At 54.0% G+C, this 922,746-nt stretch carries 784 protein-coding genes, 10 tRNA genes, 11 pseudogenes and 1 riboswitch (1 of these 806 cut by a window edge); of the genes and pseudogenes, 337 read left to right on the top strand and 468 right to left on the bottom strand.

Annotation, left to right across the window (positions count from 1 at the left end):
- Positions 1 to 390, bottom strand: partial view of a glucose-1-phosphate adenylyltransferase gene (locus WJU16_RS23710; protein WP_341835836.1) — the 5' portion only. Its footprint begins 882 nt before the window's first position; 390 of the gene's 1,272 nt are visible here — the first part of the coding sequence; its start codon is at positions 388 to 390; its stop codon lies beyond the left edge, outside the window.
- Positions 391 to 400: 10 nt separating this feature from the next.
- Positions 401 to 1,822, bottom strand: a complete 1,422-nt coding sequence (locus tag WJU16_RS23705) for a glycogen synthase (protein ID WP_341835835.1) — start codon at positions 1,820 to 1,822, stop codon at positions 401 to 403.
- A 692-nt stretch (positions 1,823 to 2,514) separates the two neighbouring features.
- On the opposite strand from WJU16_RS23705, the gene WJU16_RS23700 reads away from it, so the two are divergent.
- The 4 genes from WJU16_RS23700 (at position 2,515) to WJU16_RS23685 (ending at position 6,964) form a co-directional block, all read left to right on the top strand.
- Positions 2,515 to 3,027 carry a DinB family protein gene (locus tag WJU16_RS23700; RefSeq protein ID WP_341835834.1) on the top strand — a complete coding sequence of 171 codons (513 nt, stop codon included), beginning with the start codon at positions 2,515 to 2,517 and terminating at the stop codon, positions 3,025 to 3,027.
- A gap of 37 nt (positions 3,028 to 3,064) precedes the next feature.
- Positions 3,065 to 3,970: a DUF72 domain-containing protein gene (locus WJU16_RS23695; RefSeq protein WP_341835833.1), complete on the top strand. Its 906-nt coding sequence runs from the start codon at positions 3,065 to 3,067 to the stop codon at positions 3,968 to 3,970.
- A gap of 73 nt (positions 3,971 to 4,043) precedes the next feature.
- Positions 4,044 to 6,740, top strand: coding sequence for an FAD-linked oxidase C-terminal domain-containing protein (locus tag WJU16_RS23690; RefSeq protein ID WP_341835832.1), 2,697 nt, complete (start codon positions 4,044 to 4,046; stop codon positions 6,738 to 6,740).
- Entirely contained in the window at positions 6,737 to 6,964 is a 228-nt protein-coding gene (locus tag WJU16_RS23685) for a hypothetical protein (protein WP_341835831.1), read from the top strand. Before WJU16_RS23690 ends, WJU16_RS23685 begins: the two co-directional genes overlap by 4 nt.
- Positions 6,965 to 7,210: 246 nt before the next feature.
- Here WJU16_RS23685 and WJU16_RS23680 read toward each other — a convergent pair whose 3' ends face one another.
- The gene (locus tag WJU16_RS23680) at positions 7,211 to 7,633 is read right to left on the bottom strand and encodes a hypothetical protein (protein WP_341835830.1); all 423 of its coding nucleotides are present in this window, start codon (positions 7,631 to 7,633) and stop codon (positions 7,211 to 7,213) included.
- A 112-nt stretch (positions 7,634 to 7,745) separates the two neighbouring features.
- Here WJU16_RS23680 and WJU16_RS23675 point away from each other — a divergent pair, with 112 nt between their 5' ends.
- The 7 genes from WJU16_RS23675 to WJU16_RS23645 are packed head-to-tail and all read left to right on the top strand — an operon-like array spanning position 7,746 to position 14,270.
- On the top strand, positions 7,746 to 9,206 hold the full coding sequence (locus WJU16_RS23675; protein ID WP_341835829.1) for a TolC family protein: 1,461 nt from the start codon (positions 7,746 to 7,748) through the stop codon (positions 9,204 to 9,206).
- A complete protein-coding gene (locus WJU16_RS23670) occupies positions 9,203 to 10,192 on the top strand; it encodes an efflux RND transporter periplasmic adaptor subunit (RefSeq protein WP_341835828.1) in 990 nt (329 codons plus the stop codon). Before WJU16_RS23675 ends, WJU16_RS23670 begins: the two co-directional genes overlap by 4 nt.
- Positions 10,189 to 11,373 (top strand): ABC transporter permease, encoded by a 1,185-nt coding sequence (locus WJU16_RS23665; RefSeq protein WP_341835827.1) that lies wholly within the window; start codon positions 10,189 to 10,191, stop codon positions 11,371 to 11,373. The genes WJU16_RS23670 and WJU16_RS23665 overlap by 4 nt, the downstream gene beginning before the upstream one ends.
- Entirely contained in the window at positions 11,348 to 12,508 is a 1,161-nt protein-coding gene (locus WJU16_RS23660) for an ABC transporter permease (protein WP_341835826.1), read from the top strand. The genes WJU16_RS23665 and WJU16_RS23660 overlap by 26 nt, the downstream gene beginning before the upstream one ends.
- On the top strand, positions 12,498 to 12,863 hold the full coding sequence (locus tag WJU16_RS23655; protein ID WP_341835825.1) for a hypothetical protein: 366 nt from the start codon (positions 12,498 to 12,500) through the stop codon (positions 12,861 to 12,863). Before WJU16_RS23660 ends, WJU16_RS23655 begins: the two co-directional genes overlap by 11 nt.
- Before the next feature lie 8 nt (positions 12,864 to 12,871).
- Positions 12,872 to 13,699: a glutamate racemase gene (gene murI, locus WJU16_RS23650; protein WP_341835824.1), complete on the top strand. Its 828-nt coding sequence runs from the start codon at positions 12,872 to 12,874 to the stop codon at positions 13,697 to 13,699.
- A 55-nt stretch (positions 13,700 to 13,754) separates the two neighbouring features.
- Complete coding sequence (locus tag WJU16_RS23645) at positions 13,755 to 14,270, top strand: ferritin (RefSeq protein WP_298714467.1); 516 nt, start codon at positions 13,755 to 13,757, stop codon at positions 14,268 to 14,270.
- Positions 14,271 to 14,790: 520 nt separating this feature from the next.
- On the opposite strand, the gene WJU16_RS23640 is transcribed toward WJU16_RS23645, so the two are convergent.
- Entirely contained in the window at positions 14,791 to 15,681 is an 891-nt protein-coding gene (locus tag WJU16_RS23640; RefSeq protein WP_341835823.1) for a chromate resistance protein ChrB domain-containing protein, read from the bottom strand.
- Between the two features lie 543 nt (positions 15,682 to 16,224).
- Between WJU16_RS23640 and WJU16_RS23635 the strand changes: the two genes are divergently transcribed.
- From WJU16_RS23635 to WJU16_RS23620, 4 genes are read left to right on the top strand one after another with little or no spacing between them, the layout of a single operon-like run.
- Positions 16,225 to 19,263, top strand: coding sequence for a TonB-dependent receptor (locus WJU16_RS23635; protein WP_341835822.1), 3,039 nt, complete (start codon positions 16,225 to 16,227; stop codon positions 19,261 to 19,263).
- 11 nt (positions 19,264 to 19,274) lie between these two features.
- Complete coding sequence (locus WJU16_RS23630) at positions 19,275 to 20,948, top strand: RagB/SusD family nutrient uptake outer membrane protein (RefSeq protein WP_341835821.1); 1,674 nt, start codon at positions 19,275 to 19,277, stop codon at positions 20,946 to 20,948.
- A gap of 18 nt (positions 20,949 to 20,966) precedes the next feature.
- The gene (locus tag WJU16_RS23625; protein ID WP_341835820.1) at positions 20,967 to 24,041 is read left to right on the top strand and encodes a TonB-dependent receptor; all 3,075 of its coding nucleotides are present in this window, start codon (positions 20,967 to 20,969) and stop codon (positions 24,039 to 24,041) included.
- Between the two features lie 12 nt (positions 24,042 to 24,053).
- Positions 24,054 to 25,805, top strand: coding sequence for a RagB/SusD family nutrient uptake outer membrane protein (locus WJU16_RS23620; protein ID WP_341835819.1), 1,752 nt, complete (start codon positions 24,054 to 24,056; stop codon positions 25,803 to 25,805).
- 74 nt (positions 25,806 to 25,879) lie between these two features.
- Here WJU16_RS23620 and WJU16_RS23615 read toward each other — a convergent pair whose 3' ends face one another.
- Positions 25,880 to 26,242, bottom strand: a complete 363-nt coding sequence (locus WJU16_RS23615) for a helix-turn-helix domain-containing protein (protein WP_341835818.1) — start codon at positions 26,240 to 26,242, stop codon at positions 25,880 to 25,882.
- A gap of 98 nt (positions 26,243 to 26,340) precedes the next feature.
- Between WJU16_RS23615 and WJU16_RS23610 the strand changes: the two genes are divergently transcribed.
- Positions 26,341 to 26,916 (top strand): NAD(P)H-dependent oxidoreductase, encoded by a 576-nt coding sequence (locus WJU16_RS23610; protein ID WP_341835817.1) that lies wholly within the window; start codon positions 26,341 to 26,343, stop codon positions 26,914 to 26,916.
- Positions 26,917 to 26,928: 12 nt separating this feature from the next.
- On the opposite strand, the gene WJU16_RS23605 is transcribed toward WJU16_RS23610, so the two are convergent.
- From WJU16_RS23605 to WJU16_RS23590, 4 genes are all read right to left on the bottom strand, one after another.
- Positions 26,929 to 27,366 carry a nuclear transport factor 2 family protein gene (locus WJU16_RS23605; protein ID WP_341835816.1) on the bottom strand — a complete coding sequence of 146 codons (438 nt, stop codon included), beginning with the start codon at positions 27,364 to 27,366 and terminating at the stop codon, positions 26,929 to 26,931.
- 52 nt (positions 27,367 to 27,418) lie between these two features.
- Positions 27,419 to 28,195 carry a M60 family metallopeptidase gene (locus tag WJU16_RS23600; RefSeq protein ID WP_341838689.1) on the bottom strand — a complete coding sequence of 259 codons (777 nt, stop codon included), beginning with the start codon at positions 28,193 to 28,195 and terminating at the stop codon, positions 27,419 to 27,421.
- A complete protein-coding gene (locus WJU16_RS23595; RefSeq protein ID WP_341835815.1) occupies positions 28,132 to 28,935 on the bottom strand; it encodes a M60 family peptidase N-terminal accessory domain-containing protein in 804 nt (267 codons plus the stop codon). The genes WJU16_RS23600 and WJU16_RS23595 overlap by 64 nt, the downstream gene beginning before the upstream one ends.
- Positions 28,936 to 29,062: 127 nt before the next feature.
- Positions 29,063 to 30,364 carry an O-acetylhomoserine aminocarboxypropyltransferase/cysteine synthase gene (locus WJU16_RS23590; protein WP_341835814.1) on the bottom strand — a complete coding sequence of 434 codons (1,302 nt, stop codon included), beginning with the start codon at positions 30,362 to 30,364 and terminating at the stop codon, positions 29,063 to 29,065.
- Positions 30,365 to 30,540: 176 nt separating this feature from the next.
- Between WJU16_RS23590 and WJU16_RS23585 the strand changes: the two genes are divergently transcribed.
- The 3 genes from WJU16_RS23585 (at position 30,541) to WJU16_RS23575 (ending at position 32,613) form a co-directional block, all read left to right on the top strand.
- On the top strand, positions 30,541 to 31,020 hold the full coding sequence (locus tag WJU16_RS23585) for a hypothetical protein (RefSeq protein ID WP_341835813.1): 480 nt from the start codon (positions 30,541 to 30,543) through the stop codon (positions 31,018 to 31,020).
- Between the two features lie 9 nt (positions 31,021 to 31,029).
- Complete coding sequence (locus tag WJU16_RS23580; RefSeq protein ID WP_341835812.1) at positions 31,030 to 31,503, top strand: SRPBCC family protein; 474 nt, start codon at positions 31,030 to 31,032, stop codon at positions 31,501 to 31,503.
- Positions 31,504 to 31,566: 63 nt separating this feature from the next.
- Positions 31,567 to 32,613: a sialidase family protein gene (locus WJU16_RS23575; protein WP_341835811.1), complete on the top strand. Its 1,047-nt coding sequence runs from the start codon at positions 31,567 to 31,569 to the stop codon at positions 32,611 to 32,613.
- Positions 32,614 to 32,680: 67 nt separating this feature from the next.
- On the opposite strand, the gene WJU16_RS23570 is transcribed toward WJU16_RS23575, so the two are convergent.
- The 5 genes from WJU16_RS23570 to WJU16_RS23550 all read right to left on the bottom strand — a co-directional run bounded on the left by WJU16_RS23570 (position 32,681) and on the right by WJU16_RS23550 (position 35,538).
- Positions 32,681 to 33,160 (bottom strand): hypothetical protein, encoded by a 480-nt coding sequence (locus tag WJU16_RS23570; RefSeq protein ID WP_341835810.1) that lies wholly within the window; start codon positions 33,158 to 33,160, stop codon positions 32,681 to 32,683.
- 179 nt (positions 33,161 to 33,339) lie between these two features.
- Complete coding sequence (locus WJU16_RS23565) at positions 33,340 to 33,681, bottom strand: hypothetical protein (RefSeq protein ID WP_341835809.1); 342 nt, start codon at positions 33,679 to 33,681, stop codon at positions 33,340 to 33,342.
- Positions 33,682 to 33,749: 68 nt separating this feature from the next.
- Positions 33,750 to 34,223, bottom strand: coding sequence for a hypothetical protein (locus tag WJU16_RS23560; RefSeq protein ID WP_341835808.1), 474 nt, complete (start codon positions 34,221 to 34,223; stop codon positions 33,750 to 33,752).
- A gap of 34 nt (positions 34,224 to 34,257) precedes the next feature.
- Positions 34,258 to 34,740: a hypothetical protein gene (locus tag WJU16_RS23555; RefSeq protein ID WP_341835807.1), complete on the bottom strand. Its 483-nt coding sequence runs from the start codon at positions 34,738 to 34,740 to the stop codon at positions 34,258 to 34,260.
- 33 nt (positions 34,741 to 34,773) lie between these two features.
- On the bottom strand, positions 34,774 to 35,538 hold the full coding sequence (locus WJU16_RS23550; RefSeq protein WP_341838688.1) for a DeoR/GlpR family DNA-binding transcription regulator: 765 nt from the start codon (positions 35,536 to 35,538) through the stop codon (positions 34,774 to 34,776).
- 479 nt (positions 35,539 to 36,017) lie between these two features.
- On the opposite strand from WJU16_RS23550, the gene WJU16_RS23545 reads away from it, so the two are divergent.
- Together WJU16_RS23545 and WJU16_RS23540 are read left to right on the top strand one after the other, a co-directional pair.
- Entirely contained in the window at positions 36,018 to 39,062 is a 3,045-nt protein-coding gene (locus tag WJU16_RS23545) for a TonB-dependent receptor (RefSeq protein ID WP_341835806.1), read from the top strand.
- A gap of 20 nt (positions 39,063 to 39,082) precedes the next feature.
- Positions 39,083 to 40,666 (top strand): RagB/SusD family nutrient uptake outer membrane protein, encoded by a 1,584-nt coding sequence (locus WJU16_RS23540; protein WP_341835805.1) that lies wholly within the window; start codon positions 39,083 to 39,085, stop codon positions 40,664 to 40,666.
- 83 nt (positions 40,667 to 40,749) lie between these two features.
- Here the strand turns inward: WJU16_RS23540 and WJU16_RS23535 are convergent, their stop codons facing one another.
- Positions 40,750 to 41,571, bottom strand: a complete 822-nt coding sequence (locus WJU16_RS23535) for an N-acetylmuramoyl-L-alanine amidase (RefSeq protein ID WP_341835804.1) — start codon at positions 41,569 to 41,571, stop codon at positions 40,750 to 40,752.
- A 168-nt stretch (positions 41,572 to 41,739) separates the two neighbouring features.
- Here WJU16_RS23535 and WJU16_RS23530 point away from each other — a divergent pair, with 168 nt between their 5' ends.
- Together WJU16_RS23530 and WJU16_RS23525 are read left to right on the top strand one after the other, a co-directional pair.
- Entirely contained in the window at positions 41,740 to 42,318 is a 579-nt protein-coding gene (locus WJU16_RS23530) for a hypothetical protein (RefSeq protein WP_341835803.1), read from the top strand.
- 93 nt (positions 42,319 to 42,411) lie between these two features.
- Positions 42,412 to 43,965: a PAS domain S-box protein gene (locus WJU16_RS23525; RefSeq protein ID WP_341835802.1), complete on the top strand. Its 1,554-nt coding sequence runs from the start codon at positions 42,412 to 42,414 to the stop codon at positions 43,963 to 43,965.
- A gap of 55 nt (positions 43,966 to 44,020) precedes the next feature.
- On the opposite strand, the gene WJU16_RS23520 is transcribed toward WJU16_RS23525, so the two are convergent.
- The 4 genes from WJU16_RS23520 to WJU16_RS23505 all read right to left on the bottom strand — a co-directional run bounded on the left by WJU16_RS23520 (position 44,021) and on the right by WJU16_RS23505 (position 51,040).
- Positions 44,021 to 45,448 carry an alpha-L-fucosidase gene (locus tag WJU16_RS23520; protein ID WP_341835801.1) on the bottom strand — a complete coding sequence of 476 codons (1,428 nt, stop codon included), beginning with the start codon at positions 45,446 to 45,448 and terminating at the stop codon, positions 44,021 to 44,023.
- 71 nt (positions 45,449 to 45,519) lie between these two features.
- On the bottom strand, positions 45,520 to 49,644 hold the full coding sequence (locus WJU16_RS23515) for a two-component regulator propeller domain-containing protein (RefSeq protein WP_341835800.1): 4,125 nt from the start codon (positions 49,642 to 49,644) through the stop codon (positions 45,520 to 45,522).
- Positions 49,645 to 49,727: 83 nt separating this feature from the next.
- Positions 49,728 to 50,168 carry a DUF983 domain-containing protein gene (locus WJU16_RS23510; RefSeq protein WP_341835799.1) on the bottom strand — a complete coding sequence of 147 codons (441 nt, stop codon included), beginning with the start codon at positions 50,166 to 50,168 and terminating at the stop codon, positions 49,728 to 49,730.
- A 5-nt stretch (positions 50,169 to 50,173) separates the two neighbouring features.
- On the bottom strand, positions 50,174 to 51,040 hold the full coding sequence (locus WJU16_RS23505) for a helix-turn-helix domain-containing protein (RefSeq protein WP_341835798.1): 867 nt from the start codon (positions 51,038 to 51,040) through the stop codon (positions 50,174 to 50,176).
- A gap of 183 nt (positions 51,041 to 51,223) precedes the next feature.
- Between WJU16_RS23505 and WJU16_RS23500 the strand changes: the two genes are divergently transcribed.
- The 4 genes from WJU16_RS23500 to WJU16_RS23485 all read left to right on the top strand — a co-directional run bounded on the left by WJU16_RS23500 (position 51,224) and on the right by WJU16_RS23485 (position 54,259).
- Positions 51,224 to 51,802, top strand: coding sequence for a Crp/Fnr family transcriptional regulator (locus WJU16_RS23500; protein ID WP_341835797.1), 579 nt, complete (start codon positions 51,224 to 51,226; stop codon positions 51,800 to 51,802).
- A gap of 144 nt (positions 51,803 to 51,946) precedes the next feature.
- The gene (locus tag WJU16_RS23495; RefSeq protein ID WP_341835796.1) at positions 51,947 to 52,639 is read left to right on the top strand and encodes a type 1 glutamine amidotransferase domain-containing protein; all 693 of its coding nucleotides are present in this window, start codon (positions 51,947 to 51,949) and stop codon (positions 52,637 to 52,639) included.
- A gap of 122 nt (positions 52,640 to 52,761) precedes the next feature.
- Positions 52,762 to 53,181, top strand: coding sequence for a hypothetical protein (locus tag WJU16_RS23490; protein WP_341835795.1), 420 nt, complete (start codon positions 52,762 to 52,764; stop codon positions 53,179 to 53,181).
- 574 nt (positions 53,182 to 53,755) lie between these two features.
- The gene (locus WJU16_RS23485; RefSeq protein ID WP_341835794.1) at positions 53,756 to 54,259 is read left to right on the top strand and encodes an SMI1/KNR4 family protein; all 504 of its coding nucleotides are present in this window, start codon (positions 53,756 to 53,758) and stop codon (positions 54,257 to 54,259) included.
- Between the two features lie 490 nt (positions 54,260 to 54,749).
- Here the strand turns inward: WJU16_RS23485 and WJU16_RS23480 are convergent, their stop codons facing one another.
- The 6 genes from WJU16_RS23480 to WJU16_RS23455 all read right to left on the bottom strand — a co-directional run bounded on the left by WJU16_RS23480 (position 54,750) and on the right by WJU16_RS23455 (position 59,636).
- Entirely contained in the window at positions 54,750 to 55,148 is a 399-nt protein-coding gene (locus WJU16_RS23480; protein WP_341835793.1) for a GreA/GreB family elongation factor, read from the bottom strand.
- A gap of 56 nt (positions 55,149 to 55,204) precedes the next feature.
- The gene (locus tag WJU16_RS23475; RefSeq protein ID WP_341835792.1) at positions 55,205 to 55,393 is read right to left on the bottom strand and encodes a hypothetical protein; all 189 of its coding nucleotides are present in this window, start codon (positions 55,391 to 55,393) and stop codon (positions 55,205 to 55,207) included.
- 306 nt (positions 55,394 to 55,699) lie between these two features.
- On the bottom strand, positions 55,700 to 56,704 hold the full coding sequence (locus tag WJU16_RS23470; RefSeq protein ID WP_341835791.1) for an outer membrane beta-barrel protein: 1,005 nt from the start codon (positions 56,702 to 56,704) through the stop codon (positions 55,700 to 55,702).
- Positions 56,705 to 57,014: 310 nt separating this feature from the next.
- Positions 57,015 to 58,205 (bottom strand): glycosyltransferase family 87 protein, encoded by a 1,191-nt coding sequence (locus WJU16_RS23465; protein WP_341835790.1) that lies wholly within the window; start codon positions 58,203 to 58,205, stop codon positions 57,015 to 57,017.
- A gap of 45 nt (positions 58,206 to 58,250) precedes the next feature.
- Complete coding sequence (locus tag WJU16_RS23460) at positions 58,251 to 58,709, bottom strand: YhcH/YjgK/YiaL family protein (protein WP_341835789.1); 459 nt, start codon at positions 58,707 to 58,709, stop codon at positions 58,251 to 58,253.
- A 42-nt stretch (positions 58,710 to 58,751) separates the two neighbouring features.
- Positions 58,752 to 59,636 (bottom strand): AraC family transcriptional regulator, encoded by an 885-nt coding sequence (locus tag WJU16_RS23455; protein ID WP_341835788.1) that lies wholly within the window; start codon positions 59,634 to 59,636, stop codon positions 58,752 to 58,754.
- A 208-nt stretch (positions 59,637 to 59,844) separates the two neighbouring features.
- On the opposite strand from WJU16_RS23455, the gene WJU16_RS23450 reads away from it, so the two are divergent.
- From WJU16_RS23450 to WJU16_RS23420, 7 genes are read left to right on the top strand one after another with little or no spacing between them, the layout of a single operon-like run.
- On the top strand, positions 59,845 to 62,964 hold the full coding sequence (locus WJU16_RS23450; protein WP_341835787.1) for a SusC/RagA family TonB-linked outer membrane protein: 3,120 nt from the start codon (positions 59,845 to 59,847) through the stop codon (positions 62,962 to 62,964).
- Positions 62,965 to 62,980: 16 nt separating this feature from the next.
- Entirely contained in the window at positions 62,981 to 64,552 is a 1,572-nt protein-coding gene (locus tag WJU16_RS23445) for a RagB/SusD family nutrient uptake outer membrane protein (protein WP_341835786.1), read from the top strand.
- 10 nt (positions 64,553 to 64,562) lie between these two features.
- Positions 64,563 to 66,176, top strand: a complete 1,614-nt coding sequence (locus tag WJU16_RS23440) for a glycoside hydrolase (RefSeq protein ID WP_341835785.1) — start codon at positions 64,563 to 64,565, stop codon at positions 66,174 to 66,176.
- On the top strand, positions 66,173 to 66,865 hold the full coding sequence (locus WJU16_RS23435) for an SGNH/GDSL hydrolase family protein (RefSeq protein ID WP_341835784.1): 693 nt from the start codon (positions 66,173 to 66,175) through the stop codon (positions 66,863 to 66,865). The genes WJU16_RS23440 and WJU16_RS23435 overlap by 4 nt, the downstream gene beginning before the upstream one ends.
- A 3-nt stretch (positions 66,866 to 66,868) precedes the next feature.
- Positions 66,869 to 68,212 (top strand): sugar porter family MFS transporter, encoded by a 1,344-nt coding sequence (locus WJU16_RS23430; protein WP_341835783.1) that lies wholly within the window; start codon positions 66,869 to 66,871, stop codon positions 68,210 to 68,212.
- Between the two features lie 18 nt (positions 68,213 to 68,230).
- The gene (locus WJU16_RS23425; RefSeq protein ID WP_341835782.1) at positions 68,231 to 71,566 is read left to right on the top strand and encodes a DUF5107 domain-containing protein; all 3,336 of its coding nucleotides are present in this window, start codon (positions 68,231 to 68,233) and stop codon (positions 71,564 to 71,566) included.
- Positions 71,567 to 71,581: 15 nt separating this feature from the next.
- The gene (locus WJU16_RS23420) at positions 71,582 to 74,290 is read left to right on the top strand and encodes a sugar-binding domain-containing protein (protein ID WP_341835781.1); all 2,709 of its coding nucleotides are present in this window, start codon (positions 71,582 to 71,584) and stop codon (positions 74,288 to 74,290) included.
- A gap of 431 nt (positions 74,291 to 74,721) precedes the next feature.
- Here WJU16_RS23420 and pafA read toward each other — a convergent pair whose 3' ends face one another.
- The 12 genes from pafA to WJU16_RS23360 all read right to left on the bottom strand — a co-directional run bounded on the left by pafA (position 74,722) and on the right by WJU16_RS23360 (position 91,213).
- Positions 74,722 to 76,365 (bottom strand): alkaline phosphatase PafA, encoded by a 1,644-nt coding sequence (pafA, locus tag WJU16_RS23415; RefSeq protein WP_341835780.1) that lies wholly within the window; start codon positions 76,363 to 76,365, stop codon positions 74,722 to 74,724.
- Positions 76,366 to 76,375: 10 nt separating this feature from the next.
- Positions 76,376 to 78,514 carry a hypothetical protein gene (locus tag WJU16_RS23410; RefSeq protein ID WP_341835779.1) on the bottom strand — a complete coding sequence of 713 codons (2,139 nt, stop codon included), beginning with the start codon at positions 78,512 to 78,514 and terminating at the stop codon, positions 76,376 to 76,378.
- A 15-nt stretch (positions 78,515 to 78,529) separates the two neighbouring features.
- Positions 78,530 to 80,794, bottom strand: a complete 2,265-nt coding sequence (locus WJU16_RS23405; protein ID WP_341835778.1) for a hypothetical protein — start codon at positions 80,792 to 80,794, stop codon at positions 78,530 to 78,532.
- A complete protein-coding gene (locus WJU16_RS23400; RefSeq protein ID WP_341835777.1) occupies positions 80,791 to 82,014 on the bottom strand; it encodes a metallophosphoesterase family protein in 1,224 nt (407 codons plus the stop codon). Before WJU16_RS23400 ends, WJU16_RS23405 begins: the two co-directional genes overlap by 4 nt.
- 7 nt (positions 82,015 to 82,021) lie before the next feature.
- Complete coding sequence (locus WJU16_RS23395; RefSeq protein WP_341835776.1) at positions 82,022 to 83,488, bottom strand: SusD/RagB family nutrient-binding outer membrane lipoprotein; 1,467 nt, start codon at positions 83,486 to 83,488, stop codon at positions 82,022 to 82,024.
- 17 nt (positions 83,489 to 83,505) lie between these two features.
- The gene (locus WJU16_RS23390; protein WP_341835775.1) at positions 83,506 to 86,958 is read right to left on the bottom strand and encodes a SusC/RagA family TonB-linked outer membrane protein; all 3,453 of its coding nucleotides are present in this window, start codon (positions 86,956 to 86,958) and stop codon (positions 83,506 to 83,508) included.
- A 21-nt stretch (positions 86,959 to 86,979) separates the two neighbouring features.
- The gene (locus WJU16_RS23385) at positions 86,980 to 87,672 is read right to left on the bottom strand and encodes a FecR domain-containing protein (RefSeq protein WP_341835774.1); all 693 of its coding nucleotides are present in this window, start codon (positions 87,670 to 87,672) and stop codon (positions 86,980 to 86,982) included.
- A complete protein-coding gene (locus WJU16_RS23380) occupies positions 87,639 to 87,953 on the bottom strand; it encodes a hypothetical protein (protein ID WP_341835773.1) in 315 nt (104 codons plus the stop codon). The genes WJU16_RS23385 and WJU16_RS23380 overlap by 34 nt, the downstream gene beginning before the upstream one ends.
- Before the next feature lie 81 nt (positions 87,954 to 88,034).
- The gene (locus tag WJU16_RS23375) at positions 88,035 to 88,223 is read right to left on the bottom strand and encodes a sigma factor-like helix-turn-helix DNA-binding protein (RefSeq protein WP_341838687.1); all 189 of its coding nucleotides are present in this window, start codon (positions 88,221 to 88,223) and stop codon (positions 88,035 to 88,037) included.
- A gap of 47 nt (positions 88,224 to 88,270) precedes the next feature.
- Positions 88,271 to 88,627, bottom strand: a complete 357-nt coding sequence (locus WJU16_RS23370) for a sigma factor (protein WP_341835772.1) — start codon at positions 88,625 to 88,627, stop codon at positions 88,271 to 88,273.
- 96 nt (positions 88,628 to 88,723) lie between these two features.
- Complete coding sequence (locus WJU16_RS23365) at positions 88,724 to 89,662, bottom strand: dihydrodipicolinate synthase family protein (RefSeq protein WP_341835771.1); 939 nt, start codon at positions 89,660 to 89,662, stop codon at positions 88,724 to 88,726.
- A gap of 15 nt (positions 89,663 to 89,677) precedes the next feature.
- Positions 89,678 to 91,213 (bottom strand): sodium:solute symporter, encoded by a 1,536-nt coding sequence (locus WJU16_RS23360; protein ID WP_341835770.1) that lies wholly within the window; start codon positions 91,211 to 91,213, stop codon positions 89,678 to 89,680.
- 148 nt (positions 91,214 to 91,361) lie between these two features.
- Between WJU16_RS23360 and WJU16_RS23355 the strand changes: the two genes are divergently transcribed.
- On the top strand, positions 91,362 to 92,222 hold the full coding sequence (locus WJU16_RS23355) for an AraC family transcriptional regulator (RefSeq protein ID WP_341835769.1): 861 nt from the start codon (positions 91,362 to 91,364) through the stop codon (positions 92,220 to 92,222).
- 157 nt (positions 92,223 to 92,379) lie between these two features.
- On the opposite strand, the gene WJU16_RS23350 is transcribed toward WJU16_RS23355, so the two are convergent.
- The 10 genes from WJU16_RS23350 to WJU16_RS23305 form a co-directional block, all read right to left on the bottom strand.
- Positions 92,380 to 92,742 carry a VOC family protein gene (locus WJU16_RS23350; RefSeq protein WP_341835768.1) on the bottom strand — a complete coding sequence of 121 codons (363 nt, stop codon included), beginning with the start codon at positions 92,740 to 92,742 and terminating at the stop codon, positions 92,380 to 92,382.
- Positions 92,743 to 92,883: 141 nt separating this feature from the next.
- Positions 92,884 to 93,750, bottom strand: coding sequence for a sugar phosphate isomerase/epimerase family protein (locus tag WJU16_RS23345; protein WP_341835767.1), 867 nt, complete (start codon positions 93,748 to 93,750; stop codon positions 92,884 to 92,886).
- Positions 93,747 to 94,856 carry a Gfo/Idh/MocA family oxidoreductase gene (locus WJU16_RS23340; protein ID WP_341835766.1) on the bottom strand — a complete coding sequence of 370 codons (1,110 nt, stop codon included), beginning with the start codon at positions 94,854 to 94,856 and terminating at the stop codon, positions 93,747 to 93,749. The genes WJU16_RS23345 and WJU16_RS23340 overlap by 4 nt, the downstream gene beginning before the upstream one ends.
- A gap of 27 nt (positions 94,857 to 94,883) precedes the next feature.
- Positions 94,884 to 95,597, bottom strand: a complete 714-nt coding sequence (locus tag WJU16_RS23335) for a ThuA domain-containing protein (RefSeq protein ID WP_341835765.1) — start codon at positions 95,595 to 95,597, stop codon at positions 94,884 to 94,886.
- 6 nt (positions 95,598 to 95,603) lie between these two features.
- Entirely contained in the window at positions 95,604 to 98,813 is a 3,210-nt protein-coding gene (locus WJU16_RS23330; RefSeq protein ID WP_341835764.1) for a PVC-type heme-binding CxxCH protein, read from the bottom strand.
- A 4-nt stretch (positions 98,814 to 98,817) separates the two neighbouring features.
- Positions 98,818 to 100,395, bottom strand: coding sequence for an MFS transporter (locus tag WJU16_RS23325; protein WP_341835763.1), 1,578 nt, complete (start codon positions 100,393 to 100,395; stop codon positions 98,818 to 98,820).
- 25 nt (positions 100,396 to 100,420) lie between these two features.
- Positions 100,421 to 101,485: a cellulase family glycosylhydrolase gene (locus WJU16_RS23320; protein WP_341835762.1), complete on the bottom strand. Its 1,065-nt coding sequence runs from the start codon at positions 101,483 to 101,485 to the stop codon at positions 100,421 to 100,423.
- A 19-nt stretch (positions 101,486 to 101,504) separates the two neighbouring features.
- A complete protein-coding gene (locus WJU16_RS23315; protein ID WP_341835761.1) occupies positions 101,505 to 102,212 on the bottom strand; it encodes a DUF3823 domain-containing protein in 708 nt (235 codons plus the stop codon).
- Positions 102,213 to 102,230: 18 nt separating this feature from the next.
- The gene (locus WJU16_RS23310) at positions 102,231 to 104,126 is read right to left on the bottom strand and encodes a RagB/SusD family nutrient uptake outer membrane protein (protein WP_341835760.1); all 1,896 of its coding nucleotides are present in this window, start codon (positions 104,124 to 104,126) and stop codon (positions 102,231 to 102,233) included.
- An 18-nt stretch (positions 104,127 to 104,144) separates the two neighbouring features.
- Complete coding sequence (locus WJU16_RS23305; RefSeq protein ID WP_341835759.1) at positions 104,145 to 107,321, bottom strand: TonB-dependent receptor; 3,177 nt, start codon at positions 107,319 to 107,321, stop codon at positions 104,145 to 104,147.
- 335 nt (positions 107,322 to 107,656) lie between these two features.
- On the opposite strand from WJU16_RS23305, the gene WJU16_RS23300 reads away from it, so the two are divergent.
- The 4 genes from WJU16_RS23300 to WJU16_RS23285 all read left to right on the top strand — a co-directional run bounded on the left by WJU16_RS23300 (position 107,657) and on the right by WJU16_RS23285 (position 112,512).
- Positions 107,657 to 110,779, top strand: a complete 3,123-nt coding sequence (locus WJU16_RS23300; protein WP_341835758.1) for a two-component regulator propeller domain-containing protein — start codon at positions 107,657 to 107,659, stop codon at positions 110,777 to 110,779.
- Between the two features lie 5 nt (positions 110,780 to 110,784).
- On the top strand, positions 110,785 to 111,558 hold the full coding sequence (locus tag WJU16_RS23295; RefSeq protein ID WP_341835757.1) for a response regulator: 774 nt from the start codon (positions 110,785 to 110,787) through the stop codon (positions 111,556 to 111,558).
- A 97-nt stretch (positions 111,559 to 111,655) separates the two neighbouring features.
- Positions 111,656 to 112,285: a DUF2975 domain-containing protein gene (locus WJU16_RS23290; RefSeq protein WP_341835756.1), complete on the top strand. Its 630-nt coding sequence runs from the start codon at positions 111,656 to 111,658 to the stop codon at positions 112,283 to 112,285.
- Positions 112,286 to 112,287: 2 nt separating this feature from the next.
- Positions 112,288 to 112,512, top strand: coding sequence for a helix-turn-helix transcriptional regulator (locus WJU16_RS23285; protein WP_298715001.1), 225 nt, complete (start codon positions 112,288 to 112,290; stop codon positions 112,510 to 112,512).
- Between the two features lie 2 nt (positions 112,513 to 112,514).
- Here the strand turns inward: WJU16_RS23285 and WJU16_RS23280 are convergent, their stop codons facing one another.
- Positions 112,515 to 113,456: a sugar phosphate isomerase/epimerase family protein gene (locus WJU16_RS23280; protein WP_341835755.1), complete on the bottom strand. Its 942-nt coding sequence runs from the start codon at positions 113,454 to 113,456 to the stop codon at positions 112,515 to 112,517.
- A gap of 80 nt (positions 113,457 to 113,536) precedes the next feature.
- On the opposite strand from WJU16_RS23280, the gene WJU16_RS23275 reads away from it, so the two are divergent.
- Positions 113,537 to 114,100, top strand: a complete 564-nt coding sequence (locus tag WJU16_RS23275; RefSeq protein ID WP_341835754.1) for an HD domain-containing protein — start codon at positions 113,537 to 113,539, stop codon at positions 114,098 to 114,100.
- Here the strand turns inward: WJU16_RS23275 and WJU16_RS23270 are convergent.
- On the bottom strand, positions 114,097 to 115,254 hold the full coding sequence (locus WJU16_RS23270; RefSeq protein ID WP_341835753.1) for a serine hydrolase domain-containing protein: 1,158 nt from the start codon (positions 115,252 to 115,254) through the stop codon (positions 114,097 to 114,099). The two genes, WJU16_RS23275 and WJU16_RS23270, sit on opposite strands and share 4 nt — an antisense overlap.
- A 37-nt stretch (positions 115,255 to 115,291) precedes the next feature.
- Entirely contained in the window at positions 115,292 to 115,810 is a 519-nt protein-coding gene (locus tag WJU16_RS23265; protein WP_341835752.1) for an SRPBCC domain-containing protein, read from the bottom strand.
- Between the two features lie 324 nt (positions 115,811 to 116,134).
- Here WJU16_RS23265 and WJU16_RS23260 point away from each other — a divergent pair, with 324 nt between their 5' ends.
- Both WJU16_RS23260 and WJU16_RS23255 read left to right on the top strand, forming a co-directional pair.
- On the top strand, positions 116,135 to 116,845 hold the full coding sequence (locus WJU16_RS23260; protein ID WP_341835751.1) for an acyl-CoA desaturase: 711 nt from the start codon (positions 116,135 to 116,137) through the stop codon (positions 116,843 to 116,845).
- A gap of 35 nt (positions 116,846 to 116,880) precedes the next feature.
- On the top strand, positions 116,881 to 117,168 hold the full coding sequence (locus tag WJU16_RS23255) for an RNA-binding protein (protein ID WP_341835750.1): 288 nt from the start codon (positions 116,881 to 116,883) through the stop codon (positions 117,166 to 117,168).
- Positions 117,169 to 117,254: 86 nt separating this feature from the next.
- Here the strand turns inward: WJU16_RS23255 and WJU16_RS23250 are convergent, their stop codons facing one another.
- The 9 genes from WJU16_RS23250 to WJU16_RS23210 form a co-directional block, all read right to left on the bottom strand.
- Positions 117,255 to 118,001: a hypothetical protein gene (locus WJU16_RS23250; protein WP_341835749.1), complete on the bottom strand. Its 747-nt coding sequence runs from the start codon at positions 117,999 to 118,001 to the stop codon at positions 117,255 to 117,257.
- On the bottom strand, positions 117,962 to 119,062 hold the full coding sequence (locus WJU16_RS23245) for a hypothetical protein (RefSeq protein WP_341835748.1): 1,101 nt from the start codon (positions 119,060 to 119,062) through the stop codon (positions 117,962 to 117,964). The genes WJU16_RS23250 and WJU16_RS23245 overlap by 40 nt, the downstream gene beginning before the upstream one ends.
- Before the next feature lie 21 nt (positions 119,063 to 119,083).
- On the bottom strand, positions 119,084 to 120,841 hold the full coding sequence (locus tag WJU16_RS23240; protein ID WP_341835747.1) for a RagB/SusD family nutrient uptake outer membrane protein: 1,758 nt from the start codon (positions 120,839 to 120,841) through the stop codon (positions 119,084 to 119,086).
- A gap of 32 nt (positions 120,842 to 120,873) precedes the next feature.
- Positions 120,874 to 123,984 (bottom strand): SusC/RagA family TonB-linked outer membrane protein, encoded by a 3,111-nt coding sequence (locus WJU16_RS23235; protein WP_341835746.1) that lies wholly within the window; start codon positions 123,982 to 123,984, stop codon positions 120,874 to 120,876.
- Between the two features lie 36 nt (positions 123,985 to 124,020).
- On the bottom strand, positions 124,021 to 125,916 hold the full coding sequence (locus WJU16_RS23230; protein WP_341835745.1) for a RagB/SusD family nutrient uptake outer membrane protein: 1,896 nt from the start codon (positions 125,914 to 125,916) through the stop codon (positions 124,021 to 124,023).
- Between the two features lie 19 nt (positions 125,917 to 125,935).
- Positions 125,936 to 129,109: a TonB-dependent receptor gene (locus tag WJU16_RS23225; RefSeq protein WP_341835744.1), complete on the bottom strand. Its 3,174-nt coding sequence runs from the start codon at positions 129,107 to 129,109 to the stop codon at positions 125,936 to 125,938.
- Between the two features lie 55 nt (positions 129,110 to 129,164).
- The gene (locus WJU16_RS23220) at positions 129,165 to 129,584 is read right to left on the bottom strand and encodes a hypothetical protein (protein WP_341835743.1); all 420 of its coding nucleotides are present in this window, start codon (positions 129,582 to 129,584) and stop codon (positions 129,165 to 129,167) included.
- Between the two features lie 95 nt (positions 129,585 to 129,679).
- Positions 129,680 to 130,927 (bottom strand): hypothetical protein, encoded by a 1,248-nt coding sequence (locus WJU16_RS23215; protein ID WP_341835742.1) that lies wholly within the window; start codon positions 130,925 to 130,927, stop codon positions 129,680 to 129,682.
- 544 nt (positions 130,928 to 131,471) lie between these two features.
- On the bottom strand, positions 131,472 to 132,113 hold the full coding sequence (locus WJU16_RS23210) for a hypothetical protein (protein ID WP_341835741.1): 642 nt from the start codon (positions 132,111 to 132,113) through the stop codon (positions 131,472 to 131,474).
- Between the two features lie 155 nt (positions 132,114 to 132,268).
- Here WJU16_RS23210 and WJU16_RS23205 point away from each other — a divergent pair, with 155 nt between their 5' ends.
- The 6 genes from WJU16_RS23205 (at position 132,269) to WJU16_RS23180 (ending at position 138,168) form a co-directional block, all read left to right on the top strand.
- Complete coding sequence (locus WJU16_RS23205; protein ID WP_341835740.1) at positions 132,269 to 133,660, top strand: hypothetical protein; 1,392 nt, start codon at positions 132,269 to 132,271, stop codon at positions 133,658 to 133,660.
- A 414-nt stretch (positions 133,661 to 134,074) separates the two neighbouring features.
- Positions 134,075 to 135,274, top strand: coding sequence for an acyltransferase family protein (locus tag WJU16_RS23200; RefSeq protein WP_341835739.1), 1,200 nt, complete (start codon positions 134,075 to 134,077; stop codon positions 135,272 to 135,274).
- Between the two features lie 21 nt (positions 135,275 to 135,295).
- Positions 135,296 to 136,315, top strand: coding sequence for a histidine kinase (locus WJU16_RS23195; protein ID WP_341835738.1), 1,020 nt, complete (start codon positions 135,296 to 135,298; stop codon positions 136,313 to 136,315).
- Positions 136,312 to 137,016, top strand: a complete 705-nt coding sequence (locus tag WJU16_RS23190; protein ID WP_341835737.1) for a LytTR family DNA-binding domain-containing protein — start codon at positions 136,312 to 136,314, stop codon at positions 137,014 to 137,016. Before WJU16_RS23195 ends, WJU16_RS23190 begins: the two co-directional genes overlap by 4 nt.
- A gap of 100 nt (positions 137,017 to 137,116) precedes the next feature.
- The gene (locus WJU16_RS23185; RefSeq protein WP_341835736.1) at positions 137,117 to 137,362 is read left to right on the top strand and encodes a hypothetical protein; all 246 of its coding nucleotides are present in this window, start codon (positions 137,117 to 137,119) and stop codon (positions 137,360 to 137,362) included.
- Positions 137,359 to 138,168 carry a methyltransferase domain-containing protein gene (locus WJU16_RS23180; RefSeq protein ID WP_341835735.1) on the top strand — a complete coding sequence of 270 codons (810 nt, stop codon included), beginning with the start codon at positions 137,359 to 137,361 and terminating at the stop codon, positions 138,166 to 138,168. Before WJU16_RS23185 ends, WJU16_RS23180 begins: the two co-directional genes overlap by 4 nt.
- On the opposite strand, the gene WJU16_RS23175 is transcribed toward WJU16_RS23180, so the two are convergent.
- Both WJU16_RS23175 and WJU16_RS23170 read right to left on the bottom strand, forming a co-directional pair.
- Complete coding sequence (locus WJU16_RS23175; RefSeq protein WP_341835734.1) at positions 138,146 to 138,523, bottom strand: hypothetical protein; 378 nt, start codon at positions 138,521 to 138,523, stop codon at positions 138,146 to 138,148. The two genes, WJU16_RS23180 and WJU16_RS23175, sit on opposite strands and share 23 nt — an antisense overlap.
- A gap of 36 nt (positions 138,524 to 138,559) precedes the next feature.
- On the bottom strand, positions 138,560 to 139,594 hold the full coding sequence (locus WJU16_RS23170) for a linear amide C-N hydrolase (protein WP_341835733.1): 1,035 nt from the start codon (positions 139,592 to 139,594) through the stop codon (positions 138,560 to 138,562).
- A gap of 114 nt (positions 139,595 to 139,708) precedes the next feature.
- On the opposite strand from WJU16_RS23170, the gene WJU16_RS23165 reads away from it, so the two are divergent.
- The gene (locus WJU16_RS23165) at positions 139,709 to 140,080 is read left to right on the top strand and encodes a DUF1801 domain-containing protein (RefSeq protein WP_341835732.1); all 372 of its coding nucleotides are present in this window, start codon (positions 139,709 to 139,711) and stop codon (positions 140,078 to 140,080) included.
- Positions 140,081 to 140,085: 5 nt separating this feature from the next.
- On the opposite strand, the gene WJU16_RS23160 is transcribed toward WJU16_RS23165, so the two are convergent.
- Positions 140,086 to 142,914 carry an FAD-binding and (Fe-S)-binding domain-containing protein gene (locus WJU16_RS23160; RefSeq protein WP_341835731.1) on the bottom strand — a complete coding sequence of 943 codons (2,829 nt, stop codon included), beginning with the start codon at positions 142,912 to 142,914 and terminating at the stop codon, positions 140,086 to 140,088.
- A 202-nt stretch (positions 142,915 to 143,116) separates the two neighbouring features.
- Between WJU16_RS23160 and WJU16_RS23155 the strand changes: the two genes are divergently transcribed.
- Genes WJU16_RS23155 through WJU16_RS23145 form a run of 3 tightly spaced genes read left to right on the top strand, consistent with a single transcriptional unit; the run spans position 143,117 to position 146,023 of the window.
- Positions 143,117 to 143,368 carry a DUF3088 family protein gene (locus WJU16_RS23155; RefSeq protein WP_341835730.1) on the top strand — a complete coding sequence of 84 codons (252 nt, stop codon included), beginning with the start codon at positions 143,117 to 143,119 and terminating at the stop codon, positions 143,366 to 143,368.
- Positions 143,335 to 143,472 carry a hypothetical protein gene (locus tag WJU16_RS23150; RefSeq protein ID WP_341835729.1) on the top strand — a complete coding sequence of 46 codons (138 nt, stop codon included), beginning with the start codon at positions 143,335 to 143,337 and terminating at the stop codon, positions 143,470 to 143,472. Before WJU16_RS23155 ends, WJU16_RS23150 begins: the two co-directional genes overlap by 34 nt.
- 7 nt (positions 143,473 to 143,479) lie before the next feature.
- A complete protein-coding gene (locus tag WJU16_RS23145) occupies positions 143,480 to 146,023 on the top strand; it encodes an ABC transporter permease (protein WP_341835728.1) in 2,544 nt (847 codons plus the stop codon).
- Here the strand turns inward: WJU16_RS23145 and WJU16_RS23140 are convergent, their stop codons facing one another.
- The 12 genes from WJU16_RS23140 to WJU16_RS23085 form a co-directional block, all read right to left on the bottom strand.
- Complete coding sequence (locus WJU16_RS23140) at positions 146,024 to 146,827, bottom strand: alpha/beta hydrolase (RefSeq protein ID WP_341835727.1); 804 nt, start codon at positions 146,825 to 146,827, stop codon at positions 146,024 to 146,026. It lies immediately after the preceding gene.
- A 37-nt stretch (positions 146,828 to 146,864) separates the two neighbouring features.
- The gene (locus WJU16_RS23135) at positions 146,865 to 147,302 is read right to left on the bottom strand and encodes a PepSY-like domain-containing protein (protein WP_341835726.1); all 438 of its coding nucleotides are present in this window, start codon (positions 147,300 to 147,302) and stop codon (positions 146,865 to 146,867) included.
- A 42-nt stretch (positions 147,303 to 147,344) separates the two neighbouring features.
- Positions 147,345 to 148,595, bottom strand: a complete 1,251-nt coding sequence (locus tag WJU16_RS23130; RefSeq protein ID WP_341835725.1) for an MFS transporter — start codon at positions 148,593 to 148,595, stop codon at positions 147,345 to 147,347.
- A gap of 44 nt (positions 148,596 to 148,639) precedes the next feature.
- On the bottom strand, positions 148,640 to 149,668 hold the full coding sequence (locus tag WJU16_RS23125; protein ID WP_341835724.1) for a kelch repeat-containing protein: 1,029 nt from the start codon (positions 149,666 to 149,668) through the stop codon (positions 148,640 to 148,642).
- 69 nt (positions 149,669 to 149,737) lie between these two features.
- Positions 149,738 to 151,249, bottom strand: a complete 1,512-nt coding sequence (locus WJU16_RS23120) for a LamG-like jellyroll fold domain-containing protein (protein ID WP_341835723.1) — start codon at positions 151,247 to 151,249, stop codon at positions 149,738 to 149,740.
- 3 nt (positions 151,250 to 151,252) lie between these two features.
- A complete protein-coding gene (locus WJU16_RS23115) occupies positions 151,253 to 152,215 on the bottom strand; it encodes a dihydrodipicolinate synthase family protein (protein WP_341835722.1) in 963 nt (320 codons plus the stop codon).
- A 17-nt stretch (positions 152,216 to 152,232) separates the two neighbouring features.
- On the bottom strand, positions 152,233 to 153,384 hold the full coding sequence (locus WJU16_RS23110; protein ID WP_341835721.1) for a sialidase family protein: 1,152 nt from the start codon (positions 153,382 to 153,384) through the stop codon (positions 152,233 to 152,235).
- Positions 153,385 to 153,403: 19 nt separating this feature from the next.
- A complete protein-coding gene (locus WJU16_RS23105) occupies positions 153,404 to 154,561 on the bottom strand; it encodes a sialidase family protein (protein ID WP_341835720.1) in 1,158 nt (385 codons plus the stop codon).
- Positions 154,562 to 154,572: 11 nt separating this feature from the next.
- On the bottom strand, positions 154,573 to 156,048 hold the full coding sequence (locus WJU16_RS23100) for a RagB/SusD family nutrient uptake outer membrane protein (protein ID WP_341835719.1): 1,476 nt from the start codon (positions 156,046 to 156,048) through the stop codon (positions 154,573 to 154,575).
- Positions 156,049 to 156,074: 26 nt separating this feature from the next.
- Entirely contained in the window at positions 156,075 to 157,751 is a 1,677-nt protein-coding gene (locus WJU16_RS23095) for a hypothetical protein (RefSeq protein ID WP_341835718.1), read from the bottom strand.
- Complete coding sequence (locus WJU16_RS23090) at positions 157,751 to 159,421, bottom strand: carboxypeptidase-like regulatory domain-containing protein (protein ID WP_341835717.1); 1,671 nt, start codon at positions 159,419 to 159,421, stop codon at positions 157,751 to 157,753. Before WJU16_RS23090 ends, WJU16_RS23095 begins: the two co-directional genes overlap by 1 nt.
- Positions 159,422 to 159,733: 312 nt before the next feature.
- Complete coding sequence (locus tag WJU16_RS23085) at positions 159,734 to 160,414, bottom strand: GntR family transcriptional regulator (protein WP_341835716.1); 681 nt, start codon at positions 160,412 to 160,414, stop codon at positions 159,734 to 159,736.
- 207 nt (positions 160,415 to 160,621) lie between these two features.
- Between WJU16_RS23085 and WJU16_RS23080 the strand changes: the two genes are divergently transcribed.
- Positions 160,622 to 162,025: a DUF4157 domain-containing protein gene (locus WJU16_RS23080; protein ID WP_341835715.1), complete on the top strand. Its 1,404-nt coding sequence runs from the start codon at positions 160,622 to 160,624 to the stop codon at positions 162,023 to 162,025.
- A 14-nt stretch (positions 162,026 to 162,039) separates the two neighbouring features.
- Here the strand turns inward: WJU16_RS23080 and WJU16_RS23075 are convergent, their stop codons facing one another.
- Positions 162,040 to 163,218 carry an ROK family transcriptional regulator gene (locus WJU16_RS23075; RefSeq protein ID WP_341835714.1) on the bottom strand — a complete coding sequence of 393 codons (1,179 nt, stop codon included), beginning with the start codon at positions 163,216 to 163,218 and terminating at the stop codon, positions 162,040 to 162,042.
- Between the two features lie 508 nt (positions 163,219 to 163,726).
- Between WJU16_RS23075 and WJU16_RS23070 the strand changes: the two genes are divergently transcribed.
- The 3 genes from WJU16_RS23070 to WJU16_RS23060 all read left to right on the top strand — a co-directional run bounded on the left by WJU16_RS23070 (position 163,727) and on the right by WJU16_RS23060 (position 168,884).
- Positions 163,727 to 166,642 (top strand): TonB-dependent receptor, encoded by a 2,916-nt coding sequence (locus WJU16_RS23070; protein WP_341835713.1) that lies wholly within the window; start codon positions 163,727 to 163,729, stop codon positions 166,640 to 166,642.
- A gap of 20 nt (positions 166,643 to 166,662) precedes the next feature.
- A complete protein-coding gene (locus WJU16_RS23065) occupies positions 166,663 to 168,267 on the top strand; it encodes a RagB/SusD family nutrient uptake outer membrane protein (RefSeq protein WP_341835712.1) in 1,605 nt (534 codons plus the stop codon).
- Between the two features lie 92 nt (positions 168,268 to 168,359).
- A complete protein-coding gene (locus WJU16_RS23060) occupies positions 168,360 to 168,884 on the top strand; it encodes a hypothetical protein (protein ID WP_341835711.1) in 525 nt (174 codons plus the stop codon).
- Between the two features lie 305 nt (positions 168,885 to 169,189).
- Here WJU16_RS23060 and WJU16_RS23055 read toward each other — a convergent pair whose 3' ends face one another.
- The 6 genes from WJU16_RS23055 to WJU16_RS23030 form a co-directional block, all read right to left on the bottom strand.
- The gene (locus WJU16_RS23055; RefSeq protein ID WP_341835710.1) at positions 169,190 to 170,872 is read right to left on the bottom strand and encodes an arylsulfatase; all 1,683 of its coding nucleotides are present in this window, start codon (positions 170,870 to 170,872) and stop codon (positions 169,190 to 169,192) included.
- A gap of 197 nt (positions 170,873 to 171,069) precedes the next feature.
- Positions 171,070 to 171,891: an alpha/beta hydrolase gene (locus WJU16_RS23050; protein WP_341835709.1), complete on the bottom strand. Its 822-nt coding sequence runs from the start codon at positions 171,889 to 171,891 to the stop codon at positions 171,070 to 171,072.
- A 294-nt stretch (positions 171,892 to 172,185) separates the two neighbouring features.
- Positions 172,186 to 172,581 (bottom strand): hypothetical protein, encoded by a 396-nt coding sequence (locus WJU16_RS23045; RefSeq protein ID WP_341835708.1) that lies wholly within the window; start codon positions 172,579 to 172,581, stop codon positions 172,186 to 172,188.
- 139 nt (positions 172,582 to 172,720) lie between these two features.
- Entirely contained in the window at positions 172,721 to 174,502 is a 1,782-nt protein-coding gene (locus WJU16_RS23040; protein ID WP_341835707.1) for a RagB/SusD family nutrient uptake outer membrane protein, read from the bottom strand.
- A gap of 18 nt (positions 174,503 to 174,520) precedes the next feature.
- Positions 174,521 to 177,895, bottom strand: a complete 3,375-nt coding sequence (locus tag WJU16_RS23035) for a SusC/RagA family TonB-linked outer membrane protein (protein ID WP_341835706.1) — start codon at positions 177,893 to 177,895, stop codon at positions 174,521 to 174,523.
- 239 nt (positions 177,896 to 178,134) lie between these two features.
- Positions 178,135 to 179,163 carry a FecR domain-containing protein gene (locus WJU16_RS23030; RefSeq protein ID WP_341835705.1) on the bottom strand — a complete coding sequence of 343 codons (1,029 nt, stop codon included), beginning with the start codon at positions 179,161 to 179,163 and terminating at the stop codon, positions 178,135 to 178,137.
- A 277-nt stretch (positions 179,164 to 179,440) separates the two neighbouring features.
- On the opposite strand from WJU16_RS23030, the gene WJU16_RS23025 reads away from it, so the two are divergent.
- Entirely contained in the window at positions 179,441 to 180,025 is a 585-nt protein-coding gene (locus tag WJU16_RS23025; RefSeq protein WP_341835704.1) for an RNA polymerase sigma-70 factor, read from the top strand.
- 47 nt (positions 180,026 to 180,072) lie between these two features.
- On the opposite strand, the gene WJU16_RS23020 is transcribed toward WJU16_RS23025, so the two are convergent.
- Entirely contained in the window at positions 180,073 to 181,374 is a 1,302-nt protein-coding gene (locus tag WJU16_RS23020; protein WP_341835703.1) for a hemolysin family protein, read from the bottom strand.
- A 28-nt stretch (positions 181,375 to 181,402) separates the two neighbouring features.
- Between WJU16_RS23020 and WJU16_RS23015 the strand changes: the two genes are divergently transcribed.
- The 5 genes from WJU16_RS23015 to WJU16_RS22995 all read left to right on the top strand — a co-directional run bounded on the left by WJU16_RS23015 (position 181,403) and on the right by WJU16_RS22995 (position 189,077).
- Positions 181,403 to 181,834 carry a hypothetical protein gene (locus tag WJU16_RS23015; RefSeq protein WP_341835702.1) on the top strand — a complete coding sequence of 144 codons (432 nt, stop codon included), beginning with the start codon at positions 181,403 to 181,405 and terminating at the stop codon, positions 181,832 to 181,834.
- A 245-nt stretch (positions 181,835 to 182,079) separates the two neighbouring features.
- Positions 182,080 to 184,392 carry a PSD1 and planctomycete cytochrome C domain-containing protein gene (locus tag WJU16_RS23010; protein WP_341835701.1) on the top strand — a complete coding sequence of 771 codons (2,313 nt, stop codon included), beginning with the start codon at positions 182,080 to 182,082 and terminating at the stop codon, positions 184,390 to 184,392.
- Between the two features lie 29 nt (positions 184,393 to 184,421).
- Positions 184,422 to 185,876 (top strand): DUF1501 domain-containing protein, encoded by a 1,455-nt coding sequence (locus WJU16_RS23005; RefSeq protein ID WP_341835700.1) that lies wholly within the window; start codon positions 184,422 to 184,424, stop codon positions 185,874 to 185,876.
- Between the two features lie 10 nt (positions 185,877 to 185,886).
- A complete protein-coding gene (locus tag WJU16_RS23000; protein WP_341835699.1) occupies positions 185,887 to 186,912 on the top strand; it encodes a 6-bladed beta-propeller in 1,026 nt (341 codons plus the stop codon).
- Positions 186,912 to 189,077 (top strand): c-type cytochrome domain-containing protein, encoded by a 2,166-nt coding sequence (locus WJU16_RS22995; protein WP_341835698.1) that lies wholly within the window; start codon positions 186,912 to 186,914, stop codon positions 189,075 to 189,077. Before WJU16_RS23000 ends, WJU16_RS22995 begins: the two co-directional genes overlap by 1 nt.
- 67 nt (positions 189,078 to 189,144) lie before the next feature.
- Here the strand turns inward: WJU16_RS22995 and WJU16_RS22990 are convergent, their stop codons facing one another.
- The 8 genes from WJU16_RS22990 to WJU16_RS22955 form a co-directional block, all read right to left on the bottom strand.
- Positions 189,145 to 190,230 (bottom strand): TlpA disulfide reductase family protein, encoded by a 1,086-nt coding sequence (locus WJU16_RS22990; protein WP_341835697.1) that lies wholly within the window; start codon positions 190,228 to 190,230, stop codon positions 189,145 to 189,147.
- A 14-nt stretch (positions 190,231 to 190,244) separates the two neighbouring features.
- On the bottom strand, positions 190,245 to 191,744 hold the full coding sequence (locus WJU16_RS22985; RefSeq protein WP_341835696.1) for a PKD-like family lipoprotein: 1,500 nt from the start codon (positions 191,742 to 191,744) through the stop codon (positions 190,245 to 190,247).
- Positions 191,745 to 191,762: 18 nt separating this feature from the next.
- Complete coding sequence (locus WJU16_RS22980; protein WP_341835695.1) at positions 191,763 to 192,476, bottom strand: DUF4843 domain-containing protein; 714 nt, start codon at positions 192,474 to 192,476, stop codon at positions 191,763 to 191,765.
- 11 nt (positions 192,477 to 192,487) lie between these two features.
- Positions 192,488 to 193,966: a RagB/SusD family nutrient uptake outer membrane protein gene (locus WJU16_RS22975; protein WP_341835694.1), complete on the bottom strand. Its 1,479-nt coding sequence runs from the start codon at positions 193,964 to 193,966 to the stop codon at positions 192,488 to 192,490.
- Between the two features lies 1 nt (position 193,967).
- Positions 193,968 to 197,387 (bottom strand): SusC/RagA family TonB-linked outer membrane protein, encoded by a 3,420-nt coding sequence (locus WJU16_RS22970; RefSeq protein ID WP_341835693.1) that lies wholly within the window; start codon positions 197,385 to 197,387, stop codon positions 193,968 to 193,970.
- 89 nt (positions 197,388 to 197,476) lie between these two features.
- Positions 197,477 to 198,589 (bottom strand): FecR domain-containing protein, encoded by a 1,113-nt coding sequence (locus WJU16_RS22965; protein ID WP_341835692.1) that lies wholly within the window; start codon positions 198,587 to 198,589, stop codon positions 197,477 to 197,479.
- Between the two features lie 80 nt (positions 198,590 to 198,669).
- On the bottom strand, positions 198,670 to 199,209 hold the full coding sequence (locus tag WJU16_RS22960) for a sigma-70 family RNA polymerase sigma factor (RefSeq protein ID WP_341835691.1): 540 nt from the start codon (positions 199,207 to 199,209) through the stop codon (positions 198,670 to 198,672).
- A gap of 148 nt (positions 199,210 to 199,357) precedes the next feature.
- Positions 199,358 to 200,359, bottom strand: a complete 1,002-nt coding sequence (locus WJU16_RS22955) for a LacI family DNA-binding transcriptional regulator (RefSeq protein WP_341835690.1) — start codon at positions 200,357 to 200,359, stop codon at positions 199,358 to 199,360.
- 405 nt (positions 200,360 to 200,764) lie between these two features.
- Here WJU16_RS22955 and WJU16_RS22950 point away from each other — a divergent pair, with 405 nt between their 5' ends.
- The 5 genes from WJU16_RS22950 to WJU16_RS22930 are packed head-to-tail and all read left to right on the top strand — an operon-like array spanning position 200,765 to position 210,812.
- A complete protein-coding gene (locus WJU16_RS22950; RefSeq protein ID WP_341835689.1) occupies positions 200,765 to 203,629 on the top strand; it encodes a TonB-dependent receptor in 2,865 nt (954 codons plus the stop codon).
- Positions 203,630 to 203,639: 10 nt separating this feature from the next.
- Positions 203,640 to 205,430 (top strand): RagB/SusD family nutrient uptake outer membrane protein, encoded by a 1,791-nt coding sequence (locus WJU16_RS22945; RefSeq protein ID WP_341835688.1) that lies wholly within the window; start codon positions 203,640 to 203,642, stop codon positions 205,428 to 205,430.
- A gap of 11 nt (positions 205,431 to 205,441) precedes the next feature.
- On the top strand, positions 205,442 to 208,522 hold the full coding sequence (locus WJU16_RS22940; protein ID WP_341835687.1) for a TonB-dependent receptor: 3,081 nt from the start codon (positions 205,442 to 205,444) through the stop codon (positions 208,520 to 208,522).
- Between the two features lie 10 nt (positions 208,523 to 208,532).
- A complete protein-coding gene (locus tag WJU16_RS22935) occupies positions 208,533 to 210,389 on the top strand; it encodes a RagB/SusD family nutrient uptake outer membrane protein (protein ID WP_341835686.1) in 1,857 nt (618 codons plus the stop codon).
- 12 nt (positions 210,390 to 210,401) lie between these two features.
- The gene (locus WJU16_RS22930; protein ID WP_341835685.1) at positions 210,402 to 210,812 is read left to right on the top strand and encodes a hypothetical protein; all 411 of its coding nucleotides are present in this window, start codon (positions 210,402 to 210,404) and stop codon (positions 210,810 to 210,812) included.
- 113 nt (positions 210,813 to 210,925) lie between these two features.
- Here WJU16_RS22930 and WJU16_RS22925 read toward each other — a convergent pair whose 3' ends face one another.
- Positions 210,926 to 212,020 (bottom strand): Gfo/Idh/MocA family oxidoreductase, encoded by a 1,095-nt coding sequence (locus tag WJU16_RS22925; RefSeq protein WP_341835684.1) that lies wholly within the window; start codon positions 212,018 to 212,020, stop codon positions 210,926 to 210,928.
- Positions 212,021 to 212,369: 349 nt separating this feature from the next.
- Here WJU16_RS22925 and WJU16_RS22920 point away from each other — a divergent pair, with 349 nt between their 5' ends.
- A complete protein-coding gene (locus WJU16_RS22920) occupies positions 212,370 to 213,266 on the top strand; it encodes a lysophospholipid acyltransferase family protein (protein WP_341835683.1) in 897 nt (298 codons plus the stop codon).
- 10 nt (positions 213,267 to 213,276) lie between these two features.
- Complete coding sequence (locus tag WJU16_RS22915; protein ID WP_341835682.1) at positions 213,277 to 214,308, top strand: fatty acid desaturase; 1,032 nt, start codon at positions 213,277 to 213,279, stop codon at positions 214,306 to 214,308.
- A gap of 69 nt (positions 214,309 to 214,377) precedes the next feature.
- Here WJU16_RS22915 and WJU16_RS22910 read toward each other — a convergent pair whose 3' ends face one another.
- A complete protein-coding gene (locus WJU16_RS22910) occupies positions 214,378 to 215,859 on the bottom strand; it encodes a PLP-dependent aminotransferase family protein (RefSeq protein ID WP_341835681.1) in 1,482 nt (493 codons plus the stop codon).
- 64 nt (positions 215,860 to 215,923) lie between these two features.
- On the opposite strand from WJU16_RS22910, the gene WJU16_RS22905 reads away from it, so the two are divergent.
- Positions 215,924 to 217,789 (top strand): TonB-dependent receptor domain-containing protein, encoded by a 1,866-nt coding sequence (locus tag WJU16_RS22905; protein WP_341835680.1) that lies wholly within the window; start codon positions 215,924 to 215,926, stop codon positions 217,787 to 217,789.
- Positions 217,790 to 217,857: 68 nt separating this feature from the next.
- Here the strand turns inward: WJU16_RS22905 and WJU16_RS22900 are convergent, their stop codons facing one another.
- Positions 217,858 to 219,501, bottom strand: a complete 1,644-nt coding sequence (locus WJU16_RS22900; RefSeq protein WP_341835679.1) for a glycoside hydrolase family 32 protein — start codon at positions 219,499 to 219,501, stop codon at positions 217,858 to 217,860.
- Between the two features lie 58 nt (positions 219,502 to 219,559).
- Positions 219,560 to 220,798 carry a geranylgeranyl reductase family protein gene (locus WJU16_RS22895; RefSeq protein ID WP_341835678.1) on the bottom strand — a complete coding sequence of 413 codons (1,239 nt, stop codon included), beginning with the start codon at positions 220,796 to 220,798 and terminating at the stop codon, positions 219,560 to 219,562.
- Between the two features lie 262 nt (positions 220,799 to 221,060).
- On the opposite strand from WJU16_RS22895, the gene WJU16_RS22890 reads away from it, so the two are divergent.
- The 3 genes from WJU16_RS22890 to WJU16_RS22880 are packed head-to-tail and all read left to right on the top strand — an operon-like array spanning position 221,061 to position 223,990.
- Positions 221,061 to 222,797 carry a hypothetical protein gene (locus tag WJU16_RS22890; protein WP_341835677.1) on the top strand — a complete coding sequence of 579 codons (1,737 nt, stop codon included), beginning with the start codon at positions 221,061 to 221,063 and terminating at the stop codon, positions 222,795 to 222,797.
- Between the two features lie 11 nt (positions 222,798 to 222,808).
- Positions 222,809 to 223,267 (top strand): hypothetical protein, encoded by a 459-nt coding sequence (locus WJU16_RS22885; protein ID WP_341835676.1) that lies wholly within the window; start codon positions 222,809 to 222,811, stop codon positions 223,265 to 223,267.
- 15 nt (positions 223,268 to 223,282) lie between these two features.
- On the top strand, positions 223,283 to 223,990 hold the full coding sequence (locus WJU16_RS22880; RefSeq protein ID WP_341835675.1) for a hypothetical protein: 708 nt from the start codon (positions 223,283 to 223,285) through the stop codon (positions 223,988 to 223,990).
- Between the two features lie 65 nt (positions 223,991 to 224,055).
- Here WJU16_RS22880 and WJU16_RS22875 read toward each other — a convergent pair whose 3' ends face one another.
- A complete protein-coding gene (locus WJU16_RS22875) occupies positions 224,056 to 224,883 on the bottom strand; it encodes an HAD-IIA family hydrolase (protein ID WP_341835674.1) in 828 nt (275 codons plus the stop codon).
- Positions 224,884 to 225,102: 219 nt separating this feature from the next.
- Positions 225,103 to 225,423 carry a LytTR family DNA-binding domain-containing protein gene (locus WJU16_RS22870; protein ID WP_341835673.1) on the bottom strand — a complete coding sequence of 107 codons (321 nt, stop codon included), beginning with the start codon at positions 225,421 to 225,423 and terminating at the stop codon, positions 225,103 to 225,105.
- A 439-nt stretch (positions 225,424 to 225,862) separates the two neighbouring features.
- Here WJU16_RS22870 and WJU16_RS22865 point away from each other — a divergent pair, with 439 nt between their 5' ends.
- Entirely contained in the window at positions 225,863 to 226,435 is a 573-nt protein-coding gene (locus WJU16_RS22865) for a hypothetical protein (protein ID WP_341835672.1), read from the top strand.
- 56 nt (positions 226,436 to 226,491) lie between these two features.
- Here the strand turns inward: WJU16_RS22865 and WJU16_RS22860 are convergent, their stop codons facing one another.
- Entirely contained in the window at positions 226,492 to 227,064 is a 573-nt protein-coding gene (locus WJU16_RS22860; RefSeq protein WP_341835671.1) for a dihydrofolate reductase family protein, read from the bottom strand.
- Positions 227,065 to 227,153: 89 nt separating this feature from the next.
- A complete protein-coding gene (locus WJU16_RS22855; RefSeq protein WP_341835670.1) occupies positions 227,154 to 229,667 on the bottom strand; it encodes a cation-transporting P-type ATPase in 2,514 nt (837 codons plus the stop codon).
- Between the two features lie 165 nt (positions 229,668 to 229,832).
- On the opposite strand from WJU16_RS22855, the gene WJU16_RS22850 reads away from it, so the two are divergent.
- Positions 229,833 to 230,882, top strand: a complete 1,050-nt coding sequence (locus WJU16_RS22850; protein WP_341835669.1) for an AI-2E family transporter — start codon at positions 229,833 to 229,835, stop codon at positions 230,880 to 230,882.
- Between the two features lie 10 nt (positions 230,883 to 230,892).
- Positions 230,893 to 233,262 (top strand): phosphoenolpyruvate synthase, encoded by a 2,370-nt coding sequence (ppsA, locus tag WJU16_RS22845; protein ID WP_341835668.1) that lies wholly within the window; start codon positions 230,893 to 230,895, stop codon positions 233,260 to 233,262.
- 39 nt (positions 233,263 to 233,301) lie between these two features.
- Here the strand turns inward: ppsA and WJU16_RS22840 are convergent, their stop codons facing one another.
- The gene (locus tag WJU16_RS22840; RefSeq protein ID WP_341835667.1) at positions 233,302 to 234,144 is read right to left on the bottom strand and encodes a hypothetical protein; all 843 of its coding nucleotides are present in this window, start codon (positions 234,142 to 234,144) and stop codon (positions 233,302 to 233,304) included.
- A gap of 186 nt (positions 234,145 to 234,330) precedes the next feature.
- On the opposite strand from WJU16_RS22840, the gene WJU16_RS22835 reads away from it, so the two are divergent.
- A complete protein-coding gene (locus tag WJU16_RS22835) occupies positions 234,331 to 234,765 on the top strand; it encodes an Hsp20/alpha crystallin family protein (protein ID WP_341835666.1) in 435 nt (144 codons plus the stop codon).
- Between the two features lie 67 nt (positions 234,766 to 234,832).
- On the opposite strand, the gene WJU16_RS22830 is transcribed toward WJU16_RS22835, so the two are convergent.
- Positions 234,833 to 235,690: a restriction endonuclease gene (locus WJU16_RS22830; protein WP_341835665.1), complete on the bottom strand. Its 858-nt coding sequence runs from the start codon at positions 235,688 to 235,690 to the stop codon at positions 234,833 to 234,835.
- A gap of 181 nt (positions 235,691 to 235,871) precedes the next feature.
- Between WJU16_RS22830 and WJU16_RS22825 the strand changes: the two genes are divergently transcribed.
- From WJU16_RS22825 to WJU16_RS22800, 6 genes are all read left to right on the top strand, one after another.
- Entirely contained in the window at positions 235,872 to 236,900 is a 1,029-nt protein-coding gene (locus tag WJU16_RS22825) for a hypothetical protein (RefSeq protein WP_341835664.1), read from the top strand.
- A 7-nt stretch (positions 236,901 to 236,907) separates the two neighbouring features.
- A complete protein-coding gene (locus WJU16_RS22820) occupies positions 236,908 to 237,732 on the top strand; it encodes a universal stress protein (protein ID WP_341835663.1) in 825 nt (274 codons plus the stop codon).
- Between the two features lie 84 nt (positions 237,733 to 237,816).
- Positions 237,817 to 238,650: a universal stress protein gene (locus tag WJU16_RS22815; protein WP_341835662.1), complete on the top strand. Its 834-nt coding sequence runs from the start codon at positions 237,817 to 237,819 to the stop codon at positions 238,648 to 238,650.
- Positions 238,651 to 238,660: 10 nt separating this feature from the next.
- Complete coding sequence (locus WJU16_RS22810; RefSeq protein WP_341835661.1) at positions 238,661 to 239,197, top strand: flavodoxin domain-containing protein; 537 nt, start codon at positions 238,661 to 238,663, stop codon at positions 239,195 to 239,197.
- A complete protein-coding gene (locus WJU16_RS22805) occupies positions 239,194 to 239,595 on the top strand; it encodes a hypothetical protein (RefSeq protein WP_341835660.1) in 402 nt (133 codons plus the stop codon). The genes WJU16_RS22810 and WJU16_RS22805 overlap by 4 nt, the downstream gene beginning before the upstream one ends.
- Positions 239,592 to 240,194: a hypothetical protein gene (locus WJU16_RS22800; protein ID WP_341835659.1), complete on the top strand. Its 603-nt coding sequence runs from the start codon at positions 239,592 to 239,594 to the stop codon at positions 240,192 to 240,194. The genes WJU16_RS22805 and WJU16_RS22800 overlap by 4 nt, the downstream gene beginning before the upstream one ends.
- Before the next feature lie 12 nt (positions 240,195 to 240,206).
- Here the strand turns inward: WJU16_RS22800 and WJU16_RS22795 are convergent, their stop codons facing one another.
- The 4 genes from WJU16_RS22795 to WJU16_RS22780 form a co-directional block, all read right to left on the bottom strand.
- Entirely contained in the window at positions 240,207 to 241,046 is an 840-nt protein-coding gene (locus WJU16_RS22795) for a universal stress protein (protein WP_341835658.1), read from the bottom strand.
- A 117-nt stretch (positions 241,047 to 241,163) separates the two neighbouring features.
- Positions 241,164 to 241,925, bottom strand: coding sequence for a TIGR00730 family Rossman fold protein (locus tag WJU16_RS22790; protein ID WP_341835657.1), 762 nt, complete (start codon positions 241,923 to 241,925; stop codon positions 241,164 to 241,166).
- A gap of 83 nt (positions 241,926 to 242,008) precedes the next feature.
- Entirely contained in the window at positions 242,009 to 243,067 is a 1,059-nt protein-coding gene (locus WJU16_RS22785) for a response regulator (protein WP_341835656.1), read from the bottom strand.
- Positions 243,068 to 243,165: 98 nt separating this feature from the next.
- The gene (locus tag WJU16_RS22780; RefSeq protein WP_341835655.1) at positions 243,166 to 243,645 is read right to left on the bottom strand and encodes a hypothetical protein; all 480 of its coding nucleotides are present in this window, start codon (positions 243,643 to 243,645) and stop codon (positions 243,166 to 243,168) included.
- Positions 243,646 to 243,794: 149 nt separating this feature from the next.
- Here WJU16_RS22780 and WJU16_RS22775 point away from each other — a divergent pair, with 149 nt between their 5' ends.
- The 11 genes from WJU16_RS22775 to WJU16_RS22725 all read left to right on the top strand — a co-directional run bounded on the left by WJU16_RS22775 (position 243,795) and on the right by WJU16_RS22725 (position 256,690).
- Entirely contained in the window at positions 243,795 to 243,992 is a 198-nt protein-coding gene (locus WJU16_RS22775; protein WP_341835654.1) for a hypothetical protein, read from the top strand.
- Positions 243,993 to 244,027: 35 nt separating this feature from the next.
- Positions 244,028 to 244,243, top strand: a complete 216-nt coding sequence (locus tag WJU16_RS22770; RefSeq protein WP_341835653.1) for a hypothetical protein — start codon at positions 244,028 to 244,030, stop codon at positions 244,241 to 244,243.
- Positions 244,244 to 244,259: 16 nt separating this feature from the next.
- The gene (locus WJU16_RS22765) at positions 244,260 to 245,189 is read left to right on the top strand and encodes a 1-phosphofructokinase family hexose kinase (protein WP_341835652.1); all 930 of its coding nucleotides are present in this window, start codon (positions 244,260 to 244,262) and stop codon (positions 245,187 to 245,189) included.
- A gap of 30 nt (positions 245,190 to 245,219) precedes the next feature.
- A complete protein-coding gene (gene mgtA / locus WJU16_RS22760; protein WP_341835651.1) occupies positions 245,220 to 247,793 on the top strand; it encodes a magnesium-translocating P-type ATPase in 2,574 nt (857 codons plus the stop codon).
- 221 nt (positions 247,794 to 248,014) lie between these two features.
- The gene (locus tag WJU16_RS22755) at positions 248,015 to 248,836 is read left to right on the top strand and encodes a universal stress protein (RefSeq protein ID WP_341835650.1); all 822 of its coding nucleotides are present in this window, start codon (positions 248,015 to 248,017) and stop codon (positions 248,834 to 248,836) included.
- Between the two features lie 42 nt (positions 248,837 to 248,878).
- Positions 248,879 to 249,532 (top strand): BON domain-containing protein, encoded by a 654-nt coding sequence (locus tag WJU16_RS22750; RefSeq protein ID WP_341835649.1) that lies wholly within the window; start codon positions 248,879 to 248,881, stop codon positions 249,530 to 249,532.
- Between the two features lie 26 nt (positions 249,533 to 249,558).
- The gene (locus WJU16_RS22745; protein ID WP_341835648.1) at positions 249,559 to 250,842 is read left to right on the top strand and encodes a glycosyltransferase family 4 protein; all 1,284 of its coding nucleotides are present in this window, start codon (positions 249,559 to 249,561) and stop codon (positions 250,840 to 250,842) included.
- Positions 250,839 to 252,065 (top strand): hypothetical protein, encoded by a 1,227-nt coding sequence (locus WJU16_RS22740; RefSeq protein WP_341835647.1) that lies wholly within the window; start codon positions 250,839 to 250,841, stop codon positions 252,063 to 252,065. The genes WJU16_RS22745 and WJU16_RS22740 overlap by 4 nt, the downstream gene beginning before the upstream one ends.
- Positions 252,028 to 253,725: a glycosyltransferase gene (locus tag WJU16_RS22735; protein WP_341835646.1), complete on the top strand. Its 1,698-nt coding sequence runs from the start codon at positions 252,028 to 252,030 to the stop codon at positions 253,723 to 253,725. Before WJU16_RS22740 ends, WJU16_RS22735 begins: the two co-directional genes overlap by 38 nt.
- Complete coding sequence (glgP, locus tag WJU16_RS22730; RefSeq protein WP_341835645.1) at positions 253,629 to 256,196, top strand: alpha-glucan family phosphorylase; 2,568 nt, start codon at positions 253,629 to 253,631, stop codon at positions 256,194 to 256,196. The genes WJU16_RS22735 and glgP overlap by 97 nt, the downstream gene beginning before the upstream one ends.
- Before the next feature lie 20 nt (positions 256,197 to 256,216).
- Complete coding sequence (locus WJU16_RS22725) at positions 256,217 to 256,690, top strand: pyridoxamine 5'-phosphate oxidase family protein (RefSeq protein WP_341835644.1); 474 nt, start codon at positions 256,217 to 256,219, stop codon at positions 256,688 to 256,690.
- Positions 256,691 to 256,693: 3 nt separating this feature from the next.
- On the opposite strand, the gene WJU16_RS22720 is transcribed toward WJU16_RS22725, so the two are convergent.
- The 7 genes from WJU16_RS22720 to WJU16_RS22690 all read right to left on the bottom strand — a co-directional run bounded on the left by WJU16_RS22720 (position 256,694) and on the right by WJU16_RS22690 (position 262,700).
- Complete coding sequence (locus WJU16_RS22720) at positions 256,694 to 257,728, bottom strand: amylo-alpha-1,6-glucosidase (RefSeq protein WP_341838686.1); 1,035 nt, start codon at positions 257,726 to 257,728, stop codon at positions 256,694 to 256,696.
- The gene (locus WJU16_RS22715) at positions 257,680 to 258,666 is read right to left on the bottom strand and encodes a glycogen debranching enzyme N-terminal domain-containing protein (RefSeq protein WP_341835643.1); all 987 of its coding nucleotides are present in this window, start codon (positions 258,664 to 258,666) and stop codon (positions 257,680 to 257,682) included. Before WJU16_RS22715 ends, WJU16_RS22720 begins: the two co-directional genes overlap by 49 nt.
- Complete coding sequence (locus tag WJU16_RS22710; protein WP_341835642.1) at positions 258,656 to 258,892, bottom strand: hypothetical protein; 237 nt, start codon at positions 258,890 to 258,892, stop codon at positions 258,656 to 258,658. The genes WJU16_RS22715 and WJU16_RS22710 overlap by 11 nt, the downstream gene beginning before the upstream one ends.
- Positions 258,893 to 259,210: 318 nt before the next feature.
- Positions 259,211 to 259,897 (bottom strand): ABC transporter ATP-binding protein, encoded by a 687-nt coding sequence (locus WJU16_RS22705; RefSeq protein ID WP_341835641.1) that lies wholly within the window; start codon positions 259,895 to 259,897, stop codon positions 259,211 to 259,213.
- A gap of 2 nt (positions 259,898 to 259,899) precedes the next feature.
- Positions 259,900 to 261,153, bottom strand: coding sequence for an FtsX-like permease family protein (locus tag WJU16_RS22700; RefSeq protein ID WP_341835640.1), 1,254 nt, complete (start codon positions 261,151 to 261,153; stop codon positions 259,900 to 259,902).
- A complete protein-coding gene (locus WJU16_RS22695; protein WP_341835639.1) occupies positions 261,150 to 262,229 on the bottom strand; it encodes an efflux RND transporter periplasmic adaptor subunit in 1,080 nt (359 codons plus the stop codon). The genes WJU16_RS22700 and WJU16_RS22695 overlap by 4 nt, the downstream gene beginning before the upstream one ends.
- 12 nt (positions 262,230 to 262,241) lie before the next feature.
- Positions 262,242 to 262,700 (bottom strand): hypothetical protein, encoded by a 459-nt coding sequence (locus WJU16_RS22690; RefSeq protein ID WP_341835638.1) that lies wholly within the window; start codon positions 262,698 to 262,700, stop codon positions 262,242 to 262,244.
- A gap of 136 nt (positions 262,701 to 262,836) precedes the next feature.
- Between WJU16_RS22690 and WJU16_RS22685 the strand changes: the two genes are divergently transcribed.
- Positions 262,837 to 263,544 (top strand): polysaccharide deacetylase family protein, encoded by a 708-nt coding sequence (locus tag WJU16_RS22685; RefSeq protein ID WP_341835637.1) that lies wholly within the window; start codon positions 262,837 to 262,839, stop codon positions 263,542 to 263,544.
- 66 nt (positions 263,545 to 263,610) lie between these two features.
- Here WJU16_RS22685 and WJU16_RS22680 read toward each other — a convergent pair whose 3' ends face one another.
- Both WJU16_RS22680 and WJU16_RS22675 read right to left on the bottom strand, forming a co-directional pair.
- Positions 263,611 to 264,408 carry a hypothetical protein gene (locus WJU16_RS22680; RefSeq protein ID WP_341835636.1) on the bottom strand — a complete coding sequence of 266 codons (798 nt, stop codon included), beginning with the start codon at positions 264,406 to 264,408 and terminating at the stop codon, positions 263,611 to 263,613.
- Between the two features lie 14 nt (positions 264,409 to 264,422).
- A complete protein-coding gene (locus WJU16_RS22675; RefSeq protein ID WP_341835635.1) occupies positions 264,423 to 264,878 on the bottom strand; it encodes a hypothetical protein in 456 nt (151 codons plus the stop codon).
- A gap of 685 nt (positions 264,879 to 265,563) precedes the next feature.
- Here WJU16_RS22675 and WJU16_RS22670 point away from each other — a divergent pair.
- Positions 265,564 to 266,070: a hypothetical protein gene (locus tag WJU16_RS22670; RefSeq protein ID WP_341835634.1), complete on the top strand. Its 507-nt coding sequence runs from the start codon at positions 265,564 to 265,566 to the stop codon at positions 266,068 to 266,070.
- A gap of 60 nt (positions 266,071 to 266,130) precedes the next feature.
- On the opposite strand, the gene WJU16_RS22665 is transcribed toward WJU16_RS22670, so the two are convergent.
- Positions 266,131 to 266,203: transfer RNA gene (locus WJU16_RS22665), tRNA-Lys, on the bottom strand.
- Between the two features lie 153 nt (positions 266,204 to 266,356).
- On the opposite strand from WJU16_RS22665, the gene WJU16_RS22660 reads away from it, so the two are divergent.
- Positions 266,357 to 267,154: a pseudouridylate synthase gene (locus WJU16_RS22660; RefSeq protein ID WP_341835633.1), complete on the top strand. Its 798-nt coding sequence runs from the start codon at positions 266,357 to 266,359 to the stop codon at positions 267,152 to 267,154.
- A 79-nt stretch (positions 267,155 to 267,233) separates the two neighbouring features.
- Here the strand turns inward: WJU16_RS22660 and WJU16_RS22655 are convergent, their stop codons facing one another.
- From WJU16_RS22655 to WJU16_RS22605, 11 genes are all read right to left on the bottom strand, one after another.
- Entirely contained in the window at positions 267,234 to 268,715 is a 1,482-nt protein-coding gene (locus WJU16_RS22655) for a S41 family peptidase (protein WP_341835632.1), read from the bottom strand.
- Positions 268,716 to 268,740: 25 nt separating this feature from the next.
- On the bottom strand, positions 268,741 to 269,592 hold the full coding sequence (locus WJU16_RS22650; protein WP_341835631.1) for a MutS-related protein: 852 nt from the start codon (positions 269,590 to 269,592) through the stop codon (positions 268,741 to 268,743).
- Positions 269,478 to 270,059: a hypothetical protein gene (locus WJU16_RS22645; protein WP_341835630.1), complete on the bottom strand. Its 582-nt coding sequence runs from the start codon at positions 270,057 to 270,059 to the stop codon at positions 269,478 to 269,480. The genes WJU16_RS22650 and WJU16_RS22645 overlap by 115 nt, the downstream gene beginning before the upstream one ends.
- Positions 270,056 to 271,369, bottom strand: coding sequence for a MutS-related protein (locus tag WJU16_RS22640; protein ID WP_341835629.1), 1,314 nt, complete (start codon positions 271,367 to 271,369; stop codon positions 270,056 to 270,058). The genes WJU16_RS22645 and WJU16_RS22640 overlap by 4 nt, the downstream gene beginning before the upstream one ends.
- A gap of 33 nt (positions 271,370 to 271,402) precedes the next feature.
- Positions 271,403 to 273,727: a Gldg family protein gene (locus tag WJU16_RS22635; protein ID WP_341835628.1), complete on the bottom strand. Its 2,325-nt coding sequence runs from the start codon at positions 273,725 to 273,727 to the stop codon at positions 271,403 to 271,405.
- Positions 273,727 to 274,656 (bottom strand): ABC transporter ATP-binding protein, encoded by a 930-nt coding sequence (locus tag WJU16_RS22630; RefSeq protein ID WP_341835627.1) that lies wholly within the window; start codon positions 274,654 to 274,656, stop codon positions 273,727 to 273,729. Before WJU16_RS22630 ends, WJU16_RS22635 begins: the two co-directional genes overlap by 1 nt.
- A 28-nt stretch (positions 274,657 to 274,684) precedes the next feature.
- Complete coding sequence (locus tag WJU16_RS22625) at positions 274,685 to 275,452, bottom strand: hypothetical protein (protein ID WP_341835626.1); 768 nt, start codon at positions 275,450 to 275,452, stop codon at positions 274,685 to 274,687.
- Between the two features lie 24 nt (positions 275,453 to 275,476).
- Positions 275,477 to 276,931 carry a RagB/SusD family nutrient uptake outer membrane protein gene (locus WJU16_RS22620; RefSeq protein WP_341835625.1) on the bottom strand — a complete coding sequence of 485 codons (1,455 nt, stop codon included), beginning with the start codon at positions 276,929 to 276,931 and terminating at the stop codon, positions 275,477 to 275,479.
- A gap of 10 nt (positions 276,932 to 276,941) precedes the next feature.
- On the bottom strand, positions 276,942 to 280,238 hold the full coding sequence (locus WJU16_RS22615; RefSeq protein ID WP_341835624.1) for a SusC/RagA family TonB-linked outer membrane protein: 3,297 nt from the start codon (positions 280,236 to 280,238) through the stop codon (positions 276,942 to 276,944).
- A 226-nt stretch (positions 280,239 to 280,464) separates the two neighbouring features.
- Positions 280,465 to 281,676, bottom strand: coding sequence for a FecR domain-containing protein (locus WJU16_RS22610; protein ID WP_341835623.1), 1,212 nt, complete (start codon positions 281,674 to 281,676; stop codon positions 280,465 to 280,467).
- A 65-nt stretch (positions 281,677 to 281,741) separates the two neighbouring features.
- A complete protein-coding gene (locus WJU16_RS22605) occupies positions 281,742 to 282,329 on the bottom strand; it encodes an RNA polymerase sigma-70 factor (protein WP_341835622.1) in 588 nt (195 codons plus the stop codon).
- Positions 282,330 to 282,425: 96 nt separating this feature from the next.
- Here WJU16_RS22605 and WJU16_RS22600 point away from each other — a divergent pair, with 96 nt between their 5' ends.
- From WJU16_RS22600 to WJU16_RS22585, 4 genes are all read left to right on the top strand, one after another.
- Positions 282,426 to 283,019: a Crp/Fnr family transcriptional regulator gene (locus tag WJU16_RS22600; RefSeq protein ID WP_341835621.1), complete on the top strand. Its 594-nt coding sequence runs from the start codon at positions 282,426 to 282,428 to the stop codon at positions 283,017 to 283,019.
- A 61-nt stretch (positions 283,020 to 283,080) separates the two neighbouring features.
- On the top strand, positions 283,081 to 283,863 hold the full coding sequence (locus tag WJU16_RS22595; protein ID WP_341835620.1) for a sterol desaturase family protein: 783 nt from the start codon (positions 283,081 to 283,083) through the stop codon (positions 283,861 to 283,863).
- A gap of 181 nt (positions 283,864 to 284,044) precedes the next feature.
- The gene (locus WJU16_RS22590; RefSeq protein ID WP_341835619.1) at positions 284,045 to 284,581 is read left to right on the top strand and encodes a hypothetical protein; all 537 of its coding nucleotides are present in this window, start codon (positions 284,045 to 284,047) and stop codon (positions 284,579 to 284,581) included.
- Positions 284,582 to 284,650: 69 nt separating this feature from the next.
- A complete protein-coding gene (locus WJU16_RS22585; protein ID WP_341835618.1) occupies positions 284,651 to 285,136 on the top strand; it encodes a GNAT family N-acetyltransferase in 486 nt (161 codons plus the stop codon).
- A 5-nt stretch (positions 285,137 to 285,141) separates the two neighbouring features.
- Here the strand turns inward: WJU16_RS22585 and WJU16_RS22580 are convergent, their stop codons facing one another.
- Positions 285,142 to 286,569 carry an MFS transporter gene (locus WJU16_RS22580; RefSeq protein ID WP_341835617.1) on the bottom strand — a complete coding sequence of 476 codons (1,428 nt, stop codon included), beginning with the start codon at positions 286,567 to 286,569 and terminating at the stop codon, positions 285,142 to 285,144.
- A 151-nt stretch (positions 286,570 to 286,720) separates the two neighbouring features.
- On the opposite strand from WJU16_RS22580, the gene WJU16_RS22575 reads away from it, so the two are divergent.
- Both WJU16_RS22575 and WJU16_RS22570 read left to right on the top strand, forming a co-directional pair.
- Positions 286,721 to 287,452: an amidohydrolase family protein gene (locus WJU16_RS22575; RefSeq protein ID WP_341835616.1), complete on the top strand. Its 732-nt coding sequence runs from the start codon at positions 286,721 to 286,723 to the stop codon at positions 287,450 to 287,452.
- Complete coding sequence (locus WJU16_RS22570; protein WP_341838685.1) at positions 287,446 to 288,438, top strand: amidohydrolase family protein; 993 nt, start codon at positions 287,446 to 287,448, stop codon at positions 288,436 to 288,438. The genes WJU16_RS22575 and WJU16_RS22570 overlap by 7 nt, the downstream gene beginning before the upstream one ends.
- 9 nt (positions 288,439 to 288,447) lie before the next feature.
- Here WJU16_RS22570 and WJU16_RS22565 read toward each other — a convergent pair whose 3' ends face one another.
- Together WJU16_RS22565 and WJU16_RS22560 are read right to left on the bottom strand one after the other, a co-directional pair.
- Positions 288,448 to 288,624 carry a hypothetical protein gene (locus tag WJU16_RS22565; protein ID WP_341835615.1) on the bottom strand — a complete coding sequence of 59 codons (177 nt, stop codon included), beginning with the start codon at positions 288,622 to 288,624 and terminating at the stop codon, positions 288,448 to 288,450.
- Between the two features lie 274 nt (positions 288,625 to 288,898).
- Positions 288,899 to 289,144, bottom strand: a complete 246-nt coding sequence (locus tag WJU16_RS22560; protein ID WP_341835614.1) for a cysteine-rich CWC family protein — start codon at positions 289,142 to 289,144, stop codon at positions 288,899 to 288,901.
- Positions 289,145 to 289,319: 175 nt separating this feature from the next.
- On the opposite strand from WJU16_RS22560, the gene WJU16_RS22555 reads away from it, so the two are divergent.
- The 3 genes from WJU16_RS22555 to WJU16_RS22545 are packed head-to-tail and all read left to right on the top strand — an operon-like array spanning position 289,320 to position 291,405.
- On the top strand, positions 289,320 to 290,105 hold the full coding sequence (locus tag WJU16_RS22555; protein WP_341835613.1) for a hypothetical protein: 786 nt from the start codon (positions 289,320 to 289,322) through the stop codon (positions 290,103 to 290,105).
- Positions 290,106 to 290,107: 2 nt separating this feature from the next.
- Positions 290,108 to 290,416, top strand: a complete 309-nt coding sequence (locus WJU16_RS22550; protein WP_341835612.1) for a hypothetical protein — start codon at positions 290,108 to 290,110, stop codon at positions 290,414 to 290,416.
- Positions 290,368 to 291,405 (top strand): OmpA family protein, encoded by a 1,038-nt coding sequence (locus WJU16_RS22545; protein WP_341835611.1) that lies wholly within the window; start codon positions 290,368 to 290,370, stop codon positions 291,403 to 291,405. Before WJU16_RS22550 ends, WJU16_RS22545 begins: the two co-directional genes overlap by 49 nt.
- 73 nt (positions 291,406 to 291,478) lie before the next feature.
- Here the strand turns inward: WJU16_RS22545 and WJU16_RS22540 are convergent, their stop codons facing one another.
- Positions 291,479 to 292,453, bottom strand: a complete 975-nt coding sequence (locus tag WJU16_RS22540; protein WP_341835610.1) for an NAD(P)-dependent alcohol dehydrogenase — start codon at positions 292,451 to 292,453, stop codon at positions 291,479 to 291,481.
- Between the two features lie 158 nt (positions 292,454 to 292,611).
- On the opposite strand from WJU16_RS22540, the gene WJU16_RS22535 reads away from it, so the two are divergent.
- From WJU16_RS22535 to WJU16_RS22355, 38 genes and pseudogenes are all read left to right on the top strand, one after another.
- Positions 292,612 to 293,319 (top strand): DUF2461 domain-containing protein, encoded by a 708-nt coding sequence (locus WJU16_RS22535; RefSeq protein ID WP_341835609.1) that lies wholly within the window; start codon positions 292,612 to 292,614, stop codon positions 293,317 to 293,319.
- A 126-nt stretch (positions 293,320 to 293,445) separates the two neighbouring features.
- Complete coding sequence (locus WJU16_RS22530) at positions 293,446 to 293,637, top strand: hypothetical protein (protein WP_341835608.1); 192 nt, start codon at positions 293,446 to 293,448, stop codon at positions 293,635 to 293,637.
- Positions 293,638 to 293,885: 248 nt separating this feature from the next.
- On the top strand, positions 293,886 to 294,443 hold the full coding sequence (locus WJU16_RS22525) for an RNA polymerase sigma factor (RefSeq protein WP_341835607.1): 558 nt from the start codon (positions 293,886 to 293,888) through the stop codon (positions 294,441 to 294,443).
- Positions 294,440 to 294,892: a hypothetical protein gene (locus tag WJU16_RS22520; protein WP_341835606.1), complete on the top strand. Its 453-nt coding sequence runs from the start codon at positions 294,440 to 294,442 to the stop codon at positions 294,890 to 294,892. Before WJU16_RS22525 ends, WJU16_RS22520 begins: the two co-directional genes overlap by 4 nt.
- A 34-nt stretch (positions 294,893 to 294,926) precedes the next feature.
- Positions 294,927 to 295,349: a hypothetical protein gene (locus WJU16_RS22515; protein WP_341835605.1), complete on the top strand. Its 423-nt coding sequence runs from the start codon at positions 294,927 to 294,929 to the stop codon at positions 295,347 to 295,349.
- A gap of 7 nt (positions 295,350 to 295,356) precedes the next feature.
- Positions 295,357 to 297,031: pseudogene (locus tag WJU16_RS22510) on the top strand (serine hydrolase).
- A gap of 121 nt (positions 297,032 to 297,152) precedes the next feature.
- Positions 297,153 to 297,679, top strand: a pseudogene (locus WJU16_RS22505) (integrase core domain-containing protein); the annotation flags it as partial.
- Between the two features lie 560 nt (positions 297,680 to 298,239).
- The gene (locus WJU16_RS22500; protein WP_341835603.1) at positions 298,240 to 298,599 is read left to right on the top strand and encodes a hypothetical protein; all 360 of its coding nucleotides are present in this window, start codon (positions 298,240 to 298,242) and stop codon (positions 298,597 to 298,599) included.
- 89 nt (positions 298,600 to 298,688) lie between these two features.
- Complete coding sequence (locus WJU16_RS22495; protein ID WP_126247965.1) at positions 298,689 to 299,066, top strand: metalloregulator ArsR/SmtB family transcription factor; 378 nt, start codon at positions 298,689 to 298,691, stop codon at positions 299,064 to 299,066.
- Entirely contained in the window at positions 299,063 to 299,689 is a 627-nt protein-coding gene (gene merTP / locus WJU16_RS22490; RefSeq protein WP_126247963.1) for a mercuric transport protein MerTP, read from the top strand. Before WJU16_RS22495 ends, merTP begins: the two co-directional genes overlap by 4 nt.
- Before the next feature lie 38 nt (positions 299,690 to 299,727).
- The gene (locus WJU16_RS22485; RefSeq protein WP_126247961.1) at positions 299,728 to 299,943 is read left to right on the top strand and encodes a GDCCVxC domain-containing (seleno)protein; all 216 of its coding nucleotides are present in this window, start codon (positions 299,728 to 299,730) and stop codon (positions 299,941 to 299,943) included.
- Positions 299,944 to 300,006: 63 nt separating this feature from the next.
- On the top strand, positions 300,007 to 300,333 hold the full coding sequence (locus tag WJU16_RS22480; protein ID WP_126247959.1) for a hypothetical protein: 327 nt from the start codon (positions 300,007 to 300,009) through the stop codon (positions 300,331 to 300,333).
- 72 nt (positions 300,334 to 300,405) lie between these two features.
- Positions 300,406 to 302,577: a TonB-dependent receptor domain-containing protein gene (locus WJU16_RS22475; RefSeq protein WP_341835602.1), complete on the top strand. Its 2,172-nt coding sequence runs from the start codon at positions 300,406 to 300,408 to the stop codon at positions 302,575 to 302,577.
- Positions 302,578 to 302,640: 63 nt separating this feature from the next.
- On the top strand, positions 302,641 to 305,040 hold the full coding sequence (locus WJU16_RS22470; RefSeq protein ID WP_240646696.1) for a heavy metal translocating P-type ATPase: 2,400 nt from the start codon (positions 302,641 to 302,643) through the stop codon (positions 305,038 to 305,040).
- A gap of 594 nt (positions 305,041 to 305,634) precedes the next feature.
- Entirely contained in the window at positions 305,635 to 306,207 is a 573-nt protein-coding gene (locus tag WJU16_RS22465) for an AraC family transcriptional regulator (protein ID WP_126247955.1), read from the top strand.
- Positions 306,208 to 306,325: 118 nt separating this feature from the next.
- Positions 306,326 to 306,880 carry an AraC family transcriptional regulator gene (locus WJU16_RS22460; RefSeq protein ID WP_298707816.1) on the top strand — a complete coding sequence of 185 codons (555 nt, stop codon included), beginning with the start codon at positions 306,326 to 306,328 and terminating at the stop codon, positions 306,878 to 306,880.
- Positions 306,881 to 306,958: 78 nt separating this feature from the next.
- The gene (locus WJU16_RS22455; RefSeq protein WP_126247951.1) at positions 306,959 to 309,217 is read left to right on the top strand and encodes a heavy metal translocating P-type ATPase; all 2,259 of its coding nucleotides are present in this window, start codon (positions 306,959 to 306,961) and stop codon (positions 309,215 to 309,217) included.
- Between the two features lie 35 nt (positions 309,218 to 309,252).
- On the top strand, positions 309,253 to 310,308 hold the full coding sequence (locus tag WJU16_RS22450; protein ID WP_126247949.1) for a ferredoxin--NADP reductase: 1,056 nt from the start codon (positions 309,253 to 309,255) through the stop codon (positions 310,306 to 310,308).
- Positions 310,309 to 310,422: 114 nt separating this feature from the next.
- On the top strand, positions 310,423 to 310,635 hold the full coding sequence (locus WJU16_RS22445) for a heavy-metal-associated domain-containing protein (protein WP_126247947.1): 213 nt from the start codon (positions 310,423 to 310,425) through the stop codon (positions 310,633 to 310,635).
- 336 nt (positions 310,636 to 310,971) lie between these two features.
- Complete coding sequence (locus WJU16_RS26195; RefSeq protein WP_404980229.1) at positions 310,972 to 311,367, top strand: HYC_CC_PP family protein; 396 nt, start codon at positions 310,972 to 310,974, stop codon at positions 311,365 to 311,367.
- Positions 311,368 to 311,526: 159 nt separating this feature from the next.
- Positions 311,527 to 312,936, top strand: coding sequence for a hypothetical protein (locus WJU16_RS22440; protein ID WP_126247945.1), 1,410 nt, complete (start codon positions 311,527 to 311,529; stop codon positions 312,934 to 312,936).
- 27 nt (positions 312,937 to 312,963) lie between these two features.
- Entirely contained in the window at positions 312,964 to 313,464 is a 501-nt protein-coding gene (locus tag WJU16_RS22435; protein ID WP_205687072.1) for a DUF305 domain-containing protein, read from the top strand.
- Between the two features lie 50 nt (positions 313,465 to 313,514).
- The gene (locus WJU16_RS22430; RefSeq protein WP_126247943.1) at positions 313,515 to 313,853 is read left to right on the top strand and encodes a four-helix bundle copper-binding protein; all 339 of its coding nucleotides are present in this window, start codon (positions 313,515 to 313,517) and stop codon (positions 313,851 to 313,853) included.
- Between the two features lie 130 nt (positions 313,854 to 313,983).
- Positions 313,984 to 314,424: an HYC_CC_PP family protein gene (locus WJU16_RS22425; RefSeq protein ID WP_341835601.1), complete on the top strand. Its 441-nt coding sequence runs from the start codon at positions 313,984 to 313,986 to the stop codon at positions 314,422 to 314,424.
- Positions 314,425 to 314,488: 64 nt separating this feature from the next.
- A complete protein-coding gene (locus WJU16_RS22420) occupies positions 314,489 to 315,574 on the top strand; it encodes a YncE family protein (RefSeq protein WP_205687071.1) in 1,086 nt (361 codons plus the stop codon).
- A gap of 12 nt (positions 315,575 to 315,586) precedes the next feature.
- The gene (locus tag WJU16_RS22415) at positions 315,587 to 315,961 is read left to right on the top strand and encodes a heavy-metal-associated domain-containing protein (protein ID WP_126247939.1); all 375 of its coding nucleotides are present in this window, start codon (positions 315,587 to 315,589) and stop codon (positions 315,959 to 315,961) included.
- 23 nt (positions 315,962 to 315,984) lie between these two features.
- On the top strand, positions 315,985 to 317,319 hold the full coding sequence (locus WJU16_RS22410) for an efflux RND transporter permease subunit (RefSeq protein WP_317126946.1): 1,335 nt from the start codon (positions 315,985 to 315,987) through the stop codon (positions 317,317 to 317,319).
- Between the two features lie 5 nt (positions 317,320 to 317,324).
- Positions 317,325 to 319,259 (top strand): efflux RND transporter permease subunit, encoded by a 1,935-nt coding sequence (locus tag WJU16_RS22405; protein WP_126247935.1) that lies wholly within the window; start codon positions 317,325 to 317,327, stop codon positions 319,257 to 319,259.
- On the top strand, positions 319,243 to 319,986 hold the full coding sequence (locus WJU16_RS22400) for a TolC family protein (protein WP_341835600.1): 744 nt from the start codon (positions 319,243 to 319,245) through the stop codon (positions 319,984 to 319,986). The genes WJU16_RS22405 and WJU16_RS22400 overlap by 17 nt, the downstream gene beginning before the upstream one ends.
- A 23-nt stretch (positions 319,987 to 320,009) precedes the next feature.
- On the top strand, positions 320,010 to 320,495 hold the full coding sequence (locus WJU16_RS22395) for a TolC family protein (RefSeq protein ID WP_341835599.1): 486 nt from the start codon (positions 320,010 to 320,012) through the stop codon (positions 320,493 to 320,495).
- 13 nt (positions 320,496 to 320,508) lie between these two features.
- On the top strand, positions 320,509 to 321,204 hold the full coding sequence (locus tag WJU16_RS22390; protein WP_341835598.1) for an efflux RND transporter periplasmic adaptor subunit: 696 nt from the start codon (positions 320,509 to 320,511) through the stop codon (positions 321,202 to 321,204).
- Positions 321,201 to 321,785, top strand: coding sequence for an HlyD family efflux transporter periplasmic adaptor subunit (locus WJU16_RS22385; RefSeq protein ID WP_341835597.1), 585 nt, complete (start codon positions 321,201 to 321,203; stop codon positions 321,783 to 321,785). Before WJU16_RS22390 ends, WJU16_RS22385 begins: the two co-directional genes overlap by 4 nt.
- A gap of 146 nt (positions 321,786 to 321,931) precedes the next feature.
- A complete protein-coding gene (locus WJU16_RS22380; RefSeq protein ID WP_341835596.1) occupies positions 321,932 to 323,020 on the top strand; it encodes an efflux RND transporter periplasmic adaptor subunit in 1,089 nt (362 codons plus the stop codon).
- Positions 323,021 to 323,051: 31 nt separating this feature from the next.
- Positions 323,052 to 323,621 (top strand): DUF3347 domain-containing protein, encoded by a 570-nt coding sequence (locus WJU16_RS22375; protein ID WP_126247927.1) that lies wholly within the window; start codon positions 323,052 to 323,054, stop codon positions 323,619 to 323,621.
- A 34-nt stretch (positions 323,622 to 323,655) separates the two neighbouring features.
- Positions 323,656 to 324,231 carry a DUF2911 domain-containing protein gene (locus tag WJU16_RS22370; RefSeq protein ID WP_205687069.1) on the top strand — a complete coding sequence of 192 codons (576 nt, stop codon included), beginning with the start codon at positions 323,656 to 323,658 and terminating at the stop codon, positions 324,229 to 324,231.
- Between the two features lie 3 nt (positions 324,232 to 324,234).
- Complete coding sequence (locus WJU16_RS22365; protein ID WP_126247925.1) at positions 324,235 to 326,370, top strand: copper-translocating P-type ATPase; 2,136 nt, start codon at positions 324,235 to 324,237, stop codon at positions 326,368 to 326,370.
- A 49-nt stretch (positions 326,371 to 326,419) separates the two neighbouring features.
- Positions 326,420 to 327,052, top strand: coding sequence for a DUF3347 domain-containing protein (locus WJU16_RS22360; protein ID WP_126247923.1), 633 nt, complete (start codon positions 326,420 to 326,422; stop codon positions 327,050 to 327,052).
- Positions 327,053 to 327,140: 88 nt separating this feature from the next.
- Positions 327,141 to 327,593, top strand: a complete 453-nt coding sequence (locus WJU16_RS22355; RefSeq protein ID WP_126247921.1) for a heme-binding domain-containing protein — start codon at positions 327,141 to 327,143, stop codon at positions 327,591 to 327,593.
- Positions 327,594 to 327,806: 213 nt separating this feature from the next.
- Here the strand turns inward: WJU16_RS22355 and WJU16_RS22350 are convergent, their stop codons facing one another.
- The 18 genes and pseudogenes from WJU16_RS22350 to WJU16_RS22265 form a co-directional block, all read right to left on the bottom strand.
- Complete coding sequence (locus tag WJU16_RS22350) at positions 327,807 to 328,280, bottom strand: JAB domain-containing protein (protein ID WP_126247919.1); 474 nt, start codon at positions 328,278 to 328,280, stop codon at positions 327,807 to 327,809.
- Between the two features lie 49 nt (positions 328,281 to 328,329).
- A complete protein-coding gene (locus WJU16_RS22345; protein ID WP_126247917.1) occupies positions 328,330 to 330,168 on the bottom strand; it encodes a ParB/RepB/Spo0J family partition protein in 1,839 nt (612 codons plus the stop codon).
- A 61-nt stretch (positions 330,169 to 330,229) separates the two neighbouring features.
- Complete coding sequence (locus tag WJU16_RS22340) at positions 330,230 to 330,610, bottom strand: hypothetical protein (RefSeq protein WP_341835595.1); 381 nt, start codon at positions 330,608 to 330,610, stop codon at positions 330,230 to 330,232.
- 69 nt (positions 330,611 to 330,679) lie between these two features.
- A pseudogene (locus tag WJU16_RS22335) lies at positions 330,680 to 330,999 on the bottom strand (DUF3560 domain-containing protein); the annotation flags it as partial.
- 52 nt (positions 331,000 to 331,051) lie between these two features.
- Positions 331,052 to 331,447: a DUF6943 family protein gene (locus tag WJU16_RS22330; RefSeq protein ID WP_126247913.1), complete on the bottom strand. Its 396-nt coding sequence runs from the start codon at positions 331,445 to 331,447 to the stop codon at positions 331,052 to 331,054.
- Between the two features lie 449 nt (positions 331,448 to 331,896).
- On the bottom strand, positions 331,897 to 333,027 hold the full coding sequence (locus WJU16_RS22325) for a hypothetical protein (RefSeq protein ID WP_126247911.1): 1,131 nt from the start codon (positions 333,025 to 333,027) through the stop codon (positions 331,897 to 331,899).
- 10 nt (positions 333,028 to 333,037) lie between these two features.
- Complete coding sequence (gene traN / locus WJU16_RS22320; RefSeq protein WP_126247909.1) at positions 333,038 to 333,883, bottom strand: conjugative transposon protein TraN; 846 nt, start codon at positions 333,881 to 333,883, stop codon at positions 333,038 to 333,040.
- A 17-nt stretch (positions 333,884 to 333,900) separates the two neighbouring features.
- Positions 333,901 to 335,115, bottom strand: a complete 1,215-nt coding sequence (traM, locus tag WJU16_RS22315) for a conjugative transposon protein TraM (RefSeq protein ID WP_126247907.1) — start codon at positions 335,113 to 335,115, stop codon at positions 333,901 to 333,903.
- Complete coding sequence (locus WJU16_RS22310; protein ID WP_126247905.1) at positions 335,112 to 335,438, bottom strand: hypothetical protein; 327 nt, start codon at positions 335,436 to 335,438, stop codon at positions 335,112 to 335,114. Before WJU16_RS22310 ends, traM begins: the two co-directional genes overlap by 4 nt.
- Positions 335,435 to 336,046: a conjugative transposon protein TraK gene (gene traK, locus WJU16_RS22305; RefSeq protein ID WP_126247903.1), complete on the bottom strand. Its 612-nt coding sequence runs from the start codon at positions 336,044 to 336,046 to the stop codon at positions 335,435 to 335,437. Before traK ends, WJU16_RS22310 begins: the two co-directional genes overlap by 4 nt.
- A gap of 11 nt (positions 336,047 to 336,057) precedes the next feature.
- Complete coding sequence (traJ, locus tag WJU16_RS22300) at positions 336,058 to 337,263, bottom strand: conjugative transposon protein TraJ (RefSeq protein ID WP_126247901.1); 1,206 nt, start codon at positions 337,261 to 337,263, stop codon at positions 336,058 to 336,060.
- A gap of 7 nt (positions 337,264 to 337,270) precedes the next feature.
- On the bottom strand, positions 337,271 to 337,897 hold the full coding sequence (locus tag WJU16_RS22295; RefSeq protein ID WP_126247899.1) for a TerB family tellurite resistance protein: 627 nt from the start codon (positions 337,895 to 337,897) through the stop codon (positions 337,271 to 337,273).
- Positions 337,898 to 338,084: 187 nt separating this feature from the next.
- On the bottom strand, positions 338,085 to 338,531 hold the full coding sequence (locus tag WJU16_RS22290; protein WP_341835593.1) for a hypothetical protein: 447 nt from the start codon (positions 338,529 to 338,531) through the stop codon (positions 338,085 to 338,087).
- A gap of 5 nt (positions 338,532 to 338,536) precedes the next feature.
- The gene (locus WJU16_RS22285; RefSeq protein ID WP_126247894.1) at positions 338,537 to 339,208 is read right to left on the bottom strand and encodes a conjugal transfer protein TraI; all 672 of its coding nucleotides are present in this window, start codon (positions 339,206 to 339,208) and stop codon (positions 338,537 to 338,539) included.
- 1 nt (position 339,209) lies between these two features.
- Positions 339,210 to 341,672 (bottom strand): TraG family conjugative transposon ATPase, encoded by a 2,463-nt coding sequence (locus WJU16_RS22280; protein WP_126247892.1) that lies wholly within the window; start codon positions 341,670 to 341,672, stop codon positions 339,210 to 339,212.
- Entirely contained in the window at positions 341,659 to 341,994 is a 336-nt protein-coding gene (locus WJU16_RS22275; RefSeq protein WP_126247890.1) for a DUF4133 domain-containing protein, read from the bottom strand. Before WJU16_RS22275 ends, WJU16_RS22280 begins: the two co-directional genes overlap by 14 nt.
- A 10-nt stretch (positions 341,995 to 342,004) precedes the next feature.
- Entirely contained in the window at positions 342,005 to 342,328 is a 324-nt protein-coding gene (locus WJU16_RS22270) for a DUF4134 domain-containing protein (protein ID WP_126247888.1), read from the bottom strand.
- A 112-nt stretch (positions 342,329 to 342,440) separates the two neighbouring features.
- Positions 342,441 to 342,953 (bottom strand): hypothetical protein, encoded by a 513-nt coding sequence (locus tag WJU16_RS22265; RefSeq protein ID WP_126247886.1) that lies wholly within the window; start codon positions 342,951 to 342,953, stop codon positions 342,441 to 342,443.
- A 148-nt stretch (positions 342,954 to 343,101) separates the two neighbouring features.
- Between WJU16_RS22265 and WJU16_RS22260 the strand changes: the two genes are divergently transcribed.
- Positions 343,102 to 343,896 (top strand): hypothetical protein, encoded by a 795-nt coding sequence (locus tag WJU16_RS22260; RefSeq protein ID WP_341835592.1) that lies wholly within the window; start codon positions 343,102 to 343,104, stop codon positions 343,894 to 343,896.
- 2 nt (positions 343,897 to 343,898) lie between these two features.
- On the opposite strand, the gene WJU16_RS22255 is transcribed toward WJU16_RS22260, so the two are convergent.
- The 13 genes from WJU16_RS22255 to WJU16_RS22195 form a co-directional block, all read right to left on the bottom strand.
- The gene (locus WJU16_RS22255) at positions 343,899 to 344,765 is read right to left on the bottom strand and encodes an RteC domain-containing protein (RefSeq protein ID WP_126247882.1); all 867 of its coding nucleotides are present in this window, start codon (positions 344,763 to 344,765) and stop codon (positions 343,899 to 343,901) included.
- Positions 344,766 to 344,888: 123 nt separating this feature from the next.
- Positions 344,889 to 345,344, bottom strand: coding sequence for a hypothetical protein (locus WJU16_RS22250; RefSeq protein ID WP_126247880.1), 456 nt, complete (start codon positions 345,342 to 345,344; stop codon positions 344,889 to 344,891).
- 12 nt (positions 345,345 to 345,356) lie between these two features.
- On the bottom strand, positions 345,357 to 346,787 hold the full coding sequence (locus WJU16_RS22245; RefSeq protein WP_341835591.1) for a hypothetical protein: 1,431 nt from the start codon (positions 346,785 to 346,787) through the stop codon (positions 345,357 to 345,359).
- Between the two features lie 64 nt (positions 346,788 to 346,851).
- Positions 346,852 to 347,499, bottom strand: coding sequence for a Crp/Fnr family transcriptional regulator (locus tag WJU16_RS22240; protein ID WP_126247876.1), 648 nt, complete (start codon positions 347,497 to 347,499; stop codon positions 346,852 to 346,854).
- A gap of 214 nt (positions 347,500 to 347,713) precedes the next feature.
- Positions 347,714 to 348,523, bottom strand: coding sequence for a hypothetical protein (locus tag WJU16_RS22235; RefSeq protein ID WP_126247874.1), 810 nt, complete (start codon positions 348,521 to 348,523; stop codon positions 347,714 to 347,716).
- A 26-nt stretch (positions 348,524 to 348,549) separates the two neighbouring features.
- Positions 348,550 to 350,562 carry a conjugal transfer protein MobC gene (gene mobC, locus WJU16_RS22230; RefSeq protein ID WP_126247872.1) on the bottom strand — a complete coding sequence of 671 codons (2,013 nt, stop codon included), beginning with the start codon at positions 350,560 to 350,562 and terminating at the stop codon, positions 348,550 to 348,552.
- Positions 350,563 to 350,865: 303 nt separating this feature from the next.
- Entirely contained in the window at positions 350,866 to 351,780 is a 915-nt protein-coding gene (locus WJU16_RS22225; protein WP_341835590.1) for a relaxase/mobilization nuclease domain-containing protein, read from the bottom strand.
- Positions 351,747 to 352,169 (bottom strand): plasmid mobilization relaxosome protein MobC, encoded by a 423-nt coding sequence (gene mobC, locus WJU16_RS22220; protein ID WP_164714348.1) that lies wholly within the window; start codon positions 352,167 to 352,169, stop codon positions 351,747 to 351,749. The genes WJU16_RS22225 and mobC (WJU16_RS22220) overlap by 34 nt, the downstream gene beginning before the upstream one ends.
- A gap of 172 nt (positions 352,170 to 352,341) precedes the next feature.
- Complete coding sequence (locus WJU16_RS22215; RefSeq protein WP_126247865.1) at positions 352,342 to 352,551, bottom strand: hypothetical protein; 210 nt, start codon at positions 352,549 to 352,551, stop codon at positions 352,342 to 352,344.
- 29 nt (positions 352,552 to 352,580) lie between these two features.
- Complete coding sequence (locus tag WJU16_RS22210; RefSeq protein WP_126247863.1) at positions 352,581 to 352,814, bottom strand: hypothetical protein; 234 nt, start codon at positions 352,812 to 352,814, stop codon at positions 352,581 to 352,583.
- A 2-nt stretch (positions 352,815 to 352,816) separates the two neighbouring features.
- On the bottom strand, positions 352,817 to 353,062 hold the full coding sequence (locus WJU16_RS26190; RefSeq protein ID WP_394344733.1) for a helix-turn-helix domain-containing protein: 246 nt from the start codon (positions 353,060 to 353,062) through the stop codon (positions 352,817 to 352,819).
- 822 nt (positions 353,063 to 353,884) lie between these two features.
- Complete coding sequence (locus WJU16_RS22200) at positions 353,885 to 354,982, bottom strand: IS200/IS605 family element transposase accessory protein TnpB (protein WP_126247859.1); 1,098 nt, start codon at positions 354,980 to 354,982, stop codon at positions 353,885 to 353,887.
- Complete coding sequence (locus WJU16_RS22195) at positions 354,924 to 355,775, bottom strand: RNA polymerase sigma factor (protein WP_126247857.1); 852 nt, start codon at positions 355,773 to 355,775, stop codon at positions 354,924 to 354,926. Before WJU16_RS22195 ends, WJU16_RS22200 begins: the two co-directional genes overlap by 59 nt.
- A gap of 172 nt (positions 355,776 to 355,947) precedes the next feature.
- Here WJU16_RS22195 and WJU16_RS22190 point away from each other — a divergent pair, with 172 nt between their 5' ends.
- Entirely contained in the window at positions 355,948 to 356,358 is a 411-nt protein-coding gene (locus WJU16_RS22190; protein WP_126247855.1) for a helix-turn-helix domain-containing protein, read from the top strand.
- Positions 356,359 to 356,409: 51 nt separating this feature from the next.
- Here the strand turns inward: WJU16_RS22190 and WJU16_RS22185 are convergent, their stop codons facing one another.
- From WJU16_RS22185 to WJU16_RS22160, 6 genes are all read right to left on the bottom strand, one after another.
- Positions 356,410 to 357,438: a site-specific integrase gene (locus tag WJU16_RS22185; protein WP_341835589.1), complete on the bottom strand. Its 1,029-nt coding sequence runs from the start codon at positions 357,436 to 357,438 to the stop codon at positions 356,410 to 356,412.
- Positions 357,435 to 357,737: an Arm DNA-binding domain-containing protein gene (locus WJU16_RS22180; RefSeq protein WP_341835588.1), complete on the bottom strand. Its 303-nt coding sequence runs from the start codon at positions 357,735 to 357,737 to the stop codon at positions 357,435 to 357,437. The genes WJU16_RS22185 and WJU16_RS22180 overlap by 4 nt, the downstream gene beginning before the upstream one ends.
- Before the next feature lie 206 nt (positions 357,738 to 357,943).
- A tRNA-Lys gene (locus WJU16_RS22175) sits at positions 357,944 to 358,016 on the bottom strand.
- Positions 358,017 to 358,116: 100 nt separating this feature from the next.
- Positions 358,117 to 360,531, bottom strand: coding sequence for a penicillin acylase family protein (locus WJU16_RS22170; RefSeq protein WP_341835587.1), 2,415 nt, complete (start codon positions 360,529 to 360,531; stop codon positions 358,117 to 358,119).
- A 4-nt stretch (positions 360,532 to 360,535) separates the two neighbouring features.
- On the bottom strand, positions 360,536 to 361,021 hold the full coding sequence (locus WJU16_RS22165; protein WP_341835586.1) for a hypothetical protein: 486 nt from the start codon (positions 361,019 to 361,021) through the stop codon (positions 360,536 to 360,538).
- Positions 361,022 to 361,068: 47 nt separating this feature from the next.
- Positions 361,069 to 362,172 (bottom strand): 8-amino-7-oxononanoate synthase, encoded by a 1,104-nt coding sequence (locus WJU16_RS22160; RefSeq protein ID WP_341835585.1) that lies wholly within the window; start codon positions 362,170 to 362,172, stop codon positions 361,069 to 361,071.
- A 54-nt stretch (positions 362,173 to 362,226) separates the two neighbouring features.
- Here WJU16_RS22160 and WJU16_RS22155 point away from each other — a divergent pair, with 54 nt between their 5' ends.
- A complete protein-coding gene (locus WJU16_RS22155) occupies positions 362,227 to 362,826 on the top strand; it encodes a tRNA-(ms[2]io[6]A)-hydroxylase (RefSeq protein WP_341835584.1) in 600 nt (199 codons plus the stop codon).
- Between the two features lie 156 nt (positions 362,827 to 362,982).
- Here WJU16_RS22155 and WJU16_RS22150 read toward each other — a convergent pair whose 3' ends face one another.
- The 3 genes from WJU16_RS22150 to WJU16_RS22140 form a co-directional block, all read right to left on the bottom strand.
- The gene (locus WJU16_RS22150) at positions 362,983 to 363,420 is read right to left on the bottom strand and encodes a hypothetical protein (protein ID WP_341835583.1); all 438 of its coding nucleotides are present in this window, start codon (positions 363,418 to 363,420) and stop codon (positions 362,983 to 362,985) included.
- Positions 363,420 to 364,160, bottom strand: coding sequence for a hypothetical protein (locus tag WJU16_RS22145; RefSeq protein WP_341835582.1), 741 nt, complete (start codon positions 364,158 to 364,160; stop codon positions 363,420 to 363,422). The genes WJU16_RS22150 and WJU16_RS22145 overlap by 1 nt, the downstream gene beginning before the upstream one ends.
- A 92-nt stretch (positions 364,161 to 364,252) precedes the next feature.
- Positions 364,253 to 365,641, bottom strand: a complete 1,389-nt coding sequence (locus tag WJU16_RS22140; protein WP_341835581.1) for a patatin-like phospholipase family protein — start codon at positions 365,639 to 365,641, stop codon at positions 364,253 to 364,255.
- A gap of 112 nt (positions 365,642 to 365,753) precedes the next feature.
- On the opposite strand from WJU16_RS22140, the gene WJU16_RS22135 reads away from it, so the two are divergent.
- A complete protein-coding gene (locus tag WJU16_RS22135) occupies positions 365,754 to 367,247 on the top strand; it encodes an MFS transporter (protein WP_341835580.1) in 1,494 nt (497 codons plus the stop codon).
- 97 nt (positions 367,248 to 367,344) lie between these two features.
- On the opposite strand, the gene WJU16_RS22130 is transcribed toward WJU16_RS22135, so the two are convergent.
- The 11 genes from WJU16_RS22130 to WJU16_RS22080 all read right to left on the bottom strand — a co-directional run bounded on the left by WJU16_RS22130 (position 367,345) and on the right by WJU16_RS22080 (position 375,853).
- Positions 367,345 to 367,482: a hypothetical protein gene (locus tag WJU16_RS22130; RefSeq protein WP_341835579.1), complete on the bottom strand. Its 138-nt coding sequence runs from the start codon at positions 367,480 to 367,482 to the stop codon at positions 367,345 to 367,347.
- A 164-nt stretch (positions 367,483 to 367,646) separates the two neighbouring features.
- Entirely contained in the window at positions 367,647 to 368,621 is a 975-nt protein-coding gene (locus WJU16_RS22125; RefSeq protein WP_341835578.1) for a GSCFA domain-containing protein, read from the bottom strand.
- Between the two features lie 25 nt (positions 368,622 to 368,646).
- Positions 368,647 to 369,492, bottom strand: a complete 846-nt coding sequence (locus WJU16_RS22120; RefSeq protein ID WP_341835577.1) for a hydroxymethylglutaryl-CoA lyase — start codon at positions 369,490 to 369,492, stop codon at positions 368,647 to 368,649.
- A 32-nt stretch (positions 369,493 to 369,524) separates the two neighbouring features.
- Positions 369,525 to 370,298, bottom strand: coding sequence for a 23S rRNA (guanosine(2251)-2'-O)-methyltransferase RlmB (gene rlmB, locus WJU16_RS22115; protein ID WP_341835576.1), 774 nt, complete (start codon positions 370,296 to 370,298; stop codon positions 369,525 to 369,527).
- A gap of 18 nt (positions 370,299 to 370,316) precedes the next feature.
- Complete coding sequence (locus WJU16_RS22110) at positions 370,317 to 370,874, bottom strand: NUDIX hydrolase (protein WP_341835575.1); 558 nt, start codon at positions 370,872 to 370,874, stop codon at positions 370,317 to 370,319.
- An 82-nt stretch (positions 370,875 to 370,956) separates the two neighbouring features.
- Positions 370,957 to 371,397, bottom strand: a complete 441-nt coding sequence (locus tag WJU16_RS22105; RefSeq protein ID WP_341835574.1) for a GNAT family N-acetyltransferase — start codon at positions 371,395 to 371,397, stop codon at positions 370,957 to 370,959.
- A complete protein-coding gene (locus WJU16_RS22100; protein ID WP_341835573.1) occupies positions 371,384 to 372,319 on the bottom strand; it encodes a GNAT family N-acetyltransferase in 936 nt (311 codons plus the stop codon). Before WJU16_RS22100 ends, WJU16_RS22105 begins: the two co-directional genes overlap by 14 nt.
- Entirely contained in the window at positions 372,303 to 373,217 is a 915-nt protein-coding gene (locus tag WJU16_RS22095) for an EamA family transporter (RefSeq protein ID WP_341835572.1), read from the bottom strand. Before WJU16_RS22095 ends, WJU16_RS22100 begins: the two co-directional genes overlap by 17 nt.
- An 82-nt stretch (positions 373,218 to 373,299) precedes the next feature.
- On the bottom strand, positions 373,300 to 374,727 hold the full coding sequence (locus WJU16_RS22090; protein WP_341835571.1) for a pyridoxal-dependent decarboxylase: 1,428 nt from the start codon (positions 374,725 to 374,727) through the stop codon (positions 373,300 to 373,302).
- A 188-nt stretch (positions 374,728 to 374,915) separates the two neighbouring features.
- Positions 374,916 to 375,386, bottom strand: a complete 471-nt coding sequence (locus WJU16_RS22085; RefSeq protein WP_341835570.1) for a methylated-DNA--[protein]-cysteine S-methyltransferase — start codon at positions 375,384 to 375,386, stop codon at positions 374,916 to 374,918.
- Positions 375,383 to 375,853: a DinB family protein gene (locus WJU16_RS22080; RefSeq protein WP_341835569.1), complete on the bottom strand. Its 471-nt coding sequence runs from the start codon at positions 375,851 to 375,853 to the stop codon at positions 375,383 to 375,385. Before WJU16_RS22080 ends, WJU16_RS22085 begins: the two co-directional genes overlap by 4 nt.
- 89 nt (positions 375,854 to 375,942) lie before the next feature.
- Between WJU16_RS22080 and WJU16_RS22075 the strand changes: the two genes are divergently transcribed.
- A complete protein-coding gene (locus WJU16_RS22075; protein WP_341835568.1) occupies positions 375,943 to 377,355 on the top strand; it encodes a PLP-dependent aminotransferase family protein in 1,413 nt (470 codons plus the stop codon).
- Between the two features lie 59 nt (positions 377,356 to 377,414).
- On the opposite strand, the gene WJU16_RS22070 is transcribed toward WJU16_RS22075, so the two are convergent.
- The 20 genes from WJU16_RS22070 to WJU16_RS21975 form a co-directional block, all read right to left on the bottom strand.
- The gene (locus WJU16_RS22070) at positions 377,415 to 378,530 is read right to left on the bottom strand and encodes an ABC transporter permease (protein WP_341835567.1); all 1,116 of its coding nucleotides are present in this window, start codon (positions 378,528 to 378,530) and stop codon (positions 377,415 to 377,417) included.
- A complete protein-coding gene (locus tag WJU16_RS22065; RefSeq protein WP_341835566.1) occupies positions 378,530 to 379,636 on the bottom strand; it encodes an ABC transporter permease in 1,107 nt (368 codons plus the stop codon). The genes WJU16_RS22070 and WJU16_RS22065 overlap by 1 nt, the downstream gene beginning before the upstream one ends.
- Positions 379,637 to 379,639: 3 nt before the next feature.
- Positions 379,640 to 380,371 (bottom strand): ABC transporter ATP-binding protein, encoded by a 732-nt coding sequence (locus WJU16_RS22060; RefSeq protein WP_341835565.1) that lies wholly within the window; start codon positions 380,369 to 380,371, stop codon positions 379,640 to 379,642.
- Positions 380,368 to 381,279: an ABC transporter ATP-binding protein gene (locus WJU16_RS22055; RefSeq protein ID WP_341835564.1), complete on the bottom strand. Its 912-nt coding sequence runs from the start codon at positions 381,277 to 381,279 to the stop codon at positions 380,368 to 380,370. The genes WJU16_RS22060 and WJU16_RS22055 overlap by 4 nt, the downstream gene beginning before the upstream one ends.
- 5 nt (positions 381,280 to 381,284) lie before the next feature.
- Entirely contained in the window at positions 381,285 to 382,181 is an 897-nt protein-coding gene (locus WJU16_RS22050) for an HlyD family efflux transporter periplasmic adaptor subunit (protein WP_341835563.1), read from the bottom strand.
- Position 382,182: 1 nt separating this feature from the next.
- Positions 382,183 to 383,439: a TolC family protein gene (locus tag WJU16_RS22045; RefSeq protein ID WP_341835562.1), complete on the bottom strand. Its 1,257-nt coding sequence runs from the start codon at positions 383,437 to 383,439 to the stop codon at positions 382,183 to 382,185.
- Between the two features lie 49 nt (positions 383,440 to 383,488).
- Positions 383,489 to 384,097: a TetR/AcrR family transcriptional regulator gene (locus WJU16_RS22040; RefSeq protein ID WP_341835561.1), complete on the bottom strand. Its 609-nt coding sequence runs from the start codon at positions 384,095 to 384,097 to the stop codon at positions 383,489 to 383,491.
- A 151-nt stretch (positions 384,098 to 384,248) separates the two neighbouring features.
- The gene (locus WJU16_RS22035; RefSeq protein ID WP_341835560.1) at positions 384,249 to 384,734 is read right to left on the bottom strand and encodes an acyl-CoA thioesterase; all 486 of its coding nucleotides are present in this window, start codon (positions 384,732 to 384,734) and stop codon (positions 384,249 to 384,251) included.
- 140 nt (positions 384,735 to 384,874) lie between these two features.
- Positions 384,875 to 385,633 (bottom strand): glucose 1-dehydrogenase, encoded by a 759-nt coding sequence (locus WJU16_RS22030; RefSeq protein ID WP_341835559.1) that lies wholly within the window; start codon positions 385,631 to 385,633, stop codon positions 384,875 to 384,877.
- 57 nt (positions 385,634 to 385,690) lie between these two features.
- Positions 385,691 to 385,960 carry a helix-turn-helix transcriptional regulator gene (locus WJU16_RS22025; RefSeq protein WP_109698935.1) on the bottom strand — a complete coding sequence of 90 codons (270 nt, stop codon included), beginning with the start codon at positions 385,958 to 385,960 and terminating at the stop codon, positions 385,691 to 385,693.
- Positions 385,961 to 386,021: 61 nt separating this feature from the next.
- The gene (gene cls, locus WJU16_RS22020) at positions 386,022 to 387,497 is read right to left on the bottom strand and encodes a cardiolipin synthase (RefSeq protein WP_341835558.1); all 1,476 of its coding nucleotides are present in this window, start codon (positions 387,495 to 387,497) and stop codon (positions 386,022 to 386,024) included.
- A gap of 121 nt (positions 387,498 to 387,618) precedes the next feature.
- Positions 387,619 to 388,017 (bottom strand): hypothetical protein, encoded by a 399-nt coding sequence (locus tag WJU16_RS22015; protein WP_341835557.1) that lies wholly within the window; start codon positions 388,015 to 388,017, stop codon positions 387,619 to 387,621.
- A gap of 28 nt (positions 388,018 to 388,045) precedes the next feature.
- Complete coding sequence (locus WJU16_RS22010) at positions 388,046 to 388,432, bottom strand: hypothetical protein (protein WP_341835556.1); 387 nt, start codon at positions 388,430 to 388,432, stop codon at positions 388,046 to 388,048.
- Between the two features lie 132 nt (positions 388,433 to 388,564).
- Positions 388,565 to 388,909 carry a hypothetical protein gene (locus tag WJU16_RS22005; RefSeq protein ID WP_341835555.1) on the bottom strand — a complete coding sequence of 115 codons (345 nt, stop codon included), beginning with the start codon at positions 388,907 to 388,909 and terminating at the stop codon, positions 388,565 to 388,567.
- Positions 388,910 to 388,956: 47 nt separating this feature from the next.
- Positions 388,957 to 389,523 carry an RNA polymerase sigma factor gene (locus WJU16_RS22000; RefSeq protein WP_341835554.1) on the bottom strand — a complete coding sequence of 189 codons (567 nt, stop codon included), beginning with the start codon at positions 389,521 to 389,523 and terminating at the stop codon, positions 388,957 to 388,959.
- A 50-nt stretch (positions 389,524 to 389,573) separates the two neighbouring features.
- Positions 389,574 to 392,471: an outer membrane beta-barrel protein gene (locus WJU16_RS21995; protein WP_341835553.1), complete on the bottom strand. Its 2,898-nt coding sequence runs from the start codon at positions 392,469 to 392,471 to the stop codon at positions 389,574 to 389,576.
- Between the two features lie 119 nt (positions 392,472 to 392,590).
- On the bottom strand, positions 392,591 to 393,259 hold the full coding sequence (locus WJU16_RS21990; protein WP_341835552.1) for a response regulator transcription factor: 669 nt from the start codon (positions 393,257 to 393,259) through the stop codon (positions 392,591 to 392,593).
- Positions 393,260 to 393,308: 49 nt separating this feature from the next.
- Positions 393,309 to 394,019: a sensor histidine kinase gene (locus tag WJU16_RS21985; protein ID WP_341835551.1), complete on the bottom strand. Its 711-nt coding sequence runs from the start codon at positions 394,017 to 394,019 to the stop codon at positions 393,309 to 393,311.
- Positions 394,020 to 394,062: 43 nt separating this feature from the next.
- A complete protein-coding gene (locus WJU16_RS21980; RefSeq protein ID WP_341835550.1) occupies positions 394,063 to 394,728 on the bottom strand; it encodes a hypothetical protein in 666 nt (221 codons plus the stop codon).
- A 21-nt stretch (positions 394,729 to 394,749) separates the two neighbouring features.
- A complete protein-coding gene (locus WJU16_RS21975; protein ID WP_341835549.1) occupies positions 394,750 to 395,280 on the bottom strand; it encodes a hypothetical protein in 531 nt (176 codons plus the stop codon).
- Between the two features lie 169 nt (positions 395,281 to 395,449).
- Here WJU16_RS21975 and WJU16_RS21970 point away from each other — a divergent pair, with 169 nt between their 5' ends.
- On the top strand, positions 395,450 to 396,046 hold the full coding sequence (locus WJU16_RS21970) for a DUF1801 domain-containing protein (RefSeq protein ID WP_341835548.1): 597 nt from the start codon (positions 395,450 to 395,452) through the stop codon (positions 396,044 to 396,046).
- Between the two features lie 261 nt (positions 396,047 to 396,307).
- Here the strand turns inward: WJU16_RS21970 and WJU16_RS21965 are convergent, their stop codons facing one another.
- A complete protein-coding gene (locus WJU16_RS21965) occupies positions 396,308 to 398,773 on the bottom strand; it encodes a phosphocholine-specific phospholipase C (RefSeq protein WP_341835547.1) in 2,466 nt (821 codons plus the stop codon).
- Positions 398,774 to 399,051: 278 nt separating this feature from the next.
- Here WJU16_RS21965 and WJU16_RS21960 point away from each other — a divergent pair, with 278 nt between their 5' ends.
- Positions 399,052 to 399,459: an FKBP-type peptidyl-prolyl cis-trans isomerase gene (locus WJU16_RS21960; protein ID WP_341835546.1), complete on the top strand. Its 408-nt coding sequence runs from the start codon at positions 399,052 to 399,054 to the stop codon at positions 399,457 to 399,459.
- Between the two features lie 43 nt (positions 399,460 to 399,502).
- Here the strand turns inward: WJU16_RS21960 and WJU16_RS21955 are convergent, their stop codons facing one another.
- The gene (locus WJU16_RS21955) at positions 399,503 to 399,979 is read right to left on the bottom strand and encodes a GNAT family N-acetyltransferase (protein ID WP_341835545.1); all 477 of its coding nucleotides are present in this window, start codon (positions 399,977 to 399,979) and stop codon (positions 399,503 to 399,505) included.
- A gap of 57 nt (positions 399,980 to 400,036) precedes the next feature.
- On the opposite strand from WJU16_RS21955, the gene WJU16_RS21950 reads away from it, so the two are divergent.
- A complete protein-coding gene (locus WJU16_RS21950) occupies positions 400,037 to 400,744 on the top strand; it encodes a DNA alkylation repair protein (protein WP_341835544.1) in 708 nt (235 codons plus the stop codon).
- Here the strand turns inward: WJU16_RS21950 and WJU16_RS21945 are convergent, their stop codons facing one another.
- Complete coding sequence (locus WJU16_RS21945; RefSeq protein ID WP_341835543.1) at positions 400,745 to 401,215, bottom strand: GNAT family N-acetyltransferase; 471 nt, start codon at positions 401,213 to 401,215, stop codon at positions 400,745 to 400,747. It abuts the gene before it with no gap.
- 129 nt (positions 401,216 to 401,344) lie between these two features.
- Between WJU16_RS21945 and WJU16_RS21940 the strand changes: the two genes are divergently transcribed.
- The 4 genes from WJU16_RS21940 to WJU16_RS21925 all read left to right on the top strand — a co-directional run bounded on the left by WJU16_RS21940 (position 401,345) and on the right by WJU16_RS21925 (position 403,453).
- A complete protein-coding gene (locus WJU16_RS21940; RefSeq protein ID WP_341835542.1) occupies positions 401,345 to 401,728 on the top strand; it encodes a multidrug efflux SMR transporter in 384 nt (127 codons plus the stop codon).
- 235 nt (positions 401,729 to 401,963) lie between these two features.
- Positions 401,964 to 402,308 carry an AraC family transcriptional regulator gene (locus WJU16_RS21935; RefSeq protein ID WP_341835541.1) on the top strand — a complete coding sequence of 115 codons (345 nt, stop codon included), beginning with the start codon at positions 401,964 to 401,966 and terminating at the stop codon, positions 402,306 to 402,308.
- Positions 402,309 to 402,570: 262 nt separating this feature from the next.
- On the top strand, positions 402,571 to 403,011 hold the full coding sequence (locus WJU16_RS21930) for a MauE/DoxX family redox-associated membrane protein (protein ID WP_341835540.1): 441 nt from the start codon (positions 402,571 to 402,573) through the stop codon (positions 403,009 to 403,011).
- A 64-nt stretch (positions 403,012 to 403,075) separates the two neighbouring features.
- Positions 403,076 to 403,453, top strand: coding sequence for a hypothetical protein (locus WJU16_RS21925; RefSeq protein WP_341835539.1), 378 nt, complete (start codon positions 403,076 to 403,078; stop codon positions 403,451 to 403,453).
- Positions 403,454 to 403,568: 115 nt separating this feature from the next.
- On the opposite strand, the gene WJU16_RS21920 is transcribed toward WJU16_RS21925, so the two are convergent.
- The 6 genes from WJU16_RS21920 to WJU16_RS21900 form a co-directional block, all read right to left on the bottom strand.
- Positions 403,569 to 404,597: a hypothetical protein gene (locus tag WJU16_RS21920; protein ID WP_341835538.1), complete on the bottom strand. Its 1,029-nt coding sequence runs from the start codon at positions 404,595 to 404,597 to the stop codon at positions 403,569 to 403,571.
- Positions 404,531 to 404,740, bottom strand: coding sequence for a TlpA family protein disulfide reductase (locus tag WJU16_RS26185; RefSeq protein WP_404980225.1), 210 nt, complete (start codon positions 404,738 to 404,740; stop codon positions 404,531 to 404,533). Before WJU16_RS26185 ends, WJU16_RS21920 begins: the two co-directional genes overlap by 67 nt.
- 211 nt (positions 404,741 to 404,951) lie before the next feature.
- Positions 404,952 to 406,289 (bottom strand): RagB/SusD family nutrient uptake outer membrane protein, encoded by a 1,338-nt coding sequence (locus WJU16_RS21915; protein WP_341835537.1) that lies wholly within the window; start codon positions 406,287 to 406,289, stop codon positions 404,952 to 404,954.
- 22 nt (positions 406,290 to 406,311) lie between these two features.
- Positions 406,312 to 409,764: a SusC/RagA family TonB-linked outer membrane protein gene (locus WJU16_RS21910; protein ID WP_341835536.1), complete on the bottom strand. Its 3,453-nt coding sequence runs from the start codon at positions 409,762 to 409,764 to the stop codon at positions 406,312 to 406,314.
- 299 nt (positions 409,765 to 410,063) lie between these two features.
- The gene (locus WJU16_RS21905; protein WP_341835535.1) at positions 410,064 to 411,188 is read right to left on the bottom strand and encodes a FecR domain-containing protein; all 1,125 of its coding nucleotides are present in this window, start codon (positions 411,186 to 411,188) and stop codon (positions 410,064 to 410,066) included.
- 79 nt (positions 411,189 to 411,267) lie between these two features.
- Positions 411,268 to 411,834 (bottom strand): sigma-70 family RNA polymerase sigma factor, encoded by a 567-nt coding sequence (locus WJU16_RS21900; protein WP_341835534.1) that lies wholly within the window; start codon positions 411,832 to 411,834, stop codon positions 411,268 to 411,270.
- Between the two features lie 427 nt (positions 411,835 to 412,261).
- On the opposite strand from WJU16_RS21900, the gene WJU16_RS21895 reads away from it, so the two are divergent.
- The 4 genes and pseudogenes from WJU16_RS21895 to WJU16_RS21880 all read left to right on the top strand — a co-directional run bounded on the left by WJU16_RS21895 (position 412,262) and on the right by WJU16_RS21880 (position 415,234).
- Complete coding sequence (locus WJU16_RS21895; protein WP_341835533.1) at positions 412,262 to 413,311, top strand: histidine kinase; 1,050 nt, start codon at positions 412,262 to 412,264, stop codon at positions 413,309 to 413,311.
- A 2-nt stretch (positions 413,312 to 413,313) separates the two neighbouring features.
- On the top strand, positions 413,314 to 414,045 hold the full coding sequence (locus WJU16_RS21890; RefSeq protein WP_341835532.1) for a LytTR family DNA-binding domain-containing protein: 732 nt from the start codon (positions 413,314 to 413,316) through the stop codon (positions 414,043 to 414,045).
- A gap of 36 nt (positions 414,046 to 414,081) precedes the next feature.
- Positions 414,082 to 414,387 (top strand): annotated as a pseudogene (locus WJU16_RS26180) (cupin domain-containing protein); the annotation flags it as partial.
- Positions 414,388 to 414,631: 244 nt separating this feature from the next.
- Positions 414,632 to 415,234, top strand: a complete 603-nt coding sequence (locus WJU16_RS21880; protein WP_341835530.1) for a YceI family protein — start codon at positions 414,632 to 414,634, stop codon at positions 415,232 to 415,234.
- Positions 415,235 to 415,331: 97 nt separating this feature from the next.
- Here WJU16_RS21880 and WJU16_RS21875 read toward each other — a convergent pair whose 3' ends face one another.
- The 11 genes from WJU16_RS21875 to WJU16_RS21825 form a co-directional block, all read right to left on the bottom strand.
- Positions 415,332 to 415,871: a cupin domain-containing protein gene (locus WJU16_RS21875; RefSeq protein ID WP_341835529.1), complete on the bottom strand. Its 540-nt coding sequence runs from the start codon at positions 415,869 to 415,871 to the stop codon at positions 415,332 to 415,334.
- Positions 415,872 to 415,883: 12 nt separating this feature from the next.
- On the bottom strand, positions 415,884 to 417,140 hold the full coding sequence (locus tag WJU16_RS21870; protein WP_341835528.1) for a hypothetical protein: 1,257 nt from the start codon (positions 417,138 to 417,140) through the stop codon (positions 415,884 to 415,886).
- Between the two features lie 193 nt (positions 417,141 to 417,333).
- A complete protein-coding gene (locus tag WJU16_RS21865) occupies positions 417,334 to 418,569 on the bottom strand; it encodes an alpha/beta hydrolase-fold protein (RefSeq protein WP_341835527.1) in 1,236 nt (411 codons plus the stop codon).
- A gap of 14 nt (positions 418,570 to 418,583) precedes the next feature.
- Complete coding sequence (locus WJU16_RS21860) at positions 418,584 to 418,793, bottom strand: hypothetical protein (RefSeq protein WP_341835526.1); 210 nt, start codon at positions 418,791 to 418,793, stop codon at positions 418,584 to 418,586.
- 129 nt (positions 418,794 to 418,922) lie between these two features.
- Positions 418,923 to 419,402 carry a GNAT family N-acetyltransferase gene (locus tag WJU16_RS21855; protein WP_341835525.1) on the bottom strand — a complete coding sequence of 160 codons (480 nt, stop codon included), beginning with the start codon at positions 419,400 to 419,402 and terminating at the stop codon, positions 418,923 to 418,925.
- An 88-nt stretch (positions 419,403 to 419,490) separates the two neighbouring features.
- Positions 419,491 to 419,577 (bottom strand) — tRNA-Ser (locus tag WJU16_RS21850).
- Positions 419,578 to 419,724: 147 nt separating this feature from the next.
- Positions 419,725 to 420,489, bottom strand: a complete 765-nt coding sequence (locus WJU16_RS21845; protein ID WP_341835524.1) for a hypothetical protein — start codon at positions 420,487 to 420,489, stop codon at positions 419,725 to 419,727.
- Positions 420,490 to 420,589: 100 nt separating this feature from the next.
- Positions 420,590 to 420,674 (bottom strand) — tRNA-Ser (locus tag WJU16_RS21840).
- 128 nt (positions 420,675 to 420,802) lie between these two features.
- Positions 420,803 to 423,244 carry an alpha/beta hydrolase-fold protein gene (locus WJU16_RS21835; protein ID WP_341835523.1) on the bottom strand — a complete coding sequence of 814 codons (2,442 nt, stop codon included), beginning with the start codon at positions 423,242 to 423,244 and terminating at the stop codon, positions 420,803 to 420,805.
- Between the two features lie 87 nt (positions 423,245 to 423,331).
- Positions 423,332 to 424,708 (bottom strand): HAMP domain-containing sensor histidine kinase, encoded by a 1,377-nt coding sequence (locus WJU16_RS21830; RefSeq protein WP_341835522.1) that lies wholly within the window; start codon positions 424,706 to 424,708, stop codon positions 423,332 to 423,334.
- A complete protein-coding gene (locus WJU16_RS21825; protein WP_341835521.1) occupies positions 424,695 to 425,408 on the bottom strand; it encodes a response regulator transcription factor in 714 nt (237 codons plus the stop codon). The genes WJU16_RS21830 and WJU16_RS21825 overlap by 14 nt, the downstream gene beginning before the upstream one ends.
- A 185-nt stretch (positions 425,409 to 425,593) precedes the next feature.
- Here WJU16_RS21825 and WJU16_RS21820 point away from each other — a divergent pair, with 185 nt between their 5' ends.
- Positions 425,594 to 426,076 (top strand): hypothetical protein, encoded by a 483-nt coding sequence (locus WJU16_RS21820; protein ID WP_341835520.1) that lies wholly within the window; start codon positions 425,594 to 425,596, stop codon positions 426,074 to 426,076.
- A gap of 21 nt (positions 426,077 to 426,097) precedes the next feature.
- Positions 426,098 to 427,021: a bestrophin family ion channel gene (locus tag WJU16_RS21815; protein WP_341835519.1), complete on the top strand. Its 924-nt coding sequence runs from the start codon at positions 426,098 to 426,100 to the stop codon at positions 427,019 to 427,021.
- 857 nt (positions 427,022 to 427,878) lie between these two features.
- Here the strand turns inward: WJU16_RS21815 and WJU16_RS21810 are convergent.
- The 5 genes from WJU16_RS21810 to WJU16_RS21790 all read right to left on the bottom strand — a co-directional run bounded on the left by WJU16_RS21810 (position 427,879) and on the right by WJU16_RS21790 (position 437,249).
- Positions 427,879 to 429,285 (bottom strand): efflux transporter outer membrane subunit, encoded by a 1,407-nt coding sequence (locus tag WJU16_RS21810; RefSeq protein ID WP_341835518.1) that lies wholly within the window; start codon positions 429,283 to 429,285, stop codon positions 427,879 to 427,881.
- Positions 429,286 to 429,302: 17 nt separating this feature from the next.
- Positions 429,303 to 432,470: an efflux RND transporter permease subunit gene (locus WJU16_RS21805; protein ID WP_341835517.1), complete on the bottom strand. Its 3,168-nt coding sequence runs from the start codon at positions 432,468 to 432,470 to the stop codon at positions 429,303 to 429,305.
- A 77-nt stretch (positions 432,471 to 432,547) separates the two neighbouring features.
- Positions 432,548 to 433,588, bottom strand: a complete 1,041-nt coding sequence (locus WJU16_RS21800; protein ID WP_341835516.1) for an efflux RND transporter periplasmic adaptor subunit — start codon at positions 433,586 to 433,588, stop codon at positions 432,548 to 432,550.
- 591 nt (positions 433,589 to 434,179) lie between these two features.
- A complete protein-coding gene (locus WJU16_RS21795) occupies positions 434,180 to 435,067 on the bottom strand; it encodes a helix-turn-helix domain-containing protein (RefSeq protein ID WP_341835515.1) in 888 nt (295 codons plus the stop codon).
- A gap of 76 nt (positions 435,068 to 435,143) precedes the next feature.
- Entirely contained in the window at positions 435,144 to 437,249 is a 2,106-nt protein-coding gene (locus WJU16_RS21790; protein ID WP_341835514.1) for an endonuclease MutS2, read from the bottom strand.
- 328 nt (positions 437,250 to 437,577) lie between these two features.
- Here WJU16_RS21790 and msrA point away from each other — a divergent pair, with 328 nt between their 5' ends.
- Complete coding sequence (msrA, locus tag WJU16_RS21785) at positions 437,578 to 438,132, top strand: peptide-methionine (S)-S-oxide reductase MsrA (protein ID WP_341835513.1); 555 nt, start codon at positions 437,578 to 437,580, stop codon at positions 438,130 to 438,132.
- Positions 438,133 to 438,155: 23 nt separating this feature from the next.
- On the opposite strand, the gene WJU16_RS21780 is transcribed toward msrA, so the two are convergent.
- The 3 genes from WJU16_RS21780 to WJU16_RS21770 form a co-directional block, all read right to left on the bottom strand.
- On the bottom strand, positions 438,156 to 438,356 hold the full coding sequence (locus WJU16_RS21780; RefSeq protein ID WP_341835512.1) for a hypothetical protein: 201 nt from the start codon (positions 438,354 to 438,356) through the stop codon (positions 438,156 to 438,158).
- 222 nt (positions 438,357 to 438,578) lie between these two features.
- A complete protein-coding gene (locus tag WJU16_RS21775; RefSeq protein WP_341835511.1) occupies positions 438,579 to 441,980 on the bottom strand; it encodes a DUF1080 domain-containing protein in 3,402 nt (1,133 codons plus the stop codon).
- 22 nt (positions 441,981 to 442,002) lie between these two features.
- Positions 442,003 to 443,277 (bottom strand): Gfo/Idh/MocA family oxidoreductase, encoded by a 1,275-nt coding sequence (locus WJU16_RS21770; protein WP_341835510.1) that lies wholly within the window; start codon positions 443,275 to 443,277, stop codon positions 442,003 to 442,005.
- Between the two features lie 164 nt (positions 443,278 to 443,441).
- Here WJU16_RS21770 and WJU16_RS21765 point away from each other — a divergent pair, with 164 nt between their 5' ends.
- Both WJU16_RS21765 and WJU16_RS21760 read left to right on the top strand, forming a co-directional pair.
- Positions 443,442 to 444,236: a helix-turn-helix domain-containing protein gene (locus WJU16_RS21765; RefSeq protein WP_341835509.1), complete on the top strand. Its 795-nt coding sequence runs from the start codon at positions 443,442 to 443,444 to the stop codon at positions 444,234 to 444,236.
- 67 nt (positions 444,237 to 444,303) lie between these two features.
- Positions 444,304 to 444,681 (top strand): VOC family protein, encoded by a 378-nt coding sequence (locus WJU16_RS21760; protein WP_341835508.1) that lies wholly within the window; start codon positions 444,304 to 444,306, stop codon positions 444,679 to 444,681.
- Here WJU16_RS21760 and WJU16_RS21755 read toward each other — a convergent pair.
- Together WJU16_RS21755 and ung are read right to left on the bottom strand one after the other, a co-directional pair.
- Positions 444,672 to 445,418, bottom strand: a complete 747-nt coding sequence (locus tag WJU16_RS21755; protein ID WP_341835507.1) for a lysophospholipid acyltransferase family protein — start codon at positions 445,416 to 445,418, stop codon at positions 444,672 to 444,674. The genes WJU16_RS21760 and WJU16_RS21755 overlap by 10 nt on opposite strands.
- 32 nt (positions 445,419 to 445,450) lie before the next feature.
- A complete protein-coding gene (gene ung / locus WJU16_RS21750) occupies positions 445,451 to 446,122 on the bottom strand; it encodes a uracil-DNA glycosylase (RefSeq protein WP_341835506.1) in 672 nt (223 codons plus the stop codon).
- 95 nt (positions 446,123 to 446,217) lie between these two features.
- Here ung and WJU16_RS21745 point away from each other — a divergent pair.
- From WJU16_RS21745 to WJU16_RS21720, 6 genes are all read left to right on the top strand, one after another.
- Positions 446,218 to 446,291, top strand: a tRNA-Arg gene (locus WJU16_RS21745).
- Between the two features lie 463 nt (positions 446,292 to 446,754).
- Positions 446,755 to 448,932 (top strand): PQQ-binding-like beta-propeller repeat protein, encoded by a 2,178-nt coding sequence (locus tag WJU16_RS21740; protein ID WP_341835505.1) that lies wholly within the window; start codon positions 446,755 to 446,757, stop codon positions 448,930 to 448,932.
- A gap of 68 nt (positions 448,933 to 449,000) precedes the next feature.
- Positions 449,001 to 450,797, top strand: coding sequence for a sigma-70 family RNA polymerase sigma factor (locus WJU16_RS21735; RefSeq protein WP_341835504.1), 1,797 nt, complete (start codon positions 449,001 to 449,003; stop codon positions 450,795 to 450,797).
- 210 nt (positions 450,798 to 451,007) lie between these two features.
- A complete protein-coding gene (locus WJU16_RS21730) occupies positions 451,008 to 454,385 on the top strand; it encodes a SusC/RagA family TonB-linked outer membrane protein (protein WP_341835503.1) in 3,378 nt (1,125 codons plus the stop codon).
- Between the two features lie 11 nt (positions 454,386 to 454,396).
- On the top strand, positions 454,397 to 455,851 hold the full coding sequence (locus tag WJU16_RS21725; protein ID WP_341835502.1) for a RagB/SusD family nutrient uptake outer membrane protein: 1,455 nt from the start codon (positions 454,397 to 454,399) through the stop codon (positions 455,849 to 455,851).
- A 73-nt stretch (positions 455,852 to 455,924) separates the two neighbouring features.
- Positions 455,925 to 457,052, top strand: a complete 1,128-nt coding sequence (locus WJU16_RS21720) for a TlpA disulfide reductase family protein (protein WP_341835501.1) — start codon at positions 455,925 to 455,927, stop codon at positions 457,050 to 457,052.
- 121 nt (positions 457,053 to 457,173) lie between these two features.
- Here the strand turns inward: WJU16_RS21720 and WJU16_RS21715 are convergent, their stop codons facing one another.
- Together WJU16_RS21715 and WJU16_RS21710 are read right to left on the bottom strand one after the other, a co-directional pair.
- The gene (locus WJU16_RS21715; protein ID WP_341835500.1) at positions 457,174 to 458,181 is read right to left on the bottom strand and encodes a serpin family protein; all 1,008 of its coding nucleotides are present in this window, start codon (positions 458,179 to 458,181) and stop codon (positions 457,174 to 457,176) included.
- 29 nt (positions 458,182 to 458,210) lie between these two features.
- Positions 458,211 to 459,167: a hypothetical protein gene (locus tag WJU16_RS21710; protein WP_341835499.1), complete on the bottom strand. Its 957-nt coding sequence runs from the start codon at positions 459,165 to 459,167 to the stop codon at positions 458,211 to 458,213.
- Between the two features lie 81 nt (positions 459,168 to 459,248).
- On the opposite strand from WJU16_RS21710, the gene WJU16_RS21705 reads away from it, so the two are divergent.
- Complete coding sequence (locus tag WJU16_RS21705) at positions 459,249 to 460,001, top strand: glycosyltransferase family 2 protein (RefSeq protein WP_341835498.1); 753 nt, start codon at positions 459,249 to 459,251, stop codon at positions 459,999 to 460,001.
- Here WJU16_RS21705 and WJU16_RS21700 read toward each other — a convergent pair whose 3' ends face one another.
- Positions 460,002 to 460,286: a helix-turn-helix transcriptional regulator gene (locus WJU16_RS21700; RefSeq protein WP_341835497.1), complete on the bottom strand. Its 285-nt coding sequence runs from the start codon at positions 460,284 to 460,286 to the stop codon at positions 460,002 to 460,004.
- Positions 460,287 to 460,391: 105 nt separating this feature from the next.
- Between WJU16_RS21700 and WJU16_RS21695 the strand changes: the two genes are divergently transcribed.
- Both WJU16_RS21695 and WJU16_RS21690 read left to right on the top strand, forming a co-directional pair.
- A complete protein-coding gene (locus WJU16_RS21695; protein WP_341835496.1) occupies positions 460,392 to 460,634 on the top strand; it encodes a hypothetical protein in 243 nt (80 codons plus the stop codon).
- Positions 460,635 to 460,785: 151 nt separating this feature from the next.
- The gene (locus WJU16_RS21690) at positions 460,786 to 461,373 is read left to right on the top strand and encodes a hypothetical protein (RefSeq protein WP_341835495.1); all 588 of its coding nucleotides are present in this window, start codon (positions 460,786 to 460,788) and stop codon (positions 461,371 to 461,373) included.
- 92 nt (positions 461,374 to 461,465) lie between these two features.
- Here WJU16_RS21690 and WJU16_RS21685 read toward each other — a convergent pair whose 3' ends face one another.
- Entirely contained in the window at positions 461,466 to 464,159 is a 2,694-nt protein-coding gene (locus tag WJU16_RS21685; RefSeq protein WP_341835494.1) for a putative LPS assembly protein LptD, read from the bottom strand.
- Between the two features lie 226 nt (positions 464,160 to 464,385).
- On the opposite strand from WJU16_RS21685, the gene WJU16_RS21680 reads away from it, so the two are divergent.
- The 15 genes and pseudogenes from WJU16_RS21680 to WJU16_RS21610 all read left to right on the top strand — a co-directional run bounded on the left by WJU16_RS21680 (position 464,386) and on the right by WJU16_RS21610 (position 481,358).
- The gene (locus WJU16_RS21680; RefSeq protein ID WP_341835493.1) at positions 464,386 to 465,657 is read left to right on the top strand and encodes an N-acetylmuramoyl-L-alanine amidase; all 1,272 of its coding nucleotides are present in this window, start codon (positions 464,386 to 464,388) and stop codon (positions 465,655 to 465,657) included.
- 102 nt (positions 465,658 to 465,759) lie between these two features.
- A complete protein-coding gene (locus tag WJU16_RS21675; RefSeq protein WP_341835492.1) occupies positions 465,760 to 466,755 on the top strand; it encodes an MlaD family protein in 996 nt (331 codons plus the stop codon).
- An 11-nt stretch (positions 466,756 to 466,766) separates the two neighbouring features.
- The gene (locus WJU16_RS21670) at positions 466,767 to 468,398 is read left to right on the top strand and encodes an OstA-like protein (RefSeq protein WP_341835491.1); all 1,632 of its coding nucleotides are present in this window, start codon (positions 466,767 to 466,769) and stop codon (positions 468,396 to 468,398) included.
- 22 nt (positions 468,399 to 468,420) lie between these two features.
- Positions 468,421 to 469,593 (top strand): Na+/H+ antiporter NhaA, encoded by a 1,173-nt coding sequence (nhaA, locus tag WJU16_RS21665; RefSeq protein ID WP_341835490.1) that lies wholly within the window; start codon positions 468,421 to 468,423, stop codon positions 469,591 to 469,593.
- 87 nt (positions 469,594 to 469,680) lie between these two features.
- Positions 469,681 to 470,151: a hypothetical protein gene (locus WJU16_RS21660; RefSeq protein ID WP_341835489.1), complete on the top strand. Its 471-nt coding sequence runs from the start codon at positions 469,681 to 469,683 to the stop codon at positions 470,149 to 470,151.
- Between the two features lie 38 nt (positions 470,152 to 470,189).
- Entirely contained in the window at positions 470,190 to 470,726 is a 537-nt protein-coding gene (locus WJU16_RS21655) for a hypothetical protein (RefSeq protein WP_341835488.1), read from the top strand.
- 72 nt (positions 470,727 to 470,798) lie between these two features.
- Positions 470,799 to 472,310: an NAD(P)H-hydrate dehydratase gene (locus WJU16_RS21650; RefSeq protein WP_341835487.1), complete on the top strand. Its 1,512-nt coding sequence runs from the start codon at positions 470,799 to 470,801 to the stop codon at positions 472,308 to 472,310.
- Between the two features lie 124 nt (positions 472,311 to 472,434).
- Positions 472,435 to 474,660 carry a sodium-translocating pyrophosphatase gene (locus WJU16_RS21645; protein WP_341835486.1) on the top strand — a complete coding sequence of 742 codons (2,226 nt, stop codon included), beginning with the start codon at positions 472,435 to 472,437 and terminating at the stop codon, positions 474,658 to 474,660.
- A 203-nt stretch (positions 474,661 to 474,863) separates the two neighbouring features.
- Positions 474,864 to 475,811 carry a hypothetical protein gene (locus WJU16_RS21640; protein ID WP_341835485.1) on the top strand — a complete coding sequence of 316 codons (948 nt, stop codon included), beginning with the start codon at positions 474,864 to 474,866 and terminating at the stop codon, positions 475,809 to 475,811.
- A 35-nt stretch (positions 475,812 to 475,846) separates the two neighbouring features.
- A complete protein-coding gene (locus WJU16_RS21635) occupies positions 475,847 to 477,379 on the top strand; it encodes an MAC/perforin domain-containing protein (RefSeq protein ID WP_341835484.1) in 1,533 nt (510 codons plus the stop codon).
- Positions 477,380 to 477,457: 78 nt separating this feature from the next.
- A complete protein-coding gene (locus WJU16_RS21630) occupies positions 477,458 to 478,672 on the top strand; it encodes a glycosyltransferase family 4 protein (RefSeq protein ID WP_341835483.1) in 1,215 nt (404 codons plus the stop codon).
- On the top strand, positions 478,656 to 479,438 hold the full coding sequence (locus tag WJU16_RS21625) for a hypothetical protein (protein ID WP_341835482.1): 783 nt from the start codon (positions 478,656 to 478,658) through the stop codon (positions 479,436 to 479,438). Before WJU16_RS21630 ends, WJU16_RS21625 begins: the two co-directional genes overlap by 17 nt.
- Positions 479,435 to 479,974, top strand: a complete 540-nt coding sequence (locus tag WJU16_RS21620) for an adenylyl-sulfate kinase (protein ID WP_341835481.1) — start codon at positions 479,435 to 479,437, stop codon at positions 479,972 to 479,974. The genes WJU16_RS21625 and WJU16_RS21620 overlap by 4 nt, the downstream gene beginning before the upstream one ends.
- Before the next feature lie 59 nt (positions 479,975 to 480,033).
- Positions 480,034 to 480,443, top strand: a pseudogene (locus WJU16_RS21615) (Rrf2 family transcriptional regulator).
- A gap of 54 nt (positions 480,444 to 480,497) precedes the next feature.
- The gene (locus WJU16_RS21610) at positions 480,498 to 481,358 is read left to right on the top strand and encodes an NAD(P)H-binding protein (protein WP_341835480.1); all 861 of its coding nucleotides are present in this window, start codon (positions 480,498 to 480,500) and stop codon (positions 481,356 to 481,358) included.
- Here the strand turns inward: WJU16_RS21610 and WJU16_RS21605 are convergent.
- Entirely contained in the window at positions 481,294 to 482,433 is a 1,140-nt protein-coding gene (locus tag WJU16_RS21605) for an AraC family transcriptional regulator (protein ID WP_341835479.1), read from the bottom strand. The two genes, WJU16_RS21610 and WJU16_RS21605, sit on opposite strands and share 65 nt — an antisense overlap.
- Positions 482,434 to 482,578: 145 nt before the next feature.
- Here WJU16_RS21605 and WJU16_RS21600 point away from each other — a divergent pair, with 145 nt between their 5' ends.
- The 14 genes and pseudogenes from WJU16_RS21600 to WJU16_RS21535 all read left to right on the top strand — a co-directional run bounded on the left by WJU16_RS21600 (position 482,579) and on the right by WJU16_RS21535 (position 496,808).
- Positions 482,579 to 482,737 (top strand): hypothetical protein, encoded by a 159-nt coding sequence (locus WJU16_RS21600; protein WP_341835478.1) that lies wholly within the window; start codon positions 482,579 to 482,581, stop codon positions 482,735 to 482,737.
- A gap of 281 nt (positions 482,738 to 483,018) precedes the next feature.
- Positions 483,019 to 485,388 (top strand): TonB-dependent receptor, encoded by a 2,370-nt coding sequence (locus tag WJU16_RS21595; RefSeq protein WP_341835477.1) that lies wholly within the window; start codon positions 483,019 to 483,021, stop codon positions 485,386 to 485,388.
- A 17-nt stretch (positions 485,389 to 485,405) separates the two neighbouring features.
- Positions 485,406 to 486,281 carry a DUF4249 domain-containing protein gene (locus WJU16_RS21590; RefSeq protein WP_341835476.1) on the top strand — a complete coding sequence of 292 codons (876 nt, stop codon included), beginning with the start codon at positions 485,406 to 485,408 and terminating at the stop codon, positions 486,279 to 486,281.
- Positions 486,282 to 486,317: 36 nt separating this feature from the next.
- Positions 486,318 to 486,932 carry an outer membrane beta-barrel protein gene (locus tag WJU16_RS21585; RefSeq protein WP_341835475.1) on the top strand — a complete coding sequence of 205 codons (615 nt, stop codon included), beginning with the start codon at positions 486,318 to 486,320 and terminating at the stop codon, positions 486,930 to 486,932.
- Positions 486,933 to 487,049: 117 nt separating this feature from the next.
- Positions 487,050 to 488,423 (top strand): sterol desaturase family protein, encoded by a 1,374-nt coding sequence (locus tag WJU16_RS21580; protein ID WP_341835474.1) that lies wholly within the window; start codon positions 487,050 to 487,052, stop codon positions 488,421 to 488,423.
- A gap of 10 nt (positions 488,424 to 488,433) precedes the next feature.
- Positions 488,434 to 490,794, top strand: coding sequence for a M56 family metallopeptidase (locus WJU16_RS21575; RefSeq protein WP_341835473.1), 2,361 nt, complete (start codon positions 488,434 to 488,436; stop codon positions 490,792 to 490,794).
- Between the two features lie 132 nt (positions 490,795 to 490,926).
- A pseudogene (locus WJU16_RS21570) lies at positions 490,927 to 491,417 on the top strand (YajQ family cyclic di-GMP-binding protein).
- A 63-nt stretch (positions 491,418 to 491,480) separates the two neighbouring features.
- Positions 491,481 to 491,735, top strand: a complete 255-nt coding sequence (locus WJU16_RS21565; RefSeq protein WP_341835471.1) for a type B 50S ribosomal protein L31 — start codon at positions 491,481 to 491,483, stop codon at positions 491,733 to 491,735.
- 68 nt (positions 491,736 to 491,803) lie between these two features.
- A complete protein-coding gene (locus WJU16_RS21560) occupies positions 491,804 to 492,910 on the top strand; it encodes a putative sugar nucleotidyl transferase (RefSeq protein WP_341835470.1) in 1,107 nt (368 codons plus the stop codon).
- Positions 492,911 to 493,011: 101 nt separating this feature from the next.
- A complete protein-coding gene (gene tpiA / locus WJU16_RS21555; RefSeq protein ID WP_341835469.1) occupies positions 493,012 to 493,770 on the top strand; it encodes a triose-phosphate isomerase in 759 nt (252 codons plus the stop codon).
- A 187-nt stretch (positions 493,771 to 493,957) separates the two neighbouring features.
- On the top strand, positions 493,958 to 494,539 hold the full coding sequence (locus WJU16_RS21550; RefSeq protein WP_341835468.1) for a 2'-5' RNA ligase family protein: 582 nt from the start codon (positions 493,958 to 493,960) through the stop codon (positions 494,537 to 494,539).
- A 1,269-nt stretch (positions 494,540 to 495,808) separates the two neighbouring features.
- Positions 495,809 to 496,102 (top strand): hypothetical protein, encoded by a 294-nt coding sequence (locus tag WJU16_RS21545; protein ID WP_341835467.1) that lies wholly within the window; start codon positions 495,809 to 495,811, stop codon positions 496,100 to 496,102.
- Positions 496,103 to 496,149: 47 nt separating this feature from the next.
- Entirely contained in the window at positions 496,150 to 496,419 is a 270-nt protein-coding gene (locus WJU16_RS21540) for an acylphosphatase (protein ID WP_341835466.1), read from the top strand.
- Between the two features lie 158 nt (positions 496,420 to 496,577).
- Entirely contained in the window at positions 496,578 to 496,808 is a 231-nt protein-coding gene (locus WJU16_RS21535) for a helix-turn-helix transcriptional regulator (RefSeq protein WP_109698839.1), read from the top strand.
- A gap of 54 nt (positions 496,809 to 496,862) precedes the next feature.
- Here the strand turns inward: WJU16_RS21535 and WJU16_RS21530 are convergent, their stop codons facing one another.
- From WJU16_RS21530 to WJU16_RS21490, 9 genes are all read right to left on the bottom strand, one after another.
- Entirely contained in the window at positions 496,863 to 498,011 is a 1,149-nt protein-coding gene (locus WJU16_RS21530) for a C1 family peptidase (protein ID WP_341835465.1), read from the bottom strand.
- A 40-nt stretch (positions 498,012 to 498,051) separates the two neighbouring features.
- On the bottom strand, positions 498,052 to 498,774 hold the full coding sequence (locus WJU16_RS21525; protein WP_341835464.1) for a head GIN domain-containing protein: 723 nt from the start codon (positions 498,772 to 498,774) through the stop codon (positions 498,052 to 498,054).
- 27 nt (positions 498,775 to 498,801) lie between these two features.
- Entirely contained in the window at positions 498,802 to 499,869 is a 1,068-nt protein-coding gene (locus WJU16_RS21520; protein ID WP_341835463.1) for a DUF4097 family beta strand repeat-containing protein, read from the bottom strand.
- Positions 499,859 to 500,395 carry a hypothetical protein gene (locus WJU16_RS21515; protein ID WP_341835462.1) on the bottom strand — a complete coding sequence of 179 codons (537 nt, stop codon included), beginning with the start codon at positions 500,393 to 500,395 and terminating at the stop codon, positions 499,859 to 499,861. Before WJU16_RS21515 ends, WJU16_RS21520 begins: the two co-directional genes overlap by 11 nt.
- Positions 500,392 to 500,937, bottom strand: coding sequence for an RNA polymerase sigma factor (locus tag WJU16_RS21510; RefSeq protein ID WP_341835461.1), 546 nt, complete (start codon positions 500,935 to 500,937; stop codon positions 500,392 to 500,394). The genes WJU16_RS21515 and WJU16_RS21510 overlap by 4 nt, the downstream gene beginning before the upstream one ends.
- A gap of 176 nt (positions 500,938 to 501,113) precedes the next feature.
- Entirely contained in the window at positions 501,114 to 503,579 is a 2,466-nt protein-coding gene (locus tag WJU16_RS21505; RefSeq protein ID WP_341835460.1) for a TonB-dependent receptor domain-containing protein, read from the bottom strand.
- A 326-nt stretch (positions 503,580 to 503,905) separates the two neighbouring features.
- Complete coding sequence (locus WJU16_RS21500; RefSeq protein WP_341835459.1) at positions 503,906 to 504,346, bottom strand: hemerythrin domain-containing protein; 441 nt, start codon at positions 504,344 to 504,346, stop codon at positions 503,906 to 503,908.
- Positions 504,346 to 505,629, bottom strand: a complete 1,284-nt coding sequence (locus WJU16_RS21495) for a prolipoprotein diacylglyceryl transferase family protein (RefSeq protein WP_341835458.1) — start codon at positions 505,627 to 505,629, stop codon at positions 504,346 to 504,348. The genes WJU16_RS21500 and WJU16_RS21495 overlap by 1 nt, the downstream gene beginning before the upstream one ends.
- Positions 505,630 to 505,747: 118 nt before the next feature.
- The gene (locus WJU16_RS21490) at positions 505,748 to 506,161 is read right to left on the bottom strand and encodes a BrxA/BrxB family bacilliredoxin (protein WP_341835457.1); all 414 of its coding nucleotides are present in this window, start codon (positions 506,159 to 506,161) and stop codon (positions 505,748 to 505,750) included.
- Positions 506,162 to 506,387: 226 nt separating this feature from the next.
- Between WJU16_RS21490 and WJU16_RS21485 the strand changes: the two genes are divergently transcribed.
- Positions 506,388 to 506,828, top strand: coding sequence for an Hsp20/alpha crystallin family protein (locus WJU16_RS21485; protein WP_341835456.1), 441 nt, complete (start codon positions 506,388 to 506,390; stop codon positions 506,826 to 506,828).
- 247 nt (positions 506,829 to 507,075) lie between these two features.
- Complete coding sequence (locus WJU16_RS21480) at positions 507,076 to 507,858, top strand: hypothetical protein (RefSeq protein ID WP_341835455.1); 783 nt, start codon at positions 507,076 to 507,078, stop codon at positions 507,856 to 507,858.
- Here the strand turns inward: WJU16_RS21480 and WJU16_RS21475 are convergent.
- From WJU16_RS21475 to WJU16_RS21465, 3 genes are all read right to left on the bottom strand, one after another.
- Positions 507,853 to 508,281, bottom strand: coding sequence for a nuclear transport factor 2 family protein (locus WJU16_RS21475; RefSeq protein ID WP_341835454.1), 429 nt, complete (start codon positions 508,279 to 508,281; stop codon positions 507,853 to 507,855). The genes WJU16_RS21480 and WJU16_RS21475 overlap by 6 nt on opposite strands.
- 532 nt (positions 508,282 to 508,813) lie before the next feature.
- Positions 508,814 to 510,214 carry an arginine decarboxylase gene (locus tag WJU16_RS21470; RefSeq protein WP_341835453.1) on the bottom strand — a complete coding sequence of 467 codons (1,401 nt, stop codon included), beginning with the start codon at positions 510,212 to 510,214 and terminating at the stop codon, positions 508,814 to 508,816.
- A gap of 298 nt (positions 510,215 to 510,512) precedes the next feature.
- Positions 510,513 to 511,142, bottom strand: a complete 630-nt coding sequence (locus WJU16_RS21465; RefSeq protein ID WP_341835452.1) for a WbqC family protein — start codon at positions 511,140 to 511,142, stop codon at positions 510,513 to 510,515.
- A 248-nt stretch (positions 511,143 to 511,390) separates the two neighbouring features.
- On the opposite strand from WJU16_RS21465, the gene WJU16_RS21460 reads away from it, so the two are divergent.
- Positions 511,391 to 511,939: an LEA type 2 family protein gene (locus tag WJU16_RS21460; RefSeq protein ID WP_341835451.1), complete on the top strand. Its 549-nt coding sequence runs from the start codon at positions 511,391 to 511,393 to the stop codon at positions 511,937 to 511,939.
- A 156-nt stretch (positions 511,940 to 512,095) separates the two neighbouring features.
- Here WJU16_RS21460 and WJU16_RS21455 read toward each other — a convergent pair whose 3' ends face one another.
- From WJU16_RS21455 to pyrE, 3 genes are all read right to left on the bottom strand, one after another.
- Positions 512,096 to 512,416, bottom strand: a complete 321-nt coding sequence (locus tag WJU16_RS21455) for a hypothetical protein (RefSeq protein WP_341835450.1) — start codon at positions 512,414 to 512,416, stop codon at positions 512,096 to 512,098.
- A gap of 744 nt (positions 512,417 to 513,160) precedes the next feature.
- Positions 513,161 to 513,535: a cation transporter gene (locus WJU16_RS21450; RefSeq protein ID WP_341835449.1), complete on the bottom strand. Its 375-nt coding sequence runs from the start codon at positions 513,533 to 513,535 to the stop codon at positions 513,161 to 513,163.
- 53 nt (positions 513,536 to 513,588) lie between these two features.
- Entirely contained in the window at positions 513,589 to 514,224 is a 636-nt protein-coding gene (gene pyrE, locus WJU16_RS21445; protein WP_341835448.1) for an orotate phosphoribosyltransferase, read from the bottom strand.
- 47 nt (positions 514,225 to 514,271) lie between these two features.
- On the opposite strand from pyrE, the gene WJU16_RS21440 reads away from it, so the two are divergent.
- Positions 514,272 to 514,904: an NUDIX domain-containing protein gene (locus WJU16_RS21440; protein ID WP_341835447.1), complete on the top strand. Its 633-nt coding sequence runs from the start codon at positions 514,272 to 514,274 to the stop codon at positions 514,902 to 514,904.
- Positions 514,905 to 514,907: 3 nt separating this feature from the next.
- Positions 514,908 to 515,627, top strand: a complete 720-nt coding sequence (locus tag WJU16_RS21435) for a methyltransferase domain-containing protein (RefSeq protein WP_341835446.1) — start codon at positions 514,908 to 514,910, stop codon at positions 515,625 to 515,627.
- Between the two features lies 1 nt (position 515,628).
- Here the strand turns inward: WJU16_RS21435 and WJU16_RS21430 are convergent, their stop codons facing one another.
- The 4 genes from WJU16_RS21430 to WJU16_RS21415 are packed head-to-tail and all read right to left on the bottom strand — an operon-like array spanning position 515,629 to position 518,011.
- A complete protein-coding gene (locus WJU16_RS21430) occupies positions 515,629 to 516,075 on the bottom strand; it encodes a hotdog fold thioesterase (protein ID WP_341835445.1) in 447 nt (148 codons plus the stop codon).
- Between the two features lie 13 nt (positions 516,076 to 516,088).
- Entirely contained in the window at positions 516,089 to 516,571 is a 483-nt protein-coding gene (gene coaD / locus WJU16_RS21425; protein ID WP_341835444.1) for a pantetheine-phosphate adenylyltransferase, read from the bottom strand.
- A 10-nt stretch (positions 516,572 to 516,581) separates the two neighbouring features.
- Complete coding sequence (locus WJU16_RS21420) at positions 516,582 to 517,145, bottom strand: RsmD family RNA methyltransferase (protein ID WP_341835443.1); 564 nt, start codon at positions 517,143 to 517,145, stop codon at positions 516,582 to 516,584.
- The gene (locus tag WJU16_RS21415; protein WP_341835442.1) at positions 517,136 to 518,011 is read right to left on the bottom strand and encodes a DUF3822 family protein; all 876 of its coding nucleotides are present in this window, start codon (positions 518,009 to 518,011) and stop codon (positions 517,136 to 517,138) included. Before WJU16_RS21415 ends, WJU16_RS21420 begins: the two co-directional genes overlap by 10 nt.
- Positions 518,012 to 518,174: 163 nt before the next feature.
- On the opposite strand from WJU16_RS21415, the gene WJU16_RS21410 reads away from it, so the two are divergent.
- The gene (locus tag WJU16_RS21410; RefSeq protein WP_341835441.1) at positions 518,175 to 519,509 is read left to right on the top strand and encodes an MATE family efflux transporter; all 1,335 of its coding nucleotides are present in this window, start codon (positions 518,175 to 518,177) and stop codon (positions 519,507 to 519,509) included.
- Positions 519,510 to 519,512: 3 nt separating this feature from the next.
- On the opposite strand, the gene WJU16_RS21405 is transcribed toward WJU16_RS21410, so the two are convergent.
- The 5 genes from WJU16_RS21405 to WJU16_RS21385 all read right to left on the bottom strand — a co-directional run bounded on the left by WJU16_RS21405 (position 519,513) and on the right by WJU16_RS21385 (position 523,617).
- A complete protein-coding gene (locus tag WJU16_RS21405; protein ID WP_341835440.1) occupies positions 519,513 to 520,268 on the bottom strand; it encodes a hypothetical protein in 756 nt (251 codons plus the stop codon).
- Positions 520,269 to 520,373: 105 nt separating this feature from the next.
- Entirely contained in the window at positions 520,374 to 520,724 is a 351-nt protein-coding gene (locus tag WJU16_RS21400) for a dihydroneopterin aldolase (RefSeq protein WP_341835439.1), read from the bottom strand.
- 54 nt (positions 520,725 to 520,778) lie between these two features.
- Positions 520,779 to 521,726, bottom strand: coding sequence for a thioredoxin-disulfide reductase (trxB, locus tag WJU16_RS21395; protein WP_341835438.1), 948 nt, complete (start codon positions 521,724 to 521,726; stop codon positions 520,779 to 520,781).
- A gap of 44 nt (positions 521,727 to 521,770) precedes the next feature.
- Positions 521,771 to 522,598 carry a DUF4249 family protein gene (locus WJU16_RS21390; RefSeq protein WP_341835437.1) on the bottom strand — a complete coding sequence of 276 codons (828 nt, stop codon included), beginning with the start codon at positions 522,596 to 522,598 and terminating at the stop codon, positions 521,771 to 521,773.
- A 161-nt stretch (positions 522,599 to 522,759) separates the two neighbouring features.
- Positions 522,760 to 523,617: an RNA polymerase sigma factor RpoD/SigA gene (locus tag WJU16_RS21385; RefSeq protein ID WP_109698810.1), complete on the bottom strand. Its 858-nt coding sequence runs from the start codon at positions 523,615 to 523,617 to the stop codon at positions 522,760 to 522,762.
- 392 nt (positions 523,618 to 524,009) lie between these two features.
- Between WJU16_RS21385 and WJU16_RS21380 the strand changes: the two genes are divergently transcribed.
- The gene (locus WJU16_RS21380) at positions 524,010 to 525,026 is read left to right on the top strand and encodes a GntG family PLP-dependent aldolase (RefSeq protein WP_341835436.1); all 1,017 of its coding nucleotides are present in this window, start codon (positions 524,010 to 524,012) and stop codon (positions 525,024 to 525,026) included.
- Positions 525,027 to 525,234: 208 nt separating this feature from the next.
- Here the strand turns inward: WJU16_RS21380 and WJU16_RS21375 are convergent, their stop codons facing one another.
- From WJU16_RS21375 to WJU16_RS21345, 7 genes are all read right to left on the bottom strand, one after another.
- Positions 525,235 to 526,590, bottom strand: coding sequence for a TlpA disulfide reductase family protein (locus WJU16_RS21375; RefSeq protein WP_341835435.1), 1,356 nt, complete (start codon positions 526,588 to 526,590; stop codon positions 525,235 to 525,237).
- A gap of 79 nt (positions 526,591 to 526,669) precedes the next feature.
- Complete coding sequence (locus tag WJU16_RS21370) at positions 526,670 to 528,181, bottom strand: PKD-like family lipoprotein (protein ID WP_341835434.1); 1,512 nt, start codon at positions 528,179 to 528,181, stop codon at positions 526,670 to 526,672.
- A 9-nt stretch (positions 528,182 to 528,190) separates the two neighbouring features.
- Positions 528,191 to 528,955 (bottom strand): DUF4843 domain-containing protein, encoded by a 765-nt coding sequence (locus WJU16_RS21365; protein ID WP_341835433.1) that lies wholly within the window; start codon positions 528,953 to 528,955, stop codon positions 528,191 to 528,193.
- Positions 528,956 to 528,974: 19 nt separating this feature from the next.
- On the bottom strand, positions 528,975 to 530,468 hold the full coding sequence (locus WJU16_RS21360; protein WP_341835432.1) for a RagB/SusD family nutrient uptake outer membrane protein: 1,494 nt from the start codon (positions 530,466 to 530,468) through the stop codon (positions 528,975 to 528,977).
- A gap of 20 nt (positions 530,469 to 530,488) precedes the next feature.
- On the bottom strand, positions 530,489 to 533,800 hold the full coding sequence (locus WJU16_RS21355) for a SusC/RagA family TonB-linked outer membrane protein (RefSeq protein ID WP_341835431.1): 3,312 nt from the start codon (positions 533,798 to 533,800) through the stop codon (positions 530,489 to 530,491).
- Positions 533,801 to 534,038: 238 nt separating this feature from the next.
- Positions 534,039 to 535,169, bottom strand: a complete 1,131-nt coding sequence (locus WJU16_RS21350; RefSeq protein ID WP_341835430.1) for a FecR domain-containing protein — start codon at positions 535,167 to 535,169, stop codon at positions 534,039 to 534,041.
- 69 nt (positions 535,170 to 535,238) lie between these two features.
- Entirely contained in the window at positions 535,239 to 535,799 is a 561-nt protein-coding gene (locus WJU16_RS21345; protein ID WP_341838684.1) for an RNA polymerase sigma-70 factor, read from the bottom strand.
- Between the two features lie 211 nt (positions 535,800 to 536,010).
- Here WJU16_RS21345 and WJU16_RS21340 point away from each other — a divergent pair, with 211 nt between their 5' ends.
- Positions 536,011 to 538,647: a valine--tRNA ligase gene (locus WJU16_RS21340; RefSeq protein ID WP_341835429.1), complete on the top strand. Its 2,637-nt coding sequence runs from the start codon at positions 536,011 to 536,013 to the stop codon at positions 538,645 to 538,647.
- Between the two features lie 50 nt (positions 538,648 to 538,697).
- The gene (locus tag WJU16_RS21335) at positions 538,698 to 539,189 is read left to right on the top strand and encodes a hypothetical protein (RefSeq protein ID WP_341835428.1); all 492 of its coding nucleotides are present in this window, start codon (positions 538,698 to 538,700) and stop codon (positions 539,187 to 539,189) included.
- Here the strand turns inward: WJU16_RS21335 and WJU16_RS21330 are convergent.
- Together WJU16_RS21330 and WJU16_RS21325 are read right to left on the bottom strand one after the other, a co-directional pair.
- A complete protein-coding gene (locus WJU16_RS21330) occupies positions 539,186 to 540,238 on the bottom strand; it encodes an AI-2E family transporter (protein WP_341835427.1) in 1,053 nt (350 codons plus the stop codon). The two genes, WJU16_RS21335 and WJU16_RS21330, sit on opposite strands and share 4 nt — an antisense overlap.
- A gap of 10 nt (positions 540,239 to 540,248) precedes the next feature.
- Positions 540,249 to 543,068, bottom strand: a complete 2,820-nt coding sequence (locus WJU16_RS21325; RefSeq protein ID WP_341835426.1) for a hypothetical protein — start codon at positions 543,066 to 543,068, stop codon at positions 540,249 to 540,251.
- A gap of 131 nt (positions 543,069 to 543,199) precedes the next feature.
- Here WJU16_RS21325 and WJU16_RS21320 point away from each other — a divergent pair, with 131 nt between their 5' ends.
- Positions 543,200 to 543,544 (top strand): iron-sulfur cluster assembly accessory protein, encoded by a 345-nt coding sequence (locus WJU16_RS21320; protein WP_341835425.1) that lies wholly within the window; start codon positions 543,200 to 543,202, stop codon positions 543,542 to 543,544.
- Between the two features lie 388 nt (positions 543,545 to 543,932).
- On the opposite strand, the gene secDF is transcribed toward WJU16_RS21320, so the two are convergent.
- Positions 543,933 to 547,088, bottom strand: a complete 3,156-nt coding sequence (gene secDF / locus WJU16_RS21315; protein WP_341835424.1) for a protein translocase subunit SecDF — start codon at positions 547,086 to 547,088, stop codon at positions 543,933 to 543,935.
- A 224-nt stretch (positions 547,089 to 547,312) separates the two neighbouring features.
- Between secDF and WJU16_RS21310 the strand changes: the two genes are divergently transcribed.
- The 3 genes from WJU16_RS21310 to WJU16_RS21300 all read left to right on the top strand — a co-directional run bounded on the left by WJU16_RS21310 (position 547,313) and on the right by WJU16_RS21300 (position 550,588).
- Positions 547,313 to 548,509, top strand: coding sequence for a serine hydrolase (locus WJU16_RS21310; protein ID WP_341835423.1), 1,197 nt, complete (start codon positions 547,313 to 547,315; stop codon positions 548,507 to 548,509).
- Positions 548,510 to 548,540: 31 nt separating this feature from the next.
- Entirely contained in the window at positions 548,541 to 549,275 is a 735-nt protein-coding gene (locus WJU16_RS21305) for a DUF4397 domain-containing protein (RefSeq protein ID WP_341835422.1), read from the top strand.
- A gap of 122 nt (positions 549,276 to 549,397) precedes the next feature.
- The gene (locus WJU16_RS21300) at positions 549,398 to 550,588 is read left to right on the top strand and encodes a pyridoxal phosphate-dependent aminotransferase (RefSeq protein WP_341835421.1); all 1,191 of its coding nucleotides are present in this window, start codon (positions 549,398 to 549,400) and stop codon (positions 550,586 to 550,588) included.
- A gap of 70 nt (positions 550,589 to 550,658) precedes the next feature.
- Here the strand turns inward: WJU16_RS21300 and coaE are convergent, their stop codons facing one another.
- The 4 genes from coaE to nusB form a co-directional block, all read right to left on the bottom strand.
- Complete coding sequence (gene coaE / locus WJU16_RS21295; RefSeq protein WP_341835420.1) at positions 550,659 to 551,243, bottom strand: dephospho-CoA kinase; 585 nt, start codon at positions 551,241 to 551,243, stop codon at positions 550,659 to 550,661.
- 71 nt (positions 551,244 to 551,314) lie between these two features.
- Positions 551,315 to 551,605 carry a preprotein translocase subunit YajC gene (gene yajC, locus WJU16_RS21290; protein WP_341835419.1) on the bottom strand — a complete coding sequence of 97 codons (291 nt, stop codon included), beginning with the start codon at positions 551,603 to 551,605 and terminating at the stop codon, positions 551,315 to 551,317.
- 101 nt (positions 551,606 to 551,706) lie between these two features.
- The gene (locus WJU16_RS21285) at positions 551,707 to 552,153 is read right to left on the bottom strand and encodes a DUF1573 domain-containing protein (RefSeq protein WP_341835418.1); all 447 of its coding nucleotides are present in this window, start codon (positions 552,151 to 552,153) and stop codon (positions 551,707 to 551,709) included.
- A 7-nt stretch (positions 552,154 to 552,160) separates the two neighbouring features.
- Entirely contained in the window at positions 552,161 to 553,090 is a 930-nt protein-coding gene (nusB, locus tag WJU16_RS21280; protein WP_341835417.1) for a transcription antitermination factor NusB, read from the bottom strand.
- Positions 553,091 to 553,379: 289 nt separating this feature from the next.
- On the opposite strand from nusB, the gene groES reads away from it, so the two are divergent.
- The 11 genes and pseudogenes from groES to WJU16_RS21225 all read left to right on the top strand — a co-directional run bounded on the left by groES (position 553,380) and on the right by WJU16_RS21225 (position 565,536).
- Positions 553,380 to 553,664, top strand: coding sequence for a co-chaperone GroES (gene groES / locus WJU16_RS21275; protein ID WP_341835416.1), 285 nt, complete (start codon positions 553,380 to 553,382; stop codon positions 553,662 to 553,664).
- A 50-nt stretch (positions 553,665 to 553,714) separates the two neighbouring features.
- Complete coding sequence (gene groL, locus WJU16_RS21270; RefSeq protein WP_341835415.1) at positions 553,715 to 555,352, top strand: chaperonin GroEL; 1,638 nt, start codon at positions 553,715 to 553,717, stop codon at positions 555,350 to 555,352.
- 113 nt (positions 555,353 to 555,465) lie between these two features.
- A complete protein-coding gene (locus tag WJU16_RS21265) occupies positions 555,466 to 555,996 on the top strand; it encodes an FKBP-type peptidyl-prolyl cis-trans isomerase (protein ID WP_341835414.1) in 531 nt (176 codons plus the stop codon).
- A gap of 13 nt (positions 555,997 to 556,009) precedes the next feature.
- Entirely contained in the window at positions 556,010 to 556,510 is a 501-nt protein-coding gene (locus WJU16_RS21260) for an FKBP-type peptidyl-prolyl cis-trans isomerase (protein WP_341835413.1), read from the top strand.
- A 136-nt stretch (positions 556,511 to 556,646) separates the two neighbouring features.
- Positions 556,647 to 557,156: pseudogene (locus WJU16_RS21255) on the top strand (RNA polymerase sigma factor); the annotation flags it as partial.
- Between the two features lie 119 nt (positions 557,157 to 557,275).
- Positions 557,276 to 557,935, top strand: a complete 660-nt coding sequence (locus WJU16_RS21250) for a FecR family protein (RefSeq protein ID WP_341835412.1) — start codon at positions 557,276 to 557,278, stop codon at positions 557,933 to 557,935.
- The gene (locus WJU16_RS21245; protein WP_341835411.1) at positions 557,932 to 558,228 is read left to right on the top strand and encodes a DUF4974 domain-containing protein; all 297 of its coding nucleotides are present in this window, start codon (positions 557,932 to 557,934) and stop codon (positions 558,226 to 558,228) included. The genes WJU16_RS21250 and WJU16_RS21245 overlap by 4 nt, the downstream gene beginning before the upstream one ends.
- Positions 558,229 to 558,470: 242 nt before the next feature.
- Positions 558,471 to 561,965 carry a SusC/RagA family TonB-linked outer membrane protein gene (locus WJU16_RS21240; RefSeq protein WP_341835410.1) on the top strand — a complete coding sequence of 1,165 codons (3,495 nt, stop codon included), beginning with the start codon at positions 558,471 to 558,473 and terminating at the stop codon, positions 561,963 to 561,965.
- Between the two features lie 12 nt (positions 561,966 to 561,977).
- Entirely contained in the window at positions 561,978 to 563,375 is a 1,398-nt protein-coding gene (locus tag WJU16_RS21235; RefSeq protein ID WP_341835409.1) for a SusD/RagB family nutrient-binding outer membrane lipoprotein, read from the top strand.
- 94 nt (positions 563,376 to 563,469) lie between these two features.
- Entirely contained in the window at positions 563,470 to 564,918 is a 1,449-nt protein-coding gene (locus WJU16_RS21230; RefSeq protein ID WP_341835408.1) for an L-serine ammonia-lyase, read from the top strand.
- 63 nt (positions 564,919 to 564,981) lie between these two features.
- A complete protein-coding gene (locus tag WJU16_RS21225; RefSeq protein WP_341835407.1) occupies positions 564,982 to 565,536 on the top strand; it encodes a hypothetical protein in 555 nt (184 codons plus the stop codon).
- 54 nt (positions 565,537 to 565,590) lie between these two features.
- Here the strand turns inward: WJU16_RS21225 and WJU16_RS21220 are convergent, their stop codons facing one another.
- On the bottom strand, positions 565,591 to 566,493 hold the full coding sequence (locus tag WJU16_RS21220; RefSeq protein ID WP_341835406.1) for a peptidoglycan DD-metalloendopeptidase family protein: 903 nt from the start codon (positions 566,491 to 566,493) through the stop codon (positions 565,591 to 565,593).
- A gap of 54 nt (positions 566,494 to 566,547) precedes the next feature.
- Between WJU16_RS21220 and WJU16_RS21215 the strand changes: the two genes are divergently transcribed.
- Both WJU16_RS21215 and WJU16_RS21210 read left to right on the top strand, forming a co-directional pair.
- Positions 566,548 to 568,101, top strand: a complete 1,554-nt coding sequence (locus tag WJU16_RS21215; RefSeq protein ID WP_341835405.1) for a methylmalonyl-CoA mutase family protein — start codon at positions 566,548 to 566,550, stop codon at positions 568,099 to 568,101.
- 31 nt (positions 568,102 to 568,132) lie between these two features.
- Positions 568,133 to 569,035, top strand: coding sequence for a class I SAM-dependent methyltransferase (locus WJU16_RS21210; protein ID WP_341835404.1), 903 nt, complete (start codon positions 568,133 to 568,135; stop codon positions 569,033 to 569,035).
- A gap of 79 nt (positions 569,036 to 569,114) precedes the next feature.
- Here the strand turns inward: WJU16_RS21210 and WJU16_RS21205 are convergent, their stop codons facing one another.
- The 17 genes from WJU16_RS21205 to WJU16_RS21125 all read right to left on the bottom strand — a co-directional run bounded on the left by WJU16_RS21205 (position 569,115) and on the right by WJU16_RS21125 (position 588,526).
- Complete coding sequence (locus tag WJU16_RS21205; protein WP_341835403.1) at positions 569,115 to 570,251, bottom strand: TlpA disulfide reductase family protein; 1,137 nt, start codon at positions 570,249 to 570,251, stop codon at positions 569,115 to 569,117.
- Between the two features lie 27 nt (positions 570,252 to 570,278).
- The gene (locus WJU16_RS21200) at positions 570,279 to 570,686 is read right to left on the bottom strand and encodes a RagB/SusD family nutrient uptake outer membrane protein (RefSeq protein ID WP_341835402.1); all 408 of its coding nucleotides are present in this window, start codon (positions 570,684 to 570,686) and stop codon (positions 570,279 to 570,281) included.
- Between the two features lie 86 nt (positions 570,687 to 570,772).
- Positions 570,773 to 571,798 carry a RagB/SusD family nutrient uptake outer membrane protein gene (locus tag WJU16_RS21195; RefSeq protein WP_341835401.1) on the bottom strand — a complete coding sequence of 342 codons (1,026 nt, stop codon included), beginning with the start codon at positions 571,796 to 571,798 and terminating at the stop codon, positions 570,773 to 570,775.
- Between the two features lie 10 nt (positions 571,799 to 571,808).
- Positions 571,809 to 575,261, bottom strand: coding sequence for a SusC/RagA family TonB-linked outer membrane protein (locus tag WJU16_RS21190; RefSeq protein ID WP_341835400.1), 3,453 nt, complete (start codon positions 575,259 to 575,261; stop codon positions 571,809 to 571,811).
- Positions 575,262 to 575,466: 205 nt separating this feature from the next.
- On the bottom strand, positions 575,467 to 576,621 hold the full coding sequence (locus WJU16_RS21185; RefSeq protein ID WP_341835399.1) for a FecR domain-containing protein: 1,155 nt from the start codon (positions 576,619 to 576,621) through the stop codon (positions 575,467 to 575,469).
- 59 nt (positions 576,622 to 576,680) lie between these two features.
- Positions 576,681 to 577,319 (bottom strand): sigma-70 family RNA polymerase sigma factor, encoded by a 639-nt coding sequence (locus WJU16_RS21180; RefSeq protein WP_341835398.1) that lies wholly within the window; start codon positions 577,317 to 577,319, stop codon positions 576,681 to 576,683.
- A gap of 125 nt (positions 577,320 to 577,444) precedes the next feature.
- Positions 577,445 to 579,001, bottom strand: a complete 1,557-nt coding sequence (locus WJU16_RS21175; RefSeq protein ID WP_341835397.1) for a S46 family peptidase — start codon at positions 578,999 to 579,001, stop codon at positions 577,445 to 577,447.
- Positions 578,940 to 579,650: a S46 family peptidase gene (locus tag WJU16_RS21170; protein ID WP_341835396.1), complete on the bottom strand. Its 711-nt coding sequence runs from the start codon at positions 579,648 to 579,650 to the stop codon at positions 578,940 to 578,942. Before WJU16_RS21170 ends, WJU16_RS21175 begins: the two co-directional genes overlap by 62 nt.
- A gap of 102 nt (positions 579,651 to 579,752) precedes the next feature.
- Positions 579,753 to 581,159: a dihydrolipoyl dehydrogenase gene (gene lpdA / locus WJU16_RS21165; RefSeq protein ID WP_341835395.1), complete on the bottom strand. Its 1,407-nt coding sequence runs from the start codon at positions 581,157 to 581,159 to the stop codon at positions 579,753 to 579,755.
- Positions 581,160 to 581,317: 158 nt separating this feature from the next.
- Positions 581,318 to 581,977 carry an outer membrane lipoprotein carrier protein LolA gene (locus WJU16_RS21160; RefSeq protein ID WP_341835394.1) on the bottom strand — a complete coding sequence of 220 codons (660 nt, stop codon included), beginning with the start codon at positions 581,975 to 581,977 and terminating at the stop codon, positions 581,318 to 581,320.
- A 101-nt stretch (positions 581,978 to 582,078) separates the two neighbouring features.
- The gene (locus WJU16_RS21155; protein ID WP_341835393.1) at positions 582,079 to 583,671 is read right to left on the bottom strand and encodes a DNA translocase FtsK; all 1,593 of its coding nucleotides are present in this window, start codon (positions 583,669 to 583,671) and stop codon (positions 582,079 to 582,081) included.
- Between the two features lie 8 nt (positions 583,672 to 583,679).
- Positions 583,680 to 584,717, bottom strand: coding sequence for a DNA translocase FtsK 4TM domain-containing protein (locus WJU16_RS21150; protein ID WP_341835392.1), 1,038 nt, complete (start codon positions 584,715 to 584,717; stop codon positions 583,680 to 583,682).
- 42 nt (positions 584,718 to 584,759) lie between these two features.
- A complete protein-coding gene (locus tag WJU16_RS21145; RefSeq protein ID WP_341835391.1) occupies positions 584,760 to 585,839 on the bottom strand; it encodes an alpha/beta fold hydrolase in 1,080 nt (359 codons plus the stop codon).
- 70 nt (positions 585,840 to 585,909) lie between these two features.
- Positions 585,910 to 586,974, bottom strand: coding sequence for a hypothetical protein (locus WJU16_RS21140; protein ID WP_341835390.1), 1,065 nt, complete (start codon positions 586,972 to 586,974; stop codon positions 585,910 to 585,912).
- Positions 586,975 to 587,002: 28 nt separating this feature from the next.
- Positions 587,003 to 587,389, bottom strand: coding sequence for a DUF423 domain-containing protein (locus WJU16_RS21135; RefSeq protein ID WP_341835389.1), 387 nt, complete (start codon positions 587,387 to 587,389; stop codon positions 587,003 to 587,005).
- Entirely contained in the window at positions 587,382 to 587,888 is a 507-nt protein-coding gene (locus tag WJU16_RS21130; RefSeq protein ID WP_341835388.1) for a shikimate kinase, read from the bottom strand. The genes WJU16_RS21135 and WJU16_RS21130 overlap by 8 nt, the downstream gene beginning before the upstream one ends.
- Positions 587,885 to 588,526: a 4'-phosphopantetheinyl transferase superfamily protein gene (locus WJU16_RS21125; protein WP_341835387.1), complete on the bottom strand. Its 642-nt coding sequence runs from the start codon at positions 588,524 to 588,526 to the stop codon at positions 587,885 to 587,887. The genes WJU16_RS21130 and WJU16_RS21125 overlap by 4 nt, the downstream gene beginning before the upstream one ends.
- Before the next feature lie 67 nt (positions 588,527 to 588,593).
- Between WJU16_RS21125 and dcd the strand changes: the two genes are divergently transcribed.
- Positions 588,594 to 589,130 carry a dCTP deaminase gene (dcd, locus tag WJU16_RS21120; RefSeq protein WP_341835386.1) on the top strand — a complete coding sequence of 179 codons (537 nt, stop codon included), beginning with the start codon at positions 588,594 to 588,596 and terminating at the stop codon, positions 589,128 to 589,130.
- Between the two features lie 649 nt (positions 589,131 to 589,779).
- Here dcd and WJU16_RS21115 read toward each other — a convergent pair.
- The 4 genes from WJU16_RS21115 to WJU16_RS21100 all read right to left on the bottom strand — a co-directional run bounded on the left by WJU16_RS21115 (position 589,780) and on the right by WJU16_RS21100 (position 593,117).
- Entirely contained in the window at positions 589,780 to 591,012 is a 1,233-nt protein-coding gene (locus tag WJU16_RS21115) for a serine hydrolase domain-containing protein (protein WP_341835385.1), read from the bottom strand.
- A gap of 191 nt (positions 591,013 to 591,203) precedes the next feature.
- Positions 591,204 to 592,163: a TlpA disulfide reductase family protein gene (locus WJU16_RS21110; RefSeq protein WP_341835384.1), complete on the bottom strand. Its 960-nt coding sequence runs from the start codon at positions 592,161 to 592,163 to the stop codon at positions 591,204 to 591,206.
- The gene (locus WJU16_RS21105) at positions 592,055 to 592,432 is read right to left on the bottom strand and encodes a hypothetical protein (RefSeq protein WP_341835383.1); all 378 of its coding nucleotides are present in this window, start codon (positions 592,430 to 592,432) and stop codon (positions 592,055 to 592,057) included. The genes WJU16_RS21110 and WJU16_RS21105 overlap by 109 nt, the downstream gene beginning before the upstream one ends.
- 1 nt (position 592,433) lies before the next feature.
- On the bottom strand, positions 592,434 to 593,117 hold the full coding sequence (locus WJU16_RS21100) for a YggS family pyridoxal phosphate-dependent enzyme (protein ID WP_341835382.1): 684 nt from the start codon (positions 593,115 to 593,117) through the stop codon (positions 592,434 to 592,436).
- 204 nt (positions 593,118 to 593,321) lie between these two features.
- On the opposite strand from WJU16_RS21100, the gene WJU16_RS21095 reads away from it, so the two are divergent.
- Positions 593,322 to 594,461 (top strand): acyl-CoA dehydrogenase, encoded by a 1,140-nt coding sequence (locus WJU16_RS21095; RefSeq protein ID WP_341835381.1) that lies wholly within the window; start codon positions 593,322 to 593,324, stop codon positions 594,459 to 594,461.
- 34 nt (positions 594,462 to 594,495) lie between these two features.
- A complete protein-coding gene (locus WJU16_RS21090) occupies positions 594,496 to 595,443 on the top strand; it encodes an arginase (RefSeq protein WP_341835380.1) in 948 nt (315 codons plus the stop codon).
- A 63-nt stretch (positions 595,444 to 595,506) separates the two neighbouring features.
- Here the strand turns inward: WJU16_RS21090 and WJU16_RS21085 are convergent, their stop codons facing one another.
- Positions 595,507 to 596,589: a DUF3810 domain-containing protein gene (locus tag WJU16_RS21085; RefSeq protein WP_341835379.1), complete on the bottom strand. Its 1,083-nt coding sequence runs from the start codon at positions 596,587 to 596,589 to the stop codon at positions 595,507 to 595,509.
- A gap of 23 nt (positions 596,590 to 596,612) precedes the next feature.
- Here WJU16_RS21085 and WJU16_RS21080 point away from each other — a divergent pair, with 23 nt between their 5' ends.
- Positions 596,613 to 597,500: a fructosamine kinase family protein gene (locus WJU16_RS21080; protein WP_341835378.1), complete on the top strand. Its 888-nt coding sequence runs from the start codon at positions 596,613 to 596,615 to the stop codon at positions 597,498 to 597,500.
- Here WJU16_RS21080 and WJU16_RS21075 read toward each other — a convergent pair.
- Complete coding sequence (locus WJU16_RS21075) at positions 597,497 to 599,191, bottom strand: response regulator (RefSeq protein ID WP_341835377.1); 1,695 nt, start codon at positions 599,189 to 599,191, stop codon at positions 597,497 to 597,499. The two genes, WJU16_RS21080 and WJU16_RS21075, sit on opposite strands and share 4 nt — an antisense overlap.
- Entirely contained in the window at positions 599,077 to 599,748 is a 672-nt protein-coding gene (locus WJU16_RS21070) for a PAS domain S-box protein (protein ID WP_341835376.1), read from the bottom strand. The genes WJU16_RS21075 and WJU16_RS21070 overlap by 115 nt, the downstream gene beginning before the upstream one ends.
- A gap of 412 nt (positions 599,749 to 600,160) precedes the next feature.
- On the opposite strand from WJU16_RS21070, the gene WJU16_RS21065 reads away from it, so the two are divergent.
- From WJU16_RS21065 to plsX, 3 genes are read left to right on the top strand one after another with little or no spacing between them, the layout of a single operon-like run.
- Positions 600,161 to 600,700, top strand: a complete 540-nt coding sequence (locus WJU16_RS21065) for a DUF177 domain-containing protein (protein WP_341835375.1) — start codon at positions 600,161 to 600,163, stop codon at positions 600,698 to 600,700.
- A gap of 30 nt (positions 600,701 to 600,730) precedes the next feature.
- Positions 600,731 to 600,925, top strand: coding sequence for a 50S ribosomal protein L32 (gene rpmF, locus WJU16_RS21060; protein ID WP_109698752.1), 195 nt, complete (start codon positions 600,731 to 600,733; stop codon positions 600,923 to 600,925).
- A 48-nt stretch (positions 600,926 to 600,973) separates the two neighbouring features.
- Positions 600,974 to 601,924 carry a phosphate acyltransferase PlsX gene (gene plsX, locus WJU16_RS21055; RefSeq protein WP_341835374.1) on the top strand — a complete coding sequence of 317 codons (951 nt, stop codon included), beginning with the start codon at positions 600,974 to 600,976 and terminating at the stop codon, positions 601,922 to 601,924.
- A gap of 83 nt (positions 601,925 to 602,007) precedes the next feature.
- Here plsX and WJU16_RS21050 read toward each other — a convergent pair whose 3' ends face one another.
- The 3 genes from WJU16_RS21050 to mazG are packed head-to-tail and all read right to left on the bottom strand — an operon-like array spanning position 602,008 to position 606,547.
- A complete protein-coding gene (locus tag WJU16_RS21050; protein WP_341835373.1) occupies positions 602,008 to 605,133 on the bottom strand; it encodes a HAMP domain-containing sensor histidine kinase in 3,126 nt (1,041 codons plus the stop codon).
- Entirely contained in the window at positions 605,121 to 605,777 is a 657-nt protein-coding gene (locus WJU16_RS21045) for a hypothetical protein (protein WP_341835372.1), read from the bottom strand. Before WJU16_RS21045 ends, WJU16_RS21050 begins: the two co-directional genes overlap by 13 nt.
- 5 nt (positions 605,778 to 605,782) lie before the next feature.
- Positions 605,783 to 606,547, bottom strand: a complete 765-nt coding sequence (gene mazG, locus WJU16_RS21040; RefSeq protein ID WP_341835371.1) for a nucleoside triphosphate pyrophosphohydrolase — start codon at positions 606,545 to 606,547, stop codon at positions 605,783 to 605,785.
- 159 nt (positions 606,548 to 606,706) lie between these two features.
- Between mazG and WJU16_RS21035 the strand changes: the two genes are divergently transcribed.
- The gene (locus WJU16_RS21035) at positions 606,707 to 608,953 is read left to right on the top strand and encodes a Tex family protein (RefSeq protein WP_341835370.1); all 2,247 of its coding nucleotides are present in this window, start codon (positions 606,707 to 606,709) and stop codon (positions 608,951 to 608,953) included.
- Between the two features lie 50 nt (positions 608,954 to 609,003).
- Here the strand turns inward: WJU16_RS21035 and WJU16_RS21030 are convergent, their stop codons facing one another.
- From WJU16_RS21030 to WJU16_RS21010, 5 genes are read right to left on the bottom strand one after another with little or no spacing between them, the layout of a single operon-like run.
- Positions 609,004 to 609,519, bottom strand: a complete 516-nt coding sequence (locus WJU16_RS21030) for a hypothetical protein (protein WP_341835369.1) — start codon at positions 609,517 to 609,519, stop codon at positions 609,004 to 609,006.
- Between the two features lie 11 nt (positions 609,520 to 609,530).
- Positions 609,531 to 610,166: a carbonate dehydratase gene (gene can, locus WJU16_RS21025; protein WP_341835368.1), complete on the bottom strand. Its 636-nt coding sequence runs from the start codon at positions 610,164 to 610,166 to the stop codon at positions 609,531 to 609,533.
- A 20-nt stretch (positions 610,167 to 610,186) separates the two neighbouring features.
- Positions 610,187 to 610,966: an enoyl-CoA hydratase-related protein gene (locus WJU16_RS21020; protein ID WP_341835367.1), complete on the bottom strand. Its 780-nt coding sequence runs from the start codon at positions 610,964 to 610,966 to the stop codon at positions 610,187 to 610,189.
- Between the two features lie 20 nt (positions 610,967 to 610,986).
- The gene (locus WJU16_RS21015) at positions 610,987 to 612,006 is read right to left on the bottom strand and encodes a DUF3667 domain-containing protein (RefSeq protein ID WP_341835366.1); all 1,020 of its coding nucleotides are present in this window, start codon (positions 612,004 to 612,006) and stop codon (positions 610,987 to 610,989) included.
- Positions 612,007 to 612,064: 58 nt separating this feature from the next.
- Positions 612,065 to 612,517, bottom strand: coding sequence for a DUF3667 domain-containing protein (locus tag WJU16_RS21010; protein WP_341835365.1), 453 nt, complete (start codon positions 612,515 to 612,517; stop codon positions 612,065 to 612,067).
- 115 nt (positions 612,518 to 612,632) lie between these two features.
- Here WJU16_RS21010 and WJU16_RS21005 point away from each other — a divergent pair, with 115 nt between their 5' ends.
- From WJU16_RS21005 to WJU16_RS20995, 3 genes are all read left to right on the top strand, one after another.
- A complete protein-coding gene (locus WJU16_RS21005) occupies positions 612,633 to 613,463 on the top strand; it encodes a hypothetical protein (protein ID WP_341835364.1) in 831 nt (276 codons plus the stop codon).
- Between the two features lie 76 nt (positions 613,464 to 613,539).
- Positions 613,540 to 613,612 (top strand) — tRNA-Gly (locus WJU16_RS21000).
- Between the two features lie 93 nt (positions 613,613 to 613,705).
- A tRNA-Leu gene (locus tag WJU16_RS20995) sits at positions 613,706 to 613,791 on the top strand.
- Between the two features lie 994 nt (positions 613,792 to 614,785).
- On the opposite strand, the pseudogene WJU16_RS26175 reads toward WJU16_RS20995, so the two are convergent.
- From WJU16_RS26175 to WJU16_RS20970, 6 genes and pseudogenes are all read right to left on the bottom strand, one after another.
- Positions 614,786 to 615,241 (bottom strand): annotated as a pseudogene (locus WJU16_RS26175) (recombinase family protein); the annotation flags it as partial.
- Positions 615,242 to 615,405: 164 nt separating this feature from the next.
- Positions 615,406 to 615,603 carry a hypothetical protein gene (locus tag WJU16_RS20990; RefSeq protein WP_341835363.1) on the bottom strand — a complete coding sequence of 66 codons (198 nt, stop codon included), beginning with the start codon at positions 615,601 to 615,603 and terminating at the stop codon, positions 615,406 to 615,408.
- Positions 615,604 to 615,961: 358 nt separating this feature from the next.
- On the bottom strand, positions 615,962 to 616,264 hold the full coding sequence (locus WJU16_RS20985; protein WP_341835362.1) for a hypothetical protein: 303 nt from the start codon (positions 616,262 to 616,264) through the stop codon (positions 615,962 to 615,964).
- 26 nt (positions 616,265 to 616,290) lie between these two features.
- Complete coding sequence (locus WJU16_RS20980) at positions 616,291 to 616,740, bottom strand: hypothetical protein (protein WP_341835361.1); 450 nt, start codon at positions 616,738 to 616,740, stop codon at positions 616,291 to 616,293.
- A gap of 24 nt (positions 616,741 to 616,764) precedes the next feature.
- On the bottom strand, positions 616,765 to 617,310 hold the full coding sequence (locus WJU16_RS20975; protein WP_341838683.1) for a DUF4138 domain-containing protein: 546 nt from the start codon (positions 617,308 to 617,310) through the stop codon (positions 616,765 to 616,767).
- Positions 617,310 to 618,104: an IS982 family transposase gene (locus WJU16_RS20970; protein WP_341835360.1), complete on the bottom strand. Its 795-nt coding sequence runs from the start codon at positions 618,102 to 618,104 to the stop codon at positions 617,310 to 617,312. Before WJU16_RS20970 ends, WJU16_RS20975 begins: the two co-directional genes overlap by 1 nt.
- A 234-nt stretch (positions 618,105 to 618,338) precedes the next feature.
- On the opposite strand from WJU16_RS20970, the pseudogene WJU16_RS20965 reads away from it, so the two are divergent.
- The 8 genes and pseudogenes from WJU16_RS20965 to WJU16_RS26170 all read left to right on the top strand — a co-directional run.
- Positions 618,339 to 619,298: pseudogene (locus WJU16_RS20965) on the top strand (TraM recognition domain-containing protein); the annotation flags it as partial.
- Positions 619,299 to 619,940: 642 nt separating this feature from the next.
- Positions 619,941 to 624,281: a CusA/CzcA family heavy metal efflux RND transporter gene (locus tag WJU16_RS20960; RefSeq protein WP_341835359.1), complete on the top strand. Its 4,341-nt coding sequence runs from the start codon at positions 619,941 to 619,943 to the stop codon at positions 624,279 to 624,281.
- A 66-nt stretch (positions 624,282 to 624,347) separates the two neighbouring features.
- The gene (locus tag WJU16_RS20955; RefSeq protein WP_341835358.1) at positions 624,348 to 625,505 is read left to right on the top strand and encodes an efflux RND transporter periplasmic adaptor subunit; all 1,158 of its coding nucleotides are present in this window, start codon (positions 624,348 to 624,350) and stop codon (positions 625,503 to 625,505) included.
- 35 nt (positions 625,506 to 625,540) lie between these two features.
- Entirely contained in the window at positions 625,541 to 626,110 is a 570-nt protein-coding gene (locus WJU16_RS20950; RefSeq protein WP_286486221.1) for a cytochrome b/b6 domain-containing protein, read from the top strand.
- Positions 626,111 to 626,121: 11 nt separating this feature from the next.
- A complete protein-coding gene (locus tag WJU16_RS20945) occupies positions 626,122 to 626,883 on the top strand; it encodes a phosphatase PAP2 family protein (RefSeq protein ID WP_286486223.1) in 762 nt (253 codons plus the stop codon).
- A 10-nt stretch (positions 626,884 to 626,893) separates the two neighbouring features.
- Positions 626,894 to 628,684 (top strand): heavy metal translocating P-type ATPase, encoded by a 1,791-nt coding sequence (locus WJU16_RS20940; protein WP_341835357.1) that lies wholly within the window; start codon positions 626,894 to 626,896, stop codon positions 628,682 to 628,684.
- An 8-nt stretch (positions 628,685 to 628,692) separates the two neighbouring features.
- Positions 628,693 to 629,052, top strand: a complete 360-nt coding sequence (locus WJU16_RS20935) for a hypothetical protein (protein ID WP_341835356.1) — start codon at positions 628,693 to 628,695, stop codon at positions 629,050 to 629,052.
- Positions 629,053 to 629,102: 50 nt separating this feature from the next.
- Positions 629,103 to 629,929: pseudogene (locus WJU16_RS26170) on the top strand (RteC domain-containing protein).
- Between the two features lie 58 nt (positions 629,930 to 629,987).
- Here WJU16_RS26170 and WJU16_RS26165 read toward each other — a convergent pair.
- The 11 genes and pseudogenes from WJU16_RS26165 to WJU16_RS26160 all read right to left on the bottom strand — a co-directional run bounded on the left by WJU16_RS26165 (position 629,988) and on the right by WJU16_RS26160 (position 644,319).
- Positions 629,988 to 635,428: pseudogene (locus WJU16_RS26165) on the bottom strand (N-6 DNA methylase).
- Positions 635,415 to 635,852: a DUF1896 domain-containing protein gene (locus WJU16_RS20910; protein WP_286486234.1), complete on the bottom strand. Its 438-nt coding sequence runs from the start codon at positions 635,850 to 635,852 to the stop codon at positions 635,415 to 635,417. The pseudogene WJU16_RS26165 and the gene WJU16_RS20910 overlap by 14 nt, the downstream one beginning before the upstream one ends.
- 141 nt (positions 635,853 to 635,993) lie before the next feature.
- Positions 635,994 to 636,875 carry an ORF6N domain-containing protein gene (locus WJU16_RS20905; protein ID WP_341835351.1) on the bottom strand — a complete coding sequence of 294 codons (882 nt, stop codon included), beginning with the start codon at positions 636,873 to 636,875 and terminating at the stop codon, positions 635,994 to 635,996.
- Positions 636,865 to 638,958, bottom strand: a complete 2,094-nt coding sequence (locus tag WJU16_RS20900) for a DNA topoisomerase 3 (protein ID WP_341835350.1) — start codon at positions 638,956 to 638,958, stop codon at positions 636,865 to 636,867. The genes WJU16_RS20905 and WJU16_RS20900 overlap by 11 nt, the downstream gene beginning before the upstream one ends.
- Before the next feature lie 2 nt (positions 638,959 to 638,960).
- Positions 638,961 to 639,614 carry a DUF3945 domain-containing protein gene (locus WJU16_RS20895; protein ID WP_341835349.1) on the bottom strand — a complete coding sequence of 218 codons (654 nt, stop codon included), beginning with the start codon at positions 639,612 to 639,614 and terminating at the stop codon, positions 638,961 to 638,963.
- Positions 639,598 to 640,440 carry a DUF4099 domain-containing protein gene (locus WJU16_RS20890; protein ID WP_341835348.1) on the bottom strand — a complete coding sequence of 281 codons (843 nt, stop codon included), beginning with the start codon at positions 640,438 to 640,440 and terminating at the stop codon, positions 639,598 to 639,600. Before WJU16_RS20890 ends, WJU16_RS20895 begins: the two co-directional genes overlap by 17 nt.
- A 99-nt stretch (positions 640,441 to 640,539) precedes the next feature.
- A complete protein-coding gene (locus WJU16_RS20885) occupies positions 640,540 to 640,821 on the bottom strand; it encodes a helix-turn-helix domain-containing protein (RefSeq protein ID WP_286486251.1) in 282 nt (93 codons plus the stop codon).
- 25 nt (positions 640,822 to 640,846) lie between these two features.
- Positions 640,847 to 641,200: a helix-turn-helix domain-containing protein gene (locus tag WJU16_RS20880; protein WP_286486252.1), complete on the bottom strand. Its 354-nt coding sequence runs from the start codon at positions 641,198 to 641,200 to the stop codon at positions 640,847 to 640,849.
- Between the two features lie 262 nt (positions 641,201 to 641,462).
- Positions 641,463 to 642,308 (bottom strand): RteC domain-containing protein, encoded by an 846-nt coding sequence (locus WJU16_RS20875; protein WP_341835347.1) that lies wholly within the window; start codon positions 642,306 to 642,308, stop codon positions 641,463 to 641,465.
- A gap of 1,334 nt (positions 642,309 to 643,642) precedes the next feature.
- Positions 643,643 to 644,068 (bottom strand): DUF1963 domain-containing protein, encoded by a 426-nt coding sequence (locus WJU16_RS20870; protein ID WP_341835346.1) that lies wholly within the window; start codon positions 644,066 to 644,068, stop codon positions 643,643 to 643,645.
- Positions 644,005 to 644,319: a DUF1963 domain-containing protein gene (locus WJU16_RS26160; protein ID WP_404980352.1), complete on the bottom strand. Its 315-nt coding sequence runs from the start codon at positions 644,317 to 644,319 to the stop codon at positions 644,005 to 644,007. The genes WJU16_RS20870 and WJU16_RS26160 overlap by 64 nt, the downstream gene beginning before the upstream one ends.
- Before the next feature lie 412 nt (positions 644,320 to 644,731).
- Between WJU16_RS26160 and WJU16_RS20865 the strand changes: the two genes are divergently transcribed.
- Positions 644,732 to 645,973: a cytochrome-c peroxidase gene (locus WJU16_RS20865; RefSeq protein WP_341835345.1), complete on the top strand. Its 1,242-nt coding sequence runs from the start codon at positions 644,732 to 644,734 to the stop codon at positions 645,971 to 645,973.
- A 13-nt stretch (positions 645,974 to 645,986) separates the two neighbouring features.
- Here the strand turns inward: WJU16_RS20865 and WJU16_RS20860 are convergent, their stop codons facing one another.
- The 7 genes from WJU16_RS20860 to WJU16_RS20835 form a co-directional block, all read right to left on the bottom strand.
- Entirely contained in the window at positions 645,987 to 646,538 is a 552-nt protein-coding gene (locus WJU16_RS20860) for a dihydrofolate reductase family protein (protein WP_341835344.1), read from the bottom strand.
- Positions 646,539 to 646,745: 207 nt separating this feature from the next.
- Positions 646,746 to 647,843: an acyltransferase gene (locus WJU16_RS20855; RefSeq protein ID WP_341835343.1), complete on the bottom strand. Its 1,098-nt coding sequence runs from the start codon at positions 647,841 to 647,843 to the stop codon at positions 646,746 to 646,748.
- A 128-nt stretch (positions 647,844 to 647,971) separates the two neighbouring features.
- Entirely contained in the window at positions 647,972 to 648,301 is a 330-nt protein-coding gene (locus WJU16_RS26155; RefSeq protein ID WP_404980351.1) for a lycopene cyclase domain-containing protein, read from the bottom strand.
- Positions 648,271 to 648,678, bottom strand: a complete 408-nt coding sequence (locus WJU16_RS26150) for a lycopene cyclase domain-containing protein (protein ID WP_404980218.1) — start codon at positions 648,676 to 648,678, stop codon at positions 648,271 to 648,273. The genes WJU16_RS26155 and WJU16_RS26150 overlap by 31 nt, the downstream gene beginning before the upstream one ends.
- A gap of 4 nt (positions 648,679 to 648,682) precedes the next feature.
- The gene (locus tag WJU16_RS20845; RefSeq protein WP_341835341.1) at positions 648,683 to 649,099 is read right to left on the bottom strand and encodes a beta-carotene hydroxylase; all 417 of its coding nucleotides are present in this window, start codon (positions 649,097 to 649,099) and stop codon (positions 648,683 to 648,685) included.
- A gap of 37 nt (positions 649,100 to 649,136) precedes the next feature.
- Positions 649,137 to 649,946 (bottom strand): phytoene/squalene synthase family protein, encoded by an 810-nt coding sequence (locus WJU16_RS20840; protein WP_341838682.1) that lies wholly within the window; start codon positions 649,944 to 649,946, stop codon positions 649,137 to 649,139.
- A gap of 10 nt (positions 649,947 to 649,956) precedes the next feature.
- On the bottom strand, positions 649,957 to 651,447 hold the full coding sequence (locus tag WJU16_RS20835) for a phytoene desaturase family protein (protein ID WP_341835340.1): 1,491 nt from the start codon (positions 651,445 to 651,447) through the stop codon (positions 649,957 to 649,959).
- Positions 651,448 to 651,649: 202 nt separating this feature from the next.
- Between WJU16_RS20835 and WJU16_RS20830 the strand changes: the two genes are divergently transcribed.
- Together WJU16_RS20830 and WJU16_RS20825 are read left to right on the top strand one after the other, a co-directional pair.
- A complete protein-coding gene (locus tag WJU16_RS20830) occupies positions 651,650 to 652,468 on the top strand; it encodes a hypothetical protein (RefSeq protein ID WP_341835339.1) in 819 nt (272 codons plus the stop codon).
- Between the two features lie 295 nt (positions 652,469 to 652,763).
- Positions 652,764 to 653,546 carry a hypothetical protein gene (locus tag WJU16_RS20825; protein ID WP_341835338.1) on the top strand — a complete coding sequence of 261 codons (783 nt, stop codon included), beginning with the start codon at positions 652,764 to 652,766 and terminating at the stop codon, positions 653,544 to 653,546.
- A gap of 22 nt (positions 653,547 to 653,568) precedes the next feature.
- Here WJU16_RS20825 and WJU16_RS20820 read toward each other — a convergent pair whose 3' ends face one another.
- From WJU16_RS20820 to WJU16_RS20785, 8 genes are all read right to left on the bottom strand, one after another.
- On the bottom strand, positions 653,569 to 654,507 hold the full coding sequence (locus tag WJU16_RS20820; protein WP_341835337.1) for a gliding motility-associated C-terminal domain-containing protein: 939 nt from the start codon (positions 654,505 to 654,507) through the stop codon (positions 653,569 to 653,571).
- Between the two features lies 1 nt (position 654,508).
- Positions 654,509 to 655,384 carry a hypothetical protein gene (locus tag WJU16_RS20815; RefSeq protein WP_341835336.1) on the bottom strand — a complete coding sequence of 292 codons (876 nt, stop codon included), beginning with the start codon at positions 655,382 to 655,384 and terminating at the stop codon, positions 654,509 to 654,511.
- A gap of 4 nt (positions 655,385 to 655,388) precedes the next feature.
- Complete coding sequence (locus WJU16_RS20810) at positions 655,389 to 656,648, bottom strand: hypothetical protein (protein WP_341835335.1); 1,260 nt, start codon at positions 656,646 to 656,648, stop codon at positions 655,389 to 655,391.
- Between the two features lie 309 nt (positions 656,649 to 656,957).
- Positions 656,958 to 659,177, bottom strand: coding sequence for a S41 family peptidase (locus WJU16_RS20805; protein WP_341835334.1), 2,220 nt, complete (start codon positions 659,175 to 659,177; stop codon positions 656,958 to 656,960).
- Positions 659,178 to 659,274: 97 nt separating this feature from the next.
- Positions 659,275 to 660,825, bottom strand: a complete 1,551-nt coding sequence (locus tag WJU16_RS20800) for a SusD/RagB family nutrient-binding outer membrane lipoprotein (protein WP_341835333.1) — start codon at positions 660,823 to 660,825, stop codon at positions 659,275 to 659,277.
- A gap of 30 nt (positions 660,826 to 660,855) precedes the next feature.
- Positions 660,856 to 664,188, bottom strand: coding sequence for a SusC/RagA family TonB-linked outer membrane protein (locus WJU16_RS20795; RefSeq protein ID WP_341835332.1), 3,333 nt, complete (start codon positions 664,186 to 664,188; stop codon positions 660,856 to 660,858).
- Positions 664,189 to 664,218: 30 nt separating this feature from the next.
- Complete coding sequence (locus tag WJU16_RS20790; protein ID WP_341835331.1) at positions 664,219 to 665,169, bottom strand: FecR domain-containing protein; 951 nt, start codon at positions 665,167 to 665,169, stop codon at positions 664,219 to 664,221.
- Between the two features lie 53 nt (positions 665,170 to 665,222).
- Positions 665,223 to 665,813 (bottom strand): RNA polymerase sigma-70 factor, encoded by a 591-nt coding sequence (locus tag WJU16_RS20785; RefSeq protein ID WP_341835330.1) that lies wholly within the window; start codon positions 665,811 to 665,813, stop codon positions 665,223 to 665,225.
- 268 nt (positions 665,814 to 666,081) lie between these two features.
- Here WJU16_RS20785 and WJU16_RS20780 point away from each other — a divergent pair, with 268 nt between their 5' ends.
- Together WJU16_RS20780 and WJU16_RS20775 are read left to right on the top strand one after the other, a co-directional pair.
- A complete protein-coding gene (locus WJU16_RS20780) occupies positions 666,082 to 669,510 on the top strand; it encodes an ATP-binding protein (protein WP_341835329.1) in 3,429 nt (1,142 codons plus the stop codon).
- 16 nt (positions 669,511 to 669,526) lie between these two features.
- Positions 669,527 to 669,970: a response regulator gene (locus tag WJU16_RS20775; protein WP_341835328.1), complete on the top strand. Its 444-nt coding sequence runs from the start codon at positions 669,527 to 669,529 to the stop codon at positions 669,968 to 669,970.
- Positions 669,971 to 669,977: 7 nt separating this feature from the next.
- Here the strand turns inward: WJU16_RS20775 and WJU16_RS20770 are convergent, their stop codons facing one another.
- Complete coding sequence (locus tag WJU16_RS20770; protein ID WP_341835327.1) at positions 669,978 to 671,513, bottom strand: SulP family inorganic anion transporter; 1,536 nt, start codon at positions 671,511 to 671,513, stop codon at positions 669,978 to 669,980.
- Positions 671,514 to 671,707: 194 nt separating this feature from the next.
- Between WJU16_RS20770 and WJU16_RS20765 the strand changes: the two genes are divergently transcribed.
- The 7 genes from WJU16_RS20765 to WJU16_RS20735 all read left to right on the top strand — a co-directional run bounded on the left by WJU16_RS20765 (position 671,708) and on the right by WJU16_RS20735 (position 680,651).
- Positions 671,708 to 672,289 carry a sigma-70 family RNA polymerase sigma factor gene (locus WJU16_RS20765; protein ID WP_341835326.1) on the top strand — a complete coding sequence of 194 codons (582 nt, stop codon included), beginning with the start codon at positions 671,708 to 671,710 and terminating at the stop codon, positions 672,287 to 672,289.
- A 72-nt stretch (positions 672,290 to 672,361) separates the two neighbouring features.
- Entirely contained in the window at positions 672,362 to 673,363 is a 1,002-nt protein-coding gene (locus WJU16_RS20760) for a FecR domain-containing protein (RefSeq protein ID WP_341835325.1), read from the top strand.
- A 22-nt stretch (positions 673,364 to 673,385) separates the two neighbouring features.
- The gene (locus WJU16_RS20755; RefSeq protein ID WP_341835324.1) at positions 673,386 to 674,249 is read left to right on the top strand and encodes a carboxypeptidase-like regulatory domain-containing protein; all 864 of its coding nucleotides are present in this window, start codon (positions 673,386 to 673,388) and stop codon (positions 674,247 to 674,249) included.
- Positions 674,204 to 676,903, top strand: coding sequence for a SusC/RagA family TonB-linked outer membrane protein (locus WJU16_RS20750; RefSeq protein WP_341835323.1), 2,700 nt, complete (start codon positions 674,204 to 674,206; stop codon positions 676,901 to 676,903). The genes WJU16_RS20755 and WJU16_RS20750 overlap by 46 nt, the downstream gene beginning before the upstream one ends.
- 12 nt (positions 676,904 to 676,915) lie before the next feature.
- A complete protein-coding gene (locus tag WJU16_RS20745) occupies positions 676,916 to 678,301 on the top strand; it encodes a RagB/SusD family nutrient uptake outer membrane protein (RefSeq protein ID WP_341835322.1) in 1,386 nt (461 codons plus the stop codon).
- A gap of 47 nt (positions 678,302 to 678,348) precedes the next feature.
- The gene (locus tag WJU16_RS20740) at positions 678,349 to 679,410 is read left to right on the top strand and encodes a TlpA disulfide reductase family protein (RefSeq protein WP_341835321.1); all 1,062 of its coding nucleotides are present in this window, start codon (positions 678,349 to 678,351) and stop codon (positions 679,408 to 679,410) included.
- Positions 679,410 to 680,651, top strand: coding sequence for an amidohydrolase family protein (locus WJU16_RS20735; protein WP_341835320.1), 1,242 nt, complete (start codon positions 679,410 to 679,412; stop codon positions 680,649 to 680,651). The genes WJU16_RS20740 and WJU16_RS20735 overlap by 1 nt, the downstream gene beginning before the upstream one ends.
- A 71-nt stretch (positions 680,652 to 680,722) precedes the next feature.
- On the opposite strand, the gene WJU16_RS20730 is transcribed toward WJU16_RS20735, so the two are convergent.
- The 8 genes from WJU16_RS20730 to WJU16_RS20695 form a co-directional block, all read right to left on the bottom strand.
- Positions 680,723 to 682,714, bottom strand: coding sequence for an FAD-dependent oxidoreductase (locus tag WJU16_RS20730; RefSeq protein WP_341835319.1), 1,992 nt, complete (start codon positions 682,712 to 682,714; stop codon positions 680,723 to 680,725).
- A 15-nt stretch (positions 682,715 to 682,729) separates the two neighbouring features.
- The gene (locus WJU16_RS20725; RefSeq protein ID WP_341835318.1) at positions 682,730 to 684,178 is read right to left on the bottom strand and encodes a RagB/SusD family nutrient uptake outer membrane protein; all 1,449 of its coding nucleotides are present in this window, start codon (positions 684,176 to 684,178) and stop codon (positions 682,730 to 682,732) included.
- Positions 684,179 to 684,202: 24 nt separating this feature from the next.
- A complete protein-coding gene (locus tag WJU16_RS20720) occupies positions 684,203 to 687,466 on the bottom strand; it encodes a TonB-dependent receptor (RefSeq protein ID WP_341835317.1) in 3,264 nt (1,087 codons plus the stop codon).
- A gap of 295 nt (positions 687,467 to 687,761) precedes the next feature.
- Positions 687,762 to 688,928 carry a FecR domain-containing protein gene (locus tag WJU16_RS20715; RefSeq protein WP_341835316.1) on the bottom strand — a complete coding sequence of 389 codons (1,167 nt, stop codon included), beginning with the start codon at positions 688,926 to 688,928 and terminating at the stop codon, positions 687,762 to 687,764.
- A gap of 86 nt (positions 688,929 to 689,014) precedes the next feature.
- Positions 689,015 to 689,611: an RNA polymerase sigma-70 factor gene (locus WJU16_RS20710; protein ID WP_341835315.1), complete on the bottom strand. Its 597-nt coding sequence runs from the start codon at positions 689,609 to 689,611 to the stop codon at positions 689,015 to 689,017.
- Between the two features lie 129 nt (positions 689,612 to 689,740).
- A complete protein-coding gene (locus WJU16_RS20705; protein WP_341838681.1) occupies positions 689,741 to 690,634 on the bottom strand; it encodes a methyltransferase domain-containing protein in 894 nt (297 codons plus the stop codon).
- 512 nt (positions 690,635 to 691,146) lie between these two features.
- The gene (locus WJU16_RS20700) at positions 691,147 to 692,010 is read right to left on the bottom strand and encodes a sugar phosphate isomerase/epimerase (RefSeq protein WP_341835314.1); all 864 of its coding nucleotides are present in this window, start codon (positions 692,008 to 692,010) and stop codon (positions 691,147 to 691,149) included.
- Between the two features lie 73 nt (positions 692,011 to 692,083).
- Positions 692,084 to 692,479, bottom strand: a complete 396-nt coding sequence (locus tag WJU16_RS20695; RefSeq protein ID WP_341835313.1) for a DUF1398 family protein — start codon at positions 692,477 to 692,479, stop codon at positions 692,084 to 692,086.
- Positions 692,480 to 692,680: 201 nt separating this feature from the next.
- Here WJU16_RS20695 and WJU16_RS20690 point away from each other — a divergent pair, with 201 nt between their 5' ends.
- The 4 genes from WJU16_RS20690 to WJU16_RS20675 all read left to right on the top strand — a co-directional run bounded on the left by WJU16_RS20690 (position 692,681) and on the right by WJU16_RS20675 (position 698,485).
- Positions 692,681 to 693,457, top strand: a complete 777-nt coding sequence (locus tag WJU16_RS20690) for an alpha/beta hydrolase (protein ID WP_341835312.1) — start codon at positions 692,681 to 692,683, stop codon at positions 693,455 to 693,457.
- A 220-nt stretch (positions 693,458 to 693,677) separates the two neighbouring features.
- Positions 693,678 to 696,863 (top strand): sigma 54-interacting transcriptional regulator, encoded by a 3,186-nt coding sequence (locus tag WJU16_RS20685; RefSeq protein ID WP_341835311.1) that lies wholly within the window; start codon positions 693,678 to 693,680, stop codon positions 696,861 to 696,863.
- Between the two features lie 250 nt (positions 696,864 to 697,113).
- A complete protein-coding gene (locus WJU16_RS20680) occupies positions 697,114 to 697,875 on the top strand; it encodes an SDR family oxidoreductase (RefSeq protein WP_341835310.1) in 762 nt (253 codons plus the stop codon).
- Between the two features lie 250 nt (positions 697,876 to 698,125).
- The gene (locus WJU16_RS20675) at positions 698,126 to 698,485 is read left to right on the top strand and encodes a YciI family protein (RefSeq protein WP_341835309.1); all 360 of its coding nucleotides are present in this window, start codon (positions 698,126 to 698,128) and stop codon (positions 698,483 to 698,485) included.
- 70 nt (positions 698,486 to 698,555) lie between these two features.
- On the opposite strand, the gene WJU16_RS20670 is transcribed toward WJU16_RS20675, so the two are convergent.
- From WJU16_RS20670 to WJU16_RS20625, 10 genes are all read right to left on the bottom strand, one after another.
- The gene (locus WJU16_RS20670; RefSeq protein WP_341835308.1) at positions 698,556 to 699,335 is read right to left on the bottom strand and encodes a succinate dehydrogenase cytochrome b subunit; all 780 of its coding nucleotides are present in this window, start codon (positions 699,333 to 699,335) and stop codon (positions 698,556 to 698,558) included.
- A 10-nt stretch (positions 699,336 to 699,345) separates the two neighbouring features.
- Positions 699,346 to 700,650, bottom strand: coding sequence for an NAD(P)/FAD-dependent oxidoreductase (locus WJU16_RS20665; RefSeq protein WP_341835307.1), 1,305 nt, complete (start codon positions 700,648 to 700,650; stop codon positions 699,346 to 699,348).
- A gap of 88 nt (positions 700,651 to 700,738) precedes the next feature.
- A complete protein-coding gene (locus tag WJU16_RS20660) occupies positions 700,739 to 701,983 on the bottom strand; it encodes a DUF6596 domain-containing protein (RefSeq protein WP_341835306.1) in 1,245 nt (414 codons plus the stop codon).
- 10 nt (positions 701,984 to 701,993) lie between these two features.
- Entirely contained in the window at positions 701,994 to 702,335 is a 342-nt protein-coding gene (locus WJU16_RS20655) for a YciI family protein (RefSeq protein WP_341835305.1), read from the bottom strand.
- Positions 702,336 to 702,367: 32 nt separating this feature from the next.
- The gene (locus tag WJU16_RS20650) at positions 702,368 to 702,826 is read right to left on the bottom strand and encodes a carboxymuconolactone decarboxylase family protein (RefSeq protein ID WP_341835304.1); all 459 of its coding nucleotides are present in this window, start codon (positions 702,824 to 702,826) and stop codon (positions 702,368 to 702,370) included.
- Positions 702,827 to 702,893: 67 nt separating this feature from the next.
- Positions 702,894 to 703,865 (bottom strand): bestrophin family ion channel, encoded by a 972-nt coding sequence (locus WJU16_RS20645; protein WP_341835303.1) that lies wholly within the window; start codon positions 703,863 to 703,865, stop codon positions 702,894 to 702,896.
- 47 nt (positions 703,866 to 703,912) lie between these two features.
- A complete protein-coding gene (locus tag WJU16_RS20640; protein WP_341835302.1) occupies positions 703,913 to 704,086 on the bottom strand; it encodes a hypothetical protein in 174 nt (57 codons plus the stop codon).
- Between the two features lie 178 nt (positions 704,087 to 704,264).
- A complete protein-coding gene (locus tag WJU16_RS20635) occupies positions 704,265 to 704,726 on the bottom strand; it encodes a DUF4268 domain-containing protein (RefSeq protein ID WP_341835301.1) in 462 nt (153 codons plus the stop codon).
- Positions 704,727 to 704,762: 36 nt separating this feature from the next.
- The gene (locus WJU16_RS20630; RefSeq protein ID WP_341835300.1) at positions 704,763 to 706,883 is read right to left on the bottom strand and encodes a cation:proton antiporter; all 2,121 of its coding nucleotides are present in this window, start codon (positions 706,881 to 706,883) and stop codon (positions 704,763 to 704,765) included.
- A 3-nt stretch (positions 706,884 to 706,886) separates the two neighbouring features.
- Positions 706,887 to 707,462 carry a hypothetical protein gene (locus tag WJU16_RS20625; protein WP_341835299.1) on the bottom strand — a complete coding sequence of 192 codons (576 nt, stop codon included), beginning with the start codon at positions 707,460 to 707,462 and terminating at the stop codon, positions 706,887 to 706,889.
- A gap of 136 nt (positions 707,463 to 707,598) precedes the next feature.
- On the opposite strand from WJU16_RS20625, the gene WJU16_RS20620 reads away from it, so the two are divergent.
- Complete coding sequence (locus WJU16_RS20620) at positions 707,599 to 709,068, top strand: PIF1 family ATP-dependent DNA helicase (protein WP_341835298.1); 1,470 nt, start codon at positions 707,599 to 707,601, stop codon at positions 709,066 to 709,068.
- A gap of 55 nt (positions 709,069 to 709,123) precedes the next feature.
- Here the strand turns inward: WJU16_RS20620 and WJU16_RS20615 are convergent, their stop codons facing one another.
- Complete coding sequence (locus tag WJU16_RS20615) at positions 709,124 to 709,954, bottom strand: hypothetical protein (RefSeq protein WP_341835297.1); 831 nt, start codon at positions 709,952 to 709,954, stop codon at positions 709,124 to 709,126.
- A 206-nt stretch (positions 709,955 to 710,160) separates the two neighbouring features.
- Between WJU16_RS20615 and WJU16_RS20610 the strand changes: the two genes are divergently transcribed.
- Positions 710,161 to 710,499: a hypothetical protein gene (locus tag WJU16_RS20610; protein WP_341835296.1), complete on the top strand. Its 339-nt coding sequence runs from the start codon at positions 710,161 to 710,163 to the stop codon at positions 710,497 to 710,499.
- A gap of 172 nt (positions 710,500 to 710,671) precedes the next feature.
- Here the strand turns inward: WJU16_RS20610 and WJU16_RS20605 are convergent, their stop codons facing one another.
- Positions 710,672 to 711,562: an alkaline phosphatase gene (locus WJU16_RS20605; RefSeq protein ID WP_341835295.1), complete on the bottom strand. Its 891-nt coding sequence runs from the start codon at positions 711,560 to 711,562 to the stop codon at positions 710,672 to 710,674.
- Positions 711,563 to 711,740: 178 nt separating this feature from the next.
- Here WJU16_RS20605 and WJU16_RS20600 point away from each other — a divergent pair, with 178 nt between their 5' ends.
- Positions 711,741 to 713,240, top strand: a complete 1,500-nt coding sequence (locus WJU16_RS20600; RefSeq protein ID WP_341835294.1) for a TlpA disulfide reductase family protein — start codon at positions 711,741 to 711,743, stop codon at positions 713,238 to 713,240.
- On the opposite strand, the gene WJU16_RS20595 is transcribed toward WJU16_RS20600, so the two are convergent.
- The 8 genes from WJU16_RS20595 to WJU16_RS20560 all read right to left on the bottom strand — a co-directional run bounded on the left by WJU16_RS20595 (position 713,241) and on the right by WJU16_RS20560 (position 722,441).
- Complete coding sequence (locus tag WJU16_RS20595) at positions 713,241 to 713,675, bottom strand: hypothetical protein (RefSeq protein ID WP_341835293.1); 435 nt, start codon at positions 713,673 to 713,675, stop codon at positions 713,241 to 713,243. It abuts the gene before it with no gap.
- A 105-nt stretch (positions 713,676 to 713,780) separates the two neighbouring features.
- The gene (locus tag WJU16_RS20590) at positions 713,781 to 714,146 is read right to left on the bottom strand and encodes a hypothetical protein (protein WP_341835292.1); all 366 of its coding nucleotides are present in this window, start codon (positions 714,144 to 714,146) and stop codon (positions 713,781 to 713,783) included.
- A 187-nt stretch (positions 714,147 to 714,333) separates the two neighbouring features.
- A complete protein-coding gene (locus WJU16_RS20585) occupies positions 714,334 to 714,735 on the bottom strand; it encodes a hypothetical protein (RefSeq protein ID WP_341835291.1) in 402 nt (133 codons plus the stop codon).
- Positions 714,735 to 715,589 (bottom strand): NAD(P)-dependent oxidoreductase, encoded by an 855-nt coding sequence (locus WJU16_RS20580; RefSeq protein ID WP_341835290.1) that lies wholly within the window; start codon positions 715,587 to 715,589, stop codon positions 714,735 to 714,737. Before WJU16_RS20580 ends, WJU16_RS20585 begins: the two co-directional genes overlap by 1 nt.
- Positions 715,590 to 715,693: 104 nt before the next feature.
- On the bottom strand, positions 715,694 to 718,354 hold the full coding sequence (locus tag WJU16_RS20575) for a c-type cytochrome (protein ID WP_341835289.1): 2,661 nt from the start codon (positions 718,352 to 718,354) through the stop codon (positions 715,694 to 715,696).
- A 184-nt stretch (positions 718,355 to 718,538) separates the two neighbouring features.
- The gene (locus tag WJU16_RS20570; protein ID WP_341835288.1) at positions 718,539 to 721,034 is read right to left on the bottom strand and encodes a mechanosensitive ion channel domain-containing protein; all 2,496 of its coding nucleotides are present in this window, start codon (positions 721,032 to 721,034) and stop codon (positions 718,539 to 718,541) included.
- Between the two features lie 569 nt (positions 721,035 to 721,603).
- Entirely contained in the window at positions 721,604 to 722,107 is a 504-nt protein-coding gene (locus tag WJU16_RS20565) for an SRPBCC domain-containing protein (RefSeq protein WP_341835287.1), read from the bottom strand.
- A complete protein-coding gene (locus WJU16_RS20560; protein WP_341835286.1) occupies positions 722,067 to 722,441 on the bottom strand; it encodes a metalloregulator ArsR/SmtB family transcription factor in 375 nt (124 codons plus the stop codon). The genes WJU16_RS20565 and WJU16_RS20560 overlap by 41 nt, the downstream gene beginning before the upstream one ends.
- A gap of 237 nt (positions 722,442 to 722,678) precedes the next feature.
- Between WJU16_RS20560 and WJU16_RS20555 the strand changes: the two genes are divergently transcribed.
- Positions 722,679 to 724,118, top strand: a complete 1,440-nt coding sequence (locus WJU16_RS20555; RefSeq protein ID WP_341835285.1) for an amino acid permease — start codon at positions 722,679 to 722,681, stop codon at positions 724,116 to 724,118.
- Positions 724,119 to 724,198: 80 nt separating this feature from the next.
- Here WJU16_RS20555 and WJU16_RS20550 read toward each other — a convergent pair whose 3' ends face one another.
- Complete coding sequence (locus WJU16_RS20550; RefSeq protein ID WP_341835284.1) at positions 724,199 to 726,361, bottom strand: alpha-galactosidase; 2,163 nt, start codon at positions 726,359 to 726,361, stop codon at positions 724,199 to 724,201.
- 216 nt (positions 726,362 to 726,577) lie between these two features.
- On the opposite strand from WJU16_RS20550, the gene WJU16_RS20545 reads away from it, so the two are divergent.
- The 5 genes from WJU16_RS20545 (at position 726,578) to WJU16_RS20525 (ending at position 734,156) form a co-directional block, all read left to right on the top strand.
- Positions 726,578 to 727,480, top strand: a complete 903-nt coding sequence (locus WJU16_RS20545; protein ID WP_341835283.1) for a DMT family transporter — start codon at positions 726,578 to 726,580, stop codon at positions 727,478 to 727,480.
- Between the two features lie 63 nt (positions 727,481 to 727,543).
- Positions 727,544 to 728,626 carry a methylated-DNA--[protein]-cysteine S-methyltransferase gene (locus WJU16_RS20540; RefSeq protein WP_341835282.1) on the top strand — a complete coding sequence of 361 codons (1,083 nt, stop codon included), beginning with the start codon at positions 727,544 to 727,546 and terminating at the stop codon, positions 728,624 to 728,626.
- 69 nt (positions 728,627 to 728,695) lie between these two features.
- On the top strand, positions 728,696 to 731,080 hold the full coding sequence (locus WJU16_RS20535) for an ABC transporter permease (RefSeq protein WP_341835281.1): 2,385 nt from the start codon (positions 728,696 to 728,698) through the stop codon (positions 731,078 to 731,080).
- Between the two features lie 53 nt (positions 731,081 to 731,133).
- The gene (locus WJU16_RS20530; protein WP_341835280.1) at positions 731,134 to 733,518 is read left to right on the top strand and encodes an ABC transporter permease; all 2,385 of its coding nucleotides are present in this window, start codon (positions 731,134 to 731,136) and stop codon (positions 733,516 to 733,518) included.
- Between the two features lie 146 nt (positions 733,519 to 733,664).
- Positions 733,665 to 734,156 (top strand): hypothetical protein, encoded by a 492-nt coding sequence (locus tag WJU16_RS20525; protein WP_341835279.1) that lies wholly within the window; start codon positions 733,665 to 733,667, stop codon positions 734,154 to 734,156.
- Here the strand turns inward: WJU16_RS20525 and WJU16_RS20520 are convergent, their stop codons facing one another.
- A complete protein-coding gene (locus WJU16_RS20520) occupies positions 734,157 to 736,751 on the bottom strand; it encodes a cation-translocating P-type ATPase (protein ID WP_341835278.1) in 2,595 nt (864 codons plus the stop codon).
- Positions 736,752 to 736,890: 139 nt separating this feature from the next.
- Here WJU16_RS20520 and WJU16_RS20515 point away from each other — a divergent pair, with 139 nt between their 5' ends.
- Entirely contained in the window at positions 736,891 to 737,760 is an 870-nt protein-coding gene (locus tag WJU16_RS20515; protein WP_341835277.1) for a hypothetical protein, read from the top strand.
- Here the strand turns inward: WJU16_RS20515 and WJU16_RS20510 are convergent.
- Positions 737,751 to 738,665 carry a serine hydrolase gene (locus WJU16_RS20510; protein ID WP_341835276.1) on the bottom strand — a complete coding sequence of 305 codons (915 nt, stop codon included), beginning with the start codon at positions 738,663 to 738,665 and terminating at the stop codon, positions 737,751 to 737,753. The genes WJU16_RS20515 and WJU16_RS20510 overlap by 10 nt on opposite strands.
- A gap of 65 nt (positions 738,666 to 738,730) precedes the next feature.
- On the bottom strand, positions 738,731 to 739,627 hold the full coding sequence (locus tag WJU16_RS20505) for a class I SAM-dependent methyltransferase (protein ID WP_341835275.1): 897 nt from the start codon (positions 739,625 to 739,627) through the stop codon (positions 738,731 to 738,733).
- Between the two features lie 160 nt (positions 739,628 to 739,787).
- Between WJU16_RS20505 and WJU16_RS20500 the strand changes: the two genes are divergently transcribed.
- Positions 739,788 to 741,287 (top strand): NAD(P)-binding domain-containing protein, encoded by a 1,500-nt coding sequence (locus tag WJU16_RS20500; protein ID WP_341835274.1) that lies wholly within the window; start codon positions 739,788 to 739,790, stop codon positions 741,285 to 741,287.
- Between the two features lie 5 nt (positions 741,288 to 741,292).
- The gene (locus WJU16_RS20495; protein WP_341835273.1) at positions 741,293 to 743,596 is read left to right on the top strand and encodes a response regulator; all 2,304 of its coding nucleotides are present in this window, start codon (positions 741,293 to 741,295) and stop codon (positions 743,594 to 743,596) included.
- Here WJU16_RS20495 and WJU16_RS20490 read toward each other — a convergent pair.
- Together WJU16_RS20490 and WJU16_RS20485 are read right to left on the bottom strand one after the other, a co-directional pair.
- Positions 743,565 to 744,323 carry a LytTR family DNA-binding domain-containing protein gene (locus WJU16_RS20490; RefSeq protein ID WP_341835272.1) on the bottom strand — a complete coding sequence of 253 codons (759 nt, stop codon included), beginning with the start codon at positions 744,321 to 744,323 and terminating at the stop codon, positions 743,565 to 743,567. The genes WJU16_RS20495 and WJU16_RS20490 overlap by 32 nt on opposite strands.
- Before the next feature lie 39 nt (positions 744,324 to 744,362).
- A complete protein-coding gene (locus tag WJU16_RS20485) occupies positions 744,363 to 744,965 on the bottom strand; it encodes a histidine kinase (protein WP_341835271.1) in 603 nt (200 codons plus the stop codon).
- A 304-nt stretch (positions 744,966 to 745,269) separates the two neighbouring features.
- Here WJU16_RS20485 and WJU16_RS20480 point away from each other — a divergent pair, with 304 nt between their 5' ends.
- Positions 745,270 to 746,058, top strand: a complete 789-nt coding sequence (locus tag WJU16_RS20480; protein WP_341835270.1) for a hypothetical protein — start codon at positions 745,270 to 745,272, stop codon at positions 746,056 to 746,058.
- A gap of 60 nt (positions 746,059 to 746,118) precedes the next feature.
- On the opposite strand, the gene WJU16_RS20475 is transcribed toward WJU16_RS20480, so the two are convergent.
- The 5 genes from WJU16_RS20475 to WJU16_RS20455 form a co-directional block, all read right to left on the bottom strand.
- Positions 746,119 to 747,696 (bottom strand): RagB/SusD family nutrient uptake outer membrane protein, encoded by a 1,578-nt coding sequence (locus WJU16_RS20475; protein ID WP_341835269.1) that lies wholly within the window; start codon positions 747,694 to 747,696, stop codon positions 746,119 to 746,121.
- A gap of 26 nt (positions 747,697 to 747,722) precedes the next feature.
- Positions 747,723 to 750,857, bottom strand: a complete 3,135-nt coding sequence (locus tag WJU16_RS20470) for a TonB-dependent receptor (RefSeq protein WP_341835268.1) — start codon at positions 750,855 to 750,857, stop codon at positions 747,723 to 747,725.
- A gap of 102 nt (positions 750,858 to 750,959) precedes the next feature.
- Positions 750,960 to 753,788, bottom strand: a complete 2,829-nt coding sequence (locus tag WJU16_RS20465; RefSeq protein ID WP_341835267.1) for a TIM-barrel domain-containing protein — start codon at positions 753,786 to 753,788, stop codon at positions 750,960 to 750,962.
- Positions 753,789 to 754,006: 218 nt separating this feature from the next.
- A complete protein-coding gene (locus WJU16_RS20460) occupies positions 754,007 to 758,086 on the bottom strand; it encodes a two-component regulator propeller domain-containing protein (protein ID WP_341835266.1) in 4,080 nt (1,359 codons plus the stop codon).
- 380 nt (positions 758,087 to 758,466) lie between these two features.
- On the bottom strand, positions 758,467 to 759,156 hold the full coding sequence (locus WJU16_RS20455; protein ID WP_341835265.1) for a hypothetical protein: 690 nt from the start codon (positions 759,154 to 759,156) through the stop codon (positions 758,467 to 758,469).
- Between the two features lie 295 nt (positions 759,157 to 759,451).
- On the opposite strand from WJU16_RS20455, the gene WJU16_RS20450 reads away from it, so the two are divergent.
- Genes WJU16_RS20450 through WJU16_RS20425 form a run of 6 tightly spaced genes read left to right on the top strand, consistent with a single transcriptional unit; the run spans position 759,452 to position 763,445 of the window.
- A complete protein-coding gene (locus WJU16_RS20450) occupies positions 759,452 to 759,586 on the top strand; it encodes a hypothetical protein (RefSeq protein WP_341835264.1) in 135 nt (44 codons plus the stop codon).
- Positions 759,587 to 759,597: 11 nt separating this feature from the next.
- Complete coding sequence (locus tag WJU16_RS20445; RefSeq protein ID WP_341835263.1) at positions 759,598 to 760,050, top strand: hypothetical protein; 453 nt, start codon at positions 759,598 to 759,600, stop codon at positions 760,048 to 760,050.
- Between the two features lie 5 nt (positions 760,051 to 760,055).
- A complete protein-coding gene (locus WJU16_RS20440) occupies positions 760,056 to 761,732 on the top strand; it encodes a cbb3-type cytochrome c oxidase subunit I (RefSeq protein ID WP_341835262.1) in 1,677 nt (558 codons plus the stop codon).
- 6 nt (positions 761,733 to 761,738) lie between these two features.
- Positions 761,739 to 762,383, top strand: a complete 645-nt coding sequence (locus WJU16_RS20435; RefSeq protein ID WP_341835261.1) for an SCO family protein — start codon at positions 761,739 to 761,741, stop codon at positions 762,381 to 762,383.
- Complete coding sequence (locus tag WJU16_RS20430; protein ID WP_341835260.1) at positions 762,373 to 762,915, top strand: cytochrome c; 543 nt, start codon at positions 762,373 to 762,375, stop codon at positions 762,913 to 762,915. The genes WJU16_RS20435 and WJU16_RS20430 overlap by 11 nt, the downstream gene beginning before the upstream one ends.
- Positions 762,912 to 763,445, top strand: coding sequence for a hypothetical protein (locus tag WJU16_RS20425; protein WP_341835259.1), 534 nt, complete (start codon positions 762,912 to 762,914; stop codon positions 763,443 to 763,445). The genes WJU16_RS20430 and WJU16_RS20425 overlap by 4 nt, the downstream gene beginning before the upstream one ends.
- Before the next feature lie 196 nt (positions 763,446 to 763,641).
- On the opposite strand, the gene WJU16_RS20420 is transcribed toward WJU16_RS20425, so the two are convergent.
- Together WJU16_RS20420 and WJU16_RS20415 are read right to left on the bottom strand one after the other, a co-directional pair.
- Positions 763,642 to 763,881: a hypothetical protein gene (locus WJU16_RS20420; protein ID WP_341835258.1), complete on the bottom strand. Its 240-nt coding sequence runs from the start codon at positions 763,879 to 763,881 to the stop codon at positions 763,642 to 763,644.
- Positions 763,882 to 763,961: 80 nt separating this feature from the next.
- On the bottom strand, positions 763,962 to 765,041 hold the full coding sequence (locus WJU16_RS20415) for a type I restriction endonuclease (RefSeq protein WP_341835257.1): 1,080 nt from the start codon (positions 765,039 to 765,041) through the stop codon (positions 763,962 to 763,964).
- 244 nt (positions 765,042 to 765,285) lie between these two features.
- Here WJU16_RS20415 and WJU16_RS20410 point away from each other — a divergent pair, with 244 nt between their 5' ends.
- The 4 genes from WJU16_RS20410 to WJU16_RS20395 all read left to right on the top strand — a co-directional run bounded on the left by WJU16_RS20410 (position 765,286) and on the right by WJU16_RS20395 (position 770,365).
- Positions 765,286 to 766,830, top strand: coding sequence for a hypothetical protein (locus tag WJU16_RS20410; RefSeq protein WP_341835256.1), 1,545 nt, complete (start codon positions 765,286 to 765,288; stop codon positions 766,828 to 766,830).
- A gap of 3 nt (positions 766,831 to 766,833) precedes the next feature.
- On the top strand, positions 766,834 to 768,051 hold the full coding sequence (pncB, locus tag WJU16_RS20405) for a nicotinate phosphoribosyltransferase (RefSeq protein ID WP_341835255.1): 1,218 nt from the start codon (positions 766,834 to 766,836) through the stop codon (positions 768,049 to 768,051).
- Between the two features lie 9 nt (positions 768,052 to 768,060).
- A complete protein-coding gene (locus WJU16_RS20400) occupies positions 768,061 to 768,696 on the top strand; it encodes a Crp/Fnr family transcriptional regulator (protein WP_341835254.1) in 636 nt (211 codons plus the stop codon).
- 349 nt (positions 768,697 to 769,045) lie between these two features.
- On the top strand, positions 769,046 to 770,365 hold the full coding sequence (locus WJU16_RS20395; protein WP_341835253.1) for an MBL fold metallo-hydrolase: 1,320 nt from the start codon (positions 769,046 to 769,048) through the stop codon (positions 770,363 to 770,365).
- 54 nt (positions 770,366 to 770,419) lie between these two features.
- Here the strand turns inward: WJU16_RS20395 and WJU16_RS20390 are convergent, their stop codons facing one another.
- The 7 genes from WJU16_RS20390 to WJU16_RS20360 form a co-directional block, all read right to left on the bottom strand.
- On the bottom strand, positions 770,420 to 772,009 hold the full coding sequence (locus WJU16_RS20390) for a hypothetical protein (RefSeq protein WP_341835252.1): 1,590 nt from the start codon (positions 772,007 to 772,009) through the stop codon (positions 770,420 to 770,422).
- Positions 772,010 to 772,197: 188 nt separating this feature from the next.
- Positions 772,198 to 773,559, bottom strand: coding sequence for an acyl-CoA dehydrogenase family protein (locus WJU16_RS20385; protein ID WP_341835251.1), 1,362 nt, complete (start codon positions 773,557 to 773,559; stop codon positions 772,198 to 772,200).
- Positions 773,560 to 773,580: 21 nt separating this feature from the next.
- Positions 773,581 to 774,039: an OsmC family protein gene (locus WJU16_RS20380; protein ID WP_341835250.1), complete on the bottom strand. Its 459-nt coding sequence runs from the start codon at positions 774,037 to 774,039 to the stop codon at positions 773,581 to 773,583.
- Between the two features lie 128 nt (positions 774,040 to 774,167).
- Entirely contained in the window at positions 774,168 to 775,250 is a 1,083-nt protein-coding gene (locus WJU16_RS20375) for an amidohydrolase family protein (protein ID WP_341835249.1), read from the bottom strand.
- Positions 775,251 to 775,327: 77 nt separating this feature from the next.
- A complete protein-coding gene (locus tag WJU16_RS20370; RefSeq protein ID WP_341835248.1) occupies positions 775,328 to 776,476 on the bottom strand; it encodes a glycoside hydrolase family 130 protein in 1,149 nt (382 codons plus the stop codon).
- Positions 776,477 to 776,548: 72 nt separating this feature from the next.
- Positions 776,549 to 778,966: a TonB-dependent receptor domain-containing protein gene (locus WJU16_RS20365; RefSeq protein ID WP_341835247.1), complete on the bottom strand. Its 2,418-nt coding sequence runs from the start codon at positions 778,964 to 778,966 to the stop codon at positions 776,549 to 776,551.
- Between the two features lie 288 nt (positions 778,967 to 779,254).
- Positions 779,255 to 780,133 carry an SMP-30/gluconolactonase/LRE family protein gene (locus WJU16_RS20360; RefSeq protein ID WP_341835246.1) on the bottom strand — a complete coding sequence of 293 codons (879 nt, stop codon included), beginning with the start codon at positions 780,131 to 780,133 and terminating at the stop codon, positions 779,255 to 779,257.
- 128 nt (positions 780,134 to 780,261) lie between these two features.
- Between WJU16_RS20360 and WJU16_RS20355 the strand changes: the two genes are divergently transcribed.
- Positions 780,262 to 781,773 carry a PQQ-dependent sugar dehydrogenase gene (locus WJU16_RS20355; protein ID WP_341835245.1) on the top strand — a complete coding sequence of 504 codons (1,512 nt, stop codon included), beginning with the start codon at positions 780,262 to 780,264 and terminating at the stop codon, positions 781,771 to 781,773.
- Positions 781,774 to 782,046: 273 nt separating this feature from the next.
- On the opposite strand, the gene WJU16_RS20350 is transcribed toward WJU16_RS20355, so the two are convergent.
- From WJU16_RS20350 to WJU16_RS20300, 11 genes are all read right to left on the bottom strand, one after another.
- The gene (locus WJU16_RS20350) at positions 782,047 to 782,394 is read right to left on the bottom strand and encodes a hypothetical protein (RefSeq protein ID WP_341835244.1); all 348 of its coding nucleotides are present in this window, start codon (positions 782,392 to 782,394) and stop codon (positions 782,047 to 782,049) included.
- A gap of 103 nt (positions 782,395 to 782,497) precedes the next feature.
- Complete coding sequence (locus WJU16_RS20345; protein ID WP_341835243.1) at positions 782,498 to 784,069, bottom strand: sodium:solute symporter family transporter; 1,572 nt, start codon at positions 784,067 to 784,069, stop codon at positions 782,498 to 782,500.
- A complete protein-coding gene (locus WJU16_RS20340) occupies positions 784,066 to 784,914 on the bottom strand; it encodes a hypothetical protein (protein ID WP_341835242.1) in 849 nt (282 codons plus the stop codon). Before WJU16_RS20340 ends, WJU16_RS20345 begins: the two co-directional genes overlap by 4 nt.
- A gap of 2 nt (positions 784,915 to 784,916) precedes the next feature.
- Entirely contained in the window at positions 784,917 to 785,438 is a 522-nt protein-coding gene (locus WJU16_RS20335) for a hypothetical protein (protein WP_341835241.1), read from the bottom strand.
- Between the two features lie 29 nt (positions 785,439 to 785,467).
- On the bottom strand, positions 785,468 to 786,226 hold the full coding sequence (locus tag WJU16_RS20330; RefSeq protein WP_341835240.1) for an SDR family oxidoreductase: 759 nt from the start codon (positions 786,224 to 786,226) through the stop codon (positions 785,468 to 785,470).
- A 24-nt stretch (positions 786,227 to 786,250) separates the two neighbouring features.
- A complete protein-coding gene (gene dgoD / locus WJU16_RS20325) occupies positions 786,251 to 787,429 on the bottom strand; it encodes a galactonate dehydratase (protein ID WP_341835239.1) in 1,179 nt (392 codons plus the stop codon).
- Entirely contained in the window at positions 787,426 to 787,839 is a 414-nt protein-coding gene (locus WJU16_RS20320; protein WP_341835238.1) for a hypothetical protein, read from the bottom strand. Before WJU16_RS20320 ends, dgoD begins: the two co-directional genes overlap by 4 nt.
- Positions 787,803 to 788,747 carry an aminotransferase class III-fold pyridoxal phosphate-dependent enzyme gene (locus WJU16_RS20315; protein WP_341835237.1) on the bottom strand — a complete coding sequence of 315 codons (945 nt, stop codon included), beginning with the start codon at positions 788,745 to 788,747 and terminating at the stop codon, positions 787,803 to 787,805. Before WJU16_RS20315 ends, WJU16_RS20320 begins: the two co-directional genes overlap by 37 nt.
- 30 nt (positions 788,748 to 788,777) lie before the next feature.
- Positions 788,778 to 788,927 carry a hypothetical protein gene (locus WJU16_RS20310; protein ID WP_341835236.1) on the bottom strand — a complete coding sequence of 50 codons (150 nt, stop codon included), beginning with the start codon at positions 788,925 to 788,927 and terminating at the stop codon, positions 788,778 to 788,780.
- A gap of 131 nt (positions 788,928 to 789,058) precedes the next feature.
- On the bottom strand, positions 789,059 to 790,534 hold the full coding sequence (locus WJU16_RS20305) for a RagB/SusD family nutrient uptake outer membrane protein (RefSeq protein WP_341835235.1): 1,476 nt from the start codon (positions 790,532 to 790,534) through the stop codon (positions 789,059 to 789,061).
- Positions 790,535 to 790,545: 11 nt separating this feature from the next.
- Positions 790,546 to 793,632 (bottom strand): TonB-dependent receptor, encoded by a 3,087-nt coding sequence (locus tag WJU16_RS20300; protein ID WP_341835234.1) that lies wholly within the window; start codon positions 793,630 to 793,632, stop codon positions 790,546 to 790,548.
- Between the two features lie 446 nt (positions 793,633 to 794,078).
- On the opposite strand from WJU16_RS20300, the gene WJU16_RS20295 reads away from it, so the two are divergent.
- Positions 794,079 to 795,014 carry a hypothetical protein gene (locus tag WJU16_RS20295; RefSeq protein WP_341835233.1) on the top strand — a complete coding sequence of 312 codons (936 nt, stop codon included), beginning with the start codon at positions 794,079 to 794,081 and terminating at the stop codon, positions 795,012 to 795,014.
- A gap of 83 nt (positions 795,015 to 795,097) precedes the next feature.
- On the opposite strand, the gene WJU16_RS20290 is transcribed toward WJU16_RS20295, so the two are convergent.
- The 3 genes from WJU16_RS20290 to WJU16_RS20280 all read right to left on the bottom strand — a co-directional run bounded on the left by WJU16_RS20290 (position 795,098) and on the right by WJU16_RS20280 (position 797,626).
- A complete protein-coding gene (locus tag WJU16_RS20290; protein ID WP_341835232.1) occupies positions 795,098 to 795,730 on the bottom strand; it encodes a GntR family transcriptional regulator in 633 nt (210 codons plus the stop codon).
- 74 nt (positions 795,731 to 795,804) lie between these two features.
- A complete protein-coding gene (locus tag WJU16_RS20285; protein WP_341835231.1) occupies positions 795,805 to 796,731 on the bottom strand; it encodes a YhjD/YihY/BrkB family envelope integrity protein in 927 nt (308 codons plus the stop codon).
- A 124-nt stretch (positions 796,732 to 796,855) separates the two neighbouring features.
- A complete protein-coding gene (locus WJU16_RS20280; RefSeq protein ID WP_341835230.1) occupies positions 796,856 to 797,626 on the bottom strand; it encodes an alpha/beta fold hydrolase in 771 nt (256 codons plus the stop codon).
- A gap of 496 nt (positions 797,627 to 798,122) precedes the next feature.
- On the opposite strand from WJU16_RS20280, the gene WJU16_RS20275 reads away from it, so the two are divergent.
- The 5 genes from WJU16_RS20275 (at position 798,123) to WJU16_RS20255 (ending at position 804,900) form a co-directional block, all read left to right on the top strand.
- Complete coding sequence (locus WJU16_RS20275) at positions 798,123 to 798,617, top strand: hypothetical protein (RefSeq protein WP_341835229.1); 495 nt, start codon at positions 798,123 to 798,125, stop codon at positions 798,615 to 798,617.
- Positions 798,614 to 798,898, top strand: coding sequence for a hypothetical protein (locus tag WJU16_RS20270; protein WP_341835228.1), 285 nt, complete (start codon positions 798,614 to 798,616; stop codon positions 798,896 to 798,898). The genes WJU16_RS20275 and WJU16_RS20270 overlap by 4 nt, the downstream gene beginning before the upstream one ends.
- 21 nt (positions 798,899 to 798,919) lie before the next feature.
- Positions 798,920 to 801,961 (top strand): histidine kinase dimerization/phosphoacceptor domain -containing protein, encoded by a 3,042-nt coding sequence (locus WJU16_RS20265; RefSeq protein WP_341835227.1) that lies wholly within the window; start codon positions 798,920 to 798,922, stop codon positions 801,959 to 801,961.
- Positions 801,962 to 801,992: 31 nt separating this feature from the next.
- A complete protein-coding gene (locus WJU16_RS20260) occupies positions 801,993 to 803,915 on the top strand; it encodes a sigma 54-interacting response regulator (RefSeq protein WP_341835226.1) in 1,923 nt (640 codons plus the stop codon).
- A gap of 70 nt (positions 803,916 to 803,985) precedes the next feature.
- Positions 803,986 to 804,900 (top strand): NAD(P)/FAD-dependent oxidoreductase, encoded by a 915-nt coding sequence (locus tag WJU16_RS20255; protein ID WP_341835225.1) that lies wholly within the window; start codon positions 803,986 to 803,988, stop codon positions 804,898 to 804,900.
- Here WJU16_RS20255 and WJU16_RS20250 read toward each other — a convergent pair whose 3' ends face one another.
- The 4 genes from WJU16_RS20250 to WJU16_RS20235 all read right to left on the bottom strand — a co-directional run bounded on the left by WJU16_RS20250 (position 804,901) and on the right by WJU16_RS20235 (position 809,358).
- Positions 804,901 to 805,572, bottom strand: a complete 672-nt coding sequence (locus tag WJU16_RS20250) for an epimerase (RefSeq protein ID WP_341835224.1) — start codon at positions 805,570 to 805,572, stop codon at positions 804,901 to 804,903.
- A gap of 49 nt (positions 805,573 to 805,621) precedes the next feature.
- Positions 805,622 to 806,836, bottom strand: a complete 1,215-nt coding sequence (locus WJU16_RS20245; RefSeq protein ID WP_341835223.1) for a multidrug effflux MFS transporter — start codon at positions 806,834 to 806,836, stop codon at positions 805,622 to 805,624.
- Positions 806,837 to 806,954: 118 nt separating this feature from the next.
- Positions 806,955 to 808,115 carry a mannonate dehydratase gene (uxuA, locus tag WJU16_RS20240; protein WP_341835222.1) on the bottom strand — a complete coding sequence of 387 codons (1,161 nt, stop codon included), beginning with the start codon at positions 808,113 to 808,115 and terminating at the stop codon, positions 806,955 to 806,957.
- A 22-nt stretch (positions 808,116 to 808,137) separates the two neighbouring features.
- Positions 808,138 to 809,358 (bottom strand): molybdopterin molybdotransferase MoeA, encoded by a 1,221-nt coding sequence (locus WJU16_RS20235; protein ID WP_341835221.1) that lies wholly within the window; start codon positions 809,356 to 809,358, stop codon positions 808,138 to 808,140.
- 41 nt (positions 809,359 to 809,399) lie between these two features.
- Between WJU16_RS20235 and WJU16_RS20230 the strand changes: the two genes are divergently transcribed.
- From WJU16_RS20230 to WJU16_RS20200, 7 genes are all read left to right on the top strand, one after another.
- A complete protein-coding gene (locus WJU16_RS20230; protein ID WP_341835220.1) occupies positions 809,400 to 809,612 on the top strand; it encodes a helix-turn-helix domain-containing protein in 213 nt (70 codons plus the stop codon).
- Positions 809,613 to 809,945: 333 nt separating this feature from the next.
- Positions 809,946 to 811,313 carry a mercuric reductase gene (locus WJU16_RS20225; protein ID WP_341835219.1) on the top strand — a complete coding sequence of 456 codons (1,368 nt, stop codon included), beginning with the start codon at positions 809,946 to 809,948 and terminating at the stop codon, positions 811,311 to 811,313.
- Complete coding sequence (locus WJU16_RS20220; RefSeq protein WP_341835218.1) at positions 811,310 to 812,041, top strand: ATP-binding cassette domain-containing protein; 732 nt, start codon at positions 811,310 to 811,312, stop codon at positions 812,039 to 812,041. The genes WJU16_RS20225 and WJU16_RS20220 overlap by 4 nt, the downstream gene beginning before the upstream one ends.
- The gene (locus tag WJU16_RS20215) at positions 812,038 to 813,582 is read left to right on the top strand and encodes an ABC transporter permease/substrate-binding protein (RefSeq protein WP_341835217.1); all 1,545 of its coding nucleotides are present in this window, start codon (positions 812,038 to 812,040) and stop codon (positions 813,580 to 813,582) included. The genes WJU16_RS20220 and WJU16_RS20215 overlap by 4 nt, the downstream gene beginning before the upstream one ends.
- 1 nt (position 813,583) lies before the next feature.
- The gene (gene egtB / locus WJU16_RS20210) at positions 813,584 to 814,765 is read left to right on the top strand and encodes an ergothioneine biosynthesis protein EgtB (protein ID WP_341835216.1); all 1,182 of its coding nucleotides are present in this window, start codon (positions 813,584 to 813,586) and stop codon (positions 814,763 to 814,765) included.
- Between the two features lie 3 nt (positions 814,766 to 814,768).
- On the top strand, positions 814,769 to 815,752 hold the full coding sequence (gene egtD, locus WJU16_RS20205; protein ID WP_341835215.1) for an L-histidine N(alpha)-methyltransferase: 984 nt from the start codon (positions 814,769 to 814,771) through the stop codon (positions 815,750 to 815,752).
- Positions 815,753 to 815,803: 51 nt separating this feature from the next.
- Positions 815,804 to 816,442 (top strand): hypothetical protein, encoded by a 639-nt coding sequence (locus WJU16_RS20200; protein WP_341835214.1) that lies wholly within the window; start codon positions 815,804 to 815,806, stop codon positions 816,440 to 816,442.
- Positions 816,443 to 816,541: 99 nt separating this feature from the next.
- Here WJU16_RS20200 and WJU16_RS20195 read toward each other — a convergent pair whose 3' ends face one another.
- Complete coding sequence (locus WJU16_RS20195) at positions 816,542 to 817,432, bottom strand: aldo/keto reductase (RefSeq protein ID WP_341835213.1); 891 nt, start codon at positions 817,430 to 817,432, stop codon at positions 816,542 to 816,544.
- A gap of 4 nt (positions 817,433 to 817,436) precedes the next feature.
- Entirely contained in the window at positions 817,437 to 819,662 is a 2,226-nt protein-coding gene (locus tag WJU16_RS20190; RefSeq protein WP_341835212.1) for a family 20 glycosylhydrolase, read from the bottom strand.
- 334 nt (positions 819,663 to 819,996) lie between these two features.
- Here WJU16_RS20190 and WJU16_RS20185 point away from each other — a divergent pair, with 334 nt between their 5' ends.
- Positions 819,997 to 821,478, top strand: a complete 1,482-nt coding sequence (locus tag WJU16_RS20185) for an amidohydrolase family protein (RefSeq protein ID WP_341835211.1) — start codon at positions 819,997 to 819,999, stop codon at positions 821,476 to 821,478.
- Positions 821,479 to 822,099: 621 nt separating this feature from the next.
- Positions 822,100 to 823,065 (top strand): helix-turn-helix domain-containing protein, encoded by a 966-nt coding sequence (locus tag WJU16_RS20180; protein ID WP_341835210.1) that lies wholly within the window; start codon positions 822,100 to 822,102, stop codon positions 823,063 to 823,065.
- A 169-nt stretch (positions 823,066 to 823,234) separates the two neighbouring features.
- On the opposite strand, the gene WJU16_RS20175 is transcribed toward WJU16_RS20180, so the two are convergent.
- Together WJU16_RS20175 and WJU16_RS20170 are read right to left on the bottom strand one after the other, a co-directional pair.
- The gene (locus WJU16_RS20175; protein ID WP_341835209.1) at positions 823,235 to 824,125 is read right to left on the bottom strand and encodes a 3-hydroxybutyryl-CoA dehydrogenase; all 891 of its coding nucleotides are present in this window, start codon (positions 824,123 to 824,125) and stop codon (positions 823,235 to 823,237) included.
- A 62-nt stretch (positions 824,126 to 824,187) separates the two neighbouring features.
- Positions 824,188 to 824,793, bottom strand: coding sequence for a carboxypeptidase-like regulatory domain-containing protein (locus WJU16_RS20170; protein WP_341838680.1), 606 nt, complete (start codon positions 824,791 to 824,793; stop codon positions 824,188 to 824,190).
- Between the two features lie 144 nt (positions 824,794 to 824,937).
- Between WJU16_RS20170 and WJU16_RS20165 the strand changes: the two genes are divergently transcribed.
- Positions 824,938 to 826,035, top strand: coding sequence for an Mrp/NBP35 family ATP-binding protein (locus WJU16_RS20165; protein WP_341835208.1), 1,098 nt, complete (start codon positions 824,938 to 824,940; stop codon positions 826,033 to 826,035).
- 60 nt (positions 826,036 to 826,095) lie between these two features.
- The gene (locus WJU16_RS20160) at positions 826,096 to 826,722 is read left to right on the top strand and encodes an FMN-binding negative transcriptional regulator (RefSeq protein WP_341835207.1); all 627 of its coding nucleotides are present in this window, start codon (positions 826,096 to 826,098) and stop codon (positions 826,720 to 826,722) included.
- 40 nt (positions 826,723 to 826,762) lie between these two features.
- On the opposite strand, the gene WJU16_RS20155 is transcribed toward WJU16_RS20160, so the two are convergent.
- Together WJU16_RS20155 and WJU16_RS20150 are read right to left on the bottom strand one after the other, a co-directional pair.
- Positions 826,763 to 828,133: a Gfo/Idh/MocA family oxidoreductase gene (locus WJU16_RS20155; protein ID WP_341835206.1), complete on the bottom strand. Its 1,371-nt coding sequence runs from the start codon at positions 828,131 to 828,133 to the stop codon at positions 826,763 to 826,765.
- 33 nt (positions 828,134 to 828,166) lie between these two features.
- The gene (locus WJU16_RS20150; RefSeq protein ID WP_341835205.1) at positions 828,167 to 829,030 is read right to left on the bottom strand and encodes a sugar phosphate isomerase/epimerase family protein; all 864 of its coding nucleotides are present in this window, start codon (positions 829,028 to 829,030) and stop codon (positions 828,167 to 828,169) included.
- A gap of 115 nt (positions 829,031 to 829,145) precedes the next feature.
- On the opposite strand from WJU16_RS20150, the gene pyrF reads away from it, so the two are divergent.
- Positions 829,146 to 829,949: an orotidine-5'-phosphate decarboxylase gene (gene pyrF / locus WJU16_RS20145; protein ID WP_341835204.1), complete on the top strand. Its 804-nt coding sequence runs from the start codon at positions 829,146 to 829,148 to the stop codon at positions 829,947 to 829,949.
- Between the two features lie 73 nt (positions 829,950 to 830,022).
- Here pyrF and WJU16_RS20140 read toward each other — a convergent pair whose 3' ends face one another.
- Positions 830,023 to 830,457 carry a hypothetical protein gene (locus tag WJU16_RS20140; RefSeq protein WP_341835203.1) on the bottom strand — a complete coding sequence of 145 codons (435 nt, stop codon included), beginning with the start codon at positions 830,455 to 830,457 and terminating at the stop codon, positions 830,023 to 830,025.
- Between the two features lie 78 nt (positions 830,458 to 830,535).
- Here WJU16_RS20140 and WJU16_RS20135 point away from each other — a divergent pair, with 78 nt between their 5' ends.
- Entirely contained in the window at positions 830,536 to 831,714 is a 1,179-nt protein-coding gene (locus WJU16_RS20135) for an acyl-CoA dehydrogenase family protein (protein ID WP_341835202.1), read from the top strand.
- A 20-nt stretch (positions 831,715 to 831,734) separates the two neighbouring features.
- The gene (locus WJU16_RS20130) at positions 831,735 to 832,721 is read left to right on the top strand and encodes an FAD:protein FMN transferase (protein WP_341835201.1); all 987 of its coding nucleotides are present in this window, start codon (positions 831,735 to 831,737) and stop codon (positions 832,719 to 832,721) included.
- Between the two features lie 71 nt (positions 832,722 to 832,792).
- On the opposite strand, the gene WJU16_RS20125 is transcribed toward WJU16_RS20130, so the two are convergent.
- The 9 genes from WJU16_RS20125 to WJU16_RS20085 form a co-directional block, all read right to left on the bottom strand.
- Entirely contained in the window at positions 832,793 to 833,416 is a 624-nt protein-coding gene (locus WJU16_RS20125; protein ID WP_341835200.1) for an outer membrane beta-barrel protein, read from the bottom strand.
- Positions 833,417 to 833,466: 50 nt separating this feature from the next.
- Complete coding sequence (locus WJU16_RS20120; protein ID WP_341835199.1) at positions 833,467 to 834,111, bottom strand: DUF4136 domain-containing protein; 645 nt, start codon at positions 834,109 to 834,111, stop codon at positions 833,467 to 833,469.
- A 266-nt stretch (positions 834,112 to 834,377) separates the two neighbouring features.
- Positions 834,378 to 835,019 carry an HAD family phosphatase gene (locus WJU16_RS20115; protein ID WP_341835198.1) on the bottom strand — a complete coding sequence of 214 codons (642 nt, stop codon included), beginning with the start codon at positions 835,017 to 835,019 and terminating at the stop codon, positions 834,378 to 834,380.
- 63 nt (positions 835,020 to 835,082) lie between these two features.
- Positions 835,083 to 836,396 carry a DUF2130 domain-containing protein gene (locus WJU16_RS20110; protein ID WP_341835197.1) on the bottom strand — a complete coding sequence of 438 codons (1,314 nt, stop codon included), beginning with the start codon at positions 836,394 to 836,396 and terminating at the stop codon, positions 835,083 to 835,085.
- A 165-nt stretch (positions 836,397 to 836,561) separates the two neighbouring features.
- A tRNA-Leu gene (locus tag WJU16_RS20105) sits at positions 836,562 to 836,645 on the bottom strand.
- Between the two features lie 143 nt (positions 836,646 to 836,788).
- Complete coding sequence (locus WJU16_RS20100) at positions 836,789 to 837,046, bottom strand: Txe/YoeB family addiction module toxin (RefSeq protein ID WP_341835196.1); 258 nt, start codon at positions 837,044 to 837,046, stop codon at positions 836,789 to 836,791.
- A gap of 2 nt (positions 837,047 to 837,048) precedes the next feature.
- Positions 837,049 to 837,303, bottom strand: coding sequence for a type II toxin-antitoxin system Phd/YefM family antitoxin (locus tag WJU16_RS20095; protein ID WP_109698576.1), 255 nt, complete (start codon positions 837,301 to 837,303; stop codon positions 837,049 to 837,051).
- Between the two features lie 86 nt (positions 837,304 to 837,389).
- Positions 837,390 to 837,473, bottom strand: a tRNA-Leu gene (locus tag WJU16_RS20090).
- A gap of 53 nt (positions 837,474 to 837,526) precedes the next feature.
- Complete coding sequence (locus tag WJU16_RS20085) at positions 837,527 to 838,669, bottom strand: ATP-binding protein (RefSeq protein WP_341835195.1); 1,143 nt, start codon at positions 838,667 to 838,669, stop codon at positions 837,527 to 837,529.
- Positions 838,670 to 838,790: 121 nt separating this feature from the next.
- Between WJU16_RS20085 and WJU16_RS20080 the strand changes: the two genes are divergently transcribed.
- Positions 838,791 to 839,834 carry a glycosyltransferase family 2 protein gene (locus WJU16_RS20080; protein ID WP_341835194.1) on the top strand — a complete coding sequence of 348 codons (1,044 nt, stop codon included), beginning with the start codon at positions 838,791 to 838,793 and terminating at the stop codon, positions 839,832 to 839,834.
- Positions 839,835 to 839,893: 59 nt separating this feature from the next.
- Entirely contained in the window at positions 839,894 to 840,088 is a 195-nt protein-coding gene (locus WJU16_RS20075; protein WP_341835193.1) for a hypothetical protein, read from the top strand.
- A gap of 438 nt (positions 840,089 to 840,526) precedes the next feature.
- Here WJU16_RS20075 and WJU16_RS20070 read toward each other — a convergent pair.
- Positions 840,527 to 840,599: transfer RNA gene (locus WJU16_RS20070), tRNA-Gly, on the bottom strand.
- A 195-nt stretch (positions 840,600 to 840,794) separates the two neighbouring features.
- Here WJU16_RS20070 and WJU16_RS20065 point away from each other — a divergent pair.
- A complete protein-coding gene (locus tag WJU16_RS20065; RefSeq protein ID WP_341835192.1) occupies positions 840,795 to 841,994 on the top strand; it encodes a DUF6786 family protein in 1,200 nt (399 codons plus the stop codon).
- Here WJU16_RS20065 and WJU16_RS20060 read toward each other — a convergent pair whose 3' ends face one another.
- Both WJU16_RS20060 and ribD read right to left on the bottom strand, forming a co-directional pair.
- Positions 841,995 to 842,591, bottom strand: a complete 597-nt coding sequence (locus WJU16_RS20060) for a YigZ family protein (protein WP_341835191.1) — start codon at positions 842,589 to 842,591, stop codon at positions 841,995 to 841,997. It lies immediately after the preceding gene.
- 9 nt (positions 842,592 to 842,600) lie between these two features.
- Entirely contained in the window at positions 842,601 to 843,590 is a 990-nt protein-coding gene (gene ribD / locus WJU16_RS20055) for a bifunctional diaminohydroxyphosphoribosylaminopyrimidine deaminase/5-amino-6-(5-phosphoribosylamino)uracil reductase RibD (protein ID WP_341835190.1), read from the bottom strand.
- A 99-nt stretch (positions 843,591 to 843,689) separates the two neighbouring features.
- On the opposite strand from ribD, the gene prmC reads away from it, so the two are divergent.
- Positions 843,690 to 844,544 (top strand): peptide chain release factor N(5)-glutamine methyltransferase, encoded by an 855-nt coding sequence (gene prmC / locus WJU16_RS20050; protein WP_341835189.1) that lies wholly within the window; start codon positions 843,690 to 843,692, stop codon positions 844,542 to 844,544.
- 57 nt (positions 844,545 to 844,601) lie between these two features.
- Here prmC and WJU16_RS20045 read toward each other — a convergent pair whose 3' ends face one another.
- The 4 genes from WJU16_RS20045 to WJU16_RS20030 all read right to left on the bottom strand — a co-directional run bounded on the left by WJU16_RS20045 (position 844,602) and on the right by WJU16_RS20030 (position 847,591).
- Entirely contained in the window at positions 844,602 to 845,015 is a 414-nt protein-coding gene (locus WJU16_RS20045) for a biopolymer transporter ExbD (protein ID WP_341835188.1), read from the bottom strand.
- 24 nt (positions 845,016 to 845,039) lie between these two features.
- On the bottom strand, positions 845,040 to 845,759 hold the full coding sequence (locus WJU16_RS20040; RefSeq protein ID WP_341835187.1) for a MotA/TolQ/ExbB proton channel family protein: 720 nt from the start codon (positions 845,757 to 845,759) through the stop codon (positions 845,040 to 845,042).
- A gap of 74 nt (positions 845,760 to 845,833) precedes the next feature.
- On the bottom strand, positions 845,834 to 847,084 hold the full coding sequence (pepT, locus tag WJU16_RS20035; protein ID WP_341835186.1) for a peptidase T: 1,251 nt from the start codon (positions 847,082 to 847,084) through the stop codon (positions 845,834 to 845,836).
- Positions 847,085 to 847,162: 78 nt separating this feature from the next.
- Positions 847,163 to 847,591, bottom strand: a complete 429-nt coding sequence (locus WJU16_RS20030; protein WP_341835185.1) for a peptidylprolyl isomerase — start codon at positions 847,589 to 847,591, stop codon at positions 847,163 to 847,165.
- Positions 847,592 to 847,690: 99 nt separating this feature from the next.
- Here WJU16_RS20030 and WJU16_RS20025 point away from each other — a divergent pair, with 99 nt between their 5' ends.
- The gene (locus tag WJU16_RS20025; RefSeq protein ID WP_341835184.1) at positions 847,691 to 848,851 is read left to right on the top strand and encodes a DUF1343 domain-containing protein; all 1,161 of its coding nucleotides are present in this window, start codon (positions 847,691 to 847,693) and stop codon (positions 848,849 to 848,851) included.
- A 19-nt stretch (positions 848,852 to 848,870) separates the two neighbouring features.
- Positions 848,871 to 849,788, top strand: coding sequence for a methionyl-tRNA formyltransferase (gene fmt, locus WJU16_RS20020; protein WP_341835183.1), 918 nt, complete (start codon positions 848,871 to 848,873; stop codon positions 849,786 to 849,788).
- 71 nt (positions 849,789 to 849,859) lie between these two features.
- Here fmt and WJU16_RS20015 read toward each other — a convergent pair whose 3' ends face one another.
- From WJU16_RS20015 to hemH, 6 genes are all read right to left on the bottom strand, one after another.
- A complete protein-coding gene (locus WJU16_RS20015) occupies positions 849,860 to 850,900 on the bottom strand; it encodes a LysM peptidoglycan-binding domain-containing protein (RefSeq protein WP_341835182.1) in 1,041 nt (346 codons plus the stop codon).
- A 123-nt stretch (positions 850,901 to 851,023) separates the two neighbouring features.
- Positions 851,024 to 852,406: a methyltransferase RsmF C-terminal domain-like protein gene (locus tag WJU16_RS20010; RefSeq protein WP_341835181.1), complete on the bottom strand. Its 1,383-nt coding sequence runs from the start codon at positions 852,404 to 852,406 to the stop codon at positions 851,024 to 851,026.
- A 27-nt stretch (positions 852,407 to 852,433) separates the two neighbouring features.
- Complete coding sequence (locus WJU16_RS20005) at positions 852,434 to 854,005, bottom strand: NAD(P)(+) transhydrogenase (Re/Si-specific) subunit beta (RefSeq protein ID WP_341835180.1); 1,572 nt, start codon at positions 854,003 to 854,005, stop codon at positions 852,434 to 852,436.
- A 7-nt stretch (positions 854,006 to 854,012) separates the two neighbouring features.
- Entirely contained in the window at positions 854,013 to 854,321 is a 309-nt protein-coding gene (locus tag WJU16_RS20000) for an NAD(P) transhydrogenase subunit alpha (protein WP_333864869.1), read from the bottom strand.
- 25 nt (positions 854,322 to 854,346) lie between these two features.
- Positions 854,347 to 855,480 carry a Re/Si-specific NAD(P)(+) transhydrogenase subunit alpha gene (locus tag WJU16_RS19995; RefSeq protein ID WP_341835179.1) on the bottom strand — a complete coding sequence of 378 codons (1,134 nt, stop codon included), beginning with the start codon at positions 855,478 to 855,480 and terminating at the stop codon, positions 854,347 to 854,349.
- Between the two features lie 138 nt (positions 855,481 to 855,618).
- Positions 855,619 to 856,662 (bottom strand): ferrochelatase, encoded by a 1,044-nt coding sequence (hemH, locus tag WJU16_RS19990; protein WP_341835178.1) that lies wholly within the window; start codon positions 856,660 to 856,662, stop codon positions 855,619 to 855,621.
- A 267-nt stretch (positions 856,663 to 856,929) separates the two neighbouring features.
- Between hemH and hemA the strand changes: the two genes are divergently transcribed.
- Genes hemA through hemL form a run of 7 tightly spaced genes read left to right on the top strand, consistent with a single transcriptional unit; the run spans position 856,930 to position 864,092 of the window.
- Positions 856,930 to 858,222: a glutamyl-tRNA reductase gene (gene hemA / locus WJU16_RS19985; protein WP_341835177.1), complete on the top strand. Its 1,293-nt coding sequence runs from the start codon at positions 856,930 to 856,932 to the stop codon at positions 858,220 to 858,222.
- A 14-nt stretch (positions 858,223 to 858,236) separates the two neighbouring features.
- On the top strand, positions 858,237 to 859,154 hold the full coding sequence (hemC, locus tag WJU16_RS19980; protein WP_341835176.1) for a hydroxymethylbilane synthase: 918 nt from the start codon (positions 858,237 to 858,239) through the stop codon (positions 859,152 to 859,154).
- Entirely contained in the window at positions 859,138 to 859,860 is a 723-nt protein-coding gene (locus WJU16_RS19975) for a uroporphyrinogen-III synthase (RefSeq protein ID WP_341835175.1), read from the top strand. The genes hemC and WJU16_RS19975 overlap by 17 nt, the downstream gene beginning before the upstream one ends.
- Positions 859,857 to 860,885 (top strand): uroporphyrinogen decarboxylase, encoded by a 1,029-nt coding sequence (hemE, locus tag WJU16_RS19970; protein WP_341835174.1) that lies wholly within the window; start codon positions 859,857 to 859,859, stop codon positions 860,883 to 860,885. The genes WJU16_RS19975 and hemE overlap by 4 nt, the downstream gene beginning before the upstream one ends.
- A 1-nt stretch (position 860,886) precedes the next feature.
- The gene (gene hemF, locus WJU16_RS19965; RefSeq protein WP_341835173.1) at positions 860,887 to 861,792 is read left to right on the top strand and encodes an oxygen-dependent coproporphyrinogen oxidase; all 906 of its coding nucleotides are present in this window, start codon (positions 860,887 to 860,889) and stop codon (positions 861,790 to 861,792) included.
- A gap of 26 nt (positions 861,793 to 861,818) precedes the next feature.
- On the top strand, positions 861,819 to 862,790 hold the full coding sequence (gene hemB / locus WJU16_RS19960; protein WP_298708452.1) for a porphobilinogen synthase: 972 nt from the start codon (positions 861,819 to 861,821) through the stop codon (positions 862,788 to 862,790).
- Between the two features lie 12 nt (positions 862,791 to 862,802).
- Positions 862,803 to 864,092 (top strand): glutamate-1-semialdehyde 2,1-aminomutase, encoded by a 1,290-nt coding sequence (gene hemL / locus WJU16_RS19955; protein WP_341835172.1) that lies wholly within the window; start codon positions 862,803 to 862,805, stop codon positions 864,090 to 864,092.
- A 94-nt stretch (positions 864,093 to 864,186) separates the two neighbouring features.
- Here hemL and WJU16_RS19950 read toward each other — a convergent pair whose 3' ends face one another.
- The gene (locus tag WJU16_RS19950) at positions 864,187 to 864,966 is read right to left on the bottom strand and encodes a prolyl oligopeptidase family serine peptidase (protein WP_341835171.1); all 780 of its coding nucleotides are present in this window, start codon (positions 864,964 to 864,966) and stop codon (positions 864,187 to 864,189) included.
- 92 nt (positions 864,967 to 865,058) lie between these two features.
- Positions 865,059 to 865,856 (bottom strand): hypothetical protein, encoded by a 798-nt coding sequence (locus WJU16_RS19945; RefSeq protein WP_341835170.1) that lies wholly within the window; start codon positions 865,854 to 865,856, stop codon positions 865,059 to 865,061.
- Positions 865,857 to 866,028: 172 nt separating this feature from the next.
- Here WJU16_RS19945 and WJU16_RS19940 point away from each other — a divergent pair, with 172 nt between their 5' ends.
- Positions 866,029 to 866,622 carry a DUF4142 domain-containing protein gene (locus WJU16_RS19940; protein WP_341835169.1) on the top strand — a complete coding sequence of 198 codons (594 nt, stop codon included), beginning with the start codon at positions 866,029 to 866,031 and terminating at the stop codon, positions 866,620 to 866,622.
- Positions 866,623 to 866,627: 5 nt separating this feature from the next.
- Positions 866,628 to 866,730: riboswitch (TPP riboswitch) on the top strand.
- 432 nt (positions 866,731 to 867,162) lie between these two features.
- On the opposite strand, the gene WJU16_RS19935 is transcribed toward WJU16_RS19940, so the two are convergent.
- Positions 867,163 to 867,690 carry a hypothetical protein gene (locus WJU16_RS19935; RefSeq protein ID WP_341835168.1) on the bottom strand — a complete coding sequence of 176 codons (528 nt, stop codon included), beginning with the start codon at positions 867,688 to 867,690 and terminating at the stop codon, positions 867,163 to 867,165.
- 427 nt (positions 867,691 to 868,117) lie between these two features.
- Here WJU16_RS19935 and WJU16_RS19930 point away from each other — a divergent pair, with 427 nt between their 5' ends.
- Complete coding sequence (locus tag WJU16_RS19930) at positions 868,118 to 869,221, top strand: ionic transporter y4hA (RefSeq protein WP_341835167.1); 1,104 nt, start codon at positions 868,118 to 868,120, stop codon at positions 869,219 to 869,221.
- On the opposite strand, the gene WJU16_RS19925 is transcribed toward WJU16_RS19930, so the two are convergent.
- Complete coding sequence (locus WJU16_RS19925) at positions 869,222 to 869,611, bottom strand: DUF5071 domain-containing protein (protein WP_341835166.1); 390 nt, start codon at positions 869,609 to 869,611, stop codon at positions 869,222 to 869,224.
- A gap of 21 nt (positions 869,612 to 869,632) precedes the next feature.
- Positions 869,633 to 870,424, bottom strand: coding sequence for a class I SAM-dependent methyltransferase (locus WJU16_RS19920; protein ID WP_341835165.1), 792 nt, complete (start codon positions 870,422 to 870,424; stop codon positions 869,633 to 869,635).
- Between the two features lie 191 nt (positions 870,425 to 870,615).
- On the opposite strand from WJU16_RS19920, the gene WJU16_RS19915 reads away from it, so the two are divergent.
- Together WJU16_RS19915 and WJU16_RS19910 are read left to right on the top strand one after the other, a co-directional pair.
- Entirely contained in the window at positions 870,616 to 871,854 is a 1,239-nt protein-coding gene (locus tag WJU16_RS19915) for a hypothetical protein (protein WP_341835164.1), read from the top strand.
- 111 nt (positions 871,855 to 871,965) lie between these two features.
- Positions 871,966 to 872,916 (top strand): LysR substrate-binding domain-containing protein, encoded by a 951-nt coding sequence (locus WJU16_RS19910; protein WP_341835163.1) that lies wholly within the window; start codon positions 871,966 to 871,968, stop codon positions 872,914 to 872,916.
- An 81-nt stretch (positions 872,917 to 872,997) separates the two neighbouring features.
- Here WJU16_RS19910 and WJU16_RS19905 read toward each other — a convergent pair whose 3' ends face one another.
- Both WJU16_RS19905 and WJU16_RS19900 read right to left on the bottom strand, forming a co-directional pair.
- Complete coding sequence (locus WJU16_RS19905; RefSeq protein WP_341835162.1) at positions 872,998 to 875,025, bottom strand: carboxy terminal-processing peptidase; 2,028 nt, start codon at positions 875,023 to 875,025, stop codon at positions 872,998 to 873,000.
- Between the two features lie 324 nt (positions 875,026 to 875,349).
- Complete coding sequence (locus tag WJU16_RS19900; protein WP_341835161.1) at positions 875,350 to 876,528, bottom strand: PQQ-dependent sugar dehydrogenase; 1,179 nt, start codon at positions 876,526 to 876,528, stop codon at positions 875,350 to 875,352.
- 126 nt (positions 876,529 to 876,654) lie between these two features.
- On the opposite strand from WJU16_RS19900, the gene WJU16_RS19895 reads away from it, so the two are divergent.
- Entirely contained in the window at positions 876,655 to 877,911 is a 1,257-nt protein-coding gene (locus WJU16_RS19895) for an MFS transporter (RefSeq protein ID WP_341835160.1), read from the top strand.
- Between the two features lie 18 nt (positions 877,912 to 877,929).
- On the opposite strand, the gene WJU16_RS19890 is transcribed toward WJU16_RS19895, so the two are convergent.
- On the bottom strand, positions 877,930 to 878,421 hold the full coding sequence (locus WJU16_RS19890; RefSeq protein WP_341835159.1) for a YkgJ family cysteine cluster protein: 492 nt from the start codon (positions 878,419 to 878,421) through the stop codon (positions 877,930 to 877,932).
- Positions 878,422 to 878,597: 176 nt separating this feature from the next.
- Between WJU16_RS19890 and gcvP the strand changes: the two genes are divergently transcribed.
- Both gcvP and WJU16_RS19880 read left to right on the top strand, forming a co-directional pair.
- On the top strand, positions 878,598 to 881,474 hold the full coding sequence (gcvP, locus tag WJU16_RS19885) for an aminomethyl-transferring glycine dehydrogenase (protein WP_341835158.1): 2,877 nt from the start codon (positions 878,598 to 878,600) through the stop codon (positions 881,472 to 881,474).
- Between the two features lie 285 nt (positions 881,475 to 881,759).
- On the top strand, positions 881,760 to 884,579 hold the full coding sequence (locus WJU16_RS19880; protein ID WP_341835157.1) for an outer membrane beta-barrel protein: 2,820 nt from the start codon (positions 881,760 to 881,762) through the stop codon (positions 884,577 to 884,579).
- A gap of 67 nt (positions 884,580 to 884,646) precedes the next feature.
- Here WJU16_RS19880 and WJU16_RS19875 read toward each other — a convergent pair whose 3' ends face one another.
- Both WJU16_RS19875 and WJU16_RS19870 read right to left on the bottom strand, forming a co-directional pair.
- A complete protein-coding gene (locus WJU16_RS19875) occupies positions 884,647 to 886,173 on the bottom strand; it encodes a DUF4955 domain-containing protein (protein ID WP_341835156.1) in 1,527 nt (508 codons plus the stop codon).
- A 62-nt stretch (positions 886,174 to 886,235) separates the two neighbouring features.
- Positions 886,236 to 886,745 (bottom strand): DinB family protein, encoded by a 510-nt coding sequence (locus WJU16_RS19870; protein WP_341835155.1) that lies wholly within the window; start codon positions 886,743 to 886,745, stop codon positions 886,236 to 886,238.
- Between the two features lie 83 nt (positions 886,746 to 886,828).
- Here WJU16_RS19870 and WJU16_RS19865 point away from each other — a divergent pair, with 83 nt between their 5' ends.
- The 5 genes from WJU16_RS19865 to WJU16_RS19845 all read left to right on the top strand — a co-directional run bounded on the left by WJU16_RS19865 (position 886,829) and on the right by WJU16_RS19845 (position 891,080).
- A complete protein-coding gene (locus tag WJU16_RS19865) occupies positions 886,829 to 888,715 on the top strand; it encodes a CocE/NonD family hydrolase (RefSeq protein WP_341835154.1) in 1,887 nt (628 codons plus the stop codon).
- Between the two features lie 31 nt (positions 888,716 to 888,746).
- Entirely contained in the window at positions 888,747 to 889,445 is a 699-nt protein-coding gene (locus tag WJU16_RS19860) for a hypothetical protein (RefSeq protein WP_341835153.1), read from the top strand.
- A gap of 34 nt (positions 889,446 to 889,479) precedes the next feature.
- Complete coding sequence (locus tag WJU16_RS19855) at positions 889,480 to 890,193, top strand: FKBP-type peptidyl-prolyl cis-trans isomerase (protein WP_341835152.1); 714 nt, start codon at positions 889,480 to 889,482, stop codon at positions 890,191 to 890,193.
- A 120-nt stretch (positions 890,194 to 890,313) separates the two neighbouring features.
- Positions 890,314 to 890,754, top strand: coding sequence for an HI0074 family nucleotidyltransferase substrate-binding subunit (locus tag WJU16_RS19850; protein WP_341835151.1), 441 nt, complete (start codon positions 890,314 to 890,316; stop codon positions 890,752 to 890,754).
- Positions 890,751 to 891,080 (top strand): nucleotidyltransferase domain-containing protein, encoded by a 330-nt coding sequence (locus tag WJU16_RS19845; protein WP_341835150.1) that lies wholly within the window; start codon positions 890,751 to 890,753, stop codon positions 891,078 to 891,080. The genes WJU16_RS19850 and WJU16_RS19845 overlap by 4 nt, the downstream gene beginning before the upstream one ends.
- A 136-nt stretch (positions 891,081 to 891,216) precedes the next feature.
- Here WJU16_RS19845 and WJU16_RS19840 read toward each other — a convergent pair whose 3' ends face one another.
- The 8 genes from WJU16_RS19840 to WJU16_RS19805 all read right to left on the bottom strand — a co-directional run bounded on the left by WJU16_RS19840 (position 891,217) and on the right by WJU16_RS19805 (position 899,573).
- The gene (locus tag WJU16_RS19840) at positions 891,217 to 892,212 is read right to left on the bottom strand and encodes a chorismate synthase (RefSeq protein ID WP_341835149.1); all 996 of its coding nucleotides are present in this window, start codon (positions 892,210 to 892,212) and stop codon (positions 891,217 to 891,219) included.
- A gap of 4 nt (positions 892,213 to 892,216) precedes the next feature.
- A complete protein-coding gene (gene aroA / locus WJU16_RS19835) occupies positions 892,217 to 893,494 on the bottom strand; it encodes a 3-phosphoshikimate 1-carboxyvinyltransferase (protein WP_341835148.1) in 1,278 nt (425 codons plus the stop codon).
- A 3-nt stretch (positions 893,495 to 893,497) separates the two neighbouring features.
- Complete coding sequence (gene aroB / locus WJU16_RS19830) at positions 893,498 to 894,523, bottom strand: 3-dehydroquinate synthase (protein ID WP_341835147.1); 1,026 nt, start codon at positions 894,521 to 894,523, stop codon at positions 893,498 to 893,500.
- Positions 894,524 to 894,545: 22 nt separating this feature from the next.
- Complete coding sequence (locus tag WJU16_RS19825) at positions 894,546 to 895,631, bottom strand: chorismate mutase (protein ID WP_341835146.1); 1,086 nt, start codon at positions 895,629 to 895,631, stop codon at positions 894,546 to 894,548.
- Positions 895,632 to 895,668: 37 nt separating this feature from the next.
- Positions 895,669 to 896,511 (bottom strand): prephenate dehydrogenase, encoded by an 843-nt coding sequence (locus tag WJU16_RS19820; RefSeq protein WP_341835145.1) that lies wholly within the window; start codon positions 896,509 to 896,511, stop codon positions 895,669 to 895,671.
- Positions 896,508 to 897,692, bottom strand: coding sequence for an aminotransferase class I/II-fold pyridoxal phosphate-dependent enzyme (locus WJU16_RS19815; RefSeq protein WP_341835144.1), 1,185 nt, complete (start codon positions 897,690 to 897,692; stop codon positions 896,508 to 896,510). The genes WJU16_RS19820 and WJU16_RS19815 overlap by 4 nt, the downstream gene beginning before the upstream one ends.
- 22 nt (positions 897,693 to 897,714) lie before the next feature.
- Positions 897,715 to 898,545, bottom strand: a complete 831-nt coding sequence (locus WJU16_RS19810) for a prephenate dehydratase (protein ID WP_341835143.1) — start codon at positions 898,543 to 898,545, stop codon at positions 897,715 to 897,717.
- Between the two features lie 812 nt (positions 898,546 to 899,357).
- Complete coding sequence (locus tag WJU16_RS19805; protein WP_298714428.1) at positions 899,358 to 899,573, bottom strand: hypothetical protein; 216 nt, start codon at positions 899,571 to 899,573, stop codon at positions 899,358 to 899,360.
- Between the two features lie 135 nt (positions 899,574 to 899,708).
- On the opposite strand from WJU16_RS19805, the gene WJU16_RS19800 reads away from it, so the two are divergent.
- From WJU16_RS19800 to WJU16_RS19785, 4 genes are all read left to right on the top strand, one after another.
- Positions 899,709 to 900,269 (top strand): sigma-70 family RNA polymerase sigma factor, encoded by a 561-nt coding sequence (locus WJU16_RS19800; RefSeq protein WP_341835142.1) that lies wholly within the window; start codon positions 899,709 to 899,711, stop codon positions 900,267 to 900,269.
- A 24-nt stretch (positions 900,270 to 900,293) separates the two neighbouring features.
- Entirely contained in the window at positions 900,294 to 901,124 is an 831-nt protein-coding gene (locus WJU16_RS19795; protein ID WP_404980350.1) for a trypsin-like peptidase domain-containing protein, read from the top strand.
- Positions 901,022 to 901,381, top strand: coding sequence for a trypsin-like peptidase domain-containing protein (locus tag WJU16_RS19790; protein ID WP_404980215.1), 360 nt, complete (start codon positions 901,022 to 901,024; stop codon positions 901,379 to 901,381). The genes WJU16_RS19795 and WJU16_RS19790 overlap by 103 nt, the downstream gene beginning before the upstream one ends.
- 310 nt (positions 901,382 to 901,691) lie before the next feature.
- Positions 901,692 to 902,783: a hypothetical protein gene (locus WJU16_RS19785; protein ID WP_341835141.1), complete on the top strand. Its 1,092-nt coding sequence runs from the start codon at positions 901,692 to 901,694 to the stop codon at positions 902,781 to 902,783.
- 59 nt (positions 902,784 to 902,842) lie between these two features.
- On the opposite strand, the gene WJU16_RS19780 is transcribed toward WJU16_RS19785, so the two are convergent.
- The 16 genes from WJU16_RS19780 to WJU16_RS19705 all read right to left on the bottom strand — a co-directional run bounded on the left by WJU16_RS19780 (position 902,843) and on the right by WJU16_RS19705 (position 922,538).
- Positions 902,843 to 903,613 (bottom strand): hypothetical protein, encoded by a 771-nt coding sequence (locus WJU16_RS19780; RefSeq protein WP_341835140.1) that lies wholly within the window; start codon positions 903,611 to 903,613, stop codon positions 902,843 to 902,845.
- 107 nt (positions 903,614 to 903,720) lie between these two features.
- Positions 903,721 to 903,906 carry a general stress protein CsbD gene (locus WJU16_RS19775; RefSeq protein WP_298709099.1) on the bottom strand — a complete coding sequence of 62 codons (186 nt, stop codon included), beginning with the start codon at positions 903,904 to 903,906 and terminating at the stop codon, positions 903,721 to 903,723.
- A 70-nt stretch (positions 903,907 to 903,976) separates the two neighbouring features.
- The gene (locus tag WJU16_RS19770) at positions 903,977 to 904,912 is read right to left on the bottom strand and encodes an aldose 1-epimerase (protein WP_341835139.1); all 936 of its coding nucleotides are present in this window, start codon (positions 904,910 to 904,912) and stop codon (positions 903,977 to 903,979) included.
- A gap of 27 nt (positions 904,913 to 904,939) precedes the next feature.
- Entirely contained in the window at positions 904,940 to 906,268 is a 1,329-nt protein-coding gene (xylA, locus tag WJU16_RS19765; RefSeq protein WP_341835138.1) for a xylose isomerase, read from the bottom strand.
- A gap of 11 nt (positions 906,269 to 906,279) precedes the next feature.
- On the bottom strand, positions 906,280 to 906,588 hold the full coding sequence (locus WJU16_RS19760; protein WP_341835137.1) for a hypothetical protein: 309 nt from the start codon (positions 906,586 to 906,588) through the stop codon (positions 906,280 to 906,282).
- Positions 906,555 to 907,769: an FGGY family carbohydrate kinase gene (locus WJU16_RS19755; RefSeq protein WP_341835136.1), complete on the bottom strand. Its 1,215-nt coding sequence runs from the start codon at positions 907,767 to 907,769 to the stop codon at positions 906,555 to 906,557. Before WJU16_RS19755 ends, WJU16_RS19760 begins: the two co-directional genes overlap by 34 nt.
- A gap of 34 nt (positions 907,770 to 907,803) precedes the next feature.
- The gene (locus WJU16_RS19750) at positions 907,804 to 909,453 is read right to left on the bottom strand and encodes a sodium/sugar symporter (RefSeq protein ID WP_341835135.1); all 1,650 of its coding nucleotides are present in this window, start codon (positions 909,451 to 909,453) and stop codon (positions 907,804 to 907,806) included.
- Between the two features lie 149 nt (positions 909,454 to 909,602).
- Entirely contained in the window at positions 909,603 to 911,072 is a 1,470-nt protein-coding gene (locus WJU16_RS19745) for an alpha-L-fucosidase (protein ID WP_341835134.1), read from the bottom strand.
- Between the two features lie 18 nt (positions 911,073 to 911,090).
- Complete coding sequence (locus WJU16_RS19740) at positions 911,091 to 913,478, bottom strand: glycoside hydrolase family 95 protein (protein WP_341835133.1); 2,388 nt, start codon at positions 913,476 to 913,478, stop codon at positions 911,091 to 911,093.
- An 86-nt stretch (positions 913,479 to 913,564) separates the two neighbouring features.
- On the bottom strand, positions 913,565 to 914,692 hold the full coding sequence (locus WJU16_RS19735; protein WP_341835132.1) for an FAD-dependent oxidoreductase: 1,128 nt from the start codon (positions 914,690 to 914,692) through the stop codon (positions 913,565 to 913,567).
- Between the two features lie 286 nt (positions 914,693 to 914,978).
- On the bottom strand, positions 914,979 to 916,235 hold the full coding sequence (ilvA, locus tag WJU16_RS19730; RefSeq protein WP_341835131.1) for a threonine ammonia-lyase: 1,257 nt from the start codon (positions 916,233 to 916,235) through the stop codon (positions 914,979 to 914,981).
- Positions 916,236 to 916,315: 80 nt separating this feature from the next.
- Positions 916,316 to 917,359, bottom strand: coding sequence for a ketol-acid reductoisomerase (gene ilvC / locus WJU16_RS19725; RefSeq protein WP_298710286.1), 1,044 nt, complete (start codon positions 917,357 to 917,359; stop codon positions 916,316 to 916,318).
- 51 nt (positions 917,360 to 917,410) lie between these two features.
- A complete protein-coding gene (ilvN, locus tag WJU16_RS19720; RefSeq protein ID WP_298710288.1) occupies positions 917,411 to 917,953 on the bottom strand; it encodes an acetolactate synthase small subunit in 543 nt (180 codons plus the stop codon).
- A gap of 26 nt (positions 917,954 to 917,979) precedes the next feature.
- Positions 917,980 to 919,731: a biosynthetic-type acetolactate synthase large subunit gene (ilvB, locus tag WJU16_RS19715; protein ID WP_341835130.1), complete on the bottom strand. Its 1,752-nt coding sequence runs from the start codon at positions 919,729 to 919,731 to the stop codon at positions 917,980 to 917,982.
- A complete protein-coding gene (gene ilvD / locus WJU16_RS19710) occupies positions 919,697 to 921,376 on the bottom strand; it encodes a dihydroxy-acid dehydratase (RefSeq protein WP_298710290.1) in 1,680 nt (559 codons plus the stop codon). The genes ilvB and ilvD overlap by 35 nt, the downstream gene beginning before the upstream one ends.
- 259 nt (positions 921,377 to 921,635) lie before the next feature.
- Complete coding sequence (locus WJU16_RS19705) at positions 921,636 to 922,538, bottom strand: branched-chain amino acid transaminase (RefSeq protein WP_341835129.1); 903 nt, start codon at positions 922,536 to 922,538, stop codon at positions 921,636 to 921,638.
- Positions 922,539 to 922,746 lie beyond the last annotated feature (208 nt).

Genomic DNA, 922,746 nt, shown 5'->3' with positions numbered 1-922,746 from the left:
CTGGTAGAGCTGGTCGCCCGAGAGGATGAGGATGTATTTGTAATCGTAATTCTCCAGGTGGCGGATGGTTTGCCGCACCGCGTCGGCCGTACCCTGGAACCAGGTAGGGTTGTCGGGCGTTTGCTCCGCCGCCAGGATATCCACGAACGCCTTGCTGAAATGGCTGAAATGGTAGGTGTTCTTGATATGCTGGTTCAGCGACGCGGAATTGAACTGCGTGAGCACGAAAATGCGGTGCAGATCTGCGTTGAGGCAGTTGGAAATGGGAATATCTACGAGCCGGTACTTGCCGGCTACCGGCACAGCGGGTTTGGAGCGGCTGCGGGTGAGGGGATAGAGGCGCGTTCCGGCGCCTCCGCCAAGGATGATTGAGATCACTTCGTTAGACATAACGTACGGTTTATGTGAGGCTGGTATAAAGGTCCATATACTGACGGGCGGCTTTGTTCCAGGAATGATCCTGTTGCATGCCCGCTTTCCTGATTTTATTGAAAGTTGTTTTGGTACTGTACAGCTCCAGCGCCCGCCCGATGGCGTGGTGCAGATCGCTGCCCGTTGGCTGGAAAAACCGGACGCCGGTGCCGCCTTCGTCCCCGAAGTCGGTGACGGTATCGCGGAGGCCGCCGGTGGAACGCACGATCGGGATGGATCCGTAACGCATGGCGTACATCTGGTTCAGGCCGCAGGGCTCCACGCGCGAAGGCATCAGCAGGAAATCCGCTCCGGCGTACAGGCGATGGCTCAGCGCTTCGTTATAACCGATGTACACGCCAAAGTGTTCACCGTTTACATGCCGCGCCTGTTGCATGCGCCATTCGATGTGCGCGTCGCCGCTGCCGAGAATGAGGCAGTTGAACGCTCCCGCGTGGTCGTAGAGCGCGCGCCCCACGGCATCGGGGATAAGATCGGCGCCCTTATCGCCCACCAGCCGCCCGATAAAAACGAACAGCGGCAGCTCTTTTTTAAATCCGTATTCTTCACAGATGCTTTCCTTATTCGCTTTCTTGCCTTTGGTAACATCTTTTATGCCATAGTTCGCGGGCAACATGGGGTCCGTCGACGGGTTCCAAACATCGTCGTCAATCCCGTTGAGAATCCCCCGAGCCTTGGACCTTTCCGCGTTCAGCAATCCTTCCAGCCCGTTGGCGGCGTGGTATAGCTCTTCCATGTAACTCGGCGAAACCGTATTGATCCGCCACGCGCATTTAATGGCTGAAGCCAGCGGGTTGATCGCGCCATTCCAGTCGAGCAGGCCGCTTTTCCACAAGTCGAAAGAAGGGATGAGGTAAAGTTTGTCCCACCCGAACTGCCCCTGGTATTGAGCGTTGTGGATGGTCAGCACCGTAGGTATATCTTTCAGCCCGCTGTATTTCCGCCCGTATTTGAGCAGAAACGGGATGAGGCCGGTATGATGGTCGTGGCAATGCACCACATCGGGCTGATGCTGCCATTCGCTGAGCCAGTCGAGCACCGCCACCTGGAACGCCAGGAAGCGCTCGGTATCGTTGGCGTAGCCGTAGACGTTGGGCGTATCGAGCAGGCCGGGGATATCGACCTGGTAGAAATCGAACCCCAGCGCGTTGGCGTTTTCTTTCCAGATATTGAAATGGTACCAGTCATGCCCCAGCCAGAGCCCGCCCTGGTGCACAAGCTCGAACTGGTATTTCCCGCTTTCGCGGAAAGCGTTCCGGTACGCCGGGATCACCACCTTGGCGATAGCCCCTTCCTGGAACTGGTATTTGGGGAGTGCGCCCACTACATCCGCCAGGCCGCCTACTTTGGCGGCCGGGTAGCATTCCGCGCTGACGTGCAATATTTCCATACTGATTATAATTTAATCCGGAAAGTCCAGATTACAAAGGAATCGTGTATAAAAAAATGATTTTCAGGAAAGTTTGTACATCACCCCAAAAAACTATCCACACAGCCCGCCTTTTTTATCCCGAAAAAAATTACCGGCGCATACATGCATTATATTCTGCGCCAACCACCATTAACCGCTTTACTGCATGCCCATCGCGATACCATCCTGCGCGGAAAGCCATAAATTCCTGCAAACATTGCACGGCTCCCGGCAATATCTGCCCGACGCAAAAAGCCATTTGCTGTAAAAGAATCCAGGTAAACATAGCACGGCTGATCCGGAACGAGACGCCGCCGCATATACTGACAATGAAAAACTACATTTGCAACGGCCACCACCGGTATTTTCCGGGTTTAATGTACCGGAAGCCTACCTTAACGGCCAATTGGCCCCTGGCTCGAATCCCATCGGCATGCAGCTCCACCGGCCTCCAGCCAGACGCCGGAACCATCACTCCACCTATATCCAACAATATGAACTTCTGCTTTTGCATATGCCAACTATTATATCATCATTTTTCTACAAGTCTTTCATCGAAACGACGACAGGTTAAAAATCCGTAAATTAACATCTCCGGACTTTCCGTCAGCCAGCTTTCGTCCATCGTTCTGGCACAGAATTTAGTCCGTTCACTTTTAAAATCCTATTTTATGCTCTTACAATCCTTACGCGCAGAGTTCGAACAGGAAGTAAAAAGCACCCGGAAGCTGCTGGAAGCCGTTCCTGCAAAGGACATCGACTTCAAGCCCTCCCCCGTTTCCTGGACCATGGGCGAGCTTGCCCAGCACATTGCCACCATTTATTATTGGTACGTGGGCACCCTCACCAAATCGGTCTACGACCTCACGGCCGACCACATCGAACGCGGCGCTCCGTCCGACATCGCGGCCACGCTTGAGCTATTCGAGAAAAACGTGGCGCTGGCCCGCCAGGCGCTGGCTTCCACCACCGAAGAAAGCCTCCAGGAAAACTGGACCATGAAAGCCGGCGGCCAAACCGTACTCGGCCCCATGCCCCGCGGCGCCGTAGCCCGCGGTTTCCTCTTCAACCACATCTACCACCACCGCGGCGAAATGATCGTCTACCTCCGCTCCACCGGCAACAAAGTTCCCGGCCTCTACGGGCCTACCTACGAGCAAAGCCAGGCGCAGAAAGGGGGATAACAGCCTCCATTTCCCCCGAAAGCCCTATTTTGCAGGCATGAAATTCGGACAGATCGACGCGGCCCTGCTGGCCGACACCGACTTCAAACTTCCCGCCGAACCCGTCTTCAACCAGGGCGCACTGACCGGCAAGCCGTTCCCGAAACCGGTCATCCGGCTCGGCTGCACCACCTGGAACCGCAAAGACTGGGTGGGCGACATTTTCCCGAAAGGCACCCGCGAAAAGGACTTCCTCACGGAATACGCCCGTTCCTTCGCCAGCGTGGAACTGAACGCCACGCATTATAAAATTTATGGGCCTGATACCATCGCCGGCTGGGCCGAAAAGGTAAAGAACCCCGATTTCCGGTTCTGCCCCAAAGTACCGCAGTCTATCAGCCATTACAGCAACCTCGTGAACGCCCGCGAAAGCACCACAGCCTTCCTGGAGGGCGTGCTGGCTTTTGGCGACATGCTGGGCCCCATTTTCCTGCAGGTAGGTGAAAACTTCGGGCCCTCGCGCAAAGACCAGCTGTTTACATACCTGGCCTCCCTGCCCACCGACCTCCGTTTTTTCGTGGAACTGCGGCACCCCGACTGGTTCGCCGATCCCCACCATAGCCAGGAGCTGTACGCCACCCTCCGCAGACTCAACACCGGGCTGATCATCAGCGACACCGCCGGCCGGCGCGACGTGGTGCACATGCACCTGCCGGTGCCCCGCGCCATGGTGCGTTTTGTCGGCAACAGCCTTCACCCTTCCGATTACCAGCGGGCCGACGACTGGGTCAACCGCCTGCACTTCTGGCTGGAAAACGGGCTGGAAGAGGCGTATTTCTTCATCCACCAGCATAACGACGACGGCATTCCCGCGCTGGCCAACTACTTCGCCGGAAAACTGGAAGGCTTCCCCGGGCTGGAGATCCGGCGGCCGAAAAGCTTCCGGGAGAATACGCTTTTCTGACAGAACGTACCGCCAAAGCGAATTTGAGACGGCATGCTTTTAATGCTCCGGGCAATGTATTAATTTCGCATTCATGATCAAGCGAGACGAGCTAATACAGCTGGGCCAGGAACTGAAAGGCGAACTGTATACCGACGACACCATGCGGACCCTCTATGCCACGGACGCATCCGCTTACCGCGAAATGCCATTGGCGGTGGCCATCCCCCAGGACGAATCCGATCTCAAGACCCTGATCCGTTTTGCAAGGCAACATAAAACCTCCCTGATCCCCCGCACCGCGGGCACCTCGCTGGCCGGCCAGGTAGTCGGCAACGGCATTATCGCCGACGTGTCCCGGAAATTCACTAAAATATTAGAAATCAATACTGAAGAGCGTTGGGTGCGCGTACAGCCGGGCGTTATCCGCGACGAGCTGAATATGTTCCTCCGCCCCTACGGCTTCTATTTCGGCCCGGAAACCTCCACGGCCAACCGCGCCATGATCGGCGGGATGGTAGGCAATAACTCCTGCGGCTCCAATTCCGTCGTGTATGGCAGCACCCGCGAGCATTTGCTGGAAGTGAAAGCCATCCTCAGCGACGGGTCCGACGCTACATTCGGCACGCTTTCGCCCGACGAGTTCCATGCCCGTTGCGAAGCCAACGACGGCCGGCTGGAAACTGCCCTGTACAAGCAGATCCGGACAATATTGGGGAATGCGGCCAATCAGGCCGAGATCCGCAAGGAATTCCCCAAGCCTGAGATCCTGCGCCGTAACACCGGCTACGCCATCGACCTGCTCCTGGAAACGGCGCCGTTCACCGCCGGGAAGGAAGATTTCAATTTCTGCAAACTGATCGCCGGGTCGGAGGGCACGCTGGCCTTCCTCACCGAGATCAAACTGAACATCGAGCCGCTGCCGCCGAAGGAAACGGGGCTGATGTGCGTGCATTTCAATACGATCGACGAATCCCTGCGCGCAAATATCATCGCCATGCGCCACAAACCCAGCGCCAGCGAGCTGATTGACCACTACATCCTCGAATGCACCAAGGATAACATCGAACAAAGCAAAAACCGCTTCTTCGTGCAGGGCGACCCCGGCGCCATCCTCGTGGTCGAGTTCCTGCGCGATACGCGGGAAGAAATTACCGCCATCGCCGATGTGGTGAAGGCGGAAATGCAGGCGGCCGGACTGGGGTACCACTTCCCCCTTCTTTTCGGAGACGATACGAAAAAGATATGGACCCTCCGCAAAGCGGGGCTCGGCCTGCTCGGCAACCTCCCCGGCGACGAAAAGGCCGTGCCCGTGATCGAGGATACTGCCGTGGCGGTGGAAGACCTTCCCGCCTTTATCGCCGAGTTCAACGAGATCCTGAAAAAATACGAACTCTACGCCGTGCATTACGCACATGCGGGCAGCGGCGAAATCCATCTCCGCCCCATCATCAACCTCAAAACGGTGGAAGGCAACCAGCTGTTCCGCACCATCGCGGAAGAGATTGCCACGCTGGTGAAGAAGTTCAACGGCTCGCTCAGCGGCGAGCATGGCGACGGAAGGCTGCGCGGCGAGTTCATCGCGCAAATGATCGGACCGCGGAATTACGAACTGCTCCGCCAGTTGAAATATACCTGGGACCCGGAAAACATCTTCAACCCGCACAAGATCGTGGACACGCCATCCATGAACTCCATGCTGCGCTACGAGCCCGGCAAAAAAGCGCCGGATATCAAGACGGTGTTCCATTTCCCGGAGCAAACGATCCTCCAGCACGCGGAGCAATGCAACGGCTCGGGCGACTGCCGCAAAACGCACCTCAGCGGCGGCACCATGTGCCCCAGCTACATGGCTACCCGCAACGAAAAAGACACCACGCGCGCCAGGGCCAACATCCTCCGCGAATTCCTCACCAACAGCACGAAAGCGAATAAATTCGACCATAAGGAAATCTACGACGTGCTCGACCTCTGCCTTGCCTGCAAGGGCTGCAAGGGTGAATGCCCCTCAAACGTAGACGTGGCGAAGCTGAAGATGGAATTCCTGCAGCATTATTACGATGCCAACGGCGTTCCGCTGCGCACGCGCATGATCGGCAACTTTACGCGGCTCACGGGCCTGGCCGCCATCGCGCCGGGCGTGTACAACTTCCTCGTGAAGAACAAAGCCACTTCGCAGCTCATCAAAAAGTTCAGCGGCTTCGCGCCCGACCGTTCCATGCCCACTTTGCAAAGCACCACGCTGCGCAAATGGCTTAGGCGCAATCCCGCGCCGGCTCAGGGAGGGAAGAAAGTATACCTGTTCTGCGACGAATTCACGAATTACAACGATACCCATGTAGGCATCAAAGCCGTGCAACTGCTGCGCAGGCTGGGATACGACGTGGTGCCAGTGGACCATCCGGAAAGTGCGAGGGCCTTGCTGTCGAAGGGTTTTCTGCGGCAGGCGAAAGTGTTTGCAGAAAAGAATGTGTCGCTGTTCAGCGGGATCGTTACGGCGGATGCGCCGCTGATCGGCATCGAGCCCAGCGCTATCCTCACTTTCCGCGACGAGTACCCCGACCTGGTGGGCGACGCCCTCCGCGGGCAGGCGAAATCCCTGGCAAAAAACGTGTTCCTCATCGACGAATTCCTGGCATCGGAAGCAGACAAAGGCGCGATCCACAGCGGCATGTTCCGCGCGGCGGACCGCAACATCAAACTGCACGGGCATTGCCAGCAAAAGGCATTGTCGTCGGTGCTGCACAGCAAAAAATCCTCAGTCTCCCCAAAGGCTATACGGTCGACGTGATCCCTTCGGGCTGCTGCGGCATGGCGGGCTCTTTCGGGTATGAGAAAGAACACTTCGAAGTGTCGATGAATATCGGGGAACTGGTATTGTTCCCGGCGGTGCGCAAAGCCGGCGAATCGGCGCTGATCGCGGCGCCCGGCACCAGCTGCCGCCACCAGATCAAAGACGGCACGGGCGCACATGCGTTGCACCCCGTCGAAATCCTGTACGATGCGCTGATGTAAGGCGTTCATGATACTTTTTTAAGCGGAAAGCCGGAGGCAACTTACGGTTTTCCGCTTTTTAATGCACTGCTGGAAAGGACAAAAAACTTGCAGGAAAGGAGATTTTTGCCCGGTTGCTTATAGGAGAACCGAATGTGAACCAAATGTGAACCGAAGGAAAGCACTGCAACCTGCCTCCAATTAGAAAAGCGGCGCACTGCGGCGCCGCCTTCCGGGTCATTCCAATCACTGTATAGTTGAAAACCGTTATCGTTTTACGAAGAACTCCCCGCCGGTGGGGCCATCGTAGCCGATGAACCATTTGCCTGCCAGGCTGTCGTCTTTTTCAAAGGTGGCGTGGAAAGAAAACAGGTTGTCGGTCCCTTGTTCGTACTTGTAGCGGGCATATAATTTCTTGCCGTTGCGGATATACGTACCGTTGGCTTTCATCGATTGGCTGGCGCCGAGGTCATGGACGATCAGCTTTCCGTTTTGAAAGAATTCCATCTTGAAATGGCCCAAATAGCCTGCGAAAACGGTGTCTCCGAGTTCATTTCCATAAGAATATCCGTACCGGCCCGTCCAGGTACCTTGTAAAACATCTGAAGGTTGCTGCGGTTGCGGCTGGCGGGATTTTTTGCACGCAAAAAAGGCTATGGCGGCGCATAGCAGAAGTATGGTTCGAAGCATGGCGGTGGGGTTTAAACAGGGCAAAAATAGCCGGTTCCGAGGGGAGAAACAATCACATAATTATGTGATCGCCACGAACAAATGGCGGCGGCTGCCTGTTAAAATGGAGAATATGAATCCATCAGCCCGACTCATCACCACATTCCTATGCTTGCTGGCCGGCCATACCGGATCTGTTCGCGCGCAATCGGGCGAACTGAAACTGGAAGATTGTTTCCGCCTCGCCCGCCACAAGAACCTGGCCGTGGAGCAGGCCCGCCGGTCGCTGAACGCCCGGCAATACCACCTGGAAGCCGAGCAGGCCACGTATTTCCCGAAAATCGATCTGCTGGCGGGGTATAATTATCTGAGCCGTCCGCTCGAAGTAAACCTCCAGCAGGTGAAAGACGGGATCGTGCAGGGCTCCTCTTCCCAGAGCGTCAACACCGCCAATACGGTCTTTAAAGAGATCACCGGCAGTGACCTGCCGCAGAACGTGCAGGACGTGGTGTACAAAGCGTCTGAAAACATCATCAACACCTTCTACCCCGATTACAACCCGGCGCTGAGTAAGCAAAGTTATTTCACGGCGGCCCTCGCGCTTCGGCAGCCCATTTACCTGGGCGGCAAGCTGGCCACGGCGCGTAATATCGCCAGGGCCGAATACGACGCGGGGATCGTGAACCTGGAACTGGTGGAGAAGCAGATGGACTTCATGCTGGCGGCGGCTTACATCAAGATACTGTACGTCAACGCCATGATGGCTTCGCAGGCGCGGATCGTGACGGCCATGGAGCGCAACGAGCGCCATGCCGCTTCGCTGGTGAAGAACGAGATCATCCCGCCGTACCAGCGAAACTGGGCCACGGTAGCGCTGACGTATGCCCGCAGCCGTATGCATAACCTGGAGCTGGAAAAGATCAACGGGCTCGTGGAGCTGAAGCGCCTGATGCAGCTTCCACAGGATACACCGCTCCTCATCACCGATACCCTGCGCTACGCCCGCATAGCAGACGCCGCGCCGCCGCCGGGTTTCTGGAAAGGCAACCCCGCCTGGAAAGCCGTGGATACCAAAACCGCCCTGGCCGAAACCAGCGTGAAAGCCAGCAAATCGCTGCAACTGCCCAACATTTTCGGCATCGCCAGCCTCAACCTTTACCAGCGCGACCTCCCCGTAACTACGCCGCCCTGGCTGGTAGGCGTGGAAATGCAGTGGAACCTCTTCAGCGGGTTCTCCCGCGAGAAGCGCGTGAAAGCCACCAAACAACTCGTGGAAGAAGCCCGCATCGCATCTGACAACACGCAGGCCCTGCTGGAGGCCTCCGCCACGGTGGTGCGCAACAAAGTAACCGTGCTGGAACGCGATATGCAAAGCCTTTTGCAGGCGCGCGACCAGGCGCAACTCACCACCACGCAGGTTCAGGAGCGCCTCGCGGAGCAACTCGCTTCCGTGAAGGAGGTGAACGAAGCATTGCTGGTGGAAGAAGAGCTGGGCAAAGCTTATTACACCTCGCTGTTCGCCTACCTGCTGGCGGCAGCGGAATACTATAACATTCTTGGAATACCGCAACAAATCTCCGCTTTGATACAATGAAAAGATTCCTCACACAATATTGGGCGCTCCTCATTCCCGTCTTGATCCTGCTCATCGCCGTGCTGTTCCTTATCCGGCAATCGCCGGCGGCAGACAACCAGTCCCTCGGCATGGTCGACGCTTCGTATGTAGACGTAGCCGCGGAATTCCCCGGCCGCCTCGATTCCCTTTTCGTAGAGCAGGGCGATACGGTGAAACAGGGACAGCTCCTCGGCGTACTGCGCACCACGGAGATCAACGCTATCCGCGCGCAGGCGGAAGCGGCCATCGAAGCGGCGCAGTCGCAGGTGAAACTGCTCAAAAAAGGCGCCCGGCCCGAGATCATCCGCAATGCGGGCAACCTATATAAAATCGCGCAGGATCAATATGACCTCGCACGGAAAACCTACGAGCGGATGGAAAGGCTGTACAGCGACAGCGTAGTGTCCGGCACGGAGCGCGACATCATCCACTTCAAATACCAGGCTGCAAAAAAGGAAATGGAAATCGCGCGGCTGAACCAGGAGATGCTGGAGAAAGGCACCCAGCCCGAAATCATCCAGACCGCCACCGCCATCCTCAAACAGGCGGAACAAGGCTATGAGCTGACCAAAGCGCTCACCGACAATACCCGCATCCACGCACCGGCCGACGGCATTATTTCTTCGCTGGTGATCCACCAGGGCGAGATCGTGAGCATCGGCTACCCGATGATGACGCTGCAGAAAAATCTATCTTACTTCATCCGGTTCAATATCCGGCAGGATAAGGCCGCGGCGTACCCGCTGGGTGGCAAAGCCCGCGTGAAGGTGCCCGGCTGCGATCCGGAACAGTTCGACGTGCAGGTATCCGCCGTTGCGCCCTCCCTCGAATTCGCCAACTGGGTGCCCACGAAAGAAAAAGGCGCGTTTGAGCTGCGGACCTTCACCATCGAAATGAAACCCATAGACGTCACCGGCATCCAGGGCCTCCGGCCGGGGATGACCGCATCCCTGCAAACGCCATGATCCGCGCCATCGCACAGATCGCGCTCAGGGAATGGAAACGCATCCTCACCCGGAAAGATCATTACATTGTACTGCTCGTCCTGCCCGCGTTTCTTTTCTTCTTCTACGCCCTCATTTTCGATAAGCAGCAGGCGGAAGACCTGCCAGTGGCCGTGTGGGACGACGACCGCTCCCCTGTTTCCCGCCAGATCACCTTCCTGCTAGAACAAACCGCAAGCATTCACATTACGCACGCTGTGAGCAGCGAAACCGAGATGCGGCAGCTCATGCAGGAAAAGAAGATCATCGGCGCGGTGCATTTCCCGAAAAATATGGAAACCGATATCAAGAGCCGCCACCCGGTGAAAGTAGCCGTTTACACCAACGCATCGGCCCTCATCCCGAGCAAGCTGGTGTATAAAGACGCCTCTACCGTGATCATCACGGCCGGATCGGGCGTTAACCTGCAGAAATTCATGAAAACGGGAATGACACAAGGGAAGGCCATGGCGCTCATCATGCCAGTGAGCCTCGAACTGTTCACGTTGTACAACCCCACGTATAATTATCAAAACTACCTCGTGCCCGGGCTCGCCACTGTGGCCATGATGATGATGATCATAATGGTAACGGTGCTCATGTTCAACAAGGAATGGGAAGAAGGCACCGCGCAGGAAATGGCGGCGATGGGTAAAGGCCATGCGGGGATCTTGTTTGCCGGCAAGACGATCGCGCACCTCACCGCCTCCTGGGTCAACTTCGCGCTGGTATTCGGCGTGATCTTCCCCATCTTTTCCATGTTCCACGCCGGCACCTGGTGGAATTTGTTCGTGATGTTCAACCTCATGTCGCTGGCCTGCATCGGCATCGGCGCGATGGTGTCGGTGTTGATGATGGATGTGATGCTGGCGCTGGATTTCGGGATCTTCTACACCTCTCCCGCGTTCGTGTTCAGCGGGTTTACATTCCCGCGGTGGGGCATGCCCTGGTACGATCAGTACTACGCGGCCATCATGCCCTACACGCCTTTCCTCGACGCGTTCTTCAAGCTGTATTTCATGGAGCTGCCGTTGCGGTACGCAGGCCCGGAGGCGCTGCGGCTCCTGCTGTTCATAGGGTTCACATTCTTCATCGCTGTTTTCTTCCTGCAGAAGCGGCTCCAAAAGACACCGTCCCATGCTGTTCCGCTTGCTGCTTCGTGAAGTTCAAAGAGTGGCGGCGGATCACAGCCTGATCCTGACGCTGCTGCTGGCGCCGCTGGTATACGTATTCTTTTATGGCAGTATTTACCAGTACAAGGCCGAGGAGGAAGTGCCCATTGCGGTGGTCGACGAAGACCGCTCCGGCCTTTCCCAAACGCTGATCACGCAGATCGACAACTCCCAGATGGTGAACGTAGCCCTGCGCACTACGCTGGAAGGCGCGAAGGAAAGCATGTACCATGGTCACATACAGGGTTTCCTGTATATCGAAAAAGGCATGGAACAAAAGGTGCTGTCGCTCCGGCAGGCCAATATGGTACTGGCAGTGAACGCCGCGCGCTTCCTGCCTTCCAGCGAAGTGGCCGGCGCGATTACGCAGATCGGGCTCACGGTAGGCGCGGGCGTGCGGTTGCAGTACCTGCAGAAAAAAGGCATGAATACGGAAATGAGCATGCAGGAAGTAATGCCCGTTAATGTTGATTACCGGCCGATGTTCAACAGCCGTTCAGATTATGGCACGTTTTTGTTACCGGGCTTGATCGCGATGATATTGCAGCAAACGCTACTCATCGGACTGGCCGGCGGCTCCGCGGCCGAAAGGCAGCGCGGCTCGCTGGCGGAATGGATGCAAACGGCAGGGGGGAACGCCTCCACGGCATTATGGGGGAAAGGCCTGTTTTACTTCCTGCTTTTCTGCGCTTACGCTTACTTCTTCCTGACCGTCAACTTCCGCGTACTGGAACTGCAGATACTCGGCATTGGCTGGGAACTGGCGCTGATCACCGTGATTTTCCTTTTGTCGCTCATCCCGATGGGCATTTTCACCGGATTGCTTTTCAAATCGCAATTGCTGGCCACCCAGCTGATGGTCTTCTCCACCTATCCCATATTCCTCATCACCGGCTACAGCTGGCCCCTGTCTGAAATGCCGCCTTTCGTGAAAGCCGTATCCTACCTGCTCCCTATTACACCGTTTCTTGGTTTGTACCAGGGCATCGTGCAGCAGGGGGCGCATATTACGGATAGGCTGCCGGATTTGTACCACCTGATGGCGCTGTGGTGTTTTTATACCGCTATCTGCTTGTGGAAGATGCGCCGCCTCGAAAAACAAAACACCCCCGTCCATGCGGTCTAAAGGCGGCATACTGATCACGCTCACGCTGGGCACGATCATGTCGTCGCCGGTTACGGTGGCCACGGTGAACGCCGTGCCGCGGCCCCTCATCACACAGGCTTCTTCGCTGGACAACCTCGTGCTCCAGGTATCCGGGGGGATTGGCGTGGCGGTATTGTCGGTGGTGCACCAGGTCGGGGATTATTCCCTGGCGCGGGGTTACAGCGCGCCATCGGCCGAGCAACTGGCATTGCAGTACGGTTTCAGCATATCGGCGGCGTTGCTGGTGCTGGCGGTGGTTACCACGCTTTTCATTTCCAACAGAAGGGCGCAAAAGCACCTGCCGCCCGCGCCGGCAACGGCAAAAATTCCGTAATTTGGCGCATGCAGAAGAAACCAGGGCCTATCGGCGTATTTGATTCGGGTTACGGCGGGTTAACCGTTTTGAAAGAGATCGTGAAAACCTTACCCGCCTACGATTACATTTACCTGGGCGACAATGGCCGCGCTCCCTACGGCGGCCGTTCTTACGAAACCGTTTACCATTACACGCTCGAATGTGTGCAGCACCTGTTCAGCATGGGTTGCCACCTGGTGGTGCTGGCCTGTAATACGGCATCTGCCAAGGCCTTGCGGACCATCCAGCAGCACGACTTGCCGAAGATCGACCCGGAGCGCAGGGTGCTGGGCATTATCCGGCCCACGACGGAGATCGTGGGGGATTATTCGCGCAGCCGGAACGTGGGGATCTTCGGCACGGCGGGCACCGTCAATTCCCAGAGTTATCCCATTGAGATCGAAAAATTCTTCCCGGATGTAACGGTTTACCAGCAAGCGTGCCCGATGTGGGTGCCGTTGGTGGAAAATGCGGAATATGAGAGCGAGGGGGCAGATTTCTTCATCCGGAAATACATCCGGCAGCTGATGGTGCAGTCGGAAGAGATCGATACTATCGTGCTGGGGTGTACGCATTATCCTTTGCTGGCCGATAAGATCCGGCATTATTTGCCGGGGGATGTTACGTTGCTGTCGCAGGGAACAATTGCCGCGGCGAGCCTGGCCGATTACCTGCAGCGGCATCCGGAGATCCGGGAGAAATGCAGTACGGGAGGCACACGCACTTTTTACACGACAGACGATACGGCTACGTTCGACCGGCAGGCTGGGATATTTTTCGAGCAGCCGGTAGAGAGCAGGCACCTGGTATTGTAGGGATGTAAAAAATCCGTACATTGGAGCGGAACTTTTCATCTAAATTCACTTCACTATGCTAAGTAAATCAATACAGGACGCACTGAATGCGCAGGTAGGTCTGGAAGCGGCATCGTCGCAGGCGTATCTGGCGATGGCATCCTGGGCCGATATTCAACCGGGGCTCCAGGGCGTTGCCGACTTTTTCTACCAGCAATCCGACGAGGAAAGGGTGCATATGCTGAAGCTTCTCAAGTTCATCAACGAGCGGGGCGGTTTTGGCGTGGTGCCTGAGCTGAAGCAGCCCATCATTACGTTCCTGTCGCTGAAACGCGCATTCGAGGAGTTTCTGACCCATGAGATCAAGGTGTCGGAAAGCATCAACGACCTGGTACACCAGGCCCTGCAGGAAAAAGACTATGCCACGCATAACTTCCTTCAATGGTATGTATCCGAGCAGATCGAGGAGGAAAGACTGGCCCGCACGCTGAACGACAAGCTGGAGCTTATCGGGGAAGACAAGAGCGGCCTCTACCTGTTCGACCGCGATATTCTGAATTACCGCGCCCAGGTTGCCCGGGGCGGGAAATAGGGAGCACATAAAATCATGATTACGACCGGCGAAAGCCGGTCTTTTTTTTGCCCGGAAGGGAGGAATGCGGGGATAGCAGATTTATTTTCGAAAAATCGCCGTGACTAATAACCCGTGATTAAAGCCGGCATTGCTATCATTGAAGAGCCCCGCCTAAGAGATGTCCCCTAAAGGCAGGTTTTCCCGGTGGGCTTGAATGTAGCAATGAAACTTCGTACATGCGGGTGGAAATGGTATTCTCCACTGGCTTCGCCGAAAAAGAAAAAACCACGCGGATGCGTGGTTTCAGAGGTCATACCGGCGCCGGATATCGGCATGCCGGATTTGAATAATGCTAACAAAGTCGCGGTGAGTTTGTCAACTTAGATGCCAGACAAAAAGGGTATATGCAAATTTTCAGTTTCGTTAAGACCAACCATGCGACGCCTGGGCTGCCGTCTTGCCCGCTGGATACACATGCTCAAACGCTTGCTGGCCGCTATGTTCAGAAGAATATGCCAAAATCCATGCAAACGTTTCCTTAATTTTCTTCTTTTTCCTCTATGGGCTGCGCTTCCCGATTCTTTTGGGCGCGGATAGTTTTGAGGTGCCCGGTGGGTGTTTTGCCGTAGTGGTAATTAAAGAGGCGGGAAAAGTGCCCCAGGTCGGAGAAGCCCGTCATGTAGGCGATTTCGGTGAGCGAGTATTTCTCCTGTTCCATGAGGTCCACAGCCTTTTCCATGCGTTTTTTGCGGATGTATTCCCCGAAACTCATGTCTTCGAGGTCGTTGGAGAATTCGTTATTGAGATAATAAGGATTGGCGTCGAGCTTGCGGGCGAGCCCCGGCAGGCTGATGCAGATGTTGGTATCAATCTGGTCCTGTACCAGGGCGGACAGCTCCTGCATCCATTCCGGTTTGGGTTTACGCTCGGCGTAGCGTTGCGTGAGGAAGCGGTGGAAGACCTCCATGAGTGCATGTTCGGAGTATGCAGGCGGTTTTGTGATGCCGGGGAGTTGCCGGGCCCAGCTGTAGAGGGCGTCGTAATAGATAATGCCCTGGCCGGTAAGCGCGTCACCGGGCGGGAAATTGAGCGCGAGGCCTTCGGCGATGGCGCGGAAGCCCGCGGCCTGGGGGCAGGGCTCGTTGCGGATGGGTGTAAGGCAACGGATGACGGGCGACATGACGGGCAGTGCCGGGTCGGGCAATGGATGGCGGCGGAGGAAGATATCGAAGAGGCATTGGTGCTCGCCATAGGTGAAGTAGTCGGTGCCCTTGATGCCGAACGGAGTGGCTTTTTCGGCCCTGGCGAAGAAGATCACCCGGGGTTCGGGGAGGTAGGTAATGTCTGCCTCCGGATCAATGAATTTGCGGATGAGCCAGATGCAGGCGATACGGTCGAGGGTCGGATGTTCACAGGTTACCCATTTCATAATAAGACGCGGTTTATGATATGATTTGAAGATGGTTGAGGAGTAGAAAATGAAACTTTTCACGCAAAAAGACTGTTAACCGATTCCTAATCGGAGAAATTCATCCCGGAAACCGTTGCAACACGGGGATTGCAGGACTTATTGTCATTACAACACAATCCCATACCCGCAATTTTCTGCAAAATAAATTTGGACATGCGGGAATAATTTTATTATTTGGCTTAAAATGCAAACGATTGCACTTCTTTCGTGCAAACGATTGCACCAAAATGGACGCAACCAAAATTACACGTATCAAGAAATGAGAAAATAGTATCAGGACAGCTGAATTCCATACCATTGCATGAAGATCTTTGGACGAACGTTATGAAAAAGTGCCGGTAACATCCCTTTCCACCGGCAACATCTCACATCGGTCAGATCTGTTACGTCTTTACAGGAATGAAGTTGGCCATCAATCTATGAAAGAAGCGCCGGTTACACGTTTCCGGTCCACACGTTATAATAATGCCAATCACAATCACCAGTCAAAACTGATTTTTGATGAGAAAATTTCACGTTAGAAAGCTGCTGCTGCTACCCGGCGCAGGCTTCCTGGCAGCAGGCCTCTGGGCTATTCCCGCCCAGGCGGTCCATTACAGTCCGGATACCCCCGCAGGCGCCAGCACCCGGCGGGCAACCGTCAACGGCGCCGTTACCGACGATTTCGGCAAGCCCATCGCCGGCGTTACCATCCGCCGTAAATCCGGCGCCGGCACCGCCGTAACAGATGCAGACGGAAACTTCTCCCTCACCGCAGCCCCCGGAGAAACGCTCGTATTTTCGCACCCGGGTTTTCGCATCACCGAGGCCACCGCTTCTGCCGGTAAAGAGATGAAAGTGCAAATGCTGCCCTCCCTGCAGGATAGCGACTCCGTGTACAACATACTCTACGGCCAGCAACGCAAAGCCACCACGGTGCAATCCATTGCCCAGCTCGGCTCCCGTGAGCTTAACCGCACCTTCTCCACCAGCCTGCATGGCATGATGTCGGGAAGGCTGGCCGGTTACAACGTCAGCTATACCCCGGGCATACCAGGCGACGAGTCCTTCTCCCCCAACCTCCGCGGCCAGTCGCCCATGATCATGATCGATGGCGCCCCCGCGCGCAACATGACCAACATCAACCCCGAGCAGATCGAATCGGTGACGCTGCTAAAAGATGCATTGGCCACCGCCATGTACGGCATGCGCGCTTCCAACGGCGTGTTGCTCATCACCACCCGCAAAGGCGATAAAGCCAGCGGTCAGCGCATTTCCTTCACGGCGGGCGTGGGCACCTCGCAGATGCTGAAGGAATACAAACCCCTCAGTTCCTACGATTACGCCAGGCTCTACAACGAAGCCCTCGCCAACGACGGCCAACCCGCCATCTACTCCCAGCAAGACCTCGACCACTACCGTAACGGTACCGATCCCTACGGCCACCCGGATGTGGACTGGCGCAAGGAAGTCCTCAACAAGAACGCCCTCATGCAGCGGTACGACCTGAATATTTCCGGCTCCCGCGGCAATGCGCGCTACTTCGTGGACCTCAACTACACCAACCAGGCAGGCCCCTTCAAAACCGAAGGCTTCAACAAATACAACACCAACGCCGACATGCAGCGCTACCTGATCCGCTCCAACGTAGACGTGCAGATCAACCGCAGCATTTCCGCCAGCCTCAACCTGGCCGGCCGCATCCAGAATAACAACGAGCCCGGCGGATTCGGCCCTTCCATCATGCAGGGTATTCACAACACCCCGCGCAACGCCGCGCCGGTGAAGAACCCCGACGGATCTCTCGGCGGCAACAGCTCGTACGACACGAACCTGTACGGCGCCACCGTGCAAAGCGGCTACGCCAACCTCTATGGCCGCGATATCAACGCGGAACTGAACATCCGCGCGGATCTCAGCGACATCACCCAGGGCCTCTGGTTCCGGGTGGGCGGTTCCTTTTACACCAACTTCACCGAATACATCGTGCGTACCAAGCAAAACGCCGTGTACCAGTTGTACGTAGACCCCGCCACCGGCGATACCAGCTATCTCAAAACCGGCGAGGATACCGATATGGTGAACGTGCGCGACGCCAGCACTACCGAGCGCTTCTTCTATACTGACGCGCAACTGGGCTGGACCCGCGGATCCGGCAACCACCACTTCAACGCCATGATCGGCGCCAATTACGATAACCGCATCCTCGGATCCCAGCTGCCGCAGTTCTTCCTCGGCACCAACGCCCGCCTGCAGTACGATTACGCTGAGAAGTACCTCTTCGAAGCCGCTATCGGTTACAACGGCACCAACCGCTACCATCCCGACCGCCGCTATGGCGCGTTCCCCGCGTTTGGCATCGGCTGGAACATCGCCAAAGAAGACTTCCTGAACAAGGACTGGCTCAACATGCTGAAGCTGCGCGCCACCTACGGCCTCACCGGCAATGCCTTCAACGCCACCCGCACATCCGGTTCGGGCGAATCGTATTTCGTGTATAACCAGTACTACGTGAACGGCACCGGTTACAGCTTCGGAAATTCGCATTCCGCGGTAACCGGCGTGCGCGAAGGCACCCTCAACAATCCATACGTATCCTGGGAAAAAGCCCGCAAATTCAACGTGGGTGTGGATGTGGAACTGCTAGACAGCAAGCTTGCCTTTACCGCTGAATATTACAACGATCTCTATTTCGACCTGCTCCAATTGCGCGGCACCAATACCTCACTCCTCGGCATCGGTTACCCCGAAGAAAACATCGGCAAGCAACGCCGCAAGGGGATGGAGTTTTCCGCTACCTATCGCGGAACAGCCGGCAAGCTGAGCTATTACGCATCCGGCAACCTGGCCGTATACCATGGCGTGGATGAATTCTTTGACGAAACATACCGTCCGTACCCCTGGCTGTACCGTACGGGCAATTACACCGGCCAGAGCTATGGTTACATCGCGGAAGGGCTTTTCCAGAACGAAGCCGAGATCGACCGGAGCGCCTGGATCGACGGGTACCGCCCCAAGCCCGGCGACATCAAATACAAAGACCTGAACGGCGACAACCGGATCAACGCCTTCGACCAGACGATGATCACGCCCGGCAAACCGAACATTAACTATGGCCTGAACCTCGGCCTGGGCTGGAAAGGCTTCGACCTGGCCGTGCTGATCCAGGGCGTGGGGAACCGCTACTCCACCGTTCGGATGGCTGAGTTCGACAACAACGGGTTAGGCAACGCCTGGGAGCACCATCTCGACCGATGGACACCCGAGACGGCCGCATCCGCCACCTATCCCCGCCTGACGGTTGGCACCAATTTCAATAATTCCCGGGCTTCCAGCTACTGGATCCGCAACACATCGTTTTTGCGGCTGCGCAACGCCGAACTGGGGTATAACCTGCCGGAGACCTTCGCACGCAGGTTCCGCCTCGCATCCGCCCGCTTCTTCCTAAACGGCACCAACTTGCTGACCTGGTCGAAGTTCAAGGATACAGATCCGGAAAACCTGCTTGGCAATTACCCGGCCACCCGTGTGATGTACGCCGGTCTTACCATCAAACTCTAATGCGCATCAACATGAAAAAACTCATCTACATCATACCCGCATTCGCACTGTTCGCCACGGTGGGGTGCAATAAAAACCTGGAGGAAGGGCCGCTGGAAAACCTCGACTCGTCCTTCATTTTCGATCCGGTAGACAAGAACGGTTCTTATGCCGAGCAGTTCCTCAATGATATCTACGGAAACATGCCCAACGGCTGGAACCGTATCGGCAACTCCATGCTCGACGCTGCTACCGACGACGCCGTGCCTTCGCAGCGCGGCAGTTCGATCGAAGATCTCCGTTTCGGGCGGTTCGACGCCTTCGGCAATCCGGACGACGTATGGACGGCACGCTACACGAGCATCCGCAAAGTGAATGTTTTCCTCGCCAACATCGGCAAAGTGCCGATCATCGACGAAACGAAAGACTTCTGGAAAGCTGAAGCCCGCTTCCTGCGCGCCTATTCCTACTTTGAACTGCTGAAACGCTATGGCGGCGTTCCGCTCATGGGCGACAGGATCGGCACGCTTGCCGAAGACCTCCAGCTTCCCCGCAGCTCGTTTGAAGCCTGCGTGAATTATATTTCCGCCGAGCTGGATGCCATCAAGCCCCTGGTGCGCACGTACACCAACTCCGGCGGCGATTACGGCCGTATCACGAATACCGCCATACTGGCGCTTCAATCCAGGCTGCACCTCTATGCCGCCAGCCCGCTTTTCAATGCCGGCAACCTCGCAATCGCCGACCGTGAACTGACCGGTTATACCGACGTTTCCGCCGGCGCCGTGAAAGCCCGGTGGGAAAAAGCCGCCGCTGTCGCCAAAGAGCTGATCGACCTGAATGTGCATACCATCGAATCCAACTACACGGGCGTTTTCATCACCCGTAACAGCAAGGAGATCATTCTCTCCTACCTCCGCGCCAATACCAGCGACGTGGAGCAGAACAACGGGCCCGTGGGCTATACGCAATTCAGCCACAGAGGATATACCAGCCCCACCGAAGAACTGGCTGAAGTTTTCCTCATGAAAAACGGCAAGTCCATCACCGATCCCACATCCGGTTACGATCCGAACACACCGAACGTGGGCCGCGACAACCGTTTCCAGAGCGTGTTTTTCTACAACGGCGTGCGTTGGATGAGAAGGCCAGTGGAAACGTTTGAAGGCGGGCTCGACCGCCCCGGCGGCAACCGCACACAGACGCAGACGGGCTATTACCTCCGCAAATTCATGTACGACGCCAACAACGCCACTTCGCTGGGAACGCAGCCGCATAACTTCCCGCTTTTCCGTTACCCGGAAATTTTCCTCAACTACGCAGAAGCGCTGACGGAAGCGCATGAAACCACCCAGTCTGCCGCTGTAACGGCATTGAACAGGATTCGCAACAGGGGCGGGTTCGCCAACCCCGTTCCCAACTCGGTATCCCGCGACGACCTGCGGCAGCTGATCCGCGATGAGCGCCGCGTGGAGCTTTGCTTTGAGGAGCACCGTTACTGGGATATCCGCCGCTGGATGATCGCCAAACAGGTACTCAGCGGTGAGCTGCACGGCCAGCGCATCATCCGTAACGACGACGGCACTTTCACCTACACCCGCATTTCGGTAGGTCAGGTGAACTTCTCGGACCGCATGCACCTCTACGCCATCCCGCAAGGCGAGATGTACAGAAACCGCAACCTGAAACAAAATCCCCTTTGGTAATCCGATAAAGCTTCCGTTATGAAAAAGATATTTTCTTCCCTTATACTGATCTGCCTGTTCGTCCAGGCCATGGCCCAGGACGCGCGCAGAAACGTGAGGGGCACCGTCAGGGACGCCAACGGAGCGATTCCGGGGGTGACTATTTTTGAGAAAGACGTGCCCAGCAACGGCACCACCACTACAGAAACGGGCACATTTAACCTGTCTGTCCGCGGGAAAAGCAACATTCTCGTATTTAAATTCGTGGGCTATCTCCAGCAGGAAGTCAACATAGCCGGCAAAAGCGAGATCAACGTTACGCTGCAGCAGGATGTGAAGGGATTGGAAGAAGTGATGGTCGTAGGTTACGGCCGCACCACCAAGCTCAGCAACACCGTAGCCACCAGCTCCGTGACCGGCGACGAGATCCGACGCGTGCCTACCGCCAGTTTACAGAATGCACTGGTGGGCAAACTGCCCGGCTTCCTCGCTATGCAGCGTTCGGGCCAGCCCGGCCGCGACGGCGCGGAGTTCCTGATCCGCGGCGCGTCCACTTTCTCCGGCAACAGGAACCTGACGCCGCTGATCATCGTGGACGACGTGGAATTCACCGGTAACTTCTCCGACATCGACCCTGAGCAGGTAGCCAGCGTCACCATCCTCAAAGACGCGGCATCCGCCGCCGTTTACGGGATCAAGGGCGCCAACGGCGTAATCGTGGTAACGACTATCCGCGGCCAGAGCGGGAAAGCGCAGATCCGGCTGACAAGCAACTACGGCCGCCAGGGCAACAGCATCCGGCCGCGTTTCCTCAGTGCCTACGACCATGCGCGCCTGCGCAACGACGCGCTGGAGAGCGACGGCTTGCCGAAAGAATATACCGAAGAAGACCTGAATCACTGGAAAAACGGCACCGATCCCTACGGCCATCCGGACATCGACTGGTGGGACGAGCTTATCCGCAAATCCACTACCCAGACGAAAAACAACCTCAGCATTACCGGCGGTTCAGACAAGATGCGTTACTTCATTTCGGTAGGTCACCTGTTCCAGAACGGTATCCTGAAAGATTTCCGGGAGCCGGGATCTTCCGTCAACCCCAACTACTACCTGAAACGCTACAATTACCGCAGCAACCTCGACTTCCAGGTAACACCCACGCTGGACCTGGGGCTCGATGTATCGGGCTATTTCGGGGAAGAAAATGAGCCGAATACCCGTGGCCGCGCCAACAGGAACAAGATCTGGTTTGAGCTGTACGATTATAAGGCACTGCCGCCCATGGCCTATCCCATCTACAACCCCGACGGCAGCTTCGGCGCCGCGCCTGAAACGGTGGTAACGGGGAACGGTGCGGGCAACAACATCGTAGGCAGGCTGATGAAAGGCGGTTACAGGAGAGATTTCGAAAATGATATGCAAGTGAACATCCGCGCCTCCCAGAAACTGAACTTCATCGCTCCCGGCTTGAAACTTTCCGCGCTCGTGAGCTATTCCAGCAACCAAGGCTTCAGCCGCGACCTCGGCCGGACCAACTTCCTGTCGTTCATCTACAACAGCAAAACCGAGACCTATACCCCGCTGCTACCCAATACCTACAGAGACGAGAAGTACTCGCTCGGCAGCACCGCCACCACCGTGGAGAAGCGCCTTAACACGCAGCTTTCCCTCAACTACGACACCACTTTCGGCAAAAACCACCACGTGTACGCGCTCGTGCTCCTGAACCAGTTCTCTGAAACGGAAGGGGCCGCGTTGCCGGAGAATTTCCGGGGGTATACGTTCCGCCTGGGATATGATTTCCGGAAAAAATACCTCATCGAGTTCAACGGCGCATACAACGGCACCGACCGATTCAAGTCCAGCAACCGCTACGGATTCTTCCCGGCGGTTTCCGGCGGCTGGAACATCGCGGAGGAGCCGTTTTTCAAGAACAACGTTAATTTCATGGACCTGCTGAAGATCAGGGGCTCCATCGGGATGACGGGTACCGACGATATCAACAACACTTATCAATACCTCTACGAGCACGTATATAACAACGGACTGGGCTACAACTTCGGTGAAAGCCCGCGTTCATTCGCCGGAATTTACGAAGGCGTGCTGGGTAACGAGAACGTGAGCTGGGAAAAAGAACTGCAATGGAACGTGGGAACGGACATGAACTTCTTCAAAAATAAGTTGTCGTTCACGGCGGAAGTATTCAAAAGAAAAAGAACGGACATCCTCCTGCCCCGCCAGAGCCTCAGTTCCATCATCGGTATCGGCCTGCCGCCGTCTAACCTGGCGCAGGTTTCCAACCGTGGCTTTGAGCTGAACCTGAATTACAACAACAAGATCGGCCAGTTCAGCTATCGGATCAATGCAAATACATCCGTCGCCAAAAACCGGATTGATTTCATGGATGAAGGCGTTCCCCCTTACCCCTGGCTGCGCCAGACGGGCGGGCAAACCAATCGCGAGCTGGGTTACGTGACGGAAGGTTTTTATTATGACCAGGCGGATGTGGACAGAAGCCCGCTTCCCGTGGGGCCCAAGCCGCTGCCAGGCGACCTGAAGTACAAAGACCTGAACAACGACGGGAAGATCGACCCTTACGATATGGCTTACAACCGGTATTCCAACACGCCCACCACACAATATGCGATGACGCTGGGCGGCGACTGGAAAGGCCTGAGCTTTTCCGTAACGTTCCAATCGGCGACCAATTTCGTGCTGAGCCAGTTCGCCGAAGCGGTGACACCATTCTTCGGCAACCTTCGCCAGGTGCACCTCGATGCCTGGACACCGGCAAACCGCGATAACGCGAAATTCCCGCGGATTTCCACGATGGACAACATCAGCAACGCTCTCAGCAATCCCTCCGATTTCTGGACCGTGAAAGGTGATTACATCAAGCTGCGCAATGCAGAGGTCGGTTATACCGTTCCCCGCCGCATCACCAACTCGCTGCGCCTGCAGCAGGTGAGGATTTACGCCAATGGCTCCAACCTCATCACCTGGATGCTCGGCCCGAACCTGTACGACCTGGATCCTGAAGTTTCGTCGAGAACGGAAGGCGGAGTGTATCCCACGCAGCGCGTTTACAACGTAGGCCTGAACGTTAACTTTTAAAACCGGACAAACATGAAAAGCATCTATAAAATCTGTTTCGCCGCGATGGCAAGTGCGGGTGTTTTTACCTCCTGCGCGAAGAAAGACCTGCTGGACCCGACGGTTGTGCGGACATTGAACGAGGAGCTGACGTTCAGCGATAGCGTACGGACCGTGGCCTTTGTAACCGCGATCTACAGTGAGCTCGGCGCCAATTCTTTCACCAGCCGGTATGGCAACGGGGGAAGTTTGGCGGAGGGGTCAGACGAGTCGGTTTCCCGCCTGTTCGGCGCCACCCAGCCCTGGGTGCCCCTGATGATCGGGACGCTCAACTCCACCCGTACCACGCCATACGAAAAAGTGTATAATAACGGCTGGAACAACATCCGCCGGGTGAACACCTTTTTGAAGAATTACAATAAGCTGCCGCTGGCGGAAGAAACCAAAAACCAGTTGCTGGGCGAGGTGAAATTCCTGAGGGCATGGTACTTCTGGTCGATGGTGCAACACTTCGGCGGCCTGCCCATCATCGGCGACAAACTGTATACGCTGGACGACACGATCCTGGAGCCACGCGCCTCTTACGAAGATTGCATCGAATACCTGGTAAGCGAGCTGGATGAGGCGCGCGAACTGCTGCAAGCGCCCGGTGACCAGGGTGGCGAAGATTACGGCCGCGCCAATAAAGGGTTCTGCATGGGATTGAAGGCACGCATCCTGATGTTCGCCGCCAGCCCGCTGTATAACGGCGGACAGGAAAGCATCGCCAATATAGATCAAAAACCCCTGATCGGGTATGACGCACCTTATGACAATAAACGTTGGGACAGGGCCTTCGAAGCTGCCAAAGATCTGATGGATACCAATTGGTACACGCTGGTGGAAAACAATGCCACGCCGGGCAGAGGGTTCTACGAACTTTTCATCACCCGGAAAAACAATGAATTTATTTTCCCTGCCATGGCCGGCTCCAACCGCACGATGGAAGCCAACTTCCTCCCCCGCTCCCGAAACGGCAACGTGAACGGTTGCCCCAGCCTGAACGCGGCGAAGCGCTTCGGCACCAATAAAGGCCTGCCCATCACCGATCCGGCATCAGGATTTAACGCGGCCGATCCGTTTAAAAACCGCGATCCCCGTTTCAATTATACGATCCTGAATAACGGCGACAAATGGCGCACCAACGCCAGTGGCACCGCAACTCCTATATGGACGCATATTGGCGCAGGAACAGACGGCGTGGACGCGAGCCTTGTGTATACCGGCATGTTCTTCCGGAAGTTCTGTAATGAATCATCCACCGCAAACGCCGGCACCAACACCGACCGTGTGATGCCCATTATCCGCTTCGCCGATATCCTGCTCATGCACGCTGAAGCCGCGATTGAGAAGCCCACACCCGATTACGCGGCCGCGGCAGAAGATATCATCCGCATCCGAAAACGCGCGGGCATCCAACCGGGGGCCGACAACCGTTATGGGTTGAAAGATGACAACACCGTTGAATACTGGAGAGAAATCATCCGCAATGAACGCGCCGTGGAGCTTTGCCTGGAAGATTCCCGCTTCTGGGACGTCCGCCGCTGGAAAACCGCGCCTGTGGAGCTGAACACGACAATCATGCGCCTCATGATCACCAAGGTAGCCGACAACCAGTTCACTTACGCGGAATTGCCGGTGGATAAAAACCCGATCCGGGTGTTCCAGCCACACCACTACTTCTTTCCCCTGCCCATGACCGAAGTCATGAAAAACAGGGAGATGCTGCAGAACCCCGGCTATTAAGCCTTTCTGTCACATCAAAACATAAAAAAAGACCGGCTCCCCGCGGATGCCGGTCTTTTCTTATACTGACGAAATTACTTTTTTGATTCAGACTGATGCGCCTTCCCCCAAGCGTCCAGCGCTTTGATCACGGGTTTCAGCTGCATGCCAATAGGCGTAAGCTCATATTCCACCCGCGGCGGGATCTCCGCGAAAACAGTGCGCTTGACAATCCCGTTTTCCTCCAGCCTTCGTAGCTGTAACGTCAGCATCCGCTCCGTGATTGCCGGCATGCATTTCCGCAGCTCCCCGAACCGCAGCTTCCCCTTCACCAGGTAACAACAAATTGCCAGCGACCATTGATTCCCGATGATCCCGGCCGCATACACCTCAAAACAGTCTGCCGACATCAATTTCCGGTTGGCGTAGTTGGTAGATGTTTCCTTTATCCTAGCCATTACTTACCTTTTTTATAGTACCATACAATTAGCTGGCAATATACGGAATGATGGTGACCTGCGTAACTTTGTACCGTTCAAATCAAAACGACAGGCGCATGAAAACACTGGTCATCGTAACCCACCCGAACATGGAAGCTTCCGTCATCAACAAAAGATGGATCGCTGAAATGCAAAAACACCCGGAGCAGTATCAAATCCATGAACTTTACAAATCATATCCCAGCGGCAAGATCGACGTCCCCCGCGAGCAGGCTCTCATAGAAGCCCACGACCGGATCATCTTCCAGTTCCCACTGTACTGGTTCAGCAGTCCGCCCCTGCTCAAACAATGGCTGGACGAAGTGCTGGCCTATGGCTGGGCGTATGGCAGCAAAAGCGGTTACAAAGCCGGCGGCAAGAAGATCGCGCTGGCCATCACCGCGGGCATCGACGAAGAAGAATACCTCCCCGGCGCGAGATACAAGTACACCTTGCAGGAACTGACCCGGCCCTTCGAGCTCACGTTCGAATACATCCGGGCCGATTACCGGGGCTTTCATGCTTTCTACGGCATCGAGCTGAATGCCTCCGAAGCCAGGATCGAAAGCAGCGTGGCGCCATACATGGATTTCCTGGCGTCGTTCGCGGGCATAAAAAAGCCCGCCTCGTGTGAAGCGGGCATTTGCCTGTAGTATTTCAGTTTGTCAGGATGCGGGCGGTACTTTTACCGCCTGCCGGCCGATCAGTTTCCAGTCTTTCCCCGATTTTACCCAAACCGTCATCACGTGGAGATGCACTTTCCCGGGTTTGCCGCCGTCGTTGGTATCGCCTTTCAGCGTGTGCCGCACGATGGCTGTGCTGCCGGTTATCGCGATGGTTTGGTCGGAAAGCTCCATCGTCACGAAGTCACCTTTTCCGCTCACCAGGTAATCCACGAATTCGGCCCTGTTTTCGAGCCGGGCGTTGGAATGGCCGTAAGTGAGCGCGGGGCCGGTGAGCGCTTCAAGTGCGGTTTTATCAGCGTCGAGCATGGCGGTGCGGAGTTTGGCAACGGCCGCGGCCACGTCTTTCTCATCTTTGGATTGCGCCTGCGCAAAATGGCAACAGGCCGTGAACGCAAGGAGGGATAGCAGTTTTTTCATGTTTTCATATTTGTGGAAGTCCCGTCAAAATACAAAATCTTCCACAGAAATATCATTCCGGCGGGAAGTTGAAGGGCATCCATCCCGGGAGGGCAGACAGTTCCTTCTCCACGTCGTCGCTGATCGGAATCCCCCATTTTTCAAAGAACGGCGCGATGTTTCGGCCGCTTACTTTGGAGAAAGTGCTGGCCCAGAGGTCGCGCTTCATCTGATCTCCCCGTGCATACGCCCCGGTAGGATCGGCGACGGCCATGGCCTGGTATTCGCGGAAGAATTTTTTATACGTTTCCCAGCCAAAGGCTTCCTGCAGCTGGCGAAACATGATAAGGCCGAGGAAAGGGTTCTGTTGCCATTTGGCATAAGCAGGCCCCGCCGCGAAATACTGAATCATGGCTTTCTGCGTTTCCTGGTTGGAAATACCGGTATGCGCATTATCGCGGCCGCCGCAGAGGCGGTCGAACATGTACAGCGAAAAGAAGTTGCAGCTCACCTCGGTGGTACCGCCGAACACCCAGTCATTATTCTGCATGTTATGACCGATTTCGTGGAAGAAACCCCAGTTGGCGCCGCCTTTGCTGCCCTGCATCAGCCTGTCGGGATTGGCGATCACATCGGCCGACAGCATATTCCGCGAAGGCGAATGGTGGATCATGATGGGATACCCGCTATGCATGAACCCTCCGCCGATGTGCTCGTCGATCACCATGCGCTGCGGCCGGTAAAAAGGCTGCGGAATCTGCGCCAGTTCCATTTCACCACCCACGATCAGGTCCCACAATTTGAGCACATAATCCGGATCGCCCACCTGCCGGAGGACGGAATCGGGGATAGTGATGACGACCTTTTCGGTAGCCAGCTCCCCCAGGGTGCTTTGCTTCCGGCCAGCTGCCTTGCCCAATCTTCCGCCGTGGTTTTACCGGCGATGAAAAGCGGGGCTTTCACCGCGCGGGAAATCTTTACCGGGGCCGTCCAGGATGCGGATTTAGGGCCGGCGGTAACGTAGATCAATCCGCCGAAAGGCGACGTGATGCGGGTGATTTTCTTGCGGAGTGTATCTATCCGCACGATATCGGGCATGCGGCGCCAATCTTCGCCACCAGCCACCCAGCGCGTAAGGTTATCGGAATGCGCCCCGATCTGGATGCAGACGTTTTTATCCAGCAACGATTCGGGCACCGTTACCTCGATATACTCCCCTGCCACGGCATATAAACCCGTGCTGTACATGGTATTGCGCCAGGGTTGGGAAAAATGCAGCGTAGCCACCACCGGCGCCAGCGCGTCGCTGATCTGACGATGGGAAATGGAAACGGTTTCGGTTACACGTACGGCGCTTTCGCCGACGCTGCCCGGGAATACCGCCGCGGAAGGATGCGCGGAGATTTTTGCGTAATCCGTGGAGGCGAGCTGCGCTTTGCTCCAGTCTCGGACGGCGTTGCGCAGATCCTTGTCTTTTACGGAAAGCCGGTTTTCCGGGGAAACGAGCACTTTGTCCGGCGTGAGCTGTTGCGCGCCGACAGACAGTGCGGCGCATAACATTGCGCAGCAGAAAGAGGTTTGCCTTATCATAGCGTAGTCATCTTTCCGGCAAGATAATATGTGGCCGCAACCGTTGTATTTTATTCCGGATGAATGGCAAAAAAAACCGGCCTCCCGATTTGGGAAGCCGGCGTATGGCAAAGTGATGTCTGGAAACTCAGATTTTGGCGAAAGCCTGCGCGAGATCTGCCTTGATATCCTCAATATGTTCGATGCCGAGGGAGATGCGCAGCAATCCGGGTTCCACGCCCGCCTTGCGCTGCTCTTCTTCGCTGAGCTGCTGGTGGGTGGTGGTGGCGGGATGGATGATGAGCGTTTTGCTATCGCCCACGTTGGCGAGGTGGTAAATGAGCTGGAGGCTCTGCACAACAGTATCCGCCGCATCTTTACCGCCTTTCACCTTGAAGGAAAGCACGCCACCGGCGCCTTTTTTCAGGTATTTTTTCGCGGCTTCGTGGTATTTGTTGCCGGGGAGGCCAGGGTAGTTCACGAATTCGACCTGGGGTTGCTTTTGCAGCCACTCGGCCAGGGCCTGGGTGTTTTCGATGGTCCGGTCGACCCGCAGGCTGAGGGTCTCCAGCCCCTGGATGAACAGGAACGCGTTCTGCGGCGACAGCGAGGGCCCGAGGCTGCGAAGGCCGGTCACCCGGGCGCGGATGATGTAGGCGATATTGCCGAACGGACTGCCGGCCCCGAACACTTCCCAGAATTTCATACCGTGATAAGCCTCGTCGGGCTCGCTGAACTGGGAGAACTTGCCGTTGCCCCAGTTGTAATTGCCGCCGTCCACAATCACGCCGCCGATGCTGTTGCCGTGGCCGCCGATCCATTTGGTGGCGGCTTCAACTACCACGTTGGCACCGTGTTCCAGGGGGCGGAACAGGTAGCCGCCCGCGCCGAAGGTATTGTCGACCACGAGGGGAAGGTCATGTTTTTTGGCAATGGCGCTAATGGCTTCGAAATCGGGGATGGCGAAGCCAGGGTTGCCGATCGTTTCCACATATATGGCTTTGGTTTTATCGTCGATGAGGGCTTCGAAGCTGGCGGGGTTATCGAGGTCCGCGAAGCGCGCTTCCACCCCTACCCGCTTGAAACTCACTTTAAACTGGTTATAAGTGCCGCCGTAGAGATAGGAAGAAGTTACGAAGTTGTCGCCCGGGAGGAGGATATTATGCAGGGCGATGAACTGTGCCGCCTGTCCGGAAGCCACTGCCAGCGCGCCTACGCCGCCTTCCAGGGCTGCGATGCGTTTCTCGAACACATCGGTTGTGGGGTTCATGATACGGGTGTAAATGTTGCCGAATTGCTTCAGCTGGAAGAGGTCCGCCGCGTGGGCCGCATCATCGAACGTATAGGAAGTCGTCTGGTAAATGGGGACCGCCGCTGCGTGCGTGGTGGGGTCGGGCTGGTAGCCTGCGTGCACCTGGAGTGTTTCGAAACGTAAGGAGTTGTTTGACATGATGTATGCTTTTGTAGTCTACAAAATAGCTAGACTATTTTGATTATCAAAATAAAAAAAGAGAAATCCTTCCGTTCGTCAAGCCCGGGTGGCGGAACATCAAAGGCTTTTGCCCGGCAGCGGGGGATTTGCGTGTTTTGGGTTGTGCAAGATATTTCCTCATTAAAACAATACCCATGCAACACAAATTCCTTTCCGGCGCACTGATGGCCCTGCTGGGCCTGTTCGCCGTGGTTTCCCTGGGAGCCGGCCGCGGTACCGACTCCTTCAAGGTATACCTCAACAACAAGCTGATACACGAGCAGTATGTGGAAGAAAAAGTACCGCTTGACCTGCTGCAGCTCGACGACAGCAATATCAACGACCGGCTGACCTTCCATTACAGCCATTGCGGCCGGATCGGCACGGGCCGGAAGCTGGCCGCAAAAAACGCAGCGGGGAAAACGCTGCGCGAATGGAAATATGCCGACGCGCAGGGTAAGCAATCTGGCATGGCGATACCGGTGAAGGAGGTGCTCCAGCTGCGCCAGCAGAACGTTTCCTTCTTCTATACCGCCACCGAGTTGCCGAAAGGGCAGCAAATGGCCTCCTTCCGCCTGCATGCTGCTACCACTTCCTGGGTCCCCGGCGAATCAGTTCTGGCATTATTGTGCTAGATTTAGGGTATGTCGCGCACATACCGCATCCGCAAAACGCAGGAATTACCCGTGGGTTTGGACAGGGCCTGGGAATTTTTCAGCGATCCTTCCAACCTGCAACACATCACACCGCCCCGGATGGGCTTCACCGTTGTCAGTGAGCCGCATCAGGGGCGGATTTATGCCGGGCAGATCATCGAATACCGCCTCAAACCCGTGCTGGGTATCCCCCTGTACTGGATGACCGAAATCACCCGGGTAGAGCCCGGCAAGATGTTCATTGACGAGCAGCGATTCGGGCCCTACAGCTTCTGGCACCACCAGCACCACTTCGAGCCCCGGGGCGATGGCACCCTCATGACCGACATCGTCCACTACCGCATCCCGCTCGGCTGGCTGGGCGACCTGGCCAACAACATCTTTGTCGGCCGGCAGCTCGCACAGCTCTTCGATTACCGCACCGCCGCCGTGGAAACGCTCCTGCAAAACAATGACCGTTGATGTTGGCATTTTCGGGATGAATTAATTACTTTCATGGCCCTTAGTACCAGAAAAACTGAAAGTATGCTTCGTTCCCTGTTGGCTTTGTCCCTAATCGCCTGCGCTCCAGCCTTCGGCCAGGAAGTGGTTCCGCAGATGCACACCCGCATTTATGTCATGGAAACGCCGAATGTCCCGGAAGTCCATGCTTCCACCATCGTGGAACTGGATCAGGACAGGCTCATGGCCGCCTGGTTCGGCGGTACACAGGAAGGGAAAAAGGACGTCGGCATCTGGACTTCCATCTACCAAAAAGGCGCCTGGAGCCAGCCGGTGGAGATCGTTAACGGCGTGGTAGACGAAAAACTCCGCTATCCCAGCTGGAACCCCGTTTTGTTCAAAACGAAAGCCGGAAAACTTTTCCTGTATTACAAAGTAGGGCCCAATCCGCGCGAATGGTGGGGCATGATGATGCATTCCAATAACAACGGCAAATCCTGGAGCAAGCCCGAGCGCCTGCCCGGAAATATGCTGGGGCCCATCAAAAACAAGCCCTTCCAGCTGGAAAACGGCGATATCCTCTACCCTACCAGCACCGAAAGCGTAGATAAAAACATCTGGAAAATCCATCTCGAAAAATCGGATAAAAACGGCCGCAACTGGACGCACATCGATATCCCCAACGATACTTTCCAGGCCATCCAGCCCAGCATCCTCCGGCATGGGCATGACAGCCTCCAACTGCTTTGCCGCAGCAAAAATAATCACGTAGTGCAATCCTGGTCAGCCGACAACGGTAAAACCTGGAGCCCGGTAACCGCCACTTCCCTGCCCAATCCCAATTCGGGGACTGACGCGCTGACGCTGGCCAACGGGTATAAGCTCATCGTTTTCAACCCCACCCAGCGGGGTGATAAATGGTCAGACGGGCGCGCGAAGCTTTATGTCGCCATCAGCCGCGACGGCCAGGAGTGGAAAAACGTGGGTATCCTTGAAAACGGCGATAAAGGTGAATACAGCTATCCTGCGGTGATCCAGGGAAAAGACGGCCGCATCCACATCACTTACACCGCCGACCGTAAGAACATCCGGTACGTGACGATGCGGCTGGAACCATTGACGACAGAATAAATTAAATATTTCAGAATACGCCACGGCGCATCTCCCCTCCGGAAGATGCGCCGTTTGCTTTATAAAATTATTTGCGGAAGGAAGGACTTTGCCGCGCGCTTTTCCAACGGTCCTTTATTTTCCAGAGGGCGCGCATGTAACATGCGGTAACGAGCAGCACGAACACTTCCATCCCAACAAACCTCCAGACGATGGTTTTGTAAAAAAACAGGTCGTACCCCATGAAGGCGATAAATGCCGCGCAGGTCATGGCGGCGGTCAGCAAAGAGTATGGCAGTCCCCAGGCATATTCCATGAGCAGGCCTGCCGCGGCGGCTCCGCTGCACAACGCTACCACGGAGCATAGCATGATGACAATATCGTAGGAGGTATGAATGCCCCTTTGCAATTCGGTTACGGTATGGTACAGGCTGAAAAGGAAAACCAGGGAAAAGAGGAAGATCATAGCGGCGAGACCGCGGACCCAGACGGGCAGCAGGGTATTGCGGGAATCGGGGGCGCCGTGGTAATGGCGCGTCATGTCGTTTGTAGGCATAGTGTTGGTCATAGGGTGAAGGGATGGAAGGTTAAGGGCAATTGGGTACTGGTCCTGCTAGCTGCTCTTCGGCCTGATAAGCCATTGGTCCTGAATGGCATACAGTTTCAGGGCAAGACCGCCATGCGCGGCAATATACGGCAGGCAATAAAGCCCGTTCCATATGCCGGAACCGACCGTTCCCAAAATAATCAGAAATAATAGAAAAACGATAATGACAGCCGGTATGAGGAAAAAGTAATCGAATGTTTCCAGCCGGCCCATAGTAACAGGAAACTTGCCGTCAATACACCTGAAATAAGCAACAAGATGTGACCCGGCGCAAAATCGATGGTCGCCTTCGGTTCCTGCGCCGTCCAGGTCAGAATCGTAATGTATACGGCAGTCACAAAAACCGCCAACACAACCAGCAGCAGGATGCCCATTAGTAAATGCATCCACCAGGTAATCAGCTTACGGCGCGGCGGCAATGCTGGAAATTCCTGTTCGGTCAGGATGTGCGGATCTTCCGTATCGGATTGGAATGTTTGCATGTAATTTATTTTGAACGGGTATTAAAGGAATGCGGCGGAACAAGTCAAATAAGACCTACAGACAAACATCATCCCCGGAACCGGCTTTTCCATTCCCGCGCCATCCAGAAAATCCGTAGCATAAATCCAATTTGCAATAGAAAATAAGGCAATGCGAAAAATATTTCATCCTTCGATTCTTTATTCATCACAAAAGTAGCAATCACAGCGATCAATAAAAATGAAAGCAAAACGGCCGGAATAATTGTAAAAGTCAATGCGTACTTCCACCGTGTCCACATCAGAATACTTCCAACGATGTTTCCTCCAAACAAAAGAACAAACGCCACAACGCCGGTAACAACCAACGCATACCCGGCCTCGCTACCGACGATGAACATATTTTTAAACATGGGAATACTTACCCCAATCATCAATAAGTGAAATAATATTAATACACTCATGACAACATGAAACCATGCGGGAAGCAAGCCAGACCTGGGCAACATCAAATGATCCGATTCCGGCAATAAATCTTGTTGAAGTTCCTGCGATGTCAGCATAGGGCAATGAATTTTTTGAAGGTGGCTAAATATTTCATTTTACGACCACCGCCTCCGCCCACCGCTTGCGGATGCGGAAAGAATTCACGATAACGACCGTCAGCACGAGCACGTTTACGATCGAAGTACCGGCGTTCACCAGGCGTTGCATATCACCGATGAAATAACCCACCAGTGAAACAGCATTCAACAGCAGGGAGGTACTGAATATGGGGATCCCCAAACTCACGGCGTGTTTCCATTGAACGCGGTACAGCAGGCTAATGACGATCGTCAGGCCGGATATGAGAAAATAAGCGGCGAACACCACCTTCACGATGGCATTGCCCATACTTTCGGTTTCGATGAAATCCGTATTCAGGTATACGCGCCCGATACCCCAAAGTTCCCTGAAGTGCGTGAAAATGAGTACGGTAAGACAGATCTTGAACCAGGTGGGTAATAATTCAGCACGGGTAGCTACGTGGCTGACATCTTCGTCGTACAGCAGATCTTCCTGATGTTGCTTATCGATCATTCGTTCGGTATAAGGGATGTTGCGGAACGGAAGTTACACAATTACCACTTCAATTCCCATATCCTCGAGCAACTTTACCATGTGCTCGGAGATGCCTTTGTCGGTGATGATCTGGTCCACTTCTTCGAGCCGGCAGATGCGCCCGAAGCCGCGTTTGCCGAATTTGGAGGAATCCGCCAGCACGATAGTTTTCTGTGCGGCGCGGATCATTTGCTGGTTGAGATGGGCTTCGGCGATGCTGGTGGTGGTGAGGCCGAATTCCACGTCGATGCCATCGACACCGAGGAAGAGTTTGGAGCAGGAGAAGTCCTCCAGGATCTTTTCGGCGTAGGGGCCGGCTACGGAAGAAGAGTTATTGCGGATGACGCCGCCGAGTTGCACGACTTCGATTTCGTGGTAGCGGTTGAGCTCGAGGGCTACATTAAGGGCGGAGGTGATGATCATGAGCGGCCCCCTGGGCTGTATGTGTTTGGCCAACGCCAGCACGGTAGTGCCGGAAGCGATGATGATGGCATCGCCGGGTACGATGAGGGAGGCGGCCAGTTTGCCGATGCTGTGCTTCTCTTCGCGCTGGATTTTTTCTTTTTCGTTGACGGGCTTATCGTTCGTATAGGGATTCTGGATAGTAGCGCCGCCGTGTGAACGGTAGAGCAATGATTTATCTTCCAGTAGCTTCAAATCCTTTCGGATTGTTACACCTGAAACATCCAGTTCTTTACATAACTCTACTACATTTACGTATCCTTTTTCATACAATCTGCTCAAAATGAATTTGTGCCGCTCCGCGATATTAATCATTGACATTGGGTATTTATATTTCGGTTAAACGTAGAATTTACGGTGCCGTTCAATTGAAAATCAGTCTTTTCTCCTCCAATAGCCGCCTGGCGATCTCCTAAAATACGGCAGTTTTTCCGAATTCATCACAGTTGATCTGCCGCGTAAGATAGCTTAATATTTTATTAACCCAGCAAAATCAATCACTTACATCACCCAACTTTTACCGGCAAATCTTTAAACGGCTCCTGCCCGGGCTTCCGTACACCGGCTTCATAAAATTCCAATAATTAGTTTCAATTAGTTTGCTTTTGTTTTATTTTTATTAGTTTTGAAGCGAAACGAAACAACATAAAAGCCAAAATCGATATATAACAAAACACTGATACAATCATCCAAATAAAATGAACGTACCACGTTTGCAGGTCTGGAGCCATTCCGGACCGGTATATCAACAGCCAAAGCAGACCACTTAAACAAACACGTTAAAACTCATGCAAATGAAGCTTGTCAAGCGATCCCTCATGCGCCGGCTCCTTACTGCCGCCCTCGGGATCTTCTGCACCGCGTCGATGCCGCTTTCCGCGCAAGACGTGCCCCTTACCGGGAAAGTCACCTCCGCCGCAGACGGCACTCCCCTCATGGGCGTCAGCGTCCAGATCCTGGGAACTTCCAAAGGAACCGCCACCGATGTCAACGGCGAATTCAAAATCTCCGCCCCCACCGGCGCTACCCTCAAATTCTCCTTCATCGGCCACCTTTCCTTCGAAATGAAAGTCGCCAAAGCCGCCGCCATTAACGTGCAGCTGCAGGAAGACGTTCAGAAGCTTAATGAAACCGTGGTGGTAGGTTACGGCACCAAGAAAAAAGCCACCCTCACCGGCGCCGTTTCCATGCTCGACGCGGCCCAGATCGAAAACAGGCCCGTAACCAACGTATCCAACGCCCTCTCCGGAACTCCCGGCTTGTTCGTGAACCTGGGTAACTCCCAGCCCGGCGTCGACCGCTCCACCATCCGCATCCGAGGCATCGGCACGCTCAATAACAACAATCCACTGGTACTGGTTGACGGCATAGAATATTCTATGGACGAGCTCAACCCGAACGATATCGAATCTGTTTCCGTACTGAAAGACGCGGCCGCCGCCATTTACGGTTCCCGCGGCGCCAACGGCGTGATCATGGTGACCACCAAGAAAGGGAAAGGTAAATCCAAAGTGAACTACGGCTACTACCGCGGCTTCCACAAAGCCACCTTCCTCCCCGACGCCATCAACGACCCGATCGTTTACATGCGCACCAAAAACCAGGCGCTCCTCAACATTGGCAAAGCAGCGGAATATTCCGACGCCAATATCAAGGAATATGAAGAAAACATGGCGAAAGATCCCATCACCTACCCCGCCAACGATTGGTACAAGATCGCTGTAGACAATGGTTCCATCCAGAAACACGACCTCAGCATCTCCGGAAGCACCGAACAATACCAATACCGCCTTTCTCTCGGTTTCCTCGACCGCGACGGTATCATGTTCGGCCCCGCCAACCACAACAAAAACTATTCGCTCGGCCTGAACGCCTCCATGAACGTAACCAAACGCCTGAAAGCGGGCATCACGCTCGATGGCTATTACCGCAACTACACGCAGCCGACCTACAATACTTTCTGGCAGGCCATGAGCCGCACGCTGCCCATCCTCACTGATACGCTGGCCGATGGCCGCTATGGCAACTCCTGGCTGAGAACGGAAGGCCGCAACAACTGGGAACATCCCCGCCTGCATGCCTACGGCGCCCTCACCACCAAACTGGTACAGCGCTTCCTGGCCACCGTATTCGCAGAATACCAGCTGCCGTTTGATGTGAAATACACCATCAAGTTCGGCGCGGATAAATACGACGGCCTGCTGACCACCAACACGCCCCGCCTGCAAACCTTCAACCCGAAGACAGGCGCCGCCACCAACTGGAACTCCCCAGCCACGGCGCCCCGCAACGCCAAAACGGACGAAAACGACCTGGCAATCCACTTCTACAATACACTCGACTGGGGTAAAACCTTCAACAAGCATATGGTGAAAGTGATGGTCGGTTCCAGCTACGACAACTATGACAAGGACCAGTTCAACGCCGGCATGACAGGCTACCTCGACAATACCATCACCGCACTCGACGGCGGCCTGGTATGGCAAGCCACCGGCGGCAACACCACCCGCGACGTAATCATGTCGTATTTCGGCCGTGCGGAATATGAATATGATGAGAAATACCTGTTCGAATTCACCATGCGCGCGGATGGTTCTTCCCGATTCAGCAAACAACAACGCTGGTCTCGTTTCCCTTCCGCATCCGCAGGCTGGCGAATCGACCGCGAACCGTTCTTCAACAGCAGGTTCATCAACCAGCTTAAGCTCCGCGTATCAGCTGGCGCCCTGGGCAACCAGGCAGCAGATCTCTATAATAATTATCCGACCGTGGCGCTCGGACAGGACTACAGCTTTGGCGGCACGCGCGTGCCCGGCGCAGCGGTAACCGGCGCTGTAGACCCGAACATGCATTGGGAAACGGCGTATACCTATAATGGCGGCGCGGACGTGAATTTCTGGAACAACCGCATTGGCCTCACACTGGACGCATACATCCGTCGTACCAACGACATCCTGTACCGCACCAATCTTCCTGCGCAGGTAGGCAACCTCGCCGGGCCGATCCGCAACATTGCAACGGTAGACAACAGGGGCATCGAGCTGACCCTGCAATACCGCAACAATTTGCGTGACCTGAATTACAATATCTGGGGCAACGTGTCCTACAATAAAAACGAAGTATTAAGCGTAAACGGCGAATCCCGGATCAGCGGGAGCACCATCGTGAAGGCTGGGCACGCGATGAACTCCTTCTACGTGCTTGAGTCAGACGGCTTCTTCCAGAACCAGGAAGAGATCAGCAAGCATGCCACGCAACCCGGCAATCCCCGTCCCGGCTTCATCCGGTTTAAGGACCAAAACGGCGACGGTGTGATCAATGGCGACGACCGCGTGGTCGTGAACGCCTCCGGCATGGTACCCAAATATACATTCGCATTCGGCCTGAATCTCGACTACAAAGGCTTCTCGCTGACTTCCGCCTGGCAAGGCGTAGCCGGTATCAAAGTATATCCGCGCGCCAACCTGGCCGTTCCCTTCAACAACGGCGCCAATGCCACCTGGGAATGGACCCGCGACACCTGGACGCCCGAAAACCCGAACGCACGCCTGCCCCTGCTGACCATCGGCGACCAGGCTAACTTCACCCAGCTGAACGATTTCTGGCTCCGCAGCGGCAACTACCTGCGTCTTAAAAATCTGCAACTGGCCTACTCCATACCGAAATCGCTCATGGATAAACTGAAAATGACGAAGATCACCGTGTACGCCAATGCCGAAAACCTGCTGACCATCAGCAAGTACAAAGACATGGATCCCGAGTCGCTCGTCAACAGAAACGATTTGTACACTTACCCGATGATGAAGACTTTCACCGCGGGTGTTAACGTAACCTTCTAATCCATATTAAAAACGAAACAATGCAACAGTTGAAAATATGGGCACTCGGAGGATTGATGACGGTCGCGGCTGCCGCCTGTAACACATCGCTCCTCGACGTGAATCCCACCGACAGATATCTCGAAAATACTTTCTGGCAAAATATGGACCAGGCCAATGCCGGCCTCAACGGATGTTACAGCATTCTCCGCAACGACGGCATTTATGGCGGCAAGGGTTCCAACAACGCCACGGCGCTCTGGGAAGAATGCGCCACGCCTAACCTGTACGGCAACACGATGAATTTCGGAACGATGGCCCGCAGCGACCACAGCGCCGCCACCGGAGGCATTATCACTGCCCGTTGGGCGGATGCATACGGCGGCATCGGGCGTTGCAATACATTCCTGGAAAAAGCGCCTTCCGTACCGGGCATGTCGCAGGCCAACCTCGAGCGTATGAGCGCGCAGGCCTTGTTCCTCCGCGCCCTGTACTACTCGATGCTCACCACCTACTATGGTGATGCGCCGCTGATCCTCACCACGCCCGACCCGAATAAAGACGGCTTTCTGCCCCGCACGCCCCGCGCACAGGTATTAACGCAGGTATTCAAGGATCTGGACAGCGCCGCCAAATACCTCCCGGTAAAATATACCGCCGCTACCGACAAAGGCCGCGTGACCAAAGGCGCCGCACTCGCGCTCAAAGCCCGCCTGCTCCTGTTCGAAGCTTCACCGCTCATGAACCCGGCCGGCGACCTGCAGAAATGGAAAGACGCGGAAAACGCTGCCAAAGCCGTCATGGATATCGCCGGGCAAGCCGGTTATGACCTCTTCGACGATTACCGCGCCCTTTTCCTTCCCCAAAACGAAAACAACAAAGAAGTAATCTTCGATGTGCAGTACATGTGGCCGGAACAAGGCAATTCCTTCGACCTCATCTGCCGCCAGTACAACACCAATGCGCCGCTGCTCGACCTCGTTATGGCCTATCCGATGGATAACGGGCTGTTCCCCACGGAAGCAGGCTCCGGTTACGACCCCGCCAAGCCTTACGAAAACCGCGACCCGCGCATGTATGCCACCCTCACCTTCCCCGGCGACATGTACATGGGCAATATCATTGACGATAAACGCTTTGCCATTACCGGTTTCGGGATGAAGAAATTCTCCATCTATGACCGCGATGCGCCCCCTTCAGATAAATCCTCGCTGGTGGGCGGACAGTCGGAAACCAACTTCATCGTGCTCCGTTACGCAGACGTACTGATGATGTATGCCGAAGCGCGCAATGAAACGTCTGGTCCGGATGGTACCGTTTACGCCGCCCTGAAAGAAATCCGCGACCGCGTAGACATGCCCGAGATCGCGGCGGGCCTCAATCCATCACAGATGCGCGAAGCCATCCGCAAGGAAAGAAGGATCGAATTCGCCGGTGAAGCGACCTACTATAACGACATCCGCCGCTGGAAGACCATCGAAACAGTCATGAATTCCGACGCGAAAAAATACAACGGCAGCTTCCTCGAAACACGGAAGTTTGACGTAAAAAGGGATTACTGGTGGCCCATTCCCACTGCGGAACGCGACCTCAATCCCAAACTTGAACAGAATCCGTTCTATTGATTCAATATAGATTGGAGTAACGTGGAAAAAAGCAAAAGCGGAGTGTTCTCACTCCGCTTTTTTCAATGTATGGGTAAGCAAGTCTATAAAGCCTGTTGCATAACACTCATGAGGATCTTCCGGGAGCCGTCGGACAGCGTAGCGGGCGCCGACAGGGAATCCGAGGGCACGAAGTGCCGTTTGAAAGCCTGTATGGCGGCCGAAGTGTCCTGTAAATCGTAGCCGATGACCCGCAGCGCCTGGAGGTTGCTGAAATTGTCGGGCAGGGTGATGCGTGAAGTATCGCCATACCAGATGCCGAAACCTTTCTCCGCCAGGCGGTTCCAGGGGAATAGGACGCTGGGGTCGTTTTTGCGGCGGGGCGCGATGTCGCCGTGGCCGATGAAGTTGATGGCGGGGATGTTATACCGTTTTTTGAGGGTGTCGAGCACTACCAGCAGGCTACGGATCTGCATGCTATCAAAGGGCTCGAAGCCGTTGTTGTCCAGTTCGATGCCGATGGAAGCGGAATTGATGTCGGTGAGGCTGCCCCATTTGGAGGCACCGCCGTGCCAGGCGCGGAGGTAATCGTTGAGCATGTGGTGTACGGTACCGTCGCGGCAAATGACGTAGTGGGCGCTTACCTGGGTACGTTCCAGGGTAAAAGTACGCAGCGTTTGCTCGCAGGAATTTTGTGCGGTGTGATGAATGATGACATAGTTAGGCTTGCGCAGGTTGAAATTGACAGTGCCCGCCCATGCGGGCGGCGCAACGGCGGTAACGGGGATATTGTCGGGCTGGGACCTCACCACACCGGACCATCGTTTGGCTTCAGAACGGTACACTTTGTTGGTGGCTTTGTACGGTTGGGGAGAACAGGCGCCGACGGCCGCTACGGTTGTTACGATCAGGATTTTCTTCCACATCTTTAAATCTACGAAATTTAACACGAACGGTAGTTTATAGGTGTTAACAGGTATTGTTCGGATGATGATTATTTCCGTTCTTTGCCCTATCGTATGAAAACGTTCTTTTGGTATACCCTGAAAATCTGGATCATCGCCGCGTTACCCCCATCGATCTTTATCTTTTATATGTCAGCGGCCATGACCAACGCCACCGCCGCGCAGGCAATGGGCGTGTTTCCGAAAATATTCCTGTATACGGCGCCCTCCGCTATATTCGCAGGGTTCTGTGTGAGCAGGTTATTTCCGGCCGGGATGGGCGTTTATCAGCGCAAGGCGCTTGTCTGGCTTTGCGCCGTAATGGGATTAGTGCCGCTGACGGTGCTGATGCAACAAGACAGTGAGATCATCCTGATTATGCTGTTATTGTACCTATTTCTGACTACCGGCATCCTCCTGGTGAAAACGCCCGCGGCGCCTCCCCTGTTCCGGCAGCTACCGCTGCATGGCCGCCATGTAACGCTAAAGCCCGACAATGAGATGAATCCCTGGCGCGGCATGGTTGTTTCCGGCGTACATGCATTGCCCATCCGCCTGAAGCTCGACCGCAACTCCCCTTATCCCCAGTTGGAAATCCATTCGCTGGAAAACGAAGATATTTTCCATCTTATCGCTGATTATGTACCCGTGCGGGTGAGTGCATGCCTGCCCGGGAAGAACGAGCCCCTCTTCTCCGGCGTCCTCGAAATCGACCACTCCCTCAATTGACGCCGCCATTTATAAATCTTCCCCTCCGAATCCGCAACAAGACCAAATTTTCAGTAAATTCCGGTGTCTTGATCGTCTGATAAACAGCAGAATATGACCCACCTACTGTCGCCAATCCGAACGGTGCTGATTTACTTCACCGCCGGAGTGCTCTGGATATTGCTAACGGACTCGCTCCTGCAATGGCTGGCGGAGCATACCCCAACCATGTTACTCAAAGTGCAATACGCCAAAGGCTTACTCTTCGTACTGCTCTCGTCGCTGCTGCTGTTTTGGTTGTTGTCCAAATCCCGCAGCTCCGTGCGCCGGCTCGAAATGGCATATATCCGCGTGTTCCGCGAAAGCCCCCAGCCCATGTGGATCTATGACCGCAAATCGCTGGAATTCGTCGATGTTAACGATGCCGCCATCCACCTCTACGGCTATACGCTGGAAGAATTCCGTACCATGACCATCTTACAGGTACGCCCCAAAGAAGAAATCCAGAAAGTGCTCGACGTTACCCGCTTTACCACATCCGGTTTTCAGAACTTCGGCACCTGGAAGCATCTCAAAAAAGACGGCTCCCTCATATTCGTCGATATCCGCACCTTCGGTACCCATTACAAAGGCCGCGAAGTGGAAATCGTCAGCATCTCAGACGTAACCGACAAACATATTGCCTTCGAAGCCCTTTCCCGCCAGGAACTGCTGCTTAATTCCATCATCAACAGCACGGATGATCTCATTTGGGCCGTAGACGACCGCAAGCATTACACCGCTTTCAACAACGCCTTCCGCGACAGCATACGCCAGTTCAAAAACCAGGAAGTGCATGTAGGCGGCCCCCTCGTCAAAGGCGACACTGAAGAAGAAATCCAGCGCTGGAACGAATACTACGAACGCAGCCTCGCCGGCGAAGCGCATATCATTGAAGAATCCCTGGAGCTGGAGGATATGGGCCTGGCCTTCGCGGAAATCACCTTCCACCCTATACGCAAACAACAACGCGTGGTGGGTGTTTCCTGCTTTGCGCGGGATATTACCCACCGGAAACATCAACAGCTCAGCCTGCAAAAAGCCCTCGACCGCTACGAAATGGTCACCCTCGCTACCAGCAACGTCATCTGGGATTACGACATGGTCGCCAACACCATGCACTGGAATAACAATCTTTCCATCATGTTCGGCCACCGGAAGGCAGACGATACGGAAAACTGGTGGGAAGCGCACGTCCACCCGGAAGATGCGCCCAAAGTCATCGCCGGTTTACAACAGGCCATCGCCGAAAAACGCAGTACCCTGGCGGCGGAATACCGCTTCCTCTGCGCCGACGGCAAATACCGCTATGTTTTCGACAGGGTATACGTCATGTACAACGAAGCAAACCAGCCCATCCGTATGATCGGCGCCATGGAAGACATCACGGATAAGAAAACCTACATCGAGGAACTGCAGAAAGTAGCCCACATGAGCTCCCACAGCCTCCGCCGCCCCGTAGCTTCCATGCTCGGCGTGGTGGGCCTCATTAACAAAGATAATCTCACCGATCCCGCCAACCTCCCGCTATTGGCCGGTATTGAAAAAATCGCCAAAGAAATGGATGAGATCATCCATACCGTTGCGGATAAATGCAACCGGATTTTCAAGGTAGTGGAGGATAAGTAAAAGCCCCCGCGCCCGGGAGCCTCACTTATTTATCAACGTTACTTTTCTCAGGCTATCAGGTTCTCGCGTCCTGGTATTTATCGGCGGCTTCCGAAGCTTTCGCCGTTTCCAATACGATTACCCGCGGTTCGGTCATCTTTCTATCTGTAAAATGAATGAAGTATTCGTTCTTCGCAATCTCTTCCACGCGGTAAGCCTTGCCGCCCGCTTTGGCAGACAGTATCTTCACATCACCCTTCACCTTCACTTTCAATAACCCCGACACCGGTTTGTTGAAAACGATCATATTCACATGGGCGCTGCCGTTCTTTCGGGTGAAATAACCCCAGTCCTGTTTCTCCCATCCGGCGTAGCCGCAATCCCAAATCACGGGGCCGTTTTTCTCCATCCATTTGCCGATGAACTGCGCGATGTGGCGCTCTTCATTCCGGAAACCCCCGTTGCCGTCGGGCCCGAAATTCAACAAAAAATTACCGCCCATAGACGTGGCGTGCACCAACATTTCCAGCAGCTCCAGCGGCGATTTGACGTGCGAAACGGTCCAGTCGCGGTGGTAACCCCACTGATTTTCGGGCACCGTCATACACGCTTCCCAATCCCATTTTGTGACCTGCAGGTCCTTCACCGGATTGGGCAGGCGGCGCTCATAACCGGATTCGTAATCGCCCATCAGCTGGTTGTTGGAATCGAAGTGGCGCTTCCCGAAGTCATCGGCGCGCAACCGGGAATTAACGATCATGCCCGGGCGGACGGATTTCAGCATCTGTTCCGCCTCCAGCGTCCACCAACCGTTTTTCTTGATGGAACTGTCCCAGGTACCGTCGAACCAGAAAGCTTTCACGGTGGGATAATTGGTGGCGAGCTCCTTCAGCTGGTTGCCGGCGAAATCGAGGAAGCGGCGGAAAGCGACGCTGTCTTCGGGGGATTTGATATCGTAGCGCCAGTCGGGGTGATGCCAGTCGAGCACGGAATAGTAAAAGTTAACGTCGATCCCTTCAGCATTATACGCATCCACCAGTTCCTTCAGGATATCCCGGCGGAAGGGGGTGTTGCTGATGTTGAAATCGGTGAATTTGGTGGGCCAGAGGCAAAATCCTTCGTGATGCTTGGTGGTGATGGTCATGTATCTGGCGCCCATTTGCTTCGCCATCTTCGCCCAGGCGCGGGCGTCGAATTCCCGCGGGTTGAACTGGTACATGAGCGAATCCCAAGTGGCCGTGGGGATGCGGGCGCTGGATTTCAGGAATTCTGCGGCGTAATTGTACGTTTTCCCGTTCCAGACGCCGCCGGGGATGGCGTAAAGGCCCCAGTGGATGAATTGCCCGAACCGGTGGCTCCTCCATTGCTGCATGGCTTCGTCGGTGCGCATGCCCGTGTATTGGGCCCCGTATCGCAACGGCACGGGTTGCTGCGCCTTTGCGCTCCCGGCCAGGGCGAGGGTAAGCGCGAGTGCGGTGATGGTTTGTTTTATATGGCTTATCATAAGTACCAAAAATAACCGCGTATGCTTGCCGGAACACCCTTCATTTGTAGCAATTATACCGGACGAATAGATCAATTCCCTTTGCCCGCGGCGCCCTGCTGGCGGCTGGCGGCGTATTCCTTCGGGGTACTGCCGAATTCCGCCTTGAACCACTTCCGGAAATAATCCACGTCCGAAAACCCGACCATGTAGGCCGCTTCCGTGACATTATGACCCGTTTGCAACAGTTGCGCCGCCTTCTTCAGGCGGTAACTGCGGATGAATTCGATGGTGGATTGATTGGTGAGGGCTTTTATTTTTCGCAGCAACGTGATCCGACTGAGGTTCACATCACGGGCTAGCTGCTCTACGTTGAGCGTCGCCTCCATGATATTATCGTCGATAAAGCGCATCACTTTGGCCAGGAACTGCTCGTCGGCCGAAGTGATGGTGATATTGGAAGGCTGCAGCGTGACGTCGCGGCTGTATCGCTCCCGCAACAGGGCGCGCGACACGAGCAGGTTATGCGCCCGCAGCTGGAGCAGCCCGATATTGAAGGGCTTGGTCACGTAATCGTCGGCGCCGGTTTCCAGGCCTTCCATCTGGAAAATGACCGGGCTGCGGGCTGTTAACAGGATAACGGGGATATGACAGGTCCGCTCGTCTCTTTTCAGTTGCCGGCAGAAGTCCGTGCCGCTCATCCCCGGCATCGTTACGTCGGAAATGACGATATCCGGGAGTACGCTGGTGGCGATGCGCCAGCCTTCCTTGCCGTCGTGCGCTTCGTGGACAGTGTACAGCTCCCGGAAATGCCCCGCGATGAAGCCCAGCATCTCTTCGTTGTCTTCCACGATAAGCATGACAGGCCTCCCCGCCCCCGCGTCCCCTTCTTCGTCTTCGGCTTCATCCGGCAATACGGGTTTGGCGTAAGATTCCTCTCCCGTATTCCCCGCTAACCGCTCCCGGAGCGGATATGCATCGGGGCCTGCAGGCAGGCGGATGGAAAAACAGGTCTGTCCCGCGTTACTTTCCGCCGCAGGCGTACTTTCCACGGTAATAACACCGCGGTGCAGCGCTACGAGCCCTTTGGTAAACGCCAGCCCGATCCCTGTGCCACCCACTTCCCTGTCGGGCGCGTCGAAGTGCTGGAACATGTCGAATATCTTGCCGATATGCGCTGTGGGAATCCCTGCGCCATTGTCTTCCACTATCAGCAACAACCGGCCGTCATCCCGCTTCACCGACAACCGGATCCTGCCGCCAGCCGGTGTGAACTTGAGCGCGTTGGAAATGAGGTTGTACAGCATCTTCTCCACCTTGTCCCGGTCGAGCCACCACGGCATCTCCGGTTCCTGTGCGGAAAGCGTGAGCCGTACCCCGCGCTGCCGTGCATAGGCGTCGAAAGACAGCACCACTTCCCTGACGAGCTGCACCGCATCCTGCTCCATCACCTGCAACTGCATATGCCCCGCCTCCAGTTTCCGGAAATCGAGGAGCTGGTCGGTAAGACGGAGGAGCCTTTCGCCGCTGCGCTGCATGAGCAGCAGCTGGTTCAGCAGGCGGGCGTTGCCTTTCTCCTGGTCCACCAGCTTGTCTAGCGGCGCGAGGATCAGCGTGAGCGGGGTTTTGATTTCGTGGGAAATATGGGTGAAGAAGGAAAGCTTCCGCTGGGCAAGCTCCCGGTCCTTCTCCCTTGACCGCTGCTGCAATTGCAGTTCGTGCCGGAGCCTGGCGGTTTTGAGGGAATACTTCCAGCAGAAATATAAAATCGCGCCGGCCGCAAGGATGTAGAACAGCCAGGCGTACCAGGTTTTCCAGACAGGCGGCAGCACGGTAATTTTCAATTCGGTGTACCGATCATTCCAGAGGCCGTCGTTATTAGCGGCTTTCACTTTAAACACGTAATCGCCCGCGGCGAGATTGGTGTAGGTCGCCTGCTGCTGGCGGCCCACGTAATTCCATTCCGGCGTGCCGGGGAGGCCTTCCAGCGTGTAAGCGTACTGGTTGTTGCCGGGACGGATATAATTGAGCGCCGCGAAACCAATGGTAAAATACGCCTGGTCGTGGCTGAGGGTGATATGTTTTGAATAGGTGACGGCTTCGCTGAGGGGAGAATTTTTACCGCCGATTTCTACCGGCTGGTTTTTGATGAGGAAAGACGTGAGCACCACCGGCGGCGGCACCGGATTGCTAACCAGCGATTCCGGCGAAAAATACACCACGCCCCCGCTTCCGCCGAACATCAGCTGGCCGGTGGTGGTCCGGCAGTTGGCGGCGAGGAACTCAATGGCGCTGCTGCCGCTTTGCATGGGATAATTCCGGATCTCCACATCTTCCTTCGCAAAAGGACCGGCGGCTTTGCGGAGCACGAGCCGCGTGATGCTCCTGTCCTGCGAAACCCAGTAATCGCCCCGCCCGTCTTGCTGGATGGCGCGCACGATATTGGAAGGCATGCCGTAAGTGGAATCGATGGTATGGAAGCTCCCCCGTTGTTTATCGAGGACCTTCAGGCCGTTGCGGGTACCGATCCAGATCTGGCGCCGGTCGTCTTCATACAGCGCCACAATGGCGTTTTTGTTGAACACTGAATCGAATTCGAGGGCGTAATTGATGAAAGTATCGCTCCCGGCAGGAAGGCATGCCAGTCCAGATTCAGTGCCCGCCCATATCGCGCCGGCATGGTCGCGGATGATAACGTTGATATCGTCGAATACGAGGCTTTTCGCGTTTCCTTTCTCATGCCGGTAATGGGTGATCTTACCATCCGCATCCATCCGGAAGAGCCCGGCCTTGGTGCCTATCCATCTGCGCGGGCCGTCAGTAATCACGCTGTAGGCCACTTCATCGAGGTTGTTTTGCGGCGTTTCTTTCAAAAGATGGCGCTGCATGCGGCCGGTGAGGGTATGGTAACTGTAGAACCCGTCGAGCGTGGCGATCCAGAGCACATCCTGGTCGTCGAGGCAAATGCCCTTCACCATTTGTGGATTGATATGATGCTCCGGCCCGTGCCCCACACGGACATGCCGGATTACCCCCTGTCCCCGGTCGTAATAATTGACGCCCCCACCTTCGGTACCGATCCAGAAGCGACCGTGGCGGTCTTCCACGATGCTGCTGGTAACGCGGTAGCTGAGACCGGGCAGCGGGCTGCGGCGGTCGGAAATAAAACTGAAATTATTGTTACCGGGATGCAGGATACTGGCCCCCGCGGAGAAGGTACCAATCCAGACGCTGCCGGCGTTGTCTTTCATAAAACTGAGAATGGAATTGGAACCGATAGACGCGGGATCGGCGCCGTTCACGGTATAATTCTTCACTGCCGACCGGTCGCCGGCCACCACGTACACGCCGTGCCGGGTCCCAATCCAGGCATTCCCGTCATGAAACCCGATGGCCCGCACCATTTCGCTGCTCACAGCTTTGGCGCCCGAACCGGAATGGAAGTTCTCGCAGCTGTCGGTAGCGCGGTTCCAGATGAGCAATCCGTCTTTGGCCGTACCGATCCAGAGGTTCTGCGCGCTGTCTATCTTCAGCGACTGGAGCGTGCTTTTGTTATAGAACGCGTTCCTGGCGAGGCTCTCCGGGATGGGAAGCATCCGCTTCGTTTCCGGGTTGTAACGGCGTACGCCGGAATAGCCCCCCAGCCAGAGGATCCCTGATTTATCTTCCGTGATATAATTCAGCTGGAACTTCCCTTCTTTCGCATGGATTTCCTTCACCAGCCGCTGCGTTTCCTCGTCATAGCGCAGCAGCCCCAGCGTGGAACCCGACCAGATGCGGCCCTTGGCGTCTTTATGGATGGATTTCACATACCGGTAAGGCACTTCGGTTTCACCGTCGAAGGCTTTGATGCGGTAGAACTTTTCGCTGCGGGTATCGAAGCGGTCGAGCCCCTGGTCGCTGCCGATGAGCAGGTTGCCGGAAGCGTCTTCCTGGATGGAGAGCGGATCGTTGCTGTGGATGGAGTAGGGATTGGCGGGGTTGTAAGCGAAGTTGCGGATAACGTATCCGTCGTACCGCGAGATGCCCAGGCTGGTACCGAACCAGATGAAACCTTTGCTGTCCTGGAACATGCAGTAAACGGAGCTTTGGGGCAGTCCCTGCGCGATGCCCAGGTGCGAGAACCGCACGTTGTTTTGCTGGGCGTTCCCCTGTTGGCACATCACGCCCGTCATCAACAGGCAGCACCACATCATTTTCCATAACCGCATCATCATACCGAAAAGTAATAACTGCGCGGGATTGGCACAAGATGGCAGGCGCGAATGCGCGTTTACAGGAAGAATATGTTAAAATCCTACTACTGCACCGATGTGCGGACCGGCAGGCGGTTCTGGCGCCAGTTGCGGTCGTAGTAGACGAAGAAGTAGAGCCAGATCGTGCGGCTGAGGCGCATGAGCAGGGGCTGCATGACCACGAGGAGAATAGCGTTAACGCCCAGCCAGTAGAGCACGCTGTTATCGTGCAGGCTGAACCCGAGCAGCACCCACCAGGCTACGAAGGTGGACACAGACAGGGCGATGGACAGGGCGTAGCTTACGTATCCTGTTCCGAAGAAGAAGCCGGTTTCCGGCTCGGAAGGCTGGCCGCATTCGGGGCAGTGCTCGTTCATTTTCATGAAGGAGCCAAGTTTGTAGGGATTGGATTCCACGAAGAGGCGGCCTCTCCGGCAGCGGGGGCATTTGTTTTGCAAAGCGCTGAGGATCACATTGGGCTTATGTTCGTTTCGTTCGGCACACATATTTTTCAGTTTAGGCTTTTTCTGAATTCTTCGGGCGACTGCCCCACATATTTCCGGAAGAACCGTGAGAAGTAGCTGTTATCGGGGAAGTTGAGTTCTCCGGCTATTTCGGCTACGGTTTTCTGTTCGTTGGTGAGTAGGCGCTTGGCTTCGAGCAGCACGCGCTCCCGGATGATCTCGCCGGCCGTTTTGCCGAGAAGGTCCTGGCAGAGGGCGTTGAGATGGTTGGGCGTGATGTAGAGCTGTTCGGCGTATTCGCGGGGCAGGCGCAGGGAACGGTAATGGCGGTTGATGAGCGCCATGAAGTTCCGCAATACGAGCTGCTTCTGTTGCGGCACGCCGGGCTCCCCGTCGCGGGCGATGTGGCGGTCGGTTTCCAGGAACAGTTGTAGCAGCAGTGCGCGCACGAGATCGGGCTCGTTATCGGCCCCGGCCTGCAGAATCTGCTCAAATACCGACTGTATGGCATCGCGTAGCTTTTCCGGCACTTCCATCACCTGGTCCGGGCTTTGCCCCGAAAAGAACGGGAATCGGTCGAGGTAATCGGGGTTGGCGAGGAAGGAACGGAAGAACGCGGTGGAGAAATGCACCACATACCCCTCGGTTTCCGGGCCAAGGTGCCAGGAATGGACCTGTCCGGGCGTCATGAAGTACAGCTGCCAGGGCTCCACGGCATACCGGGTAAAATCCAGGGTATGGGACCCGCTGCCGCCGGTAAAAAGCACCAGGTGGTAAAACGAGTGGCCATGCTGCTGGTGGACGCGCTGGTAGTTCTCCTTCAAATAAGAACCGAGGCGCTCGGTGAGCAGGTCCGGGTGCTGGTGACCGTCTGAAACAGTGCAGATATCGTATACCGGGATGGTTGCTTTCATGACATCACAAAGGTACGACCTGGCTGTTTGCGGTACTTTTCACATTTGGGGCTTTTATGGTATTTTTTACCGGTGACAGCAAAAAAGGGGATGATAATTATCATCTTTTCGGTACTAAAGCGCTAATAAGCACAAATACTGCTTCCGGACGACAGGGAAATTTTCACTAAATTGAGGGCAGATATGGACATTAGGACCCGACTTCACCAGCATTTTACCCAGCTTGTCCCGCTTACCGACGACGAGTTCGAATACATCTGGTCTCACTTTTCCCTCAAGAAATTCAAAAAACGACAAACCCTCATCCAGGAAGGCGATGCTGTCAAATTCCATTACTGGGTCCATAAAGGACTGATCAAATCGAGCCATACCGACGAATCGGGCAAGGAGCATATCCTGCAATTCGCCATGGAAGACTGGTGGGTATCCGATTACCTGGCGCTGTACAACCACACGCCCGCCACGCTGACCGTAGATTGTATCGAAGACAGCGAGGTGCTGGTGCTTTCCGACGACGACCACCAGAAGCTGGCGCGCGAGATCCATGCATTCTCGAATTTCTTCCTGCTGAAGAAAAAGGGCGGATATGTAGGTTTACAGCAGCGGATATTGCTGTTGCTGTTCAAGAATCCCCGGGAGCGCTACGAGCGTTTGCAACAGTTGCAACCCAAACTGATGCAGCGGGTGCCTAAAACCCTGCTGGCGGCTTACCTCGGTGTATCGCGCGAGAGCCTGAGCCGGTTGTACCAGGGCGAAATGTGACCTGGCTCACATAAAAGCCCCTGTTGTGCGGGGGATCACAGCATTTTAGTGCGCTACCGCAACATTTGCGTTACTGCGCTGTTCTAATTTTGTATTGTCGCACCGGCGCCGATACGACGATTCGCACACGCAAAAAGCACTAATATGAATGTCCTCAAAATTCTCATTGTACTGACCTCCCATAGCCAGTTGGGCGACACCGGGCATAAGACCGGTTTCTGGGTAGAAGAATTCGCGGCCCCTTACTACGCCCTGGCCGACGCCGGCGCGCAGATCACTATCGCCTCACCGCTGGGCGGTCAGCCACCCATCGATCCCAAGAGCGAAGCCCCCGAATCGCTGACCGACGCTACACGCCGGTTCTTCGCAGACAAGGATTTGCAGCAAAAACTCTCCAAAACGATCCCCCTCAGCCAGGTAAACGCCGCCGATTACGACGCAGTATTTTATCCCGGAGGCCACGGCCCGCTGTGGGACCTCACGAACGATAAAAACTCTATCGCGCTCATCGAACAATTTTATAACAACGGCAAGCCCGTAGCCGCCGTGTGCCACGCGCCCGCCGTGCTGTTGCACGTCAAAAAAGCGAACGGGGAACCTTTGGTAAAAGGTTTGAAAGTGACCGGCTTTTCGAACGCCGAAGAAGAAGCGGTGCAGCTGACGAAAGTGGTGCCCTTCCTCCTGGAAGACGAGCTGAAGAAAAACGGCGGCACATATAGCAAAGGGCCCGATTGGGGCAGCTACGTGCTGAAAGACGGTTTGCTCATCACCGGCCAGAACCCCGCATCGTCGGAAGAGGCCGCGAAGCGGCTGTTGGAATTGCTGAACAGGAAATAACCCGTTTCGGGTTTCATACTCGGTTGATATGCCCGGAGGTTTAGGCCTTCGGGCTTTTTTATCAACTTGACTGCGCCTTCCGCCTATTTCCGTATATTCAGCAATAAACCACTCCCTTGCCTATGTTAAAGATCATCCGATTTGCGCCTTTATGTATTTTATTCATCCTCTCCATTGTATCATGGTTTACTATTGCTACTACTGAAGCCACGGCACAATGGATGCATTACGTCGGGACAGGGCTATTATTGATAACTATTGTCGCATCCTTTATTCATCCCCGCATCGGTAAAGTACTGACCGGCGTTACATTGCTACTAACAACCTTCAAACTGGCTGCATTTACGAGCACTATAACGACAATATCGTATTGGTTCGGCCCTATTACATTTCCGAAGTACCAACCGCTGGGGCTGGGATTGCTTGTTTTGTTTGTCATACTCCATTTCAAAGCGATCCTGCGTTTCCTGAATATCCGTACCCCGGATGCAATAGCAGCGGAACAGGCGAAAGCAGAAAATGACAATATTGTACAATCATGAACGGATAATCGGAAACCTACTGAATAATCGCAACATGCAACTCGAATTACCCATCACACAACCCACAAAACAGGATACTTATACTTCCCCTGTTGGGAATTGGCCTCATCATCCTTATTTTAACGCTCTTCGATCTTTTTCCTTTCTCGGAAACCAGGGCTTTATGGGTAATAGTGGGAGTAGTTTGTCTTGCAGTAGGAAGTAATATAACCTATGGGTTTGTGAACAAGGTGAGCTATTATCAACAACTGTATGGCCCAAAAACTCGAAAAAGAAGTTGAAATTCAGGGTCAATATTAATAGCAAATCTTATGAAGGAAATTCGTTGATTGAAGATACCAATCAGGCTGGCAATGTAATTTGTATCGTATACCTAAAAATATGGCCTGCAATGCTCCGGCCTGTTACCTACTTTGATGAACAAAACCTATGTAAGTGTAAGTAGGGATATCGGCAAGCGAATTACGGAATCTATCAAACTGTTACAAGGATGTGCGCTCAACCATTCCCATTTACCCACATGACATAAAAGAAGAAATAAATCCTATCTTTCCGGCAAATCTACCCCGCGCACATGTTTACCACCGCCGATATCGTGAATGAACTGGAGAAATTCTCACCGAATGTCCTCATCGTCGGGGATCGTATACAAGACGACCGCATTTCCTCATTTGAAGACGCCCATCACCTCCAACTTCCTTCCGAATACAAAGAACTGATCACCGGGTTCAACGGCCTGGAGCTCCCCGGCAATACGATCTTCGGGATCGGCGACAACGGCTTCCCGGAAACGCTGGAAAGCGTATACGACCGCGAGCATAGCCAGGTGGAAAGCCCCCAGCCCGGTTATCTCGTCCCCTTTTCCACCGATGGCAGCGGCAACTTTTATTGCTTCGATACCCGCTTCGTAGCCGACGATTCTACCGACTGCCCCATCGTGTTCTGGGAATCCAATCTATCCTCCCCGGAAAACGACCCCGAACTGGTAAACGAAAGCTTCTATGAATGGATGATGGAAATATTCATCAGCTGGACGCTTGACCTGATACATCATGACGGCAGCCCGAATGATCAATAGCAAGTTAAACGCGCCGAAACATGAAGATTTTTGGCTGGTTACATTAAGCAAAGATGGTATTCAAAGTATTTTTTTATTACTACTACTTATTATACACCAGGATCATCCCTGATGTTTCACCTTACTTTACGAGTGTTTTCGTATTTGGTATATTGTGCTCATTCCTTGTTGTAGGCATTACGGATGTAGTCGCTATTAAGATGTATTGCACAAGCATTGGCAAATATTGGATGTTTGGCATTGCCGCATGTTGCCTGTTGATGAGTTTCCTGTTGTATTTGAGGTATGGAAAAGGGGAAATAATAGCAACTGAGAAACCGCGCTTTTGGGGTAATCATTGCGCAAGCCTGGCAATTGTTCTCATCACTTCATTAACTGTAATGTCCTGGATGTTTTGGGGAGGAATATACACCCGGAATCTGCTTGCCAATTGTTTGTAAAACGGGCGCCTCAACAGGCGCCCGTTATTGTAAATTTCCAATTAGAGCTATCAGTCTCTTTCGTTAAATACTTCTTTGATCGTAAACTTCTTCTTCCCGCCCGGCACCTGCCACATCACTTCCTGGCCTTTGCCGAACCCGATGAGGGCTACGCCTACAGGCGCCATGACGGATATTTTACGTTGTTTGATATCGGCTTCTTCGGGCAACACGACCGTTACCTCCATTTCTTTGGGGCGGTCCGTTTCCTGGATGATGACGCGGGAATTAAGGCGTACCACGTCTGCAGGGAAAGCTTCCTTGCTCACCAGCTTGCCCTTCCTGAAATCAGCCAGCAGCGATTCCACGACCGCGGGACCGAAGGCACTTTCCCTCGCACCTTCCTGCAGGCAGGCATGGATCACATCGTAGTCATCCTTCCTGAATATAGGTTGCTGTTTCTTTTGCATGGTGTAAAAGATTTAATAATGAATTATATATGTAATTGTATTTCCGGCGCGGCTTTTCAAGGCTTCGCACCAGGCTTTTTAAACATTCCGGTTATCAATACGATCAGCAGCAATGGCAGGGATATATACAAAGCCCGGTACCAGCCCGCATTATTCAACAGCCCCGCGCGTAATATCAGCGCGTTGGCGATTAGTAAAACGAACAAAATCATGCCGCCGATGGAAACCTCTTCTTGATTTCGCATCCGAGCAATTCAATTAAGTATCGAATAAAAGCAGTAAGAAAAACCCCTGAACCCGGAGAAACGCTTAATGGTTCAGGGCAAGCGTATTGAAGTCCTTAAAATTTGAGAAGTAGTATAACTTCTTGCAGAAAGTGCGGAAAGACACGCTGTTGCAGGCATACGTCACCCCCGCAACCGGTCTGTAACTCCGGGCACTTTTCAATCTGGGCTGTATGGTCGATCCTGACATAGGAACAAATATACTAAACTTTTTGGGGAAGAACAAACCGGCGGCGCCCATTCCTGCGCGCCACCGGTGTAAAATGCCTAAAACTTGATCCGGACGCCCGCATTCAGCCCCAAACCGCCAATATTGATATATGACTTCAGATCGTTGGCAGGGGCATTATCGTTCTTATAGTTCGTTTGCGCCTCCGTGGAGCCCGTGGGCGTATTGGAATTTTCGTCCAGCACCGTTACATACGTGGTATACCGCTCCGCATGGCTCAGATCGTTGATCCCCCGCCCCGGCAGCTGCTGCAGCACCTCGCCCGATTGCACATTCACCACGTTATTGGTTTCGCTGTATTTCGTTACCTCCTTCTCCTTGCTGCGCACCGGCACGTTCCGGTATTCTGCTTCGGCGAAGATGTCGATCCGCCGCGAAACATTGTAATTGAAACCCATCGCCCCCTGGAACCCGAAAGTAGGATTGGGCTTGATCTCCTCCGTCCGCATGATATCCGTTTTCACCATCGTGCCGGCAGGCAGCGGCACCCCGGCCGGACGGCTCATCCGCATAGCCTCGGTTTCAATAATCAGCTTGCCCCACAACGGCACCACAAACCCAAACCGCACATACGGGTTGAACTTCTCGTATCCCGGGCTCAACACCAGGCTCGGCGCGAAGTCTATGGCATTCACATGCCCGTCGGACTCAATCCGAGCCGCGTCTTTATTCAATCCATCAAAAACACTCACATTCCGCGTCATGAGGTTCTCCTGGCTGTGGAAATAGTTGAAAGTCCCTTCAATGGCTACGTGCTTGTTGATATTATACCCCACGGTAAGGCCGCCCCGCAGCCCCTCGCCGTAAGACCCCGTCAGCACCCGCTCGGACACCTCCGTTACTGCGCCCGTGGCCGGGTTCACGGTATTACGGATATCCCGCGGAGGATATGGTCCTACATCCGGGAATTGTCCGGGCGAAACACTGAAAAAATATCCGCCCGCCACTTTGAGATACATTTTTTTGGGAAAATTCTGGGCCTGAACGCCCTGGGCCAACAATAATGCCGCCATCCCCAGGATTGCATGGTACATCCGGTTCATATGCGTGGTTGTTTTGGTGATCAATAAACGTATTATTCCTAAGTTTAGGATTTTCAAGCAATTACCGCGATTTCCATGCCACATTTAAACAGCCGTGGCCACGCTTCCGCCATATAAAAAAGTTCCCCCGGAAACGGAGGAACTGGTAATGCTTATGATGCTAAGATAAAAGGGGGGACTAATAAATAAGGTAACGGGATCAATAAGGACGGAAATGCCGCGGGGCCAAAAACAAAGAGGGGAAACACCTGTCGGTTTCCGGATGCAATATCCCCGACGGATGTTTCCCCTGCGTTATGGGAAAATGAATTTAATGTGAAAACTGCGCACCCACCTGCGGCCAGCGAAGGAACCGCCGCGTAAGGATCTGGTACACGATCAGCAGCCACAACATAAGGCTGGGCATCGCTTTGGCCGCGTAAGGCACCACCAGGTTCTTCTTCACCCAAGACGTTACCAGGTCGGAATGCGAGAAACTCGTGCCGATCAGCAAATACACGAAGAAAATATTCGCCGCCGTACTCCGCGGTTGCAACATGAACCAGATGCAGGCCGCCGGGAACGCGATGATATATGTAGGAGATTCCGAACTGCTGGAATACAATACCGTGAAAAGTAAAGTGGAACTAAGGATCAGGAGCTGGTACCGCACATCGTCTTTATACCTCAACCAGATGTACTGCGCCGCAAAAAGCACCATGGCCGGGCCTATCACCACCAAATTAGACATATACGGCAAACGGAACGTCCGCTTGATAAAGCCCATCGCGGAAATATCCTGCAACACAATACCCTTGTCGATCTGCGCATTCTGCACATTCTTCACCACCAGCGCATTGTACCATTCCACATACATCCGCACCACGAACTGCGGCGAAGAAAGCACCATTGGCGCCGCAAACCACACCGCTCCCCACAGCACCATGCTGCCGATGAGCTTCAGCTTATGCCGGGAAAAGAAGAAAAACGCCAGCCCCACGATCCCGTACACCTTCGTCAGCGTGGCGAACATGATGAAACAAGCCGCCCAGAAGTCCTTCTCCTTCCGCATCATCGTATACCCGAAAATGATACAGGCCGCCACAATGGGGTTGAACTGGAAATAACTGCTCGCCGCCATGAGCTCATGGCTCGCGAAAATAATCACCAGGTTCTGCTGGATACGGTTCAGCGGCAACTGCCGGATCGCCAGGAACAACACCGCGGCGTTCGTCAGCACCCAAAGGATGCTCCCCAGCCAGTCGGGCAGGATGGCGAACGGCGCGATCAGCACGCTGAACAGCACCCCGTAGTTATTCACGTCGAAATACTCAGGATATGGCCCATAAAGCGTTTGCCCGTGGATGGTATGCAGATAAACGTGCTTGAAAATCGTGTAATTGTTGTGATTGTCGACCATGAATTCCTTCAAGCCAACGATCGCCGACAAACCGAACCAAAGCAACAACACAAGCCATTCCTTCCCGCCCAGCCAGGCCAGTGTGAACCGTTTATTTGACATGATAATTTTATTAAATACGGCCGCAAAATAGTAAAATACGGGGGACTATTTACCCGTCGCGATCTTGATGACGATCTTCCGCACTTTCACGGAACTGCCGGAAATGAGGTTCGGCATGTGCAGATCGGTGGGCCAGAAGATAGCGAAATCGCCCGGCGTTAGCTGGGTGTAGAAAGACGGACGGTCCGCCCAGAGCATGAAATCGTCGTTTTCATCGTAAGGGCGGCTCACCTGCTGCCCGCGCAACATATCGTGGCCCACCAGCTCTTTCCCCGAAACGATATACTGCACATCGATATGCTTGCGGTGCGATTCCATCTGCTCGCTTTCGGCGGGAATGGTATCGTATTCGTTGACGATGGCGAAGATGCGGTCGCCCTCGATGCTGTGTTTTCCTTTTTCAAGTGCGGCCAGATCGGATTCCCGGAGCCATTTGAATGCCGCCTGGAAGCGTTCCCCCAGTCCTGCGTACTTGTCTGCGTTCGCTAATGTGTCAATGATCATGGATAATGGATTGGCGGGCAAGATACATCGTTTCCCCGTTCTTTACACTCCGCGCTTCGAACGGTATTGCTGCGGCGCCACGCCCATGAGCTTGCTGAACATCCGCGAGAAGTAATACGGATCTTCGATCCCCACTGCCCACGCGATCTCTTTGATCCGCATATCCGTAAACAATAAATACTGGCAGGCTTTCTGGATTTTAAGATGATGGAAGTACTCCAGCGGCGAGTAGCCCGTCCGCTTGCGGAAAACGGCTGAATAATGGCTGGCCGACAGGTTCGCTGCGCCCGCCAGGTCGGCCAGGGTGAGCGAAGCGCCCAGGTGCTCGCGCATGTGGCTGATCGATTGCTCCACGGCATCGCGGCTGGTATGTTTTTCCGACAGGCTGAAGGGCTCTTCGTACAGGAAGCCCGCCAGGTAGTGCCAGAGGCACATGTTCGCATAACCGAGGTTGTCGTTCCCGTAGCCCCGCTCCAGGCTGGCGTACATGTCCTCGAACAGGTCGAGGCGCTTCTGCTGGAAGGTCACCCTGCCGTGATGCCCGCCGAAACGGCGCTCCACAGCGGCAACGGCGTCGGCCGCGCGGGGGCCTTTGAAATGCACCCAGTAGATCGTCCACGCGTCGGTATCGTCGGACGCATAGTGATGCCCGCTGCCCGCGGGGATGAAGATGAAATCGTCGGGCGCGAGGGTATACTGGCGGTTGCCGACGGTGGCTGTGCCGCGGCCTTCGCGGCAATAGATGAGGATGTGCTGGTCGATCCCGTGGTTCCGCTGGCGGAAGTGATAGCGCGCTTTGGGATAGAAGCCGATGTCGGTGATGTAGAGCCCGTTGACCAGGGGGTCCGCCGCGCAAGGCCCTGCGATTACTTTTCGCGGCAATACAATTGCCCGCTGGCCTTCGAATCCTTCCTTTTTACGTATCATGTACCGGTTATTTTTTCATAATAAAATCCATGTTGATGGGTAGCACATACGGCTTTGTGTAAAGATAGAAAAATATAGCAATCATAAAATTATCCATCATTACCATAAGAATGCCCATTGAACCCCTGCCTATCAATTCCAATATTTGTAGCATGACATTCCACACGATCCGTATTATGAACTTCCACGCCGCTTAAAAAAGCCAGTTATGAAAAAACGAATCTATCTCTTCACTTCACTGCTCCTATGCCTCTGCGCTTCCGCGATGGCGCAGGTGCGGCCGGTTTCCGGGAAAATCACCGGGGCCGACAAGCAGCCTGTACCCACCGTATCGGTGCAGGTCAAAGGCACCTCCACCGGTGCCATCACCAACGCCGAAGGCGTCTTCCACCTCCAGGCGCCCCCCGGCGCCGTGCTCATCGTTTCATCCATGGGTTTCATTTCACAGGAAATCCCCCTCGGCGACAGAACCTTCGTCGCCATTACGTTACAAACCGACAATAAAACGCTGGACGACGTGGTGGTCATCGGTTACCAGCGCACCAACCGCAAAAGCGTGACCACCTCCATTTCCTCCGTAACCGCCAAAGACATTGAAGCCTACAACACCGGCACCGCCGCCACCGCCATCCAGGGCAAGCTGGCCGGCGTGCAGGTACTCGCGGCCGATGGCAACGTAGGTTCCCAGCCGCGCATTCTCGTGCGCGGCCTCAGCAGCATCACCGCCAACACCAACCCGCTCGTGATCGTCGACGGGATGGAAGTGGGCTATAATTTCATGAACACCATCAACCCGCAGGACATCCTCAGCATGGACGTCCTCAAAGACGCTTCCGCCGCCGCCATTTACGGCGCGCGTTCCGGTCAGGGTGTTATCCTCATTACCACCAGGAAAGGGAAGGGCGCGCCCGGCATCCAGTTCTCCGCCAATTACGGCATGAGCCAGTTGCCGAAACTAAAGCTGGCCGGCGCAGCCGAATACGCTACTCTCATGAATAAAATAGCCGGCGCCAGCGGCACCGCCCTCCCCTTTCCTGATGTCAACTCCCTTACCACCAACGATTACTGGGACCGCACCTTCGGCACCGGCACCCGCCAGCAATACAACCTGAGCGTGTCCGGCGGGAAAGACGGGCTCTCCGTATTCGGCTCCCTGGGCTATTACGACGAAACTTCCGTTGCCGGCCGCAGCGCCGGCGAATGGAAGAAGATCACGGGCCGGCTGAACGTGGACTGGGATATCAACAAATTCGTGAAATGGGGGCTGAACATGGCCCCGCGTTACGAGAAATACCCCAACGCACCGCTCAACCTCACCTGGGGCGCCTTCGCCATGGACCCTACCGTGGCCCCGCACCGCACCCGCGAAGAAGTGATCGCCTCCCTCCCGCCGCTCAATGGCGCGTTCGCCGACTTTATGACCGCGTTCGATCCGTATTACAGCCAGGTAGGGCGTTCGTTGTTCAATGGAATGGTAAGCCCGGAATTCAGCACCCGCACCAACTTCGACCAGCGGGAATATTTCGGCGGGCAGATCGGCACCTACCTGGAGATCCGCCCCATCCGCGGCCTCATCCTCAAATCCGCCATCGACGCCACGGCCAACTTCTCCCAGCAAAACAACTACTCACCTAAATATTACTTCGCGCCCAATAGCTACAACGCCCGTACCGCGGTATCGTCAAGCACCGGGCAGAACAGCCGCGTGAAGATCACCAACACGGCCGACTACACGCTGCCGCTCCCGCAAGACCATAGCGTGAACGTACTGCTCGGGCAGAGCTACGACAGCTACTCCGTAAAAAGCACCAACGCTTCCCGCGAGAACATCCCCTTCGACGCGGAGCCGTTCCGCTACATAAACGCCGGCAACCTCGTTACCGGCGGTGGTGGCGGCTTCCAGCCCGGCGCGGGGCCCTTCGGCAAGATGCTCTCCTTTTTCGGCTCGCTGCGCTACAACTACAAAGGCAAATATTACCTGGCCGGCACCATGCGCGCCGACGCCTCCTCGCTCGTGAACCCGCTCTACCGCTGGGGGTATTTCCCCTCCGTGTCCGGCGCATGGGTAATCAGCGACGAAGCGTTCCTCGAAAACTGGAAAGACCAGGTAGGCTTCCTCAAGCTGCGCGCCAGCTGGGGTAAATCGGGCGGCAACCTGCCCGGTGGCGTCGGCGATTATCAATCCTACGTTTCCCCCACCACCTACGTGAATGTAAACGGCGGCGTGGTGAACGGATACACGCCCGCTTCCTTCAACAACCCGGAACTGAAATGGGAAGTACAGCAGGATTTCACCATCGGCCTCGACGCAACGCTGCTGAACGACAAGCTCAGCCTGTCACTCGACCGCTACGTGCGCAGTCCCAACAACCTACTGCTGCAGGTGAAGGTGGACCCGGTGCTGGGTTACCCCCAGGGCTATATCCCCTTCCAATACGCCAATATCGGCAAGATGACGACCAGGGGATGGGATGTAGCCATCGGGTTTAAAGACAGTCCCGGCAAGAAATTCACCTACAGCGCCAATCTTACGCTCACCCAGTTCAAAAGCACGGTGGATCATCTGTCGACCTCCGACCCGATCATCGGCGGCGAAGCCAACGAAGTGATCAGCACCTTCCGCTCGCGCACCACGGTGGGCCATGTGCCCGGCACCTGGTGGGGCTTCACGGTAGATGGAGTTTTTCAATCCAATGAAGAAGCCGCGGGTTATGTAAACAAGAACAACGAACGCCTGCAACCCGCAGCCGGCGCCGGCGACCTGAAGTTCCGGGATATGAACAACGACGGGAAGATCGATAACGACGATATGACGAGCATCGGCTCCCCCTACCCTGACTTCTCCGCCGGCCTCACCATCACGCTCAATTACGGCGGCTTCGATTTCCGGACCGACCTGTACGGCGCATTCGGGATGGACAACTTCAACAATTACCGCCGGAACATGGTAGCGGGTGGCAATTACAATTTCATTTCGGGATTCCAGGACCAGTTCTGGACAGGGCCGGGTTCCACCAACAGCTTCCCGGAGATCCGGAAAGCCGATCCCAACGGGAATTTCACGAAGATGTCGACCTTCTTCCTGGAGAAAGGCAACTTCGTCCGCGCCAACCTGATGCAGCTCGGGTATACCGTGCCAAAGGAATGGATCAGGGGGATGAAGCAGCTGCGGGTATTCGTATCCGCCCAAAACCTGTTCACCATCACGAACTATTCCGGCCTCAACCCTGATGTGCCCTGGTACTCGAGCATTTCCTACAACAGCATGGACAACTACCAGATGCCCCTGCCACGGACGTACATGTTCGGATTGAACCTTTCCCTGTAAAGCCAAAACGCAACACATGAAACGCATCACTTACTTCATATACGCACTCATCCTCGCCGCCACCGCCGGCTGCGACCTCGACCAGGGGCCGTACGGCTCCTCCATCGTGTCGGATGAGTTTTACACGACCGACGAGCAATGCAACGGCGCCACGCAGGTGGCTTACCGCTATATCAATTACAGCAGTTGGTGGGAGATCCTGAACTGGCGGTACCTGGCGGGCGAAGCATCCAGCGATAACGGCTGGATCGGCAACACGTATCAGCCCCATCCCACCTACGACGCCGCCGCGCATTACACCATCGATGCCGCGAATGACCGTAACGAAGCACAATGGATCAACCTGTACAAAAGCATCGGCCGGTTCAACAGCACGATGGAAGGCATCAGCAAAGCGCCCATCGCAGACGCCAGCAAGCGCCAATATATCGCCGAGCTGAAATTCCTCCGTGCCTGGTGCTACTTCGACCTGGTGCGCAACTGGGGCGGGGTCCCGCTCGTGCTGCAGGTATTATCACCCGACAAGCATCCCGGCCGCAATACCGTGCAGGAAGTCTATGCCCATATCCTCAACGACCTGAACGAAAGCGCGGGCATCCTGCCGAAAAAGAGCGCCTATCCCGCAGCGGAACGCTTCCGCGCTTCGCGTGGGGCGGCGTTGACGCTCATGGCGAAAATCAGTTTGTATATGGAAGACTGGGCGAAGGCGGAAACCTACGCGCAGACGGTCATCACCGAAGCCGAATACGACCTCGAACCGGAATTTTCCGCCCTCTGGCAATATACTTACCGCAACGGGCAGGAATCCATCTTCGAGATCATGAACGGATCGTCGCAGGTACCGGCTTTGCCTTACAACGAATTCGCGGTGATGCTGAACAGTCCGGGCGATGCCGGATGGGGATACTACTCCATCACCAGCGACCTGGAGAACGCTTATAAATCCGAGGGCGACAGCACCCGCCTGCAATGGACGATCAACCGGCACGGGCTTCCCGTGGCAGGCGATCCCAACGCGACATCGTTCGACGGGCGCCCGTTCCCCGCGCAGGCGCACAGCAAATCGGCGCGCTTCAGCCGGAAGCATTATGTGCCGAAGTCGCAACGCCCTTCCAATGGCCGCTCCGCGCTGAACGACAAGATCCTCCGCTTCGCGGATGTGCTCCTCATGCATGCCGAGGCCTGCGCCATGCAGCAGAAATCCGGCCCCGCGCTCACATCGCTCCGGCGCGTGCGCGACCGGGTGGACCTGGAAACCGATATGGGGCTTACCGGTTGGGCGCTGATCAATGCCGTACGCAAGGAACGCCGGCTGGAACTGGCATATGAAGGCGACCGGCTCTATGACATCCGCCGCTGGAAAGACGCCAATGGCGTTCCGGTGATCAATGGCCTGTTCGGACCGAACGGTACATTCGTGAAATACAATACCGAAACAAGCACCGATCCCTTCGAAACCACGAACAACACCGAAGCCCAGAACAAGGGCATCAATTACGATCCGGATATCCATTCGCTGTGGCCTATTCCCGCCAGCCAGATTTTATTGTCGGAGGGGTCCGTGAAACAAAATCCGGGTTATTTTTAATACCATGTTCATGAAGATTCTCAATATACTCGGCATCGCCTTCCTGTCGTCGTTCTGTTCCAAGGGCGGTGAAAACGGCGGCGGGCAACAAAACCCGTGCATCTTCCTCGGGAGAGACACCTGTGCCACCAAAGCCCCGGTGGCGGTCACCATCCGGCTGAACGACAAGCGCCAGGTCATCCATTCCTTCGGCGCTTCCGACTGCTGGACTACCAAGCACATCGGCAGCTGGGGGGATGTTTCCAAAAAGAACCAGGCGGCGGATTACCTCTTCAGCCTGGATACCACGCAGGACGGATCGCCGAAAGGCATCGGGCTTTCGCTCTGGCGCTTCAATATCGGCGCGGGCAGCCTGGAGCAGGGAGCAGCCAGCAATATCACCGATGAATGGCGGCGGGAAGAATGTTTCCAGGCAGCCGACGGCACTTACGACTGGAGTAAATCCGCCGGGCAGCAATGGTTCCTGCGGGCCGCGAAACAGCGCGGCGTGAAATACACGCTGGGCTTCTCCTTGTCACCGCAGGTGCATTTAACCGTCAACGGCAAGGCCTTCAACGGCACCACCACGCCGGGGATGAATATCCAGCCGGGGAGGATGCAGGCGTATGCGGATTTCCTGGCGGAGGTTACAAAGCATTTCGGGTTCGATTACCTCAGCCCGGTTAATGAGCCGCAATGGAACTGGGGGAACGGCAACCAGGCCAACCAGGAAGGCACGCAGGCCACTAACGACCAGGTAGCAGAGCTGTCGAAACTCACAGCCCAAAAACTGGCGGGCACGAACGCGCAGATCGTGGTCGGTGAATCCGGTACGCTGGAATACCTGTACGACAAGAATAACGACATGCGCGGCGACCAGATCCGTCAATTCTTCTCTCCTTCTTCGCCATATTTCCTGGGCAACACGCCCAACATCGCAAAGATTATTTCCGGGCATAGTTATTTCACGACCTGTCCGGACAATACGCTTGTAAACGTTCGCCAGCAGGCTGCGGGCCGCGCCGCGCAAACCGACGCCGGGTTGCAGCTGTGGCAAACGGAGTTCGGCATCCTGGGCGATATCTGCGGGCAGTACAACGGTTCGCCGCGCAATACGGGCATCGATTATGGATTGTACGTAGCGAAAGTGCTGCACCACGATCTCGCCGTGCTGGGCGTTACCAGCTGGCAGTGGTGGCTCGCGGTTAGCCCGTACAATTACAGTGATGCGCTGGTGTACATCAACGACATCAACGGGCAGATAAACGTGGGCAACTGCAAAACCGACGGCATCGTACTCGATTCCAAGCAGCTGTGGGCCTTCGGGCAGTATGCGCGGTTTGTGCGGCCGGGTATGCGGCGGGTGGAAACATCCGTGGCAGGGATCGGCAGTCCGCTCGAAGCTGCGTCCCAACTGATGATCTCTACATACATCCAGGAAACGGATAAAGGGTTGGTGACGGTTATCGTCAATCCCCAGAACCAGGAAAAGCACATCCAACTGGATGGGGTGAATTGGGTGAATGGAAGGCTGAATCAATATACGACCGACAATACGCGTAACTGCAAACGCTCCTGGGCGGATGCGGCAGACATCGTGGTGCCGGCCCGTTCTATCGTCACTATAACCGGAAAATATAAATGATCACAACCGGCAAATTGATATTGGTTTTACTGATGGCGCCGCTGATCGCGGCGGCGCAGGATACGAATTATCTCGCTCCCATCCGTACTGAATTACGGAAAACATGGCCGGACAACCGCGCGGTGCAGCTGGTGTTCCACGGGCATTCGGTACCCGCAGGCTATTTCGCTACGCCGGCCGTGCATACCCTGGAAGCATATCCGCAAGGCGTGCTCCAGGCAGTGAAAACCCTCTATCCCACGGCCGTCGTCAACACGATCGTGACCGCCATCGGCGGAGAAAACAGCGAACAGGGCGCCAAACGCTTCGCCACAGAAGTACTCACCCACCGGCCCGACGTGCTCTTTATCGACTACGGCCTGAACGACCGCGCCATCGGTCTCCCCCGCGCCAAAGCCGCCTGGGAAGCGATGATCAAAGCAGCGCAGGCCCAGGGGATTAAAGTCATCTTACTCACGCCCTCGCCTGACACCAGTACCGACTGGCTGGCGAAAGACAACCCGCTCAGCCGGCACGCGGAACAGATCCGTGCGCTGGCCAGGCAATACCATACCGCGCTGGCGGATAGTTACGCCGCCTTTGCCCGGCAACCCGATGTTAAGCCGCTGATGGCGCAAAGCAACCATCCAAACGGACAAGGACACAAACTGATTGTTAAAGAAATACTGAACTGGTTCCAACAACTCTGAGACATGCAACAGACCACGACATTCCATCACCGCTACATCCTGGGCATATCGTTTATTTCCGCGCTGGGAGGCTATCTCTTCGGCTTCGACTTCGCCGTGATCTCCGGCGCGCTGCCTTTCCTCCGTTCCACTTTCGGGCTGAACGCCTGGTGGGAAGGCTTCCTTACCGGTTCCCTCGCGCTGGGGTGCATGGCAGGTTGCGCCATGGCGGGTGCGCTGGCGGAGCGCTTCGGGCGTAAACCCGGATTGCTGCTCGCGGCATTGATTTTTACGCTGTCGTCGCTCGGTATGGCGTTCTCGAACACCTTCACCGTGTTCACCACCATGCGTTTCGCGGCGGGCATCGGCGTGGGCATGGCTTCGATCCTTAGTCCGCTGTATATCGCCGAGATTTCGCCGGCGCACCTGCGCGGGCGAAACGTATCCATCAACCAGCTCACCATCGTGATCGGCATCCTGGTCACCAACCTCGTCAATTATTTCCTGGCGGATATGGGTGAAGACGCCTGGCGATGGATGTTCGGGCTGGGCGCGGTACCGTCGTTCATATTCCTGCTGGGCGTGAGCCGGCTGCCCGAAAGCCCCCGCTGGCTGATCGGGCAGGGCCGGACGGAAGAAGCGATGCGTACCTTGTCGCGCATCGGCGCGGGAGATTTCGCCGGCAACACCCTGCGCGATATCCGTGCGTCGCTCTCTGGCGAAAGCCACCCCACGCTGAAGATGGTGTTCAGCAAAGCCGTAAGGCCCGCAGTGATTGTGGGCATCGTACTGGCGGTGTTCCAGCAGTTATGCGGCATCAATATCGTATTCAATTACACTTCCACCATATTCGCATCGGTGGGGGCTGATCTGAACAGCCAGCTGTTCGAGACCATCTCCATCGGCATCGTCAACCTCGTATTTACGCTCGTGGCCATGTGGCAGGTGGACAAGCTGGGCAGAAGACCGCTCATGCTCGTGGGATCGCTGGGGTTATCCATCGTTTACGTTGTACTCGCATTGCTCCTGAAGAACCAGGCGGCGGTGGGACTGGTATCGGTGTTCGTGCTCGCGGCCATTGCATTGTACGCAACATCCCTGGCGCCGGTGACCTGGGTGCTGATCTCCGAGATCTTCCCCAACAAGGTGCGCGGCCTGGCGTCCTCCGTGGCGATCGTGGCGTTGTGGGGCGCTTACTTCATCCTCGTTTTCACCTTCCCCATACTGGCTGAAAAACTCGGTACATACGGGCCTTTCTACCTCTACGCGGGCATTTGCCTGTTAGGCTTCCTGTTCGTGCGCAGCAGGGTGAAGGAAACGAAAGGCAAAACACTGGAACAACTCGAACAACATTTAACAAGACACTAATAAAATCATAGAAAGGCAATGAGCAATAACGCTGTGAAGGTCTGGGAAGAAAGCATCGTCATCCCGACCTACGGGACCGGTCGTCCCGACAAGAACCCGATGTTCTTCGAAAAACGTGTTTACCAGGGCTCCAGCGGGGTGGTTTATCCCAATCCCGTCATCGAAAAAATTCTTGATGAAAAAGAAGATGTGCGCTGGAAAGCGGTATTCCTGGAGAACCGGTACCTGAAGATCATGATACTCCCCGAACTGGGAGGGCGTGTACAGATGGCGTTCGACAAGATCGGCAACCGGCATTTCATTTACTACAACCAGGTGATAAAACCGGCACTGGTAGGGCTGTGCGGACCGTGGATCTCCGGCGGTATCGAATTCAACTGGCCTCAGCACCACCGGCCCAGCACATACGAAGCCGTGGATTACACCACCGAAGAACATGCAGACGGCAGCAAGACCATCTGGGTGAATGAGATCGAGAAAATGTTCCGGACGAAAGGGATGGCGGGATTCACGCTGCACCCCGACAAAGCGTACCTCGAAATCAAAGGAAAGCTTTACAACCGCACCCCGCTCCCGCAGACCTTCCTCTGGTGGGCGAACCCGGCGGTGAAGGTGAACGATCACTACCAGTCCGTGTTCCCGCCGGACGTGCACGCCGTATTCGATCACGGGAAGCGCGATGTGTCGTCGTTCCCCATTGCAACGGGCACGTATTACAAAGTAGACTACTCGCCCGGGACGGACATTTCCCGGTATAAAAATATCCCTGTTCCCACTTCGTACATGGCGATCCGGTCGGATTACGATTTTGTGGGAGGATATGAGCATGACGCACAGGCAGGCGTGTTGCATGTGGCCGATCATCATATTTCGCCCGGCAAGAAGCAATGGACCTGGGGGCATAGCGACTTTGGGAAGGCCTGGGATAAAAACCTGACGGATGAAGACGGTCCGTACATCGAGCTGATGACCGGCGTTTATACCGACAACCAGCCTGATTTCAGCTGGCTCATGCCCTATGAAGAGAAATCCTTCACCCAGTATTTCCTGCCCTACCGCGAGCTGGGGCTGGTACAGAACGCCACCCGCGACCTCCTGCTCCACAGCACCGTGGAAGGCAGCGAACTGCAGGTGAAAGTGTTCGCCACCGGTCCGGAAACCCTGCAAACGCTGGAGATCCGGGTAAAAGGGGAGTTGATGTACAAAGACGTGTTCAGCGCGTCGCCGGAGCAGATTTACCGGCAGCGGATCCCTTTGCCCGCGGGCACTGCGGAATCCGCCGTGGAAACCATCATTCGGGGAACGGACGGCAACATCCGCCTGCGGTACCAGCCATCCGCCCTTAAAGACGCCGAAATCCCCGCGCCCGCGCAGGCCGCCAAATCTCCGGCGGATACGGAAAACAATGAGCAACTCTTCCTCACCGGCATGCACCTCGAACAATACCGGCACGCTACCTATTCCCCTGTGGATTACTATACGGAAGCGCTCCGCCGCGATCCCAAAGACGCACGGGCCAACAACGCCCTCGGCGCCTGGTTCCTCCGCAGGGGGCAGTTCGCCCGGGCGGAAAAATACCTCCGCCAAGCCGTGGACACCCTTACGCAACGGAACCCCAATCCTTACGACGGCGAAGCGCTCTACAACCTAGGGCTCTGCCTGCAGCTGCAGGGCCGCTTGCCGGAAGCTTACGACGCTTTCCATAAAGCAGTCTGGAACAGCGCCTGGCAAGACAGCGGCTACTTCGCCCTCGCCCAGATCAGCACCAGCCGCGGGCTTTACGCGCAGGCGCTGGAACAGATCGACTGGTCCATCGACCGCAACGGCCGCAACAATAAAGCCCGCGCCCTGAAAGCCGCCATCCTCCGGAAACTCGGGTGGCACGAAGAGGCGCTGGCCGAATGTTCCGAAGGCCTCCGCCGCGATCTCTTCAACCTCGGATTATACCACGAGCAATTGCTGGCGCACGAGCTGCTGGGCAACGGCAAGGAAGCGGGCATCGCCAAAAGCACTTTGCTGCGCCTCGCCCGCGATCATGCACCCAATTACCTCGAACACGCCCTCGACAATATGGCCGCCGGCCTGTACGAAGAAGCCATTGCCTGGCTGGGCTTTATGCCGGAAAACGCTTCGCCCCTCAAATACTACTACCTTGCGTGGTGCTATGGGCAAACGGGCGACGCGCAGGCGGTTCAGCAATTCCTGCGCAAAGCCGCCGCGGCGGATCCGTACCTGTGCTTCCCCAACCGGATGGAAGATGTGAATATCCTCCGGTATGCCATCGAACACAACAAGGCCGACGGCAAAGCGCCATATTACCTTGGTTGCCTCTGGTACGATAAACGGCAATACGACGAAGCGATCGGCATGTGGCAGGAATCGATCCGCCGCGACCCGGAATTCCCTACCGTACACCGCAACCTCGGCATCGCGCTGTTCAACAAGCGCCACGATGCGACGGGCGCGCTGCAACATTTCGAAAAGGCTTTCGCGTTGGATACGACAGACGCACGCGTGCTCATGGAGCTGGACCAGCTGCATAAACGGCTGGGGTCTCCCGCCCGGGAGCGCCTCGACCGGCTCAACCGCCACCTCAGCGCCGTGGAATGGCGCGACGACCTCTATCTCGAACGCGCCGCACTGTTTAACTTCCTCGGCGAACACGAAAAGGCATTGCAGCTCCTCGTCGACCGCAAATTCCACCCCTGGGAAGGCGGCGAAGGGAAGGTATCCGGGCAATACGTGTTTGCGTTGACGGCGCTGGCGCGCAAAGACCTCGCCGCCAACCAACCCAAAGCGGCGATCGCAAAACTGCCAAGGGCGCAGGAATGGCCGGATTCATTGGGAGAAGGCAAATTGTTCGGTATCCGCGAAAACGACATCCATTACTGGATGGGCAAAGCCCTCGAAGCGATGAACCAGCCTGCCGAAGCCGCGCAATATTTCAAAAAAGCCACTGAAGGCTCCTCTGAGCCGGTAGCCGCCATGTACTACAACGATGCCCCGCCCGAAAAGATCTTCTACCAGGGCCTCGCCTGGGCGGCGCTCGGGGAGAAAGACAAGTCGGACGCCATTTTCAGGAAACTGATCGCATACGGGAAAGAACACGGGCAAGATCCCGTGCGCATCGAGTACTTCGCCGTTTCGCTGCCCGACCTGCTCATTTTCGAAGACGACCTCACGGAAAGGAACCGCCTGCATTGCGTATTTCTGCAAGGACTGGGCTATCTTGGCCTCGGGGATGCCGCGAAAGCAACCGCCGCTTTCCGCGAAGTGCTGGAAAAAGATATGCACTTCGGTGCCAGTGCGCACTTGTCGTTCATCCAGGAAGCCACCAAAACGGCATCCGCTTAAATCAAATTCAAGACCATGCGAAGCATATATATCACAACACTTTTTATCTGTATCGCCATTGGCGCCGGTGCGCAGTCGCTCCCGCTATCCGGCAACTGGCAATACGCCATCGACTCGCTCGACGAAGGGATCAAGCAGGGATGGCAACATCAGCAATTTAAGCCTACGCTCCGCCTTCCCGGCACGCTCGACGACGCCGGCATCGGCCGCAAACCCGCGATCTCTGCGGATTCCCTCACCCGTGAAGTGCTGCTCATGCTCACCCGGAAACACCGTTACGTGGGGCCAGCCTGGTATGCGCGCGAGATCACCGTACCACAAAACTTTAACGGGAAGCACGCTTCCCTCCTGCTGGAGCGCGTGCTCTGGACCACTCACGTCTGGATCGACGGGAAGGAATTCGGCACCCGCAACCTCGTGAGCACGCCGCACCGTTACGACCTGGGAAAACTGACCCCGGGCAAACACCGCATCGTGATCCGTGTCGACAACCGCAAGCAGTACGACATGAGCGCGTCCGACATGGCGCATGCCTATACCGACGGCACGCAGATCATGTGGAACGGCATCCTGGGCAAGATGGAACTGCAGGCCCGTCCCGCCGCGCGCATCGCGGATCTGCAGACCTGGCCCGACAAAAAGAAACGCATACTTCGTATAACAATTACGTTGATAAACGAGGGGCCCGTTTCGGCCGGGTCCCTCTTACTGCAAACCGGCAAACTGAAAAAAAGCCTGCCTTTGCAGTTGCAGGAAGGGGAAAATAAAGTAGAAGCGGAGCTTCCCGTGCCGGAGGGCTTCGCGGAATGGGACGAGTTCAGGCCCGTATTGCACACACTTACGGCCGATCTGAAAACACCCGCCTCGGCAGATCGCCGGCAGCTCCGTTTCGGATGGCGCGAGATCACCAACCACAACGCGCATTTGCAGGTCAACGGTAAGCGCATGTTCCTGCGCGGCACCCTGGAATGCGCCATCTTCCCCCTTACCGGCCATCCACCGATGGACCGCAAAGGCTGGGCGAAAGTCTTTAATTCCGCTAAAGCCTACGGTTTGAACCACTTGCGTTTCCACTCCTGGTGCCCGCCGGAAGCAGCCTTTGCCGTAGCGGATTCGATGGGCTTTTACCTCCAGGCGGAATTGCCTTTCTGGAACAAGAATGCCGGAAAAGACTCCGCGATGAACGCCTGGCTGGCGCTCGAAGCGGAACATATCAGCCGCGAATACGGCCATCACCCCTCGTTCTGCTTCTGGAGCATGGGCAACGAACTCGAAGGAGATTTCAACTGGCTGGAAGAAATGGTGGCGAAGCTGAAGAAAGAAGACCCGAGGCACCTGTATTCCACCACATCCTTCACCTTCCAGGCCGAGCACGGCGCCTGGCTCGAACCGGGCGATGAATTCTTCATCACCCAATGGACGAAAAAAGGATGGGTTCGCGGACAAGGGATTTTCAACACCATCGCGCCATCTTTCAACAACGATTATACGAAAGAAACGGAAGGGCTGAATGTACCCATCATTACGCATGAGATCGGGCAGTATTCCGTTTTCCCGAATATGGAAGAGATCAAAAAATACACCGGCGTCCTCGATCCGCTGAACTTCAAAGCCATCCGCAACGACATGCAACGGAAGAACCTCCTGCACCTTGCGCCCGCTTTCCTGCAATCGAGCGGTAAGTTCGCGGCGCTGTTGTACAAGGAAGAAATCGAACGGGCGATGAAGACCAAATATTTCAGCGGCTTCCAGTTACTGGACCTGCACGACTTCCCCGGCCAGGGCACCGCCCTCATCGGCATCCTCGACGCCTTCTGGGACAGCAAAGGCCTGGTATCGCCCGAACAGCACCGGATGTACTGCCAGCCCGCCGTGCCGCTGCTCCGTTTCGAAAAAGCCACCTACACCAATGGCGAAACATTCAAAGCCGCCGCGGAAACCGCCAATTTCAGCGGAGGTGTTTTACAGCATATCATTCCCGAATGGACGGTCAAAACTGCCGCGGGTAAGCTGTTGTTCAGCGGAAAGCTCGCACAGCAAAACATCGCGGAGGGAACCGGCCAGCAATTGGGCGAATTCTCTTTTCCGCTGGCAGGGATTTCCCGCGCCACGGCGCTGACGATCACCCTTCGCCTCGGCGAGCGCCGCAATGAGTGGCACATCTGGGTGTATCCCGAAAAACAACAAAGTGAATATGCAGGCGTACATTATACCCGTAGCATTTCCGAAGCGATGGGCTTGCTGCGGGATGGGAAAAAGGTACTCCTCAACCCCGATACCGCGCAAATCCGCGGGGTCGACGGCCGCTTTGCGCCTGTATTCTGGAGCCCGGTCCACTTCCCGAACCAACCGGGCACGATGGGCATCCTCTGCAATCCCAAACACCCCGCCCTGGCCGATTTCCCCACGGAAGCCTGGTCCGACTGGCAGTGGTGGCACCTTATCACGGCTTCCAAAACCATGATCCTCGACGAATTGCCCGCCATCGACCCCGTTGTGCGCGTGATCGACAATTTCTTCAAGAACCGGAAAATGGCGAATGTAATCGAAGCGAAAGTGGGTACCGGCAAACTGATGCTCGTATCCGCCGACCTTTCGACCGACGAAGACAAACGTCCCGCTGTGGCACAGCTCAGGCGCAGCCTCCTGGCTTACATGCACGGAGCGCGCTTCCAGCCGAAAGTTGCCCTGACCGAACAGCAGGTGCAGTCGTTACTGAAATAAGGGGTAGCAGTATAAAAATCCGGCGGATCATAATCGGATGGTCCGCCGGTTTTGTTTTTATCTGCAGGTAACGGCGGGAATGAATGGTTACCTGCTGCGGATCTGCTTCAGATTTACTGAAAGTATATAAAATACCATCTAACCCTTTACTGTAGCGGATCTATATGGCTTTGATATACATTTGATATACATTACCCCCTAAGTAAACCTACTTTACACCCTTAGTAAATAAGCAGTAAGTATGGATTAACGGCACCTGTAACCATGACAAACCACGACGTTTCGCTACAAAACACGACAAAACGGCGTTATGATACATGGGGCATTCGGCGGCGGAGTACATTCGCTTTATGCGAATAACACTTCCGCAATTAAGAAAGCCCGCGGGAAGGGAGGTTCCGCGGGCTGTGGCTAAATTGGATAAAATCATGTTACGGCTTATCCTCCCGGATGGCTTCCCCGATCACGTGCCCGATGTTGCCGCTCGGCACCTGGATGTTGAGAAGGGCTGCGATGGTGGGCGCGATGTCGGTCATGCCCATCGTGCGGTAGCTGCGGCCGCCGCTTTTGATGCCCCAGCCCATCCATACCAAAGGAATGTGGGAATCGTAAGGGTACCAAAGCCCGTGTGTGGCGCCGTTTCGGCTGCCGTTCTTCACACCGGAGTTCATGACGATAACGATGTCTCCGCCGCGCTTGCGATTGTAGCCGTTTTGCAGCATGGTCTGCAGCGGCTGGTGCAATCCGGCTTTGCCGATTTCAGGAAGGTAGATGGCATCGGAAATTTCAGGAACGGAGCGCAGGCGGCTGATGATGTGATCGGATACCTGTTTCATATCGGCGTTTTTCGCTGCGAAGCCAGGGCGATCCAAGTAGAGCTGGTCAGCCGCCGTGGCCATGATGGCGTTCTTCACCCCATACATTTTCTCCAGTTCGGCGTTCAGCGACTTAACAATCCCACTGCCATCCAGTGTTCCGGTGGGCAGGCGGTGCTCTTCCAGGTAACCGGGAGAATGCGAAACACCGTGATCCGCGGTGATGAAGTACAGCCAGTTGCCTTTCCCGAAACGGGTGTCGAGGTAGGAGAAGAAATCCGCCAGGTCTTTATCGAGCCGGAGGTACACGTCCTCCGTTTCGATGGAGTTGGGGCCAAACTGATGGCCTACCGCATCAGGCGAGGAGAAGCTCACGGCGAGGAAGTCGGTTGCCTTGCCGGCGCCCAGCCCGTACCCTTCGATGGCGGCTTTCGCAAATTCGAATGTGAGTGTATTGCCGAAAGGTGTGGAACGGATAGAACCATTTTCCTGCCCGGCGAAGCGGTGCGGGAATACCGGCGCGGATTCGTGTTTGAACTTGTTTTCGTAGTTTTTATCGTCCGCTTCGCTGAGCTTGTAAGTGGCGATGGGGTACATCGTTTCCCATCCGCCGGCGAGCAGCTTTTCCGGGCGCTTCGCGGCGTTGTATCGCTTCGCCCAGTCAGGCAGTTCCTGCATGTAGTAGGTGCTGGTGATCCAGCTGCCGGAGCTGCCGTCGTACCAGAAAGCCGCATTGGCGGCGTGGCCCGCGGGGAGGATGGAGCCCCTGTCCTTCAGCGCCACTCCTACTACTTTGCTCTGATATTGCGTGGCCATGCGCAGTTCGTCGGTAACCGTAGTGGTCAGCATATTCCTGGGCGACATGCCGCCTTTTTCGGAAACGATCCCCACGGGGCGAACGGTGCTGTCTTCCGTGCAATACACGTCCCTGCCCAGTTCGCGGCTATACCAGCCGTTGTCCATAATCCCGTGAATGGCCGGCACGCTGCCGGTATACACGGAGGTATGGCCGCAGGCGGTTACCGTGGGGGCATAATCAATGTACGTTTGCTCACACCGGAACCCTTCGCGCAGGAGCCTTTTAAACCCGCCCTGGCCATAACGTCCGGCGTAGCGGTACAGGAAATCCCAACGCATCTGGTCCACCATCATCCCCACCACGATCTTCGGGCGGGGCGGCGTCTGCGCCTGCACGGCCGGGGCCAGCATCAGGGCGATGGCCATTGCCGGCAATGCGCGGCGGAAGAAAAACTGTATCATGTGTTGTTATTTATTCAATCACTTTGAGATAGCGCGCCATCCAATACGGCAGCAGGTACTCGTCTCCCGCCAGTTCGGACTTGCCGCCATCGCCGCCATCCAGGTTGAAAGCATTGGCGTTGTGGCGGTGCACAGGCTGCTCATCCAGCGGAATGAGGGTTTCGGTGGTCTGGCCGCGGAAATTTTCCGGCAGGAAGGTGAGATCCTTCCGGTGCGAATTGCGAATTGTCCACCGCACCATATCCATCGGGAACGTACGCAGGAACCACATCGTGGCTTCTTCGTCGAAATCGCCGGAAGTGCCTTTGGTGATAAGGTTCCAAACCGCGTTCTTCTCGGGGCGCTCCATTTCCCAGTGGTTGCGGATGGCGCCGGCATAGGCTTTCTTCAGATCGTCGGTGAACGCGTATTTGTACAACACCCAATAAGTCAGGAAGGCCATTTCGTCATCAGAATGGTTCCAGCCGCCGTTGCCCATATCGATGCCGTCGTGGATATAGCCTTTGGTGGGCGCGATCTTGCGGTAATCGATCTGGATGTTCTGAAGATAGTGATGTTTATTGAGCAATTTCATCGCTTCCGTCCTGTATTTTTCCTTCCCGGTGAGGGAATACGCCAATTGCAGGCCCGCCACGATGGTGGTGCTGCCCAGGCGGCGGTCGCCGATGGTTTCGGGATACCAGTTGATGTATTCCGGGTTCCAGCGGCCCCAAAGGGTGGGCTTGTTGTCGATGTCGACGAGGTACCACTTATTGTCGATGATATGCGTCATGATCTTGTCCATGAACGCCGCCACCCGCTGCTTCTCGGCGGCCGACTCGGCTACCATCTCGTTCAGCACCGCCGCGATCCAGATATACGCCACAAACTCATCTGAGCTGGTATGCCCCTTCCATTCCCATTCCGGATCGGGCGAATCGCGCCAGCGCTCAGGGTCCGAATTCTTATACCCTTTCCGCTCGAAAGTACGGCTGGGAAACCCTTTGAGCTGGTTCACAGACAATATCCTTTCGAATGCTTCGAACGCTTCCCAGGCGTAGCGTTTGGCTTCGGGCTCGCGGGTGGTGCCGTAGCGGAAAGCCTGGCTGCCCAGGTAGAAGGCGGACCAGAGGCCGTCGTTATCGGTATCGGCCATTTGTGCGGTGGTGACGTCGCCGGGTGTGAGCAGGTGGATGTTGGCGATGAATCCGTAGCGGATATGCCGCAAGCGGATTTTGCGCTGAAAATAATCGGTTTTGTCGGCCAGGGAATGCCTGCGGAATGCGATCTTGTTAAGGCCCGAGGATGTGAGGATCCAGACGTTGCCATCCTGGTCGGCCGACAAATCCTTTACCTCATCCTGGTCGAGCCAGCGCTTCGACGCGAAGTAACGGTATCCCCCCGATCCGTTCTCCGTAAAAGCGCCCTGCGGGGTGCCGGCCCAAATTTTACCGCCGGTCACCATGAGCCGGGCCACGGAAGGCACCGGCACTTTGCGCTGCAAGGCAAGCGCGGTATCGCCGTTCTCACGGCGGATGGCATAGTAGCCTTCAGGTGTCCCCAATACGATATCGTTCCCTTTAAAAGCCACGGTGCGCACGTCTTTCCCGGTATGCAGGCGTTGCAGCTGCCCGCCGGCCACGCGGTACAATGCACGGGGCGTGAGGGCGTAGAAAATGCCATCGTTCACAAAAAGTTCGCTCACGCCTTCTTCCGGCGCGGCGATGGGCTGCACGTTCTTCCCGTCCGTAACGGCCATCTTCCCCCTGCCAGACAATAAAGCATTGCCGGCGGCGTTGACCACCGCGCGGTCGTAGGTGTTGGCGGGGAATGTAACGTAGGGCACGCCGGCGTATCCGTTGGTGATGAGCTTGTCGGCCAGCAGGTAGTACAGGTGCCCGTGGGTTTCCTGCACGGTGACGTCTGCCGGCACTTTATCCGCGAGCGGACGGAAGCGCACGTCGCGGGCCACTTTATCTCCGGCCAGGTAATAGAGGCCTTCTTTTGCCAATACGTGCACGGTGTTGTTATAGTCGGTCAGTAATTTGATGGGATGGATGCCCTGCGGCAGCGGGAATTTTTCGGAAACGGGTTGGAAGAAAGGTTCATCCGGCCCTGAAGCCCATGCGGGTGCTGAAATTGCCAGGAGGCAAAATAGGATTTTATGCATTTTGGTTGCTTTGTTTTAACGTTTTATCAGCCACACCTCCGCGACGCGGGAATGCTGCCGCCAGTTGAGGTGCTCTTCGTCGATGGCATCCCAGGTAAGGGTGAGCGTTCCGGTTTGGCTAAGGGTTGTTGGCACGGGGAATTCCTTCATCTCCCCGATCCCTTTTCCATACACCGTCGCTTCCAGCCGCTGCCCGTTCACACGCAGCAGGCTTTCGCCCACGCCCGTGATCCTGACAGTGTATTGCGCAGTGGTATCGAGGCGTTCGTAGCGCATGGCAGTGGGCCAGCGCATGCTCGTCATCCACGACAACCGCTTGCGGCTCATCCCCCCATCCCACCAGTCGAAGCCCGGATTATCGCTGCGGCGCATGAGCAGATCGGTGTTGAGGTCTTCGCCCCGCACCACGTGCGGGCTCTTGCCCACATGCCCTACATCGTCATAAAAACTACCCGGACCGGGATCTTCCCAACGGGCGATGGTATCGATGGCGAGGCGCTGTTCCGCCGGCGGCAGTGTACGTATGCGTTTGAACTGATCCTCCAGCCACCAGCGGTTGTTGAGCGGGCGGTCCACGAAATCCAGCACAACGCCCCTTTCGGCGCCGGAGGCTTTGTATTTTGCAACGCTCGTTTGCAAGGCCACCGAGCGGAAGAGCGCGTCGCAAAGGGAAACGATCTTATTCCGCCAGGCCGGCATCACGCAGGAATCCGCCATCCGCAGAATGCGCTCCGCCTCGCCGATAGCCTGCGGACCGGCCAGCAAAGCCTTGCAGGCGGCTTTCTCCAGTGCGTCTTCCCGCTCCTGGCGCAAGCGCGTGTAAGCGTCGTAGTAAGCCCTGAGCAACAGCATCTGCCAGCGCCAGTTGCCTTTCAATGCCGGCGCGGCTGCTTCCAGCTTTTGCCAGTGGCTCAGCGTGGCGGTGATGCTCCCGTTTTCGATAATCGGGCCCTGCCAGTTTTTTTCCAGCGCCAGTATGCCGTCTGCCGCGGCTTCACGGACAACCGCCCCGAAGAAGAAGGCCGAATACTGGCGTACGGTTTCGCGGGGATCGGCCTGCGGGTCCCAGCCCAGGAGGTTCCAGACCATCTTGTTCAGATCATCGTGGGCGCCGTCGGAGTAACCGATGAAGCCGTCGATATAGGGCTCGATGGCGCGGTAGGCCGCGGAATAATAATACGGTTGGGGGTTAACGGGCTCACGGCCCAGGGTGAATGCGAAAGCCGGGTCCCACCACGATACGGGGAAGTCGCAACGCACCGTGTGCGTGATATCCGGGTAATGGCGCAGTTGGTAATCACGCGAAATGGCGGCGCGGGTATCTTCAGGCGAAGGACTCCCCGGCCCCACTACCAGCCCGGCCAGCCATTGCGGCTTCCGGCTGCGGATATAGTCGTAAACATAGCGGCATTGCTCCGGCTCGAAGCCCTGGAGCGACAACCAGATGCCGGCCTTCGGGTGATGCCTTTTCAACGGTGCGGCCAGTTCCTCCAGCAGCGGGATCACCAGCTCCGGGGGATTGCTGCCCGGATCGCCGCCGGGAAAGAAGATCGCGTCGAGGCGCGGGCTTTCCCGGAAAAGGGTATCGAATTGCAGGAGGAAATGTTTTCTTTTCGCATCGTCTTTCAGGTCGAAGGTAGCCGGCGTCCATACCCAAAAATCAGCATCATACCGCTGACAGCTTTCCGACATCCTCTTCGTCATCTCCCGCGACGAAACCGTGAAATGCGGGGAAGCCGGCATAAACGGAATCGCTTCTATGCTGTTGGCGCCGAAAATCACCTGTTCGCGGATATATTGGTCGTATTGCGCGGGCGACCACCCGTCGTAAGAGTTGGCGAGGTTGCGGTAACCGATCTGGTGCCCGCGCAGCGCCTTGTGCGGCGTCGCCGATTCATCCACCGAAAGCGGCCACGTCACGGATCCTTTCCGCCATTCCATCATCCGCAGCAGCCGCCCGGCCCCATAGATCAGCCCTCTTTCCGGCGATCCATCGATGCGGAGGATCTTCCTGCCATTCCCGTTCTCCGAACGGATGGCATAAGATTCCGGCGCCATGGCGCGCTCTTCCATCACCACCGCATCCCCGGTAGCGGGCAACTGGTGTACGAGCGGCCACCGCTGCCCCGTGCGGCGGAATAATTCCTCCTGCAAAACGGTGCCGGCGATATGCCCGGGCTTGCAAACGATGGCGGCCTGCCTCCACAGTCCACCCGGCGTATTACGGATAGCCAGGCAGACGTGCGGAAACAGCAAGAGCATCAACAGGATTTGTCTCATGGCTTCTTCAGATTCGTCAGCGCATTCTGGCGGCCGGTTTGCTTACGCAATTGGAATGCGTCGTGCAACTGGCCGTCCACAGTGTAAGAATTATAGTGCAACGTATTACCATCTATACGGATGACCTGGTAAAACTGCTGGTGGGAACCCGTTTTCGCCATCCAGGGTGCAGGGTCCACTTCATACATTTTCGGTCCGCTGACCGACACGGCGTACACCGGTCCCTGGTTGCCGTCCCGGCCACGGGCGTAGGTGTGGTCGTGCCCGGTGAGCACGAGGTCCACGCCGTATTTGTCCAGCAGCGGCTTGATGTGTTCGCGGACGAATTTATTGTCGCGGTTCTTTTTGGTGGAAAGAACGGGGTGATGGAAGGTGACGATCGTCCAGCGGGATTTATTTTCCTTCAGTACTTTCTCCAGCCATTCGCGTTGCAGGTGGAGGAGCCTTTCGTTGATTTCGATTTCCTGGGAATTGAGGGAAATGAACCGGACGCCCTGCACATCGGTGTAGTAGCAGGTTTCTTCCAGTCCTGCGGGCCCGTTTTCCGGCAGGGTGAACTGCGGCCGCCAGAATACGGATACCTGGCCGCTGTCGTTCGGGTAATGATATTCGTGGTTGCCGGGCGTCATAAGCCCGGGGATCGAAGCGTGGATGAAACTGCCCGCTTCGAACCATTGCTGCCATTCGTTGTAGTTATTGCCACGGTTCACGAGGTCGCCGGCATGAATGATCAGCCGCGCATCCGGCGCGGCGGCCCATGCTTTGCGGATGGCCCTGGACCAGAGCGACAGCAGGTTCGTTTGTGCGTCGCCGAGGTAGATGAAGGAGAACGGCTGGCCGGGGAGGCCGGCGGTGCGGAACTCGAACCATTCGCTCCAGTCATCACCCTTCCCGACGCGGTATGCGTATTCGGTTTCGGGCTGGAGGTTTTCGAACACCACCGAGTGGTACCTCACATCGAGGGAATCGTACAATTTCGCGGTGGTAGCGGCCGGCAGGCGCTGCGCCTTGCCGGTGAAGGCAGGGTTGGGCGTGGCGGGGGCGATTTCGGCGTAACTGCTGTCTGTAGCGGCGTTAGTGCGCCAGGTAACGGCGGCGGAACGTGCGGGATCAGCGGTTACGTTGAGCACGATCCTGTCGGGCCGGGCCTGCTGGGCGCTGGCATGCTGGATTAAAAAGCAGGTGGCGAGAAGCCACCTGCCTGCAGAGTATATATTCATAGATAGTTTACTTGAGATACCACATCAGGGTCGTTTGTTTGTCTTCCCCGAAAACAGCCACTGCACGTTTGTATGCGTCCGGGTTGGTCCTGGTTTCACTGTCAGGGTACATATAACGTTTAGGCAATGTTTGCGAAGACGACAGCGGGCCCAGTACGAATTTCGGGAAACCGGTGCGCCGGTGGTCGAACCAGCCTTCACATCCTTTCAGGAACATGGCGATCCATTTCTGGTTGATCAGCTGTTCGAGGGTGCCGTTGTATTTAACGATAGCCTGGTCGAAGTAATCGGCGGCTTCCGCATCGGCGAGCACGCCGTAAAACTGCATGTTGGCACGGATACCGTCGTAGTACAGCGACTCTGCGGTTTTGCCCGTTACCGTGATCTTACCGGCCTGCGCAGCTTCTGCGAGGATAAAACAAACTTCGGCATATGTCATGAGCGAAGCGGGGATTTTGGCGCCCTTGTCTGCATTGAACATGGAATCGAGCCGGGAAATATAGTCGTACCCGCCGTTATAATCGTATGGCGCCTGGATGGCGTTGGGAACGCCTACGTACTCCCGGTTATCGGTGGTACCACGGGTCTTCACCACGGTGAACCAGGCCTGGAGGCGCGGGTCGTTGCGGGCGTAGAGCGCATCGATGATTTCCTTGCTGGGCTTGCGTTTGTCGAATTCCTCATACGCATTGGCCATGGTTCCGCCGGGCCAGCTGTTGTCTTTCTGCGATCCCGCGTACTGCACGTCGGCATTATCGGCATTGGATTCGAAAATGGGATATTTCGCTTTATCAGCGACGATGGCCTGCATTTCGGTGAACGCCGCCGGGTAGTTTTTGGACATGCGCAGCAGGAGGCGAAGGCGGAGCGAGTTGGCGAACTTACGCCATTTCAAGGGATTGGCCTGATAAAGGCCGTCCTGGCTTTTATCGATATCGCGGGTCTGCGCAGCTAGTTGATCGTTAGCTTCGCGGAGTTCCTTCAGCAGGTCGGGGTAAATCGTTTCCTGGCGGTCGTATTCCGGGCGGATGTTGCCGTCCGTCTTGGAAGTCAGCGCCTGGGAATAGGGCACATCGCCGAAAAGATCCGTCAGATACGCGAAGTTGAATGCGCGCATGATCCGGGCATATGGAAGATATTCCGGCTTGTCGAAGTGTTCGATCATCTCGAACAGGCTCTTGTTATACGACAGCCGGCTGTAAATGCCGTCCCAGCTCTGCGGGCCCCAGTTGAACTTGTCGTTCCCTTCATTGCGCACCATGGTGATGTAACGGCCGGCGGATGCGGGCTTGTCCATATACGCGTCCCGCTGGTAATCTGCAGCGGTGGAGAGGATGACGGACGACAGCAGGTATTCCGGGTTGATGTACTCCGCGCCGTTCTTGTCTTCATTGAATTTGTCGATGTCTTTGCCGCAGGCGCCGAGCATCAGCATGGCGGCAAAGGCGAGGTATTTAAAACGTATGCGTTGCATAACCGTTGATTTGCAGTTTAGAAATTAAATCCAAGTTTGGCGCCGAAGGAACGGGTGTAAGGGAGCGACCAGCTGCCTACGCCCTGTCCGATTCCGCTGCCGGAGATCGTCATTGCCGTTTCGGGATCATACCCCATATCGGCGGCGGTCCAGGTGAAGAGGTTGCGGCCAATCAGCGATAGGCTGAGGTTATGCACCGGCAGCTTGCCCAGCATCTTCTTCGGGAAAATATATGTGAGCGATGCTTCGCGAAGCTTCACATACGATGCATCGAAAGTGGAGCGGCTGAGGAAATCCCAGTAGTACGCGCCGTAATAGGCTTCCGGTTCCAGGATTTTGTCGTTGAGTTTGTATTCGCCTGTGGCATCATCAAGGTAGTAGCCGTAGAGGATATTACCGTCGGTGCGTTTTTCACCGGAGCCGTCGGTCCATTCCAGTCCGCCGGTAGCCGCGTCGCGGCCGGGCAGGGTGGTTTTGGTGCGGCCGTCGCTGAGGAGGTTCTTGGCCACATAACTGTGGAACATACCCCCCTGGCGCCAATCTACCAGCACGTTCAACGCAAATCCTTTGTAGCTGAAGGTGTTGTTGAAACCTACCATGAAATCGGGGTTGAAGTTGCCGATTTTGGTCCAAACGCTCACGCGTTCATATTCACCACCATCGGTAATGAGCGGTTCGCCTTTATGCGGGCCTTCCGGTACGGTCGCCCAACTGCGGGCATACATGTTTCCGAGGTCTTCGCCCACACGCGCTTCGTAGTTTACGCCTTCGGAGCTGCCGAGCTGGTAGGCTTCCATCCCTTCGCCCAGCTCCAGTACCGTATTCTTATTGCGGGTGAAGTTGGCGCTTACATCCCACTGGAACGTTCCTTTCACGGGTGTGCCGGTGATCGTGGCTTCGATACCGCGGTTCCGGATGCGCCCGGCGTTGATCACCTTGGTGCTGTAGCCGGAAGCCATCGTAGTGCCGATCCTCATCGTCTGGTTCACTGTCTCGGAATTATACCAGCTGACATCCAGACCGAGGCGGCCGTTGAAGAAGCGCATATCCGCACCCATTTCGGTAGATGTGGAAATATAGGGCTTCAGGCGGTTGTTCTTCAGGACAGCATCCTGGACGGCGCGTTTGTACTCCCCCCAGTCTGCGCTGAAATTAAAGGTATTGAACAGCTGCATCACACCGGGCTCACCACCTACCTGCGCCCAGTTGGCACGGAGCTTCAGGAAGGATACGGGACCGGAATTGATCTTCAGCATATCGCTCAGCACCCAGCCCAGCGAAACGGAAGGATAGAAATAAGAACCATTATCCGCCGGCAGCGTGCTGGCCCAGTCGTTACGTGCGGTCACGTCGAGGAAGAGGTAATTGCGGTACGCGAGCTGCCCCATTCCATACACGCTGTTGATGCGCTGCTCCCATTCAAACATATCGTTGGTAACAGAACCTGCCGCGGCGTTCTTGATGCTGAAAATGCCGGGAACCGACAAAGCGTTGGCGCTCTGGAAAGCAGATTTGAACTTCCGGTGCATCCGGTTCATACCGGCAGACACGTTGAAATTCAGGTCCTGGTTGATGTCTTTGCGATAAGACAGGAGGAAGTCCGCGTTGATTTCCTGCAGGCGCTCCGTTTCGTAGGAGTATGCGCCTCTTTTGGTGCGCACGGCGCCAAAGGGGCGTTTGCTCTCGCGGGCTTCGTTGTAGTTATCCATGGCGGTGCGGCCCATCAGGGTAAGGCCCTTCATCAGTTCGATGTTCAATTCCACATTCCCCATGATGCGGTCGCGGTTGTAACCGTTGATGAATTCATACGCCACGAAGAAGGGATTATCCACGGAACCGGGCACATGAGAATATTGCTCGATGCCCTCCTTACCAGGCACCCAGTAATTGCGCAGTTTATTGATATCGACGTTGGGCGTGGTGGTGTATACGATGTTGCTGGCGCTTTCGCGGTTGTGCGTGGGCCTGTTGTTACTGTGGTTCTTGGTATACCCCACGTTCGTGCTGATCCGGATCTTCGGGCTCAGCTTGTAACCCGCCGCGAGGTTGAGGGTATTACGGTCGAGGTCGGTATTGGGAACGATGCCGCTGTTTTTGAGATTGGTGTATGACAGGCGGAAATCCCCTTCGTTGTTGGCGCCGGTGATGGCGATGTTATTGGTAAGGGTAGAACCCGTCTCGTAAAAATCTTTATGCCGGTCGGGATAGGAAACCCAGTCGGTGGGGATGCGGTCGCCATTGCCATCGAGGGGGCTGTCCCACTGAATATGCTTGGTGCCGATGTTGAGGCGCGGGCCCCAGGAAGCGGTGGAGATCGTTTCGTTGGAGCCTGGGCGGTTGCCGGAGCCGAAATCATTCTGGAACTGCGGGAACAGCCAGGCTTTGTCGAACATGGCCGAAGAGTTCACGGAAACGCCGAGGCCTTTCTTGGCGCCGGAACCGGATTTAGTGGTGATGAGGATCACCCCGTTGAGTGCCCGGGTGCCGTACAGCGCGGAAGCGCTGGCGCCTTTGAGGACTGTAACGGTAGCGATATCATCGGGGTTGATGTCGGAAATGGGGCTGCCATAATCCACCACACCACGGCCTACGGGCTCTTTCGGAGCGCGGACGCCGCCAGCGATGGGCACACCATCCACTACATACAGCGGGGAGTTATCGGTCCCCAGGGTACGTTGGCCCCGGATATTCACGAATACGGAAGCACCGGGATCGGATGATACCTGGCGCACGTTCACGCCGGCTACTTTACCGGAGAGCGCGTTGGCCACGTTCACTTCTTTCACGGTAGCCACCTGATCGCCTTTCAGCGTAGCGATGGAATAGCCGAGGGCTTTTTCCTCGCGTTTGATACCGAGCGCCGTTACCACCACGCTGCTCAGTTCCTTCACGTCCGGCGCCATCGTTACATTCACTTCTCCCCTCCCAACCGCTTTCTCCTGGGTCGCGAAACCCACGGAGCGGAAAACGAGGACAGACGATGAGCCGGCCACACGGATAGTGTAGCGGCCCTGTGCATTGGTGGCGGTACCGTTGGAGGTGCCTTTTTCATGCACGCTCACACCCGGCAGCGGCTGGTTCTGGTCGTCGGTAACCAGGCCTGTCACCTGCATGTCTACGGTTTTCGCGCCTGTGGCAACCGCAACGGTGCGGATGGCGTAATCGCGCTGGGAGATGCGCACGGCCTGGAGGCCTGCGGGCGCGAGGGCTTTGACCAGCTGATCATCGAGCTGGGCGGCAGGGATGCGTGCAAAGCGGTCGGCCACCCATTTGCCCTCCACCTGGTCGGCGGAGTAGCTGAAGGCCACTTGCAGTTTGTTTTCGAGTGCGGTGAACATTTCCTTGAGGGAAATCATGCCGGCATGGCGGCGGGCGTCGTTCCCCCGCACCATGGCGTCCTGTGCGCGCGATTCCGCGCATGCAAGCAGGATGCATAGCACCGCGCAAAGCTTCGTAAAGCTCTTTTGCATAAGTGTAAGTTTTAAAGATCTTTATTCGAGAATGATGGTATCGTCTTCTTCCCGCATCTTCAGGTTGTGCACCGTGCACACCGCTTTCAGCAATAATTCCGGCTGATCCATGGCTGCCGATCCGGTAAAAGGCAGCGACGCCAGCGAAGGCTTTCCGAAGCGTATGCTTTTACCGTAAATGTCTTCCATCCGCAGGGCCACCGTGGCCAGTGTGCCGTCCCTGATCACCATGCGCTTTTCCATCCAGGCGGAGAAGCCGCCATCTGGCGATTGGGTGAGCGTGGTACCGCGGGCGCTTTGCTGGAGCAGGTCGCCGGGCCGCATGTGCTTCCCTCCCGCTATCACGCTTCCTTCCTCCAGGGCGATGGCGGCGGAATCGTGCCGATGGTAAACGTTAAACGCCGTGCCGGTCACTTCCACATCCGTGAGGGCGGTATGCACCACAAACCTGGGATGCAATCCTTCCGGAGCATGCTTCACTTTAAAGAACGCTTCCCCCTGCAACTCCACAGTGCGCACATCCCCGCTTTTCCAGCGGCGGGGATAACTGACAGAGGAATTCGCGTTGAGCCAAACCTCCGTGCCGTCGTGCAATTTCAGCGTGGTGGTTTCCCCGAAACCTGTCCGGAGGGTGAGCATTTCAGCGCCAGCCTGACCCCTCATCACGAGGATCGCGGTGATCACCGCTGCTGCCGCCGCTGTTCCAATGAGCATCCTACGGATCGGGAGCCACCGGTTTTTTTACGGTCTTCCGCATCCAGTGCGCCGTCGATGGCGGCTTTCACAGCATCCATATCGGCCGGGTCAACTGTTATGGTATGAAACCGGAGCGAGCGGACCATCATCTGCGCCTCACGCAACGCTTCCCTTTTTTCGGGATGTGCTGCTGCAAATTGCTCCCAAAAGCGGGCAGCCGCCTCATCGGTCCGCTGCACCCACGACTGGAAAGAAGCATCCGCCGCAAAGTCCGCCGCATCGTAATCTTGATATGACATAATTAAGCCTTGTACATAGGAAGGAGGCGTACAAGCGAGGAAATACCCTCAGGGAAAAGGACCTTTTTTTAAAATATTTTGCTACCGGCTGTACAGCAGCGTTTCCGCCCCCGCCAGCAAAGGTTTCAGTTCGGTAAGGGCACGGTAAACGAGGGTACGGGCGTACTTTACAGCTTTGAGCTGCATAATCTCGGCGATCTCGTCGTAAGACAGGCTTTCGTAGAAACGGAGGTATACCGCTTCCTTCTGGCGGAGCGTGAGGCGGTCCAGGGTTTGCTGGATGTGGCGCTCCGCCAGTGCGGTGGACTGCCGGCTGATCAGGTAGCTTTCAGGGGAGAGTTCCAGGGAGAAGTCGTGCGCTTCGTCTTCCGGCAGCGCGCGGGACCGGGGGCTTTTCCCAGGGCGCGCACCAGTTTCCGGCGGACGGAGACCAGGAGGTAGCTTTTCGGCTTTTCGGGCGTTTGCAAAGTCTGCCGGCGGAGGTAAAGGTCGGTGAAGAAATCCTGCAAGGTATCTTTCACCAGGCCGGCATCCTGCGTAAAACGGCTGCAATAACGGAATAACGGGGGAAAATACCGCCGGTAGATTTCGCCGAAGGCCTCCCTGTCGCCTTCGCGGAGGCGGTCCCAGAGAAACCTGTCGTCGTGCTGCGGATAAACGGTGCCGGTATTCATAAAGCGCAATTTAGGAATAAGGATCAGAAATGCAATCTACATCACCCTTCGCTGCCTTGTCAACCTATCTCCATTATATAACCATTAATTAATTCTTCAGAACGCGTGGGAAGTAGCCGCTTCCCGGATCCCCAGGCGCTGGCACCATCCTTTGAAATCGCGGTGGATGCCCTGGAGCGTTTCCTTTTGCTGGGGGGTCAGTTCCAGCACATGCGCGCGGCTGATGGTGCGCACGGGGATGCCGCGGAGCTGGAGGAAATATTTTGCGCTCATGGGATACGCAATGTGGATGAGGGGATCCACGCGGCGAAGCTCCTCCTGTATCCAGGCCACGTCGTCCGCCTTCGAGGGGTCGTTGGCGTTATTGCAGAGCCACACGAGGATTTCCGGGTAAAAGTTGCCGGAGATGGACGACATCCCCGCCGCGCCCATCCGCAGGGATTCCACGGCATTGGGCGTATGCGCGTCATAGAATTCGAATTTCGGCACGTCGATGACCGACAATTTCTCCCGTACGCTTTCCACCTCGCAGCTCGTGTCTTTATGATAGATCAGCCGGTTGGAAGCCAGCAGGGTTTTCAGCACATCGGCCGGCAGCACCCTTTTATAAGGAGCCGGGCACTCGTATAATCCCAGGGGAATATCGCCCGTGAGGTCGAACATTTGATGAAAACGGTCGATCAGCACGGAATCCGGTTCGTCCACATTCGCGAAATGCCCCGTAATCATGATCACCGCATCCACACCGGTTGCATGGATATTGCGGATGAACTGCGCCTTGTCGGGGATGGTAAGCCCGAAGGAGCCCGTGGCCACCACCGGCACGCGGCCGTTTACATAGTTGACAACATGGCGTGTCAGTTCCAGGCGCTCGTCTTCACTGATGCTGTACATCTCCGAAGAAAGGCAATTGGCGAAAAAGCCTTTCACGCCTGCCTCCAGGTAAAAATCGATCAGGTGCTCCACCATATCCAAGTCGATCCGCGCTTTCAGGTTGAAAGGGGTAATCATCACCGGTACAAATTTCTTTTGCATAACAAACAGGGTTTTTTATGATTGAGATTGAAGTCGTTGCTGCATCCGTGAAAAGAGCAGTCCCGCCAGGAATATCGACAGCGTGCCCACCACGATTACCATATTGATATGAAGCGGGCTGCGGAGATACTCCAGGTCTGCCGGCAGGTATTTGGACAGGCTCATCCACAGGATGATGACGATGCCGGTGATGGTCGCCGCCACGGCCGCGGCGTTCTTCGCTTTGGAAATGATCCCCAGCAAAAAGAGCCCCAGCATACCGCCTGCGAAGATGCCGGAAAGCTCCCACCACACATCCAGTATGCTTTTCACACCTATCATGGCGATACCGAAAAAGATCGCCAGGATGCCTGTGACCACCGTAGCCAGGTGCAATACTTTCATCTCCTCCTTCGGCGAAGGGTTCGGGCGAACGTATCGCTGCCAGATGTCTTTCAAAAACACCGTGGCGGAGCTGTTCATCCCGCTGCTGAGGGTGCTCATGGCGGCGGAAAGGATCGCGGCGATGATTAGCCCCAGTAATCCCGCCGGTACTTTTTGCACCATGAAATACGGCAATATCTTATCGCCGTAATCGGCCGGCGTGAGCGACGCGGCGGCCACGCCCCTTTCGGTAGCAGCCTGTTGCCGCACAGCATCCAGCATTTCGGGATGTTGCAAAAAGTAAGCGTATAGCGCGGTGCCGATAAAGAAGAACACGGCGCTGACGGGCAGGTACCAGTACACGCACAGCCAGATGCTCCGTGCGGCCTCTTTCTGGCTGCGGGCGGCGTGATAGCGTTGTACGTAGTTCTGGTCCATGCCGAAGTTGTTGAGATTGATGAAAAATCCATACAGGAACACCACCCATGCGGTGGAGCTGCTGAAATCGGAGAGGCTCAGGCTGCCGAGGGAGAACTTCCCATCGGAAGCGCCGATGCTGAAAATATCGCCTACACCGCCTTTCATCCCGTCAATCACCAGCCATAATATCACGATGGCGCCGGCGGTTTTAATGAGGCCCTGCAACACCTCCGTCCAGATCACGGCTTCCATGCCGCCGAGAACGGTATAGATGATGATGCAGATACCGGTGACGGCCATGATGGTGCGCATATCCAGCCCGGTGAGCGCCTGCAGCGCGAGCGCCACGCCGAAGAAGATGGAGCCCATCCGCGCGAGTTGCGTGAGGATGAAGCAGATCATGGCGTAGGTCCGTGCCCATGGCCCGAAGCGGTGCTCCAGGTGGGTGTATGCGCTCACTTCGCCGCTGCTGCGGTAAAACGGAACGAAATACCGCGCGGAGATCCAGGCGGCGGGCACCATCGACAGGCTGAAAACAAAAGCGTTCCAGTTGCCGCCGAACGATTTTCCCGGTACGCCCAGGAAAGTATTGCTGCTCAGGAATGTGGCGTACAGCGAAAGGCCGAGCGCCCATCCGGGGATGGTGCCTGATGCTGTCGTGAATTGTGCCGCGTTTTTATTCTTTCTTGAAAAATATACGCCGATCAGAATCATACCGAGCAAATACGCTCCGATTACCGCCAGGTCTGTAATAGGCAGTTGATGCATGTCTTAATGCTTATCTAATGGTTGACAGTTCCATTCCTCACGTGGATTGTTATCACCGGCGCTATTTGTCCGATCTTTGGCAAGTTGGAACATTTTTCCCGCCCAAACAATGTTGAATGTTATGAAAAGAATAGCTTAAATTACTGCCGTGAAGAGCCAAAACAACGCCAACAACTCAACTGCATGGACATTACCAGAACAGCTACAACGCAAGTTGGACGTACATCCCCTCGGCCGAAACCTATACATTACAGCTATCCGTTTTTATCCTGAAAATGACGTAAAGGAATGGGGTGAGCCGAAGGGCGTACCGGTGTACAGTCTTTTATATTCCGCCCACGGCGGTGGCTGGTATGAACTGGAAGGAAAGCGGTTTCCGGTAAAAGCAAACCAATACGTGCTGCTGGCGAAGAACACGCCATTCCGTTGCGGACCCGATCCCCGCAATCCCTGGCGTTTGTACACGGCCCAGTTCACGGGGCTCCTGGCCGATGAGCTTTGCGATTACCTCACCAACGGCAAACCCATCCACACCACACCGCCATTGGTTGGCCGCATCGCGCAGTTCTGGGACATCCTCCATCACCTCGACCTCATGAACAACATCGAGAACCTGCTCTACGCGAACTTCAGGTTCTATAGTTTCCTGGGCACCTTCCGGCTGTCGGTGTTCAATTATATGAAACAGGGGTCCGACAACCAGATCGAGCAATGCATCCAGCTCATGAAGCAGCAGCTCGACAAAAACCTCACCCTGGCCGACCTGGCCGCGCAGGCGCATTTATCGGCCTCCTATCTTTCCGCACTTTTCAAAGAAAAAACGCGCTACTCTCCCATCCAGCTGTTCACGTCGTTGCGGATGCAGAAAGCGAGCCAGTTGCTGAAAGAAACAAACCTGACGGTCAAAGAAATCGCGCAGGAAATGGGGTACCCTGATCAGTACACTTTCTCCAGGACTTTCAAGGGGATTATGGGGGTGTCGCCGAAGGGGTTTCGGGAGAAAAGTTGAATGAAAGTTCAATCGAGAGATGCAAAATTGATCAGGTAAGATGCTAACTATGGCGAATCCGCCATAATTGGAAAAAGCGGAATCCGATCAAAAACCTAATCAGACAAATCAATTATTGAGATGCTGAACAGGTAAAAGTGCAATCTTCCTTTACAAACTACCTATCAAACTCAATCATCTCCACCCTGTTCCCAAACGGATCGCGGAAGAAGGCGCGCTCCCGGCCCTCGATCTTCGAGGTATAGGCGATTTCCACGCCATGGGATTGCAAATATGATTTGGCGGCTTCGAGGCTTTCGACTTCGAATGCCGGGTGGCGGCCGCTGAGGAGTTCGGTCGTCTTGTCCTCTTCCACCAGGTGCAACTGAATATCCGCGATCTGGTACCAGATGGCGTTGCGCGGGTGCTGCCCGGGTATTTCCGTAAGCTGGAGTAATGTTCCGTAGAATTGTCTGGCGGCGGCTTGCTGGCCCATCGGGATCATGATGGCCACATGGTCGATCTTCGTAAAACGTATCATCCTCTGCGGGAATTTGTCTGTTTCCCGGCGCAAATATCAGATATTCCGCTAAATATTTAGCAAAAAATAGCCGTCCGGGAAACCGGACGGCCTTTTCCACACGTCTTTACGTTACAGTCAAAGGTATGATTTGACAGCTTCTTATGTAAAAATTCGCTTATAAAATGCAGCGCCTTCGGTGGCCATTTCGTCAGCGCTACCGGCCAGCGGCCGCCAGATGCAGGCCGCGCGGGCCAGTTCTTCCGAAGGTTCACCGAAGGTTTCCAGCACCACGGAGCCCTGGTACCCGATCTCATCCAGCGCCTGCCGGATGGCCGTCCAGGGGAGGTGCCCCGTGCCGGGGGTGCCCCGGTCGCTTTCGTTGGCCTGCACGTGCAACAGCAGCGCGCCGGCTTTCCGGATCGCGGCGGGGATATCCTTTTCCTCGATATTGGCGTGGAAAGTGTCGAACGAAAGGCGAAGGGCCGGATGATCCACTTCTGCGATCAGGGCCAGGGCCTGGTCGGTTGTGTTGATCATATCCGTTTCGAAACGGTTCAGCGCTTCAACGCCCAGGAGTATCCCGTGGTCGGCGGCGGCTTTGCCGGCGATGCGCAGGTTTTCCAGGCACCAGGCACGCTCCTGCCGCTTCTGCTCCACTGGCACAATGCGCGTTTTGCCGACTGCCGAATACAGGGGCCCGCCGAACAACGGGCTGCCGGTCTTCTCCGCCAGCCGGATACATGTCAGGATGTAATCCAGCCCCTCTTTGCGGAAGGCGGCGTTGTCGGAGGAAATGTCGCGCCGGGGGCCGAAGGCGCCGCTCAGCGTGATCCGCAGGCCCAGGTCGCGCGTCATGGAAACGAGGAGGTCCCAGTCTATGAGGTCCGCCTGTTCCACCGCTACTTCCACGATATCGTAGCCAGCGGCTTTTATCTTCGGCAACAGGTGGAAGTCAGCCGTTTTAAACGGGGATGCATACACAAAGGTGCTGATGCCGGTCTGGATTACGGGTTTGGTTGTCATCATTCGAAATCAGGAATTTGGATGCGTTTGCCACCGTTCATGGCGGATTCGTGCGCGCAGATGCCGGCGCAGGTGTAGTTGGCCGCCATATGTGCGTCCACCGCGGATTCGCGGCCTTCCACGATCGCCGCGAGGAACTCCTGCACCAGGTGCGGGTGCGATCCGCCGTGCCCCGCTCCCTGCAGGAACGATACGTGGTTGGGATCGTCGATCTTCTCCCGCTTGGTGAAGTGCGCGATTTCCGGAATCAGCATCTCGTCGGTATCGGGGCATTCCATCCTGCGGGCGTTTTCACCGCCATCAAAAACAGAATGGCCTTCGTCCTGCAGCTGCTCCCATTCGAATGACATCTTCGTACCGTATACATCATAGCTTTCACGGTACTGGCGCACCACATCGAACAGCGAGCGGGTTGCTTCGGCCACCACGTCGGAATTCTTCAGGGTGAAAGTGGCGGTTTCTACAGCAAACGGGCTTCCATAGCGGGAAGCAAGGTCTTCGCTCAGGCGGCCGGAGCCATGGCATACCACGGATTCCGCTTTGGTATTGTTGATGCGCAACAGCGGTGAGATGGCGTGCGTGCCGTTGAGCATGGGCGGATATCCTTTCCAGTATTCATCCCATCCCGGCATGCTCATATCCTGGATATGCGAACCGCGTACAAACTGGATGCGGCCCAGCTCACCGGATTCCGCCAGCTTCAGTCCGTAGAGGAATTCGCGGGTGTAGAGCGCGGTTTCCATCATCATATATACTTTACCCGATTTTTTGCGCGCTTCCACAATGGCTTTGCAATCTTCCACGGTCATGGCCATGGGGATAGTGCATGCGGTGTGTTTGCCGGCGTTGAGACTGGCCAGCGTCATGCGGGCGTGCTCGGGAACGGGGGTAACGATGTGGATGGCGTCTACGTCGGCGCGCTTCGGCACGTCTTCGTAATTGGTGAAGATGAGATCGTCGTCGAGGTTGAAACGTTCCTTCAGTTCTCTCAGCGTTTCCGGATTCCTCGTGCAAATGCCCACCCGTTTAATGGCGGGGTGCTTTTGATAAATGGGAATAAATTCCTTTCCGAATCCCATCCCTACAATTACAACCGTGATCTGTTTCATAATATCCTGAATTTTTAAGGTGAAGAATTATCGGCGGCCCGCCCATTTAACGGCGTTCCGCAACAGTGTCTGGTACGCTGCCAGCTCATGTGATTTATCGTCGTGCCCCAGCGCCAGGCCCACGATGCGCGATTTGGGATGTTCCACAATGAACACGGCCGGATGGATCACCCCCTTGCCGTTGCTGCTTTCAGCCAGCACGGCGATTTTGGCGGCGGCGGGGTCGGCGTTGTAGTGATACAGCTCATCGTCGAGCGTGAAGCTTTTCGGCACTTTGCGCGTAACGGGGTGCTTGCCTTTGAGGGTGACGGTGAAAGGACCGTACTTCTCGTGCGACCTGCTGCCGCCGCCCACCAGGCGCGCATTGTATTCCGGCCAGTCTTTCCAGTTGTACCAGATGGCGGCGTGCGCGAGCACGAGCCCTTTTCCGGCATCCGCATGAGCGAAGATGGCGTTGCGGGCCGCGGGGTCTTTAATGGGCTGGTTGTTGGCCAAAAGCAGCACGTCCGCTTCCGGGAGGAGGGCCGTGATAGTGGAGGGATCGTCGGTGTAGGTGACTTTGGCGAAACCGTCGCGCTCCAGCGTGGCGGCGTCTTCCACTTTATACCAGCGATTGAAATCATGCGAACCGCCGCCGCCTACAACGAGCACGCGGACCGGCGCTTTCTGCGCGGCTAGCGGCAGGGCGGCCAGCATCAGCGCAAAGGCTAAAAGTTGACGAAAGAAATGTTTGCTGTTCATACCGTTTTATTTAACAACTTGAAGAATTCCATTCATTCCGCGCCAGTGGCCGGGGAAAGTGCAGACGAAAGGATAATCGCCGGGAGTGGCCGGCGCCGTGAACGTGAGGCTCACCGTTTCTCCGGGATTGAGCAGCCGCGTGGCATGCAGCACTTCCGGCACTTTGGGCACATATTGCAGCTTCGACGCGTTCGGGTCGCGGACCATCGCGTCGGCCGCGGCGCCTACTTTCTCCAGCGTCCCCGGTTTGATGATGAGCAGGTTGTGCTGCATCCCGTCGGGGTTCTCAAGGCGGATCGTCACTTTCTGACCGGCTTTCACGCTCAGTTTTTTCTTGTCGTACTGCATGATGTCTTTCACCACTTTCAGATCGATCACCAGTGCGGGCACCGCTTCCGCAGTGGGTTTGGGCGCCGACCGGTCGAGTGTGACTGACACATTGCGCAACTGTCCCGCGAAGCGTTCTTCTGTTCTCCAGCCGTCCGTTTTGGTGGTAAACAGCCCCGGTGCTTTCCCAGAACCGGCCGCTTCGCCGTTCACGCGGAGGCGGATGGCGCCGTTCTTCAACAGTTGCGCTTCCACATCTGCCTTTTCGGGCAATGCTTCGGTGGACGCGGCGCTGTAGGTTTTACCGGCCTGCACCACGTCCATTTGCAGCTTGCCGTCGCGCACGGCGAGCGTGTAGCCGTTGGTGGCGTTGCCTTGTGAGAGGATGGTGCCGGAGGGATTTTTATTATCCCGGGAAGCACCCACCGCAGCCCTGATCGTTATTTCCTTACCATTTACGTCGGGAGCGGCGGGCATGAATCCGCGGGGGTCTAAAGCATAGTCTTCGTGATATAAAGCTTCTGTCAGCTTCTTCGTAAACGCGCCTGCAGGTGCGGTAGCCGCGCCCGCGGCGGACAGAAACCCTTTTTCGTGTTGCACCGCCGCCGCCAGCAGGGCTTTGGCGAGGAAGGGGTCTTTTCCGTTCAGCGCAACGGTGCTCATGCGGTACACCGCCGCACCGGCCGCGGAAGACGCGGGGTATTCCACCAGTTCCTTGATAGCCGCCAGGCGCACCTGCAGATCTTTATCGTTGAGGATACCGCTGTTGAGCAATGCCGCCTGTCCCTTCGCGTTTTTAGGCAGTACCGCTGCCGCCGCTTTCCGCACGCCGGAAGCGGGGTGTTTCAGCGCAGCCACGAACGTGGAGAAGGTGGCAGGATCTGCATCGAGGCCGAGGCCGTGGAGCGTCCAGAGGGCGTGTACGGCAGGGCTGTTCAGCCCCACGGCGTCCATGCTCCTGTTGGCGGCGATCCTGCGCAGTGAGGGCGCCATCGCCGTCAGTTGCTCTTCGACGATGAGGCGCTGCGCCGTCATCCGCCAGAACATATTTTCGTGTTGCAGACCTTTGCGCAACGAGGCGGTGTCTTGCCTGTCCAGTTTTACGGGAACGTAGGGTTTGGCGTTTTTGTACACCACGCGGTAGATGCGGCCGTGGGATACGTCGCGGTGCTCGCTTTCGAAGGCATTGCCTTTTCCATGGGGCTGCTCGGTGAAGGGAAGGATGGTTTCCCGGGGGGCCTGTTCCTTCACGAACACGTTGTGCTGGATAATGAAGTTGTACCAGTCTGCTACCCATACCGCACCATCAGGGCCGGTTTCAGCATGAACCGGGCCAAACCATTCGTCTGAACTGGCCATCAGGTTCCAGCCATCTTTCTCCTTAAAACCTGCGCCGTCTTTTTCGATAACGGCGTTATGCACAAGGCGTACGGTAGGCTCGTTGATGAACGCCACACGGTTCCAGTACTCCTTCGGAAAACTGCGGGCAGTATAGAAATGGTGGCCGGTGGCGGAAGTAAAACCGCCCATAACGTCTACCTGGCGCAGGTTCGGCGTCATGGCATGCACGTCGTAGTGGCCGTCGATTTTTTGTACGGGATCGGCGTTGCCCACATCAATTTTCCGCTGCATATACCAAAACGGCATGGAATACCAGGCGCTATGGGTGTTGTTGGCGGTGGAAATGAATACGTGGTTGTCTTCCGTAAAGCCCAGCCCCCAGGTGTTGTTGGAGGTGCGGCCGAGGAATTTGAATTCTGAACCGTCGGGTTTGAAATGATACACGCCCTGCGGGAACTTCTGCCGTTCGCCGTTGATGGTGCCGTCGAATCCGGAGTAGCCGGTTACGCCCCATATCTTGTTATCGAAACCGTACTGGAGGTTGGAAGGACCGGCGTGTGTATCCTGTTTGCCCCAACCGGTGAAGATCGTTTCGCGTTTGTCTGCTTTATCGTCGCCGTCGGTATCCTGCAGGAAGAGGAAATACGGCGCCATGGAAACGATGACCCCGCCATTGGCGAAGGCGATGCTGGTGGGGATGTTGAGGCTGTCGGCGAAGACGGTGAACTTATCGGCTTTGCCGTCGCCGTCGGTATCTTCGCAGATCTTGATGCGGTCGTTGGCGGTGGAGTCGGTTTCCACAAAATCATTCGGGTAGTCGATAGTTTCCACGATCCAGAGGCGGCCTCTTTCGTCCCATGCCATGGCGATGGGTTTGGTGATATCGGGTTCCTGCGCGAAGAGCTGGATCTCGAATCCCGGGGGCACCTGCGTGAGCTTGTTGGATTCCGCGGGCGGCAGGGCATCCTGGAATTTGGGAACGTTGTAGCGTTTGGTATAATCCGCGATGGTATCGGAATTGTAAATATCGACGTCGGGGATTTTCGCCGCGGCGATGCGGCCTCTTGCATCTTCGCCGATGGCTTCCATTACGTTGTTGCGCACTTTATCGAGAAAAGCGACCTGTTTCCAGGCGTCATCGGATTTACCTTCCGTCAAAACGATGACGCGCCCTTTGCCCAGGTTCCCGGATTGTTTCGCGAAAGCCGCCGCGCGGAGGCCTTCCGCGCCATGGTGCAACACGAGCAACCCTTTCCCTCCCTCCACAAATGCGCGCAGCGCCGCCTGGGATGTGGCCGACGGCGTTTTGGCCGTACAGTAGATCACCGCGTCGAATGCCGCGAGCCTGGATGGCTGGAGATCGTCCGGCCGCTCTGTATACGTAATGTTGACGCCGCTTTTGAACAGCTTCGTCGCCAGCCAGGTGGCCTGCACGTTACCGCTGCTCCCAACGAACAGGGCTTCTGCCCTTCTTCCCTCCTCATCGCCGGGCGCAGGGGCCCAGGCGGAGATAATTCCTGTCAGTAGTATTATCAATATTCTTTTCATGACGTCATGTGTTTGTTGATTGATTGCCTTCCGCCGGTGGTAGCAGTACCGGCTTGTATCCTCCCCTCCCTCTGAACCACAAAATCATCCCCACATAGCAGATCAGCATGATAACGGGAAAAACGGATACCGTACGGAGGGCGTCTTTCTTGGCGCCTTCGCGGACGCCCTGGATAGTTTCCTGCGCCTCCACCGGCGCGGTTTCCAGCCGGGCGTTGTCGAGCACGCGGTATTCGCCGAAAAGGCTCTTCCGCTCCTGCGTGAGATATGTGGCATGCAGCGCGGTCTGGTTTTCGGCGTCGTAGCGGACGAGGTTATGATCCAGCTGCTTATCCTGTACAAATCCGAGAATCACCGCCCCGATCACACCAACCCCCACCTGACCCACGGCCCCCGTGAAGTTGAGAGCGAGCACGCCGCCTTTGGGAAACTGCTCCGCCACCACGCCGAGCATCGTTCCCCACAAAAAAGTCTTGCCGAGCGCGTACACCGTTGCCGCTACGAGGATCATGATGCCAGACGACCACGACAGGAAATTCAATCCTGCGAATGCAATCGCAGCACTCACTGCCAGCAACGACAAGGGCGAAAAACGATGACAAATCGGCCCGGCGTAAAAGCGCAGCACGGCCATGATCACGGAAGTATAAATGAGGACCCATCCGCCCTGGAGGCCCATTTTAGCCATTTCGGGCGTCATCAGGTCGGTGATCCAGCTGTCGGTGCCCAGCTCCGTCGTAGCCAGCAAAACCATCACCAGCAACAGGAGAATAAACATCGGCCTGCCCCACGAACGCACCACGAACCCCGCGGCGATCGTGATACCGGCGGTTACGGCGATCTTCCCCGTCAGCGACCAGTTCAGCAAACTGCCCGCCTGGAATACGCATAACGATACGATGAGCAGAATGCCGAGAATCCCTACTTCCTTCACCATATCCAGGTACGACACGCCGGCCTGCACCCTTTCGCTCACCGGGAATTTCTTCCCCGCGATCATCCATCCATATGCCACTACCGGCAGTAAAATGCAACCGATCATGATTTCCCATCGAACGTGGAAATGAATCAGCGCGATCCCCAGCAACCCGGCCAGCACCATGCCCGCCGGCCATCCGGCATGCAGGATGTTGAGCCACTTGGTCTTTTCCCGCGGGTACATGGTAGCCACCACGGGGTTCACCACCGCTTCGGCCGCGCCGTTGCCCAGCGCGAAGAGCAGCGTTCCGAAATACAGCATCCAGTAACCCGTGGCCATGATGGTGAGCACCACGGACGCGCAATGGCAGGCGAAGGCGAAAAGCATCGCGGATTTGTACCCTACCTTATCGATCACGAGACTGAACAGCACGATGCTGATGCCGAACGGCCAGAAGCTCACACCGAAAATTTCCCCCTGCTGGGTTTTACTAAGGCCAAACTGCATGCCCCATCCGTCCATGAGGAAAGAGCGGAAAACGAACCCGAAAGCGGAGGCTACCAGTACCGTAAAACAGCCCCAGAAGAGCAAACGGCGGTCCCTGCCGCCCAGGTCCGCCGCAACCTGGGAAGGCTGCGGCGGGGCGGTTGAAATCATATCCATACTTGAATTTTTTAGTGTCTGCCTGCTATCTGCCCAGCGTCAACCGCCGGATAAGCGCCGTTTCCGAAGGATCGTAAGGGCGCCCGTCCGGGCGGAAGATGTCATGGAACCACACCTTCGGCTCGGAGCCGTCTTTCATGGGCGTGTCCCAGGCGTAAATGGTGTTCGATTTGCCCTGCACCAGGCCCCAGTTTACGGCAATGATGCCGCGTTCCTTTAGTCCCGGAAGGGAATTGGCGAAATGACTGTTGCGGGTGCGGGCCATGTACTCTGTGCACACCAGCGGCTTACCCGTTGCCTTGAGCAACGAGTCCGCCACGATGAGGTGCCTGTCTGTGTAGTCGTGGTATGTGATAACGTCGGAGTTTTCCAACTGGAATTTGGTGAGGTTTTTCAGGTTGAAGTTCCACACGCCCACGCTCAGGGGCTGGCTCGGGTTCACGGTGCGGCCCCAGCGGAAAACATTTTGCAGCAAGGGCATCGACTTATCGCCCCAGCCGGAGTTGCCGGGCTCGTTGTAGAGGTCCCACAGCAGGATGCGCTTGTCTTTGGCGAAGGTTTTCAGCACGTCTTTGGTATACGCTTCGAGCGTGGCCATGAGTGAGGGATCGTCGTGAAGGAGCTTCCCCGGGTCCTGCACCCAGCCCGAGTTATGAATACCCGGTTTGGGCGCAGGTTGCGGTCCCGCGGCGTATGTGTTGTTCCAGCAGTCGTCAAAAATTACGAAGATGGTGCGGATGTTGTGGCGGTCTGCGATGGACAGGTAGTTTTTCATGCGTTGCTTGAAACCTTCCTTATCCGTTTTCCAGGCGAGGTGATGGAGGTATACGCGCATCACCCGCATCCCGATGCCGGCGGCGTAGCCGAGGTCGCGCGAAATGGTAGCCGTATCGAACGATTCGGCCTGCCACATTTCCAACTGGTTGATGGCCGTTGCCGGGTAAAAATTGGCGCCTGCCATCCACGGTGTCTGCTTATGCCATTTCCAGGCCTGTTCTTTCGACCACACGGGCCTTTCCTGTTGCGCCTTCGCCGGCATCGCAAATGCTGCCAGGCATATCAGCCAAACATGCACAATCTGTCTTTTCATAATACTCGTTTAAAAAATATCAAAGGTTGATCTTCGTGACGGGAGAAAATATCATGTCTTCCACCCCCTGCAGCTTCAGCCCTACCCTTGCGTAGATGTAGGATTGCGCGGGCACCAGCGCCGGAACGGTTACTTCCATGGAAATATTCGCCGGATCGGTGATCGCGCCGCCGCCGCGTTGCGAGGATGCGATGCTGTAATCGCCGCCGGCAGACACGAATGCCGTTTTGTTGATGTACAGGTTCACGCGCTCCACATTCTTTCCGTCCGCACCATTCACGATCTTCTCCAGGCCGAAAGTAGCGGTCACCTTGTTGGCCGCCGCCGCCATCTGCACGTTGCGGATCATGTAAAAGGGGGTCACTTCCAGGTCGAGCTGCTGATCGCCCTTCATTTGCACGGTAATGGAATCAGGCCGGCCGTCGGGCTGCTTTTTCCAGAGGAAAGGCCCTTGCCCGTTGGGAACGGTGAGTTTGTACTCCCCTTCGAACAGGAGCACCGAATAAGCCCCGTCCTGCGTGAAAGTGGTGTTGGACACGGGGCCCACCTTCCCGAAGCCGAACTGGTACAGCTGGAACGGCACCTGGTTAAACTCCAAGGGAATGCCCTCGCCCTGGTACACCAGCCTGCCGTGCAGGCGCGCCTGGGGCGGATCGAAGTTGTCTTTCTTGCAAGACGCGGCCAGCAGGGCCACCAGGGGAAGGATATATGAACAAAGTTTTTTCATGATCGGAGATTTTTGAGTTTAGTCCTGGTTCGGGTTGGGAACGATTTTCGGGTTGTTGGACCGGATGTCGTTGTTGATGAACGAATAATAATTGCCGAGCCGGAAGCGGTTGGTGCCCGTTACCAACGGCGATTTGATAATGCGGTAGATCCATTTGCCATGCGTGGGGCTGCCGGGATTGTGCACTTTATACGGCCAGAGCGAGAACGGCTGTGTATTATGCTTGTTCGGCGAACCGATATTGCTCAGCAGATCTGCTTCGTTCATGGAAACACCATCCCAAACTACATGCGCGTTGCGCCATCTTTTCTGGTCGAATACGATGTGCCCTTCGAAGGAAAGCTCCGCTCTCCGCTCATGCATGATCCTGCCCAGGTTGATGTCTCCCGCGCCCAGCGGCGTCGTAAGCCCCGCGCGTGCGCGCACCTGGTTCATATATCCCGCGGCAACGCCCGGTTGGTTCAGCTCGAATGCCGCTTCGGCCGCGTTCAGCAACACTTCCGCGTAGCGGTAACGGATAAAGGGAATCTCGCTGCCCGTACCGCGCGATCCGGAACCGGACACGGGGTCAAGGTATTTGCGGAGGTAGAAACCCGATTGCGCGGTATGTTCCTTACCATGGATGGGACCGTCGAAACCCACTACCTGCACCGGTTGCGTTTGCCCCGGCAGGGTCTTTTGCGAACCGCGGTCGTCGCCTGTTACAACGGAACCGTCGGCCAGCACATAACCTGCCCAGATATCCACCTGGCGGCGCTTGAAGAAGGTGCCGGGCAGCATCACGGTACCGCCGAGGCGCGCATCGCGGCCGGCGAAGATATCGGTCTGATTGTCGTAATAGATGGGATTGCCCGCTCCGTCTTTCACAGGCAGCTGTTCGAATGTATTATCGAGTTTCTCGAAAGATTGCACCAGGTTCAGCGAAGGATTGATCCTGCCGCCTTCTTCCTCTTCCGCACCGAAACGGGGCTGGTTCACCTGCGTAAAACCGTGCACCTTTCCGCTTTTCAGCTTGAAGTCTTCGATGAAGATGCTTTCCGGGTTGCCTACCTTGTCGTAAAACAGCGCCGCGAAATTCTCGGAGAGATCGGCGTTGCGCTGGTACAGTGCGTAGGTACCGGCAGACCCGCTGATGATGAGCTCCGCGGCAGTGAGGGCTTTGGTATAATAGTCGTTCGCTTTGCTGGCGGGAATACCGACTTCGCCGGTAGGCAGCGAAACGGAAGGCGTCACATTGCCGTATTTGGCGATGGAACCGGCGTACAGGGCCGCGCGGCACTCCATGGCCAGCGCCGCACCGCGACTGGCGCGGGATTTCACGTTCACGTCGGCGGGGAGGTCGGGGCGGATGGCCTGCATTTCTGCGATCACGAAATCATACATGGCGGATTCCGTGGCGCGGGCGTGGCGGAGATAGGTGGGGTCGCCCTTGTAATCCCATACCATAGGCTCGAGGATCAACGGCACGCCGCCCATCCTTTTCACCATTTCAAAGTAGTAGTACGCGCGCAGGAAACGGCCCTCGGCGCGGAAGCGCTTCTTCTCGTCGTCCTTCAGTTTGGTAGCCGCTTCCAGCCTTTGCAGGAAGAGGTTCAGCTCGCGGATGAGGGTGTAATCCCAGGTGCTCCAGAAACCGAAATCCCACTGGTTACGCTCGATGATCGATTTGGGGCCACCGTTCTGCGAAGGAAAACTCTCACTGAAATCAGCCATCGATTCCCAGTTCTTCACGGTGGAGAAATCGGTTTGCCGGTTATAGAAATTCGCCAGCATCGACAACACCAGCGCCGGGTCGTTGAATGCCTGTTCGTTATTCAGAATCGCCGTTGGGTCTACGGTGAGGAACTCGCTCTCGGGCTTGCATCCTCCCGCAAATACGGACGCCAGTAATATGATGGAAAATAACTTTTTCATAACGGATGATTGTTTGGATTAGAATGAAAGACTGCAGCCCACATTAAACACCTTGCTCTGCGGGTATTGCAACCCGTTCGTATCCGTGATTTCCGGATCGGTGCTGTATTCCTTCATGTTGTCCAGGATAAAAAGGTTGTAGGCGTTCACATAGAATCGCGCTTTCTGGATCTTCGCGCGGTTTACCAGCGGCGTGGGCAGTGTATACCCCAGCTCGATGGTACGGGCGCGGAAATAGGTGATGTTATGATTCCAGAAGGTAGACGCCCGGTTGTTGCTGTGGCCCTGGTCATTGTACCGCAGCGCGGGATATTTGCCGGAAGTCCACTGGCTGTTGCGGTCGTAGATATCGGAACGGTGCCAGCGGTCGGTGAAGATTTTATTCAGGTTACCGTCGTTGATGAAAGGCACTTTCATTTCCCATTCCTGGATCCAGGTATAGTGTGAGGCGCCGGAGAAATCCGCCGCGAAATCGAACCCTTCATACCCCAAACCGATCTGCAAACCGAAGTTCATGTTGGGCTGCTGGCCGGAGGCCCATCCCATCGGGCGGCGGTCGTTATCCGTAATCCTGCCGTCGCCGTCCACGTCTTTGTAGATGATGTCGCCGGGCAGGAGGCTCCTGTTACCCTTGCCGTCGATGTTCACGGGATAGCTGTTGATCTCTTCCTGCGACTTGAACTGCCCGATCGCCTCCCATCCCCAGGTAAAGCCCTGCAAACGGCCTTCCGCCGAGTTGAAGTAGCGATCCACGGAATTGAAGAAAAGCGGATTGTAAGAGGATACGAACTGGCCTCTCGAATAGGAAATATTACCACCGATGCGATAGCTCAGCTTACCGGCTTTATCATTGTAGCTGAGGGAGAAATCCTGTCCGAATCGTTTGTCTTTATTGATGTTTTCATCCGGCAGCGCATAACCTAGCTCGGAAGGCAGCAGGATGTCCTGCTTGCGGCCGCGCAGGCCGTTACGTTTGCGCACGAAGTAATCGAACGCACCGTTCAACCTTCCGCCGAGCATGCTGAAGTCGAAACCCACGTTGGTGATGGAGCTTTCCAGCCAGCTGATGTTGGTGATGGGAACGCCCCTGTCGCGGGAGCCTACCACGGCTACACCGTCGAGGATGGCGATACCGTCGTTATAGTTGTACCCTTCGTAGTAAGCGAATTCCGCCAGGCCGAGGGCTTCGCCGTCGTCGCCGAGGATACCGTAGGAACCGCGGATTTTAAAGTCGGAAAGGATTTTACCGGTGCCCACCACTTTCTTCATGAAATTCTCTTCCGTGAGGCGCCATGCGCCGGACACGCTGGGGAAGTAACCCACCCGTTTGCCGGGCGCGAACAGGAAGGAAGCATCGCGGCGCATGAGGCCTTCGATGAAGTATTTGTTGCCATATTCGTAGTTCAGACGGCCGGCGATACCGGTACGCGTCTGGCGGTTGTCCTGATCGGTGTAAGTATCTGAAGTGTTGAAATAAATCAGGGGCAGCTGGTTCGAAATGGGAACAGCGTGGATCCAGTTGCGGAGGCGGTGGTTGTTGATGCGCTCGCTCACCACCATGGCGTTGATCTTGTGGTCGCCGAACTTCCTTTCATATCCGATCCTCACCTGGGAGCTTTGGTTGATCTGCTTTTCCTGGTTGCGTTCGCGCCAGGGGTTGGTAGAGCCGCCGGTGCGGGTGTAGGTATCGTTGGAAGGATTGTAAGTGTACGTGTCGTAAGTATACTCGTGGTTGTTCAGCACGTTGTCTGCCATATAATACGAGTATAAGCCGGAGATTTTAAGCCCTTCCACGAAGGGGACATCCCACTCCGCGTCGAGGTTCATCTGCAGCTGGCGCCAGTCGCTTTTGAACTTGCCGGCGTATTGCGTATTCAGATAACCCCAGTTGGTTTCGTTGTGTTTGATATCGTTGAGATAGGCCGGGTTGTCGTTGGCGAAGGGGCGCTCCATGGGTGTATTCCGCAACACGGCGAAGCGCGCCTGCCAGTAGTCGTCCCCGCCGGGAACACCGGGATTGTCGCGGGTTTCAACCCGGCCGTTGATGCTCGTTCCCACGTGCAGGCCGTTGGCCACGCGTGCGGAAACGTTGCTCTGGATATTGGTACGGGTGAATTTGTATTCCCGGCCCAGCACCGAATTCTGGAAAGTGCGCGTTGCGGAAACGTAGTATGTCACTTTATCGGTTCCACCGGTGAAATTGAGGTTATACATGTTCAGCGGCGTGTTTTCCTTCACGATAAAATCGCGCCAGTTGAAACTTTTATATCCATATTCCGTGCCCTGGCGGTATTTCTCCAGTTCTTCGGGCGTGATGTTGGTGGTGATGGGATTGTCGCCGATGTTGGGAAAACGGTTCATTTCCGCTTCCGCCTTGAGGCGCATGTACTCGTGCGAATTGTCGAGCACGTCGATAAAGCGCGTCCAGCTTTGCCAGCCCCAGTTGGCGTCGAGGTTGATGGAACTCCGACTGCCGATGCGGCCTCTTTTGGTTTGCACCACTACCACGCCGTTGGCCGCGCGAACGCCGTAAATAGCCGCCGAAGCGTCTTTCAGGAAGGAAATGCTTTCGATGTCGTTAGGTGAAATGTTGTTGAATTGTCCTTCGTCCTGCTGCACCCCGTCGATCACATACAGCGGGCGGCCGAGGTTGCGGATCTGGATGGAAGCGGAGGCGCCGGGGCGGCCATCGGGCATGCGGAATGATACGCCGGGCACCTTTCCCGCGAGGGTGGTAGATACCGTGGCGCCGCCGCGCACATTGCCGATATCCTGCGCGGAAACGCTGGAGATCGCGTTGGTAAGGGATTTTTTACGTGCTGCACCGTACCCTACGATCACCACGTCGGTGAGTTCTGTGGCGGAAGACAGCAGCGCCACCTGCATGGCCGTGCCCGGTGTGGCGGCGAGCTCCTGGGTGCGGAAGCCCACCATCGTAAACACGAGGATGGCGCCGGGTTTTACATTGATGGTAAATTGGCCGTCGGGCTGCGAGAGCGTACCATTACGGGTACCTTTTTCATAAACGGTGACCTGGGGAAGCGGGGAACCGGCACTGTCGCGCACGAAGCCCGAAACTTTCTGCGGGCCCGCCGTTTGGGCGTAGGCCCCTGCCCAGGAAAGGCAGAGCAACAGCAGTAACATCAGTTTACTGCGACGAACCGTTGCCACTTTTTGTAGTGCAATGTCGTTCATACGTGAAATGGATTTTGGGTGATTAAAGGATGCTGTTTCGATCCTCCGGCATTGCCGGTTTTTCCATACCGTGTTTTTTCGACTTAACCATTTAGACGTGTGATGTGCATACCTCCGCACTGCGCAATAGAAGCCCTGTCCGGCCGTGGGACCGGTTTTCGCGGTGGGTAATACTATTGCTGGCTGATATCAGTTTTTCTTCAACGCGATCCAAAGATTGAAAAAACAATCGGCAAGCATTGGCCGATTCATTTCAATTTTTCGCCATTTCGTTTCAATCCGTCTTCTTCCTCCAGGATATTTTTATATTTACGTAGCCTTATAATTCCACTACGTTGCAGATCATCGGTACCATACTGGCCTTGCTATGCCTTTTACAGGCCGCGCCTTCCCGGGCGCAGCAATACTATTTCCGCGATTACCAGGTGGAAGACGGCCTTTCGCACAACACCGTTTTTTGCGTGGCGCAGGACAAACAGGGATTTATCTGGGCGGGCACCAAAGACGGCCTCAACCGGTTCGACGGGCGCGAGTTCCGCGTATTCCGTGAAAAGCCCGGCGATTCTTCCGCCATCGGCAATAATTTCATTTTCTCATTATGTGTAGACGATAACGGCCAATTATACGCAGGCACCGGCAATGGATTATACCGCTACCACGCGGCCACGGAAAGCTTCGAACGCGCGCCGTCGCCCGCCGGACAGGATGCCAATGCGTTGCGGGCGGATCGGCAGGGTAATCTGTGGTACCTCAGCTGGGGGCGCCTCTACCGCTACAATCCCACCAAAAACATTAGCGAGCCCATCACCGGAAGTTATATCCCCGGCAATCTGAGCTCCGTGCATGTCAGCAAAAAAGGCAGCGTCTGGATCGCCAACGCCCAGGGAGAAATCCGCCGGCTGGGCGATTCCCTACACAAATGGGACGTCTGGCGCGGGTCCCCCAAACCCCACACCCGCCACATCACCCACCTGCTCTCCATCCCCGACGGCCGGCTGCTCGTAGGCACCGCCAACCAGGGCCTCAAACTGCTCGACCCGGAGAAAAACACCTATGAAGACCTGGTGACATGGTCCGACGGCGACGTAGGCGTCTACGTCCGTTTTATCGCCCATCACAGCGGCAGCGAATACTGGATCGCCACCGAATCGGGGATCTATATCGTCAATATCGCCACCAAAAAACATATCAACCTCCGCAAACAATATAACAACCCCTATTCCCTCACCGATAACGCGATTTATTGCCTGCACCAGGACCGTGAAGGCGGCATGTGGGCCGGGAGCTACTTCGGCGGGGTGAACTATTATCCGAAACAGTATACCTACTTCGAAAAATACTGGCCCGACAACAGCGGGCAAACCCTCAGCGGCAACGCCGTGCGCGAGATATGCCAGGATAGATACGGGAATATCTGGGCCGGCACGGAAGACAACGGCGTGAACCGGGTGGACATTCGGACGGGGCAAATCCGGCAGTACACCCCCCGCAACAACAGCAGTAAAGCCCTTTCCCATACGAATATCCACGGGTTGTACGCCGACGGCAACCAACTCTGGATCGGCACGCTGGACAAAGGTGTTGACGTGATGGACATCCGCACGGGGCAAACCGTTGCACATTATTCCGCCGGGCCGGAATCCTTTGGCAGCAACTTCATCCTCTATTTCTACCGCACCCGCGACGGCGACATGCTTGTGGGCACGGGCAGCGAACTGGCGCGTTTCGATTCCGCGGCCGGGCGTTTCCGGCGGGTGGAAGAGGTGCCGCACGCCAGCCAGCGGAGCATCGCCGAAGCGGCCGACGGCACGCTGTGGATGGCGACGTCCGACAATGGCGTACAATGGTACCGCAAGCATTCGGGCGAGCATGGGATGTACACCCACGATCCGCGGGATTCCTTTTCGTTGTCGGGGAATAACGTAAACACGGTGCTGATCGACCGGGCGCAGCGGATCTGGGCGGGCACGGAAGGCCGCGGGATCTGCCGGCTCGATGGCTCCGGCCGCTGGCGGCGGTACACTACAGCCGAAGGCTTGCCCAGCGATTATATTTTCCGGTTGCTGGAAGACCGGCGGGGGATGATCTGGGCCACCACGTCCCGGGGGCTCGTGTGCCTGGAGCCGGAATCCGGCGCGGTGAAGATCTTTACCACGAGCCACGGGCTACTGAACAACCAGTTCAATTACAATTCCGGTTTCCAGGATAAAGACGGCAACATGTACATCGGCTCCGTAAAAGGTATGATCCGCTTCAACCCCGATCATTTCCTGCCGGATACTTCCGCCGCGCCCGTGTACATCACCGGGATGGAGGTCCGCAATATGACCATGGGGCCGCAGGAAAAACGCGATATCCACTATTCGAAAAAGATCACCCTTCCCTACCACAAGGCTAATTTCAGCATCGCATTCGCCGCCCTTAGCTTCACGGCGCCGGATATGATTTCGTATGCGTACCGGATGGAAGGGCTCGATAACGACTGGATCTGGATGAAAAGCAACCGTACCGTATATTTCACAGACCTGAAGCCGGGCCATTACACTTTCCACGTTGCCACCACCGATGCCAACGGGAACCGCCGGCCGGGAGCGGCCATGTTGCAGATCGAGATCACGCCGCCGTTCTGGGCCACGTCATGGGCTTACCTGTTATACACCCTGGCGCTCATCTCCACCGGGTATTACGCCATCGCGCGGTACCACCGGCAGCAGACCATGAAGCAGAAACGGCGGATGGAAGCGCTACAGTTGAAAAAAGAAAAAGAATTATACCAGGCGAAAGTCGACTTCCTCACCAATGTGGCCCACGAAATCAATACGCCGCTGACGCTCATCAAAGGGCCACTGGAAGAGATCATGGAACACCCCGGTGCCCTGCAGGAAAACAGGCACCACCTGGCGATCATGGAACGGAATACCAACCGGCTCGTGCAGTTGACGAACCAGCTGCTGGATTTCCGGCAAACGGAATCGTCGGGGTTCCGGCTGGATTTTGAACTGGTGGACCTGCGCAAGATCCTGCAGGAAACGTACGACAACTTCCGCCTGCCCGCGCAGCAGCGCAAGCTGCAATTCGACGTGCAGCTGCCGGACGTGGAAGTGCCGGCGTGGGCCGATGAGGAAAGTGTCAACAAAATCTACAGCAACCTTTTCAGCAACGCGATCAAATACGGGCAGACGAAGGTGGCAGCAAAACTGGAAACCTCCGGCGGACAGGTGCGCCTGACCGTCGCCAACGACGGCCCCCTGATCCCGGAAGACATGCGGGAGCGGATATTCGCCCCCTTCGTGCGGCTGCGGGAAAACGAAAAGCAAAAAGGCACCGGCATCGGCCTGAGTATCTGCCGCTCGCTCACCGCGTTACACAAAGGCGAACTTTCCGTAACCACCGAAAACGGACTCAATATATTCACCTGGAGCATCCCCGTTGGGACATTCATCAACCTGGAAAATTAAAACCTATGCAACCTGTTATTTTGCTGGCCGACGATAACGAAGAAATCCTGGATTTCGTTTCCTCCATCCTTGTGCCCGAATACCAGATTCTCCGCACTGAGAACGGCCGGGACGCCATCGCCATGCTGCATCAGGAAAATGTGGACCTCATCATTTCCGATGTGATGATGCCACTCATGGATGGCTTCGAACTATGTAAAACCGTTAAAACCACCTTCGCCATCAGCCACATCCCCGTGGTGCTCCTCACCGCCAAAAACACCCTTCGCTCCAAGATCGAAGGCCTTGAAACCGGCGCGGATGCTTACATCGAAAAGCCCTTCTCCCCCGCTTTCCTCAAAGTCCAGATCGCCAACCTGCTCAGCAACCGCAATAAAATCCGCCAGTACTTCGCCAGCACGCCGCAAGCCCCCATCCAGGCGATGGCGCATACCAGCGAAGACGAATCCTTCCTCAATTCCATCCACCACTTCATTTTACAGGAACTGGAAAACACCGAGCTCGACGTGGAACACCTGTCGCGCCATGTAAACATGAGCCGGGTGAGCCTCTATCGCAAGATCAAAGCCATCTCCGACCTCACGCCGCATGAGCTTATCAACGTAACCCGTTTGAAAAAAGCCGCCGAACTGCTCGCCAGCCGCAACCTGAAAATCTATGAAGTGGCCATGATGGTAGGATATAAATCCCAAACCCATTTCGGTAAAAATTTCATCAAACAGTTCGGCGTCAGCCCCAGCCAATACATGCAGCAACACCGCGGCATTGTGACGAACTAATCATCCTTTTACAGCTATTATTTATTCTTTTTCGATAAATTTATTTTGATAATCGAAAAATGCGCACTAGTTTTGTCCCAACAAAAACAAATTCCCCATGCAAGGACAAAGAACGTTTGATGTAGTCCGGGTACTGGTCAATGTGGTTTACTATGTAGTGGCGCTCCTCGCGCTGCTGGTCGTGATATTAAAAACGATGGCGGTGGTGATCGGTACGCAGGAACTCACAGATACTTCCCATCAACTGACCGTCAACTTCGACGTGAAGGCATTCCCGAAGAAAGACACTCTTCCCCCGAAACTCATTTATGGCAGCCTGAAAAACGCGGCGCTGGAAAAGAAAGAAGACATGTACACCCTGCGCACCACCAGCCGGTCGCCGTTGGGCATTTACAGTTACGTGATCACGCTGCTGGGCGCCATTGCGGTAGTAACGGGTATGGGATGGCTGCGGAAGATATTCCAGGATTCGTCGCTGAAGGAACCTTTCCGGGAAATCAACGCCGTGCGTATCCGCAATATCGGTTTGTTGCTCATCGCGGCAGATGTGGTGCGACTGATCGGATATTATATCTTCAACAGGATGACAAATCCATATTTCACGCCTTATTTCCAACAATTGATGGAGGTGGGTAACAGCTTCTGGATGGGCTTGCTGTTGCTGGCGCTGGCAGTCGTGTACCGCCGCGGCGTGGAAATTTATAAAGAAAACCAGTTAACGATATAGGTATGGCGATCATCGTGAATCTCGACGTTATGCTTGCCAAACGCAAGATGCAGTTGACGGAATTATCGGAACGGATGGATATTACCCTCTCCAACCTGTCCATTCTAAAAACCGGAAAGGCTAAGGCCATCCGGTTCTCTTCTTTGGAAATGATCTGCGAGATCCTCGACTGCCAGCCGGGCGACATACTGGAATATGTGCCCGACCGGCCCGAAGATAAAAAGTAGGATCAGGACATCGCCTTGCGGAGCATGTCCACGCTTTTGCGGACACCCGTTTCGGCGGCTTCCTTGCCTTCGAATTCAATGGAAATGTATCCGTTGTACCTGGCTTCGCGGAGCATGCGGATGATACGGGGATAATCAAGATCCAGTGTGTACCATTCTCCGCCGCCATAATAGGTTTTAGCTTGCACGAAATTTGCGTGCGGGGCTACCATGGCCAATTTATCGTACGGGTTTTCCAGGAAATTGCCCGTATCGAGCAAAATACCCATCCACGGCGAATCGATCGCTTTGCGGATGCGGAGCAGTCCTTCCGGCGTGGAAGTAAGCCCCCAGTGGTTTTCCAGCGCCAGCACCACGCCGCATTGCGCGGCTTTGTCGAGGCACTGCTGAATGCTGTCGATGCACCATTTAAAAGCATCGTCTTCCGTATACCCGGGGATGGCGGGCTCTACGCCGCGGGCCGCCATGAGGTCGTCGAACGATTTGATGGTGCCCCAGCGCCCGGAATTCAGGCGGATGCAGGGAATCCCCATTTTATACGCCAGCTCGATGCATTTGATCGTATGATCAATATCTTTCTGCCGCTCGGCCGCATCGGGGGAAACGAAGTCCTGGTGAATGGATAAAGACACCAGGTCTACGCCATTCAGGAAAGCATGGCGTTTCAGTTTTTGCAGGTAGGCGTTGTCTTCGCTTTCCATCTGGCGATGCAGGATATCCACCCCTTCCACCGAAAGCGCGGCGGCTTCGTCGATCACTTTTTCGATGGGCACTTTCGGCGTCCTGAAATGCCAGTAGCTGTACGTGGAAACCGCCAGTTTAAAAGGTTTAGCCGGGGCTGCCACCGGCGCGGTGGCGGCGGCGATGGCGGATCCGGCGGGGATTGTCAGCATGGCGGCGCTGCCAAGGCTGTTCCGCATAAAATCGCGACGGGAGATAGACATGATTCACTGTTGTTTGGGTTCTCTTCAAAATACACAAATCCCCGGCTCGCTGCGGCATTTTTTTTGCTGCGGAAAGAAAGATGCATGAAATCCTCCAAACCATTGAAGCTTTCACCGACAAGGCGCATGGCGACCAGATGCGCAAATACACGCCGCGGGACCGCTACATCGTTCATCCCATGCGGGTGATGCGGATATGCGAAGCCTACACGCAATCCCTTCCCGTGCTCGCCGCCGCCATCCTGCACGATGTGCTGGAAGACACTGCCGTCACAAAAAGCGAGCTGTCATCCTTCCTTTCCAGCATCATGCCCGCCCGCGAAGCTGAACGCACTTTGCAGCTGGTCGTGGAGCTGACCGACGTATACATCAAGAAAAACTATCCCGAATGGAACCGCCGCAAGCGGAAATCCGCCGAGCTGAAGCGCATTCTGCAGAACAGCCCCGACGCCCAAACCATTAAATACGCGGACATACTGGATAACTGCCAGGGGATGTCGGAACAGGATACCGACTTCGCCCCTGTTTTCCTCCGGGAATGCCGGCAGCTGCTCAAATTGATGCACAAAGGAAACCCGGAACTGAAGGCGCGCACCGAAGCCGTGGTGATGGATGAGCTCGCCGCGCTGGAACGGAAAAGCTAATGCATGAAGCTCTCCAGGAACAACCGCCCGAAATCGGAAGCGTCGACCCGGTCTTTGAGGTTCTTTTTCAGGGGATCGTACCGGGCGATGAAACCGGGAATCGGCTGAACGATATGGTAAAACGGCCGGCTCAGATCCTGTGAATTGGCCAATGCGATGAAAGTCAGATTCCTGTCGGGCACTTTAAGGAACAATGCCGAATACCCCATCCACCAGCCGGTGTGCCACACTACCCTTTCTCCCTTGTACCGCATGGTAAACCAACCCTGGCCGTACTGGATCTTTTCGCCTTTCGGGGTTACGAAGGGCATCCACATAGTATCCCATTGGTCGGAGCTGAGGAATTTGCGCTCATCGATGGCGATGGCGTATTTCGCCAGGTCGGCTACATTGCTCACCATCCCGGCGGCAGGCCCGAAACCGTACCGGAAACCTTTCACCCGCACTAATTTATTGCCTTTTTTGAGCCAGTCGTATGGTATGGCCATGGTTTTGACATAAGCTGCGCTATCGAGGCCGGTTAACCGGAAAGCGGCGGTATCGTCAGGGCTGGGGGCTGTTTGCGTCATATCTAAAGGCCGGATGATCCGGTCGAGGAGCAATTGCGCGAAGGATTGCCCGGCGGATTGCGTGATGGTTTCTTCCAGCCGGCCGTACCAGCCGCCGTTATAAATAAATTTGTACCCGGGCTTGAAGCCGTTGAAATCATTGCCGGCGGCGGTATGAGTGAGTAGATGTTTCAGCTTGATGCGCGGATCGCTGCCCCAGCGGGCGCCCAGGTTGATGCGGTACTTCGAAATGGGGTCGTCGAGGGAAACTTTTCCGGCATAAACCTGTTGCATCAGCAGGATGGCGCCGAAAGTCTTCGTCACGGAAGCGATCTGGAAGTTGGTATGTTCGTCGGGCACGATGCCGTTTTCGACATCCGCGAAGCCGAATCCCTGGCACCAGGCCAGTTTTCCGTTGTATACGATCCCCGCGCTGAGGCCCGGGATATGATACCGCTGCCGGAACTGTTCGATTTTCTGGCGGAAGGAGAAGATGAATGCGGTATCCCGGAGGCGGGAAGCTTTATCGCCGACAGGCTGCTGCCCTGCCGCCAGGGCGGCGGTCAGGATGAGCAGCGAGGTAAGAAGGATGGATTTTTGATGCATAACGTCCGGCTGTTTTTGACGGCAAACATCCGCATCCTTACAATATAGAGCTACTCAAATCGCGATTTGATCGTTCAAAAGTCGGTTTTTGCGTGAAAAAAGTACGCAGATCAGTTTTTTCCGCAATGCCTTTTACATTTTCCAGGGCTTTGGGCCACATGCCGGCGAACATCTCAGCATACTCGCTGTTATCGTCGATTTCCATTTCGATGAGCAGGCGGGTGCCGCCATCAATATCCTGCAGGCGATAGTTTTCGTGTGCGCCGTTCCATTGGGCTACTTCGGGGCTGGTGGTATCTTCTTTACCATCCATCAGGGTGCCCAGGTGTTCGATAGACATGAATTCGTTGGGGATATTTTCCGCGATGCGGGAAACCATGCCGTCGCCTTTGGCGTCGAGGAAGAGGGCGCGGCTGCCCTTTTGCCAGTCGGTTTCCACGCGGGATTCTTCATTGAAGGCTTTGGTCCATTGGGGATAGGTGTCTTCTCCGAAGAGTACCTGCCATACTTTTTCGCGGGGGGCCTGGATGTCGATCTGATAGGTTTGCATATTCATGACTTTGGATTTGTGGTAAAACAATACGTCGTTCAACACAACAAAGGTGCCGCATCCCGTGGAAAAGACTGCGGTGCGGTTACGACAAAAATGGGGGGATTTTAGCCATTCCGCTACTTTGTGCTTTTATTAACAATAATAAGCCTACCTTTATGCAGTCAGAAACGCACTGAATTCTCTTCTTATTACCGTTATTTTCAGCGTCCCCTCTCTTTCTACGACGGTCTTATCTTCTGAATTTGCTGTTTTTCCAATGTTTACCTCCCGTTAAAACAGCAGGATTCCTAACATGATTATTTTTCTTTTTTTATACTGCATTGGTATTTGTCATTGTTTTCACAAACGTTTTTCCAACACCGGTATGCTGCGCATAAAGCGTTTCATATGAACCGGTTCTGGGAAAAATTCTTCCACATATTCGCCTATCTCACCCAGGGTTCATCTTACATGAGCCCGCGTGCATACGGGATTATGCACCGCATGCACCATGCATACACAGATACGGAAAAGGATCCGCACTCACCTGCGTTTTCACAAAACGTATTCGCCATGATGTGGCGCACCCGCCGCGTGTACCTGGATATTGTGGGAGACAAATCCGATGTGGAAGACCGCTTCCTGAAAGGCGTTCCGGAATGGCCTGCGTTCGACCGCTGGGCCGGCAGCGCCTGGAGCCGCCTGTTGTGGGTTGGCATCTACACAATGATCTTTGTGCTGTGGGCATCCTCGCCCTGGCTCTTCCTGCTGCTGCCCATCGTTATCACCATGGGCGCCGTACATGGCGCCATCATTAACTGGTTCGCACACAAGTACGGCTACAACAACTTCGCGGTAAAGAATACTTCCCGGAATTTGTTCCACCTCGATGTGTTCATGCTGGGAGAATCTTACCACAACAATCACCACAAACGCCCCTCTGCCGTCAATTTCGGATTTCGCTGGCACGAATTGGACCCGGTATACCCCGTTATCAGGCTGCTGGCCTGGATGCGGATTATCCGGATGAACAAGCTGCAGCCCGTGGAGGCGCATTAACCGTTTATTTATTTTTTATCATAAAAACGTTCACTATGAACCTGTATGTATCCAATCTCATGACCCAATTACGGGATGAGGAACTCTTCGATATCTTTTCACCTTTCGGCCGCGTAGAATCCTGCAAAATCATCGTAGACCGCTACACCGGCGTGTCCCGCGGATTCGGTTTCGTGGAGATGCCCGAGCGCGAAGAAGCACTCACCGCCATCCGCGAACTGGAAGGTAAAGCCATCGAAGGCCGCCAGATCAGCGTTTCCGAAGCAAAGCCCCGCGTAGAGCGCGACCGCTTCGACCGTGGCGGCGGCGACCGTCGTTACTAATCCGGTACTCCAACTGACAAATAACAATCCCCTTTGCGCACGGATCATCCGCGCCGCAAAGGGGATTTTTTGATGAGAATACTATTCTACCGATGCGCGTACCGCCAGGTAAACCGCGCGTTCGGCGCAGCGTCTCCCTTATCGAGCCATCCCATGGCGCCGGCGCCCAACGGGAAGTTATCCGCCCACTTCACTTGCAGCGCAAACTTGCCGCCCTTGATGCCCAGCAGCTTTTTCGGCACGGCAATTTCCATCTCCGCTCCTTGCTGCCGGCATTGCACCGTTCCCCCTTCCGACCAGGCCCCTCCGGCAAATCGCAACAACGAAGCTGCCTGCGCGTTTTGCGGCGAGGGTGCTACATGAAATCCAAACCCTTCCCACTGCGGGCCTTCCTGCCCTTCTACCTTGATGAACAGGCGCATCCAGTCGGGATCAGTGCGCGGCGTCATGTCCTGCGCGGTTTTCACATAGAAATAAACATTTTCTGCATCTGAAGCCACCGCTGCCGCCACGATGTCGTTGCGGCCGGTGGTATTGGTATAAGCCTGGATCCGGCCCCAACCGGGATGGTTGCGGTGCAGTACGTCGCCCTGGTCGTCCGTGAACCGGGTTTTGACCTTCGCCCAGTCAGCAAACACCCCGTCTATCCGGATCTTGTCTTTCCCCGAAGCCGCCTGGGGCCGGCGGGCGCCTTTATACTGCCGGATGAACGACGCCATCTGGTAATAGTAATGGTCCTGTGTTACGGCGTTCGCCGGCTCGGCGTCGCGACTGAACTCCGCATCGTACAGATCTACGAAATAAGTTTCTCCTGCTTTGGCTTTCTTCCCCAAAAATCCTGTCCGGCGCTTCCCGCCAGGAAACACATCGCCACCCATTCGTTCCAACCGGTAACAAAAACGAATTCCGGGTCCACTTCCAACGCACGTTTCCATTGCTCGTTGAAATACAAACCCTTTTCCGTGACTGGCGTTTTGGGCTGCTTCCCGTTATGGAAACTGCGCCCGATGTTGGATACAGGATGTTCCGCCACCGCTACGCTGATCTGTTCCGGCTTATCCTCCGACTCATGCCAGCCGTATGATTGCGGGGTATGATCGAGCCAGGGCCATTTGTCTTTCCCATCCGCAAACCACTCCTGCCCTTTGCTCCATGCCCACGACTGCCGCACGTTGAAGAATGCGCCGATCTCCGGCGTTACCGCTTCGGGCGGGCATAACAGCAGGGGCTTGCCTTTCCAGTAAAACCACAGGTCGCTGAAGAGGCCTTTTTTATAAATTTCGTTATACAGATTTTGGACCGTTTGTTTCGGCGAACTGTTCACGATGAAAGCAATGGAAGGCGCTGCTTCCCCCGACGCGCGCAGCTTCCGGTAGGTTTCGGCGACTTTCGTGACCTGGGGCAGGTAAATCGGCCCGTTCGTCACATCGAAAACAATCACGTCCACACCTGCGTCGCTGAGCATTTGCGCGTGTTTGCGGATGATCCATTCATCATCCGGCAGGTAATACCCGAAATAAGGTTCGCCCCAGTGATGGAAGGCATGCACCGGCCCGTACTGCGGGTTACCGGGATGGGCTTTGAGCATTTCGGTAATGTCGTAAGGGCTCTTCATGTCGGTGGGAGATTTGGCCATCACGCCGCCTCCGGGAGCGCCGGCGGCATGCTTGTCGTAGCCGTGCGCGCCCTGCCAGATAAAGTAAAAAATGCCGACATACCTGCCGGCCCTGGGTGCGGGATAGCTCCCCGGCGCGATGGTTCTTCCCAATCCGTCGGTAGCGGCCCATTCATCCGCCCGGTGCGGCGAAACGGCCACGGGCGTTGTTTTCTGTTGCGCGAAAACCGCCTGCGCAGCCATCAGGGCGGCGCAGGCGGTGAGGATAGTTCTATTCATGTTGCGATTGCATGGTTTTCATTATTCATTCCAGCCCGGGTTCTGCCAGTTCACGCCGGTCAGCTGCCGGATCTTGTCGGCCTCGTTCTGATCGAGCGGATACATGAGGAAGCGGTCCTGGTTCGACTCGCGGTTTTCGAATTTGAAACGCTCATACGTCAGCACGTCGTTGTTTTTAGTGATGCGCATGCCGGTCACAAATTTATCCGTCTCGGCGAGAATTTTCCATCGGCGCACGTCAAAAAACCGGTGTTCTTCGAAAGCCAGTTCTACGGCGCGCTCATTGCGGTATTTCTTCTCGAAGTCCCCCTTCGACATACCCGCCGGGAAGCCAGGCATGCCCACCCTGGCGCGCACGGCGTTCACCGCCTCGCGGGCGCTCATGCTGAAGGAGCCCACCGTTACTTTCACATCGGGACCAACAGCCTGGTTGGCAGCTTCCGCGAAGTTGAGGTAAAGCTCGGCCAGCCGGATGAGACGCACCGAACCATCGGCGTTGCCATTCTGTACCGATTTCCAGTTATTGAACTTGCGGACGTAATATCCCGTGCGGGTAAACCGGCGATTGTCGGTAGAAATACCTTCCAGTCCGCCCACGAACGTTTCCACTTTTTTACCGTTGGGCTGGTTGAGATAACGCACTGCGCCGTTGTAGTAAATAGAAGCATAAAAACGCGGATCGCGGCCTACGTAAGGTTGCTGCGGATCGTATCCCGAAGCGGGATTGACGATAGGCGTGAGACGGTCGTTATCGCTGTATCCGGTGATGGGCGTTTCGCCGTTGGCCATTTCGTATCGGTCGATCATCTCCTGTGTAGGATTAGGCCCAGCCTTCGACATGCCCGGATTGGTGGGCAATCCGGCGTTCTGCCACATGGCCATCGTACCGCCAATGTGCAGGATGGTTTCCTTGTCGCGGGTACGCATGTCGTTGGAAGTGATGAAATGATAGAGCGCATAGGCATTCTGCGCCACCGCGGGATCGGCATTTTCGTTGAAGAGGCTGAAGCCGTTGGCGAGGCATTCGCCCAGCGCCGTTGCGGTTACATTGGCCACTTCCTGCCAGCTGTAGGTGCCGTCGCTCCAGAGCGGGCTGGCGGCGTACAGCATGGCTTGCGATTTCACGGCATGCGCTATCGCGCGGGTCATGATACCATACTGGTTTTCGTAGATGTCCCAGTTGAAGCCGGGGCGGCCGGGCGGCACGCTCAACGCGGAATCGCATTCCTTGATAATGAACGCCACCACATCGGAAAACTTCGCGCGGCTGTCTTTGGAAAAGTCGTGCCCGATCGGCAACGGTTTATCGAAGATGGGCACGCCGCCATAGCGTTTGATGAGCTGGAGATAATACAATCCCCGCAGGGTGTGCGCCTGCGCCACCCAGGAGTTGCGCTCTTCCGGCTGCGCCACGATGTTGGCCGTGCGGATGCCGTTGAGGAATACGTTGGTTTTGCGGATACCCTCGAACAGGCGCGCCCATGGCTGGCCGTCCTGCGACTGGCCGCCGTAGCTGGTGGCCGTTACGTCGCCGGCGTACCAGGCGCGGTAGCGGGAATTGGCGGTGATATCGTCGCAGTCCTGCGCTTCGTCGGTAAAGGAAGCACGGTCGACATGGGGGCCGGGCACGAATCCGTAACAGGAATTCAAATATCCGCGCGTATAATCGTAATCGTTAAATACTTCTCCCAGCGTGATGCGCCCGTCTTGCGACAGGTCGAGCTGCTTGTTGCACGACAGTGCGGCGGCGGCGAGGAGGAAGGGGAATATCTTTTTCATGTTGTTTGTTTTAACATGTCAACGTCTCGTGATTAGAATTGCAACTGTACGCCCGCATTGTACACACGGTACACGGGGAATGCGCCGTATCCGCCACTTTCGGGCCCGAAGTCCGTACTCGGCAGCTTATCCCAGGTGAGCAGGTTTTGCCCGCTCAGGAGGATGCGCAACCTTTGCGCGGCCAGCTTCTTCGCGAAATTGCCGGGCAGCGTCCACATCAGTTCGAGGTTTTTGAGGCGGAGGTAAGAACGGTCGTAGAAGTAGAAAGTATTGGTTTCGTGGTTGACTGTTTTAATCAAAGAAAGCGCCGGATAGGTGATTTCTTCTCCCGCTGCATATCGTTCCGGCGTCCAGGCTTTGCGGTGGAGGGAACCATACACGCCGTCGAACTCCGTTTCGCGGACGCCCATGCCGGAATAGGAAGAGGCGTACTGGCCGGTGCCCTGGAAAAGGAAGTTCAACTCCAGCGAACGGAACCTTACACCGCCGTTGACGGCGTACTGTTGCCGCGGGGTGTTGCCGTAGCCCATGGGCGCACGGTCTTTCTGGTCGATGATGTTATCTCCGTTCAGGTCGGTATACCGCAGGTCGCCGGGGCGCGGCGTACCGAAGGCGTATGTCAGCCCGCTTTCCGTGATTTCCTCCTGCGAATTGAAATAGCCGTTGCCGTTGGAACGGTCTACCACGTACCCGAATTCCGTCCCCAGTGAAAAGCCTTCTTCCCAGTTGCGGTAAGCGTAATCCGCCGCGCGTTTGGCTTCGTTCCAGCTGATGATGGTGTTTTTCGTGTACGCGAACCATCCGCCCAGCGAGAAGCCCCAGTTCTTATTCAGGTCTTTGCTGATGGTAGCCGATACTTCGTAGCCTTTGTTCTCGAACACGCCCATATTGGTGCGGGGATAGTTGCCGAGCGGGATCCCCTGGTACTGGGGGATCTTGTTCACCGCCGCCACTACCATGTTGTTCATCTTCTCGTTGAAAACATCGGCGGTGATGTGCAGCATATTGATCAGCCCGATGTCGATGCCGGCGTTGCGTTTGGTGGAGATTTCCGCGGTTATGAGGGGGTTGCCCACGAGGTTTTCGGTGATATTGTATTGCAGGTAGCCGAGCGGACCGCCGCCGCCGAAGGTCACGTTGTCGAGGTAGGCGAAGCGGGAAAGACCGTTCCGGTCGTTGGCCGTTTTACCCCAGGAGCCCCGCAGCTTGAGGAGGCTGAGCCACTCCGCCCCCTCCAGCCAGCGTTCCCCGGTAACCAGCCATGCTGCAGAAACGGCCGGCGTACTGGTGAAGCGAACATCGCGGGCATATTGCTCCGAGCCGGAACGGCCCAGGTCGAATTGCAGGTAATATTTGCCGGCATAGTTGTACGTCACTTCCCCGCCCAGGCTCAACCGGGTGTAAGGTAACATGCCCGGCGCGCCGTTGTCGGCCGTGGTGAGGTTCTGGAAGTACCCGAACGCCGTGGCGCCCACATGATGCTTCCCGAAGGCGCGGCTGTAATCCAGTTGGGAATGGTACGTCAGATGGTAATAGTAACTGCTTGATTTACCGTATCCCAGCGGCGTATTCGTTTCCCCGCCTTTCTTTACGAAGGCCAGGGTATCGCGCCGGTCGGTACGCATCCAGCGCTCGTAATTCTGCGTGGTGCTGAGGCTGCCCACGGAATTGGTCTGGTACGCGAAGGTGCCCGTGAGCGTCAATCCCTTCGTCAACCATCCCAAATCCGCTTCAACGCCTACCTGTGAGTTGATATTCACCACGGTATGACGGTAGTAGCCGGAACGGTTAAGCATGCCGTATGTGGGCGATCCGATCTTGTCGGTCGTAATCACCTGCTCTCCCGCCGGAGGCACCTTGCCCAGTGGGTCGATGATGGCCGGCGTAAGCGGGCCATACACCGTAGGCGCCATCTGGAACAGGCTGGAATACACCGTGGCGTTGCCGGAACCCGGCGTGCGCTCGCGCTTGATATTACCGCTCAGCCGGAGGAACGCCTTGATGTGCTTATGCAGGTTCATATCCAGGTTGGAACGGTAATTCACCCACACGTTATTGGCGTCTGATTTATACTTGTCGGTATCAATGTTCCACTGCCCGCCCTGGTGCATCACGTTCAGGTTGGAGAAAAACTGCACGCGGTCGTTGCCGCCGGACAAGCTTACATTGACGCGCTCCATCTTCGCCTGGTCCCGCATGTACCGGTCGTACCAGTTGTTTTCGGGATACAGGTTGCGGTCGGATCCCGTGCGGAAGCCTTCTACCTGCGCCTGGTTGAATGCAAAGAAATCTCCCCGTCCATCGTTCTTCGCCGCCTGGTTGCGCAAAGTGGCGTATTCATAGGAACCGATGTAAACAGGGCGCGTGGTTACTTCCTGGATCGACTGATCGAGGCGCACGTCCACTTTCAACGGCCCTTTCGTTCCCCTTTTGGTCGTTACCACGATAATGCCGTTGGCACCCTGAATGCCGTACAATGCTTGTGCGGATGCATCTTTCAACACCGAAACCGATTCAATTTCGGCAGGCGTGATATACTCCAGGGTTTGCGCGCTGTTGAAGGATACGAGCGTTCCGTCCATGATCACCAGCGGGCCCTGCCGGCGCGCCGATGATAATCCGCGGATGAACATGTCGGTAGTGGCGCGGGATAATTCGGAGCCGGATTCATGGGTATACAATCCCGGCAAACGGCCGGCGAAAGTCATACCCAGGTTAGCCACCGGCGCGCGTTCCAGCACTTCTCCGGAAACGGTGGCCACGGCACCGGTGAGGCCCCGGCGGTCGCGGGAGGTATAGCCCATATACACGGGCTCGTCGAGCTGGTGTACATCTCTTTGCAGCACGATGTGAATATCGGCACTGTTACCCGGCTCCAGGGTATCGCGGCGGTAACCGCGCACCCAGGCCGTCAGCGAAAGCTGGCTGGTACTGAGCGGCAGGGTGAATTGACCGTTGGCGCCGGTGGCGGTTCCGTTGCGCCCATCCAGCGTTTGCACGGATACGCCGGCGAGCGGGCGGCCATGTACGTCGGTAACACGACCGGTACGCACATCCCCTTTTTCCTGCTGGGCGGCGGCGGGAAACGCAGCGCAGGCAAGCAATGCCGCCAGCGCGAGTGTATGTTGAATTTTTTGTTGCATGTGATTCATATTGCGGTCAGAAAAACGATCCCGTGCTTACCAGCCGGGGTTTTGCCAGTTTTGCCCGGTGATGGAACGGAGGCGGTTGGCCTCATCCAGCGGCAGGGGGAAATACAGGAACTTCGCGGTGTAATTCTTGCGTTCCACTTCCCTGACAGGACGACGTTTGTAGGTATAGCTTCCGTCCGCGTTGCGGGTGATTTCCATCGCGGTAACCCATTTATCGGTCTTGGCCAGATCGCCGCCCGGGGCCGTCCAGCGGCGCACATCGAAGTAGCGGTTTTCTTCCAGCGCCATTTCCACCCGCCGTTCGTTACGGATGCGGGTAATGAGCTGCGATTTGGTAAGACCGGTGGGCAGATCGGGCATGCCTGCGCGCGCGCGGATCTCATTTGCCGCGGTCCTGGCTTCATCCAGCTTTCCGGCTTCGGCGGCGGCTTCCGCGAAGTTCAGGATCACTTCGCCCAGGCGGTACCATTTATGCGGAGCACCCGCCACCGCGTTATCGTCTCCCGAAGTGGGATACAGGTATTTGCGTTCATAATAACCCGTCCGGGTAGCGCTTCTCCTGGCGGCATGGATGCCGGTAAAAGGCTCGCCCACATAGGTTGTGATGATGCGTGTACGGTTGCCGATGCCGGCAGGAAAATTCTCCGGAGACTCTGTAGTTTCCGCAAAACCCCAGCGCGCTTTCCGTTTGGAACCATTGTAGTAAATGGTGGCGTAGAAACGGGGGTCGCGGTTGGCGTAGGGATTGGCAGGGTCGTACAACGTGTTTTCCGGATTGTAATTGGGCTGGGTATGTTTTTCGTCGAGGTAAGGATTGTCCTGCACGAGTACGGGCTTGCCGTCGGAGGTTTCGTAAGCGTCCACCAGTTCCTGCGTGGGGCAGGTGCCGGATTTGTACCCGTTCTGCGCGCCAACGCCGTCTACGTGGAAAATATTCCCGGTGTTGCTGCGGTGCTGGTAGATGGTTTCTTTGTCGATCGGGTTATCCTGGAATTTCATTGCCTGGGTGAAGTACTCGTTGTACATCGCGGTGTGCGGGTTGAGGTTGGGACCGAGGTGAGCGTCTGCCACTAGATAAAGGTGCGGCAGGTTCACTTTGTTATACAGCTCATACCCGTTGGCGCGCAGGCTGGCCAGGGCTTGTTTGTTGATGTTGTAGGCTTCTTCCCAGTGGTCCTGCCCGAGGTTGTACAAGGGGCTGGCGGCGAAGAGGATCATCCGGCTTTTGATGGCGGTTGCCAGGGCTTTGGTGAACCGGCCGCTTTCAGCGTCTACCGTTATCCGCCAGGGAATTTCCGGTGTGGCCAACGCGGCGTCGCAATCTTCAATGATGAATTTAGCCAATTCGTAGTAGGTTGATTTTTTCAGGTTGGAGAAATCGTCCGTGAATTTGTGCGGCGCTTTTTCGATGGGGATGGACGGGCCATACCACAGCAGCAGCTCCGTATAGTAAAATGCGCGGAGCAGGTGCGCTTCCCCTTTCCAGCGGCTGCGGTGCGCGGGATCGTTTACCGTGGCCGTGTCGATACGGCTGAGGAACAGGTTGATGTTGCCGATGGAGTTCCAGTAACGGTTCCAGTAGTTGCCATTGCCTTGGTCGATGGATGCGGGATTGTCGAGCGGATGGGCGCCGGGTGCTGCATCGCCATTATACATCCTGCCGGCAATAAGCGTGGGCTCCGCTTCGGCGTCGGTATCCCAGGCGTCGTCGGTAAGGTTCACCGGCCCGCGGGAGGTGAAGAAATATCCCAATCCCTTGCTGGGTACGTTGGCGTAGCAGGAATTCAGGAATGCCGCTACTTTGTTGTTGTCAGTGAAAATCTCGTCCATAGACAGCTTCCCGTCCGGCGCCATATCCAGCGCCTTGTTACAGGATACGGCCGCTACGGCGCATATCAGCAGAAAGGCATATATCGATTTCATGTTAGACTAGTTTGAATGATCAGAATGAGGTGTTGAAACCGACGCTGAACGTCCGTGTGATCGGATACCCGATGGCGTTGTTCCCTTCCGGGTCCAGGTGCGTCATCACGAAGTTTTTGGACCAGGTGATGAGGTTCTGCCCGCCTACATGTATCCGCGCCGTACGCAGCCCGATGGGGCTGATCCACGACTTCGGAAGGTTCACGGCCACTTCCACATTCCGCAGGCGGGTAAACGCCCTGTCGGTGATGAAGAAGTCGTTGGCGGTGAAATTGGTGTTGGATTTGGTGCTGAGCGCGGGATAGGTGATCTTCTCCCCCGCCGCGTACCGCTCGGGCGTCCAGGCGTTGCGGTGCATATCGAAATAGGTGCCTTGCTTAATAATCTCGTACACCCCGTTGTCGGCATACCGCCCGGTATACTTTCCAACACCCTGGAAAAACAGTGTCACATCCACCATCTTCCACGTAGCGGAAAAAGTAGCGCCCCAGGTGAAACCGGGAATATGCGTATTGCGCAGCGGCTGCATGTCTTTATCGTTCACCACGCCGTCGCCGTTCAGGTCTTTGTAAATGAAATCCCCAACGCGCGGGCTGCCGAAGCCGTAAGTGGTTTTCGCCAGGTATGCATCCAGCTCTTCCTGGGAATTGAAAAACCCGTTGCCGTTGCTACGGTCGATCTGGTATCCCCAATGCTGGCCCAGCGGATACCCCGTCCGGCGCAGGCGGTAAACGTACGACTCGTCGTTGATCGCCTCGTCGATAAAGCGCACCTCGTTCTTGTTGGTGCCGTAGTTGCCGCGGAACTGGACGAACCAGTTGCGGTTGAGCTGGCGATGATATTCCAGTTCAATCTCCAGACCTTTGTTAAAGACCTCACCCATATTTACTTTGGGGATATTGCCCAGGGGCACGCCCTGGATCGCCGGAATGGTGCCGCGGGTGATGAGAATCTTGCTGCGGTCTTCGGTGTAATAGTCGAATGTGATGGAGAGATCGCGGAAAAGCTGGAGATCGATACCGATGTTACGCTTCAGCGCTTCTTCCCAGGTAATGTCCGGGTTGCCGAGAAGGCCCTGGCTCACGCCTTGGCCGAGGCCCAGGCTGCTCAGCGGCCCGCCGCCCATCGTGATATTGCTCTGATACAGGAAGCGTGCGCCGCCCATCTTGTCGTTTCCTACTTTACCGTAAGAACCGCGCAGCTTCAACGAGGTAATGATATTGTTGCCTTTCAGGAAAGCTTCGTTGCTGACTACCCAGCCCACCGAGGCCGCCGGGAAGAAGCCATACCGCCTGTTGGGCGCGAATTGTTCAGATCCGTTGTAACCGGCGTTGACCTCGGCGAGGTACCGGTTATCATAGCCATAGGTTGCCCTGGCGGAAAGACCGATCACATTGAAAGGTATTTCCCCGCCGGTAGATTCCCAGTAATCACGCTGCGCCAGCACCATGGCCGTCACGTCGTGCTTGCGGGCAAACTGGCGGGCGTAGTTGATCCGCCCCTGCATGTTGATATTGTAGCGGGAATCCGCTCCCTTGGCAAGCCCCAATCGGTTCTGCCCCGTGCGCTTGATGGAATACACCAGCTCATCGGTTGCGTAGTTCACCTGCGCCAGGTACAACGGTTCCAGCTTGCTCCCCTGCATGGCCGTGGTGCCGCGGGAATCGAACGAGATCATGCCGCGCATGCTCAAACCCGGCGTGATCAACTTGCCCAGGTCCCAGTCCAGCCCCAGCGAGCTGTTGAGGTTCGAGCGCACTTCATGCCGGTAGCCCTGGCGGTTCATCACTTCAAATGCCGAACGGTCGAGGTACCCGGGATCGATGATCGCGCCTTCCGGAATACCGAAACCCGGCAAGGCCGTTGGGCCGGGCGTGATGGGCAAAATGGTCTGCGCCTGGTAAATGAGGTCGGAAATCATCCAGTCGGTGCTGCTATTCGGGTAAACGCCCGCCGAAGGCATATTCACCCTTTCTATATAGCTGCCGATATTGAGAAAGCTTTTCAGCGATCCTGAAATCTTGTAATCGAGATTGGAACGGAAACTCCAGCGGTCCATCTTCGCCGATGGGTCGTAACCCAGCTTCGATTTCGGCTCTACGTTCAGGTTACCGCCCTGGTGGAGGTAGTTGGCGTTGGCGAAATAGCTTACTTTCTCCGTTCCGCCACGGATACCCATGTTCACTCTTGTTTGCGGCGCAAACCGTTTAATCAGCTCGCGGTAGTAATCATGGTCGGGATACATGTACCTGCGCACTTTGGCTTTGGCTTCAAAATCCGGATCGTTGGGATCCAGCCCGATAAGCGGGTTTTCGTATTTGGCGATTATATCTTCCGGGAAAGGCGCCTCGGTGATCCCGTCGTTTTTAGACGCCTCGTTCCGCAGGCGCATGTATTCCACCGAATGCAACCGCTTCGGCTCATGCGTGAATGAGGCCCAGCTCTGGTCCACACTGAGGCTCAGTTCCGCCTTGCCGGGCTGCCCGCGCTTGGTGGTGATGAGGATCACCCCGTTTGCGCCCCTCACCCCGTATGCCGCTGTGGCGGATGCGTCTTTCAACACCGTGATGGTAGCCACCTCGTTGGGGTCGATCGTCCGGATGTTGTCGCGCGGAACGTCGTCGATCAGGATCAGCGGGCTCGCGCCATTGGTGGTGGCCACACCGCGGAGATACAGGGTGGCGTCGTCACGGCCCGGTTGTCCGCCGGCGGATTGAATGGATGTAAGGCCGGGAAGCTTGCCCGCCATCGCGACGGCGAGGTTGGCGGAAGTCGTCATCCGGATGTCTTCGGAAGTGATGGAGGCCACCGCTCCCGTCACCGAAAGCTTCTTTTGCTGTCCGTACCCTACAACCACCACTTCGTTCAGGTTTTCATTGGTGGCCGGAAGCTTCACCAGCAGCTGCTCCCTTCCGCCTACCGCCACTTGCCTGGACTGGTAGCCGAGAAAGCCGAAAACGAGCACGGCGTTGGAAGGAACACTGAGGCTGAAGCGCCCCAGCTCGTCTGTTTGCCCGCCGATACTGGCGCCCGCCACGCGCACCGTCACCCCCGGCAGCGGCGTGGCGCTGGCGGAATCGGTGACCGTTCCCGAAACGGTTATTTTGTTTTGTGACCGGGCCGGCAAGGCAAAAAGCATCACCGCCAGGAACATATAGCATGTTGCCCGGAATCGCGTATACAGTTTCATCATGACGTGGATAATTTTTCTTTTACATGTTGTGGATTTGTTGACGATATACCTGGGATCATTCAGAGAAAGCATAATTAAACCTGCCTGCCGGCGCAACATCCCCGTTCACGAGAAAGTCCATGATGTTGCCGTTTTCCTGCATATTATCGGACCATTTGAACTGGAAGCGGAGCGGCCCCAGGCCGAAGTACTTCCGGGGTATACGGATTTCCATCCTATTTCCTTCATACCGGTACGCTACCTCCGCCAGTTTGTTCCAAACCCATCCGGAGGCGTGTTTTTCGAGGATGGCTTTCTTACCTGGCGCCTGCCGGTTCACGACGAGGTCGTATCCCTCCCATCCCGTTTTGGCGTCGCTATCGGTGTCGATGAACAGGCGCATCCAGGCGGGGTCGGTATGTGGGGTAAGCGGGGCGGCGGTTTCGATGTAGAAATACACATGCTGCGCGTCGCGGGCCACCCGGGCGGCCGTCAAGTCGTTGCGGCCCGTGGTATTGGTGTAATGCGTGCCTTTGAAACCGTCATGGTCGCGGTGCCCGGTGTTGCCTTTGTGCGCGCGGTATACCGGGGTTACACGGCCCCAGTCGGAGAAGCGCCCGTCGATTTTAATGGTTTGGGGGAAGAGGGCTTTTCTTCCGCGGGCATGCCCTTGAACTTCCTGATGTTGGCTACCAGCTGGTAGTAGTAATTGTCGCCGTGCCCGCCTTTCATGGGCTCGATGTCGCGGCTGTGCTCGGTATCGAACTGGTCGGGGAAGGCGTTGGGTTGTTTCATCCACACGTCATATCGCCCGGCGATCCACTCGTTCCACCCGGTCACAAAGGCCAGTTCGATGTTTTGGCCGAGGGCGCGGTCCCACTGTTCCTGGAAGTTCAGTCCGTACTGATGCGCGCCGGGCCGGGAATCGTGGCCGTTTTTATCGGTGTAGCTGCGGCCGAAGGCGCCGGGCATGTTCATGGCGCTGAGGCCGTTGTGCTTCGTCCAGTTTTGGGAAACGCCGACGGTCATTTGTTCGAAGCTGCCGTCTGCATTTTGCGCGAACCCGTGCTGCGGGAAGATCTCCAGCCAGCCCCAGTGGTCTTTTCGCTGGGGGCCTTTGTCGTATACCGGCTGCCCGGGACGGAAGGTGAAGAAGTCCCGGATCTCGGGGTCTTCGATGTTGTCGGGGTATGCCATCACGAGGGGCTTCCCTTTCCATTGGAACCACAGGTCTTTATACAGGCCCGGTTTATAAAGATCGTTGTAGATCTGTTTGATGGCGCTGAGCGTGGCTTTGCTGGGCCCGAAGCCGAGCATGAAAGCGATCTGCGGCGTGCGGATGCCGTCGCGGCGTGCTTCGGTGAATACCTCGCAAAGCGCCATGTAGGCGGGTTTCCAGACCAGGTCGCCGTTCGTGGCGTCGAACATGATCATATCCACACCTGCGTCTGCCAGCATTTCCGCGTGCTTGCGTATCACCCATTTGTCGGAATTGGTATAGAACCCGAACAGGGGCTCGTTCCAGAAGTTCATGATATTGGCCGGCCACCGCGGGTCTTTGTAATCATTAATGGCGTCGGGATATTTTTGCAGGAACGCGGTGGTATTGTTTGGGGAAAGATGCGCCTGGTGGTAATGCCAGGTCCAGTAGAAAATACCCACAAACTTGCCTGCTTTCTCTGGCCCGGTTTCGGTGCTCACGGGGAGCTTCCGGCCGAGGGCATCCGTTGCGGGCAGATGAGCGGAATAGTTGCGTAGCGCTTCCTGCGCACGCAAGGGCTGCAGTAAGGACAATAGCAAACATAAACCGGCGGCCTGCCGGAGAGCGGATTTATTCATACTATAAAAAATAAGCAATAGTCGGTGTCGCCGCCTTAGCTGAAAATGGCGCACAGTTTTTCATACGTGGCAAATCTGTTTTCGGCTGATATAATCGCGGCGACAGTATTTTGCGCGTGGTAATGTTCATGTCTGTCTTAAAGACCGTAATGCTGCCCACCCTGTTTACTTTTCTGCTGTCAAACCATTACCTGCAGGGCGTCCGGGCTTTTTTATCTTCCTTATCAAGTCCGCATCCGTCAATCTGTTCTATCATTCAACAATTCAATAATACTCGAATAATTTCTCTCCCGCAACCTGCTCCATCCTGCCTCCCGTCCTGCACTATCCTGCACCGGTCGCTGAATCCGTTTATGGTAGCGGGTTACAACATTCTTCTCCTTTCATTTTTTTTAGCAGATCGCAAATATTCTACGGCAGGTTGCGTGCGCAAGCCAACCGCTTATCCTGTTTTTCCTTTTTATTGCTGATGGAAAAACGGCAGCGCGCCGGCCGCAGGCGGATGTACAAATGGGTAACGGAGAAACCTATACGATGTATAGCGCTATGGCTTCGATCCGGCGCGAACGGCGTTGGGATGGAATGGCAGGTAAGATGCGGAAGGATCGGCTCCGGGCGCGTGCAGGATAAGACCGGTGCAGAACATTTTCTGGTTGACTTCAAAAGAAATCCCCTCCGGCGCGGTAAGCACCCGGATGGTATCCGGACCTTCGGGGTACCAGGCGGTCTGCGTCAGGTCGAAGCTGCGCGCCAGGTCCGCGAGGGCTGCGCCGGAACCGGCTTTGCCGGCGGTACGGTATCCGGGATGGGTAGTGCGGAACATCCGGATGCGGGCGGTATCGTCTACCCCCATATTGCGTTCGGTATACAAAGCGGTTTGAAATCCGTTGTTCTTCCAGATGGCGAGCGCTTTGCCCATGGCGGCATCGCCGCTGTCGGGCTTGCCCATCCGCGCGACAAACGGCGCGGCATCCGCGCCCAGCTTCACATTCCCCACGGCCACACCCGGCTCCACCAGGCTGTCGGGCGGAACGTTTTCCACCACCACGGAATCGCCGATGGGCGGCACGGCGTCGGCATTGTTGGTGTCGGGGCCCGCATGGCAGGCGGCGGCCAGCACGGCCAGGGCAAGGAATGGCTGGAGGTTTTTCATAAACGAAACGGCAGCAAGAACCCTGCCATCCACGCGATACCATTGTCGGAAATATCCGGCGGTTATATCCGTTCTTTGCGGCCTGAGTACGCAGGGTTCGGAAAGCATATCCGCCAACTCAGCCAAAGCAGTATCGATTCCACCATTGCCACCTGCTAACTTTGTTTCCCGGAACCAATGCACACCCCATGAAATACTATGTACTATGCGCCTTCGGGCTCTTATCCCTTTTCGCCTGTTCTAAAAAATCGAAAAAAGACCAGCCCGAACCCGACAAACCGGCCGTTGTTACCGGCAAACCTTTTACCACGGCCAAAGGCGCCGTGGCGGGCCAGGTGGCATGGGCCGTAATTGGCGCCGCCGGCGGCTCCCTGCAATCGACCGACCTCAACGTTTCGCTCACCGTGCCCTCCGGTGCGGTAGCGGAGGACCGGACGTTCCGCATCCAGGCTGTTTCCAACACCCTCCGGCCCGACAAGCCCCTGCTGGCCTACCGCATCCTGCCGGACGACGTCAACTTCACCAAACCGGTGACCGTTACCATCAAGTACAACCCCGAGGATCTGACGCCCGGCGCGGAAGACATGCTCATGCTTGCCTACCAGGACGCCAACGGCACCTGGAAGCCCATGGCCACGAAGCTGGATAAAACCAATCATACCGTTACCGCTACCATGACCCACTTTTGCGACATCGCCTTTTACGAGGTGTATGAGCTTTTCGCGGCCAAAACTGAAATTGCGGCCGGGCAGGAAGTGTCCTTGCGTTGCGGGGTGCAGGAGATCAGCCCTAACCAGGATTCCCTGCTGGCGCCCCTGCAGCACCCGGTCGACGATGCCGGTTTTGGCCGCCCCGCCACGAGCCAGTACGCCATGTTGCATGGCAAATACGCCGGGAGCATTTCCGGGTGGAAGGTGCTGAACGGGCCGGGAACGGTTACCGCGGCCCGGAACCCCCATGGCCTGGAAGCCAATGCGGTCTACAAAGCACCTGCTAACGTGCCCGTTCCCTCCCATGCTGAAGTCGAAGTAACCCTGGAAGGGCTCCCCGGCGTAAAAGACCCTTCCGCCCCCGATGGCGTCCGCAAACCGGGCAAGCTGGTGCTCCGGAAACGGATAGGGCTGGTACCCTCCGAAGGCTATACATTCATGAAAATCGTCGTAAATGGCGTAGAAACCCTCATCGCGCCCGAGCAACCGATGTATGCGGAATACGATCCCACCGCATTCGCGCTGTTTGAAGCGGGTGTAAACGGGGGCCTGAGCTGCAAGCTGGTGCTCACGCATCCCCAACCCGGTAGCTGGCCCTGCGGCCCGCAGGATGGCACCGCCACGGAAGCATCGGTAGAATTCCATTTCGACGCCGTCAACTTCGCCCTGTCGAGATTCTGCCAGAACGTGGACGGCCGCCAGGTAACGCGGTACACCGGCGGCAGGCTGGAAATCACCAAAGTAGGCAATGCCGGCGAACCGATCGAAGGCAGCTTCTCCGGGAATGTGTTCCGCCAGCTCAATGCGGTAGAATGCAATTTCCAGGAGTATGAATTCCGGGTCACTTTCCGTTTCCTCAGAAGTTCCTGATACATTTACCTCCAACTGTAACCAAGGCGGCTCCCGGGCATGGGGGCCGCTTTTTTTATGCAAAACAGGGGGTAACACCGGGGTTGTCCCGGGGGTAAGGAATAGCTAATGAAGTGTATGTAAAGGGTATAAATGTAGTAAAAGCGAGGCTACCAAAGAGTTGCCCCACTGTTTATATACCCTTGATATACTTTAGATATACTTTAGATATACTGTAACCCCTGCTTTACCCTTTAGTAACCCCACATTTGCATTACATGATAATTTAATCACAACTGACTAATAAACAATAATTTGTAAAAACATGCGTCCGCTAGCCCTGACGGTTGGTCAAACCAGGCGTACCGGTGGTCAACCGGGCGGGGTCCGGGAGCGGGAAAGCAAATATGTTTGTTTTCTAAAACCTTCCCGGAAATGGAAACATCCACCCGCCAAAGTTACCTCGACTGGCTCCGCGTAGCCGCCATCGCCGGGGTCCTGTTCTACCACGCCGCCAGGCCTTTCATGGTCGACGATCCCTGGCATGTCAACAACGCCACGGGCAGCGAGGTGCTGACAGAGCTTGCTTTCTGGCTCAGTCGATTCAGGATGCACCTCCTTTTCTTCATATCCGGGGCCGTAACCTGGTTCATGATGCGGCGACGCACCGGCGGCGCTTTCGTGGGGCTGCGGTTCCGCCGCTTGTTCATTCCCCTCGTGGCGGGGATGTTCCTCATCGTGCCGCCGCAGGTGTACATGGAACGCGTAGCCAACGGCTTCACGGGGAATTTCGGGGATTTCTATGCCAGGGTATTGCAATTCCGGCCCTACCCGGAAGGAGATTTTTCATGGCACCACCTCTGGTTCATCGTTTATCTGTTCCTGTACGACCTGCTGCTGGCCCCGTTCTTCGCCTGGGCGGCATCGCCGAAGGGTAAGGCTTTCGCGGAGAAGCTGCGCTGGCTGGCGGAAGGGAAAAGGGTATACTGGCTGATGCTGCCTTCGGTGATATGGTTCTCTGTCATGGCGCTGCCCTACCCGGCCACTAACGATCTCATCCATGATTACTGCTTCTTCTTGTACTGGCTGCTCTTCGTATTGGCGGGATTCCTTTGCATGATGCAGCCCGCCCTCATGGAAAGCCTGGAAAGGAACCGGCGGTTGTCGCTCGGCGCGGCGTTCCTGCTGCTGGTGTTCGTCAACTACTTCCGCTGGAATGATATCGAACTGGAAAGCTGGCTCCCGGATTGGGAAAGCCACCCGTTTACCTACCTCTGGATCGCGCGCTGGCCTTTGTTGTCGTGGTGCTGGGTGATGGCACTCACCGGCTACGGCAAAAGGTACCTGTCGCGGCTGAAGCCCGTGCCGGATTATGTGATCCAGTCGGTATACCCGTTTTACATCCTGCACCAGACGGTGATTGTCATCGTCGCATATTACGTGGTGCAGACCAGCGATACCATCGGGATGAAATATCTATTCGTTACGATCACTTCCCTGTTGGTCTCCGTTTTCATCATTCATTTATTTATCCGCCCGTTTGGCTGGGCGAGGTTCCTGATGGGGATGAAGCTGCGCGGCGGGAAGGCAAAAACGCCGGTGGCGGCGGAGCGCCCGCAGCCGCAGGTATCCTGAAATTTGGTTAACTTGAAAGATATGAAAGACAGACTATGGCATATGTTCTTTCCGCCGCTCTATGGGCTTTGCATTTATGCAAGCGTCCGGCTGGTGAACGACGTCATTTCCGGCACGCGCGCCTGGGAGCGGCACTGGAGCATCAATGCCTGGGAGCTTGGCGTGGGCTTTGTTGCGAGCTACATATATTACGCGGCAATGGTTTGGCAGCTGCGCCGGCGGCTGACGGATCACCCGGGCCGGAAAGCGGGCGCCGCGCGGGAACTGGCGGAAGCCGCCCTGCTGATCGAATTGATCTCTTCTGTCACGCTGATCCCCATGGCGGCGCTGACCGACGATGGCTGCCAGTGGTACGACGTGGTGAATATTTACCTGATCCCGTTGCTCTTCTGGCTGCTCTATTACGCTTTCGCGCGGGGAAACGCGTGGGTGCGCCGCAGCTATGAGCAACAGCTGCTGATCGAGCAGATCACCAACGACAGGTTGCAAACAGAGCTCCGGTTCCTCAAAGCCCAGTATCATCCCCATTTCCTCTTCAATGCGCTGAATACAGTTTATTTCCAGATGGACGATGATGTTCCCCAGGCAAAGCATACCCTCACCGCCCTCTCCGACCTCCTGCGATACCAGCTCTACGACCGCCAGCAAACCGTGCCCCTGCGCCGCGAACTGCAGCATCTCGACGCCTACATCGGCCTGCAACGGCAACGCATGAACGAACACTTGCGGCTGGAAGTGAATACAGACGAACGCCTCGGCGACCAACACATCTACCCGTTACTGCTTCTCCCCCTCGTCGAAAACGCCTTTAAATACGCCGGCGGGGAATATTGGATCCGCATTTCCGCGCGACTGGAAGGGAATACGCTCCTTTTTGTGGCCGCCAATGCCAAGCCCCCCATCGCTGCTGCGGTGAAAGACGGTGGCATCGGCCTTGAAAATCTCCGCCGGCGGCTGGCGCTGCTGTATCCGGATCACCATTCCCTCGAAACCGACGACAAACCCGGATCCTATTCCGCCACTTTAAAAATCGAATTATGAAGATACGCTGCGCGATTACAGACGATGAGCCCCAGGCCCGCAAAGGCCTCCGGGGATATGTGGAACAGATCCCTTTCCTGGAACTTGCCGGCGTCTGCGAAAACGCCATGGATCTCAACGAGCTCCTGCGCACCCAAGAAGTCGATCTTCTCTTCCTCGACATCGAAATGCCCTACATCAGCGGCATCGATCTCCTCAAAAGCCTCGCGCGGCCGCCAAAAGTTATCTTCACCACCGCGTTCGAACAATACGCGCTGAAAGGTTTCGAACTGGAAGCGGTGGATTACCTCCTCAAACCCATATCCTTCGAACGTTTCCTGAAAGCCGTAAACCGCGCGCGGGACGTCCTGTCGCCGCAATCCTCCGCTCCTGCAGCCGATCACCTTTTCATCCGTACCGATGATAAATTCGTGCGGATCGAATGGGCGGATATCCTCTATGTGGAAGGCATGGAAAACTACGTGCGCATCCATACCGCGGCCGGGATGTTCATCACCCATGCCACGCTGAAATCCGTGCTGGAACATCTTCCCGATCCTCCTTTCCTGCAAATCCACAAATCCTACATCGTCAACTCCGCGAAAATCACGGGGATCGAAGGCAACGTGATCGAACTGGGAAAGTTACAGGTGCCCTTGTCACGCACCCTGCGGGAGTCCGTACTGGAACGCCTGCTGCGCGACCGGCTGCTAAAAAAATGAGGCGCGCCGGTAAAGGCGCGCTCCGTGGGGTTTCCATGAACACAGATGTCAGGTTGCGATGGCGATAGAATTTTAAGACACCACCCACCCGGAAGATCTCATGGTCATCACCTACGCCAGCGACCGCTATGGCAGCCAGGAGCTGGGGCACCTGCGATTCCTGCCGATGACGGGATGGGGGCTGGCTGTAGCGTTGGAATTTACCATCAGCATATGGTTTTCCCGGCAGATCTTCCGGCTAGTGGGGGAAATCACCCGCGACGTGCGGGTGATCTTGCCGGCATGGAAAAAGACCGACGGACAATCGGTTAAAACGATGTATTTTGACGCAAACCCAAACCCATGAGCACTTCCGTTGCCGCCAGCAGGGCACGCATGCCCGAAGGCACCAACACCGTCCTCGACCGCAGGACCGTCGAAACCGATAACAGCAACCTGCTTCCGCTGCTGCGCCCCGGCCTGCGCGTGCTCGACGCGGGATGCGGAACCGGCGCCATTACCGCGGGGATCGCGGAACGCGTGACGCCCGGCGGCAGTGTTACCGGCATCGATACCGGAGAAGCGTTGATCGCGCAGGCGCAGCAGCAGTTTGCGGGCATTGCGGGTTTGCATTTCGAAGTGGCGGACATCCATGCCTTCGCACCCACCGAACAATTCGATCTCATTACTTCCGCCCGCGTCCTGCAGTGGCTGCCCGATCCCCTGCAAACGCTCTGCTGCATGAAAGCGCTCCTCCACCCCGGCGGCATCGTTTCCATCCTCGATTACAACCACGAAAAAATCAACTGGGACCCCGCCCCTCCCGCCTCCATGCGCCGGTTCTACGACGCCTTCCTGCAATGGCGGAAAGACGCCGGCTTCGATAACGGCATCGCCGACCGGCTCGTGCACCTCTTCCGCGAAGCCGGATTTACAAATATCACCACCCAATCCTGCCACGAATTATCCCTCGCCGGATCAGCGGAATTTAAAGCCACCGCCGGCATTTGGACCAAAGTTGCCGCTTCCCGCGGCGTTCAGCTGGTGAACGACGGCTATGTGACCGAAGCCGAACGCCTCACCGTTATGGACGATTATAACCAATGGATCGCCGGCACGGGGAAATCCATGCAGCTATACCTCCTGGCCGTCAGCGGCCGGAACCCGGAATAATTTCGCTAAAAGGTTCCGCAAAAACTACGGAGCCATCGGGCCGGGAGAACGCCACCGAATCCACCGCGCCCGCGCCCTCAAATCGATAGCTGACGCCTACCAGTGCGCCCGCGGTTTTGGCATTAGTATGCCGGAACGCATCGCGGCCGTTGACGAACACTTTCGCCGTGCGGTTCCTGACTTCGTAGCGGAGGTTCACCCATTGGCTGACGTCGCAGCCCATGCGCGATAGATCGGCGTGCCCCGCATGAAAAGTGGTATCGCCCAGCATGAGGAACATATCGCCAACACAGCCGGGTTTGGCCAGCGGGATAATATGCGCGCCCACGGTTCCATGCAGCACGATGCGGATCATGATTTTAACAGGTTTTCTGGGGCAAGCGCCAACGGACTACATGCCGAGGAACTTGAAGGGTTCCGATTTCACGAAATGTTTTCCTGCATCGCCGGCATAGGTTTCGTCTTTCGTCAGCGGCAACTTGCGTACAGGCTGCCCCTGCGCGAAATTCACTTTTTTCAGATCTACCCAAAAAGTATTGGGTGTACGGGCCGTCTCGAAATAATACACGAGATTTTTCTGGTCAGACACGGAGCGCCAGCGGGTAGAGGAAATATTGGGCTGATCCGGCGTGGAAATGCCCAGTGGTACCGAACAATTGCGGATCACGCTGAAAACGCTGGCCACCGCCTGCCGGGTGTCATCAGTTTTTGGAATGGCCTGGGCGTAGAAAGAAGCGCGCACGAAGCGGTCTGCCGCCCTGTTGGTGCCCGGCAGCATTGTGGTGCCGCCGATCTCCTGCCAGTATTCGTTCAATGCCAGTTGTTTTTCGAAGATGGGGGAATTGGTCATCACGTTGTATTCCGGGCTGTGGTGGATATTGAGTTTGCCGCCCACATACTGGAAGATGGCATTGTCGCCCGAGGGGTCGGAGATGGACAGGTGCAGGTTCGCCAGCCGGTCCATTCCCGGAATCTTATCCGTGACGATGACGAACGTTTCCTGCCGGAGAGCGTCCACCGCTTCTTTCACTGTGGAGAAATTATCCAGCACATACTGGCACCATACGGCAATCGACATGCCCTGTTTCTGCGCCGTAAATGCCGGGTATTCCGACTCTGCCAGGAAAAGCAGGTTGGCCACGAGCCCTTTTTCATTCATCCCGTCCGTCGTTGAAATATCATACCCCGAAGCAATCACGCTGCCGTATTTAGCCGTCCACTTCACAGCATTAGTCCCCACTTCACCGGTGCGCTGCATCCCCCGAGGGAACATCCAGAGATTTGTAAGAATGTCTTCTTTCCAGTCCATCGACCGGGCCGTGAGCAGGGTTCCGTTCAGTCCTTTGTACACCACACGGGTGCAGGCGCTGCTTTCAGCCGCCGGTGTGCTTACCGCCAGCAATCCGCCCAGCAGCAGGGTTCTCATATTCAAAACCATATTTTTCCTTTTCACTATACAACAGCAGCATCCGGGAAAGGTTCAGGAGAAACGGGAATCCCTAATTCCGTACATTCACCACGGATCATTCGCCACCACCCCATGAAAAAAGTCGACAACTACTTCCAAAGCCTCCGCGAACCGCAAAAGAGCTGCCTGCTTGCGCTCCACGCCATCATCCTGGCGCAGGACCCGCACATCACGGCTGAATGGAAATACGCCATGCCGTTTTATTGCTACAAAGGGAAAATGTTTTGCTTCATCCGGACAGATGTGAAAACGCAAACGCCCTACATCGGGATGGTGGAAGGAAAAAGACTGCATTACCCCGGCCTCGAACAAGGCGACAGGGCCCGCATGAAAGTAATGACCTTCGATCCGGATGCTGATCTCCCGGTGACGATTTTGCACGACATGCTCACTGAGGCCCTCGACTTTTACCGCAAAGGCATCATTCCCATCAAGAAAAAGTAAAAAAATTAATCAACGCATTCGTCGAGCAGGAACACGATCGACTCATAGTTCTTGCCCACGGCTTCCGTCATGGCCATTTCGCAGGTTTTGGCGGAAGAATAATACCCGTCGTGGCAGGCGCCTTTCAGGTCATCGGCTTCGGGCCGCGTTGCGGAGGCGGTAAGCTCAGGGAAGAGAAATCCCCTGTCGCCGGCCATGCCGCAGCAGCCAGCGTTCACTGGTATGGTGACGTTTTCGGCCAGCGCCTTCGCCACTTGTGAGAATTTGCTTTCGATTCCCATCTTCTGCAACGAGCACACCGGGTGCAGCGCGATGCTGGCTTTCCGGCGCTTCACTTCCACCCGCGGCAACACTTCCTCCAGCAAATATTCGATGCTGTCGAGAATCCGCATGGCGTCGAAGCGGGATTTGTTTTCCGGCGTGAGCGCCGGGCGGCAGTCGCGGAGCGTATGGGTACAGGAAGTAATATCGAGCACCACGGGCGATTGCCCCTCGCGGGTCCATTTCCAGAGCTTTTCGATAGTGGCGTTCACGGTGTGCGTGTAAGCCGGGCCGAAGCCTTTGGACGAATAGATCTGCCCGCAGCAGTTGCCGCCGATATCATTGGGCTGTATGAGTGAAATGCCCGCTTTGCGGGACACGGACGCAAATGTTTCGGTAATTGTTTTCTTTCCATTTTCCGAACCACCCATGATGCGGTTGATGCACGACGGGAAGTAAACCGCCTTCGGTCCCTCACATTCCGCAACAGTGGCCGCCGGTGATGGATGCCAGCTGGAAGGCCTGAGATGGCTGCTCCACAACGGCATGGCGGGGATCACTTTGCGGATGCCTTTGGTGAGGCCCGTCATCGCATGCTCCCCGAACACGCTATTAACCGCTGATCCGGCTTTGAGGCCTACCCAAACGGCTTTCGATACGAAGTTGAAATTCTTCGCCACCTGCAGCGCCACTTTATTTGCAAACGGACTGTGATTTTCCCGCCGAAGTCGCTTCACGAGCATGCCGGTGTTGATGTCTACCGGGCAGGCCACGGCGCAGAGGCCGTCTACCGCGCAGGTATCGAGGCCGTCGTATTGATATTCTTTGAGCAGTTGCTGGTAATCCTGTTTCCTGTTCTGATGCTTGAGCTTCACCAGCGCCCGGCGCACCACAATGCGGCGGCGCGGCGTGAGGGTGAGGTTGCGGCTGGGACATTTATATTCGCAGAACCCGCATTCCATACATTTGTCCACTTCCTCTTCTACGCGCGGCAATTCTTTAAGGTGCCGGATGTGGGCCTCCTTGTCGGCGTTGATGAGCACGCCGGGATTGAGGAGGTTTTGGGGATCGATGGCCGACTTCAGCGTTTTCATTACCTCGTAGATACCGGGCCCCCATTCCGTTTCCACGAACGGCGCCATGTTGCGGCCCGTGCCATGTTCAGCCTTGAGGGCGCCGTCGTACTTCCCGGCGATGAGCGCCACTACTTCGCGGATGAACGCGTCGTACCGCTGGATTTCGGCGGGTGTATCGAAAGACTGTGTCACAACGAAGTGGATATTCCCGTCTTTGGCATGCCCGAAAATGATGGCGTTTTCATATCCATATTTCGCGAAAAGCACCTGCAGGTCCAGGATGGCGTCGCCCAGGCGGGCTACCGGCACGGCGATATCTTCCAGGATCACGGTGGTGCCGCTCTCGCGTACCGCTCCCACCGATGGGAACATGCCTTTGCGGATCTTCCAGAGATAAGCCTGCTCCACGGGATTTTCCGTAAAAGAAGGCGGCACGATGAGCGAGATAGCGCCCGCGAGACCGAGGAACTTATCTTTCTTCACGGCCAATTCTTCCTGCGTATTGCCCTGGTACTCCACCAGCAATGCTGCGGCGGACCCGGGCAGTGTTTTCACGAGCGCGGGAATGCCGGGCAGATGTTCAACGGAACGAAGCGAGGCCCTGTCCATCAATTCCACCGCTTCCGCGCCCGATTCCGTGAGCGGTACGATGGCGGAGCAGGCGGTATGGATGTCGGGGAAATATAGCAAGCCCGTGGATTTCTCCGGATAATCGGGGATGGTGCGCATCACCGCTTCGGAAATGAAGCCCAGCGTTCCTTCCGCACCGATGAGCAAATGTGCGAGGATATCCAGCGGGTCGTCGAAATCTACGAACGCGTTCACGGAATAGCCCACCGTGTTCTTGGTGCGGTATTTTGCCCGGATGCGTTCGCGGATCTGCTCATCCGCGCGTACGTTGTCGCGCAGGCGGAGCAGGGTATCATGGAGGTCGCCGCATTGCTCGCGGAAGCGTTGGTAATCTTCCGGGTTTTCGGTGGTGAAGGTTAATCCGTTCGGGAGGATGAAACGGATGTATTGCACCGTGTGGTAAGAGTTTTTGCTGACGCCGCAGCACATGCCGCTGGCGTTGTTGGACAGGATGCCACCCATCATGGCAGAGTTGATGCTGGCGGGGTCGGGCCCGATCTTCTTCCCGAACTGCCTTAACCGCGCGTTCACGATCCCGCCGGTGATACCGGGCTGCACCCGCACGGTGGCGCCGTCGTTTTCGATCTTCATCGCCTGCCAGTGCTGGCTGAGATCTGCAAGAATGCCGTCGGTAACGGATTGGCCGGAAAGACTGGTGCCGGCCGCGCGGAAAGTGAGGGGGATCTGGTGTTGATGAGAAAACCGGAACAACGCCAGCACTTCCGCTTCGCCTACCGGCTGAACGACTGCTTTGGGTTCCAGGTGATAGAACCCCGCATCCGCGGCGTACGATAAAATGTCGATCAGTCTCGTTTTAATGCGATCCGCCGGAAGAATCGCTTCCAATGCGCGTCCGATAGCCTCCATGTCCTGTCAGATTTGTTCCTTGTAGAGATAAAAACACTCCAAGGTACGGGTTTGGCGTAAAATAGTCAATCTCCGGGCCGGGAAAGCTGGATTTAATGGATGATTCCGCCATTCCGGCCTAGCGGAAGGGCATTACGGGGCATGTTAGTTGGAAACCGGTTCGCCCGCGGCTATTTTTCGGGAAGAGGTTACGATAGTTATTATGATTCAATTATTCCTGCTGAAACCGGACTTCCCGGACGAAAAGCTGTCCCTTCCCGGGCAAACGTACTATTGCCCCGCCTGCGCCTGGATCGAAGGCATCCTGCATTACTACCCGTTCCTGCGCGACCGGATGGAAGTGATTCATGTAGACTTCCCCCGGCCCAGGGGCCGCTGGCGGCGCTACTGGGGCCGCTGCACCAGGACTGCCCGGCGCTGGTGTTCAGTCCGGAAGACGATCCCTGGCCGCTGAGCGGGCAGTTCACCTACGCCGGCGGGCGTCATTTCACGAACGATACGATGGTGATCGCGCGTTTTTTCGCGGAGAAGTGGGGCGTTTCGCTGCCGCATCCGTGAACCGGGCGTGTCCGCACCTGCACGGCGCCTGTCCGATTCCGGACATTTCAGGCCGGGCCGCTTCCCCGGAAGGTGCGCCCCTGCTGAACCGGCGCTCCTGGCATGCCGCTTGCCGCCACCACTGGCGCAACTTGTCACCATGCTCACCAACTACATCAAAACGGCGAAAAGAAGCCTGCTGAAGCACCGCTTCCATTCCATCCTGAACATCACCGGGCTGGCTACCGGCATTGCGTTCGCCATGCTTGTGCTGGCGTACGTCTGGAGCGAGCTGCAGGTGAACCGTGGGTTGAAGAATGCTTCCCGCCAGCATATCCTGCTCAGCAAGTGGAAAGATCCCAACATGGGCTTCGAACTGGCCACTTTCGGCAACCTCGCCGTGGCGCTGAAAGAGGAATACCCCACGCTGGTGGAGCAATATTACCGGTGGGACGGTATTACCGGCCAGGTGAATGTGGACGGCAAAGCTTTCCGCGAAGGCATGCAGGTGGGTGATAGCACCCTGCTGAAAATGTATGGGTTCGAAGTGTTGTCGGGCGATGCCGCGCATGCGCTGGACAATGCGGCGTCGGTAGTGATCACGGCCACGATAGCGGAGAAGTTTTTCGGGGAAAAAGATGTGGCGGGAAGAACGCTCGACATCTCCAACTTCGCCGGCAAACGCCAGTTGTTCACGATAGGCGCGGTGATCGAAGAACCGGCGAAAAACAGCGTAAACAGCCTGGATGCCCGGAACGAAAGTGGTATTTTCCTCTCCGCCGCAGCCCTTCCCTTCTTCGGCCGTGAGATGAATACCTGGAACAATCCCTTCATTGTAAATATGGTGGAGCTCCGCGATGGCGTAACCGCCACCGACCTGGAAAAGCCTATTGCATCGCTGGTGCGGCGGCATACCGGGGCGGAAACGGCGGCGCAGGTAAACGTCGTGGCCGTGCCGTTGCAGGAATTCTACCTCAACAGCGGCAACGGCCTGGTAAAGCGAATGCTGTATACGCTATCCGGCATTGCGTTGTTTATCCTGCTGATGGCGATCGTCAATTTTGTGAACCTTTCGGTGAGCAGGGCCTCGTCCCGAATGAAGGAAATCGGGGTGCGCAAAGCGCTGGGCGGGCGCAGGAAGCAGCTGATCTGGCAGTTCCTGCTGGAATCGGGCATGCTGGTGATGCTGGCCGCGACAGTAGGGATCGGCTTGTATTTCGCCGTGAAAGGGCCATGCGGACAGCTGCTGGGAAAGGAATTGCCTGGACTGGCGGATTTCCCTGCCTATTTCATCGCATTCCCTTTCGCGCTCGTGCTGCTGACGGGGCTTGCGGCAGGGTTATACCCGGCTTTCGTGCTGTCGTCGATGCGGGTAACGGATTCGCTGAAAGGCAAGCTAAAATCATCCCACGAAAAAACCGGCCTGCGCAAATCGCTCGTCGGATTTCAATATCTCACGGCGGCGGTGGTGCTGGTGGCCGCGTTGATCATCACCCGGCAGGTACAGCTCTTTTTCAGTAACCAGCTGGGCTACGAAAAATCCCGGCTCGTTTCCATTCCGCTCCCCCGCGACTGGACGCCTGAAGGTTACCAGCGGATGCAAAACATCCGCGGCCAACTGTCGCAATTGCCGCAGGTGCAATCCGCGTCGCTATCTTTCGAAATTCCGGACGGCAACAACGGCGGCAGCATCAATGTGTTCGGCAACGGCAGGGATTCCGCCAACGCCATCACAACGTACCAGCTTTACGCCGATGAATATTACGGCCAGACTTACGGCATGCAGATGGCGGCGGGCAGGTTCTTCAACGAGCCCGGGCACCAAACGCCCGTCGGCGCCATTGTGATCAACGAAACCTTATCACGCCGCTTCGGATGGGAAAATGCGACGGCAGCCATTGGGCAACAGATCCGCGTGGCGGGTTTCAGCGCAACATTAACGGTAGCCGGGGTCGTGAAAGATTTTCACTTCTCCACGATGCAGCAGGCGGTGCAACCGATCGTGTTCATACATCCTTCCGCCACTAACATTTACCGGTACATGTCGCTAAAACTCGCTCCCGGAGCAGGAATCGGTGAGCAAATGCAGGCTATCCGCGGAAAGTGGGAAACACTTATGCCCGGCACGCCGTTCGAATACAAATTCACCGACGAAATGCTGGAACGCATGTACAATACGGAGCTCCGGCTGAAATATGCGGCATACACGGCTACCGGACTGGCATTGGTGATTGTGCTTCTCGGAGTGACGGGCCTCATTTCTTTCAGTATCCAGAAAAGGACAAAAGAGATCGGGGTGCGCAAAGTGCTGGGGGCTTCCGTCGGCGGAATCATCACCCTGTTTGTGAAGGAATTTTTGAAAGTGATCGTGGTGGCCATGATCGTGGCCATCCCCGCGGCTTACTGCATCATGAACTTCTGGCTGAACGATTATGTATACCGCGTCAACATCACACCCTATCCGTTCATCGCAGCGTTTATCACGCTGGCGGCGGTTACGGCGGTGCTGATATTCGTGCAAACTTTCCGGGCGGCGAACGCCAACCCGGTGAAAAGCCTGCGGACGGAGTGATTACTTCCGTTTCCTGATTTCCTGGAGCATTAGTGGATAGGCCGGTCCGGGCATGTTGCCGTGGTCGTAGCCGTCGAATTCGTAGAGAAGGGTGTGTTTATGGCCGGCGAGCCGCATCATACGCGCCCAGTAAGCGTTTTCCTCATACCGGCCCATCATTTCCTTTTCGCGGTCGCCGGTATAGAGGAACAACGGCGGTGCGTCGGCGCGAACGTGATACAAGGGCGCAAACGCGTCTATGATGGGCTGGATCTCGGGGATCTTTCTTTCGTTACGGATGGTAAAATGCGTGATCGCCTGGGAGCTGAAGGGGAATAAGGCAGCGATACGGTTCGCGTCGATCTGGTGACGGGCCAGCCATTGCTTGTCGAGCCCTACCATAGCCGTGAGGTAACCGCCGGCGGAATGCCCCGCCACATAAATCTTCCCGGTATCACCGCCAAATTCAGCCGCATGGCGGAACGCCCAGGCTACCGCCGCAGCGGCATCTTCGATATAAGCCGGGCAGCTCACTTTCGGGCTGAGCCGGTAATTCACCGCCATCACCACTACTCCCTGGTGCATTAATTCCTTCGGCACAAACTTCTCCCCGCCCGTAATACCGCCGCCATGAAACCACACGACCACCGGCAGCTTCGCCTTGCGAACGGGATAATACACATCCAGCACGCAGCGCTCGCGCATGTAAGCATCCTGCTCGCCGGTGCGGTAAGCCAGGTTGTTTTTTCGTTGATAATTGAGGGTGTCCTGCGCGGATACAGCCAGGCCGAGCAGCAGGAAAAAGCAGGAGAACAGTTGTTTCATACCCGTTAAAATATAAAATTATCTCAGGAAAGCGGTATTACCACCAATCGGCATCTTCCACCACCTTGCCGTCTTTGTCGAACACAAGGCTCACATCCGGGTTGCCGTCGAGCTCCACCTGGTATAATTCCATTTTGTCGCGGGTAACTTTTTCGGCGTCGTCGACTTTATAGCCTTTGTATTGGGAGCGGATGGTTTTGAGCACCGGTGCAGGCAATTGCCCGGTGCGGACGTCGCACTTCCAGGCCAGGAGTTTGCCTTTCTGATCGTAAAGGGCTTTATGGTCCACGCGGGACACGTCAAAATCCGCTTCCATCCTGTCGCCCTTCCGCGCCCAATCTACCTCCTTGGCGGTGGGGAATTTCTTCTTGAAGTTTTTCTCCACAACGGCCGGAACGCCATGCGTCACCCGGACGTCCTGCGCGAATGCGCCTGCAGAAATACACAAAACCAAAATCAGCAGCAAAGATTTCATACGCTAAAGGTTTATTCACCTGAAGTTACGAAATCTGGATTTTTATACAGAACGGACGTCCGCGCTTTCATCCTGATAATCCTTCACTTTGGGCTTGAGCATTACCAGCAACATTACCACCGCGGCCAGGATCACAACCGACATCAGCGCGAAATCGCGCCCGAGGTTCCCCGCGTCGGTGGATCTACCCAGCCAGCCGGTGATCAGCGCGCCGGAAAACACGCCGCCCATGTTCATGATCCCGTAAGCCGTTGCCCTGTTGCGCGGCGATACGAACTGGCAAAGAATGGGCATGTTATTGGCGTCGAACATCCCGAATCCCGCGCCGAAGAAGAACGCCGCCGCCACCAGGAAAGCCACCGAGCCCCCCAGCCCCAGGAACAACAACGCCGGAATCGTGAGCGACAAACCGATGGCGCTGGTGTACACCCGCCCTCGAACGTTGTGCTGCACCCATCTGTCCGACAGCAAGCCGCCCGACACCACGCCGATGAGCGACGAAGCGGCGATGGTGATTGTAGCCAGCGGACCGGCTTCGCTCATCGGCACATCGAGGCTGCCGGCGAACAAGGTGGGCAACCAATTTTTGATAGCCCAGCCGGGGATGCTGGGGATGGAGAAATAGAGGAAAATCACCCAGAACGGCAGCAGCTTCAGCAATCCGCGGAGCCCTCCGGACAGGGGTTTCCGGGTTTGCTGCAAAGGTCCCGCCGGATATTCCGGCCTTTTTTCGTGCAGCAGCAGCATCAACACCGCCGCATACACGATCCCCACCAGCCCGAACCAATGAAAAGTTGCCTGCCAGGATGCCGCCGCGGCGATGGTGGCGCCGAAGCCGCCCAGCGCCTGGCCCATGTAAAGCCCGGTCATATGAATCCCCACGGCGAGGGAGCGCGTGGAGCCGGTATGGTAATCCGCGATGAGCGATAAGGCCGCCGGGATGTAAAGCGCTTCGCTCACGCCCATGATGGCCCGCAGGGTGTACAGCTGCCAGAAATCATCGGCGTAGCCCATGAGCAACGTCACGGCGGACCATACGAACAAACTGCCCGTAATAAGCCATTTACGGTTGAAACGGTCGGCCGCAAGCCCCGACAGTGGCGACATCAGGCCATAAATCCACAAAAACACCGCCATGAGCCGGCCGAAATTCGTGGCGCTTTCCAGTTCGTGGATATCGGCCTGGATGGCGCGCCGCATGGTCGACAGCATCTGCCGGTCGAGATAGTTGAGCAGCGCCACCAGCCAAAGGAGCGCCACCACGAGCCAAGGGTAATATCTTGCGTTTTTCATCGTTCCGTTTCTTCCGTGGTAAGTTTAAATCTAGTCAAATAATATCACTCCGCCGTGCGCACACGGGGCGTCCGGGTGCCGGGGCGTGCTTCGCCGCCGGGTAAAACGTACATCCCATTCCACCTGGCAAGCGGCGTGGTCACGGGCGCCCAGAGGCTCGCATTCGGGTTTTCGGCGGCATCGGGCCGTTTTTCCGTGGGAATGTGGCCGCTGATTGCCCAGCTGTCCTGCTTCGGATCGTAGGTGTAAATCGTATCCGGGAACCCGGGATGGTTTTCGCGCAAAGTAGCGGCTGCGGCGGCATCCGCGCCGGAATCGCCGCCGAAGATGCTGAGCAGCCCGTTGGCATCCGTTGCCGCGGGCGTAGGCGCCGCTACAACGGGCGCGGGCATCGCGGCGCAAGTGTGCCAGCCGCTGGCGGGGTCGTACCGGTAGGCGTCGCGGAGGTATCCGCGGGTGCCATTTTCGAAAGCCGCGCCGCTGAAAAGGAAGAACGATGTGCCGGAGGCGCCGGCCACGCCCAGCATGCGCGCGGGACCCGGCCAGGATGGAAGTTGCTGCCAGGCGAGACTGTCTGCCGAAAGATCCAGCATATAAAAATCGCCGGCTGCATCTTTGCTGGCGGGCGCATGCAGTCCCCCGGCCACATATATTTTATCTCCCGCCATCGCGCCGCAGGTATTGGCCAACGGCATGGGCAACGACGGAAAAGGCACCGTTTCCAACGCACCGTTTTTCCATTTTAAAAGGAACACATCCCCGTAATGCGCCTCCGCGTTGCTGCCGCCGATGCAAAGCAGCCCCTCGCCCGTGCTTACGGAAACACCGTAGCCCAGGGGGCGCGGCAGCTTGCCTGCTTCCTTCCAGCCGCCTTTTTTGCTTTCCAGCACAAACACTTTATCGTACCAGGTTTTCACACCGCCGTTCCAGGGTGTGCCGCCGTCGGGAAAATTACTTCCCCCCGCCACCAGCAACGCGCCATTCGAAACGCCTGCAAATGAACCCGCAAACCCCGTTTCGTCAGGGATGGGCGGCAGCGTATCCCAATGATACGCCGCCACTCCCGTTCTCATATCACGTAAACAACTTGTTGTCATACCACACATCAATACCAAAATAATTACACAATAATTTTTCATACGCTACAGTTGGTGCAACGCCTGCACTTCCGCTTCCGTGAGGGCTTTGCGGTAAATGATCACGTCGTCGATCTCACCGGCAAAATACGAGGAATTCGCCGCAGCCCCTTCCTGGAAACCGATTTTGAAATCCTGGCCGTTCGACACGTTGCGCAAAGCCGGTGCGGTGGTCATGCCTACGCGGATGCCGTCGATGTACACAAGCGTCGTTAACCCGTCGCGCACCGCTACCACGTGATGCCATGCGTTGTCGTTCACTTTACCCGTTCCGCCGAGGTTCATGATAGTGGAACCCGAGCCGTCTTCGAGACAGAAGCGCATCTGGCGGTCGTTGGCGTTGTCGTTGAGGCGAAGCCAGGTCTGGTTGTCTTTGGCGCCATTCCGGCCAGATTCCTGCCATAGCATCATCTTTGCCGTGGAAGTTGTCTTCACCCAAACTGAAATCGTGTAATTTCCCGTTCCGAAATTCAACGCCGCATGATCGGCAAGCAGGATGCCGGAAGAGCCATTGAATGTAGCCGTCTGCCCCGGTTTGCCCAAACGGTCGCTTTGCCCGAAGGTTACGCCGCCGCCTACCGCGGAAGTCGCGATGGCATTGGGACCGGCGTCGACAGCCGTATAGTTGAAGGGAACGAATGCGGAAAGATCATCCGCGGGAACAACCAGCAGGAATTTATCGGCGGTTTTCGTATTCGAATTGAAAGGATTCCGGACGGTCAACGTTACTTTATAGCGGCCCGGCTGCGTGAACGTGAATTCAGGCTCCTGTTCGGTGGAAGTGAATGTTTCCGCGCCTTCCACTTTCCATTCCCAGGCCGAAGGTTTCCCGACCGAAGCATCTTTCAACCGGATCTTCCCACCCGCATACGTTGCGGGCTGATCACTGGTAAAATCGGCGCTGATGGAAGAAGGATCCAGTATCCGGATGAAATTTTCCTTCACCACTTCGTCGGCAAACTGCGGGTTGGAAGCCCTGAGCGTGACGCGGTAAAACCCGGTGTCGGAGAACCGCATCACGGGATGTTGCACTGTGGAACGTAACGTGGCGCCGCCATGCACGGGTGTAAACTCCCAAGCCCAGGTTTCCGGCCGGCCGGCGCTGGTATCCCTGAACGGTACGTCTTCCTGCTGGAAATACACCGCCGCGGCCGACGTGAAATCGGCGCGCACGCGGTTGTAATCCACTTTGATATACGCTTTTTTGGTAAGCACTTTCTCCATATCCGCATTCCTGACTTCCAGCGTTACTTCGTAAATGCCGGGCTCGTCGTAGATCACTTTCGGGGCCGACAGTGTGGAGGCTTCCGGCGTGCCGCCTTCGAACGTCCAGTTCCAGTGCGTAACGTAGCCATCGGAATAATCCTTGAACACGATGCTGTCGCCCGCGCTGATCTCCTGTTTGTCGGATTCGAAGATCACTTCACGGATAACGCCGTTCGCCGGCGCGTCGTCTTTCTTACAGGCGGCGAATAGCAGCGCCGCGAGGTAAAAAAACAGGTAACGGGAATTTTTCATTTGTTAGCTTTTGTGAGGGGAATGATGGCCGGACGCGACGCTCCCCTGCAGGGAAGCCCCTGCAGCATGCAGCGTTTCCGCGAACCGGATTTCTTCGAGATAAAGGCGGATATCTTCCGCCTGCTGCGGGCTCAGCTGCGCCAGCGGCAACCGGCACGGCCCGAGATCGGTACCCAGTATTTTCAGGATAGCCTTCTGCGTGGGGATCGGCGAATACCGTCCCAGGCAGCGGATCATCCGCACCGCTTCGTATTGCCATTGCTGCGCCGCCTGCATATCGCCCGCTTCGAAACACGCTACCACCTTGCGGTATAACGGAGCGGCAAACGTGTAGGTACTGCCGATGGCGCCCTTTGCGCCCACGGCCAGCGCGGGCAGCAGCAGCTCGTCGTACCCGAAAAGGATATCGAATTTGCCGTTGCCGTATTGCACGCAGGACTGGTACTCGTGCAGGGTAGACGCGGTGTATTTGATGCCCGCCAGGTTGGGGATCGCTGTTTCCGCCAGCTGGAGAAATTCCAGCAGATCCATGGCTACGCCTGTAATGGCGGGAATATGGTAGTAATAAAAAGGCAGCTCCGGCGCTGCGGAAGCGATCTGCGCCATGCAGTCGGTCAGGTTTTGCGCCGACGACGGCTTGAAGTAAAACGCCGCCACGGCGGAAACGGCGTCTGCACCAATGCGTTGCGCATGTTCCGCGAGCTTGCGCGCCTCGGCGATAGCAGGGTGGCCCACATGCACCAGCACCAGGCAACGTTTATCAACGGCTTTCACATACGCCTCCGCGATCTGCATCCGCTCTTCGATGGTGAGGTTAGGCCCTTCGCCATTGGTGCCGCAGATGAATACACCCTTGACGCCGTCGGCGATCAGCTGGTCTACCAGCGACGGGATGCGCGTCAGGTCGGGAGATCCGTCTGCGTGAAAAGAGCTGAATGTGGCGGCGATCAATCCTTGAATTCTCATGGTGTGGTGTGTCGGTTTTAACGGGTTATCCAATTGGTATAAAATTTTTTGAGTACGAGGCTGTAATTCCAGCCAGTATTGTCCTTCGTATTGGTTTCGTAAAGGCAGTAAATGATGTTGCCGGGGCCCGCCGCAAGGTCGCTGTACCCGGATGCCCCGGGGTTCAGTACTTTCGATACCGTCCAGGTCTGGCCATTGTCGAAAGAAGCTTTGGCGGTGAGGTTTTTCCGGGGATGTTTTTCGATATTCCTGCTGTCCGGATTCACAAACACCAAAGCAGGTTTGCCGTCGGCGGATTTCACCGCCGCGATGGAGGCCATGCAGGTGGGATCGAAAAGCGCTTCCGCATAGCGGGGCGTGCTCCAGTTGGAGATTCCGTCTGCGCTCACGCTGAATGCGCGGCGTTTTACCTTTGAAACATTACGGATGCTCATCAGTACTTTTCCGTCGGGCAGTTGCACCGGCTGGCTTTCGTTCGGATTGGAGATGACCGCGGAGCTGTCGGCCACAATCGCGCCGCGCTGCCAGGTTTTCCCGTAATCGTCGCTGTATATGGTAGCCATGCACGAAGGCGCGTGGCTCCTCCGCGGGGTGAGCTTGCGGGAATCCGCCAGCCACACGGCCGAAAGCAGCCGTCCGTTTTTTAGCTGGATGCCGTGGCCCGGACCGGGCGCCAGCACTTTCCAGTTGTATTCGGGCTTGAAGCGGTCGTACACGGCAGTGATGTCGCGTGGTTGGGACCAGGTTTTGCCGTCGTCTTCCGAAGAAATATAAAATGCGTCTTTGTAATCTTTCTGGTACAGCAGGTGCACGGTGCCTTTGTCGTCGACGATGGGTACAGGATTGCCTACAGGTCCCTGTTTGAAGCTGTCGAGCACATGGATATCGCTCCAGGTGCGGCCTTCGTCGGTGCTGCGCCGCAGCGCCAGGTGCATGTCGGCCCAGTCGCTGGCATTGCCGATGCGGGCTTCGCAGAAAGCGAGCAACGTGTTCCGCCTGGTGACTACCAGCGCGGGAATGCGCATGGAAGCATACATCCCGCCCGGTTCAAAGACCACGTGCGTTTCCTCTGCGGGCGCGGATGCCGCGGGGCGCGAGGAATGGCAGGCGCCGAGGCCGAGTACCGCCATCACCGCGATGGCGGCCGCTATCTTCATTCTTCCGTTCATGATCATATATCCGTTTCAGTTATTTAATGTTCGCAATGGGAATCTGCCGGAAGGCGATACCGTTGAAGTAACGGCTAAGCCCGCCCTCGAACAGCAGCCCGATGTGGGTGTTGGACAGCTGCACCAAATCGGAGTAGCCCGACGGCCCTTCGAAAACAAGGTTCTTCTTATCCCAATCGCCGCCGTCGTTGCTGCTCATCCGTACGGTCATGCTTGTGCGTGTAGTGGCGCCGGGATTGGAGAAAAACAGCCGGTGGCTGCCGTTCACCATGGCCGACAACAGGGAGCCCTGGCATACGGGGTCCACCAGCGTGGCTTCGTCATAGGCTTCCGACCACGTGATCCCCCCGTCGGCGCTCACGCTGGCGAGGCGTTGGTAATCGTTGCCCCCTACGCGCATGTTCAGCATCAGCCTGCCATCCGCCAGTTCCGCCACCGTGCTTTCGTTTGGATTCAGCCCGGAGAGTTGCGGCACCTTTCCGCCCAGCTTCCAGGTAAGGCCGGCGTCGTCGGAGTAAATTACATGGGAATTCCCTCTTCTCCCCGCGCCCACTTCAATATAATCGCACGGCACGACCATCCGGTCTTTAAAAGCGCCTTTCGTGATCTGGATTCCGTGGCAGGGGCCGGTGGCGTACCATCCCCAACCGGGAGCTTTTACCGTGCTGGTGATTTCCTTCGGCGTGTCCCAGGTTTTGCCTTCGTCGGTGGAGGAAGTGAGGTATACACGGCGGGTATCCTTGCTGGTACCGGCGTTGATCATGCCGATATCGTCGTGCCCGTAATTCCAGGTCATGAGCAGGCGGATGGTACCGGTGCGCTGGTCCACCACGGGCGCCGGGTTACCGCAGGTATTGTCTGCGTCGCTCCAGATGACCTGCAGTTTGCTCCAGGTTTTGCCGGAATCGAGGGATCTTTTCATGACGAGATCGATATCGCCCTCATCGCTGCAATCGTTCTTGCGGCCTTCCGCGAAAGCCAGCAGGTCGCCGGATTTTGTCATGATGATGGCAGGGATGCGGAAACAGCTGTATCCTTCCGCTCCTTGCTGGAAAACATAAGGCAGCACGGAAGACGGCGGTTCGATTTTCGGGAAGATCTTTTCCGGATCGTCGTTGCAGGCCCAGGCCAGTGGCGTGATGAGGGATAAAGCCAGGAGTTTATGTATGAATTTCATCTTGATGCTTTTTATTTATATCCTTCCGTTTGATCGATTTTCGGGTTGTTGGCCAGCACGGTGGTGTTGAGCGGCCAGAAAAGCGGTGTGGTCTTGCCGGCAAGATTCGGGATGTACTGGTAAATATCGAGTGTTCCGCCTTTGTGGAAACGCACAAGGTCCCACCAGCGCTTGTTCTCGAAGAACAGCTCGCGCCCGCGCTCGTTGAGGATTTCCCTTTCAAGCGATAATTTATCAAGCGCGCCCGTGTATTCGCCGGTACCGGCGCGCAGGCGCACCTGGTCGAGCGCGGCTTTGGCGAGGCTCCCCTGGTTGAGGCCGGCGTGGGCTTCGGCTTTCAGCAGCAGGATATCGGCGAGGCGGTAAATGATCACGTCGTTATCGGAAATGCGGTCGTCGAAATATACGTTGCCGGGATATTTATTGATCCACGCGAAAGAGGGCCCCGTATTCGTCATTTCCACCACCCAGGTATAGGGAATGCGCTTGTCTGCGGAATTCGTGAATAATGCCCGCGACAGCGGACTGATCTGGTAAGCGCCTTGCCCGTTGCCGGAGCTTTTCACCCAAGGCAGTTCGTTCAGATTGATGGCACTGCCGAGAATGGATTCGAAAGGCAGCGCGTTCTTGGCGTAGTTGCCGCCGGGCGTTTCGTCGCGCTGGAAATAAGCAGCCATCAGCACTTCAGGGTTATTCGTCGCGCGAACCGTTGCCACGTCCTTGAAGTTTTCATTGAGCCTTACGCCGGTGGCTTCAATCTCCGTGATTGTTTCCACCGCTTCCTGGAATTCTGGCTGTCCGCCACCCAGCACTTTGGCTTTCCATAACAAAGCGTCTGCCTTCAGCGCCAGCACCGAGCCATACGAAAAGCGGTATTTGGAAGGATAAGAAGTTTTGGAGAAAGCCGACATCGATTTGTACAGTTCGAGCGCCATGTCCGCATCCGCCAGGATCTGGGTCATAACGTCCGCCGCGGAAGACCGCGGCAACAGGGGCACATCGTCATTCACTACTGCCTGCAACATGAGCGGCGCATCGCCGATTACACGGGTAAGGTGGAAGAAAAACCACGCGCGTTGGGCAAAAGCCTCCGCCTGGATGCGCTTCTTCACATCGGGGTTCGAAGCGAAAGGGAACGGCTGGATCTTCTCCAGCAACAGGTTCACATGTCCGATGCCCCGGTACCATTCAGCATAGTTCAACGCTCCGGAAGCCGGTGACAAAGTATGCATGTAAGCCACTGAAAACCGGTTATTATTGGCAGCAATCAGTTCTTCACCGCGCTCCGTCCCGTATGTTACGTTGTTGGCCAAACTGCGGATCACCGTGTAAATCCCTGCTACATAGGGTTCAAAATCACCTTCGCTGCGGAAAAACACTTCGTCCGTGATGCTGGATTGTGGCTCCACTTCCAGGATAGCCTTACATCCGGTGAGGATGCCGGCGGCAAGGAAAACGGTCCATATGCGTATCGTCCATTTTTTCATAACTCAACTGTTAATACGTTTAAAAATCAGAATCTCATATTGGCTCCGACAGAAAACTGGCGTGGACGGGGATAACCGCCCGGATCGAAACCGCTGTAGATTTCAGGGTTAAGCCCTTTGTAAGCCGTCAGGTAAGCCACATTGTACACACTGGCGTAAACGTTCACGCCGTTCGAACGGATTTTTTTCACCCATGCCGACGGAAAATCATAAGACAAAGTAATCTCCCGCAGCGCGAGGAAATCTCCTTTTTCGAACATCACCGAAACATCGGAATTGTAGCTGCTGTTGTTGCCCAGGCTGCCGTTGCGCAGGTATTGCCGCTGCCCGAAATCATAGTCTGCAAATGAGAAGCGCGCATATTTTTTCCCGGCATCGCCCTGGTTCTTCCACACATTATCCGCCAGCGCCTGCGTAGGAGCGCCTTCATTGAATGCTCTCCCCTGCCCCATCGAGCGGGCGAGCGCGCCGTTGCTGATGATATGCCCGAGCGCGTAATCAGCGTTCACCCGGAGCGAAAAACCCTTGTAAGTAAATGTATTCTGTATGCCGCCGATCTTGTCAGGGTTGCGGTATCCCATAAAGACCTGGTCTTTCATGTCGATCACACCGTCGTTGTTCACATCTTCAAAAATGAAATCGCCGCCACGTTTGCCTACGCGCTGGCCTTCCGTGGATGCCAGGTTGTCCTTGATGCGGGAATTCCAGGCTGCCGCTTCTTCGTCGGTCGCGAAAACGCCCAGCACATTGAAGGCATAGATGGCAAAAGGGCGTTCCCCTTCCGCCAACCCGCCGGCTTCCACCATCTGGCCCGAAACCTTGTCGAACACCAAATCACCACCCTGGCGGTTCCTCGCACGGCCATTCCCGGGTAATTCGGTGATGGTGGTACGGTTGAATGCAAACGTGAAATTCGTATGCCAGTTGAAAGCATTGCGCTTGATGATATTGGCGCCGATCGCCACTTCGATGCCCCTGTTGCGCAGGGCGCCGTTATTGGTCATGATGGACGTAAAAGGTGATTCTGAAGGAAGCGGCATGGTGGTCAGCCGGTCTTTCGTCAGCTTGTCGTACACATCCACCGCCACATTAATCCTGTTATCCAACAAACCAACTTCCAGCGCGATGTCCGTTGTTACGGTCGATTCCCATGTAAGGCGCGGATTCGCCAGTCCGGTGCGAACGATGCCCGCATACGTTCCATATGCCACTGCAGAGTATTCCCCATAGGTGTCTGTAATGCCAATATCATTCATCCCCGCTACCCCCCATGAAGCACGCAGCTTCAGGGAACTTACCGCGCGGTTGCGCACCCAGAAATTCTCGCGGTCGATGTTCCAGCCTGCAGACAACGATGGGAACAAGGCATACTTTCTCTCCGGCGCGAAATTGGAAAATCCATCGTACCGTAAGGAGCCGCCAAACATATACTTACCCTGGTAGTCGTATGCAAACTGTCCGAAAAGACTGGCAGACCGTGTCTCGCCCAACCTGGTCGCAAAATCGCCTACATTGGACACCAGCCGGCCGTCTATGGTTGTAGTGGGTGTTTCGTCAATTGTATAGATGTAATCGTTGGTTGCGCGTTGCGAACCCATGTCTTTCGAGTGGTTGGTGTGACGGGTAAAGTTCATCCCAGCGAGCACTGTCAAACGGTGGTCCTTATTGAAATCCGTATCGAACTGCAGCACCTGGTCGAGCATCAGCTGGCGCGCATTGTTCGTATAGTCATCTTTGAAACGCTGCGTGGAAGGCTGAATTTCGTCGGGGGCGTAGCCTTCCGCATGATCAGTTCTTTATAGTCATCGATCACGTAGGAAATCGACGGTTTCCAATGCAATCCCTTTGCGATCGTCAGGTCCGCCGCCACGCGCGAAACGAGGCGCTCGGTGGAAGTGCGTATATCGTCGTATTTCAGCATGTGGAAGCGGTTACGGACCGTGTACAGCTCCCCCGGCATGGGATTCCCGTCGTCCTTGAAAGTACGGATGAGCGGCGTGATACGAATCGAGCGCACCAGGTCGTTCTGGTAGTTGTCCACATAGTTGGGTTTTGTGTGCTGGTAATTGACCATGAAATCCAGCCGCAGCCTGTCGGACGCCTGGTAGCCGAAGTTACCCAGCGCGCTGTAGCGCTTGTAACGCGTGCCCACCAGTACGCCTTTCTGATCGGTATATCCCATGGAGAAATTGTAATCAGCCTTTTCCGTGCCTCCATTGAGGGTGAGGTTTGTGTTGTTGGAAAGACCGGTTTCCCAGAGTTCGTCCTGGTAATTGTTGTCTTTGAATAAAAGTTTGGTGCCGGGATTGATGGGATCATCCATCACGCGCCAGCCGCGGTTCAGCAGGTTATCAACGTAAGCCTGGCCTTCCACCTGCACGATATTATCGTACAAAGCGGTGTAGTAAATATTCTTGCCGTAATCCCCCGGGCGGGTGTACACCCGTGTTCCGGCCGAGAAGCCGCCATTGTTGAGGAGCGTCGCTTTTTGAATGGCGTCCGACGTGTTGGCGACGGTAATGCGCGCCAGTCGGAGGTATTCTTCCGCGGAAAGGTAATTGTAATCGCGGGCCTGGGTTTCCCAGGTGCTGCGGTGGGAAAGCGTCACGGATGAGCGTGCATTGAGTTTTCCCTTCTTCGTTTTGATGACGATAACGCCATTGGCGCCGCGCGCGCCGTATATCGCCGTGGATGCCGCGTCCTTCATCACCTGGAACGATTCGATATCGTCGGGATTGATATCGTTAAGGGAGCGGAACACGCCATCGACCACCACCAGCGGCGAACTGCCGGTTGCGCCTACCGCCGCGCCATTATTTGTTCCCAGACCCGACCCATAGACGTTGGGTTTTGTGCCGCCGCGAATAAGGATATTGGTAGCCCCGATACCGGGCTGCCCCTGCGTGATCGGGATGGATACGCCGGCAATTTTACCCTGCATCGCCTGTACCGGATTCGGGTTAGGGTTGTTCTTCAACTCCGCCACATCCATTTTGGCAATGGCAGCGGTATTCTTGCGGGTCGATTGTTCCATATACCCCACAATCAGCACTTCACCAAGTTGTGACGAAGTTTCGGCAAGGTCAACGTTGATCTCACGGCGGTTACCTACCGGAATTTCTTGCAAGGCATAGTTGATCATTCTGAACACCAGCGTTTCCGTGGCGGCGCTCACCTGCAACCGGTACCGGCCGTTCACGTCCGTAACGGTGCCCCGCGACGTGCCCTTGACGGACACGCTCACGCCGATTATAGGCTCCCGTGTGGCGGAGTCGCGCACGATGCCGGTCACCGCTCCTTCCCCGGATTGGCTGAAGCCAGGCAACGCAACAAGCAGCAGCAGGCAACAGCAGCATAATCTTAGCAATGTCATGTGTGGAAGTTTTGTGTACATAAGATTGAATGAAAAGTCCGCACCGCTGATGTTCGCACATCTGCGGCAATAGCCCTGCGGTACCGCCTAAATCACAGGCAGCGGCCAGCAGGACGCGGGATATGAATGAATAAATTGCAGGAGGATGGTTACAGCCCCTCTAACGTTGGAATACCGTCGATCATAACGCTCGTCTTATTTAGTAGTTATGTTCTACATTTTAAAAGTAGGCAATTTTAACAAAATCCTCGCATTAAATTTTTGTCCCAGTAAAAAAAATGAAAAAAGCCCGCTCATGGCGGGCCTGAGGCGTTATTTTTTCTTGCGTAGCCGGTCGATGTGCGGCTGCAGGTGTGAAGCCATGCCGTCTTTAAACGCCTGGACAGTGCCCTTTTTCAGTATCCGGACCAGGTCTTTGTGCGTGATCTCTCCTGAAACATACTGCTTGTCTTCCAATTTCATCACATATCCAAACACAGGCAACAACAGCGTCTGGAACTGTTTCATCGTTTCGTTTCCAGTCATTTCGTAAAGTTTGCCGTGGAAGGCGATTTCGTTGTTGATGCGGAAGTTGTCGCCTTTTACTTCACGGGCTACGATATCTTCCAGCTCCTCTATGTCTTCAGGGGTTTTGTGGATGAAGAGCAGGTCGGCGATACCCAACTCCAGCACGAGCCGTAGCTCAAAAAGGTCCTGCAGGGTGGTTTCATCCATGATTTCGGGGGTTAGCACCTTCTGGAAAGTACCCACGATATCGGGGTTGCTGATCACCATGCCCGTTTTCTTTTTCGTTTCGATGATGCCCAGCATCTTGAACCGGCTCAGCGCTTCGCGCACCACGTTCCGGCTAACGCCCAGTGCCGCCGCCAGCTCTAGTTCGGTGGGCAGCGGATCTCCGGGTTTGAAGTTTCCTTTTGCAAAATATTCCCGGAGGCTGGCTTCCACCCGCTCGGCCATGGATTTCGCGGCAATCGGCTTGATACCGTTCAGCATATATTTTTAGTTTTGTACCACAAGTGAACAAATATAATCATTTGGATGGGATTCCCGCCATTTGGCTTACATTTGAACACGGAACAGCCGCCAGACCGGTCAAACAGATACATCAGCCCCAGATACGCATAACCCCGGCATTACCCTTCCACCGTCAAAAAAATTACCGATCACCGTCCCGCCAGGCGCGGGCGCAACTGTATTTCCATGCGTAACATCCGCCGCAAAACCAGCGAAGCTTCGCGGAAGCCTTCCGCCCAGCCGTCCTTCTTCAAACCGCCGCACGCCTCCGGCATGCCCGAACACCTCGCCGCCAGCAAAGAAAAAGGCGCCCCCCTGCCCCGGAGCACCCGCCAATTCATGGAAAACGCCTTCCAGGCCGACTTCTCCAACGTCCACATCCACACCGGCGAAAAAGCCGCCGCCATGAACACTGACGTCCAGGCCAAAGCATTCACCTACGGGTCCGACATCTATTTCAACCACCACGAATTCCAGCCCCACACCCCGGAAGGGCAGCACCTCCTCGCCCACGAACTGGCGCATGTGCTGCAACAAAACCAGCAGATCGCCCCGCGCATCCAGCGGGTAGACATTCATCACCGCAAGCTCACCTGGGCCGACTTCGCCGCCGAGGTTCCCAAGAAAACCTCCGGCTACGAAGCCGTTACCAGCTCCGATATCGAAGATTTCGACACCTCGAAATACCCTTTCAAAAAACTCACTGAAACCGAAAACGGCACCACTTTCACCGCCGGCAAAAAAACCACGGATTGCGAAAAAGGCAAGGACAAAGACAAGAAAGCCGCCGAACACCCGGAGAAATACAAAGCCTATAAAGTCAATATCGAAGGCGACACCAGCAAACTCAAAGCAAAAGCTTTCATGCGGCAGGATAAATCCTGGGCGAAGAAATGGCTGTACGATCCCAAAGAACGGGAAGCGCATGCAGACACGTTCGTGCCCGGTTGCGAAAGTTCCTTCAACTCAAAACAAAAATCGGCAGACAAATCCTGCGACACCGACGTAAAGAATTGCGAAAACGAATTCAAGAAGAAGAAAATCTCATCCTACAAGATCTACAACACAAACGTTACCAGCGCCGCCGATTGCGGCAACATCAAAACGCCCTGTGTTAAAGACAGGATGACCGGCATTAAATATCAATGGAAAAACCACAACGGCGTTACGGTAGACGCCAGCAAACTCGGTGACTGCAAAACTTCCTTCAAAAAATCCCTCATCAGCACCGGGCTGGAAGATTCCAGCACCTCATTGCTCAATCACGAACAGCGCCATTTCGATATCACGCATGCCGTGGCGGAAAAAATTTCCTCGGAAATGCAAACCCTCGCATCCTCGTTCGCTACCAAAGAAGTGGAAGCCTGCGGAAAAGGAAATGCCATGGCTGCGGCGGAAAAAGCGCTGGCAGGCCAGCGCAAACAGCTGTCCGACAAAATGAAGGCTGTTAAAAAGACCCTGGGCACGTACCAGAAAAACTATGACGCCGAAACTGACCATAGCCGTAAAACCAAAGCGCAGGACTGGTGGAATACCAATATCGACGCTGGTTTGCCGAAGTCGTCCGGCGTGAAGGATAAGTTTATTTAGGGACTGTTCTGTTGCTACCTGTCTTTCACATCCGCGATCATGGCTTCGAAGAACCAGGTGATCCCCGCCGCCGCGTAGCCCAGGAGGCGCGACTCGTCGCCCAGTTCGGAGGAGATGATCTGGGTTTTTTCCCGGATCTGCGTCATGCAATAGGTGTTGATCGCCTGCTGCATCGGCAGGGTGATGTACTGGCGCGCCGCAGCGATCTTCCCGCTTAAAATCACCATTTCAGGGTTGAACAGCTGGATGAGGATGGAGATCCCTTTCCCGAGGTTGGTCCCGATATTCGAGAGCAGCTGTATGGAATACTGGTCGCCCTTGTTGGCTGCACGGATGATCAGTTCCGTTTCGATGCGGTATATTTCTTTGTTGGAAAGATCGTTGATGATGGAGTTTTGTCCGGATAGAATCCCTTCCCGCGCCATTTTCGACAACGTCATACCCGAAGCCACCGTTTCCAGGCAGCCGTATTTGCCGCAATAGCATAATTCCCCATTTTCCACGAAGGGCATATGTCCCATTTCCCCGGAAAACCCGGAGCTGCCATGCTGTACTTTGCCGTCCATAATGATGCCGAGCCCTATGCCCCAGTCCATTAAGATCACCAGCACGTTTTTCCGGCCAATGGCGTGGCCATATCGTAACTCCGCCAGTGCAGAGCCTTTCACGTCGTTTTGAATGACTACCGGCAACCCGATCTGCTGTTCGAAGGCTTCGCGCAGGGTGAGCCCGTCTGTTTCATCGAGCAGGTAGCTGTAGTTTTCGCCTGTTTCCGGATCGATGAGCCCGGGCATGCCCACGCTGCACCCTACCAGCCTCGTTTCGTCGATATTGGCTGAGGCAATGAGCTCGCGGATATGTTCGAGCAGGGTTTCGAAAAAGGCTTTCCGGTTGCGGGACAAGGTTACGGAGACGGTTTTGACCGGCGTAACGAAGTGATTGTTGTTGTCAACGATCGCCATGCTGGTCTTAAACAGTTCAATATCAATGCAAATCACATAAATTACGTTCTTCTGCAACCGGAAAAGGTCTGGTTTGCGGCCCCCGATCGACTCCCCTACACCGCGTTTTTCCACGATTTTCTCACGCGTCAGCTCCCCCAGCATCTTGAATACCGTGGGCGCGCTGATGCCGATCGTATCGCATAGCGCGGAAATAGAAGATGGCCCCTTGGTGTATAAGTGTTGCAACATCTTGTATCTCAACTGAATTTGCTTCTTACTTAGCCCCGGATCCATCAAAAACGGGTCACGATTAATTAACTTAAGGTTCATAACTCCAGCATTTTCGATTAGACTGCAAATCTTTGAAAAATTTTTTAATGAAGTAATTTGTTTTTACTAAAAAATAAAAAAAGATTGAAACAGTGTGAAATAAGACCAGATATTTGAAATGCATACATGAAATAATCTGAAATCAAAACGGAAGTGTTGTTAAAACATACTTAAAGTTTTCAAACCGGCAAACCTCCGCACAGGGTGATCCATTACATTACCCCCCGGGGCCTATGCCTTAAGTTTATTCATCCAGGTACCTGCTGACCTTGTAACATAGTATATCCGTCCGGGCTATAAGCCCCTCTCATTCTCTTGTCCAACCAGTACATCCGCGATGCGAAGGCGCAACACGGGCGGGGCATGCTATGGCTGCAATCAACCAATTATTCACAAAACGGAAATTTCACCAACACGCGTAATTGTTATGAAGTATCTCTTCCTATTATCATCGCTAATGCTATGCCTTTTGCATGCCAGCGCCCAGCAGAAAAACGTCAGGGGCAGCGTGCAGGACACTACGGGCGCCCCTATCCCCGGCGCTACGGTTATCGTGAAGGGGACCAACATCGGTACGGCCGCCGGGGCCGACGGCCGCTTCGAAATCAGCGTTCCGGGCAACTCCGCCGTGCTGATCGTCAGCTCTATCGGGTTCCAGGAACGGGAATACCAGGTAGGCGACAAAACCAACCTCAACATCCGGTTGTCCCAGGGCGGTAAAGACCTGGACGGCGTGGTGGTGATGGGTTATTCCAAGGTAGAACGGCGCCACGTGGCCTCTTCTGTCGCGGAAATGGACATGAAGCAGGCGAAAAGCCGCCCCATCGCCAAGCTCGAGGAAGCGTTCTCCGGAACGATCCCCGGCGTAACCATGATGCAGGGCTCCAACCTTCCCGGCAGCCGGCCCGGCGCCATCTCCATCCGCGGTATCAGCACCCTGCAAAACGCAGACCCGCTGGTGATCGTTGACGGGATGGAAATGTCGCTCTCCGACATCGACCCTAACCAGGTAAAAAGCATCACCATCCTGAAAGACGCCGCTTCCGCCTCCATGTACGGTTCCCGCGGCGCCAACGGTGTAATCGTGATCGAAACCGAGCGCGGCACCACCGGCAAATTCAAAGTGGACCTCAACACCTGGTACGCCGTATCCAAACCCATCGACCTGCCCAAATTCGTGAACGGCGCCGATTACATGCGCCTCAACAACGAAGCGCGTATCATGCAGGGCCAGACCCCGTCATTCTCCGCAGATTCCATCGCTAAAATGGAATCCGGCGAGTTGAAGAGCATCAACTGGCTCGACGAGGTGATCCAACGCAACGCCACTTCTTCCAACACCGCACTGAACGTTTCCGGCGGTGGCGGCGTGGGTACATTCAACCTCATGCTGGGATATATGAACGAAGGCGGCCAGAACAACATCGAAGGCACCCAGAAGTTCTCGGCTCGTTTCAACACCAACATCAACATCGCCGATAAATTCGTACTGCTGGCCGACTTCTACGCGCACCGCCTGCAGGTGGACCGCCTGTACGCCAACGACGACGGGCACGGCCTCTACGCTCTCGCCTGGCGGATGAACCCTTCCCAGCAAGTGTACTATCCGAATACCGGGCTGGGCATCAACGAGCATTACCAGTTGCACAACAACATCAACCCCGTGGCATCCATCAACCGCGGCGGTACCAAAAACTACATGCACGACTGGAGCACCATCAACCTCCGCCCCAAATACAACATCACCAAGAACCTCAACATCGAGGGTAACGTTTCCTATGTGATTAAAAAGTCTGCGGAAAAATGGCAGCGCCCCACCTTCAAGTTCTATGACGGCAACGGCAAACCCGTTACCACCTGGGCAAATACTGTAGGCGCCACACAGAACGTATCGGAAAGCCAGCTGACCACCCGCGCGCTCATCAACTATACGGCTAATCTCCGCGGCAGGAAAGATAAAATCTACCTCACTGCCGGTGCGGAATCCATGAGCTGGATCTTCTCCAACTTCAATGAGATCTCCAAAGCTTCGTTCTTCGGTAAACTGAACTACTCGTTCGACAGCCGTTACATCCTGGAAGTAACAGCCCGCGGCGACGGTAGCTCCAAATTCGCGCCGGGCAACCGCTGGGGCTTCTTCCCCTCCGCGGCGCTGGCCTGGAACGTAACTAATGAAAAGTTCATGAAATCGCTCGTGAACAGCGGTGCGGTGGACAACCTGCGCTTCCGCGTGTCCTACGGCCAGATCGGTAACGAAGATGTAGCGCCATATCTCTGGGAAGAGATCGTGAACACCTACGGCTGGACGATGCGTATGCCCAACCCCAACTTCTCCTGGGAAAAACAGAAACAGTGGAACGTGGGGATGGAACTAACCACCCTCAACAAACGCCTGACCTTTGTCGGCGAAATCTATAGCAAGCACTCCTTCGACCTGATCTACGACAAATTCTCCGTACCGCCGCTGACCGGCTCCCACACCCTGGAATCCGCCGTGAATATCGGCGAGGTAGAAAACAAAGGCTTCGAGCTGTCACTGAAATGGAATGACAAGATCGGTGAAAACTTTACCTACAGCGTGGGCGGTATGCTGTTCGACAACAAGAACAAAGTGCTGAAAGCGGGTTACCGCAGCAACGATACCCTCATCTTCAAGGATAATGCCGACAAGGTTTGGTATCGTGGCGTGGCCATCGACAACTATTACGGTTACCAGTCCGACGGATTTTTCCGTGATGCGGACGATGTAAACAAAACTCCTGGCAAACTGCCGAACGCGCTGCCGGGCGACATCAAGTACATCGACCAGAACGGCGACGGTGTGATCAACAACCTCGACCGTGTGAACCTGGGTGATCCGTTCCCGCACATGAACTACGCGATCAACGTAGACCTCTCCTACAAGCGCTGGGACTTCTCGGTGATCGGCCAGGGTGTCGGCAAACGTTTAGGTTACCTGTCTGGCCTGGAGGGTTATCCTGTACATGTTGACGGTGGCACCAACGCCCTTGGCGCTCCCCGCCAGTATTATGCTGACAACCGGTGGACGCCTGAGAACCCGAACAGCCGTTTCCCCCGCGTATGGAATGGCGCCAGCACCAACACCAACCTGAGCGACGTATGGCTGGGTGACGCTTCTTTCTTCCGTATCAAAATGCTGCAGCTGGGTTATACTTTCCCGAAAATCGGCGGCAGCATCCGCAACGTAAGGGTGTACGTGAACGCACAGGATGCGATCACCTTTACCAAATGGGAAGGACTTGAGCCTGAAAGAAACGGCGGCGGCGGCAGATACCCCCGTATGGCCGTGTACAGCATTGGATTGAAAGCTACTATGTTCTAATCAACTTATTCAAATTGATCATGAAAAGACTTCTTTATGCATCCCTGATCTGTGGCGCTGTCGCGATGTCCGGATGCGAGAAATTCCTCGATAAAAGAGACCCGACCGCTACCAAGTTCGACGAGTTCTTCAATACTGAAGACGATCTCCGCCGGGTAGTGTATTCTTCTTACACCGACGTTTTCGCGGGCGTGGGGCTCAATGCCAAACTGATTTACCAGGACGATGGCAAATCCGACGATGCCTACAGCCGTTTGGAAAGCCATCACCACCAGCTGATCGCCAACGGCAACTTCAACTCGAATACGACCGCCTTCAACTGGTACTACGATCTGCACATGAAGCATACGGGCCGTTTGAACGTGTTCATCGGCAGCATCGACCTGCCGTATGTGGAAGATGAAGCGGTACGTACCAAATACAAAGGCATCCTGGAAGGGTTGCGCGTATGGCACTATTTCTGGATGGTTTCCCGTTGGGGAGATGTGCCCTTCTACCTGGAGCCCGCCGATCTCGAAAAGGCGACCCAGCCTTCGAAACCGAAAGACGAAATCCTCGCCACATTATTCCCTATGGCCGAGGAAATCGCCAACAACCTGCCGCCGGACGCTTATACTTCCGACGCCTACATGTTGAACCGCTATTCCCTCAAAGGCATCATCATGCGGTACTACCTGTTCTTCGGACGGTACGAAGACGCGGCGCGCCTGGCCAAGGAGATCATGGATTCCAATAAGTTCTCCCTGCATCCGAAATACGGCGACCTGTTCAATTACAAGGCCGACAAAAACAACAGAGAGTTCATCTATACGATGGACATGGCCAGCCACGGTAACTCAGCCACCAACTCCTTCCAGCACCTGGGCCCGCAATACCGCACCGGCAACGGGCAGTCGTTCGTAGTGCCGTTGAAATCGCTGGTAGACACGTACTGGACCCTCCAGGGCGAAAAAATCGAAGATTGCGAACTCCACACCAAGGAAGAGTATGAGCTCAATCCCAAGCTCAACCGCGACCCTCGCCTGGCGGCCAGCATTTATATGCCCGGCGACATGTTCCAGAACGAAGCGATCAATATTTATGATCCCAACAGCCCGATGCACTTCGAAAAAGCGCGCGCCAGCCGCTCCGGCTACTGGTACCGCAAGTTCGTGGACGAAGCGGACGCCTTCCGCACCGGCGGCAATATGCACTTCCCCTGGCTCCGTTATGCGGAAGTATTGCTGACTTACGCCGAATCGAAGATCATGCAAGGCCAGATCGACGACCTCGCCAAGCAGTGCATCAACGATATCCGCCGCCGCGCCGGCCTGGATATGGAGCACGCCGACGTGACCAAAGGCAAATATGTTAACTACACCCAGCAGCAATGGATCGATTTGATCCGCAACGAGCGCCGCATTGAAATGGCAGGCGAAGGCCGCCGCTACGACGATATCATCCGCTGGCGCATCGCCGAAGAAGTGCTTAACAAGCCCGCACTCGGCCATACCCGTATGGTAGATGGCGAAAAAGTAACCTTGAAAATCGAGGACCGCTCCTTCCGTCCGAATAACTACGTGTGGCCGTTCCATGAGAACAGCCTGAAAGTGAGCCCCGGCCTCAGACAGAATCCGGGTTATTAATATGTCAGGTATGAATTGGTAAGAACGGCCGGTCGGAAGACCGGCCGTTTGATTTTAATATGTATCTTCCTGCCAGGAATTCCTCCCCCGTTATGAAAACCCGCGCCATCAACCAGTTCATCAATTTCTTCTGGACCATCGTGTGTTTCACGCCGGTACTCTGGTATTGGTATGCGGCCGGATGGGGAGCCTGGTCATGGATTATCCTCGGAATTTCCCTCATCCCCGCCTTCTTCCCCGACCCACTGCTCCGCCGGATGCAGCTCGCCAAAACCCGAAGAGGCTTCGAGCGCCTGGGCGCCAAAACTTTCCGTAAACTCACGCAGGACGGCGATTGGGCCAAAGCAGCCACACACAGCGCCGGCAGCACCATCGGCAACCTGGAGGGCGCGGAAAAATACCTCTCCACGATCCGGATGTACGAGAAATTCCACTGGATTTGCGGGGTCTTTTTCCTGCTGACAGCCCTGCACGCTTGTGCAAACGGATACTGGATAGCGGGGTTGCTCGTTACTATCTCCAATGGCATCTTCAACTTCGCCGCGATCGTTTTGCAGCAATACAACCGGCTGCGGATCACCAGTGCGCTGATCAATGCGCGGCGCATCCGTCAGTAAACGGCAATGGCCGACTCCTTCCGGAAACGGCCATTCACAATGGTATTTTTCCTGTTTACTTGATTTTTCGCGGATTTGCTCCAAATATCTCCCGTAAAGGTCCACCGCCGCGGTTTCATCGCCGGCCCTCAAAAGCCGGAACAATTGTTGGTCATTATGTTGTACGGTTTATTGCAATGCCGGTGTCGTCCTTCCTTCGAGCAAACTAAAAATAAATCGGCAGTAAAAGAAGGTCAAGTCAGTCGCCGGCGTCCATACACGCTGATTATCAGGCGGGAATTGTTGCAGGATAGATGTACGTTATATCACTTCCCCGGCATAGGGAACACCTGGTGCGTTTGCGCCCATTGGCGCCATTGGGCAGATAGCCGCGCCACCACTTCGGGGTGCCGGGCGGCGAGGTCGTTCATCTCCGATTCATCTTCCCGGATGCGGTAGAGCCGCCAGGTGCTGTCGCCCGAGAGCGACACCAGCTTCCATTCCCCGTTGCGCGCAAACCGGGCGCCGAAATGTTCGTTGAACAGCGTCCGGTCTACATCCCCTTTTCCTTCCAAAGCAGGTTTGAGGCTGATGCCGGTATACGGGAGGATAGGATGGCCCTTGTAGGATGAAGGATACTCCGCCCCTGCCAGTTCGAGAAAAGTAGGCATAAAATCCATGACATGGCCCACCTGACCGGAGAATCCACCTTTCTGCCGGATGCCCTTCGGCCACCACGCGATCATCGGCGTACGCACCCCGCCTTCGTACGACTGCGCCTTGGCGAACTGGTAAGGCGTATTCGCCACATTCGCCCAGCGCTCTCCGATGGACGCAAAACTCGTCTGCGCACCGGGCATCACATCCTTCCCGACCGGGTAATGGATGGTGCGGCCGTCGCGGGTCTGGCCGGGACGGTCGAACCCAGGGCCATAACGCATGCAGTTTTCTGGACTGGCGCCGTTGTCGCTCAGGAACACGATGAGCGTGTTCTCCAGTTCCCCGGATGCCTTCAGCGCCTGCAGGATGCGGCCGATGCCCTGGTCCATCCGGTCCACCATCGCGGCATGAACAGCCATGGCGCGGGCGTCCCAGGCTTTGTCGGGGTTATTGTCCCAGTTTAGCTTGTTGCCGGTACGCGGCGGAAGCGGTGTCGTATTCGGATCGATGATCCCCTTTTCGGCCATGCGTTGGTACCGCGCTTCACGGATGGCGTCCCACCCCGCCGTGTAGATATTTTCATATTTGGCGATTTCCTCCGGCGGCGCCTGCAGGGGCCAGTGCGGCGCGGTGTGAGCTACATAGAGGAAAAAAGGCTTCCCTTCCCGCCCGAACTCCCGGATATACGCCACAGCGGAATCGTTGATGGCGTCGGTATGATAATAGCCCTCTGGAACGGTTTCCACCGGCTCGGTGCCGTTCACAAGGCTGAAGGGGTCGAAGAAGTCCACCACGCCAAAGATGTTGCCGAAGTATTTTTCGAACCCGCGGTTTACGGGGTATTGTTCAACGGGTGAAAAGTAAGGATGCGAAGCCTGGTGGTTCAGCCATTGCAACTGCGCTTCCCGCGTAGGTTGTTCGATGGTGTTGGACACATGCCATTTGCCCGACATAGCCGTCCGGTATCCCGCGCTGCGAAGCACTTCCGCGAGTGTGACGGTATTGGTGCCGAGGGCGCCGCGGTAGCCGGGCTCCTTGCGGGCGGCCGTCATTTCCCCTATGCCTGCCTGCTGGTTATAGAGGCCCGTCAGCAGGGAAGCGCGCGTGGGGCAGCAGCGGGAAGTGTTGTAAAACCGGGTAAAGCGCAGGCCGTTACTGGCGAGGAAATCGAGGTTCGGGGTATGGATTTCACCGCCGTAGCAGCCCAGGTCGGAATACCCGAGGTCGTCCGCAAGGATGAGGACGATATTGGGCCGCTCGTCTTTCTTCGCCCCTTTGTTGCCTTTCCGGCTGCCGGCGCAGGACGCCAGCGCAAGGCCCGCCAGCATTAACCAGGTCGTGTTTTTCATATCGTACGTGGAAATATTTTATATTAAAATAGACATCCCTCCGCCAATTTCCACCCCCGGAAACGATCCGGCGAAATATTGAAACGAATTGACGAAACAATGGCATAATTTAGGTCTTCACCTATACCGGCCTGGCATAAAAAAACCTGCAGTGCTGCAGGTTTCCTTTCTCTAAAACACTCAAATGTATATCCAGTTTATGATTTCAGCCAGTTCAACAGGTCTTTATTGATTGTCTCATGTTCCGTGGTCGGCATCCCGTGCGGGAAGCCCGGATAAGATATCAGCGTGCCCTTTTTCGCGAGTTTGGCGGATTTGGGCGCAGCGTTTTCGTACGGCACGATCTGGTCGTCTTCCCCGTGCATGATCAGCACCGGGATGTCCACGCCTTTCAGGTCTTCCGTGAAATCCGTTTCGGAGAACGCCTTGATGCAATCGTAGTGCGCTTTGATGGAGCCCATCATCCCCTGGCGCCACCAGTAGTCCTGGATGCCTTTGGATACTTTCGCGCCTTCGCGGTTGTAGCCATAGAAGGGAAAGGTGATGTCCTGGTAGAATTGTGCGCGGTGTTTGGCCGTATTGTTCCGTATATCGTCGAACACCGAGATATCCACGCCGCCGGGGTTGCTGTCGGATTTTACCATCACGGGCGGCACAGCGCTGATGAGTACGGCCCTTGCCACGCGGCCTTTCCCGAATTTATGCGCATACCGGATCACTTCTCCGCCGCCGGTGGAATGCCCCACATGGATCGCATCCTTCAGGTCGAGGTGCTTCGCCAGTTCGTGCACGTCTTCGGCGTAAGTGTCCATGTCGTGGCCGCCGGCCGACTGCCCGGAGCGCCCATGCCCGCGCCTGTCGTGCGCTATCACCCGGTATCCCTGTTCCAGGAAGAAAAACATCTGCACGTCCCAGTCGTCGGCCGACAGCGGCCATCCGTGGTGGAACACGATCGGCTGGCCGGTTCCCCAATCCTTGTAAAACATTTTCGTTCCGTCTCTTAAAGTGATCTTGCTCATTGGATTCGATTTAAATGTGAAAAAGATTTCTATTGCGGTCCAATCTACGCAGCCCGTTGTTTTCCAGGAACTTGAACACGAATTCCGGCAACCGAATACAGGATCCGGTCAACGAATGGTTTCCGTCAGGCCGCCATTTTTTTACAACCGATAATTTTAACTTGTTCGCTACTACCCTATATTTAACACCAACCCCATCATATAAGCATATCCCGGCATACAATAAAAAACGGGCACCGGTATAACTGGCGCCCGTTGCATTGTCGGGGATTTGCTTTGCGCAGGTGATGTTTTTTAGAGGTTACCGTACCAGCCCTGGAGAGTCAGGTAGGAATAAATTTGTCTCGCTCGGTAGCGCATGGGCGTACCATTCACAGTGCCGGTCCATTCTTCGATCGTTTCCATCCCGTCGAAGGAATGGTTCGTATGGCTCACACTCATCACGTACCCGTCTACCGTGATGTAATCCGGGTCCAGCGGGTCACCGTATACTACCATCGTGGCGGTACCGCCGGTGGTGAGGTTCACGGTATAGCTGGCCGGTGCAGGTGTATGCGGGTAATCATCCCAGGTTTTGAAGCCGGAAATCATACAGAAGGCCTTCGATACGGCGGCGTGGGCCTGGGAGATATTTATATTGGGCAATAATGCTATGGACGCAAACAGGGTAAAAAGAAGGATCTTTTTCATGGGTTTTAATTTACCCGAGGTGAGAAAATGAAGGAACAGCCCACGCAAAGCAGCAGAAAAGCCAGGTGTAACACCGGTCAACGGAAAGGGAAGCTACCGGCACGGAGGCCGGTAGCTTAGGGTTATCGGTTCCTTTCCTTTACCAACCGAATATTTGTTTCAGCGCAGGGTTCAGCACCGTCTGTTGCTGGGGAACGGGTTTATAGTAAAATTTGGGCTCGGTGAATGTCCGCGGCTGGTCGCGGTCTACAGTGAACAGGATGCGGCCTTTGGTGCCCTCGGAGAGGAAGAAGTTGTTATCCTTCCCGGCGGCATCTTTGAGGTGGAATTTCGTGAGGTTCTTCTTCACATCTTCCGGCAGACCTGCGATGGGGGACTCGTCGTTCGGAGAGGCCAGGATGGCAATATCGGGGTTACCGTCGCCCGTTACGTCCATGGCACCGAGCGCAGGCACATACATGCCGCCCTGTACGTCCTGGAGGCGGGCGCCAGCTTTCCAGCGCATCAGATCGGCATAGCGGAAGCCCTCACAAGCCAGCTCTACCCTTCTTTCCCGGCGCAGCTCCAGCAGCAGGCCGCTGGCCACACCCGGATATTGGGCCGCCAGTACGGGATCCGCCGCAGGCGCCAAAGTCATGGCGGGCATTTCCACGCGGTCGCGCAGCAGGTTCACGGTATTGTTAAGATCGGCCAGCGTGATCGTTCCCAGCTCTGCCTTCGCCTCAGCGAGGTTCAGCAACACTTCGGCGTAGCGGAAGATCGGCAGGGCGGTATAGTTGGCATCCCATCCCTGGCGCTGCGATGGCAAACGGGGATAGAATTTCACCTGGTCGTACCCGCCGATAGTAGGCTTGGTGATGTACGGCTTCCCGTCCAGGTTCGGTGAAAACCCGGGCGACGCGAAAGTTTCATTCATACGGGGATCACGGTCCTTCAGCACCTCCAGCAACGTTTTGGTGGCGTAGCCGGGCTGTGCGGTGAAAGGCGTACCGTCCTTCATAAGATATGTTTCGGCCAGGCTGTTGCTTAGCGCCCAGAGATAACCCAACACGGTATGCGTATTGTTGGAAGCGCCCAGTGTCTGCTGGTTATCCTCCCACATGATCACTTCCTTCACGCCACTCAGCGTGGCGCTGCAAAACAGGGCACGGTAATCCTCCCCGATCTTCCCTGTATTGTGAATGGCAAACCGGTTGCTGCCCATGATCTGTTCGGACGCCCATACGGAACGTTCCAGGAAGCGCTTGTGGTCGGCGGACAGATTCAGCTCCGGATGGTACTTCCGGTAGGTGCCTTCATACAGGCCGAAACGGCTCAGCAAGGTCAGCGCCACCCATTTGCTCACCCGGGTGCGGTTACCCTCGTCGGGCTTAATATGCGCTGCCGCATAGTTCAGGTCGGCCAGAATGGAGTCTGCTATAAGGGCGCGGGTATCGCGGCCTTTGTACAGGTCCGGATCGTCGTTCGACAGGGTCTTGCCGTACCAGGGCACGTCGGAATAGTCGCGCAGCTTGTTGAAATAAAATAGTGCCCTGAAAAATTTACCGATACCGACAAAATGCCGGATGGCCGCACCGTCGCCCTGTGCCTTTCCGGAATTTTCGAGCATGAAGTTAATGCGGCGCAGGCGGTCCCAATCGTTCCAGCCACCTACCGTTACCGGGGTTATCGTGCCGCGCACGAGATTATCCACGTAAATGGATGCCTGGTAGTTGCTCGTATTGTCGGACTGGATATCGTCGTACGAAGGGCCAAGTTGGCCATAAAGCCCGTTGGTGTAGGTTTCGAGGTCCTGCGGGGAATTGAAGAACACTTCTTTGGTTACTTCGGTTTTCGGAAAGCGGTCCAGGAAGTTCTTCTTGCACGATACCGCCGCCGCAGTCACCAATCCGAAACATATATACAGCTTGATCTTTTTCATGTGTTGTTTGCTTATCCGTTAAAAATTCAGGTTCAGGCCGCCGGAATAGGTTTGCTGGAAAGGATACACGGAACCGTCCAGTCCTTCCGGATCGATTTTCGCTTTCAGGTGCGATCTGGTCCAGATATTTTCCGCGCTAAAGTAAAAGCGCAGTCTTTCGATCCGGGCTTTGCGGGTGAAGTTGCCGGGCAGTGTATAACCTACGGTAATGTTCTTCAGGCGCAGGTAGGCCGCGTTTTGGAGGTAACCGGTTTGCGCGGCACCCAATTCGGACGCATCTTCGGCGATATAGGATTTCAGGCGGGGGAAGTAGCCGTTTGGGTTTTCAGGCGTCCAGGCGTCGAGGTTGTGCACCTGCACGTTGGTCCAGGGTTGTGCGTACACGCCCCAGAAATAGTGGTTGCTGGGATTGGGGTACCAGTCGCGCTTGCCGATGCCCTGGAAGAACACCCGCAGATCGAAGCCTTTCCAGTCGCCACTCAGGTCCACGCTATACGGCAGGCGCATGCGGTTGTTGCCGATAATGTGGCGGTCGCCGGGGTCGGTTACGGTATTTTTGCCATAATCCACTTTTCCGTCGCCGTTCCGATCAGCGAACTTCAGGTCGCCCACATAGAACTTGAGTTTCTGGTCATCGGAGCCAACCGCGGTCTGGTCGGCCCATTTCTGCAGCTCTTGTTCCGACTGGAAGAACCCTGCCGAAGTGAAGCCCCAGATCTCACCCAGCTCCTCTCCTACATAACGGTCGCCGATCAGGCGGGTCGGGTTGTCGAATTTGGTGATGTACGCGCGGCTGTCGGCCAGGATGAAGCGGGCCGAATAGTTCAGCGGGGAACCGCTTACGGTCACATGGTCGCTCCATTTAAAGCTCAGCTCCCAACCGTTCGTCTTCAGCGAAGCGCCGTTCTGGTTCGGTTCTGCCGTACCGAAAACGGAAGGCAGCGTTTTGGATTTCACGAGCATGCCTTCCGTTTCGCGGGTATAGATATCCGCGTCGATGGTCAGGCGGTTGTTCAGCCAGGCCATGTTGAAGCCGAAGTTGCGCGTCTTGATCTTTTCCCAGGTCAGCGAAGCGGAAACGGCGCCGGGCTGGTTCACCATCATGGGGCGCGAGCCGTCCAGGATCTGGCCGATCTGGCCCGATGCCATCGTGGGAATGTAAGCGTACGGCTGCGAAATCGCCTGGTTGCCCAGCGAACCGTAGGACCCGCGGAATTTCAGGTAATCAAGGCGGATGCGTTGTGCAATGGGTTTGAAGAACTGCTCTCCCGTAACCACCCATCCCGCAGATACGGAGGGAAAAAAGCCCCAGCGGTCTTTGGAAGGGAAGCGCGATGTACCGTCGTAACGTCCATTCAGTTCCAGGATGTACTTGTCGTCATAGATATAGTTCAGGCGATAAAACAGCCCCTGCACCGCCCAATCGGCGATGGACTGCGACTGCGTAACGGTTCCGGTAGCCAGCTGCGGCGTAGGCAGCGATGTGCTGATGAGGCCCTGCCGCGTAGCGCGGGCAGACTCGTCGTAACGGTATTCCTGGTTGTAGCCGGCAAGCGCCTGCACATAATGCTTCTTCGCGATCGTTTTATGGAAATCGGTATAAACGTTGAATACGTTGTATCGCGCGGCATCCGCGCCCGTAGTGGCGTAGGAAGGATTGGCGCCCGAGTACTTCACGGGCTGGCCGGGGCCGTCATAGTAGGGAACCGATATATCGAAAGAATGGATGGTATTGTTGGTGCGGCGGATGGTAGCGTCGCCCTTCAGGTCCCACATGTCTTTGATGATGTTCAGCTCGCCGTTCAGCGTAGCGGTATACTCATTGATATAGCTCTTCGTGCGGCCGCCTTCCTCCAGCCTGCCGAGAAGGTATGCACCGTCCTTGGTCCAGCTGCCGTCAGGGTTCCGGGGAACGGAGAGCGCCGCCGTGCGATTCAACTCATGGAAAAAGTTGCCGTCGAGGAACACGGGCGAGTTGTAATCCCGGCTTGTAAAAGTGGTATTGGCCCCCAGCTTGATGCGGTCGCTCAGCTGGTAGTTCACTTTCGCGCGGAGGTTGTAACGGTTCATGATATCGTTGCCATACTTCAGCTGCCCTTCGTACCGGAAGTACTCGCCGGAAAGGTAATAAGCCACTTTGTCGCTCTTCCTGGAAACGCTGAAGTTGGTGGTGGAGGCAGGAGCGGCGTTCCGGTAAGCTTCATGCAGCCAGTCGGTAGTACCATAGTATGCGTATTTGGTAGCATCGGTGGGATCCACGATCACCGCGGGGAGCGAGGGATCGGCGGAGCGTTTCTTTGCGTATTCGCGCACGGCGTCCGGGTACAGGTTGTACAGCGGTGTGGCGGCGCGGTGTTTATAATCCATGGTAAGGTACGGGTCTGTCACAATCTCGGGTACCGCACCCAGGTTACGCAGGGCGTAATTGGTGTTGACGGATACGGACAACTTATCCGAAGTACCCGATTTGGTGGTGATGAGCACCACGCCGAAGGCGGCGCGGGCGCCGTAAATCGCGGCGGCGGATGCGTCTTTCAGCACGGTGATATTCTCAATATCGGCCGGGTTGAGGCGGTTCAGTTCATCGCCCGTTGCCGGGATGTTATCGACCAGGATGAAAGGCCCGCCACCCGAAAGCGAGGTATAACCACGCACATTGAACGAGGGATTGGAGGTCACGCGGCCGTTGCCCACGGTGATGTTCAGGTTCGGCAACAGCCCCTGCAGGCCATTGGCGATATTATTGATGGGGCGGTTCTGCAACTCCTTCCCGGAAACCATGTCTACCGCGCCGCTGAGGTTGATCTTTTTCTGTGCGCCATATCCCACAACTACTACTTCCGTCAGCCCGCTGGAGCCGTTTTTCAGTACGATGCGCAAGTCGCCTTCACCCGATCCGGCAGGCAATTCCTGGGATTCGTGGCCGATATAGGAAACGATGAGCGTGGCGTTGTCGGGGATTTCCAGGCTGAAGCGCCCTTCGGCATCGGTCTGCGTACCTCTGGTGGTACCTTTGACCATAATAGTCACGCCGATGAGCGGGGTACCATCTTCTGACAGTACGATCCCTTTTACAGGGCGCGCCTGTATGGTTTCGCCGGCGGGCGTGATCACGATCAGCTTGCCCGACAGAAGGCGAAAAGATAGGTTGGTTCCTGCCAGGGTCTCCCGCAGGATATCCATGACGTACGCATCTTTTACGCGGATGTTCACTGTTTTGTCAGGGATGGTTACGTTGCGGTAAAGGAAAGTATAATCGCTTTTTTTGCTTACCAGCGTCAACAGCTTCCTGATGTTGATGTTCGCGTAATCCAGACTGAGCTTTTCCTGCGAATATCCATTTGCGCTTACCTGCAGAAACGCAGCCAGCAGCAGTACGGAAGTCAATTTCATACGCAGTAATATTTTTTTTAATCGCTCTTCAGGTACAGGTAAAATGCATGTACGGATTTTTTTCATACTTTTGAATTGTCGGTTGAATAAAAGGGCCGTCCCCATGTTCTCAAGACAAGGCGGCAGTTATCAGCCAACAGACAAAAAGGAGGTGTAGCCGCACTTCCTTTTTTTGTTGGCCATCAGTAGCGGAGTTGAAATGCTATATCATAGGCGCAGCTTTTTTGTACTTAAATGGTTTACCAGATTTCAATTTGATTTCCTTCCTGCATACGGTACCGGAACTGCAAGGTGAGTTGCAAGGCCTGCAGCACTTCGGATAGCGGTTTGTTATTAAAGGCGCCGGAGAATACCTCGCCTTTGAGCTTATCATTTTGTAGCGTAATCTTTACATCATACCATCTTTCCAGTTCATTAACCAATTGCTCGAACGTCACGTTTTCAAATTCCAGGCGGCCCTGCATCCAGGCGGGCTCTTTGCTGGCGGCCGCTATCGATCCGTCTGCCGGGTCGGGCTGTATTACAGCTACCGGCACGGGCCTGAGGGCAGGCGCTGGCGCGTCGTCCAGGACCGGCAGGTCGATCACCACCCTTTCCAGTGGTTGTAACCGGATCTGCGCTTCTTCTCCTTTCGTTTTATAGGCTACTTCCACCTTCCCGGAAATCAGGTAAGTTTCCACGCGGCGGTCATTGGGATAGGCTTTCAGGTTGAAGGTCGTACCCAGCACGCGCACATCCACTTTGCCCGTTTGAATGATAAAAGGATGTTCCGCACTGGCCTTCACGTCGAAGAACCCCTCTCCCGTAAGACGCACCACCCTTTCGCCGCGTGCCAGGGCCGCGGAGTCATAGGTCAGCTTGCTGCCGGCATTGAGTATCACGCGCGATCCGTCGGGCAGCTGCACTTCCTTCTTCGTGACGCCAAAAGCCGTTTCGGCGACAGACGGGCGCGCCGGCTCTCCCGCCATAAAATATAATACTCCGCCTGCACCTGCCAGCAGCAGCAAGCCTGCCGCTGCCATCCAGCGCACAGGCAGCCGCCTGCGGACCGCCGGAGCCGGGGTTTGCGCCAGCAGCTCGTCGATCTGGCGAAGCCCGCGCCTTTTGCGCGCCAGCTCCTCTTCCGTAGCGGCGTCGCCGGGCTTGGGAAGCGGCGTCAGCTTCTCCACCATGTTCAGGGTATACTGGAGCCCCGGCTCAGCCGCCAGCAGCGCCGCCAGCTCTTCGAGCTCCGCGTCCGTCGCCTCTCCGGCCATCCTCCTGGACATCAATATGAATAGTCTCTCGTGTGAATCGTGCATCTATTTGGATCCTTTTACATCTGAAGGACGAGCACTTATTTCAAAAACCCCCAAAACGATCCAAAAAAATATTTCTTCCGCGGAGCGCGCCGGACAAACGTTTGCAGCAAGCATCGGAATAAAAGGGTATGTATTATTTCCCATTTAATTTGCCTATTTTACAACACGACAGTGAGACATTCTTTTTTTCATCGCCCGATTTGTTAACTTTAGCATAATCTACGTATGATAAATTGCAGCTGGTATGATTGACACTGCAGCCTTATTCAGGAAAATGACGGAGGAAAACGACCAACAGGCTTTCCGGCAATTTTATGACCACTTCTTCGTGACGCTTTTCCGGTTCACCTGTTCTTTACTGAAAGACCGGGAAGCTGCGGAAGAAATCACGCATGACGTATTCGTGCAGTGCTGGCAGAAGCGCCATATGCTGGGCGATGTTCGCAATCCGCAGGTGTATCTGTTCGTGGCGGCACGCAACAAGGTGGTGGATCATACCCGCCGGCAATCCGCGCAGCGCAACATTCCCCTGCATGAGAGCGACGAAGGGCAGCTGCAGTTCTCCCCCGATCCGGAACAATTGCTTATTACTTCCGAAATGATGGGAAAGATAGAAGAAGCCATCCGCGAGCTCCCGCCCAAATGCCGCGAAGTGTTTATTCTCGTGAAACAATACGGCCTGCGCTATAAAGAAGCCGCGGCCATCCTGGACCTCTCCGCCAAAACAGTGGAAAACCAGCTGGCCATCGCGCTGAAGAAGCTCTCCACCGCTGTGACTTTCCGGCTGGGTATGCAGGTCATGAAGAAGATTGATCCCCTTACGATATGAAAAAGGCCCGCCGGAATGGCGGGCCTTTTTATTTGCAATCAGTCTTGTTACGCCTCGTCGCGTACCTCCACCTTGGCGATGCGGTGCTGGTCCATCTGCTTCACTTCAAAGCGAAGCCCGCGCCAATTAATGCTGTCGCCCGGGGCGGGGATGCGCCCCAGCCGGTCGAGGATGAAGCCGCCCAGGGTGGCGAAGTTCACGAGGTTGATTTTCTTCTGGTCAGCCGGGATGTGCATCCGTTCGAGGAATTCCACGAAAGGAATCTGTGCGTCCACGAGCATGGCGCCATCGTCCTGCCGTTTCATTTCATATTCAAATTCATTCGTTTCTGAAATATCCCCCACCAACGCATCCACGATATCATTGATGGTGATCATCCCTTTCACCGCGCCGAACTCGTCGACCACCATGCCCTGGTAAATCCTCTCCTTGCGAAAGAGGTCGAGGATCTGGTAAGTGCGGTTATGCGTGGTAACGAGGAGCAATTTCTTTTTGTAGGATTCCAGCTGCCGGAGGGATTCGGTGAGGTTGTCGTTCAGCAGGTCTTTGGAGTATACGAAGCCATAAACCGAATCGAGGTCGCCGTTGGTGAGCGGGTACAACGTGTGTTTATTGGAAAGGATTTTTTTCCGGTTGACGTCCGCGGGATCGTTCACATTGAGCCACACCAGTTCATTGCGGGGCGTCATGAGCGTGGAAGCCTGGCGGTCGCCGAGGTTGAACACGTTCTGGATGAGCGCTTTCTCCGTTTCTTCGATCACGCCGCCCTGGTGGCTTTCGGCGATGATGACTTTCAATTCCTCTTCCGAATGGATGTCACCGTGCTCGTGTACGGGTGTGATTCCAACGAGCTTCAGGATCGCGTTGGCGAAACCATTCAGCATCCAGATAAACGGGCGGAAGATCACATAGAATACCTTCAGTGGCAGCGCCACCGCGAAAGTGGTGGGCACCGGTTTGCGGATCGCGAGCGATTTGGGCGCCAGCTCGCCGAAAACAATATGCAGCACGGTAATACAGAAAAACGCCACCGGCAGGGCGATCTTGTGCGCCGTCGCCGGATCGATCGTAAGGCCCATTGCACCAAAAAGGGATAAGATAAGGGTCGTCATTACGTCCTCACCCACCCAGCCAAGCCCCAGCGAAGCCAGGGTGATCCCCAGCTGTGTAGCGGCCAGGTAACCGTCGAGGTTGTTGACGATGCTCCGCGCCACGTTGGACACGGCGGCGCTGCGGCCGGCGCTTACTTCGATTTGTGAAGAACGCACTTTCACAATGGCGAATTCAGCAGCTACGAAGAAGCCGTTCAGCAAAACGAGGAATAAAGTAAGCAGGATATCGAAAGTCATTTTGTCTTAAAAGTTAAACCATAAAGATATGGTTTACTGTCACTTTCCGCAAGTTGTTTTCACTACGGTTGTGAGAGACGCCACCATCGCCAATGCCGCCCGGATCGCCCTCGGCGCGGGGCTTGTTTTCACGGGCATCGCGCACCTTTCTTTCAAGCGCCGGGAATTCCAGGCGCAGGTTCCGGATTGGGTATCCCTCAGAAAAGACGATACCGTCGTCTATTCCGGGATCGCGGAAATCACACTCGGCAGCGCGCTTATCCTCTGCAACAAACGCCAGCGCAAACCCACCGGCAAAATCGCCGCGGCTTTCTTCACCGCCGTGTTCCCCGGGAATATTTCGCAGTATGTCAACAAACGAAATGCTTTCGGCCTGGATACCGACCGGAAACGCTTCGCCCGCCTGCTGTTCCAGCCGCCGCTCGTATATTGGGCGCTGAAGTGTACGCATAACAAATGAAGCGCGGCGATACATAACCGTTGATCATATTTTCATGGGACATTGCGAAATAAATAGTATATTCACTATACAGATCAATCAAAAGGAAAAGGAGCGATAAAAAACAATGCAAATATTCGCTCACATCCCGTCAATATAGCGTCAGAGATAAGCAAGCGCCCCGGGGGCGACATTCAACATTTAACCAGAGAAGCCACAGGGAGTAAGATCCGTATTCGTGAACACTGAAATCGTCCGACTGTACCATGTTCCATCGTTATGTAATTTTTGCCATCGGCCTCACCGCCGCATTTTCTTCCTGCAACACCCACTCGCAGCAACATACCGCCGAAGTGATGCCGGATTCCGTCGATTATAACTTCCATATCCGCCCGATATTATCCGACAAATGTTTCGCCTGCCACGGCCCCGACGCCAACAAGCGCGAAGCCGGACTGCGGCTCGACATTGCGGACAGCGCCTACAAAGCCCTGCAGGAATCGCCCGATCTGCACGCCCTCGTGCCCGGGAACCCCAGGGCATCGGCCGTGTACCTGCGCATCACCACCGAAGACAGCTCCCTGCGCATGCCCCCGCCCACATCCAACATGGCGCTCAACGCCCATGAAATCAAAATGATCGAAAAATGGATCAAACAGGGCGCGAAATATAAACCCCACTGGGCGTTCGTTCCTCCCGCCTCCCCCGCCCTCCCCGCGGTTGACGACGAATCATGGCCCCGCAATGAAATCGACCGCTTCGTGCTCGCCCGCATGGAAGAAAAAGGCCTCGCCCCCAACCCGCAGGCCGACCGCGAACGGCTCCTCAAACGCCTCAGCATCGATCTCACCGGCCTCCCGCCCTCCGCCGCGCGCATGGAACGCTTCGCCAAAGACACCACCGAAAAAGGATATGAGCGAATGGTAGACGAGCTCCTGGCCGACAGCGCCTACGGCGAAAAAATGGCCATCCACTGGATGGACGTTGCCCGTTACGCCGATTCCCACGGGTACCAGGACGACAACATCCGCACCATGTGGCCCTGGCGCGACTGGGTCATCTACGCCTTCAATAAAAATCTCTCCTACAAAGATTTCGTTACCTGGCAACTCGCCGGCGACATGATGCCGGACGGCGGGCGCGAACAGCTGCTGGCTTCGGGCTTCAACCGGAATCATAAAATCACCGAAGAAGGCGGCGTTATCGACGAGGAATACCGCGTGTCGTATGTGCTCGACCGCGCCAATACCTTCAGTAAAAGCCTCATCGGCATCACCATGGAGTGCGCCCAGTGCCACGATCATAAATACGACCCCTTCTCCCAGAAAGAATATTTCGAGCTGTACGCTTTCTTCAACAACGTGAAGGAAGTAGGGCTTGAATCCACCGTGGGCGGGCCGGAAACGTACGCCAAGAAGCCCTACATGGAAATCACGAAAGAAGACCTGGCCGGAACGCTCCGATTCATTAACCAGCAGGATACCAACCGGCTCATCGTGTCTGTTATGGGCGACCAGGAAGAAGTCCGGAAAACCTTTGTGCTGGGGCGCGGCGTGTACGACAATCCCACCATCGAAGTGCAGCCCGGCACACCCGCTTCCGTGATGCCGTTCAACGCCACCTATCCTTCCAACAGGCTGGGGCTGGCTTCCTGGCTCTTCGATCCTAAAAACCCGCTGACGGCCCGCGTGTTCGTTAACCAGATGTGGCAGCAGGTGTTTGGCAAAGGTATCGTCAAAAGCACGGGCGATTTCGGGATGCAGGGCGACCTGCCCAGCCACCCGCAGTTGCTCGACTGGCTCGCCGTGGATTTCATGAATCATGGCTGGGATATGAAAAGACTGATGAAACAGATGGTTATGTCACAAACCTACCGGCAATCTGCCACCATCTCCAAAGACAAGCTGGAAGCCGATCCGGATAATATCTACCTGGCGCGCGGCCCGCGTTTCCGGCTGCCGGCCGAAATGGTGCGCGACCTTGTGCTGGAATCGAGCGGATTGCTCGTGCACACCATCGGCGGGCCCAGCGTGAAACCTTACCAGCCCGAAGGATTGTGGGAACTCGCTACTTCCGGCAGGGGGCAGCTCGCCACTTACCGGCAGGATCACGGCGAAAGTTTGTACCGCCGCGGGTTGTACACCTTCATCAAAAGAACGGTGCCGCCGCCATCCATGATGCTGTTCGACGCCAGCAACCGCGACCAGTGCGAAGTAAAGCGCTCGGCTACGAATACGCCATTGCAGGCGCTCATCATGCTCAACGACCCCACAGTGCTGGAAGCCTCGCGCGTGTATGCGGGGAAATTACTGCAACAGGGCGGCGATGCGGAAAAAAATATCCGCCAGGCCTTCCGCAGTATCGTTTGCAGAACGCCATCGCTGAAGGAAATGGATGTGCTCGCCAAATACTATGCGCAGCAGCAGTCATGGTTCAAGTCGCGCCCCGCCGAAGCCGCGAAGCTCCTGCAACATGGGGAGTACCCCCAGGCAGAGGGGCTTGACAAACCGTCGTGGGCGGCGATGATGCAGGTCATTACCACCATCTACAACCTCGAAGAAACGTTATCCAAAACCTGAATCCTCCGTTCAGCCTAAATAATCGCATCATGAAAAACGAATTCATAGAGCGCCACCTCAACATGAACCGCCGCAAATTCCTCTCGAACCTGAGCCTGGGTGTAGGAAGCGTGGCGCTGGGATCTTTGCTCATCCCCGACCTCTTCGGTAGCAGCAGCGAAAGCGAGGCCGCGTTCATGCCAGGTGTGCCGCACTTCGCTCCGAAGGCCAAACGGGTGATCTACCTCTTTCAAAATGGCGCGCCCTCGCAGCTCGAGAGCTTCGACTACAAACCGAAGCTCCGCGAAATGATGGGCCAGGAACTCCCCGCCTCCATCCGCATGGGGCAACGGCTGACGGGGATGACGGCCGGACAATCGTCGTTCCCCCTCGTCGGCTCCTATTACGACTTCCAGCAATACGGCGAGGCCCGCGCCTGGGTGAGCGACCTCTTCCCGCACACGGCTAAAATCGTGGACGACATCTGCATCGTGCGGTCGATGTTCACGGAAGCCATCAACCACGATCCGGCGCTGACGTTCTTCCAGACCGGCGCGCAGCAGGGCAACCGTGCGAGCTTCGGGTCGTGGGCGAGTTATGGGCTGGGAAGCGAAAACAAGAACCTGCCGGCCTTTTGCGTATTGCTTTCCCGCGGGAAAGGCAACGGGCAAGGCGTGTACTCCAAGCTCTGGACCAACGGCTTCCTCGACAGCATCCACCAGGGCGTGCAGTTCAGCAGCGGCGACAACCCCGTGCTGTACCTCAACAACCCCAACGGCATCGATTCCACCAACCGGCGGCAGATGCTTGACCAGCTGGCGGCATTGAACGACCAGTCGTACCAGGAGTTCGGCGACCCGGAAATCAGCACCAAGATCCAGCAATATGAAATGGCGTACCGGATGCAAACGGCGGTGCCGGAACTGACCGATTTGTCGAAGGAACCGGACGACATCATCAAGCTTTACGGCCCGGAGTGCCTCGTTCCCGGCACTTTCGCCGCCAATTGCCTGCTGGCCCGGAAGCTCTCCGAAAGCGGGGTCCGCTTCATCCAGCTGTACCACCAGGGATGGGACCAGCACGGTAACCTGCCGAATGAAATGGCCGGTCAGGCCAAAGACGTGGACCGCGCTTCCGCGGCACTCATCACCGACCTCAAGCAGCGCGGCCTGCTCGATGAAACGCTGGTGATCTGGGGCGGTGAATTCGGTCGCACCAATTACTGCCAGGGCAAGATGACCGCCGACAACTACGGGCGCGATCATCACCCCCGCTGCTTTTCCATCTGGATGGCCGGTGGCGGCGTAAAACCCGGCATCGTATACGGCGAAACCGACGAATTCGGGTACAACATCGTCAAAGATCCCGTGCATGTACACGACTTCCATGCCACCGTATTGCACCTCATGGGGCTCGATCACGAAAAACTCATCTTCAAACACCAGGGCCGCCGCTACCGGCTTACAGATGTTGCGGGACAAGTACTCCCCGGACTGATGGCCTAAATATCAATATATGGAAAGAAGAAAATTTATTCGCGCAGCAGCGCTCGCCACCGCAGGATTTTACATCTCGCACGATCTGTTGGCTAAAACGAAAGGCCCGGTTTACGGGCATAACGGCATGCGGTACACGCTCGACACGAAATGGAGCACGGCGGACGCAACGCGTTTTCCCGTTAAAGATTGCCACGAAATGGTGCAGGACAAAAAAGGCCGCATCTTTTTACTGACCAACGAAACGAAAAACAACGTCCTTATATACAACAAGTCCGGTAAGCTGCTGAAAAGCTGGGGCACCGAATTCCCCGGCGCGCATGGGCTGTCGCTGGCCAGCGAAGGCGGGGAAGAATTTCTCCTCATTACCGACACCGACAAGCACCAGGTCTACAAAACCACGCTCGACGGTAAGATATTACTGACGATCGATTGCCCGATGGACAGCGGGAAGTATACGAAGAAAGAAGCTTTCGTGCCCACGGAAACGACGGTGGCCGATAACGGCGACATTTACATCGCAGACGGCTATGGCGCGCAATTCATTTCCCGGTTCGACCGCAACGGCAAGCTGCTGGCGGTGTTTGGCGGGCGCGGCGAAGGCACTGCGTACCTGGACAACGCCCACGGCATCACGGTAGACCGCCGGAAAGGCACGCCCACACTGCTCGTTACCGACCGCACGCGGAACTGCTTCAAGCGGTACAGCATGGCCGGGGAATTGCTGGAAGTGATCGAGTTGCCAGGGGCATGTGTTTGCCGGCCGGTGATCCGCGGGCAAAACCTTTATGCGGCGGTGCTCCGCTCGCCCGATATGAACCTGGAAGGCAGCGGCTTCGTGACGATCCTGGATAAAGACAACAAAGTGGTATCGAATATCGGCGGAACGGAACCGAAGTATGCCGATGGCCGTTTGCAGCGGATGCAGCAGGCGGAGAAGATCTTCATACATCCGCATGACGTGTGTGTAGACGACGATGAAAACATTTACGTAGCGCAATGGGCTTCGGGCAAGGCGTATCCCTATAAACTCGGCAGGGTCTGATGAAACAACCGCAAATTAAATGGCAATACCTGGGCGGAAGATTGCTTTTCGCCTGTAATATATTCGTGCTGGTTTTACTGCTCGCCGGCGACCGCCTCGCCGTTCCTTCCTGGCTCCAGGTGGCGGGGCGCATGCACCCGCTGGTGCTGCATTTCCCGATCGTGTTGCTGATGCTGGGGGCGGTGCTCCCGTTCATCCGGCTGCGCGAACCTGAGGCGGCGCGGTGGAAAGACCAGCTGACGGCGGGGCTCCTTTTACTGGGCGCGCTCAGCACGGCTGTGACCGTGATGATGGGTTTGTTCCTGTCGCGCGAAGAAGGATACCCGGCCGATGGCGCGCTGTTCTGGCATAAATGGGGCGGAGCGTTGTTGCTGTGGACCGCTTCGGCCTGCTACTGGCTCCGCGATTCGATAAAGATCTGGGTGCCAAAAACGCTATCCGTCGCCATGGTGGCGCTATTGATGATAACGGGGCACTTCGGTGCAGTGGTCACCCACGGGGAAAATTTCGTACTGGCGCCCGTAACACCGGCCTACCAGGCCCCGCAGGTGCCGCTGGAACAGGCGGAACTGTTCGCGCATGTGGTTAGGCCGATCCTGGAAGAAAAATGCATGAGCTGCCACAACCCTTCCAAAGCAAAAGGGGGGCTGGATATGAAAGCGGAAGATAAAATGCTTTCAGGTGGAAAGAACGGCAAGCTGTTCATCCCCGGCGATCCCGCGGCGAGCCTGCTAATGCTGCGTCTGCATCTTCCGGAAGCAGACAAAAAACACATGCCGCCGGCCGGCAAACCCCAGCTGACGGACGACGAGATCGCCATCCTCCATCACTGGATCCAACAAGGCGCGGATTTCAAAGGAATGGTGAAAGCCCTCCCCGCGCAGGATACCCTCCGCCTCCTCGCCGCCGCCCGCCTGCAACCCGCAGGAACGGATAACAGCCTCGCGCAGTTGCCACATGCAGACGAATCCCTCATCGCCAAACTCAACAACAATTACCGCGTGCTGTACCCCGTGGCGCTCAACGCCGCGCCGCTCGTGGCCAACTGGTACAATAAAGACAAATTCGATATCGCCTCCGTGAAAGAACTGCTGCCGGTAAAGGCCCAGCTCACGGAAATACACCTGCAGAAAATGCCCGTCACCGATGCGGACCTGGAAGTGCTGGCGCAATTCAAAGAGCTCCGCGTCCTCAACCTGAGCTTCACCCAGGTAACCGGCAAAACGCTCGGCGCACTGGCAAAACTCCCGCACCTGGAAAGCCTTTCCGTTTCCGGCGCGCCCGTTACCCTGGAGCACCTGCTAGCCCTCAAAAAAGCGCCCGCACTGAAAAAGCTCTACGTCTGGAACACCGCGCTCACCGCCGAAGACATGCAAAAGGCGCAGGCCGCGTTCCCGCAGGTGGCGGTCGTGAAAGGTTTCGACAACGAAAACAGCGAGCGGCTCAAACTCAACCAGCCCACGCTCGTCAATACCAATTCAGTTTTCGGGAAAAACATGCAACTGGTGCTGAAACACCCGGTGAAAGGCGTTGAGATCCGCTATACAACGGATGGTTCCGCGCCGGATTCCCTGCAATCACCCGTGTTTGGAGATAGCCTCCTGCTCACTCAAAGCACCGTCGTCCGCGCCATCGCCTGCAAGAAAGGCTGGTACGCCAGCGATCCGGTGCAATATTCCTTCAGCCAATCCACTTACCGGCCAGATAGCATGGCGCTGACCAGTTTCCCGGAAGGACAGTATGTTGGCGAAGGCGCCAAAACGCTGATGGACGAAAAGAAGGGAGATTTCAACTACGGCAACGGGAAATGGCTCGGTTTCAACAGCCGTCCCATGGATGCGGTGGTGCTCTTTGCTGAAGCGGTACCTTTGAAACAGGTTTCTTTCAGTACATTCCGGCACCTGGATGCGTACATCTTCCCGCCGGAACAGATTGAAGTCTGGGGCGGAACCGACGCGAAGCACCTCCGCCTGCTGAAGAAACTCTCGCCGCCGCCGGGGCAGAAAGGCGAGCCCAACAGCACTATCACGTATGATTGCAGTTTCCCTGAAACACAGGTTTCCTGCCTGAAGATCGTGGTAAAACCCATCGCGAAGCTGCCGCAGTGGCACCCTGGCAAGGGGAACCGCGGCTGGGCGTTCGTGGATGAAGTGATGTTCAATTAAACGAATCCGACAATAGCAAAGCCCCGTACATCGCTGTACGGGGCTTTCTTTATGCGTTGACTGCAGGCTACTTGAAGATGGCTTCGAGTTTGTCTTGCAGCGCTTGTTCGCGGAGGTCTTTGGCGATCACTTTGCCGCTGGGGTCCAGCAGGAAGTTGGTAGGCACGGCGCGAATGCCGTATTCTTCCACGATGGGGCTCTTCCAGCCTTCGAGGTCGCCCACGTGCGTCCATGTGAGGCCGTCTTTGGCGATGGCCGCGAGCCAGGCGTCCTTCTTCGTGTCGAGGGTAACGCCGAGCACGGTGAAGCCTTTATCTTGGTACTTCTGGTAAGCCGCCACTACGTTGGGGTTCTCCTTCCGGCAGGGACCGCACCAGCTGGCCCAGAAATCCACCAGCACGTATTTACCCTTGAACGATGAGAGTTTCACGATGTTACCGCTGGTATCCGCCAGGGCGAAGTCTGGCTTGGCGCCGATGCCCGTTTTGGAAGCGATGCGCTGGTGTTCGGTAATTTGCTGGCCGTAAACGGAGTTTTTCGCTGCGGGGGCCAGCATGGCAAACAGGCGCTCCACTTTCGGCGGGTTCGGGTAATCGATGAAGCGGTGGATGATAATCAGGGGCGACACGGGTGATGCCGGGTAGCGGCGCACAAACTGGGTAACCGCGGAATCCAGTTCATTGTCGAGGTCCGCGAATCCCTGGCGTGCCTGCGCCAGGCCTACGGAGTCCTTCGCTTTGGTCGCGGAATCGATGCGCTGGTATAATCCGCCGGCTTTCTTCGTGATCCCGCTCCAGGTGCTCCCCCACTCCAGCCACTGCGCCTGTGAAGCCGAGCCCTTCAGTGCGGCGTTCGCCAGGTTACTGTCGGCCGTAAAGGTCATCGGTTTGTTTTCCCCGATGAAGCTATATCCGCCGCGGGCGCCTTCCACGCTCAGAAACTGCAGCGTAGCGCCCTTCAGCTTGCCGGAGAAAGAGAAGGAGCCGTCTTTGCTCACAACAGAATCCGACTTGTTTGACTTCCCTTCCTGCCAGCGCAGGTACACTTTCTTTCCTTCGATGCCCGCCACGCGGCCCTTCAATTTGAAGCCCTGCTGAGCGAACAAGGGCATGCCTGCGGCGAGGCATCCGATCAATATGCTAATTTTTTTCATCTGCTATATTCGATTTATGGTACTTTATAACCGATATCCACGATTCTTCCGAAGCCGCCGTAGGCGTTACCCGACAGGCTGATATCCCCGATGTTGGACACATCGAAAATGTACACGCGTCCCGCCGTACCGTTCCAGGTGGCCGCTACCAGTTTCGAAACGCCGCCCGGCTCGCGCCGGAATTTCATACTTGTCACCTGCTCAGTTGCAGGAAACACATGTTCCTCAGCCGCAGTATTCGAAGTGGTTTCGTAACGCATGATTTTGTTGCCGGTAGCATAAAATATATGCGGGGTGATAGTAGAACCCGCCGCCGCCGTCAGTTGCGCGGCACCCGGTGCGTTCATCTGCTGTTTGGCCAGCGTGATCACCGGCGATTCTCCCGTATTCACGATCGCCTTGAATTGCAGCAGCCAAGGCACCCCGGCCGCATCTTTCATTACGGCATTGTAATACCTTGTTACGTTAGCCGAATCCATGAACACCAGGTCCATTCCGGTATTGTTCATATCGAATTCCGTGCTCACCTGCGTCGGAAAGCGCTGCAACCCGCTGGTGGCCACCGACAGGAAGCGCTTGCCCACATTGTCGTGCACAATGGCCGTATAAGTGGAACCGCCCACCACGTAAGGCGATACGGTATAATTCGGCGTTCCCTCCGGCGTCAGCAAAACACCACCCCACTTCTTGGAACCCGGAAAACCACCCACCAGGTTGGCATGCACCTTCCCGTCGTTGATCGCAATCCCCATCGAAGCCGAAGGCGTCCATCCCGGAGGGGTATTGCTCATCCAGGTCTGCACCACGGGCTTCTGCACCTCCGGTGCGAGGAAGAACAGGTATCCGAAATCGAACTTATGCTGCAGTGTCTGGTAATTCAACTCCATCCCGCCGTTTTCATACAACAGGTACATCCTGCGCGAGGAAGCCGATATATCGTCCGTAATCGACCACGCCGACAGCTCCAATTTCACCGGCTTGCCTATGGTAAGGCCGGCATTGATCGTGGAATAGATTTGATGCTCTGCCGAACCGTCGGGCAGAATCATCGAAAAATCACTATTGTTGCCGATCTGCTCCAGGAACATCCAGCCGCGGGCGTATTTGTTGCCGATGGTGAGATTGTAATAATGAACACCCGAAAGACCGGTGCGCTTATCCGTCACCTTATACCCCAGCCGGTAGTTTTGCCCCAGGATAAACACAGGGCTCCCAACTTTAATGGCCAGGTTCCGCTCTCGCGAAACAGTGTCGGTTGGCACAACATAGGAGGACGACGGACTGTTGTCGTAAACGGTCCATTCATACATCAGGTCTGCCTCCGCCGCAGGCATCGACTGCTCGATATCCGGCGAAATTTTCAGGCTGTCATTGAACACCACGCTCAACGCTTCCGGCGCACTGCCGCCTTCGATCACGATTTTGTTAACAGGCTTGTAATCGTAATTTCCATTGTCTTTATAACATCCTGCCAGGCTTACCGCCGAAAGCAGGGTCAGTATTTGAATTCTCATTGCAATGCGATTAATCGGTTAAGGGAATTCTACACGATCTCCGTTTTCGTCTATCATCGGCCCAAATTGCTCCTCGTATTTATACAAGGCATATTTCACCGTCTGGATGAGGAATTGCTGATCAGCCGGGAAAATGGTGCTGTTCCAATCCGTTTTGCCGGTAGACTGGATCATGAACCGGAATTTCGTCTCCGAATACGCTCCGAAGCTGCCGGCCAGGCTCACATCCCAGCGCGCGGGTTTCAGCAACTGGTCGGTCACGCTGATCTTGTAATGCAAACGGTCGATCGGCGAAGATGCGGGCTTGTCGTTGTACCCCGGCTTGAAATCTGCGGATTCCTGAACAGACAAGTCTATGGTCAGGATGCTATCTTTCATTCCAGGTTTGCGGTACAGGATGACGGGAATACGCTTCTGGAAAGAATCCGCCGGCATGACCAGCGGCCCCATCTCAAAGTGGTATCCCAGTTTCGCCGTGGAAGTGTCCGAAACGGCGATGTTGATGGCGCGGTCTTTATCAGCAGGCAAGCCCATAATGCGCAGCGTGATCCATGCCGTGTCTTTCATCAGCGATGCATCCTTCACGGCGAAGGAATACACGAGGCTGTCGGCGTTCACGACGTTCTTGGTGAAATAGATCCGCGAATCCTGCTGGTACATCAGCCGGTCGTCCTGTCTGCAGGCCGCAAGAGATGCGAAGGCAGACAATATGGCAATATATCTGAGTTTCATGTTGCTCGAATTTATTTACCGAACTGGATCTCATCCAGCGGCAGGGGAAAAATGTATTTCGTTTCTGTCATCGTGCCACCCACGCCGTCGGGGATCGTGGCGGTATTTTTCCGCTTGAAGTAATACCAGAGTTGCCCTTCGCCGTAAAATTCCTTCCGGTACTCCTTCATGATTTCCGCTTCCAGGTTGGTGGAAGAGGCGAGCTCGGGGAGGCCACGCGCGGAGCGGACGGCATTGAGGAATCCCAGTCCGTCGTCGGGATTGGCGGAAGCTTCGGCTGCGATGTAATACATTTCCGGCACGCGGATCACAGGCACCAGGCGCTGCCTTACGTTCCGCTCATTATCCGCATGGAACTTCCTCGTGTAGATGTTGCCCTGGGTCGTTGCCACTGTCCAGAACGAGCGCGCCTGCACCGGCAGGCGAATATCCGTTCCATAACCCGGCATGCTCGCTTCGAACATGGTGTTGATCTTCGTTTGCGTGTTGTACAGGTCGCGCCCGTCGTCGTTGAACGATACCGCCGCTTTGAAAATGTTGTCAGATACACGCTTGAGGTGCGACACATAAATCGAGAAGATGTGCTCGCGGGTCAGGGTAAGGTCGGAATCGATGGCCGCAGGATCGGTGCTAACCACGTCGGCGGCGGTCATCAGGCGGAATTTATTGCTGGCAATCACTTCCTGTGCGTATTTGAGCGCATTCGGCTTATCGCCTTTATACAGGTACATACGGGCAAGCAATGCCTTTACGGCCCAGTAATTCAGGTGGTTTTGCCGGAACATGAGGAAAAGGTCGCCGCTGGTGGAATTCTGGTTATTGGCAATCTGGTCGATATCGGTGTGGACAGACAGCAATTCCTCCGCTTCCAGCAGCTCCGCTTCGATACGGGTAAGTATCTGTGCTACGGATTGCCGTTCTTTCGGCATAATCGTAAATGCGTCCATGTACGGAATGGCTGGTTGGGCATCGTTAGCCGGGCCGGGAACGGGTGCGTACAGCCGCAGCAGGTCGAAGTGCAGGAAAGCCCGCAATGCCAGAGACTCACCTTTGATGATCCGGTAGGCCTGTTCGCCGAGGAGCGATTTCCCGTTGTCGACATTCCGCAGGATATAGTTCGCCTGGGCGATGCAGGCGTAAGAAGTGGCCCAGATCTCCGCTATCTCGTTTTCCACATTCAGCCCGGTGGCGTTGTAAGTATAATTGTAACGCGCGAGCTGGCCATACCAGTTACCCGTGCCCGCCTTGTTTTCGTAGCGGCCAGCCAGTAATTCCACCAGTCCGAACGAAAGGTTGTTGCCGTACAGCGAATCCGCTGCCGAACGCTGGTAGATACCGAACAAGGCATCGATATAACCCTGGCGGGAAGAAAACTGCTCGTCTTCCTTCATCTGCGTTTTCGGCGTCACATCCAGCCACTTGGAACAGGCGCCCAGCATGGAAGCTGCTGCCATCATTCCCCCCAATATCAGTATGCGGTATTGTTTCATATCAGAAAGTAGTTTGAATTTGGAGCGTATAAGTTTTCGAGAAAGGATAATCCAGCCCGCGCTCGCGCCGGATGCTGGAGAACCGGAACAGATCACCCGTGAAGAACGTGATGCGGGTGTTTCTCATGCGATACTTGTCCATCATCCCGTCCGGGAAACGGTAATACACCGACAGGCTCTCGCAGCTCAGCTCATTATCATCCTGCACGAAGCGGGAAGATGCGCGCGTGAGGCCATTGTTGCCGCCGGAAGCATTCCTGATGCCTTTAAAGAACACCACGTCGCCCGGCTTCATCCAGCGCTCTTCCGCCACCCGGCGGTCTACGTTATACATGGAGGCGTTCACGTTCTCCACCCGGTCGATCAGCGTCTGGTTATACGCCTGCCCGCCATAGCGGAACCGGAAAAATACGTTCAGCCCCACGCCACGGATCTCGGCGTTGGTACCGAAGGTGCCTTGTACTTTCGGCTGCCTGTCGCCAACGATGATCTGGTCGAGCGGGCTGTAGGTGTTGGTAAGCCTGCCGTCGCGGGTAAGGAAGATCTCCTCGCCCGTGGAAGGATCGATGCCCAGGCTGGGCACCACCCAAATGGCCGTGGTGGATTGCCCCGCGGCATAGCGCGGCAGCGGCGTGGACGATAAAGTCGTATCCGCGCGCTTGTTCATCTGCGCGATGGTATTGGAAACCCTTTCGATGGAATTCTTCACCTGGAACGCATTCACGAACACCGACCAGTTGTCGCGGCTATTCACGCTGTTGATGATATTGTAACGGGCGCTCACTTCCCATCCTTTGTTCAGCACATCGCCCATGTTCTCATAATAGAAAGGGAAACCGGTAGACGGCGCCGTGGAGATCCGGGCGATGCTGCCCTGGGTGCGGTCTACGAAGTAGTTGGCCGTCACGTCCAGCTTGTTGAACAGGGTAATGTCTGCACCGAAGTTAGACTTGCGCGTTTGCTGCCAGCCCAGCGCCGTGTTGCCGTAGCCCATCAGGCCCGAGCCCACGATGCCGCGGTAGTCGGACATCGGGAAGTACTGGCTGGTGGTAACGCCCAGGTAACTGTCGAAATTCTGGGAACCGGTATAGCCGAAGGTATAGCGCAATTTCAGGCGGTTGATCCAAGAAATATCCCGGATGAAGGATTCGCGGTGCAGGTTATAACCGAGGCCCACCGACCAGAAAGGCGCGAAGCGGCGTTCGGACCCAAAGCGCGACGAGCCATCCACCCGGTACGATACGTCGACCAGGTAACGGCTATCGTAAGAATAACTCAGGTTGCCGATGAAGCCGGCCAGGCGCGCGGTGCTCTCCATTCCGAAAGGCCGGTCACCTTCCGCGTACTTGCCGCCGAGGATGAACTGGTCCATACGTGGGTTGGGGAACCCAACCACTTTCACCGTAGCCGTGCTGTAAGCTTGCTCCTGAAGGTTGGTCGCCAATGTGCTGTAAATGCTATGCTTGCCAAAAGACTTGTTTATGTCCGCGCCCAGGAAGCCGTCCAGCGAAGTATTGATCCCCGTCGAACGGGTGTAGCTGCCTTTCTCGAAGGTCGGCGTTTGTACGAATGCCGTATGCTGCGCAGGCCGGAACACGTTCGCTTCGTCGTTCTGGCGCATATACGCCAGCCTGGCGTTCACGCGGAGCCAGGGCTTCGCCTGCCAGATCAGCACGAAATTGTTGGTGAGGTTGTAATAGCTGCGGTTGTCCACTGTATTCAGCGTCGTGTTGTACAACGGGTTGAGCGCTCTGCCGGGGTTCTGCCCGTCCAGGTTGTCGTACAGGTCGAACTGGGAAAGCCGGTTGCCGCTGGGGCCGTATACTTCCTCCAGGAACATTTTCATATTGCCATGCTCGTCGTAAGGCGTCCAGTACGGATTGAGCTGTGTGTATTGACGGAAATGCCCGTAGGGCGAATTGTTGGCCTTGTTGAAACCAAGGGAAAGTTCATTGCGGAATTGCAGGTTCTTGTACCGGTAGCTCAGGTACGTACCCGCCATGATATTCCGGCGGTCCGAGCCTTTCATCACGCCTTCCCGCTGATCGTAGCTGAGGTTGACGCCATACAGCGCCTCGTTCCCGCCGCCTTCCACGTAAATGTTATGTTTCTGGCCAACGGCTGCCCGCAGCGGCAACGCCATCCAGTCGGTATTCACGCCGCGCTCCACTTCCCCGAGGCGGTGGTTGTAGTACAGTTTATAATTCTCATCCTGCCAGTTCCAGGTATTATCATACGTGCCGATGCTGCGCTCAAAATTCAATTTCTCGCGGGCGTCCAGCAGGTCGTACCCGCGCAGGTCCGGTGCTTCCACGTTCACGTTGCCGCTGTAGGTGATGTTGAGGCGGCCGCTTTGCGGGCGGACGGTCTCGATCACGATCACCCCGTTGGCCGCGCGCGAACCGTAGATCGACGTAGCCGCAGCATCCTTGAGGATATCCACTTTCGCGATGCGGTTCAGGTCGAGGTCGTTGATGCGCTGCAGGTTCACCTCGAAACCATCGAGGATGAACAGGGGCACGTTCGGTGAATTGGCGTAGTTGAAAGTATTGGCGTTGTTACCCGCGCTGAGGTCTACCAGGCTGTTGCCGCCGCGCAGCGTTACTTCGGGCAGCGCGTTCGGGTTGGAGCCGAAATTGAGATTGTCGGGCATCTGGAACGAGGGATCCAGCGCGCTGAGCGCGGTCAGGACGTTGTTGTTGGTCACCTTGTTGAGATCTTCTCTCGTAAACGAAGAAGCCGCGCCGGTGAAGTTGGCCTTCGGTCGGCTGTACATCCCCGTCACTACCACGTCTTTGATGGACTGCTGCGAAGCCTTGAGAGAGATGGTCAGCGCCTCTCCCGCTTTCGGCGTCACCGTCTGCGATTCGAACCCCAGGTAGCTAATCTGCAGCTGCTCGCCGGGATTTACCTGGATGGCGAACTCCCCTTTCAGTCCCGATACCATGCCCCTGGAAGTGCCTTTCACGACGATGGTGGCGCCCACAATAGGTTCCTGCGTTTTCGCGTCGATCAGCCGGCCTTTCACTTCCACCGGGTCGTTGCTGGCCTCCTTCTCCGGCTCCTGCCTGCGCACAGGCTCGCCGGCCTTGAGGATGACGGTTTTGTTGTTGATGGAATAAGACACCGGCTGCCCTTCCAGCGCCGCGTTCAGCGCCTGTTGCAGGCTGGCGTTGGTGACACGCAGGGTCACGGGTTTGGCATCCTTCAGGCTGGCGTTGTTGTAGATGAAGGAATACCCTGTCTGTTTCCGCAGCTCCCGGAAGACTCCGGACAGCGGCATGTCTTTCACGGTAAGGGTCACCTGCTGCGCTCCGGCCTGTCCGGCCGCGAGTATCAATAGCAGGATGAAGCATGCAGTACGGACAATGCTCCGCCTGCCCGCCCCTGGGGGCGAATTAAGATAATAGGTACTTCTCATACTGGTACAGTACGTTTAAAACATTACAAATAGCAACTGCGAATGCGTCACGATGGAACAGCTTCCAGATTTTGGCTTATGAGGATCACTTACGGCCTGGCCGTTACAATCCTGTTCTCGGTATGGAAATGAATGGTACCCGTCATTTCCAACATTTTCAATACTTCTGATAAATTTTCCCCGCGGGAGATTTGTCCTGTGAATACAACTCCCTTCAATGTTTCCGTCTCATATCTTGCTTCGATGTTATACCATCGGCTTAATTGCATCATAATTTCGGCCAGCGGCGCTTTCGTAAAAATGAACATGCCGTCTTTCCACGCCGCTGCGTCTTCCGCATAAGGATCATCTTCCACGGTCATACGGCTGCCGCGGTCCCACCGGGCCGACTGCCCTGGTTTCAGCGTCACCGCATGCTGCGGCGATTGCAGGCGCACGGCGCCTTGCAGCAGTACCGTTTTCTGTTTCTCGCTTTCGTATGCCGACACGTTAAATTGCGTGCCGAGCACAGCCACTTCCATATCGGGCATGGCCACGATGAAGGGATGCGCCGGATCTCCCTGGATGTCGAAGAATGCTTCGCCCCGCAGTTCCACGCGCCTTTCCGCGCCCCTGAACGATGCCGGGAAACGCAATTGCGAAGCGGCGTTGAGCCAAACGCGGCTGCCGTCGGGCAAGCGCACCTGGAACTGACCGCCCCTGGGTGTGGCGATGGTGTTGTATACCGGGGGGCCATCTGCCGCGGCTTCGTCTTCGTACACCAATTCAGTACCCGCCGCCTTCGCTACCGTAGCGCCGCCTTGTGCGGCGAGCGCACCATTGCGGGCGGTATCCAGTTCAATCACGGAACCGTCAGCCAGGGTGAGCGTGGCCTTGTCGCCGCCGGGGCGAACGTCGGCCATCATCCCGGTGATGGCGGTTGTATTGGGAGATGGCGTGGATCGCAGCAGGTACCAACCCGCAGCACATATTCCCGCGAGCACAGCCGCGGCGGCGAGGCGCCTGGGCCATATGCGGCGAACGGGCCGGGTGCGTTGCTGCACCTGCTCCAGCATCCTGCGTCGTACAGCGGCGGCATCTCCCGGTAATTCGCCGGAAGCGGCGACATTGTCGTACCAGGCGTGCAATTCCGCCTGCTCCGCTTCGGAGGCGGTGCCTGCCAGGAATTTTCCGGCCAGTTCTGCTATGCGTTGATGATCCATCTGCTGTAAGTATAGAGTCGTCTCAAAAAGGATTACCCTTAGTGAATGTTAAATATTTTTTATAATAATGTGGCACGGAATCAGAAAAAGAGATGAAATGCCCTGCCAAGGCTGATCCGGATGGATTTGAGGGCTTTGGTAAGATGGGCTTCGGCGGTTTTGAGGGAGATGCCCATTTCTTCGGCTACATCGGGCAGCGCGCGGTCGTGGAGTTTGCTGGCGCGGAAAACCAGGCTGCACTTTTTGGGGAGCTGGTCGCTCAGCTTGCCGACCATTTCGAGCAGCAGCTTGTCGTCGATCTGCCCGGGGGCTTGCGCATGCGGCGTGTAGCGCTGTGCGGCGTGATGGTGCTCGCGGCGGCGGCGGGCATTGTCGAGATGGCGGAATACGGCGTAGCGGAGCATCGCCGCCAGATAGGGCTGCACCGACTGAACGGTCAGTTCGCCACGCTTCTGCCAGATGTTCACGAAAACGTCCTGCACCAATTCCTCCGCCGCCTCCGCATCTTTCAGGTGAAAATACGCGGAAGCGTACAACCGGTCCCAGTAACGCTCGTAAAGTTCTGTAAAAGCCTGGTGATCGTCTCTGCCTATTCGTGTAAGTAATTCAATATCCTCCAAAGCAAGCCCCAAATTGGTTGATTGATTCTATACAAATGGTTGATTCGTTGCACAAAATACAATAAAATGTCTATTGTGGTGCAAAATTTTCTTCATCTACCCCTACATTCATTACATGTTAACAGCAATTAATATCGGGATATAGCAATTATTTTGAGGTCGATCTTCTTTCAATCAGCCGCGATTTCAGCACCACATCTCCTTTCGCCCCGCCCTTTTTCCGGATAATACGCAGCAACTCCCGCGCCGCGGTTTCCCCGATTTCGAATGCAGGCTGGGTGATGGTGGTAAGCGAAGGATTCAGCAGCGCCGCCGTCTGCAGATTAGAAAAACTGATGACCTTAATATCTTCCGGAATTTTCAGTTGCACCTGCTCGCACACCCGGTAACACACTACCGCCAGCTTTTCCAGCGATGCAAATATGCCATCGGGCTTTTCCTTTTCCAGCATGTTGCGGATGGCGGCGAACGCTTCGTCGTTGTCGTTGGTACATTCCAGGATGAGCGGCGCCGGCTGCTTCGAATATTTCTCCAGCGCCTCCAGGTAGCCGCTTTCCCGGATTGTGCCTACGGGAATGCTCTTATGCACCTTCAGGTAAGCGATCTTTTTGCAACCCGTATCGATAAGGTGCCGCGTGGCGGTGACGGCGCTTTCGTAGTTGTCGGACGTCACCTTCACATTATCCAGCCGCTCGCTCACCCGGTCGAACAGCACCAGCGGGATGCCTTTGCGGTTCAACTCTTCGAGGTGCTCGTTATTGTTGTTTTCGTCGGTGATGGAAAGCAGCACGCCATCCACCCGGCCATTCGCCAGCGTATTGATGAAAGAAACTTCCAGGGCGTGATCGCCATGGGTGAAATACAGGAGGAAATGATACCCCTGTGCCTGCGTGATCTTCTCGATCCCGCTGATGACAAGCGAAAAGAAATCATTCACCATATCCGGGATCACCACTGCAATAATTTTCGACTTCTGTCCGCGCAAACCGCTGGCATTCGGATTCGGCTGGTAATTCAGCCGCTTGGCCAGGGCAAACACCTTCTCCTTCGTCTCGGGGCTTATTTCATGGCTATCCCTTAATGCACGTGATACTGTAGAAATGGCGAGATTCAGTTCCTTTGCCAGATATCTGATGTCAATCTTATTCATGAATCTGCTCGAACCTCTTATAAAATAACGCTTTTCCAACGACATGTTACGCAAAACAACCCGCTTTTCACGGAAACGTTTCCGTAAAAAAATCGATTTAGCGTTATAAGTTTGACTAAGTTAACCGTCGCAAATATAGTTCCACAAAGTAATACCACGTTCGAAACAGTAAATTATTATGACGAAACACATGACTTGCACCAGCTGATAACCAGCCTGTACCGCTGTATTATTCCTGTCCCGTGACGCACCGATTTTCTTGACACGCCTCCGTGCCAGGACACAGCCCGGACATGCATATCATCCATCCTTCAACCGCCCCGGCAGGGCGCGGATGGGCTATCTGCGTCCCTTTTCAACCGAAATCAGAACACGTATTAATACCATCAATTGAACATTCACGCTATGAAAAGATCAGTATCCAGCATGGCCCTGCTCAAATACCATTTGTATCTGAGAGCTTCCATCGGGGTCATCATCTGCCTGAGCCTCTCGCTGTCAGCCGCAGCGCAGAAGCCCGACAGTTCCACTCGCATCCATACTTTCAACGGCAAACAACTGCTGCAGGAAGTAACGGGATCTTTCTCGCAGATCAGGGGCGCTTCCGTAGAAAACGTGCCGGTCATCAACAACGAAAACCGCTTTCAAGGTTTGCTGTCGGGACTATTCGTCATGCAGAACAACGGCGAGCCCGGCGACGAAAGCGCCACCTTCCAGATGCGCGGCAAACGCACCTTCCGCACCAACAGCCCCGTGATCCTCATCGACGGATTCGAACGGAGCATGGACTTCCTCGATCCCAACGAAATCGAAAGCATCACCGTCCTGAAAGACGCTGCGGCTACGGCGCAATACGGGCTGCGGGGCGGCAACGGCATCATCCTCGTCACCACCAAACGCGGACAGGAAGGCAAAATCAAGATCACCTTCAACGCACGCGCCGGCGTCAAGGCCCCTACCACAAAGCCCAACCTCCTCAATTCGTACGACTACGCCACACTCTACAACGAAGCGCTCACCAACGACGGGAATGCGCCGCGATACAGCGAAAGCGACCTGGAGAAATACAAGAACGCGTCGATGGGGATTTACGCATCCGATATGGACCGCTACCTCTACCCCGACATCAACTGGTACGACCAATACATGAACAAATCCACCTGGCAACAGCGTTACAGCGCCAGCGTGGAAGGCGGCAATAAAAACGCCCGCTACTTCCTTTCCGCAGGATACACCGGCAACAGCGGGCTGTATAAAGTCGACAAATCCGCCAATACTTATAATACCAATGCGGACTTCAACATGATCACCCTCCGGTCCAACATCGATGTGAATGTGAACAAACGATTCGGCATTTCGCTCGATATCTCCGGCAGGCAAGAGCAGCGTACCTATCCCGGCGCCCGTGGCGACGCGGCGCTGCGCGTTTTCCGCTCGCTCTACAAAACGCCACCCAACGCCTTCCCCGTGTTCACGCCAGATGGCAAGCTGGGCGGTACGAAGGACTGGTCCGCCAACCCTTACGGCCTCCTGAACCGGCAGGGGTATTCACTGTATTATGTCCGCAGCATGTTTGCCACGCTCCGCGCCAAACACGAGCTCGACTTCATTACCCCCGGACTTTCCGTGCAGGGTACCGTGGCGTTCGACAGCTGGTACGACATGGTGACCAACCGCAGCAAAGGCTTCAAAGTGTTTGACCTGCGCCAGCCCAGCGGCGACGTGGAATATAATCCTGACGGCAGCATCAAATACGTGGAAACCGGGTCGGATTCGCAGATGTCGTCCGGCGTGGAATACCCTTCCACCCGCCGTATCCTCAACTATGAAGGCGCGCTGAACTACCAGCGCACGTTTGGACTCCACGCCGTGTCTGCCGTTGTGGCGATGAACCAGCGGATTATTTCCACGGAAGACGGCACCAATATCCCCAGGGCTTACCTCGGCGGCAACGGGCGCGTGTCTTACGCGTTCAACAAACGTTACCTCGCCGAATTCAATTTCGGTTATCAGGGATCCGAACAATTCCTGCCCGGCCACAAATTCGGTTTCTTCCCCGCGGCTTCGCTGGGCTGGGTGCTGACGGAAGAAAATTTCCTGAAGGATAATTCCTGGATCAACTTCCTCAAGCTGCGCGGCTCGTACGGCATCACCGGCAACGACGATATCGGGGGATATTTCCTCTGGTTCCAGAAATACGCAGGCGCCGGCGGCGTGAATTTCGGGTATACGTCGGTGGGCTACAGCGGCTGGAACGAAACGGCCTTCGCGTTGGACAACGTGACCTGGGAAAAGGTACATAAAACGAATGTGGGGATAGATGCGGTGTTCCTGAAGAACAGGCTGAACGTGACGTTTGATTACTTCTACGAAAAGAATACCGACATCATGATCCAGCCCGCCCTTCCCTATCTGATGGGTATCCGTTTCCCGGATTTCCCGATCGGGATCATCGAAAACAAAGGCTTCGACGCATCGCTGCGGTATACCCAGCAGTTCGGCGGCCTCGAGGTTTCGCTCCTCGGTACGGTGACGCGCGCGGAAAACAAAGTGATCAACCGCGGCGAGGAAATCCCGCGCTTCGCGTACCAGGCCCGTACCGGCCGCCCGCTCGACGCCATATACGGACTGGAAGCCCTCGGGTTGTTCCAGAACCAGGACGAGATCGACGCGAGCCCCACGCAGACGTTCGGACAGGTTCGTCCGGGTGACATCAAATACAAAGACCAGAACGGCGACAACGTGATTGACGCATACGACGAAGTATACCTTGGCCAGGGGAACTTCCCCACGCTGCAATACGGCGCGGGACTGGGGCTCCGTTTCAAGGGCATCGACCTCAACCTGCTGTTCACCGGCCAAAACGGCCAGCAGCTGGGCCTCACCGGCGAATCCGTATGGGAATTCCACGACAACGGCACCGTGCGCGACCATCACCTTGGGCGCTTCAATCCGGAAGATCCTTCCAGCCAGGCGAACGCCACTTATCCGCGCCTTTCCCTCAGCAACAAAGCCAACAACCAGCGCACTTCCACCTACTGGCTGCGCGATGGCAACATGGTACGGCTGAAAACGCTGGAACTGGGATATACCTTGCCGAAAAAATTCGCGGAAAAGATCCGGCTCGACAATGCGCGCATCTACGCCAGCGGCTACAACCTCTTCACCTGGTCGTCCACCGGCCTGGTAGACACCGAAGCCCGCTCCAGCCACTACGTGCTGTATCCGATCCAGCGCATCATCAACGCCGGTATCAGTGTCACCTTCTAAAAGCTTGAAAATGAAAAAACGTAACCTGACGATACTTTCCATACCCATCTGCCTGGCGGCGGCATCCTGCATGAAACCGCTGAACGTGGTGCCGGTGGAGTTCAAATCCGCCCAGTTCGTGTTCAGCGACTCCGGCCGGGCCGAGCTCTTCATCAACAACGCCTACACCGACCTCCCGGCAGACGTGTCCAATTCCTTCAACTGGCTCGACGGCAACGCCATGCTGGCTTCCGCGACCGACGAAGCGATGCACGTTTCCACCAACAAAACCGTTCCTTCCGCTGCGCAGCGCATGAGCGCCGGCAACTGGAACCCTTCCAACATGAAATACTGGCGCGCGGGCGACGGCGCGGGTGAGATCGGCGCCTGGATGAAGTACGGCGGCTATCATGGCAACCGCAAAGCCAACACCGCCATCAAAAACCTCCATCTTTTGCCCTCCACCGTTACCGACCGTTTCCGTAACCGCATGATGGGCGAGGCGCTCTTCCTTCGCGCCCTCCACCACTGGTTCCTCTTCCAGCGCTGGGGCGGCATCCCGATCGTGGACCGATCGTTCGAAGCTTCCGAAGATGTGCTCATTCCCCGCAACTCGGTGAAGTCGGTCGTGGATTTCATCGTTCGCGACTGCGACGCGGCGTTTGCCCTGCTGCCCGAAGAGCCCTATTATGAGCCGAATGAAGTGGGCCGTGCAGACAGGGGCAGCTGCCTGGCCCTCAAAGCGAAAATATTGCTGTACGCCGCCAGCCCGCTTTACAACCGCGCCGGCGCGGATTCCCTCACGGCCTACACCACGCCCGTGGCCGACCGCTGGGCGATTGCCGCCCAGGCCGCGCAGGACGTCGTGAACCTGAACTGGTATACGCTCTACAAACCCGGCGCCAACGGGCAAACGAACTATTCCAGCTTCTTCAACGCCTGGGGCGCCGGCACCACCAACCGCGAGCTTATCTTCGCCCGGCTGCGCACGCCCAACCGCGATACGGAAAACGACAACTTCCCGGCTGGGTTTACCAACGCGAGAGGCGGCACCTGTCCTTCCCAGGACCTCGTGGACGCCTATGAGATGGCGGACGGCACGCTTTTCAGCTGGAACAACGCCACGCACGCCGCTGCACCCTACGCCAACCGCGATCCCCGGTTCTACGCCAGCATCATTTATAACGGCGCGCGTTACAACCGCTTCGCCGGTCAGAACAATTACACGTTCCAGATCTTCACCGGCGGTGTGAATGCCAGCGGAAACGCCAAAACCGAAACGGGATATTACCTCAACAAATTCATGGATTACGCCAACGTAAACCCCGCACAGGGCAACGGCAATACTTATCACAACTGGGTGTATTTCCGGTATGCGGAAGTGCTGCTCAACCTCGCCGAAGCCGGAAACGAAGCTGGCGGGCCCTCTTATGTGGCTGCGTCCGGCGGACTGACGCCCGTTCAGGCGCTGAACCTCGTACGCGAGCGCGCGGGCATGCCCACCGTCGAAACGGCGATGGCCAACCGCGGCGTTGCACTGAACCAAACTACCCTGCGCGATTTCATCCGCAACGAACGCAGGATAGAACTGGCTTTTGAGGATCACCGGTACTTCGATGTAAGGCGGTGGATGACGATCGAAACCCTGCCGAAATTCATCCGCGGCGTGGAAATCACCCGCAACGGCGATGGCTCATTTACGTATGACCCGACCGTGCAGGTGGAACAGAAGCTGTTCGACAAGAAACATTACTTCTTCCCGATCCCGCAAATCGAAATGAACCGTAATCCGCAAATGCGCCAAAACCCGGATTGGCAATAAAATCAAGACAGATGAAAAAAATACTAACGTTCCTCATACTGCTCTGTTTTTCCATCCCGGCAGCGATGGCTCAGAGCAAAACCATCACCGGGAAGGTGGTGGACGCCGCCGGCGAGCTCCTGATCGGCGCCGGCATCACGGAGAAAGGCACCTCCAACCGGACGGTCACCGATCCCAAAGGCGAGTTCAAAATCACGCTGACCGGCAACGCCCCCGTGCTGCAAATCACATACGTGGGCTATGTGACCCAGGAAGTGACGGTTGGCGCTAAATCCATCGTACACATCACCCTCGAATCCGACGCCACCAAGCTCGGCGATTATGTGGTGGTCGGTTATGGTACACAGAAGAAAGCCAGCGTGGTAGGCGCCATTTCCCAGGTGAAAGCCGAAGAACTGCAGCGCGCATCCACCCCCAATCTTTCCAACGCCATCGCCGGGCGTGTATCCGGCGTGGTAACCGTCATGGGCTCCGGCAAACCGGGCGCCGACGATGCGCAGATCTACATCCGCGGGATGGCCACCACCAATACTACCGCGCCGCTGGTGCTGGTCGACGGGGTGGAAAGGGAATGGCAGCAGATCGATCCCACCGACATTGAGACCTTCTCCGTGCTCAAAGACGCATCCGCCACAGCGGTGTATGGCGTCCGCGGCGCCAACGGCGTAATCCTCATCACCACCAAACGCGGCGCCCCCGGCCGGCCGGTACTGTCTATTTCGACGCAGGCCGCCGTGCAGCAACCCATCCGCAAACCCGATTACCTCGGCTCCTACGATTTCGCGCTGCTCACCAACGAAGCGCTGAAAAACGAAGGCAAACCAGCCGAATATACCGCCAGCGACCTCGAGCATTACCGCCTGAAGAACTCGCCGTACACGCACCCGGACAATGACTATTATGAAGACTTCATGCGCAAGGCTTCCTGGCAGCAGCTGTCGAATGTGAGCGTAAGAGGCGGCAACGAGGTGCTGTCGTACTTTATCTCCGCCAACCACCTCCACCAGGAAGGGCTGTACAAGGAATTCAGCAATTCCCGTTACCCGACCAATACGGTGTACGACCGCATGACCTTCCGCTCCAACCTCGACTTCACCGTGAACCCCACGCTCAAACTGGGGCTCGATCTGACCGGGCGGTTCGAGGAAAGGAAACAGCCCAACTTCGAAGAAGACCTGTTCGATAAACTGAGAAGGCTGCCCCCGAATTTTCAATCTTACATCAACCCGGATGGCAGCATCGGCGGGCGTTCCGACGAAAGCCGGTTGTCGCCGTATGCCCTGCTCTCGCAGTTCGGCAACCGCCACCGCAACAAGAACGTACTGGAAGGTGCTTTCACCATCAAGCAAGACCTGAACAAGATAACCAAGGGCTTGTCGTTCCGCACGCTGGTAGGTTTCGTCAGCTCCATCGAATCGCGGCGCGACATCGTGGAGAAGCCTTTGTTGTATGAGTACACCCGTTTCGGGCAGTACCTCCTCAACAAAAACGCCACGGAAATTTCCATTTCGACAGACCGGAAGCCAGGCTTCCGGCGGCAGCATTTCGAAGGGTCGTTGAATTACAACCGCACCTTCGGCGATCATGCGGTAACGGCCATGGTGCTGTACCAGCAGATCCAGCAGTTTGAAGAAGCCAGGATCCCCACGGGGTACCTGGGCTGGGTGGGGCGCGCCACTTACGGATACCGGAATAAATACCTGTTTGAAGTGAACGCCGGTTACAACGGCTCCATGCAATTCGATCCCAGCCGGAGATACGGATTTTTCCCGGCGGTTTCGCTGGGATGGGTAGCTTCCGAAGAAGCGTTCTGGGGAAGGGATAATTTCGTCAACTACCTGAAAATCAGAGGCTCATATGGCGAGATTGGCAACGACAGGATCGGGAAGTTTAACTATCTCTACGAGCAACGGTACAATTATGCACCGGCCGAAGACGGCTGGAGGATCTACTGGGGCGAGCAGCCCGGTTCAGAAAGGGGCATTATCGAAGGGCAGCCCGGCAACGCTTTCGTAACCTGGGAACGCGCGAAAAAATCCAATATTGGTTTCGATGCGCGGATGTGGGATAACCGCATCACCCTGACGGCCGATGTTTTCGCGGAAAACCGCCGCGACATCCTCGCCATCCCTTATTCCGTCCCCCTCGTGTTCGGCATGAACAACCCCCAGAACGACACCCGGAAAGACGGTCAGGGCCTGCCCCCCGAAAACCTCGGACGCGTGCGCAACAAAGGCTTTGACATGGAGCTTGGGTTCAACGACAAGAAAGGCGACTTCACCTACTTCTTCAAAGGCAACTTCACCTTCGCCCGCAACGTTATCCAGCGGATTGACGAAGAAGGCAAACGGTATGACTGGCAGAAAAGGGAAGGCCGCCAGATCGGCCAGCACTTCGGGCTGACCGACATCGGCCTGTATTCCATGGACGATTTCGAGCTGGATGCCAACGGACAGCTGCAACTGGAAGGCGGTTTCCCTGTACTCAAAAGCAAAATGCCCATTCCTTCCTACGGCGTGGTGTATCCCGGCGATATCAAGTACGCCGACCGTAACGGCGACGGGCTGATCGACAGCTACGATGAAGGCGCCATCGGCAAGGGAGTTGTTCCGGAATTCATTTACGGCCTCACCGTAGGCGGCAGCTACAAAGGGTTTGACGTCAGCGCGCTGTTCCAGGGCGCGGGCGGGGCGGATATGTATTTCAGGGAAGACGCGGTGTGGGAATTCAGCCAGCTCGGGAAAGTGATGCGCCATCACCTCGGCAGGTACAACCCCGATGATCCTTCCAGCTGGGACAAAGCCACTTATCCCCGCCTTCACCCCACGGAAAATACCAACAACCACCGCAAATCCACTTACTGGCTGTATACGCGGAATTACGTACGGCTGAAAACGGTAGAGATCGGCTACAACCTGCGCAAGCCGCTCCTGTCGCGCATGCGCATGTCAAGCGCCCGCTTTTTCGTGAACGGAAACAACCTCATCACCTGGGACAAAATGATGAACTGGGACCCTGAATCCGACAGCGAGATCGGCAAAGCCTATCCCCAGCTGAGAACCTGGAACGTGGGCGTCAGAGTAACCTTGTAAAACAGCAATCATGAAAACGAGTATCAAAAAACTGACATACTTCCTCCTGCTCCTCACGCTCGCGTCGTGCACCAAAGACGGCGCGGGGCTGCTCGACAAAGCGGAATCCGGCGACCTGAATGAGGAAAGGGTGTTTACCAACGCCAAATACACCAAGGAATTCCTCACGGACATTTACCGCCGCATCCCCTACAGCTGGGATAACAACGTGTATCTCGACGCCTGCACCGACGACGGTGAATCGCGCCCCTGGTGGGGATGGGTGAACAACGTACACGTAGGCGCCTACAATCCCACCAGCATGCCCGACAAGTTCAAGCGCTGGGCCGATTATTACGCCGCCATCCGCGCCTGCAACCTTTTCCTCAGCAAGATCGACAATGTGCCAATAGACCCGGAGCAATATATGAACTCCGTTGAAGTGCGCGACCGCCTGAAGTACGAAGCCGTGCTGCTGCGCGCCTATTTTTATGCGGAGCTCGTTCGCTGGTACGGCAGCGTGCCGCTGATCACGAAAGTGCTGACACGCGATTCCCCCGAATTGCTTTCCGGCCGCGCGAGCCTCGCCGAGATGCAAAAGTTCATCAGCGACGAATGCGACCGTGCGGCAGCCAACCTGCCGGCGCGGCAAACCGGCAGCGACTACATGCGCGTGACCAGCGGCATGGCCAAAGCTGTGAAAGCCCGGGTGATGCTGCACCTCGCCAGCCCGCTCTTCAACAGCAACACCTCCGGCAGCGAAAGCCCCTGGTCGTGGGGCGGCTACGATGCCAACCGCTGGCTCGCGGCGGCTGAGGCGGCAAAAGCCGTGATCGATCATACCGACGAAAACGGCGCGCCGGTGTATAGCCTGGTGGTGAGAACGGAGCCCAATAACTATTTCGGCACCCGGGTCACCTATCCCGGTTCCATGAAAGCGATGGGCTGGTTCAACGTATTCATCACGCGGGTGAATACGGAATATATCCTCGGTTACGCCCGGAAAGGCCTCACCAACGAGCTCGATAAATGGCAACTGCCCGGCGCCATGCAGCGCTCGGGCGACGCTTCCTACACCCTTCCCACCTACAACTACGCCGCGTGCTTCGAGACCAAAGACGGCTACCCGGTATATCAGACCGACGAGTACGGCGTGCCGAAACTGGACGGAAACGGGCAGTTCCTGGTGAACGCAGCTTCGGGATTTGATCCGCAGCAGCCATACGCAAACCGCGACTCCCGGTTCTACCATTCACTTTGGTACAACGGTTCCATGTTCAGCGGGATCACGTTTAACCCATGGCGGGGCGAAGACGGATCCTTCGGGCAGGAGTTCCTCAACGGCTACGCCCACACCGGCCTGTTCCTGCGCAAGTTCATGGATCCGAAAAACATTTCCATCAACAACAGCGGCGTGCAAGGGCAAACCAACCACAGCTTCCCCGTGTACCGCTTCGTGGAAATGCTCCTGAACTACGCCGAAGCCATGAACGAATACCTCCCCGACGGCGCCGACCGCAGCGAGGCCATCGCCGCGCTGGACAAAATCCGCGCGCGGGCAGACATGCCTTCCGTGGCCGTCACTTTCGCCAACAACGGCTGGAATCCGGCCAGCCAGGCGCAGCTGCGCAAGTTCATCCGCAACGAACGCAGGATAGAACTGGCGTTCGAAGATCACCGCTTCTTCGACATCCGACGCTGGAACATCGGCGAACAGACGCAGAAAACCGTGTACGAGCACGATATCCTCAAAAAAGCCGACGGTTCTTTCGTGTATAAAATCCTCGTCTGGGAAAGAAGGGTGTTCCAGCAGAAACATAACCTGCTGCCCATTCCCCAATCCGAGGTGAACAATAACCCGAACATGCAACAAAATCCAGGCTGGTAAAACTGAACAACCATGAGAAACATACTTTTAATATGCGCCGCAGTACTGGCGGTTTTCAGCAGCTGCAAAAAAAGCGACAAGGAATTTTTCGACAAGTTTCCGCCGGAGATCCTGTTTTATGAAGGCAGTGCCGTGCAGAACCCGGACTTTGTAGCGGTGACATTGCCCGCCGGCGTTTCCGAATGGAACGTAAAAGCCCGCGTGAGCGCGCCCTTGAAGCTGAAAGAAATTAAAATGTACAAGCAAACCGGCGGCGCGGAAACGCCCCTGGAATCCTATAATGACTTCCGGCTGTCGCCGAACGTGTACCATGTCAACTACGTGCTGACGGGTATAACGGCGGAAACCACCATCCGCATCGACGCCACCGACCTCGACGGCAAGCCCACGAGCAGGACATTCGTCATACGTGTAACACCGTAACGTGCTATGAGAACGCCGGCTCCTTCTGGGGCCGGCCTTTTTCCTTCCGCCAAAATTTCCTAATAGAAAAAGCCTTCGGTATCCGAAGGCTTTTTCTATGCTTTATTGTTTAATCAGCCAATTTTTACCGATTTGCCACCTGCGGCGGCGGAGGCGTAGATGGCTTCGATGACTTTCATATCACGGAGGCCTTCCTCACCCGGCACGTTATTGGGCCGGTTTTCGAGGATGGCTTTACATACGCCATCCATGTGCGCAGCTTGCTGGTTGATGTGGGTGAACGGCATGGCGCCGGTACTGGTGCGCCCTTGCTGGCCGCCGTAGCCGTAGGCGTTATTCACTTCGAACCAGCCTTTTTCCGCCGCGGCGTAAAGCCGGTTTACGCCAGTGATATAGGTGGTGAACGAATTGGCGATGGCGCCGTTGGGGAATTGCAGTTGCCAGGCCAGGGATTCCTCCACGTCTTTAAACTTGACGGGATCGGTTTTCGGGAATTCCTGCGCCGTCACGGAAATGGGCTCCAGCCCGATGGTGTACCGGGCGCCCTGGATGGCGTAAATGCCGACGTCCATCAGCGGGCCGCCGCCGGAGAGGGCGTGCTTGAGGCGCCATTGATTGGGATCTCCGGCCCGGAAGCCATCGCTGGCTTCCACGAGTTTCACTTCCCCGAATACTTTCTCCCGGCTCAGCCGCATCATTTCCAGGTGGAAGGGATCGTAATGCAGGCGGTAGCCGATGGCGAGCTGTTTGCCCGCTTTTTTACAGGCGTCGATCATCTGCCGGCCTTCCGCCACGCTCACGGCCATGGGCTTTTCGCAGATAACGTGCTTGCCGGCCTTTGCCGCGCGGACGGTGAATTCCGCGTGCATGGAGTTCGGAAGCACGATATACACCACATCGATGTCCTTATTGTCCGCTATGCGGTCGAAATTTTCATAATTGTAGATGTTCTTCTCCGGGATCCGGTACTTCTCCACCCACTTCGGGATCTTCGACGGCGTGCCCGTGACGATGCCGCGCAGCTCCACGAACTGCGTCTGCATCAGGGCGGGCGCCAGCTGATTGGTGGCGTATCCGCCGAGGCCTACCAGGGCGATGCCCAGTTTCTTTTGTTGGGAAAATCCGGCAAAGCCGGCCAGTGGCGAAGCAACCGCTGCAGCGCTGAGGAGCGCCGAGTAATGGAGGAAGTCGCGGCGGGATTGATGCATGGGCGAGGGTTTTTAAGGTTCGATAAGATAATAAATTCCCAGGGAATCCCAAACCCATATAGGGGTGGCGCCCTGATTTTCCGTCATGATGACAGCAGCACCCGATATCCGCAGCAAAAACCTCGCCCGCAACACTTATCGCCAGGATATCCGCCATCCGGCAACAGCAGTAACCTTTTTGTGTGATTATAACCGTGATAATGAATATGATTAGATTTAATTTTTATATATTACCGTCAGATATTCTTTTAACAGAATATTGTGAAGCCGTATATAATAAAACAGTGAAGTATCCGGTTTTAAACGGGTACCTTTGCACTTTTATGCCAACAACTACAACTGAGACTATTTGACTATTATCCTCTACTACCTGGTGCTCCCGGTCGTTTACCTGATCAGCATTCTCCCGTTCCCGCTGCTGTATTTGCTGTCGGACGTGGTTTTCTGCCTCTTGTACTACGTAGTGGGTTACCGTAAAAAGGTAGTGAAACAGAATTTGGCCAATTCCTTTCCGGATAAGACGGAAGCGGAGCGCGACGTGATCTGCCGGGATTTTTACCGGTATTTCTGCGATTTATTCCTGGAAACGTTCAAGACGCTGACCATCAGCAAGGCTGCCATGCTTCGGCATTGCGCGCTCACGCCCGACACCGTGTCGCTTTTCAAACGCCTGCATACCGAAGGCAAAAGTGTGGTATTGGTGATGGGGCATAAAGGCAACTGGGAATGGGCCGGGAATTCGTTCAGCATTTTATGCCCGCAACAGTTGTACGTTGTGTATCATCCATTAGCCAATAAACATTTTAACGGACTGATGTACAGGATGCGCACGCGCTTCGGCACCAAGCTCATCCCCATGCAGGATACGTTCCGTGAAATGGTGAAACTGCGCGGCGAAATCAACGCCACAGCGCTCATCGCCGACCAGTCGCCCCGGCCCGACAGCGCCCAGTGGGTGCCGTTCCTCCATCAGGACACGCCCGTTTTTACCGGCACCGAGCGCATCGCTTCCAAAATGAATTACCAGGTGGTGTATGTTTCCGTATCGCGGATCAAAAGAGGGTATTATTCCGTTTCGGCTGAAGTGCTGGTGGAGTCACCCGCGCAGGAGGCCCCCGGCAACATCACCACGCTCCATACCGCCAAACTCGAGGCCGACATCATCGCCCAGCCCGCTACCTGGCTGTGGTCGCACAAAAGATGGAAACATAAAAGAAAAACACAACCAACAACCGCAACTGTTTAAAGAGAACGCAATGTTAGAAGGAAAACAACTTATTCTGGCTACCAAAGATTACGCGCAGGAAAAGCGCTCCCTGAGCTGGTGGTACACCTTAAGCACCTTATGTCTGCTCATCGCATCCCTCACTGCCACGATGGTGATGCCTTATCTTGCGTTGCGGATCGCCTTCAGCCTTCTTTCCGGCTTACTGATCGTGAGAATGTTCATCATCTATCACGATTTCCAGCATCATACGATATTAAAGAACAGTCCGGCCGCCAATGCGATCATGACGGTATTCGGCATGTACATCCTCGCACCCGCCAGCATCTGGAAGCGCTCGCATGATTACCATCACCAGCACAATTCCAAGCTCTTCAGCGCCAGCATCGGCTCCTACCCGATCGCCACCGTCAAAGGTTTCCTCGCCATGAGCCGCCGCGAGCGCCGGATCTACCTGTTCACCCGCCACCCGCTGACCATTCTCTTCGGATACCTCTTTATGTTCATCATCGGGATGTGCGTGAACTCCTTCATCGCCAGCCCCCGCCGCCACTACGACGCCCTCATCGCGCTGATCCTTCATATCGCCGCTTCGGCCGCCGTGATCGTATTCTTCGGCTGGGCTTCCTGGGCCCTGCTCGTGCTGGCGCCCATCTTCATCGCCACCGCCATCGGAACGTATCTTTTCTATGCCCAGCACAACTTCCCGGGCGTAGTGTTCAATACCAAAGAAGAATGGTGCTACGACAAAGCCGCGCTCATTTCGTCGAGCCACATGACCATGAGCCCGCTCATGGCCTGGTTCACCGGCAACATCGGCCTGCACCATATCCACCACCTCAATGCCCGCATCCCGTTCTACCGCCTGCCGGAAGCGTATAAAGGCATTCCCGAGCTGCAAGCGGCCACCACCACCTCCCTCAGCTGGAAAGATATCCGCGCCTGCCTCAGCCTCAAAGTCTGGGACCCGGAACAACAAACCATGACCGACGTGCCGCCCATCCCCCGCGAAACGGCCATCAGCGGGCTCTACACCGCGCCTGTCGCCGGCAACAAACATTAATCCGACTTAGCGTCATACAAAAGCCGTTTACATCCCAGGATGCAAACGGCTTTTTCGTTTAATATAATATCAACGGTACTGCAACACCGCCTCCAGCGATTGCCGTAAAATCTCCACCGCCGCGGCCATTTCTTCGGGGTCCAAATTGCCGAACCCGATGCGCGTGGCCGTGAGGCCTTTGGTTTGATACAATATCGTCTTGGGCAGGAACAATCCCCGCGCCGCACATTCCTTCTGCAACTTCACTAGGCTGAAATCCTCCAGCCATTCCACCCACACCGCCAGCCCCCGGGGCGGCACCCGGAACCGGATGCGGCTGCCCAGCTTTGCCTGCAGCAGGGCCACAAAACCGTCGCGGCGCTCCTGGTAGATTTTCCTGTTCTTTTTCGACAGCCGGTGCACTTCCCCGTCCTGTATCCAATCGGTAAGCACCTGCTCCTTGATGACATCTTTCCCCGGCTCCAGGATGTTCTGGTGCTTCTCCAGCTCCCGGATGAAATCCGCCGGACCCGCCACAAAGCCGTATGCAAACCCCGACGGCAGCGATCTTCCGAAGGAACCGACGTACACCACACGGTCTTTGGCGTCGAATGCCGCCAGCGGCAGCACGGGGTTATTATCGTAATGAAAATCGTAATCGTAATCGTCTTCCAGGATCACGAAGCCATACCGGTTGGCCAGCTCCACTACCTCCATCCGCCGCTTTGCGCTCAGGCAGGCCGTGGTGGGATAGTGATAGTTGGAAGTGAGGTACAGCAGGCGGATGGGCTGCGCTTCGCATATTTCCTGCAATACTTGCGTGAGCAGGCCGTCTTCGTCGACCGGCGCAGGGATGATGTGCGCCCCGCTGTCGGCCAGCGTCATATTCGGGAGATAATATCCCGGCGAGGCTACCACTACCTTATCTCCCGGGCTGATCAGCAGTTTCGCGGCCAGGTAGAGGCTGATTTCGTGGCTGCCGGCGGTGAGAAGGTTGGCTGTGGAAATGCGGATCCCCCGCGTCAGGTTCAGGAAATTGGCGAAATGCGCTTTGAACTGTTCGTGGGACCTGGCCTGGATGTGCTCCCGGGCCACGAGGTTGCGCCGCCGCTTCAGTTTGGAAACGTACAGCCGGGCCAGCACATCGTTGTGGACCAGGCGGATATCCGGCTGGCCGTCGTTGAACTGGTACGGCAGGTCGCTCGTTTCGGTAGGGTTTTCCAGGATGGCGGACCGCTGGAAAGTAAAAGGCGTCGCATTGGCTGCCGTGGCGGCGGGTACATGGGCGGTTTTCTTTTGTTTCTGGTCTGACAGGATGAAGATCCCCTTGTTCGGGAGGATCTCGATAAAACCCTGAGATTCCAGGTCTTGCAGGGCTTTGATCAGCGTATTTCTATTGACTTCCAGGAGTTTGCAAAGGACCCTCGTGCCGGGGAGGCGCGTCCCCTCGGGCAGCAGCCCCGCCTGTATCGCCCGGATGAACCCGAAAACGATCTGGAGGTAAACGGCCGAGGGGTCGTCGCGCTTCAGCTGCAGGAAGCTTTTAAAAGGAATTTGAACCGGACTATCCATTTTCTTAAAACTGGTATACCAAGGTGGTACGGCAAGATACTAATTTTGCCAAAAAATAACCGGAATGAACAAAATATGCTTTGCCGCTTTGGCATTGATCAGTACAGACTTATGCGCACAAAACCTGCAAGACACCACGATCGGCATCGGGGAAGTTGTGATAAACGAGAACCGGTTCAGCACCCCCATCTCCAAACAAAACAGGAACGTTTACATCATAGATAAGGCGCAGATCGCCAAAATGCCCGCCCGCAGCCTGCAGGAAATCCTGCAATACGCCAATGGCGTCGATATCCGGCAGCGCGGCCCCTACGGCACCCAGGCCGATATCAGCATCGACGGCGGCAGTTTCGAGCAAACCGTGGTGCTGGTGAACGGCACCAAGATCATCGACATGCAAACGGCGCACAACATGCTCAACCTTCCCATTCCGCTGGAAATCATCGAGCGGATCGAAGTGGTGCGCGGCCCTGCGGCCCGGATCTACGGTATCAACAGCCTCACCGGGGCCATCAACATCATCACCAAAAAACCGGAGCATTCGGGCGTTCTCGTCAACGTTTACGGCGGTTCGAATTTTGAAAAAGACAAGGAAGGGACGGGAGAAACCTTCTACAGCAGGGGCATCCAGCTCGGCGGGACCATCAGCAAAGAAAAACACCAGCATTCGCTCTTCGGCGCCAACGACAAGAGCAACGGCTACCGCTACAACACCGGCTTCGAAAACACCAAACTGTATTACCAGGGCAATTTCCAGCTCGACAAAGCCAACGAGATCCTCGCTTCCGCCGGCTATATCCGGAATTCCTTCGGCGCCAACGCGTTCTACGCAGCTCCCGGCGATAAAAACTCCGGTGAGATCGTTCAAACGACGCTGGCTTCCATCCAATCCCGCCACCAGCTTTCTTCCCGCTGGTCGCTCATGCCCCGCCTGAGCTATCGTTACAACGACGATGACTACCGTTATTTCGGCCGCAAGGAGCTGAGCAAAGGCCGCAGCCGCCACTATTCCAATTCCCTGGCCGCGGAAGTCAACACCGCATATAAAATGAATGCGGGCGAGCTCGGGTTTGGCGTGGAAGCCCGGAGCGAAGACATCAATTCCTCCAACATCGGCGACCGCCGCCGCGAAAACCTGGGCGTATATGCGCAATACCGGACGGATCTTTTCAAAAAACTCAACGTCAATTTCGGCACTTACCTCAATTATAATTCCGATTACAAATGGCAGCTCTACCCCGGCCTGGACGCGAGCTATGCCATCACCAACGGGCTCAAGATCATCGGGAACATCGGCACCAGCCAGCGCATCCCTTCGTTCACGGATCTGTATCTCGACCAGCGCCCCGGCAATATCGGGAACGCCTCCCTTTCCCCGGAAAACGCCTTCCAGGGCGAACTGGGGATGAAATACATCCGTCACGCCTTTACATTTAACGCCAGCTACTTCTACCGCGACATCAGCCGCTTCATCGACTGGACGCGCAACGTGGACACCGAGCCCTGGCAGAGCCACAACGTGGGCAGCCTGCTGACCAAAGGCATCAATATGCGCTCGAACTTCAGCGCATCGCTGTCCGCCAGCACGCGCCTCAACGTCAACCTCGCCTATTCCTACCTGGATGCGGAGTTCAGCGACATCAACCCCGACATCAAATCGAAATACCTCATCGCCGCGCTGAAACACCAGGTCACCAATACCATCGATGTGCAACACAAAGGCTTCAGCGCCCTGTTCGCCACGCGCTTCAACGAGCGGACCACCGGCAAGGCGTATTGGATCAACGATTGCAGGATCAGCCAGAAAGTGAAACAGTTCACCGTATATGTGGATGCGCAAAACATTTTCAACACTACCTACTTCGAGATCGGCTCCATTCCGCTGCCCGCCCGCTGGGTGAGCCTGGGCGTCAAATTCACGACGATTTAACCATCATCTTTACCATAAAAAAAGCCCGCTATCCAATGGTAGCGGGCTTTTTCGTGCATGCGACGGGTCTATGGCCAGATCCCGCGCACTTTCGACACCTCCAGCGAGGTGATGGTAATATTGTTCCCCCAATACCGGAACCCTTCTTTGTTCCCGACGTCAGGTTTCCGTTCCATCGAGTACGAAAACGCACCGCCGTCGATAAACACTTCCACGGAAGATCTGTCAAGGTAGATCTCGGCGGTGAGTTCCATGCTGGTCATATCTTGCGGGGAATAGAACATGCCATTAAGCATATTGAAGTTAAGGTCGTAATAGACAAGCCGCTGGCCAGATAGGCTAAGGCCGGCATCCGTGGCATGCGACAGGCGGATCGTGGTTTTGATGTACAGCTGATCGTTTTGGCTGAAGGATGCGAGTTTTCCGCTGGCATCGCTGGCGGAAAGGTTCTTCCATTTACCGGCGGGCTCCAGCAGCTGCGCCACTTCCTTCACCGGACAGCTGAACAGGCGGGGACCGTCTTTGGTGGTGCGCAGTGTCAGTTCGGTCGGCAGCAGCATCATGTTATTGAAGGGCATGCCCTGTTGCGGGATGCGCCCCCACCCGATCTGGATCCGCCGGCCGTCGGCTGCGGGGATGTTGCTGAAGGTCTGCGCCGCGTAAATGGAACCGGCGGAGAAGTAATATTTCCCGTGCTCGGGCCGGAACGTTTTACCGTCGAACGAGCCGATCATGTACGTGTTGGAAGCGCCATACATCACCCATTTTTTATTGCCGGCGTTGCCATCGACCGGGAGTTCGAATAAATCCGGGCATTCCCAGAAACCGGTGACGTGGCTCTGGTAAGTCCAATCTTTCAGGTTTGATGACGTATAAATAGAATGGCCGTCGCGCTCGTTGAGCACCATCACCCAGTGTTTGCCCGGGGCGTACCAGAGCACCCGGGGATCGCGGGTGTCTTTACTGTTCCATTTCTCTTTGGAATCGATGAGGGGATTGCCGGGGAATTTGGTCCAGGTGCGGCCTTTGTCGAGGCTGTAGGCCAGGGATTGCACTTGCCTGTCGGGGCTATCGACCGTATACAGCGCCACCATGGCCGGGTTGCCGGGTTTACCGAAGCCGGAGGTATTATCGTAATCGATCACGGCGGAGCCGGAGAACATGGTGCCGGATTTGTCGGGGTGCAGGGCGATGGGCAGCTCTTGCCAGTGAATCATGTCTTTGCTCACGGCGTGGCCCCAGGACATGTTTTCCCATTCGCGTTCGTAGGGATTGTGCTGGTAGAAGAGATGGTATTCGCCGTCGTGGAAGACGAGCCCGTTGGGATCGTTGATCCATCCGCGGCGGGAGGAGAAATGGTATTGCGGGCGGCGGCGCTCCCGGTACAGGGAGTCCTGCCCGGCGATGCGGTCGTCCTGGTAGATGTTTGACATGCCCGTGCCGCTACCGTTGAACTGGAGGTGGAGGGATTTCCCTTTCCAGGCGCTGACGTCTACGAACACCCAATATTCGGGCGTGGCGCTGAGGCGGATGCGGAAGCTGCGCTCCTCTTCCCCGGCGGCTTTCAGGGTCATGACCGCGCGTTCGTCTTGTTGGGAAACGGGCAGGTTGAGGTATCGTTTGGTGACGGTGATGGTAGTGTCGGATGCGGAAGCTTGCAGGCAGGCGCCGAGTGCGGCGATGCCGGCCATTAGACGAGGTGATGTTTTCATATATAGTGGAACCCTGTTTATCCAAAGATATACAATGCGGGTTCAATCTCCATCTCATTTACCATTTGAGCAGCAGCCGCAGGTAGAACCCCGGGCTGGCGAGTTTCTTGCGGATGTCGACTTCGTGGAACATGCTGGAGAGGAGTTGCTGCAATTCCTGGTTGCCGGCGCTCAGGCGCATGAGCATGTTAAACAGCCAGGGGAAGCGGATGAGCCTCTGCAGCCGGGTGCTCATGGTCAGTTCGGGGCCCAAAACCCGGTACACTTCGGCGTCGTAAGCTTGCAGGGATGCGGCTGAGTAATCGTTGGCGGTTATGGAAGCGGCGGCCTGGGCGGCGGCCATGCGGGCGGAGTACATGGCGTTGCCGATGCCTTCGCCGGTGAATGGATCTATCAGGAAGCCGGCGTCGCCCACCAGCAGGTATCTTTCTCCCGAGAGCCGCCTTTTCTTGCTACCCAGCGGCAGGCCGTAGCCGTCGATATTCCCCAGGAGGGTAGCGTTTTTAAAGCGTTCCTTCATGACGGGGTCGTGCTGTACGGCGTCGAGCAGCATTTGCTTCAGGTTGGCTTTACGCTTTCCCGCCACCTTGCTCAACATGCCGATCCCTACATTGGCTTCGCCGTTGGGTAGCGGGAATATCCAGAAGTAGCCGGGCAGCACGTTTTTGAGAAAATGCAGTTCGATGAGATTGTCGGGGTGCAGGCCGCCGATGCCGGTGTAATATGCGCGGATGCCGGCCACGTAATGGGCCGGTTCCATATGGATATTGGCGACTTCTTTCGTAAACCCGGAATGGGCACCGTTGGCCGCGATCACCAGCTGTGCTTTGATGTGCAGGGTGCCGGCGGCGTCCGACAGCAGGTAGCCGTCGGGCTGCAAGGTGTATTTTGTGATGGCTTTACCTTCTATCAGTCGGATCTGCGGACAGCGTTTCATTTCATCGACCAGGAAATTATCGAAATGGATGCGCTTGCAGACGAATCCCCGGGGCTCGCCGGGCAGTTTCTGGTAATTGGGTTTGTAGGGGATGTTGATGCCCATACGGTTGGCGGCCACGAAGCTGACGCCCCAGCTGTCCTCCTTGAATACGAGCTGCTGCAACCGCTCCGCAATGCCTTTATCGATGCGGGAGAGCTGGGTGAGCACCTTTCCGCTGAGGCCGTCGCCGCAGACTTTATCACGGGGGAAGACGGCCTTATCGACCACCAGGCAGGGAATGCCCATGTAAGCCAGTTGCAGCGCCGTGGTAGCGCCTGCCGGGCCGGCGCCCAGTATACAAACTTTTGTTTCCTGCATCTTCGGTTTCAGGGTATGAGATCGTTTTAGGATAAGAAAAGAAAAGCCGCGGGGATCGATGGATCTGCGCGGCTTGACGAAACGAATCTAATGCAAAATTTTGAAATATCATCCAATTACTTATCTTTGGTTTATACTCCTTTTTAACCGGTACCCCATAAAAATTTAACCGTATTATTTATTGACATTACCCTATAATTGCGCCCCAATACCGGTATTATCCTTTGTATTCAAGCAACCCAAAAAATAAACTATACCCTGCATGCGATTTTTAATGATTACCTGTACACTCCTGTTCATTGGTGTTACCGGTAGCTATTCCCAAAACCGGAAAACGGTCGCGTATGATTTCGCCAAAAAGGAATTAACAGGCGCCATTCCCTTCGACCAGCCCTTCAACATCAAATGCGTCAACATTCCCGACGATGTGAAAGATCTCCATGTCGTTATCTATGACGTCAACCGCATCAATTACAGCGGCAAATGGAATAAAAAAGAGCCGCTGACCGACGAGGCGCTGCAAATGAACAAGAAAGCCTGCACGTTCTTCTATCAAACAGATAAGCAGGAACGCCATTCCGACACCCTGAACATCCCCGTGCTGGTATTCCTCCGCCCCAATGCCAGCTACCTGGTAGAGATAGCGGGTAACACCTACACCGAGCTCAGCGACGAAGAAAACGATGCTGCTGTTCAGGCGATTATGGACGACGACGGCTTCATTGCAGCCAACAACCAGGTGATCGTAACCCAGTTGCTGACACCTGCAGGATCGAAATCCTGGTCCCAAAACATGGCGGCGATCCATACTGCAGCGGAAGCTGCGGCCAAAAAGGTGAATGAGAAGTATACCCTGTCGGGAGATAATTACGACGAACAGTTTACCCGTTTCCTTAACGCCACCAACGCCCTCAACCAGATCCGCGCCGAACTGCGGCACCATAAGGAAGGGTTTTATGGCGAAGCGTACGACCTGCTGAACAGCTCCCCGGGGAAAAAACCAAAACTGGTGACCGACAAAGAAGGCGAGATAGATGCGTTGCAGCAAAAAATCGACGGACTGAAAGAAACCGCCAAAACCGACAATAGCGCCGCGCTTGCGCAGCAGATCGCAACAGCCGGGACGCAAATGGAAAGCCTCCGCAAAGAGCTGGCCCTCATCCAGGGAAGCCTGACGGAAAGCAAGCGGCAGATCGCCGGCAAAGGCGTACTGGATAAGGACCTGTCCATCGGGAAAATCTCGTCTTCCGTGGAAAAGAAAATGAAGCAAACAGATTGGTTCAATGCCACGAAAAGCGACCTCGATTTTACCACTGAATTCAAAAACGACCTGAATAAAGAAAAGATCAAAGGCCTCTCCAGCACCGAAATCGCCACTATCGCGGACGATATGGCCGGCAAATTCCAGGCGAAGATCGACAAACCGCTGGACGAGCTCCTGGAAGCGCGTGACGAACTGAAAAAGAATATCGCCGTCGAACTGGGGGAATCCCTGTTCTCCTATAAAGAAACCGGCAACACTTACCCCACATCCCTCGAAGAAAGGTTCAAAATGCACGTGACCCTCGACCTCGGTTACGCGTATGTGGGACGGGTAGACAGGTTCAACCTCTACGCGGGGATGAACTTTTACTTCCGCGCCATCGACACTTCGCTCCCGCTCAGTAATTACCGTGGCAAATTTACCGACGTCATCGGCTCCAGGGCTTCGCTCCTCCTGGGGGTATCTCTTACTTCCATTAAAAAGGACGGCATCCGCAGGGGTATCATCAGCGAGGATATGGCACTGATCTCAGGCGTAGGGTTCCGGCTGCTGTCGTTCTTTAAAGTCAATGGCGGGGCCTATTTCTTCTATCAATATCCTACCGATCCGCTGGCCAACAAGAGCAATTATCACGTAAAAGCAGCGCCGTTCGTGTCGTTCTCGCTGGACTTCAACATTCAGAGCTTCCTCGAAAGTTTCGGGAACGGTCATGTCGCAAACATCTTCAAACCATAAATTCATCCCTTATGTCAGTTGAAATAAATAACCTCACCCTGGACCCCGTGGAGTTCCGTTTTAAATCCGGCAAACCCGACCAGCCTTTGAAAATCGAATGGTCTGAATCCTTTTCCAGTCCCGGCCCCAACAAAGGACATTACCATTTGACGATATCGGAAGACGCCGACGTGGAGCTGGTTTCCATCTACATCCCTGAAAAAGATGAAGCATTAACGATCGATGATTTTGAAACGGCGCCCCATAACCTGCCGTACATCCTCGAATTCACATCCAAATCCCTGATCTGGTACGAAGACACGGAAAGCAGCAACGACCGCTGGATGGAGGTTTACATCATCATTACCAAAAGCCAGTCCGGCGAGGAAGGATGCGAAGTAGCCCTGGAGGTACGCGGCAATTATGTGCCGGGCTCTCCCCTGCTCCCTACCCTGCCAGCTTCCGACCGTGCCATTTTCAAATACCAATAATCCAATCAACGATTCATGAAATACTTTGCCATCATAACCGCCGTTTCGGCCATGATGCTTTCCGGATGCAGCAAGAAAGACGACGATTACCAGCTGGGGAAAGGATTGCAGCTGAAAGACGTCATCGCTTTCGCCAATACCTCCCAGGCCGAAGTTGCCGCGGATAATACATCCACCTACCTCGTTGGCGTGCAAATCAGCCGGGAGGCCGATTCCCTGCTGCGCGACGTCGTGTTCACCGTCAAAGGCGGCACTTTCGATAACGACGATACCATCCAGACCGTAACCGCCAACAGCAGCGGCTACGCGCAGGTCCGCCTCAAGAGCGACAGCATCGGCAGCGCGGTGGTACGCGCTTCGGTACAAAAATATTATACGATCGATACCGCGTATACTTTCGGCCGCTCCTATCCGAACGACTTCCTGCTATCGGCCAGTCAATATGTGGGCGATACGGCTTCCAGCTTCACGTTCACCGTGGACCTGTTCCGCGCGCCGGGGAAAGGGATCGTTACCGATCCCGCGAAAGTATATTTCAACATGGTGTCGCTCGATACCACCCTGCAACTGGTGATCCCGGCGTTTGCGTACACCGAAAACCAGCAGGCCATGGTTACCGCCACCAACCCCTTCCACCTGGCGGGCGACTTCGAGTTGCAGGTGAAAACATTGCGCACGGATACGGATACGCTGCTGCGCACATTGCGCATCCAGGTACGGTAGGTGCAGAAGAATATGCATGCAAAGGCTTCCCGACATAGCAGCCTTTGCATTTTTATTGCAACCGGTTAGGGGAAGGGTATTTCTTCCACCAGTTCCTTTTTATTGTGCAGTACTTTTTCGAATAATTCGGGATTGAGGAGGTCTTTGACGGAAGAGATCACGAAATCCGGCTGGTAACTGAAATGGTTGAGATCCTCCGCTTTGGTGACGCCCGACAAAGTAAGAACGGTGGTGAAACCCATGGAGCCGGCGCCGAGGATGTCGGTACCCATGGTATCGCCGATCATCACGGCCTGGTCGGTGGAAAGGCCGAGTTTTTTACGCGCCATCCGCATCATTACCGGGCTCGGTTTCCCTACGCTGAAGGCCTGTTTGCCGGTGGCGCATTCCACCATGGCCACGAAGGCGCCGCAGCCCGCGCGGTATTTGCCGTTGCCGACGGGGCAGTTGGGATCGAGGTTGGTGGCGATCAGTTTCGCGCCGTTCATGATCATATTGATGGCTTTGTCGACGGATTCGAGCATGATGGTGCGGCCTTCGCCGATGATCACATAATCCGGGTGATCATCCACGATGGAGAAACCGGCGGCATGCAATTCGGCCAGCAGGCCGCCTTCGCCGATCACGTAGGCCGTGGCCTGCGGGGTGCGGGAAGCGAGGTATCGGGCAGTGGCCATGCCGCAGGTGAAAACATCGTCGTCTTCTACATGGAAACCGAGTTTCCTAAGTTTGTAAGACACGTCGCGGTTGGTGCGCTGGCTGTTGTTGGTGAGGAAAAGAAATGGGAAACCCTGCTTGCGCAGGTTGTTGATAAATTCCACTGCACCGGGGATGGTTTCGGAGCCCCGGTAAATAACACCGTCCATGTCGATGAGAAATCCTTTCTGATTCATTATTTTGGTTTTAAAATGGAACCGCGAAAGCCCGCGTACGGAACGAAGCTATACGGCAATTAAAAAGCAAATTGAGATCAGATTTGATAAGTGGAGATGAATAAGGCAGGAAGGCCATGGTACATCGGTTTGCGTTGCGCATGGCCCGATGATCAAATATACAAATAAAGTTGAATCATGCATGTATTATTTGCGGAATCATTCTTTTTATTGACGCGATCAGCCGAGTACGTTCAGGCTGCTGATCAATTCGGGGTAATAACGCTTTGAAACCGGGAAGGCAACTCCGTACACGATTGCCGCTTCTTTTTCCACCGCTTCCAGGTGTTGAAGCGCAACGGCAAATGACTTATGTATCCTTACAAAGCTGCCTTCCGGCAATTGGCTCAGTGTCTTGTCGAGCGTAGCGCGGATCAGGTAAGATTCCTCTTTGGCGTATAACCGGAGATAGTTGTCTTCGGTTTTCAGTACCGCGATATCGGCCAGATTGATTTTTACAAATTTCCCGTCGTCCCAGATAAAAAAAGGTGGGTGCATCATAGCGATATGTTTTGGTGTTAAGCTTTGTTTGATAAGGGGTTATGATCAAATATAACGAAAAAACACATTTCGCGAACCCTGCTGACATCCTACTGCCATCCTTCAATGATTCTCCAAGGGTCTCCAATGGTGGTACAGGTTTGAAGGTGTTTAATTGAAGGATGACTGAAGGATGATTGAAGGATCATCGAATCAGGCTAGTGTTTTACTTGTCCAAAAATTCCGGTTACCCCAGGTTTATATACATTACGCCCCAACACGTCCCCGCTTTCACCCCATAATTTATTTTCGTTTTTATCTGCTCGTTACTTTCGTGTTGTCGGTTGTCGCAATGGAAGCATCGCTTAGGCAGACAGGGAGGAGCGACTCTTGAAACCTTCTTCCAAAGCGGCGCCGGCAGAAAACAAAAATTATTTCTCAAATCTTAAAACTTTATAAAATGGCTAGAATAAATGAAAACCTGCTTGTTAAAGGAGCAAGGGGTAATGTAGGTAAACAATTCGTTTACCGTAAACACGGCAACAGCACCATCATCGGGAAAATGCCTGTTTATGATCCCAAAACGGCGCGCTCTGATGCGCAGTTAACAGTTAGGGATCAATTCACTTCCGCGGCTATGTATGCCCGGGGAGCGGTTCAATCTCCCGAACTGAAGAAAGAATACCAGAAGAAAGCCGCACCCGGGATGTCGGCGTACAACATGGCGTTGCGCGATTACCTCAAGGCGCCGGTCGTCCGGAAGATTAACATCGATGCATTTGACGGCCCTCCCGGTTCCACGATCGTCGTCCATGCGAAAGACGATTTCAGGGTAACGGCAGTCCGGGTACGCATCCAGCGGGTGGAAACGGGTGAAATCCTTGAAGAAGGGAACGCCATCCTGGCGCCGGTCCACCGCGACCAATGGATCTACACCACCACGCAGGCGTATCCCTCGTTGGACGGATTAATCGTCACCGCAACCGCGACCGATTTGCCGGGCAATGAAGCCTCGTTGGCAGTGACAACGTAATCAGATGACAAAAAAAAGCCGCCCCGGATTGGGGCGGCTTTTAATAGTTTGATCGCTTAGTCCTGGCGATTCGCGTAGTGCAACGTCACCACGCCCGAAGCGAGTGTTTTGGAACTCAGTAATTTCAGGTTATTCAGCTGCGTCTGGCTATCGAACAGGCTGATTCCCTCGCCCAAGATCACGGGATGCAGGGTTAGTTTATACGCATCGATCAGCCCGAGGCCCATGAGGCTTTTGGCGAGGCCGGGGCTGCCGAAGATGACGAGGTCTTTGCCGGGCTGATGTTTCAGCTTATTCACTTCGTCCACGATGTTGCCTTTGATGAGCGTGGTGTTATGCCAGTCGGCGCTGGGTAATGTGGTAGAGAAAACCACTTTGGGGATTTCGTGCACCCATTTTGCATGCGCCAGGGAATGGCCGCCGGCCTTGGGGTCGTTCAGCACGGTGGGCCAATATCCGGCCATCAGGTGATAGGTATTTTTGCCGTAAACGGAGGCGCCTACGGTTTTGACCAGCTCCTCCGCATATTGCTGAAGCTCCTGGTCATAGGTTAAAAAGCCGAGGCCGCCGTTTTTGTCGCCCGCGAAACCATCGAGGGACATATGCGCGAATAGAACGAGTTTTCTCATGGGTGAAACGTTGGGTTTGAGGTAAATACCTTGTGATTTTTTACAATTGCATCGTACCAGAGCGACTAAAAAAACCAGCAAAATTTGATTTAGCCTTGTTTTCCAAATCTTATTAACTTATACAATTCATACCAGCCTACACTAACGAAGGCAATTCCGGCACAAACGAACAACTGGCCAGCTGAAAGCGGGAGCAGCCCGAAAACATCACGTACTGCAGGAACAAGCAGGATCGTCAGAATAAAAGCAACGGTTGCCAAAAGCACCCAGGGCACCAGGTTGTTCCTGTATTTGATCGTTTCCCTGAAGCTCGCCGTAAATGAGCGGTTGGCAAATGTAAGGAAGATGTTTGAGCATAACAGCGTGATCAATACTTCTGTACGGATCATTTCCATGGATTGCCCTTGTTGCATCCTGATATAATAAAGTACCAGCAGCCCCAATGTTACCATTATTCCCTGCATTATGCCGGTCCAGAGTTCCTTACCGGACATAATACCTGCATTCCGGTCGCGCGGAGGTTTTTCCATCACATCCGCCTCAACGGGTTCCCGTTCAAAAAACAACGAACATGTTGGTCCCATGATCAGTTCCAAAAATATTACATGCACTGGCGTGAAGACATTGTAAACCGGCCAGCCCAGTACCAGGGGTATAGTTACGATTAGGATAATTGGAATGTGAATGGTAATAATATACCTGATCGATTTCTTCAGGTTCAGAAATATTTTCCTGCCCTGCCCGATAGCTTTAATGAGCGCTTCCAGCTTGTCATCTGTCAGTACAAGATCGGATGAAGACCGGGCCATTTCCGCGCCATTTTGCCCCATAGCGATACCAATATCCGACTTCTTCAGGGCAGGCACATCGTTTACGCCGTCACCAATCATAGCTACGACATGGCCGTTCTTTTGCAATGCTTCTACAACACGCTGTTTTGCTTCAGGAAACATGCGCGCGAATATTGTTTCCTCCTGGACGGCCCGTTGCAGGTGGTCATCTGGCATTTCCATGATCTCCTTACCGGTAATACTCTTGTTACTACCAGGTATACCCACCCGGCCGGAGATATTGCGGGCCGTTTCCGCGTAATCACCCGTCAGCAATTTAATGGAAATTCCCGCCTGAAGCAGCCTGTCAATGATAGCGCGAACGGATATCCGCGGTGGGTCATACAGGCAGATCACGCCTTCAAAATTCCAGTTGAAATTATCCTGTGAGGCCGGAAGCGGTCCGTCAGGACATGCCGCACTGGCCACACCGATCATACGATAACCCTTCTCTGCCTCCTCCCTGACAATCTCCGAAATTGCGGCACGCTGCTTTTCGCCTACCCGGCAAACCGACAGGATCCTTTCTATCGCTCCCTTCGCCGCCGCAATTCGTCTGCCGCTTCCTTCATAAATGTGCGTCATCATGGGAGGCCTTCCTTCCAGCGGATACTCTGCAATTTGGCGCATATCATCCGACTGGGCGGATAAATTCGCCTGGCGCGCTTTCTCTACGATTGCTTTTTCCATGGCGTCAAACGGAACCCGCTCGCTTGCAAACATAGCATACAACAATACTTCCTCCTGCGACTCGTCGCTATCCGCTAATGTAAATTGTTCGTTTTCATATCGGTACACCAATTCTACCGTCATTTGATTTGCGGTAATAGTTCCGGTTTTGTCCAGGCAAACGACATCCACCATGCCTAAATTCTCAATCACTTGCGGATTACGGGAAACAATTCCCCATTTGCTGAGCTGGTACGCACCCAGCGCCATAAACGATGAAAATGTAACAGGTATTTCCTCTGGTATGGCCGACATCGCCAGCACCAGTGCAAACAATAAACTCTGTAAGATCATGCCTGACCGGGCAAAGTTGATCATCCAAATGATGACAAAAGCACTGATCCCAAAAATCGCCAGTCTTTTAACGTATTTTCCAACCTGACGCTGCAACAATGTTTTGGGCCCTGTAAGCGTTTCAGCCGCCTTGCCCAGTTTCCCCAACTGCGTCTGGCTCCCGATAGCTTCCACTTTCGCATAACACATACCCGAGTTGACGGTCGTACCCTGGAAGAGCTGATTGTTTTCTGAGTCGGCATGTTTTGATACCGGGAAAGATTCACCGGTGATAATCGCCTCATTTACCGTAAAATCATTGCCGGATATCATGCATGCATCAGCAGGCACCAGGTTCCCTTCTTCCAACAATACAACATCTCCAGGAACCAAATCTTCAGCGTTGATCACCTGTTCCTTGCCATCTCTTATAACCTTTACCCCTTCGCGTGTGTAAGTTTCCAGGGCCTTAAGCGCCCGTTCGCTCCGCTTCTCCTGAAAAATGGAAATGGCCGTAATAATCAATATTGCGGCTACCATCATGCCCCCTTCGGCAAACTGGCCTACGATCATATATATCGAAGTTGCCACAACCAACAGGATAAACATGGGCTCGGAAACTATTCCCCAAAGGAGCTGCAATCCGCGGGAATTGCCGGTTTTTATCGCATTCTTCCCAAATTGCTGCTGTAAACGCTCCACATCCGCCTGACGCAATCCGTCCGGATGCGGCAATTCAGCCACAAGGCCTGGTCCGTTCTGTACTTTCATATACTAAATTTACCTTATTCCATTCGATTAACCTATAATAAAAAGCAGGCGGAACCAGTTTTTGAATTGATCTTGATCAACCCTAACCGCGACCGGAATCATTCTTCAACCCTAAGGAATCAATGATATTGCGGTGGTACTCCAAACCCGTATACCCAATGTGATATGCAATCGATCCGCAATACCAATAGCCTAAACGGGAAAATTGAGCTGGTTGTTCTCTCTGGTGTTTTGCTTTTTTTCGGGAAAACGCTCTTCATTCCTCTTTTCATGGGTCTCCTGATTGCCATGATCATGTATCCGGTATGCAAAAAAATGGAAGACCAAGGCGCAACCAGAACGCTGGGGGTAACAATTTGCCTGTTGATTGTAATTGCACTTTTTGCTGCGCTCGTGACCCTGTTGCTATGGCAAATCAGGGCCTTTATGGGCGACTGGCCTTTACTCGCCCAAAAGCTGGAAGCATCGCTGATGGATTTCCGGGAATGGCTGGCATTAAACTTCCAGATCACACTGGAGGTGCAGGATAACTGGCTACACAAACAGGCGGATGGCATCGCCGGATTTGTCGGGCCACTATTGACCGGCACGATCCGTATCACGGCCAACGCACTCTTCACACTTTTCATGACACCCGTCTTTTCAGCGTTGTTCCTGTATCACAGGCGAACTTTTGTACGCTTTCTGATCCGCATTCTGGGCTCCGAACGAGGTGCACAGTCAGCCGTTATACTGCAACAAGTGATCCGTACCTATTTCCAATACATTAAAGGCATGATCATGGTATACCTGATCGTGGGGATACTCAATACTATCGGATTATATGCACTGGATGTGCCGCACGCCTTCCTGTTCGGCATGCTGACCGCGATCATGACGATCATTCCTTACTTCGGTATCATCATCAGCGCACTGCTGCCGATTTCAGCGGCCTGGACAGTTCATGAATCGATTTGGTACCCGTTGGGCGTAATCGGCATATTCTCGTTCGTGCAATACCTGGAAGCCAACATCATCTTTCCAAAAGTTGTGGCTGCGCAGCTGAATGTAAGCACCTGGGCTACCCTGGTGGCGATACTCGCAGGCGGTATCATATGGGGAGTGGCGGGAATGGTATTATTCATCCCATTCGTGGCCATTGCCAAGATTACAGCAGATCACCTGGAGGAATGGTCGCACTGGCGGCTGCTGCTTTCCCGAACACCCGACATTTAAAATGAAAAATATGGAAAATTACATCCTGGATTTTTCCGAAATACGGCTGGCCAATCTGCCAGAGGTTGGCGGTAAAAACGCTTCACTGGGAGAAATGACTGTCGCGCTTTCCGGCCAGGGCATCCGGGTACCCGCCGGGTTCGCACTAACCACGGATGCTTTCCGGGCATTCCTGGACTTTAACGGCCTTTGGGATTGCTTTCAATTGCTTCAGCAGCTCGACCGGAAAGAATATTCCAACCTGCATCAAATCGGCTCGGCTATCCGCGGGAAGATGTTGTCGGGCGTAATGCCTCCGGCTGTCGACGGACAATTGCGGAAAGCTTACCGGGCCATGGATAGTAAAGGGCAGCAAGCAGTAGCCGTGCGCAGCAGCGCAACGGCGGAAGATTTGCCTTCGGCCAGTTTCGCGGGGCAACACGATTCCTTCCTGCATATTTGCGGCGAAGCGGCATTGCTGGACGCTGTGCGCCGGTGCTTTGCGTCCCTCTTTACCGACCGGGCGATAAAATACCGGGAGGAACGCGGTATTGCGCACCGGTCGGTCGCCATATCCGTGGGCATCCAGCAAATGGTGGATGCCGGCTCCGGATGTTCCGGTGTAATATTTACCATCGAACCCGAAAGCGGCAACCGCGAGATCATCCTGGTGACAGGCGTTTGGGGCCTCGGGGAAAACATTGTACAGGGCACGGTGGAGCCAGATGAGTACTATCTTTTCAAACCCGCTTTGCAGTTGAACAAACGTGCCATTTTTCAAAGCAAGACAGGACGGAAAGAAACGACCCTTGTCCATTCCGCCGCTGGGGGGCTGGAACACATTCCCACCCCTGAAGACCGCCGCAAACAGGCGGTTCTCGACCCGGTTGCAATCAGGCAACTGGCACAGTGGGCGTTGGCAATTGAAAAGCATTATGGCTGCCCGATGGATATTGAATGGGCGCAGGATGGGAATTCAGGTGAACGCTACATCCTGCAAGCACGGCCCGAAACCGTTCATACGATTGCCGGCGGATACGCCGGGAAGACGTATCAACTCACCGCCAAAAGTAAAGTGCTGGTACAGGGCGAAGCCGTAGGCAATCAAATCGCCTCCGGGAAAGCCCGGCTGCTGACATCTCCCCTAAATGCGGACTCCCTCCAGCCCGGAGATATCATCGTTACGGCCAATACCACGCCCGACTGGGACCCATTGTTGAAAAAAGCGGGCGGCATCGTCACAAACTCCGGCGGCCGCACGAGCCACGCCGCAATTGTTGCCCGCGAGACCGGCGTTCCCGCCATCGTGGGTACCGGCAATGCCACCTCCATAATTGCAGATGGCGCGCCCATCACCGTTTCCTGCAGCGAGGGCAAGACAGGAACCGTATACGAAGGCATACTCCCCTTTGAAACTATTTCCAACAAGGAAGAACAAGGGCAAATGCCGGAACGCACCCGGCTTATGCTTATCCTCAGCGATCCCGACCAGGCATTCCGGCTTGCCACGCAACCGAATGCAGGCGTAGGTTTGCTGCGAATGGAGTTTATTATTACACATGCCGTGAAGATTCACCCGATGGCGCTGGTGCGTTTCCAGGAAATCGACGATCCCAAAGTGAAGGCGCAAATTGAACAACTGACATGCGGTTTTGAAGACAAGACATCCTATTTCATAGCACAACTGGCTTCCGGCATCGCCACCGTGGCAGCCGCATTCTATCCACGGGAAGTTATCGTGCGGATGAGCGACTTTAAAACAAATGAATACGCACAACTCATCGGGGGACAAAAATTCGAGCCAAAGGAAGAAAATCCGATGCTCGGGTTCAGGGGCGCGTCCAGGTACTACCATCCACTATACCGGGAAGGCTTCGGCCTGGAATGCCGGGCAATTAAAATGGTGCGCGACGAGATGGGATTTACGAATGTAAAAACGATGATTCCTTTCTGCAGAACGGTTGGTGAAGGCCGGAAAGTACTGGACGTTATGCGTTCCTTCGGACTGGAGCGATCTGTCAACGGACTGGAAGTTTACGTCATGGCGGAAATTCCGTCAAATGTAATTGATGCGGAGCGCTTCGCGGAAATTTTCGACGGTTTCTCCATCGGTTCCAACGATCTCACGCAACTCGTGCTGGGAATTGATCGCGATTCGGCCATCCTCTCCGGCGAATATTCCGAAGAAGACTTCGCCTGTAAGACGATGATCGCCCAAATGATCCGGTCGGCAAACGAAGCCGGCGTCCCCGTCGGCTTTTGTGGCCAGGCGCCCAGTGATTTGCCGGGATACGCTTCGTTCCTTGTGGCCAACGGCATCACCAGTATTTCCTTCACGCCGGATGCATTCAACCACGGCCGTAAAATGGTATACGAAGCGGAATTGAAAATGAAGCGCTAAAAACCCTATCAAGGGGGGACATTGGTGAGCCGGCAGCGATCAGTCATGTGTGATGAAAATCGGGCAAGACAGGGTGCCGATGAAATAATCGGCGCTGCTCTGGGTGAAAAAACGGGAAACAGCCCCCCTGCCGTAGGCGCCCATCACCAGGATCGCTTTGCTATGCTTCAGCACAAAAGGGTATAGCACATCCTCCAATTTACCATGCAGCGACACAAATTCGTTGAATGCGAAATGCCGGCTCATCCAGGTGGTAAGCGCCCGTACTTCTTCCGCGTCAGGCTGATCATTATCACCAACGCATACAGCCGTGGCTTTCAACCCCGATAACTCCGGAAACAGGTATGCGAACTGCTTCATGGCAAGAACAGCCGAAGCGCTCCCGTCGTAGCAGAAGATAACGTGTTCCGGATGCATCTGCGACACCGGGGCGATAAACACCGGGCATTGCGCCGCGGAAAGGATGTACTGCACGGTAGGCGACGGAATGCTGTCCGGGGGCTGGCTGCCCGGCACGGCAGCGGCGTCAACCACCAGCAGATCCGCGAACTTCGTCTGTTGGATAAGTTCCCCTAGCCGGTCGGCCGGTAATGCCGATGCAGTCGTAACAATTCCCTTTCCCTGGCAATGGGTGACAAAATTTTCCATCCTTCTTTGCAGGAATGCGTGCGCTGACTGCTCTTCCGGTATGTCCGCAGAGATGATCGGCTCGACATAAGCCAGCCCGCCGATCCTGCGCAAACGCGGCAGCTCCTCGTAAACGGGTTCTTCGAGAAAATATCCCTGTATGCGGGATCTCCCCTCCTGCGCCAGGTAGCAGGCGAAATCAATGGAGTTGATGGCCCATTCGCGGCCCTGTAATACGATCACTATCTTTTCCATGATTGTTCTTTTCCGGAAAGTTAACATCTGGCCAACAGCGCCACAATGACCAAACATGCGAGGTTGCGCGGAAAGGCATGATTTCGATCAGGCGAAAGTCGCATCTGTATCATTCTCAGCGAGCATTTTCCTGCTTAATTTCCATGACGAATTTTTCATCTTATCACTTAATAAATCGTAAGTATCATGAAAACGCTTTCTTCAAAACCCGACACTATTTTTCCCGCCCTCTGGGACGAGTTCTTTTCAGGATGGCTGGATACCAACGGAAAAAAGAACAAACCTTTCCTGACAGTACCTGCGGTGAATATCAGCGAAGACAAGGATGCATTCAAGATTGCCATGGCGGCACCCGGCATGAAAAAAGAAGACTTCCGGATCGACGTTTCCGACGATTTGCTGACCATCAGCGCTGAAAATGAATCCCAGCAGGAAGACAAGAAAGACAACTACAGGAAACAAGAGTATAGCTTCAGCAGTTTTACGCGTTCATTCCAGGTACCCGAATCCGTTGTCGCCAGTAAGATCGAGGCGAAGTACACCGATGGCATACTGGAAATCTCCCTGCCCAAGAAAGAAGAAACCAAACCCAATCCCAGTGTGAACATCGCTGTGAAGTAGATACACTTCCTGAAAAAGGCCCCGTCGTAGTTGCGGGGCCTTTTTTGTCGTTCGATCTTATGCTTTTTCAATGTACGCCAGCGCGCAGCCGTTTGTTGCAAAGGTTTCCTGTCTCTTCCAATACCCTGCCTACCTTATCCTGGGGGACTTCCGCCTTTTTAAGTACGTCGGGCCGCTCCAGCAGGTCGCTGCACAACACGACGTTCAAATGCAGGAGCCTTGATTTTTCGTAGTGGCTCAGGGTAGTGAGGCAGGTGACGGGGTAGAGTTGCTCGCGGTCGATAATGTCCTTCAATCCCTTTCCGGACGGGTAATCCCATGATAGCAGATGCAGGCCGGCGCATTTCCCAAATTGCAGGGCGTCGGATGAAAAGCGGGTATTGGTAATCAGCCAACCGACTGTTTTACCGGCTATTTTCATGTCTGACGCATGCGCAATGTCCTGGAAGCGCGCGTGTACATACAGCGCAATTTTCACATCGCATGTAATGCCTGCCTGATGGTATTTGCATTCGATAAAATGCAGGTCATCACCGGCGGTGGCCAAAACGTCCACTTCATGCTTTACGCAGCGGCCCCCAACGATCCGGTTGGTTTGAACCTGGTATCCCTGGCGGCGGAAGAGCTCGCCGATAAACTGTTCGAAAGGAAATCCGGATGGGCCTAGTTCCAGGATGGCGCGTTTGAGATGATAACGTGCGGCGGCGGGGCGGGTAATGTCTTTCAGCATGCCGAACGCCTGGTCATAAATTTCCCGGGTGGTGATGCCGGGGTAGATTTTATGGCGGAGGGAAGTGATGATCCCACCGGCGGTTTCGGCAGTTGCCCCTGAACGGGTCAGTGAACGAAGGAGTTTCTTTTCCGAGAAAGCGACCAGTCCGCCGTCCGATTTCCGGACATATTGTACCGCCTGTTGTGCTGACATATCATTTGTTTCCGTCAAGATACGAAACCAGCCAGCCGGCGCCGCTGATCCAGGTATGACGGGATGTTGATCGTGATCAATATCACCCTGCGCGTATCCGACCAGCATCATCCGGATCCCGGAAACGGTCATTTACCCGGCGGAACGATTGACTTAGTTTCATGTAATCAATTCCACCGGCATGTTACAGATACCTTTTATATGTTCCCTTTTCGGTATAGGCCTGATTGCCTGCGCCTGCACAGCGCGGCAGGAAACCGTTCGTCACCTGGGCCTGGAACGCGTGGATACGGTAAGGCCGGCGTTAATCCCTATTCGCGATTCGCTGGCGCCAGATACGGCGGCGTGGCACGGGGCCCTGCGGCACCTGGCGCATGGCGCGCCTTCCACCTGGTGGCCCGCCGGCGAAGACGCCCCTCCTTTACCGGGAGCATTACTGCCATTCCACCGCATCCTGGCGTATTACGGAAATCTCTACTCGCCCGCCATGGGTATCCTCGGCACTTTGCCCGAACAACCGCTTTTTGACACACTTTCCGCGGAAGCCCGCCGGTGGAAAGCCGCTGACCCCTCGATGCCGGTCATACCAGCCCTGCATTATATCGCAATAACGGCGCAAAGGTCCCCCGGCAAAGACGGCAAATACCGTCTCCGGATGCCACACGCGGAAATAGACAAAATCATCGCTATGGCCCGCCGCCAGGGGGCCATCGTTTTCCTGGACATCCAGCCCGGCCATAGCGATGTTGCCACTGAAGCCCGGACGCTCGCGGTGTACCTGGCGCAGCCCGATGTCCATCTCGGGCTGGACCCGGAATACAATATGACCTACGGCCAGGTGCCCTGCTCAGCCATCGGCACAATGGACGCCACCGCCATCAACGCCGTATCCGAATTCCTGGCAGACCTGGTCCGGGAATACCAGCTGCCGCCGAAAATACTGGTGGTCCACCGCTTCACGCAGGCGATGGTAACCAATGCCGACGCGATCAGGCGCAGGCCCGAGGTCCAGTTTGTCATGAATATGGACGGCTTCGGCTCTCCTGCGAAGAAAAAAGATACGTACAAATCTTACATCGGCCGCAAACCGGTCCAGTTTACCGGGTTCAAACTCTTTTACAAAGTGGACCCGGCCACCGGGGGCCGGCTGATGCAACCTCATGAGGTCCTGCTCCTGCAACCTTCACCAGTATACATTCAATATCAATAAACTGCATATGAAAAAGATCGTCATTGCCTTCGACGGCACCAATTACTCCTCCGGCGCTATGGCCTTCGCCGTTGGCCTGAACAAACTGTCGCCCATACTGCTGGCGGGATCGTTCCTGCCGCAGATATACCTGTCGTCGAGCTGGAGCTACGCCGTGGGTGGCGCCGGATTGTACAATCCATTGCTGGAAGACTTCAACGCGGAAGCCATCGCCGAGCATGTCCGGCGATTCGAAAAGACATGCAACAGCGAGGGGATCGAATGGCGGGTACATCAGTACCCTTATGACCTGGCCATCCCGGAGATCCGCAAAGAAACCCGGTTTGCGGACTTGCTGCTGGTCGGAGGGGAAACATTTTACCGCCACTACGGTATGGAACGCCCCAACGAATACCTGCGAATGGCCCTCCAGGAAGCGGAATGCCCGGTGATGGTAGTGCCGGAAGAATTCCCATTCCCTGATCGCACCGTTCTCGCCTATGACGGCAGCGAAGATTCCGTTTATGCCATCCGGCAATTCGCGCTCCTGTTCCCCGAGCTGTCAAAAATGCCCGCCACGCTCGTCCATGCCGCATCAAAAGACCATAGCGGCCTGCCGGAAAAGGATTATATCCTGGAATTGGTTTCGCGGCACTACCCGGACCTCACGGTTAAAACGCTGGAATCGACGACAAAAAAACAGCTCGGCGAATCGCTGAAAGGGCACCCGTCGAGCTTGCTGGTTTGCGGCGCCTTCGGCCGGACGGACATTTCCATGATGTTCAGGCGCAGTTTCGCGGCGGGGGCCATCATAGACCATCAATTCCCCATTTTTATCGCACACCGGTCATGACACGATGATCAATATCATCGTCCTGGCTGTCACCGTCATTCTTCAAGGAACAAATAGGGTTTAACTTTCATCAAAACCTGTATCATGAAAAAGATTCTTGCAACTGTCGATGCGCTGCATTTTTCGGAACATGAGCTAAAAAGTTACAAATATATAGCCGACAAGGCGCGCGGCGCATTAACCATCCTGTTCCTCGAGAACATCGCAGGCGAAGCCATTCAATACGCCGCACTTGAATCCGGCGCTTTGGATTACGAGGGAATTTTCGCCGAAAGTATGAAAGAAAGGAAGGAAAAATCGCTGGAAAACAAAAAGCGGCTGCAAAACTTCTGCCGCGACAGCGGTATGGATGTTACGCTTCGCGAGTTGCCAGGCGTACCGCTGGCGGAAGCCCTCGAAGAAAGCCGGTTTGCCGACTTGCTGCTGATAAGAAACGATACGACGTTTTCCGTTCTCCAGGACACCAACCCTACCCGCTTCGTTAAAGATTTGCTGGTGGAAGCGCAATGTCCTGTGATGGTGGTCCCCGAAACAACGCATTACATCCGTGAGATTTACTTCGCTTATAACGGCACTTTCTCTTCCACCTTCGCGATCCGCCAGTTTACACAGCTATTTGCCGACGCATTCAGCGAAATTCCCGTGAAGGTGGTTTACATCGCGGAAAACGGCGAAAAGAAAATTCCAAACGGCAAACTCATCAAGGAATACCTCAACCATCATTACGAAGAGGTTACATATCATACGCTGGAAGGAAAACCCACGGCGGAACTATTGGCTATAACGCTGCATAACACCAACGGCATTATCTCGCTCGGCGCCTACGGCCGCAGCCGTGCATCACGGTTCTTTCACCACAGCGATGCAGATTCCATTCTGCGCACGGCCAACATTCCCATATTTATCACCCATCCATAAAACAGCTTCCATGAAAGGATTGATCGTTTATAAAGGTAAATATGGTGCAACGATGCAATATGGCATCTGGTTAGGCGCCGCGTTGCATTGTCCTGTCGCCAAGTCGGATTTCGTAAGGCCGGAACAGATCACACAAGCCGATTATCTCCTGATCGGGACCAGTGTATATATCGGGCAACTACAAATTAAACAATGGCTGCAAGTTAACCTGCCGTTACTGGAGGGAAAACGGATCATCTTTTTCGTAATTGCCGGCGGTATACCGGACAAGCCCGGCGAAGTACGATCCTACTACGAGAAATGCGTGCCGGCCAGTCTCCGGGAAACTGCAACATGTTTTTACCTTCCGGGACGGCTAAACTACGGGCTTCTTTCGCTGAAAGACAAACTGTTATTACGTATCGGCGCGTGGTTCGCCGCCAGGAAAGGTCAAAAGATCGGGCTAGCCGACTATAACCATGTGCAACGGGAACACCTGGCTCCCGTGATCGAGGCAGCCAGGCTGCTGGAAGCGACTTACTCCGATCCGCAAAAAACGGCATTATGAAAATACTTATAACAGAGGAATTTCTGGTCCGCTCGATACAAGATGAGTTCCAATTCCGCTACCCGCACCTCAAGCTGGTGTTTTTCCGGCAACCGCATGGCCCGCACGAAGGCAGTCCCACTTCGGAACGGGTACATCCGGACACTCCCATTGACAAAATCCGTGACTTTCACTGCGCTGCATGGATAGAGATCGGAGAAAATACAACCGCCGCAGAACTGGAGTACAATTTCGCCCATCAGTTGGGCCTCAGTGTGCAGGTTTTTCGTAAATCCGGATCCGTCTGGCTCCAAACCACCGATACCGATGACCGTACACTTGGCGAACTCGAAAAGCTGGGCAGTTATGAAGCGCCGTTAAGCGATATTCCAGACGAAGACTTAAACGAACAAGCATGAAGCAAATATGGCTATTTATGGCAGTGGCAATGATGCTGCCATCATGTTACTCCACGCAGCTTACCGGCTACCGGCAATCCCCGGCCGGCAAGCCGGTTTCCTATAAGAAGATCCTTGTACTGGGCATGATGCCCGACAGCGCGCTGCGGCAGCGGATGGAATCGCATGTTGCCGGCGATTTGACGGACGCCGGTATTACGGCGGTAACATCGTTCCAGGGGTTCGATGCATTTGAATTTCTGAAAACGGAAGACAAAGTAGTGTCGCAACAATTCACGGAAAGAGGAATCGATGCCGTATTGACCATTTCCCTGGTTAACAAAACGACGGAAGGCGCGTTTTTGCCCGCGAGCCTTTACCACTTGCTGACCGATCAATACGCCAATGAATATTACTGGATGCTGGCGCCGGAGCTGCAAAGGCTGGAAACCCAGTATGCCTGGGAAAGCAGTTTGTACGATGTAGCGGAAGGCATGCGCGTCTTCGCTATCCAGTCGGTTACCTTCGACCCTGCGTCGCACGAGCGGATGGCCCATGAATACGGCAAGGTGCTGACGCGCGAGTTGTTCAGGCGTAAAATCATCTCCAGGCCCAAATGAGAAGGGGCACCTTCAGGCATGACTAATAAACAACGCTTTGGATACATACGTGGCCAGCGGATCAGCGTGGCTGGACGAAAAGAAGGAAGACCAACCGCTGCGGCCATAGGCGCCCATCACCACCATGAGTTTGTCGTTTCCCAATACATAATCCATCAGGGCCGCCCGGCTATCTTCCCCCACACTTACAAAATCCACCTGCCGGAAATTTGCCCTGAGCCATGCCGACATCAGCTGGATTTCCTTCTTGGTCACCTTTGCATCTCCGTGCGCCGTCAGGACCGTTAGTTTTCTATCCCCCAACCTGGGAAATATCGCACAAAAATGCTTGATGGCGAAAACGGCCGACGGGCTGCCATCGTAAGCGAACACGATTTCTTCCAGGCCATCAAACCTTTCTGGCATGAGAATAACCGGGCATTCCGCCTGCGATAATAAATTTCTTGCGAACGACGGCGGATGAGCCGGCGAAGCAATACCCAAGCTCATGGCGGGATCAATCAACAACAAATCTGCGTACCGGCATTCCATTAATACCGCATCCGCCACATGATTACTGAGCACCTGTGGAACGGCATTGATGCCCACCTCTTCGCAGGCATGTTTGAAAACATCGAGGTTCCGTTGCACACATGCATCCCGCAGTTCACCGATTGGCGCATCCCTGCGTACCTGGACTCCGCTGCAAACTATCTCTTCCCGCAGGGCAGACTCGGCGGCAGCATCGTGCGGCGCCAGCTCTACGAGAAAAGCAGAAAGCGGGGAGTTCAGCAGGTTGCAGACGAAGCCCGCGAATTCGAGTGGATGCCGGTCGATCTTATACGCGTCCGCCAAATACAGTATCTTTCTCATGGTGGAATATTTCCAGAAAGTTACTTTCATTCGCCGGTGCAGTCAATGACACCTATCACGAAAAACATGATTGAAATAGGATTCAGATTGTCCGCCATCACTATTTCCCTTCCTTCTTTATTCTCCCAGGAAAATGAATTTCTTAAAGATTTTCGTACGTTTCGCGCGGTATTTCAGCAATGCAGTTTGCCGGATATGCGCCAATGCATCTTCGATATTGTCTGTTACGAGAAACAAATTCAGGTCGGATTGTGCCACCATTCTTTCCTCCAGCATCCGGGTGAGCATGGTATTAATGGGTTCCCAGTATTGGCTGCCGAATAGTACGACCGGGAAGTCGAGCACCTTTTTGGTTTGAATGAGTGTCAGCGCCTCGAAGAGCTCGTCCAGTGTTCCGATACCGCCGGGCATGATAACATATCCATAGGAATACTTGAACATTAATACTTTACGGACGAAAAAGAAGCGTGAGGTAAAATATTTGTGCAGAAATGGGTTGGGCTTTTGTTCCATAGGCAGCCGGATATTGCAGCCCAGGGCGATGCCGCCGGCTTCTTTTGCGCCCCGGCTGGCAGCTTCCATTATTCCGGGGCCGCCGCCTGTCATAACGGCGAAACCCAGCCCTGCGATGCCGGCCCCCATTTTTACGGCTGCATCATAATGCGGGGATCCCGGCAATACCCGCGCCGAGCCGAACACCGCGATACACGGAGGGGAAAAGTGAAAGATCCGGAAGCCGCGAATGAATTCCCACAGGATTTTCAAGAGAAAAAAGAATTCCCTGGCCCGTGAACGGGGGCCCTCCAGAAAATATCTTTCCTCCCTGAATTGCGCATCACGTTGGGCAGCATCGGGTTGGCCATTGTTTTGATCGTTCATGGTACTGATTTCCAGAAAATTAGGGCTTCCGGGATTGTTTGGCAATGGCATACATCATAACAAATGGTGACGGTCGTCAATCATCAGTTCACCATTCGTTCCAGCTTGCGGACATCTTTGATGAAAATCGCCCCGTTCCGGATTTCGATGCTGTTTTCGTCGCGAAAATCGCCCAACGTACGGATAAGGGATTCTTTGGCCACGCCGGCGATTGCGGCGATATTGTCCCTCCCGATATCCAGTCCGGTTGCCAGTCCTCCCTCATTGGCGCACCTATGATGAAGGTAAAGCAAAGCGTCGGCGACCCGCTTACGCAGTGAGTTATAAGCCATGCCCAGCAAATGATGCTGGTTTTCAGACAGGTTGGCCGTCAGCAGCTGAATGAATTTCCGGACAACGTCCATATTGCTGTATGCCAATGATTCGAAATCGTTCCGCGGTATCAATGCCACTTCCGCGGGCTCGATGGCTTCCGCTTCGTCGTCGTAAACCTTGTTTTCCAGCAGGGCTTTGTATCCGAGGAACTCGCCCGGGCCATATACGCGCGTAATAATTTCCTTACCCTCGTCGTTATGGAGGCTGGTTTTTATCCGGCCTTTCTGAATAAAATAGAGATATGTCGGATGGTTGCCCATCGACCAGACCAACTGTTTCTTCTTATAAGTATTCGTGTTCCGGCCTTCGCGAAGTTCCTCCAGCAATGAGGTACCGTTGGCTACTGTGAGCAGTGACCGGAGGCCGGAAATATCCGGCGAGAACGCTGACCGGAGTTTCTTGCTTTTCTTCAGCCTGATTTCCACGGCGTTCAACAGTTCCAGGGAATCGAAAGGCTTTACGATGTAATCGTCGGCCCCTAATTCCATCCCCTTCCGGATTTCTGATTTGGCGGACATGGCGCTGAGGAAAATAAAAGGCGTGCTCCAGGCCTCTTCCCGTTTCTGCAGCATATGCAATACGCCATAGCCGTCAAGCAACGGCATGCAAATGTCGCAGATAATCAGATCAGGTTTTTTTTCGGTCGCAACCCTGATTCCTTCCAGTCCGTCTTTAGCGTTTAGTACTTCGTAATTGTCCAGTTCAAGGATTTCTGTAATGTTTGCCAATACATCGGGGCTGTCTTCGATGACAAGAATTGTAGGCATGGGGTGTAGAATTTCGTCAAAACAGCATTATATCGAACTATTTAAATTTAAAAAATAAACACGAAACCCCGACAAAATGTTCTTATTATAATATTTAACTAAATCCCATGCGTTTTTTTCTCAAATTGTTTTCGATTCGTTTTGAATAAAATTACCAGGCAGGCGCCAGAAAGAATAATAGGCGCCGGGAAAGCGGCGCCCGCGCCAAAGGGAGCGATGGCCCAAAAAAAGATCAGCGCGCATAATAAAGCCCCGGTACGCCAGTTGCCGGAACTGAACAATCCCAGCGTGATAAGCAGCTGCGCCAGCGTGATCGATATAACGATTGCCTGCTCATGGACCCGGAACGAACTGCCGATCACGCGTACGTACCAGTCATATACTGCCACCGCCGACAATGCCAGGAAAGCATCCGGCCTTGCAGCCAATACTACGATATTGACGGCCGCGGCGACGAGAAAAATCAACCCAAGCACTATAGCGGCCTGGCGCGGTCGCCGGAAGGAAAAAAGAACACTATCAGGCATAAACCGTTTATCATGAAGAAAGCCGGGGAAAAAAGGTTTGCCATAACACAAAAGTTTACTACAATCTAAGGAGATATTACCTTTCTTCCGATGACGCCGGAGATGGGGACCGGATGATTTCCGTCATGCCGGAAATGGCGTCCCGTCATTGATCCGGCAGCCTAAAGTTCCTAGTTTTAATTTTATAAAAACGTATTGTTATGGCACATACCCTCCACCACACTCCTGCATTTCCCGCTCCCGCTTACCCGAAACCGCTAAGCGAGATTCTGACTTCCCGGCAAATTTCCTGGGGTGTTATCTTGTTGCTCGCCTGGCTGGGCTGGCCAATTGCCCGGGAATTCCTCATGTGGGTGCTGTTGAAATCTTATGATTTTTACATTACCTACGTTCATTAACTATAAATGAAACGGTCATGAAAACGGAAAGCTATATGATCTGGGTGAGATTTGGCGGCAAGCAATGGGAAGTACCTGTGCGGATCACGACTGGCGGCCTCGGCCAAAAGATAGTAGCTGTGCTTGAAGGGATGGAAATTTGTTTTGAACATGACGAGCACGACGGGCTTCGGGCCGTTACGCATCACAGTGATTTCGACCCCGAGCTGCTCTACCAGATCGGCAAAGGCATACAAGAGCAACGAACCTGAGTAAACGCAATAAAAAATGCATCCCGTTATCACTATAACACTGAATCCTGCCATCGATATCAGTACTTCCGTGGAAGCGCTGCAACCCGATAAGAAATTACGATGCGCCGAGCCCGAATTTGCGCCCGGCGGCGGAGGCATCAACGTGGCGCGCGTTCTTCATCGTTTTGGCGGGGATGTTCTGCCGGTCTACCTGGCTGGAGGCGCTACCGGTAAAAAACTTACCGCATTGCTGGCGGCCGAAGGACTTGCAACGTCTCCGGTGGAGATCAGTGGGGAAACGCGCGAAAACATGCATGTGTCAGACAATTCAAATGGCCGCCAATACCGTTTCGTTTTACCTGGTCCCGCTATTTCGTTTGCTGAAAACCTCGCTTTATTGGAACATCTTTCCCACGTAATGGAAGGTGCACAATACGTGGTGATTAGTGGCAATCTGCCGAAAGGCGTCAACCCGGAATTCATGGATAAGCTCGTTTCCATGGCACATATTTATGGCTGTCGCCTGGTTGCGGACCTCAGTGGCGACGGATTGCGGCAGGCAACCATGGCCGGTGTATTCCTTATCAAGCCTAATCTCGGCGAACTTGCGTCACTGGCGGAAAAGGAAGTACTTTCCGAGTCAGAAGCAATCGCGTCCGCCCGCCGGATCGTTTCCGCCGGCGGGGCCTCGGTTGTTGCTATATCGATGGGCGCAACCGGTGCCTTGCTTGTCACGGCGGAACTGGAAGAACGCATACTGGCGCCGGTCACCAGACCGGTCAGCACCGTCGGGGCGGGAGACAGTATGGTAGCGGGTATCGTGTGGGCGCTGATGAAGGGGGATACTATGTCGGCCGCGGTCAGGTTCGGGGTCGCATGCGGAACTGCGGCAACACTTTCCGAAGGTACCGGGCTTTGCCAAAAGCAAGACGCCGAAAGGTTTTATGCATCGGTACAGCCGTGATACGTATTTAACCATTTATTATTTTCCAATATGGCCCGCGTGACGCCCGCAGTGGAAAACAATTGGCAGTTCTCTGATGTTCCAATGGAACAATTATTTCAATTGTTGGGCAGTTCCGAAGGCGGGCTAACTGCTGAATCGGCCGACCGAAAGGCAGCACAGCTGCGATCTCCGAAAAACGGGGATGGTAAAAAAACAGCACTTCGACTCTTGTCACGCCAGTTCAGCAATCCCCTGATTTTACTCCTCGTGATCGCCGCCATCCTTTCCGCCGTCCTGGGAGAAAAATCTGAAGCATTCATCATCCTGCTCATCCTTATGATCACCGGGCTGCTTGGATTCTGGCAGGAATTCAATGCCGGCAGAGCGATCAGCCAGCTGATGAAGATGGTCGAACTAACGCATACGGTCATGCGCGACGGCAATCCCACCATTCTCGGCGCAAGCGCCATCGTTCCAGGTGATGTAATGCTGCTGGCTGCGGGCGACATCATTCCCGCCGATTGCAGGATACTGGAAAGCGAGGAGCTCTATGTCAACGAAAGCACGCTTACGGGCGAAACATACCCGGTGGAGAAATTCCCAGGACAAGTGCCTTGTTCCGCTCCACTATCCCAAAAACACAATTGCCTGTGGGAAGGGTCCAGCGTGATCAGTGGAAGGGCAAAGGCGCTGGTTGCGCTCACCGGCGGAAAAACAATGTTCGGGCAGCTGAAGCAAAGCTTGCGCCAACCCCCGGAAACAGCATTTGAAAAGGGCATCAGGCGATTTGGTTACTTTCTGCTACGGATAACCATTATCCTTGCATTTGTTATCCTGCTGGCGAACCTGTGGTTCAGGAAACCGTTTTTCGACGCGGTTTTGTTTTCGCTGGCGTTGTCCGTGGGCATGGCACCGGAACTGCTGCCGGCGATCATGACCTTCTCAATGGCCGCGGGCGCCCGCCGAATGATGAAAAAGCAGGTGATCGTAAAAAAACTCTCTTCCATTTTCAATTTCGGGGAAATGAACGTGTTGTGTACGGACAAGACTGGCACGATTACGGAAGGAACGGCCAAGGTGGCCGACGTCCTCAATGCGGACGGCATGCCCGATAAAGATGTCCGCTTCCTGGCCTGGCTGAATGCATTTCTCCAAAATGGCCTCCCTAATCCTATTGATCAGTCCGTTGCTACGCTGTTCCATGATGTCAACGGGTACGAGAAAATAAATGAAGTCCCGTATGACTTTGTCCGGAAAAGACTCACGGTAGCGGTACGCCGGCAGGATGATTGCCTAATGGTTACCAAAGGAGCGTTTAGCAATGTATTGGATATCTGCACAACGATGCGATCGCCCGAAGGTTTGACCGTACCGTTCGACGCGGAAGCAATGAAGGCGGCGGGGCGCCGGTTTATTGGATTTAGTGAACTTGGCTTCCGGGTACTGGCCGTTGCGATAAAAAATCGCGGCGATGGGAAAATCACCAGGGAGGATGAGCACGACATGACCTTCGCCGGCTATATTCTCCTGGAAGACCCCTTAAAATTGAACATCCCCGCATCCATAGAAAAACTAAAGAGACTCAATACGGAGGTAAAAATAATTACCGGGGACAACCGACATGCAGCCGCCCATACGGCGGCGCAACTCGGTATGCCGCATCCGGTAACGCTTACCGGCGATGAAATAGACCGGCTGTCTCCAGAATCCCTTGTCATCCGGGTAAGGCAAACATCCGTTTTTTCTGAAACGGAGCCCCGCCAGAAGGAGCGCATAATCAAAGCTCTGCAACGTTCCGGCCTGACGGTGGCTTACCTGGGAGACGGCATTAACGACGTTGCGGCCATACATGCCGCTGACATTGGCATTTCGACCAGCAACGCGGTGGGTGTGGCGAAAGATGCCGCCGACTTCGTTTGCCTGGAGAAAGACCTGTCGATACTCGCAGACGGTATTACAGAGGGCCGCAAATCATTCGCCAATTCTATGAAATACGTATTCATCACTACCGGCGCAACTTTTGGAAATATGATGAGTGTGGCATGTTCATCGTTATTCCTGCCTTTCCTGCCTATGCTGCCCAAGCAGATTCTGCTCACCAACCTTATTTCAGATTTTCCCTTTCTCTCCATCGCGTCTGACCGGGTAGATGAAGCGCAACTAATTGCTCCCGGACGATGGAATTTGAAACAAATTCAGTATTTCATGCTCATATTCGGGCTGCATAGCTCGCTGTTCGATTTTGCGTTTTTTTATATTTTCCATTTCCGTTCCAATCTCTCTCCTTCGTTGTTTCAAACCGGTTGGTTCCTGGTCTCCGTGATATCGGAAATACTGATCATCTTCGTGGTTCGTACACGAAAATCCGTTCTCGGGAGCAAGCCTGCCGCCTTGCTCCTGCTGACAGGCGCATTTGCCCTTCTCGTCACCATCTTCATGCCGATCTCGCCCTTCGCACGATCACTAGGGCTTACCCCGATGCACAGCCGCATGACCATTTCCATCACGCTGCTGCTGGCAACATACTTTATAACTGCTGAAATGGTAAAACTATGGTTTTTCCGATCTCGGACCAGGCAGGCGAAGACAAGGCAATCCGATGTCCATTCGAGGCCCGACTGATATCGGTCATTACGACCTCACATCATCATCATTGTTTTGCGGCCTGAATAAATTAAAATTTGTATTGTACACAATCGGGGATACAAGACCGTCGAGAGCGGATTTAATGCTTCAACCGAACTTCATCTGAATTGCATGGCTATCTTAAGTACCGTTTGCTTTATCTCCTCCCGGCCAGCAGCGCTGGCGTAAATGCGTACTGCTATTAAACATCCATCATTATGAAAAAAATAATTCTCGCCTTCGACGGCCCTCATTATTCGCAGGGAGCCTTTGATTTCGCGAGGCGGCTCAATGAACTCCAACCGGTTATATTGCGGGGCCTATTCCTGCCGCAGGTTGATTTTTCTCATGCCTGGGTTTATATGGAAGGGGCCACCGTTACATCCTTACCGGTTATAGAGGGATACGATGAAGCCGCTACCGCGTCTTCCATCCATGCGTTCGAACAGGAATGCCTTCGGTATGGTATTGCGCATGATTTCAGGCAAGACCGTGATGATCTCGCCATGCCCGCGCTCAGGACCGAAACCCGGTTCGCCGACCTGCTGATTGTAGGAAGCGAGCGATTTTACGCGAACCTGGGCGTTACCTCACCCAATGATTACCTGAAAATGGCGCTGCTCAGGTCCGAATGTCCTGTCATTCTCGCACCGGAACAGTTCACTTTTCCGGAAAGCGTGGTCCTCGCCTACGACGGCAGCGAAGATGCCATGTTCGCCATCCGGCAATTCGCCTGCCTGTTCCCGGAACTTTGTACCAGAAAAACCGTGTTGGTGTACGCCACCCCAAAATCCGGTCGGAACATGCCGGAGCCGGAACACATAAGGGATTTCGCATCCCGGCATTTCCCCAACCTGACGCTCGAAGTGCTGGAAGCGGAACCGCGGAAGTATTTTGGCACCTGGATCAACGATATACACCATCCGATCGTAGTATGCGGAGCCTACGGAAGATCCGGCTTCTCAGAAGCCTTCCGGACCAGCTTCATTGCTGAAGTGATTACCGACCATAAAGTACCCGTATTCATTACACACCGATAAATAAGCTTTCAATCAACTCACTATTAATTAAAAAAATATTTTATGAAATCAGATTTGCAAATCCAGCAAGACGTCATGGACGAACTGGAATGGGATCCTATCCTGTCCGCCGCCGAGATCGGCGTAGCCGTTCACAACGGTATCGTTACCCTTAACGGGCAAGTCAGCACCTTCAGCAAAAAGCTCGCCGCGGAAAATGCGGCTAAAAGGGTTAAGGGCGTTAAAGCAGTCGCGACCGACATTGAAGTAAAGTTTTCCAATGCCTACAACAGGACGGACACTGATATTGCCGCCGCCGCATTAAACGCCCTGAAATGGCACAGCCTTGTTCCCGACGACAAGGTGAGAGTGAAAGTCGACGACGGGTTCGTCACCCTCGAAGGTGAAGTGGAATGGGAATACCAGCGGCAATCGGCCACAAACGCCGTCCGTAACTTGAACGGTGTAAAAAACGTCGCCAATCTTATTGCTGTAAAACCGCTTATTTCTGCCAAAGTAGTTAAAGACAGCATCAGGAAAGCACTTGAGCGGAGCGCTGATGTGGAAGCAGACAGAGTAGAAGTTGTGACTTCAGGCGGCAAAGTAACACTGAAGGGGAATGTCCGCTCCTGGAATGAAAAAGAAGAAGTCAAAAGGGCGGCGTGGTCCACACCGGGAATTGTAGACCTGGAAGATAAACTGGTAATATTCCCGTAAATGTTTGATGTTCCAACTTGCGACATATGAAAGTACTCATGTTTGGATGGGAGTTCCCGCCCCATATTTCAGGGGGACTGGGGACCGCTTGCCAGGGAATAGTGAATGGACTGTTGGAAAACGGTGTGCGGGTTTTGTTCGTTGTGCCCAAAACTTATGGCGACGAGCCTGTGGAAAGGTTCAGGCTGCTTGGCGCGGAAGACGTACACGTCTGGCCCGACAAAGCTGCGGCAACAACACTCCGGGAAGCACTTTCATTTTTCGAGGTCGACTCACCCCTGGTCCCTTACATGAGCCCCGAGGCGTACATCCGCCAGACGGCGGCCGGCAGCCCGCCCGCGCCGGAACACCGGCCGATACGTTACACATTTGGCGGGGGATATGGAAAAAATCTGATGAGGGAAGTCTGGCATTACGCAGAAACCGCAGCGGCCATCGCCTCCCGCCAGGCATTCGATATCATCCACGCGCATGATTGGCTGGCATTTCCTGCCGGAATCATGGCGGCCGCCCAGAGCGGGAAACCATTGGTCGTGCATGTACATGCGACGGAATTCGACAGGGCTGGCGACAACATCAACCGCCAGGTTTACGAAACAGAAAAACAGGGCATGATGATGGCGGACCGCGTGATTGCGGTGAGTGAGCTTACCCGGCAAACGATCATACATCGTTATCATATCCCGCCAGAAAAAGTGGTCACCATCCACAACGCGGTTAACCAATCGGAAGAGCCCGATTCCGGCTTTTCGCTGCCAAGCCTTCTCCCGGAAAAGCGGGTTTGTTTCGCCGGCAGGGTGACCTGGCAGAAAAACCCATCCATTTTCGTGGAAGCAGCTACCCGGATACTGGAAAAAGACAAAAGCTTTCGGTTCTTCATGGCTGGGAGCGGCGACATGCTTGACGAGATGATTGAAAAAGCCAACCGGCTGGAAATTTCGTCCCGGTTTCATTTTACCGGCTTCCTCCAGGGGCCTGCCCTCCAAAAGCTGCTCCGGGCATGCGACGTATTCGTGATGCCGTCTGTATCCGAACCTTTCGGTCTGGCCCCGCTGGAAGCTATCCGCGAGGGCGTACCGGTGATTGTCTCCCGCCAGTCCGGTGTTCAGGAAGTATTGCAGTATGCCATGAAAGTGGACTGGTGGGATGTCGACGCACTGGCGAACGCCATCTACGGACTCGCCCGCTACCGGGGGCTGGCTAATATGCTCCGCCGCGAAAGTATCCGTGAAGTTTCCGAAATGTCCTGGCTAAAACAGGCCGCCGCGATTAAATCATTGTACAGGAAAGTCCTAAACTGCCGTGTATGAAAAATGTTTGCCTGGTCTTACAACTCCACCAGCCCTCCCGTTTGCGCCACTTTCCGTTTACGCGGATTGGCGGCGGAGGTCCGTATTTCGATGACCGCGTCAATGCCGGTATCCTGGAAAAAGTGGCGAAAAACTGCTATCTGCCCATTAACCGGTTGCTGATGAAACTTATCCGCAAGAGCGCCGGCGCGTTCCGTATCGCGGTATCCGTTTCCGGAACAGCACTGGACCAGTTCGAGCATACGATGCCGGTGCTGACTAAAAGTTTCAGGGAATTACAGGATACGGGATGCGTAGAGTTCCTTTCCGAAACCTTCGCACATACCGTTCCCTGCAGACATCCCGGACCTGGCTTCCGCAAGCAGATTTTAGCACATTCTGCAACCATTGAACGGCTATTCGGGATAAGACCGCGCATTTTTCGCCATCACGGCACCGGTATCCTGGAAGCGATGGCCGACGTACTGCCCGGCCTGGGTTTCACCGGGATGATCCTCAACGAAATCCCTTCCTCCATCCCGGCCTGGACCGCATGCAATCTCTTTCATAGCCCCACCCGGCCGGCTTTCAAACTGATGGTCAATCACCGTCATTTGGCAGATGACATCGCGATACGTTTCTCCGACCGGCAATGGCCGGATTGGCCGCTTACCGCGCAAAAGTTCGCCAGCCGGCTGCTAAGTGGCGAAAACGCCGGCCCCCTCGTCAATGTATGTATCGATTATGAAACATTTGGCGAACGCCATCACCAAAACAGCGGCATTTTTCATTTCCTGGAAACATTACCCGCCGCAGTTCTGCGGTCAGGCGAAATTCAGTTTGCAACGCCATCCGAAGCGATGATTTTGCAGACCGGCATCAATAGTCTTCCTTTTCCCCCAATACCCACCCCACCCGTAACCGGTCCTTACCTGCGGAACGATTTGCAACAGGATGCATATCACTGCCTGGAAGATATCGAAACAAAAATGGCCGTCTGCTCCAATGAAGCGCTGCAGCGCGATTGGCTGCACCTGCAAAGCAGCGACCACTTTCTGTACATGGGAGTAGCAGGACCCGATGCGTCATACGGGTGCTTTAGTCCGTACAAAGATCCTTTCGACGCTTATGTTAACTATATGAATGTCCTTACCGATTTTTCCCAGCGTGTGGAAGCATGGCTGAAAACCAACAAATCGAATATTTATGGTCAACATACAGCTGCAGCCGGATTTCATATTTGAAATCAGTTGGGAGGTTTGCAATAAAGTAGGTGGTATTCACACGGTACTGTGCACCAAGGCACGGTTGATGCAGGAAGAATGGGGGGACAGATTCGTGATGATCGGGCCGGATCTTCCGACGTTGAATGGTATCAATCCGGAACTGCTGGAAGACAAAACGCTTTTCCCGGTATGGAAAGCGCAATTGCAGGAAAAGGGGCTGTCCGTGCGGGCGGGTCGCTGGAACATTCCAGGCCAGCCCCTTGTGATGCTGATCGATTTTACGCCATTGTTCCGCCAGAAGAATGAAATCTTCACCGCATTATGGATAAGATATCATTTGGACTCGCTTAGTGGCCAGTGGGACTATATAGAACCCGCCTGCTTCGGCTATGCCGCTGGCCTGGCGATCGAGTGTTTTTACCGGAGCCATCTCAACAGCACTGATAAAATTGTCGCCCAGTTCCATGAATGGATGACGGGCGCCGGGATTCTATGTCTTGAAAATCTGGCGCCACAGATCGCTACTGTATTTACCACGCACGCCACCGTTGTGGGCAGGGCCATTGCCGGTTCCGGCCAGCCCTTTTACAGCACTTTCCCCGCTATTCATGCCGAAACCGCAGCCAGGGAAATGAATGTTATCTCCAAGCACTCACTGGAAAAAATCTCCGCTAATATTGCGGACTGCTTTACCTGTGTCAGTGAATTCACCGCCCGTGAATGTGAAAAGTTCCTGGATAAACAGCCGGACTTCATTACACCCAATGGTTTTGACCCGTCATTCGTGCCTCCGCCTGCGATATTCGAAGCAAAACGAGCCGCCGCACGGGCTAAAGTACGCTCCGTAGCCGCTGCGCTCTTTCAGCAGGAGCTACCGGAAGATACTTTGCTCATTATCAAAAGCGGCCGCTACGAATTCAGGAATAAGGGTATCGATCTGTTTATCGACAGTCTTGCTTTGTTGAAGAATGATCCCCAATTGAAGCGCACCCTGCTCGCTGTCATATTCGTTCCGGCATCCCATACCGGCCCCCGCGACCTCCTGGTGGAAAGTTTGGCCCATCCGGACTTTCTCCATCCCCGCACCGGTGAAGTGCTTACCCATAATTTGCAGGCCGCGGAAGCGGATCCGGTCATGAAACGGTTGCGGGGGCATAATCTCGACAACTCGCCCGCAAGCCATGTAAAAGTGCTGTTCGTCCCTACTTATCTCGACGGTGAAGACGGAATTTTCAATATGCCTTATTACGATATTCTACTCGGATTCGATCTTGCCATTTTTCCTTCGTATTACGAACCCTGGGGATATACACCGCTCGAAAGCCTCGCTTTCCACATTCCCGCGTTAACGACCAGCCTTTCGGGATTCGGCGCGGCTGTGAGGCAACTGCCTGATTATACGGGTGATGGTGTTTTCATTATTGACAGAAAAGACGGCAACGAGAAGGAAGTGGCGGCCGCAATATCCGGCATTATCCGGGATTACAGCAGGATGCCGGCCGCAGAAGTAGAAAAAATCGCCGCTCCGCAGCTGGAATCAGTACACATTTCCGGTGGGACAATCTTATCTATCGCTATCAAATGGCTTATGATTTCGCACTGCAAAAAAGCATGCAAAGGGAGCGGTTATTCCGGGAGAAGCCGCAGGCCATTCCTGTTGCCGCAGCGGAGAATATAGCGCCGCCACCGGTCTGGCGGAACATAACAGTGCAACCGGGGCTCCCGCCTTCGCTGCTCTTGTTGAAGACAATTGCCGAAAATACGTGGTGGAGCTGGAATCCTGAAGCGGTTGCACTTTTCGAATCCATTGATCCGGCAGCCTGGACCCGGTGCGCGCATAATCCGTTGACACTCCTTCGGCAACTCGACCTTACCACGATCCGAAAATTGGAGAATGACGCTGGATTTCTGGACCAGTTGTCGAAAGCAGGAAATCTCTTCCATCGGTATATGTCACAATCCCCCGGCACGGGGCCGCAAATTGCCTGGTTCTGTATGGAATACGGAATTCTGCCAGGGTTGAAACTGTACGCGGGCGGCCTGGGGATACTTGCCGGCGATTATCTCAAAGGCGCCAGCGATGCGGGAACACGGCTGGTGGCCGTGGGTTTGCTTTTCCGGCACGGTTATTTCCGGCAAAAGATATCTCCCCAGAAAGAACAGCAGGCGCTTCCGGAAATCATGACTGGTAGCTTGCCTGTGATCCCGGTTACGGCAGATGATGGTTCGCAAAGAATGATAGAACTGCCGCTTCCGGGCCGTACGCTGTACGCCGCCGTATGGAGCGTGCCTGTGGGCAGGGTAACGCTGTACCTGCTGGACACTGACCTGCCGGCCAATACGGCCGACGACAGGCTGATCACGTCCGTTTTGTACGGCGGGAGCCAGGATACCCGACTCAAACAGCAAATCCTTCTGGGAGCCGGGGGCGTGCGTATGCTCACCTCCCTGGGGATCAGGCCGGACGTCTGCCACCTTAATGAAGGGCACGCCGCTTTCGCCGGATTTGAAAGGATTCATCAGTATATCCATCAGGAACATCTCGGATTCGAAGAAGCACTGGAAATGGTGAAGTCCACTACGCTTTTCACTACGCATACGGCAGAACCCGCCGCGCAGGATGTATATGACGAAGAACTCCTGCGAACTTACTTCGGCTGGCTATCCAAACACCTGAACATCAGTTGGGAACAACTGATGGCGCTAGGCCAGGCGCCGGGAACATACAATACCGGGAAGTTTTCCATGCTCTATCTGGCTGCGCACATCGCCCAGGAAATCAATGCCGTCAGTAAAAAACACCAGGAAATTTCCCGCAAAGTGCTCCTACCGCTCTGGAAGGACTTCAGGCCAACGGAACTTCATATTAACTATATCACAAACGGTGTGCACGCGCCAACCTGGATGGCGGAAGATTGGCGAAGCGCCGTCACCGGCGAAATAAGCGACGAGCGCTGCTGGGAGATCCATACTTCACTAAAGCGTCGCCTCATCCGGACCATTCACGACCGATTGAACCAGCAGCGCGTCATTATGCAGGAAAACACCGGCAAGGCCTTCCATCCATTGCAGCAATTGAATGAAAAATCACTTATTATCGGTTTCTCCCGCCGCTTCACGCCCTACAAGCGCGCCGGCCTCCTGTTTTCCAATATGCGGCGGCTCGCCGCCATCCTGGGTAACGCAAGCCGGCCTGTGCACATCATCATAGCCGGGAAAGCACACCCCGACGATGAAGCGGGTAAGGCTTTGCTCAAACTCATACTTACCTCCGCCGCCAACAGCCCGGTTATTGGGGAAAGGGTCATTTTTCTCGAAGACTACGACATGTCGCTCGCCGCCAGCCTCGTTCAGGGAACCGATCTCTGGCTCAACACACCCAGGCGCGGCCATGAGGCATCCGGTACGAGCGGTATGAAAGCGGCGCTTAACGGTGTATTGCAACTAAGCGTAGACGACGGCTGGTGGTCGGAAGCGGCAGACGATAAAGCGGGCTGGACAATATCCACAGAAGATGGGTATGCAGACGATACGTTACAAGACGAAATAGACGCCGACCTCCTGTACAGGACGCTGGAAAATGAAGTTATGCCGCTTTATTTCGACCGCAACCAGGCCGGCCTCCCGGAGAAATGGATTGCTATGATGAAACACGCGATTAATTGCTTTCGGCCTGTTTATGGAATGGAACGCGTGACAAAAGGGTACGCTTCCATTTACAAACAATTACAGGAAAGAAGCCATCAGTTATGCGCAGACAACTATCAACCGTTGCGTAAACTGGTTTCATGGAAGAAAAGCCTGTTGGCCAACTGGAAACAGATCCATCTGATGGACAGCGGCCAACTGGGCGGAGCGCATGCCACTTTGCAACTTGGGGAAACACTTCCGGTGAAGATCCGGTTGTATATGGGTGAATTGCCGCCAGGAGACGTTGGGGTGGAAATCGTGTTTTCTGAAAGGGACGACAATGAAAATTTCGTGCTGGTACATCCGCTGTCGCTTACAGGTACCAGCGGCAATATTGCGGTATTCGAAGCCGCCGTTCCGCTCCCTTTATCGGGAGAATACACTTATAGTTTCCGGGTGTTTCCCAAACATCCCATGTTACCGCACCGGCAGGACTTTCCGCTGCTGATGTGGGTTTGAACACTATTAAATTCACTATTATGATAGCAAATATGACACCGGAACAGATCGACCTAGTCTTATCCAAACATGCCGCAGGCCGCATTTGCTGCACGGATGGCATGAAGCCCTACGTAGTTCCCGTTTCATATGCCTTCAACGGGAATTACCTGGTGGCACACTCCCGTCCCGGCATGAAAATAGACATCATGCGCAGCAATCCGAATGTCTGTTTCCAGGTAGACGAAATCGATGACCTAACCAACTGGCGATCGGTAATTGTCTGGGGACAATATGAAGAAGTGAACGATCCGAAGGAACGTTATTACCTGATGAAGTTCCTGGTCAGCCACCTGCTGCAATATCACGCAGGAGAACTGGCCGGTGTTGCGGAAATGCGCAGGGAACTGGATAGTGCCGACCGGGAATTGCCTGTAGACCGCCCTATCGTTTACCGGATCAGGATCAAGGAAAAAACAGGCCGGTCTGAAAAAAGAGATATTCATCGAATTTGAGTATCAGGCATTTATCAGCGCCGCCTTGAACTGAGCGCGATAATTTACGATGGTTTGCCCCATGCGGATCAATTCAGCCACGCTCCATGCCTGGGCAATGGTACCTCCGGGCCGATAGGGATAATCGCCGTCGTATAGTTCCGCGACGGAATAAAGGCCGTATTCTTCCAGAACAACCGCCATTCCCTCATATATTTCCTGTAGCAAAGGCAATGCATCACCACCGTAGACACGTAGGTAAGCGTCGGTAAAATGCCCGAGCAGCCATGGCCAAATCGTTCCCTGGTGATAAGCTTGATCCCGCTGTAGCTGATTGCCCGAGTAACGGCCGTGGTAGTGAGGATCTCCGGCCGACAAAGTCCTGAGCCCCCTCGGTGTTAACAATTCCTCCGCCACTTTGTCTGCCACCAACCGCTGAATGGTTTCCGGCAATGGCGAATACTTTAGCGACACGGCGAATATCTGGTTAGGACGGACCGACCAATCCGCTACCCCATCCGTCACGCAATCCGCCAGATACTGTTTCCCTTCGTCCCAGAAAACACTGACGAACGAGCGGGCACATAATTCGGGCAGCGCTTTCCATTCCCTCACAAATTGCATATCTTCCGATTCTGCAGCCAAATCGAGCGCAAAACAGACCGCATGATACCATAAAGCGTTTAATTCTACGGCTTTCCCCATCCGTGGCGTAACCGGGGTGCCGTTGCACACGGCGTCCATCCATGTAAGCGCCATCCCCGGAGAAACAGCTTCCAGCAAACCGTCGCTATCCATCCGGATGCCGTTGTGCGTCCCTTCCCTGTAACGCGATAGTATACTTTTCACGACCGGGCCATATCTATCCCACACCCGCATTTCCGGCGAAACATTGTGGCGATGATATTCCGTCAAAGCCCAGATAAACCAAAGGGATGCATCAGCAGCATTATAGGTAGCATGTTCGCCGGAGCCCATATTCGGTAAAAGCCCCTCTTTCAAATCGGCGATCAGCGCATCAGCAATTTTTTCAAAAAGCCGGAAATTCCCTGAAGACAGCGTAAGGCCCGGCAGGGCGATGCAGGTATCGCGCCCCCAGGAGCCAAACCAAAAAATCCGGCACGAATAGCCGCCTTATCTGGTAATTCGACGATAAATTGCTTTGCCGCGTTGCGGAGGCAAGCCTCCATTCCATAAAACACCGGCTGCCTGGCAAGCACCGTTTCGAAGTCGCTATTACCTACCGCAGCCGTCCCGTCACGGAAACCTGCGGTAAATACGACCGCGGTACCAGGCTGCAAAGTGATTTCGAAGTAGCCTGGCGTGAACAAATCCTCCTGGCAGCCGTATCCCCGCTCCTCCTCCCAAGCGTACTCAAAATGATAATACCATTCGGGCCAGGATGTAAATGTTCCTTCATCCGACAATTGCATGTAAAACGGTCGATAGCCTTGATATGGAGCGATAACAATACCTCCACGTACCTTGCGGGTTGTTGCGTCGATCATGTTGTTTGCACAGGATAACCAGTGGGCGTTGCGGAAAGCCAGTAGCGGCATCAACCGCAAACGTACGGGCCCGGATGCCGTATCTAACCTGTACCGGATCATCAGGTGGCCATTGCCCGCATCGAAAAGCAAATCCTTCTGCAACAGCACGCCTCCCACTGAAAACGACCACTGCGGAACAGGATTGGCCGTAAACTCCTGAATGAAGCGATAACCCTCCTGGTAATATCGCCCGGCATACCGATGTGTAGCCAGGTTGTAGGCCCCTGTTGCCGTATATAACGTTTCGTCCAGCGCCGATAAAATAACATCGTACTCGCTCCCGGCATTTTGGCCGGGCGAAACAATCAAACCATGGTACTTCCGGGTATTGCAGCCGCTTATCGAAGCAGCGCTGTATGTTCCGTCAGGCGCTACCAGGAGGTATTCCCGGGCAAGTGAAATACCAGCGTCGGACATCATGGCCCTGTTGAACACATTACGAATCATGGCTGCGCTGCTTTTCATCGGATGACTCATCCTGGCGAAGTCCTACAGGTACGGCTTCCACCGCCATACGCCCCAATTCGTTATGCGCCTGCAGTGTCATGTCCCTGGTGCTGGGTGCGAGCGTCCATCCCTTTTGCGTTTTCCGGTAAATCATTATATGCAAACCGAATCGCTCCCGAAAACATTTTTCGATATGCCAGGCCGTATGCAGCGGATGTATTTCCATGGCACCGTTGTTATGCCGGTAACGAACTGCCCCCACAGCCCTGGATTGGGGGAACGGCTTTCCCCGGATCATGTCGCCGGCTTCCTCGGGCGCCGGAAAAAAACAATTTTGAGGAAGGGAAAATGATAGGCAAACTCCTGTTTCAAAGCCCCGATGGTTTTCTGGTCGGAAATTTCGAGGAACATAACTTCAGGTTTTAAAGTCAGTGAAGATTGATGCCAACCGCCAATTTAATGGAAACCAGCCCCCGGGACGATGACAGCCATCATATTATTTGTTGACCGTTATCATGATTTTCGCTCACCGGGTCTATCGTTCCTAAAGCTGACCATCCATAATTTTTCCGTCTTCCATCCTGATAGTCCTGTCTGTCCGGGAAGCAAACGTCTCATCGTGGGTGACGATCAGGAGGGTTTGGAGGTAGTCTGCCGCCAGGTCGCGGAATATATTGAAGACGAGCTCTCCGTTCTTCTTGTCGAGGTTACCCGTCGGCTCGTCGCCCATAATGATACAGGGGTCGTTGATCAAAGCGCGGGCAATGGCCACGCGTTGCTTTTCCCCACCTGACAGCTGGTAGGCTTTACGTTTGGCCAGCAGGCGGATGCCCAGCTGATCAAGTCTGGCCATGGCGCGGTTTTCGACTTCCCCCGGAGGAAAGCGGTTAAGTTTGAGACCCGGCAACATGACATTCTGCAGTACACTAAATTCGTTGAGCAGGTAATGGAATTGAAATACGAAGCCAATCTTCCCGTTACGGATGCCGGCCAATGTGGCCTCACTCTTCCCGTTCATGGGTTCCCCGTCTATTAACAATTCACCTTCATAATCCGTGTCCATGGTAGACAAGATGTATAACAGGGTCGATTTGCCGCAGCCCGACTTTCCGGTGATGGTTGCGAATTCCCCCTTCCTGACGCTTAAACATATATCGTCCAACGCTTTCACCTCCACGGGGTCGTGGAAGTACTTGTTGATATTCCTCGCTTCCAGGATAATGTCGCCCATGGCTATTTCCCCCTGATGATAACGACCGGATCAATGGTGCCCGCCTTTCGCGAAGGCAGCCATCCCGCCAGCCAGGTAAATAATAATGAGAATACGCCGCCTGTGACATAGATAAATGGCTCATAGCTGACAGGGTACGTGGTAACCGTGGGCAAAGAAGTGGTGCGGAACGGCACCTGGTCGATTCCAGCCGACAACATCCCTCCCAGCAGAAGCCCCGCCAAACCACCGAAAACCCCGATGCTTAATGCCATCACAATGAATATGCGCCGCACGTCTTTCCCGGAAAAACCAGTGGCTTTCAGAATCGCGATCGCATCCATCTTTTCATAAATAATCATATTAAGAATATTATAAATACCGAAACCCGATACGGTGAGCAGGGTTACACCCACCACGTAGGAAATGAGCGAGCGGATCGAACTGCCGGTTTCGAACTCCGCGCTGAGCGTTTGCACATCCTGCGCGCTGGTATTGAACATACCGCCGTACAATTTTGCCAAAGCCGGCGCATTGTCTATATCCTTCAACCGGATTTGGATATCCGTAACGAAATTGCCTGTCTTCCCGGAAAGTTTCCGTGCCGTGGTAAGGGAAGTAAAACTCTGTATCCTGTCAAAGTCCTGGATACCGGATTGCCACAATCCAACAACTTTCAAGGTAAAACGTTCACCACCGGGCGTTGTCAGCTGCACCCGTTCTCCCACATCCGTCAACAATCTTTCGGCCAGCGCCTTCCCGAGGATGATGCTGTTTGGCACCTTGTCCAGGTTGTTGGCATCGCCGGCCCGCACATAGTCAGAAAAATGGAATAAGGTGTTTTCCTGTAAAACGTCGATGCCATTCACCGATGCCGCGATATCAGAGGGCCCTTCGTTGAAAAAAACCTCCATGACTACTTTTGGCGCGATACCGGACACGCGCCCGTCGTGCCGTAAAGCCTGCATGATCGCCGCACTGTTGCGGATCTCCGTCCTGCTGTCTTTCGTTTTTACGGAATGGATGAAATGATAGGTGGAATCGTACGCAGGCAGCAGCATCACGGGTTGGATGGCGGTGGGTTTCACTTCATTATAGAGCCGGATATGGGGTGTACGGTTCAGAAAAAGGGAATCCAGCATCTTGTTTAACCCTTGCATAAATCCCAATAATGCGACAAACATGCCGACGCTGAAAGTTACCCCGATAGCCGCCACCAAAGTCTGCCGCCAGCGGGCCATCAGTAACGAGCGGGCGATATCGATGACAAGCTTCATTGCTCCGGTTTAAGAATGACGTCGTCCGGTGTAATACCACCGGTAATTTCAACTCTCTGATAATCCATCAACCCGGTAACCACACGCTGCTGCTTTCCGTTCTCCAACAGCACAAAACCTCCTTCCAGCAAATAAGAACGGGGGATGGTCAGCACCTGCTTCTTATGGGCCACTACGATATTGGCTTCGCAGGTAAGGTTGGGATATAATACGGGCGGCGCCTTCCGGAATCGTGCTTCGAGTACAAATGTTTTCGATTTTTCGTTCATATATGGCTTCAGTGTTTCCACGACGGCGTCGAACACCTGTCCTTCATAACTATCCATAGACACCGCGACCGGCTGGCCCTTCCTTATACGTGCCACATCGTATTCATCAACCTGCAATTCCAGTATAAAAGAATCAGGATCTCCGATAACGGCGACGGGTTGCAGGGTGTTAACCATTTCGCCTTCTTCCACGAAAGTGAAAAACAATTTTCCGCCATGTTCGCATTTAACGGTATGTTCGGCAGCCGCCGTCCTGGAAATTTCCAGGTTTTTCAATGCCTGTTTTTCCCCGAATCCGATTTCGCGAAGCAGTTCTTCGTATCGCAAACGCGCTGATTCATAAGCATTCCCGGCGGTCTTCCATGCAAGTTCCCGCTGTTCCAGCTCGTTGCGGCTTCCGATTTGCTGCGCCCATAGGTTGCGTTGCCGCTGCAGCTCCACCGCACGCTGGTCTAAATTCATTTTTGCGTCATTCACACTGATCTCTAATTCCCCGATCCGCCGGAGGTTCGCATTACGGGTAGCGTTCTCCGCTGCAATGGATGCGTTCTCCGCCTGCAGCCGCGCCGTTTCCCCCTGCACTTCGAGAATCGGCTGCCTGTAGTCCACGATCCCTCCTTCTTTCACGAGCCAACGGACCGCGATGCCATTCACTGTTGAAAATACTTCGTACTGATTTTCGCATTTCACGATACCGGACGCATATACAGATTCGGTAATGTCTTCCAAAACCGGGTGGATTTTCTCCCGTTGCGCTTCGCAGGAATAAAACGGTAAAGCCAACATCAGAAGGATGGGATACTTCATAGTAATATGCGACTAATTCGCCAATTGTTTTCTATTTGTTTTCAATAAGATAACCAGGCAGGCACCGGCTAAAATTACGGGTGAGGGAAATGCCGCTCCGGCCCCGAGCGGCGCGATGGCAAGGAAAAAGACCAGTGCACATGCCAGTCCCGCACTGCGCCATCGTCCGCTGCCGAACATGGCTGCCGCGATCATCAACTGCCCCAGGGTGATGGCCAATATCATCCCCTGTTCAAAAAAGCGGAAAGATGCATCCATCGCCCGGATGTACCAATCATATACCGCCACTGCCGACAACTCCAGGAATGCCTCCGGCCGGGCAGTCAACACCACGATGTTGATCACGGCGGCAAATAGAAATAAAATCCCCAAAACATAGGCCGCCCGCGCCGGCCTGAAAAAGGAAAATGCGAGTATGGCGAGGCTAATACCATTGATTACCATAAATGCGGGAGAAAAAAGATTAGCCATAACGTAATATTTGGCACAAGCTATCATTTTTACACACCTGGTCCGATGATCACAGGCACAACGCTGTTGACGTTGATCATATCCCGATCATGCCGCCGTCATTGCCCCGGCAATCCGATGCTGTTACCTTTAAGCTATGTGGTTAATCATTTTCCTCCTGCAGACATTTACAAACATACCTCCCGCCTCCACCGGCCAGGTACCCGTATTATGCTACCACAATCTGGCTGCGACAGGCACGGGCGACAGGCTCCATGCCACATCCGCGGCATTCCGCCGGCAATTGCAAGCCCTGCGCGATGCAGGTTACCATACGCCCGATCCCTCCCTGCTGTCAGACGGCGCATCACTCCCACCCAAATCCATCTTCATCACCTTCGACGACTCGCATGCCGACCATTTCCTTATCGCCGCGCCGGCCCTGGAGGAAGCTGGCTTCAGGGGTATTTTTTTCATTATGACTGTCACCATCGGTAAGAAAGGCTTCCTGACCAGTTCCCAGATCAAGACATTGCATGAACACGGGCATTGGATCGGCAGCCATACCTGGGATCACCCACGCCTTTCGGCGCGCGGGTTCCCTGACGCCGCACAACAGCTTAGTGGCACCAAATCATCGCTGGAGCGGATAACCGGCGCACCCGTTACGCTTTTCGCCTATCCCTATGGCTTTTGGAATGACACAATTGCAGCGCAGGTAAAAAAAGCCGGGTATAAAGCCGCTTTCCAACTATCTGAAACGAAAATGAGCGCATGGCCGCAATTTTCCATTAGGCGGATAATGGTAGACGGCAGATGGAACGGAGAACAATTACTACACGCCATAGACGAATCATTTAAATGATCTGACATGTAATAAACATGCTTCCGGCCTCACAGGATCGTGTTCCTGACTACCGCCGCATGCCCGCTAATGCCGCCGGCAATCATAAGTGATCGAAGTAGCCCCAATCTGGATGGTAGCGAACATACCAGTTCCGTGACCACCGAAATCCACATCCACCGGTAATCCGTACTTGTTGTAGGAAAACACCTTCATATCATTATTAACACTGTAGTTCCTGTCCAGAAACTGCCAAACAGGATTGGTTAGTCGCAAGCTGGCCTTGTCATCGTAAGTAAAGGTCTCTGTTGTACTGCTACCCTCCGACTGCCGGACGATCTTTTCAATATTGCCCTGCCTGTTATATGTATAGGTGGAAGTCACAAATGTTGCTAGGCCGTAATAATCCGTTGCCTGGATGATCCTGTCTACCTGGTCGTATTTATAAGTAGACACGTTTCCGACATACAGTTTTCCCTGCCCGGGGCCCGGTAACGGGATACCCGGCCCGATGTAGCCAAAGGAGAAACTGGTGTCGGTGATGATCCGGTTTCTGTTGTCGTAATGATACCGGTGCCAGTTTTCAAAGTAAGGATTTGGCGGTTCATAAACGCTGTAAAAGTCCGTTAACCGTCCTTTCCTGTCATACAGGAACCGGTAATTCGGGGACCCCGTGCCCACAGCGCCGCGGGTGATACTTACGGGTCTGTCTTTGGGGTCATATGAAAAAACCAGGGAGTCGCCCAGAAAAAGGCCTCCTTTCATTTTCACGATCTGGCAACCAGCATCCTGGGGAATTACATCATGATACTTATTACACCCGGTAAGATGATGGACGGCTGCAATCAACATACATGCCGCCACGAATAGTAATATCTTCTTCATAACGCATATTTTACCTATTTACAAGAATATTCGATATCTGCATATGTGAAGGGTGTGGTGGCGAAGTAAGCGTACCCGTGACTGGCGATCTTGATGGAGACAGGGAGCCCATATGAATTATAGGCGATTACGGGGAACCGGTTATTGATACTGTAGTCCCTGTCCAGAAACTGCCAGATGGGATGCAGGAGATGGAAATTCAACTTATCGTCATAACTGTAATTGATTGTCGTCGAAGCTCCGCCAGACTGTTCTTCAACTGACACAAGATTTCCGGCGACGTTGTATTTGAACAGCCTGGTTACAAATACGGTGTCACGGCCGTATGTGTCGGTGGACCTGATGATCCGGTTGAAATGATCGTACGCATAAGTGGAGATATTGCGAACGCCAAGATAAGGCCGGCCGGGGCTCGGCTGAGGGGTATTATCCGGTCCTACTTCACCGAATTCATAGGTCGTATCCAGCACTATCCGATTTTTGTTATCATAATGATAGCGATGCCAAACGTCAAAAGAAGTGGGATTTGTATAAACGCCATAAAAATCCGTCATCCTGCCCTTATGATCGTAAAGAAACAGATAATTGGGAGCGCTTGTTCCCACGAAACCGCGGATCATACTGACAGGGTCGCCCTTGCTATTGTAGGAAATAACGAAAGAATCGACGGGTCCGGAAAAGTAAATATCCCCTTTAAACTTTGCGATGCGGCAGAACGGTTTATCCGGGTGCGGAAAAGGATCCTTCCGGCAAGCGGACAACAGGCAACCGCCTAGCATTACGCATGCGAATGCGATTAACAATAATCTCATAAAAATTGATTTTAAGGTTAATAAATCACAATTCGGCGGTGTAACGGCAAACAGGAACAAGTACAGGAATGTGGCACTCACGGCCGGAAACGGGGTTAATTTATCGCAGGAGTTTGTCCATATTTCATGGGCTACGCTATTGATTCGTCGGGGCCAATTTTCAGATAACTAATTTAACAAAGTTCTCCAATAAAAAATGATGATAAGGATCAATAAAATAGATGAGTTTCATCCATGGTGCCGTGCGATTGCTATGCTATAATGAAAGAGATCCGGAGATGATGTCTGTCAAAGTCCATGTTGACTGACATCATTCATGGGGTCCCCAAATTCACGGAAATTTATGTCAAAAACCATGAATCCAACACATATCCACCTGATCATTACGCATTTGCCTATATACGGCGCCCTCATTGGGCTTTCCATTCTTTTATACGGCATGGTCACAGGTAGCCATCACACAAAAATCGCCGCCTTTGCAGTGCTGTTTTTTGCATCCGTGGGTGGGATTATCGCCTTTTCCACCGGTGAGGGTGCGGAGGAAACTGTCGGGCATATACAGGGAATTTCCAAAAATGTGATTGAAGAGCATGAAGAATTTGCAGAGATAGCTCTCATAAACCTTATTGTATTAGGTGTAGCCGCGCTTGCTGCGGGCATTTTAACAATTACATCCTCGAGATTCAACAGAGCCTTGTCCGTTATTGTGCTCGCCTTGTCAGTTTCCTGTTTTGGCCTGACGGCATGGACCGGGTACCTGGGGGAAAAATACGGCATACGGAAATCAATGCTGCGGCGCCCCCGGTGCCAAATTCGCCTGCAGCAAACCACGACGAGTAATAATCAATGAAATGGCCACCCGATCCGGGATTGTCCCAACGAAAAAAGGTACGGATGGCCCGTACCTTCGTGATCTCGCTGGGACTCGAACCCAGGGCCCATACATTAAAAGTGTATTGCTCTACCAACTGAGCTACAAGATCATTCGCTGCGTCGCTTTCGCATTGCAGGGCGGCAAAAGTAAACAAAAATATGGCTACTCCAAATTTTTCCGGGATTTCTTTTCAGGGGCCCCGTGTAATCGCGTACCTTTGCGCCGGCGTGCCCCGGGCACGCCTTTCCAGACAAACGCGCATATGATTGAAACAGGTGATGACGGATACACGGCCATAGCAGCACAGGAAGCATTTTGCAGCTTCCCTGACCAGGCGGCCGCGAGTATCCTGGCCGAAGGAACCTCCCTAGCCCCCGGGGGCGCCATTCACCCGTTGTGCGCCATCGCCGTAGCGGAACTGCAACGATACCTCGCCATGCAAAACGAGTGGAAACACAATTTCGGGCTGGATGCCGGCGGTGAAGGCGCCGTGATCGGCAAGATGTTCGGTGTGCTGGTTGCCAGAACGCCCGACGGCACCATGGGCTACCTCGCCGCCTTTTCCGGCAAACTCGCCAATGGCAATCATCATTCCCGTTTCGTGGCCCCCGTTTTCGACGGACTGGCCAACGGAGGATTCGTTAACGCCGGGATGCTCCGCTTAACGGAAATCAATCAGCAAATCGCGGAACTGGAAAAGGAATGCGCCAGCTTCCACCAACCCTCCATCCTCCGGCTGAAATCGCTGCGCAAATCGCATTCTGTGCGCCTCCAGCGGAAGATCCACGAACAATACAACTTCATCAACAAAGCCGGCATCTCCCGGAATATGGTCGATATTTTCGCGGACCACGGCTACAAACAACCGCCCGCCGGCGCCGGAGAATGCGCGGGCCCCAAGCTACTTCAGCATGCCTTCCGCCATCGCCTGGAACCCCTGGCATTAGCGGAATTCTGGTGGGGCCTTTCCCCAAAATCCGCCACCTGGAAACACGGCGAATTCTACAAGCCCTGCAAAGAAAAATGCGCACCCATCCTGGGGTACATGCTGTCTTCCTGAACCATCCATAAATAAAGGCAATGCGGTCTGCATTGCCTTCCGGATTACTCCATGCTTGTATAGGGTATGGCTAAGGATGTTACCGCTTTGCGGACCGGATCAGATCCAGGGTATATTGGATCTCGGGGTCCTTGTTGGCTCTGATGTACTGCTGGAATGCCTCGAAAGTCAGTTCCTTGTGCGGCAGGCAGCCACGGCCGTTGTCGTCCTTTGCTTTCATGAAATAGATTTCGCTCATCGGCACCGTCAGCCTGCTTTTCGTTTTCGGCAGGGTGTAAGTACTGAACCAGGCCGCCGTGGTCGACGCTTCGCCGCTGCCCGTTTCCGTGCCCACCAGCACACCGCGCTGGTTGTTCTTCACAAGCGCCGCGAAGTAAGTGGCTGCGCTCACCGTGCCGCCGCTGATCAATACATATACGTCGCCTTTGAAATTGTTCTTATCCGGGGGATAATTGGAAATTGAACCCTCCGTCAGACGGGCATTGCCGTAATAGAAGCCCGCGGTGCTGTCGTAATCGAAGCGCTGTTTCAGGAAGTTCACGTTCTGCTTCACTTCCTCCTCTCCCATCTTCGTTCCGTAACCATTCAACAGGTTTTCCGGGTCATGTACATCGATGTTTTTCGTACGGTAATTGAAGACATTGTCGAAAGGCTTCAGCGCCACGAAGGAATACAGCAGGGCAGACATATTCGGGTTGCCGCCACCGTTGGACCGGATATCGATGATCACGTTTTTGATATTCCGCTGTTTCACTTCTTCAAAAAAGTTGCTCAGTTCCTTGTACATGTCGCTTTCCTGCAGCATGAACGTGAGCACCGTCAGGATCGCGGTGGATTCGCTGTCAAGGTATTCCTTTGTTACATATCCCCGCTTGAGGAAGGTATTAAAAGGCAGCTCGCCCAGGTTACGGTTGTGGTAGCCGGTTTTGGCGTCCACCGCTTTCAGCTGGATGGTCGCGGGATTTTTGGCGCCGTATTCCTTATACACCACTTCGTAGCTGGTCGATTCAGGGAACACCAGGCTGATGAACAGGCTGAGGTTGTTGCCCGTCCGGTCGGTGCCGGTGCGGATGAAGCCGTCGCTGTAAGTGGCGTAACCGATCTCGCTGAGAATTTTCGCCGCGGGCATTTTATTGATGGAAAGGATTTCGGCGCCGAATGGTATGGATGTCCCTTTCGCGTTGACGATGATTTTGTCTTTGAAAGTGGCGGTGGCCAGGGGGAAGTGATGTATGCCGTAGAAAACGTCAATCACACGTTCTTCGTCGTAGTCCAGTTTCAGGTGTACGTCGTTGAACAGCTGCACGGGAGAATACCGCAGTGCGCTGAGCAGCGAGGGGTCTTTGTCCAGCCGCGCCAGCAACGAATCCATCTTCCGGTTGAACGTTACGGTATCGGAAAACTTGTAAGGATTGGGGTGTTGCCGCTTCAGCAGGTCCACCGCGTAAGTAAAATCATCCTTCAGGTCCTGCCTGGTAAACCCGGTGAAGGGTTGCAGCTGCGCCATGGCGGATGTGGTCAGCAGGGACATGAGGATCCCTGATGCAATAACTTGCTTCATGCTTTGGTAATTTTAGAAACTCCGTTTAAATGTTGTTGATCAGGTCGATAATGCCTTCGTTCTCGATGATCATCATACCCTGCCGGTCTTCTGTGATGCCTTCCTGCAGGGAGTAGGTGTACTTCGGCACATTCCCTTCCAGCACGGTGGGCATGAACCTGAACTGTACATTCTGCAGCTTTTTCAGCGCTTCGCCCACTTCGATGATGTGGGTGGATACGATAAACAGGCAGTTTTGATACTCCGCGAAGCCTTTCGTGACGGCCAGGGTGCCGTCGAAGGCGTCTTTTACGTTGGTGCCTTTGAACAATTCATCGAACATCAGCAGCAGGTGTTCTCCGGTAGCCGCTGCCAGGGCTGCATCCTTCACCCTCACCACTTCCGCATAGAAGTGGCTGTATCCCATGGCGATGTTATCGGCTACGTTGATGCTGGAAAAGATGCCTTCCCGGACGGAAAACGCCATTTCCGAAGCCGCCACCGGAAACCCGATGTGCGCCATGTACATTGCGATGCCGATAGATTTCATCCAGGTCGACTTCCCCGCCATATTGGCCCCCGTGAGGAACAGGACGTTGCTGCCAGCCTTCATCAGGATATCGTTGCCTACGGCTTTGGGGATGCCGGGATGCCGGAGGTTGCTGGCATGGAACAGGTTTTGTTCCTGCTCCAGCGCCTGTGCGTAGCAGAACTTCCGCTCGCGCGCCACCTGGCTCACCGCGATGTAAACATCCGTTTCGGCGATGAATTGGAGCACGTCTTTCATCTGGGCGTTGAACCGGCTCCGCAGCAGAAAGTCGTATTCTGATACGGTTTGGGTGGACATGGATTTGTAAATATCGCTGTCCAGCACCCGGCGGATATCCTTGTCGGCCATGACCGCCAGCAATGCTTCGACGCGCTGCTGCAGGGGCTGTTCCCCTGGCGGAGCAGCTCCAGCAACCCGAAGCACTTCTTAAGCGTTACGATCGTGGCCTGCAGCTGCAGCAGGATGTTCTTATAGCGGCCATCTTTCGCCACGCTGGCCAGCATTTTCATCATCCAGGTGTCTGCAGTGGTCGCTAATTGCGACTTACCCGCCGCGCCGTCGATGAATTCGCGCATGAGGGCGACCTGGTCGGCTTCAAACGGGAAGGCGGTGCTTTCCCGCTCGAAATACTGGAAGATGGCCGCGCGGCGGTTGATAGCCGCCGCATCCGTGAGCGGATGGGAAAACATCTCGTCCATCAGCTTTTCGCCGATGCGGGTTTTGACTTTATTGAACAGGAAATACACCGATCCCTGCCGGAACTTCCCCATGAGGTTCAGTTCCCCAACCGATTGGCGATCTATTTTAAAACTCATAATTGCTTGTTTAGCCGTTTACCACCTTTATTTCCCTGCTTCAGAATCTCCAGGATCCCTTCGTTGCTGATGATGATCATGCCATGTTTGTCGTTGGTCACCCCTTCCTGCAAGGTGTAGGTATACTCGGGTACGGCGCCGTTCATCCGGGTGGGCAGGTAATAGAATGCCGCGCTATCCTTCTTCCGCAGTTCGTCTGCTGCTTCGATGATGTGGGAGGAGATGATGAACTTGCTCGCTTTCCGGTTGGTGAACGCGCTGCATACGGCCAGGGTGCCCTCGAGCGCGTCTTTCACGTTGGTGCCGCGGAACAGTTCGTCGAACAGGACAAACAGGGATTTCCCGGCGCTGAGTTCCAGGGCGATTTTCTTCACCCGCAGCACTTCCGCGTAGAAGTGGCTGGCGCCGATGCCGAGGTTGTCGGGTAGGTTGATGGTGGTATAAACGCCATCCAGCACGGAGAATTCCATAGCCGCCGCGGCCACCGGGAAGCCCATGTGGGCGATATACACGGCGGTGCTAAAAGAGCGCAGGAACGTGGATTTACCCGCCATATTGGCTCCTGTGAGGAACACCAGGTTGCGCGCCGGCGGCATTTCCAGGGTGTTGGGCACTGCATGCTTCAGCAGCGGGTGGTACACGCCGGCAACATGCAGGATGGCCGTCCCCTTCGGGTGAACCTTGGGAAATACCATGCTGTGCTGCAACGCTACGCGCGCCACCGAGATGTAAACATCCAGGTGATAAATGAACCGCAGCAGCTCCAGCACTTTTCGCTTTTCCTTCACGCGGATCAGCACGTCGAACGCAGTCACGGCGCCGAAAGACAGGCGGGCATCCGGCTGCTCGTTGAATACCGGCGCGAAAGCCGGGTCCTGCAACAGGACGGATACCGCCATCCGATCGGCTTCCAGTTCCGGCACGCCGCCCAGCTCACCATTGGCGACGTACTGCCGGAGGGTATGGAACAGGCGCACCACGGCAGCGATGCCGTTCTGGGTCTCCTTCTCGCTGAGGGTAACTTTGGAACCGCCGTCCAGGTTGTCGTCGTACGTGATGTACTTCTCGACGTTATCCAGGGTAGCGCCGTCGAAGGGGAACGTGGCATTCAGCTCCGCGAAGGCGGAAATGATGTTGATCCGCTGTTGGATCGCGGTCCTGTCGCTCAACGGCTTTTTGAACATGGACTCCATGATGGCTTGTCCGCCCCGGGTAAACGATTGGTTGTAAATATCGTAGATGCCTTGCGTGTCTGCTTTGGAAAACAGGCGCAAATCCTCCATCGTCTGCGTATCAGTCTGCAAATACATATTATGCGTTTTAATAAAACTAAAAGGCCGGCGTTATTTGCGTTTTCTCCGGATCAGTATTACGATGCCTGCGACCAGCAACAGCGCGGGGATGCCATATTGCAGCGTCAGCTTCAGCAAGCGGGCGGGCGCTTTGCTGATATTGAGCCAGATGTCTTTCGGCACGGGGAAGTTGTGGTACACCGGGTAGCGGTTGTCGAGGGTGAAGCTGTAGAAGGCGTTGCCGTAATCTTTGCCGTTGGCGTAGCCGCCGGACATGAAGTCCGCGTCGCTGGAAACGATGATCTTCTGTTCGCGCCCACCGATTTTCCGGGTCAGCTGCAAGCCTACCGGGTACGGCCCTTCTTTCCGGAAATCTCCTTCTGCCACGTTAAACACCGGTGCTGCCGAGTCCACAACCAGCACACCTCTTTCCACCCAGGTTTCCATATTGTTTTCCAGCGTGGTGATCTGCTCCGCCTTGAAGCCTGTTGTATCGGAATACGTCAGCACACCCGCGCCGGCTATAGCTGTTATGCATGGCCCACGAACGCCGCTCTTCCGGAAGAAAAACTGATCTTCATCCGCCATATCCGTCCCTTGCTTCGAAATCCACCCCACGAACTTATGCGGCATATCATGTTTGTTCACCCGCACGATGGTGCCTTCTTCCGCATTCACCCCCACGTGGTTGAGGATGGGGTTCATGATGAATTGCTTGCCGGGCTCGGTATAGAAAATCGCATTCCCGCCGCGGTCGATATATTGCTTAACACTATCGATGATCGATTTATCCAGGATGGTTTTCGGATCGGAGATCACCAGCACTTCGTTCCGGTTGAAGGCGCCGGAAGGCGGCATGGACACGGTGTCGGCTTCCACTCCCAGGTTCACCAATGCATTTCTCACCGCCTTATTGGTGGCGTGGTTGCCGTATTCCCGCTGCCCGAATTTGAAAGGCGAGCGCTCCAGGTGACCGGTGAGGAATTTGATTGTGGGCGTGGTATCCTGCATCAAACGCATGAGGCTACCCGAAACGTTCCGCTCACTGGGCCACATTTCAGGGTCCGTGTATGTGCGCAGGAAAGTCTTTTTCCCTTTATATTCCAACTGCATCAGCAAACCCTTCGCTTCCGATTCGAGGTCCACCATGCTCCGGATCTCCGCGGGTTTCCTGTAAATGGCCAGGTCGGTCTTGTTCATTTCCGCGTACTTCTCCGCAACTTCCTCCATCGTTTTGCCAGGGTATGCTTTATATATCGAACTGTCGCCGGTGATGATGTCATAGTAATACACGTAATCAAATTCGATATTGGTATAGAAACGGCGGTATTTCGCCCAGAAGTTCCACAGGTATTTGTTCCGTGCTTCCGGTAAGCCGCTCATCAGGTTCTCGCCGAAAAGGTTCGTATAGAGGGTCACTTTCAGCGGGGAACCGTCCAGCTGCTGTATCACTTCCCGGGTGTTGGGATGCAGCGTATTCACCTTTCCCCGCGTTACGTCCCAATACCCGATGAAACCGTGGATGGCGGTAGCGATGAGGATGATCAAGGTAACCGTCAGCGCCGCCCCGTAACGCATGGCGGAAACACGCCACGACCGCGACTCGGTAACGGATTTGGTCCTGATGATGGTGCAGATGATGAAAAAAGTGATGATGGCCAGGAAGTAAATGATGTCTTTGGTATTCAGCAATCCGCCCAGCAGGCTTTCCACCCGTCCGGAGCTGGACAGGAAATATGTCACGTCGCGCACATAATCGGTACCCTGGAACATGATGGACATGGTCGCAAACAGCGTGAGGGCAACGAAGGTGCCGATGGCCGCCACGATCGGGTAAGTGGTGAGGGAAGAAATAAACATCCCTAACGCCACGTACATGGCCGCCAGCAGGAAAAAGCCCAGCAGCATCGCCGCAATATGGAGCACTTCCACTTCCCGGACGGAAAAGGTCAAAACGAGTACCACGGCTATGAACAGCGCGATCATCAGGCATACAAAACTGTACACGCCAAGGAATTTACCCAGTACGATCTGGCGGATGGTAACGGGTGATGAATGCAGCAGCTTGATGGTGCCGGATGCATAATCCCGGTTAATGACGCCCATCGTCAGCAAGGGAATGAACATAAAGAAGATCATCAGCACCGTATCGAGCCCCTTGCCGATCATTTTGAGCGTGAGCGGCATGTTGAGAAACCCTTCAAAAGCATTCCCCCGCAGCTCCAGCATGGCATCCTGCTGCACAGCCGCGTCCAACAGGTTTCCCATGATGATTCCTGCGCTGGACATGAGAAACAGGATCAGTATAAACCATGCGATCGGAGAATAGAAAAAGTACCTTAATTCCGCCCGCGCTATATTAAATATTACTCTCATTACTGTAAGGTTGAAGAAGAAGATAATTGTTTGAACACATCGTCCATCCCGGAGGATTCGGTGTGTATCGCCGTGAGCCGCCAGTTCATTTCAGCGCTCTTCCTGACGATCCTTTCGGCCAGGTCGTCGTTTGGCTGGAACCAGATCCGGCACTTATGATCCGGCAGCATTTCCACTTTCTGCACATCGGCAAAGGCCAGCAGTTCGTCTGCCCCGGGCATATGGAGCATCCTGGCCACCATGGTATTGGGCTGAAGGATGTTGTTGAATGCATCGAGCGTGTCGGAGAACACCACCTGTCCGGATTCGATCATAACGATCTCTTTGGCTAGCAGGTTTACCTCCGACAATACGTGTGAGGACAACAGCACCGCGCGGTCCTGCGCGATCTCCTTGATCAGCTTGCGCGCTTCAATGATCTGGTTGGGATCGAGGCCGTTGGTGGGCTCGTCGAGGATCACCACTTTCGGCTTGTTGATGATGGCCTGCGCAATACCCACCCGCTGGCGGTATCCGCCGGAAAGGTTCTTGATCAGCCGGTTCCGCATGTGGGTGATGGATGTCTTTTCCAGCACTTCATCCACCGCCCCCTTAATCGCGCGTTTCTCCATCAACCGCAGCTGCGCGGCATATTCCAGGTATTCCTGTACCGTAAAATCCAGGTACAGCGGCGCCTGCTGCGGCAAAAACCCGATCTGCTGCTTGTAGGCGATAGGATCCTCCTTCATCTTCAGCCCGTTGATGGAAACATTCCCCTCCGTCTGCAGCAACGTACCGCAAATGATGTTCATCGTGGTCGACTTCCCGGCTCCGTTCGAGCCCAGCAAACCGACAACGCCGGTATCGTTGATCTCGAAATTGATCTCCCTGATCGCCCACGAACTGGCATACTTATGCGATAGGTTCTCGACCTTTAATATTGGGTGCATACTTATTTACTTTGAATGAAGACTAGATTTAATAATGACCGATCGTAGTGGCCCGGGCGGAGAAGTTACCCGCATCTGTCCAGGTACCGGTTACAATCATGGTTCGCGACTTGAACAGCCAGGCCACGCTGGGCAGCGTTGATCCCGGGAAGGTATTTGCTTCCGAAAAAGTAGCGAGCGTAGCGCCGGTGGCGTGGTCGCGCACTTCGAACCGGAAATTCTCAACGGCCCCGGTGACGGGCACTTTCATGAAACCCGTGAGCTGTTCGTACACCAGGTTGGAAGCCATTGTTTTGGCCTCAGGCTCCAGCTGCACCACATCGATCGCCCGGTTTTCGAAGAGATTGATGAAACGGAGGTTCACCACGCTGTCTTCCAGGCTGCGCGACGGCAGTTGCTCCTTCACCGTTTTCTGCTGTACCCGGTCCGGGGCGCCGTACACAAAGTGCGTGTAAATCGTGCCCGGTTCGAGCGGCAGCCTCGTCTGCAGGAAGGGCTTGTCGACATGCAGCGTATCATGGTTCCGGAACATGCGGACGGGCAGGTCGGTTTTGTTGGTGGCGTAGTTATAGGCAGCGCCGTTCCCGATATATACCAGCCGGGCATATATCTTCGGTTGCGACTCCCCGAAGTAAGCAGTCAGGAACGACGTCCGGTCGTTCAACGCGTTCACCATGGTCAGGGATGTCGGAAAAATCTCTTCCCTTTCATGCTTCTTGCAGGAAGCCAGCACCGATATTACGCAGCCGGCCAGTACAGCCGCTTTCCAACAAGCACTTTTATATAACTGGAACATTTTCGTAGAATTAAGCGTGATAGATTATTTGTACCCGATATTCTGGCTCAGCTGGTTGCCGCGCAGGATTTCATCCGGCGGGATGGGATACAGCAGCTGGTGGTCGCTCCAGGGTTGTTTATAGGCAATTTGGCTCAACACTTCGGAGGCTTTCCCGGTTCTTTTCAGGTCCAGCCAGCGGTGGCCCCATTCGGCGAACAGTTCGATACGGCGTTCCTGTGCGATGGCGGCCGTTACTTCGGTATCGGTAATCGTGTAAGGCAGGATACCGAGCCCCGCGCGCTGGCGGATTTCGTTCAGATCGTCAATGGCGTTGTTTTTATTGGCGGTACCCCGGCCCATGTTCGCTTCGGCGCGGATGAGGTGCATTTCCGCGAGCCGCATCACCACGTAATATTCTGACCGGATACCTCCGACTTCATGATTGAAGGCGTCGATTTTGTATTTGGCGGGAGAAAAGCCGGCCGGGTTGCTGGTAGAGGCGCCACCGATGGCTTTCGTCCAGGCCGTTTTCCGGTTATCCCCGGCTTCGAAAGCGTTCACGAGCATGGGCGTCATGTATTTGCCGGTCATGGCAATGCCTTCCGGCGTGGCGTTTCCGCGGCCGTTATGGATGTTGATCTGCTTCAGCTGGAAGATGACCTCATGGCTGTCGAAAGCGAAAGCCCGGTTCAGGGTCTCGAGCTGAAACAGCGCCGTCTGGCCGATCACATCGTTGGCATGGCGGTAAGCCGCTTCGTAGTTTTTGGTGAATAGGTACACCCGGGCGAGCATCCCTTTCACGTACCATTTGCTGACCCGGATGCGCTCGTTGTTGTTGCCTTCATAATTATCCGACAGGTATCCGGAAGCTTCTTCCAGGTCGCGGATGATCTGTTGGTATACCTCACTGGGTTTGGCGGAAGGGAGGTTTTGGGTCTTGTTGAAATCTATAGACAAGGCCAGGGGAATGTTTTCGAAAAGGTTCACCAAATAAAAGAAAGTCATGGCTCTCACCGCGAGGGCCTCGCCGAGCACGCGTTTCCTGTAGGCTTCGGTCAACTCCCTGGATTCGGATGCTTTCACGCCTTCGATGAGGGCGTTGGCATTGAAGATGGCTTTATATGCTGTATTCCAGATCCTGAACGTTCGGCCCAGGCGCTGGAGGCTCAGTTTGTTGGCGCCTTCCGGATAAAAGTCATACTGCCCGCTGAGAGAAGGATGATACAGCTCGTCGGCCGAATGCGCGGCGGCCATCGTAATGGCGCCGGCGCTGTAGAGCTCCGTCCCCAACGGCAGGGAATATGCCGCCTCGAACTCTCCTCCGCTGATCAGGTAAGAATAAAGGCCGTTCAGCGCCGTGGCCGCCTGCTCGTCGTTCTGGAATACCTGGTTGGTGGTGATGGAATTCACCGGGTCCTTGATGTCGAGTAGTTTATTGCATCCCGTGGCCAGCAGAAACGCCCCTGCCAGGGCTATATTGAAAGTTAATTTTCTCATACGATTGATTTTAGAAACTAAATCTCAGGTTTGCGGCGATCCTCCTGATCTGGGGCACCTGGCCCAGCTCCACGTCCAGCATCCGGTATTGTGTCAACTTGAAAATCTTGGAGGAATTGACGGAGAGGATACCCTGCTTCATCCTGAGCCTTTCCAGCCACTTTGCGGGCAGCATGTAGGAAAGGCTCAGGTTATCCAGGCTCACGAATCCGCCTTTCGCGTAATACGCGTCCGAACCGAAGAACCCGCCATGGTTGATGGTAGAATACCGCGAATACAGGGCTTTATCGCCCGGCTGGCGCCAGTGGCGGCTCTCGATCTCGTCGTATAGGATCATATTATTGAGCCCGCCGTATCCGAGGTTGTTCAGCTCGTCGGCCACCAGGGAATTTTCGAAACTGAACTGCGCATCCAGCGACAACGACCGCATGAAATCCAGCCGCAGGCCAAACCCGCCGAAATATTTCGGGTTAAGGTCGATCATTTTGTAATGGTCGTCCAGTTCCACGTCGGGGTAATTGACGGAAGTACTGCCCGCATCCCTGTACCCGTCGCCGTTATAATCCTCATACTCAGGATTGCCCGTCATCGGGTTGATCCCGATGTAATGCGTAAACGAGCGTGCCGAAATGGAGGATCCGACCCGGTACATGTCACGATACGGAGAATCCTCCAGGCCTTCGAAAGACAATAGGGTATTTTTGTTTCTGCTGATCTGAAAACGGGCAGACAGTCCCCATGTATCCGTATTCAGGATGGATGCGTCCAGCATCAGCTCCACGCCCCTGTTCTGGATCACGGCCGGCCAGTTGCCTACCACCGAAGTGAACCCGGTGAATGACGGCGTAGTGATATCGGTCAGCTGCCTGCCGTCGCGGTTCTGGTAAAAGTTCCCTTCGACGTTCACCCGGCTGTTGAACAGGCCCACGCGCGCGCCGATTTCGAACTTCGTGGCGCTGGACCAGCTGTATTGCTGGTTAACGGGCTGGATAAGCGTGTAGATAGTCTGGTCGTCATAATCCGGGAGTTTTTCCATCCCATTGGCCGGGATGTTCGACCAACGCGAGAGATATTGGTAATCGCCGATATTGGCGTTGCCCATCACGCCGTAGGTGGTCCTCAACTTGGCGAAGCTGAACCATTCCATGCCGGCGTTCCTGAACCAATCCTCATTGGAAAGCACCCACGAAAAACCAGCCGAACCGAAGTTGCCGTAACGCGCGCCGCTGCCAAAACGCGACGAACCGTCTCTCCTCCCGTTCAGGTTGACGATATATTTATTCTTCCAATCAAATGAGACGGTAGCCAGCAACGAAGCGACTTTCAGTTCCACCAGGTTGTTCATAGACTGGACGATTTGGGCGTTCGCATGGCTCTTGATGAGGTTGTCATTGGAAAACATCATGGCCATGATCGTCGACGCGTCCTGGTCGGCGTAACTGTAATCCGCCGCCAGCGAAGCATTGACGCGGGCGCCGCCGAAAATCCTCACATAATTGATCCTGGGCTGGATGAGCAGGCTCTTACCCGTACCTTTCGAATAGATCGCCATGCTCAAGGGGAAGAACAATGGGTCCTTCGGCGCTTTGGGAAGATAGTTGCCGCCATTGTTGGTAAAAAACTCCCCGCTTACGCGTACACCTGCCGTCAGATCCTTAAAAACCTCATAGGTAAAACCAACGTTGGTCTGGTTCTTCAGTGTCTGGCTTTCGCTCCAGTTCCTGATGTCTTTGAAAGGATAGCTAGATCCGTAGATGCTCCGGTAGGGTTCCCAGTTATACTGCCCTTTATCGTCATACATCGGGGGAGCGTTCGGCGAAAGGGTGAAGAAATTAACGGTGGCGGCGGTTTCATTCTTCGCGAAGCTGGTATTGGACCCGAGTTCTACCGTGAGTTTGCCGTTGGGACTGCGGTGATTGAAAGAAAGCCCGACGGTCAGACGGTCGTTACCCCTGCCCTGGTTATACATTTCCGTGGTGGAAGTGTACCCGATGCTCACGCGGTAAGTATTTTGCAGGAGGCCGCCTTCCACGCTGAGCTGCACATCGTCGGACGATTCGTTTTTGAAGAAGGTCCGCTGCCAGTCGGTGTAGGCGTGTTGGTCCCAGATCGTGAGGTCGGGGGCGTTGTCGCGGGTCGGGAAGGCGGCGTCGTTGAGGAACGCCTCTTTGCGGACCGCCAGGTATTGCTCCGTGTTCATCATCGGCATAAAGCGTTGCACACTGGAGAATATCTTGGAATAGCTCGCATTGAAGCGGGTGGGGCCGGGCTTGCCGCGCTTGGTGGTGATGAGGATCACCCCGTTGGCGCCGCGGGAACCGTAAAGCGCTGTTGCATCCGCGTCTTTGAGCACGTCCACGCTCTCGATATCAAGCGGGTTGATCATGAATAAGGGATTCTCCGTGATGGTATACCCACCATTCACGGGGGAGGATGCCCCATACGGGTTGACGGACAGCGTTGCGATAGGCAGGCCGTCAACCACATACAAAGGATCGGTGAACATGTTATTGTTGAGCACATTCCGGCCGCGCAGTTCCACTTTCCGGGCGCCGGCCGAGTTGGCAGACTGGCTGATCCTGAGACCGGGAATGCGCCCGGCGATGGCGTCCAGCACGTTCACTACGGGTTGCCTTTCGATGTCGGCGGCCTTTACCGTGGCGATGTTGGCCGTACCGGTTCTTTTATTGGTAGTCCCCAGCACGGTAATCTGTACTTCGTCGAGCTTGTTTTCGGAGAGCTTGAGCTCGGCGTTGTAGGAATGCGAGGTGATGATTTCTTCCGTTATAGCGAAACGGTGATCAACGTACCCGATGAAGCTGATCCGGATCTGGTCGCCCAGGCTGGCTGCTATCTCAACAGATCCGTTGCCTGCTGTCAGGAAGTGCTTCTGCGTGGTGAGGTTACTGACGGTAGCGCTGCCCAGTGGCGTAAATCCGTTGGCATACACGAATACATTGATGACGCTTTCCTTCATCAGGGGCGCCAGCGCCGCTTCCGGAGAAGGCGTCGTTTCCTTTTTGGAGACGAGGATATTCCGGTCGATGATCTTATAGGTCAGCGACTGGTGCTCGAACACCTTGTTCAGGAAAGCCTCCAGGCTGATGTCCTTGGCCTGGATGGTGACCGGCTTCGCCACGGATAAAGCGGCGGCTTTGTACATGAAAACGTAGTCGGTCTGCGACTCCACAACAGCAAATACCTTTTCCAGCGGAACGTTCTTTCCGTTGAAATTAATGTGCTGGGAAAGGCCTTTCGCGGAAACCTGCAGGAAGGCGACGGTAAGGAGGAAGAATGTTAGTTTCATGACTAACAGCGATTTGGTTGAGCTACGTACACACCCATAGGGAGCCCGCATGCAATTAAGAATCTTTTGCATAAATTGCAGTAGTTTCCGCCCCTTTCACCCGGGGCGGCATGTTTAAGTGAACAAAAAGCAGTCTTTACCTGATTGTGTTTTTACATTGCTTGAACATCGGCCGGAAGTGTTGCAAGCGCTTCCGGTTTTTGTTTTCGGCAAGTTCTTTTGATTGTTATTTTACATATAGTGTATTCCCCTTTAATTCGAAATTCACGTCCATAGTTTCCAATACTTTCAGTACATCGGAAAGGTTAGTGTTCCGGTGCATTTTACCTTTGAAGATGACGTTCTCCGGCTTGCCGACGTACTGTACGTCGATATTATACCATCTTTCCAGTTGCCGCATGATGCTGAACAGGTCTACCCCGTCGAAATTGAACAGGCCGTTTTTCCACGCCGTAATCTTACCCGGATCGATGGATTCGGTGACGGTGAGGGAAGGCTCCGCGGGCGTATCCGTTTTGCTGAGGATGGCCGTTTGCCCCGGCACGAGTATTTTATACCGGATTTTTTTATCGGCCCCGGAAGCGTGTGCCGGCGTGACTTTCACGGCGCCTGTCAGGAGTGTGGTTTGCGTGGTTTGTTCGTTGGCGTATGCATTGATGTTGAATGAGGTGCCCAGCACTTCCACTTTCATATCCCCCGTTTCCACGACAAAAGGCTGCCAGCTTCTGTTGGTGACGTCGAAATAAACTTCCCCGGAGATTTTCACTCTTCGCTCCTCCCCTTTGAACGCCACGGGGTATTCGATGGAAGAAGCGGCGTTGAGCCATACTTCCGTACCGTCGGGCAGTGTAACATGGTATTGCCGGCCTTTGGGCGTAGTAATGGTATTGCGCGCGGTCTCCCCGGTAGCTGCGGTGGCGTCGTAGACCAGTTCATTATCTTTCAGGGAAATTTCGGTGCCGTGCTGGTTGGCGATGGTGCCGTTGGCCATGGTGTCGAGCACGAGCTGGGTACCGTCTGCCAGGGTGAGGATGGCGCCGTTTTTACCAGGCGGGATGTCCTGCACGGTGGTTTTACTGCCGGTTAACCGGGAAATGTTATTGGGCTGGATGAGGAAGAAGTAAGAAGAAACGCCTATAGCCAGTACCAGCACCGCGGCGGCCCATTGCCAGCGGGCGCGCATCGGGAATACTTTCCGCGGGGCGGGCTTGCCGGACAGGAAACGCTCCAGTGCGGCGGTTTCATCGAACTGCGCCATCGCCTGCACGTTCCGCTGCTGCGCGTCTTTATTGTTCAGTTCGTCCCAGAGCTGGCGGTGTTCGTCGCTGGCGGCGATCCAGGCATCGAGTTCCGCCTGCTCCGCGGCGGAAAGCGCTCCCTGCCGTGAGCGGGAAATCAGCGTTGCGATATCGAAAGGATCGTTCGAAAAAGGCGCCATGTCTAATGTTATTTATATTATTACAACGTGGTACCCTGATCGTACTAAAGGAAGGGGAAAAATTTTTAAGAGTGATGGGAAAACAGGGAGAATAAGGCGAAAACCACCGGTGAGAGGCGCATCCGGAGCAGCTTCATGCCCCGCGTCTTCTGGTTTTTCACCGTCTGAAGGGATATATCCAGTATTTCAGCGATCTGTTCGTTTTTCAGGCCTTCGATGTAACTCATCCGCACGATCTTGCCGCATTGATCCGGCAGATTGCCGATCTCCCGGTAAATCACCCGGAACACTTCGGCGCGGATCATTTCCAGGTCTTCCGCCCCGGTCATTTCCTCCTGCCCGTTCAGGAACACGGCCTGCCGCTCCTGGCTGTGCTGTACGCTTTTTAAAAAGTTGATGGACGCATTGCGCGTAGCCTTGTAGAGGTAATCCTTCAGGTGGCGGAGGTCTGCGAAATACGATTGCTTTTGCCAGAGCTTCTCGAAAACATCCTGCACTATGTCTTCCGCATGCCCCGGCTCACCCACGATCCTTGCCGAAAATAGACAAAGCGCACTGTAATATTCTTTGAATATGTAGGAATATTGCAATGTATCTCCCGAAGTCAATCCCCGTAAAATCTGCTGCTCAGTATGAGAAGGTGTACGCGGCAAGTTTGCAGTTTGATTTTAGTTGAACCGTAAAAATAACTAAAAAATCGAGCTATTTTCACCCTTCCGGACCATGAATATATTACAAGAATTTCACAGATGCTCGACTCGGAAAAAATAGCATTCTACCTCGGACTCTTTAAAGGGATAGACGCGGAAGACGTCCTGAAAGTGATCCACGCCACGCAACAGCGCGTTTTGGAGCCCGGCGAGATTTACATCCGGGAAGGGGAAAACAGTCCCAGGCTGGGGTATATCAAAGAAGGCCTCATCCGCTCGTACCATGTGAATGAAAGAGGGATGGAAACCACGGTTTTGTTGCGGTGGGAAGCACAGATCGTTGCTTCCTACGACAGCATTCTCATGCAACGCCCCTCCCGCTTTACGTACCACGCGCTGGAAAAAACGACGCTGCTGGAAGTCAATTACAACATCATCGAGCAGCAGCTGGAAAACAAACCGGTATTTGAAAAAGCGCGCTACCATTTTGTGCTCGACATGCTGGCGCAATCGCTGGAGCGGATAGAAACCTTTGTGTTGCTGACGCCCGAAGAACGGTACCGCCAGCTGATCAAAGACAAACCGGATTTGCTGCAGCGCGTGCCCGACAAGCACCTGGCTACCCTGCTGGGCATCACACCCGTTTCCCTCAGCCGTATCCGGAAAAGAATGCAGACGAAACCTTCGCGTTAATTATCTTTTGTTAACCGCGCTTCGCTGCCGCCGGGATATTTTTGTGCTAAATAATTTACGCATGGAACAACTGGTTAAAACGACGGCGGTTATATTCGGCATGACGCTGGTAAGGTATTTGATACTGGCGGGCATCCCTTTCTTATTCTTCTATATCATATTATCCACTTCCACTTCGAAATACAAAATTCAAAACCGGACGGCCGGCAGGAAAGATTTCTTCCGGGAAATATTGTTCTCGAGCTCCAGCAGCCTGGTGTTTGCTGTAATCGCCGTCGTCGTTGCATTTACTCCGCTGAAATCCTACACCCTGCTCTACTCCGATTACAATGCTTACCCCTTGTGGTGGGCGCCGGTAAGCCTGGTGCTGAGCCTCGTTATCCACGACACGTACTTTTACTGGATGCACCGGCTGATGCACCACAAGAAGATTTTCCGATACACACATAAAGTGCATCACCAATCCACCAACCCCTCACCCTGGAGCTCCTATTCCTTCCACATCCTGGAAGCAGTGGCGGAAGGCGGTATCTTGCTGGTTTTGGCGTTTACATTGCCCATGCATACGGAAATGCTGATCCTTTTCACGGTCGTGAGCCTGATCATTAACGTATACGGACATCTTGGCTATGAGATCATGCCGAAGGGATTGCGCAATTCCTTCCTGTTCGAAGTGATCAATACCTCGGTGTACCACAACCTGCACCACAGCAAGTTCAAAGGAAATTATAGCCTTTATTTCCGGTGGTGGGACAAGCTCATGAAAACCGAAAACCCCGATTATGTGAAGGAATACGACCGCATCCAGGAGCAGCGCTTCGGCGCCAGGGCTGCGATGGCTTAAGACGGCTCGCCGTTATAATTCGAAGCCGCGCAGGGTCCGGGGTCCGCGCGGCTTTAGTTTTTTGGGCAAATTCCCGGGGGATATGGGCTGGATGCCCGCCAGTAACTGGAGAAAGGGTATATTGCAGTATTTGAATATATTTGATAACGGCGTATTTCGCACTAACCGCCAACAGGGATTTATGAAAAAAGCAATTACCCTTCTCCTGATTATCGTTTTCACGGCCGGCGCGGTGTATGCACTGGTATATTTTATGAAGATGGACGGGTTCGCCTTTGCCTGGGCGTTGAATTTCCTGCTGATGTTTTGCGTGCTGGCATTCACCGAAACGCTGAAAAGCCCGCTCGCTTCTTCATACTACACCGCCCAATCCTGGGAACGGCGAGGCAGGATTTACGAGGGGCTGGGCATCCATTTTTACCGGAAGCTCCTGGTATGGACGGGTTGGGAAAAAATGAACAAGAAAAATGCGCCCGTAGGCAAAAGCACCGATGCATTGGTACATCTCCACTATCAAACGAAGAAATCAGAACTCGGCCACCTCATTATCCTGATAATCGTGCTGGGGTTCACGGTATACGTAGCCATGACATATGGCGTGGTAAAGTCTTTGCCGCTATTGGTACTGAATATCCTTCTCAACCTGTACCCCGTATTCCTGCAACGGTACAACCGCCCGCGGATTGAGCGGGCGATCCGGGTGAGCCAACGCGCTTAAACCCGGAATTCGCTATTTTCGTTGTCCGATAATATTAATCTCACCTCGCTCAACATTAATAATAATATTATGACGGACAAACAACCGCCACGCGAGGCAGCATGCCATATCAGACCCGCCACGCCGGCCGACATTCCAGCCCTCCGCATCGCCGAACAGGCTGTAATCGCCTGGGAACGCCCATTCGATCACCACCTCGCCCCAGATCCGATCACCTATTATGACCTCAACAATATGTTCGGCCGCGATGACCTGCTCCTGCTCATGGCCGAGGTCAATGGCCAGCTCGCGGGCACCGGTTATATCCTCCGCCGGCCCAACAAGCCTTACGAAGCCAACAGCCATCACGGCTATATCGGGTTTATGTACACGGCACCGGAGCATCGGGGCAAAGGCATTGCCACTGCCATCATCGCACAATTGCGCAAGTGGGCGCAGGAAAAAGGCCTGAAAGAACTGCGCCTGGAAGTTTACGCCGAAAACGCCGGCGCCATCCGTGCCTACGAGAAAGCGGGGTTCACGAAGGTACTGACCGAAATGCGGATGGATTGCTGAACCCCTTATTCCAGGGAAACCAACTGCCGGCGCCGCTCCCCGCGCACGCTTCCGGGCAGCAGCCACAACATGCCGGCCACGATCACCATGCAAATAATGCCGGCGACCAGGCCGTTGTCCAGCGCGGTTTTGTAAGCCATCTTCGTTTCCCATAAAATAGAACTGTAAAAAATCCCACCGATTATACTGATGCCAAGCGCAGAGGCGATCTGCTGAAAGGTCGAAAAGATACCGGCCGACATGCCTGCGTGACGGGCTGGGATGCTGTCCAGCACGATGTTCAGTAAGAATGGGAGCACCATCCCATTGCCCAGTCCATACATGCCGATGAGCAGCATGTGGAGGAAAGGCCGGCTCTCCGTGCCAAACATGCGGATTTGCAACACGAAGCTGGCAAAGATAATCAGAAGCCCTGCCATCAGTACGTACTTCCCGTATGTTACTAGTAATCTGGAAGCCAGCATCGCGCTCACCATGAAGAGGAGCGCATGCGGAACGAAGTAAAGACCGCACGCCCATGCGGAGATGCCCGGGCCGTTTTGCAGGTATACCACAACCATCAGGAGGTAAGCCGTATGGAACATAAAATGAAACAACACCGCCAGCAAACCGAGCATGAAATGCCGGTTGTTGAAAAGCCGGGTGTCCATCAGCGGCTGCCAACCGGCGGCGGATTTCCTTTTCTGGTCGTAAAAAAACCGGATCAGCGCCGCGCACCCCAAAAGCAGCAGCCCCATGCTCCAGGAGGGCCAGCCTCTTTCCCTCCCTTCCGTGACAGCATAAATGAAACTGCCGAGGCCCGCCAGCAGCTGCAAAGCGCCGGAATAATCGAAACGGACGCCCGACTCCTTTTGTGTCTCCGGCAGGTATCGCCGGATAGCCCATAGCGCGGCCAAGCCCACCGGCAGATTGATAAAAAAGATCAGCCGCCAACCCGCCACGGCCGTGTTGGCTTCTGCGAGATATCCGCCGAGGACCTGCCCGATGATGGCGGCAATGCTCAGCGTCATGCCATACCACCCGATGGCTTTGGCCCGTGGCCCAGGCTCGGGGAACAACTCCTGGATCAGTGCGATGGACTGCGTAACCATGAACGCGGAACTGACGCCCTGCAGGAACCGCGCGATATTCAGTTGCAGCATGTTCTGCGCCAGGCCGCAGATGCAGGAAGTAACGGTAAAGCAAAACATGCCCCAGAAAAAGACCTTTTTCCTGCCCAGATAATCGCCGGCCCGTCCGCCGATGATGAGGAAACAGGCGCTCCCCAGCAGGTATCCCGCGATGACCAGCTGCATTTCTCCCTGCGTGGCGTGGAGATGCTGCCGGATGGTAGGAATAGCGATGTTGATGATGAAAATATCGATCACATACAGCAGCGGCGCCATAAGGATCACCAGCAGCACGAGCCACCTGGAATATTGTTTGCCAGCCATACAATAGGTTTGAAAAGTTTAGTATGGCACGAAATTACCGGCGCCGCTTTCCGCCGGCAACCGGAAAATGGACAAGTATTTTTTGCGTGTGGCGGCGCCGCTAAACAATTCCCCAGGCCAGCTGTTTGATACTTGATTCAATCTCCCTGCTATGCGAAACACCATTCCCGCGTTATCCTTGCTGATTTTGGCAGCCATTTCCTGCAACCGCCCCACGGGCCAGGCCGACCAGATCTTTTACAATGGAGACATTCTGACCATGGCCGGCGATAGCGCTGCGTACGTGGAAGCCCTCGTAGTGAAAGATGGCAGGATCGCGTTCGCGGGCAGCCGCGATGCCGCCATGCGGATGCAGGGCGACTCCACCATGCTGAACGACCTGCAAGGGCAGGCGCTGCTGCCGGGTTTCATAGATGCGCACGGGCACGTGACGCAATATGCAGCCATGTCTGACGTGGCCGACCTCTCACCGGCTCCCTACGGCAAAGTGATGTCTATCCCGGACCTGCAACTGGCCCTGAAAGATTACATCGCCCGCAACAACATCCCCAACGGGATGCCGGTGATCGGAAACGGGTACGATGATGCCATCATGCAGGAGCACCGCCACCCCACCGCGGCAGAGCTGGACGCCGTGTCTGCCACGCATCCCATTTATATCCTGCATGCCTCCGGCCATATGGGCGTGGCTAATTCCTTTTTGCTGAAGGAAATGGGAATAACCTACCAAACGCCCAACCCGTCCGGCGGCGTGATTGGTAAAAATGCCGCCACCCGGCAGCTGACCGGTAAAATGGAAGAAAATGCGAATATCAATTCCCTGCTGTTCCTGATAGCGAAAGTCCCCCGCCTACCGGCGACGCGCAATTTGCCCCGCTGCTGAAAGCGGAACGGGAATGGTTTGCATGCGGCGAAACCACCATTTGCGATGGCCGCGCCATTCCCGACAACATCCGCCTTGTGCTTGCGGCCAATGAAAAAGGGCTGCTGAAAGGGGATTACATCATCCTTCCGGATTACGATACGAATGCCGACAGTCTCGATACCTGGAAGCCATATTACCAGCGCTACCACAAACGCGTAAAAATCGGCGCCATCAAGATGACATTCGACGGTTCGCCGCAGGGCAAGTCCGCCTGGCTTACGCAGCCCTACCTGGTGCCGCCTGAAGGCGAAAAGCCCGGGTTCAAAGGCCATCCCATCTATACCAGGGAAGCCGCTTACAATGGCCTGAAACGCATATTCAGCCACGGCATGCAGGCCCACATCCATTGCAACGGAGACGCCGCCATCGACCTGGGGCTGCAACTGATGGACAGCCTTAAAAAAGAAGGTCTGCTCACGCCAGATATGCGCTGCGCGCTCATCCACAGCCAGGTGTGCCGCAAAGACCAGGTGCCCCGGTTCAAGGAAATCGGTATCATGCCCAGCTGGTTCCCGACCCATTGTTATCTCTGGGGCGACTGGCATCTCAATAGCGTATTGGGCGAAGCACGCGCTGCGCATATCAGTCCGCTGAAAGAAGGTCTCGACCAGGGCATCCGGTTCACCATCCACCACGATGCGCCGGTCACCCCGCCCGACTTGCTGACAGCCGTGTACGCCGCCGTTAACCGCAGGACGCGCTCCGGTGTGATTCTCGGCGAAGAACAACGCATCCCGCCCTATGAAGCACTGAAGGCCATTACCATTAACGCCGCCTGGCAATGGGGCGAAGAGGCGGAGAAGGGAACTTTGGAAACGGGCAAAAAAGCAGATATCGTCATTCTCGATAAAAACCCATTGAAAGTGGATCCGCTGACGATAAAGGACATCCGGGTAATGGAGACGATCAAGGAAGGAATATCGGTTTATAAAAAAGCAAATTGATCGTAGTTATTACGGGAACGGGAAACGCTGACGGATACTATCGGGATATGCCAATCCCAGTCCTTCGAAATCGAGCGGGAAGATGAGAAACAGGCTGTTCTCGGGCGACCTGGCATCGAGCGCAACGGGGAACACCCGGCCGGGCAAAGTGGCTTTCCAGGCCGGGGGGACGTGTATCCAACGCACGGCTGCATATTCCCGGCCTTCGAAAGTGTAGTTATAAGTTACACGGTCGCGGCGCTTGTGACCGCGCTCGTCGATTTCCGTGACGGTTCCGGTGGTGAAAGCACAGTTCTCACGGATGCCGCGCTCCCGGTTGTTTTCGCGGACATTGACGTAGATGAGGAATCCCGCCAGGAAGGCGAAGAAAAGGGGAGCCCGAATAACAGGCCGCGGTTGATTCGGCGTTTGTCCATATTGGGTGGGGTTACTATTTATGGTGATCCCGTAATATCAGGGACTACTTCTTTGGGAATAATAGGGTTGAAATGTTGTACAATTTATCGTTATGACGTTGCTGATGGAATGCGGATTTCAAGTCTTTCAGGCAGGCGGCGCAAAGACAATCGGCATACTGCGCCGCAATATAATCGCGTTCCTCCTGTGAAAGTATAACCGTCGTACATTGACATAGTACGATCGACCCCACCTTACATTCAAATACGCCACCACACTTCGGGCAGGATTTCTCTTCGTGTTTGCACATACCCGAATATAGCGAAAACCCATGATATATCGGTTCTGCAAGTAATATCACATAGGTCAACTGCGCTTCGACAATGGTTTACGACATTCCGGGGCGCCAGATCGTTCTTCCGCGTGATTGGGGCCGTCCCGGATGGGCCCGGGCAGGTAATTTTGCCGTTATAATACCCCTGCGCATGAAATTTTTGTTTGTCCTCCTGTCCGGCGGCGTCCTGCTGACCACCGCCTTCGCCCCCAGGCCCTGGGACATTTTCAGCAGTCTGCAAATCGACCGGGAAGAGGTACCGCGGTACATCGACCGGAACTTCGAAGACGGCGAATTGCGTTTTCCCAACACCCGCGAACTGAAGAAACTGGATCCTTCGCGGCGGGCGGCTGCTGTGAAGGAGATCGGCGATTTCATCAAAAATTATATGCATTCCCCTGCGTATGCCAAAAAGTTCAGCAAAGACCGTGAAAATGCAAAGCCCAAAAGTGCCGAAGGGAAAATAAAAGCGGAAATCGCCGACCTGGAGAAATCCATCCCAGAAGCCGAAAAAGACCTGAAAGAAGCTACCGAAGCAACTAAAGCACTGGCTGAATCATTGGTGAAAATGCTGAAGGAGAAATACAACGCCCTCAAAAACCCGTCGGACCCCAAACATGAATTATATGTGATGACCGTGGCGGGTATGGATTATACCAATGCGGCCGATTACGAAGCCGCGGTGAAGAAATGGGACGCGGAATACCCGGCGGCCCCGGAAGACCTCATCCGCAAGCGCCTGCAGCAATTCCTGGACCTCACCGCCGACATCAACTTCGAGGCGGAACTGAAAACTGACAGCCACGGCGTAAAATATTTCGCGGATGAAGAACTGGAACGCAAAAACGAACACTGGAAATTGTGTTTCCGGAGTGGAAAAGAAACCGTGACGGCCGCCAGGACGTATGCGGAACAGTGGTTAAAAGAATTGAAATAAATATGAAAAAGATCCAAGTAATGCTTTGCCTGTTCCTCGTTACCGGGAGCAGCGCCTATGCCCAGCGGTTCCTGAAGAACATGGCCAGCAGGGCAGAAAATGCCGCCACCAACAAGGCGGGAAACGCCGTAGAAAAAACGGTGAACGCAGCGTCCGACGAGATTCTGAATGGACCTAAGAAGAAAGACGAACCCGCCAATAAGAAAAGTCCCGGTACAGCGGAAGAGAAATCCGCCACGGACGCCAAAGCCGCTGCCCCCCGGTGCTGGCCTACTCCAAATTCGACTTCGTGGCGGGCGAACAGGTACTGATCGCGGACGACTTCTCGCAGGATGCCATCGGGGAATTCGCCATGCACTGGAACACCAATAACAAAGGTGAAGTAGTAGCCATGAAAGATAATACAAAATGGCTGAAGCTCGCGCAGGCGGGCACCTACACTTCCCCCAACTCCAAAATGCTGCCGGAAAATTTCACCATGGAGTTCGACATGATCCTGGACCTTCAAACCAAAGGTTACCTCTACCCGGAAATGACTTTCACGCTGTTCAACAGCGGTGCGGAATCGCCCACCGGCAACACGGTATTCAAGAAACTGCACGAAAACAAGGCCGTTGTGATGAATTTCTTCCTGGGAGAAGGAAATAATACCCGCAGCACCCTGGCTACCTACGCCAAACACTACGAGACGTTCAAGACGGCGGTGCAAACCGTGAAGGTGCTGGAAGATAACTACAAGAAACCCGTGCATTTCGCCATCAGCGTGCAGAAAACGCGCTTCAGGATGTGGATCAACGAACAGAAGGTTTACGACATGCCCAAGATCATCGACGATCAGTTCAACCAGCTGGCGATTGCCGTCAGCAGTTCCAACTACAAAGACGATGAGCTGGGCTTTTACATCTCCAACTTCAAACTGGCCACCGGCTACCCCGACGTCCGTTCCAAGCTGCTCACCGAAGGCAAATTCAGCACTACGGGCATTACTTTCGACGTAAATTCGGATGTGATCAGGCCTTCGTCCCTGGGTGTGATTAAAGAAATAGGCACCGCGCTGCAATCTGACCCGTCTGTAAAGATCAGGATCACCGGCCATACCGACAGCGACGGCTCCGCCGCCACGAACGACGCTTTGTCCAAAAAGCGGGCGGAAGCCGTGAAAAAGGCGCTGACCGATATCCATGGTATTGCGCAAGACAGGATGGAAACGGAAGGGAAAGGCGCTTCGGTGCCGGTAGCCGAGAATACGAGCCCGGAAGGTAAAGCGAAGAACCGGCGCGTGGAGTTCAATAAATTGTAGAAAATTCACATAGTTAAAGGGAAGCCTCACGGGAACGTGGGGCTTTCATATGCACGGGGAACAGATGAATGTATCAGGGAGTAGCAATGACGACCTTCCCCATTACTTTCCCCGTGCCGAAGTAGCGGAACGCATCCGCGGTATCCGCCAGCGGATATTCCCGGTCAATAACGGGCTGCAGCTGCCCTGCTTCGAAGAGCTGCGTCAGCAAGTCCAGATCTTCCCTTTTGGGGCGGTATCCCATGATCCCTAACTTCCGGCCGGAGCCCGCGGGGATCAGGGGTGCGAGTACCATCATCTGAAATAACAGCCATCCCATAGATCCGCCGATCATAGTGAAGGTGCCCCCGGGCCGCAGCGCCCTTTTGTAATCGGCCACCTTCCGGTGCGCGATCACATCCAGCACTTTATCATATTGCTCACCGGTACGTGTATAATCCAGGACGGTGTAATCGATACAATGATCTGCTCCGAGGCCGCGCAACATGTCGAATTTGGATGCGAGGTCTACACAAGTTACTTCAGCGCCGGCCGACTTTGCCAATTGCAATGCAAGCGTGCCAACCCCTCCCCCGGCGCCATTGATCAGGATGCGCTGGCCGGGCATTACCCTCCCGAAGTGCCGCAAACCCTGCAGGGCCAGCAAACCAGCCTGCGGTAAGGCTGCCGCCTGTGTGAAAGTCATGGCGGGCGACTTCCTCGCCAGCAGTTTTTCTTTCGTGACAACATATTCCGCAAACCCTCCGAATCCACTTTCCGCGATATCGCCAAACACTTCATCTCCTGGTTGGAAAAACCTCACGTTCTTTCCCACAGCTTCTACCCTTCCTGCAATATCCGCGCCTAACACCACATGCCGCGGTTTCCGCAAACCGCCGATCAGCCGCAACAACAGCTGCTTTCCGATTACCAGGTCCCAATCCCACGAGTTGATGGACGCTGCCTGTATTTTAACCAGCACTTCATCGTCTTGGGGCACTGGGATGGGAATATCCTGCAGCTGTAACTGGTCCGGGGAGCCGTATTGACGGTAAACGATTGCTTTCATGGGGAGTAATGAAATGATAGGTGACGGAGTAAATATAATGGAATACCTTGAATCGGGGGTGTTATCAATCCATAATTGCGCCCTGGGTTGCATTGGATGCCCGGCGTACCCACTGAATTTCGCTATCTTCGCGGCTATTTAATCCGATACAGAAAAATATGGCCAGCAAATATACCGCCGCGACACAAATCCGGCCATCCAGTCTGGAGTTCCTCAGTAACCTCGCTGACAATAACGAACGTAATTGGTTCAATGACAACAAACCGGTTTACCAGGAAGAATTGCAGCATATCGAGCAGTTCGCAGACGTGCTGCTGGAGCAATTATCGCGTCATGATCTAATCGAAACGCCGTCAGGAAAGAAAAGCCTGCACCGTATTTACCGCGACGTTCGATTTTCCAGTGATAAAAGGCCTTACAAAAGCAACTGGAGCGGTGGTTTCAAGCGGGCAACGAAATTCCGCCGCGGCGGATATTACTTCCACATCGAGCCGGGCAATAGTATGATAGCCGGTGGGTTCTGGGGGCCGGTTCCGGAAGATCTGAAGCGGATCCGGGAAGATATCGCCTTCGACCCGGCGCCGTTGCGGAAGATTCTCCAGGCCGAAGAATTCATTTCCACATTCGGAAAGCTGGAAGGAGAACAGTTGAAAACTGCACCCAAAGGTTTCGATATTGCCCATGAAGCGGTGGACCTGCTGCGGTTCAAGCAGTTCCTGCTCATCCGGCGGTTTACGGACGCGGAAGTGCTGGCCCCTGGTTTTGCTGCGAAAGTGGACCTTACGTTCCAGGCCATGCGCCCTTTTTTCGATTACATGAGCGAGGTATTGACGAGTGACCTGAATGGGGAAAGTGCAGGCGACTAAACAAAACCAAATCGTGCCATTTTTCAGGCAATTGAGAGCGTTATCATCAAGAGAAAGAATGAAATCTATATTATTGGAGAAGTAATAGATGGTACCTTTAAGAAAAACTGGCTTATCCGAATTCCCTTGAACTCAGGTATTGAACTTACATTAAAAATCAAGGAAATTGAGGAGGTTGAATTGCGTTCTGAACGCAAGCCTTATATAATTCTTAACATTTCTACACAATCTACAAATCCAGAAGAAGGTGACTTCCTCTTTCATATCGCAGGCATAGGAAGTGAAAGACTACTTATTACTATTGATGGACAAGATTAACCCCATTTAATTAGTTGAACCAAGTACTTCCAAATGTGTTAATGTAAACGCGCAAATTCACCATCATTGAGACTAATCGAGTAATTCATTTTACACAAATAACTACAATTCAATCAATTAAATCCAATTGATGCGATGATGGTATGGGCGCGCCATACATATTTTACGTACGTTACCTATTTTTATGTTACTGCAACTTAATTCCCGATTATGCGTCTAACCTTCCCGTGAGCAACTATTACCCAAATATGCCTGAAAAGGAACTGGTACAACTCGTATTGCAGGGTGACGTTGCTGCGTTCCGGCTGATTGTGGAGAGAACTGAAAAGCTTGTGCTTCATATTATCAGCGGGCTGGTTTCCAGCCGGGAGGATCAACAGGATCTGGCGCAGGACACCTACCTTAAAGCGTTTCACCATCTGCGTAATTTCCAGTACGAATCTAAACTTTCCACCTGGATTGGCCGGATAGCCTATAACACCTGCATTAGCCACCTCCGAAAAAAACGGATCAAAATTTCAATTTCCGATGAAGCGGCACCAGGCATGGAACCGGAAAGCGGAAACGATCCGTTTACGATGCTCTCCAGCCGGGAGGTTTCAGTGGCATTGCAGCGCGCTATTCAAACACTGCAGCCGCTGCACTGCACGCTTATCACTCTTTTCCATCAAGATGCATTGGGCATTGCTGAAATTGCGCAGATTACAGGGTTGCCGGAAGGTACCGTGAAAAGCTACCTCTACCGGGCCCGGCGGGAACTGCAAAAATATCTTTTAACCAATTATATAAACAGGGAGGCATTATGAACAATCATCCCAGCGACAACGAAATTCAGGAGTATGTGCTATTCCCGCCAGGCGAAGTACATGCCCATATCGCAAACTGCCCGCTATGCCAGGAGAAAGCGCAGCGGTACCGGCAACTTACCGGGCTGCTCTCTGCACATGCTACTGTGGTGCCCGATTTCAAGTTGGCAGACCGGGTTATGGCCCGGCTTACGGAAAGCCGGCAACCAGCCCCCCGGCGCGTAAAAAGCGAAAATATAGCCATAGTTGCCAGTGGACTAACGGGCCTGGGTGCCATAGTGTTTGCCGGTTGGATTACAGGCTTTTTTGCCGGACTCGCTGCATACACATTTGCTATTATGGCGGCCGGTAGCCTTTTATTGCTGGGTTTCCTATTGGTAGTACAGTTGCGCGGTTACAGGAAAATAATGCAGATAACCGAAAAAGAAACCTTCCTGCAACCCAATTGAAGTTTATGCGTCTAACTAATTAATAACAGCCATCATGCAAAAAATATTCATGCTATCAGCCATCCTGCTTGCGCCTATCATGGCCGCTGCCCAAGGCGATCCAGGGCCATACATAGACAAAGATATTTTTAACGTTAGTGCCGCTATCGCCACCCTGGCAATATTACTGGCTTTCCTGCTCTCACTCAGTCGTCAGTTTCTCGATTACCGAATTAAAGCCCGTTTATCGGAGAGCGGTTTACCGGCCCCGGTAATTTCCAGCCTGCTGCCGGATGATCCCGATGCTCGGAAACTTGTCGCGCTTAAATGGGCCATCGTGTTCGCAGGCATCGGTGCAGCATGTACACTTATGTATTGTACATTGCCGCTAGGCATGCACTCCCTGGCCATACTGGCCTTCTGCCTCTCTGCCAGTTTTGCGGTGTACTTTTTCGTTTTACATAAAAGGAAAAAATAGTAAACTTATGAACCCCATATTCACCATTCAGGGAAAGTGTTATGCGCCCATCGCCCTTCTGTGCTTATTGTTGTCCATTTCAGTCGCTTTTGGTCAAAGTAATAAAGGAGCCGCATGGAAGGCTCCCCGTGAAGAAAGCCTTACAGGTAAACTGGATCAGTTAATGAAGGCTTATGCCACCACCGGCCTTTTTAATGGCACCGTACTGGTTGCCCGGCAAGGCAAAACATTACTGCATAAGGGTTACGGCTACAGCAACGTTACCAGGCGCATGCCAAACGCAGCAGACACAGAGTTCCCGCTGTACTCTATTACCAAGCCAATGACGGCAGCTATAGTGCTAAAGCTGGTTGAGCAAAAAAATAAGTCTAGGCGACCGGCTTTCACGGTTTTACCCCAGCCTGCCCGCAGGAGATTCCATCACCATTCGGCACCTGCTCACACATACATCCGGGCTGTATGTCTACAACAACGATTTTTCCATGCCCACGCACACGGAGGAAGCCATGATCCGTTTTCTTGCTGGGCGCCCGCTGGAATTTGCGCCCGGCAGCAAATGGCGGTACTGCAACACCGGCTATTATTTGCTGGGGTTCATCATCGAAAAGCTGACCGGCATTACTTACGCCAATGCCTTAAAAACGTTCATTTTTGATCCATTGGGCATGCGACATAGTGGATTGGACTTCAAATCGTTGTCAGCGTCCGGTAAAGCTACAGGCTACCGGCACCTTTACCCGGATTCCGGCCGTGAGGCCAGTCTGTATGCACATGAAGAACTGCGCTCTTCTGGTGGCGTATGGTCCACCGCAGGCGATGTACTGAAGTTCCACAATGGTATGCAGCAATTCAAACTCATTTCCGATACCTCCACCAGTGGGGCGTATACTCCATTTAAAAACCAGTACGGGTATGGCTGGTTCATCGACACTGCCATGGGAACCACAGCCGTTAGCCATAGCGGCGGGGCCGCGGGCTTCAGAACTTTGCTGGTGCGCATTCCTGCAACCAATACATGCATAATTTTGCTGGCCAACGCGGAGAATATCGATCTGGCGCCAATTAAAGATCAGATCCTCCTGGTGCTTGCCGGGAGAACACACCACTTACCGCGTAACGAGGAAATGGCCGACGAGCAGTTGGCCGCTATCGCCGGAACGTATGCGCTCGAACCCGGTCGTTTCCTGTATGTAACCCGTATTCATCACAGGCTAACTGCCCAGGTTTCCCGTCAGCAGGCGGTGCTGTTACTGGCAGCGGAGAACTACCGCTTTAATGTGGATGGTATGGACGGGCATCTGGAGTTCCCACCGGGTGTGGGCGGCACCCACGACAGTGTTAAACTTTACAGGAAAAACAAAATTTATAGCGGGGCGAAGGTTAATGCCACATGGGGGATTACTGGTAGCGCAACACCCAACGGCTGGGACGGGCCAGATATTCCCCTTCACGAGGTTGCCGGACAGCCCGGAAAATGGCGGTGCGAGAACGCTTTGTTAAAAACAGGCAGGTTGAAATTTCGTTTCAACAACGATTGGACTTTCAGCCTGGGAAGTAAAAGTGCGCAAGATTTAACCGAAGATGGAAATGACATCCCTGTGTCTGCTGGAACTTTCACCGTTGTATTGGATCTTACGGATAGCGCCAGGCCGGAATTTAGCCTGATACCAGCCACCAGGTAGCATCTGCATCAATTCCGCCATGGAATTCCAGGTGAAATACACCTGAAAAAGTACGCCGATCCTTCCCTGGGCAACCAGATACTTAAGGACCTTGTCACAAAAAAAGCTGGGTCACCGTTAGCCGGCCCGTTTAAAACAACCACTGTTAAAGTAAGTCTCCATCAATCATAGCTGGAGTATGGACTTTATGAGTGATCGCGGCAGCAGGCGGTTTCGGACCTTCAATGTTATGGATGTTTGTTCACGAGAAGCGCTGGTCATTGAGGTAGATACTTCTCTTTCCGCCAAAAGAGTTATTCGTGTACTCGAGCGGATATTGGAAAGCAGAGATAAACCAGCTCAGTTCAGGGTCGATAACAGACCGGAAGTAACTTCCTATTGAGTTTTGCTTATGGTGCAGGGAACGCAATATCAAAATTCAATATATCCAGCCTGGTAAACCTTTGCAAAATGGCTATATTGAAAGGTTTAACGGGCTTTATAGGGAGGCGGTGCTGGATGCTTACCTGTTCTTCCGATCTTGACCAGGTAAAACAACTAACCGCTCAGTGAAAAGAGGAATATAACAATCGACGACCACACGAAGCGTTAAACAAGCTTAATCCTGAAGAGAGGAACATGTTTATCCTGAAAAGGGCGACGCTCTAGAAAAGTGCAGTCCGCTAAATGGGGTACTTACACCCATACATCATATTTTAAGGCAACTGAAATGTGTGTTTGGAATGGTTCGAAATGAACCGTTTCAGTTCCTTACAATTCAATACAGACAATCCTTTCGGAGAAAAAAGGTGGCCTCAATTTAGTGAAATTATGTGCCACCTTTTATGCCACCATTTAGAGTGGTTTAACAAGGTTTAACAACACCTGATAAAAAGCGAAAAGCCGCGCCGATCATGCGATCTGCGCGGCTTTTACTTACTTTGATTTTCATCTTGTGATCCCGCTGGGATCATTAAAAATCCTGGCGAAATCCACTATGAAAGCGGAAATACCTCTATCAAAATTCGATAGGTCCCCGAATTGGTCCCCTGTGTGTTTGATTGCTTTTTAGCAATTTTAAGTAAAGAACAATTAATAAAATTATACACAAATTTATGAAAATTCCACCAAAGCAGCTGCTTTCCTGTTAATAAAATTGTGGAATTTTCTTCCATTTCGGAATGCTCAAATACCCCTATTTTCGATCTACAACACCAAAAACACATCTTATGGATTTTAAAGAATTTGGCCTCTACTACAATGCCGAAGCCGATCGGCAAGAGTATCAGGAACGTGTACAACGGTTAATAAATACCCTTGATTTCGATAAACTCGCCGTTATCAGAAACAAGTCCTTGAGCGAGCTGACTGAAGATGACTTGGCGACAATTGGCTTTTTGCCTCACCCATCGCAAGATTTCGCGAAGTTGTATTATTTCAGCGATCTGGACAATATTAAGATATATGTAACAATAGAAGACGGCGCATATAGCATTCGACGATATCGCCTCCAGCTTGACAAAACGCTTTCAACAACAGCAGAACTTATAGATGTCGCACTTATTGGCTGGAAGCTAAAGATGAAATAGGGTTTTCCATTCCCTGGTTCAAAAAATCAACTCCGTCTAATTATTTAAGCAATTGCTTAAATAATCGAGATTTTAGTTAATTTTGGTAGATGAATGGTAATACTTGTATTCGTCTATTCGCAGACCAGGCGCAAATCATGGCCTGCCAAGTCAAGTTGAAGACCGCACAGAAGGCTTTTTCCAGTTTGTCTGCCGTGCTGTCGCTCGCCGGCAATGAAGTCCGGCTGAAGATCATGTATCTGCTGGAGGAGGAAAATGAGCTTTGCCCCTGTGATCTTTCAGACATTTTGGGAATGACCATCCCGGCTATTTCCCAGCATTTGAAGAAACTGAAGGACGGCGGTATCGTTCAGACGCGGAAGGAAGGCCAGACCGTGTTTTACTCGCTGGTGAAGGAATTCCTCCCAACATTAAATCCGTTTTTTACACATATCAATTCGGAAACCCTTAAAACAGAAGTGCCATGAAAAAGGCCAGATCCTCCGGCGCCGCGATCGGGACGGGCATACTGACCGCAATTGCAGCATCCATCTGCTGCATTACGCCCATTATCGCCATGATCGCAGGCAGCAGCAGTTTGCTGGCCAGCTTTTCCTGGCTTGAACCGGCACGACCCTACCTTATTGGCGCTTCAGTGGCGGTTTTGGCATACGCCTGGTACCTTCAACTTAAAACTGCGAAACCTTCAGCTGATGATTGCCACTGCGAACCAGCGAAGAAGCCGTCATATTACCAATCAAAGAAATTCCTGGGAATCATCACCCTTTTCTCCGTGTTGATGATGACTTTCCCGCTGTATGCCAGTGTATTTTATCCGAAGGGCAATGAAAATGCAGCGGTGCATTCCATCGCGGATAACAAATTGCAGGCTAGGTTTACGATACAGGGAATGACCTGCGCGAGCTGCGAAGCCCACGTAAACAATGAAATTTCCAAAGTGCCGGGCGTTTTGACGTATGCGACTTCATTCAAAGCAAGAAACAGCGTGGTGACTTTCGATCCATCGAAAACTAACATCGATGCGATTTCAGCTGCGATTGGGAAAACCGGCTACAAGGTTCGGGGATCAGAAATTATGGATACAAAGTAATTTAAATTAAACCTGCTGATAAGGCAAAACATAAACCAATGCAAGAAAATATCGTTCTCGAATCGACAATCACTTGCCCGCATTGCGGCTTTCAAAAGGAGGAAACCATGCCGGTTGATGCCTGTCAGTACTTTTATGCATGTACGAACTGCAAAATCACGATAAAGCCGAAACACGGGGATTGCTGCGTGTATTGCAGCTATGGCACTGTCAAATGTCCGCCGATACAAATGAATAAGTCTTGTTGCGCATAGTCCGACAAACACCAATCCCTTTGACGGCTTTTGCATCATTAAATATTTTCGTAATTTCACCGGATGAAGTGGTTCTGGCTCCTTTTCGCCGCATACGTCCTCACCCTGTCCGCAGTTCCTTGCTGCGGCGAAGATGCATGCTGTGAAGACGAGATCGAACTGGCTTCGGGACGCGAGTGCGCAGATCATAACGATCATGAAAAACACGAGAAACCCGAGCTCCCCTGTTCACCCTTCTTTTCCTGCAATACCTGCCACGGTGTGGTTGTTACCGCAAATAAGGTAATTCTCACCGCCTGGACCATCCCCACGAAACACATTTTCAGCACACCGGATAGTTCCGTTCTTTCCATCTACCAGCCCGCCGTCTGGCATCCACCCAAAGCCTGATTTTCCATATCAACCATTGGCATCGCCTCCGTCAGAGGCGAATTGAACTGTTTTATCATACTATAAACCATTATGAAAAGAATCGTATTTACGGGCTTGTTAGCCTGTATCAGCTATATATGCAATGCACAAAACGTACTGATCGCGCGCATCCTGGAAGCAGACAGTAAAGTGCCTCTGACCGGCGCCACGGTTGCCCTTCCTGGAACTTCGCTCGGCGCGAAATCCGGTGAAGACGGCATCGCCATCCTCCGGAACATCCCTGACGGCCGGCAGGCTGTCGCGTTCAGCTTTGTGGGTTTTGAAACGATTATCGACACGCTGGTGTTCCCGCGCGGTACCGACACCCTAACCATCCTGCTTGAAGAAGAATCCGAGGAGATCGAGGAAGTGGTGATCACATCCACCCGAAGCACCCGCACCATCCAGAATATTCCGACCCGCGTGGAATTCATTGCCGGGGAGGAACTGGAAGAAAAAGGCAACATGAAACCCGGCGACATCCGCATGATGCTCAATGAAAGCACCGGCATCCAGACGCAGCAGGTTTCCGCGACTTCCGCCAACTCCAGCATCCGCATCCAGGGGCTCGACGGGCGATATACCCAAATCCTCAAAGATGGTTTCCCGCTGTATGCCGGGTTCTCCGGTGGTCTGGGCCTCCTGCAGACGCCGCCGCTCGACCTTAAACAGGTAGAGGTAATCAAGGGCTCGGCCTCCACGCTCTACGGCGGTGGTGCCATCGCCGGCCTGGTCAACCTCATTTCCCGGACGCCGACCGAAGAACGGGATCTCCGGTTCCTGGTGAACGGCACGTCCGCCGGCGGGCTGGACGTGAGCGGGTTTTATGGGCAGAAGTTCGAGAAAGTGGGCCTGACGGTGTTCGCATCCCGCAACAGCAACCGGCCCTACGATCCATCAAACACGGGTTTCACTGCGATACCCAAGTTTGAAAGGTATAACATCAACCCGAAGCTGTTCCTGTACTTCAACCCACGTACCCGTCTGAACTTTGGCGTAAACGCCACCCTCGAAGACCGCACCGGCGGCGATATTCAGTATATCAAAGGCCGCGGGGACGCTACGCATTCCTATTTCGAGAAAAACAAGACCCAACGGTACAGCACCCAGCTGGCATTCGATCACGATTTCAGCGAAAACAGCAGTCTGACCGTGAAAAATTCCGTGAATAATTTTAAACGAAAGCTCAGCATCCCGGGTTATGTATTCGATGGCACGCAATGGTCATCCTACACGGAAGCGGCCTACAGCCGGCATCGGGAGCGTTCCGAATGGGTTGCCGGGGTCAACGTTTACACCGACAACTTCAAAGAGGCCAAAACTGATACCATCCCGCTCCGGAACTACGATCAGAACACCGTCGGCGCATTCGTGCAAAACACCTGGAAGGCCAGCGAGGCAGTTCATCTGGAAACCGGGCTCCGCGGTGACTACGTGGTCGACTACGGCTTTGTGCTCCTCCCGCGGGCTTCCGTGCTGTTCAAGTTCTCGCCGAAGTTCTCGTCGCGGATCGGCGGCGGATTGGGGTATAAAACGCCGACCATTTTCACCGAAGAAACGGAAAGGCTCCAGTATCATTCCGTGTTGCCGATCAATTCGGACGATAACAAACTGGAACGGTCCTACGGCGCCAATTTCGACCTGAACTACCGGACCGGCTTCGCGGACGGAAAGGTTAGCCTCAGCGTGAACCAGCTGTTCTTTTACACCCGGATCAACGACCCGCTGCTGCTGACCAGCGCCCCCGGTAATCTCTACCGGCTCGTCAATGCAGAAGGCCATATTGATACAAAAGGATGGGAAACTAACGTAAAAGTGAGCTTCGACGATCTCAAACTGTTCATCGGTTATACGTTCACCGACGCGCAGATCAACGAAAACGGCATCAAACGGGAAAACTACCTGACTTCCCGCCACCGGCTCAACAATGTTTTGATGTACGAGATCGAAGAAAAATGGAAGTTCGGACTGGAAGGCTACTACTACAGCAAGCAGCAGCTGAGCGACGGCAAAACCGGCAAACCGTACTGGATTTGCGGATTCATGGCTGAGAAGATCTGGGAAAAGTTCTCCCTGTTCGTGAATTTCGAGAACTTCCTCGACACCCGGCAGACACGTTTCGATTCGATTTACACCGGCACCGTTACCAATCCCGTTTTCCGGGATATTTACGCGCCGCTGGATGGCTTCGTCGTAAACGGCGGCCTGAAGCTGCGCCTGTAAAACCTGATGATTTAACTCCGGCGGCGCTCGTGAAGTCGGGCGCCGCCGATATAAAGCCCTCATATGGAAAAAATCAAGATCGATCTGGATTTGGTTTTGCCGGAAGTTCCGGATGAAAGGGATGCTTGCGTGCAGCGCGTCATCGCCGCCATGCAGCAGCATAAAGGCATCGAAAAAGCGCACGTTGTACCTGCGGATACGCAGAACGGCGCCAGGCTTTGCTTCCATTTCGATCCGGACGAAATCTCGCTGGAGCAAATCCAACAATTCGCCCAGGAAGCAGGCGCATCCGTTTCGCGGAAGTACGGCCACCTGGTGATCGAGGTCGAGGCGATCCGGGAAATGATCGAAGCGGCCGTGGTGGAAAGTCAACTGAAAAAGGTGAACGGCATCGTGGATGTTTCCGTTTCCGCCACGGGCAACATCCGCATCGAATTCGACAGGAACGCGACCAATAAGGAAACCATCTTGAAGGAGATAGAGCGGCAAGGCTTGAAAACAAAATCCACCGCCGCCAATGTACATACCCATCAGCCGGAAGGAACCGGCGAGGAAGTGGAGGATGAAGAAGAGCACGATCACGCACCAGCACCGGCGGGCTCGTCCCCGTGGCGGGAGTATTTGCCCGCAATCATCAGCTTCGTGATGCTCATGGCCGGGCTTGCGGCCGATAACTTCATCAAACCGTCTTTTTTTACGGGCTGGGTGCGGCTGGTATGGTATGGCATAGCATATCTGCCGGTTGGGTGGCCGGTAGCCATGCACGGCATCCGGTTGCTTTTCAAAGGTGATGTGTTCACTGAATTCGTATTGATGACCATCGCCACCCTGGGCGCCTTCTATATCGGGGAATATCCGGAAGGCGTGGCTGTCATGCTCTTTTATACCGTCGGTGAGCTCTTTCAGGGCGCTGCTGTTAGCCGGGCGAAGCGCAGCATCAAGGCGTTACTGGACATTCGCCCCGATACCGCAATGGTGCTCGTGGACGGTAAATACAAATCCATGCGCCCTACGGCCGTAAAAGTGGGCGATACGATCCAGATCAAGGTAGGTGAAAAGGTGCCGCTGGATGGAGTTATCCTCAACGATGGCAGTTCTTTTAACACTGCCGCGCTGACGGGCGAAAGCAAACCCTCTTCATTCCGCAAAGGGGAAACCGTGCTGGCAGGTATGATAAATCAGGAAAAAGTCGTAGAGCTGCAAGTCACGAAATTGTTCAATGACAGCTCCCTGGCGCGCATTCTTACGATGGTCCAGGAGGCTACCACGCGGAAAGCGAAGACGGAACAGTTTATCCGCAAGTTCGCGCGGGTTTACACGCCCATCGTGGTTTTCCTAGCCATAGGCATCACGCTCTTGCCGTATTTCTTCGTCGATAATTATGTATTCAACGACTGGCTGTACCGGGCTTTGATCTTCCTGGTGATTTCGTGCCCCTGTGCGCTGGTGATCTCCATACCGCTCGGCTACTTCGGTGGTATCGGCGCCGCTTCCCGTAAGGGTATTCTGTTCAAGGGCTCCAACTACCTCGACCTCATTACCAAAGTGAACCGCGTGGTGATGGATAAGACCGGAACGCTGACGAAGGGTGTTTTCCGGGTGCAGGAAGTCCGCAGCTTCGACCTGCCGGAAGGAACCTGGCTGCCGCTGGCCGCTGCGCTGGAAAGCAAATCAACCCATCCCATTGCGGCCGCGGTTGTGGAGCACGCCGGAAAGGACGCTGACGGCCAGACCGTGGATGCGCTGGAGGAAATCAGCGGACATGGTCTGAAGGGTACGATCGGTGGGAAGATGGTCGCAGCAGGAAATGGAAAGTTCATGCAGAAGTTAGGGATCCCCATTCCGCCGGAAGCGACAGCGATCACCGATACCGTTGTAATGGTAGGCGTCGATGGAAAGTTTGCCGGATATATCACCATTGCCGACGAGCTGAAGGAAGATGCGCAGGAGGCCGTGCAGGCATTGCACGAAATGAATGTTCAGACAACCATGCTCAGCGGCGACAAGCAGGCCGTAGTTGATAAAGTGGCCGCAGTCCTCAAAATTGACCGCGCTTTCGGCGACCTTTTGCCGGAAAACAAGGTGGAGAAAGTGGAGCAAATCAAAAAGGAGCCCGGCGCCGTTATCGCGTTCGTGGGCGACGGTATCAACGATGCCCCCGTACTCGCGCTCAGCGACGTGGGAATCGCCATGGGTGGGGTGGGCAGCGACGCAGCCATCGAAACGGCGGACGTGGTGATCCAGACCGATCAGCCTTCCCGCATCCCCATCGCCATGAAGATCGGCCGCGCCACGAACCGCGTGGTTTGGCAAAATATTGCCCTGGCGTTTGGGGTGAAGGCTATCGTGCTGATTCTCGGTGCTGGTGGATTAGCCACTATGTGGGAGGCGGTTTTCGCAGATGTAGGTGTGGCACTGCTGGCGATTCTGAACGCCGTTCGTATTCAGAGGATGAAATTCTAATACAAAACAAGCGAAACCTTAACGGATTTCGCCTGTTTTGCCCCAAAATGCCCAAAACCTACATTCTCGCCTTCAATCAATTAATGCCCACAATTTCACTTTCAACAAAACGCCGAACAATTCAACTATTACGATCAACCTGCCACCTTTGCCGACCGAAGTTTGGCCAAAAATCCCGGCAGAATGGTCGAGAAGTAATACCTTAAACTCTTCCAACAGGAATATCTCTGCCGTATTCCATGAACGGATGAAGATGCGAATAATCTATTGTATTGCATATTTCCCCTGGCCCGGCGCCACTTTGGGTAAATATTTCAAGATAATTTCAGTAATCTGGAAGCTCCTTCAGGCATTTGCTACCATAACATATAATTTAAACAGCCGCGCTAACTCGCCCGGCTGCGCTTATGAATTTTGAGCATTGCGTTTCCTTTTCAACCATTCTAATAAACGGTTAAGCTTATACGCGCGTAGCGCTCTTGTCTACCCGCGCCTCCGCAACTTCCTGTTGAACTCGCTTGATATACGCCACATCAACTTTTATCTTTACTTTTGAAGCACAAATAACATTATAATGCGCCTTATTAACCTTCAATGATGGTAGTATTTATTAAAAACATGGTTTGCGACCGCTGCATCATGGTCGTTCGCCAGCTGCTCGAAGAAACCGAAATCCCATTTGAAGACATCCAACTGGGAGAAGTAACCATTTCCGCTCCGGTCGCTGAAGAAAAATTGCCGGTTTTGAAGGCCCGGCTTCAGCAACTGGGGTTCGAGCTGCTGGATGATAAAAAAAGTACCACGGTCGAAAGAGTAAAAAATATCGTAATACAACTGATTCACAGCGTGGACGAAGTAGAGCTATCCCAGAAACTCTCCGTCTTCCTCCAGGAAAAAACGGGGATGGAATACACCCAGCTCTCAAACCTCTTTTCTACGGTTGAAGGCACGACAATTGAAAAATACGTAATCCTCCAGCGCATCGAGAGAGCCAAGGAATTGCTTACCTACAACGAGCTCTCGGTAGGCGAAATAGCGGAAAAACTCGGCTACAGCAGTATCCAGTACCTTTCCCAGCAATTCAAAAAAGTTACCGGCCTTACCACGTCGCAGTTCAAACAGTCCCAGGAAAACCAACGGAAACCGCTGGATAAAGTAAAATCCTGATAATTTTATAATCGTTCGCCAAAATTATATAACAGTTCTTCCTGAACCTTGCCTCACCTTTGCATAAGTTCAAATATTTGGCTTTATGCATAGCACATACAAAATTTTCATAAAGGGTATGGTCTGCGAAAGGTGTATTCACTCCATCCGCCAGGTTTTGCGGGAGTTGAATATCCCTGTCACTAACATCAGTTTGGGAGAAATCACCACGGTATCCGCATTGTCCGCTCCCGATATTGCCGCCCTCAGCGAAAAATTGGCCCCACTGGGATTTTCGCTTCTGGAAGACAAGAAAACCAAGCTAGCGCGAGACATCAAGAAGATCGTGGAACAGGTGTACTCCGGATCCTATGATTTCCCCGCGAAGTTCAAATTCTCTGAGACGCTCGCGAAAAAACTGAATAAGGAATTTACCACGCTCAGCTCCATCTTTTCAGAGGTGGAAGGAATAACCCTGGAGAAATACATTATAGAATTTCGTATTGAGAAAATCAAGGAATTCCTCGTGTATACCGACGATTCCCTCACAAATATTGCCTACAATCTCGGGTTCAGCAGCATAGGCCATCTGTCCCGGCAGTTCAAAGCGAATACAGGGTTGCCCCCTTCTCACTTCCAGAAAATTCGGCAAAATAAGCAGTCGCTTTCTGGCAAAGGCAAGCCAGCCAACTGAGGAATTATATACAAATCTCCGGATATAGTGTAATAACCGCCCCGGTCTTCTGGCGTAATTTTGTTGAAAATCAGGAAAATGTCAACAACGATAACAGCAAGACCAGTGGCTACCTCCGATAGAAAAAGCGCCGGAACGATAAAGGAAACCTTTCCCGTCCTGGAAATGACGTGCGCGGCTTGCGCCATCAGTGTGGAATCCATGCTTAAATCCGTACCTGGCGTACAGGATGCCGGCGTAAATTTCGCCAACCAATCTGCCTGGGTGCAATATGGAAAGGGTGCAGTTACCCACGAAGAACTTCAAAGCGCAGTTCGCGCAATCGGATACGACCTCGTTATTGATCTCGAAAATCAGGACGAAGTAAAGGAAGAAGCCCAGCAACGCCACTACCGGGAAGTAAAACAACGTACAATATGGTCATCCATCCTGTCGTTGCCCATCGTAATTATCGGCATGTTCTTCATGGATATGCCCTACGGCAACTGGATCATGATGGTGCTGGCCACCCCGGTAGTTTTCTTCTTCGGTCGAAATTTTTTCGTCAACGCCTGGAAACAAGCGCAGAACAGGAAAGCCAACATGGATACTCTCGTAGCGTTAAGCACGGGTATTGCCTGGCTTTTCAGTGCGTTCAACACGATATATCCCGAATTCTGGCACCAGCGCGGACTTCATGCCCACGTTTACTTCGAGGCCGCCGCGGTAGTGATCGCTTTCATCTCTCTGGGCAAGCTCCTGGAGGAAAAAGCCAAATCCAATACGTCCTCTGCCATCAAGAAACTCATCGGCCTGCAGCCTAAAACAGTACTGATGGTAGATCCGGACGGAAACACCCGTGAAGTACCAATCGCCAGCGTGAAAGTGAATGACCTCCTGCTGGTAAAGCCCGGAGAAAAGATCCCCGTAGATGGGAAGGTTGCCGGTGGTGAGTCCTACGTCGACGAGAGCATGATCACGGGAGAACCGGTTCCCGTAGCGAAAAAGAGCGGAGACGCGGTTTTCGCAGGAACGATCAATCAAAAAGGCAGTTTCCAGTTTAAGGCTGAAAAAGTTGGTACGGACACGCTTCTGGCACAGATCATCAAAATGGTACAGGAAGCCCAGGGCAGCAAGGCGCCGGTGCAGAAGCTGGTCGACAAGATCGCCGGCGTCTTCGTCCCGGTAGTCATAGGCATTGCCATCCTGACGTTCATTTCCTGGATGGTGCTCGGTGGTGATAATGCGTTTACGCACGCGCTCCTCACTTCGGTAACTGTTCTCGTAATTGCCTGCCCCTGCGCACTGGGTCTGGCGACCCCGACGGCCATTATGGTAGGCGTTGGAAAAGGCGCTGAAAACAATATCCTTATTAAAGACGCCGAAAGCCTGGAACTGGCCCATAAGGTAAATGCCGTAATCCTGGACAAGACCGGCACCATTACTGAGGGCAAACCTGTCGTTACCGATATGGTTTGGAGCAATGGCCCCGTTCATGCCAGCGTACTGCTTGCGTTGGAACAACAATCCGAGCACCCGCTGGCGGAAGCCGTGGTAGCATATCTGAAAGAAGATCGCATTCAACCTGCCGCGCTGCAAGGCTTTGAGAGCCTTACCGGCCAAGGCGTAAAAGGTAGCTATGAAGGAACCGGATTTTATGTCGGCAACAAAAGGCTGATGGACGCGAAAAACGTCGCAATTCCGCCCCAACTGGCATATCAGGCCGGATCTCTCCAGGAGGAAGCCAAAACGGTCATTTATTTTGCATCCAACAATTCATTGCTGGCCGTCATCGCTATCGCGGACAAAATAAAGACCACCTCTGCTGAAGCTATCTCGGCACTCCGTAAGAGCGGCATTGAAGTTTACATGCTCACTGGCGATAATCAACATACTGCCGCCGCAGTAGCCAGACAGGTAGGTATTACCACGTTCAAGGCGGAAGTTTTACCGGCTTACAAATCCGAATTCGTAAAGGAACTGCAGCAGGCAGGCAAAGTGGTTGCCATGGTAGGCGACGGCATCAACGACTCCCAGGCGCTTGCCCAGGCCGACGTCAGCATAGCCATGGGCAAAGGCTCCGACATCGCCATGGATGTTGCGAAAATGACACTCATCACTTCCGATCTGAACAGCATTCCCAAAGCGCTCAAACTCTCTCGTAAAACGGTGAGCACGATCAAACAAAACCTGTTCTGGGCGTTCATCTATAACGTTATCGGAATTCCCATCGCAGCTGGGCTCCTTTATCCTGTAAACGGATTCTTGCTGGATCCGATGATCGCAGGGGCCGCAATGGCACTGAGCTCGGTGAGCGTTGTCAGCAATAGCTTGCGCCTGAAAGCAACCAATTTATAATATTGAGAATACGTTTCTAAATCTTAGAAATAAGCATGACATCATATACATGGGGCACCACCGCAATTGTCCGCGAAACTGAATCGGCAATTACGGTGGTCTTCGATTCGGGAATTGAACCCTTCCATTACAAACCGGGGCAATTCATCAATCTGACATTGCAGATCGACGGACAAGCTATCACCCGGTCGTATTCCCTAAGCTCCGTACAAGAGGAAGACGCCCATCCCGCCATTACCGTGAAACGGGTGACCGGCGGCATCATGAGCAATTACATCGTCGACCAGGCCGATAGCATCTCTCGCTGGCAGGTATCCGGTCCTTACGGATCATTTACACCGCCTGCTGAAGCATTCCATGCGGGCCATGTGGTGCTCCTTGCAGGGGGCAGCGGTATAACGCCTTTGTTTTCAATTGCCCGCTCCATTATTTCCGGGAGTAACGACACTCATGTTACGCTCATCTATTCCAACCGCACACCGCATGAAATTATCTTCCGGGGTAAAATAGAAGATTGGGCCTACCAGCATAAAGAACGGGTATCTATCCATTATGCGGTTTCCCAGCCCGGAAGCCTGACATCGATCCATGGAGCGGCACTGTTTCGTGGCCGTATCAATAAGCTCGCCGTGAAAAAGATGTTAAAAATGTCGGTCCCGAGCCCGTTGGAAGCTGCCCATTTCTTTATTTGCGGCCCGGTGGAACTGATGCGATTGCACCAAGATGTGCTGACGTCGCAACAAATACCCGAGCAGCAGGTGTTTACCGAGTGGTTTGCGCCTGATGAAAACAGCATCTCCGTTGTTCCACCCATCGAAATGCAGGAAGTCCTACTTCATTTTTTCGATCAGTCGAACCTCCTGGAGGTGCAGGCTGGAAAAACAATCCTGACTGCGGCGCTTGAAGACCGGATACCGCTTCCTTATTCCTGCAAATCAGGCACTTGCGGCATCTGCACGGCGCGGCTCACCTCCGGCCAGGTAAGTATGGCGAACAACTTCGCACTCAGAAAATCCGACGTGGAATCAGGGCTGATCCTATTATGCCAAAGTTACCCGGTCACCGGCGACGTTACCGTGGAAATTGACTGACGCGCAGCGATGGAATATTGTAAATCATAGTAGCAATTGTATAACAGGTACCCCGGCGAGACATCGTAATTTTACATCATCAAACAGGCAACGACATACTTAAAAGGATATACAATGGAAACAGTACAATTTAAAACGAACATCAAATGCTCCGGTTGCATTGCTACGGTAACCCCCTTCCTGGACGAACTCGCCGGCAAGGAAAACTGGGAAGTCGATCTCCAAAGCCCGGATAAAGTATTAACAGTTTCAACTGAGAAAGCTGGCAAAGAAGATATAAAAAAGGCAGTAGAGAAAGCAGGTTACAAGGCAGAAACATTGGCATAAGAACCAACCCACGGGCAGCTCAAAATGCTGCCCGTTTTTATTTTTGTATATTTGCAGCTATGGCATCGATAAAAAACATCATGATCTCCGTACTGAAATTCCTCTTTGTAAGAAAGAAAAGCTGCTGTAAGTAATCCCGTACAGCACGCCAGCCCCATTTCGTAGAAAATGTTCCTCTCTCTTTTTCTTTTTCAGCTCACCGTTAATACCCTAACCCAAACAGACAATTCGTTAATTTTCAATAAATTATAGGTAAACTTATGACTATTGATTAAAAATAGCGCATCTCATTGAGAGTGGTATAGTTTTTCGGCGTGGAGGTCAGAGACTTTCCACATGAAACGCATAAATAATGTTATACTGGCAATATTCTACCTTGTATATACGGGTGGAATAACCGTATACCAGCATTATTGCATGGGCGAGTTGCAAAGTGTAAGCCTGATCTTTACTCGTGACGGCCCATGTGGCAAATGCGGGATGGAAATACACACCGGGCTAAACAGCGGATGTTGTAAAGATGTAACGATAGCCAGCCCCCGCTCAGAAGATAGCCACGTTTCTACGTATTTTGCGACGCTTATCGCGGCCCACGCACAGGCAAATATCATTTTAATATACGACACCGCACCAATCTCTTTTTCGTCTGAAATTTCCGCTCCCGACATTCCCCACCATCCACCACCTATTGAACTCCCGCTATTTCTACGATTTCAAAACTTTCGTATTTGAGCGATCACCTAAATGCCACCTTTGGTGGTGAAGGGACGATATGCTGTTCCATTCAAAAGGTGAATAAAAAAGCCATCCGGTGATATATCTGCTTTTAAAAAATTACCGCCTTATCTACTGCTTACCGGGATGGGATTCCAACACAGGAAAAATTGAGGTATGAAAAAGAAATTATTCATTTTGCTGGTACTGATAACCATTTCAGGGGTATTGCGCGCGCAACACGAGCAGCATAAATCTCCACCCAAAAAGCCTGAAAAGCCGCCAAAAGAAATGCCGGCCCCGAATAAAGCAGTGAAGGATACCTCCATGCACGACATGCACAAAATGCAGGACAGCATGGAAATGCCTTCGGACGTACCCATGAGCCATGCGTTTTCGTTAAATCTCCCTATGAATCGAAACGGTTCAGGTACAGGGTGGCTGCCCGACGCATCCCCTATGTACGGTTATATGTTCCACTCCAAAAAGTGGATGTATATGGTCCATGGTAACCTTTTTCTCCGATACACCGACCAGGATGTCGGAAACAAAGGTTCCCGCGGCGATGAAAAATTCGATGCCCCAAATTGGTTTATGATGATGGCGCAGCGAAAGGTCGGCAGAAAAGGCCTGTTCCATTATAATGTAATGATCTCCCTGGATCGCATTACCGAAGGCGGTAGCGGCTACCCGCTGCTTTTCCAGTCCGGGGAAAGCTGGGAGGGACAACCGCTCGTAGATCGGCAACACCCCCACGACCTCTTTTCGGAGCTTTCCGTCAGCTACTCTTATGCCTTCTCCAAAAAGGTGGATGCGTTCGCGTATTTCGGATATCCCGGGGAGCCGGCCATTGGCTCCGTAGCCTTTATGCATCGCCCATCCGCACTTTCGTACCCGGACGCTCCGATCAGCCACCACTGGAACGACGGCACCCATATTACCTTCGGCGTGGCGACGCTCGGCGTCAGACTGGATAAGTTCAAGGTCGAGGGGTCTCTTTTTACCGGGCGAGAACCCGACGAAAACAGGTACAACTTCGACAAGATGCGCTTCGACTCCTGGAGCGGGCGACTGTCGTTCAATCCATCACCGAACTGGGCTTTCCAAGCTTCCCACGGATTCATCAAAAGCCCGGAGCTCCTGCATCCGGACGAAGACGTAAATCGCACTACAGCTTCCGCAATTTACAGCCTGCCCATGCGAAATGACAACTGGCTGAATGTCACAACGTTATGGGGACTTAATAAAACAGCCGGGCATGAGGGTGAAAACGCATTCCTACTCGAAGGGGCGCTACGTTTGAAGAAAGCGGAAGTATTTACCCGGTACGAATGGGTCCAGAAAGCGGTCGAGGAACTTAACCTTGATCCGGCCAAATACGGGGAGGCTACGCTTTTCCCCGTCAATGCAATTTCCGCCGGCGCTACATATGACTTGTTGAATATTCGGAAAACACGCCTTGCGCTGGGAGGGCAATTCAGTGCATTCCTTAATAGCAGTGCTCTGCATGAGTTATACGGGAAAAAACCCATAGCGCTCCAGGTTTATCTAAGGCTTTACCCCGGGCTGATGAAAATGCGACATTGAGTATTATCTAACCCAAAAAAGTTGATCATGGAAAAAGAGAACAGCAAAGGGATGCAACACGGCGAGCATAACAAGCATTACCGAAGCTTACTTGTAATGGTAATCCTTTCATTTATTTCAATGTACATCCTGATGTACGCAATGGTAGATACATTTTCGAATGTAATTCCAAATGTGAACCAGTTTTACATGGCGGGTCTGATGGCGAGCCCGATGCTAATAATCGAGCTGATCATCATGCGCTCCATGTACATGAACAAAAAATTGAACGGGCTGCTACTGGCAACCGGAAGCCTCGCCCTGGTAATTTTCTACCTGCTGATCAGACAGCAGGCCGCCGTATCCGACAGGCAGTTTCTCCGGTCTATGATACCTCATCATGCCGCCGCCATCCTGATGGCAAAGGAAGCGGCAGTTACCGACCCGGAAATTAAGGAGTTGTGCAGAACCATCATCACCAGCCAGCAGGCAGAAATAGATCAGATGAAAGCAAAATTAAAGGAATTAAAAAGCGAGCGGCCCCGATAGCGGGCGCCTTAATTCATTTAAATTATTCTTAACATCAAAAATTTTCAATTATGCCTCATCAACATTTTCAGGAGTGCATCGACGCATGTAATGCATGCGCGGTGATCTGTAACCATTGCGCGGTTTCCTGTCTCCAGGAACCGGATGTGAAAGACCTCGCCAAGTGTATCCAGCGTGATCTGGAATGCGCCACGATCTGCAACGCCGCCGTGCAGATCATGAGCATGGACGGTGAACTTAGTGCTCAGGTGTGCCAGCTATGCGCCGACGCATGCACCAGGTGTGCCGAGGAATGTGAGAAACATGCCCATATGGAGCATTGCAGAGAATGTGCGGAAGCGTGCAGGAAGTGCGCGGAAACTTGCGCTCAAATGGCGGAGCATGCATGATATATCAAAGCCAAGGGGAACCTTGGCTTTGATAATCTTTTATTTACTAATTATAAAATTTCTTATAATATAAAACTCTTACAAAATTATATAACAATAAATCGGGAATTACCCCTTATTTTTGCCACAGATGAAGAGGATCCTCACACTGATTCTTGCCCTGCTCTACATGGGAACGTCAACGGGCGCTACATTTCACATGCATTATTGCATGGGAAAGTTGGTGGACGTGAAGTTCTGGGAGCACGAAGCGCAGAAATGCAGTAAATGTGGTTCCGAAGAAAACAGCGTATGCGCCAAAAAATGCTGTAAAGACATCCATAAAACAGTAAAGTTCGAGAAAGATCAGAAAGTCTCGGAAAGCGTTTTTCAGTTCATGCAACTGGCGGCTATTGCTACTCCTATTTCTTTCATCGATATTCCCAGGGTGTTCCCTACTTCCATTGCAGTGGAACATCCTACCGGGCACGCCCCCCACGAAGTAGCAAAGTTCCCGCACATATCTTTTACTGCACATTCCGCATTTGATCCTACCCCAAGTCCGGCGCTCTACGTTTTAATCCCGCTGTAGCTTTGAGGCGACCGGTAATTCCCGCTACATATTTTTCTACATTTTTTTAGTAAATATTTTAGTTATGCAATTGAGCAAACGCTTTGCAATTGTGGTAGCTGGTATAATTGTGTTCTCGCTGGTGATAGTCACCGCATGCAGAAAGCACAAAATGGAAGGCATGGATATGCCCGTAAAAGATATCAACTATCCGGCCGCCTATGTGGTAAATGGAGAATCCAACACGATTTCGGTAATAAACCTCAATTCCAACACCCTCACCGACACGATCGAGCTGATGACCGCCGGGGGAAATGATATGCCGATGTGGCCGCACCATATCTATCACTTTGCTGCGGGCGGAGCCCACCGGCTGGCCGTCGGTGTTCCGGGTTCCGACCTCAGTGCCGGACATGGAGGAAACATGGGCGGAATGAAGGGCCGTGTAATGATCATTGATGCCGTAAAGGGCTCCATCTCCAAAGACCTGGAAGTCCCCACCATGAATCACAACGCCGCTTTTTCTCCGGACGGACGGGAAATCTGGACGTCCCAAATGGAAATGGAAGGTAAAGTGTTGGTATTCGACGCTCAAAACTACACCCTGAAGAATACGATCCCGGTCGGTATGGAACCGGCGGAAGTCACTTTTTCAGCTGATGGCACGAAGGCTTATGTCGCAAACGGCGGCGACAATACTGTTTCCATCATCGACCCTGCCTCTAAAGCCGTGCTGACGACCATCCCTGTCGGTGAGAACCCGGTTGGGGCCTGGGTCGGGCACGACGGCAAAATGTACCTCGACAACGAGGACGGGCAAAGCATCAGTGTCATCGACGTAGCCACCAATAAAATTGTGCAGACCATACCGCTCGGATTTATGCCGGGAAGCGCGGCTCATCTTGCTTCCCGGAAGGAATTATGGGTAACGGATCCGGATAACGGCCAGGTTCACTTCTGGGTCCCGGACGCTACCGGCCAGTGGGTACACGGCGGCAAGTTCAATGCCGGCGCCGGCGCGCATGCGGTAGCCATTACCAGCGACGGCGCAACCGCATACGTAACGAACCAATCAGCGGCCAACGTTTCCGTTATCAAAGTATCGGATCACACTAAAATAAAAGACATCCCGGTTGGCAAAAAGCCGAACGGCATCGTAATCAAACAATAAACCAATATAAAAATGAACAAACTATTATCTCTTCTCATTGTTATGGTTGCCTTTGTAGGCACATCGAGCGCATTTGCCCAATCCGCCAAGAAAGAAACGTTCAAGGTCTATGGCAACTGCAACATGTGTAAGAAAAGAATCGAAAAAGCTGCCACCGTTGACGGCGTTTCGAAAGCTGAATGGAATGTAGAAACCAAAATGATGACGGTGTCGCTGGATCCCGCAAAAACCAGCGGCGACGCGGTGCAGCAGAAGATCGCTGCCGCCGGCCATGATACGGAAAAAGCACAGGCGGCGGACTCCGTGTATACCAAGCTTCCAGGATGCTGCCAGTATGATCGTAAAGGTGCCGCAAAGTCCACCCAGGGCCATCAGCACCATAAATAATCATAGGCAACAAGATCAAACAGATGGGACGCGGCAGGCAACCTGCTGCGTCCTTCAAAAGAAAAAGAGATATGGTACATAGTATTATTGAATGGTCATTAAAAAATCGGTTTATTGTACTGGTGATGGCAACCGCCTTGTTCGCCTGGGGCATCTTTGCTGTGAAGAAGAACCCCATCGACGCCATCCCTGACCTATCAGAGAACCAGGTGATCGTATTCACCGAATGGATGGGCCGCGGGCCTCAACTGATCGAGGACCAGATCACTTATCCGCTGGTAACGAATCTGCAGGGGCTCCCCAAGATCAAATATGTACGTGGCTCCTCCATGTTCGGCATGAGCTTCATTTACGTCATTTTTAACGACGATGTTGACATATACTGGGCGCGCGAACGCGTGCTGGAACGGCTCAGTACGGTTTCCAGGACGCTGCCTACCGGCGTTACGCCGCAACTCGGCCCCGACGGCACCGGTGTAGGGCACATCCTTTGGTATACCCTGGACGCCCCCAACATGGACTTGGGCGAACAACGCGCGGTACAGGACTGGTATGTGAAATTTGCCTTGCAAAACGTGGAGGGCGTCAGCGAAATCGCTTCCTTTGGCGGTTTCCAGAAACAATATCAAATTACGCTGGATCCCAACAAGCTCCTTTACTACAGGCTTACCGTTCCGGAAGTCATCAACGCCATCCGGACGAACAACAACGAATCCGGTGGCAGGAAATTCGAGCTTAGCGACATCGGCTATATCATAAAAACCTCCGGCTACCTGAAATCCGTCGAGGAGATCGAAAACATTCCCGTCAAGAACCAGAACAGCATTCCCATCCGTGTCGCCGACGTTGCCGCTGTGCAAATGACCGGCGAAACCCGCTTGGGTATTTTCGACCAGGATGGCGAAGGCGAACGCGTTGGCGGGATCGTTGTAATGAGATATGGAGAAAATGCGGATGCGGTAATTGATAAGGTAAAAGCGAAAATGGAAGAAGTAGCCAAAGGGCTACCCAAGGGGGTAAAGTTTGACATCATTTACGACAGGGGCGAATTGATAAAGGAATCCGTGGATTCCATCAAAAATACGCTCATTGAAGAAATGATCGTCGTTTCCATCGTGGTGATCATTTTCCTTTTCCACTGGCGCAGCGCGCTCAGCATTATCATCCAAATCCCGATTACCCTGGCCGCAAGCTTCATTCTGCTCGACACCTTCGACATCTCGTCGAACATCATGTCCCTCACAGGTATCGCGCTGGCCATTGGGGTTATTGTGGACAATGGGATCATTATGAGTGAAAACGCATACAAACATCTTGCTGAAAGATATGCCCTCTGGCAAAAACAGCAAAAAAGCTAATTACAATGAACTGGTTGAAGAAAATATTTAAAAAATCCCCGGATTGGATATCGGAAGAAGAACGATTGAAGATCATTGAACAGTCCAGCAAACAGGTATCCCGCGGGGTATTTTTTGCCACGATCATCATCATTACCTCGTTTCTCCCGGTTTTCATGCTGACGGGCCAGGAAGGCAAGCTGTTCCATCCGCTGGCATACACCAAAACTTTCATCATGATCATGGACGCCCTGCTCGTGATCACACTGGCCCCCGTCCTGATTTCCTTTTTTATGAAGGGCAAGTTCCGCCCGGACAATGCAAATCCCGTAAACCGGGTACTGGAGAGGATTTATGAGCCCATCATCCGCGGTGTATTGAAATGGAGAAAGACCACGATCGCCATCAACGTAGTGGCGCTCGTCATCACCATTCCCTTGCTGAAAAGCCTCGGCAGCGAGTTTATGCCGCCGCTGGACGAGCAAAGCATCCTGTTTATGCCAGTTACGCTGCCGGATGTATCGAACAACGAGGCGAAGCGGATTTTACAGGTACAGGACAAGATCATCAAATCCGTTCCGGAAGTAGATAAAGTCCTCGGGAAAGCCGGCCGCGCGAGCACGGCCACCGACAACTCGCCGATCAGCATGATCGAAACCATTATCATGCTGAAACCCAAAACAGAATGGAGGGAAGGCATTACCAAGAAGGACATTATCAACGAGCTGGACGCGAAGCTCCAGATTCCCGGTGTGGTAAACGGCTGGACGCAGCCTATCATCAATCGCATCAACATGCTGGCTACCGGTATCAGAACGGACGTGGGCGTAAAAGTTTACGGCCAAAACCTGGATACCATCGCATCCGTATCTGAACGGGTAAGAAAAGCCCTGGAAGGCACATCCGGCATTGCCGACCTGTATGTTGAGCCCGTAACCGGCGGAAAGTACCTCGATATCGACGTTCGCCGCGGGGATCTTTCCCGCTACGGCCTGACGGTTGACGACGTGAACCAAACAGTAGAATCCGCACTGGGCGGCGCGCCCATTGGTAATACCATCGAGGGCCGCCAGCGCTTCTCGATCAGCGTTCGCCTGGCACAGGAATACCGGAATAGCGTTGAGCACATCAAACGCATCCCAATCATGTCTTCTTCTTTCGGCGAAGTACCCTTGTCCTCCGTTGCCGACGTGAAATTCACCGACGGTCCGCCGATGATCACTTCGGAAAACGCCATGCTGCGCGGAGCCGTTATGTTTAACGTGCGCGACAGGGATTTAGGCAGTACTGTGAACGAAGCCATCAAAAAGATCAACAGCACTGGCGGGATCCTTCCGCAGGGCTACTACCTGGAATGGAGCGGACAGTACGAAAACCTGATCCGCGGGCAACAAACACTGCTGTGGATCGCTCCGGTGGTACTGATCATCATATTCTTCTCCCTGTATTTTGCCTTCCACTCCATCCGCGAGGCGTTCCTGAGCCTTATCACCGTACCCTTCGCCTTGATCGGTGGTGCGTACATGATCTATTTCTGGGGCGTGAACCTTTCGGTTGCCGTAGCGGTGGGCTTCATCGCGCTGTTCGGTATCGCTGTGGAAACTGGGATCGTGATGGTAATCTACCTCAACGATGCGATGCAGCAGCTCGTAAAGGAAAAAGGCAATTCTTCCGCGACAATTACCCGGGAAGACCTGCGCCTTGCCGTGATCCATGGTGCTGCGAAACGCCTCCGCCCGAAGTTGATGACAGTCTGCGTATCCTTGTTCGGCCTCGTGCCTGTTCTTTGGGCATCCGGGGTGGGCACTGATGTGATGAAACCTATTGTGCTGCCGATGATTGGCGGGGTACTGACCTCTTCCACGCATATCCTGCTGGTAACGCCGCTGATCTTCTTGTTAACGAAAGAATACGAATTACGTAAGTACGGAAAATTGGAGATTCATGAAGTACATCATTAAATATATCTTCCTGATTGGGCTTTTCGCACCAATGGGGCTCGCCGCGCAACAAGTACCGGTTTTGCCCCTGGATAGCGTTTTGCTCCGCGTAGACAGGAATAATGTTCTGCTTCAGTCTTACGGGCTGAAGGCGGAAAGCTACAAATACAGCGCCGAAGCGGCAACAGCCTGGATGGCCCCAATGGTCGGCGTGGGCACGTTCATGACCCCGTATCCTGGCCAAATGATTATGGACGACAGGGATAAGGGAAGCCTTATGCTGCAGCTGGAGCAGGATATCCCAAACCCGGCGAAACTCAACGCGAAGAAGAAATACATCGCTTCCCAGGCAAACGTTGAGAACGCCACCCGGGGCGTTACCCTGAATGAGCTGAAGTCGCAGGCCAAGCGCCTTTACTTCAGCTGGATCGTTGCGAAACAACGCATCCATATCCTGCAGGAGAACGGGAAGATCATGGAAACGATGAAAAAAATCGAACAGGTCAGATATCCCTACAATCAGTCTCAGCTCAGCGGCGTGTACAAAGCGAACGCGAAAATTGAGGAAAATGTCAATATGATAAGGATGCAGGATGGAAATATCGCCAAAGCGCGCTCCTGGCTGAACAGCCTGATGAATTCCCCGGCAATGAGCAGTTCGAGATCGACACCACTTATACCCCTCGTTTCGAGATCGCACCTTCATACGATACCGCTTCCTTGGCAAGTGCCCGGAAAGACATCCTGAAAATGGATGAAAGCATCCGAACGATGCAACTGAACATCGAAAGCATGAAGAAGGAAAAGAAACCGGATTTCAGGGTGCGCTTCGACCACATGTACCCGCTGGACGGAATGATGCCGAATGCTTACAGCGCCATGGTAATGGCAAGCATCCCAATCGCTCCATGGTCCTCGAAAATGTATAAATCCGGGGTCAAGGGAATGAAATATGAAGTACAGGCGATGGAAAAAGAAAGAGCCGCCATGCTGCAGGAAACACAGGGCATGCTGTACGGTATGCACTATGAGATCCTTTCCATGCAAAAGCGGATCGAAGCAATGGAAGACAAGATCGTTCCCGCGCTCCGCCAAACCCTGGAAGCCAACTTCCTGAATTACCAGGAGAACAAACTGGCGTTATCCAACGTGATCGACTCCTGGGAGGCGCTCACCATGATGCAGGCCAACGTGCTCGACGAAAAGTTAAAACTTTATGAAATGATCGTGGATTATGAGAAACAATTATATCGTTAAAATATTAATAGGCTTGTCCTTCGCCATACTGGGATTGGCTGCCTGCAAGGGCAACGGTGCGAAAACCGAACATGCCGGGCATAAAGCGGGTCAAACTTACACCTGCCCCATGCATCCGCAGATCGTCCAGGATAAACCGGGTAAATGTCCTATCTGCGGTATGGATCTCGTACCGAAAGACGCCCACAGCGAACCGGCCCTAGACAGCAGTATCAACGCGTTGACAAAACCGGTAAACGCCCAGGTCGTTGCCACCATTCCGGCGATAAGCGCGGAATCCGGGACACGCATTTATGCATCGGACGTGTACGGTATCATCACCTACGATACCCGTAACCAAACGAGCATTTCCAGCCGGGTCGGCGGTCGTATCGAACGCCTTTACATCAGGTATAACTTCCAGCCCATCCGTAAAGGGCAATTAATTATGGAAGTTTACTCTCCAGACCTCGCGGCCGCCCAGCGTGAGCTGCTGCTCGTAGCAAGAAATGGCGGTGAAATGCTATCAGCAGCCAAGCAGCGGCTGCAATTGCTGGGTATGCAGAGCGCGCAGATCGAACAAGTGCTGAAAACCGGTAATATACTTTACCGGGTGCCTGTATATAGCAACAGTGATGGATACATTCTGGAGAAATCGGCTACGGCAACCGCGCCATCGGCGGCGGCAACAATGCCGGCACCTTCCGGGGGGCTTCCGGCGACGGAATGAGCGGGATGAGCGGTGCAGCGCCGGCTGCGGCAGCTCCTGCGCCGGCAGCACCGGCCGCCACGCCCGTTATGCTCCGCGAAGGTCAATATGTGAGCGCCGGCCAGTCTCTCTTCACTATTTATCAGAACAGGGCCCTGGTAGCGGAATTTGCATTCCCTCCGCAACTGGCGGCACGCATCCGCCAAGGGCAAAAGTTGCTTTTCTATCCCACGAGCGACGAAAATCATATGTTATCCGGCAGCGTCGGCCTTATCGAACCGGTTTTCCGGAACGGGATGAACTTTACCATCGCCAGGGTTTACCTGAACGATCAGCAGTTCCATGTAGGCCAGCTTCTCAGTGCGAACGTACCGGTTATATACTCCGGTGGCTGGTGGCTCCCCAAGCGCGCGGTACTGAAGCTGGGCAACAAGTCCGTGGTGTTCAGAAAGGAGAAGGATTCCTACCTTCCAATGACTGTGACGACAGGGATAGAGACGAACGACATGATACAGGTAGACACGGACATCAGTACATGGAAAGTAGCGTCAAATGCCTACTATTTAATTGATAGCGAAAGCTTTATCAAAACAAATAACTAATTGCAACAATTGAAGATATGGAAAGGAAAAGTTTTTTAAAAGCAGTTGCGTTAGCTTCAATTGCGCCGGCAGTGTTTCTGGCAGCGTGTTCAGATGCAGGGAAAAAAGAAGCTTCCGGGGAAAACAAACAAACATATACCTGCCCGATGCACCCGCAAATCGTGCAGGACAAACCCGGTACATGCCCCATCTGCGGGATGGATCTCGTTCCGTTCGACAAATCCAATAAGGACGCTTCGCTTACGCTGGGAGAAAGCCAGATAAAACTGGCGAATATTACCACGATGGCCGTAGGAACGGGCGCGTTGGCGAATTTTCGCCAGCTAAACGGCAGGCTTGCAACCGATCCCGAAAAGACCACTATTATCTCCAGCAGGGTTCCGGGCCGGATTGAAGTAATGTATATAAAGGAAACGGGCGTAAGGGTAAATAAAGGACAACCGCTTTATAAAATATACTCTGAACAACTGGCAACGCTCCAGCAGGAGTACCTTTTGACTGTGGCGCAGGCGAAGCAATTCCCGGAAGACGCTCAATTTCAGCAGATCGAAAAGGCGGCTCGCCAGAAGCTGGCCCTGTACGATCAAAGCGACGCGCAGATCAACCAGTTGGTACAGTCAGGGAAAGTCAGCGCGTTCGTGACATATCCGGCGCCCTACGGCGGTATCGTTTCGGAGCTTACCGCAACGGAAGGGCAATATGTGTCGGAAGGAGGATCGGTCATGCGACTGGAGGCGTTCGACCAGCTTTGGGTCGAAGCCGACGTCTATCCTGCGGAAGCGTCCTTTGTCCGCATAGGGCAAACTGTCAAGGTTGTTGTTGCCGGCTGGGAGAACGAACCGCAAAACATGACGATCCAGTTCATCAATCCCTCCCTGCAAAGCGGCAGCCAGTTGCTGCAGGTGCGCGGAAGCATTCCCAATCCCGGGAACAGATGGCAGCCTGGCATGCAGGCGAATATTCAGCTACCGCTTAAAAGCAAGGGAGATGTGCTGAGCCTGCCGATTGATGCGGTGATCCGCGACGGTAAAGGCGCGCACGTTTGGATCGAAAAAGAGAAGGGGAAATTCGTCCCGCGGATGGTAAAAACCGGCATGGAGGATTTCAACCTGGTGGAAATTACCGAAGGCCTGAAAGAGGGCGACGTTGTTGTGATAACCGGTGCGTATCTGCTCTACTCGGAATATATTCTGAAAAAAGGATCCGATCCTATGGCTGGCATGGCTGGAATGTAAAAAACAATCTAAAAAATAAACTGAAAATCACATGAAACACTTTTTGAAAACCGTTGCCGCTCCCGTGTTGGCTATCGTTCTACTGGCCGCATGCGGAAATGCCGAAGAGAAGAAAGGGCAGACCGCCGCGGATTCCACTGCCTCGGCTGCGACACACGATCATGCGGCGATGCAAAGCGAACCTGCTGCCGCCAGCATACAACTGAAAGACGACAAACTGAACGCCGTTTATCAGCATTATGTTCATCTGACGCAGGCATTGATCAAAGGTGACGCAAAAGAAGCCCGTCTTGCTGGCAATGCTATCGAAACTGGCGCTGCGGCTGTTGCCGGAGGAGAAGCTATCAAGGCTTCCGCCGCGAAAATTACCGCGTCTTCAGATATCGAGGAACAAAGAGCGGCCTATTCTACACTCAGCAACGAATTCATTTCCCTCGTGAAAAAAGTTGGGGTAAATAATGGTGAGCTGTATGTAGACTTTTGCCCGATGGCGCTGAATGATAAGGGAGGATACTGGATCAGCAACAACAAGGCTATACAGAACCCTTATTTCGGTGATAAAATGATGACGTGCGGCGAGGTAAAAGAAACAATTCAATAAAACCGGAGCATACAAACAGCTATAAAATTTTCGCATGTCCAAGATCAATTCATTTTTCAGCATTTGCCTGATGGCCTTGCTGCTTTGCGCCGGCTCAAACCTGAAAGCCCAATCCGGAGAAGTATGTTATAATCCAAACTTGGTGAAAGACACCAGCAAGCGCAGTATCAAATCGGCGGCCGCAGGGCTGATCGGTTCTGACTCCATTCATATCACATACCATTCCCCCGGTGTACGCGGACGGATCATCTGGGGCGGGCTCGTGCCATTCGGCGAGGTTTGGGTTACCGGTGCGCATGATGCGACCACAATCGAGTTCAAAAAAGCACTGATTATCGATAAAAAGCTCGTTCCGGCAGGGAAATACGCGCTTTTCACCATCCCCGGCAAAAATGAATGGACGGTTATCATTAATTCCCGCTGGCAGCAGCACCTGGCATCGGAATATGATGAAAAGGAAGATATCGTGAGGGTTGCCGTGAAACCGAAACGCCACAACTTAACGGAAAGGCTTCAGTACTATATCGAGCCTGGCGCCGGAAATTCCGGTAAAATCGCCATGGCCTGGGAAAAAATCCGTATCGAATTTCCCGTAACCTTCAAAAAATAGAGCATGCAAGACGAGCACAGCCACCAGGGGCATCATGAACACCATGACCACCAGCATAGCAGCCACCGCCCAGATCCGGCTCCGGACGGCAAAAGTTCCGCGCATGCAGGGCACGGTCATGCAGGTCACGACCACGCAGCGATGACCAATGAAAAGTCCGCCCACCATAAACAGCACGACAGTACCTCCGGGCACGACGAGCACGCTGGGCACCACACGGAGGGCTTCCTCCAACGGTTCTGGATTTGCCTTGCGGTCACGATACCGGTACTGCTGCTGTCGCATATGATCCAGGAATGGCTTGGCTTTACTTTTACGTTCGCCGGTGACAAGTATGTGCTGCTCGCCCTGAGCAGCTTTATCTTCTTCTATGGCGGATGGCCCTTCCTAGTCGGAATGATAAGGGAATTGAAGTGGAAGAATCCGGGCATGATGACGCTGGTGGCAGTTGCCATTACTACAGCCTACCTGTATAGCGTGGCGGTTGTGCTCGGCCTGCGGGGGATGGATTTCTTCTGGGAACTGGCCACCCTGATCGATATCATGCTGTTAGGGCATTGGCTGGAAATGAAATCCCAAATGGCAGCTTCCCGCGCGCTGGAATCTTTGGTTGCGTTGCTTCCGGCCGTGGTGCACGTAGAACGGAACGGCCAGGTTACCGACATTTCGCTCCAAGATCTGCAAAACAAGGACGTTATACTCATTAAACCGGGCGAGAAGGTCCCGGCAGACGGTATTATCCTGGAAGGAAGCTCAGACGTCAACGAAAGTATGCTTACCGGCGAAAGCGTTCCCGTCAATAAAGGTAAAGACGCAAAAGTAATCGGGGGCGCGGTAAATGGGGACGGCGCCCTGAAAGTTCAGGTCACCGGCGCGGGAAAGGATAGTTACCTCAACAAGGTGATAAACATGGTGCAGTCCGCTCAGGGCGCCAAATCCAATACCCAAAACCTCGCCAACAAGGTGGCGAAATGGCTGACGATCATTTCCATCAGCGTCGGGGTCGTAACCTTCATCGTCTGGCTGACGGCGGGCCATGAGCTTTCCTTCGCCCTCGAAAGAATGGTAACCGTAATGGTAACATCCTGCCCCCATGCACTGGGTGTGGCAATTCCGCTAGTCGTGGCAATTTCTACCACGCTGTCTGCCGTACACGGGCTACTCATCCGAAACCGTACCGCTTTCGAAAACGCCAGAAAGCTGACCACCATTATTTTCGACAAAACCGGCACCCTTACCAAAGGTTCCCATGAAGTACAGCGGATTATCCCATTGAGTCCGCAATACTCGGAAGACGAGATATTGCAGTACGCCGCCGCGATCCAGCAGAATTCCGAACACCACATCGCCCATGGCGTAATGAAGAAGCTGAAGGAGAAGAACCTCGCGCTTTGGAGCTCCACCGATTTCCGGTATATGCAGGGGATCGGGGTAACCGGTAACGTCAATGGCAAATCCGTCGTAGCGGCAGGCCCCAATTACTTCAAACAGCAGAACATCGTCTTGCCGGACATCCCCGAAGATGTGGATCAATCCACGGATACGGTGAACTTCGTCCTTATTGGCGATGTACCCGCCGGGATTATCACCTTTGCCGATGCAATCCGCGAAACCGCCGCTGAAGCCATTGCCGACCTGCGAGCTATGGGAATAAAATCCTTCCTGCTGACGGGGGATAATGAGAAAGTGGCCGCTGCTGTTGCCCGGAAGCTCAATATGGATGGATATCTGGCGAACGTGCTGCCGCATGAGAAACAGCAGAAGGTCAAAGAATTTCAGGATAAAGGTGAAGTTGTAGCGATGACGGGCGACGGGGTGAACGATGCCCCGGCTCTGGCGATGGCCGATGTGGGCATTGCAGTGGGATCTGGAACGGATGTTGCGGCGGAAACCGCAGACATCATCCTGGTGAACAGCGACCCTAAAGACGTAGTTCAGATGATTTCATTCGGTAAGGCAACCTACCGGAAGATGATTCAAAACCTCGCCTGGGCAGTTGGGTACAACGTCATTGCTATTCCACTTGCCGCGGGCGTCCTTTATCCCAATTTTATGCTGAGCCCGGCTATGGGCGCCGTTCTGATGAGCCTGAGCACGATCATCGTGGCAATCAATGCAAAATTATTAAAAGTAAAATAACACAAGCCAACCATTAACATTGTTTCCTTAAACTACAAAATCAACAAAAATGAAAAAGAACATCATTGCCGCCCTGGCGTTATCTATGGTCATCTTCGCAGCCTGTAACAACAGCGGCACAAAGTCTGATGACGGACACAACCACGACTCCGCAGCTACTGCAGGGGAGGCTATGAAACATGAAGCGCCATCAGATGAAAGCATAGCAGAAATTAAGCCTCAGTTCGCCGATGTAGACGGGAAAGTGGCCGCTTCGCTGAAACCTGTTTTTGATCATTATATTCATGTTAAAAACGGGCTTGCCGCGGATAATGCATCTGAAGCAGCTGCTGGCGCAAAAGCCATGGATGAGGCGCTTGCCAAAGTCGACAAATCGGCTATGACGCCTGATCAGCAAAAGCTTTACACTGAAAATGAAGAAGATTTGAAGGAGCATGCCGATCATATCAGCAAGAACGGCGGTAATATCGAGCACCAGCGTGAACATTTCGTACAAATGAGCGAAGATGTTTACGCGCTGGCCAAGGGATTCGGCGGCGGACAGGCGCTTTACCATGACTTCTGTCCCATGTACGATAACAACAAGGGTGCGATGTGGCTCAGCGAATCAAAAGAGATTAAAAACCCGTACTTCGGAGACAAGATGCTTACCTGCGGTACTATCAAGGAAGTAATAAAGTAATTCAGATCATCACGATACGATTGTCAAACTCCCGCGAATCGGTAAAACGCATGTTCGCGGGAGATTTGGCTTCGCAACCGGAGTACACATGAAATATTTGCGATACTTACTGCTGATGCTTTTGTTTGGGTTTATCGTAATCCAGTTTTTCCCGCCTGCGCGGAACCAATCTGGCGACGTAATCTCTTCGGAAGATGTAACGATGTTATACTCCATGCCAGACGAGGTTCGTACTATTCTGAAAAATTCCTGCTATGATTGCCATAGTAACAACACCCGTTATCCCTGGTATGTTAAAATTCAGCCCGTAGGGTGGTTCATGGCCGGACATATCAAACATGGAAAAGAAGAATTGAACTTCAACGAGTTTGGCACATACTCAGTTAAAAGGCGGCGCAATAAGCTGAAAAGAATGAAAGAGCAGGTGGAGGAAGATAAAATGCCGCTGAAATCATATACGTTAATGCATGCTGATGCAAAATTGAGCGAACATCAAAAGAGCACACTGATTAGTTGGATTGATAGCGTTTCCGTAAAGTAATTGTGCTGAATATTTCATGCAATTACGACATTTTTACATTGTTTGTTAACCTTCGCTTCAGTGTTTACGCTGAATAATACGCCAATCTAACTACTAAAAACCGAACAAAGTACGCATTACCCCAATCTAAAATTAGAAATAAAAAACACGGGCATAAATTTCCCCCAGCGCCACCTCGGAACGCCAACGGGTAGTCCGCAACTTTTTCTAATTCTACGTTATTGATAGACTTCCGTCTTCGCGGAAGGAAAAGAATTTATCAGGCGCGATAATTAAGTGATCTACAAGCTCGATCTCCACTATTTTACACGCTTTGCTTAACTGATCCGTCAATCGGATATCCGCACGGGAAGGGCGGATGTTACCCGATGGATGATTATGTGCGACGATGATTTTTGTTGCCATCGCTTTTATCGCCAGAAGTAGTATCATCCGAATGTCAACAACAACGCTCGTCCGACCACCTTTCCCGATGGAAGATAGGCCAATAATACCGGCAGAATGGTCGAGAAGTAATACCTTAAACTCCTCCAACAGGAATATTTCTGCCGTATTCCATGAACGGATGAAGCAACCGAACGCATAATCTATTGAATTACATGTTTCCCTTTGGCCAGGCGCCACCTTGGGTAAGTATTTCAGGATAATTTCAGGAACCTGGAAGCTCCTTCGGGTATTTACTGCCATAGTACAAAATTTAAACAGCCGGGCAAATTCGCCCGGCTGTGCTTATAGATTATTGAGCATTGCGTTTCCTTTTTAACCGTTCTGATAAACGGTTAAGCTCATGCGTGCGCGTTGCGACCCTGTCTACCCGCGCCTCCGCAACTTCCTGCTGGGCCCGCTCGATATGTGCCACATCAACGCCACTGGCAATGGCGGCGCTCCGGAGGAAATACGCCGGACTGTTCTGGAGATATTGGCTGCTCATGGTACAGGTCAATGCCAGTCGCACCATATAGCAAAACTCAGCATCCGTTAACATGCCCAGCGCCATATGTAGATAAGCCTCGGGGGCTATTTCGGTATAGCCCATCTTTGTCTCCAGCAATTCATCAATCACAAGGCGCCGATGGAAATCCAGACGTTCATAAACCAGTAACCTGACTGAAAGGGAATCTTCCGCAGTCACCGGCAGGTTTGCACCCTGTTCAGTCACATGTTGCCCATACTTATCGTAAATATCAGTCCGTATCTTCCTGATATCCAGTTCCTTTGCCCGAACTTCACGATCGTCGATCCTTTCGATTTCACTTTCCAACATTTCCGGCGTGACCGTCTTGTTTTTGATGGCTTCCTGTACCGCCTTGGCAGTTTGCTTCACGGGCGTTGTTCTTTTTCCAACGATGAAGTATTGTCTTTCAATGGCATTTTCTCTCACTTCCAGCCCTTTCTGATAGCCTCCACTCTCAATTTCTTCCAAGAATTCAGCGTGGGCTTGCTGATATTCCTCCATCGCATTTCCATACTGTTTATCGCCATTTTCAAAAACATCGTCTTCATCATCGTACTCTTCTTCATTCTCGTTGGTGTAGTCATCGCGGTTTGGCATTTCCGGTTCTTCAAGGCATGTAATTTCATCGGATTTAATTGTCATAATGCCTTCGAATCCGGCGAGCATAGACGTTATGCGATCCGACGTATACGGCCGGATGATGAAAAAGGCGGGCTGAAATTCCTCTACGGACTTCACGACTTTCAGCCGGAAACCTTCGTCGGACTTCCGGATAAAACAACCGCTGTTCATGCACTGACGTTCTTTTGATAGGTCGGGAAAGAGAGTCTGAAGGTAGGCGCTATTGAAAGGGCAGTTCCCACAGGCACCAGCATCTGGCAATAATTCACTGTCTTCCGTATCAAAAGTTGCATTATTCAGATTACAGCGGTATTTCTTCAATTCTGATTCCAGGTTCTTTGCCGGCAGATATGAATTTGATTGCCAGTTTGAGAAATACTCGGAAAAGAAATCCTCCTGGGCCTCTTCCGACAAACTGGCTATTTGGAAGGCATCATTTGTCGAAATCTTCCCGCTGAGGAACACTTCCTGAAAATCCTTAATCAAGGTGAGCAACTTTAAGCGTGCATACACAAAAGTGGCAGATTTGCCCAACCGGGAAGAAATCTCGTCAATCGACAGTCCCGCATCTCTCATAATCTTAATTGCAAGCGCGATATGCAGCGGATGTGGATCTTCTCGCTGAAGATTCTCCGCCAGTTGTATTTCATTAACCTCAGCATCATTGTACTCCCTCACAATTGCGGGCAGCTTCTTGATACCGGCCAACAGCGCCGCACGAAGGCGGCGTTCACCGACAACGAGTTCATATTTCCCCTTTACGGTTCGGATCGTAATCGGTGAAATAATGCCGTGAAGCGCCAGCTCATGCGCAAAATCCTGTAAAGCACTTTCGGAATAAAGCTGCCGGTGATTCTTCGGATTGAAGGATATATCACGGGCTTGCACCTGAATGACTGTAATTTCCGATACGGGTGCTGCGGCTTTGCTCACTTTGGTGTTTTTTGGGGCGGATGCTTCCGCAGATGTTTTCCTTATCGTTCCTTTAGTATTTTTCATATTATATTTTTTTGATTAACAACTGTAATTTCCCCGGCGCCTGGCGCCGGGGCTTTTCAACTCATCCTGCCGGGAGGAAATCCTTAGCTTGCCACTCTGCCCAACTGGACAACTGCCTTTGCCATGCGGATTCCCTGCGGCACCACCGGAAACCGGCTTTTTTAAGGCGAGTACGTGTTTCTTCGTCCGGCTTCGACGGAAAAAATATCTGAACCCGATTAGCTACAACATTCCGGAGGATGCGCACGCCACCTTTCTCGGTTTCCTCGTTCTCCTGGCCGTCGTATCTTTTCAGCAACGCGATCCTGGTTTCTATACGTTTCATTTCCGCTTTAGCATAAGGCAGCCGATAGTGCGGGAAACCCACAGGATTACCATTCTCGTCGTGCAATTCCTTCCAAAGCTCCTCTGAAGCCCCGTCAAGCTGGAGGAAAGCGGCCATATCATGCTTTCTTACGCACTTATTCGCCGCTTTCATGAAAGCATGGTGCGCACTGAGGCGCGCCAGTTTATCCTCCAGTTTGGAAATCGCCTCCGGATCATCGGAAGAAATGGCATCATTACTCTCTATGATCTGCGCCTTTTCCCGGTAGTATTCCGCCTGTTCAGCGGATTTGAAGGCTTTACCGAAAGTGTTGTGGATTCGGCCGCGAAACCGGCGATCTCTTTTTCGGAATGATGACCTACGAGAATCGGCTGGCCCATCGGGATTACCGAAGCCATTTTGTTTGCATGATCGTAAAGCTGATCGCTTTCCTGTTCCTTTTTCCTGGCTAACTCCAGGGCACGCGTGATGCGGTTTTGCTTGCGTTCTTGATAATCGTGTTTCATAATCTCAGATGTACCACTTTACCGGCGGCACTCCCGTTTATTTGGTGAATGTTCATGCAGAGCGGAGTAGGCTTTGCTTCAATGCCTCTATCAGTTTGATCTTTTGGAGTAGATTCAGCTCGAGGGCCGTAATGGCCTGTAGTCGATCCATATAGCGGTTGATGTTGGAAAAAGCCGCCATCGTAGAAACGATAGCGGTTTTCATAACCCCAATTGAAATGTATTGCACACAGGTGCCGCGGAGATATTGGCGAAACGCCTTCGCCTGCCACATTCCGTAGATGCACCAGTAATATTTGTAGAGATCAACCGGATCGCAGAACAACACGTAGCTATTCCGCCAGGGCTCAAATCCAGGTTTACCGGTGTTCATTCCACGTGAAAGCAGATAGAGGCTACCGGGCTGGGCGGCCGAAGGATTGTAAGTTTGAAGTGTGAAATCTTTCATATTCTTTATTTTTTTGCGGCGTCAGCCGCGGTAAAACATTCTGGAAAGGGGAAAGAGTAAAAAAGAAAGGCATCTATGAGTCGCGGGAGTTGGACATTGACAAATCGCGGAGCTATAAAAGAGAGCGGGGCATAAAAAAGGCCATGCAGTCGCTTTTCTGCATGGCCTTTTTTATGCCCCAAAGCCGAGCCCCGTGTTTATGGCACTCCGCGATTTTTCAATTCCAAACCCCGCGACTATCTTAGCCGCTCTTTTTTACTCTTTCCCCTTTTTGGATGCTTTATTTTTATACTACTTCAGGCTGAAACACTTTCTACGAGAGTTTCCGATAGGTTGTATAAAAAACGAATGGTAAGTTAAACAGGAAAAATGCCGATGAACGGAGCGTCGCAACGGACGCTCAATTGATATCCACTGCCGGCCCCCAAAAAAAGACCACACCGGGAAGCCTATTTGCCAATTTTCCTTTTCTTTTTATCGACCGTAGGCGTATTTCCTATATCACTCAATACTCGCAATCCGTTTTCCAGGCTAGCCTTCGCGCCCGAATTCTTCTGTGGAGTGCTCGCGAAGGCAAGGCGGCGTCCATGTTCGTCATATATTGCCAATGCCCGGCTCTGCGGCGCCGCTTGTATTTTACAACGAACTCCGCGACCATCTATCTGAAGCTCAACGGATCGCGCCTGCCCTTCCCGTAATGCCCGGATCAGGTTCGTGGATTGGGTAGCAGATAAGGGTCTCAAAGGCAACTTTTTCAATTCCGCTTCCAAATCGAAAGAGTGAATGATTAAAGGAACCTGTCCCGGCAGATGCTGTCCTTCTGTGTCCAGGGAATACCATTTCTCGTGCCCCTCTTCGATATGGGCAACAAAGCCGCCGTTTACCAAAGCAGCCGCCTCCGGTGCGGAAAACGACTTTCCCGCATACAAGTCAAAAGATTGCTGAACCGCTCCGGCAGGGCGGTTCAGCATAGACTGTAGGTCTGGCCGGGTGGCGGCATCGAAGGACTGGAAGTAATAGAAATCACTTCCCGGCACCTTCGCGAAATGTAATACGAACTCGGTATTCTTACACCTTGCCGGGTCTGCATACCTGAAATGAAACTGCGGCATCTCCTGAGCCATCATCTTTCTCAGGATCGTTTCTACCGGAAGTCGGAACCCGCGGTCATTCAACGACTGCTGTACAGCATGGTGGTTCAGCGTCCGCAATTCGTTACGCATCGTGTGCCGGATCTGTGTTTCCATTTGCCGAAAGCCCTGGCGCCGTTGCAGCAATATGTCCCGCAGAAAAATGGAAACCGGATGATATATTAGCTGCCTCAACGGCGTCGGGTATTTTATCGCGCTCATCCGCCTAATCTGATGGCGAACAAACCGGAGGGTGCTGCGCTCGGCCTTCGAGGGGTGCGGGTAAGCCGCCGCTGTGATACCCTCATAGAACCGAATTTTCAAATCAAGTCCCGAAGCGTCCTGTTTCCAGCCTGCCGGGTTGGCTGCGATAGATTGGGCCTCCTGAATCGCGTAGAGGGAAAGAGCCTCGGCGACACGGTTCACCGGGCCGGTTTGTGCAAAATTCATGTACCAGATTTTAGAGTAATGGCCTGGCCTTGAACAGATGCCGGTTCCGTACTTCCATCTGAATATTCCGTCCGCCGTCCTTTTCGTAGATTTCGAACTGGAACTTCTTCCCTTTGGGTATAGTAAACCGCTTTACTACAAAAACGAGCTCAGCAGTTGAATGGCCGGGAACCATCTTACTCCCGGCGGTAATATCCGGTGCAAGCTCTTGCTGCTGCGCGGTTGCACGTTTTACCTGGCGACCGTCAGAAATATACATGCGGGTGAAATCGATAAAGTATGGAAGAGAAGATTTGTTCCATATGCGATACCGGAAATAAAGCCTGTCCTGGTCGAAGTGGATCGATAGCAACCGCAGGCGAAGCTGGTGCTTTCTTGCCGTTTTTCTGAAAAAGGGCTGTCCAGCTTCAACCTTACACAACCGTAGCTGGGTATCGGGCATGCCTTCCTCCATTTCGGGGAAGATCAGTGGCATATGCTGCGCCACCCGGCCTGTCGAAGCAGCCAGGCGTGACAAATCGAAGGTGCCGCCGCTACCGGCCCCAAAGGAAATTTCAAAGGAATACAACTTCCCGTCCGCAGTAAAGACGTGGAGATTGGACGGCTCGAAATCCATGCGGGCGGCTTTCACCTTTAACACATTGCCGACGCCTGCCTGCCGGCTTACGATTATGTCCTGTCTTCCTCTGTCAGCATCCTTGATAGGCGCGGGAAAAATCAGCACGGTCGTTTTGTTGTAGCCTACGGAAAGCGAATAAGGGGTGATCGCCGTGCTGGAGGGAAGTTCCACCATTTGGGCTGACGCATTTCCGAGGGTCAGCAGGAATAACAACGGTAAAATGATGCATTGTTTCATATAAGATGATTTACTGGTTAAAAACGAGTGTTTACCAACATGACTTTGTGATTGGCTTTGAGCGTGGCATATGGCGTTTTCGTCTTTTTCGATAACAGGCTTTTAGCGGCCTGAATACCGGATGCGGCTGCCTGTGCCCCCAGGCTGGGGTCCATGTTGTACAGCTCCAGGTTTTGCACCGCCTGGTTTAGCCCCTCACGGCTCGCGTCGCGGGCATCTGCGCCCGGCGCAGATATGCCCGCGATCCCGTCGATATCGAAGACGGTCAGTTTCACCGGTAGCACGGTATTGGCGTAAAAAGCGTGGCGAATATCGAGCTCAACCCTTTCCTTGGCGACAGTGGCCCTTCCGAAGACAAAACTGTTTGCCGGAATTTTGGCGTTGTTGACATATATATCCTGCAGCAGTCGTAACCGGACGATGGAGCCAGTACGTACACGCTGGTCGGCATGTACCGTGGCCGCAATCGTTCCGTTTCCGGGCGGTTGTTCTATGCTTTGAGGTGTAGGTTCTTCGGAAAGCCCATAAAAACCGTTGTCAGTATACTCGCTGGGTTTTGGGCCAGCAACGGTAGCGATGAAGGATTCCAGCGTATCGTCTGGAACAGGCTTTGCATGCCCGGGATTGCGCCCCGGCTGCTGGATTTCCAAAATTTTGTCCAGCATCCCGTCCAAACGCTTTATCTCTACGTCATCAGGCGGGTTTGCGACATCACCCATGAGCTTTTCTAACCGCCCCAGGTCGGCGGAAGTCCGCTTGTCGGACGGAAGAGCAATCGGCAGACCGGCGTTGGGCATGTGAGGCTCTGCTTCCTGTTGGGCCAGGGTCATCTGTAGCCGCTCCAGCACTTTCTCCACCTTCCGTTCGTTGGGGTCGGTGCTTGACGTCGCACGGCGAGTTTCCTGCGGCAGTTGCGGCGGGACATTCACGATTTCAGGTGCAACGCCCTCGACCGGGAACAGAAGGGAGTCTCTGCGAGCTTCCTTCAGTTTGCGGAGGCTGTCCTGGCGTGCTTCCATATATAAATCCAGTTTGTTCTTATACCGATCGTCCAGCTTGGGGCCGGGCAGGTCTGTATTGAAGGCACTTTTCCCGGTTTTTTCCGCAGGAGTGCCAGATTCCCGCAAAAAGGTAAAAAGGTAATAGAACCCCAGCGTCAGCACGAACGCCGCTACTGGCAATAACTTCAGTAGTTTACTGATGTCGAGTTTTGAGAGTGGTATGGAAGTCATGGTAAAAGGTTTTTGTTCTGAATCGAATCGAGCGAAAGTGCCTGTGGCAGCGGCGCCTGCAAGTGCTGGAGCCTTTCCTGCCTGATCGGCGGGCGATGGCTGTTTCTCGGCGAAATCACCCCGGTAATTGCCAGGTGAAGGAAACAGGTTCCGGCTACCAGCGTGAAGCACAGTAGCATCGTTTGTTTTTGCCTAACAGTAAAAAGTTGCTCACTGCGCCGGAGGTAGCTCGCCAGCGTCTTGAGCCAACGCCGACCGTTCTGGCGTTCCGGTGCAAGAGGAACTTCATCGTGCCCGCGGATGATGTTTTGGAGAATTTTCATCGGTGCATGTCTTGGTTTGAAATGATCCGCCATGCGCCAATCAGCATACCCTGCGGGTTATTTTCGCTGATTGCGGCGGTTTCTGTTATGGTGCCCGTGGTGATGAGCGAGCGGACGATGGTGGAGGTGGCGCGAACGATCTTCAGCTTTCCGTAAAAAGCAAAACGGACTGGACTTGCATTCACATCAACCGCAACGCTGTCGGCTTCAACAAACTGGTTGATGTTTCCGGAAACGATCCCGGTGTAGTAGCCTGACTCCTGGAGGTTGTCATACTCCTTTTTTGCAGTCGCGTCGGCCAAATACAGCGCCCGCGTGACGCCTCGGCGGATAGCTTCTTCGTCGGGAGAAGCGGTAAAGAAAAAATGATGGAAATCACGCACATGGTCTTTCACCCTTATTTCCAATACGCGCCTCTTATCCGTGCCTGTTGCCTCCAACAATTTGCCGTTGGCGAGTACATACACCTTCGACCGTTCTTCCCGGACAACACGCACGGCCCAGTATTGGGCCAGCGCGGAGCCAATACCGTTAACGGCAAGGAATAAGTAAGAAAACAGTCTGATGTGCCGGAAAGCGGCATCTACATTTTTGAAATGTTGGAACATAGCCTGGGAGTTTACTTACCTGAGATTTGATTGAATTGATGCCCAGCGTCCTTGTTATAGCCTTCCGAGTTTGCGGCATCCGCCATCGGGTAACGCAATTTGTCAGACGCGCCGGTGTCGGCTGCCGCACTTCCAGCCGCCGACGCCCCGGCTGCTGAAGAGGAGCCCGCTGCGGCTCCGGCGCCTCCTGTACCCGCAACCACAGCGGTGCGCGCCGCAGATTGAAACTTCGATAACAGGGCATTGCCGCCACTGGCGTGCACGATGTAGTTGGCGATCGACGGCACGGTGAAATACCCGACGATGCCGACGACGAGGAACACGATGTAAGCCACGCTGGTCAAGCTATACGTTGCATTGTTTCCGCCAGCGAGCACGGCTTCAATGTCATTCTTGATAAGATTTTCTTGAATACGGGAGATCATGGCACCGAAGAGATTGGCAACGGGAAGCCACATGTATACGTTTATATACCGGGCAAGCCAGACGGACAACGTATGCTGGAAACCGTCGTAAACGCTCAGGGCGAAGACAAACGGCCCCACGATGGCGAGGATGACCAGGTGAAACGTCCGCATGGCGTCGATACAAAGCGCAGCGGCGTAGAAAAGGATCTGGAGTATCTTCGACACAATAAGCTGGACGTAGTAAAGGATCGTTCCTTCGACCTTTCCCCACATCAGGCTCCAGAATCCACGGGAATTCTCTTCACCCGCCGTTTGAGCGTTGAGGTACTTGTAGTATTCCTGCATTTCCTGGTCGCTGGTCTCCGGGCTGCCGGGGGGCAATTCCGCCTTTCCTTTCGCGAGTAACTCATATTCCACACGCATCAGTTCCTTTACAGCGTTGTCGCTTTGGGTGACAAGCTCGTTCGTTGCGTCAACCGTTGGCTGAAGAATACCGTTGATAACGCCCAACACCAGCGGATAGATACCGATCAGCACAGCGAGCACGAAAGGGCGCAGCAACGGGAAAAAATCGATAGGTTCCGCCGCCGCCAGACTCCGGCCAGCGCGGGCTGCGATGTAGAAGATGGCGCCGAAGCCGGCTATGCCCCGCGCGACCGTCGTCAAGCGGCCGCAAAGCGGGATCATATCGTCGTAAATCCGGTCAAGTATATCATGGAGTTTCTGGATATCCGCGTTTCCGCCCGACTGGGCAAGACAAACGGCGGGCAATGCCGCTATTAGCAGCACCAACAGGAAGGACTTTTTCATGGATTTCCTATTTACTGGCCTGGCGGCCGGTTAGCTGTTCTATTTCCTGGAACCTGCCGACCCGTATGCGAGCCACGGAGCCGGTGTTGAGATTGAATTGCCGCAAAGAGGACAAATCGCTTTGCACCGACGCAAAAACGCGGTCAATTGCCGCCATGCGCTCGGCATCGGTCATCCGCAACTTGCCTCCGGTCACGATCAATACCAGCTCTTCGAGGTTCCGTACAGATTTGTCAAAGAGGCCGGCGTACACGCGCTTAATGGCCGAAAGCTCATCAGGAGTAAACATCCCATTTCGTCGGAACCGGGAAAGAGCGGTGCGGTACTCCGCGACGATGATCCGCTGCATCGCGATAATTTCCGGAATGCGCCGATATCGGGCAACGCCGGGGCTGACCGCCATCAGGCCATCCAAAAACAGTTCATGTAGCTTAAAATTCCCCTGGGACAGGTCGCGGACAGCATTGTAACCGCGGCTGAGCACTGTGTAGGCGCGGCGCATATCAGCCAATATCTGGCGGAACTGATTTAACTTCTCGATGTTGAGCCCCAGTTGAATTACATCATGGGATTGGGCGCCCGCTGGGCGAAACCCCATCAGCACAAGGAACAAAAGAATAGCGGCGCTTTTCATGGCAACAAGGTTTTGAAGTGAAGGTGTTCACGGCTGTTACTGACCGCGGCCGCCGCTGAACGCTCGAAATCATCGGAAAGCTGCCGAATGCGTGCCCGCCGCAATTCCTGCCGGGCAACCAGGTGCCTGACCTGCTCCAGCCGCTCCGCGTCGTTCAATTCATAGCGGCCGTCCGTCAGGAGATCAGTTAAAAAAGCAGGTCGCGGGCGAGATCGTCGGAGAACTGGAGATATGCGTCCACCAGGATGCTGCGTTTCCAGGTGGGAAAGCCTTCGATAGTTTCCCATCGGGTACGCATACGCCGGCAATGTTCAAACAGAGATGCATAGCTGCCGGCAAGGTTCAGCACTTTCTGATGCCTCCGAATGAAGGGGCTGACGTGTTGCAACGATGAAAAGAATGCGGAATTGATATCGAAATCGCCGCGCTTGATCTGGCCGACAACCTGAAGCCCGCCACTGACAGCCTGATACCCTTGGCGGGCCAAGGACAGGTATTGCTGAAGCGCGGCGATCTGTATTGCCAGATACCTCCGCTGTGTCTGGTTTTGGCGAAGCCATTCAGCGGCCAGTTGGGCCCGCACATTCCCGGCGAGAACCATCAAAAGGAGGATGAGAATAGTTTTCCGGTACATGAGCGTCATTTTATTCCGTATAAGCCCTTTATCCTGTTTGCCTCTTTTGCGCTCCGGGCACGCTGGAGGCTGAGGCCGGCGGCTCGATGCGTTACCCGGCGCAGCGCGACGACATGCCCTTCCATTCGGTCCGCAGCCTCACTTATGATCTTCAGCCGGTCAGCATCACTCATCCGCACGGTGAAGGCATTGACCACATTCAGCACGTCTTCCACGTTATTTAGGCTTTCAGCAAGGATGCCGGAATACAGCGCGTGAAGCTGGTCAACCTCAGCTGCATTAAAATGTCGGTCCTCCCGGATGACGGTAAATGCCCGGCGGTATTCTTCCACCAGCACGCGTTGCCGCTGGACGATCTCAGCCACGCGCCGGTAGTAGGCAATGACGGATTTTACCTTCCACAGCTCGGCGAAGTAGTCCTGGTACAACACCCGCTGCCGCTCCGTCCACTGGCCGATCTCCTCCAACCGCAGCTTCGCCATGATGTTCTCCAGCGCCTTTTGGGCATTTTGAAGGGCGATCGTCCGGTTCTGGAGCCGCTGGATTTGCAAATCCATCGCACGGATCACCTTCTTTACCACGGCGGTAACAACGGGCCAAATCGCATACGTACGGCTGACGGGAACTCCGGTCAGGACGACCAGGAGGGCGAGTGTGATAAAAATCTTCCGTTTCATATCATATCTTTTTTGAACGTATGTCGGCGGCAAGCCGGGAAATGCCACGCCTGATGGAGCCATACCGCGCCGCATATTGTTGCACCAGCAGCTTTTCCCGTTCCTCGGTGGTGTAGCACAGGTATTCTTCGAGGGAGACTTCCGTCCGGTACACCTTGCTGTAAGCGCCCAGGCTGATGAAAATTTCTTTGTACTTCAGGTGCGGATCGTTTGCCTTGTTCATAGACAAGATCAGGCTCCGGTCCCGGTCTGTCAGGCCCAGGGCATCCTGAACTGCCTGGAACTTGTTCGCGTATTTACTTTGGTCGAGCAGGATTTTGATGTCGCTGTTAGCGATAATGGTGTCCTTGATTATCGGGCTGGAAATGATATCGTCGATCTCTTGGGTGACAACGGCCGCCGTACCATAGAACTTCCGGACGGTTTTGAACAGATAGCGGATGTATTCCGCCATTCCGGCACGGGCAATTGCTTTCCATGCTTCTTCGATCAGGATGATCTTACGCACACCCTTCAGGCGCCGCATCTTGTTGAGAAAATTCTCGGCGAGCGTCAAGGTTACGGCTGGCAGCAGGATGGGATGGTCACGGATCGCGTCCAGCTCGTACACGATGAAATTGGTATGGAGCAAGTCCAGGTTCTCCGTCGCATTTAACAGGTAATCATATTCTCCGCCGGTGTAGTATGGCCGGAGCACGTATAGGAAATTGTCAATGTCGAAATGCTTGTCTTTCACGCCCTGCTGGCGCAGTTCCGGGACAAAGACATCGCGGAGGTAGTCGTAAAACGTATTGAAACACGGAAAGACGCCAGGATCGGCCTTCAGCTTGTCGAAGTAGCTCTGCAGCGCGTTGGACAGGGAAATGTATTCACTCCTGGAATACGCCTCGTCGTCCTTCTTCCACAAAGCCAGCAGCAATGACTTTATCGCCTCGCGTTTCTCCGTATCCAGTTGGTTATCTGGAACGAAAAACGGGTTGAAGGATATGGGATTCTTTTCGCTGAACGTAAAGTAGTACCCACCTACGAGGTCGCAAAGTCCCTTATATGAGTGCCCTACGTCCACGACAAGGATGTGGTCGCCGCATTCATTGCAGCTACGCAGGATGTGGTTGGTGGCAAACGACTTTCCGGAGCCGGACGGCCCGCAAAGGAAAATATTCCGGTTCTGAATAAGCCCCCGGTCGAAGGGTTCATAGAATAAATCGACCTGAAGGGGTCGCCCTGTCAAACGGTCGCCGAACCGAATGCCCTGCGCGGCGAGGGAAGTCCGGTAGTTCGTTTCGACGTTGAAAAAACACACAGCCTGCTCGGCAAACGTGTCAAATCTCGCCGTGGATGGTAGTTCCGCCCCGTTTCCCGGGATGCCAGCCCAAAACAAGCACGCCGCCGCCGCCGTCTCCAGCTTTGCTTTACCATCCAGCGCGGCCATTGCGGAGGACACCATGTTCCGGAGTTCCCTGCTCTTCGCCGGGTCATCGTGCCAGGCAATCACATTCAAGTGGGCTTTCACTGGCAATCGGCCCTGACCGATGGCTTCATTGAGGAATGCGCTCGTCGCGTCACGGCTGATGGCGTTTTCACGTGAATAGGCCGAAAGTGATTGCAAACGTTTCCGTTTTGCTTCCAAGTGGCGGAGGGTCCCCGCCGCGTCACCGACAATGATGTACTGGTTGACGATATGATTGCAATGCAGCAACAGGCCTAACGGCGCACCGAAACCGATGGAGAACGGGGTACGCTCGGTGCTGTACTTTTCGTAATTCAGGCGGGGGCCGCACAGGGAAGGCAGGTCATCAGGATCTGCAAGGGAAAAAATGTGCAGGGAGTGTCCCGCTACGCCCAATTCCCCACCAGTATTGAAATCGGCCAATACCGGCATTTGGTCTTCAGCCAATTGATAGCAATATCTTTCGAGCAGGCCTGCACGATTAGGAGAACTGGCCAGGACATCACCGTCCAGCCTCCGCAGCTCCAGGAAACCGCTGTCTTGCAGAACGGCGGCGAACTGGCTGGCCTTTTCGGCAAATACCTCGAAGCGCCGGTCGTCCAGCAGCTCCCGGGCAACAGGAGACGTGCGAAACAAGACGCCTGCCGTCGGCGCTGGGTTCAATAAGGCCGGTGGCACCGTGCTGAGAAAAATGTAACATTCATGGCGCAGAAAGGGTCTTTCCGAAAAATGCCGGTCGCTGGCGTCCATAAGGAAAGAGTCAGCCGAGGCGGATGGCTTGAAACCTTCCTCTAAGTACCAGTCTTGCTTATGAACGATAGTATGTTCCGGCAGTACGCGTATCGCCTTCACAAAAGCGGCATGGAGCGCCTCATAGTCAGCGGAAGACATCGTGAATATCTCCGGCAGCACGACCGAAAAAGCTATGGAAACGCTGCCGGATTTAGCAATGAGAAAATCCTTTTCGATTTTATGAATAGGGAACACGCTCTCCAGCGTTTTACTCTTTTTCATACTTGCGTGAATTGAAGGAGGTGAAGACACTACGCGAGGACGTCGTGATATGCTGCGGCAAACGGGATTGAGCGAGCTTCTTTGCTAGGCCATGCTCGCCGTACCGCTTGCTATACCGTTGAACCGCAACCAACAGCCCATATCCTGCAACCACTACGGCTACGACAACCGGTATTGCCGGTATTCCTGCGATGAAGGCAATTGCACAAAGCAGCAGCAGGAGAACCATGCCCACTGCGAGAAAGAGCAGATACTGCGCCTTTATACCCCGAAACTCGATGCTGCGGTTGACGCCTTTGTTTATTTGATATACTGTTGCCATCGGTAAAGATTTACACGCCGAAAAAGCTCTTCAATACCGTAGCCACAACGACCAGGAAAATGCAGGCACCGAACCAACTCGCGGCCAGCTTCGTCGTTTCCGTATCGCCTTGGCTCCATCGGGTATAGACCTTTACGGCGCCTACCAGCCCAAGTACGGCGCCGATGGCATAAAGCAGGGTTATTCCAGTGTCGAAGTATTCACGGACCATGTCATTTGCTTGTTCGATACCGGCAACACCATCTTGGGCATTAGCGGAAATGCTCGCAGATAAGAGAACGATGGCAATAGCCTGCCAGCGGGCTTTCTGCCCGTATGAATTGAGTAATTTCATGAATTGGAAATTTGGGAGGTGAGGATGCCCTGCCTGTGGGGGCCCGTCGCCGGCGGAGAACCGTTGATCGGCAGGCAGGGCTATGATGGGAAAGTTAATTTGACCATGTGGCCTACGACCACAGTTCCGCCAGTTCCGCTTCCGTAAAACGTAATGCCAGGTCGCGCTCTACAGATACAGCCACATATCGGTTAATGGCATCGTAGAACTCGGTATTCTGGAAAATACCGTATTGGCTTACGATAGCCCGTATCTTCGTGAACACTTCAGCAGGATTGGCGGGATGGCTGGCGATGTTGCCGATAACGGCAGCGATATGATCGATTACTGCTTCAGCTTCCTTCAGGAGAATACTTGAATCGTCCTCCACCAGTTCCAATTCGCCGGAGTTATCTTCTTCTGTAAAATCGATTTCGGGATCTTGAGGCTCGTAGCTGGAAGTTGGAAAGCGATTGCTAAATGAAGGTGCCAGGGGCTCCCTGAAGCCAGCCGTCTGAACGACTGGTACGGGAATTTCTTTCTTACTGAACGCTTTTGCCCTGATGAAAAAAAGATAAACCAGGACATATGTAATGCCCGAGAGAAGCAGGGCGAGCAGTACCGGTGAAAAATTGATAGATGCCATACAATTGTATTTTGATTATGAAATAAATTGTAAGGCAAATGTGCGATCCACTAAAGCTCATTTTTCATAGTCTAAATCCTAGTTGGGTAATTTTATTTTGAATTTTTCACCATCTTTGGAATAGTTATCTTCAAAAACAAAAAATCCGATGGATGACATAACCGTACGGTACAACTTTAAGTATGATTCCGTAATAGTAATTCAGTCGCTTCTTCCAAATGAACCAGAAACCGGAAAAGAGCTTTTCAATGACATAATTAGAAGACGTTGTGAGCGCAACGGCACGCGGGCACATTACATTTCCATTCAGACTAAAAACGAATTCTTCCAAGAACTATATGCCATAAAAGCGCAAGTAATAGCCGGAACAGTATCTCCCATTTTGCACATGGAAATACATGGAGGTCGAAAAGGTTTAGAATTAGGAAATGGAGAAGTAGTTTTATGGGAAGAGCTGGCGGGAATTTTCAGGGAAATGAACCGGGCATTGAAGAATGGGTTAATCATTTCTTTGGCGACTTGTCAGGGGGCATACATGTACAAGTTAACTGACATTCAGCAGACTGCACCGTATTGGGGATTCATAGGTCCAAAGGATATTATTAGAAACGAAAACTTCACGCGAGACTTCAGTGGTTTTTACGACCTTTTGTTAGAAACACACGATCTTGGAAAGGCCCTTGACGCACTTAACATCAATAATGAAACCTATTTATATGCATTTCTTACTGCTGAGATGATTTTCGATTTGGTCGTTGAAGAAATTAATAGAAGGCCAAAGGAAAAAAGCGTGGAAACTTTTAGACGGCTTTTTTCGCGGACAAAAAAAGCATTTCCCGAACTAAATAGATATCAAAGGAGACAACAATTAAAGCATAATCAAAATGTGCACAACAGAAGTGTTTTCTTGGCGAAACTAAAAAGAGATTTTTTGATGAAGTGATGTTACCTTTTATTTCTCCGTATTCGGTTTCTTTCCTCTACTGCATCAATATATAGCAAATACTTACTTTTAATCCATTCCAAGGCTGAGGCTAGTCCTTTCTTTCTGCGAAGGATTTCCTGGAACGTAATTGTATGGGCTTTCAACTCAATATAAAACACCTTTTCGCAATACCGTGTAATCGCTTCGACCGTCGCATCCCCGTTATTGAATACCTTCGCTGCATAGAATGCATAAATGATCTCGATCAAGCTGGTTTTTGATTCAGTCCATTGAAGCGGGGCAACGCCATCCGACTTCACCTGCTGAGAATTTCCGGAAAGTTCCTCTTCAATAGCGTCATTTACATAAACCCTTAACCGCTCATTCGCCAAAACAATTGCTATTTTAAGTGAATGCGGTGTACACTGCTGCCTGTCGATCACCGCTGCATAAGTATCGGTATAAAACTCCTCCATTTTCGGGTTACGGAGAAAGAACTCCTGATCGCGATGCGTTTTTCCACTTCTGTAATATTTATAAAAATCAAGGTGATGAAAGAAAAAATCATCGATCTTTTTTATTTCATGCTCAAGGTATTTCACCCGGCTCTTCGATGAGCCAGGGAAAGTGTGGCATTGAATCGAATAAACTGTACTATAATAAATCCACAGCGCATAAAATTCCGGGTTAATATCCTTAAAAAACCGGATTTCCTCGTCGGTGCTGGTGAACGTGTGTAATCTTACCAATTCTTTGAGGGAAATGAGTGCTTGATTAATATAAACCAGGATCTTTTCAGTGCGGGCCAACGATACCGATGGGTCACGAGATAATATATTGATCTTGGTCTGCAATTCGCGCAGCAGATCATCAGAAGCGGTCAGCATTTTGAATCATTTTAAAATGAAACATAGGGGCACGAAAAAGGGGAAGCATCATTGCCCAGGTTGGGGTGATACTTCCCCCTCGCAGCTGCGATTAAAGCAGCGTAAGGTATGGTAGTTATTATATCAGTTCAATAATAGATAGGCTTTTCCCTGAAACAATACAAATGATTCGATTTGGTCGTCTTTCAGCAAAAAGTACCGTACAAACTTACCTGATGGATCAGTCACAACATACGACCTTTGGCGATAATCGGGTCCGAGGGTCATTATTTGTAGTTTTTCATCAACATCGTTATATGGTATGATCTTCAGATCATCGATTTTGACCCTTTTGACCTGTTCCACCAAATCGGCCACCGCCATGCTGAGGTACATCTTCCTGGTCGCTCTGGAAGCGACTTTTGATTCTTCCGCATAAAAAACCACATACTTTGACACTACGGTATCGATATGCCACCTCGGGCCTGCGATGTAAGTAAGGAACTTCTTAATGATCGCCTGGTCACGCGAAGGCTGGGTAACTGCAAATGCGTGGAAGGTAATCAAACTAAAAATGATAAGAAACTTCACGGTTTTCATAAAAAATATGGTTTAGTTACATTCTCCTGTGTTATCGTCCGAGCGGCCCCGTCCTGAAACGGCTCCGGGCACCTTTTTTAAATCCTCGCCAAAACTACCAGGATTCAATCCTGATCCTACGAGCCACCATGCCTTTGTTCGTGGAATTTTCAAACCGCAGGCATCGGATACGTCCAGAACAAAATTAGTACAATTATAATTTTCCAGATGGTATTGAGGATTAAAACTCTCAATTATGGAAAGCACTTTTGCTAACGCCTCGCCGGAGATATTTACATCCAGCCTCACGTCATAACTGGCGTCGGAGTCATCGCCTAGCTGGCTTTGGCCCTCTTTCGCGAAAAACGGCGACACGGCTTCAAAAGGATGAAAACCAAGGGTACGCCGCACGATCTGCCCACCGAAATTTTGTTCAATGGTAATATAAGAATGACCGACTTTCCCCTTCACGGTAAACGGCTCATCGCTGCCTGCCTGTGGCTGGTCGGCGTATAGGGTGAGTTTAGCCGCTCCGGTACGATCAAAACAGCGAACATATTTCTTTACGTCTACGATCGGCTTTGTAGGAGGAAGCACGGCGAGCGGCCCGGTGTTTTGACCCGGAGGGGTCGAGCTCCCACCGCAGGGGTTCGTTGATCCGTTGCCCGGGCCTACTGATCCTCCGCCGCCGCCACCAATTCCGCCGCCGCCGTAGCCGCCTTCACCACCTGGGCCACTGCTTCCCCAGCCAGAATCTTCTACCCATATGTAGTTGTAAATGCAGTCTGTACTGTAGACGATATTACCGATACAATTGCCGCGCCCATCGCCAGTACAGGCCATTGTTGTGTAGCAGGTGATCGACATGGCATATCCAGCAGCCTTTACCATCGGCGTAAAGGAACCACCGGACTTACGTGCGCTTTCAAAGTGCTGTCGCTCGGTGCGGGTCATCATGCATTCACCGATGGCTGCGGGCTCGGCATCCGGAAATGCGCGCTGGTTGAATAAATCGGCAGCAATGAATATTGTACGGGCATTCGCGGCGTTCCTTCCGTTATTATATCCATATCGTTCCGGCCTTCGGGAATCAATAACCCGAAAGCGGAAGCGGTCACCCTTTACCATTACCAGCAAGCCGGTAACCCGCTTTTCGTTGGAATTGATAAGAGGTAACATAACAGAAGGGGCACCGGACTGAACCCCAAAGGCTGCGTGCTCCCAGGCAGGAGAGCCAATGGCAGCGATAACGCTATCCATCCAGGGCCGGGCATCTTCCGATACCAAAAGTGAATCTGTAAATGGAACCAGTCGCTCGTCAGCCGTGGCCGGTAGGTTCGTAAAAAGATGACTGGGTTTCTGTTTTTCTACTGTGGAATCGGTTTTTGAGCAACCGATAAGGAAAAGAATAGCTGCTACGGCAAAAATCACTTGCCGCACGGGGTAGGTGTGATATGGTTTCATAGCAATTTTGGTTTATACTAACAAAGCTATGGACGTGAAATGACTATTTTGTTGTCATTTTGCATCATTTTTGAAAGTGAACATCAGCCCGGATCTTACTCAAATAAGACTTACCTATACCTAAATATGATGCAAGAGCCACGTCCGGCACGCGATTCAGGAATTTCGGATAGTCTTTGAACAATGCATCATAACGCTCCTTCGCTGACAGGCAGACCCATTTAGTCCTTTCAATAGCCTGTCGGTAATACAGCTCAGTGAGCTTTCTTCCGATGATGTTGAAATCCACATGCTTTTGATAAATCACCTGCAAGTCGTCCCAGGACAGGGCAATGCAGTCGGTGTCCTCCATCGCTACCAGTCTTTCAAGACTTGGTTGTTGAGAATAGAAACTCTCGACAGCGATGACGATATCGCCTTCGCCCATGAACCAGCACGTCTGTTCCATTCCTTCACGCTGGAAGATGGCACGGACAAGTCCACGCGCGGCGAAAAATACATGACCGCAGGTTTCGCCGTAATCGAGGATCAACGACTTTTTCTTAAATCGGACGGGGCGGCACCTGTCATGGATTTCCTGCATAAGGGATTCTGAAATTTGGGGATGCAGCGCCTTGAAAAGTTGGAACATTTCGGAGAACATCGGTCCCACGATCTCAAACGGGATTTCTTCGACGTCCCCCTTTGCTGCTAAGTAACGCCAAGGGTTCATCAATAAAGAATTAATGGGTGAATAATGGTTTCCTGAAGCGTATTTGTCTTAAATGCTATTGGATTATCTAAATATTTAATATCTGATATCTGATTTCCGATTACATAGTGAATATATTCACTTTTTTCAATTATTCCAAGGGTAACTTGTTATAATTCAATATAAAAATGCCGGCCATTATATAAACGGCCGGCAACCCAAAAAACAAAATTAATCAGCGCTTCTTCTTTTGCCCTTGACTGAGATCTATCGCAGCACCAGCATCCATCGCAATGCTCACTGCTTCGCTCAGGTCCTTCTTTTCGGAAATGTCATCGGACACAAGCTGGAGTGAGTTCTTGGAAGGTAAAGTGATCTTCTGCCCATCCGCGTTGAAGATATCCAGTGAAGTTGTGCGGGGATTCGCGCGGATATAGAGTTGTTCCCGATTTCCATTGATCTTTAAACTTACCGCAACATTATCACCGTTGTAAAGCGACCGTAGCATGTCCTCCTTCATTTCCTGGGTGAGAGAGTTGATATGCGGGAGGTTAGAAAGCTCCTTCGTAACGTTCCATTGAATAGTACGGTCATAAATAGATCGCAGTTCAAACGTTCCGTCTTCCTTCGGCTTATTGAAATTAATTCCCTGCCAACGACCAACGATCTCGTCGCCCTTACGATAGGTATTATGCACATAATTACCATTCATCAAATTGCGTATCTGTTCACGGGAATGGCCTCTCTGCTTATAAAGGCCAAATGTGTGTTCACGGATATTCTCCTCTCCATTCTTTTTGAATGAAACCTCAATTCGATTGGCAAAATAAAACGGCTCCTGATCGGGTGCCAGGTTCTCACCGCGATTCTTTTCCAAAACGATATTGTAGGTAAATTCTCCCACCTTCCGCGTTTCGGCCGCTTTCAATTCGATGGGCTCAATACCCACTTTCATAGCGGCTCGCAGCTTATCATTGAAGATCTCGTTAAATCCTAGCTTTGGCAGGATTTCATCCACCAGATAAGAATAATTCTTTTCTACCATGATGCAAGTTTTATGTTATGAAATAACTACATACTAACCGACGATTTCTTTCCGGAATCCGCCACCGCGGCCTGCATTGCCTGATACTCAGGGCTGCTTTTGATCTTTTCCATTTCCCGTTCGATCAAGTTGTGCACATCCTGCTTTATTCGTCGGAAATTGGCATCAACATCGGCCTTTGACACGTCTCGAATAGCCGGAATCGGCACCTGGGTCTTTTCCCGCGCGCGGGCGGCGTTATGGTCCTTCGCCACTTCGGCATGAAAAGCCTTCAACTTAATTGGATGGCTGGGCTCATCGGCAATGAGGCCGACAAACTGGCCGCTGCTCAGCATTGCGATTTTTGAAGGGGGGACGGCAGTTTCCAACTGCGTGCTCCGGCTCAGGGAAGTTTCCGATGAATTGATCGAAATAGACTCCCGTTCCTGCATGATTTTCCCAATACGATCAGACAATTGGCGGGCGCTGTCGCCCATGACCTGGCCGCTGACGATGTTCCCCGCGATGTTCATGATGACGTCGGCATTCTCCTTTCCATAGTTCTGAACAAGCTGCGACATATCCTGCACGCCCAGCGTGGTCGCCACTTTGTTGCTGCGGGCCGTGGCGATCAATGCGTCGATATTCGGAACATAAATTGTCGGAAATTCATCGAAAATGAGGGAGGACTTGGCTTTTCCTTCCTGGTTCACCAGTTTCAGCATCCTTTCCACGTATAGGGAAAGCACCGCGCCGTATATCTGCCTCTTCGCGGGATTGCTTCCCGCGCAAATTACTTTCGGCGCTTTCGGGTTATTCAAATCAAGATCAAAATCGTTCCCGCTGAGAACATAATATAACGATGGCGATGCCAGACGCGCGATTGCGATTTTCGCGGAGGCGATCTGGCCTTCCAATTGTTCATTTGCTCCCCGCTTCAGCGCGCTGATGAATGGATTGATTAACACGGATATTTCTGGCTCGATAGCCAGCACTGGGAACAGCTTGGTATACTCGATCTGCGAAAGCTCAATGGCGTGAGGAAGCGTGCAGTAGCGTCCACCTTCGTACTTTTTCAGAAACCAAAACAAGGCTGTGCAAAATGTAATGGCCGATTCGACGAAAAAATCGCTTTTTTTTGCCCACTCCTTATTCAATGCCAGCATGAATGTGCGGCTACTTTCGGTGGCATCAGTAATATCCGGCATAAGGTCCGGCGGTAGGGCATTGACCCGATGCGTTCGGTTGAGGTCGTCGAAATTGATAACAACGAATTGCGGATTTACAGAGAAATTTCCAGCGTATTCCCGAAGATAATTGTACGCCATCTGGCTGAGAGTTGGAAACTTGAAATCGAAGACAAACATGCAAAAGCCCTTCATCAAATGTTGCCGGATGATTTCAGAAAAGAAAAAATAGGTTTTCCCACTACCAGGAGAGCCCAGGATCAACGTACCCCGGAAAACGCAAAGTAAATTGATGAAGCTGGAGCGCATTTTCCCGCGAAACTGATACCGGGCCGGCAGGTTCACCGAAAATTCATTTTCGTGAAGCTCTTCGCATTGGGGGAACGATTCACTCTTCTCGTTAAAAATGTCATCCTGAAAACGTAGGCGGAGATATCTGCTCAGCCTGGAACCGGAGTACAATACGGTCAGGAAGGCAACGGAAGATACAAATATGTATGCCCGTAAGACCCAGTTGTGGCCGTTCTGCAGGTGGAGCATCGCCGTGGAAGAATATAGCAGCAGCAGACCTACCGATAAAGCTATGACTACCGGCGGGATTCTCATCTTCTCGTCTTTTCGCCCTTTTGACCCTAACATGCTAACGGCCAACAGCAAGAGCGCCGATGACTTTGATGCCATTGGCGTGCTGAGGAACGGCAAGCGGTGGCACAGGTCATATACAAACCTGTCGAGAATATCGACAGAAAGGCCACTCCCGGCAAAGAGCGGGAAGCAGGATGCGTAAAAATGGATAAGCATTACTACGACCGATCCAAGGCGCAGGAAGTCGAGAATTGATCGAAGTGCTTGTGTATTTTCTCCGTTTTGCATGTTACTCCATATTGAATATGTGTCATTGCTTCCGCCGCCTCTTTTTCCTCTTCAGCAGTTCCGACGGTAGGTATTCTCCTTGCGGATGTGTATCTGTAGTCAGCTCATGGAGGAGCTTTGCGGAGTCGATAAAGAGAAAGTCTGCTGCCGCTGGGGCTTGGGCCAACAGTGTGATGGCTGTCGACCCATCGGCATCCAGCCGTAGGGCATGGGCGATTTCCGGAACCCGAAAACCCTCTCCACGAACTGAGATCACAGTACGATTAAGGTGGTCGATCAGGAATAGATCAGGGCTGCCGCCGCTTACGGCCTGGTGGCAGGTAATGCTGGCGCGCTCCAGGAATCTACGGGCAGCTCCAGGTGATCCTGAAGCCAAAACCTTCTCAACCGCCTGACGCAACCGGCGCCGCTTCTGCATTCCCAATACGCGGTTTGCGTCCATCTTTTTTCAAGCGCGGCAAGCACTGGCCGGCCGTAAATGCTACTCGCCGCGATAGGAATACCAACTTTACCGCCCTCGCTGTCCACAATCGAAAAGGTCAGCCCCCGATGGCTCCAGCATCGGCTCCCAGGTAATCCGGGGTCTGCAATTACATTGTAGTACCTCAAAACGGCATTCAGTTCCTCTAGTGAGGCGTATCGGAAAGTGGAGGTTATTTCTCGGACGATATTGGAAATAGCAGCTTTAGTCTCGGCTTTGCCGTATGTTACTGGTGTCATAACCGCAGGGAGATCGACCCGTTGGCGGCGACCTTCGGCCACAACCAGGCCATAGATTTGCTCCAGTGCCTTCCTGGCGGGCTCCGATTTCTCCCGTCCGATGTTATGAAGGCTGATTGCTTTACCATCTGTTCGGATATTCGTTGTAACGATATGGATATGCGGATGCCCCGCATCGTGATGCTGATAAACCAGAAATGGCTGGTCCGCGAAACCGATCCGCTGCATGTAATCGGCGGCGAGATACTGGAGCGTACCAAGCACCAGTTGTTCGCCAGGAGCAAAGTTGAGTGAGATATGAACGGTGTTTGTTTTCACCTTTTTATTTCTTTTGATGAGTGAATCGAACCGGGCGAGTTTCTGCCAGACTGCCAAATCGTCTGCATCGCATCCGAAGCGGGAAGAAAGGATCAACGTCGCCTTTCCCTCGGCCAACTTCGATTCGTTGTAATGCAAAGCAGACTTTATCGACCTGCCGCAGGATATTTTGGCAACCATACTTTAGCGATATGCGTGACGAGTTCCAGAAGCCGGTCGATCTTGGGTTCGATTTTTTCGTACCGGTCTAAGGCTGTTCTGGCGTAAAAAGCCTTCCGCTGTGGTTCAGGGTATGTATTGAAATGTTTTGTTATCTGATTTATATTCACGCCGATGGCACGGATTTCTCCGCGAAGGGCCGCAAGCTCCTCCATCACGGTATCGAGGCTCCGATCATAAGTGATTGTCCTGATGACGCGGTTGTGAAGAATGTCGCGGATCAGCCCGGCCATTTCGTTATGCTCGGAACGGCAAAGTAGCAACTGGAGTTCCTCGAACTTCGCGGATGTAACCCGCGTTTCAACGCGGTGAACGAGTGCAATTTCTTCTGGAGTTTTCTTTCTTGCCACGGTAAAATATTTAGCGACAGCACCGCTTTGCCGCGCAGGCAAAGCCATTGTTGTCTACAACAATACATCTTGCTCCCTGCCGCGAAGGCAGGGAGATACATTCACCCCTTTCTGTGGAAGGCGGCTCATGTAATTGAGTGAAAGACGGCGGAAGATGTGCTCCGCGGGGATGCTAGGAATCTTCAAAAGGCGGTTCCTGTTGCCTCAGCCCGGTGACAATGGAGGTGATTTCCACCACCAGGATCATCTTGACCATATCATCTTTCAATTGGGGAAATTCACCGGCAATCAGTTCGATCTCGGCTTCGTCGAGAATGCGAGCGAACCCGGTGTCTTCATCGTAGATGCCCCAAGCCTCCGGAAATTTCCGTACTACCCACATAAGCATCTGTTTTTATATATAAAAGCGAATCAGTTGAGACGCCGGTTATACAGCGAAGGCTGCATCACGAACACGCCGACGATCCACTTGTGGGCGATCCCTTTCCATCGGAGGTAGGTTTCGCCACGGGTATTACACCAGTTCTTTGCCTCATAGAAGAGGAAAAAGTCTCGGGCTTCCTTGTCGGGCAATCCCTTTTGCTGAAAGTAAATCAGCACATGCTCGAAGCGCGGCGGAACGCCGTCAGGGTTTCTCTTACTCATACTTATGCCTTTTTGGCACCCTTCAGCGGAACTGAATTCCGATGAAAATGCTGGCGCCGGTCCTGCAATACCTTGTTGATTTCATCCGCATTGTAGAAAATGGTTCCACCGATTTTCGTGAATGGAAGGGTGCCGTTTGCCCGAAGGTTGAGCAAAGTACCGGGAGAGCAATCCAACAGTCTGCATACCTGTTGGGTCTTTACCCAGCTTCTTCCGGCTGGTGGAGCCCCGCTCTTTTCAGTAAGCATTCGGCGCAACGCCTGCACCAATTCCTCCTGGAACTGCTGGAGATCTCCGAGCGTTACCAATTGATCTCTGTATATCGCCCTGCGGCTGCTCGCTGGCTCTTTCTGTGATCTGTCCATTTTCACAGCGTTTTCCCAAAAGTATTGCCGTGGGGAAGCGGACTTTCATAGTCACTTTCCTAGTTTGGAAAAAAACTTCGACCGGGCGAGCCGGCCAAAGGCTTGTAATAAATGGATCGGTTTCACTCCAAAAAATCAGGCATTTATGAAACTATACAGAAGGGGAGAATTGAAAAAAGCTCCCCGTTTACTTATGATATTTTTCAACTGTTGGCAATTTTTTCTGAATGGACGATGTAGAAACATCGTCCCGCTTATCCCATGTTGCATTCGTCCCTTAACCCATGTATGAAGAATAAGTTAGATTCAGTTAAACGGGACAATGTAGAAACAATGTCCCTTGCGTTCATGCTATAAATCGAAGATATGACTCCACAAAGTTGCGTTCAATAAAATGAAGGGACGGTGTAGAAACATCAACCAATTCAGCAGCTTTTGTTATATTGGCAGACGAAACTAAATCTCGGAACCAAAATAATCCTGTTGTATCCCGGATCTTACAAGCACCAGGAAGAGCAGTTGTTTAGCTAAACCCATATAACCAGATCGCCCATATTGTCCAGCCTGTAAACCAGATCGCCCACATTGCTTCCCGTTTTTCTTTCAAACCGTAGATGATATGGTTGTTTAGATTCAGGTTTAGTGAGTGCATCTTGCCTCACTCTGCGGGTGAACAAGCACCCTCAAATTATATCAAAGAACTTTTCATTCTGAAATGACCTTAATACCCGCCTGTTCAGCCTTATACCGTATTTTCTCTTTCAGCCCATGATAACTCCAGTTCCGCAATAAAAACTCATCTACCTTTGCATATTCCTCTTTCTCCTCTTGCCGTTCCAGAACAAGCGTACCAGCGTTCAGCTTGACGCACATATCCACCAGCATTTTGCTGTATAAATGCAACTTGTTGTTAACGTAATTCAGTTCCTTTTCTGCAAAAGCATGTAAACGTTGCTTCTGTCGTTTCATACCATTTTTTGCCCGACAATACTTCAGAGAACGCTGAATGCGAGATCTGGCATGTTGGATTGCGACGCGCCGGTAAAGGAAGTCTTCCTTTGTCCCAATCTCGTATCGTTTACTCTGAAATCGCAAAATGATCGGAACTTCCAGACTCAACGATGCTTCGGCAATCAGTTCAGGATTCAGCTCGCGGTACTCCTTTGGGAATTTGAATACAGCCAACAAAAAAATTTTGCTTTTTTCAATCTTTATCGAACTAATGCCAAGTTTGTATTCACCATTCAAATATCTCTCCCACATAACACGCTTATCGGTGTAATCGCTTCCGAAGTATGTTTGAAAATGCAACCCATAAACCGAGAATGTGTAATAATTTCCCTTCTCTACCAGCGTCATTTTCCGAAAAGCTGAAGGAGGCAATGGAATCGGAATGGTTCTCTTATAGTTTCTCACAGATCGTTCCCCCTTTTGATATGCAGTACGTTCGGAGTTATATTTAGTTACGAGCAAATTGTTCAATGTTCCTAAAATCGTCATTGGCAAGTCACCTTTAAACTTGCTGCTTAAAACCTGATATGTCGAATTCATTTTGCTAGTAGTCAAAATACCGTCGGCATCTTTCCGCATGTCAGTTAGTTTGATTTTCATATCGTCATTTATATACATAATCTCCTTCACTTGTTCCTGGAGGAAGTGGTGGGTAAAAATGTAATTGGCTGCCCGGAAGCAGATATGACGCCACATACGCAATGTTGCCCATGTGTCCGCCCGCACTACCGGATCATCGCTTCCAATCAACAATTGAATTTTTCTTGTTACTATTACTTCTTTTTGCGGCATTTGGATTCGTCGTTTTAAGGATTTCGACTGCGTCGAAGTATAGATTTAATATTCTTTCCGGCGTCTTACCGAGTTTAATTGAAATTTGGTCAAAGCTCAGGCGGCTATATGCGCGCAGCCTATAAACTTCCGCCTGTTCCGGTGTCAAGCTCAGCCTGTAACGCTCTTCGATATACTGTTCAAGCGGCGTCCTGATCGTCATCTGCGTTTTTATTAAGTATTCCTTTAATGTGTTCGTGCTTTTACGGATCATTCGGGCGATGGTCTGATAGGGCACTTTAAACTTTTGGGCTATTTCCTTCTCGGAAAGGCCATAGTGCGCATAGAGGCGCATCACATTTTGCTTTGTAGCCGGTAAGTATCGGATGGCTTTCAGGATAGCATCAAGCTGGGCATCCTTCACATCGATTTCTTCAAAATTCAGTGCGTCTTCCTCCCAGCTGACACTCGCGTGGAAGGTATTCTCGGCATAGTCGATATAACTTACCCTACGGCTGAATTTCCCAACGGCTGACGCGAAATAGGCACTGCATTCCCACCGAACACAAAGGCGCAAGAATCGCAAAAGGTGGAGGGCACTGGTGATCCGCTCCCGGAGATACCACGCTTTGAGAAAGGCTTCCTGCAGAAATGTGCTAACAAGGAAATCGTCGTTTACAATCTGCATACCGTGAAAATACACGGGGCCGTGGAGGTGCTTATAAAAAAAGTTAAGCCCCATTTCATCACCCACCTTGAAAAGCTGGAAGTAGTGAAGGTTCTGTATCGTGCCCCGAAGAACTTCATATTCCATATCGAAAAATTTATGTGATTTTGAATTTCTCGTTATGCTTCAAAGTTCCGCACAGTGCCCGTTGTAACCTACCACTGAAGGTTGTACTTTACCACGATTCCCTTGTATTTTACAACCGGGATTTCAAGTATTAGCATTTTCGTTATATTTGGGCATCGAAATACCTTTAACCATGCGCACTACGAATTCACCGCATATCGGACAAAATGTAAAGGCTTTACTTGCCCTACTGAACATTAAACAGGAAACGCTCGCGTCTGAGTTGGACGTGAGCCAGCAGCAGGTATCGAAAATTCTGCAAAAGGAAGAAATCGACAAAGCACTGCTCCAGCAGATTGCAGATGTGATGAATATTCCCGTGGAAGCTATTGAAAACTATTCAAGCGAAGCGTTTGTGCAGTTTATCGGGAACACGTATCACATCAATACGCACGACAATTCTAACCAGGCGCAATACCAATATCAGCCGTCCTTCAACTATGCTGACAAACTTGTTGAGTATCTGGAAAGAACCATTAAAGAAAAGGATACGCAAATAGATAAGCTGAAAGCGGAGTTGGAGGCATTAAAGAAAAAGCACTAATCGAACTTCAGTCAATAGAAAAAGGGAGCTTGCAGCTCCCTTTTTCGTTACTCAAACTGCAATTGCTGGATCTTCCCATTGTGAGAGCAGGTGCTGCATTTCCACTACCTTCAATTCCCCCTTCACGGTAAACAACTTCTTCTCCAGATCGCTCATATTAACACTTATGTTTCTATTTGACACACGGGCATAAATTTGCGTAGTGCGGATATTTGTATGCCCCAGCATCTTACTCACCGTTTCCAGGGGGATGCCATTGTCAAGGCAAACCGTTGTTGCGAAGGTGTGCCGTGCTACGTGGGTAGACAACGTCACGCCAATTTCACAAATGTCCCCGACTTCCTTCAGATAACCATTGTAGTGCTGATAAGACCTTACCGGAAGTAGACAATTATTGGCGATGCAATACGGATCATCTACATACATATCTACGATCGCGGCGGGTATCGGCAGCAGGGGGAGGCACTCAGGGTTCCCGGTTTTTAGCCGGTCGATCTTGATCCACCGTTTCCCGTCATTTCCTATGAAAATCATATCACGCCTCAAATCCTGCACTTCTTGAAATGCATAGCCCGTGAAGCAGGCAAAAAGGAACACATTGCGAACATGGTCGAGCCTGGGTATAAAAGACTTTCGACTCAGTCGGATGATCTCCGGCATCGTCAGGCATAGCCTGGGAGGTTGCTTGTAGGTAGTTTTAAAGCCTGCCCATGGGTTCTTATTCAGCCATTCCTTTCTGTCCGCAATCGTGAGCAATTCCTTGGTATTTTTTAGGTATTTCATCGCCGTGTTCTTCTTTATACCATGCTGAACTAATAAAAACTGCAGGAAATCATCGCATAGGGAACTGTGAACCTGCGAAAGAGAAATATCCCATTTGTGGAACGTGAAGTGAAGGAATGCTCGCAATTTGTTTTTCGTAACCTTCCACCGCTTCAAAGTATTGGGGGAGCGTTCGCCCACCTTAACGAGCTGCGCCAGTTTGCTATACTTATAGTTCAATGCCTGCAACAGGGTACGTTCCGGCGGCGGGGGAGCTGATTGTTCCTTTACGAGTTCACCGGAGTATGATCGTTTCAACAGATCGGCCGATACCCGTGCATAATGCTGGGAGAGAAAAAATAATGGGTGTTGAGGTCGGTAAGAATTTGGGAAATCTCACTGGACATTTGCATGGCTTCTTTTTTCTCAGGGTGTACGGAGACATTCACATTCTCGCGCTCCTGATCCCAAAAATCGGGGAGAATTTTTCGGCCGAGGGAAAATTCAGCCCGTTCACCGTCAACCGTAATTCTGGCCCAAATCGGCGCTTTGCCGTCCTTACTTGCTTTCTTCTTCGAGAGGAAGAATAAGATGGAAAGATGTTCGTTAACTTTCATTTCGCACAAGTTTTTAGGTTTTTGAATAAGCCTAAAACCGCTACGCAATCAATGGTAGGGGACCTAATTTACGATCCCCGAATAGGTCTCCGAACAGGTCCCCGAATGATCTGATAGACTTTGTGCTTTCTTGTGCGAATTATTCCGTAAAACCCAGGAGTGGTGAAGGGTTTAAACGAAAAAGGCGCTATTTCTAGCGCCTTCTGTGATCCCGCTGGGACTCGAACCCAGGGCCCATACATTAAAAGTGTATTGCTCTACCAACTGAGCTACAGGATCATCCCCGTTTCGTTTGGGATTGCAAAGATAGGAATTAAATATTTTCTGCCAAATATTTCAGAAATTAATTTCTATCCGTCTCCTGAAACCAGCCGCCAGCCTACCTTGCAGGCGTGAAAAATATTTTACGCACTTTCGCATCCGTACTTTCCCTTTCGTCATATACATGCAGCGAGTAATATTTCCCCGCCACCCAATCATCCACCATATTATCGTAATACGGACTGCCCGGATTACCGCTCTGACCACCGGGATAAATCCCCCAGCCCCTCGGCTCCTCCCCTAATTCCACAACCATCCGCCACGACGGGCCGTGCGTCTTCTTCGTCGCATTCACAATATGCGCGCCACCACCCGTCCGAAGACCCATCCGGCTGAAGGCGGGAATACTCCGCGTCAAATGACGGATGTCTGTCCCGCGATTCCCACCCAGCGATAAATCCCCTCGGGCCGAAATTGCCGCCGCCGTGTCCGCCGCTTCCTGCAAGGCTGCCGTCACCACATCGGCCAACGTCTCCCGTGCCGGCGTACGAATGTCGTCCACGAACCGCATCGCGCTGTCGCGCATCAGCCAGTATAAAGTGGCTTCCGGAGTAGGCATCTCCCATACCAGGCTGTCTTTTAGCGGCATTTCGTCGCGCCAAATGCGTGTGTTCAGCTGTTCCCACCACAAGTTATAAACCGTGGCGGCCTTGCTGTCGGGCGAGGCCACCCCGTCCCACTGGAACAGCATCTCCCAATACGGACGTTGCGCCGCGGTCAGTTTGGCGGGCATCACGTAATCTGCGAGGAATGGCACGGCACTAACGGCCAGGCGGTTGGTATTGTCGTTCTGCAGGCGCATCATGTCTTCCGGCGTAATGTTTTGCATGGCGCTCAGGCGCTCCTGCAATTGTAATCCGCGGAACGAAGTATAATACCCGAACATCCGGTAAGGGAAAGTACTGTCGGCAGGATGTTGGTTGGCCGACTGCACAAATCCCTGCACAGGGTTCTGAATATGCGGATTCTCGCTCATGGGAATATACCCCTGCCAGGCAAAGGTGCTGTCGCCTCCGGGCATCACGAACTTACCCTGGTCTTTCCAGCGCAGCGGATGCTTGCCGTTCTGCCAGATCGCAATGCCATCCTGCCGGCCGGCGAACAGGAAATTCTGGGCGGGACTGCTCCAGATCGACAGCGCCCCGGTAAAATCGGCGTAATTCTTCGCGCGGTTAAGCCGGTAAAGGCTGAGCAACTCGTTGGAGGCATCGTGCGCGGTCCAGCGCATGGCCAGATAGCCATTGCCGAAACCCTCGCCGCCAAAACCGGGATCATAGAGCACCGGCCCCCACACTGTATATGCCACCGTGTCCTGGAAAGGCTCCCGGCCTTTGATACGGATTTCCTCCACCCGCAGATCCGCCTTGCGCCACTCACCGTTGAAACGGTATTCACGCTTGCCATTGCGGAACTCCATGGTATAATAATCCAGTACGTCCATATACCCGTTCGTCAGCCCCCAGCCGATATGATCGTTAAATCCGATGATCAGGCCGGGCGCGCCGGGGATAGATACGCCATACATCTTCGCATCTGGCGTACTGAGCTGCATTTCATAAAATATCGAAGGTAACGACAAGGATAAATGCGGATCGTTGGCGAGGATCGGCGCTCCGTTTTTCGTTTTAGCCGCCGCTATCGCCCAGTTGTTGGACCCGTTATCCGGATCGGGACGGGAACCGGGCCTGAATGCACCAATCCCTTCCGTTTCCACGCTATCAGGAGGAGGAACTGCTTTCAGTGACCCGGCCGGGAAAGGCGTGCCCACCGGAATGATCGGCGCGATCACATCCGGCCAATCGGGATACAACTGGTTGAAGATATCCTTCCCGAAACGCTGGCGTGCATTGGAGTACGCGATATCGTCGCCTGTGGAAGCCAGGTCGTAGGCCATATATTTGATCAGCAGGGCTGATTTCAGTTTGGTCCACGGCTCAGGCGCGTAGCCCAGCAACTTATATTCCAAGGGATAGTTGCGCTCGCGGAGGGTTTTGATATAGGCGTTCACCCCGTCGGCATACGCTCCGGTGATGAGTTTCGACACAGGATCCGCATCCATGGCCTTTACCGCCTGTTCAGCGGCGTATACCATGCCTTCACGGCGCTTCAGCCGGTCGTAAGCCAGGAGCCCTTCGCCCAGGATCTCGCTGAGGCGGCCGGCGGCTGCATGCGTCTGTAGTTCCATTTGCCAGAGCCGGTTGGAAGCATGGATATAACCCTGTATGTAATAAGCGTCGTAATCGTTCCGCGCGAAAACATGGGCTACCATGCGCTCGTCGAACCACACACTGGCGGAGTCTTTCAGCTCCGGAAGCGACAGCTGTGCCGTGGCCGCACCGGCGCCCGCAGGCTCCGCATGTACCCAGAAGCCGTGCTGCGGACTGAACAACATTCCGAAAGCAGGCTTGTTGGCAAAACGATGATTGAGCGCCCAGACGAGGGCGACGGTCAGCAGTAAGGGAAGGATTCTCATAACGTTACATGGTAGCCGGTTCGGCCAGGAAGATGTCGATAACTTTATTGCCAATGTCTTCGTACATGCCAAAGATTTTTTTCAGTGCGGCGAATAATTCCTTGTAGTTGGTAAAAACTGGTATGGGAATGACGGGACCTTCATATCCCATTTGCGCCGGTATAAGGGAAAACTTACCGCCAACCCGGGTATCGTGATCCAGGTCGAACGCCATATCCACTTCTATTCTGCCCTCTTTCAGCGAAATTTTCAGGCCGGAACCAAGCCCCTTGATGGACCGGGTATCGTCCACACCTTCTACCTGGTAGAGGAAATTTGCGGGATCATAGACAGTTTTGAGGAAGCCAAACTCCATGATCATATCCTGGGCTTCGGTTACGCTATGGTCGGTGAATGCCGGCATCGTTTGAAACTGCGCAGCGAAAGCATGGTACCAGGATACAAATTCAACCTCTTCTAATACTTTTTTCCAGACGGGATGCATCTCCATAAAATAGTTTTAGAAGGTTAGGAAATCTATTGTTAATATACGCCTTTTCAGGAATATGCCAAGACAGCGGCGGCCAGGTTTTCCACTTCTTCTACACTATTAAAACTATGCAACACCACCCGCAGGCGCTCCTGACCTTTTGGAACGGTGGGATGTAAAATGGCCCGTACGTCCATGCCTTTCTCCTGCAAATGCTGCGCCAGTCCGCGCGCATGCGCGTTTCCAGGTGCCATCACCAACTGGATCGGGGTTTCGCTCCGCCCACCCAACCGGGAAGCAAACAGCTGTATGAGCCGCTGCAGGTGCTTCCGCTCGGCATCCAGGTCCGGAAAAACATCGTAAGCGGCGAGTAGCACCGCCACGGCCTGCGGAGGCAATGCAGTCGTATAGATGAAAGGGCGGCAAAAATTGATGAGGTAGTCGCGCAGTACCGGGGAACCCAGCACCACCGCGCCGTGGCACCCCACGGCCTTGCCGAAGGTATGTACCCTGGCGAAGCATCGGCCCTGAAGCCCCAGCAGCTGCACCAGGCCCTCGCCTTTTTCGCCCACAACGCCCGTGGCGTGGGCCTCGTCCACAATCAGGAAAGCGCCATGCCGGTTGCATAAAGCGGAAATCTCCACCAGCGGCGCCAGGTCGCCATCCATGCTGTACACCGACTCCACGGCCACAAAGATCCTGCCGTCGGCATTGGCGAGCTTTTTCTCCAGATCGTGGAGATCGTTGTGAAGGAAGGAAAAAGACTGCGCGGCCGACAGCCTGATGCCGTCGCGGATAGAGGCATGAATAAACTGATCGTAGATGACCACATCCCCTTTCTGGGGAACGCAGGCAAAGAGGCCCAGGTTGGCGTCGTACCCGGAATTGAATAGCAGGCCAGCCGACGCTTCATGGAAACCGGCGATGAGCTTTTCCGCGGCTTCCACCAGTTCATAATTTCCCGCAAGAAGCCGGCTGCCGCCGCTGCCATGGACCTGCGGAAGCTGCCGGCAGATCTGCAGCGCCTCTTCCTGGATGCGCTCATTCCGTGCCAGGCCGAGGTAGTCGTTGGAACAGAAATCCACGAGCTGGCCGGGCGTGCGCAACTGGCGGAACGCGTGCTTTTCCCGGCGCTTGTCGAGGGCGATGCGGAGAAAGTCTTCTTTTTGCATGCTTCAAATCTAATTATCTTATCTGTAACTTTGCCTTTTCAATATCAACAGCGTATGAGCAGTAAAGTTTCGATTCTCGGCCTGAAATTACCCACAGACCCGCGCTGGGTGAACCTTGCGGCAATTTCCCTGGAAGAAATCCTGACCGATCATGCTTTTTGCGAACAGAAGGCGGCCACGTCGGCGATTTCGCTCATACAACGTTATCCCGAGCGGGCGCGACTGGTCGACGAACTGGCGCCGATCGTGACGGAGGAATGGGGGCACTTCCGCCAGGTGCTCGCAGAAATGAAGAAACGCGGCTTCGCACTGGGTAAGCAGCGGAAAGATTTATATGTAAATGAACTGATGAATTTCCAGCAGCGGGGCGGAGCACCGGATGCAGTACTGCTCGATCGCTTACTGCAGTTCGCCCTGATCGAAGCGCGGAGTGCGGAGCGGTTCCGCTTGTTGAGTGAAGGGCTGGAAGATGCTTACCTGAAAGAGTTCTATCGCAAATTCATGATTTCCGAAGCGGGGCATTACCGGCTGTTTATCGACCTGGCGAATGAATACCTTCCCGAAGAACGCGTACGCCAGCGGTGGACGGAATGGCTGGAATTTGAGGCGGACATGATCGCGAAGCTCCCGGTGCGCGGCGACCGGATGCATTGACGGACCTGCAGGATTGATAAATATCCAAAGCATTTCCCGCACGACAACCTTCAACTTACAACTCAACGGGAAGCTACTTGTTATCGTACAATTGCCTTCCAGTTTCATAGCGGCGGATTTCTTCATTGGATTTCCACAGCATTTCACCCGTTATTTCTACCCACTTTCCGGGAAAATGTTGTTTGCAATATGTCGCAATGATATCGTGTGTTCCCGGTTGGCTGAAATCTTCATCCCTGAACCCCGGATCCAGGTGCTTCTTTTCGGCATACAGGCGGCGCCATTTATTATACATGTAAAGATAGTGCAGGACATGGAAACGCTCATCCGTTGCAGGTCTTTCACACTAGCGCCCTGCATAACGGCATGTTCAAAACGCCGGTAAACGGTGTTGAAATTCCGGTTCAAAACGTCAGCCACCGCAGTTATCGATTGATTTTCCAGCATCACATTTCCATGCTCATACGCCACGATGACATCAGCCTCCTTCAATTGAAGGCGCAACTGCAAATCGCCAAGCATAATATTGCGTTTGTTATGCATCAGGTCACCGGACGAATAAAAAGCGAATAATCGGTTGAGATCGCCCAACATCAAAAATGGAAACCCAGGTTTACATATGCCTTGAGAATCTGCGCCTGGTCGCTGTACATGAGGGTTGCCTCCATCGGGCCCAGCTTGGTGCTGTAAGCCAGCGTAAGGCCATATCCCGTTACATAGCGGTAGTTGGTTTCCAGGTTGCCGATGAGGTCGTATACGGCGGCGGATACCCGCGGGATGGCAAAGATATTGCGAAGGGCTTCGTATTGCCAGCCCAGCTGCAGCGCGCCTACGCTGGCCGTGCTTACTTCCCCGTCATACAGCCCTACAAATGGTATCTGGCCCCGACTGAAATCCGTAACGCCGCCGATCCTGAAATCATTAACAAGGAGCTGGTTATAGTTGAAATTGAAGCCCGCATAGGCCCCCATCATCAGCGACGATTTCCGGCCCAAAGACACGTAATAATTCGATTTGAAGGAAAGCCGCGTATAGTTATTAAATCTAAAGCCGATACTGTCCAGCCGTAGATCGTGACCGTTCAGGCGCACAAACATATCCGGATGCTGGCTATGCACGGCGCCTGCTTCTAAATTGATGGTGGCGCCCCGGGTCGGGAATTGCTGGCGGTCGAGGGTATTTAACCCGAAAAAGACGTAGGAATTCAGCTGATTGGTGTTTCCGTCGATCTGGATGTTGGGTGAAAGTTTAGGCTTCACGCGGATATATTCCCACCGGGATCCAATCCCTACGGCCATGACGCGGTTCAGCATAAATTGCAGCGAACCGCTCACATTGGCGTATTTGTTACGGTATTCCAGCTCCTTACGGAAATCCGAATAGAAGCTCAGCGGGTTGTTCTCGTAATAGGCACCCAGACCGAATCCTACGTTCCGCTTGCGGCCGAGGTATTTGAAGAACTCCCCCGAAGCCGCGGATTTTCACTGATGGCCGCAGACACGAGTGCGCGGCTGTTGGGCACGATGAAATTTCGCTGCGTCACGTTCACAATGGCGCTGACACTTGTATAAGTATTATAGTGCAGGGCAAATTTGACGTACGTCAGGGGATTCTCCTCCACCTGGATATCCAACTCGCTGCGGCCGTAGCCGAGCGGACGAAGATTATAGGTGATCTGTTTATAGAACCGGGTGCCGTATACGTTAAGAATGGCTTCGCGGATCATATCAGGCGTATAACACCCCCCGGGCTCCAGCCCCAGTCTGCCGCGGAAGAATTTTTCGTCAGAGTGTACCAGTCCGGCCACGGCGATCCCGGCGATTTCGATGTCGGGCACCACCGGCAGGCGATTTTTCGGTAGTGCGGCGATGGGGTAAAGCGCGTTCAGGGAATCGGCCATCCGTTTGAAAACGGGGTACATCTCCCTCCCTTTGCGCTTCCCGATTTCGATGATGGAATCTACACTGCCGAAACTGGCGGCGGAATAACGGTTCAGTTCGGGTTCGATGTATACGTCCGTGAGCTTCCTGGCTTCCACGAAATCGGCCGCGTCTTTATAGAAACCCAGCTGGTAGAGGATATCGATGGGGGTATTCAGTTCCTCGGCGGTGCGTAAACCACCGCTTACGTTGCTGCCGATAACGATATCCGCCCCCATTTCCCGGACGGTGGTGGTGGGAAAGTTTCGAACCACGCCGCCGTCCACCAGCTTGCGCCCGTCAATCCGGACGGCTGTAAAAATCGAGGGAATAGCCATGCTCGCACGGATCGACTGCACGATTTCACCTTTATCCAGGGTAACGATATCTCCGGTAGCCACATCGGTGGCGATGCATTTAAAAGGAATGTTGAAGCGGGTGAAATCCTTTACATCGCGCACCGGCCAATGCATTTTGGCTAGTTCCAGCCACAGTTGTTCGCCGGAGATCACGCCCGAGGTGAGTTTCGGTTTTCCATACTCGAAAGGGATTTCGATCATGTACCGGTTGTATTCGGACCTTTCTTCGTAGCTGATATCGTCCATGACGGGCTGATTGGAAAAAAGCCCGCTCCAATCCAGCTTCCGCGCCATCACTTCGATCGAATCGCCGGAATATCCGATGGCATAGAGCGATCCCACGATACTTCCCATGCTCGTGCCCGTGAGATAATCGACACGCAACCCCGCACTGTCGATCGCCTGGAGGATGCCGATATGCGCCAGCCCTTTGGCGCCGCCACCGCTCAGGGTGACTCCTACCTTGGCCCTTTGGGCCGAAAGCGTATAAGGATATAGTCCCGCAGTCAGCAATAAAATGAGAAAAATCCGCAGCATCAGGTATTTCCGAGGTAGTTTCTTAAAGTTAACGGTTAAAACAATGCAAAACTCCCGAAGGTTGGAAACATTCCGGTTATTTTTTATCTTTTCCGGATAACAATTTCACTTTATGAATGTATCCAACCCGAAGCAGAATATCTGGCAGGTGATATTCGCTTCTTCAGCGGGAACCCTTATCGAATGGTACGACTTCTACATTTTCGGTAGCCTCTCCCTGATCCTGGCAGAAAAATTCTTCCCCGACAGCAATCCTACCCTGGCATACATCGCCACATTGGCCACGTTCGCCATCGGCTTCGTGGTACGCCCTTTCGGCGCCATCGTATTCGGCAGGCTAGGCGATATGGTAGGCAGGAAATACACCTTCCTGCTCACCCTGCTCATCATGGGCGGCAGCACCTTTGCCATCGGGTTGATCCCCAGCTACGCCACTATCGGCGTCTTCGCTCCCATCCTCGTCCTCATCCTCAGGCTGGCGCAAGGGCTGGCCCTGGGTGGTGAATATGGCGGCGCGGCCACGTATGTGGCGGAGCATTCCCCTGCAAACCGGCGCGGGTATTTCACCAGCTTCATCCAGACCACCGCTACTCTTGGCCTCTTTGTATCGCTGGGCGTCATCCTCGCCACAAGACTCATGATGACACCGGAATCCTTCAACGACTGGGGCTGGCGCATTCCCTTCTGGCTGAGCATCTTCCTCGTGCTCATGAGCTATTATATCCGCATCAAGCTCCATGAGTCCCCCTTGTTTTCCAAATTGAAGGCCGAAGGCAAAACCTCCGCCAACCCGCTGAAAGAAAGCTTCGGTAACAAAGAAAACCTCAAGCTGGTACTCCTCGCCCTCTTCGGCGCCACCATGGGCCAGGGCGTGGTTTGGTATACCGGACAGTTCTATGCGCTCTCCTTTCTTCAAAACACCATGAAGATCGAGTTCATACAATCAAACATCATCATCGCTACCGCGCTGCTTTTCGGCACCCCGCTTTTCCTCCTCTTCGGCCACCTTTCCGATAAAATTGGCAGGAAAAAAATCATGATGGCCGGTATGCTCATCGCCGCCATCAGCTATTTCCCAATCTATAATGCCATGGACAGCACGGTAGACATGTCCCGCAAACAGGAAATCGCCGAGCGCTACCGCATTGAGAGGAATTCCTCCGAAAGCAACGGAACACAATTCGAAAGCACCCGCAAAATCCGCGAGTACACCGATGGCACCATCGTCACGGAAGTAACCGTCAACGAAAAACAACCGACCAAAGAAGTGAAACTGGGACAAAGCCAGACCATCTGGGTTATATTCCTCGTTTTCATACAAGTGGTATTCGTGACGATGGTATACGGCCCTATCGCCGCATTTCTCGTTGAGCTTTTCCCGACCCGCATCCGCTACACCTCGATGTCGCTGCCCTACCACATCGGGAACGGCATCTTCGGCGGCATGCTGCCCGCAATCGCCACGCTGTTGGTGCAACGCTATAACAACCACCTCGCCGGCCTGATTTACCCGGTCGCCATCGCCATTATCTGTTTGGTGATTGGCGTCGTGTTCATCAAGGAACGCAAATCCGCCGATGGGTTCGAAGAAGAACCGGAAGTGTAGATATCAGGGTTTCAAATACTTTCTTACAGTCTGCCGGATAATTTTCCAGGCAGACTGTTTTTTCTAAGCCCAAATCATCTGCGCCGCGCATCTCCCATTACCCCCTCATCCGATACTCCACCAGTTCAGTGATGGCCACATGATGCTCGTTCACGGTTTCCGTCAGGGTTTCCAGTTTCCGGTTGGCCACCTTTTCAAGGATCGCGGCCGACGTGATTTCTTTTTCTTTTACCATAAAAATTGTTTTGGTTTTTGTTGAATGCAAAATTATAGGGCCTGTTTTCTCTGACCAAAATATGCATATCAGTTTCAGCGTGAAATATCTCCGGAATTCGGAGAAAATAAAAAAAGCCGCGCTCAAAAGAGGCGGCTGTATGGTATTTATACCGAAAGAAGGATTTAATGTCCGAAAAAATTCAGTAAATCTCCGAAATCCAGAGATGGATGCGCCTCCTGCAACTGGCCCGCCTTCTTCGCCATCGTAGCCAGAAACTGTTTATGGGCCGGACTTCCAGGATTAAAAGGCCGATGTCCCCTCGCCCGCAAAAGCTCCGCAACCTGCCGCGCCACGTCCTGCGAAGCAGGCTGAACACACGCTTTTAGAAAATGTTCCCAAACATACTGCACCGCCTGATCATTCGGATGCACCATATCTTCCTTGTAAAACCGGTAATCCCGCAAATCATCCAGCACCAGCTCATATGCCGGGAAATAAAACAACCGGTCGAACTTATTCACCAAATGATGTACCGCCTGCAACAATACCGCCTTGCTCAGATTGTTTTCCACTACCCCATCGCGCACATAACGCACAGGGCTCACCGTAAACAGGATATTCACTTTCCGGTTCACGAAAAATAACCGGTGCATCATATTGTCCAGCGCCGCGATCACTTCATCCGCCGGCACGAGTTTCTTCGTAAACGACGCTTCCGGCACCTTATGGCAATTGCCCACCAGCTGCCCGTTTTCCTTCAGGTACCAGGCATGCGCCGAACCCAGCGTCACCACCAGCCAATCCGCCTCCTTCAGCCGCGCGGCCGCTGCGTCCTGCGAGGCATTGATCTGCGCCAGCACCCGGACTTTATCCGTTCCCGAAAAACGGGAATGATGGTCCCAGCTATGCCAGATATCCTCGTGAAGGAAAAGATCATCCGCCGTATATCGTTTATTATCCAGGTAAGAAGTCATGCTCCTGGCGATGCTCAGGGGATTGAAAAGTATGCCGTTGGGATTGAGCAGCACGTCGAATTTGTGCTGCTGCAGCCGGTGGCCGATCTCCTCCGCAAAACAGGAACCCGATAGCAACAGCTTATCGGAATATTGCATGGAAGGACCTAGCGGCTCCACCGGGAAAGTGAGGCGAAAATTCATGCTGCAAAAGTATCAAAAAATAAGGCTAATGACGGAACACCCGATCTGACAGCACCATCGCCTCTCCAAATGCGTTCGCATCCAGCCCCGACGCGATTCCCCGTGATGCGCAGAAACGCAACAGGTTTTCGGTCGCGATGTTGCCCACGAGATCATCTTGCGCCATCGGGCAGCCACCGATTCCGCGGATGGCACTATCGAACCGCCGGCAACCGTTATCCCAGGCCGCCGCGATCTTTTCTTCCCAGGCCTGCGGCGTGGAATGAAAATGCGCGCCGAACTCCACCTGCGGGTACGCCGGCACCAGCGCGGAAAACAGCGCCGCGATGCCCGCAGGCTCCGCTACACCCACCGTATCGGCCAGCGAAATAATGGGTATATGCATGCCCGCGAAGCGGTCCGCCCATTCGAGCGCTACTTCCGGGCTATACGGATCGCCGTACGGATTACCAAAACCCATGGAAATATAGATGACCAGCTGCTTCCCGTTCTTGATGCACAGCTCCTGGATGGCCGTAACCTGCTCCAGCGCTTCGGGAATGGTTTTATTGGTATTGCGGATCTGGAATGTTTCGGAGATGGAAAATGGAAACCCCAGGTATTGTATCCGCTCATGCAACACCGCTTCCTCCGCCCCGCGGACGTTCGCCACGATCGCCAGCAGCTTTGTGCCCGAAGGCTCCAGCCCCGCCAGCACCTCCGCCGTATCCGCCATCTGGGGAATGGCTTTGGCGGAAACGAAACTGCCAAAGTCGAGGGTATCGAAACCCACGCGCAGCAAAGCATTGAGATATTCCATCTTTTCAGTTGCGGGAATCATGCGCGACCAGCCCTGCATGGCGTCGCGGGAGCATTCGATGAATTTCAGCATACGCTAAAATAACGAATTCTCTGATCCGGACATCAGGGTTCCAACCGTTGCTTCATGGCTTCATACAGGATTATCCCCGCGGCGACAGATACGTTGAACGACTCGAAATTATTCTGCATCGGGATATGAAACTGCTGGTCGGCCGCTTTGAGCAGGGCCGGGTACACGCCTTTATCCTCCGATCCCATAATTACCGCCACCGGTTCGCGCCAGGGAAGGTCCTGGAGCTTTTGCGGCGCTTCCATTTCGCTGGCGACGATTTTGATGCCGTTGAGATGCAGCTCGTCGATGGCTTTGAGCAGGCTGTTCACCCTGCAGATGGAAATGCGTTCTAGCGCACCCGCGGAGGATTTCAGCGCTTCCTCATTGAGGGCGGCAATGCCCCTGTCGGGAATGATGATGGCCTGGGCGCCGCAACAAACAGCGCTACGGGCGATAGCGCCGATATTGCGCACGTCGGTGATTCCGTCGAGGATGAGGAAAAGCGGTGTTTCGCCTTTTTCGACTACGTGGGAGATGACATCCTGCAGGTCGAGGTAGGAAACGGCGGCCGCGACGGCCACCACGCCCTGGTGGTTTGCCTGTGTGAGGCTATTGAGTTTTTCCACCGGCACGTAGTTGATGGGGATACGCAGCTCGGTGGCCTGGTTGCGGATTTGCGGAATGATATCGCCGGAGGCGGTTTTGAGCATATAGATACGCTCAATGGCCTTTCCGTTCTTCATGGCTTCCAGCAGGGGCTGGCGGCCGATGATGAGGGAAGACTGTTTCGGCTTGGGAGCCTGTGGTTTGAATCGGTGGTTCATCGGCGCAAAGATACGGGATCAAAGCTCCCCTTCCAGCATCATGAGCCTGATCTTTTGGATGGCGGCCACGGAAAGGGAGTCCGTGATCTCGAAATCCCGCACCATCCGGTAGGCTTCCGGGAAGGGAACCCGCTTAACGATCAGCTGTTCCGTCTCCTCCGGTTCGGCCTCACCCTGTTCCAGATCCTGCGCCAGGTATACGATACCGGCTTCGTCGGACACGGAATTGGACAGGTGCATTCTGACAATGGGCCTCCAGCTTCCTGCCCTGAGCCCTGTTTCTTCCAGCAGTTCGCGTATGGCTGATTCCAGGGGATCGCCGCGGAGCGGGCCGCCGCCTTCGCAGATCTCCCAGCTCCAGGCCTCCAGGGGCACGCGGTATTGCCCTACCAGCCAGATGTGTTGCTCCTCGTCCATCGCCACCACCCCGATCGCCAGGTTCTTGAAGTGCACAATGCCGTAGAGGCCTGGGTTGCCGGAGGGGTTCATTCCCCGCCGCTCCGTTACCCGGATCCAGGGGTTTTCGTAAGGGACACTGGCGGATTCGAAGCGCCAGGGGTTTTGATGCTGTTCCATCCCCCAAAGAAAAACATTTATCCCTAAACGAAAAAAGCGGGCAGAAGCCCGCTTTGGTACATCGTTTCTAGTTAACTGTATTCTATAAGGAGAGGTAGTAATATCCAAATGCTTCATCCAGCTCCCAGCCTGTACTTTCATACAAGGCGCGGGCCTTCTTGTTGTCAAAATGCGTCTGGAGCATCAGGTACCGGCTCCCGGTATCCTGCCCCAGCTCCCGCGCCCTGGCCAGCAATGCCCTTGCCGCGCCCCGCTGGCGGGCATCCGGCGTCACGAACAGGTCGTTCAGTATCCAGGCCCGCTTCATGCCGATGGAGGAAAAAACGGGGTACAACTGGGTAAATCCCAGCACCCGGCCTTCATCTTCAGCCAGGAAAATAACACTGTCGTTCCGCTCCAGGCGTTCGGAAAGAAACGCATACGCCCCTGGGACGTCGGGTGTTTGTTCATAATGTTGCCGGTAGGCGTCAAACAATTCGGCGAGCGCGGCCAGCCGGTCTGCCGTGGCTTTAATAATTTGCATGTACGGGGAATATTTGTTGGAGGTGATGTTGATGGTGACGAAGATAGTCGTTCGCCCAGAACGCAAGCGTAGCCGGCGCATTTGTACCTATGACGAGGGTGTTGCCCAGCGCTTCCGCGGGAATCAGGGGCAGCAGTTTCACAATGTGCAGGTTCACAGATTTCCATATCTGCACCAGTTCGTGCCAGTCGTCCCGGCCGTATTGCCGTGCCTCTACCCAGAAGTCCTGGTCGTAGCCGGGCGTTTCCAGCAGCGCGTTTTGCTGCGCGCGGATGAAGCGGGGATAATTGTTGAGGGCGGAATCGGTCAAATGTCCGAGGATTTCCTTCCGGCTCCATTTATCGGCAGCGGGCCGCGCAGCGGCTTCCTCACCGGAGAATTGCAGCAGGCGAACTTCCGTTTGCAGCACCAGTTCCTTCAGTTCTCGTGCCAGTGCCGCCAGCGGCGGTTGTTGCAGGGGTAATGCCATTTTGATGTCGCAGCGTTCATATTCCACTTCCCCCACCGGCACCTCTTCAAATCCCAGTTTATGGTACATGTTGATGGCCGGCGCCAGCTTGCGGCTGGAATACAATACCATCTTCGCGAAACCCTTTTCCGCCGCTCTTTCCACGATCGCCTTGCCCAGCGCCCAGCCCAGCTTGCGGCCCTGGAAGTTTTCGTCCACGGCCATTTTCGTCATTTCCACCGTATCGTCCGATTCCGGCCGGTAGGCGACTGTACCTACGATTTGGTTACTGATGGCTACGAAGATGATATCGCCGCCGGTAGCAATAATATGCTCATACGGATGCTCCAGCACGGCATAATCCACGGGTTCAAGCTTAAAGAATTTGCTGATCCAGGCCTTGTTAAGCCTTTCAAAATGCGGCTGGTAATCAGGATGCCAGCCCAGGATGCGGATATCATTTGCTGTGTTCATAACTTTTTTGCTTGTTGAATGCCTTGTTGACGATGAAAACGCCCAGGAGCGTCACCATGCACGACAATCCCATCAGCCAGTTCAGCTTCTCCTGAAGGATCAGCCAACCCAGTATCACCGCTACGATGGGGTTGATATAAGCGTATACGGACACCAGCGAGGGCGGCAGGTTGTTCAATGCGAATACATATGCGGAATAACTTAACAAAGATCCGATAAAAATGAGATACAGCAGGCTTCCCCATAATTCCCCCGTGAACGACGAAAAGTGCAGGTGTTGCCCCATGAGGCCCGCGATCACGAGCATCACCACCCCGCTGAACAGCATCTGGAACCCCGCGCCGTACAGGTAATTGATCCCCAACGCCCATTTGGCCGTGAGCACCGATCCCAGCGCCCAGAACACGCAGGCCAGGGTAATCAGCATCACCCCGAAACGGTATTCTTCGTTCATCAACTGCGCAAGGTTATCGTAAAAAATCCCCCCAATCCCCAGGAGCCCGATCAGCATACCCGCTATCAGCTGCCAGGTAATTTTCGTTTTCTGGACGAGGAAAAAACTGAAAATCGTGATCCAGATGGGTACCGTAGCGGCGATGATGGCGCCCAACCCGCTCGGGATGTACTGCATCGCCCAGGTCATGAGCCCGTTGCTGCCGCAAAGCATGATTGTTCCGATCACGAAGAGCCTCGACAATACCGGCACTTGCGGCAGTTTATACCCCCGCAGCAGGAAAAACGCGACGAGAATGATCCCCGCGCCCGTTTGCCGCAAGCCCGCCAGCATCATGCCGTGCATGTGCTGCACGCCGATCCGGGCGGCGAGGTAAGTGGTTCCCCAGAAAATACTTACGATGATCAACGCCACGTAAGCGTTGGTATGGTTCCGCTGTTGCATATTCATCAGGTTAATATAGGAGGATGATTAGCAAGCGATGGGTAGAAACCCATCGCCAATAATACTAATATCAACCTCTAAATCAATTATTTGCAGAAATGGCCGATAATCCCCGGATCGACGCGGCCACCGATTCCAGTTCCGCGAACGCCAGATCCGTGTCTTTATCCGTAGTGCGCCAGTTCACCAGGGCCGCGCGCATTGCCGGCAGTCCGGCGTATTGCGTGGGAGTGACATACACCACGCCCCGCTTGACAAGCGCCTGTAAAAAGACATGGATCTGATCAGCCAACTTACTTTCCTCCATGTTGAATGTAAAGCAGGCCACGCACATCTTCACCGGCGCCAACAGGCGGAAGTGCCCGCTCTTTTCGAGGGCTTCGCCGAGGCGCTGCGCTTGTTTCACGTTTTGCTCCACCACATCCCGGTACCCTTCCGCACCATATGCGCGAAGCGAAAACCAGGCGGGCAATGCCCGGAGGCGGCGCGAGTTTTCAGGGGCGTAGTTGATGTAATTGAAGTTTTGCGCCGGGTCCCCCAGGTAAGCTGCTCCCGCATTCTGGAAAACCTCCAGTTGCAGCTTCGGATGGCGGCTGAACAGCATTGCGCAGTCGTATGGCACGTTGAGCCACTTATGCGCGTCGATCGTAATGCTGTCGGCCTGCTCCCAGCCGTTCAGCCAGTGCCGGAACCGGGGACTTACGGCCGCGAAGCCTCCGAAAGCCGCGTCTACATGCAGCCAGAACGGATGTTTATGTTTGAGCGCCGCGATGGCGGCGATGTCGTCGAAATCAACGGTATTGACCGTTCCCGCCGAAGCCACGTAAATGAAAGGCGTCCCGGGATTGCCGGCGATCCACCGTTCCAGCGCCTTCACATCCACCGCTTCGCGCCCCGGTAAAGTGGGCAGGAGCACGAGGCTGTTACGGCCCAGGCCCAGCATCGACAAGGCTTTCGCTACACTGGAATGCGGCGTGGCGGCGAGTACTTTCACGTTGTGCAAGGCGCCGGCCCCCTGCTCCGCCACATTCACACCTTGCTGCTGGCCCAGCCATTGCCGCGCAGCCGCCAGTCCTGTGAAGTTCGACATGGTTGCGCCGGTTACAAACACGCCTTCAAAGGCGTCCGGTAGGGAGAAAAGCTGGCGCAGGAGCTGGAGGGTTTCCTTTTCCAGAGCGAATGCCAGGGAAGATTTATCCGCGGCGTTCATGTCTATGGCGGAAGACAGCCAGTCGCCCGTAAGGGCCGCCGGCGTTACGCCTCCGGTGACGAATCCGAAATATCTGGGGCCAGCGGAAGCGGTCAGGTAAGATCCGAAGCGGTTGTCGAACAGCTCCAGCGCCGCCGAGCCGCCCATCCCCTTTTCGGGAAGACCCGCCGACGGTATCTCCGGCACTTCCATGCTCACGGGCAACTCGTTCATGCGGCGGAGGAATTCGCCGGCGTAGGCTGCCGTCTGCTCCAAAAGTTCGTCGAACCGGGATAGATCCTCGCGGAAAATTGCGTTCATATGCGGGCGTGTTAACGTTACTGAAATGACAGGTCAAAATTCCAGATTCTCCCGGAAATAAAACAGATGCAGTTTTGTAAATTTTAACCAGATCAGATGGCAGGATCAAAAAGGAAAGTCCGTGACGAATGGTGTTCGTCAACCGGGGTGGAATAATTACGTAAGTGGTTACTTAAAGAAAGTTATTATCAAAAGAGGCGCCCGCCTTTTTCCAGTTCGAGGAGGAATTGTTTGCGCCAGAGGCCGCCGGCGTAGCCGGTGAGCTCGCCGTTGACGCCGATAACCCGGTGGCAGGGCACGATGATAGCGATATCGTTTTTACCGTTAGCGGTGCCTGCGGCGCGGATGCTTTTCACGTTACCGAGGCGTTTGGCCAGGGCCAGGTAGGTAATGGTTTCGCCATAGGGTATGGTGAGCAGGTTTTGCCAGACCTGTTGCCGGAAAGGCGTCCCTTCCTGTTGCAGGGGTAAATCGAATTGGCGGAGCTGCCTTTTGAAATAGGCGTCCAGTTGGGCGGCGCATTCCTTCAACAGGACCGGGACACCGCTTTCCTGTTCAACGTTTGCATCCGCGTCCAGAAAAGCTACCCGGGAAATGAAGTCGCCGGTACCGCGGATCTCGATGCGCCCGGCGGGAGATTCCATATACAACAGGCTCATTTCCCGAAGTTTAGGAGTTTGAAGATGGTAAATAGGTGATGCGATTCATGCAAAACGAACATCTCGATCAACTGGTGCACGTTCAGTGAGCCGTAGACGGCGTGCCGCCCTTTCCGTTTGAAATCACTTTCTTTCAGGCCGTCCACATACCGGATAAACGCTTCACGGTCGTGCCGGTACTGGGCCAGCAGCTCGCGGTTGGTGAGGTTGCGGTAAGCGGCGAAAGTTTCATCTTCCTGCCAGGCATATGGTTCGAACAGCGGGGTTTCCTCATCGGCCACGCGTTGGAGGCGGCGCTGGAAGATGGGTTGGAACACGGCCAGGTGCGCGATGTTATCAAGGGCCGACCATTTACCGGGGTGGACTTCCTGCCGGAGGATTTCATCCGAGACCGGGCCGGTCATCTCCCCCAGGGATAAATATTGTGTGCGCAAACGTAATTCCAGGCTGAAAGGCAGGTGATGCATGGGTAAACGGTTTATGATGGGAAGTTAGGATTTTTTATTTGGAACAGATTCCATTTTCGTAATTTCGACCATATCAGAAACCGCTAAACATGGAACATCTGTATCTCCAGGTGGCCGATCGTATCCAGGCCATGATCGAAAAAGAAGTGATCCGTATCGGTGACAAGCTACCGTCTGTCCGTTCGCTCAGCAAGGAGCAGGGCATCAGCATGAGCACCGTTTTCCAGGCGTATTACCACCTGGAAGGGAAAGGTTTGATCGAACCGCGCCCCAAATCGGGGTATTACGTGTGTTTCTCCCCGCGCAGGCTGCCGGAATTGCCCAGTGCCACGCGGCCGGTGAAAAAGGCGACGGAAGTGAATGTGAGCGAGATGATCACGGAGGTGTTCTCGCACCACGGGCCGGATCTGCTGCGGTTTTCGACGGCTTCCCCGTCCGAGCAGCTCCTCCCCTCCGCCAAGCTGGCCAAGAGCATGATCCAGGCGCTGCGGGAAACGAACGGCGGGCTCAGTTACGAAGACCTCCAAGGCAACTTATGCCTCCGCCGCCAGATCGCGCGGATGAGCATCCAGTGGGGCGGCAGCATTACGGAACACGACGTGGTGACCACCACCGGGTGTATGGACGCCCTCACGCTATGCCTTTCCGCCACCACCCAACCCGGCGACGTCATCGCCCTGGAAAGCCCCGCTTACAGCGGCACTTTCCAGCTCGCCGAAAGCCTCGGCCTCAAGGTGCTCGAAGTGCCTACCGATCCCATCTGTGGCGTGGATCTTGAGTATCTCGACAAAGCCATTCCAAAATTCAAAATCAAAGCCTGCGTTTTCGTCACCAATTTTTCCAACCCCATCGGCTCCACCATGCCGGACAAAAACAAACGGGAACTGGTGCGCCTCGTCAATAAGTACGACATCCCGCTGATCGAAGATGATATCTACGCCGATTTGTATTTCGGCAAGCTCCGCCCCAGCAGCTGCAAGCAATACGACCGCAACGGAAATGTGCTGCTCTGCAATTCCTTCAGCAAATCCCTCGCGCCGGGGTACCGCGTGGGCTGGACCGTTCCCGGCAAATACAAAAGCCGCGTCCTCCGCCTCAAACTCAACCATACCATTTCGAGCGCCACGCTCCCGCAGGCCGCTATCGGGCATTTCCTGGAAAACGGCCGCTATGAGCACCACATGCGCAACCTCCGCAAAATGCTCCACACGCAATGCCTCCGCTACCAGCAGGCCATCGCCGACTATTTCCCGGAAGATACCTGCGTAACGCGCCCACAGGGCGGATATGTCCTCTGGCTGGAACTGAACGAAAATATCAATACCATCGAATTATACGAACAAGCTCTCCGCCGCAAGATCAACTTCGCCCCGGGCCGCATCTTCACACTGCAGGACCGATATTACAATTGCATGCGCATCAGCTACTCCAACCCCTGGAGCAAAACGGTGGACGACGGACTGAAAACACTCGGCAAACTGGCCCACCAGCTGCTCAAATAAAAAGCCGGAGCGCGAAGCCCCGGCCGTCTGTTACCTACAACTGTTACACTGTTAAACATTTATACGGTTTTACGGTAGTTCCAGATCGCCACGGCATTAACCGCCACCGCGAAAAGCAGCATAATACCCAGGTATACTTTTATATCCGCCCAGCCGCTCCCCTTCAGCATTACCATCCGCATCACTTTCACGAAATAAGCCACGGGATTGAACTGCGTGATGCGCTGCGCCCATTCCGGCATGCTTTCTATCGGCGTGAACAAGCCGCTCATCAGGATGCAGATGATCAGGAAAAACCAGGTTATGAACATCGCCTGCTGCTGCGTTTCCGTAAAGGTGGATATCAGCAGGCCCAGGCCCAGCATCACCATCAGGTATACCGCCGCAAAGAGGAAAATCCAGCCCAGGTTCCCGGCGAAAGGCAGGTCGAACACCAGTTTGCCGACCGTGAGGCCAAATGCCAGCTCGAACAGCGCGATGATCCAGAAGGGAAGTAGTTTGCCGATGATGAACTGGTATTTGCGGATCGGCGTGACGTTGAGCTGCTCAATCGTTCCCGCTTCTTTTTCCTTCACGATATTCATCCCCGACAAAAACGCCCCGATCAGCGTCACCAGTATCACGAGTATCCCCGGGACCATAAACCACTTGTAATTCAGCCCGGGATTGAACCAGTACCGGAAGCACATATCGAAATGCGAAGGCGCATCGTCTTCATCCATCGCCATCCATTCCAGCCGGATACGGCGGTTGAAATCCCCGATGATGCTTTGCGCATAACCTGCTGCCAGCCCCGCTTTGCTGCCGTTAATGGCATTCACCAGCAATTGTACCGCGGCATCGCCATTGCGCACCAGGTCGCGTTCGAAATGTTGCGGGATGGCGAGAATGAGATCAGCTTTATTGGAAGCCAGATCGTCGAACGCCTGGTCGCTGGTGGTTTGTGCATGCAGCCGGAAGTAGCCGGAAGAAAGGATTTTCCCTTTCAACTGCTGGCTCCAGTTGCCGCCGTCGTGGTCTACGATGTCGATCGAGAGGTCGCGGATTTCGTAGTTGGTGGCGAAGGCAAGGACCAACAATTGCACCACGGGCACCACGAAAATGATGGGCAGCATCGATTTATTGCGGAAAATCTGCAAAAACTCTTTCTGCAATATGAAAAAAATGGTCCGCATCAGCTTAAACGGGTTTTGAATTTACGGAGGCTCACCGCCAGGAAAAACACCGTCATACCCGCCAGCACGCCCATCGGCAGGGCAATGTGGCGCAAATCGCTTCCTTTCAGCATGATATCCTTCAAAATAATGATAAACCACTTTGCCGGAAAGATGTTCGACAGGATCTGCAGCGGCACCGGCATGCTTTCGATCGGGTACACGAAACCGCTGAGGAGGATCGTGGGGAGCAGCAACCCCATCATCGAAATCATCATGGCCGTTTGCTGCGAATTCGTGACGCTCGAGATGAGGATGCCCAGCGAAAGGGCCGTGAGGCAAAACAATCCACAGGCGCCCAGCAGCAGCCATAAACTCCCCTTCAACGGCATCCCAAAAATCCCCGCGCCCAGCACAAGAATGATGATGGCAATCACGAACGACAGCAGCACATATGGCACCACCTTTCCCGCGATAACCAACACCGGCCTGAGCGGAGAGACCAGCAGGATTTCCATCGTGCCCAGTTCCTTTTCCCGGGTGATAGTGATGGACGTCATCATGGCGCACACCAGCATGAGGATCAGCGTCATTACGCCCGGTACGAAGAGGAAAACGCTCTTCAATGCCGGATTGAACACCATCCGCACTTCCGGGCTGATCGTCAGCGGCAGGTTTCGCACTCCCGTTTTCTCCTGCTGGTATTGCAAAATGATCGCGTTGATGTAATTAATGAGCGTGGAGGATGTGTTGGGGTCAGACGCATCGGCCAGCAACTGCACGGAAGCTTTCCTTTCCCGCACGAAATCCCGCGCGAAGTTGGCGGGGATAACCACCACCATCCGGATATCGCCCTTGCGGAAGGCCGGCATGATGTCTTTTTCGCTGCGGAGGTTTTCGGTGAGATCGAAGTATGCAGAAGCTGTGATCTTGCGGATGAGCCCCTGGCTCAGCGCGTCTTTCGACTGGTCCAGCACCGCGATGCGGGCGTGGCGGATCTCGTTGGTGATGGCGAACCCAAACAGCACGATCAGCACCACCGGCATGCCGAACAGGATGATCAGCGTGCGCCGGTCCCGGAATATGTGAAAACACTCTTTTTTGACGAATTCGAAAAACTGTTTCATGATTCAGGATTTAGCCCTGGCGAGCTGTAGGAAAACATCGTTCATCGAGGCGGCGCCGAATTGTTGCTTCAGCGCGGCGGGCGTGTCCAGCGCCCGTATCTTTCCGTCCACCATGATCGAAATGCGGTTGCAATATTCCGCTTCGTCCATGTAGTGCGTGGTCACGAAAATGGTAACGCCTCTGCTGGCGGATTCGTAGATCAGGTCCCAGAAATGGCGGCGGGTGATGGGGTCGACCCCGCCGGTGGGCTCGTCGAGGAACACGATGGTGGGATCGTGGATAACAGCGATGGAGAAAGATAATTTCTGCTTCCAGCCCAGCGGCAGCGCGCTTACGAGTTTATCCGCCTCGTCTTCCATCCGGAGTTTCTCCAGCAGGCCGGCGGTTTTTTCACGGATCTGGGAGTTGCTGAGGCCGTAGATCCCTGCGTAAAAGCGGATATTCTCTTTCACGGTGAGGTCTTCGTACAGCGAAAACTTCTGGCTCATATATCCGATGCGCTGTTTGATTTTCTCCGTTTGGGTGTAGATATCGAACCCAGCCACGCGGGCCTCGCCGCTGCTGGGCTTTAACAGCCCGCAGAGCATGCGCATGGCGGTGGTTTTGCCGGCCCCGTTGGCGCCGAGGAACCCGAAAATCTCTCCGGGCGCCACCTCGAAAGTGATGGCGTTGGTGGCGATGAAATCCCCGAAACGCTTGGTGAGCGCGTTGGTGGTGATGGCAGGTTGCGTCATGATGTTTCGGTTTGCGCCTGCATGAGGGCCATGAAAACGTCTTCTATGCCTGCCTGGGCAGGTTTATAGGTGATATCGGGGTGATGGGCCTGCAGGTCGATTTTCACGGATGCGGGATCTGTGGTCAGCACTACGTGCAGGTATTCCCCGAAAGCGAAACAGGAGGTCACACCGGGATGGGCGCGCAGGTCGCGGATAAGGCGGAAGGTGTTTGCCGCGCGGAAGGCCCAGATTTTCGTCTGGAAATTGTCCACGATATGCTGTGGCTTATCGATTTGCATAAAGGCGCCGTGCTGGATGAGGGCAACGCGGTCGCAGAGGGTGGCTTCGTCCATGTACGGAGTGGAAACGAGGATGGGCATTCCTTTTTCCCGGAGCCTTTGCAGCATTTCCCAGAATTCCTTGCGCGACACGGGGTCTACGCCGGTGGTGGGCTCGTCGAGGAACAGTACGGCGGGCCGGTGCACGAGGGCGCAGCTCAGTGCCAGTTTCTGCTTCATCCCGCCGGAAAGCTTGCCGGCCTGGCGGTCTTTAAACGGCGCGATCTGCTCGTAAATATCGCGGATCATGTCGTAATTGGCTTTCACCGTCGTGTTGAAAATGGTGGCGAAGAAATGGAGGTTCTCCTCCACTGTAAGATCCTGGTACAAGGAGAATTTCCCCGGCATGTATCCCACCTGACGGCGGATGGCCCGGTAATCTTTCACCACATCCATTCCGTTGACGAAAGTATTTCCCTTATCCGCGAGTACCAGTGTGGTCAGGATGCGGAACAGCGTGCTTTTGCCGGCGCCGTCGGGCCCGATGAGGCCGAACAATTCGCCTGGCTCCACGGCGAAGCTGATATCGCGCAGCGCCTGCACGTTTCCGTATGATTTGCTGATATTATTTACAACGATCGGTTGCATATGGATTATTTGGCGATCCGCATTTCTCCCGGCATTCCGATCTTGAGGCTGCCGTCGTTTTCCACGCGCACTTTCAGCGCATATACCTGGCGCACGCGCTCCTCCCGCGTTTGCACGGTCTTGGGTGTAAATTCCGCTTCCGCCGAAATCCAGCTCACCGTCCCTTTAATCTGCCGGATGGTGCCATCCGGCTGGTCGATACCCACGTTCACCTGTTGCCCCGTTTTCACGGACGCCAGCTGGTTGCCGTCGATATAAGCCCGGAGATACATAGTGCGAAGATTGGCGAGCTTGTAGAGCGGTTTCCCGTAATTCACCACTTCTCCCGCTTCCACGTATTTCACCAGCACCGTACCGTTGACGGGATTTACGACGCGCGTTTGCGCGAGCTGGTCTTTCAACTGCTCCACCTGGAATTCCAGCGGCTGCGTTTCGGTACTGAGGCCGGAAACCTGGGTATTGAGGCTGGAAGCGGTGGACGTGTACTGCTTTTCGAGCAGGGCGATGGCACCGTTGATGTCGTCGAGCTGCTTGGGCGTGGCGGCATTCGCTTTCAGCAGGTTTTCGATGCGCGCTTTTTCTTTTTGCTGCGTGGCGATTTGCTGGCGGATAACGGCCAGCTGCGGGCTCACTTCCGGCACACGGCTCTTTACCGCCTTGATATTGGCGCCCAGCTGGGCTTTGCGCAGGTGCAGCTGGGTGGAATCGATCCCTCCCACCACGGAATTTTCCGTCAGCACCTGCCCTTCTTCCACATCGAAACGGAGGAGGCGGCCGGTGGCTTCGGCGGAAACGATCACCTCCGTGGATTCAAAATTGCCGTAGGCGTCTGCGATATCGTCGCCCGAAGCGCAGGCGGCGAGGAATGCCAGCGAAAAAGCGGCTGCGAATGATGTTTTCATGTCAATAACCTTTTATAACCTGATACTGGATAGTAGCGTAAACGAACTGGATTTCGCGGGTTCTGCCGGCGATGACGGCGGAGGTTTCGGCGTAGAGATCCGTGAGGTAATCGTGCACCGTCATCACCCCGTTATCGAGTTGCGCGGCAGAAACGTTTTTCACTTTCCCCCGCAGCTCCACGATCTCCTTATCCTTTTCCATGGCGGTTTGCAGCGTACTGATCTCCGCCTGTTGCTGGAGGAGCTTTGCCCGCGTCTGAAGATCGAACGCTTCCGACTGCGCCTGGATGCCCGTTTCCTGCTCGTGCAGCACGGCGCGCTCGGTTCGCTGGTAGCGCCAGTTCCAAAGTGTCCAGTTGAGGCGGAGGCCGCCCATGTAATAGAAATCGAATTTATCGGACAGCAGATTCAAACCCGGACGGCCATACCCGCCCTGCACAAATGCGCTCAGCTTTGGGCGTGTAAGCGATTCCGTGAGCTTCGCCTGGGAGCCGAGCACCTCTTGCTGGAAGCGGAACAAAGCCAGTTCGGGCCGTTGCAGCGGCGCGTTTCCTGTGGCGGCCGGGGCTGGTAACACAAGGGCATTCATTTCAGATTCAGTTTTACCGGTCAGCAAGGCCAAAGTGGCCAGGGCGGCTTGTTTGCCGTTGATGGCTTCTTCGAGTTGCTGCTCGCCTTTGAGGGCTTCGGCCTGCAACATATCGACCTGACTGGCCAGCACGGTGCCGTTGTCAACACCGGCCTGGAGTTTTTGGCGGCGCTGTTTTACTTCGGCGATCATTTCGTGGCGGGCGGTGATGTGGGCATCCCAGATGAGGGCGTTGAAGTAGACCTGCGTAACCTGCTGGCGAAGCTGGTGAAGGTCGACTTCCACCTTTTGCCGGTCGGCTTGCTGCCGGGCGAGCTGCAGGTCGCGCTGGCCGGTGGTGGCGCCGCCGTCGTATATGAGCTGGCGAACGTCGAGGCTGAGGTTATATTGATCTTTGGGAATGGACGGGATGGAAACATTGGGCAGTTTGATGGGGATCTGCACCACGTCGGACTGATAGGTGGCTTTCCCGTTCAGTTCGGCCTGGGGTAGGTAGCCGGTGCGGATGTTGCGGAGCTGCAGGGCGGTGGCGCGGTCGGTAGCCTCCTGTTGCCTGAGCAGCGGGTAATGCCTCCTGGCCGAGGCCCATGCGGAGTCGAGGGGGAAGCTCCCCTGCGCCAGGGCGCTCCCGGAAAGCAGCAGCAACAGTGGCATGAGGAATCTAAACATAACTAACTCGTTTATTTAACTATTTGGTTAATTCCAGTCCAAAAAAATATCAGGGCCGCAGCGCGTTCAAAACAAAATTGCTCACAAACGCCTTCCGCTCCTCGATGAACTGCGCAAAAGCCGGATCCCCAATATGAAAAACCGCCTTCAGCAAAGGTTTGGCGATGAAAGGGAATACGCACATGGAGATCACGCTGATCATCAGTTGAACAGGATCTACCCGGCGGATAGTCCCTTTCTCCATTTCTCCCTTCAACAACATTACAAACCCCTGGATGTTAGGAAAGCTGGGCGTATTTACGAAACGTTGCACGAAGCGGTCGGGGCTCTGGTTAATTTCGTTCATGATGAACAAGGGCAGGTATGGATTTTCAGCGATGGAGCCAATATAGCTGCCGATGACGGACTGGATCTTGTCTTCCAGCAACAGGTCCGCCGTGAAAATGGCGCTCACCCGGCTCAGGAGCATCTCTACCGCTTCGGTGAACACGATGTCGAACAGCTTGTCTTTACTGCGGTAATAATAATGCAGCATCGCTTTGTTGATCCCCGCCTCGTCAGCGATATCCTGCATCCTAGCGCCTGCTAAGCCCCTGTGCATGAATATCTTGCGCGCCGCTTCGATGATCTGTTGTTCTGTGGTATTGCTTGTCTGCATATCTCAACTAACTCGTTTAACCATTTGGTTAACTAATCAAAGGTAGGTAAATTTTGATTCTCTCCAAATAAAAATGAAAAAGCCGGAGCAGGAATGCCCCGGCCACTGTTACCTACAACTGTTTACTAATCGCTAAGTTAGGTTTGGGGTATCACAGCTGGATGGAAGGCGCCTGCAGCCTTTCGGCCAGACGCTGTTCAAAAGTTTTGTCGGGGTTATGTTCTACACGGATGTTTGCCAGTAAATCCAGCAATTGCTCATCGTGGCCGGCGCGTTTGCCGGTTTTGAGATCCACATGCGCGAAGCGCGTCACGAGGAATGCCTTTACTTTCTGCTGCTGCTCGTCGGTCATCCACATTTCCACCTGGATGGATTGCTCGGTGAAATCCGTCACGCGGGTGAAGATGTACACCTTTTCCGCTACTGCTGCAGGTTTCAGATATGCGATCTGGTGTTGCGCCACTACCCATCCCCTGCCCATGGCGGCAAAATCCTTCAGCCGCAGATCGTAATGGTCTGCCAGATGATCTTCACGGGCGTTCATGAAATAATTCAGGTAAGCCGCGTTGTTAAGATGTCCGAACGGGTCGCAATCGTTGAAACGGATGGTGTACAGGCTGCCGGGTTCCTTTATCATAATAGTCAGGTTTTACTTACCGCGAAGTTCTGAAAAAAGCCAGAGCGGTGCGAAACCGCTCCGGCACGGTTATGTCAATTTTGAAGTACGCATCAGGGTTTTCAAACGATTATGAAAGTTTGCAGTCTTACTACTTTTTTCTATCCCACCAACTTGTGGACGGTCAGTCCGCCGTCGATGTTATATTCCGCACCGGTGATAAAAGAAGCGTCGCTGGAGGCGAGGAAAGCGACCAGTTTGGCAACTTCTGCGGATTCACCGGCGCGATTGAGCGGTATCCGCTCCGCGAATTTTTGCCGGATGGCGTCGATACTGCCGTCGTCCAGACCAGCCTTGGACAATATCGGGGTTACGATCGGCCCGGGGTTTACCGTGTTCACGCGGATGCGGCGTGCGGCCAGTTCTGCGCTCAAAGTGCGGCCCAACGCATTGAGAGCGGCTTTGCTGGCGGAGTACACGCTGGATCCCGGCATGCCGGTAAAGGCATTCACGGAAGACAGCAGGATGATCGATCCCCCGTCGTTCAAAATGGGTAAAAACTTCTGAATGGTGAAAAAGGCGCCTTTGAAATTGGTATTCATGATCGCATCAAAGGCCTGTTCGGTTACATCGCTCACGGGAGAAAAGGCTCCGATACCGGCGTTGACAAACAGCACGTCAACTTTCCCGTATTTTTCCTTCACTTCCGCCACCAGCCTGTCGGCATCCGCGAGGCTCGACTGGTCGGCCGTCACTCCCAAAGTGCCGTTGCCCAGTTTTTCCGCCGCGGAAGTCACCGCATAAGCGTTCCTTCCCGTTATAATGACTTTGGCGCCTTTTGCCACGAATTCTTCCGCCGTGGCGAGCCCTATGCCGCTGTTACCTCCGGTAACCACTGCTACTTTATCTTGCAAGCTCATTTGTAGTGTGTGTTATATCGATTTATTTAAAATTATCGATGTTTTTGACCAAAAAAATCAGCTAAGCTGAAGGAAAAACATCGACAAATGTTTCATCATCTCCTTATTGATGGTCAGCGTAACATTCCGGCCCTCCTTCGTGCTGATGAGCACGCCGCTGTCCACCAATATCTTGATGTGATGGGACACAGTGGGTTGAGAAAGACAGATCATGTCCTGGATTTCTCCACAGCAACAGTTCTCCTGTCTGGCCAACTTCAACAGTATAGCCATCCGGTTTTTATCCGCCAGAGCATTTGCCGCCTTCTCGATCATCGCTGCGTCCATGATGCAAATATAGGAACATTTTTGAAATATCGAAATCTATCGATTTATTTTTTTCCCGGACTTACAAAAGCGGGCTGAACAACCGCACCACCGCCTCGCAAATCCTCGTCCATCTCCCCCTGCCCTGCCATTCCGCCAGATCCAGCTGCTGCGCATAGAGGCAATCCTGCAAAAAAGCCTCAGACAGCTTCCAGTTCATTTCCCGGCTATACACAAACGCATTCACTTCAAAATTGAAGTCGAAACTCCGGATATCCATATTCGCCGTGCCCACCACGCTGAGGTTATCGTCGACCACCATCGTTTTCGCATGCACAAACCCTTTTTGATAACGGTAAATTTTCACGCCGCAAACGAGCAGGTCTTCGTAAAACGATTCCGCCGCCAGATTCACCAGCCGGCTGTCGCTCAGCCCCGGCACCAGCAACCGCACATCCACGCCCGACAACGCCGCCTGTTGCAGCGCGTTGTAAATGGCTTCGTTGGGAATGAAATACGGCGTGGTGATGAACACCGAACGCTGCGCCTGGTTAATCGCCGCCAGGTACGACAACATGATGGATGAGCGCTCCGAATCAGGGCCGCTCGCCGCGATCTGCACCAGGTCTTTGCCGGAAACGGGGATATCGGGGAAGAATTCGTGGGTGATGGGCAGGTCGCTGTCGGCACAAAAATTCCAGTCGCCCATAAAGAGGAACTGCAGCGTATGCACGCCCTGCCCTTTGATGCAGAGGTGCGTATCGCGCCAATACGGCCATTTCTCTTTATGCTTTTTCCGGTATGCGGGGTCGTTGATATACCGGTCCGCCACGTTGATGCCGCCGATGAAACCCGTGTGCCCGTCGATCACGACGATCTTGCGGTGGTTGCGGTAATTGAGGCGGTTGGCGAGCAGTTTCACGCGGTAAAACGGGAACACTTCCACGCCGGCATTCCGCATTTCACGCAGGAAACGCCGGTTGATGTCGTTGCTGCCGAAATCGTCGTAAATGAAGCGCACCTCCACGCCCTGGCCCGCCTTCATCTTCAGCACGTCCATCACTTCGCGGCCGATGCCGGTATCTTCGAAGATGTAATATTCGAGGTGGATGTGATGCTGCGCGGCTCTGAGGGCATCCAGCATCATGGGGAACTTCTCTTCGCCGTTCAGCAACAGCACGGTTTCGTTGTCGGGCGTGAGTGGCGACAGCGAATCACGGAAAAGCAGCCGGGCGATGCCGGTTTTATTGGTAACGAGGTCGGAGTGTTCGAGGAGGGTTTGCCGGTTTTCGCGGCGGAGGTAATCCTGGAGGCGCTCGCTAAGGCGGACGTTGCTCATCCATTTACGGCTGTATATCCGGTTAACACGGCGGTTGACGCCAATGAGCAGGTACACGAGCACACCGATGCCAGGCAGGAAGAACAGCAGGAGCAGGTAAGCCAGCGTTTTGCCGGTGGAGCGGGTTTCCAGCAGGGCCTTGATGGCTACCATGAAGGTAATGCCATAGAGGATAATAATGCCGATGGACTGCCAGTGTTCTTTGAGGAAATTCAGCATGAACGGTTAATCTGCCGCAATAATACGACAAATCCGCAAGGGCATGAAAAAGCCGTACCCCACTGCGTGCATTCTTCTTAGTTATGCAGCGGGATACGGCCATGGCTCATGACAGTTTATACTAACGCTGACCGCCACCGCCACGGGGGTCGCCGCCACCACGCTGGCGCATGGCTTCCTGTTGCTCCTTGTACTTTTTAAATTGTTCTTCGGAGAGGATGGCCTTTACTTTTTCGTCGCGGTCGTTGTTGAGTTTCTGGAAGGCTTCGCGGTCGGGACGGTTGCCGGATGCCTGCGCGTCTTCGCGCATTTTCTGCATTTCCTTGAAGTTGCGGGTGAACACGGTGTCGAGCTTCATGACCTGGTCCTGGCTGAGTTTCAGTTCGGTGGTCAGTCTTTCGAGCATGGCTTTCACGCGCTCTTCGGGGGAACGGCGTTGCTGGCCGCCGCCTTGCTGGGCGTAGGCTCCCAGGCCCATCGTGAGGACGAGGGCCACTGTTAACAGGAATCTTTGTTTCATGTGGTTTGCTTATTTGAGGGTTTCGTATTTAGCGTTCGGGCGCGGGTTGCTTACGGGTGCTGTCTTCCCGCGGGGCACCTTTGCGCCAGGGTCCGTTCATCTTCTTTATCACCAGCTGCACCACGGAATCGAAGCGCGGTTGCTGCTCGGGTGTGCAAAGGGCGCGCACCTGCTGGAAGTGACGGAAGGTCTGGAGGTCGATATTTTTTTGCTTCGCGGCGATTGTGTCCGCCATCGCAATCACGACGGAATCGGGCACGGAGGCGCTGCTCAGGAGTTTATACAAATTGTCTTTCGCAGTCCGCATGCCGGTAAATGAGGGCTTCATCCTTTCCCAGTGCTGCTCTTTGAGCTGCCGGTATGATTCGAGCTGGTCTTTATCGAAACCCACTTCCTTTTCCAGGAGCTGCATCACTTCGCCACGGGGGGCGGCCCTTGAAGGGGTCTTCCGGCTTCTTCCAGACGATAAAAAACACCAGGAAAAGGTTTGTCAGCAGCAACAGGATCACCAGTACGCTTAAAACTTTATGCTTAGCGAAGGCTTCCCTCATTGCGGATCTGTTTTTTCATAATCATAAAAAGTATTGATTCCCAGGGCGTATTCATCAGCAAAAGCCTGCTGCAACACCGCTTGCTCCGTACGTTCCTGCGGCTTCCAGTTCATGAAGGCCAGCGTCCCGTTCAACCCTAAAATCAACGCTATGGCGGTTATCGCGATGGCCGGACGGGTCATGAGGCCGATGAAACGCTCCCAGCCGTCGGCCGGCTCCATCCGCTGCATTCTTGCCCTGAGACGGGTAAAGAAGAAATCTTCCGGCTGCGCGCGCTCCACCCCGTCGAGGCTGGCGAGCGTCCGTTCAATTTCCTGATCTATGTCTCTTCGCTTGTTCATGATCGCTATATTTTAGTTAGACGATGTTTCTTTAAAAACCTTTCGTGTTATTCCGCTTCCCGGTAATATTTTTCCAATTGTTGCCGCAAATTCAGCCGCGCCCGGTGCAGCAGGCCTTCCACAGCTGACACGCTGGCATCCATAATACCGCCTATCTCCTTGCTGCTCAGCCCCTCCAGCTTGTGGAGCACAAACGCCGCCTTCTGGCTGTCCGGCAACTGGCCGATGGCTTTAAAAAGCAATTGCGACCGTTCTTTGTTAGCCAGTTCCACGCCCGGATGGTGAAAATCCGGCGGGTCTACCAGCAATTCCTGGTTATCCCCGAAAATGCTCATCACTTTCCCCCAGCGTTTCTTCCGCGTCTTTTTTCGCAGGAAATCGAGACACTTGGTGACCGTGATGCGGTACAGCCAGGTGGATATTTTCGCTTCGCCCTTGAACGTCCCGATCGACTCAAACACCTGCATGAACACCTCCTGCGATACATCTTCCGCGTCGGCTGTGTTTTGCAGTATGCCCAGCGCGGTGTTGTACACCATGCCCTGCCACTGCTCCACCAGCTCCCTGAAAGCGGTTTCGCTCCCCTGCTTCAAATTTGCGATGTTGTCCGTCAATTGGCGGTTTTATAGTTTGGTTAAATCGGTATGCAGAATGGTTGGAAGGATTAGAAAGATGGCCGGCCCATCATACCGCCGCCCGGAGGAGGACCGTATTGACCGGGCCCGCGCTCGAACCTGCGGCGCTCCCCGCCTTCCTGCTGTTTTGCCTTACCGAAATTCCGCAGCCGGTAGGTAAATGTAAGCATAAAATATTGGGTGAGTACCTGGTTCTGGGTATCCACGATATCGAGGCCGTTCACGCTCCGGTTGATGCTCCTGTTCTGTTTCAGCAGGTCAAACACCGAGGCGCGCAACTCGCCGCGCTGGTTTTTAAGGAACTTCTTGCCTACGCTGGCGTTCCAGAGCCAGAAGCGCTGGTCGAAGCCTTCGCCCAGGCCTTTCGTGAACGTGTGGTTGATCTCGTTTTGCAATACCCAGCCTGATTTGCTGAGCAGGTTCACGGACGCGCGTGCATTGTGGTTTGAATAGTTGCCGTTATTGGCCGGCTCGATCGTATTGTTCACCACATTGAACACCGCGTCGTACGACACCGTAAAGTCGATGTACTCGCTGATATTGCTGCTTACCACGGCGCCGAGGTTGTAGTTGTAATTGTGGGTAAAGCCTTCTACCTGGTTCGTGATGCCGGGGATCTTCTCATACCCCGCGCCGACGTTCAGGTTGAAGTTCGATTTGATGAACTTGAGGGGAACACCGTAGGTGAAGAAAGACCGCGCACTGAAATATCCGTCCATATTCGTGGCTTTCGACAGGCGGCCGCCGCGTTTCAGCGTATCCGTGGGTGTCAGCAGGGAGTCTGCCCGGGTGGCGGTGTAAATCGCGTTTGCGATATAATCCTGCCGGGAATTCACGAATATATTCGCGAAGAAGTTATTGCCGCTTTGGGTATTGGTGTAGTTGTACCGGCCCGACACCTGGTGCCCGTACATCTGCTTCAGATCCGGGTTACCGATCGATACGTTGGTTAGGCCGGAATAGATGTACACGTCCTGCAGCTGGTCGATATTCGGTTGCTGGGTCGACGAGCGGTAGAACAGCCGCACCCTTCCATATTCGCCAACTTTCGCCATAAGCATGAGGTTCGGCAGTATGTTTGCAAAATGCTGCTTCACCGCGGCCGTCGTGGGATAGGTGCGTTCGCTCTGCATTTCGGCGTACTGGTAGTTGGCGCCGAAGCTCAGCATTTTGTCGCGGTTCCCCAGGCGGTAGCTGAGGCCGGCCGACTGGGTATTGTACTGGTTATTGAACATGTTCGACTGCGAAGGGTTGAGGATGGTATAATCCTTCCCGGCGTAATCGAATTCATAAGCCCTGCGGTCGGCGTCGTTGTGCGACCAGGAAGGGTTGTATCGCAGTTCCAGCTGGCCCATTTTGCCCACGGGCTCGGTGTAGGAAACGTTCAGGTTCAGTGATTTGCCGCTGGAAAGTGGGCGCACGCGCTGACGGAGGGAATCGTTGTTAAGGGGCTCCTCCGGGTAATCCAGGTCGCTGTTCGTTAAATTGGTGCCACGGCGGTTGTTGGTGCTGCCGCCTACGCCAAAGCTGATCGTACGGCCGCGTTTGGCGAACGAGTGGCGGAAGGTCAGGTTACCGTTGAAATTGTAGCCTGAGTTGGTATTGTCGGTATTCCGGAGATTGGTGCTCAGCAGTTTATCGGCAAAGAAGGTATTACCGAAGTTGTTGGACCAGGAATCGTTGTTCTGGAAACTGATATTGGGCGTGAAGATGATGGAGTTGTTGGAATCGATGTTGTACTCCAGGCGCATATTCACTCGGTGGTTATAGTTACGGCTCCCGGCGTAGGAAGTATCGTTTTCCAGCTGAACACCTTCCGGCAACTGCGTTTGTGAGCGGGTGATGTTCAGGTTGTCGTTATTACTGTTATTGAAGAAATAACTGGCGTTGAAATTCACTTTCTTGCCCCATTGGTCGTTGTAGTTGATGCCGATGGAATTGGTTTTGTTGAGGCCATTCTGCCCTCCTACCATGAAATTGTTGTTTCCGCCGCCGAAGCCACCACCTCCGCCGCCACGGCCACCACCACGACCGCCCCTTCCGCCACCGCCGCCGCCGGCGTTCTGCACGCCCAGGAGATCCTGCGAGGAGAAGTTTTGCTGGTTCACGTTGTTGGTCATCCCGATGATGGAAATACGTTTATTTTCCTTGAACAGGTTCACATTGCCGCCGGCGGAATACCGGCCGTCGGTACCATACCCGGCAAACAGCTTACCGAACTGGCCCTGGCGCATTTCCGCGCGGGTCACGATGTTGATGGCTTTGGTGGTATTGCCGTCGTCGAAGCCGGTGAAGCGCGCCTGGTCGCTCATCCGGTCGAACACTTCGATCTTGGAGATCACTTCGGCCGGGAGGTTCCGAAGCGCCAGCGTGGCGTCTTCCCCGAAAAATTCCTTCCCGTCGACCGTTACTTTTCTTACCTCCTCGCCTCCTGCTTTCACGGCGCCGTTTTCCACAGTGATGCCGGGCATTTTGCGGATGAGGTCTTCGCCGCTGGCGTCAGGGTTCACTTTGAAGGCGTCAGCGTTATACTGTAGGGTATCGCCTTTCATCTGCGAAGGCGGCACCTGGCCTTTGATGACTACTTCCTGCAGTTCGCGGGAGGATTTGGGGAGATAAATGGTGCCCAGGTCCTGCGTTTCCGCCTGCAGCATGATGGCCCGCTGCAACTCGCCATAGCCGACGTATGAGATCGTCAGCAGGTAAGGCTGTTGCGAGAGGCCGGTGATTTCGAACGCGCCGTTGGCGCCGGTCAGCGCCTGCTTGCGGAAGTTCGCGTCCTCCGGGCTGCTCACCCGGATGGTGGCGTTCTTCAATATAGTACTGTCACTCTTATCTTTCAGCACACCTTTCAGTACCAGGTTCTGCGCTTTTGTCAACTGTGCGCAGGTCAGCATAAATAATGTAAAGATCAGTGCATGCCGCATAATTCGGTGGTTATTCTGCTTTGTTGGACGCCAAACTTTAACAAAACCTCTGCCGCTCATCACAAAAAAACGGGGCGCCAAACCGCTGGCGCCCCGTTCCGGGTAATATCGTACCCCGATTACGCGATGTCTTCCTCGCGTACCAGGTTATGTTTCAGCGCGTACATCACCACACCGGCGGTGTTGCGCACATCCATCTTTTCGAGTATCCGGGTACGGTAGCCTTCTACCGTCCGCTTGCTGAGGAATATACGGTCACCAATCTGCTGGGCGGTGAGCTGCTGGCAAATAAGTTTGATGATTTCCTGTTCGCGCTCGGTGAAGGTGACCGCATCTTTCTGCCGGTAAGGATTAAACTTGCTCCGCGCGATCATCCCCGCCAGCTTGGCCGAAGTGCTTTTGCAGTAATATGTATGGTCTTCGAACACGCTTTCAATCGCTTCCAGGATTTCCTGTTTGTCGGCGTTTTTGAGCAGATACCCCTTCGCCCCGGCCTCCAGCATTTCCACGATCAGCCCTTCTTCGTCGAACATCGACAGGGCGATTACCCTTATACCGGGCATTTCCTGCACGAGCTGGCGCGTTGCCGCGATGCCGTCCATCTTCGGCATTTTAATGTCGGTCATCACTACATCCGGCTTTTCGCGATGCACCAGTTCCACCAGCTCCCGGCCGTCGGCAGCGCGCCCCACCAGCTGGATGTGGTTTTGCCGGGAAAGCATAAGGGCCAGCCCGTCCAGGTAAATTTCATGATCGTCGGCAACAGCGAGGCGGATGTCGTGTTTCATTGCATTGAGGTTACGCGCCGCGGATAAGGCGCATCCCAAATATACCAAATTAATTACCGCGGGGAATACGGATGTAGTACCGGGTGCCCTCGCCCACGGCGGAACGGATATGGATGCTGCCGCCCAGGATGTCCGTCCGGGTTTCGAGGCTCTTGAGCCCCAACCCGCGTGAATGCTCCCGCGCTTTCTCCACGCTGAAGCCCTGGCCATTGTCCTGCACCAGCAGCAGCAATTCTTCGGGCTCCTGCCTGAAACCGATATCAAGCCGCGAAGCATTGGCGTGCTTGAGGGTGTTGTGGATGATTTCCTGGAGGATGCGGAACAGGTGGATGTCCTGTTCGGTATGGGGATCTATGTCGTTCATAGTGTACACATTCACTTCCAGCTCATCTTCCCGTCCCAGGTGCCCCGCAAAGTCCCTGATGGCGTCTATCAGCCCCTTTCGCTCCAGCGCGATGGGGAGCAGGTCATAAGAAATCTGGCGCATGCTGGTAATGATCTCGTCGATATGGCGCGACGACTGCGCGATCTGTTCTTTATCGCGCGGATCGGAGACTTCCACGCTGCAGATGCGGAGCTTCACGGAACTGAGGAGCGGGCCCAGGCTGTCGTGCAGATCGCCTGCAATCCGTTTCCTTTCATTCTCCAGCAACCGCACTTCCGCGGTGATCCGCTCGCGTTGCAGGCGCACGTAGCGGCGGTGCGAACGGATTATCGACGTAATGAAAAATGCGATGATCACCCCCAGTAATGAGGACAAAAAAACCGTGATATACAATATCCTCTCTTCCATAAAACGCCGTTCAGGCTTTGAATCTGCGGGAAAAATAGTAATCGTCCCTTACGGGAATGAAACATACGGCAATGGCGTATACGATATTCACGATCGCATTGGTGATTGAAAAGATATAGAAAATCGGCCAATCTATGACGGCATTTTGCGGATCGATGAGCATGGTGCCTTCCGTGATAAGGCTGTAAATGCTGATGGTCATCAGCCCCAGGCAAATGAGAAATCTGGCGTTGCGGAGTAAATGCCCGCTGTAAGCGGCGATGAGGGCATTGATTTCGTTGATGCAGAGAAATACCACAATCAGGCTGTTAAGGAATACCGTCGCGGAACAGAAATGTGTTTCCAGGCGGCCGTAACCGATGTTTTCCGTGACCCAGGTAATGAAGCTCATCGAAGCCAGTATGATCAGCAGCGCCCGGCGCCTGCGGAGAAAGCCCCAGGCATGGAACTGCCACAGGATCACCCCGATTTCCAGGAGACTGTAAATATTGCTGATCGCGGTATTTTCCCGGGTGAGGCGGAGGCTGATCTCACTGGCGACTTCCGTGGTAAATGCCAGCAAGAGCAGGACCAGGAAGGGAAAGTAGCTGGTACGGATCTTATGGACCCGTACCAGCGCTACCACCAGCGGAATAAGAATCGTGAAACTCAACAGCGCCGATGCGAAGTATGTCATGTAACAGTGCTGATTTTAGACTCAGGGGTAAAGATCGCTGCCGGAAGGACAGATGGTGGGACAACGGTGCCCCTTTTCAGCGGCTTCATCATCGATCGGCGGTAAGGCATAGGCCGAGGAAATACCGGGAATGGAAGCTACCTGCCGGCCATCCACGATGCGGCCCCGCAGATCGTTCCCCTTTGCGTCTACCGGTACCATCACAAAACACACTTCTCTTTTCTCGTTCAAGCCCAGGTAAATCCGGATGCCCTGCGCGCTGTCGCGGTCCAGGAGGGCGGCGAAGATGTCGCGGTTGAAGGATTCGGCGGCGGGGAGATTGAAATTGCGGTCGAGATACCCCGAATCCTGGATCTGCCGCTGCAATTCCATTTTAGCCTGGCGGTAGGCTTTCGTGTATTCGATGGCCGAGGTAAAAGGGATCACATGCTCCCTGGCTGCTTCGCGGTTATAAGGAATTTTCCCGTCAGCCCCGCGGAAAAACCATGCGTAGATCAGGGCTATCAGCAGGAGCACCACGAGGAACCAGGGCAAAAAAGGTGTTCTTTTCATAACAATTGTTGGTTTGATGTGATAGTATGCAAATTAATACCGGGAACGAACGGCAGACACCGTACATCTTCCCGAAATAGTTGCGTATTAATACGGTAGGTAATGCCGAAATGAACATGGGGCGGGGCAAAAGTGTTTACAAGATAACTTTTTTCGATAATATTACGGTATGGAGAAGATCGACGCCTACATCGCCAAATCCGCCCCGTTCGCGCAGCCCATCCTCCAGCATATCCGGGAGCGGGTCCACCAGGCCTGCCCCCACGCTGAAGAAACCATCAAATGGGGATTCCCGCACTTCATCACGCACGGCGAAATCCTTTGCAACATGGCCGCTTTTAAGCAACACTGCTCGCTCGGTTTCTGGAAAGCCGCCATCATGGAAGATCCGAAAGGATTGCTGACCGTAATGGACAAAACCGCGATGGGGCATTTCGGGAAGATCGCGTCGCTTAAAGATCTCCCGGCCGACAAAATCTTCCTTTCCTACCTCCGCGAAGCCGACCGACTGAACCGCGACGGCATCAAAGTACCTGCCCGGCCGGCTTCAGAGAAAAAAGAACTGGATGTCCCTCCCGCACTGGCTGCCGCGCTGAAGCAAAACAAAGCCGCGGGCAAGCATTTCAGGGAAGCCAGCTACTCGTTCCGGAAAGAATACATCGAATGGATAACCGGAGCCAAAACCGAAGCCACGGCCATCAAACGGATCGCGCAGGCCGTGGAATGGATCAGCGAAGGGAAAGGCCGCAACTGGAAATACCAGTAATCAGCGGCTACACAATACTGATGACATTTTCACCCATTTTGCAAGTACATCAAGTCCACCTCAAGTCCGCCTCAAGTCCACCCATCCTTATACCTTCCTCCCATACCATCCGTCGTTACAGGCCTTTTTCCGGCTATTTCCCAACCAATCCACACCTCTTGTTAAAATACCATCAACCCATCGTTATAATACGCGGTCTTTCATGTAAAAAGCCGGAGCATCGCAACGCTCCGGCTTTTTACATATCAACAAAATATCTTCTTACATGATCCCCCCCATCACCGGGTCGCTGAAGCTTTCGGCGCCGGTTTCGAGGTGGCCGGCAAACTGGAACTCGGCCGCGCCGTTGTCCACGATCACCTGGATGTCGTACCAGCCATGGGCTTTCGGCAAAGGCACCAGCAGGGTTTTATTGTCGTTGGCTTTGATGACGGCCGGCTTGCCGTCAACCTGGCCGTACACGTCCTTCAACCGGATGCGCACTTCCTTTTTCCCTGTATTGCGGAAGCGGAATTGCAGCGCGTTGCCATTGTGAGGCTCCAGCACGCAGGAAAATCCTTCCGGAAACTTGCCGGCCTGCCCGCGGAAACCGCGGTAGAAGCCGTTCGGACCGTAAACACCCAGGTCATATTTCCCACCGGGGAAGAGATCCACGCCCCATTCGTCTTCCACTTTCTTTCCCGGCGCCACGGCGTAAGAGCGGTTGTACATATCTTTTCCATAGACGTTGAACGCGCCTCCGGCGGATTTGTCGCCAAACCGCTGGCTCCCCGCCTCCAGTGTGATGCGCAAGGCACCACCGGCCGAGGGCGCCACGTGGGCATATAACTCATATGGTATCGCGCAGGCCGGGCGGATCCCCTTTTCCTGCAGCGGCAAATGGCGCTGCGGGTCTTTCACATCACCTTTCAATACTGTAAAGTTCGCCGGCGCCGCCTTGAATTTGGCGTTGTGGATGGTTTCAATGAAAGCCTCCCGCTCGATGGACTTCGGCGCAGCAATCTTTTCGCCGTTCCAGGGGCGAAACACCGAGGAAAGATCCCCGCACACCGCGCGCCGCCAGGCCGTGATGTTTTCGCACGTCATGGGCTTTTTCAACTTATGCGCCAGCCATTTCTCCAACAGCTGCAGGTTGGAAGTATGATCAAACACCTGGGAGTTCACGTATCCGCCCCGCGACCATGGCGATGCCACGATCATGGGCACACGGTACCCCAGCCCGATGGCGCTTTCACGGATATCGTCGGGCCAGTTGCGCTGTGCGTCGCGGCTCACCCACTCGTGCGAAGTATCGATACCGGCCGATGTTCTGCCGGTTTCGGGGCGCGAAGGGTCCGGCGCGGTGAACGGCGGCACGTGGTCGAAGTAACCGTCGTTTTCGTCGTAGGTAAGTATAAAAATGGTTTTCTTCCAGACTTCCGGGTTGCTGGTGAGGATGTCCATCACTTCCGACAGGTACCAGGCGCCATACCAGGGCGCGCCGGGATGGTCGGAGAAGTTTTCGGGCGCCACCACCCACGAAACGGCGGGCAGGTTGCCGCTTTTTACGTCTTGCCGGAACTGGTGGAGCACATCGCCCTTCGGCAACTGTACTTCGCGTTCCGTTTCGCCGTCCTTGTATTGCAATTTGGACAAGCTATGGTAATCCGGGTCGCCCGAATTGGTGGTGAATGCTTTCTTATGCAGCTGCTGCTCCCTTTCCGGCAGGGCGCTGAAAGGCGTGGCGGCTACTTTTTCGAGGATGATTTTGATCTGCTCCTGCTCTTTGCGCGTGTTTTTGAGGCGCCTGTCGAGGCTTGCGTGCTCTTTGGAACCCGCCGTGAGACCAGCCAGCTGCTTTTCCATGTCGGCGATGCGGCCGGGCAGCTCATCTTTATACTTGCGGATAAAACGCAGGTGGGGTTCGTGGTAATGGACGTGATATTGCGAAAACCACTCGATGGGGTTATCGGTGAAGTTGGCGAGCCAGGCTTCCTCTTCTCCTTCGAGGCCCACGCCAACGCTGATTTCGTTTTGGTAGATCTTCCAGGAAACCCCGTTTTCTTCCAGTACTTCGGGATAGGTTTTCCAGTGCGCTTCCTCTCCGTAGTCGACGTCGGAATTCCAGACGTTGGCTTTGGAAGCGCCGTTCATTTGTTCGCGGATGGTGCCGGTCCAGAAGTAGAGGCGATTAGGCGTGGTGCCGGTAAGGGAGGAGCAGAAATTATGGTCGCAGACGGTGAATGCGTCGGCCAGGGCGTAGTAAAAGGGGATGTCTTCGCGGTTGTAGTAGCCCATGGTCATGGGAACTTTCGCGTATTCCTTGTTCCCGGAGCGCTTGACGGGCACCCATCGGTCGTATTTGCCGTTATTGCGGGCGTCTACCTGATCGGCCCAGCCATGCGGGAGGGCGCTCATCCAGGTGGCTTTGGTGTCTTTGATATCCATCCGGAACGGCGGTACGAGGTTGCCGTCTTTATCGGGCTGGAAGAGGACGTTATAGCCTTGCGGAGTTTTCACGGCGCGGGGGTCGTTGAAACCGCGGACGCCCTGGAGGGTACCGAAGCAGTGATCGAAGGAGCGGTTTTCCTGCATGAGGAAAACGACGTGCTCAGCGTCCAGGAAGGTGCTGCCGGGCGCGGGATCGATGGCCATCGCCCGTTGAATCGTTTCGGGGAGGATGTTGGCCAGTCCCCCTGCTCCGGTGAGTAGCGCTGCCTTCCGGAGAAATTCTCTTCTTGAGTCCATAAGGATTGTTCTAAGGTTAAATGCCGATGGGCCAAAATAGGAATAATTCCGGACCGGCAAAGTCAAACTTATATAAACTGCCGCCCCGGCAGGTACAGGAGGCGGAATGAAGGGGATATGCCCTCAGCAAAAGGAGATTAATTCCGTTGCAGGTCGAAATTTAACACGGGCTTACCGGAGTGGTGAAAGCAGCGGACAGGCATATCAATCCGCCGTTTGTCGTAACTTCGCCGGAAATCAAATAAACGGATATGGGCATCGCAGACAAACTTTTTCAGATGAAAAACGAAAAATCAGCCGCCAACCTGAAGGCCGGCCAGGACTTTCTTGCCGCCAACAAGGAAAAGCCAGGTGTTACGACGCTTCCCAGCGGTTTGCAATATGAAGTTATGAAAGAAGGCAATGGTCCTAAGCCCGGCGCCACCAGCAAAGTGACCTGTCATTACCACGGCACGCTGATCGACGGTACGGTGTTCGACAGCTCGGTGCAACGCGGCCAGCCGGCTACTTTCCCGCTCAATATGGTGATCAAGGGCTGGACGGAAGGGCTCCAGTTGATGCCCCAGGGCAGCAAATGGCGTTTCTTCATCCCGGCGGACCTTGGCTATGGCGACCGCCAGGTGAGCGCCCAGATCGGCCCCAACAGCACCCTGATCTTCGAAGTGGAATTGCTGGGAATCAGCTAAATTATTCGAAAGCCCGTCCAGCTGCAAGCGGACGGGCTTTATATTACTGGCACCCGCCTTTGACCATCCTGAAATTCGGGATCACGATACCGTTTCGGACCGGAAAAAGTTCCTCCGCTACTACAAATCCATGTTTTTCGAAAAACGGCCTGGCCGTTCTGCTGGCATGAACGGTAACCGGGCCGGAGGTTTTACCAAGCAATTCCTTCAATAGGCAACCCGCTACACCTCTCCCCTGGAAATCTTTATCCGTATACATCATTTCGATATGGGCCGGATGCCTCAATGCGGCGAATCCTGCCATTTTACCCTCATTCGCTTCCGCTACGATCATTTCCGTTTCTGCCAGGAGCTTTTGCCACCGGTGCAGATCTCCGGATGAGGAGGCCCAGGCGGCAAGCTGACCAGGCGCGTAATCTTTGCTGCAAACCGTTTCGATCACGGAACGGAAAAGCGTTCCCATTTGCGGGATATCTTCAGCAATGGCGGGGCGGATGTGTATTGGGAGTCTGATTTCCATTGCTGCAAAAGTACATGAATCCGTTTTCTTCCATCCCAACAAAACTTATATTTGCGCATGACCCCGCTTATCGCACAATTGCAGGAAGACTTACGCGCGGCCGGCACCGCGGCCGGACAGGCCTCCGCCAGGAGGTTCTTCAAAGAAGAGATCAAGACTTATGGCGTGAAATCGGGTGCGGTCAAGGCGTTGGCCAAACCCTTCATCAAAGCGCTCAAAACGGAGCCCAAGGCAGCGGCGTTTGCCGTTTGCGGTGAATTGTGGAAATCGGGGTATATGGAAGAAACCCTCATCGCCTGCGACCTCTCCTATTCGCGGCGGAAAGAGTTTGTGACGGCGGATTTCAAGCTGTTCGAACATTGGCTGCACGAGTATGTAACAAACTGGGCGGCCTGTGATACATTCTGCAATCATACCGTGGGAGAATTCCTGATGCGGTTTCCGGACAAACTGCCGGTATTACTGGAATGGGCGCGCTCCAAAAACCGGTGGGTCCGCAGGGCGGCCGCGGTATCGCTGATCATTCCCGCCAGGAAAGGACTGTGGCTGGAGGAAGCTCTTCAGATCGCCACCATCATGCTCCACGACGAAGACGATATGGTACGGAAGGGATACGGCTGGATGCTAAAATCATACGCCGAGCTGCACGAAGCGGCCGTTTTTGACTTTGTAATGAAACATAAATCCAGCATGCCGCGTACCGCGTTACGCTATGCGATCGAAAAAATGCCGGCCGATCTTAAACGGCGCGCGATGGAGAAATAATCAGGGAGTCAGGAGCATGTCGTACCGGTGCATCCCTTCCGCGTAACCGTTTTCCGTATACTTCACAATGTTAAAACCGTACTTTTCGAAGAAAGGGTACGAATGCTGCGTTGTGTCTAATTTAATGCGGCAGGAAGGGCAATGTTTGCGGATATATTCAATCCTGAACAACAGAAATTTTTTACCGATACCACGTTTATGCAGCCGGTTATCCACCATCCCCCAAACCATCCCGCCCAGGTTATTTTGCGGCTCTATGAACACGCCGCCACAAGCCACGAGCATTCCTTCCTCTTCTATTACAAAATAAGCGGCATCCCCCTCCCTGTGGTAGGGCCCTCCGTTCTGGTATTTCTCCAGCCAACCCGTAAAGTCGGGCAGTTCTTCGGGGAGAAAATACTTCGGCATATTGCTTTTAAAAGCAGCGATACAAGCGTCGTAATCGGAAGATTCATACGGGCGGATCAACATGTAAGTCTGGTTTTATTTACATCAAAGCTCCCGAAAAACTTCCATTATTCCATTGCGAACGCATGTTTTCCGTCGACAAAAAAAATATTCATCGGCAGTTCCCGGTTACTTTTGACAAAACGATTCAAGATGAAATACCTGATCCTGGCCATAGCCAATGTTTGTGAAGTCATCGCCACATCGGCGCTGAAAGCCTCAGAAGGATTTTCCAAACCCTGGCCCTCGCTGATTGTTGTGGCCGGTTACGGCATTGCCTTTTACTGCCTGAGCCTGACCTTGAATCCGATACCCGTCGGGATTGCCTGCGCGATATGGTCGGGGCTGGGCATTGTGCTGCTATCGGCGGCGGGTTGGATTTTATACAAACAAAAACCCGATACCGGCGCGATTGTGGGGGTGTTGCTGATCTTCGCCGGGGTGATTGTCGTGAATATATTTTCTAAAAGCGAAGCGCATTACAGTCTGGTTTTCAGACTGCAGAGTTTAGCCGTATCCGTAATAAAATATACATAATTCCGGTGCGACTAAAACGCAGTATCAATAAGCCTTTCACTTCAAATATTTTTTATCGGCGGAATGCATTTCCGCCGTTTTTTATTGCAAAATTTATCCTAAATTAGCATTCTTAACTGGACAAACTGAATTGTAAACCCGCTTAGAAAACCCATCGTACCCGACATGAAGATTCCTTATTATTTCCCGAATTATTTAATACCAGGCGAAACCATCTAATTAAAACCAGCCATCCATGCAATTATCCAATCAGGATGTTTACACCTTGATACAGGTGAAGCATGACATCCAGCGTAGTGTATATTTACCTATCAGCATAAAGGATATTCTCCGGTCCACCGACCTGAGCGAAACCCGTTTGACGCAGGGATTCAAGTTCCTTTACCAGCATACGGTCAGCCGGTATCACCTCGTGGTGTCCATGGAGTACGCCTACACGCTGCTCACCGACGGGCTGCCGGTAAAAGAAGTGGCCATAAAGCTGGGATACCGCTCCCAGAGCCACTTTAACCGCTCTTTCAGACAGATATTCAACATGCCGCCGAGTTTCATCAACCGCAACATAAATGCAGTGAATTAAAATGTTTTTTGCAAATGAATCTGCTTGGCAGATACGATCACACGAATTAAATTGCATAAAGTATCAAACACAGATTATAGAATTAGCAGACAGAAAACCCGATTCCATAGTACCCAGGATAGTACATTAAGACCATGCCATTAGGCGATTTATCACAAATTTAACAAGCAAGACAAAACCCGCCGCCTTTCAATAAAAGGTCTTGACACCCGTATTTTGCCAATACCGGAATAAATTCTGATTAAACCCGAAAAGTAAATCCATGAAGTCACGTAAAACATTTGTACTTATTACCACATTGCTGTTTATTGCCCTGTGGGGATATACTGCTTTGAGCAAGATATTCGGATTCGAAATATTCGAAGATCAGTTAAGCCTTTCACCGGTTTTCAAAAGTACATATCGTATTGTAGCCGTTGCTGTTCCGGCGGTGGAACTTGTACTGTTAGCGCTGTTGATATTCGAACGCACAAAAATCGCTGGCTTGTTACTTTCCGCCCTTCTCCTGCTGGCTTTCACGATTTACCTGGCATATATCCTGCTCAATTACCAGGGTGAATTACCCTGTACCTGTGGCGGATTTATCGCAAAAATGACCTGGACCCAGCACATTATATTCAATATCACCTTTATACTGCTCGCAATCAGTGCGCTGATCGTTACAAGGCAAACACCTCAAAAACACACCGCGGCACTTTCGTGACCGCTTGCAAATACTTACCGGTAAAAACAACATCCAATTCTTAAACATTAAAAACACAAGAAACATGAAAAACAGAATCCTTTCCCTCGCCGTTCTGGCCATTGCTGCTGTTGGAGCATTCGCGTTCAAAGCCCAACCCACCAAAAGAGTTGGTGTATTGTATGACCTGGTATCCGCCAGCGCTAACCCGCTGCTGTCTGCCAGCTACAAACTGTCCTCCATCGACCCTGCAACTTGCCCTAACGCTGAAGGCAAAGTTTGCGTGATTGACATTCCTGCTACTGATGTTATTCCTGCCGGTCAACCCAATGCTGGCAAACCGAATTTCACTAACACGGCAGCAACGAACGATCTGGTTGACGAACTGAGCGCAACCCTCTCCACCGCAGCCGGCACTCCTACCACGGCTTCATTTGGTCGCGTGTTCCACGAAAGGAACTAATTCCGATCATAAATAATATGGGATTTGCATCATTGCAAATCCCATATTACTCTTATAGCTTTCGGTCCCAACCGCCGGACACTTGCTCCGCGTCAAACCCCATGACTAAACGATGCTAAACATCTTTAATTACCAACATTTTCACCCGCACTTTACCAGGAACTAAATCCAGCCCGTATTTACGTAAAATCATTCTTAATTCCTCCATGGACTTTATCTCATAATCTAATGCCGGAAACGCCATCGTAGTATTACCCGCTATACCAGTATCATCTACAATCAACATACCGCGTGGAACAATAGTACTTAAATAAGCTTCTGGTAAAGATTGTTTAAAGATGAAATGTATCGGTTGCATTTCATAATGTAAATCATCATGAGCCAGGGATGTTCCTATACGCTCAGTTTTAATAAGCCGATAACCGTCTGTCAAACGTTCTTCTACACTGGCTGCTACATTCAACTTCAACCTGAATAAATGGTTCAAGTCTTCCAGCATATTCGTTTCCATTATAGAATCCGGCGTAGTCAGCGGCATAATTCTTTCGTAGCAATAACCTGTCTGTTGAAATACGGCATCCGTCTGGCGTACGCCTGTAAAAGCAGGATCCCGGGAAACTTTTGTACGGTTCTTCACTTCATTTAAGATCGCCTTTCCGAACAACACTTTCTTATCAGATCGCAACGAATTCATATACACTTTCATGTATAGTTCATCGACCGAATGATTGATCAATGTTGTCCGCCTGGTTTGCTGAACAGTGTCCTTTATATTCAACAACGTTACCCCCCATGCCTCAGAGAGATCTTTTCTGAATCCGCTGAAAAATATGTCTCCGGGCAACTGCGCCGTATTGGAGTCAGGAAATTGTTGTTGAAGCGAAACTTTCCTGAAATCAATATCGGAGGGATGGTCCACGATAAAATCAATATTCTCTCCATCGAGCAGCTGCCTGATCTTTTCAGGATGCGTATTCTCCATTATTCCGCGGAGTCGTACCTGCCCGTTTTCATCGATCCACACATGATAGGGAACAAACCCCCGCGTAGGGAATAATTTCCCTAGTTCCGGCGAAATCATGATGGTAAGATTTTCTGGCAGCACGCTTTCTCCCCCCGTATCGAATCCTGCACTTTTATCCATTTCTCCACCTTTGCTTTACTTTCGAACGGGTTTACCAGGATAACTTCGATGTCCGCTCCGAATTGTGATTTCAACTCCGACATATGCGGGAAATTCTCAATACATGTGCCGCAAAACGTACCCCAAAAATCCAGGATGACCAACTTCCCGTTTAACTCCGACCAACTCTTCTTCCCTTTCAAAAAAAACTTTCCTTACCAGGATGATGAATTAATTCTCCTAAAGGCAGATCTACCATCTGAGCGCCGACAGGCACAGCCCGAAGCATATTCCCTTTACCACCGGATTGACTGTAACCGGCGGTAAAGCTCAACAATATCAACCAGATCAAATTGCACTTCATTTGTAATTTTTTTAACGTTCGTTCTGCGGCATACCCGATAACTGGATCACATTCAGCGGGAGCAGCCAAACCCATCTTTTATCGTTGGCAGGCAGTTCATACACGGTTCCGTCTATATTTCTGCGCAGCGTTATGTTCTTACCTTCCAGGTTGAACCGTCGAAGATCAGTCCAGCGAGTGCCCCTGTACACCAGTTCTTTCCTCCTCTCCGTCAATATCAGTTCCAGGGCTTCTTCTTTATTGGCCGCCACCCTATCCGTATAAAGTCCCTTTCTCCAACGTTTCTTCAAAAGGGCATTCAGATCTTGCATGGCGGATTGCGTGTTTCCCAATCGCGCGCTGGCTTCCGCCCGGATCAGAAATATTTCATCCGTAGCGATCCCGTTAAAAGGCTGATTACCGTTAAGTATCGAATAAGATCCTTTAAATGTGCTGGTCCCATCCGGCTTTTTAAGGAAATACACCGCCTTGCGCAAATCGTCGTCCGCGTACAGCTTATACAAATTTGAATCGACGGGCGGCTGCCTTGGGAGGATTTGGCTGATGGCATATGCGCGGTAAGCTATTTCTGTAGTAAAGGCCTTAAAAACCGGGGTGGCAGTGGAATCCACATCATTGAAATCTACCAGCGCAGTTGTTTTCTGCAAATAGAGATCAGCGTATTTGAATGCATTGTCATAATCCCCCATCGCCAGGTATGTTCTTGCCAGCAAGCCATATGCAGAAGATTGAAAGGGCCGGCTGACATACTGCTGCTCCGGCAATAATAAACCGGCAGCTTCAATAAGATCCCCGGTAATACGCGCATATGTTTCACCAACCGTTCCCCGCTTAGATGGCACTTCAAGGTCAGGAACTGTCCGGAGCGCGATGCCGGGATCCGTATTCGCCGTAGCAGAAAAAGGCCGGCAATAAACCTGCGCCAACTCATAAAAGGCAAATGCCCTTTGAAATAAAGCCTGCCCGCGGATATCATTGCGCTGGCTTACCGTGCCAGCTTCAATTTTCTCCAGCGATTGTAATACTACATTGGCATAGTTTACGGTTATGTAGGCTTGCCGCCATGCATCGAGATAATTTTCGCTCTCCCAGTTATAGGCGCCCCTTTCGGGCTGCGGCAATGCCGACCATACTGATGCCGGAAAATAATATTCGTCCGCAGCAAGCGTCGTATTCGCCGAATATCGCATGGCATTGATATCATTATTCAGCAACGCCTGCAGGTCCTGCAACTTATCGATCGTAGTCAAAGACTGAATGGGCTTGTCTTCCAGATATTTATTACATCCAGCCAGCAAGCCAACAAGCACGAACAGGATGAATATGTAGCGGTAATCTTTTTTTCTCATGACATTGATTTGAAAAGGAATGCTAAAGTTGAACCCGAATGCCCAGTGCCAGGCTCCGTGCGGGAGGAATCACTGACATCGCATAATCGGGATCATATCTCACAGCGGAAGCTTTCCAGATAAACAGGTTCAAATTCCCGGCGAGCAGAAAAGCACTGGCCGATTTAACAGGAAAACGCGTGTAACGATTGTTCGTCCAGTTGTACGTAAGTTGGATATCCTGCAACCGGATATGGTCTCCTTTTTCATAGTTTACTTCTGAAAATTCATAGAACTGCTCCCGGCTGAAATTCACGGGATATGGCTGAGATGGGACATTGGTCCGCGCTTCGTCTCCAGGCGTTTTCCAACGATTTGCGTATTCTTCATGTCCTGTCCAGTTATCATATAAATAATCATATCTCAGCGACGGTTTTCTGTAATAATATCCTGCCCGGAAACTGATGTTGAAAGAAAGATCAAAGTTTCTGTAACTGACCGTATGTAACATATTCCCATAATCCGTAGGTATCGACGAACCGATGAACGCCTGGTTGCTGGCGGAATCCTGGAATATCTGGTCATATTCTTTACTGATCGTTTTGCCCAGGTAACCACGCGGGTCGCCATTTTCCGGATCAAGCCCGGCCCACTTATAGGCATAAATCGCATTAAAGATCTCTCCTTCGCGCAGCGCAGGGAAATTAGGCGTGCTGACGAAACCAGTGAAAAACCGGGTCACCTTCGTCTTCACGTGGCTGTAATTAAACGTAGTCGTCCACCTCACGCCTTTATTGAGATTGATGGTTTTTATGGTAATATCCACGCCATTGGTTTCAAGATTTGCCTGATTTCTTCTGACGGTGGCCCCTACGCCGTTGGTAGGATCTACAGGCACGGCGGTAATAACATCCTTTGCCTTCTTTTTATATATATCCACGGAACCGGAAATGCGGGAGTGCAATACGGCAAAATCCAATCCACCGTTTAAGGTTCCCACCTGTTCCCAGCGCAAGTCGGGGTTCGGCGGACTGGATACAATCGCCTGTTGCTGCTGCGCAGCATTGAGGTATGAGGTATAATTGATGAGGGTCAGGGCCGATAAGGAATTGTTGATATTTCCCGCATAGCCGTATGATGCACGGATAGCCAGCGAACTGATGACCGGCACTTTAAAGAACCCCTCATTGCCGATATCGTACTTGATCCCGGTGGACCACAAAGGCTTCCATTTGTTGTTGGTGTTGGCACCCAGGAGATTGGATCCATCCCTCCTCGCACTGGCGTAAATCGTATACTTCCGGTCGTATGTATAAGAGGCATTACCCAGCACAGAAATGGTTTTATCAGTCCTCATATTCCATGCAGCATTGTTAGGTATTTGCATCGCTCCGCCATAGTATACAGGATATTGGGTGAGAAAATCAGGATTCCCCGAAAAAACCAGATTATCCTTGTCATACCCCAGTGTCCTGAATTTGTTTTCCTCCAGGTTGGCCTTACCCAGCTCGCCCGCTACCAATGCAGTAAACGTATGCACGTCGTTCCAGATGCGGCTCACTCTCAACAGCCCCCTTACATTATGGCTCACCAGTTCCGCATTCGACCTGTCCAGTATTCCGCCCAATGGAAAGTTCCTTTTGAATGTTGTCGGATCCGTAAAATTATTGATCAGGTCCCTGGTTCTGAATGTTCTTTCATCACTTAAATCCGTGATTGCCGTTGAACGGGAGGAGTATTGATAGCGAACTTCCCCGGTTAGCCATTTTGTAAAATTAGCAGTGGCCCCGGCATTCAGCCGGACAGTATTTCCCTTCTGGCGCGTGTTGGTAAATTCCATTTCGTCCAATGGACGGTAATTCCAGTCCAGCAACCTGGGATCCTGCTGCTGGAGAAAGGAAAGTGAATTCCGGTGAGCAATAGCCAAATGATTTCCCTGTTCGTCGGCCAGCCTGGCATATGGATACAGTCCGCCCCGGGTATATGTCGACAATATTTCAGGTGTTAATCCGTCCGCCCGGATATTTTCCCTGACATAAGCAAACCCGGCATGCAATTCCAGGAAACGCGCAGGTTTGATGTTCAGGTTGGAGTTGAAACTATAGCGATCGTTCCTTCCCGGCCCTTTTACGCTAGTAAGATCGTTATCGGCACCGAAAGACATCAAATAATTGTAGTTGCTGCCACCGCCGGATATGTTGAGGTAGTTCTGCTTGTTCACACTGTTCCGGAGAACATACTTGTCATAATCCCGGCGGATATCATATCCTTTTAACGTATTGAGCTGTGCGGACGCTTCCGCCGCAGTGATCTCTCCCAGTCTTTTACGTTGCAAGATTTCGGCAGCCGGCGACAAAACGTAGTAAGACGGATAGAGGAAATAATCATCCATGTATCCTTTGTCAAATAAAAATTGTTCGACGTCAATGAAGTCGCTGCTGCTCATGACCGGATTGTAATATATATCAGGTTTCTCATTCACCTGGACGTTCGAGCTGATATTGATATTCAGGGACCTGCCGTATTTTCCGGACTTCGTGGTAATCACCAGTACGCCATTACCGGCCTTCGCGCCCCAGATTGAGGTGGCTGCGGCATCTTTCAATACGCTTACGTTTTCTATATCGTTGGGATTGATGCTGCCCAGATCGCCGTAAAAGGGGAAATCGTCCAGGATGATGAGCGGATTTAAAGGGGATTGGTTGTTCAGATCATTAATTCCACTGATGGTACTGATCCCCCTGATGTGCAGGGTTCCACCGGCTTTGTCGAAGATCAGTCCGGATGTAACGCCGTCGAGCCGATTCATCAGGTTTCTGCTGACCGACCGGGATAAAATGGCACTGTCGATAACCGAAGCGGTACCAACGAACCTTTCCGGACTAATGGATTCATACCCGGTATTAATGGGTTGTACCGTCACTTCCTTTAGTTGGGCAGTAGCTTCGATCATTTTGATCTCAAGGCTGGTTTCGCCTTTGATATGTTTTTGAATGGGTAAATACCCTATATTGGAAATGAGGAGAACGGCTTCTGATTCCGGGGTATACAGCTGAAATCTTCCTTCATTATCGGTGGTGGTTCCCAGGTTGGTTCCTGCAATTTTAATGGTGGCGCCTGGTAACGGTTTACCGCGAGCGTCCGTCACCCTTCCCTTCACCAGCTGCCGTAAGTTTTTGCTGTTGGCAGGAACCGCTACCGCTTCCCGGATGATGACCGAATTCTCCGAAATGAGATACGCGAGCCCCTGCCCTTCGAGCACTTTTTCCATGACGGTCTCGAAGTCCACGTTTTGCAGGTGGAGGCTGACGGTTTTCTTATCCTTCACCACCCGGCTGGGGTAAAAGAAAACGTACGGGGTTTGTCGCTCGATGGCCCGGAACACGGTTTCCAGTGGCGCATTTTTGACGCTGATCGTCACCTGCTGCGCTCTCACCGCAGCGGCGGAATGCAAAAAAGCGACGAATGTGGTAAGAAGGATCAGATGAATTCGCATAAGGATCGCTCTTAATGTACTGCGGTACCGCCCCCTGCCGGAACGGTTATGCGTTGCCCCCCTGTAGACAATAGGAAAGCCAGCATGATTATTTTTCATACTTTTGGTTGTTTGCTGGTTAGTATTAGGTTTGCCCCATCAGGGGTTTGCTGGCAGCAGACGCTTTCCGGAGGGCGTTCTGAACAACGCTTTCCGGATTTTTATGGCCTGCCCGATGTCCCGCTCACATTCACGATGTACTGTCCATAATGGTAGTATTCGGAAAACAATAATTGCCTTCAGTTAATTGGAGATTTAATTTATTTGATGATTAACTCTTTGCCTTCCCTCCCCTGGCGCAGTTCATACCGCACTTCCCGGCTGTCGAGCATCTTCAGGAAAGTGGAAAGGCTGTTCTTCTTTAAAATTCCCCCCGTATACAATTCGGGCGACGGGGGCCGCTCATAGATCACCTTCAGATCATACCACCTGCTCACGGGGAGCAGTATGGCTTTCAGATCAGCATCCCGGAACCGGATCTGACCGCTCGTCCATGCAACGGCATTTTCGTCCGCCGCGACTATTCGGGTCGATTCATTTTCTGTAGTGGCCGCCTGGCCAGGGTTAAGGATTTTGCTTGAATTAAGCGAAGTGGAGATTTCTACGGATCCCTCGAGCAGTGAGGTCGTCACTGCGTACTCGTCGGGATAGGAATGAATATTGAAGCGTGTGCCCAATACTTTTACGCGTTGCTTATCTGTTTCAACAATAAAGGGATGTTGGGCGTCGTGGGCTACCTCGAAGTAAGCCTCGCCGCTCAACCTTACGATACGCTCGGCATGCCCTTTGAAATTAGGCGCGAACGTTAAGGTAGAAGCGGCATTGAGCATTACTTTCGTTCCATCGGACAACTTCAGCTGAAATTGTCCGCCTTTGGGGGTAACCACAGCATGCACGACTTGGGGGTCGGCGGAATTTTGTTGCGGTGCATATTCGGCCGTACTGTCTGTTATCGTAATCGTTGAACCATACTGGTTTACCCGGCTTGCACTCCCGGAATCCAGCGGCACCTTGCGCCCGTCCTCCAACACCAGCACCGCCTTGTTCCCGCCAGGCGCCACATCGGCGATCCGCTCGTAAGCAGGGCCATCCTCCGTTTCCCCGCCAGGCAGCAGGAAAAAATTCCCTATCGCCAGGCCTGCCAACAAAGCCGCCGCAGCCACATACACCAGGCGCCTGCGCTTTCCTGCCTGCCGCTTTATGCCAGCCGAATTCACAATATTCTCCCAGATTTCCCCGGAAAGCCGCTGATAGCGGTCGTCGCTTCGGCCAGCCTGACCAGCAGGCATGCGGTTATAAGCCTTTTCAACATAGGCTTTTTCTTCCGGCGTGCAGGTTCCGGACAGGTATTTTTCGATTAATTGCTTGGCCTCGTTTTTATCCATGTTTCCTCATGTAACATATGCTCGTCTGTACAAAGACAACCATTTACCGAAATAGTAGTAGGTGGATGGAAAAAATTTTCTAAAAAATCCAGGAACATAAAAGGCGCAGGTTCATGCGGATTATCCGCAATGCATTCGAAACCTGCTTCCGCACCGTATTGGGGGCAATATCGAGTTGCGCGGAGATTTGTTCATAGGTAAGATCGCCCCGGCGGCTGAGCAGGAAAATCTCCCGCATTTTCACCGGTAACCGGCTGATTTCGGACTCTATCTTCCGGATAAGCCCCGCCATCGTATCCTGCTCCCCCTCCTCCTGCCGCAATCGATCCGACTCCGCCTTAAAGCCCTCCAACATCTTTGCGATATGTTGCTCCTTTTTCAGATGATTGAGCGTAGCGTTGCGGACCGCAGTATAGAGATAAGCCTTTACATGCGTGACCCCCTGCAAGTGCTCCCGGCGGTTCCAGAGATTGATAAACACCTCCTGGATCACATCGCGCGCGGCCTCCTCGTCCTCCAGCACATCCAGGGCATGGAGGATCAACAGGCCGGAATATCGCCTGTAGACAACGCCCAGCGCGGCGCTGCTGCCGGACCTTGCCTGCTCCAGCAACTCCTGGTCCGTTAAGTCATTTTGCTTCCCCATGCGCTTAAAGCTATCACACTGCAAACGCTGTGTTAAAGCCCAAAATATTAAACATTAAGAATAATTTATATCATCTCGCTTGTCGTTCCCGCGGCTATCCCTAATTTACGAAGATTGTCCCCAAAACGCCCCATATTCTTCCTCCGCTGTCATTAAAACCGGCACAAGATGATCCGAAATCCACAATTTTCCTATGACCGCCAAACGCACATCTTTGTATTTTTCCGGAATGGATATTCATATTCAATATTTTGCACCTGGATTTTTTTCCCCGCTCCGCCGAATAACTTCCCCGGAAACCGTTCGTCGATAAATACCGTTTTCCGTCTACCGGATATGATTATTTTTAATATTCCGGGCGGCAATTTCCCGCAAGAACTATGTTTGCATTATGGACGTACCGTGGCTATTCCGAAACAGGGGCCGGTTGCTGACGCACCTGGTATTCTGGATTTTCGCATTTTTACTGCTGATCTATATCTACAGCGCCGCATTCGATTCCTGGGAACTGGGGATCAAGGTGGTGCTTATGCTGCTGCCCGTCCATATCATTTATTTTTACCTGCTGCAGTACTTCGTTCTCCGTAAGTATTTCAGTGGAAAATATCCCGCCGCCGTGTTCCTCGCCTTCCTCATCATGGCCACCATGGCGGTGGCATACCGGCTCACCGAGATATACATCACCGATCCCTACATTTTCGATTTCTATTCCCGGTCGGACCCCGATTTTACCTGGAGCAAGCTCGAAAAGGACCGCTGGCAGCAGCTGATCAGCAAAGGCGATTTCGTGAATGCCGTGGAAAGATGCAATGTAGTCGTATGGATCGGCGTTACACTCACCCTTTTCGCCATGTGGCACGAAAGGAAAAACGCCATCTTGCAGGCGGAGCTGAACTTCCTGAAGGGGCAGCTGCACCCCCACTTCCTCTTCAACTCCCTCAACAACCTCTACGCCCTGTCGCTGAATAATGCGCCCCAGGCGCCGGGGATCATCCTCGGCCTTTCCAATATCCTGCGGTATGTGATTTATGAATGCACGGCCGACCGCGTGCTCCTGGAAAGGGATATAGAAGTGCTGAAGGATTACATCCGCCTGGAACAGCTGCGCTACGAAGAGCGGCTCGACCTGAACCTGAACATTGACGTGGAACCGGGGCCCTGGCAGATTGCGCCCGTCCTCATGCTGCCGCTGGTGGAGAATGCGTTTAAACATGGCGCCGGGGAAACCATGCACCATCCCTGGATCAACATCGAGTTGCGGGTGGCCAAAGGGGAATTGTGGCTGAAAGTCAGCAACAGCAAGCCCGACCCGGCACCCGCCCCCAACCCGAAGCAGGGCGGAAATATCGGGCTGAAGAACGTCCGCCACCGCCTGCAGCTCCTCTACCCGGAAGCGCATACCCTCCACTGGTACGACGAAGAAGACTGCTTTATCCTCGAAATGATGGTTACCTTATCTTCCCACCCTAAAACCTGACCATGCAAATCCGGACACTGATCGTAGACGACGAGCCACATGCCATCGAAATTCTCCTTAAATACGCGGCCAACATCCCCGAAATCCGGATCGTAGCCACCTGCAGCAATGCCATCGAGGCGTTCCAGATGTTGCAGCGGCATGAAGTCGACCTGCTGCTGGTGGATATCAAAATGCCGGGATTGACGGGAACCGACCTGGTGAGGAGCCTAAAAAGTCCGCCCATGGTGATATTCACCACGGCCTACCATGAATTCGCGGTGGAAGGGTTTGATCTCAATGCGGTCGATTATCTCGTGAAACCCATCCCTCTCAACCGTTTCCTCCGGGCGATCGATAAAGTCATGCACCAGGTAAAAGGCAAAACCGGATCGTATGAGGAACGTCCCGAAACGCCCGCGCCGCCGCCCGTCAAACACTTCCTGTATCTAAGGATCGACCGGCAGACGGTGAAGGTGGACACAGAAGACATCCACTGGATCGAGAGCATCAAAGATTATATCAAGGTGGTGACGCGGCAGAAAATTTATATCGCCAAGCAGAAGATCAGCGTGGTGGAAAAGTTGTTGCCTATGGATCAGTTCATTCGTATCCACCGATCCTTCATTGTTCCGGAAAGTAAAGTGGAAGGTTATAACCCAAATTACCTGGTGATCGCCGGCAGCAGGATACCCGTCGGCCGCAACTACAAGCAGGCGTGCATGGAGAAATTCAACGTACGTCCGGCGCCGTAACCCGCGGTATAGCGATCAAACCCTGCGTCCGTCGACATGAATTGCATGCCCGCCGCAATTCCCCGAAACTTGCATTCCATTTCTGACCATTCAACAATTTATTTTCAAATGGAATCATTACAAGCCAACGGTTTCCGGCGTTACCAGGGAGGGTATTTCAGGACCCTCATTGCGCCGGAGCACACGCAGAACGCCATGGCGCTCATCGAATTCACCCTTCCCCGCGGCGCAGAGCCCCCGCTGCATGTTCATCAACACGAAGACGAGACATTTTACGTGCTGGAAGGCCGCCTCAGCGTCCGCGTGGCGGATACGGTGACTATCCTGGAGCCCGGCGATGCACTCTTTGCCCCCAAAAACACGCCCCATGCCTTCACTATTCTGACCGGCACCGCCAAATTGCTCAACCTCATCACACCCGGAACATTGTACCGCTTCTTCGAAGATTTCAGCACGCCCATCAACGGCGCGCCGGCTATCGACACGGCATCAGCGCCCCCGATATGGAAGCCATCGCCCGGATGGTGCAGACCATCTCCCAACAATATCAGGTTCAATTTCTGGAAACCAAATAATCAAAACACAAATGAAACTCCAACAGTATTTCGGCGCCGGCCTGCTGGCGGTGCTGGCGGCCTGTTCGCAAAAAGAAGCGTCGATCGCCCAAAAATTCAATCTCGACGAAAGCAAATCCATCGTGGAATGGAAAGGCAGCGCCCCCACGCATTTCCATAAAGGATCGTTTAAAGTGACGGGAACATTCCTCACCGACGGCAGCTCCCTCATCACTGGTGGCGAATTCAGCATTCCCATCGCCAGCATCGATAATGAAGACCTGTCGGGCCCGCCCAAAACCGAGTTGCTCAACCACCTGAAGAGCCCCGACTTCTTCAACCTGGCCGTTTACCCCACCGCCACCTTCCGCATTACGAAAATCGAGGCTTTCAAAGACCCCGCTACCGGGGCGAACGTTAAGGTAACCGGCAATTTCACGCTGATTGGCCAGGAACACCCGCTGCAAATCCCCGCGAAAGTGACCGTTACGAAAGACAGGATTTACGTGGAATCAACTTTCAAACTCAACCGCCACACCTGGGGCATGAGCAAATACAACGATCCGGCCGAGACGCTCTACATCCTGCCAGACATCGATATCACGCTGGCGCTTCAGGGCATACCATCCAAGTAGAAGCAATAACCCCAAAAAACAGGAAAGCCTGTCGAATCGATCGACAGGCTTTTGTTTTGGGGTTAATCTGCAGGTTTGAAGGCAACCTCCCGCCAGTTTATACGCAATATTTTTGAAACAGCCGCCGCTTCACGCCGGCCACCTTGGCGATGCATCCCAGCAGTGCAAACAGCGGCGTAAACAGGACGGCGATTCCGGCCGGGTGCATGTCACTCATATCCGACACGGCGGCCAGGATCAGCGGATTCCTGGGGATTCCTTTTGCATCGGTTTGCCCATCGGCCGCGAGGCCGTACAGCACCCGCAAAGCGTGTTCGAAGCCGGCGGAACCGGGCAATATGACCGTCGTAAACAGCACCGGCTGTCCGGATTCGTTGGAGAACCGGTGCACCATGCCCTTTTCCACCGTGAACTTCTCGCCGGAGGAAAGGCGGAGCTTACGGTTGGCGAGGGTCAGCGTCAACAAGCCTTCCACGACGGAGAAGGTTTCCGAGAAATTTTTATGGTAATGCAGGGGCGTGCCGCCGCCGGGCATGAGCCGCACGAGCAGCGCGGAAATACGGCCGCCTGTTTGGGCAGCGGTTTGGGTGAAGGTCACTTCGTCCCTGATAACCGGGTTGATGATAGTTTCTTTCATGCGGGATGGGGTTTAAGCTTTCCTTCTGATCCGGAAACTGCCTGACACTACTTTACTCTTTTGCTGGCAATCCGAAACGGGGGTGTATACGGTAGTGGCGAAGTAGCCGGTGATGTAATTGCCGATGCTGCCGTAATCCACGATCGTCAGTTTCCCCGAACCATAACGGGGGCCGCTTTCGCCGCACACGTAATAGGTACTCAGATAAATCACGGCGGTAGCGCCGGAAATCCCTACCTGCGCGTTGAATTTCTCCGGTTCAACGGCACTCCCCACGTCGTATGACCCGGGTTTTGTGGCGTTCACGAAAAGTGAGACGTTCCCCGTTAGCCCTGTACCCATGATGTTGGTAGTGGTGCCCAGGAGTGCGGCATCCGTTGCATGTGCCACGTGTTCCGTACCGTCGATTTCCCAGATGAAGTATTCGTCCGGCACCAGTTGTATCGGAACCTGCACGATCGCCAGGCCGGCGTTGCCGGCGCGGTCCGGGTGGCGTTTGCTGACCATATTCCTGATCCTGACGCCTATCGCGATTTCTTTGGGTTCCTGTATGCTGGCGGGCGCCGTATATACACAGGCGTTGGCATTGGTATGATTGAATGTGCCGGGGCCGTTCACGAACCAGGTTTCCACATTGGCATCAGGCACGAGAGCCGTATTCAGTACTTTATCGCCGTTCAGCTTATCGCTGAAATACACCAGAAAACCAGCATCTTCCCCGGCACGCAATGAAGTCTTCTTATGATGGTTTTCGATCCAGAACACCCTTTCAATGGTCCAGTCGCTGAAATGCTTTGTTTGCACATGGAGTTTCCTGGCGGACTTGTCGATTTCGGTCATGATGAACCGGTCCCAATACCCTTCGGCATTCTGGAAAGCGAGATAGAGGTCATCTTCGGTGGTACCAATGAGATCATCATCCGTATACCTGAAAGTGATCTTCACATCTTTTTTGAATTCGACATTCTCGGGGCGCAAGCGGTAAGCGGTGCCGGTTGCGGACTCCAGGGTTTTGCTCACCGCCTGGATGGAGAAATTAGTTTCGGCGGATACGGCTCCGGCGGGTATTTCCACGGAGATGTTGCCCTCCGGAGTTTGCAGGGTGCCGCCTGCCGGACCGATGGTTTTGGTGACGGGGGCGCCTTGCGGAGTTCCATGCTCGTATGGCACAGGCTTCTTATCCGGACCGGCTTCGCCGCCGCTTTTGCTGCAGGATGCGAAGCATCCCGCCAGCAGCAGCAGGTAAACGGTCAGTTTGCATGATTTCATGATCGTTTGATTTTTATTGACCGGTAAAATTCCAGGTTCCCGTCGGGAGTTAAAACTATCGTCGATATACGCAGGCAAAGGCCGACGGATAACAGGCCCGCCGATTATGAGCGGGGCACTCCATCGATAAAAAATGACGGAAAACAAAAAGGCGCCGCAATTGTGCAGCGCCTTTCTTCGATTATAGCCAATATCAGTTACCGATCAATGCATCCATCTCGTTTTGCATCTCACGCGTCAGTTCCGGGCTGCGGACGGTGAAGTGGTCCGCTCCGGGGATCAAAACGACCCGGATGTCTGCACCGGCTTTGGCGGCTTTGGCCCCGAAAGCGGCCACGGATTCCTGCAGCAGGTAATTATCATTCTCTCCCGCGTACACGGTGATCTTGCCCACGCCGGCTTTCCGGATTTTTTTCCAGTTACTTTGCACGTACAGGCCCAGGTCGTACGGCCGCCATGCTTTTACCACCGAGCGATCGATGACGCCGGTTTGCGGATCGAACAGATCTATGGGGCGCCCCTGCTTACCGGGCACACCGAATTCCGCTTCGAAAGATTGCTGCTGGCCGCCGTCACCGGAGAAAAGCTCCGCCATCCGGGCCTCCCGGAGCGTTTGCTGCGGTACGCCTTTTACGAAATTGATCCCTCTTTCGTTACCGGAGGCGTCTGCATAATAATTTGTATCCGCATACAGGTTGACGCCGGTGAAGGAGGAAAAGTCGAGCGGATCGGGGGAAGTGGCCCAGCAGCCGGCGAAGCTGGCCGGGTAATGCAATGCGAGCCATACCGCCCCGTAACCGCCGGAGCTCTGGCCGGTGATAAAGGTTTTCCGGGGATCTTCGGTGATCCGGTATTCGCTGCGCAGCCAGGGCATCAGTTCCTGGACGAGCGCCTGCCCCCAGGGGCCGTTCACGCGTGAGTCTACGAAGGCATGCAGGCCCCAGGGGGTCTGGGTTTCAGGGTTGAGGTAGACATAAATTTTATCCTTCCCCTGCCCTATGCCGTATTGCTGCTGGCTGCGGGGATTGGCCCCATGGTAGTGGGTACCGCCCCAGCCGGGGATGATATACACGACGGGGTATCGCCGCGCGAGATTGGCGGCATAAGATGCCGGCAAGATCACCGCGGCTTTGAGGAAAATGTCTGTCCCCCTGAATTCGCTCAGCCGTTTGGAGCGGAATTGCACTTCCTTTACCAGGTCCGTTTCCCGGAAAACGCGGGGCGGGAATGCCGTGTTGAGCGTCACCTCCCCTTCCCCTGTCCCGGTTGCGGATATCCGCAGCAAACCTTCCTGGCGGCTGTAGAGGTTCCCCGGCGCCCCGTTCCCTCTTTCGCTCGTATTCGTATCCAGTATGGCGACAAGCTTATAAACCCCTGGCGTCAATGCCGCCAGCGCCTGATGGGAGGCCGTCGCATCCTGCGGCAGCACAACAGGCGTTCCCGTTACCCAGTTTTTACTGGCATCGAGAAAGCGGGCTCTTCTGCCATATTGCGGTCATTGAATTGTTGCGATGTGTCCTTCAGTGTATGCACGAATAAACGCCCGGAATAAGGCCCTTTCAGTCCTTTATCGAGCTGTATGGTGAGGCGGACCTGCGCTTTACCAGCGGAAAAGGGCAGGGATAAAAGCAAAAGCAATAAAAATTGTTTCATACCGATTGGGTTGCGAATGTTGATGTAATGTCATAGAGACGCACGGGCGGGGACTTTGTTGCACGGATGGGGGCGAATAAGGGTAATCATCGACGGATGCGGGGTTTTATCGACGAAATGGTGAGCGGCTCAAAGCCGGGCGGGAAGTCCGAACTGCATCACGGCGAGGGCCCTTCCGCCTGTTTCCAGTCTTTCCATCACTACCCATCCCAACTTCGTATACAATTGCTCCGCCGTGTCCGTAAATAAATAGAGCCTGGAAATCCCCAGTTCCCCACAGGCCGACTGTAAATACCGGCAGATCTTTTCCCCGTAACCTTTCCTCCGATGTTCCGGCAGAGTATACACTCGTGCCAGCCACGGGGCATATCCGGCGAAGCGGGGCACCCTATCCTGCAGCCCTACATGGCGGCAAATGGCGCCTGTGGCAACCGGCGAGCCGCCTGCCAGGAGCACGACCTGCATCTGATCCGGATCATCGCAAATGGCCCGCAGCATGGTTTTGGTTGCATCCATGGGAAGATGCCATTCCGAGAAATACCATTCAGCAACCAAATGGATCAGGCTTGTGTCCGCGGATTGAAGATTATGGAGTTGAATACCAGGCATGGAATTAATTTTCATGGGGAACAAAAAAACAACAAAAGCGCCATAAACTCTTCATTTACAGCGCCTTTTCCTTATAATTTACAATCAGCGGAGAGGGAGGGATTCGAACCCCCGGTACCTTTGACAGTACACCTGATTTCGAGTCAGGCACATTCGACCTCTCTGACACCTCTCCGTTATGTGCGGGTTTACTGAAATCTTGATTTTCCCGAAAGCCGCTGCGTTTACAGGGCCATTTTTTCGATTAAAAGCAGGGATAATTTCCAATATACCGGGCGCAAATGTATACATCTGGACGGATTCCACAAACTTTTTTCCGGAATTACTCCGCGTCGGGAAAAGGATTTCTTGCTACCCACCGGTCCTGCACCCTCGCCGCGTCCTCAAGCGTCACGCCTTCCTTCAACCATTCATCCGCAGCATAATTCATATCGCCCAGCTCCCTGAAGGGATGCTTTGCGTCGTAATGCTGACTGAAAAGGGCGTGAAATACTGTGCTTTCATTCAATCCGTCAAACGGAGTGTGCAGTCCGGGCATAACCATACGCAGTATGCCAAACGGAACCTGTTTATGATGAGGAAAATGTTCGTTCACCAGTTGTTTCAGGGCCAAAAACGGTTCGCGGAATTCAGCGATCGGGGAAACGGTGATGACATTATCGGACCTGTATTGCTGGGGGCGCTCGCCGTCTTCCTTCCAGACGGTCGTCGTTTCCAGTCCATAGATCGTATAGAAATCACCTAAAAGGCTTTTGGCGAAATACAACTTCCTCGCGTATGATACCGGCCGCTGCTCGATTTTTTCGAGGATGACTTCGAAGGCCAGGGATGGCTCCTGCCCGAATGTCCAACCGATTACTTCGCATCCCATCGCGGCACCCACCTTATCAGAGAACCCAGAAAATTCTTTAAACTGTACAGGATCATGTACGCGTTCTACGAGGATATCCCCTAGCATCTTTCGTCCTTTATACGTGGAATACAGGGAATCATTGGGATGCAAGCCAATCGGGTAAAACTTCTTGATCGCATCGTAAACCGGCCAGTAATTGTGCGTTTCGGGGTAAAAAGTGAAATATAATTTCATAGTAGGAGGATTTCTTTGGGCTAACGGAAATTAATAAACTCGGGCAATAACAATACTATGCACAAACAAAAAATCCCGGGAAATTTCCGGGAAATATCTGCGGAGGAAGAGGGATTCGAACCCCCGGACCTGTTACAGTCAACAGTTTTCAAGACTGCCGCAATCGACCGCTCTGCCATTCCTCCGCCGCAAAAGTAAAACTCCGCAGCAATTAAACAAAACTTTTTTTACCGGGAATTGTTTTGCGCCGGTTCTACAAAAAATGAATGCCGGCGCAAAGCACCGGCATTCTATATCCCCATGTAAAAACGATTTAGTCTTTCTTTACACTGTGCGCGTCCGTCAACTGCCAGGCGTTATCAAAAAAGCCCGCCAGCTTCACACCATCCGCACCGGAAAGCATCATCGCCGCATCATAGACCATGTAATCCGGGAACCCGCTCGCACCGGCGAAATACTGGTTGGCATAGGCTGCCTTCATACCCGTGATGCCGCTTCCGCCCACAACTCCCACCGAGGCCACCGCTGATCCCGGCAACGGCCAAACGAAAGATGCGCTCAGCGATGGGCCCGTCCAGGTGTTGCCGCCGGCGGTAATCTTATCCCTGGAAATCTGCAGCGGCGCACCTGACAACAACAGGTCCCAGGCTTTGTTGGTGGATTTATTACCGTAAATGATCACTCCCCTGTCGCGGTACAGTTCCGTTTTGTAATCTTTGTCCGCAATGATGTCGACGGCCCCATTGCCGCGGTAATACCAGGTTTCCGCATCGTACCGCGCTTTATTGAAACTCCAGGCGTTCTCTTCCGCCGTTCCCGCAGTGCTATACACAAACACCATGCGGTGGTTGAACGCATCCTTCAGCGTACCGTAGCGGTGCGGCCCCTTTTCCGCCGGGGAAGGCTGGCCGGAAAGCTGCCAGCCGCCCTCCTTCCGCAACAAAAATACCGGTTGCGAAGCCGCTCGGACCTTCACTTCCGAACCATCCAGCTGCATTGTCAGTTCCGATCCCGCCGGGAAGTCGCCGAGATCCAGCTTCAGCAGGCGAACGTTCTCCGTTTGCCCCTGGATGATAGCCGCCTGCCGGTTGCGCTTCAGCCGGATGCGGCTGTATTGCAGGGGATGTTCCTGCTGGTACACGGAGGCCCAGCGGTACGCGTCGGAGATGCCGGGGTTGGCGGTGATGAAATCGATCACATTAACGGCGGAATCCACCGGGCGTTTGCGCCACCGGAAAAAATCAAAGATCGGCTGCCAGTCGACGCTGATATCTCCAAACCAATGTTCCCCACCGGGATATTCGTTATACGCGAAATCGGGATGGAACCCGCCCAGCAGTGTACGCATTTGCCGGGCATAGTCCACAGACACCACGCGGTCCGCATCCCCATGGAAAATATATACGCCCAGCGGCTTGTAATTCTGCGCCAGCTTGATCACATCGCTCTGATTGCCGGCACGCAGCAACATTTTCTCCATCGGGTCATTGCTGCTGTCTGGCACGAGACCGTCTGCCGAGCCATATCCCTTCAGGGTAGGATACCCTGCGCTCGGCGCAATGGCCGCCCAGCTGGCAGGGTACGTGGCGCCCAGGAACCAGGTTCCGTGACCGCCCATCGAGTGGCCGGTCAGGTATATCTGCTGCGGGTCCGGCTCGAAGGATTTGCGCGCGATGGCCAATACCTCCAGGGCGTCGATCCTTCCCCAGTCTTCCCAGTTAAAACCCCTCGGCCGGCGGTTCGTCGCCGCCACCAGCGTTCCCCAATCTTTCGGCTGGTAAGCTCTCGCCTGCCCGATCGCTTCGACGCCGGCTCCGTGCACCGACAAAAACAGCGCCTGCCCTTTCCGCGGACCTCCCACCTGGGGCGCCACTGCATAATATTGCAGGCTGCCGTCGATCGCGCTGGTGAAGGTCCGGCTGTATTGCGCGCCTTTCGCCACGGCTTCCACCATGATCTTCGTTTCGTCGAGCACCTTGTTTCTATCCAGCAACGTCACCACGCATTCTACCTTTCCAGGCGCATCCACAACCGGCGCGATAAACGAGAAAGGCACTTTGCGGGACGACATCTGCGGCACCGCCGGTACATCCGTCACCACTTCCTTACCATCGATCACTGCCCGGAGCCGCAATTGCCGGGTTGCCCCGGCCGAGCCGTTGATCACTACCAAAGCACCCTGCAAAGTATCCGCTCCGCTACCGGCGATAATATGGGGCAAGGTAGCATCCGCCGCCTGCAGGTGTACCGGACTTTCCGGGAAGCTGAGGCTGGCCGTGATCATGCCGCCGCGCACGTACAGTTCGTTCAGGCCTTTTTTCAGGCTCACCGGGATGTAGAGCCAGCCCGCATTGTAAGGGTCGCCGGTATGCGGCTCGCCGTTGAAGTACAGCCCGCTGTTCCCACGGATGTTGAGCAGCGCCGTACGCGCCTTGTCAGAATGATAAGTCAGGTAAAAATACCCGCCCCGCCCGAAACTGCCCCTTCCACCGCCACGGCGGAAAAGGCGATGGGCGCTGTCGGCCGTAACCGCCTGCCAAGACTGCTTATCGTCGAAAGCGTCTCCGTTTTTCGGGGCTTTCAGCGTGTGGGTGTAAAGGCGGTAAGCCAGGGGATCGGTATAGATGGCTTCGCGGCCGTACCGCTGCGGGCTGCCTACGAACAGGGCATCGCGGAATTGCCATGTTTCCTGCGCCACGGCAGCAACACAGGGCAGCAAAAACATGCCCTGCATGAAAAATCGAAGAATACGCATAATCGGGAGCTATTTCATTGTTCGAAAACAATATACGCATCGCCGGAGAAAAGTCTGATAACTTTTGATGAAAGGCGCAGCCCCCATTTATCCCACGGAAGGCAATACCACCCTGATTTCAGTACCCTCGTTCATCCGGCTTTCCACGATGATCTCGCCCTTGTGCATCCGGATGATGGTGTTGGTAAGCGGCAGGCCGATGCCGTACCCTTCGAACCGGCTGGTGTTGCTGGCGCGGAAAAACGGACTGAAAATATAGGGCAAATCCTGCGCGGGGATCCCGATGCCGTTGTCTTTCACGATCACGATATTTTTGGTATCGGTCGCCGCCAGCGCCAGGGAAACCGGTTGGTTGCTGGAATATTTGATGGCATTGGTCACGATATTGGTGATAGCCAGCTCCAGCAGCTGAAAATTACCCATGATGCTCATTTTGTCTTCCTCTTCGGGGAAAAGACTGTAATCGATGGAAACGTGGTTGTTGGGACTGAGCCTATCGGTCATTTGCTTGACGGCAAACAGCAGCTCGTCGGTCCGGATGAGCTCCCAATGTTGCTTCTTTCCGTCGAACCCGGTCTGGGCGAGCTGGAGGAGGCTGCGGGTGATGTGGTTGAGGCGTTCGGCTTCGGTGAGCATGCGGGAGATGGAAGCGCGGAGGCTTTCGTTGTCGCGCTCGCCGCGGAGGGCCAGCTCGGCTTCCCCGATAATGGCGGTGAGCGGGGTCCCCAGTTCGTGGGAGGCATTGCTGACGAAATTGTTCTGCGTTTCGAAAGCCGTTTCCAGCCGGTCGAGCATATTGTTGAAGGTTCCCGCCAGTTCCCCTACTTCATCCTGCCCGTCCTGCCCCGCTTTGGTGCTAACGCGGAGGTGAAGATTATTGGAGCTGATGCTTTTCACCTGTTGCATGATATGATGCACTGGCGCCAGGATGTATTGGGAGAAGAATACCCCCGCCCCCACGATCAGTGCGGCGGCCACGGCGAAGCAGATGACCAGGATCTTGCGCAGCTCGGCCATGTATTGCCCGCGGTATTCGTTCACGGCGGAAACGACCACGATGCTCCGCCCGCCGCCATGTGAGATGAGGATCCCGGCGAAAAAGCGTTCTTTATAACGGTAGGTATTGTGCCCCTGGCGCACAACTTCATCGTAAAAGGCGTAGGGCAGGTTGGGCCTGGCGGGGCGCACGAACCTCCCGGCCGCATATTCCACCGGAATAATGTATTCCTCTTCCGAAGGCAGTTTTTCGAGGTGGCGGTCGCGGATGATGTTATACGCCGTCGTATCCGTACCATTGGGCGGATACGCCGCGTTGGCGGTCAGGTAGGCGCGGATCTCCAGGCGTTTGTAGAAATCCCCGAAAGAATAGCGGTTGGCCAGGTAATACACGAAAAAGCTCATCAATAGAATGATGGAGAAAGTCAGCACCGAGAACAGGAGCATGATTTTGTTACTGATCTTCATCGGTGACGTTTTCTTTTAACATATACCCATGCCCCACGATCGTGTGGATCATCTCCGGTTCGGATTCCTTATTGATTTTCTTGCGGAGGTAATTAATATAAACGTCTACTACTTTGGTATTCATGTTGAAGTCGATACCCCAGACATGCTCGAGGATTTCGGCCCTGGAGAGCACTTTCCGCGGGTTGGACAGCAGGTATTCGAGCAGGCGGTATTCAGTAGCCGTGAGGGTGAAGATACGGTTGTTACGGCTCGCCTGACGGGTATCGGTATTGAGGATGAGGTCGCCCAGGCGCAGGATGTTGGCGCTGCGGGGAGCTGCCTTGGTTTGCACGCCGTTTCCCTGCCTTCTGACGAGCGAGCGGATGCGGGCTTCCAGTTCCTGGAATTTATACGGTTTGGTGAGATAATCGTCCGCCCCGGAATCCAGCCCCATCACCACGTTATCGATTGTGGAAAGGGCGGTGAGCATGAGAATGGGGGTTCCGTTCTTCTCCGCGCGGATTTGCCGGCAAACTTCGATCCCGTTCATCCCGGGCAGCATCACGTCGAGGATAATGAGCGAGAAATCGTTGCTCCGCGACATTTCCAGGCCCAGCAGCCCGTCCGGCGCCACGCTCACTTCATATCCCGACTCCGTCAATCCCCTTGAAATCACCGAAACCACCGCCGGCTCATCTTCAACTAGCAAAATTCTCATACTGCATGCATCTTGATCCTTTCAAAAATAAGGGCTGAAGACCGTAAAACCTCCTGCCGGTAAAGAATCTTACCGGATTCTTACCTCGCGTTCGCCAGATTCTTACCGGATTGCCACCACATCCTTATCCCGGATTTACTCCTTCTTAACCACCCCGCCATAGTTTTGCTTTCAAAACAAACCGTATGCAAAACGTCATGATTCCTACCGATCTCAGCATCCGTTCGCTGAGCTATCTTCATCACCTGGCAACCCAAACCGAAGGCCCCGTGCGCATCACGCTCATGCATGCGCTCCGCCTGCCCGACTCCCTGCTCGATTGCTGGCCCTTCAGCCGCAGCCACCGCTACGTTTCCGTTCCGGACGATTTCCGGGAAGCCTGCGAAGTAATGAAGAACCGCTATTCCCAGGCTTTCAGCCAGATCAACGTGGAATTCTTTTACGGCACCACCGCCCCTGCGCTCCGCAATTTCATCCGCGCCCACGAAATAGACCGCATCGCCGTTCCCGATCAATTGCATTATCATCATGCCGGCGAAAACAGCTACAACCCCGAAAGCCTGTTCCGCCACACGAAACTGCCCGTTTCCAAGCTCAGGCTTACGGCGCCCAGGCAGGTGGTAACCGCTCCGGCTTCCATCTCTGCCCTGCTCGGCGTGCAGGTATGACTCACCTAAAAAACACAGCGTATGTTACTGAAGAAAGGAATTCCGTTAGGGTACATCTTCGGAAAGATTAAATACGAAATACTCGCCGTTACGGTGTACACGCTTATTATCAATATGCTGTACTACCAATATGGGATCAAGGAAATATCCATCCCGCTGTCGGTCCCGATGGTACTGGGCACCGTATTATCACTGCTCCTCGCCTTCCGCTCCAACCAGGCATACGACCGCTGGTGGGAAGCCAGAACGATCTGGGGCGCCATCGTCAACGATTCACGCTCGCTCGCAAGACAGATGATGTCGATCGTTGACGGCGACGACTCGGAAGAATTCCGCCACTTCCGCCAGCATTTCATCAAAAGGCAGATCGCCTGGAACTACGCGCTGGGCCAAAGCCTCCGCAAGAAGGATCCCCTGCGCGGCCTGGAGCGGCTCCTCTCCCGCAGGGAACTGAACCACCTGGCGAAGTACGATAACGTACCCGCCGGCATCCTCCAGCTGCATAGCCGCGATATCAAATACGCACTGCAGCAGGAATGGCTCAATCCATACCAGCAAATCGAGCTGGACCGCACCCTCACGCGCCTCTGCGACGCCATGGGCAAGTGCGAACGGATCAAAAACACCGTTTTTCCGGCCACCTATTCTCTCTATACCCATTTTGCCGTAATATTTTTCATTCTCCTTCTGCCATTCGCACTGATCGACTCGCTGGGTATCGTGGAAGTACCGCTTGTAGCCGCTATCTCAGCATCTTTCCTCCTGATCGAGAAAATGGCCATCAACCTGCAGGACCCGTTCGAAAACAAACCTACCGACACGCCGATGACCACCATCGCGCGCAAAGTGGAACGCGACCTGTTACAGATCTCCGAAGAGGACATCATGCCGGTGGATACCGAACTGGCGCCGCAGGAAGAAACAGCCGATTATTACATCCTTTAAGCATGCAGTCATATAGAATCAAGGTCCGGCAGGCGTTTGCCTGCCGGTTTTCCGCAAAATTGCCCTTGTAAATTCCCGGCAGGTCATTACCGCAAGAAAGGATTTGTAAAACGTAAGGAAGGTAGCCATCAAAAAATCCGGCAGGCGCAATGCCTGCCGGTACTATTTAGAGAAGTGTTTCCAGATATAAACCGATTCGCAAAACTGAGCAAACCCGCGAACTTTTCAAGGCTTGCGAAAACATCAAATCCCGTTATTGGGTCTTAAACCGTAACGACGAAAAAAACCGGCAGGAATCTTCCTGCCGGTGTGCTTTTCAGGCATAAAGGGGTATTTTACGCCATATCCACAGGCAATTTACAGCATAGATACAGTACAGTTACAGTAGGGATACAGTAGGGATACAGTACAGTAACAGTAGGGTTACTGTATGTCCCTGGATGCGTTATCCCTGCGTTTTCCATATCGTAACTCTGCCATAACCCTGCCGTAACCCTGCCGTAACCATACCGCAACCTACCATTTCCACCGGCTTTCCGGCAGCCGTGCATTATATTGTCTATTCCCGATATATAAAAAAACCGGCAGGATTTCTCCCGCCGGTACAACCTGATGTTCATGAAGAGCGATAACCGCAAACAGATGATAACTGCCTTTGAGCTTACTGTCTTCCAATTTATCTTTTGATTCGCGGACGGGTTATCATCTGTCCGCCGTCATCATACCCATTCGGTTGTGATGTACTTACTGTTTCCCGGATATTTCCCGTACAGATGATAGCCGTCCTGTGCATTTCTTCCTCACAACCTGTCTGTTGTTTTGAATAGACCTGCTATCATCTGTCCGGGGAAACCGGTTTATTGGTAGCCGCCGCCGAGCGACCGGTAAAGGTCAACCATGGCGGTGAGGCGTTGCCGTTTGATGTCTGCCTGTGTGAGTTCGGCTTGCAGGCTGCTGCCCTGGGCGTTGATGACTTCCAGGTAATTGGCCAGGCCGCTGCGGAACAGCAGCCGGGCGTTGTTAACGGCCTGCCGGGTGGTGGTGAGCCGCGATCCGGCGATGGTTTGCTGCTCCTGGAGCTTTTCCAGCTGCACCAGTGCGTCGGTGACCTCACGGACGGCCACGGTTACCGATTGCTTAAACCGGATGGCGGCCTGGTCGCGTTCGTTCTGCGCAACTTCCAGCTGGGTCCGGAGCCTGCGCTGGTTAAATACCGGCTGGGCGATGTTGCCGGCCAGCGTACCGAATAGCGAGTGCCCCTGGAACCACTTCCCGATCTCATAGGCGTTGAGGCCGCCGTTGGCCGTGAGGCTGAGTGAGGGATACATGGCCCCCTGCGCGGCGCCTACATTAGCGTTGGCGGCTTTCAGGCCCATTTCGGAGGCTTTCACGTCCGGGCGGTTGGCGATCACTTCGGCCGGAACGCCTGTTTGCAGGCTGTCCCATACCTGGTAGCGGTCCAGCGTTGCGCTGCGCGAAACATCACCGGGCAATTGCCCCATGAGGATGCGGATAGCGTTCGCCTGGATGGCTGCAGCCTGCTCCAGCTGCGGGATGAGCTGTTCCGCCTGCTGCTGCTGGGCCACTGCCTGCTGAACGGCCAGTTCGGTTACTTCTCCGGCCGTTTTCTGCATGCGGATCATCTGCACGATGGTGTCGCTCAGCGTAGCGTTGCGTTTGGCGATGTCGAGCTGCGCGTCGAGCATGAGGAGGTTGAAGTAGCTGTTGGCTACCTGCGCCACGATGCCCGTTTGTACGGCGCGGGCCGCTTCGTACGTCTGGAGGTATTGTGCCAGCGCGGCTTCCTTCTGCCGGCGGATTTTGCCCCAGATGTCGATTTCCCATGAAACGCCCAGGCTGAGGGTATAGTCCTCGATATGGTCTGTCTGCAGGAAGTTATTGAGGCTCAACCCGTTCAGGCTGTTTTTGGAAGGAAACGAGGTATTGGCGGCCGCATTCGCGTTGATGGAAGGCAAAAGGGCGGCTTTGGCCTGTTTCACGTAGGAAGAGGCGGCTTCGATCCTTTTGAGCGCCAGCTGCAGGTCGAAATTGCTGTTGAGGGCGTTTCCGATCAATTCCTGCAGGGCAGGATCGGGGAAGAACTGCTTCCACGGGGCGGCACCGATAGTGCTGTCTCCCGCCGCCGCATTGCCGAATTGCGCGGGCAGCGGGGTTTCCGGCCGCTGAAAGTCTTTCCCGACTTTGCAGGCCGCAAACGACGCTGCCGTGAGTATAGCTATTAAGTATTTTGAATATTGCGTCATAATTGCCTTGATTTTACTTATACGGTTGCTTCTTCCATTTCCATCTCTTCTTCATAAACTCTTAAGCCGGGGCGGCCGGTTATTTTTTCCTGTAAGAACTGGAATATCACATACAGCACAGGAATGATAAATACACCCAGGATCACACCGGTCAACATACCGCCGATGGCGCTATAACCAATGGAGTGGTTACCCACTGCGGAGCCTTTCTGCACAAATACCAGGGGTATCAAACCTACGATAAAGGCGAATGAAGTCATCAGGATAGGACGAAGCCTGGCCCTTGCCCCGGCAAGCGCCGATTCGAGCAGGCCCATCCCGTTGCGCCGTCGCTGCACGGCAAATTCCACGATCAGGATGGCGTTTTTCGCCAGCAGGCCTATCAGCATGATCATACCGATCTGTACATAGATGTTATTGTCCAGGCCGGCAAATCCGATGAAGGCGAATACACCAAGGATACCGGTCGGTATGGTGAGGATAATTGCGAGCGGCAACACATAGCTTTCGAACTGGGCTGCCAGCAGGAAGTATACGAATATGATACTGAGCAGGAAGATGTAGATCTGCTGGTCGCCGGCTTTGATCTCCTCGCGGGTGGCACCGGTCCATTCGTATCCATAACCTTGCGGCAACGCCGTTTTTGCAGTCTCCTCGATGGCCTTGATGGCATCACCCGTACTATAACCCGGCTTGGGTGTACCATTGATGGTAACGGCATTGAACATGTTGTTGCGGGTTACCGTTTCGGGACCATATACACGTTTCAGCGACACCATCGATTTCACCGGCACCATTTCACCCTGGCTGTTCTTCACGTAAATTCCATCGAGCGAGTGGATGTCTGTACGATAAGGTATATCAGCCTGCGCTACCACACGATAGTACTTTCCAAAACGGTTAAAGTCCGAAACATAACTGCTGCCGTAATAAATCTGCATGGTCTGCATCAGATCGCTGACGGATACGCCCAATTGTTTGGCCTTAAAATTATCCACTTCTACCTTGTACTGGGGGTTACCCGCGGAGAAGGTGGTGAATGCCGCGCCGATCTCTGGTCTTTGCATCAGGGCGCCGATAAAGGCCCAGGCGTTGTTGCCCAGCTGGTCCAGCGGGCGCCCTTGTTTATCCTGCAGCATGAACTCAAAACCGCTCACGTTACCAAAACCCTGCACCGTCGGGAAGTTGAAGAAGAAGGCGCTGGCGTCTTTCAGCTCGCTTGCCGGTCCATACATCATGCCGGTGATCTGGTCGATATTATCCACGTCACCTCTATCCTCTTTGTCTTTCAGGCGTACAAACCCTGCGGCATAAGGAGATGCGGCGGCATTGCTGATGAAGTTAAAGCCGTCCACCGTCCAGGTATGTTTCACCGATGGGAATTGGCGGAGCTTTTCGTCTATTTTTGACGTAGACTTATGCGTTCTGTCCAAAGAGCTGCCCGGAGGCGTGTTCAGGGCATATAATACAAAGCCCTGGTCTTCCGTGGGAATAAATCCGGTAGGCGTCTTTTGAACCAATATAAAAGATACGATGGCTACAATAACCAGCAGACCGATGGCAATCGCCTTCCGCTTGATCAGGAAATTAAGGCTCTTGATGTACCGGTTGGTCATAGAACGGAAACCGGCGTTGAAGGCGTTAAAGAAACGGCTGCCGAATCCTGTCTTCTGGCCATGCTCACCATGTTCAGGTTTTAAGAACAGGGCACACAGCGCGGGGCTCAGGGTCAATGCATTGATCGCAGAGATCATGATAGCGATGGCCAGCGTAAATGCAAACTGCCTATAGAACACACCTGCGGGGCCTTCCATAAAACCAACGGGTATAAATACCGCCATCATCACCAGGGTAATGGAAATAACGGCTCCTGATATTTCATCCATTGACTTCAGGGTGGCTTTTCTTGCGGGCCATCGCGTATGTTCCATTTTGGCGTGCACCGCTTCCACCACCACTATCGCATCATCCACCACGATACCGATTGCCAGCACGAGTGCGAACAGGGTGAGCAGGTTGATGCTGAAACCAAACAGCTGAAGGAAGAAGAATGTGCCTAAAATGGCCACCGGCACTGCAATAGCAGGGATCAAAGTAGAGCGGAGGTCCTGCAGGAACAGGTATACCACGAGGAACACCAGCAAAAATGCGATCACGAGCGTTTCACGAACCTGGTGTATGGAGGCGTCCAGGAAGTCCTTGGCGTTGTACATCACCACCGTCTTTACGCCGGTAGGCAGCGTGGCCTTAAAATCCACCAGCAGATGCTCGATGTTATCAAGGATCTCATTGGCGTTGGAGCCGGCCGTCTGAATAATAGCAAAACCAGCGGCCGGTTTGCCATCCAGCAGGTTATTCGCGCCGTAGTTGAGCGCTCCGAATTCTATACGGGCCACGTCTTTCAAACGAAGCATAGAGCCGTCGCTGTTGGCTTTTATGACAATATTCTCGTAGTCCTCATTCAGGCTCAGTTTGCCTTTGTATTTCAATACAAATTCAAAGGTCTCCGAGCTGCTTTCGCCCAAACGGCCGGGGGCGGATTCGATGTTCTGGTCCCTGATCGCGTTCAACACGTCCTGCGGGGCCAGGTTATTGGCTGCAAGGCGGTCGGGCTTCAGCCAGACACGCATGGAATAGTCCTTGGCGCCGAAGATCTGCGCCTGCGCTACGCCGGGCACACGTTGAATTTGGGGGATCAGGTTGATCTTGATATAGTTTTGCAGGAACTTTTCATCGTATTCCTTAGGGTTTTCGCTATACAACCCCATGAACATAATGAAACCGTTCTGCACCTTCTGCGTGCTGATGCCCGCGGTCACCACTTCTGCGGGTAACTGGCTGGTGGCTTTGGACACCCTGTTCTGCACGTTCACGGCAGCGATATCAGGATCGGTCCCCTGTTTGAAATAGACGGTCAACACCATGCTGCCGTCGTTATTGGAGTTGGAGGTCATGTAGGTCATGTTCTCCACCCCGTTCACCGATTCCTCTATTGGGTTGGCCACGGACCGGGCCACTACTTCAGCGTTGGCGCCGGGGTAGACGGCCGTCACGGTCACGCTGGGCGGCGCGATGTCGGGAAACAACGTAACAGGCAGGGCAAAGTAGGAGATAATGCCCAATAATAGCAGGATTATCGACACTACCGTTGAAAGCACCGGCCTTAATATAAATGTTCTTAACATGATAAATTCACTTTTAGATCGTAAGTAAAATTTGATGCTTGCATGTCATACTTTACGAGCAAAGTATGGCCTGTTACTTACAATGTTTTTGATTGAAGCACACTGTCTGCCGGTACCGGCTGCGGTGCGATGACTGCCCCGTCTTTTAAATTGCCGGTTCCGGACAGCACGATCTTATCGCCTGCTTTCAACCCGTCGCTTACATAATAAAAGTTGGCAGTCTTTCCGAAAATCCTGATGGGCCTGCTGGCCACTTTGTTGCTGTCTGCCACGGTGTATACCAGCACTTTGTCCTGGATCTCGAACGTAGCTTCCTGCGGAATGGTGATAGCAGCGGGAACTTCCTGTGCAAATCTTACTTTGCCCGTATTGCCCGTACGCAGTACGCCATCGGGGTTGGGGAAAGTGGCGCGGAATGTGATGGCGCCGGTGGTCTTATTGAACTGCCCGTCTATCGTTCCTATTTTTCCTTTCTCAGTGAACGTGCTGTTATCTGCCAGTATCAGTTCAACCGGAGGTGCATTCTTCAGTTTCTCTTCCAGCGTTTTGCCGGGGAAGTTGTTCTTGAATGTGATGAAGTCCGCTTCGCTCATTGAAAAGTAAGCGTACATTTCACGTACTTCGGAAAGCACCGTAAGGGGCTGGGCATCGGCGTTGCTTACGAGGGCGCCCACCTTATAGGGGATCCTTCCGATGTAACCGCTTACCGACGCGGTAATCAGGGTATAGCCTACATTGATCCGCGCGCTGCCTGCTGCTGCCCTGGCCTGGGCCAAAGCGGCTTTTGCTGCCTCATAGTTTGCTTTCGCCGTTTTTAGCTGTACCTCAGAGATCACGTTGCTGGCCACCAGAGGGGTCAGGCGGTCCACTTCAACCTGCGCCTTTTCAACGTTAGCCTGCGCTGCAAGCTGGTTAGAAGAGGCGCTGTTCAATTGTTCGGCATATACCTTCGGATCTATTTTAAACAATGGCTGCCCTGCTTTTACATAAGCGCCTTCATCTACAAATATTTTTTCGAGGTAGCCGGATACCTGCGGGCGCACGTCTACATTCACCTTTCCTTCCAGCGAAGCGGGAAACTCCAGGTAAGTGGTAGCCGGGGCCGAAGTAACCACCATTACGGGCAACTGCGGGGGACCCTGCTGGGGGGGCCAGCCTGGGGAGATGAGCAGCTATATAATAATACAGCCAACATCAGGATGCCTGACAAGTAACCGAGTGGCTTGTGTGTGGTCATTTTTTTGAGTGATAGTTCCATTTGTTATAGTGTTATAGAATTGAACGTGAGTCCGGTTTAACCGGCAAGGCAGGCCCGTGTTGAACATGTTACCGTTAACAGACCCATGCCTTGGTATGCTGTATTTCAGATGTTTTTTTGTTCGCCAATAATTGTTTCAATATCGTCCGGCCTTATGCACGCGGCATAAGCATTGCTCTTTTTATGTAAAAAGCAATAGACATTACAGAACATTCAGGCATGGACGTGCCTGGCTATTCAAAACATGGTGTGAAAAAAGGAGACTACATACTGCCTGGGCCGCAGTAAAGCTGTAACGATCAGGGTTTCGGCACAAGTTGCTGTCCATGTGCCTTCGGATGTTGTTACAGTTAGGTTACTTAACTTTCATGATCGTAAGAATTGATGCGTTGCAATTGACACTGCAAATCTATAAAAAGTCTCATTCGCGTGTACATTCCATATCACGGGATTAATTGTACTTTTCGCGGATGCTTTTTTGAAAAAGCGCGGGGGTTTGTCCCGTGTGCTTTTTGAAGAATCTGGAAAAGTAGGCGTCGTCGTCGAAGTTCAACTCGCCCGCTATCTGTTTGACGGAATGCTTCTGCCAGAACAGGAGCCGCTTGGCTTCCATGATCCGCTTGGCGTCTATCACCTGCTTGGCGCTCCGCCCGATGGTGTTTTTTACCGTATCGTTTAGATGCCCCGGCGTTACATGCAGCATTTCCGCATATTCGCTCACCTGCACCTTGTCCCGGAAATGTTCATCCACCAGGATCTTGAACTGTACGCCCAGCGCATTGCCGCCGTAGTGCTCCGTCCGGTATTCTTCCCTGCCGGGGCGCGCAATGCGGCCGCAGGCGATGATGAAGGCAGACAGCACGTTTCGAATGATGGCTTCCTTACGGGGCCGGTCGCTGCGGTACTCGTGCAGGAGGATGCGGGCGAACGACAAAAGCTCCTGCAACTGGTGTTCTTCCAGGTGAAGGATGCTGTCTTTAAACGTGCATTGCCAGCAACTCAAAACCCCCAGCGTTTCTGTAATAAGAAAATCGCGGGTGAAGTACATGGCAAGCACTTCGGCATCGGCGCTCCGGTCGTGCTGGTGGATCTGATCCGGCTCCAGCATGATCAGCGCAGGCGCATGTATGGTATGTTTTTCGAAATCAATGTATTGCGTCACACTCCCTTTGAGCAGTAAATCCACGGTGTAGCCATCGTGCCGGTGGGGCGAGGCAATCCCTTCCCAGTCGATTTCCTTTAAGTTAGCCAGGTGAATAATAAATTGCGATCCTTCCTCTGCCAGAGGGGAATCCTGTACGCTCACCAGGGGTATATGGTTGTACTTGGTCAGTTGCATGGGTCGTGTTTTTAAAGGTCATCTCTCCCGTGCCAGACGGTTTCAATAAGCATAATTCCAGTCTGTAAAGATACGGCTATTCCACCTGCTGGCGTTCCTGGACGAGCACGAGATCGGCCAGCTTCACCTGGATAGGGATGTTCCCGACCTGCACCACGGCGGCTTTCGACCGCAATTCGAGCACTTTGCCCACCTGGTTGTTGGTCCGGATCTTCACCTTGTCGCCTACCTTCACTTCTCCTTTGATCTCCTGGAACTTGTTGTCCACCTTCTTCTGTATCTTTTCGTTGATGGCTTTGGAGCGTTTATGGAAGAGCAGCTCTTCGGCCTGGCGGATCACTTTCTGTTTATCGTCGGTCCGTTTCCATTCGATCACGATCTGCTTGAGCTTGCGCTCCATGTCTTTCAGATACTGGATCTCCTCTTCCCGGATCTTATTCTGGAGTTTCTGGAGGGTATATTCATGCTGTTTTCTTTCCTTGTCCGACAGCAATTCGTATTCTTTCTTGAGTTTCTCGTTTTCTTTCAGCAGCTTCTGCAGTTCTTTTTCCTTGCTTTCCACTTTCTGCATATCCTGCTCGGCTTTGTTGAGGAGCTTATCGAGCCGGAAGTGGCCGTCGTCCACAAGTTTCCTGGCGCGGTTGATGAGGCTCTGGTCGAGCCCGATGCGCTGGGCGATGGAGAAGGTGTAGGAGCTGCCGGGTTTGCCGATGATGAGCCGGTAGAGGGGCGCGAGCTTTTCCTCGTCGAAGCCCATGGCGGCGTTTACGATACCTTTCACCTTGCCGGCCATGACCTTTAGGTTGAGGTAGTGGGTGGTAACGATCCCGAAAGCATGCTTGCGGGCCAGTTCTTCCATGATCACTTCGGCGAAAGCGCCTCCCAGGTTGGGATCGGAACCGGAGCCCAGTTCATCGATGAAGAAGAGGGTTCTCCCGTTGGCGCTTTCCATGAAATGCTTCATGTTTTTGAGATGGGAGCTGTAGGTCGACAGCTCGAACTCCAGACTCTGGGTATCGCCGATGTGGATCATCACCTGCCGGAAGATGCCGAGCTGGCTCGTGGGGTGCACGGGCACCAGGAGCCCCGCCTGCAACATGAGCTGGATCAGCCCTACGGTTTTGAGCGTCACAGTCTTACCGCCTGCATTGGGCCCGGAAATCACGAGGATGTGGTTATCCTTGTCCAGCGTCATGTTCACGGGTATGGTGGGCTTGCCCTGCTTGCGGTTGTACAGCAACAGCAAGGGGTGGTATGCTTCCACCAGGTGCACCTGTGCATGGGGCACCAGCATGGGATAATTCCCGTTGATATCCAGCGCCAGGCGGGCTTTGGCCCGGATGAAATCAAATATCCCCAGGATATCGTGGTAGCCGGTGAGCAGGTCGTGGTGTTTGGCCAGGTTGGACGTGAGGGTCCGCAGGATGCGGTACACCTCTTTCTCCTCCTCCCTTTCGAGGGAAAACACCTCGTTGTTGAGCTGGATGGTTTCCTCCGGTTCGAGGAAGGCCGTTTTCCGTGTGTCCGACTCACCGTGCAAAATCCCCTTCACCATGCGCTTCTGCTCTGCGAAAATGGCCACTACCCGGCGCCCGTTGAGGAAGCTCTCCTCGATGTCGGCCAGGTAACCCTGTTTCTGGAGCTTGCCCAGTATCCGGTCGAATACCCGCCGCAGCTCCATCCGTTTCCGGTAGAGCGACATGCGGATTTTCGCCAGCTCCGGCGTGGCGTTATCCAATAACTGTCCCGCTTCGTCCAGCACCTCGTCGATCATCGTTACGATCTTTTTTTCGTAATGCGTTCGCTCGATGACGCCGTACAAGGCGGAATAGGTAACTCTCCTGTCGTTATCAAAGAACCTGAAAATGCTGCCCATGCTTTCCGTCAGCTTGCGGATGAGCATAAACTGCTCTCCCGTGAGCACAGCCCCCTGGATTTCAAGGAGGCGGAGCTCCTTTTTCAGGTTGAGGATGTAATCGTTCGGGAAATGCTGCTGCAAAAGCACCAGCTGTTTGTATTCATGCGCCTGTTGCAGCGCCGTCCTCACAAAATCGATATGCGTATGCAGGCGCAATTCGGCGGCCATCGTTTTGCCCAATTCCGTCTTGCAATGTTCCTGCAGCAATAACTTTACCTTGTCAAATTCGAGCTGGTATAGCGCCGAATCCGGAAATAATTTCACTTGTCTGTCAATTTTTAATCATGGCGCCGGCCCAGGGCAGCCTTCCTTTTTTCGTTCCGCAAAGGTGGCCTATCCTCGGGAAATGCTGAAAACTGATTGATCAACAACCGGCAACGAATGACAAATGCCGTTCATCAACCGTCGGTTTTCAAAAGAATGTTAAAGTTACTTAACTTGTTGATCCAATCCGCCGTTGATATCGTTAATTTGAAGACAATACTTCAAAATGAACTTACTGAAACATAGCTTGTTTGTACTGTCGTTGCTCGGCACCAGCCTGGCATCCTGCGGCAGGCAGACGGCTCAAAAAAACCAAGAACCTGGAGACATGACTATTTCGAAAGACCAAAAGACGGCACAGGCTACCTTCGGCACGGGGTGCTTCTGGTGCACCGAAGCCCAGTTCCAGCAGCTGGAAGGGGTATTGACGGTGGAATCGGGGTATTCCGGCGGCGAAAAGCCCAATCCGACGTACGAAGAGGTTTGCACCGGCAATACCGGGCACGCGGAAGTGGTCCAGATCACCTACGATCCGGCCAAAATTACATTCGCCCAGCTGCTGGAAGCGTTCTTCCTCAGCCACGACCCTACCCAGCTGAACCGCCAGGGGAACGACGTAGGTACCCAATACCGCTCAGTAATCTTCTATCATGATGCCGAACAGCAGCGGGAAGCGGAGTTTTACAAGAAGAAAGTGGAAGAATCGGGAGCGTACGACAAACCGATTGTCACGGAAATCTCCCCTTATTCGGCGTTTTTCAAAGCCGAAAACTATCACCAGAACTATTATAACGAGAACGGATCGCAGCCGTATTGCTACTACGTGGTGAAACCAAAACTGGAAAAATTCAAAAAGGCCTTCGCCGGCAAACTAAAAAAATAGACGCCAGGAGCGTCTATTTTTCTTTACAGTATTTCTATATCCCTGGAGCCCTGGTAGAGCCATGACAGTAAAAAATACGCTATGGCTGTGATTATCAGGACGTATCCCGCAAACCCCAGCGCCATGGCCGTTTCGGTCCGCATCCAGCTGTTTATTTCCGAGAAGTAGGCAAGAACCGCCAGGATCACGCCTGTTATTCCGCCAATAATGGTTACTGTTTTCATTTTAGGTTAAACTTTAAGGGTTAAGCTTGCGAATTATCACATTTTATACATCCTATAACGTGCCATACCGCACAAAGTTTACAGGCGTGGATAAAGTTACTTTCCGTCCCTAAAATGTGGATAACCCGCCACGGTGCGCGGTCCTTTTCCGAGGAATTTTGACACAAAAAAGGGACCGCCCGAAGGCGGTCCCATATCTTGCGATGCCTTTGCGGCAACCGGCTATTTCTTTTTCTTCTTGCCTTCTGCTTTGGGCGCGCCGGCAGTCAGGTCCTTGATACGGATGTTGCGGAATTTCACCACAGATCCGTGACCCAGAAACCCGATATGACCGCTGGTCCTTTTCAGACCGGGGTGATCTTTCTTGTCGAGGGTGCCATTGTCGCGGGCGTCGGCGATATCACCGTCGAGGATCACCGTACCGTTAAGTTCCACGGTGATACGGGTGCCTTTAACGGTCACCTGCTCGTAGTTCCACTCGCCAACGGGCTTCAGGAAGCCGCGTTTGGCGGCGATTACGCCGTATACGGAACCATGGTACTGGTACACCTGGAGGTTCTTGTAGATATCGGCTTCGTTATCCAGTATCTGGAGCTCCATGCCCTGGTAAGCGGCGTCGCCGGTGAGGGGGGCGCGGATACCCAGGCCGTTGTTGGCGCCGGGCGTCAGCTGGAACTCGAAACGGTACACGAAGTCGCCGTATTCGTTTTTGGTGTAGAGGTTACCACCGCCGTGGCCGCCGGGGCGGCAAACGATGGCGCCGTCTTCCATCACGTAGCTCGTGGTGTTGCCGGTCCATTCGTGCATGTTGGTGCCATCGAACAGGATCTTGTACCCTTCTTTCCTCTCTTCAGCGCTCAGCTCGAAAGGTTTCGGGCGTTCGAACTCACGTACATACAGGTTCCTGTAATATACGTTGGTGCCATGCGCCTGCAGCTCGATCTGCTCTTCAGGGAAGATGGGAAGGCCGCGGTCCCAGAAGTTTTCCAGGATCACGTTGTCCACTACTTCCACGCCGTTGAGGTAAACCGTTACGCGGTCGCCTTTCATGATGATGCGGAAGTTATTCCACTCGTTGATGGCATTATCGGCCAGTTTGAGCGGTTTGGAAGGATTTTTCTGGTTGTTGTACAAACCACCGGAACCTACTTCAGCGCCAACATCGCGGCGGGTAGTATCCCAGATCTGCACCTGCGGGGTACCGCGGAGGTAAACGCCCGCGTCGCCGTTCGGCTCGATCTTCCAATCCACAAACATTTCGAAATCACCATATTTTTTGTTGGTGCAGAGGTTGTCGCCATGGCCGTTGAACCACAGCACACCGTCTTTCACGCTCCAACCTTCGCGCATCTTGGCATCGGCTTTCTCCTGTTCTTTTTTCAGGGTAGCCGCGTCCATTTTGGCGCGTTTGATGGGGTCGGCCACGAGGCCTTTCCAGCCGCTGAGGTCTTTGCCGTTGAACATCGACACAAACCCTTCACCGGCAGGCATTTCAGAGAGATATTTACGGATCGCCTCGCGCTGGTAGCCGGCATCGCCGCCTTTCAGTACAGTGGAGGTTTTCTCGAGGAGATTTTTCACGATAGCGCCGCTGTAGGATTTATCCGCCAGGGCGATGTTCATGACAGCCTGCGCCGCTTCCTGCTGTGCGTCTTTGTCATCCAGGTACTGGCCTGCGAAAACGAGCGCGGGGAAGGTTTTGCACTGCTCCGCCTGGCCAAGGATGGATTTCTTCAGGCCGGCGTCGCTGGTCAGCTCCATCGCATTGATGAGCATGAGCAGGCGCTGCTCTGCGCGGGTTTCGGCTTTGGCAAGGCGAACGTAGCCTTTGAGGGCTTCGGTACGCGCGCCGGCGTCTTTCCGGGCGATATCGAGCAGGGGCTGCATAGCGGAAACGTCTTTCCAGGCGCTCAACGCCGCTACGGCCGCTTTCTTTTGTTCCGCATTGCCTTTGTCAAATGCTTCCTTCACTACGGCGAGCGAGGATGCGCCGCCGATACCACCGAGAACGCTGAGGTAACGGTCGCGTTTGTCAGCAGGAGCGCTTTTCATGGCGGCAACTACCTGGGCGGCGTTATCGGAACCGGAAGCGGCTGCGATCACGGCTTCCTGCAGGCCCTTCACGTCCTGCCCACCGGCAGTGTTCAGGAGATCAAGCAGGGTGGCGAGGCTGGCGGGGCTGGCCAGGTCTTTCAACGAAGCGAACGCAGCTTTGCGAACAGCTTCATTTTTAGATTTGGTGAGCGGCAACACCTGTGTAAAAGCAGCGTCGGCTTTGCGGGTGGCCAGCACGTCGAGCAGGGCTACCTGCGCACCGGCGGGCACGCCTGCAACGGCGGCTGCGGATTGCGTGGCTACTTCATTGCCTTTGATGGTTTTGAGGACCGACTGCACAGCGGCTACATCCGCGTCATTACCCTTGGAAATCACCTCGATGAGCGCTGGCACGGCCTGGGCGCCACCGATCTGGCCGGAAGCGGTAATGGCGGCGAGGCGCACTTCGGGGTTCTTGTCGGCCAGGAGGCGTTGTACAGCAGGCAGCGCAGCGGCTACTTTATTTTCACCCAACATGCCGATGATGGCTGCTTTGGAAGCGGGAGACGCCTTGCTGAGGGTTTTAAGCCATGCGGCTACGCTCACCGCGTTCAAGCGCTTGCCGGCCAGTTTGAGGGCGGCGTCACGGTATTCCGCGTTGGCGTCGCCGGCGGCGGCGGTGAGGCGGGACAGGTTACGGTCGCCATACACCTGGTCCAGTAGGGCCAGTGCGGCGGTGCGTACATGCACTTCCTTCGCGTTGCCGAGCAGGCTTTCAGCCAGGCGGGCGGCTTCGCCTTGCTGGCCATTTTGCGCCAGCTGCTGGATGTAGGCCAGGTAAGCGGTAGTGGCGTTGGTTACATCATATTTATAACCGGTTTTGGAAGCGAAGCCTTGCATGGCTGCGGCCGAATTCGGCGAAGCGATATAAGACAGGGCATACAATGCGGTTTTCGCCAACATTTTGTCGGGCGAGGAAGCCAGCGGCACCAGCACGGAGGCGGCTTCAGGCACTTTCGCGTCGCCGATGGCGAGCACGAGGCTTTGCTTGTTGCGGCCTTCGGCTTTGTTTACGGCATCGAGCAGCGCTTTGCGGGAAGCGGCGCTGTTGATCTGCACCAGGGTGCGGGCGGTGATGGCGGACAGGCGCTCATCGGCCAGGTAAGGCGCCAGTGCGGGCACGGCGTCGTCGTTACCGATGGATTCGAGGCGGCGGATGAAAAATTCCTTCACCTCTTTATCTTGCACTTTACCGAGTGCTTTTACGTAAGATTTGACAGCGGCGGCTTTGAGGCTTTCTTTGCCGGGCTGGGTTACGTAGAATGCGTAACCAGTGAGTGCGAATTCGGCGGGGGCGTTGTCGCCTTTGCCGGGGGCGGTCATCATGGAAGCGATGCCGAGCACGCCTTCTTCGCCCATTTCGGCGAGGGCCTTCATATTGGCTTCGAGGGCGGCTTTATCTTTGGCTGGTTGCTGTTGCAGCAAATCCGCCACTTTCGTATGCGCGGCCCGGTTATCCTGCTTCGGCTGGGCGAAAACCGCCAGCTGGGCGAGGCAACAGGCTGCGATCAGGAATGTTTTTTTCATCATGGTGCTGTTGGAAGGTGAAGGGCTAGATGGTCCAGGGTCCGCGGAAAGCCGGGAAGAGGAGGCGGTTGGCGCCTTCGTCGTTCACGAATTCCTGCTTCACGGGGTCGAACTGGAGGTCACGACCGAGTTGCAGGGCTACTTTGCCGATGTTGACGATGGTACAGGAACGGTGGCCGTTTTCTTCGTTGAGCGCAAATTTCTTGCGGTTCTTCACGGCGTCCACGAAGTCGGTCACCTGTGGCGCCGGGTCGGGGAATGCAGCCAGTTTCTTTTCCAGGTCAGGGATCGTGGATTTGAAGCCGGGGAACAGTTTGCCATTGGGCCCTTCGATATAGGCGGCGCCTGTTTCGGTGCCGGCGCCGTCGAGCACGATCTGGCAGCCATCTGCGTACGTATAAGTGATCTTGCGCCAGGTGCCCACCGCGTCGGAGTGCTGCTGGGGTGCGTCGATCTCTACTTTCACGGGGCTGGTATCATCCTTGCCGAGGAAGTACTGAACGGGGTCCAGGTAGTGCTGGCCCATGTCGCCCAGGCCACCGCCATCATAATCCCAGTAACCGCGGAAATTGTTATGCACGCGGTGCGGGTGATAGGGCTTATACGGGGCGGGACCGAGCCACATGTCGTAATCCAGTTCTTTGGGAACGGCCTGGGGCTCGAGGTTGGTTTTACCTACCCAGAAGAATTTCCAGTCGAAGCCGGTGTGGCGGCTTACGGTCACTTTCAGCGGCCATCCGAGCAACCCGCTTTCCACGAGTTTCTTGATGGGGTGAACGGTGGTGCCCATGCCGTAGAATCGGTCTGCGAAGCGGAACCAGGTGTTGAGGCGGAAAATGCGGCCATGCTGCTGCACGGCTTCCACCAGGCGCTTGCCTTCCCCGATCGTGGCGGTCATCGGTTTTTCGCACCATACATCCTTCCCTGCGCGGGCGGCGTCGGCAGCGATAATACCGTGCCAGTGCGGCGGCGTGGCTACGTGAACGATGTCCACTTCCGGCAGCTGGATCAGCTCGCGGTAGTCAGAAAACGTTTTCACTCCTTTGTCGCCCAGCTGGTTCATGGCCTGCTGGATGTGCCCTTTGTCGACATCGCAGATGGCCACAACGCGGGTGCCTGCATAACCGAAGTGACCGCGGCCCATGCCGCCGGTGCCCACTACGCCCTTCGTCAGCGTATCGCTCGGGGCCAGATAGCCGCGACCCAATACGTGGCGGGGAACGATGGTAAAGGCCGCTAACGCTCCCAGGGAATTACGGACAAATGACCGCCTGGAAGGATGATTGACTTTTTTTCCCATGATCTTTGTAAAAAAGGTAAAACGTGATTTGGAGGGACAAAATACAAATTCAATTCACACATTCTAATACTATTCGCTAAAAAGGTGATAAACTTTAGCTCACTATTTATCGAATGAACAGACTTCTATAAATATTTTGCAAAAGATAATTTAACTTTAAGGAAATGTTCGCCACTTTTGCGCCACCACCGCAGCTATCCGGGCTTGTCCGGATGTTCTGGGCCTTCGAGCACGAGGTGCCCGGAAACACCCCATATGTTTATCGTTCGATGGCGGACGGATGCGCGGAGCTGATCTTCCATTACCGGAACCGGTTTTCGCCGTTATCGGGAACGGAAGGTGCGGGATTTTCTCATCTTCATGCCCAAACCAGCCGGTATTCGCGGTTCCTCACGCACGGGAGCTTCGGCATTTTCGGCGCGTACCTCTACCCCACGGCCGTTCCCCTGTTCTTCGGCCACTCAGCGTCTTCCGTCGTCAACAGCATGCCCGACCTGCAGAGCATCATGGGCCGCGACGGCATCGATTTGGAAGAGCGCATCATTACCGCCCGCTTCCATCATCAGCGTGTAGCCATCTTATCAGATTATCTTCTCGCGCTTCTCTCCCGCCGCAAACCCGCCAACGGCGCGGTGCAGCTGGCGGTGCAAACGATCCTCCGGGCCAACGGGATGGTTAATATTAAAGCGCTGGCCGGTTCCATCAGTTTATCCACCCGCCAGTTCGAGCGCAACTTCAAAGCCGCTGCGGGCTTCTCCCCGAAACTCTTCACCCGCATCATCCGCTTCCACCGCGCCCTCGATGCATACGGACAATACGACGGCAATCTGACCGGCCTCGCTTACGAATGCGGTTATTACGACCAATCACATTTCATTCACGATTTCCGTGAGTTCTCCGGCTACCTCCCCCGCGAATATTTCCTGGGCCGCCCGGAAGGCATCGAGTACCGCGAGTAAATGCATGTCGCATTTCTCCAATTTTCCCGGCAACGCCGCGCCTACCTTTGGTGAAAACTTATTTATTATGGCAACTGCAAACAAACCTGCGGGCATGCGCACCGTGAGCCCGTACTTCCTGGTGCACGACAGTGAAGGATTCCTCGGTTTTATGAAAGAAGTTTTCGGCGCCACGGAAAGCGGTGTGTACCGCAACGACGAAGGGCAGATCCTCCACGCCGAACTGCGCCTGGGCGATGGCAGCATCATGTTCGGAGGCGCCACCAAAGACTGGCCCGCCGAAACGGGCGGCGTATTCGTGTTCGTCGAAAATACCGATGATATATATAATAAGGCCATCAGCCGGGGGAGCGAATCGCGGCAGGCGCCGGAAAACAAAGACTACGGCCGGGCTGCGGGTTTCCGCGATCCGTTCGGCAATACCTGGTGGATTACTCAGGCGTGAGCGGTGTAGTAATCCCACATGATGCGGAAGACTTTTTCTTTCAGCGCGGGCACATCGTCGCGCGTGAGGCCGGTTGTTTCGATCGGTTCGAGGAAATGGTAATCAATGCGGTGGGGCCAGGCGTAGAGGAATTTCCCGGGCACCTGGATTTTGAGCGTATGAAAAAGCAATGATGGCATGATGGGCGTCTGCGTATCCACTGCGAGATTAAAGGCGCCGTCGTAAAATTCTTTGAGCGGCTGGCCGGTGCGGTTGCGGGTGCCTTCGGGAAAGAGGACCATATGCATCCCCATCGCCAACGCTTCCTTCATTTTATCGACGCTTTCACGGCGGCTGGTTTCGCTGCTGCGGTCGACCATGATACCACCGATCCTGTACATCATGCCGAACAGCGGGATCTTTGCCATGGAGGCTTTGGCGAGCGTTTTATTGACGCCGGGCACGCCGGGCGTGGTCACCGGAACGTCGATGAGTGAGTTGTGGTTGCAAACGACTACATACTGGCGGCCTTTGGCGAAGTGATGGAGGCCTTTGCGGTACACGGGGCAACCGATCATGGGCATGTAAAACTTCATCCAGACACGCCCGAGGGCGAGGAAATACCTGGTTTTTCTCGGGTCCGGCATGAGGGAGAAGATCCAGATAGGGATAAAGACGATGAGCAGGGTTGCCGCGAAAAGGAGCAAACCGTATACGGCGTACACACGTCCTGCGATATTTTTAAACCAGTTCATCATGTATGGGATTGTGGAGGAGGGTTTCCGGATCATTATAATTGCCAGTTGACCGGCTCCAGGCCCTGGCGAACAAGCAGTTCATTGGCTTTGGAGAAATGCCGGCAACCGAAGAAGCCTTTGTCGGCGCTGAACGGCGAAGGATGGGCGGCTTTGAGGATGTGGTGCTTCGTGGCGTCGATGAGCACTTGTTTATCCTGTGCGAAGCGGCCCCAGAGCATGAAGATCACCCCTTCCTTTTCGTTGGAGATCTTGCGGATCACGGCGTCGGTAAAGGATTCCCAGCCGATTTTGCTGTGCGAGGCGGGCTCGCCGTCGCGCACGGTGAGGAAAGCGTTGAGGAGCAGCACACCGCTTTCGGCCCAGGGAGTGAGGTCGCCGGTTTCGGCGATGGGGATGCCGAGGTCCTTATTCATCTCTTTATATATGTTCACGAGGGAAGGCGGCGGTTTCACGCCTTTTTGCACGGAGAAGCACAAACCGTGCGCCTGACCCGGGCCGTGGTATGGGTCTTGCCCCAGGATAACCACTTTCACCTGGTCGAAAGGGGTTTTCTCGAACGCATTGAAGATGTTACTCCCTACCGGGTAGATGGTTTTCCCCAGGGCCTTTTCATGCTTCAGGAACATCACGATCTGCTCGAAATACGACTTCTGGAACTCTTCTTTCAGCGCTTCTTTCCAACTGCTTTCTATCTTTACGTCCATTGCTGTAACTTTGTTTCAGAGGATAATTTTGATTTATTGACGGAAAATTATATAAATTTGCACTCCCAATAAAAATAAATTTATTGCGTGAAGCCGGACCGGTAGCTCAGCTGGATAGAGCAGCTGCCTTCTAAGCAGCAGGTCATTGGTTCGAATCCAATCCGGTTCACTCCAGGGATAAATCTGAAAATTGCAGATTTGTCCCTTTTTTTATACCCTATATTTATAGCTTATCTCTTGAACACAAATAAGGTTAAATAAGGAATAAATCTAACAAGCCCCCTTTTCCAGGTCACGCACCGCTTTCTCCAGACGCTTATTTTCATGTTTGAATTGCCTGATTTTTTTGTCAATCTCCTGCAATTAATTTGGAACAACGCCGACGTTTCGGATACACCTGTCTTCTTGGACAATTCGTTTGTTAGCATTGACTTTTAAAAATTGTTCAACCCTATATTTGAATGGATTATTTAGCAGCGAAAGCTGCGCGCACCCATCCCCTGCATTGCCAGAAAGACGAAAAAGCCTGCCGGGTGCAACGCGTACAATTTGCTATCTTCATTGCGATTCCCATCTTGAAAAAACGCCAGGAGCGAAACTGTTGGACCGGCAAGGGCGTAAAAAACGGACGCATGAACAAAAAATTACTGGCGGCCCTTGCGCTTGCCGCCGCGCACAGTATGGCGTGCAATGATTCCCGTACTCCCGGCAACGTTAGAAGCGATTATTCCGGCTGGACGGCCTATGCCGGCTCGAAAGACGGCATCCGTTATTCTTCCAACGATCAAATCAATACCGAAAACGTATCCAGGTTGCGCGTAGCCTGGACTTACAGCAGCCATGACCGGGATACCGCCAACCGCACCCAGAACCAATGCAACCCCGTCATGATCAACGGCGTGCTTTACGGTACCACGCCCACGTTGAAATTGTTCGCGCTGGATGCCGCCACCGGCGAACAGCAATGGTTATTCGACCCGGCGGATGAAGACACCGCGTCCCGGAAAGACCCTTCCCGGTTCTTTAAAGTCAGCCGTGGCGTGGCATACTGGGAAAGCCCCGACGGCAGGGACGTCCGCATCTTTTACAGCGCCGGCGCCCATACCTGGGCCATCAACGCGAATGACGGCAAACCCATCCGCACCTTTGGAGATAACGGACATATCGATTTGGCGGAAGGGCTCGACCGGGAAAAGAACTTCCATCCCTACATCGCCGCCACCACACCGGGCATCATTTACAAAAATCTGCTGATCATGGGCGGCCGTGTAGCCGAATCGGCGGATGCGGCGCCGGGGCATATCCGCGCATTTGATGTGCATACAGGCAAACGCCAATGGATCTTCCATACCATCCCCCATCCCGGCGAAACCGGTTACGACACATGGCCCGATAAAGAGGCATATAAAAAACTCGGCGGCGCGAACAACTGGGCGGGTATGGCCCTGGATGAGGCTACCGGCATGCTGTATGTGCCCACCGGCTCCATCGGCGGCGATTTTTACGGCGCCCGGCGCGAAGGGACCAACCTCTTCGCCAATAGCCTCATCGCGCTCGACGCTGCCACAGGAAAGTACTGCTGGCATTTTCAAACGGTCCACCACGACCTCTGGGACCGCGACCTCGCCGCGAATCCCAACCTCGTGACCCTGCACAAAAAAGGCCAGCGGATCAGCGCCGTGGCCCAGATCACGAAGCACGGCTTTATCTTCCTCTTTGATCGCGCAACAGGCCAGCCTGTTTTCCCCATCGAAGAGCGCCCGGTGCCGCAAGCCGCGCTGCCCGGCGAAAAACCCTGGCCCACGCAACCCTTCCCCACCCTGCCCGAACCCTTCGCGCGGCAAACCTTCACGGAGGCCGACCTCACCGATATTTCTCCCGAAGCGCGCCTGGAAATGTCCGAGCGGTTCAAAACGATCCGTTTCAGCGAAATGTTTACACCGCCCTCCAAAGAAGGCTCCTGGATATTCCCCGGATTCGACGGCGGCGGCGAATGGGGCGGTGCGGCGGTGGACCCTGAAAGCGCTATATTATACGTCAACAGCACCGAGCTGCCCTGGTCCCTCACGATGATCGATGTGCCGCCGGCGGAAGGGCTAAGCAGCATCCATGCGAAAGGGCGGCAAGCCTACAACCGGCATTGCCTTTCCTGCCATGGCCCCGAACTAAAAGGCAACGGCTCCGCGTTCCCTTCCCTGCAGGACATCGGCCAGCGGTACAATGCAGACCAGCTTCGCGGGATGATCGATAACGGGCGAAATATGATGCCTTCCTTCCAGCACATTCCCGCATCCGAAAAAAGCTCCCTGCTGGCGTTCCTTCTGAAATTAGAAGGAAACAGCAAAATAACTGCAGTATCCAAAGAACCGGTGAGCGAAACGATCACCGATCCCTACGTTATGACCGGTTACAACCGCTTCCTGGACAAAAACGGCTACCCCGGCATCAAGCCGCCCTGGGGCACTTTGAACGCGGTGGATCTGAATACAGGCAAGTTGCTGTGGAAAGTGCCGCTGGGTGAGTTCGAGGCGCTGCGGCGGCGGGGAATTCCCGCAACCGGCACGCAGGTATACGGCGGCCCTGTAGTCACGAAAGGCGGATTAATCTTCGTCGCCTCCAGCCAGGATGATAAAATCCGGGCGTTCGATAAAAAAACCGGCAAAATGTTGTGGGAAGCCCGGTTGCCGGCGGCGGGATATGCAACGCCCGCGGTTTACCAGGTAAACGGAAAACAATACGTAGTGATCGCCTGCGGTGGCGGTAAGATCGGCAGCCCTTCCGGCGACCAGTACGTGGCGTTTGCGCTATAGCATCATTTAAAAGCGGCATTTCCTGAAATAATTTTTAGTTTGCAGCCCCAAACGCAAACCATTCCGTATTGACTTCCGGCTCATTACCATACAGCGACAGCAGCCTGCTTTCCAGGATAGCGGAGGGGGATGAAGCTGCATTTGCCGACCTCTTCAACCAATATTCGGGGCCATTGTCGCGCATTTCCATGCGAATGCTCCAGAGCGAAGCGGCCAGTCAGGAAGTACTGCAGGACTTTTTCATCAAATTATGGCTGAACAGGGCCCGCCTGGCGGAAGTAACCGCTCCCGGTCCCTGGCTCCGGAAGGTCCTCATCCGCGAATGCCTGCAATACCTGCGCAAATCCGCATTGTACAGAAGCAAGCTGGACGGCCTTCCCACAATTGCCGACAGCCAGAACCGCGCGATCCAGGCGCTCTCCGTCAAGGAAATCCAGGAAGCAGTGGGCAGGGCGCTCGATTCCATGCCACCCCAGCGGAAACTGATTTACCGGATGAGCCGCGAAAGGGGAATGACCACGAAAGCGATAGCGGCAGAGCTGGGATTGTCGGACGGATACGTAAGAAACGCACTCAGCGCGGCTTTGCAGACCATCCGCGGCTTCCTCCCTCCCATGGATTTACTGCCGGTGGTCGTTATTTTATATTTTTTTAGCAGAGATAGTGACAACACTCTCCCACGCGCATCATCTATAGGAATGGACCACTCCCGTATCACATATATCGTAGGCCGCTACCTCAGCCAAAGCCTCACGGAAGCAGAACAGGCCGCGCTCGGCGACATGCTCCGCGACCCGGCGTACCACGATGCCCTGCTGGCCGCGTTTGATGCGCAGGCCGGTGAACTGGACATGTCGGTACCAATGGATGCATCGCTGCTGCCGATGCTGCATACGGCATTGGCGAGCGACCGGCCACCGGTGCGCGTGGCTTCCCGCCGCCGCTGGTTGTGGACGGCAGCGGCGGCGGTGCTGGCGGTGGTGGCGGGCGGATACCTGTGGCTGTCGCGGCCGGATGCCCCCTCAAAACCGGCTGTGATGGCGGAAAAGCGCGCTATCGTACCCGGCCGGGAAGGCGCGGTGCTCACCCTCGCAGATGGTTCGGAAGTGGTGCTGGATAGTCTTTCCAACGGCACGATCGCGCAGCAGCAAGGCGCGCAGCTGGTGCTGGACAATGCGCAGTTATCATACCGGCCGGAGGATGAAGGTTCGGGGAAGATGGCGTACAATACCATTTCGACGCCCCGCGGGCGGCAATTCAGGATCGTTTTGTCGGACGGCACGCAGGTGTGGCTGAATGCGGCCAGTTCTCTGAAATACCCGGTGGCGTTCGGTGAAGGGGAAAGGTTGGTAGAAATGAAGGGTGAAGCATACTTCGATGTGGCGCCGGACGCGAAGAAGCCGTTTCGCGTGCAGGTGAACCAGCGGGCGGGCATCACGGTGCTGGGCACGCAATTCAATGTGAACGCATATGATAATGAAAAATCTATTGCTGCCACATTGCTCCGTGGCTCGGTGCACGTATCCGCACATGCGCAGGGTCAGGCGGCGGGTGTGATATTGCGGCCGGGGCAACAGGCCCAAATCGCCGGGAACGGGATACGGGTGGATGAACATGCCGATACGGAACGGGTTACGGCCTGGAAGAACGGGCTGTTCAGTTTTGAAGGCCTCGCTTTCGCGGATATCATGCGCCAGCTGGAACGCTGGTACGATATAGAAGTAGTATATGAAAAGGGGATTCCCGACATCGAATTCGAGGGACAAATGACCAGAGACGTGCCGCTGGACGGGCTGCTGACCATCCTCAGCCGTAGCGGCGTGCAGTTCAGGATCGAGGGCAGGAAACTGATTGTTCAGCAATAGCATACATAACAACCAACATCAGATATGAGACGGTAAAAAAAATTACCGCCACAGTTACGACCTGTGACGGTAAAGGATTCAGCTGGCGAAAACAGCCTTTAACATCAATTTTCTAACAACCAAATCTGCTTGCAATTTATGCAAAAAAAACGCTATTGGCCATTGCCCGGTTTGCGGGTCCGCGGGCCTGTGAAACAAATCATTCGGATTATGCGACTCACCACTCTTTTACTGACGGCAGTATTCCTGCAGGCGCACGCCACCGGCAAGGCACAACAGGTCACGATCACGGGCCGGCAGCTGACCCTGCGGGAGGTCTTCAAAGCCATAAAGGATCAGACAGGCCATGTAGTGCTGAATCAGAAAGGCGTTCTCTCCGATGCGAAACCGGTTGCGGTGTCTGCCCAGGATATGCCTTTGCGCCAATTACTTGCGCTCATTTTCAAAAGCCAGCCGCTGGAATACGATATCCAGGGGAAAACGATACTTGTTACACGGAAGCGGCAACCCGAGCCGCAGGTCGCGGATGTCGCTCCTGTTCCCGCCATTGAAATAGCCTTTACTCCTATCAGCGGCGTAGTCCGTTCTGCGGACGGCAAACCCATGCCGGGCGTGAATATCGTGGTGATGGGGCAGACAAAAGGAGCCGTCACCGCCGCCAACGGCACGTTTTCACTGGAAGTGGTGGATGGCGACGTAGTGCGCATCTCGGCAGTAGGCTTCATGCCCCTGACGCTGCGCCGGGTCAACGGCAATTTTGTGATGGTGAAAGCACCAACGGAAAGCCGTCGGGGGAATACAGAAAGCGACGAAGCTGTATCCGCCATGCTTTCGGGAAACGGAAACTTCCTGTCGGTGCGCCTGGTCCCCAGTCCTTCGCCTTTGGATGAAGTGCAGGTGATGGCCTATGGCACCACTACCAAGCGGTTCAATGCGGGGAATATCACATCTATCGCTGCGAAAGAGATCGCCAAAAACCCGGTGAATAACGTGATGGAAGCGCTGCAGGGCAAAGTGCCGGGGCTCTTCATCCAGCAGGTGACCGGCCAGCCGGGCGGGGCTTTTACAGTGAGGATGCGCGGCTCCGCCAACCTCACGACGGGCGCCACGCAGCCGCTGATCATCGTGGACGGGGTACGTTTTCCCGCAGGCACCCTTCCTCTTTCGTCCAACACGCTGTACGCCACGCAGAGCTTCCTGCAGGGAGGCAGCGGGCTGAATTACCTCAACCCGAATGATATCGAAAGCGTGGATGTGCTGAAAGATGTGGACGCCACGGCCATTTACGGCTCCTCCGGCGCCTATGGCGTAATACTTATCACGACTAAAAAAGCACGTGCGAACCGGCAGGCGTTCAATGCCAATATCTATACCGGCGTGTCCGTAATGGGCAAAGCGCCGGAACTGATGAACACCGAACAATACCTCATGCTCCGCCGCGAAGCCCTCAAAAACGACGGCATCACCGTAACGGCGCAGGACCTTGATCTGAACGGCACCTGGCCCGAGGACCGCTACACCAATTGGAGAAAGGAACTCATGGGCAAAGCAGCAGCTACCACCAACGCCAATCTCTCCTACAGCGGCGGCGCGGGTAATACCACCTACCTCTTCAGCGGTAGCCTCCGCAATACCGGCAACATCCAGCGGCATAAAGGCTCCAACCGGGACGGATCCCTGCGGTTTGCCTTGAGCACCGGCACCACCGACAACAAATTCAACCTGTCGCTGACCGGAACTTACCTGAGCGCGGTAAACGATATGGTACCACAGGACTTTTCCGGCTCCGTGATGGCTGTCCCCAATGCTCCGCGCCCGTTTAACCCCGACGGCAGCATCAACTGGGATGCCATCGGCACCAACCTCAACAGCACCAGCTTCGCTTCCAACTTCTACAAACAATACAAACATACGACCGATAACCTCCTGGCAAACGCCACGCTGACCTACCGTCCGGCGAAGAACATCACGCTGAACAGCGTTTTCGGGTACAATACGATCAACGGTAAGGAGCTGGTCGGCAATCCCACCACTACGTTCCATCCCTCCAACATACAGGCGGCCACGCAAACGGTGGGCATCCTGCATAATTATTCAACCCGGTCGATCACGATTTCCCCGTACGGCGAATACCGGAGAACGGTCGCCACACAGGGTAACCTTAGTGTGAAGCTGGGCGCGGAAATCAGCAACCAGGTAACGCAATCGACAGACATCACGGGCACCGGCTTCCCGTCAGACGCGCTCCTGGCCAACCCGGCAGTTGCCACATCGGTTGTATCGCGTTTCGAGCTGAACGAATACCGTTCCATCGGTACCTACGGCATCGTGAAATTCATCTGGAACGAGAAATACATCGCCAACGTCAATTTGCGGTATGACGGTTCCACCAAGTTCGGTCCCGGCAGGCGGTTCGGCAGCTTTGGCTCCGGAGCGCTGGCGTGGATCTTCAGTGAAGAACGCCTGATAAAAAACAATATTCCCCTGTTGAGCTTCGGCAAGCTGCGCGTGAGCAGCGGCGTAGTGGGCGGCGATGCCATCGGTAACTTCCGGTACCTGGAAACATATCAGGCCATGTCCGGCAACTACGACGGCAAAACCGGCCTGCAGCCTAATGCCCTGCCCAATCCCCTGCTGAACTGGGAGCGGAATTTCAACTCCGAGATCGGTTTGGAATTAGGTTTCCTGCAAGACAGGATCATGGCGGATTTCAGCTACTATCACAATCGCGCCGGCAACCAGTTGCTGGGCCAGCCGCTGTCCAGCGTTACCGGATACACAAGCTATACGCTCAATTCCGACGCGCTGATCCGTACCAGCGGTTACGAAGCCAGCATCACTTCCAACAACTTCCGGAAGAAAGATTTCAGCTGGACCACCCGGTTCAACATCACCATTCCTGAGAGCAAGCTACTGCGGCTGCCCACGCAGGCCAATCAGAACTCGAACTATGTGCAGGGCAAACCGGTGACGGGATTGTTGCTGTACAAATACAACGGCGTGAACCCTCAAACCGGTTACTACAGCTTTACCAACGGAAAAGGTGTGACGGATGATTTTTCCAACGTGTTCACACAGGCGGATAAGACCGAGTTCATCGATTTGGCGCCCAAATACTTCGGCAGCCTCACCAATTCGTTTACTTATAAACAGTTCGTGCTGGACTTTTCCATCAACTTCACCAGCAGGATGGGCAAGAACCTGTTGTCCAACGCCATCCTGCCATTCGGTATTTTCGGCGGCAACGGTTCTACCATGTGGCTCGACCGCTGGCAGCAGCCGGGCGACCAAACAGCCGTTCCGAAAGTAAGTACGCAGTTCAGCAACTTCAGCCGCCAGATGCTTTTCAACGAAAGCACGGGCGCCTATTCGGATGCTACGTATGCGCGGCTGCAGAACGTAAGCCTCCGTTACAACTTCAGTGAAAGCCTCAACAAAACGCTGCATCTGAAAAACGGCGGCGTATACCTGCAGGGGCAGAACCTGCTCACGATTTCGAAATACAACGGGCTGGACCCCGAAAACCTCAACCCATCCGTGATTCCGCCCCTGCGGGTGATCACCGCCGGGATTAACGTCACGCTTTAATGTCTGTCAACATGAAACATCGCTTCCATTACAATATTCTCAAAAAACTGCCTGTAATCGCCATTTCATGCGGCATCGCGTTTACGGGCTGCGACAAATACCTCGACGGCACGCAGCTGCCCTCCGGCACTATTGAAGCCGGCGACGTGTACATTAACGACAACATGGCTTCCACCGTTGTTACCGGCATGTTCATCAGCATTAGCCAGAACGCGGGTTTCGGCGGCGGTTCCGGCAGCAACCTGGGCTATGTGCTAGGCCTGTACGCCGACGAACTGCGAAGTACGCTCAGCGGCAATTTCGCGGATATCATCTTCAAGAATGCCATCACACATAGCAATAGCGGGTACTGGTCGGGATACTACGGGATGCTGTTCACCGCCAACGCAGCAATCAGGGGCATTAACAACAGCACCGGCAACCTGGTGTTCAAAAACCAATGGCTCGGCGAAGCATATTTCCTACGCGCGCTTTACCATTTTTACCTGGTGAATATGTACGGTCCGGTGCCGATCGTACTGACGCCGGACTATACCGTCAATAACCGTTTGAGCCGTTCGCCCGTGGCGGATGTATACAAGCAGATCATCGCCGACTTGAAGCTGGCGCAATCGATGCTCCCGGAAGATTACACGAATGGATACGGGGCTGCAACCAGCAGCCGTGTGCGTCCCAACAAAGGCGCCGCCACGGCCCTCCTCGCCCGGGCCTACCTGTATTCCGGCGATTGGGAAAATGCAGAGATACAGGCGACCGAAGTGATTGGCAACAACCGGTACGATACGGTGGCGCTCAGTAACGTTTTCCTGGCCAACAGCAAGGAAACCATTTGGGCGGTGGCACAAAGAGCCCCGGCACGGGCGTATGAATACGGGTTTTATAACGGCGGCATGCCTGCCACCATCACACCGCCGCAGGGCCCTAACTCGTTCAGCGTCTTTGCATCCGCGAGCGAGAACCTCGTGCATGATTTTGAGCCCGGCGACCAGCGGTTTACCGAATGGCTGCGGATGACCACCATCCTGGCTTCTGGTACAAACCCGGCCAGGGAGGTTTACTTCCCCGCCAAATACAAATCACCCGCCAATAACGTAGAATACCAGGTACCATTGCGACTGGCGGAACAATATCTCATCCGGGCTGAAGCCAGGGCAATGCAGAACAAAGGCAACGCCGCCGGCGATCTCAACGTGATCCGCAAACGCGCCGGCCTGGCGGCCGTCCAGCCCGGAAACCAAACCGCGCTCCTTGCCGCCATCGCAAAAGAAAAACGGATTGAACTGTTCGCCGAGTACGGCCATCGCTTCTTCGACCTAAAAAGGACCGGCAAGCTCGACGAAGTGATGAAGCTGGTAGCACCCACCAAGCCGGCCACCTGGGAAAGCTTTATGGCCAACTGGCCCATTCCGCCCAACGACATTCTTTCAAACCCGAACCTTACACCCAACCCCGGGTACGCGCAGTAACCCGACCACAGCACAGGATGGGTAGCCACTCCCCTCCTGTGCCTTATTCATCATGCTTAAATAGTTTTATTACATGAAACATCTTATTCTGGCAGCATCGTTAACGATGCCTGGCATCGCCATGGCCCAATCTTTCGACTACCAGCTGAACGTGCAGCTGAAACAGGCAAAACCCTCTGCTGTAGCGTATCTTATCTCCAATTATGCCTGGTCTAACAGCAAGGTCCTTGATTCCGCCGTATTGCACCATGGCAAAGCTACCTTCAAGGGCAAACTGGAAATGCCTACCCTGGTGCATGTGTTCATCGATCATGACGGACTAGGCTCCAAATGGAGAAAAAACGGGGATGCAATTGATCTGTACCTGGAGAAAGGCAAGCTCTCCATTTCCGGAAAAGACAGCATAAAAAACGCCCGGATCAAAGCCGGCGCTGTCAATCGGCAATACGTAGATTACAAGGATGCGGTGATGGTGTATTACCGGGAAGCGGCAAAAAAACCGGCGCCTACGCCCGAAGAGCTGAAAAGTCCCGGTTATATGGAAACGGTCATGCAGGGATTCCGGCAAATCGCTTTGCAAACCGACACGCTCAAAATGGCCTACATCCGCAAGCATCCGGATTCGTTTGTAAGTCTGGTAGCGCTGGAAGAACTGGCGGGGAAAGATATGGATGTAACTATGGTGGATCCTTTATTCAAAGGTCTTTCAGCCAATATCAGAAATACGCAGTCGGGTAAAAAATTCGCGCAGCGCATCGAAGCGGCCCGGCAGTTCGCGATCGGCGCTCCCGCTCCTGCCTTTACACAAAATGATGTCGACGGCAAGCCCGTTCAACTGTCGGACTTCCGCGGGAAATACGTGCTGGTCGATTTCTGGGCTTCGTGGTGCGGCCCCTGCCGTGCGGAAAACCCCAACCTGCTGAAAGCATACAACACATTCAAGGACAAGAACTTCACCGTACTGGGGGTTTCGCTGGACATGCCCGGCAAAAAGCAGGATTGGTTGAATGCAATCGCAAAAGACGGCCTTACCTGGACGCACGTTTCCGACCTGCAGGGCTGGAAAAACGAAGTGGCCGTGCGCTATAACGTGAAAGCCGTGCCCACGAACTTCCTCATCGGGCCCGACGGAAAGATCGTCGCTAAAAACCTACGCAGTGAACGGCTGCATCAGGAACTTGCGCGCATCCTTCCGCAATAAAACCATATCCTGTGAACCCTGTTTAAACCGGCGCCCCACAACGGGGCCGCCGGCGTTTAACGGCAAAGGCCACCCTGCTGGATGGCCTTTGTGCGTGTATTCAGGTATAAGTAAAGCGTTATTATTTCTTCTCCGCCTTCACCATACATTCCGTATTTGCAACTTTCATGATGAAATAAGGATGTTTTGCCTGTTGTTCGCGGATCATAATGAGGAAGGGTTTGTCGAAATGGAGGAGTTTGGGGGGCGCTGCATTGGCGGAGCTATCTGACCCTACCACCGATTCGCTTTCAAGGATGATGCCTTTTTCGTCAAGAACGAAAGCGGTGCGCTGCGCCGCTTCGATGATGTGCAGCGTCTGCCCGCGAACCATCACCTGTTTGTTGATCAGTTCCCGGTATTCGGTGGAAAGGTGAAAGCGAATCTCGGGAATATACACCTCGTCTTCTGCCCCGATCACGTATTTCCAGCCATCCGCTCCCTTCGCCTGCGCCTTCTTTCCTCTTTCGACGGCGGCCTCCACCCGGCCTGTCATGACCGATAATCTGACCCCATCGCAAAATCCCTTGGCCAGCAATATTTCATCGCGCTCCGGGCCTGCCGTAAGGCGGAGAACAAACAGGTCATCGTTGCTATAGTACAGTAACTGCATCTGCGCCGCCTGTGGTCCGTCGTAACGCGCCATGCCGAAAGCCCTGACTTTTGTTTTCCGGTCAAATAACATCCCTCTTTCCAGCCGCGAGAACGGCACGGCGAAGGGCAGTGCTTTCGCAAAAACGGCGCTCGCCCGCAATTCATCATCGGTAACGCTGGCCTTAACTTCGTATGCCTCCTTTGCATGGGCGCCCTCATGAATGTCAGCAGCATTCAGTCGCCGCACGAGCGGATCCGTGCCTGCGGGATCACTGCCTAAAATGCGGGCCAGTTCGTCCCAGGCCAGGGCAAAGCTTGCGGCATACACGATATTGTCTCCCGGTTCGCCGGGATGATCGGGAACGGGTACGAAGACGGTCCGCATGGAGGAATCGAGCTGTTTTTCAGGCGGAAAGCCTGCTGAACCGGGCCCAGAGCCGTAGTTGCAAGCAGTTGCCAGCAGCAGGAGGAATGAAATGAAGAGGGTTTCGCGCATAGGATTTACTTATAGAAAAGAGCAGGCCATCATAGGTCCTTTTTCCCCATGAAAGTCCGTTTCAGCCACCGCTTGATCCGTTTAGTGGTTTTGTTATACCTGCGCCAGCGGTTCTCCAGGTCGTGTTCCTGCGAAAGAAATACGAAATCGGCCTCCCGTATGGGCTGTAGCTGCGCGGGATGCGTAATGGGAAGATCCATTTCCACGATCGGCATGGCCGCATGCGGATTAACGGCCTCCGTGGTGTGGGTGGCCCCTTCGCCGAAACCGATGTTGCTGATCAGGTTCACATTCGGCACGAGACAATGGCCGTTTTCGAAGAAAGACAGGAAATTGAACTGGTAATCCCAGGTATCTATCTGGCCGGCTTTCAGCCGTAGGAAAATATTACCCCAGTCGTGCACCATAAAGCGGTCGCCAAAAACTTTCTCCAGCACCGGCGCCACGTCTCTTTCGGGGAAACGGCTGAGCTCGCGGTCGTACCGCTGCCAAACCCTGCGCCAGCTGGCCCATCCCCAAACGTTGGTGTACCGCGACACGTAATAGCTCGCTTCGCCCCACTTCCGGCCCATTTGCAGGTTCGTGCCCGTTACGGAAAAAATGGAAGTTTCGTGGCGGTAGCGCTCCAGCATTTCGTCACAGTACGCGAAAAAAGTATATGCGGGGAAACAGTCATCTTCCAGGATAATCCCTTCCGGTTCGTTCTCGAAAAACCAGGTGATGGCGTCGGAAACTGCCACTTTGCAGCCAAAGTTCACGTCGCAGAAGCGGGTTTTCACTTCACAATCCCAATCCACCAGCTGCGCAATCTCGCGGACCTGCCGGCAGGCTTCCACATCACCGGGCCGGGAAGCGCGGGGGCCATCGGCAGCGATGTACAGTTTATCCGGCTGTACCTCGCGGATGCGGGAAAACACTTTCCGGGCTTGTTCCGGGCGGTTAAAAACGATGAAAAGGACAGGGGACTTGGCTTTATAAGCTGGCATATGGTGCTTTTTGAACTTGGCCGCCAAATTAGGAATTACAGTTCAGGAGGGCAAATTATATATTATTTTTGCTTTTCAACTATGATGAACAATACGAACGCACAGCCCAGGGTAACCATTGTTATTGCGACATTCAACGCCGAAGCGCATCTCCCCGATTGCCTGGCATCCATTGCCGCGCTGGAACTGGACGCGCTGGAAGTAGTGGTAGCCGACGGCGGCAGTACCGACGGCACGATGGCGATCCTCCGGGAAAGCCCCTACCCGTTTCTTCGCTGGACGAGCGAGCCCGACAAAGGGATATATGATGCATTGAACAAAGGCGCAAAGATGGCGCGCGGCACCTGGGTACACTTCCTGGGGTCCGACGATCGTTTGCTGCCGGGTTTCGCGGAGCTGTATCATCAGTTAAAAGACCCCAACACCATTTACTACGCCAACAGTGAAGAGTGGTATAGCGGGGAAGGCAAGCCGAAATATCATCTCCTCGGCGGGAAATTCAATAAATATCGCATGGCGAAATACACCGTCAATCACCAGGCGATCGTATATCCTTCGGTGGTTTTCAGGGATCATGCCTATGACCTCAAATATAAGATCCTGGCCGATTACGCGCTGAATATCCAATTATGGGGCAGCAGCCGTTTCCGGAAGCAATACCTCCCGCTTTACATCGCGAAATATAATATGAACGGCTTTTCGTCTGACATCGAGGATTGGGTTTTCAAGGCCGACAAGCCCATGCTGATCCGCCGTTACCTGGGGCTGATCGTGTACTGGCGGTACCGGTTGAAAGTGATGAAAAAGAAGCGGGAAGGCCATCATGATTTCTGATCAATGTACCCTTTTGCCATGGATGGGATGGCTGGTATTATTACCGTTGTTGTCGGCGGGATGGATGTGAAAAAATGTGACCGGGTGCACCCGAAGGGCCTGCGCCAGCTCCAGCAGGGTGGATAATTGCGGGTCTACGTCCGCCCGTTCTATTTTGGAAATATCCGCATGATCGACACGGCACAACGCGGCGAGTTTGCGGAGACTAAGTCCCGCAGACTGCCTGATCTTTCTAATATTCTGACCTATGGCTTTCCTTTCTATATGTTGGTTGCCGTTCGCCATGCGATTGCGGCAGCCAAATTGATTTTTTCTTTCCAAAAGTTGTTGGGCCCTGACCCAACAATGTATAATTTCCTTAACTTTCCATTCACAAATGCACCTGACTCCATGCAATCGACTGAATTTGAGCACCCCGTCCACGAGAAAATACTGCGCTTCCTGGAGCAGCTGGAACCACTGGGTCCCACATTCGTGCATATCCGTCTTACCGGCAACGATTCCCATTTCTTACGACAAGTAACCGTCCACTCCGTAAAAGTGGGCACAGCGCCGTACTCTTCCCAACATTATTTCCCATCCTCCACCGTTTCATCCAGCGTGATTATCCTCTCAAAGGACATTCCCCGCTAAAAAATATTTCAATCAATGGATTTTTCAAACGACCGGGTAATCCTGCCCGGTTTTTTTATCTAGATAAGCCTCCAACGCTTTCATTTCTAGAAACGGATACCTATTTTTATAAATATTAAAATTTAATTAATCCCTTTCACTACACACCCACATGAAAAAACTGCTATTGCTGTTTGGCGTATGCCTGACGTCTACCTGTGCCTGGTCTCAATCCTTTATGCACGGCGCCGGCGCTACCGCTTTTTTTGAAAAGTACAAGGACGTTGAATCTTCCACCACATCCGTGGGCTTCACCTACTCCCCGCGGTTCAATTTCGTGGAATCGGAAAGCATGTCGGTTTCCGTAGGCATTCCTATCAGCCTGGCCTTTACCGGCAGCGGCGCGTACAATTCCCGGGAAGGCGCTTCCGAAAGTTCGAAACTCGGCATCCTCATCAACGCCCCTGTGATCGTAAACCTCAACTTCGGCGCCGGCTCCTCCCCTGATAACGAAAACCGCGTGGGCGGCTTCATCGGCGGCGGCGGCGGCTTCCACTGGGGCGCTTCCACCGATCAGCTCGACCAGAACGGCAACGTCAAAAACGTTGGCGGCACCACCTTTGGGTATACCGGCAACGCCGGTGTCCGTTTCGCCATCGGTGACATCGGCAACACCGTCGAAATCAAAGCCTCTTACTTCAAAGGCGTCAACGAAAACAAAATGGACCTCATCGGAGTAGGCCTGATCTACAACTTCTGATACCGTCACTTCCCAATGAAAAAGGCTGGTCGCATGGACCAGCCTTTTTCATTATGATAAATTAAAATTCAAACAGGTATGCGGCTCCCCCTTTACAAATCCAGGAACTGCCGCGTTCGGTTGATGCGGAGATCGCGCAGGATGCCGGCTTTGGGGTTGATGGTGATACTGAACTGCCGATAGCTGCCGAAAGGCACCAGGTTGATGCTCATTTGCCAGCAGTGCAAGTCACGCGATATGGTGAGCGTGGTGTAAGAGATCTGTTTCAGCCGGAAATCGAAACCGCTGCTCATGATGATCTTCCACTTGGGCGTAAGGCTGAAATCGCCGTTAAAACCCAGGAACTGCGTGAAAATAGTGGTATCGCGCAGCAGGTCCGCCGAGCGGCCGCGGGTATAGTTGAGGCTGTAAGACAGGTCTAAACGCCATGGAATATCGAAATCCACGTAATCGCCCGGGTTGGCGCGCATCATTTCCAGCTGGCGGCGCTGTTCTTCCAGCTGTGCTTCGGGCAACGCCCCCTCTTCCTCCATTTCCTCCTTCTGCCGCTGTTTCTCCTTCGACTTCGGGTCCTGGCTCTGGAACGACGTGCTCATAGCGATATTTGCATTGGTGAGGCGGCCCAGGCTGAAGTTTTCGCCATTCCAGGCATAGGCGTCTATCCGCCGGCCAAACTGGTTCACCTGGTAGGGGTCGAAGGTACCGCTGGCGGAAATGTTCACTTTCTCCCACAAATTGGTGCGGGCGTTGAGCATGAAGGGCGACAACTTGAAGCTGTCGGCCACAAGGTTGTAGCTGGAACTGATCCCGAAACCGTCCAGGATTTTCACTTTCCGGTATCCCGAGGTGTCTTTGCTGGATTTCACCTTCATTTCCAGGTTGTTATCGATCCCAAAGGTCAAACCCGCGAAGGTTTGGTTGGGAGAACCGCCGAAGGGCGCGCCCTGGTAGAAGCTGTAAAGCATCTTACGGCCCTGGGCGTCCACCTGCAGGGAGTCGTACTCGTGGGCGGCCAGGTTGGGCGAATAGTTGAACCCTACGTTCGGGCGCATCACGTGACGGATGGCCTGCACGCGCGAATTCTTGCCCTTGAACCCGTACATCCCGTAAAGCGCCGTGCTCAGTGAGGCGCCGGTAGACATGGCGCTGCTGCGGAAAAACCCGTTCTCGTAAGTGGTGTCGAGGTTCTGGTCTGCCGCATTCCAGGCCAGCCTTTGCCGGCGGATATACCATTTTTCGGTATAGTTCACGTTCGGCGTCATGATGATGTTCCGGGTCACGGGGATCGACAGCGTGATGGGGATCTGGTGCTGCATGCCGGCCTGCAGGTTATCGAACATCGCCGGCTTGCCGAAAGTGGAATCGGCGAACCGTATGTTGTTGCGCAGCAGAGCGTTATAACTTACGCCGATCTTCTCGTACCATTTCGGGTTGCCAACCATTTCCTGGCGCTGGAACGGATAGAGGGTATTTACGTTGAACGACCCGTCGGGGAAGTTAATATTATATTGGCGGGTCAGGTTGTTCTGGTTGTGGTTGGCGGCGAGCGTCAGGTTGTAAGGCTTGCCCACCCAGCTTTTGGAATAGTTGATGGACGACGACATGTTGTTGTTCAGCCTCCTCGATGCGTCGAACACGTTGTACTGGTTGAAGGTAGAGGTTCCGAACTGGACGCTGGCGCCGAAATTCGTACCGGGACGGGCCTTACCGTCCTGGCTATGGCTCCAGGAGAACTGGAAGTCCTTCGAGCGGGTGAAATCCTCTTTCACTTCCTGGTCGCCGGTCCGGGTGAGGGCATAGGAAAAGTTGAAACCGCCGTTATATTTATATCGTTTGCGGTATGTGGGGCTGATGGTGGTGCCCCAGCTGCCGTAGGAATAGATGTTGGCGCGGACGGTGACGTCGAGGTATTCGCCGAGGCCGAAGTAGTACCCTCCGTTTTCGAGGCCGAGGCCTTTCTGCTGGTTCACGACGTATTGCGGGGGCAGCAGGCCGGTACGCTGGCCGGAACTGATGGGGAAAATAGCGAAGGGGATGAAAAGCGGCGTGGGGATGCCTTCGATCTCCAGGTTTGCCGGCCCCGACACGATCAGTTTGTTGGGGATCACCTTGATCTTTTTGGCGCGGAACGAGAAGTGCGGCGTATCGAGGTTACAGGTGGTATATCCATTGCGGAAACCGAAGATGGTATTGTCGGGCTGCTTTTTTACTTTATCACTGGCCACGAAACCTTCGCCGTATTGGGCACGGGTTTGGTAGATCATGGCTTTCCCGGTATTAAAATTGTACTGGACGGAGTCCATTTCGGAACTGGTGGCGCCGTCGTTCAATGCGGCCTTATCCATGGGTTTGCCGGCGGTATCAAGGCCCATGCGGGAAGTGAGGATGCCGGTGGCCTGGTTGAAGTCCATGGTATTCCCCGTGAGCTGGGTGTTTTCGTATTTGACGTCGGCTTTTTTGTAGAGACGGAATTCTTTCCTTTTGACGAGCATCACGATGGAGTCTTCCGCTTTATAATTGACGGGTGCGGTGAGGCTGTCCTTCGAAAGGCGTATACCGGTAGTGTCGGTTTGCACGACGGAAGTAGTATCGAGATGGATGGAATCGGCGGTGGCCGGCGGGATGGAATCCGGCACGGGCACGGGGCGCGGGCGGATCGTATCGGCTTCCAGGGCCTTCCGGTCGGGGAAAGCGACGGGGTGCGGCTGCGGAACGGTGTCTGTGAAAATTTTGTTAAAGTGAACCGGCTGAAACCCGGCAGCAATGGCTATTTCGTCTTTCAGCAAGGACCAGGCCGTGAATAAAAGTACGATCAGCGGCAGGAACCGCCGCCTTAAAAAGTTTTTTAAATTATTTTTGCAGAAAGGGTCCATGTGTTAAGCGGGCACAAACCTACATGATTTTATACAATTTATTACACAAGTCGTAAAGACAAATGCATGTAGGCGCGGCGGCAGGGAACGGACCTTAAAAGACAGGAACTGACTCAACCCATTAAAACATAGTATTGACATGCGCTGGAAAAGAGTTTTATTTTCAGGATTAGGCATAGGACTGCTCTATACCTTTTTCATTCAAGCAAAAATTGCACCGGATTACGGCCCGCCGGTGCAGGATAAACCTATACGCACCATCGTAGTCGACGCCGGCCACGGCGGGAGCGATCATGGGGCTACCGGGAAATTTTCGAGTGAGAAGGACATTACTTTAGATGTTGCCCTCAAGCTCGGCAAGCTCCTGGAAGAGATGTTCCCCGATGTAAAGATCGTGTATACACGTAAAACCGACCGTTTCGACGATGTGAACCGCAAAGCCGCCATCGCCAACGAAGCCAAGGGCGACCTCTTCATCTCGATACACTGCAACGCCGCCCCCGACATCAAACGTACCGTGGGCTATAAAACCGTTACTTACCGCGACAAAAAGAAACGCAAGCGTACCCGCAAGGTGCCCATCTACCAATCTTCCCCCAACCCCGCCAAAGGTACGGAAACCTATATTTGGGCCACCAGCAAGAACAATGCGAAGTCCGAATCCCTCCGGAACAACTCCGTGATCGTGTTCGACGCCAATTCCGAGGAAACGCAGCAGTTGATGGACACCAAGGACCCGGAGACCATCATCATGCTCAACACCCTGCGCAACGCGTTCTTCGACCAGAGCCTCCGCCTGTCGAACCTCGTGGAAGACGAGTTCACCAACGCCGGGCGGATCAGCCGCGGCGCCCGCCAGCGCAACGAGAAGGGTATCCTGGTGCTGCATGCTACCGCCATGCCCAGCGTGCTGGTGGAACTGGGCTTCATCAGCAATCCCGAAGAAGAAAAATACCTCAATTCGTCGGAAGGCCAGCACGAAATGGCAGGCTGCATTGCCCGTGCGGTTAAAAGATATAAAGAAGAACTGGAAGGACGGCACAAACCGGGCAGTATTGCGCCCCGGCAGGAAGAGCCCGTCCAGCCCGCCACTCCCCCGCCCGCGCGGGTAAATCCTGCCCAGGAGTCCCCCGCTGCCGGGGGGCCCTCCGCCGCGGATGCCGATAAAACGGATTATCGTGTACAATTGCTCACTACCGAGAAGGTGTACACGTCCCAATCCTCGCTGTTCAAAAACCTGAAGGGCGTGGAGCGCGAAACGCTCCGTCAGAAAGGGAAAAGTATTAATAAATATATATGGGGCAACTTCCGCACCGAGGCGGAAGCCAACGCCGCCCTGTACAAAGCCCGGAAAAACGGATTCAAAGACGCATTCGTGCTCACCTACCGGAATGGTGAGCGCATCGACTGACCCCTTCGCCCCCCATCTGGCCCGCCTTTTGCATTAATTCTGCTACCTACGACTGACGCACGATTGTTTTAACTATTTTTGCAAACGAACTAATTCTACCCGATGCTGAAAGTTAATAATGAAACGAAAGTAGGTATTCTGACCGTGATCGCCATCGTGCTGCTTGTGCTGGGGTTCAACATCCTCAAAGGCAGAAGCCTCTTTTCCACTAAAAAGACCATCTACGCTGTATATACGCAGGTAAACGGCCTGCAGCCCTCCAACGCCGTTATGGTCAACGGCCTGGGGATCGGCACCGTCCAGAGCCTCGAAGTGATGGACCAGCGCGCAGGGCGCATCCTCGTTACCCTGCAAATCAATAAAAACATCGAAATCCCCAAAAACTCCGTGGCCCGCATCAGCGCCGACCTGCTCGGCACCCGGAAAGTGGAGATCGATTTCGGGAACACCGAAGAAGTCCTCAAAAACAAGGACACCATTTACGCCGCGGTCGACGGTTCCATCACCGACGCCCTGAAAGAACAACTTTCCCCCCTCGTCAAGAAACTGGAGACCACCCTCGGCGCCGTGGATACCCTGCTGCTGACAGTCAACTCCGTGTTCGACACCACCACCAAGCATAACATCCGCCAGGCGGTAGCCGGCCTCAACGGGACGCTGAACAATCTCAACAACGCCACCCGGAATATCAACGGCATGCTGGCCGACGGCGGCAAGATCGCCGGTACGTTCGACAACTTCAACGCCGTTTCCGCGAACCTGAAAAACAATAACGACAAGATTTCCAATATCCTCACCAATTTCGACAAGGCATCCGGCTCGCTTGCCGGCGGCCAGATCGATTCCACCCTGGCCTCGCTGCACAGCACCATTTCGAGGCTGAACGAAGTGGCCGGGAAGATCAGCAGCACCGACGGTTCGCTGGGCCTCCTCATGAACGACCGCCAGGTGTACAACAACCTCCAGCATTCGCTCGGCAGCCTCAACAAGCTCCTGGAAGACCTGCGGTACAATCCCTGGAGATACGTACACCTCAGCGTGTTCGGCAGAAAAAACAAGGTAGTGCCCATTCCTTCCGATTCCGCCACCGCACAATGATACCAGCGAAAATGTTCAAACTTACGATACCAGGCCTCGTTCTCATCGGCGGAATAGGCGCGGCCGGGGCCATCACCTCGCCCGAAACTTCGCCGGGCCGGTACCAGGCGCACTATCAGGAAGATACATCCAAACTGATCCATCTGAACAGAGCGAAAAGCTTTGTCAATCTCCGGACCGATTCCAGCGAGGTACAACGCTTCGTGGGCGACGTGGAATTCCGGCAGGGCACCAGCCTGCTGAATTGCGACTCCGCCATGCTCGATAAAAGCAAAAACATCATTTATGCGTGGGGGCGCGTCCACCTCAACCAGGCCGACAGCGTGCATACGTATTCCGATGTGTTGACCTACTACGGAACAGAGCGCAGGGCCATGCTCACCGGCAACGCCAAACTGACGGATAACAAAATCGTCCTCACCTCCCCCGCCATCAATTACGAACTGAACAGCAAAATCGGGACGTACAACCTCGGCGGCAAACTCGTCAACGATTCCACCGTGCTCACGAGCCGCGAAGGGATCTATTACGGGGAAACGAAGGACGTGTATTTCAAGAAAGAAGTCGTGGTGATCGATCCCGGGTTTACGCTCGGTACCGACACGCTCATGTACAACACCGAAACCAAAATCGCGACCATCATGGCGCCGACGACGATCAACGACGGCAAAATGACCATGTACGTGACCGACGGTTATTACAATACCGACCAGGGTTACGGCCAATTTAGCCAGCGCCCCGTGATTGAAGACAGCACCAATACCTTCACGGCCAACGAGATCCAGACCGATAAAGCGACCGGCATATCGATCGCCACGGGTAATATGATCTGGCGCGACACCGCCCAGAAAATAGCCGTGCTGGCCAATTACGGCATCATCAACCAGCAACAGAAAACGGTGCTGGCCACCCAGCAGCCCGTTACACTGATCGAAGGCAAAACGGATACCCTGTTCGTGCGGGGCGACACCCTCTTTTCCGGCGTGATTCCCAGAACAATCGACAGCGCCGCGCTGCAGACCGACAGTTTGGGTATGCTTGCCAAAAAAGACACCACCACGCAACAGGACACCACCGAAAAGCGGTTCATCATCGCCTATCACAACGTGAAAATATTCTCCGACTCGCTGCAGGGTGTGTGCGACAGCCTGTACTATTCCGGCGTCGATTCCACGTTCCGGCTTTACCGCGATCCCGTATTGTGGGCCAACAGCAACCAACTGATCGGCGACACGATTTTCCTGTTTACCAAAAACCGCAAGGCCGACCGCCTCCTGCTCGACAATAACGCCATGATCATCAATGAAGTGGGGCCAGATATGTTCAACCAGATCAAAGGCAACACCATTCTCGGTTATTTCGGGGAAGAAAAGCTGGATTCCATGTACGTCAACGGTAACTCCGAAAACGTATACTACGTGCAGGACGACGACAGTGCTTTCATTTCCGTGAATAAACTGTTGACGGCCAATACCCGCGTTTATTTCGAGAAAGGCGAGCTCGAAAGGATCGTTTTTGTGAAAGAACCCGAAGGAACGATGTATCCCTTATCCCAGATCCCGCAGGAAGAAAAAAAGCTGAAGGGATTCCGCTGGGAAGTTGGCCGCAGGCCCAAATCCAAATATGAACTGCTCGGACAGTAATTTTTTCACCTAATACCAACTGATGAAGCTATTCTCCATTAAGGACCGTTTACTATCGCCTATCTGGCAATTTTTGCATGACAGCCGCGCCGTCGGCATTGTACTCATCGTTTGCACGGTAGTGTCCATGATTTTGGCAAACTCCGCATGGGGAACAGGATATACCACTTTCTTTTCCAATCTTTTCGACCCGCAAACCGGCCACCATCTTGAGTGGAACGGCTTGCACCTGCCCAACTCCTGGCTGTTGTGGATCAACGACGGGCTGATGGTGCTATTTTTCTTCCTGGTGGGCATGGAAATAAAGAGGGAGCTCATTTCCGGGGAGCTCGCTTCTATACGCAAATCGATCCTGCCGGTATTGGCGGCGGTTGGCGGGATGGTTGCGCCCGCGCTGATTTATGCCCTGTTCAATAGCCAGACCGACTACAATCATGGCTGGGGCATCCCCATGGCCACTGACATCGCCTTTTCACTCGGTGTGCTGTCGCTGCTAGGCAACCGCGTGCCCCTGCCCCTGAAGATCTTCCTGACCGCCCTCGCCATCATCGACGACCTCGGCGCGATCCTGACGATCGCCATTTTTTATACCGACGAGCTGCATACCACGTACCTGCTCGCTGGCGCAGGGATCATCGCTTTGCTGGCAGTGTTCAACTTGTTGAAAGTAAAGCATCTTATTTTCTATATCGTGCCCGGCGTCGTGCTGTGGTACTGCGTTTTCAATTCGGGGATCCATGCCACGATCGCGGGCGTTGCGCTGGCGTTCTGCATCCCGATGAGCAAGATCTCCATGCTGGAACATAACCTGCACGACCCGGTGAATTTCATCATCATGCCGTTATTCGCGCTGGCCAATACGGCGATCATTTTTCCCAACGATTTGATATCCGCCTTCTCGCATACCGTGAGCTACGGTATTATCGCGGGATTGGTGCTGGGCAAGCCGCTGGGCATTTTCGGCATGAGCTTCCTGGCGGTGAAGCTGCGTATCGCCAGCAAGCCCGACCAAACCAGCTGGAAGCAACTCTGGGGCGTGGGCATGATCGCCGGAATCGGGTTTACGATGAGCATTTTCATCGCTTCGCTCGCATTTAATGAAGCGGATATCCAGGTTGTATCCATCATGTCGGTGATACTCGCCTCGCTGATCGCTTCCGTAGCCGGATTTATCTTTTTGAAACGTTTAAAATAAATCCTTCGCCGCACCGTTTATGTGGCAACCCGTGTTGCCTTATTCCCCTGTCCGCCTTTGGCATTGTTATTGCAAATGTTTTACTGCATGAAGAACCGTTTCATCTATGCCATGATCCTGCTATGCCTGGCAGGCAGCGCCAGTGCGCAGCAGTCGCTCAAAGGACAAAAAGAAGCCGGTGTAAGAATGGGCCTTCCGCTCGGTGTTACAGTCCGGTATTTTTTCGCGGACAAATCCGCTGTGGAAGGGATCGTCGGGTTATATAACCGGACGTTTTCCGTGACGGCGCTGTATCAATATCATTTCGACCTGTCGGCCCTTACCATTCCCGGATTCGGGTGGTATGCAGGCGGCGGGGCGCACCTGGGCACCAGGGATATCGACGGCTCCTGGCGATTTCTGGCGGGAGTGGACGGTGTGGCGGGGCTCAATTACAATTTCGGCCCCATCCCCCTCAACCTCAGCCTCGACTGGAAGCCCGCAGTGCATTTCGGCGAATCTTCCGATTTGGCGGATTTCGCGGTATCGGCACGTTACATTTTCGGCAGCAAGAAATAAATCCATCCATACACCACCGTTTAATCTAAAATGCACATATGAAAAGGATTCTGTTGCTCTTCGGAGTACTTTCACTGATGATGACAACCTTCCAGGCAAACGCACAACGCAGAAGCAGCGGCGGCGGCAATCCGGCCGACTACAACACCGCGCTGGGCGTCAGGCTGAACCCCTGGCTCGTGGGCTTCACCGTAAAGCATTTCCTGAAAGGGCCGCATGCCATCGAAGGCATTGTCAGCCATTACTTCAATGGAAACGACGAGCCCACCAACGTAACCTTCACCGGTCTTTACGAGTATCATTGGAACGTGTTCGGTAAATCCGAATGGAACATGTACGCCGGCGGCGGCGCACATCTCGGCCTCTGGCGCGCTTATGAATGGGACAACGGCCGCAGGCGCGACCGCACCACCAAAGCCGTTGCAGGCCTGGATGGTATCTTCGGCGTGGAATATACTTTCAAGAATATTCCCCTGAATCTGAGCGCCGACCTGAAACCGTACGTTAACTTCAACGGTTACAACGACTTTATCGGCGAACAGATCGGCGGCGTTTCCGCACGTTATACATTCTAAAAGTTCACCCGCAAATCACCAGGCGGCTGCTCCGGCAAGGGGCAGCCGCTTTTTTTTGTTATCTTGGTGGATATGAAAATCTTATCCGCCCCGCAAATCCGTGAAGCCGACGCTTACACGATCGCACATGAGCCCGTTTCGGGACTGCTGCTCATGGAGCGCGCGGCGGCGGCGTGTGCGGACTGGATCTTGCGCAGGTATGCGGGCAGCTCCCGCCCTTTCTATATTTTCTGCGGGCCGGGGAATAATGGCGGCGACGGGCTCGTGATCGCCCGGCTGCTGGCGGAGAATGGTTTTGCCGTGCAAGCGTGGCTCGTGGCGGCGGGGAATGTTTCACCCGACAACCTCGCCAACCAGGCGCGCGTTCCCTTTTTACAAAAGATTAATGCCCCTGCGGATTTCCCGCACATGGAAGAACCCGGCGTGATCATCGACGCGCTTTTCGGGACGGGCCTCAACCGCCCGCTGGACGGCTGGGTGGCGGGGATCATCCACCAGATCAACGACCAGCGCGGTCGGCAGGAGATCATCGCGATCGATATGCCTTCCGGGCTGATGGCGGATCAAAGTTCCAAAGGCCATGCGTGCGTTCATGCCCGTTATACCATCACATTCGAATACTGGAAACTTGCGCTGTTGCTGCCGGAGAACGGCGGGTTCGCCGGGGAAACGGTGTTGATGCCCATCGGCCTGCACCCGGCGTATACAGCGGCGGTGCAAACGGAATTCCATCTGACGGATATGGAGATGATCCGGACGGTTTACCGGCCGAGGGATCCCTTCGCGCACAAAGGCACTTACGGCCATGCGCTGCTGGTGGCGGGAAGTTATGGCAAGATGGGCGCAGCGGTGCTGGCAGCCCGTGCTGTGATGCGTGCAGGCGCAGGCTTGCTGACGGTACATATTCCGCGTTGCGGCTATGAAATTATGCAAACGGCGTTCCCCGAGGCCATGTGCGAAACGGAGGAACTGGCATCGCATTCCGCACATTTCGACGAGCCTTTCCGCCTGCGCCGCGCGCCGGATTACGACGTGATCGGGATCGGGCCAGGCATCGGGACGGACCCTTCCACCGCCAAAGCCTTCGAACGCCTGCTGGGCCACTGGCAGGGGCCATTGGTGCTGGATGCCGACGCACTCAATATCTTGTCCAAATGGCCGTCTTTAATGCCGCTGGTGCCGAAGCTCAGCATCCTCACCCCCCATCCGAAAGAGTTTGAAAGGCTTTTCGGGGCGGCCGGAGATCATTTTGAACGGCTGGCTCTGCTCCGCGCCAAAGCGAAGGAATGGCAGTGGTATATTTTGCTGAAGGGGCGGTTCACAGCGATGGCTTGTCCGGACGGGTCGGTATTTTTCAATCCCACGGGGAACCCAGGCATGGCGACCGCCGGCAGCGGCGACGTACTCACCGGAATACTGACGGGGCTCCTGGCCCAGGGGTACGGCCCTAAAGCCGCGCTGATCCTCGGCGCCTGGCTCCACGGAAAAGCCGGTGACCTGGCCGCAGCCATCTCCCCCGAATCCCTCATCGCTTCCGATATCGTCGATTACCTCGCCAACGCTTATGCGGAAATACAACAGTAGCGTCCATATTACACTTATACTAAATATATAGGACGACTAGTAAAATAAATTCTAATACATTATCTTCGTCAACCTTGAAAATCATAATCTAAAGCCTTGAAATTTTAAAATGGATTAAAAGAGTATGAGTATAGCTTACATTATTCCACTGTTCGGACTGATTGCACTATTATTTACCGCGGTACAGAGCGCCTGGGTTTCCCGTCAGGATGCAGGAAACGAGCGGATGCAGGACATTGCCAGGCATATAGCGGAAGGCGCCATGGCCTTCTTGAAAGCTGAGTACAAGATCCTCACCTATTTTGTGATCATAGCGGCCCTTTTATTGGGCTACATGGGTTTTTCGCATGAAAACTCGGACTGGACGATCGCGCTGGCGTTTATCATTGGCGCCATTTTCTCCGCGACGGCCGGTTTCATCGGTATGAGAATCGCCACCAAAGCCAATGTACGTACCGCGCAGGCGGCGCGCACCTCGCTCTCCAAAGCCCTGAAGGTTTCCTTCACCGGCGGCTCCGTGATGGGCATGGGCGTGGCGGGCCTGGCCGTGCTGGGGCTCGGCGGGTTGTTCATCATCCTCAAAGCTTATTTCGGCGCGGAAGCCAATACGGCCGAAATGGTAAAAACCATTGAAGTACTCACCGGTTTCTCGCTCGGCGCGGAAAGCATCGCGCTGTTCGCCCGTGTGGGTGGCGGTATTTATACCAAAGCGGCCGACGTAGGCGCCGACCTCGTGGGTAAAGTGGAAGCCGGCATTCCGGAAGACGATCCGCGCAACCCCGCCACCATCGCCGATAACGTGGGCGACAACGTGGGCGACGTAGCCGGTATGGGCGCCGACCTCTTCGGTTCCTACGTAGCCACCGTGCTTGCCACGATGGTGCTGGGCAGCGAGGCGCGCACGGCCGACAACTTCGGCGGCCTGTCTCCCATCCTGCTCCCCATGGTAATCGCCGGAATGGGCATCATCTTCAGCATTCTCGCCACCTTCTTTGTGCGCATCAGCGACAGCGCCGGTCTTAGCACCAGCGCCGTACAGAAAGCGCTCAATATGGGTAACTGGGGCTCCATTGTACTGACGGCGATCGCTTGCGTGGGCCTCGTATACTGGATCCTGCCCGCCGAGCCTTTCTACCTGCAACGCGACTGGATCGGCGGCGACGCACTCCGTGAAGGCGCTATCGCCATTACGCAGAACGGCGTGCTGGGCGCGATCTTCGTAGGACTGGCTGTGGGTACGCTCATGAGCATCATTACCGAATACTATACCGCGATGGGCAAGCGCCCCGTGATGTCCATCATCCGCCAGTCTTCCACCGGCCACGCAACGAATGTGATCGGCGGTTTGGCCGTTGGGATGGAATCCACCCTCCTCCCCATCATCGTGCTGGCGGCCGGTATCTACGGTTCCTACGCCTGCGCCGGCTTATATGGTGTTGCGATCGCGGCAGCGGGCATGATGGCCACCACGGCCATGCAACTGGCCATTGACGCCTTCGGCCCCATCGCCGACAATGCGGGCGGTATCGCTGAGATGAGCGAACTGCCGAAAGACGTTCGTGAAAAAACCGACATCCTCGACGCGGTAGGCAACACCACGGCCGCTACCGGTAAAGGTTTCGCCATCGCTTCCGCGGCACTCACCGCACTGGCGCTCTTCGCCGCTTTCGTAGGCGTAGCGGGCATTTCCGGTATCGATATTTATAAAGCCGACGTACTTGCCGGCCTGTTCATCGGCGCGATGATCCCCTTCATCTTCTCTTCCCTCGCCATCCGCGCGGTAGGCGAAGCGGCGATGTCGATGGTGGAAGAAGTACGCCGCCAGTTCCGCACCATTCCCGGAATCATGGAAGGCACCGGCAAACCGGAATACGACAAATGCGTAGCCATTTCCACTGAGGCTTCTATTCGTAAAATGATGCTTCCCGGAGCCATTGCGCTCGCATCCCCCCTCATTATCGGCTTCATCTTCGGACCTGAAGTGCTCGGCGGTTTCCTCGCAGGCGCCACCGTGAGCGGCGTGCTCATGGGCATGTTCCAAAACAACGCCGGCGGCGCCTGGGACAATGCCAAGAAATCTTTCGAGAAAGGCGTAGAGATCAACGGTGAAACTTATTACAAGAAATCCGAGCCGCACAAGGCTTCCGTAACCGGCGACACCGTAGGCGATCCTTTCAAAGACACCTCCGGCCCGTCCATGAACATCCTCATCAAACTGATGTCGATCGTTTCGCTGGTAATTGCTCCTACCCTGGCCGAAATCCACGTGCACAAGCAGGAACCACCGGTTGCCAAACAAAAGCCGGCTCCCGAAGCGCCTGCCAAGGAAGTAGCCGCAGTGAAATTCTAACTGTTACTGATTTTCTATAGAAAAGCCGGTCTCCGCAAGAGACCGGCTTTTTTGTTTGCACAAACCTAATTGTTGTTTCCACAGGAAAAACCGCCTCTCGAAAAGCCAATTCCGGCTTCGCGTAAAATATTGAAAAGCAAGAGCTTTGAATTGTAACCATCAGCCTGAACCGTCATCCTTTGTTAAAACCTAAATGTTCTCTCATGCAACTCACAAAGCAAATCCACAGAACGGACATCGAACCCCATATGTCCGTACTGAAGGGCTGGCTCCGCGGCAACGTCGTGGGGATTTACGCCGGCGTCAAAAAGAAAAACGGGAAAAAGACCGGTGAATGGTCGATCGTCATGCACGTCCAGCAGAAAAAATCGGCCGACAGGCTCGCGCTGGACAAGGACACGCCCATCCCTCCGTTCATCGAGCTACCCATCGCGCAACGCGACGGCGGCACGGAGATGGTGAAAGTACCGACCGACGTCCAGGAAGTGGGCCTGTTCTCGGATGACCCTGACCCGCTCTATACAAACCCGTATGAGCGGATGCGACCTTGCCCGGGCGGCTACTGTGTACAGCCACAGGGCTTAAACCAGCGTGGGACACTGGGCGCCAACATCACCATCAACGGCCAGTACCGGATGATCTCCTGCAACCACGTGCTATCCGTCAACGGCCAGTATACCCAGATCTACCAGCCGGACACGACGAACAACCTGAATTTTCTCTGTCCCGTCTCAGGTTTCGAGTTTATGTACACCTATCCGACCAACGATGTGTTCGACCCCATGTACAATGATACCGACCTGGCCTGGTGCAATATCACGCCGCAGGATGGGGCGCCCAATGTCGCCGAAATCGGGACGCCGGTGGGTTTTGCCGATCCGGTGGTAGATGAGGAGGTAAAGTATTTCGGGTCGTTTACGGGCTTGAACGAAACGAACCTGGCCTCTACCACCTACCTGGGCATCATGAAAGTTTTCGGCAATCGGTATGCCTGGTTCCAGAACATGATCGTACTGACGGACAACGTCCAGATGGCGGGCGATTCCGGCTCCGTCCTCATCAACGGCCAGATGCAAATCGTGGGCATGATGTGCGGCGGCAATATGTTCCGCGCGCTGGCCTGCCGCATTCCCCTCAACGTAATCCAGTAATTGCTTAATCATCCTAAAAAACAAGGAGGTTTACCATGAACATTATTCCCGGCGCCGATGTCGTAGGTTTCGGCTTCAACATTTTGGGCGAATATGATATTTCTTCGCTCACTTCCCAGCTTTTCATCCACAAAACGGACCAGGCGTCTACTTACACGTATGCCGGCATTACGTATGCTGTGCCCGACAACCTGGCCGTAGTGCCCAATTCCAATGAATACGGCACCACGGAAGTATTCGAAGGATCGCAACAGTTCCAGCAATTCTTTTCCGCCAAAGCGGGGGTAAGCGCTTCTTACGGGGCGTTTAAAGGGCAGTTCAATGCCGCCTATGCCAACACTTTCAATTCCAATTCGAGCTATTGGTACTGCATGTCGGAAGCTTCGTTCAATTGCTGGGACCTGGTGCTGGAGAATTCTTCTTTCCAGTGGATGTCTCCCAACTTTTCGCAGGACCCGTCCGTAGAAACCCTCCCGGATGTTTTCAACCAGGAAAACAAGGAACAGTTCTTCCAGGTATTCCGCAAGTTCGGGACACACTTTGTTAGCCAGGTGATCTGCGGCGGCAACCTGAACTATTACGAAGCGGTGGAAAAGTCGTACAGCAGCAACGAACAGGAAATCAGCGCCAACGTTTCCATGGAATACAAGGCCCTGTTCACTTCCGGCAAAGCGGAATCTCAGGCGGAATGGAACCAGCTGGGGCAGAACTGGGCCAACAGCCGCATCGTTACGATCGCCTGCACCGGGGGCGACGCCAGCATCCTCAACGTTCTCAACCCGGGCTTCGGCGACGACTACAGCAACCTCTACACAAACTGGTCCGGCTCCGTGAACACCAATCCCGCGGTGATGCAATTCACCCTCCGCCCGTTGTCCGCCATGTTCTCCGGACAAGCTGCCGATGCCGTGCAACAGGCGCTCATCGCTTATATGAATGGCGCCGTGCTCGTGGAAGCCAACGCCAATTTCACACCGGGCTCGGGCCAGAACGGATCCAACTTCAGCACCAGCGCTTCCATGATCTGCAACGGCAACATCATCAACCCTGATCCCGTTATTCCTCCCTCCACGCCGCAAGGCTGGCCGGTAGGCGCGCTGCAGGTGGCTTTGCTCGACCGGCAAACGCAGGAAGTGCAGATGTGCAAGATCTATTACCAGGACAACAACGATTTCAACAACCAGCCGCTCATTTACACTTATATGTTGCAGGACATAGAGCAATACGGGCAGGGCAATTACATCTGCGTGGTGAGCGCCTTCGCGGTGAACCTCATGAACTACCCCACGGCTCCTTTCGCCAACTGGCTCGCGTCCTGCGGCGCCGCGCTTACCGGCTGGAAGGAATACATCGGGTTCACAGGCTCGCCGGGCATGGTCAGCTACACCTGTATCGGCATGAAAGGCCTGATGCCGGGCAAAGCCACCGAAAGCTTTTCCTGCACCACGGATTGGTACGACAGTCCCTGGCTGGTAGGCAGCATCAACGCCGAATCGGAAATCCTCCTGTACGATCCTATGGTTATGGGAAAACAGGTGGAGGAAAAAGTGCTGCAGGACAAAGGATAGAAACCACGAAGTATACTCATGAAATGCGGCGGCGGAGTTTCGTTCTCTGCTGCCGCAATTTTCAGCTCTCAACACCGTATGAAACTCTTACTCATAGGACAATTCGCCCAACAAACGGGCATGGCGCGCATTACCCGACTGCTCGCAGAGGGACTGGCCGCCCGGCACGAAGTGCACGTGCTGGGGGTCGACGCATTCCAGACAGCACCATTCAAAGGCACTTTTCAGTTGCACTACAATCCCAACCCGGCGGACGTTTTCGGGGAATCCGTGCTGCCGGGATTAATTGACACCGTTTGTCCGGACGCGATATTGCTCTATTGCGATATCTGGTTCATGGGCAGGTACATGGCAAGCATCCGTCAGACGGCGCACCGTTGTCCGGTGGCGGGATATGTACCGGTTGACGGGCGCCTCAACCACGCGGCGTTCGCGAAAGGGCTGGAGCAGCTCACTTCGGTGGTGACGTTTACTGCCTTCGGGAAGCAGGTTTTGAAGGAATGCGCCACATCGCTGGGCCTGAACCGGTTGCCGCCATTCCGGCGGATGGCCGTGATCCCCCATCCGCTCGATGGCGGGAATTTTTATTCGCTGCCCGGAAGCACTGCGGGGCGGCGGATAGCGGCGCGGGAAGCGCTTTTCCCCGGTCGCAACGAGCTGCGCCGGGGCTTTTGGGTACTGAACGCGAACAAAAATCAGCACCGGAAACGCATAGACCTCACGCTGCGGGGCTTCGCGGAATTTGCGCGGAACAAGCCGGAAAACGTGCGGCTGTGCCTGCATATGGCCACAAAACTACCCAGCACGGACCTGGAGCGCGAGGCGCGGTCGCTGGGCATACACGACCGGCTGGTGCTCACTGCCCCGGGGCGCAGGCATCCGCATTGGCCAACGGACAAGCTCAACTTGCTATACAACGCCTGCGACGTGGGACTAAACACCGCCATGGGAGAAGGTTGGGGCCTGGTGAGCATGGAGCACGCGGCGGCGGGGGCGCCGCAAGTGGTACCCGATCATACCGCCTGCGCGGAAATCTGGAAAAGCGCCGCGGCGATGGTGCCGGCGCAGCCGCATGTGTACGGAAACGGTTGGCTGACAGGCGGAGTGGTGGAGCCGCGGGAGATCGCCGAGCAATTGGAGCGACTGTACAACGACAATGGCCATTACCACAACCTTCTGCAGGCGGGGCTCCGTAATGCCACGCAGGTGGCCTGGTCGCAGGGGGCCGTTACGAAAATGTGGGAACAACATTTAGAACAAATCCTTTTAACCGATCATGCAAACATTCATTAAGCAATACGGCGAAAAGCGCACCGGTACCAACTACCTGCGCGCCCTCCTCACTGCCGCCTGCCCCGATGCGAAGGTGCTCATGCACGTGCTGGGCGACAAACACGAAGCGCCACCCGAAGCCCTGCTGGCCGCAGTCGGGGCGCTCTCACCCCGGGAGCTGACACTCCGCCACGCCTCGGCCACCACACATGCCGCCGATGCGGATCAGGAAGCGTATACCGGCGCACTGGCAAATGAATTGGAAGCGGCGCTCCGGCGCAGGGAGCTGTTCTTCTGTATTTCCGTCAAAAAACCTTATGCCTGGGCCTACAGTATCCTCAAACAGCACGGCGCGGCAGACTCCCGGCGACTCCCCGCGCAGCGCCTCCGCCTCCTGCAAACCGTTCTCAGCTCCGCTTTGCATGAATTCAACCGCAAATACGCCGCCTGGCGGCAGTTGGAGGAGCATTGGCCGGGCCGGAGCGTTATCGTGCGCTACGAAACCCTGCTCGACCAGCCCGCGGAAATAATCGCGGGAATCTGTAGAAAAATGGCACTGCCACTCGACGCATCGAAAGCGCAGCCCATCGAGAAAATTGTACTACCGGCGCATTGGGACTTCTCTCCTCCCCAAACCCACCACGAAAACTTCGATGCGGACTTTTACCGCTCCGGTGGGTATCTCGGGAAAATGCACGCTACCCTGATCGAAATCGTAGACCAGCAAACGGATTGGCCGCTAATGGCCGCATACGGATATCGAAACGTTTCAACCTTCCAGAAATGATCATCCAGTTCTGTGGCATGTCGGGCGCGGGAAAATCTACCCTGGCGCGGATCGCGGAGCAGAAGCTCAAAGCGGCCGGCTGCCCCGTGGAAGTGCTCGACGGCGACGATTGCCGGCGCTATCTGTTCAAAGAACTGGGCATGAGCCGGGAAGACCGCGCGGAAAACATCCGGCGGCTCGCCTGGCTGGCGCATCGCTTTTCCCGGCACGGCATCCTGACCATCATCTGCGCCATCAACCCGCTCGACGCCATCCGGCAGGAAATTGCCCGGGAATTCCGCATCGCGGCCACCGTTCAGATCGACTGCGCGCTGGAAGAGCTTATCCGCCGCGATACGAAGGGATTGTACAAGCGTGCCTTCCTGCCCGACGGGCACCCGGATAAGATTTACAGTCTTTCCGGCGTGAACGGCGTTTTCGAATATCCCCTCACCCCCGATTTGCTGATACACACCGACCGGGAAAGCGAAGCCGAATCCGGACAGCGGCTGTATGAATTCCTGTTGCCGCTGGCGATTGGCCTGGCCGTACGATAATTTTTTGGCGGTAATGAGAATTCCCCCTATTTTTGTACTGTAATATTTAATATTACAGAATGATCCGCAGTAAATTCGCCATATACGTTCACATTCTTTCGCTCATGGGCAGTTTCCCGGAGGAATGGCTGACATCCGACTTCATCGCGGGGTCACTGAACAGCAATGCGGCGCTGGTGCGCAAAGAACTGAGCGCGCTTCGCAACGCCGGCCTGGTCGAAAGCCGGGAAGGCAAGAACGGGGAAGCCGGTTGGCGCGGCCCCTGGAGGATGTCCGATTGTCGGAAGTGTTCGCCGTGGTGAAATCGGACCATATTTTCGGGTTTTCGCCAAACGATCCGAACCCCGCCTGCCCGGTCGGCCGGAACATTAATAAAGCCCTCGACACCCTGTTCACCGGTATCGATGAAACAGTGGGCCGGGAGCTCTACCCTATCACCCTGGCGGCATTCGTTCAAAAACACTTTTAAATTTTTTTAACCATAACTGTAATAATATTTATAACATTTTAAATTATTTACAACATGTCAGATACTATTCTGGTACTCGGTGCAACCGGTTTTGCAGGCAAAGAAGTGGTAAAAGCGCTGGCGCGGAAACCCGGCGTGCAGGTGAAAGCGGCCACCCGCTTCCCGGAGAAATACTCGGCCCCGTCGGCTAACGTAAGCGCGGTGCGCCTCGTGCAGGAAGATGCCGCTACTTTTGCTCCGGCCCTGACCGGGGTCGACCTCGTTTTTCTGTCTGCCCTCCCGCTCGACGCCGACGCGCATACCAAGCTGCGCCCGTTTATTGACGAGGCGAAGAAAGCCCAGGTGAAAAAGATCGTCTTCCTTTCCGCCATCGGCGTGGAGCATGTGGAAACCGCGCCCCTCCGCCAGATCGAGCTGTCGCTGATCGCATCGGGTATTCCGTACAACATCATTCGACCCAACTTCTTCATGGAGAACTTCTCTGAAGGGCCCTTCAGCCCCACCATCAAACAACTGGGCAAGATCCTCATCCCCGCCGGCGACGGCAAATACTCCGTGATCTCCACTTCCGACATTGCGGCCGTGGCGGTAGAGCTCTTGCTCAACGAAGCGCATGCGGGCAAGGAACTGACGCTCACCGGTCCTGCGGCCATCGACAATCACGAAGCAGCAGCCATAATCACGGCGGCGTCCGGCAGAACCGTGACGTATGAAAATATCCCCGAATCCGCGCTGATTGAAGGTGTTATCGCCTCCGGGGCTCCGGAAAGCGCGGCGCATTACCTGGCAATGCTCGTAGCCGCGGTAAGAAACGGCCATTGCGCCGTGATAACCACTGCCGTGAAAGACATTACGGGCAAAGATCCTGTAACTTTTGAAGCTTTTGCGCGCGCACACAAGACAACTTTTTCCTGATGGAAACATCGGTTTGAATAGCAAAAGGCCGCACTGTCGGACAGTGGCGGCCTTTTTTATGTCTTTTTCCAACCGGGTTACCGTGCCTGGAACTCCCTGGGGCTGCAACCGAATTTTTTCGGAAAGCATTACTGAAGTGCTGAAGGGAGGAATACCCCAGTTCGTCCGCGATTTCGGTAAAGCTATGCGCGCCAGTCCGGATGAGCCTTTGGGCTTCGTCGAGGCGGTGCTCGCTGAGGTAACCGAACACGGTATTGTTAAATACTTTGCGGAAACCGCTTTTCAGTTTGAATTCGTTGAGGCCTGCCAGCCGCGAAAGTTCTCCCAGGGACGGGGGCTCCTGGGCATTGGCCAGCAGCAGGTCGCGGGCGTAGCGGATACGCTCTTCCTCCGTCCGGTTGACTTCCGGACGTTCTATCCCATACCGCCCGCCCGACAGCAGTTCGATCTGCTCACATTCGAGCGCCAGCAGTTCGATGGCTTTGGACTGGAGAAATAGTTTTTTGAGGCCGCCGGAGAAATGGCAGTCCCGCACTTCATCGATCACCTGCATCATGCGCGGGGTGATCTGGTAGGAGCGGTCGGGGAATACCGGCCGGTCGTTTTCCACGCTTTCGCCGAATTGTTCCAGCACGGGGCCGTTGCGGCGGGCGAGCTGCACGAAGCGGTCTTTCATAAAAGTGAGGGCAAACACCTGGATTTCAGGCTGGCGTTCCACTTTAATCTGTTCTTCCGGTTCGGGCGTGTACACGAGGTTGTGTTCGAGCTGGCGGGTGCGCATGGCGCTGCGCATGCCTTTGATATTGGCCGTTACTTCCCCTCTGATCATGAAATGCATACCTACGCGCTGCAGGGTATCATGGCTCTCGACCTGAACCTTTTCGTTGATATAAGCTTTCCCGAAGCCCATCAGCACGCCATCGAAGCTGATTTCGTGGAAATCGGCCTTTCCGGCCTTGATATCGAGTTCGTGGTGCCGCTCGGTCAGTTCCTGGCCATTGTAATAGTCAGGGCACAATACCGTATCGTCGTGAAACAAGATTTCTTTGCGTTCGTTTGTGACGGTCATTGGCATAAGAAAATCCGTTTTATGTAAGTTTTAATCCGTTTAATGCAAGCCGGTTACGCTTCCAGGAGCGAATTTTGAGCAAATTAATTCAAAATCGGACCATGATCGGCATCTTCAAAACAAATATCAATACCCAAAAAGAAAAAAACTGGTGATCCGCGCCTTGTCCGGCGAGTTTTCCGTTACCATGTGTACCCTCGACCTGGAGGATTGCGACAAGGTGCTGCGGGTGGAATGCCTGCAGATGGAAGAGCATCAGGTTATCTCATTCGTGCGCGACCTGGGGTACCAGTGCGCCGTTTTGGACTAACAATATTCGTACGCAATCATGAAATTGCGCCGTTTCGGCGGGAAAAAACATGATTTCTATCAGATTCGTAACCGGTTATACCTGTTAATCCCCTTTGAGACGCCCCCCGGGGCGGGTATCCCCTATCCTCCGGCAGAAAAACCCCTGATCCGCCGTTTCCACAGAAATAATTTCCCAACGATAGGGGTATGTTCTATTTTGCACGTCATATGTTCGGAAAATGTAACGGAACCCTTTTCCGGCCATCCTTCTGCCATTCACACAACACTGAAAACCAATATATGAAAACAACAGCCAGACTGCTGATGCACATCTTACTCGTTTTGTTCGCGGCCAACACGGCCTTCGCGCAGCAACGGTTCACCATCAGCGGTTACGTTAAAGACGAAAAAAACGGCGAATCCCTCATCGGCATTTCCATCGGTAAGCCCGGCACTTCCGTTGGCACCGTAACCAACGAATACGGTTTTTATTCGCTCACCCTGCCCGCCGGCAAACACGACATCCAGTTTTCCTATATCGGCTACCAGGCGCAACAATTCACCATCGACCTCACTTCCAACAAAAGGATGGATGTGAAACTGGGGCAATCGGACCGCCAGCTGAATGAAGTGGTAATTTCCGCCAAGCAACAGGAAAAAAACATCAATACCCTCAACACCAGCCTCAACAAGCTGGACATAGCGGAAATCAAGAAGCTGCCCACGTTTATGGGTGAAGTGGACGTAATCCGCACCATCCAGACGCTGCCCGGTGTCAATACCGTGGGCGAAGGCGCCGCCAGCTTCAACGTGCGCGGCGGCAACGGCGACGAAAACCTCATCCTGCTCGACGAAGCGCCGGTGTACAACTCCACCCACATGCTCGGCTTCTTTTCCGTTTTCAACCCAGACGCGGTGAAGAATATCAACCTCATTAAAGGCGGATTCCCCGCGGAATACGGCGGTAGAACGGCTTCGGTGCTGGATATCAGGATGAAAGACGGGAACAACCAGAAATTCGGCATGACCGGCGGCATCGGCAATATCTTCAGCCGCCTGGCGCTGGAGGGGCCCATCCAGAAAGACAAATCTTCCTTCATCATCGCGGGGCGCAGGTCTTACATGGACGTGCTTATGAAACCCTTCCTCAAAGGTGATATGAAAGATACCAAGCTCTACTTCTACGACCTCACGGCCAAAGTCAATTTTCAGCTGAATAAAAACAACAGTCTTTTCGTAAGCGGCTATTTCGGCCGCGACGTGTTCGGGTTCGGGAAAGAAGCCAATATGAACTGGGGCAACAACACCGCATCGCTGCGCTGGAACCACATTTTCAATAACCGCCTGTTCATGAATCTCACCACGTATTATACGAAATACGATTACAGCCTGAAGTTCCTGAGCGATGAGAAATCCACCTCCAGCCAGGAGTTTAGCTGGAAATCCAACATCATCAACTACGGCGTGAAGCCCGCCTTTACCTATTACCTGAACGCCAGCAATACGTTGCATTTCGGGGTGCAGGGCACGTATTATACGTTCAGGCCGGGCCGGAGCCTCGCCCGCGAAGGCGACCAGCAGTTCAATATCAACCTGAAAGATAAAAACGCACTGGAAGGCGCGCTATACCTCGACCACGAGTGGAAAGCGGGCAACAAGTTCGGTGTTCAGTACGGCGTACGCCTGTCGGGCTTCCAGTATATTGGCAAAGGCACTGCCTACTATTATGCGGATACGGTGGCTGGCACACGCAAGCGCTTCCTCGGCACGAAGGATTACGAAAGCGGCAAAACGATCGCCGACTACTACTTCCTGGAGCCCCGCATTTCCGCGCGCTATGCCATCAACAGCTCATCGGCCATCAAGGCGGCTTTCAGCCGGTCGGCCCAATACATGCACCAGCTGAGCAACACCGCCTCCCCCACCCCCGTGGACATCTGGACGCCGGTTTCCAACAACGTGAAACCGCAGCTGACGGACCAGGTGACGGCCGGTTATTTTTATAACGCGCCCGGTGATAAGTTCGAGCTGTCGGCCGAGGTGTTTTATAAATCCATGCAAGACCAGCTGGATTTCATCGACAACGCCGACCTGGACCTGAACGAGTACATCGAAGGCGATCTGCTCGCGGCGAAAGGGCGCGCATACGGGTTGGAATTGTATGTGAAGAAAGACATTGGCGCCACAACAGGCTGGGTGAGCTACACCCTCAGCCGTTCGGAACGCAAAACGCCGGGGCTGAGCCTGAACGAGTGGTTCATCAACCGATACGACCGCACCCACAACCTGAACATCGTGATGAGCCATGAGCTGAACAAGCGCGCGAGCTTCAGCGCCAACTGGATGTTCGCTTCGGGTACGCCGGCTACGTTCGCCGATGCGCGCCTCGAGTTCCAGGACTGGGATGTTCCCTACAACACCACCGAAAAGCGAAATAACTACCGCCTCAAGCCCTTTCATCGCCTCGACCTTTCCTTTACCTACAAAGGCAAGCAGCTAAAACGCTGGAAAGGGGAATGGGTAGTGAGCCTGTATAACGTATATGCCCGGAGGAACGCTTACACCGTGTACTTCCGCCAAAACCCGGACGATCCTTCCAAGAAGGAAGCGGTTCGCCTCAGCATCATCGGGTCCATCATCCCCGGTATCACTTATAACTTCAAATTCTAATCTCCAAGCACGATCATATGAAAAGGACATTCACCGCCATCGCCCTCCTGTTTGCCGCCGCCGGATTTACTGCCTGCGAGGACGCGATCGATATCGATATTCCGAACGGGAAAACTTTTACCGTCGTGGACGCCTGGATTACTTCCGTGCCGGGGAAACAGGATATCCGCATCACCCAAACCGTACCGTACACCAGCAGCGGTTCCGCTCCCGTGGTGAGCGACGCCAAAGTGACTTTGACAGATATTACCGCCAACAAGACGTATGACTTTACTTTTGCCAACGGCGTATACAGCCACGATCCGGGTGTTGAGCGCATCGGCGTGATCGGGCACGTTTACAAACTGCGCGTGGAGTTGAAAGAAGGGATTTTTGAGGGGGTGGACACGATCAAACGCGTGCCGCAGGTGGATTCGCTGGCCTACGATTTCAAAACGAAAGAGGAATCCATCAGTAATAAAGAAGGGTTTTACGCCCGGTTTTATGCTAAAGACATCCCCGGCGGTACGGATTACTACTGGATCCGGAGCACCCGTAATTCCGCCACCAGCGCGGGTCGCGTAGAAGATATCTTTGCCATCGACGGATCCTTCGCGGAGAACATTTCGGACGGGCTGAACTTTATCCAGCCGATTTCGGAAGGGATTACGGATTACGACAAGCCTTTCCAGCTGGGAGAAAACGTGACGGTAACCATCAGGTCGTGCACGAAACCCAGTCATATGTTCCTCAGCCAGGTGCAGGCGCAGATCGACCTGGGCGGATTGTTCGCCAAGATCCTGGAGAACGTACCCACGAACCTGAAGAACATCGACAATACTTCGCAGGGCCGTGTGCTGGGATGGTTCGGAACATCGGCAATCGAATGGAAATCAATACAAATGGAGCATTAATCAACCTAAAGATCACCCCATAAAAAATCAATGAACATGAACAAAACAGGTAAGCGCCTGCTGCTTGCCCTGGCCGTGCTTTGCACCGTTCCGGCACTTGCGCAGGAGAAAATCGAAAGTCTCGCCAAAGGCGGTAAGGTAAGAGTGGGCGGATTCGGCGCCCCCACCATCAAATTCACCAGCTTCGACGATGAACTGGGCGTGCTGCTGGGCGGATACGCCGGCGTGATGCTCAACAGCAAACTTATGCTGGGCGCGGGCGCCTATGCGCTGGTCAACAATATCGAAGCCCCCCGCACCAATCCTTCCGACGCAACAATGTACTGGAACATGTGGTATACCGGCTTTGTTCCGGAATATACCATCAAGGGCAACAAGCTCGTGCACCTCGCCGTGGGCGCCCTCGTTGGCGGCGGCGGCGTGTTTATGAACGAGCGGTACAAGAACTGGGAAGATTACGAATCTATCGGTTACAGCAGCTTCTTCGTGGGAGAGCCGCACCTCAACCTGGAAATGAATATCACTTCGTACCTGCGGCTGGGCATCGGCGGATCGTACCGCTTTGTGCGGGGCTCGGGGACGGCAGGAATAACCGACGAGAAACTGAGCGGGCCGTCCGCACATTTCACCATCAAGGCGGGCCGCTTCTAAGCCCGTCACCAGCGGATCATCTTTTCCGGTAAAGAAGGGCCGGTACGGGAATTTTCGTTAACTTTTGGCAAAAGGAATATTCCGCACTCCCTTACCAGTAAAGATGATCCGTTTTTTATGGACCTTATACATTTCGCCATACCGGGTTTTATCCTGCTCATTACCGCCGAGGTGATTTTTTCCGCGGTGGAAAAACGGGATCTCTACGAAACGAAAGACGCCGCCAGCAGCATCGCCATGGGGCTGGGGAACGTTATCATCGGGCTTTTCACGAAAGCCGTCATCTTTCTCATTTATTCTGCCGCTTACGAATTCCGCTTCTTCACGCTCGACGCATCGCTCTGGTGGGTATGGGCGTTGTGTTTTTTTGCGGATGACCTCACCTATTACTGGTTCCACCGCAGCAGCCACGAAATCCGTTATTTCTGGGCTTCGCACGTCGTCCACCATTCCAGCCGCCGGTACAATCTCTCCACTGCCCTCCGCCAAACATGGACGGGCAACCTGAGCGGGGCATTCCTGTTCTGGATCTGGATGCCGCTCCTTGGTTTTCATCCGGCGATGGTCATGGCCATGCAATCGATCAGCCTGCTTTATCAGTTCTGGATCCATACCGAAGCCATCCATAAACTCCCGCGCCCACTGGAGTATGTGCTGAATACGCCCTCGCACCACCGGGTGCATCATTCTTCCGAAATCAAATATCTCGACCGTAACCATGGCGGCGTCCTGATCATCTGGGATCGCCTTTTCGGCACTTTCCAGCCGGAGGAGGAAAGGCCGGTTTATGGGTTGACGGTGAACATCGAAACATACAATCCCCTGCGCATCGCCACGCACGAATGGGCGGCGATCTGGCGCGACCTGCGCCGGGCGCGCACCTGGAAAGAAGCGTGGATGTATGTTTTCGGGGCGCCGGGCTGGGACAGGGATGGCAACGGAAAGACTGCCAAAGCCCTCCGCAGCTCCGTTTCTCCCCCTCCGCTCCTCCTGCCGGCATACCGCTTATCCAAAAATAATCCCCGGCATTTTGCATTTACGAAAACTATCGTACATTTGATTACGAAGAAATTCGTACAAAGGAGAGATATCATGGAGAACAAGGCAAACAACAAACATGTACGTCCAACCGAAAGCGAGCTGGAAATTCTCACGATCCTCTGGGAGCGTGGGGCCAGCACGGTGAGGGAAGTGCATGAAATCCTGGAGAAGCAGAAGGAAGCGGGTTATACCACTACCTTGAAGCTGATGCAGATCATGCATGAAAAGGGCTTGCTGCAGCGGGATGCAAGCGCGAAGACACATATTTATGAAGCCGCCGTTCCAAAGGAAGAAACACAGGCGCAGTTGTTGAACAAGATGATCGATACGGTTTTTTCCGGTTCCGCGTCCCAGCTGGTTTTGCAGGCGTTGGGCGGTCACCGTTCGTCGCGCGAGGAGCTCGACCGCATTCGGGAATATCTGAACGAAATCGATAAAAAACAGTCGTAATACTCGTTTTATGCACGCGTTATTTCCTTTCACGACAGACCTTATCCAGGCCTTCGGCTGGACGATCCTGCATTCCTTCTGGCAGGGCTGCTGCGTCTTTTTCTGTTTGCGTATCGTGCTGTGGCTTTGGCCACAGGCCGGGCCATCCATCAAATATCATCTCTCCTTTCTGTCGCTGACAGGTATTGCGGGATGGTTCGGCGCCACGTTTCTTACGCAGCTGAAATCGATCCGCGAGGCTTCAGAGGCGGTGGTAATGGTTGCCGGGGCAGGGATGCCCGCGATGCCCGTTCCGCTTGCTTTTGCGAGCACGCCGGCGCCAGACGAGGGGCTGAAGGCTGTTTTCCCTGGCATGGAAGCTTACTTCCCGCTGCTGGTGGCGATTTACGTGGTGGGTGTGACGTTGATGACGATCCGCCTTTGCGTGGACCTGGCCCAGCTGAAAACGTTGCGCAAACAGGGTTTATCGTCGCTGGGGAACGTTTGGGAGGAACATCTCGGGGCCCTTTCCCGCAAAATGGGCATCGGGAAGCGTGTGGGACTGTTCATTTCCGCCAACCTGCAGGTGCCGGTCATGATAGGTTTCCTCCGTCCAGTTATCCTGCTCCCGGCCGCCATGGTCAACAATCTCAGCCCGGAACAGCTGGAAGCCATCCTGCTGCACGAGCTGGCGCACATCAAACGCAATGATTATCTCCTGAATATCTTCCAATCCATTGTAGAAACGATCCTTTTCTTCAACCCGTTCGTATGGTGGATTTCCCGCAACATCCGCCTGGAACGCGAACATTGCTGCGACGACCTCGTGCTCGCCAGCACCGTTCAGCCCATGCACTACGCCAAAGCCCTGGTGGCACTGGAAGAATTCCGCCTTACCGTGAACCCGATGGCCATGGCCGCCGCGCATGACCGGCACCATTTATTTCATCGTATCAAACGCATCATGGAAATGAAAACGAAACATCTCAACTATAGCCAGCGACTCCTGGCGCTCATGATCATCGTAACCGGCCTCGTGTCTATCGCTTGGCTCACGCCCGACAGCAAGCGCCAGCAAGACGCAAAAACGGATACGATTGCTCCGAAAGCCTCACCAGCCGCCGCTGCCCAGTCCTCCCCTTCCGCCAGCCCTTCCGCCAAAGATTTCATCACCGAGCCGGAAATCCCGGGCCTGCCCGTGCCTGCAGCCATGCCGGTACCGCCTAACCCGCCCGCTCCCGAAGCTTGCCCCGAACCGCTGGCGCTCGCCCTGGCACCGTCCATGCCGCTTGCACCGCCCACCCCGCCGGCGCCGCCGCAGATGGGCATCGTACCGGCCGCACCGCCTCTGCCGCCGGTTCCGCCGGTGGCCGCCTGGCCGCAGCAAGTGGTGTTTGACAAGCGTTCCAGTACAGTGTATCATTTTAACAACCCCGGCGATACCGTGGTGCCCGGTGGCAGGATCATCATCCGCGACAAACAGGGCAGGGAAAAAACGTACAACTCAATCGACGATATGTCGGCCGAGGAAAAGAAAGAGTTTGAAGAAAGCTATATCAACATGCAGCAATCTTTCAAATTCAACCACAATTTCAATTTCGACAAGCATTTCAACTTTGACTCCAGCATGTTGAAAAACATGAATATCAACGTGAGGGACATGCAGCTGCATGCGATAAAACAACTGCAGGATATAGATCTGTCGAATCTACGGATGCGCCTCGACGCCATGACCGATTTGAAATGGGAAGACCTGGACGAATCCGTGAAGCAGAAAATCAAACGGGAAGACTGGGAAAAATCCATGAAAAACGCGCTGAAAAACCTCGAAAAGATCGACTGGAAAGCGCAGCAGGAAGAAATCAAAAAGACGATCGAGAAACTGAAGAAAGAGGAGCTGAAATACCGCAAGGAAGCTGAAAAATACGGGCGGGACGCGGCGAAATACCGGACCGATGCCGAAAAATACCGTCGCGACAATGCTAAATTCCAGGCAGAGGCCATGGCCAGCAGCCAGCGGGCCCGCCAGGAGGTACTTCGCACACAAGTGCAGCGCGACCTGAGCGACAAGCACCAGACGATGGCCCGGGAACGGGCGGAAAAAGAGCATGAACGCGCCCTCCGCAACGCCGAAGCCCAGCGCAGCCTCTCCGAAAAAAACAGGGCTACCTCCCGGAATTACAACAACCTCCTGCAAAAGCTGGAATCCGACAAACTGATCGACCGAAACGAAGGATTCGATATCCAAAAGAAGGGGAACGACTTCTACATCAACGGTAAAAAGCAACCCGACGACGTAATAAAGAAATATGAACAATATCTTGAAAACGACAACGTTACTATACGTGGGAAACAAACGTCCCTGCAAATTCATGCGCAAGACAACAACTAAGCGCATGCAGGCTCTTTACCCGCTCATGTAACCATTCTCCGCCATTCTAATCTCAGCCCCGCTGCCGGTTCCGGTGGCGGTTTTTTCTTTATATTTGCCGCTCGTTCATCACCCTTTAAAAAACCAGCGCATATGCCGTCTTTCGATATCGTGAGCAAAGTCGACCTCCAGACCCTGGACAACGCCATCAACACAGTTAAAAAAGAAATCAACAACCGGTACGATTTCAAGGGTTCGCCCGTGGAAATCGACCTGGATAAGAAGGACATGATTGTGAAGCTGGAAGTGGAAACGGATATGAAGCTGGACCAGGTGATCGACGTGCTGATCAGCCGGAGCATGCGCCAGGGGCTGGCGGCGGAGATTTACGACCTGAGCAAGGAGCATTATGTGAGCGGTAAGGTGGTAAAGAAGGAAGTGCCCGTCCGCAATGGTATTAAACAGGACGATGCGAAGAAAATCGTGAAAATGATCAAGGATTCCGGTTTGAAGGTACAAGCCGCGATCATGGACGACATTGTTCGTGTTACGGGAAAAAAATAGATGATTTACAAGAAGTTATGCAGAAATGCCGCGAAGCAAACCTGGGCATTGCGCTCCAGTATGTGAATATGAAAAGCTAAATTTTCTTGCTTTATTTAAATATTTATTTTACCTTTGCGTCCTGTATTTATTAACTTATTGATATGAAACAGGGAATTCATCCGGAAAATTATAGATTCGTAGTGTTTAAAGACATGTCCAACGGGGATAGCTTCCTGGGCAAATCCACCACTCCTACCCGCGAAACCATCACCTGGGAAGACGGTAACGAGTATCCAGTGATCAAGCTTGAGATCTCCAATACTTCTCACCCGTTCTATACTGGTAAGAATGTACTGGTAGATACCGCAGGCCGTATCGACAAATTCAACAAACGTTACAAGAAAGAGGCTAAATAAGCCATCTTCCGAATATTTTTACGATCCCGCCGAATGCTTTCGGCGGGATTTTTTATTTTCGCCGGGTTATGAACCGTCACTACATCCTGTTTGATACGCCCGAGCGCGACGAACTCTACCCCTTCACGCACACCCGACCCGTAGCGGAGATCCGTACGGGCATCCTCACCATTCGCGAAAAATGGGAGAAATGGCTCGGATCCGGGCCGCTCAGCAGTTTCACCACCGAGTACCTCCAGGCCAAATATCCCTTGCGGAAAGCGCCGCCAGGCACCATTACCGTATTGGTGAACGGGCACCTGCTCCCTTCCGCGGGCATCGTGGAAACCCTCGCGGCCATGGAACCGGGGCAGGAACTGTACAAAAACGGCAGGCTGCTGGCCAAGCTCATCAGCGGCGACGATTTCTTTGCCCCGGCCACGCTCGTGCGGCTGGAATATGAAGGCGAGATCCGGCGGGTCGACCGGCCCTGGGATATCGTCCGCCACAATGAAGCGGCGCTCCGCGATGATTTTGCGCTGCTGACGAAGGGGCGGAAATCGGCGCCGGTTTCCGCAACCAACCAGGTGGTGAACCCGGCGCAGGTGTTCCTGGAACCGGGGGCCAAGGTGGAATGCAGTGTGCTGAACGCATCGGCGGGGCCGATTTACGTGGGGAAAGACGCGGAGATCATGGAAGGGAACCTGGTGCGAGGCGGCTTTGCCATGGGTGAAGGCGCCGTTTTGAAAATGGGCAGCCGGGTTTACGGCGCCACTACCCTTGGACCGCGGAGCGTAGCCGGCGGGGAAATCAAGAACTCGGTTTTCTTTGGACATTCCAATAAGGGGCACGACGGCTACCTGGGCGACGCGGTGATCGGCGAATGGTGCAACCTGGGCGCCAACACCAGCTGTTCCAATATGAAGAACAACGCCCGCGAGGTGCGGATCTGGATGGAAGCGAAGCAGGAATACTGGCCGGCCGGGGCCAAATGCGGCGTGATGATGGGGGATTTCAGCCGGTGCGGGATCAATACCATGTTCAATACCGGTACAGTGGTGGGCGTGAGCTGCAATGTTTTCGGGGGAATTTTCCGCCCAAATTCCTGCCTTCTTTCAGTTGGGGAGGCGCCGGGATTACTGATAAATACCGGCTGGAGGAAGCGCTCCGGGACGCAGATGCGTGGATGCGGCTGAAGGGTGCGGAGTTGTCGGAGGCCGACCGGGAAATTCTGACCCGTATATTTCGGGGATAAATGCGTATTTTTCGCGCCACTTATCAAAAGCACCGTAAAATCATGAGAAAGAAGATCGTAGCAGGCAACTGGAAGATGAACCTGACCCTCGCGGAAGGCGAGCAGCTGGTGAACGACATCCTGGCGGCCGGCATTACTTTATCCGGAGACCAGGCTGTGGTGATTGCACCGCCTTTTCCGTATCTGCAGCAGGTAAAAGCACTGACCCGCAGCCAACCCAACGTATTCGTGGCGGCACAGAACTGCGCCAGTGAGAAGTCAGGCGCTTATACCGGCGAGGTGTCCGCGGCCATGCTGGCGTCTGTAGGCGTTGACTACGTGATCCTGGGGCACTCCGAGCGCCGGGAATATTTCAATGAAACGAATGCGCAACTGGCGAAGAAGATCGACCTGGTGCTGGCCAACGGGCTGAAGCCTATCTTCTGCTGCGGCGAGCCGCTGGAAGTGCGGAAAGCGGAAACGCAGAATGCGTATGTGGCGAAGCAGCTGGAAGAAAGCCTTTACCACCTGGACGCTGGGGCTTTGCAGCAGGTGGTGATTGCTTACGAGCCGATCTGGGCCATTGGCACGGGTTTGACGGCGAGCGCGCAGCAGGCGCAGGATATGCATGCGTTTATCCGCGGGCAGATTGCGGCGAAGTATGGCCAGGACGCGGCTGCGGGTTTGACGATCCTGTACGGCGGCAGCGCGAAGCCTTCGAATGCGGCAGAGCTGTTTGCTTCGGCGGATGTGGACGGCGGACTGATCGGCGGCGCGTCGCTGGTGGCGGCGGATTTCGCGGCGATCATCAAAAGCTTGTAATCAATTCTAAGATATGGTGGCTGAAGGGGTTATGCCCTCCGGCCATTTTTTTTAGTATTTTTTGCTAACTTTTTTAGTATTTGCCAAAATTATTCGTATGTTTGTGTTGTGAAAGGAGGCGCTGTTATCCTGGTGCTGAACATGATAACGGTTGTTTCGAATTGATAATTGCATAATCATAAAAGCCATGGAACAGGAAGTATTACACGATTATATGCTGGTAGTACATCCGGACGCACAGACGGTTCAGGATGTGAGCATGTACAAGCATTTGATAGCGGAGGAGCTGGGAACGGCTGCCGGATCATTTACCCAGGCGCACATTGCCTTGTTCAGGTCGGAGTTTCCGGAGCGGTACGAGGAGTTGTTCGTGACGATGCTGGATCGGTTGGTGGCGGATCAGTCGGCGTTTACGGTGTATACGTCGCGGATTGACCACAGTCGTCATGCCAGTGGCCGGCACATGTTTTATGTGAATGTCGCCAATCCGAAGCCGTTGGAGGAGTTGCACCGGAAGGTGATGCAGGCGTTCGAGTTGGAGCCGGCGGGTTACCGTCCGCATATTGCGTTGGCGCGTTCGTTGCAGCCGCATCAGTTTACGCAGTTGTCTCCTTATTTGTCGGGCAAGGTGTTCGTGCGGAGTTTTCATTGTCACAGTTTCAGTTTATTGAGGCGGGCTGCGGGCAGTGACCGGTACGAGCTGGTGCGGGAGTTTTTGTTTGGACGGGAGGTTCCGTCGAGCCACCCGTTGTTCCACCGTGCGGCGTAATGGGCTGTGCGGAGTGGCGGATTACAGTGGCTCGGGGAGCAATTTCCCGTGGGTAATCCCGGGTGTTTTATTTGATAAACGACAGTCGCAACTGTTGAACATATTTTTTTAGAGTCAGTATCATTTAGTTACGGGTCGGGCGTTATCGCCCGGCCCCTTCTACCCTAACCCATCTACTTACAACCCATCCGATTCAGGAGACAAACCCTTGCATTCGCATGCTTTTAGGCATGCACCGGTAAATATGGAAAATGGGATCATCGGCTTTCGGGCCTGGTGGCGGGATATCGTTTGTCAAGAGCGATGTGCTGCCGGCCGGGGGCGCTGGCAGGGGATCTTCCATTGGGCCGACGGAGGTCATACTCCGTTTAGCAGGCCATATCATTGCCCGTGTATCAATTCCCGCAGGGATCAGCGGAGCTTTTGCCCAAATGGAGGAAAGAGTCCGGTCAGCCCGAGGTTGATTTGCTTTCTGGTGAATGAAACAAAGTTTTCCCGGCGAGCCCGCCCGGAATAGTGGGTATGGCTTGTCCGAACTGAGGCAACAACCTCGGGAAAGAGCAGCTGCATGTCCCCCCGGATTCAAGCCGAGAAGGCAGGGCGTGCCGTGCCCCATCCGAAGCGAATGCTTCGGGTGGCGACAAAAGGAACGCCACCCCGGGAGGGCAACCGTCCAGAAAGCAGGGCGTGCCATGTTCCATCCGAAGCGAACGCTCTGGAGAACGACAACGGAACAGCCCCCGCGAGCCGAACCACCCGGAGACAGGGCCTGCCACGTCCCATCCGAAGCGAACGCTCTGGAGAATGACAGCGGAACGGTCCCCGCGAGCCGAACCACCCGGAGACAGGGTCTGCCACGTCCCATCCGAAGCGAACGCTCTGGAGAACGACAACGGAACAGCCCCCGCGAGCCGAACCACCCGGAGACAGGGCCTGCCATGTCCCATCCGAAGCGAACGCTCTGGAGAATGACAGCGGAACGGTCCCGGAAGCAGGGAGCACCATGCCCAATCAAATCTAACGCATTGGAAATGAATGCGCTCCCGTGAATCCGCAAGGCCGCAATAGGCTCGCGGGTGCTTCACCGGAGGCTTTAGAAAAGCATATCGGCTGGCGATTCGAGGTAGCTAATCATCCGGAAGACAAGCCACCTCCCCCGGCAACCCGGCGCCAGGCGCCTGCGTAAACAAAACGAGATCAAAGTAAAAATTTCCGGCCGTTGGGCAATTGCCCAGCAAACGGATCACTAACCGCCAGTAAATTTAAGTTATGGAATGGGTGCCCATCAAACCGATATACAAACAGGGAAATGCATCCCCCTCTGCAGAACAAACCGTTTTCTCCTGGCTCAGCCGCGCAGGCTTCCAGCTGGAACAACTCCGCAGAAGCGTGGAACCTCCCGTCACCGAATACTTTTACTTTCATCCATCCCGATATATCCAAATCCACATGGTAGAAGATCCGGAAACAGGCGATGCCCGTTTCTTTATCTTCTACCCCGGCGGACAAACCCTCGTCGCCCCCGGCATCCCGGAGCTCAAGGCCGCCATCGCCGCCGGATAAACCACACGGTAATCAATTTTGTTAGTTTATAAACCGATCCCGTAATTATGTTGCATAAAGAAATTGTAGTTAAAGGCATGGTTCATGGCGTTTACTTCCGGGCCACCGCCAAATCCGTAGCCGCCAGCATGGGCCTTAAAGGACAAGTCAAAAACCTGCCCGACGGCCATGTATGGATCGCAGCCGAAGGTCCCGCCACCGCCATGAAGGAATTTATTGACTGGTGCAGAATCGGCCCCTCAGGCGCCAAGGTCTCCGGCCTCGATATTACCGAAGGCCCCCTGCAGCATTACACCGATTTCAGTATCCTGCATTGATTTTTTTTCGTATTGCTTCCTCATTCACATTCTCAGAAACTCTCTACCAGCAAGAGTTACAGTAACCTGTCGAAATATTTTTTCAACACGTTGGGCCTCTGCCCAGCGGAAAAAAGAAATAATTCGATGATCTTGAACCTTTTGGAAGCAAACTAAAAATGTCAACCCAGGCCCCGGATATATTGCGCCTTTTCGGAACAAATCTCCGCCGAATCAGAAAGGAAAGAGGCTTCAGCCAACGCGAGCTCTCTGCACGATGCAACGTCGACAATGCAGACATTTCCCGGATGGAAAACGGTGAGATCAATGTTACACTCCGCACACTGTCTCAATTGGCAGACGCGCTGGAAGTTGCGATCCTCGAACTGTTGTCCGACCGCAAAACATAAAAAAAGCAGGACCAACGTCCTGCTTCTTCATGTAATCTTATTTGTATCTCATTTTTACAGTAAATGCAATTTCTTCTTTAATTCCTTATCCAGCGCAGCTTTCGGAACTACCACATTAATCGTGTTCACCGCGAAATACGGTTCCGACACGTAAAGGTATCCCTCAAACTTCGACCCCACGCCCCAGGAATTCTTCACAATGAAAAAGCGTTTATTGTCTTTCCCCTTGCCAATCCCCGTGATATGCATCAGGTGGTCGTCCTGCGTAACCAGCTTCTCGAACAGCTCCTGCCGGTACTCCGGCGTCACGTTCACCTCAGCCGCCGAAGGATCGGGCTGCTGGCGGTTCCAGAGACTGTCGTACTTCGGGCTCAGGGCGTAGCCGCCGTTGTGCGCGAATCCGCGATTGCTCACGTCCGCGTCCCACATCACCGTATATCCTTTTTGCACCGCTTGCCAGGTGGCCCCGATCAACTCGTTGAGCGATACGTTGTAGAAACTCCCGTTGGCATGGTTATCTGGCAGTTCCAGCACGAAAGAAGAATAAACAGGATGATGCGTAAACGAAGTCAGGCTCACATAATCTGCCGGATCGTACTTGACCACCTGTTTCGCATATTCCTGCGGCGTGTATGTTTTCCCGTTATACTCGAATTTGGCGGGAGGCGCTGCGCCCATATATTGGTCCATCAGCGCGGCAAAGCGCTGCTCCCACTTCGGATCCACCGGACGGCGGCGCAGCAACGTGTCCAGGAATTTCTTCAGCGTATCGGCCATCTTGCTGTGGTCGAATTGCTCCTGGCCGGGCAGCTTCCCGCTGTAAACCGATTCAGGCATCAATCCGTCCCTGCCGGCAACGATCAGCACATCGTGGCCCAGACCGCCTTCGCCAAACTGCGCAGCACCCTGGCGCTTCACATAGTTACGGGCCTTCATCAGGTACACATTCCGCACCACGAACATCTCCGACAAATCGGGCTGGCTCGCCGCGCCGTTCTTCAAACACTGGCTTTCAATCAGCGAAACCGTAGAAAAGCACCAGCAAGTGCCGGTCATCCCCTGGTTCTTCACAGTCGTAGCCGCATTATTCCGGATCACGGTAAATTCCTGCGCGTGCGGATTGGCGATGCTTCGGGGCGTCTCCTGCGCGGTAGCGGCAAATCCTGCCAGCAATACGGCACAGGTCATAAGTTGTTGTCTCATAAGCAGCATGGGTATTTCCTGCTAAAGTACGAAAGCCGGATCAGTTTTCGTGCGTTACGCGGCCATTTCCGGAAACCGACTGCTCTACCCTCGCATCGCCCTTGTAACGAACGCTGCCACTGCCGGAAATTGCGATCTCCAGTTTTTTGCTCACGTTCACAAAAGCTTTCCCGGAACCGGAAATAGCTACCTCGGTTTCCTCGGTCGCCATGGCAGGGGCATCCACGTCGGCGGAACCTGAAATCGCCACCTCCGTTTTATCAGCCTTGCCGGCGAGTCTTACTTTCCCGTTGCCGCTCAGGGCTACTTCCAGCTTTTCGTAATCCACGTCCAGGTCGGCTTCGCCGATACCGCTGAGCGCCACTTCCAGCTTGTCGCCTTTCAATTTACCGTCGGATTTGAATACCACTTTACCGCTGCCGGCTAGTTCCGAAATCGTCGGGTTGGTGATCCAGACATTAACCGGTTTGCTGGGCCTTACGTCGGTATGACGGCGGTAGCGGATTTCCAGGTCGTGGCCATCCAGCACGGTTTCGATGTAGGGCAGCAGGTTTTCGTCGCCTTCGATTTCAATGGAAGTACCGCTCCCCTGGCGGATCTGTACGTTGAACTGGCCGCTGACGCCGATGCTTTCGAAAGAGCCGGAAACGGTCCGCTTTTCTTTCTTCATCGTACCGTTCCCGCTAATTTTCTGGCGTTGCGCCGTTGCGGTCAGGGCAAAGGTCAGGAGGGCGACTCCGAGGAGCGCTGCAAATTTCTTCATGGAATGTTAGATTTTGAGATTGAACAATTAATCCTCACCCACTTTGACGTCGGAATGCTTCCCGTTCACAGATATGAGCGGAGATGATTCGACGGCATTGGATGTTATGGCGGAATAGGAGAGGTTTCCTTTGTTACGGTTTTCGCTGACGTGCTTGAAGGCGAAACCGTCGGCCCTGAAATTACCGTTCCTGATTTCGGCGTTCACCCGGAAGGGCGTACCGGAAACTACGCCCAGCCGCAGGTCCGTATAGTTGACATCGGCATTCAATGACTTAAAGCCCTTGTCAATCTTCCGGATTCGGATGTTTCCGTAGTTGCTGCTGATGATGGCGCTGGCACCCAGCTCTTCCATCCGCACATCCGAATAATTCGATTTCAGCACCAGGCTTCCGATGTTCCTGAATCGCAGTTCGTCGTAGTTCGACTGCAACTTCAATTCATTCACATCGCCGAAAGAATAATGGCCGTAGCTGGATGTACAATTCACTTCATTGATCTTACCGCAATTCAGGGAGGAATAAGCCGCCTGCACCGTTAGTGCGTCGGCCTTGCCGATCCTTGCCTTGTTGGTATAAGCAATACTGAGAAACATCTTGCCGGCATCGGCCACGTCGATGAATCCGTAATTCACTTTGAGGTTCGACGGGAAAGGTAACTGCCGCGCAATCACATCCCCGAAACTATTGGCGATATTCATGGTTTTCAGCCGGGAAGGCACGTATAATTCGATGTCGATATTCACGTATTCCTTGTTGTCTTTCCGCTGGTTGAACCACTTCGATCCGGAATTCGACACAACGGCGATATTCACATTACCACCCGCTTCTTCCATTTTTACATCGATCGTTTCGGTCATCCTGCGCGCCTGCTCGGCGTTGTTGCCGAATCCTGTTACGGTGACGGTAGATTTGCAGGCGGGCTTGTCCCAGATATGAACCGTTACTTTGCCGTATTTGGTGTTGATATTAACGGAGGATGATTCGCTGACGCGGAATTCTTTTACCATCGTCACTTTGTGCTCTTCGTCCCCTTTCGCGGCGAAAACCAGGATCGGGCTCAGTAATAAAAACAGTATGGTAGATTTACAAAACATCTTTTTTCGTTGACGGTGAATCATTTGTGTACTTGTCGTGCTCGTCGAGGATTTTCTCCAGAAGCTCGAGCTTCATCTGGTAGTACCGGATCATTGCCGCCCTGATGCGCTCGTTCCCGGGATTGGCGGCCAGTTCCTTTTCCAGCATGGTATAAGTATCATTGCGTAATTCAAGCTCTTTCATCGTAAGGCTGTCGAGCCCCGTTTCCGCAACGGGCAACTGCTTCAGGACTTCCAGTTTCTGCTCGATACGTGCTGAATAATATGATTCCATTTCCTTGATCTCCGGAATCACCACCGCTACTTCCTGCCGGGTATTCATATACTTCAGCAGTAACCCGGCATTAACGATCAATGCCACGAGTATGGCGGCTTTCCACCAGTGCTTCGCCATCATCAGCACCACTCTCCCCTTCTCCTGCTTTGGCTTTGGCAACTGTTTTTCCAGCACGGCCCAGACGTCCGGTCGCGGCCCCTCTTCCTCAAATCCGCTCCTGTTCTGCCGGATAAACTCTTCCAGGTTCATATCGTTTTCGATTTAAGTTTCACGATCTGGCGGACTTTTTCCTTCGCCCGCATATACTGCGTTTTGACGGTCGACTCCGTGATGCCCAACAAACCTGCGATCTCGCGGTGACTGTAATCCTCGAAAATGTAGAGGTTCAGCACTGTCCTGTATCCCGCCGGCAACTGGCCGATGGCGTCTTTCACCGCCGCAACCGTCAGCGTGTGCTCGGATTCGTCAACCCCATCTTCCTGCTTCCATTCCTGGTCTTCCACTTCCTCGAAATGCACTTTCTTTTTCCGGAGGTAACTGAGGCAGTGGTTGACCACGATCCGCTTGACCCATGCAGTCAGGCTGCTGTCGGAAGCGAGATTATCCAGGTTTTTAAAGATCTGTACAAATGCCTCTTGCAGAACGTCTTCCGCGTCGGCCTGATGGCCCGTCATCCGGAGGCAGATGTTATACATGGCCCTGGAATATGCGTGATACAGGTCATGGAACGCACGGGCGTCGCCCATGCGGCATCTGGCCACGATCTGATCTGTTACAGGCAAATTTTCCAAGTTGTCCGGGTATAAATTCATATTAAAGACGATAAAGCGTCAAAAGGGTTGCACGGGTCGGGACATTTTTTTCAATGTACTGAAAACCACCCGCATATAAAAGCGAACGCGACCCAGAAGAGCCGCGTTCTTTCCATCCTTATATACCTAAAACATGATTAGGTCGGTGTAATTGCCTATTTCACGCGGCTTTGCTCGTCTTCCAGGCCGGTTTTACGGTTACGGGCCTCTTTTACGTTGCTGTTGCCGAATCGATAGGTAAAGTTCAGGCGCACCTGGCGGCTGTCCCAGCCCGTTTTGAGGGTCAGGTTGCTATTGGTGACCGCATAGTCGCCACGGAAGCGCTGGGTTTGAAATATGTCGTTGACGTTCAGGCGGATCGTGCCTTTTTTGTTGAGGACCGTTTTCTGGACACCGGCGTTCACCGCGTACATCGCCTTCATCCGGAACAAGCCTTCCTGCGCGATCTGCGGAGAAGTGTAGAAAGCGGAAGCTTCCGCCGTCCAGCCTTTGCCCAGGGTGAAAGTGTGCTGCGTGTTGCCGAAGAAGCCAGCCGACGCGCGTTTGATCTCCTCTCCTTTCACTACCGTTTCAAATTTGTTGTAGAAAACCGAAGCGGTCGTGAACGTCTTCCACCATTTGGTAACCGGGATGGGCGCGCTGAGATTCAGGTTCACATTGTCTTTTGTGGCCACGTTCATATACCGGTACACCACGATCGTTGTGTCGCCCGTGATATCGTCGACGCCCGGTTCCAGGATGCGGGAAAGCATGTCTTTCGTATGGCTGTAACCGATAGCCGTGGTCAGGAAAGACTTGAAAGTCCAGGTGAAATCCACGTTGCTGGAGAACTGCGGCCGCAGGTTGGGGTTACCGCCTGCTTTTGTATAACGGTCGAGGTAGAATTCGAAGGGATTCAGGTCGTCGTAGCTCGGACGCTGCAGGCGGCGGCTGTAAGAAAGGCCCAGCTGGTGGTCTTTTCCGGCGTTGTAGCTGAAAAATATGCTGGGGAACAGGTTCAGATAGCTCGTGTCGTTCACCTGCTTCATTGTCACCGAGTTACCGTTGACGTGCGTGTGTTCGGCACGGAGCCCTGCCTGTATGCCCAGTTTTTTAAACTGGCGGTTGTAGTTGATGTACCCTGCGTTCACGTTTTCCTTGTAAATGAAATAGTTGGAACGGTTCCCATCGTACACCCAGGTATTGTTCAGCAGCGAGTCGAAACGGGAATTGTTGTCGGAATCCACCCAGCTGAACTTCACACCTGCTTCCAGCTTATCGTTATGCCGGAGCGGATGGGTGTAGTCCACTTTAATGGTTTTGATGTTGATGATAGACGGCTGGAAGTTGCGGGTCACATCGCCGCGATAAAACTCTTCTCCTTTGGCGTCCATATAGTCTGAGTACATAAAAGTGCGGCTGTCTTCTGCGTTGCGGGAATAATCGAGATCGATGTTGATTTCCTTCCCGGAAGTGTCGAGTTTGCCTTTGTAGTTTACATTATAAGATTGACGGTTCCAATCTTGCTTGTTATCGCTGGTGGTGTGGAGGCTGGAATCCTGCCGGATGCCATTACCGATGAGCGTTAGCCCGTTACCGTCGCCGGTCCAGCTGCTTTTGGCAAGGTTGACCATGAAACCGAGGGTGTGGTTGGGATTGATGAAGTAATCGATCCCGGCTTTGCCGCCATGATAAGTGGAGGATTTATCGATGTAATTATGCTGATCGAAGAAAGTACGTCCCTTTTCCGTCTGGTAATCGCGGGTGATGGCCAGTTCTTCGAAGCCGCGGAAGTAGCTGACGTTGTAGGAGCCGTACACGTTTACCTTTTTGTTGCGGTAGTTGAGGTTGAGGCCTCCGGTCGCCTTGGGCAGTATGCCCTGGGTGTACCCAGCGTTCACACTGCCGTTGGCGCCGTAGTTGCTGTTTTTCTTCAGCTTGATATTAATGATCCCCGCGTTGCCAGCTGCATCGTATTTGGCGGAAGGATTGGCAATCAGTTCGATTTGGTCAACGTTCGAACTGGGCATGTTTTTGAGCAGCTGGGCAACGTCCTGGGGCGACATATTGGAAGGTTTACCGTCGATCATGATGATGACACCGTTTTTACCGCGCATGGAAATATTATCGTCCTTATCTACCTGAATCCCAGGCGATTGCTGGAGCACTTCCATCGCCGTGCCGCCTGCGGCCACGATGGAGTTCTCGACATTCACGACCATTTTATCGGCTTTCTGTTCGATGAAGGGTCTTTTGGCGGTAACGTCCACTGTTTTCAGGTTGCGGGTGTCTTCGCCGAGTACAATGGTGGGCATTTTTACGGGTGATCCGTTGAGGTTAAAAGGCTGCGAAAAACCTTTTTTCAGCCCCATGTTGGCTGCGGCTACGATATACCGGCCGCCGGGCACGCCCTCGAAGGCATACTTTCCGCCGATGTCGGCGAGTACGCCTTTCACCAGGGAAGAGTCTTTGGCACGGAGGAGGGTTACGGTAGCAAATTCAACGGGAGCGTCATTGGAGCGGGTTACTTTACCGGCGATCTCTCCTTTCGAGGTAGCGCCGTTTTGGGATTGGGCCTGGATGGATAATGCTGGTCCGGTTACCATAACAGTGAGGATCAACATTTTGCAATACGAGTTCATATAAGGCGGATTATAGTTAGGATTTAGATCTTTAGATTGATTAGTTCCTTTGCTTGAGTAGTTCCTTTCTTTATCAACTACAGTGCTAAGGTAGGTAGTATGTTTTACATAGTACATAATTATACACAAGTGGTTTGCCAGAAGGGATGATTGGTAAAAAAGTTGGAAATTGATTGTAAAGGACCACCAACTAGTTTGTGGCTACAGGAGAAAGACGACCGTTAATACATTTGGTTACAAACAAATTTGAAAAAAAGCGGCGCCGGGGGAAAATCCCCCGGCGCCGCGCGCTTCATATATTAATTTATACTGCCGTCCTTAAACATTCACTCCTGCTCGCCTTCCGGCAAACGCAGGTTTTCGATCACATCGGGCAGCAGTTCCTGCATTTTGCCGAACACGAGCCGCTCCTCTTTCCGGATGTGGGCTTCCAGCGCACGGGCGATCTGGTCCATTCCTTCCACCAGGTCCGGGCTGTCCACCAGCGCGCTGTACATCCCGGAAATCACCCGGTGCTCTTCCGCCAGTTCATCGATCATCGCGTCCAGTTCCGGCACAAAACCCCGGCACTGCTCAAAAAGGTGGTCTTCCTTCTGGATATGCCCTACCATCGTTTCCTGGAAAACCCTGACCATATGCTGCATCTTGGAAGCAGTATCCAGCGGGTACCCTTCGTATGCGGCTGCATCTTTTTTCAGGTAACGGCATAAAAACAATAAAGTCTTATGCTCGTGCGACAGCGGTATGAGTTTAGGATGACGTTGCATCAGGAAAGATTTATGCTGGGTTTGGTTTTACGGGCATACCAGATCAGCACGGCGCCGCCGATCACCAAAAAGCTGGCAATCAGTTCCGCCTGCGTGGGATGGAAGCCGAAAATATCATACTTGGTGTTGACGCGGATTTTTTCCACAAAGAACCTTTCGAGACCATTGAGGATCAGGTAGATGCCGAAGATTACCCCGGGAGTAGTTACTTTCCGGCGGATCCCCATCAGCACAAGGAAGAACATGCCGCATACGATGATCTCATATAACGGTGTCGGGAACACGCCAACCGGAAGCGCGCTGCAGTACTCCCCTTCGCAGCCGGGCAGCTTCACGCCGTCGTTCACTACGTTGTGGGGATAATTGTACGCCACGAACCAGTCGGGCAGAAAGCTCAGCGCCGCCGGTTTGGGATAATATGCATGCGGCACCTGCTCTACCGAACCAAAATGCCGTACGAAGTAATCGGATTCTTTTTCCAGGGTGGACTGGTATTGCGCAGGCGCAACCTGTTCTATTTGCCCGGCGGCATTGGTGATGTAGGCGCTGTTATTGATTCCCCAGTCACCGTCGCCGGAAAACTGGCAGCCCATCCTGCCGATAGCGTAGGCGAGCATTAGTGCGGGCGCCGCACTGTCGACCAGGTGTTTCCAGTTGATTTGCTTTTTGGCGGCATAGCGGATGATCACATATGCGGCCCCGATGAGCCCCCCGTAAAAAGTGAGCCCGCTGGCGGAAAACAGAGATTCCCAGGGATTCGCGATGAATTCGCTCCAGTTTTCCAGGTTGTGGAAGATCTTGGCGCCGATCAGGCCGGCCACCGCCGCCTGGATCGTGAAGTCAGGCACGCGCTGGTGCGGCCAAACCATTACTTTCACCTGCTTCGGAGAAGGCAACGCTTTCTTCTTCTTTTCATAATATATCTGGTAAGCCATCGCGGCAGCTACGATGATACCGCCAATGAGGCTCCCGTCTGTCGATAATAAATACTCACGGAAATCGGCGGTCTGGCCAAATATGCCGAAAATTTTGAAACCGATGATAAATCCGATGATGGCACGCATCACCATCTCGCCCACAGAAGCGGGCTTGCCCTCGGTAATGGTTTCTTCAACGGGATGCAAGAGCCCGAGTTTCTCGCGCCGGCGGAGTTCCGCCGTGAGCACATAAGCCGCCGCCAGGAAGGCCAGCGCCACGAAGAAACCAAATGTCTGTACTACTTTAAGCCACGACCACTCTATCCCGAAGAGGTCTCTGAATGCGTAATATAAATTAGGATACATAGGCGAAAAAAATGGTGATTTGAAATCCGGACAGGAAATCAAACCACCAAGTTACATTTCAAATATGATATTCCCATTAACCGGTCCAAAAAACCACGTAACGGGAAACAACAAACGATTAGCAGTACTCGTCAAACGCCGCTACCAGGTTGGTGGCGATCATCTGGGCCGAACGGCCCTCAATCATGTGGCGCTCGATGAAGTGTACCAGCTGACCGTCCTTGAAAAGCGCGATGGAGGGAGAAGACGGAGGATAAGGCAACAGGTGCGTACGGATTTGCTGCACTGCGTCCTTGTCGAAACCGGCAAAGGAAGTGGCGAGCCTGTCCGGCTTCTTCTCGCTGGTGGCAACAGCCATCAGTACACCCGGGCGGGCGGTACCGGCCGAGCAGCCGCAAACGGAATTGATCACCACCAGCGTGGTGCCTTCCTGTTTTAAAACATCTTCCACCTTTTCGGGGGAAAGCATTTCCTGAAATCCATTATCTGTTAATTCTGCCTTCATCGGCATCACGAGTTCCGCAGGGTACATAATATTATATTTATGAGTTTCCACAAAGTTAGTAATATATCGAGATACTTCAATTAATTCATAATTTTTGTCATTATGTCATTACAAATACATTAAAACTGACAATTTAGCCGACTATTTTTTCCCAAAACTGGCGTTTTAACCGATTATTGGCGTTGGTACCTGATTTGATCTATAGGTAGCATAGCCGAAAAAAAATGGTTTAACGCATAAAAGGATAAACACTATGACACTCGTAAAATTCAATCAGCCCGCAAAAACCTTTCATGGCCTCGTAGACGAATTATTGAACGGCAAATTCCTGAACAAGGATTTCGCCACCTCCGACTTCTTCGGCGCATCCTACGCCCCGGTGAACATCTCGGAAACGAAAGACGGCTACAGCCTGGAAGTAGTAGCCCCCGGTTTCGCCAAAGACGATTTCAAAGTGAAAATCGATGGCCCCACGCTGACGATCAGCGCGGAAAAGAAAACCGAATCCAAAGAAGAAAACGAAAAACACCTTCGCCGCGAGTTCAGTTTCCGCTCCTTCTCCCGCTCCTTTACGCTGGACGAGAAAGTGGAAGCCGCCAAAATCAACGCGAAATACGAAAACGGCGTACTGCATCTGACCCTGCCCAAGAAAGAGGCCGCACAGGACACCGTTAAAGAAATTATAGTTGCATAAGGGTTAGGAATAGTTGCGATTTGTTGTGATTTGATTTCATAATACAAATACAACAGTAAAGAGGGCCGCCTTGTCTAAGGCGGCCCTTTCTTTTTGCGGCAGGGAATCTACCACAAACGTTCCATATCTAAATTGTGAATTCCTACTACCTTGTGAATGAGCTATTTATTGCAAGCCCCTTTTTATGTCAGGTAACAACAGCAGCATATCGACTCTGTCTTCTGCCATTTACAACACTGTGTGCGAAATGGTCACGGGAAAGCTTATACGCAAATCGGCCTGCCCTTACGAGCAGGCGCGGATCCGTATGGTCTTCGATTACATTTTTTTCTACACCCTCATGCTGGCGCCCATCTCGGTTGCGCTGGCCTTCCTGCAGGATATCCCCAACCTCATCATCACGGCTTCGTTCGCCTTGTCATTCGTTTTTTGCGGATCGCTCATGGCATCGGGAGCGCCGCATACACTGGCGGGCGCCATGGCTGCGCTCTTCACCCTGCTCATCCCGATGGCCTGCTCGTTTATGAACGACATGGACATATCCCCCATTTATGCTATTCCCTGGCTGATGGCCTGCATGCTCGGTTATTTCGCCGTAAGCCTGCGCGCCTCGCTTTCGCTGATGGGACTGCTCTTCCTGTACCTGGGGCTCGTGGCCTGGATCAAACTCGACCATATCCATATCAGCTTCCCGCCCACCTACTCCACCATGGACCGTTATATCGCAACACCCTTCCTCATGCTGGGTTATTTTATGATCGTATTGCGGGTCTGGGGCGTTTATTTCCGGAACATCTTCCACCTGCAGCGCGAACAAACGCTTCAGCAGCAGCAGGAGTTCTCCGCCCTGGTGAACCAAAACCTGATCAAGCAGTTCATGCTCGTAAAAGGGCTCAGCCGCTCCGGCAAATCCGACTTCCTCGACGGTAATACCGACCTGGTCGACGCCCGCTTTACCGAGATCGAAAAACAATGCGACTCCGCCCTCCATTATCTTGACAGGCCCAGCCAGCTGCCGGAATCCTTATAAACAGTTTTCCTTCCTGCGCGTATCGATGAGATACGTGATCTTCCAGCCTTCGGGGGATTTGAATAGCTGGAAGCTATTCACCCCGCAATGACTGAACTTTTCACCAATGTAAAAACGGTAAGGCGTCCATACGCTGGCCATCGGCCCGTCGACCTGTACCTGGCCAAAGGTGATCCGCTCATCCCACACGGACGTGTGAGGCGTTCCTACAGCTGTTACAAATCCGTTAACATCTCCGGAAACCAGCTTGATTTCGCCGGTTTTGGTGGTTCCCGCGGTGTGAAGGATTGCATTTTGGGCGAATACAGCCTTTACCATCGCGCTGTCGCCACGCTTCATCCCTTCAAACAGTTGCCTGATAACGGTTTTTACCGCTTCGGCCTCCGAATCCTGCGCGGATACACGGAAAGAACATATTAACAAAATTATCAAGAAGAAAATCTGCCGGAACGGCACAGGGGAGTTTTTTGTCTGTTGACACATGTTTTTTGAGGTTTAAAAAACGGCTGTAACGTTATTCTTGCAAAAAAGTTGTTAAAAGATACAACTAAATGGTATTTGCCAGGGAGAGAACGGTATCTACTTTTGATGATAGTAAATCCATCGTAACCTATTGCCACCTATACCGAAAATGTTCCAGATCCCTCATACCTTGAAATGTTCCTTTTTACCTTATGCCATGAATATTCCATTTCATCCCTAACACTATGAATGTTGGATCAATCTATCCTATGAAATTATAGGCTCTCCCGCTGGAGAGCCTATTTGTTTTATGGTATTGTCCGTTTAAACGAAAGGCGGAAAGAGCGGCAATAAAGCTACTTTAAATTACGAATGCCGGCCGGCAATGCCGGGCTAAAAATGGACGAGCGGTCGGATTTCTGCCGGGAGGGCTAAAAAAGCGAAACCCCTCGGAGAACCGAGGGGTTTTTAAGTGGATTACTAACCCATATTTTTAATAACCCAAAATTTTAAGCATGCTCTGGGAGGTTTGCTCCTTCGCGTATAGCCAATCTTTTAATTGTCCGTTTTTGTCGTACCCCACGACCACGTGTTTGGGCGAGGGAATAAGGCAGTGTTTGATGCCGCCGTAACCGCTCAGCTGATCCTGGTAGGCTCCGGTGTGGAAGAAACCGATATATAACGGTTCCTGCTCGCCGGTGAGCTTCGGGAGGAACACGGCATTGATGTGTTCTTCCGAAGTATAGAAATCGTAGCCGTCGCAGGTGAGCCCGCCGAGGTGCACTTCCTGGTATTCCTGGTCCCATTTGTTAATGGGCAGCATGAGGAATTTTTCCCCGATGCCCCAGGTGTCCGGGAGGGTCGTAATGAAAGAGCTGTCGATCATATACCAGGCTTCGCGGTCGTTCTGTTGCTTTTCGCCGAGCACGGAATAAATCACTGCCCCGCTCTCGCCTACCGTGAAGGAACCGAATTCCGTGTAAATATCCGGCACTGGTACTTTATTCTTTTTGCACACGCTCTTGATGTTGGCTACGATTTCGTTAACGATGTAAGCGTAATCGTAATCGAACCCGAGGGAGTGCTTGATCGGGAAGCCACCGCCGAGGTTGATGCTTTCCAGTTCCGGACAGATCTTCTTCAGCTGGCAATAGAGGTTCAACACCTTGTTGAACTGGCTCCAATAAAATATATCGTCTTTGATGCCCTTGTTCATAAAGAAGTGGAGCATCTTGAGTTCGAACTTCGGATTTCCTTTCAGCTTGTCCACGTAATATTCGAGGATGTCGCTTTTGGCGATGCCGAGGCGGGAGGTGTAAAAATCAAAGGTGGGCTCTTCCTCGGCTGCGATCCGGATACCCAGTTTAACGGGATCTTTGGTGCGCACGAATTTGGAATAATCCTCCAGTTCCTCCTTGTTGTCGAGCACCGGGATCACGTTTTTGAATCCGCTGTTGATCAGTTTTGCGATGGCCCGGGTATAAGTTTTGGTTTTATACCCGTTACAGATCACATACGTATCCTTGGTGATCTTCTTACGTTCATAGAGCTTGTTAATAATGTCTATGTCGTAAGCGAACGATGTTTCGATGTGGACCCCTTGCTTGAGGGTCTCCTCCATGATGAACGAAAAGTGGGAACTTTTGGTACAATAACAATAGTAATAATTGCCATCATACTTGTTCTTCTTAATCGCATCCTGGAACATCTTTTTAGCCCTGTTTACCTGCATCCCGATTTTAGGGAGGTAGGTCAACTTAAAGGGAGTTCCGTACTTGTCAATCAACGCCCGGATGTCCAACCCGTTAAAAATAAGGTTGTTCTCCTTCACCTCGAAACCCTCCTGCGGGAACTCGAAAGTCTGGTTAACCAGGTCCGTGTAGGTGTTGTTCATTTAATTCTGTGAATGAATTTCTAAGGTCAAAAAATTAATACAGTATAAATGAGCTGGAAACTTCTGGTTTATACACCTACGTAAGTCGTTTCCCCAGCAAAATTGGATGCAAATCTACTATTTTGTTCGAATCGATTTCCAAAAAAATTTATTCTTTTTTATGAATGGGAAGTAACATTGTTAAAAAGCTGTATTACAATATATTAAATCATATTACATAAAGCGCATTATGAAATACTCCCGGCAATTCCCGGGCTTTGGGGCCCGGGTTGACGATTCTCTTACAATCGCCTCATTATCATTTCAGTAACTCCAAACCCCTTTTCCCTTCACAAAATAACAGATCGAGGATGCTAAGGTTCGGCAAAAAGCCGGTCCTTTCTCCGAAAACCTGGGTGTAGGCAAGCACATTCTCAAGCTCCCGGCCGGGTAACATTTTGTCCCGCAGATCCAGGATCGCAGGATCGGCGCTATAGTCCTTATTATATGTATCGGTCATTTCTACGACCGGCTCGAAACCAAGTGCGCGATTGGCGAACTCAAAACACGCCATGTTCCAGTCGAGCAGATATTCAAATTCCTTATCATATAAAACTTCCAGTTCCGGTTCGAAATATTCGAACCAGGGGGAACGACGGTAGGCGGAAGTAAGGGTTTTCCAATGGAGGGTCTGCCAGGGTTCCTGATTCGAAATCCGGACATCCTTCATCACGGTCCGCTGATTTTTTCCTTTCACCAGCGGAACGCTCAAAAGGATCTTTCCATTAGGCCCCGCGATGTAGCAACGATTGCGAAAACTAACCTTCTGGTAATGCTCCATACGCTCAAAACGTACTTTTTCGCTTTCAATTAAAGTTTTATAAAAATTAATTGTCGGAAAATATTGACTTTCAATCAATAAAATCCCATTTGTACCCTGTTCTGCCATACTGTCCGTTTTAATTTTTCGATAGTGTAAATCAATTGAAAATGGCTGCCTGCTATTAAATAAAAAGCTTTTGTTAATGCACTTTAAATTCTTGATTAACAGATCATAGAATTCAAATAAATATGCTATTAATATTAGCAATCTGCCATTTCATGTAAAATGTTAAAAGTCAACAAAAATACTAAAGATATTAGTCTAAAAAATCACTGATTTTCGAGGTGTTTTGTTTAAAGTAAAATTTCAAATAGATGGTCCGCCCCCAGCCCCCGGACCAGCGCGTTTTTAACTTAATTTTTGGAAGGATTTGTCGTAGGTTTGATACGAATTTTCAAACGCCGTTCATGAAGCAGGTAACCTGGTATATTATGATCCTTGCTATTTGGTTAGGGGTCAGCGCATGTGGAAAAATGAAAGACCTGGAATTTGTCCGGGTCGCCAGTTTTGATATGGAGAATTTGAGTTTTTCAAAAAGCACCGTCAAAATCGAGCTGGCCTATTACAACCCGAACAATTTTTCGCTCCGGCTGAAAGACGCAGAATTCGACGTTTTCCTGGACGACACCAAAGTCGGTCATTCTTTCCAGGACACCTTGATTGATATCCCGGCCCGCGATACTTTTTATTTCCCGGTGAAACTGCAGGTCGAAATGGGGAACGTATTTAAGAATATGCTCGGCGTTTTAGCGAACAAGGAAGTCACCATCAAAGCCGCCGGAAATTGCAAAGTCGGCAAAAAAGGCGTGTTTGTCCCCTTCCCGATTCGATGCGAAACGAAACAGAAGTTCGACTTTTTCTGATCGGAGTTTTCAAATCATTACAATAATTAAAGCCATCTTTCGGGATGGCCTTTTTTGTGCCGGAGATAGATTCGGCAGGTGATTTTGAAATGGAATGGCCGTTCGGCTTTATCCATTCGAAGCGGAACGCCGAAGAGAATCCTCCTATTTCAACCGTCATAAATCAAGACAAAAAAACGTCCCGCCACCCATTTTCCTGAACTTGCGAAGAAGTTTCCGGCCGGGATTCGACCAAAATAAACGGCCTTTTGCCATGCAAATCCGGATGATGCCCAAATCGATTTCAACGGTTTTTCTATCAGCATTACTATCCGGCACCCACTTTTCTTTCGCCGCAATTTCAGATCTCGAAATCCTTAATACCGATAGTAGAATTGTACTTTTCACGGATTGACTCCAGTTTGAACTGCGTTCCCTCCTGCCCAAACGGCTCATTTTTTTTGCACAGAATACATCTAACAGGGGCATTTGTGCCACACCGACTTCAGCATTTTTCTACCCATATTCCGTTTAAAAAAGGTAGAAACTTTACCATTTCCGGATTACATTTTCAGATTTCGCACTTTTCCTCGAGCCTATGATTCGACATTTGAGGAAGTGCCGGCGCCCCAAAAAGCCTCGGGTTCCCCTCTAAAATCCAGCGACACGTCTTGTCGAAAACGACTTGTGACGGCTCATGAGCCTTTCGTAATCGCCCCTATTTTATCACTAAAATGGTCTGCCCATTACGTTAATTGTTAGTGCCTGGCTGGTACTTTTTGCACATTTGCGATGGACGTCACCGTCTTCAGATGGGGTAAAATGGCTCTTATCATACACTTTTCCGCATATGCTGAAAGCGCAAAGCTGATGTAAAACGCACGTCAAATTATTTAAAATATTCATATATCAAACCTATCGACTTGCCAGAGAAATCGAAAATACAGCGGATTAATCGAGCAAATCCTGCAGAAAAAGACTTCGTTAGCCTGCATGAACCGCATATCAAATTGACTTACACGTTGCCTTCGGGAACCGGAAACTCGAGTACGCTAGCGGATAAAAGTCACTGAAAAACGCTTCTTTCACTGATCCGGTATCAATATTATTGAATTAATCCTACCTGTTATTTCGCCAGTCATGTCGCAAATTTTTGTGCATTTTGACCGCCAATCCACAGCGGCACCCCACAAAAAAACCGCCCCGGCAAGCCGGAGCGGTCTATAATTATCTGCTGTATTATTAGTGTTTCTTCTGAACGGGGCCACCGCCGTCTTCCGGCTTTTTGCAGCACTTGGGGAGGTCGTTGTAAGAATCCTCGTTGGCTGTCACATCATCCGCATCATATCCTACGTTCGCAATGGCGGTTTTGATGTTCTCGATATTGGTGCGGTCGGTGTAATATTTCACCGTCGCCTCCTTCTTTTTCACATCTACCACCATGGACTTAACCCCTTCCTCTTTCAGAAAATACCGCTGGATCGCGTCTTTACACATATTGCACTGAACGCTCGGCACCTTGATTTTTGCCGTTGCCAGCGTTCCTTTCTTCGCCTGGGCCATCGCCGAACCGGTAACTGCCAGCAGCAGTACCAGTACCATTTTAATGATACGCATAGGATGATTGTTTTTAATCTCTCACAATATACGATTTCATCGCAATATATCGCCTACTTCCCCCATACGTCGGGAGCCGTGCGCCAGGCTTGCAAAGTAGCCTGCTCGTCGGGGCCCACCTGGCCTTTTTCCACCGCCAGCTCGATCAGGGCGTTGTAATTACTCAGCGATTTGAACGATACGCCGGCCGCTTCGAAAGCTTTCACCGCCACGTCGAACCCATAATTGAAGATCGACACCATGCCGATCACCTCCCCGCCGGCGGCGCGAATGGCCTGCACGGCTTCGAGGCTGCTTTTACCGGTGGAGATCAGGTCTTCCACCACCACTACCGGCTGGCCCGGCTGCAGCACGCCTTCGATCTGGTTGCCCATCCCGTGCTCTTTCGGCTTGGAACGTACGTAAATGAATGGCAGTTTAAGCTGATCCGCTACCAGCGCGCCATGCGGGATGCCCGCCGTGGCTACGCCCGCGATCACCGCGGCTTCCGGCCAGGTTTCGAATACGATGTTGGAAAGCTCGGATTTGATGTAATCCCGCACATACGGATATGACAAGACCTTGCGGTTGTCGCAATAAATCGGGGACTTCCAGCCCGAAGCCCAGGTAAAAGGCTGGGCAGGGCTCAGTTTTACGGCTTGAATCTGGAGCAGCTTCTCTGCTACCTGTTTTTCGCTGACATTACTCATAACGGCGCAAAAGTACGATGAATAATGCAAAGGATTATTTTTGCGGCATGGAAACACCGATACATATATATATTAATGAACGCCCGCTGATCATCGCCGGCCTTCAGACATCCCTCCAGCCGGAATTTACCGGCGCCACCACCCTGTTCAGCCCATCCGCCGCAGAAGTGGCCCAAACCATCGCCCTGTTGGAAAAGAACCAGCTCCCGGCCGTGGTTTTCCGCACCGGCGAGCCCGAAACCCTCCTCGATCTGGTGAAAAGCCACTTCACCGTGCTCGTAGCGGCGGGCGGACTGGTCACCAACGAAGCGGGAGACATCCTCCTCATGTTCCGCCGCGGCAAGTGGGACCTCCCCAAAGGCAAGCAGGACGACGGCGAAACCCTCGAAGCCTGCGCCCTCCGCGAAGTCCAGGAAGAAACCGGCCTGAAAAACGTGACCCTCGGGCGCCTCATCACCGAAACCTTCCACTATTACAGCCTCAAAGACAAGCATATACTCAAACACAGCTACTGGTACCGCATGCACTTCTTCGGCACCGAGCTTACCATTCCCCAGATCGAGGAAGATATTATGGACATCCAATGGATCAAACCCGAGCACATCGCCAAATACATGCCGTATTCCTATCAAAACATCGTGGACGTGCTCACCAAAGCCGGCTACGCCGCACATGCATAACTTATGAGCGTCCAATCCCATTACGAAAACCACCTCGCGGCCTTCTACGCCTGGATGTCGGGCAATTTCGAAACGAAGCAGCAGGAGCAACAGGAATGGTTTGCTTCCCGCGGGGTGCTCCCACGCGGCAACAAGACCGCCATCGACCTGGGGGCCGGGCACGGCCTGCAATCCGTGTCCCTGGCGAAACTGGGGTTCACGGTGTTTGCGGTGGACTTTAACCAGCACCTGCTTTCCGACCTGAACGCCCGGGCCAAAGGTTTGCCCATCCGCACCGTGCTCGCCAACCTGAAAGACGTACCGCAATACGCTACGGAGGCCGAACTGATCACCTGCATGGGCGATACCCTTACGCACCTGGAAAATATAGAAACCGTCCAAACCCTTATCGGGCAATGGTTTGACCTGTTACCCGCCGGGGGCAGGCTGGCCTTGTCGTTCCGCGATCTTACGGAAGAATTGTTTGGCGAGCAGCGCTTTATACCGATCAGGGCAGACGATGACCGCATCCACACCTGCTTCCTGGAATATGCGCCGGGATATGTGCGGGTGTACGACCAGTTGCTGGAGAAATCCAACGGTGAATGGATACAGAAAGTGAGCAGTTACCGGAAACTGAGGATGGGAGCGGATTTTGTGAAAGAAATGCTCACTGGCGCGGGTTTTCGCGTCGTGCAGCACGATGTGATCGCGAGAATGCAGTACCTGCTGGCGGAAAAATAAGCTACTCGGCCTTCTTCTCTCTTTTAGCCAGCACGGCCACCGTGAGGCGGCTTACGCAAACCAGTTTATGCTGGTCGTCGGTGATGCGGATATCCCATACATGCGAGCCCGAACCGATATGCAGGGGTTTCGCGATGGCGTGCACATATCCTTCCCGGACGCCGCGGAGGTGATTGGCATTGATTTCCTGACCCACGCAGATCTGCTTTTCGGGATCGATGATGAGCGCGGATGCCACGCTGCCAACGGTTTCAGCCAATGCCGCCGAAGCACCGCCGTGCAGGAGGCCATAGGGCTGTATCGTCCGATGATCGACCGGCATCATGGCGCGCAGGTAATCGGGCCCGATCTCGGTAAACTCCATACCTACCCACTCGCCCATCGTTTTGCGGCCGTTTTCGTTCAATTGATCCAGGGAAATATCCAGCGAGAACCAGATGGGTTTCATAGCCAAAGTTTTATTACGAAAGTTTGGAATATTGCAAAGAAGAAGACACGGCGTCCGGCAGGAACTGCGCAGCGTCGCCACCGTTGCGGATCACGTCGCGTACGAGCGTGCTGGCGATGGTGGAAAATTCCGGGGAGCAGGTCAGGAAAATGGTTTCCACTTCATGCTCCATTTTCCGGTTGATGTCGGCGATAGCCTTCTCGTACTCGAAATCCGCCACGTAACGGATACCGCGCAGGATAAATTTCGCGCCGATCTGTTTGCAGAAATTGACTGTCAGTCCTTCATACGACGTAACTTCCACCGTAGGCTGGTCTTTATAGATTTCGCGCAGCCACTCCACACGTTGTTCCACTGAAAACATCGGTACTTTCCCGGAATTGACGCCGATGCCGATGACAAGTTTATCGAAAAGCGGTAATGCGCGGTCGATGATATCGGTGTGTCCCAATGTTACAGGATCGAAGGTACCCGGGAATAGAGCGATTCTTTGCATGTGGTTTGCGTTATACGCCGGCAGGGGTTTTCAGCTCCTCCCGGTTGATGAAAATGGTAAAAATCGTGGTGCCGTAATGCCGCTCCGCGCGGAAATAGGGGAAATGACGGAAATCGTTTCTCCGCGTATGCTCCAGTACAAACCATCCTTCTTCCTTCAGCCAGCCCTGGCTGAAAACGAGCTTCGGCAGTTCTTCCATATTGCCCAGTTCGTAGGGCGGATCGGCAAAGATGAAATCGAACGGAATTCCGGGTTGTTGCAGGTAACGGAATGCGTCCATCTTTATGATTTGCGGACTTACGCCCAGCCCTTCGGCTGCTTTGGCGATAAAACCCGCCATGGTATTATCTTTCTCTACCACCGTCAGGCTCGTTGCCCCGCGGGAGGCCAGTTCGAACGTGATGCTGCCGGTGCCGCCGAACAGTTCGAGGCAGCGCAGGGAAGTGATGTCGAGATTATTTTCGATGATGTTGAAAAGCCCGCCCTTGGCGATGTCTGTCGTAGGCCGGGTATGCGGCATGTTCGCAGGCGGGTGGATGCGGCGCCCGCCCAGTTCGCCACCGATTATACGCATAACGCCAGGGCGTAAAGATTAAAGAATTGATGCGACGGCATGTCGATCATCTTTGGGATGTAGAGGAAACCGTCGGGCCGGTGTACCCATTCTATCCTGGGCAAAAACCTGCTCAGTTCCTGAAACACTTGCGAATCCTTTGTGAGCGCGCCGCCCAGTTTGATGCGGGCCTGCAGTTCGCTGAGGCCCAGCTGGCGGAGGCTGTTGACGATATAATATACGATATCGAGCCCTCCCCGGTGGGCGTACTGGTGCTGCATGAGCAGCTTTCCGCCGGCGTAGATGGTCAAGGTAAAATGTTGCGCCTGCACTTCCGCATAAGCGATGCCTTCGGATGCGGTATGATCCGCGTCCTGGCGGTAGCCTTTCAGCAACGCGGTATGGGCATGGGCGACGTCGTCGGTGGAAAATTCCTTGCGCAGGAACCCCAGCATATCCTTATCTACCGAAAACACGTTCACCAGCCCCAGTTCAGCGATCTCATCCGTCAATACGGCATCCTGCGATTTGTGGGGCAAGGCGGCCTGCAGGTAATCTTTCCGGAGTTGTTGCTGGTAAAACTCGCGCGGCACGAGGGTATTATCCGCCGAGGAGAAAGCGAGCAGCACTTTTTTGAAGGCGGTGAACAGCAGCCTGTCGGCATCGAAGATCTGTTCGATCATTTCGAGATCAGCCATGGCAACGGTCCTGGGCTGGTAGCTGTAGCTCTTCAGGGCCAGGAACTTGCGCTGCAGGGGCGCGAGCACGGCATAGCTGAATGTGCCGGAACCGATCATCACCAACAGGGTGCAGGTGGTGAGGTCTGTTTCCAGCAACGTCGCGTCGTCTATCGCGTAGGTGGGTTGTATGGTATATGCCACGGGCATTGTCTGTCAGTTATTCCGCACAATAATAGTCAAAAATGTTGAGAACCACGGAGGTTCAGCCTGGCAAGATGACCCGCAGAGGCCCCGGAGGAATCGTTTTCGTCATTAATTCCTTGGCACCGCATGCCAAACCGTTATTTTTGCCGGGTTTTTACGGTTTTTTATGCAAGTAGAAGTTACGAACAGGCAGATCATCAAGATCGCCGGCCCCATTTGTCTTTCCCTGATCCTCCCGCAGATCAATCACCTTACCAATGCCGCTTTTCTCGGGCATCTGGGAGAATTCCCCATTGCGGTGAACGGGATCGCGGGTATTTACACCCTCGTGATTTATATGATCTCTTACGGGCTTACCAACGGGATGCAGGTGATGTTTGCCCGGCGCACGGGGGAACAGAATCTTGGCGCCATGGGGCCGATCTTCAGCAACGGGCTGGTGTTGTCGATGGGCATGTCGTTTTTAGGGATTCTGATCACCCAGGCCTTCGCGCCGGCGTTCTTCCGGGCCAGCCTTCACGACCCGCACATTGTGGAAGCAGCGTCGGAGTTCACGCGCATCCGGATCTGGGGGCTCCCCTTCCTCATGCTCATGCGGCTTTGTACGTCGTTATATATTGGAACGGGCAACACGCGGCTGCTGATCACTATATCCCTCTTCCAGGAAGTGACCAATATCGTGTTCGACTACGGACTGATCTTCGGCAAGCTGGGCATGCCCGCCCTGGGGTTGAACGGCGCCGCCTGGGCATCTATCCTGGCGGAGATCGCGGGCTTCGCATCGGCATGGGGATTGTTGCTGATCGGCAAATTCAATATCAAATACCAGCTTTTCGGACGGTTAAAACCCGACTGGAAAGGATGCCGCAGCATTCTCATTATATCTGCTCCTTTGGTGGTGCAATACTTGTTCAGCATCGGGAGCTGGCTGATATTCTTCATTTTTATCGAGCACCTCGGGCAGCGGCCCCTCGCCATTTCCAACATGATGCGCAGCATATTCGGGCTGTTCGGCATCTTCACCTGGGCGCTGGGATCGGCCTGCAACACCATGGTCAGCAACCTCATCGGCCAGGGCCGCGAGCGCGAAGTGATGCCGATGGTGCGCAAGATTGCGATGCTGTCCGTCATCTGTTCCACCGCCCTCTGCGTGCTGATCAATATCTTCCCGTATCTCTGGCTTCGTATCTATACGACCGATGTCACCCTGATGGCGGACGCCATCCCCTCCATGCACGTTTGCACGCTGGTGATGCTCCTGACGGCCGTTACCGCCGTCGTGTTCAACGGGGTAACGGGAACCGGCAACACGCGGGTGAACCTCGGCATCGAAATAGCCGCCGTGGGCGTGTATCTGGTGTATTGCTTCGTGGTGATAGAAAAGATGCGCAGCGCCCTCCACTGGGCCTGGGGCGCGGAGTTCGTGTACTGGACCGCCATGGGCTCGCTGGCCTGGTGGTATCTGAAAAGCGGCAGGTGGAAAGGAAAGCAGCTGGCCTAGGGCTTACTGCATGGCATCCAGGAGCTTTTTAACTTCGGCTTTGTAACCGGGATCGTCCTGGTAAATGGGCCGCAGGCGGATGGCTTTGTTGAGGATTTCCATCGACTGGGTTTCCTCGTTGTTCTGCCGCAGTGCCAGGGCGAGGTCTAAATAATTGAGGATAAAAGAAGGTGTGAGCTGCCGGCATTTTTCGTAATTGGCGATCGCCTCATCCAGCGATGCGGCGGGCATGCCGCCGAAAAGCACTTTGGCGGCGGCTTTCTCGATGGAGCTGAGGTTATAGATGTCGAAGTTCCATTTGCCAAGGAGGTGGAAGGCTTCGCCGTAATCGGGTTTGAATTTGAGCGCCAGGTCGACGTACTTTTTCACTTCTTTCGCGGCGGCCACTTTCTCTTTGGCGCCGGAGATCTGCGCAATGCGGGCCCAGGCGAGCGCCATGGCGTAGTTGGATTCGGGGTTTTCCACGTCCACTTTCATGGCTTCGTAAGCATAGATCTTCGCGTTGTTGAACCATTCCATTTTGGCGGCTTTATCTTTCTGACGGGCGCCTTCGCGACTGCAGATAAGGCTGCTCTGGTTAAGCGCGGTGACGTTGCCGGGATCGGCCTGGAGGATATCTTTGTATTGTTGCAGCGCTTCGATTTCCTTCATTTGCAAGGTCAGTTGTTTAGCCTGGGCGAGGGATTCCTCGACCGACTGCCCGAACGCGGCGAGCGCCAGGATGGAGGCGCAACATAGTAAAAAGGTTTTCTTAAGCATAGGAACGAATTTAACAGGTCCCCAAAAATACACAATTTCTCCGCCCGGCCATATTACCCTGCACGCTTTCTACATGGGCGGCCAGCAACTATAACATCGTGCGGCTCAGTATTGTTTCTCCAGTGCCACACAAGACCAGGCCAGGTCTCCTCCGAACGGAGGCGCCTGCTTCCGCAGCGTCACTTTCGAATAACGGATGACCGGAAAACGCGCCTTCACTTTCTCGGAAATATCATGCACCACTTGTTCCAGCAATGCCTGCGGCACTTCCATCACTTCCTTCGAAATGGAAAACAACGCCTCGTAATTCACCGACTCCGCCAGCTGCGAGGGGTGTTCCGGCTCGGGAAGCTGCACGAGCACGTCGAGCAGGAAATGGTTGCCGATGACCCTTTCTTCTGCATAAAACCCGTGATGGGCGAAAAAGCGGATACGTTCCAGCGCAATGGTCAGCATATGCATCAATTAAAAAAGGGCCGGCTCGCAGGCCGGCCCTTCCGTATGTTTGGTTTAATGTCCTTTCGCGGAAAGGTAGCGTTCCGCATCGAGTGCGGCCATGCAACCGCTGCCGGCGGCCGTAACGGCCTGGCGGTAGTTCTTGTCCTGCACGTCGCCGCAGGCAAAAACGCCTTCTATACTGGTTTTAGTGGTGCCCGGGGTAGTTTTGATATACCCTTGCTCGTCCATCTCCAGCTGGCCGGCGAAGATGCCGGAGTTGGGCTGGTGGCCGATGGCTACGAAGAACGCGTCGATGGGAATTTGCTTCTCCTCGTTGGTTTTGGTGTTGAGGATACGCACGCCGTCTACTTTCTTCTCTCCGGTTACCTCAAGGGTTTCGGTGTTCCAGTACACCATGATGTTGGAGGTTTTGAGGACGCGGTCCTGCATTACCTTGGAAGCTCTCATTTCATCCCGGCGAACGAGCATGTGCACGTTGGAGCAGATTTTAGAGAGATAGAGGGCCTCTTCGGCCGCAGTGTCTCCCGCACCAACAATGGCCGCTTCTTTTCCGCGGAAGAAGAATCCGTCGCACACGGCGCAGGCGGAAACGCCGCTACCGTTGAGGCGCTGCTCAGAGGGCAGGCCCAGCCATTTGGCGGAGGCGCCGGTGGCTATAATGATCGCGTCTGCGGTAAGTGTCTTTTCCTCGTCGATTACGACTTTAAAGGGATGCGAAGAGAAATCCACGGAAGTGGCCATGCCATAGCGGATATCCGCACCCATGCGGGCGGCTTGCTTTTCGAAGTCCACCATCATTTCGGGGCCCTGGATACCTTCGGGGTAGCCGGGATAGTTCTCCACTTCGGTGGTGATGGTGAGCTGACCTCCGGGCTGGATGCCCTGGTAGAGGACGGGCTTCAGGTTCGCCCTGGCGGCATAGATGGCTGCGGTGTACCCTGCGGGGCCGGAGCCGATGATCAGAACATGTGCATGTTCCTGGTTAGTGTTGTTTTCCATGCTGTTGTTTTCTGCTTGTTGGTTGGTTTGGTTTTGATTTCGATTTATTCAGGAATGATGATCCTTTCAAATGTTACGCTGTACCCGCCCCAGTACCCCAGTGCGCCGGAGACGTTCCCCGTTGCGCGTGCTCCCGGCCCCAGGGGATCTTTCCCTTCCGCCAAAGCCTTGCCGGCACTGAACCAGAAGTCGTAGGTCCGGTGGTCGACGTTACAAAACTTCAGCAGCACGGTGTCTCCCTTTCCGTAGTCCGCCAGGTACGTCCCGGGCCCTTCAGGTAGCTGGAGGTCGAAAGTGCCGGTGCGCGATGAAAGCGGGTACATACCGGGCCGGAAATCTTCTCCCCTGCGGGCGGTGAAATACCGGGCGTAGGCTTGCTGGCTGGTACTGCCTGTAAGTCTTGCCATGATCCCGGCTTTCCCGGGAGCCCACCAGGCGGAGTCGAGCAGCAGGCTGCGCGCCGGGATGGTGGTGATAGCGGTGAGTTTTCGCCCTTCCGATTCGATCGTGAGGGTGTAGCTCTTTCCTGTTTCGCCGTGAAAGGCGTCACGCAGGCGGGCGGTGTCTAAAGTGTAGGCCCGAAACCTGCGGCCGGCGGCGTCTGTCAGCTGGTATTCCCGGAGCTGTTGGGTTTGCGGGCCGTTCGACACGGAAACCACGGCATCCCTGATCCAGGTCTCATCATCGGCGGGAGCGGTATTACCGGAGAAATACGCCTGGTTGCGGGTGAGCACCACCATGGGGTATCCGTTTTCTTCGATAATGCCTTCCACGACGGGGAGGTTGGGGCCTGGTTGCTGTCCTGTCTGTTCTTTTTCACAGGCTGACCCTATCATAGAGACGAGGATCAGTGTAAAAGATGCCTTTCGCATAAGATTGCAAAAATAAAGGGTTGGAAGGAGAATTTCGAATCGGAAGGTATGAAAGGCGTCTATGCGCCTATAACTGTTCTCTATGGGATATAAAAAAGCATCCCGCCATTCACAGGCGGGATGCTTTTATCCCAGAATCAATTAATAAGATGTTGTTTCGATTACCCCAGGTAGGATTTCAGTGCGCCGCTGTAGCGGGCTTTCTGCAGGCGTTTGATGGCCCTTTCCTTGATTTGGCGGATACGTTCTTTCGTCAAATCATACTTCTGTCCTATCTGTTCGATCGTTGCACCGTTTTCACCATCCAGACCAAAGTACGCGTTCACGATTTCCGCTTCGCGGGGGCTCAGGGATTTGAGCACGCGGCGGATTTCTTCTCTGAGCGAGTCCTGCATCACATCGTCGTCCGTCACGTCGCCGCCTTCCAGGAGGTCGCCCATGGCAACGTCTTCCGCTTCGTGAACGGGAGCGTCGAGAGACATGTGGCGGGTATTGCTCTGGAAGATATTGTTAATCTCCGATTCGGACATTTCCAGGATTTCGGCCAGTTCCTCGGTGGAGGGCTCGCGTTCGTTTTCCTGTTCGAATGCCATGTAGGCTTTATTCGCTTTGTTGTAAGTGCCGATTTTGTTTTGCGGCAGGCGGACCAGACGGCCTTGCTCTGCCAAAGCCTGCAGGATGGACTGGCGGATCCACCATACGGCGTAAGAGATAAACTTGAAACCCTTGGTTTCGTCGAACCGCTGTGCCGCTTTGATCAACCCTAAATTGCCTTCATTAATGAGGTCGCTGAGGCTTAAGCCCTGGTGCTGATATTGTTTGGCGACGGATACAACGAACCGGAGGTTCCCGGTCGTTAATCTTTCGAGAGCGCGCTGGTCCCCCATTTTAATACGTTGGGCCAGTATCGTCTCTTCCTCTGGAGTTAACAAAGGGATCTTCGAGATTTCCTGGAGGTATTTTTCTACCGCCTGCGAATCACGATTGGTGATCTGGGTGGCAATTTTAAGTTGCCTCATATATTTAAAAGTATTGGTTTACGAATATTATACTAACAAGCCGAAAGATAATTTTGTTGTAACATTTAATTGGTATATCTTACACGGTTGCGAAATTAGCCTGCAAAGATCGTGCTAATCCCCCACTCTTCCAAATATCACTGATATGGTTTTGATCTTGGGTTACGGACCGGGGTAAGATGCCTGTTACGCATTCATTTTCAATGATCGGGCGCTTTATCATAACGGCAATCAACATTGACTGCTATAACAAAGTACACTGTATAAACGGATTTTAATAGCTTTTTAGTCGCTAATTTGACCGGTTTATGCAAATTTTAACAATTGAAAAATATCCTACTTCAAATAATCATTCTCTCTAATTTATTCAATCACTCATTGCATTTTTTTCAATGGATTTCAGGAGCGACACTTTCACACAACCCACTCCCGCCATGCTGGAGGCCATGCTTAAAGCCCGTACAGGCGACGACGTTTTCGGGGAAGACCCCTCCGTCCAGGAACTGGAAGCCAGGATGTCAGCCCTTTTTGACATGGAGGCAGCCCTTTACTGCCCTTCCGGCACCATGAGCAACCAAATCGCCATCAAAACCCACACCCGACCCGGCGACGAAGTCATCTGCTCGTCCACCGCACACGTATACATCTACGAAGGCGGCGGCATCGCGTTCAATTCCTCCGCCCAGGCCCGCCCCATCGAAGGCGACCGCGGTATGATCACAGCCGCCGATGTGGCAGCGGCCGTCAATCCGACAGGCGACGACCATAAAGCCACCTCTTCCCTCGTTTGCCTCGAAAATACCTCCAACCTCGGCGGCGGCTGCTGCTACGATTGGGACGAAATCCTCCGCATCCGCCAAACCTGCCTCGACCATAACCTTCGCCTCCACCTCGACGGCGCCAGGCTCTTCAACGCCCTCCTCGCCACCGGCCAATCCGCCGCAGATTACGGCCGGGTGTTCAACAGCATCTCCGTTTGCCTCAATAAAGGCCTCGGCTGCCCCATCGGCTCCGTTTTGCTCGGCTCCGCCGATTTCATCCGCGAAGCCAAACGCATCCGCAAAAAACTCGGCGGCGGCATGCGCCAGGCAGGATACATGGCCGCAACCGGCATCTACGCCCTAGACCATCACCTCGAACGGCTGGCCGACGACCATGCGCACGCCAAAGCCATCGCGGCAGCGTTACTCGAACAGACATTTATCGGGCATATGCTGCCCGTGGAAACCAATATCCTCATCTTCGAAGTCTGCGGCGACTGGACGCCCGTCACTTTCCGAGACTACCTCGCCAAACACGGCATCCGCGTGATGGCCATCTCTCCCACCAAAGTGCGTATCGTTACCCATCTCGGCATCACGCCCGACATGGTAAAACGTACCATTGAAGTGATCAGATCCATGTCGTAAATGGTACTGATATAAGACAATCAGAACGGCCGGCCGGGTGAAATCCGGGCCGGCCGTTTTTTATGCACAACGGGAATTTACCCGCCCGCTTCGAAGCCGGCAAATTTCAAAACCGCAGCCGGCACCTCGTACAAAAGAAAGCGGCACTAAAAATAGCGCCGCCGCAACATGTCATTTCAATCTGAATCTATTCTAAAATATACAGTGACTACTTCTCGCCGGCCAGCTGCATCAGCAAAGGCTTCAGTTCCGGCATAGACGGGCGCGGCGCATCCACCGTCGCGATCCTGCCTGCTTTATCAAACACCAGGAAGCGCGGGATGCCGGAGATTTTGTAATAATCCATCATGTCCCGGTTGGAACCGGCGAACAGCTGGATGCCGCCCAATTCCCTTTCCTTCACAAAATCTTCCCACTTCTGCTTGTCCGCGTCCTTATCCACCGAAATGCTTACGATCGCGATATCGGTGCCTTTCACTTCCTCCTCCAACTTTTTGAGGTGCGGGATCTGCTCTTTGCAGGGCCCGCACCAGGTGGCCCACATATCCACCAGCACCACCTTTCCTTTCAGGCTGGCCAGGGACACGGTTTTGCCGTTAATGTCAGTATAGGAAAAATTGAACGATTTCTCTCCTTTCGCAAATGTCGCCAGTGCCGCCTCCGCGCGCTGATAGCGGGCTTTCAGCGAATCGGTTACCAAAAGGTGCTTGTATGGCTTCATCGCATCAGCCAGCGCATCCTGCGAACGGTAACGGCCGAAGCTGCTGGCGAGGTACATCCCCTTGAGCGTATCGTTGGGGATGGCGCCGAGCATATCTTCGGTAGTGGCTTTGCCGCCTTTTCCCATCTGGCTGAACATGACATATGCACCCAGCCTGCGGACGCCGTCGCCCAGCTGTAGCGCGCGCGTGCCAGCATATTTACCGGGCTGCACAATCTGCCGGTAATAAGCCGGGTAGTCCGCTTCTTTCGGATGTTTGGTGCGGGGCATGAACAGGAAATTGATCGCCGCCGCGTCCACATCATTCACCACGAGATATTGCATCAGTTCGTCAAATGCTTTGTTGCCACTTTTCATGTTCTTGCGGAAAGCTTCGTATTTCGGCAGGAAGGATTCGAAGATGGGAAAGAAATCCTCATACGTCCCGCGGTACTGCATCCCGCTCCAGGAAGGAACGGCGATATCATCGTACACCGCCTGCCACCTTGAAAGCAGCTGGTTTTCTTTCGATCCCCCGCTAACGGCGGCCTTCCCGCCTTTGATGTCCATTTCGATGGTGGACGCGCCTTTCATGTAAATGCGATGACTGAGCATATTCACGTTCCCATTGTCGGACACATAGTAGAAACCCTCGGCCGGTTGCGCCACGGCAAACGCAAAGCTTCCCGCTTCATTGGCTTTCACCGTAGCAAACTGTTCCATATTACCATCCGCCGCGCGGAAGAGGTACATCGTTTTCGCCCCCTTCGCATCGGTGGTACCGTGGATGTATGTCGTGGGCATTACCGCCGCAAAGCCTTGCATGGCACAAAAGATGGCGGCGGTTAAAAATAATTTCTTCATAAAAAATACTTTAAAAAAAAGGTGCAGGCCCCCCGCCTGCACCTGCGTGGCATATATTGGCTGATTTCGGAAATATCCTTTAATAATTACCGCTCCTCGAACGGAAAGCGACACCCACCGGTTCGGCAAATCCGCCGTGCGTGGTGGTCACGGTCGCCTGCGGTACGGAACCCTGGGAATTGGTTTTGAAGAACCGCAAGGTACCGCCCGTAGCGGGAAGGGAAGCGTTGAAAGTCGCTACCATCAGGTTATTCCGGTAAGGCAGATACAGACTATTGTTGGTAATGTTGTTGGGAAAATACATGAAGGAGATCTTCTCTCCGAAGTTTTCCACCAGCACTTCCCGGTTGGCGTCGGGGAGATAAGCATACAGCTTGTTCCCGCTGCCGTAATACAGCGTCGCGTAACTGGGATCTGCGGCGAAATGCTTCGCATTAGCCATATCAGGACCAACGTTCATTTTCTTGTAGATCGGTTGTTCCAGTGTGGCCGGGTTGAACATGGCAAACCAGTATTCCCCGGCATCGTTCTTCAATACTGCAAATACGTTGCCTCCGACAGCGTTGCTGCTCATCCAGACCAGGTCCATTTTTACATCGTTATAGTCAAATTTGGCGGAAGTCGGCGTCAGCAGGAGGCTGGCATACGAGTCCCTGTCCTGCGTCCGGATGCCTACGCGGGCAAAGCGCCGTTTTTCCGTATCGAACATCAGCAGGTAATCGGTCAAACCTGTACTTACCATGTTAAAGAACTTGCTGGGCCTGAACGGCTGCGTTTCGCCTTTTACGTGGTTGGCAGGCGAGTTCAGGATAAATATGGAAGCATTGGTATACACGTAAATCTTGTCGTTGGCGAACATGCCGTAAGTAGTACCTAGCGACCAGAATGCCTCCGGCAGGAAGCCCTGCGGGATACGGCCGAAGCAAAGGAATGATATGTTTTTGTTCGCTTCCCACTTCAGCGTATTCCGCTCCAGCGAGTTGGTGCCGGTGGTGGTGGAAATAAAAAACTGGTAATCGCGATTCTTGACAGCGGTATGCATGCCCAGGGGCTTCCCGATCGGGCGCGGATAATTGGAGTTGAAAACCGTTAGCACATCCGTATACAATTTGGTGGAATCTGCATTTACCCCGTCAAACGCGAGCATGTCAAGCCGGGAGGAATCGCCCAGTGCGCCAAGCACCATGAACCCTTCATAGGCTGCCGTCGTAATCGTCAGTTTGAATTTCTTCTCATAACTCACGCCGGTCGTTTTATCCTTGATATAGTAAGCAGCTGTATACTGGCCTACGTTCAGGTTATCAACAGGTTTGTTGAAATCGCGGGTGTTATTGATTTCCTGTACGGAATTCAGCGTCAGCTCAACCACCCATTTGTAGGCATAGCGCGTGGTGTCCGAACCATCGCCGCCATCTTGCGTAAGCTTTATTTCCGGGCGCAGCCGAAGTGTATCCCCGAGCTTGGTAAATACCTCTGCGGGCAGCGTGATGGCCGCCTCGTTGATCGGCTTATAGTCGTAGTTTCCTTTGTCTTTCATACAGGCGCTGCCGAGAATGACCATTGCCGCGGAAAGTAAAATATATTGCTTCATGTTGATGAATTAGAGGTTATTGAACACTGATCCCATCGCCATTTTGGTACCGTCTTCCTCGTATACGGGCGTGCCGGCGTCTTCCATATCCTGCAGGTACCTTGCCATAGCCCCGCCGCCGGATGTCACAAAGCTGATGGAGGATGTTGGTCCGTAAGGTGCATTGAAATCTGTTTCGAAATTAAACCCGAACAATTCGGTCATCAGCTTCGCCTTTTTGGCGGAAAACTTTCCAAAATATGCTTCCAGCCAACGTTCGGGCTGGATAGCCGTACTGGTGACGAAAATGCGATAGACGTCCATTTGGATCTTCCTCGTATCCAGGTTGCGGATGGCGAAGTCGGTTCCGAAGTATTGATTCGGTTTCAGCTTCAATCGCATCAGCAGTTTGGCGGTGGCCATGTCGGGCGTGCGATTTACTTTCACAAACAGGGTATCGTTCAACGAATTGGCCCTGATAACAGCAGAAAGGATCGTCATGTGCTTGCCGAGCGCTGCAGTTGAACCGGTGTCAGCCACCACTTCGAACGGACGGTCGATGGCTTGCGCCCTGCCGGCCACGCTCACCGGAATCTTCACGATGAATGTATCCGCCTGCATGTAAAGGAAGGAGAACGCCATGGAATCGTTGGGCGACGGTTCACGGCCGGTTGTGCCCCGGGCTGCTTTGAAATAAATGGTGCTGCTTTCATCATATTGCGTGAGCGGGGATTTCTTGCACGCGCCCAGCATCAAGGCAAATGCTACAGGTAATAAGTAAATTCGCTTATTCATGATTTGGTTGCATTAATGGTTATTGATAAAAGCGCTCGTTTTCAGGCAGCGGCACCACATATTGTTTGCTGGTCATCGTTTGCAGGTTCGTTGTACCGGTCGTGCCCGTGCTGTTGGCTTTCAGCAGGCTTTTCGTGTTGGTCCGTTTGTAATAGAAAAACACCTGTCCTTCCCCATACAATTCTTTCACATACTCCTTCCTGATTTCCGTTGCCAGATTGGTGGTCAGCGGCGGCTCGCTGAGCCCCCTCGCCTTGCGGACGGCGTTCAGCAATTCAAAACCGGCAGCATCGCTGGTTGCGCACTCAGCGGCGATGAAATAGATCTCGCTTTTCCGGAGCATCGGCATCCGGAAGCGGAACTGTACATTGTCGCCATCCACGTTATTGAACTTCCGCATGGTACGGAAGCTAAACACCGCGCCGGGAGGAACATCCCACCAACTGAAGGGTTTGATGGTCGTAAACCTGAAATCGGTAGACCCGTTATTTTCATACGCAGCGTTCAGCCGGACGTTATTGGGCGACCACATGAATTGCGCCTCCACATCACCGGCAAAAATCTCGCGCGTCCAGTCGTACATGTTAGGGACGTTCAATGCGAACAGCACTTCATTGCTGAACGCCCTGTCGATCGGCAGTGCACCGGTTTTTTCGTCGAACCAGGGGAACTGGGCGTCCATTTTGGCGATGAGGTCTGCGGCCACTGCACCGGCCGCTTCTTTCGCATTGCGATACAGCAGCACACGGGCCTGGAGCGCCCTGGCCGCGTACCAGTTCATACGGAGATTGCGCATGCGGGAATAGTCCAGCCCGTCGTTCACAACCTTGTCCTGCTTGCCGGTCGTCAGTACCGGGTCGGCATCGAGGTGTAACATGGCCTTGCCTATGTCTGCAAGTACGCTGTCCATCACGTCATTCGCCTTTATCAGGGGTTTAACGGTGGGAGAGCTTGTCGTATAGTAGGGAATGGACAGGGCGGTGCTATCGGTGAGATAGACAGGCCCGAAAAGCCGCAGCATGTCGAAATGAAGCATGGCGCGCAGGCCATACAATTCGCCGCGGTAAAGCCTTTCCTCCGCTGTGGCAATCACCCCGGGATACTTTTCCAGGTTTGTCAGGAACATGTTTATGTTCAGGATCGAACGGTAAGCCTGCGTCCAGGCGGCATCCATGCCGGCTTTCAGTCTCACGTCGTCCCAATTGTAATTGGTATAAGGCAGGGCGGGCGTGCCGGTTGCAACGCCAGAGGGCGTGCCGCCCGTATTGAGCTGGACGCCGCTGTTGAGCTGCCCGAGGGCATCCACCGCCGTCATAGTCATGAACTGGCCGTAAAGCGATTTGGCGGCCAAATTGCTGTAAATGCCGTTCAGCGCAAAGCGGATGTTTTCCGGATTATTGAACGCCTGGTCTTCCAGCAGCCGGTCATTCGGCTGCACGTCCACCCATTTTTTGCAGGCGGAAAACAGCGCCAGGGCGCCGAGTGCGTATATGCTGATGAATGTCTTTTTCATGTTGTAATCACTTTTCACGGTTAGAAACTGGCATTGAGGGAAAGGGAGCCGGACCGGGTGAACGGATATTCGATGCCTCTTTCCGCCTGGATGGTAGACCAGCGAACGAACTCGTTCATGTAGGCATTGATACGGAGGTTTTTCATTCCCAGTTTGCTGATCCATTTCGCCTGGCTGAATTCGTACCCCACACTGATCGATTCGCCGGTAAACGTGTTTTCTTTCTGCAGGAAGCGGGAAGTAACATACGTCTTCATGGTGGATGAACCGATTTCTGTGATGCTGCGGAAGTTGGCGATATCGCCGGGTTTCTTCCAGCGGTCGTACAGCGAACGGCGGTCCTGGTTGAAGTAAATGTCGGTTGCGCCTACATTCTCCACTTTATTGAACAGCGCATCGTTGATCACCTGGCCGCCCAGGCGGTAGCGGAAATTCACCGAGAAGCTGAAGCCCTGGTACATGAAACCCGTTCCTACTACCCCTTCCACGGTGGGCCGGGAAGATCCGATCATCTGAACGTCGTTCTTATCATATACGAAAGTGCGCTCGCCGCTCAGTTTTACGAATACTTCCTTTCCGCTGCCGGGATCGATGCCGAGGGAACGAACCGACCAAAGATCGTACTGGCTGTATCCGTCGCGGTACCGGCGGAATTGCTCCGACAGGGCAACGGTATCGCTGGAGAACTTATTGTTTTCCTGTGCGAGGGAATTGCCCAGCCCGGCAAACTTGCTGTTCTGCCAGATGCCGTTGAGGGTTACCGTCCAGGAAGCGCGGCGTTCGGGATTGGCCCAGGGCGTCACGCGGGCGGTCACTTCCACGCCGGAGTTGCGCAGGCTGCCGGCATTGATGTTATAGGTCTTGTAACCGGTAGAGGGCGGCATGGTTAAAGGAATCACCATGTCGTCGGTATTCTTTCGGAAATAGTTCAACGTGGCGTTGATGCGGGATTTGAACAACGAGATGTCGAATCCGAGGTTGGTGGTCAGGGTGATAGGCCACTTCAGGTCGGGATTCCCTACCTGTCCCAGTACCAGCGATTGCCCCATTGCGATATTGTAAAGGCCGGCATAGGTGTACACGGAAGTGGAGCCCATCCCGGTAAAGCTCTGGTTACTGCTCGTACCGCCATTGTAAAACAATTTCAGCCGGTTGATGAACCGCAGCGGGCGCATGAAAGGCTCATTATGCAGGTTCCATCCCGCGCCGAGCGACCAGAACGGGTGTGCCGCCTGGTTGGCACCAAAGGAAGTAGACACATCGTAGCGTACGGATGCGTCAGCCAGGAACCGGTTCTGCCAGGAATAGTTACCTGCGGCGAGGCCGGAGGCGGAACGGAAAACGGCGTCAACATAGCCGGGCAGGCGCTGCTGATTGTCGTAACTCGTGCCATAAGCAGGGTTTCCGTTGCTGCCGAAGGGAAATCCGCGTACCATGGTTGTGAGGCCTTTGGTTTTGGACTCGGTTGCGTCTCCACGGAGGTTGATGGCTACCTGGTGCCCGCCAGCCAGAACCTTGCCGTAGTTCATGGCAAGATATCCCTGCCAGGAAGTTTTGCCGGATTCCCGGGACGTATATCTTCCTTTCAGATCGTTGGCCGCTTCTTCGAAATCGGCGTTCCGGGGATCGAGGAAACTTTCGTTGTTGGTATTGTCTACCGTGAAGCTCACACCCGCGATGGCCTGCATGCCATCCAGGATGTTATACTGGATAGCAAGGTTATCGGTAAAGATCTGTTGCTTGCCGGTGCTGAAGCTTTTCAGGGTAGCGTCGTACAAGGGGTTGCGTACGTAATTGGGACTGGCATATGCATCGCTTGTCACTTCCAGGTATTTCGGAGTGTCGCCGTTCTCGTCGTACATTTTGTAATACGGATTGGCCCTGGCGAATGCGGTGAAATCATACGGTGAGTCGTCCGATTTTACGCCGGTGAAGAATGCTTTGTTCGAAATATTGAATTTCCCTTTACGGTAGATCAGGTCGAAGTTGATGCCGTACGTGTTACGGCCGGAGCCTTTCATCACCCCTTCGTTGCGGCGGTAGTTGGCGCCGATGCCGTAACGCACGGCGTCGTCGCCGCCGTCTGCATATACGGAATGACGTTGCGAAAATGCGTTCTTCAGCGGAACTTTCAACCAGTAGGTATTAACGCCCTGAGCCACCAGGCCGGCGCGGCGGTTATACATGCTGTCCAACGCCAGTTGCGAAGGCAAGCCGGTGAAGGATTTATAACGGCCTGCCAGGCGTTCAAACTCCAGTTTCTCAGTTGCGTTCATCAGATTGTAATCGCGCAGGTCGGGGGAGTCGAAAGTAAGGTCGGAGGTATAGGTCAGGCGCATCTGTCCGGGCTTGGGTTTGATGGTTTCGATTACCACAACGCCGTTGGCCGCTTTGGCGCCGTAGATAGCGGTGGAAGCGGCGTCTTTGAGGAGGGTGATGCTGGCCACGCGGTTGATGTCGAGATCTACTACCTGCTGCAGGGATACTTCAAATCCGTCGAGGATAAAGAGCGGCTGGTTGGGATCGATGCCCAGCTGGGAGTTAAAGGAAGAAATGCCGGTCTGCCCGCGCACTTCTACCTGCGGACGGCCGTTCGGGTTGGAGCCCATCAGGTTATTGGGCACCACATTGAACGAAGGGTCCAGGGTTCGGAGGGATTTCACCACATCCTGGTTGCCGACGGATTTCAGTTGCTCACCAGTGAAGGTGGACGTAGCGCCTGTAAAGCTTTCCTTTTTACGGTTGAACAGACCGGTAGTGATCACCACTTCCTCGATCTGCTGGGCAACGCTTTCCAGCTCTATCCTCAGCCTGCGGCCGGTTACGGCCACTTCTTTCTGCCTGAAGCCCATCATCCGCACGATCAGCACGGCATCGTCGGGCACGTTCGCGAGGGTAAAATTCCCCTTCTCATCCGTGTAAGCCGCTATCTGCGTGCCTTTCACATTCACGACCGCACCTACCAAAGGCTGGCCCTTCCCGTCTGTCACACGGCCCGTCAGCTCCGCGGCCTGTTGTGATTCAGGTGCCATTTTGCGAACGGGCGCGGCTTTTACCACCACATACTGGCCTTCGCGCGCCCAGGTCAGCGGCTGTCCTTCGAATGCGGCATGCAGCGCCTGGTTCAACGGCGAATTGGTAACGCTGATCGTTACCGGTTTGGCGGCTTCCAGCTCCGTTTTCGTGTAAACGAAACTAACGCCGGTCTGTTGCTTCACCTTTCGGAAAATTACTTCCAGCGGTGCGTTTGTTTCCGCCAATGTGACGCTCTGCGCCATCAGGGCAACGCTCCCCTGCAGGCATAGCAGCAGGATGATCCAAAATCCTTTCATTTGCGTGTAAAGTTGGTTGATTAAAAAAAGTTCCCCCTTGCGCCGCATCACACATGCAGCGCCCAGTCCCCCTTCCAGGAGATGATTTATTGATCCTACTTGTTCTTTGAACCGGTTTAATTACGTTGTAATTCCCCCCTTCTGATCCACGATCTACTGATTACTTTCTATCCACTGCGTGTTAATCTGTCAAGCCTTGTCTTTGTATGTATCTTTTTCCCGATTGTCTTCGTTTGCTTTACGGATTTACCGTCACGCGGTTTCCGCTGGTCGTGAAATGTACGCGCCCGGTCATCTCCAGGAGCCTCAGTATCTCCGCCAGCTGGGCATCCCGGGGGATGTCGGCCACGAAGAGGTGCTGTATGTTGCCCTGATACTCCGTTTCTATATTATACCAGCGTTCGAGCTGGCGCATGATCGTTTTGATATCGGCTCCGTTGAAACGGAAGTAACCGTCCTTCCAGGCCGTAGCCGCATTGATATCCGCGGGTTGCACGGTCACTTTCCCGTCGGCCCCGGAAACAGCCTGCTGCGCGGGACGCAGTGTCACGGGGGCGCCTCCGGCCGCAAATTGTACTTTCCCCGTTACGAGGGTTGTGACGATGCGCGGGTCGTTGGAATAGGCAGACACGTTGAAAGCAGTGCCGAGCACGCGCACGGTGGCTGTCTCATTGACCTCCACCACAAATGGATATGCCTCGCTTTTATTGACTTCGAAATAAGCCTCGCCGGTAACCGCGACCTTGCGCTCGGCGCCTGTGAAGCGGGCGGGATAACGGATGGAGGAGGCCGCGTTGAGCCAAACCTTCGTTCCGTCTGATAAAGTAAGGCGGAATTTACCGCCGGTAGGGGTTTTGAGGGTATTGAAGACAGGCGCCGCATCCACATCGCCTTCTTCTTTATAGATAAGCGCATCCCCGCCCATGGCAATGGCTGCTCCGCCCTGGCTGGCGGGAATAACGGCGGCGGAATCACCCAGCACTACCACTTGCCCGTTAGCCAGCGTGAGGGTAGCCACATCTTTCCCGGGCTGGGGCACCGCCGCGGGTTTTACCCGCATGGCCACTTCCGGCTTCGCGGGCTGGAACATCCACCAGGCCGCACCGGCCATCACCACTACCGCAGCGGCTGCCGCGGCACGGCGCACCCAAAGGCGGCGCACCGGCGTAACCGGCGCTTCGATGCCCGCGTTCGCATACACTTTCGCCAGCATCTCTTTCCGTAGCGATTCCTCTTCCTCCGCGCCGGGAGCATCGGCGGATTGCTGCCGCATACTGTCGTAATAGGCGTCCAGCAGGCGCTTCTCTGCGTCTGTGGCGGTGCCGTTGAGGTAGCGGTCTATAAGTGTGGCTAAGGTTTGCTTGTTCATGCGCTATGTACTTTAGTACCACTCCTTCGGCGGTACCCTACGGTAAATCAAAAAATAATTGAAAAATAATCAGGGAATGATGGTAAACATGGCGTCGCGGAGACGGGTGCGCAGCACTTTCAGGGTGGCGGTCATCTTTTTTTCGACGGTCTTTACGGAGATATCCATCTTGCATGCAATTTCCCGGTACGACAGCTTTTCTTCCCGGCTGAGCAGGAAAATACGACGCGCATCGCCCGGCAGGGAGGCCAGGATCTCGCGCACCAGCCCGTCCAGCTCCTTGAACAGCAAAGGCTGCTCATCCAGCAGTTCGGAAGAGGTTTCCATCAAACGGTCGTAGAACCGCTCGTCGATCTTTTGGTCGCGGATAGCTTTGAAAACCTGGAAACGGATCGATTGCTGCAACCAGGCGTTGGGATAGGCGATCTCCAACTCGTGCCGGCGCACCCAGAGCTGGGTGAATACGTCCTGCACCAGGTCGCGGCTCACATCGTCGCGGCGGAGAATATTCAATGCGGTAAGGTAAAGGTTACGGTAATGACGGTTGAAGAGCGCAGTGAACGCGGCAGCGTCGTTCCCGCGGATGCCCTGCATTAATTCCTGGTCGGTATGTTGCGCAAAACTCGTCATTTTCAACAAAAACGCCACAAGTTACCGATAAATTCAGCTTATCTTGCATGGTATTTTGCAGGATCCCGGTGTTATTTTCACAAATAAAATGTTTCCACGCTTATCTGACAATTAATTCCGGTCCGATCCGGCAAATATGGCCCCGAAATTCGGAATACTTCCGATATTCAATATTTTTGCATGCCTAAAACAGACATAGCCTGATAATCTGATGGAACTATCGAAGAATTATATTCCTGCTGCGGCAGAAGACAAGTGGTACCAATATTGGATGGACAAGCAATACTTCCGCTCCGTTCCGGACAGCCGTCCTCCCTTTACGATCGTGATCCCGCCGCCGAACGTGACCGGGGTGCTCCACATGGGCCACACCCTGAACGAGACCGTGCAGGACATTCTCACACGCCACGCCCGCATGAGCGGCTACAACGCCTGCTGGGTGCCGGGATCCGACCATGCTTCCATCGCCACCGAAACCAAGGTGGTGAATATGCTCAAGGAGGAGAAAGGCATCGAAAAAAGCCAGCTCACCCGGCAGGAATTCCTCAAATACGCCTACGAATGGAAGGAAAAATACGGCGGCATCATCTACCACCAGATCAAAAAACTGGGCTGTTCGGTCGACTGGGACCGCGTGACCTTCACCATGGACCAGCATTATTACGACGCGGTGATCAAAGTGTTCGTTGACCTGTACGGCAAAGGGCTCATTTATCGCGGCGCGCGCATGATCAACTGGGACCCCAAGGCCAAAACCGCCCTTTCCGACGAGGAAGTGGAATATAAAGAGATCAGCGGCAAACTCTATCACGTGAAATACGCCGTGGTAAACGCCGCCGGCGAGCCCACCGGCGAATACATCACCATCGCCACCCAGCGCCCCGAAACCATCATGGGCGACACGGCGATCTGCGTAAATCCGGATGATGAACGATACGCCCACCTCAAAGGCCACTTCGCCATCGTGCCCCTTGTCAACCGCAAGGTACCCGTGATCTTCGACGAATATGTAGATAAGGAATTCGGTACCGGCGCCCTCAAAGTGACGCCCGCCCACGATATCAACGACTACAACCTCGGACTGAAACATAACCTCGAAGTAGTAGATACCCTCAACGACGACGGCACCCTTTCCGCCGCCGCAGAAGTGTTTGTAGGGGAAGACCGCTTCCGCGCCCGCAAGAAAGTAGTGGCGGCCCTCCAGGAACAAGGCCTCCTCGTTAAAGAACAGGAGTACACCACCCGCCTGGGATACAGCCAGCGCAACCCGGACACTGTCGTGGAACCGAAAATCTCGACACAGTGGTTCGTGAAGATGTCCGAGCTCGCCAAACCCGCCCTGGATGCGGTAGTAAACGGTGAAGTACGCATCCATCCCGGCGACCGCTTCCTGGCTACCTACAAATACTGGATGGAAAATGTGAAAGACTGGTGTATTTCGCGCCAGCTCTGGTGGGGCCAGCAAATCCCCGCCTGGTACGACGCCCAGGGCCAGTTTGTGGTTGCCGAAACGCTGGAACAGGCGCTCGACAAATACGAAGCCGCCTACGGCAGCCGCCCCGCTTCCCTGAAGCAGGACGAAGATTGCCTCGATACCTGGTTTTCCTCCTGGCTCTGGCCCACGGAAGTATTCAAAGGCATCAGCAACCCCGGCAACGAAGACATTAACTACTACTACCCTACCAGCGTGCTGGTAACGGGCCAGGATATTATTTTCTTCTGGGTAGCCCGCATGATCATGGCCGGCCAGGAATACCATAACGAGAAACCGTTCTCCGACGTGTACTTCACCGGCATGGTGCGCGACAAGCTCGGCCGCAAGATGTCCAAGTCCCTCGGTAACTCGCCCGATTTGCTCGATCTCATCGACAGGTTTGGTGCAGACGCCGTTCGCTTCGGCATCATGATCGCCTCGCCGGCAGGGAACGACCTGCTGTTCGACGATTCCAGCTGCGAACAGGGCCGTTTCTTCAACAACAAGATGTGGAACGCGCTGAAGCTCGTGAAGATGTGGACGCCCGCCGAAAACACCGGCGCTCCCGTTCCCGAATTCGCCGTGGAATGGTTTGGCAACCGCCTCAACGAAGTACATGCCGAAGTGGAAAAACTCTTCCGCGAGTTCCGCCTCAGCGAAGCCCTCAAAGCACTCTATTCCCTCATCTGGGACGATTTCTGCTCCTGGTACCTCGAATGGATCAAGCCCGGGTTCGAACAGCCGATCGATAAAGGCGTGTATGAAAAAACCATCGGGTATTTCGAACAACTCATGCAGCTGCTCCACCCCTTCATGCCTTTCGTAACCGAAGATATTTACCACCTCCTGCGCGACCGCGCCGAAGGCGACGACCTGGTGATCAAACAGTTCTCCGCGCCCGGCAGCATCAATGCCGGTCTGTTGGAAGAAGCCACGCTCGCCAAAGATGTGATCACCGCCATCCGCGATGCCCGTAACAAACAACAGCTGAAACCGAAAGACAATATCAAGCTGTTCGTGGAAACGCAGGACCGCAAAGCGTTTGAACGCATCGAAACCATCCTCGCCAAACAACTCAATGCGGAAGAGTACGGTTATGCGACCGAAGCGATCCCCGGCGCAGCGGCCATCGTGGTGGGAACGGACAAATTCTACATGGTAACGGAGAAGGAAGTGGACCCGGCCGCGCAGAAAGACCAGCTGCTGAAAGACCTCGCCTACCAGCAGGGTTTCCTGTCCAGCGTGGAAAAGAAGCTGCAGAACGAAAAGTTCGTGGCCAACGCCAAACCGGAAGCCGTGGAATCGGAGCGCAGAAAACTCGCCGACTGCCAGGCCCGCATCCAGGCCATCGAAGAAAGTCTGAAACTGTTATAATATTCAGGATCGTCCGGCGTTTTGTACCCGGACGATCCTTTTTTTGCCCTATGATGAAGCAATTGCTGATAACGCTCGCACTGTTTACCGGGATATCCGCCATTTCAGTGGCGCAGACTTCCAAACCAAAACCAGCCGCTAAGCCGGCTAAACCGGCTGCATCGGCGGCCGACGGCAAACTGCGCTTCAGAACCACCTGGGGCATTTACCTCAGCGATTCCATCCCCCGCCCCGAAGTCCTGAAAATACTGGATTCTGCGTTAGTCGTGCGCGATCAGAAAAACAACAAATTCCCGGTCGTATCTTTCGATTTTATCTACGTGGCGAAAGAGGCATACATGAACGATACCACCAGCCAGGTGGGCTTTTACACCGAAACCACCGGCGATTCCTTCAAAGGTGAGCGTCTCAGCCCATTGTGGAGCCAGCGCCTGAAAGAAACCATCCAGAAAGGCGAATCCCTCATCTTCTCCAACATCGTGATCCGGTATACGGAAGATAAATTCTACCGCGTTCCGGAGCTTCGCGTCACCGTCCGCTAATCTTCATTTCCCATGATCATGCCCCAGGGGCGCATGTTCGGGATTTTATCGAACACCACCTTCAGCAGCGCCATCGTGGGAATGGAAATGAACATCCCGGCGATCCCCCAGATCATGCTCCCGATAAATACGCCGAGCAACGTTACCATGGCGTTGATAGACACCTTCGACCCAACGATCCTCGGCAGCAACACGTTTGCGTCGAGCAAATGGATACCGAACATGATGGCTGCGGCCCAGAAGGCTTGTCCTGCCGTGCCCGTCGTCAATGTCACCAACACCGTCACCAGGATGGTGAGCACCATGCCGAGGTAGGGAATAATATTGAAAATAGCGCCCAAAGTGCCCAGCAGTACAGCATATTTCACACCGAGGCATACCAGCGCCAGGATGTACAGGCCCGCCACCACGAGCATCTCGATAAACAATCCCACCACATAGCTTTTCACCACCAGCCTGCTGTGGGCGATCACTTCATGCACTTCTCCCGCGTATTCGCGACGGAAAAGGCGCAGCAGGAACTGCACCAGCAAACGGCGGTAAAAAAGGAGGAAAAAAGTATAAAGGGGAATGAAGACGAGAAAAATCAGGACCGATGAAACGGAAGTAACCGCGTTCACGATGAAGTTCGACAGCGAAGTGATGCTCTTCGCCGCGTTCTCATTGATCCAGGCTACCTGCTGGTCCGAATCGATGTGGAATTTATCATCGATCCAGACGGTCAGATCCGTAGCCAGCACCATCAGCCGTTTTTCCAGCACGGGCAGGTCGGTGAGGAAGCTGGAGGTTTGCCAGGAAATAAAATACAATCCTCCCGCCATAAAAATCACGAATATCAGAACCGCCAACCCGCAAGCGGCGCCCCTGGGCAATTTCAGCCGTTCCAGCCCCTGCGCCAGCGGCAGCAGCAGGATGGCGAAAAGGAAACCGAAAGCCACCGGCGCCAGGATGTCTTTCATCGTCCGCAGGATCACGACGATGAGGACGAGGGCGAGCAGGATATGGCTCAGTTTCATGTAAAATGGCGGCTTCAGAACAGGTGGTCGCATGCACGGTTATTTAGTATGAAAAGAGTTGCTGGATAGGAATGATCAGCTCGAAACGCCCCTTCCGCGAAGGGTCGCCGGGATTGTCGTTGAACAAATGGCTATAGCGCATCCCGAAAGTAAAGGGCAACACATTGCCGATTTTCGTATCAAAAAACAATTCCCCGCCGGCCGATTCATATGTAACGTGGCGGCGGTTCCTAAAGTTGAATGCAGTCATAAAGTCGTGGAAAACATTCGCCCGGATCCGCGAGAAATACAGCAGGTTGGCAAATCCCCAGTCGGGATAAGCCACCGGGAAATGATAATTCGATCCCACCTTGAAAACATGCTCGTAAAATGGCTTGCTGTAACCCCGCGCATATTGGAATGGATCACTGAAGGCATAACGCAGGCTCGTGTCTTTTTGCAGGTACGACAATTGCACCACGATGCTGTGCGGGTTCCGGAAACCGGGGAAATACAGATCTGCCCGGCCGAAAAGCTGCTCCGCGGGGATGTTGTTCACCGATTTGCTGTAACGCAGCGTAAGCCCCTGTGCGAAATGCGAATAAATCTGCTGCTGCGCCTTGATCCGCTGGTTCGAAAAACCGAAACCGACATCAAGATACTGGATGTTGTCGTCCCGGAATGCGTATTTGCTGTTGCCGGCGCGGGTCCGTGTTACCTGATGGTAATCGGCGCTGACCGTGAGGCCCCGGTAGAATTTCCCGGAATTCAGCCGCAAAGGCAGGCTCATTCCCGCATACCAGTCCATTTCGTTCCACTGTACCTGTACGGTGTCGCTGATATTGAGATACCGGTTGAATTTATAATCACCCCCTGCGCGCAGCACGGGAAACCACCCGCCCCAGGCCACCTGTCCGCTTACCGACGGGCTGCTTTCATTACGGTTGTATCCGGCCCCCAGGCGCGTCTGGAAGGTGCCCAGCACGTTCTCCCCGAGGAGGTACCATCCGTAATCCGGATCGTCGATCACCGGGAGCCAGCTGTGGAAATTGAATAAACGGTGTGTTTTAGCGTATTTACGGACCTCTCTTCCTTCATCCTTGACTTGCCCCAACATATCGCCCCCTTCGCCGAAATCGGGCTGTAACCAGGCGCTGTGATGATTTGCAGAGGGATTGAAAGGCTCGCCTTCGTTGAGGGGCATGGAGAAGAGGCGGTAGCCGTCGGCCGTAAACTCGTTGAACACGAATTTGCCTTCCGACACGGCCACCTGGCGCACCCCGTTGGGGCGGTGCGTATGCCGGCGGAGGCCGCCGCCGGCGAGGGGAACGCTGTAAATATCATCGGCGTCGGCGAAAGCGGCGGTAAAGTACACCCTGCCTTCGTGCACCAGCGGGATGCCGATCGTCCGCATGCCGAAGGGCACCAGGATCTCCGCGGCCCCGCCCGCCACATGCTGGCGCACAAGCGCCATCCGCCCCGTGCTGTCGCGCACCGCGGCCACGATGGCCTGATCGCCGGGCGCGAATTTCGGGTAAGTGTAATACCAGTTTTCGGGATTGGGCAGCCGTGCCTTTACTTCGCCCGTACCGGCGTCCAGCAGTTCGAGGCGGTATTGCTGTTCCGGCGTGAGCGCGGTTACCACAACGGTTTTATGGTCGTGGGACAAATCCGGTGAAAAGCAGCGGCGCTCATGTGTAAGGATATGACGGTTGTGGAGGCTGCCGGGTTTGTAAATTACGACAACCGAACGCTCGTCCCAGCCCCAGCGGGCGTTGTACCGGCTTTCGGTCCAGAGGAAATGTTCGTCGCGGTAACTGAAGTAATTATCGAATCCCACGCCGGGCGCCACCTGCCGGAAGACGCGCCCCGTGCCGTAATGGTGGTAGATGGCGGGAATGGTTTCGAAAGAGTTATGCAGGAACACCAGCCCGGGGCCTTTGGTAGCGTACAGGTAGCTGAAGTTCTCAACGGTATTGCGCTTCGAAAGCGCGGGCATGGGAACGTCGAGTGTATCTACGGGCTCGGTGGCGGCGGCGCTCCAGTTTTTGCGGTAGTATTTGAAAGCTGTATCGAAGAAAGCCGCGGCGTTGCGGCCGGTGCGCCGTTTCAGGCTTTGGGAGAAAGGATAGAACAAGCGGCGGTACCGCACGGCGTCGTCGGTCACCCCTTTCCAGAAATCCTGCCCGTATTGCAGGCGACCGAAACTGGTCATGAGGTAACCGGTCTGGTAATGGTTGGGGATGTATTTCCGGAATGAACCGTTCCGGATCTGCATGTAGCTGTAATCCTTGCCGGACAGCGCCAATGCCCGGTAACCGTCGAAGAACGCCGGGAGGCGGCCCCTTCCCTGTTGGCTGAGGGCGGTTTCGGTAACCACGGCGTCGCCTTCCCAGAACCAGTCAGGCACGGCGATATTGGTCACGGCGGCCTGGCCCAGTTCGCCGAACACGTAATACCCTGCTTTGCTGACGCCTTTACGGAAATTGTTGTTCTGTACGACGTGGCGGTATTCGTGCAGGGCCAGCTGATCGGCCCAGTTGAGGGCGCCCAGGTCGGCGGAATTGGGTGGCGGGGTGAGATAGAAAACCGACCGGAAAGGCCCCAGCTGTACGAAGCCGTTGCTTTGCATGGTTTCATGCTGGAGGATGATATCGACTTTGCGGACGGTGGTGCCCAGCGTTGCCGTGTGTGACCTGGCGATATGGTGCACCACATCGGCCACCCGTTTGCCCTGCGCTTCAAGCCCGGCCGGGAATATTACCCGCACCGTATCCGAATTCACCTGCCGCCATTTCACGGCAGGCCGGTTGCCGCCAAATTGCTGTGCGCGCGCCGAATGGGCAAGGGATAAGGCCAGGGCCAGGCATAGATAGTATCGCATATGTAGTAACGGGTTATGCACCGGGCAACAAATTACATACAAATTTCAGATAATCGCACACGGGGCTGACATACCCGTGACAACGCACTTTAGGCATTTTTCCGTATTTTTGTATTCAAACTTTTCGATAAATGGATACAATTACGCAAGCTCCTATAAAATTCACCGCCGGTGCGGTAAAAGAACTGAAAAGGCTCATGGAAGAAGACAGCTTCGACCGTACGCAATTCCTGCGCATAGGCGTGAAGGGTGGCGGCTGCTCCGGTTTGTCTTACATCCTCGGCTTTGACGCCAAAATGGATGGCGACGATACCTTTGATATCGAAGGCATCCCCGTGATCATGAAAAAAGCGCATGGCCTTTACCTGATGGGCATCGAAATCGACTTCCAGCATGGCCTGGACGCCCGCGGTTTCACTTTCAACAACCCGAACGCTTCCTCCAGCTGCGGCTGCGGCACTTCCTTCGCCGTATAATCCGGCTTCCGGAAATCATATTGACCAGGGTGGACAGGTAATGCCTGTCCGCCCTTTTCATTCCCTGCCACACCATTGCCCTTTATTCCTACTACTGCCCCTCCCGCCCGGCAAAGGCATCGCTTGCGGTCATATAATTGTCAGCTGAGCTACCTCTAAGCTACCTCGCAGCCACCTATAAGCCACCTATGAGCCTCCCTTATAAAGAGGTAGCTCTCATATGTTGTTGTAATGGCTTTAAGATGAAATTGAGATAGTAAAAGTAAATGGAAGCCTAATGTTAAGGAAACTGCTGGCCCAGACGAACCCTATAGTACGGATACGGCACAAAAAAAGGAGACCAGGGAAAAACCCTGGTCTCCTTTTTTATCTGAAGATGATTGCGGTCTTATTTGCCACGCACTAACGGCGGAGCCTTCTCGATCACTACAGACTCACGCTCTTGCGCAAGTGTGTTCTTCTTGTCGAAGTCCACCAGAATGGGGGCTGCAACGAAGATGGAAGAGTAAGCACCGGTCAGTACGCCGATCAGCATTGCGAATGCGAACCCACGGGTCACCTCGCCACCGAAGACGAAGAGGATGAGGATGGTGAGGAATACCGTCACGGAAGTCATGATGGTACGGCTCAGGGTTTCGTTGATCGCGCGGTTGATGACGTATTTGGTATCCAGACCTTTCGTGTTGCGGAAAGTTTCACGGATACGGTCGAATACGATCACGGTATCGTTCATCGAGAAGCCGATCACGGTAAGGATCGCCGCGATGAAGTGCTGGTCGATCTCCAGTGCGAAGGGCACAAAGCCACGGCAGAAGGAGAACACGGCCAGGGTTACGAGTACGTCGTGCAGGAGGGAGAAAATGGTACCGATAGAGTATTGCCATTTGCTGAACCGCAACAGGATGTACAGGAAGATCACGAAGATGGAGAGAATGGTAGCGTATACGGCTCCCTGACGCAGGTCATCGGAGATGGTGGGCGCTACGGTCTGCGAACCTACGAGGTACTTGGCTTCGAAGGTAGCCTGATCGGGCTTGCTGTCGTAGAAAGCCTGCAGGCCGGAGTGCAGTTTCGCCATTGCGTCTTTCGCCGCTTCGTCGGTATTCTCTTCGATACGGTACGGAGTGGTGATGTTGAGCTGGTTGTTATCGCCGATGGTTTTAACGAAGGTCTCGGAATCGAAAATCTTGTTCAACGCACCGTGTACGGCTTCCCGCTCTACCGGTTTATCGAAACGGATGGTATAGCTGCGGCCGCCGTTAAAGTCAACTCCGTGGTCGAATCCATTAAAGAAGGAACCTACACCGAGGACCATTACGATCGCTGAGATCACGTAAGCAATCTTGCGTTTGCCAACGAAGTCGAAGTTCGCGTGCTTGAAAATCCTGCGGCTGAGCGGTGTGAAGTATTCGAAGTGGCGTTTGCGCTTCATCCAGAAGTCTGTCACCATGCGGGATACGAGGATACCGCAGAACAGGGACAGGATCAGACCGATGATCTGCGTGGTGGCGAAGCCCAGTACGGGGCCGAGGCCGAAATAGAACAGGATGATCGCGGTGAGCAGCGAGGTAATGTGACCATCGAGCACCGGGGCGTAGGAACGTTTGTAACCGTCGTCCACCGCCTGCTGGTAGGTTTTCCCTCTGCTGAGCTCATCCTTGATACGTTCGAAGATCACTACGTTGGTGTCTACCGCCATACCGATCGTCAGTACCAGACCGGCGATGCCAGGCATGGTGAGCGTTGCGCCCAGGTATGCGAGGATGCCGAAGGTAAAGAGGAGGTTGAGGATCAGGGCGATGTTGGCTACGATGCCACCGGTATTGTAATATACCAGCATCAGCACGAAGATCACGGCGAAGGAGATGATGAAGGACTTGGCGCCGGCTTCGATGGATTCCTGGCCGAGGGTCGGCCCTACCACTTGTTCCTGAACGATCTTGGCGGGAGCCGGCATGCGGCCGGATACCAGGATGTTCGCAAGGTCCTGCGCTTCTTCCAGCGTGAAGCTGCCGCTGATGGAAGAGACGCCGTTGGGGATCTCGCCGCGGATGGAAGGAGCGGTGTAAACAATGTTATCGAGTACTACGGCTACGTAGTTGAAAGTTCTCGGATCGTCGGGGTTGGTGGGTTTCAGCGCGCGGGTCAGGTTGCGCCAGTCGCGGGTGCCGGTTACGTCCATGGTCATGGATACTTCGGGCGCGTGGTTGTCCTGTCCGAAATCGGCTTTCGCCGCGATTACCCTTTCGCCTGTAATTTTAGCTTTCGGGCTGGAGGGGTTCACCTTAACACCATACACCTGCAGGGGCTGGCTGCGGTCTTCCTTGTTGGAAGGGCCGTAGAGGAACACCAGGTCTTTCGGGATCACCGCTTTCACAGCCGGCATTTCCAGGTATTTGCGGAAAGTGGCGGTATCGGAGGTGGCGATGTAACCGAGGGTGGAACTGGGGATCAGGCCTTCCGTCTGCGTAGCGTTCATGCGGAGGATCGCGAAGAGCGGATTCTCCTTCATGGCCTGCTGCTGCAACAGGGCGGCGGAATCTTTACCGGCAGCGGCTACGTCTTTCGACAATACGCTGGTCAATGAAGCGGTATCGTTTGCGGCGGCCGGCTGAGCGGCAGCGGTAGCTGCGGAATCATTGGGCTGCGCGGTAGTGTCGGTTACGATGGGTGAATTACCCAGGGACCGGCGGATCGCCTCGTTCATGGGCGTCAGCACAGCGGTGTAGAATTCATCGCTGTTCTTGTATGTTTCCCTGAATTCGAGGTTGGCGCTGGCCTGGAGGTACTGGCGTACACGGTCGGCATCATCCACACCGGCCAGTTCCACGGAAATAATACCGCGGTTCTCGTCGAGGTTGATGGTGGGCGACGCTACACCGAACTTGTCGATACGGTTTTGCAGTACCTTGTAAGTATTCTTGATGGCGGCCTTCGCTTCCGTGCGGATCACGTTCAGCACCTGGTCGTTGGTGCTGTTGAAGTTGATCTCTTTCAGCTGGGCGTTGGCGAACACGTTCGACAGTTTGCCGTTCGGGTTCTTTTCCTTGTACGCTTCGCCGAACAGGGTCACAAAGTCGGACTGGCTGTTCTTCTTACGCTCGCGGGCGGTGGCGATGGCTGCATTGAGGGCAGGATCGTTGGGGTTGCCGGCCAGGGCGCGGACAACGTCTTCCACGCTAACTTCCAGCACCACGTTCATACCTCCCTGCAGGTCGAGGCCCAGGTTGAGCTGCTTTTCTTTAGCCTTGATGTAGCTGGTGTTCCAGGGGAATCCCGCAATCTGCTTGCCACTGGAGCTGTCCAGCTTGTAGTCCGTACGTTCCTTAACCAGGTCGTTCAGCGTATCCTGGTACAGGGCCTGAAGCTCCTTGTTCCCGGGATATTTCGTTTCGGCGGAGGGATTTTGGCGGGCAACATCAGCTGCGGCCTCAGCCTTCATCTTCTTCTCAAAGTTCCGCACCACGAACGTGAAGGACAACTGATACAAAGAAATAAGGATCAGGGCGGCAGTAAAAAATCTAACCAGTCCTTTTAGTTGCATTTTCTTTTCGGATTATTAATACTAATTTTTAAAGAGTTGCAAAGATAGAATTTAAATTGATATATTAAAGCCCCGATCAAAACAGCCATAAAATCACTATGTGATTGGTTTTGATAGGGATTTCGCATTCAAATTTTCCTTCTATGCAGCAACGGATTTTGTTGGCGTCTGCAATATTGGTTTTTTTTGCGAACTGCCAAACTTACCAGGGAAGAAATTTCGCCATGAAACCATTGAAACCGGACAATTACCTGGACTCCCTCCTGGCGGCCCATGCAGCCCGGCTGGGGCCTGCTCTCGCCGATCCGGAAGCTTTCCGGATCGAGATTTTTTATACCCGGATCGACCGCGACGCGCGCAATACACCTCATTTGCAGGAGTTCCACTGGCCCCAGGCCCCCTCCTCCTACTTCTATCCCGCCTCTACCGTAAAACTGCCCGCGGCGCTCCTCGCCCTGGAAACCCTCCGAAAACAAGACATCCCGCCTACGGCGGATATGCTGACCGACAGCCTGCCGGGCATCTCCACCGCCGCGGACACCGATACGTCCTCCCCTACCGGCAAACCCTCCGCCGCCCATTACATCAAAAAGATCCTGATGGTCAGCGATAACGATGCGTTCAACCGGCTCTATGAGCTCCTGGGCCAGGAAGCGTTCAATAAAAGCCTCCATGATAAAGGATATGCCGGCGCCCGCATCATCCACCGCCTCAGCATGCCCCTCTCGCCGGAAGCCAACCGCCAGACCAACGGCATCCGCTTTTTTACGCCGGAAGGCACTGTTCCGGTGCTCATACAAGCGCCCCGGTATTACCGCGGCCCCGTGCCGGGAACGCCTTCGCAGGCGCCAGAACAGGCCGGAAAGGCGCATTACGCGGGGGATTCCCTCGTACAACAACCGTTCGACTTCTCCTTGAAGAACCGGATCGCGCTGGGCGACCTCCATCAAATCCTTCAAAGCATAATTTTTCCGGAAACTGTAACATCCCGCCAACGTTTTCGTTTAACGAAGGAAGACTACCGGTTTTTATACCGGTACATGTCCAGGCTGCCAACGGAAAGCGAGGCAGGAGATCCGAAATACGACACGGCTGAATTCCACCGGAATTATACCAAATACCTTATGGGCGGCGCGGATGCCAGCGTGCAACTGCCTGCGGGGCTGAGGATTTACAACAAATCCGGCTGGGCTTATGGCTTTCTGACCGATGTCGCGTATTTTGCGGACTTTGCCAACAAGATCGAATTCCTCCTGTCCGCCCGCATTTACACGAATACGGACGGCGTCATCGGAGACGATACATATGATTACGAAACCATTGGAAAACCATTCCTTCGCGAACTGGGCGCCATTATTTATGAAACGGAACTGACAAGGGAAAGAAAATACAAACCGGACCTGCAACGTTATACAGACTGACAAAAATTGACTTCATAACCGTAACAAATCAATGAACATAAAAACCAAAGAGCGCATGGTAACCAAAATGAGCCGTTTATGGACACTGGCGGCATTGACCGTAGTAGCTGCAACAGGATTCACCTCCTGCCTGAAAAACTCTGACCCGCAACCGCAACAGCCCGTTACCTACGTGGCTTTCGTGAACTCGCTTGGCACCGAGTATGGTGTAGACATCTTTATGGACGCCAAGAAAATCAACAGCGAACAATTCAAGTACGGTGCTGCCGACGGCGCCCTGTTTACGCCGAAAAACTACAAGATCGACTTCAAGAAATTCGGTACCGAAGTGCTGCTGGCCTCTGAATCCGCTCCCTTCGACACTTCGCGTTATACCACGCTGATCCTGCATGGCGACGGTTCCCACGCAGACGTTCACCGTATCCTGGAAACATGGACCAACGCGGCAACCGACCGGGCGAACGTTCGTTTCTTCAACCTCGTTCCCAACTCCGGCCCCGTTGACCTGTACATCGGCGAAACCCGCGTTTGGGGCGGCCGTCAATACGAAGACTTCATGAGCGGCCAGTACGACCAGTTCACCGCCAACAACCTCGGCACGTTTAACATCGTGGCGAAAGGTCCGGGCGGAGATACCCTTGCCATCAAGGAAGTATCCCTGGCTGCACGCGGCGGTTTCTACAATATCATGTACCAGGGGATCGACAGCGTGACCACCGGCGACCTGAAGCCCAAGATCACGGTTATGCCCTACCAGAACCAATAAGCAGTACCGCTTTATACATTTTTCAAAACATTCCGGGACCCTGGTTCCGGAATGTTTTTTTATGCCCCTCCTCTCGTTTTTTTGCTGTAGGTTTGCCGCGGTCAACCCAAAAAACAGTACGCATGCAACTAGCAGAAAGATTAACGCGGATCTCCGTTCCGCAAACCATCAGAATGGCCAAACTCAGCCGGGAACTGAAAGCCCGGGGCATTGACATTGTGGACCTCAGCATCGGGGAACCCGATTTCGATACGCCGGAACACATCCGCGAGGCCGCCAAAAAAGCCATCGATGAAGGGTATACCCACTATACCCCCGTAGCCGGATACCTCGACCTCAAACAGGCCGTGGCGCACAAGCTCCAGCGCGACAACGGGCTGGAATACACCGCCGAACAGATCGTCGTATCCACCGGCGCCAAGCAATCCATCGCCAACGCCGTGCTCTCCATCGTGAATCCCGGCGACGAAGTGATCATCCCCACGCCTTACTGGGTTACTTACTCCGAACTGGTGAAACTTTGCCAGGGCGTCGTGAAGTTCGTGCCCTGCGGCATCGATAACAATTACAAGATCACGCCGCAACAGCTGGAAGCCGCCATCACGCCGCAAACCAAACTGTTCATGTTCTCTTCCCCCTGCAACCCCACCGGTTCCGTGTATTCCCACGACGAACTGAAGGGCCTGGCGGAAGTATTCGAAAAACATCCGGACATCTTCATCATTTCGGATGAGATCTACGAATATATCAACTACGTGGCGCCGCACACCAGCATCGCTACTTTCGGCAGCCTGAAAAACCGCACTATCATCATCAACGGCCTCAGCAAAGGCTTCGCGATGACCGGCTGGCGCCTCGGCTACCTGGCCGCTCCGCTGGAAATTGCCAAAGCGGCAGACATGGTGCAGAGCCAGTTCACCTCCGCCACCTGCTCCATTACCCAACGCTGCGCCATCACGGCGCTCCGCGGACCGCTGGACACCGCGCAGGAAATGGTGAAAGCTTTCGGCGAACGCCGCGCCTTCATCTTCGACGCCCTGAAAAACATTCCGGGCCTCCATGTAAACCTTCCTGACGGAGCATTCTACATGTTCCCCAACGTGAGTGGCTTTTTCGGCAAGCAATATGAAGGCGAGCGCATCGAAAACGCCGACGACCTCTGCATGTTCCTGCTGCACAAAGCCAACGTGTCGGTCGTTTCCGGCGCGGCTTTCGAACAACCCCAGTGCATCCGCATCTCCTACGCCACCAGCCTCGACCGCATCCGGGAAGGCATGAAGCGTATGACCGAATGGCTGGCGAAACTGCAATGAGTTTTTCCCGGTAAACACGAAGGCCCGGCGATGATCGCCGGGCCTTCGTGTTTATAGTTGCCCCGTATCCTTACAAGGCCAGGAATGTTTTATGAAGCTCCAGCACCTGGGGGATCACGAGCTGCTGTTCATCATTGTAAATGACGTAATCGGCCAGCTTCCGCTTGATCTGCTCGTCGAGCTGTTTGTGCATGCGCGCGATGACGGCGTTGCGGTCGGTATTGTCGCGCTGCATGACGCGCCGGATGCGGAGGGCTTCAGGTGCGTACACAGTGATCACCTTATCGACGTGGTGGAACGATTCGGTTTCGAACATGAGCGCGGCTTCCTTGATCACGTAGGGGGCGTTCTGGCGGCTGGCCCATTGTTCGGAATCGCGGATGGTGGCGGGATGGACGAAGGAATTGAGGATGGCGAGCTGCTCTTTGTCGGCAAACACGATATCGGCGATGAATTTGCGGTTGAGCGTGCCGTCGGGGAAATAGGCGGCTTCACCGAAGTGGCCGCGGATGCGGGAAGCGAGCTCCTGGTCGCGGACCATGATGTCTTTGGCGGCTTCGTCGGCATAAAAGACGGGGATGCCGAGGAGGGCGAAAATCTTCGCTACGGTAGTTTTTCCGGAGCCGATGCCGCCGGTGATTCCGATGATGCGCATATAGGGCAAAATAATAAAAAAAGAGAAGGCGTAAAGCCTTCTCCTCCTGTGTTCGCGTTAAAATCCCGGAATTATTTCGTTTCGGCAGCTTTGTTCTGCGCGTTGGTGTATTCCATGCTGATGGCGGAACGCTCCATGGTGAAGAAGGTGCCGGGGCTCACTTCTACCTGCAGGGTGCCGTTATCGTTGATTTTCTTCACTTTGCCATGGATACCGGCTATGGATACCACCTTGTCGCCTTCGCGCAGGTTGTCGATGAAAGTTTTTTGTGCTTTGGCTTTTTTGGTTTGCGGACGGATCATGAAAAGCCACATCACGAGGATCATACCACCGAAGAAGATGAGGGTGCCCATGCTGCCCATACCGCCGCCCTGTGCGCCACCGGCGGGGGCGTCATCAGGAATACGTTTGTTAAGAAGTTGTACATCTGTATGTGTTTATTTGATTTGAACGGTTAAAGTTACTATTTCTTTGCCACGATCTCGGCGGTAATGCGCGGACCGGCATTTCCGGAGGGTTCGGTGTTGGCTTCGATGTAGATTTCTTTTTCGGTATAGCCTTCGGGACGGCCTTTGCTGTCGAACTTCACTTTGATGTAAGCGGAATCACCGGGGCGGATGGGTGCTTTGGGCCATTCCGGGATGGTGCATCCGCAGGAGGCTTCCGCGCGGCTGATGAGCAGGTCGCGGCTGCCGGTGTTCTTGAATTTGAAGGAATATTCGACGACTTCGCCGGCTACGATTTTCCCGAAGTCGTGCACCTGCTTTTCGAAGGAGATTACAGGGCGGGCGCCTAGGGACGTATCCTGTGCCCGGGAGCCGGAGGCGGCCGGAGCCTTGCTGCCCTCAGGGCTGTTGCAGGCGCCGAAAGCGAGGGACACGGCGAGGATGGCGAGGAAGGAAGCTTTCATGGCTCGTTTATTTACGGTTACGGTCCGTTTTCTCCACGAGGTTGGCCTGGAGGAGATCTTTCAGGATATTATCGAGGATGCCGTTGACGAACTGCCCGCTTTGCGGCGTGGAGTAGGCTTTGGCCAGGTCGATGTACTCGTTGATGGTTACCTTGGTGGGAATGGTGGGGAAATAGAGAAATTCACAGACGCCCATTTCCATCAGCAGCATGTCTACCGAGGCAATACGCTCGGGGTCCCAGTTCTGGAGTTTGGGCCGGATAAGCTCCAGGCAGTAGTCCTTTTTGTTGAGGACGGTGCTGAGGAGGTCGCGGGCATATTCCAGTTTTTCGCGGGAGATGAGCTGGAGGAAGTTGAAGAGCTGGGGCTTGGAGAGGTAGTTGCCTACCAGGATGCCCATCATGTCGGCATCGTCGCCCCAGTGAAGGAAGCTGTCTTCCATGTGCTGGATGAAGTGGTCGCTTTTCTCCAGTATTTCGGAAAAGATGAATTCCACGATTTGCTTTTCGGAGGCTCTGTCGCGGGAGGGTTGGGCGATGTATGCTTTATAGGTCTCCGTTTCGGTGAGTTGATGGTAGAGTTTCCGGGTGAGCTCGGGGTCTTCGAGGCGCCGGAGCTTCCAGGTGTCGAGGTTGACGAGGAACCCCTTATCGTTCAGCACCTGGAAAACGAAGTCGTTCCCCGCCACTTTGGTGTTCACGGCAAGGTCTTCCGCACTGGGCAGATGTTTGGAGGCCCTTTTCTGGGCTTCCGTCTCCGCGTACTGGGCCACTCTGGCCATAGAGTACAGGAGGTAGGTGAAAACCTGACACGTCTGGTCCAGTTTCTCATTTAGCAAACTCATGGCAGTGCCCGGTTTCACCGTTTCCTGCTCCATGGTGTCCATGGCATACAGCGTTTGCATTACTTTTACCCGGATATTTCTTCTACTGATCATTTGTACGCTTAGGAAAATGGCCGCAAATCTACTGTTTTACAGCGACTTTTTAAAAAATACTTCCGGCGCCCCCGGCCGGGGGCGCCAAACTGCCATTCCAGGGCTGTTGTCAGGCCGAAAATGAAAAAATGTCATTTTCTGGCATGGCAAGTGAATTTACTTATCTTTGGAACCTGCAAATTTGACCAGAAAATCATTTGGCACAATCTCTGACAGAGGGAAATCCGTCCGATTTCGATCAAAACCGGAAAAACTTTTACAAACTCATCTTTTTAAAAATAGAATCAAAATGGCTAAAAGCAAATTGAGTATCAAACCTCTGGCAGACAGGGTGATCGTAAAACCCGCAGCAGCTGAAGAAAAAACCGCAGGCGGCATCATCATCCCCGACACGGCTAAAGAAAAACCGCAACGCGGAACGGTAGTAGCAGCCGGTCCTGGTAAAAAAGATGAACCCGTGAGCGTGAAAGTAGGCGATACCGTGCTGTACGGCAAATATTCCGGCACCGAGATCAGCCTCGAAGGAGATGACTACCTGATCATGCGCGAATCCGACATCCTGGCCGTTATCTAATTCCCGGCCCAGAAATTTAACCTTCACGACCAAAGAAAATTTATACGACTATGGCAAAGCAAATATTCTTTAATACCGACGCCCGCAACAAAATGAAAAAAGGCGTTGACACCCTGGCCAACGCAGTGAAAGTGACCCTCGGCCCCAAAGGCCGCAACGTAGTGATCGAAAAGAAATTCGGCGCTCCCGGCGTAACCAAAGACGGTGTTACAGTAGCTAAAGAAATCGAACTGGAAGACCCCATCGAGAACATGGGCGCTCAAATGGTGAAGGAAGTAGCTTCCAAAACCGCTGACATCGCCGGCGACGGTACCACTACCGCCACCGTGCTGGCCCAGGCCATCATCGGCGAAGGTCTCAAAAACGTAGCCGCAGGCGCGAACCCCATGGACCTGAAACGCGGTATCGACAAAGCCGTGAAAGGCGTTGTGGAAAACCTGAAAAAACAATCCGAAAAAGTAGGTAACGACAACAAGAAAATCGAACAGGTTGCCGCTATCTCCGCCAATAACGACTCCGAAATCGGTAAACTCATCGCCGAAGCGATGCGCAAAGTAACCAAAGACGGCGTTATCACCGTAGAAGAAGCCAAAGGCACCGAAACCACTGTGGAAGTGGTAGAAGGTATGCAGTTCGACCGCGGTTACCTCTCCCCCTACTTCATCACCAACAGCGAAAAAATGCAGGCCGAGCTGCAGAATCCCTACATCCTGATCTACGACAAGAAGATCAGCACCATGAAGGATATCCTGCACATCCTCGAGAAAGTGGCCCAGCAAGGCGCTCCCCTCGTGATCATCTCCGAAGACCTCGAAGGCGAAGCACTGGCTACCCTGGTGGTGAACAAACTCCGTGGCACCCTGAAAGTTGCCGCCGTGAAAGCCCCCGGCTTCGGCGACCGCCGCAAGGAAATGCTGCAGGACATCGCAACCCTCACCGCAGGTATCGTGATCAGTGAAGACCAGGGCTATAAACTGGAAAACGCAGACCTCACCTACCTCGGCCGCGCAGAGTCCGTAACCATCGACAAAGACAATACCACTGTTGTTGGCGGTAAAGGCAAAAAAACCGATATCCAGGCACGTATCAACCAGATCAAGTCCCAGATCGAGGTAACCACCTCCGACTACGATCGCGAGAAACTGCAGGAACGCCTGGCCAAACTGTCCGGCGGTGTTGCCGTACTCTACGTGGGTGCCGCTACCGAAGTGGAAATGAAAGAGAAGAAAGACCGTGTGGACGACGCCCTGCACGCAACCCGCGCTGCCGTTGAAGAAGGCATCGTTGCCGGTGGCGGTGTTGCTTTCATCCGCGCGATCGAAGGCCTGGATAAAATCAAAGGCGAGAACGAAGACGAAATGACCGGTATCGCGATCGTTAAACGCGCGATCGAGGAGCCTCTCCGTCAGATCACCGCCAACGCAGGTATCGAAGGTTCCATCGTGGTACAGAAAGTGAAAGAAGGTAAAGGTGACTTCGGCTTCAACGCCCGCACCGAAACCTACGAGAAAATGCTGGCCGCGGGTGTAATCGACCCCACCAAGGTATCCCGCATCGCCCTGGAAAACGCCGCATCCATCGCTGGTATGCTGCTGACCACCGAATGCGTGATCGCCGACAAACCCGAACCCAAATCCGCAGCTCCCGCAATGCCGGGCGGCGGTCATGGCATGGGCATGGATTACTAATCCACCCGTTCCGGAAATATTCCTTCCCGTCCCGGCTTTTGCCTGGGACGGGATTTTTTTATGCTGTAACTTTCCGGCCACTGATACCGTTTAAAGTTAAAATTCCGAACCAGATGCCGTTGAACAAAGGATTACGATTGTTTCGCTCCCTCCCGCCCTCCCTGGGCCTCCTGGTACTGGCAGTTGGCCTGCTGACGGGTTGCGCAAAGTCGTTGGAAGATGCGGACAGGATACTTTCCGATATCGTAGCGGAGACGAATGCCATCCGGGGGTACCTCAAGCAACACAAGATGGATTCCGGCACCGTCATCCACCCCAGCGGGATGATATACCGGATCTGGGAACCCGGCGACAAATCGGACACCATCAGCCTGGACGAAATCCCCGTGGTTACCTACAAGCGCAAGTTGCTGGGGCAGGACCAGATCGTGGAAGCCTCCCCGATCCCCACGTCTTTCGACAACCGCCGGCTGAAAGACCATATCCTGGGTTGGCAATACGGGTTGCCCCTGATTACCAAGGGCGGCCGGATCGAGCTTTTCATTCCCAGCAGGCTGGCTTTCTCCGACGTGGGCATCCCCGGAAAAATTCCGCCGAATGCGATCCTGCATTGCGACATTACTTTAATCGATATCAGAAAATAACCACTTAAATCGCATGAAGAAACATTACCTGGGCCTGATCGCCCTCCTGGGCATTACCCTGGCAGTAGCCTGCAAGAAAGACAAGGACGATGAAGTGCCTTACGACGAAGTGAAACAAGCGGCCATCGACGAACAGACCATCAAGGACTACATCGCGGCCAACAATATCACCGGTATGCAACGCGATTCGACGGGCGTATATTGGAAAGTGCTGCAAAACGGGATTAATGAAGATACTATCGCGCTGGACGACCGATTCAACATTTCCTACAAAGGCTGGCTGCTGAACGGCACCCGGTTCGATTCCGCCAACAACACTACTTTCAACGACATCCGACTCGGCAGCACCGGGCTGATCGCCGGGTTTAAAGTGGGGCCGCAAAAGACTTCAAAGAAAGGGGTGGTGCAATACCTGATCCCTTCCGTGCTGGGTTACAGGAACCGCCAGCAGGGTAGCATTCCGCCCAACAGCGTATTGAAGTTTGAAGTAACGGTGAACGATTTCTATTATTAATCGTATCCGGGAAACCGGAGAACATACCTGATGCCCGCCCGGTTCCTGCCGGTGCGGGCATTTTGCTTTACGGGGAAATTATAGTACATTTAGAAAGACCAATATCTAACGCAAATCCGGTACTATTCCCGTCGATATGCACCGACCGCCCGTTCACATATCCCCATCCGCCATGCAGGAGCGCCGCTTCCTGGAGGTTTTCCATGACCAGGAGGCCCGTTTGTACGCACTGGCACTCGGCATGACAAAATCTGCGGCATACGCGCAGGACCTTGTGCAGGAAACCTTTCTTAAACTCTGGGAGCACCGCGAAAAACTGGCCGATATCCGGAACATGGACGCGTGGCTGTACCGGGTGATGGAAAACAAGCTCATGGACTTCCTCCGCAAAGCCGCGGCCGACGAGCGGATGCGCGAGCAAATATGGAGCGCCCTGTCCCAGGAGCCCGCTTCCCCCGCCACCATTACCGAAGACCGCGAATACCACGCCCTCGTCGGCAAAGCCATCGACCGCCTCCCGCCCCAGCGGCGCCTCATTTACCGCCTCAACCGCGAAGAAGGCATGAGCTATATGGAAATCGCTGACGAGCTCAACATCTCCCGGCATACCGTCAAAAACCAACTTTTCTCGGCCTTGCAGGCCATCCGCTCCTTCCTCGTCAAAACTTCCGGCCCCCTCCTTATCTTTTTTTCACTTTTTTCTCCCGGCAATAGGAACATATCACCGCTGCTTCGTCTTCCCATGCATATACACCAATTCAAAGCATGGAAGAACGGATACAATACCTTTTCAAACGCTACCGCGACAATACCTGTACGCGGCAGGAATATGAGGAATTCTTCGCCCTGCTCCGGCAAGCCGGCCACGACGACACCCTGCGCGAATTGATCCGCCAGGCCTGGAACAGCGACGAGGAACTGCCGCATGCGGAAACGTACGTCAACGCCCGCGGCCGCCTCATACACCCTGCCGGCCGGCAGTTGAAACTGGTGAAGTTCGCCGTAGCCGCCGCCCTGATCACCATCGTGGCCACGGGCACATGGCTCCTCTACCCTTCGGGCAGCGCCCAGGCGCCGGCCATGCAGGGGCAGCAGACCGCCCGCAGCGAGGTGCGCCGGCTTAGTTTGCCCGACGGCACCCTGGTTTGGCTCAATACGGCCAGCAACCTGCGTTACGCGGAAGATTTCGGGCAGGAAGACCGTACCGTCTACCTCTCAGGCGAAGCCTACTTCGACGTGGCGCAGGACGGCGGGAAGCCTTTTATCATCCACACGGGGCATATCTCAACCACCGTCCTCGGTACCGCGTTCAACATCCGGGCATACCCCGGGCAGGAAGACGTGACCGTGGCCGTAAGCAGCGGGAAGGTAAAAGTGCGGTACGGGAAGGAAAAACAGCAACCCTCACCGGCGGGCAACAGGTGAAAGTCAGGTCCGAAGTCATGAAAGACGAAGCGCCCAAAACCATTAAATCGGAAGACGCGGCGCCATGGAAAGACGGGAAGATGCTGTACGACGGGGAAAAGCTGGAAGACATCATCAGCGACCTGGAGCGTACCTACGACGTGCGCATCCGGCTGATGCGGCCCGGGCTGGGAGAAGAAACCGTTTCCACCTCCTTCCGCCGCGACATCGGGGCGGGCGAGGCGTTGAAAATATTGTGCAAGCTGACAGACAGCCGGCTGACGCTGGCCAACGGAATATATTCGATCCATTAACCAAAATCTGCACTCATGGCAAATTCCTGTAAAAGATTGTCTGGGTAACACCTGAAATGCGGAGAGCCGCTCCGATTGCGACCCGGCTGCGGCTCCTCCTGCTTTTCAATAATCCCTATTCGGTAATTATTAAACACATCAAAGCTATGAATTTGTATGTAGAAAACAGCAATTTCATCGACCCCCGCATGCGAAAAGGGCAGCCGCCAAAACCCGGGCTGTCTCGTCTCAACTGGTTGATTATGAGAATATCCATCCTGGCCATCTTATTGACTTTCAACGGAATCCTGGTTGCGGCGGACGGCGCCGGGCAGGATATCCGGAAAGTAATTGTTTCGGTCGATCTTAACAATGTTACGCTCCGGCAGGCGTTGCGGCAGATAGAATCGCTGGCGGACTGCTCATTTACGTATAAAACCCGCGACATCGAAGGGCACGGCAACGTGACCTACCGCGCCGCGGGCATCCCCGTCGGCCAGCTGCTGGATGCGTTGCTGCTGCCCAAAGGCTTGCGGTACGAGCAGATCAACGATCATATCCTGATCCGCAAGGCGCCTGGCAATACGGAGGTTTTTGAAGCCGTACCGGCCGAGGCCCCCTCATTCGACGGCGGCATCCGTGGTATCGTACGCACCTCCGACGGGCGGCCACTTCCCTTCGCCACCATCCAGATCGCCGGAACGTCGCAAGGTGACGTGGCCGATTCCGAAGGGCGCTACAGCATCAGCGGGCTCAAAGCCGGCACTTACACGCTGAATGCCAGCGCCATGGGGCATCAAACGCAAAGTATAACCGTCACCGTGACCGACGGGTTTGCCACGGCCGACTTCACGATGTCGGAAAACAACCAGCAGCTGTCGGAAGTAGTGGTAACGGCCCTCGGCATCAAGCGCGACGAGCGTTCGCTGGGGTATGCACGACAGGGCGTAAAAGGCGATAACCTGACGTATACGAAAGAACAAAACGTGATCGGTTCCCTCGCCGGCAAAATCGCCGGGGTGCAGGTGACGGGCTCTTCCGGCGCCAGCATGGGCGGCACGCAGAAGATACAGATCCGCGGGGTCAACGCCCTTAGCGGCGCCAGTCAGCCGCTCATCGTGGTAGACGGGACGCCCATTTCCAACTCCAACTACGCCAGTTTCGACGGGGCGGATTATGGCAACCTCGCGCAGGACATCAATTCGGAAGACATCGAGTCGGTGGATGTGCTGAAAGGCCCCGCCGCATCGGCGCTATACGGTTTACGCGGGCAATACGGCGTAATCATGATCACCACCCGCAAAGGGCGGAAAGGGCCTAAAAAAGTGAACGTGACCCTCAACAGCGCGTTCTCGCTCGAAAGGGCCGGTAACTTCATGCCTATGCAAAATATCTACGGCGGCGGTTCTACCCAAACCTGGAGCACCAACGCACAGGGGCAGAAAGTGGCAGGACTGAGCGTCGATGAAAGCTGGGGGCCAAAGGCCGACGGAACACCAGCGCGCCAGGTGTTCAGTTATTACCCCCTCGACCCCACTTACGGAAAGGAAACACCATTTGTGGCATATCCTGATAACATCAAAGACTATTACGAAACCGGGTATACGTTCAATAATGGCGTCAATGTTTCGGGCGGCAACGAGAATACGGCTTTCCGCCTCAGCTACAACAACACCAGCATCGGCGGCGTGGAACCCAATACCTGGCTGAGAAGGAACAACCTCGGTTTCAGCGGCTCGCTCGACATCACGCCCAAACTGACCGTGAGCACCAACCTGAACTACGCCAACAACAGCGCCCAGCGGCCTAAGCAAGGTTCGGAAGACGGCGCGCGGTTTATGGTACAGTGGTTCCAGCGGAGCATGGACATGCGCCGGCTGAAAGATTACAGATACGCAGACGGGCGCATCCTGGGTTGGAGCATCGCCACGCCGACCGTTGCGAATCCCCTGCCGCGGCTCACCAACTGGAACAACCCTTACTTCCTGGCTTACGAAAGCCCGACCAACGACGGCCGCGACCGCTTCTTCGGCGACGTGGGCCTCAGCTACCAGGTGCTCCCGGGGCTGAAGGTAAGCGGTTTTGCGCGCGGTGATATGTTCACGCAGGGGATCGAGTCGCGCCATGGATTCGGGGGGCTCGGTGTGCCGTCGTATGCCGTCGGCAAGTACCAGAACACGGAAATGAACTATGAATTCCTTGCCGAATACAATAAATCCTGGGGCGATGTTTCCCTGAATGCGAACGTAGGCGGTAACAGTTACCACCGCAAGTATACGTATATGACCGGCGCTACCGTGGGCGGCCTCAGCAGCCCGGACTTCTTCAACCTCGCCGCTTCGGTGGACCGCCCCTCGCTCGCCAATTACGAGCTGGAGAAGAAAGTCAGGAGCCTGTACGGGATGTTCTCCCTCGGCTTCAGGAACCGGTATTTCGTGGAAGCATCATTGCGGAACGACAACTCATCCACCCTTCCTCCCGGCAACAATTCTTACTACTACCCCTCGGTTTCGGCAAGCTATGTATTCAGCGACGACCTGAAATGGAAAGCGCTCAACTACGGTAAACTGCGCCTCAGCTACGCGCAGGCCGGCAGCGACCTGGCTCCTTTCCAGACGAGCGGCGAACTGGCCATGGGCACCATTTACACGCTCGGCGCCACCGCGATCAATACCATGTACATCCGCGACGGGCTGCTAAATCCGAATATCAAGCCTTCGTTCGCGCATGCATATGAAGCGGGCGTGGACCTGAAGTTCCTCGACAACAGGCTCGGCATGGAATTCACCTGGTACATGCAAAAGAACCGGAACCAGATCCTTCCCCTCACCCTTTCCGGCACCAGCGGGTATGCCAGTACGATCATCAACGCGGGGCTTATCCGGAACAGGGGTATCGAATTATCCGTGAGCGCCACGCCGGTACGCACGAATTTCTTTACCTGGAACACCATCTTCAACCTGAACCGCAACCGGAACATGGTCGTGGAACTGGCGCCGGATATCAATGTGTATCCCTATGACAATACGCGTTACTCGCAGGTGGACAGCTACATCAACTCCTACGTAGGCGAAGAATTCGGCAGCCTCATCGGCAAGGCATACCAACGCGATTCCGCCACGGGCATGATTCTGCTCGATAATAATAACATGCCGATGTATACTTCCGCCACGCATAACTTCGGTTCCGTGCTACCTGATATGACAGGGGGCTGGCAGAATACATTCAAAATCTGGAAGTTTGACGTGGGCGCGATGATCGACTGGCAGAAAGGCGGCCAGTTCTTCAGCCGTACCTGGATGCTGGCCCACAAGACCGGTATCGCTCCGGCCACTGCTGAAATGAACGACCGCGGCAAGAATGTGCGCGACCCGGTGGCGGAAGGCGGCGGCGTGAAAGTGAAAGGTATTTCCAATACGACGAAAGAATATGTGGAAGCTTATGTTGACGCCAAAACATACTGGCGCACGCACGTGGCCACGCATGTGTATGAAGAATGGCTGGTAGATGCCTCTTACATCAAATTGCGGGAGCTGCGGCTGGGATATACTTTCGAGAAGAAAGACCTCGGCAGGCTGCCCATCAACAGCATCAACCTGGCCTTCATCGCCCGCAATCCGGCCATGCTCTGGCAAAAAGCCCCCAAAGGCCTCGATCCCTCCGAATTATCGACCGGCTCCACCTCCATCAGCTGGAGGGAAAGCGGGCAGTCGAACACGGTGCGGTCTTACGGTGTAAATCTTATTGTGAACTTCTAATTGCTGACCGTCATGCGAAAAATCAATATACTACTCTTCTCCGCCTTGATGCTGGCCGGCTGCAACAAATTCGGGGACATCAACGTCAACCCCAACCTTCCGTCCAAAGCTTCCAACATGCAGCTCATCTCCAACGCACAGCTAATGTTGCCGGTGCTCCAGGAATCGCCGCAGGGGGAATTTTACGCGCAATATTTCATGGAAACGCTCTACCCGAACCTTTCCCTGTATACCGAGCCATCCGCCAGCTTCTATACACTTTATTTCGATCCGCTCATGAACCTGGAAAGAGTGCTCACCCAGCCAGAACAATTGCCGGCAGACGGCCCCATGCCCAACCAACTCGGGATTGCCAAAGTGCTGAAGGCTTATTTCTTCTGGCATATTACCGACCGCTGGGGCGATGTCCCTTATTCCCAGGCGCTCAAAGGCGGCGAACGGGTGACCACGCCCGCGTACGACACCCAGGAATCCATCTATACCAGCCTGTTTGCCTTGCTGACAGAAGCTTCCGACGGATTCGTGGCCGGGAACGTCACCAACGATATCCTTTACAGCGGCAATCCCGACAAATGGAAGAAACTCGGCAATACGGTCCGCCTGCTCATGGCGCTCCGCATGTCGGAAGCGAATGCCACCAAGGCTCGTGAAGAATTCAATAAAGCCATCGCCGCGGGGATCATGACTTCCAACGACGATAACTTCATCTTTAAAAACCTGGCCGACGCCAACAACGAAAGCTATTGGTACAACCAGTGGACCCGCATGGGCCGCGAATGGTGGGCGCCCACCGAACTGATGGTAAACCTGCTGAAGGATGCCGGCGATCCCCGGCTGGCAATCTATGCCACCCCCCGCGAGCAGGACGGTACCTACGTAGGCCTGCCCTACGGCAGCCTCGACGGCTCCACGCTGTCGAAATACTCCCTGGTCGGCGAAGCCGTAAGAACGCAGGATGCGCCCATCTACCTCGTCACCTACGCACAGGCGCTCTTTGCCCTGGCGGAAGGCGCCAAGCGCGGGTGGATCACGGGAGGAGACGCCAAAGCGAAGGAACACTACGACGAAGCGATTAAACAATCCCTGCTGCAATGGACCGGCAGCTCCAACGGGCATGCAGATCTCATCGCGCAACCCAGCGTGGCGTATGCGCCGGCTAACGCGATACAGCTGATCGCCACCCAGCGCTGGGTACACCTCTACATGCACGGCTTTGAAGCCTGGGCGGAGTACCGCAGAACCGGCTTCCCGGCGATGGCCACCGCAGCAGGGAAAGCCGTGCCGAACCGCCAGACGTACCCTGCAGACGAATCTTTCAACAACGGCGATAATTACCGCGCCGCCATCAGCCGCCAGTTCGCCAACGCGGGCGACGACCCTTACGGCAAAGTCTGGTGGGATAAGAACTGAGGATTACAACAAAAAACGGAACCGCCATATGAGACAACGCGCCGCCCGCATGGGCGGCGCGTGCTGTTTTGTTTGTGCCTTCAATCCCTTAACTTTGAAGGCTAAACCTGATATTTTGCCACACGAGTGCATTTCCGTATTTGACATCTTCAAGATCGGCGTAGGCCCGTCCAGCTCGCATACGCTGGGCCCCTGGCGCGCCGCCATGCGTTTCCTCGACGAAATGAAAGCCCAGGGCAGGCTGAACGACATCAGCAAACTGTCTGTACTGCTGTATGGCTCCCTCGCCAAAACGGGCCACGGCCACGGCACTGATATCGCCGTGCTGCTGGGACTTTCGGGCGACGATCCCGTTACCTTCGACGTGAACCAGATCGATTCCAAGATCGATGGCATCCGCCGCGACTGCAAGCTGCACCTGCGCGGCGAGCGCTTCATCGACTTCGATCCCGTTACCGACATCGCATTTCTTTACGAAGAATCCCTTCCCTTCCATCCCAACGCACTGACCTTTCTGGTAACCCTTCACAACGGCGAACAGCTGGCGGCCACATACTATTCCATTGGTGGCGGTTTTGTGGTGAAAGAAGGCGAGACCGGCGGCGGCGGGAGCAGCGTAGACCTGCCTTTCCCGATCGACACGGCGCGGCAGTTATTGCAATGGTGCATCAAAACCGGCTATTCCATTTCCGAACTGGTGATGGAAAATGAACACGCCTGGCGCAGTGAAGCCGAAACAAAATCCGGCGTACTGAAGATTTGGGAAGTGATGCGTGACTGCACCTACCGCGGATGCCACACCACCGGCGAATTGCCCGGCGGGCTGAAAGTAGGCCGCAGGGCGGCGGCGCTCAACAAAAAGCTGTTGAAAGGACGTGAATACACTGATTATATTTCATGGATTGAAGCCATCCGCGCGGGTGGCCAGCATTTTAGCTATACGCTCGACTGGGTGAGCTGTTTCGCCCTGGCGGTGAACGAAGAAAACGCCTCTTTCGGCAGGGTGGTGACGGCGCCTACGAATGGCGCCGCCGGCGTGATCCCCGCTGTTTTGCAATATTATATCGCGTTCTGCGACGGGTTGCACGACGACAAGATCCTGCAGTTCGTGTTGTGCGCTTCCGAGATCGGGAGCATTTTCAAGAAGCGGGCCACCATTTCGGCGGCAATGGGCGGTTGCCAGGCGGAAATCGGGGTATCTTCAGCCATGGCGGCAGCGGCACTCACAGAATGCCTTGGCGGATCGCAGCGCCAGGTGCTGATGGCGGCGGAAATCGCCATGGAGCATCATCTTGGCCTCACCTGCGACCCCATCGGCGGCCTGGTGCAGGTTCCCTGCATCGAGCGCAACACCATGGGCGCGATCAAAGCCATTACCGCCAGCCAGCTGGCATTACAAAGCAACCCGGAACTGGCGAAAGTATCGCTGGACGCGGTGGTGAAAACCATGTGGGACACGGCCCTGGACATGAATTCCAAGTATAAGGAAACTTCCGACGGGGGATTGGCGGTCAATATTCCGATCAGTTTGCCGGAATGTTGACAAAAGAAAGTCTCATAGATTAAGATTTCCTTTTATATTTGTATATTTAAACGTCACCCTATTATGCCCACTAACCAGGAATTGTTATTTATCGTGATCATCGCCGGCGCGGTGGTGCTCCTGATTTATACATTGAAAGACACTTTGAAGAAAGGAGATAAGAAATCGAAAGTGCAGGAAGAGAGCGAAGAGAAAGGCATTTCGGCTTCCGGTGCGCACCAGGCCGACATCGTGTTGCCATTGCAGCTGCAGGCATATGAGCGGATCATCCTGTTTGTGGAGCGTATTGCGCCGCAGAACCTGATCAGCCGTGTGAACCAGCCGGGGTTTACGGTGCTGGATATGCAGATCGGCATGGTTTCGAGCATCAAATCTGAATACGATCACAATGTATCGCAGCAGATTTATGTGACGCCCACGGCCTGGGAGGCGGTGAAAACGGTAAAGGAACAAACGATCTCCATCATTAACCAGATGGCGCTGAAACTGCCGCCGGATGCGGCCGCCATCGAGCTGAACAAGCAAATCCTTGAACTGTTTATGCGGCAACCGGAATCGCCTTCGGATATCGCTGCGGAGATCATCAATGCGGAAGCGCGGAAACTGATGAAGAAGTAATTTTTTTGTTGATAAAAAGACGGCCCCGGGTATTCCGGGGCCGTCTTTTTTATATCAGGTATTTTTCTTGCGGATCATTTCGTTGAGCAGGTAGCCATGGCCGTTGAACAGGATGTAGAGTGGTTCGGAAGCGTACCAGGGGCGGTCTTTTTCTTTCCGGTGCACCTGGATGTGGAGGTGCGGCTCGGCGCTGAAGCCGGAGTTGCCGACGCCGGCCAGGGGCTGCCCTACCTTCACTTCGTCTCCCTCTTTCACCACAACGCTCCCCTGCCGGAAGTGCCCCATGAAAACGTAGTACCCGCCGGCATCGATGAGAACGGCGTTCATATTCCGCGGGCCCCGTTTCATATTGGGTGGAATGTTGTCCGGGTCTTCACCGTTGGCACGGATCACGCGGCCCGCACAGGGGCTGTATACCGTATCGCCGAAGATGGCGTAATCTTCCAGTTTTTTGGAGAACACCGTATTGGCCCGGTTCCCCCAGCCGTTGAGCTTCACGATATCCATCGCATATACCGCCCCGCGCAAGCTGAAATGGAACAAGTTCGATGGCAGACCCTTCCCGCCCTGGATGACGAAATAACGGCCTTTTTTAAGGGGAAAATCCAGCTCCACAGTGCGCGGCTTGCCGGTAGTGCCGGTGAAATACAATACCACCCCCAGCGCCAGCACCACAAACATCGCCAGCCGGAAAAACGGGGAACGTGCAGGCTTCACCGGTTGGCGGCGGATCAGCCAGAAAAGTAAACTGCAAACATATAATCCGCCGAAAACATATTTGAGATAGATGCTGCCGTATACCCAGGTACCGTAGAGATACACAAACGCCGCCAGCGAAAGCGACAACATTACCGTGTAAACGGCGTCAGGAAAGGGCCTGCGCGCGCTGCGGCGCATGAGGTGAATGCTCAGGAAAGCCAGTCCGACGGTAGTGCCCAATAACAAATAAGGAATCATGGCCAGTCAACAAATTTTACCGCAATTTATCGTTTTTACCCTAACATTGTAAATATGGAAAAGCCAATCAAGACCGATTCTGGGATCGAAATCCGGCCGTTATACACCAACCCGGTACCGATGGACGAATTACCGGGCCGCTTCCCCTTTACCCGGGGCATCCACGCCACCATGTACCGCGACAAACTCTGGACCATGCGGCAGTACGCAGGTTTCAGCACCGCGGAGGAATCCAATAAAAGATACCACTTCCTGCTCAGCCAGGGCGTTATGGGCCTCAGCGTCGCCTTCGACCTGCCCACCCAGATCGGGTATGATTCCGACCATGCCATGGCCGAAGGCGAAGTCGGCAAAGTGGGCGTAGCCATCGATTCGCTGGAAGATATGGAAACGCTTTTCGCAGGCATCGAACTGGAGAAGGTCTCCACATCCATGACCATCAACGCCACGGCGTTCATCCTCCTTGCATTTTACATCGCGCTGGCGAAAAAGCAGGGCGCCGACCTGCAGAAGATTTCCGGCACCATTCAGAACGATATTCTCAAAGAATACGCCGCCCGCGGCACTTTCATCTATCCCCCGCAACCTTCCATGCGGCTCATCACCGATATTTTCGATTATTGCAGCCGGGAAGTGCCGAAATGGAACACCATTTCCATCAGTGGGTACCATATCCGCGAAGCGGGCGCCAATGCCGTGCAGGAGCTGGCTTTCACGCTGTCCAACGGCAAGGCCTACCTGAAAGCCGCGCTGGAAAAAGGGCTGGATATCAATGTATTCGCCAAACGCCTCAGCTTTTTCTTCAACGCGCATAACCACCTGTTCGAAGAAGTAGCCAAGTTCCGCGCGGCGCGCAACATGTGGGCGCACATCACCCAAAACCTCGGCGCCACCGATCCCAAGGCGCAAATGCTGCGCTTCCATACGCAAACGGGCGGTTCCACCCTCACCGCCCAGCAACCGCATAACAACATCGTCCGCGTAGCCGTGCAAACCCTTGCCGCCACGCTCGGCGGTACGCAGTCGCTGCACACCAACGGGTTCGACGAAGCCATTTCCCTCCCCACCGAATCCGCCGCGCGCATCGCGCTCCGCACCCAGCAGATCATCGGTTACGAAAGCGGGATCGCCGACACCGTAGACCCGCTCGCCGGCTCCTACTACGTGGAAGCGCTCACCAAAGAAGTGGAAGAACGCGCATGGGAGCTCATCCATAAAATCGACGCCATGGGCGGTTCCGTAAGCGCCATTGAACAAGGGTTCATCCAGGACGAGATCGCCAGGAGCGCCTATCAATACCAGCAGGAAATCGAAAACAACGAAAAAATCATCGTCGGCGTGAACAAATTTGTCGTGGAAGAAACCTCAGATACCGAGGTATTCCGTATCGACGACAGCATCCGTAAATTGCAGTCCGAAAAACTGGCATCCCTCCGCACCCGCCGCGACAACGACAAGGCAAACGCCCTGCTTGCCGCGCTGGCAGAGCGTGCCAGGACTAACGAGAACCTTATGCCCCTTGTGGTAGAAGCCGTGGAAAACTATTGCACGCTCGGCGAAATCGCAGATACGCTCCGCGATGTTTGGGGAGAATACAAGGGGATTTAATTTTGTTATCTTGCAGTCAGTTTTCTAACACATGAACCGGATCGACTACACGCATTGCCCTGTTTGCCAATCTGACCGCATCAGCTATAAGCTGACGGCCAAAGATTATACCGTATCGCAAGTACAATTCGACATCTGGGAATGCGCCGCCTGCACGGCCCGCTTCACCCAGTCTATTCCTACTATCGACAACATCGGCGCCTATTACCAGTCCGCCGAATACATATCCCATTCCGACACCCGTGAGGGGCTCATCAACCGCATGTACCACAACGTGCGCAAGATCACCATGCGTTCCAAACAGAACTGGGTGAAAACAGCCGCGGGCGTCAAAGCCGGCAAGCTGCTCGATATCGGAAGCGGCACGGGTGCTTTCCTGCATCATATGAAGCAGCTCGGCTGGGATGTTACCGGCCTTGAACCCGATGCCGGCGCGCGTGAAACCGCACAAAAGCTGTATCAGCTCGAAATGTTGCCCATCCATCAGCTTTTCGAACTGGAAGAAGGGCAGTTCGATTGCATCACGATGTGGCATGTGCTCGAGCATGTGCACGATCTGCACGGTTATCTCGAAAAAATACGGAAGCTGCTGAAGCCCGGGGGCGCACTGCTTATCGCCGTTCCCAACTACACCAGCACCGACGCGCGCCTGTACGGCGAATACTGGGCCGCATACGACGTGCCCCGTCACCTTTACCACTTCTCCCCCGTTTCCATGGACGTACTCATGCAACGCCATCAATTCCAGATCCGGCAGAAGTACCCCATGGTGTTCGACGCGTTTTACGTGAGCCTGCTCAGCGAAAAATACAAAACCGGGAAAGACAAGATGATCGCCGGCGCGTGGAAAGGCTTCCGCTCCTATTGGAAAGCCTGGCGGCATGTGAACAAATGCAGTTCGATCGTGTATGAAATCAAAGCGGCGGAAGACTGATTTCCCGCATTGTTTCCAATAACAAAAAGCCCGCTCCGGTATAACCAGAGCGGGCTTTTTTATACAAATGTTCTTACTGTTAATTCAGTACTTCCGCCAGTTTCTTTTCCAGCGCTTCACCGCGAAGGTTCTTCGCGATGATTTTGCCTTGCGGATCCACGAGGAAGTTCTGCGGAATGCCGCGGATGCCGTAAAGGCGGGCCACTTCGTTGTCCCAGAACTTAAGGTCGCTCACCTGCGTCCAGGTCAGGTTATCGTCGGCGATCGCTTTGAGCCATTTGTCTTTGGCATTGGGCTGGTCGAGGGAGACGCCGAGTACGGTGAAGTTTTTGTCTTTATACTTTTCGTAAGCCTTCACCACATGCGGGTTTTCCGCACGGCAGGGGCCGCACCACGATGCCCAGAAATCGATCAGGGTGAATTTGCCGCGGAAGTCGGCCAGTTTCACCGGTTTACCTTCGGGATCGTTTTGGGTGAATTCAGGCGCCTGTGCGCCGATGGCGGTCTTCTTCCAGCCGTCGATCGACTTGGCGAAAGCTTCGCCGCTGGCGCTGCTCTGAACGGCCGGTGCGAGGGATTTGAACAATCCTTCGATCTCACCTACGTTATCGGGCAGGGAACCGGCATATTGCTGCAATGCGTCGATGGCGATGGGCGACTTGCCGTTTGCTTTCACAAATGCCAGCTGCGCCGCTTTCTCTTCTTTACGGATAGCGTCGTATTTTTCGTTGAGCGATTTCTGGAAGGCTTCGGATTTGCGGGTTTCTTCGCTGGCGGAAGACCATTCCTTGTTCACCACTTCATATTTCCCTTTCGCGTCTTTTGTAGCGGCCAGGTATTTGTTGAAATCCGTGTTGTATTGCCCGCCGGATACTTTGGCTTCGCCAAGTCCGGCAGCGCTTTTCACGGTGATATTGCCTTTCTCAAGATAGAAGTTCAGCATTTCCTGCTTCATAGCGATGGCTTTGCCGGGAACGGGGATGGGCCGTATCACCAGGGTGCCGCGCTGCGCGTTGCCCACGGCGCCGCTGAACTGGAATGCGCCGCCCGTCAGGTCGGAGGAGTCGGTCACATTCTTCGCGTCTTTCCGGTAATACAGGTACACTCTGGAGGCTTCTTCGGGCGCCTGGATCTGCCCTTTGATCTGGAACGGAATGTCTTGCGCCAGCATCGAAAGCGGCAGCAGCATTCCTGCGAGGGTGAGGGTTTGTTTCATGATGAATATACGGTTTTAGTTTGACTTTTAAAACGTTCTGTTATCCAGCGGTACATTCCAGTGCGGATTATACTGCAGGATGGTGTTGGCAATGTTCAGAATAAATGCATCCGAATCAATAACGGCTTCGTAGGTTTCCGCCCCCAGCTTATGCACAACTTTCGTTTTCTGCCAGGATTTGCCGGCGTCGAGCACGAAGCGCTTCAGGTCCAGGAATCGCTTGATACCGCTGGCGGGCAATTCCCGCCTCCGCTCTTTCAGCACTTCGGCGATCACCTCGTCCTGCGTGCCCACCGTCAGCTGCGGCGCCTCCGGCTTGAAGCGGTACCGGCGCAACAGGTTCAGGTCCGCAATGGCTTCCGCCAGCTTGCCCGTCCGCGCATACCCTTCCGCCCGCATCAGCAATACTTCCGGATAAGTGAAGCCCGATGTCAATTGTGTCTTTGAGCCACGGTAATACTGAATCCGCTGGCCGTCATCGTAAGTTACGTCATTATACGTTGTCTTATAACCCGGCGCCGTTAAAAAAAGTAAGTGTACCGCAGATCCGTAGCAGCGTCGAACAACCCGATGAATTCCTCTGAAGGGTAACTCGACGAACTCCGCCCCGCACCGCGGTCTTCCGACCGGTACAGCAGTATCTCACGGCTGTTCACCGCCTCCAGGAAATTATCCTGCGCCTTGATGGTGCTGCTTACCGTGTTGGCGGGGTTGGTCCAGGTGAACTGGTTGTAATTATACAGCACCTTGTCGGGCCCGCCGGTGGCCGTGGCGCCCGTCCATGCGAGGTTGGCGTAATGCGCCACGCTGTCGTACCGCCGCGTGAACAGGTGATAATACGCCAGCATGGCCTGCACCGCCGTCTTATTGGCGCGCGAAGGCCAGTTGGTATTGGCCGGCGCATCGGGCAGCGCGCTGTGCATGTCGTTGGCGGCGAGCTTGAACACTTCTTCCTGCGTCGACAAATCCACCATCGGTGCATTGATGTCGGCGTTCGTCAGGTAAGGGATCGTCCGGGTATTATTCGCCGTTCCGGGTTTATAAACCGGACCATACAGGAGGTTATGCAGGAAGTACTGGAATCCACGCGCCGAACGTGCCTGCGCGAGCACCGAACGGGCATACTGCTGGTCTTCCGCGCCGATCTGCTTCAACCCCGTAATCCCATCGATGATATTGTTGTAGTACGTCACCGCGCGGTACGTTCCCCAATCCCAGAAATAATCCGAGGTATTCGGGTTGCGGTAAGGCTTGCGGTAGGTATACGCATAGAAACGATCGACGTTCGGGTGGTTGTTGGCTTTGTAAGCCACTTTCCCCATTCCTTCCGACAACTCGATATTATCGTTCAGGTAACCGACCATGCTGCCGCCGTTGTTGTCGAGGAAGATGTACTGCACCGTCCAGGTATGATCCAGCAGGTGATCGAAGTCCACGACCTCCGAAGGGATCAGCTTCCCTTTTGGCTTTACGTCGAGGAATTTATTGCAGGACGACATCGCCAGTCCCGCCGTCAGAATAATTATGATGAAACGTAGTTTACGCATGCTTTCAGTTTTAAAGGGTGAACATGATACCCACATACAATTCGGGGCGCAGCGGCAGGGTGGTGAAGCCCTGTTCGGTAAACGCGCCGGTACCGCCTGTCCTGTTGAGATCCGAGATCTCCGGATCGCGGCGGTCGCTGTTGGCCGTGATCATGAACAAGTTCCGCGACTGGAAGTACAGTTTGCTGTCTTTGATGTGCGCGCGTTTCAGGATTTCCTTCGGCAGCGTGTAGCTCAGCGTTACGTCGCGCAGCTTCAGGAAGTTGGCGCTTTCCACGAGCACATCGCTATACGGGAAATAGAACATGTCCATATTCCAGGCGGTCAGTTTCGGGTAGATGGTATGCGCCTCGTCGCCCGGCTTGCGCCAGCGCTCGGCTACGTGTTTGTTGATGTAGTTGGAACCGGTGAAAGCATCTTTCCGCAACACGTTCCCCATGCGGGCGATCAGCATGAACGACAGGTCGAACTGGCGGTAGCTGAGGGTGTTGGTCATACTCATCACATACGGCGGCCGCAGCGTACCGGCATATACGAGGTCGTCTACTTTCGCATTACCGCCACCGGTGAGCTTGCCTGTTTTATCATAAAACTGCGCCACACCGTTGTTGTCCAGTCCTGCGTAGCGATAGGCATACAATGCGTCGAGCGGGTCGCCTTCCTTGCGGATCGCGCCGCTGGTGAGGGTGGTCGGGTAAAGGAAATTCACGTTGTATTCCTTTACCGTATTCTTGTTAAACGCGAAGATGAACATCGTATTCCACACGAAATTTTTCTTCTTCAACACATCCGATTCCAGTGAAATTTCGAAACCCTGGTTGAGGATTCTCCCGGCGTTCTTCACCTGGCTCGTAAAGCCTCTGGTGGGGTCGATGGCGTCGGATGCGAGTACATCGAAGCTCATTTTCCGGTAGTAATCAAACGTCGCTTTCAGGCGGTTGCGGAATACTGCCACATCGGTTCCGAAGTTCACCACATTCGTACGCTCCCACCGCAGGCTGTTGTTCGGCGGCGAGGTGATGTTGTAGTTCACGTCGCCAACCAGCGCCGAATAACTGGTAGGATTGATGATGAGGAAGGGACCGGCGTTGAGGGAAATATTCCCGTTGATACCATACGATCCGCGAATGTTCAGCTTATCGATCCAGGGCACGTTGAAGAACTTTTCTTTCGCCAGCTTATATGTCGCACCGGCGCTCCACAGCGGCTTGTAGCGGTATTTGGGGTCAGTCCCGAAGAAGTTGGTCTGATCCAGGCGGATACTGCCGCTGACGATAAAACGGTTGTCGTATTCATAAGAACCGTTGGCGTAATAGCTTACGAAGCGGTTGTCGGCAAATGTATACGCGCCGGCCGATACGCCGGGCCTGTTAGTACCCAGCATGTCGCTGTTGTAATTGCCCGCGATGTAATCCGCGTAGTTCATGATGGCGAAAGTTCCCGCCTGATCGTTGTAGCCAAAGCGCGTGGGATACTGGTTGTTGTCCGTCTGCATCTGGCTGATTTCCATCCCGGCGATGGCCGCCACATAATGTTTCAAACCAATATTCCGGTTGAAGCCCAGCTGCCCGCGCAGCATGTAGTATTGCGAAGCGCCGCGCGTTTCGGTGACCATCGCGCCGTCGGGAATGTAATGCTTGCCGGGTGTAGTGGCGGAAGTGGCGTCGTTATACCCCAGCCGCATCCGGAACGAATTCTTGTCGTATACGGAGCGGGAATTGGTATACCCCCTCGACCAGTTGCCGCCCAGCTCCGCCGTCAGCCCCTGGGTGATGGTGGCCTGGATATTGCCCCCGAAACGGACGAGCAGGTTCTGCGTTTTGCCGATCTCCAGGCCGAGATCTTCCAGCGGGTTATAATGCAATGGCTTCAGGCCGCCGATACCGGCGTAACGTTCGTCGCGCTTCACGTTGCGCGTAAAGAGCCGCGCGGGATTGCCGTTTTCATCTACAACGGGGCTGTATGGCTGGATGAGCGAGGTAGATGTAAACCCGAGCATGTCGGTCCACTGACGCACCGGCTGCTTGGTGGTCGCGTAATTGACGTTGGTGAACAGGCTCACCCCGATATTTTTCACCGGCCGCCAGTCGTTTTTGAAATCGAGGATGAGGCGGTTGTCGTTATTGCCGATGGTATTGTTTTCGTTGGTGATGTAGCGCAGCGCTGCGTTCAGCGAATTCTTCTCGCTGCCGCCGCTAAGCGAGATGTTATGCTGCTGGTTGAACTGATGGCGGAAATAATGCTCTTCGAGCTGATCCGCCGTATTGGTATTGCGCAGCACCTGGATGCGGTCGTCGGCTTCCTTGGCGGTTACCCATCCCTGTTGTTTGGCGAGGAGGAGGTAATTCACTTCGGTCATCGAACCGTAGTTGTTATAACTGTTGAGATAGGTGTTGGGATCCTGGTTGAACAGGTCGATTTCGGCATCGATGTAATCGCTCGCGGAGGCGCGGTTGAGGTAGCTGACCTGGGGTTTGAGGGTGATGCCCGTGGAGCCCCGGTATTGTACGCGCATGGTACCCGGACGGCCCTTCCGCGTGGTGATCACGATTACCCCGTTGCTGGAGCGCGCACCGTAGATGGATGCGGCCACCGCGTCCTTGAGCACCGTGATGCTTTCGATATTGTCGATGTTGATGCTTTCGAGGTCGCCCTGGGTCGGATATCCGTCTACCACCAGCAGGGGCTTGGTTTCGGCGTTGATCGTGGATACCCCGCGGATTTCCACGTTTCCTTCCCGGGAAATCACCACGCCCGCGGCCTGCCCTTCCAGTGCGGCCCTCAGATCGGGGCGCAGCTTGGCTTCCAGGCGGGTGGGCGAAATGAAGGAGAAGGAGCCGGTGGCCCTTTCGGCGGAAATGGCCTGGTAACCGGTGTTCACCACCTGGACGGCCTCCAGCTTGCTGGAAACGGCTTCCAGCCGGAGATTGATGACCGTCCTGCCGCCGAGCGCCACTTGCTGCGGGTTAAACCCGATGGAAGTGAAAACGAGCACCGATCCCGGATCCACGTCGGCCAGCGAAAACTCCCCGTTCTCGTTGGTGAGCGCCCCTCGGGAGGAGCCTTTGACTTTCACGGACACCCCGGGCAGCGGCGCACCGTTACCATCCGTCACGCGGCCGGTTACGGTGATAAACTGTACCGCGGGCTCCGCCATCTTCGCCGCCCTTGGCATCGCAAGCAGGAAAATCGTTTTGTCTTCGATAGCGTAATGCAGGCCCTGGGGCTCCAGGACCTGTGCCAGCACATCTTTTACAGGCGCACCTTTCACGCTCAGCGTTACCGGAACGGAGCGGGAAAGCAATTCGTTGTTGTAAAAAACGATGTAGCCGGACTGCCGTTGGATCGCCTTGAAGACTTCCGTTAACGGCGCGTTTCTGACGGCCAGCGTCACTTTCTGGGAGCGGGCGGCGGCACTAACATGCAGCGCGCCGATCAATAATAGACTGGTTGATAGTTTCATAGCTCTCCACAAAACTTTGTGCTGGTACAAAGCATCAAAAAAAGCATAGATTTGACTTTGGTGATAAAAATTGGTTAGCGTCAATTGTATCGCCCCCGGCCGGTCATGTTAGCGCATCACCGGCCTTTTTATGTCGGGCTGAAAAGGTTGGTCCGTCGGTTTTCAGTTAGTCGATAAGCAAATAGTTTTTAATTGGTTAGGAATATTATGGTATGACGGTGATTACCCGTCCGTCTATCCTGAATTTCACCTGGTATTTCTCCAGTATTTTCAACACGCTGCTCAATGGCAGGCTCCGCTGGATACCGCCGCCGAAGCGGAGTTTCGACGCATCCGTGTCATATTGGACCTTGATGTCGTACCAGCGCTCCAATTCCTTCATCACGGTAGTTATATCCGCGTCGTTGAAACTGAAGTACCCGTTTTTCCAGGCTACCGCCTGCTCAGTATCCGCCGGCCTGATGCGGATGTGCCCGTTCTGCCTGATCGCCTGCTGGCCCGGCTCCAGTTGTTGCCGGTTGACGGTCACCGCACCTTCGAGGAGGGTAACGGTGGACGAGGGCTCTTCTTCATAAGCCGCCACATTGAAGTGCGTCCCCAACACCTGCACGTCCATCCCACCAGCAGCTTTTACGATGAAGGGCTTTCCGGCATCCTTCGCTACTTCGAAATACGCTTCGCCAGTCAGCTCCACGATCCGCTCCTTCCCTACAAACGCCGTCGGGAAGCGTAAGGAGCTGGCGGCGTTGAGCCAGACCTGCGTGCCGTCGGGCAGCGTCAGCCGGAATTGCCCGCCCCTTGGCGTCGTAAGCGTGTTCCAGGCCGCTACGGTTGCATCTTCGTCTTCGTTATACGCCACCTGCCCGTCCTGCAACTTGCTGATCCGGGTGGTGCCTTGTTGCGCCAGCTTTCCATCCGCCGCCGCGTCCAGGTCGATCACATCACCGTTGGCCAGCATCAGCGAAGCGCGGTTGCCGCCGGGCGGAACGTCGTTTTTATACCGCCCTTCCATCGAAACCGCCGCAGCGGGCAATTTTTCCCGATGTGTATACTGCCAGGCTCCCGTTGCCAGAATCCCCGCCACCACGGCCGCTGCCGCCCATTTCCACCAGGTGCGCCGCTGGGGTGCAAGCTGCACGCCGGCATCCGCCTCCAGGATGCGCTGCCGCACCGATTCCCAGCAGCCGGCATCATAATCCGCCGCCGCGGGCGACGCCGCCATCATTTCAGACAAAATGGGTATAAAAAGAGCTGCTTTACTTTCGTCCTGCAACAATGCGTTGAGTTCTTCCGCTTCGGCCGCAGATGTACGGCCATGAAGGTGCAAACCAAGTAAATACCTCAGTCTTTCTTCCTGCATAAAATCGTAAGTTCATTTGTGGAATAGTGCCAGTCGCTCTGGGGCACGCAGCCCCTCCGTTATATAAGAATCCGCCCGAAAGGGAAAGGACCTATCATCTCAAAAAATATTTTCCATCCCGCCAGCAGCATTACAAAAGGGATCAGCCTGCCATGACGCACCAGGTACTGCCGGATATCCCTCAATGCCAGTACCAGTGTATTTTTCACAGAATTGGGCGATAATCCCAGCGCATCCGCGATCTCCGGGATGCTCATCCCCTGCTGCCGGCTCATGGTAAAAATTTTCTTCCGCTGCGCCGGCATATGCCCCACCGCTTCCGCAATCAGCCGCCGCGTTTCCCGCATGGCGATTTCCGCGGAAAGACTGTCGTCCACCTCCTCGCCCACTCCCGAACCCGCGCGCAGCTTCATTTCCCGGGCCTCCTTGCGCATCCAGGTATAACATTCGTTCGCCACCACTTTATAGAGCCAGGCTTTCGGCTGCTCCACACCGGGCAGCTTGTCGCGGCTGAGCCATACGCGCAAAAACGAGGCCTGCACCACTTCTTCGGCGGCGGCCTGTTGTTTTACCATGCGGAGTATGAACGGGTAGAGCGCTGAAACGGAATGCCGGAATAAAATACCGAACGCTTCCTCGTCTCCTTCACTGATCCGGTGAAACAGTTGGTTGATGTCGATTGGCAATAGTTGGTCCATGTATGCGCTGTGTCATCCGGTTAGGTGCTGTCAGATAAAAGTACTGAAAATGAAGTATGTTTTTCCGCAGGGGCAAAAAAAAGCCGGTCTGTGCAGACCGGCTTCCCTTGTTATCAAACGATGCACTATGCCGCCTTTTTGCGCATGGGCACCACTTTCGCTTTCTTGGGATGTACGAGTTTCATCTCTTCGATCAGGTGTTTGGCACCGGCGAATTTGTCCACTACGAATAATACGTAGCGGATATCCACCATGATGTTGCGGCAGATGGAGGCATCGTAGTTAATGTCGCTCATCGTGCCTTCCCAGGTGCGGTCGAAATTGAGGCCGATGAGGTTGCCGTACCCGTCCAGGGCCGGGCTGCCGGAATTACCGCCGGTCGTATGGTTGGAAGCGATGAAGCACACCGGCATTTTACCATTCTGCCCGTACTGGCCGTAATCTTTGGCGGCATGGAGCTGGCGGAGTTTTTCGGGGACGTCGAACTCGTAATCGCCGGGTTTGTATTTTTCCATCACGCCGTCGAGCGTGGTCATGAAATCGTATTGCACCGCGTCGCGGGGCGCGTATCCGTCCACTTTTCCGTAAGTCAGGCGCAGGGTGCTGTTGGCATCGGGATAGAAGCGGCGGTCTTTCAGCACATCCATTTGCGCCTGCATGTAACGGCGCTGGAGGCGGTTGATGTCGGACTGGATGGCGTCGTGCGGTTTGCTCACCAGTTCGGCGTAGCCATTGCGCAGGCCGATGAGGAACCTTGTGGCGGGGTCTTTCCAGATATCGGTGGCCACGGTAGCGTAGGGGCGCTCCACGAACGCTTTCAGCGCGTCGAAGGAGATCAGCGCGGATTGGCTGTAGAGCTTGTTGGCCGTGGTTTTCCCGTCTTTATTCGTTTCCATCCAGATCTGGTAGGCTTCGCCGCCGATCTTGTTGGAGGGCACCTCCTTGAAGTAAAGATCAAACAGTGCGGTAGCCACGTCGCGGTCTACATCCAGGTTGTAGTTTTTAAAGGAAGTTTGTGCGGAAGCGAGGAATTTTTCCCGCAAAGCCGGGTATTGATCTTCGCCGGCGGCGCGGGTCTCCTGCAGGAGGTTCACCAGGTTATTGGCCAGGGTGAACATTTCCACGTTGCGGACGAGCTCGGTGTAATAATCCCGGGCCACGGCATAAGGCGCGAGGTCGTTGTAAAGATTATTGAGCGAATCGAGCAGCCCGCCGTATTCGTTGCGGAACGCGGGGCTGGCCTGCACCAGCCCGGTGAAGCGTTTCTCATACGCCAGTTTCCGTTCGATACCCCCGGTCGCGCGCACACCCTGCATCTCCCCGATCCATTTTTTCCAGGCATTGGCAGTTGACGCCTGCTTGGCGGCGTACTGGATCTTGATCTGCCCGTCTTTGCGCATATACCCGTCGATCACTTTGAGCGCTGCGTCGCGCATGCCTACGCGGGCGGGATCCTGCCCTTCCACGATCAGTTGCATGGCGCGGGAAGGCAGGTATTCGTTCGTACGGCCGGGAAACCCGAACACCATGGTAAAGTCGTTTTCCGCCACGCCGTCGAGCGAAATGGGCAGGAAGTGTTTCGGCTGCAGGGGCACGTTTTCAGCGCTGTAATCGGCCGGTTTATTGTCTTTCCCCGCATATACCCGGAACATGGAGAAGTCGCCGGTATGCCGGGGCCACATCCAGATTGTCGGTATCCGCGCCGAATTTACCGATGGAAGAAGGCGGCGCGCCCACGAGGCGGACGTCTTTATACGTCTCGGTCACGAATAGGAAATACTGGTTGGATTCGAAAAACGGCTTGATGAGCACATCCTGCCAGGATGCTTTATTTGCGCCAGACTTGATGGCGGAGAGGTTTTTATCGATGGCCGACTGCCGTTCGCGTTCTCCCGCTCCCGGGTTTACGCCTGCGAGGGCTTGTTTGGTCACGTCTTCGATGCGGACGATAAAAGTAGCGGTGAGGCCCGGATTGGGCAGTTCCTCACGCTGTGTGCGGGCCCAGAAGCCGTTGTCGAGGTAATTGTTTTGGAGGGAAGAATGTTTCTGGATGGCGTCGTAGCCGCAGTGGTGGTTAGTGAGGAGCAGGCCTTTTGACGAGATGATCTCCCCGGTGCAGAATCCTCCGAAGCTGACAATGGCATCTTTCAAACTGCCTTTATTGACATTATAAATGTCTGACGCGTTGATTTTTAGTCCCATTCCCTTCATTTCCTTCTCGTTCAGCGAGCCCAGCAGGTGGGGTAGCCACATCCCTTCCGTAGCGGAAGCGGATAAGCGGATGGCGATAAAAGCCCCCAGCAGCAGGTATAGTTTGATAGATTGCCGCATAAGTTTGATTTGGTGAAACAAAGCGGCAATTTAAGGAAAGCGCGGAACATGAAAAAAGGCCGTCCGGGATGGACAGCCTTTTTACTATTCGGAAAAATTGCATTACAGGTGGATTGCCTCGCCGTAAGCCGCTTCGATGGCATCTTTCACCGCCTCGGCCATGGTCGGGTGCGGGTGGATGCTGTTGAGCACTTCCTGGTAAGTGGTTTCCAGGGTGCGTGCGGTAACGGTTTGTACGATGGCTTCGGTCACGTTCGCGCCGATCATGTGGGTACCCAGCCATTCGCCGTATTTGGCGTCGAAAATCACTTTTACGAAACCTTCGGTAGCGCCGGCGCCAACAGCCTTGCCGGAAGCGGAATAGGGGAATTTGCCCACTTTCACTTCGTAACCGGCTTCTTTGGCCGCTTTTTCGGTATAACCCACGGAAGCGATTTCCGGTGTGCTGTAGGTACAGCCCGGAACGTTGTTGTAATCAACGGGCGTGGGCTTATGGTTGTATTTCTTCTCGTTGTAAGCGATGGCTTCCACGGCGATGATCGCTTCGCGGGAAGCTACGTGCGCCAGCGCCTGGCCGGGAACGATGTCGCCGATGGCGTATACGCCGGCTACGTTGGTAGCGTAGTATTTATCTACCAGCACCTTGCCTTTGTCGGTTTTAACGCCCAGGGTTTCGAGGCCGATGTTTTCGATGTTGGCGGTGATGCCCACAGCGCTCAGTACCACGTCAGCTTCCAGGGTTACTTCGCCGGAGGCGGTTTTTACCTTGGCTTTAACACCGGTTTTGGTGGCTTCCACGGCTTCTACGGAAGCGTTGGTCATTACGTCGATGCCTTTCTTTTTGTAGATTTTTTCGAGTTCTTTGGAGATATCCTCGTCTTCCACCGGCACGATGCGCGGCATGAATTCAACGATGGTCACTTTCGTGCCCATGGTAGCATAGAAGTACGCGAATTCCACGCCGATGGCGCCGGAACCTACCACGATCATGCTTTTGGGCTGCGTGGGCAGGTTCATGGCTTCGCGATATCCGATAACGGATTTGCCGTCGATTTTCAGGTTTGGCAGCTCGCGGGAACGTGCGCCGGTAGCCAGGATGATATGTTTGGCTTCATGAACCGTGGCTTTGCCGTCTTTATCGGTCACTTCCACCTGCCCTTTCGCTTTCAGTTTACCGTTGCCAAGGATCACGTCGATTTTGTTCTTCTTCATGAGGAACTGAACGCCCTTGCTCATTTTGTCGGCCGCTCCGCGGGAACGCTTGATTACCGCCGGAAAATCAGCCTTCGCGTCGCCTACGGTCACGCCGTAATCTTTGGAATGCTGGATATATTCCATTACCTGCGCAGATTTCAACAATGCCTTGGTTGGGATACATCCCCAGTTCAAACAGATACCGCCCAAATTCTCCCGTTCTACTACCGCTGTTTTTAAACCCAGTTGTGAAGCCCGGATAGCTGCCACGTATCCACCGGGACCGCTACCAATTACGATTACGTCGTATGCCATATTGCTTGATTTTTAAAATAAACGTGGCAAATGTAATAAAAAAAGGAAAGTACCCCATGATATCCGCCCAGAGATGACAATGCCGGGATAGTAGGCGTTCCCGGTAATAAAAAAGCCCCCTTGCGCAGGGGGCCCTTCCAATATCTTCCGGTCGCTAATTACCTGAGATCCACTACTTCCACACCAGGATGCTTTTTCGCGTCGAACGTGAACATCTCATCCGTTACCGCACCGTTCGGCTGGAAACTGTTGATTTCATATGTATACCGGTTGCCGTTTTTCTCAAATACTTTCATCCGCGCCAGGGTGGATGTTTTCTTGTCCACATCGATCAGCACTTTGAAGAAAGGCTTGGATTTGTCCGTCGGCGTCAGTTCGATATTCTGCAACACCTTCCCTTTCTCGGTGGTTTCGCCGTTCAGTTTGTACAGGAAATCCTTATCGTAGAAATTGGTGAAAATCTTCGCCGGCGTCATGCCCTGGCTGCTTTGATCCACGTTGTTGATGGTCACTTCATTCACATCTTTGGCATATGTCCAGGAGGTTTTATTGTCGCTGATGATTTCCTGGTCACCCATCACCACTTTATATTTCGTGCCTTTCACGTATACAGATCCCTTCCTGGAATCGGATATGCTGTTGTTGGCGCCTTCTACTTTCAATACGAAATTGGCGATAACAGATTTGAGGGACTTGAATTTCTTGCTCACATTGTCCAGCACCGCCTTGGCTTTGGGATCGTTTTTCCCGGTTTGTGCCACAGCGCCGCCCATCAATCCGCAAAGAATCAGGCCCGTAAATACCGTTTTCTTGATCATTCTGTTCATTTTAAGTTTTATCTCTGGTAAGATAGACAAATGTTATGCCGGGACGTTTAAATCCCGCTGTTAAAGAAATGCAAAATTATTACAAATAATGTTTATAACATACTATTGAGGATCTCTTCCAGGTCCGATTCCGATTTCACGATCACGTCGCGCGCCTTGCTGCCCATGTTCGGCCCCACGATCCCGGCGGCTTCCAGCTGGTCCATCAGCCTGCCTGCCCTGTTGTAGCCCAGTTTCATCCGGCGTTGCAATAATGAGGTCGATCCCTGCTGGTTCTGTACGATCACGCGCGCAGCTTCCTCGAACAGCGGATCGCGGTCGGCCAGGCTGAAATCCTTCCCTTCCATGTCTTTTTCGTCGATATATTCCGGCAGCAGGAACGCATCCGGGTAACCGCGCTGCTCGCCGATAAATTCGGCCACGCTTTCCACTTCCGGCGTATCCACGAAGGCGCACTGGAGGCGTACCACTTCCCCGTTAAAGGAAATGAGCATGTCCCCCTGCCCGATGAGCTGCTCAGCCCCGCCTGTGTCCAGGATAGTGCGGGAGTCGATCTTGGACGACACCTTGAACGCAATACGCGCCGGGAAGTTCGCCTTGATCGTACCCGTAATGATATTCACCGACGGGCGCTGCGTGGCGATGATAAGGTGGATGCCCACGGCGCGCGCCAGCTGCGCCAGGCGGGCGATCGGCATCTCCACTTCCTTCCCTGCCGTCATGATCAGGTCGGCGAACTCATCAATCACCAGTACGATGAACGGCAGGTAACGGTGGCCCTTCTGCGGATTGAGGCGGCGCTGGGTGAACTTGGCGTTGTATTCGCGGATGTTGCGCGTACCGGCTTCCTTCAGCAGGTCGTACCGCAGATCCATTTCGATACAAAGCGCGTTCAGCGTATGCACCACTTTTTTGGTATCGGTGATGATCGCGTCTTCCTCTCCCGGCAGTTTCGCCAAAAAGTGCTTCTCGATCAGTTTATACAAACTCAGCTCCACCTTCTTCGGGTCTACCAGCACGAACTTCAGCTGCGACGGGTGTTTCTTGTACAGCAGCGAAACGAGCAAGGTATTAATACCCACGGATTTACCTTGTCCCGTGGCACCCGCCATGAGCAGGTGGGGCATTTTGGCGAGGTCGGCGATAAAGTTTTCGTTGTCGATTTTCTTGCCGATAGCGATGGGAAGGTCCATCTGGCTGTGCTGGAATTTATCCGATGCCAGCATATTGCGCAGCGAAACGATGGTCTTTTTCACGTTCGGCACCTCGATCCCGATCGTACCGCGGCCGGGAATGGGCGCGATGATACGGATTCCGAGCGCGGAAAGGCTCAGGGCGATATCGTCCTCCAGGTTTTTGATCCGGGAGATGCGGACGCCCGCCGCCGGTACGATCTCGTACAGGGTAACAGTAGGCCCAACGGTAGCGCTGATCTTCTGGATAGAAATATCGTAGTTCTTGAGGGTGTCGATGATCTGGTTCTTGTTCTTTTCCAGCTCCGAAGCATCCTGCACGATCTTGTCGGACCCGTGGTTCTCCAGCAGGTCGAGCGCGGGATACTTGTAGTCGCGCAGGTCGAGGGTAGGCTCGTAGGGGTCTACCGGCACTGTTTCGCGGACGGGCACGATTTCTTCCACTTCTTCGTCTGTCGGATCTTCGTACACCGGCTTGATCTCGAAGGCCACGTCTTCCGCTACGCGTGGTTTGCGCGGCGCGGGGGCGGAATGTCGAGCGGAATCGGCGCGGGAGTTGCGTCAACGGGCGGTTGCGGCGCTGGCTCGGGTTCCGTTTCGTGGATGGTGAGTTTCAATTCCTCCAGCGCCAGGTCTTCCGGTTCCGGTTCAGGCATCTGGAACGGCGGAGGCTCCGTGGCGAAGGGGGCCGGTTCCTCCCGCTCCACCAATTGCAAAGCCGGGTCGAATTCCTCTATTTCTTCCTTGAAAACGGGCGCGGCATCGCCTTTCAAGCCGTTATAGCGATCATTGATGCTGGGTGCGTTCCGGTAATCTTCTTCCATCCCTTCATCTTCCGCTTCTTCTTCCGCATACGCCGGAGTAACGGCCTTGGCAGGTTTGGGTTGCTTTTCCGGCCATTTGAAATCCAGGTTGAATTTCCAGATGAGCCAGCAAATGCCGGAAGTGATCAGCAGCAGGCCGGTCCCGGTTTTACCGAGGAAGCCACTCACCCATTTGTTCAGCGCATCGCCCAGGGCGCCGCCCCAGGGGAACGCGGATTTACCGGTCAGGAACGCGAACGTCATGCTGAGGAACAGCAATCCGAATAGGATGTATTTCACATTCCGCCAGAAACGGAAAACCCTCCGGCCGACGATGAAATTAATCCCGATAATGAAAAAGAAATAGGTAAACAGGTACGACGCAATGCCGAAACCTTTATAGAAAAACCAGTGCGATGTAAACGCACCGAGCCTGCCCAGCAGGTTGTCCACCTCCACATCGTCGCGGAACAAAACGGACGAGGAATAGCGGAATACCTTATCCTGATCTTCTTCCCAGGTAAAAAGATAAGAGGTGAACGCGATAAAACAATACAGCGACAACAACAGGAAAACCGCACCCAGCACTTTGTGCGTGCGCTCATCCTTCACCAGTTCCCGCACTTTCACTTCCGGTTCCTTGTCCGGCTTGAGCACGTCGGGATTGGGAGCCGGTGCCTCCACTTTCTTCTTTTTCGGTTCTTTCTTCTCTGATTTCAGTTTGTTTCCTGCCATAATCGAAATCAAAATTAACTATTGCCGGGCCAATCGCGGAAATTATTTCGCCAGGCCCGTGGTTTGCCGGATCCATTCGGTCATCACACCGAGGGCCGCCGGAGATATGGTTTCCGTCAGGGTCTTGTATTCAGACACCTGACAGGTATTGCATTGCTGGAAAAGATGGTTGAGGCCCGGCAGCTCACGGATCGTGGCCTGCTTCACCCCGTTCTTCCAACCTGCCAGGTGTACGCTGCTCACCACCTGGATGTCTTTATCGCCATTCAACGCCAGCACCGGGCATTTTATGGCGGCAAAATAGGGTTTTGGATCGAAACGGACGATGGAAAGGTACTCGGGCGACATATACTGCGCCGTTACGGCCCTCACGAAAGGCTCCTCCGGCTGCACGGCTTTCAGGTTGGGATTTTCGTTGTATTGCCTGCCGGCGTTGCGCATGATGCGCGCCCGCAGCGCAGCGGTATCCTTTTCCTGCACGATGGCGTCCATCATGGCGCGCTGGTAACCGAGCTGCATTTTAATAATGGTGTCTGTAAGCTGATACAACCGCAGGATGGCTTCGGTCTGGCTCATGATCAGCTCCGCGCCGTCAACGCCGGGGCCCGCCATCGAAACGAGGAAAGCCACGCCGGGATCTTCCGATGCCATGATCTGCCCGATGGCGCCGCCTTCGCTATGGCCGATAATGCCGGCCTTTTTAGCATCCACGTCTGGGCGGGAACGGAGATATTGCATCGCGGCCTGCGCGTCGCGCGTGAATCCGGAAATATCACTGCCTTTCATGTCGCCGCCGCTTTTGTTCGTGCCGCGGTCGTCGTACCGGAGCACGGCAATACCGTTGCGGGTGAGGTGATCGGCCAGCACAAGAAAAGATTTATGTCCGAAGATATCGCTGTCGCGGTCCTGCGGGCCGCTCCCGCTAACGAGGATCACAGCGGGATATTTTCCGGCGGCTTCCGGGCGGGTAAAAGTGCCCGCCAGTTTGAAGCCGTCTTTCGCGTTATCGAACGTCACCTCTTCCGAAAAATAGGGATACGGGGGCTGGGGATGTTGCGGGCGTTCCTGGCCACGGGCCACGGTGCCGATGGCAAGACCGAGTATGATAAGGTATTTGTACATCTTCAACAGTTTTTGCCGTCGCCGCTCATGCATTCAAAATGTATGCTGAAATGGCAGGCTGCGAAAAAAATCAACGGCTGGTTTTCAACACATCCCGTATCCAGCCGGCGATTTCCTTCAACACAGATTCGGACGGTTGTTTATGGCCGCTATTGGAAAGATAATGATTCATTCCGGGAAATGACCGGATAGTGGCCCCGGGTATTTGCTGCTTCCACGCAGAACTGTGGGCGGACGGGGCGATCAGCTCGTCGTTCTCTCCAAACAAAGCCAGCACGGGACATTTCACCCGGTTCATGTATTCCGTTGGATTGTAGGTGGCGAAAGCGATCATTTCCGGCAGCGAATACGTCTGGATAAGCATGAGCGCGTACCCGGTTTCCGCATTGTCAGGAATCTTCTTTTCCAGCCGGAACTCCCGCTCGAAGCCGATGGCGGCTCTTTTCAATTGCAGGAGGAGTGAATAATGCGGCTGGCCGGCACCTGCAATTTTCATGAGCACCTCACCTTCCCGGGCCGCGCGTTCCCTGAAGCCGGGTTCCTTATCCGCATGCACGGCCAACATGAAATTCGCCATGGTAGCAGGGCTTCCCGCGCCCTGCGCCGCCATTGGCACAAAGAAGCGAAGGGTGGTATCCTGCGCGGCTATCATCAGGCCTGCGGCGGCGCCGGCGTTGTGAGCAACGATACCGGTTTTGCGGGGATCCACCTGGGGAAGGGAACGTAATTCCTTCAGCGCGTCCGCTGCGTCGCGGGCAAGGGTGGCGTAACTGCCGTTCGCGGCGGCGTTGCGGTCGTCGAAATATAAAACGGCGAAACCCTCTTCCGCGAACGTCTGCGCGATCCGTTCGAGAACGGTGGCGGAGAATGCGGCGGCGTCGAGGTTGTAGGATGCATTGCCCGGCAGCAGCAGGATGGCGGGGTGTTTACCTTCTTTCCCGGGGCGGGTGAAAACGCCTTTGAGGCGGAAAGAGTCGTTGGCGACGGGGATCTGTACATCCTGCCGGAAAACCGCGGGTTTGTCCGGACGGAGGGTTACCGTTTCATAATCTGCTGGATCGAAAGGTTTTTCCTGTGCGAAAAGGGCGCAGCCGATCATCAGCTGCAACCCGGTGAGGAAGGCTTTTTTACGCATGGTTGGAGATATGGCGGATATGCGGAAATTATTTTTTGAGGATGCCGATCAGCAGGCTGATCCATCCGGCGATGAAAAGCAGTCCGCCGATAGGCGTGATGGCGCCGATGCCGCGGAGGCCTACGGTTTCAGTGGCTTTCAGCATCGTGAGGATATACAGCGAGCCTGAAAACAGGAGGATGCCAAGCAAGAAAAAGCGCCCTGCCCACACGAGTTGCGGCGAAGGGATGTGCGCATACAAAATACCCACCGCCAGCAGTGCAAATACGTGATAGAACTGGTAAGTAACGCCGGTCTGGAAAGTACTCACGGTTTCCGGGGGCACAAGTTCTTTCAGCTTATGCGCGCCAAATGCGCCAAGGATCACGGAGAGGGCGCCGAGGGCGGCGGCCCATACTAAATACGATTTATGCATGGTGGATCAGTTTGTCAAAAGTTTCCAAAGATATCTCATCGTCACTGATGATCACCTGACTTTGCTCATAATATGGCTGGCGTTCCAGCAATTTTTTCTCGGTAAAGGCGGCCAGGTCTTCCGGCGTGAGGTCCTGGATAAGGGGGCGCTTGTGCTGTTTGCGCTGCAGCCGCTCCACCATCACCCCTACCGAAGGATTGAGCCAGATCGTTTTACCGTTCTCGTTCATGAAATCCATGGTATCGGAGAAACAAGGCGTTCCGCCGCCGCAGGAAATGAGGAAGCGGTCGTTATCGAGCGCCAGTTCGCGGAGCAGGCGGCTTTCCAGCTCCCGGAAATAGGTTTCGCCTTTGGTGTTGAAGATATCGGCTACGGGCATGCCTTCCGCTTCCACGATCACGTCGTCGAGATCGAAGAAAGGGAGGTCCCAATGCGCGGCGAGCTGCTTGCCCCAATAGGATTTTCCGGCTCCCATAAACCCCAAGAGAAAAATTTTCATTGCTGGTTCGGTTGTTTGTTTTCCCCGGCCGTCCAGGCGAGGCATAGGTTATTGTCGATGATGTACTGCAGATCCAGGCAGGCCATGCGGTCTTCCTTCAGAAAGTCGCAGACGAGCATTCCCGCCTGCTGGAGCGGAAAGGCCTGGAGCTGCATGTTGGCTTTAAAGTCGAGCCCGCCGAGGCCGTACCATTTGTAAACGGCTTCTTTGGCCGACCAGCAAACGGTCTGGTGTTCGAGCCGGCTGATGCCGGAGATGAACTGCCGTTCGCGTTCGGCGAGGAACTTGTGGGCAACGCGGCCGATTTTTGGTTGCACGTTTTCGATATCAATGCCCACATGTTCGCGGGTGCTCACGATGGCGGCGGCAAAATCGCCGCAATGCGAGATGGAAAAATAATAAGGATTTCCGGGAATATATGGTTTCCGGCTGTCGAGTTTCCGGATTTCATGCACGGGCAGCTCGGGGAAAAGCTCCACAAGGAGGTAGCGCCCTGCGAAATGCTGGAGGCGCTTGTGGGGATGGTGGACGCCGGGGTCGATGTTCACCCTTTTCCTGAAAAACCCTTCTTCTTCACCAATTTTCCACACTCCCAGCCGGGTGGCCGGATCGATTTGTATCGTTCGTATTAAAGCCATAAATTCGCCGCTTAAACGCGAATTTAACGGGAATTAAGCAACCGGCCTAACCTAAACACCATCACGCATGATCTTGTCTGACAAAAGAATTCTGGAAGAAATTGAAAAGGGCACCATCGTGATCAGCCCTTTCGACCGGAAATACCTCGGTACCAACTCGTATGACGTGCATCTGGGTAAATACCTGGCCACGTATGCGGACCGTGTACTGGATGCCCGCCGGCACAATGAGATCGTGCATTTCGAGATTCCGGAGGAAGGCTTTGTACTGCAGCCCAACACGCTTTACCTGGGCGTTACGCACGAATACACGGAAACCCACGCCCATGTGCCCTTCCTGGAAGGCAAGAGCAGCACCGGCCGCCTGGGGATCGATATCCATGCCACCGCCGGCAAAGGCGACGTAGGCTTCTGCAACACCTGGACGCTGGAGATCTCTTGCGCCCAGCCCGTCCGGATTTATGCCGGCATGCCCATCGGCCAGCTCATTTACTTCGTGGTGGAAGGACAGATCGAAACGCTCTACAACAAAAAAGGCAACGCCAAATACAACGGCCGCACCGTTCGCCCCGTGGAATCCATGATGTGGAAGAACGAGTTTTAATCCGTTACAACCGATTTTGGAAGGGCTGTACCAGACCGGTACGGCCCTTTTTCGTTGCCGCCCCCGCTGAAATCCAGCCATCCGGTGTCCCTAATTTTACTACGGCTTTGGCATAGGCCAAAAGCCTCCGCAATGAAGGGTTGCAGTATATATGTCCTGCCTTTGTCCTGCCTTTGCCCTGCCTATACCATGCCTTTGTCCTGCCCTTTATAAAAGGCAGGACATACCCAGGATATATGCGGGTTATAGGCGGGGTAAAGGCTTGTTAAATTAGTGGCAAGCCGCCTTTTCCCGTGGCGAAAACCGCTAGTAAATCCGCATTGCACCTTGATTATCAGAGCCATTACTGAGAAATCCGGCCTGCTCGTCCTGCCATACATGCGATGGACAGGCTCCCGCATTGCGTAGCTGGGGTTTGCCATGCATTGGAACTTAGTGCAGCCGACAAGCGATCCGGTTTTTTTGCTGCGCAAGGGGTTGCTGATGCCGCAGCAGCATAAAAAAGGCCGGCTCGTGAATGAGCCAGCCCCAATATTGTATGTTTGAGACGATATTCCGCCTTTTCTACTCCAGCGCCCCGTAAACCAGCATCCTGAACTTGCGGACGGACACCCCGTACCAAGCGTACGGCTCCCATGTCCCACCATAACTATTCCAGCGCCCCGTAGGCCAGCATCCTGAACTTGCGGACGAACTCCCCGTACCAGGCGTAGGGGCTCACGTTGGTGAACACCAGCATGATGATGCCTTCTTTGGGATCGATGGTGTACTCGGAACAATAAGCGCCGCCCCAGGTCAGTGAGCCGGGGCTCGCCTGGTCGCCGTAGCGCGAGTCTTCCGTGATGATCTGCAGGCCCAGTCCGAACTTGTCGTTCCTGTCCCACACAAAGCTCCCGCCAATCTGGTTGCGGCCCATCAGGTCTACCGTTTTGCGCGACAGCAGCCGTACATTGTTGAAACTGCCTCCATTGAGGACCAACTGGCAAAGCCGGGCATAATCCGCGGCAGTGCTCACAAGCCCGGCCCCGCCCAGGAACAACGTTTGCTTGCCGGCGACAGGGTAGGTGCGGTTGGCTACGCTCCCGTGTACGGTCAGCGGCGAATCGATGTGCCCTTTTGCGTAAAGCTCCACGAGGCGTCCGGCTTTGGAGGGTGGCAGGTAGAAGTAAGTATCTTGCATACCGAGGGGAGCAAAGATCCTTTCGTGGAAGAAGTCCTTCAGGCTTTTGCCCGATATCACTTCCACGATCCTGCCGGCCACGTCGGTATTATACCCGTAGGTGAATTGCTCGCCGGGATCATGTACCAGGGGGCGTTTGGTGATTTGTTGCACGAGCGTCTCCATTGTCAGCCCGTTGAGGTCGCTCAGGTACGTACTGGGCTCCTTTACCGTAGGATGCTGATATGGTATCCCGGCGGAGTGCGATAAGAGATGGCGGATGGTGGGTGCGGTTTTAGGGGCGCGGGTGGTACCATCCTTGTCCAGGACCTGCACGTCCTTGAATTCCGGGAGGAATTTTGCGATGGGATCGTCCAGGAAAAGGCGCCCTTCCTCATACAGCATGAGCACGGCCACGGTGGTGACCAGCTTGGTCTGCGATGCGATGCGGAAGATATCGTCCGTCCGCGCTGGGGTTTTCTTTTCCAGGTTACTGAAACCGAACGCTTTATGATGCACGATCTGCCCCTTCCGGGCGATAAAAGTGACGGCATTCGGCGCGAGCCCCTGCGCCACGGCGGCTTCGAAAAAACTATCTATCCGGTGAAGGCGGACTGCCGAAAAACCGGCGGACGCGGGCGTGGTGGCTTTGCGGAAAGCCTGCTGGGCAAATACCGGCACTGCCAGCAGCAGCGCCCCCAGTACAACAAGGGATCTTTTCATACGTGAAATCTTGGTCTTGAACCCTGAAATATAAAAAGATTCCTCTGCTTTTCCTATCAGGCATGCTCCAGCAAAAACGCCGCGTCGATCTTCAGCTGCAGGTGCAAAGCGGACAATATCTCCGGTTTTCGGAGATATTAAAAAAACCGGACGCGTTAACGCCCGGTTTTACCTTATATCCTGGATGTCGCCTATTGCAGCAAACGGTCCATCAATGCGTTAAATTCCTTCTTGTAAGTTTCGTAGTGCTCGCCCGTACCCGGACCGTTAAACCCGGTATGCACCTCCACCACCTTGCCGCTCCGGTCAAGATAAATGGTCGTCGGGAAGCCCTTCAGTCCCGTCAGCTGCGGCAACGTCTTCTCCGTTTTCTGCGGATCGGCGGGCGTTACCCCCGTAATCAACACCGGGTACGTCACGTCAAACTTCTTTGCGAACCCTTCCGCGGCTTTCTTCGACTTTTCAAAATCCGTTGTGCGTTCATATGCCAGCATCACGATCTCCACCCCGCGGTCCTTATTCTCCTTATACCACTCGCTCAGGTACGCCGTTTCGTCCATGCAGTTCGGGCACCAGGAGCCCGATACCTGCACGATCACCGCTTTATTCTTAAACCGCTCGTCTTTGATGGAAACCGTTTGCCCGTTCAGGTCCGGGAATTTGAAATCGAGCGTGGCGCCGGGTTCTTTCACCGTGTTCAGCGTGGTGGCGTCCTGCAGGCGCGCGCTGCTATCTTTCCGCGCCGAAAACTGTTGCCGGGCGGTAATCCCCGCCAGGAACTGCCCGCCGCTGATGGTGGAATCATTTTCAACCAGCGCGGTAAACAGGTAGGCATGCGACCCGTCGAAAGTCGAAAGCTTGAGGGAATCCCCGTCCACCACGCCCTGCAGGTAACGGTAATCGCCGGAAGTGGTGAGGAAGGTACCCGTTACCTGGCTGCCCGTTTGCACGAACTCCCCGATAGCGTAGGTACTGTCGGAACCCGGGCCATCGTAAAACCAGGTGGGCCAACGGCCTGTAATACTGCGGGTAGCGGGTTTCGTTACGGCGAAGCGCTCCGATTTCCCGGGTTGCGCGTAGAAGTCGATATCCACGTCTTTGTCGGCGAGGTGCCGTATCCACTTCCCTTGCAGGCTGCCGTTGAAATACACTTCCGCTTTGAATTCGGAGTCAAAAAAGGCATGCGGATGAAGACGGAGTCTTCCTGCATCCGCACTTCGTCGACGCGCATGCGTTCGCCTGCGTTGGTTACGTAAATCACCTGCGAACCGGCGCTGTCCGCCACTTCGAAGTTGAAGACGATCTGTCCGCCGTCGGCCCGCGTGAGCTGGGCCTGCCAGGGGCCTTTCGTGAGCCCGGCCTGGCGCGTGGGCGTGCAGGCGCTGAAGGCCACGGCGGCTATCAGTAAGAGTTTTTTCATGCTATTGTTTTTGTGCGTAATTCCTGGCGCCGAACAGCAGGCTGCCGATGCGGACGAGCGTGCTGCCTTCTTCCAGGGCTATCGTATAATCGCCGCTCATGCCCATGGAGAGTTGGCGGAATTCATCCGTTACGGGAAAATATTTTGCTTTGGCGGCCGCCTGCATCTCTTTCAACCGGCGGAACTCGCCGCGTACCTGCGCAAGGTCGTCGGTATTGCTGGCCATGCCCATCAGGCCCGCGATGCGGACGTTCGGCAGGGTCACGGATTGCTCCAGCACGCCTTCCAGCTCCGCTTCGCTGAAGCCGAACTTCGTTTCCTCGGTGGCGATGTGCACCTGCAGGAGGCAATCGATAATACGGCCGTTTTTGGCGGCTTGCTTATTGACTTCCTGGAGAAGTTTGAAGCTGTCGATACCGTGGATCATGCTCACGAAGGGAGCGATGTATTTGACTTTGTTGCTTTGGAGGTGGCCGATGAAATGCCATTGGATGTCTTTCGGAAGCAAGCCTTCCTTTTCCACCATTTCCTGCACGTAATTTTCGCCGAATATCCGCTGGCCGGCATCGTAGAGGGCCCGGATAGATTCGGCAGGTTTGGTTTTTGATACGGCTACCAGCTGTGCGCGGAAGGGTTGGATCTGCCCGAGCACATGGTGGTAGTTGGGTAAATTCACTGCCATCATCCTACAAAAATAATAGACTTTTCTGACTTACGGACAGTTGGCAACAGGAATTCGTCCAATAAACGGGGGGAGTTATTATTAAAATATTCAACAATACGGGAGAAAAACGGGTGAGTTTTTAATTCTGCCGCGCTGATTTTTTTAGGTGCCTATTTTAAGATAGGTTTGTAAGCACCAACAATCTTCTTTAAAATTCAATAGAACATGCATTTTCAGTTAACGGAAGAACATCTGATGATACAGAAAGCGGCGAGGGATTTTGCGGTGAATGAATTATTGCCCGGCGTGATAGAACGCGACGAGCAGCAAAAATTTCCGGCGGAGCAGGTAAAGAAACTGGGGGAGCTGGGCTTTCTCGGCATGATGGTAAGCCCCGAGTACGGAGGCGCCGGGCTGGACACGATTTCGTACGTGCTGGCGATGGAAGAGATTTCAAAAATAGACGCGAGCGCCTCCGTGGTGATGAGCGTGAATAATTCCCTGGTTTGCTGGGGACTGGAAACGTACGGCAACGAAGAACAGAAGAGGAAATACCTCGTTCCCCTGGCCAAAGGCGAGATCATCGGCGCATTTTTGCTGAGCGAGCCGGAAGCGGGATCAGACGCTACTTCGCAGCGGACCATCGGGGAAGACAAGGGCGACCACTACCTGGTGAACGGCACCAAAAACTGGATTACCAACGCCAATTCGGCGAGCGTGTACCTGGTGATGGTGCAAACGCATCCCGAACTGGGCAGCAAGGGCATCAATTGCCTCATAATAGAAAAGGATTCCCCGGGCATCACGCTCGGCGCGAAGGAAAACAAGCTCGGCATCCGCGGGAGCGATACGCACAGCGTGATGTTCCAGGATGTGAAGGTGCCGAAAGAAAACCGGATCGGGGAAGACGGGTTCGGGTTTAAATTCGCGATGAAGACGTTGGGCGGCGGCCGTATCGGTATTGCCTCCCAGGCGCTGGGGATCGCCAGCGGCGCGTATGAACTGGCGTTGAAATACAGCAAGGAAAGGAAAGCCTTCGGCAAAGAGATTTCCCAGCACCAGGCCATCCAGTTCAAACTGGCGGACATGGCCACCAAGATCGAAGCCGCGCGCCTCCTCTGCCTGCGGGCCGCCTGGGAAAAGGACAACCACATCGATTATACCCTCAGCGGCTCCATGGCCAAGGTATTCGCTTCTGAAACCGCCATGTGGGTAGCCACCGAAGCCGTTCAGGTTCATGGCGGATACGGTTATGTCAAAGAATACCACGTAGAGCGCCTCATGCGCGACGCTAAAATAACGCAGATCTATGAAGGCACGTCTGAAGTCCAGCGCATCGTGATCGGCCGGAGCATCCTCGGCTAAGATCCCGCTTCAGCGGCCCACACCAAAACATTGTATGAAAAATATCAAGATCATTGAAGTCAAATCCGAAATTGGCGCAGGCACACGCGGCGCCAGCCTGGGAGTAGACGCGATCAAGATTGCCGCGCTTGATTTCATGAGCAATTTCTTCGTCCACTTCCCCACGGAAGAAATCGAGACGGAAAACAAATTGCTTTTCGAACCCATCGAATCTCCCTACGCCAAACGCATCAAAGGCACCATCAACATGTATGAACGCGTCAGCAAATCCGTTTGCGACACGATCAAACAAAACTGGTTCCCTGTGGTGCTTTCCGGTGACCACAGCACCGCCGGCGCCACCATCGCAGGCCTCAAGCTGGCACGGCCCAAAGCCAAACTGGGCGTGATCTGGATCGACGCACACGCCGATCTCCACACCCCCTACACCACGCCCTCCGGCAACATGCATGGCATGCCCCTCGCCGCTTCCATCGCGGAAGACAATATCGAGAACAAAGTCCACGAGCTCGACGATAACACCGTCAAACTCTGGGGACAGCTCAAAAACCTCGGCAAGATCGCTCCCAAAGTACTGCCGGAAGATATCGTCTTCATTTCGCTGCGCGACTACGAAAAAGAGGAAGAACACCTCATCCGCAAATACGGCATGAAAGTGATCACCACCAACGAAGTCCGCCGCAAAGGCGCGGAAGCCGTGGCCAGGAGTGTGTTCCGTTACCTGCACGATTGCGAGTACATTTACGTCTCTTTCGACGTCGACAGCCTCGACGCATCCATCTCCCGTGGCACCGGCACGCCGGTAAGCAACGGGCTGCGCGAGCGCGAAGCGGAAGACCTCATCTCCAAATTCATGCAGCACCGTAAAATCTGCTGCTTCGAAATCACCGAAGTAAACCCGACGCTCGACCGTGAAAACCTCATGGCCGAGATCGCCTTCAACATCCTGCAGCGCAGCGTGAACGTATTGATGATGAACTGAGACATTTTTTCCCAGCATAAAAAATGCGCCCTCTCCGGGGCGCATTTTTTTATTTCGCGGATGCTAACCTTTTATGCGGTAGTAATCCATCAACCAGCCCACCACTTCGCTGTAACTACGGATGCCGTGTTGCTGGTTGTTGGCTTTCAGGTAGGAATCGTAGAAAACGGCGGAGAATTCGTCTACCGGGCCTTCGAATTGCCGGTAGAAGTCGATGAGCCGCTTTGCATCCGCGCGGATGCCGGGGTGTGTTTTGTTCCAGACGAGGCGCGCGAGCGGAGGGTCTCTCCTGGCCAGGCGCCTCACCGTATACAAGAGCATTTCGAAGTTGGCGGCATATTGGAACCTGGGATCGGGATACCGGCTGGCGGCGAGGTAACCAATAAAATTAGCGTCCTCCTCCGGCGCAAACCCGATCTGGTGGGCAATCTCGTGGCAGGTGACGAACGGCACCTGGAAGGCCGGGACCGTCGTGTTTACCTGGGCTTCGTTGGTAAAGGGGTTGAGGTAACCGGTAACGCCCAGGTAGTTGAGATATCTCCCGAACATGGATTTTTTGACGGAAGGGATGGAATAGCGCAGGGAAGGTTGCAACCGCGCCAGTTGGCCATATGCTTTCGCCGCATCGGCGAATACACGGCGGGGCAGCGTATCTGGAACGGCAGGCAGGGCTTCCAGCGCGGATTTATCGCGGTTGGTGAGTTTTACGAGCGTATCGGCCAGGAGGTAGAGATCGGCTTTCGTGTACGGCTGTACGTCGAACCCAAGTTCCTTTACCATCGAACTGCGTTGATAATGAGCGCCCCAGAAGAGGAGGAAGAAAAAATACAGCCAGCAAAGGGAGGATGCGGCCTTCAGGAGCGCATATCCCAGTGCTTTCCATTGCGCCGTGAAGAGCCGCCAGATTGATTTTAATAAAAAAATAATCCCTATTATAACCCAAACGCAGTAAATTACATCGCCTATGCTGCCCGTGAATCGACCGAACAACTTTCTGAACAGCGTACTGATGAAATCGTACCACCTATGAAAGTAGATCCCTGCCAGCCATCCGTCCACCGCGACCGCCCAGGTCAGCAGGAAGATGCCCGCCAGCCCGAGCGCTATTGATATCAAAGGTTTTCCGAACCGGTATTCTTTTTCCATTTTTAAGTGTAAGCGAAAGGAACATGTTAGACTTCACCATTCAACAGGAACTTGAAAAATCCCTCACCGTCCATCTTCAACTCTCCGTGAAATTACAGATAATTCACGCAGAGCGGATACACGGGGGAGATATCAACGAAACTTTTCGCATAGACACTACGCAGGGCCGTTTCTTTCTCAAGATGAACGATGCCGCGAAGCACCCGGAGATGTTTGCGCGGGAAATGTGCGGGCTGGAAGAGCTGCGCCTTCCGGAAGTGATTGCGGTGCCCCGCCCCATCTGCAGCGGCGTGGCCGGCAACCGGGCTTTCCTGATAACGGAATACGTGGAAAAAGGCGCCGCTTCGCCGGATTTCTGGGAGAACTTCGCCGCTTCGATGGCGAGGATGCACCAGCAAACGCGCCCCTGGTTCGGGCTGAACACTTCCAATTACATCGGTTCCATCAAACAATACAACACGCCTTATTCCAGCTGGGCTGTTTTCTATGCCATGAACCGCCTGCTCCCGCTGGCAAAAATGGCGTTCGACAATCACCGGCTCGACAGCCAACTGATGCAGCGCCTCGAAAAGATCTGCCGCAAACTCCCGGAGTTGTTCCCCGAAGAGCCGCCGGCACTATTGCACGGCGATCTGTGGAGCGGTAATTTCCTCGTGGCGCAAAACGGCCGCGCCTGCATCTTCGACCCGGCCGTGTATTTCGGCCACCGCGAGATGGACATGGCGATGACACGCCTGTTCGGCGGGTTCGACACGCGGTTTTACTACACCTACCAGGCCATCCACCCGCTGGAGCAGGGATGGCAGGAAAGGCTCCCGCTTTGCCAGTTGTATCCCCTGCTGGTGCACCTCAATCTCTTCGGAGGCAGTTACTATTCCGACGTGAAAGAGGCGCTGGAGCAGTTCAACTAAATCTGGCCGCCGCCGGCCATGAAGGCCTGCATTTTCCGCAATTCATTTTCGATGATGGGAAAGAAACCGTTGACTTCTTCCACGATTTCGCCGAGGAGGGCGGGGATGGTATCGAGGTTTTCGTTGTGGCGCAGGAGGTTTTCCATCGTCTCCAGTTTGGTGGTGATCCAGGTGAGCCCTACCATCGAGAAGTTGGGCTTGATCTTATGGACCTGGAACCGGAGGGTTTCCCAATCGCCCGCATCCGCCACTTTCCGGATCTTCATCAGCTCGTCGCGGATGGTAAGCACGTAAATGTCGAACAGGTCGATGGCGTACCCGATATTGCTTTCGTACAGCGTGTTAAGGTATTTGACATCCAGGTCAGGATGGAATTCGTAGCCGCTAATATTTTGCACTTCCATAATGATTTCGGTTTCGTCTTCGTTGAGGTATTTGTTAAGTACCTGCAACAGCTGGTCGGGAGTATAAGGTTTCGTCAGTATCTCAGTAATGCCGATGCTGCGGGCCATGGCGAGGGTGCTCGGCATGGCGGTGGCGGTGGTGGCGATCACGGGGGTGGCCACGTTGGGCCGCGATTCGTCTTCCCGGATCTTGCGGGCCAGCTCGAAGCCGTCCATTCCCGGGATCCGGATGTCCATCAGCACGAGGTCGAACTGCTTGGATTCCAGGAAATACAGGGCATCCGGGCCATTGGTGGCCAGTTGGTAGTTGATCCTGTATTTTTCGAGGAGGCTGAGGATGTACTTGAGGTTCATGGGGTTATCTTCCACAACCAGCACCCTGGCCTGCCCGAAATCGATCCGGGCGTATTTGTTTTCCACATCCTGCCCGCCTTGCCGCACTGCGGACCGCCGGGTGTCGATGAACGGCAGCGTGAAGGTGAAGCAGGTGTTATACTCCCCTCCTTTCTCCACGGAAATACGCCCGCCCTGCAATTCCACCAGCTGTTTGGCGATGGCCAGGCCGAGGCCCGTACCGCCGTAGCGCTCGCGGATGTCTTTCTCCGCCTGTTTGTAGTTCTGGAAAATCAGCTCCAGTTTGTCGGCCTGGATGCCGATGCCGGTGTCACAAACCTGGAAGCGGAGCCAGAGCGCGTTGGCCTGGAGCTCATCGAGGCTCACTTTGATGGCAATTTCGCCCTCCTTGGTGAATTTTTCCGCATTACCTAATAAATTCATGAGGATCTGGTTCAAAATCATATCGTCTCCGATGAGGAGCGAATCGATACGTTTGTCCAGTTCCACCGTCACCTGGATCGGCCGCTGGCCAAGCTTCATCTGGAAGGTGTGCTTCATGCTCTGGACCAGTTCGCGGAGGTCGAACTCGCGGGGATGCACTTCCTGTTTGCCGGCTTCGATTTTGGAGATATCGAGGATATCGGTGATGAGCCCGTGAAGGATGCCGGAGGAGTGTTTGAGTATTTTGATGTATTCTTTCTGTTCGTCGTTGAGGGCGGTTTCTTCGAGCAGGTGGGCCATGCCGATGATCGCGTTGAGGGGCGTCCGGATTTCGTGGCTCATGTTGGCGAGGAACTCTTTTTGCGTGCGCTGGGCTTCTTCGGCGGCCTGTTTGGCTACTTCGAGCTCGCGCTGGAGGTGTTTTTGGGGGTGATGTCCATATGGATGCCCACACCGCCGATAGCCTTGCCGTCGCGGTCGTAGATATTGCCCGAGCTGGCGATCACCCATTTGCGGGTGCCATCTTTCAGGACGATCTCCATATCATATAATAAGGCCACTTTCTTTTCCACGCGGTACCGGCGGAGGTTGCGGGCGTAGTCGCGGTTTTCTTCGGGCACAAAGATGTCGGTGATGTTATTGCCGATGAGCTCTTCCTCTGTGTATCCGGAAAGGCGGCAGAAGCTGTCGTAAACTTTGACGATGTTGCCTTCCAGGTCGGTTTCGCAGAGGGCGGCGTTGAGGTTGTCGAGTATGACGCGGTATTTCTCATCGACGCGGCGGAGTTCTTCGGCGGCCTGCCGGTGGCGGGTAACGTCTACGATCTGCCAGATGGATCCGGCGAACCGGGGGCCATCGTACACGGGCATATAGCTGATTTCGAAGATGCGGCCGTTGCGGAAGGGGATCTCCCAGCCGAAGAAAGGCTTTCTTTTCCGCCTTAACTCTTTCATTTTCAACTCAAAAGCTCCGGAATCATACACTTCGGCGGCAAAATGGGCGGTCATGGCCCGGTAGGTAAGGTCAAGTTGGTTACCTTTGTACGTCCCGGCGTGGAAGAATTCCATGAAAACGTCGTTCCCCCATACAAAGCGGTGTTTTTCGTCGGTGACGAGGACGCCGGCGTTGGTGTTGCGGAGGAAAACGGCGATGGAAAGTGCGAAAACGGGGGTGCTCCCCCGGCGTTCGGGGGTACAGTAAGTGAGTTCATCGGGTGTGTCCGGCCTATTCTGTCTTTATCTGACATATCTTCGGGGGAATAGGGGGAACTGGAGGATTTCATGAGGCATGTGCAAAAAATGGTGATGCAGAGCGCGATATGAAGTTAGCAAAAATGGCGCAACTTACTAGCTGTAAATATCTGACATTTTTATATATTTTGTTATATAATATTAGCCTGAGAATCAACAAAAGTAGGAAATTTTTGCTTTTGGAAATATTTGTTTACCTTTGCATCCCTCTAAAAGGGAGGATTTTGATATGAAGCAACTCCGCGAATTTGACATAGCTTTTGTAGGTCTGACGCCCGGGGTGCATACATTCCAATATCAGATCGACGGCAACTTTTTCGAGAAGCTGGGTGCCGAGCCGGATTTTTCCGACTGTCACGCCACAGTCAATCTTACTTTAGATAAGAAAGCGGGATTTTTCCTGTTGAAGTTCGAGGTGGGGGGAAGACTGACAGTTACCTGCGATCGTTGCGGTCAGCCATTCGAGATGCAACTCTGGGACGATTTCAACCAGGTGATCAAACTGGTGGACAACCCGGAGGAAATGAGTGCCGATGAAGATCCGGACGTGACTTATATCAGCCGGACGGAAAGCCACCTGAACGTGGCCGACTTCATTTACGAGTTCATCAACCTGGCCATTCCCATGCAGCGCATCCATCCGGACGACGCCAGCGGGAAAAGCGGATGCGATCCGAAAGTGCTGGAGATGTTGGAAAAAATGAAACAACAGGACGAACAACAGGCCAATCCGATCTGGAAAGGGTTGGAAAAGTTCAGGGATAATTAAAAACGTATTCAATTTTAAAAATTAAATAAGATGCCGAATCCTAAACGCAGACACTCGCAACAAAGATCAGCAAAGAGAAGAACACATTACAAAGCGTTTGCTGAAACTTTAAGCACCGACAGCGCTACCGGCGAAGTGCACCTGAGACACCGTGCTCATTGGGTAGAGAACAAACTGTTCTACAAAGGAAAAGTTGTTTTGGAAAAACAAGCTGCTGCTAAATAATAATTTTTACTAATTTTACCCCCGAGCACACAAGACAAAACACAGTTCATGAGAATCGGGCTTGATATGATGGGCGGCGATTATGCCCCCGCAGAAGCAGTAAAAGGAGTTAAATTATTTTTAAGCAAAGCATCTGATGCCCATCTGATGTTGATTGGTGATGAGCAGGCCTTAACACCCCTCCTCACAGAAGCAGCGTTAGACCAGTCAAGATATACCGTTGTTCATTCATCCCAGGTAATCGGGATGAATGAACATCCTACCAAAGCTTTAAAGGAAAAGCCGCATTCTTCCATCTCCATCGGCTTCCATCTCCTACAAAACAAAAAGATTGACGCTTTCATCAGCGCCGGTAACACCGGGGCCATGATGGTAGGCGCCATTTACTCCATTAAAGTCATCGAAGGCATCCAGCGGCCTACCATTTCCACCATCCTCCCCCGGGAAGACGGCTCCACCGGCCTCCTGCTGGACGTGGGCATCAACGCCGACTGCAAACCTGAGAACCTCGTTCAGTTCGCCATCCTCGGCTCTTTATATGCCAAATACATCCAGGGAGTCGAAAATCCGAAAATCGGCCTGCTGAACCTCGGAGAAGAAGAAGGAAAAGGAAACCTCCTCGCGCAGGCCACCTATCCCCTCCTCAAAGAAAATCCCCTCGTTAATTTCGTTGGTAACGTAGAAGGCCGCGACGTGTTCAAAAACACCGCAGACGTCATCGTTTGCGAAGGTTTCACCGGCAACGTGGTCCTCAAACTCGCCGAATCCTTCCATGATATCGCCGTAAGGCGCAATATCAAGGACGAATACCTCGACCGGTTCGACTTCGAGCAATATGGCGGCACTCCCGTACTGGGCGTTGCTGAACCCGTTATCATCGGTCACGGCATCTCCGGCGAACGCGCTTTCTGCAACATGATCGTGCTGGCCGAACAGATGATCCAGACCAAACTCCTCGAAAAAATCCGCGAAAGCTTCGTGGTTACACCGGAAGCATAAGTTATACCTGCAACAGACACACCTTAATTCATTCGAAAGGGCTCCGGTAACGGCGCCCTTTTTTATGCCTGCACAAGGCGCCGCTAAGCGTTGTAATCCTGCTGATCCGCCACTAATGGCAGCCTTACGAAAAATGTGGTGCCCATGCCCGGGGATGTCCTGAACCAGATCTCGCCGCCAGCCTGCTCCACGATGTTCCGGCTCATGGCCAGGCCCAGCCCCGTACCGGAAGACTTGGTCGTGAAGTTCGGCACGAAGATCTTTTCCTGCGCTTCCGGCGGAATGCCCGTACCGTTGTCGATCACCTCCACCACCACCCAATGCGGTCCTTCTTCCTTCATGCTGATCGCCACATGCCCCTCCTGCCCTTCCGGGATCGCCTGGATGGCGTTCTGCAACAGGTTCGTGAACACACGGTTAATCTGCGTCTTGTCCGCATCGATGAGGTAAGGCTTGTCTTGCCGGCCGAAGTAAATATGGCACTCAGGACTGCTCATATACAGCGCGGTAAGCGATTGCAGCATTTCGCTGAGGGAAAACACTTCGTTGTTGACTTTTGTGATATGGGCAAACGCCGCGAAGTCGGACGCGATGTTGGACAAATGCTCGATCTGCTCCACCAGCGTATTGGCCACGTTTTTGGACAAGGCTTTCACGTCCGGCGAATCGTTGGCGATGGCGCGCTGCAAATACTGGATGCTGAGTTTCATGGGCGTCAGCGGGTTCTTGATCTCATGGGCCACCTGCCGCGCCATCTCGCGCCAGGCGCCTTCCCGCTCGCTTTTGGCCAGCATGGCGGCGCTCACCTCCAGCTTCTGCACCATCTTGTTGTATTCGTTTACCAGCAACCCGATTTCATCGTCGGTGTCCCAGGTGATGGCCTCGTTGTGCTGGCCGAGGTTCACGCTGCGGAGCTTCTCGGTGATGAGGGAGAAGGATTTGGTGATGGTATTGGAAATCAACAACACCAGAATCCCCGCCATCAGGAAAATAAACGCATTAATCGTAATCAGCGCCACGAGGAACGTGGAAATCTGCTGCCGCAATTCATTTTCCGTTGCGAAGTAAGGTACATTGAGGAAGGCAAACACCTCGCCCTGGCTCCGCATGGGCACATAGCTGCTGATATACCCCATCCGCCCGATCTTCTCTTCCTGGATAAACTGGATGCGGCTGCGCTGCGACAGCTGGTAAAGCGCCATGGGATTCATGCCCGGCGACAATAACCCTTTTTCTATCATCAACGGCTGCGTACTGAGCTGGAGCCGCCCTTGGGTATCGTAAATATTGATGTCTACATTGTGCTCCCGCGCGATATCTGCGACGGATGTGGCAAGCCGGGTGGAAAAGATGGAGTCGTAGATCATATCCAGATCGTCGAACTGCCGGTGGTTGTAAAACACTTCCTCCATATCCTTCCCGATACTCTGCACCGTTTCGCTGAGCTTCTGCGCATTCTGCGCGCGGTACCGGTTGATGAAAAACAGGATGGTGGCGAGGCCCAATGCGAGGAAAGAAAACGCCACGGCGAAGATGATCGTGGTCTGCACTTTCGTCCGGATGCTGACCTTGAGGATCGTCCGCATATTCGACATCTGGAGGCGCGCCCTCACCAGGAGGTCTACCAGGCTGTATATCGCGATAATCAGCAGGAAAAGGCAGAACATGTAGGCGAACAGGGTGATGAATTCCAGGAAATTCCGCGTCTTCTTCACCACCATCACCAGTTTATCTTTCGATGCTTTGTAAAACAGCAGGGAATGGTCGGCCTCGTCTTCATACACCACATCGGCCATCGGCACTTCCGCCGCGCCCAGCCGGGTTTTGAAGGCATAGTTGCCGTGGTTGGTCACCAGGATGTTCTTGTCGTACACGGCCCAGGAATACTGCGCCGTATTCTCCTGCCCGTCAAGGCGGTTGCCGTCGATGAGCAATTCGGGATAGAGCCGGTCGGCCTGCGCGATTTCGGGTTCGGAGCGAACTTCAAAAAACAGGTACCCGATGGGCGCTCCTTCCGCTCCGGGGAACTCCTTTTTCCCGATATAGCTATAGTCGCGGAAGCTGCGCTCGTCATAGTACAGGTCATCGCCCAGCACATGCGAGAGCGTGTTGCCCATGATGCGGTTTTGGAGATCGTTGAATGGTACGCCGTCGTTGTTGTACAGGATTTCGCCTTCAGTGTCGTAGGTATAAAACAGTACGTTGAAGCGGTTGAGGTAGCGGGCGAAATACTTCTCCCGCAACATGGCATCCAGCCGGCGGCGCCCTTCACGTGTGGGATGCCGGAAGAAGGCCTGCGCCTCGGGGTCCTGGATGAGGCGGTCGCCCACGTCGTTGAGCAGCGTTTCCATGTAGGGATCGCGCTGTTTAGACAGGTTTTCGGCTACCCGCATGCGCGTGCTCAGTTCTTTCTGGTTGTTGTAATACACGAGCACGGCGGATGTGGTGACCGTCATCATCAGCATCCACATAATAAACGGCAGGGAGGCGGAATTGCCGCTGAAGCGGGTTTCCAGCCAGTCGAGGATCGCCACGTACGCCAGCAGCCACAGCATCAGCACCACCGAGGCGCTGAAATCGGGCAGGTTGTAACGGAACGCGAGCCACACCAGGCCCACCAGCGCCAGGGAGATGTATTTGGTTTTGTATTGAAAATCCGTGAGCTGGTTGAGCAGGTAATTGACGATCTGGGAAAAGAACAGGAAGCTGATGGCGATGAACCCGAGGCTCATGCTGCCGATCACGCTGTATTCGTTGAGGGAAAAGAAGTTGGTGACGTCGTAGGAGATCTTGGAGTCGATCACGAGGCTTCGCACGAGGTCGAGCAGGAATTGCCCGGCGATGAACATGCCCAGCCCCGCGGCCCCGATAATGAGCCAGCCCTGCCATTTTTTCCGCAATACGGGCGGATGGATGGTGCGCACATGCTGGCGGAAGAACAAAATCAGCCAGAAAGTGAGCATTACGTTGAGGGATAAATCCCCCAGTGACTTGAAGACATCATCTTTCGCGTAGATCGTAGGCTGGAAGAGGTTGAGCGTTCCCAGGTCGATGGGGAACGGGTATAGGTAGGTGAGCACCCGGAAGGTGAGCACCACCACGAACAGGAAAAGGAATCCCCGGATCGGCGTGAGTTTCCGCGCCATGAGCGAGGCGAAGAGATTGATGAAGATGAACACGCAGATCACGCCCAGCGTCAGCAGCAGCACGCTCGCCAGGCTGGGCGCGGCGTCTGATTTGGCGGGGTCGTAATGGAGGTAAAAAGAATGCCTTTATCCGCATCCACCACGGGCAGTCCCGGGGGTTTGGACTGGATGGTATATTCCGGGCCGATGGCGGGGCGGCCGTAGAAGGACGACCCGAGGTAATCGTTGTTGATGGCGAATTCCTCCTTAACGGGGAGCAGTCCTATCAGCCACCTGTCGGGCGCCGGCCGGTGGGTGAGCACCACATACCATCCGTTGGCCATTTTCCGGAAAGTCGTCGGGGGCGTGGAGGTATTGGGGGCCGGGGGCTCCACGGTGTTGGTGCTCCAGAACCGCAGCCGGGTACCGGCGTCGGAGGAATCGTAGGCGAAAACATGGTAGCTTTCGCTGTAGGTTTCTTCCAGGGTTTCGCGGCTGTAATCGCCGCGGAAGAGGCTGTTAACCACGGCGGTGTCGGCCGTCAGCTCCCGGAAATCCTCCTGCCGGCTGTGGATATCGTTTTCCAGGCTGCGCTGGACGCCGTGGGGAGAGGAATAGTAACTCCAGTAGTTATTGAAAAGGAACGCGAACGTGAACAGCCAGGCCGCTATGATGAGCAGGTAGCCGTTCCGGAGGAAGAATAGCCGTATTTCCTTGATATCCAGCATGTCTGTTATTCGCCTTCCTTAATTTTATTCCAGAGGCCGTCCATTTCCGTAAGGTTCATATCGGTGAGCCTGCGGCCCTGGCCGGCGGCCATTTCTTCCATTTTGCGGAAGCGCGCGATGAATTTCTTGTTCGTGCGCTCCAGGGCGTTTTCGGCATCAATTCCCAAAAAGCGGCTGTAATTCACGAGGGCGAACATCAGGTCGCCGAACTCAGCTTCCACCTGGTCGGGGTTTTGCAAGGCAATCGCTTCCTGCAATTCCGCCGTTTCTTCTTCCACCTTTGCCCACACCTGTTCTTTATTTTCCCATTCGAAGCCCACCTGGCGGGCCTTGTCCTGCAGCCGCATCGCCTTTACCAGCGCCGGCAGCGATTTGGGCACGCCGCTCAGCACGGATTCCTTTCCTTCCCGCATCTTCAGTTTTTCCCAGTTCTGCTTCACCTCGTCTTCATTTTCCACTTTCACGTCGCCGTAAATATGCGGATGCCGGGCGATGAGCTTGTCGCAAACCCCGTTGATGACGTCGGTAATGTTGAATTGCTGCTTTTCGGAGCCGATCTTGGCGTAAAACACGATATGAAGGAGCAGATCGCCCAGTTCTTCCTTTATCCCTTTATAATCTTCGTCGGTAATGGCGTCGGCCAGTTCGTACAGTTCCTCGATGGAAAGCTGCCGCAGCGACAGCATGGTTTGCTTCCTGTCCCAGGGGCATTTTTCCCGCAGGTCGTCCATTATCTGCAATAATCTGTTAAAAGCTTGGTCCGGCTGCATAACAATAAATGTGAATGTTCCGCTGCTAAGAAACGGAAAAATAATGGAAAATCGGGATTCGGGGGTGGAAGGCGGGTGGTGGTGTTAATTTCTTTTTCTTGGTTGAACAGCCAATTTGGTTAGATTTGCGGCCTTAGAAAAATCACAAAACGTATTGATATGAATCCGAAACACGTGGCGCTCATTTCTGCCGAACTGAACATTTCGATGGGGCAGGCTGAGAATACCATGCGCCTTTTGTCTGAAGGCTCCACCGTCCCCTTCATCAGCCGATACCGGAAAGAACAGACGGGCAGCCTGGACGAGGTGCAGATCGGAAAGATAGAGGACCTGGGCAAACGCTACCAGGAAGTGGACGACCGCAGGGCCACCATTATCAAAACCATCGGCGAACAGGGAAAACTCACCCCCGAGCTGGAGGAAAAGATCAATGCCACCTGGGTGCTCGCCGAATTGGAAGACATCTATCTTCCTTATAAACCCAAACGCAAGACCCGCGCCACGCAGGCCATCGAGAAAGGCCTGGAGCCCCTCGCCGAAATGCTCCTCCTGCAGCAGGACGGCGATATCGATGAAGCCGCCAAGGCGTTCCTCAACGAACAGGTAGCCAGCACCGATGAAGCCCTCAAAGGCGCGCGCGACATCATCGCGGAACGAATCAACGAAAACGCAGAGCTGCGCGACAAACTCCGCAAGCTCTTCACCCATACCGCCAAGTTCAGCTCGAAAGTGATTGAAGGCAAGGAAACCGACGGCGTGAAATACAAGGATTACTTCGATTTCAACGAAGATCTGACTTCCATCCCCTCCCACCGCGTGCTGGCCATCCTCCGCGCAGAGGCCGAGGGCATCCTTTTCGGCAACATCGCGCCGGATGAGGAAGAAGCCAAAGGCATCGTACATAAGCAGTTCGTGACCGGCAACGGCCCTGCCAGCCAGCAGGTAGCCAAAGCGGCCGACGATGCGTACAAGCGCCTGCTCCGCCCCTCGCTCGAGAACGAATCCCGCTCGGTAGCCAAGGAAAAAGCCGATACTGAGGCGATCGAAGTGTTCGCCGAGAACCTCCGCCAGCTGCTTCTCGCCGCGCCCCTCGGCCCCAAAGCCGTGATCGCCGTGGACCCGGGGTACCGCACCGGCTGCAAAACCGTAGCGCTCGACAACCAGGGCAACCTCCTGGCCAACGACGTGATGTTCCCCCTCGAAAAGAACTACAAAGCCCAGGACGCCGAACACCTGCTCAAATCCTGGGTGGCGAAATACGACGCGGCCGCCATCGCCGTAGGTAACGGCACCGCAGGCCGCGAAACCGAAGAGTTCATCAAAAAGATCGATTTCGGGAAGAAAGTGAATGTTTTCATGGTCAACGAAAGCGGCGCTTCCGTATATTCCGCTTCCGAAGTGGCGCGTGAAGAGTTCCCCGACCACGATGTAACCGTGCGCGGCGCCGTATCCATCGGCCGCAGGCTCATCGATCCCCTCGCCGAACTGGTGAAAATCGATCCCAAAGCCATCGGCGTAGGGCAATACCAGCACGACGTGAACCAAAGCCACCTCAAACAAAGCCTCGACCGCGTGGTGGTGAGCTGCGTGAACAACGTGGGCGTGAACCTTAACACCGCGTCCAAGCACCTGCTCGCCTACATTTCCGGCCTCGGCCCCTCGCTGGCGGAAAACATCGTGAAATACCGCAAGGAAAACGGTGCTTTCAAAAACCGCCAGGAACTGAAGAAGGTATCCCGCCTCGGCGACAAAGCTTTCGAACAGTGCGCCGGCTTCCTCCGGATCGAAAATGGCGACAACCCGCTGGATAACTCCGCCGTTCACCCCGAACGCTACAAACTGGTGGAAGAAATCGCCGCCAAACAACAATGCAGCGTGGAAGAACTGATGGGTAAGGAAGATCTCCGGAAAAAAATCAATATCAAGGAATTCATCACCGAAGAAATCGGCCAGCTCACCGTGGAAGATATCCTCAAGGAACTCGCCAAACCCAGCCGCGACCCGCGCGACGAGATCGCCATCTTCGAATATGCGGAAGGCATCAAGTCGATGGAAGACGTGAAACCCGGCATGACGCTCCCCGGCGTGGTGACCAATATCACCGCTTTCGGCGCGTTCGTCGACATCGGCGTGAAGCAGGACGGCCTGGTGCACATCTCCCACCTCAGCAACAAGTTCATCAGCAACCCCAACGAAGCCGTGAAACTCAACCAGAAAGTAACGGTAACGGTGCTGGAAATTGACATTGCGCGCAAACGCATCTCGCTTTCCATGAAAGACAATGCCCCCCAATCCGGCAACGGCGGCGGTGGCGGCGGACAACGCCGGGAACGCAGGCCCGCGAAGGAAGAGCCGCTGAACGACTTCCAGGCCAAACTGCTGGCGCTGAAGTCCAAATTCAAGTGATCACACACTGACAGAACATAAAAAAGCCCGGTAGCGATACCGGGCTTTTTCTATTGGGCGGATTCGAATTTCATCATCCATTGCAGGAGCTTGTCCGGATACGCGGAATCTCCGTTTTCACCATACAATTTCACCACTTTGTTCCGTGCGATGCCGATGTAGATCACATCTTTCTTCATATCAATGGCGATGGCCGCTTCTTCCACGGAGCAATTGTGCGGTTTGCAGCCTTCGTTAAATAAGATGCCGTTATCGACTTCTATAGGGGGCGTGGTGCCGTATCGGGTGGCAAAATCTTTCTCCTCCGCTCCCAACATGGCTTTCAGGCGCTCTTTGAGCGGCTGCTTTTGCAGGAGTTTTACATCCGCGGCATATTTCCCGTTGTATTGCTCAAAGGTTTTCCATGATTCCACGAGTGCGGGCACAACGGCCGTGTCGGTAATGGTAATCATGGTGTCAGTCGGGGTCATGACCACAGAATCTGGCTGGCTCGATTCCGTATCCGGTTGCTGCCGGGTTTGACAGGCAACCGCGAGGGTAGCCAGCAGGATGATACCGTATTTCATATGTCTCGGCTTTACAGTTTGTATTCGTAGAGCGGATCGATGTGCTGGCCGGGCTCCATGTCAAACACGGGGTTGATGAGCCCATCGCTCAGGCCGTATACCCATCCGTGCAGATAAGGCCGTTTGTGTTTGTGCCATGCTTCCTGGACGGTGATTGTTTTTGCGAGGTTCATCACCTGCTCTTTCACGTTCAGTTCGGTGAGGCGGTCCACCTGTTGATCGGTAGTTTCGAGCGCGTCGATTTCGTCTTTATGAAAACGGTATACGTCTTTTATGTGTTTCAGCCAGGGATTGATGATGCCGAGGTTCTGGTTTCCCATGGCTGCCCTCACCCCGCCGCAGCCGTAGTGGCCTACCACGAGGATATGTTCCACTTCAAGGACTTTCACGGCGTATTCGAGTACGGAAAGCAGGTTCATGTCGGTATGCACCACCATGTTGGCGATATTCCGGTGAACGAAGATCTCACCGGGTTGGGTATTGGTGATACGGTCGGCCGGAACGCGGCTGTCGGAGCAACCGATCCACAGGAATTTGGGGGCTTGCTGATCCTGCAGGCGGTGGAAGAAGTCTTTATCTTCCGCCACCATTCTGGCGGCCCATTCCTTGTTGTTTTCCAGTAACTTTTCAAAAGGTTGCACTTGCATACGCGTTTGCTTTTATATGGTTATTTGCCGGTGAACACGGGCTCTCTTTTTTCCATGAAAGCCTTCATGCCCTCTTTCTGGTCTTCCGACGCGAAGAGGAGGTAAAAATTCTTTCTTTCGAAGTGCAGGCCTTCTTCCAGGGTACTGTCGAACGCGCGGAGCACGGATTCCTTGGCCACTTTCACGGCCAGCGGGCTTTGTCTGGCCACATCGGCCGCGAGGCGGAAAGCATCTTCCAGGAAGAGCTCCACGGGTGCGATGCGGTTAATTAAGCCTGCTGCGAGGGCTTCTCCGGCGGAGATGAACCGGCCGGTGAGCACCATTTCCATGGCGAGGGCTTTGCCTACTGCGCGGGTGAGGCGCTGGGTGCCGCCGGCGCCGGGCATCACGCCGATTTTGATTTCGGGCTGGCCGAATTTCGCCGTTTCGCTGGCTACGATCATATCGCAGAGCATGGCCAGTTCGCAACCGCCGCCCAAGGCGAAGCCGCTCACAGCGGCGATGATGGGCTTGCGGATTTTTTTAATCCCGTCCCAGATCGTGAACTGGTCGATATTGTACATATCCACCGCCGTGCGGCCCGCCATCTGTTTAATATCGGCTCCCGCGGCGAAGGCCTTATCGTTGCCGCTGAGCACGATGCAGCGCACGTTTTCGTCGGCATCCAGTTGCTGGAGCGCATCGCGGAGCTCCTGCATGAGCTGGAGGTTGAGCGCGTTGAGCTCTTTGGGCCGGTTCAGTTGAACGTGCGCGATATAGGGCCGGGCCTGCGGCGTTACGATGATGAATTCGGGGGTCATTGGTGTATGATTTTGGCTTATTAAGTGAAAACAAAAATAAGCAATGTAAACAATATCAATACGATCAACGTGCCAATGGCATATCCCAGCACCACGCCCAGGGAAGTTCCCAGCGCCGACCCGAAAGAAACGCGATACGTGTTCCGGATCGAGAGCACCAGGTATAGGAATACCAGCAGCGCCAGCCAGCCGTAATAGGCAAAACCATGGAACGGCAAGCCGATCAGCATGGCGAGGATGCCGATCATGAACACCAGCGTGTGGGTGTGGATAGAGAAAATGGCATGATCGCCATATACCAGGTCCTTTCTCTTGCGATAGAACCATTTCAGCAATAAGGCAAAGAAAGGCAACAGGAGAAAGAAAAGTTTGGGGTAATTGTGGAGGAATTTCTCCTCCAGCACATAACCCATATTCGCCCCGTATTTATCCCGCATCTCCAGGAGCCGGATGAGCGCCTTGCGTTGTATCCAGCTGTCCTGCTGTTCGGCCGGAAGCGTTTGCTGCAGGGAGTCGTATACATGCGCCGAATTTTGGAGGGAGTCCTCGGCGATAAGATCCAGCACATTCGCGCCGCTGATGGCATTGGCGGTATCTTCCGGGGCAACCCTTCCTTCCGCCAGTTTTTCCCGGATTTTTTCGGCGGTGCTGCGCATACCGCTGAACGTCGCCTTCTGTTTGGCCACTTCCGTTTCGCTTTCGCGTGCGTATGGGTCATGATGATTGCCGGCGGTGATGGCGGCGAGCAAAAAGAACAGGAACGAAGTAAATACATACAGCCGGATGGGATTCACGAAAGTCATCCTTTTGCCGGCGATGTATTCCCTGGTGAGCCGTCCGGGGTAGAAAAAGAGGTATTTCAGCGTCAGGAGCAGCTTGGAATCATAATGGGTGATATCCTGAAAGAAATGGCTGACCAGGTGCCCGAAAGACTCTTTGGTATCCACGTTTTCCTGGCCGCAATGGGTACAGAAACGTTCCGGCACTTCGTGCCCGCAGTTAAGACAGGTTTTATCCTGCCGGAGATGCTGTGTTTTCACGATATGACTGAAGACAGGTTAAGGCGGGGTAAAGATAGCCAAAATGCGCTTTCCCCCGTTATTGAATTGCAAGAAACGCCCCGCGCCGTATGTGCCTTACTGCTATATCACCGCGAAAATGATCAGCAGGAAAAACGAGGGAATCCATCAGCCGGGGGAAGGAGCCTTGTTGCCGGCGGTCGTACGGGTCGTGCTGCGGCGCCGAAATGCCCATCATGAGGAAAAATACGAACGACGTGAACACGTACAGCCGGACGGGGTTGACGTACGACATTCTTTTGCCGGCGATATATTCCCGGGTCAGGAGGCCTGGGTAAAAGAACAGGAATTTGAGGGTGGTGAGGAATTTGGAATCGTAGCAAGTGATATCCTGGAAAAAATGGTTGACCAGGTGCCCGAAGGACTCCCCGGTTTCCACGTTCTCCTGGCCGCCATGGCCGCAGAACCCGTCCGGCAAGGGGTGCCCGCAGTTGAGGCAGGTCTTCTCCTGCCGGAGGTGTTGCGTTTTCAATGTCGATGAGTGAGGTTAATGCAGAATAAATATAACTAATTTCGAATTTATTGGGACCACATACGTTTTGCAAAGCCCGGAACGTTTGTACATTTGCGAACACCATTATCGAGATATGCGCATCGTTACTACCATATGCCTTACCCTGGCCTTGGGCGCCGCCCGGGGGCAGCATTATTACCAGGACATCATCAGCACCCGCCAAACCGCCGCCACCATGGCGCAGTTCAAAGCCAACAAAGTGACCGGGCAGGTGGTTCGTTCGCTGGACGCCAACCAGGAAACGGACAATGATTTCGTGTGCGTGCGCACGACGCAGGCGCCCTACCGCCAGCTCAAAGCGGTGACGCAGAGCCGCAACAGCGGGCGATCGGTATTGACGAGCACCTTCAGCGCCAGCGGACGGCTGACCCGGACGGTCGACAGTACCGAGCATACCATCGCTACCGTGCAATACCGGTACACGGAAAACGGGTTGCTGCAGGAAGTGGAATCCGGGGTGCGCGGGCGGGAAGACAAGTACCGGCTACAGGAAAAGCACCGTTATCAATATGACAGCACCGGCAGGCTGCTCCGGATGTTCCTGTTTAAAGGAAGCGCAGATTCTGTTGTGGTAGCGTTCAAGACCGACAGCCTCGGCCACGTGACGGAGGAGCAGGAACCTGGGAAGCAACGGTTTTACTACAACTACGATGCCGATGGCAAGCTCACGGATGTATTGCGGTATCACCCATCGCGTAAGCGAATGTTGCCGGATTATTCTTTCGAGTATGGAACGGATGGAAAAGTAGCGGCGATGACGGTGGTGACAGTAGAAACGGGGGACTATCTCATCTGGAAATACACCTACGACGCGAAAGGGTTACCGCAGCGCGAAGACTGCTATGGCAAAGGGTTAGAGCTGCTTGGACGTATTGCGTACAAATACGAATTCGCAGAAAAATGAGAAAAAAGTTGGCAGAATAAAAACTATTCCTATCTTTGCAATCCCAACGAAAAAAGTTCTTATAAAAATAACCACTGCGGAAGTAGCTCATTTGGTAGAGCACGACCTTGCCAAGGTCGGGGTGGCCGGTTCGAGCCCGGTCTTCCGCTCAAGTTTCAGAGGTTCCAAACTGTTGCAAAGCAGTTTGGAATTTTTGTTTAAAGATATTTGTGAATGATTAATTACATTTACAAATACAGGATACCCGGGTGGTGGAATTGGTAGACACGCCGGACTTAAAATCCTGTTCGCTGCAAGGCGAGTACGGGTTCGACCCCCGTCCCGGGTACACGGTGGGAATCCGAAAAAATTCCAGAGGGCTCTTCAATAACGAGGAGCCCTTTTCCGTTGATTGACAATGCTTTTTCTTCAAAAATGGGATTAATACAGGGTGTTCTAAACTCCCCATCTTTATACACCAATTTTCCTTTGAACACCGCAGAAATTAATGTTTGGCGATCTGCTTGTGCCGCCAATTTGTAAAGATCACGAAGGTTTTTTATCAGTGGAACGGCTGACTTTAACGTTTCCATCGGAAATTCAGATTGCGACACACTGACAGCTTTTATTTCTTCCTCTATTACCGCTCTATCCTTCGTAAACTTTTTATGCCACTTTTTATAGCTCTCGTCATCAATTATGTCGTCCATTAACCGTCGCTCTAGTTTTTCCAGTTTCTTGTTAATTTCCGCTAAAGACTTCTTATGAGCGGTCAAAACCGTTGCCGACGTCGCTCGAGAGTGCTGGACGATTGCCTCGACGCGCTCCATTATTTTGGTCAACTGAGTCTCGGAGAAACTTAAATTCATTAAAAGTTGTTCAAACTTTTCATGTATAACGTCACCTGGTATATTAGTTTCGGTATGGTGAATACACCGATAATAGAGATAATACTTAGTTTTTCCTTTGGAAAATCCCGCAGTCATATGCTGTCCACACCAACATTTTAACGCCCCTCTCAACGGAAAGCGTTCTGCAGGTTGACATTTTGGCTTCTTTATATTTCCCAATGCTTCCTGTACAGTCCAAAAGTCGAATTCAGTTACCAAAGGCTGATGAATTCCTTTAATATATTGTTCCGTAGCAAATTTCGTTTTCGGTATATAAATCAAACCCAGTTTGTGGACATAGTGTAGGGGGTGCCCCGAAAGATAGAGTTCGAAGATCATTTGGACGTGCAAAGCTTTTCCGTCGTCAGGAAACAACATCACTTTTTTATCTGGTAGAAGTTCAGAAGCAAGTTTTTTGTAGCCATAGGGTGCAGCGTTTACGTATCTTCCTGACAAATGCGCTTGCCTAGTGCCGTCCATCGTTCTCTTTCGTATACGTAAAAGTTCTTGATTTGCCATCAAGTATTCGAAGGCCCGTTGCACAAAAGTCATTGGATCTTTTGTATCAATATCCAATGCTTCTTTACAAGACAGAACCTTGATACCAAATTTTTCTTCCAATTCTTCAATCTTCAAAAGTGCCTGAGTTAAGCTTCTGCTGAAACGGTCATGATCCATAACAATAAGATATCGGATCTTCCCTTTATGCTGTTTTAAATAACCCTCCAGTTGCTTATAATTGGGTCTATCAAATGTTGCACTAGACTGCCCGTTATCGGTATAAATTCCTACGAGATCTAAGTGATACCGCTGACAATAAAAACGGATGTTACGCTCCTGATATTCCAAAGACTCCTTAGACTGATCTTTCCCAGATAGACGAAGGTAACCGAATGCCAAATTGTTCATAATAAATATGTTTAAAAACTTTGAAAAAAGTTTTCATTACTGCGCAAGAGAAAACATTGTTTAGGGAAAGATTCAAGATTTAGCCACGATATGGGCATGATCGATCATGTAAAATGACATTCAAATATACCATTTTTTTTTCAGATAAAGCCGTAAAGCACGAATTATGAGGAACCTTTGTGTCGATATTGCGTCTTCACTTTCTCCAACTCTTCTGGGAATCTTCCATTCCCGCTTAGCACAAACTCCGCCAAGATACGGGCAAGCAAATTCAACAATTTCTCCTCTTCGTTACGTGATTCAATCGGCTCCATTTGCACACATTTGGTCGCAGCCGAACCATTTCCAGTTTTATTCTTCATGCCCCTTCGCTTTCAATTTCCACCAACCGCACCTTACTCCCTACAAACCGGTTATAGGATGGCTCATAAATAATATACCCAAACGCAGCCAGGTCACGGATGCACCGGTGGTAGGTATTACCTGTACTGATCTTTGCCATTGCCATCACCTGGTGACTGGTTATGCTAATAGTATCTGTCCCGGATGACTGCCACAAGCTGAACAATACCGAATAGACACTGATATGTGTTGCGGAAATCCGCGGATCGCGCAAAATCCTTTCAAAAAAACTGATCAAAACCGCCCCCCTATCCATACCACACTTTGATTTTATACGAAATAACAAAAGGGCCAGTACGGCCCCCTTGCTTCACTTACCTACCTACTAACCTCTTGGGCTTTTTCGTTCGATTTATCATTTTTCTTTGACTCACTCTCCTCCTTACCCTGATTCTGGGTTTGATCCAGTTTTTTGTCCTCCGGAGCCAGGATCTGCAAGCGCTGATCCTTGGTCAGCTCCACGCCGTTCAGGTGCGTAAAATGTAGTGTCTTGAATCGCACAAACGGGCGTATGATTACGGGGACAATTTTGCCATCGATCTCAGCAGTCGCGAGTACTGACTCACCATTTCGCATCTTCTGTTCAGCATCCAGTCGCCAACGCTCATCTCCCATTTCCATCAGTTTGCACTTTGAAAAAATAGCGCTCAGATCATACCCGAAATTTTCGTTGTACGAACGGAGAATCGGGTAGCCATACTTGTCCTCTTCCGTATCAATAGCCTGCCAACCGTGGTAGACACCGTTCTTTCCGCAGATATCACGCTCAATTGCTCCCCCTTTAACAGTTTTATTAGCTCATCTTGTCGAAGATTGTTGCTTTTATTGATATACACCAAAGTCTCCTTCATAAATCCGGTATCCTTATTCACCAAAGCGGTATGGTAGTAATTAAAACGGTAATTCTCAGACCCCTCCTCATACTGCGAAAAATTCAATTTTCGGTTTAAAATACCTTCATCAACCTTTGTGTAAATGTTCTTCGTGAACATTGGCTGCTTTTTGTCCATTTCTTTGAGAACCTGCTCTATCACCAATGAACCGATCCCAATTTCCTCCAACACCCTCCTGTTGTACGAGCGATTTCTGTTCTCCATCTCTCTTGCTTTTAAGTTTAAAATTTAGGGCCTTCTACCCTTCAATAAATCCTTGTTGCGAAGCTTCAAATGCAGATGTCTGCCTCCATCCTTTTCCATCACCTGCAAATGAAGGAGCTTTTTGTCTGGGATATTAAATTTTTGGAGCACATACACAGCCGTCTGTGTAGCATTCGCTGGGATATACCCCAAATCACCTTCAACGTGAATGGGGTTAATCTCGACCTGCTGCGAAGCCGTGCGCTTTGCCGTCCGCTTATCTTGGACGAAAATGCGGAACTGATCTAGGGTAAAACTAATATTAGATTTATTACTCAGTTCTATCTGCATATAAAATAAATCATTATGCAAATACAACCCTTTCAGCTCCATACTGACATTATGCTTTTTATCTCGCTTACCTGAAAATGTTCTGTCCTTCACCGCGATAGTTCGCGCCTGGCGATGCACTACCCCGCCGCTGTCACCACCCTCCAGCTGAACCAGGCTTTCGGTCGGATAATTCACTTCATCTAACAGTATATTCAATAAGGAAGGTTCTTTTGTATAAACCAAAACGTGTTGTGCTATTAAAACGCCAGTGCGTGTTTGATCTTTGAGATTTTGAGTCCATTTTTGAAATTGATGAACTGGAGTAAAGACGTAGCCGATAGCTTGGAAGTTAATCTGGTGGCTAAACCTACAAATGATTTGGCGTAGTTTCTTCTGATGTTCAGATGGTCGCACAATTGTGAAAACACTGTTTCCACCATTTGCCGCTTCGATCTGTTTTTCTTTGGATATTTCCTGTAATCATGCTGATTTCTCCTGTTGGGCACCTTTAGCTTAACCTGGTATTGGTCGAATAAGTCCATCTGAACCGTTTGGGAGATATATGCCCGGTCGCCCAATAGTGATTTCTTTGCCGGCAGACTATCAATTTCTTTCAGGAAATTGATGTCATGCACATTGGCTTTGGTGATGCCTGCTTGCTGGATAGCTCCATTGTCATAAATAACGACATGGAGTTTATAACCAATAAACCAGCTTCTGTTCACAGCGCTATATCCTTTAGCCGGGGCAGTTTCAAAATCATGTTTGAAAGATCTAAAGGATCGTTCCCGTACCATTTTAATAACCGGAATCGGCACGCTGTCCACAATCATAGTACTGCTTAGGTGATCCAAATGCTGACTTACATGGTGCTGCACCCGTTCGGTCTTCTCTGACAGCCTTTTGCGACGGCGATTAAATCGGCTCCGATCAATCAGGGTGGTAAACTGATCTGCATAATCGGTTTTCAGCTTACTCCAAAGTAAATTTTCGGAATCAATGCTCAATGCTTCCATACAACAAGAAAGTGCAACGATCTGTAAATCGTTCATCTTCGGTGAAACCGGATAGAACTGAAAATTGTTCCGACTGTTTACTTCCTTTTCAAAGAGCTCTTTGCAAATGCTATATAATTTCCTGAAATTCGTCCTAATGTTGTGCATAAATCGTTGAGGTATTTGTCGTTACTTACCAATACGACTGCACAACATTTTTTATTTCATAACTATATACATATTTTATTTTATTACTCAACTCAGCGTTCAATAGCACAACGCGTTAATAAAAAGTATTCGGACGTATTTACGATTTTGACTTCTTATTATGAATTGGAGAATTATTTATCTCCTTTCCTCGATGCGTGGCAAGGCGGTGCACAAGACCAGCTTCAGGGACAAATTGCATCAGCCAAAATTCCATTATCAAGAATGATTAGTCCGCAACTGTATTGGGTTATGACAGGCGACGACTTTTCATTAGACATCAACAACCCCAATGAGCCTAAAATACTTTGTGTCGGTAACAATCCCGACAGACAAAATATTTACTCGGCTGCATTGGGCTTATACAATTCAAGAATTGTAAAGCTCATCAACAAAAAAGGACAATTAAAAAGTTCTGTTATCATAGATGAGTTACCCACAATTTACTTCCGGGGATTGGACAATCTTATCGCAACTGCTCGTAGTAATAAAGTTGCGGTTTGTTTGGGTTTTCAGGATTTTTCCCAATTAATAAGAGACTATGGTGATAAAGAAGCAAAGGTTATACAAAATACCGTGGGTAATATTTTTAGTGGTCAGGTGGTTGGCGAAACTGCTAAATCTCTTTCAGAACGTTTCGGAAAAGTATTACAAAAACGGCAGAGTATGACAATCAATAGAAATGATAAATCGACCTCAATTTCTACACAGTTAGACAGCTTGATACCAGCTTCAAAAATCAGCACACTTACACAGGGTATGTTTGTCGGTTCTGTTTCCGATAACTTCGACGAACGCATCGAGCAAAAGATATTTCACGCTGAAATTGTTGTCGATAATGAAAAGGTTGCTGCCGAAACCAAAGCATATCAGAAGATACCGGAAATTTTATCCTTTGTCGATGAAAGCGGAGAAGATAATATGAAACGGGATATTGAGAACAATTATCGTCAGATAAAATTAGACATTGTTCATATCGTGGAAAGTGAAATGGAGCGTATAAAGAACGACCCGAATTTACAGCATTTGATACAGGAGGGATAATATTGAATTTTTAAATCATTTATTTTGAAATATTTTAAATTACAGCGTCTTATAAAAGAGAGCAGACTTTTTTATTAACTTTGTTAAGTGAAAAAAATGTTTTCAATATTATTATTGACTGTGTATTTAATTTCGACAACTGAATTAGGTCAGTTATTGAAGTTTCCTATACTTATAGAGCATTATTTCGATCACAAAGAAAAAAATCCGGAGGTTACTGTTTTGCAATTTTTGGAAGTTCATTACGCCGGGAACCATCTGGAAAACCATCCACACGATGACGATTATGAACAAGACAAACAATTACCGTTTATCGTACATATCGATGTTTTGAATATCAGTTTTGTACTTGCCCCCCTTTTAGTTTTGATATAGAAACCAAAATACTTGTAGGCAAAGAACCCAAAACCTTGCCTTTGGACGATACATTTTCTGATAACAATTACCGTTCTGCCATCTGGCAACCTCCGAAATTCTGTTAATCTTTTTTGATTTCCACGATGAATCCTTTCATCGTGCATTTGCTGTTTGATAATACTTTCATTCGGGCAGTCGGTGTATTTTGTGTCCGCCTGTAGGATTTATCATGTATTGGAAACGTCAAATCTCTTTATTTATCATTTACGATTAACAGAATAAATTATGCTTACAAAAATCATTGAGTTTTCTGTAAAGAACAAACTCATTATAGCATTATTGGTTCTTGGTTTAATCGGCATTGGCTCTTATCAGGTAAGCAAATTACCGATTGATGCTGTGCCGGACATTACCAATAATCAGGTGCAGGTTATTACAATCGCTCCGTCTTTTGGGGCAACCGATATCGAACGTCTGGTTACTTTCCCAATTGAACAGGCGAACTCCAATATTTCCGGACTCAAAGAAATCCGCAGTTTCTCCCGTTTCGGATTGTCCTTGGTTACCATTGTTTTTGATGATGGTATTGATGTGTATTGGGCAAGACAACAAGTGGCAGAGCGGCTGCAACAGGTTCAGAATGAAATTCCGCAAGGTATCGGAACACCGCAATTAGGGCCGATTTCTACCGGTTTGGGCGAAATCTATCAATATGTCGTTCGTCCTAAAGAAGGTTTTGAACAAAAATACGACGTTACGGAACTCCGTACCATTCAGGATTGGATTGTGCGTCGACAGCTACTTCAGGTCAAAGGCGTAGCGGAAGTCAGCAGTTTTGGCGGTAAATTGAAGCAATACGAGATTGCCGTGAATCCCGACCGACTTAATGCTTACGGCATTACCATCAATGATGTTTTTGATGCACTGAATGCCAATAACCAGAACACCGGCGGTGCTTATATCGAAAAAGGGCCAACCGTTCTCTACATTCGGAGCGAAGGTTTGGTGGGCAATATTGAGGATATTCAAAACATTTCCATTACCAATAAAAACAACGATGTACCGCTGTTTATCCGAGATGTAGCTGATGTCAAAATTGGTTTTGCCACCCGTTACGGAGCGATGACTTACAACGATCAGGGCGAAGTTTCGGGTGCGGTGGTGATGATGCTGAAAGGTGCCAACAGTAGTCAGGTCATCAAAGATGTAAAAGCCAAAGTGGCTCAAATCCAGAAAACCCTGCCCGAAGGCGTGGTGATAGAACCCTTTCTTGACCGTACCAAAATGGTGAATAATGCCATCAGCACGGTAGAGAGAAACCTTATGGAAGGTGCTTTAATCGTGGTATTTGTCCTCGTTTTATTTCTCGGAAATTTCAGAGCCGGCTTACTCGTGGCTTCGGTGATTCCACTAGCAATGCTTTTTGCCATTTGTATGATGAACCTTTTCGGGGTGAGCGGCAATCTGATGAGTTTGGGTGCACTGGATTTTGGATTAATCATCGACGGAGCGGTCATTATTGTAGAAGCCGTCCTGCATCAGTTATCCCTCAATCCTAAGTTCAAGAGCCTGCTGAAAATTCCGTCCAATGATATGGATAGTGTAGTTACAGAATCTGCCGGAAGAATGATGAACAGTGCAGTTTTCGGACAAATTATCATCTTCATTGTGTACATTCCGATCCTAACATTGCAAGGGATTGAAGGGAAAATGTTCCGCCCGATGGCAGAAACGGTGGCGTTTGCATTATTAGGTGCATTTCTGCTTTCCCTAACCTACATTCCGATGATGAGTTCGGTTTTGTTGAAGAAAAGAAGTTTAAAACCTTCGTGGTCGGACAGGGTAATGAAGAAAGTAGAAGCGCTTTATTTGAAAACCTTGCTGAAAGTTTTACGCATTCCGAAAACCATTTTTACCATAATCGGGATATTGTTCATCACGGCAATAATTCTGCTAAGCAGAATGGGCGGCGAATTTATTCCGTCTTTGGAAGAAGGTGATTTTGCGGTGGATACCCGCGTTTTACCGGGCAGCAACCTTACCACCACGATTGAAAGTACGCAAAAAGCAGCCCATATCTTAAAAACCCGTTTCCCCGAAGTGGAAAAAGTGGTCACCAAGATAGGAAGTGGAGAAGTGCCTACCGATCCGATGCCAATGGATGCTTCGGATATGATGGTCATTCTGAAAGACAAAAAAGAATGGACTTCCGCCAAAACGTTTCCCGAATTATCAGAAAAAATGAGCAAAGCACTGGAAGATGTGCCCGGTATTACAGTTGGTTTTCAGTATCCGGTAGCGATGCGTTTTAATGAACTGATGACTGGTGCAAGACAGGATGTGGTCATCAAAATCTTTGGCGATAATCTGGATTCTTTGGTGCAAAATGCCAACCAACTCGGTAAAATCATTGAAACGGTAAAAGGTACACAAAACCTTTATATAGAACCGGTTTCCGGGCTTCCGCAGGTGGTAGTAAAATACAATCGTCCCGTGATTGCTCAGTATCATCTTTCTGTTGCAGATGTCAATCGGGTGATTAATACCGCATTTGCCGGACAGAGTACAGGTTTGGTTTTTGAAGGCGAAAAACGCTTTGATATGGTAGTACGCCTGAATGCCAGTGACCGAAAAAACATCAATAATATTCAAAATCTATTGGTTCCAACACCTGCAGGCAATCAGATCCCGCTCAATCAGCTGGCAACCGTAGATGTGGTGGAAGGTCCCAATCAAATTCAACGTGAAAATGCACAACGCCGTATTGTCGTCGGCTTCAACATCAAAGACCGTGATGTGCAAAGCATTGTGGAAGAATTGCAGGGTAAAGTGGACAAACAGATTAAACTTCCGGCCGGCTATTCTATTACGTATGGCGGTTCTTTTGAAAATCTGAACAACGCTAAACAACGGTTGATGATTGCCGTTCCGCTGGCATTGGCATTGATATTTGTCCTGTTGTTTATGGCGTTCAAGTCGATTAAAGAAAGTCTTCTGATTTACACCGCCATTCCGTTGTCGGTCATCGGAGGTGTATTTATGTTGAATTTACGCGGAATGCCTTTCAGCATCAGTGCTGCCGTTGGTTTTATCGCTCTTTTTGGCGTAGCGGTTTTGAACGGTATTGTATTGATTTCAGAATTTAACCGACTGCATAAAAACGGCATTAGAAATATCGTCAGAATTGTGATTGATGGCGGCGAAAGCCGATTGCGTCCGGTATTGATGACCGCAGCCGTTGCCTCCCTCGGCTTTATCCCGATGGCAATAAGCACAGGTGCTGGAGCAGAAGTGCAGCGACCTTTGGCGACCGTGGTAATTGGCGGACTGATATTGGCCACTTTGCTCACCCTTTTTGTCCTACCGCTTTTATATGTCAATATCGAAAATGGATTTAAAATGAAAAAACCAAAATCCAAACATGTCGCCTCTGTTCTGTTGATTTTTATGCTGTTTTCAGGAATAAAAATGAAGGCACAAACCATAATTTCTTTAGATGAAGCCGTGCAAACAGCGTTGCAAAACAATCGCAACCTGAAAAATGAAAAACTGCGTTCGGATTATGCCAAAGCATTGATTAAAACTTCTAATGCCGATATTCCGCAAACCGCAGTTACAGCAGATTACGGACAAATAAATAGTGCATACAACGATATGAAATTCGGGATTTCACAGAGCATCGCTTTTCCGACTGTGTATCAGAAACAGAAAAATTTGCATTCCGAAGAATGGAAAAAAAGCCAGTTGAATGTTTCGCTTAAAGAATTTGAACTGAAAAAAGCCGTCAGCCAAAGTTATTTCCAGATGGTGTATTGGAAAGATAAGGAAAAATTGCTGAATGAAACGTTGCAACTGTACACCCAATTTTTAGACAAAGCCAGTTTGCGTTTAAAAGCAGGAGAAAGCAATATTCTGGAAAAAACAACGGCTTCCAACCAAAAATCGGCGATTGAGATTCAGTTGAAACAAGTGCAGCAGGAAATAAAAACCTTGCAGTTGCAGTTCAGTTGGTTGCTCAATTCCGAAACGGAATATCTTCCTTTGGAAAATTCCAGACCGGTTCTTTTGCTTCAGGAAAATGCTTCGCATCCCTTGTTACATGTATTGGAACAGCAAAAAACGGTTGCCGGCAAACAAACCGAAGTGGAAAAATCCAGACTTCTTCCGGGTTTGCAAATCGGTTATAATCTCAATTCGTTCAAAGGTATGGGACCTGATGATAAACTGTATTCTGCTACACCACAGTTTCATTCGGTGATGGTAGGTGTTGGCATTCCAATATTTTCAGGCGGACAAAAGGCAAGAATTCACGCTTCTAAAGTGGCGGAAAGCATTGCGGAAAACGATTGGCATAATACGGAATTTGCATTAGAGAAAAAACAGCAACAGCTCAAGCAAATGTATCAAACGAATCTCGAAATCATCAACCGTTACGAAACTGATGAACTGAAAAATGCAGACATCATTACCAAAACAGCACAGCAACAATTCATTAACGGAGAAATCAATTATCTGGAATTTGTAATGCTCGTCAATCAGGCAGTTTTGCTCAAAAGCAATTATGCAGATGCCCTATTGAAACTAAACGAAAGCGTGGTTGAACTGAATTATATCACGATTCAGTAGTTGATGAACAGGATATTTTAAACAGTAAACAGAATTTTTCAAATCAATATATAATTAGACAAGAAAATGAAAATATTAAAATTATACGGTTCTTATTTTTTGGTCTTGATAGTACTGCTTTCCGCAGTTCAATGTCAACAAAAACAAGAAACCACCGCCACCAAAACTGCAAATCCGAAAGACGAAAACACGGTTATTTTCACCGATGCACAGTTACACAATACCCCCATTGAAACCGCGGAACTGTCGATGCAGCATATTTCCACCGTATTGAAACTCAACGGTAAAATTGATGTACCACCGCAAAATCTGGTTTCCGTAAGTACACCGCTGGGCGGCTATCTGAAAAGCACCCGCCTTTTGCCAGGGATGAAAGTAGTTAAAGGTCAGGTAATTGCCGTTATTGAAAATCCGCAGTTTGTACAGTTGCAGCAGGATTATCTGATGGCAAAATCCAAATACCACTTTGCCCAACTGGATTATAACCGACAAACTAAGCTCAACCAAAGCCAGGCAAGTAGTGATAAAGTGATGCAGCAGGCACAATCCATTATGAGCGATCAGCAAATTCTGATGAATTCCATTGCCCAGCAACTGAAGTTGGTCAACATAAATCCGGCTAAGATATCTGCCGGAAATATTCAGCAGAGCGTACCTGTCTATAGTACCATCAACGGTTTTGTGAGCAAGGTGAATGTGAATGTAGGCAAATATGTAACGTCTTCGGATGTGCTGTTTGAACTCATCAATCCTTCTGATATTCACCTCAATTTAAAAGTGTATGAAAAGGATTTGGAAATGCTGAAAACCGGGCAACAGATTGTGGCTTATACCAATGTAGATCCTTCAAAAAAATATGCCGGTGAAATTTTGCTGACGAGTAAAGACGTGGACGGAAGCGGCATGGCTGAGGTTCATTGTCATTTTGAAAAATACGATCCTGCACTCATTCCCGGAATGTATATGAATGCCGAAGTGAAAACAGAAAATTCTTTTGCAAATGCTATTCCGGAAGAAAGCGTGGTGGATTTTGAAGGGAAAAGTTATGTCTTTACAGAAACCGGGAAACAGACCTGGAAGATGGTCCCGGTCACATTGGGAATTTCCGAAAATGGCTTTGTTGAAATCCTCAACTTTGCTGATTTTCAAGGTAAGAAAATCGTGGTTAAAAACGCCTATACCTTATTGATGAAGTTGAAAAATACCAGTGAAGATGAAGAATAACAGTCAGATAAAATCTGATATAAAAATTTAAAATAATGAGAAATTCAACAAAAATATTTACCCCGCTTCATCGTGGTTTACACTGGGGCACAGCTCTACTAATGACGGTTTTGTTTATCACCGGATTTCTTCGGATCAACTGGATGGGTAAAAAAGCCATTCTGGGAGCTATTGAAAAAAATATGCAAGGCATTGATTTAACCAATGAACAAACCATCGTAACAGTAAAAAGCATTCTGGACCCTATGTGGCAATGGCACGAATATGCAGCGTATGTTTTCTTTGTAATCATTGCGGTTCGCATCATTTATATGTTGGTAAAGGGCATTCGTTTTCCAAATCCTTTTTCGGCAAATACATCAGCAAAAGAAAAATTTCAGGGATTTATTTATCTGCTATTTTACTTGTTTGTGATTGTTTCATCCATCACCGGAGCCTACCTGAAATGGTGGAATGGAGACCTGAAAGATACAATGGAAACCATTCATAAATGGGCAATTTACTGGTTTCCGATTTTTATTATTTTGCATTTTGGCGGGATTTGGCTGGCAGAAAAAACAGCTCAAAAGGGAATTGCTTCCAAAATGATTGGCGGAGATGATTAATAAATTTAAGAATGAGACATTTATTATTGATACTCATATTGTGCGTTTATCAATTGGGAATAGCACAAACGGATAGTTTGGTAACAGGTCAAAAGATGGATCAATCATTTGACCACGCCTATCAATTTAAATATAAAAAGCTGATTGTACCTTCTGTTTTTATCGGATACGGAATCCTGAGCCTGACGTCTGATGATCTGAAACAGCTGAACCGTTCCACCCAATATGAAATTGGGGAGCATCAGCCGGATAAAATAAAACTGGATAATTATACCCAATACGTACCTGCAATATTGGTTTATGGATTAAATGCTATTGGACTTAAAGGAAAACATAATTTGAAAGACCGAAGTATTATTTTAGGCACATCGTTGCTGATTTCAAGTGCTGTCGTATTACCTACCAAGCATTTGGTGAGAGAAGAACGACCAGATGGTTCTAATAATTTGTCGTTTCCTTCGGGACATACTACAACTGCTTTTACAACAGCACATTTTATGTTCCGTGAATATCAGGATGAAAATATTTGGTTAAGTTTGTCTGGTTATCCAATTGCTGTTTTTACGGGAGTTTATCGCATTTTGAATGATAAACATTGGGTGGGTGATGTGGTTGCAGGTGCCGGTATTGGAATTCTCTCCACAGAAGTTGCCTATTGGTTGTTCCCAAAAGTCAGTAAATTATTTTCAAAAGATCATAGCAAAAATAGTGCTCTTGTATATCCGTTTTATCAAAATAAAACAATGGGATTAGGTTTGTCTTTAAACTTTTAAAATTATAAAAATGAAAAATATATATAAATTCATTATCGTTCTCAGCATTGCCTTAGTGGCACTTGTTCTGGAATTTATCCTGAAAGAACCGCATTATGCTAAAATCTTAATTACGGCAACCGGCATTTTGATGTCCATTGTTCTTCTGAAAGGAATGATCGACGTGCTTCGTTCCGGGAATTTTGGCGTGGATATTTTGGCGATTTCTGCCATTGCTGCAACCTTAGCTGTTGGTAATTATTGGGCGGCACTCATTATCCTCATTATGATTACCGGAGGTGATTCGTTGGAAGATTATGCCCAGAAAAAAGCCCGGAAAGATTTAAAATCATTGCTTGATAATACACCCCGAATTGCTCATAAAAAAACAGGAAACGATTTACATGATGTTCCTGTGGAGGATATTAAAATCGGTGACATCATCATCGTAAAACCCAAGGAAATTATTCCCGTGGACGGAATTTTACTGAGTGGAGAGGTGCTGCTGGACGAATCTTCGCTCACGGGCGAATCCAAACCCGTCAACAAAACCAAAGGCAACGGCTTATGGTCGGGTTCGGTGAATGGTTCGGGAGCCATTACCATTCAGGTTTCCAAACTCGCCAAAGACAGCCAGTACCAGCAACTCGTGCAATTGGTGCATAATTCCGAAAAAGAGCCGGCACATTTTGTGCGAATGGCGGATCGGTACGCTTTGCCTTTTACCATCGTTGCTTTTTTAATTGCCGGAATTGCTTATTTGATTACCAAAGATCCCAACCGCATTGCCGAAGTGTTGGTGGTGGCTTCGCCCTGCCCGCTGATTCTGGCGGCTCCCATTGCCCTGATAGCCGGAATGAGCCGTTCCAGCAGAAATGGGGTGGTGATAAAATCCGGGACTGTCATCGAAAAACTGGACAGAATGAAAGCCATCGCCTTCGATAAAACCGGAACCTTAACCAAAGGCGATCTTACTGTGGACGACATCATCCCGGAAAATTCTTATTCGCAAGACGAACTGATTGATTTTGTAGCCAGCGTAGAACAGCAGTCTTCCCACGTTTTGGCGGTTTCGGTGATGAAATATATCGGCGATAAACCGATTCCTCTGGCAACAGATTTAAAGGAAATAGAAGGAAATGGTATTGAAGGAAAAGTAAACGGCAAACTGGTGAAAGTGGGTAAACTGAATTTTGTAACGACCGAACCCATTTCAATTAAAACGGAAAAAACCTCGTTGTTTGTTTCGGTGAATGACAAATATGCAGGGGAAATCACCTTTACCGATGAAGTGCGTCCCGAAGCCCGGCAAACCATTGCCCAATTAATAAAAATGGGTATCCAAAAAATTATGATGATTTCCGGCGACAAGCAAAGTATTTCTGAAAACATTGCCAAAGAAATTGGCATTACGGAAGTGCACGGTGGCTGTTTGCCGGAAGACAAACTGAAAATCCTGAAAAGTATGCCCGGCGAATTTCGTCCGGTTGTAATGGTGGGTGATGGCGTGAACGATGCGCCGTCGTTAACCGTTGCCGATGTAGGCATTGCGATGGGTGCTAAAGGATCGAGTTCCGCCAGCGATTCGGCAGATGTCGTGATATTAAGAGATAATCTGCAAAAAGTGAGTGATACCATTCTCATTTCCAAAGAAACAATGAAGATTGCCCGTCAATCCGTTTTCATTGGCATTGCCGTTTGTACCGTGCTGATGCTGATTGCAGCCTTCGGTGTTTTACCGGCATTGATTGGTGCAGGATTGCAGGAAGTGGTGGATGTGATTTCCATTACCTCGGCATTAAGGGCTTTGAAGGACAGGTAAAATAAACTATGGATGGGCAACTAAAAATCAGAAACGTATATCTATCAGATTTACACTTTATACGTTCCATATACAACGAAGCGAACGGTAATGCTGATGCTTTGACAGAAGCATTTGGTTTGCCCTTGGCGTTGGTCGATTGCCAAAAACAGGTAATCGGCTATGCCTCCGTGGTGTTTAATTCGTCCAATGAACCGGAAATAAAACAGTTATTCAAAAAAGGTTTTGAGCAGAAAGAAATCGGAGAAACAATGAATAAATATGCAGAAAAAGTCTTACGGTCAATGTTGGAAGATAATGGACAGAACTATTCAGGCATTAGGAGATACATTGAGCGGTTTGTCGATTGGTTAAGGTGGTGCGTTTGACAGCACTGACAATTTTCAAAATGCAAACCTATATATAATGGTAATAAAAAATGGAAGTATATTACAATGAAACACGCAGTAAGTTGGAAAGGGAAATCGCCGCAATTGAGCTTGATATTGACAATCCCTTACAACGCATAGAAGTTATTATACCTCTAATTGTGCAATGCTTGTCGGAAATGAAAGAATTTGTTTTAAAAATGGGTTTCAATAACAAAGACAATGAAATTCGTTTTTTCAAATATCAAAAACCTGCCATTGTTGCGAAACTCATCTTTTACAATGCAATTTATAAGATAGAGGCAAAAATCCATTCGGAGGAAAAGAAGTTGTAGAAAACTACCTCAACAAAGAAATGTCGGAACTCAAAAGGTTTTATGACCGAAATATTGAGTTCTGCAAATATTACAGAACCGACAGTACCTATCTTGATTGCAAATATTTTGTTCGTGGACAGCACGACATCAAGTTAAGTTTAGATACCGTTTATTTTGAAACAGACCATCGGTTCTCTACTTCCCACGATTATAAAGTAGCGAAAATTATAGCGAATGACCGGATACAGGTCTATCTTGAAGACCAGCTACATAACTATCAGAATAGAAAGTCGTTTGCTAATTCGCCCTTAAATTGGACGGGAACTAAAGCGGCAGCGACCGAATTGATTTACGCAGTGCATTCGCAAGGTGTATTTAACAATGGGAATACAGACATTATTACCATTGTTAGATTTTTTGAAAACCATTTTAATATTGACTTGGGCGATTTTTACCATACATTTTTAGAACTCAAGTCCCGAAAAATGAACCGCACAAAATTCCTTGACAGCCTGCGTGATGCCCTGATTAAGAGAATGGACGAACAGGACGAGCGGTAGCAGTCATTAGATAGAAGATAAAAAGTAAGAGCGGACTTTGCAGATCCGCTCTTACTTTTTACAATATCCCTCTTGGCAAATGAACCCCTTTTGTCCGAATAATACTCTCCGAAACCTTTGGCGTTTCTTGCTTTTTTTCGACCTGTTCCGCAGGTTCTCCTTTTTTCTCCGGTTCGATTGATAGCTGTATCTTCCGCTCGATAGAAGCCAGCTCAGTTTTGAGTTCACTCAGTCGGCTCTCCTTAGTCCACGTACCATTAACGACCTCCTGAAGCACAGGTATATCCTTTTGGTAACTCGCAATGCTTTCTTGTTCCTTTACCATAAGTGGCGGTATTTTTTCCAACGCTCTCAAAAAGTTTAAAGAGGCGGTTTCAGGGTCTTTGGCAATCACACCAAAATTGTGATTGTACTTAATGTTACCCTCTCCCTGTATAAAAAATCGGTTTACCCGAATATCTACGCCGTCTTTTTCGGACATTTCCGTTTTAACCAATAGCTGAAAACCGTACAAACTGCCAATCTCCTGATAATCCCCACCTGTACGGGCTTTGTCTGCAATTTCATTGAGCTTGGTTCCAATCTGTTTAACGTTCGCATTGGGCGGTAAGCCCTCCAACTGAACAGGATTTAAGATTTTACCGTCCTGCCGTTTCTGTATGCGTTTCTGTAAATTATCCCAATCCGTTGTCATTCGGTTGAGGCGTGATTTAGCTTGGTCAAACTCTTTTGTATAATCTTCCAATTTGGCTTTGGCACTGTACTTGGAACGGGTAAAGGCTTGCTTTTCGCTTTCCAATCCGGCAACCTGTTTTTCAACCCGTGCCTTATCCAGCAGGTCTGTATTGCCTGACAGGATTGCCACGTATTCAGAGAAATTCATACCCGATTTTTCGTCCATACTGCCCTCGTCAATAGTTCGTTTGCCGAGATTGTTGGATTTTAATTGGTCGATGAATAGCTGTTTATTGAACAGCAGGTTGAATTTATAGCTATCCAGCGATTTCTCAACAGCGTAAATAAGTACATCAACTTTGTTATTGGCAAAATGCTTGGCAATTTCATTGCCTTTGCGGATTGCCCTGCCGTCACGCTGGGCAAGGTCAGACGGCCGCCACGGCGTATCTAAATGATGCACGGCAACCGCCCGTTTCTGTGCGTTTACGCCCGTACCGAGCATACTTGTTGAGCCGAACAGCACACGGATTTTGCCCTCATTCATTCCTTTGATAAGGGCTTTACGCTGATTGTCGGTTTTGGCTTCCTGAATAAACCGGATTTCATTCGCTGGTATGCCGTGGTCTTCCACGAGCTTGCGTTTGATTTCCGAGTACACATTCCACTCGTTCGGCTTGTAGGTTCCCAAATCCGAGAATACGAACTGCGTTCCTTTCTGTGCGTTGAATTTGTTGTAATATTTTGCAATATTTTCGGCACAGTGCGAGGCTTTGTTATCGGGGTGGTCTTCGTAAATTCCGCTTACCATTCGCATATCCAAAGACATCTTACGGGCGTAGTCCGTAGCGATAAGCATTTTGGCTTTTTCTTCCGATTTTGACAGCGGTAATCTGCCTAACAACGTCGCATCGCCGGACTTCGCAAATCCCATAAGGTTTTGTATAAATTCCTCTTGGTCCGGCGTAGGCGGAATATTGTACAGGATTTCATTTTTTTCGGGGCGGTCAATGCCAATATCTTTGGCAGTCCTGTAATCCGTAATTTCAGAGTAGAACTGTGCCAGCTCCGGTACTTTGATGAAATAACGGAAGCGTTCTTTTGCTACAATATTGTTAGCTACCGAAAATTCATAATCCGTTGTTTTACGGGCATAAATTGCAGCCCAAGCATCGAAACAGTTAATACCCTGTTTCTCTAATGCTCGTGGCCGCAGGTATTTGAACAGCAGGTACAGCTCCGTTAATGAATTGCTGATAGTTGTTCCCGATAGAAAGGTTGCGCCCATATCGGCATCAATACGCTCCTGAATGGTACGGATAGCAAACAGCAGGTTCATTGCCTTTTGGCTGCCGTCCACGTTACCCATCCGGCAACTCTACTATGACGGGTATTGAACATCAGGTTTTTGAATTGGTGGCTTTCGTCAATGAACAAATGGTCAATGCCCATCATTTTAAAGTCCACAATATCATCTTTGCGGTTCTCAATATCGTGCTGTAAAGTTTTTAGCTTCACTTCGAGATTGTCCTTTCGCTTGATAGCTCCAGCGAGCATACCCCTTGTTACTTCCGCACCGTCTGCCTCCATTGCGTAGAGGTTACGCTCCACATTATCCAATTCTATTTCGAGGATTTCCTTTTGGATTTCGGGGCTTTGCGGTATCATACCGAATTGGTCGTGCGTGAGTATCACACAATCCCAATCATTGTTTTTAATATCCCCGAAAATCCGCAGGCGTTTTTGTGGTGTAAAATCTTCTTTGCCCGGAAACAATATTTTAGCGTGGGGATAGGCTGTGCGGTAGGCTTCGGCAATTTCGTGAACATTGCTTTTTAACCCGATTATCATTGGTTTGTGCGCTAAGCCCAATCGCTTCATTTCCTGTGCTGCCGTACACATTATGAGTGTTTTCCCAGCACCGACCTCGTGGTCGCAGATTGCACCGCTGTTCAGCTTAATCATCCAAACAGTGTCCTTTTGGCTACTGTACAGGTCTTCGATACCCAAACCTTTGCGGTCTAAGCCTGCAAAGTCCTGATGAGAACCGTCATAATTGGGGCGTACAAAACAGTTAAACGTATCGTTGTATTGGTCGGTAAGCCTTGTTTTAAATTCGTCGGATTGTGCAAAGAGCCAATCGGTAAAAGCGGAGCGGATTTCGTCAATTTTGGTATTAGCCATTTGTACGGCTTCCATATCCCTGACCTTGACTTCCTGCCCGTCCACCTCGATTTTTTTCGTTATATCAGGCGTTGTATTCACAAGGGCGTGCTTCAGCAGGGCAACGCCGTCAAACGTCCGGCCTTCTGCCTTTACCGCATACTTTACCCAAATATTTTGGTTTCCCTGATTACAGATTACCGAAAAATCATCGGAGCTGTCCGAATAGTGGATTTTCACATCTGCATCAAACAGGTGCGAGGCAAATTTGGCATAAATGCCTGTGGGTATCCAGCGTTCGCCGAGGTTGAAGTCCAGCTCCTCAAATTCGATACGTCTAGGTCGGGCATCCTCCAATACCGTAAGGCTTTGTTTGGCTTCCTTATCTTCGGGATTTTGTTCAACGTAGGCTCTGATTTCTTTGGCTTTTTCCACTACGTTACCAGCTATCCAGCGTTCGGCAATCTCGTACTCCCTTTCCAATGGATTGTAAAAAATACGACCGTGTAAATGCTCTTTCAGGGCATCGGCAGTCATATTGCTGATTTCGGACATATAGTCCAAATCAACTGCCCCGTATTTGTTCAGCGAGGAAGCCAATGCTTCCTGCGGATTGTCGGTTGCCAATGTGGTGGTAGAAAAACTTACCGGGTGGCTGAATATATCCGCTTTCTGAACGATACCGCCTTTTACACGCTCCAAATACGGGATTTCTTTTCCGGCACTGTCTGTTTTAATCAGCTTGATATTATCGGCACTGTTCAGGTTGCTGTACTTTTTTACAAAGGCATCGTACAGACGGTTAAGGTTTTCCCTTTCTTCCTTATGTTCGGTTTGTTTTTCGGCTTCCTTTTTATACAGGTCGTTGTAGGTATCACGTACTGCGATATAGGCTTCGGCTCTTGCTTTTTGGGGAGGCGATAATTGCAAGGGGTGGAACATTGCCGTTTTATCATCCTTATCAACCTCCTGCAAATAGCCCACCCAGCCGTTATCTACCACAAGGCAATCGTTACGGTGGAATGATTGTAATTCCTGACTGTATAAAGCAGGTTCGGGAACAGAGGCAGGAACAGCGACGGAAACGTCTGGCTGATTAGCCAGGTTATTTCCGTCCGGCTGTGAAAATAAATCTCCAATTACTTCCGGTTTTATACTTTTGGGTTCGGAGGTTCTATTGACCTTGCCATTGGGAGCAGGCTGCGTGTACGGCTGTTGCATTGCCCCACTGAATAAGTCCGGTTGGCGACCGATAGGCGTTCTATGGCGGTTATTGGTCTGCCTTTGGGCTCTTGTGGTTCGCTTAGGCGGAGCAAGAACGGCGACGGTTTCGCCTGCATTCTCAAACAAGTCGAAAATACTAAGCTGCACTTGTTCCTGTGGGCTTTCCTGTACTGTGGGAGCTGGTGTAAAGCGAGGTTGTTCCGGTTGGAAGATTTCACGCTCCATAACCGGAGGCGGAGGTGTTACCGTTGGTTGCACCGGAATTTGTACGATAGGCTCATTGTTGCTTTCGCCTGTGTACAAAGACCAATTCAGGTGCTTTCCAAAATCATCGGAAAGCATTTGTTTGAGGTCTTTTGCAATGCCCTCAACACCGTCTTTGTGCGTATAGATTATAGCAGGTTGCCCGTAAGGGTCTGTATCTAATTTCCGGTCGGTATGAACAGCCCGAACAGGATTTTCCAGCAACACATTAACCGATACGTTATCCGTGTTGAGGTAACTTTCACAAAAACGGTTTTCTCGCCAAGAAAGCTCTTGCTTTGTACTGTCTTTTTGGAGTATGATTAAATCGCTGCCGACCTCCGTACCTGCATAATCTGTAAACAGGTTATTGGGTAAGCGGATTGCAGATACCAAATTGTTGTTTTCCATTAATGCCCTGCGTATCGGCTCATTCTTTGGGCTGTTTAAAATTCCCTGTGAAGTAATGAATGCCTGTAAACCGCCCTCACGGAGCATATCATTTGCTTTCAGAAAGAAATAATTATGAATGCTTCGGGCAGCCTGTATTTTTGCTGGGTCTTTGCTTCGGGAATAAGAAAGGTCGAACACGGAGGTATCGCCGAAAGGGACATTGCTTGCAATTACATCATAGCTGTTGTGTTCCTTTTCGGGGATTTCCTCAAAGCCGCTCACACGGATATTGCTTTCAGGATAAAGGTGTTTTAAGATTTTGCCCGTAAGCAAGTCTTTTTCATAGGCAGTTACCTTAGTTTGGCTCTCTGCAAAGGACTGAACAAAAGACCCGATACCTGCCGACGGTTCGAGAAATTTGTCGATGTTCAGACCGTTATCTTTTAATGTGGTGGATATAGCGTTGATGATTTCCGGAGGCGTATAAAAAGCGGTCAGTACCGAGCTTTTCATACTTTCAACGTATCGGCGGTATTGCTTTTCGTCCGTTGCGTTTTCTTTTAATAGCTGGTGGAGCTCCTGCGTAATCGGGAATAAATCGTGTTCGGTTTTTCGCCAATTATTAATATCTATTTCGTACGCTACGGGGTTTAAAATGAATTTAAGACCGCCAAATCCGCTGTAACGCATCATTAGCAGTCTTTCCTCTGCGGTGGCTTGCCGTTGTTCTTTTTCTAAGGTAAAAGCAATCCGCAGGGCTTCAATATTGTGCAGGAGGTGCTGCCGTTTACTGAAGCCCATTTTCCTCAATCCATATTGCGATAGTTCCGGTTACTTCCGTGTAGAGCTTGTCAAACTCGTAGGTGTAAGCGAAATCATCGGTTAATTGGTACTTTTCAAATACAGGCGCACAGACAGGGAACATTTTTAGGGCAAATGGTCGCAGTTCCTCGTCTGCCATAAGGGTATCAAACTCATTGCATACCACCTGAAAAATGGTATCAAACTTGGAGAAGTGCAAGCCCTCAAAAAGTATGTAATTGGCTATCTCGTCGCATTTGTCGATAGCATTGCCGGAACTGAACGCACCCTCGTAAGCATTTGCAGCCCACGATGCACGCTGGTCGATAAATTTTTGGTCGTGCGCTTTTTCAGGAAAGCTACTGTTAAGGTGTTCTTGCAGTCGTAATCTGTAATACGACAAGTCTTTTTGCTGTGTACTCATAATAATTTTTGTTTAGAAATTTTGCGTAAAGCCTAAAATTAGAGCAGGCAGCAAATGCCTTTGAAGATGTGGCAGGGTTTGGCTTTGAAAGGCAGGATTTGTCGCAACAGGGCATAAAAAAGCCTCTGAATTTTCAGAGGCTTAGTTGTTATTCAGGAGTTGGAGCATCCTGCCGACTTCTATATCCATTCGGGAAAATGCGAACCACTTTTTACCCAAATCTTTGAGCGAGGCTCCGATATGATACAGCTCCATTTGGTCGATTATCAAAAATCGGTCGTGGGCATCAGGGAACAGCTCAATTTCTATCGGGGCATATTGACTGTTGTAGCGTTGCACGTCCAGCCGTAGCTGATTGCTGATAGCTTTGGTGTAGATTTTTGCCGTTACATTATCCTTGCGTTTGCCCAACAAGGTCAGCACTGTATCATCTGCATAATTGTCGAGCAGGATAATGGAGCTTTCGGCATTTCGGATAATATCAGCTACAAACTTGTAGGCATCAAATACCTGCCCGTTGTAGAAGATACCTTTTTCGCTGTGGAGCTTGTCGCTTTCCAAAGCCTTAAATATTTCCTCGATTTTTTGGTCTGCCTGTAATTGCCTGATTTCGATTTTATCCAAACGATGAAACAAAGAGGCGTTACTGATAAGCATACGCCGCATTTCTACAAAGGCATCCATTATCTCAATACTTACCCTTACGGCAACATCAGAACGCAACACAGCCGAGAGCATTGCGATACCTTGTTCGGTAAAAACGTAGGGCAAATACCGTCTTCCGCCTCGCCCTACGTTTGAGGTTCCAATTTGGAACCTCAAAAAATCGCTTTCCTCATCGGTCAGTTGAAAGCAGAATTTATCGGGGAACCTGTCTAAATTCCGTTTTACGGCTTTGTTCAGTATTTTGGTTTCTACCTGATACAAAGTTGCGAGGTCGCTATCCAGCATTACTTGTTTATCCCGAATGGTATAAATCAGATTGCTGATTTCTTTGGGTATAATGGTTGGCTTATTTTCCATTGCGTTTAGTGCTTTTCTTTTTCTCAAACTCAAAGGAACTTTCGGCGTTCTCATTCAACACGATGTAGGCATCGAATTTCTTTCCGGCTTTGCTTTTCATTCCCTTAATCAGACCCGTTTTGCCGTTATTGACAAGGCTTGTAATATCGGCTATGCTTAATTGCACTTCGCAAACTTTGCGGAACTGTACCCAATTACAATGTTCGTCAGGGCATTTTACAATCTTATCACGGATGATAAGTTGCTGGCTTTTGCATTTCGGGCAGGTCAGTTTCGGCAGGTTCTCATTTGCAATAGAGGTTTGCAGCAGCTCGTCTGTTATAGACTTTGCATAGGCTTCCATTTCCCTAAGAAATACCCGTGCATCAACTTCGTTGTTTTCGATTTTCTGCAAAGCCAATTCCCATTCGGCGGTCATAGCTACGTCCGCAATTTTGCGGTCTTTTACCAATTCATATACCTGCAATCCTTTCTCCGTTGGTATTAAGGCTTTTTTATCCCGTTGGATATAATTACGGGTAAACAGGGTTTCGATTATGGCGGCTCTTGTGGCAGGCGTACCGATACCGATATTTTGCAGGGCTTTCCGTTCGTCCTCGTTTTCGATTTCCCTGCCTGCGTTTTCCATTGCCGACAATAGTCCGGCTTCGGTAAACAGCACAGGCGGTTTGGTTTTCTTCTCCAAAACGGAGGCTTCTTTTATTTTCAGTTCGTCGCCCTTTCTCAGTTCGGGCAAGTCCCGTATCGGTTCGGTATCTTCGTCCGAGAAATTGCCTTTTATGGAACGCCAGCCAGCCTCTAAAATCTTACAGCCTTTCAGGGTAAAATCGTAGTGCGACACTTCCAATGCTATATCCGTTACTTCTTTTACACAGGCTTGTGATATGGCTTCGAGCAGTCGAAAGGCAATCATATTGTACACCTTTGTTTCGTCCGCATTCAGGGCAGACGGGATTTTGTCGGTTATGAGTAAACCGTGGTGGTCTGTTACTCGCAAATCGTTTACAATTCGCTTATTGAACCGCCCCCATTTTAATTTTGATACCGCTTGCCTGAAATTATCGTTGTCCTGCAAAGCCCTGACAAGGTTGGGAACTTCCGCCCACATATCTTCAGGAATATATTTGCTTCCGGTACGGGGATAGGTAATAAATTTCTTTTCGTACAGGCTTTGGGCGATATTGAGCGTTTGGTCGGCGGATAGATTGAGCTTTTTGTTGGCTTCCTTTTGCAGTCCTGTCAGGTCAAACAATAAAGGCGGTTGCTCCGTTACGTTTTTACTTTCCCCCGAAATCACCGTAGCAGTTCCGTGTCGTTGGATTGACCGCAATGTATCTTCCGCTAACTTTTGTTCGTCCCATTTGGATTTGGAGATACTTTTAAAATCTATATCCTCTTTGTGGTGCAAAAGCTGAATTTGCCAATACTTCTTAATAGAGAAATTTTTGTTTTCCAAATAGCGTTTGCAAATCAGAGCCAATGTAGGTGTTTGTACTCTGCCCAATGAATAAATGCCGTTTCCTGCGGAAATACTCAACGCTTGGGTGGCATTGATGCCCACCAGCCAATCGGCACGGCTTCTGCCTTGCGCAGCCTGATACAATCCGTCAAATGCTTTGCCGTCTTTCAGGCTGTCAAACCCTTGCTTGATTGCTTTTTCGGTAAGCGAGCTTATCCAAAGCCGCTCAAAGGGTTTGCTGCATTTCAGGTATTCGTAAATATACCTGAAAATTAACTCGCCCTCACGTCCTGCATCAGTAGCAACAATAATGCTGTCGCTTTTATGAAACAAATCTTTGATGATTTTTAGTTGCTTCATTGCGCCAGCATCGGGTTGATAGCCTTTTTCTTTTTTGACCTTTTTAACGGTCAATATAAACGGGTTCGGGAGGATAGGCAATGAAGCCTTATCAAACCTCGAAATCCCGTAGTCTTCAGGCATTCCCAAGCCAATTAAATGACCGAACGCCCACGTAACAAAATAGCCGTTGCCCGTTAGATAACCGTCCTTTTTATCGGAAGCTCCCAACAAGCTAGCTATTTCTCTTGCTACGCTTGGTTTTTCTGCAATAACTGTTTTCATAATTAACTCACTTTTCTACTTCTTGATTTTGCAGGGGCTTTGGGCTTATTCTGTTGCTCCTGTTGTTTTTCATTCTTTGGCGTTTGCTGTCCTTTTTGCAAAGGCTCTTTAAGGTTTTTGGTCGCTTCATTCGTTTTGCCCTCTGAATTGACCGCAGTCTGTGTTTTGTGTTCTTCAACAGGCTTAACACGTTCTTTGTACTGGTTTGGAAACTCGAAATTGGTTTTTCCATTTTCCTTGTTAAAAGTGATATAGCCCTGATATGGCTGGTCTTTTTTGTCTTTCAGTTCAACATAGACGGTTTGCCCATCTTTGAACTTGTTGTATTGCTCATCAGTCAAATCTTTTCCTCTGAAAGTTCTTGGAGCTTCCTGCGTTTGGTTTTGGCTCTGTTGATTACTTTGTTGCTTATTTTGAGATTGTTGATTGTTGTTGCTTCTGTCAAACAGAAACTCCACATAATTCTTGTCCGCATTATATTGAACATTTGCATTAAAGGAAGCTCCTTTTGTTGAGGTCATTCCCTCTAAATAAAGAGGTTTTCCTTCTGTTAAGGTTTGCTTTTGCTCGTCATTAAGTTGCACTCCCTTAATCCCATTGGGGATTTTAATCAGAGATGTTCGTAAAGCAATAAGCTCATTAGTAAGCTTGTCCACACTGATGATAGACGGTATGATTTCTCCTGTTCTTGGATTTTTCAAATCCACGACACGACCCATGTTTCCCGTTTCGAGCAGGTTTTTTGGCTTCGTCCGTAAAACTATGCCCAAAAAATTCCCTGTGTAATTCAGGTGCTTTACGGACACCGTGTACAAATACAACGGGTTTTCCTTCTTGGTCGGCTTGTAAAGCCAGACGGGCATCTGTGCGAACTGCCACACCTCCGAAATTGATGCTTACATTCAGAAGTTCATTAGTCTTGTAGCCTTTCAGAAGTGGTTCAAGTAGGTTTCTTTTTTCAAGATACTCCTTGCTTACTCCGAGGTTTTTCATAGTTTCCCAATCTACCTGTTCAGGCTGGAAGCGATACTCACTTTTTGCTTGTGTTGTTTGTGTTGTTGCCATATCATTTTTATTTTCTTGCTTTTGTTCAGTTTCATTTTTTACTTCGTGTTTTTGCATTTCCTTTTCGCCCTTCGGTGTAGGACTATCGACCTGTTTCTGAAATTCTTTTGCTTTTTCTACGGCTTCGTCAGCCGAAACTTTGAAAAGAGCGAATTTGGTAGGGTCTTTCAATTGTCTCCAAAAATTGGAAAGGAAATTGGTAACAAAATCGCCGTGTTTGTCCACACGCATAAAATCGGATTGGTTCTTTTTGGTAGGATCAACTGTTTCCATTTTTCCGTTTTCGTCAATGCTCTTTACGGCTTGGATTTTCATTTTTTCCTTATCCAGCACTAACAGAACGTCCGATAGTTGATCAGGGGCTTCCTGTTTAACTTGTTCGGGTGCTTCTTTTTGATTTAAAGTTTCTTCACTCATAATCTAAAATTTTAAAGTTTTAATGCCGAAAGTAAAGGAAGCTGTTAGTGTATTTTGCGAAGTGGCATTCAAAGGCAGTGTTTGGCATGCATTGGCTTTTTACTTATTAAAACTATCTCTGATAAACTGATGAACATCGGATAGTTTGTAATACAATTTTCCGCTTATCGTGTAGTACGGGAGCTTGCCAATGGAACGGTAGCGTTGCAAGGAACGGTTACTTATTTTCAGCATTTGCAATAAATCCTGATTGTCGAGCAGTTCCTCGCCGTCTATGCTGTTGCGTTTTTTCTGTAAGTCGTCGATATGATTGCTCAACATATCCAGTCTATCCATTATCCGCTCCATCCACGACAAAAATTCCATTCTATCAATATTCATAGCTTCTACTTTTAAGGGTTCATACCTATTTCTTATCTGATTTCAGCTTTCTGCCTTTTTCGATATAGCTTTTGCCCTTTGCGATAAGCTCCGCTACATATTCATCACTACTTTGTACGGCATTGGCATTAAGCACATCCTTGATTGCCCCAATCGTATAGAAATACTGCCCGTAGATTTTGGAGTAGGTTATTTCGCCTTTAGTACGCATACGCCACAACGTTTTTTCGCTGATATGCAGGTACTGGCAGACCTCGTGATTGTTGAGCCACAAATCATCATAGCTTGTGTCGTCCAATCTTTTCAGATAATCCGCAATAGCGTTGATACGGCTATTGAGCTGTTTCCACGCTTCTTCTTCAATGGTTATGATTTTCATTGCATTGCTTTTAATGTTCACAATGCAAAATTGCTAAGGGTGGCAGTGTTTGTCTGCCAAGCCTCGCCAATTGGTTTGGCGGTTTTTTGAAAATTTTTGCAATCAGGGAAAACCCTTGATTTATAAGTGTTAGACGGGATTTGGAATATTTAAAGGGTTTAATTTGCTACCATTTGCCAATTGGTGCGTATTGGCAAATGGTGCAAACACAAAGGCAGTACACTTTTGATGTACCGCCTTTAAACAAAAGACCAATATTAAATTACAGGTCTTTATCCATATAATCCTCTAATGAACTTTTGAGTTGGTCTAAAAATGCCGTTCTGGAACCGCTTCGGGTTTTCATTCTATGGAAAGCGTGATGCAGGTCGCCCAGCGTAATGCCGAAAAGTATTTGAAACATCATACTGATTTTTCGGACACCGATTTTACCGTGAGAAATCGCTGTAGCTGCATATAATGCGTAAGTCAATTCGATAAGTGCATTTTTGCTTTCCGTCCAAAAAATATCTTTGGAACTTTCCGGCTTTTGTAAAATCGCATCGGGATTTTCATCAGGATTGATTTTTGTCATAAGATAAGAGTACAGTAATTCATTAGCGATAATCCTTGCTGTTTTATAATCGTAGAACGTGGAAAATTCAGGGTCTATTTCAAAGACGATGCTGTTTAGCCCATCGTGGTAGTTTATATTTCCCCGTTTAAAATAGGTTTCGTCACGGTCTGTCCGACCCGAACGGTAATATCTGTAAAAATCAGAATTGCAGATATGCTCAACATAATCTCTTTTGAGGTTGGCTAATTGGTTAGAGAAATAGCTGTAATACATTTTTCCGTTGCTGACAGGACAAGTAGTTTCAATCCGGTAAACCTTGTTGTAGTAAATTAGTTTACCAAGGATTTGCGGTTTAATGGTTCGGAAGAATTTTATTTCTTCCTCATCATTTTTAAAACCCCGTTCAACAATCTGTTTCTTGACTTCAAATAACAGGTCTTGCAGATACAAGGTCATTTCATACGCCTCATCAATCACTCTTTTGCTTTGCGATGAAATTTTATCTTCCTTATTATGTATTTCTAAAATAATGGTGTGTAAAGAATGTTTCATAGCTTATAATTTTTGTGATTACTAAAAGATGTCAAAATCAGTTTCCACCTAATTAACACACAAAAATTGTTATAATAAGCGATACTTTTTCCCACGTTCAACCCACCTGTGGTAAGATTTTTTTTCGGTAGTTGGGGGTAACTGTGGAAGTAAATTCCCAAAAATTTAGTATGGAACCTAAGTATTAAGGCACAAAAAAATAAGACGGAAATCAATATAACCGTCTTATTTTTTTTATATTTGCTACTGATTTACAAGGTAATCAAATGAAAGTGAGTGCAACAAGCACCATAACTAAATCGTTACCGATACGGTTTTCAATTCTTGTAAACTACTCTTTTTGAAATACTTTCAACCTTATTAATCTTTTTTACAAAAAAAATAAAATATTCCAGGAGGCAAGGCAATTCCTAAAAAGACCCAAATATTTATAAAGTTAAACTCACTTACTTTGACTTCATACAATAATTTATATTCTGTCCTATAATATATTCGTTGAATGTTTTTAAAATACGAACTCAGCCTTAACTTGAAGGAAATAAGTTGAGACATCCATTTGGCATAGTTTCTATTTTCAGTTTCTTCCGTCATTGGCAGGGATTAAAAAATAAATATTTATAATGACACGAATTTACATAATTATTATCTCAGTTAGACTTCAGGGGGTAGACTATAAACACATCAACAATAACATTCCGACTTGAAGAAGTATAAGTAACCGAAAAGGGAGCTCGACCATAAACGCCAAACAAATAAAAATTTTTATTCTTTATCATGTTTTAACATAAATACCGCCAGATTGTCATAACTGACTTTACAGCGCGGAAAGGTCCACTGCTTTTATATTATCATTTATAGCTAAAAGTATATTGCCAAACTTAATAAAAGAGTTCAAAAAATTACTCGCTTCCGGTACTGATTACCAATCAGATATAAAGGCTTCCGTAAGGACGCCTTTGTTATTTACAGAGATTTGCAAGCAAATTATTCGCCCCAACAACAAAATAACTTACCGGAAAACTGAATCAACGGCAGACAGATAAACCTGAGATTCAATGTACTTAAAAGCACGCCGCATGAAAACACTTTTCGCAATGCCGTAGCTTCCGGAAATGATTCAATCCATGGAGCGCGCAAATATTGAAATGTATATGGGTTCGCGTTACCTTATTTCTCCGATATACGGAACAAGGCGATAGATTCCTTACTTCTTTTTTGAAAAAAATGTAAGCAGCAATCATCCCAATGGCAACATACAGTTTGGTCCGGCAGGAAAAACAAGACAAACACTTCGCTGAAAAAATCACTTAAACCGCCTGCTTAACACAGCGCTATCAGGTGCCTGAATAACTCAACCACACATTACCGAAATCGCGTGCTGCTAATTCCGCCGCAGTTATCCAAAAATGGATATGACCTTCACCGAATTCATATTGAAACAGAAGCAGGTCCGCTTCCGCTTCCAATTGCCTGTCACCGATGATTTCATTTTCTCCCTGCCAGTAACCAGGCTGTCCAAAAAGGTTATCGCCAATGGCATGCGGGGTAAGCGGAGCATCTAATATGCGGGAAACCTCTTTCTTTAATGCTTCCGGAAGATGTTCCAGGACATCATCGATACAGAAAGCCGCCTGCTTCCGGAATGTTGCCTGGTAACGCCTGTCACGGTATTCATCCAGAAAATACGAAAGATCCCCTATACCGCTTTCCGGATATGGCCGGAGGATGAGTTCTCCCAGGGCTCCGGTGTAGTGGAACACAGTTCCGATGGAAGTATTGGGGTTGAAAAAAAGTACAACATGCCTGCTGCCGGAAGCCGTTGCAGAATATCCTGCGGCGCCAGTTCCGCCAGGTTGAATTGTGCGAGAAACAATGCGCCGACAGGCCAGATGAAATCCGGTGGCAGGTGAGGAAGCCCCTTGATTTTAGAAGTACCCGGCAGCAGACCATTGTCATCGACTGCATATGTTTCCGATACGGTAATGAAGCTATGCAGGCTCGCGGCGAGCACCTCCCCGGTAAGCCGGTGGAACGGCCGCGATGCTTCACCGTCGTAGTACCAGCCTCGCGCTTTGTTATCTGCATAATGTCCCTCATTTTCCTTTCCAAATGCAGTAACAGAGGTGGGCAATGTAAAGGAGGAAACGTAATTTCTCGCTGCTTGCAACGGAGTTACAGGGCTAAGTTTTGGGATCACGGATGATAATTTTGGTCCGCAAAATAATTATACCGCAGTTACGGGAAGATACCCCATCGCATGGCCCGTATTTTTCACCGCATGAACCGTCAGATTAGCAGGATGATGCCCGGTAAGCCTTCAACCACATTTCCGCGTTGGCAAATCCACTAAAAACAACCACAGAAAATAAAAGATAATTCTCTCGTTATTTATTATCTTGACAGGGAAATTGATAAGCAAACCTATGCGCCAGGGCATCCCTCACGCCATACTACTCCTGTTGGCCGGTGTTTTCACCGTTCATGCCTGTCATTCCCCCGACAAGCCCGCCGGGCAAACGGCTATTGCCAGGGAGAAAGAATTGCCGCTGGGTACGACCGACGCATTGCCGCTCACCTATCTTTCGCCCGCCGATAATCCTACCACACCTGAAAAAGTGGAACTGGGGCGCCTGCTGTTTTATGATCCGGTATTATCTGGCGGGAAAGACGTGGCCTGCGCGACCTGTCACCACCCCGATTTCGGGTATGCGGAAAGCATCGACCTGTCGATCGGTGTAAACGGGACTGGCCTGGGCGAAAAGCGGCGCTTCAACAAAGACAACAACATCCCTTTTACGAAAAGAAATTCGCAATCGCTGCTCAATACTGCCTACAACGGCATCGGTCCAAACGGGCGATATACGCCCGAAGAAGCCCCTATGTTCTGGGACCTCCGCGCCAAAGGGCTCGAAGCGCAAGCCGCCATGCCGGTTAAAACGTTCGAGGAAATGCGCGGGCATGATTTCAGCGAAGACCATATCACAACGGAAGTAGTAAAACGCGTGAACGCCATCGCCGGATACAGGCGGCTATTCAAATCGGCGTTCCCGGAAAGCAATGCCGTCACCATCACGGAAATTACCAAAGCCCTCGGCGCCTTCCAGCGATCACTTACCGCGGCAAACTCCCGGTTCGACCAGTTCATGCGCGGCGACCGCTCCGCCCTTTCCGAAAGGGAGCAGGAAGGCATGAAACTATTTATCCAATCCGGATGCGCGCGATGCCATAGCGGACCCATGCTCTCTGATTTCAAACCGCATGTGCTGGGAACGCCCGACAATGAAAAACTCCCGGTATCCGATTCCGGCATACTCGGAACATACGGCTTCCGCACCCCTACCCTGCGGAACCTGCGATTCACCAGGCCCTACATGCACAGCGGCAAATTCCAGACCCTCAACGAAGTGCTGTTCTTTTACGAAGACCTTCATGGCAAACCGCTCCGCAACCAGCATGTGGACCGTTCGCAGCTCGATCCCCTCGCGGCGGCGGTGCGCGTGGAGTTTAAAGACATTAATACCATTGTGGAATTCCTCAATACACTTAACGATCCGGATTACGATAAAAAGATTCCCGCCTCCGTTCCAAGCGGCCTACCGGTAGGCGGATTTATCGGAGCCGATGCTGCAAGACCTCATCCGGCGCATCATGCAGCTCAAAAATGAATAAATAAACGGGTTATTGCTTCGTATAATGCAATGCCATCGCTCCGGATTCCAGCGGCTTGAACGCTACCAGTTTAAGGTTCAGTTGTTCAGGAAGGAATGTCCCGTCCATCAGGCGCCGGCCTTCTCCGGCAATATAAGGTTGCACCACAAAATGGAATTCATCCACCAGGCCCAGGGCTATCAGTTGGCACGGAAGGTCCACCCCGCCGATGGAAATATCTTTCCCCGGCTGTTGCTTCAGCCTGGCGATTTCCCCTGCGAGATCCTCCCGGACAATGCGGGTATTGGCGCCTGCCTGCTGCAACGTTTTTGAAAAAACTACTTTATCGATCGCATCAAATGCAAGGGCGAACGCATTTACCGTCGGGGAGCCCGACTGGCTTTTAGCGACATCCGGCCAAAAGGGAACCATCAATTCGTAAGTCTTGCGTCCGTAAACGATCAGGTCCACATCTTTATACAGGTCCGTGAAATACACATGAATATCCGGAGTGCCGTTTCCTTTGGTATGATCGCAACAACCGTCTGCGGTGAGATTGATGCCGTAAACTACTTTTCTCATGGGGAGGATGGATTGATGATTCATCACTAATTTACGATTTTTGCACCCAAGCCTCATGGAGTATATCTATACAATACCATCAAACAATTTCCCACCCAAATCCCTTACCCATGTGAGCGAATAAAATCTATGCGATTATTTTTGGCTTGATAAGTCTGGCCCCCCTGCAAGAGACCTTCCGTTTGCCAAAAACAGTTGCGTTAGCTACTACGCCTTCCCTGCCCTGGCATTCCGTTTATCCGTCAGGTACTTCCTGACAGGAATATCGTATAGCTTCATCACCAGGTACGCCACGCCCACCAATGCAATCACGCCTACAATGATCACCGCAGTGAGTTCCGCGCCGCCGGGCTTTTGATTCGTGTAATAATTCCCGAACATCCAGAGAAATGCGTAATGCGTCATGTACAAGGGATAGGAAATATTACCGGAAAAAACGCATAGCGGACGTAAGGAAGGCTTCAGTGCAGCCCCCGCTCCCAGGGCCACCAGCAAGGGAAAATACAGCAATACGACCAGGGATTCGGTCAGCCAGTTCCAGGCAGTAAACGGCATGAGGAAGGCCAGTGACAACAGCACCGCCAGCCCCGGAAAACCCAGGTTGTTTTTGATGATCCACCTGGAACGGTAGATCAGCATGCCTGCCAGGAAAGAATACGCGACGCGCGCACCACCGTCCCAGAAAGTAGGCCCGCTCCAGCCGCCCAGCAAATTACCGGACCGGCACGCCACGAAAACGATCCCCACAGCCGCCATCAGCGTCAATACCGCGATGTATACCCTCCTGAGCCGGTGCAGCAACAGGGCGTAGGCGATATTGGCCACATATTCCCAAAACAACGACCACGAAGGCGCATTCAACCCAAAAAGATTGAACCCGCGGTCTTCCATCACCGGAAATGGCGCCAGCACTAACGAACAAAAAAAGATCAGGGCGATCTTGCCCGCACTATACGATTCCGGAACGATAGCGAAAGGATCCCATAAGAACGCCAGCAAGCCCATCACCGAACCCGCCACCACCAAAGGATGCAAGCGAATAATGCGGGATTTGAAAAACGCCGGGACGCCCATTTTCCCCAAACGGTCGTCGTAGGCGTATGCAATCACGAACCCGGATAAGCAGAAGAAAAAATCTACCGCCAGAAACCCATGCGCAATAAAATTTCGGGTGAAATCCGTATACACCCATTCCATGAAATGAAATATCACTACCGCCAATGCGGCCACGCCCCTTAATCCGTCGAGGATATCGAAATGTTGTTTGGATGAGCGTATCGCCGAAGCGGTCTTGTTCGCGTTCATGTAGCACCCGGAATTTTTGTTCGCCAGATTGACAATGCCGGCTGATTGCAGGCCGTTTTCAATAATTTCCCCTGTCCAATGACTGCATTGTATTCCCCGGGGTTAAAAGTAATAAAAATATAAGGCTTTCATCCGGCGACGCTCCCGGATTCCCGCTTCGCGAACTTCTCAAAAAAATATACGTTCAGTAAAAACTGTGTAAATCCATAAACAAAATCCTCGACGGGGATGGTCAGCACCCTCAGATTCAACAGATCCGTCGGATTGTAATTGACGACGGGTGCGGCCAGTCCCGTCCCCGTCAATACACCATTGACGGCAAAGAAACCTGGCATCAGCAATAGGTACACGAAAAACGCCTGACCAATCCGTGGCCACCTGGCGCCAAAATGCAGGTACAGCAACGTTGCAGTTGTAGTCAAAGCCGTTACAAGCGTGTATACCCGGCCGTGCTCCAATAACGCCGCCAAAGCACATACTGTTGTGAAAACAAATACAACCAGGTTGTTGACGGCAGTCGCCCAGGAAAAATCGAAAAATTTATCCAGGCAATAATAAGTGAATACGCAGGCAAACGGAATACAAAGAAAAAAAGCCACTCTTCCAGCGGCAGGCCCGCAATTCGGATTCCTGTCAGGTACCTGTCCCGGAACCACCACACCCCCATTTCGGTGAACCATACATCCCAGCAAATAAAAGGCACCGAAACCAGCATAGCCGCCTTCAGCCAAGCGCCAAAGTGCTCGTTAAAGCGTATTCTCCGGTCAAACGAAAAAATAAAACAGATGATAACCGCCAGGAAATTAATGAGCAGATATGTGCATTGTAAAGGCATAGATTCAATGCTTGTTGAAGTACATCAGGAAATACTTCCATGGCACCCACAGAAATCCGAAACACTCCCCTTCTTCCTTACCCGTATGCTTGTGATGCTGCTTATGCGCCCTGCGGATCGCACGGAAATAAGGATTTTTCGTGTCACGCATCCAGCGGATGCGCTGGTGAATGAAGATATCGTGCACGAAAAAATAAGCCATCCCGTACAGGAAAATTCCCAGACCGATAAAAAACAATGCGCTGAACGATTGTTTCACACCAAAATACAGCAACGTAATGGTGGGTAATGCGAAAATGATAAAAAAAAGGTCGTTCCGTTCCAACTGTCCTTCATTCGAATGGTCATGGTGATCGCGGTGCAACGTCCAGAGAAAACCGTGCATCACATACTTATGGATGGCCCAGGTGGCCCCTTCCATTAATATAAATGTAAATATAACTATCGCCGCGTTCATCCTATAAGACTGCTATTTTATATTGGAGATAACTGCTCATCATCAACGATAGCTTACGACCGTTGGGTATGCGTACCCTTTCCTCCAGGATGCGCTGGGCAGGTGTTTGCCGGATTTTATCGAACAACGAAAGATAATACTTGTAAGCAAGATATACACCAAACCTGGACGACACGGGCAGTTTGCGAATACCGATTAACGCCTCCGCAAAATCAGCCGCAATTTCCTTTTCTATGCTGATCTTAGCCGTGTTGTCAAACATCCGCAGGTCCACACCAGGGAAGTAAGTGCGTCCGAGAATCCTGTAATCATCTTTCAGGTCGCGCAGGAAGTTGACTTTCTGGAATGCAGCGCCCAACTTCATGGCATACGGCTTCAACTTCTCGTAAGCGCTTGCATCGCCCTCTACGAATACTTGCAGGCACATCAACCCCACCACTTCTGCCGATCCCAGAATGTATTCCTGGTATTTGTCGTCATCGTAGTCAATTGGGGCGAGGTCCATCCGCATACTGTCGAGGAACCGGCTGATCAGTTGCCGGTGGATACCGTAGCGATTGACGGTCTCCTGGAAAGATTGCAGGATCGGGTTTAGCGAAATCCCCTCATCCAGCGCCTGCCAAGTCTGCTCCGTAAGCCGTTCCAGCAACCGGCGTTTGTCGTGCATATGGAAACTGTCTACAATTTCATCCGCCAATCTGACATATCCATATATCGCATAAATAGCAGGGCGTATCGCTGGCGCCAATGCAAGTATTCCGATCGAAAAACTTGTGCTGTATTTCCTTGTAATTGCCTTGCTCACCTGCATTGACAGTTCCTCAAATAGCACTTTCATAACACCTGGATTTTATTTGATTGATTTCATTGGCAGCTATTTTCCCCGATATGACCGAAGGAGGAACACCGGGACCGGGAACCGTGAGTTGCCCGGTATAGAACAGATTGCACAACTTCCTGTTGCGGATAGCAGGTTTGCGTACCGCGGTTTGGGAAAGCGTATTGGCCAGCCCGTAAGCATTGCCCTGGAAAGCGTTGTAATCCGCCACGAAATCACGCACACAATAACTCCGCCTGTAATCGATCTTGTCGTACAATCCCGTTATACCGGTATGTTTCTCCAGCCGGGCAAGCATTTGTGCAAGATATCGTTCCCGCAATGGCTCCTCATCGTTGAGCCCTGGCGCCAGCGGCATTAGCAGGAATAAATTTTCATGACCAGGAGGAGCTACCGATGGATCTGTTTGGGAGGGACAGCAGGCGTAGAACAGCGGCTCCCGCGGCCAACGTTTTTCTTTGTAAATATCAGCGATATGCCCGTCGAGCGCGTGCTCGAAAAACAAATTGTGGTGGCGTAGCCCGGGCAATTTCTCGCGAAAGCCAAGGTAATAAATGAGCGACGAAGGTGCGAAAGTACGGGTGTGCCAATATGCATCGTCGTAATTCCTGTAAGCTGCGTCGAGTAATGTTTCGGTATGGTGATAGTCGGATGACGCGATAACGGCGTCGAAAGTATGCCTTTCACCGTTGACGACAAGCCCGTTCACGCTTTCATTTTCCACAATAATACGCTCCACCGGACTGTTGAAATAAAACCTGGCGCCTTCGCGCCTGGCGACTGCCTGCATGGCCGTCACTAATTGATAAAAGCCTCCCATCGGGTACCAGGTCCCCAAGACCAACCCACCGTAATTCATCAGGCTGTACAGGGCTGGAATTTCTGCTGGCGGAGCGCCCAAAAATATTACGGGAAATTCCATCAATGCCGCCAACCGGGGATTTTTAAAGAATTTGCTCACATACTTGCGGAAGCCGGTGAATAGATCCAGTTTCAACGAGGACAGTGCAATTTTAGGGGAAACGAACTCCCACCAGGAATGGCAGGGCTTCTGCACAAATTCCCCCATCCCCACCTCATATTTGTTACGGGCGGATTTCATGAATGCGTCGAGCCTGCGGCCGGCACCCGATTCTGTGTTCTCGAAGAGCGATCGCAACTCGCCGTATTCCTTCGGAACAGACAATTGACCGTCTGCGAAGATCATTGCGAATTGGGGATCCAGCGGCACGAGTTCATAAAAATCAGCAACACTGCAGTCGAAATCGCGGAAAAACGCTTCAATAATATCGGGCATCCAATACCAACTCGGCCCCATATCGAAGGTATACCCGGCTGCTTCGAACTGCCTGGCTCTGCCGCCGGGCTCGCCATTTTTCTCAAAAACATGCACCTCATGCCCCGCCTTCGCCGCATATGCCGCTGCCGATAATCCAGAAATTCCAGCGCCTATGATCGCAATTTTGCTTTGCATTACTAGTTCAGTTGAAGTTCAAAAAATCAATGTATCAGGGTAACCGGCAAACGTCCACAGATTATTTAGTACAATATTACACTTATAATTCAATATTTAGTACAATTATATACTTATATTTTTTAGAATCTGGCGCTATTCCCCGGTTAATGGTCATTTGCCGCCTTTTTCTCTGTACCTTGCCCGGTTATTATCCGCTTATATGACCGGCACACTATACCAGATCGTTACTTTGGCCGCATTCGGCAACGCTTTCCTGAAAAGCAGGATCCGCAATCCGGACTTGTCCGCCAACCTTTCTTTCCAATATTGCAACCGCGTCACCTTCAAAATCCTGGAAGCCCCTATCCTGTTCATGAGCAAGAGAGAAAAAGTGGTGGCCGCCAACCCCGGCGACTGGTACCGGTTCCTCCAGGACGGCGGTTGCCAGAAGTTGCGGTTGCATTACAGCCCGTCCAAAGAGCAACTCCCCATGAAGGATTACAAGACAGCGGGGTTCATCGGCGGTGGCGGCACCTGGATTATAGAAGCCGTGTACCTCAACTATTCCGAAGCCTGGACCGGTAAATGGGAAGTGACGCAAGAAGATCATCCCAACAAGAAGGCCTGGTCGGTCAGCTATATGCGCATCCCCAACCAGTTCAAAACGCAGGATTTGCAAATACCGCAGCAGCAGGCGAAAGACGCGCTGGAAGAAGCGCTCTTCAACATCGAAACTTTCGCGTTCGAAAAAAACGAGGAAGGTTTTGGAAAAATATTCCGCAAAGCCCGGCTCACCCTTTCGTCAGACACGCCGGAGCAGGCTTACTACAACCAGCACCTGATCCCGAACGATTACTTCTCCCTCACGGCCCGCCAGCTCCTGTATGCCGCCGGCAGCGCCTGGGTTTTCGGGGGCATGGGCTCCTGGAACGACCTGGGATTTGATACGGAAGCAGCCAATGAAACCTACGAAGCGCTGACGGAAAGATTGTACCATTCCGTTAACCAGGCAGTGTTGTGCGCGGTGAATTCGTATTAATCCGGAAGAAGAAGCATCCGTTTCGTTGACGCCCGCATCTTTCGATATACTATCTCCAATGCAGGGCAGCCGCTTGCTTACCCGGTAGAAAACAAGGGGTGCTGGTAGCCTAAAAAGTGATATATCCTGCCTTTGTCCTGCCTTTGTCCTGCCTTTGCCCTGCCTATACCATGCCTTTATCCTGCCCTTTATAAAGGGCAGGATATATACAGGATATACGCTTGTTAAAGTCCTGGCAAACTCCAACAAAATCTATATTTGGGTTGTTATATCTCCGAGTTAAACCTGCTTAAATATGGGAGTTATATTAACACCGCTGGAAATGACCGGCAAGATCGGGGAGTTTACGGCCTATAAGCGCAAAGGTTCCGACAAGATCATCTTCAGGAGGCGCACCGGCCCTTCGAAAAAAGATATCTTGCAGGCGCCGCGATTCGAAGGTACGCGCATGCACCTCTCCGACTTCGGCGCATGCAATAAGCTCACGGCCGGCATTCGCCGGGCATTAGCCCGCATTAAACACCTCGGAGATCCGAATTTCACGGGAGCGCTGAACAAAGCGGCCAAAAACATCCAGGAGATGAATACCGAGGACTGCCGCGGCCAGCGGCGTATTTTATTGTCCCGCCACCGGCATATGCTCTCGGGCTTCCAACTCAACAGCAACTATCCGTTCGACGGCCTCCTGCGCCATCCCCTCTCCGTGCATACGGATCGCACGCAGGCTTCCGCTACCGTCGTCATCCCCCACATCCAGCCCGGCATCGCCCTGGCCTTGCCCTGGCAAGCCCCTTTCTACCGCATGATCATTACCCTGGGCATCGTGGGTGATATCCAGTACCATCAAAACGGTTTCCATCCCTCCGTTACCACCTATCCCCACAGCATCGCAACAGAATGGCGGTTCCAGGCGGCGGAATCGGAGAAGACGGAACTTTTCCTGCAATTGCAGGAACCCCTGCCAGACGATGCTTCGCTGGTACTGGGCATCGGTATAGAAATGGGAAAACCCGACCGCCACGGTGTTATCGGGACGGCCAGGTATACAGGTTCCGCAAAAATATTGGAGGTGTTTTAATGTAATCACCGGCCCCAATCTTCTACCGCAGCACGATCACATGCCCCTTCAACAGCTGCCATTCGCCGGCGGCATCGCGTATGCGCAAAACGTATACGTAGGTCCCGGCTTCCTGCCCCTGCGCATCCCAGCGTTGCTGGTAATTCTTCTGCTGAAAAACGACGGTCCCCCACCGGTTGAAAATCGCCAGCTCATTTTCGGGATACCGCTCCAACCCAATGATGCGGAAACGGTCGTTCCGCCCGTCCGCATTCGCTGTGAAAGCATTGGGAATGAATAACGGCATCACCTGTAATACGTGTGTAGCGCGGTTGTTGGCGGGTATGCTGTCGGGTTGTGCGGCGGCGACCGTCGCGGTATTTTCGATGGTCCCGGTTTTGGCGGCTTTCGCCAGGATGGTGAGCGTGGCGCTTTCGCGGGCTTGCAGCAGGGGGATTTTCCACGTCACGGTATGATTGCCGCCGTAGGAAGCGGTTCCTTTTCCGGGTGGTTGCAAGCGGTCGAATGCAAGCGATGCGGGCATGGCGTCGTTGACGACGATCCCCGTAGCCGCGGCAGGGCCATTATTGGTAACGGTCAGCAGGTATGAAATGTTTTGCCCGCCCGGCAATTGCTGGGCATTGGCGGTTTTCGCGACGGCCAGATCGATTTTCTGCGGCCCGTCGTCCGGCGGGCCGGTGAGGATAACGGGGTCTGATAGATCGGAGGCACAGACATCCGGCCCTGTGTAAGCTATTACGGTATAGGCGCCGGGGTCCCCGGTTTGCAGCACGTTTCCGATGGCGCCAGGAATGGCGGCGCCGTTGCGGTACCATTGGTATCGCGTAGCGCCGGTAGCGGCGGCCGTAAGCCTGGCGGGCCGGCCAGGCTCAAGCGGCCTGACCGGTGGATTGGATTGCGCCATGGCGACGGCTGCGCTCCCGGTAAGGAAGGCCGTCAATATGCGGGTTTTACCCAACATATTATTCGATGGTGATCGTCGGTCTGCCGGCTTTCTTATACACTTTGACGGTAGCGTCCACCGTGCTGCCGTTGTATTTGGCAACGGCCAAAACTGGATTGCAGGCGCCTTTCGCCGGGACGATCGCGTATTTCACTTCGAGCTCCAGCGTGTAGCTTTCAGCGGCAGCGGGCAATGTTGCATCGGCGATCGTGTAGTTCTCCGTGTTGGCAACAACACTGCGGGCGCCGGAGCCGGTTATTACTTTGGTCCAGGCGATTTGCAGTTCAAAATCATCTATTTCCAAAGGTGGCAGCTGTGTATGCTGGATCATACGCGGGGTGCCGTCAAACGAAATATTGCCGGAGAAAATGAAGGCATTGGGTGCTGCGGGAGCGCCGGTTTCGGAGCAATAGCTGATACCTTCTGCTTCGGTTTTATTGGCGCGGGGATCCACTTTCAGTTTTGGCAAAACATACACGGTGAAGTAAGTAGGATCTGGTTCGCAACCTGCATTGCCGGTAACAGCCGTTACGCGGTATATATGCCAGCCGGGTGTGGCGTTGGCGGAGGTGATGGTGGTTTTGTTCGGGTCGGCACCGGGGGGCAACGTTGTGTAGGTAGTGCCATCTTCATTCATTTCCTGCCAGGTATAACTGGTATACGGCAGGTTGTTTTCCGGATCAGTGGTGGAAGAAACGAGGGTGAAGCCCGTGCCTTCCGCGCAGAAAACGGTGGTGCCGTTGTCGGTGGAAGTTCCCTCCAGGTAGTTGCCGCTATTCTTATACAAGTCTGCGGGCGTGGAGATTTTGGTTTGCGCAAATGCGTCTGCGGCTGTCAGGCAGCAAGCTGCGATCAGCAGGCATACGAATGTGATCGTGCGGAATAGTGTGTTCATATATTCAGGGATTATTTTGAATGGTGACGGCCGGCGGACCGGCTTTGGGAATAACGTTGACGGATACCTGCGCATGGGCTTCCCGGTTCGTGCAGCCGGTTCTTTGTGCTTCCACGTTAAAAGTATGGAGGCCCGCGGTAGTGATGGACGGGGAAACAGTGGTGCCGGTACCGATGAGCGTGGTTCCGTTGTACCAGCGGTATAAGGCGCAGCCCTCAGCGGGAGCCACCGACAACGAGATGCCCGCTGCCTGGGTGATGCATACCGGATCGGGACCAGGCGCACCGTTGAGCGCAAACGAAGTAACGGGCAGCTTCGCCAGCCGGGATACTTCGTAGAGTTTGAGGTTGAGTAGCAAACCCGCCACCGCGGTCAGTTTGATTTCCACACGGTCGAACGATCCGGATACAGGTGCGGTGAGGATGGCGATGGTGCTTCCCGGCGCGAGGAGGCGGAGTTGGAGGCCGGTGGCCGCATTCGTGATGGCGGGCGGAACGGGGACATCGCCGAGGTGTGGCTGGATGCTGAAGCCCCCCAGCAGGAGGAGATCCAGCAAATTGCCCTCGGGCCATTCCAACACCACACGAACGGAATCTCCAGGCATAGCCGGCGTGTTGAAGATGACGGTTTCGAAGATGCTGCCGATGTTGAGGGTGAGTTTCATTTCGGCGAAAGTAGCAAGGTCGTTGTCGGCCGCCCTTTCCGGATGAGCGACTTCTCCCAGTCCCAGGGCGTTGAGGCCCGGGAGCACGCCGCTTAAGACATCCGCCACGCCTTCGCATGCGATGGGAAGTGTGGTTTCTTTCAGGATGTAAGCGGCATACACCTGCATGCTGAAAGCCAATCCGACCCCATTTACAGTTATAACGATGCCGTCAAAATCCTGATTCGGAGCGAGTGATAGTTCCAGTATGGCCGTCCCGTTTGCCAGGCCCAGCAACTGTGGATTTTCCAGCTTCTGCTCTGCGATTACCGGTTTACCAGGACTATTCACATACCCCTGTATGGTGAAATTGGGTAATAGGGCTAATACTCCGTTTAGCGTGGATACCTTCACATACACGCGTGTTCCTCCTGGAATCTTCTCCCCGAAATCCAACCATTGTTTAGCTGTGCCGGACAGCAAGGTAATTTTAAGTGTGGAAGCATTCGTGAGATCGCCGCCTACTGCATCGTCTTCCTGGGTTACAAGCCCCACATGGCTTTCGGAAACAGCATAATGCCGGACGTAACGCGGGCAGGATGAGGGAGATTGTGCCAGCACTGCTGCCGGTATAACAAAACCCGGCAGCAGCACCAAGCACAGCAATCGGAATATGGAAATATAGGACAGACGAGGCCTCATAGGCGGGATACGGCTATGCGGGGGTTAAAGGCCCGCTAAACGAAATAACCGATAATATGGCCTATGGGAAAGCGCGGCAGGAGAATGAACAAAAATGGATAAGCTGTTCAGAAAATGAACAGAATGAACAAGCTGTAATAGATGCTGGATGCATCGTTTATGCATGCATAAAATGTATCAATGATATTAATTCATCATTTCTTAAATCCGGTCAGTTTTCCATCAAAATTATGGCTGTATGCGTTGCAACGCCGCTTCGAGGAGCTCATCCTTCCCCTCTATCACGCCCTTACGTGTCTGCCGCACCGGCACATCCGGAACGATGCCGGTCCGCTGGCTTTCCGTGCCATCTGGCCAGCAAATTCCATCTCCCGTAAAACGGGTCTTCAACCCGCCGGGCAGGTAAAAATCCGTTACTGTACCATCGGTGCCCGCGGTGGGACCGCCCATTATGGTAACGCCCGGTACAGCTTTAAATGCCATGGCAAAAAACTCGCCCCGGCTCTGGGTTTCTTCATTAACCAGCACGATCACCTTTCCCCGGTATGGATACCGGTTGCTGCCACCCACCGGCTTCACCTGCAGGTAACTGAACTGCCCCGGTTCCTGCACGCTGGCGCCATAACTCCGGTGAAACGGCACCGCACGGGCGGTAAGATAACTGCAGATGTCGTGATGGTACATTTCGTAAGGATAACCGCGCAAGTCTATAACGATGCCCCTCGCGGTAAAAAATTGCTTCATCATTTCCGGGATATCAGCCTTGCGTAAAGTGCGCAAATACATATATCCGATGTTCCCGGGCAACAACGTCCACGGCTTCTCCGGCAATAGCAAACGATTGTCCGGATGCCGGCTGGCGGCCTGATCATATACCAGCTGCAATGTTTTCTTCTGCCCGTTCCTGTCCACTTCCAGCATAAACAGCGAATCTTTCCCGCGGAGCAACTCAGCGGCAAAGGCGTACGAGCGGTGACTGTCGTTGGAGGCTGGAAGATGTGGTTCCCACCATTTGCGCAGCGTTTCCACCGGCGTCCCATTTACCTGCAGGATCACGTCTCCCCTTTCCAGCGCGTCGCCCTGAACGGCCACCGGCGGCCGCACCACCGTAGGTCTGCCCTCCACCTCCCTGATGTCCGCGTATATCCGGTGAAAACCCAGGGAGCGGTCCATCGCCATTGTATTTCCCTGCAGCAGCGCATGCGAATCCCGGATGGTTGTCAACAATTGTAAAACCGCCAGCTGATAGGATACCGCGTCCTCCGCCTTTGCAAATACTGGCACGAAACGCACCAGCACACCATGCCAGTCTTCCCCGATAAGATGCCTGTAAGGAAAATAATACTGCACATAATTCCAGTAACGGAACAGCGCCAGCAAGCGGTAGCCGTCGTCTGCCGGTGAGATATGTGAATACCGCAGTTCGTTGTTGAAGGATGCGTTACCGGTGGATTGCAACCCCACATAATAATGCTCGTCCTCCCGCTTCGCCTTCCGGATCACCTCCAGCTTCCCGGAAAGTGCATTGCCCAGCAACGCGGTGTCTGCCAGCCAGCCGAGATCCGGCGGGAGTTTCACCATCGGCGGGATTCCTTTCATAGCGGTGTCTCTGGCAACGGTTGGCAATCCTTCCACCCATTTCTCCATTACTTTATTCGCCGCCTGCCTGTTGGCACTATGCAGCAGCGCGGGCAATACGCGGAACAGTTCCGCATCCCAGTTATACTTGCCAGCCGCCACGGCAGGATGGTAATATTTCAGAAAACCCCAGACTTTCCCTAGCCGGACCAGGTTATCAGCCTTCGCCGGCGTGAGCGAATCCAGGCGGATGCCTGTTCTTATACTGAATGCGGTATCCAGCCGCGCTGGCGGAAGTGCCAAACGGGACACGGCGGAAAGGGGTTTTCCGTCGATCCGCACTTCCAGGTCATCGGCCCAGACTTTCCCGCTGCCGGCATGGTACACACCCAGGTAAATATCCCTCGCGCCTTTCTTCAATGAGGCGGTTAACGTGAATTTTTTCCAATCTGCCGTTCCGCCGGCTTTCGCATCCCGCATTACTTCGGTTTGGGTCCATAAGGGATCGCCTTCTACTTTCAGGTACAATCCGAAAAGACCGGCCTGCGCGTTTTCGGTTTTGATATACCCACTTACCTCTACCTGGGCGCCGTTGAAATCAACCGGTATCTGTGTAACCGCCAGTACCGAGCGCCCTCCTCCCGCCGTATGCCTTTCCAGCAACAACGAACGCCGGCCCGACTTGGCCACACCCTCTACGCTATGTGCGTGGAAAGCGCCGCTTTCATTGATGACGTTCCATTGCGTGGGCAGGCTGTCCGTTGTTTCAAAATCCGTGTAAATCGCTTGATGATGCGCGTTGCAGGCGATAAAAAGGGAGGCACAAATAAGTGCGGGGATGAGGAATAATTTCCGGGCGGGTTGATGCATACGTTGGATTGGGTTCAGAAATATAGTGGTTTTTCCAGCAATAAAAAACCCCGGGGCCGCAAAGCGCCCGGGGCCATTACAAGACTAGTTATAACGGTTAATCCTTCAGAATCCACATGACCCCGTTGGTATTGTCGCCGCCGGGATACTGGCGCCTGATGGCTTCGTCCATATTCCGGTTATTGAAGTTGAGCTCATTGGAGGGGTACAGCCACCGCACGGGGAATGCCGTGTTGGGTGTGTTCAAATTCGAATTGGGATTGAGCTTGAACACGGGATACCCTGTTCTCCTGTTTTCATACCAGGCATTGTAATTCGAGCCCTGGAGGAAACCGGCAAGATATTTCTGCTGGATGATCTGGTGCAGCTGCTGCTCCATCGTACCCATCAGGGGGTGAGCCGCGATGTAGGTGAGGATGTAGGCATTGTCGATTTTCATGTTGTGGTGATAATCGGCCGCTTCGGGCGTATATGCCGCGATAAACCGCATCGACTCCCCGATGCCTGCCGCATAATAGTCCTGCGCCGGCGTTCCCGCGATCCAACCGCGGAGCGCCGCCTCCGCGAGGATGAACTGCTGGTCCCAATAACTGAACACGCTCACCGGCTCCGCATTCACAAGCTGCACGTAACGGTTGTTCAGATCGGCGTAGTCTTTCGACACACGCTTGTCCTGCAGTACCGGGAACGGATCGGAAGGCTCGGCGCCGGGGTAGGCGTCCCAGTCGGAAGGCAGTTTGCCGGCGGAGATCTGTACGGGCGATGGTTTGGCGTAGTAGAACAGGCGGCGGTCGCCCAGGGCTTTAAGCGGATCGATGAGGTTGGTGGTAAGCATCGTGTAGTTCGACTTCACGAAGGAGTTGCCGGAACCCGCGGGCACGTCGGACCAGGGGTAGTTCTGGCCCTGCGTGTTGTTATAGGCCAACGCGAAGTTGTCGTTGTAATTGCGCAGTAAGGGCCGGTTGGCAACGATGTCACGGAAACGGTCGGTCACTTTGAGATCGGCGTCACCGGTTTTGCGGTAGAGTTGCATGAGCACATGCAGCTGGAATCCGTTCACCACGCGGCGCCATTTATCAGCCTCCCCGTTAAAGATGGGATCGCCTTCAAACTTGCTGCCCCTGGCGAAGAGGGCGTTGGCGCTGTCCAGCTCGCGTAGGATGCCCAGGAAAACGGCCTTCTGGCTGTCGTACTTCGGTTGCACGATGCCATCCGATTCGCCTTTGATGGCCTCGGAATATGGGATATCGCCCACCTGCATGCTGGTATGGAAAAACTGCCAGGCGCGGATGAAGTTCCCCAGCCCGCGGTAGGAATTGCGCTGCCCTTCGTCGGTTGCCGCGGCGATCATCGGTTCGATGTTCCGGAGCACCGGGAGGCGATCGAAGCCCGCCCTGCTCAGGCGGTTGAACTGGAAATTCTCCTGGTTCTCGCCCCAGGTAACATATTTACCCAGCATGTACGGCTGCATGAAACCTTTCGTGGTGGCGATGGTGGACCGCGTCACGTTCAGGATCATGGTGGTGGCCAGCATCGACGAGCTGACTTCATCCGTCTTATCCGGGTTGGTATTGATCTCTTCAAATTTGGCGCAGCCCGCCAGTACGGTTGCCCCTAGTATGATGGTATAAAGTTTTTTGTGTTGCATGTTCGATGTTTTGATGGATGAAATGCCCTATCAGAAATTTACCCGCAGGTTCATACCCAGCATCCGCTGCGAGGGTGAGTTCAGGTTTTCGGTATCCACGTCCGGATCGGAGAAACGGAATTTCGTGAAAAGGAACAGGTTCTGCGCCGTGAGCGCCACGGATGCGCTCTTGATGCTGTATCGGCTCAGGAAGGCGGCAGGCAGTTTGTAGCCCAACGACATCTCCCTGACTTTCACGAACGATTTTTTCTGCACCCCGTAATCGCCGGCCCTGAACTTCTGCGTGTAATCCTGGTAAGAAGTGCTCACATCGTTCGGTGCGTAAGTACGCGTATCGTTGATAATGTTGCCGAAGTTATCGTAAGTCACCGTGCCGCTGGCCACTTTCACGCCTTTACCAACAAAATTCGTTTTCCCGTTCACCACTTCATCATACCGCCAGTTGTTATCCGTATCAGGATGGGTGCCGGTATCGAACATTTTATCGTTCACGTAATTGTACATCAGGCCACCGATGCGCCCGTCGATGTTCAGTCCCACGAGGAAATCCCCGATGCGGAAGTTGTTGATGAAACCAAAGCTGAATTTGGGATCGGTGTAGCCGTAATGCTTGCGGTATTCGCTCTGTACGGGCATGCCGTTCTGGTGGATAACATTCCCCGAAGGATCGCGCAGCCAGTAGTAGTCTATGTAGTTATCCATCCGCGCGCCTACTTTCACCCAGGGCTCTTTGGAGGAATACGTGCTGTCGAGCTGCTTGATATAGCGGTGATGGCTGGTGTAGTTGATGGTTGACTGCCATTCGAAATTTTGCTGTTTGATGACAGAACCTCCGATCGTGATTTCTATCCCTTTCCGCACAAAATCTTCGTCCACATTGATGATCGTGCTGGAGAACCCGGACGACTGCGGGATCTCGATATTGCGCTGGGTATTGTAATACAGTTTATTGAAATAGGTTACGTCTACATTCAGCCTGTTTTTAAACAGGTAAGCGGCGGTACCCACTTCCCATGTGCGGGCAGAGCTGGGCAGGATGCTGAGCGGGAGCAGGTTGCCGGGGTAGTTGGCGGAATTCAGCGTATTCCAGGCCTGTGGCGTGGTGGTGTACAGGCGGTTGATCCAGTAAACGGGGGCCGGCGATTTGTAATCCGCCCAGGAACCTCTGAATTTCCACATGTCCACGAACCGGGGCAGCCGCATCAGTTCAGTCAGCACCACACTGGATCCCAGCGAGGGATAGAAATAGTCGCGGTGCTCTTTCGGCTGCGCGGAGTTCCAGTCGTTACGGCCCGTGGCTTCCACGAAGATGGCGTTCTTCCATCCCAGCGCCGCCCTTCCATACAGGCTGTTCACCTGGCGCGCGCCGTGCGTCTGCGTGATATTTACAGGCCCCACTGAGCCCGCGATGCTGTAAAACCGGGGGCTCGACAAACCGTTTCTCGTAGCGGCGGAAATCGTATCGTTGGTATAGTAATAAATGGTACCGCCCGCCATCAGGTCGATGGAGAACTGGCCAGCCTTCTTTTTGTAGGAAAGCATGATATCGTCGTTCGTGCTCCAGCCTTTGCCGGCGATGTTGCGGTAATACCCTTTCGCATCCCAGCCGCCGCGGGTGGAAAAGATGTTGGCGGTAGGGTTCCTGTACGTTTCTTCGTTGTTGTAGTTATCATACGCCACACGCACCAGCAGGTTCAGGTCGTTGGTGAAGCGGTAATTGGCCGTGAGGCTCGCATTCACCGTATTTTCCTGGATGCCGTTCAGCTTTTCGTGGGCGATGAGATAAGGATTGTCGTACCAGTTAGTGTACATCCAGTTCTGGGTTTTGTTGGGTACTTTCCAATAGTCGCGGTACTGCCGGATATCGTATTCCGGGCCGGTCCACATGGTGAGCTGGTAGATGTAACCCTGGTTGCCGTAACCAGAGCCCCAAACCTGCGGCGCCATGCGTTTGCTGACGCCGGTATGGCCTTCGAGGGTGAATTTGTCGGAAGCTTTCAGCACGCCGCCCAGCGTGAAGTTGAACATGTTGGCGCGCGCGTTGGGGAACTGCCCCTTGTTATAGATATGATTGAGCGAAGCCCGGAAGCTGCCGTACTGGCCGCTTTGGGAAACGCTGATGTTGTTGTTGGTGACAACTCCCGTTTCCATGAAGTTCTTGAGGTTGTCTTTCCCGATGGAGCGGAGCGGACGGTTGTCTTCGAACTGTTTGGTTTCGGGGTTCCAGTCGGTGGCGGTTTCGCCGATATCGAGTTTGGGTCCCCACACATAGTCGTTATCGATGGCGCCGTTTTGCCCGCGGCCGTAAGACCCTTGCACCTTTGGCAGGGCGAGGAATCCGCTTTGCAGCATGGTGTTGCTGTTGATGGAAACGGTGAGCCCTGTGCCGGAGCCTTTCTTGGTGGTAACGAGGAGCACGCCGCCGGCGGCGCGTGAGCCGTAGAGCGAGGAGGCGGTGGGGCCTTTGAGCACGTCGATGCTTTCGATGTCATCCGTCGGGATGTCGCGCAGGGTCATATTGCCATAAGGTACGCCATCGATGACGAGCAGGGCGCCTTCGCCGCGCAGCTCGATGCTGGGTTTGGCGAAGAACTCGGTGGAGTTCTTCACCACGAGGCCCGAAACATGGCCGGTGAGCGATGTGGCTACGTCAACACCTTTGACGGTAGCCACGGCGTCGCCTTTCACTTTTTGCACGGCGTAGCCGAGGGCCTTCTCCTGGCGTTTGATACCAAGGGCGGTTACCACGAGCTGGTCGAGCGCGATGGCGGACACCTGCATAACGATGCGGAGATCGGTTTCGTCGCCGACGGTTATTTCCTGTTGGTTATAGCCCACCAGTGAAAAGACGAGTACATCGCCTTTTTTCACATTGGGCAGCGTAAAAGCCCCATTGCCGTCGGTAATCGCGCCGCGCTGGGCGCCTTTGATGCGCACGACCACGCCGGGGATGGTGGCGCCGGTGGAATCGGAGACGGTTCCGCGGATGTCGGCAACGGCCAGGGTCGGTGTGGAGGAAAGCGCCTGTTCGGTGACGGCGTTGGCTTTCACGACATAGAGTTTGCCGGCGAGCTGCTGGCATACGAGCCCGAGGGGCGAGATGTAGCGGTTCAGCTCGCGGGCGATGTTGTCTTTGCTGAACCCGTCTTTATCGGGTGCGGCGATTTTCTTTCCTTTCAGTAACGTGGCGTTATAGTTAAACCGGACGTCGAACCGGTTTTCCATGTCGTTGATAACGGAGATGAGCGACACCTGTTCGCGGGCTGTTTTTTCATGCCCTGGTTGCGCACTGGTGATGGGGACGTTGCATAGCAATACAGATGCCATGATCAGCCCGGAGCTGATGGCTTTGAATCTTTTCATAGCGAAGATGTGTTAGGTTTTGGCTGAACGCTATTGTTTGTTCACATGTAATTGGCTTTTTCCAATCCGGATGTTGATGGAGAAGGATTGTTCCAGTGTGAGGACGGCCTGCTGCAGGTCGCGGGTGGAGAGGTACCCGGTGAAAAGGAGTGTATCGGCGGCGGGGTCTTCGAACGAAACGGCGTAACCGAATTGTTCGCCCAGTTGCGCGACTACTTCTTTCAGCGGGCGTTCTTTAAACGGCATAAGCTCGTTTTTCCAGGAAGTGCGTTGCAGGGTATCTGCCTGCCGGCGCATCATCCGCCTTGAGCCCGCGTCATATACCGCCATTTCTCCCGGTTGGAGGATCACTTCATGCCCGCCGTCGCCCACTTTCACCTTTCCCGTGTTCAGGACCACTTCCGTGGCTTTTTCTCCTGCGTTCACGTTGAAGGCGGTACCCAGTACCGTTACATCCAGCTGATGCCTCGTGTGCACTACGAACGGCCTCGACGGATGCGCGGCGATGGTAAAGAAGGCCTCTCCTTCCAGCCAGGCTTCCCTTTCGGCGCCTTTGCGGATGGTCAGGCGGGCTGCCCGGTTGAGGTGGATCTCGGAGCCGTCGGCCAGCAGGATGGTTTTGACCGTCCGCGTGTCGTTGACGTACTCCAAAACCTCCGCTCCGCGTTTGGGTCCCTGCCACAGCCACAGGGCTGCGCCGGCGAGGGGTAGCAGCACGGCCGCGGCCAGGCGCCAGCGCATCCGCCTTACGGGCGTTGCGGGCTGCTCCTGCGACAGTACATGCGCGCGGATGCGGTCTGCCTCCGCATCGGGCATGGCGGGCCAGTGGCCGCCGGGAGAAAGCTCATCGGGCATCGGGAGGTCTTCCGGGAGGGGGTTTCCCTCCAGATACTCCAGCAGTTCCGCGCGCTCTTCGGACGTGGAAGCGCCTTCCGCCATCCTGGCGAACAAATGCCTGATCCTTTGCTGATGCTCCTCCATCACTAGTAATACGATTGAAAAAGGGGGTAAGACGATCCCCGCTGATTTTTTTATCAAGAGTGCTGCGCCACATGCACCGCCGTGAGCAGTACTGCGATATCCGCATGGCGCATCAGGTACATCCGTACAAAACGGGATGCCTTTACCAACTGGTCGCGCACCGTATTAATGGAAATCCCCAGGGAATCCGCGATCTCGCGGTTGCTGAGGCCTTCGACCTTACTCATGGTATAAATCCGCTGCCGCTGGGCGGGCAGTCGCGAAACGGCGTTATTCTTGATTGTTTCGAGCTGTTTGCTGTACAATAAATGTTCGGAAGACGCGGCGCCTTCTTCAAATGCATGCATGAAATGCTGGCGGAACGCCTGCTGGTGCACCGCTTTCTTCAAATAATCCAGCAAATAATTGCGGACCGACCGGAAAAGATAAGATTTGATGGAACGCCCGGGGTCCAGCGAGGCCGAGCGGAGCCAGACCTGCAGGAATACCTCCTGCACCGCATCCAGCGCCACATCCTGCGAACCGCATAGCCTGAACACATACCCGTATAGCTGGTGACGGTACCGGTCGTACAGTACATTAAAAGCTGCGGCATCCCCTTGTCGGACCATCCCGCACAACGCTTCATCTGTAGCTTCCAACATTGCGAATTAGATTTGCTGCCAAAATAAGAAAATACTTGATTCCCGCATCTTTCTTCTGCCATCCTTCACCTACAATTAATATATACCTCCGCCCGGCGCTTACCATAGGCCACGGCACGTGCCGACTTACCGTTTCTCCGCCGGAATCCCCCGCTACTGCTGTTTCCTGGCCGGCAATTTATGTCACAAATTCACCCTGCAGCCCGCATTATTATATCAAAATCCTTTATCTTGTATGTAATACATCCAATTCCAATTTTCCGATTTTATGGCTGCAACCGGTTTACCTGAATTTTTAATGGGAGGTGGTGAAATGGGCGCCCGCATCCGCGAATACAACTGGGCGGATTCTCCTCTCGGACCGGTTGAAACCTGGCCTCAAAGCCTCAGAACCTGCGTCAGGATCATGCTCACATCGCGCCAGCCCATCTGGATCGGCTGGGGCAAAGAATTCATCAAACTTTACAACGACCCTTACAAAGCCATCGCGGGCGGAAAACATCCCCGCGCACTCGGCCAGCCCGCCTCCGCAGTCTGGAGCGATATCTGGGATGTAGTTGGCCCGATGCTCCTGAAGCTGATCGAAAATGACGAAGGCACCTATGTGGAATCCCAGCTGCTCATCATGGAGCGCAACGGCTACCCGGAAGAAACGTATTACACCTTTTCATATACACCCATCCCCGGCGACGATGGCCGCACTGCGGGCCTCATATGCGCCAATACCGACGACACCGAGCGGATCATCAGCGACCGCCAGCTGAAAACCCTCACTCATCTGGGCCAGCGGTTGGCAGACGTGCAGCATAATGACGAAGTGATCCGCAAAACCATGGCCACGCTGCAGGCAAACCCGCACGATTTCCCCTTCGCATTTTTTTACTTGTATGAAGGCGGCAAAGCGGTGATGCAGTCGCCCCCGGAAACAGCCGCACTACCCATCGAAATCGACCCGGAAGAAGACCATCCCCTGGCGCTTCATTTCAAAGCAGCCATGGAACAACGCAGGCTCCAGGTGATTGACGGCCACCCGGGCGTGTTCTCCGGCCTTCCCAAAGGCGCCTGGACGATCGGCACGGATACCGCCATCGTATTGCCTCTGCTGCAATCCGCGGCACCGGAGCCTTACGGGTTTATCGTCGTCGGTAAAAACCCCTACCGCCTCGCCAACGAGAAATATCTCGGCTTCTTTAATATGATTGCCGATAAAATATCCACCAGCTTCGCCCATGTGCATGCTTTGGAACAGGAAAGAAAAAGAGCGGCCGCGCTGGCGGAGATCGACAGCGCCAAAACCATTTTCTTTTCCAATATCAGCCACGAATTCCGCACGCCGCTCACCCTGTTGCTGGCGCCCCTGGAAGAAACCCTCAACGATCCGCAGACGCCCGCGCCCATCCGTTCGCGGATGGACCTCGCCTTCCGCAACGTTTTGCGGATGCAGAAGCTCGTTAATACCCTGCTCGAATTTTCCCGGATCGAGGCGGGCCGGCTGGAAGGTAAATTCACCCGCGTGGATATCGGCGCCCTTACCGCCAACCTCGCCAGCGTGTTCCGTTCCGCCATCGAAAAAGCAGGCATGCAGCTTGAGATCCGCCAGCAGAAAATCGATGCGGAAGTGTACGTGGATGTGGACCTGTGGGAAAAAATCGTTCTCAACCTGGTGTCCAACGCCGTCAAATACAGCCACCGCGGCAGCATTGTGCTGGACATCCGCTCCGAAAACGGGCAGGTGCTCGTTTCCGTGTCGGACAACGGCATTGGTATTGCGGAGGATCAACAGGAGAAAATATTCGAGCGCTTCCACCGCATCGAAAATACAGGCGGCAGGAGTATGGAAGGCACAGGTATCGGGCTCGCCATGGTGAAAGAGCTCGTGAAGCTCCATCATGGCAGCATCCGCGTGGAAAGCCGCCCCGGCGAAGGTTCGGTGTTTACCATCGCCTTACCGGCCGGCAGCGCCCACCTTTCAGCCGACAGGATCGTGGCATCCGAAACAGCACCGGCGGTTACGCAAAACGCCGCTGCGTTTGTAGCTGAAGCTATGAAGTGGCTCCCCGGCACGGAAGCGCCCGTTAGCTCCGAACATGACATCCTGCCGGAGATGCCGTCGCCCCGCGACGCCCGCCACCGCGTGCTGCTGGCCGACGACAATGCCGATATGCGGGAATACCTCACCCGCCTGCTGTCCAGGCAATTCGTCGTGGAAACCGCCATCGACGGGGAGGACGCGCTGCAACAGGCGATCAATCGCCCGCCGGACCTCCTGCTCACCGATATCATGATGCCGAAACTCGACGGGATGGAATTGTTGAAGAAATTGCGCCATCATCCCAAAACCAGCGATGTACCCGTCATTTTCCTTTCCGCCCGCGCGGGGGAAGAAGCGAAAATCGAAGGGTTGGCGACCGGGGCGGACGACTATCTCATCAAGCCTTTTTCCGCGAAGGAAGTGGTAGCGAAAGTGGAAGCGCATATCAAAAACGCGCTTTACCGCAAACAGTCGGCCCGCTTGCTCAACGGCTTCCTCATGCAGGCGCCGGCGGCCATCGCCGTACTGCACGGGCCCGAACATATCTATACGCTCGCCAATGCGAGGTTTCTGGCGCTGGCCGGCAAACCGGAAGCCGAAATCCTCGGTCACTCCATCCGCCATATCTGGCCGGCAATCGAAGGGCAGGAAATCCTCTCCCTACTCGGCAGGGTTTATACCAGCGGCGAGCCTTTCACCGCCAACGAAATGCCAACCACTTCATCCCGGGAAAACGGCGTTAGCACCACAGGTTATTTCGATTACATCCTTCACCCCATAAAAAACGATGAAGGGCAGGTAACGGATGTGATGGTATACGCACATGAAGTCACCGATAAAGTGCAGGCCCGCAAAACGATCGCTGAAAGTGAACAGCATCTCCGCCAGCTGGCCGACGAGCGGAAACGTTTCGCCGAAAAACTGGAAACCACCGTTGTAAAACGGACGAGGGAATTGCAGCGTTCGAACGAAGACCTGCTGCACTTTGCCCACGTTGCCAGCCATGATTTGAAAGAACCGGTACGGAAAATTAAAACGTTCGGGAAAAGATTGTGGGATGAATACGCCGGCGCCGTACCGGAAAAAGGGCAAACGTATGTCAGGAAAGTGCTGACCGCAGCGGATAGAATGTTGTTGGTGATTGAAGGGATTCTCCGGTATTCCGCCATCAGCGCATCGGAACAGGCTTTCTCGCCCGTTGACCTGAACGAGCTGATCACCCATATTCAATCCGACCTGGAATTACCCATCCAGCAGAAAGGCGCGGTGATCCGGTGCGAGCGCCTGCCCGAGATCGATGGTGCGGCTATTCTTCTGCACCAGCTATTTTACAACATTATCCAGAACGCGTTGAAATTCTCCCGGCCGGATCACGCGCCGGTTATCACCATCACCTGTAGCGAACAAACGATCGGCGACACCGCCCATGCCCGGATCTCCGTTTCCGACAATGGCATCGGGTTCGACGAGCAATACGCCGCGCGGATTTTCGAGACGTTTGCGCGGCTGCATTCCGCCGACAGGTTCGAAGGCACCGGCCTGGGGCTGGCTTTATGCAAAAAGATCGCGGAGCGGCACGGCGGCACGATTGCGGCGGCCAGCAGGGATCACGAAGGTGCGGAATTTATGATAACTTTACCTGTGCATCATACCAAAGAAGCTTGATAAACTGATACCAACAATGCGCAAAACGATACTACTCATCGACGACGACTTAGACGATACCGAAATTTTTGAAGAAGCGCTCAGCGAAATCAACCCCGACATCCTGTTTTACAAAGCCGAAAACGGGCAGGATGCGCTTGAAAAATTATTAAGGAAAGAAGTGGGGCATCCGGATATTATTTTCCTGGATGTAAACATGCCCGGCATGAACGTGTGGCATTTTCTTACGAAACTGAAACTCGAAGCTGCATATAATGGCATCCCCGTCATCATGTATTCCACTTCCTCCGCGAAGAAGGATATTGAAATCGCGCAGGACCTCGGCGCGGTGGGCTTCCTGACCAAACCGGCGGATTTCAAGGGACTGAAGAAAGCGCTCGGGTTGCTGCTGGCGCAAACCTCGCCGGAGGAGCTCCGACAGTCGGTAGCGGAAATCAAAAAAATGGAATGGTACGGTTAGGCGTCCGTTAATTTTCCGTGGCAACGCGGTAACCGGGGTCTTCCAGGATATTTACTTCGATCACGGATGCCGCGTTCCGCAACAATTGCCGGCAATCTTCGCTGAGGTGCCGCAGATGCAGCTTCTTGCCTTCACGGGCGTACCGTTCGGTCAGTTTATTCAGCGCGTCGATCCCGCTCATATCGGCTACGCGGCTGTCTTTGAAATCGATGATCACTTCTTCCGGATCTTCCTTCACATCAAACTTCTCGTTAAATGCGGCCACGGAGCCGAAGAAAAGCGGGCCGTAGATCTCATAATGCCTGACCCCGTTGTCGTCGGTATACTTTCGGGCGCGGATGCGTTTGGCGCTTTCCCAGGCAAATACCAGCGCGGAAATGATCACGCCGATGAGGACCGCCAGCGCCAGGTTGTGCAGCCATATCGTAATCACCGCCACCAGCACGCCAACGAATATATCCTGCCGGGGCATTTTGTTGATGATCCGGAAGCTCGCCCATTCGAAGGTCCCGATCGCCACCATGATCATTACCCCCGTAAGCGCCGCCATGGGCAACCGTTCTATGACAGGCGACCCAAAAAGTATGATCAACAGGATCGTTAGCGCCGCAACGATGCCCGAAAGGCGGGCCCGCGCGCCGGCAGACAGGTTTACCAGCGTTTGCGCGATCATCGGGCAGCCACCCATACCGAAGAAAAAACCATTCGCGATATTGGCTGTGCCCTGGGCCACGCATTCGCGGTTGCTATTGCCCCTGGTGCCGGTCATTTCATCCACCAGGTTCAGTGTCAGCAAGCCCTCCGTCAGCCCCACGCCCGCCATGATCAGCGCATACGGGAAAATAATCCCCAGGGTTTCGAAGTTCAGCGGCACCATCGGAATATGAAACGGCGGGAACCCACCGCTTACCGAAGCAATATCTTTAACGGTTTTGGTATCGATCCCGAAGGCCAGCACCAGGATAAACACCGTAACAATGGCCACCAGCGAAGGCGGAATGGCTTTCGTGATTTTGGGCGTGAGCCAAACGATCCCGATGGTAAGCGCCACCAGTCCGGCCATGATCCAGAGCGGGCCGCCGCTCAGCCATGCCATTTGCCCGCCGGCATTCGTCTTGAACTGTTCCAGCTGCGCCATGAAGATGATCACCGCCAGGCCGTTCACGAATCCGTACATCACCGGCTGCGGCACCAGGCGGATGAATTTCCCCAACTTGAAAACGCCCACCAGGATCTGCAGCGATCCCGCCAGGGCGACCGCCGCAAACACATACGCTATCCCGTTCGACTGCATCAGGGCGATGAGCACCACCGCCGTGGCGCCCGCTCCGCCGGATATCAGGCCGGGGCGCCCGCCCAGGATGGCCGTCACCAGCCCCATGATAAAGGCGGCATACAAACCCACCAGCGGCGGAAAGCCCGCGAGGATCGCGAAAGAAAGGGATTCCGGCATCATGGTCATAGCCACGGTGAGGCCGGCAAGAATTTCGTTCCGGTAGTTGACTTTTTGCGTAAAGTCAAACAAATTGAAGATCGTCTTCATGTATGAAGTTTCTGAAAATGTAGAATAGGCAGCGCCGGTTCAGCGGAGTAAAATATCCATCATGGTGGAGTAAGCGCGGCGGATGAAGATGGTCCATTCATGTGGCGCGAAGGTATAAAATCCGTGAGATAAAAAAAACCGGCTATTCTGGGCGCAAACAGGCCTTCCCGTATCTGCGCTACTTTTGCTATCTTGTGCCGGATCTACGGCAGACCAAAGTCTATCTTTACATGTTCGACGAAAGCAATATCTGGGTCAGGTTCTGCGCGGGAGAGAAGGGGGCCTTCCGAGAACTATACGACCGGCATTACACGCGCATGTTCGTATGGGGTTGCAAATGGCTCAAGGGTGAAGAAGCCTTCGTCAGAGATACACTGCATGATTTTTTCATATATCTCTGGGAACGGCGGTCCCGCCTTTCGCAACCCGCAAACTTGTCCGCATACCTCCTCACCTCCTTCAAACGCCGGCTGCTCGACAACCGGGAGAAGGAACCGCAGCCAGCAGCCATTGACGGCCTGCCCGACATGGGCGACGACGGCCTGGCCGAGGCTGAAGCCTTTTCCGCGCGATTTGCCCTGGTGGCGGCGGCGCTCGCCAGCCTCTCACCTGCCCAGCGGGAAGTGATCGAATTGCGGTATTTACAGGGGATGACGCCCGAACAGATCGCCGTTTACAAACAATCCAGCCTCCGCACTGTCTACAACCTTATGCACAGGGGGATCGCCGAGCTTCGCCGGCAAGTGGGCAAGCAGCAATGGGCGCTGTTTTGGTGAATTCAAAAAAATTTCATTCCGCGTGGTAAATCCGGTACCGCTTTCCCTCTGTTCAGGTAAAAGCGCACCTTCATGGGGAATTTCAAGGCGGAAGAACTGGCTACGCTACCTTCATTCATTAATTACTGTTACGGTACAAACGCAAAGGATGTAGCGTATTGGGATAATTTCCTCCGGGAAAACCCTTCCAACGCCCCGCTCATCGGCGAGGCGCGGGAGTTGGTACAGCTCGGTGGATGGATGATCAGGGCGGAACGGGAGAAAGCCGCCGCTATGCAAAAGCTGGACACTTACCTGTCCGGAACGCCACCTACCGGTACCCTCCGGCGTTTCTTCCCCTACATCGCCGCGGCGGCTTCCGTGGCAGCGATCGTGGCAGCCACCGTTTTCCTCTTCAGGCCCGGGCAAAATACTACACCGGCCACTGCACCTGTAGCGGCGACATCGGAAACCCTCCGCAAAGGGCTCACCCTTCCTGACAGCAGTTTCATTTTACTGGAACAGGGCGCCAGCGTGGCCATGGAACCGGGTTTTGGGGGCAACAAGCGCAGCGTGCGGCTCCGTGGCGTCGCTTATTTTAAAGTGGCCAAAGACGAGCGCCGGCCCTTCAGCGTGCTCGCCGGACCTTACATTATCACAGCATTGGGAACGTCGTTCCGCGTGAGCCACCAGGCCGACAGCCTGCAGGTTATGCTCGAGGAAGGCAAGGTGAAAGTGGAACAGGAAACAGCGGAAGGGCGGCAACTCATCGCCGTGATGGCCCCTTCCGACCGGCTGGACCTCCGCATCTCCGCCAACACCCCGCCCGAACGCACGACATTCAGGCGATCCGACCTCCAGGCCTGGAAAGCGCAGGAAATCATTTTCGACCATACACCATTAGACGAAGCAGTGCGCCAGCTGGAAGCCTGCTACGATATCCGCATCGAGCTGAAAGGCTTCGATCCGAAGAAAGAAACATTCTCCGGGCGGTTCCGCAACGACCGGCTCACCGAAGTGCTGGAAGTACTTTGCTTTACTCTTAATAAAAGATATGAGATAACGGAAGATACCACCAGTATCATTATTCATTAATCAACCAACATAAGCACGAGTTATGCTGTTTATTCGCCGATTGTCGTCTGCACGGACGATGCTGCTCCTTATTGTCCTGACATCACTGGGCACCCAGCTGATCACGCCGCCGGCGCTGTACGCCCGGCAGAAAGAAACGACCGGTTTCGATAAAGAACCGGTAGAGAAAGTATTCAAAACTTTGGGGGCGCGTTACAAGGTCCGGTTTTTCTACGCCGGTTCCGTAACCGCCAAAAACACCCTGATCACCATGCCTGCCGCGGGTCGCAGCCTCGATGAAGTGTTGCAATACCTGACGGAGCATTACGATTTCGTATTCCGGCAGCAGGACAAAATGATCAGCGTGAGCCTGAAAAGCACACGCAGCCTGGAGGCAGTATACCAGGAGCGCGTGGTAAAAGGGAGGATCGGGCTGCTTGAGGGCGACGCCGTGGTGTATGCACCGGGCGTAACCGTTCGCGAGAGCGGCACCACCAGCGCCACCATTACCGACGACAAGGGATATTTTTCCCTGAAGCTGAAAGGCAATTCGTCGCAGATTTTCATCAGTTACATGGGGTACGAAACCAGCCAGCAGGAAGTTGGCGCCAATGCCATGGTGAATGTTACCCTGAAGCCGGCGGCGCAAAGCATCCGGGAAGTGGTGATCTCGACCGGCTATCAATCGCTGGCGAAGAAAAACACCACCGGCGCTTATTCCTCGCTTTCGCCGCAGGAAATCGAAAGGCGCAGCAGCCAGTCGCTGAACCAGCTCCTGGAAGGCAGCATTCCCGGTCTTTCCCTCGCAACGCGGTACACCGGGTTGGCCAGGGACCGCAGGGCCGGGGGATCGACCTCCAGATGCGCGGCGGCAGCGCCATCGACGAAAGTCGCAACCAGCCGCTGATCGTGGTGGACGGGTTCCCGGTGAACCAGTTGCCCGAGAATATGAATGACGTGGAAAAAATTGATGTACTGAAAGATGCCGCGGCTTCCGCGATCTGGGGCGCCCGCGCTTCCAACGGCGTGATCGTGATCACCACCAAACGCGGGAAAGAGGGGAAAATGAAGATCAATTACGCAGCCAACACGTATTTCACATCCCGCCCCGATTATTCCAGGTTGCACCGCGCCTCCGCGGCGGATATCCTGGATTACGACAAGGAAGTATATGATAAGGGATTCCTCAACCCCGTCATTTTCAATGGAAGTGAAAGCGGTTATTCCCCCTCTATGGACATCCTCATGCGCCTCGACAGGGGTGATATCACGCAGCAGGAGTTTTCCCGCTTGCAGGATTCGCTGGGTGGCATTTCCAATACAGGCCAGATCCGCGACCAGCTGCTGCGCACCGGTATCCGCCAGAACCATTACCTGTCGTTCTCCGGCGGCGGTCCGCGCTACCGCTACATTATCTCCGGTACCTACGAAAACAACCGTTCCAATTACATCGGCGATAAAAACGAATCGTACCAGGTCAATTCCCGCAGCGACCTCGAACTAACGCGCGACCTCCGGGTAAGCCTCGACCTCAACGCCGTTTCCTCACGTCAAAATATCGCCCCGTACCTGAACAACGATATTCAAAACCTGCCGCCCTATCAGCTGCTGCTGGACGGTTCGGGGAACTACATATACGATTACACGGGTTTCAATAAAGCTTCCAACGACATCATCACCGGTTTCGGCTACCTCGATAATGGCAAAAACCTCATTGAAGAAGCGCGCCTGGCCAACAACGTGACCCGTAATTTCGGCATCCGCACGAAAGTAGGCGTGCAATACAAATTCCTGAAGCACTTCACTTTCAATACGGATTTCCTGTTCGACCGGCTCAAGACCAGCGGCAAGGATATCACCGACAAACAGTCTTATGAAGCGCGCTATTACCTGAACCGTTACGCATCGATGAACGCCGCCAACAAGGCCGTGTTCAACCTCCCGCTGGGCAACATCCTCGACCAGTCGGAAATGACCTACAATAACTGGGCGCTGCGCTCGCAACTGAATTATTCCAATCTGATCAACAGCGTCCATTTTATTAATGTGGCAGCGGGTGCGGAATTGAAAAAGAATGTGACGGAAGGATTTACCAGCCGGAAATTCGGGTACGACGACCAGCTGCTTTCCTGGCAGTTCTTCGACCAGCATAAGCTCGCCAATGGCGGGCTCACCTGGTGGAACAGCACGGCCATCCCCCGCCTCGACCCTACTTCGCTCGACGGTTTCAGCCATAACGACGTCCGCGAAAAATCCTACTACGCTACCGCAGGTTACACCTACGACGAGCGGTATACGTTCACCAGCAGCTTCCGGATCGACCAGTCGAACATGTTCGGCGCCGATCCGAAATACCGCCGTACACCGCTGTGGTCTGTAGGTGGCGCGTGGAACGTTGCGGAAGAGAAATTCTTCCGGGTTCCCGCTATCAACATGCTGAAAGTGCGGGTAACGGCCGGTCTTACCGGTAACTACGACCGCACCACTACTCCCCTGCTGACTGCCACCCGTACATTCCAGACGGCGTTCAACGACTTCAGGGCGCGCGTCAGTTCCTACAATCCCAAGCTGCGCTGGGAGCGCACACGCACCATTAATGCCGGCGTGGATGTGGGTCTGCTGAAAAACCGCTTCCAGGTGACGGCCGATTACTATAACCGTTACGGATACGACCTGCTCGGCGTCGTTATGCTCGACCCCACCGTGGGCTGGACGCAATTCAACATCAACGCATCGCGGATGCGCAACAAAGGGTTTGACCTTGCCATCCAGGCCAATATCATCGAAGGGCGCACATTCCGGTGGTCGTCGCGCGTGAATGCGGGTTTCAACAAGAATATCATTCTCGAGAACAAAGTGCGGGAGACAAGCCCGGTTATCAGCCGCGTGAGCAGTTCCGGTCAGTATGTGGAAGGTTACGCGCGGGAAGCGTTGTGGAGCTATCGGTGGGCGGGGCTCGACAATCGTGGCAATCCGCTCGTGTACGGCGATAAAGACGGGAAAGTGAAAGTGCCGGTGATGGCATCCCTGGTGAACAACGGTACCTACAGGGCGCCTTTTACGGGAGGGTTTACGAATATTTTCTATTACAAGGATTTCTTCTCGAGCGTGTTCCTCACCTATAACTTCGGCAATGTGATCCGCCGGTTCACGCCGCAAATGTATGGTTACGGGTTCCTCTCCAATTACGATGCGCGCATATCCGAGCGCTGGCGCAAGCCCGGCGACGAAGCCACCACCGACCTGGCGGCGATCACGCCTTCCTTTGATCCGGAAGACTTCTACGATGGCAGGGAGCGCGTGATTCAGTATTCTACCAACAGCGAGATGTCAGGGGCGTATATCCGCCTGCGCGAGATCCAGCTTGGCTATAAATTGCCGTCCACCATCCTGAAACGGACCTTCCTCAACAGCGTTTCTTTCGTGGCGCAGATGAACAACGTAGCGCTGTGGAAGAAAAACAAATACGGCATCGATCCGGATGCGGTGGATCCCATGACCGGCACCTACTTCCTGCCAGAACCGCGCGTAACCACATTGACCTTAAGGGTTGAATTGTAAAACAGCATCCACATGAAGAAAATTACTTTATATAGCGTTTTGCTCCTCGGCCTGGCCGCAGGAAGCTGCAAAAAATTCCTCGACGTAACGCCGAAGAAAAAAGTGCTGCCCACTACAGTAGCCGATTATGAAATGTTCATGAACGACATCCTTCAGGCCGACGCCGGCTATATGCAGGCTGAATTCATGACAGACGACATCCATTACACTGACGAGCAGATCCGCAGCACCGCCAATTCCCGGAGTACGAAAAACTACCTATGGCAGAAGGAAACGATGTTGCAGACAGAGGAGGACAATGAATACGTGCGCATCTACAGCAATATTTACTATTGCAACCTGGTGCTCGACAAAATCGTGAGTGCCCCCGGCGATGCGGAAGCGCGCGAGCGCAATATCGCGGAAGCAAAAATCCAGCGCGCTTACAATTACTTCCACCTTGCCAATATTTTCGGGAAGGAATACACCCCTGCCACCGCCGCCTCCGATCTGGCGGTGCCCCTGCTGCTGGTGCCCGATCTGGAAGCCAAACTGAAGCGCGCCACTGTAAAAGAAGTGTATGACCAGGTGATCAAAGACCTGTCGGATGCTATAGCAATTACCGCATTGCCCGATACGGGCCGCAACTACGTACATCCGGGCAAAGCGGCCGCCCACGCCTTGCTGGCGCGCGTGCGGCTCTACATGGGTGATTATGCCGGCGCGAAAGCCGCAGCGGAGAAAGCCCTGGCCATCCGGTCCACCTTGCTCGACCACAACACATTTTCGTTCGTGAACCCCGCGCGGCCTACCAGCGGCGTCACCAACAAGCCTATCCCGGAAAACAACCCGGAAAACCTGTATACCAAAACCAACAGCAACAACGGCGTTTTCACCCGCTTTATGATCAACCCGGAACTGTTGGGGATCATCGGCGAGAAGGACCTCCGCTACGTATACACTTTCACCCGTATCCCCCGCTCCGCCTTAACACCGCCGAGCCCGTACCCGGATTACTTCCCCGGCGCTACCAATTTCAGCATCGGCGTTCCGGAAATGATGCTCATCAGGGCTGAAGCGCTCGCCCGCGACAACAAGAAAGACGAAGCGGCGGCCATCCTGAACACCCTGCGGCAAAAACGCTTCAAACCGGAGGATTACACTGCGTTGACCGCAGCCACGGCAGACGAAGCGCTGGCGCTCGTGCTCCGCGAAAGAAGGCTGGAACTGATGTACCGCGGCGTGCGCCTCTTCGATCTCAAACGCCTGAACAACGATCCGCGGTTCAAAAAAGACCTGCAACGCGATCACCTCGGACAAGTCTACACGCTGCCCGCCGGCTCGCCGAATTACCTGCTCGAAATCGCGCCGAAGATCATGATGATCAACCCGGATATTCTTCCCAATCCCAGAAACTAACCATAACCAACGCCCGGGGTACCTCGTATCCCGGGCTAATTCTCCGCATGAAACAAATTCTTTGCCTGACCGCTCTCCTCGCCGCCGCTCTTCCGGGCCGGGCGCAGGAACTGAAGATCACATCCGCCCTGCATGCCGACGGCGCCAAAGTGCGTATCTACCGCGAATGGCCCACTCGCCAACTTATCGATACACCGATTATGCGCCAGGGCCAGATCGTCTTGCAACTGCCCGACAGCGGCGCCGCCGTATATTCCGTCAGTTTGCGCGCACCATTTGCCAATGCGACCGTTTTCGCGGGTAAATCGCCCGTAACGGTAATGATCGGGAAAGATTCGGCTACCACCGTCAAAGGCAATACCATCCAGCAAAAGTTCATCGCTTTCGAAAAAAGCATGAAACCGGTGGAGTCGGAATGGAGCCGGTTGGGAGTGGAATATGGCAAGACGGAAGATCTCGATAAAAAACTGGCCATCAATAATAAAATTGGCCGCATGGCCACGGAAGTCCAGCAAAAAAGACTGGCTTTCGCGCTGAAAAACGCTGGCAATCTCGCAGGGGCATGGAGCGCATACCAATACGCTTTCGCCTGGACGGATGCTTCGCTTTCACAGCTCATCCCCTCCTTCCGCCAACAGGAATGGGCTTCCGCCACCACGAACAAACTTGTTGAAAAACAAGTCCACTCCGAACGGTTCAATATGACGGGCAAAACCGCGCCCGCTTTCGCTTTGCGCGCCATCGACGGATCGCTGGTACATCTCGACAGCCTTGTTGCCCGGAACCGCTACATCCTGCTGGATATATGGGCATCATGGTGTACGCCTTGCCGCGCCGGCAACCGGGAGCTTGCACCCCATTACGCCGCCCTGAAACGGAAAGGCATCGAAGTGGTATCAGTTTCGGTGGATGAAAAAGATGAATTATGGAGGAAAGCGGTGGCCGCGGATAAAATCCCCTGGCTGCAACTGGTGGCGCCGGAAGGCATGAAAAGCGACATCGTGGCGAAGTATCATGTCAGATCATTACCCGCCACTTTTTTAATCGACAAAACTGGAAAAATCATCCGGCAACACGTTGCCATCTCCGATTTAGAAAAATTACCATAATGCGCTACGCTTTATTGTTTGTATGGATAGGCTGCCTGTGCGGAACAGCGCAGGCCCAGCAATTGCTCGTTAAAAACGTAACGGTGATAGATGGCGAAACGGGTATCCGCCCACGCAAAGCATCCATCCTCATCGGCAACGGCATCATTCAAAAAATTTACACCAAAGCCCCGCGCCACATCGGGAATGCGACGGTCATCGACGGCGAAGGAAAATTTCTGGCGCCGGGGATGATGGACGCACACGTGCACCTGGCCACAGTGGTAGACGAAGATATCCGGAAAGCGCGGTTGCAGACCGACAGCATCATGGGCAACATGGTGCGGCATGGCATCACCACCGTCCGCGATATGGCGGGGAATGCGCCTTACCTGGCCGCCTGCCGCGACGATGTGCGCTCCGGCAAAACGATGGGTCCCGATATTTTCTTCGCGGCGCAATTTGCCGGCCCGGGATATTTTGACCTGATCCGCCGATCCGGCCGCGATGGCGACCTGGGAAACAGCGCCTGGTACCGCGCCCTCATGTCCGGAATGAACGTGGCCACTGCGATCCAATCCGCGAAGGCAGCCGGCGTTACCGGCATCAAAATCTACGCCGACCTCGATGCCGCGCTTATCCGCGAGATCACCGAAGAAGCCCATAAAGCCGGGCTGAAAGCCTGGAGCCACGCCGCCGTGTTCCCCTGCAAACCGGCCGCAGTTGCTGCCGCAGGTGTGAACAGCATGTCGCACGCCAACGATTTCGCATTTCAGCAGCTGCCCGGCGACACGCTCGAAATCGGCAAAGCCTGGCAAGCGCTTTACCGCAAAGAATTCCAGCTGGACACGCTCGCGCAAATCCCGCTCCTCCGCCAAATGGCGCTTCAAAACATCTTCCTCGACCCTACCGTTTTCCATGCGGAGAACAATAAAATGCACAGCGCCGCCATCGTGACACGGCTGGCGCATGCCCTCGGTGTGCAAATCGTTGCCGGCACCGATTGGATTTATCCCAATACCGGCGCCATTCCCCTTCTGCAGGAAATGCTGCTGCTACAGCAAAAATGCGGGCTGAGCGCGGCGGCGGTCATCCAGGCGGCCACACTCAACGGCGCGCGCGCCTGCGGCCTCAGCGACCGCGGTGCCGTGCGCAAAGGCATGCGGGCGGATCTGCTCCTGCTTTCCGCCGATCCCTTGCAGGATTTAAACGTGCTCTTCCAACCGGTGCAAGTATTTATCAAAGGGAAACCCGCCCTGTAACTGTTCTTCGTAAAAAATGAAAAGCCGGGCCCAATTGAGCCCGGCTTTTTTATCATGGGTATGGATATGGGTTATTTCTCGGGAATAAACAATACCGCATCCGCGAGCACGGTACCATCCGCGCCTTCGGTCGTGATTTCCACGTAGCCTTTTTTGCCTTTGGCGAGTTTCACCGTGCCAAGGTCCACCCATTCGCCGGAAGTCTGTCCTTCCACTTTCACCGCCGACGCTGCGAAGTCCACAGGCTTCACCGTTTTACCATCGGATGAAACCTTGATGCTCGTGTGTTGGGACATATCCGCCTGTTTGGGCACATAGGAATAGATCCGGTACGTACCCGCGCTCACTACATCCGGTGTGAAGCGGATAGCGCCGGAAGCGCCTTTCTCCGCCACATACGCTGAAGGACCGTAAGCGCCACGGTTGATCTTTTTCCAATCGCCGGTTACCGTTACATGCGCCTGGTCGTCGTTATCCACGAGGATTTCGGCGGTGGCATTTACCGCCAGGGGGCGCTGGCGCAGGGTTGCCTTCAGTTTGGCGATATCTACGTCCTGTACGGTTTGCTTCGCGTCGATAGCCATGGAAGCGGCCGTGGCGGCGGATTGCCCCAGCACCATAAACACGGGTTCCATGCGGATGGAGCCGTATGCGATATGCGAAGCGGAAAGGCAGATGGGCACCAGCACGTTACCGCAATCTTCCTTTTTGGGGATAATGGAGCGGTAAGCGATGGGGTAAGGCCCGAAGCCACCAATCTGCACATCGCCTTCATTCTTCACCATGCCGTTAACGATAATGCGCTGGCAGTTGTGGGAGTCCATCGTGTATGCGGCCATGCCTACGCCATCATCCACCGTTTCCTTGCCCTGGCAGTTGGCTTGCGTCATCACGTAAGCGCCCACCATCCTGCGGGCTTCGCGCACGTACATCTGCGGCGACCAGTTCCCGAACTGGGTGTATTCATCTTTCGGATAGCCCCATTCCAGCATTTGTTTCCGGAGGTGCTCCGGCATGCGGGGATCGTGGCCGATGAAGTACAGCAGGCCTTTGTTGTACAGCTCGTGCTCTTTGGTGATACGCGCGCGGGTGGCATAATCGGCCTCCGGGTAGTCGTAGTTCATGCCGATCATATCGGTAGAAAAAGCGTTGTTGTTGTTGATGTCTGTTTTGTTGTTCGGCATCCGGTCGAACTTGAGGAAACCGTTGAGGTCGCCGGGTGTGTGATGTTTCACCAGGCGGATCAGCAGCTCGTAGCGTGTGGAATCGTAACCTTCCGGGCGGGTGATGGGGATGCGGTTTTCAGGTTTGTTGGACAGGCAGATCCTGAAGTTGTATGCCTGCACTTTTTTATCGCCTGAGCCTTGTGCGGCCAGCGGTTCGGTGCTGATGCCCCAGAGCACGCCGCTTTCCGGTTTGCCCGGTGTTTTATAGGGATCGATGCCGTCGGGGAACTGGTGTTTGTTCAGCAGCTGAACACCGTTGTACGTTTCGCCATATTGTGCGTTGGCTTCGCGGCCCACCGTGTAGGAGATGCCCGCCCGCGCCATAAGGTCGCCTTCGTAGGAGCAATCAATGTACATTTTCGCGCGTACTGTGGTGACTTTGGGAGTGCCGCCGGTGGAGGATTCCAGTTTAATTTCCGTCACCTTGCCGGCTGTTTTGCTGGCTTCGGTGATGCGGTGATCATATACAATGTCCAGCGCAGCTTCTTTTACGTATTGGTGATACACTTTTTCCGCTACGCCCGGCTCAAATATCCAGGTTTCAAATTTGCCGTAATGTTTGCCCACGCGGCGGTAGAAGTCGCGCGAAATGCCGGAGATGGCGTATTTGTTGCCGATATCGGTGTAGCCCAGGCCACCGGAAGTGAGCCCGCCGAGGCGTTTGCCCGGTTCGATCACGATCACGGATTTATTCAGTTTCTTGGCCGTATAAGCGGCGATCACACCGGCGGAGGACCCACCGTACACGCAGATGTCTACTTCCCTCACTTGTTGCGCCATCAGGCTGCCGGGCATCGCCAGCAGGCAAATCAGGAATGTCTTTCTTAATTTTTGCATCTTTTATGGATTGGATTAGTAACCGGGATTCTGATCTTTAACGGGATCTATCGCTTTATTATAATTCGTTTCGATCACGGGGATAGGCCAGAGCAGGTGGCGCGGCGCCACCGTTTTGCCTTTCCCTGCCTGCACGATTTCCTCCGCGATGCCGAGGCGCTTCAGATCCAGCCAGCGCTTCGATTCCCCGCAATTTTCGTACCCGCGCTCGCGCACTACCAGGTCGATGAACGCCTGTTTCGTAGCATAATCCGCCAGTTTGAAATCTACCGCAGCATCGGCCGTGGTGGCGGGTTTTCCATACGCGCGGCGGCGGACCATATTCAATTTCTCCATCGCATCCGCATTGGGCGCAGTGCCCGCCTGGGCCACGCACTCGGCGTAGAACAGGAGGATGTCGGCATAGCGGTACATGGGATAATCGTTCCCTCCGCCCGAAACCGCCTGTTTGTCCACGAACTTCTTAAGCAGGATCGTGGTGGGCCCCAGGCCGAAGGTTTGCGGATACCAGTTAAATGTATATCGCAGATCGTTCTTATCCCAGTTTTTCAGGAAAGTATTCGTTTCGGAATCGCTGTAGAAAGTATAAAACCCTCCCGGCGGAAAATACCCTGAATTAGGATAGTGGCAATACTGCGGATAAGCAAACCCCTGCCCGCTGGGCATCCTGGCATATTTCAGGTAAAGCACCTCTTCGGTGGAAGTCGCCACATCCGCCCCGAACAACTTCTCAAAATCTTCCGCCACCGTCACGTTCACCAGGCTGAATTTATTGCTGGTGATGATCTCTCCCGCCTTGTCGCGCGCTTTCTCATATTGATGGAGATTCATGTACACATCCGTGAGGATCGCCTTGGCCGACCACTTCGACGGCGCCCCTGACAGCCGCGGCTTATCGGGCAGGTGCGTTTCCGCCCACTCCAGGTCCGCCACGATGAAGTCGTACACCTGTTCCTGCGTGTTGCGCGCCAACTCCCGGACGTCCATATTCTTTTCGTCGCGGATCGGAACGCCGGCCCAGTTACGGACCAGGAAGAAGTAATTCAGCGCCCGCATGCAGCGCGCCTCGGCCAGGTAGCCGTCCAACTGCGCCGGGGAAATCTTCGTGCCCAGCGGCGCCCTTTCGATCACGATGTTGGCGTTGCGGATGGATTCGTAGAATACGGCCCACATATCCCCCACGCGCGACACGTTCGTCTGGTCCAGCCCCGTATAATCGTTCAACGGCGCATGGCTGCCCCGGCCGTACAGGTATTCCGTGTAAATTTCGTGCTGGCATAAGTACAGCGCACCCAGCGCGCTGCCGCGGCGCATGGGCACATATATCGCGTTAAGACCAGCTTCTACTTCCGCCGGTGTATTGTAAAACACTTCCGCGGCGATGGATTGCGGTTCCTCCAACAGTGCGTCGGAGCAGGAAGCCATCACCAGCGTCATTAATATAAGTATCGTAATTTTTTTCATAATGTCGGATTGAATGGTGAAGAATCAGAATCCGCAACGGATGCCTACCGTAACCGATTTGCTCATCGGGTAAATGGAATAATCGATGCCCTGGTTGATGGAATTGCCGCTTCCGTAGGCATTCACCTCCGGATCGTACCAGGAATATTTCGTAAACGTGATCAGGTTCTGCCCGCTCACATATACCTGCGCCGACCGGAACCATTTGGCGGCGTTGTTCACCGGCACGTTATAGGCCAGCTGGATATTGCGGAAACGCAGGTACGATCCGTCTTCTACGAAGCGCGACGACATGTTCGCCGTCAGCGTCCGCGTAATGCGGGGATACTTGGCATCGCGGTTCTCCGGTGTCCAGTGGCTTTCGAAAACTTCGCGGGGCAGGTTGAGTCCCATGCCCAGATCCAGCGCGGCCACGCGGTTCAGGTTGAAAATGTCGTTGCCCTGCGAGCCCTGCAGAAACACTGTCAGCTCGAATCCCTTCCAGGATGTGGCGGAATTAATGCCGTAAATGAAGTCCGGATTGGGATCGCCGATGAATGTTTTGTCATTCGCGTTAATTAGCCCGTCTTTGTTGATGTCTTCATATTTCAGATTGCCATTGTCCGTGTATCCTTCTTCCTTGTAACCATAAAACACGCCCAAAGGCTTTCCTTCGCGCAGGATATTCACGAAATCCTGTACCGATCCGGTATAGAAGGCAGTGCCATTGATATCCTGTCCATTATACAATTTCAACACCTTGTTGCGGTTGAAACCGATGTTGGCGCTCAGGTTCCAGTTTACTTCCCTGCCGTCGAAAATATTGGCGTCCACTCCGAACTCGAAACCCTTGTTCTCGATCTCGCCCACATTCTGCACAGTGGTAGCATAGCCCATGGAAACCGGCAGCTTCACGTTGTTCAGGAGGTCGCGCGTTTTCTTGTGATACATGTCGAATGTTACGTGCAGCCTGTTCTTCAGGAAGCCCGCGTCGATACCCAGATCCACCTGGCGCGTTACCTCCCAGCGCAGATCGCCGGGCAACTGGGAACCGGGTGCGTATCCTACAGACAGCTGATCCCCGAAAATCGTATTCAGCGAGCCCAGCTGGCGGAGCGTGGCGTAAGGAGAAATGGAAGGGTTACCCGACAATCCCCAGCTGGCCCTCACTTTCAGGTCGGAGATCGCGCGGGATTGTTTCAGAAACGGCTCGTTTGACGCTTTCCAGGCAATTGCCGCGGAAGGGAAATTCTCCCACTGCTGGCCTTTTGAATACCGGGAAGAACCATCGCGGCGGATGCTGCCCGTCAACAGATATTTGTCTTTATAAGAATAATTCACCCTGCCGAGATACGACAATAGCGCCCATTTCGCATAGCCGGAAGAAGGAATCCCCGGCGTAAGCGCGCCCGTAAGATCACCCGTGTATACGATGTTGCTGAGGAATCCGGTGCCGGAACCGTTCATGCTCGTCATCGTTTTATTCTGGTACGTGAAACCCGCCATGGCCGTCAGCGAATGATCGCCGAAAGTATTGGTGTAAGTCGCCACGTTCTCGTTCAGCAAACTAGTGTGCTGCGAGGTGAGCACTTCCGCCCAGCCTACAGAATTGGTGGTCGGTTCAATCTTATTGAATTTGTCGGTACGGTCGTTGAGATTGTCGATACCGCCGGAAATGCGGATAGACAAGCCTTTCAGCGGCTTGATCGTGAGTGCGGCATTGGCCAGCACCCGGTCGCCCTGGATTTTATCGCTTCTTTCGTTGATGAAAATAAGCGGGTTGATGATCACGTTGGAAATGAAAGGATAAGCCGTATTCAGGCGGCGGTAGCTGCCGTCGGCCAGGTAAGGTGTGAGCGATGGCGGCGCCATGAGCATGCCGGAAATCAAGTCGTTCCCGCGGTTGCCCAGGCCAGAGTTCTGGCGGGCGGAGTTGAGCCGGGTTAGGATCGTATTTACCGATACACTGAACACCTTGCTGATATCGTGTTCGATGTTGCCGCGGAGGTTGTAGCGCTTATAGTCGCTGGATTTCACGATACCATCCTGCAGGAATGCGGAGCCCGACAGCGAGAAGCGCGTCTTTTCCGAACCGCCGCTCACCGTAGCGCTGAAATTATAAATCGGCGCTGTACGCAGTACAAGGTCCTGCCAGTCGGTACCGGGGTGTTTGCTGAGGCTGTCGATCTGCGCTTGCGTGAAATACTCGGCCACATTATCGTTGCGCGCCTGTTCGTTGTACAGCAAGGCGTATTCGCGGGCGTTCATGAGGTCCATTTTTTTGGAGACGAACTGCCAGGTGTAGCCCGCGTCCACGTCCACCGTGGTACGATCGCCTTTGCGGCCGCCTTTGGTGGTGATCATCACCACGCCATTGGCGCCGCGGGAGCCGTAGATAGCGGTCGACGATGCGTCTTTGAGGATTTCCATCGATTCGATGTCGGCGTTCTGGAGGAAGGTGGGGTTGCCGTCGTACGGGAACCCGTCGATCACATACAGCGGTTCGTTACCACCGAGGATGGAGTTGGTGCCGCGGATACGAACAGATACGCCGCCGCCGGGGGAGCCGCCATTCTGGATCACCCTCACGCCCGCCGCGCGGCCGTTCAGCGCCTGCATGACATTGGTGGAAGGGAATGCGTTGATTTCCTTGGACTTCACCTGGCTGAGAGAGCCCGTGAGATCACTTTTACGGACGGTACCGTAACCCACAACCACGAATTCGTCCGCGCTCGCAGCCTGCGCCTGCAGGGTGAATTGGAGCGGTTGTTCTATCAGGACGGTTTTTTCGTCGCTTTTATAGCCGATGTAAGTGACTTCGATAACGGTGCCCCTGGGAACGCGGAGCTTGAAATATCCGTTGGCGTCCGTTACCGTGCCCTGCGAGCCGGAGCCCTTCACGGCCACGGTGGCCCCGGGCAGGGCAGTTCCGTCGGCATCCAGCACGCGCCCCGTGATGTTGAGCATCGTATCCTGCACGAGCACTTTCACCGGGCTGTATGGCGAAAAAACAGACCGCTTTTCTTTAATCACAATATTTTTCCCGATGATGGAATACGAAAGCGGCTGGCCTTTCAACACCAGTTCCACCGCCTCTTCCAGCGGAATTTTGCTCACTTTCAGGTTGATGGTGGGTGTTTTGTCGATCAGTTGATGATCATAAAAAAACACATAACCCGTCTGCTTCTCGATGGAACGGAACAATTTTTCGATGGAGGCGTTGCGCTCCGAGAGCGATACCTGCTGCGCCAGGCTTTTGGCGGAAACCTGCAGGCAGGCGGCCAATAGCAGAATAGCGGAAAACTTCATACACAACAGCGTTTTGTAAATCAATCGCCGCGTAAAATACCGCGTACAAATAGCACTAATTTGCATAAATTTGGTTTGTTAGGGTAATAAAAATCCCGTCTGGCTCTTGGCCAGTGTCGTGGAATGCCGTGGAAATCCATTTTGTCATGGTTTGCCCTTACATCATTGCCGGATCCGACTGCCATCGGAGTCCGGCTTTTTTATGGGCGCAACCTTTTACGGGAAGGTCATGTCGGTTTTCTTTTCATAACGGTAATCAGAATAAAGCTTTAGTGGAATGGAATAATGATACTTACTATGGTGTCACGATGATCTTTTTGCCTTCGATCCTGTAGCGGACGTTGCTGAGTTCCAATATTTTGAGTACATCTTTCACGCTGCTGCCCCGCGCGATCTTACCCCCGAATTCCCGGTCGGGGATCTCGCCTTCATAGGATATCTCCGCGTCGTACCAGCGGCCGATTTGCCGCATGACGCCCTGGAGGGACTCGTGGTTGAAATGGAAATACCCATTCTTCCAGGCCACCACTTCTTCCACGTCCACACCGTCCTGGATACTCATGTTACCCGCCGGATGGGCGCTTACCTGCTGCCCAGGGCGCATCTCCAGCGTGTGCGCTCCCTGGTTCACCTTCACGGCGCCTTCGAGCAGTGTGGTACGGATGCTGGACTCATCATCGTACGCCATCACATTAAAATGCGTTCCCAGCACCTGAACCGACATTTCCCTCACTTTCACCCGGAAAGGCATTTTGGCGTTCTTCGCGATTTCAAAATAGGCTTCCCCTTTCAGTTCCACCACCCTTTCGCCGCCGGTAAATGCCGTCGGGAAGCGCAGCGTGGACGCGGCGTTCAGCCAAACGGAGGAACCGTCGGGCAGGATGATGCGGAATTGCCCGCCGCGGGGCGTGGCGAGCGTATTATACGTTACTTCCCCGGCCTGGCCGCCGCCCTGGTAGGCCAGCTGACCGCTGTCGAGCTTAATGACCTGTACGTTACCCTGGCTGGCGATGGCGCCATTGCCAGCGGTATCGAGTGTAATGGTTTGCCCGCCCGCCAGGTAAAGTACCGCTTTGTTGCCGCCAGGTACCACCTGCAGCACGGAATCCTCCACACCGGCAACAACGTTGGAAGCATTGAAGGGTTGCCACCAGGAATAAGTGGTAACCGCCAATGCGATAACCGCCGCCGCGGTCCAAACCGGGCGCAGCCGGCGCGTGAGGGAGCGTGGCGGCGAGGGGCGCGTGGCACCGGAGATGATTTTCCGGCGAACGGCTTCCATCCTTTCGGGGTCCGACTGCCCGTGCGCGGATTTGTCGCGCAGCAATCCCCCCACGGCACGTTCCCATTCCTGCCGCATGGATGCATCCTCCAGCGAGTCCAGCAGCCGGGAGGCTTCTTCCTGGCTCAGTTCCTCGTTGAGGTAGCGTTGCAATAAGTTATTGAAAGTCTGTTGATCCATAACGTGCGATAGGGTGCCGGATTTGCCGGTAGTTATGGTAAAGACGCACAACCGGGCAAACAGGAGGTGCCGGGATCAAAAAAATTTCAGGAGAAGAAAATCATTGCCCAAAGTGCGCCCATGGCGCCGGAGGGATGGTTGGACAAGGCTTTCCGCAGGGATGCGATCGCCTGGACGATATAACTTTTAATGGTGATGCGCGAAACGCCCATGGTGGTGGCGATTTCTTCGTGGCGCATGCCTTCGAAACGGCTCAGGGTGAAGGCGCGCTGCTGCTGGGGCGGCAACTGGCGGATGGCAGTGAGCACGCATTGCTCCAGCTCCCTGAATTCCGCGGCATGGTCGGCCTGCTGGGCGCCGCCTTCGTGGAGAAACTGGAGAACATATTGCCGGTAAGCGTCTCCCGAAGCGAGTTTACGGAGCCGGGAATAGATAAGGTTGCGGGCGGTGATGAAAAGGTAGCCCTCCAACCGCGAGACTTCCGGGAGGGTGGCTCTTTTTTCCCATAAAATCGTGAATACGTCCTGCGCGATGTCTTCAGCGATGGCGGCCGATTTGGTGAGGACCAGCGAGGTAGAGTACACCGCATCCCAGTAGCGCTCGAACAGCGTTTGGAACGCCTGTTCGTCGCCCAGGGCGAGCAGGCGCAGCATTTCGCTGTCACTATGTGGAATTTCGTGCATGTCCGGTAATTCGGATTGGTTGATTGATAAACTGGCGAACTAAAATTAAGAAAAATTCCGATCCTGCAAATCCGAAAGCCCCGGTTGGGAAACCGGGGCCTGGGTGATGGGCGGATAGACTGTAATAATTTACCTGCGGTTCACCGTCACTTTCAGGAAAGTAGCGGGTATGAGCGTAGTGTTGGCGTCGCCGCTTTCGTTTTTGCTGTTGAATAGCGACAGCAATTCTTGTTGCAGGGCTTCCGCCCTGCCGTCTTTCTCCGCGGCATCGTATGCGTTCATGGTGGGGCCGTAGAAAAGGCGGAAGCGTTCCAGGTATGCCTCCGGGGAGATGCCGATCCGGAAGTGGAAGGTGTCTTTTTCGAATTGGACGTCTTCCGGAGCCACACCGGCGTTGCCGAAGCGCTCCGTTACGTGGCTTTCCACGCCCCAGAGCATCGGGCTTATAAACCCTTCCGGGGGCGGCGGTGTGTATGCCGAACTGATTTTGAGGATCTGGGCCACCAGGGTGGGGTCTCCCGGTATCCAGTTGCCCATGACGATGCGGCCGCCGGGCTTGGTGACCCGCACGAGCTCATTCGCCACTTCCTGCGGTTTGGGGGCGAACATGGCCCCGAAGATGCTGACCGCCAGGTCGAAGCGCTGGTCTTCGATCCCCTGCAGCTGGATCGCATCGCCTTCCTGGAACGTGATGTTGGAGAGGCCTTCGGCCTCGGCGCGCTTCTTTCCTGCCGCCACGAGATTGGCCGCGATGTCGACACCGAACACGTCCGCGCCCAGTTTAGCTTCCGGAATAGCCGTGGTACCGTCGCCACAACCCAGGTCCAGTACTTTCATGCCTCTGGTGACGCCTAACCGGGATACGAGTGCAGTACCACTCTCCCGCATACTTTCCGCGATTTTCGTGAAATCGCCTTTTTCCCACAACGCTTTGTTTGGATTCATGCTGTTTGAATTTGATTTGAAATAATACGTGTTGCCACGCCTGGGGTTAAATTGAAATTTCCGGGGTTCGGGGTTAATTACAGCCGCAAATGTATATGGTTCCTACACACGAAAATCATCCGGGTGCTCATTTTTTTGTTAAATGACAATCCGGGGAAATGTAGGCTGCTGCTAGTTATTATAAAAATTCACCAATGGATATTTTTATGGAAGTATTGAATGCAGGTTTCGAAATTGATACAGGGGGAAAAGATAAACCGCATCCTTTCGAATGCGGTTTATGAATTTGTTTACAGTAATCTTTGTTGGTGAATGGCTTTCTCAAGATCGCCAATCGTAAGTCGCCGGGGCGCGGCTTTCACTTCGGATCGCCACCAGTCCGGCTCTGCCGCAAAATACTGGTCTATCTCAAAACCTGAGATATCTACATGAAATGCTTTCGCAACTCAGTATGAATTCTTCTCCATCATCCCCCGTAATGCCCAGATCATTTTCGATTTCCAGATCACGATGGAGCGCTTCCCGGTCAACCGGCCATGTGCCCGCCACAAATGCAATCAGTGCGTCGTACTCCGGGTTTTCAGGCATGATCAATAGCTTTTTGTATCAAGGAATTTATGGCTTTGTTCGATGCTTTTGAAAATATCGCCTTTGCTTTCATCCTGCTCCACGAACCATTCCTTCAAGCCTGCCTGCTGCCGCGCGGCGAAGATGCGGTCGAAATCGATGGCGCCGTTGCCGACTTCCGTAATATCACCGGAACCTTTTTCCATGTCCTTTACATGCCACAGCGGGAAACGGCCGGGGTATTTTTCGAACCAGGAGATCGGGTCCTGCCCTGCTTTAACGGCCCAATAGAGATCCAGCTCCATTTTCATGAGCTGCGGATCTGTTTTCTTGAGGAGGTGTTCGTATAAGGTGGCGTCGCCGTATTTTTCGAACTCGAAATCGTGGTTGTGATAAGCGAACTGGATACCCGCGGCCTTCGTGCGTTCAGCGGATTTGTTCAGCAGATCGGGCAATTTCGCGTAGAATTCGCCGGTCCTTTCTTCGGGGAAGAGATAGGCGCAGGCCATGTATTTGGCGCCGAGGGCGTGGAGGTCTTCCACGGCTTTGTCCCACCCGTCGAGCAAGGTGCCTTTCGCTTTCATGCCATGTCCCGTCAGGTGGTGCGAGCTGATGACCTGCATGCCCGATCCCGACAGCATCTTCTTGAATTCGGCGGTGTTCCTGCCGAAGAATTTCCCGTCGTACCCGTAGATTTCCAGGCGGGTGTAGCCCAGTTTGGCCAGGCGTTCCAGGGTGCCGGGGAGATCTTTCGCCACGGCGTCGCGTACGGAATATAACTGAAGCCCCAGCGCGCGGGGGCCCGCAGAACGCGCCAGGAGGGATGCGGGAACAGACAGGCCTGCCGCGCCGACCGCCAGCGTTTTTATAAAGTTTCTTCTTTGCATGTAGACGAATTGGATGATGACATTGCAATAATACAAAAACGGCATCATCTTCCATCACCAACTTTTCAAGCCGCTACTCCGCTGGCGGGATGGATTCCTCCAGCACCACGCGCCCCGTTTTATCATAATACGTACACGTTCCTTCGTCAACTTTCACTTCCCATTTCTCCACACCATGCTTCGCGCAATCGGCCAGAAACTCCGGATAACTGGTGCCCCCCTGCTGATGGACTTTCAACGCTTCATTGAAACCCGCCACGTCTGCCGTATGCGCCACCTCCAATGGCGTATGCGAAGCGTGGGTATCGGATTTCTCATCATGTGGACCGTAATAATCGGTATGCCCGTCGGAAACGAAGGTTTCATACCGCTTCACGCCCAGTTGCGCCAGCTCACGGATGTAAGCGGGAAAATCAGCGCCGGATTGCACTTTGCCATGCGCCTCCTCAATTTGGTCAATCGTAAACATACTATGGGTTTTAGTTCCTGCCGAAATGCCGGGTTTAACATCGTGGAATTACGATATCCAGACACAAAAAAACCGACTATAACCAGTCAGGCATTGTTAATCAATTTGTTACATGATGGCTTGCCGCTTGCAAATAACAGGGCAGCATCCATGAAATGAAGTATTTGTCTCTCCAAAATTTAAACCATAAAAATTAAAAGTATGTCTACCATCAAAAAAACCATCGCCACCACCGTGCTTTCCGCAGCAATGGCAGCATCCGCCCCCCAGGACGCATATTCCCAGTCCATCCCCAAAGGCATTAAAAACGTGGTGCTCGTTCACGGCGCCTTCGCCGACGGCTCCAGCTGGTCGAAAGTGATCCCAGGGCTCACCGCCGCCGGCCTCAATGTTATCGCCGTGCAAAATCCGCTCATTTCCCTGGAAGACGACGTAGCTGCCACCAAAAGAGCCATCGCGCTGATGGATGGGCCCGTGCTGCTCGTTGGCCATTCCTACGGCGGTATGGTGATCACCGAAGCGGGGAACGACCCCAAAGTAGCAGGCCTGGTTTACGTGGCCGCGCTTATTCCCAACGACGGCCAGTCGGTGATGGACGTGGTGCAGCCCTACCCCGCCGCTCCCGGCAGCGCCGAATTCAAGCCGGATGCCGAGGGCTTCATCAGTCTGTCTTCCAAAGGCATCCACCAGCATTTCGCGCAGGACCTCCCGGAAACGGATAGGCAGGTCATCTTCGCCACCCAAACCCCCTGGGCCACAAAAGCTACCGTCACCAAAATCTCCACCGCCGCCTGGAAGTCAAAACCCTCCTGGGCCATTATCGGAATGGAAGATCATATGGTGCCTCCCGTCCTCGCCAGGGCCGAAGCAAAAATGATCAAAGCGAAAACCACCGAACTGAAATCCAGCCATGTACCCATGGTCTCCATGCCTCAAAAAGTAACGGAAATCATACTCGGCGCAGCCAGGGAACTGTAACCCGCCACCGCAGGGAGTAGCGTGTAGAATGGAGAAATCCGGGTCCATGTGCCCGGATTTCCTTTTTTACGATTATCCATGTTAAAATACACCATGCTGATTATCAATATTTTGAGAGCCCGTTAAAATTTTTTCTGCCGGATGAATGTCCAATTATGACTTTCCGATTGTTGTAGAAATGAGCACAACTATTCTAAACATATTAATCTGTCCAGCAAGCATGAAAACTTCCACATCCAAAACGCCATCACCTCCATCCGCAGATCCTGGCGGCCGGATCAGGTTCCTCGAAGCGGAGCGCCGTATTCTCCTGGAGTTGGGGAATGATATTACGAAGGTCCGGAACAAAACCGACCTTATCGTGATCCTGTCCAACAAGATCCGGGAGATGTTCACGTTTTCCCATTCCATCGTAACGCTGATCAACCCCGATCAGCAGTCCTACACTCCATTCCTGCTCGATCCCCAGTCCTCCCCCATCCAGGAGCATAATTTGTACCCCAAGCTGATAGTGGCCCGTTTCTCAATGGCCGACGACTTTATCCAAACGGTGATGGAAAACGGAGCGCCAACGGTTTTTGTATGGAACCGTGAAGATGAGGTGCCGGCAAGCCCAACTTTCCTGCGGGTCAATTTCTCAGCGGGTATCCGTGCGCTGATGATGACGCCGTTAAAAGACAAAGACCAGATCATAGGATTTCTCCACATGTACGCCAAAGACGCGGCCGGTTTCACGGAGGAATTCAAGCGCATCGTTACCGGTATTGCACCGCAGATATCGAGCGCGGTGGCGCAGATCCAGATTAATGAAGCCATGAAACACAGCGAATGGATCAACGAAATCCTGCTGTCGCTCAGCAACGAAATGGTAAAAGTGAGAGGCCGGCAGGATTTGCTGAGAGTACTGGGCTCGCATCTGAAAGAAATCGTGCCGTTCTCGAGTTGTATGATGACGGTGATGGATGAACGGGAAGAAAATTACAAAGCGTACCTCATCGACTCGGAAGCGCAGCTGCGCGAGCTTTCGGACGAAGGCGACGCCCTGTCGATGGCTACGCCCGCCGAAGACGGCATCTACGACGTGGCATCCATGTATTACAACCCCGTCGTATTCGACATGCGCCCGATCGACAAGGCGGCCGCTCCGCTTTGGTTCCGGCTGCATTATGAAGCGGGAGCGCAGGAGATGATCATCAAGATCCTCGGCGGCAACGGTTCATCCAAATACAGTCTCATGCTCTTTTCCAGGGAACCGGGCACCTTTGGGGCCGAGGCCGTGGGGATTCTCAAACGCATATCCAGCCAGCTGTTTGCCGTGGTCAGCAATATTGCCGCGAATGAAGAAATCCTGGAAAGGGAAAACGAGAAATCCTTCCTGCTCGATTTCAGCAGCGACATTGCGGCCGTCCGCAGCAAAGCCGACCTCGCCTTGGCCGTGCATACCTGTCTGCGCAAAATCGCCACGCTCGACGGGTACGCCATCCGGAAAATCAACGAAGATCAAACCACCACCACTACATACCTGTACGACGAATCCATCGAAACCCTCGATGAAGCGTTGGTGCAGCAACTGGTATCCACCAAACTACCGATAGAAGACGGATTGCAGAACCGCATCCTCGCCAGCGAGATCCCGCTTTTCCTCAGCGTAAACTCCGAACTGAACCGGGGCAATACGGCGCTGTATCTGCAACATTGGAAAAACGCGGGCTTCAACTCCGTAGTGGGGATGGCATTGCGGACCGGCAACCAAAACCTCGGCATTCTCTGGCTGAACATCGGGGAAATCAATATGGCGCTGCTGCAGGGGATCTGCGCGCAGATATCCATCGCCATGTCCAATATTATCGCCAATGAGGAAATTTTGCGGCGCGAAAAAGAGGAAGCTTTCCTTCACACATTCAGCCGCGACATCGCCGCGCTGCGTACCAAAGACGATCTCCAGCGCGCCATTTCCAACGTGCTGCACAACGTGCTGAACATACGGCTGGCCATCATCCGCATCATCGAGGAAGACGGCCTCACGCTTTCGCCTTACATGTACGACGAAACCATGTTGGGAGAAAAGGTAGAACAGTTCAAAACCCTTATGCACCGGCGCATCGACATCCTCCATCCGCTATCGGCGCGGGTGCTCGGCGACGATGGGTTGGTCGTTTTCAACGTCAGCGAAGAAATCGAAAAAGGAACGGAGGAACCGATCATTCATTTCTGGCATTCGCTGGGTGTGCGTTGCGCGTTCGGCGCGCCTTTGCGGGCAGGCAACACCAATATCGGCGTGCTCTGGCTGCTGTCCGACGAAGTGAATCTCAATGTGATGAACAGCATCGTAGCGCAGATATCCGTGGCTATCGCCAATATCCAGGGTACGGAGAAAATCATCGCCTACAAACAGAAACTGGAAAACGAGAACGATTACCTGCGCGAGCAAATCAAAACCATTTACAACTTCTCGGAAATCGTTGGCAGCGGGGAGCAGATGCAGAAAGTCTACAAGCTAATGCGGCAGGTGGCGGAATCTTCTTCCACCGTGCTGTTGCTGGGCGAAACCGGCACCGGCAAGGAGCTGATCGCGCGGGCCATACACAATGCGTCGCCGAGGAAAAGCAAACTCATGGTGAAAGTGAATTGCGCCGCGCTTCCTACCCACCTGATCGAAAGTGAATTGTTCGGGCATGAAAAAGGCGCGTTCACCGGCGCGATAGACCGCCGCATCGGGAAGTTCGAGCTGGCGAATAACAGTACGCTGTTCCTCGACGAGATCGGTGAAATGCCGCTCGAATTACAGGTGAAGCTGCTGCGCGTGCTCCAGGAAAGGGAGCTCGAAAGAGTGGGCGGAAAATCCACCATCAAAGTGGATGTGCGGATCATCGCCGCCACCAACCGTAATCTCGAAGCCGAGGTGCAGGCAGGGCGCTTCCGTTCCGACCTATACTACCGGCTCAACGTGTTCCCAATTCATTTACCGCCTTTGCGGGAACGGCTGGAAGACATCGAACCCCTGACCCATGCGTTCGTCGGGAAGTTCAGCAAGAACATCGGCAAAAAGATCACTGGTATTTCCGCCGCAGTGCTGAAAGAACTGAAAAGCTACGATTGGCCGGGCAACGTCCGCGAACTGGAGCACCAGATCGAGCGCGCCATCCTCCTCAGCGACGGGCCCTTGCTCAAAGCCATCAACCTCCCCCACCGCAATTGGCGCGAAAGTGCTGATACACCGCAAATCACTACTTCCAAAACACTGGAACATATCGAAAAGAAATACATCATCGAAGTACTGAAACGCTGCGGCGGAAAGATTTCCGGCGTAGGCGGTGCCGCGGAGATCCTGGAAATCCCCGGCACCACGCTTCACTCCAAAATGAAAAAACTCGGGATATTGAAAGCGGATTATTTCAACAACTGAACAGCTGAATCGGAAGCCGCGGCCGGAACAATTCCGTTCCGGCTTTTTTATCTCCATCCCCTTTACACTGCATTTCGTGAAACACCGCGCTTTTCGCTGAATAGCGTGAAGGAAACCCGCCTTCAAAACAACATTACTAATTGATATACAATTATTTAAAGCAATGGCATCACGCTTGCCTGATAGGATGCATCAAACAAACCGGCATAATAGAAAGCCAATCATACATCTACATTAAAATATCAGCAACATGAAAATCGTAGTCATCGGCGGAACCGGCCTTATCGGCTCCAAAACCGTGGAACGCCTCCGCCAGGAAGGCCATGAAGTAATCGCCGCCTCGCCCGCATCCGGCGTTAACACCATTACCGGGGAAGGTTTGTCCGAAGCCCTGCAGGGAACGGACGTTGTGATCGACGTGGCCAATTCGCCCTCGTTCGAAGACAACGCCGTGATGGAGTTCTTCAAAACTTCCGGCAGCAACCTGCTTTCCGCGGAAGAAAAAGCTGGCGTAAAGCATCACATCGCACTGTCGGTCGTAGGTACGGAACGCCTACAGGAAAGCGGGTATTTCCGCGCTAAAGCCGCTCAGGAAGACCTCATCAAAAAGTCGGGCATTCCTTACTCCATCGTCCATTCCACCCAGTTCTTCGAATTCCTCGGCGGCATCGTGGCTTCCGCGGCGCAAGGTGAAAATATCCACCTCTCGCCTGCCGCCATCCAGCCCATCGCGTCCGACGACGTGGCGGCGGCTGTTGCAGACGTAGCCACCGGCAAACCGGTAAATGGCACCGTTGAAATCGCGGGCCCGGAGAAAGTAAGCTTGTCGGCCCTCGCGGCCCGCTACCTCAGCGAAGTGAACGATTCCCGCACGGTGATTTCCGACGTCAACGCCCGTTATTTCGGCGCGATGCTGAACGACCAATCGCTGGTACCCGGCCCCGGCGCGCAGCCGCGTATCGGCAAAACCGATTTCGCCACCTGGTTCGCCACACGCCCGGCAAAGCAATAACATAGCCGATTACAGGTCTTGTCCGGCGCTGTTTGTAACGAAGATGACGGGTGCCAGCTCGCTCGCGGCTGTTGTAACAGGCATGCGCTTTCCACCCGTTCGCGCATGAAGCCCAACCTAACGCCGGCGCGGTGCACCATAGCTCCGCGACATCCGGTCAGCAACGCAGCGACACACCGGCGCCCGGCAAGCCTGGAAACGCTTTTTTATCCGTATTCAAACCATCAATTCATATTTTAAAATCAGCAACATGCAAGAGTTCCTTTTAGTGATCCACAGAGATCTTACCAGCGCCAATCCCCAGCCCAGCCCCGAACAAATGAAAGAAGCCCTGAAGCCTTACCAGGACTGGGTAGCAGGCATCGCCGCCCAGGATAAACTGGTGGCGCCGCCCAAACGTTGGGATGTGGACGGCAGAGTGATCCGCCACGATAAAAAGAAAGAACAGATCGCCAGCGGCCCCTACGCAGAAGGCAAAGAATCCATCGGCGGTCTGTTCCTCATCCGCGCGAAGGATTACGATGAAGCGGTGGAGCTGGCCAAAGGCTGCCCCATTATCCAATATGGCGCCATCGTGGAAGTACGCATGGCCATCCCCCCGGTTGCCTGATCTCAGGAACGAGCAGAAAACAAAAAGCCTTTGCACAACGCAAAGGCTTTTTTCATTGTCACCCTGTATCTCAAAACAAACTTCTGATATAAAACACCACCGGCATCGACGCGAATGCCACCGGAATAATCACCGCGAAAATCCAGACGCCTGTAAAACGGATGATGGATGTGTATTTCCGGTGCGCCCAGCCCGCAGTCTGAAACGCGCTCTGGAAGCCATGATACAAATGATAAGACACGGCCACCATCGCAAAGAGGTACAAAATCACGTACCACAACATGCTAAAGCTTTCCGTGACGATGCCGTACAAGTCCTTCACACGGACGATCTCCGTATTCCCCTCCATGGTCACCGCATATTCGAAATCAGGGGATTTCGGAATGTACTGCGTGTTGGTCATGTTTCCGGTCAGCAGATCGGTTCGGTATTCGCGGTACGTACCTTCCGTGAATTTGTAACGGCCCCAGAAGTTGGTCATATGGATAACGAGGAACAAAAAAATGATGCTCCCCAGTAATCCCATGTTCAGCGAAGCCCAGCTCACTTTGGCTTTGGAAGGAACGGCATACTTCACCGGCCGTGCTTTCCGGTTCCGCACGGTTTGCACGATGGCATACCACGCATGGATCAGGATGGAAACGTACAGCACATACCCCGCGAAAGTTACGGGTGGGAAGTGCGTCATGAAATGGGCGTAGATATTGAAGGTATATCCTTCATCGCCGGCAAACAGTGTGAGATTGCCGCCCAGGTGCACGATGAGGAAGAGGCAGAGGAACAGTCCGGTCATGGACATAATCAGCTTTCTTCCCAGCGAGGAGCGGAACAATAATTTGAGACTCATCATGGCAGATAGTTTAAGAGGCCGCCTGGTTCCGGTTTTCCCGGTTACCCGGCCTGAAGATCAGGCGAAGCGCCTGGTCGCGGGTGGCATACGCCACGGCCCAGTTATACAGCGTTTTTATTTTGTTGTTATAATTGACGAGCGACATCACATGGATGAAAAGCCATCCCATCAAGCCGATCATCCCACCCAGATGCAGCTTGTGCTTGAAGAGGTCCGCCACGGCAAATTGCCGGCCGATGATGGCCATATCGCCACGGTCGAAATATCTGAATGGTTTCGGCGGTTTCCCTTTCGCCATGCGCAATAAATTCCTCGCCAGCGTTTTCCCCTGCTGGATGGCGGGTTGGGCAACCTGCGGGTGGCCTTCGGGGTACTTCGCGTCGGTAAACTGGATGCTGATATCGCCGATGGCGTAAATGTCGCCGTATCCTTTCACTTTATTGAAAGCATCCGTGATCATGCGTTTGCCCCTTCCCATACTTTCCGCGGCGATGCCGCTAAAGGAATTGGCGATCACGCCGGCGGCCCAGATTAAAGTACCCGCTTCGATGCTCGTACCGTCCGACAGCTGAACGCGGCCGTTATGGTAATCTTTCACCTGCGTATTCAGTTTCACCTGCACACCGAGTTTCTGCAAAGCGTTGAATGCGGCGGCATGGGTTTTGGCGCTCATGGGGGCCAGCAGGTTCGGCGCGCCGTCGACCACATGGATATTGACCGGCGCCTGCGCCAGGCTGGGATAATCATTTCCCAGGATATATTTCTTCGTTTCGGCGAGCATGCCCGCCACTTCTACACCTGTAGGCCCGCCACCCGCGATCACCACGGTGAGCATGCGCCGCCGCTCATCGGGGTCATTTTCCAGGGACGCCCTTTCCAGGTTTTTGAGCAGCTCGTTGCGGAGGTACAGCGCATCGTCGATCCCTTTGAGTGAAAACGATTGATGGCGGATATTCTCGTTGCCGAAGAAATTCGTGCGCGATCCGGCGGCGAAAACGAGGATATCATACGTGAGGTCGCTGCCGTCACCCAGGTGAAGTGTCCTGGAAGCGGTGTCCACGTCCAGCAGGGTAGCCATGCGGAACGCTACGTTTTTATTGCGGAACAGGCGGCGAAATGGGTAACTGATGCTGGAGGGCTCGAGGAAGCTGGTAGCCACCTGGTAAAGCAGCGGCGTGAAGTAATTGTAATTGTTCCTGTCGACCACCGTGATGTCGTAGAACCCGTTGCGATAGAGCTGCTTCACGAAGTTGAGCCCCGCGAAGCCGCCGCCGATCACGACGATATGCTTCTTTCTCAATGTTGCGTTAGTCATGGTTTATCTGTTTTTGACGCATAGGAAGGGCCCGCCGGCCCGGGGAGCCAGCATGGAAATTGCGTTTTGCCGCGATATGAATTTTGCTTTAGTGTACCGGGCGGTGTGTCAGCTCCGCGATATATTTCTCCATCGCGGCAACACCGGATGGCGTATTGGCGAGCTGCCGCGCCGTCTGGTAATGGCGGATCGCTTTTTCATCGTCCACGCCCGTATACAGATTACCGAGCAGGGAGTAATACAGGAAGTTGTCCGTCAACGCCAGTTTCTCCGCCTCCCGGATCGCGGGCTGCTTGCCCCTGGCGCGGGCCAGGGCGTACGTCCGGTTGAGGGCTGCCATGGGGGAATATTGGAGGATGAGCAGGCGGTTGTAAAGATCAAGGATGTTATCCCATTTCTCGGGCGTGTCTTCCTGATGCGTGTGCCACCACGCGATGGCGGCTTCGATATGGTAGGTGGTGAGCATGGGACCGGTGGCGGCCTGGTTGAGATAATATTCTCCTTTTTCAATCAGCTCCCGGTTCCAACGCGAGGCGTCCTGCTCGTGGTAGAGCATGATCTCCCCGCTTTCGCCCACCCGCGCATCGAACCGCGATGCATGGAAGCACATCAGCGCCAGCAGGGCATTGGCGGCAGGGAGGTTCGCCAGCGGTTGTTCCACCAGCAAATAATTCAGCCGCATCGCTTCCACGCAAAGTTCCTTCCGCACCACCGCATTATTCGACGATGAAAAATAACCTTCGGAAAACAACAGGTAGATCGTTTTCAACACGGCATTGATCCGCTCGCTGATCTCCCTGGCGGAAGGCTGCTCTACCGGGATGCCGGCTTCCTTCAACTTTTCTTTCGCCCTGCCCAGTCTTTTATAGATGACAGCCGGCGTGGTGAGATAAGCGTCCGCGATCTCCTGCGCGCCAAATCCGCACAGCAGGTTCAACGCCAGGGCCACCTGCGATTCGGGTGGAATGGAGGGGTGGCAGACGGTAAACATCATCGCCAGCTGGCTGTCGGAAATATTGCGGTCCGACAGGTCGATGTCTGGCTCCTCTCCTTCCGGGGTGCTGTACCGCAGGTCGGGCAGCAGTTTTTCCCTGAAGAAATTATTCCTTTTCAGCCAGTTCAGCGTTTTATGCTTCGCGGTGGTATACAGCCAGCCCTGTGGGTTCTCCGGAACGCCGCGGGTGCTCCACGACTCGGTAGCGGCGAGGAAAGTTTCACTCACGATGTCTTCCGCCTGTTCGATGTGTTCTATCCCGAAACGGGCACACAGTACCGAAATCATCTTCCGGTACTCTGTCCTGAACAGGTGCGGTATTAAGGCGCTTTCCTCCATGTTAAGTTGATTACCCGGCTGCCTGCCGGATTTCCACGGAGCCGCCCAATTCCAGGATGGGCGATCCTTCCGCAATCTTTACCGCCTGGTCGTAATTTTCGGCCTTGATAACGATAAACCCGCCGATCGACTCCTTAATTTCCGCGAACGGTCCGTCGGTCACGCTTTTATCATGTTTGAGCACTTTGCCCGCGGGCTCCCAGGGCTGCAGCGGCCTGGCCAGCAGGTCGCGCGCCTTGAGATCCTCGAACCATGCGCGCCACCTGCTCAGATGCGCCTGCAATTGCTCCGGCGACGGCTGGGTTTCCCTGGTTTTGTAATCCCTGCGGAATACCAGTAAGAATTCATTCATATGTACCTGTTTTTTTGGTGTTGTTCCTTGTCTCAGCCAAACTGTCCGGCCTGGTAAGTACCCACTGCGTCGGGGTTCGGGAACGCGATATTGAAGCGGTTCCAGGTGTTGATGTTGGTAACCGCCAGCGTGAGATCAATCAGTTCTTCTTCACTGAAATGCTCCCGCACCCGCTTGAAAGTGGTTTCCGGCACATTGGCGGCGGTCACAGCTTCGGCCCATGCCAGCGCAGCCCTTTCTCGGTCGGTGAAGAAGCTGGTTTCACGCCAGGCGCTCAGTGCATACAACCGTTGCTCCGTTTCGCCATGGGCGCGCGCGTCTTTCGAATGCATATCCAGGCAGTAAGCGCAACCATTGATCTGCGACACCCTGAAATCCACCAGCTCCAGCAATTTCCTTTCAATCAACGATTTCTTCAAATACGCGCCGGCGCTGAAAAGAGACTTGAGGGCGTTCTGGCCCTTCTCCATGAAATTAATGCTTTGTTCCATTTTATATGTTTTTACTACTTGAATAACAATCGGCTTTCTTCATATTGGACATTTCCCCGCAAAAATTTTACAGGATAATATCGTTTTCCGGCAAAATCACCGGCGGCAGGTCCCTTTCTCCCAGCATTTCCCGCAGGTCGATTTCTATCGTGCGGCAAATCTGCGTGATGGGCACATCGTTGGCGCTGCCTTCAAAAGGGTTTTCCGTGCTCTCGCCTACCTGCACCAGCGAGGTATACATCCAGGAAATGATAACGCAGAAAGGCACCAGCAGCCAGATCATATGCCCGTGCATAAGGCCCGGCGTGGAGCGGTTCAGCTCATCGAATCCCTGGAGCAACCCGAACGGCAGCAACACGCTAAACACCCGGACGAATATAGTACTGATGATCGAATACTGCCGCGGATAAGGCGTGTCCTTGATGGATTCGCTCTGCGCCTGCTGCGCGAAAAACGTGTTGAGCGTACGCTGTAGCTCGATAAACTGCGCCAGCTGCACAGCATCCGCTCCAAATGCCGCCTTCACGGCGGCGCTCTGCATCGCCAGGAGCTGCGTGGCTTTACTGCGGACCGTTAGCAACTTCGCCCGCTCATCCACCGAAATATATTTCGCCAGTTCGCCGTCGAGGTCGCAAGTGCGCTCGGGGATCGTGTAATAACGCTGGTATTCCGCGTTATAATCCTTATCGGCCACCTCCCAGATCCGCTTGCCCCGCAGTTGATAGCGCAATGCCGTGAGCCAGGCGAAGTGCCGGGAAATCAGGTTTCTCGCCACGGCGGGATCCCGGAAGTAATCCCGGCACATGATGCCCCAGAGATTGCTGGTGGTGGCGATATTGGTCCAGATGGCCTGGGCGTCGCGCGTGCGGTTGTAGGTATGCGTGTTCTTGAAACCGACGATAAACGCCGTGGCCGTACCCAGGAGCGAAACCACGGTCCATGGCAGCACCGCCCACCTCCAGCCGCAAATCTCGTACAACACCACCGGCACCGTGGCCAGGATCACCAACAAGTACAAATCGCGGCGGGTCCAGTACAAAAAGGAAGTTAACCTATAAGCTTTGCCTATATGCATATTTCAGAATATCAGGCGGTCTGTGTGGAGGTGAAGCCTTCTTCCTGCTCGTCTGTCCGGATCTGATCGTCGAGGTACTCGGAGCCTTGCCAGGTGTCCGTTTCACGGATGGGAACGGGAATGGAAGCATCTTCAGATTCCGTCGGAAGGATGCTGTTGCGGAGGGTTTGTGATAAAAGTGACATGATACTGCACGTAATGGTGAACGATGATTTGTTAACAGGGTAAGTCTTGCAACCCGCATGCCATCGACCTATTCAATTAACTATCAATATCTTACAAATTAATTCATCCCTCACCCTCCGCGATATTTCGTCAACGAGCTACGATTACGCTGAATTTAGTGAGGATTTCGGTAGAAGGTCAGCTCAGTTCTTCGAAGGGATATTTCATTTCAGACCAGAACGCATCCAGCGCGATGATCCTGGGTTTGAAAAAAGAAATCAGCGCCGGCCAGTCTTCGTTCCGGAAAATGCTCACGCCGGGCAATCCCGTGAAAATCCTGCTGACGGTTCTCCCATAATCGTCTTTCGCGTGCAGCTGCCAGGTCCAAACTTCGCCGAGATGTGCTTCCAGGGCCGCCCTGAATTGCGCGAACTGCTCGAAGAACAGCTCCTGGATGCCGTCGTCGGGATGCGCGATCTCGATAGCGATCGAGGCATCGCGGTTGCCGGCCTGCATCCGGAAATAAATGTGCTTTACGCCGGTTTTGTAATTGGTCCAGTTTACCCGGCCGCCTTCGGCAGATAGGTGCGGTGTGATATACTGGCCGAAAGCGGTCCAGAAAGCCTCTCTGATCCGGGAAGTTTCTTCTTTTGAATACAAATCTGTTGTAATTGGAAAGTGCAAGTTAGTGGATCGCTACTTAAAAACCCGTCCGATCACATTCCCGATCTCGATAAAGTCGCGGTGGTTGCTGACCGACCGTTTCTCTACCTGGCCGTCTTCATCCGCAAACGGGAAGATGAGGAGATAAGTGCGCTCTTTCAGCCGCAGGTTCAAAAAGTCGGGGAAGCGCCGCATTTCGTGGGCGAAAGACGGTGTTCCTTGCCTGGCCATGAGCGCCACCAGCGCTTCGTCCGCCTTCACTTCCGCCGCAATCCTGTCTGCCTCGCCCCAATGCTGCCATTCGCGGATTTCCGCTTCCAGGCTTGCTTTCAGCAGGATGCGCTCCAGCACTTTGCGTGTAGCCGCGCCGGCGTAAAAAACCATCTTCACGCCCGAATTCCGGCCGATGTTCCAGACGCGCAGGAGCGCATGGAAAAAGCCGGGCTCCATTTCCGCGCGCTGCGGAATAAGCACCGTATATTTCCTGATGGTAGCAACTGGTTGCGCGGGATGGTAAATCAGCACGTTCACATGATCGTTGCGCAGGTAACCGTTGTGCAGGTTGTAGACGAATGAAGGCGAAAAGCCTTTTTCATCCTGCAATACAAACATCACATCGGTTATTTTTCGCTCCTTGATCACATTGCCGATGCCAGACACCACGTCGCTATCGTACCGCGTGAGCGGCGTCAGTTCTACATCCGCCGCCGCGGCGGTTTCCACGGCTTCATGCAGGATCTTCTCCGAATTTTTCACTGCTGATTCATTCTTGTCGTTATCGATCACACTGAGGGCGAATAACTGATTGGCGGCGGACTTGCCTTTCACCAGCAATCCCAGGTTCACCATTCTCTCCACCGTTTCGCCATGGTTCATAGCCAGGAGGATGTGCTCATGCTCCTTGTTATTACCTGAAACGGTTTCCTCATTCTCCGCCTCTGCAATGCGCCGCGCGCTGGACAGCGACACAAAAGAAGAAATGATACAGGAAATCAGAATAAGCAGGATGCTCCCGTTGAGAACGTGCTCGTTGAGTAGCCGCACCGGTTCGCCCGTTGCGGTTTCTGACAGGATGATGTTGTAACCCACCATTACCGAGGCCAGCGTGGCCGCGGCGGAAGCGGAGCTCATACCGAAAATGAGCATGCCTTCGTCTTTGGTGAGCCGCAGCGATTTCCGGGTGGCGACGGCCGCGAGGTACTTCCCGCCGATAGACGCGACCAGCATCACGGCCGCCACACCTAAAGTCTCCCATCCCCTGAAAAACACTTTGAAATCAATGAGCATGCCCACGCTGATGAGGAAAAACGGTATGAAGATGGCATTTCCCACGAACTCAACCCGGTTCATCAGTGTAGACGTGCGCGGAATGAGCTGATTGAGCGCCAGCCCCGCGAAGAATGCGCCGATAATGGCTTCCACACCGGCCAACTCCGACAACAAAGCCGCGAGGTAAATCATCACCAGCACGAAAATATACTGCGAAATCTTATCCTCCACCCGCTTGAAAAACCACCGCGCGATCAGCGGGAAAACAAGCAGCACCACCAACACGAACAACACCATCGATATTGACAGCTGCGCCCAGAACCCCGCTCCCACGTCGCCCTGCGTCATCCCCACCACCACCGCCAGCACGAGCAGTGACAACACATCCGTCACCATCGTGCCGCCCAGCGTAATATTCACCGCCGGGTTCTTGGCGATGCCCATCTTGCTGATGTAAGGATACACGATCAGGGTATGCGAGGAAAATAGACTGGAAAACAACACGGCAGTGAGCAAGTTGAAGCCGAGGATATAATACCCGCCGATCAGGCCCAGCCCGAACGGAATGGCGAACGTATACGCTGAAAACGCGAGGCTTTTCCATTTGTTCTTTTTAAAATCGCCCATATCGATTTCGAGGCCCGCCAGGAACATGATGTACAGCAGACCGGTGGTGCCCGTCACCACCACGCTGCTGTCGCGCGCCAGGAGGTGGAAGCCGTTCGGCCCCACGAGGGCGCCGGCGATGATGAGCCCCAGCAGGTGCGGGACTTTTATCTTATTCAGCAGCAACGGAGCGCTCAGGATAATGATAAGCTCCAGCAGGAATTTCAATAACGGATCTTCGATCGGCAGCGAAAGGTGCCCGATACTCAGCAAAGTCATACGCTAATTATTTGAAGCACGAACCAATTCAACGGCGAACCTCGCGGTGCAGCCGTTCTCCATTTTCAGCAGCTGGGTGCCTTTGATCGTCCCAGTTCCGCTGCGGCTTAATTCCACATCCATCACTACTTTCCGCTGCGCACTGGAATCCGGCCGGAAGTGCAGCCGGATGACCGAACTGTCGAACGTACCGGCATACACGCGGACGAGCGTGTTGCGATCATACACTTTCGTGAACAGGCCCGAAGAATCTCCGGAAAACTCCCAGGCGCCGGAGCGCTGGTCGCCCACTACGTACTCGCTGCATCCCGATTCCCGGCAAATGGTTTTGCTGTTCCACCGGCCCAATACGTCGGCCGGCCATGCTGCAGGAGGCAGGGCTTGCAGCGTATCCGCAGCGGCCAACAGGCTGTCGCGCCAGCGGATGAGAAACTTGTACTCGGCTTCCTTCAGGGCAAATTGCTGCTCCTTTTCCAATAGGGCCTGCTCCCGCTCCGCAAGCGCGCGTTCCCGCCCCGTATCGCGGCAGGCGGTGAACAGGAAGAAAACGACGGTAGACGTTATAATGCTTTTTATCATAATACCTGATTTCGGCGATTCGCTTACTTTCAACAAAACCGGGACCAAAAATGTTCCACCACGCCCGGCGCGCCCATCTTTCCCCAACTATCCGTACCTTCGCGCCTTCCAGAATTACCAAACAAACGTAGCCGGGATGGTCCAGCTGATCAAACAATACCACGACAACCCAGACGCGCAGGAAGCTATCCGGCTGATCGCCTACACCCGCCAGTCGGTGTTCCTCACCGGGAAGGCCGGCACGGGTAAATCCACGCTGCTGCGCAATCTCATCGCCCACATCCCGAAGAAATACATCGTGCTGGCGTCTACCGGCGTGGCGGCGCTCAATGTGGGCGGACAAACCATCCATTCCTTTTTTCTTATCGAGCCGCGGCCTTATTTGCCGCAAGACAAAAACGTGGAGGATCTCAACGAGGAAAAAACGGAGTTGCTCAAGCAGGTGGACCTGATCATCATCGATGAAATTTCCATGGTACGTTGCGACCTCATGCAGGCCGTGGACCTCACCCTTCGCAAAAACCTCCGGTCCGCGCTGCCTTTCGGCGGTAAACAGCTTCTCTTGATCGGCGACCTGTTGCAACTTCCGCCGGTGATCGACAGCAAGCGCGCAGGCGAAGTGGAGGTCATCCGCAACAACTACAGTACTCCATATTTTTTCAGCGCCAAATCCTTCGAGGAAGGGTTTCGCATGCAGATGATCGAACTGAAGCATGTATACCGCCAGCCCGATCCCGCGTTCGTGCAGGTGCTCAACGCGGTGCGCGACAATTCCGTGCAGCCCCATCACCTGGCTGTCCTCAACACCCGCCACGATCCGGATTACGAGCCCAACGGCGAAACCCTGGAGCTTATCCTCTGTACCACCAACGCCATCGCCGACGCCGTGAACGAGCAAAGGCTCAAAGCGCTGGATGGCGAGGCCAGCTCGTACCATGCGCTGCTCACGGGCGACTTCCAGCAGGAAGCGCGCAACGGCGGCGGGAAATTACCGGCCGATCTGCAATTACAACTCAAAGTTGGCGCGCAGGTCATGTTCATCAAAAACGACAACCAACGCCGATGGGTCAACGGATCTTTGGGAAAAATCACGCAACTCGACGAAGAACATGTGGAAGTACAAATGGATGAAGGCGAAGTAACGCACCGCGTGGATAAATCGGAATGGGAGCATATCGAATACAAATGGAACCGCCAGAAGGAAGAGATCGAGAAAATCGTGACGGGCACATTCCGGCAGCTGCCCGTGAAACTGGCCTGGGCCGTAACCATCCATAAAAGCCAGGGGCAAACATTCCAGAAGGTGATCATCGACCTGGGATCGGGCGCTTTCGCGACAGGGCAAACCTATGTGGCGCTCAGCCGCTGCACCAGCCTGGAAGGTATCCGGCTGAAGAAGAAAGTGATGCTGCGCGATGTGCAAAGCGATTCCCGCATCGGGTATTTCCTGCATCAGATCATGGCCGGCAGCCAACATCCGGATACGCAACGCGCCATCGCGGAAGGGATACAAACGCGGATCGCGGAAATCAGGGCAACGGAGGGCAAGAACGAAACGGAGCGCGCCGCGCTGCAGGAAGAACTGGCGCTGCTGGAGACTTTGTAAATTATACAGGTTATAAAAAAGAAAAGGCGGGATCGTTTCCCGCCTTTTTTATGCATTATTTCGTGTAGAGCGGCGTTCGTTTGAGGAGATATTCCAGCGTGTTGGAATAGGCGTCCTGGGTGTTGAAGAATGCCGTGCGGTTTTGATCATAGACAGTGGCGCCCTTGTCGTTGTAGATGGCCAGGCTCAGCTTGGTCTGGTAGTTCTGGGTGGCGGTTCCGTAGGAGTTGCTGTTATACCGGCGGTCTTTATCATCGTCTTTGGATTTCACCTGCCCCGAGTTGGATTGGTAGGTCGTCTGGGTGGTTTTGTTCAGGGTCACGGTTCCGTCTACCACGTATTCCACGCCGAGGAGGTTGCAGAGATCGTCCATGCTGTAACCTTTCATATTCTCGCGGGTGACGCCGGCTTTGATGAGCGCGGCGTTGGAGGTGCGGGGAGGAAGAATGGTGAAGATGCCGGCATGTTTGTTCATAAAGGCATAGCATTCGTTCTGCACCTGTTCGCTGATGGCATCGTCGGCAGCCTGACCGTCACGAATGAAGGCGAAGGGCAGTATGGCGACTTTATTGTGATGGTCTGCCAGGCCGGGGCCAGCGGCGCCGGAAGCTTGCTGGGCCTGGGGGGTTGCCTGCGGCGGGTTGTTGAAAAGTTGAATGCGGCCGCTGGCGAAAGTGATTTTCATGATTTCGGAAATCTTGATGTTATACACCAGGGATTCGCCGGCATAGCTGAAATCGACCTGACCGTCGGCATCATTGATTTTTAGCACTTTGCCGGTCAGTTCATCGCCATTAAGTTTGAGGATTACATCATTTTTGGTTTGTTGTGCAAAGGAGAAAAGCGACGCCAGGATCAGCATCATGCAGCAAATAATTCGTTTCATTGGGATGTCTTTTGTTTGGTCTTGAATAATCATAACGAAAACCCTGGGCACGGAGTTCACCGTCTACCTTAAAAATAGCCCGCTTTCCCCGGGAAAAATTTTACGAAGAAAACTTTGTCATGAAATACGAAATGCTTTAACTTTGAATCACAAAGTACTTTTTATTAACTGTAATAGCATTTCATAACATTAAATTTCAACCGGTTATGACTTCAGACCATCATTCTTCCACGCATTCGTTTTTCACACCTTCCTTGTTGAAACGGATGCTCATCGGCGCGGGAATCGCCCTGGTACCCATTTCGCTGCTCCTGATAAGCGTGGAAGCGGCCAACCCGGCCTGGGGACCGTACTGGATGATCAGGCCGCTGATCGTAGTACCGATGGCCGGCGCGGCGGGTGGCGCTTTCTTCCATTTGATGAGCCCCTTCCGCTTCCAGGGAGGCTGGAAAAAGATAACAGCCGTTTTCATCTGTTTCATCGTATTCATCTTTTGCCTTTGGATAGGCACCGTGCTGGGGCTCGACGGCACCTTGTGGGATTAACGGGTCTTTCCTTTCGCCATTCGTAATATATTAACCGTGCGCAAGCCATTCCGGGAGCATCAACAATTCATTCGAAGCGGCAGGCTTCTCCCGCTTGCCGGCGTGCCTGGTCATGAAAAGCAAAAAATCCGCGCTTCCCGGCGGGAGCGCGGATTTTTGCGTATAATCATAATTAACGGAAGATCTCTGTAATGGCCCTGCCGATCCAAACCTGCGGCGTTTCCAGCCCGAAGAGTTTAGCCAGGGTGGCGGCGGTATCGAACGTCATCACGCTGGCCTGTATTTCGTGCCCTGCTTTGATACCTGGACCGCGCGCGATCCAGGGAATCTGCATTTCTTCCATGGAAATGGCCCCGTGCCCTTTGTTAATGCCGCCATGATCGGCCGTGAAGATCACCGCAGTTTCCTTTTCCATGCCCGCATCGCGGATAGCTTGCAGGATCTCGCCCACGTGCGCATCCGTCCGCTCGATGGCGCCGTAATATTCCGGCGTATCGTGCCCCACTTTGTGCCCGACGCTGTCTACATCGTGCAGGTGAACGAACAGAAAAGTAGGTTTAGCCGATTTGATGTAATCGCAAGCCGCCTTCGATGTGGCAACATCGCCGTCGCAGTTTTGATCCCTGTTAACCGCGGCTTTAGGGAAGAGGTAACCGATGCCGTCCCATTCGTAGATGACGCCGATCTCGCTTTTCGGCTGCGCCTTGCGGAGCAGCGCGTATATCGTCGGGAACATCTGGTATTCATCGAGCACCCGCGCCGGCATATCCGGTTGCTGGCTGCCCCATTTGGTGTAACCATGCAGCTCCGGCCCCGCACCCATCACCATCGACGCCCAGTTGGGCGCGCTTGAGGAAGGCAGCACCGTTCTGGCCTGTAAAGTCCAGGCCCCCTCCTGCATGAGGGCACGCAGTACCGGCACCTTCGCCTTTTTGAAAGCATAGGCGCCGAACCCGTCCGACCCGATCAGGATCACGTGCTGCGGCTTACGCTGCGCCATGGCCTGATGAACCGTAAAAATACATAGGCAGATCACCCAACCGATCAGTCTGGCAGTTTTCATGTGATGGAATTTCCAGGTAAGATAATAAGTTTCTTTAAATGAAATATTATTTCTCATCAAGAAACAATCGAGATCGAACACCTTTTTTTTACGTCATACCTGCTGCTATTCACAACATCCAAATGCCGGCTCATCACATCTTGAAAATGTGTTTCGAAAGATCGGATACATTTATATCATGAAGCCTTATCTCATCCTGCTGGCCTTGCTGCTGGCTACTTTCCCTTCTACCGCGCAGTTTACCCTCAGCGGTACGATCCGGAATTATAGCGGCGGGCATCCGCTAACTGTCAACCTGCCTGTCGTATTCGGCTTTCACAAGGAGAATACACAAACGATTCCCATGGGCCACCTTGGAACTTTCCGGATCACGCTTCCAGCAGACAGCCTGCAAACCGCCACCCTCTTCTTCCGCAAAAAGCAAATCACGATTTTGATGCAACCCGGCGGCAGCCTCGCCATCGAACTGGACGAAAACGCCCGGACCGTCCGGTTTACGGGCGGTAGCCTGGCGAAGGAAAACCAATGGATTCAGGAAACGAAGTTGGACGAAGCCCCGTTCTTTTGGGAAAACGATTCCCTGGCGGCGCTCCCGGAAGCTAAAATCCGCCAATCAGTGCTGGCGCCGTACGCGGCGGAGCGCAACCGCCATATCCAGGCTATCCTCGCATCCGGCGTTCCCCATCCCACCCAACAATACCTCATTTCCGAACTCCGCTACCTGCACATCAATTACCTGCATGATTTTTTCAGCACCTCCATACCGGACCGGGCCACCGCACGCAACCTGGAAATGAGCCTGTTCGATGAAGTGCCCATCCAACCCGCTTTTTCTCATCCAGGTCCGCAATACTTCGCATTCGCGGACAACTACATCCGCTATCTCGAAACAAAAGCATTTGTCCAGATCCAAAAAGAAAACCGCCCTCCTTCCGCCCCCATTCCTTACTTCGGTATCTCGCTGGACAGCGCCAATGTGATCGTGAGCAAATACGGGAAAGCCTACTGGCGATGGATCGGCTCGCTCCGGAACTTTCCGCCGGAAATTGCAGTGGCGTACAACTGGCAACAAATCCGGAACCTGTACCACGACGGCGATATTGCACAGGCGGAAGGGCTGTCTTCCGCTTTCCTGCAGCGCTTTCCGGACAGCCGTTTCAGCGCCAGCGTAGCGCGCATGCGCAACCAGCTCCGCAACAAACTGGCCGCCAACGCAGGCAATCCGCGCATCGTGGTGCTGGAAGACAGCGCCGACACGCAATCTGTACAAGCCGTTGTACAGCGCCTGAAAGGGAAAGTGGTGTTCCTGGACGTGTGGGGCACCTGGTGCGGCCCCTGTAAAGAAGAGATCAAACATCTGCCGGCGCTGCGCGCCGCGTTCCCCGGAGAGGAGGTGGCGTTCGTTTTCCTCGCCATGGACGACGACAACCGGCATGCCATCTGGAAAGATTTCATCCGCGCCAATGCCATGGAAGGAACGCATTTCCGTAAAACCCGCCAAACCATCCCGCCACTCTGGAACGAACTGCTGGAAAATCATCCCGACAAAAGCCAATCCTATCCCCAGTATTTCCTGTTCGACAAATCCGGCAAACTGGCCGTCGCCAAAGCGCATCACCCCAGCGAGGGTGAAGTTTTGTACCGCCAGATCCGGGATGTATTAAGCAAAGTCGAGTAACTACTTCAACCGGTGGCAGTGATACCTGTTTAAGGCAAGCGGCTTTTCATTGAACTTAAAATCCGCATAGAATCCCATCCGGTATACCAGGGAGTCTTTCGTCAATTTTTCAATTTTCAGTAAATACTTTTCCGCGATAACGATCACACTATCTTGCCGCAGGCGGTAAGGAATTTTTTCGCCGCTGGGTGAATTGTCGTCCGTTACAAAATCTTTCCGGAAATTAAATCGATAACCATCCACGTTATCCTTCAAAACGCCCGGATGTCCCGGTCGTGTAAACAGGGAGTGATTGGCTTTCATACGGAAATCCTGCTTCCAGATTCCTGTCAGCAATTGCTTGATGGCTGCCGTATCGGCGACGGACTGGGCTTTACAAAATGTGGAACAGCAAAACAGCAGAAGGGTAAGGGATAACTTTGTTCGGGTTGTCATTTTGGGAATTTATTCTTCAAGATATGATTTTGACGGAAGATGCGCAAATAGCCAAAATGCAGCGGTCCGCTCCCTGGGGAGCGGACCGCCTTTTTATCGATTGTCTTACAATTTTTCTATGGACCGGATACTGATTCCGTTGAAACAATCATCTGCGCATGTTTTTTCCCTGTAACCGGCCAGCGAGATCATGCCATTGTTTTTCGCCTCGAAGTAAATTTCAGCGTTTTCTCTTTTCTTCAACCATTCACTCCTGGTCATGCTGTACACTTCATCCAGCGTTAACGCTGCGCCCCCGCTATCGTGGGAACCGATCGTGGTACCGGTTTCCGTCCAGGTTTCCCGCTCCGTCTGTTGCCCGGTGCCGCCGTCGATCTGAAACAATATATATTTACGTTCCGTAACCTTACCTGCCGTAACTGTGATCGTAGTTTCCGTGCGGAAACCAACCCAGCTGGAGGTTGTAGTCATATAGCGGTACGAATTTCCGGAGGTCTTCCTAAAATCTTCCCAGGCGCGGCGGCTGTTTTCATATGCATTTGCATGATCGTTTTTATCCTTTTTGCAACTTGTCAAAACACCTACGAGGGCGAACAGTATCAACGTATAGAATCTCATAAGGGGGAGTTTGTAGTTAAACGATTCCGTTACCGGGAAGTTACACTTCATTTGGATTTTTACCCAGATGGCGCCCCTCCAGCCAGGCAAGCCCTCCTACCACAACGATCTGCAGCACGAGGAACAGTTTCCCGAAAACCGTGGCCCCACTGAAGTAATACAGCAGCAAACCCACGCTCACGGCCGTCCAGATCCAATTGGCGATGACCAGCCAGCGCACCTTCCGCCCCTGGATCGGTTTCATGATCGCCAGGCTCAGCGCCAGCAGGGCATATAAACCGGTAACCGCCGCAATTATAAGTACCAACTTTACCGGCAGCCCGAGAAAAGCGCTCCACCATCCGTACAGCGCCAGCCCGGCAATGCCGGTGGCGCCACCGAGGAATACGTCTGCCCATAAGATTTTCCGTAAACGGGGAATATCGTTCAATGCGCGTCTCATTATTTCGCTACGTCTTTCGCGATAACGTTCCAGTCACTGCGCCCGAAGCCTTTGGCGATCCATTCATCCATCAAAGCCGCGATGGCAGGCATGATCGCCAGCTCACCACCGGATTGCCTTACGGTATCGATGAAAATCTGCGTGTCTTTCCTCGCCATATTCAGTTCCCACGAAGGTTTGGAATAATCGCCGGCGCTCATGCGTCGGATACGTACGGGGAGCATCTGCGCTGGGTTCCAGATATCGAAAAGACCGCTGATATCGCGCGCATCCTGCCCCATTGAGGAAGCCAGGGCGAAGGTATCGCGCAGGCCTGCCGTGAAGGCTACCAGGAAGCAATTGCCCACCAGCTTCATCGCTGCGGCCTTGCCTTCTTCCGGCCCGAGGTTCACGATCTGTCCGGTCATTTTCTCCAGGAGCGGTTTTACTTGCTCAATAACCGCCTGGTCGCCGGATACGAGCATATAGCCGCTGCTGTCGCGCGCATTGGCGGGGCCCATGAACACGGGTGCGTGCAGGTAATTGAAACCTTTATCTTTCCAGTTTTTTGTGCGGGCGATGGCGCCGTCTTTGGTTGTAGTCGTATGATCGATGATGATGGCGCCGGGATGCAGGCCGGTTTCTGACGCCGCCAGCACTTCATCCACGCTCTGATCATCTTTCAGGGTAACATGCACTATTGCCGCTCCCTGTACGGCGCGCGCCGGGGTTGCGAAGGCTTGCGCGCCCAGGGGTTCCAGCGCTGCCGCCTTTTCCGGGCTGCGGTTCCAGATATTTACCTTATCACCTTTTTCAAGCATCGCCGTAACGAAATTCGATCCCAGCAGGCCCATTCCTAAAAATGCTTTCACCATGTCTGTCTGTTTTTATTTGAAAGCTAAGTTAAGAAATGCCGCGCGTAAAAAAGGCCGCCCTTAGTGGGGCGGCCTCCTGTATTTCGTTGTTAATAGCGATCGTATCAGCGGATAGCGGAACGGCTGTTGACGGAATAGATCGTGTCTTTCGCATTGCCGCCGGATTTCAGGAATGCCATGAGGTCTACCAGCTCCTGCGGGCTCAGCCGGTTGATCATGCCCGGCAACATGGGCGATACTTCGGAAACCCTCGTCTTCGTCACGCTTTTCTTCGGTACCTTGCGGATATCATGCGGTGAGAATGGGTTTTGGGAAACGAAATATTGCTCATCGTCTTCGTTCGTCAGCCGGCCCATGATGCTGCCGCCCTCTTTCAGGTAGAATACGGTGGCGCCGTACTGGTCCGAAATGGTTTTATTCGGGTCGATGATCGATTCAAGGATGTCTTTATTGCTGAAACGTGTACCCAGCTGCGTGAGATCCGGTCCGGCTACTCCACCCTGTCCTGCAACGGTATGGCATTTGGAACAGAGTGTGGCATCAAACATGGCTTTTCCCTGTTCGAAGTTGCTGGCTGCAAATCCGATGCTGTCCACCATTTTCACCGCTTCTTCCACTTTCCAGTTACGGCCCGGCCCTTTCGGCTGCACACCGGAAGCCGCGGTGTACTTGCCGCCGCCTTTCACGATGGAATCGCCGGAAAGCGCGTTCCATTGCGCGAACTGTTCTTTGGGCACCAATGCCAGTGCGTTGGTTCTGGCGTTATTGATATATCCCACGAAGCTGTTGCCTCCCTGGTAGCCGAATGCATCTGCGTACCATTTGAAATATGCCTGCCGCAACGAATCGTTCCAGCCGTTTTTAGCGCCGGAAAGCACGGTGGCGTAATAGGTTTGCTGCGCCGGCGGAATTTTGGCGAGCATCCCCGCGATCGTCATCCCGTACTGCGGATTGCGCATGATGAGATCTGAAGAAGACAGCAGGGACTGGCGGGTGGTGGTATCGTCTTTCGCGGAAGCCATCAGCGCTACCGTGGTGCCCACGGCGCCGGGAGCGTCGATATACACCAACACTTTGCTCAAAAGGCGGTTCAGCTCATTGGTAGCCGCAGGGAAATGAGGTTGCAGCCAAGCCGCCATCGAAATGGCCGCCGCGCCTTCAGGTTTGCCCATCCGGGAAACGGTTACTTCCGCTGCGCGGATGGCTTCAATTTTCTCCGATTCGGCTAATTTTGAAAGATCGATCTGTTCGAGTTTGTTCAGTATAACATCGCGGAGTTCCGGTTGACCCTGCCGCGCCAGCGCCAAAGCGCCGTTGATGACTGCCAGGGGCTCCGTTTCTTTCAATACTTCCGCCTGCCAATTTTCCACCGGCTGATGCTCCAGCGCGATGCGCGCCGCATACCGTACGAAACGGTCGGGGTGCTTCAGTTGTGGTAAAGCTGCTGCTACTGCCGCAGGATTGGGGCCATGGTGATATTGCTCCAGTTGGCGGCGGAGGGTGTTTTCCGCTGTCAGCGTGGCGCCGGGTAAAGGTTTGGTATACTCATCGGCTTTCTCGTGATACACGCGGTACAGGTCGGATTCCAGCCGGCGGCCGCCGGTGAGGAAATACAAAGCACCGTCGGGCCCGATCACACCGTCGGTCAGCGGTAGGGGGGATCCGGAAATGAACTCTTCTCCCGTGGCTTTATACGAAGCGCCGTCGGGCTCCAGCTGTAGCGCATACACGATGCCGAAGCTCCAGTCGAATGCGAACATCGACTTGCGGTATTTCTCCGGAAAATGCGCCTTCCCCCCGTACAGCAGGTTGGTTGGCGAACCTTGCCCGATATTGATTACGGGTGGCAGGTTATCCGGGTAAGTGGCCGACCACTTCATGGTACCTGTCCGCCAACCGAAATCGCTCCCGCCGGTGGCGTGGCAGATCCGCGTGGGCCGGTACCAGGGCAGGCCGAAATCCCATTCCATATCGGAATCGTAGGTAAAGAGATCGCCTGCGTCGTTGAAGGCAATGTCGAACGGATTGCGGTAACCACCGCTCACGAATTCCCAATGCTTGCCTTCCGGATCGATGTTGGCGATCCAGCCGCCGGGGGGCTTGACGTGCGCAGCATGTCCGTTGGGGTCTACCATCCGGGGAAGCAGGTTATCTTCCTGCCAGTTCTTCGGCAGCATGTATGCGTCCATTTCCGGCGCCAGGGTATGGTTGCCGGCGATGAGGTAGATGGATTTGCCGTCCGGCGCCAGGATGATGCTATGCGGCCCGTGCTCGCCCGATCCCTCCATCGCTTTGAGGAGCGTAATCTTGTCGAACTGGTCGTCGCCATCCGTATCCTGCAGCCGGTATAAGCCGCTGCCTTTTTCGAATTCCTTGTTGCCGTTGTGGTTCACCATCACATACAGGCTATTAAAAGCATACAGCAAGCCTTGCGCAAAGCCCATCGTTACTTTCGTACGCACGGAATCCGTTCCGGGAATGGTGTCTTTGCCCAGGCCCAGAGGCTCGATGCTGACTTTCTGCGTGCTGTCGGCCCCGATAGGAGGAAGTTTCAGCCGGTAAAGGGCGCCGAACTGGTCGGATACGATGAGCCGGTTCTTGTCGTCGAACGTCATCGCCACCCAGGAGCCGCGCCCGCTATCGGAGGGACTGAAAAGATGTTCCGCCACAAATCCGTCGGGCAATTTCAATTTATCCGTCTTAGGATCTGAGGGCCGCACCGGCCGCTCGTTACAGGAAGATGCTCCGGCAAGGCATGCAGCCATCACCACCGGTAAACATTTTAACAGGGAAATTCCAGGTATACGCATGGTAATAAATAAAGTCAGGTGGGAACGCGTCTACGTTTCCACAACGTGGTTGAATCTGTTCCACACAAAATAAGCAACGGAAAATAATTTTTCCCCGGTTTGTGACGGATAGCGCAATTATTTTATAAATAAATGAAAATCAATCTGATGAATCATTCCCCACCTGCCCTCTTTTTTCCTCATCAGGCGCATCGCCGCGTTTAATATGCAAATCGCGTTGCGGGAAGGGAATAACGATCCCCTGTTCCTTAAAGGCTTTGTGAATGGCGAAGATGAGCGCGCTCTTGGCTACCTTGCCGGGACGGAGCCCCACCGTCCAGAAGTACACCTGAATCAACACGGCGCTGTCCCCGAACTCCGAAGCCCAGATCACCGGCTCCGGCGTTTTGAGGATATGACTGTTCTCTTTCAAAAGCGATTGCAAAACCCCTTCCACCTTTTCCAGATCGGCATCGTAAGACACGCCTACGGTCAGTTCGTTGCGGCGTATGGATGTCTGGATGTTCCAGTTGATCAGCTCGTCGTTCAGCAATTCCCCGTTGGGGATTACAAGATGGCCGCCTTCCAGGGTTTGGAGCATGCTACTGCGGAAGCCGATGGATTTTACCGTTCCGGATTTGCCTTTCACTTCCACAAAATCCCCTACGTTGAGGGGTTTTTCGAATGCCAGGATCACACCGCTCACCAGGTTATTGACAAGCGTTTGCAATCCAAAACCGATGCCTACGCCTAGTGCGCCCATTACAAAAGTGGCGCGGTCGAGCGGGATACCCGCCACGGCAAACGCCAGCAGCAGTCCCAGTACGAAAATAAAAATCCTGACCACGAGCAACCAGCTCCCCAGCCCGGCCTGGCCACCGCTTTCAGCCGGGTGCCCCGATTTGTCGGACGCGAAGAACGACACGATCCGGGATATGATGGACGACAATATCAAAATGATAAAAAACGCCAATACGCTGAAAAATGAAAAAGTATAGGAGCCAATTGTGCGGTCGCTCATCAGGAAATCTTTCACCGGTTCGGTAATGAGTTTAAAAGCGTAGAACGTGCGGGCGAACAGGATGAACCAGCCGATGATGAGGAAGAAATAGAAGAACCGCGGCGCCTGCTGCCCCACCGCCGCGAAATTCACGAAAAACATCCGGCGTTCCGGCACCTGGTATATTTTGGACGCCAGCTGGAGCGCTTCATTGATGAGGCGCACCGTCCATAGGAACATAATCGCGATAATGACGCTGATAAAGCCGCTGGCCATAAGCGCTTTCGCCAGGTTGAAACGCCCGGTGAGGTTAGCCACGGCCGACAGCAGCTCCACCCCTACGATGCAATACATGAAATAGATGATCCACTTTTCCCGCAGTTCGTCGCGGCGCCCCCTGGCCAGGTACCATCCTCCCACCAGCATTCCGCCGAAGGCGAGCGCCAGCATGAACCAGCGTTCGGGCCGCGAAGCCTGCAACAGCAGAAAATCGCCGCATGCCAGCAGGAACAATATCCACATCATCCACCAGAACCGCATCCAGTACGGCGTGATGAATTCATAAAAGATGACCGTCAGGCAGGCCGACGAAATCACCCAAAGCAAACAATTAAAAACCCAGGGAGGATCCGGGAAAATAAACTGGAAAATGCTGAACACGATCAGCATGGCCGACAACACCGGGAAACGCAAAACGAGCTGCCCGTTGAAATCGTCCCGCAACAGGCCGCTGACTTTAACTTTTCCCCGGAGCGTCCGCAGGAAAATGATGCAAAAAGCCGTCAATATCAAGAGTATCGCGATCTTCACCAAATTGTTCCGGACATAAAACCATAAGATCAGCCGGTTCTTTTCCACCGACTGCCAAAGGATTTCCCGGAACGGGCGGGCATTTTCAGGCGGCAAACCCAGGCTGCCCACTTCCCTGTCGAAAGTCTGCCGCGAAAGTTCCTTTTCGTAACGTTCGATCTGCTCCAGCGCCGACTGAAGATCGTATACCATGATATCCAGCTGGTCTTTGGCATGCTGGGCGTTGCGGAGCGAAGCGCTCAGCGCGCTGTCGATAGGATCCACTTCCCGGCCCACCACATATAGTTTGCGCACCAGGTGCATGAATTCAGCCGAATCCGCCGGAGTTGCATAGAGACGGGGATTGCTGGCGATGGAATCGAAATCCTTCCGAAAACCGACCAGGCGCTTCTTGTATGCATCCACCTGCAATTTATACACCTGGACGCGGCCCAGCAGTTCGTGTATCAGTTTGTAAGACGTGGTGAGATTCCGCTCCGTCTGCAGTGATCCGGTGTTGGTGAAAATTCCATCGCCGGCGATGATATAACGTTGACGGACAGACGCCAGTTCGTGGTATATCGCATTTGTATCCAGCGGGGTTTTGAGGAAACCGCGGGTATGGCGGATCGTGCGCAGTAATTCATCCATCAGTCCGTCCTGCTCATTGGCGATGCCATGTTCCTTATATTTGGCCGCATATTCGGCAGGCGCCTTTTGCAGCATAGCGCGGATAGTTTGCAAGAGGGAATCCTTCCGATGTACCGGCAGCGAATCCGCATGTTGCCCATATCCGGCTACGGAAAGCAGGCAGCAAAATATGGCAGGCAGCCAGAAACGGAAAGGATAGCCGGTTCGTACTTGCATATCCAACAATTTACAAATTTCCCGGCTGATTGTTGGGAAGATGCGGAATATTTCCCCGGGGATTATTTACTGGTATCCAATTCCTGCAAACGCGTTTCCAGGTCGGCTACAAGTTGCAGGACCGTATGAAATTCCTGACGATCGGCAGACAGCGGATGGGATTTGATGCTATGCAGGAGTGTTGCCGCCGGCTCCGGGTCACCCAGTTGCATCGCATAATCCGCACTTATCGACATCACCTTGCACTACACCGGGCAACAGTTCCACGCGAATATCCAGGATTTTTCTCGGGAAGCCCGCCAGGAATGAAGGTTCCCAGCTCCCGCCAGGTGTTTCCATACCAAACCTACCTTCGCAATGGAAAATGATGCGTGCCGCGCTCTTGGCGACTGACAAATGGCGCATAGTCATCCCCGGAGAAAGCGTCACTTCTCCCACCCAGCAGTAGGGAATGTAACCAGCCGCGGCGCCGGCGGTGGCGGTGGAATCCTGTAAGATCGCATGGTATTGGAAGGACACACAATTTACAACATCCCACCGTTTTTGCCGGCCGGGAAGAAATGTAGGTATTAAGCAGCGAGCGCCGCTTCCATGCGATCCAGCATCTGGAGCCAGCTGGGATAGGCGCCTGTTTTGCGCGCCACCTCGGCCGGAGCAGCCTGGTGGAGAACGATTTCCGTGCGGTCGTTGTCCAGCGCGCGGAAGGTGACGGTAACGAGGGTTTCATCAGGCCAGGCGGGATCCATGCCAGCTTCGGCGGAGGTGCGGCGGTTGCCCTGTTCGTCGGCGATGGCGATATTATACACGATTTTTTCCGGCGCGTTTACTTCGTGATATTCGCCTACGCACCAGCATTCTTTACCGTCTGGTGTATGCACGCAGGAATGAAAGCGGCCGCCCGGCCGGATGTCCAGCGTGGTGAAATGAATGCCGCAGCCATCTGGGGCAAACCATCGCGGAAGGTGCTCCGGGTCGCTCCAGATCTGGAAAACGAGCGCGCGGGGGAAATTGACCGTCCGCGAAATGAGGACTTCATTTGCCGCGGGGCTTGCGGCGTTTGTCGTGTTTTTCATGTTTTGAATTTTTTATTTTGGGTGCTATTTTCAGCAGATAGGATTCCATGATATCGAGGGTCTTGCTCCAGGAGGCGGTGTATTGCGCTACCCAGTCGGCAACTTCCGACAGCTTTTCAAGCCGCGCTTCGCAATGCCGTTCCCGCCCTTCTTTCCGGATCACCACCAACCCGCATTCTTCGAGGAGTTTTACATGTTCAGACACGGTGGGGCGGCTGGTGTCGAAGTAATCCGCGATGGCGTTCATGGTCAGCGGTCGGTCTGCCAGCAGTTGAATGATGCCCCGGCGGGTGGGGTCGGCTATCGCCTGGAATACGTCTCTTCTTCTTTCCATTATGTAGGCATTTCCCTACAAATATACAAATGCGTAGGAAAATCCCTACATTTATTTTTGAACAGGATAAAAAAAGGGAACAACCGGTGTTGTTCCCTCCTGATATGTTCGCGGGTAAAGTAAAGAAAGTTTCACCAACGGGTGGGTGAGAAGCGCTCATTTGGGAAGAATTTTCGCGGTACGGGAATATTTTTAGCGAAAAATAACACATATTACAATCATATCCACCTTTAGACATTGAAACATAACAACGAACAGTCCGCCGACCGCAAGCTGGAACGGGGGCTTCAAAACCGCCACATTCAGCTGATCGCCCTGGGAGGCGCCATCGGCACGGGGCTTTTCCTCGGCATCGGTCCGGCCGCCGTACAGGCGGGGCCATCTGTGATTTTAGGATATGCGCTGGCAGGTGTCATCGCATTTTTTATTATGCGCCAACTGGGCGAAATGGTTGTGGAAGAACCTGTTTCAGGGAGCTTCAGCCACTTCGCCTATAAATACTGGGGCACATTCGCGGGCTTCGCTTCCGGATGGAATTACTGGGTGCTGTACATCCTGGTAAGCATGTCCGAACTCACCGCCATCGGCATATATGTGCAGTTCTGGTGGCCGGAGATCCCCCTCTGGGCATCGAGCCTTTTCTTCTTCATTACCATCAACGCCCTGAACCTTAGTTCCGTAAAAGTGTACGGAGAAGCGGAGTTCTGGTTTTCCATCGTGAAAGTGGTGGCCATCATCGCCATGATCATCTTCGGCGTATACCTGCTTTTCAGCGGCAACGGCGGTCCCCAGGCCAGTATCAACAACCTCTGGAACGACGGCGGGTTCTTCCCCAAAGGCCTTCTCCAGTCCGACGGGCAGGGCAATTACCAGGGCCTCCTGGCGGCGCTGGCGCTGATCATGTTCTCTTTCGGCGGACTTGAGCTCATCGGGATCACCGCCGCAGAAGCTGATCAACCCGAAAAAACCATTCCCCGCGCGACCAACCAGGTGATCTACCGGATACTCATTTTCTATGTTGGCGCCCTCATCATTCTCTTCGCTCTTTCGCCCTGGAAAAATATTACGACAGACAGCAGCCCGTTCGTGATGGTATTTGAAAGCCTCAAAGGCTTCCAGTTCACGATGTTCGGCAAGACTATTTATTTTACCAGCCTCATCGCCAACGCACTCAACCTGATCGTGCTCACAGCGGCGCTGTCGGTGTACAACAGCTGCGTATACAGCAATTCCCGCATGCTGTACGGACTTGCAGAACAGGGCAACGCCCCGGCCATCCTTTCGCGTCTGAACAAAAACCACGTGCCCGTGCTGGCGATCGTGATTTCGGGCCTGTTCGTGGCGATCTGCATCATCATCAACAAGCTCATGCCTGAAAAAGCCCTCCACGCGTTGATGTCGCTGGTGGTTTCTGCGCTCATCATCAACTGGCTGATGATCAGCGTGGTGCACCTGAAATTCCGGCAACATTATAAAGGCGGATCGGCGACCACGAAGTTCCCTTCGTTCCTCTATCCCGTTTCCAATTATATCTGCCTCATCTTCCTGACCGGTATCCTGGGGCTGATGTTGCTCACCGGCATGGCGCTGCCCGTGCTGCTGATCCCCGTTTGGCTGGTATTCCTCTATGTCTGCTACATGATCGTGAAAAGCAGGAAGAACAGCACTGCACTATAAATCATTTGCTTCCCAATATTTAGAAGGGGCAGCGCCGTATGGTGCTGCCCCTTGTCTATTCGGAACTTCTCTGTTTGTCGTTACTGTACCACCCACCAGTTATAGCTTTCCGGCGGCAGCGTCACCGTCATTTCGATATTGTAATTACGCCCTAAGGTGTAAGTTTTGGCGGTAACGCCGTTGGCCAGCAGTTTCGCGGTGCCGGTGAGGCCCGTGTAATAAAGCGGAACGCTGATAGTACGGGTAATGGGCGTTTTGAGGGGATTATACAGGATAAGAAAACCTTTCTCTTTGCCCTGCGGGTCCGCATGCAGAATGCCGTCCCAATCGCGGCCGTCGGCACGGCGGAGGTGAACAATGTCCGAATTCAGGACAGTGCGGTATTTTTTGTACCAGCTCACCATATCCGTCACTACCTGCTTCGTTTCATCTGTATCATACAAGCGCGGGCCGCGGTAACAGGCCTGGATGCCCGCTCCGTAATACTGGAACATGAGCTGCTTATAATCCCCGAGGTGATCCTTTAACGGCTCCAGCACCGCTTCGGGGCCTCCGCCCTGGTATTTGGTCAGCGGCACAAAGCCCCAGCCCATGGAGGGCGTCTTTTCCCAGGTGCCGTCATAAATGTTCTGGCGGTTCAGGATTTTTTGCTGGTCGCGGGAAAGGGAGAAATTCACCTCGCGGTACCCGAGCGCAATTTTGTGCGTACCGTCGAGGAAATACCAGTCGGGGGCGTTGATGTATACGCCATGCTCGTTGAGGTCGCGGTAAAGTTCTTTCTGGATTTCCATCTGGCGCCATTGCGAGTCGTGCGCATCCTTGTGGCCGGGATGGGTGGTGGAAGCGCAGACGTCGCCGGGATAGGGACCGTCATTCTCCCAGATATCGAAACCGGTCTGGTAAATGAAGTACTTGATTTTATCACGGTAAGCCAATCCCCATTCGCTGCCGAAGCAGGGCGCGTTGCCGAAGAATGCACCGCCGGGTTTGCCGGTGGCGGGATTTATGACATCATCCTTATCGCTGATGCGGCGCGAGCTGAACAGCGAATACCCGCCGATCAGGATGCCTTTGCCGTGCGCGTAATCGCTGAGCGATTTCCAGCGGGTGATATTGGCGGCCGAGGTGTCTTCCATGTTGACGTGGCTGCCAAAGCTGAGGATCAACGCTTCGTAGCCCGTGGCTGCGCACTGGTCGATGGCGTCCGTTACCTGCTGGTCGTTTTTACTTACCAGGTGCATAAATATGGGATTGCTGGTGGTCCAGGGCGCGATGGTACGGTACATTTTGCGCACGGCCAGCCCACGCCTTTCGCGGTCGTAACTATCCATCAGGAGCTCCCAGGTGGCGGGAGAAGTCATCTTTTCGCCATCAGCGAGGGCCACTGCCGTCACCTTATCCGGATAGGCTTCGAACAGGCAGGGCGTTCCGTAGTCGTAGTTCACCTGCGAGGTATAAGACGAATCTTTCTTCCAGTGGGAAGTTTGGTCGCTGATGGGATATTGCATGGCGTTGTTGAACGCATAATTCGTTTCGAAGTAAATGCCCTGGGGCTTTTTCAACTGGTGGGGCTGCCCGATCACGGCGCTTTCTTCTTCCACCATGCCCAAGATTTCGTGAACCACCTGGTTCACCGCAACCGTTGCGCCGCTTTTATTTTCCACGGTTACCCATTTGGCGATGAGCGGCAATCCGTCGTAAATAGCGTAGCTGACGGTGACATGCAGGCCTTCGGTGCCGGGGGCCTTCCCGGCATACAGGAAATCGACCTGGCGGGCGGTGGCTTGTTTGCGGTTGGCGGCCCAGTATTTCCCGGTCCATTGCACCCGCGGCTTCAGTTCCGAAACCTGGTGGCGGACGTAAGCGAAATCATTGGCGCCGGCGGTGAAACCGTCGAGCCAGGAGGGCAACAGGTACGCGTTTTCCTGCTGTCCGTTCAAACCGCCCACGTTGTACGTTTTACCATTGACGGTAATACGCGCTTCCGGCTTCACGGCGCGGAGGAGCTGCTGGCCGTTGGTGAGGTTAACGTAATCATAGCAGGCCACGTTGGGGCTGATGCGGAAGGAGCGGGAAACCAGGCCGTTGCTGAGGGTCACGTCCTTTCCTTTTTCCATTACTTTCGCCTTTTCTGTGACCGGCGTGATGAGCCAGTCCGTTTTACGGGCGGGCGATGTTTGGCCGTCAGCCGTACCTGCGGCCAGGTGCACTCCCAGGATGATGCAAGTCCATTTCTTATTCATAGCTTCAATTTACGAGCGGACAAAAAGCGGCGCTGGCGGTTTGCTGCTTCCATACGGGCGTTTGTCCTGTTTACCAATGTACGAAGGGATGGCGGTCTATTCAATGGCTTTTCACCTGCAATCGATTGTGAAATAATTACCCATTACATTAAGATAAAATGATATCATGCGGTTTATTATTTTGGGGGCGGGCGCGAACCTAACGGCGGCCAGCTTATGAACAACAGCAACAGTCCGCTACATACGCGCGGGCTTATATCCATTTTTATTGTGCTCCTGATCTGGGGCAGTTCGTTTTCGGTAACGAAGTTTGTGGTGACGGAGGTGCCTCCACTCACGGCGGCCGCCATCCGCAATACGATCGCCTGCCTGGCGCTGCTGCCTTTCTATCTCCTGAGCAGGCGGAAATCGCGGGCGCCGCTGCCTTTCGGGAAGCTGACGCTGATGGGGCTTTCGGGCACCACGTTTTACTATCTCTGCTTCAACACCGGCATGCATTACATTCCCGCCAGCACAGGCGCCATCATAGAAGGGCTAGTACCCGTGGCCATCGCCGTTCCGGCAGCGTTGTTTCTCAAAGAGCACCTCAGCGGGAGGCTCCTGGCCGGAATCATTTTGTCGGTCATCGGCGTCATACTGGTCGGATTTGTAGGTACAACTGCGGAATCGAAGAACGGCCCCCTCGGCAGCGCGCTCATCGTAGCGGCCGTATGCCTCTGGAGCGTATACACGTTATTGTCCCGCACGGTGAAAGACCATGACACGCTACAGGTGACGGCACTCAGCATGATGATCGGAACGGTGCTTTCCTACCCGATCGGCATGCTGGAAATCCAGCAGAAGGGATGGCCCGCGATTTCGTGGCAGGCCTGGCTGGGGCTGGGCTATTGCGGCATCCTCGCTTCCGCCGTGGCGTATTTCCTGTACAACAAAGCGCTGGAAAGCCTGCCCGCCGCGCAAGTCGGGAATTTCCTCAACCTCAACCCCGTTATCGGCGCCATCGTGGCTTTCCTCTTCCTCCACGAATCCTTTACCGGACTGCAATGGGCAGGCGGTGCACTGGTAATCGCCGGTATCTGGCTCAGTTCCCAAAAACGCGATCCGCAGCCCGAAAAATAGTTGTCAATTTTCCGGTTGCCACCCTTCCCCGGCCGGGCTACCTTTGCTTAAAACACAACGCCCATGCTTACCCGCGAAAGAATGTACCAGGCGATCCTTGAAAAAGACAGCACGTTCGAAGGCACTTTCTTCACCGCCGTTAAAACTACCGGCATCTTTTGCCGCCCCACCTGTACGGCCCGCAAGCCGAAACCGGAGAACGTGGAGTTCGTGACAACGGCGAAAGAAGCCATCCAGAAAGGGTATCGCCCCTGCAAGGTGTGTCGTCCGCTCGAAAAAAGCGGCGAAACACCGGTGCATATCCGCGAGCTGATGGACGCGCTCGCCGCCGATCCGTCGAAAAAATTCCGGGACGAGGAATTACTGCGCCTGGGACTGGAGCCCAGTGCCATCCGCCGCTGGTTCCTGAAAAATCACGGTATCACTTTTCACGCCTACCAGCGGATGTTCCGCCTCAACTCCGCTTTCCGCCACCTGCGCGACGGCGCACCCGTAACCGGTACCGCTTTTGAATCGGGATACGACTCTCTCAGCGGCTTCGCCGATTCGTTCAAATCCGTTTTCGGTGTGGCGCCCTCTAACAGCCGCCACCGCAATCTCATCAATATCGAACGGCTGGAAACGCCCCTCGGCACCATGTTCGCCTGCGCTGCCGACGCCGGCATCTGCCTGCTGGAATTCTCCGACCGCAAAATGCTCGAAACCGAGCTCAAAGACATCGCCCGGTTGCATAACGCCGAAATCATCCCCGGCCACAATCCTCATTTCGACACCCTCCGCCGGCAACTCGACGAATACTTCAATGGCACGAGATCCGCCTTCACCGTGCCCCTTTTCATGCCCGGAACGCCCTTCCAGCAACAGGTCTGGGAGCTCCTGCAAACCGTGCCTTACGGAACTACCAGCACCTATAAACGGCAGGCAACCACCCTTGGCATGCCCGCCGCCATCAGGGCCGTGGCGCGAGCCAATGGCATGAACCGCATCTCCATCCTCGTTCCCTGCCACCGCATCATCAGCGAAGACGGGCAACTCACCGGTTACGGAGGCGGCGTCCACCGCAAACAGTGGCTCCTCGATTTCGAAAAACGGAACGCGCTGCAAAGCCGGACAACACATGTGCTGAAACCGGACACATATGAATAATATTTATTTCTATTAATCTCATTACAATAGGGTCTACGTTTTGGCATTGCCTTGGTGAAGAGGAAACACATGATCCGCAATTACCTCAAAACCGCCTGGAGGAATCTCCTCAAAAACAAAACGTTTTCGCTCGTCAACATAGCGGGATTGTCGGCCGGAATGGCCGTGGCATTGATGATTGGCCTGTGGATCCGCGACGAACTAACTTTCAGTAAAAACCATACGAACTATAGCCGCATCGTGCAAGTGATGCAGCACCTCACCCATAACGGGGTTGTGACCACCCAGCAGGCCAACCCTCACCTGATGGGAGACGCTCTCCGCCAGGAATATGGCGGCGATTTCAAACACATAGCGATGGCCAGCTGGCCCAACACGCACTTCCTCAGCCATAACGGCCAAACGATTTCCCGGATGGGCAATTATTTCGAAGCGGCGCTCCCCGAAATGCTCACGCTCGACATGAAAGCAGGCAGCCGCAACGGCCTGCAGGACGTCAACGCCATCATGCTTTCCGCAACTTCGGCAACAGCGCTTTTCGGTGACAAGGATCCGATTGGCCAGATCATCCGGCTCGACAATTCCACCCCACTGACCGTAACTGGCGTTTACCGGGATCTTCCCGCCAATTCCGCGTTTGCCGGCATGGATGTGCTCTTGCCCTGGAAACTGTATCTGCTGGAAAACACCTGGATTGCCGGGATGTCTGACCCCTGGGGCTCCGGCTTCTGCCAAACCTTCGCGCAACTCGCCGATCATGCCGACCTTGAAACCGTTTCCGCCAAAATCCGGGACCTCCGCATGCAACATTTGCAGGATGCCCATAAAGTTGCCAAACCGGAAGTATTCCTCTTCCCCATGCGCAAATGGCATCTTTACGGACAATGGAAAGACGGGCAGAATATCGGCGGTGGCATTCAAACGGTGTGGCTTTTCGGCATCATCGGATCATTCGTGCTGCTGCTCGCCTGCATCAATTTCATGAACCTGAGTACCGCCCGCAGCGAAAAGCGCGCGCGGGAAGTGGGTATCCGAAAAGCCATTGGTTCACAACGAAAACAACTCATACTCCAGTTTTTCAGCGAATCCGTACTACTCTCTTGCATCGGCTTTCTGTTCGCCATTCTTCTTTCCGTGCTGGCCTTACCTGTGTTCAATGATATCTCTGGGAAAGCGGTGCAGATGCCATTTACGGATTACTGGTTCTGGGGCGCGGGACTAGCCTTCATCCTGTTAACCGGCATACTGGCCGGAAGCTATCCGGCCTTGTACCTTTCTTCCTTCCAACCGGTAAAAGTACTGAAAGGAACATTCAGGCCGGGAAAACATGCCGCAACCCCACGAAAGGCGCTGGTAGTGCTGCAATTCGCCGTTTCCATCGCGCTGATTATCGGCACGATCGTCGTATTCAGCCAGATCCGGCATGCGCAAAACCGGTCATCCGCCTATAATCGCGACGGCTTGGTGGTCGTTCCCATGTTCACCGGTGAACTTCGGGAGAAATACGATATCATCCGGCAAGACCTGCTTGCCCGCGGCACAGTCACCGAGGTGGCGAAGGCCTCTTCCCCGCCGAGCGAAATCTATGCGTTTAACGGCGGCTATACCTGGGAAGGCATGGATCCTTCAACGCAGGGCAACTTCGCTTGTGTAGACGTGTCCCACGAATACGGTAAGGCCATGCAATGGCAAATCGTGGCGGGGAGGGATTTCTCCCGCGCTTTCGCATCCGATTCCAATGCCGTTATCCTGAATGAAAGCGCTGTCAAATTCATGCAGCTGCAAGACCCCGTTGGCCAGACCATCCGCCGCTATGGCAGGCCGCTGGTGGTTGTCGGCGTCGTAAAGGATATCATCATGCAATCGCCTTACAGTCCGGTCATGCGTGGTATTTTTCATTTCTCGAACCGTGGCGGCAACGCATTCCTGTTGCGACTGGATCCCGGAAAACCTGTCGCCGGTTCTATTGCGGCATTACAGGCGGTGTTTGAAAAACACGCTCCGGGTGTGCCTTTTACTTACCAATTCGCGGACGTGCAGTACAAGCAGAAATTCCTGTCGGAACAGCGGATCGGAAAACTTTCCGCATACTTCGCCGGTCTGGCTATCTTTATCAGCTGTCTGGGGCTTTTCGGGATGGCGAGTTTTATGGCGGAAATGCGCGTAAAGGAGATTGGTGTGCGTAAAGTGATGGGCGCATCGGTGTTTAGCCTGTGGCGGTTGATGACAGCCGATTTCGTGATGCTCGTGCTGATTGGGTTGCTGATCGGCATTCCGGCTGCCTGGCTGGGCATGCAGCGCTGGCTGGAAGGATATGACTACCGTACGGAAATATCGTGGTGGATGGTGAGCTTCACCGCGCTCGGGGCCATTGCCATTGCCCTGATGACGGTAAGCGCGCAGAGTATCCGCGCGGCGATGACCGATCCCGTCAAATCCCTGCGTCCCGAATAAAAATTGATTTCTTTGACAAAACAGCCGCCATGCCAATTGGCGCATCGTAGCATATGATCCGCAACTACCTTAAAATCGCCTGGAGGAATCTCCTGAAAAACAAAACCTTCTCACTGATCAATATCGCGGGATTGTCGATCGGTATGGCTGTTGCCCTGATGATCGGGCTCTGGCTGCGCGATGAACTGACTTACAATAAAAATTTCGAACACTACGACCGGATTGTACAGGTGATGCAACACCAAACGTTCAACGGCGTCACCAACACCCAAACGGCCAATCCCTGGCTCATGGCCGAGGCCATCCGGGAAAAATACGGCAGCGATTTCAAGCACATTGTACAGGCTGGCTGGAACGACGGTTATGTGCTCTCCCACGATGGCAAAGGACAGACGCGCGTGGGCACCTTCTTCGAACCGGGGATTACGGAAATGCTATCGCTGGAGATGATAACGGGAACCCGCGACGGACTGAAAGATGTGAATTCCATCCTATTATCCGAAACTTCCGCACAGGCATTTTTTGGCGACAAGGAAGCCCTCGGTCAAATACTCAAACTCAACAACCAAATGCCCGTAAAAGTAACGGGCGTATATAAAGACCTTCCAGAGAATTCGGAGTTCGGCAACCTTCAGTTCATCTGTCCATGGTCATTGTTCCTCAACATCAATCCCTGGATCCGGGAAATGGACAACCCCTGGCGTTCGAATTTCACGCAAACTTACGCCCAGCTGGCCGATCATGCAGACCTGGCAACGGTTTCAGCGAAAATCCGGAACGTGAAGCTGGAAAAAGTCCGCGAAGAGGAGAAAGCCTTCAACGCACAGGTGTTTCTCTGGCCCATGGCTAACTGGCATTTATACGGTGAATGGAAAAACGGAAAGAATATCGGCGGGAGAATCAGCTCTGTGTGGCTTTTCGGGACGATCGGCATATTCGTGCTGCTGCTGGCCTGTATCAATTTCATGAACCTCAGCACCGCCCGCAGCGAAAAGCGCGCGCGGGAAGTGGGGATCAGGAAAGCCGTGGGCTCGCATCGCACGCAGCTCATCATGCAATTCTTCTGCGAATCCACCCTGCTCGCATGCTTCGGGTTCGTTTTATCGGTAGCGCTGGTACAGGCAGCCCTTCCCGCGTTCAATACCGTGGCGGGCAAGCATATGTCCATGCCGTTCGGTGAACCGGTGTTCTGGCTGGCAGGCGTGGCGATTATCCTCTTGACGGGCTTGCTCGCAGGCAGTTATCCCGCTTTATATCTTTCTTCATTCCAACCGGTGAAAGTATTGAAAGGGACGTTCAAAGCGGGCCGCAACGCCGCCATCCCGCGCAAGGCGCTGGTGGTATTGCAATTCACCGTGTCTGTCGTGCTCATCATCGGCACCATCATCGTTTTCAAACAAATCCGCCACGCGCAGGACCGGCCGGTGTCCTATAACCGGGAAGGCCTGGTGTACACATTCATGTCCACCAACGAATTGCGCTCGCACTATGATGTGATCCGCAATGACGCGATGGCGTCCGGCGCGGTGACGGAAGTCGCCAATGCTTCGGGGCCGCCTAACAACGTTCAGATGATCAATAACGGTTACACCTGGGAGGGAATGGCGCCGGGTGCGCAGGGCAATTTCGCGGCGGTGGACGTATCCCACGATTACGGCAAGGCGGTGCAATGGCAGGTAGTGCAGGGCCGCGACTTCTCGAAACAGTTTGCATCCGATTCCAACGGCGTTGTCCTGAACGAATCCGCGGTAGCGTTTATGCAGCTGAAAGATCCCATCGGCAAAACCATTAAGAAAGACGGTAAGCCCTATATTATCGTAGGAGTGGTAAAAGATATTTTGATGGGATCGCCGTATACACCGATATTCCGCACGATCTGGCATATCGACGGTGGCGGCGGCAACGTGTTCCTGATGCGCCTGAACCCGGATAAACCCACGGCGGAATCGCTGAAAAAGCTGGAAGCTGTTTTCGCGAAACATAATCCCGGCATGCCATTTATGTACGATTTCGTGGACGCGCAATACAAATTGAAGTTCGTTTCCGAGCAAAGAATTGGCCAGTTGTCCGCCTATTTCGCCGTGCTGGCGATCTTTATCAGTTGCCTGGGGCTCTTTGGCATGGCGAGTTTCATGGCGGAGCAACGCACCAAGGAGATCGGGGTGCGGAAAGTAATGGGCGCTTCGGTGTTCAGCCTGTGGCGGCTCATGTCTGCCGACTTCGCCGCCCTCGTGCTCATCGCCCTGGCGATCGCCGTTCCGGTAGGCTGGTTCGGTATGCAACGCTGGCTGAACAGTTATGAATACCGGACCGATATCTCCTGGTGGACGATCGCCCTGACCTGTATCGGCGCCATGAGCATCGCACTTTTTACCATCAGCACACAAAGCATCCGCGCGGCGATGACGGACCCCGTCAAGAGCCTGCGGTCCGAATAATCTTTTCTTCTATCGCTTGCAGGCGGCTCCGGAAACGGGGCCGTTTTGCTTTACAACCTGTCAAACCGCCATGCCAACACCCTAAACTGCCGCATACATACCTGGAAATAGTCCTACTATGCTATTTTTAAGAAAACCTGTCGCATATGGACTACTACATAAACGGTTTCGGGGCGATCGACCAGGAAAACCCGGCATCCTTTTACGACATTTATAAGGATTGGAAAGACGATTACCTAAATGTGGACCTTACCTTTACAGGCGCGCCCGTTTCCGAAGCGCTGCTCGTTAAAGTCGAAAATATATTGGCTCGTATCGATGAACTCGACCAGCAAAACAGGTCGCTTATTGAAGCCCAGGCTTTGCAGGAAGACGGCGGCATTATGGCGCAATACGCTGAAAAAGTATTGCAGACGCTGCAGCCCCAGTTTCACGACGCTTTCATCGACGGGCAGGACCCGGCTCCACCGCACATCCAGATGATGCGCAAACTAAAATTTAAAGGCATCAGCTTTGTGCCAGAGGATACTGATGTTTTCGCATGCTTTATTTATTGCCTCGACTGGAGGCATACGCATAAAACACTCAGTTGCTATTACTCCGAAAACTGCGAATGGCCGGATTTTTCCATTTATTGATTATTTCCGCATAAAAATCCCCGACAACAAACGCACCACCAGCAACGACGCCACGCTGAAACCCAGCGTCAGCCACCAGTCTATCGCCGGCATCATCTGCAACCGCAATGCTTTCGCTACGGGAGGAATGAAGAGGCAGAGCAAAGTAACGCCCGCACTGAGGAAGATCGATCCGATGAGATATTTGTTACGCATCACCGGGCCGCCGAGGAACTTCTCGCGCGGCTCTTTCATATTCAAAGCGTGCAGGAGCTGGGAAAGGATGAGCGTGTAGAAAAGTACGTTGTTCGCCGCCATCACATCCGTCGCTCCTTCCCGGAAATATTCCGCCGTAAACGCTGCGCCGAGGGCGCTTCCGCCGATGACGGCGGCATACACCCAGATCCAAGTCCAGCCGTTGCGGCTGAGGATAGGCTTGCGCGGGTCGCGGGGATGTTTCTGCATCACAGTAGCGTCGCCTTCCGTAAAACCTAATGCCATAGCGGGAAACACGTCTGTGATTAGGTTGATGAAAAGAATTTGAATCGCCACCAGTTGGAAAGGAATATTGAAAGTGGCGACCAGCCCGATAACCAGCAGCTCGCTCAAATTGCAGGACAAGAGGAAAATGATGAACCGGCGGATATTGGTGAAGATCACCCTACCCTGGCGCACCGCCATCACGATGGATGCAAATGCATCGTCTTTCAGCACCATATCCGCCACTTCCTGCGACACCTGCGTGCCCCGGATGCCCATTGCGATGCCGATATCCGCTTTCTTGAGCGCCGGCGCGTCGTTGACGCCGTCGCCCGTCATGGCTACGATGTGATGGTCTTCCTGCAAACCGTTCACCAGGTCTAGTTTTTGCTTCGGGCTAACCCGCGCAAAAACGGCGGCATTTTCCCAGACTTCCGGGGCTTTCTCCAACTCGCGCCCCGTTACCACGGGCTTCTGCCCTTCCCGCACGATATCCAGCTGCCGCGCGATCGTGGCCGCCGTGGCGGGATGGTCGCCCGTGAGCATCAGCACCCGGATGCCCGCGCCATGACATTCCCGGATCACTTCTTTTACGCCGGCGCGCGGCGGGTCCATGAAACCAGTTATGCCGAGAAACACCAGTTCTTCCAGCATTTCCCCGGGCTGGTCGTTCGCCTCCCGGATGGCGTAGCCGAGGGTTTTAAGTCCCGATGCCGCCAGTTGCTCCGTGGCTGCCATCCAAAACTGCCGGTCTTCGTCGGACAGCGGCGCCAGCGCCCCGTTTTTCCAGATTGCGGTACAGTAGCCGAGCAAGTCTTCCGTTGCGCCTTTGGCGGACACGCGGAATTGCTCCTCGCCCTGGTGCAGCGTCGCCATCACGCGGGTGTCGGAGTTGAAGGGGGCTTCATCCAGCTTTTTGAAGCCTTCGCGGATGATCTCCGCGTTGTCTCCCGTTTCGTCCGCGAACTGCAGGAGGCTCACTTCTATGGGGTCGCCGATTTCTTTATCACCGTCGATTATGGCGTTATTGCACAATACGGCCGTTTCCCGGAGCAGGCGGAAGGCGTCGTTTTCCGGGGCTTCTTCGCTCTGCTTCCAGGTGGCTCCGGGCTGCTGCGCTTCGGTGACCTGCATTTTATTTTCCGTGAGGGTGCCGGTTTTATCGGTACAGATGACCGTGGTGGCGCCGAGGGTTTCCACAGCCGAGAGTTTTTTGACAATTACATTTTGCCGCGCCATCCTGATCATCCCCCTTGCCAGGCTGAGCGTAGCCACTACGGGCAGGCCTTCGGGGATGGCCGCCACGGCCAGCGCGATGGAGGTTTTCAGCATTTCCAGGATGGGCACCTGGTTGAGGACGCCCGCGCCGAAGATCAGGATAACGATCACCACCGTGATGCCGATCAGGCGCTTGCTGAAGCTTTCCAGCTTCTTTTCCAGCGGCGTGGCGGACTTCTGCGCCCCTGCCACCAGGTGCGCGATATGCCCCAGCTCGGTTTTCATGCCGGTGGACGTCACCAGCACCCTGGCATTGCCGTTGCGGATGAAGGTGCCTTTATATACCATGTTAGACCTTTCGGCCAGGGGCGTGTCTTCCGGCAGCTCGCCGGGGGATTTGTCGACCGGGAGGGATTCACCCGTGAGGGCGGACTCGTCGGCCTGAAGGCTCGTGGCTTCGAGCAGGCGGCCGTCGGCCTGGACCATATCGCCGGCATCGAGCAGTAGGAGGTCGCCCGGGACGATGGCGGTGGAGGGGATTTCGGTTATTTTGCCGCCGCGGAGCACGCGGGCGGTTTGGGTGGTCATCTGCCGGAGGCCGTCCATGGCTTTTTCCGCCTGGAATTCCATGATGAAGCCGATGAGGGCGTTGAGAAGGATCACCACGGCGATGGCGATGGCGTCCAGCCACTCCCGGAAGAACAGGGACATGCCCATGGCGATGAGCAGGAGGTAAATCACGGGGCTCATGAACTGGTGGAGGAGGATCAGCCAAAGAGATTCCCGTTGGGTGGCGGAAAGTTCGTTGGGCCCGTGCTCGGCCAGGAGCTGTTCCGCTTTTTCAGGGGAAACGCCCGCAGAGGGGTTTGTCCCGAACTGCCGTAGCAATTCATCGGTTGCAATAGGGTGAAAATCCATGCGGCAAGTATTAGTATGTCAAGACTTTACAAATCAGCAACAAATTTGTTTCCGAAACGATGACACGAACATGATTTTATATGGAAAATTCGTTGTAAATTAAATTCAACATTCAGACTACCTATAACTGTTACATCATATGCCAGCGCGTATCTTAGCTCTCGTGTGTGTTTTCGTCATGCAGACCCCCGTTCTGCAGGCGCAAAACCTTCATTTTGACGGCATTTATTCCGCCAGGACCGGTCATGTGTCCGATCAATCCGCAGACGTCCACACTTACCTTCGTTTTTACCCCGATGGGGCAGTAATTCTGCAATCCGTGACATCCGACGACGCCCGGAGCGTGGCGGGATGGTTCGGCCGTTACAGGAAATACGCGCAAAAAGGGACCTATACGGTGCAGGATGGCCAGCTGGTCATGCACCTCTCCAACGAAAAAGCCATCACTACCGGGCAGGCCGGAGGTACTTCCACATACCTCCATGGCAAACTGGTGGACGGCCGGCTCGAACTGACCGATACCACCGATTGCAGCGAATTCAGCTACGCCTTCCACGCCGTACAGGACACCACCGTTGTGAAATACAACCGTTACCAGCCTGAACTCCGTCTTGCCGGCGAATGGTTTATCCGGGAAGGCGTGCGCGACGCGAAGCAACAAGTCACTTTCACCAATGCCGACTCCACCGTTATAGCGATCTGCGTCATGCCCGGCGAAGCGTTGGATGTATTCGTACGCGAGCGCACCGATTTTGAAAATGCCCTTGCCTATTACAACTGGGACAGCCGCACGCTTCGCGACGAAGCCCGTATGACCGTCCGCAAGCTCTCTGAAAACCGTGAAAAAGCCTATATCTGCTGGCAAGCGAAAAACGGGCAGCAGAACATGTATTTCCTGTTCGGCACCCGCGGCAATCTCCTCTTTAATTGCATGATCAAAGCCCCGGACATGCCGGAGCAGGAAAAGATCGATCTCCTCGAGAAAGTCTACGAAATGAATCACTTGTAAACCGTATACAACGGCTTCCAATTGCTCTTCGGTTCAAAATGATTCCAGATCACGGCGGAAACGTTGCGGATCAGGACCACGGCTTCATTGTCATCCGCCCAACGCTGATCCTTATTATTTTTCGTGGCTACATGGAAAACATAATCGCCGTGCGGCGCATTCACCAGCACCACTTCCGACCGCGTAGCGTCTACCGATCCCGTTTTATGGGCGGCCTGCACATAGGGCGGAATCTGGGATAGAGAGGATTCGTCGTAATATCCCCTGCACATCAGGCGGTACATGCGGTCGCTCGCTGCCGGACTGATGATTTCCCCCTTAAAGATCATTTTGACCAGGCGCGCCATTTCGCGGGGTGTGGTCTGCCCCCATCCGTAGATTTTCCAGATGTCCTGGCGGCCGGGAGTGCGGGAATTGACGCGGGTATTTTTGAAACCGTATTGTTCCATGATCTCGTTCACGCGCTGGCCGCCGCCCGCGAGGGCCTGGTTCCAGAGCGAGGTGGTATTGTCGCTGTACGACATCATGAGCGCGGCCAGCACGCTCACTTCCGTGGCCGCGCTGTCTTTAAAGAACTGCATGATCCCCGAGCCGCCGTACTTCGCGGAATCGCGGTACACCCTCGGCTGGTGGTATTTGAGCTCCCCTTTCTCGATTTTATCGAACAATCCCACCAGCAACGGTACTTTTACAATGCTGGCAGTAGGAAATACCGTGTCGGCGTTGATAGCCACGAAGCGGCCCGTTTTGAGATGCTCGACGTAAATGCCCACCTCGCCGTGAAAGGCGCCGGCCAATTCCGTGAGTTTGGCGGTAAGTTTACGGTCTTCTTTCTGGGAGAATGCCGCAACCGGCAGTATCAATCCAAGGCAGAGGAGGCGGAGGTAATTGCGATAGTTTGGCATGGTGGAACATCCCGGGTTTGGTTAGGATGTCCCAAAATAAAAAAAATCGCGGGCTTTGCCTATGATTACACGCTCACATGCAGGAATAGGTTCACGCCTTCGGGCTCTCGCTCCACTTTGATTTTTTCCGGAGCTGCGCCGGCACGAAGCGCCAGTTCGCGCAAATGCGTAGCGGAACGGTGGATGAGGTACCATTCGCTGATGATCTCCATGTATCCGCGTGTGGGGTTATGGTCGCCGAAATTGCCGACAATTACTTCGCCACCGGGTTTCGCCCATCCCATCATCTTTTGCAGCAGGCGAACGAAAACCCCGTCTTCGAAATAATCGAACAGGCCCGCGCTCCATACGATATCGAATCGCTGGTGGGTATCGAACCGGAACACATTGCGGTGGATGAATTCCACCTGGTCCAGGTGCGCCGCATTCAGTTCCGTGGCATATGCGATGGCCTTGTCGTCGGCTTCCACACACATCGTCCGCAGCCGCGAGGGATCGATGCGGGCGTAGGCTTCCGCCAGGTCGCGGCCGGGGCCGCTGGCAATATTGAGCAGGCTGGCGGATGTTGTGCCACGGAGCGTTCTGCGGATCATGCGGATGAAGTAATCCTTGCGGTTGCGGACAGCGCGGGTGGCGGGTTGTTGATGCCAGAACTCGTCCCATTTGCGGAGTTGCCGGTCGGCCGTTACTTCTTCGCGGTAGATTTTATCGATGATGAGAAAATCGCCGGCGTAGCCGAAGGGTTTGGCGCGTGCGTGGCCGAGGATGGTATGGCCGATTTCTTCGTGGGAACCAAAGCCCTGGTACAAGGCTGCTTTGTCTGTTTCCGAAAGCTCACCGGCCCGGAGGGATGCGGCGATGGATTCGAAGACTTCGTTAAGCGCCGCGTATTCGCGCGCTTCGGGGCCGCCGTTGCTGATGATGCGGCGCAGGAATTGGTAGGAAGAGGTGGTTGCTAACATAATGGGGTAACTTTTTTGTAAAAGTGCGGCAACGTTCCCTGTCGCGGGGAGCGCAATTAACGGGAACCGCTTTTGGGTTAACCGGGAGGCCGCAATCATTAATCGGTCCGCCGGAACCGGCGGGCGCACCGCTAATTTCACGGTACTAAACCCCACTGTTATGCAACACATCGGCATCATCGGCGCAGGCCTGAGCGGCCTGGCTACTGCGAAAACCTTTCTCCGCGCGGGATACCGCGTCACCATCATCGAAAAGGCCGCCGCCATCGGTGGCGTATGGGAAAAGAGCCGCTCCTATCATGGCGTAGCCACCCAAACCACCCGCGACGAATACGCCTTCTCCGACTTCCCCATGCCCAAGGATTATCCCCTCTGGCCCTCAGGCGAACAGGTACAGCTATACCTCCATGCCTACGCGGAACACTTCGGCGTACTGCCCAATATCCGTTTCAACACGGCCGTCTCGTGGCTGCGGCGGGAAGACCACGCCTGGCTGGCCGATGTCACCGACCTTCCGTCCGGACAAACCGATACGCTCACTTTCGATTTCGTGGCCGTGTGCACCGGCACTTTCAGCACCCCGAGCATCCCTGACTTCCCCGGCGCGGATACGTTCAAAGGAAAAATCCTCCATTCCAGCCAGGTGGCCGGTCCGGATATACTGAAAAACAAACGCGTTGCCGTGGTGGGATTCGCCAAATCCGCTACCGACGTGGCCACGCTGGCGGCCGACAACGCCACCGAATGCCACCTGTTGTTCCGAAAAGCACAATGGAAAGTACCGCGTTACTTCGGCAACCTCATCAATATGCGTTACCTGCTTTTCTCGCGCTTCTCCGAAGCTTTCTTCAACGCACCCCGCAAAACCGCGTTCCAGAAATTCCTGCACAGCGCAGGCAAACCGATGGTCTGGATGCAATGGCGCGGACTGGAATTGTTGCTGAAAAAACAATTCAACCTCAAGGCCTGTAATATGCTCCCTTCCCATAAAATAGAAGACCAGATCAGCTGCAGCCTCGGCGTGGCGCCCGTCGGGTTTTATGAAAAGGTGAAAAGCGGTGCTATCCGGGCGCAACAAACGAAAATCGCGCGGATCGACGGCGATACGATCCATCTCGCGAACGGCTCCACGATCCAGGCCGACTTACTTGTTTGCGGAACAGGCTTCCGTCAAACCCTGCACTTCCTCGACGAGCAAGACCGCAAACATATTATCGGCGAAAAAGGCCACTTCCGACTGTTCCGCAACATAGTACACCCCAATGTCCCGAACCTTGGATTCGTGGGATACAATTCCAGCCTGTTCACTACCCTCACATCCGAAGTGGCAGCCCATTGGCTGCTGCGTTACGCACAAGGAAGTTTGCGCCTTCCCGCTCCCGAACAGATCCGCGACGATATGGCTTATATGGACAACTGGCGGAAAACAGGGCGGCCAATTGCCGGGGAGTTCAGTGGCACCTGCGTGGCGCCTTTCAACTTCATGCATCTGGATCAGCTGATGCGGGACATGGGCCTGCGCACAACTGCCACCCGTTGGATTCCTTACGAATTTTTTAAGCCCATCAACCCGAAAGATTATCGTATTTTACTGGGAGATTCCCCGAAGGAAATACCCCGGTCGCGGACGGCCGTTCGTCCTGCAGACGCCATTGCCTGAAAAACATGAAAGCAACTGATCAAATTGCAGCATTGAAAAACCGGATCAGGGAACTGGAAGCTGCCGCTTCCGCCCCGCATCCTCTGCCAACTACCGATGCCCCCTCCGTCAAAGTTCCGGCGGAGTTCAGTCCTTATTTCCGCGCTGCGGAAGAAAAAGTGAAAGCGTATTTCTCCGACATCCGCATGCGCCCATCCGAAGGCACCATCGAGATTTCGGACGAGCGATATGTATTGGTGAGGGCTTCGGCTTTTTCCAAAGATTTTCTCGACAGCATCATGCACTTGTATGCCGACCGCAGCCAGATCGAGGCTTTCGGTATCGGGCGCGATTTCCTGTTCGATATTTCGCATGCCATCGGCATCAACGACGCCAAGGCTTTTCACGCCAAAATGAATGTCACCGACCCGTTGTCGCGCCTGTCGGCGGGGCCGGTGCATTTCGCTTATACGGGCTGGGCTTTTGTGGACATCCTGCCCACCAGTTCGCCCACGCCCGACGATAATTATTTCCTGCATTACCACCATCCGTTTTCGTTTGAAGCGGATGCGTGGGTGCGGGCCGGCGCAAAATCGGATGCACCGGTATGCATCATGAGCGCGGGATATTCCACGGGCTGGTGCCAGGAAAGCTTCGGGCTGCCGCTCACCGCCGTGGAAGTCAGCTGCCGCGCGAAGGGAGACGCGCAATGCACCTTCGTGATGTCGCCGCCGCATAAGATGAACGAGCATCTCAAAAGATTATCGCAGGAAAGCGGTGCCCCGGCGGCTTCCGTGAGCCAGGCAGATATTCCGACTTTCTTCCTCCGGAAAACCATTGAAGAACAACTGGAAAAAGCGCGGGTGATGGCGGAAGATTCGTCGAAAGCGAAATCGGAGTTTGTGGCGAACATGAGCCATGAGCTGCGAACGCCGCTGACCGCCATTCTGGGTTTTACGGAACTGTTGAAGAAAACGCGGTTGTCGTCACGGCAGAACGAATACCTGGAAGCCATTTGTACGTCGGGCAGCAATTTATTGTCGACCATCAACGACATCATGGACCTCAGCAAGCTGGACGCCGGTAAAATCACGGTGGCCGCGGCGCCGCTGAACATCCCGCAGATGTTACATGCCATTGGCCTCATGCTCGATCCCAAAGTACGCAGCAAGGAGCTGGAATATACCTGCACAATCAGCGAGCCACTCGCGCAGCCGCTCCTGGGCGACAGCATGCGCGTGTCCCAGATATTGCTCAACATCATCGGCAACGCCGTCAAATTCACCGAAAAAGGCAGCATCGCCATCACCTGTACCGTCGAAGCGGACACTCCTCATTCCCTGCGCGCCGTGTTCCGTATCCGCGACACCGGCATCGGGATTTCCGCCGCCAAACAGGCCGCCGTTTTCGAGCGGTTCACCCAGGCAGATACGGCTATCTCCCGGAAGTTCGGCGGGTCGGGGCTGGGCCTCGCCATCGCGCGGGAGCTGGCGCAGATCATGGGCGGTTCCATTTCGCTGGAAAGCAAGCCGGGAAAAGGAACGGAGTTTATCGTGAAACTTCCTTTCGTAAAAGCCGCGTCGTTCGGGGAACAGCGCCAGCCCGAAGCTGCCGCCGCAGGGGGCGCGGGTTGCAGGGTTTTAGTGGTGGAAGACAATGTCCTCAACCAAAAAATGACCCGGCTCATGCTGGAAAACAACGGCTACACGGCATTCGGCGTCAACAGCGGAACCAAAGCCCTCGCCTGGCTGCGTAAGAATACCGTCGATCTTATTCTCATGGACATCCAGATCCCCGGGATGGACGGATACGCCGCCACCCGCAAGATCCGCGAGGAGCTGGCGTTGCAGATCCCCATCGTGGCCATCACCGCACACGCTTTCAGCGGTGAAAAGGAAAAATGTCTCGCCGCGGGAATGAACGGATACCTGTCCAAACCTTTTCGCGAACAGGAACTGCTGAGCGTCATCGCCGGCAACCGGCCTGCTTCCGTGGCGGATCTCCGCTTCCTCCGTGAGCAAACGCGCTACAACGCAGCGTTCATGCAGGAGATGATCCGCACCTTTTTGCAGCAAGCCCCCAAAGACATCAAAGCCCTCGAAAAAGCCGCAGCCGCCGGCAACGGGGAACAACTCTACAAAATCGCGCATACCCTGAGCACTTCCGCAGGCTTTTTCGGACTGGCAGAGCATATCGGCGCGGAATTGCGCGCCCTCCAGCAAAACCGGACAGCCGCGCCCGCACAACTGCAAAAAATCAGGCAAGTGATGGAACAGGCGATGGAAGAACTGCGGCAGCTTACACCATCCGCTTTGTCATCAATGTCATGAAATCTTCCTTCTTTTTAGGGGAAATGGCGACCATCGCGCCGTCGCTCATGATGGCGTAGCCACCGTCGGTCTTCACCCAGCGTTTTACATCTTTCAGGTTGATGATGTTGGAATTGTGAATGCGGAAGAAACCGTATTCCTGCAAGGTGTTTTCGTATTCTTTCAGGTTGCGGCTCACCATGATCTGCCGGCCGTCTTTTAGGAAAAAGATGGTATATGGGCCCTTGGCTTCGAGGCGGATGATGGTCGAAAGCGGCACGAAATCAACGCCTTCCGAAGTGGAAAGGCTGATGCAGAAATCGTCGCCCGCGGGGCGGGAAATATTTTTAAGGAGGAGGTCGAGGCGGTTATCTTCGCCGGTGGATTCCATTTGCCGGAGGGCTTTGGCGACTGCTTCCTGCAGCTCGTCGTAGGCGATGGGCTTGAGGAGGTAATCGACGGCGGAGAATTTGATGGCGCGGATAGCGTAGTGGTCGAACGCCGTGGTGAAGATGACGTGGAACTTATGGCCGGAAGCGCGCTGCAACACATCGAATCCCGTGCCCGTCTGCATTTCGATATCCAGGAATACCAGCTGCGGGGAAAGGGTTTCGATCATCTGCACCGCTTCGTCGACAGTGGACGCGGTGCCGGCGAGCTCCAGCTGCGGGCAGTGCTCGCGGACCATATTGGAAAGAAACTCGCGGCTCAGGATTTCATCTTCCACAATGAGCGCTTTGCATTTCATATAAGGGTTTTGAGGTGGTAACAAGATACGGTGTTTTTTTCATCGGATGGTGACGACGGTCGTGTTTTCGCGCCCCGATCCGTCGACAGCCTTCCGGCTTTCGAGCCGGATGTTCCGGGTATGGAGGGCGTTGAATCGGTTGATGCGTTCTTCGAGCATGGCGGCATGGCTTTCCATGTCTTTTCCGAAATGCCCGTTAATGCCGTTGTCGGTGATTTCCATGCGGATACTGTCTCCTTCCGGTCTTACTTCTATGCGAATCATTCCTTTTTCCGAGCGGTCGAGATGGAGCACGCCTTTGTAGAGTGCTTCCTCCACCAGGTGATGCGTAAGGAAAGGAGGCACTTCTTCCAGTCCGGCATCGCCTAAAGTCATGATAACGAAATCGAAACGATCGGGGAAGCGATATTGCTCCAGCAAGAGGTAATCGCGCACCAGTTCCGTTTCGTCGTGCAGCTGGATGGCCGTTTCGTCGCCAAACTGTATCATTTTGCGGAGAAACGCCGAAAACCTCCCGATGTATTGAAGGGAAGTTTTTTTATCGTCCAGACTGATAAAATACTGGATGGAATTGAGGGAGTTGAAGAGAAAATGGGGGTTGAGCCTCGCCTGCAACAATTTCAATCCCAACAAACCCTCCATTCTCTCCAATTCAGCCCCTTGCTTGCGGAGCAGTTCTGCCTGAGCCGTCAATCGTTTACGCAGCCGGACCGTACATCCATACGATCTTACCCCCCACATGATCAACAGCCCCGATGCGACCGCGCCGAATATCCAACCTGTTATCATAGAACAACTCCTCTGCTTTGACAACGAAGTTGACGAAATAAACGACTGTAAAGAACAGGAAATTAACGGATGCGGGGTTTGGGTTAACGGATTTGCCTCCGGAGGCTATGAGGTTTCCCGGATTATCGTATATTTCCGGGGTATTATATCCTATCCTATGAAGAAAATCCTGTTGATCGCATTGGGAGCGGTGTGTTCCGTACACACCTCCGCCCAGGAAAACCTCGCGATGATCGCCGATTCCATCCGTGCGGAAGGAATGCTCCTCTACCAACACATCCAGATCTGCAAAACCGGTATCGAACTGATAGAAGCCGATACCACGGGCCGCGTATCGCTCCGCGCCAGCGATTACCTCAGCTACCGCAATGGCCAGGAGTTTACCCTGATCATGCCCCACCGCGGTTCCAGCCAAAACCCCGTGGTCACCAGTTTCCGGTTCGACGCATCCGGCAGGCCGCAAACCGCACACATGGAAGTTGGCCGCCACATGACCGCCCAGGAAACCGCCATCTGGGAACTCTGGAACCTGGTAACCGACATGCTGAAGACCGACCCTGGCTTCAAAAAAGTGCGCGACACCTACTTTTCCGTGGTGCCCATCGTGGAAGGTAACACCCGGAAAGTATACGTGATGTCGGTTCCCGTGCGCAGCAACGTTTTCGTGCTGGGGAACGATTACCTGCTGGAGTTCGACCAAAACAACACGCTTGTCAACCGCACCGAATTCCATACCAACCCGCTCATGGTGCCCCATGGCCGCAAATCCTCCGGGCATATCCACGGAAAATCCAATTCCCCATACATCTCCGCCACGGATATCTGCACGCTCATGCTATATCCCAAAGCGTTCGACCAGCCATCGCTGCGGGTAGTTTCGCCCACGCATGTTTCTGAGTGGGACATGGCCAGCAACACGCTCTACATCGAGCCGCGGATGAACTAATAAAAAACAGGCAGACCATAAATCGCAACGGCCTGCCTGCACCAAAATACACGATTCCACCTAGTTCCAACTATTGGCGACATCATTCGCCACATTGGGGTTGGTATCTTTTTCCTGCTGCGGAATGGGCAGCAGTACATGTTTATCCTGGAAAGTTTCCGCGCCATACTGTGCTTTCAGTTCGGCGTTGAGGACGGTTTTGATCACGCCCCAGCGCAGCAGGTCGAAGTACCGGCTCTGCTCACCCGACAGTTCGAGCTGGCGCTCGCGCATGAGGATCGCGGTGGCGTTGGCTTTGTTTCCGAGCGTAGTGTACTGGAACGCCCCCACCCTGCCGCGTACCTGGTTGATGAAAGGCCGCGCGGCTTCGGCATTGTCTTCCTGGATGTATATTTCCGCCAGCATCAGCAGCACATCCGCATAACGGATCACCAGCGAATTCACACCACTCGCGGGCCCACCATAGCTTTTCACATTTTCATAATATTGGTACTTCCTCCAGCGGTAACCTCCCTGGCTTTCCGCAAAGGGATATGCCTGCGTACCTTCCGGGCACTGGTTGCAGTAATCCGTTTTGCCACCGCTGGCCGCATCACCATAGAACACCGATTTGGCGCGCGGATCGGTGTAGGGCAACCCGGCCTGGGTAGTGTATTTGAACGCTTTCACGAGTGATTCGGACACGAACACGTTCCGCCAATCGTTGAAGCCGTATTCCTGCGCGCGGTCGCTGTGGGTGGCTTTGCCGCCCCAGGTTTCCTGTCCGCCAAAAACATAATACTGGTTACCGATACCCCAGTCGGTCCACCGGGCATGCATCACCTGGAAAATAATCTCGGGATTAGACTGGCTGGATTCGGTGAAGAGGGCGTCGTAACTTCCGCTCAGCGCGTAGGTGTAAGGCGCCTGGGTGAGCGGTTGTAATGTGGTACGCGCATCGGCCCACTTTTTCTGATACAGGTACACTTTCCCGAGCAGCGCGGTGGCCGCGCCTTTGGAGACACGCCCCAGGTCGCCGGCGGCCTGGTCTTTCGGGAAAGGAAGATCGGGGATGGCGGCGTTGAGATCGTTTTCCACGGCGGTCCAGATTTCAGCGGTAGTACTGCGTTTCGGGTACAGGTTGCCGATGTTCTCATCGTAACTGTTGCGCAGCGGCGCCCTGCCCCAAAGCATTACCAGGTGGAAATTCGCGTAGGCGCGGAGGAATTTCGCCTCGGCGATATATTGCTTCTGCAACTGCTGGTCGGCTGCGGCAGCGGGCGCCCAGGCCGTAGCCCTATCGATCACCACATTGGCACGCAACACCAGCCGGTACATCGACGCCCACATGTTCGTCAATATGCTATTGGCGGGCGTGAAAGTAAAGTCCGAAAGGGGACGAATGTCTCCCTGCAACGGCGCATCCCTTTCCGCATCATTCCCCATAAGATCGAAAATAAAATAGTATTCGCGCGACCACATCCCGTTGTGGAGCAGTACCGCGTATGTGGCGATCACGGCTTCGTTCAGCTGCGCGGCGCCCGTGAAATAGTTGTCGTAGCCGTAAGCGCCGGGGTTTTCCACGTCCAGCCTCGACTTGCTGCACCCGAACCCTGCGAGCACGAGCGCGGTCAGTATAATGGAGATTATCTTTTTCATGTTGAAAATGGTTTCGTGTGATGGAATTATAGTCCTACCTGCAATCCGAACAACACTGTTTTCGGCTGGCCCAACTGCCCGCGGTCGATGCCGCGCGCGAAGATGAAGTTGGAGCCCGAAGGCGCGCTGATCTCCGGATCATAACCGCTGTACTTAGTGAGCGTGATCAGGTTTTCTCCCGACACATACAGCCGCAGGCTGCTTACCACGCCTTTGCTGAAGCTGTTCAGGAAACTGCGGGGGAAAGTGTATCCCACGGTGATCATCCTTACACGCATGTAATCGCCTTTCTCAGTATAAAAATCGGAAGGTTGCAGGTTGGCCGTCTGGTTCTGCCCGGCGCGGGGATACTTCGCCACATCGCCCGGCTTGCGCCAGCGCTGGAGCATCTCCGTGCTCACGTTGTGCAGGGCCGAAGTGCCCATCAGCACGTAATTCTGCTCTTTATACAGCGTTACGCCCGACACGCCGGCGAACGCCGTATTGAAATCAAAATTTTTATAACCCAGACTCACTGTTCCGCCGTACACGAACTTAGGAATAGGGTTGCCGAGAATGGTCATATCGCCATCATCGATAAAGCCGTTGCCGTTGATATCCCGGAAAAGGAAATCACCGGGTTTGGCGTCCGCCTGGTACACGGCGGTGGGATTGCCGGTGGCTTTACGTGCATTGTCGTTGTACCGGTCGATGTCCGCCTGGTCGATGGCGACATGATCCACCAGCCGGCCATAGAACGAACCAATGGGATGGCCTTTCGCCGTGTAGGTAGCCGCGCTGTTTTGGTTGAAGGCGCCGTCGCGGATGGGGGCGGCGAATTCGTTCCCCAACGAGTTCACGATGTTTTTGTTGTAACCTCCGTTGACGCCGATGCTATAGCTGAAACCTCCCGCGGTTTCGTTCTTGTAATTGAGTGCCATCTCCACGCCCGTATTCTGCGCGGAAGCCGCGTTGCTCGCCAGCGTGGGACTTCCCGTAGCGGGGCCCGCGCCTGTAGAGTTGGGAATCGGCACGTTCACCAACAGGTCGTTGTTCTTGCGGCGATACCAGTCGAACGTTACGCCGAGTTTGTTGTTGAACATGCTCAGGTCGAAGCCCGCGTTAGTTTGCACGGTTTCCTCCCACTTTAGGTTGGGATTGGAAATAGCGTTGATGGTGGTACCGGAAAAGAAACCTTCGCCAGGGCCGAAACTATATACCAGGTTGCCGGTAGGGCTCCCGCTATAGGTGAGCGGTGATGTCTGGAACGCGCCGATGTTGTTGTTCCCCGTCTTACCCCAGCTCACCCGCACTTTCAGGTCGGAAATGAATGCGGCGGATTTGAGGAATTCTTCGTTGGATGCATTCCAGGCCAGGCCCACGCCGGGGAAATTCCCGAATTTGTTGGCGGGGCCGAATACGGAAGAGCCGTCGCGGCGGATACTGGCCGTGAGCACATATTTATCGTTGTAACTGTAGACCAGGCGCCCGAAGTACGAAATTCCCACGTTGTTGTTACCGTATCCGGCATTGGCGCCGGTTACGGTGTTGGACAGCGCCACGGAAATATTGCGCACCAGGTCGTTGGCGATTCCTGTGCCCTGCGCGCGGAGGAAGGAACTGCGGCCGCGGTCTTTGTAGGAATTTCCGACGGTGACTTCCAGGTTATGTTTCCCGAAGCCCTGGTTCCAGGTGGCGTAATTTTCGAGCAGGTACCAATTGAAGCTGGAATGCGATTCGGTGGCGGAACGGCCAGTCGCCAGGTCGTTGCCGTCGATGAAAGGCAGCTGGTAATCGCTGGTATTGTTGCCGCCATACGACAGCGCGATCTGCGAGCGCACGCGCAGCGATTTGAAAGGCCTGATCTCACCAAAGAACTGCGGGTACAGCAGATAATTCCGGTTGACGGATTCTTTAGTCATGATGGGCGCCAGCGGGTTGCCCGCATTGCTCAGGTCGAGGACGTTCGTGGCGGCCGTGAAGCCTCCCTGGCGGGAGGGGTCGTAAACATGGAAGTACGGCGGCATATAGAGCGCGGCCGTGAGGTCGGCGGAATTGCCGGTATTGCGGAGGAACTGCGCGCTGAGGGATTGCCCGAAACGGAAAATGCCCAGCCTTTCCTCCAGACCGATGCGGAAGTTGGCCGCGCGGTAACGGTAATTCTGCACCACGGATTCCTGGTTGATGTAGCCCGCGGAAAAATTATACAAAATATGATCCGTCCCGCCGTTTACGCTTACCGCGTTGTTGGACAGCCCGCCGGTGCGGAAGATGGCATCCTGCCAGTCGGTGCGCGTGATATCGATATCCGGGCTGTTGAATTTGGCGGGCAGGGTGGCCGATTGCGCGGTGGCGTAATCCTGCGCCAGTTCGTGGTATTGCGCGGCGTTCAGCACGTCGAGCTTCTTGCCTCTTTTGGCGAAGCCCCATTGCGATGAAAAGGTGACGCGCGGCGCGCCGGACTTCCCTCTTTTGGTGGTGATCAGCACCACGCCGTTGGCTGCGGCGGCGCCGTAAATCGCGGTGGAAGCGGCGTCTTTGAGGATGGTGATGCTTTCGATGTCCTGGGGGTTAATGGCATTGAAAAGGCCGGCGTCGCCCTGGATACCGTCGATGACGTAGAGCGGGCTTACACTGGTGAAGGATCCGACGCCACGGATGACGATATTGGCGCCGCTGCCGGGCGTACCGCTGGCATTCACCACCTGCACGCCGGTGGCTTTGCCCGCGAGGAGCTGGCTGGGCGTGGTGGCGGAGTTGTTACCGAAGTCTTTGCTGGAAATGGTGTTGATGGCGCCGGTCACGTCCTTTTTGCGGGCCGTGCCGTATCCGATTACGACCACTTCGCTGAGGTCCTGGTTTACTTTCAGGATGATTGCGATGCTGTTCCTATCGCCGACGGGAACAACCTGGGTAAGGTACCCCACGTAGGAAACATTCAGTGCGGCATTGGATTTTACGGTAATCGTGTAGTTCCCCTGTTCGTCGGAATACACGCCGTTGCCCGTGCCCGACTCCTGGATGGAAGCCGCTACCAGGGGCTTGCCGCCTTCGTCGGTCACGCGGCCGGTTACTTTCACCTGCGCCATGGCCGCCATGCCGCCCAGCAGGCACAAACAGAGTAATGCGACGGCTTTCCGGAATACGGTCCGCCGTACCTTTGAGGGTATTTTTTGTTGCATGTTTTTCATTTTAAGTGGAATTGTGGAATGATGATCAGCCGTGATGCGGATCGTTTACGTGGTGTTGCATAGTGGTGTTACAAATGTCATAAGCCGAGATGTTTATTTTGGTTGATGGTAACGTTTGACGCGAATTTCCTGTCCGTTGTAATGGGTTTCCACATCCGCCACTGCGGCAGGATCAAATCCATGCGCCCGGTTTTTCCCGACCCAGATCACGCGGAAAATGCGGTGTTCCCGCATGCCCGGGAAGCGGCCGCTGCGCGCGCCGATCGTAAGCTCGCCCTTGCTTTCGTTATACCGCAGGGGAATGTTGCTGAATCGTCCCTTTTCGTATCCGTAGGTAGTATCTTCATCTTCGTAAATATCGAAGGCCGCGTCTTTGCCGGTATACACGAACAGCGTGATGGTATCCGCCGGTTTTTCGGCGGTGTATTGCAAAGCCGGCCCCGCCGGGAGGATAGCCCCTTCTTTCACATATACGGGCATCCGCTCATAGGGCGCATCCACCCGGATGCGCTTCCCTCCTTCTTCATATTTTCCCGCATACAAATCATACCATCCCTGCCCCGCAGGCAAATACAACTCCTTCTCCCGCGCACCGAATGCGTACACAGGGCTTATCAGCAGCGAGGGGCCGAACATATACTGGTCCCCGATCTCGCGCGATAACTTATCATTTGGGAAATCCATCACCAGCCCGCGCATCATCGTATAGTCGCGGTGGTAAGTCATCCCCGCCAGCGAATAGATATATGGCATCAACCGGTAACGCAGCTTGTTGTAATACAGCATCGTTTCATAAGCAGGGCTCCCTTCCGGCGCGATGTTAAACACCTCCCTGAACGGGAACTGCCCATGGGCGCGGAACAGCGGCACAAACGTCCCGAACTGGAACCACCGCGCCTGCAATTCCCGCCACTCCGCCGTGTCCGACGGCAGCCCGAGCTCGTATCTTCTTTCCACCGCAAATCCCCCGATATCCATCGTCCAGTACGGGAGGCCCGACAGCGAAAAATTGACGCCCGCCATGATCTGCGCTTTCATATCTTCCCACCTCGAACCAATATCTCCGCTCCAGATCGCCGCCGCATATCGCTGCGACCCCGCAAACCCCGAACGCGTCAGCAAAAACACGCGCTTCATGGAATCCACCGCGCGCTGGCCTTCATAAATCCCCCGCGCATTCTCCAACGGATAGGCGTTGAGGTATTCGGCAGCAATCCCCGCGGAAAGCGGCGTCATCTGCGCCAACCGCTTTTCAGGCGATACGTTCGAAAGGATGTCGGGCTCGCTGGCGTCCATCCACCAGGCGTCAATACCGCGCTTATATAATTTTGTATGTAAAAGATCCCAAAACCCGCGGCGCGCATCAGCATTGAAGGCGTCGTAAAAGGTGGACACATACCCCTGCCCGATCCAGTCGCGCTGCCGGTCGGCGATGTTGCGGGCATACAGCCAGCCCTTCCTATCGAATTGCCGGTACACGTCGATCCCTTCATACACTTTCGGCCACACGGAAATCATGACGCGCGTATTGTATTTGCCGTGCAGGTCGCGGATCATGGCATCGGCGTCCGGGAAGCGCGCGGGATCGAAATCCTGGCTGCCCCAGTCGTCTTCTTTCCAATAACTCCAGTCCTGTACGATATTATCGAGCGGAATGCCTCGCCGGCGGAACTCCGCGGCAGTTTGCAGCACTTCTTCCTGCGTTTTGTAACGCTCGCGGCTTTGCCAGAAGCCCATCGCCCAGCGGGGCATCAAGGGCGCCTTGCCCGTCAGCGTACGGTAACCGGCGATCACTTCATCGGCGTTCTTCCCCGCGATGCAATAATAATCGAGCTGACGGCCGGCCTGCGAAGCAAAAGTGAAAGCGTCGCGGTCAGCAGCCGGCGCGGGCGGCAGCCACTTCACCGTGAGGTAGGAAGCGGTGCCGTCGGGCGTCCATTGAATTTTGAGATGATGCTTCCGGTCTTTTTCCAGCGGCAATTGCAACGAAACGGAAGCCGGGTTCCAGGCCTGGCGCCAGTTGTCGGCCAGCAGCTTGCCGTCGAGCCAAATCTTCACATACCCGCCGTATACCACGCGGAAAAGATGGTCGCCCGAAAACCCGGAAACGATGTTGCCTTCCCAGGTGATCGCGCCATCCTGCAAGGGAAAACCCTCGGGAATAAGCTTCTTCGTATCGTCCAGCCAGGCATAATCGATTAAGGATTCCGCTTTCGTGAACGCCGCGTTCTCCGGCTGCTTGCGATCGTTGCTGTAGGAGGCCGTCAGCCAGCCTTCTTTGCCATTTTTATCGAACAGCCGCAGGCGCGAAAGCGGCATCAGCTCGCGCGCATCACCTGCCAGCGTGTAGCTATAATTATCCCACAGCACGCCGTAATTCCGCGCGCCGAGCAGGAATGGCACCGCCACTTCGGTATTGTTCTGCCAGAGAAAAACCTGCTGGCCTTTATAATTATATATGCTTTCCTGGTGCTGCCCCAGGCCGAAAAACCCATCGTCGGGCCCGGATTCGAATGTCTGCCGGATGCTCCACGACGGCTGCCCTTCAAACACGACAGGCGCCACGGCGCGGCCGTTCCAGCTTCTTTCAGCGATGAGCGGCTTGCCGGAAGGGTCGGTAAAGGACACCGCCCCCGTTTGCTTTAAAATATTTGCGGTGATGCCCGGGGCCTTCAGCACGAGCGACCCGCCCTTCTCTTCCAGCGTCCACTTAACAGTTTGCGGCTGGAATGTAATCATGAGGCTCTTCGGATCGGGAAATGTCTTTTCGGGCGAGGCCGTCACCCGGATGATGTTGCCCCTTATCACTTGCAGGCGCACTGCCTGCACCCCGCCGGACGTTCGCGCGTCCGGGTACAAAATGACGCCGTCTCGGGTGCGGACGAACTTGTCGTTTTCCCCGGCTTTTGCGGCGCCCGCCAATAATAAACAGGTAAATAATAAGCCCGCAGCTTTTCTGTAACGTGTCAATAAATATCCTCCCATAGTAATCGTTTCTCAGGATGCGTGGAATCCTCCGTTGGTAAATCGGTTCGCCCCGAAACTACGGTCACTATGCAAAAATGAGGGTACAGGATCGTCTATAAAAGGGTATCAAAATGTCAACCCAAACGACCAAACAATTGATTATCAATAATTCTTTATTCGGCCTGGCGATTTTTCAGGTACGAGCTGGGCAGCTGGCCATAGGTTTCCTTAAATGTTTTGGCGAAGAGTTTTGGATTGTTGAAGCCGACCTGGTAGGCTACTTCGGCTACCGTCGTGTTCCCTTTTTCCAGTAATTGCTTCGCTCTTTGCAAGCGGATATGGCGGATGAATTCCGCCGGCGTCTGACCGGTGAGGGTGAACAGTTTTTTGTACAGGGCCGCCCGGCTCAGGAGCATCTCGCGGCTGAGGCCTTCCACCGACAATTCGGGGTCAGACAGTTGCCGTTCCACGTATGCCAGCGCCCTGCGCACGAAATCGTCTTCAACCGGCGCGGTTTCCGGGTTGGAGGCCACTACCTGCACTTGTTTCTGGTAGGTTTTGCGGATATTTTCCTGCTGGTTGAGCAGGTTGCGGATGCGTGAAAGAAGGATTTCGACGTTGAAGGGCTTGGTCATATAATCGCTGGCGCCGGTTTCAAGGCCGGTCAGCTGTTGCTCTTCGCCGGTGAGGGCGGTAAGCAGGATGACGGGGATAGACGTCGTGCGGCGGTCGTCACGGATTTTGCGGCAGAGGTCGATGCCGTTCATTTCCGGCATGCTGATGTCGGAAACGATGAGGTCCGGGTGGCCGGAGAGCGCTTTTTGCCAACCTGCTTTCCCGTCGGCCGCTTCGAGCACGTCGTACCAGGGTTTCAGGTTGTCTTTAATATAGAAGCGGAAATCTTCATTGTCTTCCACCACCAGGATCGTTTTGCGTTTCCCTTTTTGCCGGTTGGGCGGAGGTGCCGGCGTTTCCTGGGGCGCTTCCGTACATTCGGCAATCGTAACCGGCTCGGCGTCTTCCCGCAATACCGTTACGGGAAGAATTACAGTAAAAGTACTGCCTTCGTTTTCCCTGCTTTCCACCGAAACAGATCCGCCGTGCAACCGCACAAATTCTTTCGTGATCGACAGCCCGATGCCGCTGCCCTGGTTCACCAGGGAGCCGGGGATGGCATCCTGGAAGAAGCGTTCGAAGATTTTTTCCTGCTTTTCCGGCGCGATCCCTATGCCGGTGTCCGCCACGTGGATATGCAGCTGCCCGGCGGTGGGCGGGCCTTCCAGCGCTACGGTCACCGAAACACGCCCGCCGGCCTGGGTGAATTTGAACGCGTTCGACAATAAATTGAACAACACCCTTTCCAGTTTGTCGTGGTCGAAAGTGGTGAACAGCCGGTCACGGCCTGCATGAAACGCGAAACCAATCCCTTTGTTCTCCGCCATATCTGAAAACGAGAAAGACACCTCGCGGATGAACGCGATGATATCGCCAGGGGATTTTGCGAGCCGGAGCTCGTGTTCTTCCAGTTTCCTGAAATCCAGCAGCTGGTTCACCATATTGAGGAGGCGCCGCGCGTTGCGGTGGATGAGCTGGAACTGGCGTTTCTCCTCCGGCTGTTTCGATTCGCGCACCATCTTCTCCACCGGTGAAATGATGAGGGAAAGTGGCGTTCTGAATTCGTGGCTTACGTTGGTGAAGAAGCGGATCTTCATCATATCCAGCTCATGCAGCCGCTGCGCTTCCTGACGCTCGCGCTCGATGCGGAAGCGCGCCCTCGCGCGGCGGAGCACCCCGTGCCGCGCTGCGATCAATGCGGCGATAAGCAGCAGGGCGTAACCCACCCAGGCGATCTTCGTGAGCCACCACGGCGGCAGTATGCGAATGCTGAGCGCCAGGGGCGCGGGGCTCCACTGCCCGTCGTCGCCCGCGGCTTTTACCAATAATGTATACTGGCCTGGATTCAGGTTGGTGAAAGTTGCCTTACGGTTGCGGCTGTCGGTATACAACCATTCGTCGCTAAAGCCTTTCAATTGATAAGCATACCGGATCTTATGCGGGTTCACGAACTCCAGCGCTGCAAATTCTACCGTAAACACATTCTGGTTATAACGGAATGTTAACGCTCTGGCCGCGCTGATGGACTGCGGCAGCACGATCCGTCCATTATATTCCTTGCCCGCAAGCACCGGCTGGTTGAACAATTGCAGATCGGTGAATACAATCTCCGGCGACGCAGGCCTGTTGCGTAGTGAGGCCGTTTCAAAAATATTGAAACCGTTGGCGCCGCCGAACACCAGCTCCCCTTTCCGGGTTTTCAGCGCGGCGTTCTCATTGAACTGCCGCCCCTGCAACCCGTCCGACTCATCGAAGTTCCGGGTCTGCAACCGGATGGAATCCCCGGAGGAGAGCACCGTGGCGCGGCATAGGCCGTTGGGTGTACTGAGCCATAGGTGTTTGTCGTCGTCTTCCAGGAGGGTGAGAATGGTATTGTCGGGCAGCCCGTGCTCGCGGCCATACCGGATGAAGCTCCCGCGCGCGGGGTCCCAGCGGTTGAGGCCGTCATGTGTGGCGATCCAGAGGATACCGCGACTGTCCTGGCAAAAAGCGGTTACATTATTATGGCTCAGGCTGCCGGCGTCTTGCTCGCGATGCTCGAAGTGGCGGAAAAGCCCCGTGCGGTGGTCCATCACGTCGATACCGAAAGAAGTACCGATCCAGAGATCACCGGCGCGGTCTTCGTGGATGGCGGCGATGTAATTGGATTTGGAGCCCTGGGGCATGTATTTTTTGAATACGCCGGCCTTACGGTCGAAACCGATGAGGCCCTGACTGAGCGTGCCGATCCAAAGGCGGGCCCTGCTGTCTTCATAAATCTCCCACACCCTGTCGTCGGCCAGGCTGTTCGGATCCGCGTCGCTATGCCGGTAATTGGTGAACCGCTGGCCGTCGAAGCAGTCGAGGCCGCCGAAATAGGTACCGATCCAGAGCTTTCCTTCCCTGTCAATCAGCAGGCTCACAATTACGTTGCTGGAAATGCTGTTGCGGTTCGAAGGATCGTGGAGATAGCGGGTGTAGGTGTTCGCCGCGCGATCGAAATACAATAAACCGCCGCCGTTGGTCCCGATCCAGAGGTTGCCGGATTTATCTTCCACGAAACGGTTGACGTCATTATAAGGCAGCGAGCCGGGTTGATTAGGCCGGTGCTGGTAAACGGGGAAACGCGGGATGCCGGCGTGATAACGGTTCATCCCTTTTTTGAAAGTGCCCAGCCAAATGATGCCCTGATCGTCGCGGTAAATGGAATTGATGCTGTTCTGGCTGATGCTCCGCGCGTCCTGCTCGTTGTTCACGAGGTAGCGGACGGAAAAATCCTTTTTATCGAGCACGTTTACGCCCCCGTGGTCGGTCGCGATCCAGATGAGGCCGTTACCGTCCTGCGTAATACCGTTGATGATATCGTTGTTGAGCCGCGCTTTGCCGCCATTTTTCCGGAGGATGGCCAGCTCGCCGGTAGCGGACTTGTAGCAGGCCGCTCCGCGCGAAGTGCCATAGGCGTAAATCCAGACGTCGCCTTCCGTATCGGTAAAGAGCCGGTAGGCGGGGTTGGGTTGGGGATCGAGCTGACGGATGGCTTCGGTGCGGTGGACGCACTTGCGGGCGGATGGGTCTATCCTGTCGAGGACGCCCTCGGCATACACCACCCAAACGGAACCGCCCGGTCCCGGCGCGATACCGGCCACGTTCGCCGAATACAGCGGCAAAGGCGGCAGGCGGCGGCGGTCGGCGGGGTTGTATCCATAGAGCCCTTTTCCCGGCACCGCAAACCAGAAGCGGCCTTCGCTATCAGCGCACATCACAGTGAAATTATCGTCGGGGACGCCCATCGCCGCGAGATGCGGGCGGACGCGGGCGGTAAAGGTTTCAGTATGCGGATCGTAACGGTTCCAGCCGTTGGGGGTTTGCACCCAAAGCGTATTATGCGGCCCGGGCACCACCTGGTTGATGAAATCGTCGTTCAGGGTAGAAGAATCGCCCGCCACATGGCGGAATATGCGGAAAGTATGGCCATCATACCGGTTCAGACCGGCGATGGTGCCGATCCACATAAAGCCGTCAGGGCCTTTGACGATGGAATTGACCTGGTTGCTGGAAAGGCCGTTGCGGCTGTCGATCAGATCGAACTGCCACGGAGGCTGCGCCCGCACTGTGAGCTGGCAACAAAGAAGCAAGGCCGGCATAAGAAGCCTCAACATGGAATTTTCATTTAACGGTTCAATTGTCCACTGTCCGGCCGCAACCGGTCCGGCAAAAGATAGTACAATTTTCGGTTTTGAAAACCCGGCGCTTCCATCTTTATCGGGTACGCAATAGCTCACCGACGGCCATTTATTATTGATAATCAATGAAGTATTATCCCACAAATCTTCATTCAACCGGTAAAAACCGTTTTGCAAAACCTCCTGACATACTACTGACATCCTTCAATGATCCTTTAAGCTTGTCCAATGGTGGTACAGGTTTGAGGGGGTTTGCTTAAAGGATGGATGAAGGATGACAGAAGGATGGGTGAACCCCAGAATGAAAATCCCGGCGCAGCAACACACCGGGATTTTCCTGAATATCCTTTTCGGGATTATTTGTTCGGGATCTCGGCCAGCAAGCGGGCGAGCATCGTGGCATCGTAGCCATCTCCGTCGGTGTATGCCCACACCAGTCCCTGGAGCGATGTGGCCACCATGAAGTACTGGTCTTCGTCCGCGAATTCTTTACGGGCTACTTTCTTATTCTTCAGGTTTTCGCACAGCTGGCGGATAAGCGGACTGCTGGTAACGGGGCCGATTTTATACGTCTTGTCGGAAGAGCTGGGCCTTCTTTCCGCGTTGAGGCACAACAGTTTGATGCCGACTCTCGTGGTGCGCTTTGCTTTGAGCACGACGTTAAAATTCTGGATGAGCAGGCCGTGCTGGTACGACAGGTCGTCGGCCAGGATCACCAGTCCGGCGGGAAGGGTGAACGTGACGTCCGTCGCATTGTTGTTGGCCAACGCTACGCATACTTCCACAACGCCGCCGGTACCCACTTCGTACGCGGTATCGCAAACCTGCCCGTAAATCTTCGTGGAAGCCAGCGTTACGCCTGCGGGATACGTAAGCGCAGTGCCTTCCGGTGTTCCAGGGGCTTCGCCGAGGCCGGGAATCTTACCGGGCTGTTCCTGCGGTGTTTGGGGACCGTCGTCCTTTTTATCGGACTTGCTGCACGCAATAAAAGTGAAGGCCGCTAGACAGGCGGCGGTTAACAACACAAAGGTTTTCCTTTGTTTCATAATGAGACTGGTTTTAGATGATACAATAATCAGACATGGTATGTCATGGTTCCGTTGCTGCTATACGGTTGCCGGGCTGGAAGGAACAGGCGCATGCTTTCCCGGCTAGAAAGGGGAAGGATATATGCTGCTGTCGATTCCGGGCCTGGGCTTGGCCGAAAGGGCAAAAATAATACCTGATTTACAAGGATTTACACTTTTTCTGGAAAATGCGTGGAAATACGTGCCGGAATTACCGGGCGACTAAACAATTCCGGCTTGTCATTGTAATTTAATACAACCAAATATCCCTCCCATGGCCAAATCTGAATCCCGCGAGTCTCCGGAAAAATTCGTTCCACGCGGAGCCGTCGCATTTTTTGCTTTGCTGATATTTCTCGGACTTGTTATCTGGTTCGGCATCTACTTCGTGATGCTGGCCCGGTCTTAAACCCGGAATTTATGCTGGATAGATATGAAAGAAACGTCATCATCACCGCGCTTACCGTTTCGGCGCTATTCATCTTCTCCATTTTCTACGCGCTTGGCGCCAAGCGGCAAGACGTAACGGAGTGCCTGCCTTACAACAAAACTTACGAAACTGCGCGGGTGGAGCAAATCGACGGCAGGACATACCAGATATTCTACGTGGCGCGCATGTGGAATTTTGAACCGGCCATCAGTTACATCCCGGTGGGGAGTGAAGTGGATTTGTTTGTGACTTCGCTGGATGTGGTGCATGGTTTCAATGTGTTCGATAAAAACGTGAACCTCATGGCGGTTCCCGGCGGTGTGTCCAAAACCACCGTCAAATTCACGGAACCGGGTGTTTACAAGATTGTATGCCACGAGTTTTGCGGCACGGGCCATCAGAATATGGAAGCGGAAATTATTGTCAACTATCCCAGAAAATAAACCTTATGCAGGTAAGCCGTTCTTTACGCACGATTCTACTCATCGAGCTGTTCGTACCTATTCTGCTGCTCACCATCGGTATTTATCACGGGCTGATGCAGGTGATTTACCGTTCGGGGGTGATCCAGCGCACGTCTGTAGCGGGCCTGGACTATTACCAGGGGCTCACGTTGCATGGTGTCATCAATGCGATCGTGCTCACGACCTTCTTCGCCGTGGCCTTCGGGCACGCCACCATGTTTTTTTACACGAAACGCGAGCCGAACAGGACCGCCACGTTTTTGTCGATGCTTCTGATGGTGGCTGGCACCGGCCTGGCCGCGGCGGCCATCCTGGCGGGGAAGGCATCGGTGTTGTATACATTTTATCCGCCCTTGAAGGCGCATCCCGCGTTTTACATCGGCACGGCCATGCTCATCATCGGGTCCTGGATCCCGTATCTCGACTGGATCGGGATGTACCTGCGGTGGAAGAAGGAAAACCCCAACGAATCTACGCCCGTGGCCGTTATCGGCACGCTGGTGAATTTTACGATCTGGTTCGTGTGTACGCTGGCGGTAGCGTATGAAGTGTTGGTGATGCTGGTGCCCTGGAGCCTTGGCTGGGTGCAGGAGATCAACATCATGCTGGCCCGCACGCTTTTCTGGTTCTTCGGGCATGCGCTGGTGTACTTTTGGCTGCTGCCTTCCTATATCATGTTTTACACCATGCTGCCCAAACTCGCCGGCGGAAAGCTGTATTCCGGGAATGCGGGGCGCATCGCGTTCTTCATCTTCCTCATCTTGTCGATCCCCATCGGCGTGCACCACCAGTTCGGCGACCCTTCCATCGGGCGCGGCGTCAAAATCACCCAGTCGATCCTCACCTTCGGCGTAGCCATTCCCAGCTTCATCACGGCATTCACCATCGCCGCGTCGCTGGAATATGCAGCGAGGTTACGGGGCGCAAAAGGATTGTGGAGCTGGATCTGGAAGCTGCCTTTCTTCCGGAAAGACGTGTTCCTGTTCGGCTATCTCATCAACGGGCTTATCCTGTTCATTTTCGGAGGACTGACCGGCCTGGTGAACGCATCCTATTCCCTGAACAATGTGGTACACAACACCTCCTTCATTCCCGGGCACTTCCACCTCACGGTCGGCGGTCCCGTTTTCCTCGCGATCCTCGGGATGAGCATTTATATGTTGTCGCAACTGAGCGGCAAGCGCATCTTCGCGCCGGTGCTCAATACCATCGTACCCTACCTGTGGACGGTGGGGGTATTGATTTTCTCCGCCGGATTGATGTATGGCGGGCTGATCGGCGAGCCGCGGCGGACGAATATGGGCCTTACTTACCTCAATCCTTCCAGCGAACAGTTCAATCCGTATTGGGTGGTATCGTCGATGCTGGGGCTTGCGGGCGGCGGGATCATGTTTACGGCGGGATTGCTGTACTTCATTTCATTCTTCGGCACCTGCCTGCGCAGGCGTTCCGCCGAACCGGTCATTGATTTGCCGGTGAGCGAAACCCTGCATGAGGAGCGCCGTGTGCCCCTGCTAGACAGCTTCAGGCCCTGGCTGGCGATCATGGGCCTGATCATTTTCCTCACTTACGCGCCCGCGATTTCGGACGCGCTCAACAACACCAACCGCAAGGCGCCGCCGTACAAACCGACGGACCCGGTGCCGGTGGTACGCAAATAATACCATATGCCACGGCTGAACATACTAAAATCCTGGAAGGCTTTTATGCTGGTGATCGTCGGTTTGCCGCTGGCGGCATACGGCATCGTGCGGCTGGCGGAGCAAAAGTATGCGCCCCTGCCCTGGTACGGCGAAAACTTCGAGGATATGCATCGGCCAGAGAAAGCTTTCCGGCTACAGCATTTCGCGTTTACTTCGGCAGGCAACCTGCCGGTGGACAGTGAAGATTGGAAAGGACGTATCACGGTCGCCCATTTGTTTTTCACTTCCTGTCCCACGATCTGCCCTGTGATGATGGAGCAGATGCAAAAAATCCAGGACAGCGGGGCAGACATAAACCTGGTTTCCGTGACGGTAGACCCCGGGCACGATACGCCCCAAAAACTACAGGCGTATATCCGGCAAAAAGGTTACGGTCAGGGCAACTGGCAGCTGCTCACCGGCGACAAGCGAGAGCTCTACCGTTTCGCCCGGAAAGGGTTATTCATAACGGCGACGGAAGGGGACGGCGGGCCGGAGGATTTCATCCACAGCGACCGCCTCGTTTTACTCGATTCCCTTCAATACATCCGCGGATATTACAGCGGCACTTCGGAAAAAGAAGTGCGGCTCCTCCTCGATGATATCAAAAAACTGCAACATGAACGTTAAAGGCATTCACATCCTGACCGTAGCGCTTTTGCTGAGTTGCCGCCTGGTGGCGGCGGATGCGGAAGAAGGAAAAAAGTTGTTCCTGGCACGGTGCGCCTCGTGCCATAACGTCCACAAGAAACTGACGGGACCGGCGCTGGCGGGAGTGGATGAAAGGCGCCCGGAAGAATGGATCATCCGGTTCATCCAATCGTCGCAGGCTATGATTAAAACCGGTGATGCCGCGGCCCTGGCCATTTTCAACGAATACAACCAGGTGGTGATGCCAGACCATCCTGACCTTAATGACGAGCAGGTGCGGTCAATCATCGCCTTCGTGAAACAGGAAGCGGCGGCGGCGCCGAAAGACGACGCACCTTTCGACAGGCCCGGCCACCTCACGCCCAGCCTGATGCCGTTGAGTATTTATAACTTCCCTTTCATGGTGGCGTATGTGCTGCTGATAGTGGTGATCATATTATTGTTGGTATTTTTGGTGAACATTAAAAGCATAGAAAAGAAAATGCACGAAAGCAACGGGCCTGAATCATGAAACGCAACACCCGGCTGGCTATATCGCTCCTGCTGATTGCGGGGGGCTCCCTGATCTGGTACCTTTGCGGTTACCGGCAGCGGCTACTGTACGATGTGCTGGCGCTGTTGTTTTTGGCGGGGGGATGGTTGATGCTGGGGTTCCTCTGCTTCGGGTCGCTCTGGCAGCAAGGCGATGCGAAGTATCAGCCGGATCGCAGGAATTGGCTGAGAGGGAAGAAGATTTTGCTGCTGGGGGGCCTGGCGGTATTGATCGGCGGCAACGCGCTGCTGGCCGACAGGGCTTCCGACAGGCTGGCGGGCTCCTGGCTGAAGGGGCCGCTACACACCACCTCCGCAACCGTTATTGAAGTACATTTGCAGGAAGGCCGGCAACAATATTTCTATGAAACCTGGATCCGCTACCAGGCAGGAGCCCGATGGATGAAAGAGCGCTTCACAAGCTCCCGCCACTACAACCCCGGCGACATCATCCGCATCGCCTACGCTCCCGAACATCCGGATGTTTTTAAAGTGGAAGGGAACCGGTAATCACACCAACATTTATGTATTTTTCAAGAATTTCCTGCTTGAAAATTTTCGTATTTCATTTTTCAATACATTCATCGCGATCTGTTTCTCAACTTGTTCACCGTAACTAAAGTACAGGAGAACAACAGGTATTGGGAAAGCGCGTTGAATGTCAATACGCCCCGCCAGCTGAGCCCCTGGGGTATCCATAATAGGATTATCCATGTGCAGCCATAGCTGAAAGTCCTGTTGCCATCAGTATGATAATAACCCTGGACATTATGAGATAGCCGGTAGCATCTGATTTTACAACCAACCAAACGGCAAGCACGATACCTGTCAACAGGAACATGCCCAAGGTGGATATTATTAACTTCAAATATTCACGTATGGATGACATCATTGACATGTTAATAGTTGTTGGCATTAACTTATTTGGATTTTCAATGCTATTCATTGATTTTGATAAGCCGCCATTCAACTTCGGGAAGAAAAAAACGTAAACATGAACACTTAGAAATTATAAACAAAAAGTAACTATTTTAACGAAAGTGCCGGAGTCTCAAAAAGACTCACGGTATTCAACAATTGTTCGGCAAACTTGTAAATATCATCGATCTTACTCAATTCATTCCGCGACTCTTTCCTATCGGCATCAAAAAGTCCGATAGCCTTTTTTGTTGTACCTAAATACAATCTGCAGATTGACTTTCTGTTATTATCATCTAACATTATCGCAAAATAGGATTGGGCATCTCTAAAATGAATTCTCTCTCCGTCTACTTTCGCACGTAGAATCGCCTTAACAATGTAAAACGCTTCTAATTCCTCGGCAGTTGTATTTACTCTTGAAACATCTCCCTGTTTAATCACTGGCTGTTCTACGTCATTCTTTTGTACTTCTGATTCTTTTGTTAACGCAGATTTCAATCTTTCTGTAATAAGATCGTTAATATATTGCGTGATAGATTTTTTTACTAAAACTGTAAACTGTTCAATTACTTTACCAGTCATCATTCCATTATATATGGGTTTTGAAAAGTGCCGAACAAAATTTTCCGAAGGCGCATTCAATTCAGCATGAATCAAAGCTTTTAATTCATTGGTGTACTTTAGATCACTGGCAGTATTTACGATTGTTTCAAGATCATAGTAGTTTTTATGAAACTTCTTTAATTCTTCGATTTGATTATCTTTAATATCGGTTAAATTGAAAGTAAAGAATGGCTTTTCATCCATTTTATTTGGTTCCACCAAGTCTGTATAAAATCTATATTCAAATCCATTTGTCAAAAGTCCAAACTTAGCTTTGGAAACATGAAAATACCTGAAAAGTTGTGAATTAAAAACATCTAAAGCGGCACCATGCCATTTACATTCGATGATAATTGTTGGAATTGTATCTTTAAAAATTACATAGTCTACCTTTTCGCCCTGTTTAATCCCTAAATCTGCAACATACTCTGGAGTTACTTCAAGGGGATTAAAAACATCGTAGCCTAACGCTTGTATAAAAGGCATGATAAATGCATTCTTAGTCGCTTCCTCTGTATTCACAGAATCTTTAATTTTCACTGCGCGATCTCCTAATTGCTTGATAATGTCTTTGAAGTCCATAATGTGGATGGGATTTCGATTTAAAAAAATAGAATTAACAATTGGGGCTTTGCAATAAAACTCAGGTCAAAATTCTCTGATGTGAAATGCCAAATTATTTTTCTTGTCTATTTAAAACCGGAAGCGCATTCAAATTGACTAAATCGAATATATAAAAATAAAACAACAGTACAAACTATTCATTTCATTAGATTTAGCTGCTTAATTTTTTCGTAACTTCATACCCACCCCAACCCCCCATCCAATGGCTACACCTACCCACGCCAAAGGCCCCGCATCCCCGAAGCCGGCGAAGCCCTTCTTCGGGCACGCCCCGCAATCCGCACCGCCATTCTTTACACCGGCGCCCGCTTCCGTGCAGAAACAAGACGATCCCGCAGCACCCGCCAAGAAAGAAGACGACGTACCGATCTCCTTCGGATCCTTCGAAGTTTTCTGCCAGCTGTTCGACGATCTCATCATTAACTGGCCCAAGCGCTGGCAGCAATCCTACCTCGCCGCCAAACAAAACGGCACCAACACCCTCTTCGATCCCAAATTCGGACAGGAGCTCATCAGCAAGGAGATCATGTCGCTCTGGAACGTGTTCTATGCCTTGCAACTGCAGACCGGCTCGCCTTACGGCAGCAAAGTCGACTTCTCCAAAGGCCTCGAAATGGCCGAACAGCTCACCGGCGTCTCCGGTACCTGGATCAACCTCGCTTCCATGGCGCTGCATATGGACATGGAAAAATACCTCGGCGAGAAAATTCCCCGGTATGCCAAACAAAACCTCGGCATCTTCCTCATTTCCGGCGCCCTCCTCCAAAGCGGCCTCGTGGGCCTTAACGCCCTCACCGGCAGCGAGCTCGATTTCACCTCCATCATCGGCCCCGCTACAAAAAAATGGACAGAGCCGCCCCCTGGATTCGCCCGGCCCTTCATGCTCGACAATATCCCCGACGACCGCTGGCGCCCGCCCTTCTACCAGCCACCCAAGGCGTTCGAACTGAAATACTCCGGCACCGACGAAAAAGCCGACCAAAAGAAACTCAGCCTGGGCCTTGGCTTCAACCTCGCCTCTGCCCTCGGCAAATACCCCGGGAACGAAAAAGACAAACCAGGGTACAAAGGATTCGAGCTTTTCCCCTACTTCCAATACGCACATTCCGAAGCCATCACAGGCAAACCCGATCCTAAAGAACAACACAAGTTCATGCTCGGGCTCTATGGCGGCGACAAAGGATTGTACGGACTGGCAGAAGGCGGCGGCCGCTTCAACGGCGACCAGCTCCTCGAAGCATACGGCCGCGGCGGGTTCTCCATGCGCAACTTCGGGCGCCTCTCCCTCCTCGACCTCTCCGGCGAAGCCAATTACCGTCCGGATGCTGAAGCGCCCTGGCGCGGCAGGCTCAATGCCGCCGCACAATTCAATATCCTGGACTCCAAACAATTCAATTTTAAATTCGGCGCCGCCGGCGGTGGCCTCCTCCCTTCCGGCGGGCAACCCGGAGCCATGGACTTCCGCACCAACCTCTCCTTCATGCACAAATACACCGCCCAGGGATTTCCCAACCCGCTCAAATCCGGTGTGGACTTTACGTTCAACTACGGCAAACAAGATCCATTCAACGAACATTCGCCCAATATGATGGGCATCCAGGGCAGGCTGACCTTTTTCGATATGCTTAAAACAGGGATGGAATACTATAAAATCGATGCCCAGGACGATAAACTGCCGTCCAACGACTTGCGGTTCTTCCTCGCGGTAGATTTCGCTCCGGCATTTGTGAAGCTCACCGGCCAGTAACGTATGAAACATTCTGCCCCCCGGCAGCGTTATTTCTTCACTATGCTTTCTTCCATCCTCGACAACGACTTCTACAAATTCACCATGCAGCAGGGCGTGATCCGACTGTTCCCGTATGCCCGCGCGCGTTACAAGTTCATCAACCGCGGCAAACACGCATTCCCTCCCGGCTTCGCCGACGCGCTCCGCAAAGCGCTGGACGATATGGCCGGCATGCAGCTCACCCGCAAGGAGAAACATTTCCTGGAGCTTACATGCCCCTACCTCGACCCCGTGTACCTCGACTTCCTGGAAGGCTATCGCTACAACCCGGAAGAGGTCCGCATCTCGCAGGAAGGCGAACAGCTGGAAGTAGGCGTGGAAGGGCTTTGGTACCGCACCATCCTCTGGGAAGTGCCCATCATGTCCCTTATCTGCGAACTATATTACACGCTCCGCCACGCCGAAAGGATTTCCAACGATGCCATCCTGGACAACACCCGCCGGAAAATAGAGCAGTACCGGCAACTGGGCGTTACCGTGGCTGACTTCGGGACGCGCAGGCGATATTCCTACAAAGTGCATAAACTGGTGGTGGACGCGCTGCAGCAGTACGGCACCGGATCCTTCATCGGCACCAGCAACGTCCACCTCGCCATGATGTTCCAGACCAAACCCATCGGCACGCATGCCCACGAATGGTTCATGTTCCACGCCGCCCGGTTCGGTTTTAAAATGTCGAACGCGACAGGATTGGAAAATTGGGTGAACGTTTATCGCGGCGACCTGGGCATCGCTTTGTCGGACACCTACACCACCGATGTTTTCCTCCACCAGTTCGATAAAATGTATTCCAAACTGTTTGACGGCGTACGGCACGACAGCGGCGACCCGCTCGCATTCGCGGATAAGGTCATCCATCACTATAAAAAAATGGGCATCGATCCCCTCAGCAAAACGATCATCTTCTCCGACGGCCTCAACGTCGAAAAAGTGGCCAGGATAGCGGAACATTGCCGGGGAAGGATCGGCATGTCGTTCGGTATCGGCACCAGCCTCACCAACGACGCTGGCCCCGAAGCCATGAACATCGTCATCAAAATGACGGCTACCAGTCCGCACAACGGCGAATGGACCGAAGTCGTAAAGCTGTCCGACGAGCCCGGCAAATACACCGGCAGCCCGGAAATGATCCGGCAGGCGAAGCTGGTGCTGGGGATCGATGACGGGCAAAATCCGTAAATTGTGGGTATGAACACGGAAACAAGCGCTTACATTGACGATCATTTTCCACAGTTCGAGCCGGAGTTGCGGGAAGAATTGGCGGAAATCGCGGAAATACGGAACATTCCCGCCGGGGAAACCCTCATGCGGACGGGCCAGAACATCCGTTCCACTGTTTTGGTAGCCGAAGGGCGCCTTAAGCTTTACCGCGAAGGGCACGACGAAGGCGAGATCTTTATGTATTACCTGGAACCCGGCAGCGCCTGCGCCCTTTCGATGGTTTGCAGCCAGCAGCAGGAAACCAGCGGCGTCATGCTCAAAGCCATTGAAGACAGTACCGTGATCCTCATTCCCGTGAAGTACATGGAAAACTTCATGCAGCGCTACAAAGGCTGGTACAACTTTGTGGTGGAAACTTACCGCGACCGTTTCGAGGAACTCCTCACCCTTATCGACCACATCGCATTCCGCGCCATGGACGAGCGCCTGGTCTACTACCTCGACAACCAGCGTGAAAAACTCCACACCAGCAAACTGCATATCACACACAGCGAAATCGCCACCGACCTACACTCTTCGCGCGAAGTCATCAGCCGGCTGCTGAAGAAACTGGAGCAGCAAGGCAAAGTAAAACTCCATCGCCAGTATATCGAAATGCTGTAACGATGACTTGAGCTCACGTGCGCGCAACTGCAAGTTGCATAATGTAATCCTACGAAAAATTCAATATAGCACAGGTATACGACTGGCCGTTCGGATTGGGACGGGCGACGACATGCCCCTGTTCCCTTGCGGGCCCGGGATCGGTAGGCATCAGCAACCCCGGCGGAATCGCAGGAACGGGGCTGCGTGGGCCTTTCCGGAAAAAACTGCCACATGGACTGCGGTATGAAATCAGTGGCAGCGATGACGGTGGTCAATGGCCCGGGAAACGACAAAACCGACCTTTGCATTGTGACCGCAGTCACAGAACCAGCCAGGACCAATCACGACATTTGTAAAAACGACAGTAATGAAAATCAGACAATTTGAAGATAAAGCATTAGCACATTTTTCCTACGCCATCACCGGCCCTAATGGCACGGTGCTGGTAGACCCCGGCCGCGATCCGCTTCCTTACCTGGAGCATGCCGCCGCTGAAAATTCAAATATCACCGGTGTGATCGAAACCCATCCGCACGCGGACTTCGTGAGCAGCCATCTCGAGTTACACAACGCCATGGGCGCCACGCTTTATTGCTCGCGCATCCTGGAAGCCGCCTACCCGCACAAAACCTTCGACGAGGGCGATACCATCGACCTGGGCGGAGGTGCCGTGCTGAAGGCGCTGAACACCCCGGGCCACTCGCCTGACAGCATCAGCATCGTGCTGGAAGAAAACGGCGGCCCAACCGCTGTATTCACCGGCGACACGCTGTTCATCGGCGATTGCGGACGCCCCGATCTGCGGGAACATACAGGGAAAGTATCCGCCAAACGCGAAGCGTTGGCCGTGGATATGTACAATTCCCTCCGCAAAAAACTCATGACCCTGCCCAACGATGTGGTAGTATACCCCGGACACGGTTCCGGCTCCCTCTGCGGGAAGAACCTCTCATCTTCCCCCAGCGCCACGATCGGCGAACAGAAGGAAACGAACTGGTCGTTGCAGGACATGACGCAGGCCGAATTCGTTAAAGCGCTGCTTTCCGAACAGCCCTTCATCCCGAAATATTTCCCGTACGACGTCTCCATCAACCGCCAGGGCGCGGAAGACATGGAAGCCGCCATCCGGAAAATCCCCGGTTGCGCCAAATCTACCGCGGTCGTGATTGATACGCGGCCCGAAAATATATTCAAGGAAGGCCACATCCCCGGCTCCATCAACCTGATGGAAGGCGGCAAGTTCGAAACATGGCTGGGCAGTATCGTAGCGCCCGAAGAATGTTATGTGCTCCTGGCCGCAGATACAGTGCGTCTCGACGACCTCCTGCGCAGGACCGCCAAAATCGGCTACGAGTCCTTTATCGCCGGTACTGGCATTGCACAGGGCGGTACCGCCGTAACGCCCGCGCTCGATGTGGAAGCATTCCGCAAAAACCCGGAACAATTCACCATCGTAGACGTCCGCAATGATTCGGAAACCGCGGCAGGCCTTCTTTTCCCTGGCGCTGTCGCCATACCGTTGCACCAGCTCCGCGAACGCACCGCTGAAATCCCCACTGGCAAACCCATCGTGGTGCATTGCGCGGGCGGTTACCGCAGTGCGGCAGGCAGCAGCATCGTAGCTGCGGCATTTCCCGCGGCCACGGTATACGATCTTGGCGAAGCTGTAAAATCATTTCAGGGCTAATATGCCCGTACGCATCAGGTTAAGACAGGGCTGGCTCATTTGGGCCGGCCTTTTTCATACTCTCCGCTCCATGAATGCCTTCACAAACCGGTACCCGTTTTCAAAGAAAAGGTTCTCCGCGAAACGGTCCACATCCAGCTCGCGGTACCAACCCGCAGCATCTTCCAATTGGGAGAGATATCCCTTGAAATCGCTGCGGACATAGCGCTTCAGGCGTTCCATGTCCTTCACGCCGGGCATGGTGATAAACGGATTGATCAACCCATCGAAATCGCTGCCGATGGTGATATGTTTGATCGAAGTTTCAAGCGGAATACCGGCGCGCAGACAGGTTTGCAGGTAATGTTTCAGGTGGAGGAAAATATGATCGTAGTACCACCGTTCCTGTGTTCCCTGCTCTTCCCAGTTCTGCCGCAGGCGCCCCACGGTGAGGCATTGCGCGTCATCGACTTTATCGCGGTACTTTTCCAGGTCGATGCCCAGGTCATCCCATTCCGGGAGCGAAATGAAATCGGTGTCCACTACAAAATCGCCGTCCAGCCGGCCGTCTACATCCGCGTCAAAGGGGTCTACATATCCTAGGATGCGCCGGTCCATCGACAGCCCGATCATCCCGCCATGCTGCACGATCCAGGCGATTTCCTCATCGAACAGGTTAATGGTGGTCATATTGAAAGTAGGCGTGCAAATGGAAGATGGCATGCTGTCGATCGACAGCGTCTTCGCCATTTCAATTCTCACCACGGGCCCCTCCGCCCGGGCGAGCGCCATATATTCCGGCCACTCGCCGAAAGAAATCCCTGTGAAGCCGGCATGTGTGCACAGTAAAGGCATGGGAGCGTGCATGGTGGCATCGCCTGTACCGTCGATGGCCCGCATAAGGTCGCGGCGGGATTTGAAGCTCATATGCTTCAGGTCGGGATGGATGCCGCGGTCGAACAGGGCTTGCGCCACGTCGTACCCATCCGGCTGCATGCCGTTGCCGTAAGGAAAGAAAGGTTTGGGATTGGTCAGCTGGATGCCGAAAGCGTGGTTGCAGAGGCTCGATTGCTGCATGTGGGTGAGGTTGACGGCCAGGATGGGAATCTCCCGCGCCAGTAGCTTGTCGAGGTTATCGACGATCTCCTGCACGGGAAACACCTTGCCTTCGCCAGTGCGGTTAACGCTGTCCACGAAGGAATGGCATCCCTCCACCACGAAAAAAATATGGATACGGTTGGAAGGAAGGCCGCCGGCGAAACTTTCGGGCGTTACAACCTGGAAGATGTCGCTGTTGTCGAGATAGGCTTTCAGGGTGCGGTTTACGAGGAAATCGGTGTAAGCCTTGAGATCATTGCGCACGATCTTCTTCAGCAACGGCTCCGAGAGCTTGTGTTGCGAGCCGTTGCGGAGATGCTGCCGCAGCGGGATCACTTCCGCCGCCAGGTAGCTTTCCATGCTGTAGAGCACTACGCCCATGAGCACGCCATCAGGGTAGTGGGCCAGCTGCGAAGGGTGGATTTGCGACTGGATGATGTTCGGAATATCGGTACACTGCGATTGCAGCACCTTCACTTCGTTGCGGCCGATCATATCAGTAACGCCGCCGGACTCGCTGAACAATTGTTTCAGGATGGGATGGGTGTGAAAATCAAAGTATTGCATGACACTGGGGTTTGAGATATGGGGCTGTAGATATACGGTATGCGCTGACGGGGCGTGGAACGGGGCTGCTGTTTCGGAATATGTAAGTTAAGGAATTTCTGAAAGATGGCCGGTTAACGGGTGCTTATCATCCCCATAAAAAAAGCCGGCGCCCAAAGACGCCGGCCCGGTCGTAAAAAGGTGTATGACTAAACGAACGCGCTGAAACCGGTGATAGCCCGGCCAACGATGAGCGAATTGATTTCTTTGGTGCCTTCGTAGGAGTAAATGGCTTCCGCGTCGGCTACGAAGCGCGCCACGTTGTGTTCCAGCAGGATGCCATTACCGCCCATCACTTCCCGCGCGCGGCTCACGATGTCGCGGGTGCGGAGGGAGCAGAACACCTTGGCCAGCGACGCGTGCTCGTCTTTCAACAGGCCCTGGTCCTGCAGTTCCGACAGGCGGAACACGAGCGACTGCATCGCGGTGAGGTTGCTGAGCATTTCTACCAGGTGGTTTTGAATCAGCTGGAACGAGGCGATGGGCCGCCCGAACTGTTTCCGTCTGCGGGTATAATCCAGTGCGTTTTCGTACGCGCCGCGGGCGCAGCCAACGGCCATCCATGCCACGCCGGCGCGGGTCATCTGGAGCACGCGGGCCGTGTCGCGGAAGGAGTTGGCGTTTTGCAGGCGGTCTTTTTCTTCCACCACGCAATTTTCGAGGGTGATGAGGCCATTCTGCACGATGCGCAATGCCATTTTCCCTTTGATTTTTTCTACGTTGAATCCGGGGGTGCCTTTGCGCACGAGGAAGCCTTTCACTTCGCCGTCGCCCAGGTCTTTGGCCCAGATAACGGTTACATCGGCGAAGGGGGCGTTGCCGATCCATTTCTTCTGGCCGTTAAGCACCCATCCGTCAGCCGTGCGCTGCGCGGTAACGGTGAGCCCTCCCGCCGCGCCGGAACCCACTTCCGGTTCCGTGAGGCCGAAGGCGCCGATGGTTTTGAACTGCTGCATGCCCGGCAGCCATTCCTGCTTTTGTTCTTCGGAACCGCAGCCGTAAATGGAGCCCATGGCCAGGCCACTCTGCACACCGAAGAATGTAGCAATACTGGCGTCGACCCTTCCCATTTCCATGGCGATAATGCCTTCCATAAGGAACGATTTGCCGGGGCAGCCGTAGCCCTGATACGTAAGGCCGCAAACGTCCAGTTCCGCGAACTTCGGAATCACTTCATACGGGAACTCATCATGCAGCCAGTAATTATTCACGATCGGCTTGATTTCGCGTTCCATGAACTCGCGGACCTTTAGCTGGAGGGCGCGGTCTTCGTCGCTCAGGCGGAGATGCAGCTCGTAGAAGTCGGCATTGATTTCGGGTAACACTTTCTCTTTCTTCCCCCCGCCGTCCATCATCTTCATCAAACCTTTCAACTGTTTGTCGTCCAGTTTGGAAAATCCTTCCATTATCTTTTGCAGATCCACTTTGCGCGACAGCTTGTTGAGCTGGTCGAAATCGATGGATTTGAACAGGCGATAGGCCTGCCGGATCTTTTCCAGGGTTCCTGCCATGATATGTCAATTTATTAGTTGCTAATTTTCCGCGCGTGCAATCATCTCATCCGAATACGCATCCGCCCCGTTGATTTCCGTACGGATCACCATCGTGCTTTCCAGCATTTTTGAAATAGGGCAGGCTTTCGCGATCTGCAACAGCCGTTCTTTTTGCTCCGCATCAGCATCCGGGTGGAAATACACGTCGCGGTCGATGAAAGACATCAGGTTGCCGTCGGAGATGCGTTGCCACATGTTGCAGTTGACGGTGATGGAAGGAATGTCCCAACCCTTGCGGTCGATGTACATCCGCAGGGTGGCCAGCGTGCAGGAAGCGAGGGAGGAAAGGAAAAGGGTGAAAGGGTCGGGCCCGCTGTCCTGCCCGCCGGATTTAACCGGCTCATCCGCGATAAATGTCCCGTTCCGCCATTCCATCACGCAGCGGTATTTCACTTCTCCGATGGTGCCGCGCACCGGCTTTTCCATTTTATACTGCATGCTGCAAATTACGGCTTAAATGTCAGTTATGAAACCGGCAATTGCGCCCGTTCTGCTGCAATTTGAGGCGGCAATGCAATTCCCCGCGGGCACGTCAGCATACCCGGAAGTTCAGCCGTCTATGAAAATCAATCCGGGAATTGCGTTTTATCGACTTTAGGAAGGATGCGGAGCGCGTTTTTGTAATATACCTTCTTGAGGATATTGTCGGGCAGGTTGAGGCCATACATGCGCCAGAACGCGTGGTATTTCTTGTGGTAAGGAAAATATTCATCGCCCGTTTCGAGGACGCGGAAATAGGTCGCATATTCGGCGGGCACCCAGGAGTCTTTACCAAAAAGGATCCTGTCCTGGTACTTCGTGAAGAAAGCTCTGGCGGCCTGCGGCTGGCGGCCCAGCTCCGCGATTACGGCGCCGAATTCCACCACGATATTGGGCATTTCATCCATCAGTTTGGACAGGTGCGCCAGGTCGTTGGCGAACCAGCCGAAGTGCGCGTTGATGAACGTGGTTTTGGGATGCTTTTTAAACACCCGGTGTTGCTCGGCGATGAGCGTTTCCCAGGGCGCGGGATTATCCGGACCGCGTTTACGTCCCGGATGGGTCACGATTTCGAGCCAACGCTCATTATGTTCATCCACGGGATCCCAGAAAGGTTTGGGATCGGCGGTGTGTATGAGCACGGGCATTTTCAGCTCGCCGCATTTGGCCCAGATGGCGTCCAGCCGGGGATCGTCGACTTTGATGCGGTTGCCTTTATTGTCTTTCACGCTGAGGCCCAGGTTTTTGAAGATCTTCAGCCCGCCCGCGCCTTCGCGCGCATCCTGTTCCAGCTGGGCCACGGCTTTGGCGGTCCAGCCTTCTTCCCCGATCCCGTTGAAATCGATATTGGCGAAAACGACGAAGCGTTTGGGCGCATGGGCTTTGATATTGTCGGTCATGGCTTTGAGCCTGCTGCCATTGCCGCCGCTGAGATTGATCATGACCCGCATGTTGAGGCGGTCCATTTCGCTGGCGAGGCTTTCCAGCGAGGCGGTGCCCATATTGCCCTGGTGGTTGTGAATGTCTATGAACGGAAATTTCGCGCGGGAAATGGGATGTTCGGCCACTTTGAGCGTGGATACGGGATCATATTTTTCGAAATCCATTTTTTGTGCGTTCGCGGCGGCGGCGCAAAGGAGGCAACCGGCCATGGCATAAGTTCTTAGCATAAGCGTTAAGGGTAAGATAGTTACTAAATCTACGCATAACAGCCAATAATACAAGCCGGAAATGACGAGCGGCGGAATCAGGGCGCATCCGGCAGCGGGTCCGCCGCGGCGGGCTGCGATGGGTCGAAGACGGCGACGCCTACTTTCGAATCGGCGCACCCGTAATACAGGTACCACTTCCCGCCATGGAAAGCCATGCCTTCGATGAACACGGTTCCATCTTTATACTGCCCGCTCTTCTCGAAAGGCGCCATTGGACGGAGGAACGGCGCGTCCAGCCGGCCGACGGGCTTCGTGGGGTCTTCCGGGTCGAAAAGCACCTGCCCTGCGCAATACGCGTTGGCATTGAAGCGCGCGTCACGGTTGGCGCCGGATTTGTTCTTGCCGTTATAGAGCAGCAGGTAGCCCGCGGGGGTCTTGATGGCCGGGGGGCCGCATTCCGTCAGGTCGCTGTCGAAATACCCATCGCGTGGACGGATGAACGACCGGAGGTTTCCTTTCTCATCCACCACCGGTTCCCAATCTTTCAGGTTGTCGGACCATGCCCCGTGGATCCCGCGCTCGCCCCAATACATGAAATACCGGCCTTTAATTTTAGTAATTACCTGTTTACCGTCAACGATCTCCGTTACCAGCGAAGCCGATTTGCTCCAGGTTTCATGGAACTTCCCGCCATATGCCTTTTGAAAGGCCGGCCCGTGCTTTTCCCAATGGATGAGGTCGCGGGAGGTGGCCACGCCCAGGCGCGCTACTTTCCGGTTCCACTGGGTGTAGAGCATTACGTATAATCCATCGCTGGTCATCGCCACGCGGGGATCCTCACAGCCGCCGGGCCATTCGTTTTCCTTCTGGTTATCTTCTCCCGGGTACATCACCGGCGTTTTCATCCGGTCAAAAGCGACCCCGTCTGTGCTCACGGCGTGCCCCAGGCGGGAAGTGCGGTGGCCGATCTTTACGCCCGATTTGTCTTCGGCACGGTACAGCAATACGATATTCCCGTCTTTCACCGCCGCGGCGGGGTTAAAGGTGTCGTTCGATTCCCAGGCGATGGAATCGCCCAGCATAGGGCACCAGAACAAATTCAGGCTGTCGGGGGAGATAACGGGGTTGCGCCCCTCCGGGCGAACGAACCCGCCCATCGCCCAGGCGGGCAACCGGTGCTGCGCCATCACGGAGGAAGCGCCCAGCACCAGCATGGCTACAATCAGGATACGTGGAATTTTCATACCCCTGAATATACAAAAAAACCCGGCGCATATGCATCGCCGGGCTTCATATGGCAAAGGATAATGTCTTCATCAACCCGCCCGGCGGCTCTCTTCTTCACTCCCCGCCTTCCGCTCGCGCGCGCTTTCCACTTTAGAATTGCCGAAACGGTAAGTAAAGGAAACGTTCAGCGTACGGTTTTGCCAGCGGTTGTTCACATCCAGGTATACGCCGTTGAAATCAGCCGTGCCCCTGAACCGCGCGGAAGCGAACAGATCGTTGACGCTTACTTTCAACGTTCCTTTCTTCTGCAACACCGTTTTCTGTACACCTGCATTCGCCGCCCACATGCCCCGCGAGCGCCAGATGCCATACACGTTCGGCGCCTCGTACCAGCCGCTCAGCTCGATCTTGATATCCTTCGGCAACGAGAATGTTTGCGTGGAGTTGAAATACCAGGAAAGGCTCTTCGTGGTAAAATCACCCTTCGGGTCTTTTATCCAGTACTGGTTGTGAAAAAACGAGCCGTTGGTATTGGAGTTCCACCATTTCGTGAAATCCACCGGCAACGTTACTTCGGCCGACCAGTTCTTGCGCGTGCCGATGTTCAGCACCGTGCTGGTCGTCACTTTCGTTTCCTCATTCAAAAACAGGTACTCGTTCACCACATCGTTGGACTGCGTATATCCCGCCGTGAAAATGTACTTGTTTTTGAACGTGTACGACAGCTCCGTGTTATGCGTATACTCCGGCGTGAGATAGGAATTGCCGCGGAAGAAAGTGTATTTATCCAGGAAAAACATGAACGGATTTAATTGCCCGTAACCCGGCCGGTTGATGCGCTTGTTATACGTGGCGCCGATCTTATGGTCTTCCGCCAGTTTATAATCAATGGTGAAATTGGGGAAGAAGTCGGTATAATTCCGCTTGATACGGTTTTTCATCGACACCGAATTCGCGTCCGACATCGTATGCTCCACCCGCAATCCTGCCGTTACGTCGAACACCTTCCAGCTCTTTTTGAAAGTGGTGTAGCCCGCCAGCACATCTTCCGCATAGACAAACTGGTCGTACTGCGAAAGCACGGGTTTGTACATGCCGCCTACCAGTGAATCGTACACCATGTTGTTGTTCGTTTCCACGAAACTTCCTTTGGCGCCGGCTTCCAGCTTATAGCCTTTCCCGAGCGACTGTACCCAGTCGGCCTTTATGCTGCGGATGGTGATGCGGGTATGCGGCACGCTGCGGAGCGCGCTTTCGTTGAGGATCGCGCCGTCGCTGTTCCGTTGCATATAGTCGGAAAGATGGGTGCCCATACGATTGTAGAATTTCATGTAGTCCGCGTCCATAGAGAATTCTGAACCGCTGGTATCGATCTTGAGTTTGTAGTTCAGGTTAACGGCGGTGCTCCGGAAACGGTTGTTGCCGATGACCGATGTATGCAATACCGAATCGGCAGGCTGGCCGGGATTCATGATCTCCGTGGCGCTGGGGGCGGAACGCCAGAAGGCGTTGGTATATCCGTTCACCATCACGCCGATCGTTTGTTTATCATTCAGGAAATAATCAAACCCGATTTTGCCGGAACGGTTGAGAAAATCGTTTTTCTGGAAAACCGACTGCCGGTAATGCAAAGGCTCGTCCCCTCCCACCTTACGTTTCAGCTCACGGGTATTGAAGCCCTGCCGGTCGCCCCAGTTGAGGTTGCCGAATGCGTTGAACTTCTTCGTTCTCCAGTTGAGCGTTACGCCGGTGCTGTAATAAAAGTAGCGCCCCACGCCGCCGGAAAGACTTACGGAACCGTTGAAGCCCGTCAGCTGGCCTTTTTTCGTTTTGATATTGATGATGCCCGAAGATCCGGCGGCATCGTATTTCGCACCCGGACTGGTAATAATCTCGATGGCATTCACCCCTTCCGCGTTCATGCTTTTCAGCAGTTCCGCGAGCGCTTCGTTGGAGAGGTAAGTCAGCTTGCCGTCAATCATCACCGTAACGCCCTGTTTGCCTTTCAGCACGAGGTTATCGTCTTTATCCACCGTTACGCCGGGCGCGCGGCGGAGCAGGTCAAGGACGGAGTTGCCCGCCGCCGCCACACTGCCTTCCACGTTAAGGGTCGTTTTTCCTTCGCCTCTTTCCACGAATGGTTTCTGCGCCGTTACCTCCACGCCTTTCAGGCTTTTGGGGGAAGATTGCAAAACGAGGTTATTGAGGTTGACGGGCTTATCCTGCAATTGGAAAGCCTCCGTGCGCGCGGTGGTAAACCCCATCTGCGAAGCTTCGATGAAATACTTTCCGGGGTGGATGGATTCAAACTGGATCTTACCGTCGGCATCGCTCATCTGCCCTTTCACAAGCGAGGAATCTCCCGCCTTTTTCACGACGACGCTGGCGAATGGAAGCGGGCTCCCTCCCGCATCGGTGATTTTAAGGTAGATATTGCGCTGCGCGAATGTGGAAGAAGAAACGCACACGAAAAGGATCAACAATAAGAGACTGGAGCGGAGTTGCATAAACAAGGTTAAAAGTTGCTGTAAGGATGATATTTAAAGTTCGGAAGGATGCACGGATTTAACGGGCCGTTCATCCCAAAACCGCCACACTGGATTATTTGACGAATATTTTCCGGTGTGGTAGCCAACAAGATAAAGACGTGGCGGCGGCAGGAAAGTTTCAGGGGATTGACGGATGGTCGGGAGGAAATATGAATGGCAGGAAAAGGCACGGCACCGGCAAATACCTGCCGGCGCCGTGCGCACGCTACGTATGATGACGTAAAAATGTGGTTATAAATGATTGATTCAGAAGTCGGTAGAACTGGCCGGAAGTCCCGCCACGCCTGGTTTTGCCGTAAAAAGATCTCCGGCAAGGGGGTATTGTGACAAGTCGGTTTCCTTGGCGGCGGTGGTAATTACCAGCTGGTCGAGTTGTTCGCCGCCGAAGCAGCAGGCGGTGGCATTGGGAACGGGCACTTCCACGAAACCGATGCGCTCACCGGTAGCAGGGTTATATCTTCCCACGCCAAAACCGCCCCACAGCGCGATCCAGAGCATGCCTTCCGCGTCGCAGGCCATCCCGTCGGGGACGCCATCGGCGGGCGGAATGGTGATGATAACGCGCTCATGCCGCAGTGTGCCATCGGGCAGGAAGTCGAAGGCGACGATGGTGCGGGCCAGACTGTCGGTGTAATACATCGTGCTGCCATCGGGCGACCAGGTGACGCCGTTGGAGCAGGCTACGGCGGGATAGCGCACTTCCGCGCGGAGATCCCCGTCAATAACATACAAGTCGCCACCGCCCGGGCGATGATCGAATGCCGTGGTGCCGATCCAGAGGCGGCCCTGCGCGTCGGCGGCGCCGTCGTTGCAGCGGAGTCCGTCCCAGGTAATGCCCAAATCCGTAACCGGCGTGATATCGCCGTTTTGCAGGTCGAGGAAGAAAATTCCTCCCTGCTGCGCTATCAGGAGGTGGTTCCGGCTTTCGGGAAGGGCGAGGGAAACGTGGTCCCCGGGGCTCCAGCTGCGGATTTCCCCGGTCGATTCTTCTCTCGTGAATACTTTCCCGGCGGCGATATCCACCCATATCCAGCGTTCATACGCCGCATCCCAGCGGGGACTTTCCCCGAGCATTAGCCCTGCTTCGATCCATCGCGAAGCCACTATCCTTTCATGCATTTTCATCGGGCGGAAAATTATTAAATAAAATCCACGTCTGCACCCATTAACAGCAAAATATTCCTATCTTTCGGGTACGTACCCGAAAATTAGGGTGCCGTTTCCATGTCTGTGATAACGATTATGCATACACGATGAAAAAATGGCTTTCATACCTGCTGCCTGCTTTAGTACCCGCCGGGATGTTATTATCCTGCAACGGACCCGGGAAGCGATTCAACCAGACCGTCACCGCCGCGCTGGAACTGGATTCCACCAGCATAGGCGTATCCACCGTAGCCGAAGGGCTCAACGTTCCCTGGGAAATCTGCTGGGGGCCCGACGGGCATATCTGGTTCACCGAACAGAGCGGCACCGTCAGTAAAGTTGACCCGGTTACGGGAAAGCAACAACTGCTGCTCACCATTCCCGAAGTATACCGCCACCGCTCGCTGGGCCTGCTGGGCATGGCCGTGCATCCCACCGAACCATACGTATATCTCGATTACACCCATCGCACGGCGGATTCCCTCATCGTTTCCCGCCTGGTGCGATACACCCGTGGGGAAGACACCCTCACCGATACGAAAATTCTCCTGGAATTCCCCGGCAACACCGGCCACAACGGCTCCCGCGTTATCGTCGGGCCCGACGGCAAAGTATATTTCTCCACCGGCGACGCGCACCACGACGAGTACGCCGGCGATATTTCCAAACTCAACGGGAAAGTGCTCCGCCTGAATGCAGACGGCTCGGTACCCGACGATAATCCCTACCCGGGCAATTACATGTGGTCGCGCGGTCACCGCAATATCCAGGGCCTCACTTTCACGGACAACGGGCATCTCTTCGCCTCCGAACATGGCGACGCCACCGACGATGAGCTGAACTTCATCCGCAAAGCGGCTTATTACGCCTGGCCTCACATCGAAGGCTACGCTGACCGGCCCGCCGAAAAAGCCCATGCCGACACCACAGACTTCACGCCTCCGGCAAAAGCCTGGACGCCCACCATCGCACCGGCCGGCATCGCCTACTATAATCATCCCGCGATCCGCGACTGGCAAAACACCCTGTTGCTGGGCACCCTCAAAGGCGCCAGCCTGCATGTGATCCGGCTGAACGATGCAAGAGATTCCGTACTGGACGAGAAAGTGTATTTTACCCAGCACTTCGGGCGCATCCGGGGCGTTTGCGTTTCGCCGGATGGCGATATCTACCTGGCCACCAGCAACCGCGACTGGAACCCCGGCAAAGGGTTCCCCATCCCGGCCGACGACCGGATCATCCGCCTCTCGCCCATCGCCGACACGAAGGGGCTCATCATCCTCCCCGGCGCCGCAGCAGCGCCCGCAGCACCCGTGGATAAGGGAGCCGCCATTTACAAAAGTTATTGCGAAGCCTGCCATAAAGCTGACGGAAAAGGCGTAACCGGATCCTTCCCCGCCCTCGACCAGAGCCAGATCGTTACGGGCAAGCCCGAAGCACTCATTCACATCTTACTGAACGGCAGCAAGTCCACCGCCACCGAGCAGATGCCCGCGTTCCAGTTCCTGTCTGACGAAGACCTCGCCGCCGTGGCCACGCACATTCGTTCGGCCTGGAGCAATCAGGCGACTGGCATTTCGGATGCGGATATTAAAGCAGGGCGAAAACCTGCGAAATAATTATGAATCAACTATTTGGAAAGGTGGCCCCGGCGTACGGCATGTACAGGCAGGCCACCTTTCCGCTTTACGGAAGGGCGAAAGAAGGGTAACCTGTACGTTCCGGTAATGTATATGTAATGTATATAAATCCTTTGTAACCCCTTACTGTATTGCATTTACCCTTATTATCCCTATAGTAACCCCACATTAGACCTAAAGTTAACCTTTAGTAACCCTGCTGTAACCCCGGAGTAAAGACCGCCGGACCTGGCCCCCCCTTCACGAGGAACTTTACAATACAAAAGCCAGTAATCGTTCGCGGGTGATGACGAGGAAACCTCTTTTCCGGGGGTCTTCCGCGTCAAGGCGGGCCAGGGAGGCGGTGGATTGTTGGGAAAGCCAGTCCACGAACGCTTCCCGGGTGCGGAAGCAAAGCGGCTTTTGGATGATGCCGGTGTAGAGCTCGCCGTACATGTAGTCGCCATATTCATCTTTTTCCATTCCCATTCCGCAATAGCCTGCGCGCCGCACGCCGATCGAGTTGCCCTCTTCCAGGCGCACGGCTACCTGTACGGCCAGCTCCATGCCGAAGGGCGTGGTATCTTTCGCCAGTTCCTGGATAGAGGTTGGAGTTTGCATCGCATTCCCGGTTTTCAACCATGAAAATAACGGGATTGCACGACATAAAAAACGGGGATGAGGACAATGCCCCACCCCCGCGGTCGTCTATGTGTACAAAATTTTAAGCGAAACGGATGTAGAAGAACAGTACCGCCGCCGTGATGATCGCCCACCAGAAGGCGGGATTGCGCAGCCCGCGGTTCAGGGCGCGCTGGTCTTCGGGCAGTTTCATGCTTTCCTTATTCCAGATCAGCCCGGCCAGTTCGGCTTCCGGCTTCGGCTTCGTCATCAGGCTCACCACCACGCACACGATCATGCAGGTCCAGAAAACGATGCCGGTGCGGTTGAAGAACGGCATGCCGGGCAGTGCCTGATCCAGGATGATGGACAACGGGATGGTGAGTACCCCGGCCGCCAAAGCGCCTGCGTTGGTAGAGCGTTTCCACAGGATCCCCAGCAGGAACATCGTGGCGATGCCCGGCGTAAACCAACCGTAAGCGTTCATGAGATAGAGGAATACCGGCTTCTCGCTATGCGATATAAAAAGCGCGGAACAGGCCACTCCTACGATAATCACCACCGCGCCGGAAAGCTTTCCGAAACGCACGGCCTGTTCATCGGTGGCGTCTTTCTTGAAATAAGGCAGGTAAATGTCGTTTGTAAGAATAGATGTGCAGGAATTGATGGCCCCGCTCAGGTGCGACATCACCGCCGCGATCAGCCCCGCCATCACCAATCCTACCAATCCCGAAGGCAGCAGGTTGGCCACCAGTACGGAGAAGAGCTGGTCCGGCTTTTCCAGGTCAGGGAACAATTTCGGCGCCACCAATGCGGGAACCGTAATGATAAGCGGAACGAAAAACTTGAGGTAATCCCCGAACACCACGCCCATCCGCGCATGCCATTCGTTCTTCGCCGCCAGCACGCGCTGGACGAGGAACTGGTTGGTCGCGCAATAAAAAACGCTGATGCAAACGAGCCCGCCCAGGTACATGGTCCATGGGAAGTCGGGATCGGTGGCGGGGAGAATTAGGTCCCAGTCTTTCGAAGTTTCCAGCACCGCCGAAATACCGCCGGCTTTTGAAACGGTGGCGAAGGTGAGGATGATGCCGCCCAACACCAGTACCCCGAGTTGCAGCATTTCCGTCCAGATCACGGCGCGCAGGCCGCCCAGGATGGTGTAAATGCCGGTCAGCACCGACAGGATCAACACGCAGACCATGATATCGAAACCGAACAGCGTGTTCAGCGAAACGGCTCCGAGATACAATACGGCGCTGATCTCCACGAAAATATACGTCAGCAGGATGAGGCCCGCGTAAGTGGTGCGCGCCGCGCCGCTGAAGCGCCTTTCGAGGAATTCAGGTACGGTATAAAATCCATTCCGGATATAAAAGGGAAGGAAAATCCACAACAGGGCGTTGAACCCAAGCAGGATGGCGCCCCATTCCATGGCGATGGCTACGAAGCCGCGGTTATACGCCGCGCCCATGGCCCCTACCAGGTGATGGCTGCTGATGTTGGCCGCAATAATGCTGCCCCCGATCATCCACCACGACATCTTATCCCCTGCCAGGAAATAATCACGGCGCGTTTTCTTGTTTTGACGGGAGGCGTATACACCCAGGGCGATTACCCCGAGGATATACACGCCGAAAATTGCGGCGTCGAGCGCTGTCAATTGGAGATTCATGCAGGTCGGTTCAGTTGATGGGAAATATCCAGCGCGGTGCGCGTCAGCAGCTCAAGGCCGCCGGCGGCGAAAGGCGTTTGCCAAACGGCGTAGCTGTCGCGCTGGTAATGTCCGGCCGGCGGCAGGTACCCCGCGTAACCGTTTACGATGTTGATCACCGCTACGGCAGCGGGCGCCAGCGCCTGGCGCAGATCTGTCTGAAAGTTGGAATAGGCTTCGTTGGGCTGGCCGGCGAGCATTGCGCCGCCAAGTTTCCAGACCCATAATGGCATATCGGCATGGGAGCCGTCGCCCAGGGATTTGCGGATACCCCGCTGCCGCCAAAGGCGTTCCTTGCGCACATGGTCTTCGCAAGCCGCCCATTGCGCCTCGATTTCGGCGAGGGTGGGCAGGTCTTTCAGCGGCATGGAGATCACTTTCATTTCGGCCTTGAGGTCGGTGGAAGGTGAAAAGTCCCCCTCGCGCCAGATCCCCAGCGGCGCGCCGGATTCCACCGCGCCTTCGAATACGAGTGCTTTCCCCGCGGGCAACATGCCGTTGAGCGAAGAGAGCACGGCAAGGCCGAGCTGGCGGCCATAACGGTCGGCCAGGGCGGTATCGCCGCTGTATTGCTCGCCCGGGGAAAGCTCTCCGGACGCACCCTGCAGGAAAAGGCAGGGCGCCCCGGTGGCATGTTCCACTGTTTCCCGCATGGCGCCTATGTAATCCGGCGAAATCAGTTCGTTGTCCCAGGCCAGCGTGGTGGGATGGCAGGCATAATTGACGATCGTTCCCATCACGGCGCCTTCCGCGTTGGTGATGCGCCCGGTGAGGAGGGTATCGTCCGCCTTTTCAGCGGGGTTCATGCCTACCAGGTAACGTTGCCCCCCGGTTCGGGCAGGTCGCGGTTCACGGCGAGGCTGCAGTGCCCGTATTGCCAGCTGAGCGTGGCGGGCGCGGCGGATGCCAGCGCTTCCTTCGCCGCTTCGATGGCCATATCCTGCACTTTTTGCAGGAAAGGAAGGATGTGCTCACCACCGGGTTTCACGGCGTCTTCACTGAAAGTACCGGGCCCCGCATGGGTGTGCGACAGGCAGAACATAAGCCGCGAAGCATCCAGACCAAGGGCTTTGAGGATGCCTTCACGGAGGGTCCTTTCATCCTGCGCGCTTTTCCACCAGCCGAGGTCGGCGCCGATGAGCACGAGCGGCTCGGCGGACGCGTCTGTGGCGAATGTAGCACATACCAGCATGAGCGGCCGGTGAATGCCGGATGCCACGTCGTGCCTGGCCGCTCCCCAGTTTCGGGCGAAGATGCCGACAGGCGGTGTGATATCTCTTTGCGCCACCCCTATCCTGCCGGCGAAAGCGGCGGGGTGGAATGGAGGCATGGCAGGTGAATGCATTCCTGGCGTTTCGTTTAGCGTAATAAGTTGAGGCCGCCGTCCATCAGCAGCGTGGAGCCGGTGATGTGGCGGTTTTGCGGATCGCAGAGTTTGACGATCTCCCGCGCGATTTCGGCGGGTGTGATCAGTTTGCCGACGGGCGTTTTCCGCGCCGCGGCTTCCCGTTGCTCAGGGGATTTTTCCCACACCTGGCGGCTCACGCCAGCGTCTACATAACCCGGCGCGATTTCGTTAACCATGATACCATGGGGCGCCAGTTCCAACGCCATGCTCTTGCACAGCATCCGCATGCCCGCCTTTGACACCGCATAGGCCGGGATGCCGCGATGCACGGCTTCCGCCGCCCAGCTGCCTACAAACACAATGCTGCCGGTGAGCTTTTTCTCTACCAGCCGGCGCGCCGCGGCGCGCGTGAGGTAAAAGGCGCCGTTCAGGTTAATGTCGATCTCGCGCGACCACTGATCAGCTGTGACGTCGAACAGCCCGGCGATGGTTACGGTCGCGGCATTGGCCACTACCATCCGCACGGGCCCCAGTGAGGCTTCGGCGGTTTGGATCCAATGGTCTACCGCCTTGGCGTCCGTCACATCCACGCGGGTGTAATGAGCAGCCACGCCCCTGCTCTCGATCTCCAGGAGCAAGGACGCGGCCCTGTCCTCCGGCAATACGTCGCCAATGGCGATGTTCGCGCCCAGTGCGGCGAAAGCCTTCGCCACGGCGCTCCCTATATCTCCCAAACCACCGCTGACGGCGAGTGTTGTACCGTTGAACATATGAATGATTTATTAAAATATGGTTTACCAGTCGCCCACGGCGCCATCGCGGTAGAAGGATCGTTGCAACACTTCCTGCTGGAAGGGATGTTTCTTCACCACGTCTTCATTGATTTCGATGCCGAGCCCGGGCCGGTTGTTCGGCTTCACGATACGTCCTTTCTTCTCGACTACGAAACCTTCACTTACTACTTCTTCGCGCCAGGGCACGTCGCTGTGCACGCTTTCGCAAATGGCATACGAGGGCGTGGCAAACCCGAGTTCGATGGAAGCCGCCGTGCTTACGGGGCCTTGCGGGTTATGCGGCGCCAGGGCAACGCGGTACGCGTCTGCCAGGGCGGCGATGCGGCGTACTTCGCTGAGGCCTCCGCAGTGGGTGATATCGGGTTGCAACACGCTCACGGCGCGTTTTTCCAGCATATCCTTGAAGGCGGCCACGCCTACGAGGCGCTCACCACTGGCGATGGGCGTGCTCACGGCCGCCTGGATAGCTGCGATGCCGTCCATGGCTTCGGGCCAGCAGGGTTCTTCGAAGAAGTACAGGCCATAGGGCTCCAGCGCCCTGGCGAACTGCATGCCCATCAGCGGACTGGGGCGCGCGTGGCAATCCACCATGATGTCGATATCCTCGCCTACGGCGTCGCGCATGGCTTTCACGCAGGCTTCGGCGTACCGGATCGGGCGGAGGCCTTCGAGGGGCATGGTTTCGGGAACGGCCATGGATTTGAAGGCGGTAAACCCTTCTTCCACGGCTTGCTGCGCCAGCTCGCCGAAGCGATGGGCGTCGTCGGCGCGGGTTTCATAGAAATCCTCCATTTTACCGCCGCCGAGGTGGCAGTACAGCCGGATGTAATCGCGCACACGGCCGCCCCAAAGCTCATGGCAGGGCACGTTGTGGATTTTGCCGAGGATGTCCCACAGGGCGAGGTCGATGCCGGAAATGGCGGTGCCCCGCACGATGCCGTTGCCGTGCCAGAAGTGCTGGCGGTACATCATCTGCCAGAGGTATTCGATACGCCGGGGGTCTTCCCCGATCAGTAATTGCGAAATATCTTCGATAGCCCCCACCACGGAACGGGTATGCCATTCCAGGGTGGCTTCACCCCATCCGTACAAGCCGGGCTGGTCGGTGATCACTTTCACGAATATCCAGTTGCGCATCCGCGCATGGCATACCTGCGTTTCAATTGCCGTTATTTTCATATGGCCGCAACGATTTTTTGAGTTTTTTCCAATGTCTCAGCGATGTCCGCTTCGGTATGCGCATAAGAAATACTGCCCTGCTTGATCGGTGTGGGGAAGTTAAAAATCCCCTCGGTGATGAGCTTTTCCCGGTACGTTTTGTCGAATGCGAAATCGTGGTTGATGGCAATATCATGAAAATCCACGGGAACGTGGTCCATAAAATATACGCAATAGGCGGAACCCTGCCGCGCTACGTGGAACGGACGGCCCTTTTTGGCGAAGATCTCATTTAGTCCTTTTTCCAGCGTTGCGCCGAGCCTTTCCACATGGCCATACACGTCGGCTTTGGGATCGGCGAGCTTCTCCACCGTGGCGATGGCCGCGGCGGTGGTCAGCGGGTGCGCGTTGTAAGTGCCGGCGATGAGCACTCTTTTCCTTTTTCGGGATGGATGAAATAATCCATGTATTCCTTCTTGCCTGCGATCACGCCCATGGGGTAACCGTTGGCTACGGCCTTGCCGAATGAGCTGAGGTCGGGGGTTACGCCACAGATGGACTGGTACCCGCCGAGTGCGTGGCGGAAACCGGTTTTCACTTCGTCGAAGATGAGCAGGAAGCCTTCCGTATCAGCGAGCTGGCGCAATGCCTGCAGGTATCCTTCCTGCGGTTTGAGGATGCCTACGTTCTGCAGGATGGGCTCCATGATCACACAGGCTACGGGGTAGCGCTTCAGCACGTATTTGATGGAATCGATATCGTTGTAGTTGACCACATGCACGAGGGCCTGGTGGCTGGCGGGGATACCGGCCGACAGCGGGTCGATCGGGTATTCGCCGGGGCTCACGCGGGGGCCGATGTCTGCCAGCGGACTGATCACGTTGCAGGCCACATCATTGTGCCATCCGTTGTAACCGCCCTGCATAACGATCACATGGTCGCGGCCGGTAACGGCGCGGGCAATGCGGATCGCGTGGTAGGTGGCTTCGGAACCGGTGGTGGTGATCTGGATGCTGTCGGCCGTGGGCACATGCTTCACGAACAGCTCGGCGAAAATGCCTTCCAGGTTGGTGGGGCCGGCGCTCATCAGGAGCGAATCGGCATGGAGAACGGATTCCACGGCGCGGTTCACGTCGGCATCGTTGTGGCCAAGGAACGCAGCTGCAAAGCCCGCCTGGTAATCGATGTACTCGTTGCCTTCCAGGTCCCAGGCACGGCTGCCTTTCCCTTTCACGAAGCAGATGTTAGGTTCGGATTTGCGGTTCAGCGATACTACGCCGCCGGGAATCCATTTTTCATTCTCCTGTAATAATGCGAATGATTTGGGCCATGCATTCATAAACTTGTAACGGTTATATTCAAAAAAAGACTATTTCAGATCATTGTTCCGGAGGCTGCGTTCATCCAGCCATTCCACCCGCCTTTTAATGGCGGATGCGCCTGTGGCGGGATAACGACCCGCCGGGAGGATGCCCTCCCGGCTTGCGGTCGTCCTTTCTTTCTCCACGGCTGTCTGCACAACCGGGCTTTACTTTCTCTTTCCATCTCCTGCGGTGTCGCAGGAGCCAATACTCCCGTCCGCACGACATTTCCATGTCGCATGCTTCTGATCCCGTGCGGAGCCGGAGCGCTTCATCATCCTTTCTGATATTATTTGTTATATCCTTCGTTCTGCGTCAATACACCCGCCGCGTACTGGTCGATCTGCGGCTGCGGAATGGGGAACACGGCCATATAATCTTTCGGCGTGAGCGTTACCGTTTGCGCGGCATTGTTAGCCGGCACATACAGGCGTTCCTCCTTGGTCATCACCGTCAGGAATTTACCGGTACGCACCAAGTCGAACCAGCGATCTCCCTCAAAAGCCAGTTCCAGCTGGCGTTCCAGCAGCAGCTTATCGAGGAAGTCTGCTGGTGCGGCGATATCCGCTGCGGTGTAATTATGGCTGGCGTCTCCGAATGCGCGCTGGCGCACGCGGTTCAGCGCAATGAGCGCGCCGGCCTTATCATTGGAATTATACAGTGCCTCCGCATGCAACAACAATACATCCGCAAAGCGCATCACCGGGATATCCTGCCCGGAGTTGTCCAGCAGGTGCTTCGCAGCGAATTTCACCCCGTAAGGATAAAATGTTTTCGTTCCCGGTGTTGTCGGCGTGATCAAAGTATCGTTGATGGTATTGGCTTTACGCTTATCGCCGGCGATATACAACTTATTCAGGCTCCAGGACGGCCGGATCTTTTCCGTGCCGCGGTCGACCAGGCCAAACACGCCGCCATTTGGGATGAATGCGCTGGAATAAGTCTGGCTGTTGAGGCTTTCCACATATTTCATCGCGAATACGATCTCGCTGTTATCTTCCGTGGTGGTATTCCACAGCGTGGAGAAGTCAGTCGTGAGGTCATAACCAAAGTCCGCCACTGCTTTATCCAGCACCGTTTTCGCATTGGGATAGTCCTTCTTGTAGATGTATACTTTACCGAGCAACGCGGTAGCCGCGCCTTTGCTGGTTCGTCCCTTTTGCATGCTGCCGGGCATCGGCAGCTTTTCGATCGCATCTTTAAGATCGGCGATAATCAGGTTATAAACCTCATCCGCCGAACTTCTGCCCACACCGCGGGCTTCGTCCATGGTCAGTGCCGTTGTTACCAGCGGCACGCCACCGAAGGCGCGCACCAGGTCGAAATAAAACTGCGCGCGAAGGAACTTCGCCTCGCCGATATACTGATCCTTTGCAGTGCCGGTATAGTCGATGGGCCTGTCAATATATTTCAGGACTTCGTTGGCGCGGAAGATCCCTTTGTAATTGTTCAGCCAAAAGGCATCCAGCAACTGGTTATCGGGTGTTACGGAAAAGCCGTCGATATCGGAAGCGCCCTGAACCGGGGTAATGCCGAAATAGTAAATGTTATCGGAAGGAATTTCCATGGTGATATAGTCCGTCATCCTGCGCGCCTGGAGCGCGCTGTAAACGCCTACTACCGCCCTGTTCATGTCGGAAGAAGTCCGGTAAAACTGATCGTTGGTAAGGATGGATTCCGGACGCATATTCAGCAGGCTGTCGTGGCATCCGGCTGCGCCGAGTAAAATGACCAATGCCTGCAGGGAGAAAAATATTCTTTTCATGCTGATTGCGATTAGAAGTTAAAGTTGAAACCAACGGCGTACACGCGATTGATGGGTTCCGATCCTGCGTTATAACCGGGCCGGCTGGCAATACCGCCGATCTCGCCGAGTGTGGTGCCTTCCGGATTGTACCCATGGAATCCTTTTTTAGTAAACATAAAAGGATTACCGGCGGTGAGATATGCACGGAAGGAGTTGATGCCGAGCCGCTTGAACATGGCATCCGGCAGGGAGTATCCGAGGTTGATGTTCCGGATGGCCAGGAAGCTGGCGTCTTCCATATAAATATCGGATCCGCCCTGGCGGGTCAGCGTCGTGAGCGAAGCGCCGGGCATTTTGCCGTTGCCGGGCTCACTGGGCGACCACCATTGGTCTTCTACCAGTGAACGGCGCATCGCCCCGAGGAGCGCGCCCTGGTAGAACTGGTTCTCATATGTGAACATTTTCGCGCCAAGAGATGCCTGCATGGCGATGCTCAAATCGAAATTCTTATAAGTGAAGTTGTTCACCATTCCGAGGATGGCTTTGGGCTGGAAGTTTCCCAACACCTGCCTGTCGGCCGGCGTCAGGGCTCCGTCGCCGTTCCTGTCTTCATAAATCGGCATGCCGGGCTTGGTGCCGGGCAGTTTCGGCGAATTAACCAGGGACTCCTGGTCTTTATACACCCCGATAGAGCGGTAACCGAAGTACGAGAACATCGGTTCCCCTACCCGCAGTATCCACGACATTCCGCTGGTGGCATCCGTAGAGATACGTTCCTGCACGCCTCCCAGGTCTTCCACCCGGTTTTTATTCATGGCTACGTTGAAGGAAGTTTGCCAGGAGAAATCCGGCTGTACGATATTGCGCGTCGTCAGTTCAATTTCAAAACCCTTGTTGCTCACGTCGCCCACGTTGGTAAGCGCACTGGCGAAGCCGGTAGTGCCGGGAACAGATACCGCATACAACAGGTCGTAAGTGCGTTTGTCATAGTAATCCGCCACGATCTGGATCCTGTTCTTCAGCAATCCGATCTCGATACCGAAATCGTATCCCTTCGTTTTTTCCCAACCCAGGTTGAAATTCTCATAATTGTCCTGGGCAAGGCCTTTGATCACGGCACCATTCGGAGAATAGATCGCGTCCTTGATCTGCCCCAGGTATTGGAAGTCGCCGATGTTGAAGTTGCCGGTAACGCCATAGCTGGCGCGAACTTTCAGGTCGCTGATGGCGCTGATCCCTTTCATGAATTCTTCCTGTTTCACACGCCAGGCCACGGATGCGGAGGGGAAGTAACCCCATTTGTTATTCGGGCCAAAACGCGAGCTGCCATCTGTACGGATGGACGCGGACACCAGGTATTTCTCTTTATATCCGTAATGCACCCGGCTGAAGTAAGAAACCAGGCCCCAGGCGGAGTTAATCGTGTAAGATGCCGCCGGGTTGATCTGCGCGTTGTTCAGCGTATGCACATATTCGTTGTTGTACGAGTTGGGAATCGCATACATATACGATCCTTCGGAACGGTTCTTCTGGTAAGAAGCGCCCGCGATAGCCGAAAGTTCGTGTCCGCCGCGCAAGGTTGCATTGTAGCTCAGCACGTTTTCGTTCAGCATGTTGATATTGGACGTAACGATCTCATTCCCCGAGTTTACGAAGGTGGACAGCGCATTGCTTTTCTGGAAGAAGTCGGAATTGTTGTACGCGATGGTGGAACCTACGGAAGAGCGGAACGACAGCCCTTTCGCCAGGTCAATTTTCAGGTAAGCTTCACCCACGTTGGAGAAAGTGGCGCCATAGCTGTAAGTACCGTCGATGATGGCCATCGGGTTCGTTTGACCGGATACTACGGCGCCCCAGTAATCACGCGGGCGGGGATAGGTACCGTCTGCGCGCCGGCGCTCCACGAAGCTGGGAATCTTGGCGTAGTCGCTCACCACACGTTCCGACAGGCGGCGCTTGCTGTACGAAGGGTTCAGCATGAAACCGACGGACACGGCCCTGGAGGCCTTCACGTCCACATTTGCGCGAACGCCGTAGCTTTTGAACCAGGTATTTTTAAGTGTTCCGACTTCGTCTTTATACGTACCGGAAACATAGTAAGTCATTTTTTCCGTACCGCCGCTGGCAGAGATGTTGTAGCTCTGGATGGGTGCGGTCTGCATCACTTCGTCCTGCCAGATAATGTTGGCGCCGTTGTTGATAACGGGGTTCACCTGGCGGGTGGAGGGGCGGCGGGCGTCACCCCAAACGGGGATCGTCAGGTCGCTGTTGGGATCATCCCAGTACCATTCGCGGTTCTGGAATTTCACGGCGTAGTCGTAGTACTCCTGGCCGGTGATCCAGTCGTCGTGCAGGCGGGCTTTGGCGACACCGGCGAAGCCGTTGAAGTTGAAGCGTGTTTTGCCTGCGGAACCTTTTTTCATGGTAACGATGATAACGCCGCCTGCAGCGCGGGAGCCGTAGATGGCGGCGGAGGATGCATCTTTCAATACTTCGATGGATTGCACATCGTTCATGTTGATCATGCCGAGGTTGCCGCCGGGCACACCGTCGATTACGACCAGCGGTTCGTTGCCGGCGTCGATAGAGCTGGCGCCGCGGATGCGGATGGTGGGCGCCTGGCCGGGCTGGCTGCGGTTCTGCGAGATGTTAACACCTGCGAGGCGGCCAACGAGGGCGGCTTCCGGGCGGCCGGCGGGCACCTGGTCGAGGATGGTGTTCTCTACTTTGGTTACCGATGCGGTTACAGAGCTTTTCTTCATGGTGCCGTATCCGATCACGACGGTTTCGTTCAGCATGGTTTTGCTCTGGGCGAGCTGGATGCGGATGGTGGTACGTCCGCCCACGGGCACTTCGATTTTATCGTACCCGATGTAGGAAACGACGAGAATGGTATTTTCTGCCGCGCGAATGGTGAATTCTCCGGTGGGCGAAGTGGCGGCGCCGGTGCTGGTGCCTTTCACAAAGATCGTTACGCCGGGTAGCGGCGTTTGTCCGATGCTGTCGACCACGGTCCCTTTGATTTCGCGGGCATCCTGGGCCGTTGCGGGCCGCGTGGAAATGAGGCCGGCGAGTGCAACGAGTAACCCAAAGAGGTAAAGGTTTCTTCCTTTCATGATGCTTTGGTTAATAAAATGACGGTTAAGAAATAAAGCCTCCGCGCTCGGCGCGGCTGTTAAGCTGGTTCCGGACCGCTATGGCGGGAAAAGGGCAAAGCACCCCCTGTCCGCCCGCAGCGGAGTTTCTCATGACGGTATGTTCAAAATTGCTGGCTGAATGTTAATCTCCCGGACATCTACCCCTCCTGAATAAATTCCGGGTACGTACACGTGTTCATAACTATGTCTACAAATATATACTTCTTTTGTAAACAAAAAAATAATTCAAGAAAAAATCGGGAGTAGTAAGAAGGCAGGGATTGTGTATGAAAATTTTATTATTTGAGGAAAAGCGGTATTTTTGCCCGTTCATTAATCACTAAATCCCATGCCTATGTGACGTGCATCACTTCACACCGTTACCCGCAAATTCAACTTTCAATCCCACACCAATTCATTTTCACATGAAACATTCTTTATTCGCGCTGCTGGCCGTGACGTTGTTTTCCTGCGCGCAGGAATCCGACATCCCAACACCGGCAGCACCAACTGATAAGCAAGCTGTTCAATTCAACCTCGGCGACTTTATCCGCAAGCAATCGGACATGCAGCGCACCGCCCGCAAAGCTCCCGGCGATGCTTACCGTGATTCCAGCATGACTGATATCGCCAACCTTTATTATGTTGCTTACGATGCATCCGGCACCAGGGTTTCCTATAAATCCTTCGACACCCTTAGCACATCGTTCGGTACGATCAACGACTCCCTGGCAGCGGGCGATTACACCATCCTCGTGGCAGCTTCCACCGGCAAACTGCTGGTGAACGCCGACCCGGTGGTATCACCCGAACAACCCAATATTAATTATCACGCCCTCCATCCCTTCGTGGAAGCAGACAGCACCACGATCAGAAATGCCGGCGACATCTTCCTGAAAAAATTCCAGTTCGAAGTAACGGCCAACGGCAGCGGTACAATCCAGGACCTGTCCCTGGAGCGTGTTGTAGGCAAAATAACGGTAGAAGTGAAAGACGCGCTGCCGGCCTCCCACCCTTACAACGAGCTGACTGCCCGCATCCTCCCCACCACCCTTCACTGGAAAATCTCAAACGGGGACATTTCCGCGCCTGATTTTTGGTGGACCCGCTGGATGACGCGTATAAGCAATACCACTTTCCAGGATTACCTCTTCGGTTCCCATTATTCCGTGAACGTGGTACTGTATTATAAGGACAAAAACACCGGTGCCGCCATGTCAAAAACTATCAACAATGTGCCAGTTACCACCAACAAGGTAACCAGCCTCTCGGGTTTCCTTTACGGCGGCGGCGCCAGCAGTACTTACCAGATCAAGGTAAACCAGGCCTGGTCCGGCGATACCACCGTGGTACAGTGGTAGTATTTTCGCGCATTAACAATGAACAAAATAAAAGCGGCGCCTCCAACAGGGGCGCCGCTTTGCTTTTTATATAATCTTATAAATCAGATCAGGCCGAGGGCCGTCTCCTCCCCTCTTTCGAGATGCTTTACCAGCGTGGATTGCGCCAGCTTCAGATCCTGCTTCCGGAGCGCGCTCACGATCTGGCGGTGCTCCCGGTCGGTTTGGGCGTAATCGTCCATCAGCAGGTGCCCCAGTTTCATATGGAAGAGCGGGATGTTGCTGTATTGGTAAAGCTCGAGGAGTTTGGCGTTGCAGGCGCCGGAAATGAGGGTTTCGTGGAACTTCATGTCGGCATCGCAGGCACCGCCGAGGTAGCCTTTTTCGACCATATCGGAGAAATCTTCACAGATTTTTTCGAGCGTATCGAGCAGGGCCGGGTTGGGTTTCTGCGCCAGGAGGCGGAGGGCGCCCAGTTCCAGGAGCTCCCGCAATTCGCGGATTTCCTTAATATCGTTCGGGGTCATCGATTTCACGAAATAACCGCCCTTCTCCCCGAATACCACCAGGTTCTCTCCCAGCAGGCGCGTCAGCGCCTCGCGGACGGCCATCCGGCTCACCGCCGCCTTCTTCGCCCATTCATCTTCCTTGAGGCGCATACCGGGAACCAACTGGTTGGATAATATCTGACGGCGGAGGTCAACATATACTTTATTCGCTAAGGAATCTATTTTCATGGGTAGTTTTGTATACGAAATTCTGCTGTAAAAGTAAACAAGAAAAAGCATACCGTCAAAGTCCTGCCTCCGGATTACTCCGGTTTCACGTCCTGCAGCTGGTATCTGATGGCATATTTCCGGGGCTGGACGGGCTTTCCGCTGGCGTTGGCCCACACATTGGCAAAGGTGGCCCCGTAGTAAAAGATAAGCGAAACATAGAAAACAAACAACAACAATAGCACCATTGAGGCTGAGGCGCCGTAAATGCTGTTGATGTTGCTGTAGGTCAGCAACCAGCGCAGAATGATTTTCCCGATGTTGAACAGGATACCGGTCACGAAGGCGCCGGTGAGCAGCACCTTCCAGTTGAGCCGTCCGTCGGGCAACAGGTATAGTACCAGGGAGAACCACAAGGTGGCGGTGATTACGGAGAGGAGGTATTGCAGGGCGCTGTTGTAGTAGACGCCCACATCGGGCCAGTAATTGAGCAGGTATTGGCCGATAAACGCCGAGGCGGAATCCCCTACGATCCCCACCACGAAGAGCACCCCGGTTGCCAGGATAAGCGCCACGCCTTTGAGCCGCGACACCATGATCATCCTGAAATTGCCGCGTACCACCGGCCTGATGCTCCACAGCTGGTTCACCGAGCCCGTCATTACCTTGAGCAGCGTGGTGGCCACGAAAAGCAGGAACACGAAGCCGATCCCCGCGATGAGCCAGTTCTGCGCGATGCCCCTGAAGGCCTGGAGCGTTTCCACTACTTCATGCGTGGCTTCCGGCCCGATCACTTCCTTCAGCTCGCCGAACAGCTGCCGCGTAATGATACGTGGCTCGAACAGCAACCGCAATGCTTGTATAATGATGATGAGAATCGCCGGAAGGGCGAAAGTAGTGAAGAAAGCCGTGGCGCCCGCCATCCGCAAAGGGTCGTTCGCCTGCAAAACACGGAACGCTTCCCTGAACGAATACACGAACGTCTTAAACCGCTTATCCTGCCTTGATTGAGTAGTAGCCATACTGTACCGCGGACCGTGGCGGCCCGGCGCGAAAATAAACGAAAAAAACCGGAACAGGACTATTCCGGTGGATTCAGTTAACCTACAACTGTTACACTATCAGTTACTTTTATGATGAACAGATTTACACATGTTGTTTCAGCCAGCCGTGAATGAAGGCCGCATTTTCTTCCCAGCCCTTCTGCCCCAGCACAGAGTGCGTTTTCCCGGAAAAGAACTTGTATTCCAGGACGCCTTCGCTTTTGCTGTACTTTTTAAAGTTGGTGTGGTTCAGCGAAGCCGGCATGATATGGTCTTTTTCGCCGGCCACGAAGAGTAACGGCACGTGGGGCTTCCTGAAATCGATCTTCGCTTCCTTGCCCAAACCATCGCGCGCTACCCGTTTGGATTCGGGGATCACCAGCTGGTCGTACGTTGCCTGCTGCTCCTGCAAAGGCAGGCCGTTGGTAAACGCATATTGCCATTGCGGAACTGACATGAGGAAAGTCTTCGACGCCGGCGTGAAAAGGCCCAACGGCCCCCAGGTCGCGCGATAGAAGGAAAACGCGGTAGAAAGCACCCCCGCCGGCGGCACAGAATGAATGGCCACGCCCGCCGATGCGATATCGCGCTGCAACATCAGCTGCACCAGCAACCCGCCAAACGAACGCCCGATGAGAATGGGCTTTTGCGGCAAAGCGGAGATGATGTCGCTGAAGTAATTCTTCAGGTCGGCCAGCCGGATGGAAGCGATGGCGGGGTCCGGCTGGCGGGCGCGCAGCGTGGCGGCGGGCTCGTTCTTATGCGGCCAGGGCGGAACGATACAGGTATACCCTTCCTTTTCGAAATATACCTTCCATTCGTCCCAGCAGGAATGATGGACGAAGCAGCCGGTCAGAAAAACGATTGTTTTCATATAGCGTGTTTTGAGAGACAGGCCAAATGCAGTGCCACATCACCAACCCCTTGCCCAGCAAGCCTTAGCGCACACCTTGACCTGCTCCTCCATCGAAATATCGTGGCAACACCCGTAAAAGCAACGAAATAAAGTGGCAATTTCAAGTTCCGGCATTATCACCCACAGACGTCATTCCACGAAATTTCGTGGTTCGGGGCGCCGGCTACGAAATAAAGTGGTATCTTCAGGATCGCTATCCGCCCAGCCTTCAATTCTACATCATCACCAATCAATCCTGCAACCCCGCTACACTGGCAATTGTGCGGAAGATTTTCATTCGGTGCCTGCCGGGCATCTTGCGGCTTTGGCCTGTTTTTGAGGAAGAGTTCTGTAAATTTTAAGACATGATACGCACCTGGTTCGCCTTTTGCCCGACCGCTCCTGCTTTTCGCACTTCCCATCACCATTCAACATCTTTGCGCATTGCAGCATGCAGATAATCCGAAAATATTCCTTGGTCCTGATCGCCTGCCTTTTCATCAGCCGGCTGATCATGCCTGTATCCACTGCTTTCGCGCAGGTGGCGCCGGCGCTCCGCGATTCCATTTCCCCCGCCCATATCGACGCCTGGACTGAAATGGGAAAAACGTACTGCACAATAAACGGGTTCGTGAAAGCAAAAGAACACTACGACCTGACACTCGCCCACTACGCGCAGAAGAATGATATGCCCGGGATGGGCTACTCCTGGTTGCATTTCGAAAACAATTTCCGGCGCCAGGACGCCTTTATCCGCAACGACGCCGCGCTGATCGCCATCCGCGACAGCCAGCACCACGTGCAGACCATTTCGCTGATCCATAAAAAACTGTACCAGTGGGTTAATGTCGGCTTCGTTTATAAGCCGCCGGGCAATACCAGCCGCGATATCCGGATTCATTTGGCCGGAGTTACCATCATCCATCCCCTTATCCACCACCCATCATTCCTAACATTGCTAATCGCATGAGTTGTACGCGCTTCCATATCATCCTGATGCTTTCACTGCTGGCTACTTGCTGGCTAACACCCGCCGCCGCCCAGGTCGCACCGTCCTGGCGTGACTCCATCGCCATGGCTACCAACGACACCGCCCGTGCGGACTATTTCATGTCGCTTGGGCGGGAGTACATGCACAAACCGGGAGAAGTAAAATCCGATCTCGACAGCGCCTACTATTGCCTGGACCAGGCAAGGAAACTCGCCAATCATACCAAGCGGGAGGAAACCTACGTCTGGTGCCATTACTAACTCGCCAACCTGTACATGGATATGAAAACACCCTGGCGGGCGAACGAAGTGATTCATCTGCTCACGCCCGAGCAACGGCTTTCCATCTATGCGAACCTCTCTTTTCATTACACCTACAAAAGTGCAGAATACGCATATGACCTGGATACGGCGCTGTATTACGGCCACAAAGCCCTGGCCGTGCCAAAGGAAGAAAAGCATCCGATGGTGACGCACCACGCCGCCCACGCAGTGGTAACGGCATATATAGAAAGCAAGCAACTGGCAAAGGCTACCGCATTCCTCCCGGAAATCCCGGCCGATTACCGCGCCCGCGCCCTTCACCAGATCGCTTACGATTATGTGGCCCGCAACGACAGGACCGCCCAGGAGCTGGACAGCTCAGCGAAATATGCGCAGCAATCCATCCAGGTGGGCCGGGAACTGAAAACCACCGAATACGAACAAAGGAATTATTATATACTCGCACTGATTGAATTATTCAGGAAACGCCAGGACCGCATCAAACCGTATTTACCGGCAATGCTGCCGGAACATGCCGGAGAGATGGCGCATGCAGTAGCCATGTGGCACATGACAACAGCAATCAATGCAGACAGCGCCCGGAAATACGCGCAAATTGCACTCGCAGGCTTTGAAGCGGCCCGCAACGCAACCAACATCGCCCAGCTTAAAAAACTGCTGAAAGACATGGATCTGATGCAGGCGGCATTATCACCTTCCCGCGAAACGCAGGTCACGGCGTTCCAACAGTTCCGGAAATACCTGGATCTCGGGAAACAGTACCAAAAGGGGTTTCCGTCTTTCGACGTTACACAGCTCAGCATTTCCGTCAATTATCTCAGCAACGCCTTACGCATTGCGGACGCCCTGAAACAGGACAGCCTGCGTATAGAAGCGTGGCTGGATTTGGGAAAATCCCTTTGCATGCTGGGAGATATCGGGAAAGCACGCTATTATTACGGGTTGGCGCTGGAGAAATATCAAGGGGTAAACAACCAGCGGAAAATGGCGGAGATATGGGCACATTTAGGCAGTAGTATTCGGCGACAGCGCCCGTTATACACCCATATCGCGGAAGCATATCACCACGCGCGGATTCACTTTGCCGCCGCCGGGAGTGTTGAAAACGAATTGAACTTCGGGACTGAAGAAGCTAATTATCTCCAGGAAGATGCCCGTCCCGAAGAAGCCACCAGGGTTTTGCAGGAATTATCCGCCAAACATGCCGGCAAATTACATGCGGAAGGGTACAAAATTTACCGGCACCTTGCCCATCTCGCTCACTTCCGCGGCGATCTCAGCAGCGCGCTCCGGCATGCCATGACGGCATTACGCCTGGCCGAAGAACGCAAAGACACGGTAATGGCCAATACGATCCGCATCCGGCTGGCCGACATCCACCTCGATCTCGGCCAACATGAGAAAAGCATTGAGCACTACCGCCAGGTGATGTACCAGTCCAGGCACAACTATATTCATTTCGATTATTACGCGGTCATAAGATTTACCGAATTGCTGATACGGTACTGCTCCGCGGCGGAAGCCCTGGAATTTGTACAACGCATGTATCGCACCCAACCGCCCGTTGGATATTATCCCACCCACCTCATGCATTGCGCGGCCGGACTGGCCTACCAGGCGCTGGGACAGATGGAAGAAGCGGAGAAACAATTCTACGCATCACTTGCCAGCGTCGACAGGATTAAAGTAGGCGACCGGTTCTATTCCATCATCCATTTTTACGCCGGCCGGTTTTTCCTCGACCAGGGGCATTACACAAAGGCATCGGAACACCTGCGCAAAGCGATCCGCTTCCAGCCGGATATCGCCAGCATCGCGCTGACCAACAATGCCCATTACTTACTCTTCCGTTGCGATTCCGCTATGGGCAATTACAAAGAAGCCATCGGCCACTTTCAGCTGTACAAATATTTCACCGACTCCCTGTTCAATGTCGCCAAAAGCAGGCAGATCTCCGAATTGCAGATCCAATACGAAACAGAGAAGAAAGACCAGGAATTGTTGCTGCAGGAACAGGAAATAAGGTACCGGCAACAACGTATCCAATTGCTTACAGAACAGCGCATGCTGCTGGAATCCAATTTCCAGAAAGCGGATCTCGAACGGCAGCAAAGCATTTTTGACGCGGAGCGCAAAGGGCAGGATCTCTTGCTGAAAGAAAAAGATATCAAATTGCTGAAAAATGATCAGGCCATGCAGGCCGGACTGCTAGATAAGGAACGCCTCACCCGCAATGTGACATTTGCCGGCGCGGGGCTTTTGGTGATTATCATCGGATTGCTCATCAATGGCTACCGGCTCAAACAACGGCATAACCAGTCGTTGCAGGAGAAGCAGGTAGAAATCGGGCAGAAGAACGCTTCGCTGGAAAAACTGCTGACGGAAAAGGAATGGCTGCTGAAAGAAATTCATCACCGGGTGAAAAACAATCTCCAGATCGTGATGAGCCTGCTCAACACCCAGAGCGCATACCTGCAGAACGACGCAGCGCTCGTTGCTATCCGCGACAGCCAGCACCGCGTGCAGGCGATTTCTCTTATACACAAGAAGCTGTACCTGTCCGACAATGTAGGGCTCATTTTCATGCCGCATTACATCCACGAATTGATGGATTACCTTTCTGAATGTTTCGACGCCGGCCGCCGGATTACCTTCCGGACGGAAGTGGCGCCGCTACACCTCGATGTGTCGCAAGCCGTACCAGTAGGCCTGATTTTAAACGAAGCCATCACCAATTCCATTAAATACGCATTCCCCGACCAGGCAGAAGGTATTATTTCCATTCGCTTCGGCAATTCGGATGCAGGGGAATTCGAACTGGAGATTACCGATAACGGGTGCGGGTTGCGGGAAGATATCGTGCCATCTCAAAGCGGCTCATTGGGGATGAGCCTGATGGAAGGCCTCAGCAATGATGTAGGGGGTACGTTCAGCATATCGGGGCGGAACGGGGTTACTATCCTTGTCCGTTTCCGGGAAGAAGTTTATCAGCGGCCGGAATTGCAGGAAATTCCGTTCAGCGCCGCCAGCCAGGCATAGTATGTAATATTGACATTGAAAATATCGCCGTATGAATGAAAAAGTACTGATTGTGGAAGATCAGTTTATAGAAGCGAATGATCTCCGGCTGATGCTGGAAAAATCAGGATACAAGGTTTGCGGGATCGCGCGGTCGGTGCCGCAAGCCCAGGAACTGATCCGGCAAGACAAGCCGGACCTCGTGCTGCTGGATATTTTCCTGAAAGGCCGGCAAACCGGCATCGACCTCGCGCATGAGCTGCGGGAACAGCATATCGCCTTCATATATCTCAGCGCCAATTCGAGCCAGGACGTGCTCACTGCCGCCAAAGCCACGCAACCATACGGGTTCCTGGTGAAGCCTTTCAGGGAAAGGGACGTGCTGGCGACGCTGGAAATCGCACGGTTCAGGCATGAGAACAGCCTGGAATCGCACCTGCGGCGGGAAACTGCGTTGCGGAAAGAGCTGGCGCAGTTACAGGCCGCCGGCGGAACTCCAGAGCAACGGCTGCTCCAAGCCGGGATTGCGTTGCAGCCTTACATTCCGTTTGAATACCTTTCCGTCAGTTTCCGGAAAAACGGGGCGGTCCGCCATCTGCGGGATTACCGCCGCATCGGCTTCAACGAATACCAGGAATTGGGAAGAGAAGAACTGTCGAACATCACCGGCATGCCGGCCGATGTGGTGCAGCAGCTGCAATCCGCCCAGCCCTGGGAAACCCCGGCGATATTTAACGGCGCAGACTTTGCGCGGGAACAGAAAAGCGTTCCGCTCATGCATCAGCTTGCCAAATCATTCCGGTTGCAATCCTCTTTCGTATATCCGTTTGCATTACCCAACGGCCGCACGTGCATCCTGCATTTCTACAGCAAACTGCCGGATGCCTTCTTACCATTCCACACAGGCATCTGCCAGCGGCAGCGTGATCTGCTGGCGGAATTGGCGGAAGGCAGCGCGGGTATAGCTCCCGAGCGAGATGGCACCCCGGCAGCCAAAAAAGCACCACCGGCAAAGGTATTCGACGGCATCGTCGGCAACAGCCATCTCTTGCTGAAAGTATTCGACCACCTGTCGCAAGCCGCCCCGATCGACACCTCGATCCTCATTCTCGGCGAAAGCGGCACCGGCAAGGAAAGGATCGCAGACTGCATCCATCAGCTCTCGCCCAGGCGGGGCAAGCCTTTCGTGAAAGTCAACTGCGCGGCCCTGCCCGCAACGCTGATCGAATCAGAATTGTTCGGGCACGAAAAAGGGGCATTCACCGGCGCGGCAGACCGCCGCATCGGCAAGTTCGAGCAGGCCGACGGCGGTACCGTTTTCCTCGACGAGATCGGTGAAATGCCCGTGGAACTGCAGGCTAAACTGCTGCGCGTATTGCAGGAGCGGGAAATAGAACGCCTCGGCAGCAGGGCGCCCATTAAAATCAACGTGCGCTTCATCGCCGCCACCAACCGGAACCTGGAGAAAGAAGTAGCCGAAGGCCGCTTCCGCCTCGACCTGTATTACCGTCTGAATGTTTTTCCGCTGACGCTTCCCAGCCTGCGCGAGCGCGCCGAAGACGTTCCCGCCCTCGTCCAGCATTTCATCGACCTGTTCAATGCCAAAACAGGCAAACGCATCCAGGGAACCACCGACAAGGTGATGGCGCAATTGCAACAATACCACTGGCCCGGCAACATCCGCGAACTGGAGCACCTGGTCGAGCGCAGCATGCTGCTGAACCGGGGACCGCTGATCGAAGAGATCATCCTGCCCGGCTTCCGGCAACCCGAACACCTCCCCATCCACGCGCCCGTCGATAACCGGGTGAAGACTATCCATGAAAACGAGCGCGATCACATCCTGAGCGTCCTCAAAAAATGCAATGGCCGCGTATGGGGCGCGGGCGGGGCCGCGGAACTCCTGCAAATCCCACCCACAACACTCCATTCAAAAATGAAAAAACTGGGCATCCGGAAGGAACACATCTGCTGATCCGTGAAAAGTACAATTATGACCGGCATAAACACAATGGCCCGGATGCAGGAAAAGCTATTTTTGCAACATGGTTTCAAATAGCAACACATATGAAGTCGCCGTGGTTGGCGGCGCAACCGCGGGGCTCAGCGCCGCGCTCACCCTGGGGCGCACACTACGCCGCACGATCGTGCTCGACGGCGGCGAGCCGCGCAACAAGCCCGCGGCCCATGCCCATAATTTCTTCACGCGCGACAACACGCCGCCCTCCGAGCTGCTTCGCATCGCCAGGGAACAATTGCAACCCTACGACACCGTGAAACTCCACCAGGCGATCGTGACAACCGCGGCGAAAAAAGATGACGGGTTCGAGCTTACCACTGAAACCGGCGAACGGTTCTTCACCAAAAAGGTGATTCTCACTACCGGCGTGCAAGACAACCTCGCTCCTATCCCCGGACTGGCCGGATTGTGGGGCGACCGCGTCATCCATTGCCCTTATTGCCACGGCTACGAAGTGCGCCGGTTACCGGTTTGCGTGATCGCCAACGGAGAAGCAGCGGAGCATTACGCTATTACACTTTCCAACTGGCATAGCGATATCACCTTCCTCACCAACGGCGAAAACCGCATCGGCGCGGAAATGCTGGATAAATTCAAAGAGAAAGGATACAAAGTAAATACCGCTCCCATCGCTTCGTTGGAGCGCAGTGGACAGGGCGTCGCCATAAAACTGGAAAATGGAGAATCCCTGGAAACCGGTGCGGTGTATTACAGACCCGAAAAGGTCTTGTTCAGGAATTCGCTGGCGGAACAATTGGGTTGTGAAATCAGCCCCGATGGCGTAGTGACCGTGAACGCCGTGTACGAAACTACCGTCCCGGGCGTGTTTGCAGCCGGCGATCTCACCCATCCCGGGTTGCACCAGCTGTACATGGCGGTCGCCGGCGGTCATCTCGCGGGTACGAATGCTAACCGAATGCTTACCATGGAAGCCTGGTAATCAGGGCAGGGCGGCGAGCTTGTGGATATCGCGCACCTCTATGACTTTCGACGTGTACCCATTACGGGAAACGGCTATCATGGCTTTGCCCAGCTCTTGCAGCGAACTGGCGAAACCGGGGAAAAGGGATCGGAAAAATGGATACATCCAGCCGAAAAACTTATAGGCTTTCAACAGGTGTCGCTGCCCCGGAGTTGCTTTCAGCAAACCCGGACGAAATGCGAAAGCTGCACGGAAAGGAAGCTTCATGAGATCATTCTCCGTTTTTCCCTTTACACGCGCCCACATCACGCGGCCATGTTCGGATCCGTCGGTTCCGGAGCCGGAAACATAACAAAAGGCGATGTCACGGTTGCGGTCTGCAAGGGTTTCCGCGAAGTGCATCGTGAGCACGTACGTTTGCCGGTAATATTCCGGCTCGCTCTTCCCCACGGAAGTTACGCCCAGGCAAAAGAAACAGGCGTTATAACCGGTTAGCTGGCCGGCGATGGGCCGTATGTTGAAGAAATTTTCGTGGATGATTTCCTGCAGTTTGGGATGCGTGTAACCGGAAGGGCGGCGGTTGATGATCAGCACCTTTTCTACATGCGGATTTTCAAGGCATTCGAGCAGAACGCCCTCTCCGACCATTCCGGTGGCGCCAGTCAGTATGACGTTGAGGGTTTCAGGCATGAGGGGTAGCTTGGTTTTATCCGAATGTAACACAATTCCGTATCTCTACCTAAATAACGCCCTGTTGGCTGGTACTACGGGAAGCGATCACACGCCGTCCGCCCATAAGTATCGCCAGCGAAATCACCGCCGGGATCGCCATCCAGAGCGCCATCGGGAATGCCGTATTTTCTTTGAACAGGCTCACGAAAACGGATGCCAGCGCGCCGGCGCCCATTTGCAACGCGCCCATCAAAGCGGAAGCCGTTCCCGCACTTTTCGCGAAAGGCGCCAGGCAAAGCGCCGCGGTGTTGGGGTTCACAAATCCCAGGCAACATAACATTACCGTTAGCACGGCAATTGTTCCGCCAAGACCCAGTAAGTCTAACCTCGCACCCGCAACGAAAATAATTCCTGCAACGGCCATTGCCGTCAACGCCACCGGCAGGATCTGCTCACTCCGGAATCGCCTCAGCAATAACGTATTCACCTGGCTGGAACCGATAAAACCCACGCTCAGCGCGGCAAATACCCATCCATACGCTTTATCCGACAAATGAAACACCTGCATGAAAACTTTCGGCGAACCGGAAACATAAGTAAACAACGCAGAGAAAGACACGGCGCCCGTCAGCGCATAAGTGTAAAACTGCGGCACCGTCCACACGGACCAGAAATTCCGGACGATCGGCGCCGGCATGAGCGACAGTGAAGTATCCGGCCTGAAGCTGTCGGGCAGCCAGCGTATACACGCCACCAGCATGAGCGCACCCATGCAGGCCAATATCGTAAATACAGAATGCCAGCCGATGGAACTTGTCACATATCCGCCAACGGTAGGGGCCACCATGGGCGATGCGCCTACCACCAACATCAGCAACGCAAATACTTTCGCGTTTTCATGTACAGGGAACAAATCGCGGACCATCGCCATCGCCGCCACGGTAGCGGCACAGGAGCCCACCGCCTGGAAGAAGCGCAGGAATATCAGGCTGTCGAGCGTGGTGGAAAACACACATCCGACAGACGTTGCGATGTAAAGCAGCAAGCCAATGTACAGCGGCTTCTTTCTCCCAAAACGATCCAGCAGCGGGCCATACAGCAATTGTCCCACGCAAATCCCCACGAAATAACTGGACAGGGTCAGGCCCACGCGCTCCACATCCACCCCAAGATCTTCCGCAATGGCGGGGAAGCCGGGCAGGTACATGTCGATCGTAAAGGGACCGAGCGCGGTGAGGCTTCCCAGGATGAGGATCAATGATAAATAAGTCGAACGTTTCAAAGCAGGATTCGAATAAAAGGCCGGGCAGACCGGAATCGCCGGACGGCACAACACATGATTACACAATAAATTTCATTGCGGATTGAGAGGAGAATGCCCGGCAAAGATAGGAAAAGTTTTAACTACGCAATATACCCATTTCCAGCCCCCTCAGCTCCGCAAGCCCTTTCAACCGGCCGATGGCGCTGTAGCCGGGATAGGTTTGTTTGGCGAGATCATCCAGCATCTGGTGCCCGTGATCCGGGCGCATGGGCAACTGCACATGGCGGCGGCGCATCGTTTCCGTGAGGGCGCGCACCACGGCGTACATATCCACATCGCCGTTGAGGTGGTCCGCTTCGTAAAAATCACCATTCTGATGGCGGCGGATGTTGCGGAGATGGATAAAATGGATCCGGTCGCCCATCCTTTCGATGATCCCGGCAAGATCATTGTCTGGCCGCACGCCGAGGGATCCCGTGCAGAAACAAAGCCCGTTTGCCGCGCCCGGCGCCGCGTCCAGGATGGCTTGCAGCTGCGCTTCGGTGCTCACGATGCGAGGCAGGCCCAGCAAGGGATACGGCGGATCATCGGGGTGAATGGCGAGCCGGATGCCCAGGGATTCCGCTACGGGAACAATTTCACGGAGGAAATAAAACAGGTGCGCCTGCAACCTGGGGGCGTCGATTTCAGCGTATTGCGCCAACGCGTGCAGAACGCCGTCGCGGGTAAAGCGCTCGTCGCTGCCGGGCAGGCCCAGCAGTGCATTATGGAAGAGCGTTTCGCGTTGCGAGGGGGTTAAAGTTTGCAGTTTTGATTCGGCCAGATGGATTTCCGCGGGACTGTAATCCGCCTCCGCACCGGGGCGCCTCAGCAGGAAAAGGTCGAAGGCGATGAAAGCCGCCCGGTCGTAGTACAGCGCGCGGGCACCGGTGGGCAGTTCGTAATTAATATCCGTCCGCATCCAGTCCATTACCGGCATGAAATTATATGTGACCGTCTGCACCCCGCAGCTGGCGAGGTTTTGCAGGCTGACTTTATAATTCGCGATATATTGTTTGTAATTCCCGGAGGCTTTTTTGATGTCTTCATGCACGGGCAGGCTTTCCACAACCGACCAGCGCATGCCTTCCGCTTCGAGGCGTTTTTTCCGTATTTCGATTTCATCGACCGGCCAGATTTCTCCTGCGGGAATGTGGTGAAGGGCAGTCACAACGCCGGAGCACCCGGCTTGTCGGATATCGCGCAGGCTCACGGGGTCGTTGGGCCCGAACCAGCGCATCGTTTGTTCCATCGGCATGAAGGTGGAATTTTAAGCGGAATCAAATTGGAGAATTCTGCCTGAAAATCCAAACCGGATATGCGTTTCCGGCTTCGAAAACGTTTGAAACAGATGGAAGGGACATAAAACCGTCGGCCCGGGTGAGCGCCGCGAGGTCGCCGGAGCCCTGGTGCGGGATGGGCAGTGCCTGCAAAACCGCTTCACGGGAGATGTACAATTTGACGGGAATAAAGTATTCCAGCGGCCGGACGAACGTCAGCGTTTCTGAAAGCCTTGCCATCACGGGCTCCCGGGCGGGTAATCCCAGGCAAACCTCCAGCCATGGCCGGATATAACGGGCGTAGTTGGTCATTACCGATTGCGGATTCCCCGGCAGCGCAAACACCACCGGCCCGCCGGGCAGCCTGCCAAACAGGATGCGTTTCCCGGGCTTCTGCCCCACTCCGTCCACGATCTTTTCCATCCCGGCTTCGGCCAGCACTTCGGGCAGGTGGTTGAACCGCCCGTCGCCCACCGCGCCGGTGCAGATCATCACGTCGCAACGATAGAGCAGCGGCAGTAATTCCTCCGACATGCGGTGCTTTTCGTCGGCCAGGTGCACGATATCGGTGGGTATTCCCAGTTCCTGCAAACCCGCCGACAGGCTATGAACATTCGACAACCGGACCTGGTGCGGCTCGGGTGTATCCCGTACTTCCACCAGTTCGTTCCCCGTGGCCACCAGCAACACCCTCGGCAGGGCGCTCACTTTCACTTCGGCTTTGCCCGTGCCCGCCAGTACGCCGATCTCCGCCGGCCCGATCCGGACGCCCGGTTCCAGCAGGGGTTTGCCGGCATGGGCATCGGTGCCTTTGCGATGGATGTGTTGCCCCTGGCTGATGTTGCCCGTCAACGTAAACCTGCGGAACCCTTCGTGCTCGGTTACTTCCAGCTGGTCGAACGGCACCACGGTATCGGTAAGGTCGGGCAGAACGGATCCGCGCATTACTTCCATGCCGTCTGCCAGATTGGCCAGCTGCTGGCGGGGCATCCCCGCTGCCTGGATGCCCCCGGATCCGAACACGCGCTGCCCGCGTCCGTAGCTTTCGAAGGCAATGGCCAGGCCGTTGACGGTAACGCGGTCGTAAGGCGGCAGGGGCCTGTCGGCATGCACGGTTTCGCGCAGGATGCGCCCTTCCGCGGCTTCGAGCAATACGGTTGTAACGCCGAAACCCGCTGCGGCGCGCAACATGGCGGTATAAGCTTCCGATACGGTCATCATAACATTGGGTTTTGCATCTCTAATTTATTCAATTGCGGGCAATGCGTCAAATCCCGCAAGGCCAACATCACCAGGGTACTGGCCAGTACAAGGTTAACATCGCCAGGGACGAACTGGCTTCCCTGGCCGGAACCGCGACGGAATCGTTGATCCGTACACTCGGCGAATTCAAGCAGGAAAAACTGGTTGCCATCAAAGGGCCAGTGATTACGCTGCCGGAACCGGGCCGGCTGGAAGACATCGCCTACCATTAATAACGGAGGCGGTTACCCGAGAAACAACCGGTCTGTCTTTTCATCATTCCGTGTGGCTATTCGTCTTGCTGCGGTTGCTTCTCCCGTCCCTGGTTTTTCCGGATGAATGGCGCACCGGTTACCCGGAGGCGGCTGTCTGGTGTATGAAGCGGTATTAAGTTTGTGTCAGATTCATAATGCAAAAGTAGATTCGGCCCGATATGTGATGAATGACAGGCGTCAGGCGGGGACGGGAGCTTTTTTTCCGTCGCATACCACTGAATCCACGATCCGAACATTGTATGGGCGCAACTTGTTATAGTAGCTTTACCGCGCCTGCAAAACCCTTGCAATATGAAAAATTACGATGCCATCATTATCGGGGCCGGACAGGCAGGAACCCCGCTGGCGCGGAAGCTCGCCGGAGCAGGCTGGAAAACCGCGCTGATTGAGAAACGCCGGATCGGCGGCACCTGCGTCAACGACGGATGTACACCCACTAAAACCATGATCGGCGCCGCCCGTGTCGCTTACATCGCCGGATGCGCCGCACAGTTCGGTATTCCCGCGGATCCTTCGCAGGTCGAATTATCGAAAGTAAAAGCCAGGAAAGATAAAATCGTGCAGCAGTCCATCACCAGCCTCACCAAATCCGTGGCTTCCACCGAAAATCTAGATTTTATCGAAGGAAAAGCCGTTTTCTCCGGCATGAAAACCGTGGATGTAAACGGCGAAACCCTCCATGCGGAGCATATCTTCATCAACACCGGCGCCCGTCCGGCCATTCCAACCATTGAAGGGCTCGACACCGTGCCTTACCTCACTTCCACCACCATCCTCGATCTCGACGAAACGCCCAGACACTTATGCATCCTCGGCGCAGGGTACGTAGCTATGGAAATGGGACAGATGTACCGGCGGTTCGGCGCGGAGGTCACGCTGCTGGAAAAAAATGCGCGGATACTCGGAAAGGAAGATGAAGACGTGGCGGAAGAAATCCGGAAAATCCTTGTGCAGGATGGTATAACGGTTTGCTGCGGTTCCGCATTGCACCGCGTATCGAAATCCGGTGATTCTATTGTCCTGGAACTGACTGCCGACGGGCAGCAGCGCAGCATCACATGCAGCCATCTGCTCATCGCGGCGGGCCGCACGCCCAATACCGGCGACCTTCAGCTGGAACAAACAGGGCTCCATAGCACGGCGCAGGGCACCATCCCGGTCACCAATAAACTGGAAACGGATATCAACGGCATTTATGCGCTCGGCGACGTGAAAGGCGGGCCGGCGTTCACGCATATTTCCTACAACGATTACGTGATCGTCGCTAAAAACTTATTGGAAAATAAAAATCTTACTTTAGATGAAAGGCCCGTGCCTTATTGCATGTTCACCGATCCCGAACTGGGGCGTATCGGCATCACGGAGCAGGAAGCCAGGGAAAAAGGGATGGACATCCTCGTGGCGAAGCTTCCCATGACCCGCGTGGCGCGGGGGATCGAGACAGGCGATATGCGCGGGTTGATGAAAGCCGTGGTAGACAAAGCATCCGGCAGGATCCTCGGCGCGTCGGTTCTTAGTGTGGCCGGCGGCGAGATCATGTCGGTACTGCAAATGGCCATGATGGGCAATATTACCTGCGCGCAGCTGCGCGACGGCGTTTTCGCCCATCCCACGTTTTCGGAATCGCTCAATAACCTGTTTATGTCCATCGAATCATGATCGAAGCCAGTCAGCTCTATAAATCATTTGCAGGCGTACCAGCGGTGCGGGGCGTATCTTTCCGGGTGCCGGAAGGCGGACGCCTCATGCTGCTGGGCACCAGCGGCAGCGGCAAAACCACGACCCTGCGCATGCTCAACCGACTCATCGACCCGGACGGCGGGCAGGTGCTGTTCCGTGGAAAAGATACCCGCAGCCTCCGCCCGGAAATCCTCCGCCGGCAAATGGGATACGTCATGCAGCAATATGGGCTGTTCCCGCATTACACCGTAGCCGAAAACATCGCCATCGTGCCCAAATTGCTGCATTGGGACAAACTCCGCATCCGCCGGCGCAGCGAAGACCTCCTTCAAAAGCTGGGACTGTCGTGGGAAAGCCACGCCCATCAATATCCCGCGCAGCTCAGCGGCGGACAGCAACAACGCGTAGGCCTCGCACGCGCCCTCGCGGCTGATCCGCCGGTTTTGCTGATGGACGAGCCTTTCGGCGCTCTCGACCCCGTGACCCGCGCCCGCATCCGGCAGGAATTCACCGGGCTCGACGAATTCAAAGGCAAAACCGTGGTGATGGTCACGCACGACATCCGCGACGCGTTCGAGATGGGCGACCATATCGGTATCATGGATAAAGGGAAACTCATCCAAACCGGCACGCCGGAAGAATTACAGCAAAATCCCGCAAACGACTTTGTGGCGGCATTTCTTCACGGTAAAGGGGATGCGCCATGAATGAATTCATCCAATTTCTGCAAAGCCAGTCCGGCAAGCTGCTGGAGCAAACCTGGACGCACATCCACCTCACGCTGCTTTCCGTAGCGCTGGCGATAGTGGCCGGCGTGCCGCTTGGCATCCTTATCGCGCGGAAGCAAAAGCTGGCGGGCGTTACGCTGGGATTTGCCGGCGTCATGCAAACCATTCCCAGCATTGCGCTGTTGGGCTTTCTCATTCCCTTGCTGGGCATCGGTCCCAAGCCGGCGATCTTCGCATTGTTCCTCTACGCGCTGCTTCCGATTATCCGCAACACTTACACCGGTATCAAAGGGGTAGACGCAACGGTTCGTGAAGCGGCGGTGGCGATGGGAATGACGCGCGGGCAGGTGTTGTTCAAAGCGGAGTTGCCGCTCGCCATGCCGGTGATCCTCGCGGGCATCCGTACGGCGGCGGTGATCAACGTAGGTGTGGCCACGCTCGCGGCTTACATCGCGGCGGGCGGGCTGGGTGAATTTATTTTCGGGGGCATCGCACTGAACAATACCAGCATGATCCTGGCGGGCGCCATTCCAGCGGCGTTGCTCGCTATATTGTTTGACTTCCTGTTGTCGAGAGCGCAGAAGCTGAGCCTGCGGCACTTCCGCTGGGCGGGCGCCGCTGCGGTGATCATATTCGCCGTTTCAGCCATGGTGCCGGCCACCAAAGGCAAGCTACTGGCAGGTTTCACGCCGGAGTTCATGGGCCGGGAAGATGGTTCGCCGGGGTTGCGGCGGGTATATGGGCTCAACATTCCTACCGTTGTGATCAACGACGCGGTGATGTACCAGGCGTTGTATGAAGAGAAACTGGATGTGGTGAGCGGATACAGTACGGACGGGCGCATCCGGGCCTTCCAACTCATCACGCTCGACGACGACAAGCATATTTTCCCGCCTTACCATGCCGCGCCGGTAGTGCGGAAAGACGCGCTGGAAAGGTTCCCCGAACTAGGGCCCGCGCTGGACCTCCTCGCGGGGCGCATCTCTGATTCGGTGATGACATACCTTAATTACCGCGTGGATTTCCTGCACGAAAGCCCTGCCGCCGTGGCGCGCGGTTTCCTGGAAGAAAACGGGCTGTACAAACCATCGCGGAACGGAAAGAAAGGCGTGGTACGCATGGGATCGAAGATCTTCACAGAACAATATATCCTTTGCGAGATGTACAAAATCCTCGTGGAAGGCAACACGGAATTGTCAATTTCTTCGAAAACCGGCCTGGGTGGCACGAAAATTTGTTTTGATGCATTGACGAACGATCAGATCGACTTCTATCCGGAATATACCGGCACCGGACTCCTCGTTATTTTGCAGGAACCGCTGACGGACCGGCTGAGGGATAAAGACAGCGCTTATCAATTCGTACGTTCCAGGTTCGGGGAACAATACGGGCTGCAATGGCTGCAGCCTATCGGTTTTAATAATGCATACGCACTGATGATGCGGGAAGCGGCGGCGGAGCAATTGCATATCCGCACGATTTCCGATCTCACGCGTTATCTGAATACGCAAAAAGACTAACATGTTAGACGTAACTACTCCCACGGCGCTCCTGCGGCAATATCTGCAGGTGCGGAAATGGACGGAATCCATATGCCGTCCGCTACAAAAAGAGGATTATGTGGTACAACCTGTAGAAGATGTAAGCCCGCCGAAATGGCACCTCGGGCATACCACCTGGTTTTTCGAGACGATGGTGCTGAAAAAATTCCTGGCGGGATATGTTGAGTTCGATCCCATGTTCAACTTCGTGTTCAACAGCTACTACGAAAGCCTCGGCGCCCGCGTGATCCGCACCAACCGGGGCAATCTCAGCCGTCCGACCGTAGACGAAATCTACAAATACCGCAAATACGTTGATTCCGCCATGGAACAGCTCCTCGCGCAACCGCTCCCCGCTGAGGCAGCAACCCTCCTGACATTGGGCTGCCAGCACGAGCAGCAGCACCAGGAGCTGTTGTGGACCGACATCAAGTTTATCCTCGGCAACAACCCGCTCTTCCCGCCATACGACACCGAAGAGCAACCCCAGCCCCGGCCCGCCGCCGCCATGAAGTTCATCAACATGGAGGGTGGCGTGTATGAAATCGGCTTTTCAGGCGGGGGATTCTGTTACGACAATGAGCTGGACCGGCACAAAGTTTACCTGGAGCCCTACGCCATTGCGGACCGCCCCGTTACCAACGGCGAATTCCTCGCATTCATGGACGCCGGCGGGTATAAGGAATTTTCGTACTGGCACGCAGAAGGCTGGGATTGGGTGAAGCGCGATCAGGTGCATGCGCCCATGTACTGGCATAAAGAAGACGGCCGGTGGATGACGTACACCTTGCAGGGCGTTCAGCCCGTTGAGCCCGACGAGCCCCTCTGTCATATCAGTTTTTACGAAGCTGCTGCATTCGCCGCCTGGAAAGGCATGCGCCTGCCCACGGAATTCGAATGGGAAGCCGCGGCGCATCTGTTCGACTGGGGCCGGCGCTGGGAGTGGACGGAAAGCGCGTATCTCCCCTATCCCGGATTCGAGCGCGTGGCAGGGCCTGTCGGGGAGTACAATGGCAAGTTCATGGTCAACCAGAAAGTGCTGCGCGGCGCGTCCGATTTTACACCGGAGGGCCATAGCAGGCATACATACCGCAATTTTTTCCATCCGCATTTACGCTGGCAGCTTACAGGCATCCGGCTGGCTAAAACCATAAAACCGTAACCGATGAGATCAGTAACCGCTACACTGGCCGCGCCCGTTTCCAAAGCGCGCCAGGCATTTTTACGGGACGTTTTGGAAGGCTTGCAATCGCAGCCCAAGAGGCTCCAGTCCAAATATTTCTATGATGCCGCCGGCGATGCGCTGTTCCAGCAGATCATGCATTGCCCGGAATATTACCTGACGCGTTGCGAAATGGAGATACTGGAAACGCAGTCCGCCGCCATCGTATCCGCCATCCGCGCCGTGGCGTCGCAGGCCGACCTGGTGGAACTGGGCGCCGGAGACGCTTCCAAGTCCATCCACCTCCTCCGCGAATGGATGCGCGCGGGCATAGGGAACCGGTATTATCCCATCGATATATCCGGCAACATCATCCGGCACCTGCAGGATACATTGCCCGAACAGATTCCCGGCCTCGACGTCCAGGGGCTCAACGGAGAATACATGGAAATGCTGGCCCGTTCTGGACAAACGCCTGGCCGCGCCCGCGTGGTGATGTTCATGGGCAGCAGCATCGGGAATTTCACGCCGGAAGAAGCCATGGGCTTCCTGTCTGAAGTGCGCCGCCAGCTGCGGCCGGGGGATTTCCTGCTCATCGGCTTCGATCTGCAGAAAAACCCGCGCCTCATCCTCGATGCGTACAACGACCGGCAAGGCTTCACCCGCGACTTCAACCTCAACCTCCTCACCCGCATCAACCGCGAACTGGACGCCGATTTCCAGCGGCATCATTTCCTCCATTACCCGACTTATGACCCGTCCACCGGCGCCTGTAAAAGCTTCCTGGTGAGCCTTCGCGACCAGGCCGTACATATCGGCGGCAGCATCATCCGGTTCCGGAAAGACGAACCCATATACATGGAAATCTCCCAGAAATACACGCCCGACGGCATCCGGGAAATGGCTTCCAGCTGTGGGTTCGCACCGGTGAAAAACTTCACGGACGATAAAAACTGGTTTGTCGACGCACTCTGGCAGGCCAGGTAACGCAACTTTTCCTCACGTGTCTTGTTAGGTTAGTATAAAAGCACCAAAACCATGAAAACTTCATCCTACCTGACACTGTTTGCCATCGTGCTGTTGTCGGCCTGCGCCACTACCACGCAGGTCACGAATTTCTGGAGAACACCCGACGCTCCGGAAAAATCGTACAACACGATCTTCATTGCCGCCATGGTACACAACCAGGCCGCCAAGCAAAGTATCGAGAACAACCTGGCGGCCGCGGCGCAGGACAGGGGTTATAAAGCCATTAAAAGCGGCGAAATCTTCCCGCCAAACTTTACCCGCGAAAACGTGCCCTCCAAAGAAGCCATTCTCAACAAGGTGCGCGAACTGGGGGCAGACGCCATTTTCACCATGGCTGTTGTCGATAAAACCAGCGAAACCCGATACGTCCCGGGTTCGGGCCCTTACGCCCCGTATCCCGCCTGGGGCTGGTATGGCAGTTTCTGGGGATACTACAACTATTATTACCCGATGATGTACAACCCGGGGTACTACACCACCGATAAAACCTACTTCCTCGAAAGCAACCTCTATGACGCCGGCAACGAATCACTGCTGTTTTCCGTGCAATCGGAAACCATCAATCCCAACAGCATCGACGACTTCTCCCGGTCCTACACCAAAGCGCTCGTGCAGGCGCTGGAACGCCAGGGGCTGCTGAAGAAATAATCATCTTCCAGATAAAAAATACAAGGCTGACCGGATAAGCGGTCAGCCTTTTCTGTATCAACAACAAACTTATTAGTTTAGCCGGAAGCGATTACACGTTCAGACGTGCTGTTCGTATTCGCGGACGGGCACGCTGGCGGTGAGCATTTCGTATTCCGCTTCATTAAAACGCGGCGCTCCGGCCGCTACGTCCTCCAATTGCGCCATGGTGCGCAGGCCTGCCACGGCGCTTGTCACCGCCGGATGCATCAGCACAAACTTCACCGCCGCTTGTCCAGGCGTACGTTCCTTCCCCGACACTTCCGCGATGGCGGCTTGCGCGCGTTCCACTTCATGCTGCGACAGGTGAAGGTAATCTACAGCGGGCTTCCCGGCGAGCAAGCCTTTGGCCAGGCTGCCGCGCGCCAGCACACCGATGTTATGTTGCTGGAGAATGGGCAAACAGGATGCTTCCGGCCGGCGGTCGAGCAGGCTGTATTGCATCATCACGCTCACGATGTTGCTGCGTTTCGCATATTCGCGGATCACGTTGGGGCGGATGGAAGAAATCCCGTAATACCGGATCTTTCCCTGCTGCTGCAACAGTTCGAACGCCTCGATGGTTTCGTCGATAGGATCCTCAATCGTTCCGCCATGCAACTGGTATAAATCGATGTAATCGGTCTGCAGCCGCTGCAGGCTCTTTTCCACGCATGCCAGGATATAATCCTTATGCGGGTTCCAATCCCACCCGGTGCCGTCGGGGCGCCACTGGTTGCCGGCTTTGGTGGCGATGATGACGTCTTTGCGCTTCTCTTTCAGCGCCTTGCCCACACTGCTTTCATTGAAGCCTTTGTCGTAGAGGTCGGCCGTATCGAAAAAGTTGATGCCCAGCGCTACCGCCCGGTGGAGCAAGCGCGCGTTGGCGGCGTCATCCATCCCGAGCGACATGCAGCCGAAAGAAACTTCACTGATACGCAGCCCGCTGCTGCCGAGGGTTTTGTAATTCATACTTCTAATATACGATAATCTCGTCCGTGAACAGGAAGCCCTTCTGCACGGGGGCTTTCACACGGATGTACCGCCCCTTCTGCCCCTGCAGCCCGAATTTGAAATCCTTGAAAATAAGCTTCTCGTGCGTAGGCGGCACATCGTTTTCGACGGTCAGTGCTTCAGCTTTGCCGAACGCCGCCGGATCGTCGGCCACCTGTACCGTCACCGCCGGTGGCATGTACACGCCCGGGCCCGTCAGCTGCATGAACCCGATCTGCAAGCTTTCCAGCGGCTGCGATACGCCAAGGTCGATAGTCACATCCACCCCTTTGCCCAGGAAACCTTGCCACTGGCCGTCGCCGTAAGTGAGGGAACCGCGGTACCCGTTTACCAGGGTGGCCGCGTCCTGCGCAGGATAGCTGCCGCTCCAGGGCGCGTTGTAGATCACTTTTTTACCAATCGCCTTGTGATAATTGACGGGCACCGTCACCGGGCGGCCCATCAACATCGTATCGCGGAATACGGCCGCAATGAGCTGCGCGGTGCCAGGCACTTCCACGGGGCCGCTGTACAAAATGGAATGCATCGTGGGCCGTGTGCCGTCGAGTGTATAGCGGATCACCGGGCGGAACTGCTCCGTTTCAAACGAAACGATGGTCAGCCTGCGCGTGGTATCGATGATGGTTTTGGGCTCCAGCTGCCAGGATGGGCGGTAATAATTCACCTGCTTTCGTTGCAACAGCCGGTAATGCGCCTGCAACCGCGTTTTAAAATCTTCCCAGCTGCGCTTTTCTTTTTGCGACCACACCACTTCCGATAACGCAAGTACACGCGGGAATACCATGTACTCCACCTGGTAAGTCGTGGGCATATATTCGGCCCACACGTTGGCCTGCGCGCCCAGCACATGATGCGCCTTATCCGCCGCCAGCGCCGCCGGCACCGGCTCGTAGGAATAGACTTTCGAAAGCGGAAGGTAGCCGCCGATGGTAAGGGGCTCCGTGGAAGGATCGGACTGGTAACTGTCGAAATAACAGTACCCGCCGGGTGTCATCACCACATCATGCCCCTCGGAAGCGGCGGTAATACCTCCTTTCTCGCCGCGCCAGCTCATCACGGTGGCTTCAGGGGCCAGGCCGCCTTCCAGGATCTCATCCCAGCCCATGAGCTTTCGCCCGTTGGCGATGAGGAATTTTTCCATGCGCTTCACAGCATAACTTTGCAGCCCTTCCTCGTTGGCCAGCTGATGCCCGCGGATGCGGCGCTGGCATTTGGGGCATGCCTTCCAATGCTTTTTCTCTGCTTCGTCGCCGCCGATATGGATGTATTTCGACGGGAAGATGTCCATCACTTCGCGCAGCACATCTTCCAGGAAAATGAAGGTGCTGTCGTTGCCGAGGCAGAATTCGGATTGCCGATACGGTTCCCCCGCGCAGGAAAGGTGCGGGTACACGGCGAGCACTTCTTCGGAGTGCCCCGGCATTTCGATCTCCGGGATCACGGTGATGCCGCGGCGCGCGGCGTAGGCAACCACGGCGCGGGCTTCGTCTTGCGTATAGAAGCCGCCGTAGGCATTGGGATTGCCTTCTTCGAGATAATGACGCGGGCTGTTCCACCATTCCATATAATTGGCATATGTACGCCAGGCCGCCTGCTGCGTGAGCGCGGGATATTTTTTAATCTCCAGGCGCCATCCGGCCCCGTCGGTAATATGCCAGTGGAAAACGTTCATCTTGTACATCGCCATGAGGTCGATGTATTTGTAAACGAACGTAAGGGGGAAGAAATGACGGGATACATCGAGATGCAGCCCCCTGTAGCCGAAGCGTGGCCGGTCCGCAATCGTAACCGCCGGGAGGATGCGCGGATCGGGCTGCGTCGCCATGATCTGCAGCAACGTATAAATACCGTGCAGGGCGCCCGCGCGGCCGGAAGCGTAAATCCGCACCTCGTCCCGCGAGATCAGTAAACGGTACGCCGCGCTGTCTGCCGCCTGCCGCGTGATCTCGCGCAGGATACGAATGCTCCCCTGCCCGCCCCTCTTCAGGGCGATGCCGGATTGCTCCGACAGCAGGGCCGCCGCGTCCGTGAAAACGGGGTCCGCCGATATCGTTGTTTGCATATTGATGGTAAATTGTCCGGGCTGTTCCTGCACCTGTACGGGTGCGGGAATAACATTCACCCGCGCTGTTTGCGCCTGCGCCTGCATACCTGCGGCCAGCAGCGCGATCAAACCGAGTCGCTTCATTGTTCACTGTGATTTTTATCCGGGGGTGAAAATAATACATTTGACGTTCATTCCGGCTTTGTCCCTGCTGCCCGCCTGACCTGATGAAAATCAAGGGATACTTAAATGTACGCACAGGTATAACCCACCCTTGTCCCACAGTTGAGCCACCCTTGAGTTACCCCTTTATAGGGAGTCTCAACGATGGCTGAACGGTATCTCAAGGGTATCTCAAGGGTATCTCAACCTACCTGTAAGTCTGAAGCATAAAGGCTTTTAGTACTATTTACGGAAAATGCCCGGATTGTTTCAGCATGTACCATCGCGCCAAAAGGGAGGACTGTATTTTCGCCGGATGAAACGAACGCTCCTGTTACTATCGCTTGCGGCCGTCTTTTCCGGCACGCGCGCGCAGCAAGCGCCCGCCGATCTTATCATCCGTTCCGTATCGGTGATCGACGTGGAGCGGGGCCGCACCGCCGCCGATCAGGCCGTTGTGGTGAAAGACGGGCGCATCATCGCCGTAACCCCTTCCCGCAAGCTCCGCCACTCCGCTCCCGTAGTGGTCGACGGTACCGGGAAATTCCTCATGCCAGGTTTGTGGGATAACCACATGCACTTCGGCGGCGGCGACACCCTCGCCCACGAAAACCGCAACCTCCTCCCCCTCATGCTCGCTTACGGCATCACCGGTGTTCGCGACTGCGCGGCCGATATCAGCCATTTCGTGCTGCCCTGGCGCGACTCCGTCGCCAAAGGGCTCATCGACGGGCCGCATATTTTTACCTCAGGCCCCAAGCTGGAAGGCTATAAATCCGTGTGGAAAGGCGATATCGAGATCGGGACGAAGGAAGAGCTGGCCAAAGCGCTTGATTCCCTGCAGGGCCTGCGCGTCGATTTCGTAAAAATCACCGACAACACGCTCAAGCCCGGTCTCTACCTGGAAAGTATCCGCGAAACCCGGAAACGCGGCCTGGTGATTTCGGGGCACGTACCTTACGTCATACCCATGAAAGACATCGTGGATGCCGGTATCAGTTCCATCGAGCACATCACATATCTCCTTAAAGCGGGTTCCTCCGAAGAAGTAAGCATCAGCAATGGTGTGGCCAACGGCACCCTGAAAGGCCGCGACCTCAGCGAGAAGATCAATTCCACCTACGATAAAGCTTCCGCCCGGAAGATGTTCCGCTACATGGCGTCCAAAGGCGTGGCGGTAACGCCCACCCTGAGCCTCGGGCACATCCTGTCGTACTGGGACGAGCACGACCGCCGCCACGACGATTACCTCCGCTACATCGGCAAAGGCCTGCAAAGCACCTACGCCGGCCGCGTGAACAATGTCATGCAGCACGATGCCGCCGCCATCGCGCAACGGAAAGCGAATTACGAGCGCTCATCCGCCGTGCTGGCCGACCTGGTGGCAGCCAATGTCACCATCCTCGCGGGTACCGACGCGGGATACCTCAATTCCTACTGCTATCCCGGGCTGGCGCTCCATGAAGAGCTGGCGCTGATGGTAAAATATGGGATGACGCCGCAACAGGCGCTGAAAGCCTCCGTAATCAACGGACCGAAATTCCTGCAACAGCAAGGGTACGGCGCCGTGGCGCCCGGCATGCATGCAGACCTCCTGCTGCTCGACGACAATCCGCTCGACGATATCCACAACACGCAAAAAATCCGCGGCCTCGTTTCCGGGGGAAATGGAGGGACCGCGCACAACTCGATGAACTGCTGGCCGAAACCGCAAGGCGAACGGCCGCGGGGATTTGATCTACCAATCCTTGGTAAAAACCACAGCCGCTTCCCGTTTGGGGAGCGGCTTTTTTCATGAAAAATTTCCGACCGTTTATCACGGAGATTTTTCAATTGTTTTTTTTGATATATTTAATGAATTAATACTAGCGGAAAGGAACCGATAGTCAGGAAGTAACCATCAGCAGAACCGAATAAACACCAGGAAAAAAAGGAAACATGACGGAAGATAAGCACAGACCGCTGGAGATTATTGAAAACCTGAAGCTCCCGCCGGAGAAAGAACCGCCTCCGCGAGGAAAGGATTGTCCGGCCTGCGGGGCGCGTTTGTCCAAACAGGCAGGGTTAACGCATTGCGCGTTTTGCGGCCATGAGTTTTCGGCTGGCCCCGCACATGGGGAACAGGATAAGAAGACTAAATAATGCACCAATAAGCCGGTGCTTCGCCGGCTTTTTTGGAACCGCATGAAGGCAACTTGACAAGTCGCCGGAGATCGTGACATTACGCCTGAAAACGCGTGCTCCGTGCGGGCACTGGTCTGTCATTATCCGTAATAGCCCGGGAAACAACTGTGACAGCTGGGCTAAAACCCAGCACCGGGGAGACTTTCGCGACAGCCTGGCGGTAGAAATAGCACTCTGCCAGGGAGGATGTGACGGAAAAAATTGTACTTTCGGTGTTCATCCGCCAATGCCATTTATGAAAAAACTATCCATCCTTCTAACCAGGCATTACCGACCTATCAGTATCGCAGCGCTTTTAGACGTTTTTCAGACTGTCAACAATTACTACCTGGAGAACACGGGCCTGCCGTATTTCGACATCCGGCTGATCCGGCATCCGGAAGATGAAACGGTCGCGTATCCTGACGAGCATTACCAGCCGCTTTCGCATGAAGAAGTGACGGCGTCTGACCTGGTGCTGATCCCTGCTTTCAGGCCGGGGAATATTCCGGATTATTTACGGGAGAACACGGCTTTTGTGCCCTGGGTACGCCAGCAGGCGGGGAAAGGCGCTGAAGTGGCGAGCTTTTGCACGGGGGCATTCCTGCTCGCGGCAACGGGTTTGCTCAACAACCGCCGCGCCACTACGCATGTAACCGCCGTGGAAGCGCTGTCGCGCCATTTCCCGGAAGTGATCGTGGACGCCGACGTGGTGGTTACAGATGATCGTGGGGTGTACACAAGCGGAGGGGCTACTTCCACCTTCCACCTCCTGCTGCACATCCTCGAAAAGTACTGCAACCGGACCACAGCGATTTTCACCGCGAAAGTGTTCGCCATCGACATGGACAGGGCGCAGCAATCCTACTTTGCGAACTGGTCGCCCAGCCGCGCGCATAACGACGAGCTGGTGACCGCCGCGCAGCAAAGGATGGAAGAGCGTTTCCAGGACAGGGTAACAGTGGAAGAAGTGATCCACGACCTGCCGGTGAGCCGCCGTAATTTCATCCGCCGGTTCAAAAGCGCAACGGGCGTAACGCCGATCGAGTATTTGCAAAGGATCCGTATCGAAGCAGCGAAAAAACTGCTTGAAGAAAAGCAGGACAACATCACCGGCGTAATGATCCAGGCCGGGTATGAAGACGCGAAAGCATTCCGTCAGCTGTTCCGCAAGATTGTTGGCCTCTCTCCCAAGGAATACCGCGAAAAATACGCGGGTTAACCCTTTCCCACTGACTCTAAATTTTTTTCTTCCTGCTGCGGCCGCTTTCCGGCGTCGGGGAGCCTGCTAGCGGTATGTTTCCTGCGGGAGGATTTGATGTGGGATTTGATGAAAAAGACCCGCCAGGCGTTTTAGTTGCCGGCGGGTCGATTTTTTTATGCGGGGAATATTATTGGCGGAAGCGGTCGGAGACGGTGAGGTCTTTCCCGGCGCCTTCGTATTTGTAGAATCCCTTGCCGCTCTTCACACCGAGATGCCCTGCGGTTACCATGTTCACCAGCAACGGGCAGGGCGCGTATTTGGGCTGTCCGAAGCCGTCGTGGAGCACGCGGAGGATAGACAGGCAAACGTCGAGGCCGATGAAATCCGCGAGTTGCAGGGGCCCCATCGGGTGGGCCATGCCGAGCCTCATCACGGTGTCGATAGATTCCACACCAGCCACGCCCTCGTGCAGCGCGCAAATGGCTTCGTTGATCATCGGCATGAGGATGCGGTTGGCCACAAAGCCGGGATAGTCGTTCACGATGCAGGGAACCTTGCCCAGTTTAAGCGACAGCTCGCGCACGGTATCGGTGACTTCGGATTCGGTGGCGTAGCCATTGATGATCTCCACCAGTTTCATGACGGGAACGGGGTTCATGAAATGCATGCCGATCACCTTACCAGGCCAGGAAGTAACCGCGGCGATCTTGGTGATGGAGATGGAAGACGTATTGGTGGCGAGGATGGCTCCTGGAGCGGTGAATTGGTCGAGGTCGCGGAAGATGCGCAGTTTGAGGTCCGCATTTTCGGTGGCGGCTTCTACGACGAGTTCCGCGTCTTTCACGCCGGCGGCCAGGTCGGTGAAGGTGTGCAGGTTGTTGATGGTGCTTTGCTTCACCGCTTCGGTGATGATCTCTTTGGCGAGCTGGCGGTTGAGGTTGCGGACGATGGTATCGAGGGCTTTGTCGAGCGCGGGCTGCGCCACATCGATGAGGTGAACGGTGAACCCGTTTTGCGCAAACACGTGCGCAATGCCGTTCCCCATCGTGCCGGCGCCGATCACGGCTACTTTCTGCATAACGTACAATTTTGGTGAATGATGCGGCAATTTAGGAAAAAGGCGGCATTGGGCCGCGAAGGCTAGTCTTTCCTTTTGAAATCGCCCCGTTTCCAGGACTCGATAAATTGCGCCCAGGCCAGCGGGTTGAAGATATTCTGTGGCGGCACCTGGCCGGCGTAATAAAGTGATTGCTGCTGTTTTTGCATGAAAACGTTATACGCCCCGCCTGCGTCGATCGGCATGCCCTGCGCGATGGCGCGGAGCTTCGCCTGCTCGTTGTTCTTCCGGGCGATTTCATACATATCATTGGGGATATCCATACTTACGAACAGCTTCTCGAACTCGCGCCGCGAAGGGTATGGTTTGATAATGGTTTCGGTAAGATACACCGTGTCTTCCGCCATCAGCTGGATCACGGAGTAACGGTTGCCGGGCAGGTCCACCGGGATTTTATAATCCTTCCTGCGGAAACCTATCGCGCTGAAACTCAATGTATCGCCTTTAAAAGCCACGATGGAAAACACACCTACGCTGTTGGAAATGGTTCCCCGCCCCTGGCCCTTCACCAGGATGCTCACCGCCGGCACCGCACGGAGGCTGTCGGCGGTCATGGTAATACCGGAAATCTGTATGATGCTGTCTTTAAACGCTTTGAACTGCGCAGATGCTAATAACGGCAAACACACCAGGGAAAAAAGTATGACAAGATTTCTATACATGTGTAGGTACTAAGATACAGGAAACAGCCCGCAATGTCCAATATAAAAGCGACAAATTAAACCTCATTTATGGTTAACTTTGCTGATCGCAATCAAATTTAACAACAATTTATGATCACAAAAGAGAAGGTCCTCGAGGCGTTGTCGAATGTAGAAGAACCCGATCTGGGCAAGGATCTGGTGACGCTCAACATGGTGAAGGACATCGAGATCGAAGGCAATAAAGTTAAGTTTACGGTAGTGCTCACCACACCGGCGTGCCCGTTGAAAGAATTGATCCGCAACGCGTGCATCCACGCCATCCACCACCTCGTCAGCAAGGAAGCGGAAGTAGAAGTTAAAATGACTGCCAACGTCAGCACAGGCCGGAAAGACGGGAATTCCCTCCTTCCCAACGTGAAGAACATTATCATGGTGGCCTCCGGCAAAGGCGGCGTGGGTAAATCCACCGTTGCCGCCAACCTCGCGCTTGCCCTCGCGCAGGACGGCGCCAAAGTAGGCCTCATGGACGCCGATATTTACGGTCCCAGCGTACCCATCATGTTCGGCCTCCGCGGCCAGCGCCCGATGATGGTGAACGTGGATGGCAAAGGCAAAATCGCTCCCATGGAGAAATACGGCATCCAGGTGATGTCGATCGGACTGCTGATCGATGAGAAGCAGGCGGTGGTATGGCGCGGCCCCATGGCCAGCAGCGCCCTCAAGCAATTCGTGAGCGACGTGCACTGGGGCGACCTGGATTACCTGGTGATCGATATGCCCCCCGGCACGGGCGACGTTCACATCACCCTCGTACAATCCGTTCCCGTAACCGGCGCCGTGATCGTTACCACTCCGCAGGACGTTGCCCTGGCCGACGCCAAGAAAGGCATCGCCATGTTCAGCAGCCCGCAGATCCGCGTGCCGATCCTCGGCCTCGTGGAAAATATGGCTTACTTCACCCCGGCCGAACTGCCCGAAAACAAATATTACATCTTCGGAAAAGAAGGCGGCAAACGCCTCGCCGAAGAACTGGAAATCCCTTTCCTCGGACAGATCCCCCTGGTGCAAAGCATCCGCGAAGGCGGCGACGAAGGCGTTCCGGCCATCACTGGCAAGGACCCTGTGACCCAACAAGCCTTCAGCGACTTCGCCGGTAATACCGCCCGGAGCATCGCCATGCGCAATGCCAACATCGCGCCCACGAAAATCGTGGAGATCGTGGAATAGGCGCCGAACAATTTTTTACTTGCCCCGGTGCCCCGGCACCGGGGCTTTATTCCCTCCAATATGTACACCCCCAAATATTACCAGGAAAACGACTGGGCCACCGTATCCGGATTCATCCGCAGGCACAGCTTCGCTTTGCTCATGAGCATCCATGATGGTGTTCCTTTCGGCACCCATCTCCCCGTTGAACTGGAAGAAAAAGAACCGGGCGCCTTCTTGCTGAGGGGCCACATCGCCAACGACAATCCCCAGTCCGAAGACTTCAAATCCGGCCAGACTTTCCTCGCCGTTTTCACCGATCCCCACGCGTACATTTCCTCTTCCTGGTACGAAAAAGAGAAAATCCCCACCTGGAATTACATCGCCGTGCACGTTTACGGCCAGCTTCGCATTTTAACCGAAGCAGAGCTTGTGGATTCCCTCACCAAACTGATGGACAAATACGAAGCCGCCTCCGCCTGCCCCGTGCACATTTCCGACATTCCGGAGAAGTCGTTGCACAACAATCTCCGCGCCATCACCGGCTTTGAAATGACGCTCGACCGGATCGAGACGCGCTTCAAACTCAGCCAGAACCGCAACGACCGCGACCATGCCGAGATCATCAAACAGCTCCGCGCTTCCGGCGATACGCAGGCTGTGGAAATCGCGGAGGAAATGGCTAAAAGACGGCAGGCCGGACAGTAACCCGTCCAGCCCGCGCCTTCGTTTTTGATGCAATAAAAAACTACAGTGTAAACACTTTTCCGCCTACCATCACGTCCTGCTTCGCTTCGTCGAACGTAGCGCGCTGGCCTGTGCGGTAAGCCGCCGTGCCCATAATGAGCGCGATGGAATGGCTGTAAGCCGCTTCTATGGGGGCGTTGGTCTTGATATCTTGTTTCCGCACGCACTCCATCCAATTGCGGACGTGGGCGTTGGTGGTATCGTCGCCGCCGGTATTGGCGCCGCTTTCCACGCCGCCGGCCGCGGCCGAGAGGCTCATTTCCGGGAGGAGATTGGCTTTCATGCCCATGGCTGCCGCTTCTTTCTCGCGCAGGCCGCCGTTGGGGGAAATCGTGTTGTTGCTCATGTCGATCATCCCGCCGTTGCTGTAATACAATTCCTTGGTGCCGCCCGCCGAGTTATGGAAACGCGAGCTGTACACCACCTGGAACCCGGAGGAAGGATCGTTGGAGGGGCCATATTCCAGTACCGCGGTGAGCGTATCAGGATTGCTGCGGCCGTCTTTCCACTGGTAAATCCCGCCGCCAGCAACCACGCTGCGCGGGTGTTTCAGGCCGGAGAACCAGTGTACCGTATCGATCTGGTGCGTCATCCACTGGCCGAAGATGCCGGAGGAGTACGGCCAGAAGAGGCGGTATTCGAGATATTTGCGGGGATCCCAGTTTTCTTTCGGGCGGGTGCAATGGAAACGCGCGAAATCGACGTCGGCCTGGCGGATGTCTTTCACCAGGTCGGGCCTGCGCCAGCGCCCTGGCTGGTTTACGTTCCAGGTCATTTCCACCATGGTGATGGGCCCGAATTTCCCCTGCTGGATGAAATTGGCCGCGGCGTGGTAGCCCGCGCCGCTTCGGCGCTGCGTGCCCACCTGGAACACGCGCCTGGAGGCTTTCACGGCTTTGAGGGCGTTGCGGGCGTCTTCCATCGTTTCGGCGAAAGGCTTTTCACAATACACGTCCTTCTTGTTGTTCACGGCTTCAATAGTGTGGAAGGCGTGCTGGAAGTCGGCCGTGGCGATCATCACTGCGTCGATGTCCTTAATCCTATAGAGCTCATCGTTGTTCACGCAGGCCTGCACGGAGTGGCCGAGCTTGCCTTCGAGAACCGATTTACCTTCATCGCGGCGGCGTTTCCAGATGTCGGACACGGCCACGATGTCGAAGTTGAGGTCTTTGTAATGATTGAGAAAAGTAGGCATGAGGGCCTGGCGGAAGCGGTCGGAGAATCCGACAACACCCACGTTTACCCGATCGTTGGCGCCCAGGATGCGCGCGTAGCTGCTGGCGGGCATCCCCATGGCGCTCAGCGCCACGCCCGCGCCCCCCATCATGGAGAGCTTCAGGAAATCGCGGCGGTTCTTGTTGCTGGTAGTCATAGTGGAATGATTTTTATGTTGTTGTTTTTTTTGTTACTTGTAAGCGGCTGTGAGTTGTTTTTGCAGGTACGCCAGGGCCGGACGGCACTCTTCCGGCATGTTTTTCCACCCGCATTCCATGGAAATACGGCCTTTGTAGTTCGCTTTCTTCAGCATGGCCAGGTACGGCGTGAAGTCTTCGCCCGCAGTGCCCGGCGCCCGGCGGCCGGCATTTTCCGCGATGTGGCAATGCACCAGCCAGGGCGCGGCGGGAAGGATGGCTTCCGGGCGCTCGCCCTGCCGCAGCATATGGAAAATATCCACCGTGATCCTGAAATGGGAATGGTTGACGGATTTGACGATATGCGTGACGATGTCCAGGGTGTTGATGAAATTATCTTCCCCGGAATTGAGATTCTCCATGGCAATGATGACGTCGTATTTAGCCGCCACCCCGGCCATTTTACGGGAAATGGCGATCAGTTCGCGCAGGGCCGTGGCGGAATCCTGCCCTTCGGCGAGTTTGCGCGCGCCGGCCGACCCGAAAACGATGATTTTGATGCCGGCCTTGCTGGCGCGCTGCATGAGGGAATCTACATACCCCAGGATGCGTTTTTCGCTGGCTTCGGCGCCGGTCAGCCGGATGTCGTTCGGAATAAAGCTATTGCACACGCCGCCTTGCAGTTTCATCGCATGCATCCGGCTCAGGGTGCGGTTGTAGCTGGAGTCTGGCACGGATGGCCCGAACAGGAAGCGGGCGCCGGATTCAATGTAGGCAAATCCCGCCGCTGCCAGCAGGCTGTCGTTCTCATAAGAGGTGCAAACCCCTATCCCCGGCAGCCCTTTTTGCTGTGCATTCGATTGCAAAAAGGGCAGGCAAGACAGGGAGATGAGGAGTAAATGAACATAAATTTTCATGGGAATCAGTTTTTCGACAATCGTGGACCGGGGCAAAAATTAAGAAGGAAAATTTGAAAATCAAAATCAGGATTTGACAAAAATGCCGGAAATTCGCGCTAACTGAAAATAATTTATGAATAGACAGGAATTGGTGCAGCTCATCCGGGACAGGAAATCTTACTTATGTATCGGCCTCGATACGGACTTGCAAAAGATCCCCAAACACCTGTTATCCCACGCCGACCCGATGTTCGCCTTCAACAAAGCCATTATCGACGCCACCCACGACCTTTGCGTGGCTTACAAGATCAATACGGCTTTCTACGAATGCCAGGGCATCCGCGGCTGGGAAAGCCTGCAGCGCACGATCGAGTACATCCCGAAGAACGTATTCACCATCGCCGACGCCAAGCGCGGTGATATCGGCAACACCTCCACTTACTATGCCAAAACCTTTTACGAGACCTACGGCTTCGATTCGGTGACCGTGGCGCCGTATATGGGGCGCGACAGCGTGGAGCCTTTCCTCGGTTTCTCCGACAAATTCGCCATCGTTCTGGGGCTTACCAGCAACGAGGGCAGCCGCGACTTCCAGCTGCAACCGGCCGGCGACGGGCTGTTGTATGAAAACGTGCTCCGCACCTGCGCCTCCTGGGGTACCCCGGACAACATGATGTTCGTAGTGGGCGCCACACAGGCGGATTCTGTGGCCAATGTCCGCAAGATCATCCCCGACCACTTCCTGCTGGTGCCCGGTGTGGGCGCGCAGGGTGGCAGTCTCAGGGATATTACCGAAAAAGGAAGGAACGCGGATATCGGGCTCCTGGTAAACGCCAGCCGCGCCGTGATCTATGCCGGCAACGACGAACGGTTCGCTGAAGATGCGCGCGCCGCCGCACAGGCTCTCCAGGCCGAAATGGCGACCTATATCCAATAATTTTTCCGTCAATAAGTATTTGGAAATAATCGTGAAACGCTCCCGGCCGGGGGCGTTTCCGCTTTACAGACGCTTACCGGAAAACGCAGTTCCGGGCCGTCCACCAGGGCTTCAGCTCAAACTGCAACCGCCCGGTAGCCACGGCACTGTCGGCCTTGACCAATCTCGCCGCCTCCAGGCTGTCTGCCGCTTTGAGCACGTATATTGCGCGAAGGTCGTCGTATTCCGCAAAAGCGCCCGCCAGCATCATCTTGCCTTCGCGCGTGAGGTTGCGGATATGCATCACATGCGCTTCATCGATCAGCGCCGACGATACCGGATCGCCCGCCATTGCCGTGCCATTTTTGAAAAAGACCATCCAGTATTGCTGCACGATCGCCCCCTGCGCCACCGAATCCATTTCACTGATTTCAGCCTGCACAGCCTGTTGGCGTATCCGGGAAGAAAAACCGGCGATCACGAACGTCAGGAAAACGCCGAGCAGAAACACAGGTATCAATTTGGCCATAAGCGACAGATTTGCCGGCCTAAGTTACAACTTTGGCGTAATTCCGTAAATTCGGACATACAGCAAAAATCTCATACCATGCACCAGGACCTTTTCCAATCGCCCGATTATTACGCCATCGACGAACTTTTGACAGACGAACACCGCCTCGTGCGCGCCTCCGTGCGCGACTGGGTCAAAAAAGAGATCAGTCCCATTATCGATGATTGCTGCCAGCGCGCAGTGTTCCCTTCCCATATCCTGCGCCCGCTGGGCGCGCTGGGCTGCTTCGGCCCCACCATCCCGGCGGAATACGGCGGCGGGGGCATGGATTACATTTCGTATGGATTGATGATGCAGGAACTGGAACGGGGCGACAGCGGCATTCGTTCCACCGCGTCTGTCCAGGGTTCCCTGGTCATGTATCCCATTTTTGCTTTCGGCAGCGAAGAGCAGAAACAGCGCTTCCTGCCACGCCTCGCCACCGGCGAGCTGATGGGCTGCTTCGGCCTCACGGAACCGGATTTCGGCTCCAATCCCGCCGGCATGCTCAGTTATTATGAAGAAGCCGGCGACTACATCCTGCTCAACGGCGCCAAGATGTGGATCTCCAACGCACCTTTTGCAGACATTGCCGTGGTTTGGGCGAAAGATCCGGAGAACAAGGTGCGCGGCATTATCGTGGAACGGGGGATGGAGGGATTCTCCACTCCTGAAACCAAAGGCAAATGGAGTCTCCGGGCCAGCGCCACCGGCGAACTGGTGCTCGACAACGTCCGCATTCCGAAAACGAATATTCTTCCCGGCGCCCGCGGGCTGAAGGCGCCCCTCTCCTGCCTGTCTTCCGCCCGATATGGTATCGCCTGGGGCGCTATCGGCGCGGCGATGGACTGTTACGACACCGCCCTGCGCTACGCGAAAGAAAGGGTGCAGTTCGGGCGGCCCATCGGCGGGTTCCAGCTCATCCAGAAAAAACTCGCGGAAATGATCACAGATATTACCAAGGCGCAATTGCTGAACTGGCGGCTTGGCGTACTCCGCAATGCCGACAAAGCCACGCCGGAACAGATCTCCATGGCCAAGCGCAACGCATGCGAAACCGCCATCCGCATTGCGCGGGAAGCGCGCCAGATCCTCGGCGCAATGGGTATCAGCGGCGAATATCCCATCATGCGGCACATGATGAACCTCGAAAGCGTCATTACCTACGAAGGCACCCATGAAGTACATCTCCTCATCACCGGGATGGACATTACCGGCTTCAATGCTTTCTCATGACGTTTTATTATTTTGGGCGCATGAAGGGCTTATTTCTGGCGGGATGCCTGCTGGCGTCGCTGCAAATGTCGGCACAACAAGCGATTACGATTTCCGGGAAAGCGCAGGGCACCTATTACATGGTGAAATACCTGAGCGAAGACACAACTTCGCTGCAACATGAAGTGGAATCCCTTTTCCGGCAGATCGACCGTTCCCTTTCGCTTTACCAGCCGGGGTCGCTCATCAACCGTTTCAACGAAGGCGAAAAAGTGGTGATGGACGCGTACATGCGCCCGGTGATCCGCAAAGCCCAGGAAGTGAGCCGCATCACCGGCGGACTGTTCGATATCACGGTGAAACCACTGGTGGACCTTTGGGGCTTCGGCGTGGTGCGGCACCAGAAAGGGAGGCCTACCGCAACCGATATCCGGAGCACGTTACAACGTGTGGGCTACAAAAATATCACCATCCGTTCCAAATACCTGCTGAAAAAAATTCCCGGTGTGGAGATCGACTGCAACGGTATCGCGCAGGGATACACCACCGACGTGATCGCGCAGTTCCTCCGGGCCAGGGGCATCCGGAATTACCTGGTGGATGTGGGCGGAGAACTCGCCGCGTTGGGGCATAACGACAAGAACCAACCCTGGACCGTAGGCATCGAGCGGCAACAACAAATGGAAGCGAAGCCGGAGAAAGGATGGCTGCGCCTCACCCATCGTGCGGTGGCCACCAGTGGCAATTACCAGCGGTTTTTTGATGAAGGGGGCACCCGCTTCGCGCATACGATCAATCCCCTCACCGGCGAAGCCATTCACAACAACATTATCGCCGTTACCGTCACCGCGCCTGACGCCATGACGGCCGACGCATACGACAACGCCCTCATTCTTCTTGGCGTGGAAAAAGGCCTGGACTTCATCCGCCAACATCCCAAACTGCAACTGCAGGCGCTTTATATCTTCAAAGACGCAGACGGCGTTATCCGTGAAAAATATTCCGATGGCTTCTTCGAAGTGCAATAAGCGCGCAAAAAAGAGGGGCTGCCTGCCGGCAGCCCCTCCACTTCACATGTTCCGTTAATTTGTGGTCCTTATTACTGGATATGGAACTTCAAACCAATGTTGGCCTGTACCGTGTTGAAATTCTTGATTTCATACTGCTTGTAAGGCGCATAGTTATATTGCACGCTGGCGTTGAACATAAACGGTGAGTATTTCCCGAAGGGCACGTTCACGCCTACTTCCGGGCTCACCTGGAACGCCCACTTGTTTTCTTTTTCTACGAACTCACCCCAGTATTTCTCGTAATTCATGTTGGCGGTACCTACGCCCAGTCCGGCATACGGCAGCACGGCCGCGTCGGGTTTGGTGAAGGTATACAGCACGGTGGCGAGGATGGGGATCGTCTGCAAGGTGCGGGTCTGCACAGCGGAGATGTCTTCACCTTTTCCGGGATATACCGCACGGGGCACTCTTTCATAAAAATCCGCGAAACCGGTTTTCAATCCTACTGCCAGTTGATCATTCAGATGATATTGCACGCCAATGTTCCATCCACGGAAACTGGTTTTATCCGCATAATCCTTAAACGAGCCCAGCGGCTGCGCTACGGAATAGTTGACATTGACGGAAAGCGGCGGGCGGCTCTGTGCGCTGGCGGCAATGGCGCCCCCTGCGATGAGGGCCGTGCCCAATATGAAGGTTTTAATGCTTTTCATGTTCATTCGATTTTAATCTTTAACCTGTCTGTTTACAAAATCCCACCGTATTAGTTGGTGGCTTTCAGATACTGGCTCTGATCGAAGAGGGCTTTCACCATGGCGTCGAGGTTATTGCTGTTCCATACACCGGTGCCACGCAGCATGGCGTTCCATACGGCCGTCAGCTGATTGGAGCCTTCTTTGGCGTTTTTCAGGTCCACCAGGTCGATGGCCACCGATTTTTCATTGTACCTGAAAACGGAATAATAGCTGGGGAACCAATAGTTCCAACCGGGGTAACCCCAGTAACCTGCGTCCCAGTAACCCGGCCATCCTGACCAATAACCGGGATTATACCCGATAGAAGTGGAAGTGTTGTCGATCCGGCTTACGTTCATGGCGATATCGGGTTTGGCCGCTTTGTCCACGAGCGTGTAACCGCGTCCCTGCATCTGTGATTTGAGTTGGGCTAACAGTTGCTGGTCGTACTGGGTCAATTCCTTTTTGGAGCCCTCCCTGTTGCTGATCACCGCAACGGAGTCCACTATGCTGAACGTTTTGAATGTGGTGAAATCAGCTTGTTCGTCGTAGTTTGTCACATAAATGCGCGATTCCTCCGCGGTCATATCATCCAGCGGCTCCTTGCGGCAGCTGCTGAAGAGCACGGCGGTTACGGCGAGCGCACTTAGCATCATCAGTCCTGTACTTTTCATATGTGTCAAATTTTATTCCTTTAATCAATAGCCGGCGATGCAGCCCGTTTAATCGCGAGACGGGCATACATCTGTTATATTCAACCTTTCACACATTCAACAGCACATCCGGCTCGTATACATATTCAACGCTATAGACGCATGAATGTTACCGGCCGTTTACAGTCGAAACGTTAAAATTGACTAAAGGAAATGTTAAAGCAAAGCCGCCATAGTGGCGGCTTGCATAGATAAATTCGTTGATATGAAAAAAGCGTAAGATATTACTATTGCTGTTGCAATGCAGCGCCGGATAGGATTCCGCGGCTGGTAAGCGCTTCGCGCAGTTTTTCGGGGGAAGTGAAATGAATGGTTTCGATACCGAATGCTTCGGCTGCTTTTACATTGCGGAGGTTATCGTCGATAAAGATGGCCTGCGATTTGTCGATCGCGTGCCGGTCGACCAGCAATTGATAAAAAGCATCCTGTGGTTTGCGCATTTTTTCTTTCCCTGATACCACGATACCGTCGAACCACTGCAACCAGGGATATTCTATGATGGCGATGGGAAATGTTTCGCTTGACCAGTTGGTGAGGGCGTATAATTTAAATTGACCGCTTTCCTTCAGTTCTTTGAGGATTTCCACTGTACCGGGGATGTCTCCTCCCAGCATTTCCTTCCATCTGCCGTAAAACGCGCGGATCTGCGCTTCGAACGCCGGGTGCTGCGATACGAGCAGCTCGGTGCCGTCCTGCAGGCTGCGGCCTTCGTCCTGCATTTCGTTCCAGTCGGACGTGCAGATGTTTTCCAGGAAATGATCCGTTTCTTCGGGCGTTGCGAAGATTTTGCTGTAGAGGTAACGCGGATTCCAGTCTACCAGCACAGCGCCCAGGTCGAAGATAACGGATTGGTACTTGTGGTTTTTCATAGCCTAAATGTATGTCGGTAAAAGTCCCCCGGCAAGGTTTATATCACATTTTTTTTGAAATCGTTATTCGTTACTTCCGTCGGGCGCGCCCAATAGCGCTTCGGCGGCATCATCGAGCAGCTGGAGGTCGACCGAATCGCTTCCCGCGATGCCTTCTATGGAGCCTTTGATATGGGCAGCGTTGAGCAGGACTTTTTCCAGTTGTTTTTCGCGTGCTTTCCAGAGTTTTTCCATGGCTTCGCGTTCCTTCTGGATGGATAGTTTCATGGACCGGAACCCTTCGCGGATGGCGCTCCATTGCTCGGCGAATTCGCCGCTGGTGAGATAATGGTAGAGCAGGTGCATTTTATCGCCCTTGTTTTCCTGGGATTTGACGGCGTTGTAGACCTTCATGATGGCATCACGCAGCACCCAGGTGAGGCTTTTAACTTCGGGGAAAGTGCAGATCCAGACGCCATCTTTTTCGCCGAAGCGGTCCATGTCTTTCGGGAGGGCCTGGGTAACGAGCACCGCCACATCGGCACCCTGGGACCGCATGTCAGCCTTCAGTTTTTCGATCCATTCGCGGGAGAAGTCTTTCGTGCGTTTGGATTCGTAGATGATGCGGCCGCATTCCTGCCCGAACTGGTTGCGGACGGTCTGGATGCAATCGGCTCCGCGCACGCCTTTGCCAACTTCGCTGATGGCGTCGAAGGGGAATGCGGAGCGCAGCATTTCTTCGAGGGCGAGCTCCTGCACTTCGCCCTGGAGCTGCATGGAGCCTTGTTCGGCTTTGCGGCGCATTTCTTCGGCGAGGCGGCGCTGATCTTCCAGTTGCTTTTCCATTTCCTTGAGGCGGAGCTGGTATTCGGTTTCGCGGATGTTATTACGTTCGCCTTCCTCCCGGCGGATTTGTTCCACCAGGTGATTGCGCTCCTCCATGATTTTCTTTTGGAGGATGAGGTCGAGTTCCTGTTCGCGGTTCTGAAGCTCCTGGGTTTTGCGGAGGAAGTCCAGTTCGCGGAGGCGGGCTTCTTTCAGCTTCTCTTCGTTTTCGGCCTGGGATTCGCGCATGAGGCGGAGCTGGTTTTCAAAATCCGCTGATACGTTTTTGCGGATCTGTTCCCCGAGGGATTCCTGCAGCTTGATTTTTTCGGATTGCAGGCGTTTATTCAGTTCATCTTCCTGCCGCTGTTTCTCCTGCGAAACCTGCTGGCGTTCGAGCACGACTTGCTGTTTAGCTTGTTCTATTTCGGACTTCTGGGCTTCGAGCGCCTCCACGCGTTTGCGCCACTCGGATTCCATCTTCCCGCGGAGGTCTTTTTTAATTTCGGCGGCCATGGCGTCTTCCATGACAAACAGATGCCCGCAATTGGGGCAAGTGACGTTTGTTCCCATAGTTCACATGATTTAGCCTGCGGTCAAATTACAGGCATTGGTACGCATTGAATCTGCGCAGTGGTAAAGTTAGCCGATTTTCGGTTCAGATGTCCGTTTCGCGGGAAAGGATTTGACGCAAAAAAGGAGTCATTTCCTGAGAAATAACTCCTTTTCAATTGTGTGTGCGGAAGAGGAGATTCGAACTCCCAAGCCCTTTCAGGCACTACCACCTCAAAGTAGCGCGTCTACCAATTTCGCCACCTCCGCGGGTGTTTAGGGTCGCAAAAATAAATTCTTTTCTGGTAATTCAAACATCCGGCTACCGGAATCGGAAAATATTTCTCCGTTTACATGATACCGGATTTACTTATCACATTTGATTACTGTATGAAAAAATACGGCAAATGCAATCAATGGTAATGAAATCTGCATTGTAAAATGTGTAAGCATTTATCCTTCACCGTATATACCAAACGGTGCTCATCTGTAATCCGCCGGCTCCAGCATCCCGCTAAATCCCCTTTTAATGGTTCAGGCTTCCCTACGCCTTTAAAAGGAGAACGCATGGCATCCTTTATGAGCTCATTGATACGCTGCAAAATCTTTTTGTCCTGTTTTTGCCAATAAAGATAATCTTCCCAGGCATGAGTTTGCCATGCTAACTCCATAATTACTTTTCAATAAGTTTGTGTTTAACGGATTTTCCTTTATTCATCTCCGTTATTGCTTCTTCCAGTCTTTTACGGTTAGCTTTGGTACTTGTCAAATGTAACGTTTCCTGCAATGCATTATATTCATCGAGGTCCATTACCACAACATTTTTCCCCTGGGATCTGGCAACTACGACAATTTCCCTGTCATCATTTACCGCATTCAAATTTTCTGTGAGATTACTGCGGAATTCAGAATAGTTGACAACTCGCATAAGTACTTATTTAGGTACAAAAATACGTACAAATATGCATATAACCCCATAAAAAAACACCGGCTGGATAACCAGCCGGTGCTTCGTGCGGAGGAGGAGATTCGAACTCCCAAGCCCTTTCAGGCACTACCACCTCAAAGTAGCGCGTCTACCAATTTCGCCACCTCCGCGTGCGTTGTTGGGGTTGCAAAAATAAAGCCTTTTCACAAATATCCAAATAAAATTATTTCCGAAGCCAGATCCGGAATGTGGTGCCCTTGTTCTGCTCCGACCATTTGACTGTCAGCCGCCCCTTGTGGTAGTCCTGGATGATGCGCCTGGCAAGGGAAAGTCCCAGCCCCCAGCCCCGCTTTTTGGTGCTGAAGCCCGGGTGGAAGATCTTTTCCTGCAACCGAACGGGAATGCCTTTCCCGGTGTCGGTTATGTCGATCGTGAGGTGGGCGGGGTGATTTTCGATGAGGACCTGGATGTCGCCCTTGCCCTCCATGGCATCCAGTGCGTTTTTGAGCAGGTTTTCGATCACCCAGTCGAACAGCGTGGGTGAGATCATGGCCGTTACCTCCTGTTCTGCCGTTTGCAGCGTGAAATTCACTTTCTGCGGGGCGCGTTTCTTGATATAGGCCATCATCGCCGCCACCTGCTCCACCACATTGCGCTCCTCCAGGCTGGGGACGCTCCCGATCTTGGAAAAGCGGTCTGTAATCAGTTTGAGACGGTCCACATCTTTGCCCAACTCGCTGGCAAGCGGGCGCACGTCTTCCTTCTCCTTCAATATCTCCAGCCAGGCTTCCATGGAAGATAGCGGCGTCCCCAGCTGATGGGCCGTTTCTTTCGCCATGCCTACCCACACCTGGTTCTGGATGGCGCGGTTGGTGGACGAGAGTGCGAAAAGCGTAAGCCCGATGAACAACGCCACCACGATCAGCTGGATATAAGGATAATACCGCACCTGCCGGAGGATGAGGGAATCGCCGTAATAAATGTAATTATTGGAATGCGTGTCTACCGCCATGATGAATGGCGGATGCTGCTGCCGGAAGTCCTCCAGCTGCCGCTCCAGGTAAGCCGTATCCCGCACCACCTGCTGGGTATCGAGGTTGCGGTGGTCGATGATATGACCCTGCTCGTCGGTCAGGATCAGGGGGATAGTGGTATTGGTGGTCACGATTTCCACGGCCAGGTTCAGGTTCGCGTCGGGCGAAGCCTGCAGCAGCTCGCGGTTCGCTTCCACCCAGGTCGCCACTTTCTTGGTTTCCTCTTCCTGAATTTTTTCGGACAGGTTATTGACGAACCAGATGGTGGTTACGATGATAGCGACCGCCACAGCGATCAAAGAAAATTTCCAGCCGGTAATTTGTCTAAACATCAGGATTCGGATAATGACGGCCGTGCAGCCGTGAACAATAAACTAATTTAGTAATATTTGAAGGCTTTGTTGCATATTTGCAACGCTAAAAAATAATTAGTCAAGCCATAAACCTACGCATTTGTCAGTTCTGCCATCGGTCGCTGTTGTTATCCTGAACTGGAATGGAAGGGATTTCCTGGAGAAGTTCCTCCCATCCGTATGCGCCTCCGTGTACGCCGGGCAGCTGGATATCATCCTGGCCGACAATGCCTCTACCGACGATAGCGTAGCTTACACGCAACAACATTTCCCGTCCGTAAAAATCATACGCAACGCCACCAACAGCGGTTTCGCGGGCGGATATAACGAGGCCCTGCAGCATGTGGAGGCCGATATCTTCGTGTTGCTGAACCAGGACGTGGAAGTGGATCCCAACTGGATAGGGCCCGTTGTTGCGAACCTGCAGGCCAACCCCGACATGGCGGCCTGCCAGCCCAAGATCCGCGCCTGGGCCGAGCGCGACAGTTTCGAATATGCCGGCGCGGCCGGCGGGTGGATGGATATCCTGGGATACACCTTCTGCCGCGGGCGCATCCTGTATACAACGGAGAAAGACAAGGGGCAGTACGATACGCCGCAGGACATTTTCTGGGCCAGCGGCGCAGCGTTATTCATCCGCTCGGCGGCCTACCGCGAGATGGGTGGTTTCGACCCTTATTTTTTCGCGCATATGGAAGAAGTGGATTTGTGCTGGCGGTTGCAGCGGGCGGGGTACCGGATCGGGTATTGCCCGGATTCGGTGGTATACCACGTGGGCGGCGGGAGCCTTCCGCAGGGCAACCCCAGGAAGCTGTACCTCAATTTCCGCAACAACCTGATCATGCTGCGCAAAAACCTCCATTTCCGGGAGCAATGGATCATCCTTTCGCAACGCCTGGTATTGGATATGATGGCCGCCGCCAAAAGCCTCGTTTCCGGCAAGCCGAAAGATATGACGGCCATCTTCCGCGCATACCGCGACTATTACCGCTGGCGCCGCGAAACGCGCAACCAGCCGCCGGACACATTGCCCCGCAAGCGCCTGTTCGACTTGCAAGGCGTATTCCACGGCATCATGATCTGGCGCTACTATTTCCTCAACCGCCGCAAATTCTCGGAGCTGTCCAAACCCGGGAAGAAATAGAGCGGTTATTTGGACTTTGCCATTTTACTTTGTAAGTTTGCACAGCGAAAAATTTGTATATGGAGCATACAGTTGAAAATAAGAATGATTTCACCCGCGACTGGGTATCTTCCTCCCGTTTCCTTTTCTACCTGAAACTGGCCTGCATTCTGGGGTTTGTGCTGGGTGGCTGTTACAAGCTGTCCGAGCACCGTTATAAAAAACCCAAAGTTACCGTACCGGAAAGCTCCCTCTACAGCCCGAAATACAAATAATCTCCGGATTGAAAAATATCGAAGCCGTGCTGCAAAGCGCGGCTTTTTTCATGCCTCTCCCAACCATTTTTGCCTGGTTCCCGGTATGATTTTCATCAGTTCCGCGGATAGAAGCGCCGCTGTTCAAATCGTATCCCCGGATATAATGTAACCTTACTGCAAGTATCCCTTATGTATACCTAATACTTGCTTTCCCTTTACTGCAGGGCATCTACCCCCTACTGATATACATTAGATATACATTAACCCTGCAGTAAACCCTCCTTTACCCTTACTTTACCCTTGCTTTACCCTTAATTAACCATATCGGCAAAAGCCGTTTGCAACCGATTGATTGATCCCGGCCAGCGGAAATATGACGACGAGTGGCGCGTCGCGGAACGGCATAGGCACAAAACAAAAAAGCCTGACTGCTATGCAATCAGGCTACTATTTCTGAGCGGAAGACCGGGCTCGAACCGGCCACCCCGACCTTGGCAAGGTCGTGCTCTACCAAATGAGCTACTTCCGCTTGTCCGTTTTGGGATTGCAAAAATAGGAAAGAGTTTGAATTCAGCAAATTATATTCTCAAAAATTTCAAAAAAAATATTCCCCTGTGCAGCGGCTTCCTTTGTAGCCCACGCCCATACTGGAAATGCGCGCTTACCGTTATTAAAGAAATTAATTTATCATTGTACAAATTTTGGAAGCGAGACTATTCCGCATATGCACAAATCTATCCCGGCCGCTTGCCTGCTCACCCTGTTTTCCGCATGCAACAACAATAACAGCCAGCAAGCCAAGGCCCCTGTTCTACAGGAAGAAACCATATCACGGCCCGACAACTTCGCAGCAGACGTCGATTTCCTGGGCGCATTTACAGTGCCGGCCGTCATGAAAGACAGCACCAGCAAATCCGCCATCGCCGTCGTGGCCAGTTGGCAGGGCCGCGTGATGACCTCCACCGTGGCCGACGACGGCCGCAGCTTCGGTTTCCTCCATTACGGCATCATCGAAAACGGGAAACAATTTCATTTCAGCACCTTTGGCGGGGAAGACCGCCTGCTCTTTGGCCCCCTGCCCGACAGCACGACCCTTTCCCCCAACGATTCCCTTCCCGCAACACTGCTCCCCGATCCCCTGCGTGACACCGCCCTGCTCCGGCAGGCGCCCGCCGCAAAAGGAGCCGTTACCGTCGAAGGCGACGCACTGCTTCCCAATACCAAAAACAATCCCCTCACCGCGCACATCACCCGCACCATCACGCTCCTCTCCCGCCGCGACCTACACAACTATCTCGGCGCCGACATCCACCGGAGCATTCACGCAGTAGGGTTTCATAGCGATAACACCCTCCTCAATACCGGCTCCCAACGCTGGGACACCGCCCATGGCACCACCGCCATCCGCATCCGCGGCATGTTTCCCGTAAGCCCAAAGTCCGTCGGCATTATCCCCCTCCGCAAAGGCGGCAAGGTGAACACAGGCGCGCAAATGCCCAAAGAGCGCTTCCTGATAAAGAACGACGTCGCATTTTTCCGGGCCGACGGCAACTTCGACATGGAACTGGGCCTTCAACAGGCTTCGGCGCTTAATTTCATGGGCATTTACGACCCGGAACGCAAACTGCTCACCGTGATCCAGTTCACTATGCCGCGCCATCCCGCACTATACCTGGGCGAAACCACGACAGACGCGCGCGCCGAAGTGCTCACCATCCGCAATAACGGACCGGCAAACACCATCGCCAAGGGCCGCTTCCTGGAAGTGCAAAGCACTTCTCCAGCCGCATTGTTGAAGCCCAAAGGCAGGATGCAACATTTCCACCGCACCATCCACCTGGAGGGCAGCGAAAAGCATCTCGGAGAAATCACAAAGAAGATTTTCGGAGTTAACCTGAAAGAAATCACAACGGCGCTGCCCTGATCAGAGCGGTTTGATCTCGAGGTTGTAGATGTCGCGCAGGCGGAGCAAAGTGAGGTCCAGGCTGGCTTTGGGGATACCGATCTCCATACTGCAGAATAACTGGATATCCTGTTTTTGCACCGTGCAGTTGTTCTGCTTCACCACCATCATCACCTCGTTCAGGATCGTATAATCGAATACCAGCAGGAATCGCGCCTCCACGTTTTTCTGTACGGCTGGAATGAGTTGCAGCACCATCGCGCCGCTCATTTTATAGGCATTGATCAGCCCTGGTACGCCCAGCAGGGTGCCGCCGAAATAACGCACCACTACCACCAGCACGTCGGTCAGCTGTTTGCTGTCGATCTGCCCGAGAATAGGTTTCCCGGCCGATCCCGCGGGCTCGCCGTCGTCTACCGCGCGGAACTGCGTTCCGTCGGTTCCCAGCCTGTAAGCATAGCAATGGTGCGTGGCTTTGGGGTGTTCCTTTTTCACTTCCTGCAGGCATTCTTTCACCTGGTCGGTACTTTTAACCGGGAAGGCGTAAGCGAGGAATTTACTGCCCCGGTCTTTGAATTCGGCTACTGACTTTTTTTCAATCGTATAATAAACGTTCATTTCCTGGTTTTAAGTAACGGCGGGGACGAATGTATCGATCCTGTCGCCCGCGATGAAAGCACTTTCCTGCATCCGTGCATTTTTAAGCACGGGCGCCGGCAATCCGCCGCCCAATGCCATTTGCCCGGTGATGACACGTGCCTCGTCCCAATGCCCGCCGCTGATAAACTGTTGCAACAGCAAAGCACCGCCTTCCACGATCACGCTGAGGACTGACTCCTTATGCAATTGCGCGAGCACCTGCGGCACGAGGGCCTGTTCCGCATCAATTTCCATGGAAGTCAGGATAAGTGTGCGCACCGATCCGTCTTTCACGTAATGGCTCCCCGGCACTTTGCTATCGAGGTCCAGCACGATGCGGACCGGCGATTTCCCCGGCCAGAGGCGGGCCGTCAACCGCGGATTGTCCAGCAAAGCTGTTTGTGTGCCTACCATGATCCCGGCTTCTTCCGTGCGCCAGCGGTGCACGAGGCGGTCGGCGTACGGGTTGGAGATGCGGACGGGGGAACGGTCGGGCGGAGCGATGAAGCCGTCGGCCGATTGCGCCCATTTGAGCACCACATAAGGGCGGATTTGTTCATGGAAGGTGAAGAACCGGCGGTTGAGGTGCCGGCAGGCATCTTCCAGCACGCCAACAGTGACGCCGATGCCGGCCTGACGGAGTTTTTCGATGCCTTTGCCGGCTACTTTGGAGAAGCCGTCCACGCACCCGATGACCACTTCCGGGATATTCTGCGACACCACGAGATCGGCGCAGGGCGGCGTTTTACCGTGGTGTGCGCAGGGCTCGAGGGAAACGTAAAGGGTAGACCGGGGGATGAGCTCCTGCAGTTCGGGCGGAACGCTGTTGATGCAGCGGACCTCGGCGTGGGGGCCTCCCCAGAACTGGTGGTACCCTTCCCCGATAATGGTCCCTTCATGCACCAGCACGGCGCCTACCATCGGGTTGGGCGCAACATGGCCCCCGCCCCTGAGCGCCAGGTCGATGCAGCGTTGCATAAAAAATTCGTGCGGGTGGGTGTTGCTCATTACGTCCTAAAGTAGATATTTGCAAAAATATCGTTTCAGCGGCTATTTTCCGCTGTTTTGCCGTATAACATGACGATCCAATCCGCATTCGCAAACCTTACCAACGCTCTCCGCCCCATGTACGACATGCGGGAAGCAGCCAATATCGGGCATCTCCTCATGGAGCACATCACCGGGCTCGGCAAGCTGGACCGCATCGTGCACAAAGATATGGACCTGCCCCCGCAATGGGAATCGAAGTACAGCGAGGGCCTGGAACAACTGCTGGCAGGCAGGCCCATCCAGCATATCACGGGTAAAAGCTGGTTTTACGGCATGGAACTGATCGTCAACGACCAGGTTCTGATCCCCCGGCCGGAAACGGAAGAGCTCGTGGAATGGGTGCTGCTCGACCATCCTTCCCAACCCGCCCTACGGCTACTGGATATCGGTACAGGCAGCGGATGTATCCCTATCGCATTAAAAAAACACTGGCCTTCGGCCGATATCTGGGCGATGGACGTGAGCCCCGGCGCGCTTTCCGTAGCCGGCCGCAATGCACAGATGCAACATACCGCCATTAATTTCGTGCAACAGGACGTGCTCGATCCCAAAGCCGCCGCCCTGCTCCCCTGCCTGAACGTGATCATCAGCAACCCGCCTTACATTCCGGAAAGGGAAAAAGCGGATATGGCGGTAAACGTACAGCACTTCGAGCCTTCCACGGCATTATTCGTGCCCGACAACGACCCTTTGCTTTTTTACCGCCGCATCGGCCAGCTGGCCATGGAGCGCCTCGACCCCGGCGGCAAATTGTATTTCGAAATCCACGAGGATTACGGGCAGGAAGTGAAGGCGGAACTGGAAAAGCAGCGGTACCTGGATGTGATCCTGAAGAAGGATATGTTCGGGAAAGACCGGATGGTGCGCGCTTCGAAGGCATAAAAAAAACTGCACCCGGTGCGGATGCAGTTTCTTACTGTAAAAAATATTGTCAACCGGTTATCTGGCCGGTGCGTTTTGCGGCTTGGCGGTACCCAGTACCGTTTTGGCGCCCAGCTCCCGTGCGATCTGCATAACGGATACCACTGCGCTGATGGGAACGGATTCTTCGGCGTTGATCACAACGGTGGGATCCACTTCGCCCACGGGTATCTTGGAAGCCAGGATAGCCTGCAGCTCGGAGAAGGAAACGGGGTTGGTGCCCACGAAAAATCGCTGCCCCGCATCAATGCTCACCACCACCGTTTGCTTGGCTTTGGTGTTGGAAGCGGCTTTCGGCAACGCCAGCTTGATGACGTTGGGGTTGGCCAGGGTGGAGACGATGAGGAAGAACAGCAGCAGGATGAACAGGATATCGTTCAACGCGCCGTTGTGCATTTCCGCATGTCTTTTATTTCGGCTCCGCAGGTTCATGTTGATTCAGTTTCTTTTGAATGATTAGCGTTTTACCGGCTCCAGGAGCACGTCGATGAACTCGGAGGAAGCGGCTTCCATCTTGTTCACCACTTTGTCGATCTGGGCCTGCAGGTAGCTGTAACCTACGTAGGCGACCAGGCCGATGATCAGACCTGCGGCGGAGGTCACCATTTTCACGTAAATCCCCCCGGCGATGGTGCTCAGGGTAATATCGGAAGTCTGGGAGATGTTGAAGAAGGTCTGGATCATCCCTGCGATGGTTCCCAAAAACCCGAACATCGGCGCGATGCCGGCGATGATGGACAGGATCACGAGGTTCTTTTCCATTTTGTACACTTCCAGCTTGCCTACGTTCTCCATCGATTTCTCGATGCTGTCGACAGGTTTGCCGATGCGCTGGATGCCTTTATCGATCATGCGCGCGATGGGGCCCTGCGTGTTTTTCGAGAGCGAGCGGGCGGCGCTGATATTGTCGGAAGTGATGTGGTCGCGGATCATCGGCATGAAATTGCTTTCCAGCTTGCCCGCGCGGGCGATGGTCAGGTATCTTTCCACGAATACGTAAATGGCGATCACGGAAAGCACCCCCAGGGGGATCATCAGCGGTCCGCCTTTTACGATCATATCCCACAGTTTCATTTCCTGCGCGGCGGCTGCGGCTCCCTGGGCGGCCGTAGCCACGGTGTCGGCCTTCGGCAACAGCAGCGAGTCCTGCATTAACGTTACGAGTCCTAGCAACATGTATTAAATTTTCGTTCTTTTTTGTATTAACAAGGGATCAAAGTAATAATAAAAACGCATTCCCCGGCAATAAATTATACGGCGCGCTCTTCCCATACACGGGCGAGCTGAATGATCACATCAACGGCTTTCTGCATGTCCTGCACACTTACATATTCATGCTTCGAATGCAGCGCCATTTCGCCGGTGAAGATATTCGGGCAGGGCAATCCCATGAAGGAAAGCCTCGAACCGTCAGTTCCCCCGCGGATGCTCTTCTTCAGCGGTTCCACACCTGCGCGGCGGATCGCTTCTTCGGCATTGGCCGCCACTTCAGGATGCTTGTCCAGCACTTCCTTCATATTGCGGTACTGCTCCTTCACCTCGAAGGTGGCGGTGGCGCCGGGGTGCCTGCCGATCGCGGATTCCATGATCTTGCGCAGGTAAAACTCATGCCCTTCCAGCTCCGCCGTGGTGAAATCGCGGATGATAAACTCGATCTCCGCCTTTTCGGTAATACCATCGATCCGTACCGGGTGAATGAACCCCTGGCGTTCTTCGGTGGTTTCCGGGCTGAGGATATCTTTCGGCAGCGAATGCAAAATTTCCGCGGCGATCTTAATGGCGCTCACCAGCTTGCCTTTCGCCGAACCGGGATGGGCGCTGACGCCGTGGATGGAGATTTTGACGCCGTCGGCCGAGAAGGTTTCGTCTTCCAGCGCGCCCAGTTCTCCTCCATCCATCGTATACCCGAAATCGGCGCCGAGCTTCTGCATGTTCACATGCTGCACACCGCGGCCCACTTCTTCGTCGGGCGTGAAGAGGATACGGATCTTGCCATGCGGGATTTCGGGGTGCTGGATGAGGTATTGCGCCGCATCCATAATTTCCGCGACACCGGCTTTGTTATCTGCGCCCAGCAAGGTTTTACCGCTGGCAGTGATGATATCGTCGCCGGTCTTTTGCGCGAGGTACGGATGTTCCTTCACGGAAATGACCTGGGAGGGATCATCAGGCAGCACGATGTCTTTGCCGTCGTAGTTTTTGTGCACGATGGGCTTTACGTCTTTCCCAGAGCAATCGGGCGCCGTGTCCATATGCGCGCAAAGGCAAATGACGGGAACTTTTTTATCGGAAGTAGCGGGAATGGTGGCATATACATACCCATGCTCATCCAGTTCTGCGTCTGCGATGCCGATTTGCTGCAATTCCTGTACCAGGATGCGGGCCAGGTCTTTTTGCTTTTCGGTGGAAGGGAAGGTCGTGCTTTGCGGATCGGATTGGGTGTCTACCGTTACGTAGCGGAGGAAGCGCTCGGTTACGGAGTATGCATATTGTTTGTCCATATTGGGATGGGTATAAAAAGTGAAAGTAAAAAGCAGCGGACCACTTTTTACTTTCAGGAAATGTATAAGGAGGACCGGTTAAACGATCTCTACCAGTTCGATGTCGAAGATCAGGGGCTCGCCTGCCAGGGGATGGTTGGCGTCGAGGGTAATGAATTCGTCGGTGATAGCAACAACTTTCACCGGGAACACCTGGCCCTGGGGATTGCTCATCTGCAGGTCCATACCCACTTGCGGGTTCAGATCGGCGGGGATGTTGGCTTTCGGAAATTCCATGATCAGCTCTTCGCTTTTCGGGCCATATGCTTCTTCTACTGCGATGTTCAGCGTTCTTTTATCGCCGGGCTTCATGTCGAGCACGCCATTGTCAAAACCTCTGATCACCATACCGGCGCCCACTTTGAACTCAAGCGGATCCCGGCCTTCGGAGGAGTCAAAAGTATTGCCATTTTGTAACCGCCCGTGGTAATGTACGCGAACGGTATCGCCGGTCTTAACTTGTTGCATATAAAATATTTAAAATAAGATAATAGAAGGTGAAGGTACGTTTTTTGTTTTTTATTTACGGTTTGCCACCTTATTTTGTTGTATTCAACCCGATTTTACATGAATAGCTTCCTCAAACTGCTGATGCTCTGCTGCCTCCCCGCCACCCTGCTGGCACAGCATCCCAACGTGCGCACCGCCGCACAACGGACCGACGCTTACCTCCCGCTGCTGAAAGGCAAACGGGTGGGGATGCTCGTAAACCAAACTTCCATGATCAGCCCCAGCGTCCACCTCGTGGATTCGCTCATGTCGCTGAAAGTCAATATCGTGAAAATCTTCAGCCCCGAACACGGTTTCAGGGGCACGGCAGACGCGGGCGAGAAAGTGGGCAACAGCCGCGACGGCCGTACCGGTCTCCCCATCGTTTCCCTTTACGGCTCCCACCGGCAAGCCACCGCGGCAGACCTGGCGGATGTGGATGTGCTGGTTTTTGACGTGCAGGACGTGGGCGTGCGGTTCTATACTTACATCTCCACACTGGAAGAACTGATGGTATCCGCAGCGGAAAATAACAAACCCCTCATCGTCCTCGACCGCCCCAATCCTAACGGCCATTACATCGACGGCCCCATCCTCGACACCCGCTTCCGCTCTTTCGTGGGCATGCAGCCCATCCCCACCGTGCATGGCATGACTGTCGGCGAATACGCCAAAATGCTCAATGGCGAAGGCTGGCTGAAAGGGAAAGTGCAATGCGCGCTCACCGTTATCACCTGCGAAAATTACGACCATAACACCATGTACCAGCTGCCGGTGAAGCCCTCGCCCAACCTGCCTAACATGCGGAGCATCTACCTGTATCCCTCTACCTGTCTGTTCGAGGGCACCGTCTTCAGTCTGGGCCGCGGCACCGACAAGCCCTTCCAGGTGTACGGGCACCCCTTATTGCCCCAAAACCTCTTTTCCTTTACACCGAAAAGCGTTCCGGGCGCGAAATCGCCGGTGCTGATGGACTCGCTCTGCTACGGCTTCGACCTCACCGTCATCGATCCCCTGACCGATGAGATCGATCTGAGCTACATTATCAACGCTTACCAGCTGTTCCCGGAGAAAGCGCGTTTCTTCAATAATTTCTTCGACAAACTGGCCGGCAGCGATGTTTTGCGGAAGCAAATCCAGCAGGGGCTTACCGCCGAAGCGATCCGCAAGAGCTGGGAACCCGGTTTGCAGCGTTTCGCGAACATCCGCAAGAAATACCTGTTGTATACCGATTTCTAAATTGAATACATTTGCACCCATGAGAATCATTTTTATGGGCACGCCCGATTTCGCAGTGGCCTCGCTGGATGCGCTGGTTAAAAACGGATATAACGTCGTGGCCGTGATCACCGCGCCCGACAAACCTGCCGGCCGCGGACTCCAGTTGCAACAAAGCGCCGTGAAACAATACGCGGTCCAGCATAACATACCCGTTCTCCAACCCGAGAAACTGAAGAATCCCGCCTTCCTCGAAGAGCTGCGCGGCTATTCGGCTGATCTGCAGGTGGTAGTGGCTTTCCGCATGCTGCCTGAGCTGGTGTGGGACATGCCGCCGCTGGGCACTATCAACGTCCATGCCTCGCTGCTGCCGCAATACCGCGGCGCGGCGCCCATCAACTGGGCCATCATCAACGGGGAAGAAAAAAGCGGCGTCACTACTTTCAAATTGCAGCATGAAATCGATACGGGTAATGTGTTGTTTAAAGCGGAAGTGCCCATCCGGGCGGATGAAACCGCCGGCGAGCTGCACGATGCGCTCATGCGGGCGGGGGCGGAAACGCTCCTGCGCACCGTAGCCGCTTTGCAGGAAGGCAATCTCCACGGGCAACCCCAGCAGGAAATCGAAGCAGGCGAACTGAAACATGCGCCCAAGATTTTCAAGGAAGATTGCAAAATCGACTGGGAGCAGCCACTGGAGCGGGTGTACAACCTGGTAAGGGGGCTAAGCCCCTACCCCGCTGCGTTCACGACATTGCAGGGCAAAACGCTTAAAATCTATAAAGCCGTACCGGAGCCGTCTGCGCATGATCATGCGCCGGGGAGCGCCCACAGCGACGGCAAAACATACCTCAAATTCGCCGCGCCGGGCGGTTACCTGAGCGTGCTGGAACTGCAGCTGGAAGGGAAGAAGAAAATGGGGGTGGAAGAATTTTTACGGGGATTCCGGTTCAGCTGACGGAGATCTCGGGAAAAGAAAGCGGGGCGCCTGGTATCAGGCGCCCCGCTTTTTATGTTCGTGGTTGAAAACTACCGGAGTTCCTCGTAGCTCAGTTCGCAGTAAAAGCGGCCTTCTGTGGAGCCGAGGGCGTCCTGCGCGGCGTCGCTTAATTTGATGATGAGGTTCGCATTGGCTTTGAGCTGGGGGATGGCGTCGAGCACTTTCGCGTAAATGGACCGGCCGGTGAGCGGATTGGTCACTTTCACGATGGTGCCGCGCGGGGCGGTGTTGTGCAAGGCGTAATATTTGCCGGAGCCTACCACTGCATTGCTTTTAAACCAGGAGCCGGGGCCTTTTTCCTTCGTCACGTCGCGACCGTTGCTGGTTTGCTGATTGAACATGGTTTCGAAGCCACCTTCAGGCACTTCGGGCGCACGGCCAATGCTGGTGGGGGCTTTTTCTACCTGGCGGGGCTCGGCGGGCTGGCTTTCCACCACGGCGGGCCTGTTTTCAGGGGCGGGTGTTTGTGCTTTGGGAGCCGGTTTGGTTTCAGGCGCGGGAGCGGGCGGCGGCGTGGCCTGTTTGGTTTCCGCTACGGGCGGCGCGGGCCTGTTTTCGGTGTTCTTCACAACAACCGCCTCTTCCGGAGCGGCCGCGGAGGACTGCGGGAGGATGATGGACTGGCCGTTTCCTTTTACATATCCAACGATCAGAAATGCATCTTTCTGCACACCGTCGCCGGCGAGGCGGTTCCATTCGCGCACATTATCCAGGGGCACTTTGCCGTAGTTGACGTGTATGCGGTAGAGGGTTTCCTTTTCGGCCACGCGATGATACACCGGGCGAACGCCGGAACCCGCATTTTTCGTTTGCACGAAATTATTTTTGTTGAGGGGAATGATGACCGATTTGCCGAGGCTCAGGCCTGCCGCCATATCCATCTTATTCCTTGCCGCAATCTCCTTGGGGCTCAGGCCGTAAGCCCTTCCCAGGCTGTACCAGGTTTCTCCTTTCTTCACGGAATGCGTCAAATAGAGATCGGGCGAAGCGCCACGTACCAACAGCGTATCCTGTGCGGCTACCCTGATCGTACCGGCCATCAACACACCCAACATTACTGACTTTAACATATTTACTAATACTTTAAGGGAACGAATATAAAAGTTTCCATCCAATTTCTGTCCTCCGGCGGGGAAAGTAAATATCCACGCGAATTATGCACATTGTCAAGAACGCCGGAAAGCGCGTCCGTATTATGTTTCCGGCATACCGGATTTCAGGATGCGCATTTCTTTCGGATAGTAATTGTTGACACGGTTGGGGAGGATTTTCGCCCAGCCCAGGTTCATATCCCGGAACCGCATGAGCGCCCAGCCTTTCAGCGCGGCGTCGACCCGGAGGTCTTCCCTGCGAAGATAATGCAATGCATCTTCCAATGAAAGCTCCCGGGCGGGCAAGTCCTGAGAGATGATGGTGCTCATCGCCAGCTGGTGATCCGGAATGAGTTCCTTGTCCGTCAGCTGGCCCGCTTTCACGCCGGCCTTACGGATGTATAACTGTTGCAGCAGCGTGATTTCTTCGGCCACGGCGGGTGCTACCAGCAGGACTTCGCCGTCGTGCGCCATCATGCGGACATCCGCGCCCGGCTTGAGCCAGGGCAGGATGCGCTCCACATCTTTCTTCGCTATTTCCGGGAATTTGTTTTTCCCTTTTTTGGGTGATGCGGCTTCGCCTTCCTTCCGGAGACAGGCGATGAAGAACCCTTCCCCTTTCACTTTATCGGGATAAAACCGGTAACCGGCCGCTTTATGGACGGGCGACTCGGTGGCCACGATATGCCATTCCGGTTGCAGCTGCAACGGCAGTGAAACGAAGTTGTCGTATTCCATGAGCCAGTCGAGCAGCCGCTCATCTTCCTCCCTTGCGTAAGAGCAGGTGGAATAAATGAGGATGCCGCCGGGCTTGAGCGCAGGCAGCGCGTCGGCCAGGATGCGCTGCTGGCGCTGGCTGCAGAGCATTACATTATCATACGACCATTCCTGCACGGCTTCGGGATCGCGGCGGAAGAGGCCGGAACCGGAGCAGGGAGCGTCTACCACCATGAGGTCGAAAAAGTTTTCGAGGCGGGAGAAATCACGCGGGTCGTTGTTGGTCACTACGACGTCCGGCGTACCCCAGCGTGACAAGTTATCCGCCAGCAGCGCGGCTCTCGGGCGGATTACTTCATTGGAAACGAGTATACTCCCGGCCGGCAGCGCCGCCTGGATGAGCGTGCTCTTTCCGCCGGGGGCGGCGCAGAGGTCGAGGGCTTTGAGGGGGGATGACGCCGGGAGCGTTTGCCGCAGGGCTTCTTCCAGGAACATGGACGATGCTTCCTGCACGTAATACGCGCCGGAATGGAATTGCGGATCGAATGTAAAGGAAGGGCGGCTGGAAAGATAGTAGCCACCTTCTGTCCAGGGTACGCGCTGCGCTTCCAGCTGCGGGAATACCGATGTGATATCCTGCGCTTTCTGCGGCATGAGGCGCACGCTGGTAATGCGTTCCGGGGAATTGTGCACCGCCAGGAAAGCGGCGGCGTCATATCCCGGAAGGCCGTTCAATGTATCGATAAATGCCTGTGGTAATGCTGGCAAGGTAAATTTTTACGCAAAGGTAACGATTTACAGCGTCTTCACTTCCGCCACCAGCTGCTGCAATACGGACTTCGCGTCTCCGAACAGCATCGACGTTTTGGGCTGGAAGAACAGCTCGTTCTCGATCCCCGCGTATCCAGGTTTCATACTGCGCTTATTGACGATCACCATCTTCGCCAGTTCCACTTCGAGGATGGGCATGCCGTAAATGGGACTTGCGGGATCGTTTTTGGCGGCGGGGTTCACCACATCGTTGGCGCCCAGCACCAGCACCACGTCCGTATTGGCCATGGCGGCATTGGCGGTTTCCATCTCTTCAAGCTTTTCATACGGCACATCCGCTTCCGCAAGGAGCACGTTCATATGCCCCGGCATGCGGCCCGCTACCGGATGGATTGCATAGTTCACTTCCACCCCTTTTTCCTCCAGCAGTTTTTCCAGTTCATGGCAAACGTGCTGCGCCTGCGCTACGGCAAGGCCATATCCCGGCACGATCATCACTTTGCTGGCATACCGCATCACAACGGCCGCATCGGCGATATTGATTTCTTTGTAATTCCCCTGCTCCTTCACGCCCCCGCCGCCTGCAGCAGCGTGCGCGCCGAAAGATCCTATCAGTACGTTCTTCAGCGACCGGTTCATGGCTTTGCACATGAGGATGGTGAGGATCGTACCGGCAGAGCCGACAAGAATACCGCCTGTCAGCATCACGGGATTATCGTACAGGAATCCGCCGCAGGCCGCCGCCACACCGGTGAAGGAATTGAGCAGCGAAATCACTACAGGCATATCCGCGCCGCCGATCGGCATCACGAACATCACACCATATACGACAGACAATGCGAGTATCCCATAAAACAATGCATTGATCAGCCCCGTTTCGCGCAGTTGCTGAATCTGTATATCCGGCAATACCGTGTTGGGCGGATAGGAAGTCCAGCCGCCTTCGCCGCTGTTGAATTGCTGGTGCACATCATACAGCAACCAGGCGGAAGCGATCACGATCGCGGCCAGCACGGCGAGGTTCACGATATGCTGTCCGTTGAACGAGAAATCTTTCACTTTCCCGTTGAGCTTGCCCCAGGCGATCATACTGCCCGCGAAAGACACGGTGCCGATGATGAGGCCGAGCAGGATAATCAGGTATTTACCGACGGGGTTGCCGAAGCTTTCGGCGATATTGAAATCGCCGGTGGCAGTGGCCTGCCCGATGGCGCTTTTGATGAATTCGCCGATGTTGATGGTGGTATGGCCGTTGGCGAGATGATCGAATTCGACGATGGAAATGAGCATGGCGCAGGCGCCGCCCATACCATTGAATAGGCTCACCATTTCGGGCATGGCGGTCATTTTCACTTTCTTCGCGGCCAATACGCCGACTACGGAGCCGATGAACAGGCCGCCGAAGATCCAGCCGTAGTTGTGCAGGCGTTCTCCGCCTTCTTCGTAAAGGAAAATGGTGCCGATAATGGCGATGAACATGCCGCCCGCCGCGATGAGATTGCCTTTGCGGGCGGTGGCGGGGTTCGACAGCATCTTGAGGCCCACGATGAACGTGATGGAGCCGATAAGGTAAGCGAGCGTCAGTAATCCGGGCATAATGGGCTTATTTCTTCTTTTTAAACATTTCCAGCATGCGGTCTGTCACCACGAAACCTCCCACCACGTTCAGCGTGCCAAGTATTACGGCGAGGAACCCCAGCACGAGGGCCAGCCAGTTATCCGGTTCGGCTTTTCCCATCACGATGATGGCGCCGATGATCACCACGCCGTGAATGGCGTTGGCGCCGCTCATGAGCGGCGTGTGCAACACGGATGGCACCCGGGAGATCACTTCGATCCCCAGGAAAACAGACAGTATCACGATGTATACCATCTCGATATGGAGTTGCAGAAAATCCAGGATTGCGGTCATAATGATTTTGCTATTGGATGAAATATCATAAGGCTGCGGGTTGCAGCTGTTTTACCCGTTCGTTGGTCACCTGCCCGTCGCGCGCGATGCAGGCGCCCTGCACGATATCATCGGCATAATCCGGTTGCCATTGCCCTTCTTTTCCGATGGACAATTTCAGGAAGTTATGCATGTTTTTCGCGTAGAGTTTGCTGGCGTCTGCCGGTGCGGTGCCCGCCAGGTCGGAGTTCCCGATGATGGTGACGCCCTGGTGCAGGATGGTTTCGCCATTCTTCGTGAGCGCGGTGTTTCCGCCGGTGGCGGCGGCCAGGTCGATGATGACGCTCCCGGGCCGCATGGCTTCCACGGCGGCGGTGGAGAGCAATATGGGTGCTGGTTTGCCGGGAATCTGGGCGGTGGTGATCACAATATCCGCTTTGGCGGCGCTTTCGGCGATGCGGGCTTCCTGTTTACGCTTGAATTCCTCCGACTGCTCCACGGCGTAACCGCCGGCTTTTGACGCATCGGCCGCGCCTTCCACTTCCACGAACTTCGCGCCGAGGCTCATCACTTCTTCTTTAACGGCCGGCCTGGTATCGAACACTTCCACAACGGCGCCCAGCCTGCGCGCGGTGGCGATGGCCTGCAGGCCTGCCACGCCGGCGCCGAGGATCAGCACTTTCGCCGGAGGGATACTGCCGGCGGCGGTCATGAACATGGGAAAATAGCGGCCATAGGTGTATGCGGCGAGCAACACAGCCTTGTATCCGGCGATATTCGCCTGGGAACTGAGCACGTCCATGCTCTGGGCGCGCGTGGTGCGGGGGATGGAATCGAGACTGAAAACGGTGAACTGCCGGGCGGCGAGCTGTTGCATGAGGCCGGGGTTATACAGGGGCTGGTACACGCCTGCCCAGATCTTTCCGGGCGCCGCCTGTTCGTAATCCGCCGCATCGGGAGGGCGTATCGACAGCAATGCATCGGCTCCTTTGAGGATTTCTCCCCGGGACTTAAGGGCCGCGCCGGCTTCCCGGTATAATCCGTCCGGATAAAATGCCGCCATGCCCGCGCTTTCCTCCACCCATACTTCCACCTGTTGCTGAACGAGTTGCTTCACGACTTCCGGAACGAGCGACACCCTGTTTTCTCCTGTTTTTTCCTTGAGAACGGCCAAGATCATCGGTGTTGGAATTTAGCTGATGGAATTTAGTGAAAAATTCCGGTCCGGCCGAAATAAATATCTCCGTTTTCGCGCGGTGCGGACATAAAAAAGCCGGCGCATATACACCGGCTTCCCAGATATTTTATATCCTGGTTTTTATACCATGACCGCATCCATTTTCTCGCGGCACAGGATCCCAAGGGTTTTCACCCATTCGGGATGCGTGTTCACGCAGGGGATCATCGTGAAGGAGTCGCCGCCGCTTTCGATGAAAGTGTGTTTTCCTTCCACCGCGATCTCTTCCAGTGTTTCGAGGCAATCCGACACAAACGCCGGGCATACCACCAGCAGCTTTTTCACGCCTTCGCCCGGGAGCGCGCGCAGGCGCTCGTCGGTATACGGCCGGATCCACTCCTCGCGCCCCAGGCGGCTCTGGAAACATAAGCTCCATTTTTCCCGCGGGATACCCAGTTCCTTCGCCACCAGTTCCGCGGTGACGGTCACCTGGTGCCGGTAACATTGTTTATGGGCTTTCGAATCCACATGGCAGCAGTCGTTTACCTTCAGGCAGTGACTGCCAGTGACGTCACCTTTGCGTATATGCCTTACCGGTACACCATGATAACTGAACAGCAGGTGATCGAATTCCTGCTCCACATAAGGCCGCATGCTTTCTGCCAGGGCGTGGATGTAGTCGGGATGGCGGTAGAACGGTTCTATCACCTTCAGTGCGAAGGGATAGCGTTTTTTGCGGTAGATTTCTTTCGCGTATTCGGCCGCCGTTTCGAAGCTGCTCATCGCGTAATGCGGGTACAGGGGCACGAGCACCACGTTTTTCAAACCGGGATGTTCTTTCACCAGTTTATCGAAAGTGAATTCGGGGGAAGGGTTGCCGTATCGCATCATGATTTCAACCGGCATTTCCATATCGTGCTGCAGGGCTTTCTGCAATTGTTTGGTGAGCACGATGAGCGGGGAGCCCTCTTCCCACCAGATACTTTTATATGCTTCCGCGCTTTTCTCCGCACGCTTCGGAACGATCACGCCCCCCACCAGCAACTTGCGCATGAGCCAGGGGTAATCGATCACGCGTTTATCCATCAGGAATTCGAGGAGATATTTCTTCACGTCCGGAACGGCGGTGGAATCCGGCGATCCGAGATTCATGAGCACGATGGCTGTATCAGATGTTGCGACCATAAACTTTGTCAAAATTCATGCGAAATTACGCGCTTTTACAGGTAACTTCCGCATCCACTGTCATTAAATTGTTAGATTCATGCACCTGGAAAAGGCCACGGAAGGGACTTTATCATGACATCCATCATGGCTCTACGTCATGCGAATGTTACAACGCCGTGGCAGCACAGGCTTCAGCCGACTGATGAAAATCATTTTTTGGGAGTGCCTTTCACCATAGGGAGAAATGACATACCGGTGACAGCCTCTGACGTGGTTTTGAAGGGTATGACAGTATTTTTGCACCCGGAAGCTTTTAAGAAAATCATGCAGGTCAAACAGCCTAAAGACATATCGAATTTTCATATCGTTGGGATCAACTATAAGAAAACTGACGCTGCGATCCGGGGACTATTTGCCATAAACCAGGACCAATATCAGCAACTTTTACTGGCAGCGCAAGCTGCCGGCATGCACGATTTATTCGTGCTCTCCACTTGCAACCGCACCGAAATTTATGGTTTCGCCCCCGATCCGGCCGATCTGATGCGGCTCCTGTGCGGCGCCGCCAACGGTAATTTGCAGGTGTTCAACAGCCTGGCGTATGTGAAGTCCGGCGAGGGCGCCGTCCGCCACCTGTACCAGGTAGGCACGGGGCTCGACAGCCAGATCCTCGGCGACTATGAGATCATCGGCCAGATAAAGGGCGCCGCCAAGTTCGCGAAAGCAAACGGGTGTGTGGGTACTTTCCTGGAAAGACTGGTGAACAGCGTGCTGCAGGTTTCCAAGCTCATCAAAAACGAAACCGGCCTCAGCTCCGGCACCGTATCGGTAGCATTCGCCGCCGTGAGGCTGCTGGAAAGCAAGGTGGCTGACATTCAACAGAAAAACATCGTATTGCTCGGTGTCGGCAAAATCGGCCGCAACACCTGCAAGAACATGATGGAATACCTGGGCGTGCGCAATATCACGCTCATCAACCGCACCACGGCCGTGGCGGAAGATTTCGCCGGCAAGCACGGGTTGCGGTATGCTCCTTACGAGCAGCTCGACGATTCCCTGCGCGCGGCCGACGTGATCCTGGTGGCGACCAACGCCTCCCAGCCCACGATCCTCCGCAAACATATGGAAAGCACCGCCGGCAAGCTGATCGTGGATCTCTCCATTCCCTTCAACGTTGCCGCGGACGTGCGCGAGCTTCCCCATGTGGAAGTCGTGAACGTCGACGATCTCAGCAAGATCCAGGACGAAACCCTCGCCCGCCGGCTCAACGAAGTTCCCAAAGCTATCTCCATCATCGAGGAACACATGGAAGAGTTCCTCTACTGGTATAAAATGCGCAAACATGCCGTAGTGCTCAAAGCGGTCAAGGAAAAACTCACCGAGATCCACGCCCGCGAAATCAAAGAGCAGAAAAACGGCGCTCATTATAACCTGGAAGACATCGAGGAAGTTTCTTCCCGCATCATCCAGAAAATGATTAACCTCATGGCCGGCAAAGTGCGCAAGGAAACTGAAAAAGGCGACCAATACATCGCGATGATCAGCGAAATTTTCGAGACCGGCGCAAATCAGGACTAAAAACAATGGACAAGATGATCCGAATAGGCACACGGGATAGCCAGCTCGCCATGTGGCAGGCTAACCTGGTGAAAGATTTATTGACGCAAAACGGCCACGCCGTGGAGCTGGTCCCCATTAAAAGCGAAGGCGACATCGACCTGGTGACGCCCCTTTACGAGATCGGCGTACAAGGCATTTTCACCAAAACCCTCGACATCGCGCTGCTCGCCGGCAAGATCGACGTAGCGGTGCATTCATTTAAAGACGTCCCCACCCAGCTCCCGCAGGGCCTCGTCAACGCCGCCATCCTGGAGCGCGGGCCGGTGAAAGACCTGCTCGTCCACAAAGGCAGCACCGCTTTCCTCGACGATCCCGCTTCCGCAGCCAATATCGCCACCAGCAGCATCCGCCGCAAAGCGCAATGGCTCCGCCGCTATCCCAACCATCAGCTCCACAACCTCCGCGGCAACGTCATCAAACGCCTGGAAAAGTTGGCTTCCGAAAACTGGGACGCCGCCATCTTCGCCGCAGCAGGGCTCGAGCGCATCAACGTTCGCCCGGCAACCTCCCTGGAACTCGACTGGATGATCCCGGCCCCCGCGCAAGGCGCCATTGTGGCCGCCTGCCGGGAAGACAATACGGCCGTACGCGATGCCCTCGCACCGCTGCACCATACCGACACCGCCATCTGCACGACTGAAGAGCGCGGCTTTTTGCGCACCCTCCTCGGCGGTTGCACCACGCCGATCAGCGCCTACGCCTACATCAGCAACGGCGAAATGTTCTTCGAAGGCAGCCTTTGCAGCCTCGACGGCACCCGCTCGTTCCTCACCACCCGCCGCGTCGCCGTTTCGGCCGCCGCCGGCACCGGGCACGACGCGGCGCTTGAAATCCTTTCCCAGGGCGGAGACGCCGTAATACAGGAAATCAGAAATGCCCAACAGCGCTAAATACAGCATATTAAGCACGAAGTCGCTCCAGGAATCGCTGCGCCAGGCCGCCGCCCAACACGGCATTGCTCTGGTAGACCAGCCTTTCATTGACATCCTGCCCGTCCGTTCCCCGGAACTTTCCGCGCGGCTGGCGGAGATCGCACTCGGCGGCCATGTGCTTGTGTTTACCAGTCCGAATACGGTGAAGTCCGTTGCCGGGATCTGGGATTACGGCGCGGAACAAAAGATCTATTGCCTCGGCGGCGCCACCCTGGAAGTGATCCAGGCGGAGATTCCCGGCGCAACGATCCTCGGGACGGCCTCCAGCTCGCTGGAGCTGGCAAAGCAGATTGTGGCCGAAGGGAATATCGGGAAAGTAGTGTTCCTTTGCGGCAACATCCGCCGGAACGAACTGCCGGAGCACCTGCTGACGCACAACATCGCCGTAGAGGAACTTGTTGTATACCAGACCGTGGAAACGCCCGCGGAGCTGGAGGAACGGTTTGACGGGGTGCTGTTTTTCAGTCCCAGCAGCGTTCACAGCTTTTTCCAGCGGAACCTTCCGGACGGGGGGACCGTTTATTTCGCCATCGGCGAAACGACGGGCGCTTCCGTGCAGGCAGCCACCGGCAGGCAGCCGGTCATCGGTGCGGAAGCTTCGGTTCCCGCGCTGGTACAAACAGCCATCGAATATTTTGACAACATCAATAATAGCAACGAATGAACGGATTACAGAACGACCTGCTGCTGAAGGCCCTTTCGGGCAGCCCGGTACCCCGCCCCCCGGTATGGATGATGCGCCAGGCCGGCCGCTTTTTGCCTGACTATATCAAGCTCCGCGATAAATATTCTTTCTTCGAGCGTTGCCAGACGCCCGAACTGGCCACCGAAATCACCGTGATGCCGGTAGACCAGGTAGGGGTAGACGCCGCCATCATCTTCTCCGACATCCTCGTGGTGCCGCAGGCGATGGGCATGGAAGTGCAGCTCGTGGAGAAGGTGGGCCCCCTGCTCCCCCAACCCATCAAATCCGCCGCGGACCTTGGCCGCATTCATATCCCCGACGTGAACGACAGCCTTTCCTACGTGATGGACGCCCTGCGCCTCACGAAGCAAACGCTGGCCGGCCGCGTGCCCCTCATCGGCTTCGCCGGCGCCCCCTGGACGCTGCTTTGCTATATGGTGCAGGGCAAGGGCTCCAAGACGTTTGACGAAGCCAAAGCTTTCTGCTATACCCAACCCGAAGTAGCCCACGAGCTGCTGAACCGCATCACCGAAACCACCATCGCCTACCTGAAAGCGCAGGTGGAAGCGGGCGCCGACGTAGTGCAGATCTTCGACTCGTGGGGAGGCCTCCTCAGCCCGGAAGACTTCGAAAACTTCTCGCTGCAATACATCCGCCGGATCGTGGCCGCGATGCAGGGCGTAGCGCCCGTGATCGTGTTCGCCAAAGGCGCATGGTTCGCTCTCGAAGAAATGGCCGCCACCGGCGCGCAGGGCCTCGGCCTCGACTGGTGCATCAAGCCGGAACTGGCCCGCCAGTTTGCAGGGCCGGGCATCACTTTGCAGGGCAACTTCGATCCCGCGCAGCTCATGAAGCCGATCCCGGAGATCCAGAAATCCGTGAAGAAAATGATCGACGCATTCGGGCCGCAGCGGTACATCGCCAACCTGGGGCACGGCATCCTGCCAAACATCCCTGTGGACCACGCCAAAGCATTCATCGAAGCCGTTAAGAACTATGCATAATATGTCCATAAAAGACCGTTTCGTTCCCTTCATCCACCAGCTGCAAAACGACATCTGCGCCGCACTGGAGCTGGCCGATGGGAAAGCGAAGTTCCGCGAAGACCGCTGGACGCGCCCCGAAGGCGGCGGAGGCATTACCCGCGTGATTTCCGGCGGTAAGGTGTTCCAGAAAGGAGGCGTCAACACCTCCGTGGTGAGCGGGAAACTGCCGCCCGTGATGGCGCAGCAGTTTAAAGTGGCTGACAACAGCAACTTCCTGGCGGCGGGGCTTTCCCTCGTCATCCACCCCGAAAACCCTTACGTACCTACGGTGCATGCCAACTGGCGGTACTTTGAGCTGTACGGGGAAGATGGGCAGATACAGGACAGCTGGTTCGGCGGCGGATCGGATCTTACCCCGTATTACATCCATGAAGAAGACGGCATTCATTTTCACCGTACCTTCAAAGACGCCTGCGGGGCTTATTACGAGCAATACAAGCGCCAGTGCGACGAGTACTTCGTCAACAAGCACCGGAACAACGAAGCCCGTGGTATCGGCGGCGTATTTTACGATTATTTGCGTCCTTCTGCGGAACGTACCGCGGAGGACCTGCTGCAGTTCCAGTTCTCCAACGGTAATGCTTTCCTGCAAGCTTATTTGCCTATAGTGGAGCGGCGGAAAGAGCTGCCTTACGGCGAAGCGCAGGTGGAGTGGCAGGAATACCGCAGGGGCCGTTATGTGGAATTCAACCTGATCCACGACCGCGGCACACTGTTCGGGCTGAAGACAAACGGGCGCATCGAGTCGATACTTATGAGCCTTCCTTCCCGCGCTCGCTGGGAATACGACTACCACCCGGCGGAAGGCAGTCCGGAAGCGGAACTGCTGGAATTCCTGAAGCCGCGCGAGTGGGTAAAACCGTAACAGACGAATTTTAAAATATTTCAGTGATGATCAGAAGAAACAGAATATTGCGCACCTCTCCCGCCATCCGTGCGATGGTAGCGGAAACCATCCTCACCCCAGCCGATTTCATCGCGCCGCTCTTCGTTGTGGAAGGGAAAGGCGTGAAGGAAGAGATTTCCTCCATGCCCGGTTACTTCCGTTATTCGCTTGACGGCACCGTGCAGGAAGCGAAGGAATTGTGGGCGATGGGCATCCGGAGCGTGTTGCTGTTCATTAAATGTGCGGACGAATTGAAAGACAACAAAGGCACCGAAGCCGTGAACCCCGACGGGCTCATGCAGCGCGCCATCAAGGCCGTGAAGGAAGCCGTTCCGGGTATGGTGGTGATGACGGACGTGGCCCTGGATCCGTATTCCAGCTACGGGCACGACGGTATCGTGGAGAATGAAGAGATCGTGAACGACGCCACGGTGGAAGTGCTGGCGCGCATGAGCCTCAGTCACGCCGAGGCCGGCGCGGACTTTGTGGCGCCCAGCGATATGATGGATGGGCGCATCCTCGCCATCCGCGACATCCTCGAAGAAAACAACTTTACCAAAACCGGGATCATGGCCTACAGCGCCAAATACGCCAGCTGCTTTTACGGTCCGTTCCGCGACGCGCTGGATTCCGCACCCGGTTTCGGCGATAAAAAAACCTACCAGATGGATTACGCCAACGCCCGCGAAGCCCTCCGCGAAACGCTGATGGACGTAGACGAAGGCGCAGATATCGTGATGGTGAAGCCCGCCATGGCTTACCTGGATATCATCCGTCTGATCAAAGACAGCGTAACCGTTCCCGTGAGCGCCTACCATGTATCCGGCGAATACGCCATGATCAAGGCAGCGGCGAAAATGGGATGGATCAACGAAGAGAAGGCCATCATCGAAAGCCTCACCAGCATCAAACGTGCCGGGGCGGACCTGATCGCCACGTATTTCGCGAAAGACGCGGTACGCCTGTTAAACCAATAAAACCCTGCAAAGATGTTTACAAAGAGCCAAGCATTATTCGAAAAGGCCGGCAAAGTGATTCCCGGCGGCGTGAACTCGCCCGTGCGGGCATTCCGCAGCGTGGGCGGCACGCCCGTGTTCATGCAGCACGCGAAAGGCGCGTATATGTACGACGTGGACGGCAACCGGTACGTGGATTACATCAACTCCTGGGGCCCCATGATCCTGGGGCACGCATATGAGCCCGTGGTGAAAGCCATCCAGGAATATGCGACTTATAGCACGTCGTTCGGCGCGCCTACCGAGCTGGAAGTGACGGTGGCCGAGCTGATCATCAGCATGGTGCCCAACATCGAAATGGTGCGAATGGTGAACTCCGGTACCGAAGCCTGCATGAGCGCACTGCGCCTGGCGCGCGGGTATACCGGGAGGAATAAAGTCATTAAGTTCGAAGGGAACTACCACGGCCATGCGGACTCCTTCCTGGTAAGCGCGGGCAGCGGCGTGGCGACGCTCGGCATACAATCCGTTCCCGGCGTTACGGCGTCCGTGGCGGAAGATACGCTCAGCGTACCTTATAATAACCTGCCTGCGGTGGAGCAGCTGGTAGCGGAGCATCCTGACCAGATCGCTGCCATCATCGTGGAGCCTGTTGCGGGCAACATGGGCTGCATCCTGCCCCAGCCGGGCTTCCTCGAAGGCTTACGCGACATCTGCGATAAAAACGGCATCGTGTTCATCATGGACGAGGTGATGACCGGTTTCCGGCTCGCCAAAGGCGGCGCACAGGAGCTGTTCAACATCAAGGCCGACCTCGTTACTTTCGGTAAGATCATCGGCGGCGGTATGCCGGTAGGTGCTTTCGCGGGCAAGCGCGAGATCATGGAGCATATTGCACCGGCGGGTAAAGTGTACCAGGCGGGCACGCTCAGCGGCAATCCCATTGCGATGATCGCGGGGTATACGTTGCTGAAGGCGCTCAACGACCATCCGAATTTCTACACCCAGCTGGAAGAGAAAACCAATGCGCTGGTGGCCGGATTACGTTCCGCACTGGGCGCAGCTGGCGTCGTTCACCAGGTGAACCATATCGGTTCGATGATGAGCGTTCACTTCGCGGAATACCCGATCGTGGATTTCACATCGGCTTCGGGCGCCAACAACGAATTGTTCCGCCGTTTTTTCCACGCGATGCTGGAAAGGGGCGTGTACCTGCCGCCATCCGCGTTCGAGAGCTGGTTTATTTCCCATGCGCTCGGCCAGGAAGACATCGACTTCACCGTGGAAGCCGCCAAAGCGTCCATGCAGGCGATCAAAGCATAAAAAACAGCCCGGAGCGGTGTGCTCCGGGCCATATATCTCGTTAACGATCAATCCGGCTATTGTGAGAGTGGAAGCTGCCTTCGGGCAGCTTTTTCTATTGCAGCTGGTGCGAGAACAACCAGGGGAAGAGTTCCGGCTCGGCGAAGGCGTTGTCCCAGCTGTTGTGGCCCACGCCGGGGTACTCGGTGTATTTGACGTCGGCGCCCCTGTCTTTCAGGTTTTCGTAGAATTTCCGGCTGGATGTAGGCGGTACCACCTTATCTTCCGCGCCGTGGAAGATCCAGACGGCGGTGTTTTTGGCGTATCGTTTCGCGAGCTTTTCGTTACCGGCTCCGCAGATGGGGAACGCGGCGGCGAAGCGCGTGGGGAAGCGGGAAAGCATATCAAATGTACCCATCCCGCCCATGGACATGCCGCCGACATAGAGGCGCTTTGTGTCCACGCTGCCGGAGGCCATGAGGCTGTCGATCAGCTGGTAGAGGAGGCGCGATGGTGCGGTGGGTGGCAATGACGCAGGGAATTGGAAGGAGCGTTCGCCGGAGGAGTCTTGCCGCACCATCATGGGCGCCCAGGTGGAATTGTCTGCGCACTGGGGGAAGATGACGAATGCGGGGTATTGCTGGCGGAGGGAGTCGTTGAGGAAAAGAGAGCTGCCGTGGAGGAGTTGCTTTTCATTATCGTTACCACGCTCGCCGATGCCGTGCATAAATATAATAAGGGGATATGCCGTGCCTGCGTTGTACCCTGCGGGCGGGAGTAGGCGGTATGGCAGGGTTTCGCCGTTGCGGGTGAACCAGCGGGCTTCGAAACCTTCTGACTGCGCGGAGGCCAATAAGGGACAAATCATCAGCAAGGATAATAAAAACCGTTTCATACTTACAAGATAAGCAATTACCGGGCCTTTCCGAAAGCGTTAACAAATACGGTTCCGGGTAAACGCAGACCGCCTGCGGTGTTTTACAGGAATTATTGCGGTTTTTCCCTGTGATCCCAGTAGTATCCGCGCGTTTGGTTGAACAGGAGGAGGCTCATACTCTCCAACGTCTCAATCCTTATCTCCTTAAACCGGTTCCGGAAGCGTAAGGCAAAATAGACTGCCCCCAAAGTCGGGGATTTCACATCTTCATAAGCGAGCTTCACTTCCCGGTCGTTATTCAGCCGGAAACCTTTAAAGCCCCCGCGATAATATTCATTCCGCTCCAGCAGCCGCTGCCCCGTTTCATCGAACCGGTAATGAAACTCCCCGCCATACATCGCCACCTCCGCCGGCTGCAGCGCCGGTAATAAATAAATTGAAATACTCCGGTCGTTGTTCAACCGCACAAACTTGTTCATCCGTACATACGACCGCCCGAGCATCATGCCCGCAAACTTATATGCCGACCGGATGCACCGCGAAACCGCATGCAACATCGCCGTATCCGGCTTCGCCTCCGTAACTATTTCAATGGAATCCTCACGGTTGATCCGGTAATGCATCGCCAGGTCATACGCCGAATCCTGGAACCTGCCGTAAGCGCCGTACCAAAGGCTGTCGCGGCTCCCCAGGTATACAAACCACTCCCTCCCCGTGCGCTGCAGCAGATCCATGTCCGCATGCGTCACTTCCTCCGACAGCCGCCAGGCGGCACTGTCGTACATGATGAGCCATTCAGCCGTCTTAACATGCGCCGAAAACTCCGCTACCGGGAATTTCAACGTCTTCTCCGGCCCGCTGTAATAAAGTTGCACCAGCAAAAAGGCCAGGTATTGCAGGAGGTTCATAGGACAGGCATTATTCTACCCTTCAAATATATATAATTTAATAATACATAGAACAGATCAGACAATCCGGGCAGCAAACTCCACACTTTTCCGCAAAACCCCGCTAACAACAAGAGAAAAACCGGTGGCATAATCTTTTCCCTACCATATCCGAACCCAAACCTGTAGAGTTATGAAAAGATGGATGGTATACATTGTACCCCTGGCACTGGGATTTGCCGCCTGTAACAACGCCGGCACCCAAAACAACAGCGACACGACCCTGCCCTCCGACACGGGCGTAACCGACGACATGGCCCGCGACGCCAACCGCGACATCCTGCCCTCCGACTCCCTGCGCGACGACGCTAAAAACCTCGTCAAAGCTGCGGAAGACGGACTGTTTGAAGTAAGGCTTTCCACCGACGCGCAAGGCAAAGCCAACGCCGCCTCCGTGAAAACCCTGGCCAAACACATGCAAACCGCGCATGAAAAAGTGAATAAGGAACTGGTGGAACTCGCCAATCAGAAATCCATCATCCTGCCGACAGCCATCAGCGACGGTCAATCAAAAGACATCGGCAATATCATGGAAAAGAGCGGTAAAGATTTTGATAAAGCTTTTGTAGACAAGCTCGAATCGGCACATAAAGACGCAATCGACTTATTCGAAAAAGGAGCAGACAAATCAGAAGACCCGGATATCAAGGCGTTTTTCGCGAAACATTTGCCCGAGCTTCGTTCTCATCTCGACATGGTGAAGAAAGAAAAGGACAAGTTGAAGTAATTCCATCTCTTCCGTAAGGGTGGCCTACCTCAGAGCCTGAGATACATACCTTTAGGAAAATACCTACTCCGGATAATGCCGGCGAAGGGAAATGGAGAGATTGGAGAAGGGGGTGAGCGATTTGTTCATCCCCTTTTTATTGCCGTGTACTTATAAAGGAAATATTTCCAATCTCAAACTAGGCGTTAAAGTATTCAGCTGGAATGTTGCAGGATAGTATCCTATTTCATCGTAATTGACTGTTTGTGAAAAAACATCATTATAATATACGCTGATCTTGATGTTTTTGACCCGCTGGTCTTCGGCCGGCCAGATGGATGTTGTAGATTCACCACCATTCCTGAACAGATATTGTGTTACGCCATACGGCAATGCTCTGGATGCATAAAGGGTGTGGAGAAACAATGTCTCCTGGGACCAGGCTCCCCGGTTACGGAGGTTCCTTGCGTTTAAGGCAAGCCCTTCAAACGGTGCATGTTTCACATCGTACACCGTTCTGGTGATCTGTGTACGGGACGCGGCCGCATTGTTCAGCCAAAGTTACAGATCGGACTGCTTGCGGCTGATGTCGCTATTCATGGCGGAAGCGCTTGTCAGCTTACCCACTTCCGTGATACGGTCCAACCCGTCAAACAACGTATAACTGTATTTATTTCCCAACCGCTGCTGGGCGTTCTGGGAAGTAGTCAGCCTGCCCAGCCGGTCGTACCAGAACTCCGATTTATTCGCATCCGGCGTGTGTTGGGCAACTACCTGATTGAGCGTATTGAAGCGGTAGTTCGTAGCCAGACGGTGTGCCGGCACAAGGTAACACCCGGCGCCCAGCGTTACACCGTTACCATTTCTGTCGGTATGTTGAGACAACCGGTACACTTTGCCCTTCGCAGTAAAATGAAATTGAAGCCTGTAGCTGGTAACGGAGCGGGATGTGGAAGATGTGATTTCCGTGGGCACACCGATCGTATAACGGCCCTGCCATTTCCGGTCGGCCTCCATCGATATGTTCATCCAGGCAGCCCAACCCATGATGTCCGCAAATGCGGCAAAAAGCGTCATAGCAGCCAACACCCTTACACGGTTGAAAGTCCCGTCTTTCTTCCGGAATTAATCGTAATTGATAAAACTGAATGTACACTTCTCCACTGCCTGACAATATAACGATTTGCTACACATGTCGCAAATAACAGATATTACAAAATTCCCATCCTTCAGCCGTTATTCAATGATCCTCCAAGCATCCTTCAGTCATCCTTCAATTAAACCCCCTCAAACCTAAGCCAGCATTGGAGCCACTTGAAGGATCATTGAAGGATGTCAGCAGGATGTCAGTAGATTTTGCAAAACGGTTTGCCTGCCGCACCCATATCCCAAATTCACCATATTAAAAACATCCGTTGAACAAAACGTATTATTTATCAGTTATATTAGTAGTGCTTCCCGAAATTATAATGGAATTTTAATGTTGTGGGGGGCATGATTTTTCTTATTTTACGCCATGCCATATAATCACATTCTTGCCCGCAAATGGAACATCAGGCTCCCGTTATGGACGCTCATCAGCCCCGTAATCGGCGCCTTTTTCCTCGCATTCGCCGGCGACAACATCAGCGGATGGATGGCCGCGCTCCTGGGCGTTTCGCTCATCAGCGTCGTGCTCTCCGCCGTGCATCATGCCGAAGTAGTCGCACACAAAGTCGGCGAGCCCTATGGAACCCTCATCCTGGCGCTCGCCATCACCGTCATCGAAGTTTCCCTCATCGTGTCCATGATGCTGTCCAAACAAGGCGAAGGCTCTTCCACCCTCGCCCGCGATACGGTCTTCGCCGCCATCATGCTTATCAACACAGGGATTATCGGGATTTGCCTGCTCTGGGGCAGCTATATCCACAAAGAACAGATCTACATCAAACAAGGCGTATCCGCCGCCCTCGTTACCCTCACCGCCATTTCCGTGCTCACGCTCGTGCTGCCCAATTACACCACCAGCGCCGCCGGTCCCGTGTATTCCGAAAGCCAGCTCATCTTCGTAGCCATCATCTCCCTCGTCCTGTACGGGGGATTCGTTTCTGTACAAACGGTCCGCCACCGCGACTACTTCCTCCCGGAAGAAAACGAAGGCGACTACCACGCCGCGCCGCCCTCGGGGCTTACCACGGCCATCAGCCTGTTCACACTCGTGCTGGCGCTGGCTATCGTGGTCCTGCTATCGAAAAAGCTGTCGCCCACCATCGAAGGCATTGTTACCGACCTGGGCGCGCCAAAATCGCTGGTAGGCGTTATCATCGCCGCCGTGATCCTGTTGCCTGAAGGCCTCGCCGCCATCCGCGCCGCGCGGAAAAACCGCCTGCAAACGAGCCTCAACCTCGCGCTGGGCTCCGCTCTCGCTTCTATCGGCCTTACCATCCCGGCCGTGGCCCTGGTTTCTATCATCGCGGGGTTTGATGTGACGTTGGGAATTGATACGAAAGGTACCTTGCTCATGCTCCTGTCGTTATTCACGATCAGTATTTCCTTCAATGCAGGGCGCACCAATATCCAGCAAGGCGTTGTGCTGCTGGTAATTTTGGCTACTTATCTGTTTACGACCATCGTGCCGTAACTACAGGAGCCGCCATTCCTCCGCCAATTCGCGCGCGGCCTGCGCCGTGTCGTGGCAGATCTCTCCGGGTGTCGGGTTGCCCGCCATCCGGAGGAGCATCGCCCCGATTTGCGGATCGGTGAGGGGAACGCGGGATTTTTCGAGCAAATAAATGCAGTTGGTTTTCCAGATGTCTTCGTCCGTGGCGAAAATGGCGCAAAATTCCGCGCTCAGCTCATGGACGTGCGGCATGAGGTAATTGTAAATGGGGTTGAAATGCGGGCTATTGATATCTTCCAGCCACTCCATCAGCGCCATGGCATAAGGTCTTGCTACGGTCCACTCCGTTTTGCGGAGCAACTCGATCGCCTTATCGTCGCTTTTGTGTGCAGGTACGAAAGCAGGGTGCATACCGGAAGTTACGCCGTTTCCTCAGAATTTGATCGTAAAATGCTGTTTTGCCTTGAAATCAGGGCTGATGAACGCGATGCCGATAAAAAACAGGTCGATGGTTGTGGTGACGGATGGATGGGATTTGACGGCGTCCCAGGCGCGCTCCATCCCTTCCGTCCAGTGTACGTCGTCGAAAATAACGATGCTGTCGGGCCGGAGGAACGGCAAACATTCCTCGAAATACCGCACGGTGGGCTCCTCGCGGTGGTTGCCGTCGATATATACGATGTCGGGGTTCGGCATCTGTTGCAGAACGCCGGCCAGCTCCGTGTCGAAGTTGCCCGTGTGCTGGCGGATGTTGTCCAAACCCAGGGAGGAGAAATTCATCCTGGCGAGCGCGGCGATGTTGGGGCAGCCTTCTATCGTATGCACGGTAGCACCGGCGGAAGCCATGTAAGCCGTGGAAAGTCCCAGCGAAGTGCCCAGCTCCAGCACATTCTTTGCACCGAGATGTTGCACGAGGCGGTAAAATAACTGCCCGAATTTGGCGGGCTTGGCCGCATGGCGCGCAATCTCGCTGACGCGCCGGGTATTGGAAGCGCCCATCAGCGATCCCGCACCGAGGTCGGTCACCTGCACCACGTCGTTGCTTTGCAGCAAACGTGTACGCAGCAGTTCCATCGGTTCATAAGCCGGACGGAATCCCTTTTTGTTCAACACTTCCTCCACGAGCGTGAAGATGAATGGCGAATGCACATCGTGCCGGTTGCCCGCCGTCAAATAATAACGGATATATTTCTTCGCCAATGCCGCCTGGTGCCGTATGCTCAAAGTCAATCAGTTTTATCCCAAAATCGGGGGTAATTCAGCCGCCAAAGGTATAAAAAAGGCGTAATACGACGTTCGGGTTTTATTGACTTTGGGTTATGCAGTAAAATTTATCACTATCTTTACATGTTGGAACTATTTTTGGCATTATATTTTCTTTAAGGTTTTCTTAACATAAAAAGGACATTTCAAGCATGCTCAAGCTAATCAGGTGGACGATGCCATTTGCACTGACGGGAATTGTGACGTTGACCGCTACGGCGCAGGACCAGCCCCCGACTCCCCCGGCGGAGATCAAACCGCCGCAGGTCAGGACTGCCGATACGACCATCAAGAAAATCATGGAAGATCTGCAGAAAGTCTCCGACAGCGACAAACAGAACGCCAAAGCCATCGAACAGCTGTCCCTGGGCCGGGAACTGGACAATATCACCAAATATGACCTGATCAAGAACAACCTGATCCAGGCATCCGAAACCTACTATCTGCTCAACAAAAAAATCATCGACCTCAAATCCAGGACCACCACTTCCAACCTGGATGTATTCATCACCTCGCTCAACAACCCGGAGAGCAAGGAACTCGGCTTTTCCCTGAGCGACCGCGTGGTGGAGCTGGTGGAAAAAATCATCCTCAAAGGCAAATCCGACAAGAACGAGCGTAATACCAAACTGGTGGAATCCACCAAATCCATCATCAACAGCCCGATTTTCAAATCCTTCACCTCCCTCACCCCGCCCCTGGCCATCGCCAGCTCGGTGATGAACTTTCTCCACAGCGTGAGCCAGTCCAACAAGGCGATCAATCACAAACTGCTGCAGGAGTTCGAGAAGGAACTGAATAAATATGTGATCTATTACACAGCGCTCAACGACGCGAACCAGAAATTCGAGTTTGGCCTGAACTTCAACAAAGACCAGCTCTCCCTCCTGCAGGACAACATGTACGACCACCTGGCCTTCACTTCCCAGGTGCTCAAAATGCCCCTGCCCAACCGCGGCAACAAAACCATCGCCGAGTCGCTGAATGAATATTTCATCGATTTCCGGAAAGATAAAGTGGTGGATTTCTTCGCCAAGATGGAAGCCCAATACACCAAGGGCGGCAAAATCAATTATGAAGGCCTCCTCCGCGACAATCCCAACCTGAAGGAAGCAAACAACCAGCTGGAAGACCTCGTGCTCCAGACCAAACGCTTCGAGAACCTCTACAATGAGTACTTCAGCCTCCTGGATTCCTACTACACCAAGGTGAACCACTCCCTCCGCCTCGCGCAGGACAATGCCCTGGCTGACCGCGCCATCGTGGAAGCCAAGCAGAACGAGTTCCGCGGCCTCAAAAACGAAGCTGTTCAGGAAATCCAGGCGTCCATCAACATGCGGGAACTGACCCTTAACGTCGACAAAATCAAATACCGCTACCGGATTTTCTAATTCCCGGTTACTTAATACATTATAAATTACGAACGGCTCAAAAGGCCGTTCGTAATTTTTTTATAGAGATCCCCTATATCCCCGTACCTTGCAATTGATTTTAACAATATCATGACTACGGTACAACTGGAATATGTAGTAGCGGTAGATACCCACAGGAGTTTCGTTACCGCCGCGGAAAAATGCTTCGTCACGCAGCCCACGCTCAGCATGCAGATTCAAAAGCTGGAAGATGAGCTGGGCATCAAACTCTTCGACCGGAGCAAGTTGCCGGTGGTGCCTACCGAAATCGGTTCGGCCGTGATCGCGCAGGCCCGCATCATCCTGAAAGAAAACGCCCGCATCCGCGAGATCATCGCCGACCGCAAAAAAGAAGTGCAAGGCACCCTCAAGGTCGGCATCATCCCCACCCTTGCGCCCTACCTCCTCCCGCGCGTGCTCACCGCCTTCCTGAAGAAATACCCGAAAGTCAAGCTGGAAGTCTGGGAATATTCCACCGAACAGATTATCCAGCTGCTGCGGCAGGAACAGCTGGACTGCGGTCTCCTGGCCACGCCGCTCCACAACCAGCACCTGGAAGAGCATCCGCTGTTTTACGAGAACTTCGTCATCTACGCCGCCAAAAGCAACAAGCTCTCCGACAAGAAGCTGGTAGACGCCGCCGACCTCGACGCCAAAGACATCTGGGTGCTCAACGAAGGGCATTGCATGCGCAACCAGGTGCTCAACATCTGCCAGGACAAATTCGGCATGGGCGAGTTCAAGAATCTGGAATACAACACCGGCAGCGTGGAAACCCTCAAGCGCATGGTGGAACTGAACGAGGGGTACACCATTCTCCCCGAACTCAGCCTGCAGGACCTTTCCGCCAAACAGCTGAACATGGTCCGCTTTTTCAAGGCGCCTGAACCCGTCCGCGAAATCAGCCTTGTTACCCACCGGTACTTCATCAAACAGGCGCTCATCGAGGCGTTCCGTAAAGAAATCCTCGCCAATGTGCCCGATAAGATGAAGGTGCGCAAAACCCGCAAGGTGATCGACATCCTGCTGGAAAAACCATAAAAAAAATCCGGCGTAACGGGCCGGATGGACATAAAAAAAGGGTAAAGCGTGATGCTTTACCCTTTTTCGTTTACCGGCTGGCTACTTTTGTTCGGGAACTTTCTTCGTAGCGTCGGTATAGTTATTTTTCAGCTTGGGGAACGATTGCTGCATGATGAGGTCGTTCATAACATTGACCGCTTCACTGAGGTAAGGGTCTTTGTTCCGCGCTTTCAGCCAATCTTTGTTGCGGGCGAGTTTCACCGTATCGGTACCGATCTTGTCGAGGTCGGTTTTGAGGCTGGAGATATTGAGCGGTTGCACCTTATCGTTTACGGAGTCGTAGCGTTTGAGCGCCGCGGCGTTCTTCTTCTGGTCGGCGCGGTAGTTCGCGAGGTCCAGCGGATAGGTTTTCTGCTCATCCAGCTTCTTGAGGGTGGCGATGTTCTCGTTGATCATTTTGAAGGCTTCGTTGTTAGCGACGCGCTCGGCGGATTTCATTTTCAGCGGGGCTACGTCCACCGGATCCTGCCAGGTGGTATATTCGGCCTGGGGCACCACGTCCCATTTCAACGCATCTTTATCTTTCTTCTCGCCCACTTCGTAGTAGGGAGAAGGCAGCACTACGTCGGATTCCACGCCTTTGAGCTGGGTTGAACCGCCGTTGGCGCGGTAGAATTTCTGCACGGTGAGCTTGATGCCGCCGAGGCTGGTGCCTATGTCTCCTTTCACGAACGCGTCGAGGTCGAGGAGGCGTTGCACGGTGCCTTTACCGAATGTGCTGGGGCTGCCGATCACAACGGCGCGCTTGTAGTCTTGCATGGCGGCTGCCATGATTTCGGAAGCAGAGGCGCTGAATTCGTTGACCATGATAGCGAGGGGGCCGTCGTAAGCCACGCCTTTATCGCGGTCGCGCTGTTGCTGCACTTCGCCGGAGCGGTTGCGCACCTGTACCATCGTGCCTTCCGGCACGAAGAGGCCGGCCATTTTAATCACATCGGGCAGGGAGCCGCCGCCGTTGAAGCGGAGGTCGAGGATGATACCGTCTACTTTCTCGGCTTTCAGTTTGCGGATCTCTTCGGCTACATCGTCGTAAGAGAAGGCGCCCTGGCGGTCGTTGAAGTCGGCGTAGAACTCGGGCAGATAGATATACCCGATTTTATGTTGCCCGTTGATCACGGCGGATTTTGCGAATACATCGTCGAGCTTGATCTCATCGCGGACGATGGGGATCACTTTGATGGTACCGTCCACGCTTTTCACGGTCAGTTTCACTACGGAACCTTTGGAGCCACGGATGTGGGTCACGGCTTCTTCGACAGGGAAACCGCCGATATCCACCGGTTCCTTATCGCCCTCGCCTACTTTCATGATCACGTCGTCCGCCTTCAGCTGGCCTTGTTTCCAGGCGGGGCTGCCGGTTACGATGCTCACGATCTTAATCCTTCCTTCTTCTTCCCGGAGCTGCGCACCGATACCGTAAAAGCGGCCGGACATGGACTCCTGGAAGGAGCGTTTCTCCAGCGGCGGCATGTAATCGGTGTGGGGGTCCATGGTAGTGGTGATGGCGTTTACATAGAGCGAGAAACGGTCGTCGTCTTTCGTGCGGTTCTTCACGCGGTCGAAATAACGGTCGTACACCTTCTTCACTTTTTCGCGGGCTTCGGCTTCGAGCTGGGCGTCTGTTTTGCCGCTCTTGTCTTTATCGCGGATGGTGATGAGGTCTGCGTATTTTTCGAGGGTGCGGTATTTGAGGGCCTTGCGCCATGCTTCCACACGGGCGGCTTCATCGGTGGGCCAGGGAATGGCGTCCGGGTCGATGTCCATTTTCTCCTGTTTGGTGAAATCAAACGGCTTCGCGAGGATTTCAGGATAGATGGTAGCCGCTTCCACGACGCGCTTCTTCATGATTTCCGAGCTTTTGTTGAAGAAATCCAGCGGTGCGCCGTTCAGCTCGTCGTCCACATGGTTTTCCAGTTTCTTCAACTCGTCGATATCGCTTTTCAGGAAAAATTTCTTCTCGCCGTCGAGGTTTTTGAGGTACTTGACAAACACTTCACGGGAAAAGGCGTCATCAATCGGTTTGGGCTGGTAATGGCCTTCTTTCAGGATCTGTCCCACCAGGGTCATGATCGTCTGGTATCTTCCGGGGGGTCGTCATTCACACCGATCTTAGCGAATGCAAATATGCCAGCCAACACGCCAATGAGCAATATCGGAACGACCGCTTTCAGTTTCATCTTCATAACCCTATTCTTTTCGGATTTTTCAATTCAGACGGCGGGCGTGCCGTCCGGGATTTTATCTTACCAAATATAAGCCTAATTCATGGTGTAATAAGGGCCTGCATTCGATTTAACATATTCTTGGAGGCAAAAACCGTGCAATTTGCCATTCCGGGATACCGCCTGCCTTTTTAGTATGCCATTGATAAGCCGGAATGGCAGGTTCGTCCTATTTTACGAGCTTATAAACGCCACCTTTGTTGCTGGCGCCCGCGATTGTCACGAGCATGTAGATTTCCCCGGCTTCATCCTGCCCCCAGCTCAACAACTGCAGGTTACCGGAAGGTTTGTTGGTGAACACCAGGTCGTGGCGCGTCCACTTCCCGCCCTGTTGCGCAAGCGTCCAGGTCTTGCCGTTGTAATCACCGAAAATGTACCTCCCGGCCAGTGCGGGCAACGCTTTTCCGCGGTACACATAGCCACCGGTAATGCTGATGCCGTCGCTATGATCGTATTCGTGAATGGGATCGATGAGCTTCGACTTGTCGGCCCCGTCCGGCACATTGAACTCATGGAAACCTTCCATGATCCGCCAGCCGTAATTGCCGCCTTTGGTGACGATGTCTACTTCTTCAAACTTGTTCTGCCCCACATCGCCGGCAAACAGCCGTCCGTTCGCCTTGTCGAAGGATATGCGCCATGGGTTCCGCAGGCCGTAGGCCCAGATCTCGCCTTTGGCGCCGGGCGATTTGAGGAAGGGATTGTCTCTCGGAACGGAATACGGCGATCCGTCCACATTGATGCGGAGAATCTTGCCCAGCAGGTTGGTCAGGTCCTGCCCGTTGCCGGTGGCGCCGTGCTTGTCGCCCCCGCCGCCACCGTCGCCCGAAGCGATGTACAGCATACCGTCGGGCCCGAACACGATATCGCCGCCGTTATGGTTGCTTTCCGGCTGATCAAATTCCAGTACTACGCGTTTCGTGGCAGGGTCGGCTGTATTGCCGGAGGATTTCGCCACGCGGTACTCAGCGATCACGGATTTGTGGTTGCGGCCTTTGCCTGGTTTCTCAACTGGAGCGCTGAAATAGAGATAGAATTTGCCGTTCTGTTTGAATTTGGGATGGAAGGCCATACCCAGCAGCCCGCGTTCGTCGTAGGAGGGATTGACTTTCACCATGTCGGCGCTGACGTCGATAAAAGGTTCCGACTGGAGTTTGCCGTTCCGGATGATCCAGACGCGGCCTTCTTTCTGGACGATGAACTGGCGGTGGGAGCCGTCGCCCGGAACGGCCATGCACACCGGTGACTGCACCTGGTCGGTCACCAGTTCCAACCGGGCTTGTTGGGCGGAAGTGAGAAGGGAACAGGACATCATGGCGCCTGTAAAAAACAACTTTACTAGTTTCATATTGGAATTTTATGCCCGATAAAAATAATGCTTCCGGCTATACGGAAGTTAAAAATCGGGAAGGGCGGAACGGAAAGGCTTTTGACCGGAAACGCTTACCTTTGGCGCGGAATAAAACCATACCGCTTGGACGAACCCACTGTACCCCGGAACGACCCATACGCCTCGATGCGGAATGTGGAATTCAGGTATTTCCTTGTCATCCGTTTTGCGCTGATCTTCGCGCTTTCGATGCAATTCGCCATTATCGAATGGAAGGTGTACATGCTCACCCGCGACCCGCTCAACCTGGGCCTCATTGGCCTGGCCGAGTTCATTCCCGCCTTCTGTCTGGCGCTGTTCGCCGGCAATATCGTAGACAAGAAAGAGAAACGCGGCATGGTGCTGAAGTGCCTGCTGGGCTACGTAATCGTGGGAACGGGGCTGTTCCTCCTGACCTGGGACGATGTGATGAAAGGCGTTCCGCAGCGCTGGGTGCTGTTCATGATGTATTTCCTGGTGTGCTGCGGCGGTATCATCCGCGCGTTCGTGAGCCCGAGCAATTTCTCGCTGCTGGGGTTGCTGGTACCGCGTAACCTTTACGTGAACGCCACTACGTGGAGCACATCGGCCTGGCAGATCGGGGCGATCGCGGGGCCGGCGCTGGGCGGGCTTTGCATCGCGATGTTCGGGGTGCATTGGTCGATGCTGCTGGTACTGGGATGCATTTTCGTGTCGCTGTTCTGCATATTGCAGATCAAACGCAAGCCGGTGCATTACAAAGAGATGGGTGAAACGGTGAAAGAGCGGCTGACGAAAGGGTTGAAATTCGTGTGGGACACGAAAGTGTTGCTCAACGCCATGACGCTGGACATGTTCGCCGTGCTGTTCGGTGGTTCGGTGGCCATGATCACGATATATGCGAACGATATTCTGAAAGTGGGGCCCGAGGGCTTCGGGGCTTTGCGCGCCGCACCGGCGGTGGGGGCCTTTCTGACCATGATGGCGCTGGCTTACCGACCGATTGTGACCCGGCCGGGTATTAAGTTGCTGGCGGCGGTGTTCGGGTTCGGGCTGTGTATCATTGTATTCGGGTTGTCGAAGCATTTTATCCTGTCGATGGCGGCGCTTTTCGGCAGCGGTATGCTGGACGGAATCAGCGTGATCATCCGGCAAACGATCCTCCAGCTCAAGACGCCCGACGACATGCGGGGGCGCGTTTCGTCCGTTAGTTCCATTTTCGTGGGGTCGAGCAACGAGCTGGGATCTTTCGAGAGCGGTGTGATGGCGAGGCTCCTGGGGCCGGTGGGCTCGGTAGTCTTCGGCGGCTGCATGACACTGGGCGTGGTGGTCACCACCTACATCATCTCCCCTGCCATGCGGAAGCTTGACCTGAAAGCGTAATCCTTTCTTCCTTTCTCCTTATTTAATGATGGATTTCAACCGTTCCAGCACGTAATACACGGCGGGGCAGATCGTGCTGTTCAGCAGCGTGGTATTGGGGCGTTTGAAGAAATCATAGCTGTCGGTGTAGGGATAATTGTGGCAGTCGCCCGGGCGCACGTCGTAGATGCCGCAGTAGTTGTCGGGGCCGAGGAACGGGCATGGACTGCGTTTTACAACGTAGTCGCCGTCTTCATCGAGCCGCAGGTAGGTTTCGATGAACACGCTTTCGCGGAGGCCGAGGTGTTTGGAGATGCGCTTGATATCAGGGGTTTTGAAACGGGGGGAGATAGTTTTGCAGCAGCCGGCGCATTGGAGGCAATCGATTTGCGCAAACGCCTCGTCATGCAGTTCCGGCAGGTGCTTTTCGGCGCCTTTTCCCTTGCGGGTCTGCATTTTCTGGAGGAATTGTTTGTTGGCTTTCTGCGCTTCCTTTGCTTTTTTCTCCCAATCGGTGAGGCTGACTGACATTTTCACTATTTGGATGCAAAAATAGGATAATCCCCCGTTATGAAAATTCCATGACAAACCATGTCCTGAAAGCAGGCCAAATATCAAGCCTACATCCCCTGTAGGCCGGGTATTTTGGCCATTGTGGAAAAACATCATAGCTTTGCGCATTCTTTCAATTAATACCTGCTTACATCATGAATTTATTGAATACATTCAAGCATGCATTCATTGGCCGCCACATCGGGCCCAATGATGCGGAAACCCGCGCCATGCTCGAAAAGATCGGAATCGGATCGTTGGATGAACTGACGGGCAAAACGGTACCCGCCTCCATCCGGATGCAGCACGAGCTGGCCATTCCTGAAGGGATGAGCGAGCATGAATACCTGGGCATGCTGAAGGATATTTCGCTGAAGAATAAAGTATTCAAGAATTACATCGGCCAGGGTTATTATGACACGATCACGCCGAGCGTGATTTTGCGCAACATATTCGAGAATCCGGGATGGTATACCCAATACACGCCATACCAGGCCGAGATCAGCCAGGGCCGCCTGGAAAGCCTCCTGAATTTCCAGACCATGGTGAGCGACCTCACCGGCCTCCCCATCGCCAACGCCTCGCTGCTCGACGAATCTACCGCCGCAGCGGAAGCGATGACGATGTTCTTCAACGCACTGAACAAGGATCATGATCATATCAGCCGCGGCAAGTTCTTCGTGGACGAGCGCGTGATGCCGCAGACCAAAGACGTGGTGCTTACCCGCGCCACGCCGCTGCAGATCGAGGTGGTTTTCGGTAACTATGAAACCGTGGCCATCGACGAATCGTTCTTCGGTGCGCTGGTGCAATACCCCGGCGCCGAGGGCACCGTGGCCGACTACCGCACTTTCATCGACACCGTACATGGCGCAGGCGCTTATGTTGCCATGGCTACCGATCTGCTGGCGCTGACGCTCCTCACGCCTCCGGGCGAACTGGGAGCAGACGCGGCGCTGGGCAGCGCGCAGCGCTTCGGTGTCCCCCTGGGCTTCGGCGGACCACACGCGGCCTTCTTCTCCACTAAAGATGAATTCAAGCGCGCCCTCCCCGGCCGTATCATCGGTGTGAGCATCGACGCGCAAAACCAGCGCGCCCTCCGCATGGCACTCCAGACCCGCGAGCAGCACATCAAACGCGAAAAAGCGACTTCCAATATCTGTACCGCCCAGGCCCTCCTCGCCAACATGGCCGCCATGTACGCGGTGTTCCATGGGCCGGAAGGACTGAAAAATATCGCCCTCAAAGCCGCCCTGCTGGCCTCCGCGCTGAAAGCAAAACTGGCCGCTGCAGGCGTTCAGACCGTGAATAACGGGCACTTCGACACCCTCACCCTTTCCGTAACCGACGCACCCGCCACCCACGCGAAAGCACAGGCTGCCGGCATCAACTTCCGCAAGGTTTCCAACACCCAGGTAGGCATCTCCATCGACGAAACCACGTCTGTGGCCGATGTAAACGCCATTCTCGCCGTATTCAACGCCGGCCACGTAACCGAAGCCGAAGTGGAAAGCGCCGCCAGCGGCATCCCCGCTGACCTCCAGCGCACCAGCCCCTTCCTGCTGCACCCAGTCTTCAACAGCCACCACAGCGAAACGGAAATGATGCGCTATATCAAATGGCTGGAAAATAAAGACCTGTCGCTCAATACTTCCATGATCTCCCTCGGTTCCTGCACCATGAAACTGAACGCAGCCACCGAAATGATCCCGCTGAGCTGGAGCCACTGGAGCAAAATGCACCCATTCGCCCCCGCCGACCAGGCAGGCGGTTACCTCCAGATCGTACAGGAACTGAGCGATTATCTCTGCAAAATCACCGCGTTCGACGCATGTTCCCTGCAGCCCAACTCCGGCGCCCAGGGCGAATATGCCGGCCTGCTCGCCATCCGCAATTACCACGAAAGCCGTGGCGAAGCACACCGCAATATCATCCTCATCCCCATCTCCGCGCACGGCACCAACCCCGCCTCCGCTGTGATGGCCGGTTATAAGGTAGTGATCGTGAAAGCACTGGAAAACGGTTATATCGATATCGCCGACCTGAAAGCGAAAGCGGAACAACATAAAGACAACCTCGCCGGCGTCATGATCACTTACCCTTCCACCTACGGCGTTTACGAAGAAGGTGTGAAAGAGGCTTGTCAGATCATCCACGACAACGGCGGACAGGTTTATATGGACGGCGCCAACATGAACGCGCAAGTGGGCCTCACCGCCCCTGGCCTCATCGGTGCCGACGTTTGCCACCTGAACCTGCACAAGACCTTCGCCATTCCGCATGGCGGCGGCGGCCCCGGTATGGGCCCCATCTGCGTAGCCAAACACCTCGCACCGTTCCTGCCCGGCCACGTTGACCTGCAGACCAACGGCAGCAAGCAGGCGCACGCGGTATCCGCCGCTCCTTTCGGCAGCGCTTCCATCCTCCTCATCTCTTACGCTTACATCCGCCTCCTGGGCCGTACCGGTGTGAAAAACGCCACGGAATACGCGATCCTCAATGCCAACTACATGAAGGCAAGGCTCGAAAACGCCTACGATATCCTGTATACCGGCGTGAGCGGCACCTGCGCCCACGAATTCATCGTGGACCTCCGCCCCTTCAAAGCCTCCGCAGGCGTTGAAGCGGAAGATGTGGCCAAACGCCTGATGGACTACGGCTTCCACGCGCCCACCATGAGCTTCCCGGTGCCGGGCACCATCATGATCGAGCCTACGGAAAGTGAAGACAAAGCCGAACTGGACCGCTTCTGCGACGCCCTCCTCTCCATCCGCGAAGAAATCCGCGCGGTAGAAGACGGCAAGGCAGACAAAGCCAACAACGTGCTGAAAAACGCGCCCCATACCCAGGCCGTGATCACCGCCGACGAGTGGACGCGCCCCTATGGCCGCCAGCAAGCCGCCTTCCCGCTTGATTATGTGAAAACCAGCAAGTTCTGGCCCTCTGTGTCCCGCGTGAACAACACCTTCGGCGACCGTAACCTCATCTGCACCTGCGAACCTACCAGCGCATACGCAGAAGCCGAAGCTTAACCGGAATACTTCGAAATCATATAATGAAAGGGTGACTATCAGATAGTCACCCTTTTTTTCATGTTGGCATGCCTATTATATGCAAAACGCTACCGGCTGGTATATAATAACCGCCGGAGCAATCTAAATAATTGTCAATCAACACGCTGCATCATCATGACCGTTTCCAGCTTAATAATTTCCGCCGCTTGCGTATGGATTTTTTCCGTTCATGCATCTTTTAACTATTCATTTCGTCTATCTACGAATCTTTCGTAATTTGCTATCCGAAACCATTATACCTCCATGTACCGTAATGCAATTGTAGTATTCCTCTGTTTGTTTTGTTTCACTGCTGTAGCCCAGCAGCGTACCGAAATCAAAGGCGCCGTAGCCGATTCCGCCAGCAGCGAGCTGTTGGAAATGGCCACCATCACCGCCCAGGACCCGAAAGACAGCAGCCTGATCACTTATACCCTGTCCGACAAAAAGGGTGCTTTCCGCCTCACGGGGCTCCCGGCCGGCAAGCCGGTCCGCGTACTGGTTTCCTACACCGGTTACCGCACCTGGATCCAGATCGTAGGCACCGACCGGTCCGATCTGGGTCGTATCAACCTGGCGCCGGCGCCCCGCGAACTGGGCGTGGTCGAAGTGGCGGGGAACCGTCCTCCGATCACCATCCGGAAAGACACGATCGAGTTTAACGCAGACGCGTTTAAGACCCGGCCCAACGCCGTGGTGGAAGAACTGCTGAAGAAACTCCCGGGCGTGGACATCGACCAGGACGGGAAGATCACCGTGAACGGGAAACCCGTATCCCGGATCATGGTTGACGGGCGCGACTTCTTCGGGGGCGACTCCAAAATCGCCCTGAAAAACCTTCCCACCCACATCATCGACAAAGTGCAGGTATCTGACACCAAAACGAAAATAGAATCCAAAATGGGGATCGAAAAAGACGGGGAAGACAAGACCATCAACTTCACCCTCAAACCGGATAAAAAGAAAGGACTGTTTGGCAGGATAACCGGCGGATATGGAACCGACGAGCGGTACGACGCCAGCGGGATGCTGAGCTTCTTCAACGGCGCGCGGCAGATCAGCGTGCTCGGTTCTTCCAACAACCTGAACAAGATGGGTTTTTCCGTGAACGAGGTGATGTCTGCCGCCCCCATGCGCGGCGGCAGCATGACGGTTTCTGCCGGCAGCGGCGGTATGAGCGTTAACGGCATCAGCTTCGGCGGCGGCGGCGAAGGCATCCGCACCGGCTCCATGGTAGGCGTGAACTATAACGACGAATGGACCAAAGACATGAAATCCAACACCAGTTACCAGTTCAACAATACGCATTCGAAATTCAACACGATTTCCGAAAACCGGTATAACGATGGCCGCAGCGTACTCGGCAACCGTGGCGGATATGGGAGAAATCAATCGCACAACATCAGCCTGAACATGGAATACCAACTGGATTCCGTGACCATCCTGAGCGTGGCGCCCCGTTTCTCCAATACGCGGCAAAGTTCCAACACCACCAGCGAAGAAGTCACTTACCGCGACCTCGACGAAAAAGCCAACGAACGGAACGGCCGGAACATCTCCAAAAACGACCAGAACTCCTTCTCGCTGGACCTCAACGCCATGCGTACCCTCAATAAAAAAGGCAGAAGCATCAGCCTCCGGTTCCGCGGCGATTACGGCAACAACAGCGGCAATGCCTTCAACTATTCCGACCAGCAGTTTTTCGTCAATAACCTCCTGGATTCCACGAATATTCTCGACCAGCGCAGCGTCACTTCCGGCAGGAACGAGAGCTACGATCTGGGTATCACATATGTAGAGCCCATCAGTGAACGGTGGCGCATGAACTTTGGGTACAGCTTCCGGCATGGCATCAATAATTCCAGCCGGGAAACGTTTAATTTCGATGAGTTGGAGAAAGGGTATAATGAATTCGACAGCCTTTATTCCAACCGTTTCAACAACAAACAATCCACGCACTCTCCGACTGTAAATTTCCAGTTCAGCAACAAAAAGAAGACCATCAACGCCACCATCGGCGGCGGCGTCCTTTTCAACAGCCTGGAAAACCTCAATGCGTACACGAGCGAGAATTTCCGGCAGGAGCAGACCAACTTCAACCCGAACACCCGAATCAACTGGACGATGCCCAACAAGGGACAGTTGTCGTTTAGCTACAACGCCCACACGCAACAGCCTTCCATCGAGCAGCTACAACCCGTTCCGGACAACAGCAACCCGCTCAATATCCGGCTGGGGAACCCCGATTTGAAAACGACGTTTTCACAGATGTTCAATATCGGCTATAATAAGTTTTCGCCCAAGGGGTTCGGGATGTTCAGCAACATCGGCTACCGCCCGGTGAACAACAGCATGTCGACCTACACCAAAGTGAACAGCGACGGCAGCCAGGTGACGCAAACGATCAACGTAGACGGGGTGTACAACTTCAACGGCCATATCAACCTCAGCTACAATAAAGTGAAGAAAGATTACCAGTTCCGGGTAAACGGCGGCGCTTTCGGTAATTATTCCAACAATGTTAACTACTCGAACATCAATAACGTGCGGGGCGATACGGCGGTGCATAAGAACGTGAGCAAGAACCTGATGCTGGGCCCGAACGTCAATGCGTCTTTCTCCTGGAAAGAACTGCTGGACCTGACCCTGAACTACCGTCCCAGCTACAGCCAGGTTACCAACAACCGCACCAGCGTAAAAACGAGCAACTTCTCGCAGCGCGCCAATGCTGGCGGCACCCTGTACTGGCCGAAGAATTTCTTCATTGAAAACGACCTCGCCTACAACTACAACGCCAATATCGCGCCCGGGTTCAAGAAAGGCGTGGCCGTTTACAGCGCCGCCATCGGGTACGAGTTCATGAACAGGGCCGCCAACCTGAAACTATACGGATACGACCTGTTCCGCCAGAATACCAATATCCGCCGCATGGTGACAGAACTGGGCACATTCGATACGCGCACCGACATGGTGGACCAGTATTTCATGCTGTCCTTCACCTACAACTTCGCCAAATTCGGTTCCAAGATCGGCAGCAACCGCCGCCGCGACGGCGCGCGCGGGATGGATATGTTCATGTGGTAATTCCGCCATTCCGAAACATAAAAAGGCCGCCTGCTTTACGGGCGGCCTTATCTTTTATCAGGATGTCTTATTTCGATGCCGCATCCCCCGCTTTCAATCGTAGCGCCAGTTGCGCGTCAAACAGGCTGCGGGGCTCCACGGGCCTGCCCGTCGATTCATTCGTCCCTTCGTTTTTGAACGCGATCTTCCTATCGGATTGGAACCCGACGAAAACCGGCTGCGCGAAGGTATGGTTCTTCCTTTTCTGCAAATCCCAGAAATCGTAGGTAAAATCCCAGGTAGAGCGATGCTCGAAGTTCCAGAAAACGAGATCGCGGCCATGATGGGGGAACCCGGGCTGGGGCCCGCCGATATTGCGGAACACGCCGCCGCGCACGTTATCGAACAACGTAGCGTAGGGCTGGCCGGAATGGCTGTCGATATTCTGATCCACCGCCATGCGGCACGACGTTACCACGGTATTGACGCCGGTATAGCCCGTTCCGGGACCGTGGTGCCCCGACAGGAAATCGCAGTTTTTGATGAGCACACCATAACCCGAGCGCGCATGGATCGTGCTGTGGCCGCCCTTCCCGCCGAACTGAACGCCCGTCAAAGTAATGCGGTAGCCCGCGCGGATGAAGACGCCTTCGTTCCAGTGGTCGAACACGCAATCGCGAACCCAGGAATCTTTTACGAATTCCATCGCCACGGCGCACCATCCTGCGTCGTGGATACTGTCCTTATGATGAACGAATTCCTCCGGATAGCTGTTCCAGTTGCCGGTGAAACGGATACCCTCGATACCGCATTCCTCCAGCGCGTCGAAGCTTTCGAGGATGAAGTCGTGGCCATCTACCGGTTCGATCGCGATGTGGAGCGGGTTGGCGAAGCGCACGCGGTTGCCTTTCACTTCGGCGATGGTGTGGATTTCCTGGATGTTCATGCCGCCGTTGGCGCCAAAGAGGCGCGTCCAGTCCTTATGCAGCTCCTGCGGCGCGAAGTACCGCCGGGTGAAGGCCTCGCTTTTGTGGCGGAGGGTGACGTCCTGCCCGGCTTTGAGTTCCGATGCGTCTTCCACGGACACCCAGTGGCTGCCGAGGTTGGCGGATCCGTGGATCACGGCAAGTTTGCGAACATTGCGCTTCTCAGGTTCGAAGCGGAACTGCCGGGTACCGATGCGCATTTTGTTGGCGAAGATCTCGGTGCCGTTGGCGCCGGTTCCCGATCCCCGCAGCACGATGCCCGATTGGCGGATGGTGATGCGTCTGGACTGGTCTTCATCAGGACAGATGAGGAATTTCCCGGCCGGGAAGAAGACGATCCCTCCGCCCGGGTGGGCTTCGGCGGCGCGAACGGCCAGTTGGATGGCGTCGTCGTCGTAGCGGTCATCGTTTGGCAGTGCGCCGTAATCCTTAACGTTGAATACTTTTTTCGATGCGCCGTTAGGCAGTTCTTTTTCGGAGAAGTGGTACCCTGCCCAGGAGAAATCCGGCAGCGTGGCGGTGCGGCCGGAAGCGCGGGAGGCCACAAACTCGTTCCAGAGCGGAGATTCCTGCGCATGTGCGGCCATCCCGGCGCAGAGGCAAGCGGCAAGGGCGTAGCTGATTTTCATCGTGGAAATAAATTTCCGTAATACTACCGGTTTTTACCGGCCCGGAGTGATAGTATATTGCTTTACAGATATCTTTCCTTCACTACTTCCGTGTGATGGATGGCGTGGCCGATCATGATGAACCCCAATGCCCTGACGCTCACGGGTTTGCCGCTGGCAACGCCGGTGCGGGCGAGCTCTTCTTCGTTCAGCGAGCGGAAGAATAGATCGGACGCGTTGCGGACGAACTGGAATTCTTCCACCATATCATTCCATTCGCGGTGATCTACGCGCGCCACTTCGGCGAATTCGTTTTCATCGAACCCGGGCAACGCATTCGGGTCTTTCCGGGCGAAGTTCAGGGCACGGTAGGCGAATACGCGCTCGGCGTCGATCATGTGCTGCAATACCTGTTTGATCGTCCATTTGCCGGGAGCATAGGCGTAATCGCGGCGCTGGGCGGGAACGGTAGTGAGGAAGGTGAGCAGGTTGGCGGTGTGCTTGCGGAATGCGGCGGTGAGGTCATCTTCGGACACTTTGCGCACGTAGGTTTCGTAAAACGCGGCATACTCCGTGTTTGCGGGTCTGGACATAGATGCGGTTTGAAGCCGGAAGTTAGCAAAATCTTCTCATGTGAGGCAGATGGAGTATATTTATCACTATCAATTTAGAAGACATGTTCAAACAGACACTGGCCTTATTCATGGCCATGCTGGTATTCACCGCCGGCAGGGCGCAGCAGGAACCGGAAGCCTCCTGGCTGCGCGACAATTACGACAAACAGGAATTGCAGATCCCCATGCGCGACGGCACCCGCCTGTTTACGGTCGTGTATTCGCCCAAAAGCGCGCCGGGCAAGCATCCCATCCTGCTGGAACGCACCCCCTACAGCTGCGCGCCCTACGGCGACGGCCAGTTCCCGAAAATGCGCGCCAGCTTCGCGCACTACCTCCGCAAAGGGTACATCATCGTGAAGCAGGATGTCCGCGGCCGCTGGATGAGCGAAGGCACTTTCGTGGACGTACGGCCGCATAACCCAGCACCCAAAAAGAAAGAGGTGGACGAATCCACCGACACCTACGACACCATCGAGTGGCTGGTGAAAAACGTCAAAAACAACAATGGCAACGTAGGCGTTTCCGGGATCAGCTATCCCGGCTTCTACTCCACCATGGCCGCCCTGAGCCATCATCCCGCGCTGAAGGCCGTGAGCCCCCAGGCACCGGTGACAGACTGGTTCATCGGCGACGATTTCCACCACAACGGCGCTTTCATGCTCAACGACGCCTTCGCTTTCTACAGCGGGTTCGGCAAACCGCGCCCCTATCCCACGACAGTTGGCCCCACCGGTTATCCTTACCCCACGAAAGACAACTATAAATTCTTCCTGGAAGCCGGCACCCTGCCGCAGATCGCGCAGCTGATGGGCGACAGCATCGCTTTCTGGAAAGATCTCTATAACCACCCCGATTACGACGCCTGGTGGAAAGCCCGCAACGTGCGCCCGCACCTGCAAAAGCTGCGGCCCGCCATGCTGGTGGTGGGAGGAACTTTCGACGCGGAAGACTGCTTCGGCGCCTGGGCCACTTACGCGGCCATCGAAAAGCAAAACCCCGGCATCAGCAACCGCATCGTAATGGGACCGTGGTATCATGGCCAGTGGTCCACCAACGACGGCACCTACCTGGGCAACTTGCAATTCGGCGCCAATACGGCCGAATGGTACCAGGATAATATCGAGCATCCCTTCTTCGACCACTACCTGCTGGGTGAGCCTGAAAAAGCCATTCCCGAGGCATCCGTGTTTTTTACCGGGGCGAATCAGTGGCGGACGTTCGAAAGCTGGCCCGCAGCAGGCGTGCAGGAAAAAGCGATATACCTCCAGCCCAGCGGAGGTCTGTCATTCAACAAACCCGCGGCCGGTGCGGAATACAGCCGTTATACCAGCGATCCTTCGAAGCCGGTGCCTTATACTTCCGACATCCATCATACCCGCACGATCAGTTACATGACCGACGATCAGCGCTTTGCGGCCCGGAGGCCCGATGTGCTGGTATTCCAGACCGGGAAGCTGACAGAAGACCTGACGCTCGCGGGGCCGGTGGTTGCCGAGCTGATGGCCAGCATCAGCACTACCGACGCGGATTTTATCGTGAAGGTGATCGACGTGTTCCCGGATGATTTCAGCTACGGGGGAACGCCCGCGCCTACCGCCCATCCGCGCTACGTTTCCGCGACTTATCCCATGGGCGGGTATCAAATGCTGGTGCGGGGTGAAGTGATGCGCGGCAAATACCGGGAAAGCTTCGCGCAGCCGGCACCCTTCGTTCCCGGGAAAGTAACGCCAGTGAAGTTCACCCTGCCCGACGTGGCCCATACCTTCAAAAAAGGGCACCGGCTGATGATACAGGTCCAAAGCACCTGGTTCCCGCTGGTCGACCGGAATCCGCAGACTTTTACGGATATTTACAAAGCAGGGAAGGAAGATTTCGTGCCGTCGGATATCAGCATCTGGCATAATGCGGCAAACGCGTCGCGGATTTTGCTGCCCGTTTTACCCTGATTATTCATCCAACACGTTAAAATACGCAACTATGAAAGCATTCCTTTTTGCCTGCCTCCTGCTCATGGGCGGCGCATCCTACGCCCAATCCGAAGCCAACGGTTCCTGGATCCTGCAGCGGGCTTCGCAAGACACAGTAACGATACTCCTCATCCAGGACGATTATTTTTCCTACACGGATTATACGCCGACGGCGTTCATGCAAACATTCGGCGGCACGATCCAAACCTCCGGACAAAACATGGACGTGGTATTCGAATTTTCCAGCCACGACAAAGACATGATCGGCAACACCCGCAACGTACCCTACCGGATCACCGGCGGCATGCTGACCCTTACCCTGCCGGAGGGCGAACTGGTATTCAGCCGCGCGAGCGAGGCCGCGCCCAACGACCTGGCGGGCACCTGGCGCATTACGGGCAGAATGGTGGATGATAAAATGTCGGAAATGAAACCCGGTCCGCGCAAAACCCTGAAGGTCCTCACCGGCGGCCGTTTCCAGTGGATTGCCATGAACACCGAAACGAAGGAATTCTTCGGTACCGGCGGTGGCACATATACGTTTGAGAACGGGAAGTATACCGAAACCATCACCTTCTTCTCCCGCGACAACAACCGGGTGGGCCGCAACGTCCAGTTTGACGCAAAGGTGGAAGACGGAAAGTGGCACCACAGCGGCAAAAGCACCGCAGGCGATCCGATGCATGAAATCTGGAGCCGGATAAAATAATTGGCTATATTGCGCTACAAATTTTAAGCATCGTATGATTTCCAGAAAAAGCCTGTTTATCTGCCTCCTGGGCCTCATGAGCGTCCAGGCTGCCTATAGCCAAAAGAAGAAAAAGAAAGGCCCGGTAGTGCCGCCCCCTCCCGCCCTCGTTACCACGCTCGATTCCGTGTCTTACACCATCGGTAACGACATGGGCGAGATGTTGAAAAAGCAAGGGCTGGACTCGCTGAACCTTCCCCTGTTGTTCAAAGCCATCGAAGACCTCTACAAAGGGGATTCCGCGATGATCACCACCGAAAAGGGCATGAGCGTTGTGAGCGCTTACCTTCAGAAAATCAAGGCAGAAAAGGCCGCAAAAGCCAAAGCGGCGGGCGATAAGTTCCTGACCGACAATAAAACGAAGGAAGGCATCAATACTACCGCCAGCGGCCTGCAATACCAGGTGCTTGTAAATGGTACGGGCCCAAAACCTACGCTGCAGGATAAAGTAAAAGTGCATTACACCGGCACGCTGATCGACGGCACCGTATTCGATAGTTCCGTGGAACGCGGCGAGCCCATCGTACTGCCGATCACCGGCGTGATCAAAGGCTGGACGGAAGCCCTCCAGCTGATGCCCGTCGGCTCCAAATGGAAGCTCTTCATACCTTCCGACCTCGCCTACGGCGAACGTCAGGCAGGCGCGAAGATCGCCCCCAACAGCGCACTCATCTTCGAAGTGCAGCTGCTGGAAATCGTGAAAGAATAATCTGAAAGGAAGTATAACCCGCTATGGCTGGCCTGTAATCAGGCCAGCCTTTTTTTATGCCCGAAAAATTTTTGTGTACGGAAAAAAACTATTATGCAGGCTCACTAAAACAGTTACGTTATGACGAAAAAAATGGAACGATGGGAATACCTTTTCAACAAATTCAAAAGAGCTCTGATACAGCTCAATCGCTTTATTGATAAGGGAGACAGCCTGACTGACCTTGAAAAGCAGGGGATGATTAAAGCGTTCGAATACACGTTTGAACAAGCATGGAAAACGATGAAGCATTATTATGAACTACAAGGCACGGTAGTGATTCAGGGTAGCCGCGATGCATTTCTTTACGCCAGTCAATTTCAGATGATTGAGGGCGATGAAGGTTGGCTGGATATGTTAAGGGATCGTAATGATACGGTGCATTCCTATGACGAAATCCTGGTAAGCGAAATTGCGGATTCGATCAGAAATGTTCATTTCCCCTTATTCGTACAACTCAGGCAAAACCTTGAACTAATTCACCTCAACAGTCACAAAACCGCAAAAATAAGTGAAATATGAAGTACGGATTATCCATGACAGCCACACATAAATTGTTCGCAAGCTTCGTCTCAATTCCTGAAATAGATGAAGCCATCCTATATGGATCACGGGCAATGGGCAATTTCCATCCCGGTTCTGATATCGATATTGCACTAAAAGGAGCGTTGCTCGACAAAAGCAAGTTACGGGAAATCGAATCTAAGCTGGAGGCGATGATGCTCCCATTTTTCATAGACGTTTCGATATACCATATGATTCGCAGCCAGGAACTGCTGCAGCATATCGACGAGGAAGGGAAAACACTGTACAAACGCCACATTTGCACATGCCATGATGCAAATTGAATGCTTGACATGTGTTTGCGAAATGGAACATCCGGGTTGATGCAGTCTGATAAAACAACCGGATGTTCCGTTTCCCCACAAAAAAATCCCGGACACCTTGCGGCGCCCGGGACGTATAAAAATTTGGTGTACTGACTCAGGAAAACACCCTTGGCCTGCGTTGCTCCAGCAGCATGAAATCCGCCAGCACCATGGCCGTAACGGCTTCCAGCACTACGGGCACGCGCAACGCGATGCAAAGATCGTGGCGCCCTTTCACGGAAAAGGTTTCCACTTCCCCGGTCGTGATATTGAGCGTTTGCTGTTCTTTCGGGGTGGAAGATGTAGGTTTCACTGCGATGCGGAACACCAGCTGGTTGCCGTTGGTGATGCCGCCTACCACGCCGCCGGCGTGATTGGTGGCGGTTTTGCCTTCCATGTCGATAATGGGATCGTTATGTTCCAGGCCTTTCATTTTCGCCGCGGCGAATCCCGACCCGAACTCGATGCCTTTTACCGCCGGAATGGCGAACACGGCATGCGCCAGGTTCGATTCCAGGGAATCGAAGAAAGGTTCTCCCAATCCGATGGGCAACCCGTCCACCCGGCACTCCACGATACCGCCGACGGAATCCTTCGCTTTGATGGCTTCTTCCAGCCCCCGTTCAGGATCGGCGATGCCCCCTACTTCGGTGATCTCCGCTTTCACGGAAACCCCTTCGCCCAGGATCTTCTTGGCGATCACGCCCGCTGCCACCAGGTTCAGCGTCAGCCTTCCGCTGAAGTGCCCCCCGCCGCGGTAATCCTCGAAACCGCCATATTTCTTCGACGCCACGAAGTCGGCATGCCCCGGCCGCGGAAACTCCCGCAACTTGGCATAATCCGCGCTGCGGGTATTGTTGTTCTCGAAAAGGATTGTGACGGGCGCACCGGTAGTGCGGTCGTTGAACACGCCCGACTTCAGGAACGGCAGGTCGTCTTCCTTCCGCGGCGTAGTGCCGCGCGCCCCGCCCTTGCGGCGCTCCAGGTCGGCCAGGAAGTCTTCCTGGCGCAGGGGAATACCCGCAGGCACACCGTCGATATTGACGCCCACGCTTTCCCCGTGCGATTCGCCGAAAACATTCACCCTGAATAATCTGCCGAAACTGTTCATGTTGTTAGTGTTTTACGGTTTCCCCTTCCGTTGCCACCGTGGCGCCAAGTTGTTGCAGGTGGTCGTAGAATTCGGGATAAGATTTGTTGATGGCCTCCGCATTGTCGATGGTAACAGGACCGTCGGCCGTTAAGGCCGCAACGGCGCATGCCATGGCGATGCGGTGGTCGTTGTGCGAGAACACCCGCGCCCCTTTGATGCCGGTGCCACCATGCACGTGCATGAGGTCGCCGTCGAGGTCGATGCGGATGCCCATTTTACCGAACTCCTGTTGCAGCGTAAGCCCGCGGTCGCTTTCCTTATGCGCCAGGCGGCTCACTCCTTTGATCACCGTGGTGCCCTTGCAGTTGGCGGCCAGCGCCACCAGCGGCGGGAAGAGGTCCGGACAATCGGTAGCGTCGATCTCGAAAGGCTGCAGCCCGCTTTTGCCCACGATGATGGTGAACATGCCCGGCAGGATGTCGGCGCCCGCTTTCTCGAGGGCTTCCATGATCGCTTTGTCGGACTGGGCAGACTGCGTATTCAAGTGATGCACTTCCGCCTTGCCGGCCACGGCTGCGGCCACGAGAAGAAATGCCGCTCCGCTCCAGTCGCCTTCTACGGTGTATTCGCAGGCGCGGTAGGATTGGGCGCGTTCAAAATGGAACTTCTCAAAGTTCTCGTTTTTCACTTTCACCCCGAAATGCTCCATCAATTGCAGCGTGAGCGCGATGTAAGGTTTGCTTTTCAGGTTGTCGACGGTGATGGTCGCTTTCTCCGCCACGCTCCCGAAGGCCATGAGCAGGCCGGTGAGGAACTGGGAGGAAAGGGAACCGTCGATGGTGATATCTTTCGCCTGCAGGGGGCCTTTGATTTCGAGGGGCAATTTGCCGCCGTTGCTTTTGACGGACACGCCCAGCTGGGGCAGCACCTGTTCGAAGAAGTCCATGGGCCGCGTTACGAGGCTGCCATGGCCGCTGATGGTGATGGTGCGGTCGGCCAGCGCGGTGATGGGCGTAAACATCCGGATGCCGAGGCCCGATTCGCCGCAGTTGATTTCGTCGTAGAAGGGGGCCACGCCTTTGGAAGTGATGTGGATCTCCTCGCCTACGCGTTTCACCATGGCACCGAGGTTTTCGGCTACTTCCAGGGCGGCGAGGCAATCGTTGCTCAGGCCGGGATTACGGATCACCGTTCTCCCGGTGGCCAGGAGCGCCGCCGCCACCGCGCGCTGCATCGCGCTTTTGGATGGGTTGGCAGTAACATTGCCGCTGATATGGCCGGGTTGTATCGTTGCTATCATGGGCTATATTTCTTGTAATATCTGCTTCAGCTCATCGAGCAGGATCGGCTTGGTGGTTGCCTCGCCGATCCTGTTGAGGAGCACGAAATGAATGTGGTCTTTTTCACGCTTCTTGTCCAGCCGGAAAATGTTGAACACCGCTTCTTTGTCTGATTCGAGCGTCACCGGCAGGCGGTAGTCGTTGATCAAACGGATAAGGCGGTTGGTTTGTTCGGGTGGCAGCTGGTTATATTTTTCGGAGATCTTAGCGGCTGCTACCATCCCGATGGCCACTGCTTTACCGTGGGCGATGTTCTCTATTTTTTCTACGGCATGGCCGAGCGTATGCCCGAAATTCAGCCAGCGGCGGACACCGCTCTCGAACTCGTCTTCCAGTACAAACTTCGTTTTAATCTCTACGGACCGCTGCACGAGGAATTCCAGCACGGCTACATCCCTGGCCAAAGCCTTCTCCTTATTCGCTTCCAGGTAATTGAACAGTTCTTCGTCGTAGATGCATGCGTATTTGATGATCTCCGCGAAACCGTTGCACCACTCCCCTTCTGGCATTGTGGCCGGCAGCGAATAGTCGAACAGGATGAAATTCGGCTGGCGGATGGTGCCCAGCATGTTTTTATGCATGCCGTGGCTCACGCCGTTCTTGCCGCCGATGGATGCGTCTACCTGCGCGAGCAGCGTAGTGGGAACGAAAGCGAATGGTATGCCGCGCATGTAAATGCTGGCGGCAAAACCCGTGACGTCCGTCAGCATACCGCCGCCGACGCCGATAAGCATCGTCTTGCGGTCCGCCTCCAGTTCGATCAGCCCGTCTATAATCTGTTCCATCACCTCCATCGTCTTATGCTCTTCCCCGTCGGGCACCACCAGCTTTTTCCAGTTGGTGAAAAGATGCCCGTAATGTTTGTCCACATTTTCGTCTACCAGCAGTACAGAGCGCGTTCTGTCGGCATAGTCCCCAAGGTTGGCGAGGCTTCCGCCCAGGTAATAATCGCAGCTGGATTGCTGGAAACGGTGAGATTGTTGTATCATATTCGTACCGGAAAATATTGGCTTAGTCGTTCATCACTTTGTTCTGACGGTTGATGGATTCGAGGTGAACCGCGTCGAAGTATTTCAGAATGAATTCCTTGCTGAGGCCCAGTTTCTCGCCTGCGCGGATGGCGCGTTCGAGGATCTCGTTCCAGCGGTTGGTCTGGAGGATGGTGATGTTGTTTTCTTTTTTGTATTGACCGATCTTCTCTGCGATTTTCATGCGGTTGCCGAGCAGCAGCAGGATTTCGTCGTCGATGCCGTTGATCTGGTTGCGGAGTTTTTCCAGCGCGGTGTTGAATTCCTTGTTCTCGGAACGCTCGTGCTTCCAGGTGATGTTGTCGAGCATTTCGCCGAATTTCTCGGGCGTGATCTGCTGTTTGGCATCGCTCCAGGCGTTATCGGGGTCCACGTGCGTTTCGAGCATGAGGCCGTCGTAATCCAGGTCGATGGCTTCCTGGGCCACGGCCTGCAGGATATCGCGGCGGCCGCTGATGTGGCTCGGGTCGCAGATCATCGGTAATTCGGGATGGCGGCGTTTCAGTTCGATCGCCAGGTGCCACATGGGCGCGTTGCGGTATTCGGTGTTGCCGTAGCTGGAGAAGCCGCGGTGGATAAGGCCCACTTTCTTGATGCCGGCTTTCTGGATACGCTCAACAGCGCCGATCCAGAGTTCCAGATCGGGATTGATCGGGTTTTTGATCAGCACGGGAACGTCCACGCCCTTCAGCGCATCGGCTACATCCTGTACGGAGAAAGGGTTTACGGTAGTGCGTGCGCCGATCCAGAGGATGTCCACACCGAAGTGCAGCGCATCTTCCACCTGCTTGGCGGTAGCCACTTCTACGGTCAATGGCATGCCGGTGAGGTCACGCGCTTTCTGCAACCAGGGCAATCCCTTGGTGCCGATGCCCTCGAAAGAACCCGGACGGGTACGGGGCTTCCAGATGCCGGCGCGCAGTACGTCTACCTTGCCGGTTTTGGCCAGCGCGAGCGCCGTTGCCAGCACTTGTTCTTCTGTTTCAGCCGAGCAAGGCCCGGAAATGATCAGCGGTTTCTTGTCAGAAGCCGGATCGGCGAATTTCGTTTTTGCTAAGATCTGTTCCATTTTGTTATCGTGATGTGTTAGTTGATGAAAAGGGTGATTACTTAAGAATTTTCCTGATTTTATTGCTCTTCTGGATGAGCTTGTAGAACGTTTCGTAGTCCTCCGACTGCAACAATTCTTTCATCTGCTCCAATTGGCGGATATGCTCGTCGAGCACGTCCAGCACGTTGTTGCGGTTATGCTTGAAGATGGGCACCCACATATCGGGCGAGCTTTTGGCGAGGCGCACGGTAGACTCGAAGCCCCCGCTGGCCAGCTCGAAAATCCGGCCCTGCTCTTTTTCCTTCTTTAATACCGTCAGCGCCAGCGCAAAGGAAGTGATGTGCGAAATGTGCGACACGTAAGCCGTGTGCAAATCGTGCTCCTCGCCGTTCATGTACACGATGCGCATGTTCAGCTTGTCAACCATCGCTTCCACCAGCTCCAGCGCGTCTTCGTCGCTGTTCTTGACATCGCAGAGCACCATGGTCTTACCCGTGAAAAGCCCTTTGACCGCAGCCTCGGGCCCGGAATACTCGGTGCCGGCCATCGGGTGGGCAGCTACGAAGCGCCCCCGGTTGGGATGACCGGCAACGAGTTGCAATAATTTATGTTTGGTGGACCCTACGTCCATAATGACCTGTCCTTCGCGGGCTTTGCCCAGGATATCGGACACCGTGCCCAGCATCGCGTCTACCGGAATGGCGAGCACCACCAGGTCAGACCGCTTCATGGCGTCGTCCAGCGTGGAACCTTCGTCGATAATACCCAGTTCCTGCGCTTTGGCGAGGTTGACGGTATTATTATCCACCCCGATGATCCAGTTGGCCACGCCGCGCTCTTTGAGGCTCAGCGCCAGGGAGCCGCCGATCAGGCCAACGCCTACTACAGCTGCTATCATACGAGGGCTTTTTTACGTTCTACAATGTTTGTCCGCACCCGGTCGATGGCTTCGGCGAACACCTGCTCGTCGCGGCAGAGGCTCACGCGGATGTAGCCCTTGCCGTTTTCTCCGAAAATACCGCCGGGGGTGATAAAGACGTGCGCCTGTTGCAGCACTTCGTCGCTCACGGCAAAACCGTCTGCATACCCCGCGGGGATCTGCGCCCACACGAACATGCCTACCTGGCTGCGGTCGTAGGTGCAACCGATCAGGTCGAGCAGTTCGAATACTTTATTGCGGCGGCCGCGGTAGATGGTGTTTAAACCGTCGTACCAGTCCTTCCCCAGTTCCAGCGCAGCCACGGCGGCCATTTGTACGGGCTGGAACATGCCGGAGTCCATATTGGATTTAAAGCGCAGCACATCGTTGAGGAAGGCGGCTTTACCCACGAGCATGCCCACGCGCCATCCGGCCATGTTGCCGGATTTGCTGAGGCTGTTCAGCTCCAGGGCCACGTCCATCGCGCCGGGGGTAGCCATGAGGCTGGCGGGCGCGTCGTTGAGGATGAAGCTGTACGGATTGTCGTGGCACAGCAGGATATTATGTTTGGCGGCGAAAGCCACGAGTTTTTCGAAAGTGCCGGCGAGCGCCTGGGAGCCGGTGGGCATGTGGGGGTAATTCACCCACATCAGTTTGACGTTGGAAAGGTCGCGCTGTTCCAGGGCGGCGAGGTCGGGCTGCCAGCCGTTGTCTGCGCTGAGCGTGTAGGTCACGGGCGTGGCGCCGGAGAGCTGCACGGCGGAGCGGTAGGTAGGGTAGCCGGGATCTGGGATGAGGGCTTCATCGCCTTCCTGGAGGAAGGTCATGCAGATGTGCATGATGCCTTCTTTGGAGCCGATGAGGGGGAGCACCTCGGTGTCCGGGTTGAGGGCAACGCCGTAGAACCGGCCATACCATGCCGCCATGGCGTTCCGCAGGGCGGGGATGCCTTTATAGCCCTGGTAGGCATGGGTGTCAGGTTTGGCCGCATGCGCGGTAAGGGCGGCGGTCACGGAGGGATGCGGGGGAAGATCGGGGCTGCCGATGCCGAGGTTGATCACGCTGGCGCCGGCTTTGTTCATGTCGTCGATCTCCCGGAGTTTCCGTGAAAAATAGTACTCCTCGGTGTGCTGCAATCTTTTGGCTACGGTAGGTTGCATGGGTGTTAGATTATTGTTGGTATCAGGTATGCGTATTGCCTTTTTTGTAAATCCCCAGCACGGTCAGCTGCTCGGTAAGGGGTGCGATTTTATCGAGCGCCTGCTGGAAATGCTCCGGGGAGTCGAATTCCATGTCGGCGTGGAAGTAATAATGCCATTCCTTCGCGGGGATCGGAAAACTCTGGATTTTGCTCAGGTTGATGCCTTCCTGCGCGATCATGGTGAGCACGCGGGCAAGGCTTCCCCGTTCGTTGGAAGTCTGGAAATATACGGAAGATTTGTTAGCATCCCCGGGGGTGGCTACGCCGTTCCGGGAAATGGCCAGGAAGCGGGTATAGTTATTTTTAGCCGTGTGGATGTTGCGCCCGATCACCTCGAGGCCGAAGATATCGGCGGCGAGCTGGCCGGCGATGGCGGCGGTGGATTTCAGTTTTTTCTGGCTCACATGTTTGGCGCTGAGGGCGGTATCTTCCGTTTCCACGAGTTTGATGTGGGGGTATTTGGCGAGGAAGTCCATGCATTGCAGCAGCGCCATGGGGTGCGAGTGCACTTCGCGGATATCGTCGATCGTTTGCCCGGGCATCACCATGAGGTTTTGGTTGATCTGCAGGTACAGTTCGCCTACGATGTGAAGGCCGGAGTTTTTGAGGAGGGAATAGTTGGGCAGGATGCTGCCGGCGATGGAGTTTTCGATGGCCATCATGCCGCCGTCTACCCCGGCTTCGGCGTTTTTCACCTTTCTGACGAGCTCGGAGAAGGAGGCACAGGCCTCGATTTCAGTTTGTTTGCCGAAGTAATTCTGGGCGGCTATCTGGTGGAAACATCCTTCAAATCCCTGGATCGCGATGCGCATATATGTGTTTTAAAAATGCTGTTGAGCAATAAAAAGGGCCCCGCTGACTGGCGGGACCCTTTCCTTTATCTTACCGGCGAACCGTTGTCACAAGAGAGTCCCGCTTTCTTTTGCGTAAAAGAAAAAGTAAAAATAGCAGGCATAAAATCGATTCTGTGACATATCTGTTTTTTACCGGTTTGCATAATTCGTTACAAAGAAAAAGGCCCCCTTTTGCAGGAGGCCCGTTGTATTTTTTTATCTGTTTGGATCAGTAAAAACGAACCTCCTAATTCTGGTACCAGAAAAAGTAAAAGCCGTAAAAGTATCCAAAAGTATGCTGTTGCATCAGATAGTGTGTTTGCGTTGTTTGATAGAACAAAAGTAAAGCAGGATTTCATTTTTTCAAACAGGGGAAGTAAAATATAAAATTCATCTAACAAAATAGGCCGCACATTAAACCATTTTCAAGAAAAACAGAAATATACCGGTTAATTGGTCATCAAAACGGCGGATTGAATGCTATAGCAAATAATTCCTGGCTGTGCCCGGGCGTACATCCGGCCTTACTTCATACTTACTATAGGGTAACTGTAGGGTAAAAGAGGGGGTAATGTATATCAAAGGTATATCAGCGTCCTAACAGGATACAGTAACCCCTTAGTATCCAACCATTTACCCTTAAGTACCCCTGCTTTACCTACGGATGATATACATGCTGCAGGTAAATTCCCCCTTGGGCAGCCACTCTCGCCCAGGGTATGTGTGATGCACAAAAAAGCCCCCTGCGGGTGCAGGGGGCCGGATGAATATCCTTTAATGCTTGCCTATAATTAGTGAGCTTTAGCAGTAGAGTCGATAGCTTTAGCGGTAGAGTCAACCACGGCAGCAGCGGAATCAACAACAGCAGCAGCAGAGTCAACAGTGCTCTGAGCTTCCTGAACCAGGCTGTCAACTTTAGTGGAATCACCTTCAGTGGAGGTACCAGCGTTGTTGCAAGCTACAGCGAACAGACCCAGTGCGAGTGCGAGGAAACCGAATTTTTTCATTTTGATACGTTTTAAGGTTTTTTGAAATGAGATTTAACCTTTATACCCGGATCAAACGAAAGGTAACCCGCAATCTGAAAAAAAATTTATTTTGCCTACTTTGGGTTACTAAACCTGCCCAAACCGTATTAATCAGTGAATCATCTTTTGCACATAGAAAAGGATCAGGAATTACTGCACAGATTAGCCGCTAACGACGATAAAGCTCTGGAAATCATTTATTTGGAGCATTATCCGATGATAGAACGGATGATTTTGCAGCACAATGGGTCGGCGGACGATGCCAAAGACATCTTCCAGGAATCGATGATAGTCTTATATGAGAAGGCAAAAGAAGGGAATTTTGTACTCTCTTCCCGGTTAAAAACCTTCCTCTACGCCGTTTGCCGGCGGATGTGGCTCAAAAAGCTCCAGAGCGGGCCTTACAACAGCCCCCTCCCGGAAGACGTGGAAGAATCCCCCGACGCGGCCGACGCCCTGGAAACGCACCTCGAGAAAGACGCGCAGTTCCGGCAAATGGAAGCCGCCATGGGGAAGATCGGGGAGCCCTGCAAAACCATCCTGGAGGAATATTACATCCACCGCCGGAGCATGCAGGAAATCGCCGGTCAGTTCGGGTATACCAATGCTGAGAACGCCAAGAACCAGAAGTACAAATGCCTTATGCGGCTGAAGAAACTATTTTTTGCGAACTAATATAAAGCCAAGCAGGAATCCGTGATGAACGAATTACATAAAATACAGGAAATAGAACGCTACCTGGACGGTGAAATGACCGCCCGGGAAAAAGAAGCGTTCGAATCCCTCCTGCGCCGGACCCCCGAACTCCAACGGGAAGTATCCGACCACGAGGCGTTCCTCTCCCAGCTCAGGGCCCACGGCGCCCGCCAAAGCCTCCGCGCCCGGATGAACGCCATCCACCCGCAGGCCGCCGCTGCTACCGCGCAACTCCAGCCGGCTCAGCAAGCCCCCGTAGTACCCATGACCAGCCGCCGCCGCACCTGGTACTCCGTTGCCGCCGCCGCATCCATCGCCCTGGTTACCTCCCTGGCTACCATGGCCATCATGCAGCGCTCCGCCAAAAACTCCTATACCGCCAAGTATGAAGACGTACGCCGCGTGCTGAACAACATCCAGCGCTCGCAAAACGCCCTCATCCGCGATATCAATAATAAAAACGCCGGCCCCGTCAACCCCGGCACCTATGGCGGCACCTGCTTCGCCATCTCCCGCAACGGCTATATGGTCACCAATTACCACGTGATCGCCGGGGCAGACTCCATCTATCTGCAAAACCACAAAGGGGAAGCCTTCAAAGCCGTCAGCGTATTCGAAGACGTATCCAGCGACCTGGCCGTTCTCCGTGTGGCAGACAGCGCCTTCCGCTCCGCCCCGCTCCCTTATACGCTCAAAAAGACCCCTCCCGCCTCGGGCAGGAAGTGTTCTCCATGGGCTACCCCCGCGACGAGATCGTTTTCGGCATGGGCTACATTAGCGCGCAAACCGGTTTCAACGGCGATACCCTGGCCTACCAGGTGTCCATCCCCGTGAACCCCGGCAACTCCGGCGCCCCCTTGCTCGATATGAACGGCGAGCTCATCGGCATCATCACCGGCCGCCAATCCACCTCCGAAGGCATCGCCTTCGCCGTGAAATCCGGCCACCTGAAAAGATTACTCGAAGAATTACCGAAAGAGAAATTCAACCGCAAAGACCTCAGACAGAAGAACCAGCTGCTGGGCCTCCCCCGCGTGGAGCAGGCACGCAAACTGGAAGAATTCGTATATATGGTGAAAGTGTACAACTAAGCGATTGAAAAATGAAAAATAGAAGGACCGGCTGCAATGGATCATCCAGGCAGCCGGTCCTTCGCTTTTAATTAAGCGTTACTGCCTATAGCCGCCCCCTCTTCCCTGCCCTACCTTTGCGCAGCTTCATTAACCTCAGCGCAATTATGAATAGATTTTTCAGTTTACCCCTGCTGCTCGCAGCCATGCTCGCTTGCACCCAATGTTCCAAACCGTCTCCCAAAACCGGACCCGCTCCCACCCCGCCCGAAGGCGGAAAAGGCATCCCCACGGCCAAGGGAACGCCCCAGGGAACACCTTTCAGTAAAAAGTGGGGCCCGCGGGCGGCACGGTCGAATACCCCGGCGCCCGGATCACCCTCACCATCCCGGCGGGCGCGCTGGACAATGAAACCGAATTCTTCATCCAGCCCATCACCAATACCGCCCCCGGCGGTAAAGGCCTGGCCTACCGCCTCCAGCCGGAAGCCCTCACTTTCAAAAAGCCCGCTACCCTCACCATCCGGTTTACGGCCGAAGACCTCCTGGGCACCATCCCCGGCGCCCTGGGCATCGCCACCCAAAAGGCCGATGGTATCTGGTACACCGTTGGCGCCCTCCGCAACCTGGCCAATAAGACCCTCTCGGTGCAAACCACCCATTTTTCCGACTGGAGCTTCTTTGAAGCCATCTCCCTCCAGCCCGCCATGGTAGCAGCCGACCCCGGACAGCAGGTTTCCCTGGCCGTGAAATGCGTACTGCCCGGACAGGATGATCTCCTGGAACCCCTTACGCCCCAAGGCAAGGAAACCGCCCTCCTCGACCCCAAAACCCTCCTCGATCCCAGATATATCGAAAAATGGACGCTCCAGGGCAGCGGTCAGCTCGCCGGCAACACCAACACCGGCAAATACACGGCCCCTGCACAAATCCCCGCCACCAACCCCGCCCTCGTAACGGTCGATATCACCTCCAACGAGAACGCCGTAGGGATACTGGTCAGCCGGATCTTTACCGCGCCGGAAGGCATCTCGGTATCTGTCGCCGGCGGCGGATGGACCACCTACGGCAACAGCGGCGGACATATCACCTCCGGTGAAAGCTTCGTGATGGCCGAACAGAACGGCACCACCGCCAGTGTCAAATGGCAGGGCAAACAGCCGGGCCAATGGACCTGGGACCTCACCAACGTTATCTTCCTCCTGAACATCGGTACCGCACAAACCTACGCGCAGATGTACAACGCCGGCGGACAAGCAGTACCCAGCCATGGGAGTCTGCATGTCCTGGAAACGGGTTCTTCCGGCCCCTGGATCATCGGATCCGCTTCCATGGAATCGGCTGGCCATTTCATCCATTCCACCCCGCCTGTAACCACTACCACGCCGGTTAAAGCTTACTTCCGGGTAAAACGGCTGAATTAACCGCATACAAAAACGGCTGACCCGGAAAGGTCAGCCGTTCGCTTTTATAGCAATTTCGTTTATTCGTTCTCCTTCATGCGCACCGCCGGATTTTCGCGCCATTTCTTCGCGCGGACGGAGATCCACATGATCAGGTCTTCCTGGTTGATGGTGCGCAGCATGCCGTAGCTGGGCGTGTAAATGTTGGTGAACTGCGTGAGGGAATCGCCTTTGAGACCGGTTACCGTGCTTACAAAGCTCTTCGAATAGCGGTAGTCGACAAACTGCTGGCGCTCGTTTTCCTCGTAAAGTTTTTTAAACCTGCGGAGGTCCTTTTCTTTGCGGGAGCCGCGGGTGAAGGGACTGAACACCATTCCGAAACCGCCGTCGGTCCGTTTTTCTGTGTTAACGAGCGTCTTTTCCTTTGTTTCGAGGAAGGGCTTGAATTCCTCGTACCGCGCGATAGAGTCGAGCTGATACGCGTTCCATTTGCCGGACACTTCCACCTGGGGCAGGAAGCGCTCCCGGGCTTTCAGCCGGATGTTGGCGACCTGCGTACCCGCGAGGTTGATCACCTTCACGCTATCGGAAACATAACCAATGAAAGAAACCAGGATTTCATCGCCCTGCCGCGCGGTGATCCTGTAAAAACCACCCTGGTCGGAAAAGACGCGGGCGCCGGTTTGTTTGTTCCGGACCGTTGCGGGATATAATACAATCTTGCCGTCAATGCTCGTGATCTGGCCGCGGACGGTAACGGGCGTTTCAATCTGGGCGAGGGCCGGGAGCGAAACCGCGCCGCCCGTAAGGGTCAGCAGCATGGTTATTAAGTACAGTCTGATGGGTTTCATATTATGCTAACATTTACGACCGGAAAATAGTTAAGACACGAATGTAATATAAAAAAGCAATTCCCGGAGGAATCGTCTTCCCCGGGAATTGCCCGTAATTCGAGTTGTTACAGAGAACGGATAATGGATATCACCTCGTCCCTGGTTATACCGAGTTTAATCTGAATCTGGCGGATGAGACGGTCGTCTTTCCCCTGCTCATAGGTAAGATCCGTCTCCGTCAAATCGGCGAACAGCTGCTTCAGTTTCGCCTTGATCTCGCTCCACCGGTCCTTGATCATCAGGATGTCCATGACATGACAATTTATGGGTGAACTAATGAGGGGTTACAACCATAAATTCAAAGTCTGTGCCAAACAGCCGTCAGGCCCCGTTTACCTGGATCGCCGTTTGGAAAATCGCGCTGTGCCCCGGCTCCACCGTCACCAGTCCGATGCCGTTATTGAAGGCGTTCGGGGCGCCGGTCAGGTTCTCGATGGCGATGCTGTTCCGGTGTGGCGGTGTATATACCTGCAGGATCGGATAGCTTTTATCGGGATAGAACGCGATCCGGATGTTTTTCTCCGGGTCGGTCAGCGTGCAAAGCGGCTGTGCGGCGGCAAAATCCAGCAAAAAGGAATTATCCAGGCTCACGCCATTCATGCTTTTTCCATGCGCGAATTCGCTGTAAGGCAGCACTTTCCCGGTGGGGATCAGTTTTTCGTCGAATTCCACGATGCTGGTGCTGCTGAATTGCAGTTCCAGCCGGTCTACCGGCGTGCCCGTGGTAAAATACGGGTGCCATCCGTCCATCATGGGTACCGGCGCGTTGTGCAGGTTGAAAACGGCCGTGGTTACCTGGAGCATTTGCTCAGGCAGCAGGCGGTATTGCACCTCGCAACGGTAAGGGAACGGATACCCGGGGTCGTCGCCGGCGTAGTGATGCTCCAGGGATATTTCGGCGAAGCTGTCGGTCGCTTCTTCTTTGATGAGCGTGAAAGCCTGATCGAAAAGCAGCCCGTGGATGGGGGATTTGCGGATGGTGTAATCCGTTCCCTTCCAGTTATAAGCGCCATCCTTGATGCGGCAGGCGAATGGGCTCAGCTTCACGCTTTTGAAACTGCCCGTTACCCCTGCGTGCAGGTCGGTATCGCTTTGGTAGCTGTCGATGATATTGATATGTCCGCTTCCGTGCGGCACGCGGAAAGCATGCAGCAGGGCGCCAAATCCTGGAATGATCTGTACTTCCGCGCCTGCGTCGTCTTGCAGCGCGATGATGGAAAAGCCGTTCTCTTCTTTATGCGTAATACTGAATGCCATGCTTCGATTTTGCCCTAAATATACAGCCTAAATGTACTGGTTGATGATATTTTCCAGCCATTCCTGGCGGCCGCTCGTTTGCTTCGGTTCTCCGTTGGCGATGGCGAATGCGCGGAGGTCTTCCAGCGTCAGCTTGCCGCTTTCGAATTCCAGTCCTTTGCCGGAGTCGAAAGAAGCGTAGCGGTCTTTGCGGAACTGGCGGTAAGGAGATTCGCGGAGCATGCGGTCAGCTACGAAAGCCGCGCGTGCGAAAGCGTCCATCCCGCCGATATGCGCATGGAAAATATCTTCGAGGTCGGTGGAATTGCGACGGGCTTTGGCGTCGAAGTTCACACCGCCGCCTGCGAAACCGCCGGCTTCGAGGATCACCAGCATGGTTTCCACCAGCTCGTTGAGGTTCATGGGGAACTGATCGGTGTCCCAGCCGTTCTGGTAATCGCCGCGGTTGGCGTCGATGCTGCCCAGCATGCCCGCGTCTGCCGCTACCTGCAGCTCATGCTGGAAGGTGTGGCCCGCGAGGGTGGCGTGGTTGACTTCGATGTTGAGTTTAAAGTCCTTATCGAGACCGTATTCGCGAAGGAACCCGATCACGGTGGCGCTATCGTAGTCGTATTGGTGCTTGGTAGGCTCACAAGGTTTGGGCTCGATGAAGAAAGTACCCTTGAAACCCTGTTTCCGCGCGTAATCGCGGGCCATGCCGAGGAAGCGGCCGAGGTGGTCGAGCTCGCGTTTCATATCGGTGTTCAGCAGGGTCATGTAACCTTCGCGGCCGCCCCAGAACACGTAGTTTTCGCCGCCGAGGGCGATCGTAGCGTCGAGGGAGTTTTTCACCTGCGTACCGGCATAAGCCACCACGGAGAAGTCCGGGTTGGTGGAAGCGCCGTTCATGTACCGCGGGTTGCTGAAAACGTTGGCGGTGCCCCAGAGGAGCTTCACGCCGCTGGCTTTTTGTTTTTCCTTCGCGTAATCCACGATGGCCTGCATGCGCTTTTCGTATTCGGCGATGGAAGCGCCTTCGTCGATCAGGTCGATGTCGTGGAAGCAATAATAAGGAACGCCGAGCTTGGTGATGAACTCGAACGCGGCGTCCATTTTATCCTTGGCCGACTGGATAGCATCGTTGGAAGCCAGCCAGGGAAATTCCTTGGTGCCGGGACCGAAGGGATCGCCGCCGGTGCCGCAGAAGGTATGCCAGTAGCTCACGGCGAACTTGAACAGCTCGCGGAGCGTTTTGCCGTTGATGGTCGCATTCTCGTCGTACCATTTGTACGCAAAAGGATTGTCGGATTTGGGGCCTTCATATTTCACGGCGCCCACTGTCGGGAAGTACGTTTTGTTACCTGTGATGATCTGCATTTGTAAAGATTTTATCTGTTCGACAATATTTGCTGCAATTTCACTTTCCAGTCGGCGTAAGCATCCTGGTAAGCCGCGTGTGTTTTCGCGTCGGGGGAAATGGTGGCGAGGCAATCCATTCCGCGGAAAGCTTCGGGGAAGGATGCGAACACCCCGGCGCCTACGCCCGCACCTCTTGCCGCGCCCTGTGCGCCGTCTGTGTTATACAACTCGATTTCGGCGCCCGTGGCGTTGGCGAAGGCTTCCCGGAAAAGGGGGCTGAGGAACATGTTCGCTTTGCCCGCCCTTACGCGGTTGATGCGCAGGCCCATGGAGCGCATGATGTCCATCCCGTAAGCCAGGGCGAACACGATGCCTTCCTGCCCGGCGCGGAGCAGGTGCGCGGGGGAATGGATGCCAAAGTCGAGCCCCTGCACGCTGGCGCCGGGGAGCCTGTTTTGCAATATTCTTTCCGCGCCGTTGCCGAATGGGAAAACACGCAGGCCTTCCGCCCCGGGGGCGCCGTGGCGGCCAGTACGTTCATCTTATCATACGGCATCCCGCCGGAAACCTGCCGCAGCCAGCTGTTGAGGATGCCCGTGCCGTTGAGGCACATGAGCACGCCGTTGCGCGTTTCCTTTTCGGTATGGTTGACGTGGATAAAGGCGTTGACGCGGCTTTTCGCATCAAAGGCCGGCTGGTTGTGAACGGCGTACACCACGCCGGAAGTACCCGCCGTGGTGGCGGCTTCCCCGGGCTGGAGCACATTCAGGGAAAACGCGTTGTTCGGCTGGTCGCCTGCGCGATAGGTAACCGGCGTTCCCTCCTTCAGTCCCAATAATTCCGCCGCCGCTTTCGTGACTTTCCCCTGCTCCCCGAAGGTGGGCACGATGGGAGAAAGCAGCGAAGCGTCGATACCGTACAATTCCAGCAGTTGCTCCGACACCTTGCCTTCCTTAAAATCCCAGAAGATCCCTTCCGAAAGCCCGGAGAGCGTGGTGGCGGGAACGCCGGTAAGGCGCATGGCGATGAAATCCCCCGGCAGCATGATGTGCCGGATCTTTGCATAAAGCGCCGGCTCGTTCAGCTGCACCCAGCGGAGCTTGGAGGCGGTGAAATTACCGGGCGAGTTCAGCAGGTGCGGAAGCGTGTAGGCCTCACCGAGGCTTTTCGCGGCTTCGTCGCCGATCTTCACGGCGCGGCTGTCGCACCAGATGATGGAAGGCCGCAGCACTTCCCCTTTTTCATCTACACACACCAATCCGTGCATCTGGTAAGCAACCCCGATCCCTTTCACTGCCGAAGCGTCGAAAGGATATTGCTGCTGCAGGCGGCGGGTGGCTTTGATGACTTCCTCCCACCACATTTCCGGATCCTGCTCGGCGAAACCCGGCTTGGGGACGCGGATGCGCAGCTCTTCGTCGGACCCCGTGGCGGAAGCAAGGCAGCGCCCGCTCTGTACGTCGAGCAGCGCTGCTTTGATGGAAGAAGATCCGATATCGTAACCTAATAAAAATGACATATGCGTAGACGTGGGAAAAAGTTAAGCAATCCTATTACCAGAAAATCGTGTACAAAGCTGTCAGGATACCACAGATGATAATGGCGCCCACGGCGAATCCGGGAGCCAGTTTGAACATGCCGGCATCGATCTCCAGAGCTTTCGGATTGTCTTTGCTCTTCGGGTCCATGAGGCTGACGATCACCATCAGCGCCACGATGATCACAAACACCCAGCCCATGCGGTTGATGAACGGCAGATCGGGGAAGATGAACATGAGGGCAACCGACAGCGGGATGGCCAGCGCGGCGCCTACCAACGCGGCTGCGGAAGTAGTGCGTTTCCAGAAGAAGCCCATAATGAAGATGGCGAATACGCCCGGCGAAATGAAACCGGTATATTCCTGGATGAACTGGAACGCCTGGTCGAGGTTCCCCAGTGCAGGCGCCACCACGGCGGCGATGATGCACGACACCACGATAGCGATGCGGCCCACGTTCACCTGCTCGGCTTCGCCGGCATCTTTCTTGAAATGTTTTTTATAAATATCCAGCGTGAAGATGGTGGCGATACTGTTGGCCTTGCCTGCGAGGGAAGCCACGATAGCGGCCGTGAGCGCGGCGAATGACAAACCTTTCAGCCCTGCAGGGAGCAGGTTGAGGAGAATGGGATAGGCGCGGTCGGGCTTCACTTGCTTCACCCCGTCTACCACCGCCTGCATGTCTTCCTGGAACATGCCGTTTTTCCAGAGCACGTAAGTGGCGATACCGGGCAATACCACGATGATGGGCATGAGCAGTTTGAGGAAACCGGCGAACAGCAGGCCGTTGCGCGCGGTCTTGAGATCGGCGCCCAGTGCGCGCTGCGTGATGTATTGGTTGCAACCCCAGTAGTTGAGGTTCACGATCCACATACCACCGATGAGCACGGCCAGGCCGGGAAGGTCCTTGTAGTTTTCGTTGCTCTTGTCGAAGATCATATGGAAATGCTCGGGCGCTTTCTGCCGGAGGAGCCCCAATCCATCCCACATGCCATTCAGCGTATTGGTAGCCGTTTCTCCCACCGCCCCGCCGAAGTGGTGCGATACGAGGTTGAGCGCGAGGTAGGTAGTAGCCAAACCGCCGAGGATGAGGAAGAACACCTGGATCACATCCGTGAAACCGATCACCTTCATCCCGCCAAGGGTGATGATGATGGCGAACACCGCCAGCCCGATCATACAGGCTGTAAAGCTGAACCCGGAAATGGTGGACACCGCCAGGGCACCCAGGTACAGGATCGACGTCAGGTTTACGAACACATACAGCAACAGCCAGAAAACCGCCATGATGGTGGCTACCGTGCCGTTATACCGCTGGCTCAGGAACTGCGGCATCGTGTAAATCTTGTTTTTCAGGTAAATGGGCAGGAAGAAAATCGCGACCACGAGCAAAGTCGCGGCGGCCATCCATTCGTAGGTGGAAATGGCGAGGCCCATCTTGAAACCCGAACCGCTCATACCAATGAACTGCTCGGCGGAAATGTTGGAGGCAATGAGGGACGCGCCGATCGCCCACCAAGTCAGTGAGCCTTCGGCGAGGAAAAAGTCTTTGGTGTCGGTACTGGCTTTCCGTTTTTTGTTGTAAATGTAATAACCATACCCGGCCACAATGACGAAGTAAATCGCAAAAACGATGTAGTCGGATAGAACAAGTTGGTGGTTCATATTTGTTTCAGTATAACGTGAAAAGGATTAGTTTGTCAAGATAGCAACAAATCTTTAATTGTTAAATCTACAGTTAAAAAAATGGGCAAAAAAAAGCCGGGCGATATTTCACCCGGCTTAAAGTATTCATTTTCAGTATTTAACAATCATCAGCTTACCTGCGTCACCTTGAACGTCCATGCGTGTTCGCAGGGCGTTTCTTTGGCGGTGAGTTTCGGCACGGTTACTTTAATGCCTTTCGCGGTTTTGGTCCACTGCAGGTTGCCGGGCCGTCCGAGCAGCTGCACGGTGGCGCCTTTCGCGGGTGTTACGCCCTGGATTTCGATCGATCCTTCAGGCATGACGGGTGCGATGGCGTACACGGTGCTGCCTTTGCGGGTGAAGAACAGCTCTTTGCGGGCGTATCCGGGCGCGGGGTCCACCGTTTGCTTTAGCAGTACCTCTGCGCTCACGTACCCTTTGTGTTTGGGCTGCTCGCGGTTGCCGGCGGTCCACTGCACGGGGGTTTTCCAGGCGCGGGTGTCATAAATCGCTTCGCCGTTCACATCCAGCCATTTGCCGATCTGCAAAAGGCGCTCCTGCATGATGGGCGGTATTTTGCCATGCGCATCCGGACCGATATCCAGCAACAGGTTGCCACCGCTGCTCACAATATCGAGCAGGAGGTAAATGAGCGATTGCGCGCTGTTGTAATCCTCAATGTCTTCGTTACGGTTGTATCCGAAAGAATACCCCATGCCGCGGCACTCTTCCCAGGGCTTGCTGAATGTTTTACCGACTTCGTACTCCGTCGTGAAATACCCGCCGTGGCGCTGCCGGATGCCTTTGCCCCAGCGGTCGTTCACCACTACGGATTCCTTCACCGGCGATTCGTTGTACAGCCAGGTGAGGAATTCTTTCGAATGCCAGAGGCTGTCGGTCTGGTCCCACTCGCCGTCGGGCCACACGATATCAGGACTGTAACGGTTCACGAGGTCCTTGAGCTGGGGGATCATGTGGGTGGTTACGTATTCGTGGTATTGCTTGTTTTGGTACAGCGGGTTATACCATTCGTACAGCGAGTAGTAAAAGCCCATTTTCAGGGGCGTCTTCTTTACGGCGGCGGTGAGGTCGCCCAGCACGTCGCGTTTGGAAGCGGCGTCCATGGCGTTCCAGGGGCGGCCGAAGGCTTTGGTGGCCTCTTTGCTGGGCCAGAGCGCGAAGCCGTCGTGGTGTTTGGATGTCAGCACCACGTATTTGGCGCCCGACTTTTCGAAGAGCTTCGCCCAGGCGTCGGGGTCATAATCTTCTACCGTGAAATAATCTGCGAACTGGTAATACGAAAAATCTTTCCCGTACACCTTGTTGTGGTGGTCGAGCACGGCGGAGGTGCCGTTCTGCCCGTTGCCGTACGTCTTGCCTGATTGCAGCCATTGCTGGTACCACTCCGCGTACACACCTTTCGGCGCCCAGGCCGGAACGGAGTATACGCCCCAGTGAATGAAGATCCCGAACTTTGCATTCTCAAACCAGGCAGGAACGGGCCTGCTGTCCAGCGACTCCCAGGTCGGTTTGTATTGTGCCATCGCCGTGGCCGGCAACAACGCCCATACCAGGAGCTTCAGCCATTTTCTCATCATATGCGGATTTGTTTTTTGCTATAGTAACTGGTCGACCGGCACGTTCACCGACTTCCCTCTTTCCACCGACAGCGGCAGCAGGTGCTGGCCGTATTTCAGAACGAGGTTGCGGCCGGTGGTGGAGCGCAGGTTGATGGCGGTCAGTTTGCCATCGGCCCAGGCCAGGTCCATTTCGAAACCGCCCCTTACGCAAAGTCCTGTAACTTTCCCCGTGTGCCATTGCGCGGGCAATGCCGGCAACAGTTCCACGTAAGCACCGTGGCTCTGGATGAGCGCTTCTGCGATCCCGGCCGTTCCACCGAAGTTGCCGTCGATCTGGAAAGGGGGATGGTTATCGAACAGGTTGGGCAGCGTGCTTTTCGCGAGCAGGGCCTGCATGTGGTTGTATACGCTGTCGGCCTGTTTAAGACGGGCGTAGAAGTTGATGATCCACGCGCGGCTCCAGCCCGTATGCCCGCCGCCTTGCGCCAGTCTGCCGGTGAGCGTGCGCATCGCGCCTTCGAAGAGGGAGGGCGTTTGCTCGGTGATCTCCGTGCCGGGGTGCAGCCCGAAGAGGTGGGATATATGCCGGTGGCCGGGTTCCACTTCCGGGTATTCTTCGATCCATTCCAGGATCCGGCCGTCTTTCCCGATGCGGGTCGGCGGTAATTGTTTGATGATGGCTTCCCAGCGCGCCACGTCGGCAGAATCGGTGCGGAGCGCCTGCGCGGCGGCTACGCATTTGGACAGGAATTCGCGGAGGATCTGGTTATCCATGGTAGGACCGTAGGTCAGGCCGGTAGGCTTGCCGGTAACCGGGTGTACGAACTGGTTTTCGGGAGAACTGGCGGGCGAGGTGACGAGATAGCCTTCCGGGCTTTTCACCAGGAAATCTTCCACGAACTCGGCGTGTTCCTTCATAATGGGATAGGCTTTCTCGCGGAGGAATTTATAATCCAGCGTGAAGGCGAAGTGTTCCCAGAAATGGAGGCACATCCAGCTGGCGCCCATGGGGAAAGTTCCCCATCCTACGCCGTTCTGCACGCCTGTTTTGCCAAACGCATCGGTGCAGTGGTGCACCACCCATCCGCGGGCGTTGTACATCTTCTTCGCCGTGATGCGCCCCTCCGGCCGGATGCGGTCCATGAAATCGAACAACGGCGCGGTAGTCAGCGAAAGATTGGTGACTTCCGCCGGCCAGTAATTCATTTGCAGGTTGATGTTTGTATGGAAGTCCGCATTCCACGGCGCATCGAGATGCTGGTTCCAGATGCCCTGCAGATTCGCGGGCAAAACGCCCGGCCCGCGCGAGCTGCTGAGCAGCAGGTATCGGCCGTACTGGAAGTATAACTCGGTAAGGTCCACGTCCTCCTCCCCTTTCTTCACGGCCGCCAGGCGCTCATTGGTAGGGAGGCTGGCGTTAATGGAAGTGCCGAGGTCGAGGCTCACGCGTTGCATGATGGGACTGAAATCGGCGATGTGTTTCGCTTTGATGGCCGCGTAAGTTTTTGCCGAAGCCGCGGTAAGGAGGCGGCGGCATTTGGCCATGGCTACGGTGGCGCCGGGATCGAGGTCTTGTTTCACCGCATTGTAATTGGTGGCGCCCTGGATGTAGAGCGTCATGGCGCCGGCGCCTTTCACGGTGATCACACCGTTTTTCGCAACGGCTGTTCCGCCGGAAGGCGTTACCTGCACGATGCCTGCAAAGCGCATGTGCGCGCCTTCCGGACCTTTATTCTCTTTTCCGTTCCGGTCGATGATCTGCCCGTCGAGCACGAGCTGGCGGCCAGCAGCGATCACTTTGCAATCGCGCAACTTTTCGCTGGTATCGCGGGGATTGGGCCGGCTGAGGAAAATCACTGCGTTGAGGGCGCCGGGTTTCGACGCGGAAATATGCACGGCGATGATATTGTCGGGGTTGGACGCGATCACTTCCTGTTTGTAATCGACGCCGTTGACGGTGAACGTGGTGAGGGCGACGCCGGAGTTCAGTTCCAGGCTGCGGCGGTATGCTTCCGCATCTTCGAATCCGTAGTCGATGTTGACATTCATGAGCGTCTGGTTGGAACGGAAGCTGCGGGCGGGGCGCGGCGGGTTGCCGCCGTCGGTGGCGAGAAAGAATTTGTCGGCCAGTGCAAATGCTTCCGCGTTATGATTCTCGAAGATAAGCCGGCGGATGGTATCGAGATACTTCCCTGCGTCGGCGTTGCCGTCGTTGAATTTGACGCCGGCCCAAACGCTTTCTTCGTTGACCTGGAGGATCTCCTGGCCGGTGCGGCCGTAAACCATGGCGCCCAGGCGCCCGTTGCCGACGGGTAAGGCTTCTTCCCACCGGACTGCCGGTTTCGCATACCAGAGGGTGAGCGGAGATTGTTGCGCCAGGGCTGAATTCCCCAGCACCATCATGAGTACAAGGATCTTTTTCATAACCGTAAACGTTGCATGAACAATATACTGCAAGGCTGCGGCGATTACAAGCCGCAGCGAATTAAATACCAGTAAACGAGAATATGTTATGCCGGCACCAGTCCCGCCAGCATGCGCCCCGCTTCGGATCCGATTGCGATGCCCATGCCGCCCATCCTCACGGCCAGGAATATACGTTGTGAATGCGCCCTGATTACGGGCTGCTTCGTGCCGCCGAATGCCATGATGCCCGACCAGCGGTATGCGATGGCCACTTCTTTGCCGGGCAGGATGATGGTGCGTAGTTTTTCTTCCAGATCCGCCTGGATCGTTTCATTCAGCTTCAGTTCGGTTGATGTTTCTCCTTCGAAGTCAAGATTGCGGCCGCCGCCGAAGAGAATCCGGCCTTGCAGTTCACGAAAATAATAATATCCTTTATTGAAATGATAAATGCCTTTAAACGGCAATCCCTTTACGGGTTCGGTGACGAGCACCTGCCCGCGGCCGGGCGTGATGTCGAGCCCCGGGAGCAAGGCCGGCGTGAAAGCGTTGGTGCATACTGCTACATGCGCCGCCGTGAGGGTAAGCCCTCCCGCGACGCGGACGGTCACGGTACCGGGGGATTCGTCGAGCCCCAGTACTTCGCACCCTGTTTTAATTTCTATCCCTCTTTCGATGGCGAGATCGATGAGTGTGCGCATCATTTTGCCGGTGTTCAGTTCCCCTTCAAAATTATTCTGCACGAGATGCTCCGCCACGATGCCCGTTTGGGCCAGCTTATGATCGGCCAGGGAAAATGCCGGTCCCGGGAGGATGCCGCCCAGCAGCTCGTTCACTTCATCGAGGCGCTCCAATGCCGGGGCTTCCGCGGCCGAAATCAGCTCGTAACTGCCGTTTTCCCGGTAATCCATCCGTTCGTCGCCGATACGGGCGCGGAGGAGCTGTAAGCCCTTGCGGCGCAGGTGCACCAGGGCCACTACGTCTTCGGAAGGCATATGTTCCAGGTCATCGAGGATTTCGGTGAGGCTCCCTATGCAGGCGAAGCCCGCGTTCCGGGTGCTGGCCCCCACGGGCAGCAGCCCCCGCTCCAGCACGGCGATCCTGCGGCGGGGGGATTTCTCCTTCAGGCTGATCGCCGCCGACAATCCCACGATCCCGCTGCCGATCACAATGCAATCGTAAGCAATGAGGCTTTGCTGTTCCCAGTAACTGAGCATATCACGAATGTATAGCATTCAATTCATATATTTTACCAACCTTCCAATTGTCATATTCATGACAATTAATGCCGATTCTCCGTCCATCTTTCGTTCATCCTTCGTTCATCCTTCGTTCAAACATCCTCAAACCCAAGCCAACACGGAACACCGACGAAGGATGAACGAAGGATGAACGGTAAATGATTGAATAACAGCGCACTATTTTGTTCTACATAATAGCGCCCATGATCCTCATATGGCACAAAAAGCCCCGGTCTCGGTGACCGGGGCTTAAACACTACTACTATAGGTTGAACCAATACTAAACGAGGTAACCGAACAGGTTGTCGTCTTTATTCAGCTCGGTATAATGAATGTTGTAACGCACAAGGTTCGCCAGGAGCTTGTCGTAATCCTCGCGGTATTTCAGTTCCACACCCACCAGGGCAGGACCGGTTTCCTTGTTGTGCTTCTGGATGAACTCGAAGCGCGTGATATCGTCGTCGGGGCCCAGCACGTGGTTCACGAATTCTTTCAGTGCGCCGGGGCGCTGCGCGAAGCGGACGATGAAGTAATGCTTGAGGCCTTCGTAGAGCAGCGAGCGTTCCTTGATTTCCTGCATCCGGTCGATATCGTTGTTGCTGCCGCTCACTACGCAGACCACCGTTTTGCCTTTGATGGCTTCGGCGTAATCGTCGAGCGCGGCCATGGAAAGCGCGCCGGCGGGTTCCACCACGATGGCGTCTTCGTTATAAAGGCGCAGGATGGTGGAGCAGATGCGCCCTTCGGGGACCAGGCTCATTTTGTCGAGCACGTCGCGGCAGATCTGGTAGTTGAGGTCGCCCACCCTTTTCACGGCCGCGCCGTCTACGAAGCGGTCGATATCCGGGAGGGTGACGGGCCCGCCGTTTTCCAGCGCTTTGAGCATGGAGGGGGCGCCTTCGGGTTCTACGCCGATGATTTTGGTGCCGGGGCTGAAGGTGCGGAAGTAGGAGCCCACGCCGGAAGCGAGGCCGCCGCCGCCGATGGGCATGAAGATGTAATCGACCCTGGGTTGATCTTCGAGGATCTCAAGGCCCACGGTGCCCTGCCCCTCGATGATCCGGGGATCGTCGAACGGCGGGATGAAGGTCATTTTATTTTCGCGGGTGAAGGCCTGCGCTTCGGCGGAGCAGTCGTCGAACGTATCGCCGACGAGGCGGATCTCGATGCTGTCGCCCCCGTGCATTTTCACCTGGTTTACTTTCTGTTTGGGCGTGATGATGGGCATGAACACGACGCCTTTGACGTTGAGGCGGCGGCACGACCATGCGAAACCCTGTGCGTGGTTGCCTGCGCTGGCGCATGTAACGCCGTTGGCGAGGAGTTCGGGCGCGAGGGTGCTCATCATGTTGTAAGCTCCGCGGAGCTTGTAGGAACGTACGACCTGCATGTCTTCCCTTTTGAGGTAGACGTTGGCCTGGTATCTTCTGCTGAGGTTGGAATTGTATGTAAGCGGCGTGCGGGTGACAACGCCTTTAAGCCGGTTTGCTGCTGCTAAGATTTGTTGCGTATCGATCGTATGGTGCACTTGAAACATGTAATGATTGGTTAAAAATAAAAAAGAAAAGTACCGTACCGGGGAGGTGGTACTTTTCTTTTTTATTTTTCGTGGCTTTATTATTTGCCGGGGCGAAGCTTGCGCACTGCTGCACCTGCCTGCCACATTTCGCTGTTACGCAGCTCTTCCAGCTCCGCATTCAGCTTCTCGCGGTAATCCGCCTGGCTGTTGAGGTCGATGGAACGTTGCGCTTCTTTACCAGCGGCTACGGAAGCATACAGCTCGTCGAACACCGGTTGGGTAGCGTCGCGGAACTTCTTCCACCAGTCGAGCGCGCCGCGCTGAGCGGTAGTGGAGCAGTTGGCATACATCCAGTCCATACCATTCTCGGCTACGAGGGGCATGAGGGACTGGGTGAGCTCTTCCACGGTTTCGTTGAACGCTTCGGAGGGAGAGTGGCCGTTGTCGCGGAGGGTTTTATACTGCGCGGCAAAGATACCCTGGATGCAACCCATGAGGGTTCCACGCTCGCCGGTGAGGTCGGAGAATACTTCTTTTTTGAAGTCGGTTTCGAAGAGGTAACCGGAACCAACGCCGATACCGAGGGCGATAACACGGTCACGCGCGTGGCCGGTTGCGTCCTGGAAGATGGCGAAGGAAGAGTTCAGGCCCTGGCCTGCGAGGAACAGGCGGCGCAGGGATGTACCGGAGCCTTTGGGGGCTACCAGGATCACGTCCACGTCTGCCGGGGGAATGATATTGGTTTGCTCTTTATAAGTGATGCCGAAGCCGTGAGAGAAATACAGGGCTTTACCTTTGGTGAGGAACGGCTTCAGGGTCGGCCACAATGTGATCTGGCCGGCGTCGCTGAGGAGGTATTGGATGATGGTGCCTTTTTCAGCGGCTTCTTCGATTTCGAAGAGGGTTTCGCCGGGTACCCATCCGTCAGCAACGGCTTTATCCCAGGTTTTGGAATTCTTGCGCTGACCGATGATTACGTTGAAACCATTGTCCTTCAGGTTCAGCGCCTGGCCGGGGCCCTGTACACCGTAACCGATGATAGCGATCGTTTCATTTTTCAGCACTTCTCTTGCCTTTTCCATGGGGAATTCTTCTCTGGTTACTACGTCTTCCAGAACCCCGCCAAAATTGATGGTTGCCATGTTGTGATAGTGTTGTTTAAAAGTTTTAATGTTGTTCGTAATACGGATAAATTAATCTTTCAGGTTGTCTGCTTCCTGCAGGCTCAGGTCCTTCAGATGTTCGTGGAAGCGGCGGCTCCATTTCACAATGGCCACGCGCCCGCTTTTTGTGTATTCTATGAGGCCGTAAGGCTCCAGTTTTTGCAGCATGCCGATCAGCTCCTGCTGATGGCCCGTTTTCTCCAGCACGAAGTAATCCGGGGTGATGGTGAGGATGCGGGCGTTATTGTCGCGGATGATCTTCTCGATGTCGCCCTGGTGAAGCGCTTTAGTGGAGATCTTGTACAACGCCAGTTCCTGGTACACCACTTCGTCCTCCTCGTGCACGAACGCGCGGTGGATCTCGATGAGCCGCTCGATCTGCCCTACTACTTTCTCCAGCAGGTCACGTGTGCTGAGTACGGTGATGACAAATTTATATACGCCCGGCACCTCCGTTTCGGCGGTGGTAAGGCTGGTGATATTGATGCCACGGCGGGTGAAGATTACCGTGATGCGGTTGGTGATCCCGATCCGGTCTTCCGTATACACCGTAACGGTATATTCTTTTTGCATTGTTTGGTCCTGTTAATGGTTAATGACTACGCGAGGCGGATGGCGGAAAGCGGTGCGCCTGCGGGCACCATCGGGAATACGTTGTCTTCCTGTTCCACTACCACTTCCAGCAGATAGGCGCCGGGTGTGTCGAGCATTTCCTTCACGGCGGCCGCGATTTCGCTGCGCTCCGTCACTTTCCGGCCCGGAACATAAAACCCTTTCGCGATCTGCACGAAGTCGGGGTTGATCATTTCGGTGGAAGAGTAACGCTTGTCGAAGAACAGCTGCTGCCATTGCCGCACCATTCCGAGGAAGTTGTTGTTGAGGATCACGATCTTCACACCAATCTGCGTCTGGTAGATGGTGCCCAGTTCCTGGAGCGTCATCTGGAAGCAACCGTCGCCGATTACCGCCACCACCGTTTTATCGGGAGCACCCACCTTGGCGCCCATGGCCGCGGGCAGGCTGAAGCCCATCGTGCCCATGCCGCCGCTGGTGATATTGGTATTCGGATCCTTGAAACGGTAATACCTGCTGGCGATCATCTGGTGCTGTCCTACGTCGGTCACGAGGATGGCCCGGCCATCGGTCTGCTCGGAGATGAGCCTTACCACTTCCGCCATTTTCAGTTGGCCTTCGGAGGGGTATAACTCTTTCTTCGTCACCATTTCTTCTTCCTGGCGATCGGCCGCGCGGAAGGTTTCGAGCCATTCGGCATGTTCCGCCTTGTTGATGAGCGGCAGCAATGCGGTGAGGGCTTCCTTCGCGTCGGCATGCACCGCCACGTCGGCATTGATGATCTTGTTGATCTCCGCTTTATCGATCTCGAAGTGGATGATCTTTGCCTGGCGGGCGTACGAGGCCACCTCGCCGGTCACCCGGTCGTCGAACCGCATGCCGATGGCGATGATCACGTCTGCTTCGAGGGTGTTGATATTCGGACCGTAGTTCCCGTGCATGCCCAGCATACCCACGTAGTTGGCGTGTGAGGTAGACATGGCGGAAAGCCCCAGCAGCGTGGACGCCACGGGGATCTGCGCCTTCTCCGACAACGCCACCAGCTCCTGCTCCGCGCCGGATATGAGGATACCGTGGCCGGCCAGGATGTAAGGCTTTTTCGCGCTGTTGATCAGTTCCGCCGCTTTCTGCACCTGTTCGATATCGAGCACCGGCACGGGTTTGTAGCTGCGGATATAATCGCAGGCTTTATACTGGAAGTCGAGCTTGCCCACCTGCGCGTTCTTGGTAATATCTACCAGCACGGGCCCGGGGCGGCCGCTCTTCGCCACGTAAAAAGCTTTGGCGATGGCGCCGGGAATGTCTTCCGGACGCGTCACCTGGATATTCCATTTGGTGATGGGCGTGGTGATGCCGATCACGTCTGTTTCCTGGAAAGCATCGGTTCCCAGGAGCACCGCGGCTACCTGGCCGGTGATGCAAACCATGGGGGTAGAATCCATATAAGCGTCTGCCAGGCCGGTCACCAGGTTGGTGGCGCCGGGGCCGGAAGTGGCGAACACTACGCCTGTCTTACCGCCGGCGCGGGTATAACCCTGCGCGGCGTGGGTAGCGCCTTGTTCGTGACGAACGAGAATATGGTGTACTTTATCCTGAAAATCATACAGGGCGTCATAGATAGGCATGATAGCACCACCGGGGTACCCGAAAATGGTGTCCACGTCTTCGGCAATCAGCGACCGTATCACGGCTTCCGCACCGGTGATGATTTCGGGCGCGGCGGCAGTCCGCTTGTCAGAGTCTTCACTCTTCATCGGTAACACATCCTTCTGTTGCATTTTTAACTTGTTTAGCGTATTTAAATAAGATTCCTTTCGTTGCTTTGAGGGCAGGCTGTTTCCATGCCGCCTTCCGTTTTGCCAGCTCTTCGTCCGACACGTTCACTTTGATGACGTTGTTCACCGCATCGATCTCGATGATATCGTCGTCGTTCACCAGCGCAATGGTGCCGCCGTCGTAGGCTTCAGGACAAATGTGCCCAACCACGAAACCGTGTGTACCGCCGGAGAAACGGCCGTCGGTGATGAGCGCAACGCTCTTGCCCAGCCCAACGCCCATGATCGCGCTGGTAGGCTTGAGCATCTCCGGCATGCCGGGTCCGCCTTTGGGGCCTACGTAGCGGATAACGACGACGTCGCCTGCTTTCACGCGACCGTTCTGTATCCCTGCGATCAGTTCGAATTCTCCGTCAAATACGCGGGCGGGGCCGGTGAAGCGCTCGCCCTCTTTGCCGGTGATTTTGGCCACGGAGCCCAGTTCGGCGAGGTTGCCGTACAGGATCTGGATGTGGCCGTTGGCTTTGAGTGGTTTTTCGAGCGGCACGATGATGGGTTGCTGCTCGAATTCGATATCGGGTACCGCTTCCAGGTTCTCCGCGATGGTTTTGCCGGTTACGGTGAGGCAATTGCCGTGGAGCATACCTTTCTTCAGCAGGTATTTCATTACTAAGGGAACGCCGCCGATCTCGTGGAGGTCCTGCATCATGAAACGGCCGCTGGGCTTGAGGTCCGCGATCAGCGGGGTGGAGTCGCTCAGGCGCTGGAAGTCGTCCATGGTGAGGTTCACGCCCACCGATTTCGCGATGGCGATGAGGTGGAGCACTGCGTTGGTGCTGCCGCCGAGAGCCATGATCACTACGATGGCGTTTTCGAACGCTTCGAAGGTCATGATGTCGCGCGGTTTGATGTCTTTTTCCAGCAGCAGGCGGATGGCTTTGCCTGCCGCGGCGCATTCTTCATGCTTTTCTTTGCTGGTGGCGGGGTTGGAGGAGCTGTACGGGAGGCTCATGCCCATGGCTTCGATGGCGGAGCTCATGGTGTTGGCCGTGTACATGCCGCCGCAGGCGCCCGCGCCGGGACAGCTATGTTGAATGATTTCCTTGAAATCGGAGTCGTCGAGGTTGCCGGCCATCTTCTGCCCGAGGGCTTCGAAGGCGGAGATGATGTTGAGGTCCTGCCCTCTCCATTTGCCGGGGGCGATGGAGCCGCCGTACACCATGATGGCGGGGCGGTTCAGCCTGCCCATGGCGATGAGGGAGCCGGGCATGTTTTTATCGCATCCCGGAACGGTAATCAGGCCGTCATAATATTGTGCGCCGCAAACGGTTTCAATGGAGTCTGCGATCAGATCCCGGCTCACGAGGGAATAACGCATACCGTCGGTACCGTTGCTAATCCCGTCGCTCACGCCGATGGTGTGGAACATGAGGCCCACGAGGTCGTTGGCCCATACGCTGTCTTTTACTTTCTTCGCCAGGTCGTTCAGGTGCATATTGCAGGTGTTGCCGTCGTAGCCCATGCTCACGATGCCCACTTGCGCTTTCTTCAGGTCACCTTCCGTCAGTCCGATCCCGTACAGCATCGCCTGTGCGGCGGGCTGCGTCTGGTCTTGCGTAATCGTTTTGCTGTATTTGTTTAACTCCATGATCTGTCGGTTAAAATACCGTTGTCGGCTGTCTGAAATTTAGAATTATCGTTGAAATTATACCCGGGGCGCGTGAAATTCAAACCTATAATTTGGCTGCTCCCGGTCTTCAAAAGGTGGCATTGAGAGCCAAAAACCGCTGTGGGTGAGGGTTGGAGGGAAAAGCGTTTACGCCATTCAACGGCCATGGACGCTTTTTAGGGAGGGGAAGTTTCCCCTGCCTCCGGGGCCCCGGAGGCAGGGGGTATCTCCTTCAATATCAGGCAGGAATAGCCGCTCTGTCAAATTCTTTCTCCAGCACTTTGGCTTTGTAAGCCTGCTGAATGACTTTACCGAGGGATTGGGCCCAGGGTTTGGCGAAGCCTTTGTCGTTGAAGCTGTCCCAGCCTACGACTTCGGCGGCGGTACCGCAGTAGAATACGCAATCCGCTTCGTAGAGTTCGTCTACGGAGATTTGTTTCTCTACCAGGGGGATACCCAGTTCCTGGCAGATTTCGATCACGGTAGCACGGGTGATGCCGGGCAGGATGTTGCCTTTGGCGGGTGTATAGATAGTGCCGTCTTTCTCATAGAAGAGGTTGGCGCCGGGGCCTTCGGCCACGAAGCCTTCGATATCCAGCAGCAGGGCTTCGTCGTAACCTTTGCTCTTCGCTTCCTGGGAGGCGAGGATGGAGTTCACGTACAGGCCGGCGGCCTTGGATTCGATTTTGAACGCTTTCGGGTTCGGGCGTTGGTAGGAAGAAAGCATCACGCGCAGGAGCTTCTCACCCAGGTAAGCACCCCATTCCCATGCGCAGATGAGGACGTGGGTTTCATCAGCGGCTTTCAGCGTCATGTTGGGAGGACAAATGGCGAGCGGACGGATGTACGCTTCGGTCATGTTGTTCAGTTCCAATACTTTATAGCATGCTGCGATCAGTTCTTCATTGTTGAAGTCGTACGGCATGTGGATCAGCTCGCAGGAGCGCTTGAAACGGTCGAAGTGCTCTTTCGCCTTGAAGATCTTCACTTCCCCGCTGGCGGTTTTGTATGCGCGGATCCCTTCAAATACTGCGTATCCGTAGTGCAGCGACTGGCCGTACAGGTCGATTTTGGCCTCGGTGGCTTTTAAGAACTCACCGTTGTAGTAAAGAATCGTGTTTTCGTTGTAATAGCTATACATAAAAATTGGAATTTGCGTACCCAAAAAAAGCCTTCCCGGTGGAGGAAGGCGTTTATTATTCGTTGTGATTATACACGCTTGTCTATCCTCCAATTGGCTGGCGGGTAATAATGACAACGACGATCACGACGAGCGTAATGGCCCAGTTGAGCTGCGCTACGATGTGATTGATTTTGTTATTGTCTTTATTTACCCACATGGAGGTGCT

Source organism: Chitinophaga pollutisoli, assembly GCF_038396755.1.
Taxonomy (GTDB): domain Bacteria; phylum Bacteroidota; class Bacteroidia; order Chitinophagales; family Chitinophagaceae; genus Chitinophaga; species Chitinophaga pollutisoli.
The sequence above is the reverse complement of the archived record's forward strand: the minus strand, read 5'-3'. Positions and strand labels throughout refer to the sequence as shown.

Bases quoted from the DNA above. Each gene is read 5' to 3' on its own strand.
- WJU16_RS23705 (WP_341835835.1), bottom strand. From the start codon at position 1,822: ATGGAAATATTGCACGTCAGCGCGGAATGCTACCCGGCCGCCAAAGTA.
- WJU16_RS23700 (WP_341835834.1), top strand. From the start codon at position 2,515: ATGCTCTTACAATCCTTACGCGCAGAGTTCGAACAGGAAGTAAAAAGC.
- WJU16_RS23695 (WP_341835833.1), top strand. From the start codon at position 3,065: ATGAAATTCGGACAGATCGACGCGGCCCTGCTGGCCGACACCGACTTC.
- WJU16_RS23690 (WP_341835832.1), top strand. From the start codon at position 4,044: ATGATCAAGCGAGACGAGCTAATACAGCTGGGCCAGGAACTGAAAGGC.
- WJU16_RS23680 (WP_341835830.1), bottom strand. From the start codon at position 7,633: ATGCTTCGAACCATACTTCTGCTATGCGCCGCCATAGCCTTTTTTGCG.
- WJU16_RS23675 (WP_341835829.1), top strand. From the start codon at position 7,746: ATGAATCCATCAGCCCGACTCATCACCACATTCCTATGCTTGCTGGCC.
- WJU16_RS23670 (WP_341835828.1), top strand. From the start codon at position 9,203: ATGAAAAGATTCCTCACACAATATTGGGCGCTCCTCATTCCCGTCTTG.
- WJU16_RS23665 (WP_341835827.1), top strand. From the start codon at position 10,189: ATGATCCGCGCCATCGCACAGATCGCGCTCAGGGAATGGAAACGCATC.
- WJU16_RS23660 (WP_341835826.1), top strand. From the start codon at position 11,348: ATGCTGTTCCGCTTGCTGCTTCGTGAAGTTCAAAGAGTGGCGGCGGAT.
- WJU16_RS23655 (WP_341835825.1), top strand. From the start codon at position 12,498: ATGCGGTCTAAAGGCGGCATACTGATCACGCTCACGCTGGGCACGATC.
- murI (WP_341835824.1), top strand. From the start codon at position 12,872: ATGCAGAAGAAACCAGGGCCTATCGGCGTATTTGATTCGGGTTACGGC.
- WJU16_RS23645 (WP_298714467.1), top strand. From the start codon at position 13,755: ATGCTAAGTAAATCAATACAGGACGCACTGAATGCGCAGGTAGGTCTG.
- WJU16_RS23640 (WP_341835823.1), bottom strand. From the start codon at position 15,681: ATGAAATGGGTAACCTGTGAACATCCGACCCTCGACCGTATCGCCTGC.
- WJU16_RS23635 (WP_341835822.1), top strand. From the start codon at position 16,225: ATGAGAAAATTTCACGTTAGAAAGCTGCTGCTGCTACCCGGCGCAGGC.
- WJU16_RS23630 (WP_341835821.1), top strand. From the start codon at position 19,275: ATGAAAAAACTCATCTACATCATACCCGCATTCGCACTGTTCGCCACG.
- WJU16_RS23625 (WP_341835820.1), top strand. From the start codon at position 20,967: ATGAAAAAGATATTTTCTTCCCTTATACTGATCTGCCTGTTCGTCCAG.
- WJU16_RS23620 (WP_341835819.1), top strand. From the start codon at position 24,054: ATGAAAAGCATCTATAAAATCTGTTTCGCCGCGATGGCAAGTGCGGGT.
- WJU16_RS23615 (WP_341835818.1), bottom strand. From the start codon at position 26,242: ATGGCTAGGATAAAGGAAACATCTACCAACTACGCCAACCGGAAATTG.
- WJU16_RS23610 (WP_341835817.1), top strand. From the start codon at position 26,341: ATGAAAACACTGGTCATCGTAACCCACCCGAACATGGAAGCTTCCGTC.
- WJU16_RS23605 (WP_341835816.1), bottom strand. From the start codon at position 27,366: ATGAAAAAACTGCTATCCCTCCTTGCGTTCACGGCCTGTTGCCATTTT.
- WJU16_RS23595 (WP_341835815.1), bottom strand. From the start codon at position 28,935: ATGATAAGGCAAACCTCTTTCTGCTGCGCAATGTTATGCGCCGCACTG.
- WJU16_RS23590 (WP_341835814.1), bottom strand. From the start codon at position 30,364: ATGTCAAACAACTCCTTACGTTTCGAAACACTCCAGGTGCACGCAGGC.
- WJU16_RS23585 (WP_341835813.1), top strand. From the start codon at position 30,541: ATGCAACACAAATTCCTTTCCGGCGCACTGATGGCCCTGCTGGGCCTG.
- WJU16_RS23580 (WP_341835812.1), top strand. From the start codon at position 31,030: ATGTCGCGCACATACCGCATCCGCAAAACGCAGGAATTACCCGTGGGT.
- WJU16_RS23575 (WP_341835811.1), top strand. From the start codon at position 31,567: ATGCTTCGTTCCCTGTTGGCTTTGTCCCTAATCGCCTGCGCTCCAGCC.
- WJU16_RS23570 (WP_341835810.1), bottom strand. From the start codon at position 33,160: ATGACCAACACTATGCCTACAAACGACATGACGCGCCATTACCACGGC.
- WJU16_RS23565 (WP_341835809.1), bottom strand. From the start codon at position 33,681: ATGCAAACATTCCAATCCGATACGGAAGATCCGCACATCCTGACCGAA.
- WJU16_RS23560 (WP_341835808.1), bottom strand. From the start codon at position 34,223: ATGCTGACATCGCAGGAACTTCAACAAGATTTATTGCCGGAATCGGAT.
- WJU16_RS23555 (WP_341835807.1), bottom strand. From the start codon at position 34,740: ATGATCGATAAGCAACATCAGGAAGATCTGCTGTACGACGAAGATGTC.
- WJU16_RS23550 (WP_341838688.1), bottom strand. From the start codon at position 35,538: ATGATTAATATCGCGGAGCGGCACAAATTCATTTTGAGCAGATTGTAT.
- WJU16_RS23545 (WP_341835806.1), top strand. From the start codon at position 36,018: ATGAAGCTTGTCAAGCGATCCCTCATGCGCCGGCTCCTTACTGCCGCC.
- WJU16_RS23540 (WP_341835805.1), top strand. From the start codon at position 39,083: ATGCAACAGTTGAAAATATGGGCACTCGGAGGATTGATGACGGTCGCG.
- WJU16_RS23535 (WP_341835804.1), bottom strand. From the start codon at position 41,571: ATGTGGAAGAAAATCCTGATCGTAACAACCGTAGCGGCCGTCGGCGCC.
- WJU16_RS23530 (WP_341835803.1), top strand. From the start codon at position 41,740: ATGTCAGCGGCCATGACCAACGCCACCGCCGCGCAGGCAATGGGCGTG.
- WJU16_RS23525 (WP_341835802.1), top strand. From the start codon at position 42,412: ATGACCCACCTACTGTCGCCAATCCGAACGGTGCTGATTTACTTCACC.
- WJU16_RS23520 (WP_341835801.1), bottom strand. From the start codon at position 45,448: ATGATAAGCCATATAAAACAAACCATCACCGCACTCGCGCTTACCCTC.
- WJU16_RS23515 (WP_341835800.1), bottom strand. From the start codon at position 49,644: ATGATGATGCGGTTATGGAAAATGATGTGGTGCTGCCTGTTGATGACG.
- WJU16_RS23510 (WP_341835799.1), bottom strand. From the start codon at position 50,168: ATGTGTGCCGAACGAAACGAACATAAGCCCAATGTGATCCTCAGCGCT.
- WJU16_RS23505 (WP_341835798.1), bottom strand. From the start codon at position 51,040: ATGAAAGCAACCATCCCGGTATACGATATCTGCACTGTTTCAGACGGT.
- WJU16_RS23500 (WP_341835797.1), top strand. From the start codon at position 51,224: ATGGACATTAGGACCCGACTTCACCAGCATTTTACCCAGCTTGTCCCG.
- WJU16_RS23495 (WP_341835796.1), top strand. From the start codon at position 51,947: ATGAATGTCCTCAAAATTCTCATTGTACTGACCTCCCATAGCCAGTTG.
- WJU16_RS23490 (WP_341835795.1), top strand. From the start codon at position 52,762: ATGTTAAAGATCATCCGATTTGCGCCTTTATGTATTTTATTCATCCTC.
- WJU16_RS23485 (WP_341835794.1), top strand. From the start codon at position 53,756: ATGTTTACCACCGCCGATATCGTGAATGAACTGGAGAAATTCTCACCG.
- WJU16_RS23480 (WP_341835793.1), bottom strand. From the start codon at position 55,148: ATGCAAAAGAAACAGCAACCTATATTCAGGAAGGATGACTACGATGTG.
- WJU16_RS23475 (WP_341835792.1), bottom strand. From the start codon at position 55,393: ATGCGAAATCAAGAAGAGGTTTCCATCGGCGGCATGATTTTGTTCGTT.
- WJU16_RS23470 (WP_341835791.1), bottom strand. From the start codon at position 56,704: ATGAACCGGATGTACCATGCAATCCTGGGGATGGCGGCATTATTGTTG.
- WJU16_RS23465 (WP_341835790.1), bottom strand. From the start codon at position 58,205: ATGTCAAATAAACGGTTCACACTGGCCTGGCTGGGCGGGAAGGAATGG.
- WJU16_RS23460 (WP_341835789.1), bottom strand. From the start codon at position 58,709: ATGATCATTGACACATTAGCGAACGCAGACAAGTACGCAGGACTGGGG.
- WJU16_RS23455 (WP_341835788.1), bottom strand. From the start codon at position 59,636: ATGATACGTAAAAAGGAAGGATTCGAAGGCCAGCGGGCAATTGTATTG.
- WJU16_RS23450 (WP_341835787.1), top strand. From the start codon at position 59,845: ATGAAAAAACGAATCTATCTCTTCACTTCACTGCTCCTATGCCTCTGC.
- WJU16_RS23445 (WP_341835786.1), top strand. From the start codon at position 62,981: ATGAAACGCATCACTTACTTCATATACGCACTCATCCTCGCCGCCACC.
- WJU16_RS23440 (WP_341835785.1), top strand. From the start codon at position 64,563: ATGAAGATTCTCAATATACTCGGCATCGCCTTCCTGTCGTCGTTCTGT.
- WJU16_RS23435 (WP_341835784.1), top strand. From the start codon at position 66,173: ATGATCACAACCGGCAAATTGATATTGGTTTTACTGATGGCGCCGCTG.
- WJU16_RS23430 (WP_341835783.1), top strand. From the start codon at position 66,869: ATGCAACAGACCACGACATTCCATCACCGCTACATCCTGGGCATATCG.
- WJU16_RS23425 (WP_341835782.1), top strand. From the start codon at position 68,231: ATGAGCAATAACGCTGTGAAGGTCTGGGAAGAAAGCATCGTCATCCCG.
- WJU16_RS23420 (WP_341835781.1), top strand. From the start codon at position 71,582: ATGCGAAGCATATATATCACAACACTTTTTATCTGTATCGCCATTGGC.
- pafA (WP_341835780.1), bottom strand. From the start codon at position 76,365: ATGATACAGTTTTTCTTCCGCCGCGCATTGCCGGCAATGGCCATCGCC.
- WJU16_RS23410 (WP_341835779.1), bottom strand. From the start codon at position 78,514: ATGCATAAAATCCTATTTTGCCTCCTGGCAATTTCAGCACCCGCATGG.
- WJU16_RS23405 (WP_341835778.1), bottom strand. From the start codon at position 80,794: ATGAGACAAATCCTGTTGATGCTCTTGCTGTTTCCGCACGTCTGCCTG.
- WJU16_RS23400 (WP_341835777.1), bottom strand. From the start codon at position 82,014: ATGAATATATACTCTGCAGGCAGGTGGCTTCTCGCCACCTGCTTTTTA.
- WJU16_RS23395 (WP_341835776.1), bottom strand. From the start codon at position 83,488: ATGCAACGCATACGTTTTAAATACCTCGCCTTTGCCGCCATGCTGATG.
- WJU16_RS23390 (WP_341835775.1), bottom strand. From the start codon at position 86,958: ATGCAAAAGAGCTTTACGAAGCTTTGCGCGGTGCTATGCATCCTGCTT.
- WJU16_RS23385 (WP_341835774.1), bottom strand. From the start codon at position 87,672: ATGCTCATTGGAACAGCGGCGGCAGCAGCGGTGATCACCGCGATCCTC.
- WJU16_RS23380 (WP_341835773.1), bottom strand. From the start codon at position 87,953: ATGTCATATCAAGATTACGATGCGGCGGACTTTGCGGCGGATGCTTCT.
- WJU16_RS23370 (WP_341835772.1), bottom strand. From the start codon at position 88,627: ATGAATACCGGCACCGTTTATCCGCAGCACGACGACAGGTTTCTCTGG.
- WJU16_RS23365 (WP_341835771.1), bottom strand. From the start codon at position 89,662: ATGCAAAAGAAATTTGTACCGGTGATGATTACCCCTTTCAACCTGAAA.
- WJU16_RS23360 (WP_341835770.1), bottom strand. From the start codon at position 91,213: ATGCATCAACTGCCTATTACAGACCTGGCGGTAATCGGAGCGTATTTG.
- WJU16_RS23350 (WP_341835768.1), bottom strand. From the start codon at position 92,742: ATGATACGTTTTACGAAGATCGACCATGTGGCCATCATGATCCCGATG.
- WJU16_RS23345 (WP_341835767.1), bottom strand. From the start codon at position 93,750: ATGATGACAACCAAACCCGTAATCCAGACCGGCATCAGCACCTTTGTG.
- WJU16_RS23340 (WP_341835766.1), bottom strand. From the start codon at position 94,856: ATGAAACAGATCACGGTTGTAATTGTAGGGATGGGATTCGGAAAGGAA.
- WJU16_RS23335 (WP_341835765.1), bottom strand. From the start codon at position 95,597: ATGAACAGCAAACATTTCTTTCGTCAACTTTTAGCCTTTGCGCTGATG.
- WJU16_RS23330 (WP_341835764.1), bottom strand. From the start codon at position 98,813: ATGAAAAGAATATTGATAATACTACTGACAGGAATTATCTCCGCCTGG.
- WJU16_RS23325 (WP_341835763.1), bottom strand. From the start codon at position 100,395: ATGGATATGATTTCAACCGCCCCGCCGCAGCCTTCCCAGGTTGCGGCG.
- WJU16_RS23320 (WP_341835762.1), bottom strand. From the start codon at position 101,485: ATGAAAAGACAGATTGTGCATGTTTGGCTGATATGCCTGGCAGCATTT.
- WJU16_RS23315 (WP_341835761.1), bottom strand. From the start codon at position 102,212: ATGAAAAAACTTTGTTCATATATCCTTCCCCTGGTGGCCCTGCTGGCC.
- WJU16_RS23310 (WP_341835760.1), bottom strand. From the start codon at position 104,126: ATGAAAAAGTTATTTTCCATCATATTACTGGCGTCCGTATTTGCGGGA.
- WJU16_RS23305 (WP_341835759.1), bottom strand. From the start codon at position 107,321: ATGAACGACATTGCACTACAAAAAGTGGCAACGGTTCGTCGCAGTAAA.
- WJU16_RS23295 (WP_341835757.1), top strand. From the start codon at position 110,785: ATGCAACCTGTTATTTTGCTGGCCGACGATAACGAAGAAATCCTGGAT.
- WJU16_RS23290 (WP_341835756.1), top strand. From the start codon at position 111,656: ATGCAAGGACAAAGAACGTTTGATGTAGTCCGGGTACTGGTCAATGTG.
- WJU16_RS23285 (WP_298715001.1), top strand. From the start codon at position 112,288: ATGGCGATCATCGTGAATCTCGACGTTATGCTTGCCAAACGCAAGATG.
- WJU16_RS23280 (WP_341835755.1), bottom strand. From the start codon at position 113,456: ATGTCTATCTCCCGTCGCGATTTTATGCGGAACAGCCTTGGCAGCGCC.
- WJU16_RS23275 (WP_341835754.1), top strand. From the start codon at position 113,537: ATGCATGAAATCCTCCAAACCATTGAAGCTTTCACCGACAAGGCGCAT.
- WJU16_RS23270 (WP_341835753.1), bottom strand. From the start codon at position 115,254: ATGCATCAAAAATCCATCCTTCTTACCTCGCTGCTCATCCTGACCGCC.
- WJU16_RS23265 (WP_341835752.1), bottom strand. From the start codon at position 115,810: ATGAATATGCAAACCTATCAGATCGACATCCAGGCCCCCCGCGAAAAA.
- WJU16_RS23255 (WP_341835750.1), top strand. From the start codon at position 116,881: ATGAACCTGTATGTATCCAATCTCATGACCCAATTACGGGATGAGGAA.
- WJU16_RS23245 (WP_341835748.1), bottom strand. From the start codon at position 119,062: ATGAATAGAACTATCCTCACCGCCTGCGCCGCCCTGATGGCTGCGCAG.
- WJU16_RS23240 (WP_341835747.1), bottom strand. From the start codon at position 120,841: ATGAAAAAGATATTCCCCTTCCTCCTCGCCGCCGCCGCACTGTCGTGC.
- WJU16_RS23235 (WP_341835746.1), bottom strand. From the start codon at position 123,984: ATGCAACAAAAAATTCAACATACACTCGCGCTGGCGGCATTGCTTGCC.
- WJU16_RS23230 (WP_341835745.1), bottom strand. From the start codon at position 125,916: ATGAAATCGATATATGCCTTTCTGCTGATATGCGCCGTAGCGGCCGTA.
- WJU16_RS23225 (WP_341835744.1), bottom strand. From the start codon at position 129,109: ATGATGAAACTGTATACGCGATTCCGGGCAACATGCTATATGTTCCTG.
- WJU16_RS23215 (WP_341835742.1), bottom strand. From the start codon at position 130,927: ATGAATAAATCCGCTCTCCGGCAGGCCGCCGGTTTATGTTTGCTATTG.
- WJU16_RS23205 (WP_341835740.1), top strand. From the start codon at position 132,269: ATGAAATACTATGTACTATGCGCCTTCGGGCTCTTATCCCTTTTCGCC.
- WJU16_RS23200 (WP_341835739.1), top strand. From the start codon at position 134,075: ATGGAAACATCCACCCGCCAAAGTTACCTCGACTGGCTCCGCGTAGCC.
- WJU16_RS23195 (WP_341835738.1), top strand. From the start codon at position 135,296: ATGAAAGACAGACTATGGCATATGTTCTTTCCGCCGCTCTATGGGCTT.
- WJU16_RS23190 (WP_341835737.1), top strand. From the start codon at position 136,312: ATGAAGATACGCTGCGCGATTACAGACGATGAGCCCCAGGCCCGCAAA.
- WJU16_RS23185 (WP_341835736.1), top strand. From the start codon at position 137,117: ATGGTCATCACCTACGCCAGCGACCGCTATGGCAGCCAGGAGCTGGGG.
- WJU16_RS23180 (WP_341835735.1), top strand. From the start codon at position 137,359: ATGAGCACTTCCGTTGCCGCCAGCAGGGCACGCATGCCCGAAGGCACC.
- WJU16_RS23175 (WP_341835734.1), bottom strand. From the start codon at position 138,523: ATGATCCGCATCGTGCTGCATGGAACCGTGGGCGCGCATATTATCCCG.
- WJU16_RS23170 (WP_341835733.1), bottom strand. From the start codon at position 139,594: ATGAGAACCCTGCTGCTGGGCGGATTGCTGGCGGTAAGCACACCGGCG.
- WJU16_RS23165 (WP_341835732.1), top strand. From the start codon at position 139,709: ATGAAAAAAGTCGACAACTACTTCCAAAGCCTCCGCGAACCGCAAAAG.
- WJU16_RS23160 (WP_341835731.1), bottom strand. From the start codon at position 142,914: ATGGAGGCTATCGGACGCGCATTGGAAGCGATTCTTCCGGCGGATCGC.
- WJU16_RS23155 (WP_341835730.1), top strand. From the start codon at position 143,117: ATGATTCAATTATTCCTGCTGAAACCGGACTTCCCGGACGAAAAGCTG.
- WJU16_RS23140 (WP_341835727.1), bottom strand. From the start codon at position 146,827: ATGAAACAACTGTTCTCCTGCTTTTTCCTGCTGCTCGGCCTGGCTGTA.
- WJU16_RS23135 (WP_341835726.1), bottom strand. From the start codon at position 147,302: ATGAAATCTTTGCTGCTGATTTTGGTTTTGTGTATTTCTGCAGGCGCA.
- WJU16_RS23130 (WP_341835725.1), bottom strand. From the start codon at position 148,595: ATGAAAAACGCAAGATATTACCCTTGGCTCGTGGTGGCGCTCCTTTGG.
- WJU16_RS23125 (WP_341835724.1), bottom strand. From the start codon at position 149,668: ATGAGAACGGGAGTGGCGGCGTATCATTGGGATACGCTGCCGCCCATC.
- WJU16_RS23120 (WP_341835723.1), bottom strand. From the start codon at position 151,249: ATGAAAAATTCCCGTTACCTGTTTTTTTACCTCGCGGCGCTGCTATTC.
- WJU16_RS23115 (WP_341835722.1), bottom strand. From the start codon at position 152,215: ATGAGAATTCAAGGATTGATCGCCGCCACATTCAGCTCTTTTCACGCA.
- WJU16_RS23110 (WP_341835721.1), bottom strand. From the start codon at position 153,384: ATGAACGGAAGAATGAAGATAGCGGCCGCCATCGCGGTGATGGCGGTA.
- WJU16_RS23105 (WP_341835720.1), bottom strand. From the start codon at position 154,561: ATGAAATTCATACATAAACTCCTGGCTTTATCCCTCATCACGCCACTG.
- WJU16_RS23100 (WP_341835719.1), bottom strand. From the start codon at position 156,048: ATGAAAAAATGGACGATACGCATATGGACCGTTTTCCTTGCCGCCGGC.
- WJU16_RS23095 (WP_341835718.1), bottom strand. From the start codon at position 157,751: ATGCTCGACCAGGTGCTGCAGTTCGATACGGATTTCAATAAGGACCAC.
- WJU16_RS23090 (WP_341835717.1), bottom strand. From the start codon at position 159,421: ATGACATTGCTAAGATTATGCTGCTGTTGCCTGCTGCTGCTTGTTGCG.
- WJU16_RS23085 (WP_341835716.1), bottom strand. From the start codon at position 160,414: ATGCTGAACGGTATCAAGCCGATTGCCGCGAAATCCATGGCCGAGCGG.
- WJU16_RS23080 (WP_341835715.1), top strand. From the start codon at position 160,622: ATGCGTAACATCCGCCGCAAAACCAGCGAAGCTTCGCGGAAGCCTTCC.
- WJU16_RS23075 (WP_341835714.1), bottom strand. From the start codon at position 163,218: ATGTTGCAACACTTATACACCAAGGGGCCATCTTCTATTTCCGCGCTA.
- WJU16_RS23070 (WP_341835713.1), top strand. From the start codon at position 163,727: ATGAAGTATCTCTTCCTATTATCATCGCTAATGCTATGCCTTTTGCAT.
- WJU16_RS23065 (WP_341835712.1), top strand. From the start codon at position 166,663: ATGAAAAGACTTCTTTATGCATCCCTGATCTGTGGCGCTGTCGCGATG.
- WJU16_RS23060 (WP_341835711.1), top strand. From the start codon at position 168,360: ATGAAAACCCGCGCCATCAACCAGTTCATCAATTTCTTCTGGACCATC.
- WJU16_RS23055 (WP_341835710.1), bottom strand. From the start codon at position 170,872: ATGAAAAACACGACCTGGTTAATGCTGGCGGGCCTTGCGCTGGCGTCC.
- WJU16_RS23050 (WP_341835709.1), bottom strand. From the start codon at position 171,891: ATGAGCAAGATCACTTTAAGAGACGGAACGAAAATGTTTTACAAGGAT.
- WJU16_RS23045 (WP_341835708.1), bottom strand. From the start codon at position 172,581: ATGAAAAAGATCCTTCTTTTTACCCTGTTTGCGTCCATAGCATTATTG.
- WJU16_RS23040 (WP_341835707.1), bottom strand. From the start codon at position 174,502: ATGAAAAAGATCAAGCTGTATATATGTTTCGGATTGGTGACTGCGGCG.
- WJU16_RS23035 (WP_341835706.1), bottom strand. From the start codon at position 177,895: ATGAAATTGACTTCCGTACTGCTGCTGGCTGCGTTTCTGCAGGTAAGC.
- WJU16_RS23030 (WP_341835705.1), bottom strand. From the start codon at position 179,163: ATGTCCAGGAGGATGGCCGGAGAGGCGACGGACGCGGAGCTCGAAGAG.
- WJU16_RS23025 (WP_341835704.1), top strand. From the start codon at position 179,441: ATGATTGACACTGCAGCCTTATTCAGGAAAATGACGGAGGAAAACGAC.
- WJU16_RS23020 (WP_341835703.1), bottom strand. From the start codon at position 181,374: ATGACTTTCGATATCCTGCTTACTTTATTCCTCGTTTTGCTGAACGGC.
- WJU16_RS23015 (WP_341835702.1), top strand. From the start codon at position 181,403: ATGGTTTACTGTCACTTTCCGCAAGTTGTTTTCACTACGGTTGTGAGA.
- WJU16_RS23010 (WP_341835701.1), top strand. From the start codon at position 182,080: ATGTTCCATCGTTATGTAATTTTTGCCATCGGCCTCACCGCCGCATTT.
- WJU16_RS23005 (WP_341835700.1), top strand. From the start codon at position 184,422: ATGAAAAACGAATTCATAGAGCGCCACCTCAACATGAACCGCCGCAAA.
- WJU16_RS23000 (WP_341835699.1), top strand. From the start codon at position 185,887: ATGGAAAGAAGAAAATTTATTCGCGCAGCAGCGCTCGCCACCGCAGGA.
- WJU16_RS22995 (WP_341835698.1), top strand. From the start codon at position 186,912: ATGAAACAACCGCAAATTAAATGGCAATACCTGGGCGGAAGATTGCTT.
- WJU16_RS22990 (WP_341835697.1), bottom strand. From the start codon at position 190,230: ATGAAAAAAATTAGCATATTGATCGGATGCCTCGCCGCAGGCATGCCC.
- WJU16_RS22985 (WP_341835696.1), bottom strand. From the start codon at position 191,744: ATGAGAATTCAAATACTGACCCTGCTTTCGGCGGTAAGCCTGGCAGGA.
- WJU16_RS22980 (WP_341835695.1), bottom strand. From the start codon at position 192,476: ATGAAACTCAGATATATTGCCATATTGTCTGCCTTCGCATCTCTTGCG.
- WJU16_RS22975 (WP_341835694.1), bottom strand. From the start codon at position 193,966: ATGAAACAATACCGCATACTGATATTGGGGGGAATGATGGCAGCAGCT.
- WJU16_RS22970 (WP_341835693.1), bottom strand. From the start codon at position 197,387: ATGAGAAGTACCTATTATCTTAATTCGCCCCCAGGGGCGGGCAGGCGG.
- WJU16_RS22965 (WP_341835692.1), bottom strand. From the start codon at position 198,589: ATGGATCATCAACGCATAGCAGAACTGGCCGGAAAATTCCTGGCAGGC.
- WJU16_RS22955 (WP_341835690.1), bottom strand. From the start codon at position 200,359: ATGAATAAGATTGACATCAGATATCTGGCAAAGGAACTGAATCTCGCC.
- WJU16_RS22950 (WP_341835689.1), top strand. From the start codon at position 200,765: ATGAAAAGATCAGTATCCAGCATGGCCCTGCTCAAATACCATTTGTAT.
- WJU16_RS22945 (WP_341835688.1), top strand. From the start codon at position 203,640: ATGAAAAAACGTAACCTGACGATACTTTCCATACCCATCTGCCTGGCG.
- WJU16_RS22940 (WP_341835687.1), top strand. From the start codon at position 205,442: ATGAAAAAAATACTAACGTTCCTCATACTGCTCTGTTTTTCCATCCCG.
- WJU16_RS22935 (WP_341835686.1), top strand. From the start codon at position 208,533: ATGAAAACGAGTATCAAAAAACTGACATACTTCCTCCTGCTCCTCACG.
- WJU16_RS22930 (WP_341835685.1), top strand. From the start codon at position 210,402: ATGAGAAACATACTTTTAATATGCGCCGCAGTACTGGCGGTTTTCAGC.
- WJU16_RS22925 (WP_341835684.1), bottom strand. From the start codon at position 212,020: ATGCATCAATCCCGCCGCGACTTCCTCCATTACTCGGCGCTCCTCAGC.
- WJU16_RS22915 (WP_341835682.1), top strand. From the start codon at position 213,277: ATGTTAGAAGGAAAACAACTTATTCTGGCTACCAAAGATTACGCGCAG.
- WJU16_RS22910 (WP_341835681.1), bottom strand. From the start codon at position 215,859: ATGGATAGTCCGGTTCAAATTCCTTTTAAAAGCTTCCTGCAGCTGAAG.
- WJU16_RS22905 (WP_341835680.1), top strand. From the start codon at position 215,924: ATGAACAAAATATGCTTTGCCGCTTTGGCATTGATCAGTACAGACTTA.
- WJU16_RS22900 (WP_341835679.1), bottom strand. From the start codon at position 219,501: ATGAAAACATCACCTCGTCTAATGGCCGGCATCGCCGCACTCGGCGCC.
- WJU16_RS22895 (WP_341835678.1), bottom strand. From the start codon at position 220,798: ATGCAGGAAACAAAAGTTTGTATACTGGGCGCCGGCCCGGCAGGCGCT.
- WJU16_RS22890 (WP_341835677.1), top strand. From the start codon at position 221,061: ATGCGATTTTTAATGATTACCTGTACACTCCTGTTCATTGGTGTTACC.
- WJU16_RS22885 (WP_341835676.1), top strand. From the start codon at position 222,809: ATGTCAGTTGAAATAAATAACCTCACCCTGGACCCCGTGGAGTTCCGT.
- WJU16_RS22880 (WP_341835675.1), top strand. From the start codon at position 223,283: ATGAAATACTTTGCCATCATAACCGCCGTTTCGGCCATGATGCTTTCC.
- WJU16_RS22875 (WP_341835674.1), bottom strand. From the start codon at position 224,883: ATGAATCAGAAAGGATTTCTCATCGACATGGACGGTGTTATTTACCGG.
- WJU16_RS22870 (WP_341835673.1), bottom strand. From the start codon at position 225,423: ATGATGCACCCACCTTTTTTTATCTGGGACGACGGGAAATTTGTAAAA.
- WJU16_RS22865 (WP_341835672.1), top strand. From the start codon at position 225,863: ATGGCTAGAATAAATGAAAACCTGCTTGTTAAAGGAGCAAGGGGTAAT.
- WJU16_RS22860 (WP_341835671.1), bottom strand. From the start codon at position 227,064: ATGAGAAAACTCGTTCTATTCGCGCATATGTCCCTCGATGGTTTCGCG.
- WJU16_RS22855 (WP_341835670.1), bottom strand. From the start codon at position 229,667: ATGAAAGTACAGAACGGACCAGGCCTTGTGGCTGAATTGCCGCATCCG.
- WJU16_RS22850 (WP_341835669.1), top strand. From the start codon at position 229,833: ATGCAATCGATCCGCAATACCAATAGCCTAAACGGGAAAATTGAGCTG.
- ppsA (WP_341835668.1), top strand. From the start codon at position 230,893: ATGGAAAATTACATCCTGGATTTTTCCGAAATACGGCTGGCCAATCTG.
- WJU16_RS22840 (WP_341835667.1), bottom strand. From the start codon at position 234,144: ATGGAAAAGATAGTGATCGTATTACAGGGCCGCGAATGGGCCATCAAC.
- WJU16_RS22835 (WP_341835666.1), top strand. From the start codon at position 234,331: ATGAAAACGCTTTCTTCAAAACCCGACACTATTTTTCCCGCCCTCTGG.
- WJU16_RS22830 (WP_341835665.1), bottom strand. From the start codon at position 235,690: ATGTCAGCACAACAGGCGGTACAATATGTCCGGAAATCGGACGGCGGA.
- WJU16_RS22825 (WP_341835664.1), top strand. From the start codon at position 235,872: ATGTTACAGATACCTTTTATATGTTCCCTTTTCGGTATAGGCCTGATT.
- WJU16_RS22820 (WP_341835663.1), top strand. From the start codon at position 236,908: ATGAAAAAGATCGTCATTGCCTTCGACGGCACCAATTACTCCTCCGGC.
- WJU16_RS22815 (WP_341835662.1), top strand. From the start codon at position 237,817: ATGAAAAAGATTCTTGCAACTGTCGATGCGCTGCATTTTTCGGAACAT.
- WJU16_RS22810 (WP_341835661.1), top strand. From the start codon at position 238,661: ATGAAAGGATTGATCGTTTATAAAGGTAAATATGGTGCAACGATGCAA.
- WJU16_RS22805 (WP_341835660.1), top strand. From the start codon at position 239,194: ATGAAAATACTTATAACAGAGGAATTTCTGGTCCGCTCGATACAAGAT.
- WJU16_RS22800 (WP_341835659.1), top strand. From the start codon at position 239,592: ATGAAGCAAATATGGCTATTTATGGCAGTGGCAATGATGCTGCCATCA.
- WJU16_RS22795 (WP_341835658.1), bottom strand. From the start codon at position 241,046: ATGAGAAAGATACTGTATTTGGCGGACGCGTATAAGATCGACCGGCAT.
- WJU16_RS22790 (WP_341835657.1), bottom strand. From the start codon at position 241,925: ATGAACGATCAAAACAATGGCCAACCCGATGCTGCCCAACGTGATGCG.
- WJU16_RS22785 (WP_341835656.1), bottom strand. From the start codon at position 243,067: ATGCCTACAATTCTTGTCATCGAAGACAGCCCCGATGTATTGGCAAAC.
- WJU16_RS22775 (WP_341835654.1), top strand. From the start codon at position 243,795: ATGGCACATACCCTCCACCACACTCCTGCATTTCCCGCTCCCGCTTAC.
- WJU16_RS22770 (WP_341835653.1), top strand. From the start codon at position 244,028: ATGATCTGGGTGAGATTTGGCGGCAAGCAATGGGAAGTACCTGTGCGG.
- WJU16_RS22765 (WP_341835652.1), top strand. From the start codon at position 244,260: ATGCATCCCGTTATCACTATAACACTGAATCCTGCCATCGATATCAGT.
- mgtA (WP_341835651.1), top strand. From the start codon at position 245,220: ATGGCCCGCGTGACGCCCGCAGTGGAAAACAATTGGCAGTTCTCTGAT.
- WJU16_RS22755 (WP_341835650.1), top strand. From the start codon at position 248,015: ATGAAAAAAATAATTCTCGCCTTCGACGGCCCTCATTATTCGCAGGGA.
- WJU16_RS22750 (WP_341835649.1), top strand. From the start codon at position 248,879: ATGAAATCAGATTTGCAAATCCAGCAAGACGTCATGGACGAACTGGAA.
- WJU16_RS22745 (WP_341835648.1), top strand. From the start codon at position 249,559: ATGAAAGTACTCATGTTTGGATGGGAGTTCCCGCCCCATATTTCAGGG.
- WJU16_RS22740 (WP_341835647.1), top strand. From the start codon at position 250,839: ATGAAAAATGTTTGCCTGGTCTTACAACTCCACCAGCCCTCCCGTTTG.
- WJU16_RS22735 (WP_341835646.1), top strand. From the start codon at position 252,028: ATGGTCAACATACAGCTGCAGCCGGATTTCATATTTGAAATCAGTTGG.
- glgP (WP_341835645.1), top strand. From the start codon at position 253,629: ATGGCTTATGATTTCGCACTGCAAAAAAGCATGCAAAGGGAGCGGTTA.
- WJU16_RS22725 (WP_341835644.1), top strand. From the start codon at position 256,217: ATGATAGCAAATATGACACCGGAACAGATCGACCTAGTCTTATCCAAA.
- WJU16_RS22715 (WP_341835643.1), bottom strand. From the start codon at position 258,666: ATGATTCGTAATGTGTTCAACAGGGCCATGATGTCCGACGCTGGTATT.
- WJU16_RS22710 (WP_341835642.1), bottom strand. From the start codon at position 258,892: ATGGAAATACATCCGCTGCATACGGCCTGGCATATCGAAAAATGTTTT.
- WJU16_RS22705 (WP_341835641.1), bottom strand. From the start codon at position 259,897: ATGGGCGACATTATCCTGGAAGCGAGGAATATCAACAAGTACTTCCAC.
- WJU16_RS22700 (WP_341835640.1), bottom strand. From the start codon at position 261,153: ATGAAGCTTGTCATCGATATCGCCCGCTCGTTACTGATGGCCCGCTGG.
- WJU16_RS22695 (WP_341835639.1), bottom strand. From the start codon at position 262,229: ATGAAGTATCCCATCCTTCTGATGTTGGCTTTACCGTTTTATTCCTGC.
- WJU16_RS22690 (WP_341835638.1), bottom strand. From the start codon at position 262,700: ATGGCTAATCTTTTTTCTCCCGCATTTATGGTAATCAATGGTATTAGC.
- WJU16_RS22685 (WP_341835637.1), top strand. From the start codon at position 262,837: ATGTGGTTAATCATTTTCCTCCTGCAGACATTTACAAACATACCTCCC.
- WJU16_RS22680 (WP_341835636.1), bottom strand. From the start codon at position 264,408: ATGAAGAAGATATTACTATTCGTGGCGGCATGTATGTTGATTGCAGCC.
- WJU16_RS22670 (WP_341835634.1), top strand. From the start codon at position 265,564: ATGTCAAAAACCATGAATCCAACACATATCCACCTGATCATTACGCAT.
- WJU16_RS22660 (WP_341835633.1), top strand. From the start codon at position 266,357: ATGATTGAAACAGGTGATGACGGATACACGGCCATAGCAGCACAGGAA.
- WJU16_RS22655 (WP_341835632.1), bottom strand. From the start codon at position 268,715: ATGAAGCAAGTTATTGCATCAGGGATCCTCATGTCCCTGCTGACCACA.
- WJU16_RS22650 (WP_341835631.1), bottom strand. From the start codon at position 269,592: ATGGCCGACAAGGATATCCGCCGGGTGCTGGACAGCGATATTTACAAA.
- WJU16_RS22645 (WP_341835630.1), bottom strand. From the start codon at position 270,059: ATGAGTTTTAAAATAGATCGCCAATCGGTTGGGGAACTGAACCTCATG.
- WJU16_RS22640 (WP_341835629.1), bottom strand. From the start codon at position 271,369: ATGTATTTGCAGACTGATACGCAGACGATGGAGGATTTGCGCCTGTTT.
- WJU16_RS22635 (WP_341835628.1), bottom strand. From the start codon at position 273,727: ATGAGAGTAATATTTAATATAGCGCGGGCGGAATTAAGGTACTTTTTC.
- WJU16_RS22630 (WP_341835627.1), bottom strand. From the start codon at position 274,656: ATGCACCCAATATTAAAGGTCGAGAACCTATCGCATAAGTATGCCAGT.
- WJU16_RS22625 (WP_341835626.1), bottom strand. From the start codon at position 275,452: ATGTTCCAGTTATATAAAAGTGCTTGTTGGAAAGCGGCTGTACTGGCC.
- WJU16_RS22620 (WP_341835625.1), bottom strand. From the start codon at position 276,931: ATGAGAAAATTAACTTTCAATATAGCCCTGGCAGGGGCGTTTCTGCTG.
- WJU16_RS22615 (WP_341835624.1), bottom strand. From the start codon at position 280,238: ATGAAACTAACATTCTTCCTCCTTACCGTCGCCTTCCTGCAGGTTTCC.
- WJU16_RS22610 (WP_341835623.1), bottom strand. From the start codon at position 281,676: ATGGCGCCTTTTTCGAACGATCCTTTCGATATCGCAACGCTGATTTCC.
- WJU16_RS22600 (WP_341835621.1), top strand. From the start codon at position 282,426: ATGCTCGACTCGGAAAAAATAGCATTCTACCTCGGACTCTTTAAAGGG.
- WJU16_RS22595 (WP_341835620.1), top strand. From the start codon at position 283,081: ATGGAACAACTGGTTAAAACGACGGCGGTTATATTCGGCATGACGCTG.
- WJU16_RS22590 (WP_341835619.1), top strand. From the start codon at position 284,045: ATGAAAAAAGCAATTACCCTTCTCCTGATTATCGTTTTCACGGCCGGC.
- WJU16_RS22585 (WP_341835618.1), top strand. From the start codon at position 284,651: ATGACGGACAAACAACCGCCACGCGAGGCAGCATGCCATATCAGACCC.
- WJU16_RS22580 (WP_341835617.1), bottom strand. From the start codon at position 286,569: ATGGCTGGCAAACAATATTCCAGGTGGCTCGTGCTGCTGGTGATCCTT.
- WJU16_RS22575 (WP_341835616.1), top strand. From the start codon at position 286,721: ATGCGAAACACCATTCCCGCGTTATCCTTGCTGATTTTGGCAGCCATT.
- WJU16_RS22560 (WP_341835614.1), bottom strand. From the start codon at position 289,144: ATGTGCAAACACGAAGAGAAATCCTGCCCGAAGTGTGGTGGCGTATTT.
- WJU16_RS22555 (WP_341835613.1), top strand. From the start codon at position 289,320: ATGAAATTTTTGTTTGTCCTCCTGTCCGGCGGCGTCCTGCTGACCACC.
- WJU16_RS22550 (WP_341835612.1), top strand. From the start codon at position 290,108: ATGAAAAAGATCCAAGTAATGCTTTGCCTGTTCCTCGTTACCGGGAGC.
- WJU16_RS22540 (WP_341835610.1), bottom strand. From the start codon at position 292,453: ATGAAAGCAATCGTTTACCGTCAATACGGCTCCCCGGACCAGTTACAG.
- WJU16_RS22535 (WP_341835609.1), top strand. From the start codon at position 292,612: ATGGCCAGCAAATATACCGCCGCGACACAAATCCGGCCATCCAGTCTG.
- WJU16_RS22525 (WP_341835607.1), top strand. From the start codon at position 293,886: ATGCCTGAAAAGGAACTGGTACAACTCGTATTGCAGGGTGACGTTGCT.
- WJU16_RS22520 (WP_341835606.1), top strand. From the start codon at position 294,440: ATGAACAATCATCCCAGCGACAACGAAATTCAGGAGTATGTGCTATTC.
- WJU16_RS22515 (WP_341835605.1), top strand. From the start codon at position 294,927: ATGCAAAAAATATTCATGCTATCAGCCATCCTGCTTGCGCCTATCATG.
- WJU16_RS22500 (WP_341835603.1), top strand. From the start codon at position 298,240: ATGGATTTTAAAGAATTTGGCCTCTACTACAATGCCGAAGCCGATCGG.
- WJU16_RS22495 (WP_126247965.1), top strand. From the start codon at position 298,689: ATGAATGGTAATACTTGTATTCGTCTATTCGCAGACCAGGCGCAAATC.
- merTP (WP_126247963.1), top strand. From the start codon at position 299,063: ATGAAAAAGGCCAGATCCTCCGGCGCCGCGATCGGGACGGGCATACTG.
- WJU16_RS22485 (WP_126247961.1), top strand. From the start codon at position 299,728: ATGCAAGAAAATATCGTTCTCGAATCGACAATCACTTGCCCGCATTGC.
- WJU16_RS22480 (WP_126247959.1), top strand. From the start codon at position 300,007: ATGAAGTGGTTCTGGCTCCTTTTCGCCGCATACGTCCTCACCCTGTCC.
- WJU16_RS22475 (WP_341835602.1), top strand. From the start codon at position 300,406: ATGAAAAGAATCGTATTTACGGGCTTGTTAGCCTGTATCAGCTATATA.
- WJU16_RS22470 (WP_240646696.1), top strand. From the start codon at position 302,641: ATGGAAAAAATCAAGATCGATCTGGATTTGGTTTTGCCGGAAGTTCCG.
- WJU16_RS22465 (WP_126247955.1), top strand. From the start codon at position 305,635: ATGATGGTAGTATTTATTAAAAACATGGTTTGCGACCGCTGCATCATG.
- WJU16_RS22460 (WP_298707816.1), top strand. From the start codon at position 306,326: ATGGTCTGCGAAAGGTGTATTCACTCCATCCGCCAGGTTTTGCGGGAG.
- WJU16_RS22455 (WP_126247951.1), top strand. From the start codon at position 306,959: ATGTCAACAACGATAACAGCAAGACCAGTGGCTACCTCCGATAGAAAA.
- WJU16_RS22450 (WP_126247949.1), top strand. From the start codon at position 309,253: ATGACATCATATACATGGGGCACCACCGCAATTGTCCGCGAAACTGAA.
- WJU16_RS22445 (WP_126247947.1), top strand. From the start codon at position 310,423: ATGGAAACAGTACAATTTAAAACGAACATCAAATGCTCCGGTTGCATT.
- WJU16_RS26195 (WP_404980229.1), top strand. From the start codon at position 310,972: ATGAAACGCATAAATAATGTTATACTGGCAATATTCTACCTTGTATAT.
- WJU16_RS22440 (WP_126247945.1), top strand. From the start codon at position 311,527: ATGAAAAAGAAATTATTCATTTTGCTGGTACTGATAACCATTTCAGGG.
- WJU16_RS22435 (WP_205687072.1), top strand. From the start codon at position 312,964: ATGGAAAAAGAGAACAGCAAAGGGATGCAACACGGCGAGCATAACAAG.
- WJU16_RS22430 (WP_126247943.1), top strand. From the start codon at position 313,515: ATGCCTCATCAACATTTTCAGGAGTGCATCGACGCATGTAATGCATGC.
- WJU16_RS22425 (WP_341835601.1), top strand. From the start codon at position 313,984: ATGAAGAGGATCCTCACACTGATTCTTGCCCTGCTCTACATGGGAACG.
- WJU16_RS22420 (WP_205687071.1), top strand. From the start codon at position 314,489: ATGCAATTGAGCAAACGCTTTGCAATTGTGGTAGCTGGTATAATTGTG.
- WJU16_RS22415 (WP_126247939.1), top strand. From the start codon at position 315,587: ATGAACAAACTATTATCTCTTCTCATTGTTATGGTTGCCTTTGTAGGC.
- WJU16_RS22410 (WP_317126946.1), top strand. From the start codon at position 315,985: ATGGGACGCGGCAGGCAACCTGCTGCGTCCTTCAAAAGAAAAAGAGAT.
- WJU16_RS22405 (WP_126247935.1), top strand. From the start codon at position 317,325: ATGAACTGGTTGAAGAAAATATTTAAAAAATCCCCGGATTGGATATCG.
- WJU16_RS22400 (WP_341835600.1), top strand. From the start codon at position 319,243: ATGAAGTACATCATTAAATATATCTTCCTGATTGGGCTTTTCGCACCA.
- WJU16_RS22395 (WP_341835599.1), top strand. From the start codon at position 320,010: ATGCAACTGAACATCGAAAGCATGAAGAAGGAAAAGAAACCGGATTTC.
- WJU16_RS22385 (WP_341835597.1), top strand. From the start codon at position 321,201: ATGAGCGGGATGAGCGGTGCAGCGCCGGCTGCGGCAGCTCCTGCGCCG.
- WJU16_RS22380 (WP_341835596.1), top strand. From the start codon at position 321,932: ATGCACCCGCAAATCGTGCAGGACAAACCCGGTACATGCCCCATCTGC.
- WJU16_RS22375 (WP_126247927.1), top strand. From the start codon at position 323,052: ATGAAACACTTTTTGAAAACCGTTGCCGCTCCCGTGTTGGCTATCGTT.
- WJU16_RS22370 (WP_205687069.1), top strand. From the start codon at position 323,656: ATGTCCAAGATCAATTCATTTTTCAGCATTTGCCTGATGGCCTTGCTG.
- WJU16_RS22365 (WP_126247925.1), top strand. From the start codon at position 324,235: ATGCAAGACGAGCACAGCCACCAGGGGCATCATGAACACCATGACCAC.
- WJU16_RS22360 (WP_126247923.1), top strand. From the start codon at position 326,420: ATGAAAAAGAACATCATTGCCGCCCTGGCGTTATCTATGGTCATCTTC.
- WJU16_RS22355 (WP_126247921.1), top strand. From the start codon at position 327,141: ATGAAATATTTGCGATACTTACTGCTGATGCTTTTGTTTGGGTTTATC.
- WJU16_RS22350 (WP_126247919.1), bottom strand. From the start codon at position 328,280: ATGGCAGTAAATACCCGAAGGAGCTTCCAGGTTCCTGAAATTATCCTG.
- WJU16_RS22345 (WP_126247917.1), bottom strand. From the start codon at position 330,168: ATGAAAAATACTAAAGGAACGATAAGGAAAACATCTGCGGAAGCATCC.
- WJU16_RS22340 (WP_341835595.1), bottom strand. From the start codon at position 330,610: ATGGCCGCTTTCCTCCAGCTTGACGGGGCTTCAGAGGAGCTTTGGAAG.
- WJU16_RS22330 (WP_126247913.1), bottom strand. From the start codon at position 331,447: ATGAAAGATTTCACACTTCAAACTTACAATCCTTCGGCCGCCCAGCCC.
- WJU16_RS22325 (WP_126247911.1), bottom strand. From the start codon at position 333,027: ATGAATTTTGCACAAACCGGCCCGGTGAACCGTGTCGCCGAGGCTCTT.
- traN (WP_126247909.1), bottom strand. From the start codon at position 333,883: ATGAAACAATGCATCATTTTACCGTTGTTATTCCTGCTGACCCTCGGA.
- traM (WP_126247907.1), bottom strand. From the start codon at position 335,115: ATGACTTCCATACCACTCTCAAAACTCGACATCAGTAAACTACTGAAG.
- WJU16_RS22310 (WP_126247905.1), bottom strand. From the start codon at position 335,438: ATGAAAATTCTCCAAAACATCATCCGCGGGCACGATGAAGTTCCTCTT.
- traK (WP_126247903.1), bottom strand. From the start codon at position 336,046: ATGTTCCAACATTTCAAAAATGTAGATGCCGCTTTCCGGCACATCAGA.
- traJ (WP_126247901.1), bottom strand. From the start codon at position 337,263: ATGAAAAAGTCCTTCCTGTTGGTGCTGCTAATAGCGGCATTGCCCGCC.
- WJU16_RS22295 (WP_126247899.1), bottom strand. From the start codon at position 337,897: ATGAAAAGCGCCGCTATTCTTTTGTTCCTTGTGCTGATGGGGTTTCGC.
- WJU16_RS22290 (WP_341835593.1), bottom strand. From the start codon at position 338,531: ATGTACCGGAAAACTATTCTCATCCTCCTTTTGATGGTTCTCGCCGGG.
- WJU16_RS22285 (WP_126247894.1), bottom strand. From the start codon at position 339,208: ATGAAACGGAAGATTTTTATCACACTCGCCCTCCTGGTCGTCCTGACC.
- WJU16_RS22280 (WP_126247892.1), bottom strand. From the start codon at position 341,672: ATGAAAAAGAGTAAAACGCTGGAGAGCGTGTTCCCTATTCATAAAATC.
- WJU16_RS22275 (WP_126247890.1), bottom strand. From the start codon at position 341,994: ATGGCAACAGTATATCAAATAAACAAAGGCGTCAACCGCAGCATCGAG.
- WJU16_RS22270 (WP_126247888.1), bottom strand. From the start codon at position 342,328: ATGAAATTACTCAATTCATACGGGCAGAAAGCCCGCTGGCAGGCTATT.
- WJU16_RS22265 (WP_126247886.1), bottom strand. From the start codon at position 342,953: ATGGCATCTATCAATTTTTCACCGGTACTGCTCGCCCTGCTTCTCTCG.
- WJU16_RS22260 (WP_341835592.1), top strand. From the start codon at position 343,102: ATGGATGACATAACCGTACGGTACAACTTTAAGTATGATTCCGTAATA.
- WJU16_RS22255 (WP_126247882.1), bottom strand. From the start codon at position 344,765: ATGCTGACCGCTTCTGATGATCTGCTGCGCGAATTGCAGACCAAGATC.
- WJU16_RS22250 (WP_126247880.1), bottom strand. From the start codon at position 345,344: ATGAAAACCGTGAAGTTTCTTATCATTTTTAGTTTGATTACCTTCCAC.
- WJU16_RS22245 (WP_341835591.1), bottom strand. From the start codon at position 346,787: ATGAAACCATATCACACCTACCCCGTGCGGCAAGTGATTTTTGCCGTA.
- WJU16_RS22240 (WP_126247876.1), bottom strand. From the start codon at position 347,499: ATGAACCCTTGGCGTTACTTAGCAGCAAAGGGGGACGTCGAAGAAATC.
- WJU16_RS22235 (WP_126247874.1), bottom strand. From the start codon at position 348,523: ATGGTAGAAAAGAATTATTCTTATCTGGTGGATGAAATCCTGCCAAAG.
- mobC (WP_126247872.1), bottom strand. From the start codon at position 350,562: ATGCAAAACGGAGAAAATACACAAGCACTTCGATCAATTCTCGACTTC.
- WJU16_RS22225 (WP_341835590.1), bottom strand. From the start codon at position 351,780: ATGGTTGCCAAAATATCCTGCGGCAGGTCGATAAAGTCTGCTTTGCAT.
- WJU16_RS22215 (WP_126247865.1), bottom strand. From the start codon at position 352,551: ATGTGGGTAGTACGGAAATTTCCGGAGGCTTGGGGCATCTACGATGAA.
- WJU16_RS22210 (WP_126247863.1), bottom strand. From the start codon at position 352,814: ATGAGTAAGAGAAACCCTGACGGCGTTCCGCCGCGCTTCGAGCATGTG.
- WJU16_RS26190 (WP_394344733.1), bottom strand. From the start codon at position 353,062: ATGCTTACTGAAAAGAGCGGGGCTCCACCAGCCGGAAGAAGCTGGGTA.
- WJU16_RS22200 (WP_126247859.1), bottom strand. From the start codon at position 354,982: ATGCCGCAAAAAGAAGTAATAGTAACAAGAAAAATTCAATTGTTGATT.
- WJU16_RS22195 (WP_126247857.1), bottom strand. From the start codon at position 355,775: ATGGAATATGAAGTTCTTCGGGGCACGATACAGAACCTTCACTACTTC.
- WJU16_RS22190 (WP_126247855.1), top strand. From the start codon at position 355,948: ATGCGCACTACGAATTCACCGCATATCGGACAAAATGTAAAGGCTTTA.
- WJU16_RS22180 (WP_341835588.1), bottom strand. From the start codon at position 357,737: ATGAAAGTTAACGAACATCTTTCCATCTTATTCTTCCTCTCGAAGAAG.
- WJU16_RS22170 (WP_341835587.1), bottom strand. From the start codon at position 360,531: ATGAGAATCCTTCCCTTACTGCTGACCGTCGCCCTCGTCTGGGCGCTC.
- WJU16_RS22165 (WP_341835586.1), bottom strand. From the start codon at position 361,021: ATGGAGATGCATCCCGTCTGGAAAAAAGTATTAGAAGAGGTTGAATTT.
- WJU16_RS22160 (WP_341835585.1), bottom strand. From the start codon at position 362,172: ATGCAAAAAGAAGACTTTCTCCGCATCGCCCTCGACAAGCGCCGGGAA.
- WJU16_RS22155 (WP_341835584.1), top strand. From the start codon at position 362,227: ATGAGCAGTAAAGTTTCGATTCTCGGCCTGAAATTACCCACAGACCCG.
- WJU16_RS22150 (WP_341835583.1), bottom strand. From the start codon at position 363,420: ATGTTGGGCGATCTCAACCGATTATTCGCTTTTTATTCGTCCGGTGAC.
- WJU16_RS22140 (WP_341835581.1), bottom strand. From the start codon at position 365,641: ATGCTGCGGATTTTTCTCATTTTATTGCTGACTGCGGGACTATATCCT.
- WJU16_RS22135 (WP_341835580.1), top strand. From the start codon at position 365,754: ATGAATGTATCCAACCCGAAGCAGAATATCTGGCAGGTGATATTCGCT.
- WJU16_RS22130 (WP_341835579.1), bottom strand. From the start codon at position 367,482: ATGGTAAAAGAAAAAGAAATCACGTCGGCCGCGATCCTTGAAAAGGTG.
- WJU16_RS22125 (WP_341835578.1), bottom strand. From the start codon at position 368,621: ATGAATTTTCGCCTCACTTTCCCGGTGGAGCCGCTAGGTCCTTCCATG.
- WJU16_RS22120 (WP_341835577.1), bottom strand. From the start codon at position 369,492: ATGCTGAAATTCATCGAATGCTCCCGCGACGCCATGCAGGGCTGGTCG.
- rlmB (WP_341835576.1), bottom strand. From the start codon at position 370,298: ATGAACCACCGATTCAAACCACAGGCTCCCAAGCCGAAACAGTCTTCC.
- WJU16_RS22110 (WP_341835575.1), bottom strand. From the start codon at position 370,874: ATGGAACAGCATCAAAACCCCTGGCGCTTCGAATCCGCCAGTGTCCCT.
- WJU16_RS22105 (WP_341835574.1), bottom strand. From the start codon at position 371,397: ATGCAAATTATTAAAGCCACGGCAGACCGGCTGGCCGCGCTCGCCGAA.
- WJU16_RS22100 (WP_341835573.1), bottom strand. From the start codon at position 372,319: ATGAACACAGCAAATGATATCCGCATCCTGGGCTGGCATCCTGATTAC.
- WJU16_RS22095 (WP_341835572.1), bottom strand. From the start codon at position 373,217: ATGCAACAGCGGAACCATACCAACGCTTACGTGGCGTTGATCATCGTA.
- WJU16_RS22090 (WP_341835571.1), bottom strand. From the start codon at position 374,727: ATGAACGCAATTTTCCGCGAGGATCTATCCCGGTTCGACGAACTTTTG.
- WJU16_RS22085 (WP_341835570.1), bottom strand. From the start codon at position 375,386: ATGAGCCTGTTGTATATGGAATCTCCCGCCGGGCGCATCGAGATCCGC.
- WJU16_RS22080 (WP_341835569.1), bottom strand. From the start codon at position 375,853: ATGCATCACCTGCCTTTCAGCCTGGAATTACGTTTGCGCACACAATAT.
- WJU16_RS22075 (WP_341835568.1), top strand. From the start codon at position 375,943: ATGGAACATCTGTATCTCCAGGTGGCCGATCGTATCCAGGCCATGATC.
- WJU16_RS22070 (WP_341835567.1), bottom strand. From the start codon at position 378,530: ATGCGGACCATTTTTTTCATATTGCAGAAAGAGTTTTTGCAGATTTTC.
- WJU16_RS22065 (WP_341835566.1), bottom strand. From the start codon at position 379,636: ATGAAACAGTTTTTCGAATTCGTCAAAAAAGAGTGTTTTCACATATTC.
- WJU16_RS22060 (WP_341835565.1), bottom strand. From the start codon at position 380,371: ATGACGCAACCTGCCATCACCACCAACGCGCTCACCAAGCGTTTCGGG.
- WJU16_RS22055 (WP_341835564.1), bottom strand. From the start codon at position 381,279: ATGCAACCGATCGTTGTAAATAATATCAGCAAATCATACGGAAACGTG.
- WJU16_RS22050 (WP_341835563.1), bottom strand. From the start codon at position 382,181: ATGAAAACATCATTCGCAGCCGCTTTTTCGCTGGCATTCCTCGCCGCC.
- WJU16_RS22045 (WP_341835562.1), bottom strand. From the start codon at position 383,439: ATGTTTAGATTCCTCATGCCACTGTTGCTGCTGCTTTCCGGGAGCGCC.
- WJU16_RS22040 (WP_341835561.1), bottom strand. From the start codon at position 384,097: ATGCAGACAAGCAATACCACAGAACAACAGATCATCGAAGCGGCGCGC.
- WJU16_RS22035 (WP_341835560.1), bottom strand. From the start codon at position 384,734: ATGATAAAGGAACCCGGCAGCCTGTACACCATCCGTTTCAACGATTGC.
- WJU16_RS22030 (WP_341835559.1), bottom strand. From the start codon at position 385,633: ATGAGCTTGCAAGATAAAGTAGCAGTGGTTACCGGAGGTAACAGCGGC.
- WJU16_RS22025 (WP_109698935.1), bottom strand. From the start codon at position 385,960: ATGGACGCAGCGATGATCGAGAAGGCGGCAAATGCTCTGGCGGATAAA.
- cls (WP_341835558.1), bottom strand. From the start codon at position 387,497: ATGCTGAATTTCCTCAAAGAACACTGGCAGTCCATCGGCATTATTATC.
- WJU16_RS22015 (WP_341835557.1), bottom strand. From the start codon at position 388,017: ATGAAACAAAGATTCCTGTTAACAGTGGCCCTCGTCCTCACGATGGGC.
- WJU16_RS22005 (WP_341835555.1), bottom strand. From the start codon at position 388,909: ATGAACAAGCGAAGAGACATAGATCAGGAAATTGAACGGACGCTCGCC.
- WJU16_RS21995 (WP_341835553.1), bottom strand. From the start codon at position 392,471: ATGCGGCATGCACTGATCTTTACATTATTTATGCTGACCTGCGCACAG.
- WJU16_RS21990 (WP_341835552.1), bottom strand. From the start codon at position 393,259: ATGAAACACGACATCCGCCTCGCTGTTGCCGACGATCATGAAATTTAC.
- WJU16_RS21980 (WP_341835550.1), bottom strand. From the start codon at position 394,728: ATGACATACTTCGCATCGGCGCTGTTGAGTTTCACGATTCTTATTCCG.
- WJU16_RS21975 (WP_341835549.1), bottom strand. From the start codon at position 395,280: ATGAAAAGAACACCTTTTTTGCCCTGGTTCCTCGTGGTGCTCCTGCTG.
- WJU16_RS21970 (WP_341835548.1), top strand. From the start codon at position 395,450: ATGGAGAAGATCGACGCCTACATCGCCAAATCCGCCCCGTTCGCGCAG.
- WJU16_RS21965 (WP_341835547.1), bottom strand. From the start codon at position 398,773: ATGGACTCAAGAAGAGAATTTCTCCGGAAGGCAGCGCTACTCACCGGA.
- WJU16_RS21960 (WP_341835546.1), top strand. From the start codon at position 399,052: ATGAAAAACGAAAAATCAGCCGCCAACCTGAAGGCCGGCCAGGACTTT.
- WJU16_RS21955 (WP_341835545.1), bottom strand. From the start codon at position 399,979: ATGGAAATCAGACTCCCAATACACATCCGCCCCGCCATTGCTGAAGAT.
- WJU16_RS21950 (WP_341835544.1), top strand. From the start codon at position 400,037: ATGACCCCGCTTATCGCACAATTGCAGGAAGACTTACGCGCGGCCGGC.
- WJU16_RS21945 (WP_341835543.1), bottom strand. From the start codon at position 401,215: ATGTTGATCCGCCCGTATGAATCTTCCGATTACGACGCTTGTATCGCT.
- WJU16_RS21940 (WP_341835542.1), top strand. From the start codon at position 401,345: ATGAAATACCTGATCCTGGCCATAGCCAATGTTTGTGAAGTCATCGCC.
- WJU16_RS21935 (WP_341835541.1), top strand. From the start codon at position 401,964: ATGCAATTATCCAATCAGGATGTTTACACCTTGATACAGGTGAAGCAT.
- WJU16_RS21930 (WP_341835540.1), top strand. From the start codon at position 402,571: ATGAAGTCACGTAAAACATTTGTACTTATTACCACATTGCTGTTTATT.
- WJU16_RS21925 (WP_341835539.1), top strand. From the start codon at position 403,076: ATGAAAAACAGAATCCTTTCCCTCGCCGTTCTGGCCATTGCTGCTGTT.
- WJU16_RS21920 (WP_341835538.1), bottom strand. From the start codon at position 404,597: ATGGATAAAAGTGCAGGATTCGATACGGGGGGAGAAAGCGTGCTGCCA.
- WJU16_RS21915 (WP_341835537.1), bottom strand. From the start codon at position 406,289: ATGAGAAAAAAAGATTACCGCTACATATTCATCCTGTTCGTGCTTGTT.
- WJU16_RS21910 (WP_341835536.1), bottom strand. From the start codon at position 409,764: ATGCGAATTCATCTGATCCTTCTTACCACATTCGTCGCTTTTTTGCAT.
- WJU16_RS21905 (WP_341835535.1), bottom strand. From the start codon at position 411,188: ATGGATAAAAACGAGGCCAAGCAATTAATCGAAAAATACCTGTCCGGA.
- WJU16_RS21900 (WP_341835534.1), bottom strand. From the start codon at position 411,834: ATGGGGAAGCAAAATGACTTAACGGACCAGGAGTTGCTGGAGCAGGCA.
- WJU16_RS21890 (WP_341835532.1), top strand. From the start codon at position 413,314: ATGCAAATCCGGACACTGATCGTAGACGACGAGCCACATGCCATCGAA.
- WJU16_RS21880 (WP_341835530.1), top strand. From the start codon at position 414,632: ATGAAACTCCAACAGTATTTCGGCGCCGGCCTGCTGGCGGTGCTGGCG.
- WJU16_RS21875 (WP_341835529.1), bottom strand. From the start codon at position 415,871: ATGAAAGAAACTATCATCAACCCGGTTATCAGGGACGAAGTGACCTTC.
- WJU16_RS21870 (WP_341835528.1), bottom strand. From the start codon at position 417,140: ATGAAATCATGCAAACTGACCGTTTACCTGCTGCTGCTGGCGGGATGC.
- WJU16_RS21860 (WP_341835526.1), bottom strand. From the start codon at position 418,793: ATGAAACAATTTTTATTGCTTTTGCTTTTATCCCTGCCCTTTTCCGCT.
- WJU16_RS21855 (WP_341835525.1), bottom strand. From the start codon at position 419,402: ATGCCTGGTATTCAACTCCATAATCTTCAATCCGCGGACACAAGCCTG.
- WJU16_RS21845 (WP_341835524.1), bottom strand. From the start codon at position 420,489: ATGAAATTATATTTCACTTTTTACCCCGAAACGCACAATTACTGGCCG.
- WJU16_RS21835 (WP_341835523.1), bottom strand. From the start codon at position 423,244: ATGCGTATTCTTCGATTTTTCATGCAGGGCATGTTTTTGCTGCCCTGT.
- WJU16_RS21830 (WP_341835522.1), bottom strand. From the start codon at position 424,708: ATGAAGATCAGTAACAAAATCATGCTCCTGTTCTCGGTGCTGACTTTC.
- WJU16_RS21825 (WP_341835521.1), bottom strand. From the start codon at position 425,408: ATGAGAATTTTGCTAGTTGAAGATGAGCCGGCGGTGGTTTCGGTGATT.
- WJU16_RS21820 (WP_341835520.1), top strand. From the start codon at position 425,594: ATGCAAAACGTCATGATTCCTACCGATCTCAGCATCCGTTCGCTGAGC.
- WJU16_RS21815 (WP_341835519.1), top strand. From the start codon at position 426,098: ATGTTACTGAAGAAAGGAATTCCGTTAGGGTACATCTTCGGAAAGATT.
- WJU16_RS21810 (WP_341835518.1), bottom strand. From the start codon at position 429,285: ATGACGCAATATTCAAAATACTTAATAGCTATACTCACGGCAGCGTCG.
- WJU16_RS21805 (WP_341835517.1), bottom strand. From the start codon at position 432,470: ATGTTAAGAACATTTATATTAAGGCCGGTGCTTTCAACGGTAGTGTCG.
- WJU16_RS21800 (WP_341835516.1), bottom strand. From the start codon at position 433,588: ATGGTGGTTACTTCGGCCCCGGCTACCACTTACCTGGAGTTTCCCGCT.
- WJU16_RS21795 (WP_341835515.1), bottom strand. From the start codon at position 435,067: ATGCAACTGACCAAGTACAACCATATACCCCTGGTGAGCGTACAGGAT.
- msrA (WP_341835513.1), top strand. From the start codon at position 437,578: ATGACTATTTCGAAAGACCAAAAGACGGCACAGGCTACCTTCGGCACG.
- WJU16_RS21780 (WP_341835512.1), bottom strand. From the start codon at position 438,356: ATGAAAACAGTAACCATTATTGGCGGAATAACAGGCGTGATCCTGGCG.
- WJU16_RS21775 (WP_341835511.1), bottom strand. From the start codon at position 441,980: ATGATGAAAAAAACATTCCTGATCGCAGCCTGTTGCCTCGCCCAGCTG.
- WJU16_RS21770 (WP_341835510.1), bottom strand. From the start codon at position 443,277: ATGGGAAAAAAAGTCAATCATCCTTCCAGGCGGTCATTTGTCCGTAAT.
- WJU16_RS21765 (WP_341835509.1), top strand. From the start codon at position 443,442: ATGTTCGCCACTTTTGCGCCACCACCGCAGCTATCCGGGCTTGTCCGG.
- WJU16_RS21760 (WP_341835508.1), top strand. From the start codon at position 444,304: ATGGCAACTGCAAACAAACCTGCGGGCATGCGCACCGTGAGCCCGTAC.
- WJU16_RS21755 (WP_341835507.1), bottom strand. From the start codon at position 445,418: ATGATGAACTGGTTTAAAAATATCGCAGGACGTGTGTACGCCGTATAC.
- ung (WP_341835506.1), bottom strand. From the start codon at position 446,122: ATGGACGTAAAGATAGAAAGCAGTTGGAAAGAAGCGCTGAAAGAAGAG.
- WJU16_RS21740 (WP_341835505.1), top strand. From the start codon at position 446,755: ATGAACAAAAAATTACTGGCGGCCCTTGCGCTTGCCGCCGCGCACAGT.
- WJU16_RS21730 (WP_341835503.1), top strand. From the start codon at position 451,008: ATGCGACTCACCACTCTTTTACTGACGGCAGTATTCCTGCAGGCGCAC.
- WJU16_RS21725 (WP_341835502.1), top strand. From the start codon at position 454,397: ATGAAACATCGCTTCCATTACAATATTCTCAAAAAACTGCCTGTAATC.
- WJU16_RS21720 (WP_341835501.1), top strand. From the start codon at position 455,925: ATGAAACATCTTATTCTGGCAGCATCGTTAACGATGCCTGGCATCGCC.
- WJU16_RS21715 (WP_341835500.1), bottom strand. From the start codon at position 458,181: ATGCGCGAAACCCTCTTCATTTCATTCCTCCTGCTGCTGGCAACTGCT.
- WJU16_RS21710 (WP_341835499.1), bottom strand. From the start codon at position 459,167: ATGCCAGCTTATAAAGCCAAGTCCCCTGTCCTTTTCATCGTTTTTAAC.
- WJU16_RS21705 (WP_341835498.1), top strand. From the start codon at position 459,249: ATGATGAACAATACGAACGCACAGCCCAGGGTAACCATTGTTATTGCG.
- WJU16_RS21700 (WP_341835497.1), bottom strand. From the start codon at position 460,286: ATGGCGAACGGCAACCAACATATAGAAAGGAAAGCCATAGGTCAGAAT.
- WJU16_RS21695 (WP_341835496.1), top strand. From the start codon at position 460,392: ATGCAATCGACTGAATTTGAGCACCCCGTCCACGAGAAAATACTGCGC.
- WJU16_RS21690 (WP_341835495.1), top strand. From the start codon at position 460,786: ATGAAAAAACTGCTATTGCTGTTTGGCGTATGCCTGACGTCTACCTGT.
- WJU16_RS21680 (WP_341835493.1), top strand. From the start codon at position 464,386: ATGCGCTGGAAAAGAGTTTTATTTTCAGGATTAGGCATAGGACTGCTC.
- WJU16_RS21675 (WP_341835492.1), top strand. From the start codon at position 465,760: ATGCTGAAAGTTAATAATGAAACGAAAGTAGGTATTCTGACCGTGATC.
- WJU16_RS21670 (WP_341835491.1), top strand. From the start codon at position 466,767: ATGTTCAAACTTACGATACCAGGCCTCGTTCTCATCGGCGGAATAGGC.
- nhaA (WP_341835490.1), top strand. From the start codon at position 468,421: ATGAAGCTATTCTCCATTAAGGACCGTTTACTATCGCCTATCTGGCAA.
- WJU16_RS21660 (WP_341835489.1), top strand. From the start codon at position 469,681: ATGAAGAACCGTTTCATCTATGCCATGATCCTGCTATGCCTGGCAGGC.
- WJU16_RS21655 (WP_341835488.1), top strand. From the start codon at position 470,190: ATGAAAAGGATTCTGTTGCTCTTCGGAGTACTTTCACTGATGATGACA.
- WJU16_RS21650 (WP_341835487.1), top strand. From the start codon at position 470,799: ATGAAAATCTTATCCGCCCCGCAAATCCGTGAAGCCGACGCTTACACG.
- WJU16_RS21645 (WP_341835486.1), top strand. From the start codon at position 472,435: ATGAGTATAGCTTACATTATTCCACTGTTCGGACTGATTGCACTATTA.
- WJU16_RS21640 (WP_341835485.1), top strand. From the start codon at position 474,864: ATGCAACTCACAAAGCAAATCCACAGAACGGACATCGAACCCCATATG.
- WJU16_RS21635 (WP_341835484.1), top strand. From the start codon at position 475,847: ATGAACATTATTCCCGGCGCCGATGTCGTAGGTTTCGGCTTCAACATT.
- WJU16_RS21630 (WP_341835483.1), top strand. From the start codon at position 477,458: ATGAAACTCTTACTCATAGGACAATTCGCCCAACAAACGGGCATGGCG.
- WJU16_RS21625 (WP_341835482.1), top strand. From the start codon at position 478,656: ATGCAAACATTCATTAAGCAATACGGCGAAAAGCGCACCGGTACCAAC.
- WJU16_RS21620 (WP_341835481.1), top strand. From the start codon at position 479,435: ATGATCATCCAGTTCTGTGGCATGTCGGGCGCGGGAAAATCTACCCTG.
- WJU16_RS21610 (WP_341835480.1), top strand. From the start codon at position 480,498: ATGTCAGATACTATTCTGGTACTCGGTGCAACCGGTTTTGCAGGCAAA.
- WJU16_RS21605 (WP_341835479.1), bottom strand. From the start codon at position 482,433: ATGCCAATGACCGTCACAAACGAACGCAAAGAAATCTTGTTTCACGAC.
- WJU16_RS21595 (WP_341835477.1), top strand. From the start codon at position 483,019: ATGAAAACAACAGCCAGACTGCTGATGCACATCTTACTCGTTTTGTTC.
- WJU16_RS21590 (WP_341835476.1), top strand. From the start codon at position 485,406: ATGAAAAGGACATTCACCGCCATCGCCCTCCTGTTTGCCGCCGCCGGA.
- WJU16_RS21585 (WP_341835475.1), top strand. From the start codon at position 486,318: ATGAACAAAACAGGTAAGCGCCTGCTGCTTGCCCTGGCCGTGCTTTGC.
- WJU16_RS21580 (WP_341835474.1), top strand. From the start codon at position 487,050: ATGGACCTTATACATTTCGCCATACCGGGTTTTATCCTGCTCATTACC.
- WJU16_RS21575 (WP_341835473.1), top strand. From the start codon at position 488,434: ATGCACGCGTTATTTCCTTTCACGACAGACCTTATCCAGGCCTTCGGC.
- WJU16_RS21565 (WP_341835471.1), top strand. From the start codon at position 491,481: ATGAAACAGGGAATTCATCCGGAAAATTATAGATTCGTAGTGTTTAAA.
- WJU16_RS21560 (WP_341835470.1), top strand. From the start codon at position 491,804: ATGAACCGTCACTACATCCTGTTTGATACGCCCGAGCGCGACGAACTC.
- tpiA (WP_341835469.1), top strand. From the start codon at position 493,012: ATGAGAAAGAAGATCGTAGCAGGCAACTGGAAGATGAACCTGACCCTC.
- WJU16_RS21550 (WP_341835468.1), top strand. From the start codon at position 493,958: ATGGAACAGGAAGTATTACACGATTATATGCTGGTAGTACATCCGGAC.
- WJU16_RS21545 (WP_341835467.1), top strand. From the start codon at position 495,809: ATGGAATGGGTGCCCATCAAACCGATATACAAACAGGGAAATGCATCC.
- WJU16_RS21540 (WP_341835466.1), top strand. From the start codon at position 496,150: ATGTTGCATAAAGAAATTGTAGTTAAAGGCATGGTTCATGGCGTTTAC.
- WJU16_RS21535 (WP_109698839.1), top strand. From the start codon at position 496,578: ATGTCAACCCAGGCCCCGGATATATTGCGCCTTTTCGGAACAAATCTC.
- WJU16_RS21530 (WP_341835465.1), bottom strand. From the start codon at position 498,011: ATGAGACAACAACTTATGACCTGTGCCGTATTGCTGGCAGGATTTGCC.
- WJU16_RS21525 (WP_341835464.1), bottom strand. From the start codon at position 498,774: ATGAAGAAATTTGCAGCGCTCCTCGGAGTCGCCCTCCTGACCTTTGCC.
- WJU16_RS21520 (WP_341835463.1), bottom strand. From the start codon at position 499,869: ATGTTTTGTAAATCTACCATACTGTTTTTATTACTGAGCCCGATCCTG.
- WJU16_RS21515 (WP_341835462.1), bottom strand. From the start codon at position 500,395: ATGAACCTGGAAGAGTTTATCCGGCAGAACAGGAGCGGATTTGAGGAA.
- WJU16_RS21505 (WP_341835460.1), bottom strand. From the start codon at position 503,579: ATGAACTCGTATTGCAAAATGTTGATCCTCACTGTTATGGTAACCGGA.
- WJU16_RS21500 (WP_341835459.1), bottom strand. From the start codon at position 504,346: ATGCAACGTCATCCTAAACTCATACCGCTGTCGCACGAGCATAAGACT.
- WJU16_RS21495 (WP_341835458.1), bottom strand. From the start codon at position 505,629: ATGTATCCTAATTTATATTACGCATTCAGAGACCTCTTCGGGATAGAG.
- WJU16_RS21490 (WP_341835457.1), bottom strand. From the start codon at position 506,161: ATGTACCCTGCGGAACTCGTGATGCCGATGAAGGCAGAATTAACAGAT.
- WJU16_RS21485 (WP_341835456.1), top strand. From the start codon at position 506,388: ATGACACTCGTAAAATTCAATCAGCCCGCAAAAACCTTTCATGGCCTC.
- WJU16_RS21480 (WP_341835455.1), top strand. From the start codon at position 507,076: ATGGTCACGGGAAAGCTTATACGCAAATCGGCCTGCCCTTACGAGCAG.
- WJU16_RS21470 (WP_341835453.1), bottom strand. From the start codon at position 510,214: ATGAACAACACCTACACGGACCTGGTTAACCAGACTTTCGAGTTCCCG.
- WJU16_RS21465 (WP_341835452.1), bottom strand. From the start codon at position 511,142: ATGGCAGAACAGGGTACAAATGGGATTTTATTGATTGAAAGTCAATAT.
- WJU16_RS21460 (WP_341835451.1), top strand. From the start codon at position 511,391: ATGGTCCGCCCCCAGCCCCCGGACCAGCGCGTTTTTAACTTAATTTTT.
- WJU16_RS21450 (WP_341835449.1), bottom strand. From the start codon at position 513,535: ATGCGTATCATTAAAATGGTACTGGTACTGCTGCTGGCAGTTACCGGT.
- pyrE (WP_341835448.1), bottom strand. From the start codon at position 514,224: ATGAGTAATGTCAGCGAAAAACAGGTAGCAGAGAAGCTGCTCCAGATT.
- WJU16_RS21440 (WP_341835447.1), top strand. From the start codon at position 514,272: ATGGAAACACCGATACATATATATATTAATGAACGCCCGCTGATCATC.
- WJU16_RS21435 (WP_341835446.1), top strand. From the start codon at position 514,908: ATGAGCGTCCAATCCCATTACGAAAACCACCTCGCGGCCTTCTACGCC.
- WJU16_RS21430 (WP_341835445.1), bottom strand. From the start codon at position 516,075: ATGAAACCCATCTGGTTCTCGCTGGATATTTCCCTGGATCAATTGAAC.
- coaD (WP_341835444.1), bottom strand. From the start codon at position 516,571: ATGCAAAGAATCGCTCTATTCCCGGGTACCTTCGATCCTGTAACATTG.
- WJU16_RS21420 (WP_341835443.1), bottom strand. From the start codon at position 517,145: ATGCGTATAATCGGTGGCGAACTGGGCGGGCGCCGCATCCACCCGCCT.
- WJU16_RS21415 (WP_341835442.1), bottom strand. From the start codon at position 518,011: ATGCCCGTGGCATATACCATACAACCCACCTACGCGATAGACGACGCG.
- WJU16_RS21410 (WP_341835441.1), top strand. From the start codon at position 518,175: ATGCAAGTAGAAGTTACGAACAGGCAGATCATCAAGATCGCCGGCCCC.
- WJU16_RS21405 (WP_341835440.1), bottom strand. From the start codon at position 520,268: ATGCTTAAGAAAACCTTTTTACTATGTTGCGCCTCCATCCTGGCGCTC.
- WJU16_RS21400 (WP_341835439.1), bottom strand. From the start codon at position 520,724: ATGCTGACCATTGCGCTGGAACGTATCCGCTTTTTCGCCCATCACGGG.
- trxB (WP_341835438.1), bottom strand. From the start codon at position 521,726: ATGGAAAACAACACTAACCAGGAACATGCACATGTTCTGATCATCGGC.
- WJU16_RS21390 (WP_341835437.1), bottom strand. From the start codon at position 522,598: ATGCGAAAGGCATCTTTTACACTGATCCTCGTCTCTATGATAGGGTCA.
- WJU16_RS21385 (WP_109698810.1), bottom strand. From the start codon at position 523,617: ATGAGGCAACTTAAAATTGCCACCCAGATCACCAATCGTGATTCGCAG.
- WJU16_RS21380 (WP_341835436.1), top strand. From the start codon at position 524,010: ATGGATTTCAGGAGCGACACTTTCACACAACCCACTCCCGCCATGCTG.
- WJU16_RS21375 (WP_341835435.1), bottom strand. From the start codon at position 526,590: ATGAAGAAATTATTTTTAACCGCCGCCATCTTTTGTGCCATGCAAGGC.
- WJU16_RS21370 (WP_341835434.1), bottom strand. From the start codon at position 528,181: ATGAAGCAATATATTTTACTTTCCGCGGCAATGGTCATTCTCGGCAGC.
- WJU16_RS21365 (WP_341835433.1), bottom strand. From the start codon at position 528,955: ATGAATAAGCGAATTTACTTATTACCTGTAGCATTTGCCTTGATGCTG.
- WJU16_RS21360 (WP_341835432.1), bottom strand. From the start codon at position 530,468: ATGAAAAAGACATTCATCAGCATATACGCACTCGGCGCCCTGGCGCTG.
- WJU16_RS21355 (WP_341835431.1), bottom strand. From the start codon at position 533,800: ATGAAAGGATTTTGGATCATCCTGCTGCTATGCCTGCAGGGGAGCGTT.
- WJU16_RS21350 (WP_341835430.1), bottom strand. From the start codon at position 535,169: ATGAACAAGCAAACCTTAGCCACACTTATAGACCGCTACCTCAACGGC.
- WJU16_RS21345 (WP_341838684.1), bottom strand. From the start codon at position 535,799: ATGACGAGTTTTGCGCAACATACCGACCAGGAATTAATGCAGGGCATC.
- WJU16_RS21340 (WP_341835429.1), top strand. From the start codon at position 536,011: ATGGAACTATCGAAGAATTATATTCCTGCTGCGGCAGAAGACAAGTGG.
- WJU16_RS21335 (WP_341835428.1), top strand. From the start codon at position 538,698: ATGATGAAGCAATTGCTGATAACGCTCGCACTGTTTACCGGGATATCC.
- WJU16_RS21330 (WP_341835427.1), bottom strand. From the start codon at position 540,238: ATGCGACCACCTGTTCTGAAGCCGCCATTTTACATGAAACTGAGCCAT.
- WJU16_RS21325 (WP_341835426.1), bottom strand. From the start codon at position 543,068: ATGCGATACTATCTATGCCTGGCCCTGGCCTTATCCCTTGCCCATTCG.
- WJU16_RS21320 (WP_341835425.1), top strand. From the start codon at position 543,200: ATGGATACAATTACGCAAGCTCCTATAAAATTCACCGCCGGTGCGGTA.
- secDF (WP_341835424.1), bottom strand. From the start codon at position 547,088: ATGCAACTAAAAGGACTGGTTAGATTTTTTACTGCCGCCCTGATCCTT.
- WJU16_RS21310 (WP_341835423.1), top strand. From the start codon at position 547,313: ATGAAACCATTGAAACCGGACAATTACCTGGACTCCCTCCTGGCGGCC.
- WJU16_RS21305 (WP_341835422.1), top strand. From the start codon at position 548,541: ATGAACATAAAAACCAAAGAGCGCATGGTAACCAAAATGAGCCGTTTA.
- WJU16_RS21300 (WP_341835421.1), top strand. From the start codon at position 549,398: ATGCAACTAGCAGAAAGATTAACGCGGATCTCCGTTCCGCAAACCATC.
- coaE (WP_341835420.1), bottom strand. From the start codon at position 551,243: ATGCGCATCATCGGAATCACCGGCGGCATCGGCTCCGGAAAAACTACC.
- yajC (WP_341835419.1), bottom strand. From the start codon at position 551,605: ATGGGCAGCATGGGCACCCTCATCTTCTTCGGTGGTATGATCCTCGTG.
- WJU16_RS21285 (WP_341835418.1), bottom strand. From the start codon at position 552,153: ATGAAAGCTTCCTTCCTCGCCATCCTCGCCGTGTCCCTCGCTTTCGGC.
- nusB (WP_341835417.1), bottom strand. From the start codon at position 553,090: ATGATCAGTAGAAGAAATATCCGGGTAAAAGTAATGCAAACGCTGTAT.
- groES (WP_341835416.1), top strand. From the start codon at position 553,380: ATGGCTAAAAGCAAATTGAGTATCAAACCTCTGGCAGACAGGGTGATC.
- groL (WP_341835415.1), top strand. From the start codon at position 553,715: ATGGCAAAGCAAATATTCTTTAATACCGACGCCCGCAACAAAATGAAA.
- WJU16_RS21265 (WP_341835414.1), top strand. From the start codon at position 555,466: ATGCCGTTGAACAAAGGATTACGATTGTTTCGCTCCCTCCCGCCCTCC.
- WJU16_RS21260 (WP_341835413.1), top strand. From the start codon at position 556,010: ATGAAGAAACATTACCTGGGCCTGATCGCCCTCCTGGGCATTACCCTG.
- WJU16_RS21250 (WP_341835412.1), top strand. From the start codon at position 557,276: ATGGAAGAACGGATACAATACCTTTTCAAACGCTACCGCGACAATACC.
- WJU16_RS21240 (WP_341835410.1), top strand. From the start codon at position 558,471: ATGAGAATATCCATCCTGGCCATCTTATTGACTTTCAACGGAATCCTG.
- WJU16_RS21235 (WP_341835409.1), top strand. From the start codon at position 561,978: ATGCGAAAAATCAATATACTACTCTTCTCCGCCTTGATGCTGGCCGGC.
- WJU16_RS21225 (WP_341835407.1), top strand. From the start codon at position 564,982: ATGCCCACTAACCAGGAATTGTTATTTATCGTGATCATCGCCGGCGCG.
- WJU16_RS21220 (WP_341835406.1), bottom strand. From the start codon at position 566,493: ATGATTCCTTATTTGTTATTGGGCACTACCGTCGGACTGGCTTTCCTG.
- WJU16_RS21215 (WP_341835405.1), top strand. From the start codon at position 566,548: ATGGAAAAGCCAATCAAGACCGATTCTGGGATCGAAATCCGGCCGTTA.
- WJU16_RS21210 (WP_341835404.1), top strand. From the start codon at position 568,133: ATGAACCGGATCGACTACACGCATTGCCCTGTTTGCCAATCTGACCGC.
- WJU16_RS21205 (WP_341835403.1), bottom strand. From the start codon at position 570,251: ATGAAACAAACCCTCACCCTCGCAGGAATGCTGCTGCCGCTTTCGATG.
- WJU16_RS21195 (WP_341835401.1), bottom strand. From the start codon at position 571,798: ATGCGTAAACTACGTTTCATCATAATTATTCTGACGGCGGGACTGGCG.
- WJU16_RS21190 (WP_341835400.1), bottom strand. From the start codon at position 575,261: ATGAAACTATCAACCAGTCTATTATTGATCGGCGCGCTGCATGTTAGT.
- WJU16_RS21185 (WP_341835399.1), bottom strand. From the start codon at position 576,621: ATGCAGGAAGAAAGACTGAGGTATTTACTTGGTTTGCACCTTCATGGC.
- WJU16_RS21180 (WP_341835398.1), bottom strand. From the start codon at position 577,319: ATGGACCAACTATTGCCAATCGACATCAACCAACTGTTTCACCGGATC.
- WJU16_RS21175 (WP_341835397.1), bottom strand. From the start codon at position 579,001: ATGTGGCCCCGGCATACCGGCGACTTCTCCATGTTCCGGGTATATGCG.
- WJU16_RS21170 (WP_341835396.1), bottom strand. From the start codon at position 579,650: ATGCGGCAATCTATCAAACTATACCTGCTGCTGGGGGCTTTTATCGCC.
- lpdA (WP_341835395.1), bottom strand. From the start codon at position 581,159: ATGGCATACGACGTAATCGTAATTGGTAGCGGTCCCGGTGGATACGTG.
- WJU16_RS21160 (WP_341835394.1), bottom strand. From the start codon at position 581,977: ATGATCAAGAAAACGGTATTTACGGGCCTGATTCTTTGCGGATTGATG.
- WJU16_RS21150 (WP_341835392.1), bottom strand. From the start codon at position 584,717: ATGGCAGGAAACAAACTGAAATCAGAGAAGAAAGAACCGAAAAAGAAG.
- WJU16_RS21145 (WP_341835391.1), bottom strand. From the start codon at position 585,839: ATGTACAAATACCTTATCATACTCGGTCTTGCCATCGGCACCGTGGCC.
- WJU16_RS21140 (WP_341835390.1), bottom strand. From the start codon at position 586,974: ATGCGTAAAAAAGCCTTCCTCACCGGGTTGCAGCTGATGATCGGCTGC.
- WJU16_RS21135 (WP_341835389.1), bottom strand. From the start codon at position 587,389: ATGCATAAATCGTATTTAGTATGGGCCGCCGCCCTCGGCGCCCTCTCC.
- WJU16_RS21130 (WP_341835388.1), bottom strand. From the start codon at position 587,888: ATGAAAATTTTTCTCTTGGGGTTTATGGGAGCCGGAAAATCCTATTGG.
- WJU16_RS21125 (WP_341835387.1), bottom strand. From the start codon at position 588,526: ATGGCTTTAATACGAACGATACAAATCGATCCGGCCACCCGGCTGGGA.
- dcd (WP_341835386.1), top strand. From the start codon at position 588,594: ATGATCTTGTCTGACAAAAGAATTCTGGAAGAAATTGAAAAGGGCACC.
- WJU16_RS21115 (WP_341835385.1), bottom strand. From the start codon at position 591,012: ATGAAAAGATCCCTTGTTGTACTGGGGGCGCTGCTGCTGGCAGTGCCG.
- WJU16_RS21105 (WP_341835383.1), bottom strand. From the start codon at position 592,432: ATGAAAAAACTCTTACTGATAGCCGCCGTGGCCTTCAGCGCCTGCACG.
- WJU16_RS21100 (WP_341835382.1), bottom strand. From the start codon at position 593,117: ATGATGGCAGTGAATTTACCCAACTACCACCATGTGCTCGGGCAGATC.
- WJU16_RS21095 (WP_341835381.1), top strand. From the start codon at position 593,322: ATGCATTTTCAGTTAACGGAAGAACATCTGATGATACAGAAAGCGGCG.
- WJU16_RS21090 (WP_341835380.1), top strand. From the start codon at position 594,496: ATGAAAAATATCAAGATCATTGAAGTCAAATCCGAAATTGGCGCAGGC.
- WJU16_RS21085 (WP_341835379.1), bottom strand. From the start codon at position 596,589: ATGGAAAAAGAATACCGGTTCGGAAAACCTTTGATATCAATAGCGCTC.
- WJU16_RS21080 (WP_341835378.1), top strand. From the start codon at position 596,613: ATGTTAGACTTCACCATTCAACAGGAACTTGAAAAATCCCTCACCGTC.
- WJU16_RS21075 (WP_341835377.1), bottom strand. From the start codon at position 599,191: ATGGGTGATCGCCAGCTCGGGCAATATCTACGACCGCGACGGCAAGGC.
- WJU16_RS21070 (WP_341835376.1), bottom strand. From the start codon at position 599,748: ATGGAATTCTTCCACGCCGGGACGTACAAAGGTAACCAACTTGACCTT.
- WJU16_RS21065 (WP_341835375.1), top strand. From the start codon at position 600,161: ATGAAGCAACTCCGCGAATTTGACATAGCTTTTGTAGGTCTGACGCCC.
- rpmF (WP_109698752.1), top strand. From the start codon at position 600,731: ATGCCGAATCCTAAACGCAGACACTCGCAACAAAGATCAGCAAAGAGA.
- plsX (WP_341835374.1), top strand. From the start codon at position 600,974: ATGAGAATCGGGCTTGATATGATGGGCGGCGATTATGCCCCCGCAGAA.
- WJU16_RS21045 (WP_341835372.1), bottom strand. From the start codon at position 605,777: ATGCTGGATATCAAGGAAATACGGCTATTCTTCCTCCGGAACGGCTAC.
- mazG (WP_341835371.1), bottom strand. From the start codon at position 606,547: ATGCAGCCGGACCAAGCTTTTAACAGATTATTGCAGATAATGGACGAC.
- WJU16_RS21035 (WP_341835370.1), top strand. From the start codon at position 606,707: ATGAATCCGAAACACGTGGCGCTCATTTCTGCCGAACTGAACATTTCG.
- WJU16_RS21030 (WP_341835369.1), bottom strand. From the start codon at position 609,519: ATGAAATACGGTATCATCCTGCTGGCTACCCTCGCGGTTGCCTGTCAA.
- can (WP_341835368.1), bottom strand. From the start codon at position 610,166: ATGCAAGTGCAACCTTTTGAAAAGTTACTGGAAAACAACAAGGAATGG.
- WJU16_RS21020 (WP_341835367.1), bottom strand. From the start codon at position 610,966: ATGACCCCCGAATTCATCATCGTAACGCCGCAGGCCCGGCCCTATATC.
- WJU16_RS21005 (WP_341835364.1), top strand. From the start codon at position 612,633: ATGCGCATCGTTACTACCATATGCCTTACCCTGGCCTTGGGCGCCGCC.
- WJU16_RS20990 (WP_341835363.1), bottom strand. From the start codon at position 615,603: ATGAAGAATAAAACTGGAAATGGTTCGGCTGCGACCAAATGTGTGCAA.
- WJU16_RS20985 (WP_341835362.1), bottom strand. From the start codon at position 616,264: ATGGAAATGGGAGATGAGCGTTGGCGACTGGATGCTGAACAGAAGATG.
- WJU16_RS20980 (WP_341835361.1), bottom strand. From the start codon at position 616,740: ATGGAGAACAGAAATCGCTCGTACAACAGGAGGGTGTTGGAGGAAATT.
- WJU16_RS20970 (WP_341835360.1), bottom strand. From the start codon at position 618,104: ATGAACGATTTACAGATCGTTGCACTTTCTTGTTGTATGGAAGCATTG.
- WJU16_RS20960 (WP_341835359.1), top strand. From the start codon at position 619,941: ATGCTTACAAAAATCATTGAGTTTTCTGTAAAGAACAAACTCATTATA.
- WJU16_RS20955 (WP_341835358.1), top strand. From the start codon at position 624,348: ATGAAAATATTAAAATTATACGGTTCTTATTTTTTGGTCTTGATAGTA.
- WJU16_RS20950 (WP_286486221.1), top strand. From the start codon at position 625,541: ATGAGAAATTCAACAAAAATATTTACCCCGCTTCATCGTGGTTTACAC.
- WJU16_RS20945 (WP_286486223.1), top strand. From the start codon at position 626,122: ATGAGACATTTATTATTGATACTCATATTGTGCGTTTATCAATTGGGA.
- WJU16_RS20940 (WP_341835357.1), top strand. From the start codon at position 626,894: ATGAAAAATATATATAAATTCATTATCGTTCTCAGCATTGCCTTAGTG.
- WJU16_RS20935 (WP_341835356.1), top strand. From the start codon at position 628,693: ATGGATGGGCAACTAAAAATCAGAAACGTATATCTATCAGATTTACAC.
- WJU16_RS20910 (WP_286486234.1), bottom strand. From the start codon at position 635,852: ATGAGTACACAGCAAAAAGACTTGTCGTATTACAGATTACGACTGCAA.
- WJU16_RS20905 (WP_341835351.1), bottom strand. From the start codon at position 636,875: ATGGAAAATAAGCCAACCATTATACCCAAAGAAATCAGCAATCTGATT.
- WJU16_RS20900 (WP_341835350.1), bottom strand. From the start codon at position 638,958: ATGAAAACAGTTATTGCAGAAAAACCAAGCGTAGCAAGAGAAATAGCT.
- WJU16_RS20890 (WP_341835348.1), bottom strand. From the start codon at position 640,440: ATGAGTGAAGAAACTTTAAATCAAAAAGAAGCACCCGAACAAGTTAAA.
- WJU16_RS20885 (WP_286486251.1), bottom strand. From the start codon at position 640,821: ATGAATATTGATAGAATGGAATTTTTGTCGTGGATGGAGCGGATAATG.
- WJU16_RS20880 (WP_286486252.1), bottom strand. From the start codon at position 641,200: ATGAAAATCATAACCATTGAAGAAGAAGCGTGGAAACAGCTCAATAGC.
- WJU16_RS20875 (WP_341835347.1), bottom strand. From the start codon at position 642,308: ATGAAACATTCTTTACACACCATTATTTTAGAAATACATAATAAGGAA.
- WJU16_RS20865 (WP_341835345.1), top strand. From the start codon at position 644,732: ATGCGCCAGGGCATCCCTCACGCCATACTACTCCTGTTGGCCGGTGTT.
- WJU16_RS20860 (WP_341835344.1), bottom strand. From the start codon at position 646,538: ATGAGAAAAGTAGTTTACGGCATCAATCTCACCGCAGACGGTTGTTGC.
- WJU16_RS20855 (WP_341835343.1), bottom strand. From the start codon at position 647,843: ATGAACGCGAACAAGACCGCTTCGGCGATACGCTCATCCAAACAACAT.
- WJU16_RS26150 (WP_404980218.1), bottom strand. From the start codon at position 648,678: ATGCCTTTACAATGCACATATCTGCTCATTAATTTCCTGGCGGTTATC.
- WJU16_RS20845 (WP_341835341.1), bottom strand. From the start codon at position 649,099: ATGGAAGGGGCCACCTGGGCCATCCATAAGTATGTGATGCACGGTTTT.
- WJU16_RS20840 (WP_341838682.1), bottom strand. From the start codon at position 649,946: ATGCAGGTGAGCAAGGCAATTACAAGGAAATACAGCACAAGTTTTTCG.
- WJU16_RS20835 (WP_341835340.1), bottom strand. From the start codon at position 651,447: ATGCAAAGCAAAATTGCGATCATAGGCGCTGGAATTTCTGGATTATCG.
- WJU16_RS20830 (WP_341835339.1), top strand. From the start codon at position 651,650: ATGACCGGCACACTATACCAGATCGTTACTTTGGCCGCATTCGGCAAC.
- WJU16_RS20825 (WP_341835338.1), top strand. From the start codon at position 652,764: ATGGGAGTTATATTAACACCGCTGGAAATGACCGGCAAGATCGGGGAG.
- WJU16_RS20820 (WP_341835337.1), bottom strand. From the start codon at position 654,507: ATGTTGGGTAAAACCCGCATATTGACGGCCTTCCTTACCGGGAGCGCA.
- WJU16_RS20815 (WP_341835336.1), bottom strand. From the start codon at position 655,384: ATGAACACACTATTCCGCACGATCACATTCGTATGCCTGCTGATCGCA.
- WJU16_RS20805 (WP_341835334.1), bottom strand. From the start codon at position 659,177: ATGCATCAACCCGCCCGGAAATTATTCCTCATCCCCGCACTTATTTGT.
- WJU16_RS20800 (WP_341835333.1), bottom strand. From the start codon at position 660,825: ATGCAACACAAAAAACTTTATACCATCATACTAGGGGCAACCGTACTG.
- WJU16_RS20795 (WP_341835332.1), bottom strand. From the start codon at position 664,188: ATGAAAAGATTCAAAGCCATCAGCTCCGGGCTGATCATGGCATCTGTA.
- WJU16_RS20790 (WP_341835331.1), bottom strand. From the start codon at position 665,169: ATGGAGGAGCATCAGCAAAGGATCAGGCATTTGTTCGCCAGGATGGCG.
- WJU16_RS20785 (WP_341835330.1), bottom strand. From the start codon at position 665,813: ATGTTGGAAGCTACAGATGAAGCGTTGTGCGGGATGGTCCGACAAGGG.
- WJU16_RS20780 (WP_341835329.1), top strand. From the start codon at position 666,082: ATGGCTGCAACCGGTTTACCTGAATTTTTAATGGGAGGTGGTGAAATG.
- WJU16_RS20775 (WP_341835328.1), top strand. From the start codon at position 669,527: ATGCGCAAAACGATACTACTCATCGACGACGACTTAGACGATACCGAA.
- WJU16_RS20770 (WP_341835327.1), bottom strand. From the start codon at position 671,513: ATGAAGACGATCTTCAATTTGTTTGACTTTACGCAAAAAGTCAACTAC.
- WJU16_RS20760 (WP_341835325.1), top strand. From the start codon at position 672,362: ATGGGGAATTTCAAGGCGGAAGAACTGGCTACGCTACCTTCATTCATT.
- WJU16_RS20755 (WP_341835324.1), top strand. From the start codon at position 673,386: ATGCTGTTTATTCGCCGATTGTCGTCTGCACGGACGATGCTGCTCCTT.
- WJU16_RS20750 (WP_341835323.1), top strand. From the start codon at position 674,204: ATGCGCGGCGGCAGCGCCATCGACGAAAGTCGCAACCAGCCGCTGATC.
- WJU16_RS20745 (WP_341835322.1), top strand. From the start codon at position 676,916: ATGAAGAAAATTACTTTATATAGCGTTTTGCTCCTCGGCCTGGCCGCA.
- WJU16_RS20740 (WP_341835321.1), top strand. From the start codon at position 678,349: ATGAAACAAATTCTTTGCCTGACCGCTCTCCTCGCCGCCGCTCTTCCG.
- WJU16_RS20735 (WP_341835320.1), top strand. From the start codon at position 679,410: ATGCGCTACGCTTTATTGTTTGTATGGATAGGCTGCCTGTGCGGAACA.
- WJU16_RS20730 (WP_341835319.1), bottom strand. From the start codon at position 682,714: ATGCAAAAATTAAGAAAGACATTCCTGATTTGCCTGCTGGCGATGCCC.
- WJU16_RS20725 (WP_341835318.1), bottom strand. From the start codon at position 684,178: ATGAAAAAAATTACGATACTTATATTAATGACGCTGGTGATGGCTTCC.
- WJU16_RS20720 (WP_341835317.1), bottom strand. From the start codon at position 687,466: ATGAAGTTTTCCGCTATTCTGCTATTGGCCGCCTGCCTGCAGGTTTCC.
- WJU16_RS20715 (WP_341835316.1), bottom strand. From the start codon at position 688,928: ATGGATCAACAGACTTTCAATAACTTATTGCAACGCTACCTCAACGAG.
- WJU16_RS20710 (WP_341835315.1), bottom strand. From the start codon at position 689,611: ATGCACGAAATTCCACATAGTGACAGCGAAATGCTGCGCCTGCTCGCC.
- WJU16_RS20700 (WP_341835314.1), bottom strand. From the start codon at position 692,010: ATGCAAAGAAGAAACTTTATAAAAACGCTGGCGGTCGGCGCGGCAGGC.
- WJU16_RS20695 (WP_341835313.1), bottom strand. From the start codon at position 692,479: ATGTTTACGATTGACCAAATTGAGGAGGCGCATGGCAAAGTGCAATCC.
- WJU16_RS20690 (WP_341835312.1), top strand. From the start codon at position 692,681: ATGTCTACCATCAAAAAAACCATCGCCACCACCGTGCTTTCCGCAGCA.
- WJU16_RS20685 (WP_341835311.1), top strand. From the start codon at position 693,678: ATGAAAACTTCCACATCCAAAACGCCATCACCTCCATCCGCAGATCCT.
- WJU16_RS20680 (WP_341835310.1), top strand. From the start codon at position 697,114: ATGAAAATCGTAGTCATCGGCGGAACCGGCCTTATCGGCTCCAAAACC.
- WJU16_RS20675 (WP_341835309.1), top strand. From the start codon at position 698,126: ATGCAAGAGTTCCTTTTAGTGATCCACAGAGATCTTACCAGCGCCAAT.
- WJU16_RS20670 (WP_341835308.1), bottom strand. From the start codon at position 699,335: ATGATGAGTCTCAAATTATTGTTCCGCTCCTCGCTGGGAAGAAAGCTG.
- WJU16_RS20665 (WP_341835307.1), bottom strand. From the start codon at position 700,650: ATGACTAACGCAACATTGAGAAAGAAGCATATCGTCGTGATCGGCGGC.
- WJU16_RS20660 (WP_341835306.1), bottom strand. From the start codon at position 701,983: ATGGAGGAAAGCGCCTTAATACCGCACCTGTTCAGGACAGAGTACCGG.
- WJU16_RS20655 (WP_341835305.1), bottom strand. From the start codon at position 702,335: ATGAATGAATTCTTACTGGTATTCCGCAGGGATTACAAAACCAGGGAA.
- WJU16_RS20650 (WP_341835304.1), bottom strand. From the start codon at position 702,826: ATGGAACAAAGCATTAATTTCATGGAGAAGGGCCAGAACGCCCTCAAG.
- WJU16_RS20640 (WP_341835302.1), bottom strand. From the start codon at position 704,086: ATGTCACTTTTATCACAAACCCTCCGCAACAGCATCCTTCCGACGGAA.
- WJU16_RS20630 (WP_341835300.1), bottom strand. From the start codon at position 706,883: ATGACTTTGCTGAGTATCGGGCACCTTTCGCTGCCGATCGAAGATCCG.
- WJU16_RS20625 (WP_341835299.1), bottom strand. From the start codon at position 707,462: ATGATAAAAAGCATTATAACGTCTACCGTCGTTTTCTTCCTGTTCACC.
- WJU16_RS20620 (WP_341835298.1), top strand. From the start codon at position 707,599: ATGGTCCAGCTGATCAAACAATACCACGACAACCCAGACGCGCAGGAA.
- WJU16_RS20615 (WP_341835297.1), bottom strand. From the start codon at position 709,954: ATGAAACGAATTATTTGCTGCATGATGCTGATCCTGGCGTCGCTTTTC.
- WJU16_RS20610 (WP_341835296.1), top strand. From the start codon at position 710,161: ATGACTTCAGACCATCATTCTTCCACGCATTCGTTTTTCACACCTTCC.
- WJU16_RS20605 (WP_341835295.1), bottom strand. From the start codon at position 711,562: ATGAAAACTGCCAGACTGATCGGTTGGGTGATCTGCCTATGTATTTTT.
- WJU16_RS20600 (WP_341835294.1), top strand. From the start codon at position 711,741: ATGAAGCCTTATCTCATCCTGCTGGCCTTGCTGCTGGCTACTTTCCCT.
- WJU16_RS20595 (WP_341835293.1), bottom strand. From the start codon at position 713,675: ATGACAACCCGAACAAAGTTATCCCTTACCCTTCTGCTGTTTTGCTGT.
- WJU16_RS20590 (WP_341835292.1), bottom strand. From the start codon at position 714,146: ATGACTACAACCTCCAGCTGGGTTGGTTTCCGCACGGAAACTACGATC.
- WJU16_RS20585 (WP_341835291.1), bottom strand. From the start codon at position 714,735: ATGAGACGCGCATTGAACGATATTCCCCGTTTACGGAAAATCTTATGG.
- WJU16_RS20580 (WP_341835290.1), bottom strand. From the start codon at position 715,589: ATGGTGAAAGCATTTTTAGGAATGGGCCTGCTGGGATCGAATTTCGTT.
- WJU16_RS20575 (WP_341835289.1), bottom strand. From the start codon at position 718,354: ATGGCTGCATGCCTTGCCGGAGCATCTTCCTGTAACGAGCGGCCGGTG.
- WJU16_RS20570 (WP_341835288.1), bottom strand. From the start codon at position 721,034: ATGCAAGTACGAACCGGCTATCCTTTCCGTTTCTGGCTGCCTGCCATA.
- WJU16_RS20565 (WP_341835287.1), bottom strand. From the start codon at position 722,107: ATGAAAAACACGACAAACGCCGCAAGCCCCGCGGCAAATGAAGTCCTC.
- WJU16_RS20560 (WP_341835286.1), bottom strand. From the start codon at position 722,441: ATGGAAAGAAGAAGAGACGTATTCCAGGCGATAGCCGACCCCACCCGC.
- WJU16_RS20550 (WP_341835284.1), bottom strand. From the start codon at position 726,361: ATGAATAAGAAATGGACTTGCATCATCCTGGGAGTGCACCTGGCCGCA.
- WJU16_RS20545 (WP_341835283.1), top strand. From the start codon at position 726,578: ATGAACAACAGCAACAGTCCGCTACATACGCGCGGGCTTATATCCATT.
- WJU16_RS20540 (WP_341835282.1), top strand. From the start codon at position 727,544: ATGCTTACCCGCGAAAGAATGTACCAGGCGATCCTTGAAAAAGACAGC.
- WJU16_RS20535 (WP_341835281.1), top strand. From the start codon at position 728,696: ATGATCCGCAATTACCTCAAAACCGCCTGGAGGAATCTCCTCAAAAAC.
- WJU16_RS20530 (WP_341835280.1), top strand. From the start codon at position 731,134: ATGATCCGCAACTACCTTAAAATCGCCTGGAGGAATCTCCTGAAAAAC.
- WJU16_RS20525 (WP_341835279.1), top strand. From the start codon at position 733,665: ATGGACTACTACATAAACGGTTTCGGGGCGATCGACCAGGAAAACCCG.
- WJU16_RS20520 (WP_341835278.1), bottom strand. From the start codon at position 736,751: ATGGATTTTCACCCTATTGCAACCGATGAATTGCTACGGCAGTTCGGG.
- WJU16_RS20515 (WP_341835277.1), top strand. From the start codon at position 736,891: ATGCCAGCGCGTATCTTAGCTCTCGTGTGTGTTTTCGTCATGCAGACC.
- WJU16_RS20510 (WP_341835276.1), bottom strand. From the start codon at position 738,665: ATGCCAAACTATCGCAATTACCTCCGCCTCCTCTGCCTTGGATTGATA.
- WJU16_RS20505 (WP_341835275.1), bottom strand. From the start codon at position 739,627: ATGTTAGCAACCACCTCTTCCTACCAATTCCTGCGCCGCATCATCAGC.
- WJU16_RS20500 (WP_341835274.1), top strand. From the start codon at position 739,788: ATGCAACACATCGGCATCATCGGCGCAGGCCTGAGCGGCCTGGCTACT.
- WJU16_RS20495 (WP_341835273.1), top strand. From the start codon at position 741,293: ATGAAAGCAACTGATCAAATTGCAGCATTGAAAAACCGGATCAGGGAA.
- WJU16_RS20490 (WP_341835272.1), bottom strand. From the start codon at position 744,323: ATGAAATGCAAAGCGCTCATTGTGGAAGATGAAATCCTGAGCCGCGAG.
- WJU16_RS20485 (WP_341835271.1), bottom strand. From the start codon at position 744,965: ATGGAGGGTTTGTTGGGATTGAAATTGTTGCAGGCGAGGCTCAACCCC.
- WJU16_RS20480 (WP_341835270.1), top strand. From the start codon at position 745,270: ATGAAGAAAATCCTGTTGATCGCATTGGGAGCGGTGTGTTCCGTACAC.
- WJU16_RS20475 (WP_341835269.1), bottom strand. From the start codon at position 747,696: ATGAAAAAGATAATCTCCATTATACTGACCGCGCTCGTGCTCGCAGGG.
- WJU16_RS20470 (WP_341835268.1), bottom strand. From the start codon at position 750,857: ATGCAACAAAAAATACCCTCAAAGGTACGGCGGACCGTATTCCGGAAA.
- WJU16_RS20460 (WP_341835266.1), bottom strand. From the start codon at position 758,086: ATGTTGAGGCTTCTTATGCCGGCCTTGCTTCTTTGTTGCCAGCTCACA.
- WJU16_RS20455 (WP_341835265.1), bottom strand. From the start codon at position 759,156: ATGAAACAAAGGAAAACCTTTGTGTTGTTAACCGCCGCCTGTCTAGCG.
- WJU16_RS20450 (WP_341835264.1), top strand. From the start codon at position 759,452: ATGGCCAAATCTGAATCCCGCGAGTCTCCGGAAAAATTCGTTCCACGC.
- WJU16_RS20445 (WP_341835263.1), top strand. From the start codon at position 759,598: ATGCTGGATAGATATGAAAGAAACGTCATCATCACCGCGCTTACCGTT.
- WJU16_RS20440 (WP_341835262.1), top strand. From the start codon at position 760,056: ATGCAGGTAAGCCGTTCTTTACGCACGATTCTACTCATCGAGCTGTTC.
- WJU16_RS20435 (WP_341835261.1), top strand. From the start codon at position 761,739: ATGCCACGGCTGAACATACTAAAATCCTGGAAGGCTTTTATGCTGGTG.
- WJU16_RS20430 (WP_341835260.1), top strand. From the start codon at position 762,373: ATGAACGTTAAAGGCATTCACATCCTGACCGTAGCGCTTTTGCTGAGT.
- WJU16_RS20425 (WP_341835259.1), top strand. From the start codon at position 762,912: ATGAAACGCAACACCCGGCTGGCTATATCGCTCCTGCTGATTGCGGGG.
- WJU16_RS20420 (WP_341835258.1), bottom strand. From the start codon at position 763,881: ATGAATAGCATTGAAAATCCAAATAAGTTAATGCCAACAACTATTAAC.
- WJU16_RS20415 (WP_341835257.1), bottom strand. From the start codon at position 765,041: ATGGACTTCAAAGACATTATCAAGCAATTAGGAGATCGCGCAGTGAAA.
- WJU16_RS20410 (WP_341835256.1), top strand. From the start codon at position 765,286: ATGGCTACACCTACCCACGCCAAAGGCCCCGCATCCCCGAAGCCGGCG.
- pncB (WP_341835255.1), top strand. From the start codon at position 766,834: ATGAAACATTCTGCCCCCCGGCAGCGTTATTTCTTCACTATGCTTTCT.
- WJU16_RS20400 (WP_341835254.1), top strand. From the start codon at position 768,061: ATGAACACGGAAACAAGCGCTTACATTGACGATCATTTTCCACAGTTC.
- WJU16_RS20395 (WP_341835253.1), top strand. From the start codon at position 769,046: ATGAAAATCAGACAATTTGAAGATAAAGCATTAGCACATTTTTCCTAC.
- WJU16_RS20390 (WP_341835252.1), bottom strand. From the start codon at position 772,009: ATGCAATACTTTGATTTTCACACCCATCCCATCCTGAAACAATTGTTC.
- WJU16_RS20385 (WP_341835251.1), bottom strand. From the start codon at position 773,559: ATGGCAGGAACCCTGGAAAAGATCCGGCAGGCCTATCGCCTGTTCAAA.
- WJU16_RS20380 (WP_341835250.1), bottom strand. From the start codon at position 774,039: ATGCAGTATAAAATGGAAAAGCCGGTGCGCGGCACCATCGGAGAAGTG.
- WJU16_RS20375 (WP_341835249.1), bottom strand. From the start codon at position 775,250: ATGCTAAGAACTTATGCCATGGCCGGTTGCCTCCTTTGCGCCGCCGCC.
- WJU16_RS20370 (WP_341835248.1), bottom strand. From the start codon at position 776,476: ATGAAAATTCCACGTATCCTGATTGTAGCCATGCTGGTGCTGGGCGCT.
- WJU16_RS20365 (WP_341835247.1), bottom strand. From the start codon at position 778,966: ATGCAACTCCGCTCCAGTCTCTTATTGTTGATCCTTTTCGTGTGCGTT.
- WJU16_RS20360 (WP_341835246.1), bottom strand. From the start codon at position 780,133: ATGAAAATGCATGAAAGGATAGTGGCTTCGCGATGGATCGAAGCAGGG.
- WJU16_RS20355 (WP_341835245.1), top strand. From the start codon at position 780,262: ATGAAAAAATGGCTTTCATACCTGCTGCCTGCTTTAGTACCCGCCGGG.
- WJU16_RS20350 (WP_341835244.1), bottom strand. From the start codon at position 782,394: ATGCAAACTCCAACCTCTATCCAGGAACTGGCGAAAGATACCACGCCC.
- WJU16_RS20345 (WP_341835243.1), bottom strand. From the start codon at position 784,069: ATGAATCTCCAATTGACAGCGCTCGACGCCGCAATTTTCGGCGTGTAT.
- WJU16_RS20340 (WP_341835242.1), bottom strand. From the start codon at position 784,914: ATGAACCCCGCTGAAAAGGCGGACGATACCCTCCTCACCGGGCGCATC.
- WJU16_RS20335 (WP_341835241.1), bottom strand. From the start codon at position 785,438: ATGCCTCCATTCCACCCCGCCGCTTTCGCCGGCAGGATAGGGGTGGCG.
- WJU16_RS20330 (WP_341835240.1), bottom strand. From the start codon at position 786,226: ATGTTCAACGGTACAACACTCGCCGTCAGCGGTGGTTTGGGAGATATA.
- dgoD (WP_341835239.1), bottom strand. From the start codon at position 787,429: ATGAAAATAACGGCAATTGAAACGCAGGTATGCCATGCGCGGATGCGC.
- WJU16_RS20315 (WP_341835237.1), bottom strand. From the start codon at position 788,747: ATGAATGCATGGCCCAAATCATTCGCATTATTACAGGAGAATGAAAAA.
- WJU16_RS20305 (WP_341835235.1), bottom strand. From the start codon at position 790,534: ATGAAAAGAATATTTTTCTCCCTGCAGGCATTGGTCATTTTACTCGGC.
- WJU16_RS20300 (WP_341835234.1), bottom strand. From the start codon at position 793,632: ATGAAAGGAAGAAACCTTTACCTCTTTGGGTTACTCGTTGCACTCGCC.
- WJU16_RS20295 (WP_341835233.1), top strand. From the start codon at position 794,079: ATGAAACATTCTTTATTCGCGCTGCTGGCCGTGACGTTGTTTTCCTGC.
- WJU16_RS20290 (WP_341835232.1), bottom strand. From the start codon at position 795,730: ATGAAAATAGATTCCTTAGCGAATAAAGTATATGTTGACCTCCGCCGT.
- WJU16_RS20285 (WP_341835231.1), bottom strand. From the start codon at position 796,731: ATGGCTACTACTCAATCAAGGCAGGATAAGCGGTTTAAGACGTTCGTG.
- WJU16_RS20280 (WP_341835230.1), bottom strand. From the start codon at position 797,626: ATGAAAACAATCGTTTTTCTGACCGGCTGCTTCGTCCATCATTCCTGC.
- WJU16_RS20270 (WP_341835228.1), top strand. From the start codon at position 798,614: ATGAGTTGTACGCGCTTCCATATCATCCTGATGCTTTCACTGCTGGCT.
- WJU16_RS20265 (WP_341835227.1), top strand. From the start codon at position 798,920: ATGAAAACACCCTGGCGGGCGAACGAAGTGATTCATCTGCTCACGCCC.
- WJU16_RS20260 (WP_341835226.1), top strand. From the start codon at position 801,993: ATGAATGAAAAAGTACTGATTGTGGAAGATCAGTTTATAGAAGCGAAT.
- WJU16_RS20255 (WP_341835225.1), top strand. From the start codon at position 803,986: ATGGTTTCAAATAGCAACACATATGAAGTCGCCGTGGTTGGCGGCGCA.
- WJU16_RS20250 (WP_341835224.1), bottom strand. From the start codon at position 805,572: ATGCCTGAAACCCTCAACGTCATACTGACTGGCGCCACCGGAATGGTC.
- uxuA (WP_341835222.1), bottom strand. From the start codon at position 808,115: ATGCCGATGGAACAAACGATGCGCTGGTTCGGGCCCAACGACCCCGTG.
- WJU16_RS20235 (WP_341835221.1), bottom strand. From the start codon at position 809,358: ATGATGACCGTATCGGAAGCTTATACCGCCATGTTGCGCGCCGCAGCG.
- WJU16_RS20230 (WP_341835220.1), top strand. From the start codon at position 809,400: ATGCGTCAAATCCCGCAAGGCCAACATCACCAGGGTACTGGCCAGTAC.
- WJU16_RS20225 (WP_341835219.1), top strand. From the start codon at position 809,946: ATGAAAAATTACGATGCCATCATTATCGGGGCCGGACAGGCAGGAACC.
- WJU16_RS20220 (WP_341835218.1), top strand. From the start codon at position 811,310: ATGATCGAAGCCAGTCAGCTCTATAAATCATTTGCAGGCGTACCAGCG.
- WJU16_RS20215 (WP_341835217.1), top strand. From the start codon at position 812,038: ATGAATGAATTCATCCAATTTCTGCAAAGCCAGTCCGGCAAGCTGCTG.
- egtB (WP_341835216.1), top strand. From the start codon at position 813,584: ATGTTAGACGTAACTACTCCCACGGCGCTCCTGCGGCAATATCTGCAG.
- egtD (WP_341835215.1), top strand. From the start codon at position 814,769: ATGAGATCAGTAACCGCTACACTGGCCGCGCCCGTTTCCAAAGCGCGC.
- WJU16_RS20200 (WP_341835214.1), top strand. From the start codon at position 815,804: ATGAAAACTTCATCCTACCTGACACTGTTTGCCATCGTGCTGTTGTCG.
- WJU16_RS20195 (WP_341835213.1), bottom strand. From the start codon at position 817,432: ATGAATTACAAAACCCTCGGCAGCAGCGGGCTGCGTATCAGTGAAGTT.
- WJU16_RS20190 (WP_341835212.1), bottom strand. From the start codon at position 819,662: ATGAAGCGACTCGGTTTGATCGCGCTGCTGGCCGCAGGTATGCAGGCG.
- WJU16_RS20185 (WP_341835211.1), top strand. From the start codon at position 819,997: ATGAAACGAACGCTCCTGTTACTATCGCTTGCGGCCGTCTTTTCCGGC.
- WJU16_RS20180 (WP_341835210.1), top strand. From the start codon at position 822,100: ATGAAAAAACTATCCATCCTTCTAACCAGGCATTACCGACCTATCAGT.
- WJU16_RS20175 (WP_341835209.1), bottom strand. From the start codon at position 824,125: ATGCAGAAAGTAGCCGTGATCGGCGCCGGCACGATGGGGAACGGCATT.
- WJU16_RS20165 (WP_341835208.1), top strand. From the start codon at position 824,938: ATGATCACAAAAGAGAAGGTCCTCGAGGCGTTGTCGAATGTAGAAGAA.
- WJU16_RS20160 (WP_341835207.1), top strand. From the start codon at position 826,096: ATGTACACCCCCAAATATTACCAGGAAAACGACTGGGCCACCGTATCC.
- WJU16_RS20155 (WP_341835206.1), bottom strand. From the start codon at position 828,133: ATGACTACCAGCAACAAGAACCGCCGCGATTTCCTGAAGCTCTCCATG.
- WJU16_RS20150 (WP_341835205.1), bottom strand. From the start codon at position 829,030: ATGAAAATTTATGTTCATTTACTCCTCATCTCCCTGTCTTGCCTGCCC.
- pyrF (WP_341835204.1), top strand. From the start codon at position 829,146: ATGAATAGACAGGAATTGGTGCAGCTCATCCGGGACAGGAAATCTTAC.
- WJU16_RS20140 (WP_341835203.1), bottom strand. From the start codon at position 830,457: ATGGCCAAATTGATACCTGTGTTTCTGCTCGGCGTTTTCCTGACGTTC.
- WJU16_RS20135 (WP_341835202.1), top strand. From the start codon at position 830,536: ATGCACCAGGACCTTTTCCAATCGCCCGATTATTACGCCATCGACGAA.
- WJU16_RS20130 (WP_341835201.1), top strand. From the start codon at position 831,735: ATGAAGGGCTTATTTCTGGCGGGATGCCTGCTGGCGTCGCTGCAAATG.
- WJU16_RS20125 (WP_341835200.1), bottom strand. From the start codon at position 833,416: ATGAAAAGCATTAAAACCTTCATATTGGGCACGGCCCTCATCGCAGGG.
- WJU16_RS20120 (WP_341835199.1), bottom strand. From the start codon at position 834,111: ATGAAAAGTACAGGACTGATGATGCTAAGTGCGCTCGCCGTAACCGCC.
- WJU16_RS20115 (WP_341835198.1), bottom strand. From the start codon at position 835,019: ATGAAAAACCACAAGTACCAATCCGTTATCTTCGACCTGGGCGCTGTG.
- WJU16_RS20110 (WP_341835197.1), bottom strand. From the start codon at position 836,396: ATGGGAACAAACGTCACTTGCCCCAATTGCGGGCATCTGTTTGTCATG.
- WJU16_RS20100 (WP_341835196.1), bottom strand. From the start codon at position 837,046: ATGGAGTTAGCATGGCAAACTCATGCCTGGGAAGATTATCTTTATTGG.
- WJU16_RS20095 (WP_109698576.1), bottom strand. From the start codon at position 837,303: ATGCGAGTTGTCAACTATTCTGAATTCCGCAGTAATCTCACAGAAAAT.
- WJU16_RS20085 (WP_341835195.1), bottom strand. From the start codon at position 838,669: ATGTTTAGACAAATTACCGGCTGGAAATTTTCTTTGATCGCTGTGGCG.
- WJU16_RS20075 (WP_341835193.1), top strand. From the start codon at position 839,894: ATGGAGCATACAGTTGAAAATAAGAATGATTTCACCCGCGACTGGGTA.
- WJU16_RS20065 (WP_341835192.1), top strand. From the start codon at position 840,795: ATGCACAAATCTATCCCGGCCGCTTGCCTGCTCACCCTGTTTTCCGCA.
- WJU16_RS20060 (WP_341835191.1), bottom strand. From the start codon at position 842,591: ATGAACGTTTATTATACGATTGAAAAAAAGTCAGTAGCCGAATTCAAA.
- ribD (WP_341835190.1), bottom strand. From the start codon at position 843,590: ATGCAACGCTGCATCGACCTGGCGCTCAGGGGCGGGGGCCATGTTGCG.
- prmC (WP_341835189.1), top strand. From the start codon at position 843,690: ATGACGATCCAATCCGCATTCGCAAACCTTACCAACGCTCTCCGCCCC.
- WJU16_RS20045 (WP_341835188.1), bottom strand. From the start codon at position 845,015: ATGAACCTGCGGAGCCGAAATAAAAGACATGCGGAAATGCACAACGGC.
- WJU16_RS20040 (WP_341835187.1), bottom strand. From the start codon at position 845,759: ATGTTGCTAGGACTCGTAACGTTAATGCAGGACTCGCTGCTGTTGCCG.
- pepT (WP_341835186.1), bottom strand. From the start codon at position 847,084: ATGGACAAACAATATGCATACTCCGTAACCGAGCGCTTCCTCCGCTAC.
- WJU16_RS20030 (WP_341835185.1), bottom strand. From the start codon at position 847,591: ATGCAACAAGTTAAGACCGGCGATACCGTTCGCGTACATTACCACGGG.
- WJU16_RS20025 (WP_341835184.1), top strand. From the start codon at position 847,691: ATGAATAGCTTCCTCAAACTGCTGATGCTCTGCTGCCTCCCCGCCACC.
- fmt (WP_341835183.1), top strand. From the start codon at position 848,871: ATGAGAATCATTTTTATGGGCACGCCCGATTTCGCAGTGGCCTCGCTG.
- WJU16_RS20015 (WP_341835182.1), bottom strand. From the start codon at position 850,900: ATGTTAAAGTCAGTAATGTTGGGTGTGTTGATGGCCGGTACGATCAGG.
- WJU16_RS20005 (WP_341835180.1), bottom strand. From the start codon at position 854,005: ATGCCCGGATTACTGACGCTCGCTTACCTTATCGGCTCCATCACGTTC.
- WJU16_RS20000 (WP_333864869.1), bottom strand. From the start codon at position 854,321: ATGACCGCAATCCTGGATTTTCTGCAACTCCATATCGAGATGGTATAC.
- WJU16_RS19995 (WP_341835179.1), bottom strand. From the start codon at position 855,480: ATGATCTTGGCCGTTCTCAAGGAAAAAACAGGAGAAAACAGGGTGTCG.
- hemH (WP_341835178.1), bottom strand. From the start codon at position 856,662: ATGGTCGCAACATCTGATACAGCCATCGTGCTCATGAATCTCGGATCG.
- hemA (WP_341835177.1), top strand. From the start codon at position 856,930: ATGACAGTATTTTTGCACCCGGAAGCTTTTAAGAAAATCATGCAGGTC.
- hemC (WP_341835176.1), top strand. From the start codon at position 858,237: ATGATCCGAATAGGCACACGGGATAGCCAGCTCGCCATGTGGCAGGCT.
- WJU16_RS19975 (WP_341835175.1), top strand. From the start codon at position 859,138: ATGCCCAACAGCGCTAAATACAGCATATTAAGCACGAAGTCGCTCCAG.
- hemE (WP_341835174.1), top strand. From the start codon at position 859,857: ATGAACGGATTACAGAACGACCTGCTGCTGAAGGCCCTTTCGGGCAGC.
- hemF (WP_341835173.1), top strand. From the start codon at position 860,887: ATGTCCATAAAAGACCGTTTCGTTCCCTTCATCCACCAGCTGCAAAAC.
- hemB (WP_298708452.1), top strand. From the start codon at position 861,819: ATGATCAGAAGAAACAGAATATTGCGCACCTCTCCCGCCATCCGTGCG.
- hemL (WP_341835172.1), top strand. From the start codon at position 862,803: ATGTTTACAAAGAGCCAAGCATTATTCGAAAAGGCCGGCAAAGTGATT.
- WJU16_RS19950 (WP_341835171.1), bottom strand. From the start codon at position 864,966: ATGAAACGGTTTTTATTATCCTTGCTGATGATTTGTCCCTTATTGGCC.
- WJU16_RS19945 (WP_341835170.1), bottom strand. From the start codon at position 865,856: ATGAACCTCCTGCAATACCTGGCCTTTTTGCTGGTGCAACTTTATTAC.
- WJU16_RS19940 (WP_341835169.1), top strand. From the start codon at position 866,029: ATGAAAAGATGGATGGTATACATTGTACCCCTGGCACTGGGATTTGCC.
- WJU16_RS19930 (WP_341835167.1), top strand. From the start codon at position 868,118: ATGCCATATAATCACATTCTTGCCCGCAAATGGAACATCAGGCTCCCG.
- WJU16_RS19925 (WP_341835166.1), bottom strand. From the start codon at position 869,611: ATGCACCCTGCTTTCGTACCTGCACACAAAAGCGACGATAAGGCGATC.
- WJU16_RS19915 (WP_341835164.1), top strand. From the start codon at position 870,616: ATGCTCAAGCTAATCAGGTGGACGATGCCATTTGCACTGACGGGAATT.
- WJU16_RS19910 (WP_341835163.1), top strand. From the start codon at position 871,966: ATGACTACGGTACAACTGGAATATGTAGTAGCGGTAGATACCCACAGG.
- WJU16_RS19905 (WP_341835162.1), bottom strand. From the start codon at position 875,025: ATGACCCTGGTGGGACAGATCCTGAAAGAAGGCCATTACCAGCCCAAA.
- WJU16_RS19900 (WP_341835161.1), bottom strand. From the start codon at position 876,528: ATGAAACTAGTAAAGTTGTTTTTTACAGGCGCCATGATGTCCTGTTCC.
- WJU16_RS19890 (WP_341835159.1), bottom strand. From the start codon at position 878,421: ATGTCAGTCAGCCTCACCGATTGGGAGAAAAAAGCAAAGGAAGCGCAG.
- gcvP (WP_341835158.1), top strand. From the start codon at position 878,598: ATGAATTTATTGAATACATTCAAGCATGCATTCATTGGCCGCCACATC.
- WJU16_RS19880 (WP_341835157.1), top strand. From the start codon at position 881,760: ATGTACCGTAATGCAATTGTAGTATTCCTCTGTTTGTTTTGTTTCACT.
- WJU16_RS19875 (WP_341835156.1), bottom strand. From the start codon at position 886,173: ATGAAAATCAGCTACGCCCTTGCCGCTTGCCTCTGCGCCGGGATGGCC.
- WJU16_RS19870 (WP_341835155.1), bottom strand. From the start codon at position 886,745: ATGTCCAGACCCGCAAACACGGAGTATGCCGCGTTTTACGAAACCTAC.
- WJU16_RS19865 (WP_341835154.1), top strand. From the start codon at position 886,829: ATGTTCAAACAGACACTGGCCTTATTCATGGCCATGCTGGTATTCACC.
- WJU16_RS19860 (WP_341835153.1), top strand. From the start codon at position 888,747: ATGAAAGCATTCCTTTTTGCCTGCCTCCTGCTCATGGGCGGCGCATCC.
- WJU16_RS19855 (WP_341835152.1), top strand. From the start codon at position 889,480: ATGATTTCCAGAAAAAGCCTGTTTATCTGCCTCCTGGGCCTCATGAGC.
- WJU16_RS19850 (WP_341835151.1), top strand. From the start codon at position 890,314: ATGACGAAAAAAATGGAACGATGGGAATACCTTTTCAACAAATTCAAA.
- WJU16_RS19845 (WP_341835150.1), top strand. From the start codon at position 890,751: ATGAAGTACGGATTATCCATGACAGCCACACATAAATTGTTCGCAAGC.
- WJU16_RS19840 (WP_341835149.1), bottom strand. From the start codon at position 892,212: ATGAACAGTTTCGGCAGATTATTCAGGGTGAATGTTTTCGGCGAATCG.
- aroA (WP_341835148.1), bottom strand. From the start codon at position 893,494: ATGATAGCAACGATACAACCCGGCCATATCAGCGGCAATGTTACTGCC.
- aroB (WP_341835147.1), bottom strand. From the start codon at position 894,523: ATGATACAACAATCTCACCGTTTCCAGCAATCCAGCTGCGATTATTAC.
- WJU16_RS19825 (WP_341835146.1), bottom strand. From the start codon at position 895,631: ATGGAACAGATCTTAGCAAAAACGAAATTCGCCGATCCGGCTTCTGAC.
- WJU16_RS19820 (WP_341835145.1), bottom strand. From the start codon at position 896,511: ATGATAGCAGCTGTAGTAGGCGTTGGCCTGATCGGCGGCTCCCTGGCG.
- WJU16_RS19815 (WP_341835144.1), bottom strand. From the start codon at position 897,692: ATGCAACCTACCGTAGCCAAAAGATTGCAGCACACCGAGGAGTACTAT.
- WJU16_RS19810 (WP_341835143.1), bottom strand. From the start codon at position 898,545: ATGCGCATCGCGATCCAGGGATTTGAAGGATGTTTCCACCAGATAGCC.
- WJU16_RS19805 (WP_298714428.1), bottom strand. From the start codon at position 899,573: ATGAAAAAATTCGGTTTCCTCGCACTCGCACTGGGTCTGTTCGCTGTA.
- WJU16_RS19795 (WP_404980350.1), top strand. From the start codon at position 900,294: ATGAACGAATTACATAAAATACAGGAAATAGAACGCTACCTGGACGGT.
- WJU16_RS19790 (WP_404980215.1), top strand. From the start codon at position 901,022: ATGGGCTACCCCCGCGACGAGATCGTTTTCGGCATGGGCTACATTAGC.
- WJU16_RS19780 (WP_341835140.1), bottom strand. From the start codon at position 903,613: ATGAAACCCATCAGACTGTACTTAATAACCATGCTGCTGACCCTTACG.
- WJU16_RS19775 (WP_298709099.1), bottom strand. From the start codon at position 903,906: ATGGACATCCTGATGATCAAGGACCGGTGGAGCGAGATCAAGGCGAAA.
- WJU16_RS19770 (WP_341835139.1), bottom strand. From the start codon at position 904,912: ATGGCATTCAGTATTACGCATAAAGAAGAGAACGGCTTTTCCATCATC.
- xylA (WP_341835138.1), bottom strand. From the start codon at position 906,268: ATGCAGATCATCACAGGTAACAAAACGTACTTCCCGACAGTGGGCGCC.
- WJU16_RS19760 (WP_341835137.1), bottom strand. From the start codon at position 906,588: ATGCGCTCCATGGGCCTGCGCATCAACCGCGTAAGGGCGGGCAAAGCG.
- WJU16_RS19755 (WP_341835136.1), bottom strand. From the start codon at position 907,769: ATGTCATTTTTATTAGGTTACGATATCGGATCTTCTTCCATCAAAGCA.
- WJU16_RS19750 (WP_341835135.1), bottom strand. From the start codon at position 909,453: ATGAACCACCAACTTGTTCTATCCGACTACATCGTTTTTGCGATTTAC.
- WJU16_RS19745 (WP_341835134.1), bottom strand. From the start codon at position 911,072: ATGATGAGAAAATGGCTGAAGCTCCTGGTATGGGCGTTGTTGCCGGCC.
- WJU16_RS19740 (WP_341835133.1), bottom strand. From the start codon at position 913,478: ATGAAAAAGATCCTTGTACTCATGATGGTGCTGGGGAATTCAGCCCTG.
- WJU16_RS19735 (WP_341835132.1), bottom strand. From the start codon at position 914,692: ATGCTATACATTCGTGATATGCTCAGTTACTGGGAACAGCAAAGCCTC.
- ilvA (WP_341835131.1), bottom strand. From the start codon at position 916,235: ATGTTTCAAGTGCACCATACGATCGATACGCAACAAATCTTAGCAGCA.
- ilvC (WP_298710286.1), bottom strand. From the start codon at position 917,359: ATGGCAACCATCAATTTTGGCGGGGTTCTGGAAGACGTAGTAACCAGA.
- ilvN (WP_298710288.1), bottom strand. From the start codon at position 917,953: ATGCAAAAAGAATATACCGTTACGGTGTATACGGAAGACCGGATCGGG.
- ilvB (WP_341835130.1), bottom strand. From the start codon at position 919,731: ATGCAACAGAAGGATGTGTTACCGATGAAGAGTGAAGACTCTGACAAG.
- ilvD (WP_298710290.1), bottom strand. From the start codon at position 921,376: ATGGAGTTAAACAAATACAGCAAAACGATTACGCAAGACCAGACGCAG.
- WJU16_RS19705 (WP_341835129.1), bottom strand. From the start codon at position 922,538: ATGTATAGCTATTACAACGAAAACACGATTCTTTACTACAACGGTGAG.